713 protein-coding genes, 2 tRNA genes, 22 pseudogenes and 1 riboswitch (2 of these 738 only partly in view) are annotated in these 922,746 nt (G+C 64.1%); of the genes and pseudogenes, 344 read left to right on the top strand and 393 right to left on the bottom strand.

Annotated elements, in window-relative coordinates:
• Nucleotides 1-104: the 5' portion of a winged helix-turn-helix transcriptional regulator gene (locus tag ACMGT0_RS18975; protein ID WP_416769248.1), read on the bottom strand. 388 nt of this gene lie to the left of the window's left edge; 104 of the gene's 492 nt are visible here — the first part of the coding sequence; its start codon is at nt 102-104; its stop codon lies off the left edge, out of view.
• Between the two features lie 113 nt (nt 105-217).
• Here ACMGT0_RS18975 and fabF point away from each other — a divergent pair, with 113 nt between their 5' ends.
• Nucleotides 218-1,486, top strand: a complete 1,269-nt coding sequence (gene fabF, locus ACMGT0_RS18970; protein ID WP_054064541.1) for a beta-ketoacyl-ACP synthase II — start codon at nt 218-220, stop codon at nt 1,484-1,486.
• A gap of 253 nt (nt 1,487-1,739) precedes the next feature.
• Nucleotides 1,740-2,801 carry an alpha/beta fold hydrolase gene (locus tag ACMGT0_RS18965; protein WP_054060872.1) on the top strand — a complete coding sequence of 354 codons (1,062 nt, stop codon included), beginning with the start codon at nt 1,740-1,742 and terminating at the stop codon, nt 2,799-2,801.
• Between the two features lie 33 nt (nt 2,802-2,834).
• Here ACMGT0_RS18965 and ACMGT0_RS18960 read toward each other — a convergent pair whose 3' ends face one another.
• On the bottom strand, nt 2,835-3,320 hold the full coding sequence (locus ACMGT0_RS18960) for a PaaI family thioesterase (protein ID WP_054060873.1): 486 nt from the start codon (nt 3,318-3,320) through the stop codon (nt 2,835-2,837).
• Between the two features lie 95 nt (nt 3,321-3,415).
• Here ACMGT0_RS18960 and ACMGT0_RS18955 point away from each other — a divergent pair, with 95 nt between their 5' ends.
• Together ACMGT0_RS18955 and ACMGT0_RS18950 are read left to right on the top strand one after the other, a co-directional pair.
• Nucleotides 3,416-4,756 (top strand): PLP-dependent aminotransferase family protein, encoded by a 1,341-nt coding sequence (locus ACMGT0_RS18955; RefSeq protein WP_054064538.1) that lies wholly within the window; start codon nt 3,416-3,418, stop codon nt 4,754-4,756.
• Nucleotides 4,757-4,868: 112 nt separating this feature from the next.
• Nucleotides 4,869-6,047 carry a GGDEF domain-containing protein gene (locus tag ACMGT0_RS18950; RefSeq protein ID WP_192842736.1) on the top strand — a complete coding sequence of 393 codons (1,179 nt, stop codon included), beginning with the start codon at nt 4,869-4,871 and terminating at the stop codon, nt 6,045-6,047.
• Between the two features lie 76 nt (nt 6,048-6,123).
• Here the strand turns inward: ACMGT0_RS18950 and ACMGT0_RS18945 are convergent, their stop codons facing one another.
• Together ACMGT0_RS18945 and ACMGT0_RS18940 are read right to left on the bottom strand one after the other, a co-directional pair.
• Nucleotides 6,124-6,864 (bottom strand): hypothetical protein, encoded by a 741-nt coding sequence (locus ACMGT0_RS18945; RefSeq protein WP_152973103.1) that lies wholly within the window; start codon nt 6,862-6,864, stop codon nt 6,124-6,126.
• A 595-nt stretch (nt 6,865-7,459) separates the two neighbouring features.
• A complete protein-coding gene (locus ACMGT0_RS18940) occupies nt 7,460-8,380 on the bottom strand; it encodes a LysR family transcriptional regulator (protein ID WP_054059267.1) in 921 nt (306 codons plus the stop codon).
• A 174-nt stretch (nt 8,381-8,554) separates the two neighbouring features.
• Between ACMGT0_RS18940 and ACMGT0_RS18935 the strand changes: the two genes are divergently transcribed.
• The 6 genes from ACMGT0_RS18935 to ACMGT0_RS18910 are packed head-to-tail and all read left to right on the top strand — an operon-like array spanning nt 8,555 to nt 15,463.
• A complete protein-coding gene (locus tag ACMGT0_RS18935; RefSeq protein WP_054059268.1) occupies nt 8,555-9,172 on the top strand; it encodes a thermostable hemolysin in 618 nt (205 codons plus the stop codon).
• Nucleotides 9,169-10,734: an AMP-binding protein gene (locus ACMGT0_RS18930; protein ID WP_054059269.1), complete on the top strand. Its 1,566-nt coding sequence runs from the start codon at nt 9,169-9,171 to the stop codon at nt 10,732-10,734. The genes ACMGT0_RS18935 and ACMGT0_RS18930 overlap by 4 nt, the downstream gene beginning before the upstream one ends.
• Nucleotides 10,709-11,590 carry a TauD/TfdA family dioxygenase gene (locus ACMGT0_RS18925; protein ID WP_054059270.1) on the top strand — a complete coding sequence of 294 codons (882 nt, stop codon included), beginning with the start codon at nt 10,709-10,711 and terminating at the stop codon, nt 11,588-11,590. Before ACMGT0_RS18930 ends, ACMGT0_RS18925 begins: the two co-directional genes overlap by 26 nt.
• Before the next feature lie 9 nt (nt 11,591-11,599).
• Nucleotides 11,600-12,727: an aminotransferase class III-fold pyridoxal phosphate-dependent enzyme gene (locus ACMGT0_RS18920; RefSeq protein WP_054059299.1), complete on the top strand. Its 1,128-nt coding sequence runs from the start codon at nt 11,600-11,602 to the stop codon at nt 12,725-12,727.
• Nucleotides 12,705-14,045, top strand: coding sequence for an aspartate aminotransferase family protein (locus ACMGT0_RS18915; protein ID WP_054059271.1), 1,341 nt, complete (start codon nt 12,705-12,707; stop codon nt 14,043-14,045). Before ACMGT0_RS18920 ends, ACMGT0_RS18915 begins: the two co-directional genes overlap by 23 nt.
• A gap of 2 nt (nt 14,046-14,047) precedes the next feature.
• The gene (locus ACMGT0_RS18910) at nt 14,048-15,463 is read left to right on the top strand and encodes an amidase (RefSeq protein WP_054059272.1); all 1,416 of its coding nucleotides are present in this window, start codon (nt 14,048-14,050) and stop codon (nt 15,461-15,463) included.
• A gap of 6 nt (nt 15,464-15,469) precedes the next feature.
• On the opposite strand, the gene ACMGT0_RS18905 is transcribed toward ACMGT0_RS18910, so the two are convergent.
• The 3 genes from ACMGT0_RS18905 to ACMGT0_RS18895 all read right to left on the bottom strand — a co-directional run bounded on the left by ACMGT0_RS18905 (nt 15,470) and on the right by ACMGT0_RS18895 (nt 18,922).
• Nucleotides 15,470-16,381: a DMT family transporter gene (locus ACMGT0_RS18905; RefSeq protein ID WP_054059273.1), complete on the bottom strand. Its 912-nt coding sequence runs from the start codon at nt 16,379-16,381 to the stop codon at nt 15,470-15,472.
• A 153-nt stretch (nt 16,382-16,534) separates the two neighbouring features.
• A complete protein-coding gene (locus ACMGT0_RS18900) occupies nt 16,535-17,725 on the bottom strand; it encodes a cyanate transporter (protein ID WP_054059274.1) in 1,191 nt (396 codons plus the stop codon).
• Nucleotides 17,726-18,199: 474 nt separating this feature from the next.
• Nucleotides 18,200-18,922 (bottom strand): pirin family protein, encoded by a 723-nt coding sequence (locus ACMGT0_RS18895; protein WP_054059276.1) that lies wholly within the window; start codon nt 18,920-18,922, stop codon nt 18,200-18,202.
• A gap of 223 nt (nt 18,923-19,145) precedes the next feature.
• Here ACMGT0_RS18895 and ACMGT0_RS18890 point away from each other — a divergent pair, with 223 nt between their 5' ends.
• Both ACMGT0_RS18890 and ACMGT0_RS18885 read left to right on the top strand, forming a co-directional pair.
• Nucleotides 19,146-20,096 carry a GlxA family transcriptional regulator gene (locus tag ACMGT0_RS18890; protein ID WP_054059277.1) on the top strand — a complete coding sequence of 317 codons (951 nt, stop codon included), beginning with the start codon at nt 19,146-19,148 and terminating at the stop codon, nt 20,094-20,096.
• A 185-nt stretch (nt 20,097-20,281) separates the two neighbouring features.
• A complete protein-coding gene (locus ACMGT0_RS18885; RefSeq protein WP_054059278.1) occupies nt 20,282-21,733 on the top strand; it encodes an ATP-binding protein in 1,452 nt (483 codons plus the stop codon).
• Here ACMGT0_RS18885 and ACMGT0_RS18880 read toward each other — a convergent pair.
• On the bottom strand, nt 21,725-24,511 hold the full coding sequence (locus ACMGT0_RS18880; RefSeq protein WP_054064536.1) for an ATP-binding protein: 2,787 nt from the start codon (nt 24,509-24,511) through the stop codon (nt 21,725-21,727). The genes ACMGT0_RS18885 and ACMGT0_RS18880 overlap by 9 nt on opposite strands.
• A gap of 243 nt (nt 24,512-24,754) precedes the next feature.
• Entirely contained in the window at nt 24,755-25,210 is a 456-nt protein-coding gene (locus tag ACMGT0_RS18875) for a helix-turn-helix domain-containing protein (protein WP_054059280.1), read from the bottom strand.
• Nucleotides 25,211-25,470: 260 nt separating this feature from the next.
• Between ACMGT0_RS18875 and ACMGT0_RS18870 the strand changes: the two genes are divergently transcribed.
• The 4 genes from ACMGT0_RS18870 to ycaC all read left to right on the top strand — a co-directional run bounded on the left by ACMGT0_RS18870 (nt 25,471) and on the right by ycaC (nt 29,646).
• Nucleotides 25,471-26,394: a LysR substrate-binding domain-containing protein gene (locus ACMGT0_RS18870; RefSeq protein WP_054059281.1), complete on the top strand. Its 924-nt coding sequence runs from the start codon at nt 25,471-25,473 to the stop codon at nt 26,392-26,394.
• 250 nt (nt 26,395-26,644) lie between these two features.
• The gene (locus ACMGT0_RS18865; RefSeq protein ID WP_054059282.1) at nt 26,645-27,061 is read left to right on the top strand and encodes a DoxX family protein; all 417 of its coding nucleotides are present in this window, start codon (nt 26,645-26,647) and stop codon (nt 27,059-27,061) included.
• Between the two features lie 46 nt (nt 27,062-27,107).
• The gene (locus ACMGT0_RS18860; RefSeq protein WP_054059283.1) at nt 27,108-28,946 is read left to right on the top strand and encodes an amidohydrolase; all 1,839 of its coding nucleotides are present in this window, start codon (nt 27,108-27,110) and stop codon (nt 28,944-28,946) included.
• A 73-nt stretch (nt 28,947-29,019) separates the two neighbouring features.
• Nucleotides 29,020-29,646, top strand: a complete 627-nt coding sequence (ycaC, locus tag ACMGT0_RS18855) for an isochorismate family cysteine hydrolase YcaC (RefSeq protein ID WP_054059284.1) — start codon at nt 29,020-29,022, stop codon at nt 29,644-29,646.
• Nucleotides 29,647-29,751: 105 nt separating this feature from the next.
• Here ycaC and ACMGT0_RS18850 read toward each other — a convergent pair whose 3' ends face one another.
• Nucleotides 29,752-30,771: an alpha/beta hydrolase gene (locus ACMGT0_RS18850; RefSeq protein ID WP_054059285.1), complete on the bottom strand. Its 1,020-nt coding sequence runs from the start codon at nt 30,769-30,771 to the stop codon at nt 29,752-29,754.
• 149 nt (nt 30,772-30,920) lie between these two features.
• On the opposite strand from ACMGT0_RS18850, the gene ACMGT0_RS18845 reads away from it, so the two are divergent.
• Nucleotides 30,921-31,817, top strand: a complete 897-nt coding sequence (locus ACMGT0_RS18845) for a LysR family transcriptional regulator (protein ID WP_054059286.1) — start codon at nt 30,921-30,923, stop codon at nt 31,815-31,817.
• 39 nt (nt 31,818-31,856) lie between these two features.
• Here ACMGT0_RS18845 and ACMGT0_RS18840 read toward each other — a convergent pair whose 3' ends face one another.
• The 9 genes from ACMGT0_RS18840 to ACMGT0_RS18800 all read right to left on the bottom strand — a co-directional run bounded on the left by ACMGT0_RS18840 (nt 31,857) and on the right by ACMGT0_RS18800 (nt 40,524).
• Nucleotides 31,857-32,258 (bottom strand): hypothetical protein, encoded by a 402-nt coding sequence (locus ACMGT0_RS18840; protein WP_054059287.1) that lies wholly within the window; start codon nt 32,256-32,258, stop codon nt 31,857-31,859.
• A 2-nt stretch (nt 32,259-32,260) separates the two neighbouring features.
• Nucleotides 32,261-32,995 carry a hypothetical protein gene (locus tag ACMGT0_RS18835; RefSeq protein ID WP_054059288.1) on the bottom strand — a complete coding sequence of 245 codons (735 nt, stop codon included), beginning with the start codon at nt 32,993-32,995 and terminating at the stop codon, nt 32,261-32,263.
• A 13-nt stretch (nt 32,996-33,008) separates the two neighbouring features.
• A complete protein-coding gene (locus tag ACMGT0_RS18830) occupies nt 33,009-35,426 on the bottom strand; it encodes a penicillin acylase family protein (protein ID WP_416769237.1) in 2,418 nt (805 codons plus the stop codon).
• A 27-nt stretch (nt 35,427-35,453) separates the two neighbouring features.
• Nucleotides 35,454-36,074, bottom strand: a complete 621-nt coding sequence (locus tag ACMGT0_RS18825) for a 2OG-Fe(II) oxygenase (protein ID WP_054059290.1) — start codon at nt 36,072-36,074, stop codon at nt 35,454-35,456.
• Nucleotides 36,075-36,101: 27 nt separating this feature from the next.
• Nucleotides 36,102-37,358, bottom strand: coding sequence for a hypothetical protein (locus tag ACMGT0_RS18820; protein WP_192842738.1), 1,257 nt, complete (start codon nt 37,356-37,358; stop codon nt 36,102-36,104).
• A 22-nt stretch (nt 37,359-37,380) separates the two neighbouring features.
• Nucleotides 37,381-38,556: a hypothetical protein gene (locus ACMGT0_RS18815; RefSeq protein WP_054059292.1), complete on the bottom strand. Its 1,176-nt coding sequence runs from the start codon at nt 38,554-38,556 to the stop codon at nt 37,381-37,383.
• Between the two features lie 5 nt (nt 38,557-38,561).
• Complete coding sequence (locus ACMGT0_RS18810; protein ID WP_054059293.1) at nt 38,562-39,338, bottom strand: sterol desaturase family protein; 777 nt, start codon at nt 39,336-39,338, stop codon at nt 38,562-38,564.
• A 46-nt stretch (nt 39,339-39,384) separates the two neighbouring features.
• Nucleotides 39,385-39,963, bottom strand: coding sequence for an acyl-homoserine-lactone synthase (locus tag ACMGT0_RS18805; RefSeq protein WP_054059294.1), 579 nt, complete (start codon nt 39,961-39,963; stop codon nt 39,385-39,387).
• Nucleotides 39,964-40,134: 171 nt separating this feature from the next.
• Nucleotides 40,135-40,524 (bottom strand): DUF4902 domain-containing protein, encoded by a 390-nt coding sequence (locus tag ACMGT0_RS18800; protein WP_081009934.1) that lies wholly within the window; start codon nt 40,522-40,524, stop codon nt 40,135-40,137.
• 124 nt (nt 40,525-40,648) lie between these two features.
• On the opposite strand from ACMGT0_RS18800, the gene ACMGT0_RS18795 reads away from it, so the two are divergent.
• A complete protein-coding gene (locus ACMGT0_RS18795) occupies nt 40,649-41,362 on the top strand; it encodes an autoinducer binding domain-containing protein (RefSeq protein WP_054059295.1) in 714 nt (237 codons plus the stop codon).
• A gap of 86 nt (nt 41,363-41,448) precedes the next feature.
• Here the strand turns inward: ACMGT0_RS18795 and ACMGT0_RS18790 are convergent, their stop codons facing one another.
• Entirely contained in the window at nt 41,449-42,237 is a 789-nt protein-coding gene (locus ACMGT0_RS18790; protein WP_054059296.1) for a PhzF family phenazine biosynthesis protein, read from the bottom strand.
• Between the two features lie 408 nt (nt 42,238-42,645).
• Between ACMGT0_RS18790 and ACMGT0_RS18785 the strand changes: the two genes are divergently transcribed.
• A complete protein-coding gene (locus ACMGT0_RS18785) occupies nt 42,646-43,269 on the top strand; it encodes a glutathione S-transferase family protein (protein ID WP_054059297.1) in 624 nt (207 codons plus the stop codon).
• Between the two features lie 11 nt (nt 43,270-43,280).
• Here the strand turns inward: ACMGT0_RS18785 and ACMGT0_RS18780 are convergent, their stop codons facing one another.
• A complete protein-coding gene (locus ACMGT0_RS18780) occupies nt 43,281-45,452 on the bottom strand; it encodes a TonB-dependent siderophore receptor (protein ID WP_416769232.1) in 2,172 nt (723 codons plus the stop codon).
• Between the two features lie 243 nt (nt 45,453-45,695).
• On the opposite strand from ACMGT0_RS18780, the gene metE reads away from it, so the two are divergent.
• From metE to ACMGT0_RS18765, 3 genes are all read left to right on the top strand, one after another.
• Nucleotides 45,696-47,984 carry a 5-methyltetrahydropteroyltriglutamate--homocysteine S-methyltransferase gene (metE, locus tag ACMGT0_RS18775; RefSeq protein ID WP_416769230.1) on the top strand — a complete coding sequence of 763 codons (2,289 nt, stop codon included), beginning with the start codon at nt 45,696-45,698 and terminating at the stop codon, nt 47,982-47,984.
• A 148-nt stretch (nt 47,985-48,132) separates the two neighbouring features.
• Nucleotides 48,133-49,200 carry a DUF2157 domain-containing protein gene (locus ACMGT0_RS18770; protein ID WP_054064531.1) on the top strand — a complete coding sequence of 356 codons (1,068 nt, stop codon included), beginning with the start codon at nt 48,133-48,135 and terminating at the stop codon, nt 49,198-49,200.
• A complete protein-coding gene (locus ACMGT0_RS18765) occupies nt 49,197-50,042 on the top strand; it encodes a DUF4824 family protein (RefSeq protein WP_416769228.1) in 846 nt (281 codons plus the stop codon). The genes ACMGT0_RS18770 and ACMGT0_RS18765 overlap by 4 nt, the downstream gene beginning before the upstream one ends.
• Before the next feature lie 406 nt (nt 50,043-50,448).
• Here ACMGT0_RS18765 and ACMGT0_RS18760 read toward each other — a convergent pair whose 3' ends face one another.
• A complete protein-coding gene (locus ACMGT0_RS18760) occupies nt 50,449-51,840 on the bottom strand; it encodes an aldehyde dehydrogenase family protein (RefSeq protein ID WP_416769226.1) in 1,392 nt (463 codons plus the stop codon).
• 101 nt (nt 51,841-51,941) lie between these two features.
• On the opposite strand from ACMGT0_RS18760, the gene ptrR reads away from it, so the two are divergent.
• The 4 genes and pseudogenes from ptrR to ACMGT0_RS18740 form a co-directional block, all read left to right on the top strand.
• The gene (ptrR, locus tag ACMGT0_RS18755; RefSeq protein ID WP_054061129.1) at nt 51,942-52,826 is read left to right on the top strand and encodes a putrescine utilization regulator PtrR; all 885 of its coding nucleotides are present in this window, start codon (nt 51,942-51,944) and stop codon (nt 52,824-52,826) included.
• 65 nt (nt 52,827-52,891) lie between these two features.
• Nucleotides 52,892-53,695 (top strand): diaminopimelate epimerase, encoded by an 804-nt coding sequence (gene dapF, locus ACMGT0_RS18750; protein WP_054061123.1) that lies wholly within the window; start codon nt 52,892-52,894, stop codon nt 53,693-53,695.
• A 58-nt stretch (nt 53,696-53,753) separates the two neighbouring features.
• Nucleotides 53,754-54,050: a DUF3144 domain-containing protein gene (locus ACMGT0_RS18745; protein WP_054061124.1), complete on the top strand. Its 297-nt coding sequence runs from the start codon at nt 53,754-53,756 to the stop codon at nt 54,048-54,050.
• Between the two features lie 86 nt (nt 54,051-54,136).
• A pseudogene (locus tag ACMGT0_RS18740) lies at nt 54,137-54,430 on the top strand (iron chelate uptake ABC transporter family permease subunit); the annotation flags it as partial.
• A 40-nt stretch (nt 54,431-54,470) separates the two neighbouring features.
• On the opposite strand, the gene ACMGT0_RS18735 reads toward ACMGT0_RS18740, so the two are convergent.
• Nucleotides 54,471-55,373, bottom strand: coding sequence for a DMT family transporter (locus ACMGT0_RS18735; RefSeq protein WP_054061126.1), 903 nt, complete (start codon nt 55,371-55,373; stop codon nt 54,471-54,473).
• Between the two features lie 480 nt (nt 55,374-55,853).
• Between ACMGT0_RS18735 and ACMGT0_RS18730 the strand changes: the two genes are divergently transcribed.
• Entirely contained in the window at nt 55,854-56,840 is a 987-nt protein-coding gene (locus tag ACMGT0_RS18730; protein ID WP_160319913.1) for an MBL fold metallo-hydrolase, read from the top strand.
• Nucleotides 56,841-57,049: 209 nt separating this feature from the next.
• On the opposite strand, the gene ACMGT0_RS18725 is transcribed toward ACMGT0_RS18730, so the two are convergent.
• The 4 genes from ACMGT0_RS18725 to ACMGT0_RS18710 form a co-directional block, all read right to left on the bottom strand.
• On the bottom strand, nt 57,050-57,412 hold the full coding sequence (locus ACMGT0_RS18725; RefSeq protein WP_342633338.1) for a GNAT family N-acetyltransferase: 363 nt from the start codon (nt 57,410-57,412) through the stop codon (nt 57,050-57,052).
• Between the two features lie 254 nt (nt 57,413-57,666).
• Complete coding sequence (locus tag ACMGT0_RS18720) at nt 57,667-58,914, bottom strand: ribonucleotide-diphosphate reductase subunit beta (RefSeq protein ID WP_416769221.1); 1,248 nt, start codon at nt 58,912-58,914, stop codon at nt 57,667-57,669.
• Nucleotides 58,915-59,287: 373 nt separating this feature from the next.
• Nucleotides 59,288-60,151 carry a 4-hydroxy-tetrahydrodipicolinate synthase gene (gene dapA, locus ACMGT0_RS18715; protein WP_416769219.1) on the bottom strand — a complete coding sequence of 288 codons (864 nt, stop codon included), beginning with the start codon at nt 60,149-60,151 and terminating at the stop codon, nt 59,288-59,290.
• 283 nt (nt 60,152-60,434) lie between these two features.
• Complete coding sequence (locus ACMGT0_RS18710) at nt 60,435-61,349, bottom strand: LysR substrate-binding domain-containing protein (RefSeq protein WP_054057673.1); 915 nt, start codon at nt 61,347-61,349, stop codon at nt 60,435-60,437.
• A 110-nt stretch (nt 61,350-61,459) separates the two neighbouring features.
• Between ACMGT0_RS18710 and ACMGT0_RS18705 the strand changes: the two genes are divergently transcribed.
• Complete coding sequence (locus tag ACMGT0_RS18705) at nt 61,460-61,834, top strand: tautomerase family protein (RefSeq protein WP_054057674.1); 375 nt, start codon at nt 61,460-61,462, stop codon at nt 61,832-61,834.
• 37 nt (nt 61,835-61,871) lie between these two features.
• On the opposite strand, the gene ACMGT0_RS18700 is transcribed toward ACMGT0_RS18705, so the two are convergent.
• The gene (locus ACMGT0_RS18700; protein ID WP_054057687.1) at nt 61,872-62,780 is read right to left on the bottom strand and encodes a LysR family transcriptional regulator; all 909 of its coding nucleotides are present in this window, start codon (nt 62,778-62,780) and stop codon (nt 61,872-61,874) included.
• A 104-nt stretch (nt 62,781-62,884) separates the two neighbouring features.
• On the opposite strand from ACMGT0_RS18700, the gene tam reads away from it, so the two are divergent.
• Nucleotides 62,885-63,649, top strand: coding sequence for a trans-aconitate 2-methyltransferase (gene tam, locus ACMGT0_RS18695; protein ID WP_054057675.1), 765 nt, complete (start codon nt 62,885-62,887; stop codon nt 63,647-63,649).
• Between the two features lie 12 nt (nt 63,650-63,661).
• On the opposite strand, the gene ACMGT0_RS18690 is transcribed toward tam, so the two are convergent.
• The 6 genes from ACMGT0_RS18690 to ACMGT0_RS18665 all read right to left on the bottom strand — a co-directional run bounded on the left by ACMGT0_RS18690 (nt 63,662) and on the right by ACMGT0_RS18665 (nt 68,463).
• Nucleotides 63,662-64,003, bottom strand: coding sequence for a type II toxin-antitoxin system HicB family antitoxin (locus tag ACMGT0_RS18690; protein ID WP_054057676.1), 342 nt, complete (start codon nt 64,001-64,003; stop codon nt 63,662-63,664).
• Entirely contained in the window at nt 64,000-64,251 is a 252-nt protein-coding gene (locus ACMGT0_RS18685) for a type II toxin-antitoxin system HicA family toxin (RefSeq protein WP_054057677.1), read from the bottom strand. The genes ACMGT0_RS18690 and ACMGT0_RS18685 overlap by 4 nt, the downstream gene beginning before the upstream one ends.
• 179 nt (nt 64,252-64,430) lie before the next feature.
• On the bottom strand, nt 64,431-65,804 hold the full coding sequence (gene ppnN, locus ACMGT0_RS18680) for a nucleotide 5'-monophosphate nucleosidase PpnN (RefSeq protein WP_054057678.1): 1,374 nt from the start codon (nt 65,802-65,804) through the stop codon (nt 64,431-64,433).
• Nucleotides 65,805-65,907: 103 nt separating this feature from the next.
• On the bottom strand, nt 65,908-66,303 hold the full coding sequence (locus ACMGT0_RS18675) for a RidA family protein (RefSeq protein ID WP_054057679.1): 396 nt from the start codon (nt 66,301-66,303) through the stop codon (nt 65,908-65,910).
• Nucleotides 66,304-66,412: 109 nt separating this feature from the next.
• On the bottom strand, nt 66,413-67,726 hold the full coding sequence (locus ACMGT0_RS18670) for an ATP-binding protein (protein WP_054057680.1): 1,314 nt from the start codon (nt 67,724-67,726) through the stop codon (nt 66,413-66,415).
• Nucleotides 67,723-68,463: a response regulator gene (locus tag ACMGT0_RS18665; protein ID WP_054057681.1), complete on the bottom strand. Its 741-nt coding sequence runs from the start codon at nt 68,461-68,463 to the stop codon at nt 67,723-67,725. The genes ACMGT0_RS18670 and ACMGT0_RS18665 overlap by 4 nt, the downstream gene beginning before the upstream one ends.
• A gap of 338 nt (nt 68,464-68,801) precedes the next feature.
• Here ACMGT0_RS18665 and ACMGT0_RS18660 point away from each other — a divergent pair, with 338 nt between their 5' ends.
• From ACMGT0_RS18660 to fabV, 3 genes are all read left to right on the top strand, one after another.
• Nucleotides 68,802-69,071, top strand: coding sequence for a DUF2790 domain-containing protein (locus ACMGT0_RS18660; RefSeq protein ID WP_054057688.1), 270 nt, complete (start codon nt 68,802-68,804; stop codon nt 69,069-69,071).
• Between the two features lie 62 nt (nt 69,072-69,133).
• Complete coding sequence (locus ACMGT0_RS18655; protein WP_054057682.1) at nt 69,134-69,346, top strand: hypothetical protein; 213 nt, start codon at nt 69,134-69,136, stop codon at nt 69,344-69,346.
• A gap of 563 nt (nt 69,347-69,909) precedes the next feature.
• A complete protein-coding gene (gene fabV / locus ACMGT0_RS18650; protein WP_054057683.1) occupies nt 69,910-71,106 on the top strand; it encodes an enoyl-ACP reductase FabV in 1,197 nt (398 codons plus the stop codon).
• 139 nt (nt 71,107-71,245) lie between these two features.
• On the opposite strand, the gene ACMGT0_RS18645 is transcribed toward fabV, so the two are convergent.
• Nucleotides 71,246-72,061 (bottom strand): AraC family transcriptional regulator, encoded by an 816-nt coding sequence (locus ACMGT0_RS18645; protein ID WP_416769213.1) that lies wholly within the window; start codon nt 72,059-72,061, stop codon nt 71,246-71,248.
• A gap of 154 nt (nt 72,062-72,215) precedes the next feature.
• Between ACMGT0_RS18645 and selD the strand changes: the two genes are divergently transcribed.
• Nucleotides 72,216-73,250 (top strand): selenide, water dikinase SelD, encoded by a 1,035-nt coding sequence (gene selD / locus ACMGT0_RS18640; protein ID WP_054057685.1) that lies wholly within the window; start codon nt 72,216-72,218, stop codon nt 73,248-73,250.
• A complete protein-coding gene (gene mnmH, locus ACMGT0_RS18635; protein WP_054057686.1) occupies nt 73,250-74,347 on the top strand; it encodes a tRNA 2-selenouridine(34) synthase MnmH in 1,098 nt (365 codons plus the stop codon). The genes selD and mnmH overlap by 1 nt, the downstream gene beginning before the upstream one ends.
• A gap of 122 nt (nt 74,348-74,469) precedes the next feature.
• Here the strand turns inward: mnmH and ACMGT0_RS18630 are convergent, their stop codons facing one another.
• Both ACMGT0_RS18630 and ACMGT0_RS18625 read right to left on the bottom strand, forming a co-directional pair.
• Nucleotides 74,470-75,525, bottom strand: a complete 1,056-nt coding sequence (locus ACMGT0_RS18630) for a permease (protein WP_054064411.1) — start codon at nt 75,523-75,525, stop codon at nt 74,470-74,472.
• Nucleotides 75,526-75,677: 152 nt separating this feature from the next.
• Entirely contained in the window at nt 75,678-76,115 is a 438-nt protein-coding gene (locus tag ACMGT0_RS18625; RefSeq protein WP_054061526.1) for an Lrp/AsnC family transcriptional regulator, read from the bottom strand.
• Nucleotides 76,116-76,247: 132 nt separating this feature from the next.
• On the opposite strand from ACMGT0_RS18625, the gene ACMGT0_RS18620 reads away from it, so the two are divergent.
• Nucleotides 76,248-77,144, top strand: a complete 897-nt coding sequence (locus ACMGT0_RS18620; protein WP_416769210.1) for a DMT family transporter — start codon at nt 76,248-76,250, stop codon at nt 77,142-77,144.
• A 67-nt stretch (nt 77,145-77,211) separates the two neighbouring features.
• Here the strand turns inward: ACMGT0_RS18620 and ACMGT0_RS18615 are convergent, their stop codons facing one another.
• Nucleotides 77,212-77,994 (bottom strand): SDR family NAD(P)-dependent oxidoreductase, encoded by a 783-nt coding sequence (locus tag ACMGT0_RS18615; protein ID WP_054061528.1) that lies wholly within the window; start codon nt 77,992-77,994, stop codon nt 77,212-77,214.
• A gap of 101 nt (nt 77,995-78,095) precedes the next feature.
• Here ACMGT0_RS18615 and ACMGT0_RS18610 point away from each other — a divergent pair, with 101 nt between their 5' ends.
• Nucleotides 78,096-78,650 carry a TetR/AcrR family transcriptional regulator gene (locus ACMGT0_RS18610; protein ID WP_416769208.1) on the top strand — a complete coding sequence of 185 codons (555 nt, stop codon included), beginning with the start codon at nt 78,096-78,098 and terminating at the stop codon, nt 78,648-78,650.
• On the opposite strand, the gene ACMGT0_RS18605 is transcribed toward ACMGT0_RS18610, so the two are convergent.
• A complete protein-coding gene (locus ACMGT0_RS18605) occupies nt 78,600-80,117 on the bottom strand; it encodes an aspartate/glutamate racemase family protein (protein WP_054060383.1) in 1,518 nt (505 codons plus the stop codon). The two genes, ACMGT0_RS18610 and ACMGT0_RS18605, sit on opposite strands and share 51 nt — an antisense overlap.
• 8 nt (nt 80,118-80,125) lie before the next feature.
• Nucleotides 80,126-81,415 (bottom strand): dicarboxylate/amino acid:cation symporter, encoded by a 1,290-nt coding sequence (locus ACMGT0_RS18600; protein ID WP_054060382.1) that lies wholly within the window; start codon nt 81,413-81,415, stop codon nt 80,126-80,128.
• Nucleotides 81,416-81,596: 181 nt separating this feature from the next.
• Here ACMGT0_RS18600 and ACMGT0_RS18595 point away from each other — a divergent pair, with 181 nt between their 5' ends.
• A complete protein-coding gene (locus ACMGT0_RS18595; protein WP_054060381.1) occupies nt 81,597-82,508 on the top strand; it encodes a LysR substrate-binding domain-containing protein in 912 nt (303 codons plus the stop codon).
• Between the two features lie 7 nt (nt 82,509-82,515).
• On the opposite strand, the gene ACMGT0_RS18590 is transcribed toward ACMGT0_RS18595, so the two are convergent.
• The 3 genes from ACMGT0_RS18590 to ACMGT0_RS18580 form a co-directional block, all read right to left on the bottom strand.
• Nucleotides 82,516-83,445 carry an AEC family transporter gene (locus ACMGT0_RS18590; RefSeq protein WP_054060380.1) on the bottom strand — a complete coding sequence of 310 codons (930 nt, stop codon included), beginning with the start codon at nt 83,443-83,445 and terminating at the stop codon, nt 82,516-82,518.
• A 132-nt stretch (nt 83,446-83,577) separates the two neighbouring features.
• The gene (gene ada, locus ACMGT0_RS18585) at nt 83,578-84,657 is read right to left on the bottom strand and encodes a bifunctional DNA-binding transcriptional regulator/O6-methylguanine-DNA methyltransferase Ada (RefSeq protein ID WP_054060379.1); all 1,080 of its coding nucleotides are present in this window, start codon (nt 84,655-84,657) and stop codon (nt 83,578-83,580) included.
• Nucleotides 84,658-84,751: 94 nt separating this feature from the next.
• On the bottom strand, nt 84,752-85,453 hold the full coding sequence (locus ACMGT0_RS18580) for a 2OG-Fe(II) oxygenase (protein WP_054060378.1): 702 nt from the start codon (nt 85,451-85,453) through the stop codon (nt 84,752-84,754).
• A 156-nt stretch (nt 85,454-85,609) separates the two neighbouring features.
• Here ACMGT0_RS18580 and ACMGT0_RS18575 point away from each other — a divergent pair, with 156 nt between their 5' ends.
• Entirely contained in the window at nt 85,610-86,209 is a 600-nt protein-coding gene (locus ACMGT0_RS18575; RefSeq protein ID WP_054060377.1) for a flavin reductase family protein, read from the top strand.
• Between the two features lie 104 nt (nt 86,210-86,313).
• Here ACMGT0_RS18575 and ACMGT0_RS18570 read toward each other — a convergent pair whose 3' ends face one another.
• The 3 genes from ACMGT0_RS18570 to ACMGT0_RS18560 are packed head-to-tail and all read right to left on the bottom strand — an operon-like array spanning nt 86,314 to nt 92,102.
• The gene (locus ACMGT0_RS18570; RefSeq protein WP_054060376.1) at nt 86,314-87,741 is read right to left on the bottom strand and encodes an efflux transporter outer membrane subunit; all 1,428 of its coding nucleotides are present in this window, start codon (nt 87,739-87,741) and stop codon (nt 86,314-86,316) included.
• Nucleotides 87,725-88,888: an efflux RND transporter periplasmic adaptor subunit gene (locus tag ACMGT0_RS18565; RefSeq protein ID WP_054060375.1), complete on the bottom strand. Its 1,164-nt coding sequence runs from the start codon at nt 88,886-88,888 to the stop codon at nt 87,725-87,727. The genes ACMGT0_RS18570 and ACMGT0_RS18565 overlap by 17 nt, the downstream gene beginning before the upstream one ends.
• Nucleotides 88,881-92,102, bottom strand: a complete 3,222-nt coding sequence (locus tag ACMGT0_RS18560) for an efflux RND transporter permease subunit (protein WP_054060374.1) — start codon at nt 92,100-92,102, stop codon at nt 88,881-88,883. Before ACMGT0_RS18560 ends, ACMGT0_RS18565 begins: the two co-directional genes overlap by 8 nt.
• A gap of 220 nt (nt 92,103-92,322) precedes the next feature.
• On the opposite strand from ACMGT0_RS18560, the gene ACMGT0_RS18555 reads away from it, so the two are divergent.
• On the top strand, nt 92,323-92,727 hold the full coding sequence (locus ACMGT0_RS18555; protein ID WP_054060373.1) for a hypothetical protein: 405 nt from the start codon (nt 92,323-92,325) through the stop codon (nt 92,725-92,727).
• A 29-nt stretch (nt 92,728-92,756) separates the two neighbouring features.
• Nucleotides 92,757-93,167 carry a hypothetical protein gene (locus tag ACMGT0_RS18550; protein ID WP_054060372.1) on the top strand — a complete coding sequence of 137 codons (411 nt, stop codon included), beginning with the start codon at nt 92,757-92,759 and terminating at the stop codon, nt 93,165-93,167.
• An 87-nt stretch (nt 93,168-93,254) separates the two neighbouring features.
• Here ACMGT0_RS18550 and ACMGT0_RS18545 read toward each other — a convergent pair whose 3' ends face one another.
• Nucleotides 93,255-95,264, bottom strand: coding sequence for a hypothetical protein (locus tag ACMGT0_RS18545; RefSeq protein WP_054060371.1), 2,010 nt, complete (start codon nt 95,262-95,264; stop codon nt 93,255-93,257).
• Nucleotides 95,265-95,509: 245 nt separating this feature from the next.
• Nucleotides 95,510-96,202, bottom strand: a complete 693-nt coding sequence (locus tag ACMGT0_RS18540; RefSeq protein ID WP_081006066.1) for a YoaK family protein — start codon at nt 96,200-96,202, stop codon at nt 95,510-95,512.
• A 198-nt stretch (nt 96,203-96,400) separates the two neighbouring features.
• Here ACMGT0_RS18540 and ACMGT0_RS18535 point away from each other — a divergent pair, with 198 nt between their 5' ends.
• Nucleotides 96,401-98,047 carry a phospholipase D-like domain-containing protein gene (locus ACMGT0_RS18535; RefSeq protein WP_054060370.1) on the top strand — a complete coding sequence of 549 codons (1,647 nt, stop codon included), beginning with the start codon at nt 96,401-96,403 and terminating at the stop codon, nt 98,045-98,047.
• Nucleotides 98,048-98,195: 148 nt separating this feature from the next.
• Here ACMGT0_RS18535 and ACMGT0_RS18530 read toward each other — a convergent pair whose 3' ends face one another.
• Complete coding sequence (locus ACMGT0_RS18530; RefSeq protein ID WP_416769203.1) at nt 98,196-99,425, bottom strand: NADH:flavin oxidoreductase/NADH oxidase family protein; 1,230 nt, start codon at nt 99,423-99,425, stop codon at nt 98,196-98,198.
• Nucleotides 99,426-99,503: 78 nt separating this feature from the next.
• On the opposite strand from ACMGT0_RS18530, the gene ACMGT0_RS18525 reads away from it, so the two are divergent.
• Nucleotides 99,504-99,920, top strand: a complete 417-nt coding sequence (locus ACMGT0_RS18525) for a MerR family transcriptional regulator (protein ID WP_054060368.1) — start codon at nt 99,504-99,506, stop codon at nt 99,918-99,920.
• Between the two features lie 43 nt (nt 99,921-99,963).
• On the opposite strand, the gene ACMGT0_RS18520 is transcribed toward ACMGT0_RS18525, so the two are convergent.
• Nucleotides 99,964-101,502: an MFS transporter gene (locus ACMGT0_RS18520; RefSeq protein ID WP_416769201.1), complete on the bottom strand. Its 1,539-nt coding sequence runs from the start codon at nt 101,500-101,502 to the stop codon at nt 99,964-99,966.
• A gap of 256 nt (nt 101,503-101,758) precedes the next feature.
• On the opposite strand from ACMGT0_RS18520, the gene ACMGT0_RS18515 reads away from it, so the two are divergent.
• From ACMGT0_RS18515 to ACMGT0_RS18505, 3 genes are all read left to right on the top strand, one after another.
• Nucleotides 101,759-102,640, top strand: coding sequence for a LysR family transcriptional regulator (locus ACMGT0_RS18515; RefSeq protein ID WP_416769199.1), 882 nt, complete (start codon nt 101,759-101,761; stop codon nt 102,638-102,640).
• 294 nt (nt 102,641-102,934) lie between these two features.
• Complete coding sequence (locus ACMGT0_RS18510; RefSeq protein ID WP_054059820.1) at nt 102,935-104,524, top strand: TerC family protein; 1,590 nt, start codon at nt 102,935-102,937, stop codon at nt 104,522-104,524.
• Between the two features lie 100 nt (nt 104,525-104,624).
• Nucleotides 104,625-106,712 (top strand): putative bifunctional diguanylate cyclase/phosphodiesterase, encoded by a 2,088-nt coding sequence (locus ACMGT0_RS18505; protein WP_054059821.1) that lies wholly within the window; start codon nt 104,625-104,627, stop codon nt 106,710-106,712.
• Nucleotides 106,713-106,827: 115 nt separating this feature from the next.
• Here ACMGT0_RS18505 and ACMGT0_RS18500 read toward each other — a convergent pair whose 3' ends face one another.
• The 3 genes from ACMGT0_RS18500 to ACMGT0_RS18490 form a co-directional block, all read right to left on the bottom strand.
• On the bottom strand, nt 106,828-108,279 hold the full coding sequence (locus tag ACMGT0_RS18500) for a DHA2 family efflux MFS transporter permease subunit (RefSeq protein ID WP_193394237.1): 1,452 nt from the start codon (nt 108,277-108,279) through the stop codon (nt 106,828-106,830).
• 299 nt (nt 108,280-108,578) lie between these two features.
• Nucleotides 108,579-109,499: a transaldolase gene (tal, locus tag ACMGT0_RS18495; protein WP_054059822.1), complete on the bottom strand. Its 921-nt coding sequence runs from the start codon at nt 109,497-109,499 to the stop codon at nt 108,579-108,581.
• A 130-nt stretch (nt 109,500-109,629) separates the two neighbouring features.
• Nucleotides 109,630-110,523 carry a LysR family transcriptional regulator gene (locus ACMGT0_RS18490; protein ID WP_054059823.1) on the bottom strand — a complete coding sequence of 298 codons (894 nt, stop codon included), beginning with the start codon at nt 110,521-110,523 and terminating at the stop codon, nt 109,630-109,632.
• A 158-nt stretch (nt 110,524-110,681) separates the two neighbouring features.
• Here ACMGT0_RS18490 and ACMGT0_RS18485 point away from each other — a divergent pair, with 158 nt between their 5' ends.
• From ACMGT0_RS18485 to tnpC (ACMGT0_RS18435), 11 genes are all read left to right on the top strand, one after another.
• Nucleotides 110,682-111,509 (top strand): FAS1-like dehydratase domain-containing protein, encoded by an 828-nt coding sequence (locus ACMGT0_RS18485; protein ID WP_416769196.1) that lies wholly within the window; start codon nt 110,682-110,684, stop codon nt 111,507-111,509.
• Nucleotides 111,510-111,558: 49 nt separating this feature from the next.
• Nucleotides 111,559-112,722: an acyl-CoA dehydrogenase family protein gene (locus ACMGT0_RS18480; protein ID WP_416769195.1), complete on the top strand. Its 1,164-nt coding sequence runs from the start codon at nt 111,559-111,561 to the stop codon at nt 112,720-112,722.
• A 10-nt stretch (nt 112,723-112,732) separates the two neighbouring features.
• Nucleotides 112,733-114,082 (top strand): MmgE/PrpD family protein, encoded by a 1,350-nt coding sequence (locus tag ACMGT0_RS18475; protein WP_054064393.1) that lies wholly within the window; start codon nt 112,733-112,735, stop codon nt 114,080-114,082.
• Entirely contained in the window at nt 114,082-115,296 is a 1,215-nt protein-coding gene (locus ACMGT0_RS18470) for a CaiB/BaiF CoA transferase family protein (RefSeq protein WP_416769194.1), read from the top strand. Before ACMGT0_RS18475 ends, ACMGT0_RS18470 begins: the two co-directional genes overlap by 1 nt.
• Nucleotides 115,297-115,379: 83 nt before the next feature.
• The gene (locus tag ACMGT0_RS18465) at nt 115,380-116,192 is read left to right on the top strand and encodes an HpcH/HpaI aldolase/citrate lyase family protein (RefSeq protein ID WP_416769192.1); all 813 of its coding nucleotides are present in this window, start codon (nt 115,380-115,382) and stop codon (nt 116,190-116,192) included.
• Nucleotides 116,193-116,427: 235 nt separating this feature from the next.
• Complete coding sequence (locus ACMGT0_RS18460) at nt 116,428-117,414, top strand: TRAP transporter substrate-binding protein (protein ID WP_054064390.1); 987 nt, start codon at nt 116,428-116,430, stop codon at nt 117,412-117,414.
• Nucleotides 117,415-117,601: 187 nt separating this feature from the next.
• Complete coding sequence (locus ACMGT0_RS18455; protein ID WP_054059564.1) at nt 117,602-118,240, top strand: TRAP transporter small permease; 639 nt, start codon at nt 117,602-117,604, stop codon at nt 118,238-118,240.
• Nucleotides 118,240-119,523, top strand: coding sequence for a C4-dicarboxylate TRAP transporter large permease protein DctM (gene dctM, locus ACMGT0_RS18450; protein WP_416769190.1), 1,284 nt, complete (start codon nt 118,240-118,242; stop codon nt 119,521-119,523). The genes ACMGT0_RS18455 and dctM overlap by 1 nt, the downstream gene beginning before the upstream one ends.
• Before the next feature lie 686 nt (nt 119,524-120,209).
• Entirely contained in the window at nt 120,210-120,530 is a 321-nt protein-coding gene (tnpA, locus tag ACMGT0_RS18445) for an IS66-like element accessory protein TnpA (RefSeq protein WP_416769188.1), read from the top strand.
• The gene (gene tnpB / locus ACMGT0_RS18440; protein WP_416768946.1) at nt 120,527-120,862 is read left to right on the top strand and encodes an IS66 family insertion sequence element accessory protein TnpB; all 336 of its coding nucleotides are present in this window, start codon (nt 120,527-120,529) and stop codon (nt 120,860-120,862) included. Before tnpA (ACMGT0_RS18445) ends, tnpB (ACMGT0_RS18440) begins: the two co-directional genes overlap by 4 nt.
• A 63-nt stretch (nt 120,863-120,925) precedes the next feature.
• Nucleotides 120,926-122,461 carry an IS66 family transposase gene (tnpC, locus tag ACMGT0_RS18435; RefSeq protein ID WP_416768945.1) on the top strand — a complete coding sequence of 512 codons (1,536 nt, stop codon included), beginning with the start codon at nt 120,926-120,928 and terminating at the stop codon, nt 122,459-122,461.
• A 995-nt stretch (nt 122,462-123,456) separates the two neighbouring features.
• Here tnpC (ACMGT0_RS18435) and ACMGT0_RS18430 read toward each other — a convergent pair.
• A complete protein-coding gene (locus tag ACMGT0_RS18430; RefSeq protein WP_416769186.1) occupies nt 123,457-124,041 on the bottom strand; it encodes a glutathione binding-like protein in 585 nt (194 codons plus the stop codon).
• Between the two features lie 92 nt (nt 124,042-124,133).
• On the opposite strand from ACMGT0_RS18430, the gene ACMGT0_RS18425 reads away from it, so the two are divergent.
• A complete protein-coding gene (locus tag ACMGT0_RS18425; RefSeq protein WP_416769184.1) occupies nt 124,134-124,508 on the top strand; it encodes a winged helix-turn-helix transcriptional regulator in 375 nt (124 codons plus the stop codon).
• A gap of 56 nt (nt 124,509-124,564) precedes the next feature.
• On the opposite strand, the pseudogene ACMGT0_RS18420 reads toward ACMGT0_RS18425, so the two are convergent.
• Nucleotides 124,565-124,753, bottom strand: a pseudogene (locus ACMGT0_RS18420) (DUF4113 domain-containing protein); the annotation flags it as partial.
• Between the two features lie 405 nt (nt 124,754-125,158).
• Between ACMGT0_RS18420 and ACMGT0_RS18415 the strand changes: the two are divergent.
• The gene (locus tag ACMGT0_RS18415) at nt 125,159-127,486 is read left to right on the top strand and encodes an AAA family ATPase (RefSeq protein WP_241494458.1); all 2,328 of its coding nucleotides are present in this window, start codon (nt 125,159-125,161) and stop codon (nt 127,484-127,486) included.
• A gap of 3 nt (nt 127,487-127,489) precedes the next feature.
• Complete coding sequence (locus tag ACMGT0_RS18410; RefSeq protein WP_054059567.1) at nt 127,490-128,518, top strand: HNH endonuclease; 1,029 nt, start codon at nt 127,490-127,492, stop codon at nt 128,516-128,518.
• A 3-nt stretch (nt 128,519-128,521) separates the two neighbouring features.
• On the opposite strand, the gene ACMGT0_RS18405 is transcribed toward ACMGT0_RS18410, so the two are convergent.
• The 6 genes from ACMGT0_RS18405 to ribBA form a co-directional block, all read right to left on the bottom strand.
• A complete protein-coding gene (locus ACMGT0_RS18405; RefSeq protein ID WP_054059568.1) occupies nt 128,522-129,148 on the bottom strand; it encodes an START domain-containing protein in 627 nt (208 codons plus the stop codon).
• Nucleotides 129,149-129,296: 148 nt separating this feature from the next.
• Nucleotides 129,297-130,451, bottom strand: coding sequence for an ABC transporter ATP-binding protein (locus tag ACMGT0_RS18400; protein WP_054059569.1), 1,155 nt, complete (start codon nt 130,449-130,451; stop codon nt 129,297-129,299).
• A 19-nt stretch (nt 130,452-130,470) separates the two neighbouring features.
• Nucleotides 130,471-131,280 carry an ABC transporter permease gene (locus tag ACMGT0_RS18395; protein ID WP_416769180.1) on the bottom strand — a complete coding sequence of 270 codons (810 nt, stop codon included), beginning with the start codon at nt 131,278-131,280 and terminating at the stop codon, nt 130,471-130,473.
• Nucleotides 131,281-131,286: 6 nt separating this feature from the next.
• Nucleotides 131,287-132,231 (bottom strand): ABC transporter permease, encoded by a 945-nt coding sequence (locus tag ACMGT0_RS18390; protein ID WP_054059571.1) that lies wholly within the window; start codon nt 132,229-132,231, stop codon nt 131,287-131,289.
• Nucleotides 132,228-133,253 (bottom strand): polyamine ABC transporter substrate-binding protein, encoded by a 1,026-nt coding sequence (locus ACMGT0_RS18385; protein ID WP_054059572.1) that lies wholly within the window; start codon nt 133,251-133,253, stop codon nt 132,228-132,230. The genes ACMGT0_RS18390 and ACMGT0_RS18385 overlap by 4 nt, the downstream gene beginning before the upstream one ends.
• Before the next feature lie 236 nt (nt 133,254-133,489).
• Complete coding sequence (ribBA, locus tag ACMGT0_RS18380) at nt 133,490-134,599, bottom strand: bifunctional 3,4-dihydroxy-2-butanone-4-phosphate synthase/GTP cyclohydrolase II (protein WP_054064386.1); 1,110 nt, start codon at nt 134,597-134,599, stop codon at nt 133,490-133,492.
• A 73-nt stretch (nt 134,600-134,672) separates the two neighbouring features.
• Between ribBA and ACMGT0_RS18375 the strand changes: the two genes are divergently transcribed.
• On the top strand, nt 134,673-134,966 hold the full coding sequence (locus ACMGT0_RS18375) for a DUF1330 domain-containing protein (protein ID WP_054059573.1): 294 nt from the start codon (nt 134,673-134,675) through the stop codon (nt 134,964-134,966).
• A 143-nt stretch (nt 134,967-135,109) separates the two neighbouring features.
• Here the strand turns inward: ACMGT0_RS18375 and ACMGT0_RS18370 are convergent, their stop codons facing one another.
• From ACMGT0_RS18370 to ACMGT0_RS18330, 9 genes and pseudogenes are all read right to left on the bottom strand, one after another.
• Complete coding sequence (locus tag ACMGT0_RS18370) at nt 135,110-135,673, bottom strand: NUDIX hydrolase (protein ID WP_054064385.1); 564 nt, start codon at nt 135,671-135,673, stop codon at nt 135,110-135,112.
• 1 nt (nt 135,674) lies between these two features.
• Nucleotides 135,675-136,427: a GntR family transcriptional regulator gene (locus ACMGT0_RS18365; protein WP_054059575.1), complete on the bottom strand. Its 753-nt coding sequence runs from the start codon at nt 136,425-136,427 to the stop codon at nt 135,675-135,677.
• A 79-nt stretch (nt 136,428-136,506) separates the two neighbouring features.
• Nucleotides 136,507-136,902 carry a carboxymuconolactone decarboxylase family protein gene (locus ACMGT0_RS18360; RefSeq protein WP_054059576.1) on the bottom strand — a complete coding sequence of 132 codons (396 nt, stop codon included), beginning with the start codon at nt 136,900-136,902 and terminating at the stop codon, nt 136,507-136,509.
• A 57-nt stretch (nt 136,903-136,959) separates the two neighbouring features.
• Nucleotides 136,960-137,445, bottom strand: coding sequence for a flavin reductase family protein (locus tag ACMGT0_RS18355; protein ID WP_416769176.1), 486 nt, complete (start codon nt 137,443-137,445; stop codon nt 136,960-136,962).
• A 12-nt stretch (nt 137,446-137,457) separates the two neighbouring features.
• On the bottom strand, nt 137,458-138,936 hold the full coding sequence (locus tag ACMGT0_RS18350) for an aldehyde dehydrogenase (RefSeq protein ID WP_416769174.1): 1,479 nt from the start codon (nt 138,934-138,936) through the stop codon (nt 137,458-137,460).
• On the bottom strand, nt 138,933-139,763 hold the full coding sequence (locus ACMGT0_RS18345) for an alpha/beta fold hydrolase (RefSeq protein ID WP_054061344.1): 831 nt from the start codon (nt 139,761-139,763) through the stop codon (nt 138,933-138,935). The genes ACMGT0_RS18350 and ACMGT0_RS18345 overlap by 4 nt, the downstream gene beginning before the upstream one ends.
• 26 nt (nt 139,764-139,789) lie before the next feature.
• Nucleotides 139,790-140,380: an amino acid synthesis family protein gene (locus ACMGT0_RS18340; RefSeq protein ID WP_054061345.1), complete on the bottom strand. Its 591-nt coding sequence runs from the start codon at nt 140,378-140,380 to the stop codon at nt 139,790-139,792.
• A gap of 183 nt (nt 140,381-140,563) precedes the next feature.
• Nucleotides 140,564-140,683 (bottom strand): annotated as a pseudogene (locus tag ACMGT0_RS18335) (hypothetical protein); the annotation flags it as partial.
• A 95-nt stretch (nt 140,684-140,778) separates the two neighbouring features.
• Nucleotides 140,779-141,057, bottom strand: coding sequence for a hypothetical protein (locus ACMGT0_RS18330; protein WP_054064383.1), 279 nt, complete (start codon nt 141,055-141,057; stop codon nt 140,779-140,781).
• Between the two features lie 207 nt (nt 141,058-141,264).
• Between ACMGT0_RS18330 and ACMGT0_RS18325 the strand changes: the two genes are divergently transcribed.
• A complete protein-coding gene (locus tag ACMGT0_RS18325; RefSeq protein WP_054064382.1) occupies nt 141,265-142,521 on the top strand; it encodes a 3-phosphoshikimate 1-carboxyvinyltransferase in 1,257 nt (418 codons plus the stop codon).
• Between the two features lie 12 nt (nt 142,522-142,533).
• On the opposite strand, the gene ACMGT0_RS18320 is transcribed toward ACMGT0_RS18325, so the two are convergent.
• Nucleotides 142,534-143,184 (bottom strand): HAD-IA family hydrolase, encoded by a 651-nt coding sequence (locus ACMGT0_RS18320; RefSeq protein ID WP_054064381.1) that lies wholly within the window; start codon nt 143,182-143,184, stop codon nt 142,534-142,536.
• 137 nt (nt 143,185-143,321) lie between these two features.
• Between ACMGT0_RS18320 and ACMGT0_RS18315 the strand changes: the two genes are divergently transcribed.
• Nucleotides 143,322-143,525, top strand: coding sequence for a hypothetical protein (locus ACMGT0_RS18315; RefSeq protein ID WP_054060766.1), 204 nt, complete (start codon nt 143,322-143,324; stop codon nt 143,523-143,525).
• A 184-nt stretch (nt 143,526-143,709) separates the two neighbouring features.
• Nucleotides 143,710-144,009 carry a putative quinol monooxygenase gene (locus ACMGT0_RS18310; protein WP_054064380.1) on the top strand — a complete coding sequence of 100 codons (300 nt, stop codon included), beginning with the start codon at nt 143,710-143,712 and terminating at the stop codon, nt 144,007-144,009.
• A 184-nt stretch (nt 144,010-144,193) separates the two neighbouring features.
• On the opposite strand, the gene ACMGT0_RS18305 is transcribed toward ACMGT0_RS18310, so the two are convergent.
• The 9 genes from ACMGT0_RS18305 to ACMGT0_RS18265 form a co-directional block, all read right to left on the bottom strand.
• Entirely contained in the window at nt 144,194-144,541 is a 348-nt protein-coding gene (locus ACMGT0_RS18305) for a DUF2493 domain-containing protein (RefSeq protein ID WP_054060764.1), read from the bottom strand.
• Entirely contained in the window at nt 144,529-146,229 is a 1,701-nt protein-coding gene (locus ACMGT0_RS18300) for a Na/Pi cotransporter family protein (RefSeq protein WP_054064379.1), read from the bottom strand. The genes ACMGT0_RS18305 and ACMGT0_RS18300 overlap by 13 nt, the downstream gene beginning before the upstream one ends.
• A 24-nt stretch (nt 146,230-146,253) precedes the next feature.
• Nucleotides 146,254-146,469, bottom strand: coding sequence for a hypothetical protein (locus ACMGT0_RS18295; protein WP_054060762.1), 216 nt, complete (start codon nt 146,467-146,469; stop codon nt 146,254-146,256).
• Nucleotides 146,470-146,585: 116 nt separating this feature from the next.
• A complete protein-coding gene (gene mgtA, locus ACMGT0_RS18290; protein ID WP_054060761.1) occupies nt 146,586-149,300 on the bottom strand; it encodes a magnesium-translocating P-type ATPase in 2,715 nt (904 codons plus the stop codon).
• 286 nt (nt 149,301-149,586) lie between these two features.
• Entirely contained in the window at nt 149,587-149,883 is a 297-nt protein-coding gene (locus tag ACMGT0_RS18285; protein ID WP_416769168.1) for a hypothetical protein, read from the bottom strand.
• A gap of 362 nt (nt 149,884-150,245) precedes the next feature.
• A complete protein-coding gene (locus tag ACMGT0_RS18280) occupies nt 150,246-151,094 on the bottom strand; it encodes an urea carboxylase-associated family protein (protein WP_054060759.1) in 849 nt (282 codons plus the stop codon).
• A gap of 16 nt (nt 151,095-151,110) precedes the next feature.
• Complete coding sequence (locus ACMGT0_RS18275; protein WP_054064377.1) at nt 151,111-151,788, bottom strand: GntR family transcriptional regulator; 678 nt, start codon at nt 151,786-151,788, stop codon at nt 151,111-151,113.
• Nucleotides 151,785-153,290, bottom strand: coding sequence for an amino acid ABC transporter permease/ATP-binding protein (locus tag ACMGT0_RS18270; protein WP_416769166.1), 1,506 nt, complete (start codon nt 153,288-153,290; stop codon nt 151,785-151,787). The genes ACMGT0_RS18275 and ACMGT0_RS18270 overlap by 4 nt, the downstream gene beginning before the upstream one ends.
• Before the next feature lie 15 nt (nt 153,291-153,305).
• Nucleotides 153,306-154,139, bottom strand: coding sequence for an ABC transporter substrate-binding protein (locus tag ACMGT0_RS18265; protein WP_054060803.1), 834 nt, complete (start codon nt 154,137-154,139; stop codon nt 153,306-153,308).
• Nucleotides 154,140-154,406: 267 nt separating this feature from the next.
• On the opposite strand from ACMGT0_RS18265, the gene ACMGT0_RS18260 reads away from it, so the two are divergent.
• The 5 genes from ACMGT0_RS18260 to leuD all read left to right on the top strand — a co-directional run bounded on the left by ACMGT0_RS18260 (nt 154,407) and on the right by leuD (nt 158,920).
• On the top strand, nt 154,407-155,600 hold the full coding sequence (locus ACMGT0_RS18260; protein ID WP_416769163.1) for a lysozyme inhibitor LprI family protein: 1,194 nt from the start codon (nt 154,407-154,409) through the stop codon (nt 155,598-155,600).
• A gap of 314 nt (nt 155,601-155,914) precedes the next feature.
• Nucleotides 155,915-156,142 (top strand): hypothetical protein, encoded by a 228-nt coding sequence (locus tag ACMGT0_RS18255; RefSeq protein WP_054064373.1) that lies wholly within the window; start codon nt 155,915-155,917, stop codon nt 156,140-156,142.
• Nucleotides 156,139-156,720 carry a hypothetical protein gene (locus ACMGT0_RS18250; RefSeq protein WP_054064372.1) on the top strand — a complete coding sequence of 194 codons (582 nt, stop codon included), beginning with the start codon at nt 156,139-156,141 and terminating at the stop codon, nt 156,718-156,720. The genes ACMGT0_RS18255 and ACMGT0_RS18250 overlap by 4 nt, the downstream gene beginning before the upstream one ends.
• Nucleotides 156,721-156,887: 167 nt before the next feature.
• Nucleotides 156,888-158,309 carry a 3-isopropylmalate dehydratase large subunit gene (gene leuC / locus ACMGT0_RS18245; RefSeq protein ID WP_054060806.1) on the top strand — a complete coding sequence of 474 codons (1,422 nt, stop codon included), beginning with the start codon at nt 156,888-156,890 and terminating at the stop codon, nt 158,307-158,309.
• Nucleotides 158,306-158,920, top strand: coding sequence for a 3-isopropylmalate dehydratase small subunit (gene leuD / locus ACMGT0_RS18240; RefSeq protein ID WP_054064370.1), 615 nt, complete (start codon nt 158,306-158,308; stop codon nt 158,918-158,920). Before leuC ends, leuD begins: the two co-directional genes overlap by 4 nt.
• Before the next feature lie 54 nt (nt 158,921-158,974).
• Here leuD and ACMGT0_RS18235 read toward each other — a convergent pair whose 3' ends face one another.
• From ACMGT0_RS18235 to ACMGT0_RS18210, 6 genes are all read right to left on the bottom strand, one after another.
• Nucleotides 158,975-159,889: a LysR substrate-binding domain-containing protein gene (locus tag ACMGT0_RS18235; protein ID WP_054060808.1), complete on the bottom strand. Its 915-nt coding sequence runs from the start codon at nt 159,887-159,889 to the stop codon at nt 158,975-158,977.
• Nucleotides 159,890-160,001: 112 nt separating this feature from the next.
• On the bottom strand, nt 160,002-161,294 hold the full coding sequence (gene dctA / locus ACMGT0_RS18230) for a C4-dicarboxylate transporter DctA (RefSeq protein ID WP_416769160.1): 1,293 nt from the start codon (nt 161,292-161,294) through the stop codon (nt 160,002-160,004).
• A gap of 101 nt (nt 161,295-161,395) precedes the next feature.
• Nucleotides 161,396-162,271, bottom strand: a complete 876-nt coding sequence (locus tag ACMGT0_RS18225; protein WP_054060810.1) for an alpha/beta fold hydrolase — start codon at nt 162,269-162,271, stop codon at nt 161,396-161,398.
• A gap of 113 nt (nt 162,272-162,384) precedes the next feature.
• Nucleotides 162,385-162,849 carry a VOC family protein gene (locus tag ACMGT0_RS18220; protein ID WP_054060811.1) on the bottom strand — a complete coding sequence of 155 codons (465 nt, stop codon included), beginning with the start codon at nt 162,847-162,849 and terminating at the stop codon, nt 162,385-162,387.
• A gap of 108 nt (nt 162,850-162,957) precedes the next feature.
• Nucleotides 162,958-163,764 carry a DUF3829 domain-containing protein gene (locus ACMGT0_RS18215; protein ID WP_416769158.1) on the bottom strand — a complete coding sequence of 269 codons (807 nt, stop codon included), beginning with the start codon at nt 163,762-163,764 and terminating at the stop codon, nt 162,958-162,960.
• A 150-nt stretch (nt 163,765-163,914) separates the two neighbouring features.
• Nucleotides 163,915-165,549, bottom strand: a complete 1,635-nt coding sequence (locus tag ACMGT0_RS18210) for a J domain-containing protein (protein ID WP_416769156.1) — start codon at nt 165,547-165,549, stop codon at nt 163,915-163,917.
• 211 nt (nt 165,550-165,760) lie between these two features.
• Here ACMGT0_RS18210 and ACMGT0_RS18205 point away from each other — a divergent pair, with 211 nt between their 5' ends.
• The 6 genes from ACMGT0_RS18205 (at nt 165,761) to ACMGT0_RS18180 (ending at nt 172,678) form a co-directional block, all read left to right on the top strand.
• Entirely contained in the window at nt 165,761-166,777 is a 1,017-nt protein-coding gene (locus ACMGT0_RS18205; protein ID WP_416769154.1) for an AraC family transcriptional regulator, read from the top strand.
• 241 nt (nt 166,778-167,018) lie between these two features.
• The gene (locus ACMGT0_RS18200; RefSeq protein WP_416769152.1) at nt 167,019-168,665 is read left to right on the top strand and encodes an AMP-binding protein; all 1,647 of its coding nucleotides are present in this window, start codon (nt 167,019-167,021) and stop codon (nt 168,663-168,665) included.
• 120 nt (nt 168,666-168,785) lie between these two features.
• Nucleotides 168,786-169,553, top strand: coding sequence for an SDR family NAD(P)-dependent oxidoreductase (locus tag ACMGT0_RS18195; protein ID WP_054060816.1), 768 nt, complete (start codon nt 168,786-168,788; stop codon nt 169,551-169,553).
• 11 nt (nt 169,554-169,564) lie between these two features.
• On the top strand, nt 169,565-170,752 hold the full coding sequence (locus tag ACMGT0_RS18190; RefSeq protein WP_054064364.1) for an acetyl-CoA C-acyltransferase: 1,188 nt from the start codon (nt 169,565-169,567) through the stop codon (nt 170,750-170,752).
• 9 nt (nt 170,753-170,761) lie between these two features.
• A complete protein-coding gene (locus ACMGT0_RS18185; protein WP_054064363.1) occupies nt 170,762-171,889 on the top strand; it encodes an acyl-CoA dehydrogenase in 1,128 nt (375 codons plus the stop codon).
• A gap of 15 nt (nt 171,890-171,904) precedes the next feature.
• A complete protein-coding gene (locus ACMGT0_RS18180) occupies nt 171,905-172,678 on the top strand; it encodes an enoyl-CoA hydratase (protein ID WP_054061219.1) in 774 nt (257 codons plus the stop codon).
• A 133-nt stretch (nt 172,679-172,811) separates the two neighbouring features.
• On the opposite strand, the gene ACMGT0_RS18175 is transcribed toward ACMGT0_RS18180, so the two are convergent.
• Together ACMGT0_RS18175 and ACMGT0_RS18170 are read right to left on the bottom strand one after the other, a co-directional pair.
• Entirely contained in the window at nt 172,812-173,963 is a 1,152-nt protein-coding gene (locus ACMGT0_RS18175; RefSeq protein ID WP_054064361.1) for an acyl-CoA dehydrogenase family protein, read from the bottom strand.
• A gap of 4 nt (nt 173,964-173,967) precedes the next feature.
• On the bottom strand, nt 173,968-175,074 hold the full coding sequence (locus ACMGT0_RS18170; protein ID WP_054061217.1) for an enoyl-CoA hydratase/isomerase family protein: 1,107 nt from the start codon (nt 175,072-175,074) through the stop codon (nt 173,968-173,970).
• A gap of 275 nt (nt 175,075-175,349) precedes the next feature.
• Here ACMGT0_RS18170 and ACMGT0_RS18165 point away from each other — a divergent pair, with 275 nt between their 5' ends.
• On the top strand, nt 175,350-175,700 hold the full coding sequence (locus tag ACMGT0_RS18165; protein ID WP_026145275.1) for a hypothetical protein: 351 nt from the start codon (nt 175,350-175,352) through the stop codon (nt 175,698-175,700).
• Between the two features lie 109 nt (nt 175,701-175,809).
• Here ACMGT0_RS18165 and ACMGT0_RS18160 read toward each other — a convergent pair whose 3' ends face one another.
• From ACMGT0_RS18160 to ACMGT0_RS18150, 3 genes are read right to left on the bottom strand one after another with little or no spacing between them, the layout of a single operon-like run.
• A complete protein-coding gene (locus tag ACMGT0_RS18160) occupies nt 175,810-176,436 on the bottom strand; it encodes a TetR/AcrR family transcriptional regulator (RefSeq protein ID WP_054061221.1) in 627 nt (208 codons plus the stop codon).
• Nucleotides 176,437-176,442: 6 nt separating this feature from the next.
• Nucleotides 176,443-177,297, bottom strand: coding sequence for a 3-hydroxybutyryl-CoA dehydrogenase (locus tag ACMGT0_RS18155; protein ID WP_054061216.1), 855 nt, complete (start codon nt 177,295-177,297; stop codon nt 176,443-176,445).
• 11 nt (nt 177,298-177,308) lie between these two features.
• Nucleotides 177,309-178,490, bottom strand: a complete 1,182-nt coding sequence (locus tag ACMGT0_RS18150; RefSeq protein WP_054064358.1) for an acetyl-CoA C-acyltransferase family protein — start codon at nt 178,488-178,490, stop codon at nt 177,309-177,311.
• Nucleotides 178,491-178,847: 357 nt separating this feature from the next.
• On the opposite strand from ACMGT0_RS18150, the gene ACMGT0_RS18145 reads away from it, so the two are divergent.
• The 3 genes from ACMGT0_RS18145 to ACMGT0_RS18135 are packed head-to-tail and all read left to right on the top strand — an operon-like array spanning nt 178,848 to nt 180,764.
• The gene (locus ACMGT0_RS18145; RefSeq protein ID WP_416769148.1) at nt 178,848-179,858 is read left to right on the top strand and encodes an AraC family transcriptional regulator; all 1,011 of its coding nucleotides are present in this window, start codon (nt 178,848-178,850) and stop codon (nt 179,856-179,858) included.
• Between the two features lie 45 nt (nt 179,859-179,903).
• Nucleotides 179,904-180,302, top strand: coding sequence for a carboxymuconolactone decarboxylase family protein (locus ACMGT0_RS18140; RefSeq protein WP_054064356.1), 399 nt, complete (start codon nt 179,904-179,906; stop codon nt 180,300-180,302).
• A 30-nt stretch (nt 180,303-180,332) separates the two neighbouring features.
• Nucleotides 180,333-180,764 (top strand): VOC family protein, encoded by a 432-nt coding sequence (locus ACMGT0_RS18135; protein ID WP_416769145.1) that lies wholly within the window; start codon nt 180,333-180,335, stop codon nt 180,762-180,764.
• 57 nt (nt 180,765-180,821) lie between these two features.
• Here ACMGT0_RS18135 and ACMGT0_RS18130 read toward each other — a convergent pair whose 3' ends face one another.
• The 4 genes from ACMGT0_RS18130 to ACMGT0_RS18115 all read right to left on the bottom strand — a co-directional run bounded on the left by ACMGT0_RS18130 (nt 180,822) and on the right by ACMGT0_RS18115 (nt 184,299).
• A complete protein-coding gene (locus ACMGT0_RS18130; protein ID WP_273826252.1) occupies nt 180,822-181,580 on the bottom strand; it encodes a DJ-1/PfpI family protein in 759 nt (252 codons plus the stop codon).
• A gap of 133 nt (nt 181,581-181,713) precedes the next feature.
• On the bottom strand, nt 181,714-182,892 hold the full coding sequence (locus tag ACMGT0_RS18125) for an acetyl-CoA C-acetyltransferase (protein ID WP_416769143.1): 1,179 nt from the start codon (nt 182,890-182,892) through the stop codon (nt 181,714-181,716).
• Nucleotides 182,893-182,906: 14 nt separating this feature from the next.
• Nucleotides 182,907-183,566 carry a CoA transferase subunit B gene (locus ACMGT0_RS18120; protein WP_017902124.1) on the bottom strand — a complete coding sequence of 220 codons (660 nt, stop codon included), beginning with the start codon at nt 183,564-183,566 and terminating at the stop codon, nt 182,907-182,909.
• Nucleotides 183,567-183,600: 34 nt separating this feature from the next.
• Nucleotides 183,601-184,299 carry a CoA transferase subunit A gene (locus ACMGT0_RS18115; protein ID WP_026144891.1) on the bottom strand — a complete coding sequence of 233 codons (699 nt, stop codon included), beginning with the start codon at nt 184,297-184,299 and terminating at the stop codon, nt 183,601-183,603.
• A 143-nt stretch (nt 184,300-184,442) separates the two neighbouring features.
• On the opposite strand from ACMGT0_RS18115, the gene ACMGT0_RS18110 reads away from it, so the two are divergent.
• The 5 genes from ACMGT0_RS18110 to ACMGT0_RS18090 all read left to right on the top strand — a co-directional run bounded on the left by ACMGT0_RS18110 (nt 184,443) and on the right by ACMGT0_RS18090 (nt 188,271).
• Nucleotides 184,443-185,345: a LysR family transcriptional regulator gene (locus ACMGT0_RS18110; protein WP_054060778.1), complete on the top strand. Its 903-nt coding sequence runs from the start codon at nt 184,443-184,445 to the stop codon at nt 185,343-185,345.
• 69 nt (nt 185,346-185,414) lie between these two features.
• The gene (locus ACMGT0_RS18105; RefSeq protein WP_054064354.1) at nt 185,415-185,984 is read left to right on the top strand and encodes a DUF4174 domain-containing protein; all 570 of its coding nucleotides are present in this window, start codon (nt 185,415-185,417) and stop codon (nt 185,982-185,984) included.
• Nucleotides 185,985-186,027: 43 nt separating this feature from the next.
• The gene (locus ACMGT0_RS18100; RefSeq protein WP_054064353.1) at nt 186,028-186,801 is read left to right on the top strand and encodes a class I SAM-dependent methyltransferase; all 774 of its coding nucleotides are present in this window, start codon (nt 186,028-186,030) and stop codon (nt 186,799-186,801) included.
• 75 nt (nt 186,802-186,876) lie between these two features.
• A complete protein-coding gene (locus ACMGT0_RS18095) occupies nt 186,877-187,272 on the top strand; it encodes a GFA family protein (RefSeq protein WP_054059989.1) in 396 nt (131 codons plus the stop codon).
• A gap of 213 nt (nt 187,273-187,485) precedes the next feature.
• Nucleotides 187,486-188,271: a sulfite exporter TauE/SafE family protein gene (locus tag ACMGT0_RS18090; protein ID WP_416769140.1), complete on the top strand. Its 786-nt coding sequence runs from the start codon at nt 187,486-187,488 to the stop codon at nt 188,269-188,271.
• Here the strand turns inward: ACMGT0_RS18090 and ACMGT0_RS18085 are convergent, their stop codons facing one another.
• Nucleotides 188,272-189,150, bottom strand: a complete 879-nt coding sequence (locus tag ACMGT0_RS18085) for a LysR substrate-binding domain-containing protein (RefSeq protein WP_416769138.1) — start codon at nt 189,148-189,150, stop codon at nt 188,272-188,274.
• 138 nt (nt 189,151-189,288) lie between these two features.
• Here ACMGT0_RS18085 and ACMGT0_RS18080 point away from each other — a divergent pair, with 138 nt between their 5' ends.
• The 3 genes from ACMGT0_RS18080 (at nt 189,289) to ACMGT0_RS18070 (ending at nt 190,857) form a co-directional block, all read left to right on the top strand.
• Complete coding sequence (locus tag ACMGT0_RS18080) at nt 189,289-189,921, top strand: DUF998 domain-containing protein (protein ID WP_054064351.1); 633 nt, start codon at nt 189,289-189,291, stop codon at nt 189,919-189,921.
• Nucleotides 189,918-190,211, top strand: coding sequence for a hypothetical protein (locus ACMGT0_RS18075; protein ID WP_054059985.1), 294 nt, complete (start codon nt 189,918-189,920; stop codon nt 190,209-190,211). The genes ACMGT0_RS18080 and ACMGT0_RS18075 overlap by 4 nt, the downstream gene beginning before the upstream one ends.
• A 79-nt stretch (nt 190,212-190,290) precedes the next feature.
• A complete protein-coding gene (locus ACMGT0_RS18070) occupies nt 190,291-190,857 on the top strand; it encodes a nucleotidyltransferase family protein (RefSeq protein ID WP_054059984.1) in 567 nt (188 codons plus the stop codon).
• A gap of 6 nt (nt 190,858-190,863) precedes the next feature.
• Here the strand turns inward: ACMGT0_RS18070 and ACMGT0_RS18065 are convergent, their stop codons facing one another.
• The 3 genes from ACMGT0_RS18065 to ACMGT0_RS18055 all read right to left on the bottom strand — a co-directional run bounded on the left by ACMGT0_RS18065 (nt 190,864) and on the right by ACMGT0_RS18055 (nt 194,156).
• A complete protein-coding gene (locus tag ACMGT0_RS18065) occupies nt 190,864-191,433 on the bottom strand; it encodes a hypothetical protein (RefSeq protein ID WP_054059992.1) in 570 nt (189 codons plus the stop codon).
• 814 nt (nt 191,434-192,247) lie between these two features.
• Nucleotides 192,248-192,817, bottom strand: a complete 570-nt coding sequence (locus tag ACMGT0_RS18060; protein ID WP_273826257.1) for a carboxymuconolactone decarboxylase family protein — start codon at nt 192,815-192,817, stop codon at nt 192,248-192,250.
• A gap of 10 nt (nt 192,818-192,827) precedes the next feature.
• Nucleotides 192,828-194,156, bottom strand: a complete 1,329-nt coding sequence (locus ACMGT0_RS18055; RefSeq protein ID WP_416769135.1) for an aspartate aminotransferase family protein — start codon at nt 194,154-194,156, stop codon at nt 192,828-192,830.
• A gap of 211 nt (nt 194,157-194,367) precedes the next feature.
• On the opposite strand from ACMGT0_RS18055, the gene glnH reads away from it, so the two are divergent.
• From glnH to ACMGT0_RS18030, 5 genes are read left to right on the top strand one after another with little or no spacing between them, the layout of a single operon-like run.
• The gene (glnH, locus tag ACMGT0_RS18050; protein WP_054059981.1) at nt 194,368-195,111 is read left to right on the top strand and encodes a glutamine ABC transporter substrate-binding protein GlnH; all 744 of its coding nucleotides are present in this window, start codon (nt 194,368-194,370) and stop codon (nt 195,109-195,111) included.
• Nucleotides 195,112-195,142: 31 nt separating this feature from the next.
• Nucleotides 195,143-195,799 (top strand): glutamine ABC transporter permease GlnP, encoded by a 657-nt coding sequence (gene glnP / locus ACMGT0_RS18045; protein WP_054059980.1) that lies wholly within the window; start codon nt 195,143-195,145, stop codon nt 195,797-195,799.
• The gene (glnQ, locus tag ACMGT0_RS18040; protein ID WP_416769133.1) at nt 195,796-196,518 is read left to right on the top strand and encodes a glutamine ABC transporter ATP-binding protein GlnQ; all 723 of its coding nucleotides are present in this window, start codon (nt 195,796-195,798) and stop codon (nt 196,516-196,518) included. The genes glnP and glnQ overlap by 4 nt, the downstream gene beginning before the upstream one ends.
• A 12-nt stretch (nt 196,519-196,530) precedes the next feature.
• Nucleotides 196,531-197,568, top strand: a complete 1,038-nt coding sequence (locus tag ACMGT0_RS18035) for a C45 family autoproteolytic acyltransferase/hydolase (protein WP_416769131.1) — start codon at nt 196,531-196,533, stop codon at nt 197,566-197,568.
• Between the two features lie 11 nt (nt 197,569-197,579).
• Nucleotides 197,580-198,485, top strand: coding sequence for a MurR/RpiR family transcriptional regulator (locus ACMGT0_RS18030; RefSeq protein ID WP_054059977.1), 906 nt, complete (start codon nt 197,580-197,582; stop codon nt 198,483-198,485).
• A 77-nt stretch (nt 198,486-198,562) separates the two neighbouring features.
• Here the strand turns inward: ACMGT0_RS18030 and ACMGT0_RS18025 are convergent, their stop codons facing one another.
• From ACMGT0_RS18025 to ACMGT0_RS18010, 4 genes are all read right to left on the bottom strand, one after another.
• The gene (locus ACMGT0_RS18025; protein ID WP_054059976.1) at nt 198,563-199,033 is read right to left on the bottom strand and encodes an arsenate reductase ArsC; all 471 of its coding nucleotides are present in this window, start codon (nt 199,031-199,033) and stop codon (nt 198,563-198,565) included.
• Between the two features lie 27 nt (nt 199,034-199,060).
• A complete protein-coding gene (locus ACMGT0_RS18020; RefSeq protein WP_416769129.1) occupies nt 199,061-200,344 on the bottom strand; it encodes an arsenic transporter in 1,284 nt (427 codons plus the stop codon).
• A gap of 22 nt (nt 200,345-200,366) precedes the next feature.
• Nucleotides 200,367-200,714 carry a metalloregulator ArsR/SmtB family transcription factor gene (locus ACMGT0_RS18015; protein ID WP_054059974.1) on the bottom strand — a complete coding sequence of 116 codons (348 nt, stop codon included), beginning with the start codon at nt 200,712-200,714 and terminating at the stop codon, nt 200,367-200,369.
• Nucleotides 200,715-200,935: 221 nt separating this feature from the next.
• Nucleotides 200,936-201,391 carry a VOC family protein gene (locus ACMGT0_RS18010; protein ID WP_054064343.1) on the bottom strand — a complete coding sequence of 152 codons (456 nt, stop codon included), beginning with the start codon at nt 201,389-201,391 and terminating at the stop codon, nt 200,936-200,938.
• A 205-nt stretch (nt 201,392-201,596) separates the two neighbouring features.
• Between ACMGT0_RS18010 and ACMGT0_RS18005 the strand changes: the two genes are divergently transcribed.
• Nucleotides 201,597-203,036: an APC family permease gene (locus ACMGT0_RS18005; protein WP_416769127.1), complete on the top strand. Its 1,440-nt coding sequence runs from the start codon at nt 201,597-201,599 to the stop codon at nt 203,034-203,036.
• Nucleotides 203,037-203,072: 36 nt separating this feature from the next.
• Here the strand turns inward: ACMGT0_RS18005 and feaR are convergent, their stop codons facing one another.
• The 7 genes from feaR to ACMGT0_RS17970 all read right to left on the bottom strand — a co-directional run bounded on the left by feaR (nt 203,073) and on the right by ACMGT0_RS17970 (nt 209,741).
• Complete coding sequence (feaR, locus tag ACMGT0_RS18000; RefSeq protein WP_054059971.1) at nt 203,073-204,035, bottom strand: transcriptional regulator FeaR; 963 nt, start codon at nt 204,033-204,035, stop codon at nt 203,073-203,075.
• 147 nt (nt 204,036-204,182) lie between these two features.
• Nucleotides 204,183-205,016 (bottom strand): phosphodiesterase, encoded by an 834-nt coding sequence (locus ACMGT0_RS17995; protein WP_416769124.1) that lies wholly within the window; start codon nt 205,014-205,016, stop codon nt 204,183-204,185.
• Between the two features lie 25 nt (nt 205,017-205,041).
• A complete protein-coding gene (locus tag ACMGT0_RS17990) occupies nt 205,042-206,076 on the bottom strand; it encodes an ABC transporter ATP-binding protein (RefSeq protein WP_416769123.1) in 1,035 nt (344 codons plus the stop codon).
• Nucleotides 206,073-206,867, bottom strand: coding sequence for an ABC transporter permease (locus ACMGT0_RS17985; RefSeq protein WP_054064338.1), 795 nt, complete (start codon nt 206,865-206,867; stop codon nt 206,073-206,075). The genes ACMGT0_RS17990 and ACMGT0_RS17985 overlap by 4 nt, the downstream gene beginning before the upstream one ends.
• A complete protein-coding gene (locus ACMGT0_RS17980; protein WP_416773508.1) occupies nt 206,864-207,637 on the bottom strand; it encodes an ABC transporter permease in 774 nt (257 codons plus the stop codon). Before ACMGT0_RS17980 ends, ACMGT0_RS17985 begins: the two co-directional genes overlap by 4 nt.
• Before the next feature lie 96 nt (nt 207,638-207,733).
• Nucleotides 207,734-208,738, bottom strand: a complete 1,005-nt coding sequence (locus tag ACMGT0_RS17975) for an ABC transporter substrate-binding protein (RefSeq protein WP_416769121.1) — start codon at nt 208,736-208,738, stop codon at nt 207,734-207,736.
• A complete protein-coding gene (locus tag ACMGT0_RS17970) occupies nt 208,722-209,741 on the bottom strand; it encodes a LacI family DNA-binding transcriptional regulator (RefSeq protein WP_416769119.1) in 1,020 nt (339 codons plus the stop codon). The genes ACMGT0_RS17975 and ACMGT0_RS17970 overlap by 17 nt, the downstream gene beginning before the upstream one ends.
• Before the next feature lie 655 nt (nt 209,742-210,396).
• Between ACMGT0_RS17970 and mqo the strand changes: the two genes are divergently transcribed.
• Entirely contained in the window at nt 210,397-212,046 is a 1,650-nt protein-coding gene (gene mqo / locus ACMGT0_RS17965; protein WP_273826270.1) for a malate dehydrogenase (quinone), read from the top strand.
• 149 nt (nt 212,047-212,195) lie between these two features.
• Complete coding sequence (locus ACMGT0_RS17960; protein WP_054059965.1) at nt 212,196-212,501, top strand: RcnB family protein; 306 nt, start codon at nt 212,196-212,198, stop codon at nt 212,499-212,501.
• 166 nt (nt 212,502-212,667) lie between these two features.
• Here ACMGT0_RS17960 and ACMGT0_RS17955 read toward each other — a convergent pair whose 3' ends face one another.
• From ACMGT0_RS17955 to ACMGT0_RS17880, 16 genes are all read right to left on the bottom strand, one after another.
• Nucleotides 212,668-213,585 carry a dihydrodipicolinate synthase family protein gene (locus ACMGT0_RS17955; protein WP_054064335.1) on the bottom strand — a complete coding sequence of 306 codons (918 nt, stop codon included), beginning with the start codon at nt 213,583-213,585 and terminating at the stop codon, nt 212,668-212,670.
• Nucleotides 213,586-213,709: 124 nt separating this feature from the next.
• Complete coding sequence (locus ACMGT0_RS17950; protein ID WP_054059963.1) at nt 213,710-214,738, bottom strand: trans-3-hydroxy-L-proline dehydratase; 1,029 nt, start codon at nt 214,736-214,738, stop codon at nt 213,710-213,712.
• A 149-nt stretch (nt 214,739-214,887) separates the two neighbouring features.
• Nucleotides 214,888-215,610 (bottom strand): amino acid ABC transporter ATP-binding protein, encoded by a 723-nt coding sequence (locus ACMGT0_RS17945; protein WP_054059962.1) that lies wholly within the window; start codon nt 215,608-215,610, stop codon nt 214,888-214,890.
• Nucleotides 215,603-216,253, bottom strand: coding sequence for an amino acid ABC transporter permease (locus ACMGT0_RS17940; RefSeq protein ID WP_054059961.1), 651 nt, complete (start codon nt 216,251-216,253; stop codon nt 215,603-215,605). The genes ACMGT0_RS17945 and ACMGT0_RS17940 overlap by 8 nt, the downstream gene beginning before the upstream one ends.
• A 13-nt stretch (nt 216,254-216,266) precedes the next feature.
• Nucleotides 216,267-216,938 carry an amino acid ABC transporter permease gene (locus tag ACMGT0_RS17935; protein WP_054064334.1) on the bottom strand — a complete coding sequence of 224 codons (672 nt, stop codon included), beginning with the start codon at nt 216,936-216,938 and terminating at the stop codon, nt 216,267-216,269.
• Nucleotides 216,931-218,694, bottom strand: a complete 1,764-nt coding sequence (locus tag ACMGT0_RS17930; protein WP_416769115.1) for an aconitase X — start codon at nt 218,692-218,694, stop codon at nt 216,931-216,933. The genes ACMGT0_RS17935 and ACMGT0_RS17930 overlap by 8 nt, the downstream gene beginning before the upstream one ends.
• 10 nt (nt 218,695-218,704) lie before the next feature.
• Nucleotides 218,705-219,523 carry a transporter substrate-binding domain-containing protein gene (locus ACMGT0_RS17925; RefSeq protein ID WP_054064332.1) on the bottom strand — a complete coding sequence of 273 codons (819 nt, stop codon included), beginning with the start codon at nt 219,521-219,523 and terminating at the stop codon, nt 218,705-218,707.
• 300 nt (nt 219,524-219,823) lie between these two features.
• A complete protein-coding gene (locus tag ACMGT0_RS17920) occupies nt 219,824-220,594 on the bottom strand; it encodes a helix-turn-helix domain-containing protein (RefSeq protein WP_416769114.1) in 771 nt (256 codons plus the stop codon).
• A gap of 62 nt (nt 220,595-220,656) precedes the next feature.
• Nucleotides 220,657-221,913 (bottom strand): FAD-dependent oxidoreductase, encoded by a 1,257-nt coding sequence (locus ACMGT0_RS17915; RefSeq protein WP_416769112.1) that lies wholly within the window; start codon nt 221,911-221,913, stop codon nt 220,657-220,659.
• Complete coding sequence (locus tag ACMGT0_RS17910) at nt 221,910-222,146, bottom strand: (2Fe-2S)-binding protein (RefSeq protein ID WP_054064330.1); 237 nt, start codon at nt 222,144-222,146, stop codon at nt 221,910-221,912. The genes ACMGT0_RS17915 and ACMGT0_RS17910 overlap by 4 nt, the downstream gene beginning before the upstream one ends.
• Nucleotides 222,139-223,254: an NAD(P)/FAD-dependent oxidoreductase gene (locus ACMGT0_RS17905; RefSeq protein ID WP_054064329.1), complete on the bottom strand. Its 1,116-nt coding sequence runs from the start codon at nt 223,252-223,254 to the stop codon at nt 222,139-222,141. The genes ACMGT0_RS17910 and ACMGT0_RS17905 overlap by 8 nt, the downstream gene beginning before the upstream one ends.
• The gene (locus tag ACMGT0_RS17900; RefSeq protein WP_054058135.1) at nt 223,251-224,183 is read right to left on the bottom strand and encodes a 4-hydroxyproline epimerase; all 933 of its coding nucleotides are present in this window, start codon (nt 224,181-224,183) and stop codon (nt 223,251-223,253) included. The genes ACMGT0_RS17905 and ACMGT0_RS17900 overlap by 4 nt, the downstream gene beginning before the upstream one ends.
• A gap of 109 nt (nt 224,184-224,292) precedes the next feature.
• Entirely contained in the window at nt 224,293-224,964 is a 672-nt protein-coding gene (locus tag ACMGT0_RS17895) for a GntR family transcriptional regulator (RefSeq protein WP_054058136.1), read from the bottom strand.
• Between the two features lie 123 nt (nt 224,965-225,087).
• Nucleotides 225,088-225,492 carry a DUF2442 domain-containing protein gene (locus ACMGT0_RS17890; RefSeq protein ID WP_054058137.1) on the bottom strand — a complete coding sequence of 135 codons (405 nt, stop codon included), beginning with the start codon at nt 225,490-225,492 and terminating at the stop codon, nt 225,088-225,090.
• Nucleotides 225,479-225,730, bottom strand: a complete 252-nt coding sequence (locus ACMGT0_RS17885; RefSeq protein WP_054058138.1) for a DUF4160 domain-containing protein — start codon at nt 225,728-225,730, stop codon at nt 225,479-225,481. The genes ACMGT0_RS17890 and ACMGT0_RS17885 overlap by 14 nt, the downstream gene beginning before the upstream one ends.
• Before the next feature lie 170 nt (nt 225,731-225,900).
• The gene (locus ACMGT0_RS17880) at nt 225,901-226,689 is read right to left on the bottom strand and encodes an N-acetylmuramoyl-L-alanine amidase-like domain-containing protein (protein ID WP_054058139.1); all 789 of its coding nucleotides are present in this window, start codon (nt 226,687-226,689) and stop codon (nt 225,901-225,903) included.
• Between the two features lie 188 nt (nt 226,690-226,877).
• On the opposite strand from ACMGT0_RS17880, the gene ACMGT0_RS17875 reads away from it, so the two are divergent.
• Nucleotides 226,878-227,930, top strand: coding sequence for a GlxA family transcriptional regulator (locus tag ACMGT0_RS17875; RefSeq protein ID WP_054058140.1), 1,053 nt, complete (start codon nt 226,878-226,880; stop codon nt 227,928-227,930).
• A gap of 131 nt (nt 227,931-228,061) precedes the next feature.
• Nucleotides 228,062-229,780, top strand: a complete 1,719-nt coding sequence (locus ACMGT0_RS17870; RefSeq protein WP_054058141.1) for a hydrogenase maturation protein — start codon at nt 228,062-228,064, stop codon at nt 229,778-229,780.
• On the opposite strand, the gene ACMGT0_RS17865 is transcribed toward ACMGT0_RS17870, so the two are convergent.
• From ACMGT0_RS17865 to ACMGT0_RS17850, 4 genes are all read right to left on the bottom strand, one after another.
• Entirely contained in the window at nt 229,777-230,820 is a 1,044-nt protein-coding gene (locus tag ACMGT0_RS17865; RefSeq protein WP_054064325.1) for an ABC transporter ATP-binding protein, read from the bottom strand. The genes ACMGT0_RS17870 and ACMGT0_RS17865 overlap by 4 nt on opposite strands.
• Nucleotides 230,817-232,298: an ABC transporter permease gene (locus tag ACMGT0_RS17860; protein ID WP_241494455.1), complete on the bottom strand. Its 1,482-nt coding sequence runs from the start codon at nt 232,296-232,298 to the stop codon at nt 230,817-230,819. Before ACMGT0_RS17860 ends, ACMGT0_RS17865 begins: the two co-directional genes overlap by 4 nt.
• 132 nt (nt 232,299-232,430) lie before the next feature.
• Complete coding sequence (locus ACMGT0_RS17855) at nt 232,431-233,447, bottom strand: iron ABC transporter substrate-binding protein (RefSeq protein WP_054061483.1); 1,017 nt, start codon at nt 233,445-233,447, stop codon at nt 232,431-232,433.
• Nucleotides 233,448-233,697: 250 nt separating this feature from the next.
• Nucleotides 233,698-234,774, bottom strand: coding sequence for an AbrB family transcriptional regulator (locus ACMGT0_RS17850; protein ID WP_416769106.1), 1,077 nt, complete (start codon nt 234,772-234,774; stop codon nt 233,698-233,700).
• A gap of 131 nt (nt 234,775-234,905) precedes the next feature.
• Between ACMGT0_RS17850 and ACMGT0_RS17845 the strand changes: the two genes are divergently transcribed.
• The 4 genes from ACMGT0_RS17845 (at nt 234,906) to ACMGT0_RS17830 (ending at nt 239,180) form a co-directional block, all read left to right on the top strand.
• Nucleotides 234,906-235,808, top strand: coding sequence for a LysR family transcriptional regulator (locus ACMGT0_RS17845; RefSeq protein ID WP_054057068.1), 903 nt, complete (start codon nt 234,906-234,908; stop codon nt 235,806-235,808).
• 898 nt (nt 235,809-236,706) lie between these two features.
• Nucleotides 236,707-237,210 carry a hypothetical protein gene (locus ACMGT0_RS17840; protein ID WP_239687914.1) on the top strand — a complete coding sequence of 168 codons (504 nt, stop codon included), beginning with the start codon at nt 236,707-236,709 and terminating at the stop codon, nt 237,208-237,210.
• A gap of 60 nt (nt 237,211-237,270) precedes the next feature.
• Nucleotides 237,271-238,548, top strand: a complete 1,278-nt coding sequence (locus ACMGT0_RS17835; RefSeq protein WP_054057066.1) for a transporter — start codon at nt 237,271-237,273, stop codon at nt 238,546-238,548.
• Between the two features lie 2 nt (nt 238,549-238,550).
• A complete protein-coding gene (locus ACMGT0_RS17830) occupies nt 238,551-239,180 on the top strand; it encodes a C39 family peptidase (protein ID WP_081005892.1) in 630 nt (209 codons plus the stop codon).
• Nucleotides 239,181-239,265: 85 nt separating this feature from the next.
• Here ACMGT0_RS17830 and ACMGT0_RS17825 read toward each other — a convergent pair whose 3' ends face one another.
• The 7 genes and pseudogenes from ACMGT0_RS17825 to ACMGT0_RS17795 all read right to left on the bottom strand — a co-directional run bounded on the left by ACMGT0_RS17825 (nt 239,266) and on the right by ACMGT0_RS17795 (nt 246,541).
• Nucleotides 239,266-239,625, bottom strand: a complete 360-nt coding sequence (locus ACMGT0_RS17825; RefSeq protein WP_054057065.1) for a Na+/H+ antiporter subunit G — start codon at nt 239,623-239,625, stop codon at nt 239,266-239,268.
• Nucleotides 239,622-239,900: a K+/H+ antiporter subunit F gene (locus ACMGT0_RS17820; protein ID WP_054057064.1), complete on the bottom strand. Its 279-nt coding sequence runs from the start codon at nt 239,898-239,900 to the stop codon at nt 239,622-239,624. The genes ACMGT0_RS17825 and ACMGT0_RS17820 overlap by 4 nt, the downstream gene beginning before the upstream one ends.
• Nucleotides 239,897-240,385: a Na+/H+ antiporter subunit E gene (locus tag ACMGT0_RS17815; protein ID WP_054064322.1), complete on the bottom strand. Its 489-nt coding sequence runs from the start codon at nt 240,383-240,385 to the stop codon at nt 239,897-239,899. Before ACMGT0_RS17815 ends, ACMGT0_RS17820 begins: the two co-directional genes overlap by 4 nt.
• Nucleotides 240,382-242,061, bottom strand: a complete 1,680-nt coding sequence (locus tag ACMGT0_RS17810) for a monovalent cation/H+ antiporter subunit D (protein WP_416769102.1) — start codon at nt 242,059-242,061, stop codon at nt 240,382-240,384. The genes ACMGT0_RS17815 and ACMGT0_RS17810 overlap by 4 nt, the downstream gene beginning before the upstream one ends.
• Nucleotides 242,058-242,402, bottom strand: coding sequence for a Na+/H+ antiporter subunit C (locus ACMGT0_RS17805; RefSeq protein WP_007986256.1), 345 nt, complete (start codon nt 242,400-242,402; stop codon nt 242,058-242,060). Before ACMGT0_RS17805 ends, ACMGT0_RS17810 begins: the two co-directional genes overlap by 4 nt.
• Nucleotides 242,402-245,332: a monovalent cation/H+ antiporter subunit A gene (locus ACMGT0_RS17800; protein ID WP_054057061.1), complete on the bottom strand. Its 2,931-nt coding sequence runs from the start codon at nt 245,330-245,332 to the stop codon at nt 242,402-242,404. The genes ACMGT0_RS17805 and ACMGT0_RS17800 overlap by 1 nt, the downstream gene beginning before the upstream one ends.
• 185 nt (nt 245,333-245,517) lie before the next feature.
• Nucleotides 245,518-246,541 (bottom strand): annotated as a pseudogene (locus ACMGT0_RS17795) (DMT family transporter).
• 12 nt (nt 246,542-246,553) lie between these two features.
• Between ACMGT0_RS17795 and ACMGT0_RS17790 the strand changes: the two are divergent.
• From ACMGT0_RS17790 to ACMGT0_RS17730, 13 genes are all read left to right on the top strand, one after another.
• Nucleotides 246,554-247,117, top strand: a complete 564-nt coding sequence (locus ACMGT0_RS17790) for a helix-turn-helix domain-containing protein (RefSeq protein WP_416769098.1) — start codon at nt 246,554-246,556, stop codon at nt 247,115-247,117.
• Between the two features lie 229 nt (nt 247,118-247,346).
• Nucleotides 247,347-248,549 (top strand): SfnB family sulfur acquisition oxidoreductase, encoded by a 1,203-nt coding sequence (locus ACMGT0_RS17785; RefSeq protein WP_416769096.1) that lies wholly within the window; start codon nt 247,347-247,349, stop codon nt 248,547-248,549.
• A gap of 9 nt (nt 248,550-248,558) precedes the next feature.
• Complete coding sequence (locus ACMGT0_RS17780) at nt 248,559-249,014, top strand: hypothetical protein (protein WP_054057057.1); 456 nt, start codon at nt 248,559-248,561, stop codon at nt 249,012-249,014.
• Complete coding sequence (locus ACMGT0_RS17775; RefSeq protein WP_054057056.1) at nt 249,004-250,401, top strand: LLM class flavin-dependent oxidoreductase; 1,398 nt, start codon at nt 249,004-249,006, stop codon at nt 250,399-250,401. Before ACMGT0_RS17780 ends, ACMGT0_RS17775 begins: the two co-directional genes overlap by 11 nt.
• A gap of 138 nt (nt 250,402-250,539) precedes the next feature.
• Nucleotides 250,540-251,535, top strand: a complete 996-nt coding sequence (locus ACMGT0_RS17770) for an acyl-CoA synthetase (RefSeq protein WP_416769094.1) — start codon at nt 250,540-250,542, stop codon at nt 251,533-251,535.
• Nucleotides 251,532-252,308, top strand: a complete 777-nt coding sequence (locus tag ACMGT0_RS17765) for an ABC transporter ATP-binding protein (RefSeq protein WP_054064316.1) — start codon at nt 251,532-251,534, stop codon at nt 252,306-252,308. Before ACMGT0_RS17770 ends, ACMGT0_RS17765 begins: the two co-directional genes overlap by 4 nt.
• Entirely contained in the window at nt 252,308-253,189 is an 882-nt protein-coding gene (locus ACMGT0_RS17760; protein WP_054059301.1) for a branched-chain amino acid ABC transporter permease, read from the top strand. The genes ACMGT0_RS17765 and ACMGT0_RS17760 overlap by 1 nt, the downstream gene beginning before the upstream one ends.
• A gap of 3 nt (nt 253,190-253,192) precedes the next feature.
• Nucleotides 253,193-254,242, top strand: coding sequence for a branched-chain amino acid ABC transporter permease (locus ACMGT0_RS17755; RefSeq protein ID WP_054059302.1), 1,050 nt, complete (start codon nt 253,193-253,195; stop codon nt 254,240-254,242).
• 36 nt (nt 254,243-254,278) lie between these two features.
• Nucleotides 254,279-255,619 (top strand): ABC transporter substrate-binding protein, encoded by a 1,341-nt coding sequence (locus tag ACMGT0_RS17750; RefSeq protein WP_054059303.1) that lies wholly within the window; start codon nt 254,279-254,281, stop codon nt 255,617-255,619.
• A 3-nt stretch (nt 255,620-255,622) separates the two neighbouring features.
• Nucleotides 255,623-256,390, top strand: a complete 768-nt coding sequence (locus ACMGT0_RS17745; RefSeq protein WP_054059304.1) for an ABC transporter ATP-binding protein — start codon at nt 255,623-255,625, stop codon at nt 256,388-256,390.
• Nucleotides 256,391-256,404: 14 nt separating this feature from the next.
• Entirely contained in the window at nt 256,405-257,871 is a 1,467-nt protein-coding gene (locus ACMGT0_RS17740) for an FAD/NAD(P)-binding protein (RefSeq protein ID WP_416769090.1), read from the top strand.
• 158 nt (nt 257,872-258,029) lie between these two features.
• Nucleotides 258,030-258,103 (top strand) — tRNA-Cys (locus ACMGT0_RS17735).
• Between the two features lie 421 nt (nt 258,104-258,524).
• Nucleotides 258,525-258,824 carry a hypothetical protein gene (locus ACMGT0_RS17730; protein WP_054059306.1) on the top strand — a complete coding sequence of 100 codons (300 nt, stop codon included), beginning with the start codon at nt 258,525-258,527 and terminating at the stop codon, nt 258,822-258,824.
• Between the two features lie 189 nt (nt 258,825-259,013).
• On the opposite strand, the gene ACMGT0_RS17725 is transcribed toward ACMGT0_RS17730, so the two are convergent.
• From ACMGT0_RS17725 to ACMGT0_RS17695, 7 genes are all read right to left on the bottom strand, one after another.
• On the bottom strand, nt 259,014-259,412 hold the full coding sequence (locus ACMGT0_RS17725) for a hypothetical protein (RefSeq protein WP_416769087.1): 399 nt from the start codon (nt 259,410-259,412) through the stop codon (nt 259,014-259,016).
• A 287-nt stretch (nt 259,413-259,699) separates the two neighbouring features.
• A complete protein-coding gene (locus tag ACMGT0_RS17720) occupies nt 259,700-260,119 on the bottom strand; it encodes a type II toxin-antitoxin system VapC family toxin (RefSeq protein WP_273822994.1) in 420 nt (139 codons plus the stop codon).
• Entirely contained in the window at nt 260,116-260,346 is a 231-nt protein-coding gene (gene vapB, locus ACMGT0_RS17715) for a type II toxin-antitoxin system VapB family antitoxin (protein WP_054059308.1), read from the bottom strand. Before vapB ends, ACMGT0_RS17720 begins: the two co-directional genes overlap by 4 nt.
• Before the next feature lie 188 nt (nt 260,347-260,534).
• Entirely contained in the window at nt 260,535-260,834 is a 300-nt protein-coding gene (locus ACMGT0_RS17710) for a DNA/RNA non-specific endonuclease (RefSeq protein ID WP_416769085.1), read from the bottom strand.
• A 112-nt stretch (nt 260,835-260,946) separates the two neighbouring features.
• A complete protein-coding gene (locus ACMGT0_RS17705) occupies nt 260,947-261,864 on the bottom strand; it encodes a ketopantoate reductase family protein (protein WP_416769083.1) in 918 nt (305 codons plus the stop codon).
• A 180-nt stretch (nt 261,865-262,044) separates the two neighbouring features.
• Nucleotides 262,045-262,800: a hypothetical protein gene (locus ACMGT0_RS17700; protein ID WP_152972991.1), complete on the bottom strand. Its 756-nt coding sequence runs from the start codon at nt 262,798-262,800 to the stop codon at nt 262,045-262,047.
• 30 nt (nt 262,801-262,830) lie between these two features.
• Nucleotides 262,831-264,306 (bottom strand): alkaline phosphatase D family protein, encoded by a 1,476-nt coding sequence (locus ACMGT0_RS17695; protein WP_416769080.1) that lies wholly within the window; start codon nt 264,304-264,306, stop codon nt 262,831-262,833.
• A 436-nt stretch (nt 264,307-264,742) separates the two neighbouring features.
• Between ACMGT0_RS17695 and ACMGT0_RS17690 the strand changes: the two genes are divergently transcribed.
• Nucleotides 264,743-265,951: an MFS transporter gene (locus tag ACMGT0_RS17690; protein ID WP_416769079.1), complete on the top strand. Its 1,209-nt coding sequence runs from the start codon at nt 264,743-264,745 to the stop codon at nt 265,949-265,951.
• 36 nt (nt 265,952-265,987) lie between these two features.
• Here ACMGT0_RS17690 and ACMGT0_RS17685 read toward each other — a convergent pair whose 3' ends face one another.
• Nucleotides 265,988-266,848 carry a DMT family transporter gene (locus ACMGT0_RS17685; protein WP_054062460.1) on the bottom strand — a complete coding sequence of 287 codons (861 nt, stop codon included), beginning with the start codon at nt 266,846-266,848 and terminating at the stop codon, nt 265,988-265,990.
• Nucleotides 266,848-267,732, bottom strand: a complete 885-nt coding sequence (locus ACMGT0_RS17680) for a MurR/RpiR family transcriptional regulator (protein WP_416769078.1) — start codon at nt 267,730-267,732, stop codon at nt 266,848-266,850. Before ACMGT0_RS17680 ends, ACMGT0_RS17685 begins: the two co-directional genes overlap by 1 nt.
• Nucleotides 267,733-267,817: 85 nt before the next feature.
• On the opposite strand from ACMGT0_RS17680, the gene ACMGT0_RS17675 reads away from it, so the two are divergent.
• Together ACMGT0_RS17675 and ACMGT0_RS17670 are read left to right on the top strand one after the other, a co-directional pair.
• Entirely contained in the window at nt 267,818-268,714 is an 897-nt protein-coding gene (locus tag ACMGT0_RS17675) for an oxidoreductase (protein WP_416769077.1), read from the top strand.
• Between the two features lie 114 nt (nt 268,715-268,828).
• A complete protein-coding gene (locus tag ACMGT0_RS17670; RefSeq protein WP_416769076.1) occupies nt 268,829-269,941 on the top strand; it encodes a hypothetical protein in 1,113 nt (370 codons plus the stop codon).
• Between the two features lie 195 nt (nt 269,942-270,136).
• On the opposite strand, the gene ACMGT0_RS17665 is transcribed toward ACMGT0_RS17670, so the two are convergent.
• Nucleotides 270,137-270,349 carry a protein L gene (locus ACMGT0_RS17665; RefSeq protein WP_239688016.1) on the bottom strand — a complete coding sequence of 71 codons (213 nt, stop codon included), beginning with the start codon at nt 270,347-270,349 and terminating at the stop codon, nt 270,137-270,139.
• 330 nt (nt 270,350-270,679) lie between these two features.
• Between ACMGT0_RS17665 and ACMGT0_RS17660 the strand changes: the two genes are divergently transcribed.
• Genes ACMGT0_RS17660 through ACMGT0_RS17620 form a run of 9 tightly spaced genes read left to right on the top strand, consistent with a single transcriptional unit; the run spans nt 270,680 to nt 279,318 of the window.
• The gene (locus ACMGT0_RS17660; RefSeq protein WP_054059317.1) at nt 270,680-271,894 is read left to right on the top strand and encodes a methyl-accepting chemotaxis protein; all 1,215 of its coding nucleotides are present in this window, start codon (nt 270,680-270,682) and stop codon (nt 271,892-271,894) included.
• Between the two features lie 9 nt (nt 271,895-271,903).
• Nucleotides 271,904-272,272 carry a response regulator gene (locus ACMGT0_RS17655; RefSeq protein WP_017905089.1) on the top strand — a complete coding sequence of 123 codons (369 nt, stop codon included), beginning with the start codon at nt 271,904-271,906 and terminating at the stop codon, nt 272,270-272,272.
• A gap of 24 nt (nt 272,273-272,296) precedes the next feature.
• Nucleotides 272,297-272,584 (top strand): STAS domain-containing protein, encoded by a 288-nt coding sequence (locus ACMGT0_RS17650; RefSeq protein ID WP_054059319.1) that lies wholly within the window; start codon nt 272,297-272,299, stop codon nt 272,582-272,584.
• Nucleotides 272,585-272,625: 41 nt separating this feature from the next.
• Nucleotides 272,626-274,665 carry a chemotaxis protein CheA gene (locus ACMGT0_RS17645; RefSeq protein ID WP_273822974.1) on the top strand — a complete coding sequence of 680 codons (2,040 nt, stop codon included), beginning with the start codon at nt 272,626-272,628 and terminating at the stop codon, nt 274,663-274,665.
• Nucleotides 274,666-274,694: 29 nt separating this feature from the next.
• Entirely contained in the window at nt 274,695-276,350 is a 1,656-nt protein-coding gene (locus ACMGT0_RS17640; RefSeq protein WP_054059321.1) for a methyl-accepting chemotaxis protein, read from the top strand.
• Nucleotides 276,351-276,385: 35 nt separating this feature from the next.
• Nucleotides 276,386-276,925, top strand: coding sequence for a chemotaxis protein CheW (locus ACMGT0_RS17635; protein ID WP_054059322.1), 540 nt, complete (start codon nt 276,386-276,388; stop codon nt 276,923-276,925).
• A 9-nt stretch (nt 276,926-276,934) separates the two neighbouring features.
• Nucleotides 276,935-277,744 carry a CheR family methyltransferase gene (locus ACMGT0_RS17630; RefSeq protein WP_054059323.1) on the top strand — a complete coding sequence of 270 codons (810 nt, stop codon included), beginning with the start codon at nt 276,935-276,937 and terminating at the stop codon, nt 277,742-277,744.
• Nucleotides 277,741-278,232, top strand: a complete 492-nt coding sequence (gene cheD / locus ACMGT0_RS17625) for a chemoreceptor glutamine deamidase CheD (RefSeq protein WP_054062467.1) — start codon at nt 277,741-277,743, stop codon at nt 278,230-278,232. Before ACMGT0_RS17630 ends, cheD begins: the two co-directional genes overlap by 4 nt.
• A gap of 3 nt (nt 278,233-278,235) precedes the next feature.
• A complete protein-coding gene (locus ACMGT0_RS17620) occupies nt 278,236-279,318 on the top strand; it encodes a protein-glutamate methylesterase/protein-glutamine glutaminase (protein WP_054059325.1) in 1,083 nt (360 codons plus the stop codon).
• Between the two features lie 92 nt (nt 279,319-279,410).
• On the opposite strand, the gene ACMGT0_RS17615 is transcribed toward ACMGT0_RS17620, so the two are convergent.
• The 13 genes from ACMGT0_RS17615 to ACMGT0_RS17555 all read right to left on the bottom strand — a co-directional run bounded on the left by ACMGT0_RS17615 (nt 279,411) and on the right by ACMGT0_RS17555 (nt 293,248).
• Complete coding sequence (locus tag ACMGT0_RS17615; protein ID WP_054062468.1) at nt 279,411-280,490, bottom strand: protein-glutamate methylesterase/protein-glutamine glutaminase; 1,080 nt, start codon at nt 280,488-280,490, stop codon at nt 279,411-279,413.
• Nucleotides 280,487-280,996: a chemotaxis protein CheD gene (locus ACMGT0_RS17610; protein WP_054059327.1), complete on the bottom strand. Its 510-nt coding sequence runs from the start codon at nt 280,994-280,996 to the stop codon at nt 280,487-280,489. The genes ACMGT0_RS17615 and ACMGT0_RS17610 overlap by 4 nt, the downstream gene beginning before the upstream one ends.
• A complete protein-coding gene (locus tag ACMGT0_RS17605; protein ID WP_054059328.1) occupies nt 280,989-281,798 on the bottom strand; it encodes a CheR family methyltransferase in 810 nt (269 codons plus the stop codon). The genes ACMGT0_RS17610 and ACMGT0_RS17605 overlap by 8 nt, the downstream gene beginning before the upstream one ends.
• 13 nt (nt 281,799-281,811) lie before the next feature.
• Complete coding sequence (locus ACMGT0_RS17600; protein ID WP_054059329.1) at nt 281,812-282,345, bottom strand: chemotaxis protein CheW; 534 nt, start codon at nt 282,343-282,345, stop codon at nt 281,812-281,814.
• Nucleotides 282,346-282,400: 55 nt separating this feature from the next.
• The gene (locus tag ACMGT0_RS17595) at nt 282,401-284,038 is read right to left on the bottom strand and encodes a methyl-accepting chemotaxis protein (RefSeq protein WP_416769075.1); all 1,638 of its coding nucleotides are present in this window, start codon (nt 284,036-284,038) and stop codon (nt 282,401-282,403) included.
• Nucleotides 284,039-284,067: 29 nt separating this feature from the next.
• Nucleotides 284,068-284,589, bottom strand: a complete 522-nt coding sequence (locus ACMGT0_RS17590) for a chemotaxis protein CheW (RefSeq protein WP_054059126.1) — start codon at nt 284,587-284,589, stop codon at nt 284,068-284,070.
• A gap of 3 nt (nt 284,590-284,592) precedes the next feature.
• Nucleotides 284,593-286,452, bottom strand: coding sequence for a methyl-accepting chemotaxis protein (locus tag ACMGT0_RS17585; RefSeq protein ID WP_416773506.1), 1,860 nt, complete (start codon nt 286,450-286,452; stop codon nt 284,593-284,595).
• Between the two features lie 92 nt (nt 286,453-286,544).
• Nucleotides 286,545-288,707, bottom strand: a complete 2,163-nt coding sequence (locus tag ACMGT0_RS17580) for a chemotaxis protein CheA (RefSeq protein ID WP_054058753.1) — start codon at nt 288,705-288,707, stop codon at nt 286,545-286,547.
• A complete protein-coding gene (locus tag ACMGT0_RS17575; RefSeq protein WP_054058752.1) occupies nt 288,707-289,012 on the bottom strand; it encodes an STAS domain-containing protein in 306 nt (101 codons plus the stop codon). The genes ACMGT0_RS17580 and ACMGT0_RS17575 overlap by 1 nt, the downstream gene beginning before the upstream one ends.
• A 13-nt stretch (nt 289,013-289,025) precedes the next feature.
• The gene (locus ACMGT0_RS17570; protein ID WP_054058751.1) at nt 289,026-289,394 is read right to left on the bottom strand and encodes a response regulator; all 369 of its coding nucleotides are present in this window, start codon (nt 289,392-289,394) and stop codon (nt 289,026-289,028) included.
• A gap of 9 nt (nt 289,395-289,403) precedes the next feature.
• A complete protein-coding gene (locus ACMGT0_RS17565; protein WP_416773504.1) occupies nt 289,404-290,168 on the bottom strand; it encodes a methyl-accepting chemotaxis protein in 765 nt (254 codons plus the stop codon).
• 630 nt (nt 290,169-290,798) lie between these two features.
• The gene (locus tag ACMGT0_RS17560) at nt 290,799-291,428 is read right to left on the bottom strand and encodes a response regulator (RefSeq protein WP_416769074.1); all 630 of its coding nucleotides are present in this window, start codon (nt 291,426-291,428) and stop codon (nt 290,799-290,801) included.
• Nucleotides 291,425-293,248 carry a PAS domain-containing protein gene (locus tag ACMGT0_RS17555; RefSeq protein ID WP_416769073.1) on the bottom strand — a complete coding sequence of 608 codons (1,824 nt, stop codon included), beginning with the start codon at nt 293,246-293,248 and terminating at the stop codon, nt 291,425-291,427. The genes ACMGT0_RS17560 and ACMGT0_RS17555 overlap by 4 nt, the downstream gene beginning before the upstream one ends.
• Before the next feature lie 314 nt (nt 293,249-293,562).
• On the opposite strand from ACMGT0_RS17555, the gene ACMGT0_RS17550 reads away from it, so the two are divergent.
• Nucleotides 293,563-294,141 carry a DUF1349 domain-containing protein gene (locus ACMGT0_RS17550; protein WP_239687991.1) on the top strand — a complete coding sequence of 193 codons (579 nt, stop codon included), beginning with the start codon at nt 293,563-293,565 and terminating at the stop codon, nt 294,139-294,141.
• A 111-nt stretch (nt 294,142-294,252) separates the two neighbouring features.
• Here ACMGT0_RS17550 and ACMGT0_RS17545 read toward each other — a convergent pair whose 3' ends face one another.
• On the bottom strand, nt 294,253-294,696 hold the full coding sequence (locus ACMGT0_RS17545) for a tautomerase family protein (RefSeq protein ID WP_416769072.1): 444 nt from the start codon (nt 294,694-294,696) through the stop codon (nt 294,253-294,255).
• A 96-nt stretch (nt 294,697-294,792) separates the two neighbouring features.
• Here ACMGT0_RS17545 and ACMGT0_RS17540 point away from each other — a divergent pair, with 96 nt between their 5' ends.
• Complete coding sequence (locus tag ACMGT0_RS17540; protein ID WP_054058759.1) at nt 294,793-295,764, top strand: GlxA family transcriptional regulator; 972 nt, start codon at nt 294,793-294,795, stop codon at nt 295,762-295,764.
• A 40-nt stretch (nt 295,765-295,804) separates the two neighbouring features.
• Here ACMGT0_RS17540 and ACMGT0_RS17535 read toward each other — a convergent pair.
• Nucleotides 295,805-296,212, bottom strand: a pseudogene (locus ACMGT0_RS17535) (NAD(P)H-dependent oxidoreductase); the annotation flags it as partial.
• On the opposite strand from ACMGT0_RS17535, the gene ACMGT0_RS17530 reads away from it, so the two are divergent.
• The gene (locus ACMGT0_RS17530) at nt 296,197-298,848 is read left to right on the top strand and encodes an excinuclease ABC subunit UvrA (protein ID WP_054058748.1); all 2,652 of its coding nucleotides are present in this window, start codon (nt 296,197-296,199) and stop codon (nt 298,846-298,848) included. The pseudogene ACMGT0_RS17535 and the gene ACMGT0_RS17530 overlap by 16 nt on opposite strands.
• A 157-nt stretch (nt 298,849-299,005) precedes the next feature.
• Here ACMGT0_RS17530 and ACMGT0_RS17525 read toward each other — a convergent pair whose 3' ends face one another.
• The gene (locus tag ACMGT0_RS17525) at nt 299,006-299,392 is read right to left on the bottom strand and encodes a nuclear transport factor 2 family protein (protein ID WP_054058747.1); all 387 of its coding nucleotides are present in this window, start codon (nt 299,390-299,392) and stop codon (nt 299,006-299,008) included.
• A gap of 249 nt (nt 299,393-299,641) precedes the next feature.
• Between ACMGT0_RS17525 and ACMGT0_RS17520 the strand changes: the two genes are divergently transcribed.
• Nucleotides 299,642-300,676 carry a GlxA family transcriptional regulator gene (locus ACMGT0_RS17520; protein ID WP_239687990.1) on the top strand — a complete coding sequence of 345 codons (1,035 nt, stop codon included), beginning with the start codon at nt 299,642-299,644 and terminating at the stop codon, nt 300,674-300,676.
• Between the two features lie 10 nt (nt 300,677-300,686).
• On the opposite strand, the gene ACMGT0_RS17515 is transcribed toward ACMGT0_RS17520, so the two are convergent.
• The 3 genes from ACMGT0_RS17515 to ACMGT0_RS17505 form a co-directional block, all read right to left on the bottom strand.
• A complete protein-coding gene (locus ACMGT0_RS17515; protein ID WP_054063202.1) occupies nt 300,687-301,169 on the bottom strand; it encodes a YybH family protein in 483 nt (160 codons plus the stop codon).
• A gap of 75 nt (nt 301,170-301,244) precedes the next feature.
• Nucleotides 301,245-302,117, bottom strand: a complete 873-nt coding sequence (locus ACMGT0_RS17510) for a DJ-1/PfpI family protein (RefSeq protein ID WP_054058757.1) — start codon at nt 302,115-302,117, stop codon at nt 301,245-301,247.
• Between the two features lie 130 nt (nt 302,118-302,247).
• On the bottom strand, nt 302,248-302,994 hold the full coding sequence (locus tag ACMGT0_RS17505) for an SDR family oxidoreductase (RefSeq protein ID WP_054058745.1): 747 nt from the start codon (nt 302,992-302,994) through the stop codon (nt 302,248-302,250).
• Nucleotides 302,995-303,396: 402 nt separating this feature from the next.
• Between ACMGT0_RS17505 and tatA the strand changes: the two genes are divergently transcribed.
• Nucleotides 303,397-303,639 carry a twin-arginine translocase TatA/TatE family subunit gene (gene tatA, locus ACMGT0_RS17500; RefSeq protein ID WP_416769071.1) on the top strand — a complete coding sequence of 81 codons (243 nt, stop codon included), beginning with the start codon at nt 303,397-303,399 and terminating at the stop codon, nt 303,637-303,639.
• A gap of 25 nt (nt 303,640-303,664) precedes the next feature.
• On the opposite strand, the gene ACMGT0_RS17495 is transcribed toward tatA, so the two are convergent.
• The 3 genes from ACMGT0_RS17495 to ACMGT0_RS17485 form a co-directional block, all read right to left on the bottom strand.
• Nucleotides 303,665-305,461, bottom strand: a complete 1,797-nt coding sequence (locus ACMGT0_RS17495; RefSeq protein WP_054063203.1) for a sensor domain-containing phosphodiesterase — start codon at nt 305,459-305,461, stop codon at nt 303,665-303,667.
• A 149-nt stretch (nt 305,462-305,610) separates the two neighbouring features.
• Nucleotides 305,611-306,627 carry a polysaccharide deacetylase family protein gene (locus tag ACMGT0_RS17490; protein WP_054063204.1) on the bottom strand — a complete coding sequence of 339 codons (1,017 nt, stop codon included), beginning with the start codon at nt 306,625-306,627 and terminating at the stop codon, nt 305,611-305,613.
• A gap of 12 nt (nt 306,628-306,639) precedes the next feature.
• Nucleotides 306,640-307,197 (bottom strand): ester cyclase, encoded by a 558-nt coding sequence (locus tag ACMGT0_RS17485; protein ID WP_081009869.1) that lies wholly within the window; start codon nt 307,195-307,197, stop codon nt 306,640-306,642.
• 133 nt (nt 307,198-307,330) lie between these two features.
• Here ACMGT0_RS17485 and ACMGT0_RS17480 point away from each other — a divergent pair, with 133 nt between their 5' ends.
• Together ACMGT0_RS17480 and ACMGT0_RS17475 are read left to right on the top strand one after the other, a co-directional pair.
• Nucleotides 307,331-308,266: a LysR family transcriptional regulator gene (locus tag ACMGT0_RS17480; protein WP_416769070.1), complete on the top strand. Its 936-nt coding sequence runs from the start codon at nt 307,331-307,333 to the stop codon at nt 308,264-308,266.
• A 212-nt stretch (nt 308,267-308,478) separates the two neighbouring features.
• Entirely contained in the window at nt 308,479-308,790 is a 312-nt protein-coding gene (locus tag ACMGT0_RS17475; RefSeq protein ID WP_054058740.1) for a hypothetical protein, read from the top strand.
• 135 nt (nt 308,791-308,925) lie between these two features.
• On the opposite strand, the pseudogene ACMGT0_RS17470 reads toward ACMGT0_RS17475, so the two are convergent.
• From ACMGT0_RS17470 to ACMGT0_RS17460, 3 genes and pseudogenes are all read right to left on the bottom strand, one after another.
• A pseudogene (locus ACMGT0_RS17470) lies at nt 308,926-309,513 on the bottom strand (methyl-accepting chemotaxis protein); the annotation flags it as partial.
• Nucleotides 309,514-309,780: 267 nt separating this feature from the next.
• Nucleotides 309,781-310,557 (bottom strand): annotated as a pseudogene (locus tag ACMGT0_RS17465) (CHASE3 domain-containing protein); the annotation flags it as partial.
• 193 nt (nt 310,558-310,750) lie between these two features.
• Entirely contained in the window at nt 310,751-310,885 is a 135-nt protein-coding gene (locus tag ACMGT0_RS17460; RefSeq protein WP_275044505.1) for a hypothetical protein, read from the bottom strand.
• 395 nt (nt 310,886-311,280) lie between these two features.
• On the opposite strand from ACMGT0_RS17460, the gene ACMGT0_RS17455 reads away from it, so the two are divergent.
• From ACMGT0_RS17455 to ACMGT0_RS17445, 3 genes are all read left to right on the top strand, one after another.
• Complete coding sequence (locus tag ACMGT0_RS17455; RefSeq protein ID WP_054063206.1) at nt 311,281-311,598, top strand: hypothetical protein; 318 nt, start codon at nt 311,281-311,283, stop codon at nt 311,596-311,598.
• A gap of 125 nt (nt 311,599-311,723) precedes the next feature.
• Entirely contained in the window at nt 311,724-311,912 is a 189-nt protein-coding gene (locus ACMGT0_RS17450; RefSeq protein WP_054063207.1) for a DUF1737 domain-containing protein, read from the top strand.
• 181 nt (nt 311,913-312,093) lie between these two features.
• Entirely contained in the window at nt 312,094-312,864 is a 771-nt protein-coding gene (locus tag ACMGT0_RS17445; protein WP_416769069.1) for a PFL_4669 family integrating conjugative element protein, read from the top strand.
• Nucleotides 312,865-312,914: 50 nt separating this feature from the next.
• Here ACMGT0_RS17445 and ACMGT0_RS17440 read toward each other — a convergent pair whose 3' ends face one another.
• From ACMGT0_RS17440 to ACMGT0_RS17335, 22 genes are all read right to left on the bottom strand, one after another.
• Nucleotides 312,915-313,319: a TIGR03757 family integrating conjugative element protein gene (locus ACMGT0_RS17440; protein WP_416769068.1), complete on the bottom strand. Its 405-nt coding sequence runs from the start codon at nt 313,317-313,319 to the stop codon at nt 312,915-312,917.
• Nucleotides 313,320-313,409: 90 nt separating this feature from the next.
• Nucleotides 313,410-316,166, bottom strand: coding sequence for a conjugative transfer ATPase (locus ACMGT0_RS17435; protein ID WP_416769067.1), 2,757 nt, complete (start codon nt 316,164-316,166; stop codon nt 313,410-313,412).
• Nucleotides 316,166-316,576 carry a TIGR03751 family conjugal transfer lipoprotein gene (locus ACMGT0_RS17430; RefSeq protein ID WP_054058735.1) on the bottom strand — a complete coding sequence of 137 codons (411 nt, stop codon included), beginning with the start codon at nt 316,574-316,576 and terminating at the stop codon, nt 316,166-316,168. Before ACMGT0_RS17430 ends, ACMGT0_RS17435 begins: the two co-directional genes overlap by 1 nt.
• Nucleotides 316,557-318,023, bottom strand: a complete 1,467-nt coding sequence (locus ACMGT0_RS17425; protein ID WP_416769066.1) for a TIGR03752 family integrating conjugative element protein — start codon at nt 318,021-318,023, stop codon at nt 316,557-316,559. The genes ACMGT0_RS17430 and ACMGT0_RS17425 overlap by 20 nt, the downstream gene beginning before the upstream one ends.
• Nucleotides 318,013-318,879, bottom strand: a complete 867-nt coding sequence (locus tag ACMGT0_RS17420; protein WP_416769065.1) for a TIGR03749 family integrating conjugative element protein — start codon at nt 318,877-318,879, stop codon at nt 318,013-318,015. Before ACMGT0_RS17420 ends, ACMGT0_RS17425 begins: the two co-directional genes overlap by 11 nt.
• Complete coding sequence (locus ACMGT0_RS17415; protein WP_054058732.1) at nt 318,879-319,547, bottom strand: PFL_4703 family integrating conjugative element protein; 669 nt, start codon at nt 319,545-319,547, stop codon at nt 318,879-318,881. Before ACMGT0_RS17415 ends, ACMGT0_RS17420 begins: the two co-directional genes overlap by 1 nt.
• Nucleotides 319,544-319,948: a TIGR03750 family conjugal transfer protein gene (locus ACMGT0_RS17410; protein WP_416773503.1), complete on the bottom strand. Its 405-nt coding sequence runs from the start codon at nt 319,946-319,948 to the stop codon at nt 319,544-319,546. The genes ACMGT0_RS17415 and ACMGT0_RS17410 overlap by 4 nt, the downstream gene beginning before the upstream one ends.
• A gap of 13 nt (nt 319,949-319,961) precedes the next feature.
• On the bottom strand, nt 319,962-320,324 hold the full coding sequence (locus tag ACMGT0_RS17405) for a TIGR03745 family integrating conjugative element membrane protein (protein WP_416769064.1): 363 nt from the start codon (nt 320,322-320,324) through the stop codon (nt 319,962-319,964).
• Nucleotides 320,325-320,361: 37 nt separating this feature from the next.
• A complete protein-coding gene (locus ACMGT0_RS17400; RefSeq protein WP_054058729.1) occupies nt 320,362-320,601 on the bottom strand; it encodes a TIGR03758 family integrating conjugative element protein in 240 nt (79 codons plus the stop codon).
• The gene (locus tag ACMGT0_RS17395) at nt 320,598-320,927 is read right to left on the bottom strand and encodes an RAQPRD family integrative conjugative element protein (RefSeq protein ID WP_416769063.1); all 330 of its coding nucleotides are present in this window, start codon (nt 320,925-320,927) and stop codon (nt 320,598-320,600) included. Before ACMGT0_RS17395 ends, ACMGT0_RS17400 begins: the two co-directional genes overlap by 4 nt.
• 102 nt (nt 320,928-321,029) lie before the next feature.
• Nucleotides 321,030-321,779 (bottom strand): TIGR03747 family integrating conjugative element membrane protein, encoded by a 750-nt coding sequence (locus ACMGT0_RS17390; RefSeq protein ID WP_416769062.1) that lies wholly within the window; start codon nt 321,777-321,779, stop codon nt 321,030-321,032.
• A gap of 13 nt (nt 321,780-321,792) precedes the next feature.
• Nucleotides 321,793-322,053 carry a hypothetical protein gene (locus ACMGT0_RS17385; RefSeq protein WP_054058727.1) on the bottom strand — a complete coding sequence of 87 codons (261 nt, stop codon included), beginning with the start codon at nt 322,051-322,053 and terminating at the stop codon, nt 321,793-321,795.
• Between the two features lie 7 nt (nt 322,054-322,060).
• On the bottom strand, nt 322,061-322,576 hold the full coding sequence (locus ACMGT0_RS17380) for an integrating conjugative element protein (RefSeq protein WP_054063215.1): 516 nt from the start codon (nt 322,574-322,576) through the stop codon (nt 322,061-322,063).
• Nucleotides 322,573-323,130, bottom strand: coding sequence for a lytic transglycosylase domain-containing protein (locus ACMGT0_RS17375; protein WP_241494382.1), 558 nt, complete (start codon nt 323,128-323,130; stop codon nt 322,573-322,575). The genes ACMGT0_RS17380 and ACMGT0_RS17375 overlap by 4 nt, the downstream gene beginning before the upstream one ends.
• A complete protein-coding gene (locus tag ACMGT0_RS17370; RefSeq protein WP_054060428.1) occupies nt 323,127-323,837 on the bottom strand; it encodes a TIGR03759 family integrating conjugative element protein in 711 nt (236 codons plus the stop codon). Before ACMGT0_RS17370 ends, ACMGT0_RS17375 begins: the two co-directional genes overlap by 4 nt.
• Nucleotides 323,834-324,517: a hypothetical protein gene (locus tag ACMGT0_RS17365; RefSeq protein WP_416769061.1), complete on the bottom strand. Its 684-nt coding sequence runs from the start codon at nt 324,515-324,517 to the stop codon at nt 323,834-323,836. Before ACMGT0_RS17365 ends, ACMGT0_RS17370 begins: the two co-directional genes overlap by 4 nt.
• Nucleotides 324,514-325,047 carry a PilL N-terminal domain-containing protein gene (locus ACMGT0_RS17360; RefSeq protein ID WP_416769060.1) on the bottom strand — a complete coding sequence of 178 codons (534 nt, stop codon included), beginning with the start codon at nt 325,045-325,047 and terminating at the stop codon, nt 324,514-324,516. The genes ACMGT0_RS17365 and ACMGT0_RS17360 overlap by 4 nt, the downstream gene beginning before the upstream one ends.
• A gap of 174 nt (nt 325,048-325,221) precedes the next feature.
• Nucleotides 325,222-325,527 carry a hypothetical protein gene (locus tag ACMGT0_RS17355; RefSeq protein ID WP_054060431.1) on the bottom strand — a complete coding sequence of 102 codons (306 nt, stop codon included), beginning with the start codon at nt 325,525-325,527 and terminating at the stop codon, nt 325,222-325,224.
• Nucleotides 325,528-325,886: 359 nt separating this feature from the next.
• Nucleotides 325,887-328,256, bottom strand: a complete 2,370-nt coding sequence (locus ACMGT0_RS17350) for a hypothetical protein (RefSeq protein ID WP_416769059.1) — start codon at nt 328,254-328,256, stop codon at nt 325,887-325,889.
• A gap of 49 nt (nt 328,257-328,305) precedes the next feature.
• Nucleotides 328,306-329,055: an ABC transporter permease gene (locus ACMGT0_RS17345; protein WP_273822915.1), complete on the bottom strand. Its 750-nt coding sequence runs from the start codon at nt 329,053-329,055 to the stop codon at nt 328,306-328,308.
• A gap of 7 nt (nt 329,056-329,062) precedes the next feature.
• Nucleotides 329,063-330,052, bottom strand: a complete 990-nt coding sequence (locus ACMGT0_RS17340) for an ABC transporter substrate-binding protein (RefSeq protein ID WP_054063221.1) — start codon at nt 330,050-330,052, stop codon at nt 329,063-329,065.
• Between the two features lie 13 nt (nt 330,053-330,065).
• Nucleotides 330,066-330,881, bottom strand: coding sequence for an ABC transporter ATP-binding protein (locus ACMGT0_RS17335; protein ID WP_054060458.1), 816 nt, complete (start codon nt 330,879-330,881; stop codon nt 330,066-330,068).
• Nucleotides 330,882-331,024: 143 nt separating this feature from the next.
• On the opposite strand from ACMGT0_RS17335, the gene ACMGT0_RS17330 reads away from it, so the two are divergent.
• The 4 genes from ACMGT0_RS17330 (at nt 331,025) to chrA (ending at nt 334,729) form a co-directional block, all read left to right on the top strand.
• Nucleotides 331,025-331,747, top strand: a complete 723-nt coding sequence (locus ACMGT0_RS17330; RefSeq protein WP_054060459.1) for a GntR family transcriptional regulator — start codon at nt 331,025-331,027, stop codon at nt 331,745-331,747.
• A 110-nt stretch (nt 331,748-331,857) separates the two neighbouring features.
• Complete coding sequence (locus tag ACMGT0_RS17325) at nt 331,858-332,349, top strand: GNAT family N-acetyltransferase (RefSeq protein ID WP_054060460.1); 492 nt, start codon at nt 331,858-331,860, stop codon at nt 332,347-332,349.
• Between the two features lie 66 nt (nt 332,350-332,415).
• Entirely contained in the window at nt 332,416-333,357 is a 942-nt protein-coding gene (locus ACMGT0_RS17320; protein WP_081006074.1) for a chromate resistance protein ChrB domain-containing protein, read from the top strand.
• Nucleotides 333,350-334,729, top strand: a complete 1,380-nt coding sequence (gene chrA / locus ACMGT0_RS17315) for a chromate efflux transporter (protein WP_054060461.1) — start codon at nt 333,350-333,352, stop codon at nt 334,727-334,729. Before ACMGT0_RS17320 ends, chrA begins: the two co-directional genes overlap by 8 nt.
• A gap of 141 nt (nt 334,730-334,870) precedes the next feature.
• On the opposite strand, the gene ACMGT0_RS17310 is transcribed toward chrA, so the two are convergent.
• A complete protein-coding gene (locus ACMGT0_RS17310; RefSeq protein WP_416769058.1) occupies nt 334,871-335,434 on the bottom strand; it encodes a LysE family translocator in 564 nt (187 codons plus the stop codon).
• A 148-nt stretch (nt 335,435-335,582) separates the two neighbouring features.
• Between ACMGT0_RS17310 and ACMGT0_RS17305 the strand changes: the two genes are divergently transcribed.
• Nucleotides 335,583-336,035, top strand: coding sequence for an Lrp/AsnC family transcriptional regulator (locus ACMGT0_RS17305; protein WP_416769057.1), 453 nt, complete (start codon nt 335,583-335,585; stop codon nt 336,033-336,035).
• Nucleotides 336,036-336,072: 37 nt separating this feature from the next.
• Here the strand turns inward: ACMGT0_RS17305 and ACMGT0_RS17300 are convergent, their stop codons facing one another.
• Together ACMGT0_RS17300 and ACMGT0_RS17295 are read right to left on the bottom strand one after the other, a co-directional pair.
• Nucleotides 336,073-336,618, bottom strand: coding sequence for a VOC family protein (locus ACMGT0_RS17300; protein WP_054060463.1), 546 nt, complete (start codon nt 336,616-336,618; stop codon nt 336,073-336,075).
• A 58-nt stretch (nt 336,619-336,676) separates the two neighbouring features.
• Complete coding sequence (locus ACMGT0_RS17295; RefSeq protein WP_054060464.1) at nt 336,677-337,429, bottom strand: SDR family NAD(P)-dependent oxidoreductase; 753 nt, start codon at nt 337,427-337,429, stop codon at nt 336,677-336,679.
• 108 nt (nt 337,430-337,537) lie between these two features.
• Between ACMGT0_RS17295 and ACMGT0_RS17290 the strand changes: the two genes are divergently transcribed.
• The 10 genes from ACMGT0_RS17290 (at nt 337,538) to argE (ending at nt 347,379) form a co-directional block, all read left to right on the top strand.
• A complete protein-coding gene (locus ACMGT0_RS17290; protein WP_273820900.1) occupies nt 337,538-338,455 on the top strand; it encodes a LysR family transcriptional regulator in 918 nt (305 codons plus the stop codon).
• Between the two features lie 150 nt (nt 338,456-338,605).
• Nucleotides 338,606-339,010: a nuclear transport factor 2 family protein gene (locus ACMGT0_RS17285; protein WP_054060466.1), complete on the top strand. Its 405-nt coding sequence runs from the start codon at nt 338,606-338,608 to the stop codon at nt 339,008-339,010.
• Between the two features lie 210 nt (nt 339,011-339,220).
• Complete coding sequence (locus tag ACMGT0_RS17280; protein WP_416769056.1) at nt 339,221-340,714, top strand: aldehyde dehydrogenase; 1,494 nt, start codon at nt 339,221-339,223, stop codon at nt 340,712-340,714.
• Between the two features lie 270 nt (nt 340,715-340,984).
• Nucleotides 340,985-341,908: an ABC transporter substrate-binding protein gene (locus ACMGT0_RS17275; RefSeq protein ID WP_416773502.1), complete on the top strand. Its 924-nt coding sequence runs from the start codon at nt 340,985-340,987 to the stop codon at nt 341,906-341,908.
• Between the two features lie 15 nt (nt 341,909-341,923).
• Nucleotides 341,924-342,727, top strand: a complete 804-nt coding sequence (locus ACMGT0_RS17270; RefSeq protein WP_416769055.1) for an ABC transporter permease — start codon at nt 341,924-341,926, stop codon at nt 342,725-342,727.
• On the top strand, nt 342,715-343,548 hold the full coding sequence (locus tag ACMGT0_RS17265) for an ABC transporter ATP-binding protein (protein ID WP_273820898.1): 834 nt from the start codon (nt 342,715-342,717) through the stop codon (nt 343,546-343,548). The genes ACMGT0_RS17270 and ACMGT0_RS17265 overlap by 13 nt, the downstream gene beginning before the upstream one ends.
• A gap of 192 nt (nt 343,549-343,740) precedes the next feature.
• Nucleotides 343,741-345,060 (top strand): flavin-containing monooxygenase, encoded by a 1,320-nt coding sequence (locus tag ACMGT0_RS17260; RefSeq protein ID WP_416769054.1) that lies wholly within the window; start codon nt 343,741-343,743, stop codon nt 345,058-345,060.
• A gap of 57 nt (nt 345,061-345,117) precedes the next feature.
• Complete coding sequence (locus ACMGT0_RS17255) at nt 345,118-345,534, top strand: RidA family protein (protein WP_054063228.1); 417 nt, start codon at nt 345,118-345,120, stop codon at nt 345,532-345,534.
• Nucleotides 345,535-345,547: 13 nt separating this feature from the next.
• The gene (locus ACMGT0_RS17250; protein ID WP_054063229.1) at nt 345,548-346,225 is read left to right on the top strand and encodes a DUF1028 domain-containing protein; all 678 of its coding nucleotides are present in this window, start codon (nt 345,548-345,550) and stop codon (nt 346,223-346,225) included.
• Nucleotides 346,222-347,379 carry an acetylornithine deacetylase gene (gene argE / locus ACMGT0_RS17245; protein WP_416769053.1) on the top strand — a complete coding sequence of 386 codons (1,158 nt, stop codon included), beginning with the start codon at nt 346,222-346,224 and terminating at the stop codon, nt 347,377-347,379. Before ACMGT0_RS17250 ends, argE begins: the two co-directional genes overlap by 4 nt.
• A gap of 48 nt (nt 347,380-347,427) precedes the next feature.
• Here the strand turns inward: argE and ACMGT0_RS17240 are convergent, their stop codons facing one another.
• Nucleotides 347,428-348,339 (bottom strand): LysR family transcriptional regulator, encoded by a 912-nt coding sequence (locus ACMGT0_RS17240; protein WP_054060473.1) that lies wholly within the window; start codon nt 348,337-348,339, stop codon nt 347,428-347,430.
• Between the two features lie 259 nt (nt 348,340-348,598).
• On the opposite strand from ACMGT0_RS17240, the gene ACMGT0_RS17235 reads away from it, so the two are divergent.
• The 3 genes from ACMGT0_RS17235 to ACMGT0_RS17225 all read left to right on the top strand — a co-directional run bounded on the left by ACMGT0_RS17235 (nt 348,599) and on the right by ACMGT0_RS17225 (nt 352,666).
• Entirely contained in the window at nt 348,599-350,206 is a 1,608-nt protein-coding gene (locus tag ACMGT0_RS17235; protein WP_054063230.1) for a GMC family oxidoreductase, read from the top strand.
• A gap of 119 nt (nt 350,207-350,325) precedes the next feature.
• On the top strand, nt 350,326-351,177 hold the full coding sequence (locus tag ACMGT0_RS17230; protein WP_054060475.1) for a helix-turn-helix transcriptional regulator: 852 nt from the start codon (nt 350,326-350,328) through the stop codon (nt 351,175-351,177).
• A gap of 106 nt (nt 351,178-351,283) precedes the next feature.
• Nucleotides 351,284-352,666: an aspartate aminotransferase family protein gene (locus ACMGT0_RS17225; protein ID WP_416769052.1), complete on the top strand. Its 1,383-nt coding sequence runs from the start codon at nt 351,284-351,286 to the stop codon at nt 352,664-352,666.
• A 113-nt stretch (nt 352,667-352,779) separates the two neighbouring features.
• Here ACMGT0_RS17225 and ACMGT0_RS17220 read toward each other — a convergent pair whose 3' ends face one another.
• The 5 genes from ACMGT0_RS17220 to ACMGT0_RS17200 form a co-directional block, all read right to left on the bottom strand.
• Nucleotides 352,780-354,141 (bottom strand): hypothetical protein, encoded by a 1,362-nt coding sequence (locus ACMGT0_RS17220; RefSeq protein ID WP_416769051.1) that lies wholly within the window; start codon nt 354,139-354,141, stop codon nt 352,780-352,782.
• Nucleotides 354,138-360,449, bottom strand: coding sequence for an AAA domain-containing protein (locus ACMGT0_RS17215; RefSeq protein ID WP_416769050.1), 6,312 nt, complete (start codon nt 360,447-360,449; stop codon nt 354,138-354,140). Before ACMGT0_RS17215 ends, ACMGT0_RS17220 begins: the two co-directional genes overlap by 4 nt.
• 5 nt (nt 360,450-360,454) lie before the next feature.
• A complete protein-coding gene (locus ACMGT0_RS17210) occupies nt 360,455-361,108 on the bottom strand; it encodes a 4Fe-4S single cluster domain-containing protein (RefSeq protein WP_416769049.1) in 654 nt (217 codons plus the stop codon).
• A 2-nt stretch (nt 361,109-361,110) separates the two neighbouring features.
• Nucleotides 361,111-362,943: an AAA family ATPase gene (locus ACMGT0_RS17205; RefSeq protein WP_416769048.1), complete on the bottom strand. Its 1,833-nt coding sequence runs from the start codon at nt 362,941-362,943 to the stop codon at nt 361,111-361,113.
• Nucleotides 362,944-363,092: 149 nt separating this feature from the next.
• Nucleotides 363,093-364,598: an MFS transporter gene (locus ACMGT0_RS17200; RefSeq protein WP_416769047.1), complete on the bottom strand. Its 1,506-nt coding sequence runs from the start codon at nt 364,596-364,598 to the stop codon at nt 363,093-363,095.
• Between the two features lie 26 nt (nt 364,599-364,624).
• On the opposite strand from ACMGT0_RS17200, the gene ACMGT0_RS17195 reads away from it, so the two are divergent.
• From ACMGT0_RS17195 to ACMGT0_RS17185, 3 genes are all read left to right on the top strand, one after another.
• Nucleotides 364,625-365,218: a LemA family protein gene (locus ACMGT0_RS17195; protein WP_054060480.1), complete on the top strand. Its 594-nt coding sequence runs from the start codon at nt 364,625-364,627 to the stop codon at nt 365,216-365,218.
• 24 nt (nt 365,219-365,242) lie between these two features.
• Entirely contained in the window at nt 365,243-367,150 is a 1,908-nt protein-coding gene (locus ACMGT0_RS17190; RefSeq protein WP_416769046.1) for a M48 family metallopeptidase, read from the top strand.
• Between the two features lie 76 nt (nt 367,151-367,226).
• On the top strand, nt 367,227-368,129 hold the full coding sequence (locus tag ACMGT0_RS17185) for a LysR family transcriptional regulator (RefSeq protein WP_054060482.1): 903 nt from the start codon (nt 367,227-367,229) through the stop codon (nt 368,127-368,129).
• A gap of 116 nt (nt 368,130-368,245) precedes the next feature.
• On the opposite strand, the gene ACMGT0_RS17180 is transcribed toward ACMGT0_RS17185, so the two are convergent.
• Together ACMGT0_RS17180 and ACMGT0_RS17175 are read right to left on the bottom strand one after the other, a co-directional pair.
• The gene (locus tag ACMGT0_RS17180) at nt 368,246-369,016 is read right to left on the bottom strand and encodes a substrate-binding domain-containing protein (RefSeq protein ID WP_054060483.1); all 771 of its coding nucleotides are present in this window, start codon (nt 369,014-369,016) and stop codon (nt 368,246-368,248) included.
• Nucleotides 369,017-369,094: 78 nt separating this feature from the next.
• Nucleotides 369,095-370,393, bottom strand: a complete 1,299-nt coding sequence (locus ACMGT0_RS17175) for an MFS transporter (RefSeq protein ID WP_273820884.1) — start codon at nt 370,391-370,393, stop codon at nt 369,095-369,097.
• Between the two features lie 371 nt (nt 370,394-370,764).
• On the opposite strand from ACMGT0_RS17175, the gene ACMGT0_RS17170 reads away from it, so the two are divergent.
• From ACMGT0_RS17170 to ACMGT0_RS17140, 7 genes are all read left to right on the top strand, one after another.
• Nucleotides 370,765-372,078, top strand: a complete 1,314-nt coding sequence (locus ACMGT0_RS17170) for an MFS transporter (RefSeq protein ID WP_192842778.1) — start codon at nt 370,765-370,767, stop codon at nt 372,076-372,078.
• A 72-nt stretch (nt 372,079-372,150) separates the two neighbouring features.
• Nucleotides 372,151-373,338 (top strand): MFS transporter, encoded by a 1,188-nt coding sequence (locus tag ACMGT0_RS17165; protein ID WP_416769045.1) that lies wholly within the window; start codon nt 372,151-372,153, stop codon nt 373,336-373,338.
• Between the two features lie 103 nt (nt 373,339-373,441).
• Nucleotides 373,442-373,993 (top strand): phosphonate metabolism protein/1,5-bisphosphokinase (PRPP-forming) PhnN, encoded by a 552-nt coding sequence (gene phnN / locus ACMGT0_RS17160; RefSeq protein WP_054063238.1) that lies wholly within the window; start codon nt 373,442-373,444, stop codon nt 373,991-373,993.
• Between the two features lie 271 nt (nt 373,994-374,264).
• A complete protein-coding gene (locus ACMGT0_RS17155; protein WP_054060487.1) occupies nt 374,265-374,924 on the top strand; it encodes an ABC transporter ATP-binding protein in 660 nt (219 codons plus the stop codon).
• A complete protein-coding gene (locus tag ACMGT0_RS17150; protein WP_416769044.1) occupies nt 374,921-377,410 on the top strand; it encodes an ABC transporter permease in 2,490 nt (829 codons plus the stop codon). Before ACMGT0_RS17155 ends, ACMGT0_RS17150 begins: the two co-directional genes overlap by 4 nt.
• Nucleotides 377,400-378,479 (top strand): lipocalin-like domain-containing protein, encoded by a 1,080-nt coding sequence (locus ACMGT0_RS17145; protein WP_416769043.1) that lies wholly within the window; start codon nt 377,400-377,402, stop codon nt 378,477-378,479. The genes ACMGT0_RS17150 and ACMGT0_RS17145 overlap by 11 nt, the downstream gene beginning before the upstream one ends.
• Nucleotides 378,480-378,557: 78 nt before the next feature.
• Nucleotides 378,558-379,349: a class I SAM-dependent methyltransferase gene (locus ACMGT0_RS17140; protein WP_416769042.1), complete on the top strand. Its 792-nt coding sequence runs from the start codon at nt 378,558-378,560 to the stop codon at nt 379,347-379,349.
• A 9-nt stretch (nt 379,350-379,358) separates the two neighbouring features.
• Here ACMGT0_RS17140 and ACMGT0_RS17135 read toward each other — a convergent pair whose 3' ends face one another.
• Nucleotides 379,359-380,243: a helix-turn-helix domain-containing protein gene (locus ACMGT0_RS17135; protein WP_416769041.1), complete on the bottom strand. Its 885-nt coding sequence runs from the start codon at nt 380,241-380,243 to the stop codon at nt 379,359-379,361.
• A 280-nt stretch (nt 380,244-380,523) separates the two neighbouring features.
• Between ACMGT0_RS17135 and ACMGT0_RS17130 the strand changes: the two genes are divergently transcribed.
• The 12 genes from ACMGT0_RS17130 (at nt 380,524) to ACMGT0_RS17075 (ending at nt 390,801) form a co-directional block, all read left to right on the top strand.
• A complete protein-coding gene (locus ACMGT0_RS17130) occupies nt 380,524-380,718 on the top strand; it encodes a Flp family type IVb pilin (RefSeq protein WP_054059789.1) in 195 nt (64 codons plus the stop codon).
• 154 nt (nt 380,719-380,872) lie between these two features.
• Nucleotides 380,873-381,067, top strand: a complete 195-nt coding sequence (locus ACMGT0_RS17125) for a Flp family type IVb pilin (RefSeq protein WP_054059788.1) — start codon at nt 380,873-380,875, stop codon at nt 381,065-381,067.
• Nucleotides 381,068-381,094: 27 nt separating this feature from the next.
• On the top strand, nt 381,095-381,625 hold the full coding sequence (locus ACMGT0_RS17120) for an A24 family peptidase (RefSeq protein ID WP_416769040.1): 531 nt from the start codon (nt 381,095-381,097) through the stop codon (nt 381,623-381,625).
• Between the two features lie 2 nt (nt 381,626-381,627).
• A complete protein-coding gene (locus ACMGT0_RS17115) occupies nt 381,628-382,956 on the top strand; it encodes an AAA family ATPase (protein WP_054059786.1) in 1,329 nt (442 codons plus the stop codon).
• A gap of 15 nt (nt 382,957-382,971) precedes the next feature.
• Nucleotides 382,972-383,787 carry a Flp pilus assembly protein CpaB gene (gene cpaB / locus ACMGT0_RS17110; RefSeq protein WP_416769039.1) on the top strand — a complete coding sequence of 272 codons (816 nt, stop codon included), beginning with the start codon at nt 382,972-382,974 and terminating at the stop codon, nt 383,785-383,787.
• Nucleotides 383,788-383,846: 59 nt separating this feature from the next.
• Nucleotides 383,847-385,178, top strand: a complete 1,332-nt coding sequence (locus tag ACMGT0_RS17105; RefSeq protein ID WP_416769038.1) for a TadE/TadG family type IV pilus assembly protein — start codon at nt 383,847-383,849, stop codon at nt 385,176-385,178.
• 8 nt (nt 385,179-385,186) lie between these two features.
• The gene (locus tag ACMGT0_RS17100) at nt 385,187-385,666 is read left to right on the top strand and encodes a TadE/TadG family type IV pilus assembly protein (RefSeq protein WP_054059783.1); all 480 of its coding nucleotides are present in this window, start codon (nt 385,187-385,189) and stop codon (nt 385,664-385,666) included.
• Complete coding sequence (locus ACMGT0_RS17095) at nt 385,666-386,160, top strand: TadE/TadG family type IV pilus assembly protein (protein ID WP_054059782.1); 495 nt, start codon at nt 385,666-385,668, stop codon at nt 386,158-386,160. The genes ACMGT0_RS17100 and ACMGT0_RS17095 overlap by 1 nt, the downstream gene beginning before the upstream one ends.
• Entirely contained in the window at nt 386,154-387,374 is a 1,221-nt protein-coding gene (locus tag ACMGT0_RS17090; protein ID WP_416769037.1) for an AAA family ATPase, read from the top strand. Before ACMGT0_RS17095 ends, ACMGT0_RS17090 begins: the two co-directional genes overlap by 7 nt.
• Before the next feature lie 3 nt (nt 387,375-387,377).
• A complete protein-coding gene (locus tag ACMGT0_RS17085) occupies nt 387,378-388,814 on the top strand; it encodes a CpaF family protein (protein ID WP_054059780.1) in 1,437 nt (478 codons plus the stop codon).
• Nucleotides 388,815-388,816: 2 nt separating this feature from the next.
• A complete protein-coding gene (locus ACMGT0_RS17080) occupies nt 388,817-389,803 on the top strand; it encodes a type II secretion system F family protein (protein ID WP_054059779.1) in 987 nt (328 codons plus the stop codon).
• Between the two features lie 29 nt (nt 389,804-389,832).
• A complete protein-coding gene (locus ACMGT0_RS17075; protein ID WP_416769036.1) occupies nt 389,833-390,801 on the top strand; it encodes a type II secretion system F family protein in 969 nt (322 codons plus the stop codon).
• Nucleotides 390,802-390,852: 51 nt separating this feature from the next.
• Here ACMGT0_RS17075 and ACMGT0_RS17070 read toward each other — a convergent pair whose 3' ends face one another.
• The 6 genes from ACMGT0_RS17070 to ACMGT0_RS17045 all read right to left on the bottom strand — a co-directional run bounded on the left by ACMGT0_RS17070 (nt 390,853) and on the right by ACMGT0_RS17045 (nt 395,226).
• Nucleotides 390,853-391,119, bottom strand: coding sequence for a DUF3613 domain-containing protein (locus ACMGT0_RS17070; protein WP_416769035.1), 267 nt, complete (start codon nt 391,117-391,119; stop codon nt 390,853-390,855).
• Between the two features lie 15 nt (nt 391,120-391,134).
• On the bottom strand, nt 391,135-391,842 hold the full coding sequence (locus ACMGT0_RS17065) for a tetratricopeptide repeat protein (RefSeq protein WP_054059776.1): 708 nt from the start codon (nt 391,840-391,842) through the stop codon (nt 391,135-391,137).
• Nucleotides 391,839-393,080, bottom strand: coding sequence for a type II and III secretion system protein family protein (locus tag ACMGT0_RS17060; protein ID WP_416769034.1), 1,242 nt, complete (start codon nt 393,078-393,080; stop codon nt 391,839-391,841). The genes ACMGT0_RS17065 and ACMGT0_RS17060 overlap by 4 nt, the downstream gene beginning before the upstream one ends.
• Nucleotides 393,081-393,450: 370 nt before the next feature.
• Nucleotides 393,451-394,155 carry a hypothetical protein gene (locus ACMGT0_RS17055; protein ID WP_273820872.1) on the bottom strand — a complete coding sequence of 235 codons (705 nt, stop codon included), beginning with the start codon at nt 394,153-394,155 and terminating at the stop codon, nt 393,451-393,453.
• Nucleotides 394,156-394,259: 104 nt separating this feature from the next.
• Nucleotides 394,260-394,622 carry a DUF7079 family protein gene (locus tag ACMGT0_RS17050; RefSeq protein WP_054059773.1) on the bottom strand — a complete coding sequence of 121 codons (363 nt, stop codon included), beginning with the start codon at nt 394,620-394,622 and terminating at the stop codon, nt 394,260-394,262.
• Nucleotides 394,623-394,671: 49 nt separating this feature from the next.
• On the bottom strand, nt 394,672-395,226 hold the full coding sequence (locus ACMGT0_RS17045) for an ankyrin repeat domain-containing protein (RefSeq protein ID WP_416769033.1): 555 nt from the start codon (nt 395,224-395,226) through the stop codon (nt 394,672-394,674).
• A 199-nt stretch (nt 395,227-395,425) separates the two neighbouring features.
• Between ACMGT0_RS17045 and ACMGT0_RS17040 the strand changes: the two genes are divergently transcribed.
• Complete coding sequence (locus ACMGT0_RS17040; RefSeq protein ID WP_416769032.1) at nt 395,426-395,926, top strand: GNAT family N-acetyltransferase; 501 nt, start codon at nt 395,426-395,428, stop codon at nt 395,924-395,926.
• A 124-nt stretch (nt 395,927-396,050) separates the two neighbouring features.
• Complete coding sequence (locus ACMGT0_RS17035; protein WP_054063254.1) at nt 396,051-397,265, top strand: aldose 1-epimerase family protein; 1,215 nt, start codon at nt 396,051-396,053, stop codon at nt 397,263-397,265.
• A gap of 61 nt (nt 397,266-397,326) precedes the next feature.
• Here the strand turns inward: ACMGT0_RS17035 and ACMGT0_RS17030 are convergent, their stop codons facing one another.
• Nucleotides 397,327-398,721 (bottom strand): sensor histidine kinase, encoded by a 1,395-nt coding sequence (locus ACMGT0_RS17030; RefSeq protein WP_416769031.1) that lies wholly within the window; start codon nt 398,719-398,721, stop codon nt 397,327-397,329.
• Nucleotides 398,699-399,382 (bottom strand): response regulator transcription factor, encoded by a 684-nt coding sequence (locus ACMGT0_RS17025; RefSeq protein ID WP_054059768.1) that lies wholly within the window; start codon nt 399,380-399,382, stop codon nt 398,699-398,701. The genes ACMGT0_RS17030 and ACMGT0_RS17025 overlap by 23 nt, the downstream gene beginning before the upstream one ends.
• Nucleotides 399,383-399,696: 314 nt before the next feature.
• On the opposite strand from ACMGT0_RS17025, the gene ACMGT0_RS17020 reads away from it, so the two are divergent.
• Entirely contained in the window at nt 399,697-401,316 is a 1,620-nt protein-coding gene (locus tag ACMGT0_RS17020; RefSeq protein ID WP_273820868.1) for a glucan biosynthesis protein D, read from the top strand.
• Between the two features lie 144 nt (nt 401,317-401,460).
• Here ACMGT0_RS17020 and msrA read toward each other — a convergent pair whose 3' ends face one another.
• Complete coding sequence (gene msrA / locus ACMGT0_RS17015) at nt 401,461-402,186, bottom strand: peptide-methionine (S)-S-oxide reductase MsrA (protein WP_054063256.1); 726 nt, start codon at nt 402,184-402,186, stop codon at nt 401,461-401,463.
• 20 nt (nt 402,187-402,206) lie between these two features.
• Nucleotides 402,207-403,997 carry a cytochrome c biogenesis protein DipZ gene (locus ACMGT0_RS17010; RefSeq protein WP_416769030.1) on the bottom strand — a complete coding sequence of 597 codons (1,791 nt, stop codon included), beginning with the start codon at nt 403,995-403,997 and terminating at the stop codon, nt 402,207-402,209.
• On the opposite strand from ACMGT0_RS17010, the gene ACMGT0_RS17005 reads away from it, so the two are divergent.
• The gene (locus ACMGT0_RS17005; protein WP_416769029.1) at nt 403,996-404,121 is read left to right on the top strand and encodes a hypothetical protein; all 126 of its coding nucleotides are present in this window, start codon (nt 403,996-403,998) and stop codon (nt 404,119-404,121) included. The two genes, ACMGT0_RS17010 and ACMGT0_RS17005, sit on opposite strands and share 2 nt — an antisense overlap.
• Here ACMGT0_RS17005 and msrB read toward each other — a convergent pair.
• Entirely contained in the window at nt 404,102-404,620 is a 519-nt protein-coding gene (gene msrB, locus ACMGT0_RS17000; protein WP_416769028.1) for a peptide-methionine (R)-S-oxide reductase MsrB, read from the bottom strand. The genes ACMGT0_RS17005 and msrB overlap by 20 nt on opposite strands.
• Before the next feature lie 175 nt (nt 404,621-404,795).
• Here msrB and ACMGT0_RS16995 point away from each other — a divergent pair, with 175 nt between their 5' ends.
• Both ACMGT0_RS16995 and ACMGT0_RS16990 read left to right on the top strand, forming a co-directional pair.
• Complete coding sequence (locus tag ACMGT0_RS16995) at nt 404,796-405,512, top strand: response regulator transcription factor (protein ID WP_054058860.1); 717 nt, start codon at nt 404,796-404,798, stop codon at nt 405,510-405,512.
• Nucleotides 405,509-406,972, top strand: a complete 1,464-nt coding sequence (locus ACMGT0_RS16990; protein WP_054058859.1) for a sensor histidine kinase — start codon at nt 405,509-405,511, stop codon at nt 406,970-406,972. The genes ACMGT0_RS16995 and ACMGT0_RS16990 overlap by 4 nt, the downstream gene beginning before the upstream one ends.
• Before the next feature lies 1 nt (nt 406,973).
• Here the strand turns inward: ACMGT0_RS16990 and ACMGT0_RS16985 are convergent, their stop codons facing one another.
• Nucleotides 406,974-407,852: a LysR substrate-binding domain-containing protein gene (locus ACMGT0_RS16985; protein ID WP_054058858.1), complete on the bottom strand. Its 879-nt coding sequence runs from the start codon at nt 407,850-407,852 to the stop codon at nt 406,974-406,976.
• A 94-nt stretch (nt 407,853-407,946) separates the two neighbouring features.
• Here ACMGT0_RS16985 and ACMGT0_RS16980 point away from each other — a divergent pair, with 94 nt between their 5' ends.
• On the top strand, nt 407,947-408,825 hold the full coding sequence (locus ACMGT0_RS16980) for an EamA family transporter (protein WP_273820863.1): 879 nt from the start codon (nt 407,947-407,949) through the stop codon (nt 408,823-408,825).
• 7 nt (nt 408,826-408,832) lie between these two features.
• On the opposite strand, the gene ACMGT0_RS16975 is transcribed toward ACMGT0_RS16980, so the two are convergent.
• Nucleotides 408,833-409,963 carry a patatin-like phospholipase family protein gene (locus tag ACMGT0_RS16975; protein ID WP_416769027.1) on the bottom strand — a complete coding sequence of 377 codons (1,131 nt, stop codon included), beginning with the start codon at nt 409,961-409,963 and terminating at the stop codon, nt 408,833-408,835.
• 236 nt (nt 409,964-410,199) lie between these two features.
• Complete coding sequence (locus ACMGT0_RS16970) at nt 410,200-410,952, bottom strand: DUF899 domain-containing protein (RefSeq protein WP_054058855.1); 753 nt, start codon at nt 410,950-410,952, stop codon at nt 410,200-410,202.
• 242 nt (nt 410,953-411,194) lie between these two features.
• On the opposite strand from ACMGT0_RS16970, the gene ACMGT0_RS16965 reads away from it, so the two are divergent.
• Together ACMGT0_RS16965 and ACMGT0_RS16960 are read left to right on the top strand one after the other, a co-directional pair.
• Entirely contained in the window at nt 411,195-411,620 is a 426-nt protein-coding gene (locus ACMGT0_RS16965) for a YciI family protein (protein ID WP_416769026.1), read from the top strand.
• 23 nt (nt 411,621-411,643) lie between these two features.
• On the top strand, nt 411,644-412,054 hold the full coding sequence (locus ACMGT0_RS16960; RefSeq protein ID WP_054058853.1) for a VOC family protein: 411 nt from the start codon (nt 411,644-411,646) through the stop codon (nt 412,052-412,054).
• A gap of 133 nt (nt 412,055-412,187) precedes the next feature.
• On the opposite strand, the gene ACMGT0_RS16955 is transcribed toward ACMGT0_RS16960, so the two are convergent.
• The 4 genes from ACMGT0_RS16955 to ACMGT0_RS16940 form a co-directional block, all read right to left on the bottom strand.
• Nucleotides 412,188-412,376, bottom strand: coding sequence for a hypothetical protein (locus tag ACMGT0_RS16955; protein ID WP_054058852.1), 189 nt, complete (start codon nt 412,374-412,376; stop codon nt 412,188-412,190).
• Between the two features lie 155 nt (nt 412,377-412,531).
• The gene (locus ACMGT0_RS16950; protein WP_054063258.1) at nt 412,532-413,011 is read right to left on the bottom strand and encodes a VOC family protein; all 480 of its coding nucleotides are present in this window, start codon (nt 413,009-413,011) and stop codon (nt 412,532-412,534) included.
• A gap of 37 nt (nt 413,012-413,048) precedes the next feature.
• Nucleotides 413,049-414,227 (bottom strand): cystathionine gamma-synthase, encoded by a 1,179-nt coding sequence (locus ACMGT0_RS16945; RefSeq protein WP_416769025.1) that lies wholly within the window; start codon nt 414,225-414,227, stop codon nt 413,049-413,051.
• The gene (locus ACMGT0_RS16940) at nt 414,224-415,600 is read right to left on the bottom strand and encodes a pyridoxal-phosphate dependent enzyme (protein WP_416769024.1); all 1,377 of its coding nucleotides are present in this window, start codon (nt 415,598-415,600) and stop codon (nt 414,224-414,226) included. Before ACMGT0_RS16940 ends, ACMGT0_RS16945 begins: the two co-directional genes overlap by 4 nt.
• 314 nt (nt 415,601-415,914) lie before the next feature.
• On the opposite strand from ACMGT0_RS16940, the gene ACMGT0_RS16935 reads away from it, so the two are divergent.
• Nucleotides 415,915-415,989: transfer RNA gene (locus tag ACMGT0_RS16935), tRNA-Gln, on the top strand.
• Between the two features lie 197 nt (nt 415,990-416,186).
• Nucleotides 416,187-416,920, top strand: a pseudogene (locus tag ACMGT0_RS16930) (CPBP family intramembrane glutamic endopeptidase).
• Between the two features lie 16 nt (nt 416,921-416,936).
• On the opposite strand, the gene ACMGT0_RS16925 reads toward ACMGT0_RS16930, so the two are convergent.
• The 4 genes from ACMGT0_RS16925 to ACMGT0_RS16910 form a co-directional block, all read right to left on the bottom strand.
• The gene (locus ACMGT0_RS16925) at nt 416,937-417,683 is read right to left on the bottom strand and encodes a creatininase family protein (RefSeq protein WP_416769023.1); all 747 of its coding nucleotides are present in this window, start codon (nt 417,681-417,683) and stop codon (nt 416,937-416,939) included.
• A gap of 205 nt (nt 417,684-417,888) precedes the next feature.
• The gene (locus ACMGT0_RS16920) at nt 417,889-418,887 is read right to left on the bottom strand and encodes a bile acid:sodium symporter family protein (RefSeq protein WP_054058846.1); all 999 of its coding nucleotides are present in this window, start codon (nt 418,885-418,887) and stop codon (nt 417,889-417,891) included.
• 265 nt (nt 418,888-419,152) lie between these two features.
• Nucleotides 419,153-420,199 carry an alginate lyase family protein gene (locus tag ACMGT0_RS16915; protein WP_416769022.1) on the bottom strand — a complete coding sequence of 349 codons (1,047 nt, stop codon included), beginning with the start codon at nt 420,197-420,199 and terminating at the stop codon, nt 419,153-419,155.
• Between the two features lie 118 nt (nt 420,200-420,317).
• Nucleotides 420,318-421,565, bottom strand: a complete 1,248-nt coding sequence (locus ACMGT0_RS16910; RefSeq protein WP_416769021.1) for an MFS transporter — start codon at nt 421,563-421,565, stop codon at nt 420,318-420,320.
• Nucleotides 421,566-421,638: 73 nt separating this feature from the next.
• On the opposite strand from ACMGT0_RS16910, the gene ACMGT0_RS16905 reads away from it, so the two are divergent.
• On the top strand, nt 421,639-422,328 hold the full coding sequence (locus tag ACMGT0_RS16905; protein WP_416769020.1) for an ArsR/SmtB family transcription factor: 690 nt from the start codon (nt 421,639-421,641) through the stop codon (nt 422,326-422,328).
• Between the two features lie 11 nt (nt 422,329-422,339).
• Here ACMGT0_RS16905 and ACMGT0_RS16900 read toward each other — a convergent pair whose 3' ends face one another.
• Nucleotides 422,340-422,729 (bottom strand): GNAT family N-acetyltransferase, encoded by a 390-nt coding sequence (locus tag ACMGT0_RS16900; protein WP_416769019.1) that lies wholly within the window; start codon nt 422,727-422,729, stop codon nt 422,340-422,342.
• 326 nt (nt 422,730-423,055) lie between these two features.
• A complete protein-coding gene (locus tag ACMGT0_RS16895) occupies nt 423,056-423,598 on the bottom strand; it encodes a cytochrome b (protein ID WP_416769018.1) in 543 nt (180 codons plus the stop codon).
• A gap of 211 nt (nt 423,599-423,809) precedes the next feature.
• On the opposite strand from ACMGT0_RS16895, the gene ACMGT0_RS16890 reads away from it, so the two are divergent.
• Nucleotides 423,810-424,037 carry a PLD nuclease N-terminal domain-containing protein gene (locus ACMGT0_RS16890; RefSeq protein ID WP_054058841.1) on the top strand — a complete coding sequence of 76 codons (228 nt, stop codon included), beginning with the start codon at nt 423,810-423,812 and terminating at the stop codon, nt 424,035-424,037.
• A gap of 126 nt (nt 424,038-424,163) precedes the next feature.
• The gene (locus ACMGT0_RS16885; RefSeq protein ID WP_416769017.1) at nt 424,164-425,672 is read left to right on the top strand and encodes a hypothetical protein; all 1,509 of its coding nucleotides are present in this window, start codon (nt 424,164-424,166) and stop codon (nt 425,670-425,672) included.
• A 47-nt stretch (nt 425,673-425,719) separates the two neighbouring features.
• On the opposite strand, the gene ACMGT0_RS16880 is transcribed toward ACMGT0_RS16885, so the two are convergent.
• The 3 genes from ACMGT0_RS16880 to ACMGT0_RS16870 all read right to left on the bottom strand — a co-directional run bounded on the left by ACMGT0_RS16880 (nt 425,720) and on the right by ACMGT0_RS16870 (nt 428,021).
• Nucleotides 425,720-426,403 carry an amino acid ABC transporter permease gene (locus ACMGT0_RS16880; RefSeq protein WP_054058839.1) on the bottom strand — a complete coding sequence of 228 codons (684 nt, stop codon included), beginning with the start codon at nt 426,401-426,403 and terminating at the stop codon, nt 425,720-425,722.
• A 3-nt stretch (nt 426,404-426,406) separates the two neighbouring features.
• The gene (locus ACMGT0_RS16875; RefSeq protein WP_054058838.1) at nt 426,407-427,135 is read right to left on the bottom strand and encodes an amino acid ABC transporter permease; all 729 of its coding nucleotides are present in this window, start codon (nt 427,133-427,135) and stop codon (nt 426,407-426,409) included.
• A 79-nt stretch (nt 427,136-427,214) separates the two neighbouring features.
• Nucleotides 427,215-428,021 carry an ABC transporter substrate-binding protein gene (locus tag ACMGT0_RS16870; protein ID WP_054058837.1) on the bottom strand — a complete coding sequence of 269 codons (807 nt, stop codon included), beginning with the start codon at nt 428,019-428,021 and terminating at the stop codon, nt 427,215-427,217.
• A 318-nt stretch (nt 428,022-428,339) separates the two neighbouring features.
• Here ACMGT0_RS16870 and ACMGT0_RS16865 point away from each other — a divergent pair, with 318 nt between their 5' ends.
• The 5 genes from ACMGT0_RS16865 to ACMGT0_RS16845 all read left to right on the top strand — a co-directional run bounded on the left by ACMGT0_RS16865 (nt 428,340) and on the right by ACMGT0_RS16845 (nt 432,441).
• The gene (locus ACMGT0_RS16865; RefSeq protein WP_054058836.1) at nt 428,340-429,377 is read left to right on the top strand and encodes an isopenicillin N synthase family dioxygenase; all 1,038 of its coding nucleotides are present in this window, start codon (nt 428,340-428,342) and stop codon (nt 429,375-429,377) included.
• Between the two features lie 28 nt (nt 429,378-429,405).
• Nucleotides 429,406-430,215, top strand: a complete 810-nt coding sequence (locus tag ACMGT0_RS16860) for a MetQ/NlpA family ABC transporter substrate-binding protein (RefSeq protein WP_054058835.1) — start codon at nt 429,406-429,408, stop codon at nt 430,213-430,215.
• Nucleotides 430,212-430,991: a methionine ABC transporter ATP-binding protein gene (locus ACMGT0_RS16855; RefSeq protein ID WP_081005981.1), complete on the top strand. Its 780-nt coding sequence runs from the start codon at nt 430,212-430,214 to the stop codon at nt 430,989-430,991. The genes ACMGT0_RS16860 and ACMGT0_RS16855 overlap by 4 nt, the downstream gene beginning before the upstream one ends.
• Nucleotides 430,988-431,659: a methionine ABC transporter permease gene (locus ACMGT0_RS16850; protein ID WP_054063264.1), complete on the top strand. Its 672-nt coding sequence runs from the start codon at nt 430,988-430,990 to the stop codon at nt 431,657-431,659. Before ACMGT0_RS16855 ends, ACMGT0_RS16850 begins: the two co-directional genes overlap by 4 nt.
• A gap of 275 nt (nt 431,660-431,934) precedes the next feature.
• Nucleotides 431,935-432,441, top strand: coding sequence for a hypothetical protein (locus ACMGT0_RS16845; RefSeq protein ID WP_081009871.1), 507 nt, complete (start codon nt 431,935-431,937; stop codon nt 432,439-432,441).
• Nucleotides 432,442-432,507: 66 nt separating this feature from the next.
• On the opposite strand, the gene ACMGT0_RS16840 is transcribed toward ACMGT0_RS16845, so the two are convergent.
• Both ACMGT0_RS16840 and ACMGT0_RS16835 read right to left on the bottom strand, forming a co-directional pair.
• Complete coding sequence (locus ACMGT0_RS16840) at nt 432,508-433,155, bottom strand: helix-turn-helix domain-containing protein (protein WP_416769016.1); 648 nt, start codon at nt 433,153-433,155, stop codon at nt 432,508-432,510.
• Complete coding sequence (locus tag ACMGT0_RS16835) at nt 433,152-433,313, bottom strand: hypothetical protein (protein ID WP_192842725.1); 162 nt, start codon at nt 433,311-433,313, stop codon at nt 433,152-433,154. Before ACMGT0_RS16835 ends, ACMGT0_RS16840 begins: the two co-directional genes overlap by 4 nt.
• 213 nt (nt 433,314-433,526) lie before the next feature.
• Between ACMGT0_RS16835 and ACMGT0_RS16830 the strand changes: the two genes are divergently transcribed.
• Nucleotides 433,527-434,207 carry a GNAT family N-acetyltransferase gene (locus ACMGT0_RS16830; RefSeq protein WP_416773501.1) on the top strand — a complete coding sequence of 227 codons (681 nt, stop codon included), beginning with the start codon at nt 433,527-433,529 and terminating at the stop codon, nt 434,205-434,207.
• Between the two features lie 6 nt (nt 434,208-434,213).
• On the opposite strand, the gene ACMGT0_RS16825 is transcribed toward ACMGT0_RS16830, so the two are convergent.
• The gene (locus ACMGT0_RS16825) at nt 434,214-435,068 is read right to left on the bottom strand and encodes a CAP domain-containing protein (protein WP_416769015.1); all 855 of its coding nucleotides are present in this window, start codon (nt 435,066-435,068) and stop codon (nt 434,214-434,216) included.
• Nucleotides 435,069-435,260: 192 nt separating this feature from the next.
• On the opposite strand from ACMGT0_RS16825, the gene ACMGT0_RS16820 reads away from it, so the two are divergent.
• The 3 genes and pseudogenes from ACMGT0_RS16820 to ACMGT0_RS16810 all read left to right on the top strand — a co-directional run bounded on the left by ACMGT0_RS16820 (nt 435,261) and on the right by ACMGT0_RS16810 (nt 437,628).
• A complete protein-coding gene (locus ACMGT0_RS16820; protein WP_054060008.1) occupies nt 435,261-435,890 on the top strand; it encodes a cell wall hydrolase in 630 nt (209 codons plus the stop codon).
• 124 nt (nt 435,891-436,014) lie between these two features.
• Nucleotides 436,015-436,770: pseudogene (locus ACMGT0_RS16815) on the top strand (MCP four helix bundle domain-containing protein); the annotation flags it as partial.
• Entirely contained in the window at nt 436,765-437,628 is an 864-nt protein-coding gene (locus ACMGT0_RS16810; RefSeq protein ID WP_416773499.1) for a methyl-accepting chemotaxis protein, read from the top strand. The pseudogene ACMGT0_RS16815 and the gene ACMGT0_RS16810, both read left to right, overlap by 6 nt.
• Nucleotides 437,629-437,634: 6 nt before the next feature.
• Here ACMGT0_RS16810 and yghX read toward each other — a convergent pair whose 3' ends face one another.
• Nucleotides 437,635-438,522: a YghX family hydrolase gene (yghX, locus tag ACMGT0_RS16805; protein ID WP_054060006.1), complete on the bottom strand. Its 888-nt coding sequence runs from the start codon at nt 438,520-438,522 to the stop codon at nt 437,635-437,637.
• 128 nt (nt 438,523-438,650) lie between these two features.
• Nucleotides 438,651-438,767, bottom strand: a pseudogene (locus tag ACMGT0_RS16800) (phosphate ABC transporter ATP-binding protein); the annotation flags it as partial.
• A gap of 114 nt (nt 438,768-438,881) precedes the next feature.
• Here ACMGT0_RS16800 and ACMGT0_RS16795 point away from each other — a divergent pair.
• The gene (locus ACMGT0_RS16795; RefSeq protein WP_054060005.1) at nt 438,882-439,514 is read left to right on the top strand and encodes a hypothetical protein; all 633 of its coding nucleotides are present in this window, start codon (nt 438,882-438,884) and stop codon (nt 439,512-439,514) included.
• Nucleotides 439,515-439,664: 150 nt separating this feature from the next.
• Here the strand turns inward: ACMGT0_RS16795 and ACMGT0_RS16790 are convergent, their stop codons facing one another.
• From ACMGT0_RS16790 to ACMGT0_RS16780, 3 genes are all read right to left on the bottom strand, one after another.
• On the bottom strand, nt 439,665-440,210 hold the full coding sequence (locus ACMGT0_RS16790) for a hypothetical protein (protein WP_054060004.1): 546 nt from the start codon (nt 440,208-440,210) through the stop codon (nt 439,665-439,667).
• 110 nt (nt 440,211-440,320) lie between these two features.
• Nucleotides 440,321-440,875 carry a UPF0149 family protein gene (locus tag ACMGT0_RS16785; protein WP_054060003.1) on the bottom strand — a complete coding sequence of 185 codons (555 nt, stop codon included), beginning with the start codon at nt 440,873-440,875 and terminating at the stop codon, nt 440,321-440,323.
• A gap of 140 nt (nt 440,876-441,015) precedes the next feature.
• Nucleotides 441,016-442,029 carry an aldo/keto reductase gene (locus tag ACMGT0_RS16780; protein ID WP_054060002.1) on the bottom strand — a complete coding sequence of 338 codons (1,014 nt, stop codon included), beginning with the start codon at nt 442,027-442,029 and terminating at the stop codon, nt 441,016-441,018.
• Nucleotides 442,030-442,307: 278 nt separating this feature from the next.
• On the opposite strand from ACMGT0_RS16780, the gene ACMGT0_RS16775 reads away from it, so the two are divergent.
• Nucleotides 442,308-442,544, top strand: coding sequence for a hypothetical protein (locus ACMGT0_RS16775; RefSeq protein WP_273820820.1), 237 nt, complete (start codon nt 442,308-442,310; stop codon nt 442,542-442,544).
• Between the two features lie 73 nt (nt 442,545-442,617).
• On the opposite strand, the gene ACMGT0_RS16770 is transcribed toward ACMGT0_RS16775, so the two are convergent.
• Nucleotides 442,618-443,931, bottom strand: a complete 1,314-nt coding sequence (locus ACMGT0_RS16770) for an MFS transporter (RefSeq protein WP_054060000.1) — start codon at nt 443,929-443,931, stop codon at nt 442,618-442,620.
• A 158-nt stretch (nt 443,932-444,089) separates the two neighbouring features.
• Between ACMGT0_RS16770 and ACMGT0_RS16765 the strand changes: the two genes are divergently transcribed.
• The 3 genes from ACMGT0_RS16765 to ACMGT0_RS16755 all read left to right on the top strand — a co-directional run bounded on the left by ACMGT0_RS16765 (nt 444,090) and on the right by ACMGT0_RS16755 (nt 448,405).
• Nucleotides 444,090-445,187: a sugar diacid recognition domain-containing protein gene (locus tag ACMGT0_RS16765; RefSeq protein WP_416769014.1), complete on the top strand. Its 1,098-nt coding sequence runs from the start codon at nt 444,090-444,092 to the stop codon at nt 445,185-445,187.
• Nucleotides 445,188-445,394: 207 nt separating this feature from the next.
• Nucleotides 445,395-446,534: a glycerate kinase gene (locus tag ACMGT0_RS16760; RefSeq protein WP_416769013.1), complete on the top strand. Its 1,140-nt coding sequence runs from the start codon at nt 445,395-445,397 to the stop codon at nt 446,532-446,534.
• Nucleotides 446,535-446,728: 194 nt separating this feature from the next.
• Nucleotides 446,729-448,405 carry a SulP family inorganic anion transporter gene (locus ACMGT0_RS16755; RefSeq protein ID WP_054059540.1) on the top strand — a complete coding sequence of 559 codons (1,677 nt, stop codon included), beginning with the start codon at nt 446,729-446,731 and terminating at the stop codon, nt 448,403-448,405.
• 143 nt (nt 448,406-448,548) lie between these two features.
• Here ACMGT0_RS16755 and pncA read toward each other — a convergent pair whose 3' ends face one another.
• The 6 genes from pncA to ACMGT0_RS16725 form a co-directional block, all read right to left on the bottom strand.
• A complete protein-coding gene (gene pncA / locus ACMGT0_RS16750; protein WP_416769012.1) occupies nt 448,549-449,202 on the bottom strand; it encodes a bifunctional nicotinamidase/pyrazinamidase in 654 nt (217 codons plus the stop codon).
• A gap of 171 nt (nt 449,203-449,373) precedes the next feature.
• Nucleotides 449,374-450,159 (bottom strand): anti-sigma factor family protein, encoded by a 786-nt coding sequence (locus tag ACMGT0_RS16745; RefSeq protein ID WP_054059538.1) that lies wholly within the window; start codon nt 450,157-450,159, stop codon nt 449,374-449,376.
• A complete protein-coding gene (locus ACMGT0_RS16740) occupies nt 450,156-450,653 on the bottom strand; it encodes an RNA polymerase sigma factor (RefSeq protein ID WP_054063277.1) in 498 nt (165 codons plus the stop codon). The genes ACMGT0_RS16745 and ACMGT0_RS16740 overlap by 4 nt, the downstream gene beginning before the upstream one ends.
• A 54-nt stretch (nt 450,654-450,707) precedes the next feature.
• A complete protein-coding gene (locus ACMGT0_RS16735; RefSeq protein ID WP_054059536.1) occupies nt 450,708-451,232 on the bottom strand; it encodes a tetratricopeptide repeat protein in 525 nt (174 codons plus the stop codon).
• A gap of 231 nt (nt 451,233-451,463) precedes the next feature.
• Entirely contained in the window at nt 451,464-452,027 is a 564-nt protein-coding gene (locus ACMGT0_RS16730; protein ID WP_054059543.1) for a TetR/AcrR family transcriptional regulator, read from the bottom strand.
• Nucleotides 452,028-452,198: 171 nt separating this feature from the next.
• A complete protein-coding gene (locus ACMGT0_RS16725; protein WP_054059535.1) occupies nt 452,199-453,836 on the bottom strand; it encodes a methyl-accepting chemotaxis protein in 1,638 nt (545 codons plus the stop codon).
• A 216-nt stretch (nt 453,837-454,052) separates the two neighbouring features.
• Here ACMGT0_RS16725 and pssA point away from each other — a divergent pair, with 216 nt between their 5' ends.
• Nucleotides 454,053-455,396, top strand: coding sequence for a CDP-diacylglycerol--serine O-phosphatidyltransferase (gene pssA / locus ACMGT0_RS16720; RefSeq protein ID WP_054059534.1), 1,344 nt, complete (start codon nt 454,053-454,055; stop codon nt 455,394-455,396).
• Between the two features lie 80 nt (nt 455,397-455,476).
• Here pssA and efeO (ACMGT0_RS16715) read toward each other — a convergent pair whose 3' ends face one another.
• The 5 genes from efeO (ACMGT0_RS16715) to ACMGT0_RS16695 all read right to left on the bottom strand — a co-directional run bounded on the left by efeO (ACMGT0_RS16715) (nt 455,477) and on the right by ACMGT0_RS16695 (nt 460,615).
• Nucleotides 455,477-456,301, bottom strand: coding sequence for an iron uptake system protein EfeO (gene efeO, locus ACMGT0_RS16715; RefSeq protein WP_054059533.1), 825 nt, complete (start codon nt 456,299-456,301; stop codon nt 455,477-455,479).
• A gap of 25 nt (nt 456,302-456,326) precedes the next feature.
• Nucleotides 456,327-457,643 carry an iron uptake transporter deferrochelatase/peroxidase subunit gene (gene efeB, locus ACMGT0_RS16710; RefSeq protein ID WP_054059532.1) on the bottom strand — a complete coding sequence of 439 codons (1,317 nt, stop codon included), beginning with the start codon at nt 457,641-457,643 and terminating at the stop codon, nt 456,327-456,329.
• A gap of 18 nt (nt 457,644-457,661) precedes the next feature.
• Nucleotides 457,662-458,855 (bottom strand): iron uptake system protein EfeO, encoded by a 1,194-nt coding sequence (gene efeO / locus ACMGT0_RS16705; RefSeq protein WP_416769011.1) that lies wholly within the window; start codon nt 458,853-458,855, stop codon nt 457,662-457,664.
• Nucleotides 458,856-458,863: 8 nt separating this feature from the next.
• Nucleotides 458,864-459,706 (bottom strand): iron uptake transporter permease EfeU, encoded by an 843-nt coding sequence (gene efeU, locus ACMGT0_RS16700; protein ID WP_054059530.1) that lies wholly within the window; start codon nt 459,704-459,706, stop codon nt 458,864-458,866.
• 216 nt (nt 459,707-459,922) lie between these two features.
• Entirely contained in the window at nt 459,923-460,615 is a 693-nt protein-coding gene (locus tag ACMGT0_RS16695; protein WP_054059529.1) for an aspartate/glutamate racemase family protein, read from the bottom strand.
• Nucleotides 460,616-460,692: 77 nt separating this feature from the next.
• Here ACMGT0_RS16695 and ACMGT0_RS16690 point away from each other — a divergent pair, with 77 nt between their 5' ends.
• Nucleotides 460,693-461,484 carry a helix-turn-helix domain-containing protein gene (locus ACMGT0_RS16690; RefSeq protein ID WP_054059528.1) on the top strand — a complete coding sequence of 264 codons (792 nt, stop codon included), beginning with the start codon at nt 460,693-460,695 and terminating at the stop codon, nt 461,482-461,484.
• Between the two features lie 9 nt (nt 461,485-461,493).
• Here ACMGT0_RS16690 and ACMGT0_RS16685 read toward each other — a convergent pair whose 3' ends face one another.
• Both ACMGT0_RS16685 and ccoN read right to left on the bottom strand, forming a co-directional pair.
• Nucleotides 461,494-461,718 carry a hypothetical protein gene (locus ACMGT0_RS16685; protein ID WP_054059527.1) on the bottom strand — a complete coding sequence of 75 codons (225 nt, stop codon included), beginning with the start codon at nt 461,716-461,718 and terminating at the stop codon, nt 461,494-461,496.
• 26 nt (nt 461,719-461,744) lie between these two features.
• A complete protein-coding gene (ccoN, locus tag ACMGT0_RS16680; protein ID WP_054059526.1) occupies nt 461,745-463,172 on the bottom strand; it encodes a cytochrome-c oxidase, cbb3-type subunit I in 1,428 nt (475 codons plus the stop codon).
• Between the two features lie 382 nt (nt 463,173-463,554).
• On the opposite strand from ccoN, the gene tpx (ACMGT0_RS16675) reads away from it, so the two are divergent.
• The 6 genes from tpx (ACMGT0_RS16675) (at nt 463,555) to ACMGT0_RS16650 (ending at nt 473,890) form a co-directional block, all read left to right on the top strand.
• Nucleotides 463,555-464,055, top strand: coding sequence for a thiol peroxidase (gene tpx, locus ACMGT0_RS16675; RefSeq protein ID WP_054059525.1), 501 nt, complete (start codon nt 463,555-463,557; stop codon nt 464,053-464,055).
• 169 nt (nt 464,056-464,224) lie between these two features.
• On the top strand, nt 464,225-464,725 hold the full coding sequence (tpx, locus tag ACMGT0_RS16670; protein WP_054063282.1) for a thiol peroxidase: 501 nt from the start codon (nt 464,225-464,227) through the stop codon (nt 464,723-464,725).
• Between the two features lie 177 nt (nt 464,726-464,902).
• Nucleotides 464,903-466,204, top strand: a complete 1,302-nt coding sequence (locus ACMGT0_RS16665) for an MdtA/MuxA family multidrug efflux RND transporter periplasmic adaptor subunit (protein ID WP_054059523.1) — start codon at nt 464,903-464,905, stop codon at nt 466,202-466,204.
• Nucleotides 466,201-469,302 carry an MdtB/MuxB family multidrug efflux RND transporter permease subunit gene (locus tag ACMGT0_RS16660; protein ID WP_054063283.1) on the top strand — a complete coding sequence of 1,034 codons (3,102 nt, stop codon included), beginning with the start codon at nt 466,201-466,203 and terminating at the stop codon, nt 469,300-469,302. The genes ACMGT0_RS16665 and ACMGT0_RS16660 overlap by 4 nt, the downstream gene beginning before the upstream one ends.
• Nucleotides 469,299-472,400, top strand: a complete 3,102-nt coding sequence (locus ACMGT0_RS16655) for an efflux RND transporter permease subunit (protein ID WP_054059521.1) — start codon at nt 469,299-469,301, stop codon at nt 472,398-472,400. The genes ACMGT0_RS16660 and ACMGT0_RS16655 overlap by 4 nt, the downstream gene beginning before the upstream one ends.
• Entirely contained in the window at nt 472,397-473,890 is a 1,494-nt protein-coding gene (locus ACMGT0_RS16650) for an efflux transporter outer membrane subunit (RefSeq protein ID WP_416769010.1), read from the top strand. The genes ACMGT0_RS16655 and ACMGT0_RS16650 overlap by 4 nt, the downstream gene beginning before the upstream one ends.
• 56 nt (nt 473,891-473,946) lie before the next feature.
• Here ACMGT0_RS16650 and ACMGT0_RS16645 read toward each other — a convergent pair whose 3' ends face one another.
• The 13 genes from ACMGT0_RS16645 to argH all read right to left on the bottom strand — a co-directional run bounded on the left by ACMGT0_RS16645 (nt 473,947) and on the right by argH (nt 491,725).
• A complete protein-coding gene (locus tag ACMGT0_RS16645; RefSeq protein WP_416769009.1) occupies nt 473,947-475,023 on the bottom strand; it encodes a GGDEF domain-containing protein in 1,077 nt (358 codons plus the stop codon).
• 116 nt (nt 475,024-475,139) lie between these two features.
• Entirely contained in the window at nt 475,140-475,874 is a 735-nt protein-coding gene (locus ACMGT0_RS16640) for a hypothetical protein (protein WP_416769008.1), read from the bottom strand.
• Between the two features lie 163 nt (nt 475,875-476,037).
• Nucleotides 476,038-476,412 (bottom strand): nitrite reductase small subunit NirD, encoded by a 375-nt coding sequence (nirD, locus tag ACMGT0_RS16635; RefSeq protein WP_054059517.1) that lies wholly within the window; start codon nt 476,410-476,412, stop codon nt 476,038-476,040.
• Nucleotides 476,412-478,970, bottom strand: coding sequence for a nitrite reductase large subunit NirB (gene nirB / locus ACMGT0_RS16630; RefSeq protein WP_416769007.1), 2,559 nt, complete (start codon nt 478,968-478,970; stop codon nt 476,412-476,414). Before nirB ends, nirD begins: the two co-directional genes overlap by 1 nt.
• 331 nt (nt 478,971-479,301) lie before the next feature.
• Nucleotides 479,302-483,342, bottom strand: a complete 4,041-nt coding sequence (locus ACMGT0_RS16625; RefSeq protein ID WP_416769006.1) for a molybdopterin-dependent oxidoreductase — start codon at nt 483,340-483,342, stop codon at nt 479,302-479,304.
• A 363-nt stretch (nt 483,343-483,705) separates the two neighbouring features.
• Nucleotides 483,706-484,425 carry an HPP family protein gene (locus tag ACMGT0_RS16620; protein WP_416769005.1) on the bottom strand — a complete coding sequence of 240 codons (720 nt, stop codon included), beginning with the start codon at nt 484,423-484,425 and terminating at the stop codon, nt 483,706-483,708.
• 158 nt (nt 484,426-484,583) lie between these two features.
• Nucleotides 484,584-485,756, bottom strand: coding sequence for an MFS transporter (locus tag ACMGT0_RS16615; protein WP_054059513.1), 1,173 nt, complete (start codon nt 485,754-485,756; stop codon nt 484,584-484,586).
• Nucleotides 485,757-485,822: 66 nt separating this feature from the next.
• On the bottom strand, nt 485,823-486,743 hold the full coding sequence (locus ACMGT0_RS16610; protein ID WP_054059512.1) for a polysaccharide deacetylase family protein: 921 nt from the start codon (nt 486,741-486,743) through the stop codon (nt 485,823-485,825).
• Nucleotides 486,736-487,578, bottom strand: a complete 843-nt coding sequence (locus tag ACMGT0_RS16605) for a polysaccharide deacetylase family protein (RefSeq protein WP_054059511.1) — start codon at nt 487,576-487,578, stop codon at nt 486,736-486,738. The genes ACMGT0_RS16610 and ACMGT0_RS16605 overlap by 8 nt, the downstream gene beginning before the upstream one ends.
• Before the next feature lie 29 nt (nt 487,579-487,607).
• Entirely contained in the window at nt 487,608-488,426 is an 819-nt protein-coding gene (locus tag ACMGT0_RS16600) for an ABC transporter substrate-binding protein (RefSeq protein ID WP_054059510.1), read from the bottom strand.
• A 40-nt stretch (nt 488,427-488,466) separates the two neighbouring features.
• Nucleotides 488,467-489,231 (bottom strand): amino acid ABC transporter ATP-binding protein, encoded by a 765-nt coding sequence (locus ACMGT0_RS16595; protein ID WP_054059509.1) that lies wholly within the window; start codon nt 489,229-489,231, stop codon nt 488,467-488,469.
• Between the two features lie 20 nt (nt 489,232-489,251).
• Nucleotides 489,252-490,130 carry an amino acid ABC transporter permease gene (locus tag ACMGT0_RS16590; protein ID WP_054059508.1) on the bottom strand — a complete coding sequence of 293 codons (879 nt, stop codon included), beginning with the start codon at nt 490,128-490,130 and terminating at the stop codon, nt 489,252-489,254.
• A gap of 167 nt (nt 490,131-490,297) precedes the next feature.
• Nucleotides 490,298-491,725 (bottom strand): argininosuccinate lyase, encoded by a 1,428-nt coding sequence (gene argH / locus ACMGT0_RS16585; protein ID WP_054063291.1) that lies wholly within the window; start codon nt 491,723-491,725, stop codon nt 490,298-490,300.
• Between the two features lie 295 nt (nt 491,726-492,020).
• On the opposite strand from argH, the gene ACMGT0_RS16580 reads away from it, so the two are divergent.
• Nucleotides 492,021-493,031, top strand: a complete 1,011-nt coding sequence (locus ACMGT0_RS16580) for a LysR family transcriptional regulator (RefSeq protein WP_054059507.1) — start codon at nt 492,021-492,023, stop codon at nt 493,029-493,031.
• A gap of 276 nt (nt 493,032-493,307) precedes the next feature.
• Here ACMGT0_RS16580 and ACMGT0_RS16575 read toward each other — a convergent pair whose 3' ends face one another.
• The 4 genes from ACMGT0_RS16575 to ACMGT0_RS16560 are packed head-to-tail and all read right to left on the bottom strand — an operon-like array spanning nt 493,308 to nt 497,961.
• A complete protein-coding gene (locus ACMGT0_RS16575) occupies nt 493,308-494,588 on the bottom strand; it encodes an efflux RND transporter periplasmic adaptor subunit (RefSeq protein ID WP_054059506.1) in 1,281 nt (426 codons plus the stop codon).
• Nucleotides 494,578-496,068 carry a TolC family protein gene (locus ACMGT0_RS16570; protein ID WP_054059505.1) on the bottom strand — a complete coding sequence of 497 codons (1,491 nt, stop codon included), beginning with the start codon at nt 496,066-496,068 and terminating at the stop codon, nt 494,578-494,580. Before ACMGT0_RS16570 ends, ACMGT0_RS16575 begins: the two co-directional genes overlap by 11 nt.
• Nucleotides 496,061-497,260: an ABC transporter permease gene (locus ACMGT0_RS16565; RefSeq protein WP_054059504.1), complete on the bottom strand. Its 1,200-nt coding sequence runs from the start codon at nt 497,258-497,260 to the stop codon at nt 496,061-496,063. Before ACMGT0_RS16565 ends, ACMGT0_RS16570 begins: the two co-directional genes overlap by 8 nt.
• Entirely contained in the window at nt 497,257-497,961 is a 705-nt protein-coding gene (locus ACMGT0_RS16560) for an ABC transporter ATP-binding protein (protein WP_054059503.1), read from the bottom strand. Before ACMGT0_RS16560 ends, ACMGT0_RS16565 begins: the two co-directional genes overlap by 4 nt.
• Before the next feature lie 384 nt (nt 497,962-498,345).
• Between ACMGT0_RS16560 and ACMGT0_RS16555 the strand changes: the two genes are divergently transcribed.
• Nucleotides 498,346-499,095 carry a TetR/AcrR family transcriptional regulator gene (locus ACMGT0_RS16555; RefSeq protein ID WP_054059502.1) on the top strand — a complete coding sequence of 250 codons (750 nt, stop codon included), beginning with the start codon at nt 498,346-498,348 and terminating at the stop codon, nt 499,093-499,095.
• A 6-nt stretch (nt 499,096-499,101) separates the two neighbouring features.
• On the opposite strand, the gene ACMGT0_RS16550 is transcribed toward ACMGT0_RS16555, so the two are convergent.
• Nucleotides 499,102-500,874 carry a M24 family metallopeptidase gene (locus tag ACMGT0_RS16550; RefSeq protein ID WP_054059542.1) on the bottom strand — a complete coding sequence of 591 codons (1,773 nt, stop codon included), beginning with the start codon at nt 500,872-500,874 and terminating at the stop codon, nt 499,102-499,104.
• Between ACMGT0_RS16550 and ACMGT0_RS16545 the strand changes: the two genes are divergently transcribed.
• Entirely contained in the window at nt 500,875-502,455 is a 1,581-nt protein-coding gene (locus tag ACMGT0_RS16545) for a PLP-dependent aminotransferase family protein (RefSeq protein ID WP_081006025.1), read from the top strand.
• On the opposite strand, the gene ACMGT0_RS16540 is transcribed toward ACMGT0_RS16545, so the two are convergent.
• Nucleotides 502,376-502,678 carry a DUF2388 domain-containing protein gene (locus ACMGT0_RS16540; RefSeq protein ID WP_054063294.1) on the bottom strand — a complete coding sequence of 101 codons (303 nt, stop codon included), beginning with the start codon at nt 502,676-502,678 and terminating at the stop codon, nt 502,376-502,378. The genes ACMGT0_RS16545 and ACMGT0_RS16540 overlap by 80 nt on opposite strands.
• Before the next feature lie 93 nt (nt 502,679-502,771).
• The gene (locus tag ACMGT0_RS16535) at nt 502,772-503,386 is read right to left on the bottom strand and encodes a TetR/AcrR family transcriptional regulator (protein WP_054059500.1); all 615 of its coding nucleotides are present in this window, start codon (nt 503,384-503,386) and stop codon (nt 502,772-502,774) included.
• Nucleotides 503,387-503,532: 146 nt separating this feature from the next.
• On the opposite strand from ACMGT0_RS16535, the gene ACMGT0_RS16530 reads away from it, so the two are divergent.
• The 5 genes from ACMGT0_RS16530 to ACMGT0_RS16510 all read left to right on the top strand — a co-directional run bounded on the left by ACMGT0_RS16530 (nt 503,533) and on the right by ACMGT0_RS16510 (nt 506,412).
• Nucleotides 503,533-503,973 (top strand): hotdog fold domain-containing protein, encoded by a 441-nt coding sequence (locus ACMGT0_RS16530; protein ID WP_054059499.1) that lies wholly within the window; start codon nt 503,533-503,535, stop codon nt 503,971-503,973.
• A 94-nt stretch (nt 503,974-504,067) separates the two neighbouring features.
• Nucleotides 504,068-504,475 (top strand): DUF2946 domain-containing protein, encoded by a 408-nt coding sequence (locus ACMGT0_RS16525; RefSeq protein ID WP_081006023.1) that lies wholly within the window; start codon nt 504,068-504,070, stop codon nt 504,473-504,475.
• 106 nt (nt 504,476-504,581) lie between these two features.
• Nucleotides 504,582-505,187 carry an SCO family protein gene (locus ACMGT0_RS16520; RefSeq protein WP_054059497.1) on the top strand — a complete coding sequence of 202 codons (606 nt, stop codon included), beginning with the start codon at nt 504,582-504,584 and terminating at the stop codon, nt 505,185-505,187.
• 72 nt (nt 505,188-505,259) lie between these two features.
• Nucleotides 505,260-505,688: a copper chaperone PCu(A)C gene (locus ACMGT0_RS16515; RefSeq protein ID WP_416769004.1), complete on the top strand. Its 429-nt coding sequence runs from the start codon at nt 505,260-505,262 to the stop codon at nt 505,686-505,688.
• 205 nt (nt 505,689-505,893) lie between these two features.
• Complete coding sequence (locus tag ACMGT0_RS16510) at nt 505,894-506,412, top strand: cytochrome P460 family protein (protein WP_416769003.1); 519 nt, start codon at nt 505,894-505,896, stop codon at nt 506,410-506,412.
• A gap of 544 nt (nt 506,413-506,956) precedes the next feature.
• Here the strand turns inward: ACMGT0_RS16510 and ACMGT0_RS16505 are convergent.
• A complete protein-coding gene (locus ACMGT0_RS16505) occupies nt 506,957-507,832 on the bottom strand; it encodes an NAD(P)-dependent oxidoreductase (RefSeq protein WP_416769002.1) in 876 nt (291 codons plus the stop codon).
• 448 nt (nt 507,833-508,280) lie between these two features.
• Between ACMGT0_RS16505 and ACMGT0_RS16500 the strand changes: the two genes are divergently transcribed.
• The 7 genes from ACMGT0_RS16500 to ACMGT0_RS16470 all read left to right on the top strand — a co-directional run bounded on the left by ACMGT0_RS16500 (nt 508,281) and on the right by ACMGT0_RS16470 (nt 542,226).
• Nucleotides 508,281-516,575, top strand: a complete 8,295-nt coding sequence (locus ACMGT0_RS16500; RefSeq protein ID WP_416769001.1) for an amino acid adenylation domain-containing protein — start codon at nt 508,281-508,283, stop codon at nt 516,573-516,575.
• Nucleotides 516,576-516,678: 103 nt separating this feature from the next.
• Nucleotides 516,679-527,091, top strand: coding sequence for an amino acid adenylation domain-containing protein (locus ACMGT0_RS16495; RefSeq protein ID WP_416769000.1), 10,413 nt, complete (start codon nt 516,679-516,681; stop codon nt 527,089-527,091).
• Complete coding sequence (locus tag ACMGT0_RS16490) at nt 527,088-531,227, top strand: non-ribosomal peptide synthetase (RefSeq protein WP_054063301.1); 4,140 nt, start codon at nt 527,088-527,090, stop codon at nt 531,225-531,227. Before ACMGT0_RS16495 ends, ACMGT0_RS16490 begins: the two co-directional genes overlap by 4 nt.
• Nucleotides 531,227-540,376 (top strand): amino acid adenylation domain-containing protein, encoded by a 9,150-nt coding sequence (locus ACMGT0_RS16485; protein WP_416768999.1) that lies wholly within the window; start codon nt 531,227-531,229, stop codon nt 540,374-540,376. The genes ACMGT0_RS16490 and ACMGT0_RS16485 overlap by 1 nt, the downstream gene beginning before the upstream one ends.
• A complete protein-coding gene (locus ACMGT0_RS16480; RefSeq protein WP_054063303.1) occupies nt 540,366-541,106 on the top strand; it encodes a hypothetical protein in 741 nt (246 codons plus the stop codon). The genes ACMGT0_RS16485 and ACMGT0_RS16480 overlap by 11 nt, the downstream gene beginning before the upstream one ends.
• Nucleotides 541,096-541,290 carry an MbtH family protein gene (locus tag ACMGT0_RS16475; protein WP_054059243.1) on the top strand — a complete coding sequence of 65 codons (195 nt, stop codon included), beginning with the start codon at nt 541,096-541,098 and terminating at the stop codon, nt 541,288-541,290. Before ACMGT0_RS16480 ends, ACMGT0_RS16475 begins: the two co-directional genes overlap by 11 nt.
• Nucleotides 541,291-541,344: 54 nt before the next feature.
• The gene (locus tag ACMGT0_RS16470) at nt 541,345-542,226 is read left to right on the top strand and encodes a TauD/TfdA dioxygenase family protein (RefSeq protein WP_273826193.1); all 882 of its coding nucleotides are present in this window, start codon (nt 541,345-541,347) and stop codon (nt 542,224-542,226) included.
• Nucleotides 542,227-542,285: 59 nt separating this feature from the next.
• Here ACMGT0_RS16470 and ACMGT0_RS16465 read toward each other — a convergent pair whose 3' ends face one another.
• The 5 genes from ACMGT0_RS16465 to ACMGT0_RS16445 all read right to left on the bottom strand — a co-directional run bounded on the left by ACMGT0_RS16465 (nt 542,286) and on the right by ACMGT0_RS16445 (nt 547,885).
• The gene (locus tag ACMGT0_RS16465; RefSeq protein WP_054059241.1) at nt 542,286-542,996 is read right to left on the bottom strand and encodes a hypothetical protein; all 711 of its coding nucleotides are present in this window, start codon (nt 542,994-542,996) and stop codon (nt 542,286-542,288) included.
• Nucleotides 542,959-543,999 carry a GSCFA domain-containing protein gene (locus ACMGT0_RS16460; protein WP_054059240.1) on the bottom strand — a complete coding sequence of 347 codons (1,041 nt, stop codon included), beginning with the start codon at nt 543,997-543,999 and terminating at the stop codon, nt 542,959-542,961. Before ACMGT0_RS16460 ends, ACMGT0_RS16465 begins: the two co-directional genes overlap by 38 nt.
• 37 nt (nt 544,000-544,036) lie before the next feature.
• Nucleotides 544,037-545,284 (bottom strand): MFS transporter, encoded by a 1,248-nt coding sequence (locus tag ACMGT0_RS16455; protein WP_416768998.1) that lies wholly within the window; start codon nt 545,282-545,284, stop codon nt 544,037-544,039.
• 148 nt (nt 545,285-545,432) lie between these two features.
• Complete coding sequence (locus ACMGT0_RS16450; protein WP_054059238.1) at nt 545,433-547,424, bottom strand: peptidase U32 family protein; 1,992 nt, start codon at nt 547,422-547,424, stop codon at nt 545,433-545,435.
• A gap of 80 nt (nt 547,425-547,504) precedes the next feature.
• A complete protein-coding gene (locus ACMGT0_RS16445) occupies nt 547,505-547,885 on the bottom strand; it encodes a RidA family protein (RefSeq protein WP_054059237.1) in 381 nt (126 codons plus the stop codon).
• A 215-nt stretch (nt 547,886-548,100) separates the two neighbouring features.
• Here ACMGT0_RS16445 and ACMGT0_RS16440 point away from each other — a divergent pair, with 215 nt between their 5' ends.
• The 11 genes from ACMGT0_RS16440 to ACMGT0_RS16390 all read left to right on the top strand — a co-directional run bounded on the left by ACMGT0_RS16440 (nt 548,101) and on the right by ACMGT0_RS16390 (nt 560,594).
• Nucleotides 548,101-549,222: an HlyD family secretion protein gene (locus tag ACMGT0_RS16440; protein ID WP_416768997.1), complete on the top strand. Its 1,122-nt coding sequence runs from the start codon at nt 548,101-548,103 to the stop codon at nt 549,220-549,222.
• The gene (locus ACMGT0_RS16435; protein WP_416768996.1) at nt 549,219-550,784 is read left to right on the top strand and encodes a DHA2 family efflux MFS transporter permease subunit; all 1,566 of its coding nucleotides are present in this window, start codon (nt 549,219-549,221) and stop codon (nt 550,782-550,784) included. Before ACMGT0_RS16440 ends, ACMGT0_RS16435 begins: the two co-directional genes overlap by 4 nt.
• Before the next feature lie 488 nt (nt 550,785-551,272).
• Entirely contained in the window at nt 551,273-552,223 is a 951-nt protein-coding gene (locus ACMGT0_RS16430) for a LysR family transcriptional regulator (RefSeq protein WP_416768995.1), read from the top strand.
• Nucleotides 552,224-552,448: 225 nt separating this feature from the next.
• The gene (locus ACMGT0_RS16425; RefSeq protein ID WP_416768994.1) at nt 552,449-553,909 is read left to right on the top strand and encodes a SidA/IucD/PvdA family monooxygenase; all 1,461 of its coding nucleotides are present in this window, start codon (nt 552,449-552,451) and stop codon (nt 553,907-553,909) included.
• The gene (locus ACMGT0_RS16420; protein WP_054058372.1) at nt 553,906-554,880 is read left to right on the top strand and encodes an ABC transporter permease; all 975 of its coding nucleotides are present in this window, start codon (nt 553,906-553,908) and stop codon (nt 554,878-554,880) included. Before ACMGT0_RS16425 ends, ACMGT0_RS16420 begins: the two co-directional genes overlap by 4 nt.
• Entirely contained in the window at nt 554,877-555,782 is a 906-nt protein-coding gene (locus ACMGT0_RS16415; protein WP_054058371.1) for an ABC transporter permease, read from the top strand. The genes ACMGT0_RS16420 and ACMGT0_RS16415 overlap by 4 nt, the downstream gene beginning before the upstream one ends.
• Nucleotides 555,779-556,798, top strand: a complete 1,020-nt coding sequence (locus ACMGT0_RS16410) for an ABC transporter ATP-binding protein (RefSeq protein WP_416768993.1) — start codon at nt 555,779-555,781, stop codon at nt 556,796-556,798. The genes ACMGT0_RS16415 and ACMGT0_RS16410 overlap by 4 nt, the downstream gene beginning before the upstream one ends.
• Nucleotides 556,788-557,801 (top strand): ABC transporter ATP-binding protein, encoded by a 1,014-nt coding sequence (locus tag ACMGT0_RS16405; RefSeq protein WP_416768992.1) that lies wholly within the window; start codon nt 556,788-556,790, stop codon nt 557,799-557,801. The genes ACMGT0_RS16410 and ACMGT0_RS16405 overlap by 11 nt, the downstream gene beginning before the upstream one ends.
• A 54-nt stretch (nt 557,802-557,855) precedes the next feature.
• Nucleotides 557,856-559,421 carry an ABC transporter substrate-binding protein gene (locus ACMGT0_RS16400; RefSeq protein ID WP_054059184.1) on the top strand — a complete coding sequence of 522 codons (1,566 nt, stop codon included), beginning with the start codon at nt 557,856-557,858 and terminating at the stop codon, nt 559,419-559,421.
• A 55-nt stretch (nt 559,422-559,476) separates the two neighbouring features.
• Nucleotides 559,477-560,004, top strand: a complete 528-nt coding sequence (locus tag ACMGT0_RS16395; protein WP_054059183.1) for a CMD domain-containing protein — start codon at nt 559,477-559,479, stop codon at nt 560,002-560,004.
• Nucleotides 560,004-560,594: a peroxidase-related enzyme gene (locus ACMGT0_RS16390; RefSeq protein ID WP_054059182.1), complete on the top strand. Its 591-nt coding sequence runs from the start codon at nt 560,004-560,006 to the stop codon at nt 560,592-560,594. Before ACMGT0_RS16395 ends, ACMGT0_RS16390 begins: the two co-directional genes overlap by 1 nt.
• A gap of 46 nt (nt 560,595-560,640) precedes the next feature.
• On the opposite strand, the gene ACMGT0_RS16385 is transcribed toward ACMGT0_RS16390, so the two are convergent.
• Nucleotides 560,641-561,210 carry a LuxR C-terminal-related transcriptional regulator gene (locus ACMGT0_RS16385; protein ID WP_152973041.1) on the bottom strand — a complete coding sequence of 190 codons (570 nt, stop codon included), beginning with the start codon at nt 561,208-561,210 and terminating at the stop codon, nt 560,641-560,643.
• Nucleotides 561,211-561,480: 270 nt separating this feature from the next.
• On the opposite strand from ACMGT0_RS16385, the gene ACMGT0_RS16380 reads away from it, so the two are divergent.
• Nucleotides 561,481-563,019 carry an AMP-binding protein gene (locus ACMGT0_RS16380; RefSeq protein ID WP_416768991.1) on the top strand — a complete coding sequence of 513 codons (1,539 nt, stop codon included), beginning with the start codon at nt 561,481-561,483 and terminating at the stop codon, nt 563,017-563,019.
• 87 nt (nt 563,020-563,106) lie between these two features.
• Here ACMGT0_RS16380 and adeC read toward each other — a convergent pair whose 3' ends face one another.
• The 5 genes and pseudogenes from adeC to ACMGT0_RS16355 all read right to left on the bottom strand — a co-directional run.
• The gene (adeC, locus tag ACMGT0_RS16375) at nt 563,107-564,522 is read right to left on the bottom strand and encodes an AdeC/AdeK/OprM family multidrug efflux complex outer membrane factor (protein WP_054059179.1); all 1,416 of its coding nucleotides are present in this window, start codon (nt 564,520-564,522) and stop codon (nt 563,107-563,109) included.
• Entirely contained in the window at nt 564,519-565,346 is an 828-nt protein-coding gene (locus tag ACMGT0_RS16370; RefSeq protein ID WP_054063317.1) for a helix-turn-helix transcriptional regulator, read from the bottom strand. Before ACMGT0_RS16370 ends, adeC begins: the two co-directional genes overlap by 4 nt.
• Before the next feature lie 271 nt (nt 565,347-565,617).
• A complete protein-coding gene (locus ACMGT0_RS16365) occupies nt 565,618-579,225 on the bottom strand; it encodes an amino acid adenylation domain-containing protein (protein ID WP_416768990.1) in 13,608 nt (4,535 codons plus the stop codon).
• 4 nt (nt 579,226-579,229) lie between these two features.
• Entirely contained in the window at nt 579,230-581,221 is a 1,992-nt protein-coding gene (locus tag ACMGT0_RS16360) for a non-ribosomal peptide synthetase (protein WP_416773495.1), read from the bottom strand.
• Nucleotides 581,216-595,369: pseudogene (locus tag ACMGT0_RS16355) on the bottom strand (amino acid adenylation domain-containing protein); the annotation flags it as partial. The pseudogene ACMGT0_RS16355 and the gene ACMGT0_RS16360, both read right to left, overlap by 6 nt.
• A 243-nt stretch (nt 595,370-595,612) precedes the next feature.
• On the opposite strand from ACMGT0_RS16355, the gene ACMGT0_RS16350 reads away from it, so the two are divergent.
• The 3 genes from ACMGT0_RS16350 (at nt 595,613) to ACMGT0_RS16340 (ending at nt 598,754) form a co-directional block, all read left to right on the top strand.
• Entirely contained in the window at nt 595,613-596,617 is a 1,005-nt protein-coding gene (locus tag ACMGT0_RS16350) for a cupin-like domain-containing protein (protein ID WP_416768989.1), read from the top strand.
• Nucleotides 596,614-597,984 carry an MFS transporter gene (locus ACMGT0_RS16345; protein ID WP_054056603.1) on the top strand — a complete coding sequence of 457 codons (1,371 nt, stop codon included), beginning with the start codon at nt 596,614-596,616 and terminating at the stop codon, nt 597,982-597,984. Before ACMGT0_RS16350 ends, ACMGT0_RS16345 begins: the two co-directional genes overlap by 4 nt.
• Before the next feature lie 155 nt (nt 597,985-598,139).
• On the top strand, nt 598,140-598,754 hold the full coding sequence (locus ACMGT0_RS16340; protein ID WP_054056604.1) for an aspartyl/asparaginyl beta-hydroxylase domain-containing protein: 615 nt from the start codon (nt 598,140-598,142) through the stop codon (nt 598,752-598,754).
• 102 nt (nt 598,755-598,856) lie between these two features.
• On the opposite strand, the gene syrC is transcribed toward ACMGT0_RS16340, so the two are convergent.
• The 3 genes from syrC to ACMGT0_RS16325 are packed head-to-tail and all read right to left on the bottom strand — an operon-like array spanning nt 598,857 to nt 603,144.
• Nucleotides 598,857-600,068: a syringomycin E biosynthesis aminoacyltransferase SyrC gene (gene syrC, locus ACMGT0_RS16335; RefSeq protein WP_054056605.1), complete on the bottom strand. Its 1,212-nt coding sequence runs from the start codon at nt 600,066-600,068 to the stop codon at nt 598,857-598,859.
• Nucleotides 600,069-600,125: 57 nt separating this feature from the next.
• Complete coding sequence (gene syrB2 / locus ACMGT0_RS16330; protein ID WP_017904096.1) at nt 600,126-601,061, bottom strand: syringomycin E biosynthesis L-threonyl-[L-threonyl-carrier protein] 4-chlorinase SyrB2; 936 nt, start codon at nt 601,059-601,061, stop codon at nt 600,126-600,128.
• A 16-nt stretch (nt 601,062-601,077) separates the two neighbouring features.
• Nucleotides 601,078-603,144, bottom strand: coding sequence for an amino acid adenylation domain-containing protein (locus ACMGT0_RS16325; RefSeq protein WP_416768988.1), 2,067 nt, complete (start codon nt 603,142-603,144; stop codon nt 601,078-601,080).
• A 328-nt stretch (nt 603,145-603,472) separates the two neighbouring features.
• On the opposite strand from ACMGT0_RS16325, the gene ACMGT0_RS16320 reads away from it, so the two are divergent.
• From ACMGT0_RS16320 to ACMGT0_RS16275, 10 genes are all read left to right on the top strand, one after another.
• Entirely contained in the window at nt 603,473-604,534 is a 1,062-nt protein-coding gene (locus tag ACMGT0_RS16320; RefSeq protein WP_416768987.1) for a TauD/TfdA family dioxygenase, read from the top strand.
• Nucleotides 604,535-604,611: 77 nt separating this feature from the next.
• The gene (locus ACMGT0_RS16315; RefSeq protein WP_416768986.1) at nt 604,612-606,318 is read left to right on the top strand and encodes a cyclic peptide export ABC transporter; all 1,707 of its coding nucleotides are present in this window, start codon (nt 604,612-604,614) and stop codon (nt 606,316-606,318) included.
• Nucleotides 606,319-606,452: 134 nt separating this feature from the next.
• Nucleotides 606,453-622,568: an amino acid adenylation domain-containing protein gene (locus ACMGT0_RS16310; protein WP_416768985.1), complete on the top strand. Its 16,116-nt coding sequence runs from the start codon at nt 606,453-606,455 to the stop codon at nt 622,566-622,568.
• Nucleotides 622,565-638,971 (top strand): amino acid adenylation domain-containing protein, encoded by a 16,407-nt coding sequence (locus tag ACMGT0_RS16305; RefSeq protein WP_416768984.1) that lies wholly within the window; start codon nt 622,565-622,567, stop codon nt 638,969-638,971. Before ACMGT0_RS16310 ends, ACMGT0_RS16305 begins: the two co-directional genes overlap by 4 nt.
• Before the next feature lie 440 nt (nt 638,972-639,411).
• Nucleotides 639,412-670,218 (top strand): non-ribosomal peptide synthase/polyketide synthase, encoded by a 30,807-nt coding sequence (locus ACMGT0_RS16300; RefSeq protein WP_416768983.1) that lies wholly within the window; start codon nt 639,412-639,414, stop codon nt 670,216-670,218.
• 64 nt (nt 670,219-670,282) lie between these two features.
• Complete coding sequence (gene macA / locus ACMGT0_RS16295) at nt 670,283-671,440, top strand: macrolide transporter subunit MacA (RefSeq protein WP_054064595.1); 1,158 nt, start codon at nt 670,283-670,285, stop codon at nt 671,438-671,440.
• 2 nt (nt 671,441-671,442) lie between these two features.
• Nucleotides 671,443-673,404 (top strand): MacB family efflux pump subunit, encoded by a 1,962-nt coding sequence (locus ACMGT0_RS16290; RefSeq protein ID WP_054064594.1) that lies wholly within the window; start codon nt 671,443-671,445, stop codon nt 673,402-673,404.
• A 205-nt stretch (nt 673,405-673,609) separates the two neighbouring features.
• Nucleotides 673,610-675,037, top strand: a complete 1,428-nt coding sequence (locus ACMGT0_RS16285; protein WP_416768982.1) for an efflux transporter outer membrane subunit — start codon at nt 673,610-673,612, stop codon at nt 675,035-675,037.
• Nucleotides 675,034-676,134: an efflux RND transporter periplasmic adaptor subunit gene (locus ACMGT0_RS16280; RefSeq protein ID WP_054064592.1), complete on the top strand. Its 1,101-nt coding sequence runs from the start codon at nt 675,034-675,036 to the stop codon at nt 676,132-676,134. The genes ACMGT0_RS16285 and ACMGT0_RS16280 overlap by 4 nt, the downstream gene beginning before the upstream one ends.
• Nucleotides 676,131-679,163 carry an efflux RND transporter permease subunit gene (locus tag ACMGT0_RS16275; protein WP_416768981.1) on the top strand — a complete coding sequence of 1,011 codons (3,033 nt, stop codon included), beginning with the start codon at nt 676,131-676,133 and terminating at the stop codon, nt 679,161-679,163. The genes ACMGT0_RS16280 and ACMGT0_RS16275 overlap by 4 nt, the downstream gene beginning before the upstream one ends.
• 47 nt (nt 679,164-679,210) lie before the next feature.
• Here ACMGT0_RS16275 and ACMGT0_RS16270 read toward each other — a convergent pair whose 3' ends face one another.
• Nucleotides 679,211-680,029, bottom strand: coding sequence for a helix-turn-helix domain-containing protein (locus tag ACMGT0_RS16270; protein ID WP_054061015.1), 819 nt, complete (start codon nt 680,027-680,029; stop codon nt 679,211-679,213).
• Between the two features lie 73 nt (nt 680,030-680,102).
• On the bottom strand, nt 680,103-680,864 hold the full coding sequence (locus tag ACMGT0_RS16265; protein ID WP_160320672.1) for an acyl-homoserine-lactone synthase: 762 nt from the start codon (nt 680,862-680,864) through the stop codon (nt 680,103-680,105).
• Nucleotides 680,865-681,223: 359 nt separating this feature from the next.
• Between ACMGT0_RS16265 and ACMGT0_RS16260 the strand changes: the two genes are divergently transcribed.
• A complete protein-coding gene (locus ACMGT0_RS16260) occupies nt 681,224-681,823 on the top strand; it encodes a LysE family translocator (RefSeq protein ID WP_416768980.1) in 600 nt (199 codons plus the stop codon).
• Nucleotides 681,824-681,928: 105 nt separating this feature from the next.
• Here the strand turns inward: ACMGT0_RS16260 and ACMGT0_RS16255 are convergent, their stop codons facing one another.
• Nucleotides 681,929-682,660 (bottom strand): LuxR family transcriptional regulator, encoded by a 732-nt coding sequence (locus ACMGT0_RS16255; RefSeq protein ID WP_081006095.1) that lies wholly within the window; start codon nt 682,658-682,660, stop codon nt 681,929-681,931.
• Nucleotides 682,661-683,128: 468 nt separating this feature from the next.
• On the opposite strand from ACMGT0_RS16255, the gene ACMGT0_RS16250 reads away from it, so the two are divergent.
• Nucleotides 683,129-685,255 (top strand): EAL domain-containing protein, encoded by a 2,127-nt coding sequence (locus tag ACMGT0_RS16250; protein ID WP_416768979.1) that lies wholly within the window; start codon nt 683,129-683,131, stop codon nt 685,253-685,255.
• A gap of 157 nt (nt 685,256-685,412) precedes the next feature.
• Here the strand turns inward: ACMGT0_RS16250 and ACMGT0_RS16245 are convergent, their stop codons facing one another.
• Nucleotides 685,413-686,633, bottom strand: a complete 1,221-nt coding sequence (locus ACMGT0_RS16245) for an HD-GYP domain-containing protein (protein ID WP_054061027.1) — start codon at nt 686,631-686,633, stop codon at nt 685,413-685,415.
• Between the two features lie 333 nt (nt 686,634-686,966).
• Here ACMGT0_RS16245 and ACMGT0_RS16240 point away from each other — a divergent pair, with 333 nt between their 5' ends.
• Nucleotides 686,967-687,809, top strand: a complete 843-nt coding sequence (locus ACMGT0_RS16240) for a Ku protein (RefSeq protein ID WP_054061028.1) — start codon at nt 686,967-686,969, stop codon at nt 687,807-687,809.
• A gap of 97 nt (nt 687,810-687,906) precedes the next feature.
• Here the strand turns inward: ACMGT0_RS16240 and ligD are convergent, their stop codons facing one another.
• Both ligD and ACMGT0_RS16230 read right to left on the bottom strand, forming a co-directional pair.
• Nucleotides 687,907-690,384 (bottom strand): DNA ligase D, encoded by a 2,478-nt coding sequence (ligD, locus tag ACMGT0_RS16235; RefSeq protein ID WP_416768978.1) that lies wholly within the window; start codon nt 690,382-690,384, stop codon nt 687,907-687,909.
• A gap of 94 nt (nt 690,385-690,478) precedes the next feature.
• Nucleotides 690,479-691,396, bottom strand: a complete 918-nt coding sequence (locus ACMGT0_RS16230; RefSeq protein ID WP_416768977.1) for a DUF72 domain-containing protein — start codon at nt 691,394-691,396, stop codon at nt 690,479-690,481.
• A gap of 327 nt (nt 691,397-691,723) precedes the next feature.
• Here ACMGT0_RS16230 and ACMGT0_RS16225 point away from each other — a divergent pair, with 327 nt between their 5' ends.
• Both ACMGT0_RS16225 and ACMGT0_RS16220 read left to right on the top strand, forming a co-directional pair.
• Nucleotides 691,724-692,236, top strand: a complete 513-nt coding sequence (locus ACMGT0_RS16225) for an acyloxyacyl hydrolase (RefSeq protein ID WP_054061031.1) — start codon at nt 691,724-691,726, stop codon at nt 692,234-692,236.
• A 264-nt stretch (nt 692,237-692,500) separates the two neighbouring features.
• Nucleotides 692,501-692,641 (top strand): annotated as a pseudogene (locus ACMGT0_RS16220) (DUF6021 family protein); the annotation flags it as partial.
• 207 nt (nt 692,642-692,848) lie between these two features.
• On the opposite strand, the gene ACMGT0_RS16215 reads toward ACMGT0_RS16220, so the two are convergent.
• Nucleotides 692,849-693,349: a DUF4142 domain-containing protein gene (locus ACMGT0_RS16215; RefSeq protein ID WP_054060850.1), complete on the bottom strand. Its 501-nt coding sequence runs from the start codon at nt 693,347-693,349 to the stop codon at nt 692,849-692,851.
• Between the two features lie 188 nt (nt 693,350-693,537).
• On the opposite strand from ACMGT0_RS16215, the gene ACMGT0_RS16210 reads away from it, so the two are divergent.
• The 4 genes from ACMGT0_RS16210 (at nt 693,538) to ACMGT0_RS16195 (ending at nt 695,095) form a co-directional block, all read left to right on the top strand.
• The gene (locus tag ACMGT0_RS16210) at nt 693,538-693,675 is read left to right on the top strand and encodes a PSPA7_2676 family Cys-rich small protein (protein ID WP_192842800.1); all 138 of its coding nucleotides are present in this window, start codon (nt 693,538-693,540) and stop codon (nt 693,673-693,675) included.
• A gap of 53 nt (nt 693,676-693,728) precedes the next feature.
• A complete protein-coding gene (locus tag ACMGT0_RS16205; protein ID WP_054060851.1) occupies nt 693,729-694,193 on the top strand; it encodes a hypothetical protein in 465 nt (154 codons plus the stop codon).
• A complete protein-coding gene (locus tag ACMGT0_RS16200; protein ID WP_081009937.1) occupies nt 694,190-694,366 on the top strand; it encodes a metallothionein in 177 nt (58 codons plus the stop codon). The genes ACMGT0_RS16205 and ACMGT0_RS16200 overlap by 4 nt, the downstream gene beginning before the upstream one ends.
• Before the next feature lie 165 nt (nt 694,367-694,531).
• Complete coding sequence (locus ACMGT0_RS16195; RefSeq protein ID WP_273822861.1) at nt 694,532-695,095, top strand: hypothetical protein; 564 nt, start codon at nt 694,532-694,534, stop codon at nt 695,093-695,095.
• Between the two features lie 437 nt (nt 695,096-695,532).
• Here the strand turns inward: ACMGT0_RS16195 and ACMGT0_RS16190 are convergent, their stop codons facing one another.
• Complete coding sequence (locus ACMGT0_RS16190; protein WP_054060853.1) at nt 695,533-696,312, bottom strand: helix-turn-helix transcriptional regulator; 780 nt, start codon at nt 696,310-696,312, stop codon at nt 695,533-695,535.
• A gap of 194 nt (nt 696,313-696,506) precedes the next feature.
• On the opposite strand from ACMGT0_RS16190, the gene ACMGT0_RS16185 reads away from it, so the two are divergent.
• The 8 genes from ACMGT0_RS16185 to ACMGT0_RS16150 all read left to right on the top strand — a co-directional run bounded on the left by ACMGT0_RS16185 (nt 696,507) and on the right by ACMGT0_RS16150 (nt 707,971).
• Nucleotides 696,507-697,862: an APC family permease gene (locus tag ACMGT0_RS16185; protein WP_416768976.1), complete on the top strand. Its 1,356-nt coding sequence runs from the start codon at nt 696,507-696,509 to the stop codon at nt 697,860-697,862.
• A gap of 12 nt (nt 697,863-697,874) precedes the next feature.
• Nucleotides 697,875-698,981: a P1 family peptidase gene (locus ACMGT0_RS16180; RefSeq protein WP_416768975.1), complete on the top strand. Its 1,107-nt coding sequence runs from the start codon at nt 697,875-697,877 to the stop codon at nt 698,979-698,981.
• A 550-nt stretch (nt 698,982-699,531) separates the two neighbouring features.
• Nucleotides 699,532-702,186, top strand: a complete 2,655-nt coding sequence (locus tag ACMGT0_RS16175; RefSeq protein ID WP_416768974.1) for a glycosyltransferase — start codon at nt 699,532-699,534, stop codon at nt 702,184-702,186.
• A complete protein-coding gene (locus ACMGT0_RS16170; protein WP_416768973.1) occupies nt 702,186-703,625 on the top strand; it encodes a radical SAM protein in 1,440 nt (479 codons plus the stop codon). The genes ACMGT0_RS16175 and ACMGT0_RS16170 overlap by 1 nt, the downstream gene beginning before the upstream one ends.
• Nucleotides 703,626-703,637: 12 nt before the next feature.
• Nucleotides 703,638-704,444: a hypothetical protein gene (locus ACMGT0_RS16165; protein ID WP_054060858.1), complete on the top strand. Its 807-nt coding sequence runs from the start codon at nt 703,638-703,640 to the stop codon at nt 704,442-704,444.
• Complete coding sequence (locus ACMGT0_RS16160; protein WP_416768972.1) at nt 704,444-705,628, top strand: MFS transporter; 1,185 nt, start codon at nt 704,444-704,446, stop codon at nt 705,626-705,628. The genes ACMGT0_RS16165 and ACMGT0_RS16160 overlap by 1 nt, the downstream gene beginning before the upstream one ends.
• 45 nt (nt 705,629-705,673) lie before the next feature.
• Entirely contained in the window at nt 705,674-706,471 is a 798-nt protein-coding gene (locus ACMGT0_RS16155) for a hypothetical protein (protein WP_054061418.1), read from the top strand.
• Nucleotides 706,472-706,684: 213 nt separating this feature from the next.
• Entirely contained in the window at nt 706,685-707,971 is a 1,287-nt protein-coding gene (locus ACMGT0_RS16150) for a cytochrome P450 (RefSeq protein ID WP_416768971.1), read from the top strand.
• Here the strand turns inward: ACMGT0_RS16150 and ACMGT0_RS16145 are convergent.
• Nucleotides 707,968-708,747 carry a hypothetical protein gene (locus tag ACMGT0_RS16145; protein WP_416768970.1) on the bottom strand — a complete coding sequence of 260 codons (780 nt, stop codon included), beginning with the start codon at nt 708,745-708,747 and terminating at the stop codon, nt 707,968-707,970. The two genes, ACMGT0_RS16150 and ACMGT0_RS16145, sit on opposite strands and share 4 nt — an antisense overlap.
• A 294-nt stretch (nt 708,748-709,041) precedes the next feature.
• Here ACMGT0_RS16145 and ACMGT0_RS16140 point away from each other — a divergent pair, with 294 nt between their 5' ends.
• From ACMGT0_RS16140 to ACMGT0_RS16120, 5 genes are all read left to right on the top strand, one after another.
• The gene (locus tag ACMGT0_RS16140; RefSeq protein ID WP_416768969.1) at nt 709,042-709,326 is read left to right on the top strand and encodes a hypothetical protein; all 285 of its coding nucleotides are present in this window, start codon (nt 709,042-709,044) and stop codon (nt 709,324-709,326) included.
• Between the two features lie 70 nt (nt 709,327-709,396).
• Nucleotides 709,397-709,774: a c-type cytochrome gene (locus ACMGT0_RS16135; RefSeq protein WP_081006131.1), complete on the top strand. Its 378-nt coding sequence runs from the start codon at nt 709,397-709,399 to the stop codon at nt 709,772-709,774.
• 186 nt (nt 709,775-709,960) lie between these two features.
• Nucleotides 709,961-710,623, top strand: a complete 663-nt coding sequence (locus ACMGT0_RS16130; RefSeq protein ID WP_416768968.1) for a hypothetical protein — start codon at nt 709,961-709,963, stop codon at nt 710,621-710,623.
• A gap of 206 nt (nt 710,624-710,829) precedes the next feature.
• Entirely contained in the window at nt 710,830-711,597 is a 768-nt protein-coding gene (locus ACMGT0_RS16125; protein ID WP_054061424.1) for a substrate-binding periplasmic protein, read from the top strand.
• 238 nt (nt 711,598-711,835) lie between these two features.
• On the top strand, nt 711,836-713,206 hold the full coding sequence (locus ACMGT0_RS16120) for a cache domain-containing protein (RefSeq protein ID WP_416768967.1): 1,371 nt from the start codon (nt 711,836-711,838) through the stop codon (nt 713,204-713,206).
• Here the strand turns inward: ACMGT0_RS16120 and ACMGT0_RS16115 are convergent, their stop codons facing one another.
• Entirely contained in the window at nt 713,207-713,548 is a 342-nt protein-coding gene (locus ACMGT0_RS16115; RefSeq protein WP_054061426.1) for a hypothetical protein, read from the bottom strand.
• 227 nt (nt 713,549-713,775) lie between these two features.
• Between ACMGT0_RS16115 and ACMGT0_RS16110 the strand changes: the two genes are divergently transcribed.
• Nucleotides 713,776-714,387 (top strand): TetR/AcrR family transcriptional regulator, encoded by a 612-nt coding sequence (locus tag ACMGT0_RS16110; RefSeq protein WP_054061427.1) that lies wholly within the window; start codon nt 713,776-713,778, stop codon nt 714,385-714,387.
• On the opposite strand, the gene ACMGT0_RS16105 is transcribed toward ACMGT0_RS16110, so the two are convergent.
• From ACMGT0_RS16105 to ACMGT0_RS16030, 16 genes are all read right to left on the bottom strand, one after another.
• Nucleotides 714,388-716,016 carry a (2,3-dihydroxybenzoyl)adenylate synthase gene (locus ACMGT0_RS16105; protein WP_416768966.1) on the bottom strand — a complete coding sequence of 543 codons (1,629 nt, stop codon included), beginning with the start codon at nt 716,014-716,016 and terminating at the stop codon, nt 714,388-714,390.
• A 33-nt stretch (nt 716,017-716,049) separates the two neighbouring features.
• Nucleotides 716,050-717,468, bottom strand: coding sequence for an isochorismate synthase (locus ACMGT0_RS16100; RefSeq protein WP_416768965.1), 1,419 nt, complete (start codon nt 717,466-717,468; stop codon nt 716,050-716,052).
• Nucleotides 717,465-717,794, bottom strand: a complete 330-nt coding sequence (locus ACMGT0_RS16095) for an isochorismate lyase (protein WP_054061580.1) — start codon at nt 717,792-717,794, stop codon at nt 717,465-717,467. Before ACMGT0_RS16095 ends, ACMGT0_RS16100 begins: the two co-directional genes overlap by 4 nt.
• A 14-nt stretch (nt 717,795-717,808) precedes the next feature.
• Nucleotides 717,809-718,570 (bottom strand): thioesterase II family protein, encoded by a 762-nt coding sequence (locus ACMGT0_RS16090; protein ID WP_416768964.1) that lies wholly within the window; start codon nt 718,568-718,570, stop codon nt 717,809-717,811.
• A 14-nt stretch (nt 718,571-718,584) separates the two neighbouring features.
• Nucleotides 718,585-723,921, bottom strand: a complete 5,337-nt coding sequence (locus ACMGT0_RS16085) for an amino acid adenylation domain-containing protein (protein WP_416768963.1) — start codon at nt 723,919-723,921, stop codon at nt 718,585-718,587.
• Between the two features lie 47 nt (nt 723,922-723,968).
• Complete coding sequence (locus ACMGT0_RS16080; protein WP_054064569.1) at nt 723,969-725,201, bottom strand: MFS transporter; 1,233 nt, start codon at nt 725,199-725,201, stop codon at nt 723,969-723,971.
• An 11-nt stretch (nt 725,202-725,212) separates the two neighbouring features.
• Nucleotides 725,213-727,387, bottom strand: coding sequence for a TonB-dependent receptor (locus ACMGT0_RS16075; protein ID WP_416768962.1), 2,175 nt, complete (start codon nt 727,385-727,387; stop codon nt 725,213-725,215).
• Nucleotides 727,388-727,578: 191 nt separating this feature from the next.
• Nucleotides 727,579-728,886, bottom strand: coding sequence for a chloride channel protein (locus ACMGT0_RS16070; protein WP_416768961.1), 1,308 nt, complete (start codon nt 728,884-728,886; stop codon nt 727,579-727,581).
• Between the two features lie 183 nt (nt 728,887-729,069).
• Nucleotides 729,070-729,300: a DUF1652 domain-containing protein gene (locus tag ACMGT0_RS16065; protein WP_054056722.1), complete on the bottom strand. Its 231-nt coding sequence runs from the start codon at nt 729,298-729,300 to the stop codon at nt 729,070-729,072.
• Between the two features lie 137 nt (nt 729,301-729,437).
• Complete coding sequence (locus tag ACMGT0_RS16060; protein WP_416768960.1) at nt 729,438-730,925, bottom strand: PAS domain S-box protein; 1,488 nt, start codon at nt 730,923-730,925, stop codon at nt 729,438-729,440.
• Between the two features lie 154 nt (nt 730,926-731,079).
• The gene (locus tag ACMGT0_RS16055; protein ID WP_273822820.1) at nt 731,080-731,805 is read right to left on the bottom strand and encodes an alpha/beta hydrolase; all 726 of its coding nucleotides are present in this window, start codon (nt 731,803-731,805) and stop codon (nt 731,080-731,082) included.
• 35 nt (nt 731,806-731,840) lie between these two features.
• Entirely contained in the window at nt 731,841-732,752 is a 912-nt protein-coding gene (locus ACMGT0_RS16050) for a site-specific integrase (protein WP_054056754.1), read from the bottom strand.
• A 228-nt stretch (nt 732,753-732,980) separates the two neighbouring features.
• A complete protein-coding gene (locus ACMGT0_RS16045; protein WP_054064565.1) occupies nt 732,981-733,964 on the bottom strand; it encodes a purine-nucleoside phosphorylase in 984 nt (327 codons plus the stop codon).
• Between the two features lie 64 nt (nt 733,965-734,028).
• Complete coding sequence (locus ACMGT0_RS16040; protein ID WP_054056753.1) at nt 734,029-734,262, bottom strand: DUF465 domain-containing protein; 234 nt, start codon at nt 734,260-734,262, stop codon at nt 734,029-734,031.
• Between the two features lie 81 nt (nt 734,263-734,343).
• On the bottom strand, nt 734,344-736,491 hold the full coding sequence (locus ACMGT0_RS16035; protein ID WP_416768959.1) for a hypothetical protein: 2,148 nt from the start codon (nt 736,489-736,491) through the stop codon (nt 734,344-734,346).
• The gene (locus ACMGT0_RS16030; RefSeq protein ID WP_152973104.1) at nt 736,478-737,638 is read right to left on the bottom strand and encodes a DUF3142 domain-containing protein; all 1,161 of its coding nucleotides are present in this window, start codon (nt 737,636-737,638) and stop codon (nt 736,478-736,480) included. The genes ACMGT0_RS16035 and ACMGT0_RS16030 overlap by 14 nt, the downstream gene beginning before the upstream one ends.
• A gap of 290 nt (nt 737,639-737,928) precedes the next feature.
• Between ACMGT0_RS16030 and idi the strand changes: the two genes are divergently transcribed.
• The 3 genes from idi to dxs are packed head-to-tail and all read left to right on the top strand — an operon-like array spanning nt 737,929 to nt 741,272.
• Complete coding sequence (idi, locus tag ACMGT0_RS16025; protein ID WP_054064562.1) at nt 737,929-738,495, top strand: isopentenyl-diphosphate Delta-isomerase; 567 nt, start codon at nt 737,929-737,931, stop codon at nt 738,493-738,495.
• Between the two features lie 12 nt (nt 738,496-738,507).
• Complete coding sequence (locus ACMGT0_RS16020) at nt 738,508-739,443, top strand: polyprenyl synthetase family protein (protein ID WP_416768958.1); 936 nt, start codon at nt 738,508-738,510, stop codon at nt 739,441-739,443.
• A 20-nt stretch (nt 739,444-739,463) separates the two neighbouring features.
• Entirely contained in the window at nt 739,464-741,272 is a 1,809-nt protein-coding gene (dxs, locus tag ACMGT0_RS16015; RefSeq protein WP_416768957.1) for a 1-deoxy-D-xylulose-5-phosphate synthase, read from the top strand.
• 24 nt (nt 741,273-741,296) lie between these two features.
• Here the strand turns inward: dxs and ACMGT0_RS16010 are convergent, their stop codons facing one another.
• From ACMGT0_RS16010 to ACMGT0_RS15990, 5 genes are all read right to left on the bottom strand, one after another.
• A complete protein-coding gene (locus ACMGT0_RS16010; protein ID WP_416768956.1) occupies nt 741,297-743,546 on the bottom strand; it encodes an ATP-dependent DNA helicase in 2,250 nt (749 codons plus the stop codon).
• On the bottom strand, nt 743,543-745,183 hold the full coding sequence (locus ACMGT0_RS16005) for a VRR-NUC domain-containing protein (protein ID WP_416768955.1): 1,641 nt from the start codon (nt 745,181-745,183) through the stop codon (nt 743,543-743,545). The genes ACMGT0_RS16010 and ACMGT0_RS16005 overlap by 4 nt, the downstream gene beginning before the upstream one ends.
• A gap of 105 nt (nt 745,184-745,288) precedes the next feature.
• Nucleotides 745,289-746,758, bottom strand: a complete 1,470-nt coding sequence (locus ACMGT0_RS16000; protein ID WP_081009935.1) for a PLP-dependent aminotransferase family protein — start codon at nt 746,756-746,758, stop codon at nt 745,289-745,291.
• Nucleotides 746,759-746,769: 11 nt separating this feature from the next.
• Nucleotides 746,770-748,269, bottom strand: coding sequence for a hypothetical protein (locus tag ACMGT0_RS15995; RefSeq protein WP_054057370.1), 1,500 nt, complete (start codon nt 748,267-748,269; stop codon nt 746,770-746,772).
• A 592-nt stretch (nt 748,270-748,861) separates the two neighbouring features.
• Entirely contained in the window at nt 748,862-749,884 is a 1,023-nt protein-coding gene (locus ACMGT0_RS15990) for a zinc-dependent alcohol dehydrogenase family protein (protein WP_054057369.1), read from the bottom strand.
• 307 nt (nt 749,885-750,191) lie between these two features.
• Here ACMGT0_RS15990 and ACMGT0_RS15985 point away from each other — a divergent pair, with 307 nt between their 5' ends.
• The 3 genes and pseudogenes from ACMGT0_RS15985 to ACMGT0_RS15975 form a co-directional block, all read left to right on the top strand.
• Entirely contained in the window at nt 750,192-751,106 is a 915-nt protein-coding gene (locus ACMGT0_RS15985; protein ID WP_017901839.1) for a LysR family transcriptional regulator, read from the top strand.
• 142 nt (nt 751,107-751,248) lie between these two features.
• Nucleotides 751,249-752,520, top strand: coding sequence for a tyrosine-type recombinase/integrase (locus ACMGT0_RS15980; RefSeq protein ID WP_416768954.1), 1,272 nt, complete (start codon nt 751,249-751,251; stop codon nt 752,518-752,520).
• Nucleotides 752,521-752,526: 6 nt separating this feature from the next.
• Nucleotides 752,527-753,054 (top strand): annotated as a pseudogene (locus tag ACMGT0_RS15975) (alpha-hydroxy-acid oxidizing protein); the annotation flags it as partial.
• Nucleotides 753,055-753,068: 14 nt separating this feature from the next.
• Here the strand turns inward: ACMGT0_RS15975 and ACMGT0_RS15970 are convergent.
• The 7 genes and pseudogenes from ACMGT0_RS15970 to ACMGT0_RS15940 form a co-directional block, all read right to left on the bottom strand.
• Nucleotides 753,069-753,269: pseudogene (locus tag ACMGT0_RS15970) on the bottom strand (S24 family peptidase); the annotation flags it as partial.
• Nucleotides 753,270-753,350: 81 nt separating this feature from the next.
• Nucleotides 753,351-754,058 carry a hypothetical protein gene (locus ACMGT0_RS15965; RefSeq protein WP_416768953.1) on the bottom strand — a complete coding sequence of 236 codons (708 nt, stop codon included), beginning with the start codon at nt 754,056-754,058 and terminating at the stop codon, nt 753,351-753,353.
• A gap of 368 nt (nt 754,059-754,426) precedes the next feature.
• The gene (locus ACMGT0_RS15960) at nt 754,427-754,672 is read right to left on the bottom strand and encodes a DUF3158 family protein (RefSeq protein ID WP_416768952.1); all 246 of its coding nucleotides are present in this window, start codon (nt 754,670-754,672) and stop codon (nt 754,427-754,429) included.
• A 201-nt stretch (nt 754,673-754,873) separates the two neighbouring features.
• A pseudogene (locus ACMGT0_RS15955) lies at nt 754,874-755,197 on the bottom strand (type II toxin-antitoxin system RelE/ParE family toxin).
• Between the two features lie 253 nt (nt 755,198-755,450).
• On the bottom strand, nt 755,451-756,785 hold the full coding sequence (locus tag ACMGT0_RS15950; RefSeq protein ID WP_416768951.1) for an acetamidase/formamidase family protein: 1,335 nt from the start codon (nt 756,783-756,785) through the stop codon (nt 755,451-755,453).
• Between the two features lie 413 nt (nt 756,786-757,198).
• Nucleotides 757,199-759,631 carry a flavin-containing monooxygenase gene (locus ACMGT0_RS15945; protein WP_416768950.1) on the bottom strand — a complete coding sequence of 811 codons (2,433 nt, stop codon included), beginning with the start codon at nt 759,629-759,631 and terminating at the stop codon, nt 757,199-757,201.
• Nucleotides 759,618-761,288 (bottom strand): GMC family oxidoreductase, encoded by a 1,671-nt coding sequence (locus ACMGT0_RS15940; protein ID WP_416768949.1) that lies wholly within the window; start codon nt 761,286-761,288, stop codon nt 759,618-759,620. The genes ACMGT0_RS15945 and ACMGT0_RS15940 overlap by 14 nt, the downstream gene beginning before the upstream one ends.
• 208 nt (nt 761,289-761,496) lie before the next feature.
• On the opposite strand from ACMGT0_RS15940, the gene ACMGT0_RS15935 reads away from it, so the two are divergent.
• The 4 genes from ACMGT0_RS15935 (at nt 761,497) to tnpC (ACMGT0_RS15920) (ending at nt 764,998) form a co-directional block, all read left to right on the top strand.
• Nucleotides 761,497-762,522, top strand: a complete 1,026-nt coding sequence (locus tag ACMGT0_RS15935) for an AraC family transcriptional regulator (protein ID WP_416768948.1) — start codon at nt 761,497-761,499, stop codon at nt 762,520-762,522.
• 224 nt (nt 762,523-762,746) lie between these two features.
• The gene (gene tnpA / locus ACMGT0_RS15930; protein WP_416768947.1) at nt 762,747-763,067 is read left to right on the top strand and encodes an IS66-like element accessory protein TnpA; all 321 of its coding nucleotides are present in this window, start codon (nt 762,747-762,749) and stop codon (nt 763,065-763,067) included.
• A complete protein-coding gene (gene tnpB / locus ACMGT0_RS15925; protein ID WP_416768946.1) occupies nt 763,064-763,399 on the top strand; it encodes an IS66 family insertion sequence element accessory protein TnpB in 336 nt (111 codons plus the stop codon). Before tnpA (ACMGT0_RS15930) ends, tnpB (ACMGT0_RS15925) begins: the two co-directional genes overlap by 4 nt.
• 63 nt (nt 763,400-763,462) lie before the next feature.
• Nucleotides 763,463-764,998 carry an IS66 family transposase gene (gene tnpC / locus ACMGT0_RS15920; protein ID WP_416768945.1) on the top strand — a complete coding sequence of 512 codons (1,536 nt, stop codon included), beginning with the start codon at nt 763,463-763,465 and terminating at the stop codon, nt 764,996-764,998.
• Between the two features lie 407 nt (nt 764,999-765,405).
• Here tnpC (ACMGT0_RS15920) and ACMGT0_RS15915 read toward each other — a convergent pair whose 3' ends face one another.
• The 3 genes from ACMGT0_RS15915 to istA form a co-directional block, all read right to left on the bottom strand.
• Nucleotides 765,406-765,966 carry a hypothetical protein gene (locus tag ACMGT0_RS15915; protein ID WP_416768944.1) on the bottom strand — a complete coding sequence of 187 codons (561 nt, stop codon included), beginning with the start codon at nt 765,964-765,966 and terminating at the stop codon, nt 765,406-765,408.
• A 117-nt stretch (nt 765,967-766,083) separates the two neighbouring features.
• Nucleotides 766,084-766,866 (bottom strand): IS21-like element helper ATPase IstB, encoded by a 783-nt coding sequence (gene istB, locus ACMGT0_RS15910; protein ID WP_416768943.1) that lies wholly within the window; start codon nt 766,864-766,866, stop codon nt 766,084-766,086.
• Nucleotides 766,863-767,888, bottom strand: a complete 1,026-nt coding sequence (gene istA / locus ACMGT0_RS15905; RefSeq protein ID WP_416768942.1) for an IS21 family transposase — start codon at nt 767,886-767,888, stop codon at nt 766,863-766,865. The genes istB and istA overlap by 4 nt, the downstream gene beginning before the upstream one ends.
• A 318-nt stretch (nt 767,889-768,206) precedes the next feature.
• Between istA and ACMGT0_RS15900 the strand changes: the two genes are divergently transcribed.
• The 3 genes from ACMGT0_RS15900 to ACMGT0_RS15890 all read left to right on the top strand — a co-directional run bounded on the left by ACMGT0_RS15900 (nt 768,207) and on the right by ACMGT0_RS15890 (nt 771,703).
• Nucleotides 768,207-768,488, top strand: a complete 282-nt coding sequence (locus ACMGT0_RS15900; protein ID WP_416768941.1) for a pyocin activator PrtN family protein — start codon at nt 768,207-768,209, stop codon at nt 768,486-768,488.
• A gap of 1,021 nt (nt 768,489-769,509) precedes the next feature.
• Nucleotides 769,510-770,034, top strand: coding sequence for a LasR-specific antiactivator QslA (locus ACMGT0_RS15895; protein WP_416768940.1), 525 nt, complete (start codon nt 769,510-769,512; stop codon nt 770,032-770,034).
• Nucleotides 770,035-770,233: 199 nt separating this feature from the next.
• The gene (locus ACMGT0_RS15890) at nt 770,234-771,703 is read left to right on the top strand and encodes an MFS transporter (RefSeq protein ID WP_416768939.1); all 1,470 of its coding nucleotides are present in this window, start codon (nt 770,234-770,236) and stop codon (nt 771,701-771,703) included.
• Nucleotides 771,704-771,727: 24 nt separating this feature from the next.
• On the opposite strand, the gene ACMGT0_RS15885 is transcribed toward ACMGT0_RS15890, so the two are convergent.
• From ACMGT0_RS15885 to ACMGT0_RS15860, 6 genes and pseudogenes are all read right to left on the bottom strand, one after another.
• A complete protein-coding gene (locus tag ACMGT0_RS15885) occupies nt 771,728-772,129 on the bottom strand; it encodes a hypothetical protein (protein ID WP_416768938.1) in 402 nt (133 codons plus the stop codon).
• Between the two features lie 988 nt (nt 772,130-773,117).
• Nucleotides 773,118-773,558 (bottom strand): annotated as a pseudogene (locus ACMGT0_RS15880) (transposase); the annotation flags it as partial.
• A gap of 594 nt (nt 773,559-774,152) precedes the next feature.
• Complete coding sequence (locus tag ACMGT0_RS15875) at nt 774,153-774,482, bottom strand: hypothetical protein (protein WP_416768937.1); 330 nt, start codon at nt 774,480-774,482, stop codon at nt 774,153-774,155.
• Between the two features lie 154 nt (nt 774,483-774,636).
• A pseudogene (locus ACMGT0_RS15870) lies at nt 774,637-774,931 on the bottom strand (transposase); the annotation flags it as partial.
• Between the two features lie 162 nt (nt 774,932-775,093).
• Entirely contained in the window at nt 775,094-775,423 is a 330-nt protein-coding gene (locus tag ACMGT0_RS15865) for a hypothetical protein (protein WP_416768936.1), read from the bottom strand.
• Nucleotides 775,423-785,151, bottom strand: coding sequence for a hemagglutinin repeat-containing protein (locus ACMGT0_RS15860; RefSeq protein WP_416768935.1), 9,729 nt, complete (start codon nt 785,149-785,151; stop codon nt 775,423-775,425). Before ACMGT0_RS15860 ends, ACMGT0_RS15865 begins: the two co-directional genes overlap by 1 nt.
• Before the next feature lie 831 nt (nt 785,152-785,982).
• Between ACMGT0_RS15860 and ACMGT0_RS15855 the strand changes: the two genes are divergently transcribed.
• From ACMGT0_RS15855 to ACMGT0_RS15830, 6 genes are all read left to right on the top strand, one after another.
• Entirely contained in the window at nt 785,983-787,392 is a 1,410-nt protein-coding gene (locus ACMGT0_RS15855) for a circularly permuted type 2 ATP-grasp protein (protein WP_054057367.1), read from the top strand.
• Nucleotides 787,393-787,395: 3 nt separating this feature from the next.
• Nucleotides 787,396-788,346: an alpha-E domain-containing protein gene (locus ACMGT0_RS15850; RefSeq protein WP_054057366.1), complete on the top strand. Its 951-nt coding sequence runs from the start codon at nt 787,396-787,398 to the stop codon at nt 788,344-788,346.
• Nucleotides 788,343-789,143: a transglutaminase family protein gene (locus ACMGT0_RS15845; protein WP_054062221.1), complete on the top strand. Its 801-nt coding sequence runs from the start codon at nt 788,343-788,345 to the stop codon at nt 789,141-789,143. The genes ACMGT0_RS15850 and ACMGT0_RS15845 overlap by 4 nt, the downstream gene beginning before the upstream one ends.
• A 64-nt stretch (nt 789,144-789,207) precedes the next feature.
• Nucleotides 789,208-789,939 (top strand): proteasome-type protease, encoded by a 732-nt coding sequence (locus ACMGT0_RS15840; protein ID WP_054057364.1) that lies wholly within the window; start codon nt 789,208-789,210, stop codon nt 789,937-789,939.
• Nucleotides 789,940-790,186: 247 nt separating this feature from the next.
• Nucleotides 790,187-791,686 (top strand): sensor domain-containing diguanylate cyclase, encoded by a 1,500-nt coding sequence (locus ACMGT0_RS15835; protein WP_192842671.1) that lies wholly within the window; start codon nt 790,187-790,189, stop codon nt 791,684-791,686.
• Nucleotides 791,687-791,739: 53 nt separating this feature from the next.
• Nucleotides 791,740-792,981: an MFS transporter gene (locus ACMGT0_RS15830; protein WP_416773493.1), complete on the top strand. Its 1,242-nt coding sequence runs from the start codon at nt 791,740-791,742 to the stop codon at nt 792,979-792,981.
• Here the strand turns inward: ACMGT0_RS15830 and ACMGT0_RS15825 are convergent.
• The 4 genes from ACMGT0_RS15825 to ACMGT0_RS15810 are packed head-to-tail and all read right to left on the bottom strand — an operon-like array spanning nt 792,976 to nt 795,900.
• Entirely contained in the window at nt 792,976-794,502 is a 1,527-nt protein-coding gene (locus tag ACMGT0_RS15825; RefSeq protein ID WP_416773491.1) for a cryptochrome/photolyase family protein, read from the bottom strand. The two genes, ACMGT0_RS15830 and ACMGT0_RS15825, sit on opposite strands and share 6 nt — an antisense overlap.
• A gap of 8 nt (nt 794,503-794,510) precedes the next feature.
• Nucleotides 794,511-794,816, bottom strand: coding sequence for a DUF6482 family protein (locus ACMGT0_RS15820; protein WP_416773391.1), 306 nt, complete (start codon nt 794,814-794,816; stop codon nt 794,511-794,513).
• Nucleotides 794,813-795,349 carry a DUF3833 domain-containing protein gene (locus ACMGT0_RS15815; protein ID WP_416773389.1) on the bottom strand — a complete coding sequence of 179 codons (537 nt, stop codon included), beginning with the start codon at nt 795,347-795,349 and terminating at the stop codon, nt 794,813-794,815. The genes ACMGT0_RS15820 and ACMGT0_RS15815 overlap by 4 nt, the downstream gene beginning before the upstream one ends.
• Before the next feature lie 2 nt (nt 795,350-795,351).
• Entirely contained in the window at nt 795,352-795,900 is a 549-nt protein-coding gene (locus tag ACMGT0_RS15810; RefSeq protein WP_416773387.1) for a chalcone isomerase family protein, read from the bottom strand.
• Between the two features lie 277 nt (nt 795,901-796,177).
• Here ACMGT0_RS15810 and ACMGT0_RS15805 point away from each other — a divergent pair, with 277 nt between their 5' ends.
• Both ACMGT0_RS15805 and ACMGT0_RS15800 read left to right on the top strand, forming a co-directional pair.
• On the top strand, nt 796,178-798,595 hold the full coding sequence (locus tag ACMGT0_RS15805) for a glucose/quinate/shikimate family membrane-bound PQQ-dependent dehydrogenase (protein WP_416773385.1): 2,418 nt from the start codon (nt 796,178-796,180) through the stop codon (nt 798,593-798,595).
• 170 nt (nt 798,596-798,765) lie between these two features.
• Nucleotides 798,766-800,286 carry an MFS transporter gene (locus tag ACMGT0_RS15800; protein WP_416773383.1) on the top strand — a complete coding sequence of 507 codons (1,521 nt, stop codon included), beginning with the start codon at nt 798,766-798,768 and terminating at the stop codon, nt 800,284-800,286.
• 10 nt (nt 800,287-800,296) lie between these two features.
• On the opposite strand, the gene ACMGT0_RS15795 is transcribed toward ACMGT0_RS15800, so the two are convergent.
• Nucleotides 800,297-800,815 carry an SgcJ/EcaC family oxidoreductase gene (locus tag ACMGT0_RS15795; RefSeq protein ID WP_416773381.1) on the bottom strand — a complete coding sequence of 173 codons (519 nt, stop codon included), beginning with the start codon at nt 800,813-800,815 and terminating at the stop codon, nt 800,297-800,299.
• Between the two features lie 175 nt (nt 800,816-800,990).
• Here ACMGT0_RS15795 and ACMGT0_RS15790 point away from each other — a divergent pair, with 175 nt between their 5' ends.
• Genes ACMGT0_RS15790 through ACMGT0_RS15775 form a run of 4 tightly spaced genes read left to right on the top strand, consistent with a single transcriptional unit; the run spans nt 800,991 to nt 805,601 of the window.
• Nucleotides 800,991-802,175: a sensor histidine kinase gene (locus tag ACMGT0_RS15790; protein WP_054057356.1), complete on the top strand. Its 1,185-nt coding sequence runs from the start codon at nt 800,991-800,993 to the stop codon at nt 802,173-802,175.
• Nucleotides 802,172-802,825: a response regulator gene (locus tag ACMGT0_RS15785; RefSeq protein WP_054062227.1), complete on the top strand. Its 654-nt coding sequence runs from the start codon at nt 802,172-802,174 to the stop codon at nt 802,823-802,825. Before ACMGT0_RS15790 ends, ACMGT0_RS15785 begins: the two co-directional genes overlap by 4 nt.
• Nucleotides 802,822-805,149 carry an ATP-binding protein gene (locus tag ACMGT0_RS15780; RefSeq protein ID WP_416773378.1) on the top strand — a complete coding sequence of 776 codons (2,328 nt, stop codon included), beginning with the start codon at nt 802,822-802,824 and terminating at the stop codon, nt 805,147-805,149. Before ACMGT0_RS15785 ends, ACMGT0_RS15780 begins: the two co-directional genes overlap by 4 nt.
• The gene (locus tag ACMGT0_RS15775; RefSeq protein WP_054060049.1) at nt 805,146-805,601 is read left to right on the top strand and encodes a response regulator; all 456 of its coding nucleotides are present in this window, start codon (nt 805,146-805,148) and stop codon (nt 805,599-805,601) included. Before ACMGT0_RS15780 ends, ACMGT0_RS15775 begins: the two co-directional genes overlap by 4 nt.
• A gap of 93 nt (nt 805,602-805,694) precedes the next feature.
• Here the strand turns inward: ACMGT0_RS15775 and ACMGT0_RS15770 are convergent.
• The 3 genes and pseudogenes from ACMGT0_RS15770 to ACMGT0_RS15760 all read right to left on the bottom strand — a co-directional run.
• Nucleotides 805,695-806,168 (bottom strand): annotated as a pseudogene (locus ACMGT0_RS15770) (methyl-accepting chemotaxis protein); the annotation flags it as partial.
• 117 nt (nt 806,169-806,285) lie between these two features.
• Nucleotides 806,286-807,002, bottom strand: a pseudogene (locus ACMGT0_RS15765) (PAS domain-containing protein); the annotation flags it as partial.
• Between the two features lie 319 nt (nt 807,003-807,321).
• Entirely contained in the window at nt 807,322-809,451 is a 2,130-nt protein-coding gene (locus tag ACMGT0_RS15760) for a TonB-dependent siderophore receptor (protein WP_416773375.1), read from the bottom strand.
• A 393-nt stretch (nt 809,452-809,844) separates the two neighbouring features.
• On the opposite strand from ACMGT0_RS15760, the gene mexE reads away from it, so the two are divergent.
• The 9 genes from mexE (at nt 809,845) to ACMGT0_RS15715 (ending at nt 823,186) form a co-directional block, all read left to right on the top strand.
• Entirely contained in the window at nt 809,845-811,101 is a 1,257-nt protein-coding gene (gene mexE / locus ACMGT0_RS15755) for a multidrug efflux RND transporter periplasmic adaptor subunit MexE (RefSeq protein ID WP_416773373.1), read from the top strand.
• Nucleotides 811,102-811,113: 12 nt separating this feature from the next.
• On the top strand, nt 811,114-814,293 hold the full coding sequence (locus ACMGT0_RS15750) for an efflux RND transporter permease subunit (protein ID WP_054062231.1): 3,180 nt from the start codon (nt 811,114-811,116) through the stop codon (nt 814,291-814,293).
• A complete protein-coding gene (locus ACMGT0_RS15745; protein ID WP_054062232.1) occupies nt 814,290-815,714 on the top strand; it encodes an efflux transporter outer membrane subunit in 1,425 nt (474 codons plus the stop codon). The genes ACMGT0_RS15750 and ACMGT0_RS15745 overlap by 4 nt, the downstream gene beginning before the upstream one ends.
• A gap of 231 nt (nt 815,715-815,945) precedes the next feature.
• The gene (locus ACMGT0_RS15740; RefSeq protein ID WP_416773370.1) at nt 815,946-817,235 is read left to right on the top strand and encodes an HAF family protein; all 1,290 of its coding nucleotides are present in this window, start codon (nt 815,946-815,948) and stop codon (nt 817,233-817,235) included.
• A gap of 66 nt (nt 817,236-817,301) precedes the next feature.
• On the top strand, nt 817,302-817,685 hold the full coding sequence (locus ACMGT0_RS15735) for a hypothetical protein (RefSeq protein WP_416773368.1): 384 nt from the start codon (nt 817,302-817,304) through the stop codon (nt 817,683-817,685).
• A gap of 201 nt (nt 817,686-817,886) precedes the next feature.
• Nucleotides 817,887-818,786: a bestrophin family protein gene (locus tag ACMGT0_RS15730; protein ID WP_054058148.1), complete on the top strand. Its 900-nt coding sequence runs from the start codon at nt 817,887-817,889 to the stop codon at nt 818,784-818,786.
• 78 nt (nt 818,787-818,864) lie between these two features.
• Complete coding sequence (locus ACMGT0_RS15725) at nt 818,865-819,917, top strand: tetratricopeptide repeat protein (RefSeq protein ID WP_054058149.1); 1,053 nt, start codon at nt 818,865-818,867, stop codon at nt 819,915-819,917.
• A gap of 96 nt (nt 819,918-820,013) precedes the next feature.
• A complete protein-coding gene (locus ACMGT0_RS15720; RefSeq protein ID WP_054058150.1) occupies nt 820,014-821,516 on the top strand; it encodes an ATPase domain-containing protein in 1,503 nt (500 codons plus the stop codon).
• A complete protein-coding gene (locus ACMGT0_RS15715; protein ID WP_054058151.1) occupies nt 821,513-823,186 on the top strand; it encodes a response regulator in 1,674 nt (557 codons plus the stop codon). Before ACMGT0_RS15720 ends, ACMGT0_RS15715 begins: the two co-directional genes overlap by 4 nt.
• Before the next feature lies 1 nt (nt 823,187).
• On the opposite strand, the gene ACMGT0_RS15710 is transcribed toward ACMGT0_RS15715, so the two are convergent.
• From ACMGT0_RS15710 to ACMGT0_RS15685, 6 genes and pseudogenes are all read right to left on the bottom strand, one after another.
• Entirely contained in the window at nt 823,188-823,565 is a 378-nt protein-coding gene (locus ACMGT0_RS15710; RefSeq protein WP_054058152.1) for a response regulator, read from the bottom strand.
• A 64-nt stretch (nt 823,566-823,629) separates the two neighbouring features.
• Entirely contained in the window at nt 823,630-824,823 is a 1,194-nt protein-coding gene (locus ACMGT0_RS15705) for a hybrid sensor histidine kinase/response regulator (RefSeq protein WP_054058153.1), read from the bottom strand.
• Entirely contained in the window at nt 824,817-825,422 is a 606-nt protein-coding gene (locus ACMGT0_RS15700) for a chemotaxis protein CheB (protein WP_054058154.1), read from the bottom strand. Before ACMGT0_RS15700 ends, ACMGT0_RS15705 begins: the two co-directional genes overlap by 7 nt.
• On the bottom strand, nt 825,419-826,234 hold the full coding sequence (locus ACMGT0_RS15695) for a CheR family methyltransferase (RefSeq protein WP_054058155.1): 816 nt from the start codon (nt 826,232-826,234) through the stop codon (nt 825,419-825,421). The genes ACMGT0_RS15700 and ACMGT0_RS15695 overlap by 4 nt, the downstream gene beginning before the upstream one ends.
• Nucleotides 826,234-827,493 (bottom strand): annotated as a pseudogene (locus ACMGT0_RS15690) (response regulator); the annotation flags it as partial. The gene ACMGT0_RS15695 and the pseudogene ACMGT0_RS15690, both read right to left, overlap by 1 nt.
• 71 nt (nt 827,494-827,564) lie before the next feature.
• Nucleotides 827,565-829,725: pseudogene (locus ACMGT0_RS15685) on the bottom strand (CHASE3 domain-containing protein); the annotation flags it as partial.
• A 252-nt stretch (nt 829,726-829,977) separates the two neighbouring features.
• On the opposite strand from ACMGT0_RS15685, the gene ACMGT0_RS15680 reads away from it, so the two are divergent.
• The 6 genes from ACMGT0_RS15680 (at nt 829,978) to ACMGT0_RS15655 (ending at nt 833,481) form a co-directional block, all read left to right on the top strand.
• Nucleotides 829,978-830,334, top strand: coding sequence for a response regulator (locus tag ACMGT0_RS15680; protein ID WP_416773363.1), 357 nt, complete (start codon nt 829,978-829,980; stop codon nt 830,332-830,334).
• Nucleotides 830,335-830,466: 132 nt separating this feature from the next.
• Nucleotides 830,467-830,691, top strand: a riboswitch (cobalamin riboswitch).
• A 96-nt stretch (nt 830,692-830,787) separates the two neighbouring features.
• Nucleotides 830,788-830,973 (top strand): CbtB domain-containing protein, encoded by a 186-nt coding sequence (locus tag ACMGT0_RS15675; protein WP_054058157.1) that lies wholly within the window; start codon nt 830,788-830,790, stop codon nt 830,971-830,973.
• A 23-nt stretch (nt 830,974-830,996) separates the two neighbouring features.
• Nucleotides 830,997-831,707 (top strand): CbtA family protein, encoded by a 711-nt coding sequence (locus tag ACMGT0_RS15670; RefSeq protein ID WP_054062237.1) that lies wholly within the window; start codon nt 830,997-830,999, stop codon nt 831,705-831,707.
• Nucleotides 831,704-832,129 (top strand): cobalamin biosynthesis protein, encoded by a 426-nt coding sequence (locus ACMGT0_RS15665; protein WP_054058159.1) that lies wholly within the window; start codon nt 831,704-831,706, stop codon nt 832,127-832,129. The genes ACMGT0_RS15670 and ACMGT0_RS15665 overlap by 4 nt, the downstream gene beginning before the upstream one ends.
• A 166-nt stretch (nt 832,130-832,295) precedes the next feature.
• Nucleotides 832,296-833,042 carry a precorrin-4 C(11)-methyltransferase gene (gene cobM, locus ACMGT0_RS15660; protein ID WP_416773360.1) on the top strand — a complete coding sequence of 249 codons (747 nt, stop codon included), beginning with the start codon at nt 832,296-832,298 and terminating at the stop codon, nt 833,040-833,042.
• A 19-nt stretch (nt 833,043-833,061) separates the two neighbouring features.
• On the top strand, nt 833,062-833,481 hold the full coding sequence (locus ACMGT0_RS15655) for an NUDIX hydrolase (RefSeq protein WP_054062238.1): 420 nt from the start codon (nt 833,062-833,064) through the stop codon (nt 833,479-833,481).
• A gap of 136 nt (nt 833,482-833,617) precedes the next feature.
• Here the strand turns inward: ACMGT0_RS15655 and nfuA are convergent, their stop codons facing one another.
• Both nfuA and ACMGT0_RS15645 read right to left on the bottom strand, forming a co-directional pair.
• Nucleotides 833,618-834,202 carry a Fe-S biogenesis protein NfuA gene (gene nfuA, locus ACMGT0_RS15650; protein WP_054058162.1) on the bottom strand — a complete coding sequence of 195 codons (585 nt, stop codon included), beginning with the start codon at nt 834,200-834,202 and terminating at the stop codon, nt 833,618-833,620.
• 57 nt (nt 834,203-834,259) lie between these two features.
• A complete protein-coding gene (locus ACMGT0_RS15645) occupies nt 834,260-835,138 on the bottom strand; it encodes an EamA family transporter (protein ID WP_416773357.1) in 879 nt (292 codons plus the stop codon).
• A gap of 121 nt (nt 835,139-835,259) precedes the next feature.
• Here ACMGT0_RS15645 and ACMGT0_RS15640 point away from each other — a divergent pair, with 121 nt between their 5' ends.
• Complete coding sequence (locus ACMGT0_RS15640) at nt 835,260-836,042, top strand: AraC family transcriptional regulator (RefSeq protein WP_054058164.1); 783 nt, start codon at nt 835,260-835,262, stop codon at nt 836,040-836,042.
• Here the strand turns inward: ACMGT0_RS15640 and ACMGT0_RS15635 are convergent.
• A complete protein-coding gene (locus tag ACMGT0_RS15635) occupies nt 836,027-838,318 on the bottom strand; it encodes a fatty acid cis/trans isomerase (protein ID WP_054058165.1) in 2,292 nt (763 codons plus the stop codon). The genes ACMGT0_RS15640 and ACMGT0_RS15635 overlap by 16 nt on opposite strands.
• A gap of 155 nt (nt 838,319-838,473) precedes the next feature.
• Between ACMGT0_RS15635 and metH the strand changes: the two genes are divergently transcribed.
• The 4 genes from metH to ACMGT0_RS15615 all read left to right on the top strand — a co-directional run bounded on the left by metH (nt 838,474) and on the right by ACMGT0_RS15615 (nt 845,209).
• On the top strand, nt 838,474-842,184 hold the full coding sequence (metH, locus tag ACMGT0_RS15630) for a methionine synthase (protein WP_416773354.1): 3,711 nt from the start codon (nt 838,474-838,476) through the stop codon (nt 842,182-842,184).
• A 131-nt stretch (nt 842,185-842,315) separates the two neighbouring features.
• Nucleotides 842,316-842,534, top strand: coding sequence for a DUF2970 domain-containing protein (locus tag ACMGT0_RS15625; RefSeq protein ID WP_273820755.1), 219 nt, complete (start codon nt 842,316-842,318; stop codon nt 842,532-842,534).
• Between the two features lie 538 nt (nt 842,535-843,072).
• On the top strand, nt 843,073-844,731 hold the full coding sequence (locus ACMGT0_RS15620; protein WP_054058168.1) for a nitrite/sulfite reductase: 1,659 nt from the start codon (nt 843,073-843,075) through the stop codon (nt 844,729-844,731).
• The gene (locus ACMGT0_RS15615; RefSeq protein WP_054058169.1) at nt 844,715-845,209 is read left to right on the top strand and encodes a DUF934 domain-containing protein; all 495 of its coding nucleotides are present in this window, start codon (nt 844,715-844,717) and stop codon (nt 845,207-845,209) included. The genes ACMGT0_RS15620 and ACMGT0_RS15615 overlap by 17 nt, the downstream gene beginning before the upstream one ends.
• A gap of 120 nt (nt 845,210-845,329) precedes the next feature.
• Here the strand turns inward: ACMGT0_RS15615 and ACMGT0_RS15610 are convergent, their stop codons facing one another.
• Both ACMGT0_RS15610 and sohB read right to left on the bottom strand, forming a co-directional pair.
• Nucleotides 845,330-850,159: an NEL-type E3 ubiquitin ligase domain-containing protein gene (locus ACMGT0_RS15610; protein WP_416773351.1), complete on the bottom strand. Its 4,830-nt coding sequence runs from the start codon at nt 850,157-850,159 to the stop codon at nt 845,330-845,332.
• A gap of 126 nt (nt 850,160-850,285) precedes the next feature.
• On the bottom strand, nt 850,286-851,317 hold the full coding sequence (sohB, locus tag ACMGT0_RS15605; protein WP_054058171.1) for a protease SohB: 1,032 nt from the start codon (nt 851,315-851,317) through the stop codon (nt 850,286-850,288).
• 206 nt (nt 851,318-851,523) lie between these two features.
• On the opposite strand from sohB, the gene ACMGT0_RS15600 reads away from it, so the two are divergent.
• Both ACMGT0_RS15600 and ACMGT0_RS15595 read left to right on the top strand, forming a co-directional pair.
• Nucleotides 851,524-852,234 carry a histidine phosphatase family protein gene (locus tag ACMGT0_RS15600; RefSeq protein ID WP_416773348.1) on the top strand — a complete coding sequence of 237 codons (711 nt, stop codon included), beginning with the start codon at nt 851,524-851,526 and terminating at the stop codon, nt 852,232-852,234.
• Between the two features lie 57 nt (nt 852,235-852,291).
• Nucleotides 852,292-852,606, top strand: coding sequence for an SCP2 sterol-binding domain-containing protein (locus ACMGT0_RS15595; RefSeq protein WP_416773346.1), 315 nt, complete (start codon nt 852,292-852,294; stop codon nt 852,604-852,606).
• A gap of 78 nt (nt 852,607-852,684) precedes the next feature.
• Here the strand turns inward: ACMGT0_RS15595 and ACMGT0_RS15590 are convergent, their stop codons facing one another.
• From ACMGT0_RS15590 to ACMGT0_RS15565, 6 genes are read right to left on the bottom strand one after another with little or no spacing between them, the layout of a single operon-like run.
• Nucleotides 852,685-854,220 (bottom strand): ABC transporter substrate-binding protein, encoded by a 1,536-nt coding sequence (locus ACMGT0_RS15590; RefSeq protein ID WP_081005945.1) that lies wholly within the window; start codon nt 854,218-854,220, stop codon nt 852,685-852,687.
• On the bottom strand, nt 854,217-855,230 hold the full coding sequence (locus ACMGT0_RS15585; RefSeq protein WP_273820749.1) for an ABC transporter ATP-binding protein: 1,014 nt from the start codon (nt 855,228-855,230) through the stop codon (nt 854,217-854,219). Before ACMGT0_RS15585 ends, ACMGT0_RS15590 begins: the two co-directional genes overlap by 4 nt.
• Nucleotides 855,227-856,216, bottom strand: a complete 990-nt coding sequence (locus tag ACMGT0_RS15580; RefSeq protein ID WP_416773344.1) for an ABC transporter ATP-binding protein — start codon at nt 856,214-856,216, stop codon at nt 855,227-855,229. Before ACMGT0_RS15580 ends, ACMGT0_RS15585 begins: the two co-directional genes overlap by 4 nt.
• The gene (locus ACMGT0_RS15575; RefSeq protein ID WP_054062249.1) at nt 856,213-857,070 is read right to left on the bottom strand and encodes an ABC transporter permease; all 858 of its coding nucleotides are present in this window, start codon (nt 857,068-857,070) and stop codon (nt 856,213-856,215) included. The genes ACMGT0_RS15580 and ACMGT0_RS15575 overlap by 4 nt, the downstream gene beginning before the upstream one ends.
• On the bottom strand, nt 857,067-858,014 hold the full coding sequence (locus tag ACMGT0_RS15570) for an ABC transporter permease (RefSeq protein ID WP_416773342.1): 948 nt from the start codon (nt 858,012-858,014) through the stop codon (nt 857,067-857,069). The genes ACMGT0_RS15575 and ACMGT0_RS15570 overlap by 4 nt, the downstream gene beginning before the upstream one ends.
• Entirely contained in the window at nt 858,011-858,904 is an 894-nt protein-coding gene (locus ACMGT0_RS15565) for a proline iminopeptidase-family hydrolase (RefSeq protein WP_054058943.1), read from the bottom strand. The genes ACMGT0_RS15570 and ACMGT0_RS15565 overlap by 4 nt, the downstream gene beginning before the upstream one ends.
• A gap of 167 nt (nt 858,905-859,071) precedes the next feature.
• On the opposite strand from ACMGT0_RS15565, the gene ACMGT0_RS15560 reads away from it, so the two are divergent.
• From ACMGT0_RS15560 to ACMGT0_RS15535, 6 genes are all read left to right on the top strand, one after another.
• The gene (locus ACMGT0_RS15560) at nt 859,072-859,836 is read left to right on the top strand and encodes a LuxR family transcriptional regulator (RefSeq protein WP_054058944.1); all 765 of its coding nucleotides are present in this window, start codon (nt 859,072-859,074) and stop codon (nt 859,834-859,836) included.
• A gap of 88 nt (nt 859,837-859,924) precedes the next feature.
• Nucleotides 859,925-860,824 carry a proline iminopeptidase-family hydrolase gene (locus tag ACMGT0_RS15555; protein ID WP_054062251.1) on the top strand — a complete coding sequence of 300 codons (900 nt, stop codon included), beginning with the start codon at nt 859,925-859,927 and terminating at the stop codon, nt 860,822-860,824.
• Between the two features lie 212 nt (nt 860,825-861,036).
• Nucleotides 861,037-862,104 (top strand): phosphotransferase family protein, encoded by a 1,068-nt coding sequence (locus ACMGT0_RS15550; protein ID WP_416773339.1) that lies wholly within the window; start codon nt 861,037-861,039, stop codon nt 862,102-862,104.
• A gap of 24 nt (nt 862,105-862,128) precedes the next feature.
• On the top strand, nt 862,129-862,896 hold the full coding sequence (locus ACMGT0_RS15545; protein WP_054062253.1) for an SDR family oxidoreductase: 768 nt from the start codon (nt 862,129-862,131) through the stop codon (nt 862,894-862,896).
• A 197-nt stretch (nt 862,897-863,093) separates the two neighbouring features.
• Nucleotides 863,094-863,480 (top strand): DUF2946 domain-containing protein, encoded by a 387-nt coding sequence (locus tag ACMGT0_RS15540; protein WP_054058948.1) that lies wholly within the window; start codon nt 863,094-863,096, stop codon nt 863,478-863,480.
• 93 nt (nt 863,481-863,573) lie between these two features.
• Nucleotides 863,574-865,706 carry a TonB-dependent receptor gene (locus ACMGT0_RS15535; protein ID WP_416773337.1) on the top strand — a complete coding sequence of 711 codons (2,133 nt, stop codon included), beginning with the start codon at nt 863,574-863,576 and terminating at the stop codon, nt 865,704-865,706.
• A gap of 130 nt (nt 865,707-865,836) precedes the next feature.
• Here ACMGT0_RS15535 and ACMGT0_RS15530 read toward each other — a convergent pair whose 3' ends face one another.
• From ACMGT0_RS15530 to ACMGT0_RS15520, 3 genes are all read right to left on the bottom strand, one after another.
• Nucleotides 865,837-866,847, bottom strand: coding sequence for an ABC transporter substrate-binding protein (locus tag ACMGT0_RS15530; RefSeq protein WP_054058950.1), 1,011 nt, complete (start codon nt 866,845-866,847; stop codon nt 865,837-865,839).
• Between the two features lie 104 nt (nt 866,848-866,951).
• Nucleotides 866,952-867,155 carry a hypothetical protein gene (locus ACMGT0_RS15525; RefSeq protein ID WP_054058951.1) on the bottom strand — a complete coding sequence of 68 codons (204 nt, stop codon included), beginning with the start codon at nt 867,153-867,155 and terminating at the stop codon, nt 866,952-866,954.
• The gene (locus ACMGT0_RS15520; protein ID WP_273820739.1) at nt 867,152-867,622 is read right to left on the bottom strand and encodes a hypothetical protein; all 471 of its coding nucleotides are present in this window, start codon (nt 867,620-867,622) and stop codon (nt 867,152-867,154) included. Before ACMGT0_RS15520 ends, ACMGT0_RS15525 begins: the two co-directional genes overlap by 4 nt.
• A gap of 521 nt (nt 867,623-868,143) precedes the next feature.
• Here ACMGT0_RS15520 and ACMGT0_RS15515 point away from each other — a divergent pair.
• Entirely contained in the window at nt 868,144-868,557 is a 414-nt protein-coding gene (locus ACMGT0_RS15515; RefSeq protein ID WP_416773335.1) for a hypothetical protein, read from the top strand.
• A 33-nt stretch (nt 868,558-868,590) separates the two neighbouring features.
• Here the strand turns inward: ACMGT0_RS15515 and ACMGT0_RS15510 are convergent, their stop codons facing one another.
• The 11 genes from ACMGT0_RS15510 to ACMGT0_RS15460 all read right to left on the bottom strand — a co-directional run bounded on the left by ACMGT0_RS15510 (nt 868,591) and on the right by ACMGT0_RS15460 (nt 883,560).
• Nucleotides 868,591-870,204, bottom strand: coding sequence for a methyl-accepting chemotaxis protein (locus tag ACMGT0_RS15510; protein ID WP_416773333.1), 1,614 nt, complete (start codon nt 870,202-870,204; stop codon nt 868,591-868,593).
• A gap of 312 nt (nt 870,205-870,516) precedes the next feature.
• A complete protein-coding gene (locus tag ACMGT0_RS15505) occupies nt 870,517-870,921 on the bottom strand; it encodes a TraR/DksA family transcriptional regulator (RefSeq protein ID WP_010445713.1) in 405 nt (134 codons plus the stop codon).
• A gap of 344 nt (nt 870,922-871,265) precedes the next feature.
• On the bottom strand, nt 871,266-872,972 hold the full coding sequence (locus tag ACMGT0_RS15500; protein WP_416773331.1) for an AMP-binding protein: 1,707 nt from the start codon (nt 872,970-872,972) through the stop codon (nt 871,266-871,268).
• Between the two features lie 21 nt (nt 872,973-872,993).
• Entirely contained in the window at nt 872,994-874,292 is a 1,299-nt protein-coding gene (locus tag ACMGT0_RS15495; RefSeq protein WP_416773329.1) for an acetyl-CoA C-acetyltransferase, read from the bottom strand.
• A 64-nt stretch (nt 874,293-874,356) separates the two neighbouring features.
• Nucleotides 874,357-875,241, bottom strand: a complete 885-nt coding sequence (locus ACMGT0_RS15490; RefSeq protein WP_416773327.1) for a MaoC family dehydratase — start codon at nt 875,239-875,241, stop codon at nt 874,357-874,359.
• Nucleotides 875,242-875,244: 3 nt separating this feature from the next.
• A complete protein-coding gene (locus tag ACMGT0_RS15485; protein ID WP_416773326.1) occupies nt 875,245-876,597 on the bottom strand; it encodes a 3-oxoacyl-ACP reductase in 1,353 nt (450 codons plus the stop codon).
• Between the two features lie 30 nt (nt 876,598-876,627).
• Complete coding sequence (locus ACMGT0_RS15480) at nt 876,628-879,177, bottom strand: acyl-CoA dehydrogenase (RefSeq protein WP_416773324.1); 2,550 nt, start codon at nt 879,175-879,177, stop codon at nt 876,628-876,630.
• 299 nt (nt 879,178-879,476) lie between these two features.
• Nucleotides 879,477-880,916 (bottom strand): outer membrane protein transport protein, encoded by a 1,440-nt coding sequence (locus ACMGT0_RS15475; RefSeq protein ID WP_416773323.1) that lies wholly within the window; start codon nt 880,914-880,916, stop codon nt 879,477-879,479.
• A gap of 115 nt (nt 880,917-881,031) precedes the next feature.
• Nucleotides 881,032-881,517: an alkane oxidation protein activator PraB gene (praB, locus tag ACMGT0_RS15470; protein ID WP_081005874.1), complete on the bottom strand. Its 486-nt coding sequence runs from the start codon at nt 881,515-881,517 to the stop codon at nt 881,032-881,034.
• Between the two features lie 141 nt (nt 881,518-881,658).
• The gene (gene praA, locus ACMGT0_RS15465; RefSeq protein WP_081005873.1) at nt 881,659-882,150 is read right to left on the bottom strand and encodes an alkane oxidation protein activator PraA; all 492 of its coding nucleotides are present in this window, start codon (nt 882,148-882,150) and stop codon (nt 881,659-881,661) included.
• A gap of 132 nt (nt 882,151-882,282) precedes the next feature.
• Complete coding sequence (locus ACMGT0_RS15460) at nt 882,283-883,560, bottom strand: alkane 1-monooxygenase (protein ID WP_416773320.1); 1,278 nt, start codon at nt 883,558-883,560, stop codon at nt 882,283-882,285.
• A gap of 21 nt (nt 883,561-883,581) precedes the next feature.
• Here ACMGT0_RS15460 and ACMGT0_RS15455 point away from each other — a divergent pair, with 21 nt between their 5' ends.
• Complete coding sequence (locus ACMGT0_RS15455) at nt 883,582-883,824, top strand: hypothetical protein (protein ID WP_416773319.1); 243 nt, start codon at nt 883,582-883,584, stop codon at nt 883,822-883,824.
• 8 nt (nt 883,825-883,832) lie between these two features.
• On the opposite strand, the gene ACMGT0_RS15450 is transcribed toward ACMGT0_RS15455, so the two are convergent.
• The gene (locus ACMGT0_RS15450) at nt 883,833-884,825 is read right to left on the bottom strand and encodes an alpha/beta fold hydrolase (protein WP_416773317.1); all 993 of its coding nucleotides are present in this window, start codon (nt 884,823-884,825) and stop codon (nt 883,833-883,835) included.
• 256 nt (nt 884,826-885,081) lie between these two features.
• Here ACMGT0_RS15450 and ACMGT0_RS15445 point away from each other — a divergent pair, with 256 nt between their 5' ends.
• The 3 genes from ACMGT0_RS15445 to ACMGT0_RS15435 are packed head-to-tail and all read left to right on the top strand — an operon-like array spanning nt 885,082 to nt 888,401.
• Nucleotides 885,082-886,635 (top strand): flavin-containing monooxygenase, encoded by a 1,554-nt coding sequence (locus ACMGT0_RS15445; RefSeq protein ID WP_416773315.1) that lies wholly within the window; start codon nt 885,082-885,084, stop codon nt 886,633-886,635.
• A complete protein-coding gene (locus tag ACMGT0_RS15440; RefSeq protein ID WP_416773313.1) occupies nt 886,632-887,534 on the top strand; it encodes an SDR family NAD(P)-dependent oxidoreductase in 903 nt (300 codons plus the stop codon). The genes ACMGT0_RS15445 and ACMGT0_RS15440 overlap by 4 nt, the downstream gene beginning before the upstream one ends.
• Before the next feature lie 33 nt (nt 887,535-887,567).
• Nucleotides 887,568-888,401, top strand: coding sequence for a metal-dependent hydrolase (locus ACMGT0_RS15435; RefSeq protein ID WP_054060829.1), 834 nt, complete (start codon nt 887,568-887,570; stop codon nt 888,399-888,401).
• 155 nt (nt 888,402-888,556) lie between these two features.
• On the opposite strand, the gene ACMGT0_RS15430 is transcribed toward ACMGT0_RS15435, so the two are convergent.
• Together ACMGT0_RS15430 and ACMGT0_RS15425 are read right to left on the bottom strand one after the other, a co-directional pair.
• Entirely contained in the window at nt 888,557-889,705 is a 1,149-nt protein-coding gene (locus tag ACMGT0_RS15430) for an HlyD family secretion protein (RefSeq protein ID WP_054060830.1), read from the bottom strand.
• Entirely contained in the window at nt 889,702-891,363 is a 1,662-nt protein-coding gene (locus tag ACMGT0_RS15425) for an MFS transporter (protein WP_416773310.1), read from the bottom strand. The genes ACMGT0_RS15430 and ACMGT0_RS15425 overlap by 4 nt, the downstream gene beginning before the upstream one ends.
• A gap of 501 nt (nt 891,364-891,864) precedes the next feature.
• Between ACMGT0_RS15425 and arnC the strand changes: the two genes are divergently transcribed.
• The 8 genes from arnC (at nt 891,865) to ACMGT0_RS15385 (ending at nt 901,268) form a co-directional block, all read left to right on the top strand.
• Nucleotides 891,865-892,878, top strand: a complete 1,014-nt coding sequence (gene arnC / locus ACMGT0_RS15420; RefSeq protein ID WP_054060832.1) for an undecaprenyl-phosphate 4-deoxy-4-formamido-L-arabinose transferase — start codon at nt 891,865-891,867, stop codon at nt 892,876-892,878.
• Nucleotides 892,875-894,866 (top strand): bifunctional UDP-4-amino-4-deoxy-L-arabinose formyltransferase/UDP-glucuronic acid oxidase ArnA, encoded by a 1,992-nt coding sequence (gene arnA, locus ACMGT0_RS15415; RefSeq protein ID WP_054060833.1) that lies wholly within the window; start codon nt 892,875-892,877, stop codon nt 894,864-894,866. The genes arnC and arnA overlap by 4 nt, the downstream gene beginning before the upstream one ends.
• Nucleotides 894,866-895,750, top strand: a complete 885-nt coding sequence (arnD, locus tag ACMGT0_RS15410) for a 4-deoxy-4-formamido-L-arabinose-phosphoundecaprenol deformylase (protein ID WP_054062269.1) — start codon at nt 894,866-894,868, stop codon at nt 895,748-895,750. Before arnA ends, arnD begins: the two co-directional genes overlap by 1 nt.
• Nucleotides 895,747-897,396: a lipid IV(A) 4-amino-4-deoxy-L-arabinosyltransferase gene (gene arnT / locus ACMGT0_RS15405; RefSeq protein WP_273820720.1), complete on the top strand. Its 1,650-nt coding sequence runs from the start codon at nt 895,747-895,749 to the stop codon at nt 897,394-897,396. Before arnD ends, arnT begins: the two co-directional genes overlap by 4 nt.
• The gene (gene arnE, locus ACMGT0_RS15400) at nt 897,393-897,737 is read left to right on the top strand and encodes a 4-amino-4-deoxy-L-arabinose-phosphoundecaprenol flippase subunit ArnE (RefSeq protein WP_054060836.1); all 345 of its coding nucleotides are present in this window, start codon (nt 897,393-897,395) and stop codon (nt 897,735-897,737) included. Before arnT ends, arnE begins: the two co-directional genes overlap by 4 nt.
• The gene (arnF, locus tag ACMGT0_RS15395) at nt 897,734-898,141 is read left to right on the top strand and encodes a 4-amino-4-deoxy-L-arabinose-phosphoundecaprenol flippase subunit ArnF (protein WP_054060837.1); all 408 of its coding nucleotides are present in this window, start codon (nt 897,734-897,736) and stop codon (nt 898,139-898,141) included. Before arnE ends, arnF begins: the two co-directional genes overlap by 4 nt.
• Nucleotides 898,138-899,505: a UDP-glucose dehydrogenase family protein gene (locus ACMGT0_RS15390; protein ID WP_273820718.1), complete on the top strand. Its 1,368-nt coding sequence runs from the start codon at nt 898,138-898,140 to the stop codon at nt 899,503-899,505. The genes arnF and ACMGT0_RS15390 overlap by 4 nt, the downstream gene beginning before the upstream one ends.
• A 167-nt stretch (nt 899,506-899,672) precedes the next feature.
• A complete protein-coding gene (locus tag ACMGT0_RS15385) occupies nt 899,673-901,268 on the top strand; it encodes an ArnT family glycosyltransferase (protein WP_416773305.1) in 1,596 nt (531 codons plus the stop codon).
• A gap of 157 nt (nt 901,269-901,425) precedes the next feature.
• Here ACMGT0_RS15385 and ACMGT0_RS15380 read toward each other — a convergent pair whose 3' ends face one another.
• The 10 genes from ACMGT0_RS15380 to ACMGT0_RS15335 all read right to left on the bottom strand — a co-directional run bounded on the left by ACMGT0_RS15380 (nt 901,426) and on the right by ACMGT0_RS15335 (nt 915,350).
• On the bottom strand, nt 901,426-903,264 hold the full coding sequence (locus tag ACMGT0_RS15380) for a polyurethanase (protein ID WP_416773303.1): 1,839 nt from the start codon (nt 903,262-903,264) through the stop codon (nt 901,426-901,428).
• 49 nt (nt 903,265-903,313) lie between these two features.
• On the bottom strand, nt 903,314-904,672 hold the full coding sequence (locus ACMGT0_RS15375) for a TolC family outer membrane protein (RefSeq protein WP_054060840.1): 1,359 nt from the start codon (nt 904,670-904,672) through the stop codon (nt 903,314-903,316).
• A gap of 1 nt (nt 904,673) precedes the next feature.
• Nucleotides 904,674-906,002: an HlyD family type I secretion periplasmic adaptor subunit gene (locus ACMGT0_RS15370; protein ID WP_416773301.1), complete on the bottom strand. Its 1,329-nt coding sequence runs from the start codon at nt 906,000-906,002 to the stop codon at nt 904,674-904,676.
• Nucleotides 905,999-907,795, bottom strand: coding sequence for a type I secretion system permease/ATPase (locus ACMGT0_RS15365; protein ID WP_054062275.1), 1,797 nt, complete (start codon nt 907,793-907,795; stop codon nt 905,999-906,001). Before ACMGT0_RS15365 ends, ACMGT0_RS15370 begins: the two co-directional genes overlap by 4 nt.
• 162 nt (nt 907,796-907,957) lie before the next feature.
• Nucleotides 907,958-908,572 (bottom strand): calcium-binding protein, encoded by a 615-nt coding sequence (locus tag ACMGT0_RS15360; protein WP_054059345.1) that lies wholly within the window; start codon nt 908,570-908,572, stop codon nt 907,958-907,960.
• A gap of 120 nt (nt 908,573-908,692) precedes the next feature.
• Nucleotides 908,693-909,001 carry an AprI/Inh family metalloprotease inhibitor gene (locus ACMGT0_RS15355; protein WP_054062425.1) on the bottom strand — a complete coding sequence of 103 codons (309 nt, stop codon included), beginning with the start codon at nt 908,999-909,001 and terminating at the stop codon, nt 908,693-908,695.
• A gap of 127 nt (nt 909,002-909,128) precedes the next feature.
• Nucleotides 909,129-910,487: a serralysin family metalloprotease gene (locus tag ACMGT0_RS15350; RefSeq protein ID WP_152974381.1), complete on the bottom strand. Its 1,359-nt coding sequence runs from the start codon at nt 910,485-910,487 to the stop codon at nt 909,129-909,131.
• Between the two features lie 22 nt (nt 910,488-910,509).
• The gene (locus ACMGT0_RS15345; protein ID WP_416773298.1) at nt 910,510-911,982 is read right to left on the bottom strand and encodes a serralysin family metalloprotease; all 1,473 of its coding nucleotides are present in this window, start codon (nt 911,980-911,982) and stop codon (nt 910,510-910,512) included.
• 291 nt (nt 911,983-912,273) lie between these two features.
• Nucleotides 912,274-913,734, bottom strand: a complete 1,461-nt coding sequence (locus tag ACMGT0_RS15340; RefSeq protein ID WP_416773296.1) for a serralysin family metalloprotease — start codon at nt 913,732-913,734, stop codon at nt 912,274-912,276.
• Between the two features lie 167 nt (nt 913,735-913,901).
• Nucleotides 913,902-915,350, bottom strand: a complete 1,449-nt coding sequence (locus ACMGT0_RS15335; protein WP_054059348.1) for a serralysin family metalloprotease — start codon at nt 915,348-915,350, stop codon at nt 913,902-913,904.
• A 507-nt stretch (nt 915,351-915,857) separates the two neighbouring features.
• Here ACMGT0_RS15335 and ACMGT0_RS15330 point away from each other — a divergent pair.
• The 4 genes from ACMGT0_RS15330 to ACMGT0_RS15315 all read left to right on the top strand — a co-directional run bounded on the left by ACMGT0_RS15330 (nt 915,858) and on the right by ACMGT0_RS15315 (nt 919,394).
• A complete protein-coding gene (locus ACMGT0_RS15330) occupies nt 915,858-916,706 on the top strand; it encodes an AraC family transcriptional regulator (RefSeq protein ID WP_054059349.1) in 849 nt (282 codons plus the stop codon).
• 51 nt (nt 916,707-916,757) lie between these two features.
• The gene (locus tag ACMGT0_RS15325; protein WP_054059350.1) at nt 916,758-917,369 is read left to right on the top strand and encodes a LysE family translocator; all 612 of its coding nucleotides are present in this window, start codon (nt 916,758-916,760) and stop codon (nt 917,367-917,369) included.
• Nucleotides 917,370-917,520: 151 nt separating this feature from the next.
• Nucleotides 917,521-918,468 carry a choline ABC transporter substrate-binding protein gene (locus ACMGT0_RS15320; protein WP_416773489.1) on the top strand — a complete coding sequence of 316 codons (948 nt, stop codon included), beginning with the start codon at nt 917,521-917,523 and terminating at the stop codon, nt 918,466-918,468.
• A complete protein-coding gene (locus tag ACMGT0_RS15315; protein ID WP_416773293.1) occupies nt 918,465-919,394 on the top strand; it encodes an alpha/beta hydrolase in 930 nt (309 codons plus the stop codon). The genes ACMGT0_RS15320 and ACMGT0_RS15315 overlap by 4 nt, the downstream gene beginning before the upstream one ends.
• 63 nt (nt 919,395-919,457) lie before the next feature.
• Here ACMGT0_RS15315 and ACMGT0_RS15310 read toward each other — a convergent pair whose 3' ends face one another.
• From ACMGT0_RS15310 to ACMGT0_RS15295, 4 genes and pseudogenes are all read right to left on the bottom strand, one after another.
• Nucleotides 919,458-920,321 (bottom strand): methyl-accepting chemotaxis protein, encoded by an 864-nt coding sequence (locus ACMGT0_RS15310; RefSeq protein WP_416773487.1) that lies wholly within the window; start codon nt 920,319-920,321, stop codon nt 919,458-919,460.
• Nucleotides 920,316-921,068: pseudogene (locus tag ACMGT0_RS15305) on the bottom strand (MCP four helix bundle domain-containing protein); the annotation flags it as partial. The pseudogene ACMGT0_RS15305 and the gene ACMGT0_RS15310, both read right to left, overlap by 6 nt.
• Nucleotides 921,069-921,445: 377 nt before the next feature.
• Nucleotides 921,446-922,525: a polyamine ABC transporter substrate-binding protein gene (locus ACMGT0_RS15300; protein ID WP_054061404.1), complete on the bottom strand. Its 1,080-nt coding sequence runs from the start codon at nt 922,523-922,525 to the stop codon at nt 921,446-921,448.
• Nucleotides 922,526-922,576: 51 nt separating this feature from the next.
• A protein-coding gene (locus ACMGT0_RS15295; protein ID WP_416773291.1) for a cupin domain-containing protein crosses the window boundary here: on the bottom strand, nt 922,577-922,746 show its 3' end. 172 nt of this gene lie beyond the right edge of the window; the window shows 170 of its 342 coding nt (coding positions 173-342); its start codon lies off the right edge, out of view; its stop codon occupies nt 922,577-922,579.

Below are 922,746 nucleotides of genomic sequence, written 5' to 3'. Positions count from 1 at the left end.
CCCTGCAGGGCGTCGCGCATGATGAGGATATTCCACCATTCGCCAACCCGCTCGAGGCTGCGGGCGATCGGGCATTCGGCATGGGCCAGGGTTTTGCGCTGCATGACGGCTCCTGCAGGGGGAATCGGATTTTTGTGAGGTCATATGTTACTTTCATTATGATAGTAACGTCCACAGGCCATTACCTTGCTCAATAACCTGCAGGAGTTGGATTGTCATGAACAAACGTATCGTTGTCACGGGCATGGGCGCACTGACCCCGTTGGGCTGCGGTGTGGAGTCGAACTGGCAGCGCCTGTTGGCCGGCCAGTCGGGGATACGGCCGCTGCCGCAAGACCTGATCGGTGACCTGGCGATCGGCATCGGCGGCCAGGTCCCGGACCGTGCCCAGGACCCGGAGGCGGGCTTCGATCCCGACCTGCTGCTGGCGGCCAAGGAGCAGCGCAAGATGGACCGCTTCATCCTGTTTGCCCTGGCGGCGGCCGAGGAAGCGCTGGCCCAGGCAGGCTGGGCGCCCGATACGCTCCAGTCGCAGGCCCGTACCGGTACCATCATCGCCACCGGGGTCGGCGGTTTCCCGGCCATTGCCGAGGCGGTGCGGACGACCGACAGCAAGGGGCCGCGGCGCCTGTCGCCGTTCACCATCCCGTCGTTTCTGGGCAACCTGGCGGCCGGGCATGTGTCGATCCGTCATGGTTTCAAGGGGCCGCTCGGCACGCCGGTGACCGCCTGTGCCGCGGGCGTCCAGGCCATCGGCGATGCCGCGCGAATGATCCGGGCCGGGGAAATCGACGTGGCGATCTGCGGTGGGGCCGAAGCCTGTATCCACCGCGTCAGCCTGGCCGGTTTCGCGGCGGCCCGGGCGCTGTCGAGCGATTTCAACGAGACCCCGCAACGGGCTTCCCGACCGTTCGACCAGGCCCGTGACGGCTTTGTCATGGGCGAGGGCGCCGGCCTGCTGGTGATCGAGGCGTTGGAGCATGCCCTGGCACGTGGCGCGACGCCGCTGGCCGAACTGGTGGGTTACGGCACCAGTGCCGACGCCTATCACATGACCGCCGGTCCCGAGGACGGCGACGGTGCCCGCCGTGCCATGCAGCAGGCGCTGCTGCAGGCCGGGATCGACCCCTCGCAGGTCCGTCACCTGAACGCCCATGCCACTTCGACGCCGGTGGGTGACAAGGGCGAACTGGCGGCGATCAAGGCCGTGTTCGGTACCCGGGGCGGCCCGGCGATCAGCTCGACCAAGTCCGCCACCGGGCATCTGCTGGGGGCCGCCGGCGGCATCGAGGCGATTTTCACGGTGTTGGCGTTGCGCGATCAGGTGGCACCGGCGACGCTCAACCTGGAGAACCCCGATGAGGCAGCCGAAGGGCTCGACCTGGTCCGTGGTCAGGCCCGACCGTTGTCGATGGACTATGCGCTGTCCAATGGCTTCGGTTTCGGTGGGGTGAATGCCAGCGTGCTGTTCAAGCGCTGGGTATAGAGAAAAGGGTTTGCCCCTGTGCATGGCATCGCCTGTCTCGACACCTTGTGGGCGGGGCAGGCTTCGCGTAGCACACAGGCGATTTGCAGGCGGTTTTGTATCAGTGTGTATCCTGGCCGTTGCGCGATACACAGGCTTTCCCAATGGCCCGGAACTCGACACAGGCCGGATACGTCATGGCGGTCAAATGCATCCACGGTTTGCAGGGCGTCATCCAGACCCCTGACCCATGGCTGGCAACGGAGAGATCACCATGAAGAAGGCACTGCACAACAACAGGAACGGCCTGGGCCGCCTGGCCGGTTCGTCGATGCTCGCACTCGCCCTGTTCGGCATTTTCGGGGCGACCCAGGCGCAGGCGGCTGCCTCGGCAACGGTCGATGCGACCAGTGCCAGCACCTCCCACTCCGCACCTTCGCCTTTCGGCCCCCTCAAGCACATCAAGGCCGGGCTGCTTGACGTGGCCTATGCCGAAACCGGCCCGGCCGATGGCCCGGTGGTGATTCTGCTGCACGGCTGGCCGTATGACATTCACAGCTATGACAACGTCGCGCCGTTGCTGGCCGCCAAGGGCTACCGGGTGCTGATGCCCTACGCCCGTGGCTACGGCGATACCCATTTCCTCTCCGCGAAAACCCTGCGCAACGGTCAGCCCGCGGCGTTGGCGAGCGACGTCATCGACTTCATGGACGCGCTGAAGATCAAGCAGGCCGTGCTGGGTGGTTATGACTGGGGCGCGCGCTCGGCGGATATCGTCTCGGCCCTGTGGCCGGAGCGGGTCAAGGCGCTGGTCTCGGTCAGCGGTTACCTGATCGGCAACCAGGCGGCTGGCAAGAACCCGCTGCCGCCCAAGGCCGAATTGCAGTGGTGGTACCAGTTTTATTTCGCCACCGACCGCGGTCGTGCCGGCTACGAGAAGAACACCCATGACTTCGCCAAGCTGATCTGGCAGACGGCTTCGCCGAAATGGGCATTCGACGATGCCACCTACGACCGTAGCGCCAAGGCGCTGGAGAATCCCGACCATGTCGACATCACGGTCTTCAACTACCGCTGGCGCCTGGGCCTGGTCCAGGGCGAGCCTCGATACGACGCGCTGGAACAGAAACTGGCCACGGCGCCATCGATCAGCGTGCCGACCATCACCCTCGAGGGTGATGCCAACGGCGCGCCGCATCCGGCGCCCGAGGATTACGCCAAGCGTTTCACCGGCAAGTACGAGTTCCGCCTGATCAGCGGCGGTATCGGTCACAACCTGCCGCAGGAGGCTCCAGAGGCCTTCGCCAAGGCAGTGATCGACGCGGATCATCTCTGAGGTCACGGCTGTCCGTTCCCGAGCTGCGCACGTTCAGCGGCCCCTGGCCTGTTCGTCGCGCAGCGTCATCACCGCACTGGTGATACTGGCAACGAGCTTGCCATCTTCGCGTTCGATTTCGCACAGATAATGACTGATCGTTCGGCCCAGGTGAGTCGCCCTGGCCCGGGCGTGCAGTCGCGACTGCCAGACCGGGCGCAGGAAGGTCGCCTTGAGATCGATGCTGGTAAAGCTTTGCGCTGCCTGCATCAACGTCGAATGGGCCGTACCGATGGCCGCGTCGGCCAACTCGCACAGCAGCCCACCGTGGACCGTGCCCTGCTGGTTGCCGTGCAACGCCGCATCGGCATCGAGTGCCAGGGTCGCCGTGGCCTCGCCGATGGCGACCAGACGAAAGCCCAGCAGGCGGGAAATCGCCGTGGGGTACTGCATATGGGTGATGTCACTTTCAGCCAGCGTGCCGTCAAGCTGGCGCTGCAGGTACTCCAGTACCGGGAGTGGACGAACGGGTGCGGTCATGCAACCTCCTGTCGAGTGAGTGCCAGCGATTGGGCGTTTGCAGTGTGTGCGCCTAGAATGGAACAATCAAAAAATTGTCCTAGGGACATCCCCCGATGGCTGTTTCTTCTGTTTCCCGGGCGCTCGAAACGCTGGTGGCCGATATCCGCAGTGGCCGCCTGCCACCCGGCACGCCGTTGCCCACCCATCGCCAGCTCGCCCGCCAGCACGGCATGGCGATCGCCTCGGCGAGCAAGGTCTACGCCCGGCTCAAGGCCATGGGGCTGGTGGTCGGCGAGACGGGGCGGGGCACCTTCGTGCGTGATCGACCCCAGCAGCGCGAATGGGACAGTGGCGATGAGGCGCGGCTGAGCGCCAGTGCGATCGATCTGTCGTTCAACCATCCCGTCTGGCCGGGCCAGGCGGAACAGTTGCGCAGCCTGTTGCGCGACTTGGCGAACAGCGGCGACCTGGCGGCATTGCTGCACCAGCAGCCGCCGGGCGGGCGGCGCCACGAGCGGCGCATCGTCGGCGAGTTCCTGGCCAGGGCACGCGGCCTGGCGGTTGACGCGCAACAGGTGTTCCTGGTCAACGGTGCGCAGCAGGGGCTGGACGTTTGCGTGCGAGCCTTGCTCCGACCGCATGACGAGGTGGCCGTCGATGCCTTGACCTATCCCGGCTTCAGGATGCTGGCCGGTGTCCACGGGCTGGTGTTGCAGCCTGTTCCGGGCTTGAGTGACGGGCCGGACCTGGACGCGCTCGAGGAGGTGTGTCGGCAGCGACGGATTCGGGCGATCTACACCATGCCCACGTTGCACAATCCGTTGGGTTGGGTGCTGGACGCGAGCCAACGCCAGCGGCTGGTGACGATTGCCCGTCGGCATGATTGCCTGCTGATCGAGGATGCCGGCTACGCCTATCTGGTTGACGAGGCACCGCCGGCGCTGCTGAGCTTGGCACCGGAGCGCACCCTGTATGTCTCCAGCCTGTCCAAGAGCCTGGCCAGCGGGCTGCGCTTCGGTTTCGTCGTGGTGCCTGCGGCTTGTGCCGCTCGAGTGAAGGAAGTGATTCGTGCCAGTTCCTGGAGCATGCCCAGTGTGGTCACCGCCATGGCCACCCGCTGGATCGCCGATGGCACCGCCGCCCGTCAGGAAAGCTGGCTGCGCGACGAGGCCCGCCGTCGGCAGGTCATCGCCCGGGAGGTATTGGCCGGCATGGAGATCATCGCTCACCCGGCCTCTTTGTTTCTCTGGCTCCGCTTGCCGGAAGCATTGCGCATGGATCGCATCGCCACCGCTCTGGCCGAAAACGGCATTGCCGTGTCCAGGGCCGAGGCCTATGCGACCACCCGGCATGCGCCGCATGCCTTGCGCCTGGGGCTGAGCTCAGTGCCGTCGGCACAGTTGCCAGCGGTGCTGGCGCGGGTCAGGCAAGTCATCGAAGACTTCCCGATCTAGGCGTTCAGTCCGTCAGAAAGTTGGCAAAAAGCCATCTATGGGCAGGCTGTCTGCAATGAAAAGCATTATGATTGACGCTTTTGTCCCGTAAGTCAGAAAGGCCAGTCCGTCTATGTCGCTTGACCCCGTCACGTTGTTGACACTCACGATCGCCCTGGCGGCGGCCGCCGCGTTGTACTTGGCGGTCGAGTGGCGCAGTGTTCGTGAGCCATCACTGCTGTTCTGGAGTTCGGGTTTCGCAACGATCAGCATCGGCTCGACTCTCGCCCTGCTGCGTGGAAGCGGTTTTCTGCTGCTGGGTATCTGGTTCGCCAACGGCCTGCTGGTGACCGCGCACTGGTTTTTCCTGATGGGGGTTGCGCGGTTCACCGAAACCCGGCTCTCCCGTAGCTGGTTACTGGTTGTCGTGGTCTGGGTCGCCATGCTGTTTCTGCCCAATGACCCGTCGTGGTCGAAGATCATGATGCTGGTCAATTCGTTGATGGTTGCCCTGGTGACCTTGCGTGCCAGCTTTCTCCTGCGCCCCCATGGCAAGTCGTTGAGTGTGGGGGCGGTGCAGTTGCGCTATGTGTTGCTGATCCACGGGGTTTTCTATCTGATCAAGGCCTTGTCGACGATCATCCCGGGCACTTTGATCGACCTTGCCGCGTTTCGTGGCGAGATCATCCAGATTTCGCTGGTCGAGGGGGCGATGGCGATCATGCTGATTGCGTTATCGATGACCGGCACCGAACGATATCGCCGGGAAAAGCGTATTGCCCGACTGGCGGCCCGTGATCCGTTGACCGCCATGTACAACCGTCGGGCCCTCGAAGTGCGTGCGCCGCGCCTGCTCGAAGAGGTCTCGGATACCCGGCCGGGAGCATTGCTGCTGATCGATGTCGACAACTTCAAGCTGGTCAACGATCTCTACGGTCATACGGCCGGCGATCGCCTGCTCGTGGCGCTGAGCGAGATGATTCGTTCGGTGTTGCCCGAAGGTGCACTGGCTGCCCGGTTGGGCGGAGACGAGTTCGTCATTCTGCTGGGCGGCACGTCGGGTGAGCAGGTCATTCATCTGGGCAGCACGCTGCGTGACCAGTTTCAGCAGGCTGTTCGCCAGACGTTCGACACGCCCCAGGCGGTGACCCTCAGCATCGGCGCCAATCTGTTCGACCAGCCGCCCAGCAGCCTGGCGGCCCTGATCGAACGCAGCGATGCGGCACTCTACGAGTCCAAGCGTGGCGGGCGTGACAGTATTCGCCTGATCGACCGGACCGCTCCCCGCAGCGAGGCTCAGCGCACATCCTGATTCGCGGCTGTCGCCAACTGACGGGGAGGGGGGAGGCAATGGCGGCCAACAAGGATCGGGCTGCCAGGTTGAGCCGCTATTGGCCAAAAATCATGTCGAAGGCGAGCCGGCCCAGCGGGAGCATCAGAACCGCAAAGATGATGCCTAGCTGCCAGTACACCAGTTTGAATCTTGATTCGGTGTCCATTTTCAATTCGGTGATCGACGTCTTCAACGTGAAGCCCTGATCCTTGATGGCTGCGCGCAGTTCGTTACCTTGTTTTTCCATCGCCATACGCAGGTCATTGCCTTGTTTCTGCATCGCCATGCGCAGTTCGTTGCCCTGTTTCTCCATGGCCATGCGCAGTTCGTTGCCCTGTTTCTCCATGGCCGTGCGTAGTTCGTTGCCTTGTTCCTCCATCGCACTGCGCAGTTCATGCCCCTGTTTTTCGATCTCACCACGCAACTCGTGGCCTTGTCTTTCCAGGGCCAGGTGAAATTCGTGGCCTTGTTTCTCCATCGCAAGGCGGAATTCACTGCCTTGCTCCCTGATTTCCGCTCGAAGCTCAACCCCTTGCACGGAGACGGCCTTGGCCAGGGTAGCTATCTGCTCACCTTGCTGCCTGACCGCGCCTTGCAGTTCCCTGACCGAGCCTTGCAGCTCCCTGATCGGGGCTCGCAGGCTCTGGCCCAGGTCGGCAATCTTCTGATTCATCTGCTTCTCGACGCGAATCAGGGCGGATCTTGATGCAGGATTTTGCATTTCGCCTCCCAGGCCCTGGCGACGGCCCCGGGTCCTTCGGGTGATGCGTTCATGGGATGTCTGCACGTTGTTCATATCCTGGCCTCGAAGATTGAAGCCACTAAAGGGGCCTTCTGCCCCTGGCAACAAGCCTGATCACATAATTGAACCGGATACCCCAGGTGAGATAGTCAGTGCGTTCTCCGGTGGCCGTAAGAAAATACTTCGCGTGTTGCGTGCAAAGGAACGGTTATCCCCCTTGGGCGGGTCGAAGGATTGGGGCCGTTCCGTTCGGGCTTATTGAGCCTGCGGTATTGGGAGTACGGTTGTCCTACGATTGGGCCAACAAGGGCATGGCAGTATTTGCAAAAGAGTATTAACAAGGCAATGGCGCCAATATATTGCCGAGATTGCCTGTCCACTGGGGGAAAACCTATTTAAAGAGGGCAGGTGATCCGAACCCGGCGCAAGAGGATTAAAAGGATATCTTCCGGCGCTGTGGACAGTGATGTCTCTTTTTGGTGCGGCGGAGCATCGTAATGGATAGATTGTCCGACGTTTTTCAATTAATACCTGCTGTTGCTTAAAAGATACATATGCTGTTGCTAATCAATTGCACTCATGCGGTGCAACTCCGGCAAGGCGGGACCGGTGCCGGGCAAGGGCACTGGTCCGAAGTGGGGCAGGCCTTTCAGGCACAGACCTTGGCGATCTGCTCGCGCAGCCAGGCACTGGCGCTGTTCTGGCCGCTCTTGCGGTCCCAGAGCATGTCCATGGTGAAGCTGGGCAGGCCCACCGGCGGCTTGCAGAAGGCGAATTTCGTCTCGTCGCAGATGAGCATCTGGATGCGCCGGGGCAGGGTCAGGACCAGTTCCGTCCCGTTGATCATTTCCAGTGCCGCCACATAACTGTTGGAACGGGCGACGATCTGTCGGGTATAGCCTTGTTTGCCCAGCCAGCCATCGACCATGTTGGTATCCGATATCCAGGGCGTGGGAAATACATGCTGGCGGGCAACAAAACTTTCCAGATTGAATTTGTTTCCGGTGGGGGTGAATTTCTTGTCGACGACACAGACCAGATCATCGTCGAGCAGTACTTTTGACTTGAAGTTTCTGGCGTCGCGGTGAAAGTTTGGCCCGGAACAAATTACCAGGTCGAGGCGGCCGTCTGAAAGTTTTTCCGCGGGGATATCCTTGTTGAACTTGTGAACGTTTATGATGACCGGGAAACTGCTTTTGATGAAACTTTTCAGAAGTGTCGGAAGTATCAGTAACTCGAAATACTCGGGAGCGCAGATGTTGAACGTTATCTCTTTCTTTGCCGGATCGAATGGCTTTGTTTCCGAATGACAGAGATTGATGCTTTTAAGGATGTTGATGACATGGCTGTACATGCTGGTGGCCTTGCTGGTGGGCCACATGGCATTGCGGGTATGGATGAACAGTTCGTCCTCGAAGCTGGTACGCAGCTTCTTCAGGCAGTAGCTGACGGTGGACTGGCTGACGCAAAGGGTTTCGGACACCTCGGTAACGCTGCTCTGCTCATATATCGCAACAAATACCATCAGGTCCTGCATGTCCAGCTTTCTAAGCAAATTGCTATTGAGCATAAGAGATCCGTCTCGATGAAAATCCAATGGCGCTAATTCGTCACATTCCAGTGATTCATTCTATTTGTATATTAGCGGAAGCAATTTATTTTTTAAATAGCCTCGGCGAAGCCTCCTCCCTATATTCGCGTCTCACATTTTGATTACCCCTGCACAGGGACGGAGGAGGACGAAATGTTGGTACGTGTCACGGAAAATCAGACACCGTTGTGGATACAGGCGACGGAAGTTGTGAAAGAAAAATTTCGCAGCTCTTATAAGGCCAGTGTAGAACCCAACCCGCAGTACTTTGCTTTGACGCAGGATGCCGATGAGCAGATTCTCTCTTGCGCCGGTATAACGTTTGCCGATCACCGGACGTTGTTCTCCGAACAGTACCTGTCGGAGCCGATCGAGGTGATTCTGTCGCGGCGCTTCGAGAAGACCATCGATCGCTCGAACATCGCCGAAATTGGCAACCTGATTTCCCACCATCTGACCGCGGGCATCATCATGGTCAACATGATCCCGCTGCTGGCCTGGTGCATGGGCGCCCATTACCTGCTGTGCACGGTCACACCGCGGGTGCGGGAGATGATGGAGAGCTGCCAGATCGTGTTCGAGCCGCTGCTCGCCGCCGATCCGGACCGTCTGGTCAATGACGACGGCAAGAGCTGGGGCAGCTACTACTCGAAACAGCCGGTGACCGGTTTCATTCGCGTCGACCCGCAACGCTCGCGCTTCGCCGCCTTGACCCTCAATACGCTGTTCAGCCAGTTGCCGACCGACCTGCCAGCGAGGGCGCAACCATGAGCGGTGCATTCATTGCCGACTTGCGGCAGGCCTTGCAGGTCAATCGCGATGCCATCTGCGCGGTCGATTGTGCGGCAAACGGCCTGGAGCAGGGGGGCACCCTGACTTATGGCCAGTTGGAGCAGCGAGCCCTGAACCTGGCCGCCGAGCTGCAACGGCGCTTCAGTGCCGGCAGCGCGGGTGAGCGGGTGGTGCTGGGTATTGCAACGCGCAACAGCAGTGACTGGTTGGTGGCCGACCTGGCCTGCCTGTTCGCCGGCATCACCGCATTGCCCTTGCCACTGGCCTTCAGTCAGTCCCAGGCCGAGCACCTGGCCACGCGCTGCGATGGCTTCCTGGTCGATCACGCGGGGCTGCGTACCTTGACCGAGCGCTGGCTGCTGGACTTCCCCGAGGAGCGTCTGCGCCGGCTCGACCTGCCGGCCATCGAGCAGCCGCTGCTGAATGTGGCGGGCGATGACGAGTGGATCTGCAAGATCATCCATACCTCGGGCACCACCAGCCGGCCCAAGGGGGTGCGCCTGAGCACGGCGGCGGTAGGGGCCGTGCTGGCCTCGTTGCGTCAGGGGATGCCTGCCGATGCCCACCGTCGCTACCTGTCGCTGGTCCCGTTGAGCCTGCTGCTGGAACAGGTCACCGCTGCTTACCTGCCGCTGCTCGCAGGGGGGACGGTGTTCTTCCTGCCGGAAGCGGAGCCGCTGTTGGGGGAGCCGGGGGCTTCGCCACAACGTCTGATCGACTGGCTGCTGCGGGTCGAGCCGACGGCGATGACCGTGCCGCCGGTGATGCTCAACCGTTTCTACGAACAACTGGCCCAGGGCGACGAGCCGGGTGAGCGACTGTCGCGCTACCTGCATTCGGGTGTGCACATCACCTGTGGCGGTGCGGCGGTCAGCGTCGACATTCTCAAGGCCCTGGCCGAGGATGGGATCCCGGTGTTCCAGGGCTACGGGCTCTCCGAGAACGCCTCGGTGGTGAGCATGAACACTGCCTTGCACCAGCGTCTGGGCAGCGTCGGCAAACCGCTGGCGCACGTCCAGGTGCGCATCGGCGCCGACCAGACCATCGAGGTCAAGAGCAGCTCGCTGTTCAGCGGTTATTCGGGCCTGGACCCCAGTGCCTGTTCGATGTCCGAGGATGGCTGGATGGACACCGGCGACCTGGGCTCGCTGGATGCCGATGGCTACCTGTACGTCCACGGGCGCAAGAAGAATGTGATCTGCCTGCCCAACGGCCGCAACGTCAGCCCGGAGCAGGTCGAGCTGGAATACCGCGAGTACCCGGGGGTACGCGACGCCGCAGTGTTTTTCGATGAAGAGCATGGCCTGGTGGCCCTGCTCTGCGTCGAGTCTCTGCCGGAGCGGACCGAACTGGCCCACTGGTCGGCGCGACGCTTTTCCGACATCGAGCGGCCCAGCCGCCTGTGGCTGCTGACCAAGGACGATCCGCTGCTCGAACAGCTCTACACCGTGACCGGCCGCCCGAAGCGCGCCGACATCGCCACTGTTTTCTCCACACTGCAAGGGAATGCAACCCATGAACTCGCCTGCCTATCACTCTGAAAGTCCCGCCGTCTCGATTATCGAGCCCCGGCATTTCACCAGCCTGGGCAAGCCCGAGCTGTATGAACTGCTTGGCCACTACGGCATCGTGCTGTTTCGCAATTGCATCCACAGCGCCGAAGACTTCAGTGCCTTCGTGCGCCAGAACAGTTCGCGGTTGAGCCTGGACCCGGCACGGGTCATGGTCGGCGGCGCGGCGCAACTGGTGGATGCCGGGCGCGATGCGGTCGGCCTGCACTGCGAGAACGGCAACTCGCCGTTCTGGCCCGACATCACCTGGTTCTACTGCCAGGAAGCACCGCGCAAGGGCTCGCAGACCACCCTGTGCGATGGCGAGAAGGTCCTGGGGAAATTGTCGGCCGAGTGCCGCGAGTTCTTCGAGCACAACTCGATCCGCTACAGCCGCACCGTGGCCGGAGACAAATGGCGTCGGCTGGTCTGCCACTATTCCTCGACGCTCTCGGATCCGTCCGCGGTGACCATCGAGGATTTGTTGCAGATCACCGGTGATGACCCACGCACGCAGATCACCTTCAACCCGGCCGACGACTCGATCCACTACGCCTTCAGCACGCCGGCGATCCTGGTCTCCGAATTCAGCCAGCGTCCGGCTTTCGCCAACAGCATTCTCGGCCCGTCCTTCAACTATGAGGCGCCGGTGATCGATACCGTCTCCGGCTTGCCGATCCCGGCCGAGTTCCTGGCCGAAATCGCCGCGGTGACTGCCCAGGAAACCTACCCGGTCGGCTGGCGCGACCACGACATGGTGATGATCGACAACCGCCGGGTCATGCATGGTCGTCAGGCCATCGTCGATGACCGTCGACGCATCTTCAATGCCCTGAGCTACCGTTGAGAGCTTTTCATGAAAAATACTGACAAACAGATCATTACCGGCCAGTACGAGACCTATACCGACGGTGAGGGTCGCAAGATCATCGACTTGAGCGGCGGTTTCGGTTTCCAGGTACCTCAGGTGATCGAGGCCGTCAGCCGCCAGGCCGGCCTCATGGGGCTGTCCAATCGCGTGCTGATGTCCGAGCCGCTGATCGGCCTGTGCCGCACCCTGTCCGAGCTGTTGCCCGCGCCGCTGGTCAGCTCCTATGTCTGCAGTTCCGGGGACGAGGCGTTCGAAGGTGCGTTGAAACTGTGCAAGGGCCTCAAGCCCAAGGGCAACACCATCGTCTTCATCCAGGGCGGCGACTACGGCTCGTTGAGCTACGGGCGCTGCTTGAGCACATCGACGGACTATCAGGAAATCCAGCGTTTCCTCGGCTTCGAGCGGGTGGCGATCCAGCAGGTCGCCGACCTGGACAAGGTCGACTGGGCCGACTGCTTTGCGGTTTGCCATACCAGCACGGTGATCGACGAGGGCGGTCGCCTGCGGCTGATCGATCAGGCGCTGCTCGACCAGTTGTATGCCCGCGCCGCCAAGGCTTCGGCACCGGTGATCGCGGTCGATGTGCAGACCTGCCTGGGCAGCCTGGGCCAGCTGTTCGGCTTCCAGCGCTACCAGAACAGCCCGGACATCGTGGTGCTGGGCGGGGCGTTGGGCGGTGGGGCGATTCCCATCGGTACCTACACCTGTAGCGAAGAGATGGCCTACCAGGTCTATGGCCGCAGCAGCCCGGCGAAACACGGGAGCACCACTGCGGGCAATCCGATGGCCTGCCTGGCCGCGCTGACCGCGCTCGACTATGTGCGTCAGCATGACTGTGCCAGGCAGTGCCTGGACAACGGTCGGCTGCTGGCTCAGACGCTCGCTCCGCTGGGGGCGGTGGCCTACGGAGGCTGGGTCAGCCTGCCGCTGGCGGGCGATCTGAAACCGGCCCAATTGTGCCAGATCCTTTACGAACGCGGTGTCTACGTCACCGTGCCACGGGGCCGCGAACTGATTCTGCGGTGCCCGGTTACCGCGCGCCCCGAACCTGTCCAGCGTGCCGCCCAGATCATCAAGGAGACTCTCAGCCATGTCCTTAACTCTGCCGCATGAACAACTGCTGGACGATTGCCAGCGCCACTGGAGCGCCTCGGCAGCCAAGCTCTACCGCCTGGGCAAGACCAGCGTCGAGCAGCACACCGACGGTATCTACGTCACTGACCATGCCGGCAAGCGTTTCATCGACTGTGCCTGCAGTTATGGCGTGTTCATCGTCGGCCATCGCAACCCGCTGGTGCGCGAGCAGGTGCAGAACCAGCTGAACCGCATGGCCTGGGTCCCGGAAGGACGTGTGCACCCGCTGCAGCATGCCTTGTCCGAGCGCCTGCGGGATGTGGTACCGGGCGAATGGGGGGATGTCCAGTACATGGTTTCGGGCGCCGAGGCCATCGAACAGAGCCTGCGTTATGTGCTCAAGGTACAGAGCAACCGCCGCGGCATCGTGGTGATGGGCGACTCCTACCACGGCAAGACGCTGGCGGCGATGAGCATCCTTGGCCAGCAACAGCACCATCGCAGCTATGGCACCCATGCCCCACAGGTGACCTACGTGCCGTACGGCGACTTCGCCGCCCTGCAGAAAGCGGTGGGCGAGGGCGTGTGCGCGGTGTATGTCGAGCCGATTCTCGGGGGGGCGCACCTGCAGGTGCCGCCGGTGGGCTACATGGCCAACATCCGCGCCTTGTGCGATGCGACCGAGACCCTGCTGGTGGCCGACGAGATCCAGACCGGCTTCGGCCGTTGCGGCAAATGGTTCGCGGTGCAGTATGACGACGTGGTGCCGGACATCATGATCCTCTCCAAGGGCCTGACCGGTGGCTACACCTCGTTCGCCTGCGCCATGTACAGCCAGCGGCTGAGCCGGCAGTTCCCGCTGGCCGAGATCGAACCCGACCAGCGCACCAATGGCGGCCATCCGGTGGCCTGCGCCTCGGCGCTGGCGGCCATCGACTACATCGAGGAGCACGACCTGGTCGAGCAGTCGCGGATCAACGGCGGCCTGCTGCGCCATGGCCTGCAACGACTGGCCGAGCGCTATCCGGCTATCATCGAGGATGTCCCGGGGGTGGGCCTGATGACCGGCCTGCGTCTGCGCGGTTCGGTGTATGAGGCACTGATGAGCATGGAACTGGGCAAGCGCGGTATCCATGCCGGGCATTCGATGAATGAAAAGGCCCGGCGTCCGGTGCTGCGTTTCTACCCGCCACTGAACATCACGCCCGAGGCCCTGCGCCATGTGCTGACCATGACCGAGGAGGCGCTGGAAGCCATCGCCCGGCGGCCAAGGCTGGGGATCAAGGCGTTCTCCCTGGTGGTGCGCAACATGTATCAGATCCCCAACAAGCTGCTGCGCAGCAAGGCGGAGGGGTGAGCATGTTCAATCCGGATACCCTGACCCTGCGGGAAATGGCCGGTCTGCTGCGCCGCGGCGCGCTGACCAGCGTCGAGCTGCTGGAGTTCTATCTGCAACGCATCGCCGAGCGCAACCAGGCGATCAATGCCGTGATTCAGCTCGAGTCCCTCGACGAGTTGCTGCGCCAGGCCCGGGAAGCCGATGAACTGGCCAGCCGCGGCAGGTTTCTCGGCCCTCTGCACGGGGTACCGCTGACGATCAAGGATGTCTGCCACGTGCGCGGCTTCCGCATGTCGCGCGGCCTGGAGGAACTGCTCGGCGAGCCCAGCCGGCAGGACGCCACGGTGGTCGCGCGGCTGCGCGAAGCCGGTGCGATCATTCTCGGCATCACCAACGTGCCCGAGCTGTGCATGGCCTTCGAAACCGAGAACCTGTTGTACGGGCGCACGCTCAATCCCTACGATGCCCAGCGTTCCGCCGGTGGCAGCAGCGGCGGTGAGGCGGCGGCCATCGCCGCCGGTTGCTCACCGGCCGGGCTGGCCTCGGACGCCTGTGGCAGCGTGCGGATTCCGGCGCATTTCAACGGTATCTGCGGGCTCAAGCTGACCCAGGGGCGGGTGCCCCTGACCGGCCAGTTCCCCAACGACCGCTCCGGGCTGTTCCACCTGACCTCGGCGTTTGGCGTGATGGGCCGCTATGTCGACGACCTGGCGCTGCTCGGGCCGTTGATCAGCGGGGCCGACGGCCAGGATCCGGATACGGTCGATGTGCCGTTCGCCCAGAGCAAACCCCTGGGCGAGCTGCGGGTGGCACTGTCCTGGGAGTCCAGCCGGACCCGGGCCAGCGCCGCGGTGAAAGAGGCGCTGCAGCGCGTCGAGGCCTGCCTGCAAGGTGTGGTCGCCGACGTGAGTCCGGCGCTCCCTTCGATGCTCGACGAAGCCTGCGATATCCTCTGGCGGGTGTTCATCACCGGCGCGGACGCCGGCCGTGGCTGGCAGAAACTGTTCCAGGCCATGGGCAAGCAGGCCTATACCCCGGCCACGGCGGAACTGGTTCGGCGCAGTGAGCAGGTCGAGTTGAGCGTGGATGAGCTCAAGCGTGACTGGATCGCCATCGATACCTTCCGCTACCAGTTGGCGAAGTTTTTCGCCGAGCACGACCTGTTCATCTGTCCGGTGTACCCGGACGTCGCCTTCGCCCATGGCGAGTCGCTGGAAGACCGCGATCGCTACGCTTTCGTGTTCCCGTTCAGCCTGTCGGGTTCGCCGGCGGTGGTCATTCGCGCCGGCCATGATCCCGACACCGGCCTGCCGATCGGCATCCAGCTGGTGGGGCCGCACTGGCAGGAAGCGCGTCTGCTGGCGGTGGCGGCGCTCCTTGAGCGTCAACTGGAACGCTGGGCCCCGGTGGCGCCCCGGGGCACCGTCCTGCGCTGAGGTTTCTCAGGCCAGGACCGGCTTGGTGCTACGGCTGCCCAGCACCAGTGCGCCCATGCCGACACCCACCAGCACGGCACCGACGGCTTCCACCAGCGTCGGTTGCTGGCCCAGCCAGAACCAGTGGAACAGGGTCACGAACAGGGTATTGAGGTAGACATAGGAAATCACGGTCGACGGGGCGATCACCCCGATGGCCCGATGCAGCAGCCAGAAGGTCGCCAGGGTGCCAAACAGCGCCAGGTACACCAGCCAGAACAGATCCCGCCCCGTCAGCAGCGCACCGCTGCGCCAGCCACCGCTGAATACGCAGAACACCAACAGAAACAGCGAGCCGAAGAGCATGTTCCAGAAGGTCATCGCCACCGGGTCGCGTCCTTTGAGCACCTTGTTCTTGAAGCGCTGGCTCAGGGGCGAGTAGAGCGCCATCGCCAGGCAGCCGATGATGAAGACGATCACCGGGTAGGGGGCGGGCAACTCGCCCGGAGCGGCCCCCTTGAGAATCAGCAGCACGGCGCCCACCGCGGCGAGCGTCATCGGCAGCAGGCGCGCCCTGAGGCTGGCGCTGGGCAACAGAAAGGCCTCGAAGCCCAGGGTCATCAGCGGCACCAGGGTGTACAGCGTCGCGGTGTTGACCGCCGTGGTATAGCGCAACGCCTCGAACAGCGAACCGAAATACGCCGCCAGCAGCAGGCCCAGCACGGCGTGGGCCAGCAGGCCCCTGGCGGTCAGCGCAGACTTGTTGTTCAGAAGCAGCAGCGGCAGGAACAGCAGCGCGGAAAACAGCAGGCGCAACCCGGTCAGCAGGATCGGGTCAATCGATTGGCCGACTTCGGCGGCAGCGAAGAATGACGCAGCGATCAGCAGCGCCCAGATCAGCATGCCCCAATGTGCGGCAGCGAAACCGACTTGTTTCATGAGTTTCTCCAGGAATGAGGGTGAGTGGCCCGGGTGGGCGAATGCCCCGTGCCCGGTTTGAACAGGGACAGACGGGGCAGGGGGGTGTCGCAGCAGAAGAGGCGGTCCTTTCAAGCCATGCCGGGCGACCTGGCTTGAAAGGACCGTCGATGACTAGCGGATATGCTGGGCGTAATGCTTGGGGTTGAACCGCAGCACCATCAGGATCATCACGGCCATCACCGCGGCCAGCGACCACCAGGCCCATTCGAAGCTGCCCAACTGGTCGCGGATCACCCCGGCGATCAGCGGCGACAGGCCGGCGATCAGGTAGCCGATGCCCTGCACGAAGGCGGTCAGGCCACCGGCGCGGCGGGGGTCTTCCAGGTGATCGAGGGAGACGATCAGGCTCATCGGGAACAGGCCGCCGATACCCAGGCCCAGGAGGCAGGGCCAGAGCAGGGTGAAGTGTTGCGGGCTGAGGATCAGGCCACAGAAACCGGCGATGATCAGCCCCAGCAATACGGCCAGCACCAGGCGCCGGTCCTGGCTGCGGTTGGCCAGCGCCGGGGTGACCAGGCCGGACACCACTTCCATGGCGGTCAGCAGGCCCAGCAGCAGGCCGGCGCTCTGTTCGCTCCAGCCTTTCTCCACGTAGTAGGGGGCCAGCCAGGCCAGCACGCAGGTATAGGACGCCGTGCCGAGGCCGAAGAAAATCGCCAGCAGCCAGGCCCGCGAGTTACCGGCGAACGACTCCTGCCGGGTTTTGCCGGGCGCCTGTGGCAAGGCCGGTACCGCCGAGCGCTGGGCGTACCAGATGACCAGCGCCACCAGCGCCAGCAACGCCCAGATCGCCAGGCTGATGCGCCAACTGCCGGTCTGGGCCAGGACGAAGGGCGAGAACGAAGCCGCCACCGCCGCGCCGCCCATGATCGAGGTGACGTACACCCCCATGAACAGCGAGACGTTGTTGCTGAAGCGTGACTTGATCAGCGCCGGCATCACCGCCTGGATCAGGGCGATCCCGAGGCCGGCCAGCACCGCACTGAGGATCAGCTCGGTGGTGCTGTTCAGGTACAGCCGCGAAGCGGTGGCCAGGCCGATCACCAGCAGCGACACGACGATGGTGCGGTGTTCGCCGAAGCGCAGGGCCAGGCGCATGCCGAGAAACATTGCCAGGCCCATGGCCATGACTGGCAACATGGTCAGCAGGGCGGCAGCACTGAAGCTGAGTGGGATATCACCGCGAATCGCCGAGAGCAGCGGGCCGACAGCGGCCATCGAGGGCCGCAGATTGAGTGCGACCAGTACCACGCTGACCATCAGCCAGACGGCATGAGCGCTTGAAGCTCTAACGTTTTCCATGTGGGAGCCTTCCATGACAAAGCTCCAATTAGGCCACCGCTTGTCGACAGGGGCAATTTGAAAAACTAATGGGGTCGATTGAAAAATTAGGTGGGTACCGGGTTGACGGTACCCTCCGGCAGGCGCTTGGCAGGCGTTCGGCCCCGTCCTGCCTGGTCGTCATGACGGGTCGAGCGGTATGCGCCGCAGCCGGCCGGTCAGGGGCGCGTTGCCTTGGTCTGGCATGGGCAGCGAGCGCCCGGACAGTCCCATGCCCGCGCAGACGATCACCGCTCCCGGCACCGGGCACAGGTTGGAGGGGGTATCCAGCTGACGAGCGAGCACACTGACCGTGGCGGCTTGCAGGTTGCAGCTCAGCATGCCACGGGCGATGCCGAACACAACCAGCGGTCTGATGCCACAAGCGCGGGCCTGCGGGTAGCCGGCCCATGGGTACGGCCCGAGGGCAACAGGCCCCCGGGCTGTCGATTGGCCTCATGGCATTTGCGGCAGTTCTTCGGGGCGCAGGTCGAACACCAGCACTTCGGCATCCACGCCATTGGCCAGGGTCAGCAGGCGTTCCTGACGAACCCGCACGCCGTCACCGGTCTGCAGCACCAGGCCGTTGAGCTCGACGCTGCCGCGGGCGACGTGGACATAGGCGTAGCGGTTCTCGGCCAGTTCCAGGCTGGCGCTTTCCTTGCCATCGATCAGGCCGGCATAGACCCGCGCGTCCTGGCGGACCTTCAACGAGCCCTGGTCGCCATCGGGGGAGATGATCAGGGCCAGACGGCCACGCTTCTGTTCTTCGCTGAAATGCTGCTGCTGATAGCGTGGGGTGGCGCCACTGACGTCGGGCACGATCCAGATCTGCAGGAAGTGCACCAGCTCGTCGTGGGAGTGGTTGAACTCACTGTGGGCCACGCCGGTACCGGCGCTCATCAGTTGCACGTCGCCGGGGCGGATCACCGAACCGGTGCCCAGGGTGTCCTTGTGTTCCAGGGCCCCTTCGAGCACATAGGAGAAAATCTCCATGTCCCGGTGCGGATGCTGGCCGAAGCCCTTGCCGGCCGCGACGCGGTCATCGTTGATCACCAGCAGGTCGGAAAAACCCTGCTCGTTGAGGTTGCGATAGTTGGCAAAGGAAAAGGTGTGGAACGACTTCAACCAGCCATGGTTGGCAATGCCGCGGTCGGAAGCTTTACGAAGCGTGAGCATGATGAATTCTCCTTGGGGGACGTGGATTCGTCCGAGTGAGGAGCAGCTTAATGTTTACTCATCAGTTCAATAAGTAGATGGAAATTGAAAGACCGTCTCTCTCCAGTTGACAGTCTGGGTCGCCCCTCCTGTATCCTTGCCATGCACCACAGTCGCGCCGGGTAGCCATCCCCCGGGTGATCGTGTGGGCGCTCCCCGTTGAAAGTGAAGTGATGTCCAAGCAATGAAAACCGTGGCTATGGTGCTGTTTCCTGACTTTCTGCTGCTCGACATGGCCGGGCCCATGGAGGTGTTCTCCATGGCCAACCGCTACCTCAAGCCCGCTGACCACTATCAGCTCCTGACCATTGGCAGCGAACCGGGAGCGTTGCGCGCCTCCAACGGCGTGCGCGTCCAGGCCGACCAGGGCCTCGACCAGCCGCCTTCGGCCTACGACCTGCTGCTGGTCCCGGGCGGTCCCGGTGGCTACAACCGGACCCATCCGCAATTGGTCGACTGGCTGCGGCAGGCGGCCGAAAAGGCCACCAGCTATGGTTCGGTCTGCACGGGGGCCTTTGTGCTGGGGCATGCCGGTCTGCTCGACGGCCACCGTGTCACCACCCACTGGAACTACACCGAGCGCCTGGTCAAGGCCTTTCCCGCGGCCATGGTCGAGACCGATCGGATCTACCTGCGCGATCGCAGGCTGCTGACCTCCGGTGGTGTCACTGCCGGTATCGACCTGGCGTTGGCGGTGGTGGCCGAGGACCACGGCAAGAAGGTCGCCCAGGACGTGGCGAAGGTCCTGCTGGTGGTGATGAAGCGTCATGGCGGGCAGGCGCAGTTCAGCCCGCTGACCGCGGCGGTCGCACCGCAGCAGACGCCGGTGACCCGGGTGCAGAACCATGTGCTCGAACACCTCGACGAAGCGTTCAGCATCCAGAGCATGGCTGCCCTGGTGAACATGAGCCCACGCCATTTCTCGCGCATGTTCCTGCGCGAGACGAACATGACGCCCATGGCGTTCGTCCAGAACGCCCGCATCGATTACGCCCGGAGCCTGCTGGAAAGCACCGACCTGCCGCTCAAGACCGTGGCCTACAAGAGCGGTTTCGGCAGCGTGCGACACATGCGTTTCCTGTTCGGTGAAAAACTCGGGCTGACCCCCATCCAGTACCGCGAGCAGTTCAGCTGAGGCACGTTTGTCCGCCTCGCGCACCGGGAAGTCCGTAACGCTCCCCCAGGGACGGTTGTTCCGTCACCCATGCCTGCCAAGATGGATGCGGATATTTCGCAAGGGAGGTGTGGGTCCGCTGGAACACTTCGCGCGTCGGCTCTGGCCACGTCGATGTCGGGGCCGGCTCGGGCCCGCGAGTATAGATGAACAGCCTCAGACAATGGGCGGGCGATGCGCTGCTGCGCTTTGGCCCCTATGCCTTTCACCTGCGCCAGCGACTGGTCCTGGAAGGCGAGCGACCGCTGCGCATGGGTGGCCGTGCGCTGGATATTCTGCAGGTGCTGCTCGAACAGGCGGGCAGTGTGGTCAGCAAGGACGAACTGATCGCCCGTGTCTGGCCGACCTCGGTGGTCGAGGAAATCAACCTGCGTGTGCACATTGCCGCCTTGCGCCGGGCCCTGGGTGACGGCGAGGGTGGTCAGCGCTACATCATCAACGTTCCGCAGCGCGGCTACAGCTTCATTGCCTCGGTGCAGCGCGAACAGGCGGCGTTGCCGGTCCTGCTGGAAACCGCACTCAGGCCCCAGCACAATCTGCCGGCCCGGCTGACGCCGGTGACCGGACGCGATTCGCTGGTCGGCAGCCTGGTGCGTCAGTTGCCGGTGCGGCGCTTCATGACCCTGACCGGACCGGCCGGTGTCGGCAAGAGCACCACCGCGCTGCGGGTCGCCGAACTGCTGTTGCAGCACTACCGCGATGGTGTGTGGATGATCGACCTGGCCACGCTCGAGGATCCGGCGCAGGTGGTCGGGCAACTGGCGCGCAGCCTGGAACTGGACAACGACCTGAACGGCCTGGCCGAACGGCATACCCTGGTGGTGCTGGACAACTGCGATCAGTTGCGTGACGACTGCCGGGCCCTGACCGGGCAGTTGCTGGCGGCGGCACCGCGGCTGTCGCTGCTGGTCACCAGCCGCGAGCCGCTGGCGGCCTGCGATGAATACGTACAGCGCCTGCCCCCCCTGGCGGTGCCACCGGCGTCGGCACTGCACAGCGTCGAGCAAGCCATGGGCTACTCGGCGGTGCAATTGTTCGTCAGTCGGGCCCGGGCTTGCCAGCAGGGCTTTTGTCTGCGCGAGCGGGATCTGCTCGCGGTCCGCGATATCTGTCGCCGGCTCGACGGTCTGCCGCTGGCGATCGAGCTGGCGGCAACGCAGATCGGCGCATTGGCGCTGGTGGGCCTGCAGGCCCAGCTCGACAACTGTTTCCAACTGCTGACCCAGGGCCGCCGAACCGCCGAGCCGCGCCACCGGACGCTCAAGGCGGCGCTGGACTGGAGCTACGAGCGCCTGGCACCGCCGGAACGCATCCTGTTGCAGCGCCTGGCGGTCTTCAAGATGGGCTTCACCGTGGAGGCGGCCATCGCGGTCGTTGGCTTTGAACCGCTGGAACCGGCGCAACTGCCGCCATTGCTGGCCAGCCTGACCGACAAATCACTGCTGGGAGTGGAGCAGGGCAGCGGTGCGCCGCGTTACCGCCTGCTCAACACCACCCGCACCTATGCGCTGGAGCAGTTGCAGCGTAGCGGGCACCAGCGCCTGGTGGAGCAGCGCCATGTCGAGTATCTGGGTTGGGCGCAGCGGGTCTCAGGCTGACCGGCGTGGCTCCAACTGATCGAGCAGTTGCACAGCCACGAGCAGGTCGGGTGTCTCACCGCCTTCGCTGAACCGCCGATGGACCGCCGCCAGCAGTTCGTGGGCCGGGCAATAGCGACCCTGCTGCTGCCATAGCCGTGCCAGCGAGGTGGCACTGCGCAGTTCCCAGGCCAGGGCACCTTGCGCCCGGGCTATGTCGATGGCCTTGAGCAGCATGGCTTCGGCGGCTTCCAGGTGATGCTGTGCCAGCAGCTTTTCGGCCTGGGCGCGCAGGATCTCCGCGCAGCTCCAGCCGGCCGCACCGCTTTCGGCGCGTTCGAGCAACGCGTCGTCGACCAGGCGGCGGTCGAGGGTCACCAGGATCTCCTTCACCAGGCCGCTGCTGGCCGGGATCAGGGTGACCGGTGTTTGCTTGTCGATCACCTGGGCGTAATGCCGGCCCCAGTTCTGGAACAGCGCGACCGAGTGCTTCTGCGCCTGGCCCAGCAGCGTCTGCAGCAGTTCCCGGGCGGTTTCGGTGTCGCCGTTGCAGTAGGCGATCGGGCAGCCGGCCAGCGCCAGGGTGTAGCAGATCGAGGTGCCATGATTGACCTGCAGGGCGAGGTCCAGTGCCTGCCGGGCGGTGCGCCAGGCCTGCTGAGGCAGGCCCTGCAGCCAGAGGATGCGTGCCAGGACGGTCAGGGCGGCGACGCCCTGGTCGTACTGCACGCCAAAGTCGCGGGTGAAACGGTTGACGTGATCGCTGTGGGCCAGGCGCTGCAGTACCTGTTCGGCGAGCTCCCGGGCCAGGTGCTGGTCGCCGGAATAGTGCAGCGCCAGCACCCGCAGGCGCTGGGTGCCGAGCGACAGCGGGGTATCGCCCAGCGCCAGTTGGTCGAACTGCCGGCTCAGTTCCAGGGCCAGCCGGTAGTTGCCGTTGCTGAGGTTGGCGGTCATGTGCCCGGACACCGCCTTGAGCTGGCCGCCGAGTTCGCCATGGTATTCGGCCAGGGCCTGGGCGCTGCTGAAGGTGTCGATGGTTTCGCTGCTGCCGCCCTGGCTGTGGTAGCAGGCGTTGCCCAGGGCCAGCTTGAGCGCGATGGTCAGGCGTGGGCAGGGATCGGCCGTCCTTTCGAGCAGCTTGAGCGCCTTGCGCACATGGTCGCCGTGTTCCTTGGGCAATGACAGCTCCTGCCACAGGGGCGCCGAGGCGGCCGCCAGGCGGATTGCCAGGCTTTGCGGGCCCTGGGGCCCCAGCCCCCAGTCCAGCGCCGCGCGCAAGTCTTCCAGGCCGCGGGCGTAGCGCTCCAGCCAGCGTTCGGTAGCGGTGTGTTCCCACTCGACCTGGGCCTGTTCCATCAGGGCCAGGCAGCGTTCGGCGTGGCGCCTGCGGGTTCCCGGCAACTCGCAGGCCAGGTCGAGTTTTTCCAGGGCGTAGTGGCGGGTGGTGTCGAGCAGCCGGTAGAACACCTCTTCGTCACCCACCTCGACGTTCAGCAGCGACTTGGCCACCAGTTGCGTGATCGAGGCGAACACCTCACCGGCTTCGACGTTCGCGCCCCTGATCACCGCGGTGGCCGAATCCAGGGTGAAGCTGCCGCGGAACACCCCCAGCCGACGCAGGCAGGTCTGCTCGTTGGCGGTCAGCAGTTGGTAACTCCAGTCCAGGGTGGCGCGCAGGGTCTGGTGGCGGCCCAATGGCGTCTGGCCGCCTTGGGCCAGCAGGCGAAAGCTGTCCTGCAACTGCGTGAGCAGGCCGTCCAGGCCGAGGTCGTCGACCTGGGCGGCGGCCAGTTCGATGGCCAGTGGAATGCCGTCCAGGCGGCGGCAGATCTCGATGGCCTGGGGCAGTTGCTCCCGGGTCAGTTCGAAGCTGTCCTGGCTGGCCATGGCCCGCTCGACGAACAACTGCAGGGCGGGGAAATCCAGGGCCCGGGCGTGGTCCTGGGCGGCTGCCGGCGGCGGGCAGTCGAGCGAGTCCAGACGCTGCACGAACTCGCCTTCGGCTCGCAGGCTCTCGCGGCTGGTGGCCAGGATATGCACCTGCGGGGCGCCCCGCAGCAGGCTTTCGCACAGCGGCGCGACGGCGTCGAGCAGGTGTTCGCAGTTGTCGATCACCAGCAGCATCTGCCGTTCGCGCAGGCAGGCGACGATGCTGGCGGTGGGGTCCGTCTCCTGCACGGGAATTTCGAGCAGCGTCGCCAGATGCGTGGCGGCCAGCGCCGGATTGTCGAGCGGGGCCAGGTCGAGCAGGCGAATGCCGTCCCGATAGCGGCCGATCAGTTGCTCGGCGACGCTCAGCGCCACGGTGGTCTTGCCGATGCCGCCGGGGCCGACCAGGGTGATGAAGCGCTGGTACGAGAAGTGCCGGAGCATGGCGGCGAGCAGCGCCTGGCGACCGATCATGCGGGTCCGGCGTATCGGCAGGTTGTGGCTGGCCGGCGCGGCGCCTTGCGGCTGTTGTTCGAGCAGGCCCCGCTGGCAGGGGGCGACGAAGCTGTAGCCGCGCTGGGCCACGGTGACGATGTAGCGCTGCCCGGCCTGGCCGTCGCCCAATGCCTTGCGCAGCGCGGCGATGTGCACCCGCAGGTTGATGTCCTCGACCACGCTGTCGGGCCAGACCCGGGCCATCAGCTCCTGCTTGCTGACCAACTGCCCGGCGTGCTCGAGCAGGATCAACAGGATGTCCATGGCCCGCCGCCCCAGTCGCAGAGGGCGGTCGCCCTCCAGAATCAGGCGTTGTCCGGGATAGGTTCGATAGGGGCCGAAACGCACGGCCTGCTCGAGTGAAAGGGTCAACGGGTCACTCCTGCTCGCTTTTTCTTCTGATCGTCCTCCGTGGTTCGTCGACGGAGGCGGCGGATGATCCGGGGCGCACGCAAGGCCCTGTCCATCACGCAATATCCGTGCATATTCCTCAGGTTTTGGCGGTTGTGCAATGTAGTGGCAGGTTGCCCCTGGCCGCCGGGGCAACTGCCATCCGTTTCACGACGGATGACCGGCAGGGTGTGGCGGCGAGGGGCAGGGCGGTGGAGCTCGGGATTACCGGGCGCAAGGCTTCTCGACATAGCACAGGTGGCGCTCACCCCGTCGGGCAGGCCTGTCGGCCAACTGTTGGCAGCGCCAGGCGAACGGGTTGATCCCCTCACTTCGCGTGAAGATGTGGCAGAAGTACGCCTGGTCGCAGAACCCGCAGTCCAGGCTGATCTGCGTCAGGCTCAGGTCGGTCTCGCGGATCAGGTGCTTGGCCCGCTCGATCCGCTGCTGGCGAATCCAGTCCTGGGGCGAGAGTCCGGTGCTGCACTTGAAGGCCCGGGAGAAATGGCTGCGCGACAACGAGCAGGCGCGGGCCAGCTCGCTGATCTCCAGGGTTTCGCTCAGGCGCTCGAGGATCAGTTGCTTGACCAGGTTTTCCCGCCAGGGCGACAGGCCGCCGGTGGTGGAATTGCGGGTTTCGCTGGCACAGGGCGCAGCGGCGATGTGCTGTGTTTGAACCATGGCCAAAGTCCGTGTCGAGGTGAGGGGCGCTGGCGCACAGCACGTCGAGTCAGCACCGTCCCACGGGAAATACAGGTAGGGGTTGAGGTCACCATTGTTGGACGAGGGCCGTTAAGGGGCGAGTTAAACGTTGTTAATTCCGTGTCCGGCCAGGGTGTGGCGCAAGGCTGGCAACTGAGCACATGCTTTCAAGTATAGAAGGTGGGCGCCGATGGATACTGGAGGATCGCCCCCGGCTGACCGATGAGGAGACTGTGCCGATGAACCGAAACGACCTGCGCCGCGTCGACATGAACCTGCTGGTGATTTTCGAAGCCCTGATGTTTGAAAAGAACCTGACCCGGGTCGCGGAAAAGCTCTTCATGGGCCAGCCGGCCGTGAGCGCGGCCCTGGGCCGCCTGCGCGACCTGTTCGACGACCCGCTGCTGTTGCGCAACGGCCGCGGCATGGAGCCGACGGCACGGGCCCTGGCGATTCTCAAGGAACTGCAGCCGGCCATGGACACCATCTCCGGCGCGGTCAGCCGGGCCAAGGATTTCGATCCGGCGACCAGTCGCGACGTGTTTCGCATCGGCCTGTCCGATGATGCCGAGTTCGGCCTGTTCCCGCCGTTGCTGAGCCAGTTGCGCGAGGAGGCGCCGGGGATCATCGTCGTGGTGCGCCGGGCCAACTACCTGCTGATGCCGTCGCTGCTGGCCTCCGGGGAGATCTCCGTCGGCGTGAGCTACACCACCGACCTGCCGGCCAACGCCAAGCGCAAGATGCTGCGCGACATTCCCTGCAAGGTGCTGCGTGGCGACGACCGCCCGGGCCCGCTGACCCTGGACGAGTACTGCGAGCGGCCCCATGCGATGGTGTCGTTCTCCGGCGACCTGAGCGGCAACATCGACCTTGACCTGGCGAAGATCGGCCGCACCCGCCGGGTGGTACTGGGCGTACCGCAGTTCAGCGGGTTGCGGGCGTTGCTGGCGGGGACCGAGATGATCGCCACCGTGCCCGACTATGCCGCCTGCGCCCTGGTCGAAGGTTGCGCCCTGCGCGCCGAGGACCCACCGTTCGAGATCGATGCGGCGCAACTGTCGATGGCCTGGAGCGGCGTACATGACAACGACCCGGCCGAACGCTGGCTGCGTTCGCGGATTGCGCAGTTCATGTCCGCGCCACTGAACATCCCCGCGCCCTAGAGGGCCTTCGCCGATGAGTCCCCCACAAGGCCAGCGCCGCTCTCAAGGCATGCGCTGCGTGGCAGTCGGATTCATCCGCGAAGAGGCCATCGAGCCTTGCCCGGGCTCTCGACGGCCGCCATGACAGCCTGAACACCGCTTCTCTGGAAAGAGAGCACGTACATTCAATTTTTCCGCAGCCCGCCCCCGCACTATCGGTAAACAGTCCGGCGTCCCGACGCCGGTGGTTTCTCTTGGTGATGGGTGGATCATGAACGCTTCGTGCTGGAATGAACGGGCGCAGGCCCTCGGCTTGCTATTCATGCGCGTCAGCGCCGCGGTGTTTCTGCTCTGGGTCCATGGCCTGCCGAAACTGCTGCACTACAGCGCCGAGCTGCAGAACATCGAAGACCCTTTCCACTTGGGCGCGAACCTGACCCTGCTGCTGGCGATCTTCGCCGAAGTGTTCTGCCCGCTGCTGATCATCGCCGGCGTACTGGTACGCCTGGCCTGCTTGCCTATTCTCTGTGTATTGCTGGTGGCACTGGTGTTCGTGCACCCGGAGTGGACCCTCGCCGAAGGCCAGTTCGCCTGGCTGCTGCTGATCCTCTTCACCAGCCTTTTCATCGCCGGTCCCGGACGACTGGCGCTCAACGATCGTTTCGCCGGGATCTGGCGCATTGCCTGAGCCGCTGGCGAGCCTTTTCCATTTCTACCCTGACGAAGGAGACGCGATGAACGCCGATCTGATTCTGTTCAATGGTCAATTCCATACCGTTGACCGTGAAAAACCCCGGGCCAGCGCCGTGGCCATCCGTGAAGGCCGCTTCGTGGCGGTCGGCACCGATGCCGAGGCCATGGCCTTTCGGGGTGCGGGCACCCAGCTCATCGACCTCAAGGGGCGTTGCGTGATTCCGGGTCTGAACGACTCGCACCTGCACCTGATCCGTGGCGGCCTGAACTACAACCTCGAACTGCGCTGGGAAGGCGTGCCCTCGCTGGCCGATGCCCTGCGCATGCTCAAGGACCAGGCCGACCGCACGCCGACGCCACAGTGGGTGCGCGTGGTCGGCGGCTGGAACGAATTCCAGTTCGCCGAAAAACGCATGCCGACCCTGGATGAGCTCAACCAGGCCGCGCCTGACACTCCGGTGTTCGTACTGCACCTGTACGACCGTGCCTTGCTCAACCGCGCCGCCCTGCGCGTGGCCGGCTATACCCGTGACACGCCGAACCCGCCGGGTGGCGAGATCGTGCGTGACAGCAACGGCGAGCCGACCGGCATGCTGGTGGCCCGGCCGAACGCGATGATTCTCTACTCGACCCTGGCCAAGGGGCCCAAGCTGCCGCTGGAATACCAGGTCAACTCGACCCGCCAGTTCATGCGTGAGCTCAACCGCCTGGGCCTGACCAGCGCCATCGACGCCGGCGGTGGCTTCCAGAACTACCCCGATGACTACCAGGTGATCGAGCAGTTGGCCAAGGACGGGCAACTGACCGTGCGCATCGCCTACAACCTGTTCACCCAGAAACCCAAGGAAGAACTGGCCGACTTCAAGAACTGGACCGGCAGCGTCAAGCTGCACCAGGGCGACGACTTCCTGCGGCACAACGGGGCCGGCGAGATGCTGGTGTTCTCCGCCGCCGACTTCGAGGACTTCCTCGAGCCGCGTCCGGACCTGCCGGCCAGCATGGAGGCCGACCTGGAACCGGTGGTTCGCCACCTGGTCGAGCATCGCTGGCCGTTCCGCCTGCACGCCACCTACAACGAATCCATCAGCCGCATGCTCGACGTGTTCGAGAAGGTCAACCGCGACATTCCGTTCAACGGCCTGCCCTGGTTCTTCGACCATGCCGAAACCATCACCCCGCAGAACATCGAGCGGGTGCGGGCGCTGGGCGGCGGTATCGCGATCCAGGACCGCATGGCGTTCCAGGGTGAGTACTTCGTCGATCGCTACGGTGCCAAGGCCGCCGAAGCCACGCCACCGATCAAGCGCATGCTGGCCGAAGGCGTGCCGGTCGGTGCCGGTACCGATGCCACCCGTGTCTCCAGCTACAACCCGTGGACCTCGCTGTACTGGCTGGTCAGCGGTCGCACCGTGGGCGGCCTGTCGCTCTATGAGGAAGGCCTGTCCCGGGCCACCGCCCTGGAACTGTTCACCCACGGCAGCGCCTGGTTCTCCTCCGAACAGGGCAAGAAAGGCCAGATCAAGGTCGGGCAACTGGCCGACCTGGCGGCCTTGAGCGCCGACTTCTTCAGCGTCGAGGAAGAAGCCATCAAGTGGATCGAGTCGGTGCTGACCGTGGTCGGCGGCAAGGTGGTATACGCCGCCGACGACTTCGAGAAGCTCGGCCCGGGCAGCCTGCCGGTGCTGCCGGACTGGTCGCCGGTGGCCAAGGTGCCGGGGCACTGGCGTCCGAATGCGCCGATGCAGGCGCAGGTCCACCTGTGCAGCGGCCCTTGCGCCGTGCACGCCCACAGTCATGAGCGGGCCCGTCAGTCGAACGTGCCGGTCAGCGACTTCCAGGGCTTCTGGGGCGCCTTCGGCTGTTCCTGCTTCGCCTTCTGATTTCCCACCCTACGGCGCCGGTCGATCCGACCGGCGCCCCTTCACCTCGCTGTCTAATAGATGGAGCCTCGAAATGAGCAACGTTCCCTACAAACGCCTGGACAAGAATGACGCGGTGGTTCTGCTGGTCGACCACCAGACCGGCCTGATCTCGCTGGTGCAGGACTTCTCGCCGAACGAGTTCAAGAACAACGTGCTGGCCCTGGCCGACTGCGCCAAGTTCTTCAACCTGCCCACCATCCTGACCACCAGCTTTGAACAGGGTCCCAACGGCCCGCTGGTGCCGGAACTGAAAGAAATGTTCCCGGATGCGCCGTACATTGCCCGTCCAGGCCAGATCAACGCCTGGGACAACGAAGACTTCGTCAAGGCGATCAAGGCCACCGGCCGCAAGCAACTGATCATCGCTGGCGTGGTGACCGACGTTTGCGTGGCGTTCCCGACCCTGTCGGCCTTGGCTGAAGGCTTCGACGTGTTTGTGGTGACCGATGCTTCCGGTACCTTCAACGACACCGTACAGCAGGCTGCCTGGAACCGCATGACCCAGGCCGGCGCGCAGATGATGAACTGGTTCGCGGTGGCCTGTGAGCTGCACCGTGACTGGCGCAACGACATCGAAGGCCTGGGCAACCTGCTGTCGCAGCGGATCCCCAACTACCGCAACCTGATGAACAGCTACGCGGCGCTGACGGCCAAGTAAGCTTTTTGCTTCAACGCAAAACCCGCCGCAACGAGTGCGCTCGTTGCGGCGGGTTTTTCTGCATGGGAAGGGTCATCCTTGACCGCACGTTTTTCGTCTGAGTCCTTACTTGAGGTGGGTCTTGAGTTCCAGGGCTGCCTGACGCATCGCCGCTTTCACCTCAGGAATGCCGTTCAGCGGGTTGAGCAGGCCGAAGTCATGGATCATGCCGTTGTAGCGCACGCTGGTCACCGGCACACCCGCCGCGTCCAGGTGACGGGCATAGGCTTCGCCCTCGTCGCGCAGCACGTCGAACTCGGCGGTCTGCACCAGCGCCGGCGGCAAGCCGCGAAGCTGTTCGGTGCTGGCCCGCAGGGGCGAGGCGTGAATCTGGGCCCGCTCGGCGCTGTCGGTGGTGTAGTTGTCCCAGAACCACTTCATCATGCCCTTGGTCAGGAAGTGGCCCTCGGCGAACTGCTGGTACGACGGCGTTTCGAAGCTGGCATCGGTTACCGGCCACAACAGCAGCTGGAAGCGCAGTTGCGGGGTTTTGTGTTCCTTGGCCATCAGCGCCACGACCGCCGCCATGTTGCCGCCGACGCTGTTGCCGGCCACCGCCAGGCGCTTGCTGTCGATCCCGATGTCCTGGCCGTGCTCGGCGACCCATGCGGTCGCGCCGTAGGCCTGGTTGATCGCGGTCGGGTAGTGCGCTTCCGGCGACGGGGTGTAGTCGACGTAGACCGCCACCGCACCGGAGTCGACCACCAGGTCGCGGATCAGCCGCTGGTGAGTCGGGAAGTCACCCAGTACCCAGCCGCCGCCGTGGAAGAACATGAAGGCCGGCAGCGGGCCCTTGACCTTGGCCGGACGGACGATCTTCAGGGTGACGGGTTGACCGCCCACCTGGATCGAACGCTCGCTGACTTCGATACCCGAGAGGTCGACCTTCACCGAGGCCTGCGCGCCGGTCAGGACCGCACGGGCATCACGTGGGCTCAGTTGCTCCAGGGGCCCGCCACCGCCGGCGGCGAGGGCATCGAGGAACGCCTGGGTGTTGTGTTCGACGCCGGGGCTGCCGGCAGCGAAGGCCTGGCCGACGCTGAGGGCGAGGAGGGTGGTGGTCAGGGTCTTTTGTACGATGTTCATGGTGAAATCCTTTTGATTTGATTGATCTGCGTCAAGGGCGTTTGGCGACCGACTCAGTGGCTGTCGCTGCAACGTGTGAACAGATTAATGGGATGCCAGAACACGAAAAAGCGGCTATAAAGCGTTTTACTGTCAACCAAGGGGTGACAATGAACCCGTTCGAAGATATGCGTATTTTCTGTCAGGTGATGGACTCCGGCAGCTTTACCGCCGCTGCCGACCAGTTGGGCCTGTCCAAGCAGTTCGTCAGCCGGCGTCTGATGCAACTCGAAGAGCGCCTGGGCGTGCGGCTGCTCAACCGTTCGACCCGGCGCCTGGATGTCACGCCCCTGGGGCAGAGCTACTACGAGTCGGCCTTGCGTCTGCTGGGCGAGGTCGAGCAGGTGGAGCAGGGTATCGCCGGCCAGACCGCCGAGCCCCGTGGCACCATTCGGCTGAGCGCACCGCTGTCGTTCGCCCTGGCGCACCTGGGCTGCCTGCTGCCACCGTTTCTGCAGCGCTATGGCGAAGTCAGCGTCGAGGTCGATCTCAGTGACCGGCCGGTGGACCTGCTCGGCGAGGGCTACGACCTGGCGCTGCGGATCGGTACGCTGGAAGATTCGTCACTGATCGCCCGCCGTATCGCCAGCATCGACCGGGTGTACTGCGCCAGCCCCGAGTACCTGGCCGAGCACGGCACGCCGCTCAAGCCTGACGATCTGCATTTCCATGACTGCCTGCCCTATGGCCACGGTCGCCAGGTGCAATGGCGTTTCACCGGACCGGGCAAGCCGGTGGTGGTCAACGTCACCGGGCGGATGCGGGTCAACAACGGCGAACTGCTCCGGGACGCCGCCATTTCCGGAATGGGCATCACCTACCTGCCGATCTTCATCGTCGGGGCGGCGCTGGAGGATGGCCGGCTGGTGCCGGTGCTGAATGAGCTGCGTCCCGAGCCGCTGGTGCTGTCGGCGGTGTATCCGCAGCATCGCCAGGCTTCGCGGCCGGTGCAGGCGTTCATCGAGTTTCTGCGTGAGCGCCTGGACCGCATCGAGGGCCGGCTCTAGTGGCCTGTACGGCGATCAACGACACAGGCCACCAGTCCCTCACGAAGGGCGCGTTCGAAAGGGCCGCCTGGAGTCCTCGAACCAATAGACCGTCGTGAAGTAGCCCCAGCCGATCAGGAGTGAGGGCGCGATCGTCAACAGCACGTTGGGCGTGCCCGCCTGCATGTGAACCGCTGCCGACAGGCTGCTGAACAGGCTCACCACGGCCAGTGGCACCAGCGCGCGTCGAACCCGCAAGGGCCAGCCGGCACACATTCGCGCCAGCCTGAACATCAGCGACAGCGCGACCAGCGTCGAGCCATAGCTGATCAGCCCTTGAATGGCCGCCGCCAGGCCCATCGCGGCCATGCCGTGATCGGCGTTGGAGATCGCCGCCAGCGAACCATAGAACATGGCCGCCGGCAGTGCCGAGAGCAGGAGGGATCGCGTGTTCGCTCCCATGGCTATCGGATGATCTTTTCTTTGACGAACCACTCCGAGTCGGGTTGCAGCGCCACCACGCAGAGGATCTGGTCCGAGTAGGTGACGTGCCGGATGAAGTGCGCGTTGGTCACCTCATCGCTGGACATGTCCATCTTCGGGAAGAAGTTGGGCGCGACCGAACTCTGGCCACCGGGGATGACCCCGGTGTTCACATCCAGCACCAGGTCCTTGGACAGTGAGCGAACGATCTCCAGCGCCAGTGACGACATCTCGGCATCCTGCACCTCAAGGCGCAGGTCGGGGTAGAAGCGGGCCGACGGGACCCGTGCGGACATGACCCGGAACATGTTGTAGACCACCGGGTTGTAGGTCTTGGCCACGATCAGGCGCGGCAGGCCGATGGATTGGATGACGTTTTTCAGAAAGAACTGATTGAGCTTCTTGAACAGCGTCGAGCCCCGGTACTCATCGGCGATCATCGCCGTCCACAGATAGAGGAACGACGATGAGCCGAATGGCAGGCTTTTCGCCCCGATGATCCCCACCACCCGCTCGCTTTCCGAGTCGATGGCCAGCGCCAGGTGCTCGTAAGTGTCGAAGATACCGGGCTGGTTGCCAAAGTATTGCCTGACATCGTATTCGGGCATTCCCCGTTGCAGATCCTCGACGATCTTGACCTTGAAGCTCTCCGGGAAATTACGGCCGACAACCGAGTAATCCAGGTCCCAATCCGTGCTGCTTGTCTGTCTGTTCATAGGCGACCTTGATTCAGAGTTTGTTGTCTGGGAGAAATTTGAGTGCATGGTTTTCGGACGTCTGTGTCGACGGCTGGATCCTGATGTAGTCGCCGCGTGCCCAGAGCCTGTTCATGTCCACATAACCGTTGAATTTGATGCCGGTGTTGGAAGAGGACAGGATGTAGCGGGAGTTATCGAGGTTCGACAGGTCGGCCACCATCCTGAAGGTGGCGGCAATGTTGGTGTTGAACGGGTTGGCCGGATCGCTGTAGTTGTAGCGGCCGACGTTCACCGTGAAATTGTCGCCCCCCAGGTTGTTGCGGTTGTCGAAGAACCAGGCCATGGGGCTTTTGTGCAGGGGCACATGTTCTCCAACCGCGGCGTGCGCGCGCCCCCATTTCCAGCCGCTGACGTCAGCACCGTATTTGTCCCGGATCTGTTGCAGCGACAGGTTCAGGGAGGCCAGCAGCACCTGCTGGCAATGGTCATCGGCCCCACACCAGAAACCCTGGTCGGCCTTCCCGCTCAGCACCAGGTTGAGAAAGGCATCGTAGTTGCGCTGGTTCCAGCCGGCGGCCAGCAGTTCCTTGCCGATTTTCGGCTCCAGTAACGCCTGGGTGAGGTTCTTCACCCAGTAGGCGGCGATCAATGGCGCTGCCGACTCAGGATCGGAGTCGAACCGCCAGGCCTTGAGCAGGTTCAATTGCTCCGGTTTCGACGCCAGCCCGTCGAGGGGTGCGAGCATTTTCGGCAGCAGGTCGGCCAGGGACGACGAGTAGCGATCGAGCTGGATATCGGTGGAGGTTTGCAGGGTATGCGGTGCACGCTCCTTCAACAGTGCCATGATGCGGTCGTAGCGATAGGGCAGGACCCAGTCATGGCCGAAGTTGAACGCATAGTTGTCGGGCACGATGCGGTTGTTGGCGGTGGCGATGTAGCCGCTGGCCGGGTTGAACTGCCTGGGCTTTGCCGCTTCGGGCACATAGCCGGTCCAGTCGTACTTGGCTTCCCAGCCCGGCGCGGGGCCCTGGCCGAGGAGGTCGTCGTCCTGCGCCTTGACCGGTACCCGGCCGGCGGACACATAGCCGATGTTGCCGGCCGTGTCCCCATAGACCATGTTCTGCGGCGGCAGGCCGAAATCGGCGGAAGCCTGCAGGAACTGCGGCCAGTTCTGCGCGTGGTTGATGCCCAGGATGCTGTCGAAGGTCTTGTCGTTGGGATCCAGCCCGGTCCAGGCCAGGGCGATGACCACGGATTTCCTGTCGCCGATGGCCTGCTGCGCGGGCTGGTAGATATCGCTGATGACCGGGCCGTGCCGGGTGTGGCGCACCGACAGGGTAATCGGTGCCGCCCCCTTGACATTGATCTGCTCCTGCACCACCCGGAATGGCTGGTAGGTCGAATCCGAGGACAGGTACAGATTGCTGTCCGACGGATTCAGCTTCTCCAGGTACGCATCCTGGACGGACGAGCCGGTGTTGGTGTAGCCCCAGGCGATCTTCCTGTTGTGTCCGATCACGAACAGGGGCGCCCCGGCATAGGTGGCTCCCACCAGCGCCGAATCGGGTGTCTCCAGGGCTGCCAGGTAAAACAGCGCCGGGTTGGTCAGGCGCAGGTGCGGATCGTTGGCCAGGATCGGCTTGCCCGATACGGTATGGTCGCCGGCAATCACCCAGTTGTTCGAGCCGACACCCTCGACGCTCGAGGGCGGCAGCTTGTCCAGCAGGGCCAGGCCCGTGCCGGACGCGTCCAGGTTGTTGTACAGCGCGGCATAGTCGCGGGTCTTGACCGGCGCACTGTCCGGGTAAGGGGCGAACACCTCGTTGATCTGCGCGACGCTGAGGTTTTTCGACAGCGACAGGCGTTGCAACTGCATGCCGAGGTTGGAGCTCAGGGTCCACGAAAACAGCAGGTGCAGTGCGACGGAGTCCGAAGGCTCCCAGTGCCGGGGCGCCGGGGAGCGGGTCAGGGAAAACTCCACCGGCAGGCGATCGCCAAACTTGTCGATGAAGAAATTCACCCCGTCGCTGTAGCTGCGCAGAATGTCCTGGGTCTGCGGCTTCAGTTGCTGAAAGATCAGCTCGGCGTTTTTCCTGAAGCCCAGCGTCCGGGCAAATTTATCCATCTCCACTGTCGAGCTGCCAAAGGTCTCCGACAGGGTGCCGCTCGCGTAATTCCTGCTGAACTGCATCTGCCACAGCCGATCGCGGGCATGGCTGTACCCCAGCAGGAAATACGCATCGCGCTCGTTGGCGGCCTTGATGTGTGGAACGGCGTTGGCATCCCAGGCGATACTGCCTTTATCGGAAATACCCTTCGGTACTTCCAGGACGCCGGTCTCGAACACATTGGACAGCGTGATGTTGTGCATTACATACATCACGCCGGCCGTGGCGACGGCGAATGTGCCGAAAACGCCATAGAGCATTATTTTTACCGATGTTTTCATGACATCCCACTTCCCGGATCAGTGAAATCACGCCACCCGACGATTTTTCTCTGCGTACTTGCTCACGAAAAACACCAGCGATACCCGTTCACCCTCGGTGACGGCTTCGACCTGATGGGGGAAGGAACAATCGGTGATCACCAGGGACTGCAACTCGGGGCGGATCAGATTCACCTGTTCGTCCTGTTTGTTGAAAATCAGGAATTCGCCACCGGCGAAGTGCTTGCCCAGTTGCAGGACGATCGAATAGAGGTAGTCGGGGTTGCTATCGATATCCAGGTGTTTGCCGATGAAGGAGCCGTCCTTCATCTTGTTGACCTGCATGCGCCGAATATGGAACTCGTCGCCATCGAGCAGCCGGGAGACGAAACTCAGCAATTTGTCGTTGCACACCAGCGAGATCATGTGATCGGCGAGCGGCTGGTTGACCCGGGTCGGTCGTTCGACATCGGTCATGAAACGGGCGACCGTGAGGTCGTTGAGTTCGTCGGCGTCACCGATATACACCTGCTCCCAGGGCAGCGACGGGTTGGCCAGGATGGCATTGATTTCATCCCAGTCATCCTGGCTGTACAGAAACCCGGTGGCGCTGGAGTAAAAAGAGCCGTTGTTTGCCAATTCTTTTTTTGCGACTTCGACAATGTTCATTTCACGTTCCTTCGTTGAGAGTGGTTATTAAGCTTCGGCTTCTACCGCTGACGCCTTGCGCGCGGTCTGGGTTTCAAGGTGCTGCTTGTTCGCGTCGTACCAGGCGCAGATCCCGAAGGGATCGCTTTCATTCCGGCAAAGATGGTCGCGCAGGATCAGGAAGCTCTCGGTCATGCTCCAGGTTTCGGTCATCGGGCCGAATCGCGATGCCAGCGATTCGTTGGCGGCCCGCTCCGGGGCGATGCTCCAGAAGTTCACCCCCGGGTTGCGATGGTGAAAGTCATGGCTGGGCAGGTCCTGCATGAAGGAAAAGACCCGCAGGGGGATATCGATGAAGACCACGGCCAGCCCCCACGTCACTACCCGCCAGGCGAAGGCCCAGCCGGTGTGGTTCGCGGGGTAGGGGCGTCCGAAGAAGCGACCCCAGCTCAGCGATCCGTAGAAGATGTACTTGGGCAGCCCCCGGGTGTTTTGCGCAAACCACAGGTGTTCGGTGACGTGCTGGATCCAGGACGAGAACTGCGTCACCAGAAAGATCGGCAGCAGATAGAACACGGCAAAGGGCAGCATGTAGCCGGACAGGTAGACGCCGGTCAGCAGCAAGGCCCAATAGATTGCGCGGCTGATCCTTTCATGCCGGTCGGTCTTGATGAAGTTGACTTCGAGCCTGAACTTGATGTGCTCATAGATGCGCATCGGATGAAACGGGGCCAAGACCAGTTTGGTCCAGTATTCGCGCTCGCTCATGCCCTTGTAGAAACCATGGGCAGCCATGAACTGCAGGTCGACATCCTTGTCCGTGCAAAAGGTATTGACGCTGTGGTGTTCACTGACATGAAGTTTCATGTAGTTATTCCACGGGGTATGCACGATGGGCATCGACAGCACCCACTTGCAGACAAACTTGGCCAGTCGCCTGTTGGCGATGCCGGCACCGTGAATGGTGTAGTGGAAGGTATGCAGAAGTCCTCGCTGGCGGTTGACCACCATGCAGATCATGGGAATCGACAGCAGCAGTTTGGTCGCCCAGTGCAGATCCGCCTGCAGCAGTTCGTTGCCGAGCAGGACCGCGGCGATGAACACCGCGTAACCCCAGCTGATCTGCAGAAACAGTTGCCAGGGTTTCAGCAGTGTTTCCTTGGGTCCTTTCGGTGGATTCTGGTTGCCGGACTTGCCCGTCACCCAGGTCCAGAAGGCCTGGAGCGGCAAGTGCGCATAAGTGGCGCGGACATCGATACCGTGTCCGTATTTTGTATAGCGGGTACTAAAAAGTTCCTGTTTCATATTGGCAGTATCCCTACATCGCCTATAGATAATCCGTTTTCACATACAAGACAGCGACCGGGCCGAAGAAGGAGTAGAACGGTTCCATCTTGTAGTGGTCGACAGCCAGGACCACGAAGTCCTGATAGGCCTCCAGGAATATGCCTCCCATCAGGGCATATTCAGCGGCTTGCGAGAGAAAGTTGTTCCAGATGGTTTCGTCACTCTGGCCAACGAACCATTTGGAATACAGTGGACGTCTGGATTCGAAGATCTCTTCCATCTGTCCGTGGTCCAGACCGGTCTGGCCATAGTCCCCCGAGCGCAGCCGCTGCAGAATGGCCTGATGGCGCTCATGCCAACCCTGTTCATCACCACACAGTTCAAAGAACGACCCCGTGACGGCCGGTGCGCTCAGTTGATTGCCGATCGTCAGCAATTGCCGATTGACCTTGTCGAGAAACTCATCGCGGGCGTTGGCCGAATTCGCGTTGCGGTTGAACGAGATGTACTCGAACTCGCCGCCGAACAGCTTGTGTTCCAGGGGAACACCCACCGCGTTCGAGAACTCACTCAGGGCACTGTCCACCTTGAGCAGCTTCTCGCCCGCCAGCCCCGGTTTGGCCCCCACGTGGGTAAAGGTGTAGCGGGGCCTGCCTTCGGCATCCATGACATAGGAGTAGTCCGGGCATATCGCACTGACGATGGTCAGGCGCCGACCCAATGACTGGCTGCGATGGATCTGCGCGACGACGCCTTCCATCGCGGTCTGCGTCGGCGGCATCAAGCCACCTTCGCTCAACAGCTGCGACAGGGCCGAGCCATACCGTTCAATGTGCGCGACATTCGTGTACTTGAGCTCGACGGAGGACTTCGCGGCATGTTCATCGGACAGCAGCAACGATGCGATCGAAGGTATGCGTCCCTTGGTCTTGAACACGTGGATATTGGTCAGTACCCGCGCCTTGGAATTCGTCGGCAGCTCAAAGTCGAACTCTGAATACTTGTCCTTGAGCATCATGTAAAACAGGTAGTTGCTCACGGGCAGCGTCTTGTTGCCGAAAGACCTGCGCAGCTCGGCGTATTGGTGGCGCAGGGCCTCGATTCTTCTGGAGAGGAACTCCGGCTCCTTGGGGACATTCAACGCATCATGCGGAATCCCGCAGTTGATGCACTTCAAGAGGTCGCGACTCAGGCGTGAATCAATATTCAGGAACATATCAATTACCCGCGTTTGACCAGTGACTCTTGATTCACGCTTTCAGGGGCCTTCATGACGGCTGGCGCTTCATGAACATCCTTGAACAGCAGCATGTCGAGGAAACGGTTTTCCTTGTTGTCGGAAAAGCCTTGGGGGGCGAAATTTTCCTTGGGGTTCTCGAAGGTGCCGAACAGCATGTCCCAGATCGGAAAGTCGCTGTAGTTGCACTCGTGGCGATCACGCTGGTGGTGGACCCTGTGCATCTCCGGGCGCTGGAAGAAGTAGCCGAGCCAGTGCGGGGTACGGATGTTGGTGTGATAGAACATCTCGCCCAGTGCCGCGAACATCACATAGAAGGCACCGGCCTCGATACTGATGCCCAGCAACACGTAGGCCACGGCGCTACCGAGCATCGAGTTGAAGACCATTTCCGTGGGGTGTTTGTAGAACGAGGTGAAGACTTCAATCCGTTGCGGGGCATGGTGAATCTGGTGGAACAGGCGCCACAAGGCGTTGTTGGCGTGACGCCAGCGGTGCCACCAGTAGGTCACGAAGGTATTGATGAAGTACGCGACGAAACCTGCCGCGAGCGGGCTGAGACTTTCAGAGATATGGAACAGGCTGTGGCCCTGCATCCATTTGTTCCAGGAGACACCGGCCAGCAGCGCCACCGCGATCTGAATGATGTTGAGGGTCATTGATCTGAAGAACCAGGTACTGACCTTGGGCAACTTCCATCCTGGGATAATATGTTCGAGAGCCAGTACCGCCAGGGCAACGCCTATCAGATAGAGAATCATGGTTAGTCCTTTAGTCCAGGTTTTATATAATCATCCAGCGTCTCGCCTAGTAGGCAGACAAGGCCTTTATCGTTTTCTCGTTAATCTCGATCCAGAATGCAACTACGGGTTTTCCATCGATCAACTGGGCGCTGGACACACGGTGTACATCCGCGCCCATTCTTCTGAGCAGTCGTTCGTTGCCGACAGCAGAAAAGGCGATGAGTCTTTTAACCTCATGGTCTTGCGCGACTCTGACGACCTGCTTCACCAAACGGCATGTATCCAGCCAATGGTCAGTACTCGGGGCATCGCTGTCCGATGAATTGACGGCAAAGCGGGAAAGTTCCCAGATGTCGTTCGACTTGGGCAACGGTATATCGCCCATCAAACCCGGGAAGATCTGTTCGAGAAGATAGTCTCTGCTCGTCGACAACATGCGTGCGCAGCCGCATACATTGCCGTGCCTGTCTCGAGCAATGACATAGTAGGTGTCTTCGTCATCAAATTCGTCGGACTCCAGGCCTTCCTCGCACTGCAGAGGCCAACCCATTTTCTCGACGAAGATTCTGTAGCGAAATAACCCGAGCCCGGCGATGAGCTCAGAAGGGAGTTGTCGCGCTGTACCATTTATTATATTCAGCATTCCGCACCAGCTTCCAATCCAGTTCCGCGAATTAGAAGTCATGGGTCTGCAAAAGCCTAGCTGCCCAAAAGGGCAGCTTCTAAAGTGCCATCTTCACTGCCTCTTTCCGGTGCCGCTATATTCCCTCCAAACCAATACGGTGCATCGCTGGATGTTGCTGCATGACCGCGGTCAACTGTCATGCCCGACTATTAAGCTGCTCGGCAACTGACACTGCAAACCTTGTCTGGATATCCAGACAAAGAGCAGTTGTTGTGTCATATCGCTGCCCAGATCATAACCACGGGGTGAACGTAACATGATGTTGCAACTGATTCCTCCCGGTGCTATAAGGACTTTTCCAGAAAAAGCTTCCTTGAACCAATTCCAACTAATGCTCAGTTTTGGTGCGGAGTCCTGGCACTCCCATTCACTGTATCCAGCATAGGCAACAGGCAGTCCGAATTCTTTTAATTCGGCAGTCAGGCTAGTGTCGATCCAGGCAAGACAAGGCTGGAATGACAAGCCAATCAACTCCGGATAAGACAGGCGTATCAACTGGTCTGGGGCTAGCGATTGCATCTGAATTACTCTGCCTGATTGTTGGTTTTATTTTTCAAATAGATTCCCCGTCCGTCCTGGCATCCAAACTCCAAAACATTGGAGTCGGGACTATCCCTTGCACCCTCACTAAAGGTAATTAGCTATGTCCGATTGGCGTGAACACTATCTTTCGCTATTTGCGCAGGCGAAAACAAAAGAGGAATTTCTGGTATTGCTCGAATCGGTTGTTCGGTCTTTCGAGTTTGATCGGTACTCATTGGGAATTCGTTTTCCATTACCCATTTCCAGTCCGAAATTTCATTTGTCATCCAATTACTCGCCGGCCTGGGAGAGTCGCTACATCGATAACAACTATTTCACTATCGATCCGACGGTGAAACATGGACTGACCGAGCACCGGCCACTCTGTTGGTCCGCCGATGCATTCACCGAGCATCTTCATTTCTGGGAGGATGCCAAGCATTATCAGCTGGTCCATGGCTGGTGTACGCCCTCTCGGGCAAAGCACGACACCATCGGCATGCTCTCTCTGGTCAGATCGGCCAGCCCGATCACATCATTGGAGTTCAACGAGAAAGAAGCCAGGCTGGTGTGGATCGCCCATCTTGCACATTCCACCATGCTCGACTTCATTGCCCCCAGTTACATCCCTGAAGTGGGCGCATCCCTCACGGCCAGGGAGGTGGAAACCTTGAAGTGGTCGGCAACGGGCAAAACCTATTCCGAAACCGGGCAGATCCTGTCCATCGACGAAAGAACGGTGAAATTCCACTTGGTCAATGCCATGCGCAAGCTGCACTCCAGCAACAAGGTGGAAGCGGCGATGAAGGCCTATGCCCTGGGCATGCTTCATTGACCTGGCGCTGTAACTGAATCACTGGCGGGGAATCCAGATGGGCCGCCGGAGAAATACGCCAGCGTATTTCTCCGGCGCAGCGCACGCTACAGACCCTCAAGGGTGATTTCGCCGACCATGTAGAGCACCGACTCTCCCGTTATCAGCACACGGTCGCCAGCCATTTCGCAGCGCAACTGACCTTTGCGCAGGCCGCCCTGTTGTGCTGTCAATATCTGTTTGTCCAGGACGCCGGCCCAGTAGGGCATCAGCGAGGTGTGCGCCGAGCCTGTCACCGGGTCTTCGTTGACCCCGACATTCGGGCCGAACCAGCGCGAGACGAAATCGAACTCGCGACCTTGGGCCGTCACCACGACACCCCGTAGCGGCAAGCCCTTGAGGCGGGCAAAGTCCGGTTTCAGTTTCTCCACGATCTGCTCGTCAGGCACGACGACGATGAAGTCGTCGGTGGCCAAGACGTCTGCCGACTCCAGGCCCAGTGCGGGCAGCAGATCCGCCGGGGGCGTGCAGGGCTCGGCGATTTTCGCCGGGAAGTCCAGGGTCAGCCCGCTGCCGGAGCGACGGACCCGCAATTCTCCGCTGCGGGTCGAAAACCTCAGGACTGGCGCGTCGACGCCCAGCTTGTTGAGGATGACCCAGGCGGCCGCCAGTGTCGCATGCCCGCATAACTCGACCTCGACCAGCGGGGTGAACCAGCGCAGTTCATAGACATCGCCCTGCTGGACGAAATAGGCGGTTTCGGAAAGATTGTTTTCTGCGGCAATCGCCTGTAGTTGTTCATCGGTCAACCAGTGATCCAGCGGGCAAACAGCCGCCGGGTTGCCGGCAAAGACCCGGGAAGCAAAGGCATCAACTTGAAAGATAGCGACCTGCATTGATCAAACTCCGGTTATGGGCTGTTGCTTATAGGGAAGTAAGTACCGCTGGCGACAAGTTGATTGTATTCACGATTAGTGAGTGCCGGCAGTTACATGTATTGGATTTAAAACCAGGCACATAGCCTTGTACACCTGTCCTTTCGGGCAGGTCTGTCCAGCCGGCCATTGGGGGCGGATATGATCAGGGGGCAGGTTTAAACTTTCTGTGAGTTGATGTTTCGACTTTGGCGGGAGTGACTACGGAAAAATCTTGCGTACAGCCAGCAAAATAGTCTTTTGACGAAATTCAGGCAACACTTTTAAACAAATCTTGAGTTGAATGACCGCTCTCGTTTAATGTCTCGCTCTGCTGGGGACAATGTCGATATATGTGAAACTCGTGTTCCCCGATCATAAGGAGATGAGATGCTGCAAATCCTGGGTAAGGCTTCCTCGATCAATGTGCGCAAGGTGCTCTGGACCTGTGCCGAGTTGCAGATTCCTTTCGAGCGACAGGACTGGGGCGCAGGTTTCAGGGAAACCGACAGCGCCGAATTCATGGCGCTCAACCCCAATGCGATGGTGCCCGTGATCAGGGACGACGGGTTCGTGCTGTGGGAATCCAACACGATCATCCGGTACCTGGCGAACCGTGCCAACGCCTTGCACCTGTATCCGGCAGAGGCCAGGGCCAGGGCTCGGGTGGACCAATGGATGGACTGGCAGGCCACCGACTTCAACAAGTCCTGGGGCTATGCATTCATGGCACTGGTCCGCAAAAGTGCCGCCCATCAGGACCCACAAGCGCTGGCGGAAGGTTGCCGGCAGTGGTCCAGGCACATGGCGATCCTGGACCGGCAACTCGAGGCGACGGGCGCGTATGTCAGCGGCAGCGAGTTTTCCCTGGCGGACATCCCGATCGGGCTGTCGGTGAACCGCTGGTTCGAAACCCCGCTGGAGCACCCGGACTTCCCCGCGGTCAGTGCCTATTACGAACGCCTGGGCCAACGTGCCGGTTTCCGCCTGCATGGCCGCAACGGCACGCCGTGAACCCCACGGCCTCAGAAGTTGACCGAGGCACTCAAGCGCGCCGTGAGCGGCGCGCCCTGGAACAGGTAGTCGTCGCCCATGTACTCGCCGACATCGCGCCAGTAGCGTTTGTCGAACAGGTTGTCCACGGTCAGGCGGAACACCGTGTCGTAGCCGTCGATGCGCGTGCTGTAGCGGCTGCCGACGTTGAAGATCGCGTAGGCGCCGGTCTCGGCTCCGCCTTGATGGCTGGCGGACTTGCGGCCGCTGTACTGCATCCCGCCGAGCAGCGCCAGGCCGTCGAGCCAGGGCAGGGCGTAGTCGCCGGACAGACTGGCGCGTAGCTGCGGCACGTTGATCGCCTGGTGCCCTTCGTAGCTCGGCGTGCCGGTGTCGGTGACGCGTGCCCGGATCGCCGCGACGCTGGCGGCGATCTGCAGGCGCTGGGTCGCCCAGCCGTTGGCCGACAGTTCCAGGCCGGTGTTCTTCTGCTGGCCCTGCTGGACGTAGGTGAAGTTACCGTTGCCGTCAGGCTTGGCGTACTGGTAGCCCTGGCGGATCTGGAACAGCGCGGCGGCGAGGGTCATGCGTCGCCAGTCGTACTTGATCCCGGCCTCGATCTGGCGCGAGACCGTGGGTGCCAAGGTCTCGAACGCGTTGCTGGCAAACCACGGCGCGGTACCGCCCAATGACAGCCCCTTGCTGTAGCGGGTGTACAGCGACAGGTCTTCGATCGGTTTGTAGATCAGCGCCGCCTCGGGCAGGAACACGTATTGCCGGGTATGCCGAGCGGTATCACCGGCCTGGTCGAAGGTGCGTTCGTCCAGACGCACCTCGCGGCCGCCGAGGATGGTTTGCCATTGGTCGTTGAAGCGGATGCGGTCGGTGGCGAAGAGTCCGTATTGGCGGCTGTCCAGGTGGCGATAGGAGGGGCCGATGGCGCCGTCGTAACGCGGGAAGTTCTCCGGGTCGCCGTCGATATTGCCGTTGCCGATCCTTTCATTGATGGGGTTGTGCTGATCGACCACGCGACGGAATGCACTGGTGCCTACCGTCAGCTCATGCCCGAGACCGGCGGCATCAAAGTTGCCACTGAGGGCGGCCTGGATCTCGTCGTTGCGGCGTGTGTCATCGGGGCTGCGGAAATCGTAGATGTCGTAGTCGCCTTCGGGAGTGAAGTAATTACCGAGTGAGCCCGATGGACAATTGCTCAGGTAACCGCAACCCCAGGCAAACGAACTGTAGTCATCGATCACCACCCGACTGCGCGAAGCGCTCAGGCTGCCTTTCCAACTGTCGTTGAAGTGGTACTCGAACAAACCATTGATGTTCAGCGCATCGTTGCCCACCTGCGGCGAACCGCTCTGGTGACCCAGCAGCTTGCGCGGCGAGGCGCCGTGGGGCAGTTCGTTACCGCCGAGCAATTGGTAGCCGGGCGCTGAGCGCTGCTGCTTGTTCTGGTACTCGACGTCCAGTTGCAGCAGGGCATCGGGGCTGATGTTCCAGTCGAAGGCCAGCGAGGCGAAATCGCGCTTGCCGTTGGTGTGCTCGACATAGGACCGGATGTCCTCGTGGGCCACGTTGGCCCGCAGGCCGAACTGCCGCTCGGGGCCGAACCAGCCGCCGACATCGGTGGCCAGGTAGCCGCTGCCGCGGTCGTCGGTGGACACGGTGACCGAGCGCACGTCGGCCGGGCGCTTGGTCACGTAGTTGATCACGCCGCCCGGTTCGCTGACCCCGCTTCCCAGGCCGGACAGGCCCTTGAGCACTTCGACCTGTTGCTTGTTCTCCAGGCCCACGTTCTGCTCGCCGGTGATGCTGCGGCCATTGATCCGGTAGCTGTTGGCGGTGTTGAGGGTAAAGCCGCGGATGTTGAAGTTCTCGTAGTAGCCCACCGGCGCATAGCTCTGGCCCACCGCTGCGTCGTTGCGCAGCACCTCGCTGAGCAGGCGCGCCTGCTGGTCCTTGAGCAACGAATCGGTGATCACCGAGACCGACGCCGGGGTATCGCGCAGCGGCGCACTGTCGAAACCGGCGACCGAGGCGTTGTCGGCACGGTAGCCGCTGGTGTCCTCGCCGACCACATTGACCGCCGGCAGCTCGGTTTCGGCAGCCTGTACGGCGGGCAGGCCGGTGGCGATCAGCAGCCCGAGAGTGATACGCGGGGCGGCGCGTTGGCCGGACCTGCGGTAAGCCTTGTACATCAACGATTCCTCGACATCCGGGCGACAAAAGCGCGCCATCATACAGAACGATGGAAACCGAGGTGTCTTTATGGCGATGGGCTCTGGGCAAACTGTCGGTGTTATCCAGGATGGGCTGTACGGTTTTCGTGAGGTCCAGGTGGAACATGAATTAAACTGGTGATCATCAAGATTAAAATGAGTTTGTCTCAATAGTGGTCGGATAACGACAATGGCTCCCATCAACACACAGGAGTTTTTGTCATGGCTTTGGCCCATTCCCTTGGATTTCCGCGCATTGGCCGCGACCGCGAACTGAAGAAGGCACAGGAAGCCTTCTGGAAGGGTGAACTCAATGAGGCCGGCCTGCGCGCTGTCGGCGCCGAGCTGCGCAAGGTCCATTGGGACCTGCAGAAGGACGCCGGTATCGAGCTGCTGCCAGTCGGCGACTTCGCCTGGTACGACCAGGTGCTGACCCACTCGCTGATGTTCGGCGTGATCCCCGAACGTTTCCGCCCGCACGACGGCAAGGCTACCCTGCAGACCCTGTTCGGCATGGCCCGTGGCGTCAGCGACCGTTGCTGCGGCGGTGCCCACGCCCAGGAAATGACCAAGTGGTTCGACACCAACTACCACTACCTGGTCCCGGAGTTCAGCGCCGACCAGTCGTTCCAGCTGGGTTGGGAGCAACTGTTCGAGGAAGTCGCCGAAGCCCGTGCATTGGGCTACCCGGTCAAGCCGGTGGTGATCGGTCCGCTGACCTACCTGTGGCTGGGCAAGGCCAAGGGCGGCGACTTCGACAAGCTCGACCTGCTGGAGCGCCTGCTGCCGCTGTACGGCCAGATCTTCCAGCGCCTGGCCGAACAGGGCGTGGAATGGGTACAGATCGATGAGCCGATCCTGGCCCTCGACCTGCCACAGGCGTGGAAGAACGCCTTCGAGCGGGCCTACAACCTGATTCAGCGCGACCCGTTGAAAAAACTGGTCGCCACCTACTTCGGCGGCCTGGAAGAGAACCTCGGCCTGGCCGCCAACCTGCCGGTCGATGGCCTGCACATTGATCTGGTGCGTGCGCCTGACCAGTACCCGACTATTCTCGACCGCCTGCCGGCCTACAAGATCCTCTCCCTGGGCGTGGTCAACGGCCGTAACGTCTGGCGCTGCGATCTGGAAAAGGTCCTGGCGGTGGTGCAGCACGCCCATGAGCGGGTGGGCGATCGCCTGTGGGTGGCGCCGTCCTGCTCGCTGCTGCACAGCCCGGTCGACCTGGCACGTGAAGACCAGCTCGATGCCGAGCTGAAAAGCTGGCTGGCCTTTGCCGTGCAGAAGTGTGAAGAGGTGGCGCTGCTGGCGCGGGCCGTGAGCGAACCGCACGCGGCAGAGGTGCAGAAGGCCCTGGCCGACAGCCGTGTCGTCCAGGCCAGCCGCGCCGCGTCGCCACGCATCCACAAGCCGGCCGTGCAGGCCCGTGTGGCAGCCATCACGGCCCGGGACAGCCAGCGCCAGTCGCCGTTCACCACACGGATCGGGAAGCAGCGCGCGGGTCTGAACCTGCCGCTGTTGCCGACCACCACCATCGGTTCGTTCCCGCAGACCGCCGCGATCCGCCTGGCCCGCCAGTCGTTCAGGCAGGGCAAGTTGACCGAGTCCGACTACATCGAGGCGATGCACAGCGAGATCCGTCATGCCGTGCAGATCCAGGAGCACCTGGGGCTGGATGTGCTGGTGCACGGTGAGGCCGAGCGCAATGACATGGTCGAGTACTTCGCCGAGCAACTGGACGGCTATGTATTCACCCGTTTCGGCTGGGTGCAGAGCTACGGTTCGCGCTGCGTGAAACCGGCGGTGATCTTCGGTGACCTGAGCCGTCCGCAAGCCATGACCGTGGAGTGGATCCGGTACGCCCAGGGCCTCACCGACAAGGTGATGAAGGGCATGCTCACCGGTCCCGTGACCATGCTGATGTGGTCGTTCCCACGGGAGGACGTGACCCGTGAAGTGCAGGCCCGGCAACTGGCACTGGCGATCCGCGATGAGGTCGTCGACCTGGAAGCGGCCGGCATCCGCATCGTGCAGATCGACGAAGCCGCCTTCCGCGAAGGCCTGCCGCTGCGCCAGGCCCAGTGGCAGCACTACCTGGACTGGGCCACCGAATCCTTCCGCCTGTGCGCCTCGGGTGTACGTGATGAAACCCAGATCCATACCCACATGTGCTACAGCGAGTTCAACGATGTGATCGAGTCCATCGCCGCGATGGATGCGGATGTGATCACCATCGAAACCTCGCGCTCGGACATGGAGTTGCTGGAGGCCTTCGAAGCGTTCGCCTACCCGAATGAAATCGGCCCGGGTGTCTACGATATCCACTCGCCACGGGTACCCGAGGTGGCCGAGATGGCCAACCTGCTGCGCAAGGCGGCCCGGCGGATTCCGGCCGAGCGCCTGTGGGTCAACCCGGATTGCGGGCTGAAGACCCGTGGCTGGCCGGAGACCGAGGCGGCACTGGTGAACATGGTGAGCGCAGCCCGCCAACTGCGTGCCGAGCTGGCCTGAGGACCGGATAGCCGTAGCCGATTGGTGGAGGCTCCCGGGTTTTCGGGCCCCCGCACAAACGGGTCGCACGGAAGAGGGGATTGGGCATAGCATTCGCACTCGGGGTGGCGAGCGCTATCGGACTCGCCCCCGGTCAATGGATTGCCCGATGAGTCTACTCACCCAGACAGAAGCCCAGCAGCGCGCCGACGATATACGAGTGTTCCAGCTGGAGCTGGACCGGCTCGAACGCGAAGGCGCGCTGCAACTCTCTGCCGAGCAGCAGCTCGGCCTGACCCGCCATCACCAGGCGCTGCTCGCCCACTACCGCGATGCCTTCGATATCGACCTGACCACCAGTTCCCGGCAGTTGTCGACGGGCATGCGCATTGCCTCGTTTCTCGGTGCACTGGCGCTGGCGGCCAGCGTGTTCTTTCTCTTCTACCGCTTCTGGGGCACGTTCTCGACCGTCGCCCAGGTCTCGACGCTGCTGTTGGCGCCACTGCTGACCTTCATCGCCACGATGTGGCTGCAGGGGCGCGACAGCACCGGCTATTTCACCAAGCTGGCAGCCCTGGTGGCGTTTGCCTGCTTCGTCCTCGATATCAGCATGCTGGGGCAGATCTTCAATATCGCCCCGTCCGACAAGGCCTTCGTCGTCTGGGGGCTCTTCGCCCTGTTGCTGGCCTACAGCTGCAACCTGCGCCTGCTGCTGTTGGCGGCGATCATCTGCCTGGCCGGCTTCGTCGCCGCGCGGGTGGGTAGCTGGGCCGGGGTATACTGGCTGGACCTGGGAGATATTCCGGAGAACTTCTTCCCGGCAGCCGTGTTGCTCGCTCTGGCTGCGCGGTTCATGCCGCACAAGCGCTTCCCCGGCTTCGCCATGACCTACCGGGTGTCCGCGCTCCTGGCCCTGCTGGTGCCGGTGCTGGTCCTGGCCCATTGGGGGGAGGGCAGTTACCTGGCGTTCGATCCGAAGCGGGTTGAACAGGGCTATCAGGTGGCGGGTTTCCTGCTCAGTGCCGCAGCGATCTGGCTCGGCGTACGTTGGCATTGGCCGGATGTGGTCAACACCGGTGTGACCTTCTTCGTGATCTTTCTGTTCACCAAGTTCTATGACTGGTGGTGGGAGACTCTGCCCAAGTACCTGTTCTTCTTCGTGGTTGGCCTGGCTGCGGTGCTGGTGCTGGTGGTGCTCAAAAAACTGAGGGCACCGCAGGCCGGGGGTGTCCAATGAACAACTGGACCCGCCGTTACACCCTGATTGCCGGTGTGACGCTGATGCTTGTCACCCAGGCGGTGGTTCTGCTCGGGGTGGCCCATAACCGCAGCGGAACGCCGCAAGCGGTACTGAACCTGTCCCAGCGTGAGCTGCAGTTGCCGTATGGCAATGATGCCGACAACAGCGGCCTGTCGCTGCACCTGCGTCTGCGGGGGCTGCATCCGTACGAGAACGCCTTTTCCGACCCGGGCGACATCACCGTCTGGCTGGACAAGGACAAGCTGGCGAGCCTGGGCTTCGATGTCTCCAAACCCTACGACACACAGTACAGGGGCAGCCGCTACGCCAGGCGGTTTTCCCGGCCGGTGTTCCTGGCCTTCGAGTTCAATGGTCCGGCCTATCGGCGGGCCGTCGAGAAGGCTCGGGCATACGAGGCGCGGGTCACGGAGAAAAATGCCCGGGAAGCGGCCAGCCGATCGCTGGCCTTCGAGCTGAAGGGCAACAGCCGGCTGTTCCTGATCGATGCCGGCCTGGATGCCCAGGCGCTGCGCGCGCAGTACCCGGATACCCGTCGATACCTGATCCTGCCCGGCAGGATCGAGCCCCTGGTGCTCGACAGCGGTGAAGACCGGCCGCAGCTGCTGACGGGGCGTGTCAGTGAGGTCGCGGCGGACAATATCAACGTGCCCGCCGCCTTCAGCCGCCTGCTTGAGCCGATACGGCAGCAGATCAGTGGGCAGCGCTACGAGGATCGCGAGAGTGACGCCTTCGGCTTCAGCGCGACGGTGGCCTTCGGGCAGCGGTTCGAGCCGTGGATCGTCGACCTGGCACCCACGCAGACGCCCCCTCGTCCGTAGTGAAGGGAAGGATCGGGAGCGCTGCTCAGGATTGACCTGCAGCGCTCCTCAGGGTTGTGGCCGGCATGGGCCTGGGAGAAATCATCATCCGCCGTTCAGGTCGGAGAAATGGTGCCCAGCAGGCCGATCGCGATGGTCAGTAGCAGGAAACCGCCGAGGAAAATTGCCATCTTGCCCATGATTTCAGGCCTCCTGAGCCAAGGAATTGCGGTGCAGCGAAAATCGAGTCATATCGAACTCTCCCCTCAAACACGACCCGGGACGCCGGGCGGTGATTTATTGTCGGGGGAAATCTGATCCCGATACAGATTCAGGTAACGAAGAAAAATACGGATCAGATGACTTTGGATCTTGGCAGGTCATGGAGAAATGGCTCGCCACTGTTGCAGTGGCGAGCCAGGGGCTGTCAGTGGCGGTCCAGCCAGACGGTCTGGGCGTTGCAGAACTCACGCACGCCGAAGTGCGACAGTTCCCGGCCGAAACCGCTCTTCTTCACGCCGCCGAAAGCCACGCGGGGGTCGGAGGCGCTGTAGCCGTTGATGAACACGCCACCGGTTTCCAGCTCATCGGCCATCTGCCGTGCCAGCTCGACGTTGGCGGTGTAGACGGTCGAGGTCAGGCCGAACTCGCTGTCGTTGGCCAACGCCACGGCATGGCGGGCGTCACGGGCGGTGATGATCGACGCCACCGGGCCAAACAGTTCCTGCTGGAACGAGGTCATCCGGTCGGTGACACCGCCCAGCACGGTTGGCTCGTAGAAGTTGCCGTTGCCTTCGACCTTTCTGCCGCCCAGCAGCAGGGTCGCGCCTTCGGCCAGGGTCGCCTGGACCTGCTGGTCCAGCTCGTCGCGCAGGTCGAAACGGGCCATCGGGCCGATGTAGGTCTCGGCCGACAACGGGTCGCCCACCACCAGTTTGCGGGTGGCTTCGACGAACTTGCGGGTGAATGCCTCGACCACGCCCTGCTCGACGATCAGGCGCTTGGCGGCCGCGCAAACCTGGCCGGTGTTCTGGTAGCGGCCGATCACCGCCGCCTGCACCGCCGCGTCGAGGTCGGCATCATCGAGCACGATGAACGGGTCGGAGCCGCCCAGTTCCAGCACGCATTTCTTTAGCGCCGCCCCGGCTTGAGAGCCGATGGCGGTGCCGGCGCGCACGCTGCCGGTCAGGGTCACGGCGGCAATGCGCGGGTCGGCGATGGCTTTGGAGACACCGTCCGGTGTGACGTTGATCACTTCGAAAACACCCTCTGGGAAACCGGCATGCCTGAACGCATCGAGCAGCAGGTAGGCGCTGCCCATCACGTTCGGTGCATGCTTGAGCACGTAGGTGTTGCCGGCCAGCAGGGTCGGCACCGTGCCACGCAGCACTTGCCAGATCGGGAAGTTCCACGGCATCACCGCCAGGATCGGGCCCAGTGGGCGGTACTCGATACGGGCGCTGCCGTTGTTCACCAGCGTCGGTTCGGGCGCCAGCATGGCCGGGCCGTGCTCGGCGTACCACTCGCAGAGTTGCGCGCATTTCTCGATTTCGCCACGGGCCTGGGCGATCGGCTTGCCCATTTCCAGGGTGATCATCTCGGCCATCCGGCTGGCGTTGGCGCGCAGGGCTACGGCCAGGGCGACCATCCGTTGCGCACGCTGGGCGATGCTGGTCCGGCGCCAGCTGGCGTAGCCTTTGGCGGCGCGCGCCAGCGCTGCGTCGAGCTGCTCGGCGGACTCATAGGCATAGTGGCCGATCTGCTGGCCATTGAAGGGGTTGATCGAAATCGCGTGGGTCTGGTTCGACACAGTCATCATGGCACCGTCCTGTCGGGTGGGTTATGGGGCCAGATTACGGGGCTGTTGTTTTTCTGGAAACTGAATAATACTGAGCAAAACATTCACAATTGGAGAATAGTGTGGATCTGGTCCAGCTGGAAATCTTCAAGGCTGTTGCCGAGCAGGGCAGCATCAGTGCCGCCGCACAACTCATTCACCGGGTGCCATCGAACCTGACCACTCGCATCAAGCAGTTGGAGCAGGACCTCGGGGTGGAACTGTTCATCCGCGAGAAGAGCCGCCTGCGCCTGTCGCCGGCGGGGTGGAGCTTCCTCGACTATGCCCGGCGCATTCTCGACCTGGTCGCCGAGGCGCGGTTGACAGTGTCCGGGGAAGAGCCCCAGGGGCCGTTCGCCCTCGGCTCGCTGGAGAGCACGGCGGCGGTGCGCATCCCGGCGCTGCTGGCGGCCTACAACCAGCAATACGCCAAGGTCGAGCTGGACCTGTCCACCGGCCCCTCCGGTACCATGATCGAAGGCGTGCTGTCCGGGCGCCTGGTGGCGGCCTTCGTCGACGGGCCGATTCTGCACCCGAGCCTGGAAGGCGTGCCGGTGTTCGACGAGGAGATGGTGATCATCGCGCCCCTGCAGCATGCGCCGATCACCCGCGGCGCCGATGTGAATGGCGAGAGCATCTACGCCTTTCGAGCCAACTGCTCGTACCGTCACCACTTCGAGAGCTGGTTCAGCCACGACGCGGCGGTGCCCGGCAAGATCTTCGAGATGGAGTCGTACCACGGCATGCTGGCCTGCGTCAGCGCCGGTGCCGGCCTGGCGATGATGCCGCGCAGCATGCTCGAAAGCATGCCGGGTTGCAGCACTGTCAGTGTCTGGCCGATGTCGCCGGATTTTCGTTACCTGCAGACCTGGCTGATCTGGCGCCGCGGTACCGTGTCGCAGAACCTGTCGGTGTTCGTGCAATTGCTGGAAGAGCAGGGCCGGGCAAACCGCAGCCCGGCCGCGTGACGGACCGTCCGCCATCCCCGTATGCTTGGCGTTCGCCGAATGCCCCCACCCAGACAGGAGCGCGCATGACCCTCAGCTTTGTAAAGATGCATGCCCATGGCGATGACTTCGTCGTCATCGACCGTCGTGGCCAGGCGGACCCGATCACCAGCACGGTGGCCCGGCGCCTGGGCGACCGCCACCGTGGCATCGGTTTCAACCAGTTGGCGGTGGTGCTCGATTGCGAGGATGCGGCGGCCCGGGTGGTGTTCTGGAACTGCGATGGTTCGCCTCTCGAGACCTGCGGCAGCGCCACCCGTGGGGTGGCCGACCTGCTGATGCGCGAGTCGGGCAACTCGTCGGTGCGGCTCAGGAGCAACCGGGGCTTGCTGACCTGCGTGCGCGAGGAGGGCGGGGCGATTTCGGTGGACATGGGCAAACCGTCGCTGGCCTGGCAGGAGGTACCGCTGGCCGAGGCCATGGACACCCTGGTCCTGCCGATTGCCGGCAGCCCGGTGGCCTGCAGCATGGGCAATCCCCATTGCACCTTCTTTGTCGAGGACATCGCCGCGGTCGACGTGGCCGAGCTGGGGCCGAGGATCGAAACCGATCCGCTGTTTCCGAAAAGGACCAACGTGCATTTCGTCCAGGTTCTGGACCGCGGTCATATCCGCCTGCGCATCTGGGAGCGGGGCGCCGGCATCGCGCAGGGTTCGGGTTCCTGCTGTTGCGGCGCGGTGGTGGGCGGTATTCGCCGTGGTCTGCTGGACGAGCGGGTCGAGGTGCAATGTGACGGCGGCACGGTCAGCGTGCAGTGGGATGGCTGTGGCGGGGTGATCCTGAGCGGGCAGGTGGAGACGGTTCTGCAAGGCACGATTGCCGGGTATTAGACTGGACAAGCGCCGGGAAAGGCGGTCCCATGTGCCGTTTTCATTCAGAGATAGTGCCATGTCAGAAATCATCGACGAATCCTTCTATGACCGTGCGGACGAGCACATCAACCTGTCCAATGAGCAGCTCAAGCAGGTCGAGAACTTCGGCAAGGTCAACGCTTCGATGATGTTCGGCACCACCCGCTTCAATGCCTGGGTCAGTGCGCGCAACTTCAAGTCCGGCGAGGAAATGGCCCAGGCCCGGGAGGCGATGCTCAAGTATTTCTGCGAGCAGTATCGGTTGATGCTCGAGGACAACCTCGACGATCACATCAAGCACTTCGACCTGTACATGGGGGCGAAGCAGGACTGAGTTGTCGAGGGTTCAGGTTCCGATCGTTCCCACGTTCCGCGTGGGAACGATCTTTGATCTCATCGCTGATCGCTGATCGCTAACGGCTACGAGCCGCGTCGCTGGTGACGGTGGTGATGGTGTCCATCGTCGGTGCCATCGGTTTCGTCGGGCTGGTGATTCCGCATGCCTTGCGCCTGCTGCTGGGGCCTGGTCACGCTCGACTGCTGCCGGCCAGCGCCCTGGGTGGTGCGCTGTTACTGGTGCTGGCCGATACTGATGCGCTGCACCTGCGCGAGCGCCAGGTACAGGCCTTGCCGGTCACCACCCTGGTGGCCCTGCATGACCTCAACCAGGCGCTGACCTGCGATCGCCTGGCGATCCTCGACCGGGGGCGCTGACGTTGCCGGCGGGGATGCCGTTGCCAGCGCAGTGACATACTCAGTGGGCGGAAGCCTTGCGCCAGGCGCTCATGATGGTCGCCAACACGATCAACGCGGCACCACCGGCCATGCGCAGCGACGGTTGCTCGCTGAACAGCCACCAGGCGCAGGCGATCGCATACACCGGCTCCAGCGCGATGATCATGCCAGCAGTGCGGGCCTGCAGGCCTTCGAGGCTTTTCACGAACAGGAACTGCGAGAGCCCGGTGCAGAAGATGCCCAGTACCGCGAGATTCACCCAGTCGTCAGTGCTCAGGCTGTTGGTCGCCAGGTGGCTGAAGGCGAACGGTGCCACGAGGGCGGCGACCACGACGTTCTGCCAGAACGAAGTCTGCATGGCGTTCATGCCGCTGGTGTTGCGACGGTTGGCGACGGTCAGCAGGGCGAACGACAGGCCCGAAGCCAGGCCCCAGATCAAGCCTACGGTACCCTGGTCGAGCATGTCGAAGGAGGGCACCACCAGCACCAGGCCGGCCGACACCATCAGCAGCAGCAGGCTTTCGGTGGTGCCGATCCGGTCACGGAACACCAGCAGGTCGATCAGCGCGATGAATGCCGGGAAGCTGGCGAAGCCCAGGGTTGCCACAGCCACGCCACCGACTTTCACGGCGATGAAGAAGGTCACCCAGTGTGCGGCGAGCAGGGTACCGGTCAAGCCGATGATCGGCAGGTTGCGCCAGCTCAGCGCGTCCAGCAGGCGGGTGCCCTTGAGCCCGGCGACGAAACCGAGGGCGATGAAGGCGAAGGTGGCGCGGCCGAAGGTGATCAGGCTGGCATCGGCCTGGATCAGAGCGCCGAGAATACCGGTCAGCCCGAACAGGACCGCGGCGATGTGGGCGACGAGCAATGCATTGCGGTGACCGGTTGCAGAACCGGCACTGGAGATCGATGTAGTAGTCATGGCAGTCAAATCTTCACAATTGTTGCGCACACAGAGATGGTCCGCTCGTGCGCGCGGGTCCATAGGTTCTGAGTCATATTGTTGTCTGCGACCGGTTGTCCGGCTCGGAAGGGCGCCGCAGCGTTGGAATTGTGAAGCGAGGCTGCATACTCGCGGGTGTCGCGGGACCGGCCTATGGCGTAAGGGCGGTCTGTGTGCGGATTATTGGATTTGCCGATTTTGACGGAGCGATCAGAAACGACACGGTTTTGTCGGAATACGACTTGCTGACCAGAGGTGGTTCATTGTGGTGCTGGCGGCTCTAGGCCGTCTGTCGCAGAGCGAGTGAGCCATGCCTGGCCCCTTCCGCTGTGGATGGCGAGTTTTGCACTTTATTTGGCGGGATATCCATCTGTGATCAGGGACGGGCCCCACATAGAATCTCTGAAACTGAAAGTTTATCTACGTTTTTATTTGAATGCTGATCTCAAGGTATCTTATATGGATCGCCGCAATGTGCTGAAAGTACTATTATCAGGTTTGGTGTTATCCATTACACCGACTTTGCCAGTGCCCGTGCTCGCGCAGTCCGCTCCTGACTTTGGACTGCCAACGCTGCCGCAAGAGCGCGTTCATCGCATTAAAATGGGGGGCGTAGAAATTATCGCTTTGCACGATGGCGCTACACGTCTCCCCTTGAGTGATCGCTATGTTGTCAATGCACCTTTTGCTGAAGTGAAGAAGTTGGCATCAGTCCAAGGCCTAAGCACTGAATACGTTGAGCTGCCGTTTACCGCTTATCTGATTGTTTCCGGCTCTCGCCACATTCTTCTCGATACTGGCCTTGGCGAGTTTGGGTCTCCGAGAGAAACCACTGGCAAACTGACAGAAAGTCTTCGACTTGCAGGTTACGAGCCCGAAGATATCGATACCATCCTCATCTCACATTTCCATGCTGATCATATCAGTGGGCTGAGAAATGCTGCTGGAAATTTTGTCTATCCAAACGCCACGGTCTGGGTGCCAGAACCCGAGTATGACTACTGGATGAGTGATGCCAACAGGCTGGCTGCGCCACTACAACGTAAAGGCGCATTCGAAATTGCCCGACGGGTGTTTCTTGGTATGCCTGAAAAGATGCTGAGAAAATTTAGTCCCGGAATAGAAGTTGCTCCCGGAATATTTTCAAAGGCTGCTTATGGGCATACCCCGGGACATACCATCTACGAAGTCCGCTCGGGCAAGAGTTCCTTTTACTACATCGCGGACATGATTAACGTTCCTGCTTTCTTTGCAACGCATCCTGAGTGGATGGTAGCCAGCGACATTGATCCAGAACGCGCGCTGGAAGTACGGCGGCAGTTCCTGAGTATGGTGGAGAAAACCAATCCATTGGTGGGCGGCTTCCATTTCCCATTTCCGGGCGTAGGGCATCTTGAACCTGAAGGGGCGGGCTACAAGTTCTACCCGGAAAATCAATCCAACTGATGTAGCCTGCCATTCAAATCGCACAATCGCCCAGGTTGCCTTGCGGGCTGGCGGCTCCAGGGTCTGTATGAAAAGCCTTGAGACGAAGGTCAGGCAGGGCGAAAACAGCCGAGGAAGCGGAGTTCACCGGTTGTAAATGAGCATTCCGAGGCTGTTTTCAACGTAGCATCACCGAGGATCAAGGTTTTTCATACAGAGCCTAGAACGGGCTATTGCAGCGCAAGCATCATGGTGATGGGCGACAGATCGGGGCAGGTGGCGAAGCCCGCGTGCCTCGCGTAAAAATCGGCGAGCCTTTCATTCAAGGGATGGACCAGCACGGCGGTCGATCCCACTGTTTCGGCGGCATTGATACAGCGCTCGATCGCATCTTGCAGAAGGTCGATGGCATATCCGTTGCGCTGGATGGCAAGGTCTACACCCATTCGCCCCAGGATGGTGACTGGGTGCTGTGCGGGAGAGTTGCGTTGCCGGCTCCTTGGCGTCACGTGCGCACGCATGATCGAACCATTGGACAGGGTGTAGCAGCCGACGACCCTCCGGGTGCCTTTCAGGCAAATCACATACACCACCGCGTGTTTGGCGGCTTGGGCTTTATGTGCCTTGTGGAGGAGGTATTGATTGATCGACCTCTCTCCACAATCGAGATCACTTGGCTCGTGCTGCTCATCAATCCTGAGGCCTGCTCAGGTTGCCCTTGGATTTCCTGTACGTCCATACATAGAGAACTACTGAGACAAAGGTCATCTGGGACCGGGTGTTGCCAATGAAAAAGCCCTGAACAGGTCAGGGCTTTTGGCATCGCGATCCATGCGTGCGGAACGAATCAATCCCAGCTCAGTGCACCGCCGGTCTGGTACTCGATCACGCGGGTCTCGAAGAAGTTCTTTTCCTTCTTCAGGTCCATGATCTCGCTCATCCACGGGAACGGGTTGGTGGTGCCCGGGTACTCTTCCTTCAGGCCGATCTGCGACAGGCGACGGTTGGCGATGAACTTGAGGTAGTCCTCCATCATCGCCGCGTTCATGCCCAGCACGCCGCGCGGCATGGTGTCACGGGCGTATTCGATTTCCAGCTGGGTGCCCTGCAGGATCATCTGGGTCGCTTCTTCCTTCATCTCGGCATCCCACAGGTGCGGGTTCTCGATCTTGATCTGGTTGATCACGTCGATGCCGAAGTTCAGGTGCATGGACTCGTCGCGCAGGATGTACTGGAACTGCTCGGCGACGCCGGTCATCTTGTTGCGCCGGCCCATGGAGAGGATCTGGGTGAAGCCGCAGTAGAAGAAGATGCCTTCGAGCACGCAGTAGTAGGCGATCAGGTTGCGCAGCAGTTCCTTGTCGGTCTCGACGGTGCCGGTGTTGAACTGCGGGTCGGAGATCGAGCGGGTGTACTTCAGGCCCCAGGTGGCCTTTTTCGCCACCGAGGGGATCTCGTGGTACATGTTGAAGATCTCGCCTTCATCCATGGCCAGCGATTCGATGCAGTACTGGTAGGCGTGGGTGTGGATCGCCTCCTCGAAGGCCTGGCGCAGGATGTACTGGCGGCACTCGGGGTTGGTGATCAGGCGGTAGACGGCCAGGACCAGGTTGTTCGCCACCAGGGAGTCGGCGGTGGAGAAGAAGCCCAGGTTGCGCATGACGATACGACGCTCGTCGTCGGTCAGGCCTTCGGGGTTTTTCCAGAGGGCGATGTCGGCGGTCATGTTGACCTCTTGCGGCATCCAGTGGTTGGCGCAGCCGTCGAGGTATTTCTGCCAGGCCCAGTCGTATTTGAAAGGTACGAGCTGGTTGAGGTCGGCGCGGCAGTTGATCATGCGCTTCTCGTCGACGGCGACACGGGCCGAGGCGCCTTCGAGTTCGGCCAGGCCTTCGGCGACATCGAGGGCGTCGAGGGCGGCCTTGGCGCGGATGATCGCGGCGGAGTCGCTGGCGGTCACGGCACGGGCTTCGAGGGCGGCGGCACCGCCGGCGCTGTCCAGGCGATCGAGGGTCGCTTCGGTGATCTGGCCGGCAACGGCGCCCTTGGCTGCCGCTTCGCCGTCTTCCTTGTCGAATTCGTCCCAGCTGAGCATCGGATATTCCTTGTAGGTAGGGGTGTTTGGAGGCCTGGTTCACTGCCTTTCGAGCAGGCAGGTAGACACGTGTTTGGAACTCCCGTTCAACAGGATTCACAGCACAAGCAGGCAATCGGCAAACCCTGGTGTTCCAGGGCGGTGAGAGGTGCCGTAGGAGAAGTTTGGCACATCATGTAGTGTTTTTCTTGGGTGTCGGCACACTATATGGTGGTTTTTTCGAGGGGTCAATCCGCAGGCGGCTGCCGTGCGGTTTCGCCGCAGCCAGGGCGGCAGGGCCGCTGAGTGGCATTCGCCAATGCTCGATGACGCCTGCGCCATGGCCGCCCTGTCCGGCGGCCTGGCGACAGCAGATGAAACGGCCCCATGACGTCTAGTCGAGTGCCGCCAGTTGGCCTTGCAGGCGTGCGATCAGCGCACGGCTGCTGGCTTGCATGGGCGCACGCAGTTCGTCGCGAATCAGCCCCTGCAGGGCCAGCACGCTTTTCACCGGCGCGGGGTTGGGTTCGGCGAACAGGCTCTGGAGCAACGGCGTCAGTTGGAAGAAGGTGGTTCTGGCGGCGGTGAGTTGCTGGTCCCGGACCTGCCGGTGCAGTTGCACGAACAACTCCGGGCGAATGTGGGCCGAGGCGGCAATCGCCCCGGTGGCGCCCAGGCACAGGGCATTGAAGATCTGGTTGTCTTCGCCGCACAGCACATCGACCTTGCCGCTGGCCAGCAGTGCGAGGGTGTTGTTCAGGTTGCCGCCGCAGTCCTTGATGGCGACGATGTTTTCGTGGGCGACGATGTCGAGCAGGGTCGCCGCTTCGAAGCTGACCCCGGTGCGATAGGGAATGTCGTAGAGAATCAGCGGTACGCTGGAGGCATCGGCGACGGTCTGGAAAAACGCCTGCAGCCCGGCCTGGGAAGGACGGATGTAGTAGGGCGCGGGCACCATCAGGCCTGCCAGTGGACGCTTGAGGATTTCACTCTGAAACTGCAGCAGTTCGCTGAGGTTGTTGCCGGCCAGGCCCATCACCACCTGCTGCGGTGTGGCCACTTCGAGTACCGCATCCAGTACCGCCAACTGCTCGTGCTTGCCCAGGGCGGCGGCTTCCCCGGTGGTACCGCAGACGACGAGACCGTCGACGCCACTTTCCAGCAGATGGCTGGCCAGCCGGCGCAGGGCGACGAAATCGATGGCCTGGTTGATGAACGGCGTGACGATGGGGACCCAGATACCTTGAAACGCGGACATGCACTTTCTCCTGATGGTTGACCGTTTCGTCACCGTCAGAAGCTTGGAGGGAAGTTGGGAGGATGGAGGGTGCCCGTCGCGCTCAATGTCCTGTCAGCTCATCTGACGGGACAGCGCGCCCCGGTCACATGAGCGACTGTTTCTTCGATTTAGGGGCAAACGCAACGCACGCCACAGCCTTGGCATTCAAGCCCGTGGCGATAGCGAAAGTGTCGAGCGTTGCGGACATGTTTGTTTGCACCCTGATTCAGGCGCCCAGTTTTAAGAGCTGGCGCCGGGTTTGTCAATCCTTGGGCGTCTTGCCCAGGGAGAGCTCGGTGGTCGCTCGGCACGTGTGAAAGGTCTGTTGCTCCAGGCTTGTCCGGATCAGCGACGCCAATTGCCTGACCGCCCCCGTCGGCTCGGCCACGGCGCGGTGCAGTACATAACCCAGGTTCGGCACGTCGGGCAGCCCTGGCAGTGTTGTCAGGTGATCGGGCAGACCGATGCGGGTGCGCAGGGTGATACCCAAGCCCGCCGTCACGGCGGCCCAGATGCCGCCGACACTGGGGCTGGTCAGCGCCACCCGCCAGGGTATCCGTGCCTGATCCAGCGCTTCGGTGGCCGCACTGCGCAACACGCAGGGGGCATCGAACATCACCAGGGGCAGGGGTGCTTCCTCCTGGGCGAAGAGCTGATCCCTGGGGCCGATCCAGTGCATCGGCGTCGCGCCGATCCGGCTGGAGTGGGGCGTGTCGAGCGCGGTTTCCCAGGCCAGCGCCAGGTCCAGTTGGCCACGCTCGATCAGCCCCAGCAGTTCGGCGTTGCGGCCAATCCGCACTTCCAGGCTGACCCGCGGATGGACCTTGGCGAAACGGCGCAGGATGTCGCTGAGCAGGTGTTCGCCAAAGTCTTCCTGCAACCCCAGGCGCACACAGCCTTCGACCTGAGCCTGGTGCAGGCTGTCGAAGATCTCGTCGTTGAGTTCCAGCAGGCGGCGGGCCTGGCTCATCAGCGTTTCGCCCAGAGGCGTCAGCACCAGGCCGCGCCCCGACTTGACCAGCACCGTACTGCCGACCTGTTCTTCGAGCCTTTTCAGTTGGGCACTGACGGCCGAGGTCGAGCGCCCGAGCCGGTCGGCCGCCTTGGCGAAGCTGTTCAGTTGCACGCCGGTGACGAAGGTGCGCAGGACATCGAGGTCGAAGCTGGGATGGCGCATGGCTTAAACGTCCACTTAATCGGGATTATGGGTTCTGATTAATCTGATATTCGGAATGATCGTCGCTTGCTAACTTGCCGGCGTCAACCCGATTCCAGGAGCTGTCCGCCATGCCTTTCGCCCGTATTTCGTTGCATCGGGGCAAATCGCCCGAGTACCTGGAGAGGCTTTCCCAGAGCCTGCATGAAGCCTTGGTGGAAAGTTTCGACGTACCGCCCGCCGATCGCTTCCAGGTCATTCACCAGCACGAGGTGGGGGAGTTGATCTTTGACGGGCATTACCTGGGCGGTCCGCGCAGCCAGGATTATGTACTGATCGCCATCACGGCTGGACGGTCGCGGGAGACGGCGGTGAAGCAGGCGTTCTACCGTACCCTGGTGGCGCGTCTGCAGGCGGCGCTGGGGCTGGACCCGGAGGATGTGATGGTGGTGATCACCACCACGGCGGCGGATGAGTGGTCGTTTGCCGGTGGTCGAGGGAATTGAGGGGGTTGATCCGCCAACGGCCACCCACGGCATCCGATCAGCGTTCGCCTGCGGCGGCAGCGATCACCCGCTCTCGAAAGCGCTGCAGCACCGACGAACTGTCGCCCACCCGCGTCGCCAGGTGAAGCGGCGCGATCAGTCCCGGGCATTCGGCCAGGGGCCGGTAGGCTATGCCATCGCCGCGCAGGCGCTGCATCGAGGCGGGGACGATGGACAGGCCAAGCCCCGCGGCGACCAGGCTCAAGGTCGCGGCCATGCGCGGGGCTTCCTGGATCACCCGGGGGCTGAAACCCGCCTCTCGACAGGCCACCAGGATGGCGTCGTACAGCCCCAGCCCGACCCGACGTCGATACAGCACGAAGGCTTCGCCCGCGAGGGCCGACAGCGGCAGGGCCGTGTGAGTGTCCTGCGCCAGCGGATGGTCCATCGGCAGCGCCAGCAACATGGGCTCCGTCAGGATCGGCTCGGCTTGCAGGGTGGGTGTGCCGTTCAAGGGCGAACGCACGAATGCCGCATCCAGGCGCTCATGCACCAGCGCATCCATCAGCTCGCCGGTACCGGCTTCCTCCAGCACAACCGAGACACCACCAAAGGCTTCACGAAAGTGCCGCAGAACACCAGGCACGAACGGATGCAGCGCCGCCGAACTGGTAAAACCGATACCGAGGCGGCCCTGTTCGCCACGGGCGGCGCGGCGCACCACCTCGGTCACCCCCTCGGCCCGCGCCAGCAGTTCCCGGGCTTCCTCCAGCAATGCCAGGCCGGCGCTGGTCGGGCGCACACCGCGGGGCAGGCGCTCCATCAGGGTGACCCCCATCTCGGCTTCGAGCTTCTGCAACAGCCGGGTCAGCGGGGGTTGCTGCATATGCAGGCGCTCGGCCGCCCGGGTGATATGACCTTCCTCGGCGATGGCGACAAAGGCTTGCAGACGACGCAGTTCCAACATCTCGGATACCTTCAGGGTATGGCAGCTCATCATTATTGGCATTTGTCATCATGCTTTGCAAAACCTACGCTGTGCGCATTCCCTGAGCACAAAGAGGAAGCGTGATGACCTGGTCAGCCAAGCAGTATTCAACCTTCGAAGCCGAACGCACCCGCCCGGTACGTGATCTGGTGGCGGCGATCCCGACCCGCAACGTGCAGGTGGCGGTGGACCTGGGATGCGGGCCTGGCAATTCCACCGAGGTTCTGGCCGAGCGCTTTCCCGAGGCTCGGGTCACCGGTCTGGACAGCTCCGATGACATGCTGGTCAGTGCCCGTGCGCGCCTGCCCGGATTGAGTTTCGAACTCGCCGACATTGCCACGTGGAATCCGGACCAGATGTTCGACGTGATTCTTGCCAACGCCTCGCTGCAATGGTTGCCGGATCATGCCAGCCTGTATCCGCATCTGGTGAGCAAGCTGGCCAGCGGTGGCAGCCTGGCGGTGCAGACCCCCGACAACATGCAGGAGCCTTCCCACCGGCTGGCCCGGGAAGTCGCGGCAGAGGGACCCTGGGCCGCGAAGATTGGCACTGTACGGCATCCACCGCGGCATGATGCGGCGTTCTACTATGAGCTGCTGAAACCGCATTGCGCGAACGTGGATGTCTGGCGCACCACCTACCATCACCCGCTGGCGGGCGGCCATGCGGCCGTCGTGGAGTGGTTCAAGGGGTCCGCCTTGCGGCCCTACCTGGCGCCGCTGGACGAGGATGAAAAGGCCGCCTACCTGGAGCACTACCTGGCGGCGATCAGTGAAGCCTATCCGGCGCTACCCGATGGCAGTGTGCTGCTGCCGTTCCCGCGGCTGTTCGTGGTGGCCAGTCGCTGATCGGCGACCGGGTCAGGCGCGGCGCTGCAGGTACTCGCTGAGCGCCTGGCGGGTCAGCTCATTGAGTGTCACGTTCTGCCGAGTGGCACTCAGGGCCGCGGCCAGGTGCAGGTCATGTCCTACACGGACGTTGAACGAGCCCTTGCACGGTACTTCGGGAGCCTGCTTCAACTGCTGGCAGGTTTCGAGATAGTCGTCCACGGCTTCGCGGAAAGCCGCTTCCAGCTGTGCCACGGTCTGGCCTTCGTAGTTCACCAGCGCGCGGATGAACTGGAGTTTTCCGAACAGGCAATTGTCCTCGATGCTGGCTTCGATGGAGCCGTAATAGCCCTTGTAGTGCAGTGAATTGTTCACGGAATCAGCTCTCCCGATTTCAAATGATCGATCACCTGACGCCTGGCATAGGTTTTCAGCTCATTGCCAGGGTGGGGTTTGTGCAGGTTGATCTGTGCGCGCGGATCGCCATTGTCGAACTTGACCCTGCTCCCTGAGCCTTCAATATGCCTGTAGCCGAAGTGTCCCAACAGCGTGACCAGTTCTGACCAGGTAAAGGTTGTACAGGGGTTGAGCAGCCGAGTGAGCAGCTTTTCATTCCTCGACACCTATCCTCCTTTTGCAACTAAATATAGTTGCTGAAATATGGGAGGGTCAAGAATGTGAGTTTTTACCCGGGTCTTCAATCGCTGCAGCAGAGCAATCGAGGTTTCCTACGAGGATGGGAGAGAGGTATTACCAGTGCCTATTGGGCAGACACTGGCAATCCGATTACGGCGGGAGGTCGTCAACTGACGACCCGGTAGCACGGCTCATAGGCTGCGCCACCCGGCAGTTTCATCCGGTGCTGGGCGACAAAGGCCTGCAGCAGTTGGTCCAGCGGCCGCATCACCTCGGCATCGCCGTGGATCTCGTACGGGCCATGTTCCTCGATCAGGCGGATGCCCTTGTCCTTGACGTTGCCGGCGACGATGCCGGAGAACGCCCGACGCAGGTTGGCCGCCAGTTCGTGGGGCGGCTGGTTGCGGTGCAGCTTGAGGCTGGACATGTTGGCGTGGGTCGGGTCGAACGGGTGCTGGAAGCCCTCGTCGATCTTCAGCAGCCAGTTGAAGTGGAAGGCGTCGTTGCGCTCGCGGCGGAACTGTTTGACCGCCTTGAGGCCCTGGGCCATTTCCCGGGCGACCTGCGCCGGATCGTCGATGATGATCCGGTAGTGCCTGTACGCCGCCTCGCCCAGGGTCGCACCGACGAAGGCATGCAGTTGCTGCAGGTAGGCCTCGGCGCTTTTCGGTCCGGTGAGGATCACCGGGAACGGCAGGTCGTGGTTGTCCGGGTGCATGAGGATGCCCAGCAGGTAGAGGAACTCCTCCGCGGTGCCGGCGCCGCCCGGGAAGATGATGATGCCGTGGCCGACCCGCACGAAGGCCTCCAGGCGCTTCTCGATGTCGGGCATGATCACCAGTTCGTTGACGATCGGGTTCGGCGCCTCGGCGGCGATGATGCCCGGCTCGGTCAGGCCCAGGTAGCGGCCGGTGGTGATGCGCTGCTTGGCGTGGGAGATGGTCGCGCCCTTCATCGGCCCCTTCATCACGCCCGGGCCGCAGCCGGTGCAGATATCCAGGCTGCGCAGGCCCAGTTCGTGACCGACCTTCTTGGTGTACTGGTATTCCTCGCTGCTGATCGAGTGGCCCCCCCAGCACACCACCATTTTCGGCTCCAGGCCAGGGCGCAGGGTTCGGGCGTTGCGCAGCAGGTGGAAGACGTAGTCGGTGATGCCCTGGGAGCTTTCCAGGTCGATGCGCTGGCTGCCCAGCTCGTTCTCGGTGTAGACGATATCGCGCAGGGCGCTGAAGAGCATTTCCCGGGTGCTGGCGATCATCTCGCCGTCGACGAAGGCGTCCGCCGGGGCATTGAGCAGTTCCAGGCGTACGCCACGGTCCTGCTGGTGAATACGGATCTCGAAGTCCTTGTAGGCTTCGAGGATGGTCTTGGCATTGTCGACATGGGCGCCGGTGTTGAGGATGGCCAGGGCGCACTGGCGGAACAGGGCGTAGATGCTGCCGGAGCCGGCTTCGCTCAGTTGCTGCACTTCACGCTGGGACAGGGTTTCAAGGCTGCCTTTGGGGCTGACCGAGGCATTGATTACGGATCGTTGGGTCATTCTCTATTCCATTAAAGCAACGCGGCCGGAGGGTAATGCACCGGTAGCGTCAGAAAGGCCGGCGCCGATCGATGTCGGGCGCCAGGGATGAGGCGGAAGGTATTCAAGTGCGCTGTACCGCCACGCATTTGATCTCCACCAGCAGGCCGGGGTGCGCCAGTTCCGGGACGCCGATCGACGTCCAGGCACAGTGCCCGCGCGGAAAAACACGATTCTTGACCTCTCGAAAGATCGCCATGTGCTGGCTCATATTGACATGATAGGTGGTCATGTCGACCACGTCGTCAAAGCTGCAGCCGCCGGCTGCCAGTACCAGGCGCAGGTTTTCCCAGCAGGCGAGAAACTGGGCCTCGGGGTCCTGGATCACTTCCAGTGCCGCGGTTCGACCGACCTGTCCTGCGCAATACAGCGTCGTTCCGACCTTGACGGCGGGCGCGTAGCCGGCGCGTTCGACGATGTTCTGCATGGACGCTGGAACGATGATTTCGCGGTCTGCCATGGGCGGTTTTCCTGGTAGCTCTGAAAGCGGGCACTCGAGAAAGTGCCCTAGCATAGCTAAATCGCGCGCCCAGGTATGCCCCATTGCCGGGGCGGGAGGGGTAGAGGGTTCAAGGGTGCACGACACCCAGTTGCAGCTCGGCGCACAGGCCGCCGCCTTCACGGTTGCTCAGGGTCAGCGAACCGCCCAGGGCCACCGCCAGTTGCTGGGCGATCGCCAGGCCCAGGCCGGTCCCGCCGGTGCTGCGATTGCGCGAGCTTTCCACTCGATAGAACGGCTTGAGCACTTCCTGCAATTCCGCTTCGGCGATGCCGGGGCCGCGGTCGAGGACCAGGATCGAGATGCCCTGGTGGGCCCTGGAGCGCACTTCCAGCTGCGCGGCACCGGCGAACTTCAGGGCGTTGTCCACCAGGTTGACCAGCACCCGGCGCAGGGCATGGGGACGGACCTCGATCAGCGCGCCGTTCTTGCCCGTCAGTTCCACGGCCTGGCCGGTGTCCTGGTAGTCGAAGACCAGGCTGTCGAGGAACGAGTCCAGGTCGATGCGGCAACTGAGTTCGGTCGCGCCATGTACGCTGCGGGCATAGGCCACGCCTTCGCGGACCAGGTGCTCGATTTCTCCCAGGTCCTGCCAGAGCTTGTCTTTCTCCGGCGATTCGTCCATGAATTCGGCGCGCAGTTTCATGCGGGTGATCGGCGTCTGCAGGTCATGGGAAATCGCCGCCAGCAGTTGCATGCGTTCCTTGAGGTAGTCGGCGATGCGCTTTTGCATGGCGTTGAACGCCGTGGCGGCATGGACCACTTCCGAGGGGCCGCTTTCGTCCAACTGCACGCCGTGGGTGTTGGGGTCGAGGTTCTCCACCGCCTGGGCCAAGCGGGTCAGCGGGCGCACGGCGATCCGCACGGCCAGCCAGGTGCAGCCGAGCATCAGCAGCAGTTGCCCGACCAGCACCGCTGGCAGCCAGGGTGACATCGGGGCCAGGGACGGGCGCACGTCGATGGTCACCGGGCTGCCGTCCTTGAGGGTCAGGTGGGCCTGGAAGTGTTTCACCGGCCCTGGAATGTCGCTGAAGGTCACCGGGTAGTCCGGGCCGAGGGCTTCCTCGATCGACGGCACGGCGATCGGCAAGTCGCCCGGACTCATGGGCACGCCGTGGCTGCCTTCGTCGAGCAGGTAGCCGTAGTTCTTGCGTGCCAGGCGTGGCAGCCAGCTTTCGCGTTCGACCGCCGGCAGCCGTTCGAGAATGGCGATGGAGGTCGACACGTCAGTCTCCAGGTTGCCGAGCATGGCGTTCTTGGCGCTTTCGTAGCGTTCATAGGATTGCGCGCCGAACGACAGCGCCTGGGCCAGGATCAGGCACACCAGGAAGATCAGCGACAGTCGCGAGGCGAGGGTGCGCGGCCAGTGCAGCACGCGCCTCATGCCTCGGCACCCAGCAGTTCCACCGGCAGCGAGAACACATAACCTTCGCTGCGCACGGTCTTGATGTAGGCCGGTTCGCGGGCGTCATCCAGCAGGCGCTGGCGCAGGCGGCTGACCAGCAGGTCGATGGAGCGGTCGAACAGGTCGGCGTCGCGGCCCTGGGTGAGGTTGAGCAACTGGTCGCGGTTGAGCACCCGTTGCGGATGGTCGAGGAATACCCGCAGCAGGCGGTATTCGGCACCGCTCAGGGCGACCATGGTGCCGTCCTGGTCGAGCAGGTGGCGGGCGGTGGTGTCCAGCTTCCAGCGGCCGAAGCCCAGCAGGCGGCCGCTTTCGGTGACCACCAGGTTGGGTGGCAGCATCCGTGTGCGGCGCAGCACGGCATTGATCCGGGCCAGCAGTTCGCGGGCGGCGAAGGGCTTGACCAGGTAGTCGTCGGCACCCATTTCAAGGCCGATGATGCGGTCGGTTTCGTCGTTGCGCGCGGTCAGCATCAGCACCGGGGTGGTCTTGTGCTTGCCGGCACGCAGCTCGCGGCACAGCAGCAGGCCGTCGTCGCCGGGCATCATGATGTCGAGCACGATCAGGTCCACCGGGGTGGTTTCCAGGAAGGCGCGCATCTGCCGGCCATCGGCGACGACCGTGGTGCGCAGGCCGTTCTTCTTCAGGTAGTTGCCGACCAGTTCCCTGATTTCCCGGTCATCGTCAACGATCAAGATGTGATCGACATGTTCCATCGGTCCGACCTCTGTCAAAAAATGGTTAGGGCGCAGTCTAGCGACAAGCGCCGCGCTTGCCTGCCACGCTTTGTATTGCAGTGTATCTGGCGGGCGACGGATACATGGGTATGCAAAAAAGTCGGCTCATGGGCGGACGCGCTGATCATCCTCGGCAAAATCCGGCTGGCCTGCGTTCGGCATCGGTGTGTATCGCACTGTATCCGACGGCGCTCCAGACACTTGAGCTTGAGCAGCGACCTGTTTGCGACACACAGGGGATACCTGGCGGGCATTCAATGAGCCCCATCGAGGCAACGGTACTCGACCTCACTGAAGCCAACCAGAAGGAAATGACCATGAACAGCAAAGCCCTCTTCGCCGCCTGCCTGTTTGCCGCCCTGAACGTCTGCACCCTGTCGGCCCGCGCCGAGTCCCTGGGTCAGTCGCAGCCTGAAACCTACCGCTATGGCAGCCACCTGGACGTGCGCAAGGTGCTGTCCCTGAGCCAGGACGAAGGGCCGGAGTGCAGCGTGGTCAACGCCCGGATGACCTACCTCGATTCCCGGGGCGAACAGCACATCCTGGCCTACCGCAAGTTTTCCGATATCTGCCACGAGGGGAATTGAGCCTTGGAACGTTTCGCCCTGGCCGTGTTTGGCCTTTTACTTCTGATACGAGAGTGCATGCCATGAACCACGTGAGAACCTACCTGAGTGCGATCGCCTTTTCCCTGGCCGGTGCCGCCGCACACGCTGATGCCGCGACCGAAAAACGCCAGTGCCCCGACGGCCAGTGCTTCCAGTTGACACCGGTGGGCGAGCAGCAGACGGCGCCGCTGCTGGGTGAGAACGGCTCCAGCCGTACGCCGCAAGGGCGTTACCTGGAAGAAATGCAGGCCTGATGCACACCCGAGCCACCGCTTGTCCCGTATCGGGCGAGGGATGGTGGGCAAGCCCTGACGGATAGAAGGGGGATGATTGGTGGTTAAAAAAAAGCTACTGCACAGGGAGTGCAGTAGCTGAAGTCTTAACCAAAGGATGATGAAGAAGAGTATGGCCCAATGACCGTTCCGGCAGCGTGCCGAAAACCGCTTGAGGCATAACTTTGCCATCGGGGAGCACGGTATCATCGTCCCCGGGTTATCGCTTATCAGCTGCATCAATAGTGATTATTGATACAAAACTGCCCGATTGTATCGAGTAGCGTGTTAGATGCAGCCCCGCTGTGTTCAGTGCTCTCCGATAAAGAGGAGCGGCGGGCCAGGGGCTGGGCGACCTGGCGTTGCGGCCCGATGTAGCTGAAGGTCAGGGTCTTCCAGCCGAGCAAGGCAGGGGCTTTTGCATTCCCCGATGACAACCGATGTTGTAAAAGCGGTGACGCATGGGCTTTTCGAGCGTCTACGACTAGAATCCGCGACGTTATCATCACCAGCGTCGATACAGGCCTAAGAGAAAAGGGGACCTTATGATCATCAAACCACGCGTTCGTGGCTTTATCTGTGTGACCACTCATCCGGTGGGCTGCGAAGCCAATGTCAAGCAACAGATTGACTACGTCACCCAGCAAGGCCCGGTCAACGACGGACCGAAGAACGTCCTGGTGCTCGGCGCCTCTACCGGCTATGGCCTGGCTGCACGTATCACCGCCGCATTCGGTTGCGGCGCCAAGACCCTCGGCGTGTTCTTCGAACGTGAGGGCGACGAAGGCAAGCTGGGCACCGCCGGCTGGTACAACAGCGCCGCGTTCCACAAGTTCGCCGAGGCCGAAGGCCTGTACGCCAAGAGCATCAACGGCGATGCCTTCTCCGACGAGGTCAAGCGCCTGACCATCGAAACCATCAAGCGCGACCTGGGCAAGATCGACCTGGTGGTCTACAGCCTGGCGGCTCCGCGTCGTACCGACCCGAAAACCGGTGAAGTCTACAGCTCGACGCTCAAGCCGATCGGCAAGTCGATCACCCAGCGCGGCCTGAACACCGACAAGGAAGTGGTTGCCGAAACCACCCTGGAGCAGGCGACCGAGGAAGAAATCGCCGGTACCGTCAAGGTCATGGGTGGCGAGGACTGGCAGCTGTGGATCGACGCGCTGGACGAAGCCGGCGTGCTGGCCGAAGGCGCCAAGACCACCGCGTTCACCTACCTGGGCGAGAAGGTCACCCACGACATCTACTGGAACGGTTCCATCGGCGCGGCCAAGAAGGACCTGGACCAGAAGGTCCTGAAGATTCGCGAGCGCCTGGCCGCCAAGGGCGGTGACGCCCGTGTGTCGGTACTCAAGGCCGTGGTTACCCAGGCCAGCTCGGCCATCCCGATCATGCCGCTGTACCTGTCGCTGCTGTTCAAGGTGATGAAGGAGCAGGGCGTTCACGAAGGCTGCATCGAGCAGGTCTATGGCCTGTACAAGGACAGCCTGTACTCGCCGACCCCGATCCTCGACGAAGATGGCCGTCTGCGCGCCGACTACAAGGAACTGGCCCACGAGGTGCAGGACCTGGTCGCCAAGCTGTGGAACGAGGTGACCACCGAGAACCTCAACGAATTGACCGACTTCGCCGGCTACAAGGCCGAGTTCCTGCGCCTGTTCGGTTTCGGTATCGAAGGTGTGGACTACGACGCCGACGTCAGCCCGGACGTGGCGATCGCCAACCTGATCCAGGCCTGAGTCGCGCCAGAGGCATCGATCGACCCGTGCGGTGAGCCGCACGGGTCATTGCCTGAAGCCGATCGCAGGTGCCATGCCCGGCGCCTGCGACTCACCCCCTCCCTCCACGGGCTGCCGCCCGACGCTGTCGCTGCCGTTTTCAATCCGCCAGCCGTTGCATCTTCGCCCAGTGTCCCGGCGCCAGGCCGAAGGTACTGCGGAATTGCCGGGTCATGTGGCTCTGGTCGGCGAACCCGGCCATCAACGCCGCCTCGCCCAGCGAACGGCCCTGTGCCAGCAACGAGCGCACCAGGTCCAGCCTGCGCATGCTCAGGTAACGATAGGGGCTGGTGCCGAACAACAGGCGGAAATCCCGGCTCAGGGCCCAGCGATCGCGGCCACTGTGCTCGGCCAGTTCGTCGAGGGTCACGGTACGGTCCAGTGCACTGTGAATGAACTCGCGGGCACGTTCCGCCGCCTGGTAGTCGAAGCTGCGCCGCTGGATCGGTGCGCCACAGACGGCATTGAGTGCGTGGGCCAGTTCGAAGATCGCATCCTGCTCCTGCAGTGGGTCGAGGGCATGGTCCATGTTCTGCAGCAGGGTTTCGGTGGCGATCCGCAGGCGTGGGTCGGCGCTCAGCCCGCCGGGGACGAAGGGCAGGGGCTGGCCGCCCAGCGCGGCCTGGAGCAGCGACGGCTGGAGGTAGATCATCCGGTACTGGAAGCCGTGGTGGGTGCCGGCATGGCCATCGTGGACTTCATCCGGGTGCAGCACCATGGTCCCGCCGGGCAGGCTGTGGCGCTGGCTGCCGCGGTACTTGAAACTCTGCACACCGGCCAACGTCCGGCCAATGGCATAGGTGTCATGGCGATGGGGGCTGAAACGGTGGCCATGGAAGAACGCTTCGAAACGCTCCATATGGCTGGTCTGCGGTGCGCGCTGCACCCAGTCGACGCTCGGCGTGTGTGTGCCCATGGTCCTGCCTGTTTTTATCTCTTTATTACCGGCCTGATAGTAAAGGAAAACGCCGGCAGGCGCCGCTTTGCCGCAGGCTTGCGGTTTTGCCCGACGGGCCGGGCAGGCCCGGGTCTGTTAGAATCGCAGGACTTTGACACTGCGAGGTTGACCGATGAGCGAACCGATTCGCCTGACCCAGTACAGCCACGGTGCGGGCTGTGGCTGCAAGATTTCGCCCCAGGTGCTGGAAGTGATCCTGGCCGGCAGCGGGGCCCAGAACCTCGACCCGAAACTCTGGGTCGGCAACGCCTCGCGCGACGATGCGGCGGTGTACGCCATCGATGAAGAGCGCGGCGTGGTTTCGACCACCGACTTTTTCATGCCGATCGTCGATGACCCCTTCGACTTCGGCCGGATTGCCGCGACCAATGCCATCAGCGACATCTACGCCATGGGCGGCGACCCGTTGATGGCCATTGCGATTCTCGGCTGGCCGGTGAACGTACTGCAGCCGGAGATCGCTCGCGAGGTGATTCGCGGCGGGCGCGCCGTGTGCGACGCCGCCGGCATCCCGCTGGCCGGCGGGCATTCGATCGATGCGCCTGAGCCGATCTTCGGCCTGGCCGTTACCGGGCTGGTGGACAAGCGCAACATGAAGCGCAACGACACCGCCACGGCCGGCAGCATCCTGTACCTGACCAAGCCCCTGGGCATCGGTGTGCTGACCACCGCGGAAAAGAAAGGCAAGCTGCGCAGCGAAGACGTCGGTGTGGCCCGTGACTGGATGTGCACCCTGAACAAGCCGGGCAGCCGTTTCGGCCAGTTGGCCGGGGTGAGCGCCATGACCGACGTCACCGGCTTCGGCCTGCTCGGCCATCTGGTGGAAATGGCCGACGGCAGTGGCCTGACCGCCCGTATCGTGTACGAGCAGGTACCGCGCCTGGCGACGGTCGAGTACTACCTGGAGCAGGGCTGCATTCCCGGCGGTACGCTGCGCAACTTCGACAGCTATGCCAGCAAGGTCGGTCCGCTGCGTGAGCTGCACAAGCGTGTGCTGTGCGACCCGCAGACCAGCGGTGGCCTGCTGGTGGCCGTCACTCCCGAAGGGCAGGCGGAGTTCCTTGCCGTTGCCGCCGAGTTGGGCCTGAGCCTTGAGCCCATCGGTCAACTGGTGGAGCGACAGAGCCATGCGGTAGAGGTGTCCTGATGCCAGGCGATATCACTGACTACCGCACCCTGTTTCTCGACGATGTACCGATGATGGATGCCCGGGCCCCGGTCGAGTTCGCCAAGGGCTCCTTCCCCGGCGTGGTCAATCTGCCACTGATGAACGACCTGGAGCGTCAGCGGGTCGGTACCTGCTACAAGCAGCACGGCCAGCAGGCGGCCATTGCCCTCGGACACCAGCTGGTGTCCGGCGAGGTCAAGGCCGCCCGGCTGCAGGCCTGGGTCGACTTCACCCGGGCCCACCCGGACGGGGTGTTGTACTGTTTTCGTGGCGGCCTGCGTTCGCAGATCGTCCAGCAATGGCTCAAGCAGGACGCGGGCATCGACTACCCGCGGGTGGGCGGTGGCTACAAGGCCATGCGGACCTTCCTGATGCAGACCGTCGAGCAGGCGGTGGAGCAGGCCGACTTCGTGCTGCTGGGAGGCATGACCGGCACCGGCAAGACCGACGTCATCCTTCAGTTGAGCAACAGCCTCGACCTGGAAGGGCACGCCAACCATCGCGGCTCCAGCTTCGGCAAACGGGCCACCGGGCAGCCGTCCAACATCGACTTCGAGAATCGCCTGGCGGTGGATCTGCTGAAGAAGCGCGCCCGCGGTATCGAGCAGTTCGTGGTCGAGGACGAGAGCCGCATGGTTGGGCGTTGCGCCTTGCCGCTGGCGTTGTACCAGGGCATGCAGCGCTTTTCCATGGTCTGGCTCGAGGACAGTCTGGAGAGCCGCGTCGAACGCATCCTGCGCGATTACGTGGTGCAGCTCTGCGCGGAGTTCATTGCCGTTCATGGTGAGCACGGCTTCAGGCTGTTCAGCGAGCGTTTGTTGGGCAGCCTGGACAACATCCACAAGCGCCTGGGCGGCGAGTGCCATGGGCGGATGCGGGCACTGATGGTCGATGCCCTGGTCGAGCAGGAGCGTACCGGTAACGTCGAGTTGCACCGGGCGTGGATTCTGGGGCTGCTCAACGAGTACTACGACCCGATGTACGTGTTCCAGCGCGAGAAGAAAGGCGTGAGGATCGAGTTCGCGGGCGATCAGGCGGCGGTACTGGAGTATCTCGGGACCCGCACTCGACGCTGAGCGTTCGCCTGTAGGCGCCGGGCTTGACCGCCAATGGGATCTTGAGGCCGCCAAAGGCTTCGCGGGCAAGCCCGGCTCCTACCGACAGAGTCCGGGCCTGCCCTCTACAGAGCAGGGGGCGGTCAGAGCACTGTCCACGCGACGAGACCGCTGACAATCCCGACCAGCATGGTCAGCACCGCCACGGTCACCAGCACCCGGGCATCGAAGTCCTTGCGCAGCATCAGCAGCGACGGCAGGCTGATGCTCGGCAGGGTCATCAGCAGCGCCACCGCCGGTGCGGTGCCCAGGCCGAGGGTCATCATGGTCTGCACGATCGGGATTTCCGCCGCCGTCGGGATCACGAACAGCGTCCCGACCACCGCCAGTGGCACCAGCCACAGCAGGCTGTTGCTCATGGCACCGTCGACATGGGGGAACAGCCAGACCCGCGCCGCGCCGAGCAGCAGCACCGCCAGGATGTAGATCGGGATCGTGCTCCAGAACAGTTGCCAGAGGGTCTTGCCCCAGCGTGCGAAGAAGTGCTGATCGCTCGCCGTGCTGGCCTCGACCACCGCTTCCACGGCCGGCTCCGGCAGGGTATCGGGCCGGGCCACCCGCTGGGCGATCAGCGACACGCCGAGCACCAGCACCAGGCCGGCCACCAGGCGAATCGCGCTGAAGCCCCAGCCGAGCACGAAGCCCATGAACACCAGGGTCGCCGGGTTGAGCACCGGGTTGGCGATCCAGAACGCCAGCGCCGCGCCGACCGAGACATTCTGCCGGCGCAGGCCGGCGGCGACCGGTGCCGCACAGCAGGAACACATCATGCCGGGCAGGGCGAACAGCCCGCCGCGCAGGGTCGAGCCGAAACCGGCGCGGCCGAACAGGCGCAACAGCCAGTCACGGGGAATCAATACCTGCAGCAGCGAGCCGAGGATCACCGCCAGCACCGCCGCTTTCCAGATCGCCAGGAAATACACCTGGGCATAGGCCAGGGCGGCGGCCACCGGTGAGCCCGGATTGTCGTTGATGATCGAGCCGCCGATGCTGTGGCTGTCCGCGGCGACGAAGGCCTTGGCGTAGTAGGGCGACCACTTGACGTAGTACAGGCCGATGGCGGCGATGGCGAGAAACAGCAGCGGTTTCCACCACAGCGACCAGCCCCGGGCAGGGGCGGTGGAGGAGAGTGAAGTCATGGCGAGCGGGCTCTGAAGGAGAGTGAAGGATATCGGGTGAATGATAACCCAGGGGCTGCGCTTCGCGATGTTATCCGGGTGAGATCTGATGTTTCCGGGTCGTCCGATAGCGACCTTTCATTCACCGAGACACTGACTGCAAAGCCCCAACCTCACGCCATCGGCGGCAGCCGCCGCTTCACCGGTGTCTTCTTGACGATCGCGGTATTGGTCTCCGCATGGCTGTTGAGCCGGTCGAGCAGGGTATCCAACTGCTCCATGTCCCGCACATGCAACCGGGCGATGAAGCAGTCATCGCCCGTGACCTTGTCGCATTCGGTGAACTCGGGAATCGCCTGGATCTGCCGTTCCACCTCGTGCAACTGGCCGGGCAGCGGGCGGATCCGCACGATCGCCTGCAACAGGTAGCCAAAGGAGCGGGGCTCGACCTCCAGGGTGTAGCCCCTGATCACGCCACGTTCTTCCAGGCGGCGCAGGCGCTCGGCTACGCTGGGGGCGGACAGCCCGCTGATCTGCGCCAGGGCCTTGAGCGAGCGCCGGGAGTCTTCCATCAGCGCCGTGAGCAGGAGTTGGTCAATTGCGTCGGTCATCTTGGTCTCGTAAGGTAAAAACGGCAGTCAGCCTTGATCATAAAGGCAAAATCGCAGTTTAGCCTTTTATAGTCACTGGAGACGCCGCTGTCGCGCTTGGCATACTTTCGCCATCTGCCAAGGAGCTCAATCATGTCTCAATCACTGCATCGCGGGTCGCTGGAAATGGTCGCGGCCATGCTGATTTCCGGAACCATCGGCTGGTTCGTGCTGGTGTCCGGCCAGCCGGTACTCGACGTGGTGTTCTGGCGCTGCCTGTTCGGTGCGCTGACTCTGCTGGCGATCTGCGCCGTCATGGGCTTTCTGCGCCCGGGCATCCTGAGCCGCACCACCTTCTTGCTGGCGGTGCTCAGCGGGGTGGCGATCGTCGGCAACTGGGTGCTGTTGTTCGCGTCCTATTCCCGTGCCTCGATCGCCATCGGCACGGCGGTCTACAACGTCCAGCCGTTCATGCTGGTGGGGCTGGCGGCGCTGTTTCTCGGCGAGAAGATCACCGCGCAGAAGCTGTTCTGGCTGGGCCTGGCCTTTGCCGGAATGCTGGCGATCGTCAGTGCCCATGGCCAACAGGGTGAAAGTGGCGGCGATTACCTGCTGGGCATCGTGCTGGCGCTCGGTGCCGCGCTGCTGTATGCCTTTGCCGCGTTGATCATCAAGCGTCTGGCCGGTACGCCACCGCACCTGATCGCGTTGATCCAGGTGGCCACCGGGACCCTGCTGCTGGCGCCCTGGGCGAACCTGTCGGTGCTGCCGGTCGGGGCCAGTGCCTGGGGCAGCCTGGTGACTCTGGGCATCGTTCACACCGGGGTGATGTACGTGCTGCTGTATGGCGCGATCCAGAAACTGCCGACGGCGTTGACCGGCGCCCTGTCGTTCATCTACCCGATCGCGGCGATCCTCGTCGACTGGTTCGCCTTCGGCCATCGCTTGCAGCCGCTGCAGTGGCTGGGGGTGACGGCGATCCTGCTGGGGGCGGCCGGCATGCAACAGGGCTGGACGCCCTGGAGCCGCCGGGTCGTCGCCCGGGGTTGACTGCCCCCCTGCGGGAGCCGGGTCCCACAGGCACAGTGGCATGGCACAAGCCCGGTGGGGGCACCGATCAGGCGCGATAGCGGGCTGCCGGCAGTACCTGCATGTAGTTGGGCAGCATTGCCTGGCGCGCCGCTTCCAGAGCCTGCCACTGGGTTTCGTCCGGCAACGGTGGGATGGTCACGGTTTCGCGACGATCGAAGCCCACCAACGCCGCATCCACCAGGTCTTCGACTTCCATCACCGCCTGCAGGTCCTCGATCCGCTTGCCGGAGCGCTCCCAGATTTCGGTACGGGTGGCGGACGGCAGGACGGCCTGGACATACAGCCCCTTGGCGCCCAGCTCGATGTTCAGGCCCTGGCTCAGGAACAGCACGAACGCCTTGCTCGCCCCGTAGACGCTCATTTGAAGCTCCGGCGCCAGGCCCACCACCGAGGCGAGGTTGATGATCGAGCCGCCACCGCTGCGGGCCAGGCGCGGGGCGATGGCGTTGCTCAGGCGGGTGAGGGCGGTGATGTTGAGGGTGATGATCTGGTTGACCAGCTCCGGCGTCTGTTCGATGAAACTGCCGGCGCCACTCATGCCGGCATTGTTGACCAGGATACCGATGCTGGCGTCGTCCCTGACCCGCGCCTCGATCCCGGCCAGCTCGCCGGCATCGGTGAGGTCGGCCTGCAGCACCTCCACGTTCACCCCGGTTTCCGCGCGCAGGCGTTCGGCCAGCGCTTCCAGGCGTGACTTGTCCCGGGCGACCAGCACCAGGTCGTGTCCGCGTTTGGCGAAACGGTCGGCATAGACGGCACCGATACCGGTGGAAGCGCCCGTGATCAGGACGGCGGGTTTGATGGTCATGGCGGGAATCCTCGTTGGCTGGAATTAATCATGATGGTCATCATGTTTATTAAATATGATATTCGTCATGTATACTGTCAAGCCTGTTAACGGAGGTTCGGATGAAAGTCAGTCGCGAGCAGGTTGCGCAAAACCGCCTGAAGATCCTTGAAGTCGCCGGCCGACTCTTTCGGGAGCATGGCTACGAGGCGGTCAGCGTCGCCCAGGTGATGAAGGCCGCGGGAATGACCCACGGTGGTTTCTATGGCTACTTCGCCTCGAAGGATGAGCTGGTGGTCGAGGCCCTGGCGCATGTGGCCTCGACCTCGCCGACGGTGGGCGATGACCTGGCCGGCTACATCTCTCGCTACCTGAGCAGCGACCACCGCGAGGATTGCGCGGGCGGCTGCCCGCTGGCCGGGCTGGCCACGGAAACCCGGCGCCAGTCCGCCGAGGCGCGGGCGCAGATGACCCGCAGCATCGGCCGGCAGCTCGAGCGCCTGGCGCAGGGCATGCCAGGCACCTCGACCGAGGAGATCCGGCGTGCCGCCACCGGCAGCCTGGCGACCCTGGTCGGTGCCCTGGTGCTGGCGCGGGTCTGTGACGACCCGCAGTTGGCCGAGCGGCTACTCGACGACAGCCGTGGCTGGCTGCTGGAGAAGAACCGCATCGGCTGATCGCCGCGGCGGGGTTTCCAGCGCCTGCTGCACGCAGCGCAGGGCGAGCAGGGTGGTCGGGTCGACCAGGCTGACCACGCCGCTGTCCAGCACGAAACGTTCGGCATGGGGCAGGATCAGCGGCAGTTCGGTACAGCCGAGGATCAGCACCGAAGCGCCCGCCTGGCACAGGTGGTTGGCGGCTTCGAGCAACTGCTCGCGGCACAGGCCGTCGGTGTGCCCGGCCTTGACCCCGCGTTCGCCGTAGATCGCTGCCATCACCCGTGCCTGCATGGCTGGCTGCGGGACGATCAGTTGCAACCCCCACTGCCGGGCCACGTCGTGGTAGACCCGGCTCTGCACCGTTCCCGACGTTGCCAGCAGGCCGACGCTTTTGCCGGCACCATGCTGCTCGGCGATGTGCCGGATGGTTACGTCGAGCATGTTGATGATCGGTGTCTTCAGATAAGGTTGGATCCGCTCGACGAACGCATGGGCGGTATTGCACGGGATGGCGATGGCATGCGCGCCTTCCTGCTCCAGGCGTTTGCAGGTGGCGTACAGCGCCATGCTCGGGTCGGTGGCCTGGTGCAGCAGGTTGGCGGTGCGGTCGGGGATCTGCGGGTTCTGCTCGACCACCATGCGGATATGCTCCTGGTCCCTGTCCGCCGGTGTGTGGCGGATCACCTTGGCCATGAAGTCGACCGTGGCCGCCGGGCCGACGCCGCCGACGATGCCCAGCTTGAAGCGTGGCGCGGGCGCCGGTTCGCTGGCGTGGATGGCGTAGTCGCTGTAGACCCGGTTGGCATCGAGCAGGGCGATGCCGCGCCGTTGCAGGTCCTGGCTGACCAGTGACAGTTCGGTCAGCCCCGGCAGGATCAGCGCGACGCCCTGCTCCTGCAACTCCACGCAGACCTGGTGCAGGAGTTCCAGCGGCGCCCCGTCGAACTGGCCGTCCTTGATCCCGTCGACGCCGTACATCGCTTCCATCAACCGTGCCTGGTTCTCTGTACCGGGATAGACCAGTTCATGGCGGTCGGCGAAGTAGCGTTCGAACAGCCCGCTGTGGCGCACATAGTCGGAGGTCAGGATACCCAGCCGGCCGCCTTCGGGCAGCGTGCGCTCGACCTGCTGGCGCAGGGCATGCAACAGGTCGAAGACCGGGATGCCCAGCTCGGCCTGGATCTCCTCGCGAAAGGTATGGCTGGCAATACACGGCAGCAGGATCGCATCGGCTCCGCCGTTCTCCAGCGACTGGCACATCTGGAAGGCGTAGAACTTGCGCGAGCTCATGTTGGCGTCTCGGTCCAGCGGCAGCAGCACGTCCTTGAACGGGTGCTGCTCGAACAGGAAGTGGTAGCGCCCCTGGTCGGCAAGCACCGGGCGGCTGCTGATCAGCTTGTTGAACAGGTCGGCGCCGGCCAGTGAGCCAAGCCCTCCGACAATGCCGAAGGTCTTGCCGGGAGAGGTGGATTTTTTCGCGTTCATGACGGTACTCAAGCCAGGGATTGCGTGGGTTGCACCGGGGCGGCCGGCTCGGCGGCGGTTTCGCCGGGTTGCGCGCTGTCCTCCCTGCTCGCCACTACGGCGGTGGCGATGCTGTTGCCGACGATATTGGTCGCGGTACGGGCCATGTCGAGGAACTGGTCGATACCGAGGATCAGCAGCAGGCCGGCCTCGGGCAGGTTGAACATCGGCAGGGTCGCCGCGACCACCACCACCGAAGCGCGGGCCACGCCGGCCATGCCCTTGCTGGTGACCATCAGCGTCAGCAGGATCAGCACCTGCTGGGCGAAGCTCAGTTCGATGTTGTAGGCCTGGGCGATGAACATCACGGCGAAAGCCTGGTACATCATCGAGCCATCGAGGTTGAACGAGTAGCCGAGCGGCAGCACGAAGCTGGAAATCCGCTTCGAGGTGCCGAATTTCTCCAGGGCGTCGATGGTCTTGGGATAGGCCGACTCGCTGCTCGCGGTGGAGAACGCCAGCAGCACCGGTTCGCGGATCAGCTTGCCCAGGCGCCACACCGAGCGCCCGAGGAACAGGCGCCCGATGCCGAACAGGATCGCCCACAGCACCAGGATGCCGACATAGAACTCGCCGATCAGCTTGCCGTAGTCCAGCAGCAGGCCCAGTCCTTCGGTGGTGAGAGCCGCGGCGATGGCGCAGAACACGCCGACCGGGGCGAAACACATCACGTAGTCGGTGATGCGGAACATGATTCTGGCCAGTTCATCCACCAGATTGCTGATGCCGACATACCCCTGTTTCTTGAGGAAGGACAGGGCAAAACCGAAGAACAGCGAGAACACTACGATCTGCAGGATCTCGTTGTTCGCCATGGCTTCGGCGATGCTGCGCGGGAACACATGGCTGATGAAGGCCTTGAGGCTGAAGTCGCCGACATTCACTGGTGCCGCGCCGCTGTTGGCGGCTGGCGCCACGAGGTTCAGGCCGGCGCCGGGCTGGAACAGATTGACCAGCAGCATGCCGATCAGCAGCGACAGCAGCGAGGCGCTGACGAACCAGATCATCGCCCGCAGGCCGATGCGGCCGACGGAGTGCGAACTGCCCAGGCTGGCGATGCCACCGACCAGGGTGGCGAACACCAGTGGGGCGATGATCATCTTGATCATGCGCAGGAAAATATCGGTGACCAGGCTGAAGTAGCCGGCCAGTTCCCTGGCCGCCCTGGCATCGCCGGCGTAGTGGTGGCAGGCCCAGCCCACCAGGATGCCGAGGCCGATCGCCAGGGCGATTTGCTTGGGAAGTCGTTTGCTGTTCACAGGAGCACCCTCAATGACCGTTCGTTGTTTTTTTTGTCACGGGGCCAGTCTATGGCTGGGGAAAGGGCTCGTTGATGAGTAAATGCCATACACTGATGCGTAATCGGAATAGTTTGCCGACGGTGATTGCCCGACACTGGCGGCTGCTCACGCCCAGCCCTCCTCAGCAGTGGGAATCACCATGCAGATCAAGTGGATAGACGACATCCTGGCGGTTGCCGAACTGAAGAACTTCTCCCGCGCGGCGGAGGTGCGCTGCATTACCCAGTCCGCGCTGTCGCGACGGATTCGTTCGTTGGAGGAGTGGGTCGGCGTGGAACTGGTGGACCGCGGCACCTACCCGGTGCAACTGACGGCCGCCGGACGGACCTTCTGCGAACAGGGCAGGGAAACCCTTGCCGACCTGCAGGAGCTGCGCGCGACCCTGCGCCGGGGCGACCGGATGCCCGGGCGTTCGATCCAGGTGACCGCCGGGCACAGCCTGTCCATGACCTTCCTGCCCAAGTGGCTGATGCGCTTCCAGCGTGGCAATGCCGGTTTCAACGCGCGGGTGGTGGCCGCCAATATCCATGATGCGGTCATCGCCCTGGCCGAGGGCGGTTGCGATCTGATGATCGGCTATCACCATCCCCAGGCGCCGATCCTGCTCGACCCGGAGAAGTTCATCAGCCTCACTCTCGGGCATGATTCACTGATCCCGGTCTCGGCACCGGACAAGCGCGGCCGGCCGCTGCATGCCCTGCCCGGGAAAAAGCAGGCACCGCTGCCGTACCTGGCCTACACCGCGACCACCTTCCTCGGACGGGTGGTGGAGGTAATCCTGAAAAATGCCGCAAGCCCCTGCGAACTGGACCGCTGCTACGAGGCCGACATGGCCATGCTGCTGATGAAGATGGCCCAGGAGGGGTATGGCATTACCTGGCTCCCCGAAAGCGCGGTGCAGGATGAATTGCACAAGGGCACGCTGGTCCGGGCCGGTAGCGCGCACTGGAGTGCCGATCTGGAAATCCGTTCCTACTGCTCGGTGGCCAATGCCAACCCGACCATGCGCGAGTTGTGGAAGTCGCTGGAGGCCGAGCGCCGGCCTGCCTGAGCGCGCCTCAGTTGCCGATCAGGTACAGGCAGATCGACAGGGTCACCAGCGAGCCCAGGGTCGAGACCAGGATCGTGCTCGACACCAGTGAGGCTTCGCGCTTGTAGTACTCGGCCAGCATGAACGGCCCGGTGCCGGTGGGCAGGGCACTGAGCAGCAGTGCCGAGTGGGCCCACAGCGGCGGCAGATGAAACACCCTGAACGCCAGGAACCCGGTCAGCAGCGGGTGCGCCACCAGCTTGAGCAGCACCAGCAACGTCACGCCCTGGCGTGGACCCTGTTGCTTGTGCGCCAGGAACAGTCCGAGGGAAATCAGCGCGCAGGGGATGGTCGCCGCACCGAGCAGGCTGAGAAACTTCTCCGCCGGTGCCGGCAGCGGGGCGCCACCCCAGGCCCAGAGGGCACCGAGCAGCGGCGACACCACCAGCGGGTTTTTCGCCAGGGCCAGCAGCACCTTGAAGACGATCCGGTGCACCTGGCGCTCGGCCTGCAAGCCGATCTCGATACACACCAGCGCCAGGCCGAACAGCACGCAGACCACCAGCAGCGAAGCGATCAGCGCCGGTTCCAGGCCGTTCTGGCCGAGCACCATCACGCACAGCGGAATGCCGATGTAGCCGGTGTTGGCATAGGACGCGCTCAGGGCATCGATGCTGGCATCGGCGAAATGCCCGGCCTTGCGCCAACGCAGCAACAGGGTCAGGGCGAAGATCGCCAGGGTGCTCAGGGTGAACGCCAGCACGAAGCCGGGATGCCAGATCTGCTCCCAGGTTGCCGTCGCCGTGGCCTTGAACAGCAACGCCGGCAGGCACAGCCAGACCACCATGCGATTGATCTCCGAGGCCGCGTTGGGCCCCAGGCGGTGGGTGCGACGGCAGATGAAGCCGACCAGGATCAGGGCGAAGATGGGCAGCAGGACACTCAATACGGAGGACATCGAAGCTGAAGCCTTGGGCATGCGCGGATGGGTGGGGAAGGGTAAGGGGGGAGATCGTTAGCTTGCAATCCTTCTTTGCCGGTGATGGCTCGGCAGGGTCGCGCCGGCAGCCAAGGCGCGACCCACGGACCATCATTGCGCCTCGCGGTCGAGCAACTGCCGCTTGCGCTCCACGCCCCAGCGATAGCCGGACAGGTCGCCATCGCTGCGCACCACCCGATGGCAGGGAATCGCCACCGCCAGGCTGTTGGCCCCGCAGGCCTGGGCCACGGCACGGAAGGACTTTGGCGCGCCGATCATTTTCGCGATCTCGGCATAGCTGGCGGTGCTGCCCACCGGAATCGTGCGCAGCGCTTGCCAGACCCGCTCCTGGAAGGCCGTGCCGCGCAGGTCCAGTGGCAGGTCGAGGCCAATCGCCGGGGCTTCGACAAAGCCCACCACCTTGGCCACCAATTGCTCGAAGTCGGCATCGCCACCGATGAAGTGGGCCCTTGGGAACTTGTCCTGCAGGTCCCGCGCAAGTGTCTCCGGATCGTCGCCCAGGAGGATGGCGCAGACGCCGCGCTCGCTCTGTGCCACCAGGATCGCCCCCAGGGAACACTGGGCGATGGCAAAGCGGATTTCGGTATTGCTGCCACCGGCCCGGTAGTCGGACGGTTTCATGCCCAGCACCGCGTCGCTGGCTGCGTAGAAGCGGCTGCTGGCATTGAAGCCGGCACCGTAGAGCGCATCGGTGACCGAGCTGCCACGGGCCAACTGTGCCCGCAGCCTGCCGGCCCGGTGGGCGGCGGCGTAGGCCTTGGGTGTCAGGCCGGTATGGGCCTTGAACACCCGGTGGAAGTGGAACGGGCTCAGTCCCAACTGCTCGGCCAGGGGGTTGAGCGAGGGCAGGCTGTCCGATGCCTCGATCAATTGGCAGGCACGGGTGACCAGGGCCACCTGCTGCTGGTGGCTGGCGGTCTGGTCGGCGGCGGCCCGGCGGCTGGGTCGGTAACCGGCGGCCTCGGCCTGTTCGGCGCTGTCGAAGAACTCGACATTCTCCGGCCGTGGGCGCCTTGCACTGCTGCTGGGGCGGCAATACACGCCGGTGGTCCGCACGCCGTAGACGAAGTCGCCGTCGGCGCTGGCGTCGCGGTTCAGGACTGCCTGCCAGCGTGGGTCGTTTTCCACGGTACTGGCCTGGCGTGAAGCAACCTGGGTCGAAGTGTTCATGCTGTTCTCCTGTCGGATAAGCCGGTTTCGTTCAGTCTGCGGCGCTGGCCAAAACGGGGAACTCCGAGTCTTGCGGTTGAATTCTACTGCCTGTTCAGGTGGCGTCGTGAAAGATGATCCCCAGGGTGTGCCGACGGCCCGAGTTTACGCGGCTGACGCCATGGCGCATGTTCACCCGGTAGCAGCCGCGAGTGCCTTCCACCGGCCGCTGCGCCACCGCGAAGATCAGTCCGTCACCCTGTTGCAGCGCGGCCACCTGGGGGCGACTCTGCCTGCGCGGACGTTGTTCGGTGAGGACGAATTCGCCGCCGGTGAAATCCCGCCCGGGCCTGGACAGCAGGATGGCAACCTGCAGGGGAAACACCTGTTCGCCGTACAGGTCCTGATGCAGGCAGTTGTAGTCGCCGGCGCCGTATTGCAGCAGCAACGGCGTCGGGCGCTGCTGGCCGGCGGCATGGCAACGCTGCAGCAGGGCCTGGTGGGTGATCGGGTAGACATCGTGCAGTTGCAGGCGGCGGTTCCAGTCGTTGGCGATCAGGGCCAGGGGCGGATAGAGCGCCGTGCGCAGTTGGTGCACCAGGGCTGGCAGTGGGTAGTTGAAGTACTGGTATTCGCCCTGACCGAAACCGTGGCGGGCCATGACCACCCGCGAGCGAAACGCGGTCTGTTGCGGATACAGGGCGACCAGCTCCCGGCACTGTTCGGGGCTCAGCAGGCCTGGGAGCAGGGCATTGCCCTGCCGGTCGAGGTCCTGGCCGATCGCCTGCCAGTCGAGTGCGTGTATCAGGGTGTGCATGATATGAGGGCCTTGAGCTGTGTTCAGGCCAACAGTCTGCTGCGCTGACCGTGGCGCCACACTCCGACTCTTGCGCTTGAATTACCGGGACGGGGCTGGGTTTCTCCTACGCGCTCCCCTAGGATATTTATCTTTGCCCTGTCAGGATTTTCCCCGATGTCCGCCGCCCACCGCCTTGCCGTGCCCCTGTCCAAAGCCTACCGCCTGCTCAACCACGGGCCCACCGTACTGGTCAGTGCGGCACACGATGGGCAGCGCAATATCATGGCTGCGGCCTGGGCCATGCCGCTGGATTTCGAGCCGCCCAAGGTGGCGGTGGTGCTCGACAAGTCGACCTGGACCCGGCGCCTGCTGGAAGCCTCGGGCAGCTTCGTGCTGCACGTACCCTGCGTCGCCCAGGCGGACATCGTGCAAACCGTGGGTACCACCTCCGGCCTGGAACTGGGCCAGAGCCACAGTCGCGACAAGTTCGATGCCTATGGCCTGGAGACCTTCAAGGGCGAGCATCTCGAGGCTCCCCTGGTGGAAGGCTGTGTCGCCTGGCTCGAATGCCGCCTGTTGCCGGAGCCGCACAACCATGAACAGTACGACCTGTTCCTGGGCGAGGTGATCGCCGCCCAGGCCGATTCGCGGGTGTTCAGTGACGGGCGTTGGCACTTTGAAGGACACGACTCGCTGCGCACCTTGCACCATGTCGCCGGCGGGCATTTCCTCACGATTGGCGACGCCGTGGACGGCCAGGTGTTGAAGCTGTAAATCAGATCCACAGGCCGACACCGGTCGAATGCCCCATCGGCCGTTGCCAGCAATTGCGATGTTGGGCAGTGATCTGGTTTACATCCGCGAGCCTGCTTCCAGCGTCAGCCCTGGCCTTGCGGGCTCCAGCCCCCACCCAACGCCACCATCAGCCCGACACTGGCCTGCAACTGCCGGGTCTGCAGGGCCTGCAACTGTCGTTGCGCCTGCAGGGCGGCGGCCTGCGCGGTGACCACATCCAGGTAGTTCACCGCGCCAGCCTGGTAGCTGTTCATCGCCAGGGTCTGGGTGTGCTGCGCGGCATTCACCGCAGCCTGTTCGTCCCGGGCTTCCTGCTGCAGGTCGCGCAGTTGCGCCAGGTTGTCCTCGACCTCCCGCACCGCCCGCAATACATGGCTGCGGTACTGGGCGGACGCTTCCTCGAACTCCGCCTTGGCCTGCTGCTCCTGGGCACTGATCCGCCCACCATCGAAGATCGGCAGGTTGACCAACGGCCCCAGCGCCCAGTAACGGTTACCCGCCGACAGCAGGTTACCGACGCCCTGGGTCTGGCCGCCGACCAGGCCGGTCAGGCTGAAGTCGGGGTACCAGGCGGCCTTGGCCACGCCGATCCCGGCATTGGCGGCGAACACCCGGCGTTCGGCGGCGGCGATGTCGGCACGACGTTGCAGCAGGTTGCTCGGCAAGGCGCCTGGCACTTGGGGAATCGCCAGGATCTGCGGCGTCGCGGCCAGCTGGAAGTTGCTCGCCGACTCCCCGACCAGTTCGGCGATCGCATGCTCGGCCAGGTTGCGTTGCCCACGGACTTCGTCCAGTTGCGCCTCGGCTTCGGCCAGCTGGCTCTGGGCACGGGTCAGGTCGAGTTCCGAAGCGATCTTGCCTTCGTAGCGATCACGGGTCAGTTGCAACGCCTGGCTGTAGTCGTCCAGCGAACTGGAGAGAATCCGGCTCTGGGCATCCAGGCCATTGAGCTGGATGTATAGGCTTGCCAGTTGTTGCTGCAGGCTCAGCCGTGCCACCGCCAGGTCGTCGGCCGAAGCCTGGGCCCGGGCGTCGCCGGCGGCGACCTGGTTGCGGATACGGCCCCACAGGTCGAGGTCGAAGTTCAGCGCGAAACCGGCGGTGTTGCTGTTGTACACCGAAGGCTGGGTGCTGCCGCGCAGTGGGCGGTTGTCCGATTGCCGCTGGCGTTCGGGCTGGGCACTCGCGCTGATCTGCGGGAACAACCCGGCATGCAACTGGCTGGCGTAGGCCTGGGCACCGTCATAGTGGGCCAGGGCCGCCGCCAGGTCCGGGTTGGCCGTGAGCAGGCGCTGTTGCAGGTCGTTCAGGTGCTCGTCCTGGAACAGCAGCCACCACTGGCTGGACAACGGGTCGCCAGGCCTGGCCAGGTGCCAGGGGCCGTCGCTGGTCTGTTCGCGGTACTGCGCCGGCAGGTCGATCTGCGGCACCTTGTAGGTCGGGGCCAGCGAGCAGCCTTGCAGGCCGGCGATCAATAGCAGCCAGGCGCCGAGTTTAAGCTTTGCGGGCATGCTGTCCTCCGGCGTCGGCGAGTTTCACCAGGTCACCTTCGCGCAAGGCGTCCGGCGGGTTGTCGATCACGGTGTCGGCGGGCTTCAGGCCCTGGTCGATGACCAGGCGTTCACCCAGGTCCAGGCCGATATGGATATCGCGCAGGTGCACGTGTTTCTGCGCATCGAGCACCGCCACCTGGGTGCCCTTGGCGCGGAAGATCAGGGCGCTGGCGGGAATGCTCACGCCGTGGGTATCGGCCGGCACCGGGAGAGTCGCCTCGGCGTAGTCGCCCGGCAGCAGGGCGTTGTCCGGGTTGTCGGCGACGAACTGCGCCAGCAGGGTGCCGGAGCGCGCATCCACGGCTGTCGAATTGCCCACCAGGCGTGCGCTGAAGGTCTTGCCGGGGTGTTCCGGCACGCTCAACCGCACCTGCAGGCCGGGACGAATGACGCTGGCGTAGTTCTGCGGCACTGGCACATACAGCCGCAACTGGTGGGTATCGGCGATATCGAACAGTTCCGGATCGCTGTCGCTGTCGGCCTTGATCAACTGGCCGATGTCGGTGTTGCGGGCGGTGATGGTGCCGCTGAACGGGGCGCGGATGGTCTTGTAGGCCTCCAGCGCCGCCAGCCGTGCGTAGTCGGCCTCGGCGGCCTGGGCATTGGCCCGTGCCGCCGCCGCGTTGGAGCTCTTTTCATCGGCCTCCTGTTGTGACACCGAATGGGTGCTCACCAGGTTCTTCCAGCGGGTCGCGGTGGTCTGCGCCAGGCGCGCGTTGGCCTGTTCCTGCAGCATATGGGCATGAGCCTGGGCAACCTGCTGGTCGAGGTCCGGGCTGTCGATCCGGGCCAGGACCTGGCCGGCCTGGACCTGGCTGCCGATGTCACTGGTCCAGTCCTTGAGGTAGCCGCTGACCCGCGCATGGATCGGCGCCTTGCTCCAGGCCTCCAGGCGGGCCGGCAGGCGCAGGGTGTCGCCGGCAGCGTTCTGCGTTGGCTGGAACACGCTGACCATTGGCACGGCGGCGGCTTCGGTCCAGGCGGTCACGTCCCGTTCGTGGCGGGTTCGCGCGGCAATCCCGTTGGCCACCAGCAGCGCTGCCAGGGTCAGGCCGCCGACGCCCAGGTAGAGCAGGCGTTTGCCCGAGGGTTTGCGATCAGTCATGAGTCATTTCTCCAGCTACGGCGCGAAGGGGTTGTCGGCGACCATGCACCAGGCTGAACACCACGGGGACGAACAGCAGGGTGGCAGTGGTCGCCAGGATCAGACCGCCGATCACGGCGCGTCCGAGGGGGGCGTTCTGTTCCTGGGAGAGGGCCAGCGGCAGCATGCCGATGATCATCGCCAGGGCGGTCATGCAGACCGGGCGAAAACGGGTATAGCCGGCTTCCAGGGCGGCCTTGAGGGCATCGCCGTGCTCGGCCAGGCGTTCGCGGCAGAAGCTCACCACCAGGATCGAGTTGGCGGTGGCCACGCCCATGCACAGGATGGCACCGGTCAGCGCCGGCACCGACAGCGAGGTGCCGCTGAGGAACAGCATCCAGACGATCCCGGCCAGGGCCGCGGGCAGGGCGGTGATGATCACGAACGGGTCGATCCAGGACTGGAAGTTGACCACGATCAGCAGGTAGATCAGCACCACCGCGCCGAGCAGGCCGAAGCTCAGGCCGCTGAAGGCTTCATGCAGGGCGTCGATCTGCCCGTGCAGGCTCACCACCGCCCCCTTGGGCCGCAGCGATGCCGCATCGTCGAGGATCTTCTGCACGTCATGGGCCACCGCTCCCAGGTCACGGCCCTGGACGTTGGCGTAGAGATCCAGGGTCGGCTGGATGTTGTAGTGGGTCACCACCGCCGGGCTGGGGACCCGGTTGATGGTCGCCAGGCCACCGAGGATCTGCGACTGGCCGTTGCTGCCGGTCACCGGCAGGGCTTCCAGCGCGGGCAGGCTGTCGAGGCGGTATTGCGGAGTGGCCGCGACCACGCCATATGACACGCCGTTGGCCGGGTTGAGCCAGAAGGTCGGGGCCACCTGGGAACTGCCGGCCAGCGAGGCGACCATGCTGTTGGTGACGTCACGTTCGGTGATTCCCAGGCCCTTGGCGCGCATCCGGTCGACGTTTACCTGCAGCGACGGATACCCCTCGGACTGCTGGATCCGCAGGTCGGCGATGCCCGGCACGTGTTGCAGGCGACGCTGCAGTTCCACGGCGAACTTGCGGTTCTCCTCGGCACTGCGGCCGGAGATCTTCACGTCCAGCGGCGCCGGGGCACCGAAGTTGAGGATCTGGCTGCTGATGTCGGCGGGCAGGAAGGCGAACTGGCTGCCGGGGAAGCTTTCCGGCAGGGCGCTGCGCAGTTGCTTGACGTAGTCGGCGGTCGGCTTGTGACCGGGCTTGAGCGTCACCTGGATATCGCCGTCCTGCGGGCCGATGGTACCGCTGCTGCTATAGGCCATGTCGATGCCGCTCAGCGGGATGCCGATGTTGTCGACGATGTTCTCCAGCTCCTCGGCGGGAATGATCTCGCGAATCCGTGCCTCGATACGGTCGAAGGCCGCGGCGCTTTCCTCGATCCGCGAGCCCAGTGGCAGCCGCACATGCAGGGCCAGGGCGCCGGCGTCGGTGGCCGGGAAGAAGTCCTCGCCCAGACTCGGCAGCAGGGCGAAGGAGGCCAGCACGCAGCCGAGGAAACCGAGCACGAAGCGCCGGCGGCAACCCAGGGCGAGGGTCAGCAGACCATGGTAGACGTCGCGCACGGCGGAGAAGCCGCGCTCGAAGCTCTGCTGGAAGTTCAGCAGGCCCTGCAGCAGCGCATGGCGCTGGCGACCGTGCTGATCGCCTTCGTGATGATTGATGAACGCATCTTCCGGATGGTGGCCGGGACCGCCCTCGAGCACGTGGGGCTTGAGCAGGAACATCGCCAGGGTCGGCACCAGGGTCCGCGACAGGATGAACGAGCTGGCCATGGCGAAGATCACCGCCAGGGCCATTGGCCGGAACAGGTAGCCGGCGATGCCCTGCAGCATGAACATCGGCACGAACACGATGCAGATACACAGCAGCGAGACGAACGCCGGGCCGACGATCTGTCTGGCGCCGTCGAGAATCGCCGTCTTCACCGCCTTGCCCTGTTCCAGGTGCCAGTTGATGTTCTCGATGGTCACCGTCGCATCGTCCACCAGGATCCCCACCGCCAGCGCCAGCCCGCCGAGGGTCATGACGTTGAGGGTCTGGCCGGTGGCCGCCAGCAGCGCGATGGCCGAGAGCACCGCGAGCGGGATCGAGGCGGCGATGATCAGGGTCGAGCGCCAGCTGCCGAGGAACAGCAGGATCATCGCGCTGGTCAGCAGGGCGGCGATGATCCCTTCACGGGCCACGCTGCCCACCGATTCCTTCACGAACACCGAGGCATCGCCCAGCAGCGAGGTCTTCAACTCTGGCGGCAGGGTCTCGTTGATCAGCGGCAGCATGCTGCGGATGCCGTCGACGATCGACAGGGTGGAGATGTTGCCGTTCTTCATCGCCGGCATCAGCACTGCCCGCCGGCCGTCGACCCGCACGACGTTGGTCTGTGGCGGCGAGCCGTCACGTACGTGGGCCACCTGGCCGATGGTGATCAGTGCACCGTCGACGGTCTTGATCGGCAGGTCGTTGAGTTCGTCGATCACCTTCGGGCTGTTGTTGAGCAGCACGGTGTATTCGTAGGGGCCGAGCTTGGCGGTCCCCACCGGGATGATCTGGTTCTGCGCCGCCAGCGCATTGCCGACGTCCTGGGCCGACAGACCCTTGGCGGCCAGCGCCTGGGGATCGAGGTCGAGGGTGATCTGGCGCTGTTTGCCGCCCATCGGGGTCGGCAGGGCCAGGCCGGGTACCGAGGTCAACGGCAGGCGGATGTTGTTCTGCACCAGGTCGCGGATTTTCGCTTCCGACAGGGTTGGGCTGGAGAATGCCATCTGCAGGATCGGTACTGTCGAGGCGTTGTAGTTGAGGATCAGCGGCGGAGTGATGCCCGGCGGCATCTGTTTCAGTACGGTCTGCGACACCGCTGTCACCTGGGCGTTGGCGGTGCGGATATCGACGCCGGGCTGGAAGAAGATCTTGACGATGCCCATGCCGGGCAACGATTGCGACTCGATGTGCTCGATGTCGTTGACCGTGGTACTCAGCGAGCGCTCGTAGGTATAGATCACCCGGCCGGCCATGTCGTCGGGGGACAGGCCGTTGTACTGCCAGACCACCGCCACCACCGGGATGCCGATATCGGGAAACACGTCAGTGGGCGTACGCAGGGCCGCCAGCGGCCCGATGATGCAGATGAAAATCGCCAACACGATGAACGTGTACGGCTTGAGCAGTGCGGTCTTTACCAGCCCGAGCATGCCTTGAACCTCCGGGGAGTGGAATTGCAAACCCCGGCAGTCTTGCCGCTGGAACCTAACGTTTGGCTTTCACCAACATGAAGGATCTTTTAGGTAACGACTTAAATTCCCTTCATTTCCCTTCATTTGTGAAAACCGCTCTATCTCGCCACTCTTGGCGCCGATCCGACGGCGATCCCGTCTACCGAAACCCCAGATGAATGTGAGAGGAGTTCATACGATGAACCACAAACCGCTGCTGCTGATTCCGACCCTGGGCCTGGTCTGCCTGCTCTCGGCCTGTGCCGGCCCCCTGCCCAAGGCTGACCCGAGCGAGGCCTGGATCGGCCTGCAGGGCCAGTCGAGCGACAACCTGATGGCGGAACGGGTGGACGGCAAGCGGGTGGACGACGGCCGCTATTTCGAAGTGGCGCCCGGCAAGCATGATCTGGAAGTGACCCTGATCCAGGGCGCCAACGGTGACCTCGACCAGCCGGAGTGCACCGGGCATGTCGAGTACGACCAGTTCAAGGCTGGCAGGCAGTACCACCTGGTGCAGTCCGGTTCGGGCAGCGATGTCGGCGCGATCCTGGTCAACGACCACGGCAAGCCTTTGGCCCAGTCCCATCTGTTCTCCTGCATCTGACGGCTCTTTTATCTTCGAGGTGACCCTGCATGACACTCAAACCGCTGATGCTGCTTCCCACCCTGGGCCTGGCCGTCCTGCTTTCGGCCTGCGCCGGCCCAATGCCCAAGGCTGACCCGCACCAGGCCTGGATCGGGCTGCAGGAGGAAGCGCCGAATGACCTGCTGGCCGAGAAGGTTGATGGCAAGCCGATCGATGACGGACGCTTCTTCGAAGTGACGCCCGGATCCCACAAGCTGGATGTGATGCTGGTGGAGATTCCGGTCGGCGATGGTAATCAGGAAGACTGTTCGGGAGAGGTCTCCTACAAACAGTTCAAGGCCGGTGAACACTACAAGCTGGTGGAGTCGAGCCTGGGCCAGGAAGTCAGTGCTCGCCTGCTGGACGCTCATGGCAAGGAAGTGGCCCATACCGGCGACTTCCAATGCATGCCGGGTTGAGGCGGCAATGGCAGTTACTGCACCGGGCCCCGAGTTGGGATCTACCGCCTGACGCCCGGTGGCAGCAAGAGCTACAAACGCAGATAGTCAGTATGGCGCGGCACTGATGGTCGCGTTGCGCCAGGCGGTCTGCAGCTGCTCGTCGAGCAGCGCGGGCACGCTCTTGCCCGGCTGTTTCTCCAGGCTCAGCTTCAACCCGTTGAGCGAGCGGCCGCTGAGGCGGTTCTGTGCCAGATCTTCGCGAAACACCTGCTCGGCGTCGGCGTACTGCTGCTGTTCCAGCAGCGCATAGCCGAGGGATTCACGCAGGGTGTAGTACCAGTCCGGCGGCTCGTTGTAGGCCAGTTGGTCCTGGATCTCGACCGCCTTGCGCCAGGCGGCGATCACCTGGGCCGGGTTGTCGCCCTGCAGGGCCTTCAGGTCGGTGAGCAGGTCCTGTTGTGGTGCCTTGGTGAGCACCTGGGCGGCACTTTCCTTGAGGGCCATCAGGTCCAGCTTGCCCTGGCTGCTGGCCTGGGCCCTGTTCAGCAGGATCAGGTTGGCGATACGGAACAGCTGGAGGGCGTCGTTGTTGCCGTACTTCAGGGGCTTGTCACCCTTGAGGCTGTTGTCGACCGTCTGCCAGTATCCCTTGAGTGCCTCACCTGCCTTACCGCTGTCGGCTCCTGGCTGGGCCAGTTGCTTGTAGGCGTCGGCATAGGCCTTCATGGCCTGGGTGTAAGGAGCGGTCAGTTCCACCCAGGGTGTCTGACTGCCCTTGGTCGCGGCGGTGCAGGTGTCGTTGATGGTCTTGAGGCCGGCGATGATTTTCGGCTCGATCCGCGCCAGCGCGTCCCAGTCCTGGAAGCGTACGGCGAAGTAATAGGGTACGGCGTAGAAGTAGTCGGATTTGGTGGCGATCTCGTCAGGGTACTGCTTGCAGAGAAAATCCAGCGCGGCGTAGCGGGTGGTGTTTTCCACCAGTTCCTCGGCCATGTTCATCGTTTCGTTCTGCCGGCCCTCGATGGACAGGGTCCAGGTCAGGAAGTGGATGTTGTGCCCCAGGTAGTGCAGCGGGTAGGGGCTTTGCGGGTTGACCTGATGGGTGTAGGCGCGATCGACCGACACCGCGGTGTAGTTGGTGACACTGGCCAGGGCGTTGTTGCCGATGCGCTGGTAGATGTGCGATGCCATGTGCACCAGGTGGCCGATCGCCGGGTTCTGGTCGCGAAAGCGCTCGGCCATCGGCAGACCGCTGGCGGGGAAGGGCGATTCTTCGATGGCGTGGATGTAGAAGTGGTTGGCGCCGGTGTGGAACTGATCCTGGACCAGCACCCGGTTGAGTACCTGCAGGGCCTCGTAGGCGTGCTGGGTCGGCTCGACGTCGTTGGAGGTCGCCGCGGAGCCTTTCCACCATTTCCACGGTTCCAGGTTGAGCAGGGCATCGGCGTACAGGGTGGCGGCATCCAGGTCGTCGAAGTAGGTCTGCGACAGCTTTTTCATGGCCTCGGCGTAGCGCTCGTTGCCCTCCCTGCCGAGGAGTACCTTGCCCTCCTTGAGTGTGTACAGGCTCAGGAACGCACTGGCGTAGTCGACTTCGCGCTGCAATTGCCGGGGGCTGAACTTGTCTTTGGCGAGCGGATCAGCCTGGCGCGCCTTGGCCTTTTCGAGGGCGATCTGGGCCGAGCGATAGGCCAGGCGATCGCAGCCGAGGGTGGCGTCGCTGTTGATGTTCGAGTTGGCCGACAAGGCGATGCCCCAGTACGGCATCGCCGAGCCCTCGTCGACGCGGCTGGCCTGGTAGAAGGCACGGATGGCCTCGGCGAAGTTGAAACCGTACTGCAGGGCGATGCCCTGGCTGTAGAAGGCTTCGACCTTGTCGGCGTCCTTGAGGGCGACCAGCGGGTAGCGGGTGCCGCCCAGGCCGGAGAGCAACCGGGCCGGCTGGGTGTCCTGGTCGCTGACACACTCGAGCAGGCTGCGCTCGTAGGGTTCGTCGGGCGGGGCCGGGACGAAACTCTTGGATTCTTCGGCACCGCCGTGGACATGGGCCTGGGCGGCGCCGGCCAGCAGGCAGAGGGCGAGCAGCGAAGGTTGGAACAGGTGGCGTACATCCATGTAGCGGTTACTCCAGAGGGGGGGCAGTTGATCATGTGGCGGTAGTGCCGGCCCATTCGCTGGCTTGCCAGCGAATGGGCCCTCAAGCCTTATCCCGCAGTTTCCATTCGATACCCAGTATTGTTGGGTTTTGGTGGAATGGCAATTTGCCGCTACGGCATTCGCTGACGGCCGGTGCCCTGGTCATCGGGGGAGATAAGCACCACGGGGGGAGACGCCGGGCGATCGGTGTGCCCGGCCGGTGTTCAGGTGCGCAATTGATCCTTGTGATGGGTATTCAGGCAAACCCCGATGGCCACCACCACCGGCAGCAGCAACCCCCACAGCCCCGTCGCCAGATACAGCAGCGCGGCACTGACGCAGCCGGCGGCGAAGGCCAGCAGGGTGGTGCAGATCGGCTTCAGACGCTGGCGGATCGTCGCCCGTTGCGCCGGGTCATGCTCACCCCACAGGGCGAACACATCGATGGCGAACTGGGTGACGTTGCCGGTCATCAGGGTGGTCGGCGGCGCGCCCTTGAGGTGCTGGCGGGAAATCGCATTCTGCACCGCCATGGCGGCGACGCCGGTCATGCCGGTGATCAGCGCCGTGGTGCTGTCGCCGTCGGCGAACGGGCCCCAGCAGATCGCCAGCCCGGCAAAGGCGGCGAGCATCAGCGTGTGAGCCACCAGCAGCAGGCGCAACGGCACCAGGCCGCGGCGGTGAATCGCTACGGCGGCCAGGTGCGTCAGGCCCACCACCAGCACGAAAACCGGCAGCGCGATCAGCTTGGACAGAGCGCCGGAGGCGCCATGGACGATGCTCACTCCCAGGGTCACGAAGTTGCCGGTGACATGGGCGGTGAACAGGCCCTGCAGGGCGAGAAAGCCCAGGGTGTCGACGAAGCCGCCATTGAAGCTCAGGGCCGGGGCCACGCTGGGGTGCAAGGAGGATTCCATGAAAGGTCCTTTCGGGTTCGGGAAGGAAAACCGCAGGAGGGTGTCAGCCCGCCGCGGATCATCGATCAGCCTAGAGCCCGGCGCGGCCTGGTGCTTGTATCTGGGTGCTGAATGTTTCATTTCATGGGCCGGTAGGCATACTGTCGACAAAGTTGGCTAGCCTTCTCCTCTCCAGCCGATCTCTCAAGGATGTGATGCATGCGCGTACTTCAAAGCAATGCCCAGGACGATTTCCGGGTCAAGGCGTATGCCGGCACCAGCGGGGTGTTGCTGGCCTTCGACCTGGCCGAGTCACGCCGTGCCGGCCTGCTCGGGTTTGCCATCGAGCGCCAGGTGGGCGACAAGCCCTGGCGGTTCCTGTTCAACAGCCTGACCTTTCCCGGCAGGGAGCACACCTTCCCCCAGTATCACGCCACCCCCAGTGATGTCGCACCGCTGCAGAAATTCCGCTGGGCCGACTACAACGTCGAGCCCGGTAGCACCTGCAACTACCGCGTGCACCTGGCCTATGGCACACCGGCTGCGCCGCGACTGGACGAGTCGCTGGCGATCAGCGTGACCACCGACAACGGTATGCCGAAGAACCAGCGGGTGATCTTCAACCGGGCGGTGGCGGCGAGCCAGGGGTTCGAGCGCAAGTTTCCTCAGCTGGACCAGCAACTGACCGGCCAGAAGGACCTGCCGATCGAGCAATGGCCGGACGCCGCCCGCCTGTGGCTGGAAAACGGTCTGCTGGAGGCGCTGCTCGGTTTCATCGCCCGCGCCCGGGATGCGCAGTGGGGGCTGGATATCGCCATCTACGAATACCAGTTGCCGGCGATCGTCGAGGCGGTGAATGCGGCCAACGCCCGCGGCGCGCGCATCCGCGTGCTGTATCACGCCAAGGTCGGGGACGAGGACACCGCGCTGAACGAGCAGAGCCTGGCGGCGATTCCGGCCGCGAGCAAGCGCGGGCGGGTCACCAGCAAGATCTTCCACGACAAGTTCATCGTCCTCAGCCAGCGCGACGCCGCTGGCGAGTATCAGCCTGCGGCGGTGCTGTGCGGCAGCACCAACTTCACCGCCAATGGCGTGTACCGCCAGGCCAACGTGATTCATATCCTCGACGACCAGCGCCTGGCGACCGAATACAGCCAGGTTTTCGAACAGATCTGGGCGGCGCCGGCGGATGTGGCGGCGACTCGCAAATGGATCACTCAAAATAATCCCATGGACCCCGGCCAGCCGCTGTTCGCCGGTTTCTCTCCGCGCACTGGCCGGGCGGACCTGGCGGAGTTCGTGCAGATCATCACGGCGGCGCAGAAGGACGTGCTGTTTGCCACGGCCTTCGCCTTGCCCCAGGATATTCTCGACGCCCTGCTCGGCAAGCCCCATGACGACGTGCTGCGTTTCGGTCTGCAGAACACGGCCAGCAGCATCTCCGGTATTCACGCCGACCGCACCGACGATTTCGTCGCCACGGCGCTGCTCGGCAGTGGCCTGGAGGGTTGGATCAAGGAGGGCCTCAAGGGGCAGAAGGGGCGCCTGCTGGTGCACACCAAGGCCATCGTCACCGACTTCACCACCGATGCCCCGACCATCATCAGTGGCAGTCATAACCTCAGCGTCGGGGCCAGTGAGGGCAACGATGAGAACTTCCTGGTGATTCGCGGCGATGTCGACCTGGCGGATCGGTATGGGCTGGAGATCCTGCGTTTCTATGAGCATTACCGGTTTCGCTATTACGCGAAGAAGCTGGCGCTCAAGCAGGTGCAACCGCTGGCACCGGATGACAGTTGGAGCGATGCGTACTACAAGGATGGGGACCTGAGGATGTTGTCGCGGTTGCGGTTTGCCGGGCGTTGACAGGGGCCAGGGCCGAGCCCGGCGGTCATTTGTCCAGCGCTTTCGCGGGCAAGCCCGGCTCCTAAAGAGTGTGGCCGAACGATGCTCTTGTGTATGGCGCAAACTTGTAGGAGCCGGGCTTGCCCGCGAAAGCGCCCCGCCAGACGCATCACCGCTGGCGCTTCATCGCCGCCCGATACTGCCGCGTCCGGTGCCCGATGAACAACCGGTCCAGTACCAGGGCCCAGGCCGGTGAAACCTCGGGTCTGGTCCGGCGCCCCTGGCTCAGGCGCTTGAGCTGGAACTTCACCACCGCCATGTTTGCCAACGCCGCCAGCGGCTTTTTCTTCCAGCGGATCGGTGGCAGTTGCGGGTGGCTGTCGCGGCCTTCGCGCCAGTGACGGGGCAGGTTGGGCTCCACGGCCAACGCGGTACCGATGCCGGCCATGGCGACGCCGCTGTCGAGTACCTGTTGGACCACAGGCAGGCGGCGGATGCCGCCGGTGACCATCAGCGGCATCGTCGCGACTTTCGCCAGCTCACCGGCCATTTCCAGGAAGTACGCCTCGCGTGCCAGCGTCCGGCCGTCACGCGCTTCGCCCTGCATGGCCGGCGCCTCGTAGCTGCCGCCAGACAGTTCGACCAAATCCACCGGCAGGGCGTTGAGCCATTCGATGACCTGGCGGGCGTCGTCGGCGTCGAACCCTCCACGCTGGAAGTCCGCCGAGTTGAGTTTCACCGCCACGCAGAAGCTCGGCGCCACCTCGGCGCGAATCGCCTTCACCACCTCCAGCAGCAGGCGGGCGCGGTTTTCCAGGCTGCCACCCCAGCGGTCGCTGCGACGGTTGCTCAGCGGTGAGAGGAACTGGCTGAGCAGATAGCCGTGGGCGGCATGGATCTGTACACCGGTGAAGCCTGCCTGTTCGGCCAATCGGGCGCTGCGGGCGAAGCGGGCGATCACCTCGTCGATATCGGCTTCACTCATGGGCCGGGGTTGGGCGAACATTCTGGAAAACTCGCCCATCTCCAGGGACACCGCCGAAGGCGCCAGGGTGGCCTGGCCGAGATTGGCCGGGGTCTGGCGGCCGGGGTGGTTGAGCTGCACCCAGAACTGCGCCCCTCTGGCCCTGCCGATGGCCGCCCACTGGTGGAATTTCCCCAGGTGGCGTTCATCCTCCAGCACCACGCCGCCGGGGCCGGTCATGGCCCGGCGGTCGATCATCACGTTGCCGGTCAGCAGCAGGCCCGCTTCGCCGTCGGCCCAGGCGCGATAGAGTTCCATCAGGGGTTGGGAAGGGGCATTGTCCAGGTCGGCCATGTTTTCCTCCATGGCGGCCTTGGCAATGCGATTGGGGATCTGTACGCCGTTGGGTAACGACAATGCCTGGAAGGGTGACATGCTTGACTCCGGGGTAGTGGAGGGCTCAGGCTAAGTTTAAAGTAAGGTTTAATGTCAATAGCCGCTGCGAGGATTTCCATGAAAATCGGTGAACTGGCCCAACGCAGTGGCCTGGCGGCCTCGAAGATCAGGTTCTACGAGGCCCAGGGGCTGATCCACAAGGTTCGTCGCCAGGCCAACGGCTATCGCGAATACCCGCCCGAGGTGTTGCAGACCCTGTCGATCATCCAGTGCGCGCAGCAGGCCGGCTTCAGCCTGGAAGAGTTGCGTGCACTGGTGCCGACCAGCGAGCCCGGGACCTGGGACCATGATGAAATGATTGCCAGCCTGGAGCGCAAGATCGGCCAGATCGAGTCCATGCAGGCGCGCCTGGCCCAGAGCAAGCTGCAACTGCTCGGCGTGGTGAACAGCATCCGCAACAAGCCGGCGGATGTGTCGTGCCGGGAGAATGCCGAACGCCTGATGACGTCGCTGGCAGGGCCCCTGGACGGCTGAACAGGGCCGGGCAAGCCTTGCGCCCCGGCCCTCTGCGAAGCCGTTACTCGCGCACCAGGGTCAGCGCCTGCGTGCCGGGCAGCGGCTTGCGCATCAGGGTGCCGACCACCACGGCGCCCAGCAGTGCCAGCAGGCCCGCCAGCCAGAGTACCGTACCAAAACCGCCGACAAAGGCCTGGTGCGCCAACGGTTGCACCGCCGGACGGGCCGCTTCCGGTAGCGTCGCCATGGCCGCCTGCATGTCACCGGCCACCACTCGCGAAGCGATCTCCTGGGCCCGGTCGAGCCAGAGGCTGGCCTGGCTGGCGAGACGGGCGTGCAGCAGATCCCGGGTATGCCCGGCCAGCACGGCGCCGAAGACCCCGATGGCCAGCACGATCGCGCTGAAACGCATGGTGGTGCTCAGGCCCGAGGCCATGCCCGTCCGATCGCGGGGCACGCAGGCCATGATGTTTTTCTGCGTGTCGCCGTTGAGCAACCCGGCACCGGCGCCGGTCACCGCGATCGCCAGGCCGAAGCCCGGGTAGCCGCCGCTGGAAACCGCCCAGGCACTGAGCAGGTTGCCGCAGCCGACCAGGGCCAGCCCGGTGGCCATCAGGGTTGCCGGTTGCAGTCGCGACGCCAGCCTCACGCCGATGCGCGGGCAGATGAGCATGGTCAGGGCGAAGGGCAGCATGCCCAGCCCCGAGTCGATCGCCGACAGCCCCAGGCCGTTCTGCAGGTAGAACGGCAACAGCGTCATCATCACCTGGGCGCAGCCGGCATAGGCGAACATGCCGAGCAGGGCGCCGATGAAGCGCGGATGGCGAAACAGCTGCAGGTCGACCATCGGCCGTTTCTGCACGCGCTCGACCAGCACGAACACCCCCAGCAGGGCGCCGCCGGCGAGCAGGCGGGTACTGGTCAGCGGGTGGCTCCAGCCGATCCGGTTGGCCTCGATCAGCCCCCAGATCAGACACAGCAGCGCACCGCTGAAGGCCAGGCTGCCCCAGGGATCGAGACGCGCCGACTGGCTGTCGCGCGATTCCGCGACCGCATGGCGGACCAGCGCCACCAGCAGCAGGCCGATGGGCAGGTTGATGAAGAAGATCCAGCGCCAGCCCAGGTACTCGGTGATCAGCCCGCCGACCGTCGGCGCGGCGGTCATCGCCAGGCCCATGCAGGCCCCCCAGAAGGCCCAGGCGCGGGCGCGCTCGACCTCGTCATGAAAGGTGTGGCCGATGGTCGCCAGCGCCGAGGTCAGCAACAGCGCGGCACCGACGCCCTTGACCGCCCGCGCGATATCGAGGAACAGGCTGTCGGGCGCCGCGCCGCAGCCCAGGGAGGCGAGGATGAACAGGCCCAGGCCCCAGAGCAGGGTCTTTTTGCGCCCGAAGCGGTCGGCGATGCTGCCAGCGGGCAGCAGCAGGGCGGCGAAGGCCAGCATGTAGGCGCTGACCACCCATTCGATCGCGGTGAAATCGGCGCCCAGGTCGCGGGCGATGCTCGGCAGGGTCACGGCGACGATATTGGTGTCCAGGACAATCAGCGAGCAGACGCCGGACGCCGTGAGCAATGTCAGTCGCGGGCTCACCCGGCTCACGGCCGGGCCTGCACGGGCAGGGTGGCAGCGCTGGTCTTCGAGGCCTCGCTGTGCATGATTGCCTTGAAGGCAATGACGGTGGGGGAGGCGGTCATTGCAAGCCCAGGCCGGTCGCAGTGGCTGAAGAATAAGGGTGAAAGGTATTTGACGGGCATGTTCAGGCTTCTCTACTGTGGCGGTGAGAGCAGCTTATCGTGGGCAAAACCCGTCTGCGTTAGGCTGGCCTTGGCACTTCGTTACCTTTGAGCTAATGACCATGGAAATCCGTCATTTCCGCTATTTCCTCGCCGTGGCCCGGCAGCGCAACTTCACCCGGGCGGCGGAACAGCTGGATATCGCCCCACCGACCCTCACCCGGCAGATCCAGGATATGGAAAGCGCTCTCGGGACCCGCCTGTTCCAGCGCGGGCCACGCGAGGTCAGCCTGACCGAGGCCGGCGCGGCGTTGCTGCCCGAGGCCGAGGCGACCGTGCGCCAGTTCGAGTTCGCCCAGCGCAATGCCCAGCGCGCCGGACGGGGCGAGATCGGCCATATCGAGATCGGCTATGTCGCCTCGGCGGTGTACTCGGGCGTGCTGCAACAGCAGGTCAAGGCCTATGTCCGCGATTTCACCGATGTCAGCCTGAACGTGCGGGAAAGTCCCATGGCGGCGCTGCCGGGGCTGATCGCCGAAGGGCGTTTCGATATCGGCTACGTGCGTTCGCCGATGTCGCTGCCCGAGGCGGTGGAGGCGGTGCGCCTGAATGCCGAGGGCTTCGTGCTGGCGCTGGCGGACGACAGTTGGCTGTGCCGCTTGCGGAACATCGCTGCCGAGCATCTGCAGAACGAGACCTTCGTGCTGCCGGAGCAGATCAACGGTACCCTGCAGGTCGCAGCCCAGGGCGGCTACGCGCCGCACCTCGGGCCGCAGCCCGGTGGACTGGTGGCGGTGATTGCCGCGGTCTCGCTGGGCCAGGGGGTGGCGGTGGTGCCCGAGTCGGTGATCGGTCACGTCAACCTGCCGAATGTGGTCTATCGACCGATCGTCGGCTGTCAGGCGACATCCTGGCTGTCGCTGATTCATCGGCGTTTCGAAAAGGCGCCGGCGGTGGCCCGCTATATCGAACGGGTTCGCCAGGATTTCCGCGCTGAGCGGTAACCGTCGCGCGCTGCGCTTTCATGATTTGAAATAGTTTGCCTGTCAGGCGGTTCTCCGGGGTCATGTAGGATTTATTTCCCTATTAGTCACTCAGGTTGTACATGAACACCCTCGCGGAACCTCCCGGTCGTCCCCTCACGCTTTTCTTCATGCACGCGCCCCGGTGGTGCGCCAGGCCCGGCAATCCCCCCTGTCGAGCGTCTTTTCCTCTGTTGCCGCGTCGTCTCCTGGCCGTCCCCGGGCTCGATACCGTCGTGCACCTCTGTTCGAATCCACTAAGGGAGCGCATTTTTCATGGAATGGTTGGCTGACCCCACGGCCTGGCTTGGCCTGTTGACCCTGATTTTCCTCGAACTGGTGCTGGGTATCGATAACCTGGTGTTCATCGCGATCCTGGCGGACAAGTTGCCGCCGCACCAGCGCGACCGCGCCCGTGTCATCGGTCTGTCCCTGGCGTTGCTGATGCGTCTGGGCCTGCTGGCCAGCATCGCCTGGATGGTGACCCTGACCCAGCCGCTGTTCGAGGTGCTGGGCAAGAGTTTTTCCGGCCGCGACCTGATCATGCTGTTCGGCGGCGTGTTCCTGCTGTTCAAGGCCACCATGGAGTTGCATGAGCGGCTGGAAGGGCACGTCAGCCAGCGCTCGGCGAATGGCGGCTACGCGCTGTTCTGGCCGATCGTCGCGCAGATCGTGGTGCTCGATGCGGTGTTCTCCCTGGATGCGGTGATCACCGCCGTCGGCATGGTCGAGGAACTGTCGGTGATGATGATCGCGGTGATCGTCTCCATCGGCCTGATGATCGTCGCCAGCAAGCCGTTGACCCGTTTCGTCAACGAGCGGCCGACGGTGATCATGCTGTGCCTGGGCTTTCTGATGATGATCGGTTTCAGCCTCACCGCCGAGGGCCTGGGCTTGCACATTCCCAAGGGCTACCTGTACGCGGCCATTGGCTTCTCGGTGCTGATCGAGCTGTTCAACCAGGTGGCCCGCGCCCGGCGCAAGCGCTCGGCCCACGGCCAGCGGCCGCTGCGTGAGCGTACCGCCCATGCGGTGCTGCGCATGCTCGGTGGACGACGGTTGTCCAGCGAGGAAGTGGGCGAGGAGATCGCCGACCTGCTTGAGCCTTCGGCGGACGAGGCCCAGGTGCCGTTCGAGCGCAGTGAGCGGGTGATGATCAGCGGCGTGCTGCAACTGGCCGAGCGGCCTATCCGCACGCTGATGACGGTGCGGGCGCAGGTCGACACCCTGGACGTCGCCGACAGCCCGGCGCTCGTTCGGGAGAAATTGATCCGTTCGTCGTACTCTCGCCTGCCGCTCATCCGCCAGGGGGCGGTCGACGAGCCGCTGGGCTTCGTGCACAAGAAGGAGCTGCTCAAGGCCTACCTGGACGGGACTGAACCGGGACTGGAGTTTTTGGCTCGCCGGGCGATAAACCTGTTAGACAGCTACTCTGTGCTCAACGCCCTGGAGCAGATGCGCCAGGCCTCGACCCATATCGCGTTCGTGGTCAACGAGTTCGGTGATTTCGTCGGTCTGCTGACCATGACCGACATCCTTGAGTCGATCGCCGGCGAGTTGCCCGATGCCAGTGAGGTGGAGGGTCCCGAGGTGGTTGAGGAAGCGCAGGGTTTCCAGGTCAGCGGGGCCATGACCCTGAGCCGCGCGCGGCAGCGCCTCGGGATCGAGGCCCGGGCCACCGAGGATTACCAGACGCTGGCCGGGCTGGTGATGAGCCTGCTGGATCGACTGCCGATGGTCGGCGATCAGGTGCAGTGGGCGGGGTGGCGGATGACCGTGGTCGCGGTACGGGAGCGGCGGGTGACCCGGCTGTTTCTGGTGCGTTTGCAGGAGGGTGTCATGGAGAGGACACAGGGGGCTTGCTGATGAGTCGATCTTTCCCGTGCGCCTGGCGGCGAAGCGGGTAGAATCGGCGCCTTTTTGGTAGTCCGGAGGTGGCTCCGGCATGAGGTTTCAGGGTATTTCGATGCTCATTGGCAGTTATTCATCGTCGCTGGTCCTCATGTCGCTCTGCGTGGCGATCCTGGCTTCCTATACCGCCCTGGATCTGGCCGGGCGGATTGCCACCGCCAGCGGACGGGCGGTCTACCTGTGGATGGCCGGGGGCGCCCTGGCCATGGGCGTGGGGATCTGGTCGATGCACTTCGTCGGCATGCTCGCGTTCCGCCTGCCGATCGAGCTGGGCTACGACGGGCCGATCACCGCCTTGTCACTGCTGATCGCCATTCTGTCCAGCGGTTTTGCCCTGTGGCTGGTCAGCCAGCCGCGCCTGCCGCTGATGCAACTGGCGTTCGGCTCGCTGATCATGGGCGCCGGCATCAGCGCCATGCACTACACCGGCATGGCGGCCATGCGGATGCAGCCCGGCATCGACTACGACCCGACCCTGTTCGGTGCCTCGCTGCTGATCGCCGTCAGCGCTTCGGCGGCGGCGCTGTGGATCGCCTTCCACCTGCGCCGCAACACGCCCTATATCCGCCTGGCCCGCAGCGGTGCCGCGGTGATCATGGGCGTGGCCATCGTCGGCATGCACTACACCGGCATGGCCGCGGCGAACTTCCCCGAAGGCAGTTTCTGCGGCGCGGCAGCCAGTGGCCTAGCGGTCAAGGGCCTGGACAACCTGGTGCTGGTGACCAGCCTGGCGGTGCTGTCGATCGCTTTGCTGACTTCGGTGCTCGATGCCCGGCTGGAGGAGCGCACCGCCGACCTGGCCGACTCCCTGACCCTGGCCAACCAGGAACTGACCCAACTGGCCCTGCACGACAACCTCACCGGCCTGCCGAACCGGATACTGCTGGCCGACCGCATCGACCAGGCGATGCACAAGGCGAGTGCCGAAGGGGGGTGTTTCGCGCTGATGTTCATCGATCTGGACGGTTTCAAGCCGGTCAACGATGCCTTCGGCCATCATGTGGGCGACCAGTTGCTGCGTGCCGTCGCCCATCGCCTGCGTGACGACTTGCACTCCCAGGATACCCTGGCCCGGATCGGGGGCGACGAGTTCGTCCTGCTGGCGCAATTGTCCGAGCAGGATGACGCGCTGCAGGTGGCCACGCGTCAGGTCAGCCTGATTTCCCAGGTGTTCCAGGTGGCCGAACAGGATCTGCAGATCTCCGCGAGCATTGGGATCGTGCTGTATCCCGGCAGTGGCCGCACCGCCGAAGAGCTGCTGATGAACGCCGACGCGGCGATGTACCACGCCAAGGGTGCGGGCAAGAATGGCTACTGCTTCTTCGACGCCTCGATGAACGGCAATGCCCGCAAGAAGCTCAAGCTGCAGCAGGACCTGCGCCAGGCGCTGGAGACGGGCGAGCAGTTCCGCCTGCACTACCAGCCCAAGTTCGACGCCGTGAGCGGCTTGCCGATCGGTGCCGAGGCGCTGGTGCGCTGGCAGCACCCCGAGCAGGGGCTGATGATGCCGGACGCCTTCATCACCCTGGCGGAGAAGAGCGGCCTGATCATCCCGATCGGTGAATGGGTGTTGAACGAAGCCTGTCGACAGATGCGCCAGTGGTACGAACAGGGCTACCGGGACTGGCGTATCGCCGTGAACCTGTCGGCCCAGCAGTTCTGCCACTCCGGGCTGGTGGCCAGTGTCGCCAGTGCCCTGGCCCGGCACCATCTGCCGGCCAACAGCCTGACCCTGGAAATCACCGAAACCACCACCATGAGCGATGCCGACGCGAGCATGACGGTACTGCGCCAGCTCTCGGAAATGGGCGTGGATCTGTCCATCGATGACTTCGGTACCGGCTACTCCAGCCTGATGTACCTCAAGCGGCTGCCGGCCACGGAATTGAAGATCGACCGGGGCTTTGTCCGCGACCTGGAGCACGACTCCGATGATGCCGCGATCGTCTCGGCGATTGTGGCGCTGGGGCAGGCATTGGGGTTGCGGATCGTTGCCGAGGGCGTCGAGACCGACAAGCAGCGCGACTTCCTCACCCGCCTGGGTTGCAATTCACTGCAAGGCTACCTGCTGGGGCGGCCGATGCCGGCCGATCTGTTCATGGCCAGTATCCGCCAGGCGCAGGAGCAGCAGGCTACGGGGTGAGGTGGGTACGCCGGGTACCTCCAGCTTGCTGACCCCCTGTTATTGTGGGAACGGGCTTGGCCGCTTCCACCAATCCTCCTCCCAAACTGCCTCTGCAAGCTGCAAACAGGTGTCCCTACACTGCCAGTGGAGTTTCGCCGCCGACGTTGCTGCCGGTCCGGGTCCGCATCAAGGTCGCGGCCATTCCGGCACCCAGCGCGGAAAACATCGCCCCGGCCAGAAACGCCGCCTGGTAGCCGTCATTGAGCGCCACCAGCTCCGCCACCCCGGCGCCCAGGTGCAGTTGCGTGCGCGCCGCCGCCAGGCTCGCCAGGGCTGCCAGCCCGAGTGCCCCACCCATCATGAACGCGGTATTGACCATGCCCGAGGCCAGCCCCGATTCGGACGGCGCGACATCGTTCATCGCCGCCAGCAGCAGCGGGTTGAAGGCGATCCCGGCACCCAGCCCCAGCAGCACCATACCCGGCAGGATATCGTGGACGAAGTTGCCATCCACCGGTGCCTGGGCGAACAGCAGCAGGCCGAGCGTCGCCAGGCCCAGCCCGGCGGCAAGCGGCCCGCGGATGCCGAAGCGCATCACCAGCCGGGCCGAGATTCCCAGGGAGAACACCGCCATGATCAGGTTCGCCGGCAGGAACGCCAGCCCGACTTCCAGCGGCGTGTAGCCCAGCACCAGTTGCATGTACAGCGCCGAGAGAAAGAACCAGGCGAACATCGCCGCGGCCCACAGTACCCCGACGACATTCGCCACCGCCAGGTTGCGCAGGCGGAACAGGCGCAGCGGCATCAGCGCAACCTTCACCCGGGTCTCGACCAGCAGGAACACCGCCAGCAGGCCGATGGCCAGCGCCAGTTGCCCGAGGGTGCGTGGCGAGCCCCAGCCCATCTCGTTGCCATTGACGATGGCGTACACCGCCAGCATCAGCGAGGCGGTCACTGTCAGGGCGCCGAGCACATCCAGGCTGCGCTCGGGATGCTGGTTGAGAGACCTGGACAGCAGGCGCAGCGACAGCACGATCACCGCCAGGCCGATCGGCAGGTTGACCAGGAAGATCCAGTGCCAGCTCAGGGTGCTGGTCAGCACCCCGCCGAGCAGGGCCCCGAGGCTGCCGCCACCGGCGCAGACGAAGCCGTAGACGCCCATGGCCTTGGCGCGTTCGGCCGGCTCGCTGAACAGGTCCATGATCAGCGACAGCGCCACGGCGGTGACCACGGCGGCAGCCAGGCCCTGGAAGGCCCGGGCCCAGATCAGCAGGGGCTGGGTCTGGGCGATGCCGCAGGCCAGCGAGGCCAGGGTGAAGAAGGCGATGCCGAGCAGGAACAGGCGGCGATGCCCGTACAGGTCGCCCAGGCGACCACCGAGCAGCAGGAAGCCGCCGAAGGTCAGCATGTAGGCGTTCACCACCCAGGCCAGGGCGGTTTCGCTGAACTGCAGGTCGGTCTTGATCGATGGCAGGGCGACGTTGACGATGGTGGTGTCGAGCACGATCATCAGCACCCCGAGGCACAGTACTACCAGGGCCAGCCAGCGCTGTCGGGGGTTGGAGGAGGTATCAGGCACGGTCATGATGGTCTCTCTTATAGGCAGGCGCCAGAGTTTAGGCACCGGTTCATGACGGGCTCAATGGTGAAATTGTCGGTGGATTGTGAAGAGGTGTTGCCGGGGTACGTGCGCTTGGAACTGAAGGTTCTACACAGGAAACCGTGGGAGTCGGCGCGCTGGCGATAGCGGTGTCACGGGATTGTTGCGGGGCTCGTTGGCCCTTTCGCGGGCAAGCCCGGCTCCGGCAGATCCATGGCGGACACGAAATTGCGAACGCCGTAATCCTGCAGGAGCCGGGCTTGCCCGCGAATGGCCCCGAAGTCTTACCGGGTCAGCAAGGCTTCCAGCTTCTCCTGGTCGCGAGCGAACTGGCGGATCCCTTCGGCCAGCTTCTCGGTCGCCATCGCGTCCTCGTTGGAGGCCCAGCGGAACTGCGCCTCGTTCAGGTTCTGACGGGCTTCACCGGTGGTGCCCGGGGTCAGCTTGCGTACCAGGTTGCCCTGGTCCTGGGAGAGTTTCTCCAGCAGGTCGGGGCTGATGGTCAGGCGGTCGCAGCCGGCCAGGTGTTCGATCTGGTTGAGATTGCGGAAGCTGGCGCCCATGACTACGGTCTTGTAGTCATTGGACTTGTAGTAGTTGTAGATGCGGGTCACCGACTGCACGCCCGGATCGTCGGCGCCGGTGTATTCGTTGCCGGTGGACTTCTTGTACCAGTCGTAGATACGGCCCACGAACGGCGAGATCAGGAACACCCCGGCATCGGCGCAGGCCACGGCCTGGGCGAAGGAGAACAGCAGGGTCAGGTTGGTCTGGATACCGGCCTTCTCCAGCTTCTCGGCGGCGCGGATGCCTTCCCAGGTGGACGCCAGCTTGATCAGCACGCGGTCACGACCGACGCCGGCCTTGTCGTACAGCTCGATCAACTGGTTGGCCTTGGCCAGCAGCGCGGCTTCGTCGAACGACAGGCGTGCATCGACCTCGGTGGAAATGCGCCCGGGAATCGCCTTGAGAATGCCGGCGCCCACCGCGACCGCGAAGTGGTCGCAGGCCAGGCCGACATCGCCCTTGGCCTGGGCCACGGCGTTCTGGAGCAGCTCGGCATAGCCCGGCAGGGCGGCGGCCTTGAGTAGCAGCGACGGGTTGGTGGTAGCGTCGACCGGCTTGAGGCGGGTGATCGCGTCGAGGTCGCCGGTGTCCGCGACCACGGTGGTGAACTGCTTGAGTTGTTCCAGCTTCGAAGTCATGAGCGTCTCTATCGGGAAGGGCATGGATCAATGCACTGATTGAGTGCCTGGGGCGTAAAAAGTTCTGTCGCAGGAATGGCTCAAGCATGCCGCGCAAGCCGGTGTTGTGCAACCCGCAACACGGGCCGGTTCATGTCGCGGGCGGCGGCATCAGCGTTGCGATCAGGGCGCGGACGGTGCCGGGCAGGGCCTCCAGCTCGCGCACCAGAATGCTGCGTTCGCGAATCGCCCACGGCTCGTCCAGCGCCACGCTCACCAGTTGCATCGTTCGGCTGTGCCGAACGGCCGCCGATTCGGGAATGATGCCGATACCGACACCGGCCTCGACCATCCGGCAGATCGCCTCGAAGCTGGAAACCTGGATACGCAGCGACAGGGTCTTGCCGATCCGTTCGACGTGTTCGCGCAGGAAACTCAGCAGGGTGCTGCCCTCGTGCAGGCCGATATGCTGGTAGGCCAGGGTCTGGCCCAGGCTGACCGCTGGCTGGCCCGCCAGCGGGTGGTCGGCCGGAACGATCAGCACCAGCCGGTCGGTGCTGAAGTGCAGCACCTGCAGGCCGCTGGCTTCGACGGGGCCGGCGATGATGCCCATGTCGCTGGTGCCGTCGAGCACGCCACGGACGATGTCCCGCGACAGCCGCTCCTGCAGGTCCACCGTCACCCCGGGGCGTTCCGAGAGAAACCCGGCCAGCACCTCCGGCAGGAACTCGGTGACCGCCGTGGTGTTGGCGAAGATGCGGATATGCCCGGCTGAGTCGCTGCCGTAGTGGGTGAATTCGCTTTTCAGGTAGTCGACCTGACGCATGATCAGCCGTGCGTGCTGCAGCAGCCGCTGGCCGGCGGGAGTCACCTCCACGCCACGGCTGTCGCGGTACAGCAGGCGGGTGTCGAGCTGCGCCTCCAGGGCCTTGATCCGCGCGCTGGCGGCAGCTGGCGAGAGGAAGGCGCGCCTGGCGCCCTGGGTCAGGCTCGGCGATTCGGCGATATGGATGAAGAGACGCAGGTCCGCCAGGTCGAAATGCATGGATGACTCCAGTCAGGGGGCGTGGCCCGTGTGGCAAGCGGACAGGCCGCTGGGCGTTCAGCATACCCGAACGCCGGTTTATCGAAATGCAAATTCTCGGAACGTCGATCAGCTTGCATCATCGGCGCACAACGATAAACGGCAAGGGGAAACCTTCCATGAGTGTGACGGATCCGAGAGCCTGGCTGGGCCGTAGCGAAGAGGCTCACGATCAACTGAGCCGCAACCTGCTCAAGCGTATCGCCGCGACCTTTGGCGAAAATGCGCCGGCCCATGGTGAGGCGTTGCCAGCGCTCTGGCAGTGGTGCTTTTTCCAGGACCCGCTGCCCGAAAGCCAGCTGGGCGGCGACGGGCATCCGGCCCGGGGTGGTTTCCTGCCGCCGGCGGACAATCGCAACCGCATGTGGGCCGGTGGCCGCCTGGAGTTCTTCGACAGTCTCAAGGCCGGCTTCGATGCCACCCGCGTTTCCACCATCCGCCATATCGAGGAAAAGCAGGGCCGTACCGGTGCGCTGCTGTTCGTCACCGTGTGCCATGAGTACTCCCAGGATGGCCGGCTGGCGATCCGCGAGGAACAGGACATCGTTTACCGCGAGCCGACCCCGCCCAAGCAGGGCAGTGGCGAGACGCTGCCACAGGGGCAGTGGCACGAGGCGGTGGAGCCGACGCCGACCCTGCTGTTCCGCTACAGCGCCGTGACCTTCAACGGCCACCGCATCCATTACGACTACCCCTACGTCACCGGCACCGAAGGCTACTCCGGCCTAGTGGTGCATGGCCCGATGATCGCCACCCTGAACCTGCGCGCGTTCTGTCGCGCCCACCCCGAGGCCCGGTTGCGGCGCTTCTCCTATCGCGGTCTGCGCCCGCTGATCGCGCCACAGCCCTTCGAGGTCGGCGGACGGATCATCGAGCCTGGCGTCGCCGAACTCTGGGCCGGTAATGCCGACGGTCTCGCCCAGCAGGCTCAGGTGCACTTCGAGTAAAAGCCCGCCACCGGACTGATCAAGACAAATAAGAAAAGGCCTTCTACCCATGAACTCCAATCAGAACGAAGCACTCAATGCCATTCGCCAGGGCGTGCGTGCCCTGTGCGCCGGGTTTCCCGCCGAATACTGGCGCAGGATCGACGAGGAAAAGGGCTTCCCCGAAGCTTTCGTCAAGGCCATGACCGAAGCCGGCTGGCTGTCGGCAATGATTCCCGAGGAATATGGCGGCTCCGGCCTGGGCCTGGCCGAGGCTTCGGTGATCCTCGAGGAGGTCAACCGTTGCGGCGGCAACTCCGGCACCATCCATGGCCAGATGTACAATATGTTCACCCTGCTGCGTAACGGCAGCGACGAGCAGAAGCGCCATTACCTGCCAAAGCTGGCCAGCGGCGAGCTGCGCCTGCAGTCGATGGGGGTGACCGAACCGACCACCGGCACCGACACCACCAGGATCAAGACCACCGCCGTGCGCCAGGGTGACAGGTATGTGATCAATGGCCAGAAGGTGTGGATTTCGCGTATCCAGCACTCCGACCTGATGATCCTGCTGGCGCGGACCACGCCGCTGGCCGAGGTCACCCGCAAGTCCGAAGGCATGTCGATTTTTCTTGTCGACCTGCGCGAAGCCATCGGCAACGGCCTGACCGTGCAGCCGATTGCCAACATGGTCAACCACGAGACCAACGAGCTGTTCTTCGACAACCTGGAGATTCCGGCCAGCAGCCTGATCGGCGAGGAAGGCAAGGGCTTTCGCTACATCCTCGACGGCCTGAATGCCGAGCGCACGCTGATTGCCGCCGAATGCATCGGCGATGGCCGCTGGTTCGTCGAGAAGGCCAGCCAGTACGCCCGCGACCGGGTGGTGTTCGGCCGGCCGATCGGGCAGAACCAGGGCGTGCAGTTCCCAATTGCCGAAGCGCATATCGAGATCGAGGCCGCCGACCTGATGCGCTGGCGCGCCTGCGAGGAATACGACGCGGGGCAGAGCGCCGGCGCCTCGGCCAACATGGCCAAGTACCTGGCGGCCAAGGCCAGCTGGGAGGCGGCCAACGCCTGCCTGCAGACCCACGGCGGCTTTGGTTTCGCCAATGAATACGATGTCGAGCGCAAGTTCCGCGAAACCCGCCTGTACCAGGTGGCGCCGATCTCCACCAACCTGATCCTGTCCTACGTGGCCGAGCACCTGCTCGAACTGCCGCGCAGCTTCTGAGGAGCCCCGCATGAGCCATACCCAAGCCCTGGCCGAATTCCTCGCCGGCCTGCGCTACGAGCAGGTACCCGAGGCGGTGCTGGCCCGTACCGAGGAACTGTTCCTCGACTGGCTGGGCTCGGCCCTGGCCAGCCAGGGCGCCCATCCGATTCCGCTGTTCGAGGCCTATGCGCGCCGGATGGGCCCGGCGCAGGGGCCGGCCGGCATCCTGGTCAGCGGCGAGCGCAGCTCGGCCTATTTCGCCGCACTGGTCAACGCCGCCTCGTCCCACCTGGTGGAGCAGGACGACCTGCACAACAGCTCCGTGCTGCACCCGGCCACCGTGGTGTTCCCGGCGGCGCTGGCGGCGGCCCAGGATCTCGGTAAATCCGGTCGCGAGCTGCTGCTGGCCTCGGTCGCCGGCTACGAGGCGGGGATTCGCATCGGCGAATTCCTTGGCCGTTCCCACTACCGTATCTTCCACACCACGGCCACCGTTGGCACCCTGGCCGCCGCCGTGGCCGTGGGCAAGCTGATGGACTTCGACCAGGAGCGGTTCATCCACCTGCTCGGCAGCGCCGGCACCCAGGCCGCCGGGCTCTGGGAGTTCCTGCGTGATGCCGCCGACTCCAAGCAGTTGCACACCGCCAAGGCGGCCGCCGACGGGTTGCTGGCGGCGTACCTGACCGCCGACGGCCTGACCGGGGCCCGCAACATTCTCGAAGGCGACCAGGGGCTGGCGGCGGGCATGTCCAGCGATGCCGAGCCGGCCCGCCTGTCCGATCGCCTGGGCAGCCGCTGGGCGCTGGTGGAGACCTCGTTCAAGTTCCACGCGTCCTGCCGGCACACCCACCCGGCCGCGGATGCGCTGTTGCAGCTGATGGAACGGGAAGGCCTGCGCCACGAACAGATCGAACGGGTGGAAACCCGCGTGCACCAGGGCGCCATCGACGTGTTGGGCCGGGTCAAGGTGCCGCAGACCGTGCACCAGGCCAAGTTCTCCATGGGCACCGTGCTCGGCCTGATCGCCGTGCATGGCAAGGCCGGGCTGCCGGAGTTTCATGAGCTGGCGCTGACCGACCCGGCTGTTGCCGCCTTTCGCGACAGGGTCGGCATGACCCTCGACCCCGAAGTCGACGGCGCCTATCCCCGGCGCTGGCTGGGCCGGGTGCTGGTGACGACGGTCGACGGCCGAACCCTGCTCGGGGCCATCGACGAGCCCAAGGGGGATCCGGGCAACAGCCTGTCGCGGGCCGAGCTGGAGGACAAGTTCCATCGCCTGCTGCAATTCTCCGGCGCCCGTTCCCCCGAGCAGGCCAGCGCCCTGATCCGCCAGGTCTGGGACCTGCGCAACACCACCGACCTGAAGGAGCTGTGCTGATGAGCCTGGCAGCAGAAAACACTGCGGCCCCGCGGCCGCTGGACGGCATTACCGTGATCAGCCTGGAACACGCCATCGCCGCGCCGTTCTGTACCCGACAACTGGCCGACCTCGGTGCCCGGGTCATCAAGATCGAGCGCCCGGGTGTCGGTGACTTCGCCCGTGGCTACGACCAGCGGGTCAGTGGCCTGGCCTCGCACTTCGTCTGGACCAACCGCTCCAAGGAGAGCCTGACCCTGGACCTCAAGCAGGACCAGGCCGGGGATATCCTCGAACAAATGCTGGGCCAGGCCGACGTGCTGGTGCAGAACCTGGCACCGGGTGCCGCCGCGCGCATGGGCCTGTCGTTCGAGGCGCTGCATGAGCGTTTTCCGCGACTGATCGTCTGCGACATTTCCGGTTACGGCGAGGGCGGGCCCTACGAAAGGAAAAAGGCCTACGACCTGCTGATCCAGAGTGAAGGCGGCTTTCTCTCGGTCACCGGTGGTCCGGGCGAGGGTGAACTGGCCAAGGCCGGTTGCTCCATCGCCGACATCGCCGCCGGCATGTATGCCTACAGCGGCATCCTCTCGGCGCTGCTGCTCAGGGGCCGGACCGGGGAGGGCAGCCGGGTCGACATCAGCATGCTGGAAAGCCTGGTGGAGTGGATGGGCTACCCGATGTACTACGCCTTCGACGGCGCGCCACCGCCGCCGCGGGCCGGTGCCGCGCATTCGACCATTTACCCGTACGGGCCTTTCCCGGCCGGCGATGGCGGCACGGTGATGCTCGGCCTGCAGAACGAGCGCGAATGGGCGGCGTTCTGCGACAAGGTGCTGCTGACGCCGGAGCTGGCGGTGGACGAGCGCTTCTCGGCCAACTTCAAGCGTTCGGCCAATCGCGAGGTGCTGCGCCAGATCATCGTCGACAGCTTCTCGCGGCTCAGCACCGAGCAGGTGATCGAGCGCCTGGAGCAGGCGCAGATCGCCAATGCCCGGGTCAACGACATGCAGGGCGTGTGGCAGCACCCGCAGCTCAAGGCGCGGGATAGCTGGCGCCAGGTCGACAGCCCTTCGGGGAAACTGCCGGCTTTGCTGCCGCCGGCGCGCAATGCGGCGTTCGTGCCGCGGATGGAGGCGGTGCCGGGGTTGGGGCAGCACACCGAGGCGATTCTGCGGCAGTTGGGTTTTTCCGCCGAAGCCGTGGCGCAGTTGCGTTCGAGCGGGGTGGTCTGAGCCCTGTGTCTGATCTTGAGGGCCCCTCAGATCACAAATCTCCCAAACAGCTGCGTGCACCACCACCGAACAAGGAATTCATCATGTCTTCATCCATTCTCCGCTCCGCGCTGTTCGTGCCGTGCAGCCGCCCCGAGCGTTTCGCCAAGGCCCTGGCCAGCGGCGCCGATGCGGTGATCGTCGATTTCGAGGACGCCGTCGAGGAGCCACTCAAGCGGGCCGCCCGTGATCACCTCGGGCAGTTTCTTGCTGACAACCCCGACGCGCGGGTACTGGTCCGGGTCAACGCCCCGGAGCACGCCGAGCATGCCGCCGACCTGGCCTTCTGCAAACGCCAGCCGGGCGTGGTCGGTGTGCTGCTGCCCAAGGTCGAGAGTGCCGCGCAGGTTGCGGCCGTGGCAGCGACCGGCAGGCGCGTCTGGCCAATCATCGAAAGCGCCCGCGGGTTGCTGGCCCTGGCCGAGATCGCGGGAGCTGGCGGGGTCGAACGGTTGTCCTTCGGTGGCCTCGACCTGGCCCTGGACCTGAACCTCAGCAGCGGCTCGCCGGCGGCCCGGTTTGCCCTCGACCAGGCCCGCCTGGCCCTGATCCTTCATTCCCGGGCCGCTGGGCTGGTGGCGCCGCTGGATGGCGTACACCCGGCCATTGATGACCCCGAGGGGCTGCAGCGCTCCATTCGCCATGCCTACGAAATGGGGTTCGCAGGTGCCCTGTGCATCCATCCCCGGCAAGTCGCGGTGATTCACGGCGCGCTGGCCCCCGGCGCCGAGGAACTGGCCTGGGCCCGGCGGGTGGTGGATGCCGGCCGCGACGGCGCCGGGGCCTACCAGGTCGACGGGCAGATGGTCGATGCGCCGGTGCTGTTGCGCGCTCGACGCCTGCTGGGGTTGCTGTAGGGCCAATCCCCGGCAATTGGCGGTGCCTGCCTACTGCGCATTGGGAGGGCACCGCTCCCGGAGCGCGCCTTGAGCCACCCTAAGATGGTATTTGCGGGGCGCCCTTCGGTTGCCCACGGCAAGCCCCCTGGCAGCGTTCGGCATGGCCGAACGCAGGTACTCAAAATTCGAAATTCACGACACGCATCGCTTTAGGCAACCTGCCTTGAACCACAACAATAAGAAGGTGACATCCATGCTCAAGTTGACCCGGGCGCTGTTCTGCGCCGCCACCTTGATCTCCGCCAGTCTCGCGCAGGCGGCCGATCCCATCGTCATCAAGTTCGCCCACGTGGTCGCCGAGAACACCCCCAAGGGGCAGGGCGCGCTGCTGTTCAAGAAACTCGCCGAGGAACGCCTGCCGGGCCGGGTCAAGGTCGAGATCTACCCGAACTCTTCGCTGTTCGGTGACGGCAAGGAAATGGAGGCGTTGCTGCTGGGCGACGTGCAGATGCTGGCGCCGTCCCTGGCCAAGTTCGAGCAGTACACCCGGCAGGTGCAGATCTACGACCTGCCGTTCCTGTTCAACGACCTGGCCGCTGTCGACCGCTTCCAGGGGGCCCAGGGCAAGGCGCTGCTGACCTCGATGCAGGACAAGGGCATTCTCGGCCTGGCCTACTGGCACAACGGCCTCAAGCAACTGTCGGCGAACAAGCCGCTGCGGGTGCCGGCCGATGCCCGTGGGCAGAAGTTCCGTGTCCAGGCCTCCAGCGTGCTGGAGGAGCAGTTCAAGGCGATCCGCGCCAACCCGCGCAAGATGAGTTTCGCCGAGGTCTACCAGGGCCTGCAGACCGGTACCGTCAACGGCACCGAGAACACCTGGTCGAACTACGAGAGCCAGAAGGTCAACGAGGTACAGAAGTACTTCACCGAGTCCAACCATGGCCTGATCGACTACATGGTGATCACCAACAGCAAGTTCTGGGGCGGCCTGCCACCGGATGTACGCAGCGAACTGGAAAAGATCATGGGTGAAGTCACCGTCGAGGTGAACCGGCAGGCCGAGGCGCTGAACCAGAGCGCCAGGCAGAAGATCGTCGACGCCAGGACCAGTGAAATCATCACCCTGACTCCAGAAGAACGCGCGCAATGGCGCGAGGCGATGAAGCCGGTGTGGAAGAAGTTCGAGGGTGAGATCGGTGCCGACCTGATCGAGGCGGCGGACAAGTCCAACCAGCCTTGATCACCGTTCGGCGACGCGGAGCTGCATCCCCACGCGGAGCGTGGGGACGATCCAGCCAGGGGCCTCGCTCACGGGGCCGGCTGCTTCGGTCGCTCCCACGCTCCGCGCGGGAATGCAGCCCGTGACGCTCTGCGTCACCGTAACGCGATACCCGATCCAATCCTTTTTCTCTCGCGGAGTCCTGTCCATGCCAACGCAATCCCTGCGGCGCATCTGGGCGCATTTCGAGGAGGGCCTGATCGCCTTCCTGCTGGCCGCCATGACCCTGGTGACTTTCGTCTACGTGATGGCCAACAACGTCTACACACTGTTCTTCAACCTCGCCGATCGCTGGGCCTGGAGCAGCGGCTTTTTCAACAGCCTTGGCGACGCGACCATGAGCGTGGCCCAGGACATGACCTGGAGCGTGGCGCTGACCAAGGCCATGTTCGGCTGGCTGATCTTCTTCGGCATTTCCTATGGCGTGCGCACCGCCGGCCACCTCGGCGTGGACGCGCTGGTCAAGCTGACCCCGCGCCCGGTGCAGCGCTACCTGGCGATGCTCGCCTGCACCTGCTGCCTGGCCTATGCCGGGCTGTTCATGGTGGCCAGCTACAAGTGGCTGAGCGCGGTGCTGATGGCCGGTATCGGTGCCGAGGACCTCGACCAGTACGGCATCAAGGTCGGCCACATCGTGGTGATCGTGCCCATCGGCTTCGCCCTGGTGCTGATCCGTTACCTGGAAATCTTCTGTCGCCTCTTCAGCCGCCGCCAGAGCGGCCTGGGCCTGGCCGACGAGGCGGGCGAGGCCAGCAGGCTGGCGAACGAGCACAAGGAGCAGCACTGATGACCGTCCTCTGCCTGTTCCTGCTGCTGTTCACCTTCATGTTCCTCGGGGTGCCGATCGCGATTTCCCTGGGTCTATCCGGTGCGCTGTCGATCCTGCTGTTCAGCCAGGACTCCCTGAGCTCCCTGGCGATCAAGCTGTTCGAGACCTCCGACGCTTACACCTTCCTGGCGATTCCGTTCTTTCTGCTGTCGGGGGCGTTCATGACCACCGGCGGGGTGGCCAAGCGCCTGATCGACTTCGCCAACGCCTGCGTCGGGCATATCCGGGGTGGCCTGGCGATCGCCGCGGTATTGGCGTGCATGCTGTTCGCGGCGCTGTCCGGTTCGTCGCCGGCGACGGTGGCGGCGGTCGGCTCGATTGCCGTGGCCGGCATGGTGCGTTCCGGTTATCCGAAGGAGTTCGGTGCCGGGATCATCTGCAACGCCGGGACCCTGGGCATCCTGATTCCGCCGTCGATCGTCATGGTGGTGTACTCGGCGGCGACCGAGACCTCGGTGGGCAAGCTGTTCATGGCCGGGGTGATTCCCGGGCTGCTGCTGGGGCTGATGCTGATGGTGGCGATCTACATCGTGGCGCGGATCAAGAAACTGCCGGCCCAGCCACGGGCGACCGTGCGCGAGTGGCTGGGCGCTGCGCGGCGGGCCTTCTGGGGGCTGCTGTTGCTGGTGATCATCCTCGGCGGAATCTACAGTGGCCTGTTCACCCCGACCGAGGCGGCGGCGGTTGCGGCGGTGTATTCGGCGTTCGTCGCGCTGTTCGTCTACAAGGACATGAAGGTCCGCGACTGCCCGAAAGTGCTGCTGGAGTCCGGCCGGCTGGCGATCATGCTGATGTTCATCATCGCCAACGCGATCCTGTTCGCCCATGTGCTGACCACCGAACAGATCCCGCAACAGATCACCAACTGGGTGGTGTCCGAAGGCCTGACGCCGATCGGTTTCCTGCTGATGGTCAACGTGGTGCTGCTGGTGGCGGGCAGTTTCATGGAGCCATCGGCTATCGTGCTGATTCTCGCGCCGATCTTCTTCCCGATCGCGATGAAGCTGGGTATCGACCCGATTCACCTGGGCATCGTCATGGTGGTGAACATGGAGATCGGCCTGGTGCATCCGCCGGTGGGGCTGAACCTGTTCGTGACTTCGGCGGTGACCGGTTTGAGCCTGGGGCAGACCATCCGCGCGGCCTTGCCGTGGCTGATGATCCTGCTGGCGTTCCTGATCCTGGTGACTTATGTGCCGCTCATTTCGCTGGCGTTGCCGCACTGGTTGGGGATGCCGTAGGGCTCGGTGGGATGATAGCCGTCGTCAGGGGCCGCTTCAATCGGTCATTTCGAAAGGCCTGATGGGGGCCGCTGCTGATGGTTTGCGGGGGGCTGAGTGAGGGGGAATGGGGGGAGCGTGTACATATCCGTTTGCGCGTTTAGCTGATGTTACGGTTTCGCCCCTTACGGGCGAGTTACTTTTTTTCAGACGCCAAAAAAAGTAACCAAAAAACGCTTGCCCCTCCATTGGCCCTCGCTGCGCGAGGGTCCCTTCGCTCCGGTCCTGTTTCGAGAGCACGCCGTGACGGGCCATCCATGGCCCAACACGGCTCGCCCGGCATCCCTGCCGGGCAACTCTCTAAACAGAACCTCCACTCAGCCTGCTGGGAACGGGGCGGGTAGATCAAAAGCAAGATCACAAGCAAGAGCAAGAGCAAGAGCAAGAGCAAGAGCAAGAGCAAGAGCAAGAGCAAGAGCAAGAGCTTCGCGGCGGTGCGACAAGCCCGGCTCCTACAGGTCTGCGTCGTACACAGAGCCTGCATACGGCACCCATCTGTAGGAGCCGGGCTTGCCCGCGAATGGGCCATAAGTTTCACCGCATAATCGTAAGCGTCCGGCAAACTCACCTTCCGAACTCCAGCTTTAAGGGCGATGGTGTCCGCGTATTTTTAAGCGGACGCGATCACCCTTATCGCCAGGATTTCCATGCGCCAACGAAGCTCTTATCCGAAGCCTTTCAAAGCCCAGGTCGTTCAGGAATGCCTGCAACCTGGCGCAACCGTGTCCAGTGTCGCCATCAGCCACGGCATCAACGCCAACGTCATCCGCAAATGGCTGCCGCTCTATCGAGACCAATCCGCGACAACTTCGCTACCGGCCTTTGTGCCACTGAAGGCTGCCCCTAAACGGCCAGCTGAAGCGTCAGTGATCATTGAGTTAGCCATGGCCGGGCAAGTGATCACGGTGAGATGGCCGACCTCAGATCCCGAGGGCTGTGCGCAATTTATCCGGGCTGTCGCCCAATGATCCGCATCGATGCGATCTGGCTGGCCACCGAGCCGATGGACATGCGCGCCGGCACCGAAACCGCATTAGCCCGTGTGATCGCGGTATTCGGTGCGGCGAAGCCGCACTGCGCTTACCTGTTCGCCAATCGCCGGGCTAACCGAATAAAAGTCCTGGTGCACGACGGCGTAGGCGTCTGGCTTGCAGCGCGACGACTGAATCAAGGCAAGTTTCACTGGCCCGGCATTCGCCATGGCAGCGAGGTTGAACTCGACAGCGAACAACTCCAGGCCTTGGTGCTGGGCCTGCCGTGGCAGCGCGTTGGTGCAGGCGGTGTGATCAGCATGCTGTAACCGCCGTGCATTTGGCCGGTCTACGTGTCGTCGTCACGTGCCTGCTCTGGCACAATCGGCGGCATGACTTCCTCGCCCAACCTCGACCAGATGACCCCGGAACAGCTTCGTGCCTTGGCGGCACAGGCGTTGCAGTTGCAGTCCCAGGTCGAGGCGATGAGCAAGAAGATCCAGAACGATCAAACCGTCATTGAGCAGCTCACTTACGAAATTGCCCTGCTCAAACGGCACAAGTTTGCCAAGCGCAGCGAGCAAATCAGCCCGGCGCAAAGCAGCTTGCTGGATGACTTGCTCGACACAGACCTTGAGGCTATCGAGGCCGAGCTAAAACAGCTCCTTCCAGCTGCGCCACAGGCCGAACCACGGCAATCCCCGAAACGTGCGCCATTGCCGCCGCAGTTTCCACGCACGGTGATTCGTCACGAACCCGAAAACACCCAGTGCGCCTGTGGCTGCCAACTTCAACGCATCGGCGAAGACGTCAGTGAGAAGCTGGATTACACACCGGGTGTATTTACCGTCGAGCAACATGTGCGTGGCAAATGGGCCTGCCGTCAGTGCGAAACACTGATCCAGGCGCCGGTGCCAGCGCAGGTTATCGACAAAGGTATCCCGACCGCAGGCTTGCTGGCCCACGTCATGGTGGCCAAGTTTGCCGATCACTTGCCGCTGTACCGGCAGGAAAAGATCTTTGGTCGCGCCGGGCTGGCCATTGCTCGCTCGACCTTGGCCCAGTGGGTCGGACAAACCGGATTGCGGCTCCAGCCGCTGGTTGACGCACTGCGTGAGGCGGTGCTGAACCAAGGCGTGATTCACGCCGATGAAACACCAGTGCAAATGCTTGCGCCAGGCGAGAAGAAAACTCACCGAGCTTATGTTTGGGCCTACAGCACGACGCCGTTTTCGGCGCTCAACGCGGTGGTTTACGACTTCAGCCCAAGCCGTGCCGGCGAACATGCACGCAACTTCCTGGGCGTCTGGAACGGCAAGCTGGTTTGCGATGACTTCGCTGGCTACAAAGCTGGTTTTGAGCAAGGCATCACTGAAATCGGCTGCATGGCTCACGCCCGCCGCAAGTTTTTCGATCTGCATGTCGCGAACAAAAGCCAGTTGGCCGAACAGGCGCTGCACTCGATTGGCGGTTTGTACGAGGTTGAACGCCAGGCTCGGGATATGAGCAACGAAGACCGCTGGCGAATACGTCAGGAAATGGCGGTACCGATCAGCAAAACACTGCATGACTGGATGTTGGCCCAGCGCGACTTGGTGCCCAACGGATCAGCCACGGCCAAAGCCCTCGATTACAGCCTGAAACGCTGGGTAGCGCTGACGCGCTACCTAGATGATGGGGCTGTGCCCATCGACAACAACCAAGTTGAAAACCAGATACGGCCATGGGCGCTTGGCCGCTCGAACTGGCTGTTTGCCGGGTCGCTGCGCAGTGGCAAACGGGCGGCTGCCATCATGAGTCTGATCCAGTCGGCACGCATGAATGGGCATGATCCGTATGCCTATCTCAAGGATGTGCTGATGCGGCTGCCGACGCAGCGGGCCAGTGAGATCGGGCAATTGCTACCGCATCAGTGGGTGCCGGCCTGACTTACGCAAGGTGAGTTCGCCGGACGCTTACGACATAACTAATAATTTCACTGCAACATTACAGCGCAGAGCATGGAAGCTCTTTGCTGATAACAGTTGTAGGACTTGGTGTTGCGGAAAGGAATTAAAGTGGTCTGGGAGCTAGCACTCGGATCTCATTGAGTCTAGAAAATGCGCCCCACCTTATCTTTGAGTGGTTGGGCAGCTTAGAGGATAACGAATGCGGCCGAATATGAGTCTAACCTGGCGCTTCACACGTACGGTGTTTTGTTCGTAACTGACGGGCTGCACACCACTTATTCGTTCACGGCAGGTGTTGGGTTTTCTAGCCATACCCCAATTGTATTCACCATGATCAAATTCATCATTTGTGTTTGCCACATGTTCTTATGCCCATATTCTGACCCTATGCTTTACATGACAGTCGCTGCATGTTATTAGAATGGCTCCATCTGCATATACATATCTAACTCAGCACTGCGACGAACACTGGTTCGGGTCGCAATATTTAAAAGCCTTTGCTTCTTTGACATCCCTCAATCGTCATAATCGAACAAGATGCCCGACGTCGCAAAGCGCAAAGAAAATCTCTCCTACTAAAAGCCATGCTCAGTTACCTTTAGAATCCCATGTGCTCACGCATTTTCTGGACTGTTTAACCACTGGACTCGTACGGTTGATATCAAAAGCGCCGCGGTATCTGAAAATTTCGTTACCGCTGCGCTTTTCCGCTGGTCACTGGCTTTCAATTTTTACAACATCTGGCTGCAGCTTGAAACTGCGGCGTGGCAACTTCGCTTAAAGGAGGCGTAATGCGGCAGCACACGCGCCGGTGGTCATCCCCTATTCAGCGTATAGGAGCTAATCTTCCAGAGCTGACGGAGCCGCCTGCATTAAGATTCGCTGTGCATGGACTTGGTGCCGCCTGGCATCGCCCCTCGGGCGACGGCCGGTGTTTCGAAGGGGTGATCGCCAGGCGCCATTGAGATTGTCGATCAGGCGACCCCCTCGGCCGAAAGTGCATGGGCGATGGCGGGCTCTGCTTTCATTCTTTCGTGGTAGTCGCTCAGCGAGACCGGTACCGGCACGCCCAAGAGTGCCGCCCATGACAACATGACGAACAGATAGCAATCCGCAATGGTAAGGTGCTCGCCAATCAAGCAACGCTGACTTCCCAGCTGATGAGCTAGGGTTTCGAACCGTGCGTAGAGCCCTTGAGCAGCCAGCGCTTTCTCAGCTTCGGTACCGTTTCGGAAGTATGGCGTGAAGCCTTTGTGAATCTCACTGGTCATGAACGCGGTGGCTTCGAGCGCCCGCCAGCGCTCCAAGCCACTGGGAGCCAGGAGCTTGCCCGATCGCTCGGCGATGTAGAGGAGGATGGCCAGGTTCTCTGTGAGAATCGTGCCATCGCCCAAGTCCAGGGCCGGGGTGTAACCTTTGGGGTTGATGAGATTGAAGTCGGCACCCTCTTCGGTGCGTCTGTCTCGTCCCACCTTGATCAAACGATGGGGAAGTTCGGCGGCGACGATCGCGATGTGCGATGCTTGGCTGCAAGCACCAGGGGCGTAATAGAGAATCATTTTTGCTCCGTATCAGGTCGGTTTGGTCAGCTGATACGATTATGATTCAACGCATTCTTCCGCGAAAACGCATATATTTGAGACCAAGTAATATGAAAGTGACTGCCTCTCCAGACACCCGATCTTGCAGCAAAGTCAGTGAAGTGCTGAGCCGGGTGGGAGACAAATGGAGCATGCAGGTGATAGTAGTGTTGCAAGATCGGCCGCAACGTTTTAATGACCTTCGGCGCCAAGTCATCGGTGTTTCACAGCAAATGTTGGCGCGCACCCTCAAGCTTCTTGAACGCGAAGGATTGATCGATCGCACCGTGCTCAACGCTTCCCCGCCTCAGGTGAGCTACGCGCTGACGCCGCTGGGGTACTCTTTGGCAGCGCCTGTAAGGGAGCTTGCACAATGGGCGCTGATCAACCTCGATGCGCTTCAAGCCAACCGCCGTGACTACGATGCAAGGCATGAGGATCAGTGACAATACAGTGTCGATCGCCTACAGCCACCGGCATCGTTTAGGCGGGCCGAGCGGAATTAGGCCCGAGTGGAAAGCTGTATCCCATGCCTATACAAAGTGCAGACGCTAACTCGCTTTAACGGTGAAAAGATGGTCAAAGGCGTGGTGTAACTCTGGCTCATCAACTCACGACGCATAGGCCAGTCAGGATACGAAGGCATACTGGCAGCGCGCAGCTTACCTCGTCCCCATCGAGCATTGTTTTCCTGCCACTTGCGAAGCTTGAAGCCGGAGGCATCCGCCGCTTCAAGCTCTGCCGTTGGGATGCCCATTGTGATGTTCCAGAGCGCCGCGACACGGTAAGCGCCCGGGGAACTCACCTACCCGATCCCTGCGATAAGGGCGATGTTCTCCACTTAAAAATACGTGGACACCATCGCCCTTAATGCTGGAGTTCGGAAGGTGAGTTCCCCGGGCGCTTACGCATAATCTCCTGGCATCGCACCGCCATCTCCCGTTCTCGACGAATGCGCAACGGGCCTTTTATCGATACGCTGCTTGGGGCGGTAGGAAGTGGCGACGAAAAACGCCTCTACTTTTTGGCGCCTGCCGATTAGAGTTGCCGGATTTCGAAAGGCGCTGCTCTGGCCCGCCTCTCATGGAGGAGATTCATGTATTGCTTCGACCGCAGTTCCGTTCCGCCACCGAGCCTGTTGCAAAGTCGGGAGGCCAATGCTGACAGGCAGGCGTTGGCCGACTACTTTCTTGCCGACAGGACCAAGCGGGCGCAGAGCCGGGCACCGGAACCGGTTGTCGATCTGAATGAGAACTCAGTCCGTTCGGGGTTGGACCGGTTATTTCACGGTAAATGTGCGTTCTGCGAACGGGTGGTTCAGTCTAAGGCAACTTATCGATTTCGCCCGAGAGCGCAAGCCAGCCCACTGGAGCGAACTTCAAACGCTCACCTTTATTATATCTGGCTGAGCAGTGCCTGGGAGAATCTCTACGCCATTTGCAAGGACTGCGAGCCTGTACGGCCGGACCACTTCCCGGTTTTGGGGCGGCGGGTAGCCTTGCCTTCAGCGCAAGAAGTTGATGCCTATGCACAGGCTGGTAACGGTCTGTGGGGGGGCTACCCACTCAAGGAGCGTCATGTCTTGATCGACCCTTGCGAGCGGGTCGACCTGAGCCGGCATCTGTCGGTCGATCTGTCGGGTGAACTCTACGCCTTGAGCGAGCGCGCAGCTGCAACCATCACACACTTCAAGCTCAATCGTATTCAGTTGCTAAAGCTGCGCAAAAGCAAGCTGAAGACTTACTTCGACGATCTTATAGGCAACTGGTCTTTTTCCTTGGGAGAGGACGATTCACATCCCGTACTTTTCGATTTTGCTCGAATGGATTTTGGTGGCTGCTGGTATTTGCTCTGCCGACGCATTGTACTGACGCTTTCAAAGTCCAGGGTTTCAGCTTCGGAACTGGCCCCGGATCGTATCGAACACACGTTGCGGGCCCTTAGCGAAAGCGCTGATGTCGTTGAGTGGTATGGAGGGTTGGAGCTCAGTCTGGCAGGGACTGCTGTGCGCGATTCCAGACCCGTTGCAAAGAGTGAGACGTTCGGGGCGCGTGATTGCCCATCGTTGGAATCGATCCGCTTCAGCAACTTCAAGGGCATAGAGCAACTTGAATTGAGGATACCCGCCGTGCCGCTCAGGCGGTCCTCGGGCACAAATGCTGTTCGGCCGGCCCTGCTGATTCTCGGTGAAAATGCCGCTGGAAAAAGCTCCATCCTTGAGGCCACAGCTTTGGTGCTCAGCAGCGATCTGGCTTGTACGAAACTGCCGGTGGACTACGCCTCGTTGCCTCTGGATCCCGAGTTACTGGGCGCGGTGCAGACTCCCCGTTGCAGTCTGGCATCGGTGGTAGCGGTGTTCCAGGGCGGTAGTGAACGGCACCTGACGATCAGCGAGGGCGAGTTCTGGCATGAAGACCGTGGACTGTCGGTTGACGGTCAGCCGCTCTTGCCTCAGGTCTTTGCCTATGGTGCCTTTCGGCAATACCAGAAGCGGGTCAGCCCTCGTAGCCCAAGTAAATCGATCATCAACCTTTTCGACTCGACAGCTCTGCTGTCCAATCCGGAAAAATGGTTGCTGAGTCTCAAGGCAGATGCCTTCAACAGTGTGGTTCGAACCTTGCGCGGCATCCTCTCGATCGAGGGCTCGTTCGAGATCATGGAACGCGACCCGCAGAACCAGCGCTGCCTGATCGTCACATCGGCAGGCGATGGCCAGCCCCTGTGCCGAACGCCACTGAGCCTGGCTTCATCGGGTTACCGTTCAGTCCTGGCAATGGCCTGTGACATCATCCAGGGCCTGATGAATCGACGCCTCAATCCGCATTTCGAAAGCCTGGAAACGGCACAGGCCGTGGTACTGATCGACGAGGTGGAAGCGCACCTGCATCCACGCTGGAAAATTCAGATCATGCGCGCGTTGCGGGAGGCGTTGCCGCAGGTCACTTTCATTGTCACCACTCACGATCCGCTGTGCCTGCGCGGCATGCAGGATGGTGAGGTGATCGTCATGCAGCGTGTGTCCAGCGATCAACGCACGGATGTCCAGTGGCCGGTGATGGTCGAGCAACTGGTTCGCCTGCCGAATGTCAGCCAACTCACGGTCGAACAGCTGCTGACCTCGGACTTCTTCAGCCTGGCCTCCACTGACCAGCCTGAGACCGAGCGTGAACTGGCCGGCCTGGCCGATCTGTTGAACGCGCGGGAGCGGGGCGAACGGTTGACTGTGCCGCAGCAGGACCTGCTACGGCGGTTGGAACGTGATATCAGCGACGCCTTGCCGGTGGGTTCCAGCGAGGTTCAGCGGCTGGTGCAGGAGGCGGTGGTCGAGTACCTGGACAGCCGCAGACAGGTCTCGACACAGAAGCTTGCCCAACTGCGCAGCGCCGCCAAACAGCGCATCCTCGGCATCCTGGAGGGCATCTGAAGCATGCGTGCCGTCAGCCGCGACAGTGTCCCCGTGCCCGATGCGATGTCGGGAGATGACTCGCCAGCGAAAAAGGAGCTGCAGAAACTCCAGGATTACTTCATGGCGCCAACGGGGGCGTTACCCGCCTTTGCCGTCTACAAGTCCGACAGCGTGAAGAAACAGCTGCATGAGCTGTTCCACGGTAAATGCGCCTACTGCGAGAGCTTCTACTACGGCAGTGCCCCGGTGGATATCGAGCACTACCGACCCAAGGGCCGCGTCTACGAGGAACCGGATCATCCCGGCTACTGGTGGATCGCCATGGATTGGGAAAACCTGCTGCCCAGCTGTATTCACTGCAACCGGCGCAGTGGCCAGGTGACGCCCACGCTCTCGGCCAGTCTGGTCAGCCTGGTCAATGAGGGACGTGATTTCAGCCGTTCACGGGTGGCCCAGACCGGCAAGCAGGACAGCTTTCCGATCCTCGGTCAGCGGGCTGCGGTGGGGGCCCGGGATTTTTCCGGCGAGCAGGCATTGCTGCTGGACCCGTGCCGGGATCAGCCACAGGAGCACCTGCGTTTTCATGTCGACAGCGAAAATCTGATCGGCCTGGTCCTACCCAAGCCTCATGACAGCGGCGGTCTGGCCCTGGCCGGTGGTGTGGCAGGTGTCCGGCCAGAGTTGCGTGGGGTGATCGAGCAGGCCCTGGCGGGTGGGTTGAGCCTGCGGGGCGCGGTGTCGATCCATGTCTATGGCCTCAACCGTCTCGGGCTGGTGCAGGAGCGCACGCGGGTGCTGCGCCAGTTGGAGTTTCTGGAGATGCTGGCGGTGGAAATGGGGCTGATGGCGCAGGAACTGGAGCCCGACAGTGAGGCTCCGGTTGTCGAGAGCGAGCAGGCGCGAGCGCGCAATGAACGCATTGCCAGGCGCCTGCGTTTTCTCCAGGAGCAGATACTCGGCGAGATCAAGACCATGGCTCGGCCCGAAGCGCCTTACTCGGCCATGGTTCGGGAGTGGCTGGAGGGGTTCAGGGCGCGTTTGAGCCGCTGAGGTTCAGGGCATGTCCCGCACACCCTGGCGCTCGGCCACCGCGCGCAACGTCCTGAGGCTGACCATCGGCGCGTCTACCACGAACCGGTTGGCCAGCCAGGAGGGAATGTCGCCCGCCGGCTCGGCCTGCAACTGGTAGGTCACCTCGGTCTCGCCATTACCCCTGGGCAGCATCTTCCACACGCCACTCAACTGGCGCACGCGGATCTGGCCGGGCACCGACGGCAGATAGTCGGGGGCCGCCTCCAGGCGGCGGATCAGGCTGCCGTCGTCATTCTGTTCGGTATGCACATGCAGCACCATGTCCCGCGGGGCCGCCGGCCAGGGCAGGTCGGTGGTCAGGTAGACCCAGGTGTCGTCGCCGTCGTTCTTCAACAGGCGCATCTCGGCGCAGGCGTACAGCCACTTGCAAGCGACCCGCAGATTTTCCTGCAGGTCGCGCAAGGTGGAGACCTCGGCCTTGATAGCGGTCACGCCGCGAAAGCTCTGGTAACGCGAACCCGGCACTTTGCTCAGGAAAACCTGGATGCCGTCCTCTTCATGGGCCAGCTTCCAGGCCTCGGGCGCAGCCATGGCGGCGCTGCTCAGGCAGGCCGTTGCCAGGGCGATCACGGATAGCAGGGTTCTCATCGACGGTCTCCGGGGCACGGAGGAACGTCCGTGTCTGCCAGATATAACACGCGGACACGAAATTTATTCGATGGCTTCGAAGGGAAGAGTAGGGAGCTCCCTGCCGGTGCCGACAGTCGACCGCGACGACAGGGAGAGCAGGCGGGTATCAGTGGCTGCCGGCGGCCTTGTTCAGGTCGCTTTCCTGCCACTCGGTATAGACGCAGGCATCGGCTGTGGCCCAGCGCACGGCGACTGAATCTCCGGCTTTGAGCGGCATGCCGGTGGCGGACAAGGCCTTGACGGTCATGGCCGTACCGCCCTGGGTGACGACGCTGCAGGTCTGGCTTTCACCGAGGAACAGCACCTCGCTGACGGTTGCCCTGACCTGGTTCCAGCCGGCGGCCAGCGGGTCGGCGGCGGCCTGTTCCAGGCTCAGGGCCAGGGCCTTCTCCGGACGCACCATCAGCAGGATGTCCTGGCCGTTCTGCAGGCCCGAGGTCAGGCGGATAGACAGCCCTTGCCCTTCGAAACCGGCGGCACCGTTGCCCTGGGCCTTGAGCCGCAGGAAGTTGGAGTTACCGAGGAACGAGGCGACGAAGGCGTTCGGCGGGTTCTGGTAGAGGTCGTAGCCGCTGCCCAGGCCGACAATCTTGCCATGGCTGAAGATGGCGATACGCTGGGACAGGCGCATGGCTTCTTCCTGATCGTGGGTCACGTAGACGATGGTGATGCCCAGTCGCCGATGCAACTGGCGCAGCTCGTCCTGCAGGTCTTCGCGCAGCTTCTTGTCCAGGGCGCCGAGCGGTTCGTCCATCAGCAGGATGCGTGGCTCGTAGACCAGCGCCCGGGCGATCGCCACGCGCTGCTGCTGGCCGCCGGACAATTGCGCGGGGCGGCGGTGGGCGAACTTGTCCAGCTGGACCAGCTTGAGCATGGCGTCGACGCGCTTGTCGCGCTCGGCGGCTGCCAGCTTGCGGATGGCCAGCGGGAAGGCGATGTTGTCGCGCACCGAGAGGTGCGGGAACAGCGAGTAGCGCTGGAACACCATGCCGATGTCACGCTTGTGCGGCGGCACGTTGACCAGCGACTTGCCCTCGACCAGGATTTCCCCGGAGCTGGGGCTCTCGAAGCCGGCCAGCATCGACAGGGTGGTGCTCTTGCCCGAGCCACTGGAGCCCAGGAAGGTCAGGAACTCGCCGTCCCTGATGTCCAGCGAGATGTTGTCCACCGCGGCGAAGTCGCCGTAGTGCTTGTTCAGGTTGCGCAGGCTGACCAGGGTGCGGTCGTTCTGTTGTGCAGGGTCTTTGATCACGGCACTCATGTTGTCTACTCCCGGGCGCTCAGGCGCTGAGTTCGTTGCGCCGACGCAGAGCGGCGGCAATCACCATCACCAATACCGACAGGCCGATCAGCAGCGTCGAAGCGACGGCGATCACCGGAGTCAGGTCCTGGCGCAGGGTGGTCCACATTTTGACCGGCAGGGTCTGCAGGGTCGGGCTGGCCATCATCACGCTCAGCACCACTTCGTCCCACGACACCAGGAAGGCGAACAGGGCGCCGGCGACCATGCCGGGGCGAATCGCCGGGAAGGTCACCTTGAACACCGCCTGCAGGCGCGAGGCACCACAGATCACCGCGGCATCCTCGATCGACTGGTCGAACAGCTTCAGCGAGTTGATGATCGAGATGATGGTGAAGGGCAGGGCGACGATCACGTGGCTGACGACAAAGGCGAACATCGTGCCGGTGTAGCCGAGCTTGAGAAACAGCGCATAGACCGCCACGGCAATGATCACCAGCGGCACGATCATCGGCAGGGTGAACAGCCCGTAGAGCATTTCCCGGCCGGGGAAACGCCCGCGCACCAGCGCGAAGGCAGTCGGCAGGCCCAGCGCCACGGCGCACACGGTGGTCAGTACCGCGACCTTCAGGCTGGCCAGGGCGGCATTCATCCAGTCCGGGTTGGAGAAGAACTGGCTGTACCATTTCAGTGTCCAGCCCGGCGGCGGGAACACCAGCCACTGGGACGAGCCGAACGACAGCAGGACGATGAACACGATCGGCAGCAGCAGGAACAGGGCGATCAGTCCGGTGGTGAGATAGAGGCCCAGGCGCAGGCGCCGGCTCATGGCATTCGGGGTCAGGAGCATGGCGGCTTACCTCGCGTTGCTCGCGCCGACCGGGGATTCCGGCTGGAGCTTCAGGTAGAAGTAGAACAGCACCAGGGTGATCAGGATCAGCAGGGCGGCGCCGGCGCTGGCCAGGCCCCAGTTGAGGAACGATTGCACCTGTTGAATGATGAACTCCGGCAGCATCATGTTCTGCGCGCCGCCCAGCAGGGCTGGCGTCACGTAGTAACCGAGGGACATCACGAACACCATCAGTGCGCCGGAGAACAGGCCCGGACGGCACAGGGGCAGGAATACCCGGAAGAAATTGGTCCAGGGGCTGGCGCCGCAGATGGAGCCGGCCTGCAGGATCATCGGGTCGATGGCCTGCATGGTGGCCTGCAGGGGCAGGACGATGAACGGAATCATGATGTAGCTCATGCCGATCACCACGCCGGTCAGGTTGTGCACCATTTCCAGTGGCTGGTCGATGATGCCCAGGCCCATCAGCAGCTTGTTGATCACCCCGGACGCCTGCAGCAGCACCAGCCAGGAGTAGGTCCGCGCCAGCAGGCTGGTCCACATCGACAGCAGCACGATGTTGAGTATCCAGCGGCCCCAGCCGCGTGGTACCAGGGTGATCGCCCAGGCCAGCGGGAAGCCCAGCAGCAGGCTGAACAGGGTCACCAGGCCGGCCACCGAGAAGGTGTTGAGCAGGACCCGTGCGTAAGCCGAGTTGGCGAACAGTTGCTGGTAGTTGTCCAGCCCCGGCGTGGGTTCCAGCACGCCGCGCAGCAGCAGGCCGATCAGCGGTGCCAGGAAAAACACGCCCAGGAACAGCAGGGCCGGTGCCAGGTTGCCGGCGCCTTTCCAGCGGCGGGCCAGGGAGGGGGTGTTGTTCATCACAGCCGCCTTGCCTGAGGCCGAGCCGGCGACGCCAGTGGCGCCTCCGGTCGGTTGGGAGGAATGGGACGCGGTGGCGGCCATTTTCATTTGACCAGCCATTCGTTCCACCGTGTCGCGATAGCCGGACCGTTCTTGGCCCAGTAGGCGAAGTCAAGGGTGATCTGGTCCTTGGCGTAGGCGGTCGGCAGGTTCGGGGCCAGCACCGAATCCAGGCGCGACACGCTGTCGACGTTGACCGGCGCGTAGGCGGTCAGGTTGGAGAAGTCGGCCTGACCCTTGGCGCTGCTGGCGTTGGCCAGGAACTTCATGGCGGCGGCCTTGTTCTTCGACCCCTTCGGGACCACCAGGATGTCGGCCATGACCAGGTTCTGCTTCCAGCTCACGCCCACGGGGGCGCCGTCCTGCTGCAGGGCGTAGACGCGACCGTTCCAGAACTGGCCGAGGCTGGCTTCGCCGGAGGCCAGCAATTGCTGGGACTGGGCGCCGCCGCCCCACCAGACGATGTCTTTCTTGATGGTGTCGAGTTTCTTGAAGGCACGGTCCAGGTCCAGCGGGTAGAGCTTGTCGGCCGGTACGCCGTCAGCCAGCAGGGCCAGTTCGAGTACGCCAGGGCTTGGCCATTTGTAGAGGGCGCGTTTGCCGGGGTAGGTCTTGGTGTCGAACAGCGCGGTCCAGTCCTGGGGCTTGCTGCCGGCGAGCTTGCCTTCGTTGTAGCCGAGCACGAAGGAGAAGAAGAACGAACCGACGCCGTGATCGGAAACGAAGCGCGGGTCGATCTTGTCGCGCTGGATCACGCTGAAATCGAGGGGTTCGAGCAGGCCTTCGCTGGCGGCACGCAGGGCGAAGTCGGCTTCGACGTCGACCACGTCCCATTGCACGTTGCCGCTTTCGACCATGGCCTTGAGCTTGCCGTAGTCGGTCGGGCCGTCCTGGACCACGGTGATGCCGCTGGCCTTGCTGAAGGGGTCGGCCCATGCCTGCTTCTGTGCATCCTGGGTGCTGCCACCCCAACTGACGAAGTTGACGCTTTCGGCGGCCATCGCGGCCTGGCTGCCCATGCTCAGCAAGCCGGCCAGCAATACAGCGGTCGTACCTTTTTTCAACACCATTTTCACGCCCTCATTGTTGTGTTCTTGAGCGGGCTATCGATGCCCGCCTATCGGGAGCAGCTGGTTTTTCAGTGCCTTTGCAGGCGGTCTTGGCAAGGCTAGTCGCCTGTCTCGTTGTCGGTCGGGTTCCTGTGAAAGTTTGTCAGGTCTATGGAATGTCATATTATGGTATTCCAAACTTTCTGCAAGCATTTTGCCTTACCGGTTATCCGGCCAGGAGGTTTTTTCTCCCGTCTTTACTGGGTGAAAGGGATGCTCTCGACCACTTCTAGGTCGTAACCGGTCAAGCCGGCGTATTTGAGGGGCGGGCCCAGATGGCGCAGCTTGCCGATGCCGAGGTCCTGCAGGATCTGTGCCCCGGTGCCGACCTCGGAGTAGATTCGCGATTGCGAGCGGCTGTACTGGCGGGGTGGCTGGGTCAGTTGCGGAATCCGTTCGAGCAGGGCCTGGGACGATTCATGGTTGGCCAGCACCACGACCACGCCGCGACCCTCGGCGGCAACCCGCTGCAGGGCGGCCCACAGGGTCCAGTTGCTCGGCCCGTGGTACTCGGCACCGACCAGGTCGCGCAGCGGGTCGATGACATGCACGCGCACCAGCGTCGGCTCGTCACGGCGGATATCGCCCATGACCATGGCCATATGCACGCCACCCTCGATGCGGTCTTCGTAGCTCACCAGGCGGAAGGTGCCGTGCACGGTCGGCAACTCGCGCTCGCCGATACGCACCACGGTGTGCTCGGTGCTGAGACGATAGTGGATCAGGTCGGCGATGGTGCCGATTTTGATCCCGTGCTGGCGGGCGAAGACTTCCAGGTCCGGACGGCGGGCCATGGTGCCGTCGTCGTTCATCACCTCGACGATCACCGAGGCGGGGGTAAAGCCGGCCAGGCGTGCCAGGTCGCAACCGGCTTCGGTGTGTCCGGCGCGGGTCAGCACGCCGCCTTCGCGGGCGCGCAGGGGGAAGATATGGCCGGGCTGCACCAGGTCGTCGGCACAGGCGTTGGCCGCTACGGCGGCGGCCACGGTGCGGGCGCGGTCGGCGGCGGAGATGCCGGTGGTGACCCCGGTGGCGGCTTCGATGGAGACGGTGAAGGCGGTGCTGAAAACGCTGCCGTTGCTCGGCACCATCTGCTCCAGGCCCAGGCGCTGGCAGTGCTCGTCGGTCAGGGTCAGGCAGATCAGCCCCCGCGCCTCGCGGGCCATGAAGCTGATGGCCTGTGCGTCGCAACGGTCGGCGGCGAGCAGCAGGTCGCCTTCGTTCTCGCGGTCTTCATCGTCCACCAGCAGAACCATCTTGCCCTGGCGGTAGTCTTCGATTATTTCTTCGATGCTGTTAAAGGCCATGTTGGATTCTCAGCGTGCGTGGCAGAATTTGTGGTATACCATAATACAAAATGAACAAACAATGAGGTCGACAATGAAGGCTTACTGGATCGCGCACGTGAATGTCACCGACCCTGAGCAATACACCGAGTACACCAGCCGCGCGCCGGCGGCCTTTGCCCGCTATGGCGGGCGTTTCCTGGCCCGGGGCGGGCGCTCGCAGGCTGTGGAAGGGCGGGAGACGCCGCAGCGCAGCGTGGTGATCGAGTTCGACTCCTACGAGCAGGCGCTGGCCTGCTACCACTCGGACTTGTATCAGGAGGCCAAGGGACACCGCGCGGGCGTGGCCGAGGCGGAAATCGTCATCGTCGAGGGCATGGCGCCCTGACGTGACGCTACACGGGGGAATGGCCGTGATGATGGTTCGGGAATGCAGCGATGACGCTCTGCGTCACCAGGGCGGACTGGGAGGCGTTCCCTCGGGGACCGTGGGAAGGATCGGAACAGGGGCTCCAAGGCCCCCGCAAGGCCTCAGCGGATGAAGTGCACCTTTCCGGTATCGTCGTTACCAACATACAGGCCATAGACCCCGGCCTGTCGCTCCTCGATATAGCGCTCGAGAATCTGCCGGATCGCCGGGTAGTAGATGCAGTCCCAGGGAATTTCCTCGGGTGCGAAGAAACGGCGGTCCAGGGTCTCCGGCCCATACTGGTCGGTGATCTCCAGGGCGATGGCGCGGAAGATGATGTACACCTCGCTGATCTTCGGCACGCTGAAGATCGAGTACGGCGAGATGATTTCCGCGCGCACGCCGCTTTCTTCCCAGACCTCGCGCAGGGCGGCCTGCTCGGTGGTTTCGCCGCTTTCCATGAACCCGGCCGGTAGGGTCCAGGTGCCGGGGCGTGGTGGAATCGCCCGCTGGCACAGCAGGTAGCGACCGTCGCGCTCGATGATGCAGCCGGCGATGATCTTCGGGTTGACGTAGTGGATGTAGCCGCAGCCCCGGCACATCAGGCGCTCATGGGTATCGCCCGGTGGCACCTGGTGAGCGAGGTCACCGGCACCGCATTGCGGACAGAAGCGCGGGGCTGACATTTCAGCGACCTATGCGGGGTTCTTTCACGGCGATAGGGGCGACGATGTCCGGAATCGGCCCGGCCTCGTCCTGTTTGCGTTGCAGGTACTCCATCGCCACCTTGGCCGCGGCCCGGACGTGGTCCACCGAAGCCTGGTGCGCGGCCAGCGGATCGCCGCTCTTGATCGCCTCGACGATGCGCTCCATTTCCAGGTTGCTGGCGCCGCGGCGGTTTGCCTGGGAGACCGAGGTAGCCCGCAGGTAGCTGATGCGCGCCTGCAACTGGCGCAACTGGGTGGCGGCGGCGTGGTTGCCCGAGCCTTCGAGCAGCACGTCGTAGAAACCCTGGACCGAGTCGAGCACCTGCTGCAGTTCGCCGTCCTTGAGGGCCTTGCGGTTTTCCTCCAGGGCTTTTTCCAGGGCCTTGATGTCCTTGGCCTTGGCCCGCAGGGTGAACAGCTGGACGATCAGGCTTTCCAGTGCGCAACGCAGCTCGTAGATGTCCCGGGCATCGGCCAGGGTGATGATGGCCACGCTCGGGCCCTTGGCATCGGCGAACGCCACCAGCCCCTCGGACTCCAGGTGGCGCAGGGCCTCACGCACGGAGGTGCGGCTGACGCCCAGGCGATCGCACAGATCGCGCTCGACCAGACGGTCTCCCGGCAGCAGCTGGAAGTTCATGATGGCGCTTCGCAACTTGTCCAGCACGATTTCGCGCAGGGTGACGGGGTTGCGATTGACCTTGAAGTTGTCGTCGAGTGGCAGGCGTTTCATCGGTTGCGCTCTGAGTCGGGTCGTCCTGGGCACGGGAACAGGGTATCGGGCCTGCTACGCCGTGCCGGACAGCCATCGGTTAACTGGAGGAACCTGCTTCGGCGTCGGCCTCGGCAAAGGCTTCGCGGGCCAGCCGGAAACTGTCCACGGCCGCGGGGACACCGCAATAAATACCGACTTGAAGCAGGATTTCGCGTATTTGTTCACGACTGAGGCCGTTACGCAAGGCGCCCCGTACGTGCAGCTTGAGTTCGTGGGGGCGGTTGAGGGCCGAAATCATCGCCAAGTTTATCATGCTGCGCTCCTTGAGCGACAAACCCTCACGGCCCCAGACGTGGCCCCAGCAGTATTCGGTGACCAGTTCCTGTAGTGGACGGCTGAAGTCGTCGGCATTCTGGATGGATTTCTGCACATAGGCTTCGCCCAGTACCTGGGTGCGGATCTGCAGACCCTGCCGGTATTTCTCGTTGCTCATGTCGCGTCCTCGAAAAAGGGCCGTGCGCGAGAGGCCGGCGCACGGCCGAAACGGTGATCAGGCCAGGGCCGGCAGCGCGCCCAGCTTGCCCTTGTGGTAGATCATCGGGGTGACCGGGTCCTGTGGCAGGATCAGGTTTTTCACCGCGCCGACGATGATCGCGTGATCGCCGCCGTCGTACTCGCGCCACAGCTCGCACTCGATGATCGCCGTGGCCTTGGCCAGCAGCGGGTTGCCCAGCTCGCTGAGGCGCCAGTCGATACCCCTGGCCTTGTCCTTGCCCTTGCCGGCGAACGCATAGGCTTCGGCGGTCTGGTCGGCGGACAGCAGGTGAATCGCGAACTGCTTGCTGTCGCGCAGGATCGGATAGGTGTCTGAAGCATAGTTGGGGCAGAACAGCACCAGCGCCGGGTCGATCGACAGCGCGCTGAAGGCGCTGGCGGTGATGCCGACGATACCGCCGTCGGCGTCGAGGGCGGTGACCACCGTAACGCCGGAGGGGAAGGAGCCCATGACTTCTTTGTAGATACCGGGTTCGATCATTTCAGCTGTCTCCTAGCGCATCACGAAGGGGTCGGGCATCGGTGCCTGCGAGAGGTTGATCCACACCGTTTTCAACTCGGTGTAGGCCAGCACCGAATCGATACCGCTCTCACGGCCGTAGCCACTGTTCTTGAAGCCGCCGATCGGCGCCATGGCCGAGACGGCGCGGTAGGTGTTGACCCAGATGATCCCCGAGCGCACGTCCCGGGCCAGGCGATGGGCACGGCCCAGGTCGCGGGTCCAGATACCGGCGGCGAGGCCGAACTGCGAGTCGTTGGCGATGGCCAGGGCTTCGGCTTCGTCCTTGAAACGGATCACCGAGGCGACCGGGCCGAAGACTTCTTCCTGCATGATCTTCATCGAATTGCGGTCGCACTCGAACAGGGTCGGTTCATAGAACCAGCCGCCGCCGATGTCCGCGCGCTTGCCGCCGGTACGCAGGCGCGCGCCTTCGGCCAGGGCGTCGGCGACCAGGCCTTCGACCACGGCCAGTTGCTGGGCGGTGGCCATCGGGCCCATCTCGCTGGTTTCATCCTGCGGGTTGCCGATTCGGATGCGCCGGGCGCGGGCGATCAGGCGCTCGACGAACTCGTCGTAGATCTCGTCCTGCACCAGCAGGCGCGAGCCGGACACGCAGCTCTGGCCGGAGGCGGCATAGATCCCGGCGACCGCGCCATTGATCGCGCTGTCGAGGTCGGCGTCGGCGAAGATGATGTTCGGTGACTTGCCACCCAGTTCCAGGGACAGCTTGGCGAAGTTCTCGGCACTGCTGCGCACCACGTGGCGCGCGGTGGCCGCACCGCCGGTGAAGGCGATCTTGCGCACCAGCGGGTGGCGGGTGAGGGCGGCGCCGGTGCTCGGGCCGTAGCCGGTGATGACGTTGACCACACCGGGCGGGATGCCGGCTTCCAGGGCCAGCCTGGCCAGTTCGAGAATGGTCGCCGAGGCATGTTCGGACGGCTTGATCACGATGGTGTTGCCGGCCGCCAGGGCTGGAGCCAGCTTGATCGCGGTGAGGTACAGCGGGCTGTTCCACGGAATGATCGCCGCGACCACGCCGATCGGCTCGTGCACGGTGTAGGCGAACAGGTCCGGCTTGTCCAGCGGCAGGGTGCCGCCTTCGAGCTTGTCGGCCAGGCCGGCGGTGTAGTGGAAGAACTCCGGCAGGTAGCCGACCTGGCCGCGGGTCTCGCGGATCAGCTTGCCGTTGTCGCGGCTTTCCAGTTGCGCCAGTTGCTCCCTGTTCTCGGCGATCAGGTCGCCCAGGCGGCGCAGCAGCTTGCCCCGGGCGGTGGCGCTCAGGCCGCGCCAGGCCGGGTGGTCGAAGGCCGCCTGGGCGGCCTGGACGGCGCGCTCGACATCGGCTTCGTCGGCATCGGGCAGTTGTGCCCAGGCTTCGGCCAGGGCCGGGTTGAGGCTGTCGAAGGTCTTGCCGGACAGCGCATCGACCCATTCGCCGCCGATGCACATCTGAAAGCGTGCGAGTGTCATGCAACGATCCCCTTTATGGTTTGTTGGACGTAGGTGGTTGCAAGGAAGTCCAGGAGTACCTGGTTGACCAGGCGTGGTGATTCCACCGGCATCATATGCCGTTGCTCGGCGAGTACGGCAACCTGCGCGCCGGGAATCCGCTCGGCCAGTTGCCGGGCCATCAGCGGCGTCGAACCGGGGTCCAGTTCGCCGGTGGCGACCAGCGTCGGCACCTGGATGGTGTGCAGGTCGTCGGCGCGGTACATGTCCTGGGTGGCGAACAGCTTGTAGGTGGTCAGGTAGCCCTGCGGGTCATTGCTGGCCAGCACCTGGCGGATCGCGGCGATCTGCGCCGGGTTGGCGGCCTGGTATTCGCGGCTGAACCAGCGCGACAGGGCCGCCTCGGCATTGGCATCCGGACCGTGCTCCGCGGCCTGGCTGGTGCGGGCGATGACACCTTCGCGCTGTTCGGCACTGCGGTTGAATACGCTGTTGAGCACCACCAGGCTCTGCAGCCGTTGCGGATAGTTCAGGGCAAAGGCCCTGGCGACCAGCCCGCCCATGGAGAAACCGATGACGCAGGCGGTGGGCAATTGCAGGTGGTCGAGCAGTTCGCGCAACTGATCGGCATACCCGAGCAGCCCGCAGTCGGGGTCCGGGCGCGGGCTGGCGCCGTGCCCGAGCATGTCGTAGGCAATGACCCGGTAGTGCGGCGCGAGACCGACGATCTGGCCGCCCCACATTTCCTTGTTCAGCCCGACCCCGTGGATCAGGACGACGGGTTGGCCTTCGCCGGTCGCCAGGTAACTGGTGCCGGCCGGGGTGCGTTCAGCGGTGTGCCGAATCATGGAGCGCTCCTGCCTTTCTTATCTGATTACTGGGCTTTCTCGGCGGCCAGCTCTTCCAGGTCGATGTAGCGGTTGCCGATGCGTGGGTGCAGGCGGCCGCCGTCGGCGCAACCGAGGACCACGACGATTTCGTCGGCACGTGGCGCGTCTTCGATCTGCATTTCCAGGGTGATGTAGTGCGAACGCAGGCCTTCGTCGTCCTTGTGCATCATCGGGATCTGGATCGAAGTGCCCGGGCCGCCGCGCTTGTTGGTGAAGCTCAGGTAGCTCTTGGCCTTGACCGCTTCGCGGTAGTGGTTGCCGAAGCGCAGGGTGTGGATCACCGCCGAAGCGTGTTCGATCTCGCCATCGGCGCCGACCACGGCGGCCTTGCCATAGGCTTCGATCTTCTCGGCACCGCCAATGGCCTTGACCAGGCGCTCGACCATCAGGGCGCCGAGGTCGGAGCAGTTGGCACGGATTTCAGGCTTCAGGTCTTCGACGAAACCACGGCCCAGCCAGGGGTTCTTGATCACTACCGCCAGGCCGATCATGGTCACCGGCTTGTCGGTGGCCTTGCCGCCTTCGATGAAGGTTTCCTCGATGTAGCTGACGATCTTGCGAATTTCGAAACTCATGGGGGCTCCTCGGTTGTGTGTCAGTCTGTTGGTATGATGGTATACCATAATATTGACTGCGCAAGCCCCTTCAACGAGTTTGTGCTGCCCAAGAATGACCGGAGGTCGGAACGAGCGGCTGAGGAGCCGGTTCTGAACGCTGGCGGCGGGAAGGGCCGGGTATCGATACGCCCGGCTGAAAGGTCAGAACTGCCGGCCGGGCAGGTTCTGCTGGCGAATCATTTCCATCAATTGGCGCAACCCCGGCTGCGACTGGCGCTGGCTGGAGTAGTCCATGCACAGCGGCGCGCCGCGGCAGGACCATGGCGCCCGGTACCCGTCAGGCCTGACCCGTCGGCTTGCCGGCGATGCTCCCGTGATCGTCGGCAAGCGTCCGCCACGCCCTGCGGCGCGGATCGTCAGCGGCAGCTGGCCGCCGTCACCCTGCAGGAGCCTGGCGTTCCACCCGATTCGGCGGCGTAGCGCCGGCAGTTGTCCAGGGATTTCGCGCTGGCGGTCTTCACGTTCGGCCCCCAGGCCAGTCCGCCGACACCGGTGCTCGGCACCGCCTTGGCGTAGCAGGGGTAACCATTGACCGGCGTCTGGTGCCCGGAGCAACCGGCGATCATCGAAAAGCTGCAGGCCAGCAGGAGCAGGCAGGGCAGGGATGGAAGGTGTTGTCGGCGGTCGGCGGTCATGGCACGTTCATTATCGGAAAAAAGAGTCGACTCTATTGTCCGGGGTTGTCGGTCAAGCGCAAGACCCGCAGGCCAGACAGTCGCGCCTGTCATGCATGGCCTGCCCGACAGAAACGGATGATCCGCCGGGCCCATTAATGGCATCATGGCGGACTGTCGAGGCGCACGAGCCTGTGCGCGTACCTTTCGAGCCTGGAGAGTTGATCAATGGCTGTGCAGCAAACCCTCACCGTGATCCCGCCGAACGCGTCCCTGAACGGCAAGGTGACGCCACCCGGTTCGAAGTCGATCACCAACCGGGCCCTGTTGCTCGCCGCCCTGGCCAAGGGCACCAGCCGCCTGTCCGGCGCGCTGAAAAGCGATGATACCCGCCACATGTCCAATGCCCTGCGGCAGATGGGCGTGACCATCAGCGAACCCGACGACACCACGTTCGTGGTCACCGGCAGCGGCCAGTTGCAGGTGCCGGAACAACCGTTGTTCCTCGGCAATGCCGGCACCGCGGTGCGCTTTCTGACCGCGGCGGTGAGCACCGTCAACGGCACGGTGGTGCTCGATGGTGACCACTATATGCAGAAACGTCCGATCGGCCCGTTGCTCGATGCGCTGCGTCGCGCCGGCCTGGATGTCGAAAGCCCCACCGGTTGCCCGCCGGTGACCGTGCGCGGCCAGGGCCGCGTGCAGGCGCGGCGTTTCGAGATCGACGGCGGCCTGTCGAGCCAATACGTGTCGGCGCTGCTGATGCTGGCGGCCTGTGGTGAGGAACCGGTGGAAGTGGCGCTGACCGGCAAGGACATCGGTGCCCGCGGCTACGTCGACCTGACGCTGGCCTGCATGCGTGCCTTCGGCGCCCAGGTCGAGGCGGTCGACGAGAGCACCTGGCGGGTCGCGGCCACCGGCTACAGCGCCTGCGACTACCAGGTCGAGCCGGACGCTTCCGCCGCCACCTACCTGTGGGCGGCAGAGGCCTTGACGGCAGGGCGTATCGACCTCGGCGTGGCCGGTGAAGATTTCACCCAGCCGGACGCCAAGGCCCTGGAGGTGATCCAGCAGTTCCCCAACATGCCGGCGGTGATCAACGGTTCGCAGATGCAGGACGCGATCCCGACCCTGGCGGTGCTGGCGGCGTTCAACCGCACGCCGGTGCGTTTCGTCGAGCTGGCGAACCTGCGGGTCAAGGAGTGCGACCGGGTCCAGGCGCTGCACGATGGCCTGAACGAGATCCGGGCCGGGCTGGCTGCGGTGGAGGGCGACGATCTGCTGGTGGCGGCCGATCCGGCGCTGGCCGGTACGAGCTGCAACGCGCTGATCGACACCCACTCCGACCATCGCATCGCCATGTGCTTTGCCCTGGCCGGGCTGAAGGTTTCCGGTATCCGCATCCAGGACCCGGATTGCGTGGCCAAGACCTACCCGGACTACTGGAAGGCCCTGGCGTCGCTGGGCGTGCAATACGCTTCGTAAGGCAACCGAGGGTCAGGCCTGGACCAGCGCCAGGCCCTGGTCGTTGCTGTCGACCGTCACCCGGCTGTAGTCCGCCAGCGTCGGGTGCGCTGTCTCCAGGGGGTGGCTGTGGGTGGCGGTGATCACCGTCACCGCCATACCCGCCGCTTCCGCCGCGCCGATACCGGCGGGCGCATCCTCGAAAATCAGACACTGTGACGGCTCGACACCCAGTCGCCGGGCGGCCAGCAGGTAGCCGTCCGGTGCCGGCTTGCCGCGGCTGACATCTTCGGCGGTGATCACCAGCGCCGGCAGGGCAATGCCGGCGGCGGCCATGCGGCTTTGCGCCAGGGCGCGCGGGGCCGAGGTCACCACCGCCCAGCGGTGGGCGGGCAGGGTGGCGAGAAACTCCCGTGCGCCCTCGATGGCCACCACGCCTTCGACATCGTCGATCTCGGCCTGGGAAATGGCCGCTGCCTCGCGCTCGGCGTCGATACCCGGCAGGTTCTGCCGGCGGATGGTATCGATGCAGCGCACGCCATGGATGGTCTGCAGAAAGGCCGGTACATCCAGGCCATGCCGTTGCGCCCAGTGGCTCCAGACGCGCTCGGCGGCGGCGATGGAGTTGAGCAGCGTCCCGTCCATATCGAACAGAAACGCCGCGAAGCGCTGACCCTCAAACATGGCGTATCCCCTCCGGGCAAAAGCCCATGCTAACACGCCACCTCCTCTGGCCGAGCGGGTGGGCAACGGTCGGTACCGCGCTTGCTACACTGAGAATTCCATGCCCGGACGGTCCGGGCGGTCGATGCGAGGTGCGTATGGATACTCAGCCTGCCGGTGTGACCCTTCCGTTTTCGCGGCATCCCCTGGGCGCGATGCCCTGGCGTGAGGTGCCGGCGCCCGAGGAGGACGAAGTCGTCGAGGATGAGGTGGACGATGAGCCACCGCCGCAAACCTGGAAGCATCCCGAGGATGGCAAGGAGATGCCCGAGCGCGACCGGGAAACGCCGCTCAAGCCCTGATGGCGTGTCCTGATCCGGCTGTTGCCTGCCTGTCGTGTAGGCAATGGCCCTGTTCGCAGATCGCCGGGAACCTCCTTGTCTGTCGCGGCTCAGAGCCTTGCGGCCTTGATGGTCGAGCGACGAGAGATCATCATCGTCGGCCCTGGTGCCTTTTTGCACCCAGTTCCCATTCAGGTGAAAAACCATGAACCATGCAATTCGTGTCGTTGCCATTCTTCAAGCCAAACCGGGCAAGGCTGCCGAGCTGGAGGCCGTGCTGAAGGCCGCTGTGGTGCCCTCGCGTCAAGAAGCCTGTTGCCATGAATACACCCTGCATGTCGACCGGGAAAATCCCGGGCGCTTCGTTTTCATCGAGACCTGGAGCGACATGGATGCGATCGAGCGCCATCGTGTAACCCAGCACTACGGGATCATGGGGGCCGCTGCTGCCGACCTGGTTCAGGACAAGCAGGTCCTGTTGCTCAATGAAGTACCCGGACAGTAATACCGCCACGCAGGGACGCGTCCATTTTCCTTTCGGGATTCGACATGACTGTGCTGACTTCCTCTCTTGATGCCCTGTGGCAGGCGCGTTACTCGCCTGCCTGCGTACACCACAAGCCTGCGTACGTCGCAACCCGCGTACGCCGCACCTTGTGTTCGAGGGTGCTTGTGCATGGGTGTCTCGCTCAATCGTCGATCGAATGGGTGTCAATGCCGTTGGCCCTGGCCTGGGCCACCAGTTCTTCGGTGTCGCTGCCGCCGGGGAAGGCGATCACCAGGTCCGGTTCGCTGTCCTGCAACATGAACCGGTTGCGGCGCCGCTCGGCCTGCTTGCCGTAGCGCTGCCAGTTGGAGGGGTAGCGCACGATGTGGGCGCCGGTTTCCCGGGCCCAGTCCTCCAGGGTGCTGCCCAGGTGCTGGTTGCCGCCGTGCACCAGCACCTCGATGCCCTGCCGGGCGTGGTAGGCCTCGAGCACCTTGCGACACAGGGCGGCATTCATGTAGTAGCGGCCGGCGCAGATCAGGACGCGCATGGGTAGTCATCCTTGTCGTTGCGGCCCCGTGTCGGACCGGACGCCTCCAGCGGCTCGCCCAGGCCCGGGATGTGTTCGCCGGCGCGCTCCAGCACCGGGTAGGCCAGGGCGGCGATGTGGTGATGCACCCGGCGGTAGTCGCGCAGCACCCGCTGGAAGATGTCGCCGGATTCGGCCCAGGCGCTCTTGTCGGCACTGAGCTTGCGAAAGTGCTCGCGACTGGCATTGGCCTCCAGGCGACGGATCGAGGCCTTGCGGGCGACCAGGTGGTGGGCGCTGGCAATGTCCTCGCGCAGGAAGACGGTGATGGCCAGGCTCAGGCTTTCCAGCAGCTCATCGTGAAGGCGATGGATGTGCCCCAGCTCGAACTTCGAGAAGCCCTCGCCGCGCCTGCGGCGCCGTGCGGCCAACTGCGCCAGGTTGCTGGAGAGGATGTCGCCGGCATGCTCCAGGTTGATCACGAACATGAGGATTTCCTGGGCGCGGTCGGCGTCCTCGTCATAGAGACCATCCTGGCCGATGTCCGCGAGGTAGGCGCGGATGGCGGCGCTGAGCAGGTCCAGTGATTGGTCCAGTTGGCGGATCTGTTCGGGCGTGGCCTGGGTCGGGCTCTCGAACAGCCCGAGCATCTGGCTGAACATCACCGACAGCATGTCGGCCAGGCGCAGCGCTTCGCGCACGGCGTTGGACAGGCCGACATTGGCCACTTCCAGCCCGGCTTCGTCGAGGTACTGCGGCATGCCTGGGTCGGCTGCCGGTTCGGGGGCCGGCAGCCAGCGCGTCAGCAGGTTGGCCATGGGTTCCACCAGGCCGAGAAAGCCCAGCCCCAGTAGCAGGTTGAAGGCGCTGTGCAGGTACACCGCCTGACGGTCCGGGGCGATGCCCGAGTGTTCCAGCAGTGGGCCCAGCCACGACACCCAGGGCAGGATCAGCAGCGCTCCGAACAGCCGCACGGCGAGGTTGCCCAGCGGCAGGCGCCGGGCGACCGCAGTGCTGGCATTGAGCACGGGTGGCAAGGCACCGCCGATGTTTACCCCCAGCACCAAAGCCAGGGTCGTGATCGGCGTCATTGCGCCGGTGCTGGCCAGCGAGGCGATCAGCAGGATCACCGCCACGCTGGAGTGGCAGATGCAGGTCAGCAGGGCGGCGACCAGCAGTGCGATCAGGATGTCGCCCTGCAGGCCTTGCATCACCGCCTGAAAGACCGGGGTGCTTTCCATCTGGCCGAGCACGCCGCCCAGCAGGTTCAGCGCGAGCAGCATCAGCCCCAGGCCGATCAGTGCGCAGCCGATGCTCTCGTAGCGCGAGTCATCGCGCAGGCGGAACACCACGAAACCGAGCAGCAGGACGATGGGGATCGCCAGCGAGGTATTGAAACTGAGCAGTTGCACGACCAGGGTCGAGCCGATGTTGGCGCCGAGCATCACCGCCAGCGCCGGCGCGAGGCTCAGGGTGCCGGCGGCGGTGAACGAGGTCGCCATCAGGCTGACCGCCGTGCTGCTCTGCAGGATGGCGGTCAGGCCGATGCCCGACAGCAGGGCTTTCCAGCGCTTGTCCAGGTTGCGGCCCAGGCCGTTGCGCAGTTGGGTGCCGAAGCCGCGCAGCAGGGCGGTGGAGACCATGTGGGTACCCCACAGCAACAGGGCGATGGTGCCGGCGAGTTTGATCAACAGAGTGGTTCCAGACATGAGGGTTCTCCCTGTGCTGGTGTGTTACTTCCTGGGTGGGCGCAGTAGCCTCACCGAGGCACGACTGATGGTGCTGGACAACCCCAGCAGGTAACGCATCTCGACACCGGTCAGGTGCCTGCGGACATACAGCCTGACGGTGACACGGCGGACGACCTGGGCGGCCTTGCTCAGGCACCGTACCGCCAGTGCCCGGACGCCGTGGTCGAGGAGGGCGAAGCATTTTTTCAATGGGTTCATGGCCGTCTCCCGGGTTTATCCGGTGGGTTCGATCCGGGCACGAACACCGCGACCCTCCTGATGGGAGGCGGCCGGGCGGCGCTCCCACAGGGGACGGTGTCGTACTCGGGTGCTCGTCAGAACCACTGCTTGAAGCGGCGGATGTACAGGGTCTTCATGGTCTGGGCCAGCACGCAGTAGGTCAGCAGGGTGCCCACCAGCCACGGGAAGTAGCTCATCGGCAACGGCACCAGGCCCACCAGCGTGCCCAGTGGCGAGAACGGCAGGTAGATACCGATCGCGACGGCGATGCAGGTCATGACGATGATCGGCAGTGCCGCGGTGCTCTGGAAGAACGGGATCTTCTGGGTCCGCAGCATGTGCACCACCAGCGTCTGCGACAGCAGCCCCTCGACGAACCAGCCGGACTGGAACAGCGCCTGCACCTCCACGCTATTGGCGGCGAACACGTACCACATCAGCGCAAAGGTGGTGATGTCGAAGATCGACGAGGTCGGCCCGATCCACAGCATGAAGCGGCCGATGTTCTTCGCATCCCACTTGCGTGGCTTGCTCAGGAACTCCTTGTCCATCCGGTCCCACGGCAGGGCCAGCTGGGAGATGTCGTAGATCAGGTTCTGCAGCAGCAGGTGAATCGACAGCATCGGCAGGAACGGAATGAACGCACTGGCCACCAGCACCGAGAACACGTTGCCGAAGTTGGAACTGGCGGTCATGTTCAGGTACTTCATGATGTTGCCGAAGGTTTCCCGACCCTTGAGCACGCCTTCCTCGAGCACCATCAGGCTCTTTTCCAGGAGGATGATGTCGGCCGATTCCTTGGCGATGTCCGTGCCACTGTCCACCGAGATACCGACGTCGGCATCGCGCAGCGCCGGTGCGTCGTTGATGCCGTCACCGAGGAAGCCCACGGTGTGCCCGTTCGATTGCAGGGCCTTGAGCACCCGCGACTTCTGCAGCGGGGTCAGCTTGGCGAAGACCGTGCGCTCCTCGACCCGCAGCTTGAGGGTGGCCTCGTCCATGTGCTCGATGTCCTGGCCGAGCAGGGGCAGGCCCGGCTCCAGGCCGACCTCGCGGCAGATCTTGCAGGTGACCACCGCGTTGTCGCCGGTCAGCACCTTGACCGCCACGCCGATCTCGCGCAGGGCGGCAATCGCCGGGCCGGCGGTCTCCTTCGGTGGGTCGAGGAAGGTCAGGAAGCCGCGAATCACCAGTTCGCGCTCGTCGGCGGTCTTGTACTGGGCCTTGGCCTGGCCTTTGGCGATATTCCGGGTGGCCACCAGCAGCACGCGGAAGCCGTCCTTGTTGTAGTCGTTGGCCAGGGCCAGCAGTTCCTGGCGGCGCTGCTCGTCGAGAGCCACCACGGTGTCGCCCTCCATCACCTGGCTGGAGATGGCGAGCATTTCCTCGACCGCGCCCTTGCACACCAGCAGGTGGTCGCCGTGGTTGTCCCTGACGATGATCGACAGGCGCCGGCGGACGAAATCGAATGGCAGCTCATCGACCTTGCTGTAGGCGAACGGCACCTGGAACTTCGGGTCCTGCTCGGAGAAGCGCAGCACCGCCTGGTCCATCAGGTTCTTCATGCCGCTCTGGTGGTGGCTGTTCAGCCAGGCCAGGCCCAGCACCGCATCGTTGCGCCGGCCGTGGCTGTCGACATGGTGCTCGAGGATGATCCGGTCCTGGGTCAGGGTGCCGGTCTTGTCGGTGCACAGCACGTCCATCGAACCGAAGTTCTGGATCGCGTTCAGACGCTTGACCACCACCTTGCGCCGGGCCATGGCGACGGCGCCCTTGGCCAGGTTGGCGCTGACGATCATCGGCAGCATTTCCGGGGTCAGGCCAACAGCCACAGCCAGAGCAAAGAGCAGGGCATCGCCCCAGTCGCCCTTGGAAAAGCCGTTGAGCAGGAACACCACCGGCACCATCACCAGCATGAAGCGGATCAGCAGCCAGCTGACACTGTTCACCCCGCGGTCGAAGGCGGTCTGCACCCGCGAGCCGACGATGGCCTTGGCCAGTGAGCCGAAGTAGGTCCGCGGCCCGGTGGCGACCACCACGGCCTTGGCGGTGCCGCTGACCACGTTGGTACCCATGAAGCAGATGTTCTGCAGGTCGAGCAGGTTGTTCTGGTCGGCGGCGGCACCCGCTGCGGATTTCTGCGCAACGTCGCCGAGGGTGTCGTACTTTTCCACCGGCAGCGCTTCGCCGGTCAGCACGGCCTGGCTGATGAACAGGTCGCGGGACTCGATCAGGCGGATATCCGCCGGAATCATGTCGCCGGCCGACAGGTGCACGATATCGCCGGCCACCAGTTCTCGCATCGGAATTTCGCGCAGGGTGGGCTGGCTGCCCATCTGCTCGCGACGCAGTACGGTGGCGGTGGTGCGGACCATGGCCTTGAGGGCTTCGGCGGATTTGCCCGAGCGGTACTCCTGCCAGAAGCGCAGGCTGCTGCTGAGGGTGACCATGGTCATGATAATGATGACCTTGGTCAGGTCGCCGTCTTCGCCGGCGCGCTCGGCCAGCCAGAAGTCGGTGAAGAAGCTGATGCCGGCGAGGATCAGCAGGACATAGATGAACGGGTTGTTCAGCGCATGGAGAAACTGCACCAGCGCGCGGGGCGGCTTGTCGTGGGCGACCTCGTTGAAGCCTTCGCGCTGCAGGCGGCCTTCGGCGTCCAGCTCGGTGAGGCCGTCGCGGCTGGCCCTGACGTTGCCCAGGGTGGTGGCCAGGTCCTGTTGCGATTCACGGGCGGCACGCATCGACAGCCGGGTGTTGTCCTTGCCGTTGTGCTGGTGGTGCCGTGGCGGAGTTTTTACGTTGCTCATGGGAATGCCCCTGTCACGTCTTTGCGACCAGGCATGTGCGGCTCACCGAATGCGGGGCGAGCGAATACCTGCCGAGTCGCGAGAGTGCGATCGATTCGAATATGGGTGTTGGGGAATATTTAACGTTCGCTGCCCGCCCACGGAAAAACGACAGGCAGCGAACCGACTACTGGCTTCGTCCATAATGACTTTCTCGATATTCATTAATTAACGGGCAAAGAAATCCCGTGCACTTCAAAGTTGCGAAAGTGCGTGTTTGGAAGTTGTCTTCGCTTGCGCCGGATAATTAGGCGGCGCGAACCTCGACGGCGCCTTCCAGGGTTTTACCCGCGCGCAGTGAGTGTGCGAGCGCGCTACTCTGCGGGTCCTGGCTGTCATCGAAGCTCCAGCGCTGCTGCAGCCGACCGGTGTTCGGGCAGATGCGCCAGCCGATGGTCGCACGTGGCGATACCTGGGGAGCGGAGGAGGGAATTGCGAACAGGACGCTGGGCCGCAGGGCCACAGTGGGCTCGCAGGACAGCTTGACGCGCATGCTGGAAGCAAAGGCGCGAACGCCTGGCATTACGGAAGATTTGAAAGTCATCACACACCTCGCGACCGGACTGGCGCCGGCAGAGGCGAGTTACGTGGAGCACGAGGCCCTGGCGCAGCTCACCCGACTGTGCGTCGAGTCCCGTCATTATTTGGGTTAAGCGCCCGATGAACCGCCTTCGCGGTGATCGGACTGCGTCTGGATACTGTGTCCATTGGGTTCTTTTTTAAGTTGAAAAAGGGCCTGTTTCGCAGGCAGGGGAAATTTACTCAGCGAGGCGTATCAAGTCAATTAAAAATAGGCTGTTTCGATACATATAAGCTGAATGGCAGCTGAAGTACTGCCGGATTGGATTTGAAGTTGTTTTACCGTTGGCTGGGGAGCCTGCCGCGATGGCAGGCTCCCGCAGTTGTTTACTCCCAATCGGCCTTGCCGATCGCCAGTCCATGCAAGCCGTTGTAGCTGGCGCGTTCCGGCGACTTCCAGCCTTCGAGCAGGCTGTCTTCGAGCTGGTAGACCTCCACGCCCAGCGGCCGGCACACGGACAGCGGGTCCTGGGCGTCCGGGCCCCACATCGGCAGCGACAGGTCGCCGCCCGGGCAGGTCGACAGGGCGCAGAGCACGTCGATCTCGGCGAAGAATTCCAGGTAGTCGCCTTTCTTCGCCGGGCAGGCCTTCATGAAGTACATGTCGTCATGGTTCAGGCCGGTGCACTGGAAGATGTTCAGCACGTCGTGCACGTCGAACTCGGTCAGGCCGTGGGGCAGGACCGCGCGGGTCAGGTTGGAGTGGCAGTGGTGGTGGAAGTCCTCACCGGTGAGCATCTTGTTGACGTAGGGGTCGCAACGGGTGCCGAGCAGGTCGTGCAGGCGCCCGCCGTGCTCATCGATGCCGTAGTCGGCCAGGCTGTCGTCGGTGATGGTCACCAGCGGCCGCAGGAACGGCAGGTTCGACCAGAGGCGGTCGTAGGTGCTCACGTGAGCACCCTGCAACTGGCGGGTACGGGCCGCCCACAGGCGTTCGCGCGGGTCGTTGGCGTTCCAGATGTTGAAGTCGCCGACCTGCGGGCCGACCGGTGCGGTCACACGGAACACGTGGCCGGCCGGCACCTTCCAGGCGCGGCCGGTGCGGATCGGCACCTCGAAGGACTCGATCAGGGTACGGGCGTCCCGACGCTCGCGGATGCGATCGTAGAACGGCTTGTCGACCTGCAGGGCCGAGCCCTTGCTGACCTGATAGGCGGCGGGGTAATCCTTGTACATGGGTAGGTCTCCGGTTTCAGGAACGGGGTGGGTGGTTGAACAGATCGAGCAGGGCGTGCTCGGAATCGTCCAGATAACGGGTCATGGCTTCGGCGGCGTCATGACGACGGCCGTCGGCGAGCAGGTCGTGGATCTGCCGGTCGCGTTCCAGCCAGGGACGCTGGAAGTTCTCTTCATCGGGCGCCACGGCGAACACCAGGCGCATCTGCGCGGCGATGTTGGTGAAGAAGGCGTCGAGCAACGGGCTACGCAACAGCCCGATGATGTGCTGGTGAAAGCGCAGGCTATGGGTACCGAAGGCCTGCCAGTCCTCGCGTTCGCGGGCCAGTTCGGCGGCTTCGATGGCGTCGAGCATGCGGTCGGACTCGTATTCGCGCAGCGGCTTGCTGCCCAGGATCGCCTGGACCTCCAGGGTGCGGCGCACCAGGAACAGGTCACGTACTTGTGGCACGCCGAGGCGCCGGACCATCACCCCCTTGTTGCGCACATAGGTGGCCAGGCCCTCATGCCCGAGCTGGTGCAACGCTTCGCGCACGGTGTTGCGCGAGGCGTTGTAGCGCACGGTCAGCTCGGCCTCGACCAGCGCCATGCCCGGCAGCAGCCGGCCGCCGATGATGTCTTCGCGCACCTCGCAGGCCACCTGGTCGGCCAGGGACAGGACGGTGCCGGTTTTTTCCGGGGTCTTGGTTTTCATGCCAGTTGCACATCCTTGAGGAAGCGGCTCATCCGTTCGCTGCGGTTGTCCAGCAGTTCGCGTGGTGCGCCGGCCTGGACGATCTGTCCGCTCTCCATGAACACCACGCGGTTGGAAACCTGGAAGGCGAACTTCATTTCATGGGTGACGATGACCATGGTCATGCCTTCGCGGGCCAGGTCCTCGATCACCTTCAGCACGTCGCCGACCAGCTCCGGGTCCAGCGCCGAGGTCGGTTCGTCGAACAGCATCACCTGGGGCCGCATCGCCAGTGCGCGGGCGATCGCCACGCGCTGTTGCTGGCCGCCGGAGAGCTGGTGCGGGTACTTGCCGGCGTGCTCGCGCAGGCCGACCTTGGCCAGCAGCGACAGGCCCAGCGCCCGCAGTTCGGCATCGCTGGCGTGACCGTGGTGGCGTGGCGCGAGTACGACGTTTTCCAGCACCGTCTTGTGCGGGAACAGATTGAAGCCCTGGAATACCATGCCGACCTGGACGATGCCGTCCATGTGCAGGCGGCTACCCAGGCTGCCGCCATCCTCGTGGCTGCCACGCAGGAACGGCGCGCCACACAACTTGACCTGGCCGCGGTCCAGTCCCTCCAGGCCGTTGAGGGTGCGGATCAGGGTGGTCTTGCCCGAACCCGATGGGCCGATGATCGACACCACCTCGCCGAAACGGATGTTCAGGTCGATGCCCTTGAGCACCTCCAGCTGGCCATAGTGCTTGCGCGCGCCGGTCACCCGCAGGGCGAACTCGCCGCGCCGCGGGGCGCTCTCCTGGCGGACGGGGACCCGTTCCGTCGGGCTGTCGGCAATCACCCTGGGCTGGCGGCGCGTCACGTCCAGGTGCTGTTCCAGGCGCCGCAGCAGGTAGCTGAACACCGTGACGATCAGTACATAGTAGAAGGCCACCGCGAGCATGGTCTCCATGACCAGGAAGTTCTGCGTGTACAACTGCTGGCCCACCAGCAGGATCTCCGACAACGAGATCACCGAGACCAGCGAGGTCAGCTTGACGATGGTGATGTACTCGTTGGCCAGGGTCGGCAGGGCTACCCGCAGCGCCTGCGGGATGACGATCAGGCGCTGTACGCCGGTGTAGCGGATACCCAGCGCCTTGCCGGCTTCGAGCTGCCCCTTGGCGACGGCCAGCAGGCCGCCCCGATGGATCTCGGCGATGTACGCCGCCTCGCTCAACACCAGCGCGATCAGGCCCGCGGCGTAGGGGTTGGACAACAGCGCGCTGGTGCTTGGAAACACCTGCGGCAGGTTGTAGACGAAGATCAGCAGCACCAGCAGCGGCAGGCTGCGGAAGAACCAGATGTACAGCGCCGCGCCGCGGTTGAGGGCGCGGTTGCCCGACTGCCGGGCCAGGGCCAGCACGAAGCCGAGCACGATGCCCAGCAGCCAGGTCTCGACACTCAGCTCCACCACGGTGCCGACTGCCTTCCAGAAATCGCCGTTGACCAGCAGGCCTGCGGCGTAGTGCCAATCGAATTGCATGCTCGACGCTCCCGCTTACTGTGCCGCCTGGGGATTCTGGCCCAGGGCCAGGGCCACTTCGCTCGGGCTCGGTTCGCCGAGGTTGTAGCGGGTGAGGAGGGTCTGGTACTCACCGCTGCTCTTCATCGCCGTCAGCCCCTGGCGCAACTCGCCGAGCAGCGCATCGTTACCCTTGCGCACGGCCAGGCCGATCACCACCGGGTAGATCAGTTCCTTTGAACTGATAACCACCCGGCCCTTGAGCTTGTCGGCGGTGATCGCGGCCACCGCGGCGTCCTCGAACTGCACGTCGACGGCCTTGGCCAGCAGCGCCTGGGCCGCTTCCGGCGAGGTGGGGAATTCACGCGAGTCGATCGGCGCCTGGCCGTTGGCCTCGCAGTGGCTCTTGGAAAGTGCCATCAGCTTGGGAATCCACGAGCCGCCCTTGATCGAGCCGATGCGCTTGCCGCACAGGTCTTCCGGGCGCTGCGGGCGGAAGCTGTCATCGGCGCGGACCATCAGCGAGGCGCCGCTCTTGAGGTAGGGCACGAAGTCGACCTGGGCGGCGCGCTCGGGGGTGACGTACAGCGCCGAGGCGACTACGTCGAAGCGGCGGGCATTGACGCCCATCACCAGGTTGGCGAAGCGGGTGTCCTGGAACTGCGGGGTCAGCTTGAGGTGCTGGCCGAGCAGGGTCATGAACTCCGGATCGAAGCCCGCCGGCTTGCCCTGGGCCAGGTAGGTGTAGGGCGGGTAGGTGAGGTCCGAGCCGATGCTCAGGCGGTCGGCTTGCAGGGTGCCGTCGGCGGCCTGTGCGGCGCTGGCGGCACAGAAGGTCAGGGCGAGGGTGAAGGCTTTTACTCGGGACATGGGAAACGCTCCACTGATGATTGTTCAACAATCGTTATGGATACGTACATCAATAGTCGTGCCATATGCTGGGTTCATGGCCGATCAGACCGGCGCAAGGTGGCGATTCGCCTCAGAAAAGCGCACGGCCTTTACCGCAAGTAACATCGTGGTGCGTCAGTGTGTGGCCTTTTTTCCGGCAGGACCGGCGGCTTGCCGGTCGATAGACGGGCAATCGGCGCTCTTGGCACAATCGGCTCTTTGGCAGGCATTCACTCAAGGGGCATCATGGACCGCTACGTACACTCCCTCCGTTCGATGTTGTTGCTCTCCGGGCTGCTGTTGGGGGCCGGTACGCCCGCGGTCGCCGCGTCTTTCGATTGCCAGAAGGCCTCCACGGCGGTGGAAAAGGCCATTTGTGCCAGCCCCGAACTGAGCGGGCTGGATGGCGCCCTGGGCGCCTACTACAGCAAGGCCATGGCCACGCTGGCACCCCAGGCGGGTGAGGCCTTGCGCAATGACCAGCGGACCTGGCTGCAGGCCCGCAATGCCTGTGCGGCTGCCCCGGACAAGCTGGCCGCCTGTCTGCAACCTCTGCTGAGCCAGCGGGTGGTGGAGGTGGGCAAGCGGGTCCAGCCCGATACCGCGGCGCTGGACGCGCTCATCGCCAGCATTCCCTATCACCCGGCCGAGGCCGCCGAGGGGTTGAGAGGGTATCCGGGCAATGGCCTGGCCGCCGCCTGGCTGGTCTACCTGCAGCGTTTCGAACCGACCAGCGGGGTCACGCAAAAGGAGGCCGAGGAAAGTCGGCGAGTGGCGATCAAGGCGTTGTCGGACGACAGTTTCTCGCTGTCGGTCTTCACCGATACCGAGAAGGATGCCTCGGTCAGCCGTGAGCGGGTCGACCTGACGCTGCTGCGCATGCTGATCGAGCGATCGGAGTATGAGCCCTACAGTCAGCGTGCCTACGTGCACTGTTTCATTTTCTCGCGCCAGGGCGAGGATGCCTACGCCAGTTTTGGCCCGTTGTATGGTTCCACCCGCGACAGTGGGGCGCCGATCTGCGAGCCCCAGGGCGATCTGTTCGGGCAGGGGCCGTGGAAACAGCTCGATAGCAGCTTCGAGCCGGTGCTGGCGGCGGCCAGCGAGAACAGCGGCACCATCCGTTTTGCCAGCTACGCCGGCTGGAGCCTGATGGCGCTGCGGGCAACCGTTTCCCCGCGTGATTTTCTCAAGGCCGCGGACCAGCAGGGTACGGATCCCGAGCAGGTCATTCGTGACTGGAGCGACGACAAGTCCTGGCCGACGAAACAGCGGCAACAGGCCCTGGCGGCCATTGAACCGGCCCGCCAGGCAACCAGCGCCTGGCTGCAGCGCGAGCGCGGCCTGTCGGCCAGCGAGGCCCGGCAGGCGGCAAGGGAGATCGTTCGCCAGTGGCTGGGTGACCGCCTGGACTTCATCGGCGAAAACAGCGAGGGCTGATTCTTGACGCCCAAAATCCGGCACTCTATGATGCCGGCCATTAAATTGATATCAGTTGTATCAAGGGACCGTCCGTACGGAGCTATCCACCGGACGAGGTTCCTCGCGGCATAGCCGCTCTGCGTTCAGCCCTTCGAGTTATCTCTTTCAAGCTCCGAGCGATGCAGGTCGCCCGGGTGATCGTTTCATGGCGCTCACGCCAGGCCAGGTCCATGAACTTGCCAATCGTTGGCAGGTCAAGGACCTGTTCGCGCTCGAAGTGGAGAACGCTGGCAATCACAACTCATGGTGGATAACAGGGAGAGTCAGGTTTGATGGGTCATGTGTTCGGTTCGTTGCGATTGGCTGTCGCCATGCTGGCGGGTGTGCTATTGGCCGGTTGTGCCCAGTCACCGGGAACGCTTGAGCAGTGGGGCGGCTATGAGCCGCGTATCGGGCGCGTCGGTGGCAGCGATCGCCTGTCTGGCGAGAAGACACTGTTTGCCGAACCGACAAGCTACATGGATGTTCTGTTGAGCAACGCCCAGGGAGCCAGGCCATGAAGGTACCTGCCCTGATCCTGGCCATCGCGCTGCTGGCCGGTTGTGCTTCAAAATCCGACTACTACGTGTCGCCCACACCGGTGCATATCCCGGAAACCGCCACCTATTGGATCGACTCCTTCGATCTGGCACTGGTGGGGGAGAATCCTCGGTTTCTGTCCCAGGACATCCTGCGCCAGCGCCTGCGCAATCAACTGTCCGACAAGCTGAGCACCATTGGCCGCTATGCCAAAAACCGCGAAAGCGCCGACTACCTGCTGCACGTGAGTACGGTGTACACGCGCCACATCAGCGACTCCAAGGGCGGCCTGGTGTCGATGATCGTCGATGACAACACGATCCTGGCCAGTGTCGATTTCAGCTACAAGGTCAAGGTGTCCAGGTCTGGCGCCGAGGTGCTCAGCTTCGCCCAGGCACGGGACCGCCTGATGCCAGCCGGCGTGCAGGGCAACCTGCGCAACTACAAGACCATGTGGGGCGCGATCAGCAACAAGGGCAATTCCGACGTCGAGGAGTTCTATGTCGACGTCTTGCCGAACTTCATCGTCAAGGACATCGAAGGCATTCCTTCGCACTGATCCCGTGCCTGTTCCGGCGCCTGTGCAACGCAAGCGCCGATCGAACACGATCCATGTTCCTCGCCATCACCCTCGCGGCATTGATGCACCTCTCACGCTCCCTATGATGGCCATGAAGTCTGTCGGATTCGACAGCCTCGCGTACTTTCATTCCTGCGAGCGCCACCATGACTGCAACGAGAACCCTCTACGACAAGCACATCGATTCCCATACGGTGTGTCGCCTCGACGACCAGGGCCATGTCCTGCTGTACATCGACCGCCAGGTCATCAACGAATACACCAGCCCGCAAGCCTTCAGTGGCCTGCGCGAAGCCGGGCGCGGCGTGTGGCGTCCGGAAACGGCCCTGGCCGTGGTCGATCATGTGAACCCCACCGCGCCCAGGCGCATTGCCGCCATGCCGGATGCCGGCGGGGCGCGGCAGGTTTCGTACCTGGCCGAGAACTGCGCCGATTTCGGTATCGAACTGTTCGATGTGCTCGACAAGCGCCAGGGTATCGAGCATGTGGTCGCCCCCGAGCAGGGCTTCATCCTGCCCGGCATGGTGGTAGCGGCCGGCGACAGCCACACCACCACCTATGGTGCTCTCGGGGCCTTCGGCTTCGGCATCGGCACTTCGGAGATCGAACACCTGCTGGCCTCCCAGACGCTGGTCTACAAGCGCCTGAAGACCCTGCGGGTGACGGTCGACGGCGAACTGGCGGCCGGGTTGACCTCCAAGGACGTGATCATGGCGCTGATCGGCGAAATCGGTGCTTCTGGCGCGACGGGCTACGCCATCGAGTTCTGCGGTTCGACCATCGATGCGTTGAGCGTCGAAGCGCGCATGACCATCTGCAACATGGCCGTGGAAGCCGGTGCCCGGGGCGCCTTCATGGCCCCGGACGAGAAGGTGTTCGCCTACCTCAAGGATAAGCCGCGGGCGCCACAGGGAGAACTGTGGGACCAGGCTGTCACCCGTTGGCGCGAGCTCAGGAGCGATGCCGGCGCGCGGTTCGACCGGGAGGTGCATCTGGATGCCACGGCCCTGGAGCCGATGGTCACCTGGGGCACCAGCCCGGACCAGGCGGCGCCGATCGGTGCACGGGTGCCGGACCCGGAAAGCCTCGACGATCCGATCCTGCGCCAGGACATGCGCCGGGCCCTGAACTACATGGGCCTGGAAGCCGGCATGCCGTTGAGCGAGATCGTCATCAGCCATGCCTTCATCGGCTCCTGCACCAATGCCCGGATCGAGGACTTGCGTGACGCGGCCCGGGTGGTGCGCGGCCAGCAGGTGGCCAGGCATGTGCGGGCGATGATCGTGCCGGGCTCCACCCAGGTCCGCGATCAGGCCGAAGCCGAGGGGCTGGCGGCGGTGTTCATCGAAGCCGGGTTCGAATGGCGCCAGTCCGGCTGCTCGATGTGCCTGGCGATGAACGACGATGTGCTGTCGGCGGGCGACCGCTGTGCCTCCAGTACCAACCGCAACTTCGAAGGTCGCCAGGGCGCCGGTGCCCGCACGCACCTGATGAGCCCGGCGATGGTGGCGGCCGCGGCGATTGCCGGGCGCCTGACCGATATCCGTTCCCTGGAGCAACGCCCATGAGCCTGCAACCGTTTTCCCGGGTCACCGGCAAGGCCGCACCGATGCTGGCGGCCAATATCGACACCGACGTGATCATGCCCAAGCAGTTTCTCAAGGGTATCGACCGCAACGGTCTGGATCGCGGGTTGTTCTTCGACCTGCGCTTTTTGCCTTCGGGCGAACCCAACCCCGAGTTCGTGCTGAACCAGCCGGCCTGGCAGGGAGCGAGCTTCATGGTGGTCGGGCCGAACTTCGGTTGCGGTTCCAGCCGTGAGCACGCGGTGTGGGGGTTGAAGCAGGTGGGCATCCGTGCCCTGATCGGCAGCAGTTTCGCCGGGATTTTCTACGACAACTGCCAGCGTAACGGCGTGTTGCTGATCACCCTCGATGAGGCGACGGTGCAGCGGTTGGGGCAGGTGGTGAGCCAGCCGCAGGGGGCCGAGATTTCGGTCGACCTGCAGGCCCAGCAGATTGGTTTGCAGGACGGCAGCGTGATCGGGTTCCAGATCGATGCCCTGCGTAAATCCGCCTTGCTGCTCGGGCTGGATGCCATCGGCAGCACGTTGCAGCGCCGTGAGCAGATCGAGGCGTTCGAGCGCTCGCATCTGCAGGCCAATCCCTGGTTGAGCTGAACGGAGACTGTCGAGTCCTCCCCGTAGGGGGGAAGACTCGACAGCCGAAGAATTTCAGATCGACAACTGTCGGAAGTGCTCCTGCAGAAACTCCACGCAGGCCCGCAATTTCCCCGAGTAGGCCAGCCGCGTCGGGTACACCGCCCAGACATTCGCACTCTGGGTGTGTTCGTGCAGCACCTGCACCAGTCGACCCTGCTCCAGCAGCGGTTTGACGTCCCACAGCGAGCGCAGCAGGATGCCGCGCCCATCCAGTGCCCACTGCAGGACGATCTCGCCGCTGTTGGACGACAGCGGCCCGCGTACGCGCACGCTGTCCTGGCGGCCGTCGCACTCCAGGTTCCAGATCCCGAAGGCGTTGTCGCGCTCCTTGAGCACCAGGCAGTCATGCTGTTCCAGGTCGCTCAGTTGGTGCGGCGTACCACGTCGTTCCAGGTAGGCGGGGGCGGCGCACAGCACCCGGCGGTTGCTGACCAGGCGTCGGCCGATGTGCTGGCCGGGGATGTCATCGCCGACGCGGATTTCCAGGTCGAACCCTTCGCTGACGATATCCACCACGCGGTCGAACAGGTCCAGGCGGATTTCCAGTTCCGGGTAGCGTTCGGCCAACCGCGACAGCGCCGGGGCCACGTGGTTGCGACCGAAACCGAAGCTGCTGCACAGGTGCAGGCGACCGCTGGGGCTGTCATGGGCTTCGGACAGTTCGTCGCTGAGCTGCTGGAAATCTTCGAGGATGCGCACGGCCCAGCGTTGCACCCGTTCGCCGTCCTCGGTCAGGGCGATCCGTCGGCTGGTGCGGTGCAGCAGGCGGGTGGCGAGGGTGGTTTCGAGAATCTGGATGCGCTTGCTGACGTAGGCGGGCGACAGTCCCAGCTCATCGGCCGCGGCAGCGAAGCCGGCCTTGCGGATGACGGTGAGGAATACGCGCAGGTCTTCGGGCAGGGGCACGGCGTCTTTCTTTGGGTTCATGGGCGGAGCAACGGGCACTGGCGGCAGGAGCCGCCAGAATAGCATCCGTGGGAGCAGGATTTATCGGCGAAGTTGGAGGGCCCGTTCGCGGATAATTCCTGCTTCTACAGCATTACTCGGCGGGCTGGCTCACCAAGGCCTTGCGCACGCGGCCGAGGGCGATCGGCGCCATCCTGCTGCGGTCGAGCTGGCCTTCCCAGGCCGCCACCACCAGGGTCGCGACAGCATTGCCGATGATGTTGGTCAGCGAGCGGCATTCGGCCATGAAGCGGTCAACACCGAGGATCAGCACCATCGCCGCCACCGGTACGGTCGGCACCACCGCCAGGCTCGCGGCCAGGGCGACGAAGCCGGCACCGACCACCGCACCGGCGCCCTTGGAGGTGAGCATGGTCACCGCCAGCAGGGTCAGTTGCTGTTCCAGCGTCAGGTCGATATTGGTGGCCTGGGCCAGAAACAGCACCGCCAGGGTCATGTAGATGTTGGTGCCGTCGAGGTTGAAGGTGTAGCCGGTCGGCACCACGATGCCCACCACGCCCTTGGAACAGCCCAGCTTCTCCAGTTTCTGGATCAGTTGCGGCAGCGCCGATTCCGATGAGCTGGTGCCGAGCACGATCAGCAGTTCCGACTTGATGTAGCCCAGCAGGCGCAGGATGCTGAAGCCGGCATAACGGGCGATGCTGCCCAGCACACAGGTGATGAAGATCAGCGCGGTCAGGTAGAAGGTGCCGACCAGTTTCATCAGCGGCAGCAGCGAGCCCAGGCCGTACTTGCCGATGGTGAACGCCATCGCGCCGAAGGCCCCGATGGGGGCGACCCGGGCGATCATGCCGACGATGCGGAAGAACACTTCGCTGGCCTGCTGGATCACGCCCACCAGCGGCCGGGCCTTCTCGCCGGCCATCACCAGCGCCAGGCCGAACAGCAGCGAGACGAACAGCACCGGCAGGATCTCGCCCTGGGCGAAGGCATCGAAGAAGGTGGTGGGGATCACGTGCAGCAGGAAACCGGTCACGCCTTCGCCGTGCTGGGCCTGGCCGACGAAGTTGGCGATGGCCGAGGTGTCGAGGGTCTTCACATCGACGTTGAAGCCCGCGCCCGGGTGCAGCGCGTGGGCCGCCAGCAGGCCGATGGCGAGGGCCAGGGTGGAGACGATCTCGAAGTACAGCAGCGCCTTGCCGCCGACCCGCCCGACCTGTTTCACGTCGTGCATGTTGGTGATGCCGGAGACCACGGTGCAGAAGATGATCGGGCCGATGATCATCTTGATCAGCTTGATGAAACCGTCACCCAGGGGCTTGAGCTCGACACCGGCCTGTGGCCAGTGGTTGCCGATCAGCACCCCCAGGACGATGGCGATGACCACCTGGATATACAGGGTTCCCAGCAGTTTTCTGATTGTCATTTTTATTATCTCCGGAGTTTCAGGCAAGCCGATCCCGCCATGGGCCGTCACGGCGGCCCACGGGGAAGGGGGTGTTTCAGATCAGGGTTGCAGGGCGCCCGTCAACGCAGGAACGGCAGCACCTCGTCCAGCAGCGCCTGCGGGATTTCCTCGGCCAGGTAATGGCCGCCCGGCAGCGCCTTGCCGCGCACATCGGTGGCGACCCGTTGCCACTCGTGCAGTGGGTCGAAGCAGCGGCCGACCGTGCCTTCTTCGCCCCACAGCGCCAGCAGCGGCAGGTTCAGCTTGCGCCCGGCGTCGAGATCGGCCCGGTCGTGCTCCAGGTCGATACCGGCGCTGGCGCGGTAGTCCTCGCAGACGCCGCGGGCGCTGCCGGGCAGGCTGAGGCAGCGGATGTATTCGCTGAAGGCTTCGTCGGTGAACGGCTTGAGCCCGGCACTGCGGCTGCCCATGACGCTGCGCAGGTACTGCTCCGGGTTGGCCTCGATCAGGCTTTCCGGCAACGGTGCCGGGCGGATCAGGAAGAACCAGTGCCAGTAGGCGCGGGCGAAGGCTTCGTTGGTCTGGGCATACATCGACAGGGTTGGCGCGATATCCAGCAGCACCATGCGCTGCACCGCGTCGGGGTGGTCGAGGGCCAGGCGGTGGGCGACGCGGGCACCACGGTCGTGGGCCAGGATCGAAAACTGCGCGAAACCCAGGGCGCGCATCAGCTCGACGCCGTCGCGGCCCATCTCGCGCTTGGAGTAGTTCAGGTGCTGCTCGTCGGCTTCTGGCCGGCTGCTGTCACCGTAGCCGCGCAGGTCGGCGGCGACCACGGTGAAATGCCTGGAGAGCTCGCCCGCGACCTTGTGCCAGATGACGTGTGTCTGCGGGTGGCCGTGCAGCAGGAGCAGGCCTGGTCCGCTGCCGCCCACGCGGTAGGCGATGTCCACACCGTTGACGTGGCGCTGGTCTTTCTGGAATCCGGCGAACATGGAAGTGGCTCCTCGTTATGGTTGCCGACATCCTAAGTCCCACAGCGCTACAGGCAAGGCGCAAAGCGTGGTGCGCTCGTTCATGAAGTGTGTTGCTGGTCGCGGGCGAGGGTTCAGCCCCTGGACTGCTGGAACAGCTTCGCCGCCCGTGCCTCGATCTCGGCCTGGGTCAGGTCTTCCTTGTGGCTGGCGAGGAACCAGACATGGCCGAACGGGTCCCTGAGGGTGCAACTGCGGTCGCCGTAGAACTGGTCCTGCACTTCGCTGACCACCGTGGCCCCGGCCGCCGTGGCGGTTTCGAACTGCTTGTCGACATCCGAGACGTACAGGTGAATACCGACCGAGGTGGGGCCCTGGGGACTGACGAACGGCCCTTCGCCGCAGGGTGTGCCGAGCATCAGCGGCGAGTCGCCGATGCGCAGTTCGGCATGGCCGATGCTGCCATCAGGCATTGACAGGCGCATGATCTCCGTGGCGCCGAAGGCTTGCTTGTAGAAGTCGATGGCCGCAGCGGCCTGGCTGACGCCCAGGTAGGGGGTGATGCTGTGGAAACCCTCCGGTATCGCTTTGACGCTCATCTTCGTTCTCCCTTGTCGTGTGGCGATGACCGGCCACCGTGGCCGGTCATCTGACTATAGGCCACGGGGGACGAGGGGTTGGGCGAACTGACGGAGTGTGCTGCCGTCTCAGAAGTCGACATCCGCCTGTCGGTTGTAGAGCGCCAGCAGGACGTCATAGCGGTGGCCGACGTTCCAGAAGTCATCGCTCAGCACCTGGGGTTCGGCGTGGTTGCGCCAGTCGCTTGCCAACTGCTCCAGGGCGGCCTGGTACTGTTGCATCGGCTGTTGCAGCATCGACCACAATTCGTGGACCGGACCATGGCGGCGGTTGGCGGGGAGGGCGTTGCGATAAGCTTCGGCAGACTCCTGAGCTTGGCGCAGTTCGTCACGGGTGCTGCCGAGCAGGGGCAGGTCGAGTCGCTGCCGGCGTGCCGCTGCTTCCAGGCGGTCGATGCCCAGGCGGGCTTGCAGCATGTAGTTCAGCAGGTGCCAGTGCATGTCCCGGCCCAGCTTCTGCTCCAGGTGTTCCAACTGCCTCGGGCGCAGCGCGAGCTCGGTGCTTTCGAGTTCGCGGCGCAAGGTGTCGGAAAGCGGGAGGAAGGCCTGGACTCTTTCGGCGTGCCGCTTTCTGTCCGATTCGGCTATTACGCTGCTGAACTGGGCCTCCAGTCTCTCCGGCAGCACAGGCTTGGCCGAGACCGAGTCCAGGAGCCCAGGTGCCTGGGCGCTTGTCAGGGCTGGCAGGTACCGATCGGCGAGCAGGCCGATCTGCCGCGTGCCGTCGACAAGACTGGCCTTGAAGGCGTTGGCGGGTTTGCAGAAATCGTTTTTTATCGCCTGGTAATCATGGCGTTGCAGAGAGGGGAAATCATCGTCCCTGTCGCTTTGCCCGGCCTCGCGATCCAGGCGCCAGGGCACCTCGGCGACATTCACGCACTTGACCAGTGGCCGCAGTGCATTGGCTTCGGCTGTCGTGACGGTCCAGCCAGATGTCGAAACGGTTCTGTTGCCGCTCGGTGCCGACCAGCAGGTAGAGACCGCAGATCAGCAGTACGCCGCCAGAGAGAAACCAGCGCTTGTCCATCAACGGGCCTCCTTGCCGTACCATTGTTCCCGGGTGGCCGGGAGACGGCAGTCCTCGACGCTTGCCGGCATGCGGCTGCACAGGCGCTCGGGCCAGGGCTGCAGCCCCTCGTTGCGGCCCGCTACGGTCCTGCCGTGCGCCACATAGAGCGCCAGCGTGCCGAGGCTGATACTCAGTATCAGGGCGCCGGCCAGCCAGCAGGAGAGGAGGTGGCGCCGCGGCCTTTTGCCTATCCGGTCAGTCCAGGCCAGTGCCAGCATCGTACCGGCGTAGGTCAGCAGGGGGAGCATGCCCAGCCAGGCGGCGGTCACTCCCGCCACCAGCCAGCAGGGCAGCAGTTCGCGCAGTAGCAGCGGCGCAGGACGGCGGGGGCTGAGCCGGTGCGACAGGCGTTGGCTGAGACGATGATCCAGCGTCCAGACGCTGTCCGCCACCGCCGGCCAGAACCAGAGCAGGGTGCCGGTGAGCCCGCCCAAGGCCAGTGACCAAAGGGCAATGGCGTCGGCCGTCGCCTTCAACCCGCTGCCCGGCAACAGCTTCTGCTGCACCGCGGCGGCAGTGCAGGCCAATATCACCGCGGCGAAGCCAAGCCAACCGGTATCGGCGGACTGCCAGTCGCGCCAGAAGAATGCATTGGCGTCGGGCAGCCGGCTTTCCAGGCGTGGATGGCCGTGCCGGATCCTCTGCGCAGCCTGCTGGCAGGCCTGCCAGTCCTCCTTGTGGAAGCGGCGTGCGAAGCTGCGTCGCTCGGCCAGTGACATCGGGGCGAACAGCAGTTGCGTGGCGCGGTTGTCGGGCGTATTCGCCGGCAGTTGCAGGCGATGCATGTGCTGGGACAGCAGTTCTTCGTCCCGACTGCGTTCCAGCAGGCGCGTCCAGTACGGCTCCGGACAGCGGGGCGCGGGACCGACATCGTTCCACTGCCGCAGCTTGCACATCGCGTGAAAGAGCCGGGCAGACCAGAGCGGGCACTCCAGCAATAACCTGGCCAGTACTTCATCGAGCGGTTGCTGGTGCTCCAGGGCGTCGAGCCCGTAGAGTTGCACCCGGTGGTAGTACTCGCGCCAGAAACCTTCGACATTGCCCACATCGAGCTGATAGCCGAGGGCTTGTTCCAGGTTCCCCAACAGGCGTCGATGCAGCTCGGCGAGGGCGCTGCGGGGAACATCGGTAGGCCGCCACGGGCTCATCCACTGGAAGCGTTCCAGGCCCCAGTGGGCCAGCGCCGTGAAGTCCTGCCCGGGTTCGAGACAGCGCAGCAGCAGTTGTTCGCCGAATTCGTGCTCGCAGCCATAGAGGGGGGCCTTGGCGAACCGCTCGTCGAGCAGGGCCGCAGTGATGCCTTCGAGTAACCGCGTGGCCGCGCGTTGGGCGCCAGAGTGGCCGGCGGGGCGGGGCTGCAGGCCGGTGTCCGTGTCGTAGTGGATGGTATCGCTGGCTGCTGCGATGTCCTCGCGTACTGGCTCGGGGCCCGTTTCGCGCCAGTCCAGTGCCTGCTCGTAGGCCTCGCGCAGTCGCTGGAAACCCTCCGGGTCATCGTCCGGGCGGGTGCGCTTGAGCAGGCTGGCGTACTGGCGCTTGATGCTCCGGGGATCGGCATCCGAGGGCAGGCCGAGGACTTCCCAACAACTCATCGATACACCTCGAACGCCGTGTTCGATGCGGCTACCACGATCATGCCCACAAGACTCCCGGTAAAGATCATTCCCTGATGGGGGAGCGATGGTATCAAAGTGCTGCTGTCTGCGCCGCAACAGGCTTTATCGGCGCACCAGGCTGGCTTTTTGCTCGGCGCTGCCTAAGATGGCCGACACAAGGATCAGCACAAGGCTCAGGCGACAGCCAATGGCGGAAAAAGACACCATCTCCATCCATCTGGTGCGCGAGGCGCTGCTGCAGAGTTGCGTCCCGGGCGCGGCCACCGAAGAGGTGCTGGACAAGGTCGGGATCGACCCGCAGTTGCTGCAGCGGCCCGAGGCGCGGGTGCCGGCCAGTGACTATGCGCGGCTGTGGCGCCTGCTCGCGCGACGCAATGATGATGAGTTCTTCGGCATGGACCCGCGCAAGCTGCGCGCCGGCAGCTTTGCCTACCTGTCCCGCACGGGCATGGCGCAGCCGACGGTAAGGGCCGGGCTGGAGTCCGTGCTGGCGTTCCTCTCGCTGATGTTCGAACGCCTGGCGGCCCAACTGGTGACCCAGCAGAGCCTGGCGGAGATCGTCCTGGCGGAGCCTGAGGGCGAGGCCCGGCGACCGTTCACCTATTTCACCTACTGGATGATCGTCCATGGCGTGGCCTGCTGGCTGGCCGGACGGCGGATCCCGATCCTGGCCATCGAGTTGCGGTGCGACGAGCCGGACTACTGCGATGACTACCGGGTGATGTTTTCCGAGAACCTGCGCTTTGCCCGGCCGCGGACGCGGATGATCCTCGCCGCCGATTGCCTGGACCTGCCGATCAAGCGCAGCCACCAGGAGCTGCAGCGCTTTCTCGGGCATGCGCCGGCCAATATCCTGGTCAAGTACCGCGATGCCCAGAGTTTTTCCAGCCGGATCCGGCATGACCTGCGGCAGTTGCCGGCCCAGCAGTGGCCGGAAACCGAGGCGCTGGCGCTGCGGCTGTGCATGTCGGCTTCGACCCTGCGCAGGCGGCTGGCGGAGGAGGGGCAGACCTACCAGGGGCTCAAGGACAGCGTGCGCAAGGAACTGGCGATTGCCTGGCTGGCCGAACCGACGATCAGCTTCGGCGAAATCGCCACGCGGCTGGGGTTTGCCGATATCAGCTCGTTCTACAAGGCCTTTCGCAAGTGGTCGGGCTCAAACCCGGGGCATTATCGCAGCCTGATTCTCAACGACAGCCAGTAGCGCCGGGCAGGATGCTGGTCCGCCCTGTGCGGCATTTCATTTGATCGTTCCCACGGTCCCCGTGGGAATGCCTCCCAGGACGCTCCGCGTCCGCCCGGAGGGTGCTTGTGCCTATTCATCATTGGCCAAACCAGTCAAGCAGGTTGAAGGCTTTGACCATTGTCGCAAGTCCCTGACGGGGCGACTATTTCCTCGGTTTTTCTACGGTTTCCTCTAATAACAAGACCGGGAGATTGCTGGGATGCGTGACTATCTGACTGCCACCGAGACTTTCAATTATCAGCACGTGGCTGAAACGAGCCTGAAAGGCACCCTGACGGCGCTCAATGCCTGCGTCGAATGTTGTGACCGGTATGCCTTGCCGGGGCGGATCGCCCTGTTCTGGGAGGGCCGCGATGGCAGCAGTGCCACCTATACTTTCACGCAGTTGCAGGAGCAGGCCGGGCGTTTCGCCAATTTCCTGCTGGCCCAGGGCGTGGGGCGCGGCGACAAGGTTGCCGGGCTGTTGCCGCGCAATGTCGAGCTCTTGGTGACGCTGTTCGCCACCTGGCGCATCGGTGCGGTGTACCAGCCGCTGTTCACCGCGTTCGGGCCCAAGGCCATCGAGCATCGCCTGAACAGTTCGGCAGCCAAGGTGGTGGTCACCGATGCGGCCAACCGCAGCAAGCTCGATGAAGTCGCCGACTGCCCAACGATCGTCACGGTCGCCGGTGCCAAGGGGCAGGGCATCGTTCGTGGCGACTTCAGCTTCTGGGCCGAGGTGGACAATTACCCGGCGGCTTGCGAGCCGCTGATGCTCAGTGGCGAAGATCCGTTCCTGCTGATGTTCACCTCGGGTACCACCGGCCCCGCCAAGCCGCTGGAAGTGCCGCTCAAGGCGATCATCGCCTTTCAGAGCTACACCCGCGACGCGGTCGACCTGCGCCCCGAGGATGCCTTCTGGAACGTCGCCGACCCGGGCTGGGCCTACGGTCTCTACTTCGGCATCACCGGGCCGCTGGGCCTGGGCCACCCGATCACCTTCTACGATGGCCCGTTCACCGTGGACAGCACCTGCCGGGTGATCGAGAAATATGGCATCACCAACCTGACCGGTTCACCGACCGCCTACCGCCTGCTGATCGCCGCCGGCGAGGCGTTTTCCAGCCGGATCAGGGGGCGCCTGCGCGCCGTCAGCAGCGCCGGTGAGCCCCTGAACCCGGAGGTGATCCGCTGGTTCGCGGAAAATCTCGACGTCACTATTCTCGATCATTACGGGCAGACCGAGCTGGGCATGGTCCTGTGCAACCACCACGGCCTGCAGCATCCGGTGCACGTCGGCTCGGCGGGTTTCGCTTCGCCCGGTCATCGCATCGTGGTGCTCGACGACGATCATCGGGAACTGGGTGTCGGCCAGCCGGGGATTCTCGCCCTGGATCGTTCCCAGTCGCCGATGTGCTGGTTCAACGGCTACAAGGGCTTCGAGACCAAGGCGTTCGTCGGCCCGTACTACCTCAGTGGTGACACGGTGGAGCTGAACGCCGACGGCAGCATCAGTTTCGTTGGCCGCAGTGACGATGTGATCACCACCTCCGGCTATCGGGTGGGGCCGTTCGATGTGGAAAGCGCCCTGGTCGAACACCCGGCGGTGGTGGAGGCGGCGGTGGTCGGCAAGCCTGACCCCGAGCGCACCGAACTGGTGAAGGCGTTCGTGGTGCTCAATGCCCAGTACCGCGCCGAGCCGCAACTGGCCGAGGAGCTGCGCCTGCATGTGCGCAAGCGCCTCGCGGCTCATGCCTACCCACGGGAAATCGAATTCGTCGACGAGTTGCCCAAGACCCCCAGCGGCAAGCTGCAGCGTTTCATCCTGCGTAACCAGGAGATCGCCAAGGCCCAGGCCGGGGCCTGACACGACCCTGTAGGAGCCGGGCTTGCCCGCGAATAGGCCCTCAGGCTGAAAAAGCTTCGCGGACAAGCCCGCTCCTACCGAGATCCATCCAGAATTGAAATACCAACGAAGGACAGTGCAATGAACATACAAGACAAGGCTTTCCTGGTCAGCGGCGGTGCCTCCGGCCTTGGCGCGGCAACCGCCGAGATGCTGGTGGCGGCTGGCGCCCGGGTGATGCTGGTGGACCTCAACGCCGAGGCCGTCGCCGCCCAGGCGCAGAAACTCGGTGCCAACGCCCGCAGCGTGGTCGCCGACATTACCCGGGAAGACCAGGCAAAGGCTGCCGTCGAGGCAGCGCTCAGCGCCTTCGGCGGCCTGCACGGGCTGGTCAACTGCGCCGGCATCGTGCGCGGCGAGAAGATCCTCGGCAAGAACGGACCGCACCTGCTGGAGAGCTTCAGCCAGGTGATCAACGTCAACCTGATCGGCAGTTTCAACCTGTTGCGCCTGGCCGCCGCGGCCATGGCCGAGAGCGAGGCGGATGCCGGTGGCGAGCGTGGGGTGATCATCAACACGGCGTCGGTCGCCGCCTATGACGGTCAGATCGGCCAGGCCGCCTACGCCGCCTCCAAGGGCGCGATCGTCAGCCTGACCCTGCCGGCCGCCCGCGAACTGGCACGCTTCGGTATCCGCGTGATGACCATCGCCCCCGGCATTTTCGAAACCCCGATGATGGCCGGCATGACCCCGGAAGTCCGCGACTCGCTGGCGGCCGGCGTGCCGTTCCCGCCGCGGCTGGGCAAACCGTCTGAATACGCCGCACTGGTTCGGCACATCATTGAAAACAGCATGCTCAACGGCGAAACGATCCGTCTCGACGGCGCCTTGCGCATGGCTGCCAAATAGGAGAAATAACCATGACTATCCAGGATCCCGTGGTCATCGTCAGCGCCGTGCGCACCCCCATGGGCGGCTTCCAGGGCGACCTCAAGAGCCTGACCGCACCGCAACTGGGCGCCGCCTCGATCCGTGCCGCGGTCGAGCGCGCCGGGGTGGCGGCGGATGCCGTCGACGAGGTGCTGTTCGGCTGTGTGCTCCCGGCCGGTCTCGGCCAGGCTCCCGCCCGTCAGGCGGCGTTGGGCGCCGGGCTGGACAAGGGCACCCGTTGCACCACCCTGAACAAGATGTGCGGCTCCGGCATGGAAGCGACCATCCTGGCCCATGACCGGCTGCTGGCCGGCAGTGCCGAAGTGGTGGTGGCCGGCGGCATGGAAAGCATGTCCAACGCTCCGTACCTGCTGGACCGCGCCCGCGCGGGCTATCGCATGGGCCATGGCCAGGTGCTTGACCACATGTTCCTCGATGGCCTCGAAGACGCCTATGACAAGGGCCGGCTGATGGGCACCTTTGCCGAGGACTGCGCCGAGACCAACGGCTTCAGCCGCGAAACCCAGGATGCTTTCGCCGTCGCCTCCCTGACCCGTGCGCAACAGGCCATCCGCGAAGGCCGCTTCAGGGACGAGATCGTGCCGCTGCAGGTGACGGTCGGCAAGGAGCAACGGCTGATCAGCGATGACGAGCAACCGCCGAAGGCCAGGCTGGACAAGATCGCCTCGCTGAAACCGGCGTTCCGCCAGGACGGTACGGTCACTGCGGCCAACTCCAGCTCGATTTCCGATGGTGCGGCGGCGCTGGTGCTGATGCGCCGCTCCGAAGCCGAAAAACGCGGCTTGAAACCGCTGGCGGTGATCCACGGGCATGCGGCATTCGCCGACACCCCGAGCCTGTACCCGGTGGCGCCGGTGGGCGCGATCCACAAGCTGTTGAAAAAGACCGGCTGGACCCTGGACCAGGTCGACCGTTTCGAGATCAACGAGGCCTTCGCCGTGGTCACCCTGGTAACCATGGACAAGCTGCAGATCCCCCATGAGAAGGTCAACGTCAATGGCGGCGCCTGTGCCCTGGGACACCCCATCGGTGCGTCCGGTGCGCGGATCCTGGTGACGCTGCTGTCGGCACTGCGTCAGCAGAACCTCAAGCGCGGTATCGCGGCGATCTGCATCGGCGGTGGCGAGGCCACGGCGATGGCGATCGAGTGCCTGTAAGGAGTCCCCATGCTACCGAACCAAGAGCAACAACAGATCAGCGATGCCGCCCGGGACTTTGCCCAGGAACGGCTCAAACCGTTCGCCGCCGAGTGGGACCGTGAGCACCGTTTTCCCCGGGAAGCCATCGGCGAAATGGCCGAACTGGGCTTCTTCGGCATGCTGGTGCCGGAGCAGTGGGGCGGTTGCGATACCGGTTACCTGGCCTACGCCATGGCCCTGGAAGAGATCGCTGCCGGTGACGGCGCCTGTTCGACCATCATGAGCGTGCACAACTCGGTGGGCTGCGTGCCGATCCTCAACTTCGGCAACGACGAGCAGAAGGCTCGTTTCCTGCCGGCCCTGGCCGGTGGGCAGATGCTCGGTGCCTTCGCCCTGACCGAACCCCAGGCCGGCTCCGACGCCAGTGGCCTGAAGACCCGCGCCCGGCTGGAGGGCGACCACTACGTGCTCAACGGCTGCAAGCAGTTCATCACCTCCGGGCAGAATGCCGGGGTGGTGATCGTCTTTGCCGTGACCGACCCGAGTGCCGGCAAGCGCGGTATCAGCGCGTTCATCGTGCCCACCGATGCGCCGGGTTACAAGGTCGCGCGGGTCGAGGACAAGCTCGGCCAGCATGCCTCCGATACCTGCCAGATCCTCTTCGAGGGGGTGAAGGTCCCCGTCGCCAACCGCCTGGGCGAGGAGGGCGAGGGCTATCGTATTGCCCTGGCGAACCTGGAGGGCGGTCGGGTCGGGATTGCCGCGCAATCGGTGGGCATGGCCCGGGCGGCGTTCGAGGCGGCCCGCGACTATGCCCGTGAGCGGCAGAGTTTCGGCAAGGCGCTGATCGAGCACCAGGCCGTGGCGTTCCGCCTGGCGGACATGGCGACCCAGATCGCCGTGGCGCGGCAGATGGTGCACTACGCCGCCGCCCTGCGCGACAGCGGCAAGCCGGCGCTGGTGGAGGCCTCCATGGCCAAGCTGTTCGCTTCGGAAATGGCCGAGAAGGTCTGTTCCTCGGCGTTGCAAACCCTCGGCGGCTATGGCTATCTGAACGACTTCCCGCTGGAGCGGATCTACCGCGACGTGCGGGTCTGCCAGATCTATGAAGGTACCAGCGACATTCAGCGCATGGTCATTTCGCGCAACCTGTGAGCAAGGACATTAACGATGAACTACGAAACCATTCTGCTGGACATCAAGGGCCGCGTCGGCCTGATCACCCTGAACCGCCCACAGGCGCTCAATGCCCTGAACGCACAGATCGTCAGTGAGTTGAACCAGGCGCTGGACCGCCTGGAGGCCGACCCGGAGATCGGTTGCGTCGTGCTGACCGGGTCGAAGAAGGCCTTTGCCGCGGGCGCCGATATCAAGGAAATGGCCGAGCTGACCTATCCGAAAATCTACCTCGACGACCTGTTCAGCGACAGCGATCGGGTGGCGAACCGGCGCAAGCCGATCATCGCCGCGGTGGCCGGTTTTGCCCTGGGCGGCGGCTGTGAGCTGGCGCTGATGTGCGACTTCATCCTGGCTGCCGACAACGCCAAGTTCGGCCAGCCGGAGATCAACCTCGGCGTGCTGCCGGGCATGGGTGGCACCCAGCGTCTGACCCGTGCGGTGGGCAAGGCCAAGGCCATGGACCTGTGCCTGACCGGGCGTTTCATCGATGCGGTGGAGGCCGAGCGTTGCGGCCTGGTGGCGCGGATCGTGCCGGTCGATGAGTTGCTGGACGAAGCACTGAAGGTGGCGGCCGTGATCGCCGGCAAGTCGATTCCGATCAGCATGATGATCAAGGAGAGCGTCAACCGGGCGTTCGAGGTCAGCCTGTCCGAGGGGGTGCGTTTCGAGCGTCGGGTGTTCCATGCGGCGTTTGCCACCGAGGACCAGAAAGAGGGCATGGCGGCGTTCGTGGCCAAGCGCGAGGCGCAGTTCAAGGATCGCTGAGCCTGGCCCAATCTTGTGAGGGCCGGACAGTGTAGGAGCCGGGCTTGCCCGCGAAGCTCCTGGCGTCCTCAAGGGCGCCTTCGCGGGCACGCCCGGCTCCTACAAGGCTGGGCTTGCGGCACAGGTGCCGGCGTTATACCAGGTAGTGCTTGAGCTCCCGCGCAATCAGCATCCGCTGAATTTCGCTCGACCCTTCGTAGATCTGCGTGATCCGCGCATCCCGGTAGTAACGCTCCACCGGATAATCTTCCAGGTACCCATACCCACCATGGATCTGCATCGCCGAGGAGCAGACCTTCTCGGCCATTTCCGAGGCGAACAGCTTGGCCTGTGACGCCTCCGACAGGCACGGCTTGCCCGCACTGCGCAGGCGTGCGGCGTGGAGGATCAGCAGTCGCGTGGCGTTGATCCGGGTGTGCATGTCGGCCAGCAGGTTGGCGATGCTCTGGTGCTCGATGATCGGCTTGTCGAACTGCACACGCTCGCGGGCATAACGCAGGGCCGCTTCGAAGGCGGCGCGGGCGATACCCAGCGCCTGGGCGGCGATACCGATCCGCCCGCCTTCAAGATTCGACAGGGCGATCGCCAGGCCCTTGCCACGCTCACCCAGCAGGTTGGCCTCGGGTACCGTGCACTGGTTCAGGGTGACGGCGCAGGTGTCGGAGGCGCGGATGCCCATCTTGTGTTCGGTCCGGTCGACGATGAAACCTGGCGTATCGGTCGGCACCAGGAAGGCCGAGAGGCCTTTCTTGCCCAACTCCGGGTCGGTCACGGCAAAGACGATCGCCAGGTTGGCACGCTTGCCATTGCTGACGAACTGCTTGGCGCCGTTGATCACCCACTGGCCGTCCTTGAGTTCGGCACGGGTGCGCAGGTTGTGCGCCTCGGAGCCGGCCTGCGGCTCGGTCAGGCAGAAACAGCCGATGGCTTGGCCGGTGGCCAGCTTCTGCAGCCAGGTTTCCTTCTGCGCCTGGGAACCGTAGTTGAGGATCGGGCCGCAGCCAACCGAGTTGTGAATGCTCATCAGCGCGCCGGTGGCACCATCGCCGGCGGAAATCTCTTCGACGGCCAGGGCATAGGCGACGTAGTCGACGTAGGTGCCGCCCCATTCCTCGGGAACCACCATGCCCAGCAGGCCCAGCTCGCCCATCTTGCGGACCAGGCCGTCGTCGATCCAGCCGGCCTTTTCCCAGGCCTGGGCATGGGGCACGATTTCGCCATGGGCGAAATCCCGGGCCATGTCGCGGATCATCACTTGTTCTTCGCTCAGTTCGATATCGTGCATGGCTTCAGTTTTCGCTTGTGTCGAGGCCTTGGAAAAAACGTGCGACCCGCTCGGGTTGCAGCGCGTGCAAGGTGGGTGGATTCCAGCGGGGCGTTCTGTCCTTGTCGATCAACAGGGCGCGCACACCCTCCATCAGGTCGCCGTGCTCGAACCACTGGCGGTCCAGGTGCAACTCCATGGCGAAGCACGCTTCCAGGCTCAGGTGACGGCCCCGGCGCAACATCTCCAGGGTCACGGACATGGCCAGAGGCGAGCGGGTTTCCAGCAGGCTGACGACGTCCCGGGCCCACTCATGGCTGTCGGCGACGGTCACTGCACGCATCTGTTCGATGATGCTGGGCACGTCGGGCAGGGCGAAGAAGTGGTCGATGGCCGGGCGCAGCTTGTCCAGCGGTGCATCCGGCAGGGTCTGTACGGCCAGCTTGGCCAGCAGGCTCTGCAGGTCCTTGAGCGGGGTGTCGTGCCATTCCAGCTGGTCGAGGCGCTGGTCCAGCAGGGCCAGCCTGTCGCTGTGCAGGTACCAGTCGGCCAGGCCGCAGTAGAGCGCGTCGGCGGCGCGAATCTGCTCGCCGCTGACGCCCAGGTACAGGCCGATCTCGCCGGGAATGCGGGGCAGGAAGTAGCTGCCACCGACATCCGGGAAGTAGCCGATGCCGACTTCCGGCATCCCCAGCCGACTGCGCTCGGTGACGACCCGCAGATCGGCGCCTTGCACCAGGCCCATGCCGCCGCCGAGGACAAAACCGTCCATCAGCGCCAGCACCGGTTTGCGGTAGTGATGAATGCAGAGGTCGAGAGCGTATTCCTCGACGAAGAACTCTTCGTGCAACCGGCTGCCGCTCTTGTAGCTTTCGTACAGCGAACGGATGTCGCCGCCGGCGCAGAAGGCGCGATCGCCGGCGCCGCGCAGGGTCACGGCGTGGATCTGCGGGTCTTCGGCCCAGGCATCGAGCTGACGTTGCAGCAGGCGGATCATGTCCAGGGTCAGGGCATTGAGGCCGGCGGGGCGGTTGAGGGTAAGGTGACCGATGTGGTTGCGCACCTGCGCCAGGACATCGGCCGAGGTGTCGTCAAAATCCGTCGCAGCGGAGGATGAAACCCGAGCAGTCATTACTAACTCCCTGCTTTTATTGTCTTTTTAGGTGCGTTCGCAAGCGAACGATGGTTGATCGTATCAGTGCAAATTTGCCGTGTACAACCGAGATAAGTGCAGGTCTTGTCTGCATTTTTGCCTATGTGGGCAGTCCTCTGGACAGTCTGGCTCAAGGTGCCGGGGTTGCAAGCCGGATCCGCGCTGTCCGCATGGCTGGCAGGCTGTGCGAATCCGGTTCGTATTGCGTGGACTCAGTGCTAAAGTCGCTTCTTTTTTTCGAGCAGGGAACGGTCATGCGGATGTTAATCGGGGCGGTGGCGGCAGTGGCATTGGCGGGGTGCATGGGCCCCGGCATGAATCAGACCCGCAGCACCGGGCCGACCAAGAGTTTCACCTCGACCAAGGCCGACAATGTCGTCGCCCAGTGCATCCAGTTCTCCTGGCAGGACGAAAAGGTCTTCGATGTCGACGCCGCAGCCTATCTGCAACCGGGCTACAAGGGGGGCTCGACGGTCTACACCCGTGGTTCCGAATACTTCGTCGATGTCCGCCGCGAGGCCGAGGGTACCGTGGTCGACTACTACGCCACCGTGACCAAACCGATCGGTGCCAGAAGGCTGGCGGCTGTCGCGACCTGTCTCTGAGGGGGGAGCCGGGCTCAGTTGCAGGCCTGGGTATGCAGCACGTCTGATTTTCAGCCGGAAGAAATCAAGCAGCAACCGCGATTAGGTCACCCGTTGCTTCAGGTGATTTTCACCGAGAGGCACTGGCCAGGGCGCCTTTCACCGCGCCCAAGGCAATTCCGTGCATCAGCAGTCGATGGCCCTGTGGCTCCAGGCCGGCATCGTCGGTCCAGGCCGGCAGGTTGTTCAGCAGACAGAGGAAGGTACGCACGGTGGTGCGGGCCAGGGACTCGTCAGGGGAGAGGCCCAGGGGCGTGAGCAACTTGACCAGGTGGCTTTCGTAGCGGCGGCGCAATTCCAGCACGGCCGCCTGCTGCGAGTCGTCCAGGCAGTGGAATTCATGCTCCGCGACGCGGAAGAAATCGGCCTTGTCGCGGTGCAGGTCCAGGTGCGCGGTTATCAGTGCGTCCAGGCGCTTTTCTGCCGAGCGCGAGGCCCGCGCCGAAGGCGCGGCGACAATTTCGAGCAGGTCCAGATGCAGGCTCTCGATCAGCTCGAACAGCAGCGCCTGCTTGCTCTCGATATGGTTGTAGATCGAGCCCGGCTGGATGCCCAGGTGCGCGGCCAGTTCCCGCAGGCCAACCTGGGCGAACCCGCGCCGGGCAAACAGCGCCACGGCTTTGGTGCGGGTTTCCAGATGGCGTGAAGGTTTCTGTTCCGGCGCCTGCGATGCAATGGCAAGAGCTGCCCGGGCCATGGCCAATCAGCCTTCGTACGTGTAGAAGCCACGCCCGCTCTTGCGACCCAGGTAACCGGCCGCCACCATTTCCCTGAGCAACTGCGCCGGCCGGTACTTCGGTTCGTCGAAGCCCGAGTGCAGGCTCTCCATGATCGCCAGCAGGGTATCCAGGCCAATCAGGTCGGCCAGGGCCAGCGGGCCGATCGGCTGGTTGCAGCCCAGTTGCATGCCGGCGTCGATGTCTTCGGCGCTGGCCAGGTCTTCCTGGAGGACGAAGATGGCTTCGTTGATCATCGGGCAGAGGATGCGGTTGACCACGAAGCCAGGGCGGTTGCGGGCGGTCACGGCGGTCTTGCCGATCTGCGTGGCCAGGGCCAGGGCGCTGGCGTGGGTGGCGTCGCTGGTCTGCAGGCCGCGAATGACTTCCAGCAGACCCATCACCGGGACCGGGTTGAAGAAGTGCAGGCCGATGAAGCGTGCCGGCTGGCTGATGGCTGCCGCCAGTTCGGTGATCGACAGCGACGAGGTGTTGGTGGCGATGATGCACTCGGCGCCGACCACTTCGGCGACCTGCTTGAGAATGCGTTTTTTCAGTTCGAGGTTTTCCGTGGCGGCCTCGATCACCAGCTCGGCTCCGGCCAGCACCGCGTAGTCGGTACTCAGGCTGATGCGGCCGAGGGCGGCCTGCTTGTCCTCGGCACTGATCACGGCCTTGCGCACCTGGCGGTCGAGGTTGCCGCTGAGGGTCGCCAGCCCTTTGTCCAGGGCAGCCTGGGACACATCGATCAGGCTGACCTGCAGGCCCGCCACCGCGCAGACCTGCGCGATGCCGTTGCCCATGATGCCGGCGCCGATCACGGCGATACGTTGGATAGTCATGAAGATCGTCCTTAAACCCGTTCGAAGATGACGGCGATGCCTTGTCCACCGCCGATGCACATGGTGGCCAGGCCATAGCGTCCGCCGGTGCGATGCAGCTCGTGGATCAGCTTGGTGGCGATGATGGTACCGGTCGCCCCGACCGGATGGCCGAGGGAGATGCCCGAGCCGTTGGGGTTGACCTTCGCCGGGTCGAGGCCCAGTTCCTGGCTGACCGCGCAGGCCTGGGCGGCGAAGGCGACGTTGGACTCGATCACGTCGAGGTCGGCGATGCTCAGACCGGCGCGCTTGAGTGCCAGGCGGGTGGCCGGGATCGGGCCGAGGCCCATCAGTTCCGGTTCGACCCCGGCATGGGCGTAGGCCACCAGTCGGGCCAGGGGCTTGAGACCGTTGGCCTGCACCGCCGAGGCGCTGGCCATCAGTACGGCGGCCGCGCCGTCGTTGAGGCCCGAGGCGTTGCCGGCAGTGACCGTGCCGTCCTTCTTGAAGGCGGTGCGCATCTGCGCCAACTGTTCCAGCGAGGTGCTGCGCGGGTGCTCGTCGACGCTGAACAGCTCGGTACCCTTGCGGCTGCGCACTTCCACCGGGGCGATCTGCCCCTCGAAGCGGCCTTCGTCGATGGCGCGGCGGGCCCGCACCTGTTCTTCCAGGGCCAGGTCGTCCTGCATCTGGCGGGTGATGCCATTGCGCTCGGCGATGTTCTCGGCGGTGATGCCCATGTGGATGCCGTGGAACGGATCGTGGAGGATGCCGAGCATGTAGTCGATGGCCTGCACGTTGCCCATGCGCGCACCCCAGCGGGCGGCCGGCAGCAGGTACGGGCCGCGACTCATGGATTCGGCACCGGCGCCGATGGCCACTTCGGCGTCGCCGAGCAGCAGGGTCTGGGCGGCCGAGACGATCGACTGCAGGCCCGAGCCGCACAGGCGGTTGACGTTATAGGCCGGGGTTTCCTTGGGAATGCCGGCGTTCATCGCGGCAACGCGGGACAGGTAGGCATCCAGGGTATCGGTGGGGATGACGTTGCCCATCACCACATGGCCGACCAGCGCCGGGTCCACATCGCTGCGCTGCAGCGCGGCCTTGACGGCAGTGGTGGCCAGATCGCTCAGGGGCACATCCTTCAGGGCGCCGCCGAAGGTGCCGATGGCTGTCCGGACGGCGCTGACGATATACACTTCGGGCTTTGACATGGGGCACTCCTGTTGGGTTGTCGTGGGCGCTTCGCTGTTGCTGTTGTTGGGGGAGCCGGTGGGGAAGCTTAGGCTGTGTACGAAATTGTTTGAAACGCAGGTTAGGCAAGGCGAAAACCGGCGAGGAACGCCCGGGGTCGCGCCCGACTTGACTGGTTGTCAATGAGCATTCCGAGCCGGTTTTTAACGTCGCATAACCAAGTTTCAAGCGATTTCGTACATAGCCTAGCCCGTCTCGGGCGCCCTATCTGAAGCAGGACCTATCTGGTCGCCCAGTCTAGGACCGCACATCGGTTCGGCCTATGCCGAAACCGCTCAGTAAATCTGTTCTTTTTTGCCATACGCAGCCTGGGATTCATGAAAGAAAAACATTCGGTGTCGTCGTACTTCGTCAAGGCCCTGCTGACGCGCTTTCTCGACAACCCGCAACGGGTCGCCGAGTTGCTGCAGGGTGCCGGTTTCAGCGAGCGCTCGGTGGAGGAACTGGGCGAGCGGGTGGCTCCCCGGCAATTGGCCCAGTTGTGGTTGGCGGTGATCCGCGAGCTGGGCGATGAGTTCTTCGGCTTCGACTCCCACGGCATGCCCGTCGGCAGCTTTGCCCTGATCTGCCGCGGCCTGATCCAGGCACCGACGGTAGGCAAGGCACTGGGCCTGTCGCTGGAGTATTTCGCGCTGTTCCTGCGCGACATCCAGGCCCAGGTGCTGGCGCGCGGCAAGCGGGTCGCCGTGGTGATGACCACGGATGCCCGCGACCCGTACCTGCAGGCGGTGGTTACCGAAACCTTCCTGATCCTGATCGTCGGCCTGATGTGCTGGCTGGCCGGCCGGCGGATTCCCATCAGTCGGGCACGCTTCGCCTATGCCCGGCCACCCCATGGCGACGAGCACCTGCTGTGGGGCGCCTATGTCGAGTTCGACGCGGCGGTCACCGAAATCGAGTTCGAGCGCGAGTACCTGCGTCTGCCGGTGCTGGCCGACCGCAAGTCGCTCTATGGGTTCCTGCGCGATGCGCCGCAGTCGGTGTTCATCCGGTTTCGCAATCGCGAGGGCTTCAGTGCCCGGGTGCACCAGCGCCTGCGTTCGTGCGGCTACGATCATTGGCCGACCCTGGAGCAACTGGCCGACGAATTCGGCATTCACCTGGCCAGCCTGCGCCGGGCCTTGCAGCGTGAGGGGTTTTCCTACCAGGAGATCAAGGACGAAGTCCGTCGCGCCATCGCCTTCGAGCGCCTGCGCAGCACCCGCACGAGCATTGCCGAGATCGCCCTGGAAGTCGGCTTTCGCGAGCCGAGTGCGTTCCACCGGGCCTTCAAGCAATGGACGGGGGAGAGTCCGGGGAGCTTTCGTCTGCGCGGGCAGAAGGCGTAACGTAGGCGCCTTGACGTGCTAATCCATTCATTGCGAGGAAGCTCCATGTCGTCCCAGCACCTGACCGAATACGAAGACGCCAGCCCCGAAGTACGCGCGGTTTACGATGACATCATGCAGACCCGCAAGGTCGAGCAGGTCAACAACTTCTGGAAGTGCCTGGCCGCGCATCCGCCGACCCTGCGCCGCACCTGGGACAGCCTCAAGGAGATCATGGCCCCCGGCGCCCTGGACCCGCTGACCAAGGAACTGATCTATGTCGCCGTCAGCGTCACCAACAACTGCCCGTACTGCATCGCCTCCCACACCGCGGCGGCGCGCAAGGCGGGGATGACCGACGCGATGTTCGGCGAACTGCAGGCGGTGGTCGGCATGGCCAACGAAACCAACCGGCTGGCCAACGGTTATCGCATTCCGCTGGACGACGCCTTCAGGCTCGACTGAGCGACCTGCCATTCATCAGGGAGGATTCCCATGTTCAGTCATATCCAGCTCGGCGCGCGGGACCTGCCGCGCATGATTGCCTTCTACGAAGCTGTACTGGCCGAACTCGGCCTGGTGCGCATGGCCGATGAGCAGGATGGCGGCCCGCCGGGCGCCGGCTGGCGGTTGCCGGGTTGGGCCTGGCCGCACTTTTTCGTGCAGGAGCCGTTCAACGGCCTGCCGGCGACCTGGGGCAACGGTGTGCAGGTGAGTTTCGCCGCACCGTCCCGGGCGGCGGTGCAGGCGGCCTGGGACCGTGCCCTGGCCCTGGGCGCAAGGGACGAGGGCGCACCGGGCCTGCGGCCCCACTATGCGGCCGATTACTACGGCGCCTACTGCCGCGACCCGGAAGGCAACAAGCTGTGCTTCGTGCACACGGTCGAGCTGGAGGTAATGCTCACCCGGCAGCCGGGCAGGGCTTGAGTGTCACGGTTGCCTGTAGCCGTTTCAACCTTGAACAGCCAGGGCGGTTAATTCGGCTCAGGCGTTGCGCGTTTCCTTGATCATCTTCAGCCATTCGGTGGCGAGGCGATGGCAGTCGCCGGGCCACCGCGCGGTCAGCAGGTTGCCGTCGCGGACGGTGAAGCCGCGTCCGGGTTTACTGGCCGAGTCACGCAGCAGCGCCGGTGGCCCGCTGATGAAGTCCCCGGGGCTGGCGAGCACGGTCTTGATCTCGGCTTCGACGGTCTGCGGGTAGGTGCGGTAGTAGCGACCGAGCCACGGCGCGGTAATCAGCCAGGCGGCCAATTCCATGGTCATCGACAGCAGGCCGGTGACCTTGCGTCCGTACAGCACCGAGCGGCCCGTGTCGGGATCGAGGGTACGGGCGAACAGCAGCGGGCCGTGGCAGACCGAGGCGATCGGTTTGCCGGTCTTGAAGAAGTGCAGGGCGATCCGTTTCGCCGCCTCGGAGTCCAGCAGGCTGCGCATGCCATCGGCGTGGCCGCCAGGGACCAGCAGGCCGTCGAATTGCGTTGGGTCGACATCGGCGTAGGCCAGGGGATGCTGGAAGTGCGGGTCGGCAAGCATAGCCCGATAGCTGTCCAGGTCGGGCTTGCGGGTCATCAGCAGCGGATTGAGTGGGCCGAAGCCGTGTTCCACCAGGCGCGGGTCGGCATGGGCGACGGTGCCTTCGGGGGTGGCGAAACGGATTTCGATGCCGGCACGCTGCAGATACTGCCAGGGCACGCTGCTTTCGGTGGGGTCGTAGTCGCAGTGGGGCAGCAGGACGAGAATCATGCGGGGGCTGGCCTCGACAGGCATGGAAACATGAGTCGAGGATAGCACTCGTTCTGCGGTGGCAGCCGGCTCCCAACAGAAGGATCGGTCATCCATTCCACAGGAGCCGGGCTTGCCCGCGAAGGGACCTTTTTTAACGCTCGATCGCCAGTGCCACGCCCTGGCCACCGCCGATGCACAGGGTCGCCAGGCCTTTTTTCGCATCACGCTTGATCATTTCGTGCAGCAGGGTCACCAGCACCCGGCAACCCGAGGCGCCGATCGGATGGCCCAATGCAATGGCGCCACCATTGACGTTGACCTTGCTGGCGTCCCAACCCAGTTCCTGGCCCACCGACAGCGACTGGGCGGCGAAGGCCTCGTTGGCTTCGATCAGGTCCAGTTGCTCCAGGCTCCAGCCGGCCTTTTCCAGGCAGCGCCTGGTCGCGCTGACCGGGCCGATGCCCATGATCGCCGGGTCGACACCCGCGTTGGCATAACCGGCGATCTTCGCCAGCACCGGCAGGCCCAGGGCCTCGGCCTTGGCGGCGCTCATCAGGATCACCGCGGCGGCGCCGTCGTTCAGCGACGAGGCGTTGCCCGCGGTCACCGTGCCGTCCTTCTTGAACGCCGGCTTGAGTTTGGCCAGCGCCTCGGCCGTGGTGCCGGCGCGTGGCTGTTCGTCGGTGGCGAATGCCAGCGGGTCGCCCTTGCGCTGGGGAATCAGGATCGGCGTGATCTCGTCGACGAAACGCCCGGCCTCGATGGCGGCCACGGCCTTCTGCTGCGAGGCGGCGGCGAAGGCATCCTGGGCTTCACGGCTGATGTCGTACTTGGCCACCAGGTTCTCGGCGGTGATGCCCATGTGGTAGTCGTTGAACGCGTCCCACAGCCCGTCGCTGATCATGGTGTCGATCATCTGGCTATGGCCCATGCGCAGGCCGGTGCGGGCACCGGGCAGCACGTAGTTGGACAGGCTCATGTTTTCCTGGCCTCCGGCGATGATCACCTCGGCATCGCCGCAGCGGATAGCCTGGGCGCCCAGGTGCAGGGCCTTGAGGCCCGAACCGCAGACCTTGTTCAGAGTCATGGCCGGCACGGCGTGGGGCAGGCCGGCCTTGATCGCGGCCTGGCGCGCCGGGTTCTGGCCGGCACCGGCGGTGAGCACCTGGCCCATGATCACTTCATCGACCTGCGCACCGTCCAGGCCGGTCTGGCTCAGCAACTGGCGGATCACCGCCGCACCGAGATCCACCGCGCTGACGTTGGCCAGCGCACCCTGGAAGCTGCCGATCGCCGTACGGGTGGCGGCAACAATCACTACGTCTTGCATCGCTTCATTCCTCATCAGGAAAACTGCATTTCAGGCACATGGTCGGGAACGATCAGTTTACCCGCGGTCTTGCTGACAATCTCTTCGACGCTGACGCCAGGAGCGCGTTCCTTGAGGACAAAAGCGCCATTTTCGATTTCCAGGTAGGCCAGGTCCGTCAGCACGCGCTTGATGCAATTGGCACCGGTCAGCGGCAGGCTGCATTTGGACAGCAGTTTCGATTCGCCATCCTTGGAGGCATGGGTCATGGTGACGATGATGTTCTCGGCTCCCGCCACCAGGTCCATGGCGCCGCCCATGCCCTTGACCAGCTTGCCGGGGATCATCCAGGAGGCGATGTTGCCCTGCACGTCGACCTCGAAGGCGCCGAGTACGGTCAGGTCGATGTGGCCGCCGCGGATCATCGCGAAGGATTCGGCGGAGGAGAAGATCGACGCGCCGATACGGGCGGTGACGGTCTGCTTGCCGGCGTTGATCATGTCGGCGTCGACCGCGTCTTCGGTGGGGAAGGCGCCCATGCCGAGCAGGCCGTTTTCCGATTGCAGCATGACTTCCATGCCGGCCGGGATGTAGTTGGCGACCAGGGTCGGGATGCCGATGCCGAGGTTGACGTAGAAGCCGTCCTGCAGCTCGCGGGCGACGCGCTGGGCCATTTGTTCGCGGGAAAGTGCCATGTTCTTGTTCTCCGTAAGTCGAGGGGGCCGGGGATTACTTGCGCACGGTGCGCTGTTCGATGCGCTTCTCGAACGTGCCGCAGATGATCCGGTCGACGTAGATGCCCGGGGTATGGATCTGCGCCGGGTCCAGTTCGCCCGGCTCGACGATTTCCTCGACTTCGACCACGGTGATCCGGCCGGCGGTGGCCGCCAGCGGGTTGAAGTTCTGTGCGGTATGGCGATAGATGACGTTGCCGAAATGGTCGGCTTTCCAGCCCTTGACGATGGCGAAGTCGCCGGTGATGGATTCTTCCATCAGGTACGGGCGGCCGTTGAATTCACGGGTTTCCTTGCCCTCGGCCACGGGGGTGCCGACGCCGGTGGCGGTGAAAAAGGCCGGAATGCCAGCCCCGCCGGCGCGCATCTTCTCGGCCAGGGTACCTTGCGGGGTCAGCACCACTTCGATTTCCCCGCTGAGCAGTTGCTTCTCGAACAGGGCGTTCTCGCCGACGTAGGAGGCCACCACCTTGCGGATCTGCCGGTCTTCGAGCAGCACGCCGAGGCCGAAACCATCGACGCCGCAGTTGTTGGAAACCACGGTGAGGTCGCGGGTGCCACGGCGCTTGATCTCGGCGATCAGGTTTTCCGGGATGCCACACAGGCCGAAGCCGCCGGAGAGTACGGTCATGCCGTCTTCGAGGCCGGCGAGGGCCTCCTCGTAGGACGCCACGCGTTTATCGAAACCTGCCATCTGCATGATCCTCTTTTGTTGTTCGTTGGCCTTCACGACCTTTGGACAGAGTGTTGCTCCGGGAAATATATTTGTTAAGTTGATTTTTAGGTTTGATTGATTGAGAAAAATCAATAAATGCCCGCTGCCATGAGAAAATTCCGATGACCGTCAAACAGCTTAGGGCGTTTCTCGCCGTTGCCCAGAGCCTGAGTTTCGCCGTGGCCGGTGAACGGCTGTTCCTCTCGCAATCGGCCCTGAGCCTGACCATCAAGGCGTTGGAGGAAGGGCTGGGCGGGCGCCTGTTCAGTCGCAACACCCGCAACGTCGCCCTGACTCCCGAGGGCGAGGCGCTGGTGCCGCTGGCCCGGCGCCTGATCGCCGACTGGGACAATGCCGAGGATGAATTACGCCAACGTTTCACCCTGCAGCGCGGCCGGGTGACCCTGGCGGCGATGCCGTCGTTCGCCGGCAACCTGCTGCCGCCGATCCTCAAGACCTTTCGCGCGCGCTACCCGCAGGTCAACGTGGCGGTGAACGATGTGATCAACGAGCAGGTACTGGAGATGGTCGGCGATCGCCAGGTGGAGTTGGGCGTGGCCTTCGAGCCGCTGCAGAACTCGTCGTTACGCTTTACGCCGCTGTACATCGATCGCTTCGTGGCCGTGGTGCCGGCGGATTCGCCGCTGGCCGACGCGGCCGAGATCGATTGGGACACCTTGCTGCGTGAGCCCTTCATCACCTTGCAGCGCCCGTCGAATGTGCGGGTGATGCTCGAGGAGCACCTGCATGCCCGGGGCATGACCTTGCCGGTGGAGTTCGAGAGCCATCAACTGGCGACGGTGGGGCGCATGGTCGCCAGTGGCCTGGGCGTGAGCGCGGTGCCGGCGCTGTGTGTCGGGCAGATGCGCGAGCTGGGTGCGCGTTGCCTCACCCTGCATGGGCCTGTGGTCGAGCGGGCCATCGGCGTGTTGACCAAACCGGGCCATGAGTTGTCCACGGCGGCCCAGGCGCTGTTCGATATCCTGTTGGAAGAAAGATCCCGTTACCTGAATTTTGAGAAATAACTCGGCCCTGTGTGGATCTTTTCCTACGATGCGCAATCATTACCCCATGAATATTCAAAGGAGGTGTGTATGTTCGTCCGGTCTTTGACCCTCGCCGCCCTGTCGATCTTCGCGTCCGGCCCGTTGCTGGCCGCCGATGTCGACTCTCCGTTGGCCCAGGACTTCGGAAAATCCCGCGCACTGGTGGTGATTGCACCGAGCACCGCGGACCCGACCCTGGTCGGGTTGAAGAAGGCCCTTGACGAGCCGGCCAACCGCAAGGCGTTCGACGAGCGTCAACTGGTGCTGTACGAAGTGGCCCAGACGGTGGGCAAGCGCGCCGACAAATACATGGAGCAGCCGACCACCATGGCGCTGATCCGTGGACTGAAGCTGGGCGTCACACCGGAAGGCAAGTCCACGGTGATTCTGGTGGGCAAGGACGGCCAGCAGAAGACCCTCGAGCATGACGGGCCGTTGCCGATCGCCGAGGTGTTCAAGGCGGTCGATGACTTGCCGGCTGCCGAGAAAGCTACCGTCGCGCCGACACCCGCGCCAGCCCCGGCCGCCGCCGAAGCCAAGCCGGAGAAGGGCGGCAAGCCCGGCAAGGCGGAAAAACCGGGCAAGGCGCCTGCCGCGCCCAAGGATCTGGATGACTGATTCGGGTAGTATCCTGCAGGATTGACCTACGGAGATCGCTGGTATGTCGGGTGTTCACCAGGCTGCACAAGTCGGCTTCAGCGCCGAAGCCAAGACCTACGCCCAGGGGCGCCCTGACTATCCCGCCGAGTTGCTGCCATGGTTGCGTGACACCCTGGGCGCCGTCCCCACTGCCCGGGTAATCGATCTGGGCGCCGGCACCGGCAAGTTCACCCGCCTGCTCAGTCAGACCGGGGCCATGGTGACCGCGGTCGAACCGGTGGAGGCCATGCGCGCCGAGCTGTTGGCGCGCCTGCCGCAGGTGCGCGCGCTGTCGGGCACCGCCGACGCCATGCCGCTGGACGCCGGCAGCGCGGATGCGCTGACCTGTGCCCAGGCCTTTCACTGGTTTGCCCATGAATCATCGCTGGCCGAGATCCATCGGGTACTCAGGCCCGGCGGTCGGTTGGGGCTGGTGTGGAACGTGCGCGACGAATCGGTGGACTGGGTGGCGCAGATCACCCGGATCATCACGCCCTACGAGGGTGACACGCCGCGTTTTCATACCGGTGCCTGGCGCTTGCCCTTCAACGACAGTCGCTACTTCTCGGCGCCGCAACTGAGCCGTTTCGAGTACAGCCATGTGGGGACGCCCCGGGAGGTGATCATCGATCGATTCCTGTCGGTCAGTTTCATCGCGGCGTTAGCGCCGGCGGAAAAGGCCGCTGTCGCCGATCAGCTTCAACAGCTGATTCAGACCCATCCGGCCTTGCGTGGCCAGGAAACCGTTGCCTTTCCCTATCGCACCGAGGCCTATTGCTGCGTGCGCCGGGATTGATGTCTCGCGCGACCTGACGCCTGCTGCGGCAGCGGTGTAGGATGCCCTCGAATCAGCCATGAGCCGGGAGCCGATATGAAGGGCAGTTGTGCGTGTGGAACGGTCACCTATGAAGTCGATGCGCTCGACATGCCGATCGGGCATTGCCATTGCCAGACCTGCCGCAAGACCCACGCGGCAGCGTTTGCCAGCACGGCCGGCGTCAAGCGTGAACACTTTCGCTGGAAGACGGGGCGGGACGCGCTGACGGCCTATGAGTCGTCACCTGGCAAGCTGCGGCATTTCTGTTCGCGTTGTGGCTCGCACCTGATGGCCGAGCGGCTGAACATGCCGGTGGTGATCGTGCGAGTGGCGACGTTGGACGAGGACCCGGGGGTGATCCCCGAGCAGCACATCTGGGTGTCCCATGATGTGCCGTGGTTGCGGTACGAAGGGCTGGTGCAGTATCCGCAGTGGCAGCCGGGGCGCTGATCACAGTACTGACCCCTTGCTGTTCGGGGTTTCCTCCCGGTTCCCCCTGGGGTTATGAGGTGTTCTCAAGGAGGCAAATCCCTCTGCTGAAACAGAAAAAGCATCAGCCCGATCATTGATATGGTTATAACGATAGATTTTATTTTTATAAACGGTCATAAGATTAACCGCTATGCTGCGCGCCTGTTTTGGTCGTCTCGCCAGGGTTTGCTAATGGATGTCGGTAATTTCGGTTTTGTCGTAGCAGGCTTGGTGGTCGGCTTTATCGTAGGGATGACGGGCGTCGGTGGCGGCTCGCTGATGACGCCGATTCTGTTGTGGTTCGGTATCAACCCGGCAACCGCCGTGGGTACGGACTTGCTCTATGCGGCCATCACCAAGTCCGGTGGCGTGCTGGTGCACAAGCGCAACGACAATATCGACTGGAAGATCACCGGCTGGCTGACCCTCGGTAGCGTGCCGGCAGTGTTGCTGACCCTGTGGTTTCTCAGCAGCCTGAACGAGGCGCCCGATGAACTGAACCGCATCATCAAGCAGGCGCTCGGCGTGGTGCTGTTGCTGACGGCGCTGGCGGTGCTGTTCAAGAAGACCTTGCTGAGGTTCGCCCACCAGCGCGGCGTCGACCACTCGCGAATCAGCGCGCCCAAGCTGAACGGCCTGACCGTGCTGACCGGCCTGGTCCTGGGCACCATGGTGGCGCTGACCTCCATCGGCGCCGGGGCCCTGGGCACGGTGGCGTTGTTCATCCTCTATCCGTTCCTGCCGACCCGGCGCCTGGTCGGCACCGAGATCGCCCATGCGGTGCCACTGACGCTGGTGGCGGGCCTGGGGCATGCGGGCATGGGCAACATGAACTGGGAACTGCTGGGCTTCCTGTTGATGGGCTCGTTGCCCGGGATCTACCTTGGCAGTCATCTGGCCGGACGGGTGGCCGACGGATTCCTGCGGCCGTTCCTGGCGTTGATGCTGTTCACCATCGGCTACAAGCTGGTGTTCTGATCACGCGGGAAGGTGACTGGCGCCTTCCTCGATCAGCCAGCGTTCGAACTTCTCCAGCGCCGGCGGGCGCTGCGCTGCAGGTCGGGTGACCAGCACATAACGTTCGCTCAACTGGGTGAACGTTGGCCATGGCGCACTGAGCCGGCCTTCCTTCAATTCCTGCTCGACATAAAGCCGCGGCACCAGGGCCATGCCGATGCCGGCCTTGGCCGCTTCAATCAGCAGCGCGTAGCGATCATAGGTAGGGCCTGCCGAAATGCCGGGCAGTTGCAGGTTGGCGAGCTGCGCGTAGCGGTCCCAACCGTAGGGGCTTTTATGCTTGTGCAGCAGCGGCATGTTGTGCGCCACGCTGTCGGCCAGGCGTGGATGGCAGACCGCGACCACGGGTTCCTCGAACAGCGACTGCACCTTCATCGACTGCCAGGTCGGGTGCTCGTAGTTGATGGCCGCATGCAGGTCGCTTTCCTCAAGAGAGAAAGGCTGCGTCCTTTCGCGCAGATTGACTTCGATGTCCGGGTGACGCTCCCGAAACCGCGCGAGCCTGGGGATCAGCCAGCGGCTGGCGAGGGTCGGGATCACGCCGATTTCCAGTGAGGTCATGCCTTGCGTGTCGCTCATCAACTGGCGGGTATGGCGTTCGATGTCGGCCAGCGCCGTGCGCATGCGTGCCGCATAGCTGGCGCCGGGAGCGGACAGTTCGACGCGGTTGCCCACGCGATGGAACAGCCTTACCCCGATGAAGTCCTCCAGCTTGGCGATCTGGCGGCTGATCGCACCTTCGCTCAGTGCCAGTTCCTGTGCGGCCTTGGCGAAGCTCTGGTGGCGAGCGGCGGCTTCCAGGGCGAGCAGCGCGGAGGTGCTCGGCAGGCGTCGAGTCATTGAGGGCCATCCATGGGGCGGGGGCGGCATCATGACGCATGCGCAAGCTGCCTTGCAAAAAAATCGGTAACGCATGAGAGGGCTGTTCCCTAGCATGGAGCGCGGACTGATCATTACAAGACAAGGGAGCGCCATACCGTGAAAACCACCGATCGTGCCTTGCTGGGATTGGGCGTACTGATTCCGTTCTGGCTGTTCCTGGGGGTTACCCTGACTGCGCTCGCCTATCCGGGCTACAGCCATCTGGAACTGGCCATGAGTCAATTGGGCGCCGAGGGGGCACCCACCCACAGCTTCTCGGCCTGGGTGAACAACTTCCCGTTGGGGCTGTGGTTCATGCTCTTTGCCTGGGGGCTGGCCAGACGTTTCAGGGACTCGCGGCTGGCGCTGCTCAGTGCGGCGCTGATCTTCGTGCATGGCCTGGCGAGCCTGGCCACCGGCTACTTCTCCTGTGACCAGGGCTGCGTGCCTGCCCAGCCATCGCTCTCGCAACAGATCCACAACCTGTCGGGGCTGGTGATGTTCGTTTCGCTGACGCTGGCGGCATTGTTCTGGGTGTTCCTCGGCAAGCGACTGCTGTCGTCATCCGGCTTCGGCGTGTTTTCGGCAATCTGTGTCATCCTGTCGATCGTTACCGTGGCGATGATGGCCAAGGCCTTCGCCGAGGGGCACCTGTTTGGCCTGTACCAGCGACTCAACTATGGGGTGTCGGTGATCTGGGTCGCAGTGCTGGCAGTATTGGCCTTGCGTGGAACAGCGAGAGCAGAATGAGTGATAGGCAGGGCAGCATCCAGGACAGGATCAAGGCGTTGGTGGCAGCCAGCGCAGTGGACGAGATCACCTACAAGTCGGAGTGGCTGGGCTACCTGCCTTTCGGGGCTTTCCACTGGATCGAGCATCAGGGCAAGGATGTTTCCAGCGATTTCCCCGCAGGGTGGACGCTTGAGGACCTGACGGGGCTTGAGCGTTGCGGGTTCCTGGAGGTGCTTGAAACTCACCAGGACCCGGAGGATGAATTCGATCGATGGATCAGGTATCGCGTTTGCGTGACACGCCCCTGAGCCAGGATGAACCCGTGTTCGGGGCCGCTGGGCACCAGCGCCACAGCACGGCGAGCAGCAGATCCCAGAGGACTCCCATATGACATTGACTGTCGAACGCCTGATCAGCCTGGCGATGCTCAATCCGGCCAACGCTCAAATCACCGCACGCCTGCCTTCGCTGGGCCTGAACCAGTGCATGCTCACCGCAGGCTGCCTGTTCCAGGCCGTGTGGAATCACCAGGCGAAACTGCCGGCAGACTGGGGGATAAAGGACTACGACGTTTTCTACTTTGATGAGGACCTGTCCTGGGAAGCCGAGGATGCGGTTATCCGCTCGGTCGAGCGACTGTTCCAGGATCTCGGGGTCAATATCGAGGTGAGGAACCAGGCCCGTGTCCATCTTTGGTACGAGGAGCGGTTTGGCCGCTCCTACTCCCAACTGCATTCGACCCGGGAGGGGATCGACCGCTACCTGATTGCCGGGACGTGCATCGGGTTGGATGTCGCCTCGGGGGAAGTCTATGCGCCGTATGGGCTGGCTGACGTGGAGCAGGGCATTCTGCGTATCAACCCCGAATACCCTGATCCGAACCTGTTCGAGCCCAAAGCAAGAAGCTATCAGGCTCGATGGCCCTGGTTGAGGATCATCCCGACCGGGTCGTAGCGATCCTCAACGCAGCTCGGTCACCAGGAAAAAGTGATGCCCGTAGGGCTGCACCGACGCATTATCCTGCCATTGCCTGTCGTTCCTGGGCTGGGTCAGTGGCTTGTCCGTTTCGTCATAGACGAGGGTATAGGCCACGTTCGTGCCGACATCGCCACCCGTTGAGCCCCAACTCCACTCATGGTACTTGGCCGACGACTGCGGCAGGCTGCGAATCGTTTCCAGGTAGACATGCCGCTTCAACTGAAAGCTCACCCAGCCGGCATCCACGCCATAGTGGTACGAGGCCGTCAGCAGGCCGACGGTAATGACGGGGGCTACGACGACTGACACCAGGCGTTTCCAGCGGCGCGTCCAGAGATTGGCCGCGAACCCTACGATGAAACTGCCGGATGCGACCAGCGCGGGTGCAGCGAGCAGGGGGATCAGGAGCAGCCAGAGCCCCAGGAGGCGGTCCAGTTCACTGCTGATGTAGAGAATCAGGCAGAACACCAGCCAGTCGCCGAGATGGCGTGCGGTGAAACGGTCGGCCTGGTCTTCTGCGGACGGTTTGATGCTGCTATCGAGAATGCTCAAGGCGTTTTGTCCTTCCATGACAACGCGAATTGACCCGGCTTCCTTTCGCGTACTGCTGTACCAGAAGGGGCGGGAATGACTTCAACTCGCAACGATCTCTCCTGAGATCGTCGATGACCGGGTTCCGTCCCTGGGAGACGGTATAGTCAATAGTGACTAGTCAGTCAAACCTTATTAAGTCTCGATGATCGGATGTTTGAACTGTTCGACAAGCCGGGGGCGAGTGTTTCCTGTTACTTGCAATGCTCAAGTTGTGTGAGGGCCTTTGCCGTAGAGCGAATCCAGGGTGGCACCGCGGCGGAGAGCTGTTGCTTCGCACACTTGTATTTTGGCAGTGACGGATTGGATAGAGTAAGAGCTATGGCCTTTTGATATTAATTTGCCTTCATTGTTTGATGGCAGTCATGCAACTAGCGTGAAACTGTGGCTGGCCCGTTCATGCTCGAAAAAACACCACTTCATATGAAAGCCTGTCCATTTGTCGGCTATGTCCCGGCGTAACTTGGCACGCGGGAAGAACATTGGACCCTTACTCGATATATCATTCGGTCTGAAGGTGAGGGTGCACTCAGGCAGCGGCACCGTTTGGGGCGACCTATCGCTATCTCAGGCAGTTCCTCGCACAACAACGAGCGCGGGGTCGCCTTTCCAGCAGAGGGCATCTGTGATGACGAAAGTGTGACGGTTGCACGGTGCCTGGAAGGCGGCTCCGTGCCGGGGAGCCGCCATGGGGATCAAGGGTTGCGGCGCTTCAGGAAACCCTCGATGACGCCGGCGAAACAAGTCGTGGAACCGCAATCAACAGGCGGGCACATCAGCCAAGCGACTCGTCAAACGGCAACGGCACGTTCGGGTCACGCCGGACTTCAAACACGTTGAGCGTCATCGCCACCAGCGTGTAGTAGCCATACACACCGATCAGTTCGACCAGTCCCGGCTCGCCGAACAGCGCCACGCCCTGTTCATAGAGGTCGGCTGGCACGCGCCGGGTCTCGTGGAGCGATTGGCCGATGTCGTAGACGCATTGTTCGTCTGCCGCCTCGAACAAGGGGGCCTGCTGTGCCCTCAAGGCATCGATGATCGCCCCGGACAAGCCGGCGGACCTGGCGATGGGCTCGTGGATCTGCCACTCGGCCTGGGAGCGCCACCAGGCGGCAGTGGTCAATATCGCCAGTTCGGTCAGGCGCAGCTCAAGGCGCGTGCCGTACCGGCAGAACGCTCCCAGGCGCTGGGCGTGATCGGCCAGCGCAGGGCTGTGGATCCACGCCAGGAACGGCCCGTCGAGGTTGCCACGCGGCCCCTTGAGGATGTCGGTGAGTACGCGCTGCTGATCTTCGCTCATGTTGCCGGCTGGCAACGGGGTCAGTCGGGATCTGATTTCCATGGGGGCTCAGTCAGAGTGCGTTGATGGCCACGTCGATGGCGCGGGCCAGCTTGTGGGCGATCTCGTCGATGTGGTGTTCATCGATGATGAACGGCGGTGCCAGCAGGATATGGTCGCCGTATTGGCCATCCACCGTGCCCCCCATCGGATAGCACATCAAACCTTCATTCATGGCGGCTTTCTTGAGGCGTGCGTGCAGCTTGAGTTCGGGGGCGAACGGGGTCTTGTCCTGCCGGTCGGCGACCAGTTCAAGGCCCTGGAACAGGCCGCGTCCGCGGATATCGCCGACATGGGCATGGTTGCCCAGCACTTCCATCAGGCGAGCCTGCAATGCATTGCCCCTGTCGATCACCCGATTGAGCAGGCCGCGCTGCTCGATGGCCTTCTGCACCGCCAGCGCCGCGGCGCATGCCGTAGCGTGGCCGATGTAGGTGTGCCCGTGCTGGAAGTAGCCGGAACCGTTCGCGATGGCGTCGCGTATCCGGGCACTGACCAGCGTCGCGCCAATCGGCTGGTAGCCGGCCCCCAGCCCCTTGGCGATGGTGATCAGATCGGCGCTGATACCTTCCTGCTCGGCGGCGAACAGTGAGCCGGTACGCCCCATGCCGCACATGACTTCGTCCAGGATCAGCAGCACGCCGTAGCGGTCGCACACCTGCCGGATCTGCCGGAAGTACCCGGGGACCGCCGTGACCGCACCCAGGGTGGCTCCCACCACCGGCTCGGCGACGAAGGCCATGACATTGTCCGGCCCCAGGCGGAGGATTTCCGCCTCCAGTTCGAGTGCAAGGCGAGTGGCAAACTGTTCGGCAGTTTCGCCGTTGCGCTGCTCGCGGTAGGCGTAGCAGGGGCTGACATGGCTGACGTCGATCAGCAGCGGCTCGAATTGGCGGCGACGCCACTCATTGCCGCCCGCCGCCAACGCGCCCAACGTGTTGCCGTGGTAGCTCTGGCGGCGCGCAATGACATGCCGGCGACTTGGCTGGCCGATTTCCACGAAGTACTGCCGGGCCAGCTTCAGTGCGGTCTCGATGGCTTCGGAGCCCCCCGAGACGAAGTACACCGACTCCAGGCCGGCCGGCGCGCGGGCCACCAGAAAATCCGCCAGCTCTTCCATCACCTCGGTGGTGAAGAATGAAGTATGCGCATAGGCCAATTGCCCGATCTGCTGCCTGACGGCCTCGATCACCTGCGGATCGCTATGGCCCAGGCACGAGACCGCTGCACCGCCACTCGCATCCAGATACCGGCGCCCAGTGCTGTCGATGAGGTACGGCCCGTCGCCCGCAACGGCGGTGGGATAGGTTTGGGTGAAGCTTCGGTGCAGTACGTGGCTCATGATTCCTCCAAAGTTCATGCAAATAATACTTGCATATGGCAATGAAGCAACGGATATTTGCATTGCAGCAAGTGCAGAGTCACTGCTCGCTGGAATCCCTGGCATGGACTCGCCACCTAAAAACAATCAGGGGCCCGCCCCATACGTACTGACTGCCGCTTTCCCTCGCACCGACATCGGTGATCGAGCCCCCTTTTGCAGAGGAAAGACGATGAAAAAATTCTTCAAGGTATCGCTCGCAGCTGTGGCCCTTGCCATCACCTGCACTTCCCAGGCCGCCGACAAGGAACTGTTGATCGCCACGGACACGGCGTTCGTGCCGTTCGAGTTCAAGCAGGGCAATGAGTATGTCGGCTTCGATATCGATCTCTGGGCGGCCATCGCCAAGGAGATGGGCGTCAAGTACAGCCTCAAGCCGATGGATTTCAACGGCATCATCCCGGCCCTGCAGACCCATAACGTGGACGCCGCCCTGGCGGGGATCACCATCAAGGAAGAGCGCAAGCAGGCCATCGACTTTTCCGACGGCTACTACGACAGCGGCTTTTTGCTGATGGTCAAGAGCGATAACGACAGCATCAAGGGCGAAGCGGACGTCGCCGGCAAGACCGTGGCGGTGAAGAGCGGCACCTCGGCGGCCGACTATGCCAAGGCCAACTTCAAGGCCAGGGAACTGCGCCAGTTCCCGAACATCGACAATGCGTACCTGGAACTGCGTACCGGTCGTGTCGATGCCGCCATGCACGACACGCCCAACGTGCTCTATTACATCAAGACGGCCGGCGAAGGGCAGGTCAAGGCGGTGGGCAGCCAGATGATGGCGCAGCAGTACGGTATCGGCTTCCCCAAGGGCAGCGAACTGCGCGAGCCGGTCAACGCGGCGCTGAAAAAGCTGCGTGAGGATGGCACCTACGCGCGCATCTACGAGAAATGGTTCGGCACCCAGCCGCAGTAATCCCTTCCGCTTTTCTTGAGAGTTTCCGGTTATGCATTTTCAATGGAGCGCCATCTGGGATGCGCTCCCCGTTTTGCTGGAAGGCGCCAAACTCACGCTCTGGATTTCCATCCTGGGCCTGATCGGCGGCGCCGTCATCGGCGTGATCGCGGGCTTTGCCCGCGCTTACGGCGGGTTCCTCAGCAGTCGGGTAGCGCTGGTTTTCATCGAACTGATCCGTGGCACCCCGATCATGGTGCAGGTGATGTTCATCTACTTTGCCTTGCCCCTGATGATTCCGGTGCGCATCGACCCGTTCAGTGCCGCCGTCACCACCATCATGCTCAACTCGGGGGCCTACATCGGCGAAATCACCCGGGGCGCGGTGCTGTCGATCAACAACGGGTTCCGTGAAGCCGGCCTGGCGCTGGGGTTGTCCCGCCGCGACACGCTGCGCTACGTCATCGCGCCGCTGGCATTTCGCCGGATGATTCCGGCGCTGGGCAACCAGTGGATCGTCAGCATCAAGGATACGTCCCTGTTCATCGTCATCGGCGTGGCCGAGCTGACCCGCCAGGGCCAGGAAGTGATCGCCGGCAACTTCCGGGCCATGGAGATCTGGTCCGCGGTCGCGGTGATCTACCTGGTCATTACCCTGGTGCTCAGCTACGTCCTGCGCCGTATGGAAGCGAGACTCAAAATCCTATGATCGAATTCAAGAACGTTTCCAAGCACTTCGGCAGTACCCAGGTACTGCACAACATCGACCTCACTATTGCCAGCGGCGAGGTGGTGGTCATTATCGGTCCGTCGGGTTCGGGCAAGTCCACCCTGTTGCGCTGCATCAACAAGCTTGAGGAAGTCACCGAGGGTGAGCTGATCGTCGATGGCCTGCGGGTCAACGACCCCAAGGTGGATGAGCGGCTCATCCGCCAGGAGGCGGGCATGGTGTTCCAGCAGTTTCACCTGTTCCCGCAAATGACCGCACTCGAAAACGTCGCCTTCGGGCCCATCCGGGTGAGGGGGGCGGGCAAGGCCGAGGCGCATGCACTGGGGCGTGAGCTGCTGGCCAAGGTGGGGCTGGCCGAGCGCGCCGACCATTACCCGTCGCAACTGTCCGGCGGCCAGCAACAGCGCGTGGCGATTGCCCGTGCCCTGGCGGTGAAACCGAAGATGATGCTGTTCGATGAGCCGACCTCGGCGCTGGATCCCGAACTGCGCCATGAAGTGCTGACGGTGATGAAGGCCCTGGCCGAAGAAGGCATGACCATGGTGATCGTGACCCATGAGGTCGACTTCGCGCGCAAGGTGGCGAGCCGGCTGATTTTCATCGACAAGGGGCGCATCGCCGAGGACGGCGCACCTGAAACGCTGATCGCCAACCCACCCAGCCCGCGCCTGCGGGAATTTCTCCAGCACGTGTCATAAGGTCGCCTAACCATGCTCGCTCAACTTCACATTGCCGGCAGCGCGTACGACCTGGGTTTGCGCCTGGGCGAATTCGGTCGCGAGGCCGTCAACACCCGGCTGCGGCCCTTGCCGCTGTGGCAACGGCTGGCTGCCTTGGCCGGTTCCGACAAGGCCCGGCAGATGCAGGCCCTGGTGCGTCGGCACTACCCGCGTTACTGGCAGGAAATCGAAGGCCTGGCCGCCGGGCTGCAACTGCCGGTGGACGAAGTCTTCCTGTGGAACTGCCGCGGTGACTTCGCGGGGCTGGCCAGCGTGGACGGCTGTACCACCGTCTACGGCCAGACGCCGCAGGGCACGCTGATTGCGCACAATGAAGACGGGCTGCCGCAACTGCGCAACGATTGCGCGATCGTGCATGCCCGGCCCGATGAAGGCGCGGCCTTCACCAGCTTCATCTACCCCGGTTCCATTCCCGGCCACACCTTTGCGGTGAATGAGCATGGCGTGGTCGCCACCGTCAACAACCTGCGGCCAACCGATATTCCCGCCGGCTTGCCCCGCCAGATCCTGGGACGCGCGTCGCTGGATGCCCGGTCCATCGACGAGGCGATTGCCGCCGTTGCCACCACGCCGAGGGCCGGGTCCTTTCACCATACCTTCGGCCAGGCGGGTTCGACGCGGGTGGTCAGTGTCGAGGCGAGCGCCGCCGCAACGGCTGTGGTCGAGGTGGTGCAACCCGGCGGGCATTCCAACCACATGGTCCACGGGGCCCTTGCCGGGGTCGGCCAGGTGGTGACCGGCAGCTCGGGGTCGCGCCAGCAGCGGGTGGAGCGCCTGCTGGCAGAGGCGCAGACGGGCTTCAATCCATCGCGGGCCCTTGAGCTGTTGCGGGATGAGGCGGACCCGGCCCTGCCCATCTATCGCTGTGCGCCCGATGACCCGGATGACGAAAACACCCTGGCCACCGCGGTCTTCACCCTGACCGCGAGCACTGTAGAATGGCGCGTTTATACCCACCGCTCGACGGAGCAGCCGGACGCAGCGGGTGTGGTTTCTGTTTCCAGATAACGGATGGCCGGATGAGCAAAGCAAGCGAGCAACTGCCCGAAACGGTCAGCGGTTTGAAAGAACTGTTGGCCGCCATCGAGCGACAAGAGGTGGACATAGCCCTGGGCAGCAGCTCGACCCGCGTGCTCACGTCGCTGATCGAATCCCCCCAGCGCGCTGCCGTCTCGTCCATCAGCGAATTGGCGGAGCAGCTGGGGGTCAACGCCTCCACGCTGTCCCGCCTGGCCCGGCGCCTGGGGTATTCGGGCTTCAGCAAGCTGCAGGACGTGTTCCGTCGCGAGCTGACCGAGGGCAAGAGCTTCTACAGTGACCAGGCTTCCCGGCTGGTGGTCGGCCACGATGATTCCGGCGCACTCAGCCAACTGGCCCGACTGGGTCGGCAGGAAAGCGCCAACATCGCCAGCATGGTCGAGCAGGTCGACCCCGAGACCTTCGGCCAGGTGGTCGCCCGGTTGAGCACGGCAAGGCGCGTGCGCATTCATGGCATGCGCCAGTTCAACTCCCTGGCGCTGTTCATGTCGTACGGCCTGGGGATGTTGCGTCCCGATGTCAGCACCCTGGACTCCAGCCGCCAGGGCGTGGCCGATGCCCTGGCGCAGATGGATGCCGGCGATGTACTGGTGGTTGCCAGCTGCTTCCCGTACACCCCGAGTGTGCTGGCCACGGCTGAAGTAGCCGCGCGACACGGCATCGACGTCATCGCGCTGACCGACTCCGCCAGTTCGCCGCTGGCGAAGTCGGCCCTGCACAGCTTCTACGTTCCCAACCACAGCCTGTTCTTCAGCAACAGCATGTGCGCCTTCATGCTGCTCGCCCAGGGGCTGCTGAGCGCGGTTGCCAGCTCCCTCGGGGAAGCCTCGGTCGAGGCGCTGAGGTATCGTGAGAAACTGATTTCCGAGCTCAACGCTTCCTTGTAGTGCGTGTGGCGGCAGACAGGCATCGACGAACGGCGAAGGGGCGAGAGGCGCCGTGGGGCGATATCCACTGCTCCGACCTAGAGTGTGCCGATACGATCCAGTTCGCGTTTGAGCCCTTCGTGATCAAGCGTGGCGAAGGGCAATGCGAAAAAGGCACTGCAGCGTTTCCTGATGCGCGCCAGCGTGGCGTGGAAGGCGGCATCGATCGACGCCTCGTCGCCCACCACCTCCGAGGGATCCTCCAGCCCCCAGTGGGATTTCAGCGCGGGGCCGAAATACACCGGACAGGTTTCGCCGGCGGCCTTGTCGCAGACGGTGATGACGATGTCCGGCGGGTTGTCCTCGAAGGCCTCGTTACCCTTGCTGCTCAGGCCTGCTATGGAAATGCCGGCCTGCTGCAGGGTGCCGAGGCTGCGCGGCAGCACTTGCCCCTTGGGGAAGCTGCCGGCGCTCACGGCCTCGAAGCCTGACGGGGCCAGGTGGTTGAACAGGGCTTCGCAAAGAATGCTGCGGCAGCTGTTGGCCGTGCACATGAACAGGACTCGCATGGAGGGTTCCTCGCTTCGGGGTGGACTTCAGAGGCTCAGGCGCAGGGCCAGGGCTGAAAGGGTGATCAGCAGGACGGGCAAGGTCAGGAGAACGCCGACCCTGAAGTAGTAGCCCCAGGTGATGCGCACGCCCTTGCGCTCCAGCACGTGCAGCCAGAGCAGCGTGGCGAGGCTGCCGATGGGCGTGAGCTTGGGGCCGAGGTCGCAACCGATGACGTTGGCGTAGATCATCGCCTCGCGCACCAGCCCATCGGCAGCGCTGGCCTGGATCGACAGGGCGCCGACCAGTACGCTGGGCATGTTGTTCATCACCGACGACAGCAGCGCCGAGAGCAGCCCGGTGCCGAGGGCGGCGCTCCACAAGCCGTGCTCGGCAAGCCGGTCGAGCAGATGAGTGAGCAGGTCCGTGAGGCCGGCATTCTTCAGGCCATAGACCACCAGGTACATGCCAAGGGAAAAGATCACCACCTGCCACGGGGCCTCGCGCAGCACACGGCGGGTAGAAATGCGCTGGCCGCGGGCCGCCACGGCGAACAGGCAGGCTGCACAGGCGGCCGCCACGCCGCTGATCGGGATGCCCAGGGGTTCCAGGGCAAACAGGCCGCCCAACAGGACCAGCAGTGTCCACCCGCCAACGATGAAGGTCGCGCGGTCACGGATGGCCGTCTTCGGTTCCTGAAGGGCTTCGAGTGCGTACTGCTTCGGAAGATCGCGACGGAAAAACACGAACAGCACCAGCAGGGTGGCGGCCACGCTGGCTAGGTTTACCGGAACCATCACCGAAGCGTACTCGGCGAAGCCCAGCCTGAAGTAGTCGGCCGAGACGATGTTCACCAGGTTGGAAACCACCAGCGGCAGGCTCGCGGTGTCGGCAATGAAGCCGGCAGCCATGACGAAGGCCAGGGTCGCGGCTGGCGGGAAGCGCAGGGCGAGCAGCATCGACATGACGATCGGCGTGAGAATCAGTGCGGCCCCGTCGTTGGCGAACAATGCCGAAACGGCAGCGCCGAGCAGCACGCAGAAGGCAAACAGGCAATGACCGCTGCCGTTTGCCCAGCGGGCCACGTGCAGGGCGGCCCACTCGAAGAAGCCGGCTTCGTCCAGCAGCAGGCTGATGACGATCACGGCGATGAAGGTGGCCGTGGCGTTCCACACGATCGACCAGACGGTGGGAATGTCGTGCAGCGACACGGCGCCGGTAGCCAGTGCGATGCTCGCACCGAGCGCGGCGCTCCAGCCGACGCCCAGGCCCTTGGGCTGCCAGATGACCAGAATGAGGGTGAAGATGAAGACGGCAGTGGCGACCAGCATGAAAGACTCGCTCGGTGGGTTGTCAGCAGCAGGAGGTGGCGCGCACGGGGCGGTCGTCCATGTTCTGCAGGCGTGCGGCATTGTCCTGCAGCCACGTGGCGTTGGCCTGCAACGTCACGTGCAGCATCTCGTGGACCCAGGCGGGCAGTTCCGGGTTGAGCCGGTAATACACCCACTGGCCCTGCCGGCGATCGAGCAGCAGGCCGCTGCTGCGCAGTTGCGCCAGATGGCGGCTGATTTTCGGCTGGCTGTCATCCAGGGCGCACATCAGCTCGCAGACACACAGTTCGCCCAGCTTGGCGATCAGCAGGGTGGCGCGGGCGCGTGTCTCGTCGGCCAGGTTCTTGAAGACCTCGGGGGGAGTGATCACGGGAGCTACCTTGTATATATGGATAATCGAATATACGGATATCCATATTTAAAAGGCAAGCCCGATCGACGTTATTTCGCTGGTCCCGCAAGCGCTTGCCTGAGCCCGCGGCCATCGTGGTGGAACAGGCGACCGGGGCTCCGCAAGTGGCCACAAGCGTGCAGGCGAGCAAATGGTATCGCTTTGGCTTCTAGGCCGCCGCCTGAATCACACGGGGCATCTCAGGCAAACGCTTTCTCGAGAAAGGCCCCGAGCGTCTTCTCTTCCAGAATCTCGATGGAAAAGTGCCCGAAACGCTTGGGCAACCAGATGATGCGCGTTCCGGAGGGTGACTGCAGATCCTCGCGGGTCAGGGGATTGCCGTTCTCGTCTTCCGGCTGGACCCCGCAGGCGATCAGTTCGTCGTAGGCCTTTTCGATATCCGGCGTGGTGTAGCAGTGGCGATAGATCATGCCTTCGCCCACGGTATCGAGGAGCTGCTTCAGGTTGCCGGCCAGCGGCTCCACCAGCATGAAGCGTTCCTGCCCGATCAGCGCAACGGCGTAGCGCACATGCAGGCCGCCGCGGTCCCAGACCTGTGTCGTCGAGATCCTGGCCTGGAGTATCCGGGCGTAGTAGTGACAGGCCGCTTCCAGGTCAGCGACCAGTACGTCCACGTGGCTGAACTTCAAATCCATCGCCTACCTCCTTTTGATCGAGCCGGCAGAGTAAACCGGCCGGTTTGTCGTTGTCGCGCTGCATTGGATACGGCGGGCCTGGTGTCACTGTCAGTCAAGCAATGGCGCTTATCGCCAAGACGTCCCGGGTGGAGCACTTTTAAGCTGGACTCCCGATCGTCTCCGAGTTCGGACACAACAATTTCAATAACCCCGGATGAATGCCATGAGTGCGAATATTCAAACAACCGGCACGTTGCGCAAGAATGCCCTGGGCATGTGGAGCATCGTGTTTTTCGTGATCGCCACCAATGGACCGCTGACCGGATTGGTCGGTGTGGTGCCCACCGCGATCCTGATGGGCAACGGCATAGGACTGCCGGGTGTGTTTCTGCTGGCAGGACTGGTGTACCTGTTGTTCGCGGTGGGTTTCGTCGCCATGGGGCGGTACGTACGCAACGCCGGGGCGTTCTATGCCTACGTTTCCAGCGGGTTGGGGCGGCCGTGCGGCACTGCCTCGGCGTTCCTCGCCATCACCGCGTATGCCGGCATGCAGATCGCCTGCTATGGCCTGATCGGCTTTTTCACCGCGCAGGCGCTGGAGAGTTTCGGCATCAGCCTTTCGTGGTGGGCGGCCAGCATGGGCTACGCGGCGCTGATCCTGTGCTTCGGCACCCGCAACGTCGAGTTCAACGGGCGTTTCCTGGCCTGGTTGATGCTCGCCGAACTGCTGGTGATTGCGGTCTTCGACCTGGCAGTGATCGTTCATCAGGGCGGGCCGGAGGGTTTCAGCCTGGCGCCGTTGCAGCCATCGAACGTCTTGGCCCCGGGATTGGGCGCGGCGCTGGTGTTCGTGGGCGGCGCCTTCATGGGGTTCGAGACCACCGCCATCTATGCCGAAGAAGCACGTGAACCGCACAAGACACTGCCTCGCGCGACCTTCCTCGCGCTTTTGATCATCATGGGGTTCTACGCCCTGTCGTCATGGCTGATGATCGTTGCCATCGGGCCATCCCATGCAACGGCCTTCATCGAGCAGGACCCGGGTGCGGTATGGTTTCGCCTGGCGAACGAGTGGGTAGGGCCGCTGCTCGCTGATTCGATCCATGTGCTGTTGATCACCAGCCTCTTCGCCGTGTTGCTCAGCTTCCACAATTCGTTGTCGCGTTACCTGTTCGCCCTGGGACGGGAAAGGGTGCTGCCGCGGGTGTTCGCGCTCACCCACGCGCGGCATCAGACCCCCTGGTTGGCCAGCATTTTCCAGACCGCACTGGTGCTGTTGATCATTGCGGCCTGCGCAGTGCAGGGCGCCGATCCGATCACCCAGGTACTGCCGTTGGGCAGTACGCCAGCCACGCTCGGTATTCTGGCCGTGCAGGCGATGACTTCCGTCTCCGTCATTGCCTTCTTCCACCGCGATGCCAGGGGCAGCCATCTCTGGCAACGGCTGATCGCGCCGCTGTTGAGTGCGGGCGCGCTGGGTTACGGCATCTACCTGATCGTCATCAACATGGCCCTGCTGACCGGTGGCGAATCGATCTTCAATCAGTTGATTCCGCTGGGCATGCTCGGTGTGGCGCTGTCCGGTCTGCTGCTGGCCGGCTACCTGCGCTGGCGCAGGCCGGTGGTCTATCAGAACCTGGGGCGGGTCCTGAGCGAAGTCTGATACCCGGCAGCCGGTCCTTGGGGCCGGCTGTATTCTTCAGTTGCAGGCGGCCATGCGGAAGTCCTTCGGCGACTGGCCATAGCGGGCCTTGAACGCCCTGGAGAAGTGACTCAGGTCGCTGAAACCCCAGTCGAAGGCGACGGCCGATATCTTCTGTTGGTCGACGTGCTGCGCCAGCGATTCGGCGCAACGTTCCAGACGCCGCTCCATGATGTAGCGGCCAAGGGTGATGCCCTCATGGGCGAACAGCCGATGCAGCGTGCGCAGCGAGCAGCCCATGGCCCGGGCAATCAGGGCCGGGCTCAGCTCGGGGTTGGCGAGGTCGTCGTTGATCACCTGTTGCGCCCTGTTGAGCAACTGCGCCTGGGTCCGTGGAGCGCAGGAGGGATGTTGGCGTATGTCTTCGCTCACCAGTGGCCGAATCAGGTGCAGCAGTGCATCCATCATGGCCTCTGTTGCTTCGGGGGTGTCGCTGCTGCTTTCGAACAGTTCGGTGACCAGTGCACCGGCGATTCGCCCGGGTCCCGAATCGGCGCGCAGGGTGCGGTTGAGCAGCAGCCGGCGCCCGGATGCCAGCCGCTGTACCGTGTGACGCGGCAGGATCAGTGACAATTGGCCGGCCATGCCCTGGAAGCGAATGTCACAGGGCCGGGTGGCATCGAGCAGCACCAGATCGCCCGGCTGCAGCAGGCTCTGCTGCGCGCCATGCTCTATCCGGGCACTGCCGCTGGATTGGTGGACGAGGAAGAAGCAGTCATTGTCGTCATGCCGGATATCGTGGTGGTCGCGGTGGATATGCGGGCTGTTGCTGATGATTCGGGCACCCACCCGGGTTGGGTCGAGGGCGGGTGCGATGATCTGTCCGGAAAACTCAGTGATCGCTCGACCTGGCGGCGGCTCGCAATGAAACGCCCCGCAGTGGGCCTGCAAGGCGTGTTCCCAACGGCCGAAACCGTCACGTCCGTGAAAGCGATCATTATTCTGGACGAGCCCTTTCATGTTCCACCTCTGCACGCTTGTTCCTGCGATGGGTGCAATGTCGCCGCCAGGGGTGGCGATGGGCAGAAAGATAACATGTTAACGGGCGCCCTTCACGTCCTGAGACGCCATGAGATCCCGGGTGTGCAGACCTGATCATGTCCCCGCTCAGTCAATCAACCCATTCTCGTCATAAAACGGATACGGCCCCGCATATTCCCCGAACACCCCGTTGTGCGTCACCAGCCCACGCTGCGGGTGCCAGGCATGCAGCAGATAGCCGGCCGGCTCCAGGTTGAAGTGCGCTGGCGCCGTGTCCTGCAGGTCGAGAACGATCTGGTGGGACGTGCCTGGGCAGACACAGCAGACACTGCCGCCGAAACGACGCTGCATGGCGCGATGCAGGTGCCCGCAGAGCAGGCGTTCGACCTGCGGATGGCGCGCCACCACCGCTTCCAGCTCCGGTGCGTTCTGAAACGACTCGCGGTCCATGTGGCCGATACCGGTGATGAAGGGCGGGTGGTGCAGGACCAGCAGTGTCGGCACTTGCGGGCGCAGGCCCAGTTGCCGGTCGAGCCATTGGAGTTGCGCTTCGGTGATACGGCCACCGTGGGCGCCAGGTGTGGTCGAGTCGAGACCGATCAGGCGCACCGGATGCTCGTCCACCACCCAGTCCAGCGGACCGTCGGCCGAGCGCGGCAGGTAGTGATGGTCGGGCAGACCGGCCAGCATGTGCCCGCGCTGGTCGTGGTTGCCGGGCACCAGGTAGCAGGGCATCCGCAGGCGCGCCAGCTCGGGAGCCAGCACGGCGTATTCATCCGCCCGGCCAAAGTCCACCAGGTCGCCGCTGATCACCACGATATCCGGGCGCGGGATGCTCGCGTTCAGGTGCTCGACGGCACGGCGCAGGGCGGCGAGGGTGTCGACCACGCCGTAGGTCAGGCGCTGGCCGGCCTTGAGGTGCAGGTCGCTGATCTGGGCGATGAGAAACGAAGAATTCAAGGAAACCTCTCGTACGGGGAAAACATCACGATTGCAGGGTGAACAACGCCTGGGGCTCGATCGCGAGGGAGATCGCTGCGCCGGTGGCGTGGATCTGCGGGTCGCTGCTGTCGACCAGCAGCGGTTGCGCCGCGCCGACATCCACCAGCAGGCGGCTCTGGGCCCCCTGGAAGAACTGCCCCTGCAGCCGTCCACGCAGGTGCCCGGCACCGGGTTCCATGACCCGCAGATGCTCGGGGCGGCAGTAGACCGTGGTCGGCTGCTGCCCGCCGTTCCAGGGCAGCTCGCCGCCGTCGACCCGCAGTGCCTCGTGGGGGTAGTCGAGCACGGTGAAGGCGTTGAGATTGCCGACGAAGCCGGCGACGAAGGCGTTGGCCGGCTTCTGGTAGATCTCCCGCGGCGTGCCCAGTTGCGCGACGCGGCCGTGCTCCATCACCAGGATACGATCGCCCAGGGCCATGGCCTCGCCCTGGTCGTGGGTGACGAACACCGAGGTGATGCCCAGGCTGCGCAGCAGTTGGTCCAGCTCGCTGCGCAGGCGTTCGCGCAACTGGGCATCCAGCGCTGCCAGCGGCTCGTCCAGCAGCAGGACCCGGGGCCGTGGCGCCAGGGCGCGGGCCAGGGCGACCCGCTGGCGCTGGCCGCCGGACAGTTCGTGGATGCTGCGCTGGCCATGGGTTTCAAGGCCGACCAGTTCCAGCAGCTCGGCGCAGCGCCGTTTGCGTTCGGCGGTGGCAACGCCACGAACCTTGAGCCCGTAGACCACGTTCTCGGCGACGTTTAGATGGGGGAACAGTGCATAGTTCTGGAACACCATGCCGACGTCGCGGCGCTCGATGGGCAGGCCGGTGACCTCCTGTTGACCAAAGTACACCTGGCCGCTGTCGGGACGCTCCAGGCCGGCGATCAGGCGCAGAGTGGTGGTCTTGCCACAGCCGGAGGGGCCGAGGATCGCCAGGATTTCGCCGGGTTCGATCTCCAGGTCCAGCTGGTGCAGGGCAATCGTGCCGTCGGCAAAGGACTTGCGGCAGCCTTGCAGGCGAATCGGGGTGCCGGTCATGGGCGTTCTCCACGGGACAGACGGGCGCTGAGGGCCTGCACCGCAATCAGCAGTGGCACGATCAGCAAGAGGAAAATCAGCGTGTAGGCACTGGCGACTTCCAGCCGCGCCGAGGCGTAGCTGTCGGCCAGGCCCACGGGCAGGGTCTTGGTCATCGGGGTATGGAGCATCCAGGTCAGGTTGAATTCGCCCAGGGACAGGGTGATCACCATCAGTACACCGGCGAGAATGCCGGCACGGCTGTTGGGCACCACCACGTTGAAGAAGCGCCGCCAGGGACCGGCGCCCAGGCTGGCCGCGGCCTCTTCGAGCAGCGGCAACTGCTGGCGCTGCATCACCGCCATGACCGGGCGAACCAGGAAGGGCAGGGTGAACAGCACATGCCCGACCAGGATGAACAGCCAACTGCCGCGAAAGGCACCGAACTGGCCGTAGGTCAGCAGCAGTGCCAGGGCACTGGCCAGGCCGGGCATCGCCACCGGCAGCACCATCAGTTCCTCGAAGGCGCGGCTGAAGCGGTTGTTCATCCGCACCAGGGCATAGGCGGCCGGTACGCCGATGACGCACACGCACACGGCGCAGGCCAGGGCCAGTTGCAGCGACAGCCGGACGGTACCGGCATAGGCCTGCCAGACCTGTGCCAGCCAGGCGAACGTCAGGCCACTGGACGGGCCCTGAAAGTAGTTGCGGGTGAGCCCGGCGAGCAGTGACAACAGCACCGGCACCAGCATGAAGGTGCAGACCAGCAGGGTGAACGCCAGTTGCGCACAGAACAGCTTCGAACGTTTCACAGTACGCTCCCCGACGGCTTGACCCATCGGCGGGCCAGCAGCAATAACAGCCAGGTCACGCCACCGAGCACCACCGACAGTGCCGCGGCCACGGCGAAATTGGCGTAGTTGGTGAACACGTTGTAGATCGCCACCGGGGTGACGTTCAGGCGCGTGCCGAGGGTGAAGGCGGTACCGAAGGCACCCATCGCGGTGGCGAAGCAGATTGCCCCGCAGGACACCAGCGCCGGTGCCAGGCCCGGCACGATCACGTCGCGAACCACTTGCCAGAGCCCGGCGCCGAGGGACCGCGCGGCTTCCTCCAGGCTGTGGTCGAGGCTTTCGCAGGCGGCCATCACGGTGAGGATCACCCGTGGAATGGAGAAGTACAGATAACCGAGGAACAGTCCGGTCAGGGAATAGGCGAAGATCCAGCGCTCGCCGGCCAGGTGCAGGCCGAGCTGGGCGAACAGGCCCTGGCGACCGGCGAGCAGGATCACCAGGAAACCCACCACCACGCCCGGAAAGGCCAGGGGGAACGTCAGCAGCGCCACCAGCAGCGAACGGCCGAAGAACCGCTGGCGAGCCAGGAACACCCCGCTGATGCCTCCGACCAGCAGCGCCGCCAGGGTCGTCACCAGCGCCAGCAGGACAGTCTGCAACAGGCTGCCCAGGTACTGCGCGCTACTCAGCACCTGCCAGTAGCCGCTGCCGCCGGCATCACGATCCTGTGCACCGAGCAGCACCAGATGGGCCAGCGGCAGCAACCAGAACGCCAGCAACAGTGCCATGGCCGGCGCCAGGGGCCAGGTCGCCGCCGCTGACAGGCGCAGCCGTGGCCAGCCGCGGGGGCGGGCGGTCAGGTGATCGTCGAGCACCCGCGACACTTACTTCACCTCGCTCAGGTAGCGGGCGGCGAAGGCTTCCTGCACGGCGGCCATGTGCTCGTAGTCGACCACGCCGGCACGGGCATAGTCGCTGTCCGGCAGAAAGCGCGCGGCCACGTCCGCCGGCATTTTCATCTGCCGTACCGGGCGCAGGTAGGCATTGGCCCACAGGGCCTGGCCCTGGTCGGAGAGCACGAAGTCCAGGACCTTCTCGGCATTGGCGCGATGCGGGGCGTTGCCGACCGGGCTCATCACGTAGGGCACGCTGAGGCTGCCTTCCTTCGGGATCACGAAGGCGACGTTGGCCTGGTCCTTGTAGCGGGCACGGTAGGCGTTGAAGTCGTAGTCGACCAGGATCGGCAGTTCACCCGAGAGCACCCGCGCATAGGCGGTCTGCTTGGGCACGATCGGCGCGTTTTTCGCCAGTTTCCGGAAGTAGTCGATGGCCGGTGCGAAGTTGTCGAGGGTGCCACCCATGGCCTGGTTGATCGCCACCGCCGAGACGTAGCCGACGAAGGCGCTGGACGGGTCGAGGTAGCCGACCATGCCCTTGTATTCGGGCTTGAGCAGGTCGGCCCAGCCTTGTGGCACGGGCAGGCCGCCGAGGGCGTCGACGTTGACCATCAGGCCGAGGGTACCCGAGTGAATGGCGAACCAGTGCCCGGCCGGATCCTTGAGGCCGGCGGGAATCTCGTCCCAGTGCCGGGGCTTGTATTCGCCCAGCACTCCGGCTTTCTGCGCCTGCAGGCCGAAGGTCACGCCGTAGTAGACCACGTCGGCGACCGGCGCGGCGCGTTCGGCGACTATCTGCGCCAGGGCCTGGCCGGAGTTCTTGTTGTCCAGCGGCACCTGCACCCCGGTGCTGTCGGCAATCGCCCTGAGCTGGCTGCCCCAGTCGGCCCATTCGGGCGGGCAATTGTAGCAGATCGCGGTTTCTGCGGCGTGGGCGAGGCTGGCGATACCGCCGAGCAGCAGGGCGGCCAGGGTCTTACGGAACTGGGTCATGGAGCGTTTCCTCGTAGGGCCGCATGCTTTCGCCGGGCCGGATATGACAGGGCAGGCATTGGGAGGTGGGGCTGGCACCGTTGATGCGGGCCAGCAGGTGTTCGATCGCGGTGTTCGCCAGGGTGGTGATCGGCTGCACCACGCTGCACAGGGTCGGATGCATCTGGGTGCCGATGGCGATGCCGTCGAAACCGATGACCGACAGTTGTTCGGGTACGCCCCAGCCATTGCGACGCAGTTCGGCGATCAGGCTGATCGCCAGCAGGTCGTTGGAGCAGACCAGTGCGCTGGGCGGCTGCGGGCCACGCAGCAAAGGCTCGATGGCGGCGAAGTCGGCGCGGATATGCGCCGGCATCTCGATGACCGGCAGGGGCGCCCGGCCAGCTTGCTGCATGGCGTCGCAGTAGCCGGCATAGCGCAGGCGGGCGCGGTCCGATTGCAGGGCGGGGCCGGCGACCATGCCGATCCGTGTGTGGCCGGCTTCCAGCAGGTAGCGGGTCGCCAGGGCCATGCCGGCGCGGTTGTCGACCGAGACCGCGCAGTAGTCGGTGTTGTCCGGCTGGTGGTAGGCGAGCACGAATGGCGTGTCCTCGCAGGCCAGGCTTTCCAGCACTGTGTTCTGCTCGGCGTCGGTGACGGTCAGGATCAGGCCGTCGACCCGCTGGCGCAGCAGTTGCTCGACCACTGCGCTTTCGCGTTCGGCGGCGTAGTCGGTGGTCGCCAGCAGCAGGTTGTAGCCCCAGGCACTGGCGGCGCGCTCCATGGCCTGGAACTGTTCGGCGAACACCGGGTTGAGCAGGTTGGGCACCACCACGCCGATCAGGTTGGTCTGCTGCAGGCGCAACTGGCGGCCCAGGTGGTTGGGACGAAAGCCCAGTTCGCGGGCGGCGGCGAAGACCTGCTCGCGGGTCGCCGGACGCACCACCTCGGGGGTGGCGAAGGTGCGGGCGGCGGTCGCCCGGGAAACGCCGGCCAGGCGGGCCACTTCTTTCAAATCGCTCATTGTCGCGTCCTTGAGATCGATCTCATTGGGGGCGACAGTACGGGGCGAAGATGGCGAACAGATAAAGGAGTGATGACGGTTTGGTTTCAGCGGCAGAGGCGTTGTCGGTGCTGTCGCTTTCGCGGATTCATCCGCGGAAGCGATCGGGCAGGTGACCGGCAGCGTGCAATCGTCCTATTCGGCTACCACGGTTTTTGTCAAAGAGCTGTCGATCTTTGGTCTAAAAAAGGTAAGAAAACGACACTTTTTTTGACGTATGTGCGCGTGCAGTAGACAATGGCATTTCTGCCACCATTGATGCTGGCCAGTCTCTTCGTCCCTGCGAAGCCAGACTGCCCTCAAAGCCGCGTATTTGACGACTCTCCGGTCGCCGACCGGCTTGTCCGTCGGATGGTGCCGGAGCCGGCGGCCGTGCTGCCGGCAGCGTGTGCGACCACGCACCAACAGAATTCGTGTCACTCAAGTCAGCTGAAGCCAAGAACGACAAGAAGTCAGCGCAGGAGCGACATAAAAAGTGAGGCCGAGCCATTCTTGGCGGCCTTGTGTGCCCATCCTCCAGTTTTTCGAGTGCGGGAGTCCACGGTATTTCCGTGCGTCGTGGCCCTGCATGAACGAGAGCGGAGGAGCGGATGGCGTTCTATCGTAGGATGACAATATGTTGAAAAAAGTGAACACGGCGCTATTGGGCCTGGCCTTGTCGATCGGGGCATCGTCCTCGTTCGCGGCCGAATCCAAGAAGGTCGATGTGCTGCTGATCGGCGGCGGGATCATGAGCTCGACCCTGGGTATCTGGCTGAACGAGCTGCAGCCCGACTGGTCGATGGAAATGATCGAGCGTCTCGACGGCGTCGCCGAAGAAAGCTCCAACGGCTGGAACAACGCCGGTACCGGTCACTCTGCCCTGGCCGAGTCGAACTACACCCCGTATGGCAAGGACGGCAAGATCGACATCTCCAAGGCGATCGAGATCAACGAGTCGTTCCAGATCACCCGTCAGTTCCTGTCCTGGCAGGTGCGCCAGGGCGTGCTGAAGAACCCGCACTCGTTCATCAACTCCACCCCGCACATGAGCTTCATGTGGGGTGACGACAACGTCAAGTTCCTGCGCGATCGTTACGCGGCACTGCAGACCAGCCCGCTGTTCAGCGGCATGCAGTACAGCGAAGATCAGGAGCAGATCAAGAAGTGGGTCCCGCTGATGATGCAAGGGCGCGATCCGAAGCAGAAGATCGCCGCGACCTGGACGCCGATCGGCACCGACGTGAACTTCGGCGAGATCACCCGCCAGTACGTTGCCCACCTGCAACAGCAGCCGAACTTCACCCTGAAGCTGTCCAGCGAAGTGCAGGACATCAAGCGCAACGAAGACGGCTCCTGGCACGTGACCTACAAGAACCTGAAGGACGGCAGCGAAACCGCGGCCGACGCCAAGTTCGTGTTCATCGGTGCCGGTGGCGGCGCGCTGCACCTGCTGCAGAAGTCCGGTATCCCGGAAGCCAACGACTACGCGGCCTTCCCGGTCGGTGGTTCGTTCCTGGTGACCGACAACCAGGACATCGCGCTCAAGCACATGGCCAAGGCCTACGGCATCGCTTCGACCGGTGCACCGCCCATGTCGGTTCCGCACCTGGACACCCGTGTGCTGGATGGCAAGCGCGTGATCCTGTTCGGCCCATTCGCGACCTTCTCCACCAAGTTCCTGAAGAACGGTTCGTACTTCGACCTGCTGACCAGCACCACCACCCACAACATCTGGCCGATGACCCGCGTGGGTATCGATCAGTTCGACCTGGTCCAGTACCTGGGCGGCCAACTGATGATGTCGGATGACGACCGCTTCAACGCCCTGAAAGAGTACTTCCCCGAGGCGAAGAAGGAAGACTGGCGCCTGTGGCAGGCCGGTCAGCGCGTGCAGATCATCAAGCGTGACGAAGAGAAGGGCGGCGTCCTGAAACTCGGCACCGAAGTCGTTGCCGCCAAGGACAACAGCATCGCCGGCCTGCTGGGTGCCTCGCCAGGTGCCTCGACCGCTGCGCCGATCATGCTGAGCGTGCTGGAGAAGGTGTTCAAGGACAAGGTGGCGACCCCTGCCTGGCAGGAAAAGCTGCACCAGATCATTCCCAGCTACGGCACCAAGCTGAACGGCAACCCTGAAGCCGTGCAGAAAGAGTGGAACTACACCGCCGAGGTCCTGCAACTGACCACTCCTCCGGTGATTGGCCAGACCGCGGCGGCACCGGCTGCAGCCCCGGCTGCGACCGACAAGCCCAAGGCTGAGGATCCGAAATCCGACATGGCGCTGTAAGCGACCCTGATCGAGTTTCGAGTCTCACAGAAACGCCACTCACCCGAGTGGCGTTTTTGCATCCGGCTTTCACAGGCCCCGTTGAATCGAATGATTTTCCTGTGCCGCGGTCAGACCCTTTGCATCCGTCTTGAGCCAAGGAGTCGTCCATGACCGTGAAATCCCTGATTGCCGGATTGTCCCTGGTGGCCTGTTCGGCCGTTGTGACACTGCCGCTGCAGGCGGCGCAGTCCTCCGATGAAAAAGTCCCTTCCACTTTCAGCAGCGGTGAGCTGGTGGTCGGCGACCGCGCCCCGGCGGTTTACCAGCGTGAGTCACAGGCGCTGCATGACTGGAAGAAACGCGGCCTGCATGCTCCGGAGGAGGACAGCCAGTGGGTGAAAATCAAGAATCAGTATGTGCTGGTGGCAATCACCAACGGCAAGATCATTGAACTCAAACCGGTAAAACAATGAGTTCTGACCCGGTAGCTGTGCCGAATTATTCGCGGGCGAGCCCGGCTCCTGGCGTTTTGCGTCGTCCACATGACCTGAATTCGACACAGCCTCTGTAGGAGCCGGGCTTGCCCGCGAAGAGGCCGGGACAGCCGGAGCCGATTGGCAGGCTGCCCCGGCTCCGAGCTCAGAGCCCCACGTCCGGCAACACCGGTCGGTTGGCCAGGGCCTTGGCCATGATCTGCTCGACGAACAGCCGATCGGCCTCCGGCAGTGCCAGGCGCGGCGGGCGGGTCAGGGCGCTGCCGCGGCCGGCGATGGCTTCGCACAGCTTGATGCATTGCACCAGGTCAGGCCGCGCATCGAGGTGCAGGATCGGCATCAGCCATTCATAGATCGGCATCGCCTCGGCGAAGCGCCCGGCCTTGGCCAGGCGGAAGATAGTTTCGCCTTCCTTGGGAAACACGTTGGACATCCCCGACACCCAACCCTCGGCGCCCACTGCGATACTCTCCAGCACCACGTCGTCGAGACCGGCGAACAGCACGAACCGATCGCCGACTTCATTGCGCACGTCGATGAAACGGCGGGTGTCGCCGGAGGAGTCCTTGAAGCACACCACGTTGTCGCAGTCGGCCAGGGAAATCAGGATGTCCGGGGTGACGTCGTTCTTGTAGATCGGCGGGTTGTTGTAGACCATCAGCGGCACGTCGGCATGCCTGGCCACGTAGCGAAAGTGCTCGGCGGTCTCGAACGGCTTGGAGCCATAGACCAGCGCCGGCATCAGCATGACCCCGTCGACCCCGACCTTGCGCACCGAGTTCGCGACCTTGGCCGCTTGCACGCTGGTGAACTCGGCCACACCGCAGATCACCGGCACCCGGCCCCCGGAGGCGGCCACCGCGACTTCGGTGACGGCGATCTTTTCCTCGGCGGTCAGCGAGGTGTTTTCGCCGACCGAGCCACAGACCACCAGGCCCGAGACGCCATCGCGGATCACGTTGGAAATCACTTGGTGAGTCTTTTCCAGGTTGATGGAAAAGTCGTCGTTGAATTGGGTGGTGACCGCGGGGAAGACGCCGCTCCAGTTGATGCGTTTACTCATGATGGACTCCTGGGTTAATTGTATTTCGTATACGATGTGGTTGATAAAAATCTGCGATTCGTGTGTCTCTGCGGGCGCCGTTCCAGCGCCGCAAGGTCGTGCATGGGTATTTAATCAGTGGGTCTCAGGCTCCCGGCCAGGTGTCCGACAGTCGATAGCCCTGTGGCCACGGGTCAGCGGGGTCGAGCAGCAACTGGTGGGTACCGGTGATCCAGGCCCGGCCGGACAGGCACGGATAGATCGCCGTACGCCCGGCCAGCTCGGTCTGTGAGTCGATGCGGCAGTGGAACTCGGAGCCGATGATCGAGCGGCCGATGAAGCGTTCGCCGACCTTCAGCACCCCCTTGGCCTGTAGCACCGCCATGCGCGCCGAGCAGCCGGTACCGCAGGGCGAGCGGTCGATCTTGCCGGGGCGAATCACCACCGCGTTGGCAGCCGTGGCGATACCGTTCTCGTAGATCACCGGGGCGGCGATCTGGCAGAAGGAGATATGCGACCAGTCCGGGTTCAGCGGGTGGACGAAACCCAGTTGTTCGTTGGCGGCACGGGTGATCCTCAGGCCGGTCTCGACCAGATCCCGGGCCTCATCGGGGCGAATCGCAAAACCCAGGCGCCGGGCGTCGACGATGGCGAAACTGTCGCCGCCGTAGGCCGTATCGACCTGGAGCGAGCCCAGGCCTTCGACTTCGATCCAGGCGTCGAGGCGGTCGGCGAACGACGGCACATTCCTGATTTCCACCCGCTGGACCTTGCCGTCCCGGCATTCGGCTACGGCTTCGATCAGGCCGCCGGGAGCCTCCAGCACCAGGCGCGTCTGCGGTTCGGTCATCGGCAGGATGCCGCTGTCGAGCAGCACCGTGGACACGCACAGCGAATTGGAGCCGGACATCGGCGGCGTGTCGGCCGGCTCCATGATGATCCAGGCCATCTGCGCCCGCGGGTCCTTGGCCGGCACCAGCAGGTTGACGTGGCGGAACACGCCGCCGCGCGGTTCGTTGAGGACGAAGTTGCGCAGGGTTTCATCCTGGGCGATCCAGCGTGACTGCTCCCACACGGTGGCGCCCGGCGGCGGGGCGACACCGCCGACGATCACATCGCCGACTTCGCCTTCGGCATGGCAACTGACTACATGAACGATCTTCGAAGAACGCATTGCATACTCCTCCTTTCGTGTCTGCTTACCCCTGTCGGAGCCGGGCGTGCCCGCGAAAGCGCCGGCCAGGCTGCGACGCTGGCGAGGTGAACGGCCGCCTTCGGCGGTTCGCGGGCAAGCCCGGCTCCTAAAGGGATTGGGGGGCATTTCTACTTGACCGACTTGAGAAACGCCGCCGTCTCCGGCTGCCGTGGATTGCCGATGACCTGATCGGGCGAGCCGATCTCATGCACCAGGCCGTTGCGAAAGAACGCCACGCGGTCGGAAACGTCCCGGGCGAAACGGATCTCATGGGTCACCAGAACCATGGTCATGCCGTCCTCGGCGAGCATGCGCATGGTGTCCAGCACCTCGCCGACCAGTTGCGGGTCGAGTGCCGAGGTGGCTTCGTCGAACAACATGTAATCCGGTGACATCGCCAGGGCGCGGGCGATCGCCATGCGCTGCTGCTGGCCGCCGGAGAGCTTGCCGGGAAAGGTCTTGAGCTTGTCGCCCAGGCCGACATGGGTCAGCTGGCGCACCGCCAGTTCCTCGGCGTCCTGCCGGCTCTTGCCGAGCACCTTGCGCGGCGCCAGCATCACGTTCTCCAGCACCGTCAGGTGCGGAAAGGCGTTCCACTGCTGGAACACGATGCCGATCTTCTGCCGCAACTTGTTCAGGTCGGTGGCGCGGTCGTGGACCTCGATGCCGTCGACGCGGATGCTGCCCTTGTGGATCGATTCCAGGCCGTTGATGCACATCAGCAGGGTCGACTTGCCGGAACCGGAGCCACCGATGATCGACACCACCTCGCCCTTGTTCACCGTCAGGCTGACGCCCTTGACCACTTCCAGGTCGCCGAAGGATTTGTGTACGTTGTCGATCTCAATCATTTTCTTGCCACCTTCTTTCCAGACGAGCGCCCAGGCGAGCGACCACCAGGCTCATGACGTAGTAGATAAGGCCCGCGATGCACAGCACCAGCAGCGGTTCCTGGATGCGCGTGACGATGGTCTGCGAGGCGCGCAACAGCTCGATGATGCCGATCCACATCACCAGCGCGGTGTCCTTCATGACCCCCAGCACCAGGTTCAGCCAGCCGGGGAAGGCCACCCGCGTGGCCATCGGCAGGACGATCCAGCGCAGGTCCTGCAGGTAGCTCAGCCCCAGCGAGCGGCTGGCCCGGCGCACGCTCGGCGGCACCGACAGCACGCCGCTGCGCACGATCTCGGTGAAGTACGCGGCGGCGTAGATGCCCAGCACGATGCAGCCGACCGAAAAGGCGCTGATCTTCAGGCCCAGGATGCTCTTGAACGAGTTGAACAGGACGAACTGGATCAGCAGCGGCACGCTGCGAAACACGTCCAGCACCCAGGCCAGCGGCAAGCTCACCCGCGGCAGCAGTGCGCGCAGCAGGCCGAACAACAGGCCGGCGACGCTGCCCAGCAGGATCGCCCAGAACGTCAGTTGCAGCGTGACCCACGCGCCGCTGAGCAGGAACAGCAGGTCATTGGCGGTAAGACTGGTAGAGAACATCGAGCAGACCCCCTCAGTAACGGAACAGCCGCCAGGACAACAGCCGGGCTATCGCGACGATCGCCTTGGCGATCAGGTAATACAGCACCGCCGCGATGGCGAAGTATTCGAAGGTGCGGAACGTCTTGACGTTGTATTCCTGGGTCACCCCGGTCAGGTCGTTGTTGAGCCCCACCACCACCCCCAGGGAGGTCATCAGCACCGCCCAGACCATCTGGTTGGTCAGGGGGTAGAACACCACCCGCAGCAACTGCGGCACGACGATCATCCGGTAGGCCTGGAAGGCGCTCATGCCCAGCGAGCGCGCGGCGCGCATCTGGGTGCCGGGCACCGCCTTGAGGCCGCCACGGAAGTTCTCCGCCAGGTAGCCGGCGTTGTTGAAGGTGATCCCGGCGAGCAGTGCGAACCAGGAACTGACATGCAGCCCCAGCGAGCCGAGGCCGAAATACAGGATGTAGATCTGGAACAGTGATGGGGTGTTGCGGGCGATCGACACCCAGCCGTTGGCGAAACCGCGCGGCAACGGTTGTCTGGCCTCGCGCATCACTGTCAGGGTCAGGGCGATCAGCACGCCGAAGATCATCGACAGGGCGGCGGTCTCGAAGGTCACCCAGGCGCCGCTGAGCATGTCGGGCAGGGCGCGGAACGCCGCGCGCCACTGGAAGGTGTAGCTGAAATTAAACATGGGCCGCTTCCTCCTGTTGCAACCAGGCCGGCAGGCGCCCACTGGCCTGGGCGGTGCAGGCGCTGTCGACGCATTCGGCGAGGCTGGCGAAGTGCACGCTGCGCCCGACCAGGCCGGGAGCGTAGTGGGCGTACTTGCCGGAGTTGGTCATCAGCGTGCGGGCGCCCGGCGGGATCACCGGTTCGCCGACCATGCACCAGCAGGTGTCGGTGATCAGCGTAGCGCCGAAGGCTTCGATCGGCTCCAGATATCCCGCCGCACGGGCCTGTTCCAGCACCGCGCGGCCACAGGTGATCGCCATGACCACCGACGGATGCTTGTGTCGGCCCTGGCACAACCGCGCCAGGTGGGCGAACTCGCCGAGGGAGAAGTGCGGATTGCCCAGCGAGATGACATCCACCGATGGGCTGCGGGCGCTGTTGAGTTCGTGCCAGCTTTCCAGCAGCCCGGCCAGGTCGATGCGCTCCACAGGCAGCGATGCATCCGCCACCTGTGCCGGATCGAGCGTTTCGGGGGTGACCCCGGCGATATGGAACAGGGGTGCCGCCGAAGTGGTGGCGAACGCGGCGCCAAACGCCTTGAGATCGTCGAGGCCGGGCCGGCTGCGTTCCAGCCCGCGCACCAGGGGGATACGGCTGCCGCACAGCGTGCCGATGTGGTAGCCGAGCAGCGGGTAGAACGCATCGTCCAACGCCTTCAAGGTTGGCACCTCGATCTGCAACTGTGCCTTGCGCCGTTCGGCCAGGTGGCAGCCGGTCAATGGGGCGCGGCCGGTCAGGGCGATGCAGATGTCCAGGTAATCGGGGTATTTCTGGGTCCGGGCACCGAGCACGCTGTTGGCGTAGACCACGGCGTTGGATTCGGCCCAGACGATCTGCTCGCCGGCCTTGGGGGCGCTGTCGAGCAGGTACGGCGCACAGGTGTAGCTCAGTTGCGCGCCCATGGCCATGTAGGCGTTACCCAGGGCGCTGGCGGGCTCGCCGAGGGCCGCGTCGACCCCCAGCTCGCGCCAGCGCCGCTGGTCCACGGAGATGGAATTGAGGGTGGTCGGGACGCGTACCCGCGCGCCCCATTGCACCAGTTGTTCGGCAAAGCGCAGGCTCGCCGGGCCCGTATAGATGCAGCCATCGATATGGGCCTGGGTCACGTCCAGCAGGGCTGTGGCACCTTGCAGCCCGGCCATTCGCAGGACGATCTGCATGGCCACCTGGGCGGCCTTGCCATAGTGGCCGTCCAGCAGGCTGCGGTCGTACTCGCTGAGTTCGACGCTGCCGATTGCCGGGCGAAAGGAGGGAGGCGTTGGCGTGACCTGCCAGCCATCCGTGGGACAGGCATCGAACAGGCTCAGGCGAGTATTTTCCACCCGGGCGAAGGCCTGGCCGCGCAAGGCGGCAAAGGCCTCCCTGCCGATGCACAGCACCGGCAGCGAGCGGTCGAAAATCACCTGGGCCACCCACACACCCAACGTCAGGATCTCATCGGCCTCGGCCAGCACCAGGGCGGCAGGCGCATGGCCGTTGCTGATCGCCTCCATCATGACGCTGCTGCCGGTGCAGGAGCCGCGCCCGCTGGGCAATGCCAGCACACAGCCGCTCAGGTGCTGGCCGCTGAGGGGATGATGGCGATCGATCACCTCGCCGCTGAACGGATCGACGCCACCCCAGAAACTCAGGCCGACATCGGCGAACAGCAGGGGACCTTGGGCAGACCCTTCGACCAGACTGCGTCCGCTCAGGACAGTGGGCGTGCTGGGCATCGAGCGGTCCTCAGTAGTAGACGTGGGGAACGGTCAGGTCGGTCGGTGGAATCTCGGTGCCGACCCACTTGGTGAACAGTTCCTTGTAGCGCCCGGTCCGTACCTGCTGGTTGACGAACAGGTTGAGGTAGTTGATCAGGCCGTACTCGTTGCGGGCGGCACCCAGCGACACATAGTCGATCACGTACGGGGCGTTGCCAACGACCTTCAGGCCCTTGTACTTGCCGGACTTGAGCGTCGCGGCGGCCACGGTGTTGGTGACCACGGTGGCGTCGATGTGGCCCTGGGCCACGGCCAGGATGGTGTCGTTCTGCGACTGGTAGGCACGGAAGCTGCCGCTGCCCCAGCTCTTCTGGTCCTTCTCCAGGGCGATGGCTTCGTAGGTGCTGCTGGTGTTGCCGACATTCTTGCCCTTGAGATCCTCGTACTTGCTGATGCCGGTGTCCTCGCGGGTCAGCACCACCATCTGGAAGGCGAAGTAGGGGATGCTCATGCCAATGGTCTTGGCCCGTTCGAGGGTGTCGGAGGTGGAGGCGGTGATGACGTCGACGCGGTCGGACATCAGGGCCGGGATACGATCGGCAAACGGCGTTTCGACGACTTCGGCAGTGACGCCGAGGACTTTCGCTAGGTCGTTGCAATAGTCGACGTCGAAGCCCACCGGCTTGTTGTTGGCATCACGCGAGCCCATCGGCGGGAAGTCGAGTGTCACGGCGCAACGCAGCTTGCCCGAACTGATGATGTCATCGAGCTTGTCGGCCTGGGCCGTGGCGATGAAGCAAGAGCTGAGAACCACACTGAGCGCTGCGGCAAAAACGGGATTTTTCATGGAAGCCTCGTTTGTCGGTGAGTGGTGTTGGTTATCGTATTATGAATTTCGTATACGATATTAGATTAGCAATGACTGTGCCTGATTCCAGCTGGACAGGGAAATTCGTTGCAGAGCCTTGGCTTAGGGGGGGCTGGTGGGCGCCGTGGGTCAAGGCGGGGGGAAGGGTGGTGTTACAGAAGGGAGCAGACGAGGGCGAAAGCGCGCCTTAAAGGAACACAGTGGCGGCCGTTCGCGGCTTGCCCGCGAATGGCTCCTCAAGTCCACCCTCGGCCTCCTGACCAGACACCCGCCCTGACGTCACTGCTGCCGATGCGTCTCGCGATAATGGCTCGGCGACAACCCGGTCAGCGCCCGGAACTGGCGGCTGAAGGCACTGTGGTCAGTGTAACCGCAGCGCAGGGCGATCTCGGTGATCGGCAGGTCGGCCTGCACCAACAGTTGCGAGGCTTCCTCCAGACGCGCCTTGTGAATCATCTGCCGGGGCGTGAGTTGGAAGATCCGCTTGCACTGGCGCTCCAACTGGGCCACCGACAGGCCGGCGATGCCGGTCAGTTCGGCCAGGCTGATGGGCTGGGAAAAATGCTCGCGGATGTACGCATCCACCGCGGCGACTTTCGGAAAGGACGGATGGTTCGACTGCGGCAACTGCAGGTCGCGGGAAACCCCCGCCAGGCCCACGATCTGTCCCTGCGGGTCGCGCAAGGGCACCTTGTGGGTCAGGCACCAGATCGGCTGGTTGCCGTAGTAGAGGTGCAGTTCCAACTGGTCGGCCAGTTCACGGCCGCTGCCCAGTACCCGGCGATCCTGTTCGGTGTAGGAGGCACCGAAGCGCTCGGGGAACACCCGGTCGGCGGTCAGCCCCAACAACGCTTCGGTGTGCTTGAAACCACAGCGTCGGGCCAGGGTCTGGTTGGCGAAGGCATAGCGGGCCTGGCTGTCCTTGATGAAGAACACCACGTCCGCCAGGGTGTCGAGCAACGGCGCGATGCTGTGCAGGCTGTTCAGCAGCGTGGGCAGGTCGCAGGGCTTGAAGCTGTTGAGCGAGGCATAATACATGGCGGCAGGCATCTGGTGGCAACCCCCGGGATCATAGTGATCCGTCGGGGTTGCCGAAAGCCCCGTGCCACGCTTCATGCCGGTGGGGTGTCGTCCAGGTGCAACAGGGTGTCGATGCGTGCCGGGCCGAACGGTGGGCGCGGTGCCGCAGCCTGCCAGCCAAACAGGTGGGTGGTCGCACCACCACACACGCGGCCCTGGCAGGCGCCCATGCCGCAACGGCTGGCCAGCTTGGCCTCGCGCCAGTCGCGGTGGCCGAGCAGTTCGGCGTAGCTGACATCCTCGCAACGGCAGACCAGGGTGTCCGGCTCGGCCAGGGACTTGAGCCGTGGGTCGAGGGCAAAGGCCCGGTTCAGGCGGTCGGCAAAACCCTGCCAGCGTGCCCGCCGCGACCACAGGGCGCGGGCGGCCTGCCGCTCGCCCACGGCTGCATGCCCGGCGATCGCGCCTTCGACCAGGGCCAGCTCGCTGCCACCGAAACCGGTGCATTCGCCGGCGGCGTAATGATCGGCAAGGCTGCTGGCCTGCCAGTCGTCGACGGCGATGGCCTGGCCGGCGAGTGCACAGCCCAGGGCCTGGCCGAGCTGGCTGTTGGGGATCAGGCCGAAGCCGCAGGCCAGTCGTTCGCAAGCCACTTCGACGATTCTGCCGTGCTGCCGCAGGCGCACACCTTCCAGGCGGTCGTTGCCGAGGGCGGCAATCACGTGGGTATCGGTGCGGTAATGGCGGTCGAACAGAGCGAAGGCTTGCAGCCCCTTGTGTGGCCAACGCGGCAACTGTGCGGCAAAACCGGCGACGGCGGCCCGCGAAGCCTGTTCGGCGATTCGCTGGATCCGCGCCCCGGCCTGTCGCGCCGTGGCGGCGCTGGCGAGTAGCAACGGGCCGCTACCGGCGATCACCAGGCGTTCGCCGTTCACCGGCAGGCCGCCCTTGACCAGCGCCTGCAGGCCACCGGCACCGGTGACGCCGGGCAGGGTCCAGCCGGGGAAAGGCAGTAGCAGTTCGCGGGCCCCGGTGCAGAGGATCAGGTTGTCGTAGCCGATCTGCCAGCCCCGTTGCGGGTCTTCGAGCAACAGCCGTTTCGGGCCACTGCGGGCGATCACCCGGGTGGCGGGATGGTGCTGCACATTGGCGCAATGTTGCAGGCGCTCGCGCAACTGCCGGGCCAGGGGCGGCAGCTTGGCCTGTGGCCCGTCACGCCAGATCTGCCCGCCGGTCAGTGGATTGTCGTCGATCAGGGTGATGCGTGCGCCACTGGGGGCGGCGGCGAGGGCGGCGGCTATGCCGGCCGGACCGGCACCGATGATCAGCAGGTCGGTGGTTTCGCTCATGGCCGGGTCTCCACACGCATGCCGTCCTGGCACAAGGTCTGGCAGGCCAGGCGGCGGTAGCCATCGATACTGACCCGGCACTCCTGGCAGATACCCATGCCGCACAGCGGTGCCCGACGGCGGCCGCTCACCGACGTACGACTGCAGCCGTCACCGCCCAGGGCCAGTGCGGCGGCCACGGTGGTGCCATCGGCGACGCGCAGGGCGCGGCCGTCCAGTATCAGTTCAGGCATGGGCCGAGACTCCTGGAAAGCGCTGGGGCAGGTAGGGAGTGGCATCCAGCGGCAGCGTTTCGTTGAACAGTTGCCCGACCAGCAGATCGGCGGTGCCGGGGGCCGTGGTGACGCCCAGTCCTTCATGGCCGACGGCCAGCCACAGACCCTTGCGCCGCGGGTGCTCACCCACCAGCGGCAGGCCGTCGGGACTCGCGGCACGCAGACCGGTCCAGGCACGGATGGCGTTGAGTCGGGCCAGGCCCGGCAGGTACTCGACGGCACGCTTGAGCATCTTCGCCAGCATCCAGCTCTCGACTGCGAGGTCGCGGGTGCCGAACTGCCGCGAGGCGCCGATGAACAACTGACCCGTCGGGCGTGGCTGAATGTTGCAGGCGGTGGATGGCCCCTTGGCGTTGTGGGCGCTGGTGACATAACCCAGCTCCACCAGGGTATGGGTGACGCTGCCGGGATAGCGGTCGGTGATCAGCAGATGCCCCTTCTTCGGCTCGATGGGCAGCTCCGGACACAGCTCGTCAGCCTGCACGCCATTAGCCAGCACCACGGCACCGGCCGCGAGCCAGTGACCGTTGTCGAGCCGTACGCGCTGGCCGTCGATTTCGCGGACCCGCGCCCGACGCTGGCGAATGCCCGCGGTCTCGAGCATCCAGCGGGCGGTGGCCGGGGCGTAGAGAATGCCGTCGCCGTGAATCAGCAGGCCGCCCTCGAGCCCTTCGCGCAGTTGCGGTTCGCGTTCGTGCAGGGTCTGGCCGTCGAGCAGCTCACAGGCGATGCCGTGGGCCTGCAGGTTGTGGTGCTTGGCTTCGGCCACGGCCATTTCCTCGGCGTTGGCCGCGATCCACAGGGTGCCGTTGTTGCGATAGGCGCAGCCCTCGGGCAGCTTGGGCGCGTGCTCGCGCCAGCGTTGCACCGAGTATTGGCTCAGCGCCAGTTCGGCCGGGTTGTCATCGAGCACCAGCAGGTGGCCCATGCCCGCCGCTGTGGCATTCGGCAACCCGGCATCCAGCACCAGCACGTCGAGGCCCCGGTGGGCCAGGGCCTGGGCGCAGGCGGCGCCGACGATGCCGGCACCGATCACGATCACGTCGGCCACCGCGCCTTCGTTCACAGGCGGATGCCCCAGGCGAACGGGTCGTCCTGTTCGAGGATCAGGGTCGCTTCGGCGCTGATGTGTGCCCGCCCACGGATGGTCGGCACGATGCGCTCGCCGGCGGCCTCGTAGGAGCCTTCGAACTCGCTGCCAAGGATGCTGGCCTGACGCCAGACCTGTCCCGGTTGCAGCTTGCCATCGGCCGCCAGGCACGCCAGCTTGGCGCTGGTACCGGTGCCGCAGGGCGAGCGGTCGTAGGCCTTGCCGGGGCACAGGACGAAGTTACGGCTGTCGGCATGGGCGTCGTCGGCGAACAGTTCGATATGGTCGATCAGGCCGCCGTCCTCGCCGCGGATGCCTTGCTGCTCCAGCGTCTGCTGTACGGCGAAGCTGTAGGCGGTCAATGCCTCGAGGTTGTCGCTGGCGACATCGAGGCCGTGCTCGGCGATCAGGAAGAACCAGTTGCCGCCCCAGGCGATATCACCGACCACCTGGCCGATGCCCGCCACTTCCAGCGCCACGGCTCGCCGATAACGGTAGGCCGGCACGTTGCGCACGCTGACCGAGCGGTCCTCGTGCAGGGTGGCGTGCACGGTGCCGACCGGGGTCTCGATGGCATGGGTGCCCGGGCCGATGCGGCCCAGGTGGGCGAGAGAGGCCACCAGGCCGATGGTGCCGTGGCCGCACATGCCCAGGTAACCGGTGTTATTGAAGAAGATCACGCCGGCACAGGCCTGCGGGTCCACCGGTTCGCAGAGCAGGGCGCCGACCAGCACATCGCTGCCGCGGGGTTCGAGGACGCAGGCGGCGCGCCAGCTATCGTACTGTTCGGCCAGGCGCTGGCGGCGCTCGGCCATGCTACCTTGGCCCAGGTCGGGAAAGCCGGCGGTCACCAGGCGGGTGGGTTCGCCGCCGGTATGCGAGTCGATCACGGTGATACGTTTCATGGCAGGCCACTGTCGAATGAAGGAGCTTGCAGAGTGGCCTGCGCGGGGGTGGTCCGGCTTGATGCTTTTATCGGGTGCTCATGACGAAATCAGCATAGTGGCATCTGGCTCAATGCGCGCGTGGCAGGTGCTTGAGCAGGGTCGCGCAGACACCGGCGATATGCTCGTCGAGCAGTTTCACCGCCCGTTCCACGTCGCGGGCGCGGCAGGCTTCGATGATTTCCCGGTGTTCGTGATCGGCGCGCTCCTTGCCGGCGGACAGGCTCATCTGCATGCGCAGGTAGCGTTCCAGCTTGTCGTTGACCGAGCGGATCATGCCGACCAGGAACGGCCGCTGCGCCGGCTCGTAGAGACAGGCATGCAGTTCCCAGTTGAGTTCGGCCCAGCGGCCGACATCGTTCTCGCCGACGAACTCCTGGCAGATGCTCTCGGCCCTGGCAAAGGTGCTGTCGGTCATGTTCGGGATCGCCAGGCGCAACACCTTGTCCTCCAGCAGCATGCGCACCTCGAACATCTGCGCCAGCTCCAGCTCGGAGAGACGCGTGACCATCGCCCCCCGGTTGCGCTGGAACATCACCAGCCCCTCGGCCTCCAGCCGTTTGAGTGCCTCGCGCACCGGGATCTTGCTGACATTGAACTGGCGGGCGATTTCGTCCTGGCGAATCGGCTCGTCCTCGGCGAAATTGCCGGCGACGATCGCCTCGCGCAGGTGACGGGTGATGATCTCCGAGGTGGAGGGCGCATTGCCCAGGTCCGGCAGATTGAGTTTGGGTAGGGACACGGCGCGATCATTCGAGAGGGATGGAAAGGATATGGTATACAAAAAACGTTCTGTTTTCCCTTCTTCTCGACGAGGCGGCACGCTGATGACGCCCGGGCCTTGTGCCAAGCGTCCGGGTCTGCTTCAGAGGGCGGGGCGCTTGCGCGGACGACCGCCCAGCTTGCCGTTCTCGCGAGCGGCGCGGGATTTGGCTTCGGTCGAGCGGGAACCGCCTTTCCTGCCCAACTGACCGGCCATCCACGATGCGCTACCCAGCACGCCATTGATCAGCGCGGGCAGGTGCAGGTCGACATCCAGGGCTGGAAAGTGCAGCCCCTGGCCGCTGGGGCTGATGTCGATCCGTGCCAGCTGCGCAGGTTTGGCGCCGGCCAGTCCCTGGGCCAGGCGCGGCGGGAAAGACAGGCTCACCCCGGAATCGAGCCGGATCACCACGCAGTCGGTTTCAGTGTCGTAGTGGACCTGCTCCGCACGAGGCACCTTGGGTTGGGAGGCGTTTGCCTGCCTGAATTCGAGTTCAGTCAAAGTCACCGTGGATCTCCTTCCATTGCTGGCATTGATAGGCCAGGTCTTCGGTCAGCAGTGCGCACAGAAGCTTGAGCCTGCGATAGGTAAAACCGTAGTTGATACGCAGTTGCGGCGGACCTTCGGGGCACCGCAGGTGGAACACCGCTTCGTGCTCCCAGTTCATGACATGCACATGGCAGGGCCTGTGATCGTTGGAGTAGATCACTACTCGTACATCGTCGAATCGCGCTGTCGTCACCATGATTCAATAATAACCCATCCGTTTAGGTTTGAGAAAGTTGCCGACGTATGGCTGCTTCCTGCCGACATTCCCTGCCGGCACATTCAAGGCTAGACGGACTGCGGGTTACGACCCTGTCACAGGTATTTCCCGATATGTGTAACGATGGTTTTCGAGAGGTGCTGCTGGTCTCAGAGGGCCCGCAGCACCACGATCCCCGGGGTCTTTTTCACATAGGCGAGGAACGGCGAGTCGATGACCTGGTAGTGGTTCGACTGGGCCGAGGCGTTGCGCAGCACGGGGCCCTTGTCGGTCATGATGAAGATGCCCGTGTGGGTCACGTCCAGGCCCTGGGCGGGGGTGTAGATGCCGACGTAGTCGCCGGTGCGTAACCGGCTGATGACGGTGTCGTCGACGAACTGGCTGGGAATGTAGCTGATGGCGCGGGTCACCTCGGCGCTCGAACCACCGCCGGCAGGCGTCTTGAGGACCTTGGTGACGGTGGTGGCGTCCGGGCTGGTTTCGCGGGTCACGTCGCGGGCATTGAGCGGCGTGGCATGCGCCCAGTCGGTGAAGAAGTGTTTGCGGTTGACGTAGCTGATGTCGCCGTTTTCGTAGCGGGTGCGGACCACGTTCTCGATGAAGCGCGGCAGGCTGTCGGACTTGCGCAGGGCCTCGACGTAATCCAGGTAGGTGAAGCAGTCCAGGCCGCGGAAGTCGATCACCAGCTTTTCCGCCGAGGTCGCCGAGCCCACCAGCATATGCGGTACATAGGGTGTGCCGAGGAAGCTGGCGGAGATCTCGTCGATGCGCCGGCCGGTGTCGGGGTGGCCTTCGCTGGCCAGCCGCGACTCGATCAGCCTGATCTTGCCCAGGGTGTAGTCGTCCAGCTGGACCGGGGTATCGGGCGATGTCCGGGTAAAGCCGGTCAGCATCAGGGCGATTGCCAGGCCCGACAGGATCGACAGGATCTTGTTCATACAGTCTCCGAAAGACAGGCACCCCGGCTGTTCTTCAGGCTCGGATGCCGCCGAGCATTGTTTTCTGCCGCGTCACAGCTGTCAAAGAAAACTGCGTGGCAAGCCTTTCGAACAGTTTTGAAGGCGCTGCGCGAACGCGATATTCTCGTGCCCACCAGCCTCCTGGTTCTCCTTGAGCATCATCACGCATGTCCGAATCACCACCGGCGGGGCACCGCCAATTCAGTCGCAGCCTCAAGACCCTGAATCTCGCCTACCTGAACGAGTCGGGCCAGGGAGCGCTCACGCCGCCACCACCCCGGCGGATCGCCTTCGTGCTGCTCGACAATTTCTCGATGATGGCCTTCACCGGCGCGCTGGATGGACTGGTCACGGCCAACCTGCTGGGACGGGCGCCGCTGTATGAAGTGAAGACCTTTGGCATCGATCACCTGCAGATCGCCTGCGACCTGGGTATCTCCATCGCCGCCGACGACTGCATCAGCGCCCTGCGTCCGGACGGCGCCGACCTGCTGATTGTCTGCGGCGGCCTGCGCAGCCCGTTGCAGCCGGCCGGCAAGCTGGTGGAGAAACTGCGCCAGTGCGCGCGGGCGTCGATGCAACTGGGCAGCCTCTGGAACGGCTGCTTCCAGCTGGCCCATGCCGGCCTGCTGGACGGCCGTTCCTGCACCGTGCACCCGGAGAACCGCGCCGGCCTGATGGAAATCTGCCCGACGGTGCAGTTGTTGCCGCAGCCCTATGTGATCGACGGTGGGCTGATCAGCTGTGCCGGCGCCAACAGTGCCCTGGGCCTGATCCTCAACGTGATCCGCGCCCAGCAGGGCGACGAACTGGTACGGGGGATCGAGGCGATCCTCAGTTGCGACCGCAGCGAACAGACCGACAATATGCCGCTGGCGCGGGTCTCCCGCGATCCGCGTCTGCCGGTGGCGCTGCAAAGCCTGCTCGACCTGATGGAAAACAATATCGAAGACCCGCTGGAGCTCGACCAGTTGGCGGCCTACGTCAACCTGTCGCGGCGTCAGGTCGACCGACTGTTCCAGCAGTTCATGCAGAGCTCACCCAAGCGCTACTACCTGGAGCTGCGCCTGACCCGCGGCCGGCAACTGCTGCTGCAGACCAACGAGTCGGTGATCAACATCGCCACTGCCTGCGGCTTCGTCAGCTCGGCGCACTTCAGCCGCTGTTTCCGCGACTTCTTCGGTCACACCGCCAGCGAAGCCCGCGCGCGTCACCGCTGACGCCTGCACCTTCGGCCTTGACCTCGATCAAGGCCGGCTCCTCACACCGCGCTACTGTAGCCACTCCGGTCGGGCCATGGATTGTTCATCGCAGCAGTGGGCCCGGTACATGCTCAAGGAGGAGGTTAGTCATGCGCTCATTGAAGATCATTCTGTTGTCCACCGCGTTCAACGGTCTCACCCAGCGTGCCTGGTTGGCGTTGCGCGAAGCCGGGCACGAGCCCAGTGTGGTGCTGTTCACCACTGAAGAGGAGGTCTGCCGGCAGATCGAAGGCAGCGGCGCGCAACTGGTGATCTGTCCGTTTCTCAAGGACCGTGTGCCCGAGCAGTTGTGGCGCAATACCGAGCGCCCGGTGGTGATCATCCATCCGGGAATTGTCGGCGACCGCGGCGCCAGCGCGCTGGACTGGGCCATCAGCCGCAAGCTCCCGCGCTGGGGCGTGACCGCCCTGCAGGCGGCCGAGGAGATGGACAGCGGCGCGATCTGGGCGACCAGCGAATTCGAGATGCCGGCCCAGGTGCGCAAGTCGCAGTTGTACAACGGCCCGGTGGCCGATGCGGCGCTGATCTGCATCCACGAGGTGGTGGCGAAATTCGGTACCGATTTCAAACCGACGCCACTGGACTATGAATCGCCAGACGTGCGCGGCCACCTGCAGCCGAACATGAAGCAGAGCGACCGCAGCTTCAGCTGGCATGACAGCGCCGAGTTCATCAAGCGTCGTATCGATGCCGCCGATGGCCAGCCCGGGGTACTTGCCAGCCTCCAGGGTGAGCAGTACTACCTCTACGACGCCCACCTGGACAGCCGCTGCGGAACCCCCGGGCAACTGCTGGCGGTACACGATGACGCGGTGCTGGTCGCCACGGGCGATCGCAGCATCTGGATCGGTTCCCTGCGGCGCAAGCCCGCCACCGGCGAGGAAACCTTCAAGCGCCCGGCGCGCCATGTGCTGGCCGGGCGGCTGGACCAGGTGCCGACCCTGGACTGGTCGATCAGCACCCACCGGCAATGCCTGGAGGCCTACCAGCCGATCCGCTATCGCCAGGTGGGCGATGTCGGCGAACTGACCTTCGAGTTCTACAACGGTGCGATGAGCACCGAACAGTGCCGCCGGCTGGTCAGTGCGTTGCGCTGGGCCAGGGCCCAGGACACCAAGGTCCTGGTGTTCCGTGGCGGGCAGGGCAGTTTCTCCAACGGTGTGCACCTGAACGTCATCCAGGCTGCTGCAGTGCCAGGCCTGGAAGCCTGGGCCAATATCCGTGCGATCAACGATGTCTGCCGCGAACTGCTGAGCGCCCGGCAACTGGTGGTCAGCGGCCTGACCGGCAGTGCCGGGGCGGGCGGGGTGATGTTGGCGCTGGCGGCGGACGTGGTGCTGGCCCGCGACGGCATCGTGCTCAATCCACACTACAAGACCATGGGCCTCTACGGTTCCGAATACTGGACCTACAGCCTGCCGCGGGCGGTGGGGGCCGACCTGGCCCTGCAACTGACCCAGCAATGCCTGCCGCTGAGCACCACCCAGGCGCTGGCGATGGGCATGATCCAGGGCATCGGTCCGCGTTGTCCGCAGGCCTTTGGCGAGTGGTTGATGGGCGAGGCCCAACGCCTGGTTCACGAGCCGCACATGGCTCGCGAAAACAAGCAGGCGCCGGATCTGGAGGCGATGGAGTACTGCCGCGACCTGGAACTGGCGCAGATGCAGCAGGACATGGTGCAGGACCGCAATGGCTTCGCCGGCAAGTGCCGCAACTTCGTGCTCAAGCGCAAAGCCTGCGGTACGCCAGAGCGCCTGATCGCGCCCTGGGCCCGGCCGACCCGGACGGCGGGCGTGCTGACCTGCTAACCCAGCACGTGGGCGTGCCCGAGGGTCGACACCCGCACCTGGGCGCCGACCCGCGGTGCCAACATGCCGCTGCTGCGCACCAGCAGCGGACGTTTCCCCGCGTTGGCCAGTTCCACCGTCAAGGTGCAGGTATTGCCACCGAAGTCACAGTCGGTCACTACCGCCGGGCTGCCCGCGATCTCACCTGAGCCGGGCATGGCCAGTTGCAGTTGTTCGGGTCGCAGCATGATCTGCGCCGGGCCATGCAGGCCTTCATTGTTGACCGGCACCTTGCCCAGCTCACACTCCGCCCAGCCATCCTCGATCCGCGCCGGAAGAATGACCGCGTCGCCGAGAAACACGGCAGTGTCCTCGTCGACCGGGCGCAGATAGAGATCCATCGGCGCCCCGGCCTGTACCAGCCGGCCCTGGCGCATCACCGCCAGTTGATCGGCAAACGACAGCGCCTCGGCCTGGTCATGGGTCACCAGGATGGTGGTCACGCCGGCATCCGACAGCAGGCGCGCGACCATCTTGCGCATGGCCGCGCGCAGCCCGGTGTCGAGGGCCGAGAACGGTTCGTCGAGCAGCATCAGCCGTGGCCGCTGGGCCAAAGCGCGGGCCAGGGCGACCCGTTGCTGTTGGCCGCCGGACAGTTCATGGGGCCAACGGCTCGCCATCTGTGCATCCAGCGCGACACTCTCCATCAGTTCGGCGATACGCGGCTGTTTCTCGCTGGTCTTGCCGGCGAGGCCGAAGCCGATGTTGTCGGCCACGGTCATGTGCGGGAACAGCGCACCGTCCTGCGGCACATAGCCGATCAGGCGCTGGTGGGCGGGGATGGCGGTGTGGGCGTCGACCAGTGGCTGGCCGTCGAGCACGATGCTGCCGGAGTCGGGAAATTCGAAGCCGGCGATCATCCGCAGCAGGGTGGTCTTGCCCGAACCCGAGGGGCCGACGATCGCCGTGCGGCTGCCGGCGGCGAGCGACAGGCTGACGTTCTCCAGGGCCGATTGTGCACCGAAGGACTTGTAGAGCGAGTTGAGTACCAGAGCGTTCATCGGCCCGCCGTGCGTTTGGATTGATGGTAGAGAAGGCCGGTCAGCGGCAGCGACAACAGGATCATGATCAGGGCATAGGGTGCGGCGCCGGCGTAGTCGATTTCGCTGCTCAGGGCCCAGAAGCCGGTGGCCAGGGTGCGCGTGCCATTGGGCGCCAGCAGCAGGGTCGCGGTCAGTTCGTTGACCACGGCCAGGAACACCAGCGCCGCACCGGCGGCGGCACCCGGTGCGGCGAGGCGCAGGGTGACCAGCCAGAGGGCCCGGGCCGGCGAGCGACCGAGGCTCTGGGCGATGTTCTCCAGCTCCACCGGCGCCTGGGCGATGCCCGCGCGCAGGCTCACCAGGGCCCGCGGCATGAACATCAACAGGTAGGCCAGCAGTACGGTGAGCGAGGTCTGGTAGATCGGCCGGGCGAAGTGGATGGTCACCGTGACCAGCGCCAGCGCGACGACGATGCCCGGCAGCGAACTGGTGATGTAGTTGCAGCTTTCCAGCAGGCGATGCAGGCGCCCTGGCGAGCGGATCGACAGCCAGGCCACCGGCACTGCGGCGCAGGTGGTCAGCAGCGCACCGGCGGCCCCGAGCAGCAAGGTTTGTTGCAAGGCCGGCCACAGCTCGTCCGCCTGCCAGACATCCACGCCGCCGGCGACCAGCCAGTTGCCCAGGGTGATCAACGGCACGCCGAGGGCCAGTGCACTGCTGAGCAACGGGACACTCAGGCCCACCAGCTTGCCTGCGACACCGAGCCGTACCGTGCGCTGCTGGCGGGCCGTACCGGAGCCGACCCGGGCGTAGCGGGCCTTGCCGCGGGCCGCCGACTCGACCGTCAGTAGCCCCAGGCAGCACAGCGCCAGCAGACCGGCCAGGGTGTGGGCCGCCGGGCCGCTGAACGTCGACTTGAACTGGTCGAAGATCGCCGTGGTGAAGGTGTCGAAGCGGATCATCGCGTAGAGACCGTATTCGGCCAGCAGGTGCAGGCCGACCAGCAGCGAGCCGCCACAGATCGCCAGCCGCAGTTGCGGCAGCACGATGCGCCGGAACACCGCCCAGGGCTTGAGCCCCAATGATTCGCCGACGTCCTCGATGGCCGGGTCCAGGCGCCGCAGGGTGGCGGCGATGGGCAGGTAGAGGAACGGGAAATAGGCGATCACCGACACCAGCACGCCGCCGCCCAGGCCGTGGATCGACGGCACCAGGCTGACCCAGGCGTAGCTGTGGACGAACGCCGGCACCGCCAGCGGTGCGGTCGCCAGCAATGACCAGAGACGCCGGCCGGGCAGGTCGGTGCGCTCGGTCAGCCAGGCCAGGGCCAGGCCCAGTATCACGCACAGCGGCAGGGTGATCAGGGTCAGCAGCAGGGTGTTGGCCGCCAGTTCCGCCACCCTTGGGCGCCACACCAGTTCCAGCAGGGTGCTCCAGCCGGTCTGCCAGGCCGAGAGGATGACGAAGGCGATGGGCAACAGGGCCAGCAGGGACATCAGCAGCGACAGTCCGATGATCCACGGATTGCTCTGCCGAGCGAAAAATTTTCCGGTTCGCCGAGGCGAAAGCGCCGCAGGCGCGTGAGCGGCTGCGGCGGTGTCCAGAGGAGGGTTGGACTGCGGGAGCAATTACAGGATTCCGGCTTGGGTCATCAGGGCCACGGCCTTCTTGCTGTCGAGTTTCGAGGCGTCGACCTTCGGCGCGTCGAGGTCCTTGAGCGGCACCAGTTTCGCGTTGGAGTCGGCACCGACGCCGACCGCGTACTCGAACGAGTTGCCGTCGCGCAGCACTGCCTGGCCGCCCTTGCCGGTGACCCACTTGAGGAACGCCTGGGCCTCCTCCTGGTGCCGGCTGGACTTGAGCACGCCGCCACCGGAGAGGCTGACGAAGGCGCCCGGATCCTGGTGCCGGAAGTAGTGCAGCGAGGTGTTCTTGCTGTTCTCGCCGGTCTTGGCCTGGTCGCCGAAGCTGTAGTAGTGGTAGATCACACCACTTTCCACCTGGCCCGCGTTGACCGCCTTGAGCACCGCGCTGTTGCCGCGGTAGACCGAGGCGTTGGCCTTCATCGCCTTCAGCCAGTCCAGGGTGGCGGCTTCGCCCTTGAGTTCCAGCACGGCGGCGACGATGGCCTGGAAGTCGGCACCGGCCGGCGAAGCAGCCCAGCGGCCTTTCCACTCAGGCTTGGCCAGGTCGAGCAGCGACTTGGGCAGTTGCGCTTGGCTCAGCTTGTCCTTGTTGTAGACGAACACGGTGGAGCGGGCGGCGATACCGACCCAGTTGCCGTGGGCCGGACGGTAGGCGGCACCGACCTGTTCCAGGGTGCTCGGCGCGACCGGGGCGAACAGTTTGGCGTTGTCCACCAGCACCATGGCCGGCGAGTTCTCGGTGAGGAACACGTCGGCGGGCGACTTGTCGCCTTCCTGCACGAGTTGGTTGCCCATCTCGGTGTCGTCACCGTTGCGCAGGGTCACCTTGATCCCGGTTTCCTTGGTGAAACCCTCGACCCAGGCCTTGGTCAGGCTTTCGTGCTGGGCGTTGTAGACCACGATGCCCTCGGCGCTGGGCGCCGCGTAGGCCTGGCCGGCGCCGAACAGGGCGGTGGCCAGCAGGGTCATTTTGAACAGCGAAGGGAAACGGGAAATCATTCTGTGGAAGCTCCTGCGGTCTTGTGTACGGTCTTATGGTCGATGCCGAGAAGCGGGAGCGGGTGCGACTGCACCCTTTTCGCCGCTCCGGTTAAACAATAGGAATCATTCGCATGTTTGTTCGGGCGGGAATGTAGAGGGGCAGATGAGAAAAAAACGTGAAATGAATCGTTAAGCGGCGTCGTTTGCCGATGGGTTCAGGCAAGCGACAGCACCGCGATTGCATCCCTGCAAGGGCGGGTGCCGGGCGTCACGCCTGGCGGGCGAAGCGGATCACCAGGCGGGCGAAGTAGGCACCGGTGAAGATCACCGCCAGCAGGCGCAGGGTCTGCATGGCCAGCACCAGGCCGACGTCGGAATGGGTGTCGACCGCGATGATTGCCATGGTGTCCAGGCCGCCGGGGCTGGTCGCCAGGTAGACCGAGAGGAAATCCAGGCCCAGCCACTTCGCCAGCAGCCAGGCGGAGGCGGCGCACAGGGCGATCAGGCTGATGGCGCTGAGGATCATCACCGGCAGGCGCTTCCAGACGTAGAGCACGGTGGGGCGGTCGAAGCGCAGGCCGACGTAGCAACCGATGGCGCCGTAGGCCGTGGCCAGCAGCCAGGCCGGCAGGGTGATGTGCAACAGGCCGGACAGTTGCAATGCGCCACCGATCAGCAGGGGGACGAGCAGGGCTCCGGCCGGTACGCGGGCGCCGAGCACCACCCCGAGCACCGCTGTTGCCAGGGTCAGCCCCAGGCTGAGCAGGTCCAGCCCGTGTTGGGGCGCGGCCATTGCGTGCTGCTCGCCGCCGCCGGCCGGCGCTTCGAGCACATGGCTGACCAGCGCGCCGATCACCACCACGCAGACCACCCGCACGTATTGCATGGTTGCCACGACCCGGCCGTCGGCCCCGAAATCATCGGCCATCGCGACCATGGCCGACGCCGCGCCGGGGGAGGTCCCCCAGGCGGCGGTGCTGGCCTGGATGCCGCCGAAACGGACCATCAGCAGGCCGACCAACGAGCTCAGGACCACCGTCAGTACCGTGGCGAACAGCATCAGGTGCCAGGAGTCGGCCATGGCTTCTAAAACGGCCAGGGTCATCGAATGGGCGGCGAGCAGGCCGATGCAGCCCTGGCCCAGGCGGAATGCCTGGCGATGGATGCGGATGCGGGCGCCGCTGACGCCGAAGCCGATCGCCACCAGCATCGGCCCGATGAATTGACCGGCCGGCAGGTTGGCGTGCTTTAACAGTTGCCCGGCGCTGCCGGCGAGAAGGATCAGGGCCAGCCATTGCAGCGGGCGTGGCCAGTGGCTCAGGGAAAAACGCGATGAATCGGACAAAACTCCCTCCAGAGCGTCGGACGCACCTGTTGCAGGGCGTTGCGATCGACGCGATGGGTAAATTATTGATAGCGCAATTGATCAAGTCCAGTTTCTAATTGTCATGAATCTATAACTTTGGTTGATTGATTATGGACCTGCGCGATCTCACCTATTTCGAAACCATCGCCGAACTCGGGCACCTGGGGCGCGCCGCGGAGAAGCTCAACCGCAGCCAGCCGGCGCTGACCAAGAGCATCCAGCGCCTGGAAGAGTCGTTCGGTACCAAGCTGTTCGAGCGCGAGGGCCGGCGCATCAAGCTGACGCCGGTCGGGGTGCTGTTGCAGCAGCGCGCCCGGCAACTGCAGCAGAACATCGCCGAGACGCACCGCGAAGTCCGCGACTTCGCCAGCGGCGTGCTGGGCAATATCCGCCTGGGTTGCGCGTCGAGCATGGCCGAGTACCTGCTGCCGCAACTGACCGCGACCTTGCTCGAACGTGCGCCGCAGATCACGCTGAACCTGGTCATCGGCCAGGACAACATGCTGCGCGAGTCCCTGCGTGCCGGCCGCCTGGACGTGGTGATCTGCCCACAGTTCGACAGTGATCCGCAGATACTGGCCCACCCGTTGTTCGACGATGAGGCGGTGGTGGTCGCCAGCCGCAACCACCCGATCTTCGACGGTCCGATCCGCCTGAAGGACCTGGGACGCTACCGTTGGGTGCTGCCGGCCACCGGTGTTTCCTCCCGGCGCTGGATCGACGGCGTGTTCCTGGCTCGCGGGCTGCCGCTGCCGTCGGTGCAGATCGAGACCAACACCATCTCGTTGCTGCCACCGTTGATTGGCCAGACCCAACTGCTGAGCTTCCTGGCGCGCAATACCCTGGAAGACGTGCGCGGGGCCATGCACCTGCGTGAGGTGCCGCTCAAGGAAACCACCATGAAACGCACCCTGGTCGCCGCCGTGCGTGACGGCGGCTACCTGTCCCCGGCGGCGCAGAGCCTGCTCGACCTGCTCAGGAGTGAGGGGCGGAGCTTCTTTGTGGAGCGTTGAACGGCTGGGCGCGCTGGGAGCGTAGGGGGGACGCGACCGGATCTCGCCGGTAGCGACAAAAAACATATAAGAAATATTTCGTATCATTATTCGGGGCTTGGAAATTTCTCATCTTGGCCCCTCCCAGTTTTCCGATTTTTCCAGCGCCGTCAGTCGCGAGGAAATGGTTAAGTTCATGAAAAATAATGGCTTATTGCCATTATTTCGTCATGGTCCGATGAATCCCTGGTGTCCGGAGATGTTTAATCCGGCCAGGCAACTCGTCCTTGAAACAAGGGGCATGTAACGAACCGGCTGCTTTTCTGACACGAAGAAATATATAAGACTGCAAGCAAAGGATTTAAGGGTGGCAAACGCCACCCTACTGTTCAGCGCATGAGCGCAAGGAATGACGTCATGAAAGTCAATGCAAGCAGTCTGGTCGTCTTGGATAGAATCAGGATTACCAGTACGTCACCTGCCTATATTGATCCGCAAGGCGCGAGGTTCGTCGCTGGCTCTTCCGGGGGCATCGGCCGGACACTCGGCGTATCAGTCAAATACCTCCCAGGTCTCTAGGCTATGTACGAAATCGCTTGAAACTTGGTTATGCAGCGTTAAAAACCGGCTCGGAATGCTCATTTACTCCAGTAAAGTCGGACGCGACCCCGGCCGTTCCTCGCCGGTTTTTGCCTTGCCTAACCTGCGTTTCAAACAATTTCGTACACAGCCTACGGGAAAATGGACTTTCAGACATGAGCTCACGCTGTAAGGCGTCCATGTCAACTCCCGGTTTGAGCAAGTGTCTTCACAACCCGATTACTCAATCCATCACGTCGCACCCGCGAATGATGGGCTTCATGAGTAAGCTTGGCATTTATATGCCTTAACGTTCCTTAAACCAAACCGAGGTACATGGATGAAAAACCTAGTAAAGTCCGCAATGGCGGCTGCATTGATTCTGGCTGTGCCTGCAATCAGCCATGCCGGGAATCCCATTCTGGAATCGCTGAAGTCCCAGGGCCTCCAGCCTGCCGAACTGAGCGATAAACAACTGGGTGATATCAAGGGCGCCGCCCTTATTACCGGCCAACCGATGCCCAGCGTAACGCAAGGGTTGCAAACCTATCATGTCACCTGGAAGAAGTTCGGCAGCCAGAGTGACTATCGCTCCTACAATATTGTGGGTACCTCCTATGATCCGCATGGGGTTTATACGTACGACTACGATGGCGGTACCTACTATGTTGCAGGTGACCGTTGGCTCGCTGACAAAACCAGCAACGTAGGGGCATGGAATCTGGCGTACGCAACGGAGATTGATCTGCATGTGCAAGTACTCCATCCCGAAACCAAGCAGCCAAGTGTTTATGGCTTCCGCACGAGCTCCTGGAATCGCCCTATCTCAACGTTCTCCTGGTAACTAAAAACTGGAAGTCATAGCGCTGTCTATGGCTTCCACCATCGCCGCAAGGGTTTCTTGATGATTTGCAATTCGCAGCATTTTCAAAAAATGTATTTTTTTCTATTTCTGATTGCCCCCTTCGCCTATGGTGACAATATCAAATTAAAAAGTGGAGACAGGTATTCGGGGAATATCATCTCCTATACAAACGGCATCTGCGTATTTGATACACGATATGGTGCGGCAATCAGGATCCCTACCGCCGAAATCGAAAGCATTGCGACAGACACTCAATACCATGTTGAGTTCTCGAGTGGCGAAAAGGTCATCGGGCAGCTGAAAACCGACAGTGCTGGTCTGACCTCGATAAACTCGCAGACCTTTGGCACATCCCCGATCGCCATAGGATCGATAAGCCGAATAGTGAAGTCCTTCAGCCACACTGAGACAGAGCAGAGGGTCAAGGCCGGTGAGGGTGCCAAGGGAAACGAGCAGAAGGAGTATGGTGCCGAGACGGAAAACCAGGCTCCCCTGGATTTCCTGACCGGATCCACCGTACTGCTTTCTCCCGGGAAGGTCGAGCTGGACTTGAGTTCGACCTACAAGCAAAGCCGCACCCAGTACAGTCTTCCCGCAGCAGGCTACTTTCAGAAATCGTCCTACTCCGCGCGCCAACTGGAACTGCGTCCGACTATCAGGGCAGGGCTGTACGAGGGGGTGGAGGTATACGCAAGCGTGCCCATGACCTATAGCCGGGTGCAAGACGTATCAAGCAACGAGTACATCAGAAGCACCAGCTCGTGGGATATGGCCGACATTTCCTTTGGTGGCCAGTATCAACTGACACAGGAAACGGAGAGTACCCCGGCAATATCTGCCACGTTCGATGTCAGTGCCCCGACGGGCAGGAAAAAATACAACTCCTTCAGTGACAGTTGGAAGGACCCGCTGAACAATGGTAGCGGGCACTGGAGTGTCGCTCCGGGGCTGGCATTCGTCAGGTCCACCGACCCTGCCATCCTGTTTGGTGGTTTCAATTACCAGTATTTCTTTGCCAACAAGGTTGACGGCTACGATGTACAGCCTGGCTGGGTTGTCAATACGTACTTCGGTGTGGGGTTCGCTCTGAATGAGCGTTTGTCCCTCGGCTCCAGGTTTTCCTATTCTTACAGTTCAAACATGAAGGCCGAGCACGAAACTATCTATGGTTCCGACTCGGATCCGATGGATATCACCTTGAATGTTTCCTACAGACTATCCGAAAGCTGGCTGATTTCCCCGAGCATCACGTACGGCCTGAACAACGACTCCGGGCCGGCCGCGCTATCCATAAGTTTGAAGAAGAATTTGAACTAACCATGAACAACGCCCCGGTCTTCACGATGCTTGCAGTACTTTTATTTTCAGGTGCAAGCAGTGCAGCGCCAAAGATAACATCGCTGCAACAGCTGAAATTTTCTGGAATTCAGCGCCAGACGCTTGACTATTCGTGTGGTGCTGCTTCGCTCACGATACTCCTGAATCAGTACTTCTCTGACAGCATTGGGGAACAGCAGATACTGTCCGAAATCATTCATAGGCTGTCAAAAGAAGAGCTGCTGGATCGAGTCCGGAAAGGTTTTTCAATGCTTGATCTGAAAAACGCGGCAGAAAATCTTGGTTATAACGCTGCTGGAGTCATGCTGCCACTGGAGGCGGCATCAAGGTTGAAAGGTCCCACCATCATCCTTTTAAGGCGTAAGGAATTGAATCATTTTGTCGTGCTGAAAGGCGTCAGCCAGGGAAAGGCTTTCCTGGCAGATCCTGCCAGGGGGAATCTGAGAATGCCACTGTACGAACTTCAAAAGCAGTGGCATGGCGAAACGTTGATCGTTGGGCGCGATGATGTCGGTCTGATTCAAGACCATCTGCTCGCCCTACCCAACACCAGGAGCCTCTACCCGGAAAGCAATACTGTACGGACTCTTCAGCAGCTACCATTCAAGTAGACTCAGGATCCGTGGCAGATATCCTGAAGCCAGCTCCCGAAGGACGGTGCAGTGCCTGGGGAGAAAGGGCGCCGGTAGCGGCATCTCAGCTGCCGCCCTCGGGGCGCCCGCTGCTGACTTCTCCCGGCACGTCATCACCGGCCATGCGCTTGCGGAACAGCCCGGTGCGGGCCAGCAGCAAGGTGGTGACCGGTACGGTGATCGACAGCAGGATCGGGATCAGCCAGGCATGCATCACCGGTTCCGACTTGAGCGCGGAAAAGTACAGGATCGAGGCCAGCGCCACGCACCAGGCGCCGATGGTCGAGGCCAATGCCGGCGGGTGCATGCGCTGGAAAAAGTCCTTCATGCGCAACAGGCCGATGGCGCCGCACAGGGCGAACAGGCTGGCCAGCACCAGCAATACCGCCACCGGAATCTCGATCCACAACGACAGTTCATTCATTCGATCACCTCGCCACGCAGGAGGAATTTGGCCAGGGCAAAGGAGCCGACGAAGCCGAACAGAGCGATCAGCAGCGCCGCCTCGAAGTAGGTGTCGCTGGCATAGCGGATGCCCAGCACCAGCATCATCAGCATGGCGATGATGTACAGGTAGTCCAGCGCCAGGACCCGGTCCTGTGCCGAGGGGCCCTTGAACAGCCGCACCACGGTCAGGACCAGGGCCACGCTGAAGAGGAACAGACTGAACAGGATCGCGTTGGCGAGCAGGGCGCTCATTCGAAGATCTCCATCAGGGGGCGCTCGTAGGTGTCCTTGAAGTGCCGGATAAACAGCGCTTCCTCATCCAGGTCGAACACGTGCAGCAGCAGGATGCTGCGGTCCAGCGCCAGTTCCGACCAGACCGTGCCGGGAATCACCGTGCAGATCATCGACAGCGCGGCCAAGCCGTTGGCGTCGCGCAGGTCCAGCGGCACCTTGATGAACGCCGAGCGCGGCGGTCGCCGACCGGCGTTGAGCACGCCCCAACCGACGGCCAGGTTGGATACGATCACATCTCGGCCCACCAGCAGGAACAGACGCAGGATCACCCAGGGGCGGCGGATGCGGATCGGCAGCGGCCGCAGGGGCGCCATCATCAGCGGCGCCAGGAAGCCCAGGGCTGCACCCAGCAACAGCTGGCCGGGACTGACCGAAAGGTTCAGCACCAGCCACAGCAGCCACAGCGCCAGGGAGAGCCAGGGCGCGGGGAACAGGCGTTTCATGGCTGCACCTCCTGCGCGACGGCCTTGACTGCCGGGCTCGGCAACGCGCGGGTCGCCAGCACTGTACCGATATAGTGCCCGGGGTTGGCGAGGCTGGCGGCGGTGGCCTGGGTGTAGCGCAGCAGCGGCTCGGCCTTGACGGTCAACAGGATGCACAGGCCGAGCAGGACGACGATGGACAGGCACTCGAAGCGGCGCAAGGTCGGCGACGGGCGGTCCGCCGGGCTCCAGAAGCGCTGCACGCCCATGCGGGCGAAGGCGATCAGCGAGGCCAGCCCGGACACCACCAGCAGTAGCACCAGGGCCCAGGCCGCAGGCGAGATCGGCGCGTCCTGGCCGAGCCCCAGGGGGTTGAGCAGGGCACTGAGCAGGCTCAGCTTGGCGATGAAGCCCGACAGTGGCGGCATGCCGATGATCAGCAGGGCGCAGGCGATGAAGCTCAGGCCGAGGAAGGCCATGGTCCAGGGGATCACCTGGCCCACCACGGCTTTCTGTTCGTCGTCCAGGTTGGTGCCGGGGCGTGGGTGCAGCGATTCCAGCGGCCGGGGCAGCGGGTCGATGTCTTCGTCCAGCGGCAGCTCGTTGGCCGAGCGCGAACGTTCGATCAACTCGCTCAGCAGGAACAGGGCGCACATCGCCAGGGTCGAGCTGACCAGGTAGAACAGCGCGCCCGCCGTCAGGTTCGGCTGGGCGAAGCCGACCGCCGAGAGCAGGATGCCCGCTGATACCAGGATGCTCAGGCTGGCCATGCGTTCCAGGCGCTGGGCCGCCACGATGGCAATGGCGGCAACGCCGATGGTCGCCATGCCGCCGTAGATCAGCCAGTCGCCGCCGAAATACGCCGAGGCGCCGGCCTGGCCGGAGAACAGCAGGGTCCACAGGCGCAACAGGGTATACACGCCAACCTTGGTCATGATCGCGAATATCGCCGCCACCGGCGCGCTGGCCGAGGAGTAGGCCGGCACCAGCCAGAAGTTCAGCGGCCACATGCCGGCCTTGGCCAGGAACGCCACGGCGAGGATCGCCGCACCGGCGTGCAGCAGGCCACGGTCGGCCTCCGGCACCAGCGGGATCTTCACCGCCAGGTCGGCCATGTTCAGGGTCCCGGTCACGCCATAGATCAACGCCGCGCCAATCAGGAACAGCGACGAAGCTAGCAGGTTGATCGCGATATAGTGCAGGCCCGAGGACACCCGCGCCCGCCCGGAGCCGTGCAGGATCAGGCCATAGGAGGCCGCCAGCAGCACTTCGAAGAACACGAACAGGTTGAACAGGTCTGCCGTCAGGAAGGCGCCGTACAGACCCATCAGCTGGATCTGGAACAGGGCATGGAAGCTGCTGCCGGCACGGTCCCAGCGGGCCATGGCGAACAGCAGGGCACACACGCCGACGATGCCGGTGAGCACCAGCATCAGCGCCGAAAGGCGGTCGACCACCAGCACGATGCCGAACGGCGCCTGCCAGTTGCCCGGCAGGTACACGCCGATGGAGGCGGGCTCCACCGATTGCTGGCTCCAGATCAGCAGCCACACGGAAATACCCAGCCCCAGCAGGCTCGAGCATAGGTTGAGGCGGGCCTTGAGCGGGCGGTGCTTCTCGCCGAGCATCAGCATCAGCGCGGCGGTCAGCAGCGGCAGCAGGATAGGGGCGACGATCAGGTGCGGTAGCAAACTCATTCCTTGGGCTCCCGACCGTCCACATGGTCGGTGCCGGTCAGGCCCCGGGATGCCAGCAGGACCACCAGGAACAGCGCGGTCATGGCGAAGCTGATGACGATCGCCGTCAGCACCAGCGCCTGGGGCAGCGGATCGGTGTAGTGCAGCAGGTCCTGGGGCACGCCGTCCTTGATGATCGGCTCCTTGCCGATGAACAGGCTGCCCATGCTGAAGATGAACAGGTTGACCCCGTAGGACAACAGGCACAGGCCCATCACCACCTGGAAGGTCCGGGGCCGCAGGATCAGCCAGACGCCGGAGGCGGCGAGTACCCCGATGGCAATGGCAATGACTTCTTCCATCAGGCGATTCCTCCCTTGAGTGCAGGCTTGCCGGGTGATGCGGTCAACTGACCGGGTCGGTGCGCACGAACCGACTGGTGCGCCAGCGCCGTGAGGATCAGCAGGGTCGAGCCGACCACCACCGCGTACACGCCGATGTCGAAGAACAGCGCACTGGCGACATGGATATCGCCCAGCAGCGGCAGGTGCAGGTGGGCGGTGTGGGTGGTCAGGAACGGATACCCGAAGGCCATCGCCCCCAGCCCGGTGAGCGTCGCGCAGAGCAGCCCGAAGCCCATCCAGCGCAACGGCCGCAGGCTCATCTGTGCCTCGACCCACTGGGTGCCGGCGACCATGTATTGCAGGATGAACGCCACCGACATCACCAGGCCGGCGACGAAGCCGCCGCCGGGCTGGTTGTGGCCGCGCATGAACAGGTACATCGAGACTACGAAGGCAATCGGCAGCAGCAGGCGCACCAGCACCGCCGGCACCATCATGAAGCCCAGCGCGGTGTCGCTGGCGCTGCGCGGGTTGACCAGGTCGGTGACCACATCGCTGGCCAGCAGGCGTTGCTGGTTGGGCAGCTCGAGGCTCTCGCGCGGCGGGCGGAAACGACGGAGCAGGGCGAAGATCGCCAGCGCGGTAGCCACCAGCACGGTGATTTCCCCGAGGGTGTCGAAGCCGCGGAAGTCCACCAGCATCACATTGACCACGTTGCTGCCGCCGCCTTCGGGCAGGGCCCGGCTGAGGTAGAACGAGGAAATGTCGTTCGGCGTCTGGCGGGTGAGCATGGCGTAGGACAGCAGCGCCATGCCGCCACCGACCAGCACCGACAGCAGCAGGTCGCGCAGGCGGCGAATACGCGCCTTGCGCAGGCTGTTGGGCAGCGGCGAAACCTCTTCGATTCGCCGTGGCAGCCAGCGCAGGCCGAGCAGGATCAGCACCGTGGTGACCACTTCGACCACCAGTTGGGTCAGGGCCAGGTCCGGTGCGGAAAACCAGACGAAGGTGATGCAGGTCATCAGGCCGCAGACACTGACCATGGTCAGTGCCGCCAACCGGTGGTACTTGGCCTGCCAGGCGGCGCCCAGGGCGCAGGCAATGGCCAGCAGCCAGAGGGTGACGAAGACGATCGAGCCGGGGATCTTCGGCCGGTCGCCCCAGCTCAGGCTGCTGTGCAGCATCGGGATCAGCCCGGCCACCAGCGCTGCCAGCACCAGCAGGAACAACTGCGGCTGCAGGCGCTGGGTGCCGAGCAGGCGGGTCAGGCGCCGCGCCAGGCGCATCTTCAGTACCAGTACCGATTCGAACAGGCGCTTGCCGTCCAGGCGGCCGATCAGCGGCGGACGGGCGAAGCGTCCGCGCTTGAGCTGGTTGCGCAGCAGCAGATAGAGCAGCACGCCGGCGGACATGGCGATCAGGCTCATGACCATCGGTGCATTCAGGCCGTGCCAGATCGCCAGGCTGTACTCCGGCAGGCTGCCACCGACCACCGGCAGGGCGGCGGCGGCGAGGATCGCGCCGACCACCTGGGCCGGGAAGATCCCCACCAGCAGACAGGTGAACACCAGCAGCTCGACCGGTGCGCGCATCCAGCGTGGCGGCTCATGGGGAGTGTGGGGCAGGTCGGTGGCCGGTGGGCCGAAGAACACGTCGACGGTGAAGCGCAGCGAATAGGCGACGCTGAAGGTGCCGGCGATGGTCGCGATGATCGGCAACGCCGCTTCGACCCACGCCGTGGAGTTGATGAACACCGTCTCGGCGAAGAACATTTCCTTGGACAGGAAACCGTTGAGCAGCGGCACCCCGGCCATTGCGGCACTGGCGACCATCGCCAGGGTGGCGGTGAACGGGATCAGCTTGACCAGCCCGCTGAGCTTGCGGATGTCGCGGGTGCCGCTTTCATGGTCGATGATGCCGGCGGCCATGAACAGCGAGGCCTTGAAGGTGGCGTGGTTGAGAATATGGAACACCGCGGCCACGGCGGCCAGCGGGCTGTTCAGGCCCAGCAGCAGGGTGATCAGGCCCAGGTGGCTGATGGTCGAGTAGGCCAGCAGGCCCTTGAGGTCGTTCTGGAACATGGCGCAGTAGGCGCCGAGCACCAGCGTTGCGGCACCGGCACCGCCGACGATCCAGAACCATTCCTCGCTGCCCGACAGCGCCGGCCACAGCCGCGCCAGCAGGAACACCCCGGCCTTGACCATGGTCGCCGAGTGCAGGTAGGCCGAAACCGGGGTGGGCGCGGCCATCGCCCGCGGCAGCCAGAAGTGGAAGGGGAACTGTGCGCTCTTGCTCAGCGCGCCGATCAGGATCAGTGGCAGCAACACGGGGTAGAGGGCATGGGCGCGGATTTTGTCACCGGCCGCCAGCACCGCATCCAGCTCGTAGCTGCCGACCACATGGCCGAGGATCAGCACCCCCGCCAGCAGGCACAGGCCGCCGGCGCCGGTGACGGTCAGCGCCATGTAGGCGCCGCGCCGGGCATCGGAGCGGTGGTGCCAGTAGCCGATCAGCAGGAACGAGAACAGGCTGGTCAGTTCCCAGAAGAACACGATCTGGATCAGGTTGCCGGACAGCACCAGGCCGAGCATCGCTCCCATGAACGCCAGGAAAAAGGCGAAGAAGCGTGGCACCGGATCGTCCGGCGACATGTAGTAGCGCGCGTAGAGCGACACCAGCGTACCGATGCCCAGCACCAGCATGGAAAACAGCCAGGCGAAACCATCCAGGCGCAGCACCAGGTCCAGGCCGAGGCTGGGCAGCCAGCTGACGGTCTGGTGGATCACGCCGCCGTGGGCGATCTGCGGGTAGAACAGGGCCATCTGAACCGTTCCGACCAGGGCAACCACACCGGCCAGGATCGATTCGCTGTTGCGCGCATTATGGGGCAGCACGGCTGCCAGACAGCTGCCTAAAAAAGGCAGAAGCAGTAGAACTATCAGTGACATAGGCTTCTAATCTGCAGGAGTTTGCGAAGGATCATACGTGGCCCGTCCGGGATCACCAACCCGGAAGCTGTCGCAGAATCCTACAAGGAGAGTGGCAAATGCCTGATATACCTGCCCGAAGAGTAGCAGTGTAGGAGCGTGGCTTGCCCGCGAAGAACGATCACGCGATCTCTAATTAATCTCCATCAGGGATTATTCGAATCCAGCCCCTGCGCTTCGACACCTTCCTCAACCGCCTCGGCACCCTTGCCCCTGGTCTTCAACTCACTGACGATCACTGCCGCCACGATCAGCCCCGCCCCGAGCAACGCCAACCCCGGCAACCGCTCACCCGCCAGCCGCCCGGCGATCCCGGCCCAGACCGGCTCGCCGGCGTAGATCAGCGTGGCCCGGGTCGGCGATACGCTCTTTTGCGCCCAGTTCATCGCCACCTGGATCGCCGCACTGGCGGAGCCCAGGCCGACGGCGCTGAGCAGCAGCGTCCAGGAAAACGTCGGCAACGCTTCCCGGGTCGGTGCGATCATCAGCAAGGCCAGCACCGAGGCGGTGCCCAGTTGCACCACGGTGACGCGGCGTACATCGACCTTGCCGGCATAGTTGCCGATCAGAATGATCTCGGCGGCAATCGCAATGGCGCTGAGGATGGTGGCGACTTCCCCCGAACTGAAATTCAGCTCGGCGCCGTTCGGTCCGGACAACAGCATCAGCCCGGTAAAGGCCAGCATGATGCCGATGCTGGGCATCAGGCCCGGCCGCTTGCCCAGCACCAGCCACTGCAACAGCGGCACGAAAGGCACGTACAGGGCGGTGATGAACGCCGACTGGCTGCTGGGAATGGTTTGCAGGCCCACGGTTTGCAAGCCGTAGCCGAGCATGATCGCCGTACCGATGAAGACCCCGGCCTTCACCTCGAACGCCGTCATGCCCCGCAGGCAGCGGGCCGAGAACAGCGCGACGATAATGGCCGCGGCGGCAAACCGCAGCCCGACGAAGAACATCGGTCCGCTGACGGCCATGGCGTGCTGCACCAGCAGGAAGGTGCCGCCCCAGATCATGGTGATCAGGATCAACACGCACTCGGCTTTGCTGAACCGCAGCACCGAAGGGACTAAACTGCCGGATTTGACCGATACCATGGCCTTGCGCGCTTCCTGGAGTGAGACGCACAATGCGCCGAAAGATGGGCAGTATACTGCGCAAACCTAGCATGTGAGCAATATAGTGCACAAAGAAACTTCGCAACGCGCTTCGGTTCTGCAACACGTCAGCCTCAATGTCCGGCGTCTGCGCCATGCGGCACAGTTGAGCCAGGCGGCGCTTTCGGAAAAATCCGGGGTCAGCCGGCGGATGCTGGTGGCCATCGAGGCAGGGGAAAAGAACGTCAGCCTGACCACCCTCGACCGCGTGGCCGAAGCACTTGACGTAGCTTTCAGCGACCTGATCCAGGCTCCGGATGCCCGTGACCCGAGCCGCATCAACGAACTGGCCTGGGCCGGTTCGATCCCGGGGAGCAAGGCGGTGCTGCTGGCCAAGGCGATGGCCAACCGCGAGGTCGAGCTGTGGGAATGGCGCCTGGAACCGGGGGAGGTTTATCACTCCGAGCCGGACAACGATGGCTGGAGTGAACAGCTGTATGTCTTCGAAGGATGCCTGACCGTCTGGCTGGGGGAAGAACAGCGCTCGGTGGCGACGGGAGAGTTCTTCATGTTCCCGAGCAACCAGCCCCATGGGTATCGCAATGATGGCGAGGTCGCGGTGCGCTTCGTGCGCAATGTGGTGCTGTAAGGTGAATGGCCTGGGCGGGCGATTCGTATATAGCCTAGGCTTCGACTGATGTCCCTCCGAGTGTTGCCAGAGCAACAGTAACTGGACAGTTTGGCTGTTTTTCAGTTGCGTCCATTTCTAGGTTTTTATCATAACTATCTGAAATTTAAGAAATTTATATTCAGGCACGACTCCTGCTATGTCCTCTGCATGCGTTCTTTCGCACTCAACAGGACTCTGGAGTCGGTCTATGACAGCTGCCGCCAAACCCACCACTGTCGCCCATGTCATCCGCTCGGATGAAGAGGCGATCGCCGCCGCCAGGCAACTGGCCGCACGTTTTGCCGTCGAGGCCAGCGCACGCGACCGCGAACGCCGCCTGCCGGGCGCCGAGCTCGATGAGTTCTCCGCCACCGGCCTGTGGGCCATCACCGTGCCCAAGGCCTACGGCGGTGCCGGGGTGTCCTATGTGACGGTGGCCGAGGTGATCAAGATCATCTCGGCGGCCGACCCGTCCCTGGGGCAGATCCCGCAGAACCACCTCGGCGTGCTCGACATCCTGCTGCAGACCGCCAGCGAAGAGCAGAAACGCCACTACTTCGCCAAGGTGCTGGAAGGCTACCGTTTCGGCAACGCCTTCTCCGAAGCCAAGAGCAGGAACGCCGGCACCTTCGACACCCGCATCCGCTTCGACAGCGACAGTGCGGTGATCAATGGCGAGAAGTTCTACTGCACCGGCGCCCTGTTCGCCCATATCGTCCCGGTGGTCGGCCTCGACGAGGCGGGCAACGCGCAGATCGCCTTCGTCGAGCGTCATGCCCCGGGCCTGACCATCGTCGACAACTGGGACGGTTTCGGCCAGCGCACCACCGCCAGCGGCAACGCCCTGTTCGTCGATGTCCGCGTGCCGCGCAGCAGTGTCATTCCCGCTCATCTGGCCTTCGACCAGCCCACCGCCAACGGCCCGATCTCGCAGATCATCCAGGCCGCGGTCGATACCGGTATCGCCCTGGGCGCCCTTGAGGAAACCAAACGCCACGCCCGCCAGGCTCGCCCGTGGATCGACAGCCAGCAGGAACACGGCTGGCAGGACCCGTTCAGCCTCGCGGCCATCGGCGACCTGGAATGGCGGGTGCACGGCACCGAGGCGATCCTGGAAAAGGCCGGTCGGGCCATCGACCACGCTCTGGCGCAGCCCAGCGAGGACAGCGTCGCCGAGGCCTCGGTGGTGGTGGCCCAGGCCAAGGTGCTCTCCGCCGAAACCTCATTGCTCGCCGCCAGCAAGCTGTTCGAACTGGCCGGCACCCGCTCGGTGCTGGGCAAGCACAACCTCGACCGCCACTGGCGCAACGCCCGCACCCACACGCTGCATGACCCGGCGCGCTGGAAATACCACCTGATCGGCAACTACCTGCTCAACGGCGTCAAGCCGGCCCGGCATGCCTGGAACTAGGAGTCCGCGATGAACGCATTGAATCAAGCCATTCCCCGTGATGCCGCGCTCAACCATGCCGGCGCTGACCTGCAGGCTGCCCGCAGCGGCCTTGAACGGACGCTTGCCGCCGTGCGCGGCCACGCCAGCCAGGCACGCGATCCGCAGGTGATCAGCCAGTTCGGTGACCTGCAGATCCGTATCGAGGTCGCCACCGCCCTGATCGAGCGTGCCCAGCGTTTCGCCGACGGCCCCCAGGACGAGGCGGAAAAGCTCATTGCCGCCACCGAAGCGGCGATCGCCAGCGCCGAGGCCCTGCAACAGGTGGGTAACACCGAGTGGGCGCTGACCGGTCAGCGTGCCGTAGTGTCACCCAGCCATGACCCGCTGCAGGACCCCCTGCACCTGAAATACAAGCTGATTGGCAACTTCCGCCTCAATGGCGTGCTGCCCGACCGTTCCAGGAGTGCTGTCGATGTCCCGTGAAATTCGCCTCAATGCCTTCGACATGAACTGCGTGGGCCACCAGTCCCCCGGTCTGTGGGCCCACCCACGGGATCGTTCCTGGCAGTACAAGGACCTGGAGTACTGGACCGACCTGGCGAAGATTCTCGAGCGTGGCAAGTTCGACGGCCTGTTCATCGCCGACGTGCTCGGCATCTACGACGTCTACAACGGCAACGGTGATGCAGCGATCCGCCAGGCGGCGCAGGTGCCGGTCAACGATCCGCTGCAACTGATCCCGCCGATGGCGCTGGTGACCGAGCACCTGGGGTTCGGCCTGACCGCTTCGCTGTCCTTCGAGCACCCGTATCCGTTCGCCCGGCGGCTGTCGACCCTCGATCACCTGACCAAGGGCCGGGCCGGCTGGAACATCGTCACCTCGTACCTGGAGAGCGGGGCGAAGAACCTCGGCCAGCGCGCCCAGACCGAACACGATGCGCGCTACGACTACGCCGAGGAGTACCTGGAGGTCTGCTACAAGCTCTGGGAAGGCAGTTGGGAAGACGGCGCGGTGCTGCGTGATCGCGAGCGCAAGCTGTTCAGCGATCCGCGCAAGATCCACGAGATCCAGCACTTCGGCAAACACTTCCAGGTGCCCGGTATTCATCTGTGCGAGCCGTCGCCACAGCGCACGCCGGTGCTGTACCAGGCCGGCGCGTCGAGCCGCGGCAAGCAGTTCGCCGCCGAGCACGCCGAATGCGTGTTCGTCGCCGCACCGTCCAAGGTGCTGCTCAAGAAGGTGGTGGCCGACATCCGCCGACGTGCCGCCGAGGCGGGGCGCGATCCGAAGAGCATCCTGATCTTCAACCTGCAGACGGTGATCGTCGACGAGACCGACGCCAAGGCCAGGGCCAAGTTCGAGGAATACAAGTCCTACGTCAGCTACGAAGGCGCGCTGGCGCTGATTTCCGGCTGGACCGGGATCGACTTCAGCCAGTTCAAGCCGGACGAGCCGCTGCGGCATGTACACACCAATGCGATCCAGTCGGCCGTGGAGACCTTCTCCACGGCGGACCCGAACCGGGTGTGGACGCCCCACGAACTGGCCGACTGGGTGGGGATCGGCGGCTTCGGACCGCTGTTCGTCGGTGGGCCGCAGACGGTGGCCGACCTGCTGCAGGAGTGGGTCGAGGAGACCGACGTCGACGGCTTCAACCTGGCGTATGCGCTGACCCACGAGACTTTTGTCGATGCGGTCGAGTGGCTGGTGCCGGAGCTGCAGAAGCGCGGCGTGTACAAGAAGGAGTACGCGCCGGGGACCTTGCGCGAGAAGCTGTTCGGGGCGGGACCGAAGCTGGCGGATATCCATCCGGGAGCCGGGTACCGGGACCTGGCGGCGTTGCAGCAGAAGCCGGTGCGCTCGGCCTGAGGGGCGGGCGGTGGCCTTGAGGACGCCTTCGCGGGGTTGCCCGCCAATAGCCCCGAAAACAACACCCACAACTTTACAGACATACCCCATTGCCGCCAGCGGACCACCGCACGCCAAACCACAGCAAGAGGTGAGCCCATGAGCGTGCACGAACTCAAGCGTCCGCCCGCGACCCTGTCACCGCAACCGGAAACGGTCTCGATCTTCCCCGCCGCCCTCGAACAACTGCGGCACTGGGCCCAGGTCAGCCCGCTGCATAGCGCCCTGCGCCACAAGCGCCACGGCCAGTGGCACAGCTGGCGCTGGATCGACACCCTGCGTGAGGTCGAGCGCCTGGCCGACGGCCTGCGCCAGCAGGGTTTCACGGCCGATTCGCGGCTGGCCCTCAGCGGCGCCCTTGAACCCAATCTGCTGCTGTTGGCCCTGGCGGCCCATTCCATTGGCGGCCGGGTCTTCAGCCTGGCCCCGGACCTGAGTGTCGAAGTCCTCGGCCGGGCATTCTGGCGCCTGCACCCGAGCCACGGCTTCGTCGACAGCCGCCAGCAACTGCTCGACTGGATCGCCGCCGGCGATGCGGACAGCGCTCCCCGGGTGCTGATCGCCAACCAGTTGCCGGGTCGCCTGCCAGGCTTGCCACGGCAAACCGTGCTGGACTTCGCCGGCCTCTGCGGCGATAGCCCGGAACCGCGACCGATCGTGCTCTGGCGCGCACCGGCCGCCCAGCCACAACTCTGGAGCGAGGAGGACAGCGGCTGGCAGGGCGGCCTGGCGGTGGTGCTCGAGCAATGGCTGAACAGCGGCCACAGCCTGGCCTTCGCCGAAAGCCGCGACAGTGCCAGCCGTGATCGTCGCGAAGTGGCCCCGTCCGGGTTGCTGCTTTCCCCCGAGCGCCTGCAAGGCCTGGCCGACGAGATCGAACAGCGTCTGGCGCCCCAGGGCACCTGGCGCCGCCGGCTGTGCGAATGGTCGCTGGCCCATCCCGAACGCTTCGTCGCGCGCCTGCTCAAGCAGCGCGTAAGGCGCCTGCTGGGGTTCCAGCGCCTGCAATACATCTGGCAGCCGAGCCACCCCGCGAAGCTGCCGGCAACCTTCAACCAATGGCGGCTCCAGGCCCCGGGACGGAAAAGCGCATGAGTGTGGCCGAGCCGATTTTGCAGGTGCGGGACATATCCCTGTCGTTCAAGGGTGTGAAAGCCATCAACCAACTGTCGTTCGACGTCCGCCGCGGCGAGATCTGCGCGTTGATCGGGCCCAACGGCGCGGGCAAGAGTTCGCTGCTCAACCTGTTGAACGGCGTCTACCGCTTCGACAGCGGTGAGATCGTCTTCGAACGCCAGCGCTTTCGTCGTATCGATCCGCTGGACGCCGCGCGCCGCGGTATCGGTCGCACGTTCCAGAACAATGCGCTCTTCAAGAAGATGAGTGTGATCGACAACCTGCTCACCGGCCTGTCGCGCTACCAGCGCAGCCACTTCCTCGAACAGGCCCTGGGCCTGCCGCGGGCGCGGCGCGAGGCCGAGGCGTTTCGGCGCCAGGCCCAGCAGATCCTGCAGTTGCTTGAACTGCAGGCCCTGCGCGAGGTGCCGGTGGGCAATCTGTCCTATGGCTTGCAAAAGCGCGTCGAGCTGGGCCGGGCGCTGATCGCCGGGCCGACCCTGTTGCTGCTGGACGAGCCCATGGCCGGGATGAACGCCGAGGAAAAACAGGAAATGGCCCGGTTCATCGCCGGGGTCAATCGCGACCTCGGTACCACCGTGGTGCTGATCGAACATGACATGGGGGTGGTGATGGGCCTGTCCGATCACGTGGTGGTGCTCGACTACGGGCGCAAGGTCGGCGACGGTACGCCGGCCGAAGTGCAGGCCAACCCGGAGGTGATCGCCGCCTACCTGGGAGCGGTGCACTGATGGCCTTCTTCCTGGAAACCCTGCTCGGCGGCCTGCTCGCCGGCACCCTGTATTCGCTGGTCGCCATCGGCTTCGTGCTGATCTACAAGGCCAGCGGGGTATTCAACTTCGCCCAGGGCTCGATGCTGCTGTTCGCCGCGCTGACCTTCGTCAGCCTGCACGAGCGTGGCGTGCCCTTTGCCCTGGCGCTGCTGCTGACGGTGGCGGTGATGGTGATCGGTGCGCTGCTGATCGAACGCCTGGTGTTGCGGCCGCTGGTCAACCGTTCGCAGATCACCCTGTTCATGGCCACCCTCGGCCTGTCGTTCATTGTCGAGGGCCTGGCCCAGGGGCTGATGGGCTCGCAGGTGCGGGCGCTGGACCTGGGCATCGACGACGTGCCGCTGTTCGTCCACGGGGTGATGCTCAGCCAGTTCGACCTGATCGCCGCGGCCACCGCGCTGGTGCTGGTGGTGGTGCTCGCGCTGCTGTTCAACAAGACCCGCATCGGCGTGTCGCTGCGGGCGGTGGCCGACGACACCCAGGCGGCGCTGTCCATCGGCATTCACCTCAATCGCATCTGGCAGATCGTCTGGGCGGTGGCCGGGGTGGTCGGCCTGGTGGCGGGGCTGCTCTGGGGCGCGCGCCAGGGCGTGCAGTTCTCGCTGTCGCTGGTGGTGCTCAAGGCGCTGCCGGTGCTGATCATCGGCGGCTTCACCTCGATCGGCGGGGCCATCGTCGGCGGGCTGATCGTCGGCGCCGCCGAGAATCTCGCCGAGGTCTATATCGGCCCGCTGATCGGCGGTGGCATCACCCCCTGGTTCGCCTATGTCCTGGCGCTGGTCTTCCTTTACATCCGCCCGGCCGGCCTGTTCGGCGAGCGGGCCATCGAGCGAGTCTGAAACATGTCTGTTCCCGTGATCACTGAAACGGCACCCTGGGTGCTGGTTGAACGGCGCCTGCCGTGGAGCCTGATCGGCCTGTTGCTGCTGGCCTTCGGCGTAGTGCCGCTGGTGGGCAACGACTATTGGCTCAGCGCGATCCTGATTCCGTTCCTGGTGCTGTCCCTGGCCGGCCTGGGTCTCAACCTGCTGACCGGCTACACCGGGCAAACCTCGGTGGGCGCGGCGGGCTTCATGGCGGTCGGGGCCTTCGCCACCTACGGGTTCCTGCTGCGCCTGCCGGAGCTGGGCCTGCCTGTCGCGTTGCTCGGTGGCGGGGTGATCAGTGCGCTGGTGGGGCTGCTGTTCGGCCTGCCCAGCTCGCGGATCAAGGGCTTTTACCTGATGGTCACCACCCTGGCGGCGCAGTTCTTCCTGGAGTGGCTGTTCGTCAAGTTTCCCTGGTTCTACAACTACGGCTCCTCCGGGACCATCTCCGCGCCGAGCCTGAGCCTGTTCGGCCAGGACCTGAACACGCCGCTGGGGCGCTACCTGCTGACTCTGGTCACGGTACTGCTGCTGACCTGGACCGCGCGCAACCTGGTGAACAGCCAGACCGGGCGCAACTGGATGGCGATCCGCGACATGGACACCGCCGCCGCCGTGATCGGCATCCCGGTGGCACGCTACAAGCGCCTGGCGTTCGCCGTCAGCTCGTTCTACCTCGGCATCGCCGGCGCGTTGTGGGCCTTCGCCTACCTCGGGACGGCCAGCGCCGGCAGTTTCGACATCAATCGTTCGTTCCAGATCCTGTTCATCATCATTATCGGCGGCATGGGCAGTATCGCCGGCAACTTCATCGGCGCGGCTTTCATCAGCCTGCTGCCGATCCTGCTCAGCCACCTCGGCCAGGCCCTGCTGGGCGGTGCGGTGGATGCCGGGCAATTGCAGAACCTGCAGAAAATCATCTTCGGCGTGCTGATCATCCTGTTCCTGGTCAAGGAACCGGAGGGGCTGATCCGCCTGCTGGGCAATACCCGCGACCGGCTGCGCCACTGGCCGTTGCGCTTCTGACTTCCCGACCCTACATCCCTGGAGACCGATTCGACCATGCGTGCATTGTTCAAGCGTTCACTGACCGCCACCGCCCTGGCCCTGAGCATCCTCGGTGCGGCGGCACCCCTGGCCCAGGCCTCGCCGGACCAGCAGTTCTTCCCCTTGGCCACCTACCGGGTCGGCGCCTACGCCTCCAGCGGCGTGCAGGTGTGGGCGGGGATGATCGACTACCTCAACTACATCAACGAGGTCGAGGGCGGCATCAACGGCGTCAAGCTGGTGTGGCAGGAGTGCGAGACCGAGTGGACCGCCGAGAAGGGCATCGAGTGCTACGAGCGCTTCAAGAACGGCCTGGATGGCGCGCCGGTGGCGGTCTACCAGCCGAATGGCGCGCCGGCGGCCTATGCCTTGAGCGAGCGCGCGGAAGTCGACAGGATCCCGCTGATCACACTCGGCTACGGGCGCACCGAAGCCACCGACGGCAAGGTGTTCCCCTACAACTTCCCGGTGATGCTGACCTTCTACAGCGAAGCCTCGACCCTGGTGAACTACATCGCCCAGCGCGAAGGTGGCTTCGACAAGCTCAAGGGCAAGAAGATCGCCACCGTCTACCACGACTCGGCCTACGGCCGTGAAACCCTCGGCCCGCTGAAGTTGCTGGCAGAGAAGTACGGCTTCGAGAACATCCAGATCCCGGTGGCCGATCCCGGCAACGAGCAATCGGCGCAATGGCGCCAGGTGCGCCAGCTCAACCCGGACTGGGTGTTCCTGCGCACCTGGGGCGTATCGACCCCGGTGGCGGTCAAGACCGCCGCGCGCTTCGGCTTCCCGGTCGACCATATCATCGGCGACATCTGGGCCAGCTCCAGCGAGGACGTGCTGCCGGCCGGCGCCGCGGCCAAGGGCTACCTGGCACTGACGCCGTACCCGGCGGGGACTGACTTCGAGATCCACAAGCGCCTCAAGCAATACATCCTCGACAAGGGCAAGAGCGACCTCAAGGACCTGAGCAACTTTGGCAGCGTGTACTACAACTCCGGCCTGGTGAACGCCGCCATCGCCGTGGAGGCCATCCGCACCGGCCAGGGCAAGTTCGGCAAGCGGCCACTGCACGGGGAGGAGGGCCGTTGGGGCCTGGAACACCTGGATATCGACGATGCCCGGCTCAAGGCCATGGGCTTCTACGGCCTGATGCAGAACCTCAAGCTGTCCTGCAGCGACCACGAAGGCGGCGGCTCGGCGCGGGTGCAGCAATGGGATGGCGCGCACTGGAGCCTGGTCAGCGACTGGATCGCCGCCGACCGCGCCCTGCTGCGGCCATTGATCGACGAAAAGTCGGCGGCCTTCGCCAAGGAAAAGAACCTGACCCCGCGCACCTGCGCGGCAGGCGAGTGAGCCATGGGCCAAGCGGCGATTGAAACGGGCTTGGCGCCACTGCTGCAGGTCGAGGACATCGAGGTGATCTACGACCGCAGCATCCTCGCGGTGTCCGGTGTGTCCCTGAGCGTGCCGCGGGGCGGCATCGTGGCCTTGCTCGGTGCCAATGGCGCCGGCAAGAGCACCACCCTCAAGGCCATCTCCGGGCTGGTACGCGCCGAGCGTGCGCAGGTGACCCGCGGCGGCATCCACTTCCAGGGCCGGGACAGCCTGGCGGTGGAGCCCAACCAGCGCGTGCGCGACGGCCTAGTGCATGTGCTGGAGGGGCGCCACGTGTTCGGCCAACTGACGGTGGAAGACAACCTGCGCAGCGGCGGTTTCGTTCGCGGCCTCAGCCGCCGTGAGCTGCAGGACGACCTGGAACGGCTGTATGCCTGGTTCCCGCGTTTGAAAACCAAGCGCAAGACCCAGGCCGGGCTGACCTCCGGTGGCGAGCAGCAGATGGTCGCCATCGGTCGGGCGCTGATGACCCGGCCGACTTTAGTCTTGCTCGACGAGCCATCCATGGGCCTGGCGCCTATTATCGTGGAAGAGATCTACGAGATCGTCGCCCAGCTCAACCGCGAGCAACAGGTGAGCTTCCTGATTGCCGAACAAAACATTAACGTAGCGTTGAAATACGCCACTCGCGGCCATGTGCTCGACACTGGCCGGGTGGTGCTCAGCGGAACGTCGGACGAATTGCTGGCCCGGAGCGACCTGCAGGATTTCTACCTGGGCAGGCACTGACAAGAGAGCGAAGAATGAGTGAAGTCCTGAGCGGACAGGCGACACACGCCATCCCGCCGGCAGCGGAGCAGGCTGACGTACTGATCGTCGGCGGTGGCTTGAGCGGAACCATGCTGGCGGTGCAGTTGCTGCGCCTGCCGGGGCGGCGGCGGGTGCTGATCGTCGAACCGCGGGCCGAACTCGGCCGCGGCGAAGCCTACAGCGCCACGGAACTGGGCCACACCTTGAACGGCAACGCGGCGCGCATGAGCGTCGACCCGGACAACCCCGACGACCTCACCCAGTGGCTCACGGCCTACATTGCCCAGGGCGGCTGGCCGGAGTCGGACCAGCAGCACGTGCCGGTCAGCGAACTGTTCATGCCCCGGGGCCTCTTCGGCCTCTACGTGCAGCAACGCCTGGCCGAGGCGCGGGAGCAGGGCGCGGCCTGGGGCTCGACCGCCGAGCATGTGCACGGTGAAGTGGTCGACCTGCACAGCGACAGCGACGGAGTGCGCCTGATACTGGCCGATGGTCAGCCGTTGCACGGCGCCCATGCGGTATTGGCGACCGGCATGTTCCCGGCCTCGCGCACCCGCCAGAAACAATCCAGCGGCCTCAACGCCGCCGCCGTCGACCCCTGGGACGTCGCCACCCTGTCGCGCCTCGACCCTCAAGGCACGGTCCTGATCATCGGCTCCGGCCTGACCATGGTCGATGCCGTGGTCTCCCTGGAACAGGCTGGCCATCGCGGGCCGATCCGCGTCTTCTCCCGCCACGGCCTGCTGCCCCATGTTCGCCGCCAGCCGCCGACCTGGGTCGACTTCCTGGCGGCTGACCACAGCCTTCGCAGCCCGTTGCAACTGCTGCGCGAAGTGCGCCGGCAGTGTATCGAGGCCATTGAGGCCGGTATCGACTGGCAGGCGCCCCTGGACACGGTGCGTGCCCATATCGGCCGGTTATGGAGCCAGGCCACCGACGTTCAGCGCCGGCAGTTCGTGCGTCATGTGCGGCCCTGGTGGGAAAGCCATCACCACCGCTCGCCGCCGCTGAGCGCCGAACTGGTGGAGCGCCTGCACAGGGAAGGGCGGTTGACCATCGAGGCGGCTTCGCTCAAGGGGCTGGGCGACGTGCGGGATGGGCAGGTGAGCATCAGCATCCGGCCACGGGGCGAGTCACAGACCGTGACCGTCAGCGGTGTAGGCCTGATCAACTCCACCGGTATCGAATACGACTGGCGCCGGGTGGATCGTCCGTTGCCGCAGCAACTGCTGGCGCGCGGGTTGATTCGGCCCGGGCCATTGGCCCTGGGGATTGCGGCGGATGCTGGTGGTGCGGTGGTGGATGGCGAAGGCGATGTTTCGACACGGCTGTTCGCCATGGGCCCGCCGTTGCGTGGCATGTGGTGGGAGAGCACGGCAGTGACCGACGTGGCGATCCAGGCCAAGGCCCTGGCCGCGCGGCTGGTGCAATTGGCGGCTCGGGAGCAGGGTGAGGGCTGATCCAGAAAAATAAAAAATATTTAGAATTCAGGGGGTTGCCAGTGTCATTCAACTAGGACATAATGCGCGCCATCAGCACGGACGGCAACGTAGCGATCGCTGAAGAATCAAGGAGTTGCGGCAGGCACCGCTTGCAAGGGCGCTCGATTCGACCCTGAGGCCGAGTAGCAAAATGGTTATGCAGTGGATTGCAAATCCATCTACGCCGGTTCGATTCCGACCTCGGCCTCCACTATATCAAAAGCCCCGTAGATTAGCGTCTACGGGGCTTTTTCTTTGTGTTTGTAAAAGCTGCTTCCAGGACAATTCGCTTTTCAATGCCTGAAGTTTCCTGGAAAATCCTTTCGCCTTGCGCCTGCCGAAACTGGTTAATTAGTTCGTCCATCGCTGCCCAATCAGCGATCGGGCGTGAGAACCCGTTTCAGTAAGCGTTCCTAAGCATCAGCCTCATTGTAGGTGCTGCTCGAAGTTGATCGACAGGCCTTCGAGGCTGATGGAAAACGCTGACACCCATTAGCCGCTCTCCGCCGTCTGCGGGATTACAGGATGCGGGGTAATGGACGATGAAAAACTTCCGTGAATGGAATGATGCCTGTGGCGAAACTCCATTTGATCGTAGTAGCGTTAAGCCTTGAACTCGTCAAGGATCGATCATGCCACAGCGCCTCAACCCAATGAAGGCAGCCCTTAGCCAAGCACCCAATGACACCTACCAACAATTCCAGGACCTGAGAGACGGCCTGATCGCTGCACTGGTCGATTGGCCAGTGCAGAAGTGGGATGTTGTCGATAACTACTTGCCAACAAACGCCAAGGTCTCTCAAAAATCCAGAGAGTGGCTCAATGCGCTCGTCGACGTGCTGGACGTGAACCTTCCACGCCAAAAAGCCGAAGCCACGCCTGATCGGTTGGAAGAACTTCTGCTTCTAGCTTCGATGAAATCAATTGGATAGAAAAGCTCACCGGAAACTGGGACCGGAAACTGAACTGGGACGGGAAACTGAACTGGGACGGATTTATTTTCTCAGTCCTAGAAAATAAATCCGTCCCAGTTTCCGTCCCAGTTTCCCGGTCCCAGTTCCCGCAGTTCCCGGTCCCAGTTCCCGTCCGCCGGTGCCCACTGGACTGGACGCATCCAACCCTCAGGTGGTTGGATTGGAGAGGATTACTTCGAAGTCCTCAAGCGCCTGCTGAAAATCCGAAAGGGCAAATGACACCGGCTGGCAGTCCACCATCCACCGTGTTTGCGCTCCGACTTCAAGCCCATCTGAAACACTCAGCCCAAACCGTGCCCAGGTGACGACGTCATTTGCGACGACCTGCTCAACCATGAGCACCGTGCAGTCGAAATCCATGTCATCCGCGCAGACGAGAAGGGGTACCAGTGTCGAGGTGCCGTCCTCACCCGGAGCGAAGCGGCGTTTGGCCAGCTCTTGCTCCTCTTCCTCCAGTAACCAAATTAGCGACAGCCCAAGCATTGCCGCCAGTTCGTAATTCAGGTGCTGGGCGGCCCACTGTTCGATGCCAATGCCATCGACCATCAGCCAGGCGCAGGCACTGCGAGAAATTTTGCCTGATGACGAGTGGCACTGATGGAGTGAAGCATTGGGACAGATTCCTTTTGAAATAAGCGTCTATCAATCACTGCGCTTCAAGTGGCTGATCAGGTGCAGATCGGGATGATCGCTGACAAGGGTCTCGATAAGGCGTTGTTCAACCTCGCGAGGCGCTTGGGGTTTGACTGAGAACGGTTGGTAGACTGACATCGCTACCATGCCTATGTTTTGGGCTTGAAGATTGGGTCGAGCAGTTGACCACCCCTTGGGCCTTACGAAGTCTCTACCCAATCTTCGTAATCAAGTCCAGCAACACGACTGAATTCGCGCACGTTGTTCGTCACCAGCGTGCAGCCAGAAGCGATGGCATGCCCAGCGATGGCTGTGTCATTGGGTCCGATGGGCGTACCTGACTCGGTAAGCTTGAGTTTCACCTCTATCGTCGCATCCACCGCGCTCTGATCCCAGGCCAAGACCGCATCAAGGCGTTTCACAAACTCGTCGACCAGTTGCTTATGCTTGGCCGATGCCTTTTTGCCGATCTGCCCATAGCGCATTTCTGCATACGTAATGGCGGAAATGACAATCCGATTGCCTCGTTCAACTTCGGTCGTCAGACGCTGTATGACCGACGCCGGCTGTTCCCGCATGATGAACGAGCAGATACAGGTATCGAGCATGTAGGTGGTCACAGATTGAACCTGCCTTCATCCCCGATTACAGCTGGGCGCTCTTGCAGAAAGTCAGCATCAGCCTTGGCCACTTCAGAAAAAGACGACCAGGACGGCCGCACAGGGCGCAGAGTGATGACGTCACCCTCACGAGAAATTTCAAGTTCACCCACGCCCTCGTAGGCCATGTCGGCGGGTAGGCGAACGGCCTGGTTCTTGCCATTTTTGAAAATAGAAACGGTACGCATGTCTGACGACTCCTGCATATGTTCAACCTATGCATAACTTAGTGGTTTGCTTTGGCATATGCAAGGCATAGGTTTAATTGATGGGTCAACTCGAACGCTCAGCGAATCGTTGCCTGATCGACGCTCAAGCAGAGCGTGTTGTTGCCAAGGCAGGGCCAAGGTGAAGATGACCAAGCCCCATGCCGTTATTAGCAGCCGATGTCCTTCACGAACTGTCCACGAACAGGTTTGCGCGCCGCCTGCTCGGCCGCCGGCAATGTCGTCCAGACCTTCAACCCGGACCGCTGCTCGATCTCCTCAACGGTGACTTGGTAGCTGCAGAAGCTGGCCGCACGAGGGGTGTCCTGGTCCATGATGAAGGCCGCAAAGGTCTCCTCGGTTGGCGTGCTGGCGGTGAAGATGATCTTCCAGTAGCCGCTGGGGATGGGATGCTGCTTGGTGGTGCTGGGAAGGGTGTCGATGTGGCGTTCGTACAGCGTGCTGGTCATGCAATGCAAACACCAAAGACGAACCCAAGGCTGCTGGCGTAGGTGCCTTGCAAGAAAGAACAGTACGTCCTCTGCGTGAGCTCAAGAGCATTCCAACCAGGTTGCACTGAAATCAACAGAGCCGCCGCTGGTAAACATCCAGGTTTGCGTAAACCAGCGCCAACGTCGGCGTCGCCACACCGGCGGCGGACCCACGGGCCAGCAAATCGCCGATGATCTGATCGGCTTCTATCGTGCGGCCGGCGACCAGGTCCCGGTACATCGAGGAGGTCTGTGGGGAGTCTTTCAAGGTCAGGATGCGCCGGGCCTCAGCCAGGAATCCCTCGCTGGGCGCTTCTCCAACGACGCGAACGATAGCGACGACCTCATCGATAATGCGTGTCGCGAACTCAAGTCCGCCTCGGGCCGCCACGACCTCGCCAATGCTGCCTCGCATCAGGCAGTTGATGCTGCCCATCGCGGCCAGCAAGGTCCATTTCTCCCACATTTCCCGGAGGATGGCAGGGGAGGTTCTGGCTTCAAAACCGGCCTGGTCGAAGAGTTGATGAACCTGGCGTAGCCGCTCGGAACTGCTCCCATCCAGCTCGCCGTAGGCCATGTTGCTGAAGGTGCCCTGCTGAACGATTTGCCCTTGTTCATCCAGGCTGGTCGCCACTTTGCAAAGGCACCCGAGCAGCCGGTCAGCCCCGAAGCGCTCGGCGATCAGGTCCATGTGCCGCATCCCGTTCAACAGCGGCAGGATGACGGTGGATGGGCCTACGGCACCGGCCATGTCCGTCAAGGCAGACGCCAGCATGTAGGCCTTCACGGCCACGACGATGACGTCGTAAGGTGCCTTGATCTGGTCTACCGTGACCAGTTGAGGCCGGATTTCAATCGTTCCGGAGGGGGTCACTACACGCAGGCCATTCTCCTGAAGCTGAGAGGCACGCTGCGCACGCACCAGGAACGTCACATCTCTGCCTGCCTTGGCCAGCAGTGCCCCGAAAAAACCACCGGTAGCCCCGGCTCCTACGATCAATATGCGCACCGACGGTCTCCGCGAATCAGCTGAAACGGATGAATTTTCATTATGCGGGTATATGCCCGCAAATGACTTTAGATGATGGGTGACTGAGGGTCAACCGGATTAAAGTTCACTCATCATCTAATCGTGAGTGGCCAGCAGGGTAGGACAATGGCTGGCCGAGGCCTGCACCTCCCAGGCACTTCACCTGCCATCCTTGATCTCGTAATCGTGAGGAGTGAAGAAGCGCCCCTTGGGTGTGGGAAGACGGTTCGTCGTGTAGTGCTCATACCAGTACAGGGCTGTCGCCCAAATCGCCTCCGGGCTGGAGGCCCGTGACTCCAGTCCCGGCGTGATATCAAGGCCGGCAGAGGCAAACAGGGTTTCCAGCATGCAGGCCGATGGCAGCCCGACCCCATCGTGAATGGGGTTGGGCGTACGGGCGACGCCCCAGGCAAATGCCAGCCAGCGCAGTACGTGCTCCAGGGCATCGATATAGCTGCGCCCCTTTTCAAACAGCAGCAGTTGGCTGAGCACCGTTTCCTGTGGCACCGGAAAGGTAATCAGTGCAATGTTCTTCCACTTGCGGGTGTTGCCAAACTCGGACAATGGGGTTTCCACGACGCCGTTGCGCTCGGTGGCGAACAGGCCATCGGCAGGCTGGAACAGCGGCACGTGGATGACGGTCGATTCCTTCAGCGAGCGCTGATGAAGTTTCAATAACACGGCGGACGACCAGTACGACGGTAGCAGGTCGAAGCGCAGGTGCGATTGGCCGATACGCAGCCTCCAGGACAAGGTGTCGTTGGCACCCAACAGCAGGATGTAGGATTGCTCGAGTGGTGCGTCCCCACCCAGTGCGGCGATGGCGCGTGCCAGCCAGTCGATATTGTTTTCTCTGGCCGGACGCTGCTGCTCGACGAAGTCGGGATTGGGATTGGCTACCTTGTTGAACTTCATGGGCATGGGACACCTTCCTGGCGAGGCTACTCAGGTATTGAGCAAGGTGAAAGGGCGGGTCGTCGTCGGGGGAGAGACCGGGGAGGTGATGGGGTGATAGGTGACCTTCATCTGAACGCCACTGCCCCAGCGGGAAAATTCGACAATGGCGACCTGGTTCCCGCTCCAGCGATTGTGCTTGTCGTCCTCGTTGTCTCTGGGCTTGAACTGCTTTTGCGCGCCAATGGTCGCGGCTGGCGCTTCAGGTGCGGCATGACGAAACCAGGCCTTGTGGGGGCCGAAGATACCCCTGACTTCATCCTTGAGGCTGGCCCACTGGTCCAGCACCGGCGTTACGCACAGGCTGCTTGGGGAACAGATGACTTCGGTCAGCGTGGTCCTGCCGGTACGGGTATGTACCGCTTGGGCAACCCGACTCCAGTGCACGTCGCCAGTGAGGAACACCACCTGGATGCCGTATTCGGCCAGGTTTTCGAGCACCTTCATCAGTACGGCGAACTGTTGCTGATAGTTCGGCAGTTCGGCGTCCATCAATTTGCCGAACCGTGCCGGTTCGCAGAACAGGGTTTGCCCGGTGGCCAGCAGCCCTATGTGGGGTGTGCCGGCTTTCTTGTGGTCGATCAGTTGCTGTTCCCAGTCCCTGAGGGCCTGTTCGGTCTGCTCGGTCATCAGGCCCACGGGGCTGTCGAAGTCGAGCTGGCGATGGCTGCGGGTATCGATGAACAGCATGCACAGCGGCTCTATGTCCAGTCTCGTCCAGGTCCGATGGTTGTTGGGTGAGCCGCCTTGTTGGTAATCCTGGTACAGCTCTCGAGCAGCGTCGTCCCAGAAGTTCAGACCGGTAGGGGTTGGGGCGTGTTGGGTGCCTTTTTTCCAGAATTGCTCCCACGGATAGTTGTTCCAATACTCGTGGTCGTCCGGCAGGCACACGGCCGGGGCCTTGCTCAGGGCCTGCTGCAAACCACTCTGGCCGCTGAGCTCCGACAGCCAGTTACGTCTGTACTTGGCAGAAATGTCGCTGCGTAGGCCGGCTGCTGTGGAGGGCATGTCGTCCAGTGGTGGCTGGTCGAGGTAGACCTGGTCACCGGCGAACAGGGACATGTCCGGCTGCTGCGGAAGGCGTTGAATGAAACGACCCACATCCACCGGGTCGGTGCCGACGCAATAGCACGACGTCAGCAGGATCTTGAACGAGCTATGGGGAGCCGAGGGGACCTTGTCCGGTAATGAGCGCACACGCAGGAAATAGGGGGCGGCCACGTTGCCAGCTTCTACCCGAATGCGGTGTTCGATGCCCGGGCCCAGGGCGGTGAAGCTGAAGATGCCCTGATGATTCACCTGGGCGCCATCACGAATAGGGAATAGCCCTTGGGTCTCTGTCGGCTGCCAGGGGGCTCCGTCCAGCTGGAAGCTGACCTTGGGCGGGTGAGTCGTGTCGAACAGCCCCACCCACAGCCTGATTTCATCAGGAGGGGCGAGCAGGGGGCGCGCCATCAGCCGGGACATCCTTTCCTCCTACGGCCAAAAGGCCCGGATGCGGTTGATGGGAGACGACGAAAACAGGGCTGGCCCAGGCTCGGGGTGAGGGCGCGACTGCCGGCTGGGGTCGTATGGAGTCGAAGACATGCTTACCCTCCCTGGCAAGTTGGCTTGGTAACCGGCAAGGGCGTTAGCCCGTCGTCTGTAGCGTTGAATCTAGTTCATGTCTTTTCGTTGGGGGCTGGCCGTCTGTCGGCACGCTGCGGTGCGCACTGCTGAATTCGTCGGCGTGGGGGGGGCGGCATTTCCAGTCGGTAGGCGAGTTGAGGTCAATACGATCACCTGGCTCTGTCTGTTCGCCTTCACCTGATAACATGGGGTTTTGGGCACGATTGATATCAAGAACTTCACCGCGTCGTTTGCGTGTACCAGGTCGATGCCGGGGGGCGATAGCCAGGTGGTGATGAACAACACAGCCTCTACACGTGGTTTGACGGCTCTGACGTGCGCGCTGCTGCTGAGCCAGTTCTTCCGTACCTGCCTCGGCGTCATGGCCCCTGAAATCCAGGCGGATCTGGACCTCTCGCCGGCGGGGTTCGGCCTGCTGTCATCCTGCTTCTTTCTCGCCTTCGGGTTTGCGCAGATCCCTGTCGGCATAGCCTTTGATCGCTATGGCGTAGGAGGGCCCACACGACTGTTGATGACCCTTGGGGTGCTCAGCGCCGTGCTGTTTGTCTGCGCGCCTGGCGGCCTCACCGCCATGGTGGCGCAGGCCGGATTGGGGCTTGCCTGCGCCCCCATTTTCATGGGGCTGATGCACTACGCGGCCGAGGTTCTGCCGCCTGATCGTTATGTTCCGTTCGTCAGCCGTACCAATGCGCTCGGCATGCTGGGCGCGCTGTGTGCCACGGCCCCCCTGGGCTGGGTCATACAGGGTATCGGATGGCGCCCATCGATGGCGATCGCGGCCCTGGTCTTTGCCGTCGTCACCCTGAGCATATGGCGAAGCGTACAGGACCGGGGGCAAGCCCGGGAGCACAGCGAGAGCCCGACGGAAATGCTCCGGGCCAGTCTGAGCCTGCTGGCCATGCCGGCGCTCTGGACCATCATCCCGATGTGCATCGCCATGGCGGCGGGCACCTCATTCAGGAACGCCTGGGGAGGCCCCTACCTGGCCAGTGTCTTCGAGCTGGACATCGGTTCTCGAGGGTTGGCCCTGGCCGTTCTGAGTGTGGTGGCTTTCTGTGTGGCCGGGTTGATGTCCTGGTTGGTCCAACGCTACGCGGTGCGCTCAACCGTCTTGAACTGGACGCTGATGACGTTCCTCGCCGCGATCGCGCTGGTGATCTGGCCCCAGGCTGGGGTGATGACCGACGTGGGCCTGCTGGCCTTGCTGGCGACGATCGGGGTGCTCCATCCACTGGTGATGTCCCATGCCCGCAACCTGCTCAAGCCTTCGCTCAGGGGGCGCGGGCTTGGCCTGCTCAATGGGTTTGTGTTCCTCGGTTCGGCTTTTGCCTCATGGGCCTATGGCCTGATTGCCGCCGATGGGCTGCACCGCGGCCTGCCCGATGCGTCGATCTACAGCGAGATATTTGCCTTTTCGGCAGCGCTGATGCTGGTTGGGGGACTGGCCTATGCCTTCAGCCCCCGGCGGTCTTTGCAGGACTGAAGGGGACTGGCCCCGAGAAAGCCTGGCGGGCCTTGCTCACAGGCTGATCGCCACGATTCCGGCCAGCACGATCACCGCCCCGGTGACGCGACGGGTGAGATTACCCTCGCGAAAGAGCCAGTACGCGAGGAAAGAGCCGATGACAATGGACGACTCGCGCAGAGGCGCGACAAGGGCCACCGGCGCGCTCAGCATGGCCGTGAGAACGAGGACGTAGGCCAGCGGCGAGAGCACGGCGACGATGAGGATCGGCACCGCGTCGGCACGCAGGACGGCAGGGATCCGATGCCGGCGCCGCAGCGCCACGGGGGTCAGCATCAGGCATTGCAGCAGGAGTGTGCCGGCGTAATAGCTCAGCGGCGCCAGGTGCCACGAGGTGACCGAATAGCTGTCCCAGAGGGTGTAACTGGCAATGGTGGCACCCGTCGCTCCTCCCCAGAGCACCCCCGGCCGCGCCAGGCTGTTTGCGCTTCTGAACAGATTGCCGACAACGACGAGAATACCCACGACGATGAGCAATGCGCCGAACATCGCGACCACGGTGACCCGCTCCCCCAGCAGGAGCACCGCGACCAGCATCGTCAGCATGGGCCCCGTGCCGCGGGCGACGGAATAGACCACCCCCAGCTCTGCGCGCTGGTAACCGGCCTGCAGGATAAGGGAGTAGGCGATGTGCAATGTCGCCGAGACGGCGCAGCCCACCACGAACCGCCAATCGAACACCTGCTCACCCATGACCATGAGCGCAATGCCAATCGGCACGCAGAGCAGCGCCGAGGCGCAGCTATAGGCCCAGACGAACAGATAGGTGTCTTCGCGCTTGTATTTGGAGGCGATGTTCCACAGCGCATGGGCTGTCGCCGCGACGAGGACGAGCGCGACAGTGCCCGCGTTCATCAGTTGATGTCGGGCAGGTCGATGCCTGCCCGCTCGGCCCGACGGCTGCGCTGCGGGTCGCGCAGGGCGATGCCCGCGACCAGCGCGTCAATCACCACGAGTTGTGCCAGCCGGCTTCCCGCTGCGGCCATCTGCGCCGGCAGTGGCGCTCCGCCGACCACCAGCGCGATATCCGCGAGGGTCGCCAGTGGCGTGCCGTACTGGTTGGTGATGGCAATGAGCGAGGCCCCGGCAGAGGCGGCTGCATCGGCGATGGCGAGCGTGGATGAAGTGCGTCCGGTCGAACTGACGGCGATGACGACATCACCCGGGCCCAGGAGGCGGGTGGCGATCATCGCCGACAGGTAGTCCGGGATGCTGATGGTCGTGACGCCGACCGCGCGCAGGCGGAAGACGGCGTCGGCGGCGACCGTGGAGGAGGGGCCGGCGCCGAATGCAATCACCTGTCGTCCTGACAGGAGTGTATTGACCGCCTTGTCGAGCGCAGCGAGTTCCAGGGCCCCGCCGAGTGCGGTCAGGGCGTCGGTACCGGCGCGAATGGACGTCTCCAGCACGGCTGCCGACGTTGCGTCCGCGGCGAGGGCTTCAGGCGGTGCGAAGAACCTGGTGGTGCCGCGGGCGCGGGCGATCTCTATCTTCAGTTCGGCGAAGCCGCCGAACCCGATCGCACGCACCGCGCGAATCACGCTCGGCGGCGATACACCAGCCCGGGCGGCAACCTGCGCGGTCGTGCTGGCCCCGACGAACAGGGGATCGGCGAGCAGGACCGCGACGACCTTCGCTTCGCTTGCAGCCAGGCCACCACTACGGGCCTGAATGCTTCCGATCAATTGTCCCAAACGCTCGGCGTCACCTGTAATGTGGTTACTATTTTCCTTTGTCATGCGTAATAGATTACAGTTGCCGGGTTGATAGCACAATCACCGTATGAACCGGTGTTCCGCCTCAGACTCGAAGGAGTGCGTTTCAATGAGCCCCACCATCAAAACAACCGTCGCTGTCCTGGGGCCGGGTGCGATCGGCACCACGATCGCCGCAGCGCTGCATGAAGTCGGCCGGACGCCTTTGCTGTGTGGACGTACGCCCCGCGACAGCCTGACGCTGCACGATGGCGATCGACTGATCGTCGTGCCCGGCCCGGTGCAGACGGATCCCGCGCCGATGGATCGACCGGTCGACCTGGTGTTTCTCGCGGTCAAGGCGACTCAAACCGCGGCGGCTGCACAATGGCTGGCGGCGTTGAGTGGTCCGCAAACCGTCGTATGTGTCCTGCAGAATGGGATCGAGCAGTTGGAGAGCGTCACCCCGCATTGCCCGCAGGCGCGCGTCGTTCCCGCGGTGGTGTGGTTCCCGGCCCAGGCGCAAGCCGATGGTTCGGTACGCTTGCGTGGCGACGTGCACATCAGCCTGCCAGACGCATCGGCCTCCCACGGGGTGGCGCAGGTACTGCAAGGCACCCGATGCTCGGTGGATCTGGCCCCGGATTTCAAGGCTCTGGCGTGGCGCAAACTGATGCAGAACGCGGCGGCCGGCCTCATGGCGCTCACGCACCGTCGTTTGGGCATGTTCAGCCGGCCCGACATGGCCAGGCTCGCCCTGGACTATCTGCAGGAGTGTCTGGCCGTGGCACGCGCCGAGGGTGCCGAACTGGGCGATGAGGTGCCACAGGCCATCCTCGAGAAGTTTCAGGCAGCTCCCGCCGACATGAGCACCTCCATCCTGACGGATCGCGAAGCGGGTCGGCCACTCGAATGGGATATCCGCAACGGTGTCATTGCGCGTCGCGGCCGGGCTCTCGGTGTTCCGACGCCCATCAGCGATGTCCTGGTGCCGCTTCTCGCCGCCGCAAGCGAGGGCCCTGGCTGATCCAGCGGCGCGGGCTGATCGCCGATAATGCTGCCGCCCTTTGACCAGGCGGCAGATTTTTATCCCGGAGTGTGAATCAATAGCCCCCCTCACAGACCAGTAAAGGTGATAGGAATGTTTGACTTCAGCCTGCTCGGGAAGAGCCGATTCGTGCGGCCTGGACCCTTGTGCCTGTTAGCGGTCTTGACGCTGCATGCTTCTTTCTCAAGTGCCCATGCAGTGGATACGCAGCCCGCTCTGGCCGATTCAGGCGCGACCAAAGACGGCTCCACAATGAACGACATTCCACCGCGCCTCCAGTGGACAGCGAACTATGGCTATTGCGGCGAGACAGCATTCATCAGCGCCGGGCTCTACTATGGCCAGTACGTTTCCCAGTTCGATACTCGTGCAATTGCCAGCCCGAATATCAACCAATCGAAACGGGGTAGCCAGCTCCTGTTGGGCGTGAATGATGGGGCCACCGCCGCTCAGATGCGCTTGAAGTCTGTCGAGTGGGACAGCGTTACCACGCCGAACGCCAATGAATTCCTGGCATGGATCAAGGGTAATGTGCTGTCGGGCTATCCGGTCATCATGGGCGTTTACGAAAATCTTTCCAAATTCGACGTCTCCGGAGATGAACGGGCAGGTGATGATGAGTACGACCATATCGTGCCCGTCATCGGTGTTTCGTCCACAGGGCCAGCCAACCAGTCGGCTACCTACCAGGCAGATGACATCATTACGTTCAGCGATAATGGCCTTTGGTCGCCTGACGGACCGCCGGCCTATCTTTATCGCTTCAAATTCGGCGCCTTTCAGGCGAGCCGCCAGGAGGCCAATAATGAAAATCGACCGGTGTATTCCTTGCCTCGCGGCGGAAAAAACTATGCTGTGGCCATTACCGGAATCATCGACCGGGACGGGCAGACTCTGCCGGTTCGTCTGACCACCGACGTGAACGAAGAAAGGCCCGTGATGGACGCCGGTTCGAACACCCGCCCTGCATCGGCGAGGGTCAACCTGACCGTCACGGTGTCGGGGCTCACCCCTGGCGTGACGTACACCCTGTACCGCTACGACAGCTTCGACAAGGTGCCCGACGCAGGTTTTAACAAACGAGCGTCCATGGCGGACAAACAGTGGAAAATCAACACCAAGACGGGGTCGACCTACGTGTTGAACGAAACAATACGTTCCGATCAGGTAGCTGTATATCGAGCTGTTCCAGTTACGGCTCCATGAGCCATCTATGCAGCACGGGCAAAGCGCACGCCGGCTCCAAAGTCAGCGTCGTGCTCAGGGGGGCGACCATCCAGACGACATTTGTGGCTGACAGCGGAAATCCACTGGTGAAGAACCCGGCCGGCCTGCCGATGCCTCCCGGTGGGCGCTCTGCTCAAGCATGCTGCCTGGCCACGGGCCGTAGCAGCCACCAGGCTAGTGGGCGGTCTTGACCACCAGGCGCCAGTGCACGCCCACCTTCTGGTCCGAGTGCCGGTGCTGGTTCCGGGGAGGGAAGTGGTCACCCTTGCGGGCGCTCAGTTCCTTGCCGCATCCGGTGCAGAGATAGATGCCGGAGACCGGGACCGCAGCGTCGAATTCGTAGCTCAGATTCCACTCGTCCGAGTCACCCAGAAGTGCCATGGCCATCTTTCGATCCCTCATATGATGATGTCTGACTGCACAACGCTACTACCGCCTGGCTCAGGCCGGTTACTGGCATTTTGTCCATGCTGGATGCCCTGACAGGGCGTTCCACAGGTCGGCTACCGGCTGCGGGACAACCGCGTCAGTACAAGGTTTTCAAGGACTTGGCCGTGGCGGCCACGAGGTTCGCTTCCGTGCCCCGGAGCAGTCGGTCGTGCTGTCCAATGGCCATAAACCAGACGGAAGGTACAGGGAAAAGGCTAAAGTGGAGGCATATCTCGCAGATAACTTCTATGTTGTCTGCATCGGCAGTGATATTCAAGGATCGAACTCATGACCCCACCTCAGTCCAGCCTTGGTTCCGTTTCTGGTCATCCGCGTTTTCGCTGGTTCGCGTTCATCCCGGTGATACCTGCCGTTATCTGGATTCTCCTGCAATCAACGTCCCCGGCCAACCTGGCGGCCTGCGCGGTGCTGGTGCTGATCGGTTTGGGGGCCTGCGCCTGGAGTGCCGGCTCGGTGCGCGAGGTGCTGCGTCGTTCCACTGCGCGGGGCCTGGCGGAGCAGGGCAGTAAAAATGCAGAGCAAGACCTCATGGCTTCGCGGGCGAAGCTGGATGAGGTGTTGCTGGGGGCCATGCCGATCTGGGCCAAGCAGGTGGAAAGTTCGCGCCTGCAGACAGAGGAGGCGATTGTCAGCCTGGTCAATCGGTTCAGTGGTATCGCCACGCGCCTGGAGGAAACGGTACAAGCCTCGCAGCAGGCGGCTGGCGAACTCGATGGCCAGGCCGCCGACGGCGCGCTCAAGGTACTGGCCCGCAGCGACAGCGAACTGAGCCAGGTGATCGATTCGCTCAAGGCCACCCAGACCAGCCGGGACCAGATGCTCGGCCAGGTGCGGGGGCTTACCGCCTATACCGGCGAATTGCGCACCATGGCCGCCGATGTCGCGGCGATTGCCGCGCAAACCAACCTGCTGGCCCTCAATGCCGCGATCGAGGCGGCCCGTGCCGGTGAGGCCGGCCGCGGTTTTGCGGTGGTGGCCGATGCGGTGCGCAACCTGTCGAGCAAGTCGAGCGAGACCGGCCAGCAGATGTCGGCCAAGGTCGATATCATCAATAACGCCATCACCCAATTGGTGGAGGCTGCTTCCAGCAGCGCCGACCAGGACAGCCATTCGGTGGGTGAGTCCGAACAGAGCATCCAGCTGGTACTCGAACGCTTCCAGAACATCACCGGGCGCCTGGCCGACTCCGCCGACCTGCTCAAGCAGGAAAGCTACGGGATTCGCGACGAGTTGACCGATGTGCTGGTCAACCTGCAATTCCAGGACCGGGTCAGCCAGATCCTCAGCCACGTGCGCGACAACATCAGTGCCTTGCACGATCACCTGCAGCAGGTCAGCCAGGCGCCGGAACGGGCCGAGGCCATCGACGTGCGGCAGTGGCTGGCGAGCATGGAGTCCACCTACGCCACCGACGAACAGCGGCGCACGCATCATGGTGCGGTCGCCACTCAGCAGACTTCACAAGACATTACCTTCTTTTAGGAGCCCATCATGGCGAAGAACGTATTAGTGGTCGACGATTCCAGCAGTGTGCGGCAGGTGGTTGGAATCGCCCTGAAAGGCGCCGGTTACGACGTGATCGAGGCGAGCGATGGCAAGGACGCGCTGAGCAAGCTCACCGGGCAGAAGGTGCACCTGATCATCAGTGACGTGAACATGCCGAACATGGACGGCATCACCTTCGTCAAGGAGGTGAAGAAACTGGCCAACTACAAGTTCACGCCTATCATCATGCTGACCACGGAGTCGCAGGAATCGAAGAAGGCCGAAGGCCAGGCCGCCGGTGCCAAGGCCTGGGTGGTCAAGCCGTTCCAGCCGGCGCAGATGCTGGCGGCGGTTTCCAAACTGATCCTGCCCTGACACTCCGATCGTGAGGAGGCTGCCATGTCCGTCACCCATGAAATCGTCGACGATACAGCTCGTGTCGGCATCGAAGGCGAGCTGACGATCTACACGGTCGCCGAGCTGGCGTCTGTGCTGTTGCCGAAGATTGGCGCGGCGCCGCGCCTGGAGCTGGACCTGTCGCAGGTCACCGAAATGGACGGTGCCGGGTTGCAGTTGCTGGCGGTAATAGAGCGTGAAGCCGGCCTCGGCGGTACGGCCCTGAGCCTGACCGGCAAGAGCCAGACGGTCATGCAAACGCTTCAACTCTGTCGCCGCAGCGCCTTGTAGCCGGCGCCGCGACCGTTTATCGATCGACAAGGAACGTCCAGGTGAGCATCAATCTCGATCAGGCACAGCAGACTTTCATCGTGGAGGCGCGTGAACTGTTGCAGACCATGGAGCAATCCCTGCTGCAACTGGAAAGCGAGCCTGGCGATCAGGATGCCATTGGCGCGATTTTCCGCGCGGCGCACACCATCAAGGGCTCTGCCGGCCTGTTCGGCCTCACGCCAATCGTCAGCTTCACCCATATCGTCGAGGATGTGCTCGATCGCCTGCGCGATGACAGTGTGGCCGTGGACGCCGCGCTGATCGCGCTGCTGCTCAAGTGCGGCGACCATATGCTTGAGTTGATCGAGGTGGTCGCCAACCGCGGCGAGGCGCTCGAACCGGCGGCGCTGGAGCGGGAAGCGGCCTTGCGGGCGGCGCTGAGTGTCTACCAGGCGCCTGCCGAGGCCGTCGAGCACGTTGAAGTCGCTGCAGCCGAAGCGGATGCGGGCACCCACGACGAGGTGCCCTGGCACATCTCCTTGCGCTTCGGCGTGGACGTGTTCCGTAATGGCATGGACCCCCTGTCGTTCCTGCGCTACCTCGATACCCTGGGACGGATGACCCAGGTGACCACCCTGACCGATGGCATCCCGGCCCTGGAAAGCTGGGATCCGGAGAGCTGCTACCTAGGTTTCGAGATCGACCTTTACTCCACCGCCGCCAGTCATGCCACCCTCAATGAAGTGTTCGACTTCGTGCGTGACGAGTGCGAAGTGCGCATCTTCATGGTTGATGAGGCCCCCGGGGATCCTGTTGGCAGGGATGTCGCGCTGTCTGAGCCGCAAGCCGCGCTTGCCGTCCCCCAGCGCCTGCCGGCGGCCAGTAAATCCAAACCCCTGGATGGCAACTATGTGCGGGTCAATGCCGACAAGCTCGACGAGTTGATCAGCCTGGTCGGCGAGCTGGTGATCGCCAGCGCCGGCGCCAGCCTGCTGGCCCGCTCCTGCAACAACGATCCGTTGCAGGAGGCCACTTCGAGCGTGTCGGGGCTGGTGGAGGAAATCCTCGATGGCGCGCTGCACCTGCGCATGATTCCGATCGGCGACACGTTCAACCGCTTCCGGCGCGTGGTACGCGACGTCAGCCAGGAACTGGGCAAGGACATCGAGCTGATCATCAACGGTGCGGAAACCGAGCTGGACAAGACGGTGGTGGAGAAAATCGGCGATCCGCTGATGCACCTGCTGCGCAATGCCATGGACCACGGTATCGAAAGCGCCGAAGCCCGGCGTGCGGCCGGCAAGCCGAGCAAGGGCCACCTGAGCCTCAATGCCTATCACGACTCGGGGAGCATCGTCATCGAAATCGCCGACGACGGCGCCGGCCTGAACCGCGAGCGCATCCTGGCAAAGGCCCAGGAGCGTGGGCTGGTCGCCAGCGGTGCGGTGCTCACCGACCAGGAAATCTACAACCTGATCTTCGAGGCCGGCTTCTCCACCGCCGAGGCGGTGACCAACCTGTCCGGGCGCGGCGTGGGCATGGATGTGGTCAAGCGCAATATCACCCTGCTGCGGGGCACCGTCGACCTGGACAGTCGTCCTGGCGAGGGGACCGTGGTGCGCATTCGCCTGCCGCTGACCCTGGCGATCATCAATGGCTTCCTGGTGGGCCTGGACCACGCGACCTACGTGATCCCCCTGGACATGGTCCAGGAATGCGTCGAGCTGGATGAGCACCAGCGCCAATCCAGCCGCAGGCAGGGCTATCTGGACCTGCGTGGCGAGGTGTTGCCCCTGGTGGACCTGCGCGAACACTTCAGGCACGAGGGGCCAGCCGCCCGGCGGCAGAACGTGGTGGTGGTGCGCTATGCCGAACACAAGGCCGGCCTGGTGGTGGACGAGTTGCTCGGTGAGTTCCAGATCGTGATCAAACCCCTGGGCAAGCTGTTTGGCGCACTGCGTGGTATCAGCGGCTCGACCATCCTGGGCAGCGGTGCGGTGGCCCTGATTCTGGATATACCGGCCTTGCTCAGCCAGATCGTACAACTGGAAGCCCGTACGGCCCAGGCACCTTTGTCGTCTCCTGTCGTTGGTCGCTGAAGTCTTTGCATTTCCATGGAGGTTCCCCGATGAAATGGTTCTACAATCTGAAAATTTCAATCAAGCTGATCAGCTCTTTCCTGGTGGTCCTGGCGCTGACCGCAGCCATGGGAGCCTTCGCCATCGTCCAACTGGGCAGCGTCAACCAGGCGGCCCAGGACATCCGGGGCAACTGGATGCCCTCCATGCGTGCCGCGGCAGGCATGCGCTTTTATGCGGCCAACTACCGGCTTAAGGAAAACCGCCACATCTCCACTGAGGTGGCCGAGGAAAAGGCCCAGGCGGAACGCGAAGCCGCCGAGGCGCGCCAGCAGTTCGAAACCAGGCTCGACACCTACGAGAAACTGGTCTCGAACGACGAGGACCGTCAGCTTCTCGATAGCGTCAAGAGCGCCTGGGCCACTTACCTGGCGGGCAGTCAGAAAGTGTTCGAGCTGTCCCGACAGAATGAGGAGGCTCAGGCCCGTGGCGTGCTGCGCGGCGAGTCCAAGGTGCATTTTGACGAGGTGACGGGGCGCCTGGAGAAAATGATCCTGCTCAACGACGCCGGCGCCACATCGGCGGGTGACAAGGGGGCGGCGTTGTACGAAAGCTCACGCCTGTCGATCGTTGCGGCCCTGATCGTGGCGCTGGTGGTCGGCCTGGGGCTGGCCCTGTTCATCGCCCGGATCATCTCGCGTCCGTTGCGCCATGCCGCGGCTGTCGCCGAGCATCTGGCCCAGGGCAACCTCAACGCCCATATCGAACCGGGCGCCAAGGACGAGACCGGCATGGTACTCAATGCCATGCGCAACATGGTCGGCAAACTGGCGCATATCATCGGCGACGTACGCAACGCGGCCGACAACCTGGCCAGCGCTTCGGAGCAGGTCAGCGCCACCGCGCAATCGATGAGCCAGGCCACCAGCGAACAGGCGGCCAGCGTCGAGGAAACCAGTGCCTCGGTGGAGCAGATGAGTGCCAGCATCAACCAGAACACCGAGAACGCCAAGGTCACCGATGGCATGGCCAGCAAGGCTGCCAAGGAAGCCACCGAGGGCGGCGAGTCGGTGCAGCAGACCGTGGTGGCGATGAAGAAGATCGCTCAGCGCATCAGCATCATCGATGACATCGCCTACCAGACCAATCTGCTTGCCCTCAATGCCGCCATCGAGGCCGCACGGGCCGGCGAGCATGGCAAGGGCTTCGCGGTGGTGGCTGCCGAGGTGCGCAAGCTGGCCGAGCGCAGCCAGGTGGCCGCCCAGGAGATCGGTGAGCTGTCCTCCAGCAGCGTGGACATGGCCGAGAAGGCCGGCAAGCTGCTCGATGAAATGGTGCCGTCGATCACCAAGACCTCCGACCTGGTGCAGGAAATCAGCGCCGCCTCCGAGGAACAGGCCGCCGGTGTCTCGCAGATCAACATGGCGATGACCCAGCTCAACCAGGTCACCCAGCAGAACGCCTCGAGCAGCGAGGAGTTGGCCGCCACCGCGGAAGAAATGAGCAGCCAGGCCGAGCAGTTGCAGCAGGCCATGAGCTTCTTCGTGCTCGATTCCACCGCCAGGGCCGCTCAGGTTCGCAGCCCCGACAACCCCGGCCACGTGTCCGACCGCCAGGCTACGCGGCCAGTGGCGCAGGCACCGCGCAAGGCGTTCGCCCACAACATGGCCGAAGCCTTGGACGAATCGGAGTTCACCCGCTTCTGATCGCAGGATCGAGGCCGGCTCAAAGGGAGAATGACATGGGCGCTGTAATGACCACCCGCCACACTGCGATCGCGACAGACGAGGATGCGCAATACCTGACCTTCATACTCGGCGGCGAGATGTTCGCCCTCGGCATTCTGGGCATCAAGGAAATCATCGAGTACGGCAGCCTCACCGTGGTGCCGATGATGCCCGCCTTTGTGCGCGGCGTGATCAACCTGCGCGGTGCCGTGGTGCCGGTGGTGGACCTGTCGGCCCGCTTTGGCCGGGAAACCTCGACGATCACCCGGCGTTCCTGTGTGATCATCATCGAGGCCCGGAGCGAGGAGGGTGAGCCCCAGGACATCGGGTTGCTGGTGGACACCGTCTCCGCGGTGCAGGACATACCGGCCGACCAGATCGAACCGCCACCCAGCTTCGGTGCGCGGATTCGCGCCGATTTCATCAGCGGCATGGCCAAGGTCGACGGCAAGTTCGTGATCGTGCTGGCGGTGGACAAGGTGTTGTCGATTGACGAGATGTCCAGCCTCGCCGAGGTCGCCCAGGCACCGGGGCTCGACCTGGACGCGCGTTAAGGTTCGAACATGTCAGACACCGCTTCTCTGGATGATCGTGAGTTCGGCCAGTTCCAATCCTGGTTGTACCGCGCGGCCGGTATCAATCTGTCGGTCGCCAAGAAGGCCCTGGTGGCCGGACGCCTGTTCAAACGCCTCAAGCATTTCGAACTGGAGACTTACGGCGAGTACTTCAGGCTGATCATGAGCGATCAGAATATGGGGGAGCGGCAGGTCGCGCTGGATCTGCTGACCACCAATGAAACCTATTTTTTCCGCGAACCCAAGCACTTCGACTTCCTGCGTCAACAGGTCCTGCCCAAGGCCGCGCCAGGCAAGGTGTTTCGCGTGTGGAGCGCGGCCAGCTCCTCCGGCGAGGAACCCTACAGCCTGGCCATGACCCTGGCCGAACATCTGGGGACCACGCCCTGGGAGGTGGTCGGCTCGGACATCAGCACCCAGGTACTGGCTCGGGCGCGCACCGGGCATTATCCCATGGAGCGCGCTGGCACCTTGCCCACGCCGCTGCTGACCAAGTACTGCCTCAAGGGTGTTGGCCGCCAGGAGGGCACCTTCCTGATCGACAAGGCCCTGCGCAACCGGGTCAATTTTGTCCAGGTCAACCTCAATGAAAGCCTGCCCGAGCTTGGTGAGTTCGAGGTGATTTTCCTGCGTAACGTCATGATCTATTTTGACCAGAAGACCAAGAGCCAAGTGGTGGCCCGCCTGCTGCCGCGCCTGAAGTCCGGTGGTTACTTCATCATCAGCCATTCGGAAAGCCTCCACGGCGTGAATGACACGCTCAAGCTGGTGGCTCCGTCGATTTATCGCAAACCATGAAAAAGCCCGTAGATGTGAGTGAAGTGATATTGGCGCCAGGGCAGGTCAGCTTTGCCTCCCGGGCGACGCGCCTGCGTACCTTGCTGGGATCGTGCGTGGCGTTCACGTTCTGGCACCCGCAACGGCTGATCGGCGGCATGTGCCATTTCATGCTGCCGGCACGCTTGCGCCGCGGCCAGTGTCTGGACGGCCGCTATGCCGACGAGGCGGTCGAGCTGCTGTTGCGGCACGCGCGCGCCCACGGCACCACGCCGCAGGATTACCAGGTCAAGCTGTTCGGCGGTGGCGAGATGTTCCCCGAGCAGCGCCGCGCCGTGTCGACGCAGGACGTGGCCCGTCTGAACATCCGCGCGGCGCTGGACCTGGCCGAGCAGCATCGGTTGCACCTGGCTGCCCAGGACATGGGCAGTACCGGCTACCGCACGATTGTATTCGACCTGTGGAACGGCAACGTCTGGGTCCGGCATCAACCAATGGGAACCCTCTAGAACATGCCTAACAGAAAAATCAGCGTGTTGCTGGTCGATGATTCGGCCGTGGTGCGCCAGGTGCTGCTGACGATCCTCAACGACACGCCGGATATCCAGGTCATGGGGGCCGCCTCCGATCCGATTTTCGCCATGGACAAGCTCGCCCGGGAATGGCCGGACGTGATCGTGCTGGACGTGGAGATGCCCCGCATGGACGGCATCACCTTCCTGCGCAAGATCATGAGCGAACGGCCGACGCCGGTGGTGATCTGCTCGTCCCTGACCCAGAAGGGCGCGGAAACCTCTCTGCAGGCGCTGTCGGCCGGCGCCGTGGAGATCATCACCAAGCCGACCACCGGGTTGAAGAACTTCCTGATCGACTCGGCGGCCGAGCTGGTCGGGGCGATTCGCGCGGCGGCCAATGCCAACGTCAGGAACCTGGGCAAACGCAGCGCCCCCGTAACGCCTGCGCCGGTGCCCGCCAGCAAACTCAGCGCGGACGCGATCCTGCCCGCGGCCACCGGCCATGCCATGGCACAGACCACCGAACGCATCGTCGCCATCGGCACTTCCACCGGCGGGACCCAGGCTCTGGAAACCGTACTGACGGCGTTGCCGCGGGTGTGCCCGGGGATGGTGGTGGTGCAGCACATGCCGGAGAAATTCACCGCCTCCTTCGCCGAGCGCCTCAACAGTCTGTGCCAGATCGAAGTCCGGGAAGCACGCAACAACGACCGCATCCTGCCCGGCCTGGCCCTGATCGCTCCGGGCGGTAAACACCTGATGGTGACCCGTAGCGGTGCCTTTTACCACGCCCAGGTCATCGACGGCCCCCTGGTCAACCGCCATCGTCCGTCGGTGGACGTGCTGTTTCGCTCCGTGGCCAAATTCGCCGGCAAGAACGCCACCGGCATCATCATGACCGGCATGGGCGACGATGGCGCGCGCGGCCTCAGGGAAATGCTCGACGCCGGCGCCACCACGGTGGCCCAGGACGAAGCCAGCTGCGTGGTGTTCGGGATGCCCAAGGAGGCGATCAAACTCAATGCCGCGCAGCGGATCATGGCGCTGCAGGACATTCACCAGGCGATTCTGCATAAGTGAATGGACGTGCTGCCAGTCGTGACGGATGGGGTGCCTCAACCCTCCTGACAGCTTTCAACCACCCTGGGGGGGGCTGGCGCCGAGCGTTGAACTCAGGGATGGTAGCCCTTGAGGATGTAGGCCGGGATTTGCTCCAGAGGAATCTCCCGGTGCACCGCATCCAGCTTGCGAGCCTCCTTGGGCATGCCATAGACCACGCAGGAAGCCTCGTCCTGACCGAGGGTGTAGGCACCGGCGTCGTACATTTCCCTGAGCCCGCGCGCGCCATCGTCGCCCATGCCGGTCATGATGATGCCGGTGGCATTGGCGCCGGCAGAACGGGCAACGGAGCGGAACAGGACATCGACTGAGGGTTTGTGCCGGGATACCGGAGGGCCGTCGACGATATCCACCACATACTGTGCGCCGCTTCGTTTGAGCAGCATGTGGCGGCCTCCGGGGGCGACCAGGGCGCGGCCGGGAATCACACGGTCACCGTGGCGCGCCTCGCGCACTTCGATCTGGCACAGACTGTTCAGGCGTGCCGCAAAGGCGGCGGTGAACTTCTCTGGCATGTGCTGGACGATAACGATACCGGCACAGACCCGCGGCAGGGCGGTCAGCACATATTCCAGGGCCTGGGTGCCACCGGTGGAGGTGCCCAGGGCGACGATGCGTTCGGTCGTGCGGATCATGGCCGCCGATCCACCCTCGGGCAGGATCGCGTCGGCTGTGAGTTTGGGGGGGACGGCGGCCGAGGTGTGCGCTGCCGTGCCGACCATTCGCCCCAGGCTCGCCTGGGACGCAGCCTTGATGGCATTCACCAGCTCTTCGGTGGCCTCGATCAGGAACTGGCGCAGGTTGCCCTGGGGCTTGGTGACGATGGCGACTGCGCCGGCCGCCAGGGCCTCGATGGTGGTGGCGGCGCCCTTTTCGGTCAGGGTCGAGCAGATCACCACCGGGGTTGGCCTTTCGACCATCAGCTTCTTCAGGAAGGAAATGCCGTCCATGCGCGGCATTTCCACATCCAGCACCAGCACGTCCGGCCAGTTCCGGTTCATCCGCTCCAGTGCGAACAGCGGGTCGGCGGCGGCACCGATCACCTCGATGCCATTGTGGCCTGACAGACTGGCGGTCAGTACCTGACGCACGACTGCTGAGTCGTCAACGATCATCACCTTGATGTTTTTCATGTTGAGCGGGCCTCGTCATGCCGACTGGCAACTTGTTGAGGATGGGGTTGGCGCAATGCGATGTTGCCGCTCCACACGTCGAAGATCAGGCTGCGGTAGCCTTCGCCACCCACATCGCGTGCGTGGCAGGTCAAGCCATGGGCGGCCAGCAGTACCAGGCCGGCTTCGATGTTTTTGCGCCCGATGTGCTGGCGGCTGCGGCTTTCCAGCATGTTGCCGCCGCCGAACAGGCTGATCCGGTAGTCCCTGGCGTGCGTGCCACTCATGCGCACTTCCTGCAGCAGTTGATGCAGGGCGACATCGGCGTAGCGACTATCCGGTTTCTGATTCGGATGGCTGCAGGTCGGCAGCAGGTAGTGGCACATCCCGCCCAGCAGCGCCGCGCGGTGCCAGAGCACAATGGAGACGCAAGAGCCCAGCAGTGTGCGCAAGCGGGTGTAGCGGTCGCCAAAATACAATTCGCCCGGCTGCAGGAACACCTCGATGATGCCCTTGGGCTTACGCATGGGACCTCCGGTAGATCGAAGGGCGTACCGACTGCAACTCATCGCAGATGCCGTTGAGGCTCTCCGAATGGCTGATCAGGAAGTAACCGCCCGGACGCAGGCGCGCGCACAGGCGCTGTACTACCTGGCGCTTGGTGTCGGCGTCGAAGTAGATCATCACGTTACGCAGGAAGATCACGTCGAATGTTCCGACTTCCGGCAGCGTGTGGTTTAGGTTGATCTGGCGGAACTGCACGCGCTGCTTCAGCGCCGGCTCCAGGGTGAACAGGCCGTCGTTGCGACCGGTGCCCTGCAGGCAGAAGCGCTGGCGCAGGTCGCTTGGAATGCCTTGGGCATCGTCCAGGGGGTAGAGACCGGCGCGGGCCTTGTCCAGGATGCGGGTGCTGATATCCGAGGCCAGGATTTCCCAGGGCCGGCTGCGAACGGTGTCGGCCAGCAGCAGGGCCAGGGTGTAGGGTTCTTCTCCGCTGGAGCAGGCCGCACTCCAGATACGCAGCGGACCGCTGCCACGCTGCAGCTCCGTGCCCAGTTTCTCGCGCAGAAAGTCGAAATGCCTGGGCTCGCGGAAGAAGTAGGTCTCGTTGGTGGTGAGCAGATCGACAGCCATTTGCAACTCGTCCTTGTCCTTCATCAACAACCGGTAGTAGTCGCCGTAGCTGCCCAGACCAAAGTGGCGCAGGCGCTTGCTCAGCCGACCGGCGATCAACTGGCGCTTGGCCTCGGACATGGCGATGCCGGCGATCTCGTGGATCATGGCGCGGAACTGGTGGAATTCGGGGTTGGAGAGGCTGAGTTCGGTCATGGCGGGCTCCTGGTCAGGCCGACAGCGGCATGTTGCCGGCCCGGCCGACCTCGACCAGTCCCTGCAGATCGTCCAGGGACAACACCCGGCCGATGTCCAGCATCACCACCAGGCGGCCGTCGAGCTTGGCCATGCCGTGGATGAAGTCGGTGCGGATGTGGGCGCCGAAGCTGGGAGCAGGCTCCATGTCCTGGGTATTGATCTCGATGACGGCATTGACCGCCTCGACAACGATACCCATCACCTGGCGCAGATCATCGCGTTCCACCTCCAGGATCACGATGCAACTGCGCCGGTTGAGGGTGGTCTGCCCGGCACCGAAGCGTTGGCGCAGATCCATGATAGGTACTACGCCGCCGCGCAGATTGATCACCCCGAGAACGCACGACGGCATCATGGGGACGGGGGTCAGGCTGGCGCACTCGATGATCTCGCGTACGCTACGGGTGCCGACGGCGAAGACTTCCTCGGCCAGGGTGAAGGTCAGGTACTGCTGGGGTGCATCCGGCAGGGCGGCGTCGCCGGAGCGGCTGAAGAAGCTGGACATGCTGCGCTCCTGGGGGCACGGGCGGGTGCCCCGGTCACGGGATCGAGGGGTTGAATCAGTGCTGGAAACGGACGAACCCGGCGGGTACGGCGTCATCGAACAGGTCGTCGTCACTGCTTTCCACGACGCGGCGGGGAGCCTTGCGTGCGATGCCGACCTTACCCTTGGCGCCGGCTTCATGGCTGGCCTTGCCCGAAGAGCCGACCTTGAAGAAATCCATCAACTGTTGCAGTTGTTCGGCCTGGCTGCTCATCTCCTCGGCGGTGGCAGCCAGTTCTTCGGAGGACGAGGCCGACTGCTGTGTGATCTCGCTCAACTGGCTCATGGCGGTATTGATCTGGCTGACACCGGTGGTCTGCTCTTCCGAGGCGGCGGCGATCTCCTGTACCAGGTCGGACGTCTTGGTGATCGAGGGCACCATCTGGTCCAGCAGAGTGCCGGCGCGCTCGGCCAGGGACACACTGCTCTTGGCCACTTCACTGATTTCCTGTGCGGCCACCTGGCTGCGTTCGGCCAGCTTGCGCACTTCGGCGGCGACTACGGCGAAGCCCTTGCCGTGTTCACCGGCACGGGCGGCCTCGATGGCGGCATTGAGGGCCAGCAGGTTGGTCTGGTAGGCGATGTCATCGACGATGCTGATCTTGTCGGCGATGGTCTTCATCGCCGAGACGGTGTCGCGTACGGCCTGGCCGCCCTCACTGGCTTCGCGGGCCGCCTTGCCGGCCATGCCGTCGGTGACCTTGGCGTTTTCGGTGTTCTGGGCGATGGAGGCGGACATCTGCTCCATCGAGGCACTGGTTTCCTCCACAGACGCGGCCTGTTCGGAGGCACCCTGGCTCATGCTCTGGGCGGTGGAGGAAATCTGCTCGGAGGCACTGCTCAGGGCGTCGGCGTTGCTGCGTACCTCACCGATGATCTGGCCGAGTTTCTGCGTCATGTCCCGGATAGCGGCCAGCATGCTGCTGGTGTCGCCGCTCTTGGTCTGGACGTTGACGGTGAGGTCGCCAGCAGCGACGCGGCTGACCACCTCGGCCGCATAGGCGGGTTCGCCACCGAGCTGGCGCAACAGGTTGCGGGTGATGAACCCGCCCAGCAGGGCAATGACCACCAGGGTGATGATCGACACGGTGATGGAGATCAGCGCGGCCTGGTGACGGGTGGCGTCGGCACGCAGGGCGGCATCTTCGGCCATCTTCACGTTGTAGTCGCGGTGTTTGTTGAGTATCTCGCGCAGTGGCTCAAGCACCTTCTGGGTCAGGTCGATCATGGCATCCCGCGCTTTTTCGTTCTGATTGGCGCGAGAGAGTACAAGTATGGCCTCTTCACCTTGGACCAGGTCGGCAATCGCCTTGCGGTCGGTGTTCAGCAGTTGTTGATCCTGCTCGTCGGCGACCAGTTGGGCATACTTGTCAACGGCTGCCTGGACGTCGCTTTTGGTGGACTTTATAGCGGTATCGATATCCGCCATGGCCTTGTCGTCAGTGGTGAGAATGTGGCTGTAGACCAGTTGAATCTCGGTATTCACCGCGTTACGCAATTTGTTCAAGGCCACGATACTCGGTACCGAGTTTTCGTTGCCGAAGTTGGCGGCGGTGAAGACCTGATTCATCTGCTGATAGGAAATCCCCGAGAGCAGGAGAATGCCGAGCAGGGCAGACATCACCAGGAGGATCATTTTCTTGCTGATAGTCATTTTCATAACTCCTGTGCGCATCTGCGCAATCAAATGAGAGACAGTCGGGAGGGATTGCGTTGGCCGGCCAGCGAGGCGATCTGATCGACGTTCAGCACCTGCTCCATGCGCAGCAGGGTGAGGAAGCGTTCGTCCACGCGGGCCAGGTCTTCGATGTATTCAGGGGGTACGCGGCTGCCGAAGGCCGGAGCCTGTCGCAGCCAATGCGGTTCGATCTCGGTGACGGCATTGACCGAGTTCACCAGGGCACCCATCAACTGGACCTCATGGCTGTCCTGTAACTCGACGATGACAATGCAGGTGCGTGATCCCAGTTCGGTATTGCCGAGGCCGAAGCGCTCGGCCAGGTCGATGATCGGTACCACGGCGCCCCGCAGGTTGATCACCCCGCGAACCAGCGGCGGCATCATCGGCACGGCGGTGATGGCGTGGAACTCGAGGATCTCCCGCACGTAGCGGGTGGCTACGCCGAACAGGTCACGACCCACCCTGAAGGTCAGGTACTGGCGCTGTTGTTCTTCGTTGGCGACCGGTGTCGGATCGATGCTCATGAGTCAGCTCCTGAAACGGACAAAACCGCTGTCCTGCTCGTCGATGTGAAGTGCCGGGGCGCTGCGGTAGGCTTGCGTCGAGGGCAGTTGCAGACGCGAGACATTTCCCAGGCTGACGGTGTCAGCCAGTTGAAAAAAACGCATCAGTTCCTGCAGGCTGTTCGATTGCACGGTCATTTCCTCGGATGTCGCTGCAAGTTCCTCCGAGGCGGCCGCATTCTGCTGGGTGATATCGCTGAGTTGAGTCATGGCGGCACTGATCTGGCTGACACCGGTGGTCTGCTCTTCCGAGGCGGCGGCGATCTCCTGTACCAGGTCGGACGTCTTGGTGATCGAGGGCACCATCTGGTCCAGCAGGGTGCCGGCGCGCTCGGCCAGGGACACACTGCTCTTGGCCACTTCACTGATTTCCTGTGCGGCCACCTGGCTGCGTTCGGCCAGCTTGCGCACTTCGGCGGCGACTACGGCGAAGCCCTTGCCGTGTTCACCGGCACGGGCGGCCTCGATGGCGGCATTGAGGGCCAGCAGGTTGGTCTGGTAGGCGATGTCATCGACGATGCTGATCTTGTCGGCGATGGTCTTCATCGCCGAGACGGTGTCGCGCACGGCCTGGCCGCCTTCACTGGCTTCGCGGGCCGCCTTGCCGGCCATGCCGTCGGTGACCTTGGCGTTTTCGGTGTTCTGGGCGATGGAGGCGGACATCTGCTCCATCGAGGCACTGGTTTCCTCGACCGAGGCGGCCTGACTCGACGCGGCCTGGCTCAGGCTTTGCGCGGTGGCGGAGATTTCCTCGGCGGCATTGCTGAGCATGCCGGTGGACTGGTGGACCTGACCGATGACGTCGGCCAGTTTGCGTACCGTCGCATTGAGCGACTGTTGCAGCTCGTCCAGATTTCCGTTGTAGCGGCCGTTCATGGTGCGTGTCAGATCGCCGCTGGCCATCCCTTCGATCACGCTCATGGCTTCGCGCAGCGGGGTGACGATGGCTTCCAGCGTATCGTTGATGCCGTTGACGATGCGGCGGAAGTCTCCTTCATGGCGATTGGCATCGGCGCGGGTGTCGAGGCGACCGTCCAGGGCGGCCTGGCTGAGCATCTGGGTGTCTTCGATCAAGGCCTGGATGTTGCGCCGCAAGGTCTCGATGCTGTCGTTGATAAAAGCCTTCTTGCCTGGGAACTGCTCCAGCGGTGCGGTCAGGTCCCCCTCGCTGAAGGCCTTGATGCAGGCCATCGCCTTTTTCTTCACGCTGATATGGCCTGCGACCATGTCGTTGATGCCCTGGGCAATTTCTCCATAGCTGCCCTGAAAGCGCGAGGCATCGATGACTACGTCGATGTCGCCCTTGTCGTGCTCGTCGGCCATGCGGCGCATTTCGCTCAGCAGGCTGGTGAGGTTGCCACGCAAGGTCTCCAGGTTGTCGTTGATGAAGGCTTTCTTGCCAGGGAAGGCCTCCAGGGGAGCGCCCAGGTTCCCTTGGGCGATCGAGAAGACGCAGGCCATGGCCTTTTTCTTCACGTCGATATGGCTCGCCACGAGCGCATTGATGCCTTGGGCCATTTCACCGTAGAGGCCTGGCAGGCGGGTGTTCAGGGTGACATCGATGTCACCGCGTGCGTGTTCTTCAAAAACGTGTTGCAGGTTCTGTGCAAGCCCCTCTATCTGAACGCTGAGCTGTTGCAGGGAGCCTCGCAGTGAGCCGGCGATGGCGGGTGTGGGCGGTGTGGGGCTGGTTTCTCCACGCACCAGTTGCTGACCCAACTCGACCAGTGCCTGGAGGTCACCGCCGAGCTGGTTCGCCAGGCTGCGTTGCAGTAGCCATCCCTGAAGAGCGATGGCAATGGCTGCCACGATGGCGATAGGCATTATCACGGCGGCTGCCAGGTTCGATGCCAGGGTCAGGGTCATCAAGGCGAAGAGAGCGGTCGCGGTCAAGGCCAGGATGCGAATGGTGATGTTCATGGTTGGCTACTCCATTGGGGAAGGGCAACGCCTGAGGCAGTGGGGCGAGCGGGCTGTGTGAATTGAGCGAGCAAGCCGGGGATATCCAGGATCAACGCCACGGCGCCGCTGCCCAGGATCGTGAAGCCGGAGAGGGCCGGGACCTGCCCGAACACCTTGCCCAGCGGCTTGATCACGGTCTGGAATTCGCCCAGCAGTTGATCCACCACCAGGCCGGCACGCACCCCGGCATAGCTGACGACCACCACGTTCTCCCGACGGGGGCGCGGGCTGGTTTCGTCGAAGAGGTTGCGCAGGCGGATGAAGGGCAGCACGTCACCGCGCAGGTCCAACTGATCGAGGTCGTCGAGGTCGACGCTGGGCAGTTCGATGCATTCCTCGACCATGTCCAGGGGGACCACGTAGCTGGAAGTGCCGACGCCGATCAGGAAGCCGTCGATGATCGCCAGGGTGAGCGGCAGGCGAATGCGCACGCGGGTGCCGACGCCCAATTGGCTGTCGAGTTCCACGGTGCCGCGCAAGGCGGTGATGTTGCGCTTGACCACGTCCATGCCGACGCCGCGGCCGGAGATGTTGCTGATCTGTTCGGCGGTCGAGAAGCCGGGCTCGAAGATCAGGTTGAAAATGTCCTTGTCCGGCAGTTGCTGGCCTTCGCTGACCAGGCCGCGCTGTATGGCCTTGGCGAGAATCTTCTGTGGGTTGAGGCCGCCACCATCGTCGCTCACTTCGATGACAATGCCCCCGGCCTCGTGATAGGCGTTCAGGCGCACCACGCCCTGCAGTGGTTTGTCGCTGGCCTGGCGTTGTTCGGCCGACTCGATGCCATGGTCCATGGCATTGCGCACCAGGTGGGTAAGCGGGTCGCCGATCTTCTCGACCACTGTCTTGTCCAGCTCGGTGTCCCCGCCGCTGATGTACAGGACGATGTCCTTGCTCAACTCCTTGGAGACGTCGCGCACCACCCGCTGGAAACGATTGAACGTGGTCCCGATCTGTACCATGCGCAGAGTCAGTGCGGAGTCACGCACTTCCTCCACCAGGCGCGAGAGCGTCTCGGCGGATTCGCTCATGCTCACCAGGCCGCTGCCCTGGGCGAGCATGCGGGTGTTGGCGCCCGCGATGATCAGCTCGCCCACCAGGTTGATCAGTTGGTCCAGCTTGCCGGCATCGACGCGTATCAGGTTGGCTTCACCGGAAGCACGCGTGGTTTCCTTGGCGGGCTTGCCCACGACGCTGCTGTCGCTAGGGTCGGCGCTGCCCGCTGCGTCGGGGACGGTGGCTTGCGTGGATTCGGTGGCTGGCGTGGCGCTTAGTTGGGCCAGCTCGGCCTCGCTGAGGGTGCCGCAACGCAACAGGCGCTGGCGCTGGGCATCGCCTTCGTCGAGTTGTTCGGCCAGCAGCTCGGCATAGCGGGCAAGCGAGTCGCCGGGGGCCAGTATGCGGATACGTCCGTCCTCACGGACAAAGTCGAAGGCGCCTTCGATCACCGCCCGGTCGGCCTCGCTGGCGAAGGCCACTTCCAGGCCCAGGTAGCAGGCTTCCGGGTCAAGCGCGTCGAGCACGGGCAGGTGATCGACTACCGGCTCGACGTGCCGCAGCTCACCAAAGGTGCGCAGGTAGCGAACGAAGGCTACCGGGTCCATCCCGTTGCGCAGGCTGTCGATACCAAAGCGCAGGGACAGGTGCCAGTGCCGGCTGGCAACCCCATCGCCGGATAGCGTCGCCGGCTCTACGGAGGCTGGAGCGGTGTGTGCGGCCGCCACGCCCAGGTACTGGCTGAGCCGTGCCACCAGTTCCGCTTCATGAAGGCACCTGTCTTGCGGCAGTTCGGTCAGATCGAGTCCCTCGGCAACATGGTCCACCAGGCCGGTGAGGTGGTCGCCCACCAGCAGCATCAGGGCACTGAGATCGGCGCTGAATGGCAGCTCGCCGGCGCGGACGCGGTCCAGGACGCTTTCGGCCACATGGGTGAAGGCGACGATGGAGTCAAAACCGAACAGCCCGGAGGAGCCCTTGATGGTATGGGCGGCACGGAAGATGGCGTTGATGAGTTCGGGGTCATCCGGGGACTGCTCGATCTGCAGCAACGCATCCTCCATTTGCAGCAGCAATTCCCGGCTTTCGGCGATGAAGGTGCCGATCACATTGTCGAGATTCATCAGTGCGCCCCTTCGACAGGGAGCAGGTCACGTAGCCCGCTCAGTTGCAAGATCTCGGTCATGGCCGCGCTGGCCCCTACGAGGCTGAGGCTGACCTGCTGGCGGCTGGCTTCCTTGCAGGTCGCCAGCAGCAGTTGCAGGCCGGCGCAATCGACTTCCTCGATGGCGCTGAGGTCCAGGTGCAGGTCGACGGCGCCCCGCAAGGCGTTGGCCAGCAGGAGCTTGGTGTCGGCAGCGGTATAGATCGTCAGTGCGCCGTCCAGGGCCAGGTGGCGACTGCCATCGGTGGTTTTGAGTGTGTTCATGGTGGTCTCCGGGTCAGGGCAGGATCAGCTTGGAAACGGCCGTCAGCATCTGCGCCGGCTGGAACGGTTTGACCACCCAGGCCTTGGCGCCTGCAGCCTGGCCTTCGGCCTTCCTGGCGTCGCCGGACTCGGTGGTGAGCATGATCACAGGGGTGAACTTGTAGGCCGCCAGTTGCTTGACGTTCTTCACAAACGTGATGCCGTCCATGTTCGGCATGTTCACGTCGCTGATGATCAGGTGCACTTTGCGCCCGTCGAGCTTGGTCAGCGCGTCCTTGCCGTCAACGCCTTCCAGCACTTCGTAGCCGGCGTTTTTCAGCGTCATGCCAACCACTTGGCGGATGGAGGCGGAGTCGTCGACGATCAGAATGGTCTTGGGCATGGCCTGTCCTCAGAAAAAAGTGATGTCGGAAGCGGAATCGGCCACGCCAGCACCGCTCTTGCGGCCGCTGTGGATGGCGTGCTGTTCGGGTGTGGTGTAGGTGCGAGAGAGTTCGTCGAGCCAGGAGCGGGCATCCACGTGGCGGGCCTCTTCCTCTTCCAGATGCAGGGCCAGGCGTCCGATGTCGTCGCGCATGTGGCCGAGCATCTGGCTGACACGGTCCTGGAACTGCAGTGCAACGAGCACCTCGCCGATCTCTTCTCCAACCGCGGCGTTGTCGTTGTGCAGGGCGTTGCCCTGTTCCACCAGGCGGTTGGCACTGGAGTGGAAGAGGGCGATCACCTGACGGATCTCCTGGCTGGCCTGCTCCAGAATGCCGGCATCACGGCTGGCATGTTCGTTGGAGAGCTGCAGGGCACGTTCGATGGCGTCGCTGACGGTCTCGATCGTGTCGGCAATTCGCTGGCCGGTTTCCTCGGAGAGGGTGGAAAGCTTGCGCACCTCGTCAGCGACCACGGAGAAGCCACGACCAGCCTCGCCGGCCCGTGCGGCTTCTATGGCGGCGTTGAGCGCCAGCAGGTTGGTCTGCTTGGCGACATCACCCACTTCCTTGGCCATCGTGCGCAGTTGGGCGGTGTAGCTGTTCAGCCGCTCCATTTCCTGCAGCGTGCGCTCCTTGCTGGAGAGCGCCAGGCGCAGTTGGCTGACGATGCCAGCGAGTTCCGCTTCACTCTGGGCGAGCAGATTTATCAGGGAGTCGCTGTCGGCTTGCATGCCGTTGGAGGCTGCGGCGCTGATGCGGCCGGCCAGGCGGGAGAAGCGTTCAGACAGCGCCTCAATGGCGGTCTGGGTCTGATGGCGGGCAGATTCGATCTGCGCCGACCAGATGGGCGCGATGCGGATGCACAGCTCCGCCAGTCCCCGGACATGCCGTTCGGCATCGACACAAGCGCTTTCGGCGAGCAGCTCGCTCTCGGCACGGCTCAGCCTGTGTTCGTAGGTGTTGCGGTAGCGGGCGAGGACGAAACCGAGCAGCAGAGTAGGCGCACCAGCCGCCAGGGCCCAGGCCGGAGAGGGAAACCGACTGGCCAGCCAGAACAGTACCGCGCAACCGAAACCGCAAAGGGCGATGGGGCGCCAGGAGGTACTGGAAGTTTGGTTTGGACTGGTCACTGTCACGCTCCTTCAGAACACAAGACCCGCCGAGGTGTCGTGCTGCGGGGGTGTGCTCAGAATGGGCGTGCGGTGCGCTGGGTTCTATCGTCCTTTCCCGGTGATGGCATAAGGACATCTTTCTTTTGTGTAGGGATTTCCTTAGGGCAGATGTTACGGCTGTCTAAAGGCAGGCCACGGGCGCTGTGCCACAGGGTGCCTGTGAGGCGACGGGCTTCCTGAAGGGGCGGGTCAGGCCGTCAGGCCGTGGGCCATGGCGTACTTGATGATCTCGGCGTTGCAGGTGAACCCCATCTTCTCCATCAGCCGAGCCTTGTGGGTGCTGACGGTCTTGTTGCTGATGACCAACTGGTCGGCGATCTGGTTGACGCTCAGGCCCTTGCCCAGTAGTCGCAGAATGTGAAACTCGCGATCGGAGAGCTGAGTGGCGGCATCGTCCGAGGGGCTGCTGCTGGCGAAGGCGAGCTGCTCGGCAATGCGCGGGTCCAGGTAGCGGCCACCTCCTACAACCTTGTGGATCGCGGCGAGAAGGGTTTCCGGGTTGTGGTCCTTGGTCATATAGCCGTTGGCGCCGGCGCGCAAGGCGCGCTGGGCTATCTGTGCCTCGTTGTGCATGCTCAGGACCAGAATGGGCAGGTTCGGATAGCGGTTATGCACGCGGCTGATCAGGTCTTCACCACTGAGGCCGGGCATACTCATGTCCAGCAGTAGCAGGTCGCATTCACCCTCGCGCAGCCGTTCAAGCACCTGGGCGCCATTCTCGGCCTCCGCCGCCACCTGAAGACGGGTGTCGAACTCGATCAACTGCTTGAGGCCGCCACGCATGATGGCATGGTCGTCGGCTATGAAAATTCGGATCATACGGTCTCCCTGGGCCCGCTGATGGGAAAGGTGGCCTGTACCGTGGTGCCATGGGCCGGATGGCTGAAGACCACTACCTCACCACCCAGGCTGGCACCGCGCTCGCGCATGCCGGCCAGTCCGAAAGAATGCTTGCCGACGCTGGCCGGGTCGAATCCATGACCATTGTCGGTAATGTCAAGGACATAGCGGTCGTCGACGTACTCGAGGCTGATGATCGCACGAGTGGCACCGGAATGGCGTGCGATGTTGGTCAGGGCTTCTTGCACGATGCGAAACGCAGTGGTGGCCTGGCTGTCGTCCAGGGGCGGCGTACCGCTGGGGGCCTGCAATTCACAGACGATGTGAGTGTGGTGGCTGTGGAAGTCGTCGATCAGCCATTCCAGGGCGGGATACAGGCCCATGTTGAGCACGGCGGGTCGCAGGCTGGTGGCAATCGAGCGGACCACGCCGATGGTGCGGTCGCACAACGCCATGAGCGATTCAACGCCATCGCCAAGTCCTGGTGCCTGCTCGCCGTGTTTCAGACGCAGCAGGGAGATGCCCATGCGCAGGGCTGTCAGGTGCTGGCCCAGTTCATCGTGAATTTCCTGGGCGATCAGCTTGCGCTCTTCTTCACGGGCGCTTTCCCGGCGGCTGGAGAGTTCGCGCAACTGACGGTTGCTGGCGGCCAAACGCCGTTCCGCCTTGCGGATGCCGCTGATGTCGCGTGCCACCGAGATGACGCTGGTGATCTCGCCATCCGCGTTCCGCTCCGGCACAAGCTGAATGAGGTAGTGGATCTGTTGTTCGGTCGGCCCGTCGATTCCGTGGATCAGTTCTTCCTCCATGGGCTCGCCTTTGGTGGCAACCTGGCGCACCAGGTCGGCCATGATATCGACTTGGGAATTGTCGCCGAACGCCTCCCTTGCCGGTCGGCCGCGTGCCTCTACCAATGGCAGTCGGCAAAGCGCTTCCAGGGCCGGGTTGGCATAGATCAGACGGAAGTCCGGGGTTAGCCGACCGATGGCATCGGGGGTGTTCTCGATCAATGCTCGCAACTGCCGTTCGTTGCGCAGGAGGGTGCCCGCGATATGCCGTTGTTCGGAAAGGTCGTGGATCAGCGCCAGGCAGTATGTGTGTCCGTCGTAACGAAAATGGCTGAACTGAATGGTGACATAGCGGGAGGATTCCTCGCCAGGCACCGTCAACTCGCAACTGAACACCCGTTGGTTTTCCGGGGCCTCTTGCAGGCTCTCATCGTCAGTCAGAAGGTCCGCCAGCTTGCCTGCAACCGGTCCCAGGAGCGCTGCCAAAGACTGCCCCAGCAGACGCTGGCGCGTCTGTGCGCAGAGTCGGCAGGCGGCTTCATTGAGGTAGCGTATGCAGCGCTGGCTATCGAGCAGCAGCACTCCATCAGCGGTGAAGTCCAGAGCGTAGCTCAGTAGGTAAATCTGCTCGGCGCGATGGCGATAGCTCAATGACGGTTGTAGGCGAATCATGCAGTGGGAGGGGGTGCCGGTGTCGTCGTTGATCACTTGCATGCCCAGGTGGACCCATTGGTTATCACCTTCTGGTATAGCCAGCCGGATCTCGCCGACCTCCAGGCCTGAATGCCGAACCCGTACCCGCTCGAAGGCTCGGAGCACGGCTTGGCGGTCACGCGGGTGCAGCAGGGACTCCAGCGAGGCGCCCAGCAGGTCCGACTCGGAGCGGCCGAGCATTCCCTTCAGGGCGGGATTGACATGCTGGATCCGACCGTCCAGCTCCAGCAGGGCCAGGCCCACCGAAGAGGACTCGAACGCCCTGCGAAAGATACCTTCTTGCGTGCAGTTCTCCATGACCGCCTCGACCATCTTGTTATACGACCGCAGGAGTATGGATCATCTGTCCATGAAGCAAGTGGCTTGTTGAAACTTTCTTGACCTTGGCGCATCACTTAGGGAACTGAGCTATCTCAGGTATTTCGTTGCCATAACAGAGCAAGAGCAGCCGAGACCGGGCCTCTATCCGGGTCAAGGGACGAGGGAGGCAAGACCAGTCTTGTTGATCAAGTCGTAATCGCTCACCAGCAAACCTCGGTGATCAAGTGGTGGAAAGCATTTTAGGGCATAAAAAGGCAGACGCAGCGCTCGCTCGGAGATTTGAAGAGTCCATTTGGCGCAATACCCGCTGGCTCAATGAGCCGCGCCATTATCTCGCGTATTCAGACGATTCGCTGGAGATGATGACCCATTTTCAGACGGATTTCTGGCGTGAAACCCACTATGGCTTCATACGGGACAGCGGACACTTCCTGGCGTTTGAAACCGATGGAGGCTTTACCGCACAGATCAGGATCAACGCCGATTTTCGTGAGCTTTACGACCAGGCGGGAATGATGGTCCGGCTCAATGAGGAGACCTGGGCGAAAGCGGGTATGGAATTCAGCGATGGCCATCCAATGATCAGCAGCGTCCTGACCCAAGGCAAATCGGACTGGTCGCCAGCGGCCTTTACTGGAGACCCCGCCGACTTCTGGCTCCGCATGACGGTATCCGAAGGTGTGCTGCGTGTGCAGTATTCGACCGATGGGGTGAGTTGGCCACTTCTCAGGCTTGCACCGTTTCCAGAGGCAAAAAGTTACCAGGTCGGCCCGATGTGTTGCACTCCGCAGCGAGAGGGTTTGAAGGTGAAGTTTTCCGAGTGGTCGTTGACCCCCCCATTGGGTCGAGATCTGCATGATTTGAGCTAGTCGACAGGTCGAAGGCCGGCGATTAAACAATGCATCGAGTTGGCTGCCGGCGCTGTCCAGGTTCTTCGGTTTTTTCGATTGTACCCAGGCGTTGATGAGGATTTCTGTCTGTCAGGGGGCAAGATGCCCATAACCGGCGGCACGGGTGAAATCGGCAAGATGCCAAAGGCTTCCGTTCGCTCCCCAGGTGCCATCGGCGACGTCCACCAGTTGTATCGATGTCATCAGCATGCGCCGATCATTCGGTTCCCGGCATTGTTCGACGGCCTGGTGCAATGCCTGCACATAGTTCTTGCGCATCCGCTCGTCCAGAACACCGGCCGGCACCTTGACCCTGAGGATGCAGGGAATGGCCTGGGCATGCAGGTTCACGCCACCGCAGAACCAGTCTTCAGCTCGAACCTCTTCGATGAGTACCCAGCACAGGGCGCGCTGGCGGGGGGCATTGCCGATGTGTTCGCAGGCGATTGCGACCTCGCTGACGCGCTGCAGCAGGCGCTCGCGTTGCGGCTCACTGAACGCTCCGCAGGGTACCTTGATCAGGATATTGGGCATGGCTGAAACCTTGTCGATGGAAGGAGGTGCTATTGGGCCAGCTCCCCGACCGCTGCAACAGTGACCGATCTGTCTCTTTTCGTGCATAATCGGTCAATGCATGATTTCACCCTTATCGTCACACCGGGTGCATTCGCCTCCAGCGTCTGCGCCACCCTGGATATCCTCGCCACCGCGAAAGCCGTTGCGGAGCGTCGCGGCCTGGCCACGCCACGTTGGCGTGTGTGCGGCCCTCAACCCGGATGGGTGGGAGTGGGGCATGGTCTGCAGTTGCCCGTGGAGCCATTCAAGGCCGAGGTCGAGGACAACTCCTGCTGGGTCATACCCGGAATCGGGGTCAGTGATAGCGGGATGCTCGAGCAGCGCCTGAAGGAGCCCTGGGTGGCTCCCTTGCTGGGGGCGTTGAACTCGCACATCGCAAACGGCAAGGAGGTGGCCGCCTCCTGCTCGGCGGTCTTTCTGCTGCAGGCGGCGGGGCTGCTGGAAGGCCGGAGCGTGACGACTTCCTGGTGGCTGGCTCCGCATCTGCAGAAGATGGCAACGGGCTGTCGTGTCGACCCGGATTTCATGGTGCTGGCCGATCCTCCCCTGACCACGGCGGGTGCCGCGTTCGCTCAAACCGATCTGATGCTGCACCTGCTACGCAGGCGTCTGTCGCCTGAAATAGCCGATTGGGTGAGCAAGGCCCTGCTGCTGGATCGCCGGCAATTGCAGTCCCCGTTCGTAGTGCCCGCCATGATGGTGCAAGGCAATGCCCTGGTCTCACACCTGACCGCACAGATCGAGGCTTCTTTGCCGGATCTACCGGGAGTGAGGGCCCTGGCCGCGAGTGTCGGCATGTCCGAGCGGACCTTGTCGCGCCACGTCCACAAGGCCACGGGGCACTCCACCCGGCAACTCATCCAGCGGGTGCAGTTGCACAAGGCGCGGGCACTGCTCGAATCCGGCGAGCACTCCGTCGAAGCCGTCTCGGCACTGGTCGGATACCAGGATGCAACTGCGCTGCGGCGTTTGATGCGTCGGTTGTTGAACGCAACTCCGCAACAGTTGCGCCTCTCTCCGAGATGACCTCGGTACGCCCCCCATCATCGTCACTGCCGTTGTCGCTTTCCTCGTACGCCCAGCCCATCGAAAACACACGGTCGATCCAGCCTTTGAGCAAGGCGGGGAATGACCACCAGCAGATCGGGTAGACGATGGCCAGGGCATCGGCACGCTCCAGTCGTTGCTGCTCAGCCGCGACGTCAGCCGGCGCCGCTGCCTGCTTCATGAAAAGCGCCTGGTCCGCCCGGTTGAAGCGCGGATCGAGCCCTTCGTCAACAACTGCGGCTTGAAATCTGTGCCATTGCACCCGCGCAACGCACCGACCACACTCACGAGCCAGACGGGGTATCGCGAAGGAAACCGTTGCCCGCTCGATAATGCGGCATCGCCAGCATGAGTTGCGGTTTACCCGCACCTTCAGCGCGTTGCCCTCCACGAACAGCAGGACAGGAACACATGCCAAACCCTTCATACGGTGAATCCTCATGCAGCGCTGCGGCCAGTGGCCAGGTGGAAGTGCGTGGCGCGCGGGAACACAACCTCAAGAATGTGGATGTCGCCATCCCACGCAATGCGCTGGTGGTGTTTTCCGGCGTGTCCGGCTCCGGCAAGTCCTCGCTGGCGTTTGGCACAATCTACGCCGAAGCGCAGCGGCGCTACTTCGAGTCGGTTGCACCGTATGCGCGGCGACTGATCGATCAGGCGGGCGTACCTGATGTCGATGCCATCGACGGCCTGCCGCCAGCGGTGGCGCTGCAGCAGCAACGGGGTGCGAGCAATGCGCGTTCCTCGGTGGGCAGCGTGACCACACTGTCCAGCCTCGTGCGCATGATGTACTCGCGTGCCGGCACTTATCCGGCCCATCAGCCGATGCTCCATGCCGAGGACTTTTCGCCGAACACGCCGCAAGGCGCCTGTCCGGCCTGCCATGGTCTGGGTCATGTGTACGAGGTGACAGAGGCCACCATGGTGCCCGATCCCTCGCTGAGCATCCGTGAGCGCGCCATTGCGGCCTGGCCGCCGGCCTGGCATGGCCAGAACCTGCGCGACATCCTGGTCACTCTGGGCTACGACGTCGATCGTCCCTGGAAGGATTTGCCGAAGAAGGACCGGGACTGGATTCTTTTCACCGAGGAGACACCCACGGCGCCGGTCTATGCGGGCCTCACGCCGGCCGAGACCCGTGAGGCGCTCAAGCGCAAACTCGAACCCAGCTACATGGGGACCTTCACGGGCGCCCGGCGCCATGTGCTGCACACCTTTGCCAACACCCAAAGCGCACTGATGCGAAAGCGCGTATCGCGCTACATGGAGGGCCGGCTGTGCCCGGCCTGCCATGGCAAGCGACTCAAGCCCGAGGCGTTGTCGGTGACGTTTGCCGGGCTGGACATCGGCGAGTTCATGCAAATGCCCTTGGATCGCTTGGCGGCCTTGCTCGAGCCTGTTGCCCTGGGCGATTTCCCCGCTCACACGGCACAGGAAACGAGCGATCGCGAGGTGACACGGCGTGACCGTGCCGAGCGTGCCGCCAACCGTCGAACGGTTCATGCGAGCGCGCCTGACGTGCGGCGCACCAGCACGCTTTCGCAGGAAAAGCGTCTCGCCGCGCAGCGCCTGGCGGGTGGTGTGATGGCCCGTCTGCGCCAGCTACGCGGATTGGGTTTGGGCTACCTCACCCTGGACAGGGCGACGCCGACGCTGTCGGCTGGCGAACTGCAGCGTTTGCGCCTGGCCACGCAACTGAGCTCCATGCTGTTCGGCGTGGTATACGTGCTGGACGAACCTTCGGCGGGCCTGCACCCCTCTGACAGCCAGTCCCTGTACGACTCACTGGACACACTGCGCGATGCCGGCAATTCGGTCTTTGTCGTGGAGCATGACCTGGATCTGATGCGTCGTGCGCAATGGCTGGTGGATGTCGGGCCGGACGCGGGAGAGCGTGGCGGCCGCGTGCTTTACAGCGGTGTGCCGCAGGGGCTGCGTGAAGTTGCCGAGTCGCATACCGCGCGTTATCTGTTCGACGAGATCCCCGCGCCGCTCAGCCTTGAGCGCGAACCGGCCGGATGGCTGGAACTGCACGGCATTCGGCGGCACAACCTGCATGGCGTGGACGCCCGCATCCCGTTAGGGGTGTTGACGGCGGTGACGGGCATCTCCGGGTCGGGCAAGTCCAGCCTGTTCGCCCAGGCCCTGCCGGAGTTGCTGCTGCTGCACCTGGGGCACGAGCCGCAGGACGATGCGGCGGAAAGTGCCGAGGGTGAAGGCCCCACCGTGCTCGAGGTTACCGGCGGTCATCTGGCCGGAGACCTGGAGGTTGTCCAGCGCCTGGTTCAGGTCGACCAGAAGCCGATTGGCCGCACGCCACGTTCCAACCTGGCCACCTACACCGGTTTGTTCGATCACGTGCGCAAGCTGTTCGCCGCCACGCCGGATGCGCGCCGTCATCGCTATGATGCCGGGCGGTTTTCCTTCAATGTGGCAAAGGGGCGTTGCGAAACGTGCGAAGGGGAGGGGTTCGTCAGCGTGGAGCTGCTGTTCATGCCCAGTGTCTACGCACCATGTCCGACCTGTCATGGCGCGCGCTATAACGAGGCCACGCTCGCCGTGCGCTGGAATGGGCGCAATATCGCCGATGTACTGTACATGACCGTGGAAGAAGCCCATGACTTCTTCGCGGGCGAAGAGGCCATCGCCCGCCCGCTGCGGCTGTTGCGTGAGATCGGCTTGGGTTACCTGCGACTGGGGCAGCCCGCCACTGAATTGTCCGGGGGGGAAGCGCAGCGCATCAAGCTCGCCACGGAGCTGCAGCGAAGCCAGCGAGGCCGCAGCCTTTACGTGCTCGACGAGCCGACGACCGGACTGCATGCCGCGGATGCCGACCGCCTGCTGCTGCAGTTGCAGCGCCTGGTCGAGGCCGGCAACACGGTGGTGATGATCGAGCACGACATGCGCGTGGTGGCCCAGGCCGACTGGGTGATTGACGTGGGGCCAGGGGCCGGGGACACCGGTGGTCGTATCGTGGCGGCCGGTACGCCCCGGCAGGTAGCGATGGCGTCGGGAAGTCGGACGGCTTCGTTTCTTGCCGAGGCGCTCAGGCGCGTGCAGTAGGAGGGGCATGCTGTCGGGGGCCCGGTACAGGGCATTCTCTGAGTAAGTCACTGCCGGGGCGCCTGACCAGGCTCTGCACGACATGTATCTGCGCTCACCCAGGCTGCGTTGAAAACCGCCTTGCCTGGCCTTCGCTCGAAAGTATTTCGTACAAACCCTAGTCATACCGTTGGAAAATCTTGGAGATGATTTTCCACTGGCCATCAACCTTCAGCAGCGAAAGAAAATCGTGGAAGCTGGCGCCCATGACGTCGTTTTCCATGTCCACACGGACAACGGCGGCGGTGGGCGCAATAGCCAGGATATCCAGGCGGCTGCGAGCATTCGGTGACGCTCCCAACGACTCGAAAAAACTTTCGAATACGGGAATGGCCGGTCCCTGAAGCAGGTCATTACCGCTGTAGCCCCACATGATGGCGTCCTGGTGAAAGGCGCTGTTGATTCGCGCGATGTCTGCCGTGCGATAACCCTCGATATAGGCTTGTGCTGCCCGAATCACTGCGTCGTATTCGGTGGTGGCGATGGGTTTCAGATGTGAAGTCATGATTTGGCCTGCATGTGTCAGTGGTCATGGCCGGCGTAACACCTTGTGCGCTGATGAGCCGGCTGAAACGGGCTGATGTTTCCAAGCCCAGGTTTCGGGGCGTGCCCCTCAATGAGAGGCGTGGCCTATCCAGGCCCGCTTCAGGGGGCAGCGTCCGACTGACTCTACGGACAGGCTGGCGCAGCACAAACGACGTTTTTCCCTCATTTCAAGCCATATTGGAGCAGGGTCCATTGGCTCCTTGTCGGAATGATTTACCATCAGTTCATCGTGGATCTTTCCTCCCTGCTCCTGGAACAACTGATCATGCATCGGATCGGATTCTTCGTTTGCCACGGCCATGACGCGCTCGATCTCGCCGGGCCACTTTCGGCGTTCAACCAGGTGGTCACTGTGGCAGGTCAAAGTCCCTATGAGCTGTGCGTGGTGTCACTGACGGGTGGAAGCGTGTCGGGAAATACGGGACTGCCCATCGAGACTGCGGTTTATGAGGGAGAAACCTTCGATACCGTGGTTTTCGTCGGGGGGGACATCGCTCCGATGCGGACCGTCGAGACGGTCATCGCCGCGAAAGTTCTGAGCGCGAACGCTGCCCGGGTGGCCAGCGTCTGCACGGGGGCGTTTCTGCTGGCCGAGACCGGGTTGCTGGACGGAAGAAAGGCAACCACTCATTGGCGATATGCAGCGCAATTGCGGTCCAACTTTCCCAGAATCAAGGTCGAGGCCGACAGTATCTACATCATGGATGGCCATGTCTGGACTTCCGCCGGTATCGCCTCCGGGATAGACCTTGCCTTGGGGATGATCGAGAAGGATATGGGCGCCGACGTGGCGCGTGGGGTCTCAAGGTTATTGGTGGTTCCCTACCGTCGTCCGGGGGGACAATCCCAGTTTTCCGAGATGTCGCAAATGGACCCGCAATCAGACCGGATTCGGATTGCATTGAATTTCGCCCGTGCCCATCTGGCTGAGCCACTGCCGGTAGAACGGCTCGCTGACGCTGCTCGACTGAGCTTGCGGCAGTTTGGACGGGCCTTTCGCCGAGAGACCGGAGAAACGCCTGCAAGGGCGGTGGAGCGCCTGCGGGTAGAAGCAGCGAGGCTGCGGTTGCAGGATGGCAGTGAGCCGATCGAGCAGATTGCGCTGGCGGTGGGATTTGTCGATCCGGAAAGGATGCGCCGGGCCTTCATCAAGATCCATGGTCATCCACCCCAGTCTATCCGGCGCCAACGCAGAGACGGGCTGAAAGAAGATGCCCAACCCGCCCCTGCGTGTGTGGAGTGACCTTCAATGCTCAGGGGTTGAGCGGCTTCGCAGCCTCATTATCGTTCCACATGTCCCGATGAAGTTTCCATTCTCCGTTCTGTTTCAAAAAGATCAGGATCTGTTTGCCCCGGTACTGGACCTTGCCCGTGTGATCACGAACAACCGCATCTGACACTTCGGTAACCGCCCGGTCATCGCCGTAGAACTCGTAATCGCTGAAGGTGACCGTATTGGGCTTTTTGCCCACGAAGGCCTCTGTAAAGTACGCAACAATCGCGGCGGGCCCCACGACCCGTTCCCCACCCGGTTGCAGCAGTGCGCCATCTTCGGTGTACAAGCGCCCGATGGCCTGGTAATCCCCGTTTTTATACGCTTGGGCCCAGCGAATGTTTTCAGCCTTGATAGCTGTTTCGGTCGCAGGCTGCACATTCGCGGCGCACGCGAGGGAAGAAGCTGTGGTGAGCAGGATGGCAGCGGTTGATACAGTGATTTTCCGTGTGATGATCGGCATGTGTTTCAGTCCACAATTTTTACATCAGAGGTGACCAGGAGGCTGACCAGGGGCCGGCCTCCTGGCGTGGAGACTTCATTTGACGCCTGGAATCCGAGCGAGGCCCTTGGATGCTCCGGGAAGGTCCTTGTCGACCATGGCAATCACCTCGGGCCTGGCGTCTCTTGGGTGACCAGAGTGGAATGGCGGCGCAGGATCGTATTCGATCGCCAATTGCGTGAACTCGGCAGCTGTTTGGCCTCGCAGCTTCGCTGCGACGCGCAGAGCAAAGTCGATACCTGCTGTCACACCGCCACCGCTCATGAAGCGGCCGTTATCGTCTTCCACGAAGCGATCAGGTACCGCAATCGCGCCGTACTCGCCAAGCTTGTTGATAAAAGCCCAGTGGCAGGCGCTTTTCTTGCCATTGAGAATACCGGTGGCGGCCAGAACCAGGGATCCGTTACACACCGAGGTGACGTGTTTGGCGCTTTCGGCCAGGCGGCGGATCTGTTTCTGATATTCCGGTTGCATCGGGACCGACAGATCCGACCCTCCAGGAACAAGAATCAGATCCGTTTTTTCGATATCAGCCAGGCGTTCGGTGTTTCCATAGACGACCCCGAATTCCAACGTCACGTTTCCACCCTTGACGCTGGCATAACGCACCTGGGTATTGGGAAGCCGGTGGAAGATTTCACTCGGGCCAGCAAAGTCGAGCAGTGTTCCGCCATCGTAAGTGACTATCAAAATAGTGAGCGGGTCATCAGGGGACATCGCGGCAGGCTGGTTCGGCTGAGCCAAAGGTTTTGCAGTGGCGGCAGATGCTGACGCGACAGGAGCAAGCAACGTGCTTGCGCCGAACATGGCGCCCAAGGTCGCCACGCTGCCGAACTTGAGAATGTTGCGACGGGAATGCCCAGCCTTTAATAACTGGTCGAAACCCTTATCATCATTTTTGTCAGTCATGATAAAAGCACCCATATTGTGAATCAAAGTAAGCAATACCCAGCCAATCAAACATTACAGTGGGTTGTAATGGCGGCTGGCATATTGAAGAGGAACGGGTAATGCGCTCGGGCGTAACTTGCCCCATGAGTCAAAGCTGGGATGCGCCGCCGTCTACCACAAGCTCAGTGCCGACCACGTAGGAAGATTCGTCACTTGCGAGATACAGGGCTGCATAGGCGATATCCTTGGGCTCACCCATGTGGCCGACAGGAACAAACTTCGCAAACTCGCTTTTGAAATGTTGAAGATCTTCTTCGGGCATGCCCCATTTCGACAAGAGAGGTGTGTTGATTCCACCAGGGGCAATCGCATTGAAGCGGATCTTGCGATCCAGAAACTCGAAAGACCAACTGCGTGCGAGGGACCTCACTGCCGCCTTGGCCGCAGCGGTCAGGGAAATATTGTGCTTGCCCGTCTGGGCCACGAAAGAGGTGTTCAATATGAACGATGCCCCCTGACGCAGCGCTGGCAGCACGGCCTGAAGTGTGTACACCACGCCCTTGACGTTGATATCCATGATGTCGTCATAGAGAGCGGCATCTATGTCGTTGAGGGGCGAGGGCAATGCACAGCCGGCGTTAGCGAATACAATGTCCAACCCGCCAAACTTTTCATGCACCTGAGCCGCGATCTTGCGCATATCGTCGAGCGAACGTACATCACCCTTGAGAACCAGGGCGTCCTCGCCCAGTTCAGCCTTGATTTTTCCAAAAATTGTATCGTCGCGACCGGTCACTGCAACTCGGGCACCTTCTGCAATGAACAACTTGGCAGTCGCCAGGCCAATTCCGCTGGTGCCACCCGTGATAAGTGCCGTCTTGTTATCAAGCCTCATTGGATCTTTCCTTACGTAGTGAATGATTGTCCAAGGAATGAGAGCGCCTTGTTGTGCTGGCGCTGGTGGGTGTGTTTCAGCATGAATTATGAGACGGGAGTGCAATGGCACAAAGGACTTAAAACCCTCATTTCGCGACACCGGAAAGGCTGGCAAGGCGGATATCCCGGATCAGCCTGTATAACGACAAGTTGCTCACCGTGGTTGGTGAATCCGCAATGTGCGGATTATTCAACTTGCGCCTGTCCGGCCCGGCAGTATTTCCATCAGGGTGCACAAAGGAGCCAGTCGCAATATGGCCCGAAACGAGGGAAATACGTCGTTTGCGCTTGATGCAGTCATACGTAGTCTTGGGGCAGGGCGAGAGTCCACAAGGCTTGAAATATAGATGAGGCGTTCTGAATGGGCATTTTCGACTGGAAGCACTGGATGGTAATACTGCTCGTTGCAGTACTCATTTTCGGAACTAAAAAGCTGAAAAATGCGGGTGCTGATGTGGGGGAATCCATCAAGAGTTTTCGCAAGGCCATGAGCGACAATGAAAGAACTTCCGATGAAGCGACAGCTCGGCCGTTGGCTCAGCCACAGACTATCGATGGTGAAACCCATCAGGTTGTAGAGCCTGTCAACAAGGCGCAGGCCTAGACCTCCGAGCTCCGGCTCGGCCCGTTCAGAGGCCGAGGGCGACCGCCGCCGGCCTGTCGCCGCCTGCCGGCAGGCTGGGGTTGAAACCCAGGGCAATGTCATCGGAGGGGCGGGTGAAGTGCGCCAGAGGCAGGGGCCGGCTGAGGAAATACCCCTGGGCTTCATGGCAACCGTATTCGCGCACCAGGTTCAGGCAGCGGAAGGTTTCGATACCTTCGGCCACGGTGCGGTAGCCCAGCTCATGGGCCAGCTGGAACACCGAACGGGCGATGATCCGGTTGCGTGGGCAGTGCTCGAGGTCGGTCACCAGCGACTTGTCCAGCTTCAGCACATTGGCGGGTATTTCATGCAGGTAGGCAAAGTTGCTGTAGCCGGTACCGAAGTCATCGATGGCCACGTCCACGCCCAGTTGGCGCACGGCCGCCAACTGGGTGATGACCTGCGGGTCGGCCCTGATCCATTCGCCTTCGGTGATCTCCACCTCCAGCCGTGGCGGCGCGATATGGTAATGCTGGCAGGTGCGGCTCAGGGTGCGCGCGATGTCCAGGCCCTTGAAGTCCTGGGCCGAGAGGTTGATGGCCAGACGAACCTCGTCGTCGTTCCAGGCCGCCAGTTCGCTCAGGGCGCGGTCGATCACCCAGCAGGTCACGCGGCTTATCTGTCCGGCGCCTTCGATCAGGGGGATGAACTCGGCGGGCGAGATCATCCCCAGGCGTGGGTGCTGCCAACGGATCAAGGCTTCGGCGCTGAGCAGGCGGCCATCGTGCAGGCTGAAGCGCGGTTGGTATTCCAGGTACAGCTCGCCATTGTCCAGTGCCGTGGGAAAGTCATTGAGCAGGGTGAACGCCCGGCGTTGCGCACGATCCTGGGTTTCATCGTAAACCGCCCAGGGACCATGGCGCGAAATCGCCAGTTCGACCGCATGGGTGGCCTTGCGCAACAGGTCGGCCGCCGGCTGGTTGCCGAGTTCGCAAGTGGCGACACCGATGCTCATGGCCCGGGGCGCGAATGGCTCGCTGACCAGTGCCACCAGGGCACGAAACAATTCCTGCTGGCGAGGGGCGCGGCAGTTGAGCAACACGCAGAAGTCCCGTTCGCTGATGTGATAGAGCTCGGCCACGCCCTCCAGGCGCTCACGCAGGCGCTGGGCGGTTTCGCGGCGTCGCGATTGGCCGCTACTGACCCGCTCCTCCAGGGCCAGGCGGTCGTCGCCGTAGCTGTCCTGAAGCCGCATGACCATCAGCAGGCGCGCCGTGGCATCGGCGTCCACCAGGCCCTGGGTGTCGAGCATGAACTGCAGCAGGTTGGGCAGCCGGCTGACGGGGTCGCGGTAGCGCAGCGATTGGCTCTGCTCGATCTGCACCATGACCATTTCGGCGAAGTCTTCCAGTGCCGTCAGCTCGTGGGGTTCCAACGGATGCGGGGCCTTGTCGATGATGCACAGACGGCCCAGGGCCTGCCCGTTGCGGTCGCGCAGCGGTGCGCCGGCATAGAAGCAGATGCCATCGGTGGCCGTGACCAGGGGGTTGTGGCCGAAGCGCGCGTCCTGCCGTGCGTCGGGCACGTGCAACACCCCCGGGCGGTCCAGGTGATGGCGGCAAAACGACTGTTCGATGGGCGTTTGAGGCGCATCGAAACCGACACGGCCGGCAAACCACTGGCGGTCCTTTTCGACCAGCGAGATCAGCGCCGTCGGCACCTTGAAATAGGCGGCCGCCAGCCGACAGATGCGGTCGAAGTTCTCGTTTTTGGCGGTCTCCAGCCATTGCAGGGCGTGCACGGCCGCCAGGCGTTGCTGTTCGGCGTCGAAAGTAGGGGGCATCAGGCGCTCCTGGAGGGCGACAATGACCCTGGGCAATGGCTAATTGATATTTAAATGCTATCAACTTACGACCACCCCCCTTCGGGAAGGTTTCACACTGGCACCGACCTTCTTTCCGATCGCCTTCGCCGCCGTTTTCAGGCAGCAGCTCAGAGGGTTTCCTTCTCGCGCACGGTCAGCGGACTGCTGGCCACGAACCGGGCGATCTCGTCCTTGCGCATGAAGGCGACGCCGGCCCTGCTCTTGGCATAGGTGATGAATTCGTCCCACACGCTCACCATCTGCGGGGAACCGCTGATGCGATCGTGGGCGCTGATGGACATCATGCGGCGGCGCGATCGCGCTTCCTCATACAGCACATCGAAGTCCCGCTTGATCTGCGCCAGAAATCCGTCCGGCGAGTAGTTGCGTCCCTCGATCAGCAGGATGTCGTTGTTGCGCAGGGTGTAGGGGACGACGATGAAGTCCTTGCCGTTGACCTGCTCGATAAACGGTTCGTCGCGACTGAGGTCGTCGATGTGGTAGAGGTAGCCCTGTTCCTGCAGCAACGAGAGGGTATTGGGGCCGCGACGAAGCCAGTTGCAGTTGTAGCCCACGGGGCGCTGGCCGGTCACTTCCTCGACCATGCGAGTGCCCTCGGCGATGAACCGGCGCTCCTCCTCGCGGCTCATCGCGTACTGCGAGCTCCAGCGCGGGCCATGGCCTGCGGCTTCGTGGCCCCTGGCAACGATTTCCCGGGCCAGCTCCGGGTGGCGGCGCGCGGCCTCGCCGATCATGTGGGAGGTCACTTTTACGCCGTGGCGATCCCAAAGGTCGAGCAGGCGCGGAACTCCCTCCCGATAGCCATAGGCGAACCAGGTGTTGGTCGCGGCATCCGAAGGCACGTTGGCCGGGAACTCCACCTTGGGGAACGGGCTGTCGGTGCCTTTGGGGGGCTGGCCTCCTGCCTCGAACTGCATCGAAATGGAAACCACCAGGCGGGTGTCGCCTGGCCAGAATCTGCCATTGGCGTCATGTGGCTGGGTGGCCACTGTCTTCTGCGGACCGGCCTTGGCGCCGGGGAGCATGGACGCGGTGGCGATGCCGCCGGCCAGCACGCCGGTCTGCTTGAGGAAACGGCGCCGGCCGCTATCCGGCGCCTTAAGGGATTGTTCTGTCGAGGCCATGGGGGATCTCCGTTATCTGGCCACCAGGCCGGCTTGTTGAAGGAACGTCAGGTTGTCTTCCAGGTGCCAGTTTTCGGCGATGCGTCCGTCGGCGACCCGATAGATGTCGGTCGCGATGAAGTCGATGTTCTGGCCTTGTCCCGGCTTGCCCATGAAGGTGCCGGTGAAATGGCCCGTGAAGTGCAGGTGCGTGACCACCCGGTCGCCGGCCACGATCATCTGGCGGATTTCGCAACGCAGGTCCGGCACGGCGGAGCGGAAGGCCTTCGACGCGGCCAGCACGCCTTCGATGCCCTGGGCACGGCCGCCAGGCAGGGTCTTGTCGGAGAACGTCGGTGCCAGGGCCTGGCGCGCCATGGCTTCCTCACCGGTGTTCCAGAATGTGCCGTAGCGGCTGGCCGCGAGGGTTTGTGCTTCGAGCGTCTTCTTCGGCAGGCTGCCATCGACGACCAGGGTCGCGGGTTGGACGAGTTCGCCGGATTGGGCCAATACCGGTGTGACCACGGCCCCCAGGATGAGGGCGGGGATCAGGGCGGCTGCACGAAGCCGTCGGTGAGAGTTGAAGGACATGGTGGTCTCCTGGATTCGGGAAGTGGGGGGGGCGGCGCTGGTGTGCGGCCTGTCACCATGGTTACTCAACAAATCGTCGTCAAATACCGGTATTCTTTGAATGGATCCTTTCCAATATTTCAAGAGTTGACGGATGATCGACAACCTGCCAAGCCTGCGCACCTTCGTGCGCGTCGTCGCCGCCGGCAGCCTGTCGGCGGCTGCGCGAGAGATGGACCTGTCGCTGGCGATGGTCAGCAAGCGCCTCACGCAACTGGAGCGGGAGCTGGGGATCCGTCTGCTCCAGCGCACCACGCGAAAGCAGGTACTGACAGAGGAGGGGGAGCTGTTTCATGCCGAAGCCGTTCGGATACTGGCGGCCATCGAACAGGCGGAGGCGGTCATCTCGGGGAGATCCCAGGCGATTGATGGCACGGTCCGTCTGAGCGCTCCCGTCGAGTTCGGACGGCAGTGGATCGCCCCCGCGATTGCCGCTTTCCAGAAGAGGCATCCCAAGCTGCGCGTGCAACTGGAGCTTTCCGACGTTGTCGTCGATCTGCTCGATGCCAACATCGACCTGGCCATCCGTTTCGGCAACCTGGCCGATTCATCCCTGATCGCCCGCCCGTTGGCGCCGAATTTCCGGGTGTTGTGCGCATCGCCGGGCTACCTGAGGCAGTTCGGTGAGCCCACTCATCCCAATGAGCTGGTTCATCACCAATGCATCCTGATCGGCAGCCGCCCTCGAGCGGTGTGGACCTTCGATGGCGAGGAGCCTCTGTCGGTGCAGGTCACCGGGACGTTCGTCACCAATGACGGCAGCGCGGCCCATGCGCTGGCGCTCGAAGGGGCCGGTATTGCGCGCAAGTCGATCTGGGACGTGGGCGACGAAATCCTCGACGGCCGGCTGAACAGGGTGCTGCCGACGTTTGCCATTGCGGCGGCACCGTTGAATGCGATCTACCCGACGGGACGCCACCTGGCGCCGCGTGTGCGGGCATTGGTGGAATTTCTGGGGGATCGGCTCGGCAAGGCATGGCGCTGGGAGCGCATGCGCCAGGTTGGGGCTGAAGGCTTGCAAGCCAATTAATGGTTTCTGACAGGGATCGCCCGCTGTTTCTGCGGCGAGCTGCTGAGGCCTGCAAACAGGCAGTACGGGGCCATTTGAGTCACGACCGGGTTCGTCGCCTACCGGGGTCGGATCACGACTGACCATAACGACTAGTCAGAAAGAATGATGGAAGTTCGGCCCGCTGCCCGCTATAGCTGAAGGGCAGCAAGGGTCTTACAAGGACGCGCAAGATGATGATTTCTCTGATCACCCGGCTTATCGCAGGTTGCGGCACCGGTGCCGTCACCTATGACATCCTGCAGAGCGCGGCACCGGTTTTTCTTGAAGAAACCGAAGACCGGGATATTTACCGGGTGGTGCTTCGTCGGGGCGAGTTTCGGTACATGAAGGATGCGCCCTGTTTCGGCGGTTTCGATGCCGAGCTTGCCATGGGGTCGACCCTTTGCGGGGAGGTTCTGGGATCCCTCTCTGACCATGCGGCTGTCGGGGGCAATACCCCGGATCTGCTGGTGTTGAGCGTCAAGGCGAGGAGCTGGGGCTGATTGGGCGGAAGGGGGCGGGACGCAACCATCCTCGTCTGTCCCCGACCTTCCTGAAGGCTGCTCGACCTCCCACAGGCCCCGGTCGAGCAGCCGACTGGCAAGGCGCACTTCCCTGTGCTGTCGCCCGGCGTGCCCTCAGAGCACGAACACGTTCACCTGCTTTTCCAGGTTATGCGCCAGTTGCTGCAGGGCTCGGGCGGTTTCGCTGGTCTGCTCGACAGCCTGGCTGTTCTGCTGAGACATCTGGGCGATGCGCTCGACGTTGCGTGCCACATCCTGGCTGGCAGCGGTCTGTTCGCGCAGGGCCAGGGAAATCTGGTCCACCACACGCACCACATCGCTCGACGACTGGCGAATGTTGACGATGGCTTCACCCGCCTGTTGAGCCTGTTCGACACCGCCTTTGACCTGGTTCACGCCGATATCCATGCTGCCGACCGCGTCCCGGGTCCCGAGCTGGATTTTTTCCACCATCTCGGTGATTTCCTGGGTCGAGTTGGCGGTGCGTTGTGCCAGCAGCCTGACCTCATCGGCCACCACGGCGAAGCCACGGCCCTGCTCGCCGGCGCGGGCCGCCTCGATGGCCGCATTGAGTGCCAGCAGATTGGTCTGTTCGGCAATGCCCTTGATGACGCTGACAATGCTGGAGATATGCTCGGCATGCTGGTCGAGCTCGGCGATCTGGGTGGCCGAGGCCTGCACGGTCTCGGCAATCAGGCGCATGCTGGCCAGGGTCTCCTGGATGACACTGCCGCCCTCGCTGGACTGGCGTCCCGACTCGCTGGAGAGCCTGTGTGCATCGCCCGCGTTGTCGGCCACATGGTTGATGCTGACCGTCAGTTCCTCCACCGTGGCGGCCATGGAGGAGGCCGACTGTGACTGCTCGTGGGTTGAGGCCGAAAGTTGCAACGAGGCGCTGGAAATACTCTCTGAGGCGCTCACCAGCTGTTGGGCACCCCGTTTGATTTCACCGATCATGGCGCGCAGGCGCTCCTGCATGGTGGCGAAGGCCTGCAGCAGGATACCGACCTCATCACGCCCGTCGCTGGTGATGCGGCTGTCGAGGTGCCCATCGGCAATGGTTCTCGCCACATCCACCGCCTGGCGGATGCGCCCGACCAGGGTGCTGGACAGCGACCAGGCAATGAGCATCGCCAGCACGGCCGCTGCCAAGCCGCCGCCGATGAGAATGGTCAAGGCGGCGGACTTGGCGTCGTACATGGCGTTGGCGCGGGAGTCCTGCAGGGCTTTTTCGGTATCGCGCAACTGAGTGACGAGCTGGCGCATGGCGTCCATCTTGGCCTTGTCGTGGCCGGCCGCGATCTGGTCGCTGATGACGCCGATCGCTTGCCGACCCGCATTGATCTCCTTGCGCAGGGCGATGTTGGCCTGGACGTCATCGTTCATCCATTGTTGGTACAGGGTGCGCAACTGCTCCAGGCGTGCCTGCTGCTGAGGGTTGTCGGCGGTGGCACTCTTGAGCTGGCCGTAATAATCATCGAAGGCTTTTTCGCCCTGTCGCAGGGGCTCCAGAAAGCTGTCCCGGCCGGTCAGCGCGTAGCCACGCATGCCGGTCTCGATATTGATCAGACTGCGCAGCACGGCCCCTGACTGGTTCAGGACTTCGTAGCTGTGGATGTTGCTTTTGACGCTGCTGCTGACCTGATCGAAGCCACGCAGGGCCGAAAGCACCAATATCACGATGATCAGCAGCACCAGGCCGAAACCGGCGTAGAGCTTTTGTGAAATGCTCAGATTGGAAAACATAGGAAGGCTGCTCCCGAACCGTTGACTGAATGCTTCACCAACGCTTGCCATGAGAGGGGCGAAGTGATGGCTTAATGATGACTAATTGGCATCAGCGGTCGGACTTTTCTTGTACAGAAAAAGTTCAATGTACAAGTTATTTTTTGCGAGATGAGGGATGGACCGCCTGCACGTTCGCCTGTTTTTCAGTGGCCTACTCTACCGTGCAGATCCAGCGGTGATTGTGCCGGTAGGGCGCTCGCGTAAACGCCACATCGGATACCAGGTTCATGCCGCGCTGCTGCAGGGCCTTGGTCAGTTGTACGAGTGTCTCTGCTTCGATAGTCATTGCTGTTACCTCGTCAGATTGACTGCGCTCATGATTCCTGACCAGTAGATCAGGTCGCTGATTCATTTTTTCTGCGGGGGCGATGGGTCACATTGTGGTCCTGGGCGGGCAGTGCGCCCCTGAATACTCGGCCGATCCAGGAGTTCCTGGCGCGATTGTTCAGGCTGCTCAACGGACGTATGATCGAGGCGGAGTCGCTGAGACTCGCACCTTTACAAGGACACGAGCATGGAAAAGTACTTCGATAATTCAGGCCTGTTCAAGGCTGCTTCGTATCACTGCAACCAGTCCCTGGATGGCGATATCGCCCGCTGGGAACTGAAAAACATTGCGTTGAATACGAAGGAGTTTTTGATATGTCCAAAGAATTACTCGGAGTTTCTGCTTTAGGCCTGATGGTGGTGGGTGAGTTTTGTGCAATCTACAGCGAGGTGGTAACGGCCAGGCTTGCCCAAACCGGAAATGTCTCATGGGAGGCATTCAGCGTTCCGGTGCTGATCATGTGTCTTGCAGGGCTGTGCCTGCTGGGCGCCTATTGGCTAGGTTATGCGGCGGTCGGTGACATCTGGGTCGTCACGGTGGTCTCGGTTACGTCCCTGTTGATCCTTGAACCCCTGGTGGTCTGGTCCCTGTTCGGTGAAGTGCCAGGGCGGGGTGCCCTGATCGGCTTTTGCCTGGGTGCCCTGGGCATGTTCTCCACCGTGATGCTGTAATTGCGGATGACGGCCCGGCAGTCTGCTGCCGGGCCGGGTTTCCATACTGGTTCGTCGTGATAATCTGCTGCTTCAATGCCTCGGTTTGAGGTGAGGCTTCCTTATCGATTCAAGCAGGTGCTCCCATGCAGACCCTCCCTCCAGAAGGCCTTCCACGCTATCGTTTGCTGACCGGCAAGGATGACGCCAAATTTTGCCATCGCGTGTCGGAGGCATTGGCATTGGGTTACCAGCTTCACGGTTCGCCCGCGGCCACCTTCAACGGTGAGCATGTGATCGTTGCGCAGGCGCTGATCTGGAACCCGGACAAGTAACGGCGCCACCGCTGGGGGAGCCGGCTTGCTGGCGATGGCGGTCGATCGGGCGGCGCAGGGCTTGCAGGAAAGTCGCACCGCCGACGGCTGAAAACCGCACGCTTGCGGTTCTGTTTTCCGGCTGCTGGCGGTTTTGTTCCTGATGACACTGGGGTCCCGATACCCCAGCCAGGAGCAAGCAATGTTCTATCCCATCGAAAGCAGACTCGGCCCGTTGCGCAGTGCCATGGAGCTGACCTTGCACACCTTTCATGCCGTGCAGATCTGGCAAGGCAGGGCCGCCAGCGAGGAGAAGACCGCGATCATCGGTTTTGGCGGCTTTCTCGGCGCGATCCGGAACGTGACGCGTGGCGCCGAGCAGGGCGATCCGTATGCCGACCTCTGGATGTTGCGCATCCAGGAGAAACTGCAACGCTGCAAGGCCGAGCTGGCACTGATCCAGGACAACCTGGAACTGCTCATGAGGGCCTTTCCGGACGCGATCAGCGCGGAGGAAAACTTCAGTATCCGGCCCGTCAGGTTGCCGATCGTCATCACCACCCAGTTCGGTTATCTGGCGATGTATCTGCTGATCACCTACGACAATATCGTGCGCCGCCTGCTGCACGCCTACCACGTTGCGCTGATCGATCGACGGGAGATGGAGAGCCGGATCCATGCCGGTGGTCGCCTGTTGCGCGGCCTGTTCGGGTTTCCCCGCAGGTACCGCCATTCCGGGGCGACCCGGGTCGATTTCGCGTATGACAACGACCAGGCCCGGCAGGCCAGGAAGCTGTTCGGCGAGTTGCCCATGGAGGTGCTGGATGGCACACGGCGGGCGGATTTTGCTCCGCCTCTCGTCCGTGACCGGGTCATTGAGGAAGCTGGCGATGTGGTCGAACAGTTCCCGTGGCTCGCGCCTGCGCCCAAGGCCAACGGCTATCAGGCGCCCGGGCTGACGACCGGCGATTGAGTCCCGCGATGTCCCTCAGCTACCCAGCCCATCCCGGCTGGGTAGTCTTTTTATCGGGCAGCGCTCCTGAATCGCCCGATCCTGTCCAGGGCACGCTCCAGGTTCGGATCGCCATACACGACATACTGACGGTCGACGACGACGGCCGGAATCCTGCTGATCCCGAGGCTCCAGGCATCGACGATGTCCTGGTGGGCGCGGCTGATGTTGGCGGAGACCTCGGCGCTCATGATTTCCCCGAAGGCCGCCTGGGCTTGTGCCGGGTCGGCAGGAAGATTTTCGAAAAGCGCCACCTCCAGCTGATCGAGGCGATCAAGATGAATCAGGCGCGTATCCGCCGACACATCAACCGGGTGCGCCGAGTCGGTGATGACCCAGGTCTCGGCCAGGCAAGGGGAGAGGCAGGCGAACAGCACGGCAGGGCTGCACAGTCGCAGCAGAGGATGAATATTCATGACAAGGATCCAGGTGACAGAAACCTCAATCCTCGGCAAAACGCCCGTCGCTGACAGCCGGAAAACTGCTCTGCGCCGGGCGGCTTTTGCTCACGGCCGCTCTCCCTGTTCGCCGCCGTGGTCGGTGCAGGCCGCGCCGCTGGCGATACCGCGCGCCCGGTCCATCCGCTGCGCCACGACCATGGCCGCTTCCAGTTCGCTGATGCCTTGGGCATTCATCAGTTCGTGACGCTCGGCCTTTTCCTCCGGTTCCGTCATCGCCATGGTCAGGTAGAGGCTCGGTGGCACCGCACGAAACAGCACCTCCATCGACTTGGAGAGGATCACCCCTTCGGTGAACTTCCCGGACTCCTTGCGCGCCGACAGCATCAGGGTTTTCTGCGCATCGGTGAGCGCGCGGAAGCGGGCGATCTTGTTGACCTCGTCCGGCGGCATATTCAGGCAGATCCACCACTCGATCATGTTCAGCATCGGCTTGGCGGCCTTGGGCAGGTCGTCGACGTTCTGGGTGGCGAGCCAGAACCAGGCACCCAGCTTGCGCCACATCTTGGTGATCTTTACCACGTAGGGCGACAGCAGCGGATTCTTGGTGATGATGTGCCCCTCGTCGGTGACGTTGATGATCGGCCGGCCGAGCATCTGGTCGCGTTCGGCGATGTTGTTCACCGTGTTGATCAGCGAGATGTAGGCGATCGACAACTGCGCGTTGTAGCCTTCGCGGGCGTAGGTCGCGAGGTCCACCAGGGTGATGTCGGCTTCCGGCCAGGGCGAGCCGTCGCGGTTGAACAGATCGCCGTCGGCGCCCTGGCAGAACATGTCCATGGCATCGGCCATCTCCTGCAGGCGCAGGCGACGTGGCTCCGGCAGGTCGCTGTCCTGGCCCATGTGCCGCAGGGCATCGCGGACGTCCTGGGTCAGCACGGTCTTGCCCCGGGCGGTGCATACCTGGGCAGCGTTGAGAATGCTCTGGCGAATCAGGCTGCGGTCGGCGCGAGTCAGGCGCTGTTCTTCCTTTTCCTCGCCGCCGGTGATCATCAGGCGCGCGGTGATCTCGAGTTCGCCCAGCACGTCGCGTTCGTCGTCGTTGTCCTCGGCGTCTTCGAGCTCGTCAGCCTCGGCCAGTAGCGCCTGGCTCGCCGTGTTCACCAGACGGTGGGCGTCGGCGAAGGGCGCCAGGCTGACACCGGAGCCGGGAGCGAGCTTGACCCGATGCACCTTCAGCCCCAGGCGCCGGGCGAAGTCGGCGAACAGCCCGAAGCTGTTGCCGGCCTCGGCGATGAACAACCGTGGCCGGTAGATGGCGACGACCTGGTTGAGCAGGTTGTTGAGGGTGGCCGACTTGCCGGCACCGGTCGGGCCGAACAGGAACAGGTGGGCGTTCATCTGCCGGTCGAGCCGGTTGAGCGGATCGAAGGTCAAGGGCCCGCCGCCGCGGTTGAAGAAGGTGAACCCCGGGTGCCCGGTACCTTCGCTGCGTCCCCAGACCGGCGCCAGGTTGGCGACGTGCTGCACGAACATCAGTTGGGTGTACCACTCGCTGTGACGCATGCCGGGGTTGAACACGCAGGGCAGCCAGCGCAGGTAACTGTTGAGCGGGGCGACTTCGTGTTCGTCGCGCACCGGTTGCAGCCCGGCGTTGAGCATCACGTTGTTCAATTGCAGGGTACGTCGGTCGAGCTCCTCGACATGCTGGCCGCGCAGGTAGAAGGCCACGGCGCCGCGATAGAGCTTGTGGGCGCTGCCCAGGTGCGAGCGGGCCAGTTGCACATCGTCCCGGGTCTGTTCGGAGGCGAGGGTGTCGCCCACGGATTTTTTGGCCAGGTGATTGAGGTGGTTTTCCAGGGTGTCCTGCGGGGTGATCACCAGGGTGATGCAGAGTACGGTGTCCTCGGGCATCTGGTCGAAGAGGGCATTGATGGCATCGCCGCCCTTGGGGGTTTCCCCGGTCAGGTGGCCGGTCATCGGCGGCATGCGCAGGCGGTCGAGCACGATCACGCGATGAGGCATCCGATCGAAATACCACAGGCCGTGTTCCACGTCCGAGCGGGGCTGTTCGAAGAACAGACGCTGGGCGAAGTCGCTGCCGCTGGCCAGCGCCAGTTCGTCCTCGGCGGCGTCCGGCGGATAGTCGGCCTGTTGGTAGAAGCGCTGGCGGTCTTGCGGTGAGTCGCCCAGCAGATTCGGCTGTGGATTGAACCAGTGCAGCAGCCAGCGGTGGATCTGCGCGCCATCGAGGCGACGGGCCTTCACGCCGGCATTGCCCAGGCCGCCGACCAGGCGTTCGCAGAGGCTGTTGAGGGCCTGCTCGCTGCCTTGGCCGCGTTGCAGCGGCGTGCCCTTGCTGCGCCGGTACACCACCAGGCGGATCTTGCGGCATTGACCGCGCCACGGGAGTTGGGTGACCGTCGTGTCTTCGAACAGACCTCCGGACTGAGACAGCGCCTCCAGGTGCTGGCCGAACATCCGCAGGTAGCACTCGCTGAATGCCGAACCGCGGGCACGCGGCTGGATGTAGGCGTCGAGCGTGCCCAGATAACCGCTCCAGTCGGTTTCGTCCTGGGCATAGAGCTGCAGCACCCAGGGCTGTTCCTCCAGTTCGTCGAAACTGTCCTGCAGGGCGTTTTCCAGGGCGTCGCGCACGGTGCGCAGCCAACTGGCCTCGCGGCCCTCGGTGCCGATGGAGGTCAGTTCGAAGAACGCCGCGACCGACTCGCCGTCCTCCAACAGCAGGCACTGCGATTCGGGCAGGTATTCCACCCACGGCAGCAGCTCGACGAAGCTGGGTGTCACGTCATAGAGGGCCTGCTCGTCGGCCTGGGTGGCGGGGCCTTTCTGCCTGGCTGGCATCAGTAGTCCTCCGTACGTTCGCCGGGCAAGGCGTACTGCACCCGTTGGTAGAGCGGAAATACCGTGCTGTAGCCCGGCACCGGTACCGGATCGGAGCCGGCCAGGTGCGGGAACACGTACAGGACCAGGTCCGGGTTGGGCAGGCGCCGGAACTGGCTGTGGATTTCGTTCCGGGCGGTTCGGCTATAGGCCTGCTGGTCGCCGGTGCGTTCTTCGAGTGGGCGGCGCAGGGTCTGACGGATCTCCACAAGGTGATGGTCCAGGGGGGCCTGACCGGATTGGCTGTCCCAGATATCGGCCATGGTCTGCGGGCCGTGGGGCAGCAACTGTTCCTTGTCCGTCGTGCAGCCACAGATGAACAGGGCGCCCAGCAGCAGGCCGGGCAGGGGCTTAATCGAGGGTATTGGCATGGCCTGTTCCTGCGAGTTGCCGCACCTGGCGGCCGAGGGTTTCGTAGTCGATCTCCAGTTGCCGGTCCAGATGCACGGCGACCTGGGCACCCGGCTGTACGTAGACCGCGGCAAAGGCCTGGCCATACAGCTTGTTGACCCAGTCGCCGACGTCTTTCACCCCGCCGGAGAGAATGCTGTTGAGCGCCGAAGGACCGGCTCCCACGGTGGCACCGCCGGGGGTGATCACGGTGCCGGTATCGGCCCTGTCGGCTTCGAGCAGTGCCGCCACACCGGCACCGGCCGCGGTGATCAGGCTTCTGCTGCCCAGGTACTGCTGGGCGTTGGAGCGCCGTTCGCCGGCGATGCAGGGCACCCCATAGGGGTCGCTGAGCCAGCCGATGCCACCCTGGATCCTGCCGGACGAGGGGTTGGCGGACGGGCTGCTGCCCTGTCGGCCGGTCAGCTTCTGCGGCGTTGGCAGGGTGCGGATGCGGCCGTCGTTGAAGACGAAGGTCAGGCTGACGATCTGCCCGCGTACGCAGGACAGGGTCCAGTCTCCAGCGGCGGTACCGCTGAGCACCGCTCCGGCGACGTCCGGCAGGTCGATGCCATTGGCGGTGAGGTTGTCCGCGCCGATCAGCACCTTGAACGGGTAGGGGTCATTGACCACGCCATCCACCGGAACCCGGCCAACCAGCGCGGTCATGGCGATGGAGCCGGTCAGGGTGCTGTTTTCGGGGAGGGTATAGACGCGGTTGACCGGTGCCGGGTCCTGGCCGCTGGCGATGTTGCGACCGGTCACGCCGGTGTTCTCCTTGTGCTGGCTTTGTCCCGGGTCGATGGCTTCGCGCAACCGGTCGGGGAACTGCAGGCCCGCTGCCGGTTTGCCGGAGCCGGCAGGCACCGGCTTGCCCTGGGCATCGATGGCGGTGGCGTCCTGGGGTTCGGTCCAGACCAGATCGTCCTGGGCGAAGCGCGTTTCGTCGCCAGGTTCCAGGCCCAGGCCAATCGGCAGGTCGGAGTCCTGCCGGCCGATGAAGCGCGTCGACAGCCTGTCCTGCAGATCCTCCAGCAGGCTCTGTCTCTGTTGGGGGCTCAGGTCCTGCCCGAGGCCTTGCGGTGTGCGTTCGAGCTCGGTGTTGAGAATCTTCTGGATACGCTGATCGAGATCGCCGTCGCGCTGGCGCAGCCGGGCATTTTCCTCCTGTTGGCTCTTGTTTTCCGATAGCAGGGCCTTGAGCTCCTCGCGCATGGCCTTGGTCTGGGCAACCAGGGTCGCGACCGTGTCGTGCGGGGTATCGCCATCGATGCCCAACTGTTTCATCTCCTCTGGAGTCAGGCGGTGTCCGCTCGGGTCGGAGCGGTCCCGTGTGGCGTCCTTGTCGGAACAGGCCCGGAGCAGGCCAAACAGCACCAGCAACACCAGGGGCAGGAGCAGCCATTTGAGCAGGGCATTACTTTTCATCGGCATTCCCGTGCTTGGCGTGGCGGCGAGGGCGCGCATCGATCGGACTGAGGCTGGGCAGCAGCGATTGGGCAAGGTCCCGTCCCCGTGTCACCAGGTAGACCACCGTCGTGTCGCTCGGCTGCCGCGCGGGGCCGAGGTAGGGGTGCTGGAAGGCGGCGCTGATGAAGTCGCCCTGCAGCTCGCGCGGATCAAGGGGCAGGGCGGTGCTGGCGAGGTTCTGCAAGCGGACGGCACTGACAATGTGCTCGTCCAGTTGCCAGGCGCCCAGCAGGCTCGCCGAGAGGGGCTGGCCGGGCAGCAGGCTCGACAGGTCCGGCGCATGCCGCAGCTTCATGGCGACCACTCCCGGCAAGGGTTCCACCGTACGTAGCGGGGCATAGAGGTTCTGCGCGGCATAACGGGTAAGGGTGACCGGTATCGGTGTCTCCCGTGGGGCAACGGTTTTGCCCGTCTGCGCATCGGCGTCCTTCACCGCAGGTGCGGCGTAACGCGTGGGCACTGCGGGCGCCTTGACGATCCGGATGGGCTCCAGGGCAGCCGCGCCCTGGGGGGCGCTGGCGGCGATATCGATCAGGATCAGTTCACCGCTCTGCACATCCTGCAGTTGCAGCCGGGTCGGCTCGATCGGCACGTTGGCGCGCAGGTACAGAGTGCCGCCGGTGCTCTGGATCCGCAACTTGTCGCCCAGCGAGCGGGGCACGCCGACCCGCACGTTCCGGTCGATGAACAGCACCCGTTCCTGGCCGACCTGCAGCGGTACGGCCAGGGGCAGTCGCTCCCAGGTCATCAGTTCGACGCCGTGGGACGGGCCGATGCCCAGCCAGAGGGCGGCTAAAAGCAGTGAGCGGCGCATCAGTCGTCTCCTTTCCGAGGGTCGGTGCTGACGCCCGACGGCCAGGTGCTGATGCGCTGCGGGACGCCGTCGTAGCAGTCCAGGGCCAGGCCGAACGGATTCTTCTGCGGGTCGATATCCCGACGTACCACCTTGAGCGGGTAGCGCACGAAGCTCTGCTTCACTCGCTCGGAACCGTAGAACTCCTCGGTGGCGAGATCGAGATTGAGTACCCACCGGTCCCGCCCCAGCACCTTGACCCGCTGCTCCGGGGCCTGGCCGTAGCTGCGCTCGGGAATCTCGAAGACGCCACGGGTGCGGCTGCGCAATTCACCGGCGACCTGGCGCTGCTGGAAATCCTGCTCCAGCAGCGACTTGCACGCGGGTGTCAGGTAGGCGGAGAGCTTGTGGATGGCGCGCAGGTAGTCCTTCTCGCCGTCCGCAGGCCAGCGGTTGAGTTGCTGGAAGATATACAGCCCGAAGGTATAGACCGATTCCGGCGGTACCTCCCACCATTTGCGCGTGCTGCCCGAGCGCAGGTCCGGCGGGATGTTGATGGTCAGGTTCCGGGGTGCCTCCCACCAACCCAGGCCCAGCAACAGCGCCACCCCGAACAGCAGGCCGCAACTGGCGCGCAGGGAGGTGACGTGGGCCTGCAACCGACTCACTTCGTTCTTGAAATGGCTCATGGGCGAGGGCTCCGGCGCGTGCTCCACAGGCCCGAGCGGTTCACCAGGTCGTGGCCGCCGATCCAGGCGGCCGGTACCGCTGAGCGGGTTGCCAGGTACCAATGCAGGTAACGGTACAGCCAGGTCTGCGGCTTGCCGCGTTTATGGCGCCGCAACAGTCGGCCGCCGACGAACAGCCCCAGGCCCATGCACAGCACGATGCCCGAAGGCATCAACGCGATGCTCTGCAGCAGTATCGCCGCGACGGTACCGAGACCGGCGCCGACCAGGGCGGCGGCGATCAGGGTGATCCACATCTCGTCGGCGGTGAGCCCGAGCACGATGACGGGTTGGTGGTTGAGGCGCGAGGGCAGAAAACGAATGGTTCCGTCGGGCAGGCAATGATCCGGGTCGTGTGTCATCGCAGTCATCTCCTCACAGCACCTCGGTGCCCTTGGTCAGCAGCCAGATCACCACCACCAGCAACAGGGCGCCGACGCCGCAGGTGAGGCCGAACTGGCCCCAGGTCTTCCTGCCGTTCTGCACCTCGGAGTAACTGCTGTAGGCGTGGTAGGCCACGCCACAGAATGCGGCGGCGGCAATCGCCAGGGCGATCAGTGCGACGATGTCGTAGCCGTGGTTCTGCAGGGTCTGGATGATGCCGTTGCCCTCGCCGCGGCTGGGTGGTTGCAGCTCGGGCAGGGCGGCGAGGCCCGTGCCGGGTGTCAGGGACTTGCCGGCGGCCAGGCAGAGGGTGAAGGGACGGAACAGTTTCCTGAAGAGCGAGAGGATGGTCATCGGGGGCCTCCATGGCGTTGTCGAAATTTGCGCAAAATCACCGCAACAGCAGCAGGGTGAGCAGGATGTAGATCAGCAGCACCTTGATCGTCAGTCCGGCGAACCGGCCCTGGGATAGCTGGCCGCTCGCCCAGCCCCGGTAGGCGCAGGCGATCGCCCAGGCGGCGAAGATCAGGGCGACGGTCAGGGCCAGGCCGGTCAGCAGGCCGGCGCTCTCTTGCGGGGTGAAACCGCTCATGGCCTGGAAGGCACTGAGCTGCGAGGGGGTCATGCTCATGGCGTTTCCCCGGCGGCACGGGTGTAGTGCCCGCTCGGCTCCGGCACGGCACGGGGCTGCGCCCGCGCTGGCGAGAGATAGTGTTCGATGCCTTGGCGAATCAGCTCCAGGTCGGCGGAAAGCTGCGAATAGTCGAAGTTGAACCGGGCGTGCTCGTCAGTGGGCAGGGCGGCTTCGGTGTACACCTGCCGGTTCATGGTATCGAGCAGGCGCAACAGCCCGGCCAGACGGGTGCGCTCATGAGCCGTCGGCTCGGCCTGGGCCAGGCCGGTGGCCAGGCCGAGCAGCGCCAGGAGGTAGTGCGGGTATTTCAAGGCATGGGGCATACAGGCGTTCCGCTCGAAGAAAGTTCGCTGAGCGTGCCGCAGACGCTGGAGGGGAACAGCCGGAAAACAGGATCGGATGGCGTGGGTTTACGGCTCTGGCGCTTACAGATATTTCTTGAAGCTGCCGACCGAGATGCTCACCGCCAGACCCAGGGCCAGTGCCCCCGGCAGTGTCACCAGCAGCGGATTGACGCTGAACGGCAGCGCGGGGTAAATGATCCATGGCGCGACCCAGAGCGGCACGATCAGCCGCTTGGCGCGGTGGTAGATGAACCCCGATTCCCTGCCGGCGCCAAAGCGCCGCAGGTCCCTGCGCACCAGGCCATCCACCACGGCGCCGAGGAGCACCATCAGCACCAGAGGCAGCGTCAGGGTCAGGATCAGTAGGCGCAGCAGAAAGGTCAGCACGGCATACACCGCCGCCAGGCCATAAGACTCGATGTGGGCATGGACCCGCCCCACATGGCTGCGTAGCCCCGAGCCGGGCTTGTCGTTCGAGCGGGCCGCTTCGCCCGACCGGCTGATCCAGTCGATCAGCCCGGTTCTCTCGAAGCACCATTCGTACACCTGCGTGATGATCCACCGGGCCGTCTGTTCGGGCTGCTCGAGCAGCAGGCTGGCGGGGTGGGCAGCGCAGATCCACGCCAACTCGCGGTCGAGCATGTCCCGCGAGCGCTGCCAGCCTTCTTCCGGCCAGAACAGCAACAGGCCGAACCACTCGCTCAGCACGCTGAAGAACAGCGCCACCAGCAGGATGCCGAACAGGCTGAAGGGCAGTTCCAGGATTTTGCCGAGCAATCCCTTTTCACGCGTTGATTGCGGGTGTCTGGCGGTGGGGGTGGTGCTTGGCATGGGCTCGCTTCCTTCAATGAATCGCCACTTCCCGCAGCTCGAAGCAGAGCAGCAGTGTCCCGGCCAGCGGGTCGCGAACTTCGATCCCCCGGGGGCCGACCCACCTTGGGCTCAGGCCGTTGTCCTCCAGCAGGGGGTAGAGGGCCTGGCCATCGAGCATTCCCAGCTGGGCGAGGCCGAGCAGATCGCTCAGTTCAGCGCAGATGGCCGGCACCGAGGCATGGGGCGCCCATACTGCGACGAAGCGCAATTCCACCCGGGTCGGCCACTTCATCGGGGCCTCATTGATCCAGGCCGGTTTCGGTCACCAGCACCGGGTAATGCTCGATACCCAGGCGCCGGGCGAGGTCATCGGCTGAGGCCGGGGCCATGTCCAGGCCCCTTGCGAGCAGGCGCAACTCGGCCAGAGCCGGCAGCCGTTGCACGTTGACCACCAGGCCGACCGCCTTGAGGTCGCGCAGTACCTCGACCCGTTCCCGCAGCCAGTGTCGCGACAGCTCGTCATCACCCACCAGAAAGATCGGCCGCAAGCCGGGGATGTTGTGGACGCGAGGTGCGATCCGCCCGGGTTTGAGGATGACAGAGCGGACCGGCAGCATGTCCGCCTCTGCGTAGGGGCTCACGCGCACGGTGGGCAGTTGCATGGCCTTACCCGGCCGTGGCGCTGCGGACAGGTTGAGTGAGCGGTAGTAGGCCAGCGCGGAGGTACCGCCCAGGTCCTCCACGACCTTGAGCTCAGCCTCGGTCGCAAAGGGAACCAGCAGCATCAGGGCGCCGAGAGAACGAAGGGGTTTCATGGGGTGTTCCTTCCTTGAACCAGTCCATGTGAAACGCGCGCCAGCTGGCGCGCGAAGGCCTTGCGATAGCGTTCGGCGGGCGCACCCCCGACGGGCCGGTGATAACGCCCGGCGGTGGTCACCCAATCGATGCCGGGCTCCTTGTGCTCCAGCAGCAGGTGGGTGACGACGCTCAGGTTGCGGTACGGGTCCAGCGCCTGGCAGGGGTGAGTGAAATGTTCGCCGTTCCAGCCCAGGTTGACCTGGCCGAGCCCGGCGTCCACCCGTTTGGCGCCGACCTCGTGGATCGCCAGCAGCAGGGCGCGGCAGGCTGATCGACGGTCGGCGAAGCGCCGGGCCTCGCCGGCGACATTCAGGGTCCAGGGCCAGGGTATCAGCCGGCCGCGCAGCCGGGCGCCACTCTCCTGCAGGGCCAGCGCGTACAGCACCTGCGCCGGCACCGGGGTGCCTTGCGTTGCCCAGCGGTAGGCCAGGGGGGGCGCCGCGGCGACCGGCAGGCTCAGCAGGCCGGCAACGGTCAGAACGCCCCACAGGCGCAGATGGCCCGGGCTCATTGCCTTCGCCATTGACCGTTCACCGGGCGCATCACGGCGGGAACGGGCCCGCTGTCGCCCAGGCGGGCCCAATGCCCGGCATCATGATTGAGGGTGATTTCCCGCCGCCGCACCTTCTGCGGATCGATGCCGGCCTGCCTGGCCCAGTCCCGTAGCAGGCTGTCGTTGCCGCCGTTGTCGAGCAGGTAGAGATCGAAGCGCTGGCCATCGCGTTGCAACTGCCCGACGCGGGTGATGCAGCTTTGGCAGCCGGGTTTCACGAAAACGGCGAGCCGGCCGGCGGCCTCGACCGGTGAAGCCAGAGCGGCGCTGCCGATCAGGTTCACTGGCAACTGATCGGCGTACAGCCGTTTATAGGCCCTGTCGTAGGCCCTCTGGTAATCGAGCAGCTTCTGCAGGCGGGCGAATTCGGCCTGAGCCTGCATCTGCGCATAGCGCTCCTGCTCAGCGGAGTCTCGTGCTTCGATGCCAAGGGCCGTCAACGGGTCGAGTTGGGGGGAGTGCACACCCAGCGGGCCTTCCATCAGGCGACGATAGCGCTGCCATTCTTCCTGTTTGAGCCCCCATTCGGCGGCGCGCTGCTGGTCGAGGGTGCTTTGCCGGTAGAGGCGATCTGCCTCGGTCGTCTGAGTGACGGGTTGTGCCATGACCGGCACCGACAGGAGCAGACCGCTCAACAGCCACCCACATCGTTGTTCGTCCCTCATGGTATCGACACCGCCGTGGCAGATCCGTCAGGCTTGACCCAGTGGGCCTTTCCCGAATCCAGGGCGGTCAGGCGCCAGCCCTGGAACAGCATGCCGGGCCGCAGCAGGTGCACATCTCCCAGCCGTTGCAGGCCCTGGGGCAGGACCGCCAGAAATGTCTCGCCCGCCCGGGACTCAAGGCCCAGGAGGGTGAAGGGGGGCGGGCTGGGCTTGGCGCTCACGGGGTTTGTCTTACGAGCTTTCGGCCTGGTTGAGGCACCGGGTGGCGCAGCCGCGGCCGTCGGCGTGGCGGGGCAGGTCGAGGAACACTTTTCCACGGTGGCCTGGAGCATCAGCAAGGTGCCTTCGCTGTGCTGCAAGCGGGTGCTCATGGCCGTCAGGTCCGCGGCAAGGCTGTCGACGGTGCGAGTGGTCGTCTCCAGCGCGCCCAGGCGCTTGAGCAGAGACTGCTGCGCGTGCTGGAAGTCTTCCTTGAGCACGCCCTTGAAAGGCTGCATGCCTTCCAGTTCATGATCGATCCGTTGCAATTGCTGTTGCAGGCTGTGTATCCGCTCGGCGGTCTGTCTTGCCTGCATCGCGTCCGAGAGGGTCGAGAGCCGGTCGGCGAAGAACACCGCACAACCCACCACCAGCAGCACCGTTGCGCCTTGTACCAGTGCACTGCGTGAAGGCCGTTTCATTCTCGGCCTCCGGCCAGCGACGTCGCGCTGAAGCAGATGCGCCTGGCGCGCTCGTCGATTTCCACCTGCCAGGCCGGCCCGGCCAGGGCCAGCAGGGCGTTGCCGACCGTGATCGGGCCCAGCCGGTAATGCGCGGCGGGCAGCGGGTGGGCATACAGCACTTGCACCCCCTCGGGCGCGGGGCACAGGCGATAACCCGAGCGGCGCAGGACATGGATCATGGCGTCCTGGACACTGGGGTTCAGGTGATCCGGTATGCGGATATCGATGACCTGGCGCAACAGATCCAACTGGTCGGCCCGTGGCGCGGTGTTGACCAGGGTGTAGCGCGCCATTCGCAGTGGCGGTGACAGCTCGGGGTGCAACGGACGGTCCCGGGACACAACCGGCAGCAGCGCCCCCGCAGAGTCACTGAGCCCGGTGGACGCAGGTGGCGGTTCTGGCGAGACGCAGCCGGTCAGCGCGATCGCCGCCAGCGGCACTGCAAGCGTTACAAGAGCGGCCAGGGGCCGGGTAGGGGAGCCATGCATCCAGGTGTCCTCACGCGGTGTTGAGCACAGGGTTGCAAACCTGCGAGACCGTCACCGTCAGGAAACTGGATTGCGATGCGCGTTATTTCAGGCGGCCTCTGACCGCGAACAGGAAAAAGCCCGCCGAAGCGGGCCTTTTCTTGAGGTTGTGCCCGGGGGCGAGAATCGCGACGGTCACCCGGGCCATTCTTCCTTGAGCGAAAGCAGCAGGTACGGCAGCCCGTTTTTCCTATTCAGCAGGCTGAGCACCAGTTGCAGACGGAACCGTTTCCCCTTGAGCGGGCACAGGTCGAAATGCACCTGCTCGGCCTCAGGTTGCCGGTTGTGGGCCTTGGCCGCTGCGCCAAGCAGCTCCCGCAGGCGGATTTCGAAGGTTGACCCCCGTTGGCCCCTGTAGTCCTTTACGGCTTTCTTCCATAGCCGCGGGGTCAGGATAAGGGCGTGCCTGAAGGTAGCGCCCGCCTGTTGCGGTTGGGACATATGACTTCTCCTGTTGGAGAGAAACCACCGGTCCCGACCGGGAGGTGATTTCCCGGTTGAGGTAACAAGACGATGCAGCAGGTCACGCCCGTATGCTTGAGCGTCTGCCCTGGGCGGATGCAAGAGTCGGGGAGAACAGCGCAGTCACAGTGAGGCTTCCATCGACGGAGGTCGATCGGTCGCATGACTGGAAGCGCTGCGACCTGGAGGCGGACCCTACGCAATGGCGTATCGTAGCCCCTCGGATCCAAGCTACATCGGCATGGTGCTGAAGATGTCAGCGGTATGCCCCCACACAATGAATAATGCTGTGGGGGCTGTCAAAACCCGATCTGCTACAGGTTCTTTCGGGGCCACCCTCAAAGTGTGACGAATAGCGCCGAGGTCCAGACCCGCGACTGGTCACGCTGGCGGGCGCTGATGAACAGCGGATGTTCACGGCCTTTTTCCAGGTTCAGCGAGTTCAGCTCGATCCGTCCCGCCACTTCGCGTGGTAGCGGCGCCTCGCTGATCTGTTCCAGCGAAACCTGCAGCTCGGCACCCGACAACGGCTTGACGAACGAGCCGCTGGCCAGCAGTTCCTCGCCGCTCAGATGCAGCGTCACCGTCGGGGCATGCACGTGCGCAGGCGGTGTGAGCGGGTCGCCGACCTTGACGTAGCCATCGATCCGCAACTGCACGTTGAGGTGGGCGCCGGCCAACTGGGAAATGTCGATTTCCAGGCTGTCGGTGTCGCCGTTGGTGTCGGTCTTCAGGGCCAGGGTGGTGGCGTCCTTGCGCCAGGCCACCTGTTCGGGGTGGTCGGCACCGAGGAAGCGGAAGGCGTTGATGGTTGCGCCGGTGAGGCTGATCTCGCCCGTCCAGTAGGCGCCGCGGTAGCGGTCCTTGATCCGTGCACCGCCCAGGCGCAGACGGATCCGCCGTGGCGACAGGCCGGCCTCTGCATGCAGGTTGCGCGACCAGATGCGCTGTTCGCCACGGAACAGTTCGATCTGTTCCCAGCCGGCGTCGCCCAACAGCCGGTAATCCAGGGCGGTTTCACCGTTGACCGTCAGCACATCGCCCATCAGGTGCTCGCCCAGGCGCAACACCGCCAGGCTGCGTTCGCCGGTGGTCGCGAAGGTGTGGCGGGCACGCAGGGCCCGGCCGACGCCGGCCCGGTCGAAGCTCTCGGCGATCACGCCGGTCAGGCCGCCGCGCGAACCGAACACCGCCGTGGCCGGTACACCGCCGCCGCAGCGGCCCTGGTGCTCGTCGCTGTTGGCCGCGGCACCGACCCGGTAGCCGCGCTGCAGCGCTTCGGCGTAGACCCAGTGGAACTGGCCCCAGGCCGAGCCGACTTCCACCAGGCGCTCCAGTTCGGGGTGGTGCCAGTCGAGGTTGCAACGTCGACCACCGACGTGGGGCATCATCAGGTGGCCTTCCGGGTTGTGCGCGTAGGCCGCGTACAGCTCATCCACCGGCCAGGCACCGGGCTTGATGGTGCCGGCGGTGAACTCGTTCCATTCGAAGGACCGCACCAGGCGTCCCTGGGCATCGAACGGGAACTGCGGCTTGCCCTCGTGGAGGAACACCACGTTGCGGTCGCCGCCGGCGCAGGAGTTGCCGCACCACTCGGTACCCGGATAGCAGACGAAACGCCCCGGCTCGTTGAGTTCGTGGATCAGCTTGACTGCCGCATCCCAGCGCTGCTCGGTGATGTTGAAATCGTTGGCGGTATAGCCGAGCACATCGAGGCCGGCGACATCACGACCGTAGCTGAGGTTGTACAGGGTGTCGTTGGTGCCCACGGTGTCATCGGAATGCACGTGCAGGTCGGCATACAGTGGCCGCAGCGTGCCGAGTGCCGCATCGACATTGACGAACGCCGAGCCGGGTTGCACGCCGGCCTGCCCGGTGACGGCCTGGATCGACCATTCGCCCTGCGCCGTCAATTCGATGGTCGGCACCCGCAGGATCGCCCAGCCTTCGCCGGCCAGGGTGAAGGGCAGGCGCCGGATCTGCTGCGCAGGCCCGGCCAGCGTGAGTTCGCCGGTCAGTGGTGTGTGTCGGCAGGTGTTGCCCCAGGCGTCGTCCGCGCGTACCAGGAGGTCGAACGGCTGGCCTTCGCCGACCAGGCGCGGGGCGATCACCTGCAGTCGCTCCGGTGCACCGGGAATGATGTCCAGCAGCAGGTCGCCCGGTACTTCGGCGAACTTGGAACTGCCCAGTGGGTCGATGAACAGGCGCAGGCGGAAGTCCTTTTCGACGAAACTCTGCACGCGGGTGCCGGCACCTCCCTGGCGGCGGTCGCCGAGGCGGATGATGATGCGGTCGCCGGGGTTGAGATAGCCGTCGACGATGTCGATCAGGATGGCCTTCTGGAAGGGCCGCTCATGGCCCTTCTGGTCGAAGCGCACCTTCAGGTGCTGCACCGTGGCCGGGCTCTGGCCCGGCACCAGGTCACCGGCCTGGTACTCGGCGCTGACATAGTTGGCCGCCGTCGGGTCGGAGGTCTGGAACAGCGCCCAGTCCGAGTAGAACTTGAACGCCAGCTTGAGCCAGGCGCCGTCGGCCAGGCCGCTGGCACCGACCTCGTAGACGAAAGTGATCTCGTCCCACTGGCCGGCCACCAGGGTCTGGCGGTCGCACTGGATGCTGCCGAGGAAGGGGCGTGCCTTGTTGCGTTCGTAGAGCCCGCTGGGGGCGATGTACGGGCCGGCGTCACGGGGATCGAAGGTCTGGCTCACGGGAATACCTCGTTGGAAATCGCAAACGTGATGGGAACGGCGGGGCGCCTCAGGCGGCCCGCCAGGATTGGTAGTGACGTTCGAGCCGGCGGAACACCAGGCTTTCCATCAGCCAGGCGAGCAGGCCGATGATGACGATGCCCAGCAGCACCTGGCTGCTGTTGCCGATCTGGCCGCCCATGGAGACCATCCAGCCGATGCCCTGGGAAGCGCCGATCATTTCGGCGGCCACCAGCGCGCGCCAGCCCTGGCTGAAGCCGATGCGCAGCGCGGCGGTGAGAAACGGCAGCGACGCCGGCAGGTAGATGTGCAGCAGCAGTTGCAGCGCAGTGGCGCCGAGGGTCCGGGCCGCGCGGACTTCGCCGTCGCGGATGCCCAGTACGCCCTCCTGCAGGGTGACGATCATCGGGAACACGGCGGCGATGAAGATCACCAGCATGATCGAGAAGAACCCGAGGCCGAAGATGATCAGGATCAGCGGTGCCCAGGCGATCGGCGGGATCGCCATGAACAGGCTGTTGAGCGGCGCGACGAACTCGCGCAGGCGCCGCGACAGGCCGGCGGCAGTGCCGACCAGCACTGCGACGATCACCGCGCTGCCGAAACCGACCAGTTCCTCCAGGGCGCTGGCGCGGAACTGCTTCCACAGCGAGCCGTCGTCGATCCAGCGCAGCGCCTCGGCGGCGACCACCCAGGGTTGTGGCAGCACGTAGCTGGGGAAACGGCTGGCCAGGACGATCCAGACCAGCAGCAGAAAGGGCAGCGAGGCCCAGCCCCAATGGGGTCTTGGCAATTTCATCGGCGGCTCAACGGGAGGCTTTCTGCAGGTAGGAGGTGTCCACCAGGTCCTTCAGGGGCACCGTGGTGTTCATGAATTTGAGCGCGTTGGAGTAAGCCATCAGGCGCTCGATGAATCGCTGGTCGGCGTCGCTCAGTTCGGCCGACCAGCCCAGGCGCTTGCGCGCTTCGGCGACGATGGCCCGGCCGTCGGCCTGGGTGCCGTCGGGGCGCTGCACCGGCTCGAGGCGGAACGCGTCGGCGATGATCGCGTTGGATTCGCTCGGGTGCTCGTTGAGGTAGGCAATGGCCCGGCGGTGGGCGCGCAGCAGTTTCACCACGTCCTCGGGACGCTCACGCAGGGTTTGCGGCAGGCCGATGACCACGTACCACGGGTATTGCGGCAGGGCCTGGTTCACATCCAGCAGCAGGCGGGCCGAGCCGCGCAGCAGGGCCTGGCTGACGAAGGGTTCCCAGGAGAAGGCGGCGTCGACGAGGCTGCGGTCGAGGGCGGCGTTCATGTTGCCTGGCGGCATGTCGACGATGTCCAGGTCACTGTCCGGATTCAGCCCGGCGCGCTCGCCGAGCACGTAGCCGCGCAGCAGCACGTCCATGCCGCTGCCTTTCTTCACGCCGGCCAGCTTGTGGCCCTTGAGCCCGGCCAGGTCGTGGATCTGGCTGTGGGCACCGGCCAGCACGGCGGCCTGGCCATAGTTGACCTTGGCCAGGATCACGCTCTTCAAACCCCGCGTATACCACTGGTACACCGGCGGTGCGCCGACGTAGGCGACGTCCAGCTCGTGGGCCGCCAGGGCCTGCTGGATCACCGGGCCGTCGCCGAGGGCCTTGATGTCGACGTCCAGTCCTTCGTCACGGTAGTAGCCGAGCTTGTCGGCGATCAGTACGGGGGCGTTGGCCATGGCGAACACGTAGCCGATGCGCAGCGGTTCGGCTGCCTGGGCCGGGGCCAGCCAGGAGGTCGCCGCCAGGGCGACCGGCAGAAGCAGTTTCTTGATCATGTCGGGCTCGTTGTCAGTGGGTGGAGTCGATGCGCAGGGGGGAAGCGGCCATGACCTCGCTGATGCGCGTCATCAGGTCATTGCGGTAGTCGAGAAACTCGGGCAACCGGCGGGTCTCGAGGTTGCTGCGCGGGCGCGGCAGGTCGATGGCCAGCTCGCTGTGAATGCCGCCGGGGGCAATGTTCATGACCACCACGCGATCGGCGAGAAACACCGCCTCGTCGATGTCGTGGGTAATGAACAGCACGGTCTGGCCCAGGGTGGCCCACAGGCGCAGGGTTTCCTCGTTCATCGCCGCGCGGGTGATCGCGTCGAGGGCGGCGAACGGCTCGTCCATCAATAGCACCTCGGGCTCCAGCACCAGGGCCCGGGCCAGCGAGACGCGTTGCTGCATGCCGCCGGAGAGCTGACGCGGCAACTGCCGTGCGGCGTGCTCCAGGCCGACCAGACGCAGGTATTTCAGGGCCTGCTGGCGTTGCTGCGCCGCGTCGCCACGACCGGCGAGCTTGAGCCCGAAGCGCACGTTCTCCAGGGCGCTGAGCCAGGGAAACAGCTGCGGGCTCTGGAACACGTAGCCCAGCCTGGGCAGCTCCGGCCGGGTCGGCAGGCCGTTGACCAGCACCTGGCCGGCCTTCGGTTTCTGGAAACCCGACAGCAGGTTCAGCAGGGTGGTCTTGCCGCAGCCCGAGGGCCCGAGAATGGCGACGAACTCACCAGGGCGAGCGCGCAGGTTCAGCCCCTTGAACACGGCATGGCCGTTCGGGTAGGCGAATTCGACATCCCGAACGCTGAGGGCATCGGGGGGCAGGTAAAGTTCGGCATGGGACATGGCAAGCGGCACCGAGTCATCTAGAATAGGCAATGCTTGGAATAATACGTATTAATACAAGTTGTCCCAAGACTAAATGGTCATAACCTTAGAAGCGAAGCGCCATCACCGTGCTTCATTCATTCCAACGGATCGGTAATCACGTGACTCTCCAGCGAGCAAGCGCCACCTCTCTCTACGAACAGATCGTCCAGCAACTGCTGCACGAGATTCAGCAAGGGCATTACGGTACCGACGGCAAGCTGCCGTCCGAAGCGGAGTTGATGGCACGTTTCGCCGTCAGCCGGGTGACCATCCGCCTGGCCCTCGGCAAGCTGGAAGAGGACGGCGTGGTGGAGCGCAAGCAGGGCAAGGGCACCTTCGTTGCCGCGCAGCAGGTTCGGCACAATCTGGATGCGCTGCGCAGTTTCCATGAGTCGTTGCTGCTGCAAGGGCTGCAGCCGACGATGAGCATGCTCGGGCATGAGCGCATCCCGGTGCCCGATGAATTGCGTAGCCTGTTCGAGGGCCATTGCGTGAAGGTCGAGCGCCTGCACTGGGTCGATCAGGAGCCAATCGCCTATGCCTGTAGCTATCTGACGGATGAACTGCGCGAGGTCGATTGGCAGGAGATGGCGCAGGTGCCGTTGTACTCGGTGCTCGAACGCACCACCGGGCGGGCGGTGATCCGCGCCGACATGGCCATCCGTGCCCGCGAAGCGGACAAGACCCTGGCCGCGCACCTGGGCGTCAAGCGCGGCACGGCCCTGCTGGTGATGGAGCGCACCTCCTGGTTCGACGATGACCGCTGCTGCGATCGTACGACCTTCTTCATCCGGCCGGAGCGTTATGCGTTCGTGCTCAGTGGGGTGTTCAAGAGCCGGTGACAGGACGGCGGGCTCCCCTGTCCAGGCGCGGTGCAACAAGGCTTGAAGCCAGTTGGGCGTCGAGGCTGATACCATTGCGCGATCATTGGTTCACTGTCTGGAACACCTTCATGAGCACCCCGTATTTCCGCCAACCCGTTGCCCAGGACGCCGAGCGCTGCTACGAGATCGAGATCGGCGCCTACGAGGGCGACGAAGCCGCCACCCTGGAAAAGATCCGCACCCGGATCGTGCAGTACCCGCAGGGTTTCCTGATTCTCGAGGTCGATGGCGGCATCGTCGGCTTCATCAACAGCGGCTGCGCCCATGAAGTGGTGATGTCCGACGAGGCGTTCAAGGAACTGGTCGGTCATGATCCCGTGGCACCCAATGTGGTGATCATGTCGGTGGTGGTCGATCCCGCCCACCAGGGCAAGGGCTACGCCAAGGTGCTGATGAACGAGTTCATCGCGCGCATGAAATCGCAGGGCAAGCAGACCATCCACCTGATGTGCAAGGAACAGCACGTCGAGCTGTACCGCAAGATGGGCTATGAGTACGTACGACCGTCGCCATCGGATCACGGTGGGATGGCCTGGCATGAGATGGTCATGTCGCTCTGAGTGGCTTGTAGAACCGGAGTAGCATGGTAGAGTAGAGTTAATAACAAATTATGTTTGAGGCTCTACATGAAAAGTTGGCTGCTTCTCGTGCTGGGGCTGCCTACCGCAAATTCGACCGAGCGCATGCGGGCCTGGCGGGCGCTCAAGGCGTGTGGCGCCAGCGTGCTGCGCGATGGGGTGTACCTGTTGCCCGAGCAGGCGGCTGGCCGGGAGGCGCTGGAGTCGGTAGAGCGTGAGGTCCTGTCCATCAACGGCACCGCGTACCTGTTGCGGGTCGATGACGACGGCGAGCGGTTTTTTCCGCTATTCGACCGCAGTGACGAGTACGCCAAACTGCGCGAGCAGATCGCGGCCTGTCAGCACCAGCTGACTTGCGACAACGCCCTGCAGACCGCCCGGCAGGTGCGCAAGCTGCGCAAGGCCTTCGCGCAGATCGGCACGATCGACTTCTTCCCCACGCAAGCCCGGCAACAGACTGATGAAACCCTGCAAGGGCTGGAAACGGCGATCAGCCGCACGCTGTCGGCGGACGAGCCCAGTCGTGGCGACGAAACGCTTCGCCTGTTGGCCATCGCGGACTTCCAAGGTCGCCGTTGGGCAACTCGCAAGCGACCGTGGGTGGACCGGCTGGCCAGCGCTTGGCTGATTCGCCGTTTCATCGACCGAAGCGGTGAGATTCTCTGGCTGGACACCCCCAGCGATTGCCCGGCCGACGCGCTGGGCTTCGACTTCGATGGGGCGACCTTCAGCCACGTCGCGGAGCGTGTCACCTTCGAAAACCTGCTGGCCAGTTTCCAGCTGGATGACCCTGCGCTGAAGCGCATCGCGGCGCTCGTTCACTATCTCGATGTGGGCGGCCAGCAGCCGGCCGAAGCGCCCGGTATCGAGCGGGTGCTGGCGGGGTTGCGCGAGAGCCTGGTTGACGATGACCAATTGCTGCTGGCCGCGAGCGGCATCTTCGACGGCCTTCTGGTTGCTTTTGCAAACGACGAGAAAAAACATGACTGACTCCCCTGTACGCGCCGCCGGGCAGGCGGCCGAGGCAAGGCCGCCCGTGAGCCTGTTCGAAGCCTTCCTGTTCTGGTTGAAGCTGGGCTTCATCAGCTTCGGCGGCCCCGCCGGACAGATCTCGATCATGCACCAGGAACTGGTCGAGCGCCGCCGCTGGATCAGCGAGCGGCGCTTCCTGCATGCCCTCAACTACTGCATGTTGCTGCCGGGGCCGGAGGCGCAACAGCTCGCCACCTATATCGGCTGGCTGATGCATCGCACCTGGGGCGGGGTGATCGCCGGGGCACTGTTCGTGCTGCCGTCGTTGTTCATCCTGATCGCCCTGGCCTGGATCTACGTGGCGTTCGGTGAGTTGCCGGTCGTTGCCGGCCTCTTCTACGGCATCAAGCCCGCCGTGACCGCCATCGTGCTGCAGGCCGCCCACCGCATCGGTTCGAGGGCGCTGAAGAACGCCTGGTTGTGGGCCATCGCCGCGGCGGCCTTTGTCGCGATCTTCGCCCTCGATGTGCCATTCCCGGCCATTGTCCTGGTGGCGGCGCTGGTGGGGTACCTGGGCGGCCGTTTCCTCCCGGACACGTTCGTCATCGGCGGTGGACATGCCGCGGCGAAGTCGAGCCATGGTCCGGCGTTGATCGACGATGACACGCCCACCCCCGAACATGCGCGCTTTCGCTGGGCGCACCTGCTGCGCCTGTTGGTGATCGGCGCGGCGCTCTGGGCGTTGCCCATGGGGCTCTTGGCCGCCGCATTCGGCTGGCAGGGGACGCTGACGCAAATGGGCTGGTTCTTTACCAAGGCCGCCTTGCTGACCTTCGGGGGGGCCTACGCGGTGCTGCCTTATGTTTATCAGGGTGCGGTCGGCCACTATGGCTGGCTGTCGCCGACCCAGATGATAGACGGCCTGGCCCTGGGCGAAACCACGCCGGGGCCGTTGATCATGGTCGTGGCGTTCGTCGGTTTCCTCGGTGGCTACCTGCAGCCGATGTTTGGCGCCGACCAGCCGTTTCTCGCCGGTGCGGTCGCCGCCAGCCTGGTCACCTGGTTCACGTTCCTGCCGTCGTTCCTGTTCATCCTGGCCGGTGGCCCGTTGGTGGAGTCCACCCACAATGAGCTGAAATTCACCGCGCCGTTGACCGCCATTACCGCGGCGGTGGTCGGGGTGATCGTCAACCTGGCGCTGTTCTTCGCCTACCACGTGTTCTGGCCGGACGGCATCGAGCGCCATACCGACTGGCCGTCACTGATCATCTGCGTGGCGGCGGCCGTGGCCTTGTTCAGGTTCAAGCGCGGGGTGATTCAGGTGATGCTGGGGTGTGGCCTGGTCGGCATGCTGGTCTATCTGGTGCGGCATGGGCTGCTGGCTGGTTGAACGGTCCTGCGCTGAATGTGCAGCGACCCTCGAACTCTAGTGACCGCCGTAGGCACGCACAGTATTCTCCCACGCCGATGGTTCGTAGGAAACCGACTTAATCTCGGAAGGCCATTTCGTCTCTTTACCAGGTGTTACGAGCTACACACTCGTCAACCGCAAAATCGCCGGCAGGGTCGCCACCAACAGCGTCACCGCCATCCCCGCATTGAAGACCCGCGCGAACCGTGGCCGGGTCAGCAATCGGCGAAACGCCACCCCACCCACCGCCCAGATGCCCACGCAAGGAATCGACAACGCCGTCAGCAGCGCCGCCGCGATGCAGAGATTCACCACGTGGTTTTCCACGGGAATGTAGGTCGCTGCCGCACTGATCGACAGTGCCCAGGCCTTGGGGTTGATCCACTGGAACACCGCGCCACCCACGAAGCCCATCGGCGGACGGCTGTCCTGATGCAGTTCCAGCGGACCGCTGCTGGCGATCTTCCAGGCGAGCCAGACGATGTAACCGGCTCCCAGCACCGCGAGCAGGGTATGGATGACCGGCACCGCTTCGAACAACTCGCCCAGGCCCAGCCCGAGAATCGCGAACTGCACGCCCACCCCGAAGGCGATACCGGCCACCAGTGGCAGGGTGCGCCAGACGCCAACCCGCGCACCCGATACCTGCACCATGGCATTGTTCGGGCCGGGGGTGCCGGTCATGACCACACCAAAAAGCAGAAACGCGACAAGCACCGTGAGATCCGTCATGAACACCTTCAACGAGCGGTAAAAGAAGGTGGCTATTTTATTGTTTGAATCGCGCACATTGGTTGCATAATGGTGTGTGGATTTGGCTTTGGTGCAATAAATGATAGATATCGACAAAATTGACCGAAAAATATTGCGCGAGCTTTCCCGGGATGCGCGGCAGACCAATGTGAAGCTCGCCGAGCGGGTGGGATTGTCTGCTTCGGCGTGCCTGCGGCGGGTGCAGGAGCTGGAGCGCTCGGGTGTGATCACCGGCTACCGGGCGGTGATCGACAGGAGCAGGCTGGGCGCCGGCTTTGTCGTCTACGTGACGGTCGGGCTGTCCAGTCACACCAAGGAAAGCCTCAAGGCATTCGAGCAAGCGATCAGCCAGTCGCCGGACGTGGTGGAGTTTCACACCATCACCGGCTCCATCGAGTACCTGTTGCGGGTCGAGGTCGCGGACATCAAGGCCTACAAGACCTTTCACACCGATGTGCTGGGAGTGCTGCCGCACGTCTCGTCGATCACCAGCCATATCGTGATGGATTCGCCGAAGAACGAACGCCCTTGAACCAGGGCGCTTGCGATCCGCATCGGCGCTGTTTCGGTCAATTGGCCGGCAGCGACACCAGCTCGATCTGCGAACCCCATGGCGTCAGGAAGTAGAACCACTGCACGCCATCGGGGTTGGTAATCGGCTCGTTCAGCACCTTCAGGCCCCTGGCCTTGATCACGGCCAGGCTGCGAGCCATGTCTTGGATCCGCAGGGCGAAGTGAGTGGCGCCGATGTCGTCCTCATGGGGTTGCAGGTGGTTGATCTTTGGCCCCTTGTACTGGAACAGCTCCACCTTGGCGCCGCCTTCCAGTTGCAGCATGACGAAGCGTTCCAGTTCGCTGGACTGATTCCAGCGGAACTGCTTCTTCCACTCAGCCGGAAGGGCACCCGGACGAATGTCCGAGATCACTTGGGCACCCACCAGGTCGGTGAAGAGTTTCACCGCCGAGTCGATGTCGGGTACGTTCATGCCAACGTGGTCGATGGCCGAAACCTGCAGCGCCTCAGGGGTGGTTGCCGGAGTGCCGGCTGTGGCGGCCTGGGCCATCGAGACCAGGGCCAGGGACAGTGTCAACAGGGCAATTTTTGCTGTTTTCACGGGATATTCCTTGGGGTGTAGGGTGACGAGGCCGCAGTGGCTGCGGCCTCCGTGCGGATCAGATCTGCGCCTGGCCACCGTCGACAAACAGCTCGGTACCGTTGACGAAGCTCGCGTCGCTCGAGGCCAGGAACAGTGCGGCACTGGCGATCTCTTCCGGCTCACCCACGCGTCCCTGCGGAATCTGCGAGGCCAGGTAGTCGAGCAGGCCTTGCTGCTGCGCCGCATCCGGGCCGGCCAGGTCGACCAGGCCAGGCGTACGGGTGGCGCCAGGGCTGATGGTGTTGACGCGCACGTTGCGGTCCTTCAGATCGAGGATCCAGTTGCGGGCGAACGAGCGCACGGCAGCCTTGGAGGCGGCGTACACGCTGAAGGCCGGGGTGCCGGAACTGGCGGCGGTGGAGCCGGTGAGGATCACCGAGGCGTTGTTGGCCAGCAGCGGCAGGGCCTTCTGCACGGTGAACAGCACGCCCTTGACGTTGCGGTCGAAGGTGTCGTCGTAGTGCTCTTCGGTGATCTGCCCCAGTGGCAGCATCGAGCCGCCACCGGCGTTGGCGAACAGCACGTCGATGTGGCCGCGCTCGGCCTGGATGCGCTGGTAGAGGGCGTCGAGCTGGTCGAGGCGGGTCGAGTCGACCTGCACGCCAGTGGCGTTGCCGACCTGGGCCACGGCGGCGTCCAGTTCGGCCTGGCGGCGGCCGGTGATGTAGACGTGGGCGCCTTCCTGGGCGAAGCGTTTGGCGGTGGCCAGGCCGATGCCGGTGGTGCCGCCGGTGACGACTGCGATTTTGCCTTCAAGTTTGCCGATCATGGTGTTTCTCCCGTTGGGTAGGTGATGTGTTGCGAGATGGGAAAAGCTTATCGACGGGCTGATTTTTTCAAAATAGAATTGTCTGAAATCTATCGTTGCAGAAATGAAATGAGCAAATTGCCCGATTTTGAGGGCCTGGCGATGTTCGCCAAGGTCGCTGAAGAAGGATCGTTCGCTGCTGCCGCCCGGGTCATGGGGGTGTCGGTGCCGACGGTGTCGCGTGCGGTCGCCAGGCTGGAGGAGCGCTTGGGTGGCCGGTTGTTCAACCGTACCTCGCGCCAGTTGTCGCTGACCGAGTTCGGCCTGAGCATGGCGGCGAAGGCTGGCGACATCTACCGCCAGGCCGAGGAGGTGGAAAGCGAAGCGCAGGAGCTGTCGGTGCAGCCACGCGGGCAGGTACGCCTGGCGATCCCGATGTCGTTCGGCCTGCGCTGGGTCGCGCCGCTGATGCCGGAACTGATCCGGCGCTTCCCCGAACTGTCGGTCGACCTGCATCTGTCCGATGCCTCGGTGGACCTGATCGCCGAGGGTTTCGATGCCGCGCTGCGGATCGCCGCGTTGCCGGATTCCTCGCTCGTCGCCCGCCGGCTGTGTGCCGTGACCCAGTTCCTGGTGGCGTCGCCTGCCTATCTGGAGCAACACGGTCAGCCACGGCATCCAAGGGAACTGGCCAACCGGCGGTGCCTCAGTTATGCCTATCGGGCCCGCACCCAGGTCTGGCGGTTCAGCCACGACAAGGGGGCTGAAGAAGATGTCGTTCCCAGCGGGCCGCTGCGGGTGACCAACTCCGACGCGATGATTCCGGTGCTGCTGGAAGGACTGGCGATCGCCGAATTGCCGGAGTTCATCGCCAGCGAATACCTTGCCGATGGTCGCCTGGTGCGCCTGCTGCCGGAATGGAGCATGACCCGTGGCGGCTTGTATTTCGTCACGCCGTCGGCACGTACGCGGCCGGTGAAGATCAGGGCGCTATCGGACTTTTTCGCCGAGCATCTCAGTGAACCTGCCTGGCGCTGGCCCAGGTAGAGCAGGGGCCATGATCGCGACTTTCGTTTCATAAATGAAAAGATGGATTTCTATCTTTAATGTTTTTGCTAGAAAGGGCCTTCGCTAGAGTGGAGGGCGTCGCCGCCGGTCACTGGCGGTAAACGAATCGACCACTCGAGGACTCCTCCGATGAAAACTGCCGTGCAACTGTTCCAGAACTACCTGGACGCCATCCAGAACCCCCGCGCCGCCGCCGAACTGTTCGCCGAGGACGGCGCCCTGGAAATTCCCTACCTGAAATCGCTGGGCATCACCGACCGTGTCGAGGGCCCGGAGCAGATCGAGGCCTTCATCGCCTCACTGCTGAACAAGGTTCCGGCGTTCAAGTTCCGTCGTATCCGCTTCCTGATCGATACCCCGGACCAGGCCTTTGCCGAGTACGACGTCGAGGCGCCGGTGCCGGCCACCGGGCGCATCTACCGCCAGTCCTACGCCGGTCGGCTGGTGGCCCGTGACGGCAGGATCCAGTTGCTGCGCGAGTCGCTGGACACCGTCGCCGCCGCCACCGCCTTCGCGCCTCGCGATGCCGTCTGATCGCCTTTCGCGATTCCGCAGGGCCTGGTTGCGCAACAACCCGTGGGGCCGGCCGGTCCGGCTACGTCTGTAAGGCCTTAGCTTTTTCCTGTTCAGGCAACAGGAAAAAGCTGGTTTCGCCGCGCGCCGGGTTCCCACCAGAATGCACTCCGACCCCGGGAGTACGTCGAGTGACGGCCCCGGATACACCACGCAACGCCTGGAGTGCGTATGAACGACCTCGACTATTGGCAGCAGCGGGCCGCCGGCCTGAGTTTTTGCGACAAGGCCCTGATCGATGGCCGGCCGGTCAGCGCCGCCGATCGTGCAACGTTCGACGCCATCAACCCGGCCACCCACCAATTGCTGGCCCGCGTGGCGTCCTGTGGCCAGGCCGAGGTCGACCTGGCGGTCAGCAGTGCCCGTCGAGCCTTCGAGCAGGGGCCCTGGGCACGCATGGCGCCGGGTGAGCGCAAGAGAGTGATGCTGCGCCTGGCCGAACTGATCATGGCCAACCGTGAAGAGTTGGCCCTGCTGGACTCGCTGAACATGGGCAAGCCGGTCATGGATGCCTACAACATCGACGTGCCGGGTTCGGCTCACGTCTTCGCCTGGTATGGCGAGGCGCTCGACAAGCTGTATGACCAGGTCGCGCCGACCGCGCCCAATGTGCTGGCGACCATCACCCGCGAAGCCCTGGGAGTGATGGCGGCCGTGGTGCCGTGGAACTTCCCGCTGGACATGGCCGCCTGGAAGCTGGCGCCGGCACTGGCCGCCTGTAACAGCGTGGTGCTCAAGCCCGCCGAGCAGTCGCCATTCTCCGCGCTGCGCCTGGCCGAACTGGCCCTGGAAGCGGGGCTGCCGCCAGGCGTGCTCAACGTGGTGCCGGGCCTGGGTGAAAACGCCGGGCGGGCGCTGGGCCTGCACCCGGACGTGGACTGCCTGGTGTTTACCGGTTCGACCCGGGTCGGCAAGTACTTCATGCAGTATTCCGCCCAGTCGAACCTCAAGCAGGTGTGGCTCGAGTGTGGCGGCAAGAGCGCCAACCTGGTGTTCGACGATTGCCGGGATCTGGACCTGGCGGCGCAGAAGGCCGCGTTCGGGATCTTCTTCAATCAGGGCGAGGTCTGCTCGGCCAACTCGCGACTGTATGTGCAGCGCTCGATTCACGACGAGTTCGTCGAGCGTCTGCAGGCCCAGGCCCGCCAGTGGTTGCCCGGCAATCCCCTGGATCCGGCCAGCCGCGCCGGTGCGATAGTCGACGCCGGGCAGAGCGCGCGAATCGTCCAGGCCATCGACCGGGCGCGCGAGGAGGGTGCCCGGCTGGTGTGTGGCGGCCGGCGCCTGACCATCGACGGCTCGGACAACTTCATCGAACCGACCATTTTCGCGAACGTCGACAGCCGGATGAGCCTGGCCCGCGAGGAGATCTTCGGCCCGGTGCTGGCGATCAGTGCGTTCGACAGCGAGGAGCAGGCGGTGCGTCTGGCCAACGACAGCATCTATGGCCTGGCGGCTTCGGTCTGGAGTGATGACCTCAATCGTGCGCACCGGGTTGCGCGGGCGCTGAAGGCCGGTACGGTGTCGGTGAACACGGTCGATGCGCTGGATGTGACGGTTCCGTTCGGCGGGGGCAGGCAATCGGGTTTCGGGCGCGATCTGTCGCTGCATTCGTTCGACAAGTACACCCAGCTCAAGACCACTTGGTTCCAACTGCGTGGTTGAAACAGCCGTTATGTTTTTCCTATATCCACTCCATATATTTGATGCTTTCTGAGTAGGTATTCCTGAGGGAATATTGAAACACCACAGTGACAAGTTGCCGCCGGCTCTTTCGAAGCGGGCGCGATGCAATCCTCTTTTGGCCCATGGCCGGTACTGCCAGATAAATAACAACCAACCCAATAGGCAGCGGGAGTGCGTTTAATCATGTCAAACATCTTGCGTGGACTTTCCTTTCGTAAAACTCTCCTGGTTTCGGCACTGGCCGTGGGCATGGCCGGTACCGCGCAGGCGGGGTCGTTGTCCATCGGTCACACCACCTGGGTCGGCTACGGTACCTTGTACCTGGCGCGCGATCTGGGCTACTTCAAGGAGCAGGGGCTGGACGTCACCTTGACCACCATGGAAGAAGCGTCGATGTACATGGCCGCCCAGGCTTCGGGCAAGCTTTCGGGCTCCGCCTCGACCATCGACGAGATTCTCAAGTACCGCAGCAAGGACTTCTGCTTCCGGGCGGTCGCCGCTCTCGATGAAAGCCACGGTGGCGACGGGGTGCTGGTGGGCAAGGACGTCACCAGCCTCAAGGACCTCAAGGGCAAGCCCATCGCCGTGAACGAGGGCTCGGTGTCGCAGTTCTGGCTGTCGTACCTGCTCAAGCAGAACGGCATGAGCCTGGCTGATCTGGATGTGCAGAACATGACGGCTGACGATGCCGCCACGGCGTTCATCGCCGGCCGCGTGCCGGCCGCGGTGACCTGGGAGCCACACCTGTCGCTGGTGCGTGAAAAGGGCCAGGGCAAGGTCCTGGTCGACAGCAGTGCCACGCCGGGGGTGATCGTCGATGTGGTCGCGCTGTCGTGCGATGTGATCGACCGGCAACCCAACGATGTCAAGGCGCTGGTCAAGGGGCTGTACAAGGCCGTGCAGTACACCCATGACCACCCGGAAGAAGCCTACAAGATCATGGCCAAGGGCGTGGGTGGCTACCTGGCCGACCCCAAGGAACTGGCCGCGGCCGCCAAGGGCGTGCGTTTCTATGACCAGGCCATGAGCGAGGCCTTGCTGGGCACACCCGGCAAGCAAGGCGAGATCGCCGGCATCATCCGCCTGGCCGACGACACCTGGAGCAGCCTGCAGAACAAGACCCTGGACGTTTCCTACGGCGACCTGGTCGACACCCGTTTCGTCAAGCAATAAGGCGGAGGCTCCCTGATGATCGATCGTCAATCCTGGGGCAGTCGCTGCCTGACCCCGAAAGTCGAGCTGCCGGCAGCCCTGGTGTTCAGCACCAGTGCGCTGGGCTGGCTGCTGGTGTTCGGCCTCTGGGCCGGGCTGTCCTACGGCGGTGTGGTGCCGTCGATGTTTCTGCCCACGCCAGGGGCGGTGGTCGAGGCGGGCCTGCGCCTGGCCGCCGACGGCACCCTGGGCAAGCACGTGCTGGCCAGCGTCGAGGTGGTGCTGATCGGCTTTGCCGTGTCCTCGCTGGTCGCCGTGCCGCTGGGGTTGCTGATGGGCAGCTTCCGGGTGGTGCAGGCGTTCCTCGAGCCGCTGGTGAACTTCATCCGCTACCTGCCGGTGACGTCCTTCGTGCCGCTGTTCATCCTCTGGATCGGCATCGGCCTGGAACAGCGGGTCGCGGTGATCATCTTCGGTACCTTCTTCCAGCAGTTGGTGATGGTGGCCGACGTGTCCAAGGGCGTCTCCAGGGACCTGATCAACGCCTCCTACACCCTCGGTTCCAGCCGTCGCGACGTGATCGTGCATGTGCTCGGCCCGGCTTCGCTGCCGGGCGTGCTCGACACCTTGCGGGTGACCATGGGCTGGGCCTGGACCTACCTGGTCGTCGCCGAACTGGTCGCCGCCTCCAGCGGCCTGGGCTACATCAGCCTCAAGGCGATGCGCGGCTTCCAGGTCGACGTGATTTTCCTCGCTATCGCGGTCATCGGCCTGCTCGGCCTGCTGACCGATCAACTGTTCCGGGTGCTTCGGCTCAAGGTGGTGTCATGGGCGCAGTAACTGCAATGCAAATGCCGGTCAACCCGGTGAAACAGCCGGTGGGTGCGCAGCCGCGGCTGCAGGTGGATCAGGTCTGCCTGCGCTACCGCAGCCCTGACGGCAATATCTTCACCGCCCTGGAGAACGTCTCGCTGAACGTGCCGGACCAGCAGTTCGCCGTACTGGTGGGGCCTTCCGGCTGTGGCAAGTCCAGCCTGCTCTACCTCACGGCCGGGCTGGCCGAACCGACCTCCGGCAAGATCCATGTCGGCGGGCAACAGGTGCGGGGGCCGGGCGCGGACCGCGGCATGGTGTTCCAGAGCTATACGCTGTTTCCCTGGCTGAGCGTGCGCGACAACATCGCCTTCGGCCTCAAGCGCAAGGGCATGGCCGCCCGGGAGCGCAAGGAGATCGTCGATTACTACCTCGACGAAGTCGGCCTGACGGCTTTCGCCGAGCGTTATCCCAAGCAGCTCTCGGGCGGCATGATGCAACGGGTGGCCATCGCCCGGGCCTTGGCCAACGACCCGCAGATCCTGCTGATGGACGAGCCTTTCGGCGCGCTCGACAGCCAGACCCGCATGCAGATGCAGCAACTGCTGCTCAGGGTCTGGGAGCACAGCAAGAAAACCGTGGTGTTCGTCACCCACGACATCGACGAGGCCATCCTGCTTGGCGACCGGGTCTACGTGATGGGCGCAAGACCGGGGCGGATCAAGCGCGAACTCGATGTGCCGATGCCGCGCCCGCGTGACATGGACATGGTGATGGAACGCGAATTCATCGAGATGAAGCGCGACATCCTCGGCCTGCTGCATGACGACTTGCAAGTTGCCCATTGAGGGGGAACTTCCAAACCTGTTTCACGGGTTTGGAAGTTGTTTTATCCGACTGTCTGGCGATATCGACTAATTATAGTCAGGCACAAGTTTAATAATAATTTACCGATGACCAGGCGCTACTTGATCTGCTGCAGCCGGCTCGCAACTACTGTTCATTCAACTACACCAAAGTCCTGGTGAAGGATATAACTCATGTCATTGGATAACATTGAAATCGATACCCTCGTGGTGGGTGCCGGCCAGGCCGGTGTGGCCATGAGCGAACACTTGAGCAAACAGGGTGTGCCTCACCTGGTGCTGGAACGCAGCCGCATTGCCGAAGCCTGGCGCACCGGCCGCTGGGACTCGCTGGTGGCCAACGGACCCGCCTGGCATGACCGTTTCCCGGGGCTGCAATTCGACATCGATCCCGATGGCTTTGCCGGCAAGGATCAGGTGGCGGCCTACTTCGAGACCTACGCGAAAAAGATCAACGCACCGATCCACACCGGTGTCGAGGTCAAGCGTGTGACGCGTCATGCGGGGCGTCCGGGCTTCACGGTGGAGACCTGCTCAGGCACGATCCGTGCGCAGCGCGTAGTCGCGGCGACCGGTCCGTTCCAGAAACCGCTGATTCCGGCCATCGCCCCCAGGGATGAGCGCCTGTACCAGATCCACTCGGCCCAGTACTTCAACCCGCAGCAACTGCCGGAAGGGGCGGTGCTGGTGGTTGGTGCCGGTTCGTCGGGGGTACAGATCGCCGACGAATTGCAGCGCGCCGGCAAGCAGGTCTATCTCTCGGTCGGCCCGCACGATCGTCCGCCGCGTGCCTACCGCAACCGCGACTTCTGCTGGTGGCTGGGCGTGCTCGGGCTGTGGGATACCGAGACCATGCAGGCCGGCCGCGAACACGTGACCATCGCCGTCAGTGGCGCCCGAGGCGGCCATACCGTGGATTTCCGTCGCCTGGCCCAGGCCGGCATGATCCTGGTCGGGCTGACCGAGTCCTTCAACGGCAGCACGGTGACGTTCAGGCAGGACCTGGTCGACAACCTCGACAAGGGCGATGAAAGCTACCTGGCTCTGCTCGACGCCGCGGATGCCTACATCGAACGCAACGGCCTGGACCTGCCGCCGGAGCCGAGCGCCCGTGAGCGCGTTGGCGATTCGCCCTGCATCACCCGGCCACTACGTGAGCTGAACCTGGCCGAGGCCGGGGTGAACTCGATCATCTGGGCCACCGGCTACGCCGTCGACTACGACTGGCTGCAGGTCGACACCTTCGACGACAAGGGCAAGCCACAGCACCAGCGCGGTGTCGGCAGGGAGCCGGGGATCTACTTCGTCGGCCTGCCGTGGTTGTCGCGTCGCGGTTCGGCGTTCATCTGGGGCGTGTGGCACGACGCCCGGCATGTGGCCGGCCACATCGCCACCCAGCGTTCCTACCAGGACTACGAGGACGCCGCCCAGCGCCAGGCGGCCGGTGCCCTGTCCGTCGCCAGCGCGCCCGTGTCCCAGGTCGCCACCGCCTGATCAACCCCGCCAGGCGCGCCCCCGGGGCGTGCCTCGCCCTTTTCGAGGAAACCTGCAATGGCCACACCGACGCACACCCGTATCCGCATGTTCAATACCAAGGAAACCTACCCCAACCAGACTCTGGACAACGACCTGTGCCAGGCTGTGCGCGCCGGCAACACGGTGTACGTGCGCGGCCAGGTCGGCACCGATTTCGCCGGCAACCTGGTGGGCCTGGGGGATCCGGCCGCGCAGGCCGAGCAGGCGATGAAGAACGTCAAGCAACTGCTGGAAGAGGCGGGCAGCGACCTGTCGCACATCGTCAAGACCACCACCTACATCATCGATCCGCGCTACCGCGAGCCGGTCTACCGGGAAGTCGGCAAATGGCTCAAGGGCGTGTTCCCGATTTCCACGGGGCTGGTGGTGTCGGGCCTGGCCCAGCCGCAGTGGCTGATGGAAATCGACGTGATCGCCGTGATTCCCGACTGACAGGAGCCTTGCCATGACCTTTTCCATCGTCGCCCGGTGCGAAAGCACCGGTCAGTTCGGCATCGCCATCAGCTCGTCGAGCATTGCCGTCGGCGCCCGTTGCCCCTGGCTGCGTCCCGGCGTGGGCGCGGTGGCCTCGCAGAACATCACCTTGCCGGCATTGGGGCCGGAAGCCCTGGACGAGCTCGAGCAGGGCCTTTCTCCTGCCCAGGCGCTGGACCGGGTGCTGACGCGCAACGGCTACAGCCAGTACCGGCAGATCACCGTCATCGACCACCTGGGGCGCACCGCGCATTTCAGTGGCAGTGAAACCCTCGGCGTGAACAACGCCGTGAGCGGTGAACAGTGCGTGGCGGCCGGCAACATGCTGGCCAGCCCGGCGGTGATCGAGGCGATGGTCCGCAGCTTCGAGCAGGCCGAGGGCCAGTTGGCCGATCGCCTGCTGGCGGCGATGCAGGCCGGACTGGGCGAGGGCGGTGAAGCCGGTCCCGTGCATTCGGCGGCGCTGGTGGTGGTCGGCGAGCTGCTCTGGCCGATCGTCAACCTGCGCGTCGACTGGGCCGATGAGGATCCGCTCGGCGAACTGGGCCTGCTGTGGCAAGCCTACCGTCCGCAGATGCAGGACTACATCGACCGCGCCCTGGACCCTTCGCGGGCGCCCGGCTACGGTGTGCCGGGAGATGATCGATGAGCCTCAGCCGCGAGTTGCTGGCGCGGCTGGTGGCGTTCGATACCACCAGCCGCGAGTCGAACCTGGCGCTGATCGGGTTCGTGCGCGACTACCTGGCCGAACTGGGTGTGCCCTGCGAACTGATTCACAACCCCGAGGGGAACAAGGCCAACCTGTTCGCCACCATCGGCCCGGCGGATGTGCCGGGCATCGTCTTGTCCGGGCACACCGATGTGGTGCCGGTCGACGGCCAGGCCTGGACGTGTCCGCCGTTCGAGCTGACGGAGCAGGGCGGCAACCTCTACGGGCGCGGCACGGCGGACATGAAGGGCTATATCGCCTGTGTCCTGGCACTGGTGCCGGCGCTGGTCGACAGTGCCCTGCGCCTGCCGGTGCATATCGCCTTGTCCTATGACGAGGAGGTCGGTTGCCTCGGCGTGCGTTCACTGATCGAGGTGTTGCGTGGGCGGGCGGTCAAGCCGCTGCTGTGCGTGATCGGCGAGCCGACGCAGCTCAAGCCGGTGCTCGGGCACAAGGGCAAGCTCGCCATGCGTTGTGACGTGCAGGGCGCGGCCTGCCACTCGGCCTACGCGCCGCAAGGGGTCAATGCCATCGAGTATGCCGCCCGGCTGATCGTCGAACTCGGTCGCCTGGGCGAAGCACTCAAATCTCCCGGCCAGCATGACGGGCGCTTCGATCCGCCGTTCTCCACGGTACAGACCGGCGTGATCCAGGGTGGCAAGGCCTTGAACATCGTGCCAGAGGATTGCCGGTTCGATTTCGAGGTGCGCGCCTTGCCACAGATGGACCCCTGGCAAGTGGCCGAACAACTGCAGCGGTACGCGTCCGACACCCTGTTGCCGGCGATGCGCGCGGTCAGTGCCCAGAGCGACATTCGCTTCACCGAGTTGTCGAGCTATCCGGGGCTGGCCACTTCGGTCGAGAGCCAGGCGGCCGGTTGGGTGGCGCAGTTCTGTGGTTCGCGCGAGTTCGGCACGGTGGCCTTTGGCACCGAAGGCGGGCTGTTCGACCAGGCGGGTATCCCGACCGTGGTCTGCGGGCCGGGCAGCATGGATCAGGGGCACAAGCCCGACGAGTTCGTCAGCCTGGCGCAGTTGCAGGCCTGTGACCAGATGCTGGAGCGGGTCCTGGCTTTCGCTTGTCAGGTCCGATGACGGCCCCATGCGGAGGTTGCGTCGGCAACCTCACGCCCCCTGCGGCACTCACTTCTGTAGCCGCGCCAACTCCTCGATGCAGTACTCCACGAACAGTTGCGCCGGCTTGGTCAGTTGCGAGCGTCTCGGCCAGGCGGCCGACAGGCCCGATCCCGTGACGGTCTCCGCCAGGGGGATGCAGGCCAGTTGCCTGCCGTCATAGGTGTAGTTGGAGAAGGGTCGGGTGACCAGGATCGAAAAGCCGAAGCCCTGGGCGACCATGCCCCGGACCATCTCGATCGAGGGGGAACTGAAGGTGATGTGCGGGGTCAGGCCGCGCTCGGTGAAGATGCTGACGAAGTAGGTCCGGCTGGGCAGGGTCCCGAGCAGGATCATCGGTTCGAGGACCAGGTCATGTAGCGACACCTTGGCCTGATGGGCGAAGCGATGATCGGCCGGCAGCAGCGCATAGGGTTGTTGCGGCGGCATCAGCGGCGCGGTCTCGATGGTGTGGTCCAGGTCGTGCTCGAAGAGCATCGCCAGGTCGATGCTGCCGCTGGTGAGCGCCTGGATCAGCTCCTGCTGTTCGCCATCGCGGATCCGGATCTCCACGCCCGGCCAGCGTTCGCGGAAGCCGGCGATGAGGCGCGGCAGGTACAGTGGCGCCACCGTCTCGTAGCAACCGATATCGATCTGTCCGGCCACCACATCGTTGTCGGCCAGGGCGTTCTGCTCGAACTCGTGCGCCATGCGCAGCAGCTCCTGGGCCTTGCGGTAGAAGCGGTTGCCGGCCGGGGTCAGCGACATGCCGCTGGCGTGCTGGCGGATGAACAGCTGGACGTTGAAGCTGTCCTCGAGCTGGCGTATGGCGGTCGAGACCGAAGGTTGCGCGATGTAGAGCTTGCGTGAGGCTTCGGCGACGCTGCCGCATTCGACGACGGCGGTGAAGTACTTCAACTGGCGAAGGTTATAGGCGGCCACGGAATCCTCTCATCAGACACCTTGCAGAACCTTATTCAAGCGCACCCCGATGGTGCGTGGTTATAAGTTTTTTCCGGGTAAGGCAGAACATTTTTACTCATTTCCCCCGAGATGCCGGCCCGGCACTATGAAGCGGCCCGATGCCGTCCGGCATCGAAGAACAACACCTACAGGGCAGGCACACCCGTTGCCCATCTGCCAGCAATCTTCATGCCTCGTGTCGTTCAGGCGCGAGCGCCATTGTCCAGGGGAATGTCTGATGAAGCAGTTCGATTACGTCATTGTGGGAGCCGGCTCGGCCGGTTGCGTGCTGGCCAACCGGCTGAGTGCCCACCCGGAAAACCGCGTCTGCCTGATTGAAAGCGGCAGCCATGACAACAGCGTGCGTATCCAGACGCCGGCCGGGACCATCACCCTGTACAAGAGTCGCAAATACAGCTGGAACTTCTTCTCCACGCCACAGAAGCAGCTCAACAATCGGCGCCTGCACACCCCGCGGGGCAGGATGCTCGGCGGCTCCAGCTCGATGAACAGCATGATCTACATCCGCGGGCATGCCAGCGACTACGACCGCTGGGCCGCCGCGGGTTGCCCGGGGTGGGACTGGAACAGCCTGTTGCCGTATTTCAGGAAGTCCGAACGCAACCTGCTCGGCCAGGATCTGCACTATCACGGTACCCAGGGCGAGTTGTGCGTCGATGTGCCGCGCGACCCCAACCCGGTGTCACGGCTCTTCGTGCAGGCGGCCGAGCGCTGTGGCATTCGCCGCAACGATGACTTCAACGGCGCCCGTTTCGAAGGCTCGGGGCTGTACAACGTGACCCAGAAGGACGGCAGGCGGCTGTCGAGCTTTCGTGCCTTCGTGCAACCGGTGCGGCAGCGGCCGAACCTGACGGTGCTCACCGACTGCACGGTCAAGGGCGTGGTCTTCGATGGGCTGCGCGCGGTGGGGGTGCGTCTGCTCGATGCCCGCGGCGAGTCGGTGATCCGCGCCCGGCGCGAGGTGATTCTCAGCGCCGGAACCCTGGGCAGCGCGCAACTGTTGCTGGCTTCCGGGATCGGCCCGAAGGAGCAACTGATCGAGGCCGGGGTCACGCCGCTGCACGATCTGCCGGGTGTCGGCAAGAACCTGCAGGATCACCTCGACGGCCTGGTCACCGTGCGTTCGCCATCCCCCCGGACCCTGGGCTTTTCCCTGGGCGCCTTGCCGAGCATTCTCGCCGCGCCGTTTCGCTACCTGCTTGGCCGCAAGGGCTGGCTGACCACCAACTACGTCGAGGCGGGCGGTTTTGCCCGCACGCCGCTGGCGGGCGAACTGCCCGATGTGCAGTTTCACTTCGTGCCCGGCTACCGCAGCCATCGTGGTCGCCTGTTCGAGTGGGGGCATGGCTATGCGCTGCACACCTGCGTATTGCGTCCGCGCAGCATCGGCCAATTGCGCCTGCAACCGGGAGGGGCGCTGGCCATCGATTTCAACTTCCTGGCCGACGACGAGGATGCGCGGGTCCTGGTCGAGGGTCTGAAGCTGGCGCGGCAGATCCTTGCCGACCAGGGTTTCGAGGCGATTCGCGGGACCGAGATGTTGCCGGGCAGCCATGTGCAGTCCGATGAGCAACTGCTGGCCTATATCCGCGAGCACGCCGCCACGGTGTTTCATCCCGTGGGCACCTGCAAGATGGGCACCGACGCCATGAGCGTGGTCTGTCCGCAACTGAAGGTGCATGGCCTGGAGGGGCTGCGGGTGGCCGACGCGTCGATCATGCCGACCCTGATCAGTGGCAACACCAATGCGCCGTGCATCATGATCGGGGAAAAGGCGGCCGATCTGCTGCTGAGCGCACAAGGGAGCGGCCAGGCCGCGCTGTGACGGCTGAAACCCGCTCACCCCAAAGGGTGATAGGCCGGCACCGCCAGTGATGAGAAGATGCTCCTGGCCGAACACCACCACCGGTATCGGCATGCGCTGAACTGCAAAAGGCCGCCTCGATGGCAAGCAATCGACTGACCACCCAAGACTGGTTCCGCCACATGGCCGACGTCACCTGTGTGATCGGCCAGCCAGGCTTCGTCGATGCCCTGTTCGCGGCGCTGTGCCACCTGGCCCCGAGCCAGGGCACCATGGTCTATCTGTTTCCGCGCCAGGGGCTGCCGTCGGCTTTGGCCGAGACCCGGGACGACGGGCCCTGGTTGCCCCAGGGCAGCATCCGCGAGTACATCGGCGGCCACTACCTGCTGTGCCCGTTCTACCGCGCGGCGATGGAAGGGGCGAGCGCCGGCTGCTACCGGCTGGCCGATGTGGCGCCGGACCATTTCAAGCGCAGCGAGTACTACCTGACGTTCTACCAGCACTCGCACCTGGAGGATGAGGTGAACTACCTCGTACCGCTGGGCACGGAACTGGTGATTGCCGTAGAGCTGGCCACCACGGCCACCTACCGTGCCAGCCAACTGCGCGACCTCCAGCGTGTGACCCCGTGGGTGCTGGCCGTGGTCAGCCAGCACTGGCGCCATCTGGAAGGCCAGGTGCTGGGCGGGCGTTTCGAGAGCGCGATCGAGCGACAGATCGGCCGTGCGCTGAACACCTTCGGGGCCTCGGTGCTGACCGAGCGCGAGTGCGCCATCGTGCAACTGCTGCTGCGGGGGCATTCGAGCAAGTCGCTGGCCCGACGCCTGGGCGTCGCCGAGGACACCATCAAGAGTCACCGCAAGAACATCTACGCGAAACTGGACATTTCCTCGCACTCGGAACTGTTCTCGCTGTTCATCAATTCCCTGGCCCAGGCCCGGGACGGTCTGGGCCAGGACCCACTGGCGCACTACCTCGATCACCGACACTGATGGATATCCCGCTGCAACGAGGGTCCTGGCCCGGATGAACACCGGCCATGGGCTTACGGCAGGCTGCTGCCTGGAAAAAGACCACAACGCGATAGGAGTCATGGCCATGAACGCCCCCGTTACCCCGCAACGTACCACCCGCGACTACCAGGCGGCCGACGCCGCGCACCACATTCATGCCTTCCTGGACCAGAAGGCCCTCAATGCCGAAGGCCCTCGTGTCATCGTGCGCGGGGAAGGCCTGCACCTGTGGGACAACGACGGCAAACGCTATCTGGACGGCATGTCCGGCCTGTGGTGCACGCAACTGGGCTACGGGCGCAAGGACCTGACCGTCGCGGCGGCGACCCAGATGGATCGGTTGGCGTACTACAACATGTTCTTCCACACCACCCACCCGGCGGTGGTCGAACTGTCCGAGCTGCTGTTCAGCCTGCTGCCCGGCCACTACAGTCACGCCATCTACACCAACTCCGGTTCCGAGGCCAACGAGGTGCTGATCCGTACTGTTCGCCGCTACTGGCAGGTGGTGGGCAAGCCGTCGAAGAGGATCATGATCGGCCGTTGGAACGGCTACCACGGCTCGACCCTGGCGGCCACGGCCCTGGGTGGGATGAAGTTCATGCATGAGATGGGCGGGCTGATTCCGGATGTGACGCACATCGACGAGCCCTACTGGTATGCCCAGGGCGGCGAGTTGAGCCCGGCGGAGTTCGGCCGTCGCTGTGCGCTGCAACTGGAGGAGAAAATCCTCGAACTGGGAGCCGAGAACGTCGCCGGTTTTATCGCCGAGCCGTTCCAGGGGGCTGGCGGCATGATCTTCCCGCCGGAAAGCTACTGGCCGCAAATCCAGCGCATCTGCCGCCAGTACGACGTGCTGCTGTGCGCCGACGAGGTGATTGGCGGGTTTGGCCGCACAGGGGAATGGTTCGCCCACCAGCACTTCGGTTTCGAGCCGGATACCCTGTCCATCGCCAAGGGCCTGACCTCCGGCTACATCCCCATGGGCGGCCTGGTGCTGGGCAGGCGTATCGCCGAAGCACTGGTGGAGCAGGGCGGGGTATTCGCCCACGGGCTGACCTATTCCGGTCACCCGGTGGCGGCAGCCGTGGCGATCGCCAACCTCAAGGCACTGCGCGATGAAGGTATCGTCAGCCGGGTGAAGGACGACACCGGTCCCTATCTGCAGCGTTGCCTGCGGGAGGTGTTCGAGCGGCATCCGCTGGTGGGCGAGGTGCAGGGCGCCGGGCTGGTGGCGGCATTGCAGTTCGCCGAAGACAAGGCCAGCCGCAAGCGTTTCGCCAACGAAAACGACATCGCCTGGCGCTGCCGGACCATTGGCTTCGAAGAGGGCCTGATCATTCGCTCGACCCTGGGGCGGATGATCATGGCGCCGGCACTGGTGGCCGGGCGCAGTGAACTCGATGAGCTGGTCGAGAAGACCCGCATCGCCGTCGACCGTACCGCACAGGAACTGGGCCGCCTCTGAGCCCTGCCTGCCGCATGAGCGTTCGGGGTGGCGGCGACGCCGCCCCGGGCCTCGCATTGAAGCGGACGTGCGCCCGGCCCATCCCGGTTGCATTGCTCACGAGGGCCCGGCGATCAGCCGCCGGTCCTGTTCTCTGAACGGCTCGTTTCGAGGGTTTGCTGCGACTCGGCAGCCGCCACCACCTTGAGCTCGACCTGGCCGACCTCCAGGGCCTGTTCGATGATCAGATCACCGCCCTGGCTTTTCAGCAGCGCCTGCAGGCGCTGGAACTCGCCACACCAGATGGTCTCGATGTCGCGGTCCCGGGTCTTGTCGCGTTCGTGACTCATGGCCACGGCACGCACTTGCAGGCGGCCGGTGTCGGCCTTGCCGCCCACTTCGACCCCGAACCCTGGCGTGGCGGTCTTGCGCAGTACCACCCGACCGTTCTGTGCCCAGGCGGTTTCCATGCCTTCGCGGGTCTCGTAGCCGAGGCTCGCAAGCCCCTGCAGGATCGCCTGGCGACGAGCGATGGCCGCCTGTGCCTGCAGGTGGGCCGCGATCACGGCCTTGCATTGCTCGATCAGTTCGTCCATCTGCTGCGGGGCCGGGCTGGCGTGACTGTTTGCGACGCGCTCCAGCAGTGGCTGATGAGTGGAATCCTTGAAGGCGGCCACTTCGTTGGCCAGGCCCTGCAACTGATTGAAACGGGCGCGTTGGTCCTGGTAGCGGCGCGTGGCGTGGGCCAGGTCGAGTACCAGGCTGTCGAGTAGCAGGTTGCGGGCCTGCTGGCGCGACTCGGCCTCGGCCTTCCGCAGTTTCAGAACAAATGCTTCGGCCGCTTGTGCACCGTGCAGCAGTTGCAGTTCGGCAATGTGTCGGTCGATGCGCAACAGGCGGACATCCCTTGAACCGTCGAGCTGCTGCCGGGCGATCCAGTCGGCCAGCGAAGGTGTCGGCGCATCGCTCTTCAATTGCTGGGCGAGGGCGTGTTGCTCTGCGCCGAGGGCTTCCTGTGCGGGCACGCTGGTCAGCAGGGCGAAACCCTTTGCCAGCAGGGTATCCGCGTCTTCACGTCGGGCACCCTGGGCCAGTTCGCCGATCTGCTGCAACAGTTCGCCGGTTACCCGGCCAGGCTTGGCGTGCAGGGCCTTGAGCAGGGTCGCCGCGGTTTCGTGGACACGCCGCTGCTGCTGGCGTTTTTCCGTCGCCCGGATAATCGCCCGTTCCTCGCGCTCTTCCAGGTCACGTTCGAGGAAGTCGATTTCGATGGGCACGGCCTTTTGCAGTTCGCGCAGTTGATCCTGTTGCAGCAAGGCGCGCAGGCGTTCATGCCGGGCCAATGTCGCAGCCCGGTCGGCTTCGCTCAGCTCGCCGATTCTGCCGGCCTGCGCCAGCCAGCGTTCGAGGGCGGTTGCCAGGCGCTGAAGGTGAGCCTCGCAGATCGCCAGGATCTCTTCCCGGGTGACGATGCGGACGACTTTCGGTCCACTCATGAGCTGGTCTCCGTGAGGGGCGCCGGGCTGTCCGGCTGGGGTTCGAGGGCAGGTTGCAGGGCGTTCTCGATCGCCGCCCGCAGCCGTGCCCGTTCATTCTCGCCATCGTGGTACCAACCATGGGACGAGACCCGGTGCAGGCTCGCAATGGCCCGGTGCAGCACCGACGGCCGCCAGATTTCCCGGGCCCGGGCGCGGTTCAACAGGGGGTGGCAGGGGGAGTCGCATTCGATGCCAATGGCATACAGGCCCGTGGCCGGGTTCTCGATCGCGAAGTCCAGGCCAAAGGCATCGCCCTCGTTGGCGCTGCTGGCTTGCCAGCCGAGCGACTGAATGTACTGGCCGACAGTGCTGACGAAACCGTCGCGCGGCTGCTGCTGACGGCGCCGGGCCTCGCCACGGTCGGTCTGCAGGCGGTTGAGCAGGCTGCTGCTGGTGGCGAACTCCCCGGACGACAGGCTCCGGGCATATTCCAGGTAACCCTGCAGGTAGTCGCGGGGGCTGTTGGGGGCGCGGTGGGTGTTGAGCATGTCGGAGATGTCGGCGATCGGCATCGAGGTGACCAGCACCACCTTCCGCCGGGCGCGGGTGACGGCCACGTTCAGCCGCCGCTCGCCGCCTTTCTGCCCGAGCACGCCGAAGCTGCGGCGGAACGCGCCCTGGCTGTTGCGGCCGAAGGTGGTGGAGAAGACGATGATGTCGCGTTCGTCACCCTGGACGTTTTCCACGTTCTTGACGAACACCGACATGTCTTCGCCGTCTTCCAGACGCTCGCGCTCCTGGGCGTAGGCCTGGCGGAACACCTCGTCTTCCTCGGCGCGTCGCTCCAGATGTTCCTCGATCAGGTCGGCCTGCTTGCGGTTGAAGGTGACCACGCCGATGGACGGGCGCTGTTCGTGGGGCTGGCGCCAGAGCTCGGCGAGATGTTCCACCACCCGCTCGGCTTCCAGGATATTGCTCTGGTTCTGGTAGAGCCCGTCCACCTGGATCAGCTCCAGCGGCTTGATCCGCAGGATATTGGCCTGGGGATGGCGCACCGGCACGCTCAGGCGGTTGCCGTAGAACGACGCGTTGGAGAAGCCGATCAGTTCGCGGTAGGCCGACCGATAGTGGATCTCCAGGGTGGTGCTGGGCAGTACGCTGCGGGCCAGTTGCAACAGGTCCGGGCAATCCTTGATCTCGCGGCGGTTCCAGGTGTCTTCGAAGGCTTCGCGCTGTTCCTCGTCGGCGTCTTCGTCCGGCAGGTCGCCGTCGAACAGTTCGGCCTCATCGCTTTCGACCCGGCTTGAGAAGAACGCCGTGGGCGGCATCTGTTTCTCGTCGCCGCTGATCACTGTCACCCGGCCGCGGTAAAGCGTTGGCAGGGCAAACTCCACCGGCATCTGCGAGGCTTCGTCATAGATTACGGTATCGAACAGGCGGGCCTTGAGCGGCAGGACGCGGCTGGCCACGTCGGGGTTCATCAGCCAGACCGGGCGCAGGCTCATCAGGCCCAGTTCCGAGCCCATTTCGATGAACTCGCGCAGGCGTCGCGAGCGTTTGCCGGTCAGGCGGGTGACGTCTTCCCATTGCTTGCGGCTGCCCAGGCGGGCAGGGTCGACGCCCTTGCCGAGCAGTTCGCGGTTGAGCAGGCGCATCTGGATGTCGGCCTCGGCCAGGCCGGCAATCTTCGCCCGGGCCTCGTCCTGGCCGAACAGCAGCTCCGGGTTGGCCTGTTCGATCCGGTGCTTCCAGCCGAGCCGGGCTTCACGATTGAGCAACCGGCGCACGGCGCTTTCGAGCTGGTCGACGGGGAACTGATCGAGCTTGTCCTGGATTTGGCGCAGCAGGGCGAGCAGTTCGAGGTCGGCCTGGCCGAGTTGCCCGACCCGGCCGCGAAAACGCTGGTAGGCGGCCAGTGCGGGCAGGTCCTGTTGCAGTCGGGTCAGGGCCAGCAGGTTGCTTTCGTTGGTGGCGACGGCACGTTCAAGTGCCTGGCGCAGGTCGTCGCCGATCCAGTCGGCCAGGGCCTTGAGCCGGTCCAGGCTGTGTTGTCGTGCACCGTGGCGCACGAGTGCGGCATCGAGGTCCTTGAGCAGCGCCTCGAAGCTCTGCTTCTGCCCCGTAAGAATCGCGGCATCGACCTGTTCGCCACGCGGCGCCGACGCCAGGCCCTGGGCCAGTGCCTGGATCTCGCGCAGGTGGCGGATATCCTGGCTGGTCAGGCTCGCCAGCTCCAGCCGGACGGCCTGGGCAATCGCTTCCAGGCCCAATGCCTGGCGCGCGGCGTTCAGGGCCGCATGCAGAGGGCGGGTGCGGATTTCCAGTTCGGCGGCGGCCAGCAGTGCCGGCACGCGGGAGTCGTCGGCCTGGGCGTCGTGGCTGCGCATGAAAGCCCGCACCCGCCTGCGCCGCATCAGGTGCAACGGGTTGATCCGGGCCAGCCAGGACTTGGCTTTGAGCACCTGGGCGGTCTGTACCCGCAAGCGCTCCAGTTCCTTGTCGGTCAGGGCACTGAGTGCCGGGGAGTGGGCGGGCAGGTAGTGCGCGGGATCCAGCTGGCGCAGCTGCAGTTCGACATCACCCAGCTCGGCGAGCAGGGTTTCGCCGCGCAGGGCCTGGGCCGTTTCGCTGCGACGGAACAGCGGCAACCAACGGGCCAGCCGCAGGCGCTGTTCTTCCTTCAGGCCCAGCAAGGCCTCGACATGTCCGGCCATCCAGCTCCGGTAGGGCGTGGGGTCGTCGACTTCGAAACTGGACAGGTGTTCCTGCAGCACGCCCTGGCGAGCCGCTTCCGCGGCGACAAACGCCTGCAGGCATTCGGTGAAAGCCTGCAAGGTCGCCGGGTCGGCGGCGAAAGGCTGCAACTGTGCCAGGGCACTGCCTTCGAAACGGGCCGGCAGCCAGAGACGGATCAGCGGTGCGCAGTTTTCTTCAAGGCGTGTCAGGCTGGCGATGTCCAGTCCTGCCAGGCGCTGGCGCAGTGCCGGAAACTCCAGGGGAGGGCTGCCTTGCTCCAGTTCGATCAGTTCTCCGAGCAAGCCGCGGTAACTGAGGCCGGTCGCCTCGTCGAGACGATGCAGGCTCTGGTGGAAACGGTCCAGTTCGCCTTCCAGGGTTTCGATGCGTGCCGCCAGGCGTTCGCGCTGGCGCTGCCAGTCGGGGGCCCAGGCCCCCTCGATAAACAGCGCTTCCAGTTGCTCGCGGATGCTGCGAATGACCGGCTCGCGGTCGCGGTTGACGTCATTGAGCATGACGATGCGCTGGCCCAGGCCTTCGGCAACCAGGCGCTTGTGCACCACCTCCAGGGCTGCATGCTTCTGGCAGACGATCAGTAGGCTGCGCTGGCGGCCAATGGCGTCGGCGACCATGTTGACGATGGTCTGGCTCTTGCCGGTGCCCGGCGGGCCCTCGACCAGCAACCCGGGACTTTGCCGGGCGCGCAGGACGGCAGCCTCCTGGGACGGGTCGCTGGCGGCGGTGAAGAAGCGCTGCAGTTCGGGCGGTGTCCCGCTGTCCTGCGCTTCGCCCGGCTCCTTGAGGCGCAGGGCGGTTTCCAGGCCGGTGCCAGCGGGGGACAGCGACCTCAACTGGCGCAGATCCTCGCCGATGGCCTGGCCCATGAAGGTGACATGGAACAGCACGGCGGCGCAGGCCAGTTCGTCCTTGTACGGTGTCACTTCGATGCTGGTCGGCGGCAGCGCGGTCAAGGCCCGTGATCGAGCCGTGGCGAGCATGCCAAAGGCGTCCATCACATCGGCGGCGCGGATCGCCGAGCGGCCCAGCAGTTCTTCGGCGGTCTTGCGCCACTGCTTGCAGGCCTCGGGGCCGAGCAGGCTGTCGAGCGCCGGGTTGAGCCGGACTTCCTCGCGCTCGCCGTCGAAGGCCAGTGCGACCTGGGCGCGGCTGCCGACTTCGACCAGCAGTTTCAGCGGCCACAGCAGCAACGGCACGATGCGTGGACGGGTATTGCCCCGGGCATCGCGGCTGAGCAGGAACGGGAACCCCAGGTACAACCCGTCGATGCCGGTATCGCGCTTGTACAGCGAGCTTTGCCGGTGCAGCGCGTGGAGTCGCGATTCCAGTTGCGTGTTGGCCAGGAAGCTTTCCGGGTCGAGACTCACCGAACGGGCGTTGCGCAGCAACAGGTGATCGAGCAGGGCGGCGGCGGGGCGACGCTCGCTGTCCAGTTCCTGGAGATCGACCCGCGCGGTGGTCTTGCCGATGCTCATGCGTACCAGGGGCCCACGCATCACCGCGGTGACGACCTTCTTCTCGAAGAAATCGAGGATCTGCGAGACGTACTGCTGCTTCTGCGGCTCCAGCCATTGCTCGGCGGGAATCGCCAGCAGCACCAGGGCCTTGGCCAGCGGCATGCGCCGTTCCAGGCGGAACTGCTCCGCCCAGTCATCCACCGCCGGTACGCCACTGCGGGCGAAGCCGCTGATACGCTCGTCGACGGCGCGATACAGATCCTGCCGGCTGTGCTCCAGCAACGCGCTGGCGCTCTGGGTGTCAAACAGCCGGACATCGGCTTCCCTGGCCAGGCCCGCGGCTTGCTCGACGATCGCCGTGGCCGAGCGGAACTGGCTGATGTTCGCGCTGAGCAGGACGATCAGGTCCTCTTCGGCGATCACCCGGCGCTCCGACAGGACCTGCAGCCCAGGATGGTCGGTGTCCGGCAGCAGGCGCTGGCGGTCCTGCCACTGGGCGGCCAGCCGTGCGCGGGAGGTGGACAGCAGGTAGATGCGCAACTGCTCTTCGTCGACCTCGATGTGCTGGTGCAGCGCCCGCTGGCGAACGTTCTGCGCGCGGACGCTGAGCCGCGACAGCCAGCTTTCGGTCTGCAACTGTTCGAGCAGGTCGGGCAGCGAGCCGCTGATCAGCCGGTAACCCTCCAGCGGATGGTCCAGCAGCCAGCCCGGGGTGACGATTTCTCCGCGATGGATCAGCGGGATTTCGGGGTTGAGCAGTTTGAGGGCCAGCATCAGGCGGAAATCGTCCTCGATGCCTTCGTGCTGGGCCACCTGGCGCAAGCCGGCCAGTAGCCGCGGCGCCAGGCCGATGTGTTCGGCCCAGGTGACGATGACGCCACGCAGCAGATGGTCGAGGGCCTGGGCCCAGTGGTCCGCCTGGGCCGCCGCCAGGGCGAATACCGAGGGTTTGCGAAAGCGCTGGCTGCCCAGGGTGATGGCCGCGCCTTCGTCATCATCCCGTTCGCTGTACGACGAGGCCGGAGCCTCTACCGGCAGGCCGTTGAGCCAGTCCTGCACCTGCGGCCACTGCCAGCGCTGGTGCCGGTCACGGGCCAGCAGGCCGCGCAGCAGCAGGTTCAGTTGCGGGTCGAGATCGTCGGGGATCGGCACGCCGTTGGCGAGCACATGAATCAGGAAGGCGTTGGGGTTGATGCCTTCGAAGCAGGCACCCTGGGTCAGCTGTTCGAGCAGGACCATGCCCAGGCTCCACCAGTCCGACGCCGGGGCCACGCCGCCGGCGATCGCTTCGGGGGCCATGTAGCGGCTGGTTTCCAGCGGGGAAACGATATCCAGGTCGAACTCGGACAGCCGCGCCGAGCCAAAGCCGCTGATCACCAGGTCCAGCGGTTCGCGGCTGCGCACCAGCAGGCTGGCCGGGCGCAGGTCGCGATGGCGCAGGCCGGCCTCGTTGAAGGCATGCAGGGCCTGGCCCAGCTCGCCGACCACATGGCGAACGGCGGCGGCATCGCGGACGACGCTGCCGAGGTCGGCCAACGTGCCGCCGGTCAGTTCCTCGATCACCTCGTAGGCGCGCTCATTCCAGCGGCCGGTGGCGAGAATCTCCGGCACATGGTCGCGGGGCAGCCGGCGGATCACGTCGTAGATGGCCGGGTCCGGTTCGGCACCCGGGCGGTACAGGGTCAGAACGGCCTGCTGGCCGCTTTCCTCATGCCGGGCGATGTAGCGCTCGCGGACGCCGTCGGTGCAACTGATCTGCCGCAGCAGGTGCCAACCCTCCACCCGTGTGGCGCTGTCGGGTTGCAGGGGCGCTTGTGGCGGCTCGATGTCGTTCGACGGGGCAGCCGCAGGGCCGCTGCCACACTCCAGGCACATCAGGTCGCCGGCCTCCAGGGGATGGCCATTTTCGCAGAGGGCGGTGAGGGGCGCCGCGGCGACTTCGTCGGCGACCTGGGCCAGTTCGTCCACGGTGACAACCGCTTGGGGACGCCAGCCATCGGGGTGAATGGCCTCGCCGGACAGGTCCCAGCCGCAGGCATGGTCACCGAGGATGCCTTCACAGAAGATTTCCGCGAGCGAGCGCTCCGACTGGCAGTTTGGGCAAAAACGAATCATCCGTATCACTTCCCTTGGCGAGGCCGCGAGGTATGGGCGCTCAGCTGTAGTTGGTGGCCTTGGTCATGGAGCAGGTCGCGTAGCCGAAGCAGGTCGTCACGCCTTGGGATGCCGGCCATCCAGACGCTGCCATCGTCGTCGAACATCAGGTCCAGCGCCTTGTCGGCAGGTATCAGCCGCCGCTCATAGGCGGCCAGACGCGTGCGCCCCCGTTCGGTGAACAGGCTCAGCCGCTGGTTGTCGCTGCCGCGCAAGGCCATCGATTGCGGCTGTTCCTGCCGGTAGGGGTCGCTGATCAGGCCATCAATCAGGCCATGGGCCTGCCGTAGCCTGGGTTCGAGCTGCTCCAGCGAATAGCCGCTGTAGACCAGGATGTCGACGTCGCTCAGGCGGCGCAGTTCACCGAGCAGGGCCAGCAATGCGTCGAACTGGTCGAAGGGCTCGCCACCGGACAGGGTGATGCCTTCGGCCTCGGCCAGCCACGGCTGCAGTTGCGCCAGCAGTTGAGGCAAGCCGATACGCCAGCGGCCGGGCCCCCAGGTGTCGGCGGAAATGCAGCCCGGACAACGAATGCTGCAGCCCTGGAACCAGATGCCCAGGCGCCGTCCCGGCCCCAGTGTGGTGACCGGAAAATGCACCCGTGACAGGCTCAGTTCCATGTTCAGCGACGTTCCAGGTTCAGGCCGTTGGCATCCAGTTCGGTAATCAGGAACGCCTGGCCCGGTTCCGCCTCCTGGTCGAACAGCGCCCTGGACAAGGGGTTGAGCAGACGCGCTTCGAGCTGGTTGCGGATGCCGCGGCCACCGTTGGACAGGTCGCGCAGGCACAGGTCGTGCAAGGTCTGGCGAGCGGCCGGGGCCAGTTCGATGGTCAGTTGCTGGTCGCGCAGGTCGGCGAAGGTGCTATCGACCATCTGGGTGAAGATCTGCTCGGCGACCTCCGCGCGGATAAAGTCGAATACGATGATGTTTTCACCGATGCGGTTGAGGATTTCCGGGCGGTTGAGCACCAGCTTGAAGTAACGGTCGATCTCGCCGTGGACCTTGTCGCGGACCGTTTCATAGGGTTCGCCCGGCAGCACGTTGGCGGCGCGTTCGCCATTCTCACCCTGGCGGTAGATGCCCAGGTTGGAGGTGAACACGATCAGCGCCTCGGAGAAATACACCCGATCGCCGCGGCCGGAGGTCAGTACGCCGTCGTCGAGGATCTGCAGGAACTTGTCGAGGATGCGCGGGTGGGCTTTCTCGATCTCGTCAAACAGCACCACGCTGAAGGGTTTTTCGCGGATGGCATTGGTCAGCTCGCCGCCCACGTCATAGCCGACGTAGCCCGGTGGCGCGCCGATCAGGCGCTGGTCGGCATGTTCGGCGCTGAACTCCGACATGTCGAAGCGGATGTACGCGCTTTCGTCGCCGAACAGCAGGCTGGTGATGGTTTTCGCCAGCTCCGTCTTGCCGACCCCGGTGGGCCCGGCGAGAAAGGCCACGCCCCGCGGGCGGTTGCCCTTGCGGCTGGCGCCGACGCCGGTCATGGCCCGTTTGACGATGTCGAGCATGTGGGTCACGGCATGGGTCTGGCCCTTGACACGCCGGCGCACGATGTCATCGGCCTGGCGGATGCGCTGTCGGTCGATCTTCAGCCAGGGGTCTTCGGTGACGCCGACCTTGTAGCGACGCACGGCATCGGTGATGCGTTCCATCGGCACGTCTTCCACCCGGGCCAACTGGGCGATGGCGCTCAAATCGAGCAACAACAGGCCTTCGGTGTTTTCGACGAAGGCGTCGATGGCCGCCTGCCGCTCCTGCTCGCCGGCGTCGGACTTGCCCGACAGCCCCTTGAGCAGTGCCGGCGCCAACGCCCGGCGGGCCATCTGGTCGGGTTTGGACACGGGTATGTGGCGTAGGCGCGGGTTGTCGACCAGCAGCCAGTCGGGCAGGTCGCCTTCCTTTTCCACCACCCACAGCACGCTGTTGAAGAAGGGTTTGCGCTGTTCTCCGGCCGGGCGGCTGCGGGTCTGGTGCGACAGGACCAGGGCCTGGGTGAACAACTGGTGTTCGGCCGCGCTCAGCGAGTCGTTGCGCACCACCAGGCGGGACGCGAAGTCGACGATCAGGGCGATCGGCTCGCCCGGGCGATTGACCAGGCGTTGCAGGGTAACCCCCAGCAGGTCGATTCCCGCTGGGGCAATGCCGTCTACTGGCGTGAGGCCCAGTTCGGTGAGCAGGGCCTGCCCGGTAGCCGGGTCGCTGCCGGGGCGCCCGAGCATGCGGAAACCGGCGACGGGGTCCCAGGCGAGCACTTGGGCATAGCCGCTGGTGAGCAGCAGATCGCACAGCGCCTGGTTGAAGCTCTGCGCCGTGACGGTGCCGGGCGCCACCTCGCAGGCTTGCAGGTCGCGGATGTTCCCTGACAGGACAAATTGGCTTTTCAGCGGCAGGAAGCGCAACAGGTCGCGCGCCCACCGTGGCTGTTCAAACGGAGCATTCCCTGGCATTGGCGACTCGCAGCGGTAAGGATCTGCGTAGGATGTTACCTACAAGATGTCTTCCTTAATACCCTATTCGGGTCTGAAGAAAGGCATGGCGCGAGGTCAAGGCGGTGGCCCGCATACTCCTGGACGGGTAGCGGGCCCTGGCAGGCGGCCTAGTGCGCCGGGGTAGGCTGTTCCGCGGCCTGGTGGGCCTCTACCGCTTCGGTCAGGTCCTGGGTCATGCGCAGTTCGACGCCGGTGGGAGAGTACTGGGTGGCCGCGGCGAACGGCGCGGCGGCGACCGGCACCGGGTGTGCACGACGGCGCCAGACGAAGAACATCACCAGCGCCAGGTTGAGCACCGCGAAGGCCCAGAACAGCCCGGACGGCCCGGCCCATTCCATCAGCGGTGAAATCGCCAGGGGACTGATCGCCGAGCCCAGCGAGTTGATCAGCAGCAGCCCCTGGATCATTCGCACCAGGGCGCCGGACGGCGCACTGTCCGCCGCGTGGCTGACGGCCACCGGGTACACCGCGAAGACGCCCCCGCCGAGCAGGAACATCACCACCAGCATCGGCCAGCCCGACGCCGGCAGCAGCAGGGTGATCGCCGACAACAGCACGCAGGCGGCGCTCAGGACGATCAGTACGGTCTGGCGGTCCTTGCGGTCGGACCAGCGGCCCACCGGGTATTGCAGCACCATCGCACCGAAAATCACCGCGGCCATGGTGTGGCCGACTTCGGTGACGCTCAGCCCGACCTTTTGCAGGTACAGCGGCAGCAGGGTGTACACCGCGGCAATGATCACCCCGGAGCCGAAGCAGCCCATCACGCCGGTCGGGGTGATGCGGATCAGTTGGCCGGCCGGCAGTGGCTCGGCGCGTTCGACCGGCGGGGTGACCCGCGGAATCATGGCGATCGGCACCAGCGACAGCGAAGCGAGCATCGCCGCGATGGTGAACGGTACGCTTTCACCGGCGTCCATCACCGGGCCGAGGCTCATCTGCCCGAGCAGGCCGGCGCCGTACAGCGCGATCATGTACAGCGCCAGCAGGCGCCCGCGGATCTTCGGCTCGGCCACCAGCAGCAACCAGCTTTCCACCACCAGGTACACCCCGACGAGCGCCCAGCCGCCGACCAGGCGCAGGCCGGACCACACCCATGGGTCGTGGCTCAGGCCCTGCAAGGCGATGGTGACCGCGATCAGTGCGGCGAAACAGCTGTAGGCACGAATATGGCCGATCCGCACGATCAGCCGCTCGTTGAAGACCGAGCCCAGGGTCAGGCCGATGAAGTAGGCCGACGACACGATCCCCACCATGCTGGCGGAGAATCCCATTGCGTCCAGGCGCAGGGTGGTGAGCGAAGACATCAGCGCGCTGCCGATGCTGATGATGAACAGACCCAATAGCGGTGCCAGCGCCATGGTCAATAATTGCACGGACATGATGACCTCAGGAAACGGACGGAGTGACGGTGTTGCAGGCGGGGTCTTATAGGAGTTCTGGGCTGGCAACGCAGGCGCGGATCTTAGCGGGCAGGGTCGTGCAAATGAAGAGGTCGACGCGCGATTTTCGGCATCCTCATCGCCGGTGTGATGTTTTGTCGCAGGGGCGTGAACGGTGGTAGTGGCGAATTCTGCGCCTACCGGAGATTTTGCGCTAACATCGCCGCTCATTTTCCTGACGAAGATAAGGACGTCACATGACCTTCATTCTGATCCTTCTGGTTATCATCGCCCTCCTGGTCTTCTATGTCATCGGCATCTACAACAAGCTGGTGACCCTGCGCAACCGCTTCAAGAATGCCTTCGCCCAGATCGAGGTCCAGCTCAAGCGTCGTCACGACCTGATCCCCAACCTGGTGGAAACCGCCAAGGGCTACATGGCCCATGAGCGCGGTACCCTGGAAGCGGTGATCAACGCCCGCAACCAGGCCGTGACCGGTCTCAAGGCCGCCGCCTCGAAGCCGGGCGATGCCGGCAGCATGGCCCAGCTGGGCAGCGCCGAGGGGCTGCTGAACAGTGCCCTGGGCCGCCTGAACGTGACCCTTGAAGCCTACCCGGACCTCAAGGCTTCCCAGAACATGCAGCAGCTCGGTGAAGAACTGAGCAGCACCGAAAACAAGGTGGCCTTCGCCCGGCAGGCATTCAACGACGCGGTGATGGCATACAACACCTACAAGCAGACGTTCCCGCCGGTGTTCTTCGCTGCCGCCTTTGGACACTCCGCCGATGCCAGCCTGCTGGAGTTCGCCGACAGTGCCGAGATCCAGGCTGCACCCAAGGTGTCGTTCTAATCCGCTTTCATCCACGGACGGTTCATGAATTTCTTTGAACACCAGGACCGCGCCCGCCGTCAAACCGGGCGCCTGGTCCTGTTGATGGCCCTGGCGGTCATCAGCCTGATCGCCCTGACCAGCCTGGCTCTGACCCTGATCTGGCACTTCTATGGCGAATCGGAGAGCCGCCGCAGCGTGACGCCGGTGCTGGACCCGACGCTGGTCGGCGCCGTGGCGGTGGTGGTGATCGGCGTGGTGCTGTTCGGCTCGCTGTACAAGCGCGTGCAGTTGAATGCCGGCGGCAAGCTGGTCGCCGAAAGCCTTGGCGGGCGGCTGATCAACCTGGATCCCCAGGACTTCCATGAAAAGCGCCTGCTCAATGTGGTCGAGGAAATGGCCCTGGCTTGCGGTGCGCCGGTGCCGTCGGTGTATGTCCTCGAAGATGACAGTATCAACGCCTTTGCCGCCGGCCTGAGCCCCAAGGATGCGGTGATTGGCGTGACCCAGGGGGCGATGAGCCTGCTCGATCGCGATGAGCTGCAGGGCGTGATCGCCCACGAGTTCAGCCATATCTACAACGGCGACATGCGCCTGAACATGCGGCTGATCGCCTTGCTCCACGGCATCCTGCTGATCGGCCTGATCGGACACTGGGTGTTGCGCAGCGATAGCGGTTCCTCGCGCCGTTCCTCGTCCTCGAACGACAACAAGGGCGAGCTGTTCAAGGTGGCCGTTGGCCTGACTCTGCTGATACTTGGCTATGCCGGGACATTTTTCGGCAACCTGATCAAGGCTGCGGTCAGTCGCCAGCGCGAATTCCTCGCCGATGCCTCGGCGGTGCAGTTCACCCGCAATCCCGACAGCATCGGTGGTGCCCTGAAGAAGATCGGCGGCCATGCGGCCGGCTCGCAGTTGCGGGCGGCGAATGCCGCCGAGTTCAGCCATCTGTATTTCGGGGCCGGGATCAAATCGGCCATCGACGGTCTGTTCGCCACCCATCCGCCGTTGGCGGAACGTATTCGCCGGATCGAGCCGGGTTGGGATGGCCAGTATCCGCAGGTGAAACGCTCGGGCGACCACCCCGAAGAGCTGGTCGCGCCATCGACGCCGTCTGCTCGCCCGGCCGGGTCGACGGCCTTTGCTCAAGCGGCGGTTGCCCAGTCGATTGCCGCGATCGGCGACCCTGGCCTGGCGCACCTGCAGGAGGCCCGGGATACCCTGCAGACCTTGCCCGAGGCCCTGATCCGGGCTGCCCACGACAGGGAAGGCGCCCAGGCACTGGTCTACGGTCTGTTGCTCGATTCGGTGGAGGTCCTGCAGCAACAGCAACTGGACCTGCTGCGCCCGCATCTGCAGCCGGCCCTGGCCGAGCGCCTGGAAGCCTTGCGGGCACCGTTGCGCGAGGTGCCCCAGGGGCAACGCCTGGCCCTGGTCGATCTGGCGATCCCGGCGCTCAGGCAGTTGGGCCGGGACGAGTTCAACGCCGTTAAGCGTGGCATGGCCTTGCTGATCCGCGCGGACGATCGGGTCGAGCTGCTGGAGTGGACCTTGTTGCGCATCGTCGAACGCAATGTCGAAGGTCTGCGCTCGGTGGCTGGCAAGTATCGCCTGGAGGCGCTGGCCGACGAGGTGGCGCTGCTGCTGTCGTTCCTGGCCCGGGCCGGGCAGGCTGATCCGCAGCGGGCCGGCCAGGCGTTTGCCCATGGCTGCGCCGAACTGGCGTTCGTGGTGCCGGCCTTCAGGGGCGAGGGCGACCTGAAAGCCCTGGAGGCGGCCTTGCATCGCCTGACCGGTTTGCTGCCGTTGCAGAAGCCGGCACTGCTCAAGGCCATGGCCCGTTGCATCGGGCATGACGGCCAGGTCACTGCGGCCGAGGCTGAACTGATGCGGGCGGTGGCCGATATCCTCGATTGCCCGATGCCGCCGTTGCTTGCGGCGGCTCAGGCATGACGCTGCTTCATTGGCTGCATCTATCTGGCTGATCCATGCGTTACACTGATCAATCTGTTTCCGATGAGTGTACGCCGTGGCCATCAACTTCGATTTGAACGATCTGCAGGCCTTTCGCGCGGTGGTCGAGCAGGGCAGTTTCCGCAAGGCGGCCCAGGCCATCAATATTTCCCAGCCGGCCCTGAGCCGGCGGGTGGAAAAGCTCGAGGAAGCCCTTGGCGTGCGGCTGTTCGAACGCACCACCCGACGGGTCAGCCTGACCCAGGTCGGTCGCGCCTTCGCGCCCACGGTGGAGCGGCTGCTGGATGATCTGGACGTTGCGCTGCTGGGCATCACCGATGTCGCTTCGACCCGGCTGGGGCATGTCACCGTGGCCTGCGTGCCCTCGGCGGCGTATTACTTCATGCCCAAGGTGATTGCCCACTATCACCGCCAGTACCCGAAGATCCGGATCAAGGTGCTCGATTCCAGCGCCAACGACGTGCATGCGGCGGTGCTCAGCGGCGAGGCGGACTTCGGCCTGAGCTTCACGGGCAATCTGCAGCCGGAAATCGAGTTCGAGCTGCTGGTGGAGGAGCGTTACGTGGTGGCCTGCCGACGTGATCATCCGTTGGCGCAGCGGGCCAGTGTGAGCTGGAAGGAACTGTACCAGCAGGACTACATCAGCCTCGACAAGACTTCGGGCAACCGTTTCCTGCTCGATCAGGCACTGATTCGTCTCACGCCGGAAAAGCCGGGGGTCTGCGAGACCCGGCACGTCACGACCATGATCGGCCTGGTGGAAGCGGGGCTGGGGGTGGCGGCGGTGCCGACCATGGCGATGCCGGGACCGGAGCATCCGATTCTGACCGGTGTGCCGTTGATCGAGCCGCAGGTGATGCGCAAGGTGGGGTTGCTCAAGCGCCGGGGCCGGGTGCTGACCCCGGCGGCCCTGGAGCTGGAGCGGCTGATCGTGGAAATGAAGCAGCCGGCGGGGTAGTGGGGGTTATGAGGTGGGGGCTGGCCAGGCCGTTTGCGGATGAATCCGGTTCCCACGGACTGTTGTGAGAACCGGATCTGTCCGCGAAAGCGCCAGCATCCGCCGCGCAAAACGGCTCAGCGGCTCACTGAGTCCAGCCCGGTGGCCTTCACCGTCTCCTGGGCAGCCGGGGCAGCCAGATACTGGAGCAATGCCTTCGCCTGTTCCGGGTGTTGTGCATCAACCGGAATACCGGCGGCGAACCGGGTCACCGATTGCACCGACTCCGGAATCTTGCCGACAAAGGTCACCCCCGGTACCGGCAGCAGCTCGCTGACCTGCTGGAAACCCAACTGGTATTCGCCGCTCGCCACCACCGTGCCCACCGGGATCTTCGGTACCATGCTCGCCTTGGGCTTGAGCTGGGCCTCGATGCCCAGGCGCTTGAAGAGCTGCTCCTGGATATACACACCGCTGGCGCTATCGGAGTAGGCCACTGACTTGGCCTTGAGCAGGGTGTCCTTCAATTCCTGCTCGGTGCCGATGGCCGGCTTGGCACTGCCTTCGCGCACCACCAGGCCGATCCGCGAGTCGGCCAGTTCGACCCGCGACGCGGGCACGACCTTGCCTTGCTTGATCAGTTCATCGAGGGCGTAGCCGACCATGATCACCACATCGGCCTTTTCGCCGCGCGCCAGTCGATTGGGGATCGCCTCCGGGGCCTTGCCCATGGACGGGCCGAGCGCGGTGTCGAGGGTGTTGCCGGTTTCGGCGGCGAATTTCGGGCCGAGAATCTTGTAGGCGGCGGTAAAGCCACCGGAAGTCATCACGCGGATTTCCTCGGCCTGGGCGACGCTGCCCAGGGCCATGCTGCCGATCAGGGCGAGTTTCAGAAAGAGTGCTTTCATCACATGTCTCTTCTTGGAAGGGTGGAATACGATGCTGCCCCGTGGGAACCGGCTCCCACAGGGCAGAGGGGGCACAAACTAGAGGGCAGGCTTGAGCTGCATATTCGCCTTGCGATACAGGAACAGCGTCGCGCACAGCGCACAGATGGCGGCAAGGCTCATCCAGTAACCCGGTGCGGCCTTGTCACCGCTGTATTCGATCAGCGCCGTGGAAATCGCCGGGGTGAAACCGCCGAACACCGCGGTCGCCAGGCTGTAGGCCAGGGAGAAACCAGCCACGCGGACTTCCGCCGGCATGATTTCGGTCAGCGCGGCAATCATCGCGCCGTTGTACATGCCGTAGAGGAACGACAGCCACAGCAGCACCAGCAGCATGCTGCTGAAGCTCGGTGCCTTGACCAGCAGCGACAGCGCCGGATAGGCCGTGGCCAGGGTCAGCCCGGCCATGGCCAGCAGTACCGGACGGCGGCCGATGCGGTCGGAGAGCGCGCCGCCCAGGGGCAGCCAGCAGAAGTTGGAGACACCCACCAGCAGGGTCACCAGCAGGCTGTCGGCGGTGCTCAGGTGCAGTACGGTCTTGCCGAAGGTCGGTGCGTAGACGGTGATCAGGTAGAAGGCGGTGGTGGTCAGCGCGACCATCAGCATGCCGGCAATCACCGTGACCCAGTTCTGTGCCAGGGTGTTGAGCACTTCACGCATGCCCGGGCGACGCTTGCGCTGGGCGAACTCCTCGGTTTCCGCCAGGTTGCGGCGCAGGAAGAAGATGAACGGCACGATCAGGCAACCGAGCATGAACGGAATGCGCCAGCCCCAATCGGCCACGGCGCTGGCGGCCATCCACTGGTTCAGGCCATAACCCAGGGCGGCGGCGACCACCACGGCGACCTGCTGGCTGCAGGACTGCCAGGCAACGTAGAAACCCTTGCGCCCCGGTGTGGCGATTTCCGCCAGATAGACCGAGACCCCGCCCAGCTCGGCGCCGGCGGAAAACCCTTGCAGCAGGCGCCCGAGCAGGACCAGGGCCGGAGCCAGCAGGCCGATGCTCTCGTAGCCGGGTACCAGCACGATCAGGATGGTGCCGCTGGCCATGATCGACAGGGTGACGATCAGGCCCTTGCGCCGACCGACCTCATCGATATAGGCACCGAGGATGACCGCGCCCAGCGGGCGCATCAGGAAGCCGGCGCCGAAGACCGCGAAGGTCATCATCAGCGAGGCGAACTCACTACTGGCAGGAAAGAAGGCGGCAGCGATATAGGTGGCGTAGAAGCCGAAGAGAAAGAAGTCGAACTGCTCGAGGAAGTTGCCCGAGGTGACACGGAATACCGCGCCCGCCTTGGCACGGGCGGAACTGGCGGTGGGTGGTGTGGCGTGCATCGTTAGATCTCCAGCGTTTTTTATGGCCTGCATCGGGTGCAGATTTTTATTGGTGGTGATACTGGAGCAGCCTAATAGATTTGATAAGTGCATTTTTAGAATGGATTGATGCATTTTATGGATCATTGCCAGGCTTTTGGTTGGGCGTGCTCCCAGAAAGCGCTAGTTTATCGGGCAGAGTCAGGAGATCACCCTGGGCGGCGGGACGGAGCCAAGCCTGATGTGAGTTCGTACAGTCAGGGTTCAGCAAGATCTGCTCACGGATATTGAGCAAAACGCTATGATCCGCAGGGTAGAGCGGATTTCGGGGGTGTGTGATCAGCGGTTCATCGGGAATTTTCGGGCTGCGCCTGTCGCGCCAGGCCAGTGGCATGTTGGCGATCCTGATCGCCATCGGCCTGTCATCGTTGGACACCGCCATTGCCAACACGGCATTGCCGGCGATTTCCAGCAGTCTGCACACCACGCCCGCCGCTTCGGTGTGGATCATCAACGCCTATCAGCTGGCGGCGGTGGCCACCCTGCTGGCCTTCGCCTCCCTCGGCGGGGTGCTTGGGCATCGCAAGATCTATATGTTCGGCCTGGTGCTGTTCACCGTGGCCTCGGCGTTGTGTGCGATGTCGACCACCTTGACCCAACTGACGCTCGCCCGGGTGCTGCAGGGCATTGGCGGCAGTGCGATCATGAGTGTCAACGCGGCGCTGATCTTCAGTTTGTTCCCGCCGGAAAAACTCGGCAAGGGCATGGGGCTCAATGCGCTGGTGGTGGGTATCTCGTTCGCCGCCGGGCCCACCGTGGCCTCGCTGATCCTGTCGGTGGCCGACTGGCCCTGGCTGTTCGGGGTGAACATTCCCATCGGGCTGATTGCGCTGGCGATGGCGATCCCTTCGCTGCCGCATACGCCGCCCAATGGCCAGCGCTTCGCCTGGGGCACGGCCGGCCTGAGCGCGCTGACCTTCGGTTCGCTGATCTATGCGTTGGGCGAGGGCGCCCAGTTCGCCGGGGCGACGGCGATCTGCCTGGCACTGCTGGTGTGTGTCTGCGCCGGTTACCTGATGATTCGACGGGAGGCCGGGCATCCGGCGCCGATGTTTCCCCTCGATCTGCTCAAGCGGCCGATGTTTGCCTTGTCAGCCCTGACGGCCTTCTGCTCGTTTGCCACCCAGGGCCTGGCGTTCGTCTCCTTGCCGTTCTTTTTCGAGACGGTACTGGGCCGCGATCCGGTGCAGACCGGCTACCTGATGACGCCCTGGTCGGTGGTGGTGGCGTTGATCGCCCCCTTTGCCGGGCGACTGTCGGACCGCTACCCGCCAGGGTTGCTCGGGGGAATCGGCCTGGGCGTGCTGTCGCTGGGCATGTTGTCCCTGGCCTTGCTGCCCAGTGATCCGAGTGCATTGGAGATCGGCATCCGCATGATCATCTGCGGGCTGGGTTTCGGCTTCTTCCAGTCGCCGAACCAGAAGGCCCTGTTGACCAGCGCGCCGCGTGAGCGCAGCAGCGGGGCCAGCGGGACGATCGCCACGGCGCGGTTGCTCGGGCAGTCGACCGGGGCGGCGCTGGTGGCCTTGAGTTTCGGTATCTCGAGCCATGAGGGGCCGATTCTGGCACTGTTTATCGGGGCGGGGTTTGCGGCGGCGGCTTGCCTGGCGAGTTTTTCGCGGTTGGTGGCGCGTCACGACATTTGACATGTTGACCCCGCCTTTGGCGGTTCGCGGGCAACCGAGCATCGGCCGGCCGCTCCTGCAAGGGGGAAAGGGATGGGCAGGGATTACCTGGCGTTTTTTGCGTCGCTGTTTCTTTCAAGGCTGGCCGATCAGATCCTGTTGTTCATCGTCCCGCTGATGGTGTTCCAGACCACCCACAGTGCCGCCTGGACGGGATTGGCGTTCTTTGCCGAGGCGTTGCCACGGTTTCTGGCCTTTCCGGTGTGCGGGGCCTTGTGCGACCGCTTTTCGCCGGTGCGTATCCTGCATCTGAGCCAGGCCTGCCGGGCCGCGGCCTGTGTACTGGCCGTTGCCGGTCACGGGCTGTTCGACGGGATCTACTGGCTGGTTGTGCTGTCGGCGTTGTGCGGGGTACTGACCACCCAGGGCATCATGGCCCGGGAGGTGCTGTTGCCGCATATCTTCGCGCGCTACAGCTACACCAGGACGCTGTCCTATTCGCAGATCGCCGACCAGAGCGGCCTGGTGCTCGGCCCATTGTTGGCCGCGCTGCTGCTGGAGGCCATGGCCTGGCAATGGGTGGTGCTGGGGGTGGCCGGGCTGTTCGTGCTGGCCGACCTGGCGATGCTCGCCTGGAAACGCAGCAGCGCGGTCACGCTCCCTGCCTTCGAACAGCAGCCGGGACCCTGGCTGCAGCCCTTGCGCACGGCCCTGGGGCATATCCGCACGCTGCCCGAGTTGCAGAAAATCATCTGCCTGGCGGTCGGGGTCAACCTGATCGTCGGCGTGACCCTGGCGACCTCCGCCACCCTGGTGGTCGGCGTCCACGAGCAGGGCAAGGATTACTATGCCGGGCTGCAGGCGGTGGGCGCCGGTGTGACCATCGCCATCCTGTTCGTGCTGGCACGGATCAGCCTGTCGTTGCGCCTGCTGGGCGGGCTGTCCTATGCGCTGATTCTGCTGGGCGGTTTCATCAGCGGCTTCAGTCCCTCGATCGCGGGGTATGTGTCAGGTTTCCTGCTGGTGATCGGCTTTGACAAGATGTTCAACGTGTACATGCGCAGCGTCCGCCAGCGGGCCATCCCGGTGCAGGATTTCGGCAAGACCGTTGGCGTGATCACCTTGCTGAACAACCTGCCGCAGCCCCTGGCAGGTTTGCTGGTCGGGATACTGGCGGCACCGCTGGGGGCTCGTGGGGTGGTGCTGGTGCTGAGCATGGCAAGCACGCTCATCGGCGTGGCGGTGTGCTGGCGATGGTTCAGGCGCGTACCGACAACCTGATCGCGCCACTGGAAAAACCCCGCTGATTGGATATTCTGTGCGGCGATTATTGATCCGGCCAGCCGCTGCTCCAGGCCTGGCGACAAGTACAGAGGATGTGGTGATGGCGGGCAGGTTGATCTATCTCATCGGGCCTTCGGGCTCCGGCAAGGACAGTCTGCTCGATGCCGCCCGCGATGACCTGGCGCAGCATGGCTGCCGGATCGTGCGACGGGTCATTACCCGTTCCGCCGAGGCGGTGGGCGAAGCGGCCCACGGGGTCAGTGCCGAGCAGTTCGCGGCGATGCGCGAGCAGGGGGCCTTTGCCATGAGCTGGGAGGCCAACGGCCTGAGCTATGGCATTCCCGTTGAAATCGATCAATGGCTGGCTGATGGCCTGGACGTGCTGGTCAACGGTTCGCGCGGCTACCTGCCCCAGGCCCGCCAGCGTTATCCCGACCTGCTGGCGGTGTTGCTGACGGTGGACCAGGCGGTGTTGCGCGAGCGGCTGCTGGAGCGGCGTCGTGAGTCGCCGGCGGAGATCGAGGCACGGTTGGCGCGCAATGCGGCTTTTACCCTCGGAGCCGGAGACGACCCGTCGCTGGTGCTGCTGGACAACTCCGGGCCGATCCGCCAGACCGTGACCCGGCTGTTCGCCCTGATCGGCAAGGGGTGAACCCGCCGACGTCCCGGCAGGTGTTGTCTGAAGTTGAAGGGGGGCTGTCCGGCTGCCGTTCATTCCCGACAGCCGCCTGAGCGAGGGCGGCCGGGGCCGCAGCCTGCGGACCGCTGATGGTGGTGTGGGGGCGAGCGCCTGGAGGCGTTGCGAGCCAACTTCCCCGGTTGAACGCGCGTGCAAAATGGTTCGTGATGCCCTATAACGGCTGACATCGTAAAGCCTGGCCTGGCGTTTCGCCAGCCGGGCTTGTCTCGGGAAGAGGTTATCGATGTTGCGTATTCGCGGGTTGAGCAAGGCCTACGCCACGGCCCAGGGACCGCTGGCCGTGTTGCAGGGGGTGGATCTGGAACTGGAGCAGGGCGCGAGCCTGGCCCTGATGGGGGAGTCGGGCAGTGGCAAGAGCACCCTGTTGCATCTGGTGGCCGGCCTGGACCGCGCCGACAGCGGTTCGATCGAGGTCGGCGGGCGTGACCTCTGCCAATTGAGCGAAGTGCAACTGGCCAACTGGCGACGCCAGGACATCGGCCTGATCTTTCAGCAGTTCAACCTGATCCCCAGCCTGAGCGTGGCCGACAACCTGGCATTCCAGGCGCGCCTGGCCGGGCGCCATGATCGGCAGTGGGAGAACCAGCTGATCGAGCGCCTGGGGCTTGGGCAGACCCTGTCGCGTTATCCCGAACAGCTCTCCGGAGGCCAGCAACAGCGGGTCGCCCTCGGCCGTGCCCTGGCGGCCCGACCGCCGTTGATCCTGGCCGACGAACCCACCGGCAGTCTCGACGAGAGCACCAGCGACGAGGTGCTGGATGTGCTGCTGGAACTGCTCGCCGACAACGCCACCAGCCTGTTGATGGTCACCCACAGCGAACGCATGGCCAGCCGCCTGCAGCGTCGAGTGCGTCTGCACGGTGGCCGGCTGAGCGAGTCATGAGGACGTTCTACTGGGCCTTGCGCGCGCTGCTCAGTCACTGGTGGCGGCATCGCGTGCAACTGGCCAGTGTCCTCGCCGGGTTGTGGTTGGCCACGGCCTTGCTGATCGGTGTCCAGGCGCTCAACAGCCAGGCTCGGGACAGTTATGCGCGGGCCAGCCAACTGATCGGCGGTGCGGCGCCTTATCGCCTGGTCAGCCGCGATGGCGGGCATTTCGAGCAGCAGGTGTTCGTCCGGTTGCGTTTGGCCGGCTGGCCGGTCTCGCCGTTGTTGCAGGGGCGTCTGGAGCTGGATGAACCAGGCCAGCCGGGGCATGTCCAGCGCCTGCAGGTGTTGGGCATCGATCCGGTCAGCCTGCCGCGCGACAGCAGCCTGGCCGGTCAGGCCGTGGACAGCGAATCGTTGCTGGCCTTCATCGGCGTGCCGGGGCAGACCTGGGTGGCGGCCGATACCCTGCAGCGCCTGGGGCTGAAGGTCGGCGAGCGGCCACGCACGCCGCAAGGACTGCTGCTGCCGCCTCTGGCCCTGCGCCCGCAACTGCCGCCCGGCCTGCTGCTGATGGATATCGGTGCCGCCCAGCAGTTGCTCGATGCCCCGGGGCAGTTGTCACAACTGTTGCTGGCGACCGACTTTGCACGCACCGATCCGCCGTTGCCGGGCGATTTGCGCCATCGCCTGCGTCTGCAGGCGCCGGGTGACGAGAGCGACCTGGCACACCTGACCGAGAGTTTCCATCTCAACCTCAGCGCCCTGGGTTTCCTGGCATTTATCGTCGGCTTGTTCATTGTCCACGGAGCGATCGGCCTCGCCTTGGAGCAGCGCCGCGGCCTGCTGCGCACCCTGCGTTCCTGTGGGGTCAGCGCTCGCTGCCTGTTGAGCGCGCTGGCGGTGGAACTGCTGGGATTTGCCCTGGTGGGTGGACTGCTCGGCGTGATCAGTGGTTACGGTCTGGCCAGCCTGCTGCTGCCGGATGTCGCCGCGAGCCTGCGGGGGCTTTATGGTGCCGAGGTGGCTGGCAGCCTGAACCTGCCGGCCAGCGATTGGCTAGCGGGGCTGGGGCTGTCCGTGGGCGGTGCCTTGCTGGCCGGCGCTGGCAGTGTCTGGCGGGCTGCGCGGCTACCGTTGCTGGCATTGGCCCAGGCCGAAGCCTGGCGGGCGGCCCAGGCCCGGCGGTTGCGCCAGCAGTTCTGGTTGGCCGTGTCGCTGGCGTTGCTGGTGCCGGCGTGCATCGTCTGGGGCAACAGCCTGGCCAGTGGCTTTGCCTTGATGGCGGCCTTGCTGATTGCCGCGGCGCTGTTGTTGCCGGTTTGCCTGAATGGGTTGCTGAGCGCCTTGCTGCCGGCCTGCCGTCGGCCCCTGAGTCAGTGGTTCATCGCCGACAGCCGCCAGCAGTTACCGGCGCTGAGCCTGGCGCTGATGGCCTTGCTGTTGGCCCTGGCCGCGAACATTGGCGTGGGCAGCATGACCTCGGGCTTTCGCCAGACCTTCAACGGCTGGCTCGACCAGCGCCTGTTCGCCCAGTTGTATATCACAACCCAGGACCCCGCTCAGAACGCGCAACTGGAACACTGGCTGGCGGCACGCAGCGATGTCCAGGCGGTATTGCCGGGTTGGGACGCCGAAATCAGCCTGCAGGGTTGGCCGACCCAGGTGCGCGGCATACCGGAGGTGCCGGCCTATCGTCAGCACTGGCCATTGCTGGCGTCGGTCGAGGGGGCCTGGCCGCGGTGGCTGGCGGGCGAGGGGGTGATGGTCAGCGAGCAACTGGCGCGGCACCTGGGGCTCGAACTCGGTCGCTCATTGGTGCTGCCTACCCCGGTTGGCGACTGGTCGCTGCCGGTGCTCGGCATATACGCCGACTACGGCAATCCCAAGGGTCATCTGCTGCTGGAGGGGCGTGCGCTGCAGGCCCACTGGCCTGAACTGCGGCCAACCCGCTACAGCCTGCTGACCGCTGCCGACAGCGTGGCGCCGCTCAAGCAGGCGCTGCGGCAGACCTTTCATCTCGACGAGGCGCACCTGATCGACCAGGGCGAACTCAAGGATACGGCCGGCAAGGTCTTCGAGCGCACCTTCGCCGCGACCACGGCCCTCAACAGCCTGACCCTGGGGGTGGCCGGCGTCGCGCTGTTCATCAGCCTGCTGAGCTTGAGCGAAAGCCGCCTGGGGCAGTTGGCGCCGTTGTGGGCGCTGGGGGTTGGCCGTCGCCAACTGCTGTTGTTGAGCCTGGGGCAGACCCTGCTGCTGGGCTCGCTGACGCTGTTGCTGGCAATCCCGCTGGGGCTGGCATTGGCCTGGTGCCTGGTGGCGGTGGTGAACGTCCAGGCCTTCGGCTGGCGTCTGCCGATGATCGTCTTCCCCTGGCAACTGCTGCACCTGTCGCTGATGGCGCTGGTGGTGACCCTGGTGGCGGCCGCCTGGCCGTTGTGGAAGTTGTTGCGGGTCAGCCCGGTGGCCTTGTTGAGGACGTTTGCCAATGAACGCTAGGGGCTTGTTCGCATTGCTGTTCGGCTTGCTGCTGGTTGGCTGCGATCAATCGCCGGCGCCTGAAGTGCAAGGCTTCGCCGGTCTGGGCGCGAGCGCCAGCGATTTCGCCCAGGTCGTACCGGGGCAGACGCTGGAGTTTCCCCGCGACCACGGTGCGCATCGCGACTATCGCATCGAGTGGTGGTACATCACCGCCAACCTCAAGGATGCCGAGGGTCACCGCTATGGCGTGCAATGGACGTTGTTCCGCAGCGCCCTGCGGGTGCCCGGCGACCTGCAGGGCTGGAGCGAGCCCACCTTGTGGATGGGGCATGCAGCCCTGACCAGTGAGCAGGGGCATCACTATGCCCAGGCCTTGTCCCGGGCCGGGGTCGGTACCGCTGGCGTCGAGGCCGAGCCGCTGCATGCCTGGATCGACGACTGGCAACTGCACAGCCTCTCACCGGCCAACCAGGGCCTGGGGCAGATGTTGCTGACGGCCCATGGCAGCGATTTCGGCTACCGCTTGCACCTCAGTAGCGATCGGCCGTTGGTGTTGCAGGGGGATCATGGCTATAGCCTGAAGTCCGGCAAGGGGCAGGCCTCGTGGTACTACAGCCAGCCGTATTTCCAGGTCAATGGCAGTCTGCAGGTCGACGGGCGTGAGGTCCAGGTCAGCGGCCAGGCCTGGCTCGACCGCGAGTGGAGCAGCCAGCCGCTGGCAGCGGAGCAGTCCGGCTGGGACTGGTTTTCCCTGCACCTGGCCGATGGCTCGAAGGTCATGCTGTTCCAGGTACGACAGCAGGGCGGCGAGGCCTATCGGGCCGGGACCTGGATCGGTGCCGATGGCCAGGCGCAGGTGCTCCGGGGTGACGATATCTTGCTGACGCCCGGGCGGGCGGCCCGCGTCGCTGGCCGCCAGTTGCCGGTGGAGTGGCAATTGGAGATTCCGAGTAGGCAGTTGCGCATCGAGACGAAGCCGTTACGGGACGATGCCTGGATGGGCACCACCTTTTCCTACTGGGAGGGGCCGATCAGCCTGAGTGGCAGCCAACAGGGCGTGGGGTATCTGGAGATGACCGGGTATTGAGGGCGCTTCCAGATGGCCTGGTTGATATTCGCCTGACCGCAGCGTGCCCGATAGAGGATGACTTAAAGGAGGACTGACATGAGCACCGAACCAATCCGCTTCAATGATGGTGCCTCGTACGAGCGGTACATGGGCAAGTGGAGCCAACTGGCGGGGGAGGCGTTCCTTGACTGGATAGCCCCGGCACCGGGCCAGCGCTGGCTGGACATCGGCTGTGGCAACGGGGCCTTCACCGAAATGCTGATCGGGCGCTGCGAGCCGGTGTCGGTGGATGGCGTGGATCCCTCCGAGGAACAACTGGCCTATGCACGTACACGACCGGCGCTGGGCTCCACCACGTTCCTGCTGGGTGATGCGATGGCGCTGCCCTACGACGAAGACGCGTTCGACATTGCGGTGATGCCGCTGGTGATTTTCTTCGTTCCCGAGCCGGCCCAGGGCGTTGCCGAGATGGCCAGGGTCGTGCGCCCTGGCGGCGTCGTTGCCGCCTATGCCTGGGATATGTACGGGGGCGGCTTCCCCTATGAGGCGCTGCTGTCGGAGATCCGCGGGCTGGGCATCGCGGTGCCGAAGCCACCCAGCCCCGAGGCTTCACGGATTGAGGACATGCGCCAGCTCTGGGGCGCGGCCGGCCTGCATGACATCGAGACACGCGCGATCGAGGTCAAGCGCACCTTCATGGATTTCGATGATTTTTGGGAAACTGCCCGGGGCGCGCCGAGTGTCGGTGCGACGCTCGCCAGAATGGCCGCCGAGGATCTGGCCCGGCTCAAGGCGCGGCTGCGTGAGCGTCTGCCGGCCGATGCGCAAGGCCGTATCACCTACGGCGCCCGGGCCAATGCGGTGAAGGGGCGGGTGCTGGGTTCGTGACCGCAAGTCTCAGCCTTCCATCGTCTCGGCCCCAAGCGTCTGCACCAGGCCTTCGAGCATTTCCGTGGTCGCAGGGTCCTGCGCCGGCTCGACCACGGCTCGCGCTCCGAACTGGCGCGTCAGGCGATATTCGCTCGGCGTGCAGTTGGCGAACTGCTTGAAGGCGCGGGCGAAATAGGAAGGGTCCTTGAAGCCGGCCTCATAGCCGATGCTGGTAATGGGCATCTGGCTGTTGTCCAGCAGCTCCTTGGCGAAGTCCATGCGCTTGTTCAGGATGTAGTCGGTGAAGCCGAGCCCGTAGGTTTCCTTGAACAGGCGGCTGAAGCGGAAGGTGGTCATGCCGCAGCGCGTGGCCAGTTCCTTCTGGTCGATGCTGTCGCGAAAGTGCTGGTCGATGTACAGCAGCACATGGCTGAGCGCCTGGTGCTTCTGATGGTCCGCGGTCATCCGGATACTGCCCGGCAGGGTCGGCGAGTGGTCGATCCGTGGGGTCTTGCGCTGGTCGTTGAGCGGGCGACGCAACTCGTGGAGCTGGAGCACCGCCGCCAGGTAGCGATTCCTTTCGGCGACGCTCAGGGGCAGCACCATGTATTCCCAGACACACGAACGCATGGCCCACACCGCCAGTTCCTCGGAGTGCTGCACGGTGAACATGGTGATCGGGATGGTGGGGGCGGCGTGCTTGATCTCCAGCAGCATCCTCAAGCCCGGTGTATCGGGACGATCGAAGTGGATGCAGATCATGTCGGGGTGCAGCTTGCCCGAGAAGGCCGACTCTTTTGCCAGTGTGCAGTCGCAGGCCTGCTCAAACTGCCTGATGAGTTCGGGGGTGCTTCGATCCCGGGTTCGATCGAACCACAGCAGTGATGGTTTTCTGGTCACCTTCGACGTCATGCGCTCTGCTCTGAGGTTCGTACGGCCATCCATTGAACAGTATTGCCAATGTGGCAGCGCCTTTTCAGATTGAATCTCGATAAAAAGAGCCGACCTCAGTGCCTGCTGTTCTATGTGGCGTCGGTGCCGTCTCATGCCTGCAAGCGTCTGCCCGCAAAAAAGTCCTAGGGATACGCAAAATCCTCCTAACCCTCCTGCAAGTGCCCTGACTACTGTAGCCACAAGCAGTTTTAAAACAGCTGCTGCCCGGTCATAACAACAAGCGAATGAGGTGTACGAAATGACTCTTCAAACTATCAAGACTTCGATAATGAAGTTCGCCAAAGATGAAGATGGCCTGACCATTGTGGAATACGCAGTGGCCGGTGGCTTGATTACCGTGCTGGTGGCTGCAGCCTTCGTTCTTTTGGGCGGCGCCGTGAACACCAAGATCAGAGCGCTGTGCCAGGCCGTCAATAACAACGTTGCGTGCTGATTACCCCCGACTCTTTGCCGGGGTGGCGCAGTTGTTCGTGGAATAACCGGTGGTCACTTCTTATCGGGGAACCACCGGATAATTCGATGAACTTCGAGCGGTCCCTGTCGATGCAAGTTGCGGGTTGCATGAATGCTCAAGTGAGGTGTGCAAAATGACACTGCAAACAATAAGAGCGGCGATACGCAAGTTCAGCGCGGATGAAAATGGCCTGACCATCGTCGAGTACGCGGTGGCCGGTGGCTTGATCACCGTCGCTGTGGCCACGGCGTTCACGCTGTTGGGTGGCGCGGTGAATACCAAGATCATGGCGCTGTGCCAGGCCGTGAATAACAACGTTGCGTGCTAACGACCCATCCCACCTGGGAGACGCGCCATGTCCACGGAACTGCTGTTTTCTACCGTTTTGCTGATAGGACTGCTTGGCGTGGCGGTGGTGAGCGACCTGCTTCGCCACCGTATTCCCAATACGCTGGTCCTGTTGGGACTGGCGCTGGGGCTGGTCGGTCAGTTTCATTCAGGGGGTATGAGCGGATTAGGCGATGGCCTGTTGAGCGTGCTGATCTGTTTTGCCCTGTTCATTCCCATGTATGCGGCGGGCGGCATGGCGGCCGGTGACGTCAAGTTGATGGCCATGGTCGGCAGTTTTCTTCCTTTCCATTATGCCTTGTGGGCGGCGTTGTTCAGCCTGATCGCTGGCGGCCTGTGCGGTTTTCTGATCGTGCTGATTCGCGGCCAGTTATTCAAGACCCTGGGGCGCTACTGGCTGATCATGCGGGCGCAGGCCTATCTGGCGCCCACTGCGGATGAAGCGGCCGGCAAGCCTTTCCCTTATTCGATTGCCATATTGCTTGGCACGTTGAACACCCTCAGCTGGCAACTGTTTGCCAGCGGGTTGGGAGGTTAGTCATGCGCATCGTCGAGAGTGACCGTTATCACAGTGAACGAGAGGCGGTGCAGCGGCTCGCCCCCCAACCCTGCACGATCAGCGAGACAGGGCTGACGGACAGCTTTCTCGGTGACCTGGTCTGCAAGCATCTGCATGATGCCGGGGTGCTGGACATGCCGCGGCTGGTCGAACGCCTGGCGCTGACCGGTGCCGTGCTGGAAGAGGTGCTGGCGTTTCTGCGCAAGGATGGCCGCGTCGAGGTGCTGGGCCAGGCGGGCGGGCAAACCGGTGGGCAGTCGCTGCGTTACGGCCTGACCGAACGCGGTCGCAGTTCCGCTCGCGATGCCCTGTCGCGCAGCGGCTACATTGGCGCCGCACCGTTTCCGGTGAGCACCTATCGTTCGCTGCTCAAGCTGCAGACCATCCACCATGGCAAGATCGGCGCGCACGACATGCGCATGGCGCTCGATGGCGTGGTGCTCACCGAGCAGATGCTCGATCAGCTGGGGGTGGCGCTCAACTCCGGACGGGCGCTGATGATCTACGGCCCGGCTGGTACCGGCAAGACCTACGTCAGCAGCCGGCTGATCCGTCTGTTCGCCGATCCCATCTGGGTTCCCCAGGCCATCGCGATCAATGAATCGGTGGTGGAGATCTATGACCCGCAGGTGCACCAGCGCCTGGATGACGACAGTCAACTGAACAACCTGATGCTCAACAAGGGCATCGATCGTCGGCTACTGCGCTGCAAGCGCCCGCTGGTCATCACCGGTGGCGAGTTGAGCATGGAGCAGCTGGATATCCGCTATGACCCCTTTACCCGCCAGTACCAGGCCGCCCTGCAGCTCAAGGCCAGCAATGGCCTGTTCATCATCGACGACATGGGCCGCCAGCGCATGACGCCCGCCGAGCTGTTCAACCGCTGGATCGTGCCGATGGAAGAGAAGCGCGACTTCCTCAACCTCGGTGGCGGACGCCATTGCGAACTGCCGTTCGACCTGATCCTGGTGTTCTCCACCAACCTCAATCCCCTGGAGTTGGCCGACGAGGCTTTCCTGCGGCGGATTGGCTACAAGCTGCAATTCGGTTACCTGAAGCCCGACCAGTACGAGCAGATCTGGCAGCAGGAGTGCGAGCGCCTGGGCATTCGGCATGACCCGATGCTGGTGCGCTACGCACTGCAGAAACTCTACGCCCTCGAAGGCATGCCGCTGGTGCCTTGTCACCCCCGCGACCTGCTGAACATGGCCCTCGATCGCCAGCGTTACCAGGGCGGCGGCGGGCCGCTGTCGCCACAGGAACTGGATTGGGCCTGGCGCAACTACTTCGTCCAACTCGACTTTCTTTGAGTGGGAGATACACAAATGAGCTCTCGTACTGCAACCCTGATTGGTATTTCCCTGGTCATGGGCCTGGGTGCCGCGTGGATGGCCAACTCCTGGTTGAGCGCACGGCTCAATGCCAGCCCGGATGATCACCTGCGAAACGTGGTGGTCTCCACGGTCGAGATTCCGTTCGGACAGATGGTCGAGGCCCAGCAGGTCACGACCGTGCGCATGCCCACGGAGGCGATCCCCGACGACGCCCTGGACACCACTGAAAAGGCGGTGGGCAAGATTGCCACGTTCGACATCCTGCGCGGTGACATCGTGCGCGGCGCCAGGTTGAGCGAGCACCTGGGCGGCAGCACCCTGGCCTCGCTGATCGCACCGGACAAGCGGGCCATTTCGGTTCGGGTGGACGACGTGGTCGGCGTCGGCGGGTTCCTGCTGCCCGGAAATCGGGTCGATGTGCTGGCGACCAAGCACACCGATGGCAACAGCAACAACGCGGTGTCCCGAACCATCCTCGAGAATCTGCGGGTGCTGGCGGTGGACCAGACCGCGGGGACCGACAAGACCCAGCCGGTGGTGGTGCGGGCGGTGACGCTGGAAATGACCGCCGCCGAGGCGGAAAGCCTGGTCACGGCCCAGACCGAGGGCAAGTTGCAGTTGGCCCTGCGCAATCCGCTGACCGTGGACAAGAAACCGGTCGCTGCGCCCGTGGCACCTGTCGAGCCGCCGGTCACCGTCGCCAGCGCCACGCCACCACCCAAGCCCGTCGTGCATCGCCGCAGCAGTGGCGGCGGCACCATCACCGTGATCCGTGGCATCGAGGCCCGGGTGGTCAACGTGCAGTGAACGAGCGCCCCACGGACCGTGGGGCGACCGATTCGGTAACGGCAAGTGAGGGACTGACGATGTGTCCTCGAATTCAACCACGGCTTGCCCTGACGCCCGGGTGCCAGCGCGGATCGGTGACCGTCCTGATGGTGATCGCCCTGACAGCGATCACCATGCTGGCAGCCCTGGCGCTGGACGGCGGGCACCTGCTGCTGAACAAGACCCGGCTGCAGAATGCGGTGGACGCCGCGGCCCTGAGTGGCGCCAAGACCCTCAGCCAGGTCAGCGGCGGCACCGGCATTGCCGCCACCACGCGGGCTGCCGCACTGAACACGCTGACGCTCAACGCCAATGCCAGCGGCAACACCGAGCTGGCGGCGGCCATCGGCGGCAATGCGGGAACCTTCGCGGTGGTGGAACTGGCCAACAGTGTCTACGGACCGTTTTCCTATCCCGGGCCTGCGGATGCCACCTATGTCCGGGTCACGGTACCGAGCTACAGCCTGACCGGCTTTTTCTGGAGCTTCGTCCAGACACTGGGCAGCGCCGGCCTGGGCAGCAAGAAGGTGGTGGCGATGGCCACCGCCGGACCGAGCCCCACCAGCCCCTGTGATCTGGCACCGTTGATGGTGTGCGGTGACCCCAGCCAGTACAACCCCGGCGCGGGCAATTTCTGGGGTTATCGTTTCGGTGACCTGCAGGATCTGAAAACCGGCTCGGGCACCTCATCCGCCATTGGTCCCGGCAACTTCCAACTGCTCGATTTCGGTTCGGGTGGCAGCGCGGTCAGGGAGGACCTGGCCGGCGGCGGCTCGGTCTGCCGCAGCGTCGGGCAGGATGTCACGACTTCGCCGGGCAACAAGGTCGGTCCGACTTCCCAGGGCCTGAATACCCGCTTCGGCGAGTACGCCGGCGGGATGAAGGCTTCGGACTATCCGCCCGACCTGGTGGTCAGCTACAGCACGCCGATGATCACCAACAATTCGGGCACCCTGCAGTACAACGGCCAGACCGTCACCTCGAGCAACGGCTCGCTCACCGCGGGCGGCCAGGCACTGCTGGACTACAACGACTGGCGGGCGAGCACGGCGGCCTGTGTCGCCGGTTCCGGCAGCGGCTGCCAGAGCGGCGGGGTCTTCGAACGGCGGATGCTCAAGGTGGTGATTGGCGACTGCACCGGGAAAAACAACGGTGCCACCTCGATCCCGGTGCTGGGCTTTGGTTGCTATTTCGTCGTGCAGCCGGCCGGTGGCAGCGGGAGCACGTCGGAGATCTTCGGCCAGTTCGTGAGCGAGTGCGAAGGGGACAACGTACCGGGTCCCAATCCTTCGGCGGACAGCGGCCCGCTGATCATTCAGTTGTACAAGACCTATATCAATGGCAGCGGCACCCCGAGCAACGACTCGTAGGAGGCGTCATGGGACTTCATGCGTTCCGACAGCCCAGGCACCAGCAGGGCCTGGCCCTGATCGAGTTCACCCTGGTTCTGCCGCTGTTGCTGCTGTTGTTGCTGGCGCTGGGTGAATTCGGCCGGATGCTGTTCCAGTACAACACCCTGTTGCAGGCCAGCCGCGATGCCGGTCGTTACGTCGCCGGCCAGGCCTGGAACCCGACGCTGGGCACCGTCGTACTGAGCAGCTCGCTGCAGACCCAGACGCAGAACGTCGCCGTCTACGGTGTGCCGACCAATACCGGCAGTGCCGTGGTGTCGGGGCTGACCACCGCCAACGTGACCGTCAGTGCGCTGGGCAGCAACCATGTGCAGGTCACCATCAACTACACCTTCTGTCCGGTGATCGGTGGTGGTACCTGCAGCGGCTCGCTCAGCGGGTTCTTCCCGACGCCGATTGCACTGAGCATTCCGCTGGTCGCAACCACTGTGATGAGGGTGCTGTGATGAATCGCAAACAGATGCGTGGGCTCTACACGGTGGAATTCGCCATTGTCGGCCTGCTGGTGTTCATCGTGTTGTTCGGCGTGCTGGAAATGGGCCGCCTGTACTTCACGGTCAATAGCCTCGATGAGTCGGTAAGGCGGGGTGCGCGCCTGGCGGCGGTGTGCAATATCAGCGACCCGGCCGTGCTGCAGCGGGCGATCTTCAATGCCGCGGGCAACACCGGCCCGAGCCCGCTGATCAGCAACCTGAACACCACGAACCTGGTGCTGAGCTACCTGGACGCCAGCGGCGCGGTAGTGGCCAATCCCAACGATACCACCAGCCCCACGGGATTCCGGGCCATTCGTTATGTCCAGGTGAGCCTGTCGGGCTACGTGTTCAACCTGTTCATTCCCGGCCTTGGCGTGGCCATTACCTTGCCCACCTTCAGGGCGATCCTGCCACGCGAAGCCCTTGGACATCACTCCGAATCGGGGGAGGTCACGCCATGCTGAACATCAAGGAAACCCCGTTGAACCTGGCGACCGGCAAGTCCGGGCTGCGCTTGCTGATCAGTAGCCGCGATGCCACGGCGTTGCGGGATCTGCAAGGCGTCTGCCAGCGCATACCCAGCCTGGAGGTGAGCACTCGCCTGGTGAGCAATGGGCATGTCGACCCGCTCTACGGCCTGGAGCGGATGCCCGACCTGCTGTTGTTGCGCGTCAGCCACCTGTGGCGCGAGGAACTGGCGGCACTGCTCCAGCGCCCCGTCCATGAACGCCCGCCGCTGTTGGTGTGCGGGTTGTTGAACGAGCAGGAGGCCATGCGCCTGGCGATGCAGGCCGGGGCCCGCGATGTGCTGCCGGAGCCGATCGCCGAGATGGAACTGGTCGCCGCCCTGAACCGTCTGGTGGCGGAGGCCCGCGCCAGCAGCGGGGCACAAGGCAAGCTGATCGCCGTGATGAGCGCCAAGGGCGGCTCCGGCGGAACCCTGCTGGCCTGCAACCTGGCCCATCAACTGAGCCTCAAGGACAGCAGCACCCTGTTGCTGGACATGGACCTGCAATTCGGCAGCGTGGCGCATTACCTGGAGGTGGCGCAGTCGCACAGTCACCTGGAGGTGCTGCAGCAGGTCGACGGCATGGACAGCGTAGCCTTGCGCGGGTTCTGCAGCCATTTCAGTCCGACCCTGCACGTCCTGGGCGGTCGGCCCGGCGAGCTGTGCCTGGCCCAGGACGCCCAGCCGGAACAACTCGATACCTTGCTGCAACTGGCCCGTGCCAGCTACGACTGGGTGGTGGTCGACCTGCCGCGGCAGATCGACCACCTCACCGGGTCCGTGCTGGAACAGGCGGACCGGGTGTACGTGGTGGTGCAACAGAGCGTCTGCCACCTGCGCGATGCCAGCTCCCTGATGCGGATTCTTCGCGAAGACCTGGGGGTGCGTGGCGACCAGTTGCAGGTGGTGGTCAATCGCTATGACAAGGCGGCGCCCGTCAGCCTCAAGGACATCGGCGAAGCCTTGCGCAGCGTGAACCTGGTGAAACTGCCCAACGACTTCGGCCTGGTCAACCAGAGCCAGAACTCTGGCGTGCCGTTGGGGCTGCAGGCACCGCGGGCGCCGATTACCGTCGCGATGCGCGAGATGACCGGGCAGTTGTACGGCAACCCGCTGGCCGGGAACAACGGTCTGTTCAAACGCGCCTTCAACCGTATCTTCAAGGGGTGAGCCATGATCAGCGAATTTCGTAACCGCTTGCGCAAACAGTCCGGCAAGCCCCTCGTGGCGCTGGCCGCCCAGCAGGGCGATGAGCCGCCGGTGCCCGCCGCGGAGCTGATGGCCTGGGAGCGTACGGCGCCGGAGATCCCCTACGAAACCCGCAGCCAGGTCACCCCGGTGGAGGCCGAATGGCGGGAACGGATTTACCAGCAATTGCTCAAGGTCATGGACCTGTCGCTGCTCGACGCGCTGGAGCAGGCCGAAGCCGCGCGGCAGATCCGCGATATCTGCCAGCGTCTGCTGGATGAACATTCGGCGCCGGTCAGTTCGGTCAGTCGCCAGTTGATCATCAAGCAGATCACCGACGAGGTGCTCGGTCTCGGCCCGCTGGAGCCGCTGCTGGCGGACCACAGCGTGTCCGATATTCTGGTCAACGGCCATGCCTCGGTGTATGTCGAGCGTTTCGGCAAACTGCAGAAGACCGATGTGCGCTTTCGCGACGATCAGCATCTGCTGAACATCATCGATCGCATCGTGTCCAGCCTGGGGCGGCGTATCGACGAGTCCTCGCCATTGGTCGACGCCCGGCTCAAGGATGGCTCGCGGGTCAACGCGATCATCCCGCCGCTGGCCATCGACGGGCCGAGCATGTCGATCCGTCGATTTGCCGTGGACCTGCTCAACACCGACAGCCTGATCCAGGTAGGAACCCTGACCCCGGCCATCGCGCTGCTGCTCAAGGCGATCGTGCGCGGTCGCCTGAACGTACTGATTTCCGGCGGTACCGGCAGCGGCAAGACGACCCTGCTCAACGTGCTGTCCAGCTACATCCCGCTGAACGAGCGGATCGTCACCATCGAGGACTCGGCCGAGCTGCAACTGCAGCAGCCCCATGTGGTACGCCTGGAAACCCGCCCCTCCAACATCGAGGGGCGGGGCGAGGTGAGCCAGCGTGAGCTGGTGCGCAACAGCCTGCGGATGCGCCCGGACCGTATCGTCATCGGCGAAGTCCGAGGCGTCGAGGCGCTGGACATGCTCACGGCCATGAACACCGGCCACGACGGTTCCCTGACCACCATCCATGCCAACACCGCGCGCGATGCGCTGGGGCGCGTCGAGAACATGGTGTCGATGACCGGTGCCACCTTCCCGATCAAGGCCATGCGCCAGCAGATCGCCTCGGCCATCGATGTGGTGATCCAGCTCGAGCGCCAGGAGGACGGCAAGCGCCGCCTGGTCAGCGTGCAGGAGATCAACGGCATGGAGGGCGAGATCATCACCATGAGCGAGATCTTCTCGTTTGCCCGCAGTGGCGTGGGTGAAAACGGCGAAGTGCAGGGCGATTATCGCCCCAGCGGGATGATCCCGGCCTTTCGCGAGGTACTGGCCAAGCGCGGTATCGAGTTGCCACTCTCGCTGTTCCGCCCCGAGTGGATGGAGGGACGCTAGTCATGAACCACATCTCCGGCGAATTCATTCTGATCTTCCTGGGCATGGTGTTCATCGCCGCCTTCCTGCTGGCCCAGAGCGTGGTGGTACCGGTGTTCGGCGAGGCGAGCAGGATGCGCAAGCGCATTCGCGGTCGCCTGCATGTGCTGGAGAAGGCCAACAACCTGCCGAACATGCAGACCGTGCTGCGGCAGAAATACCTGACGCGCCTGTCGCCCCTGGAGGCCGCGCTCGAACAACTGCCGTTCATGGCGGACCTGACGCAACTGATCGAGCAGTCCGGGCATGAATACCGCGCCTATCGGGTGCTGTTGCTCGGAGTCGCCATGGGCGCAGCGGCCGGGGCCCTGGCGCTGATGATGGGCGCCTCCGGGTGGGTGGCGCTGCTGGCGGCCCTGATGGTCGCCTGGTTGCCGCTGCTGAAAATCTTCAGGGACCGCAACCGGCGATTTGCCGACTTCGAGGTGGGCCTGCCCGATGCCCTGGATGCCATGTGCCGCGCGTTGCGCGCCGGGCACCCGTTCAACGACACCCTGCGGCTGGTCTCCGAGGACCAGAAGGGGCCGGTGGCCCATGAATTCGGCCTGACCTTCGCCGATATCAACTATGGCAATGACGTGCGCCGGGCCATGCTCGGCCTGTTGGAGCGCATGCCGAGCATGACGGTGATGATGCTGGTGACGTCGATCCTCATCCATCGCGAGACCGGCGGCAACCTGACCGAGGTGCTGGAGCGCCTGAGCCGGCTGATCCGCGGACGCTTCCGCTTTCAGCGCAAGATCAAGACCCTGTCGGCCGAAGGGCGCATGTCGGCCTGGGTGCTGGTTTCCATTCCCTTCGTGCTGGCGGCGGTGATCCTGGTCACCACCCCCAGCTACCTGCCGGTGCTGATCAATGATCCGGTCGGCCACAAGATGATCATCGGCGCCTTCTGCGCCATGTTGGTCGGGATTTTCTGGATACGCAAAATCATCCGCATTCAGGTTTAGGCGGTTTTCACCCTGTGGAGGGGCGAGTCATGGACTATCTGCTCGGGTTGTTCAGTCGGGTGACGGAGAATGAGGCGCTGGCTCGCCTGTTGTTCGTCAGCGCGATCGGTTTGAGCACGGTGCTGGCGGTGGTCACCGTCATCCTGTTGCTGATGGGGCTGCAGGATCCGATGCAGCGTCGCCTGGCATCGATCAAGCGCGGACATATCGGCGGCACGGTGGGAGCAGAGGTGCCGGGTGGCCTGCTGGTGCTGCTGGAGCGGGTGGGGCAGCAGTTCGGTTCGACCGAGACGGCGCAGGCGTCCGCCACCCAACTGCTGTTGATCCACGCCGGGTATCGCTCGTCTTCAGCGGTGCAGGTGTACTGGGCGGTGCGCTTGCTGCTGCCCTTGCTGCTGCTGGGGCTCGGGGTGCTGGTGTTGCCGCTGGTGCCCAGGCTTTCCCTGGCCCTTGGTTTGCTGTTGCTGACCCTGGTGGCGGGTGTCGCCTGGCTGCTGCCGGCATTGTACGTCGGCAAGCGCAAGCAACGGCGGCAACGGCGTTTGCGGGCGGCCTTTCCCGATGCGCTGGACCTGATGGTGGTCTGCGTGGAGTCGGGGCTGGCGCTGCCGACGACCATCGAGCGGGTGGCTGAGGAAATGGCGGTCAGCCAGGTCGAGCTGGCCGAGGAACTGGCGCTGGTCAATGCGCAGATCCGTGCCGGGGTCAGCAACACCGAGGCGCTCAAGCAACTGGCGGTGCGCACCGGGCTGGAGGATGTGCAGGGGTTGGTCAGTCTGCTGGCGCAGAGCATTCGTTTCGGTACCAGCGTGGCCGAAACCCTGCGCATCTATGCCGACGAGTTCCGTGACCGGCGTACCCAGGCGGCCGAGGAGGCCGGCGCGAAAATCGGTACCAAGCTGATCTTCCCGCTGATTTTCTGCCTGTGGCCGAGCTTCTTCCTGATTGCGATCGGCCCGGCCATGATCGGGGTGTTCCAGGCCTTCGGCAGCCCATGATCGCCGAACGCCGATCCATGACACTGGCGCGAGCCAGCCACCGGGGCTGGCTCATTTGCCGCTGACGCTGCCCGATTCCTTCTGCTGGTAACGCTCGGGGATGGGATAGTTGAAACTGTTGAGCCAGCGTTGCATGGCCTGGTCGCGTTCGGCGGCCGAGGCGGTCTGCAGTTGAGGAGAGGCCACCACACCGCGAATCTGCAGTTGCAGCCAGCGTTCGGTGTCCTGCTGCTGCTCTGACGAGGGGCCCGGGTCAATCGCCCAGGCGCTCGTGGACAGGCAGGCCAGGGACACCATCAACAACCTCTTGGTATTCATCTCGACTCCTCGTCTCTACTTGATCGCACTGCCGGGAGCGGCATCGGCGCCCGGGCGCGCGCCCTCGACAGCCGCTACATTCCGAGCCTGGGCCTTGAGTTTCGCCGCCCGGGATTGCGCCTCGGTGACTTGTTTCGGGCTCAGGTTGGAACGGCTCGCCAGCTCCGCGGCCTGCTTCCAGTTATCCTGATAGATCAACAGTGTCACCAGGTTGAAGGCGGCCAGCGAGTCTGACTGCTTGAGTTCCAGGGCGGTCAGAAACTCGAAGCGTGCATCGTTGATCCGCCGTTGGTTGAGGTAGACGACCCCCAGGTCATTGCGGATCTTTTCATCGGTGGGCGCCATCCTCGCGGCCCGTTCAAGATGGTCCAGGGCAGTGGCATTATCGTTTCGGGCCGCCGCCAACTGACCCAGGCCATGCTCGCCTTCGGCCGCCAGGCAAGTGCCGAGCAGCCCCTTGTACAAGGGTTCGGCGTCGCTGCGGCCGAGCATGCGCAGTATGCGAGCCTTGCGCAGGCGAACCTGGACCAGGTCGTCGGGCAGGCCTTCCAGGTTCGCCAGGCTGGCATACAGGCGGCCATCGTTGATCATTTCGTCGGCCAGGTTCAGGGTCAACTGCTGATCCGAAGGGGGAGGCGTGCAGCTGGCCGGTCGGGAAGATAGGGTATTGCTGGCACAACCCGTGAGCAGCACCGTTGCCGCCAGCGCCATCACCGTTTTCATTGCGAAAGCCCCATGCGATTGTCGAAGTCACCGCTCTCGAGGAAGTACATGCGGTAGAAGTTCGGGTCGTAATTGCGCAGTTGCTCGCCAGGCAGCGAGGGCAGCTTGGCGTTGGCCGCCAAGGGTTGAACCAGGTGCGGCGTGACGATCATCAGCAGTTCGCGTTCGTCACGGTTGAGCGTGTTGTTGCGGAAGAATGCGCCAAGCACGGGAATGTCGCCCAGCCCCGGAAACTTGTTCACCTGGGCGGTGTTGCGGCTGCTGATCAGGCCGCTGACGACGAAGCTTTCGCCATCGGCCAGGGAAATGCTGGTGTCGGTACGGCGCACGGTCAGCGCCGGGACCACGATACCGGAGATCTGCACGCCATTGGAGTAGTCCAGCTCGCTGACTTCGGGGGCGACTTTCAGGGTAATGCGACCGCTGCCGATGATGGTCGGGGTCAGGGTCAGGCGGACACCGAATTCCTTGTACTCGATGGAGATGGTATCGCTGCCCGAACTGGGTACCGGAATCGGCACTTCACCCCCGGCCAGGAAGCTCGCACTCTGGCCGCTGAGGGCCACCAGGCTCGGGCGTGCGAGGGTATAGGCGAAACCGCTGCCCTCCAGGGAGTTGATCAGCCCCAGCACATTGCCGCCGCCAATGCCGATATTGAACGAGTCGTTGTTGAGGGGGATGTTGGGCGCCAGGCGGCCAATCTGGCCGGGCGTCACCGTCACGCCGGGCACCGTGCCCGGCGAACCGAACAGGAAATTGCCGCTCTTGCCGAAGATCGAGGTACTGGCCTCCTTGAGTTTGCTGCGGCTGACTTCGACGAAGCGAATATCGGTCTGCACCTGGCTCGGCAGCAGCGGGTCTTCGGAAGGGACCGTCGAGACGCTGGTCAGCGCCGCGGTGGCCTTGCCCTTGACGAACACCATGCTTTGGCGTGGCGTCGGCGAGCAGGCGGTCCAGACCATCAGGCTGGTGGCGCCTGGAGCCATGCCGGTGAGAATGAAGGCACTGCCGCCGCTGGTTTGTACATCGGCGATCTTCGGGTCGCCCACGGCCAGTTGCGTAATGGGCACCGGCACCCGCAGTTCATCCTGAAGCCCCTGGCCCACCTCGAACACGGTGGGCAAACTGGCCAGTTGCGAACAGTTTCCCGCCGCGGCCTGGGCCGCTTCCATCCCCAGGCCCATCCATAACAGGCCTTGAACAATTGTCCTGAAAGCAGGCACGGTACGATAAATCATGATAGGTACACCCTCGCCGAACAGGCCGTCCGTGGGCTGACTGGGTTACCCCAGAACTGCCCCCCCACACTAACCACCAATGACGCCAGCAATATCCTCGATACCGCGCACGATCGGGGGAACAGGTCTGACTGATTCGCCGACTGATCGTTGAAAACAACTTGGGGTGATACAAGCCGGAATGGCTCGGTCCTTGTGTGAAAAGGTAGTTCAATCAAAGCAAAGCGCCATGATCGAAAGGAAAAACTTTCACTGCGCGAGGAGGGTGGTTGGCCCATTGATCCGGGACAGATCAGGGGCCTTGGCTACTTCGAGAGGAACTTGGGAGCGAACTTATGTGAACTTTGCCCAATAAGTCCGCCCTGACCCGTTACTTGGCTGCCGTATCTTGCGACTGGTTGTTGGCGTGATACAGCGCCAGGTGATTGGAAATGCACATGTCATAGGCCTCGACCAGAAACAGATGAGGCTTGGAGGCGATCGGTGGAACCAGGCAGCGGGTGGTGACGCGTTTGCCCAGTATTTCCGTATCGATATAGATGAGATTCACCGGAGACTTTTTCGGGTTTTCCTCTGCACTGAAGTACGCCCGGGTGTATTCCTCCTTGCCTTCGGTCTTGTCCAGCGATTGACTGTCGATCCGGGTGGTCAGGACGTCTCCGGCCGGAAAGCTCTTGTCCGCCATCAGCGCTACGCCGATCGGGCCGGTGAAGCCGGCCAGCAGCGCGTTCTTGCGCAGTTGCGATTGCAGGTTGGCATAGGTGACGAAGTGCAGCACCTTGATCGATGGCTGACTGCCCAGTTCCGGCAGCGTTTCATAAGCCCGGTGGGCCAGCAGCCGCGGGCCTGTGGGTTTGGTCGCGGTGTCCGCTACACGATAGATGGCATAGGCATCACTGGTGATCAGCAGACTGAAAATCTCTTTTTCGCTCTCACTGTGGGGGCGCAGGTCCTGGATGGCGATCTTGTCCGACTGCTCCAGCCCCGGAAACTCCGGTGGCGGCACGGGTGGCTGGCTGGCGCAGCCGGCAAGGACCAGCAGGCTGGTGGCAAGAAGGGTTTTCAACGGGTGCATGGAACGTCCTGTTGTCATGGAAGAGAAGGGCTTCGGGTTGGCTTCGAATCCATCTGCCGGGTGAGCGAATAGATAGTGGCTAATAGCCATTCCATGATGCGCGGCTATTGCCCGGCAACGGTATCGGTTTTGCCGAGTGCCCGGATGATATTCTGCCAACACTTCCCGATTTCCCTGGCAACCAAGCCACGCGGGTGCCTGGACTGCGGCTCGTCGACCACCCTGAGATTTTCCACAAGCCAGGCATCCGACCAGCCGGCCCATTCCCCGGCGACACACTTGAGGTTCGCCTGCAGAACCGGAAAAACCTCGTTCCACAAGATGCGCTGGACCTCTTCCTGCGAATAGCCGGACTCCCGGATGGCTCGTGCAATGGCGTCGTAGGTCAGCGGGTCGATCTCGGTATCGAGAAACAGCGACGAGAGGGCTTGCCAGATTTTCAGACGGTTCGTGTCAACGGACCTCATGGATGACGCTCCTTCAGCGGATGCCAAGGCAGACGTTGGCGTACATAGCCTAGGCGATGGGTAGAGCCGATTCGCCGTCCATCCCGCAAGGCGGATCATAAGTACCGTGCCAGCCCACCAGGGTGCGTTCGAACGAGTCCGCAAAGTACCTGGCGCCCTTGGCAATCCTGACCACGCCGCCGGCATAGGCCACCAGCATGGCTTCTTGCGCACGACGCTCCGTGGCTTCGCTCCACGCGCTGCTGCTGGGCAGCAGGTCCGGATCATTGGGGCTGACCCAGTGAACCTTGCTGACTTGCGCCGCCCGCCGCAAAAGCTCGGCCAGCCTGGAGTGCCCCTGATCCCGGGCGATATCCGCCGCCGTCTGCTCCTTGCCGGTCATGCTGTCTAGCGAGGCACCGGCACGAATCAATGCCCGGCAGGCGGCTTCATGACCGAAGTAGGCGGCCTGGTGCAGAAAGGTCCAACCGGAAGAGGCTTTTTGATAATGGCAGCAGCGCCGTGCAATCTGCGGCCACTCGTTCCACTCTGACAGCAGTGGATCCCACTTGCCATGCTTGGCCTGCTCGTAGGCCTGTTCCACGAGATTGTGCAGTGCGCTCATTTCGTTCTGTTCATGAGGGGGGAGTCGCTATACCGTGGCCACCTGCGCAGGAAAACGAAGGCCTGGACAGGGGCTAGGCGCACCTTCACGTCGCAGGCCCATCATTTCTCGCGTTCGACACACTGAATAAAATCCAACGGCTGTGTCTGCAAACAGTAACAAGAAATCGGAACATTGCGCATCAGGGAGAGGGAGATCAATGAGTTCATTCAGAGTGCGCAGGCTGGAGGGCACCGATACCCAGGCCTTGCTGGCATTCGAAACCCATAATCGTGAATGGTTCGAATCACGCATCGATGCACGCGATCCGGCCTTCTACTCATTGCAGGGCGTCACCGTGCATATCGAGGACTATCTGTCCGGTTTTGCCAAGGGCACCTGGCATCCGTTCGTTTTGGAGGACCCCAGCGGCAGGATCGTCGGCCGGGCCAATCTGAAAGATATCGACTCGTCCAAAGGCATCGCTGAAGTCGGTTACCGGGTCGCTCGGGACGTTTGCGGGCAGGGGCTTGCCACACTGGCCTTGAGGCATCTGATTCAGCAGGCCCGGCAACACTGGAAGCTCAAGCAATTGGTGGCGTATGTCTACAAGAACAATATCGGCTCAGCCAAGGTGCTGTCTCGTTGCGGATTCCGGATCGAGCAGGCGCCGCAGGAAGAAGTAGGGGATGATCGGCATCGATGGGTGCTGTCGATCTAGCTCGGGAAGGCCTGTCCAGAGCAGGCCAGCTGGGTTGGCCTGTCGGAGTGTCTGTCCCTTGTTTGACTTGCTGAATCGTTTCACTAGGTTTATAAAAGTCGAACAATTCCAATAAGGACCGCCCATGAACACCCTCCGACTGATTTTCGGCGTTACCGCTCTGACCACCGCTTCCCACGCCCTGGCCTGGGACTATGTGCTGCTCGACAGCGACACCCCTGCGCAGAACCGCCAGATCACCAGCCAGCAACTGGGGATCAAGACCGCCAAGCCGTTCTCCATAACCCTGCGCACCTTGCACGGCGGCCGCCAGGAAGGGGTCAGCATTGTCGACATCGACAACGGCACGATGAAGCTCTCGGTGGTCCCGACCCGGGGCATGAACGTTCTGCACGCCTCCGTGGGCAATGTGCGCATGGGCTGGGATTCTCCGGTCAAGGAGGTGGTCAACCCGGCCTTCATCGAACTCAACGGCCGTGGCGGCCTGGGCTGGCTGGAGGGGTTCAACGAACTGGTGGTGCGTTGCGGCTATGAGTGGGTCGGTCACCCGGGGCTGGACAACGGCGAATTGCTCACCTTGCACGGCCGGGCGGCGAATATTCCGGCCAACAGGGTCACCCTGCATATCGATGAACAACCGCCTTACGCCATTCGCCTGCAGGGCGAATTGAAGGAGCAGGCGTTCAAGAAAGTCGACTTCTCCGTGGTCACCGAACTGTCGACGTTGCCCGGTAGCGTGAGCTTTGCGCTCAATGACACGCTGACCAACAACGGCGACTATCCGAAGGAATACCAGGCGCTGTACCACAACAACTTCAGCACGCCGTTCCTGGAGCAGGGCGCGCGTTTCGTTGCGCCGGTGAAGCAGGTGTCACCGTTCAACGACAAGGCCAAGGGCGACCTGCCGGACTGGCAGACCTACCGCGCGCCAACCCGGGACTACGACGAGACGGTCTACAACGTCGTGCCCTACGCCGATGCCAAGGGCGATACCCTGGCGGTATTGCACAACAAGGCCGCTAACCTCGGGGTGTCGGTCGGCTTCAACACACAACAGTTGCCGGTGTTCTCCCTGTGGAAGAACACCGACACCCAGGGCCAGGGCTACGTGACCGGGCTGGAGCCGGGCACCAGCTTTTCCTATAACCGTCGTTACCAGCGTCCGCTGGGGTTGGTGCCGACCATCGGTGCCGGGCAGAAGCGGCAGTTCCAGATCAGCTATAGCCTGCTGGCGGACAAGGCGGCCGTGGATCAGGCGGTGCAGCGGGTGACCCAGATCCAGGATGGGCGCAAGACGGAAGTGCGCGGTACGCCCCTGGTGGACCTGAGCAAGGAATGATCCATCCTTCACTCGCACAACCGCAAAGGGCATTCGCGATCCGTCGCGCCGTCTGCGTCGGCTAGTCGACGGCGATCAGGTTGTCCCGGCACTCCAGAATCAGCCGGGCGCCTGTTCGCTCGCCGGTGCCGATCTTCAGGTTGAAGCCATGCAGGCTGATGATCGCCGCGACGATCGACAGGCCCAGGCCGAAGCCGCTGTGCTGGTTGCCGTCATCGCAGCGGTAGAAACGCTGGAACACCGCATCGCGCTCCGAGGGTGGAATGCCCGGGCCGGTGTCGATCACCTCGATCCGTGTGCTGCCCTGGTCGCTGGCCGCCAGCAGCACTACTTCACCGCCCGGCGGGGTGAACTTGATCGAGTTGCTCAGCAGGTTCGCCAGGGCCTCGAAGAGCAGGGCGCGGTCGCCGGTGATGTGCGGCAACACTTGCGGCAACTCCAGGCGCAGGCTGATTTGCGCTTCTTCGGCCAGGGGCAGGTAGAAGTCATGCAACTCGCGCAGCAGCGGTAGTGGGTCGAGCACCACGAAGCCGGAACGGCGTTGGTGGTCTTCCAGCTCGGAGATCCGCAACAGCCCCTTGAAGCGCGCCATCAGGGTGTCGGTCTCGGCAATCACGCCGTCCAGTTGCAGGGCCTCGGGAGAGTCGTGCGGGGCCTGCTGCTGGATGCGGTAGAGCTGCGCGCGCAGGCGGGTCAGCGGGGTGCGCAGGTCGTGGGCGATGTTGTCGCAGACGCCCTTGACCTCGTTCATCAGCCGCTCGATGCGGTCGAGCATGGCGTTGACGATGGCCGCCAGCATGTCCAGCTCGTCGCGGCGGTTGGACAGTGGCAGGCGGTGGCCGAGGTCGCCGGCGACGATCGCTTCGGCGCTGGCCTGGATCGCCCGGATACGGCGGATCGGCCGACGCCGCAGCAGATGCCAGCCGGCAATGCCGGGCAGAATGGTCAGCGACACCGCCCAGAACAGCGCATGGAGGATGATCCGCGTCACGCCGAACAGCGAGCCGTTGTCACGCACCAGCAGCAGCCAGCGGCCGTCATGGGTCTGGGTGGCGACGGCGTCGCAACTGTCCTGGGGCAGGTTGGGGTCGTCGGAATCGATGCAGTTGGCCAGTTCGTGGATGTGGCCGTCCATGATCAGGTCCGGCGGCATTTGCTTGATCGGCCCGCTGAGGTGCATTTTCTGTTCGTTGAACAGGCCGTAGGCGTCGACCCCGCGCATGTCGAAAGTCATGCTGGTGGTCAGCGCGTCCAGCAACTGCTGGCCCTGGAAGCGCGAGAACAGGTGCTGGCGCTGCATCAGCGAGTGGCGCGCCAGCGTGTCGAGGTAGCCGGAGACCTCGTAGTAGAGCACGCCCATCAGGCTGCAGCTCCAGGCCACGAAGAGGAAACTGTAAAGCGCCAGCAGGCGGCTGGTGGACGAGCGCCAGCCCTTAGAGGGGTTCGGCAATGACATAACCGGAGCCTCGTACCGTGCGGATCAGCGGTGGCAGGCCGGGACTGTCGATTTTCTTGCGCAGGCGGCCGATGTGTACATCGATCAGGTTGGTGCCCGGGTCGAAGTGATAACCCCAGACTTCCTCGAAGATCATCATCCGCGAGAGGATCTGCCCGGTGTTGCGCATCAGGAACTCCAGCAGCTTGTATTCGGTGGGCAGCAGGCTGAGCAGTTGGTCGGCGCGGGTGGCTTCGCGGCTGATCAGGTTCAGTTCCAGGTCGGCGACCCGCAGCGAGGTCTCGAACTCCCGGGCCGGGCTCTTGCGCCGCAGCAGTACCTCGACCCGGGCGGCCATCTCGTCGGAGGCGAAGGGCTTGGTCAGGTAGTCGTCGCCGCCGGCGCGCAGGCCACGCACGCGCTCGTCGACATCGGAGAGGGCGCTGATCATCAGGATCGGCGTGGCGACGCCAATGGTCCGCAGGGTGGTGACGATGGCCAGGCCATCGAGTTCCGGCAGCATGCGATCGAGGGTGATCAGGTCGTAGTCGCCGCTCACGGCGCGTACCAGGCCTTCACGGCCATTGTCCACCCAGTCCACTTCAAGCCCATGGCTGCTCAGTTCAGCCACGATTTCCTTGGCGGTTACAGCATCATCTTCGATGGTCAGGATGCGGGTCATTGCGGTTGCCTCGTACGGACCTTCACAACAGGCGTGGGATTTTGCCAACAAACCAGTGAAAGCTTTCTGAAGAAATTTTCATGTTTTCCTGGCGGTCGTTAAGGGGAGCGCCCCGATATCGGATCGAGGCTTGAAACATCTAGCCACACCTTTGCTGAATAAAGCCTGTCATCAAGTTTTTCAAAGAGATTGCGAACGTTCCTCAGGATTTGGTATCTGTTTGCTTGCAGCCGCTGGTCGTGCGAAGTGGCTGATTCCCCTGTCCGACACCTTGCGTTTGCGGTGTCCGGATCGTCCTCAGTACAGGTCTTTTTATGCATCGCCGTAATCTCCTGAAAGCTTCCATGGCCCTGGCGGCCTATACCGGCCTGTCGGCCAGCGGTTTGTTCGCGGCACGGGCGCTCGCCGCCACCGCGGACGGTGACATCGAACATTTTGATTTCGAGGCGTTGCAGGCCCAGGCGAAGGGACTCGCTGGCAAACCTTATGTCAGTACGCGGCAGGTGCTGCCGCCGACGCTGGCGAACATGACCCCGCAGCAGTTCAATGCGATCCAGTACGACGCCCGGCATTCGCTGTGGAATGAGCTCAAGGGTCAGTTGGATGTGCAGTTCTTCCACGTCGGCATGGGCTTCAGGCAGCCGGTGCGCATGTACAGCGTCGATGCGAAGACGCGCCAGGCGCGGGAAGTGCATTTCCGGCCGCCGCTGTTCAATTACGCCAGCAGCGGTATCGACCCGTCCCAGCTCAAGGGCGACCTGGGTTTTGCCGGCTTCAAGCTGTTCAAGGCCCCGGAAATCGATCGCCACGATATCGTCTCCTTTCTCGGTGCCAGCTATTTCCGCGCAGTGGACAAGACCGGTCAGTACGGCCTTTCGGCGCGCGGGCTGGCGATCGACACCTATGCGCACAAACGTGAGGAGTTCCCGGACTTCACCAAGTTCTGGTTCGAGACGCCGGCCAGGGACAGCACGCGTTTTGTGGTCTATGCCTTGCTCGACTCGCCGAGCGCCACCGGCGCCTACCGTTTCGATATCGATTGCCAGGCCGAGCAGGTGGTGATGATGGTCGAGGCCCATGTCAACGCGCGGGTGGATATCGAGCAGTTGGGCATTGCGCCGATGACCAGCATGTTCAGCTGTGGTACTCACGAGCGGCGCATGTGCGACACCATCCATCCGCAGATCCACGATTCCGATCGCCTGGCGATGTGGCGTGGCAATGGCGAGTGGATCTGCCGACCGCTGAACAACCCGGCCAAGCTGCAGTTCAATGCGTTTGCCGACAAGGACCCCAAGGGCTTCGGCCTGGTGCAGACCGACCACGAATTCGCCAGCTACCAGGACACCGTGGACTGGTACAGCCGCCGGCCGAGCCTGTGGGTCGAGCCGACCACGCCCTGGGGCGAGGGCTCGGTGCAGTTGCTGGAGATCCCGACCACCGGCGAAACCATGGACAACATCGTCGCCTTCTGGACCCCGAAGCAGCCGGTCAAGGCCGGTGACTCGCTGAGCTACGGCTACAAGCTGTACTGGAGCGCGCTGCCGCCGGTGGGTACACCGCTGGCACGGGTGCATGCGACGCGCTCGGGCATGGGTGGTTTCACCGAGGGCTGGGCGCCGGGCGAGCATTACCCCGAAGTCTGGGCCCGGCGTTTTGCCGTGGACTTCAACGGCGGCGGGCTGGAGCGGCTGCCGGAGGGGAGCGGGATCGAGCCGGTGGTCACCACCTCCAATGGTCAGGTGAAGGATTTCAGTGTCCTCAAGCTGGATGAGATCGGCGGCTACCGGGTGATCTTCGACTGGTACCCGACCAACGACAGCGTCGACCCGGTGGAGATGCGACTGTTCATTCGCAGCGGCGAGCGGACCTTGAGCGAGACCTGGTTGTACCAGTACTTCCCGCCCGCGCCGGACAAACGGCGTTATCCCTGAGGGGCGAGGCACCGTTTGAAATAGGTGGTGCCTGCTCCGTCGCTTTCGCGGGCAAGCCCGGCGCCTACAGGAACGTGCAGAACAAACAGCCCTGTACGGCACAACCTGCAGCAGCCGGGCTTGCCCGCGAAGAGGCCCTCAGGATCACCGTATATCCGGCACCAGCACCGGATCTTCCCGATACCACTGCGGCTCCATGCGCTTGAGGTTCTCCACCTTCGGCAGGTCGTTGATGGCGATGTAGGGCACGTAGGGATGCAAGGTCAGGTAGTTCTGGTGATACCCCTCGGCCGGATAGAACACCTTGTTGTCCTCGATCCGGGTGACGATCTTCGACGGGAACACCCTGGCGCCATCCAACTGCGCGATATATGCCTGGGCGATCTTTTCCTGCCCGGCGTTCACCGGGAAGATCGCCGAGCGGTACTGCGTGCCGCTGTCCGGCCCCTGGCGGTTGAGCTGGGTCGGGTCGTGGGCCACCGAGAAGAACACCTGCAGCAGCTTGCCATAGCTGACCTGGCTCGGGTCGTAGGTGATCTGTACTGATTCGGCATGCCCGGTATCGCCTTCGCCAACCTGTTCGTAATGGGCGGTACCCGCCGCGCCGCCGGCATAGCCGGACACCACGTTCTGCACCCCGCGCACATGTTGGAACACGCCCTGGACACCCCAGAAGCAGCCGCCGGCGAACACGGCCGTGGCCTGGCCGGCGGTGGCCGGCTCATCCAGCGCCGGCGGAGCGATCTGCACCGCCGGCTCGGCGGCAAAGGCCAGGCGCTGCACCAGCAGGATCGACAGGGCCAGGCCGGCCACAGCGGCCATCGTCAACAGCGGCGAGACGTTTTTTTTCTGCATCATGGACTTGCTCATTTCATGCATCCTCTTGGCAATCAACCGAAGGTAAAGGCGTAGGCCTGCACACCGGGGTCGAGAAATTCGATGGAAAAGGTGTGGTCGCCGACGTCACCGGCCTGGCGCACCAACTGATACAGGCGCTGTTCGGTCACCGTGCCCTGGCCGTTGGCGTCGGTATCGGTGCCGTGGTCCGCGCCCGGCGCCTTGCCATCGACCTGCACCTTGAAGCGAACGGGTTGGCCGCTGGCGGAAGGGCCGAGCACCAGATGCAGGTCACGGGCATGGAAGCGGAAAACGATAGAGCCGCCTGCCTGGTTCAAGGCCGCCTGTTCCGGGCGCACGGTCCAGTTGCCCGCCAGGCCCCACTGATTCAGCTGCGGTTGCCGGGGCGCGTCATAGGTCTTGGGTTGGTCGGCGAGCTGCTGGCCCGGGGAAGCAAAATGCTCGGCACGGTCATAGCCGATGTAGGTTTCCGGCGATTTCACTTCGGCTTCATCCGCCGCCTGCATCACACCGCTGGCCTGGGTGCTGACCACGCCGCCGGAGACGTTCCGGTTGCCGGCTTCGGCCAGCAGTTGCTGGATCACCTGCTCGGAGCCGGCATAGTCGCCTTCGCCGAAGTGGTGGTAGCGCACCCGGCCCTGGGCATCGATGAAGTAGTGCGCCGGCCAGTACTGGTTGTTGAAGCCACGCCAGATGGCGTAGTCATTGTCGATCGCCACCGGATAGCGGATCCCCAGCTTGCTCACGGCCTGGCGTACATTGTCGATGTCGCGTTCGAAGGCGAACTCCGGAGCATGCACGCCGATCACCACCAGGCCCTGGTCGTGGTATTTCTGTGCCCAGGCGTTGACGTAGGGCAGGCTGCGCAGGCAGTTGATGCAGGAGTAGGTCCAGAAGTCGATCAGCACCACCTTGCCCTTGAGTTCGGCGGCGCTCAGGGGGGCCGAGTTGAGCCACTGCACGGCGCCGGAGAGATCGGGCAGGGTGCCTTCGACCGGCAGGGGGCGTTCAGTCGACGTTTTGGCGGCCATGGCCATCATGCTGCCGGCCGGTTGTTCATCGTGAACCACCGCCGCCATCATTGCGCCTGGCTGCGGCGCCGGGTTGAAGGTATCCAGCAGTTTCTGCTCGATGCCGGCAGTGGCGACCGTCGAGACCCGGGTCAGCAGGCCGGTGTCCAGGCCCAGGGCAATCGCCGCCACCCCGGCGAGCATCGCCGCGCCGAGACCGCGGCGTAGCCACTGGCCGGTCCCGAGGTTGCGTTTCATCGCGCTGAATACCCGACCACCGACCAGCAGGGCACCGGCCAGGGAGGTGGCGGCACCGGCGGCGTAGGCCAGCAGCAATAGCGTGGTGCCGATGTTGGCGCCCTGCAGGGCCGCACCGGTGAGGATCAGGCCGAGGATCGGCCCGGCGCAGGGAGCCCACAGCAGACCGGTGGCGATACCGAGAACGAACGACGAGCGCACGCTCGGCTGCCCGCTTTCCGCCTGGGCCGAGCGTGACAGCCGGTCACCGGCCGAAACCAGCGGCCGCGCCAGGCGATCGGCCAGGTGGGGGAAGAGCAGGGTGATGGCGAAGAAGGCCATCAGCGCCATCGCCAGCCAGCGCCCGTACTGATTGGCCCGCACCACCCAGCCACCGCCGACGGCGGCGAGGGTGGCGACCAGGGCGAAGGTCAGGGCCATGCCGCACAGCAGCGGCAGGCCGCTGCGGCGCAACGATTCGCCGGAGCGGGCGAACACGAAGGGCAGCACCGGCAGGATGCACGGGCTCAGGATGGTCAGCAGACCGCCCAGGTACGCCAGGATGATTAAAAACATGATGCAGATCCTTGTCGATGAAGTTGAAACGTTGCCGGCCGTGGGGCTCTGGCTGGGGTTGGTCCCTGTAGGAGCAGGGCTTGCCCGCGAACAGGCCCAGCCGCTCAGCCCGCACGCGGCGTGAAGCTCATCGCCACGCCGTTCATGCAGTAGCGCAAGCCGGTCGGTGCCGGCCCGTCGGGGAACACGTGGCCCAGGTGGCCGCCGCAGCGATGGCAATGCACTTCGGTGCGGACCATGCCCAGCGAGCTGTCGCGACGGGTGCCGACGGCGTTCTCCAGCGGCGCTGTGAAGCTCGGCCAGCCGGTGTGGCTGTCGAACTTGGCCGAGGAGGAAAACAGCGTCTGCCGGCAGCCGACGCAGGCGAAGACACCGGCGCGGTGTTCATCGTTGAGGGGGCTGCTGTAGGGGCGTTCGGTGCCCTCATGGCGCAGCACCTGGTACTGGCTGTCGTTCAGCATCGCCCGCCATTCGGCGTCGCTGTGGTTGACCTCGAAGGTCTCGTCCGTGACGCCTGGGGCAGCGTTGCCGCCGAGGGTGGCGGCCACCGCGCGCCAGTCGACGAAACCGGCGGCGAGCAGGGCGGCGGCACTGGAAAGAAGAAAGCGTCTTCTGCTGGACATGGCATGATCTCCACGGCAATTGATCAGGCTTTCAGTGTCGGCCGGCAACGGTCGCCAAATCCTCCCGCAAAGTTAAATTAATCGTGAACATTTTCCCCCTGCCGATTCGGCACAATGGGGCGGACGTCATATGCTGTGAACGTCCCGGATATTTCACCTGCAGGAACGTCACACCATGGATTCACCCAAACGCATTCTGATCGTCGAGGATGACCTGCACCTGGCCGGGCTGCTGAGCCTGCACCTGCGGGACGAGGGCTACGAGGTCACCCATTGTGCCGACGGCAATCTGGGCCTGGCACAGTTGGAGAAGGGCGGCTGGGATGCGCTGATCCTCGACCTGATGCTGCCGGGCGTCGATGGCCTGGAAATCTGCCGCCAGGCCCGGGCCATGGCGCGCTACACGCCGATCATCATCACCAGCGCCCGCTCCAGCGAGATGCATCGGGTGCTGGGCCTGGAGCTGGGCGCCGACGACTACCTGGCCAAGCCGTTCTCGATGCTCGAGCTGGCGGCGCGGGTCAAGGCCCTGCTGCGGCGGGTCGATGCCCTGGCCAGGAGCCTCAAGGTCGACGCCGGCAGTCTCGAACTCAACGGCCTGAGCCTGGACCCGCTGGCCCGCGAGGCCCGGCTCGACGGCCAGGCACTGGACCTGACGCCACGGGAGTTCGACCTGCTGCACTTCTTCATGAAGAACCCCGGTACGGTGTATTCACGCCTGGATCTGCTGAACCAGGTCTGGGGTTACCAGCACGATGGCTACGAACACACGGTCAACACCCATATCAACCGCCTGCGGGCGAAGATCGAGGTCGATCCGGCACAGCCCGAACGGATTCTCACGGTCTGGGGCCGCGGTTATCGTTTTGCTCCCGCGGGGCGTGCCGAATGAACCTGAGCCTGTCCCAGCGCCTGTCCGTGGTGTTCTCGATCCTGCTGCTGGCCTGCTGCGGCGCCTCGGTGTGGCTGCAGGTGCGCGCCAGCGACATGCACGAAAAGGAGGTGGTGCAGGGGCTGTCCCGCGACCTGGCCCGCAGCATCGCCCTGGAAAACCGCCTGGTGGGTACCGAGGGCCTGACCATGGACGGTGTGCGGGCGCTGTTCGGCCAACTGATGAACGTCAACCCCAGCGTCGAGGTGTACCTGCTCGATCCGAGCGGGCGGATCACTGGCGACGCCGCGCCCCAGGGCCATCTCAAGCGTGACCAGGTCGACCTGGAGCCGATCCGGCGCCTGCTGGACGGCCAGCCGCTGCCGATTCTGGGCGATGACCCGCGCAGTACCGATGGACGCAAGGTGTTCAGCGCCGCCGCGCTGCACGGTGGCGGCAAGGCGTTGGGCTATCTCTACGTGGTCCTGCAGGGCGAGGAGCATGACCGCCTGGCGGCGCGCGTGAGTGCCAGCACGGTGTTGCGCACCACGCTGTGGGCCATGGGCCTGGTGGCACTGCTGGGGTTGATCGCCGGTCTGATTGCCTTTCGCCTGATCACCCGGCCACTGCGTCGCCTGACCGAGACCATGCGCGATTTCGACACCGATGCCGCCCCGGTCAACCCGCCGACACTGCCTCTTGCCGGTTCGGGGGGGGGCAACGAAATCGAGGTGCTGGAAGCGAGTTTCGCCCAGATGGCGGTGCGTATCGGCGAACAGTGGCGGGCCCTGACCCAACTCGACCAGGACCGGCGCGAGCTGGTGGCGAACATCTCCCATGACCTGCGTACGCCACTGGCGTCCCTGCACGGTTACCTGGAAACCCTGTCGCTCAAGGGCGAGCTGCTGGCGCCGGACGAGCGCAAGCGTTACCTGGGCACCGCGCTGGCGCAGAGCAACAAGGTCCGGCAACTGGCCCAGGCCCTGTTCGAACTGGCGCGCCTGGAGCATGGCGAGGTGCGTCTGGAACGGGAGGATTTCTCCCTCAGCGACCTGATCCAGGACGTGTTCCAGAAATTCGAGCTGATGGCCGAAACCCGCCATTCGAAGCTGTTGGCGGTACTGCCGCGCGGTGCGGCGATGGTGAGTGCCGACCTCGGCATGATCGAACGGGTGCTGACCAACCTGATCGACAACGCCCTGCGTCATACCCCGGAAGGCGGCAGCATCGAGGTGGCGCTGGTGCATGCATCGGGCAAGGTCCGGGTGACCGTCAGCGATACGGGGCCGGGTATCCCGCCCAAGCTGCTGGACAACCTGTTCCGGCGTCCCTTCAACCAGGACGGCGACCGTCGCAGCGGCGGCCTCGGCCTGTTGATCGTGCGGCGTATCCTGCAGTTGCACGACAGCCAGATCCGTCTGCTGTCGGTGCCCGGCAAGGGCGCGGTGTTCTGTTTCGAGCTGGCCGCAGCGGGCGAGTGAGTCAGGCGCTGGGGATGTTCAACGCCTCTTCGAGAAATCGCTGCATCGCCCTGACAGCCGGGGCCTGGACGGCAGGGACGGGGCGCACGTAGAGCCCGAAGGTCACCACCGGTGCGGCTGGCAGACCTTCGGCAGCCCCCAGCACCCGCATGCTTTGCGTACGGATGTTGCCTTCGAGCAGTACCGCAATGCCCAGGCCGGCCTCGACCGCCGACTGCACCGCCGGCAGGCTGGTGCTGCTGCACACCACCCGCCAGCCGATACCGGCCTGTTTCAGTTGCTGCTCCACCCGCGGCTGCCACAGGCAGGTGCCACTGAAGGTCACCAGGGACAGGACCCGGGCGTCCAGCGTCGGTTCGAGCACCAACCCACGGGCGCCGACCCAGAACAGCGGCAACTCCCAGCTCACCTGGGGCCTGGCGTTGATGCCATGGGTGTCGCCGACGACGATATCCAGTGCACCCTCGAGCAGCCGGGCGGACATGGCTGCGCTGCTGTCGACGGTGATTTCCAGGCTGACCTGCGGATAGGCCGCGGAAAACCGTTGCAGGGCCCGCGGCAGGCTGCCGATGGCGATATCCTCCAGCAGGCCCAGGCGCACCGTGCCCGCCACCTGGCTGGCCGCCAGTGCCCGCCGGGCATCGGCACCGGTGCCGAGAATGCTGTGGGCGTAGGGCAGCAGGGTATGACCGGCCTCGGTCAGGCGCAGGCCACGGGGCGAGCGTTCGAACAGCCGCCGCTCCAGGTCTTCCTCCAGGCGGCGCAGTTGCATGCTGACGGCGGCCTGGGTCCGCCCCAGGCGCTGGGCGGTAGCACCGACCGTACCGGTCTCGGCGACGGTGGCGAAAGTTCGCAGCAGGCTGCTGTCGAGATCGCGCATTATCAGAATTCCTTAAGCTGGAATCAGGAATATCAGCTTATTTGAATGTCGGCCGGCTGGCTAGGATAGGCGCTCATTGACAGGAGTTTTTGCCATGCAGGACAACGCCGCCGTACTGAACCCCCCAGTCGCACGCACCTCTCGCCGGAATCTGTTGCTGGCCGCGGGGCTGTGCGTGCTGTCGATGCTCTTCGTGCAATTCGGTGCGGCACTGTCGACACCAACCATGGACAGCTATGGAACCTTCAGTACCACCTGGTTGCGCCTGTGCTGGGCGGCGGCGATCCTGGGACTGCTGGTGCGTCCGCGGTTGCGCAGTTACTCGTGGTCGCGCTGGGGGGCCGCCGCCGGGCTGGGGCTGGCCATGGCGGTGATGACCAGCTGCTTTTTTGCCGCCATCCAACGCATTCCCCTGGGGCTGGCGATCGCCATCGAGTTTCTCGGGCCGCTGCTGGTGGCGAGCCTGGCCATCCGTCGTTGGCGGGCGCTGGTCTGGCCGTTCCTGGCGCTGCTGGGCGTACTGCTCCTGGCGCGTAATGACCAGGGCTGGGTCGGTGAACCCCTGGGGCTGCTGCTGGCCTTGGGTTCGGCGGCGGGCTGGGCCGGCTATATCCTGCTGATGAAACGGGTCGGCAGCTTGTTCTCGGGGTTTGAAGGACTGTCGGTGTCGCTGCTGGCCGCTGCCGTGATCACCGCACCCTTGGGGCTGTGGCAAAGCGGAGGGCACCTGCCGTGGCTGCAGGTGGCCAGTTGTGCCGGGCTGGCGCTGTTCGTACCGCTGCTGCCCTATGGCCTGGAGATGATCGCACTGCGGCGGATGCCAACCTCGGCGTTTGGCATCCTGATGAGTGTCGAACCGGCGGTCGGTGCATTGGCCGGCTACGTGGTGCTGAGCCAACCGATGGTGCCGCTGCAGTTCGCCGGCACCGCCCTGGTGGTCAGTGCCAGCCTGGGTGTGCTGGTGCTGCCTTGAGCGACGCTCAGGCCGGTTCCTGGGGGCGGCTTGTCGCCGATACTGCCGGCAACAGGCCGTATTGCCGGTCGGTGACCCGCGCCACGGCATGACCATGCCGGGCGATACGGTCGAAGACCTCGTTGCTCAGGCGATTCAGGCTGGTGGGGAAGCTTGCGGCAAACGCCGCATCGCTGCCTGCCGGCGCCTCGATCAGCGCGCTGGCGATGCCCAGGTAGCTGCCGCGTCCGGGCGCCTGGTCGAGGTATTCGACGAAGCTGCGTATCCGCAGGGCCCGGGACTGGTCGGACATGATGTCGGCCATGCGCTTGAGCCGCCAGGGGCTCAGTACGCCGGCCTGGAAGCCCGGCTTGAGTGGTGCGCCGGCATCACAGACGACGATCGGGTATTCGTAGCGTTTGCTGCGTCCGGTGGCCGCGTCGAAGAACGGCTCCAGGCCGAGGTTGTCGTAGACACCACCGTCATACAGGTGCAGCCTGGCGAAGGGCGGTTTGGTTGGCACCGCCGTGTTCAACGGCGCATCCCAGCCGCGTTGCATCCATTTGAAGCGCCGGCTGTCGAGCACCAGCGGGCCGATGCCGCCGGGAAATGCCGCCGAAACCGCCAGGGCCTCGGCCAACGGCATGTCGCTCGTGGCGGCGTAGCCGATGGAGTAGTCGCCCATGTTGCTGCGCTTGAAGCGAAAGCGCTTGCCGTTCTCGGCCGTGGTGCCGTTGATCGACCAGTCCGGCCGGCCACCGACCTGCGACAGCAGGCCATCCACGCCCCATTCGTTGCGCAGGCCCAACGCCAGCAGGTTGGCCCGCGACAGCAGGAAGCGCCAGTTCAGCGGATTGAGCAACTGGCGCAGGCCACTGAGCAGCAGGCTGCGTGAGCAGAGTTTTTCCCGCAGCAGCGGATACAGCCGCTGCAAGAACTGCGCCGAATCGGGCCACTGCCCGCCGTTCTCATGCAACAGCAGTCCCACCAGCAGGCTGCCACCGGAAACGGTCGAGAGCTGGCTGACCCGCTCCAGCGCCTGTTGTTCGGCCAGATACCTGAGTACCCCCAGATGAAACACCATGGCCCGGACACCGCCCCCCGAGAGGGCCAGGGCGAAATCCGAACGTTGACCAAGCGAGACGGCGGCAGAATCCATTGTTCCTCTCTGACAGGGGCTGATAGGGGAAAGAGTGCAGTAATAGCTTTTCGATATTAACCGTTCTGCTGACGAATGGTCGTGTTTGCCCGCCCAACCCCGGACTTTCGACCGGGGAGGGGAGCAAAGTCAGCATATTTTGTAGGACTGGTCTGAATTGCTGGTGACGGGCAGGCCCGGCATGAACTTGTCAGCGTACGCCGATCTTATGACGAACGTGGCAACAGGCTCATTGATTATTTATCGCCATGGGACCCGCAGCAGGCGTGCCGGGCACTGTCGGTGTAGCGATCATGGAACCGGACCCAGTTCATGATCGGGCCTTCGTTGCGTCCCTTGGGCGTCAGGTCGAGGAAGTTGTGCGCGCCGATCAGGATGTCCAGGCCTCGCGCATAGGTTGAATAGGTATGGAAGATCTCACCTTCGCTGTTGCGGTAGAACACGCTGAGCCCGGGCATTTCCTCGGCACCGCCGGCGAGGCGTTGGTAGTTGTAGTCGATCTGGCCGCTGGCCCGTTCCTCGGGCGAAAAGCTCACGCCGAAGTCGTGGTTGAAGTCGCTGCCGGCCGAGGACAGCCACTCGAACCGCCAGCCCATGCGCCGTCTGAAGGCCTGGAACCGGGCCCACGGCGCGTGGGAAATGGCAACGAACGCAACGTCGTGATGGGCCAGGTGCAGGTTGGCACCGTCGAAATGATCGGCCAGGAACGAACAGTGGGGGCAGCCCTCGGCCCAGCCGTCGCCGAACATGAAGTGATAGACGATCAACTGGCTGTGGTTGCCGAACAGGTCGGCCAGCCGTCGCGGGCCATCGGCACCTTCGAAGCGGTAGTCCTTGTCGACCCGCAGCCAGGGCAGGGCACGCCGCGCGGCGCTGAGCTGCTCGCGCTGACGGCTGAGGGCCTTCTCCTGGATCAGGTGTTCCCGACGCGCCGCCAGCCACTCCTGGCGCGATACCACGGCATGTTGTTCAACGTTGGGCTGGTTCATCACGAGGTTTCCTTGTGGTCGGTGCCGCCCGGCAAGGGCGCCGGGAAGCGGTGGGGGTACAGTTCTATGCTTAGTCGATTGGCGTCAGGCCTTCTCGACAGTCGCTTGTGGGCAACGTCTGAACCGGACCAGCGGCATTGCTGGAAAAATATTTTCAGCGGCCTGTCGATTCCGTGCCCGGCCGTTCGATTAACCCGTAGAGCCGCCACAGGGACGGCTCATCCACCATCAGGAGAACAGCCATGCGATTTATGGTGATCGTCAAGGCCAGCCCCGAATCGGAAGCCGGGGAAATGCCCAGCGCGCAACTGCTGGCCGCCATGGGCGCCTACAACGAGGAACTGGTGAAGGCCGGGGTGATGCTCGCCGCCGAGGGCCTGCATCCCAGTTCCAAAGGGGCCCGCGTACGCTTTTCCGGCAAGCAGCGTACGGTCGTGGAGGGTCCCTTCATCGAGACCAGGGAATTGATCGCCGGCTTCTGGATCTTCCAGGTCCAGTCGCTGCAGGAGGCCATCGATTGGGTCAAGCGCTGCCCGAACCCGATGGTCAGCGACAGCGATATCGAGATTCGCCAGATCTTCGAAGCCGAGGATTTCGGCGAATGCCTGACCCCCGAGTTGCGTGAGCAGGAAGAACGCCTGCGCACGCAGTTGTCCGGACAACCGTGAAACCTGACGACAGGAGATCCACCATGAGAATCATTCCCTACCTGACCTTCAACGGTGACTGCAAGGAAGCCTTCGCTCTGTACAAGCGCGTGCTGGGCGGCGAGCTGTTTTCGCTGTCCTTTGCCGATGCACCCGCGGAGGCTGAAGTGCCCAAGGACAGTGACAAGATTTTGCATGCCTGCCTGACCGTGGGCGGGTTCAGCCTGATGGCCTCGGACTGCCCGTCCGGCCAGCCGTTTCAGAAACCGCAGGGGGTATCGGTCTCCCTCAACGTCGACAGCGCCGCCGAGGCCGAGCGGTTGTTCAAGGGGCTGAGCGAGGGCGGCAAGGTTTTCATGCCGCTGGCGAAAACTTTCTGGGCTGAACGTTTTGCCATGTTCGAGGATCGTTTCGGCGTGGCCTGGATGGTCAACTACGAAGGGGCCAAGTCGTAACCCCGCACTCTTCCGGATTGCACGGTCTTGTGCCGGACCGGAGACTTGTGGGAGCGGGCTCGCCCGCGAAGCGTTTAGCGGTCCTGAGGACCCGTTCGCGGGCAAGCCCGCTCCCACTATCGAATCCTGCGGGTCAGGCGGTCTTGCGCCGCTCGACCCCGGTCGGACTGCCCAGGTCGGCCATTCGACGTTCGATCAATACATTGCGCAGGGCCTGACGCGAAGGTGCGTCCAGTTGGTGCGCGCGCAGATTGAGTTCCAGCAGAATCGGGGTGGACCAGTTGCGGTAGGTGCGTTCGGCCATCAGTACGGGGGTCGTCATTGATTTCTCCTTGAACAATGGTTTGCCGGGCAAACGGGGATTCCATGAGTTGCCAAGGCTAGTAGAGAACCCAAAATGGTGCATGCGATGTCCGACGGCTGGCATTGTGCAATCGTGCTGTTCGTCGGATATCGCCCTTGTCCCGAAAACACCGCTCAGCCCTTGAGGGCCGCCTCGATCACGGCGATGTCGATCTTGCCCATCCCCATCATTGCGTCGAATGCGCGCCTGGCCGCCGCCGGGTCCGGATGGCTGATCGCCGCGGTCAGCGCACGTGGCGTGATCTGCCACGACAACCCCCATTTATCCTTGCACCAGCCGCAGGCACTTTCCTGCCCGCCATGGCTGACGATCGCCTGCCACAGCCGGTCGGTTTCGGCCTGGTCGTCGGTCGCCACCTGGAAGGAGAAGGCCTCGCTATGGGGGAAGGTCGGGCCGCCGTTGAGGCCCAGGCAGGGGATGCCCATGACCGTGAACTCGACGGTCAGGACATCGCCCTGTTTTCCCGAGGGGTAGTCGCGGGGAGCACGGTGGACTGCGGTCACCGAACTGTCGGGGAAGGTCTGGGCATAGAAGGTCGCGGCTTCCAGTGCCGTGCCGTCGAACCAGAGGCAGATGGTGTTTTTGCTGGGCATGCCGATACTCCTCGGTTGATGGTCGGGAGGTTGTGTTTCAGATCCGTGCCAGGGCCTGTGCCAGGTCGGCCCGCAGATCCTCGACGTCCTCCACGCCCACCGACAGACGTACCAGCGCATCGCCGATCCCCAGTTGGGCGCGTGTCGCTGGAGGGATGGTGGCATGGGTCATGATCGCCGGGTGCTCGATCAGGCTTTCCACGCCACCCAGGCTTTCGGCCAGGGCAAAGATCCGCACGTTTTCCAGAAAGCGTCGCGAACCGGCCAGGTCGGTTTTCAGATCGACGCTGATCATCCCGCCAAAGCCGCGCATCTGTCGACGCGCCAGTTCGTGCTGCGGATGGGACGGCAGGCCGGGGTAATGCACCCGCGCCACCTGTGGCTGGCGTTCCAGCCAGGTCGCCAGTTCCAGGGCGTTGCTGCAATGGCGCTCCATGCGCAGCGCCAGGGTCTTCACGCCGCGCAGGGTCAGGAAGGCATCGAAGGGCCCGGAAATGGCCCCCACCGCGTTCTGCAGGAAACCCAGGCGGTCGGCCAGTTCGGTATTCTGCCCCACCACCGCGATGCCGCCGATCACGTCGGAATGGCCGTTCAGGTACTTGGTGGTCGAATGCACGACGATATCGAAACCCAACTCCAACGGCCGCTGGATCCAGGGACTGGCAAAGGTATTGTCGGCGACGCAGAGGATGCCCCGGTCACGGCACAGGCGGGCAACGGCCGCCAGGTCGGTGAGGCTCAGCAGGGGATTGCTCGGCGTCTCGATCCAGACCATCCGTGTATCTGCCTGCAAGGCCGTCTCCAGCGCATCGGGGACGGTCAGGTCGACGAAGCTGAATCGATGCCCGGCGCTGCGCTGGCGCACCTTGTCGAACAGGCGGAAGGTGCCGCCATACAGGTCGTTGCCGGAGACCACATGGGCACCGGCGTCGAGCAGTTCGAGCACGGTGGAGATAGCCGCCAGCCCGGAAGCAAAGGCGAAGGCCCGGCTGCCGCCTTCCAGGTCCGCCACGCAACGCTCCAGGGCAAAACGCGTGGGGTTGTGCGAGCGGCCGTAGTCGAAGCCCTTGTGCACCCCGGGGCTGTCCTGCAGGTAGGTGGAGTTGGCGTAGATCGGCGGCATCAACGCCCCGGTGGTCGGGTCAGGCGCCTGACCGGCATGGATCACCCGGGTGGCGAAGGCGCGGCTGGCCGCGGATTGGTCGTGCTGGCTCATGCGAGGGATCTCCGCAGGTGATTGAGCAGGTCGAAGCGGGTGATCAGGCCGTGGAAGCCCGAAGCGTCGGCGATGATCGCCACCAGCCCGCGGTCCAGTTCAGCCTGCAGTTCGGCGAGGCTGGCGCCGGGCGAGAGGGTCTGCAACTGGTCGGTCATGACGCTGGCGACACTCAGGCGGAAATGCGCGGCATCGTCATGCATGCCGAGCAGGATGTCGGACTCGTCGATGACCCCGACCAGTCGTTGCCCATCGACCAGTACCGGCAGTTGCGAAACGTCCGCCAGGCGCATGCGCTGGAAGGCGGTCAGCAGGGTATCGTCCGGGCCGACGCTGATCACCCGGCCGTCCTCGAAGCGGCGGGCGATCAGGTCGCGCAGGTCGCCGTAGCGCTTGACCTGCAGCAGGCCCTGGTCGTTCATCCACTGGTCGTTGTAGACCTTGGACAGGTAGCGGGTGCCGGTGTCGCAGACGAAGGTGACGACGCGCTTGGGCCGGGTCTGCTCGCGACAGTAGCGCAGTGCCGCCGCCAGCAGGGTACCGGTCGAGGAACCGCCGAGAATGCCTTCGGCGCGCAGCAACTGGCGGGCGTGGTCGAAACTTTCCTCGTCGGTGATCGAATAGGCCTGGCGCACGCTGGAGAGGTCGGCAATCGACGGAATGAAATCCTCGCCGATCCCTTCCACCGCCCACGAGCCGGCCGTGCCGAGGGTACCGCTGCGGCTGTATTCGGCGACCACCGAACCCAGCGGGTCGGCCAGCACCATCGCCAGGTTCGGCTGCACGCGCTGGAAGAACCGGGTCAGCCCGGTGAGGGTGCCGGCCGAACCGACGCCGACGACGATGGCGTCGACGTCATGCTGGGTCTGCGCCCAGATCTCCGGTGCGGTACTGGTTTCGTGGGCCAGCGGGTTGGCCGGGTTGTTGAACTGGTCGGTGAAAAAGGAGTCGGGAATTTCCCTGGCCAGCCGGGCGGCGACATCCTGGTAGTACTCGGGATGGCCCTTGCCGACGTCGGAGCGGGTGATATGCACCTCGGCGCCCATGGCCTTGAGGTGCAGGACCTTCTCGGTGGACATCTTGTCCGGTACCACCAGTACCACCCGATAGCCCTTGGCCCGGCCCACCAGCGCCAGGCCCAGGCCGGTGTTGCCGGCAGTGGCCTCGATGATGGTCGAGCCCGGGCGCAGCCGGCCGTCGCGCTCGGCGGCATCGATCATGGCCAGGCCGACCCGATCCTTGATCGAGCCGCCGGGGTTTTGCGATTCGAGCTTGAGAAACAGCGTACAGGGGCCGGTGTCGAAACGGCTGACCCGGACCAGCGGTGTATTGCCGATCAGTTCGAGCACGGCGGGGCGGGAATTGTTCTGCATGTCTTCACCTCGTTACGGATGGCTTCGTATTGGATGGACAGCGGCCCGGGGAGCGGGTTGTGAAGGAGTGGTGTTTGGACCATAGGTCGGGATTGCGCCGATCGCAAACGGGCGGGGGCAGGGTGTTTTGTCCAGGGGCGTGCCATCAGGGAATGGCGGTCTGCTGGCCACCCATAAATAAGTAGCTGTATTCAAAGAATTTTTTTATCTGATGGGGCTTCCCATCGCGAATAAAGGTTGATACATTTGTCCTCGTTGTCGCAGTGGCCCGCCAGGGTCGCCAAGGAAAGCGACAATGTCAGCTTCAAATCTACAGGGGCGTCGCCAAGCGGTAAGGCAGCAGGTTTTGATCCTGCCATGCGTTGGTTCGAATCCAGCCGCCCCTGCCATTTTATCTCTTCTCAAGTTTTTATTTTCAGACTGATTACAGTCCTGAATTCCGTTTCCCCGATTGAATGCACGCTACGGATATCTGCACGCTGGCGAGCTTCCACAGGGAATCACGCCACATTCAGGATTGTTCGCACAGCCGGAAACTTGCTAAAACGGACGCCTCTCACTGCGCGCCGATACCAGGGATGGCCGAATGATCCATGACGGACTCGTCGTTCTGATCCACTACGGGCTTTACCTGATACCCGGCCTGCTGCTTTGCGGGTTCTGGTTTGGCCTGGTGCCTGGGACCCAGCCGGCCCTGCGCATCATGATCCTGCTGCTGACCTTCGTGCTGCTGCGCGACGCGATGACGCCGCTGGGCCTGTGGTCGCTCAGCGGCGACCTGCAGATCGGCTTTATCGCCAATCCGTTCGTGCTGACCGTGCTCGGTGGCTTGTCCCTGGGGCTGATGGCGCTATTGGCCTGGCGGGTGCCGTCGTTGTGGCAACGGGTTGTGTGGTTCAGGGCAACCGTATTGCCGGGCCGGTGCTGGGTGTCGCTATCGGCTGCCTGATCGGCTTGCCGTTGCGGCTGTATCAGGGCATCGAACCGGCCGCGATCGCCGGCTACTGGAGCTGGTTCCCCGCAATGCTGGTGCTGGCCTATGGCGCCAATGCGCTGGAGGAGGTGCTGTTTCGCGGGTTCCTGCAAGGCTATCTGGAGCAGCAGGTGTCGCTGCTGCGGGCGGCGTTGATCAGTGCCGTGGCGTTTTCCGCCTGTCATGCCTTCCTGGCGCTGACGGTTACCCAACTGGGTTGGCCGGTGCTGCTCTTCACCCTGCTGGAGGGGCTGGCTTGTGCGCTGGTTCGCATGCGCCATGGCGTGCTGGCTTCGACGGCGACTCATGGCACGGCGATCCTGCTGATTGCCGTGCCAATGCTCTAGTTCAGGCCAGCCGTCACTACGGGAGTGCTTCGCGGCTGAAGGCTTGCACTTCCTTCACCAGGCTCTGTGCCGCCAGGTGCACCAGAGCGCCGCCCTTTTCCACGCTGGCCAGGGCCGGGTCGGAGCCCATGCGGCCATCCGGGAAGCGTGCACGGAAGTCGAGCGCTTCGCGGATCGGCCCGGTGTTGGCGATCTGCGGCGAGTACTCGGCCGACTTGATGGCGTCCGGATAGGCCCACTGCGTCACAGCGATCTCCGAAGGCGTGGCGTGGCTGCCGTGGCCGGTCGGGAACTGCTCACGAGCCAATTCGCCGACGCCCTCAAGGTCCCACCAGTTGCACAGCTTCAGGGCGAAACCGGCGCGGCGCCTGGCGAAACTGGCTTCGGCATACAGTTCGGAGAACGCTGCCTCGATCGAGGCGATGTTGCCGCCGTGGCCGTTGAGAAACAGGATCTTCTCGAAGCCGTGACCGGCCAGGGAGCGTACCCAGTCGCCGATGGCGGCGATGAAGGTCGACGGCCGCAGCGAGATGGTGCCTGGAAACGCCAGGTGGTGTTGAGCCATGCCGATGTTGAAGGTCGGAGCGATGAGGATATCGGCGCTTTTCTGCGCCTCATGGGCAATGATCTGCGGACACATCCAGTCGGTCCCCAGCAGCCCGGTGGGGCCATGCTGCTCGTTGGAGCCGATGGGTACGACGATGGTACGGCTGCGTTCGAGAAACTGGCCGATCTCGGTCCAGGTCGACAGGTGCAGAAGCATTGGATTTCCTCATGGCTGCTTGTTATGTACGGCACATGCTGCACCGCTGTCGCTGACTCGGCAAGGGTACTGCCGATCCGGTCCACCGTCCCTGCGGGAACCGGAAATGCCTTCTGTGGGAGATTCTAGGGTTCTGCGCGAGGCTTGGGGGCCTTTTCGCGGGCAAGCCACGCTCCTACAGTCAGGGGGTGACCCTGGCAGGGCTTCAAGGATCGACCTGGCCCATCAGTTCGCCAACTGACTCCGGGCGCTTGGCGTAGCGCTGGGCCAGCACCGCGCAGACCATCAGCTGGATCTGGTGGAACAGCATCAGCGGCAGGATCAGCACGCCGATGGTACTGCCGGCGAACAGCACCTGGGCCATGGGTACGCCGGTGGCCAGGCTCTTCTTCGAACCGCAGAACAGGATGGTGATACGGTCTTCCTGGTCGAAGCCGAAGGCCTTGCCCAGCAGGGTCGACGCTGCCAGAACCAGCCCCAGCACCACACAGCAGACCACCACCAGGCCGGCCAGGTCGCGGACGGGGATCTGGTGCCAGATGCCTTCGTTCACCGCTTCGCTGAAGGCGCTGTAGACCACCAGCAGGATCGAACCCTGGTCGACGAACTTCAGCCAGCTCTTGTTGCGGCCGACCCAGGCGCCGATCCAGCGCCGGGCGATCTGGCCGGCAATGAACGGCAGCAGCAGTTGCACGCTGATCTTCACGATGGCATCGAGGGTGGAGCTACCCTCGCCATGCACATTCAGCAGCAGGGTCACCAGCAGCGGCGTGAGGAAAATGCCGAACAGGCTGGAGGCCGCCGCGCTGCAGATCGCCGCCGGTACGTTGCCTCGGGCCAGGGAAGTGAAGGCGATCGCCGATTGCACCGTGGCGGGCAGGGCGCAGAGGTAGAGCATGCCCATGTACAACGAGTCGCCGATCAGCGGCGAGAGCACCGGCTTGAGCGCCAGGCCCAGCAGCGGGAACAGCACGAAAGTCAGGCCGAACACCAGCAGGTGCAGGCGCCAGTGGCCGGCACCGGCGAGGATCGATTCGCGCGAGAGCTTGGCGCCGTGCAGGAAGAACAGCAGGGCGATGGCGATGTTGGTCAGCCAGCCGAAACCGACCGCCACCTGGCCACTGGCGGGCAGGAGGCTGGCGAGAATCACCACGCTGATCAGTGTCAGGGTGAAGTTGTCGGGCAGGAAGCGGGGTCGGGTCATGGGGGGCGTTATCCGGGGACAGAAACAGTATGGGCACTTTAGCCGGTTCGATGCCTTCCGACTAACGCCAATAAGTCCCTGGATATCGCCTAACGGACACCTGTCCGGAAACACCCCTGGTCTGAGCCGTGTGCGATCCCCGTGGGTGCGGCTTGCCGGCGCTCCGCGATGGGCGGCAAGCCTGCTCGGTGATTGAAGCCGTCGGGTCGATTGCTATCGCCAGCAAGCCGGCTCCCCCAGGGACCTTGCAAACATCGCGGGTCACCTATTTCAGGTAGCAGGCGCCCAGCCAATCCGGCGGGTTGGGCGCCAGTTGCCGGGCGAGCGGCAGATAACGCTGGTCCAGCTGTGCCGCCAGCCAATACAACTGGCTGCTGCTTTTCGGTTCCCAGCTACCGCTGTAGCCGCTTTCGCCAACACCTGCACGGTCACGGTCGAATTTCACGGTGGTATGGACGAACTCCTGGTGGCTGCGTTGTCCGCTGGCGTAGGTCGTGAGCCAGTCGAGCGAGTGCGCCAGCCAAGCGCCGCCTGGTGTGCGGTAGTCCAGCCAGTTGCCGCCGATGCCGTAGGGGCGGGCCGCCAGCGCGGCCTGGACCAGTGGCTCTAGGTCATAGACGACGTAGTGCAGGGCATCGCGCTCCTTGAAGTCGGTAACGGAGCCATCGGGCAGCAGGTTATCGGCGACCTGTTGGCGAAAGAGCCCGAAGGCCTGCCTGAGCATCTGGCGGTCAGCCAGCGCGGCTGCAGCCAGGGTAACGAGCTTGACCCGATGGCTCTGCCAGTTGTTGGTATGGGTCCCCCCCTTGGCGCCATGGAACTGGGCGACCTGGGCCAGGTAGCCATTGCCGAGGTTGCGCAGGAAGGCGCGACTGGTCTCGCGGGTCTGCGGCCGCAACTGTCCGGCGGTCAGCGTGTAGGCCTCGATCAGTTGCTCAAGTTGGGTCTCGTCGATCGGATTGAAATCCGGCTGATAGGTGCTGAACCAGGCCGCGAGGCCTTCATCGACCTGCTTCAGATAGCGTGGATCCCCGCTCAGGCGCCAGGCCAGTGCTGCCCGACGCAGGATCGGCCAGTCCCTCTCGGCGGCAATGCTCTGTTCGCGTATGCCCTGGCCTGGCAGGGTTCCTTCGGTGTGCAGACGGGCCAGCGGTTGGGGCGTGGCGCTCAGTTGCCGACTCGCCGCAGCCAGTAGTTGCCTGGCAGACGGACTGCTGGCGGAGGGTTGGCAGACACTGGCGATCCCGGAACCGCCGGGGTCCGGTTCCACGGCAGCGAAGGCGGCGCTCGAGAGTGCGGTGCACAGCACCATGCAAAATCTCAATCCGGCATGTGCCTTGCGGCGAGCAGTCAGTGACACGTTCCATTCCGGTGTTTGAGGGGCGACGCGGAAAATCTAGCACGGCGTGGTTCTCGGCAAGATGAAAGGATCAGGCCGTCGGTTCATGTAGCAGAGGCCTTTGTTCCTGTCTGCCCAACTGCAGGGAGAGGATCGCCAAGCCCTGGACCATAGCCGCGCAGCCCAGCAGCAGAAGTTCCCCCTGTGCGGCGCCGGCCAGGCTCTTGAGCGCACCGAACAAGGCCGGCGCAAAGGCATAGCAGCCTTGGGCCGTGGCAACGATCAGCGTGACCACTCGCTGGGTCTGCGCCCCTGGAAACTCCACTTGTGCAATCAGCGGTGGCAGCGAGGTGGCGTTGCCGATGCCTACGCCGAACAGGATGACCCCGACCCACAGCGACTCGGGGAAAGCTCCCAGCCCAGTCAGCACCAGGCAGCCGAGCAGTTGGCAACCGTAGCTCAGGCAGGCGACGTTGCGGCGATTCGCCCCCGCTGGCATCAGCCAGCCCACCAGTGTGCGACCTGCGATTGCGCTTGCCGTTGCCAATCCCATCGCCAGCCCGGCACGGGTCTCGCTGACATGCCCGGTCAGGATGAGAAACAGGTGAGTGACCAGCCCGATCTGGGCGAACAGGCCCAGCGACATGGCCACCGCCAGGGTGACGAAGCGACGATCGCGCCAGAGCGAGGTGGTTACGGCCATGGGGGCAACGGCTGGCTGCACGGGCGGTTGTGCGGCACCGTCGGCATACTGCCCGAGCATTTCCGGACGGAACCTGAACACCGTGATTGCCAGCACGGCAATGGTCGCCGTCGACACGCTGGCAATCACGAGGGCCGCCTGGCTGAAGCCGATCCGCTCGATCAGGTACACCCAGGCCGAGGAGAAAATCACGCCGCCGATACTTGCGCCGTTATAGGCCGTTGCCAGGGCGGATGGGCGCTTGAGCACAAACCAGGGAGAGATGAGCGCATTGACGGCGGCCGCGCCGAGCGTGACCCAGCCCAGGCCGCTCAGGGTCGCGGCGATGAACAGTTGGTAGGGCTGGGCGGCGATGGACCAGCCGTAGATGCCGACGCCCAGCAGCACCGAACCCAGCACGGTGGTGAGAGGAAGTCCGAGGCCCCTGTAGAGCCGGGGCAGATTCACCACTACCAGGATTCCCGCGAGGAAATGCAGGGTAACTGCCGCCGAACACAGTGGCAGGGGCCAACCGGTGCGCTGGATCACCGCGTGAAGGAAGATCGGCGGCCCATAGAAACCGATACCCCAGCCAAACACCGCCATCAGGAAGGTCGCTGCCACGACCTTTCGGCCAAAAAAATTCGCTTGTTTCATGAATGCATCCTTTCAACAGGTTTTTGGCGAGTATGATGCGCGCTGACAGAGATACTTCATGTAATGGTGAACTATGGATGCAGAAACAACTGACCTGTCCCTGGCAGCCGTCGCCGGTGCGATCGCCGATCCGGCACGGGCACGAATGCTCTGCAGCCTGCTCGATGGTCATGCACGTACGGCCACGGAACTGGCGGCCGTGGCTGATATCGGTGCGTCTTCGGCCAGCGGGCACTTTCTGCGCCTGCGTGAGCAGGGACTGGTTGAAATGCTGGTGCAGGGCAGGCATCGCTACTATCGCCTGGCCAATTCCCAGGTGGCTCGGGCCCTGGAGGCGCTATTGGCAATCAGCGCCCGCGATGTGGTGCCGTTCCAGTCGGCAACGCCTTCAACCTTGCGGCAGGCCAGGACCTGCTATGACCACATCGCGGGAGAGGTCGCCGTCAGGCTGCATGACGCGCTGTTACGAGGAAACTGGATCGAGGCTGCGGGCAGGGATTACCGCTTGACGGCACAGGGAACCAGCGCCCTGGTTCGTTTGGGCATCGATGTCGAGGCGGTGTCCCGCCAGCGCCGACGCCTGGCCTATCCCTGCCTGGACTGGAGCGAACGTTCCCCGCATATCGGTGGGGCGTTGGGGGCGGCGTTGCTGGAGTTGCTGCTCAAGCGTGGCTGGGTCAGCCGTCATCTTGATTCACGCGCCCTGAGTCTGACGTCCAAGGGCGCCAAGGGGTTGGATAAGGCGTTTGGGATGAGTGATTGAGAGATCCACAATCATCCAACCGATATTTCCAGTATCTCGTCTCCAGCTTCATCCAGCGTGCCTGTCGAGGTCCAGCCCAGGTGCCGGTAGAAACCGTAGGAGCGTACGCTCGGGTCGCTGGCACATGCCAGGAACAAGCGCTTGAACCCTTGATCTCGCAAGGTATCGGTCATCATCGCCAGCAGGTGTTTACCGATGCCCTGGCCCTCGTAGGCGGGTAGCAGGGCCAGCACGGTGATTTCCCCGGTATCCCGTTCACCAAAACAGTAGCCGACGATCTGGCCGTCCACGCAGGCGACGAAGCCGGGAGCGCTGCCGTCCAGGATGCCTGCGCTCCAGGACTCGACGGTGATCCCCAGGGCGCGCAGATCCTCCTCGGTGAACGCATTTTCTCTCGTCAACCCGCGGATCCTGATGCAGGTCGATGAATCAGCCGGTTCGGCGCGGCGGAAGGTTAGATGGGGCACCAGGCAAATCCTCTCGGTTCGGGCTGTCTTGTCACAGGATGAGAAACCGCTCGACCACTTTTGCGGACAAGTGGTTGATAGGCAATTTGCGTTAGTAAATAGGCAACAGCCGATCCTCTACAAGCCTCGGGATGATGGAATTACATTGTTTTTCAATGTTTAACAGACGGCTACACGCTGGTAACAGGTGAAGGGGAAAGTAGGTTGCGTGAGCAGGTTTCGAGCCCAGCCTGAGTGGCCGGTTCAACGTTGCAGGGATGTCATCGGTTTTCCGGGCGAGGTTGGCGATTGAGCATCCTGCCCAATACCGATCTTCCCATCAGCTGATGTTGCACCACCGCCAGCAGGTGCAGCGCAACCAATCCGCCGAGCAGTGCGCACATGACATGGTGTTCCTGATGCAGTTGCAGCAACGCGGATCTGGAATGGACCCACTGTGGCAACTCGAACAGATCGAGTATCTCCACCGGGTGATTCATCATCAGCACCCCCGTGACCAGCACGGCAGTCACCGTGGCATAGATCGCCACATGGGCAAGCCCGGCCAGGCGAGCCTGCCAGCCACGGTGGGCGGGGTGCGCGGGGGCCTTTATCGCGAGCCAGAGACGCCAGGCGAAAAACGGGATGAAAAGGCTGGTGAGTTGAGGGTTGAACGACTCGACCCATTGCCGAAATGGCGCGTGCTGATCCAGCAGGGTCACGCCGAAGCCGCTGAAGGTCGCCCACAGGATCACGGCGGCAGATAACCAGTGCAGGAAGATGCGGGGTTTGGAATAGATGCCTGTTTCGCTGTCCTTGAGCATGGGCGTGGGGTAGTGGGAATGCTGAGTCAACGGGATGCCTTTTAGGAAATGAGTCTGATTCTCATGGGTGGCAAAAGGATATCTCTCTGAGCATGGGCTGTAAATTCCGACGATTCGCGCGGATTTCGGGAGTGAGGCGCAAACCCCATGAAATCCGAATGAACCCTCGCCACTGGCTCCTACCTAACGTCAGACACAAGGGAGGAAAACCATGCAAATCGAATATGTCTGGATCGCCCTGGCGGTGGTGGTGTTGCTGGTCGAGTTGTGGGCCATCAGGAGTGTGCTCAGGAGCGGACGGAGCGCCGGCACCAAGGGATTATGGATCGTCGTGCTGATCTGGGTGCCGGTGCTGGGCCTGGTGCTCTGGTTCTTCATCGGGCCGAAGGAGCCGACCCGGGAATTGCCGGCTACCGGACAGGGAAGGGGGTCGTTGTAGAGTGGCGACTTGTAGAGTGGCGATTCGTATCATCCGCTATTTGTGAACGGGGTCGCCTGGCGCCGATAGGCGGCCCGACGGGTGTGAGTCTAAGATGTGCACCCCAATCGCCGAGGAAGGCCGCTGATGCAATCCCCATTCGATCCACGGCTTCATGTCGATTGGAAAATACCTGGCGGCGAGCTGCTCGCGCTGTTCCAGCATTACTATCCCCAGATCAGCGTATTTTCCGGCGCAGGGTTCGAGGCGCTGCTGGATGAATTGTCCAACGAAATGGCTGAAGTCTGCCTGCAGGCCCTGGTGCCCCTGTTGGCGCAGCAGGGCTACGACGTGTGGAACCTGGATGCCGGAGCCGATGACTATCGGCCGGTCATCGTGCCTGTTGAACAACGCCAGGCCTTTGCCCGGTACTGGGAGAAGGACCACGGCGAGCCAAGGCTCACCCCGACCTTGATCGGCGCACAACAGCCGTCCGTGCCCGAGCCCGACAAGGCCAGGGGCAAGCGCCGCAAGCTGAACTGGCTGCAGGAGGTGCACCACTATCCGGGCGCCACCTACGTTGACGAGACCCACTACATCAACGGTTGGGCCTCGATCACCGAGCAGGACGAAGAGCACTGGCAGTGTTTCCTGATCAATTACAACCCATGGCCGCCGACCGAACAGGACATGCTCGAGCACCGAGCCGATGGCACGGACGGGGCGGACCTGCAACTCATCCATGCCAGCCCCGAGCGCAGCCTGTGGAAGCGCCGCGTCAAGAGGGGGGAACGCCACGGCGAAGACCGGTTCCGCTATGAAACCTGCCAGGGGCAGGCGATCCAGCCTTTCGGTCCGGCGGGGGTGGATTGGCCGGAGTGCGAGTGGACCACCCTGGTCATGGATTCGCGGATATTCGAACGCCAGCGCCTGTATGAGCCGGAACACCTCACGCGTATCTGGCGTATCACCGCGGACTCCAGTGAGGTGATTTTCGAGTACCCGGATGACGTGGCGATCCTGCAGATCGGCTCCCGTCGTTTGCTGTTCATGCAATACAACGGGCCGCGATGCTGGATCTGGGATGAGGAGCAGCCGGGCCAGGCCGCGGCTGCCCGGCCGATGCCCGCAGGCGGTGCCCAGGACTGGGCCTCCAGCCTGTACCTGGGCAACGACGAAGTGCTGCTGTTCAGCCAGGGCCAGCGCCAGAATCCGGAGGATGCGGGTTGGGGCGAGCGGGTATTGGAGGCATGGCGTTTCAACTTCGTGACCGGCAGCGCGAGCAGGGCGGTGCTGGATGGGTTTGGCAGCGAGATGCGCCAGCAGACACAGTATTTCGTCACGCAGCCCAAGCGCACGATCACGCTGCGCACCTTCCATGGCAGGGTGCAGGCTTGCCGTGGGCACGGCGATTGGTGGGTGCTGAACTATCAGTCCAACAGTTTCGGCACACGGACCATCGCCTGGTTCTGGAACCAGAGCAGCAACCGGGTGCTCAAGCTGTCGTCCAGGGATATTCCACGGGTCGAGCCGACGATTCGCTACCTGCCGACCCAGGATCGTTACCTGGCGTTCGAACGGGATTTCGTCGCACGGCTGCCGGCGTTTGCCGAGATGGTCGAGGCCAAGGGCTGTGAGGTGCTGGTCTTCGAATAGTCGGTGAAAGCCCGCTCCCACAGGAGAGCGAGCTGCAGTGCCTGGGCTTATCGAGTGGTTGCCTGCTTGCGGGTCAGCACACCCGCCAGCAGATCGAGGCCGGTACAGAACACGAAATACACCAGCGCCACGAACACAAAGATTTCCGTCGGATGAACCATCACCCGGTTGCTCACCTGCGTCGCCACGAACGACAGCTCGCCCACGCCGATCACATACGCCAGCGACGTGTCCTTGATCAGTGAGATCCACTGGTTGAGGAACGACGGCAGCATGATCGGCAACGCCTGGGGCAGGATGATCAGGCGCATGACCTGTACCGGCCGCATGCCCAGTGCCCGTGCCGCGGCCCACTGGCCGGCCGGCAGGCTCTGGATACCGGCGTGCACCGAGTACGCCAGGTACGCGCCGCCGATCAGCGACAGGGCACAGACCACGGTGAACAGCGCCGGGATGTCGAAGTGGAACAGAATCGGCAGCAGGAAGTAGCTCCAGAAGATCAGCATCAGCACCGGGATCGCCCGCAGGAAACCCAGTACCGCAATCAATAGACCTTTCGGCCAGCCTTTGACGGTGCTCAGGGCAATGCCCAGCACCAGGCCGAGGATGGCCGCGCTGACGCCGGACAGCACGCTCAGCACCAGGGTCAGCGCGGCGCCGCCCAGCGGGCCGTTGGGGTAGGCGCCGAGCAGGAAGTAGTCGAGGTTGTCGGTGATGACGGAAAAGTCCATGGTTCATGCCGCTCCCTGGCGATAACGGCGGGTCTGGCGGATCCACTGGCCCGCCGCTTCGATCAGCGCGATGCTGAAGATGTAGAGCAGGGTGGCGAAGCCGAACGCCTGGAAGGTCTTGAAGGTCTCGGTCTCGACCTGGCGCGAGGCGTAGGACAGCTCGGCCAGGCCGATGGCCATGGTCAGCGAGGAGTTCTTCAGGGCGTTCATGTATTGCCCGAGCAAGGGCCCCAGGGCCGTGCGCAGGGCCTGCGGCAATACCACGTAGCGCCACACCTGTGCCGGGCGCAGGCCCATGGCCAGGCCGGCTTCGCGCTGTTGCGGACGCACCGAGGCGACGCCGGCGCGGAACTCTTCGGCGATAAACGCCGAGGTGTAGAGCATCAGCCCCCAGAAACCGGCGATGAATTCGAAGGACGGCCAGTCGAGGGTCATGCCGGCGACGCTCACCTCATGGGGCAGGTTGAGCCAGGTCACCAGCTCTTCGGGCAGCAGCGCGCTGACGCCGAAGTACCAGAAGAACAGTTGTACCAGCAGCGGAGTGTTGCGCAGCAGCGCCAGGTAGCCACGTGCAGGCCAGGCCAGCCAGCGCGAGCCGGACAGGCGTGCCAGGCACACCAGAAAGCCCAGCCCGGTCGCCACCAGGCAGACCACGGCGGACAGCGCCAGGGTCAGGACAAATCCATCGAACAGCCATTTCAGGTACTGCGGGCCGAGCAATTCACCAAACATCGATCACGGTGTCCATCCAGAAGACAAAGAGCCCGCACGGCGAACCGGGCAGGCTGTGGGGGTACGGCGGGGAGGGCGATCAGCTCTTGTCGCCGATCTTGTACAGGCGCGCCAGCGGGGTCTTGGTGTCGGGACCGAACCAGGTGTCGTAGATCTTCTGCGCCTGGCCCTTGGCTTCCAGTTCCACCAGGGTCTGGTTGACCAGGTCGGTCAGGGCGGTTTCGCCCTTGGGAATGCCGACGCCGATCAGGTCGTTGGAGATGGTGAAGGGCGGTACTTCGTACTTGTCCTTGTCCGGCACGTTGGCCAGCAGGCCGATCAGTTTCGGGCCGTCCTGGGTGATGGCCTGGACGTTGCCGTTGCGCAGGGCGGTGAAGGCGAACGGCGTGTCGTCGTAGGCGACGACCTTGGCACCGGGGAATTTCTCGCGCAGCACGCCTTCGTTGACGGTGCCCTTGTCGACGCCGACGCGCCACTTGTTCAGGTCGTCGCGGGACTTGAGAGTGCCTTTCTTGACGATGAACTGCTGGCCTGAACTGAAGTAGGGAATGCTGAAATTGACCTGCTCGGCCCGCTCCGGGGTGATGGTGAAGTTGGCCAGCACCAGGTCGACCTTGTTGGCGACCAGCAACGGCACGCGGTTGGCCGGGTTGGTCGGTTGCAGTTGCAGTTTCACGCCGAGCTTGTCGGCGATGGCCTTGGCGTAATCCACGTCCAGGCCTTCGATCTGCTTGGTCTTGGCGTCGATGAAGCCGAATGGCGGGTTGCTGTCGAACGCGGCGACACGCAGGACGCCGGATTTCCTGATGTCTTCCAGGCGGTCGGCGTGGGCCAGGCCCGAGACGATCGCGAGAGTAAGGGCAGTGAGGGCAGTCAGTTTTTTCATGGGGTTCTCAACACTTGATGGATGATTCGGCGCCGAGTCTTGCAGCCCAACGACTGAACGACAAAAGAATATAAAAGAATGATTTGATATCTTTTGGGTATAAGTCGATTTTCCGGGCCTCTTTCCAGGCTTTCCCCGTAACTCGCGTTCCAGAGCCTTCCGGCCCGGCCGGGGAAGGAGCCTGCGACGCCCACCTGATCATGACGAGCCGATCGACAGCGAAACTAAGCTAATTCTAAAAAGATATTTATTGATGATTTTTAAGATCAGATAGTTTGAATAGAAAGCCCCATCCGTTCCGATCACAGGGAGTGAAACATGCCGCAGCCGTTGGACATCACCGCATTACCGCTGCTGGACCTCTCGGCGCTCGATGGCAACGCCGAACAACGCCAGGACTTCCTCGATGCGCTGCGTCACGCGGCACGGGACGTTGGCTTCTTCTACCTGACCGGTCATGGCGTCGACAGCGGCCTGCTGCGGCAGGTCCAGGAACATGCCCGGCAGTTCTTCGCCTTGCCCGACGAGGAAAAGGCCGCCGTCGGCATGATCCATTCGCCGCATTTCCGTGGCTACAACCGCGCTGCGTCGGAGATCACCCGGGGCCAGCCGGACCTGCGCGAACAGTTCGATGTCGGCGCCGAACGCCAGGCGCTCGCGGTGGACGCAAACACGCCGACCTGGGCCCGCCTGCAGGGGCCGAACCTGTGGCCGCAGGCGTTGCCGCAACTCAAGCCGCTGCTGCTCGAATGGCAGCAGGCCATGACCGGCATGTCACTGCGCCTGCTGCGGGCCTTCGCCGAGGCGCTGTCGTTGCCCGAAGGGGCCTTCGACCCGTTGTATGGCGACAAGCCCAACGAACATATCAAGCTGATCCGTTACCCCGGTCGCGCGGCGAACGAGAGCAACCAGGGCGTCGGAGCCCACAAGGACTCCGGCTTCCTCAGTTTCCTGCTGCAGGACCGGCAGGCCGGCCTACAGGTGGAAGTCGAGGAGGGCCGCTGGATCGATGCACTGCCCCGGGACAACACCCTGGTGGTGAACATCGGCGAGTTGCTGGAACTGGCCACCAATGGCTACCTGCGTGCCACGGTACACCGTGTGCAGTCGCCGCCGGCGGGCAGCGAGCGGCTGTCGATCGCCTTCTTCCTCGGTGCGCAACTGGATGCGGTGGTGCCGCTGTACCCGCTGCCGACCGCCTTGTTGCGCGAGGCCCGCGGACCGGCCAGCGATCCGGACAACCCGTTGTTCCGCGACGTCGGCTGGAACTACCTCAAGGGCCGCCTGCGTTCGCACCCCGATGTCGCCCAACGTTTCTATGCCGATGCACTGGCGCCCAAGGCCGTCAGCGCCTGACCCCTACACCCGATCAAGGACTATCAGCATGTTGAAAAAAACCGCATCGACCCTGGCGGTCTGGGCCGGACTTTGCTCTTCGTTCACCGCCCTGGCGGCCGAGCCCTTGCGGGTGGCCGCCGACCCGGTGCCCCATGCGCAGATCCTCGCCTATGTGCAGAAGCTCGACCCGCAACTGAACCTCAAGGTCATCGAGATCCCCAACGGCGTGAACTCCAACGAGTTGCTGGCCCATGGCGATGTCGATGCCAACTACTTCCAGCACCTGCCGTACCTGCACTCCCAGGAACAGGCCCTGGGCCAGAAGTTCGCCGTGGCGGCGACCGTGCACATCGAGCCGCTGGGGATCTATTCACATCGGCACAAAAGCTTCGACCAGGTACCGCCAAAGGGCACTGTGGCCGTACCCAACAACGTCACCAACCTCAGCCGTGCGCTGTACCTGTTGCAGGACAACGGCCTGATCAGGCTCAAGCCCGGCTTCAACAACCCGGCCACCGACCAGGCCACGCCCAAGGACATCGCCGAGAATCCGAAGCAGTTGAAGATCCTCGAAATCGAGTCGCCGCAGATACCGCGTGCCCTGGACGACGTGGACCTGGCGGTGATCAACGGCAACTACGCGTTGGAAGCCGGGTTATCGCCGGCCAGGGATGCCCTGGGCCTGGAGAAGGCCGGCAACAACCCGTACGCCAATATCGTGGTGACCACGCCGAAACTGCAGGATGACCCGCGTATCCAGCAGCTGGCCAGGGATCTGGTTTCGCCGCAGGTGGCGAAGTTCATCGAGGACAACTACGCCGGATCGGTGATCCCGGTCGCGGGCAACGTGCAATGATCCGCGTCGAGCAGTTGAGCAAACGCTATGGCGATGGCCCGGCGGTCCTCGACCAGGTGTCGCTGAGCATTCCGGACGGTTCGATCTACGGTATCGTCGGTCGCAGTGGCGCCGGCAAGTCGACCCTGCTGCGCTGCCTCAATCTGCTCGAGCGTCCGACTGCGGGGCGGGTGGTGGTCGATGGCCAGGACCTGGCCGCGCTGTCCGACCGCGAGCTGCGTCGCCACCGCCAGCGCATCGGCATGATCTTCCAGGGCTTCAACCTGCTGCATTCGCGCACGGTTTTCGACAATGTCGCCGTGCCCCTGGAAATCGCCGGCATCGCCAGGGCCGAGCGCCAGGCGCGGGTGGGTGAGTTGCTGGAACTGGTGGGGCTGGCGGACAAGGCGCAGGCCTTTCCCTCGCAACTGTCCGGTGGGCAGAAACAGCGGGTAGGCATTGCCCGCGCGCTGGCGGCACGCCCGGCGTATCTGCTGTCGGACGAGGCCACCAGTGCGCTGGACCCGGAAACCACCGAGTCGATCCTGCAACTGCTGCGCGACATCAACCATCGCCTGGGCCTGACCATCGTACTGATCACCCATGAACTGGACGTGGTCCGCTCGATCTGCGACCACGCGGCCTCCCTGGCCCATGGCCGGCTGCTGGAGTCCGGTCCGTTGCCGCGGCTGCTGGCGGACCCGGACTCCGCCCTGGGGCGCTCGTTGCGCCCGGCCGCCCCTCCGCACTTCGACGATGAAGTGCGCACACCGAGCCTGAGGTTGGCACTGCCATGAACCGCACGATCGATTGGAGCGAGATTTTCCAGCTGGTGCTCAATGCCACTGGCGAGACCCTCTACATGGTGCTGCTGGCCGGGTTGTTCACCCTGCTGATCGGCCTGCCGCTGGGGGTGCTGCTGTTCGTCACCCGCCGCAACGGCCTGTATCCGCTGCCGCGGTTGAACGGCAGCCTGGCGGCGCTGGTCAACCTGGGGCGGTCGCTGCCGTTCGTGGTGATGCTGATTGCGCTGATCCCGCTGACCCGGCTGGTCGTCGGCACCACTCTGGGCAGCACCGCCGCCGTGGTGCCGATCACCATCGGTGCCTTTCCGTTCTTTGCCCGCATTGTCGAAAGTGCACTGGATGAGGTCGAGAAGGGGCGGATCGAAGCCATCCTGTCCATGGGCGGCGACATTCGCCATGTGATCCTCAAGGTGCTGCTGCCCGAATCGTTGCCGGCGCTGCTCGCCGGTGTGACGCTGACCCTGGTGATGCTGATCGGCTTTTCCTCAATGGCCGGGGTCATCGGTGGCGGCGGCCTGGGTGACCTGGCCATCCGCTACGGTTACCAGCGTTTCAACAACGAGGTGATGGTGGCCACGGTGGTGGTGCTGGTGATTCTGGTGCAGGGTGTACAGAGCCTGGGCGACCGTCTGGTGCGCTCCCTGGCCCATCGGCGTTGAGAATTTCCCCGCTGCTTAGACTGATTATTTCTTTCGGTTATTTGTATAGCGCTTGCAAGCATATCCATGACGCCTGAAGCGCTGCTGGAATCGCTCTCTCGTCTGCCTAGGCAGCAAAGTCGCTGCCATGACGGATATCTCTCCATAAAAGGCAGCGCAACGGTCGTTTCGGCAGTCGTTTCTGCTGCTTGATCGGCGTCTTGTCGTCTGTGGGGCATTCCCTAGAATCCGCCCCATCCGCTTCATCCAACTATCGAAGATCAGGGAGCTCCACCATGATGAATGCCATGCAGATGCAAATGCCGATGAACACCATGCCGATGATGCCAGCCATGGGCATGCCGATGATGATGGCGACCATGACCTGCGAAATGATGGATGACGGCATGCTGTGCAAGATGATGCCGGCAGCGGGCATGGACATGGCGATGTTCCGCAACAGCGCGCAAATGATGCAGATGATGATGGACTGCGGCATGCCGATGATGATGCACTGCGCCAACATGAGCATGATGTGCATGTCCCAGACCGCAATGGCGATGCCGATGATGAACGGCATGATGCCCATGCCGATGATGGGCATGCCGATGCCATCGATGAAGTGCGTGATGGAATGCTCCATGCAGGGCGACGCCATGATGTGCAAGGTCATGCCGATGGCCGGCATGAACATGGACATGATGAAGAGCTGCTGCACCCTGATGATGAAGCTGATGAACGATTGCGGCATGCCGATGATGATGAGCTGCAACGGCATGCCGTTGATGTGCTGCACCTGCTGATCGCTGATCCGATCATGAAAGGCCCGGCTGGAGCGATCCATGCCGGGCTTTTTCGTGCCGGGTCGTTCAGTCCAGGCGTTCGGGGTGGGTCACCACCAGATAGGCCACCGCTTCGCTGTCGGCGGGGTTGCGGTAGCGGTGCGGCTGGTCGGCGTAGAACAGGATCGAGTCGCCAGGGGACAGCAGGTAGCGCTCGTTGTTGACGCTGATCTCCAATACGCCCTGGGCCACCACCAGGTTCTCCTGGACGCCGGGGCCGTGGCCCTCGGATGCCTCTTCGCCCAGTGGGCTCAGGCGCAGCTCGTAGAATTCCGATTGGCGGGTCACGTCGAAGGGAAACAGGGCGCGGCTGGTGAAGGTGCCATTGGCGTTGACCAGGCGCTTGCTGCGGCTGGCCGAGAGTACCGCAACCCCATCGAAGGCGCGGTGTTCGAGAAACGCCGCCACCGAGACCTTCAGGCCCTTGGCGATCTTGCACAGCACCTTGATCGACGGCACGCTGCGTCCGGATTCGATCTGCGCGAGCATGGCGCGGCTGACCCCGCATTGGCGGGCAAGGGCATCGAGGGAAAGGTGGTGTTTGCCGCGCAGGCGCTGCAGGTTCTCGGCGACCCGTGCACAGATCGGGTCTTCGTCGAGCGCCGGCAGGTTGTTCAGGTCCAGGGTTGGCTCATCGGAGCCAGCCAGGAACCGCGAAGGATCTTGTGCATTCACGCGTGACGGGTCTCGCTGGCGCGTACGCCCTGAGCCCATTGGAACGCCTGTTGGCCAGCGTTGCGTGCATAGAGCGCCCACAGTACCCGGCCCAGTTGCTGCGCCTGTTTGCGCTTGCGGTAGTGGGCGAGGTCGATGACGGTATCGGTCGGCTGCATGGGGACTCTCCTGTGTCGGTATGCGCTGAGAGTACGTGGTTGTTCTAATAACGATAAATACTGATTTTTTATTGATTGATTACTTTTTGATCTTAATCGCTGCGCCTGACAGTCCACCGTTCCCCTGTGGCAGACCGGGTACAATGGGCAAGTCCGGGCATTTCCCCCCCCCCCCCGAGCCCGGACATGCCCTTGCCCGGAGCCCGATTGTCGATGTTCACGCTGACCCGCCTGCAAACCCCACCCCCAGAGTCGATCAAAAGCCAGATCCTGCAAATGGTGGTCGACTATTTCACCGATATCAGCCAGGTCGCGCTGCCCCCGAGCAACCCGTTGTACAACCTCTATCAGTACGGGGTCGGCTACGAGGTGCATCTCTATCTGGAGGCCATGGACGGCAGCAAGGGCATCCCGGCGGAACTGATCGTGGCCCTGGATGACGAGGCCCCATCGCAGGTGCTGGGCTTTGTGCTGTATCTGCCTGCCAGGGATGACGCTCAGGCCTGCGCCGTAGCCTACATGGCCGTCAAGGCCGATCGCCGCCGACAAGGTGTGGCCCGCGCGATGCTGGCGCGGATGTTCGAGCACTACCCCCACGCCGAACTGGCCTGCTCAGCGGGCAAGGTGCCGTATTTCGAGGCGATGGGATTCCAGGTGCTGGCTGCCCGCGGGCCGCAGGTGCTGATGAACACTCGTGATCACGGGACCGACGGCCTGATTGCGGTGATCGACGTGGCGCCGATCTACAGCTCGAAGGAGGTGCGGCAGATTCATGCCTACCTGTTGCAGCAGCACGGGCGCAAGGCGATGGCGGAGGCCGAGAAGAAGCGCGACCGCCACCTCGACCAGCTTACGCGCCAGGCCAGTGCCCTGGTCCAGGAGCGTCTTGGCTGAGCCGCACTATTGTTGGGTGCCGAACATCGCGGTCCAGTAGATGCCCGAATCGCTCTTCGGGTCGACCGCATAGGCCCCGCCCATTTCGTGGAACTGCGGGTTCATCAGGTTGGCGCAATGGCCGGGGCTGGCCAGCCAGCCATCGACCACCTTGCGCGCACTGTCCTGGCCGGCGGCGATGTTTTCGCCGATCTGCTGGGCGAGGTAGCCCGCCAGCTCGGCGCGGTCACCCGGCGTGTGACCGTCGCGGTCCTGGTGGTCGAAGAAGTTGCTGTTGGCCATGTTGCGGCTATGCCCCTCGGCCGCGCCCGCCAGCAGGGCGTTCCAGGCCAGCGGTGCACTGGCGGCGAACGGCTGGCTGCCACACTGGCGCGGCTGGCTGCGGGCGCCGTTGATCATCTCCAGCAGTTTCTGGCCCTCGGCCTGGGAATCGCCAAGGCGCGCGGTCAGCAGCGGCCGCGCGAGGACGATACGCCAGTCGTTGCCCTGGCGGCTGACGCCGATGTCGACGAACTGCGGGTCCAGCACCACCCGGCAGAAGCTCTCGCGCACGGCCTTCATCGCTGCATCGGCATCCCGCGGCCCGGACAGGCTGATCGCCTGCACATTAACCATCGGATAGGCCGCCCGCGTCAGCGCCTGCTGCAGGTCGCCAGGGCTGTCCGGCGGCAGGACCAGGCGGGGATCGGCCGCCAGCGGTGGCAGTTCCAGCGAGGCCTGGCCACCACAGCGCTGGATCTGGCCACGGTAGCTGTTGATCGACTGCAGCAGTTGCGTTTCGTCGCTGGCCAGGGCATTGACACTGACTGCCAGCCCCAGGGCGAGCACGGCTGGACGCAGAGTGGAAAACAGGGCGTGCATGGACATCTTCCTCGAACGAACTGCGCACATGATGCGCGATAGTGCCCCGGTGAAGGCAAGGCCTTTTGTGTGAAACCGGTGGTGGAATGATTCATCCGTGGTGCGGTCGAACCTGCCAGCCCGCCCCGGATCGACTGCCCGGCCGTGGCAGGTTGATCATCGCGGGCAGGGTTTATTCGACAGGGTTCGATCATGCGTCTCAACGGGATAGTCGCGTGTCTTGTGATCACTTTTATCGCCTGCGAAGCCGCGCTCGTCGCGGCTGCCGAATCACAACCCCAGCCACAGGTCGTCATCGACAAGGCCGAAGCGCTGGAACAGAAAGCCGCCGAAAAGCAGAGCCCGGCAGCGCAGCCGAAGGCGCCAACCCTGACCCGGGGCGAGACGCAGGCGGTGGACCCGGCTGGCGATGCCGCGGTGGCCGATACCATCACCTGCCTGTCGCGCACTATCTACTGGGAGGCCAAGGGCGGTGAGCCAGCCGACATGGAGGCGGTCGCCAGTGTCGTGATCAACCGGCTCGGGCATGACGGTTTTCCCGGGACCATCTGCGAAGTGGTCAAGCAGGGCTCGGAGAAGAAGGCCTGCCAGTTCTCCTGGTGGTGCGACGGTCGTCCGGACGATGTCCAGGAGGAGGACCGTTATGCGCTTGCCAAGGAAATCGCCCGCAAGGCCCTCAACCAGCAGCTCGAGGACCGCACCCATGGCGCCATGTACTTCCATGACCGCAGCGTCAGTCCGGACTGGGTCAGGCAGTACATCCGCACCGCCGAGACCGCCAGGTTCCTGTTCTACAAGCCCAGGGACGACAAGGCGAAATAGCCCTGTACAGCGCAACGGTGCGGTCAAACCCTGAAAATGGTCTTAAATAACCGTCAGGGGGTGTCGGCACGCTTACTGTTCCTGCGGCCGACCGGTTTGTCCTGGGCTGATAGAGGGCTGCATTGTGTCGATAAGATTGCGTCTGTACCTGCTGATAGGCAGCGGCCTGCTCACGGTGCTGGTCATGGGGTTGGTCGGTTACCTGGGCAACCTGCGGATGGCGCAGGCCACCAGCGACAGCGAGGTGAGCATGACCCTGCTGCGCAATCACCTGGAAGCCGACATGATGCACGATGCCCTGCGCGCCGATGTGCTGTCGGCGATGCTGGTGGGGCTGGGCAAGAGCGCCAGTTCCGATACCGAGGTGCGCGATTCGCTGACCGAGCACGCCAAGCACTTTCGCGAAGTGCTGGAGGAGAACCTCAAGCTGCCGGTCAACGACACGCTCAAGGCGGCGCTGAACCAGATCAGGCCGAGCCTGGAAACCTACATCGGCGCGGCCGAGCATATCGTCGACCTGGCCATTGCCAACCCGGACGGTGCCCAGCAGCAGTTGGGCTCGTTCAACAGTGCGTTCAGCCAGTTGGAGGACGCGATGGCCAAGCTGAGCGAGCTGATCGAGTCCAACGCGCAGTCGAGTGGCGAGGGTACCCGGCACACCATCAACAACGCCAACCTGATCCTGGTGGGGGTGCTGGTCGCCGGCCTGCTGTTGCTGCTGGTCCAGGGGCGTTGGGTCATCAACGGCATCATGGGCCCGTTGCAGGCCGCCAGCCGTATTGCCGCCGACATTGCCCATGGCGACCTGAGCACGAAAATCGACGAGCCCCGGCAACAGGACGAGGCTGCGCGGCTGATCCGCAACCTGGCGACCATGCAGCGTGACCTGCGCAGCATGATCGAGGTGGTACGCAGCAATGCCCATGGCGTCAACGACATGAGCGAACAGTTGAGCGGCGGCTGTCATCAGGTGGCGGGCAGCAGCCAGCAACAGAGCGAGGCGGCCGGCACCATGGCGGCGGCGGCCAGCGAAATGACGGCGAGCATCGAGGAAATCACCCGCCACGCCGAGCGCGCCCTGGACATGGCCAACCAGGCCGAAGCGCTGGCCAAGAACGGCGGCCGGGTGATTCACCAGGTGGTCAGCGACATGGATGACATTGCCCGCTCGGCACAGCAGTCGGCGCAGGTGATTCGGACCCTGGACAAGGAGTCCGAGGCGATCTTCGGCATTGTCCAGGTGATCCAGGGCATTGCCGAACAGACCAACCTCCTGGCGCTCAACGCGGCCATCGAGGCGGCCCGTGCCGGCGAGCAGGGCCGCGGTTTCGCCGTGGTGGCCGATGAGGTGCGCGGGCTGGCCGGACGCACCAGCGCCTCGACCCAGGAAATCGCCGATATGGTCCTGCGTATCCAGAGCAGTACGCGCGAGGCGGTCAGCAGCATGGAGGCCGGGGTGGCCCAGGTCGACAAGGGCATGGCGGTGACCGCCGAGGTCGAACGGGCCATCCGCGAAATCCTCGAGGCGACGCTCAACACCAGTCAACTGGTCAACGACATCTCACGGACCATCGGCGAACAGAGCCTGGTCAGCAACGAGATCTCCCATCAGGTGGAGAAGATCGCCGACATGTCCGCCGGCAACAACCGGGTCATCGGCCAGACGGCGGAAGCCACCGACCAGTTGTCCAGCCTGGCCGGGAAACTGTCGCAATCGGTGGACCGCTTTCGGCTCTGACGACACTCAGGCGAGGTAGCGGCGGAACCAGGCCACGGTGCGGTCCCAGGCCAGGTTGGCGGCCGCCTCGTCATAGCGGGGCGTGGAGTCGTTGTGGAAGCCGTGGTTGACGCCCTGGTAGATATGAACCTCATAGGTCTTGCCCGCACTCTTGAGGGCCTGCTCGTAGGCCGGCCAGCCGTCGGTGATGGGTTTGTCCAGTTCGGCATAGTGCAGCAGCAGCGGCGCCTTGATCCTGGCGACATCCTCGGCCTTGGGCTGGCGGCCGTAGAACGGTACGGCCGCGCCCAGCTCGGGGTAGGCCACGGCCGCCGCATTGGCGACTCCGCCGCCGTAGCAGAAACCGGTGATGCCGACCTTGCCGGTGCTGGCATCCTGTTTCATCAACCATTCGATGGCGGCGAAGAAATCGTTCATCAGCTTCTCGGGGTCGACGCTCTTCTGCAGCGCCACGCCTTTCTCGTCGTTGCCGGGGTAGCCGCCGACCGAGGACAGGCCATCCGGCGCCAGGGCGATGAAGCCGGCCTTGGCCACGCGCCGGGCGACATCCTCGATATAGGGGTTGAGACCGCGATTCTCGTGCACTACGACCACCGCCGGGACCTTGCCCGTGACCCGGGCCGGGCGGACCAGGTAGCCACGCACCTGCTGATGGCCTTTGGGCGAGGGGTAGGTGATGTATTCGGCGATGATTTCCGGGTCGGTGAAGGATACCTGTTCGGCCAGTGCATAGTTCGGGCTCAGGGCTTGCAGCACGCTGGCGGCTGCCATCGCGCCGAGGGTGAACCTGGCCGCACGGTCGATGAACTCCCGCCGGGTGATCCTGCCATGGACGTAGTAGTCGTAGAGTTCCAGCAGTTCGGGAGCGAAGTCTTTCGCGGTGAGACGTTCCATCGTGGCGCTACCTTGTCGGGTGGTTCGAGAGGCTGATCCATGCATTTGAAGGATCAATGCAGTCGACTCATTAAAGCAGCCTTTGACCGTCCCATGAAACCAGGGCCGCACCGGAGCAGCGGCAATCGGCCGAAACGACCGGTGATGTAATTTTCGGTCTGTTTCATTTTTGGATGGGTGAAGATCGAGTCGGTGGCATCGCGCTCGATCAACTCGCCCATGAACATGAACGCTGTGTAGTCCGATATCCCGATATTTTTCCGAAATATGGCCTTTTGATGTTGCGTGCGACGCTCTAGAATCCCGCCGCAGCAACTCCGGTGATGGAGGCGCTTTGATATCTCACTAAGGACGCGGTAATGAAGATCGGAAAAATGCTGGGGTTGGCCCTGGCGCTTACGTTGAGCGGTTGCGCCAGTTTCACGAAGGATGAAGTGGCTCCGGTCAAGATGCCTTCCATGGCGGCCTATTCGAACAAGCCGAACGTTTTCGTCAAGTTCGATTTCTACCAGGGCGAGCCGAAGAGCGCGTCGGCGGTCGAGGTTCCACAAGCGCGGGAAATGCTCAAGCCGCAGTTGCAGAAGGCACTGACCGACTCGGGCCTGTTCGGCCGGGTGACCCTGGACGAGTTCCAGAAGCAGCCGGGTGACTACAACCTGCGCCTGAAGGTCTACAACCACCCGCCAGGGGGCGGTCAATTGGCGATGGCTTTCGTCAGCGGGTTCACCTTCACCCTCATCCCCGCGCTGGCGACCGACCAGTACACCATGAGTCTTGAAGTGCTCGACCCGCAAGGGCAGGCCCTGAGCAACAGCAGCAACCACGATGCGATCAACACCTGGATCGGTATCTGGTTCCTCCCACTGGCGAGCAAGACGCCGAAGGATGCGGTGAACGACACCTTCGGCCGCCAGGTCAATGCGCTGCTCAAGCAGATGGTCGAGAGCAACAGCCTCAAGTACTCGGCGCTGGGCTTCGCCCCTCGCGCCTGATCGGCAAGCCGATACGCCGTGCCGCCTTCGCCGTTCGCGGATGGGGCCGGCTCCCGCGGCAACCGCGCCCGACACACATGTTCTGTGCGTCGCCCGTTGTGGGGGCCGGCCTCATCCGCGAACGGCCAGCACCCTCAGGCTGTCATGCCCTCACTTCAACGCCTGGATGAACAGCGGGTCGCTGTACAACGCGTTCAGCAGGCTGCGCACCAGCGGGTTGTAGGCATTCGCCGCATTCGGAATGGCGATCGCTCCTATCGGGCTGCTGGCCCATTCGCTGTGCACTTCCCGGGTCGCATCGTAGGTCACCTGGCCCGCCTTGAGCAGGGTGAAGTGTGCCGCGAGTACGCCCGTGCCTGTGCCTGCGCCGGCGGTCAGGTCGTTTTTCACCAGCAGCACGTTCAACTGCCGTGGTGCCTGGGGATCGAGCAGGCCGGCCAGCCGCAGCTCCTGGTTCAGGGCGTCCTGGACATGCAGGGGGATGCTGCCGCTGGGCGAGCGGATGGGGTTGGTCCGGACGGTCAGTGAACCCTGGCCGCTGGCTGCGGTGACCTTCGCCTCGCTGATCGGCTCCAGGGGCAGGTTCTGCTTGAGCACCTGCACGTTGTCGAAACTGGGGTCGTAGCGGGTGATGGTCATGCCACACCCTTGCAGCAACAGCGCCAGCAGGGGGATGGACAGTAGAGCTTTTTTCACGGCATTTCCTTGCGTGAGTCGAATGGGAGCGGGATTATCGGTTGGTGGCTTTTGGCTATCAACCGATGATTGCGACAATCGACGCCGGTGTCTGTCCGGGAGTGCTGCCGTTACCGCTGTGCCTGCCAGTAGTCATGCAACCCACGCGCCGCCGGCTCGATGGCCGCCACGCGCTGGCGATGCAGGACCACGTCGAGGTCGGCCGGCAGTTCGAAGTTGTCCTGCTCGGCGCACAGGGTGATCGCGTCCAGCCACTGGGCTTGCGCCGCCGGCAACGCCGGCCATTGGCTGACACCGACGCCGCGCAGATAGCCGAAGCACCATTCCTCGGCCAGGACCAGTAGTTGGCCCTGATGCTCGGTTTCCTCGAAGCGGGCCCTGAAAGCCTGGGCATCGCTGGCCAGTCGGGTTGCCCGGGCGTTCATGTGGCGTACGCTCAGGTCGATGAAGCGCTTGCACTCCTGGGGCGTTTCCCAGTTCGGATTCTGGTCGCCCCAGATTGCCGGGAACCACACCGAGATATCGACTGGCAGCGGGCCGGACACCAGTGCGGTGAGGTAGCCGTCGAGCTCGGAAGGATTGAGGACGGAGTGGTCGTCGCCGTATTTGAGCAGCGTGTCTTCGATGAACTCGAAGTCGGCGTCGTTCAGTGGCTGGTCTTGCATGGGAGGATCCTTGCAGGGTCGGGCGCGGCAGCCATTCGCCGCGCTGGAGAAAAGGCGCGCAGGATGGCGCGTTCAGCGGCATTTATCCAGCGTGGCAACGCGACGGGCGAGGGCGCATGCGCGCCTCGCCGCGCTGACCATCACTTTTCGAGCGGCTTGCGCCCGGAAACGAAGTGGCCGACATCGTTGAAACCGGGCGTCGAGGCATGCCCCGGGGTGACCAGCGAATCGATGAAGGCTTCGTCCTCGGCATTGATTTTCACGTCCAGCGCCCGGGTGTAGCTGTCCCACTGTTGCTCGGTGCGCGGACCGACGATCGCCGAGCTGACCGCGGCGTTGTTCAACACCCAGGCAATGGCGAACTCGACGATGCCGACGCCGCGGCCCTGAGTGTATTGCTGGATCTGCTGGGCGATACGCAGGGACTCCGGCCGCCATTCGGTCTCGAGGATACGCCGGTCCTGGCGTCCGGCACGGCTGCTGGCGTCCGGTACCACGTCCGGGGCGTACTTGCCGCTGAGTACTCCGCGGGCCAGCGGGCTGTAGGGCACCACGCCAAGGCCATAGGCCGCGGCGGCGGTGATCTGCTCGACTTCGGCCTGGCGGTTGACGATGTTGTACAGCGGTTGGCTGATCACCGGCCGGTCGACACCGAGCCGCTCGGCCACGCGAATCACCTCGGCGATTCGCCAGCCACGATAGTTCGAAAGGCCCCAGTAGCGGATCTTGCCCTGGCGCAGCAGGTCGCCGATGGCCGCTACGGTGACCTCCAGCGGCGTGTCGTGGTCCTCGCGGTGCAGGTAGTAGATATCCAGGTAATCGGTGCCCAGGCGGGTGAGGCTGGCCTCGATGGCATTGAAGATATGCTTGCGGCTCAGGCCTCGGCGGTTCGGAGTGCCATCCGCCGGGCCGAAGCCGACCTTGGAGGCGATGATCCAGTCGTGGCGATGGCGCGCCACGCCTTCACCGACGATTTCCTCCGAGCGCCCGGCGTTGTAGACATCCGCGGTATCGATGAAGTTGACGCCCTGGTCCCAGGCCTTGTCGATGATGCGCAGCGAAGTCTCGGTATCGGTCTGCTCACCGAACATCATGCTGCCCAGGGTCAGGGTGGAAACCTTGAGTCCGGAATGACCGAGGAGGCGATAGCTCATGCTGGAGGTCCTTTTACACGGAAGGAAAGTGCTCCATCAGATACCAGAAGCCCGGCCTGGAGCAATCCCCAATTTCCCCCGGCAGTCGTGAACGAGCGGATCGGGTGGTTCGCCGCGTTTCCTGCCGATACGGGTCGAGCACGGCTACCGTTCGTCGGAACTGTCATTTCTGACAGGTATCCAGTCACGGTGAAATCGAGAAATATTTTGTTACGACTTGCTGCGGAGCAAGTGCTGCCCAGGTCGCATTCAATCTTGGTTCTACAGGGAGAGGAACAATGTTCAAACCCAGACATTTCGTCGCACTGGCGCTGTCGGTGATCGTGGCGCAGGGCGCGATGATTCCGGCAGCCATGGCCCAGGCCCGGCCGGCACCGACGACGCAGGGCATCAGTGTAACCAAGGCCGGTACTCAACTGGCAGCGGCCACCCAGAAACACCGGAAAAAACACAAGGTGCACAAGAAGGCGCAGCACTCGGCACAGCAGGAAAGCGCGACGAAGACCCTCGCGTAGCGGGCTTCCCTTGGGGGGAACGAAGGCCTGATAGCCGGCGCTGCCGGTATCAGGCCTTTTTCATGGGAACCGGTTACTGCGCCCGCAGGCCGCGGGTCACGCGCAGGGCCAGCACGGCACCGGCGACGATCACCGCGGCCAGCACATACAGTGCGGCATCGGTGGACCCGCTGGCATCCTTGATCCAGCCCACCAGGTAGGGGCTGAGGAAACCGGCCATCTGGCCCATCGAGTTGATCAGCGCCAGGCCGCCGGCGGCCGCGCCGGCACTGAGCAGGGCAGTGGGCACCGGCCAGAACATCGGCAGGCCGGTGAGGGCACCCATGGTGGCGATGCTCAGGCCAAGAATGGCAATGGCCGGCGAGCTGGCGAAGTTCACCGCGATCAGCAGGCCCACGGCGCCCATCAGCATCGGTACCACCAGATGCCAGCGCCGCTCCTGGCGCAGGTCGGCGGAGCGCCCGACGAACAGCATGAACACCGCGGCCAGCAGGTAGGGAATTGCGCTGAGCCAGCCGATCACCAGGTTGTCGCTGAAACCGAGGTTCTTGATGATCGAGGGCAGCCAGAAGTTGATGGCATAGACGCCACTCTGGATGCAGAAATAGATCAGCCCGAACGCCCAGATCGCCGGGTTCCTGAACACTTCGCCGAGGGAATCGCTGACGGTGCGCGGCTTGTTCGCCGCGTCCTCGGCCTGGTCGGCTTCCAGCACCGCGCGTTCCTCGGCGGTCAGCCACTTGGCGTTGGCGAACCTGTCGGCCAGCAGGAAGAAGGCGGCCACGCCGAGCAGGACGGTGGGGATGCCTTGCAGCAGGAACATCCACTGCCAGCCGGAGAGGCCACCCTGGCCGGCGGCGAAGTGGTTGAGAATCCAGCCGGAGAAGGGGCTGCCAAGCAGGCCCGAGACCGGAATCGCCGACATGAACAGGGCCATGATGCGGCCGCGTCGGAAACTCGGGAACCACTGCGAGAGGTACAGCACCACGCCAGGGAAGAAGCCGGCTTCCGCCGCGCCGGTGAACAGGCGCAGGGTGTAGAACTGGGTCGGGGTGGTGACGAACAGCAGGCAGGTCGACAGCGTCCCCCAGGTGATCATCATCAGCGCGATCCAGCGCCGCGGGCCGAAGCGGGTCAGTGCGAGGTTGCTCGGTACGCCGCACAGCACGTAGCCAATGAAGAAGATCCCGGCCCCGAGGCCGTAGACCGTCTCACTGAACTTGAGGGCGTCGAGCATCTGCAACTTGGCGAATCCAACGTTGACCCGGTCGAGGTAGTTGAACAGATAGCAGATGAAAATGAAGGGGATCAGGCGCAGGGTGATGCGCTTGTATACGGCGTTTTTCAAGTCAGCGGTGGCCTGGGGCAACGCGGCGCTCTGTGACATGTCGGTCTCTCTTTATTATGATTTTTCGCGATGCAAGGGTAACGTTGCTCGCCCTGTGAGTCTCGGCCACCCCGATGCTGCTGTCTTTGTGCCGGCGCACAGGGTTTGCCAGCATGACCTGTGCCGCTGAACAATTCATTGCAAGGACCCCTTCTCTCATGTTCGAACTGGACCACGACCTCGCGCAGGATATCGTCGACCGCACGATGGCGATCCTGCCTTACAACGTGAACGTCATGGACAGCCAGGGCCTGATCCTCGGCAGCGGCGAACAGGAACGCATCAATACCCGCCACGAAGGCGCGCAACTGGTGCTGGCCAACGGCAGGGTGGTGGAGATCGACGTGCAGACGGCCAAGTGCCTCAAGGGGGTGCAACCGGGCATCAACCTGCCATTGCTGCACGATCAGCGCCTGATCGGTGTGTTGGGCATCACCGGTGATCCGGACCAGTTGCGCACCTATGCCGAACTGGTGCGGATGACGGCCGAGATGCTGGTGGCGCAACGTCATCAGCAGGCTGAACAGCAGTGGCGGCGCCAGCGCTGCGATGACCTGCTGGCCTTGCTGCTCGGCGATGATGGTGACTCGCCACGCCTGCTCGACGAGGCCCGGCAGATGGGGCTCAAGCCACAATTGTCGCGAATTCCCTGCCTGTTCGAACTGGAACCGGGGCAGGCCACCGAGGCGCTGATCGCCTGGCTGCGGTCGCGTTACCCGGACAGTTGGTGCTTCAGTGCCAGCGAAGCGTCGTTGCTCTGGTGTCGCCCGGCGACACTGTCGCTGGATGAACCGCGTCTGCTGGAAAAACTCGACGGCCTGGGCTGGAAGGTATTGCGAGTGGCGGTGGGCGGCCAGGCCGATGGCCTGGCGGGGTTGCGCCGCTGTTATCGGCGGGTCAGCGATCTGCTGGGCTATGGTCGCGAAGTGCTGCCGAATACACGCGTGCTGCTGCTCGATCGTTATCGCCTGCCGGCAATGCTCTGGCGCTATCGCAACGACGATGCCCTGGAGGAACTGCTCAAGCCGCTGCGCAGGGTGCTGGCCAAGGACGGCAACGGTCAGTTGCTCTTGACCTTGCGCAGTTGGTGCGAGCATGACGGCCAAAGCCAGGCCTGTGCCGAGGCACTGGGTATCCATCGCAACAGCCTGCGTTACCGCATGGAGCGGATCGCCGAACTCAGCGGCGTCGATCCGTTGCGGCTCGATGGCATGCTGGCGTTGTACCTGGGGGTGCAACTGTTGCCCCAGACCTGACGTCCTGTGCTGCCCTGGTAGGAGCCGGCGGTGCGGCGATCCGACTTGTCGGGGCGCCGAACCGCCGCGAATGGTTCCGCAAGCCTGGCCGGCACGCCTCGGGTTTGTGTGAATGAACAATAAAGCCCCGCAATGCTTGTGCAGCAGACCGGCGTCATGCGCCGTTTCTGCTGGCAGCATGGACGCTACAAGAACCGGAGAAGCCCCATGAAAATCATCATCGCCCCCGACTCCTTCAAGGACAGCCTGAGCGCCGACGGTGTCGCCAGGGCCATCGCCGAGGGGCTGGCCGAGGTCCTGCCGCAGGCGCAACTGCTCCGGTACCCCATGGCCGATGGCGGCGAGGGCACGGTGGAGTCGGTGCTTGCCGCCTGCAATGGCGAACTGCGGAGCGAAACCGTCCAGGGGCCGCTGGGTACCCCGGTGCGGGCCCACTGGGGCTGGTTGCCGCAAAGTCGCACCGCGATCATCGAGATGGCCGAGGCCAGCGGCCTGCAACTGGTGCCGCCCGGACAGCGTGATGCCTGCGTCACCAGCACCTTCGGCACCGGCCAACTGATCGGCGCGGCCCTCGACGCCGCAGCGCAGCGGATCATCCTCGCCATCGGTGGCAGTGCCACCAACGATGCCGGTGCCGGCGCCTTGCAGGCCCTCGGCCTGGGCCTGTTCGATGACCAGGGCCGCGAGTTGCCCCGTGGTGGCCTGGCTCTGGCGGGGCTGCGACGGATCGACCTCGGCGGCCTCGATCCACGCCTGGCATCGGTACGTTTCGAAATCGCCGCCGACGTGAACAACCCCTTGTGTGGGGAACAGGGCGCCTCGGCGATCTTCGGCCCGCAGAAGGGCGCGTCGCCGACGCAGGTACACGAGCTGGACGCGGCGCTTGGGCATTTTGCCGATCAGTGCGCCGCAGTGTTGCCACGGGATGTGCGTGACGAGCCGGGCAGTGGCGCCGCGGGTGGGCTGGGGTTTGCCGCCAAGGCGTTCTTCGCGGCGCGGTTCCGCCCGGGGGTGGAGGTGGTCGCCGAACTGGTGGGACTGGAGCGGGCGGTGCAGGGCGCCGACCTGGTGATCACCGGCGAGGGCCGCTTCGACGCCCAGACCCTGCGCGGCAAGACGCCTTTTGGCGTGGCCCGGATCGCTCGCCAGCAAGGTGTGCCGGTCATCGTGCTGGCCGGCACCCTGGGCGAGGGTTATGAGCAGATGTACCAGCACGGGGTCGACGCCGCCTTCGCCCTGGCTTCCGGGCCGATGAGCCTGGAACAGGCCTGTGCCGAGGCGCCGGCGCTGCTGTCGGCGCGGTCACGGGATATCGCCCGGGTCTGGAGGCTGGCAGCCGGGCGTTGAGCGTCCTGTACCACCGGGTCGCGCGTGGGGTGGTGTCCGCCAGGTGATTCGGCGTTAAGCTTGGCAACACCAATGGTTTGTCAGGAGACGCTCGATGGCTGGTATCCGCCCGCAATGGACCCATGAGGAGGCCATCCCACAACGGGGCGGCCGCCAGGAGCGCTGTTCCCGGGCGGGATGGGCCGGCCTCGTCGATGCGTGAACCTTCCCTGCCGCCTGCCGCTGCCACCCCTGTTCAACCACGCCGCCTGGGGCCCGACCTGATCGCCGGGCTGTCTATCGCCGGTCTGCTGCTGCCTGAGGCGGTGGCTTATTCGAGCATTGCCAACCTGCCACCCCAGGCCGGGGTGATCGCGCTGTTCGCCGGGTTGTTCTGCTACGGCCTGTTCGGCACCAGTCGCTTCGCGATCGTTTCGGCCACCTCGTCGTCCGCCGCGGTGCTGGCCGCAGCGACGCTGTCCGTGGCCGGTACGGACATGGCCCTGCGCCTGACCATGGCCATCGGCCTGGTGATGATCACCGGCCTGATGTTCCTGCTCGCCGGGCTGTTCAAGCTGGGCAGCGTGACCTCGTTCATCGCCAAGCCGGTGCTGCGTGGCTTCGCCTTCGGCCTGGCGGTGACCATCATCCTCAGGCAGGTGGCGAACATCGTCGATGTGCATCCGCCACACAGCGACCTGATCCGCTTCATCCCGGAACTGCTCGGGCAATTGCCGCATTGGAACTGGGCGGGCGCGGCAGTGGCCGCCGTGGCGCTGGTGCTGTTGACGATCTTCGGGCGCCTGCGCCGTGTGCCGGGTGGGTTGCTGGTGGTGATGCTGGGTATCGTGGCAGGCAGATGGCTGGACCTGCCGAGCCTGGGCATCAGCCTGATCGGGGTCATCGACCTGCAGTTGGCAGTGCCGTCACTGCCGCGCCTGGGTTTCTCCGACTGGTTGAAACTGGTGGAACTGGGCTTTGCGCTGGTGATGATCCTGTACGCCGAATCCTATGGCTCTATCAGCGCCTTTGCCCTCAAGCACGGCGACCGGGTCAGTTCCAATCGCGACCTGCTGGTGCTCGGAGGGGCCAACCTGTTGTCCGGGCTGTTTCATGGCATGCCGGCTGGCGCGGGGTATTCGGCCACCTCGGCCAATGAAGCGGCTGGTGCAACATCGCGTTGTGCCGGGGTGGTCGCTGCGTTGGTGGTGCTGGCGATCGTGGCGACCGCGCTGCCACTGATTGCGCTGACGCCGGAGCCGGTACTGGCGGCGATCGTCATTCATGCGCTGGCCCGGGCCGTCAGCCTGGAGCCGCTGCAACGCTATTTTGTCTGGCGCCGCGATCGTTTCCTGGCGATTTGCGCGGTGGCTGCCGTGCTGTTGCTGGGGGTGCTGGATGGGCTGCTGGCGGCCGTGGCGATCAGCCTGATGCTGATGCTGCGGCAGATGTCCTCGGCGGCGGTGCAGGTGCTCGGGCATCTGGCCGACGGGCATGACTTTGTCGATTGCCAGTTGCATCCCCAGGCACGGCAGGTGCCGGGTGTGTTGATCCTGCGGCCTGGCGAAGCGCTGTTTTTCGCCAATGCCGAGCGGATTCTGCGCAGTGTGCAGCGTTTGGCCCATGAACAGGGGCCGCAGGTGCGGGCGGTGATTCTGAGCCTGGAGGAGTCACCGGATCTGGATGGCACCAGTATCGAGGCCTTGCAGGATTTTATCGTCCGCTTCAAGGGAGAAGACAAGCGGTTGCTGTTCGCCCGGCTGAAGCATGGGGCTCACCAGGCCTTGCTGGCGTTGCCGGAGGCGGATCTGTCCGAGGTCGTTCTCAGTGAGCTGAGTGTGTATGCAGTGGTGCAGCAGGCGGGGGCCGCGGGGGGACAGGGCTCGGCCTGACACCCCACAATCATGGGCTGGGCCTGCGGGCCCTTTCGCGGATAAATCCTGCTTCCCCAGCGGATCGTGGTGCCCCCCCCCTTCTGTGAACGCCGGAAACCCGTGGGAGCAGCATTTATCCGCGAGAGGCCCTCAAGACGCCCCTAGAGCGGCATGAGGGACCGGGACTCCACGAACTGCACGCCTGCGGCCTCCATTTCGCCCATCGCCCGCTTCAGCGAGCCGTCCAGGTCGATGGCGCGGCAGGCGTCCGGGACCAGGAAGGTGGTGAAGCCCGCCGCCCGCGCATCCAGCGCCGACCAGGCAACGCAATAGTCCAGCGCCAGGCCGACCAGGTACAGTGTATCGATCCCGCATTCCCTGAGGTAGCCCGCCAGCCCGGTGGGTGTCCGCCGGTCGGCCTCGACGAATGCCGAGTAGCTGTCGATCTGCGGGTTGCAGCCCTTGCGGATCACCAGCCGCGCATGGGGCAGGTGCAGGTCGGCATGCAGCTCGGCACCGTGGCTGCCTTGCAGGCAGTGATCGGGCCAGAGCACCTGGGGCCCGTAGGGCAGTTGCACGGTATCGAACGGCTGGTGCCCCGGATGGCTGCTGGCGAACGAGGCGTGGCCGGTAGGATGCCAGTCCTGGGCGATGATCACGTTGCGAAAGCGCCGGGCCAACCGGCTGATCAGCGGCACGATCTCGTCGCCACCGGCAACGGCCAGGTTGCCGCCGGGGATGAAATCGTTCTGCACGTCGATGACGATCAAGGCGCAGCGTGGGTCGTCCAGGGGCAGGGCGGTGGAGTTTGGCATGGGCGTGTCCTTGTCTGCCGGGTTCAGTTGACGGTCGAGCATACAAGCATGGCACAGCCGGGGGTGTCTGCTGCAATGGCTTGCTGCTGTAGGCGGGTGACGCCATGGCGGGTACGCTGTCGGCTGTTTTCAACGCAGCATCACCGAGTATCAAGGTTTTTCATCCAGACCCTAGACGGCGAAGCGTTGGCGAAGCAGCTCCGCCATGGCGTGCAGTTCGCTCGCCGGATTGCGCCCAATGAGCATGTAGGCGTGGGTCTGGCCAACCCAGAACACCACGTTCATGCCACGACGGACCTCTTCGGTCGGCGCTCGCACACCTTTCTTCGCCCGGGTGATGCACAGGGCCAACGGCCCGTGCCGCGGGTCCAGGTAGGCCAGTTGCGCAATCGGCTCGCTTTCGTACTCGAGCATCTGGGCTCGCTTGAGCTGCGCCCCCGGCAACAGCACCTGGGGTGGTTCCAGTACCAGCCCGAGGCCCTTGTCGAGGGTGCGCAACTGCGCGCGCTGGGAACCTTCGTCGTCCGGCAGACCATCCAGGGTCTGCGCGGTATAGAGCGTCATGTAGTCGGCGACCACGCTGCGCCAGCTGACTTCAGTCTGATCCTTCGGTGCGTGCCAGGCCTGGAACAGTCGATCGGCGGCGATCCCGGCGACCATGAAACTGGCGGCGACCGCCAGGAATCCGCGTCGGCTCATCGATCGCCTGGCCGGTTTCGATGGCAGCGTTTCGAGCATCTCGGCAAGACGACTATGCGGTGCCTGCTCCAGCAGTTCATCGTAGGCTTCCCGGAAGGGCAGGTTGCTGCGGCCCAGCCATTCGACGCGCTCGGCGACCGCCGGGTTCTCGGCAATGGCAACCGCCACCCGGGCACGCTCTTCGGCATCCAGCTGGTCGTCGAGAAAGGCCACCAGCCGCTCATCGGAGGGCATTTGTTGAGAAAACTGGTCAGTCATCGCCGTTCTCCACGGGTTGAGGTGGGTACGGCACGCAGGGGCGGGTTCTGCGCCAGCTTGATGCGCGCGGCGGCGAGCCGGCTCATGACCGTGCCGATCGGCACCTCGAGAATATGGGCTACTTCCTTGTACGACAGGCCTTCGACATAGGCCAGGAACACGGTCTCGCGCTGAGCCTCGGGCAAGGCGTCGACGCGCCTGATGACCTGCGCGGCGAGCACGTGGGTCTGCGCCACCTGCTCGCCATCGAAGGCCAGCACCTCGTCGGCATCGACCTGGCCCTGACCCCGGCGCACGCGCTGGGAGCGGATCTCGTTGAGCCAGATCGAATGCAGGATGCTGAACAGCCAGCGATCCATGCGGGTGCCGGCCACGAACTGTTCACCACGCTCCAGCGCCCGGACGCAGGTGGCCTGCACCAGGTCGTCGGCGAGGTGTCGTTGCCGGGACAACAGCAGGGCGTAACGCCACAGGCGTGTCAGGTGCTGGCCCAGTTCGGCTCGTATTTCCTTGTCGCTGGCGATGGCAGCCTCCGCGTTTTTCGGTGTTCAGGCCTGGGTCGGATGGGCGATGGCGTCGGCCAGGTCTTCATACTCTTCGCACTGGGTGCCACAGAGTGACTTGATGGCCTGCAACTGCTCCCGGGCGAGATCCAGGCGACCCTTGATCACATAGGCTTCACCCAGGTATTCGCGGACCTGAGCGTAGTTCGGATCGAGCTTGACCGCCTGCAGGTAATAGCCGATGCCTTCGTCGGTGCGTCCCAGCTTGCGGGTGGCATAGCCGCGATAGTTCAGGGCCTTGGCGGTATCGGGATTCTTCAGGGTATCGAGGACGTTCAGCGCTTCCTGGTACTGCTGGTCCTTGGCCAGGCTGTAGGCGTAGTCGGCGCGCGCGTCATCGCTGGCGCGGCTGCTCACCAGGGGTTCGCATTTGTTGGTTTTCGGATTCCAGACCTGCTGGCTGGTGCATTTGGGCTTGGGTGGCGCCGGCTCGTCGCCGGAGGCCAGTGCCAGGTTGCTCGACAGGGCAACCAGCGCGGAAACGATCAAGGTGCTTTTGCGAAGGCTCATGGTAGTGCTCCAGAGAATGGGCAACGATGAGAACGCCTGGGCGCCAGGTTTTATTCGATACCTCGGAAAATTATTTTATGCGGTGCTCCATCGGGCTCCCGGTTCCCGTTGCCGTAGGAGCGCAACCCGTGCCCGTGTTCCAGACTGTTGCAGGGTTTTATCCAGGCGAGAGCCGGCGGGGCCGGACAAACGCCATTCGTGCAGAGGCTGTGGTTGGCGCTCAAGCCGCTGTCAGAGCGCCAATAACTGGCGTGCCATGCATTGCGCATTTTCGGCTGCACTGTGGTCACCCATGACCAGTGCCACGGTAATGGCGCCGTCGATCAGGATCAGCAATTGCCGGGCAACCACCAACGGATCGTCGATGCCATGGGCTTCACAGAGCTCGACGAGGTAGTCGAGCAGTTTCTGCTTGTGTTCCTTGGCCAGCAGGCGCACCGGGTCCTGCGGGTCGCCGGTTTCGCCGGCGGTGTTGATGAAGGCACAGCCACGAAAGCCTTCCGAGGCGAACCAGCCACCCAGCACGCTGAACAGGTTGAGCAGGCGTTCGCCGCTGGTGGGGGCCTTGTCGACTTCATCGCGGTACCACTGCATCCAGCGGATATCGCGCCGGCGCAAGGCCTCGATAGTGAGGTCATCCTTGGTGCCGAAGTGCCTGTAGATGCTCTTGCGTGCCACGCCGGAGGTCCTGACCAGCAGGTCGATCCCGGTGGCATGGATGCCGCCCTGGTAGATCAGCTTTTCGGCCGTTTCCAGAAGGGTCTCGCGAGTAGGGTTGGGTATGTTCTCGTTCATGGGCACGATGGTGGAACGATCGTTCTCAATGGTCAATCCCCCTTGCAGGAATATTTGCCGGCGGCCGGAGCCGTGGCGCTGCCCAGGGGCCCGGGCCGGGTGGTGGGACTGTGTCGGGCAAGCCTGCTGCCACAGTATGACGGGGACATCAGACTGTGGCAGCGCGGGAGGTCAGACCCTGAAGAAACTGACCTTGCGTGTCAGGTTGTCGGCCAGCGCCGACAGCTCGCGGCTGGACAGGGCGACCTGGTTGGAGCCGACCGAGGTCTCCACGGCGGCATTGTGGATGCGGCTGATGTTCTGGCTCACTTCCTGGGTCGCGACCCCTTGCTGGGTCGAGGCACTGGCGATCTGCGCGTTCATGTCGTTGATTGCACCGACTTCCTGGCGGATACGGACCAGCGCATCCTCGGCGACGCGGGTCTGCTCGACGGTACGCTGGGCCAGTTCCCGGCTGTTGCGCATGATTTCGGCGGTGTCGCTGGCGCCGGCCTGCAGCTGCCCGACCATCTCGCGGATCTCCCGGGTCGAATCCTGGGTGCGGTTCGCCAGGGAGCGCACCTCGTCCGCCACCACGGCGAAACCCCGTCCGGCTTCGCCGGCGCGGGCGGCCTCGATGGCCGCGTTCAGGGCCAGCAGGTTGGTACGCTCGGCAATCGAATTGATCACCTCGACCACGTTTTCGATGGCCTGGCTGTCATGGGACACCCGCCCGACGGACTCGGCGGCGTTATCGAGCACTTCGGCCAGGCGCTGCATGTCGCTGGCGGTGGTCTGCACCACCTGCTTGCCGCTTTCCACCGCCTGGTCGGCAGCGTTGCTGGCCTGTGCGGCGTTCTGCGCGTAGGCGGCGATTTCGTGCACCGTGGCCGCCATCTGGTTGACCGCGGTGGCCATGCGTTCGGTTTCCCCGGTCTGCACGCGCATCTGCTCGTTGTTGCTCTCGGAACTGGCCAGCAGTTGCGAGGACGAGCCCATCAGGTCGTGGGCCACGGCGCGCACCTGGGTGATGGTTTCGGCCAGGTGGCGGTTGCTGGTCTTCAGTGCGCCCATGACGCTGTTGGGGTGGCGGGTGTCGATCACGCCGTCGAGTTGCCCGTTGGCCAGTTGCCGGATCGCGTCGGCGACGGCTTCCGGCTCGGCGCCGAGGGTCGACTTGAGGTTGCGGATGATCAGTGCCGAGACCAGCACGCTGAGCAGGATGGCGACGGTGGTGACCAGCAGCATCAGCGTGGCGAAGTGGCTGGCGGTGGTGCGCACTTCGGCCAGTTGCTTGCCGATCGAGGCCTCCTCCCAGTCGATCAGGGCGTTGATACGCTTGAGCCATTCCTTGTAGGCCGGCGAAATATCGCTCAGCAGGAAGGCCTGGGCCTTGTCCATGTCGCCCTGTCGGCGCAGCTCGATCAGGCGGGAGGTGAGGGCCAGGGTGCTCCGTTCGGTGCTCTTGATGTCGTCCAGCAGGCGGCGCTCGGCATCCGAGGCGCCCATCCTGGCGAAGATCGCGTCCATCGGTTGTGCCGAGGCCTGGTAATCGGCGTTCAGTTTCTCGATGTTGTTCAGATGGGTCTGCAGGCCGGCATCGTCACGCACCAGCACGGCATCGCGGATGGCGATGGCACGGTCATGCACGCTGCCGCGGAAGTTGATCGCGTAACGTTGCTTGACCGCGCTGTCGTCGCTGACATCGGTCAGCGTCGAGTCGATCAGGCCAACACGATTGACCCCGATCAGGGTTACCAGGATCAGCAGCGAAAGCACCAGCCCAAACCCCAATCCAAGGCGTTTGGCGATTGTCAGAGAGCGGGGCATTTCAGGTTTCCTTAGCGTAAACGCAGGATTGATATCAGAGAGCCATTATCTGGGTAGACTTGTAGCCTGTTACAAGGGGGCATTCCAATTTGTTTTTATCTATCGCCGCGATGGACGTTGCATCCCGGCGTTGGCAACAATGCCCTGCTTGAACACGAGCATCCGGGACAATGCATGGTGTAAGCTCACGTCTTCTCCGAATTCGACCCGAGCCCTATGCCGTCGCTTTTCAAACGCGCCCTGTTACCCAAACTGCGCAGCTTCCCGCTGACCGCCGACTCCCTCACCATCCTGCCCTCGGCTGCCGAGTTCCGGCGTTGTCTGCTGGAGCGGATTGCCGCGGCACGGCAGCGCATCACCCTGGTGGCGTTGTACCTGCAGGAAGACGAGGCCGGGCAGGAGATCCTCGATGCCCTGCATGCGGCCAAGGCGGCGCGTCCGGAGCTGGAGATCGCCGTGGTGGTCGACTGGCTGCGCGCGCAACGCGGGCTGATCGGTGCCGCGAAGCAGCCGGGTAATGCCGCCTGGTACCAGGCACAGACCCGCGCCCATGAAACCGAAGTGCCGATCTATGGGGTGCCGGTGCAGACCCGCGAACTGTTCGGCGTGCTGCACCTCAAGGGCTTCATCATCGACGACTGCGTCATCTATAGTGGCGCGAGCCTGAACAACGTCTACCTGCACAAGTTCGACAAGTACCGTTTCGACCGCTACCACCTGCTGCACAACCAGGCGTTGGCCGATTCGATGCAGGGGCTTGTGCGCAAGGAGTTGCTGGCTTCCCATGCGGTCTGCCGCCTGGATCTGCCGAGCCTGCCGAGCACCCGTAGCCTGCGCGGTGGCATCGGCGACCTGCGCAGCCGCTTGAAAAGCGCCCAGTACGACACCCGCGCCGGCGGTGAGCCGAGCTTCAGCCTGTCGGTCAGCCCGTTGCTGGGGCTGGGCAAGAACAATCCGCTGAGCCGGGTGATCTGCGAGCTGATCGCCGCCAGCCAGTTGCAACTGACCATCTGCACGCCGTATTTCAACCTGCCGTTGGCGGTGACCCGGGAAATCAACCGGGCGCTGGAGCGCGGGGTGAAGATCGACATCATCGTCGGCGACAAGACCGCCAACGACTTCTATATTCCGCCGAGCCAGCCGTTCAAGGTGATCGCGGCGTTGCCGTACCTGTACGAAATCAGCCTGCGGCGTTTCGCCAAGCGCCATCAGGCGGCGATCGACAAGGGCTTGCTCAACCTGCACCTGTGGCGTGATGGTGACAATACCTACCATCTGAAGGGCATGTGGGTCGACCAGCGCTACACCCTGCTGACCGGCAACAACCTCAACCCACGGGCGTTCCGCCTGGACCTGGAAAACGCCTTGCTGATCGACGATCCGCGCAGCGAGTTGCTGGAAGTGCGGGCACGGGAGCTGCAATTGATCCTGGAGAACACCCGGCGTATCGGCAGCTTCCGTGAGCTGGAGACGTTGGTCGACTACCCGGAGGCAGTGGGCAAGTTCCTGCGGCGGGTGAGCCGGGTGAAGATCGAGCGATTGCTCTATCGGATACTCTGATCCGTTGTGGGCGCCGAATTCATTGCGGCGTCGCGAAGAATCCCTCCCGGGCACGCGCAGGCGCCCGGGAGGGCAGGGCCTCAGTTCAGGCCCAGCTTGCCGCGCAGGGTCGACAGGTCTTCAGCCAGGGTGTTGACCGGGCCGACCAGGGCCTTGCGGTCATTGTCCTTGACCTTGTCATAGGTCTCGAAACCACCGTCCTTGGTCTTGTACTTGGCCAGGATCTTGTCCACGGTGGCAAAGTTCTTGTCGACCTTGGCGGCGAAAGCCTTGTCCTGCTTCTCGATCTGTGGGCGGAACAGGTCGACGATTTTCTTCGCGCCGTCGATGTTGCCCTGGAAGTCATACAGGTCGGTGTGGCTGTAACGGTCTTCCTCGCCGGAGATCTTGGTGGCGGCCACTTCTTCGAGCAGGGCGGCAGCGCCACCGACGACTTTCTCGGGCGGGAAGGTCAGGCTGGCCACACGCGATTGCAGTTCCTTGACGTTCTTGTCCAGGCCGTCGGCCAGTTCGCCCAGGCCCTGGGTCGAGTTTTCGGAGAACAGGCTGTATTCCAGGCGGTGGAAGCCGGTGAAGTCTTCGGCCTTGACGCCTTTTTCGTGATCGTCGACACGCGAGTCGATGGCTGCGTCCAGGTCACTGAACAGCTCGGCGATCGGCTCGATCGACTCGTAGTGAACGCGGGTCGGCGCGTAGAGCTTCCTGGCGGTCGCCAGGTCGCCTTTCTTCACGGCATCGGTGAACTGCTGGGTCTTGCTGGCCAGTTCGTCCAGTTGCTCGGTGACGTAGATCTTGTAGTCCGAAACCGGGCCGACCAGGTCCAGCGGTGCGGTGGCCGCGAAGGCCGAGAGCGGAGTGTGCAGCAGGCCGACGGCCAACAACAAAGCAAGAGGCGACTTCTTCATGAGAACTTCCCGGGTGAGTTAAGGGTCAAGCCGTGGTTTTTTGTTGTGTTGCAGAAAGCAGCGAGCGACCGATGAAGTCCTGGTCGCCGGTGACGCCCGGCAAGGTGAAGAAATAACCGCCACCGATAGGCTTGAGGTATTCCTCCAGGGGCTCGCCGTTGAGCCGGGTCTGGACGGTGATGAAGCCCTGTTCCAGGTCCGATTGGTAGCAGATGAACAGCAGGCCCATCTCCAGCTGGCCGTTCTTGCTGACCCCGTTGGAGTAGTTGAACGGCCGGCGCAGGATCAGGTTGCGCTGGGTCTCGGCGGTACGCGGGTTGGCCAGGCGGATATGGGCATCGAGCTTGGTCAGCTTGCCTTCAGGGTCCCTGGTGTAGTCCGGCACCTGGGTTTCCTTCTGGCCGCCCATGGGCGCGCCGGTGCTCTTGACCCGGCCGATGATGCTTTCCTGCTCCTGCAGCGGGGTACGGTCCCAGCGCTCGACCAGGTTGCGGATGATCCGCACCGCCTGGTAGCTGCCGTTGGCGGCCCAGGCCGGTTCGTCGCTGCCCGGCTGGACCCAGACGATCCGGTCCATGGCGCTGGCGTCGTTGGAGTCAGGGTTGGCCGAGCCGTCACGGAAACCGAGGAAGTTGCGTGCGCTCTGGGCCGGCTCGCCAGGCTTGGTCGGGGCCTGTGGCGGTACGGTGCCTTCCTGTTTCCAGCGCACCAGCAGCAGGTCCGGCGTGTTCTTGACGATGTCGCGCAGGGCGTGAATGTTGGTGTCCGGGGTGTTGGAGCAGAACTGGATGCTCAGGTCACCGTGGCACAGGTCCGGTTGCAGCGCATCGTTGGGGAAGCCGACCATCTGGATCAGGCGCTTGGGCTTGACCGACTCCAGGCCGAACCGCTCGTCGAACAGCGAGTGGCCGACCGACACGGTGATGGTCAGGTTGTCTGGCGTGACGACCGGGCCGAGGATGCCGGAGTCCAGGGGCGGCAGCTTCGGATCGACCTGTTTCACCGCGCCGCCATTCATCAGGAAAGCGATGCGTTCGTTGAGGGTGCGGAACAGCCGTTCCAGGTCCTTGCGGTCACTGGCCAGGACGTCGAAGGCGACGATCATGCCGGCGGCCGGGCGCGGGGTGACGATGCCGGTCTGGTGCTTGCCGTGGAAATCGTGGCGGTCCTGGGTCTTGTCGCTGCTCGGCGCCTGGGTGACCTGGGCCTGGGCTTGCGCCGCCGCCATGGCCGGGCAGCTCAGGGCACTGCCGGCGATGGCCGCGCCGGCCACGCCCATGCCCAGCAGGACACGCCGGCGGTCAGCGGAAAATTCTTTGTTGCGCTGTGGTGAATCGCTCATGTACGGCTCGTCTGCTGATTAAAGGCCGGAGAGGCCAAGGGCGGGATCGATTCCATCGAGTGCATCGGCCAGAGCCTTGGCCTTGTCGGCAATCTGCTTGCGTTTTTCGGCGCCGACGGTGTCGTAAGTGGCATAGCTGTCGCCGCTGCGCAGGCCGTTGAATTCGGCGTCGAGGGCCACGGCCGCGCTGTCGAGCCTGGGCAGCAGCTCGGGTGCCGATTTCACCAGCAGCGGCCGCAGCAGCTCGATGACCTTGCGAGTGGCCTGCAGGTTGGCGGCGAAACCGTTCAGGTCGACATGGCTGTAGCGTTCTTCCTCGCCGTTGCCGCCACGGGTATCGGCAATGCTGCGCATGCTGCGGGCGACGATGCTGACCAGTTGCTCCGGTGGCAGCGACTGGGCCAGCAGTTGTTGCCTGAGGGTGGTCACATCGGCCTGCAGCCGCTCGGCCACCGGCTTCAGACCGTCGACGCTGCGCTGCTGGAACAGGCCGTACTCGATCCGGTGGAACCCAGCGAAGCCTGGGTCCTGCTCACGTTTTTCGTAGTAGTCGGCGCGGGCGTTGATGCCGTTGTCCAGTTCGGCGAAACGCTGGGCGGCGGGCGCCAGGCGCTGGTAGGCGGCACGGGCCGGCACATAGAGTGCCTGGGCCTGGGCCAGGTCGCCGGCGTTGATTGCCTGCTGCAGGGCGTCGACGGCCTTGATCAGGGCGCTGCCCTGGGTGCTGAGGTAGACGCGGAACTCCGACAGCGGGCCGATGAACGCGGTCATCGAGGGGCGCGCCTTGGCGGCGGCTTCCGAAGCGGCGGTCGGGGTGACGTGCAGGGTGCCACGCGGGTTGCTCAGCAGGCCGCAGGTGATCGCGTAGTCGCCGGGAGCGAGGTTGGCGTTGATTACCTGGCTCAGGCCCGGGGCGATGTTCTCGCGCTCTTCGACCACCAGCACGCCATCGAGGATTTCCCATTCCACCGCACGGTCGGACTTGTTGACGATGCGGAAGCTGTTCAATCCGGCCGGTACGCTCAGCGCGTTCGGGTCGCAGCTGTGAGCGAGGATATTGACCGTGATTTCGTTGTGATGGCTCTGACGCTTGCTCGCGGCCAACTGCGAGGCGTAGTAGAACAGTCCACCGGCCGCGATCATCACGATCACCGAGCCGGCTACCGCCCAGCGCAAGGCCTGGGGAGGTTTGCCAGTTGCAGGGTTGGACATGGGTAACCTTACGGGTTGGGAACGGAAGAAGTTTGCTTGGCGGCCGGCGGTGAGGCCGGGATGAAGAACATCACCAGGGCGATCACCAGGTACAGCAGGTAGGCGCTCAATACGCTGACGGTCGGTGCGTCCTGGTAGCCGAACATGCCGGCCAACACCGAGCCGGCCGGGCCGTCCATCGGCAGCGTGGCACTGATGTCGAAGACCACGTCCTGCAGGTGATTCCACAGGCCGGCCTCATGCAGTGCCTGCACCGAGTTGGCCAGGATGCCGGCCGCGACCACCAGGATGAACAGGCCGGTCCAGCGGAAGAACAGACCCAGGTTCAAGCGCATGCTGCCGGTATAGATGGCGAAGCCGACGAGGATCGCCAGGAGCAGGCCGAGCAGGGCGCCGATCGGTGCGCCCGGGCCTTCGCTCTGCTGAAACACTGCCAGCAGGAAGAACACGGTTTCCAGGCCTTCGCGGGCCACGGCGAAGAACACCATGGCGATCAGTGCCCAGACCTGATGTTTCGAACCCGCCAGGGCCTGGTCGAGGGAAACGTGCAGGGCGTGCTTGATGGAGCGCGAGACCTTGCGCATCCAGAACACCATCGAGCTGAGGATGCCGACGGCCACCAGGCCGACGATGCCTTCGAACAGTTCCTGCTGCTTTTGCGGGAATTCGGCGCTCACCAGTTCCAGGCCACCACCGACCAGCAGGGCCAGGGCCGCAGCGAGAAACACCCCGATCCAGACGGCGGGCATCCATTGGCCACGGCCGGTCTGCTTGAGGTAACTGGCAATGATGCCAACGATGAGCGCGGCTTCGATGCCTTCGCGCAACATGATCAGAAAGGGAACCAGCATTCGGCAAGCACGTCCGTTACTTAAAGTGGATAGTAATTTGTAACATAATGATACTCATTACTAAACAGCTTTTGCCGCCGCTAGCTGAACCGTGGCTGAACGGTTGGGGAGGGAAGGGGCCGGCTTGTTGACGATAGCGGTGTATCAGCAAGCCGAGGCGTTACCGAGAGGTCGCTATCGCCAGCAAGCCGGCTCCTGCAAGGGATTGAGCCGCGGTCAGGAGCCCAGCGCGAAATCGACCGCCGCCAGCGCGTGCAATTCGGTGGTATCGAGCAGTGGCAGGCGACTGTCCGCGGGCTTGATCAGCAGACCGATTTCCGTGCAGCCGAGAACGATCGCCTCGGCACCGCGAGCGGCCAGCCCCTCTATCACCTGTTGGTAGACCTGCCGGGAATCCTCCTTGATGACCCCGACACACAGCTCGTCATAAATGATCCGATGGACCGCCTGGCGCTGCACCGCCTCGGGAACCAGCACCTGCAGCCCCTGGGCCGCCAGCCGCTGCTTGAGGAAATCCTGTTCCATGGTGAAGGCGGTCCCGAGCAGGCCGACTTTTCGGACGCCAGCGGCGAGAGCCGCTTGCCCGGTCGGCGTGGCGATATGCAGGAAGGGGATGTCCACGGCTTCCTCGATCTGCTGCGCCAGCCGGTGCATGGTGTTGGTACACAGCACCACGCACTCGGCACCGCCGGCCTGCAAGCGACGCGCCGCATCCTGCAGGATCAGCCCGGCATCGTCCCAGCGCCCGGCGTGCTGGGCCTGTTCGACAGGCCCGAAGTCGACGCTGTACATTAGCAGCGGCGCCGAGCGCAGCGGGCCGAGTCGTGAGCGGACCTGCTGGTTGATGATCCGGTAGTACTCGGCGCTGGACTCCCAGCTCATGCCGCCGATAAGGCCGATGGTGCGCATGTGGTGCTCCTGTCGATAAGGGGTTGCCGCGGCAGTCTGCGCGCTGGCGTCGATCATGATCTATCAGGAAATTTCAGATGCCCGGACAACGCCCCGGCGTGTTTCCCCTGCCAGCCCGTTCGCTGTTGGAGGGCCGCCTGTGTCTGCAACTGTTGCCGCGTTCCGCCTATAGCGGTCGGGATCCGGTGCAGTGGCAGACCCTGGGCATTGCCCTGGAGCATCAGTGGGGTGTGCACGCGATCGATTCCGACCGACGCGTGGACTTCGACACCCCTCCCGGCACCCTGGCCCTGACGCCGCCGGGTGTCGAGGTGTTTTCCGAGTCCGCCGAAGGTGGCGAGTATCTGCTGGTGCGCTGGCAACTCGAGGATGAACGGCCGCGGATACAACGCCGGCTGGAGAGTACCGGGCACGCACGAGGCTTGGCCCTGGGGCGGCAACTGCGCCGCCTGTTGCTGGAGCCGGACGGTGATCCGCTGCGGCTGGAGGCGACGGCACTGGAGTTTGTCGGCTTGTGCGATTCGATGCCGGCCGGCAATCCTCGACCGCGGGACTTTGCGGGGGTACTGCGCCGTTTTGCCGAGGATTTCGCCCAACCCTTGAGCCTGGCCCAGTTGGCGGCGGGGCAAGGGCAGTCGCAACTGCGCTTTCTGCGGGACTTCACCCGGGCCGTTGGCATGACGCCCCATGCCTATCTGCTGGAGGTTCGGGTGCAGGCGGCCCGGCGGATGATCGAGAGCGCTGACAGGCCGCTGGCGGAGATTGCCCTCGATTGCGGTTTTGCCCACCAGTCCCACCTGGGCAGCGCGTTTCGCAAGGTGCTGGGGATCACGCCTGGAAATTACCGCAGGCGTGTCACGGTTCGTTAACCTGCCACCCTACATATCCATTGGCGTCCACTCCCTGGTTGGCGGCTCCTCGACCATTGCCTTCGGCACCACCTTGCCCGTCGCCTGTTCAACCCGCTGCGCCACCTCCGGATCGTCGGAGAACAGCATCAGGCTGGCGTCATCCAGACTCTTTTCCGATTGATCCCGCAAGCAGTAGCCGATTCCCAGGTACAGCGAAACCACCGCCATCAGATTCAAGCCGATTTCCAGCATCGTCCTCTCCTTTTGTCCGTCAGCACTCAGGCAATCTGCGCCGCCTGCCGGGCCAGCGCGGTATCCGCCACCCGCACCGTGCGCCAGGTGTTGTAGGCCATCAGCAGCATGCCGCCGAGGAAGAACACTCCACCGACGAAGCGCACGACAAACCCGGGATGGCTGGCCAGCAAGGCCTCGACGAAGGAGTAGGTGAGGGTGCCGTCCTCGTTCACGGCCCGCCACATCAGGCCCTGGGTGATGCCGTTGACCCACATCGAGGCGATGTACAGCACCGTGCCGATGGTCGCCAGCCAGAAATGCAGGTTGATCAGCCCGACGCTGTGCATCTGCTCACGACCGAACACCCTGGGGATCATGTGGTAGAGAGAACCGAAGGTGATCATCGCCACCCAGCCCAGCGCGCCGGCATGGACGTGGCCGATGGTCCAGTCGGTGTAGTGGGAGAGGGCGTTGACGGTCTTGATCGCCATCATCGGGCCCTCGAAGGTCGACATGCCGTAGAACGCCAGGGACAGCACCAGAAAGCGCAGGATCGGGTCGGTGCGCAGCTTATGCCAGGCGCCGGAGAGGGTCATCATGCCGTTGATCATGCCGCCCCAGCTCGGTGCCAGCAGGATCAGCGACATGGCCATGCCCAGCGATTGCGCCCAGTCCGGCAGGGCGGTGTAGTGCAGGTGGTGGGGACCTGCCCAGATGTACAGGGTGATCAGCGCCCAGAAGTGGACGATGGACAGGCGATAGGAGTACACCGGCCGGCCGACCTGCTTGGGCACGAAGTAATACATCATGCCGAGAAAGCCGGTGGTCAGGAAGAAGCCTACCGCGTTGTGCCCGTACCACCACTGCACCATGGCATCGGTCGCGCCGGAATAGACCGGGTAGGACTTGAACCAGTCCACCGGGATCGACAGGTGATTGACCACATGCAACATGGCGATCACCAGGATGAAGGCGCCGAAGAACCAGTTGCCGACGTAGATGTGCCGGGTCTTGCGCCGTACCACGGTGGTGAAGAACACGATGGCATAGGCGACCCAGACCAGCGCCATCCACACCGCGCCGCTGAACTCGATCTCGGCGTATTCCTTGGTGGTGGTGTAGCCCAGCGGCAGGCTGACGAACATGATCACGATCACCGCCTGCCAGCCCCAGAAGGTGAAGGCGGCCAGGGTATCGCTGTACAACCGTACCTGACAGGTACGCTGCACCGCGTAGTAGCTGGCGGCGAACTGCGCGCTGCCGGCGAAACCGAAGATCACCAGGCTGGTGTGCAGCGGGCGCAGGCGGCCGAAGGTGGTCCAGGGCAGGTCGAGGTTCATTTCCGGCCAGACCAGTTGCGAAGCGATCAGCACGCCCATCGCCATGCCGATCACGCCCCAGAACACGGTGGCGATGACGAATTGTCGGACCACCTTGTAGTTATAGGCTTCTGCGTTTGCTGCTGTACTCATGCTCACGTCTTCCACGGTTGCCAGATCCTGCCAGGCCACCCCGGCCCGACATGGGACGGACTGTAGGAACTGCCGCGCAGGCAAAACAGACTCAGAAATGGCTCATTCATACGGATCAGGCTTTTATCCGGCGTGGATGGGCGATGATCTCGCCTGATATGGGTTTTGCTGAAAGTGGCTGTCCTGTTTGCTGGTATCAGGGGGACAGGGCGGCCCCAGGAGAGTGGCGGCAGTTTTCCGCGCAAGTTCCTACAGTAAAAAGCTGCATTTCAGATTTGCCGGACCGGCGCGGGTGTGCGAATTTGTCGCTCCCCCCATAGGTCGATCGGCGCTTTCGTGCTTAACTTCGACCTCTTCAAATATTTCTGGAAGGATTTCGTTCATGGCTCAAGTCACCCTCAAAGGCAATCCGGTCAAGGTCAACGGCCAACTGCCACAGGTCGGCTCCAAGGCCCCGGCCTTTTCCCTGGTCAACGCCGGCCTGGCCGATGTCACCCTGGAAAGCTTTGCCGGCAAGCGCAAGGTGCTGAACATTTTCCCAAGCGTCGACACCCCGACCTGTGCCACCTCCGTGCGCAAGTTCAACGCCCAGGCCAACGACGTGGCCAACACCGTGGTGCTGTGCATCTCGGCTGACCTGCCTTTCGCCCAGGCCCGCTTCTGCGGCGCCGAAGGCCTGGAAAACGTACAGAACCTGTCGACCCTGCGGGGTCGCGAGTTCATCGAGAACTACGGCGTGGCCATCGCCGAAGGCCCGCTGACCGGCCTGACCGCCCGTGCGGTGGTGGTGCTGGACGAGAACAACAACGTCCTGCACAGCGAATTGGTAGGCGAGATCGCCGACGAGCCGAACTACGATGCGGCCCTGGCTGTCTTGAAGTAAGCGGCGACCTCAGTCACCCACGGCCTGGCCTCGTCCAGGCCGTTTTTGTTTGTGCAGTGCTCTAGCGTGGGCCTGGTGCTGTGACAATTTGTGTTTGGGCGTAGGTGTCGCCGCCATATCGTGGTTAACTTCGACCCTTCCTCTACAACCGTTCAAAAGGATTCGCCGCATGGCTCAAGTGACGCGCAGGGGTGTGGTGGTGCAGGTCAATGGCGAACTGCCGCTCCCCGGCACCCGGGCACCCGCATTCTCCCTGGTGAACAAGGACCTGGCGGATGTCGCCCTCAGCGACTTCGCCGGCCAGCGCAAGGTGCTGAACATCTTCCCCAGCGTCGACACACCGACCTGCGCCAAGTCGGTCCGTGCCTTCAACGCCCACGCCAACGGGCTGAACAATACCGTGGTGCTGTGCATTTCCGCTGACCTGCCGTTCGCCCAGGCGCGCTTCTGCGGTGCCGAAGGCCTGGAGAAGGTGCAGAACCTGTCGACCTTGCGCGGTGCTCGATTCATGCAAGACTACGGCGTAGCCATCGCCGACGGGCCGCTCACGGGCCTCACCGCCCGGGCCGTGCTGGTACTCGACGAGCAGGACCAGGTGCTGCACAGCGAACTGGTCGCCGATATCGGCCAGGAACCCGACTACGTCGCCGCTCTCGCTGTCCTGCAGTAAGCGACCTTGCATTTATTCACGGCCTGTCCCTGTCCAGGCCGTTTTTCATTTGCGTTTCAGTGCCTTGCCCAAAGGTCGAAGAACGTCATGCAAAGGTAAATTGCCGGTAAAGGCACTTTGCATGAAACATTTGAGTGCTTATCTTTCAGGCTCCTAAGGAAGAAGCTCTCGCCCACAATGGTTGATCACTCCATGCAATCCTCTGCTCCTCGCAAATCCCGTCGTTGGCTGTTCGGCCTGTTCACCGTGTTGATCATCGCGGCGCTGTGCTGGCATTTCTGGCCGGCCGGCGAGCACAAGACCGAACACAAGCCGGCAGGGCATACCGGCAAGACGGGCATGATGCGCCCGGGCTTCGGCGCCTCCACCGGGCCGGTACCGGTGCGCGTGGCTCCGGCGACCGTCGGCGATTTCCCGCTCTATTACAAGGCGCTGGGCACCGTGACTGCGCTGAACACGGTCAATGTGCGGGCGCAGGTGGGCGGCCAACTGGTCAAGATCAATTTCCAGGAAGGGCAGATGGTCAAGGCCGGCGACGTGCTCGCCGAAATCGACCCGCGCAACTATGAAAGCGCCTTGCTGCAGGCCCAGGGCACCCTATTGCAGAGCCAGGCCCAGTTGAAGAACGCCCAGGTCGACCTGCAGCGCTATCGCGGGCTGTATGCCGAGGACAGTATCGCCAAGCAGACCCTGGACACCGCCGAGGCCACCGTACTGCAGTACCAGGGCACGGTGAAGAACAACCAGGGCGCGGTCGACGCGGCCAAGCTGAACCTGGCGTTCACCAAGATTCGCGCACCGATTTCCGGACGCCTGGGCCTGCGCCAGCTGGACGTCGGCAACCTGCTGGCGGCCAACGACACCCAGGCCGTGGCCGTGATCACCCAGACCCAGCCGATCAGCGTGGCGTTCACCCTGCCGGAGAACAACCTGGACGTGGTGCTGCCGCGTTTCCGCAGTGGTGCGCACCTGCCGGCCGAAGCCTGGGATCGTGGTGATGTGAAGCTGCAGGCCACCGGCGTGCTGCAGAGCCTGGACAACCAGATCGACATCACCACCGGCACCCTGAAGTTCAAGGCGCTCTACGAGAACAAGGACCAGATCCTGTTCCCCAACCAGTTCGTCAACGTGCGCCTGCTGGCCGATACCCTGAAAGGCGTGATACTGGCGCCGAGCGCGGCGATCCAGTTCGGTACCGACGGGACCTTCGTCTATGCGCTGGAGGGTGACAAGAAGGTCAGGATTCGTCCGCTGAAGGTCGGGCCGAGTGACGGTAATGTCACTGTGATCACCTCGGGCCTGGCCGCCGGTGACCGGGTGGTGCTCGAAGGCACCGACCGCCTCAAGGATGGGGGCGAGGTGGAAGTGGTCAATGACAGCCAGGACGTACCGAGTACGCCAGCCGAACACTTGCACGGTGCCAAGGCCAAGGACGGCGAAGCGGGTACTGACGCCAAGGCGAAAAAGGTCGGCGCATGAATCTCTCGCGGCTGTTCATTCTCCGCCCGGTAGCGACCACCCTGAGCATGCTGGCGATCGTCCTGGCCGGGGTGATTGCCTACCGGCTGCTGCCGGTGTCGGCACTGCCCCAGGTCGACTACCCGACGATCCGTGTCATGACCCTGTATCCGGGCGCCAGCCCGGACGTGATGACCAGCGCGGTCACCGCGCCGCTGGAGCGCCAGTTCGGGCAGATGCCCGGGCTGACCCAGATGGCTTCCACCAGTTCCGGCGGTGCCTCGGTACTGACCCTGCGCTTCAACCTCGACATCAACATGGATGTCGCCGAGCAGCAGGTCCAGGCGGCGATCAACGCCGCGACCAACCTGCTGCCCAAGGATCTGCCGGCACCGCCGGTGTACAACAAGGTCAACCCGGCGGATACCCCGGTGCTGACCCTGGCGATCACTTCGAAAACCATGCTGCTGCCCAAGCTCAATGACCTGGTCGACACGCGCATGGCGCAGAAGATCGCCCAGATCAGTGGTGTCGGCATGGTCAGCATCGCCGGTGGTCAGCGCCAGGCGGTGCGGATCAAGGTCAACCCCGAGGCCCTGGCGGCCAACAGCCTGAACCTGTCCGACGTGCGCACGCTGATCGGCGCCTCCAACGTCAACCAGCCCAAGGGCAACTTCGACGGCCCGACCCGGGTGTCGATGCTCGATGCCAACGACCAGTTGCGTTCACCCAAGGAATACGCCGAGCTGATTCTCGCCTACAAGAACGGCGCGCCGTTGCGCCTGAAGGACGTGGCCGAGATCGTCGACGGTGCGGAAAACGAGCGTCTGGCGGCCTGGGCCAACCAGAGCCAGGCGGTATTGCTGAATATCCAGCGCCAGCCGGGGGCCAACGTCATCGAGGTGGTCGACCGGATCAAGGCGCTGCTGCCGAGCATCACCGACAACCTGCCGGCCGGCATCGACGTCGCCGTGCTCACCGACCGCACCCAGACCATCCGTGCTTCGGTGACCGACGTACAGCATGAACTGCTGATCGCCATCGCCCTGGTGGTGATGGTCACGTTCCTGTTCCTGCGCCGGGCCAGCGCCACCATTATTCCATCGGTGGCGGTGCCACTGTCGTTGATCGGTACCTTCGGCGTGATGTACCTGGCCGGCTTCTCGATCAACAACCTGACGCTGATGGCCCTGACCATCGCCACCGGTTTCGTGGTCGACGATGCCATCGTCATGCTGGAAAACATCTCGCGCTTCATCGAGGAGGGTGACAGCCCGATGCAGGCGGCGCTCAAGGGCGCGAAGCAGATCGGTTTCACCCTGGTGTCGCTGACCCTGTCGCTGATCGCGGTACTGATCCCGCTGCTGTTCATGGCCGATGTGGTGGGGCGGTTGTTTCGCGAGTTCGCCATTACCCTGGCGGTGGCCATCCTGATTTCCCTGGTGGTCTCGCTGACCCTCACACCGATGATGTGCGCGCGTCTGCTCAAGCGTGAACCCAAGGAACAGGAGCAGGGGCGTTTCTACCGGGCCAGCGGTGCCTGGATCGACTGGCTGATCGAGTCCTACGGACGCAAGCTGCAATGGGTATTGAGGAACCAGACGCTGACCCTGCTGGTGGCCGTCGGCACCCTGGCGCTGACCGTGTTCCTTTACCTGGTGGTGCCCAAGGGCTTCTTCCCGGTGCAGGATACCGGCGTGATCCAGGGTATTTCCGAGGCGCCGCAATCGGTGTCGTTCGCCGCCATGAGCCAGCGGCAACAGGAACTGGCCAAGGTGATCCTGGCCGACCCGGCGGTGGAAAGCCTGTCTTCCTATATCGGTGTCGACGGCGACAACGCCACGCTCAACAGCGGGCGGCTGCTGATCAACCTCAAGCCCCATCGTCAGCGAGACCTCAGCGCGGCGCAGGTGATCGCACGCCTGCAACCGGAGGTGGACCAACTGGTCGGCATCCGGCTGTACATGCAGCCGGTGCAGGACCTGACCATCGAGGATCGGGTCAGCCGCACCCAGTACCAGTTCAGCATGTCCTCGCCGGACGCCGACCTGCTCGCCGAATGGAGCGACAAGCTGGTCCACGCCCTGGCCCAGCGCCCGGAACTGACCGACGTCGCCAGCGACCTGCAGGACAAGGGCCTGCAGGTGTACCTGGTGATCGACCGCGATGCCGCCTCACGGCTCGGCGTGTCGGTCTCCGATATCACCGATGCGCTGTACGACGGTTTCGGCCAGCGGCAGATTTCCACCATCTACACCCAGGCCAGCCAGTATCGTGTGGTGCTCCAGGCCCAGGCGGGGGAGAAGATCGGCCCCGCCGCCCTCGATCAGATCCACGTCAAGACCACCAGCGGCAGTCAGGTCCGGCTGTCGAGTCTGGCGCGGATCGAGGAGCGCCAGGCGCAACTGGCGATCTCGCATATCGGCCAGTTCCCGGCGGTGACGATGTCGTTCAACCTGGCGCCGGGCGTCGCCCTGGGCAAGGGCGTCGAGATCATCGACCAGGTCAAGCAGGAGATCGGCATGCCGATCGGCGTGCAGACCCAGTTCCAGGGCGCCGCCGAAGCCTTCCAGGCCTCGCTGTCGAGCACCTTGCTGCTGATCCTGGCGGCGGTGGTGACCATGTACATCGTGCTCGGGGTGCTTTACGAGAGCTATATCCATCCGGTGACGATTCTCTCGACCCTGCCATCGGCCGCGGTGGGTGCCTTGCTGGCACTGATCCTCAGCGGCAATGACCTGGGCATGATCGCCATCATCGGCATCATCCTGCTGATCGGTATCGTCAAGAAGAACGCGATCATGATGATCGACTTCGCCCTTGACGCCGAACGCAACCAGGGCATCCCGCCCGAGCAGGCGATCTACCAGGCGGCGCTGCTGCGCTTCCGGCCGATCCTGATGACCACCCTGGCGGCGCTGTTCGGTGCCGTGCCGCTGATGCTGGCGACCGGCTCCGGCGCCGAACTGCGTCAGCCCCTGGGCCTGGTGATGGTCGGCGGGTTGCTGGTCAGCCAGGTGCTGACGCTGTTCACCACGCCGGTGATCTACCTGTTCTTCGATCGGCTGGGACGGCGCTGGGGGCGGCATCCGAGCCGCCTGGAGCAGGCCGACACATGAACCTTTCCGGACCCTTCATCCGCCGGCCGGTAGCGACCATGCTGCTGAGCCTGGCGATCGTCCTGCTCGGTGGCGTCAGCTTCGGCCTGTTGCCGGTATCGCCACTGCCGCAGATGGACTTCCCGGTGATCGTGGTCCAGGCCAGCCTGCCGGGTGCCAGCCCGGAAGTCATGGCCTCGACCGTGGCCACACCGCTGGAGCGCTCGTTCGGGGTGATCCCCGGCGTCAACACCATGAGCAGCCGCTCCAGCCAGGGTTCGACCCGGGTGATCCTGCAGTTCGACATGGACCGCGACATCAACGGCGCGGCGCGGGAGGTGCAGGCAGCCATCAACGCTTCGCGCAACCTGCTGCCCAGCGGCATGCGCAGCATGCCGACCTACAAGAAGGTCAACCCGTCCCAGGCGCCGATCATGGTGTTGTCGCTGACCTCCGACGTGTTGCAGAAGGGCCAGTTGTACGACCTGGCCTCGACCATCCTGTCCCAGAGCCTGTCCCAGGTGCCGGGCGTGGGCGAAGTGCAGATCGGCGGCAGTTCGCTGCCGGCGGTGCGCATCGAACTCGAACCCCAGGCGTTGAACCAGTACGGCGTGGCCCTGGACGATGTACGTACCACCATCGCCAACGCCAACGTGCGCCGGCCCAAGGGATCGCTGGAGGACGACCAGCGCAACTGGCAGGTGCAGGCCAACGACCAGTTGGAGAAGGCCAAGGACTACGAGCCGCTGATCATCCACTACCAGAACGGTGCGGCCCTGCGCCTGGGCGATGTGGCGAAGATCAAGGACAGCGTCGAGGACCGCTACAACAGCGGCTTCTTCAACAATGACGCCGCCGTGCTGCTGGTGATCAACCGCCAGGCCGGCGCCAACATCATCCAGACGGTCAACGAGATCAAGGCGCAGTTGCCGGCGTTGCAGGCGGTGTTGCCGTCCAGCGTCAAGCTGAACCTGGCCATGGACCGCTCGCCGGTGATCAAGGCGACCCTGCATGAAGCCGAGATGACCCTGCTGATCGCTGTCGCCCTGGTGGTGCTGGTGGTCTACCTGTTCCTCGGCAACTTCCGCGCGTCGCTGATCCCGACCCTGGCGGTGCCGGTGTCGCTGATCGGCACCTTCGCCATCATGTACCTCTACGGGTTCTCCCTGAACAACCTGTCGCTGATGGCGCTGATCCTCGCCACCGGCCTGGTGGTGGACGATGCCATCGTGGTGCTGGAGAACATCTCCCGGCATATCGACGAGGGTGTGTCGCCGATGAAGGCGGCCTACCTCGGGGCGAAGGAGGTCGGTTTCACCCTGTTGTCGATGAACGTTTCGCTGGTGGCGGTGTTCCTGTCGATCCTGTTCATGGGCGGCATCATCGAGAGCCTGTTCCGCGAGTTCTCGATCACCCTGGCGGCGTCGATCATAGTGTCTCTGGTAGTCTCCCTGACCCTGACGCCGATGCTCTGCGCCCGCTGGCTCAAGCCCCAGGGCGCGCAGACGCGCCTGCAGCGCTGGAGCGAGCAGGCCAACGAGCGCATGGTCAGCGCCTACGCCCGCAGCCTGGACTGGGTGTTGCGCCACCGGCGCCTGACCCTGCTCAGCCTGCTGGTGACCATCGCTGTCAACGTCGCACTGTACGTGGTGGTGCCCAAGACCTTCATGCCGCAGCAGGACACCGGGCAACTGATCGGTTTCATCCGCGGCGATGACGGCCTGTCGTTCGGCGTGATGCAACCGAAGATGGAGACGTTCCGCAAGGCGATCCTGGCCGACCCCGCGGTACAGAGCGTGGCCGGCTTCATCGGTGGCAACAACGGCACCAACAACGCTTTCATGCTGGTACGTCTCAAGCCGATCAAGGAACGCAACATCTCGGCGCAGAAGGTCATCGAGCGCCTGCGGGTCGAGATGCCCAAGGTCCCCGGCGCACGCCTGATGCTGATGGCCGACCAGGACCTGCAGTTCGGCGGCGGTCGCGAGCAGACCACCGCGCAGTACTCCTACATCCTGCAGAGCGACGACCTGGCGGCCCTGCGCGAGTGGTATCCGAAGGTGATCGCGGCGTTCAAGGGGCTGCCGGAACTGACCGCCATCGACGCCCGCGAAGGTCGCGGCGCGCAGCAGACCACCCTGGTGGTCGACCGCGATACCGCCAAGCGCCTGGGCGTCGACATGAGCATGGTCACCGCAGTGCTGAACAACGCCTACAGCCAGCGGCAGATCTCCACCATCTATGACAGCCTGAACCAGTACCAGGTGGTGATGGAGGTCAACCCGAAATACGCCCAGGATCCGGAAACCCTGAACCAGGTCAAGGTGATCGGCAGCGACGGCCAGCGCATTCCGCTGTCGGCCATCGCCCACTACGAGAACAGCCTGCAGGAAGACCAGGTCAGCCATGAGGGGCAGTTCGCCTCGCAAAGCCTGTCGTTCGACATGGCCCCGGGCGTGACGGTGGAGCAGGGCACGGCGGCGATCGAGCGGGCGGTGGCCAAGCTAGGCCTGCCGGAGTCGGTGATTGCCAAGATGGCCGGCACCAGCGATGCCTTTGCCGCCACCCAGAAAAGCCAGCCGTTCATGATTCTCGGCGCGCTGGTGGCGGTCTACCTGGTACTGGGGGTGCTCTACGAGAGCTACATCCATCCGCTGACCATCCTCTCGACCCTGCCTTCGGCCGGCGTCGGCGCCTTGCTCAGCATCTACCTGCTGGGCGGCGAGTTCAGCCTGATTTCCCTGCTCGGGCTGTTCCTGCTGATCGGTGTGGTGAAGAAGAACGCGATCCTGATGATCGACCTGGCCCTGCAACTGGAGCGCCATTCGGCGCTCGAGCCCCTGGCCTCGATCCGTGAAGCCTGTCTGCTGCGCCTGCGGCCGATCCTGATGACCACCCTGGCGGCGATCCTCGGTGCACTGCCGCTGCTGCTGAGCACCGCCGAAGGGGCGGAAATGCGCCAGCCGCTGGGCCTGACCATCATTGGCGGGCTGGTCTTCAGCCAGGTCCTGACCCTTTACACCACCCCGGTGGTTTACCTTTATCTCGACCGCCTGCGCCACCGTTTCAACGCCTGGCGTGGCGTCCGTACCGATGGTGCTCTGGAAACTCCGCTATGACTGACCACTCCTACTGCAATGCGACCGCCCGGGCCGCACAACGCCTGGAAATGGCCCGCGGCTCGCGCCTGCTGAGCCTGGCCCTGTGCGGGCTGATGCTCAGCGCCTGCGCCGTCGGCCCGGACTACAAGCGCCCGGAAGCCGCCACGCCGGCGCAGTACAAGGAAGCCGCCGGCTGGCGCCAGGCCCAGCCCAGCGACTCGCTGGCCCGTGGCGCCTGGTGGGAGCTGTATGGCGATCCGGTGCTCAATGGCCTGGTGGAAAAACTCAACAGCGGCAACCAGACCGTGGCCCAGTCCGAGGCGCAGTTCCGCCAGGCCCAGGCCCTGGTGCGCAGTTCCCGCGGGGCGTTCTTTCCCAGTGTCGACCTGAGCGCGGGCAAGACCCGTTCCAGCCAGGGCACCGGCAGCAGCAACTCAAGCCTGAGCAGTTCCGCGAGCGGGATTCGCGACACCTACAACGCGCAATTGGGCGTGAGCTGGGAAGCCGATGTCTGGGGCAAGCTGCGCCGCGGCCTCGAGGCGGACCAGGCGAGTGCCCAGGCGAGCTTCGCCGACCTGGCGGCGATGCGCCTGAGCCAGCAATCGGAACTGGTGCAGAACTACTTGCAACTGCGGGTGATCGATGAGCAGAAACGCCTGCTCGAAGCCACCGTGCAGGCCTATGAGCGCTCGCTGAAAACCACCGAGAACCAGTACCGCTTCGGCGTTTCGGACAAGGCCTCGATCGCCCAGGCGCAGACCCAGTTGAAAAGCGCCCAGGGCGACCTGATCGACCTGGCCTGGCAGCGCGCCCAGTTTGAAAACGCCATTGCTGTACTGACCGGCCAGGCACCGGCCGACTTCAAGCTGGCGGCCACCCGCGACGTTCCGGCGTTGCCACAGATTCCGCTGGGCCTGCCGTCGCAACTGCTGGAGCGGCGTCCGGATGTCGCCTCGGCGGAGCGCTCGGTGATTGCCGCCAACGCCAAGATCGGCGTGGCGAAGGCGGCCTACTACCCGGACCTGACCCTGAGCCTGTCCGGCGGCTACAGCAGCAGTACCTATGCCGACTGGATCAGCCTGCCGAACCGCTTCTGGTCGGTGGGGCCGAAACTGGCGATGACCCTGTTCGACGGCGGGCAGCGCTCGGCGGAAGTGGAACGGACCGAGGCGGTGTATGACCAGACTGTTGCCAAGTATCGCCAGACCGTGCTCGACGGTTTCCGCGAGGTGGAGAACTACCTGGTGCAGCTCAAGGTGATGGAGAACGAGGCGGTGGTGCGCCAGCAGGCGCTGGACTCGGCCCGTGAATCCCTGCGCCTGACCGAAAACCAGTACAAGGCCGGCCTGATCGCCTATCTGGATGTGGTCACCGTGCAGACCACCGCCCTGAGTAACGAGCGCAGCGTGCTGAGCCTGCTGCAGAGCCGGCTGATCGCCAGTGTGCAACTGATCGCCGCCCTCGGCGGGGGCTGGGACGGCGCCACCGGGCCGGTGGCCGCCAAGTAACCCGATCCCTGCGGTGGGCCTGTTCGCGGCCAGCCTGGCTGGCCAGCGCAACTCCGTCACTCAAAAAAGGTATAGCGGTCCTTGCCGCTGTGCTTGGAGCTGTAGAGCGCCTGGTCAGCCTTGACCAGTGCCGAGTTCAGCGTGTCCTGCGGCTCGATCCGGGCCAGGCCGATACTGATAGTCACCGGATACTCGGTCATCGCTTCACGCACCCGTCGGCACAGGCGCGCCATCAGTGCCTCGGCCTCGATACGGGGCATGCCGTGCAGGTACACTGCGAATTCCTCACCGCCCAGCCGGGCATACTCGAAGTCCCCCATCACCGTCTTGATGTCCGCCGCCACGCGCTTGAGCACTTCATCGCCGACGTCGTGGCCGTGCACGTCGTTGACCTTCTTGAAATTGTCGACATCAATCATTGCCAGGTACTGGGCATGATCCTGCGGCGTCGTGCGCAAGTGCTGCTGGGTCTTGCTCATGAACGAGCGTCGATTGGGAATGGCCGTCAGCACATCGATATAAGCCTGTTCCAGCAGCCGTCCAGCCATGATGTGGTTGTGCAGCTTGGCCTGTCGCAGCCTGAAGAAACTGTAGAGGGTAATTCCGGTGAGAAACAGCGAATAGCTGAGGATCAGCGCCCCCTTGAGCTCGTAGACGACGATCCCGGTCATGAAGAAGGGATCGAGCACTACCCAGCAAACGCCCACTGCGCAGAGAAATGACCAGCGACTCAACGGCAGTACCGAGGCACTGTAGAGAATGCTGGAGGCTGCAAGGATCTGCCACACCGCATGCTGTTCCCGGGGCAGACCCTCGATGACCAGGCGGATGCCCAGCGCGATCACGGCGACGAACACCAGGTTCAGCAGGTCGAAGTGCCGTGCCTGGCGCACGAAGCGTTGCAGGATCACCAGGGCGGTCAGGCTGGCGATGAACAGCAGGGACATCCAGGTGAAACCCTGGGCGCCAATGAAGCTGACGATCAGGTCGAACAGCAGCCAGATCCCCAGGCTGGCCAGGTAGATCAGGCTGCAGAAACCGCGCAGCCGTTCGAAATCGTGTTGCGCAAACTCCGCCTGGAGTGTCGGTGTAGGAGCCTGGCTGGTCACCTGGGCTTCAAGGGTCTTGAGCATTGCGGGCCTTGTTACGCATTGAGAATCGTCTTCATGGACGATAGCGCAACTCAAGGCTTGCCAACCACCGGGCATGGCGGCCAGATCTACAAAAGCATGGCCGCCATGCACCTGCTTCAACTACGTGAACCGAGCTTTATGCGGATGAATGTGCCCTTCGAGTTGGGCCCCACCTTTCCAGCCCGGCTGAAGAGCTTGTAATAGGCCAAGTGCACGCCGTCAGCCATGTCAAAGAAGTATTTTGCCTCCAAGGACATAACAGTTCCGTTAGTGGTATCTGTCACTGTTTTATAGCTAAGGACCGGCTCATTGGGCCCGCCGATACTGAGGCCGATCCGATCACCGTCGGTCTGTCCGTCATAAAGCGCGATGAAGAAGTCCACGCGGTGGTCATGTTCTTGTAGGTATTGGTGGGTCACCCCGTCGCCTTGACTGAGTTCTTCATCCACCTCCGGCTTGCTGCCGGCCAAGCCGCCGTTGGGAACGCGCAAATCGATGGTGAAGCGCTCGGTTTCTGACTCGAAGGTGGCGCCGGCATGGTTGCGCACCTTGAAGGCAACCTTGGAGACACCTTCCTCTTGCAGATACTGAGAGGGCAAATACAGCCTGTGCGGGAAGTGGATCGGCCCGGGCATGTGTTGGGGAAACTCGTGGACGTTGCCGGTGGGCGATGTGTAGATCAGGGTCAAATGATCGACCTGGTCGTGTTGCGCGGGGTCAGGCCAGGCGGTCCTGATGTCCAGGGCAAGGTCGGACGTCAGGGCGCCGACCGGCAGAAGGTTGTGCTGCGGGTAGTGTAAGTTTTCCAGTGCTGCCGGGATGTGCAGGGGAGGAAGGGGGGTGTGACTCATCGCTATGGTCTCCATCGTGGCTGACAAGCGACAGGTGCTGCCTGGGCAACACCTGTCCCGCTGGCAATCCGGATGGATACAGCTGCCAGACGCCCATTAGGGCCTGCGCGGTCGAGACTGGCTACTGTCAGTTCTGACAGTCTTGCCAGGTTCCCGACGAACGTCAGATCACCGCGATCTGCACTTCATCGCCGGCCCAGCGCACTGGCCAGACCCGCAACTGCTGCTCCGGATACTCCAGGCAACTGCCGTCCTCGAGGTTGAAGTGCTGCTTGTACAGCGGCGAGGCGATCACCGGCTGGCCCTTGATATGGCCGACGATGCCGCGGCCGATCACATTGGCGCCGGACAACGGGTCATGGTTGTCGATGGCATACAGGGTACGTCCCCGGGTGTCATCGGGCAGGTAGAACAGCGCGACCTGGGCGCAGTGGAACCAGACCACCACGCCGGAGTTCTCCACCAGGTCTTCGCGGCGGCAGACCGCCTGCCACTGCAAATCGTTGGCCATGCTGTGTTGTGCGGTTGACTGGCCCATCAGAGCACCTCCTCATGTACGGCAATCAGGTTGAGTTCATCGGCGCGCACCGGCCGGCGCTGCGCACGTTCCTTGACGAAATGGATGTCCGGGTCGCCGCGCCGGTCGTTGACGAAGGTGCGGAAGCGCTTGAGTTTTTCCGGGTCGCTGATCGCGTTGGCCCACTCGCATTCGTAGCGCTCGACCACCCGTTGCAACTGGTTCTCCAGCTCGGCGGCCAGGCCCAGGCTGTCGTCGATGATCACCGCCTTGAGGTAGTCGAGGCCGCCCTCGAGGTTTTCCCGCCACACCGAGGTGCGTTGCAGGCGGTCGGCGGTGCGGATGTAGAACATGAGGAAACGGTCGACGTAGCGGATCAGCGTCTCATCATCCAGGTCGGTGGCGAACAGCTCGGCGTGGCGTGGGCGCATGCCGCCGTTGCCGCAGACATACAGGTTCCAGCCTTTCTCGGTGGCGATCACGCCGATGTCCTTGCTCTGGGCCTCGGCGCATTCGCGGGTGCAACCGGACACCGCCAGCTTGAACTTGTGTGGTGCGCGCAGGCCCTTGTAGCGGTTCTCCAACAGCAGGGCCATGGCCACGCTGTCCTGCACACCGTAACGGCACCAGGTGCTGCCGACGCAGGATTTCACCGTGCGCAGCGACTTGCCGTAGCCATGGCCGGTCTCGAAGCCGGCGTCGATCAGTTCGCCCCAGATCTGTGGCAGTTCGTGCAGTTGCGCGCCGAACAGGTCGATGCGCTGGCCGCCGGTGATCTTGGTGTAGAGGTCGTATTTCTTCGCCACCACACCCAGGGCGATCAGCTTGTCCGGGGTGATTTCGCCGGCAGCGATCCGCGGGATGATCGAGTAGGTGCCGTTCTTCTGCATGTTGGCCATGAAGGTGTCGTTGGTGTCCTGCAGCGGCACCAGCGCCTTGTCCATGATCGGCCGGTTCCAGCACGAAGCGAGGATCGACCCCACCGCCGGCTTGCAGATGTCGCAGCCGGTGTGACCCTTGCCGTGGCGGGCGAGCAGTTCCTCGAAGGTCTCGATGCCACCGACCCGAACCAGGGCGTAGAGCTCCTGGCGGGTATGGGCGAAGTGTTCGCAGAGGCTCTTGTCGACGGCCACGCCGCGGGACACCAGTTCGTGCTCGAAGACCTGCTTGAGCAGCGCGCTGCAGCCGCCGCAGCCGGTGGCGGCTTTGGTCTGCGCCTTGAGATCGGACAGATCGCTGCAACCGGCATCCACCGCGCAGCAGATCGCGCCCTTGGTGACGTTGTGGCAGGAGCAGATGGTCGCCGTGGCGGGCAGGGCATCGGCACCGAGGGTCGGGGTGCCTTCGTTCATGGGCAGGATCAGGCTGGCCGGGTCCTGGGGTAGGGCGATGGCGTTCTGTACGTATTGCAGCAGGGTGTCGTAGTAGCTGTTGTCGCCCACCAGTACCGCACCGATGACCTTCTTGCCCTCGGCATCGACCACCAGGCGCCGGTAGGCGGAGTTGGCCTCGTCGATGAAGCGATAGCTGCGTGCGCCCGGGGTGGCGCCGTGGGCATCGCCGATCGAACCGACATCGACGCCGAGCAGCTTGAGCTTGGTCGACATGTCGGCACCGTTGAAGGTGTCCGCGGCTTCACCGGCCAGGCGGCTGGCGACATTGCGCGCCATGCTGTAGCCCGGCGCGACCAGGCCGAACACGCTGCCGTTCCAGGCGGCGCATTCGCCGATGGCCGATATGGCCGGGTCGCTGGTCTGGCAGTGGCTGTCGATGACGATGCCGCCCCGTGGCGCGATCTCCAGCCCGCTGTTGCGGCCCAGCAGGTCCTGGGGACGAATCCCGGCGGAGAAGACGATCAGGTCGGTTTCGAGAAATTCGCCGCCGTCGAAATTCATCCGGTAGCGGTACTGCTCGCCGGCGACTATTTCCTTGGTTGCACGGGAGAGGTGGACACCGACGCCCAGGCCTTCGATCTGCGCCTTGAGGGCGGCACCGCCATCGCCGTCCAGTTGCACCGGCATCAGCCGCGGGGCGAACTCGACCACATGGGCTTCCAGGCCCAGGGACTTGAGCGCATTGGCCGCCTCCAGGCCCAGCAGGCCGCCGCCGACCACCACGCCACGGCGGGCTTCGGCGGCGGCCGCGCGGATCGCGTCGAGATCGTCGAGGGTGCGGTAGACCAGCCGCGCCGAGCCTTCGGAGCCGGGAATCGGCGGCACGAACGGATAGGAACCGGTGGCCAGGATCAACTGGTCGTAGGGCTGGCGGCCTGAACGGGTGACGATCTCGCGCCTGTCGCGGTCGATCTCAAGCACTTCGGCGCCCAGGTGCAGCCTGACCCCGTGACGCTCGTACAAGCCGGGCTCGCCGAGGGCCAGGGCCTGGGCGTCCTTGCCGGCGAAATATTCGGACAGGTGCACGCGGTCATAGGCCGGTTGCCATTCCTCTCCATAGACATGCAGTTCGAACTGATGCAGGGCGCCACGCTCGATCAACTGCTCGACGCAGTGGTGGCCGACCATGCCATTACCCACGATCACCAGTTTCCTGCGATGTTCGACATTTACGATAGCGTTCATGGAGCTTCCTCGGATCACGGCCAGTCACGGACTGGCGCAGCCAGAAAAAATGCAAAAAAAAACGCCTGGAGCCGAAGCTCCAGGCGCCTTTGCCTGGTGTCTTATTCCTGTTCTGTGTGTGATCGCCGTTGACCACCGGAACGGTCTGCCAGGTCATTCATGGCAGGGAGTGACTGGATAAAAGCAGGGAGTGTGCCAAGTGCCGGTTTGTACGGTTTACTCGGTCTTTGTCGGTATTTTCCGAATAAATTCGACCTGTGTTGGTGCGTTCCGCTTGGCGGCTGCCAGCTATGGGGGCGCCCCCGAGGGCTCTTTCACGGATGAATCCGGCTCAATACACATCCCGCACATAACGCTTGTCCGCCGCCAACGCCTGGACATATGCCTGTGCCGCATCCGCATCCAACCCACCATGGGTGCGTACCACCTGCCTGAGCGCCGCCTCCACATCCCGCGCCATGCGGCTGGCATCGCCGCACACATAGAACCCCGCACCTTCCTCCAGCCAGGCCCACAACTGTGCGCCTTGCTCGATCATCCGCTGCTGCACGTAGATCTTCTGCGCCTGGTCCCGGGAAAACGCGGTATCGAGCCGCTGCAGATGGCCCTGTTCACACCATGCCTGCAGTTCCTCGCGGTAGTAGAAGTCACTGGCGGCATGCTGCTCGCCGAAGAACAGCCAGTTCCTGCCCGTTGCGCCGATCGCCTGGCGCTCCTGCAGAAAGGCCCGGAACGGCGCGATGCCGGTACCCGGACCGACCATGATCATCGGCGCCGAAGGATCGGCTGGCGGGCGGAAGTTCGCTGCTTTCTGCACGAAGATCGGCACATCCAGGCCCTCGGCGCGGTCGGCGAGGAACCCCGAACAGCAACCGGAACGCGCCTGCCCGGCGTGCTCGTAGCGGACAGTCGAAACCGTCAGGTGCACTTCGCCCGGATGTGCCTTGGGGCTCGAGGAAATCGAATACAGCCGCGGTTGCAGCGGTTTCAGGCAATCCACCAGTTCCTGCGCACCCAGCTCGACCTGCAGCTCGCGCAGCAGATCCGCCGGTTGCCGGCCCCACAGCCAGTCCTTGAGCTCGGTCTTGTGTTCATCGGCCAGCAGGCGCTTGAGCTGGCTGCTGCCCGAGCGTTGAAAGACCCGTTGCAACAAGGCCGGACTGATCCGGCCGATCTCCAGATGGCGGCTCAGGGCGTCGACCAGCGGCATGGGCGTCTGGTCCTTGAGGAACACCACCGTCTCGGTGCTGCACGCGCTCAGGCAGCCACGCAGTTGTTCCACCTGTTCGGGGCAGTGGCTGGGCCAGACACCGAGGGCATCGCCGGCCTGGTAGTCGAGGCCGCTGTCAGCCAGGTCGAAGACGAACTGCCGGGTTTCCTTGCCCGCGTCGGGGCCGCTGAGCAGACGGTTGTGCTTGAGCCGGGCCAAAAACGGTTGCTGGCGGCTGTAACGTGGAGCACCGGCGAGCACCACGGGGTTGTCGGCAAGGGCCGAATCGAGCTGTTCCAACCAGGCGCTGGCCGGCTCCTGGTAGTCCGGCTCGCAGTCGACCCTGGCCGCCAGACGCTGGGCGCCGAGACTGTGCAGGCGCTCGTCGAGCTTGCGGCCGAAGCCGCAGAACTGATCGTAGCTGGAGTCACCGAAGGCCAGCACGGCAAAGCGCAGATGGGCCAGGCTCGGGGCATCGTCGGCTTCCAGCGCCTGCCACAGGCCATGGGCGTTGTCCGGCGGGTCGCCGTCACCGAAGGTGCTGGTCAGCAGCAGCGCACGACCAGCCTGGCTCAGCTCCCGAGCCTGGATGCTGTCCATCGAGGCCAGGCGCACCCGATGGCCTTTCTCCCGCAGGCGCTCGGCGGCCGACCTGGCGAATGCTTCCACCGTACCGGTCTGGGACGACCAGAGCAGCAGCACGGGCGGCTGTTCGTTCGTGACTGCCGGCAGCACCTGGGGCTGGGCCGGCTCCTGGCGGGCGAACAGACCGGCCAGGAGCCCTTCGAGAATCAGTCGGTTGGACGGTTGCAGCGGCGCATTCGCCGGCAGGGTCGGGACACCGGCTGCGGCCTGACTGTGGCCCAGTCCGAGCAGGAAGCCTTGCAGGTAAAGGTTTTCATCGGGCGCCAGCTGGAGGCTGGGCGTGCTGTCGAGCCCGAGAATCCGGGCCAGGGCTTGGGTCTGCATCGTATACGCGGCCTCCGTACGCAGGGGCAAGGGCTGTGGATCAGGCTTGGGCGAAGCGACCCGGTGCAGGGTCACGGCGCTGAACTTGAATTCCGGTTGCAGCGAGATCGGGTCCACGGCATCGCTGGTGACGGCGTTGATCGCCAGGTCGTCGCCGTAGACATCGTTCCAGTGGAAGGGCGCGAAGCAGTTGCCCGCTGCCACCCGCTCGCTGATCTGCGCCGGCAGCACGGCGCGTCCCCTTACGGAACGCACCTCGATGGCATCCTTCTCGGAGATACCCAGGCGCGCCGCATCGAACGGATTGATCTCGACGAAGGGGCCGGGATTGAGCCTGTTCAGCGCCGCGACCTTGCCGGTCTTGGTCAGGGTGTGCCACTGGTGCTGCAGGCGCCCGGTGTTGAGTACCCAGGGGAAGTGGTCGTCGGGTTGTTCGGCCGGCGGTTGCCAGGGCCGGGCGAAGAACCTTGCCCGGCCGCTGGCGGTGGGGAACAGCAGGCGCGGATGAGTGCCATCGGCAGCCGCTTGCGTGCCGTCGTTGAGGTAGCGGATCGGGTTGCGGTCCTGCTGCTGCCCGGGGCCGCAGGGCCACTGCAGGGGTGTCTGCTCCAGGCGCTGGTAACTGGCGCCGCGCAGGTCGTAACCGGTGCCGGGGTTCCAGGCGCGCTTGATCTCCTCGAACACTTGGGCGGCGCTGGTGTAGCCGAAGGCGTCGGCATAGCCCATTGCACAGGCCACCCGGGCGATGATCTGCCAGTCCGGCAGGGCCTGGCCGGGGGCGTCGACGGCCTTGCGCATCAGCGTCAGGTTGCGTTCGGAGTTGATCATCACCCCCTCGGCTTCGGCCCACAGGGCGGCCGGCAGGAGGATATCGGCGTAGCGGTTGGTTTCGGTGTCGAGAAAGGCGTCCTGGGCGATCACCAGTTCGGCGGCCTGGAGTCCGGCAATGACCCGTTGCCGATTGGGCGAGGATGCCACCGGATTGGTGCAGATGATCCAGCAGGCCTTGACCTTGCCGGCCTGCATGTCCTCGAACAGGGCGACGCTGCCGCCACCGACCCGCTGGCTCAGGCTGCCGCGGGGAATCTGCCAGAGGTCTTCGATGAACTCACGGTCGGCGGCCACCAGGGCCGAGCGCTGGCCTGGCAGGCCGGGGCCCATGTAGCCCATTTCCCGGCCGCCCATGGCGTTGGGTTGGCCGGTGAGGGAGAACGGCCCGCTCCCGGGACGGCAGATCGCCCCGGTGGCCAGGTGCAGGTTGCACAGGGCGTTGGTGTGCCAGGTGCCGTGAGTGCTCTGGTTCAGGCCCATGGTCCAGCAACTCATCCATTCGGCCGCCTCGCCGATCCATTGGGCGGCCTGACGGATCTGCGCCTCGGGCAGGCCGGTCAGGCTGGCGACCCGGGCCGGGTGGTAGTCTTCAAGAAACTCCGGCAATGCGTCCCAGCCCTCGGTGAAGCGGGCGATGAAATCGGCATCGGTGTGGCCGTTCTTCAGCAGCAGGTGCAGCAGGCCGTTGAGCAGGGCCAGGTCGCTGCCCGGCCTGATCTGCAGGAACAGGTCGGCCTTGTCGGCCGTGGCGTTGCGTCGCGGGTCGACCACGATCAGCCGGGCACCGGCCTTGAGCCGGTCCATCAGGCGCAGGAACAGGATCGGGTGACAGTCGGCCATGTTCGCGCCGATCACGAAAAACAGCTCGGCCTGGTCGAAGTCCTGATAGGAGCCCGGCGGCCCGTCGGCGCCCAGCGACAGCTTGTAGCCGGCGCCGGCGCTGGCCATGCACAGGCGTGAGTTGGACTCGATCAGATGAGTACGGACAAACCCCTTGGCCAGCTTGTTGATCAGGTACTGGGCCTCCAGCGACATCTGCCCGGAGACGTAGAAGGACAGGGCGTCGGGGCCGTGTTCGTCGAGGATCGCCTTGAGCCGGCGCGCGCTTTCGTCGATGGCCTGGTCCATGCCGACCTGGCCCGGGTCACGCTTGCGCTCGTGGCGCATGAACGCCTGGGCCATGCGTCCGGAGTGGGTGAGCGGCTGGGCGCAGGTACTGCCCTTGGTGCACAGGCGGCCGAAGTTGGTCGGGTGCTGCCTGTCGCCGCTGACCTTGATCACCTGGTTGTCGCGCACCTCCATGACGATGCCACAGCCGACACCGCAATAGGGGCATACGCTGCGTACGCTGGTCTGGGTCATGGTCTGTTGCTCCTGCCCGAGGAAATGATGCGTGCGGAAAACAAAAAGGCGCTGTGTCGCTCTCCGTCGAAACGGGGCAACACGGCGCCTTTGTCGTGAGGTCAACCGCCTGCGTTGGCGGTCGTTGTTCCGGTTTTTTCTGCAAGCTTTGCGCCAATTTGTGCAAAACCTGCGGAGGCGGGGGCTGAGTCAATGGGGCCGTGCTTGTCTGAACGAGCGCTGTCGCCAGCAAAGCCGCTTGCACCGGTGCAACTGCACCGCAGCTGTCATGGAATACCTGGGGGAGCGGGCTTGCCCGTGAACGGCTCAGCCTGCACGGTCAATGACTGTGCATCGAGCCCCGTGCCCCAGCCTGGTGCAAAATCAGGGCCTGGAGGCAAACACCTCGCCGATGCTGCGGCGCCTGGCCTGGGCCTCGCAAGCGCTGATCAACTGCTCCAGATCCTCGGCCGTCACATCGATGAACGCTTCCATCTGCGCCAGGGCCAGCTCCAGATCTTCACGGGTGATACCCAGGGGCTCGCCGGGGCGAGGAGGGTTGATAAAGGTCCTGGGCGGCTCGACATGCACCTTGGGGTAGCGCACCCGGGTCAGGTTGTTGTAGCCGATGGCAACCGCCAGCAGGCAGGTCGCCGCGAGCATCACCGGCTCCACGACCCGCCAGCCCAGGGCGACGGTATCCGGGTCGGCGATCACCATCAGCAGGGCGAGGGCCCCCGCTGGCGGGTGCAGGCAACGCAACAGGCACATGGCAAGCACCGCCAGGCACACCGCCAGACCGGCACTGCCCAGGCTGCGGTCGAGGAAATGCACCACCAGTATCGAGGCCAGGGTGGCGCACATGTAACTGCCGATGAGTGACCAGGGCTGGGCGAGGGCGCCCGAGGAAACGGCGAACAGCAACACCGCCGACGCTCCCAATGGCCCGATCAGGTGCAGCGCCACCGGCAGCCCGAACAGCCGGGCACAGGCCCAGACACTGATCACGGTGCCCAGGGCCACGCCAATGGCGGCACGGCTCCATTCGGTGGGGCGGGTATTGAGCGAGGGCGGCAACAGACGGCGGGACCAGTGGGCAGGCATGTCGGGAACAATCCACTTCAAAGGCACGGGACAAAAAAGAAGGGCTTGCGCGACTGGCGCAAAGCCCTTTCAAGGTTCCTGAGTTGGGGGAAGGAACGGCACCAGTGTGCCGGTTCCTTGAATCGCTGGCTAATTCATAATAATGAGCTTCAAGTGCATTATTTTTGCAGTGAAGGGAGGCTGCGACCGGCCAGGTAGCACAGGCAGCCACCGACGGCGGTGAGGCCGCAGAGCGCGTAGAACATGCTGGGTGCAGGTGCGTTGATCAGCAGGTAGCCACAGATCACCGGGCTCATGGCGCCCCCCAGGGCCGCCAGGTTCTGCGCGCCCAGGTAGCTGCCGCGCAGGTGCTCGGGGGCGATGGTGTCGATGAACAGGTATTCGGCCGGGTAGATGATCATTTCCCCGAGGGTGAAGATGAACATGGCGATGCACCAGGACACCAGGTTGCCGGCCTGGCTGAAACCGATCAGGCCGATGATGAAGAAGGTGATGCCCATGCCCATCCAGTAGCGCAGTTGCTCGCGCTTGAGAAAACGGCCGATCTGGTACTGCAGCAGGATCACGCTGATGGCGTTGCAGGCCAGGATCGCCGACAGGGTGGTCAGGGCCTCCTGGCTGCTGTGGGTCACCAGCAGGTACTGGGACAGGTACAGGGTGTAGCGGCCATGGACGATGGTGTTGAGCAGGCAGCCGCCGGTGAACAGGATCAGCGTGCGGTCGCCGCGCAGGGTGCGCAGGGTATCGAGGAAGCTGACCGGCTTGCCCGGTGAGTCCCCGCTGCGCGGAGCGATGCCGAACATCAGGAACATGCTCGCGAAGGCAATGCCGGCCGCGATCAGGAACGGTGCCTGCGGATGGATCCCGGCAATCACCACGCCGAGCATGGGGCCGGTGGCATAGCCGACGTTGGTCAGGGTATAGCGCAGCGAGAACACCCTGGCCCGCTGGCCCATGGGCAGGTTCTCGCTGATGATCGCCTTGGAACCGATCAGGAACAGGGCCGAGGCGGCTTCGGTGATGACCAGGGTGAGGGTGGTCAGGTAGAGGTTCTGGGCGAAGGTCAGCAGGGTGAAGCCGACGGCGCTGGAGAGCATGGCCAGGATCAGCAACTGGCGCTTCTCCAGGCGATCGATGACATAGCCGCCATAGAGCGACATCAGGGTGGCGATGAACACCGCGATACCCAGCAGCAGGCCGACGTCCTGCTGGTTCAGGCCCAGCTTGCGGCTGAGGAACAGGGTCAGCAGCGGGCTGGTGATGGCGCGGCTGACGACGATGGTCACGGAGCAGATCATCAACCGGCGGATGACGAGGGAGTAGGTGGCCACTGGGGTGCTCGAGTCCTTGTTCTTGTGTGTTCGGCGAGTCGCTACGCCCGCGTCGCGGGCGTTCGCTCAGGGCAGGTAGGTCCGGTAGTGCCGCTCGTGGACCGCCGCCGGATGGTCCTCGGTCAGTGGCGCGGCAGTCTCTCGCCACCATTGCGCGACGTCCTCGGCGGTGGCGATCCACACGTCGTCATGTTCGCGGATGCCTTGCAGCAGCTCGCGCAGCATGCCGATGCGCCCGGGCGTGGCGATGATTTCCGGGTGCAGGCGCAGCACATAGCACAGGCCGAAACGGTGAAACCCGGCGAAGTCCATCTGCAGATTGCCCAGTGTGTGGCTGTAGGAGGCGATCCGCGATTGCGCCGGAGGGACGGCGGGGCTCAGGTTGAAGGCGAAATAGGGCTCGTCCTCCAGTTCGTAGTGCAGCGGCAACTCGATCAGCCCGGGCGCCGTCGGATGGGTGAACGGCAGGTCATCGCCACGCCATGAGGACGACCAGACGATGCCCTGGTCCCGCAGGGCCTCGGTAAAGCCTGGCTGCCAGTGACCGGCGGGAATGCGGAAGCCCCGCGGGCGTTGCCCGGTCAGGCTGGCCAGGCTTTCGCAGCCGCGGATCAGCGCGGCCTTCTGTTCGTCGAGGCTGAGCCGCTCGTAGTCCTGGTGGCGGTAGCCGGCGCAGGCGATTTCATGGCCGCCAGCGAGGATCGCCCGGATATGCGCCGGGTTCTCTTCGGCGACGATGCCCGGAATGCACCAGCTGCTGGGCACCGCCAGCTCCTCGAACAGCGCAAGCAGCCGCTCGACCCCGCGCTGGGTGCCGTAGCGCCACACCGACAGGGTCTTATCACGTCCGGCCACCTGCGGCGCCTGGGTGAGGATGCCGTGGATGTCGTTGTAGTCGACGGTGATCACCACCGCGCTGCGATAGGGCGCGGGCCAGGGGCTCTGAAACGGCGGCAGGGCGAGCGATTTGCGGATGAACTCAGCCATGATGATGCTCCTTGAGCCACCAATGGGCGACGTCGCGGCAGGTGGCAAACCACACGTCATCGCGCTCGCGCATGTGTTCGAACAGCCGTTCGAGCAACAGCAGGCGGCCTGGCTTGCCGGTGATCTTGGGATGGAACAGGGTGGTCAGGCACAGACCCTCGGCGGCGGCACCGTCGAACTCACGGCACCAGTTGTCCAGGGTCAGCTCATAGCTGGCGGTGCGGTCCAGGCCACTGGGAAAATCCGGGCCCCGGGTGTAGGCGATGGAGGCATAGTCATCCATCTCCCAGCGCCCGGGAATTTCCACCAGCGGCCGCTCGTGGCCGGGGACATTCACCAGGTAGGGGCGATCGTCGCCACGCATGCTGCTGGAATAGATCACGCCGTTTTCCACCAGCATCGCCGGCGTGTCGCTCTGCCAGTCGCCTGACGGTGTGCGAAAGCCTTCGGCGCGGATGTTCAGGTGTTGCCAGAACACCTCGCGGCATTTTTTCATTACGTCCTTCTGCTGCTGCAGCGAAAGGGCGTAAAAGGATTCGTGCTTGTAGCCGTGGTAGGCCACCTCATGTCCGCGCTCGACGATCGCCTGGCACTGCCGGGGCCAGTTCTCCACGACCCAGGCCGGGACGAAGAACGTGGTGGGCAGGGCAAACGCCTCCAGCAGGTCGAGCAGGCGCGGCAGCGCGCGATACGGGCCGTAGCCGCCGAAGCCGAAGTACTCGGGCTTGCGCCAGATCGAGTCGTCGAGCATGGCATCGCCGGTCGGGCCGTCGAGGTCGAACGCCAGGGCCAGGCAGGCTTTGTGCCCATCCGGCCAGGTCGGGGTCGAGGACATGGGTGGTTGTTCCTTGTTTACACCAGCGCTTACTGGCCTTTGTTGATGGCGACGCTGTCGACCGCACCGACCGACAGGTCCCATTTCTTCAGGATCGCCTGGTAGCTGCCGTCGGCGATCATGCCCTGCAGGGCAGCCTGGATGGCGTCACGCAGTTCGCGGTTTTCCTTGCTCACGCCAAGGCCGGTGAACTGCACGGTCATGGGTGTGCCGATGATCTTGAAGGTGTTCTTTTCCTGGGTCGTCAGGTACGGCAGGGTCTCGCTGCCCTGGACGGCGGCGGCGATCCGGCTCTGGCGCAGTTGCGCCCGGGCGTCGGCCGAACCTTCGGTGCCGATCACCTTGATCTGCTGGTCGGCCGGGCAGTGGGCGCTGCTCCAGGCGGCGATTTCCGCCGGGAAGGTGGTACGCCGGCTGGTACCCACGGTCCTGCCGCAGATATCGGTCATCTCGTTGATGTCCTTGTTCTTCTCCAGGGTGTAGAACTGCGAGCCGCTGGTGAAGTAATCGACGAAATCCACCGCCTTCTGCCGTTCCGCGGTGTCGGTCATGCCCGAGAGCACGATGTCCACGCGCTTGGTGGTCAGGGCGTTGATCATCTGTTCGAAGGAGGTCTCCTGCCACTTGATCTTCACGCCCAGGCGCTCGGCCAGGGCGTTGCCCAGGTCGAAGTCCAGACCGGTCAGCTCGTTGGTGGCCGGGTCCTTGAAGTCCATCGGTGGATAGTTGGGCACGATCGCCGCGACGATCTCGCCCTTGGCCTTGATGCTGGCGGGCAGCTCGGCAGCCCAGGTGAAACCGGAGGCCAGGAGGCTTGCGAGTACTGCGGGAATTGCGAGGTTCTTCATGGTCGTTCTCTTATGAAATGTTGTGAGGTTCAAATGGAACCTAGGTTCGAACGGCAGAAATGAAGCTTTGGGTGCGGGGGTTTTGTGGATTTATCAGTATTTCTTCGGGGCTTCCTTCCTCCACGATCTGCCCGCCGTCCATGAACACCATGCGATTGGAAACCTCGCGGGCGAAGCCCAGTTCATGGGTGACGACGATCATGGTCATGCCGGTGCGCGCCAGGTCGCGCATCACCGACAGCACCTCACCGACCAGTTCCGGGTCGAGTGCCGAAGTGGGTTCATCGAACAGCATCAGCTTGGGCCGCATCGCCAGTGCCCGGGCGATCGCCACCCGTTGCTGCTGGCCGCCGGACAGCTCGATGGGGTAGCTGTCGCGCTTGTGCGCCAGGCCGACCCGCGCCAGCAGTTCCAGGGCTTCGTCGGTCGACTCCTTGGGCGAACGCTTGAGGACCTGGACCGGACCTTCGATGATGTTTTCCAGCACGGTCATGTGCGGGAACAGGTTGAAGCGCTGGAACACCATGCCGGTGGCCAGGCGCTGGCGGGCGATCTGCGCTTCGTTGAGTTCGTGCAGCTTGTTGCCGACCACGCGGTAGCCGACCAGCTCGCCGTCGACCCAGAGGCCGCCCTTGTCGATCTTCTCCAACTGGTTGACGCAGCGCAGCAGGGTGCTCTTGCCCGAGCCGGACGGGCCGATGATGCACAGCACCTCGCCCTGTTCGACTTCGATGTTGACGTCCTTGAGGGCGTGGAACGAGTCGTAGTGCTTGTTCAGGCCGACAGCCTTGACGATGGTTCTCATGTTCGGTTTCTCCAGGACGCTTACGAACGCTTGCCGGCGCCGCGGGCGAATCGGCGTTCCAGGCGGCTTTGGGCAAAGGACAAGAGGGTGATCGCCAGCAGGTACCAGATACCGGCGACCATCAGCAGCTCCATCACACGGGCGTTGGCGTAGTAGATGTTCTGGGCGTTGTAGAGCAGTTCCGAGTACTGGATCACACTGGCAAGGCTGGTCGCCTTGACCATGCTGATGAACTCGTTGCCCACCGGCGGGATGATGATGCGCATGGCCTGGGGCAGGATGATCCGGCGCAGCGCCTGCAGGCGCGGCATGCCGATGGACTTGGCGGCCTCGTACTGGCCGGTGTCCACCGAGAGCAGGCCGGCGCGCACCACCTCGGCGGTGTAGGCGCCCTGGTTGATGCTCAGGCCCAGCAGGGCGGCGACGAAGGGGGTCATCAGGCTGACGGTATCGACCTGGAACAGCCCGGGAATCCCTACGGTAGGGAAGATCAGCGCCAGGTTGAACCACAGCAGCAGTTGCAGGATCAGCGGCGTGCCGCGGAACAGCCAGGTGTAGGCGATGGCGACATAACGCAGGATCGGGTTGCTCGACATGCGCATGATCGCGGTGATGACGCCGAAGAAGATCCCCAGGATCATCGCCAGCACCGCCATGACCAAGGTGTTCAGCAGGCCGGTCAGGATCGACCTGGCGCTGAAGAACTGGCCGATGTATGACCATTCGATCTGGCCGTTGGCGAAAGCGCGGACCAGTCCGGCCAGGGCGATGACGATCAGGGTGGCGAAGAATATCCGCCCGTAGTAGCGCCGTGGCACATGCTCGTACTGGGTGATGTCGAACTGGTTCTCGGCCTGCTTGCGCTCGGCGAGCAGGCGATCCGCCTGGGTCTGGCTCATGGTATGTCTCCGTCTGCGGCGCCAGGGGCGCCGCCAGTATTTCTGCCTTGGATCACCGCCCCCTATAGGAGCCGGGCTTGCCCGCGAAGCTTTTGGCGGCCTCAAGGGCCCATTCGCGGGCAAGCCCGGCTCCTACAGGGGAGGGGGTTACGGGATCGGGTGTTGGGTCAGAGGCGCAAGCCCGCGTAATGGGTGGTCCATTGCTGTTGCACGGCCAGGGCCGCCTTCAGCCGGGCGATCTGCTCGCGCACCTGCTGCGGTGCGGTACCGCCCCAGCCGCTGCGGGCGCCGATAGCCGCTTCCAGGGTCAGGCAGTCGCGGACGTCCGGGGTCAGCCGGCTGTCGATTTCGGCCAGCAAGGCCGGGCTTGCGTCCCACAACTCGAGGTCGCGGGCTTCGCAGGCCTTGACCAGCGCGCCGGTGATTTCGTGGGCCTCCTTGAACGGTACGCCTCGTACCGCCAGCCAGTCGGCGACTTCGGTGGCCAGGGCGAAACCCAGCGGCGCCTGACGCCGCAGTTCCTCGACGTTGACGGTCATGGTCGCGACCATTCCGGCCATGGCCGGCAGCACCAGCAGCAGGGTGTCGACGCTGTCGAGCACGCCGTTCTTGTCTTCGCTCAGGTCGCGGTTATAGGACAGCGGCAGCGACTTGAGGGTCGAGAGCAGGCCGGTGAGATTGCCGATCAGGCGACCGGCCTTGCCCCGGGCCAGTTCGGCGATATCCGGGTTCTTCTTCTGCGGCATGATCGAGCTGCCGGTGGCATAGGCGTCGTCCAGGCTGACCCAGCGGAACTGCCGCGACGACCACAGGCAGAACTCCTCGGCCAGGCGCGAGATGTTGATACCCAGCATGCTGGCGACGAACAGGAACTCGGCGACGTGGTCACGGCTGGCCACGGCGTCGATGGAGTTTTCACAGACCCCGTCGTAGCCCATCTCGCGGGCCGACTGCTGCGGCTGGCGGGCGATGGCCGAACCGGCCATGGCCGCGGCGCCGAGTGGCGAAAGGGCGGTGCGGGCATCCCAGTCGATCAGCCGCTGGACATCGCGCAGCATCGACTGGGCGTGGGCCAGCAGGTGGTGGGCGAAGACGATCGGCTGGGCCTGCTGCAGGTGGGTGAAGCCCGGGCAGATGCTTTCCATATGCTGTTCGGCCTGTTCCACCAGGGCCTGTTGCAGGGCCAGCACTTCACTGGCCAGGGTGCGTACGTGGTCACGCAGGAATAGCCGCAGGTCGTTGGCGGTCTGGTCGTTGCGCGAGCGGCCGGCCCGCAGCTTGCCGCCCAGGGCGCCTAGGCGTTCGGTGAGCAGGCGCTCGATGAAGGTGTGCACGTCCTCATCGTCGAGGGTCGGGGCGATGCGCCCGGCCTGGAACTCCTCGCCGATCCGGTTCAGGGCCTCGACCAGGCTGCGGGTTTCCTGCTCATCGAGCAGACCGGCCCGCTGCAGTTCGTGGGCATGGGCACGGGAGCCGGCGAGGTCATAGGGCGTCAGGCGGAAATAGCGTTCCGGGCAGCGCGACAGGGCGGCCAGGGCCGCGGCCGGGCCGCTTTTGAAACGGGCCCCCCAGAGGCGATCGGTGGCTTGGGTCATTATTGTTTTCCTCACACGAATTGAATGTTCGATGCACCGCCGCAGCCCGCCTGCGGATGGCTCGGAACCGGCCTGCGGCGGGTGGGTCATGCATTGTTCAAGAGGGCAGTTACAGCGTAAGGGAACCGATCGCAATGTCGGTTTTTGAATACCTGGAGTCAGCGGGTTTTCGCTGATTTGCAGAATTTTGTTGTGGTTGCCAAGCCTTGTTTTCTGTGGTCATTATTATTAACCGGCTATGTTTTTCTTGTGGGACAGATCCTGGTTAATAGGCGGTTCGAGGTCAATAAGCATTATGGAAACCCAACTTTCCACTTCTGGAAACCCATCGGCGAAACCGACTCAGAGAGCTCCCCTGGCGCTCAGTGGACTGGATTTCAAATTGCTCAAGGTGTTCAAGGCGGTGGTCGAGGCCGGTGGCTTCAGCGCCGCCCAGAATGAGCTGAACGTTGGCCTCGCGGCCATCAGCAAGCAGATCTCCGACCTGGAGATTCGTATCGGCATGCGCCTGTGCACCCGTGGCCGGGAAGGTTTCTGCCTGACTGAAGAAGGTAGCCTGGTGTATCAGGCATCCATCGAGTTGTTTGCTTCGGTGGACAAATTTCGAGACCGGCTTAGTTCTGCGCAGAATGAACTGATAGGGGACCTTGGTATTGGTGTCGTGGATAATACCATTACCGATCTTAATTCTCCGTTAGTTGCTGCGCTGCGAACTATCAACGAGCAGTCGCCGAAAGTAAGGCTGCGCCTGCATGCGGCACAGCTGGATGAAGTGGAAAGAGGGGTTGTCGAAGGCCGGTTCATTGCCGGAATAGTTCCGGTTTATCAGAAAAGGGAAGAGTTCGATTACTTCAATCTGTACGAGGAACTGTCCGAGGCTTATTGCGCTGTCGGTCATCCGTTGTTCGACCTCGACGATTCGCTGATCGATACCGATGTGCTGCGCAATCATCCGTTCATCAATCACCGGTACGCGATTCACCGCGACAAGCTGAACTTCGTCGGCCACGACAGCCATTCGGCCTCGGCGTCCCAGGTCGAAGCGGTGGCGATGCTGATCCAGACCGGGCGTTTCGTCGGCTTCCTGCCCCAGCACTATGCGGCCGCGCAGGTTGCCAGGGGCCAGCTGCGCGCCTTGCGGCCGGAGACCATTCGCTTCAACACACCATTCAATCTGATCCTGCGCCACAACACGACACGCGGTCCGCTGATCAAGGCATTTGCCCAGGCCCTGGGCGTGGATCTCAAGGTACCCGCTCAGGTTCTTGCAGAGGCTGCCGGTGTTCGTTCAAGTTCGGACCGTTGATGGATTTATTGCAAGTCGGCGCCAGGGTACGAATGGGTCGGGCGCGGCTGTTGGTAGTGCCCGCGATAGTTAAGGCTTTATTCGGGCAAACTTGCGTTTCCTTGCCGGCGCGTCGGCGCAGGGAGCAATGGAAAGTCAAAACGCTTGCGCTCGCCAGCGGACTGTTGCAAAAGTCGGGAAGGGGATGTTGGCCGGGTAAGGAGACGCCCCGGCAATTGCCTTCTGTTAATTAATACCCTTGTTGCTCGCCGAACCGTCTTGCCAACCATGCCCGGCTCATTCCAGCAGTCGTACGAAACCCGGTTGCAATCCGAATACCTCGACCCCTTCCTGGGTCGCCTGCCCGGTCGTGATGGGCACCTGCCTGATCGGCTGGCCCGGCGCCTCGCGATAGTCCACCCGCATGCCGCTGGCATCGTGACGGATCGCCGCCGCGGGCAGGACGATCGCCTGGTCGTTGCGATAGGTGACGATGGTCAGCCGGGCACTCATGCCCAACCGCACCCGTTGCAACTGCTCGCGGGTCAGCTTGGGAATCGACAGCGTCACCGGAAACTGCGCACTGCCGCCCGGCACATCGTTGGGCAGGGCCAGGCTGCTGACGATATCGACCGAGCCGCTGAGCCGCTCGCCGTCGAAGCCGTCGCCGAGGATCTCCACGCTCTGCCCCGGATGCAACTGGTTGATATCCAGCTCGGAAACCTTGCTGACGATCTTCAATTGCTCGATGTTCGCCAGGCCGAACAGTACCTGCCCCTGGCTGACCCGGCTGCCGGTCTGCACCGGTGCCGAATTGCTGTTGGACGAGTTTTGCGAACCGTTGCCGCCCGGCGGGGGGACGACGATGCCGGCGAACGGTGCGGTGACGTCCTTGCCGTCGAGCAGGGCCTTGAGCGTCTCGTACTTGACCGTGGCGTTGGTCAGTTCCATATCGGCGATCTGCCGGTATTCGCCCTTGCCCTGGTCCAGCGCCTGCTGCAGCTCGCCTTCGGCGGCCGTCAGGTCCATGCGCTGGCTCTGCAATTGCTGCTGCAGGTCCTGCAGTTCATTGCGCGGGATGATACCGCGGTCGAACAGGTTCTGGCTTTCGCCCAGCTTGCGTTCGGTGTTGCTCAGCGTCATCTGCGCGCTGCGCAGGCTGCGCCGGGCCCGCGCGACCTGCTGGCTGTTGCTCCAGTCCTGCAGTTCCTGCACCGAGCGCCGCGCCTTGAGCTGGGCCGACAAGGCATCGCGCAACTGGATCTCGAGCAGGCCCGGGTCCATCTGCAGCAGGGTCTGCCCGGCCTCGACCCGTTGTCCCTGTTCCACCAGGATCGCGCGTACGTTGCCTTCGAACGGGGCGGTCAGGATGATGGTCTTCTGTGGCTCGATCTTGCCCACCAGGCCGATCTGGTGCACCAGCGGTGCGGGCTGCACCGGTATCCAGCGGTCATCCCCGGACTGGTCGGCGGCGGGCGCACGCAGGGTGGTGACCACGACACCGGCCACCGCCAGCGCGAGCAGCAGCCCCGCGCCCTGTATCCAGCGCTTGCGCCGAATCTGCTTGTCAGTAGTCATTGAGTGCAATGTCCCAGCTCTCCAGTGTCATGCCCAACGTCAGGTCGAGCTGCGTCTGGGCGTTCAGGTAGGCGATCAGTGCGGTGAGGCGCGAGCTCTCGGCGTTGCGCAGGTCGCCTTCATAGCTCAGCACCTGGAAGTTGCTCGAGCGTCCGGCACTCAGCTTTTCCCGCTCGATATCCAGCTTGCGGCGGGACAGGTCCACCGCACGCCGGGCGATCTCGTACTGTCGCCAGCGGGTGCCGAGGTCGCGAACCACGTCATTGACGCTACGCTCCAGGGCCTGGCGGGCGTCGGCCTGGATCAGTTCCTGTCTTTCCACGTCGACCCGTGCATGCACCTCGGCCTGGCGGGTACTCAGGTCGCCGATGGGGATCTGCACCTGGACCCCGGCATAGCTGTCCCAGCGCCGCGAGCCGTTGCTGCCGACGTCATTGTCGAGGCGGTCGCGAATCTGGTTGGCGCCGGCCACCAGCGACACGTCCCAGCGCCCCTGATCCTTGGCGATCACCAGGTTGAGGTCGGCCTGCTGGCTGCCCAGCAGGGTGGCCAGGTACTCCGGCTGCTGGACCTTGGCCACCCGCAGGGCATCCTGCTTGTCGATGTTGACCTGCGAGGCCTCCAGCGCTTCGCTGGCACGGATCTGCGTCGACAGGTCCAGGGCCAGCAGGCGCAGCAGCGACAGGCGGTTGATGTCCACCTGGTTGCGGGCTTCCTCCACCCCCAGTTCCTGGGTGGCGATATCGGCTTCGGTCTGGACGATCTCGAACTCGGCCATGCGCCCGGAGGCGATCAGCGCCTTGTTCACCTCCAGCAGGGCCCTGGCGCGCTTGAGTGCGTCCTGGGTGATGGTCAATTGTTCCTGGGACCTGAGCAGTTCCCGGTAGGCGGTGATGATGTCGCTGATGGTCTGCGACACGCTGGTCTTGAGGTTGAGCCGGTTGATCTGCTCGGATATGCGGGCCAGGCGCAGCGGCGCGGTGGTCACGTCCCAACCGGCGCCGCGCATCAGGGGCTGGATGATCGCCAGGTCGAGGCCGTCGCTGCGATAGCGGCCGGCGACGTCGGCATTGTTCAACTGCTGGGTCCAGGCCATGCTCAGGCGCGTGCCGTACTCACCCAGCAGGTTGGCGGTCGGCGACAAGGTGGTATTGCGTGCGCTGTCCTCCGAACCCTTGGTCGTCCGGTATTGTCCGGAGAGCAGCAGCTTGGGGTTGAAGGTGTCCTCGGACACCCGCAGGTCGAACTTCTGGGCGATGCGCTGCAGGTAGGCGCTGCGGATGCCGCGGTTGTTGCGCAGGCCCAGGTAGACCGCGTCGCCCAGGGTCAGGTTGGTGATCTGCTCGCTGAGCAGCACGCTGCGGGTCTGGTTGTTGCGCAGCGACGGCGCCGACGGCTGGCCCACCAGCGGGCTGGCGGCGAAGGCCTGGCAGCAGAACAGGCAGAGCAGGGTGGCCGTCCATGGCCTGCGTCTATTCATCGCGCAGCGCCTCCACCGGTTGCAGGTGCGAGGCCGAGATGGCCGGATAGAGCCCGAAGAACAACCCGACCAGCAGGGTGCTGCCGACCCCCAGCGGCAACGAGGCGGCGGCCAGGGAAAACTGCCAGTCGGACAGCCGGGCATAGAGGTAGGCCGCCGTGACCCCGAGGATCGCCCCGGACAGCGCGCCCACCGCCGTCAGCGTCACCGCCTCGAGCAGGAACAGGTTGCGAATGTCCCGCCGCCGTGCCCCCAGGGCCATGCGGATACCGATCTCCCGTCGGCGCTCGGACACATTCATCAGCATCACGTTCATGACCCCCACGCCACCTCCCACCAGCGAAATGCCCCCCAGGGCCATCAGCAGGTAACCGAAGGTCCGGCTCTGCCGCGTCATGCCGTCGATCATCTGCTGGGGAATCTGCACTTCCACTTCGCGCCCGCGCAAGGTGCTTTTCAACGCCGCGGTCAGGTCGCCGGCGACGGCTTCCATGTCCTGGTCGGCGGCGGCCCGGGCAACCACGCTGGTGATCTGCGGCGAATCGACGATGCGGCGCATGCCGGCCAGCGGCAGGAACAGCGAATCGTCGGTCTGTACCGGAATCAGCGCGGCCGCCGGTTGGCTGTGCAGGATCCCGATGACCTGGAACAGATAGTCGTTGAGGCGGATCCGGTCACCGACGCGCAGGGGCAAACCGGCGCTGCCCAGGGTTTGGGCGATATGGTCGCCGACCACGACATGGGTTTCACCCTGGTCGAAATCGGCAAGGAAGCGACCCTCGCGCAGCTTCAGGCGCATGGTGCCGGCCAGTTGCGCGGTAGTGCCGACCCAGTTGGTATTGCTGCCATGGCCCCGGAACACCGCCGACCCGCTGGACAGCGCGATCGGCGCCAGGTACAGCAGGGAAGGCACCATCGCCTGCAGGCGCGCGGTGTCGATACTGGCGGGCATCGGCTCGCGCAGGTCGGCACTGCCGGGAAACTGCGCGGCCAGGGTGTCGGTGCCCATGTCCTTGAAGATGGCCGCCGCTTCCTGCGCCGCGTTATGGCCGATATTGATCAGTGCCACCACCGACGAACTGCCGATGACGATTCCCAGCAGCGCCAGTATCGACCGCTTGCCCAGGGTGCGCAGGCTGACGAACGCCTCGTGCAGCAACTGGCTGGCACTCTGCTGGACCTGCAGGCTCATGCCGGACACGTCTCGTGCACGACGCCATGCTGCACCCGGATCTGCCGATGCAGGCGCTCGGCGATGTGCGGGTCGTGGGTGACGATGATCAGGGTGACCTGGCGCACCCGGTTGAGCTCCAGCAGCAGGTCCATGATTTCCCGCGCCGTGCTGCTGTCCAGGTTGCCGGTCGGTTCGTCGGCCAGGATCACCGAGGGCTCGCCGACCAGCGCGCGGGCAATGGCCACCCGCTGACGCTGGCCGCCGGAAAGATCGGCCGGGCGATGGTGGGCGCGCTCGCCGAGACCGACCTGTTCGAGCATCGCCCTGGCCCGCGCCAGCGACTCGCCGCGCGGCACGCCACGGTAACTCAGGGGCAGGGCGACGTTGTCGAGGGCGTCCAGGCGGGGCAGCAGGTTGAAACTCTGGAACACGAAGCCGATCTGCTGATTGCGGATGGCCGCCAACTGGTCGGGGCTGGCACTGAAGATATCGTGCCCGGCGAAGTGGTAGCGGCCGCTGTTGGGCAGGTCGAGCAGGCCAAGGATATTGAGCAGGGTGCTTTTGCCGGAGCCGGAAGCGCCGAGGATGGCGCAGCTTTCACCGGCGTCGATGGACAGCGAGACATCCTTGAGGATGGTCAAGGGTTGCTCGGCGAGTCGATAGGTCTTGCCGATGCCTTGCAGGCAGATGAGGCCTTTGTGAGCGGTCGTGTCAGTCATTACGCAGAGCGCCGGCAGGCCCGTCCGCGATCCAGCCGCTGCCTGAGCGCGTTGCCAGTGTCCAGGCATGTTGCAAGGCAGGATCAGGCACAGGTTTTGTTTTCCTATTTTAAAATTTTGTTTGAATAGTATCCGCGATCCCGCTCCGATGCCAGCGGTTCGGCGCAACGAAAAGGGCTGTCTGGGCTTGCGATTTTGTGACAAGAGGAAACACTTTTTTGACACATTCCATCGTATTTTTCGTGAGTCTTCTATTGCCTTGCGCGAGGGTAACGAATCCGCGAGAAGCTTGCGTTCCAAGGCTTTCAGAGGTATAAAAAATCAAATTTATTTTTAAAACGCTGTTCGTTCGGTCAGCTATCTCCTTGCAAAGGCTTCCCATCCATGGTCGCAAAGAAACTCAGCGCTCCCAATGTCACCAAGACTCGCTTGCTGGACGCCACGGAAGAACTGTTTACCAAGTACGGCTATGACGCCGTGCTGCTGCGCCAGATCACCGAACGAGCCCAGGTCAACCTGGCCGCCGTGAACTACCACTTCGGGGACAAGGACTCGCTGATGACGGCGCTGCTCGAACAGCGCCTGGGCCCCCTCAACGAACAACGCCTGGAACTGCTGGCCCGCTGCGAAGAGCAGGCTGACGGCCCGCTGGACTGCGAGACTCTGCTCGGCGTGCTGTTCGCCCCGGCGATGGGCCTGGAGCGCAGTGGCTCCGGTGAGCAAGGGCGGTCCTTCGTGCGTTTTCTCGGGCGGGTCTACAGCGATACTTCGCCCTTCATCCAGGAATACCTCAAGGAACACTACCAGCCGGTGTTCGAGCGTTTCTTCAATGCCTTCGCCCTGGCCTTGCCGGACATGCCGCGCAACGAGGTCGGCGTACGCCTGCAGTTTGCCCTCAAGGCCATCTCCGGGGTGATCGCCGGTACCGAGCTGCGCTTTCTGATGCAGGCCATGAGCCTCGGCCGGCCGGCGACGGATGCCGAGGTCATGGCCAAGCTGATCAGCCTGGTGTCGGCGGCGATTCATGCGCCGATGCAGGACCAGCAGGCGACCAGCGCCCTGGACCGGGTACTGGAAACCCAGCACGAAATCCGCCAGGGTCACTCGGCGGGCGCCAAGGTGGCGAGCAAGTAGCGCGGTTCATGGCGCTGCCCGGTCGGCCGTGAGCGCCTGGCCGGGCTGGCCGATCAGCACATCCTCGAAGAACCCGCCGATGGCCTCGGTGGGGTGACGCAGCTGGATCTCCAGCACCCAGAGCCTCTCGCTCGGCACGATGTCCAGATCCGCCAGGGTCGCGGGACCGTGCAGGGCGTGGGGAAAGTCGGTCAGTCGGTGGCCGGCGAGATTGCGTTCCAGCAGCCAGCCCTTGGCTTCGGCACGAGCCTGGGCGAAGTCGTACAGCTCGCGCCCGCTCAAACCGCCGCGCCAGGCCTGGCAGGTCTCCTCGAAGACTTCATGCAGGGCCTGGGTGCAGGCCTTGTGCAGTGGGTGGTCACCGAAGACGAACGTGTCACCGTAGTCGCCTTCATAACCATCCCAGACCGGGCCGAGGTCGACCACGGCGATATCGGTTGCCTGCAGCCTGCGCTGCAGATCCATGCCCTGGCGTGGTACGCGGATGGTATCGGGGCCGAAGCGCACGTAGGTCGGGTGCCAGGTGTGGGAGGCGCCCATGGCTTTCAGGTGCTGGTTGGCCATTTCCAGGGCTTCGCCGGTGGTCATGCCGACCCTGAGCTTGCTGACGATCTGGGCCAGGGCGCGTACCGACTGTTCGCGGGCCGCCAGCATACCTTCCAGGGAGTAACGCGGGCCGACCTGCTCCAGCACCGGGTCCCGTGGCCGTGCAGTGGCCGTGACGCCACTGGGTACGAAGGCCTCGGCGATGAACCGCTGTGGCGCCAGCCCGGCGGCGAGGCACTGGCTGCGCACCTCGCTGATCATCCGGCTGTTGCCGCAGGCGTAGACCTGCGCATCGGCCCAACGATGCCCATGCTGCAGCGCCACCTGTTGCAGCCGCGCCTGTGTGGACAATACCGCGAACCAGCGCAGTCGCGGATGTGCCCGGCTGGCGGCATCGAGGAATTCGCGATCGTAGAAGTCCTCCGCGCTCGATCCACCCCAGTACAAGGTGACTTCAGCCCCGTCGGCCAGGGCCCTGAGCAGCAGTGGCTTGATGCCGGCGTAGCCGGTGCCGCTGGCGAACAGCACGACCGGGCGCTGGCCATCGGGTTGCCAGGTGCAGGCCCCGAACGGCCCCTCCAGCGCCAGGCGCTGGCCGTTGTGCAATGAGTCGAGAACGCCTTCGGAAAAGACCCCACCCGGCACCCGACGAATATGGAACACCAGTCTGCCCTGGTCCTGTTCCGGCAGGTTGGCCACGGAAAAGCAGCGGCTGTCACCGTTATCGAGGCGAAACCTCAGGTACTGGCCGGCCCGCACTCGCAAGATATCGGTCGTTTCGGCCTGCAGCACCAACTCGCTGATATCGTGGCTGAGTGCGCGCTTGCCGAGCACCACGGCCGGGATTTCCAGGGTTGGCGTATCCAGCGACCAGCCGGGAATCTCCAGGCGCATATCGTTGCAGGCATGGCTCTGGCACAGCAGCGCCTCATCGGCGGCGAGAGGGAAGGAGGGCTGCGGATCGTCCGGGCCGAGCCGCTTGTCCCGGCGTTCGCCGCTGAGCACCTTGACCTTGCACGAGCCGCAGGCGCCGCGGCGACAGGAAAACGGCACCGGCAGACCGCTGGCGAGCATGGCGTCGAGCAACAGCTCGTCGCCGGCACTGAAGGTTTTGCCCGAGGGCGACAGTTCGATGACATGGCGATGGGGATGCATGGCGACCTCGGCACAGGGAAGACCCTCATTGTTGCGGTAGACTAGGACCATTAAAACCTCCAGTTCTGGAAACTTCAGATGGTCCAGTTGCGTAAATGGCGGCCCTTGCTCAATCTCGATGCGGACCCGGGCCAGGCATCCTATCGGCGGATCGTCGAAGGTCTGATAGCGGCCATCCGCGAGGGGCGCCTGCAACCCGGCAGCCTGTTGCCGGGCACACGGGAAATGGCGCAATTGCTCGACGTCAACCGCAAGACGGTGATCCTCGCGTACGAGGAGGCCATCACCCAGGGCTGGCTGGTCAGCGAAGCGCGCCGCGGCACCTTCGTCAACACGCAACTGGAAGCGATCGCGCCGTGCCAGGGCATAGCCCGGGACTTCGCTCCACGCCTGCTGACGGAACCGCCGGTGCCTTACCTGCAAGCCAGCCGTCGCGACCTGGCACTGCAGCGCCTGCCCGGTGCGCTGTTCTTCGACAACGGCGCCTCCGACCATCGCCTGCTGCCCCAGGCCGTACTGCACCGTTACTACCGCAATGCCCTGCGCAGCAGTTTTGCCGCCAACACCGTGCGTCATGGCAGTGATGGCAGCGATGACCTGTTGCGCACGGCCCTGGCCGAGATGCTCAGGAACAATCGCGGGTTATCGGTGAGTGCCGAGAACATCTGCCTGACCCAGGGCACCCAGATGTCGCTGTACCTGGCGGCCAGCGCGCTGATCCGGCCGGGTGACGTGGTGCTGGTGGAGCGCCTGAGTTATCCGCCGGCCTGGGCGGTGTTTCGTGCCCTGGGGGCCCGGCTGGTGACGGTCGACATCGACAGTGAAGGCTGCCAGGTGGACCAGATCGAAGCCTTGTGCCAGCAACACCGGGTGCGGATGATCTACCTCACGCCCCATCACCAGTTCCCGACCACCGTCAGTCTGCGGGCCGAGCGGCGGCAGAAGCTGCTGATGCTGGCCCGGCGTCACGACTTCTGCGTGATCGAGGAGGACTACGATCACGAATACCATTTCGAGGGCCGGCCCTATCTGCCGCTGGCCAGCGATACCGGGCAACGGCATGTGATCTATGTCGGTTCGTTGTCCAAGGCCCTCGGCTCGACCTTTCGCTGCAGCTTCGTCGTGGCGCCGGTCAATGTGATCCAGGTGCTGGAGCAGCGCAGCGCGCTGGTGGTGTCCCAGGGCGACGCGGTGATGCAGACGATGCTGGCGGCACTGATCAACGACGGCGAACTGAAAAAGCATCTGCGGCGGGTGTCGAAAACCTATCGGCAGCGGCGTGAAGTGCTTCAGGACAGCCTGATGAAGGCCTTCGGTGAGCGCATAGCCATCCGCCAGCCCCAGGGCGGCCTGGCTCTCTGGGTGGATTTCGAGGCCGGGACGGACGTCGACCGGCTGGTCGCACAGGCTCTGGAGCACAAACTGGTGGTGCGCAGCGGACGACAATTCTCGCCCCTGGATCTGCCGGAGAACGGCCTGCGCCTGGGGTTCGCCTCGCTGGATACGGACGAAATCCGCGAGGCCGTGCAACGCCTGGCGCAGGCCTCACGGCACGCCGTTCGCCAACAGCAGCCAGGCGTCAAGGCTGCAGCAGAATCGCTTCGGCCAGTTCCTGGTCGGTGGCCTGCAGGCCCGGATGTTCCTGGCGAATCTGCCTGAGAGCCGCTTCCAGGTAGGCGCCGCGTATCGCGCCGCCACTGGCGATGAAGCTGGAGGCCTCATCGCGGGAAGGGGCCACCGTCTTCTTGTCCTTCTTGAAGGTGGAATAGAGCGACGCCGATATCCCGGCCGAGGTCGCAATATCACCGGCATCGACCCTGGCGAGGGCATGACCGGCAGGAAGCAGGGCAGCAATTGAAATGACCAGCACTACGCGACGCATGATCGTACGCTCCTGGAATTCAGGGAAGGTGTTACACCTTAGAGCGTAGTTGTTGGCGCAGCACGGCATCGCCCGCTTATCGGACGCGGACCGTCAGCGCCGCACCGACCGCCAGGCCGCTTCGGCCAGCTCGTGGCGGTAGGTCCGTGGGGAGTGCTCGACCCGCCCGGCCAACCAGGCCCGGCAATAGTTTTCCGCCGGGCCGACAATCAGCGAAAGCAGCAGCTCCCTGGGAATCTCCAGCCGTTCATCGCCATCGACCGTGGCCGCCAAGCGCTCGCGCAACTGTCGGTTGCGGACCTTGTTGCGGGCCGCCAACTCATCGGCGAACGGCCCCTTGCTCACCACGAACCGCGCCTGGTACTGGAAGCGCGCCCATTGCGGCTGGTCGTCGACCCAGTCCACATAGCTGTGGACCAGGCCCTGCAACAGTTCCTTGAGGGTTCGCGCCTCGGCCAGGTGGGTCTCGCGCAACCGGGCCTGATCATCCAGCGCGGCGAAGAACAGGGCCGCGACCAACCCCTCCTTGTTGCCGAAGTGGTGATAGATCGCCCCCACGCTGGTATCGCAGGCCACCCGGATGGTCTCGATGGTGCTGGCCTCGATGCCCTGTTCGTTGAAGCACGACAGCGCCTGTCTGAGGATCGCCCGTTTCAGTTCGGCCCTGCGGCCCGGGTAGCAACGTTCCAGCAGATCGGGATTTTCCATCGGGGGCAGCCTTGTAGTGGGCGGGAGAGGGCGCGGGGCCCGGTTCGGGAAACTGGTCTAGCTTGACAGATTTTTCCGATGCGGAATATTGTTCTTTTACAGAATAATATTCTGTTTAATTCGTTCACCTTCTGGAGAGTTGCCAAATGAGTCAATCCCTGAACATGTTCACAGCGGTAGGGCCGGAGAAATTCAGCCAGATGACCTGCCAGATGGCACCGTATTTCAGCACCATCGAGCCGTTGGTCAGTGAGCTGCGTGCCGGGCATTCGGTGGTACAGGTGCCCTTTCGCCGGGAAATCACCAATCACCTGGGCACCGTCCACGCCATTGCCCTGTGCAATGCCGCCGAACTGGCGGCGGGGCTGATGACCGATGTCTCGATTCCCGCTGGTGCGCGCTGGATTCCCAAGGGCATGAGTGTCGAGTACCTCGCCAAGGCCAAGACCGCCGTACGCACCGTGGCCGATGGCAGTGCGGTGGACTGGCTGACGCCGGGTGACAAGATCGTGGCGGTCGACACTTTCGATGAGGCGGGTGTCAGGGTGTTCACGGCGCGGATCACCATGAACGTCAAGCTGTCCTGAGGACTGAAAGGGCACATGAACGGCGCCGCTGCTCGTGTGCCATTTTGTCGCACCGGCCGACGTCGGCAGGGCGACAGTGGTAAATTGCCTGCCCATGACCTCCTTTCTTCCCCCGGGAACATTCAGGCGCCGCACTGGAGCCTGGCTGAGCCTGTTCGCCATGCTGCTGGTGTTCGCCGGCCCGTTGATCGGGCAGGTGTCCAGCCAGGCCCGTGCGCCGCAGGTGACCCTGGAGGATCTCTGTGGTGGCCCTCCAGCAGGTTCCGGCCTGTTGCCGGAGCGCAGTCCCGCACCTTCCCCGCATCACCTCGCGCTCTGGGAAAAATGCGGCTATTGCTCGCTGCTGTTCCAGCATCCGGCATTGGCCGATTCCCATGGCGCGCTGTTCCTGGGCCCAGTCCCGCCGCCCGGCTACCCCGGTATTGCGTTCAGCCCGCAGCGGGCCGTCGCGCCGGTCTTTCCCGGCTCTCGCTCGCGTGCGCCACCCCGGGCCCGTGCCTGACCCATCCTTGTCAATCGTGGTCGGCAGCGTGACTGTGCGCAGTGGCGCCAGAGCAGCAGGCCATCACCCCTTGCGTTGCACAAAGGCTACCTAGAGGGCCGTTTACATGAATGAGTTATTGACTCGCCGCCAGGTCGTTGCCGGCCTCGGGGTTCTCGGGCTTGGATTGCTGGCCGGCTGCGACAGCTCCGGCAAGCTGACCTACAAGTACGGCAAGGACCTGAGCGACGAGATCCTCGGGCGCAAGTTCAAGCTCAAGGACACCCAGGGCAACGTCACCCTGCTCGGCAGTTTCAGCGGCCTGATGCCGATGATCTTCTTCGGCTTCACCCAGTGCCCGGCGGTTTGCCCGACGGCGCTGGCTCGCGCGGCCCGCGCCAAGAAACTGATGGGCCCGGACGGCGACAAGCTGCAGGTGGTATTCATCACCCTCGACCCGGAACGCGACACGCCGCAGGTGCTCGACGCCTACGTCAAGGCGTTCGACCCGAGCTTCGTCGCCCTGTACGGCACCCTGGAAGAAACCGCGCAGACCGCCAAGGAATTCAAGGTGTTCTACGAAAAGATCCCGGCTGGCGACAGCTATACGCTGTCCCACACCGCGACCAGTTTTGTCTACGACAGCCGCGGTCGTCTGCGTCTGGGCCTGTCGCCGTCGCTGACCGCCCAGCAATGCGCGGAAGATCTGCTCACCGTCATGTCGGTCTGCTGACAGGCGCTATCTAGAAAAATTCGAGATAATCAAATGAAGTCATTGAAATATATAGTTTTTTCAATTTTTGGAATGATCAGCCTGCACGCTTCGGCACACACCCTGGTGCAAGACGCCTGGGTCCGTGCCACCGTGCCGGGACAACCCTCCACCGGTGCCTTCATGCGCATCACTTCGGCTGAAGGGGGCAAGCTGCTGGAGGCGAAATCGCCCGTCGCCAGACTGGTGCAGATCCACGAGTCGAAGATGCAGAACGACATCATGAGCATGCAGCCGGTCGCTTCCGTCGAGTTGCCAGCCGGCAAGACCGTCGACATCGCACCCGAGGGTTACCACATCATGCTGATGAACCTGGTCGGTCAGGTGAAGGAGGGTGACAGTGTGCCGCTGACCCTGGTGGTCGAGAACGCCAAGGGCGTGAAGGAGTCGATCGAGGTCAAGGCCACGGCCCGTGCCCTGACCGAAATGCCGATGCACGATCATGGCAATATGACTCACTGACAAACCTTTTGCGGTTTTGGCAGAAAACGCCCCGGCAGGTCGAACCTGTCGGGGCGTTTGCATTGGCGGCCGCTGTCTGGTGTATCACAGTGTATCCGGGGCCGCCATTGATACATTGGCCGGCTTTTCGAGGGTTTGCGGACACCTACGCGATACATGGCTGCGATTGACTGTGAAGCCTCCCAGGCACACAGGAAATGCTGACATGAAATGGCTTTATAGCGGATTGGCCGCGGCGGGCGTGGCCCTGTCGGTGGGCATCGCCCTGGCGGCACCGGCGTCGAACAGCGCATCCAACGCGGAAAATGCTTCGCCGATCTATGGCGTGACCATCCCCGATGGCTATCGCCAATGGGAACTGGCGGCACCTTCACTGCAAGGACCGCCGCTGAACGAACTGCGGGCGATCCTCGGCAACCCGACGGCGCTCAAGGCCTACCGCAGCAACGACACCCGGCCGTTCCCCGACGGCACCATCCTCGCCAAACTGGCCTGGAAGCATATGCAGTCGCCCGAGGCGGCCAGTGCCCTGGTCCCGGCGGACTCGACCACCGTGCAATTCATGGTCAAGGATTCGAAGAAATATGCCGCCACGGGCGGTTGGGGTTTTGGCCGCTTCATCAACGGCAAGCCGGCCGATGTGAGCCAGCATGAAACCTGCTTCGCCTGTCACCAGGCCTTGGTCAAGGATCGTGACTACGTGTTTACACGATTGGCGCGTTGAAGGCAGCTCGTTCGCGCGAATCCCAAAACCGGATCAGCCAGCCGCTTGCGCTTCTGGCTGATCCGGTTTTGGCGCTGTTCCCCGCTGGCCCATTCGCGGGCAAGCCTGGCTCTTACAGAGCTGCGGCATTCACAATATCCTGGTACACCGAGAGACTGTAGGAACAGGGCTTGTCGGAACGTCGTACCGCCGCGAAGCTTTTGCTGTTGATCTCGCTTTGGCTTTTGCCTTGGCTTTTGATCTTGCTTTTGATCCACCGGCCCCGTTCCCAGCCGGCTGAGTGGAGGTCCTGTTTCGAGAGTCGCCCGGCAGGGATGCCGGGCGAGCCGTGTTGGGCCATGGATGGCCCGTCACGGCGTGCTCTCGAAACAGGGCCGGAGCGAAGGAACCCCTCGCGTAGCGAGGGGCCAATGGAGGGGCAAGCGTTTTTGGTTACTTTTGCCGCTTGGCAAAAGTGACTCGCCCGTGAAGGGCGAAACCGACACATCAGCTAAACGCGCAAATGGATATGCCCACGAGAGAAGCCTTAACGCCAGGGCTCCTGCTAACCTTGACCAACCCGCCGCTCCATGACCCGAGCCAGCACCGCCAGATCCATATCCCCCTCGCCATGCTCCACCGCATCGACCAGGTTGTCCCGAATCAACTCCGCACTTGGCATCGGCACCGAAACACTGCGCGCCGCCTCCAGAATCAGATTGACATCCTTGAGCCCCAACACCGCCTTGAACGCCGCATTCCCATATTCACTGCGGCCGATCAGCGCCCCATACCCGGAGTAGACCGGCCCCGGAAAGATCGTGGTCGAAATCAGATCGATCAGCGCCGCCGACTCCAGGCCATGCCCCTTGACCAGGCTGGCCGCCTCGGCCATGGCCTCGACTGCGGACACCAGCAGAAAGTTGGTCGCCAGCTTCATCGCATTGGCACTGGCCACACGCTCACCCAGGCGCCAGGTCTTGCGCCCGATCAGGTCGAACAGCGGCTGCACCTGATCCAGCGCCGCCGCCGGCCCCGCAGCCAGGATATTCAGGTCCCCGGCAATCGCCACATTCGGCCGGCCCATCACCGGCGCGGCGATATAGGTCAGCCCCCGGGCCTGGTGCAACCCGGCCAGTTCCTCGGCAAAGTCCACCGCAATGGTCGCCAGGTTCACGTGAATCAGTGGCGCCCTGAGTTCATCGAGCAAACCGGAGTCGAGCAGCACCGAACGCATCGCCTGGTCATGGGCCAGCATGCTGAACACCACGTCCACTTCGAAGGCCTGGCGCGGCTGCATGGCCGCCTGGGCGCCGAGTTCCACCAGTGCCTGCACCGGTGCGGGCGAACGGTTCCACACCCACAGTTCATGGCCGGATTTCAGCAGGTTGCTGGCGATGGCCTGGCCCATGCTGCCCAGGCCGACGAAACCGATTTTCATGAAGACACACTCCTGACGAAAGGGGATGGCATGGACGGCATCCGCCGCCCGACACGCTATTGAGCACAGCGGCAAGCGTCTGGAGTATGTCAAGAATCCTCCAGCATGCCTCGAAAGGTATCGGCTGCCGACTTCGATACATTGCCATACAGTGCAAACGCCGTAATGGCCTGGGTCGCACGCGGTTCCGCGCCCTGCATGAGCCAGGCGGTCAGGAGAGAAAAAGCGCGAAATCCCTTCATGAACGACGCAAGTTTGTATTTCCACCCAACAAAATTCGTGGTTATTATCCATCCGCGCTGTGGGACAGAATCCCCTCCAGTGTAAGAAGATTGCTACGGACAGCACAGTCCAGGCAGTCGCAGCCGATCGGGTCGACCCTAGCGCTGTCATCCCTGCGCAGGCCTCGTCACTGATCGTGAATCCTCCAGGGAATGAGAGGCTTGAATTGGTCAGAGAACCGAACGCCGCGCTTATCCAGCAATTGTTCGAATCCCGGGTCCTGCGTGATCCCTCGGCCCCGGCGCTGGGTTTCAGGGGGCAGGTGCTGAGTTACCAGCAACTCAACACCCGGGCCAATCGCCTGGCACACCACCTGCGTTCAGCCGGTGTCGGGCCCGATACACGGGTCGCCCTGTGCCTGCAGCGTTCGCCGCAGATGCTGGTCGCCGTGCTGGCCGTGCTCAAGGCCGGCGGCGCCTATGTCCCGCTGGACCCCACATACCCCGCACAACGCCTCGCACACATGCTGGCCGACTGCACGCCGCGGCTGGTGCTGACCCATGCCCCGGCGCTCGTCGGCCTGAACCCGGCGCTGGCCGGCCTGGCCGAACAGCCCGTGGTGCTCGACCTGGCCGACGAGGCCGCCTGGGCCGACTGTCCGGCGGACAACCTGCCGGCCCAGGCCCTTGGCCTGAACGATCGTCACCTGGCCTACGTCATCTACACCTCGGGTTCCACCGGCCTGCCCAAGGGTGTGCTGCTCGAACATCGCGGACTGGTCAACCTGGCCCGGGTCCAGGGCCCGCTGTTCGCCGTCGGGCCCGGCGACCGGGTGCTGCAATTCGCTTCCTTCAGTTTCGATGCCTCGGTGTTCGAATGGGTCATGGCCCTGAGCCATGGCGCCTGCCTGGAGATCGTCGAGCCGGGCACATTGTTGCTCGGCGACAACCTGGCGCAGGTGCTGCGCGAGCGGCACATCAGCCATGCGACCCTGCCACCGCTGGTGCTGGCCGGGCTCGGCGACCCCGCCGCATTGCCCGAGCTGGTGACCCTGGTGCTCGCGGGCGAGGCGCCGAACCCGGCCCTGGCGGCCACCTGGGCCAAGGGGCGGCGGCTGTTCAACGCCTATGGCCCGACCGAAACCACCATCTGGGCCACGGTCTATCGTTGCGACGAACACCACGACCCGCAATCGCCCGTGCCGATCGGCGAACCGATCGGCCAGGCCAGCGCCATCCTGCTGGACGAGGCGGGCACGCCGGTGCGCCCGGGCGAGGTGGGTGAGCTGTTCATCGGCGGTATCGGCGTCGCCCGGGGCTACCTGAATCGTCCGCAATTGACCGCCGAACGTTTTGTCGACAGCCCTTTCGCCCCCGGCGAACGCCTGTATCGCACCGGCGACCTGGCGCGTTTCGACGCCGACGGCCAATTGCTGTTCCTCGGCCGCAGCGATTTCCAGGTCAAGGTGCGCGGTTTCCGTATCGAGCCTGGCGAAATCGAGGCCTGTCTGGACAGCTTGCCGGGTGTCGAAGAGTCCCTGGTGATCGTCCGCGAAGACACACCGGGGGAACGCCGGCTGGTGGCCTACTACCGGGCGGCGGACGACATCAGCCCGCAGCGGTTGCGTGAGCACGCCCGGCAGAGCCTGCCCGAACACATGCTGCCGGCGGCCTGTGTACGCCTGACGCACTGGCCGCTGAATGCCAACGGCAAGCTCGATCGCCAGGCCTTGCCGGTGCCGGATGCCACTGCGCTGATCAGTCGCGAATATGTCGCGCCGGCAGACGGGCTGGAACAGTGGCTGGCGGATATCTGGGCGCAAGTGTTGAAGGTCGATCGGGTAGGGCGCGAGGACAATTTCCTGGCCCTGGGCGGCGACTCCCTGAGTGCCTTGCAGATCACTGTCAGGGTACGCGAACAGGGCGGTCGGCACCTGCCGCTCAAGAGCCTGTTTCTCGAGGGCACGTTGCGCCAGGTGGCACGGCAACTGAGCGAACCCCTGGCCGCTGGCCCGGCCGTTGTCACCGAAGCGTCGCCTATCGCCCCGCTGTCCTACCAGCAGAGCGGCGTCTGGTGGCTGAACAAGGTGTCCGACGCCCGGGCCTATCACGCCCAGAGCGTGATCAGCATCCATGGCCGGCTCGACGAACCGTTGCTGCAACGTTGCCTCGACGAGATCGTCAGCCGTCACGAGATCTTGCGCACCACCTTCCATGACGACGGCGAAGGCGTGCCGTATCAGCGTGTACATGACCAGGCCCGGGCCGCGCTGGCCTGCATCGATATCCCGGCGGAGGATGAACAGGCGTTCATCGAACGGGTCGAGCAGGAGGTGCACCGCGCCATCGACGTCGCATGCCTGCCACTGGTGCGCTGGCTGCTGGTCCGACGCGGGGCCGAGGCCTATGCCCTGGTGCATATCGAGCACCATTTCGTGCACGACGGCTGGAGCGCCAACCTGTTCCTCGAAGAACTGCTGCATCTCTACCAGTACCATCACGGTGATCGCAGCGACCCGCTGCCGTTACCTGGGGCGCAATACGGCGAATACGCCCGCTGGCAACAGAGTGAGGCGGCCGAGGCCGAATACGAACGGCAGATGCGCTTCTGGAGGCAGCAACTGCAGGACGCGCCGTTCACCCTGCCGCTGCCCACCGATTTTCCCAGGCCGGCGCAACGCAGCGGGCGGGGCCGGCAGTTGCGCTTCGAACTGCCGGCCGAGCTGGCCGCCAGGCTGCGTCAGTTCAGTGATGCCGAGGGGGTGACGGTCTTCACCACGCTGTTCACCGTGTTCCAGCTGTGGCTGGGACGGCGCTGCGGTATCGAGGACTTCCTGGTCGGCTCCGCCGTGGCCAACCGCAAGTCGGTGGCCTACGAGCGTTGCCTGGGGATGTTCGTCAACAGCGTGGTGATCCGTGCCGATCTCGGCGGTGCGCCGACCTTCCGCGAGCTGCTGGGGCGTACTGCCGAGCGCATGCTCGATGTCTACGACCACGAAAGCCTGCCTTTCGAACGCCTGGTGCGCGAGTTCCAGCCCAGCCGCTCGCTGTCGCGCAACCCGCTGTTCCAGGTGGCCTTCAGTTTCCACAACTCGCAGACCCCGCAACTCAAGGGACCGGGCTTCGACCTCTCGCTGTTCGAGGCCTACAGCAACCAGACGGCGAAATTCGACATCGAGGTGGTGGTGATTCCCCGGGGCACCCGGGCCGACAACCTCGACACTCTGTCGCTGCTCTGGAACTACTCGGCTGATCTGTTCAAGGAAGAAACCATGACCCGCTTGCGCGACAACTACCTGGCGTTGCTGGGGCAGTGCCTGGATGCACCGGAACGCCGCCTCGACAGCGACTCGGTGATCGGTGCCGAAGAACGTCACCGGCTGCTGACCGAATGGAACCCGGTCACGCCTGCCGAGCCGCCGCCACGTTGCCTGCACCAGCTGTTCGAGGAGCGGGTGGCGCTCGATCCCTGGGCACCGGCGGTCAGCCTCGAAGGCCAGACCCTCGGCTATGGCGAACTGAACGCCCGGGCCAACCGCCTGGCGCGCTACTTGCGAACCCTTGGCGTCGGCCCGGATGTGCTGGTGGGGCTGTGTGTCGAGCGTTCTCTGGACATGCTGGTCGGCCTGCTGGCGATCCTCAAGGCCGGCGGTGCCTACGTGCCGCTCGATCCGGTGTATCCGAGCGAGCGCCTGAACCTGTTGCTCGCCGACAGCAGCCCGGCAGTGGTGCTGACCCACGCCGCCGCCAGGCCGAGCCTGACCGCCGCCTGCAAGGGCCTGGCCAGCAAGCCACGCCTGCTGGACCTGGAAGTCGATGCCACGCGCTGGGCCGAACGGCCCGCCGACAATCTCGATCCGCAGGAACAGGGCCTGACCCCGAACCACCTGGCCTACGTGATCTACACCTCCGGTTCCACCGGCACGCCCAAGGGCGTGATGATCGAACACGCCCAGGTGGCGCGGCTGTTCAGCAGCACCGCCCGACAGTTCGAGTTCAACGCCGACGATGTCTGGACGCTGTTCCATTCCTTCGCCTTCGATTTCTCGGTCTGGGAGATCTGGGGCGCGCTGCTGCATGGCGCACGCCTGGTGATCGTGCCGACCCTGACCAGCCGCACCCCGGCGGATTTCTACCAGTTGCTCTGCGAGCAGGGCGTGACGGTCCTCAACCAGACCCCGAGCGCTTTCCGCAGCCTGCTCGGTGCCCAGGCGCGCAGCACTGCGGCCCACAGCTTGCGCCAGGTGATCTTCGGCGGCGAAGCACTGGAGATGACCACGCTCAAGCCCTGGTTCGCCGATCCGCGCAACAGCGACACGCAACTGGTCAACATGTACGGCATTACCGAAATCACCGTGCATGCCACCTACCTGGCGCTGCGGGCCGAAGACGCCGAGCAGACCGGCAGCCCCATCGGCCGGCCCCTGGCGGACCTGCGCTGCTACCTGCTCGGCAGCGCCGGACAGTTGCTGCCGATCGGTGCCGAGGGCGAGATCCACATCGGCGGAGCCGGGGTTGCCCGCGGTTACCTGAACCGCGCGCAACTGACGGCCGAGCGTTTTATCGACAACCCGTTCGTTCCGGGTGAGCGCCTGTACCGCACCGGCGACCTGGCGCGCTACCGTGCCGATGGCAGCCTGGAATTCCTGGGCCGTAACGATTTCCAGGTGAAGATCCGCGGGTTCCGGATCGAACTGGGCGAAGTCGAAGCCTGCCTGGCACGCTGCGCCGGGGTGCGCGATGCGCTGGTGATCGCCCGCGAGGACCCGCCGGGCGAACCACGACTGGTGGCGTACTACACGGTCGTCGACGGTGCCGTGCCGACGGTCCAGGAACTGCGCGGGCAACTGGCGGCGGCACTGCCGGAGCACATGGTCCCGGCCGCCTATGTCAGCCTGCAAGCCCTGCCGCTGACCGCCAACGGCAAGCTCGACCGCAAGGCACTGCCGGCGCCTGACGACAATGCCTTCGGCACGCGCCCCTTCAGTGCTCCGCAAGGTCCGGTGGAAATCGCCCTGGCCGAAGCCTGGGCCCATGTGCTCGGTCGCGAGCGGATCGGCCGCGATGACAACTTCTTCGCCCTGGGCGGGCATTCGCTGTCGGCCCTGCGGGTCCTCGAGCGCCTGCGACGACAGGGCATCGAACTCGATGCCCGACTGATGTTCAGTGTCCCGGTGCTGCGCGAACTGGCCGCCGGGGTCGAAGTGGCGGAACTGGCCGCCCCCATTCCGGCCAATGCCATCGTTCGTGGCCAGCCGATCACCCCTGACTGCCTGCCGCTGGTCAGCCTGACGCAAGCACAGATCGACGCCATCCTGGCCACGGTGCAGGGCGGTGCGGACAACGTCCAGGATATCTACCCGTTGTCGCCGTTGCAGGAAGGCATGCTGTTCCACCACCTGATGGCGCGCAACGGCGATCCCTACCTGCTCTGGTGCCTGATGAGCTTCAGCGACCGGCCGACCCTGGAACGTTATGTACGGGCGCTGCAAAGCGTGATCGAGCGCCACGACATCCTGCGTACCTCGGTGTTCTGGGATGACCTGGAAGAGCCGGTGCAGGTGGTCTGGCGTCAGGTCGACGGCCTGGTCGAGGAGCTGCAGCTGGATCCGGCCGAGGGTGATATCGCCACGCAATTGCGCCAGCGCTTCGATCCCCGGCAATTCCGCCTGCCGCTGGACCGTGCGCCGCTGATGCGCCTGGTCATCGCCCGGGACGAGGCCAACGACCGCTGGCTCGGCCTGCGCCTGTTCCATCACATCATTGACGACAACACTTCGCTGAAACAGCTCAATGCCGAGGTCGAGGCAGTGCTTGACGGCAAGGCGGCCAGCCTGTTGCCGGCGCTGCCGTACCGCAACTTCATTGCCCAGCGGATCAGGGGCGGCGACCAGCAGGCCCAGGAACAGTTCTTCCGCGGTATGCTGGCCGGCATCAGTCAACCGTCGGCACCGTTCGGCCTGCTCGATATCCAGGGCGATGGCAGCGGGGTCAACGAGGCCCGGTTGATGCTTGACAATGGCCTGGGCCAGCGCCTGCGGCAGTCGGCCCAGGCCCTGGGAGTGAGCCCGGCCAGCCTGTTCCATGTCGCCTGGGGCCAGGTGGTGGCGCACACTTCCAGTCGCCACGACGTGATCTTCGGCACCGTATTGTTCGGTCGCCTGTACGGCGGCGAGGGCGCCGAGCGCATCCTCGGGCCGTTCATCAACACCTTGCCGATCCGCATCGACCTGGCCGCCGAGGGCGTGGCCGCCTGCGTGCGCCGCACCCATGGGCTGCTGACTCAACTGTTCGAGCACGAACACGCCTCGCTGGCCCTGGCCCAGCGGTGCAGTGCCATCGCCTCGCCAACGCCGCTGTTCACCAGCCTGCTCAACTATCGCCATAGCGAACGGGCCACCGAGGGCGGTGACTCGACTTCCGGCGCCTGGAAGGGCATCGAGGTGCTGGGCGGCGAAGAACGCACCAACTACCCGCTGGTGCTGGCCGTGGACGACAGCGGCGAAGGTTTCCGCATCGGCGCCCAGGTCTGCGCGGCACTGGATGCACAACGCACCTGCGCGATGATGCGGCAGGCGCTGGAAAGCCTGGTCCGGGCCCTTGAAGAGGCACCGCAAAGCCGTGCCGACCGGCTGGATATCCTGCCGCCGGAGGAGCGTCGGCAGTTGTTGCAGACCTGGAATCCACCCGCGCCGCACACCGGCGTCAGCGACTGCCTGCACCCAGCGTTCGAGCGGCAGGTCGCCCGCCAGCCTTCGGCAATGGCGGTGAGCTTCGAGGGCACGAGCCTCAGCTATGGCGAGCTGAATGCCCGGGCCAACCGCCTGGCCCATCACCTGCGCCAGCGCGGGGTGGGTCCGGAAGTGCGGGTCGGGCTGTGTGTCGAGCGCTCCCTGGAGATGCTGGTGGGCCTGCTCGCCATCCTCAAGGCCGGCGGCGCTTATGTGCCGCTGGATCCGGCGTATCCCGCCGAGCGCCTGGCCTATCTGCTGCAGGACAGTGGGGTGGCGCTGGTGCTCGTTCATCAGGCCACGCGCACGCTGTTGGCCGAGCCGCTTCACGCTCTGGCGAATGCTCCCGAATGCCTGGAACTGGATCGTGAAACCTGGGCCGACGGCCCGGCGGACAACCTCGACCCGGCGCGCCTGGGCCTGACCCCGGCCAACCTGGCCTATGTCATCTATACCTCCGGCTCCACCGGCCAACCCAAGGGCGTGATGATCGAGCACCGTCAGGTGGCCAGGCTGTTCGCCAGCACCGCGGCGCAGTTCGCATTCAATGCCGGCGATGTGTGGACCCTGTTCCATTCCTTCGCCTTCGACTTCTCGGTCTGGGAAATCTGGGGCGCACTGTTGCACGGCGGGCGCCTGGTGATCGTCCCGGCGTCGACCTGTCGCGCTCCGGCAGACTTCTACCGGCTGCTCTGCGAGCAGCAGGTGACCGTGCTGAACCAGACGCCCAGCGCCTTCCGTGGCCTGCTGCAAGCCCAGGGCCGCAGCGAGGCGACCCACAGCCTGCGTTGCGTGGTGTTCGGTGGCGAGGCGCTGGAAACCACTCTGCTCAAGCCGTGGTTCGCCGACCCGCGCAACAGCGACACGCAACTGGTGAACATGTACGGCATCACCGAGATCACCGTGCATGCCACCTACCTGGCACTGCGCGCCGAAGATGCCGAGCGTTCCGGCGCCAGTGCCATTGGCCGGCCGCTGGCGGACCTGCGTTGCTATCTGCTCGATGCGGCGGGGCAACCGGTGCCGATCGGTGTCGAAGGCGAGATCCACATCGGCGGTGCCGGCGTTGCCCGCGGCTACCTGAACCGCGCGCAACTGACCGCCGAACGCTTCATCGACAGCCCCTTCGTCGCTGGCGATCGCCTGTACCGCACCGGCGACCTGGCGCGCTACCGCGCCGATGGCAGCCTGGAATACCTGGGGCGTAACGACTTCCAGGTGAAGATCCGCGGCTACCGTATCGAACTGGCTGAAATCGAAGCCTGCCTGGGCGGCTGTCCGGGCGTGCGCGAGGCGGCGGTGATCGCCCGCGATGAGCAACCGGGCGAACCGCGGCTGGTGGCCTACTACACGGTGGCCGATGGGGCCGCACCGGCTGTCCATGAGCTGCGCACGCAGTTGGCGGCAGCGTTGCCGGAGCACATGGTGCCCGCCGCCTACGTACGCCTCGACTGCCTGCCGCTGACCACCAACGGCAAGCTCGACCGCCAGGCGCTGCCGCGGCCCGACGAAACCGCCTATGCGCTGCAGACCCATGTGGCGCCGAGCACCCCGATCGAACGGGCTCTGGCCGAGATCTGGTGCGAGGTGCTGCGCTGCGAGCGGGTCGGTCTCACCGACAACTTCTTCCAACTGGGTGGTCACTCGTTGCTGGCGACCCGCATCGTCGCCCGTATCGACGATCTGCTGGGCATCGAGTTGCCGATGCGGGTGATGTTCGATCATCCGACCATCGAGGCGCTGCTCGATTACCTCTTTACCCAGGCGCAGGAAACCCGCGCTTCCCCTTGAGACCCTGAGAACGTCCCGGCCCATAAGGCCGGGTCGCGGCGTGCGGGGCCAATCACGCCCCTGAACCCTACAAAAACAATGCAGTCATGGATGGAAGCCTCTCATGTTCGACAAAACCTCGTTGCGTGATATGACGCCGGCGCAGTTCGCCGCCTTGCACAAACGGTCGAAAATCACGCCGGCAGAGCGGGGCGACACGGCACCGCGGGCCTCCTTCGCGCAGCGTCGGCTGTGGTTCCTCGCCCAGTTGGCCGGGGGCGGCGACGCCTATCACGTACCGTTCGGGCTGCGCCTGCACGGGGCGCTCGACCGCTCGGCGCTGAAACAGGCGCTGGACCGCCTGGTGGCGCGCCACGAGGCGTTGCGCACCACCTTTGCCGCCGAGGGGGACGAGGTGGTCCAACTGATCGCCGCGGCCGACTGCGGGTTCTCCTGGCAGGTCCACGATCTGGCCGCACAGCCTGAACCCGAGCCGCAGGTGGCGTTGCTGGCGGACGAGGAGGCGGAGGCCGCTTTCGATCTGCACAAGGGGCCGCTGTTTCGCGGGCGCCTGCTGATTCTCGGCGAGCAGGAACATGTCCTGCTGCTGACCCTGCACCACATCATCTGCGACGGCTGGTCGATGGCGGTGCTGACCCGTGAACTGGGCGAGCTGTACGAGGCCTTTCGCCAGGGACTGGACGATCCATTGCCGGCGCTGTCGTTGCAATACGCCGACTACGCCCAATGGCAGCACGGCTGGCTGGCGGAGCAGAGCCAGGCCGGCCACCACGACTACTGGCGCGACACCCTGGCCGGCGCTCCGGCCCTGCTGGAACTGCCCGGCGACCGTCCACGGCCGGCCCTGCAGCGCTACGAGGGCGGTTTCGAACCGCTGCTGCTGGATGAAAACCTTAGCCAGCAACTCAAGGCCCTGAGCCTGCGCCATGGCACCACGCTGTTCATGACCCTGCTGGCCGCCTGGGCGGTGGTCCTGGCACGCCTGTCGGGCCAGGACGACATCCTGATCGGCACCCCGGTGGCCAACCGTAACCGTCGGGAAACCGAAGGGCTGATCGGCTTTTTCGTCAACACCCTGGTTCTGCGCCTGTCCCTGGCCGGTGCGCCGACCACCGCGCAGTTGCTGGAACAGGCCCGCGCCGTGGCGCTGGGCGCCCAGGAACACCAGGAGCTGCCATTCGAACAGGTGGTGGAACGGCTCAACCCGCCGCGCAGCCAGGCCTACAGCCCCCTGTTCCAGGTGATGTTCGCCTGGGAAAACACCGAGCCGGGCACGCTGCGACTGGGCGGCCTGGACAGCCAGCCGCTACGCAGCCGCCACCAGGCGGCCAAGTTCGACCTGACCCTGGTGCTGGCCGAGCAGGACGGGCGCATCGGCGGCGGCCTGGAGTACGCCACGGCCCTGTTCGACGCGGCCACGGTCGCGCGGTTTGCCGGCCATCTGCGCCAGGTGCTCGAAGGCATGGTCGCGCAGCCGCTGCAGCCGGTCACGGCGTTGCCCCTGCTCAGTGCCGTGGAGCGTGACCGTCTGGTACGGGACTGGAATGGCCGTGAGCAGGCTTTCGACGCCCGGCGTTGCCTGCATGAGCTGTTCGAAGCCCAGGCAAGCCGCGATCCCCAGGCCATTGCCGTGCGCTGTGGCGACGACAGCCTGACGTATGGCGAACTCAATACCCGGGCCAATCGCCTGGCCCATGAGCTGCGCGCCCTTGGCGTCGGACCGGACGACCGGGTCGGGCTGTGCCTGGAGCGCACCCTGGACATGCCGCTGGCCGTCCTCGCGGTGCTCAAGGCCGGCGGGGCTTACGTGCCGCTGGACCCCGGCTATCCGCCGGCGCGGCTGCGCCACATGTTGGTCGACAGTGCGCCTTCGGTGCTATTGAGCCATGGTCCGGCCCGGCCGGCGCTGCTCGCGGCCCTCGAAGGCCTGCCAGAGCAACCGCTGTTGCTCGATCTGCAACAGGATGCGCAACGCTGGGCCTCGCACCCGCCGCAGGACCTCGCACCCCAGGCATCGGGCCTGACGCCACGCCACCTGGCCTATGTCATCTACACCTCGGGTTCCACCGGCCAGCCCAAGGGCGTGATGGTCGAACACCGTGGCCTGCTGGCGCTCAGCGCCGCCTGGGAACAGCTGTACGCCCTGCGTCCGGGCCTGCGCCACCTGCAGATGGCCGGGTTTTCTTTCGACGTGTTCAGTGCCGACCTGATCCGCGCCCTGTGTTTCGGCGGTGAGCTGGTGCTGTGTCCGCGCCAGACCCTGATGGACCCACCGGCTCTCTACCGCCTGCTGCGGGATGCGCGGATCGACTTCGCCGACTTCGTCCCGGCGGTGCTCAACCCGCTGCTGGCCTGGGCCGAGGAAAGCGGCCATGAACTGGCGTTCCTCGACACCGTGGTCTGCGGCTCGGACACCTGGAGCGCCCACAGTGCCCGCCAGTTGCGCCAGCGGTGCGGCGAGGCGGTCCGAATCGTCCATGCCTATGGCGTGACCGAAGCCAGCATCGACAGCACCTGCTTCGAACTGCCGGCCCGACCGGCGGCCGACGCCGGCCTGCCCATCGGCCGGCCGCTGGCCAACACCCGTATCTACCTGCTGGACGCCCTCGGCACACCGGTGCCGACCGGCGTTGCCGGCGAGCTGCACATCGGCGGCGTCGGTGTGGCCCGCGGCTACCTGAACCAGCCGCAACTGACGGCCGAGCGCTTCATCGACAACCCGTTCGTGGCCGGCGATCGCCTGTACCGTACCGGCGACCTGGCACGCTACCGCGCCGACGGTCAACTGGAGTTCCTCGGCCGTAACGACTCCCAGGCCAAGCTGCGCGGCCTGCGCCTGGAGTTGGGCGAGATCGAGGCGCGCCTGCTCGATGTGGCCGGGGTGCGCGACGGCGTGGTGCTGTTGCGCAACGACGCCGAGCAGCCCAGGCTGGTCGCCTACTACGTCGAAAGCGAGGCCGGGAGCACCAGCCCCGGCGCCCTGCGCGAGCAGTTGGCCCTGAGCCTGCCGGACTACATGCTGCCCGCTGCCTTCGTGCGCCTGGACAGCTTGCCGCTGACCGCCAACGGCAAGCTCGACCGTGGCGCCTTGCCGGCACCCGATGCCGCCGCTTTCGACCCGCGTCACTACGTTGCCCCGCAGGGCGAGCTGGAAACCGGCCTGGCGCGCATCTGGAGTGAAGTGCTGGGGATCGAGCGGGTAGGGCGCGACGACAGTTTCTTCGCCCTCGGCGGGCATTCGCTGCTGGTGATGCAGGTGATCGCGCGGATTCGCCGCCAGCTCGAGCGCGAAGTCGCGGCCTCGGCGCTGTTCGCCAGCCCCCAGCTGAAACAGTTCGCCCGCAGCCTGGAAAGCGCCCGGGAGGCGGTCCGGGCGCCCATCACGCGGATCGAAAGGGGCGTCGCGCAAACGTTGTCGTTTGCCCAGCAGCGCCTGTGGTTCCTCGCCCAGATGGAGGGTGGCAGCGCGGCCTACCATATGCCGCTGAACCTGAAATTGCGCGGCCCGTTGCAGGTGCCGGCGCTGGAGCGCAGCCTCAATCAGCTGGTGGCGCGGCATGAAGCCCTGCGCACCCGCTTCATCAGTGTCGAGGGCGAGCCCTGGCAGGTCATCGCCGCGCCAGGGCAGGGCCTGAAGCTCGAACGGCTGGAGGCCACTGCCGACCTCGACGGTCTGGTGGAGGCCGAAGGCGCACGAGCCTTCGACCTGGAGCAGGGGCCGCTGATCCGGGCCGGGCTGGTCCGTCTGGCCGAGGACCAGCACCTGCTGTTGCTGACCCTGCACCACATCGTCTCCGATGGCTGGTCGATGGGCGTGCTGACCCGCGAGCTCAGCCAGTTGTATGCCGCAGCGCTGGAGGATCGCGACGATCCGCTGCCGCCGCTGCCGCTGCAATATGTCGATTATTCGGCCTGGCAACGCCAGTGGCTGACCGCAGAGGTACTGGAACGCCAGGGCCGCTATTGGCGCGAAACCCTGGCCGAGGCGCCGTTGCTGCTGGAACTGCCGCTGGACCACAAGCGTCCGGCGGTACAGGACTATCGCGGCGGTGTGGTGCCGCTGGTGCTCGACGAGGCGCTGACCCGGCGCCTCAAGGACCTGAGCAGGCGCCAGGGCACGACGCTGTTCATGACCCTGCTTGCCGGCTGGGCGCTGGTGCTGTCGCGGCTGTCGGCGCAGGCCGACGTGGTGATCGGCGTGCCGTCGGCCAACCGCCCGAGCAGCGAACTGGAGGCGCTGATCGGTTTCTTCGTCAACACCCTGGCCCTGCGCCTGAAGGTGACCGGCAACCCCAGCGTCAGCCAGTGGTTGCAGCACACCCGTCAGGTCGCGCTGCAGGCCCAGGAGCACCAGGACCTGCCGTTCGAGCAGGTGGTGGAGCTGCTCAACCCGCCGCGCAGCCTGGCCTACAGTCCGCTGTTCCAGGTGCTGTTCGCCTGGGAACAGGGGCAGCAGGGTGAACCGGCCCTGCCGGGCCTTGCTGTCGAGCCGCTGGCAAGCCGCCAGCACGTCGCCAAGTTCGACCTGCAACTGGCCCTCAGTGAACGTGACGGGCAGATCGTCGGTGGCCTGGAATATGCCTCGGGGCTGTTCGAGGCGCAGACGGTCGCCGGTTTCGGCGAGTACCTGCGCCGGGTCTTGATGCAGATGGCCGCCGATAGCGAGCAGCCGGTCGCCAGCCTCGACCTGCTGACCCCCGGGCAGCGTCGGCAACTGCTCGACGAGTGGAGCCGTAGTCACACCGATCGCGTTCCGCAAGGCGGCTTCCTTGCCCGTTTCGAAGCCCAGGTGCAACGCACGCCACAGGCCGAGGCGCTGGTCCATGCAGAACAACGCTACAGCTACACCGAGCTGAATGCGGCCGCCAACCGTCTGGCACATTTCCTGCGCGGGCAGGGCGTCGGTCCCGAGGACCGTGTCGGCCTGAGCCTGGAGCGCTCGCCACAGATGGTCATCGGCCTGCTGGCGATCCTCAAGGCCGGGGCCGCCTATGTGCCGTTCGACCCGGCCTATCCGGCCGAGCGCCTGGCCTACATGTTCGCTGACGCGGCGCCGAGCCTGCTGCTGACCCACTCGAGCCTGAGGGAAACACTGCCGGCCACGGCGAGCGAACGCCCCCTGTACTGCCTGGATAGCGACCAAGCGCGCTGGGTCGGGCAATCCACCGACAATCCCGGCGTGGCGATCGGGCCGGACAACCTGGCCTATGTGCTCTACACCTCAGGTTCCAGTGGTCGCCCCAAGGGCGTCGCGCATACCCACCGGGCGCTGGACAACCTGATCGACTGGCAACTGCTCGACGCCGCCGGCCCGGCCCCGGCGCCACGGCGGGTGCTGCAGTTCGCCTCGCTGAACTTCGACGTGTCGTTCCAGGAAGTCTTCAGCACCCTGTGCCAGGGCGGCTGCCTGGTGCTGATGGACGAGGCGGGGCGCAAGGATCTCGCCACGCTGCGCCCGACCCTGGTGGCCAGTGGCGTGCAGCGGGCGTTCCTGCCGTTCGCAGTGCTGCAGCAGGTCGCCGGCCTGAGCGACGACGACACACCCGGGCCAACCGGCGGCTGTGACCTCGTGACCGCTGGCGAGGCCCTGCGGGTCAACGACGAACTGCGCCGCTTCGTCCAGGGGCTGGGCGGCGCATACCTGTACAACCAGTACGGGCCGACCGAAACCCACGTGGTCAGCCAGTTCAGCCTGGCCTGCGCCGAAGCCGCCGACTGGCCCGAGGCGCCGCCGATCGGCCGGCCGATCAACAATGCCCGGCTGTATGTGCTCGACGAGGCGCTGAACCCGGTGCCGCCCGGCGTTGTCGGCGAGTTGTACATCGCCGGCGCCTGCCTGGCGCGCGGTTACCTGAACCAGCCGGAATTGACCGCCGAGCGTTTCCTGCCCGATCCGTTCAGCCGCGAGCCGGGGGCCCGCATGTACCGCAGCGGCGACCAGGTGCGCTGGCTGGCCGACGGCAACCTGCAGTACCTGGGACGCATCGATCAGCAGGTCAAGCTGCGGGGTTTCCGTGTCGAACTGGGGGAAATCGACAGCCTGCTGCAGCAACAGCCGGGCGTACTGGAAGCGGCCGTGCTGCTGCGCGAGGATGCCCCGGGGGACAAACAGCTGGTGGCCTACATCGTTGGCCCGGCGTCGGCCGAGACGCTGCGCGAAGCCCTGCGCCGCCAGGTGCCGGAACATATGATCCCCAGTGCCTGGGTGTCCCTGGCGAATCTGCCGCTGACGCGCAACGGCAAGCTCGACCGCCGTGCGTTGCCGGCGCCGGAGCGGGTGTCCGGCAGCGCCTACGTGGCGCCCCGGGATGCCGACGAGATCCAGTTGACCGACATCTGGGGCGAGGTGCTGCGCTGCGAACGGGTCGGGATGCAGGACAACTTCTTCGAACTGGGCGGTCATTCGCTGTTGGCCACGCGCCTGGTCTATGCGATCAACCGGCGCATGGCCGCACAACTGTCCCTGAGCAGCCTGTTCAAGACCCCGACCCCGGGCGAGCTGATGGCCGCGATTCGCGCCAGCCGTGACGAGCAGATCCAGAGTGAACCGGCCTTCGCGGTGATCGAGCCGGACCTGGCCAACCGCCATGAGCCGTTCCCCCTGACCGATATCCAGCAGGCCTACTGGTTCGGCCGCGAATCCACGGTCAGCCTCGGTGGCGTCAGTGCCCACGGCTATGAGGAACTGCGCATCCGCGATTTCGACATCCCGCGCTTCGAGCGTGCGCTGAACCGGATGATCGAGCGCCACGACATGCTGCGCGCGGTTTTCCTCAGCGACGGCACCCAGCAGGTGCTGGCCCAGGTGCCGAGCTATCGCATGCCGCAGCTCGATCTGCGCGGCCTGGACCGCGAAGCCGCGCAACAGGCCCTGGACCACAACCGCCAGCGCCTGTCCCACCAGGTGCTGGACGCCAGCCACTGGCCGCTGTTCGAGTTCAGCCTGACCCTGCTCGACGATGGCATCAGCCACCTGCACATCAGTCTCGATGCGTTGATCGTCGATGCCGCCAGCAGCCAGATCCTCGCCCGCGAACTGATGGGCTTCTACCTGGAACCGCAACGGACGTTGCCGGTGCCGGGCCTGAGTTTCCGCGACTACGTGCTGGCCGAACATCGGTTGCGCAGCGGCGTGCGCTACGAACGGGCCCTGGCCTACTGGCGCGAACGGGTCACCCGCCTGGCACCGGCGCCGGACCTGCCGCTGGTGTGTCAGCCGCAGAGCATTGCCGCACCGCACTTCACTCGGCGCGACCGGCAGTTGTCGGTCGAGCACTGGAGCCGGATCAAGGAACTGGCCAGACAATTCGGCGTGACCCCTTCAGTGGTGCTGCTCACGGCCTTCTGCGAAGTGCTTGCGCTGTGGAGCCGTCAGCCGCGCTTCACCCTCAGCCTGCCGCTGTTCAACCGCCTGCCGCTGCACCCGGAGGTGGACTCGATCATCGGCGACTTCACCTCGCTGGTGCTGCTCGAAGTCGCCATCGACGGCAACCTCGGCTTTACCGACAAGGCCCGGGCGATCCAGCAGCAACTGTGGCAGGACATCGACCATGCGGTGGTCAGCGGCGTGCGTGTGCTGCGCGAGCTGTCCCAGGCCCGTGGGGCCCAGCAGACGGCGATTCCCATCGTGTTCAACAGCACCCTGTCCGAGGCGGCCACCCAACAGGCCGAGTACAACCTGGCCGATGCGCTGCAGGCGCAGAACGTGCACAGCATCACCCAGACCCCCCAGGTGTGGATCGACCATACCCTGCTGGAGCTGGAAGGGCGCCTGCTGTTCAACTGGGACAGCATCGACGAGCTGTTCCCGCAAGGCCTGGTCGAAGCGATGTTCGTCGCCTACAACGGCATCCTCGACCGCTTGCTCGAACCCGCGGCCTGGGCCGCCAGCACGCCCGGGCTGCTGCCCCAGGCCGGCCTGCCGCCAGCGCCGGCGTATCCGCAGGCATCGCCGCTGATGCATGAGCTGTTCGAGCGCCAGGCGCAGGCGACGCCGGATGCCCCGGCGCTGATCGCGCCGGGCCGGCAACTGAGCTACGGGCAGTTGCGCCACGAGGCCCGTCGGCTCGGCGCCCACTTGCAGACCCTGGGCGTGCGGCCCAACCAACTGGTCGCGGTGATGATGGAGCGCGGCTGGGAACAACTGGTGGCGACCCTGGCGATCCTGTATGCCGGCGGTGCCTACCTGCCGCTCGATCCGGCGCTGCCGGCACAACGGGTACGGCATATCCTGGAGCGCGCCGAAGCGCGCCTGCTGCTTGCGCAACCCGGCCTGAAGGCGGACAGCGACTGGTCGTCGCGGGTGGAGATCATCACCCTGAGCGAAACCATGGACATGGGCGAGTCGGCGTTGCAGGCGGTCGAGCAGAACCCCGCAGACCTGGCCTACGTCATCTACACCTCCGGTTCGACCGGCGTGCCCAAGGGCGTGGTGATCGACCACCGCGGCGCGGTGAACACCCTGCTGGACATCAACCGGCGCTTCGCCGTCAGCCCGCAGGACCGGGTGCTGGCGATCTCGTCGCTGAGCTTCGACCTGTCGGTGTACGACTTCTTCGGCACCCTGGCGGTCGGTGCGGCAGTGGTGCTGCTCGAACCGCGCCTGGCCCTCGACCCGCGGCACTGGCGTGAGCTGATCGAGCGGCATCGCGTCAGCCTGTGGAACTCGGTGCCGGCGTTGTTCGGGCTGCTGCTGGAGTCCGTCGAGCAGCAGGGCGGCCAGTTGCCGACCTGCCTGCGCCTGGCGATGCTCTCCGGCGACTGGATCGCGCTGAACCTGCCGGACCGGGCGCGGGCGCTGCAGCCGGCGATCGAAGTGATCAGCCTCGGCGGCGCGACCGAAGCCTCGATCTGGTCGATCTGCTACCCGATCGGCCAGGTCGATCCCGACTGGCGCAGCATTCCCTACGGCAAGGCCCTGGACCAGCAGAGCTTCCATGTCCTCGACGAGGCGCTGCAACCGCGGCCGACCTGGGTGCCTGGCCAGCTGTATATCGGCGGCATCGGCCTGGCGAAGGGCTACTGGCGCGACGAGAAACAGAGCGCCGCGAGTTTCTTCGCCCACCCGGCGACCGGTGCCCGGCTGTATCGCACCGGCGACCTGGGCCGCCTGCTGCCGGACGGCAACATCGAATTCCTCGGGCGCGAAGACAACCAGGTCAAGGTCCAGGGCTACCGCATCGAGCTGGGCGAGATCGAAGCCGTGCTCAACCGTCACCCCGGCGTGCAGAGCGCGGTGGTACGGATTCTCGGTGAGCAACTGGGTGAAAAACGCCTGGCAGCCTACGTGATCAAGAGCGATGCACAGTTGCAGTCCGCGGATTTCGCCCTGTATCTGGTGGACAAGCTGCCGGCCTACATGGTGCCGACGTCATTCACGTTCCTTGAAACCTGGCCACTCTCGGCCAATGGCAAGGTCGACAAGAACCGCCTGCCGCAGCCGCAGGAGGAGGCGGACGCGGGACCCTTGCTGGTTGCTGAAGGGCCCGAGGAACAACGTCTGGTGGAGATCGTCCGGCAACTGCTCAAGCGCGAGACGATTGCCGGCAACGCCAATCTGCTCAGCCTGGGCGCCACGTCCATCGATATCGTGCGGATCAGCAACGCCCTGGCCGCCGAACTGCAGTTCCGTCCGCACCTGGCGCAACTGCTGGCCCAGCCGACCCTGGCCAACCTGCTGGAACTGTACCGTCGCCACCGGGAGACCCCGCTCCCCGCCGGCCGTGTGCCACAACCGCCAGCGCTACAAGCGGAGGCGGTGATCGAGGACCCGCAACTGCGCCAGCAGTTCAAGGCCGACGAACGCGGGCGGCGACGTTTCGCCCGGCCGTTGCCGGCGGTGGCCCTGGCGCTTCCGACGGAGGCCGGCTTCGCCCAGCGTCTGCGCGACTATCGTTCGGTGCGTCGCTACGACCAGCAGCCGATTGCAACCCTGGCATTCGCCCACTGGCTGGCCGGTCTGTCGCGCGGGCAACTGGAGGGCGAGGTGAAATACCAGTTCCCCTCGGCCGGCGGTCTCTATCCGCTGCAGGCCTACCTGTACATCAAGCCGCAGCGGGTCGAAGGCGTGCCCGGTGGGGCCTTCTACTACGACCCGGTACGCCACCAGTTGCTGGCCATCGGCGAGCAATCCCGGCTCGACCCCGACACCTACGACTACTTCGTCAACCGCCCGGTCTATGAGAACGCCGCGTTTTCGCTGTTCCTCATCGCCGACATGGCGGCGATCCGTCCGCTCTATGGCGGGCGCAGCCGGGACTTCTGCCATATCGAGGCCGGCGCCATGACCCAACTGCTGACCATGACCGCCGCCAGTCACGGCCTGGGACTGTGCGGCATGGGCTCGATCGACGAACAGGCACTGCCGGCGCTGTTCGACCTGGGGCCGAGTCATCAGTTGATTTATTCGATGGTGGGCGGCCTGCGGGCCGAAGGCGAGCAGCGCAGCGTCGAGGTGGAGGCGTTCAACCGCACGCACACGGATGACGACAGCGACATGGAGGAAATTGAGCTATGAATGCCGAACAGTTGCTGGCCTTTTTCGACCGTCACGGTGTGGTGCTGGAAGCCGATGGCGACAAATTGCGTTGCAAGGCACCCAAGGGTTTTCTCACCGAAGACCTGCTGCAGGCACTCAAGCGGCACAAGCAGGCATTGCTCGGCCGGTTGACGGTCAATGACGGCCTGCGCCCGCGCGCAGTCGGCACGGCACCGTTGCCGCTGTCGTTCTCCCAGCGGCAGTTGTGGTTTCTCGACCAGTTGGAGCCGGGCAATCCGTTCTACAACATCCCCAATGCCCTGGTGCTCAAGGGGCGCCTGAACGTCAGCGTGCTGGAGCGGGCACTGAACGAACTGGTACGCCGCCACGAAGTCCTGCGCACGACCTTCGACGATCACGACGGCGAGCCGTGCCAGGTGATTCACGAGTACCGTCCGCTGGCACTGGCGGTCACCGACCTGAGCCAGCTGCCGGCCGCCGAACGCGAGTCGCTGGCACAGGCACGGGTGGCCGAGGAAGCCCGGGCTGCGTTCGACCTGGCCAATGGCCCGCTGTTGCGCACCTCGTTGCTGCGCCTGGCGGACGACGAACACCTGTGGCTGTACAACGTGCACCACATCATCGCCGATGGCTGGTCGATGGGCATCGTCCTGCGTGAAGTGGTGACCCTCTATGGTGACTACCTCAGGGGCCAGCCATCGAGCCTGGCGGCGCTGCCGGTGCAGTACGCCGACTATGCCTGCTGGCAACAGCAGCGGCTGGGCGGCGCGGCCCTGCAGGAGCAGCTCGACTACTGGCGCCGGACGCTGGCCGACGCACCACCGTTGTTGACGCTGCCCACCGATCGGCCACGGCCACGGGTGCAGCGTTATGCCGGTGCCACCGTCACCAGCTGTCTCGACAGCCGTACCCTGCGGGAACTGCAGGACCTCGCGCGGCAGACCCAGGGTTCGCTGTTCAACGTGTTGCTGGCGGCACTGGCGGTGCTGCTGTGGCGCCACAGCGGCCAGCAGGACGTGTGCATCGGTACCCCATTCGCCAACCGCGGGCAGGCCGAGATCGAGCCGCTGATCGGCCATTTCGTCAATACCCTGGTGATCCGCAACCGCTTGCAACCGCAATGGACCTTCGCCGAGCTGCTGCGCGAAGTTCGCGCCCGCATGCTGGAAGTCCACGCACACCAGGACGTGCCGTTCGAGCGGGTGGTGGAGGCGGTCAATCCCGAGCGCGATACGTCCTATTCGCCGCTGTTCCAGGTGATGCTGGTGTTGCAGAACACCCCCGGCGCGGCCGTGGACATGCCCGGGCTGAGCCTGGCGTCCTACGGTACCAGCAGTGCCACCGCCAAGTTCGACCTGGCCTTCGAGCTGGTGGAACAGACCCAGGGCCTGCAACTGGTGGTCGAATACAACACCGACCTGTTCGATGCGGGCACCGTGGAGCGGCTGAGCGGCCACTACCGGCAACTGCTCGAACAGGTCGCCGCGGACGCCAAGCAGCCGATCGGTACCTTGCACCTGTTGACCGGGGCCGAGCGCGAGCAGATCGTCGTCGACTGGAACCGCAGTGCGCCGCTGGCCCGGGAGCCGGGCTGCGTGCAACAGCTGATCGAGGCGCGGGCGGCGGCGGCAGCGGACGATTGCGCCGTGGTGTTCGAGGGCGAATCACTGAGCTACGCCGAACTCAACCGTCGCGCCAATCGCCTGGCCCATCACCTGCGCAGCCTTGGTGTCGGCCCGGACGTGCGGGTGGCGGTGTGCCTGGAGCGCTCGCTGGAACTGCCGGTGGCGATCCTCGCGGTGCTCAAGGCCGGCGGCGCCTACGTGCCGCTGGACCCGACCTATCCGGTCGGGCGCCTGGGCCATATGCTGGCCGACAGCGGACCCCGTGTCGCCCTGGTCCATAGGGCGACCCGCCCGTTGCTGCGCGAGGCCCAGGGCATGGCGCACCACGAGGTGCCGGTGCTGGATCTCGACACGGACGCGGGGCAATGGGCTGGGCAGGCGGTGGACAATCCCGATCCGCAGGTCATCGGCCTGACCCCCGAGCACCTGGCCTATGTGATCTATACCTCCGGCACCACCGGGTTGCCCAAGGGCGCAATGGTTGCCCATCGCGGGCTGAGCAACCTGTTGCTGTGGTGCCAGCAGGTCTGTGGCGACGGCCGGCAGGCGAGCATGCTGCAGAAGATTCCGTTCGGCTTCGACGCCTCGGCCTGGGAACTGCTCTGGCCCCTGGCCATGGGCGGACGCCTGGTGCTGGCCCGGCCTGGTGGCCATCTGGAACCGGACTATCTGGTCCGCACCGTACGCGAGCAGCGGGTGTCCGCGCTGGTCTTCGTACCGGCCATGCTGCAACTGTTCCTCGACGTCGACGAGCTGGGGCAGTGCCGGGACCTGCGCAACGTCTTCTGCGGTGGCGGCGAACTGACTCCGGCGATTGCCCGGCGCTTCCGGCAGGTATTGCCCGCTGCGCGCCTGCACAACGTCTACGGCCCCACCGAAACCACGGTGATCAACAGCATCTGGACCCTGCAGCCCGGTGCCGACGTGCCAGAGCGACAGTTGCCGATCGGCCGGCCGATTGCCGGCAACCGCCTGTATGTGCTCGACGAGCATGATGCGCCGGTGCCGGTCGGCGTCAGCGGCCACCTGCATATCGGTGGTGTCGGCGTGGCCCGTGGCTACCTGGGCCTGGCGGCGCTGACGGCCGAGCGTTTCATCGACAGCCCGTTCGTGCCCGGTGAGCGTTTGTACCGCAGCGGCGACCTGGCGCGCTACCGCGCCGACGGCCAGCTGGAGTTCCTTGGCCGCAACGACTTCCAGGTCAAGCTGCGCGGCGTGCGGGTGGAACTTGGCGAGATCGAGGCGCGCCTGGAGGCCTTCGCCGGCGTGCGCCGCGCCGTGGTGCTGATGGTCGGCGACGGCGCACAGCACCAGCGCCTGGTGGCCTGCTGCAGCTTCATGGCGCAGGCCCGGCCCGAGGAGACAGCGGTGCACGAGCATCTGGCGCTGACCGTGCCGGCGCAGGTCCTGCCCAGCGCCTACCTGTGGCTGGAAGAACTGCCGCTGACCGCCAACGGCAAGATCGACCGCGACGCGTTGCGGGTCATGGCCGACCAGGACCTGGCCAACCGCCAGGTCAACCTGTCGAGCCCGCGCGACCACATCGAACTGGCGCTCTACCAGATCTGGAAAGGCCTGCTGCTGGCGCCGCAGATCGGTATTCGCGACAACTTCTTCAATGTCGGCGGCACCTCGATCGCCGCGATCAAGATGGCCCATCAGGTCCGCGAGGTATTCGGCATCGAGCTGCCGATCCGCGTGGTGATCGGCCATCCGACCATCGAGGCCCTGGGCGGCTGGATCCGCTCGGGAGCGGGGCCGGCCGCGGCGCAAGGCAACCTGATCGAGTTCCGGCCGGGTGCCGGCCAGCGCAATGTGGTGTGTATTCATCCGGCGGGGGGCACGGCGTTCTGCTACCTGTCGCTGGCCAAGGTCCTCGACGAATCGGTCGGGGTGTATGGCGTGCAGTCGCCGGGGATCAACCCGGGCGAGCCCACGGAGCCTACGGTCGAAGCGATGGCCATAGCCTATCTGCGACTGATCGAACCGATGCTGGCCCAGCCGCTGATTCTCACCGGGCTGTCGTTCGGTGGGCTGGTGGCCTATGAGATGGCCCGGCGCCTGACCGAAGCGGGGTACCGCCAGGTCACCGTGGTGCTGCTCGATACCCAGGGCTCGGACAACGCCGCCTACCGCCAGCAGATGGCACCGGTGGACATGGCCGAGTTCCGCGACAAGCTGGTGCGTTTCAACGGCATGTATCCGGGCATCGACGATGCCCAGGTCGAACGTTACTTCCATATCTACAACCACAACCGCATGGCCGTGGCCGACTACGTCTGTGCCCCCAGGGCAGGGCGGGTAGTGCTGATCCAGGCCCGCGAGGGCTTCAGCCGTGCACAACTGCGTGGCCTGCGCGGTTTCTGGCGGCGTCGCGCCGGGGACGGTTACCTCGCCCGACTGGTCAATGGCGGCCACTGGGACATGCTCGAGACCGTCGAGCTGCGCCGCGTCGCCAGGGCCCTGGAACAGGAACTGCGGCGCTTCGATGTCGCCGCGCCCGCCGATTCCTTGCCGCAGGAGGCGTAATGGACAACGCTCAGCAAGCTACTACCCTGGTCCCATCGCCGACCCTGCTCGGACGCTTTGCCGAACAGGTGCGGGCAACGCCCCTGGCCCTCGCGGTGCTCGACCGGCAGACGCAACTGAACTACCACGAACTGGCCGCTGCCAGCGAACGCATCGCCCACGGGTTGCTGGCGCGGGGCGTACTGCCCGGCCAATCCCTGGCGTTGCGCATGCCGCGCTCCTGGCGCTGGCTGGCGGCAATCCTCGGCGCACTCAAGGTCGGCGCCGTGCTGGTACCGCTGGACCGTGCCAGCCCATTGGCGCGCCAGGCCCGCATGCTGGAGGACGGCGGTTGCGTCGGCCTGCTGCTGGACGAACCCAGCGCCGAACCATTGGCCAACCTGTGGCAGGCCGACGTCACGGCGCTGCTGGAACACCAGGCGCCGAGCCGGTTGGCGCTGCCCGGCGAACCGGCCGATGTGAGCTTCCTGTTCTATACCTCGGGCTCGACCGGTACACCGAAGGCGGTGGAAGTCGGCGAGCGTGGCCTGTTGCGCCTGGTGCAGCCGGATGGCTACATCGACATTCGCCCCGGCGACCGCTTTGCCTGCCTGGCCAACCCGGCCTTCGACGCGATCAGCTTCGAACTCTGGGCGCCACTGCTCAACGGTGGTGCCTGCGTCATCATCGCCGACGACGACCTGCTCGATGCCCGGCAACTGGCACAGGTGCTGGAGACGCAGCGGGTCGACAGCCTGTTCATGACTGTGTCGCTGTTCAACACCCTGGCCCAGGAGTACCCGCGTTGTTTTGCCAGCCTGCGCCAGGTCCTGATCGGCGGCGAACAGATCAGCGCCGTGGCGGTGCGCGACTGGTACCGGGCCAACCCGGACAGCGCCTGCCGGATCTTCAACGTCTACGGCCCGACCGAATGCACCACCTTCGCCCTGTGCCAACCGATTGCCCGTGATTTCATGGGTGCCTCGGTGCCGATCGGACGTGCCTTGCCCGATACCGGCCTGCGCATCCTCGATGAGCAGCAGCGCCCGGTCACGCCGGGCACGGTGGGTGAGCTGTACCTGAGCGGCAGCGGGCTCGCCCGTGGCTACCGCCACCGTCCGGAGGAAACCGCGCGCAGCTTTCTCATGCTGGCGGACGACGCTGGCCAGCCAAGGCGCCATTACCGGACTGGCGATCTGGTCCGGGAGAACGAGGCCGGCCTGGTCGAGTACATCGGCCGGGCCGACCGCCAGGTCAAGATCCGCGGTTTTCGGATCGAGCCGGGTGAAGTCGAGCAGCGCCTCCTCGAGCATCCCGGGGTCGCCCAGGCCTATGTCTGCACGCGCCGCCAGTCCGCCGAGGATCACCAGTTGCTGGCGTTCATCGTGCCGCGAGGCACCCTGGAACAGGCCGACTTCGACGCCTACCTGCGGGCGCAGTTGCCGGGCTACATGCGCCCGCACCATCTGTTCCTGCTCGACCGCCTGCCCCTGACCGCCAACGGCAAGGTCGATCGCGCCCGGTTGCTGGAACAGGACCGGCAACCCTGGCGCGCCACACCGACGGGCGAGCTGCCGGCCGCCAGTGAGCAGGGCGCGGAACTGTCCTGGCTGTTGGCTCAGGTGCGGAGCTTGCTCGGCCAGCCATGGCTTGGCGCCCAGGATGACTGGCTGGGCAGCGGCGGCGATTCGCTCAAGGCCTTGCGCCTGCGCTCGGCGATCCGCCGGCAATGGCAGGTGGAGTTGAACCTGGCGCAACTGCTGGGCGAGGACTTCGCCGCAGTGGCGGCCAGGCTGGTGACACCGCAGGTGTCCGCGGCGGCATACCCGCCGGCACCGCTGCCGAGCGCCGCCTGGCGCCTGCCGGCCACCGCCGAGCAACGTCGGTTGTGGTTGCTGCAACAGCGCGAGCCGGACTCGACGGCCTATAACGTGCCGTTGGTGCTGCGCCTGCCGGTCGGGGTCGACCCGGACGCGTTGGGTGCGGCCGTGGACCAACTGGTCGAGCGCCATGCCGCGTTGCGCACGCGTTTCGTATCCGGACCGGACGGTCTCGATCAATGGGTCGCCGAGCAGGGCACGCGCTGCCTGCGCATGCCCCCCGGACGATTTACCGAAGACAACTGGCAGGCTTTTGCCGAACTGGTGTTCGCCACCCCGTTCGACCTGGGCACGGCGACGCTGTTCCAGTCCTGGCTGCTGCCGTTCGCCGACGGTAGCGCCCGACTGTTGCTGCATCTGCATCACTGCGTGGTCGATGGGTGGTCGCTGAACCTGTTGTTCGACGACCTGCTGGCCCTCTACCAGGCCAATCGGCAGGGGCGCCACCTGCCTGAACCGCCCGCTCGCCTGACGCCGCTGGAATTCGGCCAGTGGCAGGGGCAATGGAGTGTCGCGCCGTACTATCGCCAGCAGCGCCGTGCCCTGGCGCAGTTCTACCGCGAACAGCCGCCAGCTTCGCCGGCCCTGGTCCCACAGCGCCGCGATGGCGGCGCCCAGGCCCGACAATTCCGGCAGAGGCTTGCGCCGTCGCAATCCAGGGCTCTGGAGCAGTTCTGCACGCAGCAGCGCCTGACCCGTTTCGAGGTGCTGTTCAGCGTCTTCGCCTGGAGCCTGCATGCGCTGACCGGCCTGTCACATCCGCGCATCGCCAGCCCGGTGTCCAACCGGCCGCTGGGGGAGTTCGAGGAGGCCGTGGGCATGTTCGCCAACACCGTGCTGATCCCGACCGAACTGGATGGCCGGCAGTCGCTGGAGGCACTGCTGCACGCGCAGACGGATCGGGTTCGCCAGGTCCTGGCGTTGCAGGACGTGGCCCTGGCCGATGTGGTCGAGGACCTGCGGCTGTCGGGCCAGCAGGCGCTGTTCGACTTCATGTTCGTGCTGGAAAACACCGATTTCAGCAAGCTGGACGGGCTGGGGGCCCAACTCGAATTCAGCGGTCCCGTGCAGGCCAAGTGCGCGTTGACCCTGTCCCTGGTGGACAGCCCCGACGGGTTTGCGGCCTGGTGGGAGTACCAGTGCGACCCTTTCGACCTGCAACGTATCGAGGCGGCCGCCGAGTTGTTTCGCGCCGGTCTGGATCTGTTGCTGCAGGCTCCGGACAGCCCGCTGGACCGGCTGCTGCTACCCTACCGGCACCGCCTGCCGCCGGCCAGCCTGGGCGAACGGGTACAGCCGCCGTTCGCCACCCTGGCCGACTGGTTCGAACATCAGGTGCGCTGTACCCCGGAGGCCACCGCCCTGGTGGCCGGCGAGCGGCGGGTGAGCTACCGGCGCCTGAACGAACTGGCCGATACCCTGGCGGCGACTCTCGGCGATGGCGCGAGCCTGCCAGCGTTGGACGGTGAACCGGGCCCGGTACTGCTGTTCCTCGATACCTCGGTGGAGCATATCGTCGCCCTGCTGGCCCTGGCCAAGCTCAATCTCACCGCCGTGCCGCTCGATCCGGCCTATCCGCAGGCGGTGCTGCGTCAAGTGATGAGCCAGTGCCGCGCCCATGGCCTGCTGTACAGCGACGCCACCGAAGCCGCCCTCGAACGCCTGGGCGAGCACGCCATCGCGCGGCATCGGGTGGCACTCGATGCGCCGCCGCGGCCGTTTTCCCGGACGCCGCACCAGGGCGAGCGGCCGCTGTACATGCTGTTCACCTCCGGCTCGACCGGCATTCCCAAGGGCGTCCAGGTCACGGACCGGACCCTGTGCAACCTGCTGCACTGGCAGCGCGGTGCGGGTGAGCTGGCCCCACGGGCGCGGACCCTGCAGTTCTCCATGCTGTCGTTCGATGTGTCGTTCCAGGAGATTTTCAGCACCCTGTGCGGCGGCGGCTGCTATCACCTGATCGTCCCGGCCTGGCGCCAGGATGCTCCGGCGCTGCTGGATTACCTGCTGAAGGCGGACATCGAGCGGCTGTTCATGCCCTGCGTGGCCCTGCAGCACCTGGCCGAAACCGCCGTGCGGCGGGGGATCTATCCGACGCAATTGCGCGAGGTGGTGACGGCGGGGGAACAACTGCTGTGCAACGACACCCTGCGTGAATGGTTCGCCGGCATGCCCCAGGCCAGTCTGTTCAATCATTACGGTCCGACCGAGACCCATGTGGTCTGCGCCCTGCGTCTTGCGCCAGAACCACGGGACTGGCCGTTGCGCGCGTCGATCGGCCGGGCGGTGAACAATGCCTGTCTGCTGCTGGTGGATGAACAGGACCGGCCGCTGCCCGCCGGCATGGCGGGTTACCTGCTGGTGGCGGGGCCGATGGTCGCCCGCTGCTACCTGGGGGATGCGGCGCTCAATGCCAGCCGCTTCGTCGAACTGCCCGATGATAGCGGAGCCACGCGGCTGTTCTATCGCACCGGCGATCTGGCCCGGGTCGATGCCCAGGGCTGCCTGCACTACCTGGGGCGCGACGATCAGCAGGTCAAGCTGAGCGGCCATCGCCTGGAGCTTGGCCAGATCGAGGCCGCCCTGATGCAACTGCCCGAGGTGAGCGGCGCCGTCGTCACCCTGGACGCCGACTCGGCGAAGCTGAACGCCTACCTGCAACTCGACGGGCCGCCGCCGGCACCGCAGGCGCTGGACCGGCGACTGGCCCGCGAGTTGCCGGCCCAGGTGCGCATCGATGCCTACTGGCAGGTCGGGGAGTGGCCCCGCACGCCGAGTGGCAAGGTCGACCGCAAGGCGCTCCAGGGCCTGGGGGAGCCGCTTCCACGGGAGGCGGCAGACGCATCCGCGGAACCGGCCAACCCGTTGCAGCAGCGTCTGCGCGAACTGTTCGAAGCGGTGATCGGCCGGCCGATCGGGCTCGACCAGAGCTTCTTCGAAGCCGGCGCGACCAGCCTCGGGCTGATGCGCCTGCACGCCCGCTACAACCAGGAAAGCGACCTCAAGGTGAGCATGGCCGATCTGTTCGAGCAGGTCAGCATCCGTCGCCTGGCGGCCCATCTGGCCAGCACACCGGTCGAGGCGCAGCAGCCACTGCGCGGTGGGGACAACAGCCATTCGCCGGTGGCGATCATCGGCATGGCGGTGAATGTCGCCGGTGCGCCCGACCTGGGCGCGTTCTGGTCGATGGTCCAGGCGGGCGAGTCGGGTATCGAGCTGTTCGCGGCCGAAGAGGGGCTGGTCGGCGCCCGTAGCCAACTGGCCGGGTTGTTCGACTTCGACCCCGAGTACTTCGGCATCAGCCGCCAGGAAGCACGGCTGATGGACCCGCAGCAACGCCACCTGCTGATGGCCTGTGTCCAGGCACTGGAGCACGCGGCACTGGTGCCGTCGGCGGACGGGCCGCGGATCGGACTGCTCGCCAGTTGCGGCGAAACCACCTATTTCCAGCAACTGCTGCGCCAGGCCGGCGACAGCGAGCTGCCGGACACCTTCCAGATGGCCTTGCACCACGACAAGGACTTCCTCGCGACCAAGGCCGCCTATCACCTGAACCTCGGCGGGCCGGCCATGAGCGTGCAGGCCGCCTGCGGCAGCTCGCTGATCGCCGTGCACCTGGCCTGTGCGCTGCTGCGCCAGGGCGATGCCGATGTGATGCTGGCCGCCGGGGTGCTGGTGGACCCGACGCTGACCGAGGGTTACCGCTACCGGCCGCAGCACATCTTCTCCCGGGACGGCCAGTGCCGACCTTTCAGCGATGATGCCAGCGGTACCCTCGGCGCCAGTGGCTACGGGGTGGTGGTGCTCAAGCCGCTGGCCCGGGCACAACGCGATGGCGACCGGATCTACGGGGTCATCGAAGCCTCGGCGCTGAACAACGACGGCCATGCCAAGATGAGCTATACCGCACCGTCGGTGGCCGGCCAGAGCGCAGTGATCCGCGAGGCGCTGGACAAGGCTGGCCTGCGCGGTGCCGACATCGGTTATGTCGAGGCCCATGGCACCGGCACGCTGCTGGGGGATCCGATCGAGGTGGCGGCGCTGGGCAAGGCCTTCGGCACGGCCCCGGCGGACAGTTGCGCACTGGCCTCGGTGAAGAGCCAGATCGGTCACCTGGGGGCGGCGGCCGGGGTGGTCGGGTTGATTCGTGCGACCCTGGCGGTGTATCACGCGGTGGTGCCGGCGAACCTGGGCTTCAATCGGCTCAACCCGCAGATCGATCTGCAAGGCACGCCGTTCTACATCCCGACCCAACCGCGCGCCTGGCCGCCAGGGCGCCGGCGCGTGGCCGGGGTGAGCAGCTTCGGCATCGGCGGCACCAATGCCCATGCGCTCGTCGCCGCCAGCCCCACGCCCGAGCCGGTTTCGGCAGCGGGCGCGGCCTGCCTGCTGCTCAGCGCCCACAGCCGCAGTGCACTGTTGCGCAACATGGCGGCGATCAAGGCCTATCGGGAGGCGTTCCCACAGCGGCATGAGGCGCTGCTGCGTTTCCTGCAAGCGGGTCGCCGCCAGCAGCGCTGGCGTTATGGCGTGTGCCTGGCGGCCGGGGAGACCTGGCAGGTGGACGAGGCACTGATCCGCGAAGTGCCGCCGTCGACCCGCACCTGGTCGGTCGGGGATGCAGAACCGCAGGCCATCCTCCGGGCCTGGTACGACGGTACGCGGCTCACCTGGCCGACGCGCTCGGCCCCTCCGCCATGGGACCTGCCGCCGTCGGCATTCGATCTCGAGCCGTGCCGGTTCCAGCCGGCGGCCGCGTTGCCGGCGGTGCCGCTCGACAGCGCAGCGCAATCGACTCGCAATGCCTTGCCGGACTGGTTCCACCAACGCCAATGGGTACGCCTGCGCCGATTGGGCAGCGGCAGCCCCCACGAACGTCGCGGCACCCTGGTGGTATGTGCCAACGAGGCACTGGACGGCGGCCTGCTGGACGCCTTGGGCCGCGTCTATCGACGGGTGGTCCAGGTCCGCGCCGGCAACGGCCTGCGGCGCCTGGCTGCCGATCGTTTCGAACTGGATCCGGGTGATTCCCAGGCACTGACGGCGCTGTTGGCCGAACTGATCGCGGCGCAGGTGGAGGAGTTGGACTGGCTGCACGCGTTGCCGCTGTCGGTCGGTGGCGCGGTGAACGAGCAGAGCCTGGCCGCTGCGCAATGGGCCTGCCTCGATACGCCGAGCGCCTTGCTCCAGGCCTGGGGCGAGGTCTCGGGGGCGCTGAAGCTGCGGCTCTGGTTGCTGTCCTGGCAGGCCTGTGCAGTCAACGGCGAGGTGCGGCGTCCGGAGCTGGGCGCCCTGGCCGGGGTCTGTGAGGTGGCGCCGCAGGAGTATCCGCTGCGGGTTCACTGGCTGGACCTGCCGGGTTCGCAGTGGGCGGACCAGGCCGGCAGCCTGGCGGCACTGCTGGGCGACTCGGCGGCATTGCCACGGCGTCTGGCGATTCGCGGCGACTACCTGTGGCAGCCACGCCTGATTGCCAGCCCGGCACCGGCGTCCCTGCCGGCCTCGCCCTTGTTGCCGGCAACCGGCACCTTCCTGGTGCTGGGGGGTAACGGCGGCATCGGCAGCAGCCTGTGCGAGCACCTGCTGCAGGCGCCGGGACGGCGGGTGATCGTGCTTTCCCGTCGCGGCGAGCGGCCGCAGAATCTGCGCGACTACGGCGATCGGGTCGAGGTCGTGCAGGCCGATATTGCCGATCTGGCGCGCTGGCCGAGTGTCGTCGAGCAGTTGGCGCGGCGTTACGGCGAACTGGTCGGCGTCATTCACGCCGCGGGCATCGGTGCCGGCAGCCTGATTCGCCATCGCGATGCCCGGCAGATGGACAGCGCCATGGCCGCCAAGACCCTCGGCATGCTGGCGGTGGAAATGCTGATCACACGGTTGTCGCCGGGGTTCGTGCTGTACTGCTCGTCGATGTCGGCGCTGCTCGGCGGTGCCGGGCACCTGGACTATGCCGCTGCCAGCGGGGTCATGGACGGTTTTGCCCATTACCAGCCGGAGGCGGCCAGTCGTTGCGTACGGCTGGGCATCAACTGGGATATCTGGCGCGAACGCGGCATGGCCACCGCCGTGAGTGCCGGTGACGAGGCTCACCAGCGCCACCTGGCGGTCGGTTTGTCCGTCGAGGAGGGGGCAAAGGTGTTCGACCTTGCGCTGGCCCTGCAACTGCCGCAGTGCCTGATCTCGACCACTGCGATCGAGGCGTCGCGCGGGTTCTACCCGCGGCGGCACACTGCGCGGGTGTCCGAGGCCGCAGCCCTCTGCGTCGAACGCGGGCCGGACCCGGCGGCACATCTGGGCGAGTGCCTGTGCCAGTGGCTGGGGGTCGACACCCTGGACGACGAGGACTCGCTGTATGAACTGGGCGCCGACTCGTTGACCCTGCTCGACCTGATCGACGAGGTGCAGTCGCGGCTGGGCATCGGCCTGCAACTGTCGCAATTGAGCCACAAGGTCAGCCTGCGGGAAATTCTCACGCTGATCGAGGGCAGTGGCGCCAGGACGGCTGTCGTCGATTGGGCCCAGGCGGTGCAACTGGATGTCTGGAACAGTGGCAACGGCCGCGACTGGCTATGCCTGGTGCACCCGGTGGGGGGCGATGTCCAGGCCTATCGCGAGATGGCGGCGGCCTTGCCCGAGGCGCTGGGGGTCTGCGTGATCGCCGATCCGCTGCTGCAGCATCCGCAGTTGCCGCCGATCGCGATCGAGCAGCGCGCCGCACGTTACCTGGAGGCGCTGCAGAGCCGTTTCCCTCGGCAGTCCTGCCACTGGCGGCTGGCGGGCTGGTCGTTCGGCGCCTGGGTCGCCCAGGCCATGTGCGCGCAGGCGCAAGCCATGGGCCTGGAACAACCGCTGCTGTACCTGATCGACCCGCCGGCGCCGGATGCCGGTGCCGAGCTGGCAGGGATGGACGAGGGGCATATCGAGCAGGTGTTCCAACGCGAGTTCGTCCAGCGCTGGCCCCAGGCGAGCGGGCAGGGGCTGTCCGAGGAAATGCGCGGCTACCTGCAACGCCTCACCGCCTGCTGCAAACACAACATGGCGAGCATGGCCGCCTTCACACCACCGGTTCTGCCGAACACCCAGGCCCGGTTGCTGGTCGCCACCCAGGCCAACCCCTATGGTGTCGGTCGCGCCTGGCCGGCCGACCAGCTCAAGGCGGCCTGGCAGGCGCTGCTGCCGCGGCTGTGCGACTGGCAAGCGCTGGATACCGACCATTACGGCATCGTCGCCGGTCACTGGGCACGGCTGATTGGCGAAACGATCGGCCAGGGAGGCGAACATGCGGCATGAGCGCAACGCGGACTGGCTGCAGGCGTTGATACCGGTGCTGCTGGCCGGGCAGGCCAAGGACTGGGCACTGCGCTGGAGCAACGAGTTGCAGGCGGCCCTGGCCGGGTTTGGCGAACCGCCGCCGTTTCGCCTGTTGCACGCCTGGCAGGCCGAGACGGTGTTGCCGGTGTTGCTCGAGGCCGACGTCGAGGGCACCAGCGTGGCGCAGCTGAATGTCCTGCGGCAATTGCATCGGCGTGCGGCCCTGGGCCTCAACGGCCGGCGGGGCGAGTGGCTGGCGGCCCTCAAGCCGGTATTGCCGGCGCTGTACCGGCGAGCCTTTCCCTATGCCACCGGCTATGCCCGGGCCCATGAGATCGCCATGGTCTACGCCAGCGCGCCGGCCAATACGGCAATGATCGCCGAGCACTTCGGCGATGCCCAGGCCTACGCGGACTACTACGCCCAGCTCAGCACCGATGCCAACGCCGCCGCGTTTGCCGATGCCAACAGCCGGGCCTACGCACGAATCGCCGCCGCGGCCTATGCCGACAACGATGCCCAGGCCTACGCCGGCATCTGTGCCGGGGCCACGCGGATCTGCGCGCTGGTGCGCGCCGGTAGCGGTGAGCGGCAAGCCGATGCCGGACGACAGGTATTCAGGCACCTGGCAGAAGGCTTGAGCCGCTGCCTGATCGAGGCGGCTCCGGCCGCACGGGGTTATTTCTCTGGAGAGCAGCATGAACAATGAAACGGAAATGTTCGACGTGGTGATCAATCATCAGGGCCAGTACTCCATCTGGCCCCAGGGCAAGGACATGGCCATCGGCTGGGTGGCTGTCGGGGCCCGGGGCGAGCGTCAGGCCTGCCTGGACTATATCGCCGAGCACTGGACCGACATGCGCCCGCGCTCCCTGCGTCAGGCCAGGGACTGAAGGCGGCCTGACCGGGCAGATGGCGGCAATAACTCAACAAAAAGGTGAGGGAACATGGATCAGTGGGCATTGAAGGCCGTCGAGAGGATCGCCGGCGAACGTCGGGCGCCGTACCAGCACATCACCGTCGATCGGTTGACTCCGATCATCGGCGCGCAGATCGGCGGGGTCGACCTGTCCAGGGAACTGGCGCCCGGGCAACTGGCGGAAATTCGCCGGGCCTTTCTGGAAAACCACGTGCTGGTGTTTCGCGACCAGCACCTGAGCGTCGAGCAGCACAAGGCCTTTGGTCGACTGTTCGGTGAGTTGCGCGCCTTGCCGCTGGAGGATATCGACGGCGACGATGCGGAACTGGTGGTCATCCGTGCCACGGCGCAATCGCGCTTCGTCGCCGGGGAGGCCTGGCACACCGACGGTACCGCGGACCTGGCACCGTCGATGGGTTCGATGCTGTACATCAAGGAGACCCCGGCCATCGGTAGCGGTGGCGACACCTTGTTCGCCAACATGCACCTGGCGTTGGACATGCTGTCGCCGACCCTGCAGGGTTTTCTGCAGGGGCTGACGGCCATCCATGATGGGGCGATTCCGTGGAAGGGCTACCCGGCGCCGGAGGGGTTGCCCAGGACCGAACACCCGGTGGTGGTGCGCCATCCGGAGACCGGGCGCAAGACGTTGTTCGTCAACTCCGGGTTCACCTCGCATATCGTGCAACTGTCCGAGGGGGAAAGCCGGGCGCTGCTGGACCTGTTGTTCGGCCTGGTGGCCCGCGAGCCGATTCTCACCTGCCGGGTACGCTGGGAGCCCAATACCCTGGTGTTCTGGGACAACCGCTGCACCCAGCACCATGCGGTGTGGGACTACTTCCCGCATTCGCGGTATGGCGAACGGGTGACAATCCTCGGTGAGCAGCCGCAGCCCTATACCGAAACCTGAAATCCTGTGGGCCCGCAGGCCTGCGCTCATCCACCGAATGGAGCGGGATGGGGGGTGGGTCAGGCCCACTGTGGCTGGGCGAGTCGGGGAAGCAGCGCCTCGACGATCAGCTCGCCGAAGGCCAGGTTGCCGTGCAACGGGTCATCGATCTCGCAGAACCGCGGGGCCTGCCAGCCATCCTCACCGTTGGCGGCGTCCCGCACATCGATCAGCTCGACGCCCAACTCGCGCAAGCGTCGAATCAGCACCTCCTGCGCCGCGATGAATACCCGCGCATCGGAAAACTCCGGCACCCGCTGCGGTGGCAGGACCACCAGCACCCTGATGCCCAGTCCCAGCACCCTTTCGTAGAACGCCAGGGCATACCGGCTCATTTCTTCTATGATCGACTCGAACAGGGGCCCGCCCAGAAACCCGGCGTCGAACTCGCCACTTTCATCCTGATAACAGTGCCAGTTCGGCCGACTGGCGAGAAAGTGCACGCTCATGCCGAGCGTACTGACCAGCGGAACCGACAGTTCTTCCAGCCGGGCCACCCCGGCCAGCTCCAGCGCCTGGCGATAACGCTGGTCCATTTCCGTATCACGAAACCCCACGTCCCCCGGCTGCGCTACCAGGAAATCGACGTTGAAATCCCGTCCGGCCCCCAGCGGGCCGCCGCAGGCCATCAACCCGCGGGCCTGCGCCGCCTTGCCGATCGGCCCGGCGTTGGAGTCGCCCAGCAGCAGGAAGCTAGGGCTTGGCGTAGTAGTCGAGTACGGCGTCTTCACAAACAAGGTCCTCGCTGGGCAGATGAGCGATCGGGTTGGCTGGTGCCACCGGCGGTTGGCCGTTCAGGGCGCTGAAGAACTGGCGCATGACGAACGCCACCCCGGCGGCCGTGACTTCGCGTTGGTTGTCCTGGTAGAAGGCGGCCTTGAACGGCGTGCCGGTGATGATCTCGTAGGAGGGGAAGTAGTCGACTTCCGGCTGTTCCTCGCACAACTGGCCGGCCACCGCGCGCAACACCGATTTGGAGTAGGTGGTGGCGGTCAACACATGCTGGCCGGTCGCGGTAGCGGTCAGCGGCACCGGCGACACGGTCAGCAGCACCCGGATCCGCGGATTCACCGAGCGCAACAGTTCGAGTGCCGTGTGCATTTCACGGTGGCTGTCGACGAAGCCGAAGTTGTGCAGGGCATGGACCTGCGGATCGAACGTCCCCTGCAGCGTACCGGGGCAGAGCGGGTACACCAGGCCGTTGCGTCGATTCACCCAGGCCTCGGTCAGCCCCAGGGTGAAAACGAAGACCCTGGCCCGCTGCAACGCCGTCTTCATCGCCGCCAGCGTGACCTGTCGGGCCTCCAGCAGCGCCTGCCGGCTGGCATGGCCTTCGGGTTCGACCACCGGCCGCATGGGGTCGAAGAAACGTCCATCGCGGCTCCAGAGCTCGTCGGGCATGGCCTGCCTGTCCAGGCACCACTCCAGCCACTGGCGCAACATCGCCGGGGTGTAGAGGTTGCCGGTGCGAAAGGAGAACACGCCATAGTGCCGCGCCTTGCGCTCGGCTTCCGACAGGCCGGCCGGCGCCGGTTCGCTGTCGACCCAGTTCATCCCGCGCTCCACCAGTGCCCGGCCGATATGCTGGGCAAAGCAGGAACCGGCGGTGACGATGGCATCGTCGCGTTCGATCCCGAATTGCGGCAGCCACAACTCGCTCATGCTTTCGGCCGTCTGCTGTGCCACGGCACTGCGCCAGAATGAACGAGGTGCCAACAGTTGGTAAGGATTCATCCCGGGTTCACTCCGAATTGGACCTGGTTGAGGGCGATCATGTCGTCGGTTCCAGCGCGCTGGCCGGCTGGCCGGCATCCAGTGCCCGGTAGCCGAGCAGGCCGATGGGCAGGCAGGCCAGCGCCAGGGCGGAAAACAGCACCACGCCGCCCAAGTGGCTGATCACCAGCGCCCCGAGCAGCGGCGCCAGCGCCGAGCCGAGCCCGGCCAGCATGGAAATGCCGATGAAACTGCCGCGCATGCCGGGCGGCGCGAGGCGATCGATCAGGGTGGCGAACAACGGCATGACGATGATCTCGGCCAGCGTCGCGAACCCGATCGCCAGTATCCAGCCGTACCACAGCGCGCCGGTGTTCAGGGCAATGATCGCGTGGCCGATCATCAGGCAGGCGAGGGCGAGGATGTAGGCGCGCTTGTCGGCCAGGTTCATCAGCCAGCCCATCAGGCACAGGTGGAACACCAGCACGACCGAGGCGTTGGTCACGCTCAGGCTGGCGATCACCGCGTTGATGTCCTCGACCTTGAGTGCCAGCAGGTAGAAGATCAGCGACTCGTCGACCTGGGCGTAGACCAGCACCAGGAAGAAGTTGGCGACGATGATGGTCAGGAACAGTCGATTGCCGAGCATCGCCCGCAGCACCTCACGCAGGGGCGGCGAGGTCGGCTCGGTACCGGCCAGGTGCGGCGCCTGCAGCCGATAGCGCGCGGCGCCGAAGATACTCAGGGCCAGCAGTGCGTAGGTGAAGGCGGCGATCGGAAACACCGCGTCGCTCTCGCGGTTGGCGAACCACATGCCGAGCAACGGCCCGCTGGCAGCGGCGCAATTGACCACGTAGTAGCGGATGTGGAAGAGAAAGGTGCGTTCGTTGTCGGTGGCGACGGTGTCGCTGAGCAGCACCCGCAACAGCGGTTCGAGGATGCTGTGGGCGACCGCCATGCCGATGATCGCGACGAAGTAGCTGGTCTGCCCGGGTGCCAGCCCCATCAGCAGGAAGCAGCCGGCGCCCAGGGCGCAGCCGAAGCCCATCAGGTTGCGGGCATTGAAGGTGTCACCGAGAAAGCCGCTGAGCGGTGAGAGGGCGATGCTGATCAGCGCACCCAGGGCCAGTTGCGCGCCGATATCGGTGATCGGCGTGCCGAAGCGTCGGTTCATCGCCACCACGATGAACGGCCAGACCATGAACGAGGCGACCCGCGACAGGCCGATGCCCAGCAGCAGCCAGCGGGTGGCCGCAGGCAGGGCCCACAAGGTCTTCCATAGGGCGGGTTTCTGGCGCAGATCCATCTGGCTCGTCTCGACAGGGAAACAGGGCCCCGCCTGGAGGCGGGGCCTGCTCATTGAAGAGGGCAATGCGCCGATATGCAAGCCCCGCGAAGCCGGTCGACGACTTTATTTGCGGGGCGGGCGAAAGCGGCCGTCAAGGCCGCTCACTTCAGTGTGGCGCGCGGGGAATGGTCTTGAGCAGATCGGCCGGGCTGATATGGCCGACCACCGCACTGCCCGGTTGCGGCAGGTCGAGGATGTGACCCTTGATCTTGCCGATGATGTGCATCTCGCAAGGCTTGCAGTCGAACTTCAGGGTCAGCACCTCGTCACCCTGGATCAGTTGCATCGGCGCGACCTTGGTCCGCACGCCGGTCACGCCCTTGGCCTGTTTCGGGCACAGATTGAAGGAGAACCGCAGGCAGTGCTTGGTGATCATCACCGGCACTTCACCGGTTTCCTCGTGGGCCTCGAACGCCGCGTCGATCAGCTTGACCCCATGACGGTGATAGAAGTCACGGGCCTTCTGGTTGTAGACGTTGGCCAGGAACGACAGGTGCGACTCCGGGTACACCGGCGGCGGGCTGGTCTCGGCCTTGCGGCCACCGCGCGGATGGGCGGCGACGCGGGCTGCGGTCAGCGCCTCGATCACTTCGCGGCGCAGGCTCTTGAGCTGCGAGTTGGGGATGAAGTAGGCCTGTGGTGCATCGAGCTCGATGGCGGTGGCGTGGTACTGGGTGGTGCCCAACTGGCCGAGCAGGTCGCGCAGTTGCTCCAGGGCCTGCTCCGGCTTGTTGGCCAGGCCGAACGGGCCGTCCAGGGCCACGCTGGCGCTGACGCCTTCCTCGCTGGTGGCGGTCAGTTCCAGACGCTCCTCGCGCAGGCGCGCGCTCCAGCTGACACCGACACGGCGCTCGGCGGAGGTCTTGAGCAATGCCTGTTGCCAGTTGTGATCCAGGTTGCGGTTCAGCGGGTGGTTCGGACGCAGGCGGTGCATGCCCTCCGGCATCTCGTTGGGTTCGACGCGGTAGCGGTAGCGTTTTTCACCGTCCTCCTCGAACTCGCCGCGCGGTTCGGCGACGTTGGCACGGAAGCCGACCACTTCGCGCTTGATCAGCACGTTGAGGCCATCGCCGTTGGACAAGGGCTCGGTGGTCACCACCTGCAGGTCGCGCTTGCCGGCTTTTTCCACCACGCCCACCGGCAGGCCGGTGAAGGTCGGAGTGTCGAAGGCGCCGATATCGATCTTGCGCTCGCTGACGAAGTAGTCGGTGCTGCCGCGGTGGAAAGTCTTCTCCGGGTCCGGCACGAAGAAGTGCGCGGTGCGGCCGCTGGAAGCGCGGGCCAGGTCCGGGCGGCCTTCGAGAATGTCGTCCAGGCGCTGGCGGTAGTAGGCGGTGATGTTCTTCACATAGCCCATGTCCTTGTAGCGGCCCTCGATCTTGAACGAGCGCACGCCGGCTTCCACCAGGGCGCGCAGGTTGGCGCTCTGGTTGTTGTCCTTCATCGACAGCAGGTGTTTCTCGTAGGCGACCACGCGGCCCTGGTCATCCTTGAGGGTATAGGGCAGGCGGCAGGCCTGGGAGCAGTCACCACGGTTGGCGCTGCGGCCGGTCTGCGCATGAGAGATGTTGCACTGGCCGGAAAAGGCCACGCACAGCGCACCGTGAATGAAGAACTCGATCGCCGCGTCGGTTTCGTCGGCGATGGCGCGGATTTCCTGGAGGTTCAGTTCGCGGGCCAGCACCAACTGGGAGAAGCCGGCCTGGTCGAGGAACCTGGCCCGTTCCAGGGTGCGGATGTCGGTCTGGGTGCTGGCGTGCAGTTCGATCGGCGGGATATCCAGTTCCATTACGCCCAGGTCCTGGACGATCAGCGCGTCGACCCCGGCATCGTAGAGTTCATGGATCAGCTTGCGCGCCGGCTCCAGCTCGTTGTCGTGCAGGATGGTGTTGATGGTCGTGAAGACCCGCGCGTGGTAGCGGCGGGCGAACTCCACCAACTGGGCGATATCGCTCACTTCGTTGCAGGCATTGTGGCGGGCGCCGAAGCTCGGGCCGCCGATATACACGGCATCGGCCCCGTGCAGGATGGCTTCGCGGGCGATGGCCACGTCGCGGGCGGGGCTGAGCAATTCCAGGTGATGCTTGGGTAGGGACATGTTTTTCTAGTCAGGCTGCACGGTCAAGGCGTGCATTGTACCGGCGAAACGCCGCGCCGGCACCCGTTGCGGCTGACCGGTCAGGCCTTGGCCGCCATCGCCGTGACTTCCACCTTCATGCCTTCGACCCCCAGGGCTGCCACGCCAATGGCTGCACGTACCGGCCAGGGTTTGACGAAGAACCGCCTGTAGACCTCGTTGAACGCCGGACGGTCGGCGATATCGGTCAGGTAGATGGTCAGGTGCAGGACGCGGTCCAGCGAGCTGCCGGCCTTCTCCAGCGCCACCTTGAGCGCCTGCAGGGTGCATTCGCTCTGCCGGGTGATATCGCCCAGTTCCAGGCTGCCGTCGGCACGGGTGGGGATCTGGGTGGACACCAGCAGGCCGCCGAAGCCGGCCACGTCGGAGGAAATCGAGTCCGCGTCGGGATCCGGCAGGAAGGTCAGGTCATGATTGGCCATGGGGTTCTCTTGTTGAAAGTTGCGCAGGGAAGGGCGCGTACCTGGCACGCCCGTTGATGAATCAGCCCGGCAGTATAGGCGTGACGCGCCGGTACCGGTACCGCATTGCCCCGACGAGTGGATTCGCTGTCGGAAAATAGAGACTTGCATGATAAAAGCCGCCATGAATATTATGATCATAATTTTTCGTTGCCAGCGATAGAGGTCAGTCCGCCATGGGCACTCAAGTCCACATTGCCCCCGAAAGTACATCCGCTGTGGCCCCGGCGCGGCGCAAGCCACTGGTGCGCCTGGCGGTGCTCGCGGCAGCGGTGGCCGCGGCCGTCGTTTACGGCAGCCACTGGTGGCAGACCGGACGGTTCGTCGAGGACACCGAGGATGCCTATGTCGGCGCCGAAGTCACGGTGATCAGCGCCAAGGTCCCGGGCTATATCAGCGAAGTGGCGGTGAGCGACAACCAGTTTGTCAGGGCCGGGGACCTGCTGGCCCGCATCGATGTCCGTGACTACCGCATCGCCCTGGCCAAGGCCGAAGGTGCCGTGGCCGCCCAGCGGGCGAGCCTGGCCAACCTCGATGCCACCGAACAGTTGCAGCAGGCGCTGATCAGCCAGGCCCGTTCGCAGATCGATGCCAGCGATGCCGAGGCCCGCCGCGCCCACGACGACCACGCCCGCTACCAGACGCTGGTGCGCAGCCTGGCGGTCTCCGTCGAAAGTGCCCAGCGTGCCGATGCCACCTGGAAAACCGCCCAGGCCGAACGGGCCCGGGCCGAGGCGGGACTGCTGGCGGCGCAACGCCAATTGGCGGTGATCGAAACCCAGCGGCAACAGGCCCGGGCCATGCTGGAACAGGCCCAGGCCGAGCGCGACCAGGCACAGTTGAACCTCGGCTACACCGAACTGCGCGCACCGCTGGACGGCTATGTCGGCAACCGCCGGGCCAAGGTCGGCGCCTATGCGGCAGCCGGCAGTCAGCTGATTTCGGTGGTACCGGCCCATGGCCTGTGGGTGGACGCCAACTTCAAGGAAGATCAGCTCGCGCGGATGCAGGTCGGCCAAGCGGTCAATATCAAGGCCGATATCCTGCCGGGTCGTGAGTTCCATGGGCACATCGAAAGCCTGGCACCCGCCACGGGCGCCCAGTTCAGCGTGCTGCCGCCGGAAAACGCCACCGGCAACTTCACCAAGATCGTCCAGCGTGTTCCGGTGCGGATCCGCCTGGACGGCAGCGACGCCGACTTCGGTGCCTTGCGCCCGGGGCTCTCGGTTCAGACCGAAGTGAACACCCGCGAACAACCGGCTATCGAACCGGCGGTTGCCCAGGCCAGCCGGCCATGAGTGACGGGCTGCCCACACTGAGCACCCGGCAGAAGGTCGCCGCCTTTGCCTGCATGTGCCTGGGCATGTTCATCGCCCTGATCGACATCCAGATCGTGTCCGCCTCGCTGCGCGATATCGGCGGCGGCCTGTCGGCGGGCGCCGATGACACCGCCTGGGTGCAGACCGCCTACCTGATCGCCGAGATCATCGTCATCCCGCTGTCCGGCTGGCTGTCGCGGGTGATGAGCACCCGCTGGCTGTTCGCCGCCTCCGCCGCCGGCTTCACCCTGACCAGCCTGCTGTGCGCGGTGGCCTGGAACATCCAGAGCATGATCGCCTTTCGCGCGTTGCAGGGTTTCCTCGGCGGTTCGATGATTCCGCTGGTGTTCACCACCGCCTTCATCTATTTCAACGGCAAGCAGCGCATCATCGCCGCCTCGACCATCGGTGCCATCGCCTCGCTCGCGCCGACCCTCGGCCCGGCGGTCGGTGGCTGGATCACCGACATTTCCTCCTGGCACTGGCTGTTCTACATCAACCTGCTGCCGGGCCTGTTCGTGACCCTCAGCGTGCCGCTGCTGGTCCGGGTCGACCAGCCGAACCTGGCGTTGCTCAAGGGCGCCGACTACCTGGGCATCGTGCTGATGGCGGTGTTCCTCGGTTGCCTGGAATATACCCTCGAGGAAGGTCCGCGCTGGAACTGGTTCAGTGACAGCACCATCACCCTGACGGCCTGGGTGGCGTTGGCCAGCGGGGTGCTGTTCATCTGGCGCTGCCTGGAAATCGACGAGCCGATCGTCGACCTGCGTGCCCTGGGCGAGCGCAACTTTGCCCTCGGCTGCCTGTTTTCCTTCATCACCGGCATCGGCATCTTCGCCACCATCTACCTGACACCGCTGTTCCTCGGCCGGGTGCGCGGCTACGGGGCACTGGATATCGGTATCGCGGTGTTTTCCACGGGGATCTTCCAGTTGCTGGCGATTCCGGTGTATGCGTTCCTTGCCAGCCGTATCGACCTGCGCTGGATCCTCATGCTCGGCCTGGCGTTGTTCGGCCTGTCGATGTGGAATTTTGCGCCGATCACCCATGACTGGGGTAGCAAGGAACTGCTGCTGCCCCAGGCGATACGCGGGTTTGCCCAGCAACTGACCGTCGCGCCGACGGTGACGCTGACCCTCGGCTCCCTGGCACCGGCCCGGCTCAAGCTTGCCTCGGGGCTGTTCAACCTGATGCGCAACCTCGGCGGCGCGATCGGTATCGCTGCCTGCGCCACGGTGCTCAACGACCGCAGCAACCTGCATTTCCTGCGTCTGGCGGAGCACCTGAGCAGCCGTAACGAAGAGATGAATCTCTGGCTCGAACACTTGAGCAGCAGTGCCCAGGCGCTTGGCCAGAACAGTCTGGATGCCAGTCAGATCGCGTTGCGCCAGCTCTGGGCCCTGACTTGGCGAGAGGCCCAGACGCTGACTTATGCCGATGCGTTTCTGGTGATCATGGTCTGCTTTATTCTGGCGACGGTGTTGGTGCCGTTGATGCACAAGGTTCAGCCACCGCAGCAGCCTTCTGCGGATGGGCATTGATCAGGTGCGGGAGCTGCTGTCTGTTCGGCTTTTTCCGGGGGAGGTGGGAGGTGGGGTACATATCCGTTTGCGCGTTTAGCTGATGTTACGGTTTCGCCCCTTACGGGCGAGTTACTTTTTTTCAGACGCCAAAAAAAGTAACCAAAAAACGCTTGCCCCTCCATTGGCCCTCGCTGCGCGAGGGTTCCTTCGCTCCGGTTCTGTTTCGAGAGCACGCCGTGACGGGCCATCCATGGCCCAACACGGCTCGCCCGGCATCCCTGCCGGGCAACTCTCGAAACAGAACCTCCACTCAGCCTGCTGGGAACGGGGCGGGTGGATCAAGAGCAAGATCAAAAGCAAAAGCAAAAGCAAAAGCTTCGCGGCGGTGCGGCGTTCAGCAAAAAAACTGAAGGGCCCGTGCGTATGCCATCGCCAGCAAGCCGGCTCTCACATTTTTGCGTGTAGACTTCCAGATTTTCCGTGATCGGTAACGGTAAGGCGTGCGTATGGATCTGCGTCAGTTGGAAGCTTTTGCTGCGGTGATGTCGGCGGGGAGTGTCACCGCCGCGGGGAAGATGCTCGGCCGTTCGCAGCCCTCGGTCACCCGGGTGATCCAGGAACTGGAGCAGGAGCTGGGTTTCGCCCTGTTCGAACGCAGCGGGCCGAAGGTCACGCCGACGCACAAGGCCTTCATGATGTATGGCGAAGTCGAGAGCGCGCTGTTGGGGATACGCAATATCCGCCAGCGCGCGCAGCATATCGCCCAGGAGGAGAATCACCAGATCAAGCTGGTGGCGATTTCGGCCCTGGCCGCCGGCCTGCTGCCGGCGGCGTTGGCTCGCCTGCCCGAGACTCTGCGGCCGCAGCAGGTCCAACTGCAGAGCATGTCGCCGGAAAACGTGGTGCAGGCGGTACTGTCCAAGACCATGGACCTCGGCGCGGTCAGCCTGCCGCTCGAACATCGCGGGCTGGATATCCACTGGATCGGCGAAGCCTCCTGTGTCGCGGTACTGCCGCAGCATTCGCCCCTGGCGGCCCATGAAGTGCTGCCCATGGATCTGCTGGCCCGCCAGACACTGGTCACCATGGCCAACCCCTACCGCTTTCGGCGGCGCATCGACAAGGCTTTCCGCGACGCGGGCTGCGGCACGCCCCGCATGCTCGATACCAACACCTCGCTGATCGCCATGCAGATGGCCCGCGCCGGCCTGGGCGTCGCCCTGGTCGATCCGTTTACGGCCAGGGGCGTGCCGGTGGAAGGCGTGTTGGTGCGTCCGCTCGGTTGCCATATCCCATTCTTCTTCGGCCTGATCTCGGCCTTCGCCAGCCCGCTGTCGGACGTGGCCCGGGCACTGATCGATGAAATCGCCCATTCGGCAAGATTGCTCTTGCCGCAAATGCTCATGCACGAAGCGGCAGCCCATGACGCGCTGCTGCAAAGTATCTATGCCGAGTAAGCCACGGGCACGTGGCGGCTTCTCGACAGGCACGACCGCCTGAAAATCATATTGGTTATATAAATATGCCTTTTTGTGCTTTGCGAGAATAAAAACCGCCTCTTAGTATTCGGATTACGAATTGAAGGCCGCCAAGAATTCATATTTGAATGTTAGCGGCCTTTGCAGAAATGCGATTCAAGGGACGGGGGCCGATCTCCCGACCTCATGCCGAGTACCCCATACATGTCCGATGCAACTGCCGCCACCGGCCTGGCGAAACTGGAAGCACGCCTGCGCCAGGATCTCGACTGGCTCGATCTGCCCGCCAAACCCTGGGTCAAGCCACGCCTGCACGACGGTCAAGCCGTGCTGGACGTGGCGATCATCGGCGGCGGCATGGCCGGCCTGACGCTGGCTGCCGAGTTGCGCCACCAGGGGGTGGCGGCAGTGATCTTCGATCAGGCGCCCGCGGGCTTCGAGGGGCCATGGGCGACCACCGCGCGCATGGAAACCCTGCGCTCGCCAAAACAGCTGACCGGGCCGGCCCTGGGCTTGCCGGCGCTGACCTTCCGCGCCTGGTTCGAGGCGCAATTCGGCCTGGAGGCCTGGGAGCGCCTGGACAAGATTCCGCGCCTGCAGTGGGCCGATTACCTGCGCTGGTATCGCAAGGCCCTGGCGCTGGAGGTGCGCAACGAACACCGGGTGAGCCGGGTGGCGCCACGCGCCGACGGCCTGGTGGAACTGCAGGTGCAGGCTGGCGCCCAGACGCAGCAGCTGCTCGCCCGCCATGTGGTGCTCGCCACCGGCCGCGATGGGCTGGGCGGGCCGTGGGTTCCGGACCTGGCGCGGGCACTGCCCTATGAGCTGTGGGCGCACTCGGCGGACGGACTGCGCAACGAGTGGTTCGAAGGCAAGCGGGTTGCGGTCATCGGTGGCGGCGCTTCGGCCATGGACAGTGCGGCGACCGCACTGGAGGCCGGCGCCAGCCGGGTCGACCTGCTGATCCGTCGCGCCGAGCTGCCGCGCATCAACAAGGGCAAGGGCGCCGGCAACCCGGGGATGACCCATGGTTACTGGCGGCTGCCGGCGGCCTGGAAATGGCGCCTGCGCAACTATCTCAACACCCAGCAGGTGCCACCGCCACGGGGCAGTACCTTGCGGGTCTCGCAGTCGGGCCGCGCGCGTTTTCTGCTGAACAGCCCGCTGCTGGCCGTGCAGGCAAACCCGGCCGGCGGCGTCTGGCTGGACACGCCGACCGCGCGTCTGGAAGCCGACTTCGTGGTGTTCGCCACCGGCTTTCGCACCGACTTCCGTCTGCGCCCGGAGTTCTCGCCGTTTTGCGCGCAGGTACGGACCTGGCGCGATCGTTTCGAGGCCCCGGCCGACGAGGCGGACGCGGAGCTGGCGGAACTGCCGGACCTGGGCAGCAACTTCGAGTTCCAGGAAAAAATCCCCGGAAGCTGTCCCGGCCTGAATCACATCCACTGTTTCAGCTATCCCGCCGCCCTCAGCTTCGGTGCGGTATCGGGCGACATTCCGGCGATCAGCGAGGGCGCCAAGCGATTGGCCCAGGCGCTGATCGGCGAGTTGTTCAACGCCGATATCGAGCAGCACTACGCGGCCATGCGCGACTACGCCGAACCGGAACTGCTGGGTGACGAGTGGGTTGCCAGCCAGCCGGACGCCCACGAGATGCGGCAATGATCGGCTGGACCCTGCGCCGGCTGGGCCAGTCGCTGCTGGTCATCTGGCTGATGACACTGGTGGTGTTCATCGGCCTCAATGCGATCGGCAACCCGATGGACATCCTGGTCGGCGAAGACCTCAACCAGGCCGAGCGCCTGCAGGCCATCGCCCACCTGGGGCTGGACAAGCCGCTGTGGGAGCAGTACCTGATCTTCCTCAAGGGCGCCGTGCACGGCAACCTCGGGCAGAGTTTCGTCTATCACGAAGACGCCATGCGCCTGATCCTGCAACGCCTGCCGGCCACCTTCGAACTGGCGTTCAGCGCGCTGTGCCTGGCGGTGCTGATCGGCGTACCGCTGGGCCTGTTCGCCGGGACATACCCCGAGCACCCGCTGTCGCGACTGATGATGGCCGGCAGCATCATCGGTTTCTCGCTGCCGGCATTCTGGGTCGCGCTGATGATGATCCTGCTGTTCTCGATCACCCTCGGCTGGCTGCCGGCCAGCGGCCGTGGCGCCACCCGTGAGCTGTTCGGCGTGCAATGGTCGTGGCTGACCCTCGACGGCTTGCAGCACCTGTTGCTGCCGGCGCTGAACCTGGCGCTGTTCAAGATTTCCCTGGTGCTGCGCCTGACCCGCGCCGGCGTGCGAGAGGTGCTGCCCCAGGAGTTCGTCAGGTTCGCCCGGGCCAAGGGCCTGTCACCGCTGCGGGTGATGGTCATGCACGTGCTGCGCAACACCATGATCCCGGTGGTGACGGTGCTGGCGATGGAACTGGGTTCGACCATCGCCTATGCGGTGGTGACCGAAAGCATCTTCTCCTGGCCGGGCGCCGGCAAGCTGATCCTGGACAGTATCAACACCCTGGATCGTCCGGTGGTGGTGGCCTATCTGATGGTGGTCGTGGTGATTTTCGTCGTGCTCAACCTGGTGGTCGACGGTTTGTATTACCTGCTCGACCCACGTGTTCGTATCGAGGCTGGCCGATGACCGCCGTGCTCGCCCATCGTTTGTCAGCGCAATCGCCGTGGCGGCGGGTGCTGGTGGAGTTCCTCGGCTCCCCCTCGGCCGTGACCGGCCTGGTGCTGTTGCTCGCGGTGATGCTGCTGGCGCTGCTGGCCCCCTGGATCGTGGTGCAGAACCCCTATGACCTGATGCAGCTCAACGTGCTGGATGCGCGCCTGCCACCGGGCAGCGCCAATATGGACAGCGGCTACACCTACTGGCTGGGCACGGACGGGCAGGGCCGCGACCTGGTGTCGGCGATCCTCTACGGGCTGCGCATCAGTCTGTGGGTGGGCATCGGCTCGGCGCTGATCGCCGCGCTGATCGGCACGCTGCTCGGGTTGCTGTCGGCCTACGTCGGCGGCTGGGTCGACGCCTTGCTGATGCGCCTGGTCGACCTGCTGCTGTCGTTCCCGGTGATTCTCATGGCGCTGATGATCCTCGCCTGGCTGGGCAAGGGCGTGGGCAACGTGATGCTCACCTTGGTACTGCTCGAATGGGCCTACTACGCCCGCACGGCCCGTGGCCAGGCGCTGACCGAGAGTCGTCGCGAATATGTCGACGCCGCGCGGGGGCAGGGCATCGGTTCGTGGCGGATCGTCATCGGCCACATCCTGCCCAACTGCCTGCCGCCGCTGATCGTCATCGGCGCGCTGCAGATCGCCCGGGCGATCACCCTGGAGGCGACCCTGTCGTTCCTGGGCCTGGGGGTGCCGGTGACCGAACCCTCGCTGGGCCTGCTGATCGCCAACGGCTTCCAGTACATGCTCGGCAACGAATACTGGATCAGCCTGTTTCCGGGCCTTGCGCTGCTGATCACCATCGTCGCGATCAACCTGGTGGGCGACCGCCTGCGCGATGTCCTGAACCCGAGGCTGCAACGATGAACCTGCCTGAATCGGCGATTGTCGCCGCAACGGACAAGACCGGCGTGCCGACGCTCGAAGTGCGCAACCTCTGCACCTCGTTCCACACCCGTGCCGGCGTGTTGCCGGCGGTGCGTGACGTGTCGTTGCGGGTGCAGCCGGGGCGCATTCTCGGCCTGGTGGGCGAATCCGGCTCCGGCAAGTCGGTCACCGGTTTCTCCATCCTCGGCCTGGTCGATGCACCCGGGCGGATCAGCGGCGGCCAGGTGCTGTTCCAGGGGCGCGACCTGACCCGGCTCTCGCCATCGCAACGGCGCGAGTTGCAGGGCAACCGCATCGCGATGATCTTCCAGGACCCGATGATGACCCTCAACCCGGTGCTGCGCATCGATACACAGATGATCGAGGCGGTGCGTGCCCATCGACCGCTGGGCAAGCGCGAGGCCCGTGAGCACGCCGCGCGCACCCTGGCGCGAATGGGCATCGCCAGCCCCGAGGAGCGCCTGCGCGCCTATCCCCATCAACTGTCCGGCGGCATGCGTCAGCGCGTGGCGATTGCCATTGCCCTGTTGCATGCGCCGGACCTGATCATCGCCGACGAGCCGACCACCGCCCTCGATGTGACGATCCAGGCGCAGATCCTCAGCCAGGTGCAGCAACTGGTGCGCGAGCAGGGGACCTCGTTGATCTGGATCACCCACGACCTGTCGGTGGTGGCCGGCCTGGCCGACGACGTGGCGGTGATGTACGCCGGGCGTATCGTCGAGCAGGGCACGGTCGGCGATGTCCTCGACCAGCCGCAGCACCCCTATACCCAGGGCCTGATCGACAGCCTGCCCAGCCGCAACAGCCGAGGCCAGCGCCTGCGGCAGATCCCCGGCATGGCGCCGGATCTGCTGTCGATGCCCGTCGGCTGTGCCTTCGCCGCCCGTTGCGCGCGGGCTTCGCCGTTGTGCGCGGCAGAACCTCAGCCCCTGCAGATGCCACGTGGACGGATCGTCCGCTGTTTTCACCCGGGAGCCGCCGATGCGCAGTGAGCAGATACCTCTCATCGAGCTGAACCAGGTCAGCAAGACCTTTGGCAAGGCGCCTGGCGAGCGTACCCTTCAGCACCTGCTGCAACGCCTGTGCCTGACCCGCCCGCAACTGCGGACCCACGCCGTCGACCGGGTCGACCTGCGCATCGCCCGCGGCGAAGTGGTCGGGCTGGTGGGCGAGTCGGGCTGCGGCAAGTCGACCCTCGGGCGGATGGTCGCCGGGTTGCTGCCGGTGTCCTCGGGCAGCGTCCGGGTCGACGGCCTCGACCTCGACAGCCTGACGGCCGGGCAGCGCCAGGCCGTGCGCCTGAAGGTGCAGATGATCTTCCAGGACCCGTCGGCCAGCCTCAATCCGCGCCTGCGGGTCGATCGTATCGTCGGCGAGGGCGCGCTGTTGCACGGTCTCACCGACCGGCGCGGTTTCGACGACTACGTCTGTGCCCAGCTCGAACGTGCCGGGCTCGACCCGCAGTTGCGCCAGCGCTATCCGCACCAGTTCAGCGGCGGCCAGCGCCAGCGCATCGGCATTGCCCGGGCCCTGGCGGTGCAGCCGCAACTGCTGGTGTGCGACGAGTCGGTGGCGGCCCTGGATGTGTCGATCCAGGCGCAGATCCTCAATCTGTTCATGGACCTGCGCGACCAGCTCGGCCTGACCTACCTGTTCATCAGCCACGACCTTGGCGTGGTCGAGCACCTGTGCGACCGCGTGGTGGTGATGTACCTCGGCCGGGTGGTGGAGAGCGCGTCGGTGGACGAGCTGTTCGCCCGCGCCAACCACCCGTACACCCAGGCCCTGCTGGCGCAGATTCCGCGCTTCGATGTCCGCAATTCCCGTTATGACGCGATCCAAGGGGAAATCCCCAGTCCGCTGAGCCCGCCCGGCGGGTGTCATTTCCATCCTCGCTGCCCGCGCGCCACGGCGCGTTGCCGCGAGGAAGTTCCAGCCCTCAGGGAGGTTTCGCCGAACCACCTGAGTGCGTGTCACCTCAACGAGCATCCCTGAACGGGCGCGCTGATGCCCGGCATGCTTTTCGCCATTGCGTACAAGGAATCACCCATGCAACCACGTGTTCGCTCACTGATCGCCTCGGCGCTGCTCCTGGCCGCCGGCGGCGTCTCGGCCCAGGACCTGCGCATCGGCTACGCCGACCCGGTTTCCTCCCTCGACCCGCAACTGAACAACTATGCCGGCGACCGCTCGGTGGCGCTGCACGCCTTCGAGTCACTGGTCAATCGCCACGATGACAAGACCCTGCCGGGCCTGGCCAGGAGCTGGAAGGTGCTCGACCCGACCACCTGGCAGTTCGAGCTGCGCGACGACGTCAAGTGGCAGGACGGTACGCCGCTGACCGCCGACGACTTCGTCTTCTCCTTCGAGCGGGCGCGCAACGTGCCGGGCAGTGTCGCTTCCTACGCCGGGGCCACGCGCACCGTGGAGTCGGTGCAGGCCAAGGATGCCCATACGCTGCTGATCAAGACCCGCACACCGAACGCCAACCTGCTGCCCGATGTCGACTCGATCTACATCGTCAGCCGCCATGCCGGTGCCACCGCCAGCAGCGCCGACTACAACTCGGGCAAGGCCCTGATCGGCACCGGGCCGTATCGCTTCGTGTCCTACGTGCCGGGCGATCGCACGATCTTCGCGCGCAACGACAGCTACTGGGGCCCCAGGCCGACCTGGGACAAGGTCGACTTCCGCTTCATCGCCAACGCCGCCAACCGCACGGCGGCGCTGCTGGCCGGCGATGTCGACGTGATCGACAAGGTCTCGCCGACCGATGTCGAGCGCCTGCGCAAGACCCCGGGGATCAACGTCTTCGCCTACCAGGGCCTGCGCGCGCTGATCATCCAGCCGAGCTTCCGCGAGGGGCCGAACGAGTTCGTTCGCGACAACAGCGGCAAGCCACTGGCGCAGAACCCGTTGCGAGACGTGCGGGTGCGCAAGGCGCTGTCGCTGGCGATCAATCGCCAGGCCATCGACCAGCGCATCATGCAGGGTACGGTCACCGAGGCCAACCAGTGGATGCCGGCCAACACCTTCGGCTACAACCCGCAGGTGAAGAACATTCCCTACGACCCGAAACAGGCCAAGGCGTTGCTGGCCGAGGCCGGCTTCCCGGACGGCTTCCAGCTGACCGTGCACGTTCCCGGCGACCGCTACCCGCAGGCACCGGAAACCTTGCAGGCGGTGGCCCAGTTCTGGACCCGCATCGGTCTCAAGGTGCAGTTGGAAGTGCTGCCCTGGGCGGTCTACGCCGGCAAGGCGAACAAGAACGAGCTGGCGGTCAGCGTGATCGCCTGGGGCAATGGCACCGGCGAGGCGGCCTATGCGCTGACCAACATCCTCACCACCGTCGACAGCAGCAAGGGGCAGGGCGCCTCCAACTGGGGGCGCTACAGCAACCCGCTGGTGGACAAGGCGCTGATCGATTCCACCGCCGAATTCGATGAGGCCAGGCGGCGCAAGATCCTCCAGGATGCGGTGAAAGTGGTCAGCGACGATGTCGGCATCATTCCGCTGTTCCACTACCAGAATATCTGGGCTGCGCGCAAAGGCCTTAAGGTCGAGCCGCTGGTCAGCGACCGTACCGCGGCGCTGATGGTCACCGAGCAACCTTGAACCCAATGCCTTCCTGCCTGGGCGGGAAGGCTGTCATCGATCCGCAGGAAACCTCATGTCTTCCATCACCGCCAACGCTGTCGTGCCCGATCTGCTCGACAGCCTGCTGAACCTCCAGCCCGGCACGGCCTTGCACGACGTACGCCATGCCCGGGAGAAAGTCGTCTCGGCGACCCAGGGCAGCCAGGAGCTGTTTTTCGCTGCCGAACTGGGCAACAACCTGTCGCTGTGCGAGCGCCTGTGGGTGGCCTACTACGCGGCGCGACTGACTCCGCAGGCGGCGCTCGCCGCGCACTACCTGGCGCAACTGCATGAACAGGGTATCGACAACACCACCCTGGCCAGCATCGACGCGGGAAACCTCGAAGCGCTGGGCGATAGCCGCCTGGCAGCGATACTGGGTTTTACCCGTACGCTGATCGAGTCCCCGGTACATGGCGACAAGGCTGCACTGCGAACGCTGCAACAGCAGGGGCTGAGTACCGAAGAGATCGTCGTCCTGGCGCAGTTGATCGCCTTTGTGTCCTACCAGGTCCGCCTGGCCGCCGGCCTCACGGCCTTGTCCCGCGCAGGAGCCGCCTGATGAGCGAACCGATCCGCAGCAATGGTTTCACCAACGAAGTGCTGGGCTGGAAAGCCTGGCTGCCGACCATCGACCTGCAAAGCGCCACGCCGGAGCAGATCGCGGTGCTCGAAGAGAGTCACCCGCAGGCCAAGACCTCGGACTATTACCTGACCCTGGGCCATCACCCGGACATCCTGCGCCAGCGCTCCCAGGCGTTCAACGCGATCATGTACGCCCCGGGCGGCCTGTCCCGCGCCGAGCGCGAACTGGCCAGCACCGTGGTCTCGCGGATCAACCGCTGTGTCTATTGCGCCTCGGTCCACGCGCAACGCTTCGAGCAGTTGGCCAAGCGCAACGACGTGATCCGCGAGATCTTCGCCGACCCGGCCATGGCCGGCACGACGCCCCGCGAGCGGGCCATCGTGCAGTTCTCCATCGACCTGACGCTGGCTCCGGCGAACCTGGGCGCCGGTCACATCCTGGCACTGCGCGAGCATGGGCTGGACGATGGCCAGGTGCTGGACCTGATCCATGCCATTTCGATCTTCGCCTGGGCCAACCGGCTGATGCTCAACCTGGGCGAGCCGGTGTTCCCCCGGCAGGCGTGACGCCCGGAGGGGAGGCAGGGCGGGGCGAAGCCTGCGGGCGCAGGCCTCAATCGACGAGAATGATCTTCGACACCAGCTCGACGCTGTTCCTGGCCTGGAGTTTCTTCATCAGCCTGGCGCGGTGGACTTCCACGGTACGATGGGAAATCTGCAGCTGCTTCGCCACTTCCTTGCAGGTCAGGCCCTTGACGATGTGCATCGACACCTCACGTTCGCGGGGCGTGAGGTCCACGGCGATGCGCTGCATCCGGCCCAGGCGCTCCAGGTGCCAGACGATCAGCTTGAACGGGTCGCTCGGGGTCAGGGTATAGCCCTGCGACCTGGCCCAGAACACCTCGCCGTCCTTGCGCTGCAGCAGGCGCTCATCGGAGTAGGAACCGCTCTTGCTGCGCCGCAGCCCGTTGCGACTGCGAGTGCCGAAGGCCCGGTAGTCATCCGGGGAAGGATGGATCAGCAGGGTCAGTTGTCCCAGCAGCTCTTCGCGCGAGTAACCGAACAGTTCCAGGAAGGCGGCGTTGCAGTCGAGTATCACACGGTCGCCGGTGATCAACTGGGGGGCGGGTGACGCCATGAATGCCAGGCGCTGCAGATCCTGTTGTTGCACGATAGCGCTCATTGACATCCTGATTCGGTGGGGGCGTTGTTATTGATGAGCCCAAGGCTGGCTTACGTACCCCATGTACGTAGTTGTACCAACTGGCGAGCGATCCCGTTGGTATTCCATTGTAATCGATGCTTCAGCCAATCCAAGAAGGAAATCGCCATGATCCATGACCGTGTCCCCATTGTCGCGGCCAGCTGTTTGCCTTTCGCGTGTCCCGGCGATTGTGCCGCCAACAGGGAAAAGGCCCGCACCTCGCTCCTTCAGGCACGCAGGAGCTGAGCAATGAATATCGCCAACTGGCTGGATGACGCCGGCCGGCGTTGTCCGCAGCGGCCCGCCTTGTTCGAGGGAACGCGGGAGGTGGCCGACTATGGCACTTTTGCCGCACTGGTCCGCCACCGTGCCGCCTATCTGACCGGCGAGCACGGCATCGTTCCCGGCGACCGCATCGCGTTGTTCATGCCCAACTGCTGTGAATACCTCGAACTGCTCCATGCCATCTGGTGGGTCGGTGCCGTGGCGGTGCCGATCAACTGCAAGCTGCACCCCAGCGAAGCCAGCTGCATCATCGGCGACGCCCAGGCCCGGCTGATCTTTACCGATAACGGCGGACTGTTCCCGCGCGAGGCCTTGCCCCGCGGATGTCGTGAGCTGGAACGGGAGGACATGGGCGCGCTCGCTCCGATGGATGCGGTACTGCCGGACACGCCCTGCCCACGGCATGCCGACGACCTGGCGTGGCTGTTCTATACCTCGGGCACGACCGGGCGTCCCAAGGGGGTGATGCTCAGTCATGGCAATCTGGTTGCCATGTCGCTGTGCTATCAGTTGGATGTCGACCCGGTCAGCGCCGAGGATGCCGTGCTCTATGCCGGGCCGATGTCCCATGGTTCCGGCCTGTTGAGCTGCATCCACGTGCGCTGCGGCGCCCGTCACGTAGTCCCGGATTCCCGCGGTTTCAACGCCGATGAGTTGTTCGAGCTGGCCGCACGACTGGAGCGTGTCTGTGTCTTCGTGGCACCGGCCACGCTGCGGCAGATGGTCGAGCAGGCCCGCCGCCAGGGCTATGGCGGCGAGGGCATCAAGACCATTGTCTATGGCGCCGCGCCCATGTACCTGGCGGATCTGGAAGAAGCGCTCGACACGTTCGGTCCGCGGCTGGTGCAGATCTACGGTCAAGGCGAAAGCCCGTTGATCAGCAGCCTGTCCCGTGAGGTGGTCGCGGCTCGAAGCCACCCCGACTGGACCAGGCTGGCCGCGTCCGTGGGGCGGGCCCTGGCGTGCCTGGAACTGCGTGTGCTGGACGCCGGACATGAGCCGCTGCCGTGCGGGCAGTTGGGGGAAATCGCCGTGCGTGGGCCCACGGTCATGCGCGGCTACTGGGGGACCGACCTGGCAACACGGCGTACCCTGGTGGATGGCTGGTTGCTGACCGGCGACGTGGGCTTTATCGACGATGCCGGCTACCTGACGCTCACTGACCGGGCCAGGGACGTGATCATCAGCGGTGAAGTCAACGTGTATCCAAGGGAGGTCGAGGAAGTGCTGGCGCAGCATCCGCAGGTCTTCGATGTCTGCGTGGTGGGGCAACCCGATGCCGAGCTGGGCGAGTCGGTGGTGGCGTTCGTCGTGCCACGTAGTGCCGGGACGCTCGATGAATCCTCGCTCGACGCCTGGTTCATCCAGCGCATGGCGACATTCAAGAAACCGAACAGGTACATCCTCTGCAGCACCTTGCCCAGGAACAACGTCGGCAAGATCCTCAAGACCGAATTGCGCCAGTGGCTCAAGCGCCATGCCGGCGAGGCCTGCATTCCCTGAGGGTGGTAGCGGCGGTGCGAGCGATGGCGATGCGGGCCCAGGCGCGATGATCGCCGCGAGCGCCCGCATCAGCCCATCGTCTGCTCCTCAGAGGTTCTTGCCGCCGCGCTCCATCCAGCCTCCGCCCAGGGCCTTGTACAGATTGACCTCGGCGCTCAGTTGCGCCAGCCGGTCGGTGATCAGGGTCTGTCGGGAACTGAACAGCGAGCGCTGGGCATCGAGAAAGGTCAGGCTGTTGTCGACGCCGACGCGATAGCGACGCTCGGCCAGGCGGTAATACGCCTGGTTGGCCTGTACCAGAGCGTCCTGCGCCTGCAGTTGGTCCTTGTAGGTCTGGCGGGCGGCCAGGCCATCGGAGACCTCCTGGAAGGCGGTCTGGATCGATTTCTCGTACTGCGAAACGCGGATGTCCTTCTGGATCTTCGCGTAGTCCAGGCTCGCCCGCAGGCTGCCGGCGTTGAAAATCGGCAGGTTGATCTGCGGCTGGAACAGCCAGCTTCCCGAGCCGCCCTTGAACAGCCCCGACAATTCATTGCTGGAGGTGCCCGCGTTGGCGGTGAGGGTGATGCTCGGGAAGAACGCCGCGCGGGCGGCCCCGATGCTGGCATTGGCCGACTGCAGCTGGTATTCGGCCTGGAGAATGTCCGGACGTCGCTGCAGCAGGTCCGAAGGCAGCCCCGCCGGCAGTTCGGCGATCCAGTCGGCGGCCAGCGGCTGGCTGGACGGGCTGTCCGCCACCGGTGCTCCCACCAGCAGGGTCAGGTTGTTGAGGTCCTGGGCGACCTGGCGCTGGAAGGTCGCCAGGCTGGCCCTGGCGCTCTCCACCGAAGTGCGCGACTGGCTAAGGGCCAGGGCCGAGGCCGTACCGACCTGGTTGCTGTGTTCGGTCAGGCGCAGGCTCTGCTCGTAGGAGGCGAGGGTGTCCCGGGTCAGGGCCAGCAGTTCCTGGTCGGCGCGCCAGGTCAGGTAGGCATTGGCGACACTGGCGATCAGGCTCAGCTGGGTACTGCGGCGGGCCTGCTCGGTGGACAGGTAGGTCAGCAGGGCCTGGTCGCTCAGGCTGCGGACACGCCCGAACAGGTCCAGCTCGTAGGCGCTGATGCCCAGCGTCACCGAGTTGCTGTGACTGATGGCCGCCTTGCCGGTCTGAGTGATGCTGGCCGGCACGCGCTGGTGCGTGCCGCTGCCAGTGGCGCTGATCGCCGGGAACAGGTCGGCGCGCTGGATCCGGTATTGCGCCTGGAAGGCCTCGACGTTGAGGGCCGCCACGCGCAAGTCGCGATTGTTGCGCAAGGCGCTTTCGATCAGTTGTTGCAGTGTCGGGTCGCGAAACAGCTCTCGCCAGCCGACGTCCGCCGCCAGCGTCGCCGGGGCCGTGGCCTGATCGGGTGTGCCGGGGTATTGGGCGGCGACCGGCGCCGCCGGGCGCTGGTAGTCCGGAATCAGCGAGCAACCGCCCAGGGCCAGCGCGGCCAGCAACCAGGGACTGAGGGATCTGTTCATTCTGCTCCTATCATCCACTTGGCCAATCCATGTCGCCCGCTGACACCCAGTTTGGCGGCGGAGCGCTTGAGGTAGGTTTCAATGGAACTGTTCTTGACGCAGAGTTTCTCCGCGATCTCGGGTACGGTACCGCCGGCCAGCAATCCCAGGCAGACCTCCTTTTCCCGTGCCGACAACGTGATCTCGCAGGCACTTAAGCGCTCACCGAACTCCTGTTGCAGTTGTGTCTGTTCCAGGCTCGAGGCATGGGCTGTCTTGCCCTGCGGGTTTCTGGCGCTGGCCTGTCGACAGGCACGGGCGTGTCTTTGCGCCAGCGGCAGCAACGTCTCGGAGAGGCATTTGAGGAAGGACAGCTCCTGCAGGGAGTAATCGCGTTCCACCCGCGGGCGGTGCAGCGAGATCACGCAGCAACGGTTGGCCTTGCGTGAAATGAGACTGCATTGATGGGACGTGCCGAGGCAATTGTTGTCTTTCTCGTCTTTCATCCGGGCGTTCAGATGAATCAGCAGTGCGTCCTGCACCTCCAGCACCCGTTTGACCAGAGGGTGGTCGTTGCGGTGCATGGCGTTGGTCGGACAGACCGCCTGCATTTGCGGGCTCAATTCGAGGCCCGCATGCCCCAGCAGTTGGACATCGACAACCGACGACTGGCTGTCGTCGACGGTCCATTCGCTGAGTTCGATCCGGCTGACAGCCACCGAGGCGTTGACCAACTGATGCATGTTGCTCAGAAACGTCTCGTCCCCGATGCTGGAAATCAGTCTCCCCAGTTCTTGATAGATATGGGCGTTCTTTGCTTCTTTGACATTCGTTCGTGGGCTCATATGCTGATCCTGCATATCAGTAATAGCTTGCAATTCTGTCGGCAGGGCAGAGGCGATCCGTCCATTACCCTTCGACGCTCAAACCATTTCTTGCCTGATACCTGGCAGCCCAGGCATGACGTGTGAATCCATCCACAAAAACGATTCAGTACTGAATCATTAGACCCAGCTACGTAGGATAAGTCTGTAGTAGAAAACAGGGACATCCTACACGGCTGAGCCGGCGCCAGTTTAGCTGGCGCCGACTTTCCCAGAGTGAAGCGCTTCTCCATCAGGATGATTGAACGGCACTCTCCCTCAACGCCCGGGAGATCGCCTGGCCCAGGGCCCCGACATGGGGTGGCTGGACCAGCGTGTTGTGCGTTCCGGGAAGTGCCGTGACGACTGGCGCGGCTTCCAGCAACGCCCCCCAACCCAACAGCGGATCGTTGCGTTCCTGCCCGCTGGCGGTGAACAGCGAGACCTTGAGCGAGCTGGCCGGGCTCACATAGGCGCCAATGGCCAGGCGTATCGCATAGGCCACCGCGAGATGGCTCCGCAGCAGGTCGGCATCGACGTCCTGGGGCAGCTCTTGCGGAAGCAGGCGATGAGTCATGCACAACGCCAGCATCGCCTCGATGGCATTCTCCTGCGCCAGTGCGGCCAGTTGCTGCCGCACCTGGGGTTCGACCTGCGTAGGCAGCCAGGCCATCAGGAACTGCGCTTCGCTCAAGGACTGCGCCGGGGCCGGCTCGGGACGTGCCGAAGCGTCGATGATGCCGACGAACTCCAGGGACTCACCCGCGGCCTGCAACTGCCTGGCCATTTCATAGGCGATCAGGCCACCGGCCGACCAGCCGGCGATCCGGTAAGGGCCTTGCGGCTGGACCTGGCGAATGGCTGCCAGGTAGCGCGCGGCCATGGCCGGCACCTCGAACAGCGGCGTTTCCCCGGCGACCAGGCCACTGGCGGCGAGGCCGTAGACCGGTACCTGCGGGTCCAGTGCCGGAGCCAGATCGCGGGCATACTGCACTTCACCGCCCAGGGGGTGGACCAGGAACAACGGTCGTTGCGAGCCCGTGCGGCGCACAGCCACCAGGTTGCCGTGCTGACCGGGACGCGCCTGGCCGTCCAGGGTCCGGGCGAAGCCGGCGATGGTCGGCTCGACGAACAGGTCACGCACCGCGATCGGCTTGCCGAGCACCTTGCGCAGGCGCGAGGCCATCTGCACGGCCATCAGCGAAATACCGCCGAGGCTGAAGAAATCGTCATGCCGGCTGACCTGCTCCAGTTTGAACAGCTCCTTCCAGAGTTGGGCGATGGCGATTTCGGTATCGCCCAGCGGCGCCTCGTAAGGCCGCGGCTCGGGCCGCGGCTCCTCGACCGGTGCCGCGATCGCCACGGCATCGGCCGAACGCGGCAATGCCGGCGTGTTCTCCAGCAACTGGCCGATGGACTGCTGTGCATCGCCCAGCAGATTTTCCAGGACCTTGGCAAACAGCTCGGCAATGGCCTGCACGGTGCTGACGTCGAACAGGTCGCTGGCGTATTGCAGGCTGCCGCGGATACGTTCGCCGGTGTCCACCAGCGACAACGACAGGTCGAACTGCGTGGTGCGGTGGGCGCTGTCCAGGGACGCCACCTGCAGCCCGGGCAGTTGCAGCGGAGCCGGTGGGGTGTTGTCCAGGCTCAGCATCACCTGGAACAACGGACTGTGGCTCATGCTGCGGGTCGGTTGCAGGGCGCTGACCACCTGCTCGAAGGGCAGGTCCTGATGGCTGTAGGCCGCCAGGGTCAGGTCCTTGATCCTGCCGAGCAGGTCGCTCACCCGCAGCTCGCGGTCGGTACCGATACGCAGCGCCAGGGTGTTGGCGAAGAAACCGATCAACGACTCCAGTTCCGGCCGCTGGCGGTTGGCCACGGGGGTGCCGACCACCACATCGTGCTGGCCGCTGAGGTGGTGCATCAATACCGACCAGCCGGCCAGCAGCACCATGAACAGCGTGCTGCCCTGGGCCTGGCTGAAGGCGCGCAGGTCGGCGCTCAGGCTTGGCGAGAAGGCGCACTCGACGATGCCGCCGGCATAACTCTGGATCGCCGGACGTGGCCGATCCAGCGGCAGGCTCAGCAGAGTGGGCGCACCCTCCAGGTGTTTGCGCCAGAAGTCGACCTGGGCCTGCAGCGCCGGGCCGTCCAGGGCCTGACGCTGCCACGCGGCATAATCCACGTACTGCAGCGCCAGGGCCGGCAGCGGATCCTTCTGCCCCTGGCTGAAGGCGTTGTACAGCACGCTCACTTCATGGGCCAGGACACTGTTGGACCAGCCGTCGGAAACGATGTGGTGCAGGGTGATCAGCAACACATGCTCGTCGTCCGCCACTTGCAGCAGTTGGCCGCGCACCAGCGGCCCCTGGCTCAGGTCGAACAGTTGTGTGGCATTGTCCTGGCCGAGACGGGCCAGCGTGGCCTCGCGGGACTCGGCCGACAGCGCACGCAGGTCCTGTTCCGTCAGCGGGAAGCGGGTATCGGCCGGAGCGATTTTCTGCAGCGGCTCGCCATCCACCAGTTCGAAACGGGTGCGCAGGGTTTCGTGGCGCATGACCAGGCGATCCAGGGTCGCCTGCAAGGCCACCTTGTCCAGCCGGCCGCTCAGGCGCAGGGCCATCGGCAGGTGGTAGGCGGCACCGGCGGCGTGATCGAGGTGATCGAGGAACCACAGGCGTTGCTGGGCGAACGACAGCGGCAGCCGACCCGAGCGGTTGGCCCGGGGAATCGATTGTGCCTCGCTCGGTGCGCTGGCGTTGACCAGCGCGGCCAGGCCCCGCACGGTGGGGTCGTCGAACAGCTCGCGCAGGCTGATCCGGGCGCCGAGCTTGCGGCGCAGCCGCGAGAGCAACTGCACGGCCAGCAGCGAGTGTCCGCCCAGTTCGAGGAAACCGTCATGCCGGCCGACCTGGTCCAGGTGCAGCAGGCCTTTCCAGATCTCGGCGATGGCCTCCTCGGTCTCGCCTTGCGGCGCCTCGTAGGCCTTGCTGGCCAGGGCGTCCTGGCCAGGAGCGGGCAGGGCGCGACGGTCGAGCTTGCCGTTGGCGGTCAATGGCAGCTTGTCCAGATGCACAAAGGCGCTGGGCACCATGTATTCCGGCAGACCGCCCAGCAAGGCACTGCGCAACTGCTCGGCCGGCACCGGCTCGCCGCAGACATAGGCGACCAGCCGCTGGTTATCCGAGTCACCCTGGCTGTCATCGCGGGCGATGACCACCGCTTCGCGAACACCCGGAACCGCCAGCAGGGCATTCTCGATTTCCCCCAGTTCGATGCGGAAACCGCGGATCTTCACCTGGAAGTCGTTGCGACCCAGGTATTCCAGGGTGCCGTCGGCCAGCCAGCGACCCAGGTCGCCGGTCTTGTACAGGCGGGCCCCGGGCACCTTGCTGAAGCGGTCGGCGATAAAGCGTTCGGCACTCAGCGCGTCGCGGTTGAGGTAGCCACGGGCCACACCGACGCCGCCGATATGGATTTCCCCGGCCACGCCCAGCGGCGCGGGCTCGCCCCGGGCATCGAGGACATGCACCTGGACGTTGGCGAACGGCCGGCCGATGCTCGGTTTCTCTCCGAGGTCGCGGATCAGGTCGAGGGTCGCGTCCACCGTGCACTCGGTCGGGCCGTACATGTTGTAGAAGCGGATACTCTGGCAGTTGCGCAGCTTCTCCCAGGTACTGGCGTTGATTGCCTCGCCACCGAGCAGCACGCTGACCGGCTGGTAGCTGCGACGCTCCAGCAGGCCGGCGGCGAGCAGGGTGTCGAGCTGCGACGGGGTCGAGTCGAAGGCGTGCACCTGGTGCTGTTCGAGGAAGTCGAGCAGCTCGCTGCCGCTGGCGCGGATCAGTTGCGGGATAATCACCAGCTTGTGCCCGGAGAACAGCTGCGAGATGCCCTTGATCGACATGTCGAAGAAGAAGCCGGCATTGAGCGCCACGGTGGCGGGTGTCGGGCAGTGCTGGTGGGTGGTGCGGGTCAGCACGTGCCAGAAGTTGAACACCGAGCGGTGCTCGACCATCACGCCCTTGGATTGGCCGGTGGAGCCGGAGGTGTAGATCACATAGGCCAGGTGCTCAGGCGTCAGGTCCGCAACGACCGGGTTGGCGTCGAAGGCCTCATCCTGTACGGCCTGCAGCGATTCGGCGGTGTCCAGCAGCAACAGCGGCAGGTCGCCGGCCGGCAGCGATAGCGCGGCCTGGGTCAGCACTGCCCGTGGCTGGCTGTCCTGGAGCATGAAGGCCATGCGCTCGGCCGGGTGGGCCGGGTCGATGGGGACATAGGCGGCCCCGGCCTTGAGCACGCCGAGCAGGCCGACGATCATGTCGAGGCTGCGTTCGGCGCAGATGGCCACGCGTTCGTCCGGTTGTACGCCGAGTGCCAGCAGTTGCCGGGCCAGATGGTTGGCGCGGCGGTTGAGCTGGCGATAGCTCAACTGGCGGTCTTCGCAGACCAGGGCCACGGCGTCGGGGTTGGCACGGACCTGGGCCTCGAACAGGGCATGGATCGGCTGGGCCGGTCCGAAGTCGGTGGCGGTGTCGTTGAAGTCGTTGAGCAACCGTTGCCGTTCGGCTTCGGGCACGACCTTCAGGTCGGCGGCCGGGCGTGCGGGGTCCTGTTCAAGGGCATCGACCAGTTCGGCAACGGCCTGGCCCAGGTAGGCCGCGATGCAGTGCGGGTCGATGCCGCTGATCGATTGTGCGGTGAGGGAGAACACCTCGCCGACGTTGGCCACGGCAATCTCGATCGGATAGTTGGTACGGGTTTCCGAGGCGAGGAAGTGGATGCCGTCATGGTCCGCCATGTCCTCGACGTCCTCCCCGGAGGCGTTGACCAGATCGCCGTGGCGGCAGTTGAGGATCACCGTGAACAACGGCAGCGCGGCATCCACCGCACTGCATCGCTGGGCCAGGGCCAGCGGCGCCTGTTCGTGGGTCAGCAGTTCGCTGAGCTGCTGGTAGGCATCCTGGACGATATCGCGCACGCTGGTGTGTTGCAGGCGAATGCGCATCGGCAGGGTGTTGATGAACATCCCCAATGCCTGGTCGGCGCCGGTGGTGCCCTGGGAACGGCCCGACAGCACGGTGCCGAAGATCCCGTCGTCGCGTCCGCTGGTGGCCGCGACCACCAGGCCCCAGGCCGCATGGAACAGTACCGAGGTCGGTACGCCCTGGGCCCGTGCACTGCGGTGCACGCGCTGGCTGAGGTCTTCGCTCAGGTGCTGCACCGAACGCTGGATCCCGGCACCGTTGCCATGCACATCCAGCACGCCGTAGGGCGCAGTGGTGGCGTCGACATCCGCCAGCAGGCGGCGGAAGTAGGCTTCATGCTCGGCCTGGGAGATGCTGGCGGCCTGGGCGATAAAATTGCGGTACGGCTGGGACGGTGGCAGTTGGTCGGCCTGCCCGGCCAGGACCGCCTGGATCTCGCGCATGATCAGGCGCAAGGTCACGTTGTCGCTGACCAGGTGATGGTCGAGCAACGCCAGCAGCCACTGTTCGCGCGGGGCATCGTAGGTGACGTACGCGGCGATCAGCGGCGCCTGTTGCAGGTCCAGGCGCAAATGGTGGGTGTCGGTTCGTTCACGCAGCATCTGCAAGGCGTCCACGCCGGGCGCGCAGTCGAGTGTGACCACCGGCAGCCGGGCGCGACGATGGACCACCTGCACCGGTTGCGGCAGGCCTTGCCAGCGCAGGGCGGTACGCAGGATGTCATGGCGGTCGATCACCACCTGCACCGCGCCGAGGAAGTCATCGAGCAGGGTGCGGCTGGTGAAGGTCACCACGGTGCGCATCAGGTAGGCATCGCCTTCGGACTGCAACAGGTGGTGGAACAGGATGCCTTCCTGCAAGGACGACAGCGGGTAGATATCCTGCACGTTGGCCGCGCCACCGGGCACATCGGCGACGATCTGCTCGATCTCCTGCTGGCTCAGGGTCACCAGCGGCAGCATGTCCGGCGTCAGGGCCGTGCAATCGGCCGGGATCAGGTTGGCCGGCACCTGCCGTTCGGCATTGTCGCCACCGGCCAGCACGGTGGCCATGGCTTGCAGGGTCGGTGCCGAGAACACCGTGCGCACGTCCAGTTGCAGGCCGGCCTGGCGCAGGCGCTCGATCAGGCTGATGACCAGGAAGGAGTGACCGCCGAGTTCGAAGAAGTGATCCTGGCGCCCCACACGCTCGATACCGAGCAGTTCCTGCCAGGCCTGGGCCAGGGTGAGTTCGATCTCGCCCAACGGCGCCTCGTAGTCGCGGCTCACCGCGGCATCGCGGTCCGGTGCCGGCAGCGCCGCACGGTCCAGCTTGCCATTGGTGGTCAGCGGCCAGGCGGCGAGGGTCACGAAGGCACTCGGCAGCATATGTTCGGCCAGGACGCTGGCCAGATGGCTGCGCAGGGCCGAGGCATCGAGGCTGCTGCCGTCCTCGGCGATCAGGTAGGCCACCAGGCGTTTGTCGCCGGGTTGGTCCTCGCGCACGATCACCATGGCTTCGCGCACACCGGTGCAGGCCTGCAGTTGCGCTTCGATTTCACCCAGTTCGATACGGAAACCACGGATCTTGATCTGCGAGTCGTTGCGACCGACGTAGACCACGCCACCATCGGCACGGTAGCGGGCGACGTCACCGGTGCGGTAGAGCCGCGCACCGGGGAGGTCGGAGTAGGGGTCGGCGATGAACCGTTCGGCATTCAACGCGTCGCGGTTCAGGTAATGCCGGGCGACCCCGGCACCCCCGATGTAGATCTCGCCATTGACGCCCACCGGTACCGGCTGCTGGTAGTCGTCGAGGATGCGCAGGCACAGGTCCGGCAGCGCCGGGCCGATCAGGCTGGGCGCGGCGGCGTCGATCTCGGCCTGGCTGACCGGGTAGTAGGTGGCGTGCACGGTGATCTCGGTGATCCCGTACATGTTCACCAGGCGGGTACGCGACAGCGGGGTGGTCGCCGTCCACGGCCGCAGGCTGCGGAAGTCCAGGGCCTCGCCACCGAAGATCACTTCCCGCAGCGCATGCTCCTGCGCGCTGCGGCCGCGGGCTTCGATGAACTGGCGGAAGGCGCTCGGCGTCTGGTTCAGCACCGTGACCTGCTGCTGGCAGACCAGCGCGTAGAAGTCGTCCGGCGAACGGGCGACGTCACTCGGCACGATCACCAGCTTGCCGCCGTAACTCAGGGCGCCCCAGATTTCCCAGACCGAGAAGTCGAAGGCGAAGGAGTGGAACAGCGTCCAGGTGTCGTTGTGATCGAAGTCGAACAGCTCGGCGGTGGCGTCGAACAGGCGGGCGACGTTGCCGTGTTCCACCAGCACCCCCTTGGGCAGGCCGGTGGAACCCGAGGTGTAGATGACATACGCCAGGTGCCGTGGTGTCAGGCCCAGCTCATCGGCCTGTGGGTTGCGGTCGAGGCTGCTGTCACTGGCGGCGTCCGCGCGGTTGAGCTCATCGAGTGTCAACACCGGTACGGCATGCGGCGGCAGGGCGTCGAGGCAGTCGGCCTGGGCCAGCAGCGCCACTGGCGCGCTGTCGTCCAGCAGGTAGCCGAGGCGTTCGGCCGGGTAGGCCGGGTCCAGCGGCACATAGGCCGCGCCGGCCTTGAGCACCGCCAGCACCGCGCAGAGCAGGTCGACACCGCGCAACGACAGGATTGCCACCCGGTCATCGGGGCGCACACCCTGGGCGAGCAGGGCACGGGCGATGCCGTTGGCGCGGCGGTTGAGCGCCTGGTAGCTCAGTGTCTGTTCGCCGAAGACCAGGGCGGTGCGTTGTGGGTGCGCTTGCGCCTGGGCTTCGAAACGCTGGTGAATCAACTGCTCGACCGGGAACACCGCCTTGGGCGGCCGCAGGGCCGGCGAGGCCTGGCGTTGCGCCGGGGTCAGCAAGGGCAGGCCGAGCACCGGCTGCTCGACATCCGCCACCAGCGCCTCGAGCAGAGTCTGGAAGTGCTGGGCGAAGCGTTCGACAGTGCCGCGGTCGAACAGGTCGCTGGCATATTCGATCACCCCGCTCAGGTTGCCGCCTTCGCTGCCCAGGGTCAGCATCAGGTCGAATTGTGCGGTTTCATGGGCCTGGGCCACGGGGATCACGTTCAGCCCGGGCAGGCTTTGCTCGGCACCGACCGGCGTGTTGTCCAGCGACAGGGCGACCTGGCACAGCGGGTTGTGGCTCAGCGAGCGCGGTGGCTGCAACGCCTCGATCACCTGCTCGAACGGAATGTCCTGATGCTCCTGGGCCGCCAGGAGGGTCTGACGGACCTGTGCCAGCAACTGCCCGACGCTCGGGTTCTGCCCCAGGTCCACGCGCAGGGCCAGGGTATTGACGAAGAAACCGATCAGGTTTTCGGTTTCGGTGCGGCCACGGTTGGCCGTCGGCACACCGATCACCACGTCGCGTTCATTGCCCAGGCGGGCCATCAGCACCGACCAGGCACTGAGCAGCGCCATGAACAGGGTGACGTTGTTGGCCTGGCAGAAGCGTTCCAGGCGCTGGTACAGCGCCGGAGCGATCTGTACCGGCACGTCGCCGCCGCGGTAGCTCTGCACCGCCGGACGTGGCCGATCGGTGGGCAGCGACAGCAGCGCCGGCGCTCCGCCGAGGTGGCCGCGCCAGAACTCGGCCTGTTCGGCCAGGTACTCGCCGGTGAAGGTGCGACGCTGCCAGGCGGCATAGTCGGCATACTGGATCGACAGCTCCGGCAGCGGGTCCGGTTGGCCCTGGCTGAAGGCCCGGTAAAGCTCGGTGAATTCCTTGACCAGTACGCCCACCGACCAGCCATCGGAGATGATGTGGTGCTGGGTGATGAGCAGGATGTGCTCGTCATCGGCCAGGCGCAACAGGCGTCCGCGAATCAGCGGGCCGCGTTGCAGGTCGAAGGGCTCCGTCGCTTCATTGTTGCCGATGCGCGAGGCACTGAGGCTGGCCTGCTCGTAGGACAGCGCGCGCAGGTCCTGTTCGGCCAGGCTGAAACCGCAATCGGCCGGGGCGATGATCTGCACCGGCTGCTCGCCCTGGCGCTGGAAGGTGGTGCGCAGGCTTTCGTGGCGCGCCACCAGGCGGTCGAGCGCGGCTTTCAGCGCGCTGCGGTCGAGATCGCCACGCAACAGCAGCGACATCGGCATATGGTAGGCACTGCTGGCACCGGGATCGAGCTGGTCGAGGAACCACAGGCGCTGCTGGGCGAACGACAGCGCCAGTGGCACGTCGCGCTCGACGACGGTGATGCTGTCGCTGGCGGCCGTTTGCAGGCCACTGACCACGCGCGCCAGCTCCGCCACCGTCGGATGGCTGAACAGCTGGCGCAGCATCATCTCGCCGCCCAGTTGCTGGCGTACGCGGGACACCAGTTGCGCGGCCAGCAGGGAGTGGCCGCCGAGTTCGAAGAAACTGTCGTGGCGACCGACGCGCTCCAGCCCCAGCAGTTCCTGGAAGATCTGCGCCAGGGCCTGTTCGGTGGGACCTTCGGGCGCGGTGTAGCCGCGCTCGGACATGGCGTCCAGATCCGGCGCCGGCAGCGCGTCCTGGTCCAGCTTGCCGTTGCCGGTGAGCGGGTAGGCGGCCACACTGACGAAGGCCGTGGGAATCATGTAGTCGGGCAGGGTGGCGCCCAGTTGCTTGCGCAGCGCTGCCACGTCCAGGCGGTTCGAGGATTGCGGGATCAGGTAGGCGATCAGGCGCTTGCCCTGGGCCGCATCATCGCGGGCCAGCACCCGCGCCTCACGCACGCCGTCGCAGGCCAGCAGTTTGGCCTCGATTTCCCCCAGTTCGATACGGAAGCCGCGAATCTTCACCTGGGCGTCCATCCGGCCCAGGTGAATGATTTCGCCGTTGTCCAGCAGCTTGCCGAGGTCACCGGAGCGGTACAGGCGTTCGCCGGGGCGCATTGGGTCGGCGATGAACCGTTCGGCGGTCAGCGCCTCGCGGTTCAGGTAGCCGCGGCCGACCCCCAGCCCGCCCACGCAGATTTCCCCGGCCACGCCGATCGGCAGCAGCCGTTGCTGGGCGTCGAGGATGTAGGCCACGGTGGTCGGGATCGGCCGCCCGACATTGGAAATGCCGGCGGCGATGTCCGCCGCGCCGATCGCCTTGTAGGTCACGTGCACGCAGGTTTCGGTGATGCCGTACATGTTCACCAGCGCCACCTGGGGGAAGGCACGATGGAAGGCATCGAGCTTGCCCAGTTCCAGGCTTTCACCGCCGAAAATCACATAGCGCAGGCGTTCCAGGCGTACATCGTGGCCGGCCAGTGCGGCCGCGCTCAGTTGCAGGAAGGCCGACGGCGTCTGGTTGAGCACACTCACCTGTTCACGTTCGAGGAACGCCAGCAGTTCCCCCGGATCGCGACGCAGGGCCTCGGGCACCAGGGTCAGGCGGCCGCCGAAAAGCAGGGCACCGTACATTTCCCAGACCGAGAAGTCGAAGGCGTTGGAATGGAACAGCGACCAGACATCCTCGGCACTGAAATCGAAGGCCGAGCGATTGTTGTGCAGCAGGCGTACCACGTTGCGGTGTTCGAGCAACGCGCCCTTGGGTTCGCCGGTGGAGCCCGAGGTATAGATCACATAGCACAGATGGTCCGGGGCGTTGAGGTTGGGCAGGTTGGCCAGATCCCGGGGACTGCCCCCGGTGTCCGCGTGGGCGTCACTGGAGAAGACTTCGATCCCGAGCGCCAGCAGCGCCGGGCTGGTTTCCCGGCCGGCGACGGCCTTGCGTGCGCCGCTGTCGCGCAATACGTAGGCGATACGCTCGGCCGGCGAAGCGGGATCGATCGGTACGTAGGCGGCGCCGGCCTTGAGCACCGCCAGCGTGGCAACGATCATGGCCAGCGAGCGTTCGAGGACGATGGCCACCAGTTCCTGCGGCTGGACGCCGGCATCGCGCAGGCTGTGCGCCAGGCGGTTGGCCTGTTCGTTGAGCTGGCGATAGCTCAGGCGTTCCTCGCCCAGGTTGACGGCGATACGGTCCGGCGTCTGGCGGGCCTGCTCCTCGAAGATCTGGTGCAGGGTCAGGGTGTCGGGCCAGGCGGCCTCGGTGTCATTGAAATAGAGAATCTGCCGCTGGCGCTCGACCGCGTCCAGCAGGGCGACATCATCGACCCGCAACTGCGGGGTGTCGACGAGCGCCTGCAACAGGCGCACGTAGTGCCGCATCAGTTGGTGGATGAACTCGGGGTCGAAGAAGTCGGCGTTGTAGGCCAGGTGCCCGCGCCATTGCTGTTCGCCGGCATCGATCAACAGGTGCAGGTCGTTCTTGCCATAACCCAGGTTGGTTTCCAGGGTATTGACCTCGAGCCCGGCCACCAGGGTGCGCTGGTTACTGGCCTGCTGGAAGTTGAACAGCACGTCGAACAGTGCGGTGCGGCTCATGTCCTTGGCCGGATTGAGCGCCAGCACCAGTTGGTCGAACTGCATGTGCCGATGCCGCCGGGCGTCGGAAAGGGTGCCGGCGGTCTGCTCCAGCAGCGCCAGCAGGGTGGTGTCGCTGTCGCAGTGGCTGCGGATCACCACCAGGTTGTCCAGCGGCCCCACCACGTCCTGCAGGGCCGGTTCGCGGCATGCCGCGCTGGTGCCGACGACCAGTTCGTCGTGCCCGGCATAACGCCGCAGCAGGGCGGTGAAGGCACTCAGGGCCAGGCTGTCGGTACCGACGCCGACCTCGCGGGCCAGATCGCCGAGGCGCTTGACCAGCGCCGCCTCGATGACGAACTCATGGGTGGCTTCGGTGAAGACATGGACCGCCGCCCGTGGGCGGTTGAGTGGCAGTTCCAGGGCCTGCAGCTTGCCACGCAGCTGGTAGGACCAGTAGGCACGCAGGTTTTCCAGCACGGCGGCGGGCAACTGGCGTTGCCAGGCGGCGAAGTCGGCGTAGCTCAGGGCCAGCGGCGGCAGCAGGGCCTCGCGCCCGGCGCAGGCGGCTTCATAGAGCGCCAGCAGGTCGCGCTTGAGCAACTGCAGGGAGGTGCGGTCGGCCAGCAGGTGATGCACGGCCAGGGCCAACACGGCGTCGTTCCCGTCGGCGCGCACCAGGCTGGCACGCACCAGGCTGCCGCCGTTCATTTGCAGTGGGCGGCGGGTCTGCGCCAGCGCCAGGGCACTCAGCTCGCCCGGGGCCGCCTGGAACTGTTCCAGCGTCAGGCTGGCCGCTGCGTCGAAGCTCTGCCAGGCGGTGGCACCGTCGGAATGCACCCGGCAACGCAGGATGGCGTGACGGGCCAGCAGCCCGTCGAGGGCCGCTTGCAGGGCCGCGACATTCAACTCGCCGGACAGCTCCAGCAACAGGGCGACGTTGTGGTAGACCGGGTTGGCTTCATACAGGTAACCGGTTTCGAAGGTATCGACGAACCAGACGCGCTCCTGGTGATAGGACAGCGGCGTGCGCTGCGCGACCGGCGCCTGCCGGGTGACTTCGGGCAGGCTCGGGGCCGGGTCCAGTTCCAGGGCGCCGATGCGGGTCTGCGGGGCTTCGGTGAAGCAACGCAGCAGGCGCTCGAAGCGCGCCGCCAGGCGTTCGATGGTGCCGGCGTCGAACAGCGCGGTGGAGTACGACAGGCTGCAGGACAGGCTCGGACCGCCTTCATCGATGTGCAGCGACAGGTCGTGCTGGGTGTTGTCCTTGTGCGACGGCAGGAACTGCAGGTTCAGCCCCGGCAACTGCAACTGCCCGCCGGCACCGCCGGCATTGGTGTAGAGCATGGTCTGGAACACCGGGCTGTAGCTGGCGCTGCGCGGTGGCTTGAGGGCTTCGACGATCTGCTCGAACGGCGTGTCCTGGCGGCTGGCGGACTCCAGCATCAGTTCCCTGACCTGTTGCAGCACCTGATCGAGGGTCGGGTTGGCGTCCAGGCGCACGCGCAGGGCCAGGGTGTTGACGAAGAAGCCGATCAGCGCCTGCACCTCCGGGCGGTCGCGGTTGGCGGTCACGGTGCCGATCACCACGTCCTGCTGGCCACTGATTCGGCCCAGCAGGACCGCCCAGGCGGCCATCAGGGTCATGAACGGAGTTGCGGCGCGGGACTGGGCGAACTTGCCGATGGCCTCGGACAGCGCCACCGGCAGGTCGAAGCCCAGGGTCTCGCCCTTGTAGCTCTGCACGGCCGGGCGCGGCCGGTCGGTGGGCAGGGTCAGCAGGGCCGGGGCACCGGCCAGTTGGCTGCGCCAGTACTCGACATGCCGGTTCAGGCGTTCGCCCTCCAGCTGCTGGCGTTGCCAGGCCGCATAGTCGACATATTGCAGGGTCAGGGCGGGCAGCGGGTCGGGCTGACCGGTACTGAAGGCCTGGTACAGCGCGGCGAATTCCTTGACCAGCACGCCGATGGACCAGCCATCGGAGATAATGTGGTGCTGGGTGATCAGCAGGCGATGTTCATCCTCGGCTAGGCGCAGCAGGCTGCCGCGGATCAGCGGGCCGTGGAGCAGGTCGAAGGGCGCCGCCGCTTCCTGCTCGCTCAGTTGCACGGCCTGTTGTTCGGCCTGGTCCCGGGGCAGGTGGCGCAGGTCGTGCTCCACCAGGTTGAAGCCGCAGTCTGCCGCGGCAATGACCTGCACCGGCTGCTCGCCCTCGCGGCGGAAGGTGGTGCGCAGGCTTTCATGGCGGGCAACCAGGCGATCGAGGGCGGCCTTGAGGGCGTTGCGGTCCAGCGGGCCCTGCAGCACCAGTGCGGCCGGCATGTGATAGGCGGCACTGGCCGTCGGGTCCAGCTGGTCGAGGAACCAGAGGCGTTGCTGGGCGAACGACAAGGCCAGCGGGCCGTTGCGGTCCACCGCAGGCATGGCGTCAGGGACGGTATCGATGACCCGTGTCGCACCGCGTTGCTTGAGCAGACGAAGCAGTGCGGCACGTTTCAACTGGTCGAGACTATCGTTATGTGAATTCAATTTATCAAGCATCCTTGGAGACGATAGCGAGCAGTTCGCTTTCAGACAGCGAAGCCATTTCTTGTTGCAGGTCCAGCAGTTCGTCGGACTCGTACTGAGCCAGTTGCAAGGTGGTGACCAGGTCGGCCAACGCCTGCAGCGACGGGTGTTCGAACAGGCCGCGCAGGGGCACTTCGACGCCGAAGGTCTCGCGGGCCCGCAAGGTCAGTTGCACCGCCAGCAGCGAGTGACCGCCGAGTTCGAAGAAGTCGTCGTGGCGACCGATCCGCTCCAGGCCCAGCAGCTCGGCCCAGATCGCGGCCAGCAGCTCCTCGGTCTCACCGTTGGGCGCTTCGTATTCGCGGTGGGCGAAATCCTCGGCTCCCGGGGCGGGCAGGGCCTGGCGGTCGAGCTTGCCGTTGGGGCTCAACGGCAGCTGTTCGAGCACCACGAAGGCCGACGGCACCATGTAGTCCGGCAACTGCGAGCTGAGGTACGGCCTCAGTGTCTGACTGGCGTTGCCGGCGGACAGGTGCGGTTCGACGCTAAGGTAGGCCACCAGGCGCCGGGCTCCCGGCACGTCCTCGCGGGCGATCACCGCGGCCTCGCGCACACCCGGCAGGGTCAGCATCAGCGCTTCGATCTCCCCCGGTTCGATACGGAAGCCGCGGATCTTCACCTGCTGGTCGTTGCGCCCGAGGAACTCGAGCACCCCGTCGGCCCGCAGGCGCACCAGATCGCCGGTGCGATACATCCGGGCGTCGTCGCCGGCCGCGAACGGGTCGGCGAGGAAGTGCTCGGCGTTCAACTGCGGCCGGTTCAGATAGCCGCGAGCCACCCCGTCGCCGCCAATGTAGAGTTCGCCCGAGACGCCCAGCGGAACCGGCTGGCCCTGTGGGTCGAGCAGGTACAGGCGGGTGTTGGGGATCGGCCGGCCGACAGGCACCGTGCCCTGGTCGTCCGGCGTGCAGCGATGCACCGTGGCCCAGACCGTGGCCTCGGTCGGCCCGTATTCGTTGTACAGGGTGATGGCCGGCTCGAATTCGGCACACTCGCGCACCAGCAACGGTGGGCAGGTTTCGCCGGCGACGATCATCTCCCGCAGGGTGCGGCGGCCCCTGGTGGCCGCCAGGCTGCCCAGCACCAGGCGACCCAGGGACGGGACGCAGAGCAGGGTGGTGACCGCCTGCGCATCGATGAACCGGGCAATGGCCTCGGGGTCGCGGGCCGTGTCGGCATCCGGGATGCACAAGGTGCCGCCGCTGAGCAGGGTGCCGAAGATCCCCGCCACGGAGCTGTCGAAGGCGATCGACGACAGCAGCAGGAAGCGCCGTTCGCTGTCCGAGGCGTACACCGCACAGCGGGCCAGGGTCGAGGCCACCAGGCTGCGGTGCTCGATCGTCACGCCCTTGGGCTTGCCGGTGGAGCCCGAGGTGTAGATCACGTAGGCCAGGTGCGCCGAGGTCAGCTCGGAGGCGGCGAACGTCAGGTTCGCCGCCTCCGCGGGCGGCACCGGTGCCGTGGTGTCCGCCTGTTCGATGGCCAGGCAGCGGGTTTCGCCAACCGGCTCGCCGAGCGCCGCACGTCCGGGCGGATCGGCCAGCAGCAGGCGTGGCAGGGCGTCCCCGACGATGGCGGCCAGGCGTTCGGCCGGGTAGGTCGGGTCCAGTGGTACATAGGCGGCACCGGCCTTGAGGATGCCGAGCAGGCCGATGATCATCGCCGTACCGCGCTCGACGCAGATCGCCACCAGGTCACCCGGCCGCGTACCAGCCTCGACCAGGCGCCGGGCCAGGCGGTTGGCGCGGGCGTTGAGCGTGGCGTAGTCGAGCTGCCCATGGGCATCGACCAGGGCGATGGCGGTCGGCGTCCTGCCCACCTGCTCTTCGAACAGCTGCTGGATGCAGACGTCCTTCGGATAGTCCAGATGATTCTGGTTGAAGGTGTCCAGCAGCAGGGTACGTTCGGCGGGCGGCAGCACATCCAGTTCCGTGAGCGCGATCTTCGGCGTGTACATCAGCGCCTGGGTCAGTTGCTCCAATGCCCGTTGCATCAGTGCGCACAGGCGCTGTGGGTCCACCGGCCGCACGCCTTGCACCTGCAGGCCCAGGGCATCGCCGTAATCGTTGACCGACAGGGTCAGCGGGTAGTTGGTCCGTTCGGCACTGCCAAGCAGGCGCATGCCCGGCCACTGCAACTGGCTGTCGTCGCTCTGGTGCCGGTAGTTGAGCAGGCTGGTGAACAGCGGCAAGGCTGTCGCCACACCGCTGCAACGCTGGGCCAGGGCCAGGGAGGCCTGCTCGTGGATCAGCAGTTCGCCAAGGTCGCGGTGGGTGGCCAGCAGCAGTTCATGAGCACCCTGGCTGGCCAGTTGCACGCGAACCGGCAGGGTGTTGATGAACACCCCCAGGGCCCGTTCGGCACCGACCGAACCTTGCAGGCGGCCGGCGACCACGGTGCCGAACACCACGTCATCGCGTCCGGTGCAGCGCGCCAGGACCTGGGCCCAGGCCACATGGAACAGCACCGCCGGGGTCATCCCGCGCTCACGGGCCTGGGCGCGGATCCGCCGGGTCAGGTCGTCGCCCAGTTGCAGTTCGGCCTCTTCGATGTGGTTGCCATCGCCCTGTACTTCCAGCAGGTCGAACGGTGCGGTCGGTGCATCGACATCCGCCAGGCGACGGCTGAAGTAGGCTTCATGGACCTCGGCCGGGGTGGCCTGGGTCTGGGCGATGAAGTCACGATACGGCTGCGGGGCCGGCAACTGGTCGCCCTGGCCATGGAGGATCGCATGGATTTCCTCCAGGACGATTTCCAGGGTCACGTGGTCGCTGGCCATGTGGTGGTTGAGCAGGGCCAGCAGCCAGCGCTCGGAGTGCGGGTCGCGGGCGATGCAGGCGCGCATCAGCGGCCCCTGGCGCAGGTCCAGGCGCAGCTGCCGCGGGTCGTTGAGGGTACGCAACTGCTCCAGCGGGTCGCGGTCGCTGTCGAGGGTGACGCTGTGCACCGGCAGGTGCGCTCGGCGTTGCACCACCTGCACTGGCTGCGGCAGGCCGTCCCAATGCACCGCCGTGCGCAGGATGTCATGGCGGTCGATGACCGTTTGCAGGGCCGCGATGAATGCATCGAGGCGCTGGCGGTCGTCGAATTCGATCATCGAGCGCACCAGGTAGGCATCGCCCTCGTGGCCCAGCAGGTGGTGGAAGAGAATCCCTTCCTGCAGCGGCGCCAGCGGGTAGATGTCCTGGATATTGGCGGCCCCGCCGGGGACGGCGCTGACGATCCGCTCCAGTTGCGTGGCATTCAGGTTCACCAGCGGCAGCATGTCCGGGGTCAGCTCGGTACAGCCGGCCGGGATACGGTTGGCCGGGGCCTGGAAGCGGATTGCCGGCTCATGGCTGATGGCAAGGGCCATCTCCCGCAGATTGGGAGAAGTGAATACGCTGCGTACGCTGGCATTCATGCCCTGTTGGCGCAAACGCTCGATCAGGCTGACCGCCAGCAGCGAATGACCGCCCAGCTCGAAGAAACCGTCGTGCCGTCCGACCCGCTCCACGCCGAGCAATTGCTGCCAGATCTGCGCGATGGCGTGTTCGACCGGCCCCTGGGGCGCCTCGTAGGTACGGCTGGCGAACGCCTCCTGGCCCGGTTCCGGCAGGGCGCGGCGGTCGAGCTTGCCGTTGGGGGTCAATGGCAACCGGTCCAGCACCACGAAGGCGCTGGGCACCATATGGCCGGGCAGGCGCTGCAGCAGATCGGCACGCAGTTGCTCGGCGGACGCCGGTTCGCCGCACAGGTAGGCGACCAGGCGCTTGTTATCGGGGGCGCTTTGGTGCGCGCGGGCAATCACCGCCGCCTCGCGAACACCCGGCAGCGCGGCGATCGCGGCCTCGATTTCGCCCAGCTCGACGCGCAGGCCACGAATTTTCACCTGGTCATCGTTGCGACCCAGGTATTCCAGCGTGCCATCGGGCAGCCAGCGACCGATATCACCGGTCTTGTACAGCCGGGCCTCGGCCCGATCGGCGAACGGATCGGCGATAAAGCGTTCGGCGCTCAGTTCCGGCCGGTTCAGGTAGCCACGGGCGACGCCGACGCCACCGATATGGATTTCGCCGCGTACGCCCACTGGCAACAACTGGCCGTGGCTGTCCAGCACATGCAGTTGCATATTGCGGATCGGCTTGCCGATGGGCATCGAACGGTCCCGGTAGGTCGCCAGGTCGGTGTCCGCCCGGTGCCAGGCCACCACGTCGCTGCACTCGGTCGGGCCGTAGCTGTTGATCACGGCCGGTCGCGGCTGAGGGAGTTTTTCCAGCATGGCGATCTGAATCGGCTCGCCCCCCAGTACCACCCGCTTCAGACAGGCCAGGGCCTGGTGGATGTCGGCGTCCACCAGCGCATGGAATGCGCTCGGCGACATGTTCAGGTGCGTCACACCGGCTTCGGCGATCTGCGTGACGATGGCCTCGGGGTTGAACGGCTCTTCGGCCAGGTGCAACACCGCACCGACCATCAGTGGCGCGAGAATGTTCTTCTGGGTCAGGTCGAAGTTATAGGAGGAGGCCAGCAGCACCGCGTCCCCGGCGTGGAACTCGAGGTCGTCGAGGTACCAGTCCAGCAGGTTGCGCAGGCCGCGATGCTCGACCATCACGCCTTTGGGCAGGCCGGTGGAGCCCGAGGTGTAGATCACATAGGCCAGGTGGTTGAAGCCCAGCGCCGGCACCTCGGGGTTGTGCTGTGCAGCCTGTTGCAGCGATGGGTCGTCCAGTTCCAGCGTGGCCAGGCCTTCGGGGACCGGCAACTGCAGCCCGTGCTGAATCACCAGGGCTTGTGGCGCGCTGTCGGCCAGCATATGGGCCAGGCGTTGCGCCGGGTATTGCGGATCCAGCGGTACGTAGGCGGCGCCGGCCTTGAGGATGCCCAGCAGGCCGATCACCATCTCCGGGCTGCGGCGGGCGCAGAGGCCAACGGTATGGTCGGGACGTACCCCCAGGGCGATCAGGCGATGGGCGATGCGGTTGGCCCGGGCATTCAGTTCGGCATAACCCAGGGACTGTCCGGCGCAGACCACTGCCACGGCGTTCGGGGTGCGCGCGGCCTGTTCTTCGAAGACCCGGTGGGGCAGGCGTTGCGGCGATTCGTCCAGTGCCGAGAGCGGTGGATTGAACGATGACAGCAACTGCAGGCGCTGTTGTGCGTCGAGCAGCGGCAGGGTTGCCAGCGGTTGCGTGACATCGCCGAGCAGGGCGTCGAGCAGGTGCAGCAGGTGGCGGCTCCAGCGTTCGATGGTGCTGGCATCGAACAGATCGGTGGCGTACTCGAACTGACCACGGATGGTTGCGCCGTCGTCATTGAGCGACAGGCTCAGGTCGAACTGGGTAGTGCCGCTGGCCTGGGGCAGTGGCGTCAGTTCCAGGCCGGGCAGCGACAGCGCCTGGTCCTGCGGGGTGTTACCCAGCACCAGCATGGCCTGGAACAGCGGGCTGTGGCCGAGGCTGCGCTCCGGCTGCAGGGCTTCGACCACCTGTTCGAACGGCAGGTCCTGATGGTCGTAGGCCTCCAGGGTGATGGCCTTGACCCGCGCCAGCAATTGCTCGACGCGTTCGTGGGCCTGGACATCGACCCGCAGGGCCAGGGTGTTGACGAAGAAGCCGATCAGCGCCTCGGTTTCCTGGCGCGGCCGGTTGGCCACCGGAGTACCGACCACCACTTCGGCCTGGTTGCTCAGGCGCGAGAGCAGGATCGACCAGGCGGCCAGCAGGGTCATGAACGGCGTCAGGCCCTGTTGCTGGCTGAACTGGCGCAGCCGGTTGCTGAGGGTGGCCGGCAGTTCCAGGGGCAGGGTGGCGCCCCGGTAGCTCTGTACCTGGGGCCGCGGACGATCGGCCGGCAGTTCCAGCAGGCCTGGCGCACCGCTCAGGTGCTCGCGCCAGAAACGGGTCTGGGCCTGCAGGCGTTCGCCTTGCAGGTACTGTTGCTGCCAGGCGGCGTAGTCGGCGTATTGCAGGGTCAGCGCCGGCAGCGGATCGTCCAGGCCCTGGCTGAAGGCGCTGTAGAGGCGATTGAACTCGCCGATCAGCACGGCCACGGACCAGCCATCGGAGACGATATGGTGCTGGGTGACCAGCAGCACATGTTCGTCCTCGGCCAGTTGCAGCAGGCGTCCGCGAATCAGCGGGCCCTGGCCCAGGTCGAACGGTGCGCCGGCTTCCTCACGGCCCAGTCGCTCGACGGCCTGTTGCCGGGCCTGCTCGTCCAGGTCCCGCAGGTCATGCTCGAGCAGACTGAAGCCGATGTCCTCTGGGGCGAAGCGCTGGCGGACGTGATCGCCCTGGCGTTCGAAGGTGGTGCGCAGGCTTTCGTGCCGCGCGACGATACGGTCCAGGGCCCGTTGCAGGGCCTGGCGGTCGAGCTGGCCGCGCAGGCGCAGGGCCGCGGGCATGTGATAGGCGATGCTGGCGGCGTGGTCGAGCTGGTCGAGGAACCACAGGCGTTGCTGGGCCAGGGACAGTGGCAGGTCCTGGTCGCGGGCCACGGCTTCGATGGTCTGCACGGAGGAACGGCCGGCCTGGTCCACGCACTGGGCGAGGGCTTGCAGGGAGCCGATGCCGAACAGGGTGCGCAGGTCGATCTCGGCCCCCAGTTCCTGGTGCAGGCGGGCCTGCAGTTGCACGGTGAGCAGCGAATGGCCGCCCAGTTCGAGGAAGCCGTCGTGACGACCGACCTGGTCGAGACCGAGCAGGGTTTTCCAGATTTCGGCGATGGCCACTTCGGTCTCGCCGACAGGGGCCTCGTAGGCCTTGCTGGCCAGGGATTCGACGCCCGGGGCGGGCAGGGCACGGCGGTCGAGCTTGCCGTTGGCGGTCAGCGGCAGCTTGTCCAGGTGCACGAAGGCGCTGGGGACCATGTACTCGGGCAGGTGCTTGAGCAGTTCGTTGCGCAGTTGTTCGGCAGGCGCCGGTTCGCCGCAGACATAGGCCACCAGGCGCTGTTCCTCACGGGCGATGACCACCGCTTCGGTGACACCCGAGATCGCCAGCAACGCGTTCTCGATTTCCCCCAGTTCGATGCGGAAACCGCGGATCTTCACCTGGAAGTCGTTGCGGCCCAGGTATTCCAGGGTGCCGTCGGCCAGCCAGCGACCCAGGTCGCCGGTCTTGTACAGGCGGGCCCCGGGCACCTTGCTGAAGCGGTCGGCGATAAAGCGTTCGGCACTCAGCGCGTCGCGGTTGAGGTAGCCACGGGCCACACCGACGCCGCCGATATGGATTTCCCCGGCCACGCCCAGCGGCGCGGGCTCGCCCCGGGCATCGAGGACATGCACCTGGACGTTGGCGAACGGCCGGCCGATGCTCGGTTTCTCTCCGAGGTCGCGGATCAGGTCGAGGGTCGCGTCCACCGTGCACTCGGTCGGGCCGTACATGTTGTAGAAGCGGATACTCTGGCAGTTGCGCAGCTTCTCCCAGGTACTGGCGTTGATTGCCTCGCCACCCAGCAGCACGCTGACCGGCTGGTAGCTGCGACGCTCCAGCAGGCCGGCGGCGAGCAGGGTGTCGAGCTGCGACGGGGTCGAGTCGAAGGCGTGCACCTGGTGCTGTTCGAGGAAGTCCAGCAGCTCGTTGCCGCTGGCGCGGATCAGTTGCGGGATGATCACCAGCTTGTGTCCGGAGAACAGCTGCGAGATGCCCTTGATCGACATGTCGAAGAAGAAGCCGGCATTGAGCGCCACGGTGGCGGGTGTCGGGCAGTGCTGGTGGGTGGTGCGGGTCAGCACGTGCCAGAAGTTGAACACCGAGCGGTGCTCGACCATCACGCCCTTGGATTGGCCGGTGGAGCCGGAGGTGTAGATGACATAGGCCAGGTGCTGCGGGGTCAGGCCGGCAACCACCGGGTTGGCGTCGAAGGCCTCATCCTGTACGGCCTGCAGCGATTCGGCGGTGTCCAGCAGCAACACCGGCAGGTCGCCGGCCGGCAGCGATAGCGCGGCCTGGGTCAACAATGCCCGTGGCTGGCTGTCCTGGAGCATGAAGGCCATGCGCTCGGCCGGGTGGGCCGGGTCGATGGGGACATAGGCGGCCCCGGCCTTGAGCACGCCGAGCAGGCCGACGATCATGTCGAGGCTGCGTTCGGCGCAGATGGCCACGCGTTCGTCCGGTTGCACACCGAGTGCCAGCAGTTGCCGGGCCAGATGGTTGGCGCGGCGGTTGAGCTGGCGATAGCTCAACTGGCGGTCTTCGCAGAGCAGGGCCACGGCATCCGGGTTGGCACGGACCTGGGCCTCGAACAGGGCATGGATCGGCTGGGCCGGTCCGAAGTCGGTGGCGGTGTCGTTGAAGTCGTTGAGCAACTGTTGCCGTTCGGCTTCGGGCACGACCTTCAGGTCGGCGGCCGGGCGCGCGGGGTCCTGCTCAAGGGCAGCGACCAGTTCGCTCACGGCGTGGACGAGGTAGTCGGCGATACGCCGTGGGTCGATACTGTCGATGGCCTGGGTGGTCAGGGAGAAACCGCCCCCTTCATCGGCCACGGCCACTTCGATCGGGTAGTTGGTACGCGCTTCGTTGCTCAGGAAACGCACGCCATCCCAGGCCAGCACGTGCTCCTGGTTGGCCAGGGAGCCGCCGTCGGTGGAATGGCGATAGTTGAACAGCGTGGTGAACAACGGCAGGCCCGCCGCGACGCCGCTGCAACGCTGGGCCAGGGCCAGGGAGGCCTGCTCGTGGGCCAGCATTTCGCTGAGGTCGCGATAGGTCTCGTCCACCAGTGAGCCGACCCCGGAGCGGGCCAGTTGCACGCGCACCGGCAGGGTATTGATGAACACCCCAAGGGCGCGGTCCGCCCCCGCCGAGCCTTGCAGACGGCCGGCGACCACGGTGCCGAACACCACGTCATCACGGTCGGTGCAGCGCCCGAGCACCTGGGCCCAGGCGATATGGAACAGCACGGCCGGAGTGACCCCGGCGGCCTGGGCACGGGCCCGGATCCGCAGACTCAGGGCCGGGTCCAGATGCTGGCTGGTCTCGCTGACCCGGGCACCGTCGCCCTGGACATCGAGGATGCCGAACGGTGCGGTGGGCTCGTCGACATCGGCCAGGCGACGTCTGAAGTAGCCCTCGTGCACTTCGGCCGGGGTGGCGAGGACCTGTGCGACAAACTCCCGGTAAGGCTGCGGAGCCGGCAGTTCGGCGCCCTGGCCCTGCATCAGGGCACGGATTTCCTCGAGCACGATGCCCAGGGACACGTGGTCGCTGATCATGTGGTGGTCGAGCAGGGCCAGCAGCCAGCGCTCGGCGTGTGGATCACGGGCGATGCAGGCGCGCATCAGCGGCGCCTGTTGCAGATCCAGGCGCAGCCGTCGTGGGTCGCTCAGTTGCTCCAGCTGGCTGCGCGGGTCCTGGTCCGGGCTCAGGGTGAGTGTTTCCAGCGGCAGTCGCACCTGGCGATGGACCACCTGCACGGCCTGCGGCAGGCCGACCCAGTGCACCGAGCTGCGCAGGATGTCGTGGCGGTCGATGACCGTCTGCAGGGCTTCGACAAAGGCATCGAGGCGCTGGCGGTCGTCGAACTCGATCAGCGAACGCACCAGGTAGGCGTCGCCTTCGTGGCCCAGCAGGTGATGGAAGAGGATACCTTGCTGCAGTGGCGCCAGCGGGTAGATGTCCTGGATATTGGCGGCCCCGCCGGGGACGGCGCTGACGATCCGCTCCAGTTGCGTGGCATTCAGGTTCACCAGCGGCAGCATGTCCGGGGTCAGTTCGGTACAGCCGGCCGGAATGCGGTTGGCCGGTGCCTGGAACAGGGCCTGGCTGTCGCGCCCGATGGCCTGGGCCATCTCCCACACGCTGGGCGCGGTGAACACGGTGCGGACACTGGCATGCAGGCCGCGCTGGCGCAGCCGGTCGATCAGGCTGACGGCCAGCAGCGAGTGGCCGCCGAGTTCGAAGAAGCGGTCATGACGACCGACCTGCTCGATACCCAGCAGGTCCTGCCAGACCCCGGCGACGATCTGCTCGACCTCGCCGCGCGGGGCTTCATAGGCGCGGCTGGCAAAGGCTTCCTGGCCCGGAGCGGGCAGGGCGCGGCGGTCCAGTTTGCCGTTGGGGGTCAGTGGCATGGCCTCCAGGTGTACGTAGGCGCTCGGCACCATATAGTCCGGCAAGGCCTCCAGCAGGGCCGCGCGCAGTTGCTCGACGGGCACGGCGTCGCCACACAGGTAGGCCACCAGGCGCTTGCTTTCGGATTGGCCGGGTTGGCTTTCCCGGGCCACGACCACGGCTTCGCTGACGCCTTCGCAGGCGGCCAGCACGGCCTCGATTTCCCCCAGTTCGACCCGGAAGCCGCGGATCTTCACCTGGTCGTCGTTGCGGCCCAGGTATTCGAGGGTGCCGTCGGCGCGCCAGCGGGCCAGGTCGCCGGTCTTGTACAGCCGGGCGTCCGAGGCGGTGCTGAACGGATCGGTGATGAAGCGTTCGGCGCTCAGTTCGGCCCGGTTGAGGTAGCCGCGGGCCACGCCGACGCCACCGATATGCAACTCACCGGCCACGCCCAGGGGCGCGAGGTTACCGGCGGCATCCAGCACATGCAGCTGGGTATTGCGCACCGGCGTGCCGATGGAGCGGAAGTCTTCGTTGTCGCGTTCCATCAGGCGGATCGAGGCGTTGACCGTGGCTTCGGTCGGACCGTAGGCGTTGAACAGCGCCGGACGATGGGTTTCCCGCTCGAACCACTGGGCCACCGCCTGTTTGCCCACGGCTTCGCCGCCGATCATGAACTGGCGCAGGGAGGTCGGCAGGGGGACATGGGCATCGCGGGCGACCTGTTGCCAGAACACGGTGGGCAGGTTGGCGACGGTGATCGCGTACTGCTCGCACAGCGCGGCGAAGGCGGCGGTGCCGGCGATCCAGGCATCCGAGCGCAGCACCAGGGTGGCGCCGGAGAGCAGGGCACCGAAGATCTCCTCGACGGACATGTCGAAGGTCATGGTGGCGAATTGCAGGACGCGGTCCTTTGGATTGAGGCCGTAGCGTTCCTGCAGGGCGCCGATCTGGTTGCACACGGAACGGTGCTCGAGCATCACGCCTTTCGGCTTGCCGGTGGAGCCGGAGGTGTACATCACGTAGCACAGGTGCCGCGAGGTCAGATGGGCGACTTGGGGATTGGCGTCGTTACCGGGGCTGTCGGTCAGCGACAGGTTGGGAATCGACAGTGGCGGCAGTTGCCGGGCCAGATCGCCCTGGCTCAGCAGCACCCGTGGCGCGCTGTCGTCGAGCATGTGTTGCAGGCGGTCCTGCGGATAGTTCGGGTCGAGCGGCACATAGGCGCCACCGGCCTTGAGGATGGCGAGGATGCCGACGATCATTTCCGGGCTGCGCTCCACCAGCAGGGCCACCCGCTCATCCGGCTGCAGGCCCGCGGCGATCAGGCGATGGGCGATGCGGTTGGCCCGGGTGTTGAGTTCGGCATAGCTCAGGGCGATGCCTTCGGCCTGCACCGCGATGGCCTCGGGGCGTGCCTGCACCTGCTGTTCGAAGAGGTCCTGCAAGCGCAGGCCTTCGGCGAACGGGACGTAGGTCCGGTTGAAACCGGTGAGCAGTTCGCGACGCTGCTGGTGATCGAGCAGCGGCAGGGTTGCCAGCGGCTGCGTGATATCGCCGAGCAGGGCGTCGAGCAGGCGCAGCAGGTGGCGGCTCCAGCGTTCGATGGTGCTGGCGTCGAACAGATCGGTGGCGTACTCGAACTGGCCACGGATGGTTGCGCCGTCGTCATTGAGCGACAGGCTCAGGTCGAACTGGGTGGTGCCGCTGGCCTGGGGCAGTGGCGTCAGTTCCAGGCCGGGCAGCGACAGCGCCTGGTCCTGCGGAGTGTTACCCAGCACCAGCATGGCCTGGAACAGCGGGCTGTGGCCGAGGCTGCGCTCCGGCTGCAGGGCTTCGACCACCTGTTCGAACGGCAGGTCCTGATGGTCGTAGGCCTCCAGGGTGATGGCCTTGACCCGCGCCAGCAACTGCTCGACGCGTTCGTGGGCCTGGACATCGACCCGCAGGGCCAGGGTGTTGACGAAGAAGCCGATCAGCGCCTCGGTTTCCTGGCGCGGCCGGTTGGCCACCGGAGTACCGACCACCACTTCGGCCTGGTTGCTCAGGCGCGAGAGCAGGATCGACCAGGCGGCCAGCAGGGTCATGAACGGCGTCAGGCCCTGTTGCTGGCTGAACTGGCGCAGCCGGTTGCTGAGGGTGGCCGGCAGTTCCAGGGGCAGGGTGGCGCCCCGGTAGCTCTGTACCTGGGGCCGCGGACGATCGGCCGGCAGTTCCAGCAGGCCTGGCGCACCGCTCAGGTGCTCGCGCCAGAAACGGGTCTGGGCCTGCAGGCGTTCGCCTTGCAGGTACTGTTGCTGCCAGGCGGCGTAGTCGGCGTATTGCAGGGTCAGCGCCGGCAGCGGATCGTCCAGGCCATGGCTGAAGGCGCTGTAGAGGCGGTTGAACTCGCCGATCAGCACGGCCACGGACCAGCCATCGGAGACGATATGGTGCTGGGTGACCAGCAGCACATGTTCGTCCTCGGCCAGTTGCAGCAGGCGTCCGCGAATCAGCGGGCCCTGGCTCAGGTCGAACGGTGCGCCGGCTTCCTCACGGCCCAGTCGCTCGACGGCCTGTTGCCGGGCCTGCTCGTCCAGGTCCCGCAGGTCATGCTCGAGCAGACTGAAGCCGATGTCCTCTGGGGCGAAGCGCTGGCGGACGTGATCGCCCTGGCGTTCGAAGGTGGTGCGCAGGCTTTCGTGCCGCGCGACGATACGGTCCAGGGCCCGGTGCAGGGCCTGGCGGTCGAGCTGGCCGCGCAGGCGCAGGGCCGCGGGCATGTGATAGGCGATGCTGGCGGCGTGGTCGAGCTGGTCGAGGAACCACAGGCGTTGCTGGGCCAGGGACAGCGGCAGGTCCTGGTCGCGGGCCACGGCTTCGATGCTCTGCACCGAGGAACGGCCGGCCTGGTCCACGCACTGGGCGAGGGCTTGCAGGGAGCCGATGCCGAACAGGGTGCGCAGGTCGATCTCGGCCCCCAGTTCCTGGTGCAGGCGGGCCTGCAGTTGCACGGTGAGCAGCGAATGGCCGCCCAGTTCGAGGAAGCCGTCGTGACGACCGACCTGGTCGAGACCGAGCAGGGTTTTCCAGATTTCGGCGATGGCCACTTCGGTCTCGCCGACAGGGGCCTCGTAGGCCTTGCTGGCCAGGGATTCGACGCCCGGGGCGGGCAGGGCACGGCGGTCGAGCTTGCCGTTGGCGGTCAGTGGCAGCTTGTCCAGGTGCACGAAGGCGCTGGGCACCATGTATTCGGGCAGGTGCTTGAGCAGTTCGTTGCGCAGTTGTTCGGCGGGTGCCGGTTCGCCGCAGACATAGGCCACCAGGCGCTTGCTTTCCGCCTGGCCGGGCTCGTCTTCACGGGCGATCACCACCACCTCGCGAACCCCGGCGCACAGGGCCAGGGCAGCCTCGACTTCGCCGATCTCGATGCGCAGGCCGCGGATCTTCACCTGGAAGTCGTTGCGCCCCAGGTACTCCAGGGCACCGTTGGCCAGCCAGCGGCCCAGGTCGCCGGTCTTGTACAGGCGCGCCTGGGGATCGCTGGAGAACGGGTCGGCGACGAAGCGCTCGGCCGTCAGTTGAGGCTGGTTCAGATAGCCCCGGGCAACGCCGATACCGCCGATGTGCAACTCACCGGCCACGCCCAGCGGTTGTACCTGGCCCAGGGCATCGAGCACGTGCATCTGGATATTGGCAATGGGGCGACCGATCGGCACGCTTTCGCCCGGATCGCCGGGACGGCACTGCCAGGCGGTGACGTCGATGGCCGCTTCGGTCGGGCCATAGAGGTTGTGCAGCTCGACACCGGCCAGTTGTTGTTCGAAGCGTCGTTGCAGGCCACGGGGCAGGGCTTCGCCGCTGCACAGCACCCGGCGCAGGTCGGGGAAGTCGCGACTGGCACGATGTTCCAGGAACAGATCGAGCATCGATGGCACGAAGTGCAGCAGGGTGATACCGGCCTCGCGGATCACCCGGGCCAGGTAGTCCGGTTCCTGATGGCCACCCGGACGGGCCATGACCAGTTCGGCACCGGCGAGCAACGGCAGGAAGAACTCCCAGACCGACACGTCGAAACCGAACGGGGTCTTCTGCAGCACCCGGTCGGTAGCGTCGACGGCGTATTCATCACGGGCCCAGAGCAGGCGGTTGACCACGCCCAGGTGTTCGTTCATCACCCCCTTCGGTGTCCCGGTGGAACCCGAGGTGTAGAGCACGTAGGCCAGGTGCCCGGGCAGCAGGCCGAGGACCCGGGGATCCGGGTTGAAGGTCGGCTGTGCCGCCAGTTGTGCGCTGTCGTCGGGGTCGTCGAGCAGCAGCACCGGCACGTTCAGGGCCGGCAGCCCGTCCCGTAGCGCCTGGACGGTGAGGACCGCACGTGGCGCGCTGTCGTCGAGCATGTAGGCCTGGCGGGCACTCGGCAGGTCCGGGTCGACCGGCACATAGGCACCGCCGGCCTTGAGAATGCCCAGCAGGGCGATGACCATCTCCGGGCCGCGGCGCAGGCTGACGGCAACCCGGGCATCGGGTTCCACCCCCAGTTCTATCAGCCGGTGGGCGAGCTGGTTGGCCTGGCGGTTGAGTTGTTCGTAGCTGAGCAGCGGCCCGCTGTCGCCGCGTACGGCACAGGCGTTCGGCCGCTGGGCGACCTGCTGTTCGACCAACTGGTGGATCAGCACGTCGCGCGGATAGACGCGGGCGGTATCGTTGAATCCGACCTGCAGCTGCCGGCGTTCCTCCTCGCCCATCAGCGGGAAGTGCGCCACGGGGGTGTCATGCTGTTCCAGCACCGCTTCGAGCATGGCGAACATGCGCTGTTGCAGGCGCTGGGCCTCTTCGAGGCTGTAGTAGGCGGTGTTGAAGTTGAAGTCCAGGTGCACGTCTTCGAACGGATGGTAGTCGCGCACGAAAATCGCCATCGGCGTCTGCTCGTAGCCGTTGTCCATGGTGATCACCCGCGACGAGGTGCCACCAAACTGATCGTCGCCGTCGAGGCTTTCGAACGACAGCGAAACGTCGAACAGCTGCCGACGCCCGGTCTGGGCCAGGCGCAGGGTGCGGTTGAGCTCGGCGATGGGGAAACGCTGGTGGCGGTAGCAGCGACGCAGTTGCGCACCGGCGGCGTTCATCAGGTCCAGCAGCGAACCTTGCGGGTCGACCGCCAGGCGAATCGGGCTGACCGAGGAGAACATGCCGGCGGTGGCTTTCTGGCGGGCGGTGGTGCGGTTGTGCACCGGCATGCCGATGACGATTTCATCGACTCCCACGGTGCGGCAGAAATAGGTGCCGACCACGCTGATCAGCACATGGGCCACCGACAGGCTGCGTTCGCTGGCGAACTGCGTCAGGGCGTTGTACAGCGACCGCGGCAGCATCGCCTGGACCTGGGCGCTGGGCGCCAGTTCGTTGGCCTTGCCGGCCTTGAAGTCGGCGCGGCGCTGCAACAGCGGCGGTGGCAGTTGCGCGTAGACTTCCTGCCAGAACTGACGGTCGCGCTCGTAGCGCGAGGACTGCAGGTAGGCACGGTCTTCCTCGAGAAACGACAGGTAGGAGTGGCCCTCGGCGACTTCCTCGTTGCCGGCCAGCAGGCTGTTGTAGGCGGCGCCCACCGCATGCCCGATCAGCGCCACGCCGATGCCGTCGGTGACCAGGTGATGGTAGCGGTTGAGCCAGTAATGGCGCTTTGGTCCGCAACGCACCATGCGCGCCTCCCAGAGCTGGCCGGTCAAGGACTCGAACGGTTTGCGAAAGGCTTCGCGCAGATACTCCATGGCCAGGCCGGCGTCGTCGTCGGCCTCGGAAAACTCCACCACTTCGAGCTTGACCTTGACCTCGGGCAAGACCCGCTGGCGACCGGTGCCGCCTTCATGGCTGAAACTCAGGCGCAGCGTGTCGTTGCGGTTGGCGACCATTTCGATCGCTTTCTCGAACAGCGGGATGTCGATCTCGCCGCGGATCTCCAGGGACATGCCGATGTTGTAGTAGGGCAGATCAGGGTGGGCGATCTGATCGAGCCAGATACCCTGCTGGACCGAAGCCAGTTCGTGGGACACGCTGGTTTGCGCGGACAGCTTTTCGGTCGACGAATCCATTTCGGAGCACCTGTTTGCAGAAATCAGTGGGCTCGTCTCCGAGCGAGGGACAGCACGGCGCGAAGGCTCGATTGTCGGTCGGCGGGACGAGGGAAAGCGTGCGAAAAAAGCTAGAGCATCCACCCGTTGATGTCTGTCATGGGAAGCAGGGACAACCGCGCGGTGCGGGCATCGGTGCGTTTGGGCGCGTGCGTGTGACTCTGTTATATCAACGGCCCTGAGTGTTCTTGCGAGGGTCGCACCATGTCATCGATTGCCGAAGTGAACCGCCCTGAGTCGAAGTTCTGGAGTCTGTCGCGTTTTCCCAACCATCCTCAGGCAGGCCCTGTCGAAGTGATCGATGCGTTGACGATTACCCGGGAGGCATTCATCCGTCGCTACGTCAACCGCAACCGTCCGTGCCTGGTGAAGAATGCCGTGCGCCACTGGCCGGCGTTCCAGAAATGGCAGCAGTTGGACTACTTCAAGGCGAACTCGCGCAACAAGCCGGTGGTGGTGCGTTCGAAGATCGTCTCGGAAGTCATCGGCTGGTCGAAACCCGAGGTCAAGGCGACGCTGACCGCGTATGCCGACACGGTTTACCGGGAGATGCCGTTTCACGAGTTTCTCGACGGCCTGGGCGAGGGGCATGATCCCCTGGTGGCGGACAGCTGCCGTTTTTCCGAGGGCTCGGCCATCGAGCAGATGAAGGATGACGTCGGCGGCCTGCCGTTCATGCCGCAATTGTCCAAATCCCGGCATTACCCGCCCCATCGCAGTTTCCTCTACCGCAATTCCTATACCGACTGGCATTTCCATGTGGTCGACGAGACTTTCATGGCCCAGGTGGTCGGTGCCAAGGAAGTGCTCCTGCTGCCACCGGACGAGGCCAGTTGGCGGGCGCTGCGGCCGGTGATCGAAGAGGCGGGCTACCTGTATGACATCGATACCCGGCGCTTCCCCGGAACGCGCGACCTGAAGGCGCTGCGCACGGTGGTGGAACCGGGCGATGCGCTGTACATCCCGGTGTACTGGTGGCACGCCGTGCAATCGATGGACGACGCGTTCGGTGCCACCGTTGCGGCAACCTTCCCGACGCCCCTGCATGTCAGTGGCGATATCCGCTCGCCGATCGCCAGGCGGGTGCTGCGTACCTATCTGTTTTCCCGGCTGGCGCCGCTGGTGCTGGGCGCGGTGGCCTACTCCCTGGCCTGGCAGCTGGCGCAGAAGGTGAGTGATCTCTTCAGCCCTCGCGATGTGCGCCCATGAGCCTCTCGCGCCGTCGGCCATCCTTCGACCTGGGACGAAGTTTCTATTTTCTGTGGTGCGGCGAGTCCCTGGCGATCGTCGGCACCGCCCTGATGGAGTTCGCCCTCGGGGTCTGGGTCTACTCCCATACCGGCTCGGCAGTGGCCTTCGCCAACGTGGTGTTGGCGGCGACGCTGCCCGCGGTGGTGTTCCTGCCGTTGGCCGGTGGGCTGGCCGACCGGGTCAGCCATCGACTGATCATCATCTGTTGCGACGTCAGCCTGGCGCTGCTGCTCTTCGCCGTCATGGGGCTGCTCTGGTTCGATCGCCTGGAGCCGCTGCACCTGTATATCTTCAACTGCCTGGCCTCGATCGTCTCGGCCTTCCGCAAGCCGGCCTACCAGGCAGCCGTCAACTCGATCGTCGCCCCCGACAAGTTCACCCGTGCCTCGGGCCTCATGGGGATCAGCAAGAACGCCTCGGCGCTGGTTGCGCCGTTGCTGGCGGGTGCGATCATGGCCCACGCGGGGTTGGTGACCATCCTGGCGGTGGACCTGATCACCTTCTGCTCCGGCACCTTGCTGGTGATCAAGGCCTTTTCCCATCTGCGGCAGTCCTGCGAACGACCTGACAGCCCTGCCAAGGGCACGGTGCTGCACGGAGCGATGGGGAACGTCGCGGCCGCCCTGAGGTTTTTTGCCGGCACTCGGCTGATGGCCGGCCTGTTGGTCTACACCATGCTGCGCAATGCCATGCTGTCGCTGGCCACCCTGATGATGACGCCGTTGCTGCTGTCCACCCTGGGCAGCCAGACCCTGGGCATGGCCTACACCTGGGCGGCCCTGGGCGGGCTCGCCGGTGCCGGGCTGCTGATATCCATGGGCAACCCGCGACGATTGATGGCCCTGGTGGCCGCGGCTGATCTGTTGCTGGCGCTGTGTGTGATTGCCCTGGGTGTGGTCTCCCACGCCTTTGCCTACTGCTCGCTGGCCTTTGTCGCCATTACCGCGGCGAGCGTGGCCGACGCCAGTGTCAACTCGCTCTGGATGCGCAGGATCCCCGCCGGCAACCGGGCGAGTGTCTTTGCCCTGATCAGCATGCTGACCATTGCCACCACCAGCCTGACGATCTTCGTCGGTGGCCTGCTGGTCGACCACTGGTTTCAACCGGCGCTGGTGCCTGGCGGGGCCTATGCCGAATCGATCGGACGCTGGCTGGGGGTCGGCCCGGGGCGCGGGGTGGCAATGCTGTTCGTGGCGGCCGGGGCCTGCTTTGCGCTGTTGGCCCTGAGTGTCCTGTGCCATGGGCCGATGCGCCGCCTGGAGGGCGCGCAGCCCGAGGCGGCACCGCGGCACACGGCTGATCCGGTACAGGCCGACGCCCTGTGAAAAAGCCCTGAAGGCCGCGTGGCGGGCCTGTTGTACCAGATTCCCGTGACAGACAGGCCAGGGGCGCTGGGTCAACCTTTGCAGGCTCTCGCGCAGTCGTCAGGACTGCGCCCGCATCGCCATCCGAGCCGACAACAATCGATAGAGGAGGACCTATGCGTCCGTCATTTTATGATCCCAGTCACTTCCCCAAGCTTCAGCACCTGGCCAACAACTGGGAGGTGATTCGCAAGGAGTTTCTCGCCCTGAATGCGCCGACCCTGACCATCAACCGGGTCGGCAAGCAGATCACCGATATCGTCAACGAAGTCGATGAACACATGGCTGCCGGTGGTCAGTACGGCTGGATCTGGGGCTGGGGCGACAACATGGAAGTGATGCCCGAGTGGACCCAGTATGGCCTGATGGCCTACGACACACCGATTCCCTATGCCCGTGAGGCGATGCCGGAAACCATCGAGCTGCTGACCCAGATCCCCGGGGTCAAGCTCTGTGCCCTGCTGCGCATGGAACCCAACGTGTTCCTGGGCACCCATGCCCATACCGGCACCTGGGAGGAGGGGCTGCTGCACATGCAACTGACCATCGATGCTCCCGTCACCGGCAACTACGCCTACCTCAACGTCAACGGCAACTTCAACCAGAGCACCAATGGCAACCTGGTGATCTTCGATGGCTCGCTCGATCACTTCGCGGTCAATGCCTCGCGGGATTTCCGTACCGTTCTGTACCTCGAGTTCTATCGCGAAAAGAACATGATCGCCGCCTGATAGCGGACGCAGCGGTCCGCGCAAACGGGCCGCTTTGGCCGTCGCCGGCGGCAGGAACGAAGAAGGGGGCGCAAGCCCCCTTTTGTTGTCTGTCCGCAACCGTCAGGCGAAAGTCGGCTGCAGGACTTCTTCCAGGAAGTTGAAGGCGGTCTGCTTGGCCAGCTGGGTGGACTCGAAGAACGCCAGGTGGCTGCCATCGCGTTCCACATGCAGGGTGGCCTCCTCGATCGAGGCGGCGATGTGGCGCGATCCGCCGATATGCGTGGTGGCATCGGCGTCGCCGGCGACCACCAGGGTCGGTACCGCGACCCGCGCCAGCTGCGAGGCCAGCTCGGTCTTGTTCAAGGCGTCGTTCAGGCGCGCATAGCGATAGAACAGCTCCGGGTTGACGTAGGGATAGAGCGCGACATGGGCGATCGGCTCGGGCGTGGTGGCCAGCGTCGCCTGGTCGAGGAACATCGTCTGCAGGTCGCTGGCCTCGTGGCGGTCCTGGGCCGCGGCTTCCATCAGCCACTCGAAGTTCTGCTGATGGGCGGTGCGCAGGTTGTCGTCGCCCAGGTTGTAGTCGCCATGCCACAGGCTCAGGGAACTGACCCGGTCGCCGTGGGCCGCGGCGGCACTGAGGGCGATCACCGCGCCGCCGCAGATGCCCATCAGGTGGGCGGTGGACAGTTCGTAGTGATTCATCACGCTGATCAGGTCGGCGACCTGGGCCTGGGTGTCCACGGCGATGCCATCGAAGGACTCGCAGGCACCGAACAGCCCGCGGGTCTCCCAGGTGACCACGAAGAAGCGTTCGCTCAGTGCGTCGAACCAGTCGCGGCAAAGGTCGAAGGGCATGCCGCAGGGCAGGGCGAGGACGATTGCCGGACGCTCCCGGTGGGTGCCGGCATAGACCGACAGGGCGACGTTGTCGCGGGTGGTCAGGTGCAGCGCCTCGATGTGCGGCGCGGCACCGCTGAAATCGAAATGCTTGAGCGCCCGCTTGAAGGCCATGCTCTCTTCGTCATCGTCGAAGTGATCGTAGCGGTAGTCGAGCGCCTCGCAGATCTTGCGGCTGATAAAGTATTCGAAGGACGACAGCTGGGCCTCGCCCCCGTGCAGGTACTGCAGGGCATGCACGCCGATCCGCGCAAAGGCGGCGTTGACCGCGCGTTCCGTGGCCCTGACGCTGGGCGAGGCCTGCTCGGGGAGCGGGCCATCGCCGTGGGCGAGAAAGCTCAGGCAAACGGGATCGGGCAGGTGGATGGCAAGGTGCCTAAGCATCCTCACGGTCTCGCACAGGCGCAACGTTGCGTCGGTGGAAATAGTCATGGATTTCAACTCCTGTAGGCACATTGCGCAGGCCAACTGTCGTCAGGCTGGTAGGGATCAGGCCACTTCGAATTTCTTGCCGCGGGTGGTATGGGTCACGAGGCGGTTGTAGTCCGGCGTCTTGTTACCGACCACCTGTACCGCGCCGTATTTCTCCAGGCTGATGCGACCGCCGTATTCCTCGATGTGATCGGAGTCCGGGTAGATCTTCACGAACGACGGCACATAGCGCGACGCGAAGCCCATGCGCATTTCCTGGGACTCACCGTTGTGCGGGTAGGAGGCGTGCATCAGGGTCGACCAGAAAATGATGAACTGGCCGGCTTTCATCACCATCGGCACGGCGGCGGATTCGTCGGGCTTGAAGTTCTCGTCGATCTGCAACTGGCGATAGTCGTAGCCGAAGAAACCGCGACGTACGCCGTCCTTGACCACCGAGCTGTTGTTGGCCTCGGGGTCGTAGCTCATGCGCTTGGTTTCGTCATAGTTCATGCTGTTCTGGGTGCCGGGGATGAACTGCAGGCAACCGTTGGCGATGGTGGCGTCGGTGAACGCGGTCCAGACGGTGATGGTACCGCCGAAGTCCTCGTGTTCCGGCCAGAGGATCTGTGGCTTGCCGGAGGCGTTGGCGAAGGTGTCGGCCTGGTGCCAGTCGGTGCCTTCATCGCCTGGGTACTTGGGGAAGAACTCGGTGCGCCAGCACAGTACGTCCGGGCCGAGGATGCTTTCGACGCGGTCGCAGATCTGCGCGCGGCAGATGTGATCGGCCAGGAAGTCGTCATCCAGGTGACGGTCGTAGTTGGCGATGTTGGTGCCGGCGGAGATGGCATCCAGGTCCTGGTAGGCCGCCGCGCTACGGTCGAGCATGCGCAGGCGGGTACGCTTCCAGGCCTCTTTCATTTCTTCCGGCGAATAGGCATCGAATGGGCCGATGAAACCGTTCTTTTCGAACGAGGCGCGTTCTTCCGGGGTCAGGGCGAATTTTTTGCTCACGGGTCTTTCCTTTTGGTCAATGGGCTTGAACAAGGTTGCGGGAGATGTAGTCGGCCAGGACCTTGGCGGTCGCGCCGTTCGCCAGGACACCGGGGTCGAGGCTGATCTGGAAGTGAGTCTTGAGTTTGTTCAGCGAGCGGATCAGGGCCAGGGAGGTGCCGCCGAAATCGAAGAAGTCGTCGTTCAGACCGATGTTCTTCAGGCCCAGGTCCTCGTTCCAGACCTTGAGCACGAACTGTTCGGGAGCCAGTTGCGTGCGGGAGATATAGTCGGCCAGCACCTTGGCGGTTGCGCCGTTCGCCAGGACACCGGGGTCGAGGCTGATCTGGAAGTGGGTCTTGAGTTTGTTCAGCGAACGGATCAGGGCCAGGGAGGTGCCGCCGAAATCGAAGAAGTCGTCGTTCAGACCGATGTTCCTCAGGCCCAGGTCCTCGTTCCACACCTTGAGCACGAACTGCTCGACCTGGTTGAGCTCCGGGTTGCCGGCCGCGCCGACCGGGGTGACGCCGCCGGTGGGCGAGGGCAGTTGCTGCTTGTCGATCTTGCCATGGGCGGTCACCGGCAACTGCGCCAGGGCCAGGTAGGTCGAAGGACGCATGTAGTCCGGCAGGCTGGCGGCCACCAGGGCGGTGACTTCACCACGGACCTGCTCGGTCCAGGCGCCGAGGCCATGGCTTGGGACCACATAGGCCACCAGGCGCAGGTCGCCATCACCATAGTCGTGTGCGCCGACATGGGCGGCCGCCACGTTCGGGCTGGTCTGCAGGCAGGCCTCGATCTCGCCCGGCTCGATGCGGAAACCGCTGATCTTCAGTTGCTCGTCGCAACGACCGGCGTAACGGTACTCGCCGTCTTCACTCAGGATCAGCAGATCGCCGGTGCGGTAGGCGCGGGTCGAGGTGCCGGGCAACTGGATGAACCGTTCGGCATTGAGGCTGGCACGGTTCAGGTAGCCCTGGGCCACGCCGGCGCCTTCGATATACAGTTCGCCGGCCGTGCCCCGGGGCACCGCTGCCTGGTTGGCGTCGAGCAGGTGCAGCCGCCAGCCATCCAGCGGCTGGCCGACGGAGACGATCGCGCCGGTTTCCAGGTCCTGGCCCAGCACACGCTTGAAGGTGGTGTGAACGGTCGCTTCGGTGATGCCGTACATGTTGATCAGTGCCGGCTTCTGGTCGCCATGGCGCGCGACCCAGGAACGCAGCACGGTGGTCGGCAGCGCCTCGCCACCGAAGACCACATAGCGCAGGGCCAGGGGCGCCTTGCTGCCACGATCGGCCTCGTCGAGGCCGCGGAAGGCCGATGGGGTCTGGCTGAGCACGGTCACGCGCTGGTCCGACAGCCATTGGCGCAGGGCGCTCGGAGAGCGGGAGACGTCATACGGCACCACGCTGACCTGGCCGCCGTGGGCCAGGGCGCCCCAGATCTCCCAGACCGAAAAGTCGAAACCGATGGAGTGGAACATCGACCAGACGTCCTGGGCGTTGAAGCCGTAGACGCGTTGTGTGCTTTCCAGCAGGCGGCTGACGTTGCCGTGGGCAACCTGTACGCCCTTGGGCTCACCGGTGGAACCGGAGGTGTAGATGATGTAGGCGGTGGCCTGGTCCGGGTCGCGACGGCCGACATCGGCACTCGGCTCCAGTGCCGGCGCGGACAGCAGTTGGTCGAGTGGCAGCACGCGCAGGGCCGGGCTCTGCGGCAGGTTCGCGGCGTCGCCGATCACCAGGTTCAGGCCGCTGTCGCGCACGATGTGCTCGACACGCTTGCCCGGATACTGCGGATCGATCGGGACATAGGTACCGCCGGCCTTGAGGATGCCCAGCAGACTGATGACCAGATCGACGCTGCGTGGCAGGTACATGCCGACACGCATGCCATCCTTCACGCCCTCATGGCGCAGGCGCGCCGCGAGCTTCGACGACAGCGCGTCGAGTTGCGCATAGCTCAATGTCCGAGTGGCGTCGGACACCGCCGTTCGCTCGGGAAACTCACGCGCCCGTGCACCGAATATCTCATGCAGGAAAGCACCGGACGTGAGAGGGGCTGGCGCGGTGTTGACCGATTCGCCAGTGTTCTTGATCGGCATGACTTACGCTCCTGTGTAATAACCAGGTGCAGCGAATCGGCGCCTTGACGAGTTGCGCTGCACTTGAGACGTCCCTGCGGCCTGGGGACCCATTGCGAAAGAGCCGGCACGATCCGCAGTGGCCGCATTTCAGCATTGAGCGGTCGCCGGCGTCTGTCGCGGGAAATGGGGACAAAGCCGTCACGGGCGGCATACGCGGCGCCTGTCCCGGTTTGCAGTGACAGACAGCTCCCCGCCATCGATGTTCTTATCCTTGCGCGGCGCTGGGACCGGTTCGGTCTCGCGCCATACAACGTGGATGTGAGGGGCTGTGGTCCAGGAGTGTTCAATGAGTCTTCAAGCTAACGCTGCGCCGGTTTTCACCGCTGACGAACTGCCGAATTCGCCGGCCTGGCCCGATGGAGTGGGCGACCCGTTGGTGCGCCTGTCCTTCCTGGCCCCCGGCATCAGCCTGCCGGTGGTGGTCGAGCCCGTCGCGGCCGGCCTGGATCCGGCGCTGTGGGCATCCACGCAACGCGAGGCGGTCGAGGCGTTGCTGTGCCAATACGGCGCGCTGCTGTTCCGCGGCTTCGACCTGGGTTCGGTCGCGGCCTTCGAAACCTTCGCCGAGGCGCTGTCGCCGGGCCTGCATGGCAGTTACGGCGACCTGCCGAAGAAGGAGGGTGGGCGCAATGTCTATCGCTCCACGCCCTATCCCGAACGCGAGATGATCCTTTACCACAACGAAAGCTCGCACCTGGAGAGCTGGCCGCGCAAGCAATGGTTCTTCTGCGAACAACCCTCGCGGGTCGGCGGGGCGACGCCGTTGGCCGATATCCGGCAGGTGCTCGGGCGCCTGCCGGCCGAGGTGGTCGAGCGCTTCGAACGCAAGGGCCTGATGTACAGCCGCACCTTTACCGCCGGTGTCGAACCGGGCTGGGAATCGTTCTTCGGCACCTCCTCGCGTGACGTCGTCGAACAGCGCTGCCGCGAGCAGGGCACCGATTTCGAGTGGCTCGACGCCGATACCCTGCAGATCCGCACCCAGTGTCCGGCGGTGATCACCCATCCGTTCACCGGTGAGCGTTGCTTCTTCAACCAGGTGCAACTGCACCATCCATTCTGCCTGGGTGAGGAGATGCGCGAGGACCTGCTGGACATGTTCGGTGCCGACCGCCTGCCACGGCTGGTCAGCTATGGCGACGGCTCACCGATCGAAGACTCGGTCATGGCCCTGATCGGCGAGGCCTACGAGGATTGCGCAGTGCGTTTCGACTGGCGCAAGGGCGATGTGGTGATGCTGGACAACATGCTCGCCGCCCATGCCCGCGACCCCTACGAGGAACCTCGGCTGATCGTCGTCGCCATGGGTGAAATGACCGCCCGGGACGATGTCTGGAAGCCCGTCTGAACGACCCCACGCCGGGTCTCCCAGGACTTTAAACGGCCGGCCGGCGAGCGGGCCCCAGCATTCAAGGACAGTCACCAATGAACAACGGGCAAGAGAAAAAGGCCAAACCCGGCTCGGTCATGCGCCTGCTGTGGCGCAACCATCCCTGGCTGACCCTGATGACCCTGTTGACCGGGGTGATCAGCGGCGTGGCCTCCATCGCGGTGGTCAATGTGATCAACCAGGCGATCCACGAGGAGCGCTTCCAGTGGCAGACGGTGTACTGGTTCGTCGGTCTGAGCGTGGTGGCGCTGCTGTTCCGTAATGGCGCCGCGCTGTTTCCCGCCTATGCCAGCATGCGCATCATGACCCGCCTGCGTATTGCCCTGTGCCGCAGGATCCTGGTGACGCCCCTGGAAGAGGTCGATCGCCGCGGGGCGCCGAATGTCCTGACCATGCTCACCAACGATATCCCGCAATTGAACAGTACCCTGGTGATCATGCCGACGGTGCTGGTGGAAACGGCGGTGTTTCTGTTCGGTATCGGCTACCTGGCCTATCTGTCCTGGATCGTGTTCGCACTGACCATGGGCCTGATCGTGCTGGGGGTCACGCTTTACATGAGCTTTTTCATGGGGGGCATGAGCGTCACCCGCAAGGTGCGCGACGAGTTCACCGCGTTCAACGAATACACCCATGCCCTGGTGTTCGGTCTCAAGGAGCTCAAGCTGAACGGCATTCGCCGCCGCTGGTTCAGCCGTTCGGCGATCGAGGAGTCCTCGACCAAGGTGGCCCGCTACAACTATTTCGAACGGCTCTGGTACACCGCGGCCGACAATGTCGGTCAACTGACCTTGTCGCTGCTGATCGGTTGCCTGCTGTTCGTGGCCCCCATGGCCGGCACAATCGACAGCAAGACCCTGAGCGCCAGTGTGCTGGCCGTGCTGTACATCATGGGCCCGCTGTCGCTGCTGGTCAGCGCCATGCCGCTGCTGGCCCAGGGACGTGTCGCCAGTGCCCGCCTGGCGGAGTTCGGTTTCTCCATCAACGACCCGCATCCCGAACCCGAAGCCCTCGCCAGCGAAACCGCCAACGTGCTGTTCCTGGATCACAAGAGGGACTGGAACAGCATCCAGTTGCAAAATGTGCGCATGAACTACGTGGATCCGATCAGCGGCTCCGGTTTTGCCCTGGGGCCCATCGACCTGACGGTACGTGCCGGTGAGTTGATCTATATCGTCGGTGGCAACGGCTGCGGCAAGAGTACCCTGGCCAAGGTGCTCAGCGGACTCTACATCCCCCAGGAGGGGCAGGTACTGCTCGACGGCAAGCCGATCACCGACACCTCGCGCAACCACTACCGTGACCTGTTTTCCGCAGTGTTCTCCGACTTCCAGCTGTTCAACCGCCTGATCGGCCCGGACGAGCAGGAGGATGCCAGCACGGAACTCGCGCAGAAATACCTGGCGACCCTGGGCCTGGCCGACAAGATCAGCATCGAGGGGATGGGCTACTCGACGACCAAGGCGCTGTCCTATGGGCAGCAGAAACGCCTGGCCCTGGTTTGCGCCTACATGGAAGATCGGCCGATCTACCTGCTGGACGAATGGGCCGCCGACCAGGACCCGCCGTTCAAGCGTTTCTTCTACGAAGAGCTGCTGCCGGATCTCAAGCGCCGCGGCAAGACAGTCCTGATCATCACCCACGATGACCAGTACTTCCAACTGGCCGATCGCATCATCAAGTTGGTGGACGGGCAGATCGTCTCCGACGTGAATTGTGCGGTACAGGGCAAGCGCGCCTGAATACCAGCGCTTCTTGACGCTTCCCGGGAGGCGGCTCCGCCAGGCTGGGCGAGGTCGCCCCCGGACCCGACTCAACTTTTAGCTATCGCCACCTTTTCGTCGTGGTGAGGCCGACCCTTTGCGAGAAGAAATGTATGGCGTTTGCTCTGACCGCTGCCCAACGCAATATCTGGCTGGACCAGATGACCCGAGGCGACTCGCCGCTGTACAACATCGGCGGCTATCTGGATATCGAGGGGCACCTCGATCCCGAGGTGTTCCAGCGGTCGGTCGACCTGCTGATGCAAAAGCACGACGCCTTGCGCATGGTCCTGCTCGACCAGCGCGACGAGGAGGGCGTGCCGCTGCAGTCCTTTGCCGAAACACTGCCGATGTGCGTGGCACCGATCGACCTGCGGGGCGAGGCGGATCCCCGGCAGGCTGCCCAGCGCTGGATGCAACGCCAGATCGAGACGGCCTTCGAGATGCGCGGCGGCCCGTTGTTCCGTCTGCATTTGCTCAGGGTCGAAGAGCAGCGCTATTACTTTGTCATCCACGCCCACCATATCGTGCTCGATGGCTGGGGTATCGATGCGCTCTTCGCTTCTCTCGGTCAGCTCTACAACGCACTGCTCGATGAGCGTACGCCCGATCTGACGGCGCCGTTCTATGTCGACTTCATCGAGGACGACCACGCTTACCGCCAGTCGCCGCGTTTCGCCCACGACCAGGCCTACTGGCTGGAAAAGTACAGCGAGCTGCCCGAACCCTTGCTGCCCCCACGCCACCTCCAGGCCCAGGGCGAAGGCCCGATCCGCAGCGGCCATTTCACCTGCGGTTTTGCCCGGCACTTCGACATCAGCCTCGACGAACTGGCCCAGAGCGTTCAGGCCTCGCGTTTCCACGTTCTGCTGGCGGTACTGTATGTCTACTTCACCCGGATCCATGCGCGCGATGAGCTGGTGGTCGGCGTGCCGATCCTCAACCGTTCCAATGCCAAGTTCAAGAAAACCCTGGGGCTGTTTACCCAACTCAGCGCGGTGCGCCTGAGGTTTGGCGATGAGCTGTCGTTTGCCGAGCTGGTGCAGGGCATCTGTCGGGCGGTCAAGCAGGATTACCGCTACCAGCGTTTTCCGCTCAGCGATCTCAACCGCTTGCTGGAACTGCGCCGTACCGACCGTCTGCAGCTGTTCGACCTGACATTCTCCTACGAGCCGCACCATTACCTGATCCGCTTCGGCCAATCGAGCGCCCGGGTGTACAAGTCCTCGAACGATCATGAACAGACGCCGCTGGCCATCCACCTGCGCACCAACCTCCACGACGATGAATCCCGGCTGCACTACATCTACAACGAGGCGTATTTCCAGGCCGACGAGATCGAGCCGATGGCCGAGCGCCTGCAGCATGTGCTGGACCAGGGGCTGGCGAATGCGCAGTTGCCCGTGCGCGCGTTCTCCGTGCTCAATGCGAGCGATGCCTCGCAGTTGCAGGCCTGGAATGCCGGGCAGCAGCCGTTCGCCCAGACGCAGACGATCCACCAGCAGTTCGAGGCCCGCGCCGCCGAGCGGCCGGACGCCGTGGCGCTGGTGCATCAGGACGAAAGCCTGACCTACGGCGAGCTCAACGCCCGCGCCAACCAGGTGGCCCACCGCCTGCTGGCCCTCGGTGTGCGCCCGGACGACCGGGTGGCCATCTGCGTCGAACGCGGCCCGGCGATGATCATCGGCCTCTTGGGTATCCTCAAGTCCGGTGCCGGCTACGTGCCGCTGGACCCGGCCTATCCCCGTGAGCGCCTGGCCTACACCCTGGGCGACAGTGAACCGGTGGCCCTGCTGAGCCAGCAGTCGGTGCAGGAAGCCTTGCCGCCGGTACAGGTGCCGGTGATCAATCTCGATGATCTGGATCTACGGGACGAGTCCGTCCGCAATCCGCAGGTGCCGGGGCTGACGCCTGCGAGCCTGGCCTACGTGATCTACACCTCCGGCTCCACCGGTCTGCCCAAGGGCGTGATGGTCGAGCACCGCAACGTCGCGCGGCTGTTCACGGCCACCGAGGACTGGTTCGGTTTCAACGAACAGGACACCTGGGCGCTGTTCCACTCGTTCGCCTTCGACTTCTCGGTCTGGGAAATCTGGGGCGCGCTGCTGCACGGCGGGCGTCTGCTGATCGTGCCGCAACTGGTCAGCCGCTCGCCACAGGATTGCTACGCACTGCTGTGCAGCGCCGGGGTGACAGTGCTCAACCAGACGCCGAGCGCGTTCCGCCAACTGATTGCCGCCCAGGGCGAGAACGCCCGGCCCCATGCCCTGCGCCAGGTGATCTTCGGCGGTGAGGCGCTGGACACGGCGATGCTCAAGCCCTGGTATGCGCGGGCCGTGAATGCCGGTACACAACTGGTGAACATGTACGGCATCACCGAAACCACGGTGCACGTGACCTACTACCCGTTGCAGGCCGAGGATGCCCAGCGCGTGGGAGCCAGTCCGATCGGCAAACGGATTCCCGATCTGCGCCTGTACCTGCTCGATGGCCATGGGCATCCGGTACCGCCTGGCGTGGTGGGCGAGTTGTATGTCGGCGGCGCGGGCGTGTCCCGGGGTTATCTCAACCGTGAGGAATTGAACGCTTCACGCTTCCTCGACGATCCGTTCGACCCGGCCCCCGGGGCGCGGATGTACCGCTCCGGCGACCTGGGTCGCTGGTTGGCCGACGGCAGCCTGGAGTACCTGGGGCGTAACGACGAGCAGGTGAAGATCCGCGGTTTCCGTATCGAACTGGGCGAGATCGAGGCGCAACTGGCCGCCTGCGAGGGCGTGCGTGATGCGCTGGTGCTGGTGCGCGAGGACGAGCCGGGTGACAAGCGCCTGGTGGCTTATGTCATCGCTGCCGCCGGCGTCGAGCTGGACGCCGTGCAACTGCGCGAGCAACTGCGCCTGACGCTGGCCGAATACATGCTGCCGAGCGCCTTCGTCAGTCTGCAGGCCTTCCCGCTGACCGCCAATGGCAAGCTCGATCGCAAGGCCCTGCCGGCGCCTGCGGCCGAGGCCTATGCCCGGCGCGAATACGTGGCCCCCGAGGGCGCGGTGGAAGTGACCCTGGCCGGGTTGTGGGCCGAGTTGCTCGGCGTGGACAGGGTGGGGCGCCACGATCAGTTCTTCGAACTGGGCGGCCACTCGCTGCTGGCGGTGAAACTGCTCGAACGCATGCATGAGGTCGGCCTGAAGGCCGATGTGCGGGTGCTGTTCGGTCAGCCGACCCTGGCCGCCCTGGCGGCCGCCAGCGGCCACGCAAGCGAAGTGCAGGTCCCGGCCAACGGCATCCCCGCCGGTTGCCGGCACATCACCCCGGACATGCTGCCCCTGGCCCGATTGAGCCAGGCCCAGATCGACCGCGTGGTCGCCGGCGTGCCGGGTGGCGCGGCCAATGTCCAGGATATCTATGCCCTGGTGCCATTGCAGGAAGGCATTCTCTATCACCACTTGAGCAGCGACGAGGGCGATCCCTACCTGTTGCGGGCTCTGCTGCGGGTCGACCGTTTCGAACGGTTGCTGGATTTCAGCGAGTCCTTGCAGGCGGTGATCGACCGGCACGATATCCTGCGCACCAGCGTGGCCTGGGAGGAACTGGACGAGCCGGTCCAGGTGGTCTGGCGCCAGGCCCGGCTGCGCCTCGAGGCGTTCCTGCCGCATCCGGATCAAGGTGACGTGGCGACCCAGTTGCAACAGCACTTCGACCCGCGCCGGATGCGCCTGGATCTGCACCAGGCTCCGATGATGCGTCTGCACTACGCCGAGGATGCCGCCAACGGCGGTTGGGTCGCGGTCCTGCTGTTCCATCACCTGATCGACGATGCCACTTCCCTGGCCCTGCTGGGCCGGGAGATCGAAGCCTTCAGTCAGGGCCGGGGCGCCGAGCTGGCGCCTTCGGTGCCGTATCGCAACCATGTCGCCCAGGCTCGCCTGGGGGTGAGTCGTGAAGAGCATGAGGCGTTTTTCCGCGAGATGCTCGGCGATGTCGACGAGCCGACCCTGCCCTTCGGCCTGCAGGACCTGCAGGGCGACGGCAGCGGCATCGAGGAGGCCCACCTGCCGGTGGATCCGGTCCTGGCCGGGCGGCTGCGGGATCAGGCCCGGCGCCTGGGGGTGAGCAACGCCAGCCTGCACCACCTGGCCTGGGCGCAGGTGGTGGGGCGTCTGTCCGCTCGCCAGGATGTGGTCTTCGGCACCGTGCTGATGGGCCGCCTGCACGGTGGCGAGGGCGCCGATCGCGCCCTGGGCATGTTCATCAATACCCTGCCGTTGCGAATCGCGGCAGGGGAGCAGGGTATCCAGGCAGCCGTGCGCACGACCCACGGGCGACTGGCGGCCTTGCTCGGTCATGAACATGCACCGTTGTCGCTGGCCCAGGCTTGCAGTGGCGTCGCGGCGCCGACCCCGTTGTTCAGCGCGCTGATGAACTACCGGCATGCCGCCGTGGGTGCCCAGGCACCCGAGGACGTCGGTCAGGCCAGGATCTGGGGTGGTGTCGAAGTGCTCGGTGGCGAGGAACGGACCAACTATCCGCTGTCGCTGTCGGTGGACGATCTGGGGGATTCCTTCGGCCTGACCGTTCAGGCCGTGGCCGGAGTCGGCGCGCAACGGATCTGCGGCTACCTGCATACCGTGCTGGAGCAACTGGCCGAAGCGCTGGACAGCCGGCCCGATGCACCACTGCACAGCCTGGACTGGTTGCCGCCGCGGGAGCGCCGGCAACTGCTGGAGGACTTCAACGCCTTCGATCGCGCCTATCCGCCAGGACTGCTGGTCCATCAACTGTTCGAGGTCCACGCTGCCGCACAACCTGACGCCGTGGCCGTCACCTATGAAGGCCAGCGCCTGAGTTATGCCGAGCTGAACCAGTGGGCCAACCAGATTGCCCACCGGCTGATCGCCGAGGGCATCGGCGCCGACGACCGGGTGGCGATCTGTGTCGAGCGCAGCCTGGAAATGGTCGCCGGCCTGGTGGGCATTCTCAAGGCCGGTGCCGGCTACGTGCCGTTGGACCCGTCGTACCCGGCCGAGCGCCTGGCCTATATGCTGGAAGACAGCGCCCCCAGGGTGCTGCTGACCCAGCGGGGCCTGCGCGAGCGTTTCCCCCAGGCGACCATGCCGGTGTTGCGGCTGGAGGCCGAGGCCAGGGGCGAGAGCGGCATCGACGCCGCGCCCCGGCACAATCCGCAACTCCCGGCACTGACCCCGCAGCACCTGGCCTACCTGATCTACACCTCGGGTTCCACCGGCCAGCCCAAGGGTGTGGCCATGCCCCACGCGCCACTGGTCAACCTGATGCAGTGGCAGATTGCCCAGGCCGCCGAGCAGGGCCGGCCCGTGCAGCGTACCTTGCAGTTCGCCGCCCTGGGTTTCGACGTGGCGTTCCAGGAAGTCTTCAGCACCCTGTGTGCCGGTGGCGAGCTGTCGCTGATCCATGCCGATATCCGCCTGGATTTCCGCCGGCTGTTCCAGCATATCTGCCAGCAGCGCATCGAACGGCTGTATATGCCGTGCATTGCCCTGCAAGCCCTGGCCGAGGCCATGGCGGCCGAAACCGGGCAGCCGGCCTGCGCCTTGCAGGATGTGATCACCGCCGGTGAGCAGTTGCGGATCACCGGGCCGATGCGGCGCTTCTTCGAGCGTCTGGACGCGGCGCGTCTGCACAACCACTATGGCCCGACCGAATCCCACGTCACCACGGCCCTGACCCTGAGCGGCGATCCACAGGCCTGGCCGACCTTGCCGAGCATCGGCCAGCCAGTGGCCAACACCCGTATCTACCTGCTCGATGAACAACGCCGGCCGGTGCCGGTGGGGGTAGCGGGGGAGATCTACATTGGTGGAGCCTGCGTCGCCCGAGGCTATCTGAACCGTGATGAACTGACCGCCGAACGCTTTATCGCCGATCCGTTCGCCACCACCGAAGGGGCGCGCCTGTACCGGACCGGTGACCTGGGTCGCTGGCAGCCCGACGGTCATATCGACTACCTGGGTCGCAACGACGACCAGATCAAGATTCGCGGTTTCCGTATCGAACTGGGCGAAATCGAGGCGCGCCTGGGCCAGTACCCTGGCCTGCGGGACACGGCGGTACTGGCCCGTGAGGACCGTCCCGGCGAAAAACGCCTGGTGGCGTATTTCAGCCTGCAGGACGGCCAGGCGCTTCCCGAGGCCGATGACCTGCGCCTGCATTTGCAGGCGTTGCTGCCCGACTACATGATTCCAGCGGCCTATGTGCACCTGGAAAAACTCCCGGTTTCGCCCAACGGCAAGTTGGACCGCCGCGCGCTGCCCGAACCTTCGGCCGATGCCTTCGTCAGCCGCGACTACCAGGCCCCGGTCGGTGCCATCGAAACCAGCCTGGCCGCGCTCTGGTGCGAAGTGCTGGGTGTCGAACGGGTCGGCCGCCAGGATCATTTCTTCGAGCTGGGCGGTCATTCGTTGCTGGCGGTGAAACTGATCGAGCGCATGCGCCAGGCCGGCCTGAGTGCCGACGTGCGCGTGCTGTTCGGCCAGCCGACCCTGGCGGCGCTGGCGGCCGCCGTGGGTGGCGGGATCGAGATAGTCGTGCCGGCCAATGGCATTCCTGCCCACTGCGAGCGCATCACCCCGGATATGCTGACCCTGACCCAGCTGGACCAGGACAGCATCGACCGTATCGTCGCCGGCGTGCCTGGCGGTGTCGGCAATGTGCAGGATATCTACCCGCTGGCGCCGTTGCAGGAAGGTATCCTCTATCACCATATCAGTGCCGAACAGGGCGATCCCTATCTGCTGCAGGCGACCTTTGCCCTGCAGGACCTGGCTCAGCTGCGCCGTTTTGCCGACGCCCTGCAAGCGGTGATCGATCGCCATGACATTCTGCGCACGGCGTTGCTCTGGCAAGGTCTGGAGCAGCCGCAGCAAGTGGTTCTGCGCCATGTCGAACTGCCGCAGGAGCAATTGCCGCTGGACCCGGCCGAGGGCGATATCCTCGGCCAGTTGCAGCGTCGCTTCGACCCCCGCGAATGTCGCCTGGACCTCACCCGGGCCCCGCTGATGCACCTGGCGTTCGCCGAGGATCCGGCCAACCGGAGGTGGGTGGCGATCCTGCTGTTCCACCATATCGCTCTCGATCACACCGCGCTGGACGTGATGAGCGCAGAGATGCTCGTCCATCTGCAGGGCGTGGCCGGGCAACTGCCGGCAGCCATGCCATACCGCAACTACGTGGGCCAGGCGCGCCTGGGGGTGAGCCGCGAGCAGCACGAAGCGTTCTTCCGCGAGATGCTCGGCGATGTCGAAGAGCCGACCCTGCCGTTCGGCCTGCTGCAGGTGCAGGGCGACGGGCGGGGTGTCAAGGAAGTCCGCCGCGATCTGCCGGCGGATCTTTGCCAACGCCTGCGCACCCAGGCCCGGCAACTGGGGGTGAGCGCGGCGAGCCTGCATCACCTGGCCTGGGCCCGGGTGCTGGGTGGCGTCAGTGGGCGTGACGACGTGGTGTTCGGCACGGTACTGCTGGGGCGGATGCAAAGCGGCGAGGGCGCGGATCGGGCGCTGGGGATGTTCATCAACACCCTGCCGTTGCGCGTCGACGTTGGCGCCTGCGGGGTGCGCGATGCGGTGCGCCAGACCCACCAGCGCCTGACCGCGCTGCTCGGGCACGAACATGCGCCATTGGTCCTGGCCCAGCGTTGCAGTGCGGTGGCGGCCTCGTCGCCGCTGTTCAGCGCGCTGCTGAACTACCGGCACAGCCCGGCACGCGAAGCCAGCGGTGGCGATCAGTGGGCCGGAACCCAGGTGCTCGGCGTGCTCGAACGGACCAATTACCCTTGCACCTTGTCGGTGGACGATCAGGGCGAAGGTTTCCTGTTGAGCGTCCAGGTCACGGCCGGAGTCGACGGTGAGCGGGTCTGCGGCTATATGCAGACGGCCTTGACCGAGCTGGTCGAGGCTTTGGAGTGCACGGCGGATGTGGCGGTGCGTGACCTGGCGCTGCTGTCGCACGCCGAACGCCGGCATCTGCTGGAAGATTTCAATCCCGCTGCCGTGCCTTACCCTGCCGACCTGACCCTTGCCGGGCAGTTCGAAGCCCGGGTCCTGGCCAGTCCCGATGCCCTGGCAGTGGTCCAGGCCGGGCAAAGCCTGACCTATGCCGAACTGAACCGCCAGGCCAACCAACTGGCCCATCACCTGCTCGGCCTCGGCGTGCAACCTGACGATCGCATCGCCATCTGCGCCCGACGCAACCTCGACACGCTGGTCGGCCTGGTGGCGATCCTCAAGTCCGGCGCCTGCTATGTACCGATCGATCCATCCCACCCGGCGGAGCGCCTGGCCTACCTGCTGCGCGACAGCGCACCACGGGTGCTGCTGACCCAGGCCGAGCTGCACGAACGGCTGCCGGCGGTCGAGGTGCCGGTGCTTCTGCTCGACCCCGAGGCACGCCGTGCGGCGGGTGTCGACGCGCAACCGCAGGACAATCCGGTGGTCGCTACGCTGGGCGCGGCCAACCTGGCCTATGTGATCTACACCTCGGGCTCGACGGGTGAACCGAAGGGCGTGATGGTCGAGCACCGCCAGTTGTCCAACCTGGTGAGCTGGCATTGCCGTGCCTTCGCGCTGACGGCGGGTGGCCAGACCGCCAGCGTTGCCGGTTTCGGCTTCGACGCGATGGCCTGGGAAATCTGGCCGGCGCTGTGCGCCGGGGCGACCTTGCACCTGCCCCCGGCAACCGCCGGCAGCGAGGATATCGACGGCCTGCTGAACTGGTGGCTGGCGCAGCCACTGGAGGTGAGCTTCCTGCCGACGCCGATTGCCGAGTATGCCTTCAGCCAGTCGTTGCAGCACCCGACCCTGCGTACCCTGCTGATCGGCGGCGACCGCCTGCGGCAGTTCCCCGAGGGACAGCGGTTTGCCCTGGTCAACAACTACGGTCCGACGGAAACCACGGTGGTGGCGACCTCGGGGCTGATGGAAGGGGGGACCGCGGCGCTGCATATCGGCAAGCCGGTGGACAACACCCGGGTCTATCTGCTCGACGAACAGTTGCATCCGGTGCCGCTGGGCGTACCGGGTGAGCTGTATGTCGGCGGTGCCGGCGTGGCCCGTGGCTACCTGGGGCGTGCAGCGTTGACCGCGGAGCGTTTCCTCAAGGACCCGTTCAGCGGCGAACCCGAGGCGCGGATGTACAAGACCGGCGACCTGGCGCGCTGGCTGGCCGATGGCAACCTCGAGTACCTGGGGCGCAATGACGACCAGGTGAAGATCCGTGGCCTGCGCATCGAACTGGGCGAGATCGAAACCCGCCTGGCCGGGCATCCGGCGATCCAGGAGGCGGTGGTCCTGGCCCGCGAGGACCATCCCGGCGAGAAACGCCTGGTGGCCTACTACAGCTCGACCGATGCCGCGCTGGAGATCGAGGCGCTGCGGGCCTACCTGCTGGAGCGACTGCCGGAGTACATGGTGCCTTCGGCCTACGTGGGTCTGGAGGCTTTCCCGCTGACCGCCAATGGCAAGATCGATCGTCGGGCGCTGCCGGTGCCGGATCTGGCGGCACTGGTCAGTCGTGGCTATGAAGCGCCGCAAGGGGACATCGAAATCACCCTGGCGCGAATCTGGAGCGAGGTCCTCACTGTTGAGCGGGTGGGGCGGCATGACCACTTCTTCGAACTGGGTGGGCATTCGCTGCTGGCGGTCACGCTGATCGAGCGTATGCGCCAGGCCGGGTTGAGCGCCGACGTGCGGGTGCTGTTCCGTCAACCGACCCTCGCGGCCCTGGCGGCGGCGGTGGGCAGCGGCACGGAAATCGTGGTGCCGGGCAACCTGATCCCCGCAGGCTGCGAGCGGATCACCCCGGACCTGTTGCCGCTGGTCAGCCTGACCCAGGCGCAGATCGACCACGTGGTGGCAAGCGTGCCGAAGGGTGCGGTGAACGTGCAGGATATCTATCCGTTGGCGCCGTTGCAGGAAGGTATCCTGTATCACCATCACCTGGCCGTGGACCACGCCGACCCTTACCTGCAACACGCAATGTTCAACTTCGACAGCCGGGCGCGGGTCGAGGCCTTCGTCCAGGCCCTGCAAGCGGTGATTGCGCGTCACGATATCCTGCGTACCGGCGTGGTCTGGGAAGGTCTGGACGAACCGGTGCAGGTGGTCTGGCGTCAGGCTGCCCTGACGGTGAGCGAGGTGTCGCTGGATCCTCAGGTCGCTGATATCGCCGAGCAATTGCGTGCCCGACTGGACGACCCACAGGTCCGCCTGGATATTCGCCAGGCGCCGATGCTGCGCCTGGACTATGCGCAAGACCGGCCCAACGGGCGCTGGACCGGTCTGTTGCAGTTCCACCATCTGGTCAACGACGCCACTTCGGTCGGGGTGCTGGTGGCTGAAGTCGAAGCCCATATGCAGGGACGAGAGGAGCAGCTGCCGGCCTCGATTCCTTATCGCAACTATGTTGCCCAGTCCCGCCTGGGCGTGAGCCAGGCCGAACACGAGCAATTCTTCAGTGAAATGTTGGGCGATGTCGATGAGCCCACCTTGCCGTTCGGGCTGCAGGATGTGCAGGGCGACGGCCGCGGCCTCGAACAGGCCCAATGTCCTGTGGACAGTGACCTCAGCCGCCGTCTGCGGATTCAGGCCCGGCAGTCGGGCGTCAGTGCCGCCAGTCTCTTTCACCTGGCCTGGGCCCGTGTCCTGGGCAGTGTCGCGGGCAAGGATGACGTGGTGTTCGGCACGGTGCTGCTGGGACGCCTGAAAGGCGGCGAGGGTGCCGACCGGGCATTGGGGATGTTCATCAATACCTTGCCTTTGCGCGTCGCGCTGGGTGGGCAGAGCGTGCGCGAAGGGATCATGAACACCCACGCGCGCCTGAGTGCCCTGCTCGGGCATGAGCATGCGCCGCTGATCCTCGCGCAAGGCTGCAGCGGCGTGGCCGCGCCGCTGCCGCTGTTCAGCTCGCTGCTGAATTACCGTCACCTGACGAGTGAGATTGCCGAACCGTCGGTCTGGAGCGGGATCGAGACCATTGCCGGCGAGGAACTGACCAACTACCCGCTGACGCTGTCGGTGGACGACCTGGGAGAAGACTTTGCCCTGCGCGTCGGTACCCTGGCGGGCACCGGTGCGCAACGGATTTGCGACTACATGCACACAGCTCTGGTGAATCTGGCCGATGCCCTGGAGCGGGCGCCCCAGACCCCACTTTCCGCGCTGTCGGTGCTCTCGGCTGTCGAATGTCGGCACCTGCTGGAGGATTTCAATCCTGCGGCCGTGCCTTACCCTGCCGACCTGACCCTTGCCGGGCAGTTCGAAGCCCGGGTCCTGGCCAGTCCCGATGCGCTGGCGGTGGTTCAGGCCGGGCAAAGCCTGACCTATGCCGAACTGAATCGCCAGGCCAACCAACTGGCCCATCACCTGCTCGGCCTCGGCGTGCAACCTGACGATCGCATCGCCATCTGTGCCCGGCGCGGCCTCGACACGCTGGTCGGCCTGGTGGCGATCCTCAAGTCCGGCGCCTGCTATGTACCGATCGATCCATCCCACCCGGCGGAGCGCCTGGCCTACCTGCTGCGCGACAGCGCACCACGGGTGCTGCTGACCCAGGCCGAGCTGCACGAACGGCTGCCGGCGGTCGAGGTGCCGGTGCTGCTGCTCGACGCCGAGGCCCGCCGTGTGGCGGGTGTCGACGCGCAACCGCAGGACAATCCGGTGGTCGCCACGCTGGGCGCGGCCAACCTGGCCTATGTGATCTACACCTCGGGCTCGACGGGTGAACCGAAGGGCGTGATGGTCGAGCATCGCCAGTTGTCCAACCTGGTGAGCTGGCACTGCCGCGCCTTCGCGCTGACGGCGGGTGGCCAGACCGCCAGCGTTGCCGGTTTCGGCTTCGACGCGATGGCCTGGGAAATCTGGCCGGCGCTGTGCGCCGGGGCGACCTTGCACCTGCCCCCGGCAACCGCCGGCAGCGAGGATATCGACGGCCTGCTGAACTGGTGGCTGGCACAGCCACTGGAGGTGAGCTTCCTGCCGACGCCGATTGCCGAGTACGCCTTCAGCCAGTCGTTGCAGCACCCGACCCTGCGTACCTTGCTGATCGGCGGCGACCGCCTGCGGCAGTTCCCCGAGGGGCAGCGGTTTGCCCTAGTCAACAACTACGGTCCGACGGAAACCACGGTGGTGGCGACCTCGGGGCTGATGGAAGGGGGGACCGCGGCGCTGCATATCGGCAAGCCGGTGGACAACACCCGGGTCTATCTGCTCGACGAGCAGTTGCATCCGGTGCCGCTGGGCGTACCGGGTGAGCTGTATGTCGGTGGCGCCGGCGTGGCCCGTGGCTACCTGGGGCGTGCAGCGTTGACCGCGGAGCGTTTCCTCAAGGACCCGTTCAGCGGCGAACCCGAGGCGCGGATGTACAAGACCGGCGACCTGGCGCGCTGGCTGGCCGATGGCAACCTCGAGTACCTGGGGCGCAACGACGACCAGGTGAAGATCCGTGGCCTGCGCATCGAACTGGGCGAGATCGAAACCCGCCTGGCCGGGCATCCGGCGATCCAGGAGGCGGTGGTCCTGGCCCGCGAGGACCATCCCGGCGAGAAACGCCTGGTGGCCTACTACAGCTCGACCGATGTCACGCTGGAGATCGAGGCGCTGCGGGCCTACCTGCTGGAGCGACTGCCGGAGTACATGGTGCCTTCGGCCTACGTGGGTCTGGAGGCTTTCCCGCTGACCGCCAATGGCAAGATCGATCGTCGGGCGCTGCCGGTGCCGGATCTGGCGGCGCTGGTCAGCCGCGGCTATGAAGCGCCGCAAGGGGACATCGAAATACGCCTGGCCGGGATCTGGCAAGAACTGCTGGGTATCGAAAAGGTCGGCCGCCATGATCATTTCTTCGAACTGGGCGGTCACTCGCTGTTGGCGGTCAGCCTGGTCGGGCGCATGCGCCAGGTCGGTCTGAGGGCCGATGTACGCGTTCTGTTCGACCAACCCACCCTGGCGGCCCTTGCGATAGCGACGGGCCAGGGCAGCGAGCTGGAAATCCCGGCCAACCTGATTCCCGCGGATTGCCAGCGGATCACCCCGGACATGCTGCCGCTGATCAGCCTTGAACAGGCCACGATCGATCGTGTCGTGGCCATGGTGCCCGGCGGCGTGGCGAATGTGCAGGATATCTACCCGCTGGCCCCCCTGCAGGAAGGGGTTCTCTATCACCACCTGGCGGCTGAACAGGGCGACCCCTATGTCCTGCAGACGCTGTTCGAGATGGCCGACCGTGAGCGTTTGAACACCTTTATCGACGCCTTGCAAAGCGTGATCGCCCGTCATGACATCCTGCGCACCGCCGTGCTCTGGCAGGGGCTGGAAACACCGCTACAGGTTGTCTGGCGTCAGGCTCGGCTGTCTCTGGAAGAGGTCGAACTCGATGCAGCCGAAGGCGAGATCGTCGAGCAGTTGCAACAGCGCTTCGATCCCCGTCATTCGCGCCTGGACATGACCCAGGCACCGCTGATGCGGCTGGTCTTCGCCGAGGACCGGCCCCATCGACGCTGGGTGGCGATACTGTTGTTTCACCACATGATCCTCGACCATACCGCGATAGAAGTGGTCCTCCATGATATGCAGGCACACTTGCTGGGCCTGGCCGGCCAGCTCGGTGCCGCCGTGCCCTATCGCAACTATGTGGCCCAGGCCTGCCTGGGCACGAGCCGCGAGGCCCAGGAAGGATTCTTCCGCGAACTGCTCGGGGATATCGATGAACCGACCCTGCCGTTCGGGTTGCTCGATGTGCAGGGCGATGGTCGCGATATCGAGAAAGGCAGCCTGGCCCTGGACCACCGCGTGGACTCGCGCCTGCGGGCCCAGGCCCGCCAGCTGGGGGTGAGTGTCGCCAGCCTGGTGCACCTGGCCTGGGCCCAGGTGCTGGGCAAGGTTTCGGGCAAGCGCACCGTGGTGTTCGGCACCGTGCTGATGGGCCGGATGCAGGGCGGCGAGGGCGTCGACCGGGCACCGGGGATGTTCATCAACACCTTGCCGCTGCGTGTGGAGCTGGCGGGACAGGGGGCTCGGGACGGGGTCCGGGCGACCCACGCCCGACTCACGGCGCTGCTGGGTCATGAACATGCGCCGTTGGTGCTGGCCCAGCGTTGCAGCGGTGTGGCTGCGCCGCTGCCGCTGTTCAGCGCGCTGCTCAACTATCGCCACAGTGTCGCGGCCGAACCCTCGGCTGAGGCGCTCGAGGCCTGGCGAGGTATCGAGGTGCTGGGCGCAGAGGAGCGCACCAACTACCCGTTGACCTTGAATGTCGACGACCTGGGTGACGGGCTCGAGTTGACGGTGCTGGTGACTGACAAGGTCGGAGCCCAACGCGTCTGCGGCTATATGCAGTCGGCGCTGGAACGCCTGGTCGATGCGCTCGAGCAGTCACCGGCTGCGGCACTCGACAACCTGTCGATCCTGCCGGCCGACGAGCGCGAGCAGTTGCTGGTGGGCTTCAACGACACCGCGCTGGAGTATCCGCAGGCGCAGACCATTCATGGGTTGTTCGAGGCCCAGGTGGAGCGTACGCCGGACGCGTTGGCGGTGGTCCATGACGGCAGGAAACTCAGCTATCGCGAGCTTAACGAACAGGCCAACCGTTTGGCCCATGCCTTGCGCAAGCAGGGTGTGCAGCCGGATTCGCGAGTGGGCATCTGTGTCGAACGCGGCGCCGAGATGGTTGTCGGCCTGCTGGCGATTCTCAAGGCCGGGGGCGCCTATGTGCCGCTGGATCCGGCGTATCCGGCAGAACGGATCGCCTACATGCTGCAGGACAGTGCGCCGGCCGTGGTGCTGGCCCAGAACGCGACCCAGGACCTGTTGGCCGGCGTATTGGTGCCGGTGATCAACCTCGATCAGCGCACCTGGCAGGACGAGTCCATCCGGAATCCACAGGTGCCGGGCCTGACCTCGGCCCATCTGGCCTACCTGATCTACACCTCGGGTTCGACCGGCCTGCCCAAGGGCGTGATGATCGAACACCGCAACACGGTGAACTTCCTGACCTGGGCCCAGGAGGCCTTTGGCAACGGAGCCTTGGACAAGACCCTGTTCTCGACCTCGCTGAACTTCGACCTGGCGGTCTACGAGTGCTTTGCACCGCTGACCTCGGGCGGCAGTATCGAGGTGGTGAAGAACGTCCTGGAACTGCAACACGGCGAGCACGATATCGGCCTGATCAACACTGTTCCCTCGGCGCTCAAGGCGCTGCTCGAAGTCGACGGCCTGCCGCAATCGGTGCACACGGTGAACGTGGCCGGTGAAGCGCTCAAGCGCAGCCTGGTGGAATCGCTGTTCGAGAAAACCGGCGTTCAACGCCTGTGCAACCTCTACGGCCCGTCGGAAACCACCACCTACTCCAGCTGGGTGGCGATGGATCGAGAGGATGGCTTCGCCCCGCATATCGGCAAGCCGGTGGGCAACACCCAGTTCTATCTGCTGGACGAGCAACAACAGCCTGTCCCGCTGGGCGTCCCGGGTGAAATCTACATCGGTGGTGCCGGCGTAGCCCGTGGCTACCTGAACCGCGATGACCTGACCGCCGAGCGTTTCCTCCGGGACCCGTTCAGCCAGGACGCTTCGGCAAGGATGTACCGCACCGGCGACCTCGGCCGCCACCTGCCAGACGGCAACATCGAATACCTGGGCCGCAACGACGACCAGGTGAAGATCCGCGGTTTCCGCATCGAACTGGGCGAAATCGATGCCCGCCTGGCGAAACACCCGGCCATTCACGAAGCGGTGGTCACCGCCCGCGAGGACGTGCCGGGCGACAAGCGCCTGGTGGCCTACTACACCCTCCAGTCCGCCGATAACGAGCCGGCTATCGACAGCCTGCGCGGCTGGCTGCTGGGGCAATTACCGCCCTATATGGTCCCGGTGGCCTATGTGCGTCTCGATGCCTTGCCGCTGACCCCCAACGGCAAGCTCGACCGCAAGGCTCTGCCGGCCCCGGACGGGGATGCGCTGATCAACCGTGGCTACGAGGCCCCGCAAGGCGAAAACGAAACCCTGATCGCCGGGATCTGGCAAGAACTGCTGGGTGTCGCGCAGGTCGGCCGACATGACCATTTCTTCGAGCTGGGCGGCCATTCGCTGCTGGCCGTGAGCCTCATGGAACGGATGCGCCAGGAGGGGCTGGAGGCTGACGTCAGGGACCTGTTCGAACACCCCACCTTATCTGAATACGCGGCAACGATGGAAAGAATGGAGATTGTTCTGTGAGCGTGATCGAACTGTTGGCCGTATTGAAAGAGAAGGATGTGCAACTGGCTGTCAAGGGCGACCAACTGGTAGTCAGCGGCCGACGACAGTCCCTCAGCGAGCCCGCCGTGCTGGCGATGCTGCGCGACAACAAGGCGGCGCTGATCGAGCTGATCAACGCTGGCGAATACTCCAGTGGCAAGGCCGGCGAGGTGGAGATTCCCGCCCTGGCCATTCCGCCCGGTTGTACGCGCATCACCCCGGACATGTTGCCGCTGGTCAAGCTCGACCAGGCGGCCATCGAACAGATTGTCGCCACGGTCCCCGGCGGTGCGGGCAATGTGCAGGACATCTACCCGCTGGCGCCCTTGCAGGAAGGTATTCTCTATCACCATATTGCCGCCGGGCAGGGTGACCCCTATGTCCTGCAGGCGCAGTTCGCGATCGCCAGTCGCGCGCGTTTCGACGAGTTCGCCGCGGCCTTGCAGCAGGTCATCGACCGTCACGACATTCTGCGCACCAGCGTGGTCTGGGAAGGCCTGGACGAGCCGGTGCAGGTGGTCTGGCGTCAGGCCCGGCTGGCGATCACGGAAATCGACATCGATCCGGTCGCCGGCGCCGCCATCGAGCAATTGCAGCAACGTTTCGACCCACGGCATTACCGCCTCGATATCAGCCAGGCGCCCTTGTTGCGGCTGGCCTTCGCCCACGATGCGGTCAACCGGCGCTGGGTGGCGATGCTGCTGTTTCATCACATCGCAATCGACCACGCCGCCCTGGAAGTGGTGCAGCAGGAAATTCATGCGTACCTTTATGACCAGGCCCGGACGCTGGGCACGCCGGTACCGTATCGCAACTACGTGGCCCAGGCCCGGTTGGGCGTGAGCCGCGAGACCCATGAACGGTTCTTCCGCGAGATGCTCGGCGACGTCGACGAGCCAACGCTGCCATTCGGCCTGCAGGATGTCCGTGGCGACGGCCGTGGCGTCGAGGAAGCGACCCGGGCGCTGCCCGCCGAACTGAGTCGGCGCCTGCGCACCCAGGCCCGGCAGCAGGGAGTGAGCGTGGCGAGCCTGCATCACCTGGCCTGGGCCCAGGTACTCGGGCGCCTGTGCGGACGCAGCGATGTGGTGTTCGGTACCGTGCTGTTGGGGCGGATGCAGGGCGGCGAGGGGACTCGCCGGGCGCTGGGCATGTTCATCAACACCTTGCCGCTGCGGGTGGCCGTCGGCGAGCAGGATGTGCGTGCCGGGGTCAAGGCGACCCATGCGCGGTTGAGCGCGTTGCTGGGGCATGAACATGCCCCATTGTCCCTGGCTCAGCGTTGCAGCGGGGTGGCTGCGCCGACGCCGTTGTTCAGCACCTTGCTCAACTACCGGCACAGCTCGGCGGATACGGTGAGCGGCGAGACGGTGCAGTTGTGGGAGGGGATCGAGGTACTGGGTGGCGAAGAGCGCACCAACTATCCGCTGATCCTGTGCCTGGATGATCTGGGCGAAGGTTTCAGCCTGACCGTGCAGGCGGTCAGCGGAATCGATGCGCAGCGGGTGTGCGGTTATATGCAGACCGCGCTGGAGCAGTTGGTCCAGGCTTTGGAACGAGCTGCGACCGTCGCGCTCAACCGCCTGCCGATCCTGCCGGCCAACGAGCGCGAGCAGTTGCTGGTGGCGTTCAACGATACCGCGCTGGAGTATCCGCAGGCGCAGACCATTCATGGGTTGTTCGAGGCCCAGGTGGAACTGACGCCGGATGCCCTGGCGGTGGTCCATGACGGTAGGAAACTCAGCTATCGCGAACTGAACGAGCAGGCCAACCGCCTGGCCCATGCCCTGCGCAAGCAAGGTGTGCAGCCGGACTCCCGCGTGGGGATCTGTGTCGAGCGCGGCGCCGAGATGGTCGTCGGCCTGCTGGCGATTCTCAAGGCCGGGGGCGCCTATGTGCCGCTGGATCCGGGGTACCCGGCCGAGCGGATCGCCTACATGCTGCAGGACAGTGCGCCGGCCGTGGTGCTGGCCCAGAACGCGACTCAGAACTTGTTGACCGGCGTATCGGTGCCGGTGATCAATCTGGATCAGGGCACCTGGCAGGACGAGTCCGTCCGGAATCCACAGGTGCCGGGCCTGACCTCGGCACACCTGGCCTACCTGATCTACACCTCGGGTTCGACCGGCTTGCCGAAAGGCGTGATGATCGAACACCGCAACACGGTGAACTTCCTGACCTGGGCCCACGGGGCCTTCGACAACGGAGCCTTGGACAAGACCCTGTTCTCGACCTCGCTGAACTTCGACCTGGCGGTCTACGAGTGCTTTGCACCGCTGACCTCGGGCGGGAGCATCGAGGTGGTGAAAAACGTCCTGGAACTGCAGCACGGCGAGCACGATATCGGCCTGATCAACACTGTTCCCTCGGCGCTCAAGGCGCTGCTGGAAATCGACGGCCTGCCGCAATCGGTGCACACGGTGAACGTGGCCGGTGAAGCGCTCAAGCGCAGCCTGGTGGAATCGCTGTTCGAGAAAACCGGCGTTCAACGCCTGTGCAACCTCTATGGCCCTTCGGAAACCACCACCTACTCCAGTTGGGTGGCGATGGGTCGGGATGAGGGCTTCGCCCCGCATATCGGCAAGCCGGTGGGCAACACCCAGTTCTACCTGCTGGACGAGCAACAACAGCCCGTCCCGCTGGGCGTACCGGGTGAAATCTACATCGGCGGTGCCGGCGTGGCCCGCGGCTACCTGAACCGTGACGACCTGACCGCCGAGCGTTTCCTCCGGGACCCGTTCAGTCAGGACGCTTCGGCAAGGATGTACCGCACCGGCGACCTCGGCCGCCACCTGGCGGATGGCAACATCGAATACCTGGGCCGTAACGACGACCAGGTGAAGATCCGCGGTTTCCGTATCGAACTGGGCGAGATCGATGCCCGCCTGGCCAAACACCCGGCGATCCACGAAGCGGTGGTCACCGCCCGCGAGGACGTGCCGGGCGACAAGCGCCTGGTGGCCTACTACGCCCTGGCCGAGGGTCATGCCTCGGTGGAGATCGACAGTCTGCGCCGCCACCTGCAGGAAAAACTGCCGGAGTACATGGTCCCGGCCGTCTACGTCGCCCTGGAAAAACTGCCGCTGACGCCGAATGGCAAACTGGACCGCAAGGCCCTGCCGGCACCGGACCTCGACGCCGTGGTCCGCCGTGGCTACGAGGCTCCGCAAGGCGAAACCGAAATCGCTCTGGCGCGGATCTGGAGCGACTTGCTCAAAGTCGAGCAGGTCGGGCGTCACGATCACTTTTTCGAGTTGGGCGGCCATTCGCTACTGGCCGTCAGTCTGATCGGCCATATGCGCCAGGCCGGCCTCAGTGTCGATGTGCAGGCGCTCTTCAGCCAGCCGACCCTGGCGGCCCTGGCCGCTGCCGTGGGCGGCGGGCGGGAAATCGTCGTTCCGGCCAACCTCATCCCGGCCGGCTGCGAGCACATCACCCCGGCGATGTTGCCGCTGCTCAGCCTCGACCAGGCGGCTATCGATCGTATTGTCGCCAGCGTGCCGGGTGGTGCGGCGAATGTGCAGGATATCTACCCGCTGGCACCCTTGCAGGAAGGTATCCTTTATCACCACCTGTCGGCCGGTGCAGGCGATCCCTACGTCCTCCACGCCCTGTTCACGGTGCCGGACCGCTCGCGGCTGGACGCCTTTGCCCAGGCGCTGCAACAGGTCATCGACCGGCATGACATCCTGCGCACCGCCGTGCTTTGGCAAGGTCTCGACGAGCCGGTCCAGGTGGTTTTGCGCCAGGCCCGGTTGCACTACGAGACCTTGGCGTTCGATCCGCGTTCTGGTGAGGTGGCGGACCAGCTCAAGGAACGTTTCGATACCCGCTACTCGCGGATGGATGTGACCCAGGCGCCGCTGATGCAACTGGTGTTCGCCGAGGACGAAGGACAGCAGCGCTGGGTGGCGATGTTGCGCTTCCACCACATGGCCCTGGACCACACGGCCCTGGAGGTGGTGCGTCAGGAAATCCAGGCGTACCTGCTGGGAGAGGCCGCGCAGTTGGGCAGCCCGGTGCCGTATCGCAACTATGTGGCCCAGGCCCGCCTCGGTGTGAGCCAGGAGGAACACGAACGGTTCTTCCGCGAACGTCTCGGCGATATCGACGAACCGACCCTGCCGTTCGGCCTGCAGGATGTGCAGGGTGACGGCAGCGATATCGAACAGGCCGATCTCGCACTGGACGCCGGCCTGAGCCTGCGCCTGCGGACCCAGGCCCGTCAGCTCGGGGTCAGTGCCGCGAGTCTGGTGCACCTGGCTTTCGCCCAGGTGTTGGGGCAGGCCAGTGGCCGTGACCAGGTGGTCTTCGGTACCGTGCTGCTGGGCCGCATGCAGGGTGGCGATGGCGCCGACCGGGCCCTGGGCATGTTTATCAATACCTTGCCGCTACGGGTGACCCTTGGTGGTCAAAGCGTGCGTGAGGGGGTCAAGACCACCCACGCCGAACTGACCGCCTTGCTCGGGCACGAGCACGCCTCCCTGGCACTGGCCCAGCGTTGCAGTGCCGTGAGTGCGCCGCTGCCGTTGTTCAGCGCCTTGCTCAACTACCGCCACAGCAGCCTGGCCGTGACCGAGCAGGCGCAGAGCGCCTGGCAGGGCATGCAGGTGCTGGGCGGGGCCGAAGAGCGCACCAACTATCCGCTGACCCTCAACGTCGACGACCTGGGGGACGGGTTCCACTTCACGGCCTTGGTGGCGACTGCCATCGGTGCACAACGTCTTTGCGGCTATCTGCAAAGTGCCTTGGACGGCCTGGTGCAGGCCCTGGAGCAGGCACCAGAGAGCGCCGTACAGGCGATTTCAATCCTGCCGGCCAGCGAGCGTGAGCAACTGCTCGAGCACTGGAACCAGGCCGGCAAGACCTATGCCGCCTCCGCGTTGATTCACCAGCAGTTCGAGGCCCGCGCGGCCGAGCGGCCGGACGCCGTGGCGCTGGTGCATCAGGACGAAAGCCTGAGCTACGGCGAGCTCAACGCCCGTGCCAACCAGGTGGCCCATCGTCTGCTGGCCCTGGGCGTGCGCCCGGATGACCGGGTGGCCATCTGCGTCGAACGCGGCCCGGCGATGATCATCGGCCTCTTAGGTATCCTCAAGTCCGGTGCCGGTTATGTGCCGCTGGACCCGGCCTATCCCCGTGAGCGCCTGGCCTACACCCTGCGCGACAGTGAACCGGTGGCCTTGTTGAGCCAGCAGTCGGTGCAGGAGGCCTTGCCACCAGTGCAGGTGCCGGTGATCAATCTCGATGATCTGGATCTACGGGACGAGTCCGTCCGCAATCCGCAGGTGCCGAGGCTGACTTCCGCGAGCCTGGCCTACGTGATCTACACCTCCGGTTCCACCGGTCTGCCCAAGGGCGTGATGGTCGAGCACCGCAACGTTGCGCGGCTGTTCACGGCCACCGAGGACTGGTTCGGTTTCAACGAACAGGACACCTGGGCGCTGTTCCACTCGTTCGCCTTCGACTTCTCGGTCTGGGAAATCTGGGGCGCGCTGCTGCACGGCGGGCGTTTGCTGATCGTGCCGCAACTGGTCAGCCGCTCGCCACAGGATTGCTACGCACTGCTGTGCAGCGCCGGGGTGACAGTGCTCAACCAGACGCCAAGCGCGTTCCGCCAGCTGATTGCCGCCCAGGGCGACAACGCCCAGCCCCATGCCCTGCGCCAGGTGATCTTCGGCGGTGAGGCGCTGGACACGGCGATGCTCAAGCCCTGGTATGCGCGGGCCGTGAACGCCGGTACGCAACTGGTGAACATGTACGGCATCACCGAAACCACGGTGCACGTGACCTATTACCCATTGCAGGCCGAAGACGCCCAGCGCATCGGGGCGAGTCCGATCGGCAAGCGCATTCCCGACCTGCAACTCTATGTGCTCGATGCCCGTCGCGAACCGGTACCGGTGGGGGTGGTCGGCGAACTGTATGTCGGCGGGGCCGGGGTCGCCCGTGGCTACCTGAACCGGGCCGAACTCAGCGCCGAGCGTTTCCTTGCCAACCCGTTCAGCCAAGAGCCGAACGCGCGTCTGTACCGCACCGGCGACCTGGCTCGCTGGGTGGCCGACGGCAGCCTGGAATACCTGGGGCGTAACGACGAACAGGTGAAGATTCGCGGCTTCCGTATCGAACTGGGCGAGATCGAGGCGCAACTGGCCGCCTGCGAAGGTGTGCGTGATGCGCTGGTGCTGGTACGCGAGGATGAGCCGGGCGACAAGCGTCTGGTGGCCTATGTCATCGGTAACACGGACGCCGGGCAACTTCGCGAGCAACTGCGCCAGACACTGGCCGAATACATGCTGCCAAGCGCCTTCGTCAATCTGGAAGCCTTCCCGCTGACCGCCAACGGCAAGCTCGACCGCAAGGCGTTGCCGGCCCCCGATCGCTCGGCGGTGGCCAGCCGTGGCTATGAAGCGCCCGAAGGCGATACCGAGATCGCCATTGCACGAATCTGGCAGGACCTGCTGCAACTGGAGCAGATCGGTCGCCACGATCACTTCTTCGAACTGGGCGGTCACTCGCTGCTGGCGGTGAAACTGATCGAGCGCATGCGCCAGATCGACCTCAGTGCCGACGTGCGCGTGCTGTTCGGCCAGCCGACCCTGTCCGCCCTGGCGGCGGCCGTGGGCGGCCAGCGCGAGATCGAGGTACCGGCGAATGTCATCCCCGAGGGTTGTCAACGTATCACGCCTGACATGCTGCCGCTGGTCGGCCTGAGCCAGGACGATATCGACCGCATCGTGGCCAGCGTGCCCGGTGGCGTTGCCAATGTGCAGGATATCTATGCCCTGGCGCCGTTGCAGGAGGGGATTTTGTACCATCACCTGGCCGCGACCCAAGGTGATCCGTACCTGCAATACTCGCTGTTCAGCTTCGACAGCCTCGAACGCCTGCACAGCTTCGCCCAGGCCCTGCAAGGGGTGGTGGCGCGGCATGATATCCTGCGTACCGCAGTGCTCTGGGAAAGCCTGGACACGCCGGTGCAGGTGGTCTGGCGCGAAGCGCCCCTGGGCGTTGAACGGCTGGAGCTGGACCCGGCGGACGGCGATATCGCCGAACAACTGCGCGAGCGTCTGGACCCGCGGCACACCCGCCTGGATATCCGCCAGGCGCCGATGCTGCGCATCGGTTACGCCCAGGATCCGCTGAACAACCGTTGGCTTGGCATGCTGCTGTTCCATCACCTGGTGGACGACGCCACTTCGCTGCGTATCCTTTGCAGCGAAATCGAGGCGCATATGCTTGAGCGGCAGGCAGAGCTGCCGCCGTCCGTGCCGTATCGCAACTATGTGGCCCAGGCCTGCCTGGGCGTCAGCCGCGAGGACCATGAAACGTTCTTCCGCGACATGCTGGGCGATATCGAGGAACCGACACTGCCCTTCGGCCTGCAGGACGTGCAGGGCGATGGTCGCGGCATCGAGGAAGTACGCCGGGACGTGGAGGCCGGCCTGAGCCGGCGCCTGCGCTTGCAGGCGCGGCAGCTCGGGGTGAGCGCGGCGAGTCTTTGCCACTTGGCCTGGGCCCGGGTATTGAGTGCCGTGTCGGGCAGGGACGATGTGGTGTTCGGCACCGTGCTGCTGGGTCGCCTGCAGGGCGGCGAAGGCGCCGACCGGGCCCTGGGCATGTTCATCAACACCTTGCCGCTGCGCGTGACCCTGGGCGAACAGGGCGTGCGTAGTGCGTTGAAAGCCACCCATGTCCGACTCAGCGCCTTGCTCGCCCATGAACATGCGCCGCTGACCCTGGCGCAGCGTTGCAGCGGCGTGGCCGCGTCGACGCCGTTGTTCAGTTCGCTGCTCAATTACCGGCAGATCGATATCAACGTGACCGACCAGGCGTTGGCCGCCTGGGAAGGTATCCAGACGCTGGATAGCGAAGAACGCACCAACTACCCCCTGACCCTGTCGGTGAATGACTTGGGCGAGGCGTTCAACCTGGCGGTCATGGCCGAGGCGCAGATCGGCGCCGAGCGGGTCTGTGGCTATATGCACTGTGCTCTGCAAAGCCTGGTCGAGGCGCTGGAAAACACGCCGGCCCTGCCATTGACCCAGGTGTCGATCCTGCCCGATGCCGAGCGCGAGCAACTGCTGGTCGGCTTCAATGCCAGTCGCCGTGATTACCCACGGACGCAGACCGTGCAGGATCTGTTCGAAGCCCGGGTTCGAGCTCGTCCCGAGGCGTGCGCGGCGATCCATGACGGCGTGTCGTTGAGCTATGCCGAGCTCAATAGCCGGGCCAATCGCCTGGCCCGCCATCTGCGTGGCCTCGGCGTGCAGCCGGGGGACAGCGTGGCGATTCTGCTGGAGCGCTCCCACGACCTGCTGGTCAGCCAGTTGGCGGTACTCAAGTGCGCGGCGGTCTATGTGCCGCTGGATATCAACGCCCCGGCCGAGCGCCAGGGCTTCATGATCGAGGACAGCCAGGCGCGGGTTCTGCTGACGCGTCATCGGCTGTCGCTGGCTGCCGCCGTGCAGCGTGTGGAACTGGACGGTCTGGACCTGTCTCGCCTGGACGGTGACGACTTGGGGATTACGCAGTCCAGCGAAAGCCCGGCCTATATCATGTACACCTCGGGTTCCACCGGTGTGCCCAAGGGCGTGCTGGTACCGCACCGGGCTATCACCCGCCTGGTGATCAACAACGGCTATGCCGACTTCAACGACCGGGATCGTATCGCCTTTGCTTCCAATCCGGCCTTCGACGCCAGCACCATGGACGTCTGGGGTGCCTTGCTCAATGGCGGCCAGGTGCTGGTGGTGGATCATGAAACGCTGTTGGAGCCGGCACGCTTCGGTGAGTTGCTGGTCAGCGCCCAGGCCACGGTGCTGTTTGTCACCACGGCGGTGTTCAACCAGTATGTGCAACTGATCCCCGAGGCGATCAAGGGCCTGCGGATCCTCCTGTGCGGTGGTGAGCGCGGCGACCCGGCCTCGTTCCGTCGGTTACTGGCGCTGGCGCCACGGCTGCGCCTGGTGCATTGCTACGGACCGACCGAAACCACTACCTACGCCACCACCCATCACGTGACCGAAGTCGCCGAGGACGCCGACAGCGTGCCGATCGGTCGTCCCATCGGCAATACCCAGGTCTATGTTCTCGATGCCCGCCAGCAACTGGTGCCCCAGGGGTGCAGCGGTGAAATCTGCATCGGCGGCAAGGGTGTGGCATTGGGTTACCTCAACCGCGCCGAACTGAGCGCCGAAAAATTCATTGCCGACCCGTTCAGCGCCGAGCCGGATGCCTTGCTCTATCGCACCGGCGACCTCGGGCGCTGGTCGGCCGATGGCCTGCTGGAGTGCCTGGGCCGTAACGATAACCAAGTGAAGATACGCGGTTTCCGCATCGAGCCGGGGGAAATCGAGGCGCGCCTGAGCACCCATCCGCAGGTCCGCGAATGCATCGTGCTGGCCCGCGAGGACGTCCCCGGCGACAAACGCCTGGTGGCCTATGTCACCGCGACCGGCGAGCCGGCCACGGCGGAAGAACTGCGCAGTTACCTGCAAGGCCTGTTGCCGGAGTACATGGTACCCGGCGCCTATGTGCAACTGAGTGCATTGCCCCTGAACCTGAACGGCAAGGTCGATCGCAAGTTGCTGCCGATGCCGGAGTCGGACGCCCTGGCCTGCAGCGAATACCAGGCACCGCAAGGTGAAGTGGAAAATCGGCTGGCGTCGATCTGGGCGGACGTGCTCAAGCTCGAGCGGGTGGGTCGGCATGACCACTTCTTCGAACTGGGCGGTCACTCGCTGCTGGCGGTGACGCTGATCGAGCGCATGCGCCAAGCAGGTCTGAGTACCGATGTGCGGGTGCTGTTCAGCCAGCCTACCTTGGCCGCGCTGGCGGCGGCGGTGGGCAGTGGCCGCGAGATCCAGGTGCCGGCCAACCTGATTGCGCCGGGCTGTGAACGGATCACGCCGGACCTGCTGCCGCTGGCGAACCTGGATCAGGACGCCATCGATCGGATCGTCGCCACGGTGCCGGGCGGTGTCGCCAATGTTCAGGACATCTATGCCCTGGCGCCATTGCAGGAAGGCATCCTCTACCACCACCTCAGCGCGCAGCGGGGCGACCCCTACTTGCTACAAGCGCAGTTCGCCTTCGACAGTGAGGAGCGTCTGGACGATTTTGCCAGGGCCTGGGAGTTCGTGATCGGTCGTCACGATATCCTGCGCACCGCGTTGGTCTGGGAAGGTCTGGACGAACCGGTACAGGTGGTTTGGCGCGAGGCCCGGCTGATACGCGAAAACCTGGAGCCGGACCCGCGGGCCGGCGATGTGGCGACCCAACTGCTTCAGCGGTTCGACGCCCGCCATTATCACCTCGATATTCGTCAGGCGCCCATGCTGCGCTTGATCCAGGCCTGGGATGCGCCGAACCGGCGCTGGCTGGCGTTGCTGTTGTTCCACCACCTGGCGATGGACCACACCGCGATGGACGTGGTGAGCCATGAAATGCAGGCCTATCTGCTCGGTCAGCAGGCGCAACTGGGCGCGCCGGTGCCGTATCGCAACTACGTGGCCCAGGCCCGCCTGGGCGTTAGCCAGCAAGAGCACGAGCGATTCTTCCGTGAACGCCTCGGTGATATCGAGGAGCCGACCTTGCCGTTCGGCTTGCAGCAGGTCCAGGGTGATGGACAGGGCATCGAGGAGGCCCAACTGACGGTGGGTTTTGCCCTCGGTCAACGCTTGCGGGCCCAGGCCCGGCAGGCGGGGGTGAGTGTGGCGAGCCTGGTGCACCTGGCTTGGGCCCAGGTGCTGGGTCGGGTTTCGGCCCGCGACGATGTGGTGTTCGGTACGGTGCTGATGGGCCGGATGGAGGGCGGCGACGGTGCCGACCGCGCCTTGGGCATGTTTATCAACACCTTGCCGCTGCGAGTGGTCCTGGGCGGGCGCAATGTGCGCGAGGGCGTCAAGGCGACCCATGACGAACTGACCGCGTTGCTCGGGCATGAGCATGCCTCCCTGGCGCTGGCCCAACGTTGCAGTGGCGTCAGCGCGCCGCTGCCGTTGTTCAGCGCGTTGCTCAACTATCGCCACAGCAATTACGCCGTGACCGACGAGACGCGGGCAGCCTGGCATGGCATGCAATACCTGAGCGCGGAGGAGCGCACCAACTATCCGTTGAGCCTCAGTGTCGACGACCTGGGCGAAGATCTCCTGTTGACCGCCCAGACCGTTCCAGTGATCGAGGCCAAGCGGATCTGCGCCTATATGCACCAAGCCTTGCACAGTCTGGTCGAGGCACTGGAGCAGGCCAGCGAGGTGCCGTTGCCGCTGTTGTCGGTGTTGCCGGACGATGAGCGTCGGCTGTTGCTGGAGGGCTTCAATGCGACCGCGGTCGACTATCCTCGGGACGAGACCGTGCACGGGTTGTTCGAAGCCCGGGTGGCGGCCTGTGGCGATTCGCTCGCCGTCGTCGACGAGAACGGCAGCCTGACCTATGACGCACTCAATCGCCAGGCCAACCGTATCGCCCACCGCCTGATCGAATGGGGTGTTGGCCCCGATGATCGGGTGGCGATCTGTGTCGAGCGCGGCGTGGACATGCTGGTGGGGCTGCTGGGCATTCTCAAGGCCGGCGCCGCCTATGTGCCGCTGGACCCGCATTTCCCGCTCGATCGCCTGACCTATATGCTGGAAAACAGCGCTCCGGTGGCGACTCTCACTCAGCAAAGCCTGCAGCCGATCCTACCCACCAGCAGCGTACCGGTGTTGCTGCTCGATCCCGGGCTGGCCGAGCGCGAAGGCTTCCTGGCGCAGCCCGAGACCAATCCACTGCGTCATGACCTTCATCCTGAACATCTGGCCTACGTGATCTACACCTCGGGCTCCACCGGGCTGCCGAAAGGCGTGCAGATCAGCCACCGGGCCTTGGGCAACTTCCTCCACGGCATGGGCCGCGAACCGGGGCTTTCGCCTGATGATCGGCTGCTGGCGGTCACCACGATTTCCTTCGACATCGCCGCGCTCGAACTGTACCTGCCCCTGGTCAGCGGGGCCTGTGTGGTCCTGGCCTCCCGTGAGGCGACCGTGGACGCTTTGCAACTGCAGCGCCAGCTCGACGAGCAACGGATCACCGTGATGCAGGCCACCCCGGCCACCTGGCAAATGCTGGTCAGCAGTGGCTGGGCCGGCAAGCCGGACCTGCGGATCTTCTGCGGCGGCGAAGCCCTGCCGCGCAACCTGGCCCGTGAGCTGCAGGCGCGCAGCCGCGAACTGTGGAACCTCTACGGCCCCACGGAAACCACCATCTGGGCCTGTGTCGCGCGCGTCGATGCACCGGGCGTCCCGGCCATCCTGTCGGCGACAGTGCCGATCGGCAAACCGATGGCCAACACGCGGTTCTACCTGCTGGACGACAACCGCCAGCCGGTACCGCTGGGCGTGGCGGGTGAGCTGTATATCGCCGGCGTACAAGTGGCGCGCGGCTACCTGAACCGTCCGGACCTGACCGCCGAGCGTTTCCTCGACGATCCGTTCCACGATGGGCGCATGTACCGCACCGGCGACCTGGCGCGCTATCGGCCGGACGGCACGGTCGAGTACCTGGGCCGCAACGACGACCAGGTGAAAGTCCGCGGCTTCCGCATCGAACTGGGCGAGATCGAGGCCCGTCTGGCCACGTATCCCGGGATCAAGGACTGCGTGGTGGTGGCACGGGAGGATCAACCGGGCGACAAACGCCTGGTGGCCTACTTCACGCCGCAGCAGCCGGAAACCGTGCTGCCGATCCAGAGCCTGCGCGAGCATCTGCAAGCGGCATTGCCCGAGTACATGGTTCCGACGGCTTATATGCAACTCGATGCCTTGCCCTTGACGCCTAACCGCAAGGTGGATCGCAAGGCGCTGCCGGCACCGGATGGCGCCGTATCTAGCCGCGAGTACGAAGCGCCGCTGGGCAAGGTCGAGGAGCGCCTGGCCGCTATCTGGGCCGACCTGCTGCACCTGGACCGGGTCGGTCGTCACGACAACTTCTTCGAACTCGGCGGCCACTCGCTGCTGGCGGTCACGCTGATCGAGCGGATGCGCAAGGCCGGTCTGAGTGCCGATGTGCGGGCACTGCTCGGCCAGCCGACCTTGGCGGCGCTGGCGGCGGCAGTGGGCCAAGGCACGGACATCGCGGTGCCGGCCAACCGGATCCCCGAGCCTTGTGAACACATCACTCCAGACCTGTTACCGCTGGTCAGCCTGACCCAGGCGCAGATCGACCAGGTGGTGGCGACGGTGCCGGGCGGTGCGGCAAACGTGCAGGACATCTATCCGCTGGCACCGTTGCAGGAGGGCATTCTGTTCCATCACCTGTCTGCCGGTGAAGGGGACCCCTATGTGCTGCAATCGCAGTTCCGCTTCGACAGCCGCAGTCGCCTGGACGACTTTGTCCAGGCGTTGCAGAGTGTGATCGAACGGCATGATGTCCTGCGCACATCGATCGTCTGGGAGGGCCTGGAGACGCCGTTGCAGGTGGTCTGGCGTCGTGCCCGGCTGAAGGTCGAGACCCTCGGGCTCGATCCGCGCGACGGTGAACTCTCGGCGCAACTGCTGCAACGCTTCGATCCGGCGCATTGCCGCCTCGATCTCCATCAGGCACCGCTGCTGCAGCTGGCCGTCACCGAAGAGGCGTCCAGCGGGCGTTGGTTGGGTGTCCTGCGGTTCCATCATATCGCCATCGACCACACCACCCTTGCGGTGGTGCAACAGGAAATGCAGGCGTTCCTGCGTGGGCAGGCGACCTCGTTGGCGCCGGCCGTGCCGTATCGCAACTATGTGGCTCAGGCACGACTGGGCGTGAGCCAGCAGGCCCATGAAAGCTTCTTCCGCGAGATGCTCGGCGATGTCGACGAACCGACCCTGCCGTTCGAGCGGCAAGAGGTCAGGGGCGATGGACAGGCGATCGCCGAGGCTCACGCAGGACTGAGTGCCGATCTGTCTCGACGCCTGCGTGGTCGAGCCCGCCAGGCGGGAGTCAGCCCGGCGAGCCTTGCGCACCTGGCCTGGGGCATGGTGCTGGGCCGTCTGTGTCAACGCGAAAAAGTGGTGTTCGGTACCGTGCTGATGGGCCGGATGCAGGGCGGCGAGGGCAGCGACCGGGCTCTGGGCATGTTCATCAACACCTTGCCACTGCGCCTGGACCTGGGCGAGCAGGGTGCCCACAGTGCCCTCAAGGCGGCCCATGGCCGGTTGACCGCGCTGCTCGGTCATGAACATGCTTCCCTCGCATTGGCCCAGCGTTGCAGTGGCGTGCCGGCATCGATGCCGCTGTTCAGCGCCTTGCTCAACTACCGGCATGGTGGCGGTGAAGCCAGCCAGCAGGTTCTGGATGCCTGGCAGGGTATCGAAAGCCAGGGTGGGGCCGAGCGTACCAACTACCCGCTGACCCTGTCGGTGGATGATGACGGTGTGGGCTTCGGCCTGACGGTGCAGGCGATTGCCGGCATCGATGCACGGCGGGTCTGCGGATATATGCAGGCCGCGCTGGAGAGTCTGGTGGATGCCCTGGAACAGGCGCCCGAGGCACCACTGGGCGGCCTTTCTATCCTGCCGGCCGACGAGCGCGAGCAGTTGTTGGTGGGCTTCAACGACACCGCGCTGGAGTATCCGCAGGCGCAGACCATTCATGGGTTGTTCGAGGCCCAGGTGGCAAGCACGCCGGATGCCTTGGCGGTGGTGCATGGCGAGCGCCGCCTGAGCTATCGCGAGCTTAACGAAAAGGCCAACCGTCTGGCCCATGCCCTGCGCAAGCAGGGTGTGCAGCCGGACTCCCGCGTGGGGATCTGTGTCGAACGCGGCGCCGAGATGGTCGTCGGCCTGCTGGCGATTCTCAAGGCCGGGGGCGCCTACGTGCCGCTGGATCCGGCGTATCCGGCCGAGCGAATCGCCTACATGCTGCAGGACAGTGCGCCGGCCGTAGTGCTGGCCCAGAACGCGACTCAGAACTTGTTGACCGGCGTATCGGTGCCGGTGATCAACCTCGATCAGCGCACCTGGCAGAACGAATCCGTCCAGAATCCGCAAGTACCGGACCTGACCTCGGCCCACCTGGCCTACCTGATCTACACCTCGGGTTCGACCGGCTTGCCGAAAGGCGTGATGATCGAACACCGCAACACGGTGAACTTCCTGACCTGGGCCCACGGGGCCTTCGACAACGGAGCCTTGGACAAGACCCTGTTCTCGACCTCGCTGAACTTCGACCTGGCGGTCTACGAGTGCTTTGCACCGCTGACCTCGGGCGGCAGTATCGAGGTGGTGAAAAACGTCCTGGAACTGCAGCACGGCGAGCACGATATCGGCCTGATCAACACCGTGCCTTCAGCGTTGAAAGCGCTGTTGGAAGTGGATGGTCTGCCTGCTTCAGTTCACACCGTCAACGTGGCCGGTGAAGCGCTGAAACGCAGCCTGGTGGAATCGCTGTTCGAGAAAACCACAGTCCAGCGCCTGTGCAACCTCTACGGCCCTTCGGAAACCACCACCTACTCCAGCTGGGTGGCCATGGACCGCGAAGAGGGCTTCGCCCCGCATATCGGCAAACCGGTGGGCAACACCCAGTTTTACCTGCTGGACGAGCAACAACAGCCCGTCCCGCTGGGCGTCCCGGGTGAAATCTACATCGGTGGTGCCGGCGTGGCCCGTGGCTACCTAAACCGTGACGACCTGACCGCCGAGCGTTTCCTCCGGGACCCGTTCAGTCAGGACGCTTCGGCAAGGATGTATCGCACCGGCGACCTTGGCCGCTACCTGCCAGACGGCAATATCGAATACCTGGGCCGCAACGACGACCAGGTGAAGATCCGCGGTTTCCGTATCGAACTGGGCGAGATCGAGGCGCGTCTGGCCAGGCACGCCGACGTGCGTGAGGCGGTGGTGATGGCCCGGGAGGACGTGCCGGGAGAAACCCGCCTGGTGGCGTACTTCACTCCGGCCGGTACGGGGCTTGTGTCCGACAGCGGCAACCTGCGCACTTATCTGCGCGGATTGCTGCCGGACTACATGCTGCCCGCGGCCTATGTGCAGCTCGAGCGGTTGCCCCTGACCCCCAACGGCAAGCTGGACCGCAAGGCTCTGCCGACACCGGACAGCAGCGCCTACGCTTCGCGTGTCTACGAAGCCCCGGTGGGTGAGGTGGAGATCAAGCTGGCGGCGCTCTGGGAGGATCTGCTCCAGGTCGAGCGGGTGGGGCGGCATGACCACTTCTTCGAGCTGGGTGGGCATTCGCTGTTGGCGGTCAGCCTGATCGAGCGTATGCGCCAGGCGGACCTGGAAGCCGATGTCCGGGTGCTGTTCGGCCAGCCGACACTGGCCCAGGTAGCCGCGTCGGTGGGTACGACACAACAGGTGGAGGTACCGCAGGCGAAGGTTCCGACACTCAAGCGCAAACGCGTTATCTGAAGCCCTGGCTCCGTACCCGACCGATTGCCGATCGGTCGGGTACGGAGCCGTTTTTCTCCCCCCCATCCCCCTGGCAACACGTCGAACTCTCGCAGGGCCGAGCCTTGTCCCGGCTTCCCATGACAGACAGTCCCAGGTGGATGCTCTAATTTTCGAGGCCTGTGGGGAGCATGGCGAATAGGGGTTGTTTCGCATGTGTCAGTGGTCCGCGGGCATTTGCCGCCGCGGCGCCGGTCACGCCTGCATCCCGATTGCCATGCTGTCTTCGAACCTCGAAGCCCCTCCGTTTTTATCGCGCGAACGCTGTCTCCGACACCGAGCCCTTGGGTTGCCAACCCTCTCCGACATGATAAACAGTAGGTTATTCGATGCACTTCAGCGAATTGATGGCAGTTCTTTCCACGCACGCGATTGGCCTTCAACTGGAAGAAGACAATCTGGTGATTCTTGGTGACGACGAGGGCCTTGACAGCGCCGTCTTCGATAGCCTGGTCGTGCACAAGGCGGAACTGCTCAGGCTGGTGGCTCGAAACGGAGGGGAATGGCTGAGTCCGGCCTTGCGCATCACGCCGCAGATGTTGCCGTTGGCCAACCTTGGCCAGGCCGCCATCGACCGGATTGTCGAATCGGTGCCGGGCGGAGCCGGCAACGTGCAGGACATCTACCCGCTGGCGCCCCTGCAGGAGGGGATTCTCTACCATCACCTGGCCGCCGGGCAGGGCGATCCCTATGTATTGCGTTCGTTGTTCGCGGCCGAGAGCCGCGAACGTCTCGACGATTTCGCCCAGGCCCTGCAGGCGGTGATCGACCGGCACGATATCCTGCGCACGGCGATGGTCTGGGAAGGCCTCGATGAGCCAATGCAGGTGGTCCTGCGCGAGGCGACGCTGGCGGTGGAGGAAGTCGCCCTGGCACCCGGCGACAGTGATATCGAGACCCGCCTGTGTGAGCGTTTCGATCCCCGGCATTACCGCCTGGACCTGCGCCAGGCCCCGCTGATGCGCCTGGTGTGCGCCGAGGACCGGGCCAATGCACGCTGGGTCGCGCTCCTGCTGTTCCACCACATCGCCATCGACCATGCCGCGCTGGAGCTGGTGCAATACGAAATGCAGGCCTACCTGCTCGGCGAAGGTCACGCGCTGCCCGAGGCGGTGCCCTATCGCAACTATGTGGCACAGGTCCGGCTCGGTGCCGGCGCCGATGCCCATGAAGGCTTTTTCCGCGACATGCTGGCGGACGTCGATGAGCCGACCCTGCCATTTGGCGTAGCGGAAATACCTGGTGGCAACCCGCGGATCGAAGAGCTGCACCTTCCTGTCGACGCCGATCTGAGCCGGCGTCTGCGCGACCAGGCCCGCCAGTTGGGCGTCAGTGCCGCCAGCCTGCATCACCTGGCGTGGGCGCGGGTGGTGGGGGCCGTGTCGGGCAAGTCCGATGTGGTGTTCGGCACCGTACTGATGGGCCGGATGCAGGGCGGCAAGGGCGCCGACCGGGCGTTGGGCATGTTCATCAACACCCTGCCGTTGCGGGTGAAACTCGAGGGGCACGCAGTCCGCGAAGGGGTCAGGACCACCCACGCACGCCTGACCGCCTTGCTCGGTCATGAACACGCGTCCCTGGCCCAGGCCCAGCGTTGCAGTGGGGTGGCTGCCCCGACGCCCTTGTTCAGCTCGCTGCTCAACTACCGCCACAGCGCCACCGGCTCGCAGGTCTCGGCCGAGACCGCCCGGGCCTGGGCCGGCTTGCAGAGCCTGGGTGGCGACGAGCAGAGCACCTATCCGATCACCCTGTCGGTGGACGATCTTGGCGAGGGGTTCAGCCTGGCGGTCCAGACCCTGGTGGAGATCGGTGCGCAACGTATCGGTGACTATATGCTGGCGGCCCTCGCGGCGCTGGTGGAAGCCCTGGAGCAAGCGCCGCAGACACCGTTGCAGCAACTGGAGATCCTCTCGGCCGCCGAGCGCCAGCAGGTGCTGCATGGCTTCAATGCCACGGCGCGTGACTATCCACGGCACAGCAGCCTGGTACAGCTGTTCGAGGAGCAGGTGGCGGCGCAGCCCGATGCGCTGGCTGCCGTGCAGGGCGGGCAGGCACTGACCTACCGGCAACTCAACGGCCGGGCCAATGCCCTGGCGCAGCATCTGGCCGGTCTCGGGGTACAGCCGGGCGATCGCGTGGGCCTGCTGCTGGAGCGTTCCTTCGACCTGCTGGCCGGCCAGTTGGCAATCCTCAAGTGCGGCGCGGCCTATGTGCCGCTCGATATCAATGCTCCCGCCGAGCGCCAGGCGTTCATGTTGCATGACAGCGAGGCGCGGCAGGTATTGACCCGCGGCTCCAGCGAGGTGCCGGAGGGTGTCCGGCGGGTGGATCTGGACCTGCTGGCGCTGGCCACCGACGTGCCGAACCCGCAGTCGCTGTCGGGCGCCGAGTCGGTGGCGTACATCATGTACACCTCCGGCTCCACCGGAACCCCCAAGGGGGTACTGGTGCCGCACCGCGCGGTGAGCCGCCTGGTGCTCAACAACGGCTACGCCGATTTCAACAGGCAGGATCGGGTGGCCTTCGCCTCCAACCCGGCCTTCGACGCCAGTACCCTGGATGTCTGGGCACCGCTGCTCAACGGCGGTTGCGTGGTGGTGGTGGAACAGTCGGTGTTGCTGTCCCTGGAGGATTTCCGGGCCCTGCTGCTGGCCCAGTCGGTCAGCGTGCTGTGGATGACCGCCGGCCTGTTCCATCAGTATGCCGCCGGCCTGATGGGCGCCTTCGCACAATTGCGCTACCTGATCGTCGGTGGCGATGTGCTGGATCCTTCGGTGATCGCCCGGGTGCTGGCCGAAGGTGCCCCCGGGCATCTGCTCAACGGCTACGGCCCGACCGAAGCCACGACCTTTTCCACCACCCATGAAATCACCTCGGTCGGCAACGGCGCGATTCCCATCGGCCGGCCGATCGGCAACAGCCAGGTCTATATCCTCGATGCCTTGCGCCAACCGGTGGCGGTGGGCGTGGCCGGCGAGCTGTATATCGGCGGGCAGGGCGTGGCCAAGGGCTATCTGAACCGGCCGGAACTGAACGCCACGCAATTCATCGCCGACCCGTTCAGCGACCAGGCCGGGGCGCTGATGTATCGTACCGGCGACCTCGCGCGCTGGAACGCGGACGGTGTTGTCGAGTACCTCGGGCGTAACGACGATCAGGTGAAGATTCGCGGTTTCCGCATCGAACTGGGGGAGATCGAGGCACGCCTGGCCGCCTGCGCGGGCGTCAGGGAAGCACTGGTGCTGGCCCGCCAGGACGAGTTCGGGCACAAGCGCCTGGTGGCCTATCTGGTTGGCGAGCCAGGCAACGTCTTGTCGGTGCCTGCGCTGCGCAGCGAGCTGGCGGCGTCCCTGGCCGAATACATGGTGCCGAGTGCCTTCGTGATCCTGGAGTCGTTCCCGCTCACCGCCAACGGCAAGCTGGATCGCCGCGCCTTGCCGGCGCCGGACGCCGACGCCTATGCCAGTCGCGAGTTCGAGGCGCCCGAGGGCGACCTGGAAACCACCCTGGCACAGCTGTGGGCCGACCTGCTCAAGGTCGAGCGTGTCGGGCGCAACGATCACTTCTTCGAACTGGGCGGCCATTCGCTGCTGGCGGTGAGCCTGATCGAACGCATGCGCCAGTTGGGCCTGAGTGCCGACGTGCGCGTGCTGTTCAGCCAGCCGACCCTGTCGGCCTTGGCCGCCGCCGTGGGAGGCGGACGCGAGATCAGCGTGCCGGCCAACCTGATTGCGCAGGATTGCGCGCGGATCACCCCGGACCTGCTGCCACTGGTCAGCCTGACCCAGGCGCAGATCGACCGGGTGGTGGCGACGGTACCCGGTGGTGTCGCGAATGTGCAGGATATCTATCCGCTGGCGCCGTTGCAGGAGGGGATTCTCTATCACCACCTGGCCGCCGGGCAGGGTGACCCCTATGTCTTGCAGGCGCAGTTCGCCTTCGACGATCACCCGCGCCTGGACGCCTTTGTCCAGGCCTTGCAGACGGTCATCGACCGCCATGACATCCTGCGCACCGGGGTGGTCTGGGAAGGCCTGGATGCGCCTGTGCAAGTGGTCTGGCGCCAGGCGAGACTGCACCTGGATGCGCTCGAGCTCGACCCGGCGGCCGGTGATATCGGCACGCAACTGCATGGCCGTTTCGACCCCAGGCACTACCGCCTGGACATCGGCCAGGCTCCACTGATGCGTCTGGCCTATGCCGAAGATCCGCTCAATCGGCGCATCACCGCGATGCTGCTGTTCCATCACATGGCCCTGGACCATATGGCGATGGAGGTGGTGCAACATGAAATGCAGGCCTGGCTGCTGGGCGAGGCCCAAACCCTGCCGACACCGGTGCCGTATCGCAACTACGTGGCCCAGGCGCGCCTGGGTGTGAGTCAGGCCGATCACGAAGCGTTTTTCCGTGACATGCTCGGCGAGGTCGACGAACCGACCCTGCCGTTCGGGTTGCAGGACGTACAGGGCGATGGTCGGGATATCGACGAGGCCAGCCTGCTGCTGGACAGCCGGCTGGACCAGGGCCTGCGCGCTCAGGCCCGGCACCTGGGGGTGAGTGCCGCGAGCCTGATGCACCTGGCCTGGGCCCAGGTGCTGGGCAAGGTTTCGGGCCGGCAGGATGTGGTGTTCGGCACCGTGCTGATGGGCCGGATGCAGGGCGGCGAGGGCGCCGACCGGGCGCTGGGGATGTTCATCAACACCTTGCCGCTGCGGGTCGCGCTGGGTGGGCAGGGGGTACGCGCCGGAGTCAAGGCGACCCATGCGCGGTTGACCGCGTTGCTGGGGCATGAGCATGCGTCCCTGGCATTGGCCCAGCGCTGCAGTGGCGTGGCGGCGCCACTGCCGCTGTTCAGCGCCCTGCTCAATTACCGGCATAGCGCCGTGGGCAGTGTGTCCGAACAGGCCATGCAGGCCTGGCAGGGTATCCATATCCTCAGTGAGGAAGAACGCACCAACTATCCGCTGACGCTGAACGTCGACGACCAGGGCGAAGGCTTCAAGCTGACCGCGTTGGTGACATCCTCGGTTGGTGCGCAGCGGGTGTGTGGCTACATGCGCACGGCGCTGGAGCAGTTGCTGGAAGCACTGGAACATACGCCGCAAGCGTCGCTGCAAAGCCTGTCGATCCTGCCGGAAGGCGAACGTGAGCAACTGCTGGTGGCGTTCAACGACACCGCGCTGGAGTATCCGCAGGCGCAGACCATCCATGGGTTGTTCGAGGCCCAGGTGGAACTGACGCCGGATGCCCTGGCGGTGGTCCATGACGGTAGGAAACTCAGCTATCGCGAACTGAACGAGCAGGCCAACCGCCTGGCCCATGCCCTGCGCAAGCAAGGTGTGCAGCCGGACTCCCGCGTGGGGATCTGTGTCGAGCGCGGCGCCGAGATGGTCGTCGGCCTGCTGGCGATTCTCAAGGCCGGGGGCGCCTACGTGCCGCTGGATCCGGCGTATCCGGCCGAGCGGATCGCCTACATGCTGCAGGACAGTGCGCCGGCCGTGGTGCTGGCCCAGAACGCGACCCAGCAGTTGCTGGCCGGCGTGTCGGTACCCGTGATCAATCTGGATCAGGGCACCTGGCAGGACGAGTCCGTCCGGAATCCACAGGTGCCGGGCCTGACCTCGGCACACCTGGCCTACCTGATCTACACCTCGGGTTCGACAGGTTTGCCCAAGGGCGTGATGATCGAACACCGCAACACGGTGAACTTCCTGACCTGGGCCCACGGGGCCTTCGACAACGGGGCCTTGGACAAGACGCTATTCTCGACCTCGCTGAACTTCGACCTGGCGGTCTACGAGTGCTTTGCACCGCTGACCTCGGGCGGCAGTATCGAGGTGGTGAAAAACGTCCTGGAACTGCAGCACGGCGAGCACGATATCGGCCTGATCAACACCGTGCCTTCAGCGTTGAAAGCGCTGTTGGAAGTGGATGGTCTGCCTGCTTCAGTCCACACCGTCAACGTGGCAGGTGAAGCGCTGAAACGCAGCCTGGTGGAATCGCTGTTCGAGAAAACCGGCGTGCAACGCCTGTGCAACCTCTACGGCCCTTCGGAAACCACCACCTACTCCAGCTGGGTGGCGATGGATCGAGAGGATGGCTTCGCCCCGCATATCGGCAAGCCGGTGGGCAACACCCAGTTCTACCTGCTGGACGAGCAACAACAGCCCGTTCCGCTGGGCGTACCGGGTGAAATCTACATTGGCGGCGCCGGCGTGGCTCGTGGCTACCTGAACCGTGACGACCTGACCGCCGAGCGCTTCCTCCGGGACCCGTTCAGCCAGGACGCTTCGGCAAGGATGTACCGCACCGGCGACCTCGGTCGCTACCTGGCGGATGGCAACATCGAATACCTGGGCCGTAACGACGACCAGGTGAAGATCCGCGGTTTCCGTATCGAACTGGGCGAAATCGATGCCCGCCTGGCGAAACACCCGGCCATTCACGAAGCGGTGGTCACTGCCCGCGAGGATGTGCCGGGCGACAAGCGCCTGGTCGCCTACTACACCCTGGCCGAAGGTCATGCTTCGGTGGAGATCGACAGCCTGCGCCGCCACCTGCAGGAAAAACTGCCGGAGTACATGGTCCCGGCCGTCTACGTCGCCCTGGAAAAACTGCCGCTGACCCCGAACGGCAAACTGGACCGCAAGGCCCTGCCGGCACCGGACAGCAGTGCCTTGAGCCATCGTGGCTTCGAAGCTCCCCAAGGCGAAACCGAAATCACCCTGGCACGGATCTGGTCCGAGGTGCTCAAGGTCGAGCAGATCGGACGTCATGATCACTTTTTCGAACTGGGCGGGCATTCGCTGCTCGCCGTGAGCCTGATCGAACGCATGCGCCAGGCCGGTCTGAGCGCCGATGTGCGGGTGCTGTTCAATCAGCCGACCCTGGCCGCGCTGGCCGCTGCCGTGGGTGGCGGACGTGAGATCGTGGTCCCGGCCAATGCCATCCCGCCGGGCTGCACGCACCTCACCCCGGACATGCTGCCGCTGATCGACCTGGACCAGGCGGAGATCGAGCGAATCGTCGCCAGCGTGCCGGGTGGTGCGGCGAATGTGCAGGATATCTATCCGCTGGCACCGCTGCAGGAAGGCATTCTCTATCATCACCTGGCCGCCGAGCAGGGTGATCCCTATGTTCTCCATGCCCTGTTCAACGTGGCGGACCGTCAGCGGCTGGACGCCTTTGCCCAGGCGTTGCAACAGGTCATCGACCGGCATGACATCCTGCGCACCGCCGTCCTCTGGCAAGGCCTGGACGAACCGGTCCAGGTGGTCTGGCGCCAGGCCCGCCTGCATTGCGAAGCCTTGGTGCTGGATCCGCGTGCCGGTGAGGTGGCGGTTCAACTGAAGGCGCGTTTCGACACCCGCCACTCCCGGCTGGACGTGACCCAGGCTCCCCTGATGCAACTGGTGTTCGCCGAGGACGAGGGCCAACAGCGTTGGGTGGCCATGTTGCGCTTCCACCACATGGCCCTGGACCACACCGCCCTGGAGGTGGTGCGACATGAAATCCAGGCGCATCTGCTGGGGCAGGCCGATCAACTGGGCAACCCGGTGCCGTACCGCAACTATGTGGCCCAGGCGCGCCTGGGGACCAGCCAGCAGGAACACGAAACGTTCTTCCACGAGATGCTGGGCGATATCGACGAGCCGACCCTGCCATTCGGCCTGCAGGATGTGCAGGTCGACAGCCACCTTATCGATGAAGTGAGTGCCGTTCTGCCATCAGCCTTGAGCCAGCGGCTGCGGGCCCTGGCCCGGCAACTGGGGGTCAGCGCCGCCAGCCTGCACCACCTGGCCTGGGCCCAGGTGCTGGGCAAGGTCTCGGGCACCCGGGATGTGGTGTTCGGCACCGTGCTGATGGGGCGGATGCAGGGCGGCGAGGGTGCCGATCGGGCCCTGGGGATGTTTATCAATACCTTGCCGCTGCGGGTCACCGTGGGCGAGCAGGGGGTGCGGGACGGGGTCAAGGCGGTCCACGGGCGACTGAGCGCGCTGCTCGGTCACGAACATGCGTCCCTGGCCCTGGCCCAGCGTTGCAGCGGCGTGGCCGCGCCAACCCCGCTGTTCAGTGCCTTGCTCAACTACCGGCATAGCGCCGTCGACGCGGTTTCCGAACCGGCCTTGCAGGCTTGGCAAGGGATCGAGATTCTCAGCAGTGAAGAACGCACCAACTACCCGCTGACACTGTCGGTGGACGACCTGGGCGAAGACTTCTCCCTGAGTGTCCTGGCCCTGGAGGGCATCGGTGCGCAGCGGGTCTGCGACTACATGCACACGGCCCTGGTCAACCTGGCGGCGGCCCTGGAGCAGGCGCCCCAGACGCCGTTGGCTGAACTTACGATCCTGCCCGATGCCGAGCGCGAGCAACTGCTGGTGAGCTTCAACGCCAGCCATCGCGACTACCCACGGACACAGACCGTGCACGGGCTGTTCGAGGCCCAGGTCCGTGCCCGCCCCGAGGCGTGTGCGGCGATCCACGACGGCGTGGCGTTGACTTACGCCGAGCTCAACGCCCGAGCCAACCGCCTGGCCCGGCACCTGCGTGGCCTCGGCGTGCAGCCGGGCGACAGCGTGGCGATCCTGCTGGCACGCAGCCATGACCTGCTGGTCAGCCAATTGGCGGCGCTCAAGTGCGCGGCGGTCTATGTACCGCTGGACATCAATGCACCGCTCGAACGCCAGGGCTTCATGATCGAGGACAGCCAGGCACGGGTCCTGCTGACCCATAGCCAGGTGTCGCTGGCGACCTCGGCACAGCGGGTGGAACTGGACCGTCTGGACCTGTCCGCTCTGGATCCGGATGACCTGGGGATCACCCAGTCCAGCGAAAGCGCGGCGTACATCATGTACACCTCCGGCTCCACCGGCACCCCGAAAGGCGTGCTGGTGCCGCACCGGGCCATCAGCCGGCTGGTGATCAACAACGGCTACGCCGATTTCAACGAACGGGATCGAGTGGCCTTCGCCTCCAACCCGGCCTTCGACGCCAGTACCCTGGATGTCTGGGCGCCGCTGCTCAATGGCGGCTGCGTGGTGGTGATCGGCCAGGACGACCTGCTGTCCCCGGCGAACTTCCAGCGCCTGCTGCTGGAACAGTCGGTGACGGTGCTGTGGATGACCGCCGGGTTGTTCCATCAATACGCTGCCGGCCTGGGTGAAGCGTTTGCCCGTCTGCGCTACCTGATCGTCGGCGGCGACGTGCTGGACCCGGCGGTGATCGCCCGGGTACTGGAAAACAGTGCCCCCGAGCATCTGCTCAACGGTTACGGCCCGACCGAAGCCACGACCTTCTCCGCGACCTACGAAATCACCGCGGTCGGCAACGGGGGCATCCCGATTGGCCGCCCCGTGGGCAACACCTGCCTGTACGTGCTCGATGCCCAGGGCCAGCCGGTGCCGGTGGGTGTGGCAGGGGAGCTGTATATCGGCGGACAGGGCGTGGCCCTGGGTTACCTGAACCGGGAAGAACTGACCCGGGAAAAATTCCTGGTCGACCCATTCGACAGCGAGCCGAATGCCCGCCTGTACCGCACCGGCGACCTGGTGCGCTGGCGCGCCGACGGCAACCTGGAGTACCTGGGCCGCAATGACGCCCAGGTGAAGATTCGCGGTTTCCGGGTCGAACTGGGCGAGATCGAGGCGCGTCTGGTCGAGCATCCCGAGGTCAGGGAAAGCGTGGTGTTGTGTCGCGAGGATCTCCCGGGCGACAAACGTCTGGTGGCCTACTTCACGGCGCAGCAGCCTGAAACCGTGCTGCCGATCGAGAGTCTGCGCGACCATCTGCAAGAGTCCGTGCCGGAATACATGGTGCCGGCGGCCTACGTGCAACTTGATGCCTTGCCACTGACCGCCAACGGCAAGCTGGACCGCAAGGCGCTGCCGGTGCCGGATGCCCAGGCGCTGGTCAGCCGCGGCTACGAGGCGCCGCAAGGCGAAGTGGAAGTGCTGCTGGCGTCGATCTGGGCCGATGTGCTCAAGGTCGAGCAGGTCGGTCGCCACGACCACTTCTTCGAACTCGGCGGTCATTCATTACTGGCGGTGACGCTGATCGAGCGCATGCGCCAGGCCGGCCTGAGTGCCGATGTGCGGGTGCTGTTCAGCCAGCCGACCCTGGCCGCCCTGGCCGCAGCAGTGGGTACGGCCAGCGACCTGGTGGTGCCGGCCAACCGGATTGCTCCGGATTGCCAGCGGATCACCCCGGACATGTTGCCGCTGATCGAGCTGGATCAGGCGGCCATCGACCGTATCGCGGCCACCGTGCCGGGCGGTGCGCCGAACATCCAGGATATCTACCCGCTGGCACCGTTGCAGGAGGGGATTCTCTATCACCACCTCAGCGCCGAGGAGGGCGACCCCTATGTGCTGCAAGCGCAGTACGCCTTCGACAGCCGTGCCCGCCTGGACGACTTCGTCCAGGCACTGCAAGCGGTTATCGACCGACATGACATCCTGCGCACTTCCATTCACTGGGAAGGCTTCGACCAGCCCTTGCAGGTGGTCTGGCGCCGTGCCGAACTGAGCACCGAGGAGCGCGCGCTGGACCCTCGCGCCGGCGATATCGCCGAGCAGTTGCAGGCCGGCTTCGATCCGCGCCAGGTGCGCCTGGATATCCGCCGGGCGCCGATGCTGCATCTGGCCCAGGCCTGGGACGAGCCGAACCAGCGCTGGCTGGGACTGCTGCTGTTCCATCACCTGGTCATGGACCACACCGCGATGGACGTGGTGCAGCACGAGATGCAGGCCGCTCTGCTCGGCCAGCAGGCGCAACTGGGCGCCGCTGTGCCTTATCGCAACTATGTCGCCCTGGCCCGCCTGGGCGCGAGCCAGGAGGAGCACGAACGGTTCTTCCGCGCACGCCTCGGCGATATCGACGAACCAACCCTGCCGTTCGGCCTGCAGGATGTGCAGGGTGACGGCAGCGAGATCGAACAGGCCCACCTGGCCCTGGACATGGGCCTGAGCCTGCGTTTACGAGCCCAGGCCCGTCAGCTCGGGGTGAGTGCCGCGAGTCTGGTGCATCTGGCTTTCGCCCAGGTGTTGGGGCAGGCCAGTGGCCGTGACCAGGTGGTCTTCGGCACGGTGCTGCTGGGCCGGATGCAGGGCGGCGAGGGCGCCGATAGGGCCCTGGGCATGTTTATCAATACCTTGCCGCTGCGGGTGACCCTTGGCGGTCAAAGCGTGCGTGAGGGGGTCAAGACCACCCACGCCGAACTGACCGCCTTGCTCGGGCACGAGCACGCCTCCCTGGCGCTGGCCCAGCGTTGCAGCGGGGTGAGCGCGCCGCTGCCGTTGTTCAGCGCCTTGCTCAACTACCGCCACAGCAGCCTGGCCGTGACCGAGCAGGCGCAGAGCGCCTGGCAGGGCATGCAGGTGCTGGGCGGTGCCGAAGAGCGCACCAACTATCCGCTGACCCTCAACGTCGACGACCTGGGGGAAGGGTTCCACTTCACGGCCTTGGTGGCGACGGCCATCGGTGCACAACGTCTTTGCGGCTATCTGCACAGCGCCTTGGACGGCCTGGTTCAGGCCCTGGAGCAGGCACCAGAGAGCGCCGTACAGGCGATTTCGATCCTGCCGGCCAGCGAGCGCGAGCAACTGCTCGAGCACTGGAACCAGGCTGGCCGGACCTATCCCGCCGATGCACTGATCCACCAGCAGTTCGAGGCCCGCGCCGCCGAGCGGCCGGAGGCCGTGGCGCTGGTGCATCAGGACGAAAGCCTGAGCTATGGCGAACTCAATGCCCGCGCCAACCAGGTGGCCCACCGCCTGCTGGCCCTGGGCGTGCGCCCGGATGACCGGGTGGCCATCTGCGTCGAACGCGGCCCGGCGATGATCATCGGCCTCTTGGGGATCCTCAAGTCCGGTGCCGGTTATGTGCCGCTGGACCCGGCCTATCCCCGTGAGCGCCTGGCCTACACCCTGGGCGACAGTGAACCGGTGGCCTTGTTGAGCCAGCACGCGGTGCGCGAGGCGCTGCCGGCGGTGGATCTGCCGCTGATCAATCTCGACGATGGCGATCTGCAGGACGAGTCCGTCCAGAACCCGCAGGTGCCGGGGCTGACGTCCGCGAGCCTGGCCTACGTGATCTACACCTCCGGTTCCACCGGTCTGCCCAAGGGCGTGATGGTCGAGCACCGCAACGTTGCGCGGCTGTTCACGGCCACCGAGGACTGGTTCGGTTTCAACGAACAGGACACCTGGGCGCTGTTCCACTCGTTCGCCTTCGACTTCTCGGTCTGGGAAATCTGGGGCGCGCTGCTGCACGGCGGGCGTCTGCTCATCGTGCCGCAACTGGTCAGCCGCTCGCCACAGGATTGCTACGCACTGCTGTGCAGCGCCGGGGTGACAGTGCTCAACCAGACGCCAAGCGCGTTCCGCCAACTGATTGCCGCCCAGGGCGACAACGCCCAGCCCCATGCCCTGCGCCAGGTGATCTTCGGCGGTGAGGCGCTGGACACGGCGATGCTCAAGCCCTGGTATGCGCGGGCCGTGAACGCCGGTACGCAACTGGTGAACATGTACGGCATCACCGAAACCACGGTGCACGTGACCTATTACCCATTGCAGGCCGAAGATGCCCAGCGCATCGGGGCCAGTCCGATCGGCAAACGGATTCCCGACCTGCAACTCTATGTCCTCGATGCCCGTCGCGAACCGGTACCGGTGGGGGTGGTCGGCGAACTGTATGTCGGCGGGGCCGGGGTCGCCCGTGGCTACCTGAACCGGGCCGAACTCAGCGCCGAGCGTTTCCTTGCCAACCCGTTCAGCCAAGAGCCGAACGCGCGTCTGTACCGCACCGGCGACCTGGCTCGCTGGGTGGCCGACGGCAGCCTGGAATACCTGGGGCGTAACGACGAACAGGTGAAGATTCGCGGCTTCCGTATCGAACTGGGCGAGATCGAGGCGCAACTGGCCGCCTGCGAAGGTGTGCGTGATGCGCTGGTTCTGGTGCGCGAGGATGAGCCGGGCGACAAGCGCCTGGTGGCCTATGTCATCGCCGCCGGCGTCGAACTCGACGCCGCATGGTTGCGTGACCAACTGCGCCAGACGCTGGCCGAGCACATGCTGCCCAGTGCCTTCGTCAGCCTGGAAGCCTTCCCGCTGACCGCCAACGGCAAGCTCGACCGCAAGGCGTTGCCGGCCCCCGATCGCTCGACGGTGGCCAGCCGTGGCTACGAAGCGCCCGAAGGCGCCACCGAAATGGCGATTGCGCGTATCTGGCAGGACCTGCTGCAACTGGAACAGGTCGGTCGTCACGATCACTTCTTCGAACTGGGCGGTCACTCGCTGCTGGCGGTGAAACTGATCGAGCGCATGCGCCAGATCGACCTCAGTGCCGACGTGCGCGTGCTGTTCGGCCAGCCGACCCTGGCCGCCCTGGCGGCGGCCGTGGGCGGCCAGCGCGAGGTCGAGGTGCCGGCGAATGTCATCCCCGAGGGTTGTCAACGTATCACGCCTGACATGCTGCCGCTGGTCGGCCTGAGCCAGGACGATATCGACCGCATCGTGGCCAGCGTGCCCGGTGGCGTTGCCAATGTGCAGGATATCTATGCCCTGGCGCCGTTGCAGGAGGGGATTTTGTACCATCACCTGGCCGCGACCCAGGGCGACCCGTACCTGCAATACGCGCTGTTCGGCTTCGACAGCCTCGAACGCCTGCACAGCTTCGCCCAGGCCCTGCAAGGGGTGGTGGCGCGGCATGACATCCTGCGTACCGCAGTGCTCTGGGAAAGCCTGGATGCGCCGGTGCAGGTGGTCTGGCGTGACGCGCCCCTGGGCGTTGAACGGCTGGAGCTGGACCCGGCGGACGGCGATATCGCCGAACAACTGTGCGAGCGCCTGGACCCGCGCCACACCCGCCTGGACATTCGTCAGGCGCCCATGATGCGCATCGGCTACGCGCAGGATCCATCGAATAACCGCTGGGTCGGCATGCTGCTGTTCCATCACCTGGTGGACGACGCCACTTCGCTGCGTATCCTCTGCGGCGAAATCGAGGCGCACATGCTCGGCCGGCAGGGGGAACTGCCGCCGTCCGTGCCTTATCGCAACTATGTGGCCCAGGCCTGGCAGGGAATCAGCCGCGAGGAGCACGAAGCGTTCTTCCGCGACATGCTGGGCGATATCGAGGAACCGACACTGCCCTTCGGCCTGCAGGACGTGCAGGGCGATGGTCGCGGCATCGAGGAAGTCCAGCGGGGCGTGGATGCCGACCTGAGCCGGCGCCTGCGCTTGCAGGCACGGCAGCTCGGGGTGAGCGCCGCCAGCCTGTATCACCTGGCCTGGGCCCGGGTATTGGGCGTCGTGTCGGGCAGGGACGATGTGGTGTTCGGCACCGTGCTGCTGGGTCGCCTGCAGGGCGGCGAAGGCGCCGACCGGGCCCTGGGCATGTTCATCAACACCTTGCCGCTGCGCGTGACCCTGGGCGAACAGGGCGTGCGCGAGGGCCTGAAGGCCACCCATGCCCGACTCAGCGGCCTGCTCGCCCACGAGCATGCGTCGCTGGTACTGGCGCAGCGTTGCAGCGGCGTGCCCGCGTCGACGCCGCTGTTCAGTTCACTGCTCAATTACCGGCAGATCGATACCCGTGTCACCGACCAGGCGCTGGCCGCCTGGGAAGGCATCCAGGCCCTGGACGGCGAAGAACGCACCAACTACCCCCTGACCCTGTCGGTGAATGACCTGGGCGAGGGCTTCAACCTGACGGTCATGGCCGAGGCGCAGATCGGCGCCGAACGGATCTGTGACTATATGCACTGTGCCCTGGAAAACCTGGTGCAGGCGCTGGAACAGACACCGCAAGCCCCATTGGGCGGGGTGAATATCCTGCCGGCGGGCGAGCGCCAGCAATTGCTGGAAAGCTGGAACACTCCGCATGTCTCCTATGCCGATGACACCTTGATCCACCGCACCTTCGAAGCCTGGGCGGTGGCGCAACCGGAAGCCGTGGCGCTGCAATACGAAGACCGCACGCTGAGCTACGGCGAGCTCAATGCCCGCGCCAACCAGGTAGCCCATCAGTTGCTGGCCCTGGGCGTGCGTCCGGATGACCGGGTGGCGATCTGTGTCGAGCGTGGCCTGGAGATGATGGTTGGCCTGCTCGGCATCCTCAAGTCCGGCGCCGGCTACGTACCGATCGACCCGGCCTATCCGGCCGAGCGGATCGCCTACCAGTTGCGCGACAGCGGCCCGGTGGCGGTGCTGGCCGATGCCGCCGGCCTGGCACTGCTGGAGACTTTCGACGGTCCCCGGCTGGACCTGCGCAGCCCGGCCCTGCAGGCCCAGCCCAGCAGCAACCCGCGGGTCAGCGGGATCAGCCCGCACCACCTCGCCTATGTGATCTACACCTCCGGCTCCACCGGGCTGCCCAAGGGCGTGATGGTCGAGCACCGCAACGTCGCCCGGCTGTTCTCGGCCACCCGGGCCTGGTTCGAATTCAACGAGCAGGATGTCTGGGCGTTGTTCCATTCGTTCGCCTTCGACTTCTCGGTCTGGGAAATCTGGGGCGCGCTGCTGCATGGCGGTCGCTTGCTGATCGTGCCGCAACTGGTCAGCCGCTCGCCGCAGGATTGCTACGCACTGCTGTGCACTACCGGCGTCACGGTCCTCAACCAGACCCCGAGCGCGTTCCGCCAGTTGCTCAACGCCCAGGGCGAGAGCGAATTGCGCCACTCCCTGCGCCAGGTGATCTTCGGTGGCGAAGCCCTGGAAACCGGGATGCTCAAGCCCTGGTACGCACGGGTGGCCAACGCCGGCACCCAATTGGTGAACATGTATGGCATCACCGAAACCACCGTGCATGTGACCTACTGCCCGTTGGTGGCGGCCGATGCGCAACGTGCTGGCGTCAGCCCCATCGGCGTGCGGATTCCCGACTTGCAGCTATACGTGCTCGATAGCCGGCGCGAGCCGGTGCCGGTGGGCGTGGTCGGCGAGTTGTATGTCGGCGGTGCCGGGGTGGCGCGGGGTTATCTGAACCGTGACGAGCTGACGGCCGAACGTTTCCTGCCGAATCCGTTCAGCAAGGATCCCCAGGCGCGCCTGTACAAGACCGGCGACCTGGGACGCTGGCTGGCCGATGGCAGCCTCGATTATCTGGGCCGCAATGACGACCAGGTGAAGATTCGTGGCTTCCGCATCGAACTGGGCGAAATCGAAGCCGCCCTGGGCGCCTGCACGGGTGTCCGCGAGGCGGTGGTGCTGGCCCGTGAGGACGAACCGGGGGACAAGCGCCTGGTGGCCTATGTGGTTGCCGCGTCCGGCCACGAGGTGGTGGCCGCCGAGCTGCGTGCGCAACTGTCGCTTTCGCTGGCCGACTACATGGTGCCCAGTGCCTTCGTCAGCCTGGACAGCTTCCCGCTGACCACCAATGGCAAGCTCAACCGCAAGGCGCTGCCGGCGCCGGATGCGCAAGCCCTGGTGCGACGTGAATACGCGGCCCCCGAAGGTGCCGTGGAAAACGCCATCGCGCAGATCTGGCAGTCGCTGCTGCAACTGCCGCAAGTGGGGCGCCATGACCACTTCTTCGAGCTGGGTGGGCATTCATTGCTGGCGGTCAAGCTGATCGAGCGCATGCGCCAGGTCGGTCTGGTGGCCGATGTGCGCGTGCTGTTCAGCCAACCGACGCTGGCGGCCCTGGCAGCGGCGGTGGGCGGGCATCAGGAAGTCCGCGTGCCGGACAACCTGATCGTGCCGGGCTGCGAACGCATCACCCCGGACATGCTGCCCCTGGCCGATCTCGATCAGGCCGCCATCGACCGCATCGTCGCGAACGTGCCCGGTGGCGTAGCCAATGTGCAGGACATCTATGCCCTGGCACCGCTGCAGGAAGGGATCCTCTATCACCACCTGGCCGCCCATGAGGGCGACCCCTATGTCCTGCAGGTGCTGTTTGCCTTCGACGACCGCCAGCGCCTGGCCGCGTTTGCCGAGGCCCTGCAGAGCGTGATCGAACGCCACGACATCCTGCGCACCAGCGTGGCCTGGGAAGGCCTGGACCAGCCGGTGCAGGTGGTCTGGCGCGAGGCTCAACTGAGCCTGGAAGAGGTCACGGTCGATCCGGCGGCGGGTGAGGTACTGGCCCAGTTGCACCAGCGGTTCGATCCGCGCCACTACCGCCTGGACATCGGCCAGGCGCCGCTGATGCGGATCGCCTATGCCCAGGAGCCGCTCAGCCAGCGGATCAGCGCGATGTTGCTGTTCCATCACATGGCCCTGGACCACACGGCCCTGGAAGTGGTGGTGGAAGAGATGCAGGCCAGCCTGCAGGGCCTGACCGGGCAATTGCCGGCCCCGGTGCCGTATCGCAATCATGTGGCCCAGGCACGCCTGGGGGCCAGCCGGGAGGAACATGAAGCGTTCTTCCGCGACATGCTCGGCGATATCGACGAGCCGACGCTGCCCTATGGCCTGCAGGACGTGCAGGGTGACGGCCGTGCCGTCGTTGAAGTGCAACAGCTGCTCGACAGCGGCTTGAGCCTGCGCCTGCGTGGCATTGCCCGGCCACTGGGCGTCAGCGCCGCGAGCCTGATGCACTTGGCATGGGCCCAGGTGATTGGCCGCCTATCGGGTCGGGATGAGGTGGTGTTCGGCACCGTGCTGATGGGGCGGATGCAGGGCGGCGAGGGCAGCGACCGGGCCCTGGGGATGTTCATCAACACCTTGCCGTTGCGCCTGAGCGTCGGAGACCTCGGCGCCCTGGCCGGGGTCAAGGCCACCCATGAGCGCCTGTCGACCCTGCTCGGTCATGAGCATGCCTCATTGTCCCTGGCCCAGCGTTGCAGCGGCGTACCGGGTTCGCTACCGCTGTTCAGTGCCCTGCTGAACTACCGCCATAGCACCGGTGGCGTGGCTTCGTCCGAGGCGATTGCAGCCTGGCAGGGTATGCAGACCCTGAGCATGGAGGAGCGTACCAACTATCCGTTGTGCCTGAACGTCGATGACCTGGGCGAGGCTTTCATGCTCACCATCCAGGCCGTGGAACAGATCGACGCGCGTCGGATCGGCGGCTACATGCAGGCTGCCCTGGAGCAACTGGTCCAGGCTCTGGAGGAGGCGCCGACCACGGCGCTCAACCGCCTGTCGATCCTGCCGGCCGACGAGCGCGAGCAACTGCTGGTGGCGCTCAACGACACCGCGCTGGAGTATCCGCAGGCGCAGACCATTCATGGGTTGTTCGAGGCCCAGGTGGAGCGTACGCCGGACGCGTTGGCGGTGGTCCATGACGGCAGGAAACTCAGCTATCGCGAGCTTAACGAACAGGCCAACCGTTTGGCCCATGCCTTGCGCAAGCAGGGTGTGCAGCCGGATTCGCGAGTGGGCATCTGTGTCGAACGCGGCGCCGAGATGGTTGTCGGCCTGCTGGCGATTCTCAAGGCCGGGGGCGCCTATGTGCCGCTGGATCCGGGGTACCCGGCCGAGCGGATCGCCTACATGCTGCAGGACAGTGCGCCGGCCGTGGTGCTGGCCCAGAACGCGACCCAGGAGTTGCTGGCCGGCGTGTCGGTACCCGTGATCAATCTGGATCAGGGCACCTGGCAGGACGAGTCCGTCCGGAATCCACAGGTGCCGGGCCTGACCTCGGCACACCTGGCCTACCTGATCTACACCTCGGGTTCGACAGGTTTGCCCAAGGGCGTGATGATCGAACACCGCAACACGGTGAACTTCCTGACCTGGGCCCACGGGGCCTTCGACAACGGGGCCTTGGACAAGACGCTATTCTCGACCTCGCTGAACTTCGACCTGGCGGTCTACGAGTGCTTTGCACCGCTGACCTCGGGCGGCAGTATCGAGGTGGTGAAAAACGTCCTGGAACTGCAACACGGCGAGCACGATATCGGCCTGATCAACACTGTTCCCTCGGCGCTCAAGGCGCTGCTCGAAGTCGACGGCCTGCCGCAATCGGTGCACACGGTGAACGTGGCCGGTGAAGCGCTCAAGCGCAGCCTGGTGGAATCGCTGTTCGAGAAAACCGGCGTTCAACGCCTGTGCAACCTCTACGGCCCGTCGGAAACCACCACCTACTCCAGCTGGGTGGCGATGGATCGAGAGGATGGCTTCGCCCCGCATATCGGCAAGCCGGTGGGCAACACCCAGTTCTATCTGCTGGACGAGCAACAACAGCCTGTCCCGCTGGGCGTCCCGGGTGAAATCTACATTGGTGGTGCCGGCGTAGCCCGTGGCTACCTGAACCGCGATGACCTGACCGCCGAGCGTTTCCTCCGGGACCCGTTCAGCCAGGACGCTTCGGCAAGGATGTACCGCACCGGCGACCTCGGCCGCCACCTGCCAGACGGCAACATCGAATACCTGGGCCGCAACGACGACCAGGTGAAGATCCGCGGTTTCCGCATCGAACTGGGCGAAATCGATGCCCGCCTGGCGAAACACCCGGCCATTCACGAAGCGGTGGTCACCGCCCGCGAGGACGTGCCGGGCGACAAGCGCCTGGTGGCCTACTACACCCTGGCCGAGGGCCATGCCTCGGTGGAGATCGACAGTCTGCGCCGCCACCTGCAGGAAAAACTGCCGGAGTACATGGTCCCGGCCGTCTACGTCGCCCTGGAAAAACTGCCGCTGACGCCGAATGGTAAGCTCGACCGCAAGGCCCTGCCGGCGCCGGACCTCGATGCCGTGACCAGCCGTGGCTACGTGGCCCCCGAAGGGGAGATCGAAATCGCCCTGGCCCATATCTGGCAGGAGTTGCTCGGCCTGTCCCAGGTCGGCCGGCATGACCGGTTCTTCGAACTGGGTGGTCATTCGTTGCTGGCCATGCGCCTGATTTCGCAGATTCGCCAGCAACTGGGGGTCGAACTGGGTCTGGCCGAGCTGTTTGCCCAGGCCGAACTGGCGGACCTGGCCCAGGTGATCGCCCAGGCCGGGCGCAGCACCTTGCCGGAAATCGTGCCGGTGGCCCGCGACCAGGCCTGGCCGTTGTCCTTCGCCCAGCAGCGCCTGTGGTTCCTGGCGCAGATGGAGGGCGCCAGCGCCGCCTACCATATGCCCGGTGGCCTGAGCCTGCGCGGCGTGCTCGACCGTACGGCCCTGCAACGGGCCCTGGAGCGCATCGTCGCGCGTCACGAAGGCCTGCGCACCACTTTCATCCTGGGCGACGACGAACAGCCGCTGCAACGGATCGCCCCGGCAGACGCCGGCTTCAGCCTGCAACTGCACGATCTGCAGGGCCTGGCGGATGTCGACGCCAGACTGCAGGCGCTCGCCAGCGAGGAAGCCCTGCAAGCCTTCGACCTGGAACAGGGGCCGCTGATTCGCGGCCGCCTGATCCGCCTGGCCGAGGATCATCACGTACTGCTGGTGACCCTGCACCATATCGTCTCCGACGGCTGGTCGATGAATGTCCTGACCCGCGAGCTGGCCGCGCTCTACGCCGCGTTCAGCCAGGGCCAGGAAGATCCGCTGGCGCCGTTGCCGCTGCACTACCTGGATTACGCGGTGTGGCAGCGTCGCTGGCTCAGCGGCGAGCGGCTGGAACAGCAAACCCGGTACTGGCAACAGGCCCTGGCCGATGCCCCGGCGCTGTTGATGCTGCCTACCGACCGGGTCCGTCCGGCCCAGCAGGACTATGCCGGTGCCGCGCTGCCGGTGGTCCTCGACGAACAGCTGACCCGCGGCCTCAAGGCCCTCGGCCAGCGGCACGGCACCACCTTGTACATGACGGTGATGGCCGCCTGGGCCGCGCTGCTCGGCCGTCTGGCCGGGCAGGAGGAAGTGGTGATCGGTTCGCCGGTGGCCAACCGTACCCGCAGTGAAGTCGAAGGGCTGATCGGCCTGTTCGTCAACACCCTGGCGATCCGCGTCGACCTCGGCGCGCAGCCGACCGCCGAGGCTTTGCTGGCCCGGGTCAAGACCACCACCCTGGGCGCCCAGATGCACCAGGACCTGCCGTTCGAGCAGGTGGTGGAAGTGGTCAAGCCGGTGCGCAGCCTGTCCCACAGCCCGATCTTCCAGGCGATGCTGAGCTGGCAGGACATGGGCGGCAGCGACCTGGCCCTCGGCGACCTGCGCCTGGAAGGCCTGGACGCGGGGCATACCCTGGCCAAGTTCGATCTCTCGCTGGACCTGGGCGAAGTCCAGGGCCGCCTGCTCGGTTCGCTGGAATATGCCACCGCGCTGTTCGATGAAGGCACCATGCGGCGTTACCTGGGCTACTTCCAGCGCCTGCTGGAAGCCATGGTCGCCGATGACCGGCAGGTGCTGGAAAGGGTGCCATTGCTCGATGACGCCGAGCGTGAACAGTTGCTGCGGGGCCTCAACGCCACCGAAGTGCCGTATCCGAGCCACAGCACGATTCACCAGTTGTTCGAGGAGAGGGTGCAGGCGCAACCGCAGGCCATCGCGGTGGCCTTCCAGGATCAGCGTTTGAGTTATGCCGAACTGAACCGCGAAGCCAACCGCCTGGCCCATCGACTGATCGGCCTGGGCGTCGGTCCGGACGACCGGGTGGCGATCTGCGTCGAGCGCGGGGTGGAAATGATGGTCGGCCTGCTCGGCGTGCTCAAGGCCGGTGCGGCCTATGTGCCGCTGGACCCGGCCTATCCGGCCGAACGCCTGGCCTACATGATCGAGGACAGTACGCCGTCGGTCCTGTTGACCCAGCGTGCATTGCAGGAACGCCTGCCGGCACTGGAACTGACGCGGTTGCTGCTCGACGCCGACCAGCGCCAGGCCTTCAGCGAGCGCGACGACAACCCGGTGGTCCCGGATCTGGGCGTACGCAACCTGGCCTACGTGATCTACACCTCCGGCTCCACCGGCAATCCGAAGGGGGTGATGATCGAACACCGCGGGCTGGTCAACTACAGCGTCGATGCCGCGCGCCTGTTCGGCCTGACCCCGGCGGACACCGTGCTGCAGCAGAACACGCTGAACTTCGACCTGTCGGTGGAGGAGATCTTCCCGGCCCTGTTGGCCGGTGCCACCCTGGCGCCAAGCCGGGAGATCTTTGGCAGCGAGGGGACGCAGGACTACGGCATCCGTCCGACCTTCCTGCACATGACCGCCGCCCACTGGCACACCCTGGCCGCCGAATGGCACAGCCAGCCGCAACTGGCCGCGCGCTGCCTGGCCGATGTCCGGCTGATCAACGTCACCGGCGATGCGCTGTCGGCGCAGAAACTCAAGCTCTGGGATGAAGTGCGCCCGACGCATACCCGGCTGATCAACACCTACGGTCCGACCGAGGCCACGGTGTCCTGCACCGCGGCCTACGTCAGCCATGATGCCGAGGCCGGCAGCGAGGGCAGCGGCAACGCCACCATCGGCAAGCCGATGGCCAACACCCGGATCTACCTGCTCGATGCCCATCAGCAGCCGGTGCCGTACGGTGTGGCCGGCGAGATCTTCATCGGTGGCGATGGTGTGGCACGCGGCTACCTGAACCTCGAACAGGTCAACGCCGAGCGCTTCCTGGTCGATCCGTTCAGCGACCAGCCTGATGCGCGCATGTACAAGACCGGTGACCTGGCCCGCTACATGACCGACGGCCGTATCGAGTACCTGGGGCGTAACGACTTCCAGGTCAAGGTCCGCGGTTTCCGCATCGAACTGGGCGAAATCGAGTTGCGCCTGGGCAACTGCGCCGGGGTCAAGGAAGCGGTGGTGATCGCCCGGGAAGACAACCCCGGCGAGAAGCGTCTGGTGGCTTATGTGGTCGCGCAACCCGAGGCAAGCCTGGACGCCGCCAGCCTGCGCGCGGAACTGGCGCCGCAACTGGCCGAGTACATGCTGCCAAGCGCCTTCGTGCTGCTCGACGCGTTGCCGCTGACCCCGAACCGCAAGCTCGACCGCAAGGCCCTGCCGGCCCCGGCGGAGGAGGCTTTTGCCAGCCGTGAGCAGGTCGCCCCGCAAGGCACTGTCGAAACGGTCCTGGCGCAGATCTGGCAGGACCTGCTCAACCTGGAACAGGTGGGGCGTCACGACCACTTCTTCGAGCGGGGTGGCCACTCGCTGCTGGCCATGCGCCTGATTTCCCAGGTGCGTCGACGCCTGGGCGTCGAACTGAACCTGGCGGACATCTTTGCCCAGCCGGAACTGGCGGCACTGGCCGAGGTGCTGGCGCACGCCGCCGGCAGCAGCCAGCTGCCGATCGTGCCGGTGTCGCGCGAGCAGGCCCTGCCGTTGTCGTTCGCCCAGCAGCGCCTGTGGTTCCTTGCGCAACTGGACGGTGGCAGCGCGGCGTATCACATCCCGGCCGGGCTGCGTTTGCGTGGCAGCCTGGACCGTGTTGCGCTCAAGCAGGCGCTGGATCGTATCGTCGCCCGCCACGAAGCGTTGCGCACCACCTTTATCCAGTTGCCGGGGCAACAGCCGGAGCAACGCATCGCCCCGGCCGACATCGGTTTCAACCTGCAATGGCAGGTGCTGACCGGGCAGGCCCAGGCGGAAGAAGAGCTGCGGTCCATCACCGCGCAAGAGGCTCGCGAGCCCTTCGATCTGGTGAACGGGCCGCTGGTGCGTGGGCGGCTGGTGCGCATGGCGGATGACGACCATGTGTTGCTGGTGACCCTGCACCATATCGTTTCCGACGGCTGGTCCGCCGGCGTCCTGACCCGTGAGCTGGGCACGCTCTACGAGGCTTTCCGCCAGGGCGCGGAAGATCCGTTGCCGGCCTTGCCGGTGCAATACGCCGACTATGCGCTGTGGCAGCGTCGCTGGCTGGAGGGTGAAGTCCTGCAACGGCAGGGGCAGTACTGGCAGCAGGCCCTGGCCGGGGCGCCGGTTCTTCTGACCCTGCCGAGCGACCGGCCACGGCCGGCACAGCAGGACTACAGCGGGCATACGGTGGGCCTGGCCCTCGACGCCGAGCTGACCCGCGACCTCAAGGCGCTGAGCCAGCGCCAGGGCAGCACCCTGTTCATGACGGTGATGGCCGCCTGGGCCGCGGTGCTCAGCCGCCTGTCCGGCCAGGACGACGTGGTGATCGGTACGCCGGCGGCCAACCGCCAGCAGGCCGAGGTGGAGGACCTGATCGGGTTCTTCGTCAATACCCTGGCGATCCGTGTCGACCTCTCGAGCGCACCGAGCGTCGAGAGCCTGTTGCAACAGGTCAAGCAGCAGACCCTGGCCGCCCAGGCGAACCAGGACCTGCCGTTCGAGCAGGTGGTGGAGGTGGTCCGGCCGCAACGCAGCCTGGCCCACAGCCCGATCTTCCAGGCGATGTTGTCCTGGCAGAACACCGAGGATGTCGATCTGGCGCTGGGTGACATGGCCCTGCAGGGCATCGGGGTGACCAGCAGCACGGCCAAGTTCGACGTGCTGCTGGACATGACCGAAGTGGGCGACCGCCTGTTCGGTACCCTGGAGTACGCCACGGCATTGTTCGACGAAGCGAGCATGCAGCGCTGCCTGGGTTACCTGGAAGCCATGCTGCGCGGCATGGCGGCCGATGAACGGGCGCTGATCGGCGAGATCGCCTTGCTCGACGAGGCGCAGCGCCAGGAACTGCTGGACGGTTTCAACGCCACGGCGGTCGACTATCCGCAAGACCTGACCCTGCACGGGCTGTTCGAGGCACGGGTCGCCGACTGCGGTGAAACGATCGCGGTGGTGGATGAGCAGGGCAGCCTGAGCTACGACGCGCTCAATCGCCAGGCCAACCGTATCGCCCACCGCCTGATCGGCCTGGGTATCGGCCCGGACGACCGGGTAGCGATCTGTGTCGAACGCAGTCAGGCGATGGTCGCGGGGCTGCTGGGGATTCTCAAGGCCGGTGCCGCCTATGTGCCGCTGGATCCGGACTACCCGATCGATCGCCTGACCTACATGCTCGGCAACTGCGCGCCGGCAGTGATCCTCACCCAGGAGTCGCTGCGGTCGGTGTTGCCACCGAGTGACGTACCGGTCCTGTTGCTCGATCCGGCCCAGGCCGAGCATGAGGGGTTGCTGGCCCAGCCAGACCATAACCCGCTGCGCGCGGACGTTCGTCCCGAGCACCTGGCCTATGTGATCTACACCTCCGGCTCCACCGGCCAGCCGAAAGGCGTGATGAACGAACACCGCGCGGTGGTCAACCGCCTGCTGTGGATGCAGGACGAATACGGCCTGGACGCCTCGGATCGGGTGCTGCAGAAGACCCCGTTCAGCTTCGACGTGTCAGTCTGGGAGTTCTTCTGGCCGCTGTTCAACGGTGCGCGGCTGGTGATGGCACGCCCCGGCGGCCATCGCGATCCGGCCTACCTGCGGCAGGTGATTGGCGAGCAGGGCATCACCACCTTGCACTTCGTACCGTCGATGCTCGACCTGTTCCTGGCCCACGGCCAGACGCAGCAGAGCGCTCTGCGGCGGGTCATGTGCAGCGGCGAGGCACTGCCAGGGCACCTGGTGCGGCGCTTCAAGCAGCAGTTGCCGCAAGTCGGCCTGTTCAACCTCTATGGGCCGACCGAAGCGGCGGTGGACGTGACCGCCTGGGATTGCGCCGGACCGCTGGAGCAGACCCCGGACAACACCCCGATCGGCAAGCCGGTGGCCAACACCCGGATCTACCTGCTCGACGCGTACCGTCAGCCGGTGCCGCGAGGCGTGGCCGGGGAGCTGTACATCGCTGGCGTGCAGGTGGCGCGTGGCTATCTGAACCGTCCTGAACTGAGTGCCGAGCGGTTCCTCGACGATCCGTTCGGTGACGGACGCCTGTATCGCACCGGTGATCTGGCCCGCTATCTACCGGACGGCAACATCGAGTACCTGGGCCGCAACGACGACCAGGTGAAGATCCGTGGCTTCCGTATCGAGCTGGGGGAAATCGAAGCGCGCCTGGCCGCTTGCGCCGGAGTCAAGGAAAGCGTGGTGCTGGCACGGGAAGACAACCCTGGCGAGAAACGCCTGGTGGCCTATGTCACGGCGCAACAGCCGGAAACCGTCCTGGCGGTCGAAGCGCTGCGTGGTCATCTGCAGGCCGTGTTGCCGGAATACATGGTGCCGGCGGCCTATGTGCAGCTCGATGCGTTGCCGCTGACCCCCAATGGCAAGCTGGACCGCAAGGCCCTGCCGGCCCCGGACGCTGGCGCGCTGATCAGCCGTGAGTACGAGGCCCCGCAAGGCGAAACCGAAAACCTGCTGGCGCAACTCTGGGCCGAACTGCTCAAGGTTGAGCGCGTCGGGCGGCATGACCACTTCTTCGAGTTGGGCGGCCATTCGCTGCTGGCGGTAACGCTGATCGAACGCATGCGCCAGATCGGCCTGAGCGCGGACGTGCGGGTGCTGTTCGGCCAGCCGACCCTGTCGGCCCTGGCGGCGGCGGTGGGTGGCAACACGGAAGTCGTGGTGCCGGCCAACCGGATCGCGGCCGGCTGCGAGCGCATCACGCCGGACCTGTTGCCCCTGGTCGACCTGACTCAGGAGCAGATCGACCGGGTGGTGGCGAGCGTGCCGGGCGGTGCGGCGAACGTGCAGGATATCTACCCGCTGGCGCCCTTGCAGGAGGGGATTCTCTATCACCACCTGGCGGCGGAGCAGGGCGATCTCTATCTCCAGCAGGCGCTGTTCCACCTGCGGGACCGCGAGCGGCTGTCGGCCTTTTTCGACGCCCTGCAGGGGGTGATCGGTCGTCATGACATCCTGCGTACCGCCGTATTCTGGGAAGGCCTGGACGAGCCGGTGCAGGTGGTCCTGCGTCAGGCACCGCTGGTGCTGGAGGAGTTGCCGCTGGCTGCGCAGGACGGCGATATCGACGAGCAATTGCGCAAGCATTTCGACCCGCTGCACTACCGCCTCGATGTGCGCCAGGCACCCTTGCTGCGCCTGGCCTGTGCCTACGACGCCAGTCGGCAGCACTGGGTGGCCGTGCTGCTGTTCCATCACATGGCACTCGACCATACCGCGCTGGAGGTGGTGCAGCACGAGATGCAGGCCTATCTGCTGGGGCAGCAGGCGCAGTTGGGCGCGCCAGTACCGTTCCGCAACTATGTGGCCCAGGCGCGCCTGGGCAGCAGCCAGGCCGACCACGAAGCCTTCTTCCGCGAGATGCTGGGCGATGTCACCGAGCCGACCCTGCCGTTCGGCCTGCAGGAGGTACAGGATGGCAGCGCCATCGAGCAGGCCCGCCGGGTGGTCGACCAGGCCTTGAGCCAGCGTCTGCGCCAGTGCGCCCGTCATCTGGGCGTCACTGTAGCCAGCCTGCATCACCTGGCCTGGGCCAGGGTGGTCGGCGGGGTCAGCGGTCGCGAGGACGTAGTGTTCGGTACCGTGCTGATGGGCCGGATGCAGGGCGGCGAGGGTGCCGATCGCGCGCTGGGGATGTTCATCAACACCTTGCCGCTGCGCATCGAGGTCAATGCCCGTGATGTCCGGGCAGGCGTCCGGGCGACCCATGACCGCCTGACGGACCTGCTCGCTCACGAGCACGCGTCCCTGGCCCTGGCCCAGCGTTGCAGCGGCGTGGCCGCGGCGACGCCGCTGTTCAGCGCGTTGCTCAACTACCGGCATAGCGCCGTGCAGGCCGACAGTCAGGCGCTGTCGGCGTGGAACGGGATCGAGGGGCTGGGCGGCGAGGAGTGGAGCAACTATCCGCTGACGCTGTCGGTGGATGATCTGGGTGAGGATTTCGTCCTGAGCGTCGCGGCCCTGGAGGGTATCGGTGCGCAGCGGGTCTGCGACTACATGCACACGGCCCTGGTCAACCTGGCGGCGGCCCTGGAGCAGGCGCCCCAGACGCCGTTGGCTGAACTTACGATCCTGCCCGATGCCGAGCGCGAGCAACTGCTGGTGAGCTTCAACGCCAGCCATCGCGACTACCCACGGACACAGACCGTGCACGGGCTGTTCGAGGCCCAGGTCCGTGCCCGCCCCGAGGCGTGTGCGGCGATCCACGACGGCGTGGCGTTGACTTACGCCGAGCTCAACGCCCGAGCCAACCGCCTGGCCCGGCACCTGCGTGGCCTCGGCGTGCAGCCGGGCGACAGCGTGGCGATCCTGCTGGCACGCAGCCATGACCTGCTGGTCAGCCAATTGGCGGCGCTCAAGTGCGCGGCGGTCTATGTACCGCTGGACATCAATGCACCGCTCGAACGCCAGGGCTTCATGATCGAGGACAGCCAGGCACGGGTCCTGCTGACCCATAGCCAGGTGTCGCTGGCGACCTCGGCACAGCGGGTGGAACTGGACCGTCTGGACCTGTCCGCTCTGGATCCGGATGACCTGGGGATCACCCAGTCCAGCGAAAGCGCGGCGTACATCATGTACACCTCCGGCTCCACCGGCACCCCGAAAGGCGTGCTGGTGCCGCACCGGGCCATCAGCCGGCTGGTGATCAACAACGGCTACGCCGATTTCAACGAACGGGATCGAGTGGCCTTCGCCTCCAACCCGGCCTTCGACGCCAGTACCCTGGATGTCTGGGCGCCGCTGCTCAATGGCGGCTGCGTGGTGGTGATCGGCCAGGACGACCTGCTGTCCCCGGCGAACTTCCAGCGCCTGCTGCTGGAACAGTCGGTGACGGTGTTGTGGATGACCGCCGGGTTGTTCCATCAGTATGCCTCGGGCCTGGGTGAGGCATTCTCGCGGCTGCGTTACCTGATCGTCGGCGGCGACGTGCTGGACCCGGCGGTGATTGCCCGGGTACTGGAAAACAGTGCCCCCGAGCATCTGCTCAACGGTTACGGCCCGACCGAAGCCACGACCTTCTCCGCGACCTACGAAATCACCGCGGTCGGCAACGGGGGCATTCCGATTGGCCGCCCCGTGGGCAACACCTGCCTGTACGTGCTCGATGCCCAGGGCCAGCCGGTGCCGGTGGGTGTGGCAGGAGAGCTGTATATCGGCGGGCAGGGCGTGGCCCTGGGTTACCTGAACCGGGACGAGCTGACCCGGGAAAAATTCCTGGTCGACCCATTCGACAGCGAGCCGAATGCCCGCCTGTACCGCACCGGCGACCTGGTGCGCTGGCGCGCCGACGGCAACCTGGAGTACCTGGGCCGCAATGACGCCCAGGTGAAGATCCGCGGTTTCCGGGTCGAACTGGGCGAGATCGAGGCGCATCTGGTCGAGCATCCCGAGGTCAGGGAAAGCGTGGTGTTGTGTCGCGAGGATCTCCCGGGCGACAAACGTCTGGTGGCCTACTTCACGGCGCAGCAGCCTGAAACCGTGCTGCCGATCGAGAGTCTGCGCGACCATCTGCAAGAGTCCGTGCCGGAATACATGGTGCCGGCGGCCTACGTGCAACTTGATGCCTTGCCACTGACCGCCAACGGCAAGCTGGACCGCAAGGCGTTGCCGGTGCCGGATGCCCAGGCGCTGGTCAGCCGCGGCTACGAGGCGCCGCAAGGCGAGGTCGAAAGCCGATTGGCGGCACTCTGGGCCGAACTGCTCAAGGTCGAACGGGTGGGGCGGCATGACCACTTCTTCGAACTCGGCGGTCATTCGCTGCTGGCGGTGCGACTGGTCAGCCAACTGGCTGCCGTCGGCTTGTCCCTGTCGCTGGTCGAGTTGTTCCAGCACGCGACGGTCGCGCAGTTGGCTGCCCTGCTGGGCAGCCGGGCCGAGCCCGCAGGGGTTGAGCAAGTGGTGCCGGTACGCACCACCGGCAGTCAACGGCCGTTGTTCCTGGTACACGAGTTCACCGGCCTGGACCTGTATTTCCCGACCCTGGGCCAGCATATCGACAGCGATATCCCGGTCTATGGCCTGCCTGGCGTTCCCCTCGGGCAGCCGCAGTTGCAGACCCTGGAATGCCTGGCGAGCCGTCTGTTGAACCTGATGCGCAGCGTCCAGCCGCAAGGGCCTTATCGTCTGGCCGGCTGGTCGTTCGGCGGCTTGCTGGCCTACGAGATCGCCATCCAGTTGGAAAGCCTGGACGAGGAGGTGGAGTTTGTCGGCCTGATCGATACCTACATGCCGCGCCTGGTGGATCAGGGCCGCGAGCGCTGGAGTCCGCACAGCGCGCATCGCCAGCATCTGCTGGAACGCTGTGAATCGTTCTGGAATGCCCAGGGGGTGAGCGAGGAAACGCTGGCGGCACTGGACGTGGTGCGTTCAAGGCTGCAGGACTTCGATTTCGAAGGGCTCCTGCAACATTGCCGCGAGCAGGGCGTATTGCCGCCGGAATTCGCCGTGTACGAGGCCGAGTCTCTGTGGCGGTACCTGGATCGCGAGGTGGCCCACGGGCATGCCCAGGCCCACTACACCGTGTTCCCCACCAGCGTACCGGTGCACCTGTTCACCGCCACCGAGCTGGCCCACGATGCCGTGCCCCATGACGGTTACCTGGGGTGGGACGCTGTGCTGCCGCGCAGCCAGCTGCAGCGTATCGAGGTCGCAGGCGATCACCAGAGCCTGATGCAGGCACCGCATATCCAGGGCCTCGCAGGGGCGCTCAATACGGCGTTGGCTGCGCTGGCCGGGCGTTCGGCGCCAGTGCGCGCCAAGCACCAGCCGTTGCTGACGATCCAGGGCGGGCGCGGCGATCACACGCCGGTGTTCTGCGTACCGGGGGCCGGCGACAGCGTCACGGGCTTTATCGGCCTGACCGACGCGTTCGGTGCGCATTGGCCGATCCATGGCCTGCAACCGCGCGGGCTGGATGGCCGCACGGTGCCGTACGGTTCGGTGGAAATTGCCGCCGAGGCCTACCTGCGGGCGCTCGACAGTGTGCAACCCGAAGGACCGGTGCACCTGCTCGGCCATTCCTTCGGCGGCTGGGTGGTGTTCGAGATGGCCCTGCGCCTGGCGGCTCGGGGGCGCGAGGTGGCCTCGTTGACCCTGGTCGACAGCGAATCGCCAGGCGGCAACGGTGTGGTCGGCAGGCCCTACACGTCGATCGGTGTGCTGGAGCGCCTGATCGAGACTATGCAACTGGCGGCGGGCAAGTCGATGGAAATCGACCGGGCCGCCTTCGAGGCACAGGGCGATGCCGATCAACTGCAGCTGTTGCATGCCGGCATGGTTCGCGCCGGGCTGCTGCCGCAACGCTCGGCACCGGACTCGATGCGCGGGCCGGTACGGGCCTTCGGTTCGGCCTTGCGCACCCGCTACCAGCCGTCGGCGGTCTATACCGGCCCCGTGCGCCTGGTGCTGGCCGATGACCCGGTGCTGGACGCGGCGGGCAACCAGCGCGAGCAGCAGGCCATGGTCAACGGCTGGCGGCGTTGTGCCCCGGACCTCACCGTATGGCGTGGGCCGGGTAACCATTTCACCATCCTCAAGGCGCCACATGTGCAGCATCTGGCGAGTTGGTGGCGAAGCTTCCATTAACCCAACCTCTTGAAATCCGGCGGCGAGGTCGCCGGGTCAACCTCCAACGCATTCGTGGCTTTCTATGAAAAAGTTGAAGTTTCGCAAAGTGGTAATCGTGACAGTGCTGCTGGTCCTGGCGGCGATTGTGTTCTACAGCGTCCAGGCACCGGCCAAACCGCCGGAGTATCTGACCGCCAGTGTCGAGCGCACGGACATCGAGAACTCCGTCCTGGCCAGCGGGGTGCTGCAGGGCATCAGGCAGGTCGATGTCGGCGCGCAGGTGTCCGGCCAGCTCAAGTCCCTGAAGGTGAAGCTGGGCGACAAGGTCAAGGAGGGCCAGTGGCTGGCGGAAATCGACCCGGTGGTGCTGCAGAACGCCCTGCGCCAGGCGCAGGTCAATGAACAGAACCTGACCGCGCAGAAACAGGCGGCGGCGGCGCAGCTCAAGGATGCCAAGTCCACCTACGAGCGCTACAAGCAATTGCGCGAGGACGATGCGATTTCCAAGCAGGACTTCGAGACCGCGCAATCGAACTTCGAGGTCCGGACCGCCAACCTGCTGTCGTTGGAGGCCCAGATCAGGGATGCGCGGATCCAGGTGGAAACCGCCAGGGTCAACCTGGGCTACACCCGTATCGTCGCGCCCATTAGCGGCGACGTGGTGGGCATCGTCACCCAGGAAGGCCAGACCGTGATCGCCAACCAGCTGGCGCCGGTGATCCTCAAGCTCGCCGACCTGGACACCATGACCATCAAGGCCCAGGTCTCCGAGGCCGACGTGATTCATATCAGCCCGGGTCAGGAGGTGTATTTCACCATTCTGGGGGATGTCGACAAGCGCTACTACGCCAAGCTGAGGGGGACCGAGCCGGCACCGCAGAACTTCCTGGAAACCCAGACCGCCGGTACGCCCAAGCAGAATACCGCGGTGTTCTACAACGCCTTGTTCGATGTGCCGAACCCCGATCACCGCCTGCGCATTTCCATGACCGCCCAGGTGCATATCGTGCGTGACCGGGCCAAGGAGGTACTGACGGTGCCGGTAGCGGCCCTGGGCGAGAAGAACAAGGACGGCACGTTCCCGGTGCGGGTACTCGACGCGCAGGGCCAGGCCCAGGTGCGCAACGTACAGACCGGCATCAACAACAATGTCCGGGTGGAGATCAAGACCGGCCTGGCCGAGGGTGACAAGGTGGTCATTGGCGAGCCGTCCGCGACACCTGCGGTAGCGGGGGCCTGACCATGAGCCGGCCTCTGTTGGAACTCAAGGGGATTACCCGCCGTTTCGTCGCCGGCGAGAAGGACTTCGTCGCGCTCAAGGACATCAACCTGACGATCAATGCCGGTGAACTGGTGGCGATCACCGGCGCCTCGGGCTCCGGCAAGTCGACCCTGATGAACGTGCTCGGCTGCCTGGACCAGGCCAACACCGGCAGCTACAAGGTCGACGGGCGCGAAACCGGCAGCCTGACGGACGATGAGCTGGCGCAACTGCGTCGCGATCACTTCGGTTTCATTTTCCAGCGCTATCACCTGTTGCCGCACCTGGCGGCCAGCCAGAACGTGGAAATGCCGGCGGTCTACGCCGGCACCGGTGAGAGCAGGCGCAACAGCCGTGCCCATGAACTGCTTGAACGCCTGGGACTGGCGGCGCACCTGGAGCACCGCCCCAACCAACTGTCCGGTGGCCAGCAGCAGCGGGTCAGTATCGCCAGGGCCCTGATGAACGGCGGCGAAATCATTCTCGCCGACGAACCCACCGGGGCCCTGGACAGCGCCAGCGGCAAGGAGGTGATGAAGATCCTGCTGGAGCTGCATGCGGCCGGGCACACGGTGATCCTGGTCACCCACGATGACAAGGTCGCTGCCCATGCCGAGCGTATCATCGAGATCCGCGACGGCGAGATCGTCAGTGACCGGCCCAACCCGAATCGTCCGGTGGAGGGCGGGAAAACCGCGCAGCGCCCACCGGCCAAGCCCCGGCAGGGCAACCGCCTGATGGCCGCTCTCGCACTGTTCCAGGAGGCTTTCGTGATGGCCTGGGTGGCGCTGATCTCGCACCGCATGCGCACCTTGCTGACCATGCTCGGGATCATCATCGGCATCACTTCGGTGGTGTCGATCGTGGCGATCGGCGAGGGGGCCAAGGAGTACGTGCTCAAGGATATCCAGGCGATCGGCAGCAACACCATCGAGATCTTCCCCGGCAACGACTTCGGCGACAACAAGGCGGGGTCCATCGAAACCCTGGCGCTTTCCGATGTGGCGGCCCTCAACAGCGAGTACTACATCGACAGTGCCTCGCCGAACATCGGGCGCAGCCTGCTGGTGCGCTACCGCAATATCGATGTGACGGCGACCGTCAGTGGGGTCAGCCCCAGCTACTTCCAGGTGCGTGGCATCAAGATGGGCCTGGGGGTACCGTTCAACCAGGATGACGCAAGGCGCCAGGCCCAGGTGGTGGTGATCGATCACAACACCCGCATCCGCCTGTTCGGCGCCTCGGCGGACCCGCTGGGCCAGGTGATCCTGGTGGATAACCTGCCGTGCACGGTGATCGGCGTGACCGAGGACAGGAAGAGCATTTTCAACACCAGCAAGAGCCTGAACATCTGGATGCCCTTCGAAACCGCTTCCGGTCGCGTACTGGGCCAGCGCTTCCTGGACAGCATCACGGTGCGGGCCAGGGACGGGCAGCCGAGCAAGGTGGTCGAGGACAACATCAACAAGCTGATGGAAAGGCGTCACGGCACCAAGGACTTCTTCACCTACAACCTCGACAGCGTCATGCAGACCGTACAGAAGACCAGCCAGTCGCTGGCCCTGCTGTTGTCCTTGATCGCGGTGATTTCCCTGGCGGTGGGCGGTATCGGCGTGATGAACATCATGCTGGTGTCGGTGACTGAACGAACCCGCGAAATCGGCATCCGCATGGCGGTGGGGGCGCGCCAGTCGGATATCCGCCAGCAGTTCCTGGTGGAGGCGGTGATGGTCTGCCTGCTCGGCGGGATCATCGGCATCAGCCTGTCGTTCGGGATCGGCTATGTGTTCTCGCTGCTGGTCAAGGAATGGAAGATGGTGTTCTCGCTCAGCTCGATCGTCACCGCCTTCATCTGTTCGACGCTGATCGGCATCGTGTTCGGCTTCGTGCCGGCGCGCAATGCCGCCCGGCTCAACCCGATCGAGGCATTGGCACGCGATTGAGCGAACCGCAGGAGCTCGCGCGGCTCCTGCCCGGCGCCCCGGAATGTCCCCATTTCCCATGCCAGACAGGCCACTGTCGCTGGGGTTAAATGCAGGCCACGAAAGGGCGATGTGGCAGGGCGGGCGCGGTTCCCGTGCCCGTCCCCGTATTGACCCGATGTCCTCATTTCCCCTGACACCTGTGCTCGGAGTCTGCGAGAGCGTTATGCCTATCGCCAAACCTGCTGCCCGCTTGCTGCTGCCCGTGCTGTGCGCGGCGCTGCTGGGCGGCTGCACCCTGGGTCCGGACTACCAGCGGCCACAGGTGAAGGTGGCGAGCCGCTGGTATGCGCCGCTGCCCCATGGCGCTTCGGTGGTGGGGCTGGACGACTGGTGGCGGCAGTTCAATGACCCGGCACTGGCGGCGCTGCTGCGCCTGGCCGAGGCCGACAGCCCGTCCCTCGACCAGGCGTTGGCCCGCATCGCCCAGGCCCGTGCGACCCTGGACGGCAGCCTGGCCGATGGCCGGCCGCAACTCAACGGCGGCTTGAGCAAGGCGCGGGCCGGCGTCAGCCAGCGTGCCCTGAACAAGGTCGGCAGCACCTCCGGGGCGACCCTCGATGCGAGCTGGGAACTGGACCTGTTCGGCAAGCTGCGCCGCAGCGACGAAGCTTCGCGCCATCTGCTGCAGGCCCGGGTCGATGACTGGCATGACGCCAGGGTATCCCTGGCGGCTGAGGTCGGTGATGACTTCGTGCAGTACCGCGGCTGTCAGCTGTTGGTCAACGCCTACCGCGACCAGGCGCAATCCCAGGAACAGACCGCGCGCCTGACCCGGCTGTCGCACCAGGCCGGTTTCACCTCCGCCGCCGATGCCGCGCTGGCCGATGCCAGTGCCGCTGCGAGCCTCGCGACCCTGACCAATCAGCAAAGCGCCTGCGATGTGCTGCTCAAGAGCCTGGTGGCCCTGTCCGGCAGCAGTGAGGACAAGGTGCGTGAAGTGCTCGGCGATCTGCCGCCGCGCCTGCCGGAGCCGGCCTTGCTGGATGTGCGGGAAGTGCCCGCCAACCTGGTTCGCCAGCGTCCGGACCTGGCCGCCAGCGAACGCGAACTGGCGGCCGCCAATGCGCAGATCGGAGCCGCCCAGGCCGACCGACTGCCCAGTCTCGGCCTGGTCGGCTCCTTGGCCGTGGGCACCACCACCGGCCAATACAGCCGAACCTGGAGCCTGGGGCCGCAGCTCAGTGTCCCGCTGTTCGATGGCGGCAAGCGGCGGGCGGCCGTGGACTCGGCCCGGGCCGGCTATGACTCGGCCCTGGCAACCTATCGGCAGACCCTGCGCACGGCCGTGCTGGAGGTCGAACAATCGCTGGTGCGCCTGGACGCCGCGCGCCGCTCGGAGGCCGATGCCCGGCGCGCCACGCAAGGTTACGAGGCGTATTTCCAGGCCGTCGATCGCAACTGGCAGGCCGGCAACGCCAGCCTGCTCGACCGTGAGCTGGCACGACGCTCGGCGTTGTCGGCGCAGATCGAACTGATCACCCTGCAACAGAACCAGGTGCGCTACTGGATCGCCCTGTACAAGGCCCTCGGCGGCGGCTGGCAGGACCGCGACGGGCTGGCGGGCGAAGTGCCGAAGCGGGGTGGGGCATGAGGCTGACGGCAGGCCATGGCCTGCTGGCACTGGCTGGGCTCGCGCTCTCGGGATGGCTGCTCTTCGGTCGCGCCGCGCCGGCACCGGCGGCCACGCCCGTGGTGGCTACCAGCCTGAGCGTCGAGGCGGTGCAGCCGCGCCGTGAAGACTGGCCACAGGTGCTGGTGGCCAGCGGAGCCCTCGCGCCCTGGCAGGAGGTGCTGATCAGCGCCGAGACCGGCAGTTTGCGCATCGCCAGCCTGAACGCCGATATCGGCGACCGGGTGCGCAAGGGGCAGGTCCTGGCCACCCTGGCCGATGCCAGTGTGCAGGCCGACGAAAACAAACAGAAGGCCGCGGTGGCCCAGGCGGCCGCACAGTTGCAGGAGGCGCGCTCCAACGAGCGACGCGCGGCGGTGGTCGGGCAGAGCGGCGCCTTGTCGGAGCAGCAACTGGAGGAGTACCGGGTCAAGGTACAGACCGCCGAGGCCAACCTGGCGTCGGCGAACGCCGATCTGCGCAGCACCCGCATCCGGCTCGCGCAGACCCGTATCGTCGCGGTGGACGATGGCATCATCTCCGGGCGCAAGGCTTTGCTCGGCGATGTGGTGGCCGCCGGCAGCGAATTGTTCCGGATGATCCGCGCCGGTCGCGTCGAATGGCAGGCCGAACTCGATGCGCGGCAGTTGCCGCAGGTACGCGCCGGACAATCCGCCGAGCTGGAACTGCCGGATGGCACGCAGGTGCGGGGGCGGGTGCGCCTGGTTGCGCCGGTGCTGGACAGCAAGACCAGCCGCGCGCTGGTCTATGTCTCCTTGCCCGGCGACTCATCGGCACGGGCCGGCATGTATGCCAGCGGCCGCATCGAGCTGGCCGACCGCGCGGCGCTGACCGTTCCGGATACCGCCGTGGTCCTGCGCGATGGCCGCTCCTATGTGTTCGTGCTGGGCGAGGACATGCATGTCACCCAGCAGGGGGTGGAAGTCGGGCGCCGGCGCGGGCGGGCCGTGGAAATCGTCGCCGGGCTGACCGAGCAGGCGCGGATCGTGCGCAGCGGAGGCGCCTTCCTCAGCGACGGGGCCAGCGTGACCCTGGTCCACAAGGCGGACGAGCGATGAACATCTCCGCACTGTCGATCCGCTACCCGGTACCGGCGGTCATGCTGTTCGTGCTGCTGACCCTGTTCGGCGTGTTTGGCCTGGATCGGCTCGGCATCCAGGACTTTCCGGACACCGACCTGCCCACGGTGGTCATCAGTGCATCGCTGGAAGGGGCGGCGCCCGAACAACTGGAAACCGAGGTGGCGCGCAAGCTCGAAGACAAGCTGACGTCGCTGCGTCTGCTGCAACATGTGACGACCTCGATTACCGAAGGCAGCGTCAGCATCAACGTCACCTTTGCCATCGACAAGGACGGCAACGAAGCCCTCAACGAAGTGCGCAACGCAGTGGACAGCGCCAGGGCCGAATTGCCGGCGAGCCTCGACACGCCGTCGGTGTCGCGCCTGACCACCAATACCTCGGCGCTGCTGACCTACGTGGTCGATGCCCCGCGGATGAACGAGCAAGCCTTGTCCTGGTTCATCGACAATGAATTGAGCAAGCACCTGCTGGCCGTGCGGGGCGTCGCCAAGGTCGTCCGGGTCGGCGGGGTGGATCGGGAGATCCAGGTCGACCTCGATCCGGCCATGATGGCAGGGTTGGGGCTTGGCGTGACGGACGTGGCCGCTCGCCTGCGGGCGATGCAGAAAGACAACTCCGGCGGCCAGGGCGATCTGGGCAGCGGCCAGCAGGCCCTGCGCATCCTGGCGGCGATCGACGACCCGGCGCAGCTCGGCACCGTTCGCCTGCCCACCGGCGATGGACGCATGGTGGCTCTGCAGCAACTGGGCTCGGTCCGCGATACCCATGCCGAGCGCAGCACCCGGGCCTTTCGTGACGGCAAGCCGGTCATCGGCTTCCAGGTGATGCGTTCCCTGGGTTTCTCCGATATCGGGGTGACGGCGGATGTGCGTCGCGCGATCGACGAATTCGACGTCCAGCATGCGGATATCCGCATCCAAGAGGCGAGCAACAGCGTCGCGCCGGTGCTGGAGAACTATCGCGGCTCCATGACCCTGCTGTACGAGGGCATGCTGCTGGCCGTCCTGGTGGTCGGCTGGTTCCTGCGTGACTGGCGGGCCACCCTCGTCGTGGCGACCGCGCTGCCGTTGTCGATCATTCCCACCTTTGGCGTGATGTATTTTGCCGGTTTCACCCTCAATACCATTTCCCTGCTGGCCCTGGCGCTGGTGATCGGCATCCTGGTGGATGATGCCATCGTCGAAGTGGAGAACATCGCCCGGCACCTGCGCCTGGGCAAAAGCCCGCGCCAGGCGGCGATCGAGGCCTCCGACGAAATCGGCCTGGCGGTGGTGGCGACCACCGTGACCCTGGTGGCGGTGTTTCTGCCCACGGCGTTCATGGGCGGGATATCCGGCAAGCTGTTCCGCCAGTTCGGCGTGACCGCCAGCGCGGCGCTGCTGTTTTCCCTGCTGGTGGCGCGCATGCTGACGCCGATGATGGCGGCCCATGTGCTCAGGGCCAGGTCCCATGTAGAGCAGGATGGCGGCTTGATGATCCGTTACCTGGGCTGGATCCGCACCAGCCTGAGCCGACGCCGGACCACCATGGCCCTGGTCGGCCTGCTGCTGCTCGGCTCCCTGGCGCTGATCCCACTGTTGCCCACCAGTTTTCTGCCGGCCCAGGACAATGCGCGCAGCACCATCAGCCTGGAACTCGTGCCCGGCAGCAGCCTGGAGCAGACCGCCGCCATGGTCTTGCAGGCCGATGCCCGCCTGCGCACGATTCCCGAGGTGGCGCATGTTTTCGCCGCGGTGGGCAGCGGCGATATCTCCGGCGGCGGCAATCGCAAGGCGAGCCTGACGGTCGACCTGCTGCCACGCGACGAGCGCGCCCTCAAGCAGTCCGCGGTCGAGGCGAAGATGCGCGAGGCGCTGCGCAGCCTGCCCGGGGTGCGGGTCAATGTCGGCGGCGACCGCAGCGGGGAACGCCTGGACATCGTCCTGGCCAGTGACGATGGCGACCTGCTCGAACGCACCGCCAGTGCTCTCGAACCCCAGTTGCGCCAACTCAGGGGGATCGGCAACGTGACATCGAGTACCGCGGTGCAAAGGCCGGAGATCCAGATGCGCCCCGACTACGTGCGCGCAGCCGAGCTGGGTATCAGCAGCCAGGACATTGCCGACACCTTGCGCATGGCAACCTATGGCGAATATTCATCGTCCCTGGGCAAGGTCAACCTGTCCCAGCGTCAGGTCGACGTGCGGGTTCGCATGCAACCGCAGGTGCGCACCGACCTGGAGCGCATCGCCCAGTTGCGGGTCAGGGGCCACGACGGCCAGGTTGCGCTGGCATCCCTGGGCGAGATCGGCATGGGCAGCGGGCCGGCGCAGATCGACCGGCTGGACCGCCTGCGCAACATCACCCTGTCCATCGAACTCAATGGCCGCAATGTCGGCGAAGTGATGGATGAAGCCCGGCAACTGCCGGGCCTGCAGCACCTGCCCGGGCAAGTGAAGCTGGTGGAGCAGGGCGAGCTGCAACTGATGAGCGAACTGTTCGGCAATTTCAGCCTGGCCATGGCCGTCGGCGTGTTCTGCATCTACTCGGTGTTGGTGCTGCTGTTTCATGACTTCATGCAGCCTTTCACCATTCTTTCGGCCTTGCCTCTGTCGCTGGGCGGCGCCTTGTTGGCCCTGCTGCTGGGTGGCATGAGTTTTTCCATGGCGTCGGTCATTGGGCTGTTGATGCTGATGGGGATCGTGACCAAGAACTCGATCCTGCTGGTGGAGTACGCAATCATGGCCCGCCGGGACCAGGCCATGCGTCGCCACGACGCCTTGATCGATGCCTGTCACAAACGCGCCCGGCCGATTCTGATGACCACCATCGCCATGGGCGCGGGAATGTTGCCGACGGCATTGGGCTGGGGCGGGGAATCGGGCTTTCGCCAGCCGATGGCCGTGGTGGTGATTGGTGGCCTGCTGGCTTCGACGGTCCTGAGCCTGCTGGTGGTGCCGGTGATTTTCACCTATGTCGACGACGGGCTCGAAGGGATCAAGCGGCTTGTGCGTGTACCCCGATAGGCGGAATGGACCGCCATCGAGGTGCTTTCAATAACCGGGAAATGGATTCAGAGGGCATTTTGCAGCGTGTTGGAACTCTCCGGGGCAGCCTTGGCGTCGGCCGAATGCATCCAGCGGATCAGCGAACGGCGACCGCCGATGCCCATCTTGATGGAGGCGCGCTTGAGGTAGCTTTCCACGGTATTGACCCGCAGCGCCAACTGCTCGGCCAATTCCGGAGCGGTGCGCCCGGCGAGCAGGCCGACGCAGACTTCGGTTTCCCGGGAGGACAGGTTCACGCCGAACATTTCCAGGCGTTCGAGGAAGCGCTGGCGCAAGGCATCCAGACCGCTGCCATCCAGCTCCTCGGTCGCCGAAAGGTCTTGGGGGTGGCTCGGTGTCGGCAACAGGGCCTCGACATGTTCGCCGATTATCGGCAGCAGGACGCAGGAAAACTCCTGGAGGAACGCACATTCCTGCGGGGAAAAACCTGGCGATGGCGCGGGGCGGTAGAGGGACAGGGCGTAGCAACGACTCCGGGTACGACAGATCAGGTGCAGGTGGTTGGGGCGGGTGTGCATGGTGGAGGCGTGTTGGCAGCAGGTCAGTTCGGTTTGCGGCCACGCCCCGACAGCGTCATCGACGGGCGGCGCGGGCCATTTGACCGCAGCGGCGTTCATCAGGGTATCGGTGCAGATCGGGCTGATGCCCACGCCGCCGATGCTCGAACTGGTCGGATCGGCGGTATCGAGGCGCAGTTCGGTGATGTGCGTGGCATCGACCGGCAGTTGTGCCGTGATCAGGTCATGCAGCATGCGCGGAAAATGACGATTGCCAGTACTGGCAATCACCTTGCCGACAGAGGGGAAAAGCCATTGCAGATTCATCAGGTCTCCATTTTGCTGTTGGGCACAACCGCAGGGCGCCGCCCAAGGTTCCATGAGATTTTTCGGGTACGTATCAGTGGGTCGAGGTCATCAGTTGGCTGGGGCTGGGTGAACGCAGTGCGCCGTCGTCGAAAGTCCGCAGTGCGGCCATGGGTGGCGGTCTTTCGGTCAGGCGTTGCACATGATTGATCCTGAGTATTCGGTGGTAGATGGCTGGCGTGCATTCCAGCGTGCCGTAGATGACTTTTTCGCCTTTGCTGCCTTGCACGACATTGCGTCGGGCGACCGTCCAGCCGGAGCGTTTTAGAACTTTCTCCATCAGGGCGTCGACAATGACTTCATAAGTACCGATTTCTTGAGTGGAGGCGAACTGCAACATGGCCAGGAACAGCGCGACGGTGCGCAGGTCAACTTTGGCTTCGGTAAAGCCGCTGTCCGAAGTGTCGCTGTTCAACAAGGCAAAGCGACTGGCTTCCCAGCAGTCGATCAGGTTTGGCCTGGAGCGATCATCGCTCAGGACGAAGTTCAATGCACCACAGATCAGGGTCGGTTTATAGGAGGGGCGAAGTCTGACACAACCGGTCACTTGAACGCCTTTGTGGGTATAGAGGTAGAGGGCATCGTCATCGTCGTATTCGTCGAATTCATATTCACTGCCGCAGTAGCTTGCAATATGCCACTTGCGTCGATCGATAAAGGCGGCCTTACGAATACTGAGTATTTGCTCTAATACATGGGAGGGGAGTTCAGAGTAGCTGGCGACAGCGACATGCACCTTGGAAAAAATATAAGAGGTCCAGGAAAACAGGTACGAGTGAGGGGCATAACCAATCATAAATGCGTCGCGAGGAGGAGATAGATGCATATTGTTATTGATCCCGGGTAAGCGCGGCAACTGTACTTAAGTGCAGCTGCCGGCTGAAGGAGAACTGCTGTCTAATTACCATCGTCCGAATACCGAGCTCGCCGCTCATTATCAGGCTCGCACCGATCGCATGGCGGAATTTACGATTCTGTGACAGCGATCACGAATTGCTCGTGACTCGAAGTGCCGAGGGTGATTATTCATCAAATTGAAACAAAGGCAAGGTGCACCCGCCTTTAATCGGCGAGGCAGGGAAGAACGACTTTTCCAGACTGCGGAACAAGTCGAGCGGAAAATAAATCCATTGCGGAATTTTTAGGGGGCGTGTCATGTACTACGTTGTAATTGCGATGTTGACAGTATTGCTGGTACCAGGTCCGACGAACTCGCTGCTGCTGCAGTCGGGGGTCATTCGTGGTCTGGGGACTTATTCACTGAAGTTGGTTCTCGCCGAATGGACGGCCTACCTGATCCAGATCACCGCGTGGGGAGTCTTCATCGATGCGCTGACGCAGGATCACGCATGGGTGGTGGTGCTGACCAAGAGCCTGGCGGTGATGTTCCTGTTCTACATTTCCTTTAAGTTGTGGTTTTCGGCGCAGGTCGATGCCTCCGGAAAGCCTTCTGCCATCTCGGTTTCGGCTATGTTCGTGGCGACCCTGACCAACCCGAAAGGGCTGTTTTTCGCCTCATTCGTGGCCCCGCCAGGCACCTTCCTGCATCTGCAAAGCTACCTGGAATTCATGGCCGTCTTTTCCCTGGTGATTCTGCCCGTGGCTCTTGTCTGGGTGAGTCTGGGGGCGTTTTGCGAACGCAATTTCTCAGCGCTCCTATCGGGCAACAGGGTCAATAAATTCGTTTCATTGGTCATCGGGCTGTTTGCCAGCATGGCCTTTTACAACTTGGCCTCGAAAGTCATCCTGGCCTGAAAGATTCCTGGCGCAATGCTGGAAAAGATCAAGACGATAACCGGGTCGGCCTCGGCGGTGAGAGACCCGCGGGGAAGGAAAGAGGGGCTGACTCGGGACTATCGGTTAGAAAATATTGTAGCGAATGGCCTTGACCATGGCCTGTCTGATATTGGTGCAACCCAGTTTCTCGGTAATTTTCTTGGCGTAGAATTTCACCGTGCGTTCAGTGATATTCATGATCAGGCCAATCTCCTGATAGTTCTTGCCAAGGGCCAGCCAGTGTAGAAACTCGATTTCCCTGGGGCTCAGTGACAGCAACTCTTCCTGGTTCTCTTCAATTGGCCGATGCTGATGGATGATGGTACTGATTGCCTGGATCAGGAACAGATTCGAGTGAATGATGCGTTCAAAGTCAGGGTCGCCTTCGACACAGGGCAAGTGCAATGAACCGAAAGCACTGCCGGGCTCATGAGTGGGAATGCTGAAGCCCTGGTCGATACCATAACGGGCGGATTGCTCGAAGACTTTGTTGGGAGTACGGGCACGGTCGTGTATCGTCGCCCAGAAAAAAGGGGATGAGGTGATGGCGGCATTGGCCATGACCGGATCGGACTTGTAGAGTGCCTGTTTGCGATAGGTGTCGACCCATTCTTGCGGATAGTTTCCATGAATGGAAATTTCGCCGTTTTCGATTAAGTGCGAGTCGGCGTAGACATAGGCGAATCGTGTTATTTCCAGCTTTTGAAGTGCCCAGCTCAAGACTTCGACATAGGTTTTTTCGCTGGCCCCAGGCATGTTGTTTTCAACTTCTCTAGCCAGATCAAACGTATGTTTGATTGTGCGGAGTTTGGGCATGAGAAACGGGCTCCGGTCAGCTCAATGTGCGCCGATTTATGCATCCGTAGTGGGGGGTGACATCTGTTTTATAACATCGACGAAAAACCATTTCAACATGTGTCAAAGTGAAATCATCCAGGGTAAAAAACCGACTGAATCACTCATGTTTGACGTCATTCCCTTGCCTTGACCGGCCAGGGTGGTCAGGTCCTTCGCGACGATTCAGTCCGTACCGGAGGAACTGTGTGACCGCCCAGTCACGAACAAGTTCCTCGGCAGGGCGTCCCGGTTCATTCGCGAAGAACGGAACACGGCAGTTGGCTCCCTCCAAGGGATGACAGCGTCCTGGCCCAGGCTGAATCTTGCCAGCACACGGACGTTACGTTTGTATCGCTTCAGTTCTTTGGGCGGCATAATGCCACTGCCTTGGGCACACGGATGTGCCCGCTGTTTACCATCCCCCCGCGCTATCCGAGGTTCGCCAGTATGCAGTTCATTGACGATTCCGATGCCATGTACCGCCTGCTCATCCAGAGCGTGGTGGACTATGCCATCTACATGCTAACTCCCGAGGGCATCGTCGCGAACTGGAATCCCGGCGCCGAGCGCGCCAAGGGGTACACCGCCGGGGAAATCGTCGGCAAGAACTTCTCGCTGTTCTACAGCGAGGAGGAGCGTGAGCGCGACCAGCCGGCGCAGAACCTGGAGATTGCCCGGCGGACCGGCCGCTTCGAGGACCAGGGCTGGCGCCTGAAGAAGGATGGCAGCACCTTCTGGGCCCACGTGGTGATCGACGCGATTCATGATGACCACGGGCAACTGATCGGCTTCGCCAAGATCACCCGGGACATCACCGAGAAGCGCGACAACGAGCTGCAACTGATGGAAGCCAAGGTGCTGGCCGAGCAGTACAGCGCCGAGATGGCCTCGCTGTCGCGCTTCCTCGACTCGGTCATTTCCAATATTCCCGCCAGCGTCATCGTCAAGGACGTGCAGACCAACCGGGTGCTGCTGGCCAACGACCAGGCCGAGGCGCTGTTCGTGCCGAACGGCGGCAGCATGGTCGGCAAGCTCATGGCCGACTGCCTGCCGGCGGAGTCGGCCGCCTACATCGAACAGCAGATGAGCCAGGACCTGCGCATCGGCCAGGTCAGGACCGTCGAGACCCTGGTCAATACCAATCGCGGCCCCAGAACCCTCAGAAGCCGCACCGTGCTCAACCAGGACCCCGGCAATGCCTCCGAGTACGTGCTGTTCGTCGCCGAGGACGTCAGCGTCGAACTGGCCGCGAACGCCAAGATCCACCACATGGCCCACCATGACGCGCTCACCGGCCTGCCAAACCGCGTGCTGTTCCACGAGCGGCTGAGAAACGCGCTGCAGCAAGCCAAGGGCACGGGCAGGATCACTGCCACGCTGTGCCTGGACCTGGACGACTTCAAGAACGTCAACGACGCCCTCGGCCACGGTTTCGGCGACAAGCTGCTGCGGGTACTCAGCGCGCGCCTGCGGGCCGAACTGCGTGACAACGACACGCTGGCGCGGCTGGGCGGCGACGAATTCGCGGTGATCCTGCCGGATCTGGAGACGGCCGAGGTCGCCGAGATGACCGCGCAACGGCTGATCCAGGCGATTCGCCCGGCGTTCCTGATCGACGGCCACAGCTGCTCGGTCGGCATGAGTATCGGTATCGCCCTGTCGCCGCAAGACCACCATCATCCCGAGCAACTGATGGGCTACGCGGACATGGCGCTGTACGAGGCCAAGCGCAACGGCCGCAGTCGCTTCGAACGCTTCAGGCCGCAGCTGGACGAAGCGGCACGCTATCGTCGCACCATGGAAACCGACCTGCGCACGGCGCTGCACTTCGGTCATCTGCAACTGCACTACCAGCCGATCGTCACCCGGTGCGGCAAGGAGATCTCCGGCTACGAGGCACTGCTGCGCTGGCGGCACCCGACCAAGGGGATGATCATGCCGAGCGACTTCATTTCCATGGCGGAAGAGACCGGCCTGATCCACGAGGTCGGCAACCGGGCCCTGAACCTGGCCTGTCAGGAGGCGGCCAGTTGGGGCACGGAGCAGACCGTTTCGGTGAACCTGTCGCCGATCCAGTTCAAGAACCCTGGCCTGGTGGATTCGGTGGCGCTGGCCCTGGCGGACGCCGGCCTGGCACCGTCACGCCTGGAGCTGGAGATCACCGAATCGGTGCTGCTGGACAACAGCGAAGAGAACGTGAACATGCTCCGGGCCCTGAAGGCCCTGGGCGTGGCCATCTCCCTCGATGACTTCGGCACCGGCTACTCGTCACTCGGTTATCTGCGCTCGTTCCCGTTCGACCGGATCAAGATCGACATGTCGTTTGTGCGCGAGATGGCCCATAGCAAGGAAGCGCTGGCGATCATCAGGGCCATTACCGGCATGAGCAACAGCCTGCTGATCAAGACCACCGCGGAAGGGGTGGAGACTGCCCAGCAGGTGGAGCAACTGATCATCGAAGGTTGCTCGCACTTCCAGGGCTACTTCTTCGGACGGCCGATGCCGGCGGACGAGCGGCTGGGGAGCCTGTCCCCGGAGGCGGACGAACGCTTGTCACCAGCGGCCTCCCTGTAGGAGCGGGCTTGCCCGCGAAAGAGTCCTGAAGTCTTGCCGGCTGGCGGTGGTGCACGGCCCCGCGCTCAGCCTGCCGGGCTGTCTGCGTATCGTCTATGCGCTGGATGACGACTCGCTGCACACGCGCCCATGCGTAAGCTCCATCTGGCTCATTCACTCAGAGTGCGCCTTTCCACAACTCGTCAAGATGGCGAAAACCCCAGGCCTCGGGCGACTCCCGGCCCACGATCCTGTCCGCACCGCAGACCTTGGCAAGGTCGACGATTCGGGGCAGGATCGGCGTACGGCCCTTGGTCATGAAGAACACCTTGACCTTGGGCGTGAGCAAAGAGCGTTCATGCTGCTCCGTCACCACCCCCAGCGCGCCGCTTTCGAGCCGTACCAGGGAGCCGACCGGGTAGATACCGACCGTGCGAACGAAGGCCTTGAAAACGTTCTCGTCGAAATGTCCCTGCCATTCCGCCATCTTGTGAATCGATTCGGCAGGGCCCCAGCCTTTCTTGTAGGGGCGATCGGAGGTGATGGCATCGTAGACGTCACACACCGCGCCCATCCGGGCGAACAGGCTGAGTTGCTCGCCCTTGAGGTTGGACGGATAGCCTGAACCGTCGATCTTCTCATGATGGTGGAGGCAGACATCCACGGCCAGCGCACTGACGTGATGGCAGAGCACCAGAATCTCACCGCCGGCCTGTGGATGTCGACGGATCAATTCGAACTCGGCGTTGTCGAGCTTGCCGGGCTTGTTGAGAATCGCATCGGGTACCGAGGCCTTGCCGATGTCGTGCAATAGGCCGGCAATGCCCGCTTCGTGCACCAACGCCTCGGACAGTCCGAGTTGGCGGGCCAGGGCGATCATCAATGCGCACACCGCCACGGAGTGCAGGTAGGTGTACTCATCGGCCGTTTTCAGCCGGGCCAGGCTGATCAGGGCATTGGGGTGTCGATGAATGGAGTGGGCGATATCGTCCACCACTGTATCGACGTCATCGAGATCGATCACCGCCCCCATCCGTGCATGGCTGAACATCTCCACCACAGCCGCCTTTGACCGTTCGCAAATCCGCCGGGCCGAGGCCAGTTCATCCTCCATGCTCGAACGGATCACCACGGTTTTCTCGGCGATGTCCTCAAGGCGTTCATCAGCCTGTTGTGCCGCCTCCTCGGGTGAGAGGCTGAGCGCACCAGGGGGTATATCGAGTCCCTTGTCGGTATCGATCCAGACCTGAGAAACCGAAGAGTTCAGAATCTGCTTGAGATCCTGCTCACTACTGAGCAGAAATCGCCCCCTCAAGAAAGGATGGTCCATCCAGGAGCCGCACAGTTCCTTGATGTACATGCCAACACAAAGATCAGTGGTTTTTATACGTTTCAACATGGCAGACAGCCTGTATCCAGGTAAGCACTCAAGTCCTGCGATTGAAAGCAACTCTCATTCGATGGCCAGTATTACGCCATCTCAGTCCATTGTTTGGGCCAATGCCTGTTTATAGTCAAGATAGACGTTGGCTGCGCAGGTCAGGAACGCCTGCTCCCACAGAGGCCTGAGTTACGATCCTGGGCACGCTCGCCTTGCTGGCCTTCAATGAAATAAACCTTTTGCCATGTGGTGTAGTCAATTGGAATAAGGGCCCCGTTTTCAGTGGGCCAAGGCGTTGGCTGTGAAACTGCAAGCAGCCCGCCCACCCCGATTCATCCCTAGGAGGCAACCATGGCCCGAGCCCTCTGGAAAGGTGCGATCAGCTTCGGTCTCGTGCATATCCCGGTATCCCTGAACACTGCCGTGCATGCCCAGGGCGTGGATTTCGACTGGCTCGACAAGCGCAGCATGGACCCGGTGGGCTATAAGCGGGTGAACAAGGTGACCGGCAAGGAGATCGAAAAGGACAACATCGTCAAGGGCGTGGAGTACGAAAAGGGCCGCTATGTGGTGATCAGCGAAGAAGAGATCCGCCAGGCCCGACCCGCCGCAACCCAGACCATCGATATCTTCTCTTTCGTCGAGGCCAGCGAGATCCCCTTGCAACACTTCGATACGCCGTACTACCTCAGCCCGGACCAGCGCGGCGGCAAGGTCTATGCCTTATTGCGCGAAACCCTTCACAGCACTGGCAAGGTCGCCCTGGCCACGGTGGTGCTGCACACCCGCCAGCACCTGGCGCTGTTGCGGCCACTGGACGCGGCGCTGGTGCTGATCACCCTGCGTTGGCCCGATGAAGTGCGCGGGCTGGACACGTTGGAGCTGGACAGCAGTGTGACCGCCAGCAAGCTGGACAAACGTGAACGGGAGATGGCCAAGCGGCTGGTGGAAGAGATGAGCGGGCCCTGGACGCCTGACGATTACCATGATGCGTTTCGCCAGACCATTCTCGACCTGGTTCAGGAGAAAGCCAGCAAGGGCAGGATCGAGACCGTGGACAAGGGCGAGGAGGGCGGCGAGAAGGGGGCGGATATTATCGACCTGACCGAACTGCTCAAGCGCAGCCTGGCGGGGGGCGGTGGCGCCAGGACGAAGAAGAAGCCGGCGGCGAAACGACCCCGCCAGGCATCCTGAGGGTGAAGGCGCAGGCCCGCCGACCTGTTCGCGAATAAATGCGGCCCCCCGCTTTATCCGCGAACGCGCCTGTTGCCGCGAGCCGGCCGGCAGCCCCTCAGCCGATCCCCAGTTGCCGGCGCATACGCACAGTGATCGACTGGCGCACCTTGGCCATCTCCGCCCACGGGTCATCCACCTCGGCCAGGCGCTCATGCAGGTTGCCGATGTTCCACTGGTTGGCCCCCTTGAGCTGCGTCAGCTCCTCACGCCAGATCGGCACCGACACCGGCAATCCTTCGCGGGCGCGCAGCGAATAGGCGGCGACGGTGGTCGCCCCTCTGCCGTTGCGCAGATAGTCGATGAAGATCCGCCCGATCCGGTTCTTCGGCCCTGACACGGCACTGAGCCGATCCGGAAACAGCCCTGCCAGGTGCTCGACGATGGCGTGGCAGAAGTCTTTCACCTCATCCCATCCCGCTCGCCGGGTCAACGGCACCACCAGGTGCATGCCCTTGCCGCCACTGGTCTTGAGAAACACCTTCAGGCCCAGCTCGTCGAGCAGTGTCAGGGTCAACCGAGTGGCTTCGAGCATGGCCTTCCACGGCAGCGCCGGGTCGGGGTCGAGGTCGAGGACGAAGCGGTCCGGCTGGTCGAAGTCCTTGTCGGTAGCGTTCCAGGTGTGCAGTTCGAGCATGTTCATCTGCACCGCAGCCAGCAGACTGTCGGCGCGATCGAACACCATCGCCGCCTGTCCGGCCTGTTCCTTGCCATAGCTGACCACGCCGGGAAGGTGCAACTGCCCGGCATGTTTCTGGAAGAACATCTCGCCGCCCAGGCCATCCGGTGCGCGCACCAGCGCCACCGGCCGATCCTTGAGCTGTGGCAGCAGCCAGCCGGCGACCTGGGCGTAGTATTCGGCGATCTGCCGCTTGGTGGTGCCGGTGGTCGCGTCGATCACCCGGTCGGGGTGGGTCAGACGCAGGCTGCCCGTTTCTGCGGGCGGCGCCTGCACAGCCTTTTTGCCGGGCTGGGCCAGTTCCCGGTCGACGCCGCTGGCCGGTTTGTCATCGCGCAGGCCGTGAAAGACCGAATGACGCACCACGCCGTCCCGGGTCATCTGCGCATAGGCAACTTCCGCCAGCAACTGCGGCTTGAGCCAGTGCACATCGCAGGCTTCGGCGCCGGTCGGTGGATTGGCCAGCGCCGGCTTGCCGGTTTCCAGCGGCTTGAGACGCCCATGAATGCTCGCCAGCGTCACGGCGCTGAAACCGGTACCTACCTTGCCGGCGTAGCGCAGTTCGCCACTGTCGGGGTCGTGCAGGGCCAGCAGCAGGGCCCCGAAGGAGGTGCGGCGGCCCTTGGGCTCGGTATAACCCACGACCACGAACTCCTGGCGCCGCTTACACTTGAGCTTGATCCAGTCACTGCTGCGACGGCCCCGGTAAGGACTGTCGGCGCGTTTGCCAATCAGGCCTTCCAGTTCCAGGCGACAGGCGCTGTCGAGCAGCGCCTCGATCGGCTGATCGAAATCGGCGGAAAACTTCAGTCGTTCGGAGCCGTTGTGTTCGAGCAATTGCGCCAGGGTACCGCGCCGATCCTGTATCGGTAGCGGGCGCAGGTCCTTGCCGCCGAGGAAGGGCAGATCGAACAGGTAGTAGGTGATGCGCTCGTCACGCTCGGTGTCGAAAGCATTCTGCAACGCCTGGAAATCGGCAACGCCGTGACGGTCCAGGACGACCATCTCGCCATCGAGCCACGCCGAATCCAGGCCCAGTGCCTTGAGCGCCTTGACCTGGCGCGGCATTTTCGCGCTCCAGTCGTGGCCGTTGCGGGTGAACAGGCGAACGTCATCCCCGTCGATACGGGCCAGGATGCGGTAGCCGTCGAACTTGACCTCGTAGCGCCAGTCCCCGCTGGGTGGCGAGTCGACCAGGGTGGCAAGCTGCGGTTGCAGCGCCGCCGGCAGGCTGGCCGCCTGGGGCCGCGGCTTCGGTTTGGCTTCATGTTGGCGAGCAGGCGAGGCCGCCTGGCGTGGCACCAGGGTTCGATCGCTGAGCACGCTGTCGGGGAGAGCGGCGACGATGCTGTAATCCGCTTCGCTGCGGGCCTGGCCGTCGTGGGACTTGACCAGCATCCATTGCTCCTTCTTGCCCGCCAGGTGAGTGCGGAACAGGTTCCAGGTGCCCGACAGCTTCTCGCCTTGCAGGCGAAAACGCAGCTTGCCCTTGGCATAGGCTTCCCGAGGATCGCCCTCGGGCTCCCAGATGCCGCGGTCCCAGACGATCACGTCACCGGCGCCGTAATGCCCCTCGGGGATGTTGCCCTCGAAATCCGCATAGTCCAGCGGGTGGTCTTCGACATGAACCGCCAGGCGACGAACCTTGGGGTCGAGCGAGGGGCCCTTGGGTATCGCCCAGCTTTTCAGGGTGCCGTCCAGCTCGAGGCGAAAGTCATAATGCAGATGGCTGGCGTCATGCTTCTGAATGCAGTACTGCAGCGCGTGCGCCGTATCGGGGCGCCGACGCTTGCCGGCGGGCTCGGGCGTGGCATTGAAGTCGCGTTTGCGCTGATATTCCTCAAGAGGCTTGGCCATGACGGGCTCCGTAACGATTCACGAGGTCTCTCTGGTTGGGATGCGAGGGCCAATCCGGGAGTTCAAAAAAGCTCGTGGCTGCCGCCGAGCCTGTCTATAGCTGCACTTGCGGCTCCACGCCGGGCTCGGTGACCAGTTCGTCGTCCAGGCCGAGATCGGCCAGCAGGCGGCGGGCGTCGTACGGAGCGTGCACCTTCTGGTCGTTGTCGAAGTAGCAGTACACGTCACGCGAAGCCCGCCGGGCCGGTGCCCGCTGAACGATCAGCTCGGCATCCCGCGGCTGGCCACCCTCGCTCCAGGCCTGGATCCGCGAGCGCCAACGGTGCAGCGCCTTGGCGGTGTAGCCGCTGCTGTAGAGTTCGACGTCGCCGTGCAGGCGCAGGTAGACGAAATCGGCGGTGACATCCTCGACATACGGCCATTTACCGGCACTGTCGGAGACCACCAGCGCCACCTCGTGCTTGCGCAACAGGTCGACGAACGTCTCGCAGAGAAAACTCGGATGCCGGATTTCCACGGCATGGCGCAAGCGCGCGTTGCCGCGATTGGTGGTGCCGCCGTTGCCCTGCAGGCGCTCGGCGGCATGCCCGGCGCAAGCCCGGGCGGCCTGGCGGTCCTTGGGCAGTTTTTCCAGAAAATCGCTGAAGCGCTGCTCATCGAACGTCATCGACGGCGGAAACTGCCAGAGAAACGGCCCCAGCTTGTCCCCCAGCATCAGCGGGCCTGAAGCGAAGAAATTGGCCAGCGGCTCGTCGATCTCGCGAAGCCTGCGCACATGGGTGATATAGCGCGGCGCCTTGACCGAAAACACAAAGCCATCCGGCGTGCTGTCGCGCCACTGCACATAGCGTTCAGGCGTCTGCAGGGCATAGAACGAACCATTGATCTCGATGGTGTTGACCGCCCGCGAAGCGAAGGCCAACTCATCATCCTGGCGCAGCCCCTTCGGATAGAAATCCTTGCGCCACGGGCTGTAGCGCCAACCGGAAATACCAATGCGGATTTCGCTCATGAGTGCATCCATTCATTCGAGTCAATACATACTCATAGCGACCCTTGGGAATCCTGGAGGGTTCAGGGCGATGGACAAACGGCCTGGGTGATTGATGGCTGTTCTACCTACTGTCGTCGAGTGGTGAATCGGGATTCCCATCGGCCTCGATCTGACAGCTTCGGCCTTCTTCGCCTTATATCATCGCAGTGGATACACACTTTAAACTTCGCGCCGTCGTTAGTTATTACCCATGACGGCGATGATTGCTGCCTTCAGGTATCTTGCCAAATACCGGGCAAGATGTAGGAAGTTGAATAGAGCCACTGATGATATTAAGGAATTGCTGTGAGAAAGTTACTGATCCCCGCCTTGTTTGCAGGCTGTTTCGGAACCGGGGCACAGGCGGCGGAAATTTCCGCGGCCATCGGCGCTACAGGCCAGGGAGCCCCGGCCCTTCGCGCGGGCCTGGGCTTTGGCTGGGATCAGCAGTGGTTCAATACTTCCACAGGGCATCTGACCGGCTATTGGGATATGGGCTACACCTATTGGGGGGCCGGAGATCAGGCGGGAACGCGTCACACTCTTTCTTTCGCCCCGGTATTCGTCTACGAGTTCGGCAACTCGGGCGTAGTACCCTTTGTGGAGATCGGTGTAGGTGTCTCCACTTTCTCGGGCTCGAGAGTCGGCGACAAGAAACTGGGAAGTGCCTTCAACTTTGAAGACCGACTGGGCGCCGGTATCAAGTTGACGAACAATCAGCGCCTGGGTGTTCGCGTCATTCATTATTCCAACGCGAGTATCAAGAAGCCAAACCAGGGCATAGAGTCGTACTCGTTGTTCTATAGCCACGATATCTGACGGGCCTGGCGAGAGCGAATTCGGGCAAATGATTCTGAACACCCCGGCGACGGCAGCGGTCTACCCCTTCGTGTTCAACGTGGGCGGTAAGCTATCGGCGACTGTCAAGCGGGCGCCCGCATACCGCAAAGGCTAGGAGGCGACATGGAAAAAGACACGCAAGCACAGGCGAAAACCCAGGGTGAGCAAGAGCGGGATAACGATGCTCACCGGCCCGACGGCTCGTCCGGAACCGGGCACGACTCCACCGCACAGAAAACAGCCCGGGACCAGGGCCCGCATTCATCCGAACAGGCGAGTGTGAAGAACGACCTCGGCTTCGATCCGGACTCCCCAGACCTGGAGGACCCGCAAGTGGATCCCCAAGGGCCGGCAAAACCGCCCAGGGACGAGCGCCAGCACTAGGCTGTGTACGAAATTGTTTGAAACGCAGGTTAGGCAAGGCAAAAACCGGCGAGGAAGCGCAGTTGACTGGTTGTCAATGAGCATTCCGAGCCGGTTTTTAACGCCGCATAACCAAGTTTCAAGCGATTTCGTACATAGCCTAGATAAGACCGGGGCCGGGGGCCATCCGGGAGCCCCTGGACCCGGCTCATCAACTACGGATGTCCGTCACTTGCCATGGCTGGCATGCAACGCCTTGACCTGCTCCAGGTGATGCTCGAGCGTCGGCAGGGTCTCGCTGGCGAACGCCTTCAGCTCGGCCTTGTCCGAGGAAGCCGCTTCCTTCTTGAACAGCTCCACGGCTTTTTCGTGAGCCTTGAGCTGGTTCTCGACATAGGACTTGTCGAAGGATTCGTCACGCCATTCCAGGATCATCTTCTTGACCTTGTCGGTCAGCGCCGCCTCGTCGGGCACCTCGATGTCCAGCTTGTGGGCGATCTCGGAGAGTTTCTGGTTGGCCTGGGTGTGATCGCTGACCATCTTTGCGGCGAACTGCTTGATGTCGGCGCTGTGGCTCTTCTCCTGGGCCAGCTTGCCGAGCACCACTTCGGAGATGCCCGATTCGGTGGCGGCATCGACGAAATCGTTGGAGGTCGCGGCCTGCACCTGCAGCGATGCCATGCCCAGTGCCAGCGCCAGGCCCGCGTATTTGAAGAATGGATTGCTCATCTTTCACTCCTTGCTCGTTGGTGCGACTTCAGTGTCGCGTTAGGTGCGACCCGGGGCCTGGGAAAAAGGTTTAGTTTTTTTGCGGGCGCGGGCGACCAATGACACGGGACGCAATTAAATAAAACCTTCACGGCAGCGACAGGTCAGTCTTTGTAAGGGCCTTCTTTCCAGGGCCAGGGAGGTGCCAGATGAAACTCGTCTGCCTGTTGTATGGATGCCAGTGGCGCAGCCTGCTGATCAGTGACGTCGCCGGGCACAAATGCGAATGCTGCGAGCGCTGCGGGGCCGTGCGCCACCGCCATGCCGACCAACCCATCCACCTGTAGAACCCGGCTTGCCGGCGAACCGCCGCAGGCGGCCATCCAAACGGAGAACCCTCATGCCTAAGCCAAACACCCAAAAGCCTCCACTCGATATCGACACCACCGAAGACCGCATGGGCAGCGTCCATGAACTGGACTTCAGCGAACGCCGCGACGAACGCCAGGGCCGCATCGGCGACGAACGCCCGGCGCGGGAAGTGGAAGAGGAGTATCCGGCCAGGCGCGTGGCCGAGAGCGGCATGACCGGCGGCGAGGCGCTGAGCGACAGCCCCCATGAAGACAACGTCACCCTCGATGACCTCAGCCCCGAGACGCTGTTCGACGAAACCGGCGCCCGCGGCCCGGACGAACCGGGTACCGGCGGCACTCCGGCGGACCAGAGCCTGCGCCGGGTCAGGGCCGCTGAGATCGGCGGCGGCATTGGCCTGGACGAGGCCGAACTGGCGCGCTCGGCACCGCTCGACGGCGAGCCGTGGACCGATGACGTCGTCCCCTCCAACAACGGGAGAACCTCCAAATGAACCCACAGCGCTGTGCCTGCAATCATTGTTCCTGCACCGTAGGGGCCAACGCCGTCATACGCGATGGCAAGGCCTATTGCTGCCAAGCCTGTGCATCGGGCCACCCCCAGCACCAGCCTTGCTGCAAGGGTGAGTGCAAATGTGGCGAGGCAAGTCATTCGACTTCACCTTGAGTTCCGTGGCCGGGCCTGGCTCGTGGCTGTAATGGCAGTTCCCCGCCAGGCTGAGTGTCCCTTTGGTCTTCCCACAGCCTGCTGTTGCGGGAGACGGTTCTTGACCCGCCAACCCTTTCCATCCCCAATAGGCTTCTCGTCGCGCAACCAGGGAACAGGACGCACATGGGGCTGCAGATTTCCGACACCGCCACCTTCATCACCTACCTGAATGCCGTGATAGCCGTGGCGGCGCTTTGCCTGAGCATCAGTAATCGAAGGACTCAACTGGCGACCTATCGCCTGACCCGCTCCAGCCACTGGAGCAGCACCAACGACCTGCACGTCATCAGCGCCGAGCAACTGGACGATTCCGTCCTGGTCAAGCTGGTGTTCTTCAATCCCGGTGCGATCGCCGCCTTGATCCAAAGCCTGGCCGTCTACGAAATTCCGCCGTCGGTCTGGTGGTGGCCACGCCGTTTGGACGGGCTACGGCGCAAGCGCATCGAATTCGCCCAATGGTGGCCAACGTGCGATGAAAACGAGAAGACACCGCGCCTGTTTGCAGACCGTTATCAGCAACTGCTGGTAAAGGAGAGCCGCGTCATCCTGGTGAGATTCCCCGGCAGGATCAATCGCCTTGTCCATGCCTTTGAGCTGAAGACCAATCATGGCCCGATCACTACCTGGTATGCCCTGGACTTCATCGAGAAGGGGTTTGCGTTTCAATCCTATCGGCGTTTCAAGTGAGGTCGGTCGGGTTTCATGCTATTCAGAAGGCATGGCGTTCAGCGTCGACACCGCCTTGATGTCTGCGGCGCAAGCGGTTGCGATGATCACACGCAGCGTGCTTCGGTACTGATCGGTAGCCGCATTGGCTACGGCTACCGATTGCGGTCCTCAGGCACCCGTTGGAGCGCAGGAGCCTTCGAGCAATGCATCCACGACCGTGCGAGACAAGATGATGGAATGAACCACCCCCAACAACAGGTCCCGTTCGAAACCATCCAGTTGCGGGCGGGTACTCTTGGACAATCCGTCAGTGGGAAGAGATTCTCAACGACATGCCTTGAGCACGGACGTCATCGCCCAGCTGTATGCAGAAACAATTGCAGGCTCATTCGCTGTTTGATCAAGAGCTCGACAGGAGTACATTTGTACTCCTTGCCGAATTTCCGGCTCCGACCTCACGGATTCTGCAACTCCTCAAACCCCAACTCCCGAATAAAAACCGAAAACAGCTCCGGCTGCGAGGAAATATCCAGCTTCGCGTACAAATGCCGCCGATGCGCCTTGATGGTCTCCGGTGAAATTCCCAGCCGCTGGGCCATGGCCTTCGACGAATACCCGCGCAGAATCAGCCGGGCGATTTCCAGTTCCCGCTCGGACAACACCCCCTGACCAAACTTCGCCAACGCATCGCCCACCGGCGGCTGTACCGGCACGGAGATGCCGATACGCGTCCAATTCTGATGGAGCAGGGCCAGCACCCAGCCACTGACCAGGCTCAACTTCCCCAACTCCGCCGAATCAAACGCCCGGCGCATGCCGAGCGACAGCGACAGCACTCCGTCCGGCAGTTGCAACAGGAACTGCACTTCATCCACCAGCACATGGTCCTGGAAGTAGTTCAGGTAGTAGTCCGTTTGCCAGAAGTGGTCAGGCGCGACTTCCTCGAGGTGATAGAAACCACTGGCCAAACCTTCGCGAGCGGCCTGGTAGAACGGGTCCAGCAGGTACAACCCATCGAGATACAGCTCACCCGCCGCCGGTGCCGGCGCCGCATCGTATTCCTCGAGCACATGGGGCGCGCCCTGGGCGGGGAAGTGAATCGCCAGGGCGTTGTCGAATGGCACCCAATGGCGCAGTACCAGGATCAGCTGTCGCCAGAAGCGCGGGCTGCCGATCTGTTCGATCGCGCGCGCCAGCGCGGTATGGCTGGCGACTTCCTTGAAGAGAATGTCCACGGCTGAGTCCTTGAAACGGGTAGGGCATTGGCGCCCGATTTAGCGCGCCTGTCAACGGGGGTACCCCATAGGGGGAATTGCCCGGCCGGGCGCATCTGCCTAGATTCCAGGCCTATCAAGCGAGCCGTCGAGCCCGCAACTTGTCGAATTCCAGTTCTGCCTCCCAACACCTAGAACAACGCGAGGATGAACCTATGACCGCTCCTTCCCCTGAACTCAAACCCACACTGAGCGTGCCCGATGTGGTCGCCATCACCGTCTCTTCGGTGACGCCCGCCAGTTCGGTGTTTGTCATTGCGCCGTTTGCGATCGCCCAGGCCGGCACCGGGGTGATCTGGGCGTTCATCCTGGGGGGCGTGCTGGCGCTGATGTTCGCCCTTTGCTATGCGGAGCTGGGCCGGGCCCACAGTGCCGCGGGCGGCGAGTACGTGTTCGCCAAGCGCGTGTTTGGCGGCATGGCCGGCTACGCCACGTTCCTGACCGTGCTGGCGATGCTGCTGTTCATTCCGCCGGTGCTGGCGACTGGCGCGGCGACCTACCTCAACGCGGCACTGGGTACGCAGTTCGACGGGCAGACCGTCGCCCTGGTGATCGTGGCCCTGAGCTATCTGCTCGGTATCCTCAACATCAAGCTCAATGCCTGGGTCACCGGCAGTTGCCTGTTGCTTGAGGTGGCGGCGCTGATGGTCATCGTGGTGTTGGGCTTCGGCCATGCCCGGCAGCCGGTCGGCAACCTGCTCAACCCGCTCATGCTCGACAATGGTGTGTTGCACGCGGCGCCCTGGGCGCTGGTGATCGGTGCCGTCGGCACGGCGCTGTTCTCCTTCAATGGCTATGGCGGCGCCGTGTTGCTCGCCGAAGACATGAAGTGCGGCGGGCAGGGCATCGCCAAGGCCGTCCTGTGGTCGCTGGTGCTGGTGGTGGCTATCGAGTTGATTCCGCTGATTGCGCTGCTGATGGGCGCACCGTCGCTGGAAGCCATGCTGGCCAGCCCCGATCCGATTGGCTACCTGCTGACGGCCCACGGCAACGAAACACTGTCCCGACTGGTCAGTGCGGGGATTTTCCTGTCGGTGTTCAACGCCATCATCGCCCTGGTGATCCAGATCGGCCGGGTGATCTACAGCAGCGGGCGCGACGAGTTGTGGATGCCGTCCCTGAACGGGGCCTTCACCCGCATCCATCCCAAGTGGGACTCGCCCTGGCTGGCTACGCTGTTCCTGGCCGTGCCTTCGGCGGCGTTGACCTTCAGCTCCAACCTGTCGGAACTCACGTCCTTCACCGTGCTGCTGATCCTCTGCGTCTATCTGGTGGTCGGCCTGTGCGCGTTGTTCAGCCGGGTGCTGCGCCGTGACCGTGAGCACCCGTACCGGATGCCGCTGTGGCCGCTGCCGGCCCTGGTGGCCGTGATGGGCGCGGGGTATCTGCTGGTGACCTTGCTGGCTGGTGCCTCCACCCGGGATATCTTCATCATTCTGGGCATCCTGCTCGGCTCCGTGGTGCTATACGGCACCTACGGCAAGCTGAGCCCGGCTTTCCAGAAACTTTAAGCGAGAGAAACGATGCGAGCACGCGACTTTGGTATCACCCTGGGCCTTGGAAAGCCGGGCCCCCACAACGCAATCACTGACGTGCCGGGGGTGCGGGTCGGCCATGCCACGCTGGACAAGGTCCATGAGGGCAAGCCCGTGCGCACCGGTGTCAGCCTCATCGAGCCCCGTGCCGGCGCCGCGCGCTACGAGCCCTGCTTCGCCGGCTGCCATGTGCTCAACGGCAATGGCGATGCCACGGGCCTGGAGTGGATTCGCGAAGCGGGGCTGCTGACCACGCCCATTGCCACCACCAACACCCACAGCGTCGGTGTGGTGCGTGATGCGCTGATCGCCCATGAGCACGCGACCCTGGCGGACCCGTCGACCTACTGGTGCATGCCGGTGGTGATGGAGACCTACGACGGCGTGCTGAACGACATCTGGGGTCAGCATGTGAATGCCGGGCTGGTTGAACAGGCGCTGGCGGCGGCCAGCGGCGGGCCGGTGATTGAGGGCGCCGTAGGTGGCGGCACCGGCATGATCTGCCATGAGTTCAAGGGCGGGATCGGCAGCGCTTCTCGGGCCTTGCCGGCGGAGCAGGGTGGCTGGACCGTCGGCGCCTTTGTCCAGGCCAACCACGGCCAGCGTCGCGAGCTGCGGGTCGACGGCTACCCCGTAGGCCGGGTACTGCTGGATTTGCCCTCACCGTTTACCGAACAGGATACCCCGGGCATGGGCTCGATCGTGGTGGTGTTGGCTACCGATGCCCCTTTGCTGCCGCATCAATGCCAACGCCTGGCACAACGCGCCTCGGTGGGCATCGCCCGCACAGGCGGGGGCACGGATGATTCCAGTGGCGATATCTTCCTGGCTTTCTCCACCGGTAACACGGGGCTGGCGCCGGCCGATTACAATCGTCGTGATCTGCCTCGGACGGCCCAGGTCGCCATGGTCAATAACGACCATATCTCGCCGCTGTTCGCGGCGGCGGCCGAGGCGGTCGAGGAGGCGATTATCAACGCGCTACTGGCCGGGCGGCCGATGCGGGCCGGGGATGGGCGGGAGGTGCCAGCCTTGCAGGGCGCACGCTTGATCGAGGCCCTGCAGACCCTGGGCTGGCGAGCCGCAGTGGTATAAAGCCGCTCTGCAGGCAACAACACAATCGAATGATCGGGCCCGGCTGCGCGTGCTGCGCAGCCGGGCCTGTTGCAGGATAGCAGCAAAACAATGGCAATTTAATACTAACTTTCATCTCATCTTAGTTGCCCTCGATAAAAGGGACAGTCTGAAAAAATGTCTGTAGGACGGTTGCTTTGACTCGTACAGACGAGTATGTTCTTTACTAAATGTTACTCAGCGCCACCCATCAAATTTTCAAAACAAGATCCTGAAAAGGGAAGGGTAAAGAGCATGAGCCACCATCGCTGGAAAACCGTCCGTCCACCCCTGCATTTCCCGTCGCCACCCTGAACAATCCGCGCAGCCTGCAACTTGCTGGTCACATGGATGGCTGATTAATGGCCAAGGGAGAAGTGCGCCTGCAAAAGGCTATCTGAACGGGCACCTATCACCGAATCGACAATATCGGGATGACAACACGTCATTTCGTATCGCTATGCATTATTAAAAGCTGGTCATTTTATTCCATGAAGACCAATACATTTCTATTGGTTCGAGAGGTATTGCTATGCCTGCTGGAGCGATATTCATATCCTTCGATGCTGTTGCGGTTTCCGGCATCACCGTCGAAGCCTCGAAACTGGCGAAACATCTCCTGCACAAGGGGATAACTTCGTACCTCGACCTGGGTTATGAAATAAAGGTCGACAAGGGCAACTTCAACAAACCCTACGATCATGAAAAGGATATCTATCGGGATATCTTCAACCTGGTGCGGATCGAGGATATCGACACCGTGCCTTATTACAACGTGGACTTCATCGAGTACTCCCACAACATCCTCATTGCCCAGAAGGCCCAGGTATCCGCGCAGGAGCAGCAACACCTGCTCAAGGCCATTGGCGAGTCGGCCCAGGCCTTGTCCCTGCGGATCATCCAGTTGTGGGAGCAGCTCGATATCCGGCATGTCATCGTGGAAAACGCCACGCTGCCGGAAAACATTATCTACACCCAGGCGCTGTACCTGGCCATCGAGCGCTACGGCCGGCAGCATGGGCTGGGCAATTTTGTCATCTGGCGCGACCACGACCTGATGTGGAGCAGCGAAAAGTCCGTGATGAAATACGGGCCGGAGCCCTATCCCCATGCGGTCAAGCCGGTCAGTTCGCCCCATATCACCTATGTCACCCTCAACAACGACCTGAAGGACAAGCTCGAACACTGGTGCGATCACCGGGTACAGGTGCAGGTCCGCAGGAACACCTATGACTTCAGTGGCCAGGGCCGCTACCACTCTATCAAGGAGCGCCTGGATATCCGTGACAGCGACCTGCTGATCGCCCGCACCACGCGGATCATTCCGCAAAAGCGCCAGGATCGCGATATCCATCTGGTACAGCGCTTGAACCAGCGCTTCGCCCGGGACGGCAGCCGGCGCCGGGTGTACCTGGCACTGGCGGGCGACCCCGGCGAGCATCCGGCTTATTTCGCCGAATTGAACCAGTTGGCCCGGGAACTTGAGGTCGAGGCCTATATCAAGTTCATCGGCGCACTGTCCCACGACTATATGCCGTCGGATGAGCGGACAATCACGGTCGAGGATCTTTACCACTCCTGCGACCTGGTTTCATTCCTGACGTCCTGGGGTTACGACAGTTATGGCAACCCCGTGGGGGAGGCCATCAGCAGCCAGCGCTGCTATATCGCCAGCAACTATGAGTATTACCAGGAAGTCTATGGTCGACATGGCTTCGAGGCGCCGATCATGGCGATTTCGCAAGAACATGACGGCCTGCCCGACGACAACTTCGTCGAGCAGGTCTACCAACTGCTGAACGACAAGGCGCTGATGGAACAGATAGCCCAGCGCAACTTTGCCATTGGTCGGCGGGTGCTCTCCAACAATATCGTGGACATGCTTGACCTGAGCCCTTGCGGAGGAACTATGCGTGATACTGTTTTTGTTTCGGTGGTGCTGCCGCTTTATAACGAAAGCGACCGAATCGATGTCGTACTCGACTCACTGTTCCACCAGAAAACCCGGGACAATCTGATTACCCATGCCAGTTATGAACTGATCATCGTCGATAACAATTCGACCGACGATTCAGTGGCCAAGATCAGGCGTTTCAGCGAGCGCCATCCTTCCCTGGATATCCATGTGATCCAGGAGCTTACCCAGGGGGTTTCCTCTGCCCGCAAGCGCGGCATGGACTATGCCTCGTTGCGCTCGAAAGAGCGGGATATCCGCCTGGGCGTCGACAACCGGCACTACATTGCCTCCGCCGACGCCGACTGCACCGTCGACCCGTACTGGCTGCACGCGCTGATTGCCAGGATGATCGCCGAAAACGGTGACCTGGGCACCTGCAACTACTACTACAACGAAGCGCATTTCCGCCAGCGGCCGAACCTGTACAACGAGATCCAGAAGACCCTGCGTTGCCGCGAGATGTCCTTCTCGCTGTTCGGTGGCTTCCCGGACGGCAAGGGGTTCGCCGTCGAACGCCGGCTCTACGACCGGGTCGGCGGCATCGAGATCTTCTACCAGCTGGAAAACGGCCGTTTCGTCGAACACCTCTCCGATGACTGGGACTTCGGCATCCGGGTGATCGCCTGGGGCGGCAAGCCGGTCTACGCCCACGAATCACGGATCGAGATCAACAGCCGACGGGTGGACACCATTCTCGACGAGGTGATCACCGGCAATGCCTACGGCCAGGACGGCATCATCATCATGAAGGACGTGCGTCCGGAGGCCGAAGAGCAGGCTCCGACACTACGCGACACCACGCCTGCCGAGTCGCGGCAGGCCTGGGAGTACTCGATCAAGGACTACGTGCCGAAGAACATCGTGCTGCCGGCGCTGCTCAACCCGCACATTCTGTTGGAGAATCCGGCGGTGCGGGCGTTCTTCGGCGAGCCGGTGGCGGACCGCCTGTACCAGCGCATCCACGAGATCAAGCAGCAGTCGCGGGTGATCGACTTCAAGCCGATCCACGCCTACAAGACCCCGTCCTATCGCCTGTACTTCGAGTTCCGCGAGGAAATCTTCAGCGCCCTGCGCCGCGCCGTGGGCGAGGACATCGGCTACCCACCGCCATTGCCGGCCTGTTTCGACAAGGTCAAGCCCGAGGATTTCCAGCGTTTCGTCTACTACTTCGCCGAGGACCGCGAGTCCGGCGAAGCCCATAACTACTTTGCCAACGGGGGGGTGTTCTGATGAACGGCGAAGCCCTGTACTCACTGCACGATATCGACCCGAACTACCCGGTACCGCGGGTCCATGAGTTCCTCGCGCACCCGGACAACAGCGCCTTCCTTGAGTACGTGTTCAACGACCCGTTCGGCTGCCACGTGTTCCCCGGCGATATGCCCGGCTATCCGTTGCCGTCGTTCTTCGCGGACATGGACCGGGAAATCCGCCAGGCCAGGCAGATCCACCTGTGGGCCTACATTCCCACCTGTCGCTACCGCTGCCATTTCTGCCAGTACCCGACGGTGATCCTCAACCCCAAGGCGGCCTCGTCCCAGGTGGTGTTCCGCGACGTGGTGGACTACAACATCCGGGAAGCCGGCCTGTGGCTGCAGAAGGTGCCGAGCCTGGCCCGGGCCGAGGTCGGCGAGTTCAATATCTTCGGGGGGACGCCCTCGCTGCTGCCGGAGTCGGAGCTGCGCCGGTTGATGGCGTTCTACCGGAGCCACTTCAACTTCTCGGCCGCGACCCTGCGCTTCGAGGGCGAGCCGGGCACGCTGAACAGGGAATACCTGTCGCTGCTCAAGGAACTGGGTTTCACCAAGATCAGCTTCGGCGCGCAGTCCTTCGACGACCGCATCATTGCCGCCTGCGGGCGCATGCACTCGGCCGAGGAGTGCGTGGACACCATCCACCACGCCCGCGCCATCGGCCTGGAGTGGGTCAGTGTCGACCTGATCTACGGCATGCTCGGCCAGAGCGTCGATGATGTGAAGTACGACATGCAGAAGGCCCTGGCGCTGGAACTGTCCCATGTGGTCATCAGCAAGCTGCACATGGAGGAGTTCATGAAGACCCGCACCGGGGTCTCCGGCGAGAAGCAGAGCCACTGGCAGCGCAAGGGCCTGATCAGCATGAACGACATGACCTTCCCGGGCCTGGGCAAGCAGTACCAGATGCGCGAGCTGGTGGAGCAGTACCTGGCGCCCAGCTATCGCGAGCACCCGACCATGTACTTCCACCAGAACGACCTGCAGCCGGAAAAGTGGAAGGGCCTGATCACCGACCTCGAGACCCAGTACCCCGAGGTGGCGATCGGCCTGGGCGGCAGTTCCAAATGCACCCGCGCCGAAGCGATCAATATCACCGGCTATGCCAAATACAAGCAGGCGCTGGACGAAGGCCGCCTGCCCATCGACGAAAGCCGTGGCGTGTCGCCGCTGCAGCGGGAGGTGAACGCCTTCAAGATGGCCCTTTCCACCCTGGTGCCGGTGGACGACCAGGTGTTCCGCCAGCGCTTCGACGGACGCAGCTACCACGACAACCCGATCATCAGCGCAACCCTCAAGACCCTGGTGGACAAGGCGCTGGTCAGCGTCGAGGGCGACCGGGTGCGGCTGACGCCCAATGGCGTGACCCTGGTGGAAGCCATCATCAATACCCAGTTCACTGAGCCCCGGGCCTGAAGGAGCGCGTCGATGCAACAGCACAACACCCCCTCCACAGCGGTCTTCAGCCTCCACTACATCGCCATCGATACCGAGGCCGGGGTGACGCCGGAGCAGTTCGAAACCTTCGTGCGCGAGAAAGGCGTGCACCTTCCCTGTTACCCGGGCTGGAGCTGGACCCTGCTGCGCGGGCTGCGGGGCGAGCGGGCAGGGCAGTACCTGATGCTGTTCGAGATCGCCAGTGCCCAACAGCGTGACCTGTATATCACGGCCGATGGCAACAAGACCGAACGGGCCCGCCAGTTCTGGCGTGAGCGGCCGCAGGCCCTGGATATCCTCGGCGAATGGCGACGCTACGGCACCTACGCCGAACTGCCGACGCTCTATACCGACTACCGCCTGCTGGCCGAAAACCGCAAGAGCACGGTCGCGCCGGGCCCGCGCTACCAGGAGCGGGCAGGGCAGGCGCCCATCGCCCGGGTGATCGGCCTCCACAACCTGGCGTTGCGTGCGGATGTCCAGGCGCAGACCTTCGAGACCTTCATTGCCGAGAACCACCATCGCATCGAGGACTACCCGGACTGGAAGTTCCACCTGCTCAAGGGCGAGCGCGGCAATCGCCTGGACCAGTACGTGGTGATGATGGAGATCGCCAGCCTCCAGGCGCTGGATGTGTTCTACCCGGAGCCGGATATCGCCACCGACGAGGCGGCGAAATTCGCCCGGGCCCATCGCGACACCAAACAGATGTACGAGGAGTGGAAGCAACTGGCGTCGTTCTCCGGCTCGCCGCAGATCTACACCGACTACCTGTCGGTCGCGCAGAGTCTGAGCTGATGACGACTCAAGTGCTCGACTCACGACTGGCGGGCAATCTGCGCCAGCAGCAGGCTACTCGGCGGATTTTCCTTGTCGCCGGGCTGGGCATGGCCGCCTGGGCACCGCTGATTCCCTTCGTCAAGGGCCGGCTGGCCATCGGCGACGACACCCTGGGCCTGCTGCTGTTCTGCATCGCCGCCGGTTCCATGCTGGCGATGCCCTTTACCGGGTGGCTGATCGCCCGGTTCGGCTGCCGGGCCGTGATCCTGGCCTGCGCCACACTGTTGTGTCTGGTGCTGCCGTTCATGATGCATGCCAGCGCAACACTGGCGCTCGCCGCGGCCTTGCTGCTGTTTGGCGCGGTCAACGGCCTGCTCGATGTGTCGATGAACGCCCAGGCGGTGATTGTCGAACGCGACAGCGGGCAGGCGAAGATGTCCGGTTTCCATGGTTTCTACAGCATCGGCAGCGTGGCCGGGGCGGGTGGCGTCAGTCTGCTGTTGTGGGCGGGGCTGGCGCCTCTGCAGGCGATCCTGCTGGTGGTGCTGCTGATCGCGTTGCTGGTGATGCAGGCCTGCGCCCATCTGCTCGGCCGACAGCCCCGGGAGCCTGGTGAAACCGCTGGCCTGCTGCGGGCGCTGGTCCAGCCGAGCCTGCTGGTCATCGCGCTGCTGTGCTTTTTCATCTTCATGATCGAAGGGGCGATGCTCGACTGGTCGGCAGTGCTGCTGCACAGCGAGCGGGGCATGGACAAGAGCCACGCCGGCTTCGGCTACACCCTCTACGCCCTGGCCGTGGCGCTATGCCGGCTGGGCGGTGACCGCCTGGTCAATGCCGTGGGGCACCGGCGCCTGCTGGCGGCCGGTGCCGGCTGCGCCGCCATCGGCCTGTTGCTGATCGTCTCGATCGATCGGCCGGGGGTGGCGCTGGGCGGCTTCGTCCTGGCGGGCATCGGCCTTTCCAACATCGTGCCGATCCTGTTCAGCACCGCCGGCAACCATCCGCGCGTGCCATCGGGCATGGCCCTGTCGGCCGTGACCCTGGTCGGCTACAGCGGCCTGCTCAGCGGCCCGGCGCTGATCGGCCTGGTCGCCCGGCATGCCAGCCTGACCAGCGCCTTTGGCGCCGGGGTGGTGATCCTGCTGCTGGTCTGCGCCAGCGCCTGGCGCATCACTGGCCGGGGGCCGAAGGCTGTGCGCTAGACACCGGTTTGTTTCGTCCCGACGTTACCCCTCCATGGAGTCATCATGAATCAGGAATCCGCAGCGGTATTCAGCCTGCACTACATTGGTCTCAACCTGAAAAAGGGCGTCACTGCCGAGCATTTCGAGGATTTCGTGCGCCAGCGTGGCGTCGCCATCCCGGCGTATCCCGGTTGGCGCTGGACGTTGCTCAAGGGCCTGCGCGGCGAGCGACAGAACCAGTACCTGATGCTGTTCGAAGCGCCCAGCGCCGAAGAATATGCCCACTACATCGACCACAACGGCGACCAGACCGCCCATGCCCGCGAGTTCTGGCAGCAGCATGGCGAGGCGCTGGAACTGATCGCCGAATGGAAAACCTTCGCGACCTTCGCCGAACTGCCGACCCTTTTTTCCACCTATTCGCTGCTGGCGCAGAACAACCACAGTTCCCTGGCCGAAGGCCCCAACTACCGCGCCGTGGCCGGCGAGAAACCGGTGGCACGGGTGGTGGGCATCCATAACCTGGCGTTGCGCTCCGGCGTGTCGGCGCAGACCTTCGACGACTTCATCACCGGCAATATCCAGCGCATCGAAGACTACCCGGGCTGGAAGTTCCACATGCTCAAGGGGCAGGGCGGTAACCGCCTGGACCAGTACGCGGTGATGCTGGAGATCGAGAGCCTGGCCTCGCTGAATGCCTTCCACCCGGAACTGGACGTGTCGACGGAAAAGGCATTGACCTTTGTCCGCGAGCACCAGGAGAGCGAGCGCATGTACGAGGAATGGCGGCAACTGGCGTCCTTCTCCGGTGCGCCGCAGGTGTATACCGACTACATCACCATTGCCGGGAATGGCGACTGACATCAGCGGACTTCTGAGACGGCCGCTCCTACGCTACGCGTAGGAATGCCTCCCAGGACGCTTGTCGTCCGCTCTTGTGACGCAGGGCGTCACGGACTGCGTTTCCCACGCGGCACGTGGGAACGATCAGTAACGTCGTGTTGGTGTTCAGGCTCGAAAAGTCTAGAATCCGCGCTGTTGCAAGGCCCCAGCGAAGGAAAGCGAGACGGAACCATGCTCGAAGCCAACCCCAATTGCCCGATCCGTCGTCGGCTGGCCCATCTGCCCTGGGTCGGTGATAACCGCGCCGGCTTGCGCCATTGGCTGGAGATCCAGCGCGACCCATTGGCCTGGCTGCAGAAAATGCACGCGATGCAGCCGGACGTCGCCGTCATGCGCATGGGCCCGCAGCGTGTCTGGTGTCTGTTCCATCCGCAAGCCGTGCACGAGCTGATGGTCGAGCATCGCGACGACCTGCGCCGCTGGGCGCCAGCCCTGTGCATGCTCAAGCAATGGAACGGGCGCAGCTTCATGATGCGCGAAGGCGAGCCGGCCCAGGCACAGCGCAAGGCGGTACGTCCACACATTACTGCGCCAGCGGCCAGTGAGGTGCGCCACCTGGCCGCACAGTGGGCAGAGCGGATAGAGGAGGGGCGCGAGTACGATCTCGACCTGGAAATGGCCGCGTTCAGCGCCACCCTCAGCGGTCACGCGCTGTTCGAGGTGGACCTGGAGCCTTCGGCCTACCGGATCGCCAAGGCGGTGCGCCTGCTGTCGCGGGTGGCGTTGCTGGAAATGTCCACCGGTCTGCCCCTGGGGCACTGGTTCCCGAGCAAACTCTGCCCGCGCAAACGCTGGGCGCTGGGGCAATTGCGGGCGGTGGTCGACGAGGTTGCGCAGCAGTCGCCCAGGCCCCTGGTCGAATTGCGCGATGAACTCTGCACGCTACTGATGGCATCGCACCAGTCCACTGGCGTCACCTTGACCTGGTGCCTGTTGCTATTGGCGCAACGTCCGGACCTGTGCAAGCGACTGCGGGCCGAACTGGCCCCCATCGACTGGCCAGCCATCCGCTCGGTCAGTGACCTGCGCAACTGTCCCTTGCTGCGGGCGGTGCTGCAGGAATGCCTGCGCCTGTACCCACCAGCCTACGGCCTGGCGCCACGGCAGGTGACGGCAGACATCGAAGTGTCCGGGCATTCGCTCAAGCGGGGCGACGTGGTCATGGTCTCCAGTTGGATCACCCATCGCGACCCACGCTGGTTCGAGACGCCCCTGGAATTCCGCCCGGAACGTTTCCTGGACTCGGCAACGTGGCCGCGCGGCGCCTATTTCCCGTTCGGCCTGGGGGACCGTTCCTGCCCGGGAACCGCGATGGCGATGATCGATCTGGCGGCAGCGCTGGCCTACTGGGTGGAGCATTGGGACATCGTGTACGACGGCGAGCTGGCGCCACGGGGGTGGTTTTCCCTGCGGCCGCAGCGGGCTCGGGTTCGGTTCGTGCGGATAGCCGAGGGTTAGTCGAGTGGCTGGACTTCAGTGTATGACTGCGTAACCGGTTTTTCGTCCTCTTTAACCAGAATTTCGACACTGTATTCCTTTAGCGGAAGGATCTTTGGGCGGCCATCCTTATAGATGGCCAGCTTGGAGCCGGAGGTGGCCACCAGAAAGCCCGAGGCAATGATCTTCTCGCCGTCCCTGACCACGTAACAGCGCTTTTTTGCCTGCTCGGAGAAATCGCAACCCTTGGCAAAGATCTCGCGATCGCGCTTCAGTGTCTGTTTGGCGCCATATTCGCCAATGACTCCAGGGAGAAGCAATACCGGCAGCAGAATGAGCGGAATCAGCATCAACAAAGTCGTGATAACTGCGGAAAGCACCACGAGTCCACTGGTGAGCGCGACGTATCGATTGCGAGTGTATTTTTCAACAGTGCTCTTTATCCGAATACTGGTTTCGAATTTCTTGATAAGCACCCATTCAGTGGAAAGCCCCAGGATAGTGCCGGCGATGATTAGCCAGACCACCGGGTTGCGCACAATGCCGGTCCAGTTGCCAAGCGACTCGACCAGGGCCACGTAGGCGTAAACGAAATAATCGCGAGCTTCGACCTCGAATAGCCCAGAGGGAATATGCAGGCCACGCAAATAGTCCTGCCAGTAGATCAATCCAGTGACGTACGGCGCGGCATAACCGACGAAGCCAAGAAAAGGCAACGCGAGTACCCAAGGGAATTGACTGGTGGATTTGGCGATGACGGCAGGCGTAGTCGTGTCGATCTTTTCTTCAGCGCTCATTGGAATCCTTTCGTGTGGTGGCTGATCAAGCTGAAAGCGCAGGGCGTCCGAGCTGAATTGGAGCGGGCGACATTTTACGTTCCGGCAAACAGATTCGACGAGGGGCAGTGTGAACGCCATTACGCACATACACAATTTAACATAATATACATTATGCGTAGTATCATATGACTCGTTCAGTCCGCTTCTCCACAGAATTCATGAGCCGGACCTTACGCAAATCAAGACCTTGCGCTAACGTCTCGTTCCCGGACGTTTCGCTCATTGCATCGCCACATCATCCAAGGACGCTTCATGAAATGGATCATCACCGCAGCCATGCTGTTTGTCTGTAGCACAGGATCAGCCCAACCCATCACGCAACCGTTCACTGCTCAGGTTCAGAAAGTCTCGGACGCAGTGCTTTGCGGAGTCTACAAAGGTCAACGCTCGGAGTTCGCCAACGTAATGAACAAGCAATGTCGCGCTCAGGCACGCGCCGCGTTCGACGGTCTGCCAGATAAAAAGTCGCTCAAGGACTGCATCAAGCCTGGCAATGTGATCGACGATGACGTCAGGAAATGCATGAAAGGCCTTTGACTCGGCCAGACAAAGGCCCCAATGACGTATCCAGCCTCAGCATAAACAAGGGATCAGCATGCTTCGTGGAATGAAAGCACCACTCATGGCCTTACTCGGCACTCTATCGCTCATTCAGGCATCGCCATCCCTGGCGGATAACATCAATGGGAAGAACCTCTATTTACAACGATGCGCCATGTGCCATGGTGCCGATATCAAGGGAACAGGCCCGCTGGCTAAAAAAAGCAATCCTCCCACGCCTGATCTGACGACGTCAGCCTTCAAAAAGCGGTTGAATGATTACCCGGGCGTTATTGTTTCATCGGTAATACTTCGCCCCAATGGGGATTTGATTCCAAGAACCTTGCAGGAGAACGGTGTAAAGCTGCCTTCGCACGCCTGGAGCGTTAAGGATTTTCGCGATTTGAACCAATACATGGTGGGTGCTATTTCAGGAAGTCGATAATCCCGCTTGACTGACATTCATCCCCTCACACTGCTGGGATACGACCTTCACGGGCAACTCATGAAATAACTCAACTAAATGGAGATTTAGTTGAGTTATCCAATTCCATTCATTTAACCGCCCGCTTCTCGGTTGATTCCGGCTGTGTTAAAACCACTCAAAACCTGAACCGGCGAGGACGTACACATGGGGCAACTCAAGGAAGCTTTGAAGCTGTTCAACGATGAGGAGCTTGAAAATGTGCGCGAGCATGTGAAAACGCTCTTCGATCTTGGCAAGGCACGCGCCACAGTCGCCGAGCTGGAGCTCACGAACCGCTTGAATACCTCCCTGGGCAGCGACAATCAGATAGTGCCCATTTCGAACATCATCGATACCTATTCAGAGGTGCATGCCTACAACCCTGCCGTGACCGATCGCCAGGTGCTCGGTGCGGTCATGGGGCCCCTGGAAAAAATCGTCGCAGGCGGTTCTGCCAGGATGCGCAATGTCATTGGCAGCCAGATAGCGGACATTATCAGGACCTTTCTCGCCCACGACGAAGAACTCACGGCAGGAAAGGACAGATACTTCGTCCTGACTGACGGCCCCTCCATCGTCAAGTTGGACCTCAGGATCTGGGCAACTTCTGTAAATGCCAGCGACATTCGTGAAAAGATCCAGAAAATCCTGGTGATCTCAGCCGTGAAGTCATCGATTGATATACAAAAAACCAATCTCAATACCTTTATCTCGCTCTACCAGAGTCAACTAAGCCGATCGTCTCTGAGCCCCCATGAAGTCATCGAGGAAATCACTCAAGCCACAGAGATCATTCGTGCACTCAAAAGCTTTGCAGCGCCGATCTAATCGCCGCGCCACCGACTCTCACTCATAAAAGCAAGCGCCACTGCGCAACCGGGTGGCGCCCGACACGAATGCTCGATAGGCGTCCAGGGCACGTGCACAAAATTTGGGAACGATGCACCATCCGAGGGCTCTGATGCTACTCTGAAGCCGTTTGCTATCAGCCAGGCTACTGCCCCATGACATCCGCCGAGCTAGAGAGACCTGCCATGGAACCCGCCCCCCGCCCATCGACGGCCCGCCCCTGGCTGGCCCGGCTGTGTCTTTCCGTGTCGCTGCTGACTGCACAGGCCGCATTGGCCGCGCCCTCGCCCTCTCCTATCGATCTGTACATCCTCGATGCACCGCCGCTGACCTTTGTCGACGATTCCAACGGGCATGGCATCGTCGGCGATATTGCCGTGCAGGCCATCGCCAGGACAGGCCACACCGCCCATATAGAGGCATTGCCGTGGGCCCGGGCGCAGCGGCATGTCAGTGACAAGCAGGATCTGTTGATTGCACCACTGACGCGCACGCCGGAACGTGAGGATCGCTTCACCTGGATCGCGCCGATCATGAGCATGGACCGGGCGTTTTTCAGTCTCGACAAGCCGGTGACCAGCTTCGACCAGGCCAGGAAGACCTATCGGGTGATCGGTGTCGGGCTGGGCAGCGCGCAGGAGGAAATCCTGCGTACCCAGGGTTTTGACAAGGATCAGATCTACCCGCTGACCATCGGCGACAATCCCGCGCAGATGCTGCTCATGGGCCGGATCGATGCCTGGTTCAATGGCGTTCCGGAGAGCCGCTATATCTGGCCGAAGCTCTCCGATCGCAAGCTGTACATGAGCCCGGTGATGAGTTCGGCGCAGGTGTATCTGGCCTGCTCCAAACAGTGTTCCGCGGATCTGGTGAAGCGGCTGCGCAATGCCGTGGAGGCACTGCGTCGGGATGGGACCCTGGAGCGGTTGCGGGTGAGGTATATGCCGGAGTGATGATAGCTGCACTCCCCACCTGTTTGAGGTTACGGTGGGTCTGCCCGCCTTTCAGGGGGCAGTCCAAAGCCAGGCAAGGCTTGGCAGTGCCCTTTCTTGTTGTTGCATACCTTGTTTCCGCCTGATGGAACTGGCCCAATGTGGTTGTCCGATATCTACAAGACATCCGTAGGACTGAGCTCGTCGTCTCTACGAATTGCCTGACAACCCTCCCCACACGAGCCGGACAGGAGCCCAGATGCAGCTCAAACACAAAGTCGTCGCCTTGGGGATTCTGCCCCTGGCGCTGGCGATCGCGGTGATCTGCGGCCTGGTGTTTTCCCTCAACCGCCAGTTGGGCGACCAGCAGGCGCAACTGATCGAACACAGCATCCTGGCCAGCAAACGCGCCGAGCTGAAGAACCATGTCGCCCTCGCCCAGAGCCTGATCGCGCCGTTGTATAACGACGGCCAGGGCGATGAACAGGCCCGGCAGCAGGTGCTGGAGGTGCTGCGCAAGCTCAGTTTCGGCGTCGATGGCTATTTCTTCGTCTATGACCGCCAGGGGCGCAACCTGATGCATGCGCGGCAGGCGGAGCTGGTCGGCCGGGATCTCTGGGAGATGCAGGACCCCCACGGCCTGGCGGTGATCCAGGCACTACTGAAAACCGCACAATCCGGCACGGGTTTCCAGCGTTATGCCTGGAACAAGCCGTCCACCGGCCAGGTCACCGGCAAGTTGTCCTATGTGGTGATGCTCGATCGCTGGGGCTGGATGCTCGGCACCGGCATCTACCTGGAAGATGTCGACCAGGCCACCCGGCAGGCCCGCGACGAGGTGGCCCGTGGCATTCACGAAACCATGCTGGCGATCGCCCTGGTGGCACTGGTCGCGGTGCTGTTGGTGTTCGCCGGCGGCATGACCTTGAACTTCAGCGAGCAGCGCCTGGCCGACCGCAAGCTGCGGCAGTTGACCCGGCGTATCGTCAGCCTCCAGGAAGAGGAACGCTCACGGATCTCCCGCGAGCTGCATGATGGGATCAGCCAGTTGCTGGTGTCGATCAAGTTCAAGTTCGAGCTGGCCGGGCATGTCTTCGAAAAACAACAGTACGCCAAAGGCCTGGGCATCCTCAGAGAAGCCACCGAGCGCATGGGCGAAGCGATTGGCGAAGTGCGCAACCTGTCCCACGACCTGCGCTCGTCGCTGCTCGACAGCCTCGGCCTGCCGGCGGCGATCGGTCATCTTACCGCGGAGTTCGAGCAGCGGACGGGGTTGCAGGTGAGTTGCAGCGTCAGTGACTTCGACAGCCGCCTGGCCGACGAGGCGGCGGTGTCGTTGTTCCGTATCGTCCAGGAGGGCCTGGCAAACATCGAACGGCATGCCCGGGCCCGTCACGTTTCGATCAACCTGTACAGCAGCGAAACCTCGATCCGCCTGCGAATGGTCGACGATGGGATCGGTTTCGACATCGCCCAGGTCACCCGCAGCCAGGCCGGTATCGGTCTGCGCAATATTCGGGAACGGGTCGAACAGCTCGGCGGACGCGTCGAATTGACCTCGATACCGGGTCGAAGTGAACTGGATGTACTGTTGCCGGCAGGCCAGCCAAGAGCGGAAACGGGCCGCTGACTACAGGCAATCCTGCGCGGCACGCTCGAACGGCGAGGCCTTGAAGGTCGATGCCAGCAGTTGCCGCTCGTAGAGGAACACTTTGCCACCGCTCGGCGCCTTGTAGGCCTCGAGCACATTGTCCGCGGCGAACTTGCTGGCCACGACGATCTTGTAGTGCCGCTGGCTCTGGGAAACCATCGGGGTCAGGGCGTTTTTCTGCAGTTTCGGCACCACGCACTCGGTGTACTCCTCCGGCGTCTTGCTGGTCTGCAGGGTCAGCGTCGGGTCGTTGGGGGCGGAGGCACACCCCTGGAGCAACAAGGCGGCGAAGGCCAGAACGGGAAGCAGTAAGCGGCGCATGGGCAAATCCTGGTTAAAGACGCGGTTCGTTGGAATGGCGGCAATTTTCCGGTGTGCCCCGGCAAAACGGAACTTGCGATGCTTGATGTTCACTATTACCGGAACCGATAGTTCACTGCCCTTGCCCTGCTCCACCGTGATTCAGCAACGGTATTTTCAAGGCGTTCAGCCGGTTGATCAGGCGGTCAGTCATGGCTAGACTCTGGCGGCCAGTCTGGAGACCGACAATGCCTGAACTACGCCCGCACTACTCGAGCCCCGATGCCCGCGACCTGATCCTGGATGCGGCGCTGAAGATATTTTCCGTCTCGGGTTTCGAGGGTGCATCAATTCGCCAGGTGGCCCTGGCCGCGCAGGTTTCGCCGCCGCTGATCCACCATCACTTCAAGGACAAGGAAACCCTCTGGGAACAGGTGGGCGAGCGGGTCACCGCCGATTTCCAGGTGTGGTTCAAGGACCTGTCGCTGACGGAAAACGCCATCGACGCCCAGACCATCCCGACCCTGGTCGGCGCCTACATGGATTACTGGAAATCCCACCCCAGCGCGCTGCGCTTCCAACTGTGGCGGATCATGGGCAAGCAGGACGAGGAACGCAAAAGACGCTCCGAACAGCTCAACAACCTGTTCGTGCCGATTTTCGCCAGGGCCCAGGAAGCCGGTTACGTGCGCAACGACATACCGCCCGGCCAGGCGATGATCACTGTCGGCGGGCTGATCCAGTACTGGCTGCACAGCCGGATCGAGGCCCAGGATGCCATCGCCGTGAGCGGCCACCCGGTGCCGGATGACCAGGCTTTCCTGGCCTATGCCCTGAGCCTGATCACCCGTCCCGCCTGATCAGCCGGTCAGGTACTGCTCACGCAGACGCTCGCGCAGCCCACGCTTGCTGATCTTGCCCACCGCGGTGGCCGGGAACACGTCAATGAAGCAGTACTGGTCCGGCTGCTTGAAGCTCGCCAGCCCCTGCTGCTGCAAGAAGTCACCGATTTCCCGCGATTCCATGGGCTGGCGCAGGATGATGAACGCGCAACTCTTTTCCCCCAGGTACTCGTCCGGCAGGCCGACCACCGCCGCATCATAGATCGACGGGTGGCTGATCAGCACACTCTCGACCTCGTCCACGGCGATCTTTTCGCCCCCCCGGTTGATCTGCTCCTTGTCGCGCCCGCAGAGACGCAGGTAGCCCTCGGCGTCACGCCGGGCCAGATCACCGGTGCGGTAGAAACCGTCGGTGCGGAAGGCGTGCCGGTTATGCTCGGGCGCACCGTAGTAGGCGCGCAGGGTGTACGGCCCACGCACGAGCAAATGGCCCTTCTCCCCCACCGGCAACTCCCGATCCTGGTCGTCGACGATCAGCACTTCGTCCGCCGGCGACAGCGGCCGGCCCTGGGTGGTGCAGACCCGATCGAGCGGATCGTCCAGGCGGGTGAAGCTCAGCAGCCCTTCGGCCATGCCGAACACCTGCTGCAGTCGGCAGCCGAGGGTCGGTTCGACGCGGCGCGCGACATCCTCGGCGAACGAGGCCCCGCCGACCTGCAGCACCTGCAGCGAGTCGAGTACCGGTGCCAGTTCCTGCGCGGCCTCCAGCCACAGCAGAACCAGGGTCGGAACCAGCGAAACATGGGTGACGCCATGGGCCTCGATCAGTTCGAAGCACTCGATCGGGCTCGGATCCCGGGCAATCACCACGCAGCCTCCGACACTGAGGGTGCCGATGAAGCCGGGACTGGCCATGGGGAAGTTGTGGGCCATGGGCAATACCGCCAACTGGCGCGAGTCACTGTCCAAGCCACTGACGTGGGCACTGGCATGGGCGTTGTACAGGTACTCGTTGTGCCGCCGTGGAATCAGCTTGGGGATGCCAGTGGTACCACCGGACAGCTGGAAGCAGGCGATATCGTCGGGGCTCGGCTGGGCGATGGTCGCCGCAGTGTCCTGCCCCGCCATCAGGTCGCGCCAGGACTCCTGCGGCTCGACCGCCACCACCAGGCGCAACGACGGCGAGCCGATACGGATGCGCTCGACCACCGCTTGCCTGGCGCTGTCATGGGGGTATTGCGGATGGAACCAGGCCACCGCATCGGTCAGGCCGACGAACTGGCCGATCTCCCGTTCGCCATGGGCCGGCAGGGCCATCACCGGGACCACGCCGAGGCGGAACAGGGCGAACACCAGTTCGACGACGGCCGCCTGGTTGTTCAGTTGCACGATCGCCACCTGGCCCGGCCGCAGGCCGCGGCTCCACAGTGCGGTGGCCAGGCGCTCGACACCTTCGTACAGTTGTCGATAACTGAGGCAGCGCTCGCCATCGACCAGCGCCGGGCGTTCCCCATGGCGCTCGGCCTGGGCCTTGAGCATCTGGCCCAGGCTCAGCTCCTGCCAGTACGGCAGACGACGGTACTCGCTGGCCAGGCCGGCGGGCGGCGCCACGCACTGCGCCCTCAGTTCACTCAGATTCTGATGCATGCTTGAAAATCCCTTTGGATGATTGGCTTCCTGTCAGGCCTGCAGCCGCGATGCCTCGACCAGGTTTTCACTCAGGCCCGGTGCCAGCGCATCGAGCATGGTCCGCAACTTGACGCAGGTTTCGCGGTATTCCAGTTCCGGCTCGGAGCCGGCCACCAGGCCGCAGCCGGCAAAGGCCCAGGCCTGCTCGCCGCGCACCAGTGCCGAACGCAGGGCCACGGCGAATTCGCCATCGCCCTCGCTGTCCAGCCAGCCGACCGGTGCAGCGTACCAACCGCGGTGAAGGCTCTCGTGCCGGCGAATCCAGCGGATCGCCGCCTGACGGTCCAGCCCGCCCACCGCCGGCGTCGGGTGCAGCGCCTCGACCACCGCGAGCAGCGGCACTTCGGACAGCAGACGGCCGTGGATCGGCGTCATCAGGTGCTGGATATGCTTGAGTCGATGAACCACCGGGACCTCAGGCACCTGCAACTCGGCGGTGAAGCGCCTCAGGTCACTGCGCAGGGTTTCCACCACCAGCGCATGCTCATGGCGATCCTTGGCGCTGGCCAACAGACGGTCATGGTTGGCCCGATCACTTTGCGCGCAGGTGCCACGGGGAATGCTCCCGGCCAGCGCGGTGGTCCGCAGTTGCCCGGCCTGTTGCAGTACCAGGCGTTCCGGCGTGGCGCCGAGGAAGCAGCTGTCCCCACGGCGGAAGGCGAACAGATAGGCTCCGGGGTTGCCCTGCGCCAGGGCCTGCAGGATGCGTGGCAGGCTGAAAGGAGTGTCCGCCTGGATCCTGACCTCGCGCGCCAGCACCACCTTGTGCAACTGGCGGCTTTCGATATCGGCCAGGGCCCGCTTCACCCGGGCTTTCCATTCCTCCGCCGGCAGGCTTTCGCGAACCCGCGGATTGCGTCCCGGCTGCAAGGTCGTCACCGGCCTGCCCTGCTCCGTCTCCCACCAGTAATAGAGGTCGTCCAGCAGCTCCTGGCACAACGCCTGGCAGTCGGTCTGTTCGTCGATCTGGCTGGCCAGCAACAGATGCTCGCCCTGGCGGCTCAGCCGGGGCAGGACGAAAGCGGCCTCGGTAAATGCCCGCCATTGTTCCGAGCAGGGATTTTCCCGGTCGAAGGTGCGGCCGCCGAACAGCCGTGGCCGCTGTGGTCCGACGATGACCGCCTCGGCCATCCAGCGTTGCCAGGCCTGTTGCAGCTCGACCAGCGACTGGTCCTGCTGCAGCCCCAGTTCCAGGGCACGGCCGACGCCCACCATCGCCGGGCCCGATTCGGCGAACTGCCAGAGTACGGCCTGAGTGAAGCCCCAGGCGGCGGCAAAGGCCCGCAGGCCGTCACAGGCCGGCCAGGGGCAACTGAAACAGGCCAGGACCGGCCGTTGTTGGTCGGTGGCGCGTTGCCGGGCCTGCTCCAGGCAGTCGAGCAAGGCCGTGCGATCGATAAAGGGACTCATGCTTGCACCCGTTCAGGATAAGTGGCGCGCCAGTGCAGGATCTGCTGCTGGATGTTCCAGTGGATGATCTGCTCGTAGAGTTTTTCGATGAAACCGACCTCGAGGCCGGCCGCCTCCGCCCACTGGCGGCGCTCGGCAAGCATCGCCGCCACCCGCTCCGGCGCGGGGATGCTCTGCTCGCTCGGCTTGAATCGGGCGGCGGCCTTCACGTAGCGCAGCCTTTGTTGCAGGGTTTCGAGGATCTGATGATCGAGCGCATCGATACCGTCGCGAATGTCATTCAGGTCCAGGCAGGCTTCAGGTGTCTTGAGGTTCACAGTCGGCATGGCATTGATCTCGGTTAACGGAGGTGGACGTTGCGGGAAGCGGTACGGACCGCCAGGTTGGCAGGCGCGAGCGGCCCTACGCTGCCGGCGAACTCGGCCACCTGCTGCAGCAGGTGAAAGTGCCCGCCCGGTTGCAGATGCAGCTGGTCGATGGCCGCCCAGTCGCGCCACCGCTCCAGGTCGGCCAGCGGCACATGCTCGTCATCACGCCCGTGAAACAGGCTGACGGCACAGTCCAGGGGCTTCGTCGGCTGGGCGCGATGGGCTTCGGCCAGGGCAAAGTCGGCACGCAGCATCGGCAGGAACAACGCCCGCGCCTCGGCATCACGCAGCAGTTGCGGGGCGATGCCTCCCAGTTCCAGCAGGGCCGTGGCGAACGCCTCATCCGAGTGCCCGGCCAGGCAGCGATGCGGCGTCAGGTGCGGCGCGCGGACCGACGACAACAGCAGCCGCGCCGGCGGCCGCCCCTGCTCGCAGAGCCGGGCCGCCAGCGCATGGGCAACGAAGCCGCCCATGCTGTGCCCCAGCAGTACCAGTTGCTGGTTGCGCGGCAGCGCCGCCAGGGCCTCTTCGGCCAGTTCGGCGATCGAGCCCGGCAACGGCTCGAACATCCGCCGTCCACGCCCGGGATAGAGCATGGCCGAGACTTGCACAGCGGTTCCCAGGTGTTCGGCCAGGGACCGGTAGGTCGCCGGCTGACCGCCGGCGTGGGGGAAGATGAACAGGTGCACGGGGCTGGGCGACTGACCGCCCAGCGCTTCGAAAGTCAGCTTCATGAGCGTTCTCCAGGTCAGTCGCGGGTCAGGCCAAGCAAGGTTTCGGCAATGACCGCCAGCGACTCCTGATCACTCAACAGCTCCCAGTGCAGCGTCCACAGCGTCTGTGGCGCCGGCGCCTGCTCCAGCAGGTCCTGCCAGTCGTGCAACGGCTCGGACCAGCATTCGGCACTCGCCGCGCTTTGCAGGACGCGCACCGGCGCCGCCAACCGTGGCGTCGGGTAGCCCGCCAGCCCGGCATGCAGGTTGCGACAACGCTGCAGCAGCGCCTGGAATGCATCGGGTTCCAGGCCACGGGGGATTCTCCCGGCCTGCCGCGCCTGTAGGTACAGATCGCCGGCGGGCACCGGCGGCAAGCCGAAGAAACGCGCTGGCTGCAGCACGCCATCCTGTTCGAAGCAGCGGGTGGAGAGCGGATCGAGCAGCATCAGCCCGGCCACCGGTTGGCCGCGGCGTTCCATCTCGCCGGCCAGCGCCGTGGCCAGTTTCGCCGCCACCGACCAGCCCAGCAGCAGGACCGGTCCGGGCAATGCCTTGAGGGTCTCGATAAAGCCGTGCAGTGCCGCAGGCAGCTCGCTGCCGCAGCGCCCCTGGGGATCGCGCAGGCCCACCAGGCTCAGTTGCCCGTCCAGGCGGACGGCCAACTGCCGATAGCTCTCGCACTCGCCATCAGCGGTCGGCAGGCAGACCACATTGACCCCACCCACCGGGCGATTGAGCATCACCAGTGGCTGTTCGGCCTTGGGCTGCCCCAGCCAGGCGACGAAATCCTGCAGGCGCGGATGCTGGAACAGGTCGCGCAAATGCACCTCGCACGCCAACTGCTGGCGCAGCAAGGCCATCAGCCGCGTGGCCAGCAGGCTGTCGCCGCCCAGGGCGAAGAAATCGCTGCGTCGGCCGACCTTGTCGCGCTTGAGCAACTGCGCCCACAGCGCCGCGACCTGGGTTTCCAGCCCCGGATGGGCCGGCTCGTAGTCATCGCTGCCGACCTTGTCGCCCAGCTTCAGGGCCGGCAGGCGGCCGCGATCGACCTTGCCGTTGCCGCTCAACGGCAAGCGCTGCAGGGTGACCCAATGCGCCGGCAGCATGTACTCCGGCAGGTGCCCCGCCAGGTGCCGCCGCAGGCGCTCGGCATCGAGACGGACCGCCGGCTCCAGGTTCTGTGCCAGCAGCACATGCTGGGCAATCACCGCCGCCTCGCTGCCGGGCTCGGGGAACACCTGCTGCCGGGCGAAACCGCTGCCACGCAGTTCGGCCTCCCATTGCGGCAACGACAGGAACGGCAGGTTGTTCTCCACCCGCCAGTCGTCATAGTCGCTCATGCCTTCGATGAAACCGATGCTGACCATCTGCAGGCGACAGTTCTGCGTCGCCTCGATCACCAGCAACTGGCCGCCGGGGCGCAGGATCTGGCGCAGCGAGGCCAGGGTGTTGGCCAGGTTGCGCGCGTCGTGCAGCACGTTGACCGCCACCACCAGGTCCTGGGACCCCAGGCGTACGCCTTGCGGCTCGGGCTCGTCGTTGATGTCGAAGTGGCCGTAGTCGATGAAGTCCCAGCGGGCGAAGCGCTGGCGGGCGCGCTCCAGGAAGAAATCCGAGAGGTCGGTGAAGCGATAGCGCACATCGTGCCCCTCAAGGGCGGCAAACAGCGATTCGCTGGTACCGCCGGTACCGGCACCGACCTCGAGGACGTTCAGGGTGCCCTGGCGGTTGGCGGCCAGGTGCCCCACCAGTTGCGCCGCCACCCGGTTGAGGAAGGCATTGACCGGGTTGAACCGGTAGATGCCTTCGGCGACCCGGGTCGAGCCCTCGGGGAAGTAGATTTCCAACGGGTCGAGGGTGCCGCGGAACAGCGCCAGGTGGCCGTCGATGCTGCGGCGGATATAGGCCAGCACCTGTTCGGCATGGTCACCGAGCATGCCGATATCGCTCAGGGCCTGCCAGGCCGCCTCGAAGGCCTCGGCACCCAAGCCGCGGCGGGCGGTATAGCTATCACCGTCGCCCGCCTGCAGGAAACCGTCGTCGGCCAGGGTCTGCAGCCATTGCCCCACCAGCTTGGCATAACGCGGCAAGGCCTGCAGGCGCTGCATGACCTGCGCCTTGTCGTGGGTCATGCCCTCTTCGGTGAACAGGCCGGCCTCAGCCAGGGTCTTGGCCATGCCGAGGGCGGCCAGGCGTTCGATATCACGCCAGAAGGCATTGAAGCTTGGCAGGTCCAGATCGACCAGGGCCTGCTGCACCTCGTCCCGGCCGGCCTCGACAGTGGCCTGCCAGCGCTCCTCGACGTCCGCCGGCGGCTCCTGCCGGCAGCCGACCGGGTTGAGCGGGTCGTGCCGTTGCGCCGGGTCCAGGGTGACGTAAGCCACCAACTGACGGCTGCCGGCGCTGTCTTCCTGGACGTCCACCGCCGTACCCCGGATGCCGGGCTGGCGCGCCAGCACCGATTCGATCTCGCCCAGTTCGATCCGATGGCCCTTGATCTTGACCTGGAAGTCCTTGCGACCGAGGAATTCCAGGCGGGCGCCTGCGGTATAGCGCGCCAGGTCGCCGGTGCGATAGAAGCGTGCACCGCTCTGCGGGTCGAGGCTGAACTGCGCAGCGGTACGCTCGGGATTGTTCCAGTAGCCCAGGGCCACACCGATACCACCGATGTACAGGTCGCCCTTGACCCCTTCCGGGCAATCGCGTCCCTGGCTGTCGAGCACCCGGTAATACTGGTTGGTCAGCGGGTAACCATAGGGAATCGAAGCCCAGCACGGGTCCACCTGCCCGACCTCGAACCAGTTCGACCAGATCGACGCCTCGGTGGCGCCCCCCAGGGCCACCAGGGTCAACTGCGGACCACAGGCCCTGGCCCGGGCCGGCAGGTCCAGCGGCACCCAGTCGCCGGACAACATCGCCAGGCGCAGGCTCTGCGGCAGACGGGCGCCCTGCCCCTGCAGTTCGGTCAGCAGCATGTCGAACAGCGCCGGCACCGAGTTCCACACGCTCACGTCGTGGCGTTGCAGGCTGGCCAGCCAGTGCCGCGGCTCGCGCAGGCTGTCGGCCGCCGGCAACACCAGCGCCGCGCCGGCCGCCAGGGCCCCGAAAATGTCGTAGACCGACAGGTCGAAACTCAGCGACGACAGGCCGAAGATCCGGTCGCGGGCATCCACCTGCCAACGGCGGTTGATGTCCAGCACGGTATTCAGTGCGCCGCGGTGGTCGATCATCACGCCCTTGGGCTGACCGGTCGAGCCCGAGGTGTAGATGATGTAGGCCAGCTCTTCATTGCGGCCCGTCCCCACTTCCGGCGACAGGCCTTGGGCGGCGCGGGTCGCAAGGTCCACGGCCAGGGTGGCGAACGGCCAGTCCCGTTCGGCACCGCCGCGCTCCACCAGCACCGCCCGAGCGGCGCAATCCTGGTGGATCAGACGCAGGCGTTCCAGCGGCCCATCGGCCGCCACCGGCACGTAGACCCCGCCGGCCAGTAGCACCGCGAGGGTCGCGGCGATCTGCACCGGGCCCTTCTCCAGGCAGACCATGACCCGGTCACCCGGCACCACGCCAGCCTCGACCAGGTGGCTGGCGATGTGCGCGGCCACTTCGAACAATTCGGCGTGACTCAGGCACACCGAGTCGCTGAGCAGCGCCGGCGCCTGCGGGGTTTCCTCGACCCAGCGCAGCCAGGGCTGATAGAGCACGTCTTCGGGCAACTCGCCGGCCGTGGCGTTGACCTGCTCGCGCTCCTGCTGCTGGCGCGGCGGCAATGGCAACGGCAGCGACTGCTGCCAGTCCTGGGTGCAGAGCCATTCGATGGCCTGGCGATAACAGCCGAACATCTCATTCAGCAGCCCGGCGGGAAACAGCTCGTCGACCGCGTCCCAGTTGAGCATCAGGCCGTCGGCCAGCGGATAGGTCTGGTGATCGAGCCAGACCTGCGGCGTCTGCGACACCGACCAGCCGAGATCGCCCAGTTCCTGGCGGAACAACGGTGCCGGCATCGGCTTGTCCAGGTTGCAGGCGAACACCACCGGGGCGCTGCGGCGGGTTTCGTGGGCCATTTCCCGCAGCACTTCTAGGCCCGACCAGGCATTGTGCTGCAGGTCGTCATGCAACTGGCGCTGCAGGCGCCGGGTCTGCTCGACGAAACTCAGCGGCTGGCTGACATCCACTTCCAGCAGGGTCAGGTTGGTGAAATCGGCGATCATGTGCGCGACGTCCGGCGCCTGTTCCTGGCGGTCGAACAACGGCAGGTTGAGCACGAAGTGCCCGTCGCTGCTCCAGCGCCCCAGGACCTGGGCAAAGGCACTGGCCAGCACGCTGGCTACGGTCAAGCCGGCGTCGCGGGCGCGCGTTTGCAAAGCGGCCAGGGAGGCCAGGTCGAGGGTGAAGGCTCGTCGCGAAAAACGGGTGCGGGTCAGTTGTTCCGGCTGACGGGCCAGGGGCAGCGCCGGGCCGCCGGGCAGATCGGCGATGCGCTGGCGCCAGTAGTCCTGGGAGGCCGCCAGGCTCGCTGCGCGCTGTTGCGTCTGGGTCGCCAGGTAGTCGGCGAAACCGGTGCTCAGGGCTGGCAATTCGCCGCCGCGGCCGACATAGAACATCGCCAGGTCGTGCAGGAAAATTTCGAAGCTCAGCACGTCGGCGACCAGCAGGTCGAGGTTCAGGTGAATACGGCTGCGCCCTTCGCCCAGCAGGCTGAGCTGCACATCGCAAACCTCACCCTCCTCGACCCGCAGTCGCCGATGCGACAGACGCTCGCGCAAGGCCAGCAGGCCGGCTTCGGCCTGCGCCGGGGCGGCGTCCCGCCAGTCGTGGCGTTGCAACGCGGCCCACGGGCTGCGTGGCAAAATCTGCTGCTCACCGCTGGGCAGGAAACGCGCCCGCAGCATCGGGTGACGCTGCAGCAGCTGGAACATGGCCTGTTCCAGCCTTGGGGCATCGACCGCCTGGCCATCGAACTCGGCATACAGGTGACAGCCGACACCGCCGAGGTGCTGGTCATCCTGGCGACCGATCCAGTAGGCCTGTTGAATCGGTGTCAGGGCAAAGGCGGCGTCCGGTTCGCTCTTCGCCACCGGCGCCAGTTGCGCCCGTGGCTTGCCCGGCCGGGCTTGGGCGGCCCAGTCCTGCAAGGTGGGGGCTTCCAGCAGGCGGGCCAGGCTCGGCAGCTTGATGCCCCTGGCGGCCATGCGGGTCTGCAGGCGCATCAGCTTGATCGACTCCAGGCCGTATTCGATCAGTGAGCGGTGCGGGTCCAGTTCCCGCGGGTCTAGGTCGAGCAGACTGGCGACTTCCTGGCGCAGTGGCTCGAGTAGAGAGGTCGCGCCGCTGGCGTCGACCGGGTCAAGTTCTCGTTTGGCATATGTCACTTAGAAACCTCCTGTTATCAAGTCAGTCAAGTGCCGTTCAATCACGTTCAGTTGCCGTCGGGTTGCTCCCGTAGGGTTCGACTCAGCAGGCTCACGGCCAGCGGCAACGCCAGCAGGCCAAGCCCGTAGAAAACCGGCCAGCCCAGTCGGGTCAGGCCTTGCATGAGGGTCATCAGCACGATCAGGGCGATCAGCCGGCTGATGCCATAGAGCGCCGCATAGTCGGTGGCGGCCTGGCGGCTGTTGGCCCAGCCGAGGATCACCGCGCAGATCACCACGTACAGGCCGCTGACGCCGAGGTTGATGGTGATGGCGCCGAGCATCGCCAGCGCCTGCCGGCCCTGCCAGGCGCCCAGCAGGAGCAGCATCACCGCCAGCAGGCCGAGCACGCAGAACACCGCCAGGCTGGTGCGCAGCCCGAGCCGGCGCAGGGTCCAGGGCGCCAGCACGGCGGCGAACAGGCCACATAGCGGCGACAAAAGCCCGACCACCGAGCCGACGGTTTCCAGGGGGACACCCAGGTCGATGAGCATCACCCGATTGAGGCTGAACAGGCTGATCAGCACGCTGGAAACCACGGACAGCAACAGCAGGCGCCGGCGCATCATCGGCTGGGCCAGGGCCCGGAACAGGCTGGCGGAAGGCTCGGCCGCATGCCGCTGGCCGACCGCCGGGCGCCAACCGAGGATCGGCAAGGTGGTCAGCGCCAGCAAACCGGCCACGGCGAGAAAGATCGCCTGCCAGCCGAGACGCTCGAACAGCATCACGAACACCCCGCCGCCGGTCATGGCGCCGATGCTCAGCGCGCCGACCTTCATCGCGCCGGCCAGGGCCCGGCTATGGGCCGGGGTGGTTTCGGTGACCAGTGCATCGAGGGCCAGGTCCATGGTCGCGGCGGCAAAGGCCACCAGCAGCCCCAGGGCCAGCAGCGCCACCGCAGGCCACTGCTGGCCGAGGCCGATGCTCACCACGGCGATGATCGCCACGGCCTGCATGGCCAGGATCCAGCCAACCCGATGTTCGCACCAGGGCCAGCGCCAGCGGTCGACCCACGGTGCCCAGAGGAACGTCATGCCGAACGGCAGCAGCAACAGGAACAGCCAGCCCATGCGCCCCAGTTCCAGGCCCTGGGCTCGCAGCAACGGCGGCAGGCCGCCCTGGACCAGGCCGAACAGGATGCCGAAGGCCAGGTACAACAGGCCGATGCGCGGCAGCAGGCGCCAGTAGTTCCGGTGCCCCTCGGAACGGACGACGGCGAGCGTGGAGAGGTCTTCAGACATTCGCGGCGCCCTCAGAAGTTCGCCGTCAGGCCGACGCCGACGACCCGGCCGCTGCCGATCTTCACCGCCTGGACCGAGGCGCTGTAGTAGGCCCCCATGGCCTCGTAGCGCCGGTCGAACAGGTTGTTGCCGAACAGGTAGACGCCATAGTCCTTGTTCTGCCAGCCCAGGCGGGCGTTGGTCAGGTCGTAGGAGCCGAGATTGAAGGTATTGGCGACGTCCGCCGCGCGCTTGTCGAGGTAGTGGTATTCGACATGGCCGTAGAACTCGCCGCTGATCGGCACGCCCCACTGCTCGGCCGGCACCCGGTAGTCGAGCCCCAGGTTGGCGGAGTACTCCGGTACGTTGGGCACCTGGTTGCCGTCACGGGCACCGCGGGTCAGCGCGGTGACCGTGGCGTCGACATTCTTCAGCTCGGCATGGGTGTAGCCCACGCCGGCGTTCACGCTCAGGCGCTCGGTCAACTTGAGCCGGGATTCCAGCTCGGCGCCGACCGAGTCGTAGTCGACGGTCACCGGCTGGTAGTTGACGCCGTTGTAGACATAGAGATGGCCGTCCTTGACGTCGTTGTAGAACACCGCGCCATTGAGGGCGATCCGGTCATCCCACCAAAGGCTCTTGAAGCCCAGCTCGTAGCTCCAAATCTTCGACGCATCGAAAGACTGCTCGTCACGACCGAACGGGGTATTGGAAGAGTTCCACGGATAGTCGGCACCGACCACGCCGCGCCCTACGCTGACGTAGGTCATCAGGCTGTCGGACCAGTCGTAGCTGAGGCTGCCGCGCCCGGTGAGGAAATTGTCCGACATCGAGGCGTTCTGGTGGTACTGGCTGACAGTGCCCAGGTCACCGCCGCTGTAGCGATAGGTCGCGTCCTTGCTTTCGTGGGTGCCACGCAGGCCGAGGGTCGCCTTCAGGCGCTCGGCCAGGGGCACCGTCGCCTCGCCGAACAGCGAGTAGCTGTCGGTGCTGAAATCGTTCTTCTGCTGGCCGCTGAACACCGCAAAGCGCGGCTGGGTAAAGGCTTCGCCGTCGGTATGGGCGGTGAACTGCGAGTGCCAGAGGTTGATCCCGGTGACCCACTGCACGTAGCTGTCTTCCAGGGACGCGAGGCGAAACTCCTGCATGTAGGCGATATCACGCAAGGTACCGCGATAACGGTCGGTATCGCCGTCGAACGCCGCTGTCGGGCTGCCGGTCAGCGCCGAGTAGAGCACGCTGTCGATCATGTCCATGCGCTGGTCGAAGGTCGAATACTGGACGCTCGACAGCGAGGTCAGTTGCGCCCAGCCCAGGTCGTGGGTGACCCGTAGGTTGACCGCCGAACTCTCCCGGCTGAAATCGTTGCGCGGGTTCAGCCCGCTGTCCGGCGTTCGCCCGCTGCGCAGAATGAAGCGCGGCGCATCGTCGTCATTGCGGTTGTAGGAGAACGTCAGCAGCGCCTGGGTGTCGTCGTTGGGCAGGAACAGCAGCGAACCGCGCATCGCGCTGATCTGCGAGGCACCGTCCTTGCCGCCGGCGGCGCGGTTGGAGATGTCGCCGCCCTGCTCGCTGTAGCGCAAGGCCAGGCGCCCGGCGACGTTGTCGCCCAGGGCCTCGTTGCTGATCAGTTCGCCCAGGGCGTAGCCCCGGCTGCCCCCTTCCACCCGCACCGAGCCTTCATGTTCGAATGACGGCCGATTGGGTACCACATTGATCGCCCCGCCCTGGGTGTTGCGCCCGTACAGGGTGCCTTGCGGGCCCCGCAACACCTCGACCCGCTCGATGTCCAGCAGCGCCGGCGGTACCCCGTAGGCGGAAACCGGCACTTCGTCGACGTTGAACACGATGGAGGTGTCGTCGGCCGACAACGGAGAAAACGAGCCGACCCCACGGATATTGCCGGAGTTGCTGTACTGGCCACCGGATTCCATGTAGTTGAAGTTGGGCACCTGACGCGCCAGGTCGGCGTTGCTCGACGCCGGGGCAATGTTCTGCCGGGCCTGTTCCGGGGTGATCACGTTCATGCTGACCGGGACCTGCAGTTCGGTTTCCTCACGCTTGCGGGCGGTAACCGTAATGTTCTGCAACTCGAGGGTGGGCCCACCGCCCTCCTCGGCAATCGCCGAAGACACGCTCAGCCCCGGGCTCAACATGGCGCCATAGACCAGGCCCAGCGCTGCCCTACCCTTAAACGATTGCCACATTGACCCGTCCTCTCCCTGAACCGCTGAGCATGCTTTTTAAGAATGAGATGCAATAATATTTATTGACTGAACGAATAGTCAATACGCTGAACATGTAAATAATAACGCCCACGGATGACACGGATGCAACACCGTGCGCGAAACATCTGAAGGAAAATGAGGGGAGAATCAGTGGAGACGGGGGAGATGGTTCAGCGCTTCGCCTCGGCCAGGCTGGCGCACAGCCGGCTTACGCACACCGAACCGACCACCGCGAGAATGATCGGCACCAGGAAGTCATGGTCGATGCGGGTGAACTCGACCACCAGGACAATGGCGGTGAGCGGCATGCTCATGGAGGACGCGAGGAACGCCGCGGCGCCGACGATGGCAAAGGCACCCAGCGGAACGCCCGGCCAGGCCAGGCTCCACAGCCCGCCGAGAATGATCGCCAGCAACGCGCCGATGGCCAGCCCCGGCGTCAGCAGGCCGCCTTCGGCACCGGCACGCAGGCTGCTGCTGGTGATCAACACCTTGACCACCAGCAGCAACGCCGCCAGGCCGATCGTCAGCTCGCTGTCGAAGCCCAGTTGCGCGGGCCCCTTGCCGTTGCCGAGGATCTGCGGCAGGTAGACGGCAATACAACCGATCAGGGTAAAGTTGAGCAACGACAACAGCGGCAGTTGCCAACCCCGCGCCGCGTGGGTCCGTGCCTGCCCAGTGAGGCGCACGAAACCATGGGCGGCCAGCCCGAACAGCGGGCCGGCGAGCAACGCCCAGGCCAGCAGACCGGGACTCAACGGCAAGGCCGGCACCACGTACTGCACCTCGGCACCCAGGCCGATCCAGGCGACACAGGCGCCGATCGCCGAAGTCGCCAAAGCCATGATCGCCGCCGGCCAACTGAAGCTGCCGACCAGCACTTCCAGCACGAAGATGGCCCCGCCCAGCGGCACGTTGTACACCGCCGCCAATCCAGCGCCCGCGCCACAGGCGATCATCAGCCGCCGGGTTTCGGGCGACAGGCCGGCCTTGTGCGACAGCCAGGTGCCCACCAGGGCACCGACCTCGCGGGGCGCGACTTCGCGGCCCAGGGGGGAACCCAGGGCGACGGTGACGATCTGCAGCAAGGCATGGGCCAGGGTGGTTTTGCCCGGCATGTCGGCGGCACCCGGCGCCACGGCTTTCTTGACGCTCACCAATGGCCGGCCGAAACGATAGAGCAGCCACCAGCCCAGGCCGGCGACCAGGCCACAGAGGGCGAGCACCAGCACCCGGCGCTCGGGCGAGGCACTGCTGACGCCGACCAGGAAGCTTTCGTGACTGCTCAGGCTGTCCTGGCCGTAGCCATAGGCGAGGTGCTGGATGGCGTGCAACAACATCGCCAGCAGCATGCCACCCAGGCCGGCACCGATGCCGGTGAGGATCACCACGCAGCCGAGGATCAGTCGTTGCCGCATGCCTGAACGGGTCTGTGGGCGTACGCCCTGCTGCTGTAGTCCCTGTTGCGCCAAAGCCATTGCAATCCCCGCACCGTCCAATACACCCGCAGGTCAGTATGTAGCGTGGGGACGGGCCTGCAAATCCTCGGATGGGATCGAGTCAGGCAGGGTTCAGGAAAGCCTGGCAGGCGTTGCTGCAAACGGACAAACAGGGCTGACAGCACCCCGTTTCTCTCCATGGGGCCACGCCTGATGCATGCCCTAGCTCTGCGCACGTCGCAATGCATTGAAGGCCAGCTCATCCTGCAATTCCTTGAGCAGGCGCACGGCATCCTCCCGCTGGCGCAAACCACCCAGGGCAATCCCCGCGACCATCAGGTCGACACGCCCGCTCTCGCGGTCATAGACCCGCACGCTCAACGAAGCATCGCCCAGCACACAGTCACAGGCCAGCGGCGCAAAGCCCTGTTCGAGCAGCGCTCGTAGATCCATTAAAGAAAACACCGGCGATATCCTTGAGCAGGTTGGCTGCGAGCCGGGCAACAGGCCCGACCGCCATGCCTCCATGCTGGGACGCCAGGCCGGCGCAGGAAACCCGAATATGAACTAATGGCACTGGTGCATTTGCACTAGCAGTCCTGGGAACGGGTGCCGAACAGGCCACGCTCACGGGCCCAGACAATCGCCTCACTGCGGCTGTGCACGTCGAGCTTGGAGTACACCGTCGCCACGTGATTGCGCACGGTATTGGGCGCCAGCTTCAGCCGCGCGGCGATTTCCTTGTCGGCCAGGCCTTCGCAGATCAGCTCCAGCACATCGCGTTCACGCGGCGTCAGGTCGGCGAAGGACAGGCCCGGCAGCTTGCGGGCGTTGACGTTCTTCACCGTCGCCAGCTTCTCGATCAGTTTCTGGCTGAACCAGGACGTGTCCTGCATCGCCGCCTCGATCGCCGCCACCAGTTCCAGCTCGGAGCGCTTGCGTTCGGTGATATTCATCAGCACCAGCAGGTAACAGTGTTCGTCCTGAATCTGCACACTGTCAGCGGACAACGCACAGTCGATCAGTTCGCCGTCCTTGCGCCGGATGCGCAGGTCCAGGCTCTCCAGGCGACCGGCCTTGGCCAGGGCGGCGAACACCTGTTCGCAGATTTTGCCGTCCTCGAACAGGCCGACCTCGTCGAGCCGCATGCCCAGCAACTCCTGCGCCTGGTAGCCAGTGGTACCGAGCAGCGCCTCGTTGACGTCCAGCAGTTGGCGACTGGCAACGCCACAGAGCAGGGTCGGCGCCGGCGCCAAACGAAAGGCCTTGGCGAAACGCTCCTCACTCTGGCGCAAGGCGGTTTCGGCACGGCGGCGCGGTTCCAGGTCCATGAAGGTGAACAGCATGCAGTCCTGCTCGTTGATGTCCAGCGGCTGGCCGGCCACGATCACCAGCTTGCTGCCGCCTTCGGCCAGCTTCAGCTCGGCCTGCATCTGCGGAATGGTCGCCCCCTCCCCCAACCGCTGGATCGCCAGCTCGCGGCGCTCGGCGTCCTCCAGTACATCGAGCTCGTAGACCGAGCGACCGATCACCTGGTCGCGGCTGTAGCCGGTCATTTCGAGGAAGCCCTGGTTGACCTTGATGTAGCGCAGGTCGCTGAGCCGGCAGATCACTGCCGGTGCCGGGTTGGCACCAAAGGCCTTCTCGAAGCGCTGCTCGGCACTGGCGAGCTCCGTGGCGTCGCTGATGATCAGCACCAGGGATTCCGGTTCACCGGCGCGGTCGGTGAGGATCATGCTGCGGATATGGTGCACCCGGGTACGCTCCGGGTCGGCCTGGGCGGTGACCTCGACCACCAGGTCGCTGAAGGTTTCGCCATTGGCGACCCGGGCGATCGGGTAGCTGTCGGCACTCAGGGGGTGGTGATTGCGGTAACGCAGGGTAAAGCGCTCACGATACTGCTCGGCATTCGCCCCCAGTTCGCCGACCTCGCTGACACCATGCATGGCCAGGGCAGCTTCGTTGGCCCAGAGAATGCCCTGGTCGACTTCGATCAGGATCACTCCGTCGGACAGGCCGGCGATGATCTGTTGCAGTTGGCGGCGGTTGGTTTCGGTGGCGAGGACATCTTGGCTCATTGTTTCTCCCGAGGTGTCTGATGGCGCAAGGGCCGGCGTTCAAGCCGACCGTTGCAACATCTGACCCCCGCGAGGTGCGCAAGTGCCTGAAAAATGGAGGCCATACGCAGAACCCCACTACCTGTAGGAGCCGGGCTTGTCGGCAAGATCGGTGTCAGGGCTTGAGCGACGCGGCGATCCAGTTCGCCAGGTCGATGACCTCGGTGGCGCTGATGGTATGTACCACACCGGGGTATGAATGAAACTGCGGCTCGATGGACAGGCTCTTGAGGTACGTCAGCGCATCGGTCGCTCCGGCGTAGGGAACCTGCGGATCCGCCGTCCCATGCCCGATGAACACGCTCAGGTTGCGGTAGTTCGCCGGCGTCCTGGCCTGGGTGCGCACCACCGGCAACAGCCGTCCGCTCAGCGCCGCGATGCCGTGCAGCACCTCGGGATGCCGCAGCGCCACCTCGTAGGTCATCATCGCGCCCTGGCTGAAGCCGACCAGAAAGACCTTCTCCGGCCGGGTGTGATACTTCTCGGTGACCCGCTGGACGAAGTCGGTCAGCGCCTCGGCGCTCAGCTTCAGGTCATCGCTGTTGCCATCGTACTGCGCCGCATCGGTACGCTTGTGGAACCACTGGTAGCCACCCGAACTCAGTTCCAGCCGGCCGCGCACCGACAACACGGTGTAGTTGTCCGGCAGGCTCTCGCGGATGCCGAACAGGTCGTCCTCGTTGCTGCCATAGCCATGGAGGAAGATCACCAGCGGCTGGTCGCGGGTATCGGGCTCGGCCTGTTCCAGGTAGGTCAGTGGCATGTCGGCCAGCAGCTCGGGTTCGGCTGCCTGGGCCAGGGAACAGGTCAGCAGCAGTGCGAGGGCCAGGGGTTTGAACATGGTCGATCCTTTCGGGTAAGCGGGCGATAAGGTGTTCAGAGCAGGAAACGATCGGTGACATTGCGCCGCTCGTTGTCGTCGCGCATGTCGTAGCCGGCCGTGGTGGCGATATTGGCGTGGTGCGCCAGCTTCTGGGCAATCGACACATCGTACTCTTCGATCACCCGGGTGATAAAGGAACGCCGGAAGTCATGGGGCATGATCTCGACACCCACCTGCCGGCCGCGTTGCTTGGCGATGTAGTAGATCGCGTGCTTGGTCAGCCGTTCGCGGGTGATGTGGTGGCCGCGACGAATCCGGTTGAACAGGAAGCTGTCGTCGGCCACACCCGCGGGCAGTTGCTCGCGACGAAAACGCAACCAGGCGTCGAGCTTGTCGAAGGCCCAGGCCGGGGCGAACTTGATCAGTTCACGGTTGCCCTTGCCGATCACCCGCAGGCTGCGCTCGGCGGCGTTGACCTGGTGCAGTTCGATATCCACCGATTCGGACTTGCGCATGCCGGTGCCGTAGAGGATCGCGATGATGGCGGCATCGCGCAGGCCCTGGGGCCGCGGGTCGGCGGCGCAGACGTCCATCAGGTCACGGATCAGCGTGCGGCGCAGGTTTCGCCCGGGGCTCAGACGCGAGCCGCCGGCGGCCTTGACCGCGCGGATTTTCATCAGTTGCTCGGGGGTGATCAGGTCCTGTTGCCAGGCCTGGTTCATCACGCCGCGGATGGCATTGACGTAGAGCGACGAGGTATTGGGCGCGAAGCCGTCTGCCCGCAGGGCGGCCACCAGCGCGGTGAGATGGGCCGGCTGCAGCTGGTGCCAGGCGATCTCGTCGATCGGCGTGTCCTCCAGACCCAGGCGATCGGCGGCATCCTGCAGCACGTAGCGCATGGTCTGGCGGCTGGAGGGCGCCAGGCGGGCCAGGTACAGCGTGACCGGCGCAAGCGTCCGGGCCAGAGCGGTGGGTGCGGTGATCGGCGGTGGAGAAGACAAGACCTGCACTCGAACGGGGGTGAGGTCGCCACTATACCGCGACTGGATGGTTATACAGTAGCGGATGCTGATTGGGGTGAAGTGATGGGTCGACCGGCCCTTTCGCGGGCTCCTGCTGATACACAAAGCCGAGGCGACGGTGGCAGCGGGCTCGCCCGCGAAAGGGCCGGCACAGGCGCGCCAGAAACCGGCTCAGGACTCGGGAACGCCCTGCTCCCATTCGGACCAATGGCCGACGATCTCCTGCACCAGGGTGCTACCCACCCGGTAGAGGTTCTCCAGCGCCGGGGCGAAGCCACCCTGCTGGGCATAGTCGAGCAGGTTGTCGGCATCGCTGTAGCCCGGATACGGCCGGTCGAAGTTCGAGCCGGCGCGCAGCACCGCCAGGCGCCCGATGTCCAGCAGGCCGGCCCTGGCCGCCCGCGACAGCGCTTCATAGGTGGAGTTGTCTTCCTGCTGGGTGGTGCAGTAGACCCCCTCGCCGTCGGTCAGCAACCGGGTCCACACCTCTGCCCGCTCGCCCAGGCGCGTACCGGAAAACCAGGTACAACTCGAAGCGGTATCGCCACAGATCACCTGCGGCGGCTGGTTGGCCGGCGCATGGGGATACTTCGTCCGCCAGAGCGCCGACTCGGCGCTTTCGCTCAGGACGACATGGCGGGTCAAGGCATACGCCTTGGCCTGCAACCGCGCATTGAGCTCGAAGACTTCGGTGCGATAGTCCAGCGGCGGCTTTTCGTCCGGCCCGCGGGTGTTGATACCGATGTAGCCGCTCGGCCAGTGCGGCGGCGCATCCCGCGAGTCGAGCCCCCACTGGGTACCGAAGTCCACCAGGTAGCGGGCCCAGGCCGCAGTACCGAGAGTGCCCCGGTGCGGGTTGATGCCGGCAATGCCGACGATCAGGAAATAGGTCTGGCGCAGGTCGAAACGGTTCGACAGGGCCAGCGCCAGGGTCGAGGCCGTCGCATTGGTCTGGCCCATGCCGGTCACCAGCAGGCAGACGCCCTGGTCGTTGCAGAGAATGTTCGGGTAGTCGGCACTCAATCCCGGCAGCGGGATTTCCTGGTTGAACGCCAGGCGCTCGATCCAGCTTTGCGCTTCGGGCGCGAACATGCTGATCAGCACGACTTTCGGCGTGATCGGCAGCTCGGCAGTGGATGACATTGTCGAGGACATGAAAACTCCATTCAGGGGGCTGCGGGCTCCGGTGCCCGCAGCGCGGCTCAAGCGGCTCGCCGAATCAGTGCGGCAGTTCGAGCTGGCGGACGATCCGGTCCTTGACCAGCAGCCGTTTTTCCTTGAGCTTCCTCACGTCGTCATCCTCTGCCAGCGCCGCCTCGGCTGCCAGCACCTGCTTGTCGATCTCGTCGTACTCGTCGAGCAGGTGGTTGAGCTTGCTGTCCTGGGCCCTGCGCTCCGTGACCTGCTCCCGGGTCAAATGCAAATCTGCGAACAAGTCGTGCTTAACTGGCATATCGTCACCTCGTAAATCTTGAAACCGATGGCTGTTCAGGGAGTTACCGCCTATCAATAGCATGCCCGGGCGCCGATTGCCTCACTGCTTTGCCTTGCGACGGCGAATCCACAGCCAGCCAAGACCACCCAGCAACGCCGCCGCACCCGCCAGCACCAGCCCCTTGTAGGGGCGCAACGCCGAACGCATGGCGTTGAGCGGTTGGGTCAGGTAGCGCCGATTGGCCTGGTCGAACCGCGGCTCCTGGCACTGCTGGCCGAAATTCCCGGCCCAGCTGACATAGGGACCCTGTTCGACATAACGCTGGTACAGCGAGATTTCCTGATCGCTACCGGCAACCCAGCCGGCGGCCTTGCACAGTACCGCGGCAAACGCCTGGCTGCTGTGGGGCAACTGGTCGGCCGCCCGGCTGGCCAGGTCGGCAGCCACATAACGATAGTGATAACGCTGGTTGGGCGTGGCCTGCGCACCCTGCTGGCGCTTGACTTCCGCCTCCTCCAGGAACGGCCCCGCCTGCACTTCGACGGTGCCCAGGCTGTAGCTGCCTCCCAGCCAGCGGTAGTCCGGCGACATTTCATAGCCGAGGATTTCCATTCCCGACTGGCGCGCCAGCTTCGCCGCGGCATACAGCGCCTCGGCACGGCCGGTGGCGGTCCAGCGCGAGGCGCCGTCCTTGCGGTCCTGGCCATAGGCCTGGGCGGCGGCCTGCAGTTCAGGGCTGTCGAAGTACGCCGGGGCCTCATCGTAACGGCCCTCGCGCAACAGCCGGCGCCCGAGCAATTCGCGCAACTGCGCCGCCACCGGGCGGCGTACGTAGTTATCCTTGTCCTGCTGGGTGGCCGGCGGCGGCGCCGTCACATGGGCATCGACATAACCTTTCAGCTCATCGAGGGTCAGCACCCGCTCGGCCACGGTCGCCGCGTCCGGCCAATAGATGTCCTGGCTGCGATAGAGCTGGTCGAACGCCTGCAGGTAATCGCCACGGTCCAGGGCCAGGATCGCGCTTTCGCCTTCGACCCGGCAGCCGGGCTGGACCGTTTCGTAGGCCCAGTCCGGCGTGCGTCGCGAGCCCCAGACCTCGTCCTTGGGGAACGCTGCCGCGGCCTTGGCATAGGCCGCCGCAGCCTGGACCTTGTCGCCGTCACGCAGGGCCAGCTTGGCCCGCAGCCACCAGGCCAGGCCGCCATCACCGGCATGTTCGAGATAGCCCTTGGCGGCGGCGAAATTCCCCTTCTGGTAACTCAGCGCCGCCAGCCGGTCGGCGTTCTCCAGGCTGTCGCCGACACTGGCGAGCAGCAGTTGGGTCAGGCGTTGCTCCTGTTCCGGCTGTTCGTCGAAGAACCAGCCAACACGGCTCAACAGGTAGGCGGTGAACAGCTTCTGCACCGTCGGATGGGTCAATTGTTCCTTCAACGGCTCATCGGGCAGCGCCACCAGTTCGGCGGCGACCAGCCTGAGCGAGGCGTAGCCACTGGCCGAGCCCAGGCGGCTCTGGCTGGCATACAGCTGGATCGCATCCTCCCAGTTGCCCTTGAGCTTGGCCAGGCGGGCCTCCTCGCCCAGGCTGGCGATTCCCAGTTCCAGCGGATCGCTGAAGTCGCCGGCACTGAACTCGCGCGCCTGCTGAAAGGCCAGCCGTGCCTGGGCCTGCAAGGCCGCCGGCGTCTGTTGCGGATCGTCGCCGGCCTCGGCGCTCAGCGCCACCAGCGCCCGTCCCAGGGAATAGGCTGCCCAGGTGCTGCGCAGCTTGCGCTGTTCGGCGGGCAGCGCCAGCACCTTGCGGAAATACTCCGCCGCCAGGGCCTGGCTGCCAGCGTCAAAGGCTACCGCACCGGCAATATACAGGCGCAACTCATCGGGCAGATCGGCCCCCTGGGCCTCCACCTGCTGCGGATCCTGCAGGGTGCGCAACTGGGCGACCCTGGCCCGCAGATTTTCCGGCAGTTCGCTGGCCTCGACCTTGTCGCGCTGCTCGCGGTAGGCGTTGGTATTGTCATCGCTGTACCAGTACATCCTCAGGGTCGCCTCGGTGGCGGGCTTGAGGCCGGCGATCACCTGGCCGAGACGGTTCACTTCGAAGGCAAAGTTGGTTTCCGGCAGGTCGGCCAGTGTCTGCGCCCGGTCGTCCAGCAATCGCAGCGGAAAGTCCGGGCCGCAGGCCAGTGCCGAACCGAGCGGCAGGCTGAGGGACAGGCACAACAGGTGCCGGGGCCAGTTACGGGTAAACATGCCACGCTCCTTGATCGATACGGATACAGCGCGCCCAACCCAGGGCACGCCGGCCGCCAGCGGCGATACGGACGCTGGACTGGCGGCTGAAGACGAGATGTTGCGGTGATGCCTGCAAGCTGTAGCCATTGAGCCCATCGGCGCCATCGCAGTGTTCGGCGCTCAGTTCCACCCGTTCGGGCAGCGGCTGGTCGAGGTTGCCGACGTTGGCGAGGCTGATGTCATAGAGTCCGTCCTTGAACGACAGTTCGACCTGCCACCGGGCGGACAACGCATCGCCCCGGGCCACCGCAGCCAGGGTGGTCAGGCTCCAGGCCCGGCGGTCGCCCGGCAAGGGCAGGCGGAACCAGATCAGCCCGGCCAGGTGCGCCGGTGGTTTGTCCCGCAGTTGCCGGCTCAGTTGCGCCAGTTGCTGCGGATCGGCCAGCAGCTCACGGCGCTCGCCGCCACGGTTCAACGGTGCTTCACCCTCCACCAGCGGCGCACCGCCGCTGTCCGGCAGCAGCGCCACCCCATAGGCCGGCAAGGCGAGATAGAACGGCTTTTCGCTGATGCGGCTCCAGCGTTCGGCCCATTGGCGGGCCTGAACCGGGTCGAACAGGCCCAGCCGTGGATGGCTCACGGCGTGAACCTGCAACACGCTGCTGTCCACGACCTGCAACAACCCGGGCAGTTGCGGGCTGTCGAGCCAGGCGGGCAAGGCGGTGATACTCAGTTTCAAGCCGGAGGGCAATTGCCCGCGCAATTTCAGCAGGAAGTCGGTATAGCCCGACAAGCGGGCACTGGCGCTGTCATGGTCGATTTCCAGCCCGGTCAGCTTGACGCCCGCGGCCTGCCAGTCGGTCAGCATCTGCCCGATCTGCACGCGCGCCCCCTCCAGGTCCAGTGCCGGCAGTTGACCGTCCAGGCGCACCACCGCGATCAGTGGCCGGCCATCCGCCTCGAGCCGCGGCAGATCGACCAGCGCCCGGCTCCACCCTGCACCGGGCTGTGCCTGCAACGCCAGCACCCGCAGGGTCGAGAAATCCGCCCGGCTCTCGGCCAGGGCCTGCTCATGGGCGGGCCGCCACTGGCGCTGCCAGACATACAGTTGCTGGTCGAGGGGCGTTGCCGGGTCGGGCTGGCAGCCGGCAAGCAGCCCCAGCATCAGGCATGAACACAAGCGGCGAAGAAATGTGGCGGGCATACAATCCTTTGTCGGGCGCATGCGAGCGCCGTTTCGAGGGACGATATTACCTCAACGCGGTGGCCGCCGGCACGCGCAGGCTGAAGCAGCCGGCTGGGAAATGGACGACAGATGGCAGGGCAGAATGACAGTGGTTCGCTTGCGTCTGGAAAAACGCGATCTAGTCTTTCTCATAACCTTGAGTCAATGCCCTCAACCGAAGTCTGGTCAGCCGTTTTGCCCAGTGACAACGACACAGTGGAGTCCGAGTCATGGAGGAAACCCTCATCCTGGTCGATGAGGATGATTGCGAGACCGGCAGTGCGCAAAAGCTGTTCATCCATCAACAGGGCCTGCGGCACCGGGCCTTCTCGATCTTCATCTTCGATGAACATGGCCGCTTGCTGATGCAGCAGCGGGCCATGGGCAAGTATCACTCCCAGGGATTGTGGAGCAACACCTGCTGCGGACACCCGCGCCAGGGCGAGCAGACCCGGGCCGCCGCGCAACGGCGGCTGTTCGAGGAAATGGGCCTGAGCTGCCCGCTGCGCGAAGTGGCCTCGCTGCTCTACCGGGAACAGGTCTCGAACCAGTTGATCGAGCACGAATTCGATCACCTGTTCGTCGGCCTCAGCGATATCCCCCCGCTGGCCAACCCCGACGAAGCCATGGCCTGGAACTGGCTGCCGCTGGCCGAGATCCCCGGGCACATCGCGGCGGCGCCGCAGCAGTACACGATATGGCTACGCCGGATCTTCGAGACCTACCCGCTGTCGACCCTGCGTTTCTGGTACGAAGTCGCCCTCACCGCGCCCCTCTCCCCTCATTCGTCACGCTGAGAGGAGCGGAGCATGAACACAAACACGCACTGCGCGGTGGCGGGCGGCCTGCCCAACGAAAAAGCCTGCCGCCCCCTTGATGACTGGCGTCGCGCCGTACTGGCACGCCTCGAACAACGGCTCGATGCGCAACTGCCACCGGCGCACACCGTGCCCTCACGCCTGCACGAGGCCATGCGCCATGCCCTGCTGAACCCGGGCAAGCGCCTGCGTCCGCTGCTGTGCCAGGCCAGCGGCCTGGTGGTAGGCGCCGATCCGCAGGCCCTCGACGTGGTGAGTGCCGCCCTGGAAATGGTGCATGTCAGCTCGCTGGTCCACGACGACCTGCCGGCCATGGACGATGACCCGTTGCGCCACGGGCAGCCGACCGTCCATGTCCGGTTCGACGAAGCCACCGCCATTCTCACCGGCACGGCCCTGCTCACCCAGGCCTTCCTGACCTTGCAGCACGCCCCGCTGCCCAGCGCCCGCCGACTGCGCCTGGTAGCGGAACTGGCCCAGGCCACCGGCTCGCTGGGCATGTGCGGCGGGCAGATGCTGGACCTGCAGCCGCCGGCAAGGCCGATGGACCTCGACACCCTGGAGCGTTTGCAGCAGCTCAAGACCGGCGCGCTGATCAGGGCCGCCGTGCGCATGGGCGCGTTGTGCGGCCGCCCGCTGCGGGCCGAGGTCGAGGCGCTGGAGCGCTATGCGACCGCCATCGGCCTGGGCCTGCAGGTGGTCGACGACGTGCTGGATGTCACCCAGGACTCGGCAACGCTGGGCAAGACGGCCGGCAAGGACGTCCGCGATGCCCGCTCGACCTACGTCTCGCTCATCGGCCTGGCCGCCTCGCAAGCCCTGGCCCGGCAACTGAAGCAGCAGGCCCATGCCGCCCTGGCCCGCTTCGACAGCCGCGCAGACTGCCTGCGGGCCCTGGCCGACCAGGTCATCGACCGCCAGCGCTGAGCGGTGGAGGCAACTACGCCATGTTCGAACTACTCAATACCATCGACAGCCCGCGCGATCTCCGGGCCCTGCACCGGCAGGCCCTGCCGTCACTCGCCGACGAGTTGCGGGCGTTCATCCTGCACAGCGTCTCCCGAACCGGCGGGCACCTCTCGGCAAACCTGGGCAGTGTGGAAATCGCCATCGCCCTGCACTATGTCTTCGATACCCCGCACGACCGGATCGTCTGGGACGTGGGGCACCAGTCCTATCCTCACAAGATCCTCACCGGTCGGCGCCAGGCCATGGCCGGTGTTCGCCAACAGGGCGGCATATCCGGTTTTCCACGGCGGCAGGAGTCCGAGTACGACAGCTTCGGCACGGCCCATGCCAGCACCTCGATTTCCGCCGCGCTGGGCATGGCGCTCGGCATGCGGATCAAGGGCCGGCGGCGCCACTGTGTCGCGGTGATCGGCGACGGTGCCTTGAGCGGTGGCCTGGCCTACGAGGCACTGAACAATGCCGGGGTGCAGGCAGACCTGCCGCTGCTGATCCTGCTCAACGATAACGACATGTCGATTTCCCCGGCGGTCGGCGCGCTGCGCAACCACCTGGCCGGGCTCACCACCTCGACAGCCCGGCCCGACGCGGCCAGCCTGTTCGAGGCCCTCGGCGTGGAGTACAGCGGCCCCATCGACGGACACGATCTCGACGCGCTGATCCCCGCCCTGCAAGCGCTGAAAGGTCGACCCGGCCCGCAACTGCTGCACGTCATCACCGAAAAGGGTCACGGCTACAGCCCGGCCGCCAGCGACCCGGTGCAGTATCACGCGACGGGCAAATTCAATGCCCAGGAAGGTCTCCAGGCCGTGCCCGCCGCTCGGCAGAGCTACGCCCAGGTGTTCGGCAACTGGCTGTGCGACGAAGCCGGGCAGGACCGGCGCGTTGTCGCCATCACCCCGGCGATGCGCGAAGGTTCGGGTCTGGTGGAGTTCGAGCGGCGCTTTCCCGATCGCTACTTCGACGTCGGCATTGCCGAGGCGCATGCCCTGACCTTTGCCGCCGGTCTGGCGACCGAAGGCCTGAGGCCCGTGGTGGCGATCTACTCGACCTTCCTGCAGCGGGCCTACGACCAGTTGATCCACGACATCGCGTTGCAGAACCTGCCCGTGCTGCTGGCCATCGACCGCGCCGGCCTGGTCGGTGCGGACGGTGCCACCCATACCGGAGCGTTCGATCTGGCCTACCTGCGCTGTGTCCCCAACCTGGTGATCATGGCGCCGGCGGATGAGAACGAATGCCGGCAGATGCTGCACACCGGCCTGTGTCACAACGGACCGGTAGCGGTGCGCTACCCGAGAGGCAGCGGCTGCGGCGTCCCGCTGCAGGCCCGGCTGACGCCCCTGCCGATCGGTCGCGGCGAGATTCGCCGACAGTCGACCCAGCCGGCAGGCCGGCGAGTGGCCATACTGGCCTTCGGTTCGCTGTTGTCAGCCAGCCTGGAGGCTGCCCGGCGCCTGGATGCGACGGTGGCCAACATGCGTTTCGTCAAGCCGCTGGACATGAACCTGATAGAACACCTGGCCAGCAGTCACGACCTGCTGGTAACGGTGGAGGAAGGCTGCGTCAAAGGTGGTGCCGGGGCCGCCTGCCTCGAATACCTGTCCGCCTCGCTCAGTGGCCGGCCGACCCTGCAACTGGGCCTGGACGACCACTTCATCGAACACGGGACGGTCGAGCAGTTGCTGCAAGCCTCGGGCCTCGATGTCGAGGGGATCGTCACCTCGGTCCAGGTCTTTCGCGAGCAGGTCCGCTCGCGCGACGCGCCAGCCCGGGTCGCCCCGCCATGAACACAGTCACTGTGGTGACCGACATCAAAGCTGCCACCAGCGCGGCAACAACTGCCGGACCCGGGCCTCGGCGAACCGGTCATCGATCAGTACCACCACGCCGCTGTCCTGCTGGCTACGGATCACCCGCCCCGCCGCCTGCACCACCTTCTGCAGGCCCGGGTAGAGGTAGGTGTAGTCGTACCCCGAGCCGAACAGCGCCGCCATGCGCTGCTTGATCTGCTCGTTGAGCGGGTTCAGTTGCGGCAGGCCGAGGGTGGCGATGAAGGCCCCGATCAGCCGCTGGCCGGGCAAGTCGATGCCCTCGCCGAAGGCACCGCCCAGTACCGCGAAACCGATGCCCTGGCTGTGCTCGGTGAACTGTTCGAGAAAGGCCTGGCGCTGGCTCTCCTCCATGCGCCGCGACTGCAGCCACAAGGGGATGTCCGGGTGGGTGTCGGCCATCCGCTGCGCCACCTGTTGCAGGTAGTCGAAGCTGCTGAAGAACGCCAGGTAGTTGCCGGGACGCTGCCTGAACTGCCCGGCCAGCAGCTCGACGATGGGCGCCAGCGACGCCTGGCGATGGACATAACGGGTGGAAACCTGGCTGACAATGCGCAGGTCCAGCTGTTCACGCCGAAACGGCGACTCGACGTCGATCCAGGCCGTGTCGGCGGGCAGCCCCAGCAGGTCGGCATAATAGTGCCGGGGGCTCAGGGTCGCGGAAAACAGCACGCTGCTGCGCGCCGCCGTCAGGCGTGGCCGCAGGAACGCTGCCGGCACCACATTGCGCAGGCACAGTTGCGACAAGCGTCGGCGGCCCACATCGCGCACACTGATATCGAACAGGAAATGCTCGTCGAACAGCTCGCCTACCCGGGCGAACTGCAACAGTTCGAAGTAGAACGCCTGAAGCTCGCCATCCAGACCCTGGGGGTGGTCATTGAGATAGTCGCCGATGGCTGCGGTGCACAGGGTCATCGCCGACAACAGCTTGCCCGGCGCCTGGTCGTAGGCCTGGTAGTTGGCGACCTGCTCCTTGTGCAGCGCATTCCATTCGCGGTTCAACCGCTGCAGGGCCTTCTGCAATGGCTGTGGCGCCGTCTTGCGCACCTGCCCGAGCACGTGCTGGTCGAGGCCGGCGCTGTACATCTGGCGACCGCGCTCGACCAGGTTGTGGGCCTCGTCCACCAGGGCTGCGACCTGCCACTGGTTGGCCTGGGCCAGGCCGAACAGCAGCGCGCTGAAGTCGAAATAGTAGTTGTAGTCGGCAACCACCCAGTCGGCCCAACGGGCCATTTCCTGGCTCAGGTAATACGGGCAGATGTCGTGGGCCAGGGCGATCTCGCGCAGTGCCTGGCGATCGAGCAGGGTCACTGCGGCGGCGGCCTCGCGCGCGGCCGGCAGGCGATCGTAGAAGCCGTGCGCCAACGGGCAGGCCTCGCCATGGCAGGCCTTGTCCGGATGCTCGCAGGCCTTGTCCCGGGCCACCAGCTCCAGCACCCGCAACGGCAGGCCTGGCTGGCTGGCGTGCAGCACTCGCGCGGCGTCCAGGGCCAACTGGCGCCCCGGCGTCTTGGCGGTGAGAAAGAACACCTTGTCCAGCCGCTGCGGGGCCAGGGCCTTGAGCATCGGAAACAGCGTACCAAGGGTCTTGCCAATGCCGGTCGGTGCCTGGGCCATCAGGCACCGACCGGTGCTGACCGCCTTGTACACGGTCTCGGCCAGGGCGCGCTGGCCGGGGCGGAACTCGCCATGGGGGAATGCCAGCTGGCGTGCGGCCTGGTCGCGGGCGCTGCGATGGGCCATTTCCTGTTCGGCCCAGTGCAGGAAGCATGCACACTGCCCCTCGAAGAACGCCTTGAGATCGGTGGCACTCCAGGTTTCACGCAGCAGGGTTTCCTTTTCGCTGACGATATCGAAGTACACCAGCGCCAGATGGATTTCGCTCAGTTGCAGGTGCTCGCACGCCAGCCAGCCGTAGATCCGGGCCTGGGCCCAATGCAGTTGGCGGTGGTTGGCCGGCTGTCTGGCGAGGTCGCCACGGTAGGTCTTGATTTCCTCCAGTTGGTTTTGTGCCGGATCATAGCCATCGGCCCTGCCCCGAACCCGCAACTGCTGGTAATGCCCCTCCAGGGCCAGTTCGGCGCGATAACCCTCGCTGCGACGCGCGGCCACGGTGCGGTGGCCGGTGATGCCCTCCAGGGCGGTCGGCGACGGCGTGAAACGCAGGTCGAGGTCGCCGGCCTTGGCGGTGAACTCGCACAGGGCCCGCACGGCGATGCTGTAGCTCAAGCGACCGGCTCCGCCCATTGCACGTAGCAGACCGCGACCGGCATCTGGTGCCGGTGACAGAACTCCAGCCAGCGCAACTGGTTGTCCTGCAGGCGGTCGCCGGGGCCCTTGACCTCGATCATCCGGTAGGTTTTCTGCGCCGGCCAGAACTGGATCAGGTCGGGCATGCCGGCGCGGTTGGCCTTGATGTCGAGCAGCAGCCGTTCGAACCAGTGCCGCAGGTGCGCCGCCGGCAGGCACTCAAGCGCCTGTTCGAGCAGTTCCCCGCTGAGCACGTTCCAGAACACGAAGGGCGACTGCAGCCCCCACTTGGCGACGAAGTTGTGCCGAATGGTCTGCTTGTAGCGCTCATCCGCCAGTTGCTCCAGGCACGCGGCAAACAGCTCGGCGCGGCGGGCATGGAAATCCTCGCTGTGCAGGTCGGCCGGCCCGCTCTGGAAGGGGTGGAAGAACGCACCGGGCAGCGGCGCGAAGATCGCCGGCCAGCACAGCAGGCCGAACAGCGAATTGATCAGGGTGTTTTCGACGTAATGCACCGGCCCCTGCTCTTCCCACAGGTGCCGGGCGACCCGCTGCTCGACCGACTCGTGCGGCTCGCAACTCAGGCTGAAGTCCAGGCGCATCACCGGCACCGGTGCACTTCGGGCAACCGCCGGCAGCCCGAGCCGACGCCGCAATCGCGGCAGAATGCGCTGCAGGTGCTGTTCTTCCCCGGCGCTCTCCGGCGCCGCCAGGGCCTCGTCGGCCAGGGTCATGGCCAACCCGTGCTCGCCCAGGCGCTCCAGCACCCGGATACGCCGCAACCGGGCGCCGGGGTAGCGGCAACCCTGGTAGATCGCCAACGCGCCGGACAGGTCCTCCAGGCGCTCGCTGTGCTGGCCCAGTTGAAACAGCAGCTTGCCGCGCCGACGCTCCAGCCAGGGGTTGTCGGTTTCCAGCCGGTTGACCTGCTCCAGCACCCGGCCCACCTCCTCCCCGACCTCCAGGGCCTGCCGCGCCGCCTGCAGGTGCAGGTAGCCGTCCACGTCGGCGCGGCTGCGCAGGCCACGGGAGTCGGCATGAAACTCGACCTTTTCGTAGCTGAAGATGCCGAGGTCGGCCAGCACGAACTCCGACCAGTCCTGGTACAGGTTGCCGAAGAACATCAGCCGCAGGCGGTCGCACAGGTCCATCACCTGCAGGCTGTAGAGCCGGTCGGGTACCTGCGGGCACCACTGGGCGAACGGCCGCGGTTCGACGTGCAACGGCGCCAGCAGCTCGTACAGCTCGGTTTTCTTCAACCTGGACGGGGCCTGGAACGCCTGGACGATCTCGGCCTTCTGCAATACAGCGAACAGGCTCTCCAACGCCAGCGGCAGGTCATCGCGGACCCAGCCAAGGGCCAGCAGCGGCTGTACCGCCGTGGGGGTGTCGCCAATCTCGTCGTAGTTCAGCCGGCTGCCGCGAAAGTGCTCGCCCTTGCGCATGACCATGCGCACCAGCAGCGCCTGCGCGGCCCTGGGCAGTCTGGCGAAGTCGTCGATGAACGCCCGCTCCCGCGCATCCAGCAAATCGGCGTAACGCTGCGTCAGCCAATCGAGCACACACTGGAAGTTGTTCAGGTAGTAAAACGGATCGTCGAGGGGCGCAGTTGTCACGGGCAGGCAGGACCACGGTTGTCGAATGCTGGTTATGCATACAGATAACAGCCCGCCCCGCGTCTGGCAAACACAATTGGACAAAGGGTTGCCCGGTACGGGGTTTCAGGGCCCGGACTCCAGGCGCAGGGCATTGCATAGCGCGCCCAGGGCCGGCTCCAGGTGGCGGTGACCGTTGGAGGTGCTGCTCAGGCGCAGGCAATCGCGGTGCAGGCCGTGCAGGCTGAACAGTTCACCGGGGGCGATGACGATGCGCTGTTCCAGCAGGTGCTCGAAGACCTTGCGCATGTCCACTTCACTCCGGGCCCGTGCCCAGACCGTGGCGCCGCCCTGGGGCGGGACGAAGTCGAGGCTGTCGGGCAGGCGTTCCTGCAACAGTTGGCAGACCTGCGACATGCGCTCCTGCAGCAGGCGGCGCAGGATACCCAGGTGCTGGTCGAGACGCCCGCTGCCGTACAAGCGGGCAATCGCCTTCTGCCGGGTCGGCGACATGCGGAACGAGCGCAGCAGGAAATGCCGTTGCAGTTCCACCCCGAAGTGTCGCGACAGCAGGTAGCCGAATGGCGCCTCGCAGCCCATGAAACGCTCGAAGCCGGCCAGCACCAGCAGGCGATCCGGGTCGACCAGGTCACGCATGCGCGCGCCGGCGGGCTGGTAGGCCAGTTCACCGTGGCTGTCGTTCTCCAGCAACCACACGCCAAACTGTTCCAGCAGCCGGGCGATCTGCTGGCGATGCTCGGCCGGCATCAGGCTGCCCCGGGGCATGTTGACCGCGGAAGACATCAGCAGCAGCTTGACCGGCTGTGTGCGCAACAGCTGTTCGAGCTGTTCCAGGTCGAACAGCCCGTTGCCGCCCAGCGGCAATTCGACCACGTCGACGCCTCCGGCCTGCAACAGGCGCAGGATCACCCAGTCGCAGGGCGACTCCACCAGCACAGTGGTGTGTTTCAACGCCAGGGCCGCCATCAGGGTTTCCAGCACACTGCGCAGGTCGGCACCGATATAGACGTCGTCGGCATGCCAGTAACGCTGGGCCGAGGTGGTGTAGCGCACCGCCAGGGCGGCTCGCAGCTCCATCTCGCCAAAGGGTTGCAGTTGCGGCTGCTGTTGCCGCGGGTACTGGCGTACCAGTTCACGTTCGAGCAGCAGCAGCGGGTTGTCCAGCGACAGCAGCAACGCCGGCTCGTCATTGCCCAGCACCAGGGTGCCGGGCCTGCGCGAATGCACGTAGATGCGCTCCAGCAGATCGGCCCCACCACTGACGAACGAGCCGCCGGGTACCGGCAAGGCGTAATAGCCCGACTTGGCCTGGGAATAGACCCGCCCCTCCTTCTCCAGCAGGGAATAGGCGTACTGGACGGTGGAAATCGACACGTTCAGGCGCTCGGACAACTGGCGCAACGAGGGCAGCTTGACCCGGGCTTCGGTTTCGACCTCGTTGATCAGGCTGACCAGGTAACGGTAGACCGCCTGGTAGGCAAAGCCCGCAGGCTTGCCTTCCGGGGTCGTTCGCGGCGTCCGGCCGCTCGGTCCGGTCGGGGTCGAAGCGGGTTCGGGAGTTTTCGAGGCAGTCAATCGCAAACCCTTTAGCGTCCCGACAGGACTTCCTTGCGGACTTCGCCACTGTCGGGATGGATGATATCGACACGGTGCTTGTCCGGGTCGCTGGCCCGGACCCGGGCAATCAGCGAGGCGGCGGCACTGAAGTCGACCTGTTTTTTCTGGTAGAGATCCTGCAGGCGTTCAAGGGGCAAACCGCTGACCTCGCTCAGCCACTGCTCAACCTGCTCGCCGGCCGGCTTGCCCGACAGCGCCTTGTGCAGCTCCGGCAAGGCCACCAGCATGCCCGGGTGGCAGCGGCGCAGGAACGGTTCCAGGCCACGGCCCTGATTGACGAAGGGCGCGAACAGCAGGCAGATCAGTTGCCCCTCGCTCAGGCCATAGGCTTCCTGGGCGTAGACCCGGGCCAGCGCCCGGCGGCCGAGGAGTTTCTCCGAGCTGTCGTAGGCCGCCATGGCCTGCTCGATCAGGCGTGCCGACATGCGTTTCTTGCGCATCATCACCACGGCCAGTTGCAGGTATTCGGTGATCCCCGTCTGGTAGCTCAGGCCCCTGACATACTGCGCCTGCAGACCGCGCATATGCGCCATCAGCAAGGGATTGGCGCAGTCGGATTCACTGAAGTGAAACGCCAGGTCGTCGAAGCGGAAACCGAGGAACTCGGTCAGCAACGGCCAGCGCTGCTCGATATCGCTGCCCACCAGGTCATGCACGCCGACCAGCATCGGCGGCTGGCTGCGACTGGAGCGACTGATGGCCGGCCCCTGGGGCTGGGTCGCGGCGTCACCGTAAAGCTCCCGGTAGTATTCCAGGCTGAGTTCGTTGCAGGTCCTGACCGCCTCCTCGAATTCCAGCGCGCGCCCGCCGAGCGGGCTGCGCTCGGGCGTTTCGGTCGAGCGCAGCAACCATGTCAGGTACTGTTTCTGCTCGCGGGGCGGATCGCCGATGATCAGCGCATCGATGCCCTGGTCCCAGGAACTGGCCCGCTCGTAGAAATCGGCCATCGACAGGTAGCAGTTGTTGCAGAAGGTCGTGCGGCCATCGCCCGCCGTCAGATGGCCGTTCATGAGCAGGTCGCGCCGATTGAGGTCGCGCCCCAGGTCGGACAACGGCGTGCGATGGTGGAACGGGCGCACGTGCCGGTTGTCGACCATCAGCAATTCCACCCGCGGATCGTCATAGACGAACAGGGCGCAATACCCCTGATGGATGTTGTTCATCACCGTGGACGTCAGGCCCGCATGACGCGAGGTGGCGATACGCAGGTTGAAGGTGGCCGGCGAGCGGCCGGCGATGCTCAACTGCGCGGCCCTCAGGAAGGCCAGCGTGTAGCTGCTGTCCTTGCCGCCACCATGGGCCACCATGACCTTGAACTCACCGATCCGCTCGATACCGCCGGCAGCGACGATCAGGCGCTGGATCAACAACTGCAGGGCGATCCGTTCGGCGCGGGTGAAGTAACTCATCAACCGTTGTAGGACCTGTTGATATACATAGTTCATTGCCTGCTCATGAATAGAGCTCATAGCCTTTACACCTGGATTGGGTTCAGTGTCGGGCCAACGGCGCTCGTATTATCCGCGCTTGCCAGGTCTTGCCATGTTCAGGTGCCTGTTTGGCGTCCGCCACCGGAACATGTCGGGCAACAACAAGAGTATTACCCCGAGCCTGCAACATCCATAGCAGGATATACGAGAGTGCCCTGATTACTGATTGCCGGTTAGCGTTGGAAATTTTCGGAGAAAGAACTTCCTAGGAATATTCTTACATCAACTTACAAACTTCGATTACATGCAATTTCTTAGCTGGCAGCACCCCGCCGCACGGGCGCTGCCTGGCCCTGCCTATGCTCTGCAAACTCGGCGCCCAAAGCTTGTGCAACTGGACCACTGCGGTACAACAACTGAAACTCGACCATGACTCATTCCTTGAGCTGAAAGTTACCGGTTAATTATCAGTGCTTAGAGCACGATTAACAGATACAGAATTTCTGAAAAAACCAGTTCAGTTGCAGTAAAACAGGCATTCCGGGGAAGTTCATCCGCGATAAAATATTGGACAAAATAAAAAGCCCCGTATCAGTCGCCTGATACGGGGCTGATGACACCTTGGCCGGCGTCAGGCCGGATCGAGCTGCAACGCCACGCGACCACGGCATGGACAGGCGTCCATGAAACGATGGGCCTCGACGAACTCGTCGAAGGGAAACGCGCGAATCTCCATCGGCGGCAACACACGATCGGCCGTCAACTGGTTGATATCGCGCAGGGCCCGTTGCACTGCCGCCTGGTCCTGCACAATGCCCAGCTCCGGCTTGCCGGTGAAGTTGCCGATGCAGTGCACGAAGAACTGGATGTTCTTCTGGAACGCCGCGCAGGCAGGGAACGGCGTCTGGTTGCCGCCCTGCAGGCCATAGAGCACCAGGCTGCCACGCGGCGCCAGCACATCGCCGAGCATCGACATCTGCGGGCCGCCCAGGCCGTCGAAGACCATGTCGACACCCCGTCCATCGGTGTACTTGTTGATCTGCATCAGCAGATCCTGCTCCTCGGTGACCACCACCTTCTCGGCGCCCAGGGCCAGCAGGCATTCGCGCTCCTCGGCGGTCTTGGTCGCGGCGATCACCTTCACGCCCAGGGCCTTGCCCAGTTGCACGAAGGCCGGGCCGGCGCAGTGGCTGGCATCGGTGATCAGGGCGAACTGCCCCGGCTTGACCCGCGCCAGGTCGACATAGGCGAAATAGGCGATCAACAGCGGGGTGTAGTGAACGCTGGCCTGGACCGGCGTCAGCACATCCGGATAACGGGTCAGGGACGAGCGCGGCATGAGGATCACTTCGCCGTACACCGGATAGTCGTTGGGGCTCTGGGCCGGGAAGCTGGCGACCTTGTCACCGACCGCCAGGTCATCCACGCCATCGCCGACCGCCGTGACCACGCCGGCCATCTCATGACCGATACCGGCCGGCAGACGGGCGTGGGAGGACGCCAGGTTCTGCCGCCAGAGCACGTCGTACCAGCTGATACCGATCGCCTCGACACGCACCTGCACTTCGCCCGGTGCGGGCAAGGTCGTCGCATGCTCTTCGCACTTGAGCACCTCGGCCGAACCAAACTTGTGAAAACGGATCGTGCGGGACATCGCAAACCTCGCCAAATGAACTTCTAATGACACGAACTCTATCCGGGCTTTGTGGGGAACACTATCCGTGCCCGTTAATAGTCGACATGCCTGTCATTGATTCGGGGGCATTGTACACAATGTCAGCCGCAGCGGGCCGCGGCTGTGAGAAAAGCCGCTTTTGCCGGCCGAACAGGCCCCGAAATCGGGGACCAGACGCTGCCATTCCCCGGCGAAATAGGAAAGTTCATTTTTCCAGTGCGAATCAGACGGTTTTGCCCGTAAGATTCACCTCTTACGTTATTGACCCTCCTGTGAAGCGAGCCCGATGAACCGTAACGACCTGCGCCGCGTCGACCTGAACCTGTTGATCGTGTTCGAGACCCTGATGCACGAGCGCAGCGTCACCCGGGCTGCGGAAAAGCTGTTTCTCGGCCAGCCGGCGATCAGTGCGGCGCTGTCGCGCCTGCGCAACCTGTTCGACGATCCGCTGTTCGTACGTACCGGCCGCAGCATGGAACCTTCGGCCCGGGCCGAGGAAATCTTCGCCCTGCTCTCGCCGGCCCTGGACTCGATCTCCACGGCAGTGAGCCGCGCCGCCGAGTTCGACCCGGCCACCAGCACCCAGGTGTTCCGTATCGGCCTGTCCGACGACGTCGAGTTCGCCCTGCTGCCGCAGTTGCTCAAACGCCTGCGCGCCGAGGCGCCGGGCATCGTGCTGGTGGTGCGCCGGGTCAACTACCTGCTGATTCCGGCCAAGCTCAGTTCCGGCGAAATCTCCATTGGCGTGTGCTACACCTCCGACCTGCCCGCCAATGCCAAGCGCAAGGTGCTGCGCCGCAGCTCGCCCAAGGTGCTGCGCGCCGACACCATGCCCGGCCCGCTGACCCTCGATGACTTCTGTTCGCGCCCCCATGCGCTGGTGTCCTTCGCCGGCGACCTGAGCGGCTTCATCGATACCGAGCTGGAGAAACTCGACCGCAAGCGCCATGTGGTGCTGGCGGTCCCGCAGTTCAACGGCCTGGGTACGCTGATCAGCGGCACCGACATCATCGCCACCATCCCCGATTACACCGCCGATGCCCTGACCGCCGCCGGTGGCGTGCGGGCCGAGGACCCGCCGATTCCGGTGCAGAGCTTCGAGCTGCACATGGCCTGGCGCGGTTCGCAGGACAACGATCCGGGCGAACGCTGGCTGCGTTCGCGGATCCAGATGTTCTGCGGGGACCCCGAGAGCCTGTAGGCCGGTTCCACTGAAGGCCATAAAGGCTTTTAATACAGGCACTTAAGTCGAAAATGCGTCCATTACCGTCCGTCTGATTCCACTCAATTCCACCTTGACTGGGGGTATCTTTTGGGAAAAACCAAAAAGATACCCCCACGCCATGTCCGCCGAAAGACCGCCTGCCTTCCGCCAAAAACTCAGCGACGCGTTCATCCGTTCGCTGACCACCGCCGGCAAATATGCCGACGGCGAAGTGCCGGGTCTGTATCTTCAGGTGCGCCCCTCACTCAAGCCCGGCAAGTCCCCCTCTCGTCATTGGCGCCTGAAGTACCGTCTGCGCGGCAAGGAGCAGGTCTTCGTGATTGGCCGGTACCCCGAGGTGAGCTTGAAAGAGGCCCGCGAGTCGGCCCGGGCCGCACGCCATAACGTGTTCCATGACCTCGATCCGCTCAAAGCGAAACGGGCCAGGATCGAAGCGCAAAGGCTCAACGAGGCACGTACGTTCGCCTACGTGGCCGAGGAGTGGCTGAAGTTCAAGTCTCCCGACCTGGTCAGCAAATCCATCGCCGGATTTCGCGGCGCCCTGCGCAACCACATCTTGCCCGCCATTGGCACCATACCTGTGACCGAAATCAGGCTTGAGCACATCACCGCAATCATCAGTGCCCTGCGCCGTGCCCGCACCATGGCCATGGCCAAGCGCGTACGTACCCTCATCCGGGCCGTGCTCGGCTTCGCGCAGGGGCGCGGCTGGCTGGAGCGAAACGTGGCGCTGAGCAACACCGAGGAACTCAAAATCCGCCAGGTCGTCACCAGCAATCCCGCGATCGAGCGACCGGCCGACTTGGGACGCTTCTTGCTGCGCCTGGATGAACTCGCCCCGAACAGCGTCACCACGGCAATGCGCTTGCTGGTCATGCTGCCGGTGCGTCCGGGCGAACTGGTGAAGATGCGTTGGGAAGACATCGACCTGATCAACGCCGACTGGCGCTTTGTGGTCAGCAAGACCCGGTACCTGGACAAGAGCAAACACATCGTCCCCCTGCCGGAGCAGGCGCTGGTGCTTCTGCGCGAGCTGCACAAGCGCCGGGTGGTGGATGAGGCCGGCAACGGCTGGGTGTTCGTCTCCCCGGTCTACCCGGGGCGCCCCATCAATGCGACATCTCTGGCCAAGTCCTATCAGCGACTCTGGCCGGAATACGCCATTACCGCTCACGGCTTTCGCGCCACCTACCGCACCCTCGCCCATGAGCATTTGGGCATCGATCCGATTGTACTGGAGCTGTCGTTGTCTCACCGCATGCCAGGCGCACTGGGCGCGGTGTATGCCCGCGCTCAATTGCTACCGCAGCGTCGGGAGGCCGCGCAGCAATGGACGGATTATTTGGATCGGTTACGCAAGAATGCGGCGTTAGCGGCGCAGAGTGACTGAGTCAAAGTGGTAGCCGACCAGGTCGGTGGCGACCTCTGGTTCCAGCTGTACGTGGTGCACCCTACCCTTGCCGATCAGCTCGTCGCCCGGGCACTGGCGGCGGGCTATCGAACCCTGGTCCTGACTACCGACGTTGCGGTCAACGGCAAGCGAGAACGTGACCTGCGCAGCGGCTTCGGTCTGCCGTTCAAGTGCAGCCCCAAGGTGCTACTGGATGGCATGCTGCATCCGCGTTGGTCTTGGCGCCTGCTCACCGGGGGCATGCCGCAGATGGCCAACTTCGCCAGCCGGGAAGCCTATGACGTGGAACTGCAGGCCGCCCTGCTCTCGCGGAAAATGGATGCGAGCTTCGATTGGAACACCCAGCAGCGACTGCGGCAGCGTTGGCCCCATCGCTTACTGGTCAAGGGCGTGCTGCCCCCCGAGGATGCGTCCCGCTGCATCGAGCTGGGCGCCGACGGCGTCATCCTGTCGAACCACGGGGGACGTCAGCTCGATGCCAGCTGTTCGCCGTTGGCGACGCTGCCGGACATCGCTCAAGCGCATCTGATGCCCGCGCCCTGCATGCTGTCGCCTTGGATCGAGACCAGGTACACATGGGGTGCCCGTATATTCAAAAGCTCATCCAATGAGATCTGCCGCTCGATGTGATCAGCGGCCGGTGACGGGAATCCCGCCGGCACCTTGAAGGCACAGAGAGGCAGCGCAACGCCGCCCCCAGCCAAAGGACCTAGAATGGTAAAGCTCATGACGCACGACTTCCGATATATCTGTACGAATATACAGTTAACTTAGAATAAACTTTACTCCTCGCGCTCACAAAATAGGCATCATTTATTTAGCAGCGTCAACATAGACTCGACAAGCCCCTTATAATTATAGGCGCCCTCTGCCGAATCATTTCCGCATTCATACTTCGAAACCTTCCCCGCATCGACCAACAAGAAGTTGTTAGCGATCTGTTTCTGGTAGAACCCTCTTGCACTCATCTCATGACATGGCACAGCAATGACAGCAGCATGAGACTCCCTTGATGCATAGAAAAGACGAACAGAGACAGAAGCGCACCCCATAATCTCTTCATTAATGAACATCAGATGGCCAAATCTCTTTTTTTCATCTTCCCTCGAACCTTCAAGCTTACCGCCAATAGCAAGCAATACACGCTTCGCGATATCCATTGACGCGCCATCTGAGATCCCGGGTAGTGCTTGTTGGATTATCTGCGTGCCAACAGGCACCGCGCAACTTCGGATTTCTAGGTTTCTATCATATCTTTCAAGCTGAACGAACAAACCGCTACCCTGAAGAAGCGTCATCCATCCATCATAGTCAAACAGGCCTCTCCCACTTTCACTCATGGCCTTAGCCATGGCATCAAACAAGGTAGAGACGCCTTTGAACAAACGCCTAGCCTCATCACTCAACGTAGCCTCTCTACTAGTTGAGGCTGTAAAAATATTACCAGTGGAGTTTAGTTGAAACTTAACCGCCGCATCTTCGTCTTGAGACATAGATTCAAAATCAAACCTTCCCATGCTTGCCCATCCCTGCTCAACCAAGATGATGATTAGTACCCCGAGAGCCTGAGCCCGAGCACCTGGACAGAAGCTGCCCCGCCTAGTTATACGCCTTAGCCTAAGAGAATTGAAAGAGTGGAGTCCGTAAAGCTCTACGCGTGGAAGCAAGACCCGACATGGTCGCCTTGGTTAAGCCGGTCTCTATCTCGCAACTCAAGCTTGATATCCATTTGTTCCCTCACCCCAGAAATGGGTAGTCCCGCTCAGTTCCCTCCCGAATGCAGCAGGGCGTGTTGAAGTATGTGCTGCTCGTAGGCCTGATCAGCCGCCGCCACCTTGTTGGCACACAAGAACGCCTGGCGCCCCATACTGTGAGTCAGGCTGATCTACATGTTGATCACGATCCGTTGCAGCTCCAGCGCATACAGATCGGAGATCAAGTTGATCGGCGTATGCTCATCACGTACTAGCTCCGCCCACAAATCGGCCCCCATCTTGGTACGGTCCGATCGGCTCCAACGCAGAAAAATAGTACCCGCCCCGGTCGACGGCTTGATCAAGCGAATGGGCAACAACGTGAAAGGGTACCTGTTCCAGCAGCAGTGAGCCGTTGCCGATGCTCTTTGCGACATCCCGCACCGATGGACCATCTACGTCGCTGCCTTCTGCGTACACTATGGCCCAGGCCGAGCGCGACAACCGGCGCCGCAAGAAGGCGGCCGCACTGCAGGAGGAAGACCTACGCTTGAAGGTTCGACCAGGGACTAAACAGGCCCTGGCTGAAATCAAACAATGGGCCGAAGTTGAGGAAAATGGCGAAGCGATGATCTTGCTCATTGCCACTCCGGAATATCCCGCGCGCCCTGCAAGATACGCCAGACGTCAATATGGTCATCACGCTCGATGTAAAACACCAGGAAGGGATAACGCTTCAACGGCCAACAGAGCAACCCAGGCAGCTCGAGTTCATGGGCGTAGCCAGATCCCGGAGCTCGGCTGACGAGAGATGTATAGACGCGCTCCAGAACGTCTACAAAACCGAGCGCTGTCTGTTCCGCCTACTCGTCAAGGTTGTAACCGGTCGCCTACTCAACCTCCTGCCCGGCCAGGGCCTGCGTGATGACCGGAATCCCTCCTTTCCCGTGCAACTGTCTCATTCGTCAGCCCGGAGCACTGGCAACAAGGTTGGCTGGTCCGGCACCGCGTCCGGGCTGAAATTCCGTCCCCATCAAATGCACCCGCCACATATATGCCAAAGGCTAGGCCTGGGGCTATAACTGCAACGGATGCTCCAGCAACGAATCGACATCACCGGGCACTAAAGGCTCGTCCTCGGACTGTTGCAACACCGTTTTCACCCATTCGAAGTGCGCCAGTTCAACCATCTTCATTGCTCTCAACCGGAGAGCATTACTCCAAGTCGTACTTCTCACGCACCAGATGAGCGATGCCCATTCGGTCCAACACGCTCATCGGGCACAGAAAAGTCACGCGCACCGTGCCGGGCAGGCGGCTGATGTCGATGGAACCGGTGATGGTCGCGCGATTAAGTATTTCGTCATACGGCAGGCCGGTGACATTAGCGGCGCGCCGTAGGCCGTTTTCCACAGCGAGGTTGAGGTTTTCTCCGCTGCCGATGAAGGTGATCGGACCGCTCTGCTCGATTTCCTGCTGGCCCCATTGCTCGCCCAGAGCACGGACATCAGCGCGCTGACGGGCATTCATCGGCCGCGCCATCGGTGGTAGATCATCGAGGTTTTGCAGGAGGATCGGACCTTCCAGCGTCAGGTTCTTCACCACCTCAACCACCACTTCGGTTTCCCCGGAGCAATCGGTGGCGTGCCCAGCAATTTCCCCATTACCCTGCTGGGCGTGCATATCGCCCATGTACACCCCGGCGCCCGGCACTTTAACCGGGCAGATCAGCACACAACCCTCGCGGATCGAGTTGGTGTCCATGTGGCCATCGGTCTTGGCCGCGTGCAGCTCTTCTCTGGTCATACCGAAACGGTGCGGGGCGCTGATCAGGTACTGGCCGAAATCGGCGCAGTTGTGCGAGTCGGGCAAGTCTCGCGACGGCAGGGTACCGATATTGCCGAGAAACGGCCGCATGTGCGCGGCGACACCCGGGATGTCGGCGCGGGCTAGAGACAGGATCGAATGCTGGGCGGCGAATTCCGGCAGTGCTGACATTTCGGACGCCTTACCGGCGAGCCGGTTGGCGATGTCCTGATTGACCGTCAGGCTGACCTGATTCTTCGCATCGAACACGATAACGTAGCCATGGCTAAAGCGGAACGCACTAACTTCGGCGCCGCAGTGGTTACAGCGAATCGAATCCTCGCCGATGCCTTCGACATGGCTAGCCGGGTGTTCGGTGCCGCATTTGGCGCAAAACTTGGAAACGAACGGATCACCATTGTAGCGACCCTCGACGAACGACATGACCCCGGAAGACGTGGCCAAGGAGGTGACGCGCATGCTTTTGATCTTGATCGCCACGGCGTCGCCGATTTCAGCGCCGTCAATGGCCACCGGCTGCGTCACCTCATGGCCACCCTCGAAGGCCGGAGTGATCATCGGTCCCCAGCAGCCCGGCGGCGTGCCGGTGATCAGGGTGCCGCCATCAGCCAGCGGTCCGAGCATCGCCAGGCTCGGACCGATGATGCCGTGGGTGTATTGATCGACCCGCAGGCGGTCGACCGGCGTGACGTTGGGGATGGAGTCAGAAGCAGGCGTTGTCATTGTGGTCCCCTTGGGAAAATAGGAGCGAACGGCCGCCGGCTGAGGCAGCCCGAGAAGGGTCAAACAGCGCATAGTTCAGCGCAGCTTTGTATCTGCTCTGTGTTCAACGGGGATGGGTAATTGCGGGTGACTGTATCGGAGGGCGCGATAGACACATTGCGATACACGCTACAGGAGATCTCGTCGCCTCTCGCCGCGGTGCTCCTCTGCCGAACAACACCTAATACATGATCCTGCAACGGGGGTTCTACCCCACAACCAGAACCCTCAGGCGAGGCAGGTCGATTTTGACCTGGGCTCCCCAGAGCAAAAGGAAGGTGCTCTGGCGTTGACGCTGAGGCGCATGGATCCACCGCAGGGAGTGCCGTATATGCTCCTGTCGCTCCAGGGAGAGCCTTTGAGCAAGTAGGTTTTCATTGCTGCCCTCCTGAACGAGGAAGTTGCCCCTGCGCAAAAGTGCCTATTGCCTGTAGCGCATTTGCTGCTGAACGCAGGTAGAACGCTTGCAATTGAAATACGTGCCAGCGCGTCATGTAGATCTCCACACGACAATCGACTCCGCTACAGATTGCGTGCTCGGCTAAGCGAGTGGAGTCGGACAACAGCAACTCATCGTCGCCGACCTGAACCATCATTGGAGGTAGCCCTTTCAGGCTGACCTGCAGCGGCTGCTCCATCAGTTCACCGGCATACCACCTCAACCCCTGCTCCAACCAGCCTCGACTGATCATCGGATCTTGCTTTTTACGCGAGGACATTGAGCTGCCGCCAAAACGAGGGTCGACCATCGGCGACATCAATAACAGCGCGCCGGCAAAACGAACGTATAGGTCGCGCAGTTTTAGCGCCAGACACAGCGTCAACGAAGCGCCTGCTGAATCACCGGCCAGGAAAATCCGTGAGGGTGTATAGCCCTGAGCCCTCAGCGCCTCGTAGCAGACCAAAGCGTCATCGAGCCCAGCAGGATAAGGATTCTCTGGCGCTAACCGATAATCAACCACCCACACCGACATACCCGAGTTCTTGGCCAGACGGCTTGTAATACTCCAGTGAGTATGAGGCGAGCCCACACAAAACGCCCCCCCGTGCAAATACAGGATTACCCCACCGTTTTCGCCTTGCTTAGGAGCAACCACTTGCACCGGTACGTTATTGACTAATTGACGATAACGAAACACACCGTGCGTGCCCGGCATCAATGCCGACAACACTCGCACAACTTTACGCTGCGCCGCAGCACCCAAGCCCGGACCGATCAGCGAATGGAATGTGGTGCGCAAAAAGAGCCTTAAGAAGCCCGCGCTCAGCCGTTCCTTCAACGCCCCTGGGGCAGCTATGGTCACTCCCCCCTCGAGCGGACGGCTGAAGCGATAGGCGTGCAAGCCAGAATACCGAGTTAACATGCGATAGCTGACTGTAAAACCCGGCCAGTTGGTGCTGTTGTTACCGGCTGCGTCGAGGTACCAGCTCTTGCAGCCGCTCCATACCGTAGCAGCCAAGCGCTGCTGAGTGCGCCGGTGGAAGCGTTGAGACACGCTGGCATCAACTTCCACGGTATTGGCACCCGAGACTTGGAGCATACGCCAGCAGCGCATAACGTGGGCAATCTGACTCTCCAGCATATAAACGATCGAGTTGTGCCCTAGATTGGTGTTCGGTCCATACAACATAAAAAAGTTCGGAAACTCGGGCACCGTCAGCCCAAGATAGGCGCGTGTACCGTTGCGCCAGGCGTAGTTCAGGTCGACCCCTCCACGTCCAACGATGCGCATCGGCGCCAGGAACTCGGTTGCAGCAAAACCAGTGCCATAGATGATCGCATCCACGTCATGTTGCTCACCGTCAACCGTCTCAATGCCGCTCTCGTTGACCCGCGCTATGCCCTGCGTCACCAATTCCACATTGGATCGACTCATGGTATTAAAGTACTCGCTGGACAGCAGAATACGTTTGCAGCCGTACGGATAATCCGGCGTCAGCTTCTGTCTCAATGATGGATCGCGTACCTGCTCGGCCAGTAACCGACGAAACGGCACACCCACCGCCCACTTCATCAGGCCCTTGAAACGTGTGAAGGCCAACGCGCGGGACTCGTAGCGCAGGTAGATCAGAGCGCGGTAAGCGCGCATAACCCCCGGCATTTTCTTAAAAAGCGACTTTTCCCGTTCGGAGTAGGCGCGGTCCGGCCGTGGCATCAGGTGCGCGGCAGAACGCTGGAAGACTTTCAGCTGCCCGACAGTAGCGGCAATCGCCGGCACGAACTGAATCGCCGAGGCACCGGTACCGACCACCGCTACCCGTTTGCCGGCCAACGGATAATCGTGGTCCCAGGTCGCCGAGTGGAACACATGGCCCTTAAAGCGCTCCATCCCCGCCAGCGCGGGAAATGCCGGACGGCTGAGCTGGCCGGTACCACTGATCAACAACGAAGCGCTTAGCACCTGGCCGTCTTTCAGGGTTGCACGCCAAAGCGAGCTGGCTTCGTCGAATTCAGCGGACACCACTTCAGCGCCAAAACGAATGGATGGATGCAGCCCGTACGTCTCTGCGCAACGACGCAGATAGGCGTAAATTTCGGCCTGGGGCGCGAACACTCGACTCCAGTCCGGATTCGGTTCGAACGAGAACGAATACAAATGCGAAGGCACATCACACGCCGCACCGGGGTAACTGTTGTCTCTCCAGACGCCGCCAACATCGTGTTTTTTCTCCAAGATCAGAAAGTCCTTCACCCCGGCCTTTTGCAGGGCCACGGCCATGCCGATACCGGCAAATCCCGTACCGATGATAATGGCGCTCAGGGGCTTGTCCGCCTGACGATCAACTTGCGCTTCAGGCTGTGACATGAGGCACCTCTTTATTTTTTTTAGCAGCGACGGCATTTTCGAAACGGGCGGAGGCGTGCGTCTGTGGGAGACCACGAATCAAGTCCACGGCCTTCTCGGCGATCATGATCGTGGGCGCATTGGTGTTGCCGCCGATCAGGGTGGGCATGATGGATGCGTCAACGATACGCAGCGCTTGCAGGCCGTGCACACGCAGTTGAGCGTCGACCACGGCCGATGGATCTTCACCCATACGGCACGTGCCGACAGGATGGTAGACGCTGTCGGTGCGCTCACGCAGCAGGGTGCGAATCTGCTCATCGGTTTCGACCCCCTCGGTGTACAGGCTTCGTGTGATCCATTTGGCCAGTGCCGGAGCCTGCATCAGACGACGGGTGAGTTTGAATGCCGCGACCATGTCTTCAAGATCCTGCGGCTCTTTCAGAAACGCCGGATCGATAAGCGGTGCCGCTTGTGGATCGTTGCTCGCCAACGTAACGCTGCCGCGACTACGTGGCCGTAACAAACAGACGTGGCACGACAACCCATGCCCCAAGCGCATGGTCCGCGCATGGTCTTCGACCGGGGCAACGACAAAATGCAATTGGATATCCGGTTTATCCAATGTGTCGCAGGTTTTGAGAAATGCTCCGCCTTCGGCGAAGTTAGAAGTGAGCATGCCGCGGCGCGCTTGGCGAAATCGCCAGATCTCCTTCAGCATTTTCAAGCAGCCTCCCAGGGAAACGCCCATGGCGTCGAGGCTGTTGGTCTTGTAAACGAAGACGAAATCCGGATGATCCTGCAGGTTTTGCCCGACACCTGGCAGTTCGTGCAACAACGGGATGCCATGGCGCTGCAACTGCGCCTTCGGCCCTACCCCGGAGAGCATCAATAACTGCGGTGTCTGCAAGGCCCCTGCGGCAAGGATCACTTCACGTCGAGCTCGAAGGGTGTATACCTGCCCGTGTTGCAACACCTCCACACCCACAGCACGGGTGCCTTCGAACAAAATGCGTTGCACCTGGGCACGGGTTTCAACGCTCAGATTATCGCGCACGCCAATATGGGGCAGCAGGTAAGCGCGTGCCGCACTGTAGCGCTCACCATGTTTTTGCGTGACTTGGTAGACACCGACTCCCTCCTGCTCTGATCCATTGAAATCGTCGTTGAGCGGCAAACCGGTTTCGCGGGCGGCCTCCAGAAAACGCTGCTGAAAGGGATTGTCGGAGCGCAAATCGCTGACCCATAACGGCCCGTCTCTGCCGTGCCAGGCATCATCAAGGCACTCGTTATGCTCACTGCGTAGGAAGTACGGTAAGACGTCCTTGTACCCCCAGCCAGGATTACCCAGAGAGGCCCAATGGTCGTAGTCCCACTGATGTCCACGCACATAAATCATGGCGTTGATCGCCGAAGAGCCGCCCAACGCTTTGCCTCGCGGCTGATACCCCGTGCGTCCTAGCAGTCCGGCCTGCGCGACAGTGCCGAAGGCCCAGTTGTTCACCCTGGTTGGCACCATAGCCACTGTGGCGGCAGGAATATTGACGAGACTGGACCGTCCCTCCCCTCCAGCTTCCAGCAAGCAGACGCTGGTGTCCGGATCTTCGGACAACCGTCCGGCCACCACGCAACCAGCAGAACCTCCACCGACGACGATGAAATCGAAAATCTTTTTCATGGTTGTTATTCCTTGGGCAAGGCAGAGCGACGTCTGCGGCTTCGCAAACGCGCGACCTGGTTTGACCAGGCGCTGCAGTGACCTTTTATTGTTGTTGGAACGGCGAACCGTGCGACTCAATGGTGACGCGCCTTGTTAAAGATCCGAATGCTGCAACGGGACAACTACTTTATTATTTGGGCCAATGTTTTCATCGAAGGCACATGGTATGAGCTTTAGGAATTTTCTTCGGGGTCCGACCAGTGCCTTGCTGATGGTTGAGTTCGGCGATGAAAAAGGTTTTCCGGCTGAAAAGATTTTGCTCGGCTCGGGACTGACATTGGCGCAATTGGCCGATCCGAATTTGGAGTTAACTGCCGACCAGGAGCTGCGCGTTGCCGAAAACCTGTTGCGTTTATCAGGCCATGCTGCGGGGCTAGGTTTCGAAGTCGGCATGCGCTATCACTTCTCGACCTACGGCCTATTCGGTTACGGTCTGATTAGCAGTGCAACCATCGGCGATGCGCTGGCTCTGGCGCTGCGCTTTTTGCCGTTGACCTACGCGTTCACGGTGGTCGCCTATGAAGAACAAGGCGATGAAGGGGTACTGACCTTTGCCGCTCCAGGATTAGCACCGGACCTACGCGAATTTCTATTGGCCCGCGACATGACAGCGGCTGCGCTGTTGCTAAAGGAACTGGGCGGCAATGACTTTTCGTTATCACGCTTCTGTCTGAGCAAGCAGCCGCCGCCTATCCCTGAAAATGTGGAAGTGCTGGGGTGTGCCCCTTCGTACGCGGCTAAAAGCAACAGCTTGGCCTTTGATCGCTCTTTTCTCCGTCTCCCTTTACCTCAAGCCAACGCGGTGACTGTTTCGATGTGCGAACAGATGTGTACGCAACTGATGCAGCGTCGCATCGCACACGCTGGGATGACGGCATTGGTGCAGCACTACCTGACCACCCCGGATAATGGCCTGCCCGATCTATCCAGCATTTCCGAGCTACTACATGTGAGCCCGCGCACACTCAAACGCAGACTAAAAGAGGAAGGGACCACATTCCGAAAACTGCTCGCCGACGTCCGTAGTCGCAACGCCATCAACCTGCTAAAGGACGGTCACATGAACCTGACTGAGATCGCTGAACGCTTAGGCTTCAGCGACCTGTCAAGTTTTTCCCAGGCATTCAAGCGCTGGCATGGCATATCGCCAAGTCAGTTTTCACAGCAAAAAAACAACTTTGGCATTTATTAGACAGACGAACTGTAACCCCCCCGAGCGCTTACATGAGAGTGAATACCCGCTTCTGACCGATTTTGTTGAGGACTTCGGTTTTATGAACTATTGGTACACCAACCGCTAAAAGTGCCTTTTGGGCGTAAGCGTCCGGCAAACTCACCTTCCGAACTCCAGCTTTAAGGGCGATGGTGTCCGCGTATTTTTAAGCGGACGCGATCACCCTTATCGCCAGGATTTCCATGCGCCAACGAAGCTCTTATCCGAAGCCTTTCAAAGCCCAGGTCGTTCAGGAATGCCTGCAACCTGGCGCAACCGTGTCCAGTGTCGCCATCAGCCACGGCATCAACGCCAACGTCATCCGCAAATGGCTGCCGCTCTATCGAGACCAATCCGCGACAACTTCGCTACCGGCCTTTGTGCCACTGAAGGCTGCCCCTAAACGGCCAGTTGAAGCGTCAGTGATCATTGAGTTAGCCATGGCCGGGCAAGTGATCACGGTGAGATGGCCGACCTCAGATCCCGAGGGCTGTGCGCAATTTATCCGGGCTGTCGCCCAATGATCCGCATCGATGCGATCTGGCTGGCCACCGAGCCGATGGACATGCGCGCCGGCACCGAAACCGCATTAGCCCGTGTGATCGCGGTATTCGGTGCGGCGAAGCCGCACTGCGCTTACCTGTTCGCCAATCGCCGGGCTAACCGAATAAAAGTCCTGGTGCACGACGGCGTAGGCGTCTGGCTTGCAGCGCGACGACTGAATCAAGGCAAGTTTCACTGGCCCGGCATTCGCCATGGCAGCGAGGTTGAACTCGACAGCGAACAACTCCAGGCCTTGGTGCTGGGCCTGCCGTGGCAGCGCGTTGGTGCAGGCGGTGTGATCAGCATGCTGTAACCGCCGTGCATTTGGCCGGTCTACGTGTCGTCGTCACGTGCCTGCTCTGGCACAATCGGCGGCATGACTTCCTCGCCCAACCTCGACCAGATGACCCCGGAACAGCTTCGTGCCTTGGCGGCACAGGCGTTGCAGTTGCAGTCCCAGGTCGAGGCGATGAGCAAGAAGATCCAGAACGATCAAACCGTCATTGAGCAGCTCACTTACGAAATTGCCCTGCTCAAACGGCACAAGTTTGCCAAGCGCAGCGAGCAAATCAGCCCGGCGCAAAGCAGCTTGCTGGATGACTTGCTCGACACAGACCTTGAGGCTATCGAGGCCGAGCTAAAACAGCTCCTTCCAGCTGCGCCACAGGCCGAACCACGGCAATCCCCGAAACGTGCGCCATTGCCGCCGCAGTTTCCACGCACGGTGATTCGTCACGAACCCGAAAACACCCAGTGCGCCTGTGGCTGCCAACTTCAACGCATCGGCGAAGACGTCAGTGAGAAGCTGGATTACACACCGGGTGTATTTACCGTCGAGCAACATGTGCGTGGCAAATGGGCCTGCCGTCAGTGCGAAACACTGATCCAGGCGCCGGTGCCAGCGCAGGTTATCGACAAAGGTATCCCGACCGCAGGCTTGCTGGCCCACGTCATGGTGGCCAAGTTTGCCGATCACTTGCCGCTGTACCGGCAGGAAAAGATCTTTGGTCGCGCCGGGCTGGCCATTGCTCGCTCGACCTTGGCCCAGTGGGTCGGACAAACCGGATTGCGGCTCCAGCCGCTGGTTGACGCACTGCGTGAGGCGGTGCTGAACCAAGGCGTGATTCACGCCGATGAAACACCAGTGCAAATGCTTGCGCCAGGCGAGAAGAAAACTCACCGAGCTTATGTTTGGGCCTACAGCACGACGCCGTTTTCGGCGCTCAACGCGGTGGTTTACGACTTCAGCCCAAGCCGTGCCGGCGAACATGCACGCAACTTCCTGGGCGTCTGGAACGGCAAGCTGGTTTGCGATGACTTCGCTGGCTACAAAGCTGGTTTTGAGCAAGGCATCACTGAAATCGGCTGCATGGCTCACGCCCGCCGCAAGTTTTTCGATCTGCATGTCGCGAACAAAAGCCAGTTGGCCGAACAGGCGCTGCACTCGATTGGCGGTTTGTACGAGGTTGAACGCCAGGCTCGGGATATGAGCAACGAAGACCGCTGGCGAATACGTCAGGAAATGGCGGTACCGATCAGCAAAACACTGCATGACTGGATGTTGGCCCAGCGCGACTTGGTGCCCAACGGATCAGCCACGGCCAAAGCCCTCGATTACAGCCTGAAACGCTGGGTAGCGCTGACGCGCTACCTAGATGATGGGGCTGTGCCCATCGACAACAACCAAGTTGAAAACCAGATACGGCCATGGGCGCTTGGCCGCTCGAACTGGCTGTTTGCCGGGTCGCTGCGCAGTGGCAAACGGGCGGCTGCCATCATGAGTCTGATCCAGTCGGCACGCATGAATGGGCATGATCCGTATGCCTATCTCAAGGATGTGCTGATGCGGCTGCCGACGCAGCGGGCCAGTGAGATCGGGCAATTGCTACCGCATCAGTGGGTGCCGGCCTGACTTACGCAAGGTGAGTTCGCCGGACGCTTACTTTTGGGCACACCGCTGCACAAAACTTAAGATCGGCCCCCTCAAATCAATGAACAGCCCATGGCTGTATAGACAGATCCAAGCGTCAGATTCCTTAGCTAGGACCAGACTGACCGGCTGCTTTTGGCCGGTAGCTGGTAAGCGTCCGCCCAACTCACCTTGCGTAATTCAGGACGGCATCCGACGCACATCGTCGTGCACAGGCCTTGCCCAAAAGGCTAGAATCGTCGGAGCACGAACTCAATCGCCTGCAGCGTTAGACCTTTTGTCAACTGAAAGTGAGCAAGACAAGAGCTTCAATGAACTTTAAAGTCGCTTGCTTTACCCACCGGGTGCCGCCCTTGCCAATGGTTAGGAGCTTCCATCTCTACTGAAGCTCAGCTCCTCAGCGGGCCCAAGTCAATCGCCAGGCAGCGAAGGTCAGTAACCTGTGCAACCATCGTGTCGCTGGCCTCGTCATAGGTGAAGGTGCCCAGGAAATAGAACGTGAAGTACCTTACCAGTCGTGCCTGATCGAGAAGTTCATTCACATAGCGCCTTGATCGGTGCTGAGTCATGACCTCATCAGAGACCTGGAGAGAAGCATCTTTGTCCGCAACCTTGTCATAGAAGCTGAATACGAAGCCGGCCCCTTCCCGCGGCTCAATCCGCCCACCGCCGTTGTAGACGTATCCTGCAGTGCCAGGCCTGGCCCAAGCCACCTTCTTGAAGTATGAACGCAACGGTATCTCACCACGCCCTGTCACGTTGATCGTTACCTCGGGAAAGAGGTCTTTCAAGGCTTCGCGTGTGTCGTGGTAGTAATCCACTAGCTCACGCAGGTCACCGCTTCGATGCTTCCGATCAGATCGGGTGCCTTCTGCGCCGCCACCGCCCCGTCGACGAATAGCACCAGCCTCGTCCTCGTCACCTGGTGCTGCTCGAGGTGGACGTACCACGGGTTGCTCTGGCTGTGTCGGGGGAACAAAGATATCGATTACCTGTCAACGCCAACCCAAAACTGACCCCTCTACCTCATTTTTCGCCAACTGAAATTTGACCCCCTTGGCCTGTTTCTAAACGGTTTTCTCTGCCCTGGTCGGGCTGGTACCCGCCTTGCGTTTGTCCTTGAGGCGATAGCTGTCGCCCGAGATCTGCACGATGTGTGCGTGGTGTAGCAACCGATCCAGCATCGCGGCCGTCAGCGTCTGGTCATCCGCAAAGGTGCCAGCCCACTGGGTAAACGGCAGGTTGCTGGTCAGAATCATGCTGCCGCGCTCGTAGCGCCTGGCGACCACGTTGAAGAACAGGTTGGCTTCGTCGCGACCGAAAGGCAGGTAGCCAATTTCGTCGATGACCAACAACCGAGGCCCCATCACCGCACGGTTGAAATACTCTTTCAGGCGATCCTGTCGATGGGCCGCTGCCAGTTGCAGCATCAGGTCAGCGGCGGTGATGAAACGGGTTTTGATACCCGCCTGGGTCGCGCGATAGGCCAGGGCGCAAGCCAGGTGCGTTTTGCCTACGCCACTGGGGCCGAGCAGGACGATGTTCTCGGCACGTTCGACGAAGCTCAGCCCGGCCAACTCCTGCAGTTGCGCTCGCGGCGCACCGCTGGCAAACGCGAAATCGTACTGCTCCAACGTCTTGAGCGCAGGCAGTGTCGCCATCTTCAGCAATGTCTGGCGCGAGCGCTCAAGGCGTGCCTCAGCTTCAGCGCGCAGCAACTGCTCCAGGAAATCGGCGAAGCTCTGTTCCTGAGTCGCGGCTTGTTGTGCCAGGCCCGCCCAGTCCACCGCCATCCGTTCAAGCTTGAGCTGTTGGCACAGTTCGATGATGCGGGCATGCTGCAGGTTCATCGGCTCAACTCCAGTAACTCATCATAGACCGAAAGCGGGTGCTGCAAGCTCTCATGCGGTAGAACCCGTCCCAGGCGCAACGAGGTGATCGTCGGTGCGCTCGTCACCCGGCAGGCTGGTAGGGGCAGCAAGACATCACGTTCTTCAGCCAGGCGAGTTGCCGGTTTTACACCGGTGGTGCCATGTATCCGCTGGTGCGCGATTTCCTCGAGCCAACGACCAATATGCGCATTGGCGGTGGCCACATCCAACGGTAATCCCGCGCTCTTGAGCGTGGCCGCCAATGGTGTAATGAAACTGCCCTTGAGGTAGCCGTTGAAGCGCTCGACCTTGCCTTTGGTCTTGGCCCGATAGGGCCTACAAACACGAGGACGAAAGCCATATTCGTCGGCCAGCGCCAATAACCGGGGATGCCAGCGATGCAGACCTTCGCCATAGGCATCGCGCTCCAGGATGATCGCTCCGGCGTTGTCGAACAGCGCCTCCTCGGGTACCCCGCCGAAATAAACAAAAGCCTCACGCAAGCCGTCCAGCCATGCATCACTGTCTTCGCGGGCACCGAAGCGGACGAAAGTGACGCGGCTGTAGCCCAGCGTGGCGACGAATGCCTTGAGCGGGTTACTGCCCCTGCGGATGGTGGTGAAATCGACTTGCACCTGCTGACCGGGCGCCGTCTCGAAGCGCACCACAGGGTCATGACGCGGACATTTGAACGGTGCCAGGTAGGATTTGAGCCGGCTGATGCCGCCTGTGTAGCCTTGTGCCTGGACTTCACGCAATAGCACCGTCGCAGGAATCCAATGTGGCCGGGCCGCTTCCACGCGTTCTTGCAGATAAGCCTTGAACGGGTCGAGCTTCTCTGGACGCGCTGCTCGGCCTGTATAGCGCGGCGACTCGGCTTCGCCACGCAGGTACTTGCGCACGGTGTTGCGCGACAAGCCCAGCGTGCGCGCGATGGTTTTGATGCCCATGCCCTGACGGGCCAATACCCTGATTTCCACTGACTGCTCCTGGGTCAACATCTCGGCAGCTCAAAGCCGCCATGATGGCCCAGGGGGTCAAATTTGCGTTGGCGTTAGGGGGTCAGTTTTACATTGGCGGTGACAAGCACCTCCCTTTCTGAGCCCGAGGAAAGTTCAACTCAAAAAACCTTCAACAAAATCCTAAGAAAGCCAATAGACATAGAAAAACTTCAAGAAGCATTAATTTCATTAACAGAAAATGACATCACAACCGAAAAACATGGACGAAGCATAAAAATCGATAGCAAACATATTAAGCCTAGATGGCCACAGAGCCCTACCAACAAAGCCACTATCATTTGATCATGGGGATTGCACATGAAAACACTGTTTCTATTAATGGCCCAATACGATGGACAGGTTGTGATCCCCCTGAAGGTAGTATGCGATGACTACTTTACCCACCTGACACCTGAGATACTCCAACGCAAAGTCATGGCTGGACAGCTCAAGATTCCGATTACCCGTCTTGAGAGCAGCCAAAAATCCGCGCGCGGCATCCACATAAGCGACTTGGCGGATTATCTCGATCAGCAAAGGGATAGCGCCATAAAGGAACTTCGGAAATGTAATTCTTTTCCCAACCTTACGAGACGATAATCATTACATCACAAAACCCCAATAAACCAATCGATATTAAGCCCAATACTCTTGATTTGGAAAATTAGAGAACCTTCTGGTGTAAGCATGCGACGAGAATCGGCTCTATTCGCATGGAAATGAAATATAACAAGTCCGCAAAATTATCAGTAAACCACAAACTCATCAGAAACTTCACACATCATTCTCGGACTAACCCAACACCTAGCGCCTTGTCTCTGCAAAGCGAACGCCGTTAGGCTGGTTGGGTCATGGACGATGTCCGTGGCCAAGCGTCCCAACCCGAGAGGTGCCCGAAGCGCGGTGTGCTTCCCTGGGGTGTAGTGATTGCTCAATGTAATCGCTACACAAACTCTATGGTAGATCGTGCGGGGCAGGCTTCGGCTTGGCCGGCTCCGTTGGAGGCCGGATTGCGACCCCCGTACGGTCTGCCCTCCCTCCCCTATCTCAAAGGCCTCCATCAGCACCCAAGTAACGCCGAGCCAGGCATCCAGGGGCCTGATCAAGAGAATCCCATACCAACCCGGTCGGTGGTCACACCAGAACAGCCTGAATCAGCTCACTCCTTGAAATAGAATGCGACAAACCCGTCTGTAAGCAGCGAGACGATCCCACGGTTTTATCGGATACTTCTCACGCGCTCTTAGTCCATAACCGACTGAGCAAATCCCCCTTCGTAAGTAAGCTTGTTGAGTCACAGGCATACCTGTGGCCGGGTGTCAGAACCTGTAATCCTCACGAAGGTGCGGTTGCGCCATAAGCGATCGTGTCGGCGCTTCATAGCGTTGGCAACTTCGCCCATATGGTGGACCGTGCGGGGCAGGCTTCGGCCTGGCCGGCGTTCCTTCGTGAGCCGGATTCTGACCCCCGTGCGGTCCGCCACTCCAACCGCGTCAGAACGGCGGGTGTCGGTTCCTTAACCTCACGAGGGAGATAAGGAGAATGGCCTACCCCCCTTTCACGCCCGGGCACCGCCCGCTTCACCCGGCGTTAGCACAACGTGGTCATGGAGTTGCTCTCCATGATTGATCGCTCGCTACTGTCTCGCCTACCCACACCGACACTGATCAAGCTCACCTCCCTAAGCGCCAGCGAAGCAGTCGATCACTTACGCCATGCCGCCAGCCTTTGCCTGGACGGTGCCCGCACCCTGGCTTTTTACGATGAAGAGCAACAGGAACTGGCCAACAAATTGATCAAGGACGCTATCGCCCTCTACGACATGGCGCTTCTGCGGCAACGCTATCGCCTTCCTGCCAACTCGACCGATAGCGTCCACCTCAATGCCTGTACCGACGACCTTCCACTGCCACTGACGCCCTGGGACGAACAGTTTGCCCAGGAAATCGCCAGCGGCGCCCGTTGCGCCGGACAGTGGCTGAATCGGCGCTCGACCCAGCCACTGTGGTGGCAACTGACTCAAGCTCGCCAGGGCTATCCAGAAGGCGGTCGCCGCGATGCCTTTGAGGCCGGTTTTCTGCGACACCTGCAGCAGCAGTTGATCAAAGCGCACTACAAACCACCAGACCGGTCCGCTCCAAGCTGACAACATCCCTTACTTGATAGCTGCCTTGAATAGCCGCCGTCACACTCCCCCTTGAAGTCCAGGTTCTCGAATATCAGGGCCTCCCGCACCATGGGGCGACTGATGACGGATCGCCTCCTTCACGACGCTAGAAGTTCGAACTCCTTCCGTTGCACAGCGCTCCGGCGTTCAGCGACACCGTCGGCGCGCAGGAGTGACCATGACGACTCAGACACTGCCCCACACAGCAGAGGCGTTTGTAGACGAGCGCTGCTACAGCACCGACATCCCCGCGCGCCTCGACCGCCTGCCGTGGACCCGTTTCCACACCCTGCTGGTCCTGGCGCTGGGCATCACCTGGTTGCTCGACGGCCTGGAAGTGACCCTGGCCGGTGCCGTCTCCGGGGCCCTCAAGGACAGCCTGGCCATGAGCAATACCGAGATCGGCGTGGCCGGTGCCGCCTACATCGCCGGCGCGGTGCTCGGCGCGCTGTTCTTCGGCTGGCTGACCGACCGCCTCGGCCGGCGCAAGCTGTTCTTCATCACCCTGTTCCTGTACATCGGCGCCACAGCGGCCACGGCCTTTTCCTGGGACCTGTGGAGCTTTTTGCTGTTCCGTTTCCTCACCGGCGCCGGCATCGGCGGCGAATACACCGCAATCAACTCGACCATCCAGGAATTCACCCCGGCGCGCTACCGCGGCTGGGTCGACCTGACCATCAACGGCACCTTCTGGATCGGTGCCGCCCTGGGCGCCGTCGGCTCGGTGGTGCTGCTCGACCCGGCCGTGGCCGGCGGCGAACTCGGCTGGCGGCTGTGTTTCGGCATCGGTGCGGCACTCGGGCTGATCATCCTGCTGATACGCCTGTGGGTCCCGGAAAGCCCGCGCTGGCTGATGATCCACAACCAGCCGGAAGAAGCCGAGCGCATCATCGCCGAGATCGAGCGCCATTACCGCGAGCGCGGCATCGAGGTGCCCCCGCTGCAGGAGCCACCGCTGCGCCTGCACGCCCGTGATCACACGCCGTTGCGCGAGGTGTTCCACAGCCTGTTCGTCGACCACCGCCGCCGGGCGCTGGTCGGCCTGACCCTGCTGACCGCCCAGGCGTTCTTCTACAACGCGATCTTCTTCACTTACGCGCTGGTCCTCACCGACTTCTACGACGTGCCTTCGGCCCATATCGGCTGGTACCTGCTGCCTTTCGCCCTCGGCAACTTCTGCGGGCCACTGCTGCTCGGACGGCTGTTCGACGTGGTCGGTCGGCGCATCATGATCAGCAGCACCTACCTGATTTCCGGCGTGTTGCTGTGCCTGAGCGGCTACCTGTTCCAGCAGCAGCTGATCGACGCCACCCAGCAGACCATCGCCTGGGTGGTGATTTTCTTCTTCGCCTCGGCGGCAGCCAGCTCGGCCTACCTGACTGTGGCCGAGACCTTTCCACTGGAGATCCGCGCGTTGGCCATCGCCGTGTTCTACGCCTTCGGCACCGGCCTGGGCGGTTTGATCGGCCCGACGCTGTTCGGCGCGCTGATCGAGACCGGGCAGCGCACCAACGTGTTCTACGGCTACCTGATCGGTGCGGCGCTGATGGTCATCGCGGCGGGGGTACAGGCGATCTGGGGGGTGGCGGCGGAGCGACGGTCGTTGGAGCACGTGGCCAGACCGTTATCACAGGTGAAAGATAGCTAGCGTTCTCGTTTCTCTCGCCAAAATTTACTTACTTTCATTCGTGCCCGCTTTTCCATTCCTACCTGCCCAAATAAAATCCGGCTTAATACTACATTTCAACCCAGCATCAACAAGATCGTCAAAAACTTTTAAAATATCTATTGCCTTCCCACAAAACGCAAGAAACTCACCCTGACGAAGCCCTTCCCTAGACTCTAAAAAATTACAACCAGACGCCTTAGAAACAGCCATCACATGATTTTTATTCTTATAATCACCAAAACAAAAAACCTCATAATCCTTATCATCGAGTTTGATCCCATGTATGTCCGTTGCAACCAAAGACCAACCGCACGCCAAACACTTCATACCACCAGTACTACCTTCCTTGAAGGCAACCAGCTCACCACCACATCGCTCACACATCATCAAAGAATAACTTATCATCACGGCTTACCTGGATAGAAAACTTTGAAACCACCTTGATTAGATAGATCAGGAAGATTCGGATTAAGAGGAGACATAGGGGCAACCACCATTTTACCATCACCATAAGCCCATACCAAATTAGTTGGCGCCTTAACCGAAACTCCCATCTTATTCGCAAGATTCTGGGCAAATCCTGCATCGCAAGCCCCCGTATCACAGGATAGCAAGCGTATAGAGAAAATAAATCCGTCCCCGTTTCTGAATCCGTCCCCGTTTCTGGTCCCCGTTTCTGCCCGTTTCTGCAGGTGGGTGAAAGACAGCTAGCGTCTCGATCCCCCGACCTCACGAATATACGCAACTAACGCTGTCGACCGATAACTGACGCTGTATATTCTCGCAGTACCATCGATCAAATCAGAAGCTTGAGAGCTGCACAAAGTTGGGGATGGCTGACCAGTGCGACTGATGCCCAGCAACAAGATATTGCTAGGGTGGTATTGGCTTGATGTAGAAAAGCAGCTATTGCCCCGGCGATGGCCAGCCGGAGACAATAAATTTTTTCCACTCCAACAGAGCCCTCTCGAAATTATTTAGGCTCATATCTATGAAATAATTTTCATCATAAAGAGAATATATCCTAACTCTCTCCACGCTAAGAATCGCCCCCCAACATTCACGCCCCCAATCACCTTGCGTCGAACCTCCAGTTCGTATTTGCTGTATCAGCGAAAGCCCATGATCAAGCCATGGGACAGTCTCAAGATAGGGGACTCCACCGTCATCAATCAGAAGACACGAAAGTAAGTCGATCCCTGCCTCATTACGGACACTTGAGCAACAGTTAGGAAACGGCTTCCCAAAAGAATCATCCCAAAAAAAAGACAGCTCCACTTCAAGCCCTACATAATTGGATAAACTTTTACATTAGGAGTCAAATAACCCTGCACTTCAACCCCGCTTGGAGTAGTCCCCTTCCACATCGGGACTCCTTGCGCATTCATTCGTTTTCTAACACATTCATCCGAGCTTGATAGCTCGACCATGGGTAAGTCACGGGGTCAGCGACCATGCGAGCACGTGCAGGATTCAGCTCGATGTAGCGACAACACGCCAGTAGATAAGCATCCGATTGCACGACACTGGACTTGTATCGGCTTTCCCACAAGGAGCTTCAGCCGATTGCGATAACGTGTCGTCCGTGCTGCCAGCGCCTTCATCAACTGGCCCAACCATGCGACTGTTTCACGGGGGCCAGCAAAAGATGAACAGGATTGGTCATCAGGCAATAGGCGTAGACCTTCACGCCGAATACTTCCTTGAGCTCACGCAGATTCGCGAGATAACACTGATAATCTTCCGTGCCCGCAAACACTATCTGACGGTTATGACCACGCTGTACTACATAACGCGGGTAGTTTGGTAACACAACACGTCCCATCCTGGGCATACCTGAAGCCTCCTTCCGTTGAAGCTTTCAGAGTAGCAAACGGATTATAAAATAAATCCGCCCCCGCTTCTCGACAATAAATTTTCCCCGTCATCAACCAGAAGACACGAAAGTAAGTCGCCCCTGCCTCATTACGGACTCTTGAACAACTGTTAGGTAACGGCCGTCCAAAAGAGCCATCCTCAAAAAAGATAGTTCCATTTAATCCATACATAATCGAAAAGAGAAACGGAGATGGAGATGGAGATGGAGATGGAGATGGAGATGGAGATGGAGATGGAGATGGAGATGGAGATGGAGATGGAGATGGATTTATTTTCCTGAGTCTCGCCCGAACTCCACATACCGCTTTTCTCTATCCGTAGATTAACAACACTCTCCATCTCCTCCAAGAAACAATCCGCTCCTTTCAACTGGCCTCGTCGCAGAGCCCTGTGGATCAGGCTAGGCTCATCAGCTGAACCAGCTTATTGTATAAATCTTTCGTGACGATGGCACGGTTCTTTCACGAAAAAAATAAATCCGCCCCACTTATCCTCACAAAAATAAAATAATCAGAAAGCACCACCCTAAACATGGAACTTTTCAAACTAACTAATCATAGCGAAAATCAATAGAAAGCTTAGAGCGCTCGACATCAAAGCTTAACTCACACCCAACCCAGAGTGGAAAATCCCCAACCATCCCTTTTTCAGAGTATTCTTTTTTCAGCAACAACAAACAATCAAACAAGTCACTATCAACCTTTGAGCTAGGAGGGCTAAACCAATCCTTTTTCCCATCTGCATCTATGTAATCAAACAAAAGCTTGCAGTGATCATTTCCTTTTGATATCTCAGCATCAACAACAACAAATCTTGCTTCATCAGGTGCAATTGAAAAAAGTATCTCACCTATTGCCAAGTAAATTTCATCTTCGCTCATAAACTATACCCCTCCAGGAGCATTAACAAAGGTTTCACGAACCCTGCCGTTAAAAACAGCAGGGCGCGGTGGCTTTTGACCTTGACGCGAGACCGGCTAATGGGCGTCCCCGTTTCTGTTTCCCCGTTTCTCCGCGTCCCCGTTTCTCCGATCACAAGGTGCCAGAACGCTCCTCAAACCGATTGCGATAAGGGGCCGTCCGTGCTACAAGCGCCTTCATCAACTAGCCCAACCCTCGACCGCGTCACCGGGGGCCAGCAAAAGATGAACAGGATTGGTCATCAGGCAATAGGCGTAGACCTTCACGCAGAATACTTCCTTGAGCTCCCGCAGATTCGCGAGATAACGCCGGTAATTTTCCGCACCCGCAAAAATTATCTGACGGTTATGACCGCGTTACACTACATGGTGCGGGTAGTTTGGTAAACAATACGTCCCATCCTGGGCATACCTTAAGCCTCCTTCCGTTGAGTCTTTCAGAGTAACGGTTCAGAAAATAAATCCATCCCCGTTTCTGCATCCCCATTTCTGGTCACCTATACCGCTGCCGGGCGTTGTTCGCAGATAAAAACAGCGGCGCGAGGCCGGCACCGAGCCAATAGAATCTTAATCTACTTTTTATATGAAAACTCAACTCCAAACTTCATTTCATCAACATTTAAATTAACCTCACAACCAGTCCAAGCACCGGCTCCGGCAGTCAAGTTATTCGCAACCATGTATTCACGTAGCTGAACCAACAACTCTGTCAAATCCCCCACTGCTCGACCATCTGGATCAAACCAGGTCAGCTCGCCCGCTCCATCAACATAGTCAAACTCATACGTTCCTCCATCGCCCTCAGGAAAGAGTTCAGCTCTAACTATTAGCTTCTGAGCACCTGACGGCCCCGCATCAACTAAAAGCTGTCCTATTTTCTGATATATCTCTTGGTCAATCATCAGATACCACCCGGGGAATTTTTGAAATCAACAATCACTGGACGCCCACCATCAATCCGATAGCTTACATTAAATCGATCCGGCCGGACACCCCCACCAGAATATATAGGCTCAATTTTAACATTCACAGACTTTCCAGCCTTTGCTGCATCCGACCAGACATTTTCCATTACCTTCCATACGCCTTTGTTCAGGTTACCATCCATCGGAACCAAATTTAGCTTTTCACCTGGTCCACCAAGAATACTGGCAATCAAATGCCCTCCCTCATCTCCCTCCTCTCCACACTTACCAGCCTTGCACTGCTGATACTTGTTCCTATCCTTCACCATAGCAGTTAGATCCGCCTCGACTTTCTCTACTCGTCCAAGGTTATCTGTTTGATAAACCTTGTTACCATCTACCTTATAAATGGTATTCGGCTCAGGTTTATTGAGAGCTTTACTCCATCCACCTTTGGCCCCAGAATCAATTTCCACTTCGCGCAGGACCGGTGGCTTATCTGGGAAATTATTCTTTTCTGGAGATTCTGGAGATTTATCAGGTTTTCCTCCACCGCCAGATATTGAAGATCCCGACTTACCGCCAACGACGCTAATTACTCTCTTGCCAGCTTTTATACCAAGAGACTGGACCTCACCCAAAATAGAGTCAATGAGGAATCGGCTAGCAACAACATAACCATTCCCATTGAATACCGCCCCCTCAGCACCTTCTGCATACTTCTGCTTTGCGGCAGCATGCTGCTCCTTCAAATCCGTTTCATCTTCATCAATAAGCTTGGCCGCCAACTTAATTGACGCGCTTTCCGTCAATTCTTCCTTCTTATCACCGTATGCAACTTGAGCTAATTGATTGACCGCAACACTAAGCACAAATTTCATTGGCCCCATCATTGCCTGGATGGCAATTGCGGTAGCTTGAATTTGTTCCACCGGTAACTTTTGAGCAAGTTTTAGAGCAAACTGAACCTCATCAAGCGCAGCCTTACCGATTGTCATTTGCTTTTCTGTAACTACAGTCTCGCCAATCAGATATTCCCCTGGCTTTGGCGTGTAATTTTCTATCGGAGGAACATCACACCCACCACTTAGAGAGCATGATTTTATTTCAGAGTCGTAATCAGCAGCCAAATCAGCGAATCGACCTAAGCTCTTAACCAATTCATCATTCAGAGATCCGACTATTGAAGGGTCAATTCCGCGACGGACTAGATTTTTTGCTATTGCCAGAGCCCGCTCATCACCCAGCGCTTCCCTAGCGTTCGCGGGAACATCCGATATATCAACACGCTGGGCTTGAATTTCCCCCCAAAGAGCACTCAACCCACGAATAAATCTGTTAACGCTTGCCTGCTGAATTTCCTTAAAGTTTTTTACATTCGAGGACCAGCTTTCGTAAGTCCCAGCAGGATGAAGCAGAGCATCAACCGAAGAATCACTTACATACAAATCCGTACGATGTTGATAATCCCGGGTAACGCTATACGACTCGTTGACATCACGATTTAGGCCAAGTGTAGAATCATGACCGGTAACCTTATCGTCACGAACCACAATCTCACCACTACCAACAGTGGCGCGTACGATCTGCTCACGATCCTTCTCAGAGTTCCAGCCACTGATACTCCAGCCAGACTGCCCCTCTTTGCCCTTGCCTACCTGGCTGGCATCCTGAGGCGTACCGCCTGCGCTACCGTTGCTGTAGGTGCCACCGACGTTCAGGTAGTAACCATGCTCCCGGTCCTGCCCAGCAATGTCGCTGAAGCCCAGGGTTCCGGTATCCAGCTTCAGATTGCCGCTGTCGGATGCAATCACGGCACCGTTGATCTGGGTGTGATTCTCAGTGCGAATATCGAGTTTGTCTTTGGCGGTAATGCGGGTCTGCTCTTCAACCCAGTTGGTTTTACCCGTCGTTTCTCCATAGCCGACCGAGCCGCTGACACCCGACCCTGGTCCGAATGCCACCGTGGCGCTAACGTCAAACTCCTTGCCCTTGGCCTTGCCGGTGTCCGCCACCGATGCCACATTCAGGTCGCCACCTACACGACCGACAACCTCATTACCTCGAAGGTTGGCACCCGCAACGTTCGTGTCCTTGCCACTGGTGAAACTGAGGCGATCCCCTGCGTAAAGGTAAGCTTCCTGCTGGTTAACGCCTTCGCGTTCCAGGTTACCCTTGCCGATATTGACGCTGACGTAGCCCCCGACGCCCTCTGAGCCGACTGTTATTCCGCCCTCTGCACCTCCACTGCTTCTGGTGCTCGTGCTGGTGCTGCTGTTCTGTGCGGAACGAATATTGAGATCGTTCGCGGCATCCAGATTGATATTGCGCCCAGCCTGAGCCTGTGTGCCGATCAGAGTCAGGTCGTTGCTGGCCTTCAGGTTGATATCCCGGCCCGCATCCAGTTGACTTGCCCCCGATGCATCACGGCTGCTGTCCTGTGCTGCAGTACCGTAGCTACCGCCAAAGCCAGCTTTGAAGCCTCCACTGGTTCCGCCACGTACCCCAACCCAGCTTTCACGCTGGGTACTTTCCTGGGTGGTACCTTCCCGCGCGACATCAAAAGAAACATCGCGCCCGGATACATTGATATCCCGACCAGCATTGAACTGACTGCCTTTGACCGAGACATCATTATTAGCGGTCAGCTTGATATCGTTACCGGCTTGAAGCGTCGAAGCACGACCAGTCTCTTCAGTGACCCGCTCGCCACTACCCTGCTGGCTATGACCCGTTTTTCCCTCCTGAGTAGAGCCCAGGAGAAACTGACTGATGGCGTCCGCCGCCTTGAGTACGCTGGAAACCTGGCTGACCGCATCATCCCCCTTCCCAACCCCGGCGATCGCGTCTCTGGTTTTGCCCAGGTTGTGGTTGACGGTCACGGTGGCGCCATTACGTTCAGCCAGACGCTGCTCTTCCGTAATCCGTACCTCACGCGCTGCATCAATATTGATATTGCGTCCGGCGTTCAGCTCTATGTCGTTGAACGCCTTGAGGTCGGAACCAGACTGGTTGATATCGCGCTTGGCGTTTACTGTCAGGTTCTCACCCGCATCGATCTGGCTGGCTGCGGCTGTCTGCTGCTCATTCCGGTTTTGTTTGGTCTTGGTCTCTGTGCCAAAGAACGCACTGATACCGTTATCGTCACCGGAGAACCCGATACCGGATTGTTTTTTCTTTTGCCAATCCACCTGCGCGGTATTGTTCTGCGCAGCAACCACATTCACATCGCGCCCGGCATTCAACGCGACATTGCGCCCCGCCTTGACCCCACTACCGCTGATATTGATATCGCGCTCGGCCTGCAGGCTCGCATCGCGGTCGGCCACCACCTGGCTGCCCACACTGGTGCTGCTTTGCGCCTCTCTCCCGGCTTCCTTGGCCGAGGAGAAGGAGATAAAGCCACCCGAAACGGAAAGCCCGGTTTTCTTCTTGTACTGCTCACTGCGGCTGTACGCGGTGTCATTGGCCGATACAAGGTTGATGTCACCGTCCTTGTTAACCACACCGGCATGCAGTTCAACGTCGTTACCCGCCGTCGCCTCGCTGGCGCGCAAGCGGATATCGTTACCCGCAGCCACCACCACATCATTACCCGCGTCCAGCTCACTACCGACCTGGCTCGCCGTGGTTTTCAGCTGACTCTTACTGCTTTTGGAAAGCCCAAGGAAACCGGACTTGGTTTTCTTGCTGTAGGAACCATGCTCCTCGACCCCCGACAGCACGGTGACATCACCTTGGGCCGCGACCATCAGGTCGTCATGTGCCTTGAGCTTGCTGCCGATGATGGTGACATCACGACCGCCATTGATGTTCATGGCACCATCAGTGCCCTTGCTGGCATTAATGGTCAGGTCCTTGCCGGCTTCCACCACGGAAGCGACGTTGGTGCTGTCGTAGCTCTCCCGCTGCTCGCTCTGACTGCGACCGAATGAGCCTTTGCTTTTCTTGAAAAAGAACGAAGCGCTCTCATCCTTGGCGGACAACACACTGATATCGCGGTTAGCATCCAAGGCAACGTTCTGTGTGCCCTTTACTTGGCTGGCAACCAGCGTCAAATCTTGCCCGGCCTGAATGGAAAGATCGCCCCCGGCCTGAATGACAGAAGATTGCTGACGCACCTGATCAGTACTGCTGGTTAACTTTTTAGTCTGGAGCGCTGCATGACTTTCGTTCGCAGCAGAGGCTATGAAAACGTCACGCTCGGCAGACAAAGCCAGTTGCTGATTGGCGACAATGGAGCTGGCAACCACATTAACGTCTTGCCCAGCCTTAGCGGTGAGGCTACCGCCCACCTGCACCTGGCTGGCATTCTGAACCGTCTGGCTCTGGCTCCAACTGCCTTTCTTCAGAAGACTATTGCTCTGACTGACCTGTTCGGTGGAGATGATGGCAAGATCTCCTCCTGCTTGGAGCTGCGCATCACCTGTGGCCTGCAAGACACTGCCGCTGTTTCGAATATCGCGTCCTGCGGTCACGGCAAGAGCGTTACCCGCCTCGATACGCGCAGCACTGTCCGCAAAATCCTTGCGATGGCTGATCAGGCCGTCATGGCTCTGATGCGTGGTCACCGTCCGCTCGTTGCGCACATCGCCCGTGACGGCCGTCACGCTCACGTCGCGCCCGGCAATAATCCCGCCGGCCTTGTTGCTGAGGTTGTTGCTCGCCAAGGCGTCGAGACGATTGCCCGCCTCCAGCAGACCGCTATTCACCAGGTCATTGTTGGCGGTCGCCTTCAGGTTGTTGCTGGCCCGCAGGGTGCCGGCGTTTTCCAGGTCCTTGCCGGCGATCAGGCTCACATCTGCGCCCTGGATCAGCGCGCCATTGTCCGCCAGGCGGTTATTGGCATTGGCCAGGTAAAGCACCGGAACCAGGACCTGCTCACCGTTGATGGTCTGGTTTTCCATCCAGACGATGTCGTGGGTCAGGGCCGCGACCTGTTCGGAGGTCAGGGTTACGCCCAGTTGCAGATTCAGTTGCTGCTTGCTGGCGATCGCGTTGTTCATCAGGTACTTGAACATCGCGTCATCGGAGGTCTGCCCATCGATGAAACGCTGCCCGGTACGGGCGGTCACGGCCTGCTGGATCAGTTTCTGCTCGTAGAAACCATCGCCCAGGCGCTTGGCACTGGTGTCCGGGTCGTAGCCCAGGTTGGACAGCAGGTAGTCCGAGCTCATGAACTGCTTGAGGTCGGTGAGCACCGGGTTGGTCTCGATCAGGTATTTCTGCGGGCTGGAGCGCCCCGAGGTATCCGGCAGGCCCGGTACGTGCGGCGGGTTGGCGGCCTGGGCCGTACTGCCCTGCCCGCTCAGGCGGAACAGGCCGTTCTGCCCGGTCGGCAAGCTGAAGCCGGGCAAGGCCACCGGGTTGATCTGCTGCTGGGCCAGGTCGGGCGGGAGCTGCGCGTTGATGTACACCGCCGTCGAAAAACCGTTACCCGTCCCCGTGTCGGCGGCGGTGCGGCCTGCTGCGACATACTCATAAAAAGGCCGGATGACGCTGTTGCTGATCTTGTTATCGGCATCGAGCGTGACATTGCCACCGGCCTGGATGATGGCGTCGTAGGACTTGTCACTGATGTTGGTGGTGACTGAAGTCCCCCCCAGGTCGACGGTCGCCCAGCGGAAGAACGCACTCAGGTCCGAACCGTAGGAAGCCGAGGGCGTCGGGTTGTTTCTGGCGTTGAACGTGGCGGCAGCGCCGGCCGCGGCGCCGGTTTCGTTGACGAAACTCCAGTAGCGGCGCGTGGTTTTGATTTCCTGCGGTTGCAAGCCCTTGTTGTTGATCGTGCTGGCGTTGACTTGCACATTGCCGGTCGCGGCAATGAGGCTGCTGGTGTTGTTCAGCGTTTGCGTGTCGATCTGCAGGTCGGCGCCGCTGGTCAGGCTGGCGGCTGCGGTGCTGCGGGTGACATTCAGGCGATCGGTTTCCGCCAGTTCCCACAGGCCGTTGATACGGCCACCACCCCGATCATCGCAGCCGGCCACGGGGATCAGCGTGCAGGAAAGCCGGGTAATGCCCGTGGCACTCTTTTCATGCTCGGTGTATTCCAGCACATCCATGACGTTGTTGACGGTCGTCGCCGCAATCGTCAGCTTGCCGAGGCTCTCGATATCCCCCGAGCGGTTATCCAGCAGATCGGCCTGGGTCCCCGCCCCGTCGCGGGCAATCAACGCCGTCCCCAGGCTGTAGACCTGCGCGTAGCTATTGGTGAAGCGGCTGGCCAGCAACTGCAGGTCGCCGCCGCTGGAGATCAGGCCCTGGTCGTTGACCAGCGCCCCGGTGGTGACCAGCAGGTCCTTGCCGCTGCCCAGGGTGCCGGTGTTGGTCACACCGGCTGCGGTCAGTTTCAGGTTGTTGCTGGAGGTCACGCGCCCGGCGTTGTTGAGCAAGGCATCGAGGTTGATCGTGGTGTCGCCACCGCCGGCGATGCTCGCTGTACTCTGCAGATCGGCCTGCGCCGCGTGGAAGTCCAGGGTACCGAGGCTGCTCAGGCGGCCCTTGCCGCTGTAGTGGCCGCTCAGGTCGATATCCAGGGCACCGTCGGTGCCGAACAGCCCATCGTTGCGCCAGTCGATCCCGCGGCCCTTCAGGCCCGACGTCGACAGCAGTTGGCCGCTGGCGGTCTGGGTCAGGCGGTTGACGTTGACGGTCAGGTGCTCGGCCTGGATCGAGGTGCTGTTGGTCCAGCTGTCGCCGTCCAGCGTCAGGTCGCCGTGGGTGACCAGTCGGCCGCCGACGTCCTCGAGGTTGGCCATGGAGAGGCCGAAGATCCCGGTACCGACGTGCAGCAGGCTACCGCCCTGGTTGCGGAAACTGCCGGCGTCGAGCCCCAGGTCGGTGTTGGCGGTTTCCAGGGTGCCGTTGCTGTTGTCGAGCAGGCCGCCGATGGCGAAGAGGGTCTTGAGGCTACGGCCCAGCGAGCGCAGTTGGCCGTTCTGGTTGTCCAGGCTGGCCGCCGTGGTCGACAGGGTGCTGCCACTTTCGATGATGCCCTGGCGGTTGTTCAGCTTGCCCAGCAGGGAGAAGCTGATTTCGCTGGCGCTGATCTTGCCGCCCTGGTCACCGCTGTTGTCCAGGTCGGTGCCGCTGACCTGCACCAGGTTAGAGGCGTAGAGGCCGCCGTTACGGTTGTCGATATTGCCGCTGCGGGCATCGAGCACCGCGTCGCCGGCCTGGGCGGCGATACGGCCACCGTTGTTGTCGATACCGCCGAAGGCATTGAGGGCCAGGCGCTGCGCCTGGATCGTGCCGCCCTGGTTGTTGGTCAGGTCGTAGCCGTTCTTCAGCACACCGATGATATGGCTTTCGAACGCGCCCTTGACGCTGGACAGCAGGCCGCCGCGGCTGTCGAGGTTGGCCGCAGTGATGGTCAGGTCACCGTCCTGGGCAATGACCTTGCCGCTCTGGTTGTCGATATCGCCCGTGACACTCAGAGTGACCGCGCCCTTGCCCTGCAGCGAGCCCTTGGCGTTAGCCAGGCTGTCGGCATTGAGTTGCAGGTCGGCATTGCGGCTGGCGATCAGGCCGTCGGCGCTGTTGTCGACGTGGCCGCTGGCAGTGATCAGCAGGGTGTCGTTGGCACCGATGGTGCCCTGCTGGCTGTTGTCCAGGCTGCCGGTGAGCAAGGTCAGCAGGCCCTGGCTGTTGATGCCGCCGTGCTGGTTGTTGATCTGTGCACTGCGCTGCACCCGCAGCGGCCCGGCGCTGGAGAGCTTGCCGTAGTGATTGGTCAGGGTGCCGAGCAGGTCGAGAGTGACCCCGGCATTGCCGGTGAAGGTGCCGTGGCTGTTGTCCAGGTCGGTGCCGGTGAAACTCAGGGCATCATCGGCGCTGATCGTGCCGCCGTTGTTCAGGGCCATCGCCTGCAGGGTCAAGGCAGCCGAGCTGGTGATGGCGCCGCCCAGGGTGTTGTCGAGCAGGCCGGCGACGGTCAGCTGCTGGGCCACGCCGCTGGAAAGAACGCCCTGGTCGCTGTTGTCGAGGCTGTCGGCCTTGACGGTCAGGGTTTTCTGGCTGACCACCGCACCGGCCTGGCTGTTGAGCAGCGCACCGCTGAGGGTGACGCCGACATCACCGCTGCGGCTGGAGACGGTACCGCTGTTGCGGTTGTCCAGGCGGGTGCCGGTGACAGTCAGGCCCTGCCAGCCGGAGAGGACGCCGTTCTGGTTGTTGATCGTGCCGGTGGCGGTGAGGCCCAGGGTATTCTCGGCCATCACCAGGCCGGTGAGGTTGTCCATCGTGCCGAGGGTCAGCGTGCTGCTGGCCTTGCTGGAGACCTCACCGGCATTGTTGTTCAGATGGCCGAGAGTCGCAGTCAGTTGGCCGACGCTGTTGATCAGGCCGCCCTGCCCGTTCAACGCCGTGTCGGCGGTCAGGATCAGGCTGTCCGAACTCAGGACCCGGCCCCGGTTCTGGTTGTCGAGGGTGCCGGCAGTGACCGTGGTCTGGCGCTGGCCGCTCAGGGTACCGCCCTGGTTGCCCAGGGTCTGGGTAGCGGTGACCTTCAGGTCGCGGCTGGCGATGACGCTCTTGCCGCTGTTGCTGAAGTTCTGCGCCGTGACTTCAACGTCGCCTTCGGTGTTGCGGCTGTTATCGGCGTTGACCCCGGCTTCGATGATGCCGTTGTTGGTCAGTTGGCCGCCGCTGTTCACGGTGATGCGGTCCTTGGCCACCAGGTTGTTCTGGCTGGTCAGGTCGCCGGCGGTCTTCACGTCCAGGGTGGTGCCGGCGTAGACCGGGCCCTTGGCTTCCAGGCTCTGGGCCTTGATATTGACCGCCCCGGTCGCGGCGGTATCGACCAGGCTCAGGTGGCCGTTGGCATCGAGCTGAATGTCACCGCCGCTGGCGACCATCTTGCCGTCAAGCTTCACCCCGACCCCGGCTTCGGTACCCACCAGCTTGATCGCCCCGGCGTACATGCCGCCCAGGGCCGAGGAGTCGATCGCCAGTTGCGGTGCGCTGGCCGGATCGGCTGCGCGCGCGGTTGCCTGGAGGGTCTTGGCATCGACGTCGTTGGCGCCGGCAACGAGGGTCAGGTTCTTCGCCTGGATCTCGGCATTGAGCTTGGCCGAGCGGGTGATGATCTCGAAGCGGTCGAGATTGTTCGCGTTCAGGCCTGCGCCTTCGATGGAGACACTGCCCTTGTCCACCTGATAACGGCTGACCTCGCCGTTCTCGATCACCGGTTTGCCGGTGGTCAGCGTCGCCTGCGGGGTGTTGATGAAGCCACAGCCGTTACAGGTGATGCCATAGGGGTTGGCGACGATCACATGGGCCGACTGCCCCGCCACTTCGGTATAACCGCGCAACTGGCTGGGGCTGCCGCCGTTGACCTCGTTGAGGATGGTCGACGCGGCGCGACCGTTGAGATTGCTGTTGCCAAGAATGATCCCCCCCAGTTGCGTTGACTGGGTACGGCCGGTAGCGTTGTTGAGAATGACGCCGTTGCTGCCGACGTTGTAGTCCTGGAACTGGTTGTGCGACAGGCCGCTGCCGTTCGGGGCGGCGATGTTGACGATGGGCACGCCATTGCCCGCCTGCCCGAGCGTCGTCCCCGGCGCACTGACCACGATGCCGTCCGCCTGGGCCCACAGCGGCTGCCAGAACATGACGTTCGCCAGCAGGAAGGCAATCCCGCGCTTGGGCAGCCCCAGGCAATGGTCACGTTTTTTCAGGGATGCAGAAGGCTGCCCCGCAAGGAAGGCGAACTGGCGAACGTCCATGTCAGAAATCTCGGCGTTCCACACAAAAAACGGGCCGCCTGATCTCTCCACAAGGAGACAGGCAGCCCGTTTTCTGCACGAATGATATTAATATGATGTCACAATATTAATTTGCCACTATCTTGGCGTCAATGATCTGCATGGCTCCACGCCACTCCCCGTCACGCCATTGACAGGCGCCGTGACCTTGCGCTCGTCCCGCCACGCCAAAACAGCCGTCCACTGAAAGCCCTGGACGACCACCCTGGCGCCTGTCCGAAATCGCCCTTCTCGATCGCGCATCCTGCTGGGGGTATCGCGGATATTGTTGGGGGTAAATTTGTGCTTCGGCGAACAACAAATGCCGTTCTAGAGCCCAGCCCAAATGTTCTGCGGGGACCCCGATAGCCTCTAAACGCTGCAAGTCCCTGCGCCAGGTGCAACCGCCCTCCTCCGGCGCGCCATTTTGGTGCGCAACCCTGTGTCGCGGGAACAGCCCCGGCGCCTGGTCTTCCCGCATCATCCGGCCCCGGCGCCGAGAACCGATATAAAGGCCGCAAAATCGATCATCCCACCCGGGAAAAGCGGTCGATTTCTGCACTTGCGGTTTTCCGGCATCGTTATTGCTAAAGCTTGCCTACCAGCGCAAGTCTTCGTTCACCAAAGAAAAATGTGAGCCAGGCCACCAGCATGGAAAGGCAAGCGGCGCCGATCCGAAGCGCCGCTGGAAGTCGATAACGCACACTGAGGTGCCCCCACAGCCAGTACTCGATCATCTCTCGCAGGGTCTCGCATCGTGAAATAGCCAGGTAGAAGGAAAATGCCGTCGTCTTGAACGGCAAGGAGTGCGATATGTCCCGAGATTTTTTCAACGAAATGTATGACGCGGACGGTGCCTGCCGCCCCCATTACCAGCCGTTTGCACACTGGCTGGCGGATACACCGCCCGAACTGTTGGAGCAGCGCCGTCGCGAAGCCGACCTGCTGTTCCACCGCGCCGGTATCACCTTCACCCTCTACGGGGACGAACAGGGCACCGAGCGCCTGATCCCCTTCGACATCATCCCCCGCAGCATCAAGGCCAGCGAATGGCAAATGGTCGAACGCGGCTGCATTCAACGGGTGCAGGCGTTGAACCTGTTCCTGGCCGACGTCTATCACGACCAGCGCATTCTCAAGCAAGGCATCATCCCGCCCGAACAGGTGCTGGTGAACGAGGGTTATCAGATTGCCATGCAGGGCCTGGACCTGCACCGCGACATCTATGCGCACATCGCCGGGGTCGACCTGGTGCGTGACGGCGATGGCAGCTACTACGTGCTCGAAGACAACCTGCGCACCCCCAGCGGCGTGAGCTATATGCTCGAGGACCGCAAGATGATGATGCGGCTGTTCCCCGAGCTGTTCGCCAGCCAGCGCGTGGCGCCCATCGACCACTACCCCAACCTGCTGCTCGACACCCTCAAGAGCGCCAGCCCGCTGGACAACCCCACCGCCGTGGTGCTGACCCCGGGTCGTTTCAACAGCGCCTATTTCGAACACGCGTTCCTGGCCCGGGAGATGGGCGTGGAACTGGTCGAAGGGGCCGATCTGTTCGTGCGCGACGACCATGTCTTCATGCGCACCACCGCCGGCCCGAAACAGGTGGACGTGATCTACCGGCGCCTCGACGACGCCTACCTCGACCCGTTGTCCTTCACTCCCGACTCGTTGCTCGGGGTGCCCGGCCTGATTGCCGCCTACCGCTCGGGCAACGTGGTGCTGGCCAATGCCGTGGGCACCGGCCTGGCCGACGACAAGTCGATCTACCCCTACGTCGGCGACATGATCCGCTTCTACCTCGACGAGGAACCGATCCTCAAGAACGTCCCGACCTGGCAATGCCGCAACCCCAAGGAGCTGTCCCACGTGCTGGCGCACCTGCCGGAACTGGTGGTCAAGGAAACCCAGGGCTCCGGCGGCTACGGCATGCTGGTCGGGCCGGCCGCCACGGCGGCGGAAATCGAAGACTTCCGCGCGCGGCTCAAGGCCCGCCCCGAGGCCTACATTGCCCAACCGACCCTGAGCCTTTCGACCTGCCCGACCTTCGTCGAGAACGGCATCGCGCCGCGTCATATCGACCTGCGGCCGTTCGTCCTGTCGGGTAGCGAAACCCGCCTGGTCCCCGGTGGCCTGACGCGGGTGGCCCTGCGTGAAGGCTCGCTGGTGGTGAACTCGTCCCAGGGCGGCGGCACCAAGGACACCTGGGTAGTGGAGGACTGACACATGCTTTCAAGAACCGCTGCAGACCTCTACTGGATGTCCCGTTACCTGGAGCGCGCCGAGAACCTGGCACGCATGCTCGAAGTCAGCTACTCGCTGTCGCTGATGCCCCAGGCCGGCCGCACCGACGGCCAGGCCGAGCTGGCCATGTCGCTGCTGGCGGCAGGCACCCTGGATGACTACAACCGGCGCCACGACGCGCTCGACACCGCGCGCATGCTGCATTTTTTCGCCTTCGACGAAACCAACCCCGGCAGCATCTACTGCTGCCTGCAGGCGGCGCGCACCAATGCCCATGCGGTGCGCGGGCGGATCACCGCCGACATGTGGGAGAACATCAACGCCACCTGGCTGGAAATGCGCAAGATCGCCAGCAATGGCCTGGCCCGCTACGGCATGAGCCAGTTCTGTGACTGGGTCAAGGAGCGCTCGCACCTGTTCCGTGGCGCCACGGCGGGCACCATCATGCGCAACGATGCCTACTGTTTCATCCGCCTGGGGACCTTCATCGAGCGGGCCGACAATACCCTGCGCCTGCTGGACGTGCGTTACGAGATGTTCGGCGAGGCGTCGGAGGAAGTCAGCGACCATTCGGCCCGCGGCTACTACCAGTGGAGCGCCCTGCTGCGCGCCCTGTCGGCGTTCGAGGCCTTCAACGAGATCTACCGCAATGCTCCCAGCGCCAGGCAGGTGTCCGAACTGCTGCTGTTGCGCGCCGACGTGCCGCGCTCACTGCATGCGTGCATCGAGGAACTGGACCACATCCTCGCCGGCCTGCCCAGCAACAGTGGCCGCGCCTCGCAGCGCATGGCTGCGGAACTCAACGCGCGCCTGCGCTACACCGACATCGACGAGATCCTGGAGGCCGGCCTGCACCCCTGGCTGACCGATTTCATCGAATGCATCCGCCAACTCGGCCAGACGGTTCACCACTCCTACCTGGAGGTCGTATGAAGCTCGCCATACACCACGACACTCGCTACACCTACGCCAACCCGGTGAGCGCAAGCATCCAGTTCCTGCGCCTGACGCCCAAGAGCACCGAGCGCCAGCAGATCCTCGACTGGCGCGTGCAGATGCCCCGCCAGGTACGGAGCCAGATCGACCCCTATGGCAACGTGCTGCACGTCCTGACCCTGGAAGAGCCCCACAGCGCCCTGGCGCTGAGTGCCTGCGGGCAGGTGGAAATCGACCAGTCGCTGGAAGTCGAACACGACAGCCAGTCGCCCTTGCCGTTCCTGCGTACCAGCCGCCTGACCCTGGCCGACGCGGCCCTGATCGACTTTGCCACACAACGTTGCGGCCGCCGCCGTGATCGTGCCGCCCTGATCGAACTGATGGCGGGCCTGGCCGAGCGCATGCCGTACAGCCCTGGCACGACCGCGGTCGACAGCACCGCGGCCGAGGCGTTCGCCGCCGGGGTGGGCGTGTGCCAGGACCATACCCATGCATTTCTTGCCTGCGCCCGCAGCCTGGGGATCCCGGCCCGGTACGTCTCCGGCTACCTGTGCACCGAGGATGAAAACCACCTGGCCAGTCACGCCTGGGCCGAGGCCTGGCTGGAGGATGGCTGGTACAGCTTCGACGTGACCAATCGGCTGGCCAGGCCCGATCGTCACCTGAAACTGGCGGTGGGCCTGGACTACCTCGATGCCTGTCCGGTACGCGGCATGCGCCGCGGAGGCGGAGCCGAGTCGATGCTGGCGCAGGTCAAGGTCACCTCGCTCCCACAGGGGCAACAGCAACAGTAGGCCCCTCCACTTCAACCCGCCGTCGCCATGACGGCGGGCTATTCAACGTACACAGGTAAAACACATGACGTACTGCGTGGCCATGCACCTTGCCGACGGGCTGGTGTTTGTCTCCGATTCACGCACCAATGCCGGGATCGACCAGATCTCGACGTTTCGCAAACTGTTCATTTTCAGCACGCCGGGCGAGCGGCTGCTCGTTCTGCAGAGCGCGGGCAACCTGGCCACCTCGCAATCGGTGGTCAACCTGCTCAGGCAGCGTTGCAACGGCACGGGCAACCACCTGTTGAATGTCCGTACACTTTATGACGCAACGGTGCTGGTGGCCGAAACCATCCGTGAGGTCGTCATCCGCGATCGCAGCAAACTGGCGAGCAAGGTCGACCTGAGCTGCTCGTTTCTGGTCGGTGGGCAGATTGCCGGCGGACCGATGGGCCTCTACAGCATCTACCCGCAAGGCAATTTCATCCAGGCCACCGAGGACACGCCGTTCCTGCAACTGGGGGAAAGCAAGTACGGAAAACCGATCCTCGATCGCAACCTGACGTACCAGACGTCATTGGGCGAGGCGTTGCGTTGCGGCCTGATCTCGTTCGATTCGACCATCCGCAGCAACCTGTCGGTGGGCATGCCCCTGGACCTGCTGGTGTATCGCAAGGACGCTTTCGGGCCGGCGCAAAGCTATCGCATCACCCAGGACGATCCCTACTACGCCCAGATCCGCAACCAGTGGTGCACCGGGCTCAGGGACCTGCTGGCCGATCTGCCGGCACCGCCCAAAGACTACATGGCCTGACGTCCCCCGTAACCGGACCTTTCGTTCATCGAGGTTTTTCCTGGCAGGTGCCCCTTGTCCGTGCGGTGCGCCTGCGACTCGAGTGCAAGCGGGCGCAGTCCCCCTTGCAGGCGCCTGCCACCGACTGGCTACTGCATCCCGACCCGAGTCCCTGTATCCTTTGCCCGAAACCAGGAATGGCTTTGTGCTATGCCCCCTTCGGAAAGGGTCGCCGGCCCAGGAATTCGGACTCCTATCAGGTATTGACGTGAAGCGTGACATCCACCTCGTTGTCCTTCTGCTATCGATCATCGGTTGCTCACTCGCCTCGTTGACGCTCTGGAAAGTGATGGCCTCCCGCGAGCGGGCGCTGGAGGAAATCAACACCCACAGCCTGAACCTGACCCAGGCGTTATCCACCTATTCCGAAGGCATCGTCAGGCAGAGCTCACTGCTGCTGCTCGGCCTGGTCGAGCGCCTGGAAACCGAAGGCAGCGGGCCCGCCCAGATCGAACGCCTGAGCCAACTGGTCAGCCGCCAGCAGCCCCTGATGCCGCAGATGAGCGGCATTACCGTGTACGACAGGCACGGACACTGGCTGATGTCGTCCAACCGCCCGATACCGGTCGGTGCCAACAGCAGCGACCGGGCCTACTTCATCCATCACCGCGACGACCCATCGCGCGAGCCGTTCATCGGCCTGCCCATCCGCAGCCGCACCAACAATGAATGGGTGATCACCATCAGTCGCCGTTTCAACGACGCCGACGGCGGGTTCGCCGGCGTGGTGGCCGTTACGCTGGGGGTGGAGAACTTCCTGCGCCTGTTCGGCCAGATCGACGTGGGCCAGGAGGGCGCCATCGGTCTGTCCTACACCGACGGCTCGATGCTGGTGCGCTACCCGTTTCGGGAGCAGGACATGAGTCGCAACTTCTCCAAGTCGCCGATCTACGCCAAGTACCTGATCGACAAGACGGTGGGCACCGCCTCCTTCACCTCCAGCCTGGACGGGGTGGAGCGCCTGTACGCGTTTCGCAAGAGCGACAAGCTGCCCCTGGTGACCACCGTGGCCCTGGGCAAGCGTGAAGCCCTGGCGGCCTGGCAACTGGAGGCACTGCTGTCGTTGCTGGTGGTGTGTGGTCTGCTGGTGGTCACAGGCACCATCGGCTGGATGCTGATACGCAATATCAACCGCCGTATCGCGGTGGAAAACGAACTGCGGCTGACCCAGCAACAGTTGCTCGACAGCAACCAGCAACTCGAACGCCTGGCGATGCACGATGCCCTGACCGGCCTCGCCAACCGGCGCTGCTTTGACGAAGCCCTGGAGCAGGAAGTCGGCAGAGCCCGTCGTAACGGGACATCGCTGGCGTTGCTGATGATCGATATCGATCATTTCAAGCGCTACAACGACACCTACGGCCACCCCGCCGGCGACGCCTGCCTGCAACAGGTGGCCCGGCTGCTCTCGACCTGCATTCGCCGTCCACCCGACCTGCTGGCGCGCTACGGCGGTGAAGAGATGGCCGTGATCCTGCCCGATACCGACAGCGCCGGCGCCACCGTGGTCGCGCGCCTGATGCTCGAACGCCTGGCTCTGGAACCTATCGCTCACCCGAGCAGTCCCTTTGCACAGGTGACCGTCAGCATTGGCATTGCCTGCGCCACGAAAACTGACCTCGACAACTGGCAGCCACTGCTCGAACGTGCCGACCAGGCGCTCTACATCGCCAAGGAGGCCGGGCGCAACCGCCTGCATGTCGGCTGAAACAGGCCGGCAAGGCACATGCTGATGGTGTCCCCCTCCTCTGGCCAATCGAGATCGCATCCTTGAACGACTTCCGGCAAACCGCTTCCTCCAACCGTGCGCTTGACTGGCTGAACTTTTTCCTAGCGGACGTGCGCGACGGCCTCGGGCCTTACCTGGCGATCTATCTGCTGGCCGTGCACCAATGGCAGCCGGCGAGCATCGGCCTGGTCATGACCCTGGCCGGCATCGCTGCACTGCTGGCCCAGACGCCGGCCGGCGCGCTGATCGACCGGACGCCAGCCAAGCGCGCGGTGGTGGTGATCGCCGCCCTGCTGGTCACCGGCAGTTGTCTGTTGCTGCCGATGGTCTCGTCGTTCGGGCTGGTGGCCCTGACGCAGACCGCCAGCGCCCTGGCCGGCTCGGTGTTCGCCCCGGCCATTGCCGCCATTTCCCTGGGCCTTACCGGCCCCAAGGCCTTTACCCGGCGCGTGGGCCGCAATGAAACCTTCAACCACGCCGGCAATGCCTGCTCGGCCCTGCTGGCCGGTGGCCTGGCCTACCTGTACGGGCCCGTGGTGGTGTTCTACCTGATGGCGGTGATGACGGTGGCCAGCCTCATCGCGGTCAGTCGGATACCCGGCGCGGCCATCGATCACCAGGTGGCACGTGGCCTGGCCCATCTGCCAGCGGGCGACGCTCACCCGGCCGGCCTTGCGCTGTTGCTGCATAACCGCACCCTGCTGCTGTTCGCCGTGTGCTGCGCCCTCTTCCACCTGGCCAACGCGGCGATGCTGCCGCTGGTGAGCCAGAAGCTGTCGCAGGTCGATCTGCACCTGGCCACGCCGCTCACTTCCGCCTGCATCGTCGCGGCGCAACTGGTGATGGTACCGATGGCACTGCTGGTGGGCGCCAAGGCCGAACAATGGGGGCGCAAGCCTTTCCTGCTCGCCGGTTTTCTCATCCTGCCGCTGCGCGGCGCACTCTACGTGGTCTCCGACAACCCGTTCTGGCTGGTCGGTGTGCAACTGCTCGACGGCATCGGCGCGGGGATCTTCGGCGCATTGTTCCCGATCGTGGTCAAGGACCTGACCGAGGGCAGTGGCCGCTTCAATGTCAGCCTGGGTGCGCTGAGCACGGTGTTCGGCCTCGGTGCGGCGCTGAGCCCGGGGCTCGCCGGGCTGGTGGTCCAGTCGGCCGGCTACGATGCCGCCTTCCTGACGCTGGCCGCCATCGCCGCGGCCGCCTTCATGCTGGTGTTGCTCGCCCTGCCGGAAACCCGCGCTCGAACGGCCCCGCAAGTGGCCTTTTCATAACACCTCGGCACTGTCCAGGCGCTGCAGCAAGGTCTCGCCACGCTGCCACAAGGCCTCACGGCGTGCCTGCGACATGCCGTCGAGGCTGCGATAGACCAGGGCCAGCCGCGGGTTGGCCGCCAGCGGCTGGCGATGGCGGATGAGGAAATGCCAGTACAGCGCATTGAATGGGCAGGCATCCTCCTCCACCGCCCGCTCGACCTTGTAGCTGCACGCCTTGCAATGGTCGGACATGCGCTGGATATAGCGACCACTGGCGCAATAGGGCTTGGACCCCAGGTAGCCGCCGTCGGCATGCATCACCATGCCCAGGGTGTTGGGCAGTTCAACCCAGTCGAAGGCATCCAGGTAGACGGCCAGGTACCATTCGCAGATCGCGGGCGGCGCGATCCCGGCCAGCAGCGCAAAATTGCCGGTGACCATCAGCCGCTGGATATGGTGGGCGTAGCCCAGTTCCAGGGTCTGGCCGATGACCTGGGCCATGCAGCGCATGCGGGTCTTCCCCGTCCAGTAGAACTCCGGCAATCCACGCTCGTTACCCAGGTAGTTGAGCCCGGCGTATTCGGGCATGCGCAGCCAGTAGATGCCCCTCACGTACTCGCGCCAGCCGATCAATTGGCGAATGAAACCCTCGGCGGCGTTGAGGGGCACCCGCCCCTCGCGCCAGGCGCTGTCGACGTCTTCGCACAGCTGGCGGACATCCAGCAGGCCGATGTTCAGCGCGGCACTGATACGGGCATGGAAAAGATAGGGTTCGCCCTCGGCCATCGCATCCTGATAGTCGCCGAAGGCCGCCAGGCCGAACTCGAGGAAATGCGCCCACAGCTCCCGGGCCTGGTCGTGGGTCACCGGATAGTCGAAGGTGTCGAGCGCGCCGTAGTGCTCAGGGAAACGCTCACGGACTAGGTCCACGACCGCCGCCGTGGTCGCATCCCGGGCAAAATGTGCCGGGAATGGCCCGCGCAAGCCCCGGGGCAACGCTTTGCGGTTGTCGCCGTCGAAGTTCCAGGCACCGCCCACCGGGCGACCGTCGGGCTCCAGCAACAGGTTGCAGCGTTTGCGCATGCCCCGGTAGAAGTGTTCCATGCGCAATTGCTTGCGGCCGGCAGCCCAGCGCGCGAAGGCTTCCCGCGAGCACAGGAAGCGGGTGTCACGGTGCCAGACCAGGGGCAACCCGGTGTCGCGTAGGGCCTGTTCCAGGCGCCATTCGCCACACTCGGTCACGTGCAGTTCCTCCACGCCCAGCCCGGCCTGCCAGCGGCGCAGCTCGCCGGCGATGCTGCCCGTATTGCCCGGATCGTCCAGCGGCACGTAATGCACCCGCCAGCCACGCTCACGCAGGGCCTGGGCGAAATGGCGCATGGCGCTGAAGATCAGCACGATCTTCTGTGGATGATGGGGCACGTAGCGCGCCTCACCCTCGACCTCGGCCATCAGCAGGACATCGCGCGTCGGGTCCAGTGCGCGCAGTACCGCCACATCGAACGAAAGCTGGTCGCCCAGCACCAGGCCCAGCCGCACCGCCTGCGCTACCACTGGCTGGCCAGCGTCACCGGCACCCGCAGGGGTTCGATCGGGCCGCTGCGCTGCCCGCACATCTCATCGTGCACCACGTGCTGCACCAGCATGCAGCGCAACGGCGGTACATCGGCGAGCAATTGTCGCAGTTCGGTGGTCGAGCGCAGGTGCATCACCTCGCCTCGTGCATCGCACAAGGTTTGCGGCCCGGTCCCGGTCAGTGCGCGCAGGACATAGAAACCGCCCTCCAGGGACAGCAGTTCAAGCTCATCGATGGCGCCGGCGTGGGCCAGCTCGGTCAGGTGTTGCAGGTTCATGGTGTGCCCTCCGGCAGGCGGCGGAAGAACAGGGTGATCTGCCCGATCTCCACGCCGAGTTTGCTCATGCTCGAGCGGTTGATGAGGGTGTCGTCATCCATGCGGTACATCCAGTCGTCCAGGTCGACTGCCCAGTGCCGGCCATCGACCGGCAGATCCAGGCGATAACGCCAGCGCAAGGCATTGCCGGCGACCTGCCCCTGTGCCTCGCCGATCACGTCACCGGCCGTCCCGCGCCAGCGACCGGGGCCATCCGGGGTGAGCGTCCAGGTCCGCTGCTGGCGGGTCCCGTCGCTGTAGAGGAAATGCTCGTCGAGAATCAGGCTCTGCCCTTCACGGCGGCTGTCGATGCGCACCTGGAAGCGCTTGACCACTTCGCCCGAACGTTTCTGGAACATGCCCCAGGCCTGCACCGGTCGGGAAAAGAACTCCACCAGGTCCAGGCGCGGCTGCTCCCCGGCATAACGATCGACATCAACGTTGCCGCAACTGCCCAACAGCAGGCAGCAGATCAACAGCAGACTTCTGTACATGCTCACTCTCCTGACGAATTCCCCGCCTGGCCGAGCAGGCGCTGGCGCAGTTGTGGGTCACGGGCGCGCGGGTCGAGCCAGATGGCGAAGAACGACCGGGCAAAGGCCGGGTCGGCGATTTCCCGGCTCAGTCGACCGTCGACATAGAAACGACAGCCCTGGCCCGGCAGATACAGCCCGGTGATGCGCATGCCCGGGCGGACATCGACGAATGCCTCGCGCATTGCCTGCGCCCAACGCGCCTCGGTGGCAGGGGGCAGCGGCCCGTCGGCCAGTCGGCGGATTTCATCCAGGCTGGCCTGTACCAGCGTGTCCCGGGACAACGACCGGTGGTAGATCAGATCCAGGGCGAACGGCTGTTGCCAGCCCTGTACCGGCCCCGCACTCCAGACCTGGGCGCTGTACAGGCGCAGGCCGAACCAGGTGAACTCGCCCGTGCCGATCAGCCGCGCTCCCGGCAGCCCGGAGCGCCAATCCGCCCAGGCGGGGGGCGTGATCGTCAGCAGCAGGCCGAGGACGAACGGGCTGAGCGCCGAGGTTCCATATGTCATGACCAGAACACCGGAAGCGGAGAATATTGTACAAGCATATATCTTTGTACAAGTTTTTGTATAAATTTTCGAAGACTTGGGCAGGTTCGGATCGCCCTGCCCTCGACACCGCGAAAATCAGGACTGCGTGGCGGGCACAGCATGCCAACGAGAGCTAATCTGCGCTTGTCAAGGCAGACCCTTGCGAAAATTTGTCGCATTATTTCAAATTAACTATTCAGTTAATTAGCAAGCTAAGGGTATAGTCGCCCGCATTCACACAGCGAGACGTTCTTGTATGACACAACCTTCTCAGGCCCGCGGCCTCAGCAGATTCATCCTTTCCGGTCTGGGCATCGTCATCGCCCTGCTCGGCCTTGCCCTGGCCGCTGGCGGCGTGCGCCTGGTCACCCTGGGCGGTAGCGGATACTTCCTGATCGGCGGCCTGGTCATGGCAAGCGCCGGGCTCCTGATCGCCCGCCGCAAGCCGGGTGGCGCCTGGCTGTTCGCCGCGTTCCTGATCGGCACCGCGATCTGGGCACTGGTGGATACCGATCGCAGCTTCTGGCCAATGTTCTCCCGCCTGTTCATGTTCAGCGTCATCGGCCTGGTGGTCGCGCTGGTCTACCCGACCCTGGTGCGGGCCTCCGGCCGCACAGCCGGACGCGGCGCCTACAGCGTGGCCGGGATACTGGCGATCGCTCTGGTCTGGGCGGTGGGCAACATGTTCGTCGCTCACCCCACCGTGCCGGCCACCGGTAACGGCCCGGCACTGACACCGGTCGATCCGGCCAAGGCGCAGAAGGATTGGGCGCATTACGGCAACACCGAGGGCGGCAGCCGCTTCGCCGCGCTGGACCAGATCAACCGTGCCAATATCAATCAGCTGAAGGTGGCCTGGACCTACCATACCGGCGATGTGGCCATCAGCGACGGCAACGGTGCCGAGGACCAGCTGACCCCGCTGCAGGTCGGCGACAAGGTGTTCATCTGCACCCCGCACAACAACCTGATCGCGCTGGATGCCGACACCGGCAAGGAACTGTGGAAGAACCAGATCAACGCCCAGACCAAGGTCTGGCAGCGTTGCCGCGGCATGGCCTACTTCGATGCGACCCAGCCGCTGGTCCAGCCGTCCCAACCCAACAGCGTGCCGGTGATCGCCGCCAGCGTGCCGGCCGGCGCCAACTGCCAGCGTCGCCTGCTGACCAACACCATCGATGCCCGCCTGATCGCGGTGGACGCCGACACTGGCGCCTTCTGCGAGGGCTTCGGCAACCATGGCCAGGTCGACCTGAAAGCCGGTCTCGGTGATGTACCGGACTCCTACTACCAACTGTCGTCCGCGCCGCTGATGGCCGGGACCACCGTGGTGGTCGGCGGCCGTGTCGCCGACAACGTCCAGACCGACATGCCCGGTGGCGTGATCCGTGGTTTCGACGTGATCACCGGCGCCATGCGCTGGGCGTTCGACCCGGGCAACCCGCAGGACAGGCAGGCACCGGCCGAAGGCAAGACCTACGTGCGCAGCACCCCGAACAGTTGGGCGCCGATGTCCTACGACCCGGCGATGAACACCGTGTTCCTGCCGATGGGCAGCTCGTCCACCGACATCTACGGCGTCGAGCGCACCGCGCTGAACCACAAGTACGGCGCCTCGGTCGTCGCGCTGGATGCCAGCACCGGCGCCGAGAAGTGGGTCTACCAGACCGTGCACAACGACCTCTGGGACTTCGACCTGCCAATGCAGCCGAGCCTGATCGACTTCACCCGGGATGACGGCAAGCAGGTGCCGGCCGTGGTCATCGGCACCAAGGCCGGGCAGATCTACGTGCTCGACCGCGCCACCGGCAAGCCGCTGACCAAGGTCGAGGAAGTGCCGGTCAAGGCCGCCAACATCCCCAACGAGCCCTACTCGCCGACCCAGCCGAAATCGGTGGGCATGCCGCAGATCGGCGCCCAGACCCTGACCGAGTCGGACATGTGGGGCGCGACCCCGTTCGACCAGTTGCTGTGCCGTATCGACTTCAAGAAGATGCGCTACGACGGCCTCTACACCGCGCCGGGCACCGACCTGTCGCTGAGCTTCCCGGGTTCCCTGGGCGGCATGAACTGGGGCAGCCTGTCCACCGACCCGGTCAATGGCTTCATTTTCGTCAACGACATGCGCCTGGGCCTGTGGATCCAGATGATTCCTTCGGCCAACAAGGGTGCCGCCGCAGGCGGTGGTGAAGCGCTGAACACCGGCATGGGCGCGGTACCGCTCAAGGGCACGCCGTATGCGGTGAACAAGAACCGCTTCCTGTCGGTCGCCGGCATTCCATGCCAGGCCCCGCCCTACGGTACCCTGACCGCCATCGACATGAAGACCCGCCAGATCGCCTGGCAGGTCCCGGTCGGGACCGTCGAAGACACCGGCCCCCTGGGCATCCGCATGCACCTGCCGCTGCCGATCGGCCTGCCGACCCTCGGCGGCACCCTGTCGACCCAGGGCGGCCTGGTGTTCATCGCCGGCACCCAGGACTTCTACCTGCGCGCCTTCGACAGTGGCAACGGCAAGGAGATCTGGAAATCCCGCCTGCCCGTGGGCAGCCAGGGCGGCCCGATGACCTACGTGTCACCGAAGACCGGCAAGCAGTACGTGGTGATCACCGCCGGTGGCGCGCGGCAATCGACCGACCGCGGGGATTACGTGATGGCGTACGCTTTGCCGTGATCCTGGAGCCCGCCTGCGGGTGGGCGTTCCATTCGCCTGACGGGGCCAGCTCGAACCAGCCCCGTTCGGCATCCATGTCCAGATGGACACAAAGCTTCACAATCCCTCACATTCCTCTCGACCGTTGCGAGGCACACTAGGACCTTGCGCAATGATTCCGTCGAGTGCCCATGCCTCTTTCCCCTTCCTCGGCCAAACGCTGGCTGATCCTGTTTGCCGTGATGCTGGCCTTCCTGCCGGTGGTGATCGACATGACGATCCTGCACATCGCCATTCCGCCACTGACCCTGGCACTGGGCGCCTCCGGCACCGAAGTGCTGTGGATCATCGACATCTATCCGCTGCTGATGGCCGGCCTGCTGGTGCCCATGGGCACCCTGGCCGACCGGATCGGCAACCGACGCATTCTGCTGACAGGGTTGCTGGTGTTCGGGATCGCTTCCCTGCTGGCGGCCTTTGCCCCGAGTCCGGCCATGCTGATTGGCGCCCGCGTGCTGCTCGCCCTTGGCGGTTCGATGATCATGCCTTGCGTGCTGGGCATCATTCGCAGGACCTTCGAGGATGAAAGGGAGCGAGCGATGGCCTTGGGCTTATGGGGTACCGTCGGTGCCGCAGGGGCGGCGGTCGGGCCGCTGATCGGCGGTATGCTGCTGGAGCACTTCTGGTGGGGCTCGGTGTTCCTGATCAACGTGCCGGTGGTGCTGGTCGTGGTGCTGTCCGCCTTCGTGCTGTTGCCCCGCCGCGAGATCACCACGCCCGGCGGTTGGGCCTTTGGCCAGGCGCTGGTGTTGATCGCCGGCATCATTGCGCTGGTGTATGGCATCAAGACCGGGGTCGCCGGGACACAACCGCTGGTGCTCACCCTGTGGATCCTGGCTTGCGGCCTGCTGTTGCTGACGCTGTTCGTCCGCCTGCAACTACGCGCCGAAAGCCCGATGCTGGACCTGTCGCTGTTCTCGCATCCGGCGATCCTGGCGGGCATGATCATGGCCCTGGTCGCCTGCGGGGCGCTGGCCGGGGTGGAACTGACCCTCGCCCAGGAACTGCAGTATGTGCTGGACAAGACGCCGTTGCAGGCCGGGATCTTCATGATCCCGATCATGGCGGCAGCAGCGATCGGCGGCCCCTGCGCGGGCCATCTCACCCACCTGTTCGGCCTGCGCCTGGTGGCGAGCCTGTCATTGGCCCTCTCCGCGCTGGTGCTGGCGCTGCTGGCCAACGCCGACTTCCATCATCCCGGCCTGTGGGTACCGGCCCTGCTGGGAATGCTGGGCCTGGCCCTGAGCATAGGGCTGACCGCCTCTTCCATCGCGATCATGGGTTCGGTCGACGCCAGCAAGGGCGGTGCGGCGGGATCGCTGGAGGCCACCGGCTATGAACTGGGCAGTGGGCTGGGCATCACCTTTTTCGGCGTGTTCATGTCCAGCGTGTTCGGGCGCACGCTCGAACTGCCGGCCAGCCTGGCCCAACCGCTGGCGACCCAGGCCAGCCGTTCGATCGGTGACGCCCATGTCGTGGCCCGGCAGTTGGACGCGCAGCAGGCCGGTGCGGTGATCGAAGCGGCAAAAGCGGCCTTCTCGACCACGCACTCGGTGCTGCTGACCACCTCGGCCGTGCTGATCGGCCTGCTGGCGGTCGCGGTGTTTTTCATGCTTGCCGGCCATGCCCCCAGGGACATGTCCCCGGCCTAGGCCAGCGGGATCACTTGGCTGCGTGCCTGGCCTGCAGTTCCGGCATCGCCGAAGAGTGATGGTTGAGGATCTTCCACTGACCGTTCAGTTGCTCATAGACGAAGGTGTAGCGGGCCTGCACCTGACGGGTCGAACCATCGGTCCCGGTCAGGGTGAAGGTGTAGACGCCGCTGTCGATCGCCACATCGTTGCCCAGGCGATGGATGTCGCGGTAGTTGATCTGTCCGATCGGCTTGAGCGCCAGGAAGTGGTCGAAGTAGTCCTTGATCTGCGCCGGCGTGGTGCGCACCTGGTTGGAGACCGTCGGCTGCAGCATGGCGTTCGGCGCATAGAGGTCCACCACCGACTGGGCATTGCCGCTCTTGAGGGCCGCGTTCCAGCGATCGAACAGGCCGGCGATCTCGCGGTCCTTCTGGTTTGCCGGCTGCGCGGCGACGTCGTGGTAGACATAGGGGGCCGTTTGCGCAGCCTGGGCAAACGGGGCGCTGAGGGCTGCCAGCAGTACCAGGGCCGAAGTCTTCATGTGCATTGCAACTCTCCAGTGATGTCCGATGGCTGCACTTTGCCCGGCGCCGCCCCGGCCGCCATCGGCCAACCGGAGCCTTTTGCCTATGCCATTCGGCAGATAGCCCACGGCCCGGTTACACGGTTTAATAGCGCCCTCGCCTGTACGGGCACGCCTCTCGAAGCGTCGGAGCCCGACCATGCAAAACCTGCCTCATGATCCGGGCAGCGCCCTCGCCATCCGCACCCAGTACCGGCAGTCACAAAGTCGCGCGGCGCGCCTGCGCCTGCTGGTCGACACCGGCCAGGAACTGACCCGGCTGTCCCCGGCGGCCATGCGCGAACGCGTGCTTGTCCGCGCCTGCGCGTTTCTCGCCATGGATCACGGGGTTCTGCTGGAGCACGCGGCCGATGGCCGGGTCCACAGCAGCGCGAGCCTGGGCAGCCAGGAGCGCCTGAACAGCCTGGAGCAGCAGATCGATACCTCGCTGCGCAGCCCCTGCTGGCAGGAACAGCCCGGCGCCCTGCTGTCCCGGGTGCTGCGGGTGCCGTTGCGCGGAGGCGACGACCGGGCCTTCGGCCTCCTGGTGCTGGCCAACAGCACCGGTATTGCCGCGCCCGATAACGAAGACCTCGAATCCCTGCAACTGCTCGCCACCCTGCTGGCCGCCCACCTGGAAAACGACCGCCTGCTGAGCACGCTGATCGTGCGCGATCGCACCCTGTCGGATCTGGTCAGCCGACTGTTCCGCGCCCAGGAAGACGAACGCAGGCGCGTGGCCTACGACCTGCATGACGGCCTGGCCCAGACCCTCGCCGGGCTGCATCAACGTCTGCAGGGTTTCGCCGGCCGGTGCCCGACACTGCCGCAGGCGCTGGATGCCGACCTGCAGGCGATCCTGAACCTGGCCCAGCATTGCGTGGTCGAGGGGCGCCAGTTGATCGCCGGACTGCGCCCCAGCGTACTCGACGATTTCGGCCTGCTCACTGCTCTGGACAAGGAAGCCGACCGCCTGCGTGACGCCGGCATCCAGGTGCAGTGGACAGCTCGCGACCCGGCGCGCCTGTCGAGCCCGGTGGAGATCGCCCTGTTCCGGATCGCCCAGGAAGGCATCAACAACATTCTCAAACATGCCCGGGCCAGCCAGGTGCAACTGGCCCTGGAAGTGCGCGACGGCCAGGCTCTGTTGCGGGTGGCCGACAATGGCGAAGGTTTTACCCCGGCCCTGGCGCTCGCGGCCCACGACGCCCGCCACCTGGGGCTGGCGACGATGCAGGAACGCGCCAGCCTGCTCGGCGGCACATTCACCTGCATCAGCAGCGCACAGCGCGGCACGCAACTGTCGATCAGCGTGCCCTGCACCCTGGAGGAAACCGCACAATGACAGCCGCCCTGCGCCTGGTCCTGGCCGACGACCATGAGGTCACCCGTACCGGCTTCGTCGCCCTGCTCGCCGGCCATCCGCAATTCGACGTGATCGGCCAGGCCTGCGACGGCCAGCAGGCCGTGGAGCTGTGCGAACGGCTACAGCCCGACATCGCCATCCTCGACATCCGCATGCCGGTGCTCAACGGCCTGGGCGCGGCGCGGATCCTGCAACAGAAAATGCCGGCGCTGAAAGTGGTGATCTTCACCATGGACGACAGCCCGGATCACCTGGAGGCGGCCATGCAGGCCGGCGCCGTGGGCTACCTGCTCAAGGACGCACGCCGTGACGAGGTGATCGATGCCCTGCAACGGGTCGCGCGCGGCGAGGAGGCGCTGAACAATGCGGTCAGCGCCCGTCTGCTGCGGCGCATGACCGAACGCCACGGCCAGGGTGCGGCGGCCAGCGAAAACCTCACCGCCCGCGAGCGGCAGGTGCTCGGGCTGGTGGCCGGCGGCCTGAGCAACCGTGAAATCGGCGAAAGGCTGGGCATTACCACCGGGACCGCCAAGGCCCATGTCGAACGGGTCATCGGCAAGCTCGGCGCAGCGGACCGCACCCAGGCCGCGGTTCGCGGCATCGCCCTGGGCCTGGTGGCGCAACCGTGAGGCTGCTTTCCGCCCGGCGCTGGATCGACCTGCCGCTGCGGGGCAAGGCGCTGGTGGCGATCTCCCTGCCGCTGGTGATCCTGCTGATGTCGCTGGTGCTGATCTACATCACCGAACGCCAGACTGCCCACGCCGAAGAGGACGTACGCCGGGTGCTGCGCGTCCAGGGCGATATCCAGACCGTGCATACCCTGCTCGCCGAGGCGGCCGCCAGCGTGCGCGGCTACCTGTTGACCGGGCGCGAGGACTTCCTGCCGGGCTACCTGAAAGCCCGCCCGCTGATCGACGGCGCCCTGCAACGGCTGAACCGGAACGTGCGTGATGAACGGGTGCGCCGGCACCTGGAAGCCATCGAACCGCTGATCGACAGCAAGGTGGCGGGCCTTGAGGAAATGCTCGCCGGACACCGCGCCAACCCGGCGGCGATCACGCCGATCCTGATCAGCAACAAGCACATTCTCGACGAGCTGCGCGAACATATCGGCACCATCCTCACCCTGGAGGACACCCTGCTGGCCGAGCGTACCGCCGCCGCGGTCGCGACCCGTCAGCGACTGCTGCTGTCGACGCTGCTGGCGGCCTTCTGCGGCCTGTTCGGCGCCATCGTCGCGGTGCTGTTCCTGTCCAGGGGCATCGTCGCCCGGGTGCAGCAGGTCAAGGGCAATGCGCAGCGCCTGGCACTCGGCCAGCCACTGCAGCCGCAACCGCCGGAAAACGATGAAATCGGCCAGCTCGGCACCCGCCTGGTGGAAGCCGGGCTGCTGCTGGCCGAGCGCGAGCGGGCCCTGCGCGACAACGAGGAACGGCTGAGGCTGATCATCGACGGCGTGAAGGACTATGGCATCTTCGCCCTCGACACCCGCGGTTTCGTCACCAGCTGGAACGCCGGCGCCGAGCGGATCAAGGGCTACACCGAGCAGGAAATCATCGGCCAGCACTTTTCGCTGTTCTACCTGCCCCAGGAATGCCCGGAACATCCCGAGCATGCGCTGTGCGAGGCGACCCGCGATGGTCACTACATGGAAGAGGCCTGGCGTATCCGCAAGAATGGCAGCCGCTTCTGGGCCAGCGTGGTGATCACCGCCCAGTACGACAGCCGCGGCGCCTTGCGCGGCTTCTCCAAGATCACCCGCGACATCACCGACCGCCGCACGGCCGAAATCGCGCTGCGCACCGCCCGCGAGGAAGCCGAGCGCGCCAGCCGCGCCAAGAGCGAGTTTCTCTCGCGCATGAGCCATGAACTGCGTACCCCGCTCAACTCGATCCTCGGTTTTGCGCAATTGCTGGAGATGGATGCGCAGCCGGGGCAGGAAGCCAACGTCGGGCACATTCTGCGCGGAGGCAAGCACCTGCTGGGGCTGATCAACGAGGTGCTGGACATCGCCCGGATCGAAGCCGGGCACCTGCAGTTGAACCTCGAGCCCGTACCCCTGGCACCGGCCCTGCAGGAGGCCCTGACACTGGTCTCGCCAATGGCCGCCAGTGCCGGCATCCGCCTGTTGCCATTGCCCGCGCTACCGGCGGACAGCGGCATCATCGCCGACCGGCAGCGCCTGACCCAGGTGCTGCTCAACCTGCTGTCCAACGCCATCAAGTACAACCGGCCCCGGGGCCAGGTCAGTATCGAGGTCAGGATCGATCAGCCACGGGTCGCGGTATCGGTCAGCGACACCGGCAAGGGCATTGCCGCCGAGCGCCTGGGGCAACTGTTCAAACCGTTCGAGCGCCTGGATATCGACCCGAACATCGAAGGCAGCGGCCTGGGCCTGGCGCTGAGCAGGAACCTGCTGGAAATGATGCAAGGCCGCCTGACGGTGCACAGCCAGCCCGGCCTGGGCTCCCGATTCACCCTTGAACTGCCGTTCGTGCGCCTGCAGGAGAACCCGCAGCCCGGTACCGCCGCCCTCGAGCGACCGGTCGAGCCGCCGGCGCCCTGCGCACCGACCTGGCGCGGCCAGGTGCTTTACATCGAGGACCATCTTTCGAGCCTGGCGCTGATCGAAACCCTGTTGCAGCGACGCCCGGGTATCAGGCTGCTGTCGAGCATGCAGGGACAACTGGGGCTTGACCTCGCCGCGCAGCATGCGCCACAGCTGATCCTGCTGGACGCGACGTTGCCGGACATGGAGGGGCTGGCCATCCTGCGCCTGTTGCGCAAATCGCCTATCACTCGCTCGACCCCGGTGCTGATGATGACCGCAGACGCCAGCGAGACCACCCGCCAGGCGCTGTGCGAGGCCGGTGCCACGGCGGTGCTGGGCAAGCCGATCCACATCCCCACATTCCTCGCCCACCTTGACCAGTACCTTGCGGAGCCCGCGTGAACAACGACCTGCGTATCCTGATCATCGACGATCAACGCCCCAACCTCGACCTGATGGAGCAACTGCTGGTGCGCGAGGGGCTGAGCAACGTCCTGAGCAGCACCCAGCCGTTACGAACCCTGGACCTGTTCAACAGCTTCGAGCCGGACCTGGTGATTCTCGACCTGCACATGCCGGAGTTCGACGGCTTCGCGATCCTCGAACAATTGAATCGGCGCATTCCGGCGGGCGAGTACCTGCCGATTCTCGTACTGACCGCCGACGCGACCCGCGACACCCGCCTGCGCGCCCTGGCGCTGGGCGCGAAGGACTTCATCAGCAAGCCCCTGGATGCCCTGGAAACCATGTTGCGGGTGTGGAACCTGCTGGAAACGCGTGCGCTGTACAAGACCCTGCGCACGCTGGTGCCCGCCGAACGGATCGAGCTGCTGCGTCAGGCGGGGACGCTCTAGACAGACCGCCAGACGTGGTCCGTACCGAGGCTCAGTGACCGCTTCCAGAGGCCTTGCCGGTCGATGGGCCGGCAGGCGCTCACGAACCGGTCCCTATCCCACCCAGCCAACCGCCGTCTTCGGAATGATGTCGGACTCCTCCAGCTTGGACGCGAACATGCTCACCGCCTCCACCGCATCGCTGGTGCCGCTGCGGATCTGCAGAATCACCGAGCCGGCCTGGTCGGCCAGGGTGACGCCACGTTGTGCCCCCTCCTGGGTGACATGCATGCTCGCCACCGCATCACGGGTTTCGGCGAGGATCTTGCCGATCACCTCGGCGATCTCGGTGGTCGAACGGCTGGTGCGTCCGGCCAGTTGTCGCACCTCGTCCGCCACGACGGCAAAGCCCCGCCCCTGATCACCGGCCCGCGCCGCTTCGATGGCGGCGTTGAGGGCCAGCAGGTTGGTCTGTTCGGCGATGCCGCGGATGGTATTGACGATGGCCGTGATCTCCTCGGAACGGCCGCCCAGTTGCCCGACCAGGCGCGACGAATTGCCGATGTTGTCGGCAATCAGGCGCATCTCCTTGGCCGTCTGCTGGATGACCTGCTCACCCTGTTCCGCGACGCGCTCGGTCTCGGCGGAAATATGGTAGGCCCGCGCCGCGCCGAGGGAGTCCGCCTCGAATTTCTCGACACGCTCGGTGATGTCGCTGGCGAACTTGACGATCTTGCTCAATTTGCCAGCGGCATCGAAGACCGGGTTGTAGGTGGCTTCGAGCCAGACGGTCTTGCCGTGCTTGCCGATGCGCTTGAACTGGCCACTGAAGAACTCGCCGGCGTTGAGCCGACGCCAGAAATCGCTGTACTCGCTGCTGTTGACCAGGCTGGACTCGCAAAACAGCCGGTGATGCTTGCCCTTGAGGTCGCTCAGGGCATAGCCCATGGTGCTGAGGAAATTGTCATTGGCCCAGAGGATATTGCCACTCAGGTCGAACTCGATCACCGCCATCGCCCGGTCGAGTGCCGCCAGCTTGGCGCCGGTGTCGGCCTCCCTGACCACCTGGCTGGTGACATCGAGGGCGTATTTGACCACCTTGCAGACCTGGCCCTGCTCATCCAGCACCGGGTTGTAGCTGGCCTCCAGCCAGACATTCTGGCCCTGGGCGTTGACGCGCTTGAACGTGCCGGAAACGAAATTCCCGGCGTGCAGCTGGGCCCAGAACTCGCTGTACTCGCGGCTGTGGACCAGCTCGGGGTCACAGAAGTCCTTGTGGGACTTACCAGGCAGTTGGTCTGCACGGTAGCCCATGGTTTTCGAAAAATTCTCGTTGGCGCGGATGAGCTTGCCATCCAGGCTGAACTCCACCACCGCCATGGAGCGGTCGAGCGCGGCAACCAGTCCCTTGTAGTTCTCCATCTCGGCCGTCCTGGCCGCCAGTTCATCTTTGAGTTTTCTATTGAACATGACACACCTCGGCAAAGGACGCACACCCTTAACCGATTATCGGCCGATAAGGGTATGGCTGAAGGCCCATCGAAAGAATTAAGGGTATGCCTGATTCTAGATGCGGAGATGGATGAGTGGAGGGCTGGGGTGAGGCGGTTGGCGTATTCGCGGGCAAGCCCGGTTCTGCAAGGGCGCGGCATACACGAAACTTGTGTACGACACCTTCCTGTAGGAGCCGGGCTTGCCCGCGAAGCTTTACCCTTGAGCCCGCGGGCCAACGCCGTTGGGTCTAGAGCGTGTAGGAAACGCCAACCTGAATGGTGCGCGGTGCACCCGGATAGGCATAGACGTTACCGAACGCGCCCTCTTCATAGTCACGGTCGAACAGGTTCTTCACATCCAGGTTCAGCCGCACCTTCTCGTTGACCTTGTAAAAGCCGAGCAGGTCGACGACCGTGTAGCTGCCCATGGAGAAGCCGGTCGCGGCAGTCTGGCCGGCACGCTCGGCGACGTATTTGCCCCCGACACCCAGGCCCAGCCCCTTGAGCGCACCCTCCTGGAACTCATAAACGTTGAGCAGGCTGAAGCTGCTGCGCGGGATGTTCATCAAGCGGGTTCCCTTGGGAATCGTGGTGTCCTTGGTCACTTCCGCATCGACATAGGCATAGCCGCCGATCACCCGCCATTGCGGCGTCAGGTTGCCGGTCACGTTCAGGTCGAAACCGCGGCTGCGGACCTCACCTGCTGCGACCTTGAAGGTGATGGGGTCAACCGGATCGGCGGTCAGCACGTTGCGCTTGTCGATCTGATAGATCGCCGCATCGACGCTCAACTGACGATCGAGTGCTTCCCACTTGATCCCCACTTCATAGGATTTCCCCTTCTCCGGGTCGAAACCCCCGCCCTGGCGGCTGGCGCCACTGTTGGGCTTGAAGGAACGCGCAGTGTCGGCATACACCGCCAGCGTGTCGGTCAGGTCATAGATCACCCCAAGACGCGAGGTCACGCCGTTTTCGCTCTTGGTCCAGCTCGGCACGCCCGTCACAAAAGACTCATAGTCATCTTCGAAACGCTCGAAGCGAGCCCCCGCCAGCACCTTCAGGCGCGAGGTCAAGGCCACCTGGTCCTGCACGAAGGCCGCGTAGGTCTTGAGGTTTTCCTTGTCATGGGTCGGCGTGCGGGTCAGCGCCGGCCGCGCCTGACCGTACACCGGGTTGAAGAGGTCGACCGTATAGGAACCCACGGCACCGCTGGAGCGCCGGATGATCGACTTGTAGTCGTAGTCCTCGTACTCGACGCCGGTCAGCAAGGTGTGCTCCAGGCCCCAGGTGGCGAAATGCCCGGTCAGGTTCAACTGGGCGTCCTTGTCCGTCCACTCCAGCTTGCGGTAGTTGAAGTTGCGGCCCAAGGTACGCCCATCGGTGCCGATGCCGTTGGCCTCGACCGCATTGCCCTGCAAGGTCCCGTCCAGCCACTGGAAACCGCCGCCCAACGTCCAGTTCTCGTTGAGCAGATGCTCGAAGCGCACCTGCGCCATGTTGTTGTCGTTGTGCAGCTTGCCCGCGTCCTTCTCACCGAAGAAAGTATCGCGCGAAGCCGTGCCAACCTGCTTGGCATAGTGCGTCACACCGCGATCCAGCGGGTGGTTGTTGCGCATGAAATCACCCTCGAAGGTGATTTTGGTATCGTCGGTGGCCTGCCAGGCGATCACCGGCGTCACGCCATAGCGTTCGGTCTCGACGTGATCACGAAAGGTGTCTCCGCCCTCGCCGATCACGTTCAACCGATAGGCCAGGCGCCCTTCCTCATCCAGCGGGCCCGAGGCGTCCAGGGTCCCGCGCTTCATGCCCTGATCATCCAGTTGGCTGCCCAGCGTGACGGTGCGCTCGGCCAGCGGCTGCTTGGACACCACGTTGAAGGTACCGCCGGGATCACCGCGGCCGTAGAGCGTGGTGGCCGGCCCGCGCAGCACTTCCAGGCGTTCGATGGTGTTGGCATCGGGCATGTTCGGGTAGCCGCGGTTGATCGGGAAACCATTGCGGTAGAACTCCCCCGTGGTGAAGCCGCGAACCGTAAAGGTGGTCAGCCCCTGCCCGCCGAAGTTGTTGGCCCGTCCCACGCCGCCGGCATAGTCGAGCGCGTCCTGCAGGCGGGTCGCGCCGATATCCTCCACGGCATCCTTGGGCACCACGCTGATCGACTGTGGCGTCTCGTGAATCGCGGTATCGGTGCGCGTCGCACTGGCTGAGCGTGTAGCACGATAGCCCTTGACCGGCCCCTGTGCGGTTTCATAGTCCGCAGTACCGACGACATCGGTGGCTTGCAATTCCAGGGTGGTCTTTTCCGCGGCGTTCTGCTCTGCCCAAACGGACGAGGCAAACGCCTGAAGCACGCAAATCGAAATCAGGGTGCGACGCATTAACAATGAATCCTAGTAAAAGAGCCAAATGAGAGGGTATAGGCGCCAAAAAAAGCCGGCGCATGGTATGCCATCTCATTAGCTTTTGATACTGATTCTCATTAAATATTTTTGCAGCCCTGTCGAGTCTACGGCCAGTAAAGAACTGAGCCAGATCAATCACTTGCCGAAAAGTTACACCAAGCGGCCTTGCAGGAGCGGTCTTTGCATCCCCGGCAACGGTGAATTGCAGTTGGAATCATTGATAGGCTGCTAACGAAGGGCGCATGCTAGAGGGCTGGCTGCGCGCTCATATCATTCCGAATGATAGTTACCTTCGCTTCATTCGATTCGTGTGCGATCAGCGGCCAACGCATGATCCGCCCATCCTCAATAGATTGGCGGACTCCCCCCATGGAACAGTCACTTAAACTTTTGCGCTTCCCTCTCGCGGCCCTGGCAGTCGTGGTGATGAGCGCTTGCGGTAAGGCACCGGTGGCAGCAGGCGGCGCGATGCCGGCGGCCAAGGTCAGCGTGGCCAAGGTCATCGAACAACCCGTCAACGAATGGGACGAATTCACCGGGCGCCTCGAGGCTCCGGAAACCGTGGAGATCCGTCCGCGCGTCTCCGGCCAGATCGACCAGGTGGCCTTCACCGAGGGTGCGCTGGTGAAGAAGGGCGACCTGCTCTTCCAGATCGACCCCCGCCCCTACCAGGCCGAAGTCCATCGCCTTGAAGCCCAACTGCAGCAGGCCCGCGCCACGGCCAACCGTACCGCCAACGAAGCCGAACGCGGCAAGCGCCTGCTGACCAGCAACGCGATTTCCACCGAGCTGGCCGACACCCGTACCAGCACCGCCCAGGAAGCCAAGGCCGCGGTCGACGCGACCCAGGCACAACTGGACCTGGCGCGTCTGAACCTGAGCTTCACCCGCGTCACCGCGCCGATCACCGGCCGTGTCAGCCGTGCCGAAATCACCGCCGGCAACATCGTCACCGCCGATGTCACGCCGCTGACCAGCGTGGTCTCCACCGACAAGGTCTACGCCTACTTCGACGCCGACGAGCGGGTCTACCTCAAGTACACCCAGTTGGCCCGCCAGGGCAAGCGCGGCCAGACCACGCCGGTCTACCTCGGCCTGTCCAACGAAACCGGCAACCCGCACCTGGGCCAGATGAACTTCGTCGACAACCAGGTCAACCCACGCACCGGCACCATTCGCGGTCGCGCAGTGTTCGACAACAGCGACGGCAGCTTCACCCCAGGCCTTTATGCCCGCCTGAAGCTGGTTGGCAGCGGCACCTACGACGCCGTGCTGATCAACGACGAAGCGGTCGGCACCGACCTAGGCAAGAAGTTCGTGCTGGTGATGGATGCCGACAAGAAGACCGCCTACCGCACCGTCGAGCTGGGTCCGAAGATCGAAGGCCTGCGCATCGTCCGCAGCGGCCTGAACAAGGATGACACCGTCATCGTCAAGGGCCTGCAGCGCGTGCGTCCGGGTTCACCGGTGGATCCTGAAGTGATCCCGATGGCCAGCAAGGAAACCCTCGCCGCCCTGGCGCAACAACGACAAGCCCTGGAAGCCAGCAACCTGCCCCAGGTCGCCCCGGCCAAGGCCGCCCCGACCCAGGCAAACAAGCTGGCCGCAGCGACTCCACGCGGTTAAGGGATACACACGATGAATTTTTCCCAGTTCTTCATATCAAGACCGATCTTCGCGGCCGTACTGTCGCTGTTGATCCTGATCGCCGGTGCGATCTCGCTGTTCCAGTTGCCGATCAGCGAATACCCGGAAGTGGTGCCGCCGACCGTGGTGGTGCGGGCCAACTTCCCCGGCGCCAACCCAAAGGTGATCGGCGAAACCGTGGCCGCCCCGCTGGAGCAGGCGATCACCGGCGTCGAGAACATGCTCTACATGTCCTCGCAGTCGACCGCCGACGGCAAACTGACCCTGACCATCACCTTCGCCCTGGGCACCGACCTGGACAACGCGCAGGTGCAGGTGCAGAACCGCGTCACCCGTACCGAGCCCAAGCTGCCGGCCGAGGTGACCCGGATCGGTATCACCGTCGACAAGGCCTCGCCCGACCTGACCATGGTCGTGCACCTGACCTCGCCGGACCAGCGCTACGACATGCTCTACCTGTCCAACTATGCCCTGCTCAACATCAAGGATGAGCTGGCGCGCCTGGGTGGCGTGGGTGACGTGCAACTGTTCGGCATGGGCGACTACTCCCTGCGGGTCTGGCTCGATCCGAACAAGACCGCTTCGCGCAACCTGACCGCCACCGACGTGGTCAACGCCATCCGCGAACAGAACCGCCAGGTCGCGGCCGGTCAGTTGGGCGCCCCGCCCGCCCCGAACGCCACCAGCTTCCAGATGTCGATCAACGCCCAGGGCCGCCTGGTCACCGAGGAGGAGTTCGAGAACATCGTGATCCGTGCCGGCGACGACGGCGAGATCACCCGCCTGAAAGACATCGCCCGGGTCGAACTCGGCTCCAGTCAGTACGCCCTGCGCTCGCTGCTGAACAACCAGCCGGCGGTGGCGATCCCGATCTTCCAGCGTCCCGGCTCCAACGCCATCGAGATTTCCAACGAAGTCCGGGCAAAAATGGAAGAGCTGAAGAAGGACTTCCCCCAGGGCATGGACTACAGCATCGTCTATGACCCGACCATCTTCGTCCGTGGCTCCATCGAGGCGGTGATCCACACCCTGTTCGAAGCCCTGGTGCTGGTGGTTCTGGTGGTGATCCTGTTCCTGCAGACCTGGCGCGCCTCGATCATCCCGCTGGTGGCCGTACCGGTGTCGCTGATCGGTACCTTCGCGGTCATGCATGTGTTCGGCTTCTCGTTCAACGCCCTGTCGCTGTTCGGCCTGGTACTGGCGATCGGTATCGTGGTGGACGACGCCATCGTGGTGGTGGAAAACGTCGAGCGCAACATCGGCCTGGGCCTGAGCCCGGTGGAAGCCACCAAGCGCGCCATGCGCGAGGTGACCGGCCCGATCATCGCCACGGCGCTGGTGCTCTGTGCGGTGTTCGTCCCGGCGGCGTTCATTTCCGGCCTGACCGGCCAGTTCTACAAGCAATTCGCCCTGACCATCGCCATCTCGACCGTGATCTCGGCGTTCAACTCGCTGACCCTGTCGCCGGCCCTGGCCGCGGTGCTGCTCAAGGACCACCATGCGCCCAAGGACCGTTTCTCCAGGTTCCTCGACGCGCTGCTCGGCGGCTGGCTGTTCCGTCCGTTCAACCGCTTCTTCGACCGCGCCAGCCATGGCTACGTCGGCGCGGTGGCCCGTGTCATCCGCGTCAGCGGCGTGGCGCTGGTGCTCTACGCCGGCCTGATCGTGCTGACCTGGCTCGGTTTCTCGACCACCCCGACCGGCTTCGTGCCCGGCCAGGACAAGCAGTACCTGGTGGCCTTCGCCCAACTGCCGGACGCGGCGAGCCTGGACCGTACCGAGGACGTGATCAAGCGCATGTCCGACCTGGCCCTGAAACAGCCTGGCGTGGAAAGCGCGGTGGCCTTCCCCGGCCTGTCGATCAACGGTTTCACCAACAGCCCGAACGCCGGCATCGTGTTCGTCACCCTGAAGCCGTTCGACGAGCGCAAGGACCCCAGTGAGTCGGCCGGCGCCATCGCCGGTGCGCTGAACGGCAAGTACGCCGGGATCCAGGAAGCCTACATGGCGATCTTCCCGCCACCGCCGGTTCAAGGCCTGGGCACCATCGGTGGCTTCCGCCTGCAGATCGAGGACCGGGGCAACCTGGGCTACGACGAGCTGTACAAGGAAACCATGAACATCATTGCCAAGAGCCACAGCGTGCCGGAGCTGGCGAACCTGTTCACCAGCTACACCGTCAACGTGCCGCAGGTCGATGCCGCCATCGATCGCGAGAAGGCCAAGACCCATGGTGTGGCCGTCAGCGACATCTTCGACACCCTGCAGATCTACCTGGGTTCGCTGTATGCCAACGACTTCAACCGCTTCGGTCGTACCTATCAGGTCAACGTCCAGGCCGAACAGCAGTTCCGCCTCGAATCCGACCAGATCGGCCAGTTGAAGGTCCGCAACAACAAGGGCGAGATGATCCCGCTGGCGACCTTCATCAAGGTCAGCGACACCTCGGGGCCGGACCGCGTGATGCACTACAACGGCTTCATCACCGCCGAAATCAACGGTGCCGCGGCCCCGGGCTACAGCTCCGGCCAGGCCCAGGCGGCGATCGAGAAGCTGCTGCAGGAGGAACTGCCCAACGGCATGACCTACGAGTGGACCGACCTGACCTACCAGCAGATCCTCTCGGGCAACACCGCATTGCTGGTGTTCCCGCTCTGCGTCCTGCTGGCGTTCCTGGTACTGGCGGCCCTGTATGAAAGCTGGAGCCTGCCGCTGGCGGTGATCCTGATCGTACCGATGACCCTGCTGTCGGCGATTGCCGGGGTGATCCTGTCCGGTGGCGACAACAATATCTTCACCCAGATCGGCCTGATCGTACTGGTGGGCCTGGCGTGCAAGAACGCGATCCTGATCGTCGAGTTCGCCAAGGACAAGCAGGAAGAAGGTCTCGACCCGCTGAGCGCGGTACTGGAAGCCTGCCGCCTGCGTCTGCGGCCGATCCTGATGACCTCGGTGGCGTTCATCATGGGTGTGGTACCCCTGGTGTTCTCCAGCGGTGCCGGTGCCGAAATGCGTCATGCCATGGGTGTGGCGGTGTTCTCCGGGATGCTCGGCGTGACCTTCTTCGGTCTGCTGCTGACCCCAGTGTTCTATGTATTGATCCGCCGCTTTGTCGAGCATGGTGAAGCTCGCAAGGCTGCCCGGGCCCTCAAGCTGGAGGCGCAACAATGAGCAGTATGAAGGCCTTTCTCCCGAGCCTGCTGGTACTGGCGCTGAGCGCCTGTGCCGTCGGCCCGGACTACAAGACCCCCGACACCCCGGCGGCGAAGATCAGCGCCGCCAGCGATGACAGCGCCGATCGCAGGAACTTCGACCGTGCGCGCTTCGAGGGTGTCTGGTGGCAACAGTTCGACGATCCGACCCTCAACCAGCTGGTCACCCAGTCCCTGAGCGGCAACCGTGACCTGCGCGTCGCCTTCGCCCGCCTGAAGGCGGCGCGGGCGATCCGCGACGATGTCAGCGACGATGCGATGCCGACCATCACCAGCCGCGCCAGCGCCAACCTCGGCAAGGGCCAGGTGCCTGGCCAGACCGAAAGCCGGGTCAACAGCGAACGCTATGACCTGGGGCTGGACATGGCCTGGGAAGTCGACCTGTTCGGCCGCATCCAGCGCAACCTGGAGGCCGCCGACGCCGACCAGCAGGCGGCCGAAGCCGATCTGTACCAGTTGCAGGTGACGATGATCGCCGAACTGGTGGATGCCTACGGGCAACTGCGCGGCGCGCAACTGCGGGAAAAGATCGCCCTGGCCAACCTGAAGAACCAGCAGGAGTCCCGGGGCATCACCGAAAGCCTGCGCGATGCCGGAGTCGGCGACCAGCTCGACGTGGTCCGCGCCGATGCCCGCCTGGCGGCGGTCGAGGCCAGCGTGCCGCAACTGCAGGCCGAGCAGGCCCGGCAGAAGAACCGCATCGCGACCCTGCTCGGCGAGCGTCCGGACAGCCTGACGGTGGACCTGAGCCCGAAGGAGCTGCCGGCGATTTCCAAGGCCCTGGCCATTGGCAACCCGGGTGACCTGCTGCAGCGTCGGCCGGACATCCTCAGCGCCGAACGCAAGCTGGCCGCCGCCACTGCGCGGATCGGCGTGGCCAAGGCCGACCTGTTCCCACGGGTCAGCCTCAGCGGCTTCCTCGGCTTCACCGCCGGGCGTGGCTCGCAGATCGGCTCGTCGGCAGCCAATGCCTGGGCCCTGGGCCCGAGCATCACCTGGCCGGCGTTCAACCTGGGCAGCGTGCGGGCCCGCCTGCGCGGCGCCAATGCCGAGGCCGAAGGTGCATTGGCGACTTACGAACAGCAGGTGCTGCTGGCCCTGGAGGAATCGCAGAACGCCTTCACCGACTACGGCAAGCGCCAGCAGCGGCTGATCTCGCTGATTCGCCAGAGCGAATCGAGCCGTGCCGCCGCCGACCTGGCCGCGATCCGCTATCGCGAAGGCAGCGTGGACTTCCTGGTGCTGCTCGATGCCCAGCGCGAACGCCTGGCCGCGGAAGACAGCCAGGCCCAGGCCGAGGTTGACCTGTATCGCGGCATCGTCGCGATCTACAAGGCACTGGGAGGCGGTTTCACGCCGCAGACCGTCGCCAGCAACTGATTCAAGCTCTCCCGGTTGGATGCCCCTCCGACCGCTTCGGCCCCGCAGCCCTTGGGTTGCGGGGCTTTTTTTCATGCATGAACAACACCGGGCGATAGTGTTACAAGATATTTCATCAACTCCGAAATACTCTAACGAACTGTCATTTCTGACAGTTACCGGGGAAGCAGGCGCTGGGTACGTTAAGGACGCGCATAGATCGTGCGCTCACTCATCGCAAGGAGAAGCGTCATGAAAATTCCCCCTCGTCTTGTCACCTCACTTGGCCTGGCTATCGCCGTCGCCAACCTGGCCATGACGGCACAGGCTGCCGGATGGGCCTATAGCATCGGCAACGGCTCGTTCAGCAATACCCTGGTGACCGCTATCAATGATTCCCATGTGGCTGTGGGCAGGGCCGAAGGCACAAACTTCATCACCCGAGCCGTCTATGACACTACCGCTGGCGGGGCCACGGCCCTGCCCTCCCTGTTCGCCTCCGCCAGTGGCGTGCAAGCGAGCTGCACCGCCGACGCGGTCAATAATGCGCCGCTCAGCACTGCCGTGGCCATTGGCACCTGTGAAGACGCCAACGAAGTAGGCCAGGGTGTCAAGTGGAATCTGAACAATCCCAGTGCAGCCCCTGTGCAACTGCAACCGCTGCCCATTCTCGCCGCGCTGCACCTGGTAGCTGACGTAGAGACAGAGCCCGTTGCCGTCAACCAGGCAGGTATCGTGGTGGGCAACAGCATCAGCCCCACGGGGGTGACCTCTCCGGTGTACTGGAGTGCGGCCGGGGCGGCGAACCTCCTGCAACCGCCGCTGCTCGGCTCGGTCGACAACTGCAACGTGGTGGATATCAATGACGCTGCGATCCCCTCGGTCATCGGCAATTGCCCGGCAGGGGTCGGAGGCCAGGGAAAAAACCTGGCCGTGCTCTGGACCACTCTCCCCAGCAGCTTTACCGTGTTACAGCTGCCCAGCGGGGCCAGCTACTGCGAGACCAGTGTAATCAATGCAATCGGACAAATCCTCGGCACCTGCTACTACACCGGCACCGGCAGCGGCACGCCCGGTGTGTATAAAACCGTGCAATGGCCGGCCGGCGGTACCAGCGCGCCAGCGGTGATGACGACCATCAACGGCAGTACCTCATTGCGTAACTCCGGGGTAGCCATGAATGCTTCGGGGCAGATCACCGGCAACCGGGTGAAAGCCGGCGGCTTGACCGGGCCCTTCGTCTGGGACCCCGCAACAGGTACCAACGGCATCCCGATCCCACTCTTGTCGGGCAGTTCGCAAGCCGTCGCCAAGGCGATTTCCAACAATGGCATCGTCGTCGGTTGCGGCGAGGTCAATGGTGAAAGTGAAGCCTTTGCCTACCATATCACCGGCGCTACGCTCATCCCGATCACTTCCCTTGGCGCCGGTGGCAACGACTGTGCCGACGCCATTTCTCCCAATGGCGCCTATACCGCAGGCATCAGCGAAGACGCGAGCGTAAGCCAGCAGGGAGACGGCGTGGTCGCCAACACCCCCTGAGGCGGGCACGTGAAGGGTTCAGGGTTTGCACCTGAGTGTATTGGTTTGATCCAGAGGGATACTGAAATGACTTCTATCGTTCTTTCGTCGTCGGCCTGTTCCGGGGAGACAAAAACGGCGTACTCCTTGCGCTCCCGAAAAGGGCTTGCATCGGCCTTGCTGGTTGCAGCGGGGATTATCTGCCCGCTGATCGCGACACCCAGCCAGGCCGCGCTCGCCTGCCGCACTATTTGCCATAGTAACGTGCCCGCCAGACCCCTGAGTTACGCTTCGGCTTACACTGTCGGATACAACAATGGGTACAACAGTGGCTATAAAGCGGGTTACATAGCGGGCAACACCCATGCTCTTGCCATGCAGTACAATGCAGGCTACGACTATGGCTTCTCAGGCGGTTACAGCGGCGGTTATCCCGCCCACCCGCCGATTTATCGCCCGGCCCGCTATTAAGGCTGGCTGAGTGGGTTGCAGGAAAGGGATGAGTCCGGCAGCGGATCCATCCCTTTTTAATGGCTGATCAGTCAAGACCGCATTCAACGCCACCTTGATAGACCTCGTCGATCAAACCGTCGGATAAAGCGATTGGACAAGCCCGACCCGGACTTCTAGTCTACGCCTGCGTAAACCCCGCGCTTCAAGCAGTTCCTGCCCATGATCGTCCGTCCCAAGCCGAACCTGTTCGCCATCCTGTTTTCCCTCAAGGGTTCGATCGCCCGCCGGATTGCCCTGCGTTGCCTGATGGTGACCCTCCTCGCCGCAGTCATCGTGCTGGTGGAAACCGCGCGCCCGGAGCTTTTTTCCAAGGTCAACGCCACGCCGTTCACCCTGCTCGGCCTGTCGCTGTCGATCTTCATGAGCTTTCGCAACAACGCCTGCTACGACCGCTGGTGGGAAGGCCGCAAACAGTTGGGGCAGATGATCATCGATATCCGCTCGCTGATCCGCGAAAGCCAGGTGCTCGGCGAGGGTCCGCAGCGCACCGTGCTGTTGCGCGAGCTCTGCGGCTTCGCCCATGGCCTGATCGCCCGCCTGCGCCGGGAAGACGAACGCCAGGCCATCAGTCCCTGGCAGCAGGCCATGCCAGACCCCGGCCACCCGAATGTCACCGACCAGTTGCTGCAAGGCATCGGCGCCCGTTGCCAGGCCCTGGCGCACCAGGGGTTGATCAGCGAATGGCGCTATACGGTGTTCGCCGGGCTGCTGCTCAGCCTCAGCCAGGTCCAGGCCAGTTGCGAACGGATCAAGCTGACACCACTGCCCTTCCCCTACAACCTGCTGCTGCACCGGACCATCTACCTGTTCTGCATCCTCCTGCCCTTCGCCATGGCCGAACCGCTGGGCTGGCTGACGCCGGTGTTCACCGCCATCGTCAGCTACACCTTCCTTGGCCTGGACGAGATTGGCGACGACCTGGAGGACCCGTTCGGCTTCGATGAAAACGACCTGCCCTGCAGCGCGATCCTGCGCACCGTGGAACGCGAAATCCTCGCCAGCCTCGGCCACCGCGACCTGCCGCCACCGCTGCAACCGGTGGAATACGTCCTCAACTGAGCCCCGGGGTTTGACTCCGGGACGCTGCTGACCGAAGCTGGCAACCTCACGAAAAGCTCGCCAGCTCACGGACCCTGCATGACGAAGCCCCGCCGCTATCTGCTGATCAGCCTGTCGCTACTGCTCGCCCTCGGCTTCATCTGGCACAAGCTGCCCGGCAAGCTGGCCGCGCCCCAGGCGCCGCACGTCAACTACGGCCAGGCGCTCAAGCAGGCGCACAACGGCCTGCCGGGGGCCGCGCGGGTGCTCTATCAGCAGTTGGCGCGCACCGACCTCTCGGACATCCGTCGCGCCGCGCTGCATGCCGAACTGCCCAACTACCCCAGCCCGCGCGCACTGAAACTGGCCGATGCGGACCTGCAGAGCCCGTCGGCGCTGGTGCGCGAAGCGGCGATCCAGAGCATCGTCGGGCTGGTGCCAGGGGCCCAGCGCAGCCTGCTGCTGGGGCCGGTGCTGGAAGACAGCGAACAGGAAGTCCGTTTCGCCGCGGCCAATGCCATGCTCGGCCTCTCACCGGACGACCAGGGACTGTACTTCGGTCCGCTGCAGCAGGTGGTCGACGAATATGAACGCACCCTCAAGGCCCAGCCGGAAAGCGCCGAGGCGCAGTTCCAGCTGGCCCGGCTGTACCTGCATGAGGGGCAGCTGGACGAAGCCCAGCAGTCCCTGGAACGCGTCTCGCAACTGGAGCCGAACAACCTCAAGGCAGTGGTCGCGCAGGTCGAACTGCTGGATAAACGCAACCAGCCGGACCAGGCCCGCCAGTTGCTGGCCAGGCAGTTGGAGCTGCAACCGCAGTCGGCCTACCTGCAACATGCCCTGGGTGTGTGGCTGTTGCACCACGGGCAGAGCGAATATGCGCTGCTGAGCCTGGCCAAGGCGGTGGAACTGGAGCCGGACAACAGCGAGTACCGCTTCAAGCTCGCCACGACCCTGCATGATCTCGACCAGCTCGAGGCCGCCCAGCGCCAGTTGGAGGAACTGGTCCAGCGCCACCCGGCGAACCGCAAGGCCCGGGTACTGCTGATCGCCTACTGGAAGGAAAGCGGCCAGTTGCAGAACGTGCAGATCCTGCTGGCCCAGCTGGAGCAGCAGAATCCGGATGACCCGGCGTTGCAGCAAGGCCTGTAGCCCTCCCACACAGACACAATAGCGCCGTTGAAGTGGGGAACCGTGGGTGACGCTGAAGGTCCAGTAAGGAACTCCCAGTCAAAAGAGCCCCTGGAATTGACTACATCCACTGCCCCCAGCACACCCAAGGCAGCCACTGGCATCGAAGGCCTGGACGACATTCTTTCCGGCGGCCTGTCCCGCGGCCATGTATTTCTGCTCGAAGGCGAACCCGGTACCGGGAAGACCACCGTCGCATTGCAGTTCCTCCTGGCTGGCGCCGCCGCCGGGGAACGCTCGCTGTATATCACCCTCTCGGAAACCGAGGAGGAACTGCGCCAGGGGGCCAGCTCCCATGGCTGGGACCTCGACGACAACATCGAGATCTTCGAGCTGACGCCGCCGGAGAACCTGCTCGATACCGAACACCAGCAGAGCCTGCTGTATTCCTCGGACCTGGAACTGGGCGAAGCCACCCGGCAGATCTTCGAGGCGGTCGAACGGGTCAAGCCGACCCGCGTGGTGCTCGACAGCCTGTCCGAGATCCGCCTGCTGGCCCAGAGTTCGTTGCGCTACCGCCGGCAGATCCTGGCGATCAAGCATTACTTCGTGCGCTACGACGCCACGGTCCTGCTGCTCGACGACCTGACCAACGAATCTCTCGACAAGACCGTGCACAGCGTCGCCCACGGGGTGATCCGGCTCGAGGAACTGGCGCCCAACTACGGCGCCGAACGGCGCCGGGTCCGGGTGGTCAAGTACCGTGGGCAGAAGTACCGCGGCGGCTACCATGACTTCACCATCAGCAACGACGGCGTCCATGTATTCCCGCGCCTGGTGGCGGCCGAGCATCGCGGCGAGTACCTGCGCCAGCAGCTGAGCAGCGGTATCAAGGAGATGGACGCCCTGCTCGGCGGCGGCATCGAAACCGGCTCCAGCACGCTGATTCTCGGCCCGGCCGGTACCGGCAAGACCCTGATCGCGATGATCTTCGCCGCGGCAGCCGTGGCCCGCGGTGAAAAGGCCGCGCTGTTCATCTTCGACGAGGAACTGGGCCTGCTGTACGAGCGCATGAAGAACATCGGCATCGACCTTGCCGCCCTGCGCGCCACCGGCAACCTGTGGATCGACCAGGTCGACGCCGCCGAACTCTCCCCCGGGGAGTTCTCCCACAAGGTCCGGCGCTGCGTGGACGAGGGCCATATCAAGACCGTGGTGATCGACAGTATCAACGGCTACCAGGCGGCCATGCCGGAAGAAAACGCGCTGATCCTGCACATGCACGAACTGTTGCTGTACCTCAATCGCCGCGGCGCCGCGACGTTCATGACCGTCGCCCAGCACGGGCTGGTCGGTGACATGCAGGCCCCGGTGGAGATCACCTACCTGGCCGACACGGTGATCCTGCTGCGCTACTTCGAGGCCCTCGGCCAGGTGCGCCGGGCGATGTCGATCATCAAGAAACGCACCGGCTCCCATGAGTCGACCATTCGCGAATACCGCATCAGCCCGCGCGGGATGACCATCGGCGAACCGCTGGAGGCCTTCCAGGGCGTGCTGCGCGGCGTTCCGACCTATCTCGGCGAGGACCTGCCGCTGCTGCAGGACGCAGACTTGTGAGTCTGCGCGACGAGGTCTCCGAACGGGCGATCATTCTCGCGCCCTGGGGGCGCGACAGCCAGATTGCGCGGATGGTCCTCGAACAGGCCGGATTCAGCGGGGTGATCGCGCAGAACCTGCCGACACTGTGCGACGAACTGAAGCTCGGTGCCGGCCTGCTGATCATCGCCATCGAGGCCTTGCAGACGACCGACCTCGAACCGCTGCTGCAGCACCTGCAGGAACAACCGGCCTGGTCGGACCTGCCGATCGTCCTGCTGACCCATCATGGCGGCCCGGAACGACCGGCCTCTTCCCGCTTCGGCAGCCAGCTGGGCAACGTCACCTTCCTCGAGCGCCCCTTTCATCCGGCGACCCTGGTCAGCCAGGTGACGTCGGCCATTCGCGGCCGAAGGCGACAGTACGAAGCCCGCGACCGGCTGATCGACCTGAGCCAGAGCGAATTGCGACTCAAGGAAACCCTGGAAACCCTCGAGCAACAGGTCGAGGAACGCACCGCACAACTGCGTCACAACGAGGAAGCCCTGCGCCAGTCGCAGAAAATGGAAGCGGTCGGCCAACTGACCGGCGGCATTGCCCACGACTTCAACAACATGCTGACGGGCATCATCGGCAGCCTGGAACTGCTCAAGCGCCGACTGGCGCGCGGGCGTCTGGAAGACCTGGAAAACCTCATCGACCTCGGCGTGACCTCGGCCAACCGCGCCGCCGGCCTGACCCACCGGCTGCTGGCCTTCTCCCGACGCCAGTCGCTGGACTCCAAGCCGGTGGACATGAACGAGCTGGTCAGATCCATGGGCGAACTGCTCCATCGCAGCCTGGACGAGAGCATCGAACTGCGCATGAACCTGGCCGAAGCGCTGTGGACCGCCGAAGCCGACCCCAATCAACTGGAAAGCGCCCTGCTCAACCTGGTAATCAACGCCCGCGACGCCATGCCGGACGGCGGCCAGTTGCTGGTCAGCACTTCCAACCAGACGCTGGACCTGGCCTTCACCCAGACCCAGGGCCACCTGGAACCCGGCGACTATGTGCTGCTGCAGGTCCGCGACACCGGCTGCGGCATGCCGGAGAGCATCATCAGCCGGGTATTCGACCCGTTCTTCACCACCAAACCGATCGGCCAGGGCACCGGCCTCGGCCTATCGATGATCTACGGTTTCAGCAAGCAGTCCCATGGCCACGTCTGCATCGACAGCCATGTCGGCCAGGGCACCTCGGTCAACCTCTACCTGCCGCGCTACAAGGGCGAGCCGACACTGCAGGACGATTCGCTGCAACTGCTGCCGACCTCACACGCCGCGCAAGGCGAAACCGTGCTGATCGTCGAGGACGACCCGGCCGTGCGGGTGCTGGTGCGCGATGTGTTGAGCGAGCTGGGCTACCACTTCGTCGAGGCGGCGGACGCCAATGCCGCCGTACCGGTGCTGGAGTCCGGCCAGCGCATCGACCTGCTGATCAGCGATGTCGGCCTGCCGGGGATGAACGGCCGGCAACTGGCGGAGATCGGTCGCCAATTGCGCCCCGGGCTCAAGGTGCTGTTCATCACCGGCTATGCCGAGCATGCGGCGGTACGCGGCGGCTTCCTCGATCCGGGCATGCAGATGATCACCAAGCCCTTCAATCTGGACCTGCTGACGGCCAGGGTGCGGGAAATGATCAACGCCTGAGTCAGGCCAGCAGGCGCTGGATCTGCTCCTGCAGGGTATCGAGGTCAAACGGCTTGGCCAGGATCGGCGCCTTGCGGGTGATCGGGCTGTCCGTCTCGAGGATCTCCGCCGGATAACCGCTGATGAAAATCACCTTCAGGTCCGGGCGCAGCTTGATCGCGGGCTCGGCGATGTCGACCCCGGAAATCCCGCCGGGCAGCCGGAAGTCCGTGACCATCAGGTCCAGGTTGGGCTTGGTCGCCAGGATCTCGAATGCCTGCTCGCCGTTTTCGGCCTGCAGCACCCGATAGCCCACACTGGACAGATAGGCCGACAACACCATCAGGATCGACGGGTCGTCCTCGACGATCAGGACGACGTCTTGTGCATCTTCACTCATGGAAAACCTTCATTCTCAAAATTCTGCCCATACGACCACCGGCCCGCCCGGAGGTTGCGTCGGTTTACCGGTTTTCCTGTAACGGCAGGTGAACGCAAAAGGTCGAGCCTTCACCCAACCGGCTGCTGACCGTGATGGTACCGCCATGGGCGGCGACGATCTGCTCGGAAATGAACAGGCCCAACCCCAGCCCGGCGACCGCATGGGCCGCCGAAACCCGCTCGAACTGCTGGAAGATACGTTTCTGGTTCTCTTCGCTGATGCCGATACCGCGGTCACGGACCTCGATGCAGGCCTGATTGTCCCGTGTATAGACGCGGACATCGATCGGGCTTTTCGCACCGTAGCGCACAGCGTTGGTCAGCAGGTTGGAAACCACCTGCTCGATACGGAACTCGTCCCAGTTGCCTTCCACCGGCCCGCTCGTCTCGAAGTTGAGGGTCGATTCGGCAGCCTGGACCTGGGGAGCAAAGCCTTCCAGCAGCTTGCTCACCAACTGCGACAGGTCGAAGCGGCTCGGGCGGATCGACAGCTTGCCGGTACGGATACGCGACACGTCGAGCATGTCCTCGATGAGCCGGATCAGGCTCCGGATCTGCCGCTCGTCACGCTCGACCATGGCCGTCATCTTGTCGAGGCTGAAGGCCGCGGCGTTGTTGCGGGCCAGATGCATCTTGCGCAGCTGGGTTTCGAGGATCAGCCCGTTGAGCGGCGTGCGCACCTCGTGGGAGACGATCGACATGAAATCGTCGCGCATGCGCACCGCGCGTTGCAGTTCCTCCTGGGTCGCCTGCAGCTCGCGCAGCAGTGCCTCCTGCTCGCGCCGGCTCTGTTCCAGGGCCTCGACCTGCTGCTTCATGGCCTTGCTCTGCCGGTACAGGTCGACGAAGACGTTGACCTTGCTCTTCACCGCATGGGTGTCCAGCGGCTTGTAGAGAAAGTCCACCGCGCCGCTTTCATAACCCTTGAAGGCATAGTTGAGCTCACGCCCGCCGGCGCTGACGAAGACGATGGGAATGTTCTTGGTCTTTTCCGTGCCGCGCATCAGTTCGGCCAGTTCGAAACCGTTCATGCCGGGCATCTGCACATCGAGAATGGCCATGGCGAACTCATGCTGCAACAACAGCGACAGGGCCTCGTCGGCGGAGTGGGCCTTGTAGACGACACGATCCTCACGTTTGATCAGCGCTTCCAGCGCCAACAGATTTTCCGGCAGATCGTCGACGATCAGCAGTTTGGCCTGGATAGTACTTAGCATGCGATTCGTTCCAGCTCGGCAAGCAGGCGGCCAATGCCGCGAAGAGGGAGTATGTAGTCGGGAGTATGCAGCGCCAGGGCCGCCTCGGGCATGGTGGCCACCCGCGCCTCGCGCGGGTCCTGCACCACCGTCAGGCCACCCTGGGCCTTGACCTGGGCCAGTCCGCCGGCGCCATCGTGGTTGGCTCCGGTCAGCAGCACCGCCAGCAGTCGTGAGCCATAGGCATCGGCGGCCGATTCGAACAGGTAGTCGATGGAGGGACGCGAATAGTGCACGCGCGCCTCGCAACTGAAGGAAAACGTGCGGTCCTGCTCCACCGACAGGTGATAGCCGGGTGCCGCGAAATACAGGGTGCCGGGGCTGATCAGCTCCTTGTCGGCCGGTTCCCTGACCGGCATCGGCACACGCCGGGCGAATACCTCGGCCAGGTGGCTCTGGCGCTCCTCGGGCAGGTGCAGCACGACGATGATCGGCAGGCCGAAACCTCTCGGCAACTCGCCGAACACCGTCAGCAACGCTTCGACACCGCCAGCCGAAGCCCCCATCGCTATGGCTTCGACACGCTGTCGCTGGGTGAACTCAAGGGCCAGTCTGTTCATAGCTTGCGATAGATCCGCTCTTGCTTGACCAAGGTCTCGAACTGCTTGCCAAAGGAGGAAAATTCCAGGGTTTCCTTGTTGCCCAGCGCGAGGAACCCCCGGTAGCAGAGCGACTCGTGAAACAAGCCAAAGGCTCTATCCTGAAGCTTTTTATTGAAATAAATCAATACGTTACGACATGAAATTAATTGAGTTTCTGAGAATACGCTGTCGGTTGCCAGGCTGTGATCGGCGAAGGTCACGTTCTCACGCAGCGTCTTGTCGAAAATCGCATAGCCATAAGCGGCCGTGTAGTACTCGGAAAACTCCCGCTGCCCACCCGCCAGCTGATAGTTACGGGTATAGGCAGGCATGTTGTCCAGGGAAAAGATCCCCTGCTTGGCCTTTTCCAGCGAACTGGGATTGATATCGGTGGCGTAGATGATGGTGCGTTCCAGCAGGCCTTCCTCGCGCAGCAGGATCGCCATCGAGTAGACCTCTTCCCCCGTGCTGCAGCCGGCCACCCAGATCTTGATCGACGGGTAGGTCCGCAGCAGCGGCACCACCTCCTGGCGAATCGCCAGGAAATGGCTGGGGTCGCGAAACATCTCGCTGACCGGAATGGTCAGGAACTGCAGCAGTTGCATGAACGCCGCCGGGTCGTGCAGGACCCGTTCCTGCAGCGCGGAGATGGTTGCGCAGTCGAACTGGCGCATGGCGTGAACGACCCGGCGCTTGATCGATGCACCGGAGTAATCGCGAAAATCGTAGCTGTACTTGAGGTAGATCGCCTCGATCAACAGGCGTATTTCAATGTCGATATTCTGCTGCACTAGATCCTTTCCATTTTCGGCAACCACACGCGAATCAGCGAGAACAGGCGGTCCAGGTCGATCGGCTTGGCCAGGTAGTCGTTGGCGCCGGCCTGCAGGCAGCGTTCCTGGTCGTCCTTCATCGCCTTGGCCGTCACCGCGATGATCGGCAGCTTGCGCCAGCGCGGGTCCTTGCGGATTTCGACGGTGGCTTCATAACCATCCATTTCCGGCATCATCACGTCCATCAGCACCAGGTCGATGTCCTCGACCTCATTGAGCCGCTCGATCGCTTCGCGGCCGTTACGCCCGATCTCGACCACCGCACCCTTGTGCTCCAGGGCGCTGGTCAGGGCGAAGATGTTGCGCACGTCGTCGTCCACCAGCAGGATCCTGCGACCTTCGAAGACCTTGTCGCGGCTGCGGGCGGTCTTGAGCATGCGCTGACGTTCATGGGACAACTGCGATTCGACTTTGTGCAGAAACAATGTCACTTCGTCGAGCAGGCGCTCCGGCGAGCGGGCGCCCTTGATGATGATCGAGCGCGAATACTTGCGCAGGTCGGCCTCTTCATCGCGGGTCAGGTTGCGTCCGGTGTAGACGATCACTGGCGGGAACGAGCGGATCTCGTCGGTGGACATCCGCTTGAGCAACTCGTTGCCGAGCATGTCCGGCAGCTTGAGGTCGATGATCATGCAGTCGTAGACATTCTCGCGCAGCAGGTCCAGGGCCTCCTGAGCCAGCCCCACCGCGGTGATCTGGATGTCGTCGTCGCCGATCAGCCGGGCGATGCTGTCACGCTGCAGGTCGTCGTCCTCGACCAGCAGGACGCGCTTGACCTTCTGGGTCAGCTTGGCCTCGAGCCGGGAGAAGACCTCCTTGAGTTCCTCGCGAGTGGTCGGCTTGACCGCGTAGCCCATGGCGCCCATGTGCATGGCGGTTTCGACGCGGTCCTCCACGGAAATCACGTGCACCGGGATGTGCCGGGTAGACGCCTGCTCCTTGAGGCGTTGCAGCACGGTCAGGCCGGAGTGATCGGGCAGGCGCATGTCCAGCAGGATCGCATCCGGGATGAACTGCGCCGCCAGCCCGAAGCCCTCGTCGGCACCGTGGGCCACCAGGCACTGGTAGCCCAGTTCGTGGGCCAGGTCGTAGAGGATCTGGGCAAAGCTCGGCTCGTCCTCGATCACCAGGATGCTGCGGGTGGTGAACGGCGCCTTGTCACGATCGTCGGCGAAACGCTCGATCGGCGTTTCGATCGCCGCCGGCGGCTCGACACGGGGGCTGGCCGCCATGATCGACGGCACGTGGGCCGGCACCGGAGCCTGGGTGACCTCGTTGGTGGCCATGGTGTACTCGCGCGGCAGCGCCAAGGTGAACACACTGCCCCGACCCGGCTCACTGGCCACACTGATCGAACCGCCCAGCAGCGCCGCCAGGTCGCGGGAGATGGACAGGCCCAGGCCGGTACCGCCGTAGCGCCGGTTGGTGGTGCCATCGGCCTGGTGGAAGGCCTCGAAGATGCTTTCCTGCTGCTCGGCGGCAATGCCGATACCGGTGTCGCGCACACTGAAGACAATGCCGACACCGGGCCGGCTGGAAACGGTCAGGTTGACATGGCCCTGCTCGGTGAACTTCAGCGCGTTCGACAGCAGGTTCTTGAGCACCTGCTCCAGGCGCTGGCGATCGGTGAACAGCATCTCGGGCGCGCCCTCCTCGATCACCACGCTGAATCCCAGGCCCTTGTCGTTCGCCAGCGGCAGGAACAGGTTGTCCAGGCCTTCAACGAGCCGTGCCACGCTGGTGTTCTCGGGGCGCACCTCAAGCTTGCCCGCCTCGACCTTGGCGATATCGAGAATGTCGTTGATCAGGTTGAGCAGATCGTTGCCGGCGGAATAGATCGACTCGGCGAACTTGACCTGCTCGTCGGTGAGGTTTTCTTGGGGGTTCTCCGCCAGCAGCTTGGCCAGGATCAGCGAACTGTTGAGCGGCGTGCGCAGCTCGTGGGACATGTTGGCGAGGAACTCGGACTTGTACCGGCTCGAACGCTGCAGTTGATCGGCCCGTTCTTCCAGCTCGACCTGTGCCTGGTTCAGCTCGCTGTTCTTGCGGTCCAGTGCGTCGCGCTGTTCGGCCAGGGCAGTGGCCTGCTCGGCCAACTGCTCGTTGCTCTGCTCCAGCTCGGTCTGCTGGGTCTCCAGGTGCACCTGGGACTCCTTGAGTACCCGGGATTGCTCCTCCAGTTCCTCGTTGGCGGTCTTGAGCTCCTCCTGCTGCACCTGCAACTCTTCGTTGAGTTGCTGGGTCTCGGCCAGTACCTCCTGCAGGCGCTGGCGATAGCGGGCGGCCTCGACGGAAGTGCCGATACTGCCGGCAATCAGCTCCAGCAATTCGATGTCGCGCTCGACGAGCTCACGCAGGAAGCCCAGTTCGATCACGCCGTTGACTCGCCCATCGTCGCGGGTCGGCACCACCACCACGTGGCGTGGCAACCCCTCGCCGAGACCGGAACTGACCTTGAAGTAGTCCTGCGGAAGTCCGTCGAGACGAATCAGGCGGTCCTCGGTGGCGGCCTGGCCGACAATACCTTCATCGGTGAAGACCTCGACCCGCTGCTGCTCCTGCTCGCGAGACAGACCATAGGTGGCGATGCGCCGGAAACCACCATGCTCCTCACGGACATACAGGACACCCACGGCACTGCCCAGGTACTGGGCGCAGAACTGCAGAATATTGCGCCCCAGGGGGCTCAGCCCGAGCTGGCCGAGCATCTGCGAGGACAGTTCGTTCTGACCGCCACGCAGCCAGGCCTGCTTCTCAAGGCGCTCGGAACTCTTCAGTTGCGACTCGAGATTCTTCCCATAACTCGCTGAAAGATTTAGTAAATCCCTTCTACCAACGTAAGCCAGGAGCGCACTCAGGCCCAGCACGAAGACCAGATAGGCAGTGATGCTCCATAGGGTGGTACGCCGCACATCGTCATTGCGGGACAGGCGCAGTTGCTGCTCGGTGTCGATGGCATTGGCATACTCGCTGCGGATCTCGTCGGTCAGGCGCTTGCCACGCCCGGCCTTGATCGCTTCGCGATAGTCGCCCTTACTGCGCTGCAGATCGATCATCGATTGCGCGTATTCGGTCCAGGCCCCCTGCAGGGCCTCGATGCGCCTGAAACGATCGACCTGCTGCGGGTTGTCCGCCACCAACTGCTGCAAGCCGCGCAGTTCGGCAATGATCTTCGGCCTGGCGACTTCATAGGGGTCGAGGAAGTGCTCATCGCCGGTGATCAGAAAACCGCGCATGCCGGTTTCCAGGTCCACAGACAGCGTCATCACCTCATTGATGTTGTTGATCACCCGGTCCGTGTGCTGCACCCATTGGATCACCGAAAGCAGATAGCTGATCAGGGAAACGAAGAACACTGCGCTGAGCACACCCACCCCAAGCGGCAAGCTGATGTTGCGACTCAGGAGTTTGCGAAAACTGCTCTCATCAACCGAAGACGGTGAATTCATTTCGGGCCCCGGAGGAAGTCTTGAAAACCAAGGAGTTTGACGTAATTTTGTAAAAAAAGGATCCATTTTTCTCACAGCGTAGAAGGCATTTTCCTGCCTCGCACTGCCCAGCATCAATCAGACCCGCTATCCTACTCTCTTGTACAGCAAAATATTTTTGTACAAGAAATAGAACTTGTGGCAATTGGCCGCTTACCAATACAAAAGACAGGCACCTTCCTGCTCCGCTTTCACTTTTTTGGGAAACCCCTTATGTGCGCAGCCAGCTCCACCATCCTGGTCGTCGAAGACGACGCCATTGTCCGCATGCTGATTGTCGATGTGCTGGAGGAACTGGAGTTCAGGGTCCTGGAGGCCAGCGGCAGCGACGCGGCCCTGGAGTTTCTCAATGACACCACCACCCCCATCGACCTGCTGATGACCGATGTCGGCTTGCCCGACATGGACGGCCGAGACCTGGCGAGGACCGCGTGCCAGGTCCGCCCCGGACTCTCGGTGCTGTTTGCCAGCGGCTACGCCGACAGCCTCGAAGTACCCGCCGGCATGCAGGTGATCGGCAAGCCGTTTTCGATCGATCAGCTCAGAGATAAGATTAAAAGCATTATCTAACTAGTTGTTTTTATTGGGATTATTATTCTAGAAATAACTTTAGGTTCGGCTTTTTACCGCAGCCCTCCCCACCTTTTCTCGACCCGGTGGTCACCCTGCAGCTCAGTTGACGCACCGGTAGATGGCATGCTTTCCTACTCGCCTGTTCTGGGTGCCCTTCACAGGGTGAAACGGGAAACCGGTGCGTCGGCGGATGCTTCATCATGCCTGACAAGTCCGGTGCTGCCCCCGCAACGGTAAGCGAGAGAAGCGTCAGATCCACTGTGCCAGCCGGCATGGGAAGGTGATGCTGGAAGGTTCGAGCCAGGCTGGAACCCCTCGCGAGCCCGGAGACCGGCCCGGAAATATCGAATGACAAACCTGCGGTGGGCAGGCGCTGTTGAAACCTCCGGGCCCGGCCCGCCGAGGTTTTTCTGCGCGTGGCCGCCTGCTGAAGACCCAGAGGGAAGCGCCATGTCCGTCACCACCGCCAGCCATTCCGGCACCGTCACATCGACCCGCAGCCAACGTCTCGTCGCCGCCATCGGCGCCAGCGTCCTCGGCGTGCTGCTGGTTTATTTCGCCGGGTTCTCGCACATCGATGCGGTCCATAACGCCGCCCACGATACACGTCACAGCGCCGCCTTCCCTTGCCACTGAGCCGTGCCACCGAGAACCCTGCCATGATCAAGCGTATCGCCCAAACCGCCGGTTTCAGCGGACTGCTGGCCGCCCTGCTGCTGACCCTGCTGCAAAGCTTCTGGGTCGCCCCCCTGATTCTCGAAGCGGAAACCTACGAGAAGGCCCCGGCCAGCGAAGCCCATGAGCACACCGGCGCCGCCATGGCCGGGCATAGTCACGAAGGCCACGATGAAGCCGCGTGGGAGCCGGAAGATGGCTGGCAGCGCGTGCTCTCCACTACCGGCGGCAACCTGGTGGTCGCGGTCGGTTTCGCCCTGATGCTCGCCGGCCTGTATACCCTGCGTACGCCCAATCGCACCTCCCAGGGGCTGCTCTGGGGGCTGGCCGGCTACGCCACCTTCTGCCTGGCACCGACCCTCGGCCTGCCGCCGGAACTGCCCGGCACCGCCGCGGCGGACCTGCTGCAACGGCAGATCTGGTGGGCCAGCACCGCGGCCTCCACTGCCGTGGCCATCGCCCTGGTCGTGTTCGGCCGGCATTGGCTGCTCAAGCTGCTGGGCGTGGCCATTGTCGTGGTGCCCCACGTGATCGGCGCGCCGCAACCGGACGTGCATTCCAGCCTGGCACCAGAAGCGCTGGAGGCGCAGTTCAAGATCGCCTCGCAACTGACCAACGCGGTGTTCTGGCTGGCCTTGGGCCTGATCAGCGCCTGGCTGTTCCGTCGCAAGGCCGACACTCGGCACCGGGCATGACAAAGCCCCCCGCGCAGCCAGCCCTGGCGGCTGGCTTCGGTTGCCGGCAAGGCTGCGAGGCGTCGGTCCTGCGGCAACTGCTGGAAAGTGCCCTGCAGAGCTGTCGACTCGACCTCTCGGCAGTCACCGGACTGGCCAGTATCGATGGAAAACGCCATGAGCCGGGATTGCTGGAACTTGCTCGACAACTGCAACTGCCACTGCTGTTCTTCAGCGCCACGGCGCTGCAACCCTACGAGCCACATCTGAGCCATCGCTCCAGCCTGGCTTTCGCCCATACCGGCTGCCACGGCGTTGCCGAAAGTGCCGCCCTGGCCCTGGCCGAACAACAGGGACAGTCCCCGGCAAGCCTGCTGATTTCACGCCAGAAGCACCCGCAGGCGACCTTCGCACTGGCCTGGACCGGGCAAAACCCTGGATAATCCCCTCCTCCTGCATGAGCGTTGTTCATGTGAACCCAGGATTTACCCGCAAACCCACCCGGCGAGCTCCGCGTGCGTTCGACGCGAAACCAGCGACTGCCGTCAGGGCTTCGCGGATAAATCCGGTGCCCATGGAACCTTGCGCGCAGCCCGTTCAGAGAAGTTTATGACCGTCTATTTCATCGGTGCCGGCCCCGGCGATCCGGAACTCATTACCGTCAAGGGCCAGCGCCTGATCCGCAGTTGCGCGGTGATCATCTATGCCGGCTCACTGGTACCTGCGGCCGTGCTGGAGGGCCATGGCGCCAGCCAGGTGATCAACAGCGCCGAACTGCACCTGGAACAGATCATCGAGTTGATCAGGGCGGCCGATGCCCGCGGCCAGGATGTGGCCCGGGTGCATTCCGGCGACCCCTCGCTGTACGGCGCCATAGGCGAGCAGATTCGCCACCTGCGCGAGCTGGGCATCGCCCACGAAATCGTCCCCGGGGTCACTGCCACCGCTGCCTGCGCGGCCCTGCTCGGTGCCGAGCTGACACTGCCGGATATCTCCCAGAGCGTGATCCTGACTCGTTACGCCGACAAGACCGCGATGCCCGCAGGCGAGGAGCTGGGCGACCTGGCCCGGCACAAGGCGACCATGGCGATTCACCTGGGGGTCAACCATCTGGCGAAGATCGTCGCCGAGCTGCTGCCTCATTACGGCGCGGACTGCCCGGTTGCGGTGATTCACCGCGCCACCTGGCCCGACCAGGACTGGGTACAGGGCACATTGGCGGACATCCAGGCCAAGGTCGAGGCCAAGGGATTTCGGCGCACGGCGCTGATCCTGGTGGGACGGGTACTGGGCAGCGACCATTTCAGCGAATCATCCCTGTATCGGGCCGGTCATGCCCACTTGTATCGACCCTGAACAGGCGGAGAAAAGAACGATGCCCGAACCGACGTTTTCCGGAGCCAAGCTGGCACTGCTCTGCGGCGATCAGTTGTTGACCTACCTGCGCGACATGAAGGACGGCATCCCCTATCCTGGCCACTGGGACTTTGCCGGCGGTGGCCGCGAAGGCGAGGAAACCCCGAGCGAATGCGCGCTGAGGGAACTGGACGAGGAGTTCTCCCTGCGGATCGGCGCCGAACGCATCGAGTGGGCGCGACGCTACCCCAGCGTCACCCAGCCAGGCAGCCACTCATGGTTTCTGGTGGGGCAACTGGTCCCGGCGGAGATCGAGGCGATCCATTTTGGCGATGAGGGACAGTACTGGCGGATGATGCCGATTGCCGAGTACCTGGAGCATCCGCTGGGGGTGCCGTATCTGCAGGAGCGGTTGCGCGACTACCTGCGGGGGCGCTAGCGAGCTTCAGGACGTATTCGCGGGCAAGCCCGCGAATGGGCCGACACAGGCACCACAAATCCTGCCCCCAATAAAAAACGGTGCTCACAGGCACCGTTTCTTGCGACTCAAGGCAGCGAACGCCCTGCTACCGGACTCAGTAGTAGGCGTTTTCTTTCTGCGTATGGTCGGTCACATCACGCACACCCTTGAGCTCGGGCACGCGTTCGAGCAAGGTGCGCTCGATCCCTTCCTTCAGGGTCACGTCCGCCTGGCCGCAGCCCTGGCAACCGCCACCGAACTGCAGCACGGCGATGCCGTCGTCGACCACGTCGATCAGGCTGACCTGGCCGCCGTGGCTGGCCAGCCCCGGGTTGATCTCGGTTTGCAGGTAGTAGTTGATGCGCTCGTTGATCGGGCTGTCGGCATTGACCATCGGCACCTTGGCGTTCGGCGCCTTGATGGTCAGCTGGCCGCCCATGCGGTCGGTGGCGTAGTCGACCACCGCGTCATCGAGGAACGCCTCGCTGAACGAATCGATCCAGGCGGTGAAGCTTTTCAGGCCCAGCGCGGTGTCTTCCGGTTTTTCCTCGCCCGGCTTGCAGTAGGCAATGCAGGTCTCTGCGTACTGGGTGCCCGGCTGGGTAATGAAGATGCGGATGCCGATCCCTGGAGTGTTCTGCTTCGACAGCAGGTCCGCCAGATAATCGTGGGCGGCATCGGTAATGGTTATGGCGCTCATGGAATCTCCTCACAGATTGCTGTCAGTCTACGCCAAATCGCGCCACTCGACAAAGTCCTAGTATTTTTGTCGGAAAAGCATCGAGACCCCATTCGTCGAGCCGACCAGCAGCGCCGAGAAAATCAGTGCGCTCGCCAGCCAACCCGCCGGACTTGGCCAGATCCCCAGCAGCAGGATCGAGCCGAGAATGCCAAAGACCGGAATCAGCAATGACAGCGGCGCCACCCGGGACAACGGGTACTCGCGCAACAGCAGGTTCCAGCCCCAGTAGCTCAGGTGCGTGGCACCATACACCTGAAACGCCAGCGAGCCCAGCAGGCCGGCGCCGATCTGCCCCGGTAGTTCGACGAAGGGAGTCACGCCGCCCCGGAGCCAGGCCAGCAGCAACAGTGGCAACGGTGCGAACAGGCTGGCCCAGAGGACAAAGGCAAACACCTCCCTGACCCGTGACAGCTTGATCAGCACGTTGCCCAGGCTCCAGGCCACGGCGCTCAATACCACCAGCAGCAGGCCGGCCCTGCTCGCCCCCACCGGGCTGCCGAACAGCACGCAGGCCAACCCCAGGGCCGCCAGCAACGCGCCGACGAGTTGGGACGCTTTCAGCGTCTCGCGAAACAGCAGCACGCCCCAGCCCAGGGTAAAGAAGGCGCTGGTCTGGATCAGCAACGAAGCCGTTCCCGGCGGCACTCCCAGGCTGATGCCGAAGTTGATCAGGCCCCACATGGCAACGCCGAAAATCATCCCGTAGGCGGCTATCCAGCCCATGGCCACCTGCGGACGGCGGATGAAAAACACCCCCGGCAGCGCCGCCAGGGTGAAACGCAACGCGGTCAGCAGCAAGGGATCGACTCGCGCCAGGCCGAGCTTGGTGACAGGGAAATTCAGGCCCCAGACCGCCGTGACCAGCACGGCGAGCAACAGGTGTTTTTTCTGCATGGCAAACCATCCGGATAATCAGTTCCGGGCTACTTTGCCCGCAGGTGCAATGGCCCGCTTGCAACTCAAGGCCAGATAAGGATAAAAATGGGCCAAAGATCAACCCCTGCCCCTTTATCCCATGCCCGACTTCTACCCGAGCAGCACCCAGAACGTCATCGTCACCCGTCATGACTACCGTGACGGCCAGCGATTCGACTCGCACCGCCACGAACGCGGCCAGTTCGCCTATGCCGCGTGTGGCGTGATCACCGTATTCACCGACGACGGTGACTGGGTGGTGCCGCCGGGACGCGCCGTCTGGGTGCCCGCGGACCTGCCGCACGCCATGTGCATGCGCGGCCCGGTGACCATGCTCAACGCCTATGTTCTGGCCGAAACCGGGCAACGCCTGGCACTGGCCGGGCAGTGCCAGGTCCTGGAGGTTTCCGAGCTGCTGCGCCAGTTGCTGGCACAGGCGGCCGAGGTTGGCAGCAACGGCAGCGGCAATGAGCGTGACAGCTACCTGCTGGGCCTGCTGCTCCACGAGATGGCCCGGATGCCCCGGCTGGCACTGAACGCGCCGCTGCCCCGGGAGCCTCGCCTGGCGCGGATCTGCCGCCGCCTGCTGGACCAGCCCTCACTGGAGGTCGCCATCGACGACATGGCCCGTGACGCCGGCATGAGCCGCCGCACCTTCACCCGCCTGTTCCGCCAGCATACCGGGGTCAGCTTTGTCGAATGGCGCCAGCAGGCCTGCCTGCTGGCGGCCGTGGTGCGCCTGGGCAACGGTGAAGCCGTGACCCGGGTCGCCCTGGAGCTGGGCTACAGCAGCCCTGGCGCCTTTGCCACGGTCTTTCGGCGGGCACTGGGGGCGTCCCCCAGTCGCTACTTTCAGCAGGACACGCCCTACAGGTTCTCGTAGCGGTTCATGTCCAGCACACCGGCATTCACCGGGTCGGTTTCCTTGAGGTACGTCGTCAGGTCGTGGAAATAGAACCAGAACTGCGGGTGGCTGCGACGAATGCCCCAGCGCTGGACGATCTGCTCGAACGCCGCCGCATCCCGGGCCTGCTCCATGGCATCGACGAACGCGGTCACCTGCTCGGCCGGCACGTTGAACATGAAGTTCGGATAGCTGCTCAATACGCCGGGGTAGATGGTCACGGTATCCAGGCCCGGCTGGTAGCGGTAGGCCTCGCCGAGCATGAATGCGACGTTACTGTGGGCCCGGTTGCGCAGCAGGCTGTAGACCTCGCGTTTGCCGCCACGGGTCTCGACGCGCAGCATCGTCGCCTCCGGCAGTTGGTCGATCACCTTGAGCCCGGCCGCCGGGCGCGAAGCCAGCCGGCTCAGGGACTGTTCGGCCTCCTGCAGCGCCGGGTCGATATTGGGCCGCGAGCAGTAGGCGCCGTCACAACGGTTGATCGGGTCCGGGTGGACGTTGAGATCGCCGTAGCGCGCCAGCAACTGCCTGGCAAAGTCGAGTTTCGGGTCCTTGCCATGGAGCTTCAGCGCGCTCGGCTTGCTGTCGTCGATACGCTCGTAATCCAGCCACATCTTGATCTTGCCGCTGTTCTGGTACCAGTCGTCGAGATAGCCATCGCGCGAATCCGCCGGCATCAGACGCAGGAAGTTCTGCTCGGCGCCGTTGCGGATCAGGTCGAAGTACAGCCGGGTCTGGGCCTGGTGCGAAACGTTGCCGAACACGTCGAAGTTCACCGCCAACTGATAGTAGGTGCGTTCCAGCAGCGGGTAGTCGAACAGCCACAGGGTCTGCGGGACTTCGCCGATCAGCCCCTTGCTGACCGTGGCGCTGTCGAAATGCCGGAAAATGCTCAGCAAGGCGTTGTCATTGCCGGCCCACAGGCTCGACCAACTCGGTGCCGGCACGGCGGCATAGGCTTCGGTGCGCAGCGACTCGTATTCGTTGCGCTTGTCCCGGTAGGCCAGCCACAGGCTCAGCACGCTGCCGACATCGTCGTTCTGCCCGGGCATCGCCAGCAGCGGCGTGGCCTTGCCCCGATAGCTCGGGTCGGTGATGTACAGATCATGCTCCGGCGCCTGGAAGAGCGCCCAGAAGTTGTCACGGATCACGTCGGTTGCAATCTGCCCGCGGCAGACCGGCCCGCGGATGAAGGTGTCGACGAAATACTCGGCATTGTCGAGCATGAACTGGTAGCGCGCCGCGGCCGGGATCGCCTCGAAGGTCTCGAACGGATTGGCCCGGCGCTGCGGGCCATAGCCCGGCAAGGCGCTGACCTGCCAGTTGCCGCTGTAGAACAGGGTCTTGATCCGCGCCATCTTCGCCGCGTTGAGGGCATAGGTGATGTGGGTCTTGTGGACGATCGCCCCCTGCACCGGCCACAGGCGGTAGTAGACCTGGGTGCCGGGATCGTCATTGGGGCGCCGGGTGTTGATCAGGTCGATCGGCTGGCCGCTGGGCGTACGCGAACGCACCCACTGGTAGAAGTGCCCGGATTCGCCGCCATCGAAATAGATGTGGGCCAGGAACCAGTGCTCGTACAGCCAGCGCGCCACCAGGCTTTCCCGGGCGCCCGGGGCGTTGAGCAGGTTTTCCCACTGGCTGATCTGCTGCGCCTCGCGGGCCGTCGGCGCCAGCGGCTGGGCATCCATCGGCGCACCGAGCGCCAGCCAGGCGCGCAGGGTCTGGTACTGGCGGTCGGTCAGGCCGGTCACCGCCAGCGGCATGCCTTCCCGGGGGTGGGCACTGGCATAACCGTCGAACTCCTCGGGCAACGGGCACAGGTTCTGCCGGTTCAGGCCCAGCACGATGTCGTCCGGCAATTTGGCATTGGGCTGCAACGGCGTGCGGTGCCCCAGTTCCAGCATGCGCGCCATCAGCGCCGCCTGGCTGCCCTGGGCATCGAGCACCGAATAGAACTTCTTCTGACGCCACTGCAACGGGGTCTGCGCATCGATATACAGACGTGTCGGCTTGAGCGCCTTGCTGCGGTCGCCATCATAGACCGGCAGCTTCGACGCCCCCCGCGCCGCCCCCTCGGCGCTGCCCAGGTTGAGCTGGCAGGCGGAGTCGTAGCAGGCGTGGCAGGCCACGCACTTCTCGGTGAAGATCGGTTGTATATCACGGGTGTAGGAAATCGCAGGGGCCGGGCTTTGCGCCTGAGTGACACTGCTGAACAGCAGCAGTAAGAAAACACTGACAAAGCGATGCGACATATCCCTGGTCCTGGAAGTAAAAAAACGCGCTGATTCTACCCTGTCGCCAAGGTTTCAACATGAGCGATTTTCATGGAAAAGCCCGACATGCTCTCAAACCGTACAGCTTTGCTATCATCGCGGCTCTTTTTGTATCCGTCTTTCCAGGTAGTCCCATGTCCGACCGCAGCGCTCGCCTCAACGCTCTCCAGCAGGCCCTCAAAGAACGCATCCTGATTCTTGATGGCGGCATGGGCACCATGATCCAGAGCTACAAGCTCGAGGAGCAGGACTATCGCGGCAAGCGCTTCGCCGACTGGCCGAGCGACGTCAAGGGCAACAACGACCTGCTGGTCATCACCCGTCCGGATGTGATCGGTTCGATCGAGAAAGCCTACCTGGATGCCGGTGCCGACATCCTGGAGACCAACACCTTCAACGCCACCCGCGTCTCCCAGGCCGACTACGGCATGGAAGAGCTGGTCTACGAACTGAACGTTGAAGGTGCGCGCCTGGCCCGCCAGGTGGCCGACGCGAAAACCCTGGAAACCCCGGACCGGCCACGCTTCGTCGCCGGCGTCCTCGGCCCGACCAGCCGTACCTGCTCGCTGTCGCCGGACGTGAACAACCCCGGCTACCGCAACGTCACCTTCGACGAACTGGTGGAGAACTACACCGAGGCCACCCGTGGCCTGATCGAAGGCGGCTCGGACCTGATCCTGATCGAGACCATCTTCGACACCCTCAACGCCAAGGCGGCGATCTTCGCCGTCCAGGGTGTCTTCGAGGAACTGGGCTTCGAACTGCCGATCATGATCTCCGGGACCATCACCGATGCCTCCGGCCGTACCCTGTCGGGCCAGACCACCGAAGCATTCTGGAACTCCGTGGCCCACGCCAAGCCGATCTCCGTCGGCCTGAACTGCGCCCTCGGCGCCAGCGAGCTGCGCCCTTACCTGGAAGAGCTGTCGGACAAGGCCAGCACCCACGTCTCCGCCCACCCCAACGCCGGCCTGCCGAACGAATTCGGCGAGTACGACGAGTTGCCCGAGGCAATGGCCAAGGTGGTCGAGGAATTCGCCCAGAGCGGCTTCCTGAACATCGTCGGCGGCTGCTGCGGCACCACTCCGGCGCATATCGCGGCGATCGCCCAGGCGGTCTCGGCGTATGCGCCGCGAGTGATCCCGGACATTCCCAAGGCCTGTCGCCTGTCCGGCCTGGAGCCGTTCACCATCGATCGTCAGTCGTTGTTCGTCAACGTCGGCGAGCGGACCAACATCACCGGTTCCGCCAAGTTCGCCCGGCTGATCCGCGAGGAGAACTACACCGAAGCCCTCGAAGTCGCCCTGCAGCAGGTGGAAGCCGGCGCCCAGGTGATCGACATCAACATGGACGAGGGCATGCTCGACTCGAAGAAGGCGATGGTCACCTTCCTCAACCTGATCGCCAGCGAGCCGGATATCTCCCGCGTGCCGATCATGATCGACTCCTCCAAGTGGGAAGTGATCGAGGCCGGCCTCAAGTGCATCCAGGGCAAGGGCATCGTCAACTCCATCAGCATGAAGGAAGGCGTCGAGCAGTTCATTCATCACGCCAGGCTGTGCAAGCGCTACGGCGCCGCCGTGGTGGTGATGGCCTTCGACGAGGTCGGCCAGGCCGATACCGAGGCGCGCAAGAAGGAAATCTGCAAGCGCTCCTATGACATCCTGGTCAATGAAGTGGGCTTCCCGCCGGAAGACATCATCTTCGACCCGAACATCTTCGCCGTTGCCACCGGCATTGAGGAACACAACAACTACGCGGTCGACTTCATCAACGCCTGCGCCTACATCCGCGACGAGCTGCCCTATGCCCTGAGCAGCGGCGGCGTGTCCAACGTGTCGTTCTCGTTCCGCGGCAACAACCCGGTGCGCGAAGCGATTCACTCGGTGTTTTTGCTGTACGCGATCCGCGCCGGCCTGACCATGGGTATCGTCAACGCCGGCCAGCTGGAGATCTACGACCAGATCCCGCTGGAGTTGCGCAACGCGGTGGAGGACGTGATCCTCAACCGCACGCCGGAGGGCACCGACGCCCTGCTCGCCATCGCCGACCAGTACAAGGGCGACGGCGCCGCCAAGGAAGCCGAAACCGAGGAGTGGCGCGGCTGGGACGTCAACAAGCGCCTGGAGCACGCCCTGGTCAAGGGCATCACCACCCATATCGTCGAGGACACCGAGGAATCGCGCCTGTCCTTCGCCCGCCCGATCGAAGTCATCGAAGGCCCGCTGATGGCCGGCATGAACATCGTTGGCGACCTGTTCGGCGCCGGCAAGATGTTCCTGCCCCAGGTGGTCAAGTCCGCCCGGGTGATGAAGCAGGCGGTGGCGCACCTGATTCCGTTCATCGAACTGGAGAAAGGCGACAAGCCGGAAGCCAAGGGCAAGATCCTGATGGCCACGGTCAAGGGCGACGTGCACGACATCGGCAAGAACATCGTCGGCGTGGTGCTGGGCTGTAACGGCTACGACATCGTCGACCTCGGTGTGATGGTCCCGGCGGAGAAGATCCTGCAGGTGGCCCGCGAGGAAAAATGCGACATCATCGGCCTGTCCGGGCTGATCACCCCGTCGCTGGACGAAATGGTCCACGTGGCCCGGGAGATGCAGCGCCAGGACTTCCACCTGCCGCTGATGATCGGCGGCGCGACCACCTCCAAGGCGCACACCGCGGTGAAGATCGAACCGCGCTACAGCAACGACGCAGTGGTCTACGTGACCGACGCCTCGCGTGCCGTCGGCGTGGCCACCCAACTGCTGTCCAAGGAGCTCAAGGCCGGTTTCGTCCAGCGCACCCGCGAGGAATACATCGAGGTCCGCGAGCGTACCGCCAACCGCAGCGCCCGCACCGAACGCCTGAGCTACGCCGCCTCGATCGCGAAGAAGCCGCAGTTCGACTGGAGCGGGTACCAGCCGGTCAAACCGACCTTCACCGGCACCCGCGTACTGGACAATATCGACCTGCGCACCCTGGCCGAGTACATCGACTGGACGCCGTTCTTCATCTCCTGGGACCTGGCCGGCAAGTTCCCGCGCATCCTCGAGGATGAAGTGGTCGGCGAAGCCGCTACCGCGCTGTACAAGGATGCCCGGGAGATGCTCGACAAGCTGATCGACGAGAAGCTGATCAGCGCCCGTGCCGTGTTCGGCTTCTGGCCGGCCAACCAGGTACAGGACGACGACATCCAGCTGTACGGTGACGAGGGTCAGCCTCTGGCCAGGCTGCATCACCTGCGCCAGCAGACCATCAAGACCGACGGCAAGCCGAACTTCTCCCTGGCCGACTTCGTCGCACCACAGGGCAGCGGCCTCACCGACTACGTCGGCGGTTTCATCACCACTGCCGGCATCGGTGCCGAGGAAGTCGCCAAGGCCTACCAGGACAAGGGCGACGACTACAACTCGATCATGGTCAAGGCCCTCGCCGACCGCCTGGCCGAGGCCTGCGCCGAGTGGCTGCACGAAAAGGTGCGCAAGGAGCACTGGGGTTATGCCAAGGACGAACAGCTGGACAACGAGGCGCTGATCAAGGAGCAGTACAGCGGGATCCGCCCTGCCCCCGGCTATCCGGCCTGCCCGGATCACACCGAGAAGGCCACCCTGTTCAGCCTGCTGGACCCCGAGGCCAGCGAAGGCAAGGCCGGTCGCAGCGGCGTGTTCCTCACCGAGCACTACGCGATGTTCCCGGCGGCGGCGGTCAGCGGCTGGTACTTCGCCCATCCGCAGGCACAGTATTTCGCCGTGGGCAAGGTCGACAAGGACCAGATCGAAAGCTACACCGCGCGCAAGGGCCAGGACCTGGCCGTCAGCGAGCGCTGGCTGGCACCGAACCTGGGTTACGACAACTGACGCGATTCGCGGGCAAGCCCGGCTTCTGCAGTTACCTCCACGTTCGCGCGTGGGAAGGTCTCACCGCACGCCCGGCGACCACCGCGGAAATTGTCTATGCTCTCCACACACAGACCTGTGTGGAGGGCTTTATGGACGACCCTATCAATAACAAGCCACCGACCTTCTGGCAGATGCTGCACAGTGTGATGGCGGCGGCGTTCGGCGTGCAGAGCGGGAAAAACCGGGCGCGCGACTTCACCCACGGCAAGCCCAGCCATTTCGTGATCCTGGGCATCCTGTTCACCGCCGTGTTCGCCTTGACCCTGCTGGGTATCGTCAAGCTGGTGTTGCACTTCGCCGGCGTCTGATGCGCACGAGACTTCGCGGCTCCCCGCTCCTTCGGGGAACCGCGTGCTGCTGCATCCGACTACACCCCTTTCATTCCTGAGCCCCACAACGGACTGCACACAGACCCGGGAACGACCTTCAGTTCAGGCCAGGCCAAACGGCCCGATCACTGATGACTGACCCAGAACACCGCCGTGACCACCACCAGGATGATCAGGAACAGGATGGCCCAGGCATCGACCGCGCTGTCGCTTTTCCTTGTCTTGGTTGGATTGCTCATCGCATCGCCTCTTGTAGATTTTGTCGGTGATTGCTCGAAGACTCATCGACAGTTAAGACCACAATTGTCCCCACCACAACCAAGGGCTTTGCAGCTTCGCGGAGCATATCGATTTTGGTTATGTTCATATTCAAAAACATCATTTTTGCACATAACCGCAAACTGCTATCTTTCGCCGGCTCCCCCTGGGAGTGCGCGGCCGTGCGCGCGGAATTGTTCAGGTCTGGCGACGGTGTCTTGCCCTCGACAGACCTATAAAGCCTGAAAACAGGATCAATATGTACGTATACGACGAGTACGATCAGCGAATCATCGAGGACCGCGTCAAGCAGTTCCGTGATCAGACCCGACGCTATCTGGCGGGCGAACTGAGCGAAGAAGAGTTCCGCCCCCTGCGCCTGCAAAATGGCCTCTACATCCAGCGCTTCGCGCCGATGCTGCGGGTCGCCGTGCCCTACGGCCAACTGAGTTCGCGCCAGACGCGGATGATGGCCAAGATCGCCCGCGACTATGACAAGGGCTACGCCCACATCAGTACCCGGCAGAATATCCAGTTCAACTGGCCGGCGCTGGAAGACGTTCCGGATATCCTCGAGGAACTCGCCACCGTGCAGATGCACGCGATCCAGACCAGTGGCAACTGCCTGCGCAACGTCACCACCGACCAGTTCGCCGGCGTCGCCGCCGACGAGCTGATCGACCCGCGCCCCTGGTGCGAAATCGTCCGCCAGTGGACCACCTTCCACCCGGAATTCGCCTACCTGCCGCGCAAGTTCAAGATCGCCATCAACGGCTCGAGTTCCGACCGTGCGGCCATCGAAGTCCATGATATCGGCCTGGAAGCGGTGTACAACGCCGCCGGCGAGCTGGGCTTCCGGGTCCTGGTCGGCGGTGGCCTGGGCCGTACCCCGGTGGTCGGTGCCTTCATCAACGAGTTCCTGCCGTGGCAGGACCTGCTGAGCTACCTCGACGCCATCCTGCGTGTGTACAACCGCTATGGCCGTCGTGACAACAAGTACAAGGCGCGGATCAAGATCCTGGTCAAGGCCCTGACCCCGGAAGTCTTCGCCGAGAAGGTCGAGGCCGAGATGGTCCACCTGCGTGGCGGCCAGACCACCCTGACCGAAGCCGAAGTGCAGCGGATCGCCAAACACTTCGTCGGCCCCGACTACAAGGTGCTGCAAGACCAGGCTGCCGAACTGGCGGCACTGGACCAGCAGCACCCGGGCTTTGCCCGCTGGCGCGTGCGCAACACCCTCGCGCACAAGAAGCCGGGTTATGTCGCCGTGACCCTGTCGCTGAAGCCGACCGGCGTTGCCCCGGGCGATGTCACCGACAAGCAGTTCGACGCGATCTCCGATCTCGCCGACCGCTACAGCTTCGGCCAACTGCGCACCTCCCACGAGCAGAACATCATTCTCGCCGACGTCGAGCAGAGCAAGCTGTTCGAACTGTGGGGTGAACTGCGCGAATACGGTTTCGCCACGCCGAACATCGGCCTGCTGACCGATATCATCTGCTGCCCGGGCGGCGACTTCTGCTCCCTGGCGAACGCCAAGTCGATTCCGATCGCCGAGTCCATCCAGCGCCGTTTCGACGACCTGGACTACCTGTTCGACATCGGCGAACTGGACCTGAACATCTCCGGCTGCATGAACGCCTGCGGCCACCACCACGTCGGCCATATCGGCATTCTCGGGGTGGACAAGAAAGGTGAAGAGTTCTACCAGGTTTCCCTCGGCGGCAGCGCCAGCCGCGACGCCAGCCTGGGCAAGATCCTCGGCCCGTCCTTCGCCCAGGACGACATGCCCGACGTGATCTCGAAGCTGATCGACGTGTACGTGGAACAGCGTACCGAAGACGAGCGCTTCATCGACACCTACCAACGTATCGGCATCGACCTCTTCAAGGAACGCGTCTATGCAGCGAATCATTAAGAACAACCAGGTGGTCGACGAGACCTGGCACCTGCTGCCCAAGGACGCGACCCTCGACGGCATCACCAACTGCGACGACCTGATCGTCCCGCTGGCCCTGTGGCGCGACCACGGCCATGCCCTCAAGGCCCGCGACGGCGGCCTGGGCGTGTGGCTGGACGCCGACGAGGAAGCCGAGGAGATCGGCGACGACGTCAAGCACTTCCAGGTGATCGCCCTGAACTTCCCGGCCTTCACCGATGGGCGCAACTACTCCAACGCCCGCCTGCTGCGCGACCGCTACGGTTTCAAGGGTGAACTGCGGGCGATCGGCGACGTGCTGCGCGACCAGCTGTTCTACCTGCATCGCTGCGGGTTCGATGCCTTTGCCCTGCGTGCCGACAAGGACCCGTATGAAGCCCTGGAAAGCCTCAAGGACTTCTCGGTGACCTACCAGGCCGCCACCGACGAACCGCTGCCGCTGTTCCGTCGTCGCTGAAACGCCGTGGTCCGGGCTCGCCAGAGCCCGGGCCCGCTCGCCCCACGGCAAAAGCCGAAATGCTTGATCGATTTGAATGTTGCGGTGCTCTTATGGGCGATTTCCGGCCAAGCCCGGCGTCTACAATTGCCCCTGCGGCGTCCTTTGCAGTATCTCTCCGGTCAGTTTCTCCAGTTCCCTGCCCTGCTCTTCACGCCAGGCCTTGAGCTGGTCGCCCATCTGCGCCTCCAGTTCGATATCGATGAATTCATGCCACGCCGGGTCCTGGCGACTGGTACGCCGGGCATCGAGCGCCTGCACCACCGCCTGGTGCCGGCTGTTGATCGCCTCGAAGCGCTCGGGATAGCGGGCCTTGAGATGGTCACTCCAGAACTCGCGCGCGGCCATCGAGCGGAGGTAGTCCGGGCTCTTCTCCCGTTCGAGCACCTTGAGATAGGCGGCATCCAGCGCCGGCTGCGGCACCCCGGCCAACTCGGTGAAGGTCATATGGGCGGGCTGTCCCGGCAGGCCGAGTCGGCTGGCCAGGCCGATCCGGTAGGCCAGCCGGACTTCCAGCGGGTCGACATGGACGCCCGGTTTCTGCAGGCGTGCCTCGACATCGACCTGCGCCAGGGCCTCGATCTCGTCCAGGCGCCACAGTCCCCTGGCCAGTTTCAGCAGGTTCCTCTCGGTGAGCGTCGGGCTGTCGCCAGCCATGACCCTGGCCTGGAAGACCAGGGTACGCACCTCCATGTCACTGAAGATCAGTTCCGCACCGTCGGAACAGGTCTGTGGCTGGGACGCGGTAACGAACAGCTCCTCGCGCAGATCGGTGTACTGGCTGGCCGCATCCAGCACCTGCCAGACCCGCCTGCTCAGGGCCTCACGCGCCTCGCGGTACTCGGCCGTGGCCGTCAGGTCGGCCAGCAGGCGGAAGAAATCCCCCGCGCCCTGCTCGCGGAACAGGGCTCGCCATTGCTGCTCTTTCAACATCTTCTGCCCCCGGGACAAGCCCACGGTCCAGCGGTCGTAGGCCTGCAGAGAGGGCGTCCGGTGAATGGCGTGGACGCGGCGCCTGGCCGGCGTATCGACGCCGAAGTTGATCCCGGTCTGCTGTTCGTAACGCTGCAGGCGCTCCATCTGCCCGGTCGACAGCCGCGGGTTGTCGTGCAGATGAATCACCCGGTTGATGGCGACCGGATTGGCGTAGACCGACTCGGGAATCGTCACGATCAGGTTGTCGCGCAGGTCCAGCATCTGCAAGCGGTGCAACAGGCCCAGGCCCGTGGGCCACTCCTCGATGTGGGTATGGCGCAACAGCAGGTGTTCCAACGCGGGCATGCCGCTGACATCCGGGGGCAATACCAGCGGATTGTCCGAGAGGTTCAGGAACTTGAGCCTGGTCAACCCGGCAAGGACACTGCGGGCCTGGGTATTCATCACGATCTGGTTGCCTGGCAGATGCAGATGCACCAGTTCGGACATTTCCGCCAACGCTGCCGGCAAGCCATCGAGGTGATTGAACCCCATCGACAACCAGCGCAACTGCCGAAAGTTCGTCAGAAACGACAGCTCGCTACTGCTGAGGCCCATGTCGTTCATGAACAGAAACCCCACATGACTGAAATCGGCGGTGAGCGGCGGCAGGTCGCCGACGCGCATGCCCAGCAGGTCCAGTTCATGGAAATGGCGTCCGCCCAGCAGGTTGCGTGGTGATTGCCGACGCCAGCAGGCCAGGATAGCCTCCGCCACCCGCTGCTTGTTGTCCATGGCCACGGGGGCCACCTGCAGGCTGCCGCGAACCCGGCGCCAGGTCTGGCGCTGTACCCAGCTGTCCAGTGTGGCGGACAAGGTTTCATATTCCTCGCGCCGCCGCTCGAGCTCGATCAGGCAGGCCGGTTCGGAAAGATCGAGCGACGTGATGAACGTTCTCACTTCATCGGCGGAAAAACCCGGGTACAGGTCCCGTACCCGCTGGCTCAGGCGTTCGGAGTCACCGACAACGGCACCAACGTCGCTCAACGGGTAGCCAATACGTCCCGAGGCCAGGCGCATCGGCGGCTTGAAGCGCTGACTGTACGGCGCCAGGCCCAGAATGCGCTGGCCGCTCTGCGAATCGACGGTGACCCGGCGGACAATCTGGTCCCGAAGCCAGGTGCCATTGACCGTCGCTCCAGAGCCGAGGTTCTCGCGCGCCGATTGCGGCAAGGCCAGCGCCAGGGCGTCGAAGATATCCTGTGCCGTCCCCAGGATCAGCCCTTCGCCATCGAGGGCCGTGTATTGGTGACCGACCTTGAGCAGCACACGAAGGGTCGTGGCCTGCGCCGCGCCCACCGCCTCGACCGCCTCACTGATGATCCGCTGCCGGCGCAGCTCCAGGCGCAGGTTCTTCGGCCAACCGGGCAACAATTCAAGAGCATGCAACGCCAGGCGATCGGCCTGGGGCTCTTCATTGCTGGCCAGATACCAGCTTTCACAGACCCGATTGAGCCTGAGCTGCTTGAGGTACCAGCGAATCTCCTCGACCAGACGCAACGGAATCCGTTCGCTCATCTGCTCCAGCTCGGCACCGCTGGCCTGGCTGATCAGTTCCTCGGCGATGCTCCTGGGCAGCCCGGGAAAGCTGTCGAGCATACGCCTTTCGAGCGCGTTGTCGGTCATTTCGCTGACCTCGTACAAGGTATCGAACAACCACTGTCGGCGCTGGGCCGCCGCCTGTCGAAGGCGTAGCGCCAGTACCCTGGCACGCTCGGCCCGGTCCGGCAGGGTGCTGCCCAGCAGCTCCAGGCGTTCGGTTTCGCTCAGCATGCCCAGGGACAGGTTCAGCATATCGCCCGACTTGAGTTGCGACTCGCTGATCTGCAACGACGAGAATTGCTCCGAAGTACGCAGGCCATACTCTTGCAGTATGTCGCCCTCGGCATTGAACAAATGGATAACGCGGTTTTCCGGCCAACCCGGCAATGATGTCAGCACCCGCAGTTGCAGATCACCCTGCTCCAGGGTCCGTATCCGGGCACCCGACGCATCGGCAATGAATTGCTCGATGGCCTGGTCGATTCGGAAACGCTTGAGGGTATCGAGCAGCAACGCTGGCGGGCGCTGATTGTCCACCAGGCTGCGGCGCAGGGCGGGCACCTCGCTGCCGTACAACTGCCGGACCTGCTGCAGGATCCGTTCACCCAGCCCGGCAACCGGCCGCCCCAGGCGCTGGAACAGTTGCATCACCGACCACTGCGCCGGCCGTGCATGCAGTGTCTGCCAGGTACCCATGCCATTGTGCCGCAGGGCCGGGGAATGGAAGGCCTCACCGCCTGGATGTTCGATTCGCCAGCACAGGCGCTGGCGGTCATAGCCCACCACGTAGAGCTTGCCCTCCAGGGGCAGGTAATGATTGCCCTCGAACGGATAGAGCCCGGTTTCGTCGGGCATCGTGCCCTCCGGCAGCCGGATGCCCCGCTCGTAGGGCGCCAGGTCGGGGTTCCACAAGCGGGTGCGTCCGCCGACCTCGACCGGAATCAGCGAGTCGACCAGAGGTGATACCTTGATCGACTTGAACAGCGCCCGGCCACCACCGATGACCAGTGCTCCGGCCGCGAACAGCGCGACATTCTCCGCCACATCCATCAGGTAACCGAGGGCTTCGTGCCTTTGCCCCAGGTGCCAGGCCTCCAGCCCGTTATAGACGTCCGTGACCAGTTGCACCACGGTCGCCGCCAGGATCACCTCGCCGATCACCGGCACGAACGACAGGGCCAGGGTCAGCAGGCTCAGCCCGGCCTGGAGGTAGGCATCCAGCCTGGCCTGTCGCACCCGGGCATCGACATCGGCCGTGGCCACCACCAACTGCCGTGCATGAGCCTTGATCTGCTGGTAGCGCTGCTGCTGCAGGCTCTCGAACAGGTCACCCTCGATCGGGATTTCACTCAATGTTACGTGGCGCGGCAGGATGCCCATCGGCGGCCGACCGTAGCGCCTGAGCGCGATTCGACCGTGGATGGTGGCGAGGAAACGCAAGCGTTGCTCCTCGGCGATGAAACGGCTGAAAAAACGCCGGTAGTCGGGGGACTGCAGCTTGAGGGCCAGGTCCTGCTCAAGGGAGAAGAAGCTGCTGTAGCGCTTGAGGGGCGCCTGGGGATCCCCCGGAATATAGGCGATGCAAGGGGCGACCGTGTCACTCGAGAGTTGCGCCCCGATCACTACCCAGCCGAAGGACTCGATGTCGAACAGGTTCATCCGGCTGCAATGAACCCTGGCCCCTTCCAGCTTCAGGTCGGTTTCTCCGTTGGCCAGGCGTATCAACAGATCATGCACCGACGAGGTGATCGCCCCTTTCATGCAGGCGATATCGGCGCTGACCCTCAGCGCACGCTTGTCATAGTCGAGAAAACGCCGATTGACCGAGCCCGGAGCGCGGTCGGCGGGTTTGAAGACATCGTCGATATGCGCCTGGTAATGCCTGCCGAGATCCAGGCCGCGGCAGATTCCGGCGAAGATCTCCGGCGCGAGCACCGTTCGCCGGCCGGGTATGCGGCCGGGCAGCCTGATGATACCCCTGCCCCTGAGCGCGCCCGGCTCGGTCTCGCCAGCCTCAAAATTCTGCAGGGCCGCGCCCAGCAGCGTCTGGCGCTGTATGAAGGAATAAAGCCTGCTTTCGAAGATACTCAGCAGGTAGGTCTCGTCGATCCTGATGAACTCGGTGCGATCCACCTCCAGGGCGGTATTGAGATACTTCTCCAGGGCCGTGAGCAACAACGGTCGGCAGAACTGCTCGATACCCTGCAACTGTGCGAGGATCTGTTGCACTTCATGCCTGGAGGTTTCCAGCGCCAGCAGGTGCTCGCGAAACGACTGGCGCATGGCCGCACCGGCCTGGTACAGCCAACCGGGTATCTTTTCCCTGACCGTATCGAAATGCACCCCCAACTCTGCCGGCGCAGCACTGTCGAGCGTGGAACCTGTTTCTGCCATGAGCCTCGTCCTGAAAATCCATTGAAGGTTCCAGCGTATTGACGGGGCGACGACAGGGAGGGGTATTTATCGCTGGCCCCCTGGCCGCTGGCGACAGGAGGCGCCAGCGGCCAGGGAGCGGAAGGGTTACCAGAAACGCTGGCGGGTCAGGCGATTCCAGCCGTTGAGCAGCACCCGCTCGAACGAGGCGCTGGCGGCCAGGCCGACACGCTCCTGCAGGCTCTTGCGCTCGGCATAGTGCAGATGGAACAGTTCGGCGCTCTTGGCGCGTTCGGCCAGGTATTCGTCACTGGTGCGCAGTTCGTCGACCAGTTGCTTGTCCAGCGCGGCAATGCCCAGCCAGACCTCGCCGGTGGCCACGTCGTCGATCGCCAGTTGCGGGCGATAACGGGCGACGAAGTTCTTGAACAGTTGATGGGTGATGTCCAGATCCTGCTGGAACTTCTCCCGGCCCTTGTCGGTGTTCTCGCCGAACACCGTCAGGGTGCGCTTGTATTCGCCGGCGGTCAGCACCTCGAAGTCGATGTCGTGCTTCTTCAGCAGCTTGTTGACGTTGGGCAGTTGCGCCACCACGCCGATGGAACCGAGGACGGCGAACGGCGCGCTGATGATCTTGTCGCCAATGCACGCCATCATGTAGCCACCACTGGCCGCCACCTTGTCGATGCACACGGTCAGGGGCACCCCGGCCTGGCGGATACGCGCCAGTTGCGAGGAGGCCAGGCCGTAGCTGTGGACCATGCCGCCGCCGCTTTCCAGGCGCAGCACCACTTCGTCCTTCGGCGTGGCCAGGCTGAGCAACGCGGTGATTTCATGGCGCAGGCTCTCGGTGGCACTGGCTTTGACGTCACCCTCGAAGTCCAGCACGAATACCCGGGACTTGGCCTGGGGCTGTTTCTTCTGCTTCTTCTGTTTCTTGTCGTCCTTGCCCTGTTCCTTGCGCAGCGCCTTGAGCTGCTCCTTGTCCAGCAGCGTCTGCTCCAGGCGTTCGCGCAGGCCCTTGTAGAATTCGTTCAGCTTGCTGACCTGCAACTGGCCCGCGGACCGGCGCCGGCCCTTGCTGCGCAACGAAGCCGCGACCACCAGCACCACGATGATCGCGATGACCAGGGTGACGGTCTTGGCCAGAAAACTGGCGTATTCGGAGAGAAACTCCACGATAGCTCCTTAAAAATCCAGACAGCCCCGGTTCCGGCGGCTTGACGCCCCAAGCATACCGTCGGGACAGCCCTGCGGCCAGCCGCCGTCACCGCGCGATACAAGTCTCTAACAGACATTTCAAACGAGCGTATGTTTTTTCATTGACAGGCTTCCGGCATCCTCATAACCTCGCCAGAACATCAACGTACCGGGATGACGCGGACGTGGGCAGCATCTATCTGATTCGACATGGCCAGGCTTCCTTCGGCGCGGACGACTACGACGTCCTCTCGCCGACCGGCGTGCGCCAGGCGCAAGTCCTCGGCCAGCACCTGGCCGAGCTGGGCCTGAGTTTCGATCGTTGCCTGGCCGGCGACCTGCGTCGCCAGCAGCACACTGCGGAGCTGGCCCTGGAGCAGTTCGCCCGGGTCGGCATGCCGGTGCCGCCGCTGGAGATCGATGCCGCCTTCAACGAGTTCGATGCCGACGCGGTGATCCGCGCGCTGCTGCCGGCCATGCTGCCGGACGAACCCGAGGCCCTGCATATCCTGCGCAACGCCGCGCAGAACCGTGGCGAGTTCCAGCGCATCTTCGCCCGGATCATCGAACGCTGGCTCAACGGCAGCCACGACCCGGCGGGCCTGGAAAGCTGGCTGGGTTTCGTCGAGCGGGTCAATGGCGGCCTGCAGCGGATCCTGGAACGCGCCGACAACACTCAGAAGATTGCCGTGTTCACTTCCGGCGGGACCATCACCGCCCTGCTCCACCTGATCACCCAAGTTCCCGCCAGGCAGGCTTTCGAGCTTAACTGGCAGATCGTCAACACCTCGCTCAACCAGCTCAAGTTCCGTGGTCGCGAGGTGGCCCTGGCTTCCTTCAACAGTCAGACCCACTTGCAACTGCTGAAGGCGCCGGAACTCATCACCTTCCGCTGAGAGCCGGCCAACCGTGACCCTTGGGGTCGCTGTAATCACCCATAAAAGGATCGAACCATGACCGCTGTAGCCAAAGCCGTAGAAGCGATGAAAGCCAAGTTCAACTCGAAAGCCGCTACCGGCCTGGATGTTGTCTTCGGTTTCCGTATCGATGAAACCCAGCACTTCTCGCTGATCGTCAAGGATGAAACCTGCGAACTGAAGGAAGGCGAAAACCCGGACGCCAACGTGACCCTGGTGACCGACAGCGAAACCATGCAGGGCATCGTCAGCGGCGACACCGACGGCATGCAGGCCTTCATGAGCGGCAAGCTGAAAGTCGAAGGCGACATGATGCTGTCGATGAAGCTGAGCGAGCTGTTCCCTGCCTGATACCGGCAGCGTAGCGCTTGAAGACAAAAGCCAGGGATTTCCCTGGCTTTTGCGTTCTACCGCCCCGACATTCGCCGATCAGTTGCTGGCGAGCTTGTCGTCCTTCTTCACCGTCTCTTCCAGCGAGAAGCGGCCCAGCGGGTTCTGCTGGAAGTTCTCGATGTTCTTGCGCGAGATGTTGATGTAGGGGCTGTAGTACAGATCGATCCAGTTGACATCGGCCTTGGCCATCTTCTGCAGGTCGACGTACATCTGCTGGCGCTTGGCCGGGTCGCTCTCGATACGCGCCGCCGCCACCAGTTCCTTGACCTTCTCGTTGCGGTAGCCGGTCATGTAGTTGTTGTTGGTGTCGTGGCCGAGGACGAAGGTGGTCTTCTGGTCGGCATCGAGGATGTCGTTGGTCCAGTACATCACCGACAGGTCATAGGCGCCGTCGATCAGCATCTGCCAGCTCTGGGTCGGGTCGACCTTCTGCAGGTTGGCGGTGACGCCGACCTTGGCCAGTTGCTGCTGGACCATGACCGCGATCTGCTCGTCCGCCTCGTTGCCGGCGTTGACCACATAGTTGAGCTTGAGGTCCTTGACGCCCGCCTCGGCCAGCAGCTTTTTGGCCTTCTCGGGGTCGTACGGGCGCTGCAGGTTGTCCGCGTAGTGGTACTGGCCGCCCTTGGGGATGTAGGAATAGGCCACGGTGCCCTTGCCGAAGGTCACGGTATTGACCAGCGATTTCTTGTCGATGGCGTAGTCCAGTGCCTCACGCACCTGCTGCTTGGCCAGATCGCCGTGGGCGTGGTTGATCAGCAGGTGGTCCTCACGGGTCGACGGATCGAGGTGAACCACCAGGTTCTTGTCTTTCTGCAGGGCATCGACCCGCGAGAACGGCACGAAAATCGCCGAATCCAGCTCACCGGCCTGGACCTTCAGCATCCGCGTGTTGTCATCCGGAATGGAGATCCACTCCACGCCATCCAGGCTGACGTTGGCGGCCTGCCAGAAGTCCGGGTTCTTCTCCAGCACCACGCGATCGCCTCGGATCCATTCCTTGACGGCGAAAGCCCCGGAGACCACCGGTTTCTCCGCATAGGCGTCTTCGCCCATCGTCTCGATGGCCTTCTGCGACAGCACCGAGGCGGTCGGCGAAGCCAATTGCGAAACGAAGGGGGTCGATGGGGTCTTGAGGGTCACCACCAGGGTCTGCGGGTCCCTGGCTTCGGCCTTGTCGATCAGCTTGAACGAATCGCTCCACAGCGAGGCCTTGTTGTCACGGATGCGCAGCAGGCTGAAGGCCGCATCGCCGGCGGTGATCGGCGAACCGTCGGAGAACTTCGCCGCGCGCAGCTTGAAGGTGTAGGTCAGACCATCCGGCGAGACCGACCAGGACTGCGCCAGGCCGGGCTGCAGCTCGGTGCCGGCCTTGTCGACCCGCACCAGGGTGTCGTAGACGTTGGCGAACACCCAGGTATCGCGGTTCTGCGCACTCTTGATGGGATCGAAGGTGGTGCTGTCCTCCCGGCAACCGATGGTCAGCACGCCCGCGGCCTGTGCCACGCCCGCCGCCAGCGAGCAGACGGCCAGGGCGGCCGCGCTCAACAGTCTGAAGTGCCTGGATCTCATGCGTATAACTCCCTGTTAATCGAGGTTGGGGTTGGGGTTTGCGACAACGGTTGCTCGAGCACGCAGCTGTAACGCTGGTGTTCGAGCTGATGGGTGGGCGGCCGGGCCTCGGCACAGGCGGGCCGGGCCTGCCGGCAGCGCGGATGAAAGGCGCAACCGCTCGGGGCCTGCAGCGGGCTCGGCGGCTCGCCGGGCAAGGGTTCGGCGGGCAGGCGGCGTTCGGGGTCGATATCGGGGATCGAGTCGATCAGAGCCGCGGTATACGGATGGCGCGGCGCGCCGAACACCGCCTCGACATTGCCCTGCTCGACGATCTGCCCCAGGTACATCACCGCCACCCGGTCGCACAGGCGCCGGACGATCGCCAGGTCGTGGGCGATGAACAGGATCGACAGATTCAGGCGCTGGCGCAGCTCCAGCAGCAGGTTGACGATCTGCCCCTGGATCGACACATCGAGCGCCGCCAGGCATTCGTCGGCGACGATAAGCCGCGGTTCCACCGCCAGGGCCCGGGCAATGCCGACCCGCTGGCACTGCCCGCCACTGAGGCTGCCCGGCTTGCGCCCGGCCAGCTCGGGGCGCAGGCCGACCAGCTCAAGCAATTCCTCGACCCGCGCGGCGATCCTCGCGGGCGCCACCTTGCGCTGTACCCGCAGCACTTCGGCGAGGGTCTCGCCGATGCTCAGGCGCGGATTGAGCGCGGCATAAGGGTCCTGGAAGATCATCGCGGTCTCGCGACGCAGTCGCTCCAGCTCGATGGTACCGCCCCGGGCGACGTCGACACCGTCGAACAGCACCTGGCCAGAGGCGATATCGTTCAGGCGCAGGATCGCCCGGCCAAGGCTGCTCTTGCCGCTGCCGGACTCGCCGACCAGGCCCAGGGTCTCCCCTGCCGCCAGGCTCAGGGACACGCCATTGACCGCCCTCACCCATTGCCGCCGCAGCCCCAGCAGGCCGCGGCCCTGGGCGGCGAAGCGCACGTGCAGGTCCTTGACTTCGAGCAGGCTCATGGCTGACCTCCGACCCGCAACGGATAATGACAGGCGACCCGTTGCCCCTGGTCGAGGGCCCACAGGTCCGGCAAGGTTTCACGGCAGTCGGCCGCGGCTTGCTGGCAGCGCGGATTGAAACGGCAACCCGCCGGCAGGTCGGCGAGCAACGGCGGCTGGCCGCCAATGGTGCGCAACGGCTCCTGGCTGGCGCCACCGGCCGGCTGGCAGGCCACCAACCCGGCGGTATAGGGATGCCGCGGGTACGCCAGCAGGTCCTGCTTGCGCCCATGCTCACAGAGGCGACCGGCATACATCACGGCGATCGAGTCGCAGGTCTGCGCCACCACACCCAGGTCGTGGGTGATCATGATCAGCGACAGGCCGCGCTGATCGCGCAAGTCCAGCAGCAGCCGCAGGATCTGCGCCTGCACCGTCACATCGAGGGCGGTGGTCGGCTCGTCGGCGATCAGCACCTTCGGCTCGCAACCGAGAGCCACGGCGATCATCGCCCGCTGGCGCATGCCACCGGAAAATTCGTGGGGGTAGTTGTCTACCCGGCGCTGCGGGTCGGGAATACCCACCTGGCGCAGCACCTCGATGGCCTGGGCCCGGGCCTCGCGGCGCGAGCACTGCTGGTGCTGGCGGATGCCTTCGGCGATCTGCTCGCCGATACGCATCAACGGATCGAGATGGCTGCCGGGGTTCTGGAACACCATGCCGATCTGCCGACCACGCATGGCCCGCATGCCCTTTTCGTCCAGCGCCAGCAGGTTCTGCCCGGCCAGGCGCACGGCCTTGCCCTCGACACTCAGGCTGCCGGACGGCAACAGGCGCATCAGCGCCCGACAGGCCAGGGTCTTGCCCGAACCGCTTTCCCCGACCAGGCCGAGGATCTCGCCCTCGCCCAGGTCGAAGGACAGACGGTCGACCAGGGTCAGGGGTACCGGGCCATTGTGGGCCACCACGCTGAGCTCCTGTACCTGCAACACCGGCGCACGACTCATGTCCGCTCCCCCATGGCTTCGGCGACACCGTCGGCCAGCAGGCTGAAGCCCATGGCGAGGGTGACGATGGCAATCCCCGGAAACGTGCAGATCCACCAGGCGCTGGTGATCAGGCTCTGCCCTTCGGCGACCATGGTGCCCCACTCCGCCGTCGGCGGCTGCACCCCCAGGCCGAGATAACTCACCGCCGCACCGTTGAGCAGCACCAGCACCGCATCGGACATGGCGAACACCACCGAACTGAACAGCGCATTGGGCAACAGGTGGCGGAACAGGATGCGCCCATGGCCGAAGCCCAGGCTCCTGGCCGCCAGGGCGAAATCGCTGTGCTTGAGGATCAGGATCTGCGAGCGGATCAGCCGTGCATAGGACACCCAGCCGACCAGGGCCATGGCGATGTAGAAGCTGGTGAGGCCCGGGCCGAGGATCGCCATGATCGCCAGCATCAGCACCAGGAACGGAAAGGCCAGGACGATATCGATCAGGCGCATGCAGAGGGTATCGAAGCGACCCCCGATGTAGCCGCACAGGGCGCCGACCACGGTGCCGATCAGGAACGGGAAGACCACCCCCAGCACCGCCAGTTGCAGGTCGACCCGGGCCCCCCAGATCACCCGCGACAGCACGTCACGGCCGAAGTGATCGGTGCCGAACCAGTGCGCCGCGCTCGGCCCCAGCAGGCGTACCTCGGTGTCCTGCAGGATCGGATCGTAGGGCGCGATCCATGGCGCGAAGAGCGCGAGCAGCAGCCAGCCACCGAGAATCGCCAGGCCCAGGACCATCGCCAGCCGGCCGTTGCCCAGCCGCAGGCCGAGCAGGTTGCGTCGCAGTGTCATCGTCTGTGCGCTGCTCATCGGACGTTCACCCGCGGGTCGATCGCCACCGTGGCCACGTCGGCCAGAAAGTTCACCGCCACCGTCGCCAGGGCGAGGACCATCGCCACCCCCTGCACCACCATGTAGTCACGGCCGAAAATGCCGCGCACCAGCAACTGGCCGATACCGGGGATGGCGAACAGGCTCTCCACCACCACCGTGCTGCTGATCAGCCAGCCGATGTTCACCGCCAGCAGGTTGACCGTCGGCACCAGGGAATTGGGCAGCACATGCCGACGCAGGATCGCCGCTTCGGACAGGCCGCGGGCGCGGGCGGCGGTGACATGATCGGCCTGCAGTTCGGCCAGCATGCTGGCACGCAGGTTGCGGATCAGCACCGAGGACAGCGCCAGGGCGATGGTCAGGCACGGCAGCGTCAGATGGTGCAGCTTGTCCAGCCAGGTGCGCCCGTAGCCGGTCACCGGGAACCAGCCCAGTTGCACGCTGAACACCAGGATCAGCATGATGCCCAGCCAGAACGCCGGCACCCCCAGGCCACTGGTGGTGAACACCCGCACCAGGTTGTCGGCCCAGCCGCCCTTGTGCCGCGCCGCCAGGGTCGCCAGCGGGATGGCGATCAACAGCGCCAGCAGCACGCTGCCCAGCACCAGGGTCAGTGTCGGCTCGATACGGCTGGCAATCAGCTTGAGCGTATCGACCCGATACTGGATCGACTGCCCCAGGTCGCCCTGCAACAGGTTCCGGAGGAAATAGAAGTACTGCAGCGGCAATGGCTGGTCGAGGCCGAACTGCGCCCGGACATTGGCCAGCGCCTGCGGCGTGGTGCGCGAGCCCAGCAGGGCCCGCGCCGGATCGCCGGGAATCGAGCGGATCAGCACGAAGGTCACTAGGCTGATACCGAACAGCACCGGCAGCAGCTGCAGCGGCCGGGCCAGGATGAAACGGTAGCGCTGCAGGTTCATGCAGCGCCCCGGTGACGCCGCAGGAAGTCGAGCAGGACCGGGAAGTAGGCCTGGGGCTCCTCGTAGAACGGCATGTGGCTGCTATTGGGGAAGACATGCAGCTCGACATCGCGCAGCGACCGCTTCATCCGGTAGGCGCAGGCCGGGGTCAGTTCATCGTGCTGGCCGGTGGTGATCAGCACCGGCATCTCGAAGGCCTTCATTTCCTCGATGCGGTTCCAGTCCTTGAGGTTGCCGACATACAGGAACTCGTTGGGCCCCTGCATGGTTTCGTAGGGTCCCATGTTCCAGTCGCCCAGGGAGCGCTGCACCGGTGCCGGCCACTCGTCGAGACGGCACACATGGCGGTAGTTGAGCAAGGTGATCGCCGCCTGGTACTGCGGGTGGTCGAACCGCCCTTCGGCTTCATGGCGCTGCATCATCGCCACGGTCTCGTTGCCCAGGGCGCTGCGCAGGCGCTCCAGTTCCAGGGTCAGGTGGGGGATGTCGCCGACGGTGTTTTCCAGCACCAGGCTCTTGAGGTGGCCGGGATGGTGGATCGCATACTCGATCGCCAGCCAGCCGCCCCAGGAATGCCCGAGCAGGTGTACCCGCCCCAGTTCCAGGGCCTGGCGCACGTGTTCCACCTCGGCGACGTAGCGGGTGATATCCCACAGCGCCGGGTCGGTCGGCCGGTCGGAGGCACCCGTGCCCAACTGGTCGAACGCCACCACCCGCAGGCCCTTTTCCTTCAGCCAGCCATGGGCGTCGCGCAGATAGTCGCACGGCAGGCCGGGGCCGCCGTTGAGGCACAGCAGCACGTCGTCGCCGCTGCCGAAGCTGTAGGCCACGATGCTGTGACCATCGACTTCAAGGGTGTAACGCTGATCCGGTTCCAGCTCGTACCACATTGCCGCTCTCCCTGTTGCAGGCCTTGTGGCCTGTCGGCTTCACCCTAACGGGTAATTTCCTAGCCCATAAGCTAGCAATTCTTATAGGTTTGGTATGGCTGTCCCTCGCCGAGGCGTGGCATTCTACTTGCTTGATTTCAGGATTGAAATTTTCAGGAGAGCAAAGGATGCAGACCAAATTCACTGAAGTCGACCCCCGCCGCTTATCCGGCAGCACCCTGGATGAGCTGATGGACAACGCGATGGTCCTGGCGGGTCAGCTGGGCTTCGATGCCCTGGTCTACGACTACACGCCGGTACCGACGGACCACGAGGGCGCCCTGATCACCCCGTCGCTGCTCAAGGTGCGCAACACCCCGTCGGACTGGCATTCGCTCTGGTGCGAGCAGGGTTTCTACCAGATCGACCCGGTGCAACACCTGGCCCTGAACAGCACCTCGCCCTTCGTCTGGTCCTACCGGCCCAAGGCCGAAACCGCCCTGCAGAAGGTCATCGACCAGCGCCACTCGCCCGTGACCAGCTACCTGCATGACCGCCAGATGACTTGCGGCGTGAGCGTGCCGATTCACCTGCCCAAGGGTGGATTTGCCTCGTTGACGGGATTACGCACAGGCAACGGTAAATATGTCCTAAAGGACGCCCAGCAGACCCTGACAGAATTCAGCGTTATTTCCCACGCATTACAGGAAGCGGCCTACCCATTATTCAGCCCTGAGATACGCGCCTACCCGCACATCCATCTGACCCGGCGCGAGCGGGAGTGCCTGCAATGGGCTGCCGAGGGGCTCACCGCCAAGGAAATCGCCGAACAACTGCACCGTTCACTGGCTACCGTGACCCTGCACCTGGCCTCGGCCATGCACAAACTGGGGGCGAAGAACCGCGTACAGGCAGTATTGCGCGCCGTGCACTATCGACTGCTGGACAACTGAGCCGCAAAACCTAGCAATTCACCTAGTTATGCCGGCCGGCCAGTTTCGCTATCGTTCCCCACATCGTGCATACAGGGAGCTTGGCGAGATGGAATTCAAGGAAATACAGGAAGGCTTTGCGAACTTCGGCCCCTACCAGACCTGGTATCGGGTGACCGGTGACCTGGCCAATGGCCGCACACCCCTGGTGATTCTCCACGGGGGCCCGGGTTGCACCCACGATTATGTCGACGCCTTCAAGGACATCGCCGCCAGCGGCCACGCGGTGGTGCATTACGATCAACTGGGCAACGGCAAGTCCACCCACCTGCCCGATCAGGACCCTTCATTCTGGACCGTCCAGCTGTTTCTCGACGAACTGGACAACCTGCTCGACCACCTCGGCATCCGCCAGCACTACGTGCTGCTCGGCCAGTCCTGGGGCGGCATGCTCGCCAGCGAGCACGCGGTTCGTCAGCCGGCCGGGCTCAAGGCGCTGATTCTCGCCAACTCGCCATCGTGCATGCGCACCTGGGTCAGCGAAGCCAACCGCCTGCGCGAGCAACTGCCACCCGCGGTGCAGCAGGCCCTGCTCAAGCACGAGAAGGCCGGCACCTACAGTGATCCGGAATACGTCGAGGCGTCGCGGGTCTTCTATGACCGCCACGTCTGCCGCATCAGTCCCTGGCCGGAAGAGGTGGCGCGCACCTTCGCCCAGGTCGATGCCGACCCGACCGTCTACCACACCATGAGCGGCCCGACCGAGTTCCATGTCATCGGTTCACTGAAGGACTGGACCATCATCGATCGCCTGCACCGGGTCCAGGTGCCGACCCTGGTCATCTCCGGCCGCCACGACGAAGCGACCGAAGCGGTGGTCAAACCCTACGTGGAGAAGATCGCCGGCGCGCGCTGGGCGCTGTTCGAAGACTCCAGCCACATGCCCCACGTCGAGGAACGCCAGGCGTGCATGGGCACGGTCCTGCAATTCCTTGACGAAAGCCTCTAGCCCGCTGCTTCGCCCCTGCCCCTTCGAGAACTGCCCGGTCTGATCCAGACCGGGCTTTTTCGGCTACGCTGCATTCCGGCTCGCGCATCAGGAACGCTGATCATCCTGCAACACCCAGACCTATAAGGCCCGCTCAGGCTTGTGAGCGACGCAGGGCGAGCATTAGATTAGCCAATAATCTCTGGCCTCCAGAATAAGCAGAAGGGATAAGCATGGCGCTTACTGACCAGTCCACTCAAATCCGTGCCGGCGAAGAACTCGATGCCGCCCTGATCGACCCATACCTCAAGGCGCATATTCCCGGCCTCAGCGGCCAACCGAGCATCAGCCAGTTCCCCGGCGGGGCCTCGAACCTCACCTACCTGATCCAGTACCCCGAGCAGGAGTTCGTCCTGCGGCGGCCACCGTTCGGCCACAAGGCCAAGTCGGCCCACGACATGGGCCGCGAATTCCGCATCCTCAACCAGCTCCGGGACGGCTTCCCGTACTGCCCCAAGGCCTATGCGCACTGCACCGACGAAAGCCTGATCGGTTCCGAGTTCTACGTCATGGAGCGGGTCAAGGGGATCATCCTGCGCTCCGAACTGCCGCCGGAACTGGGCCTCGATGCCGCCCGTACCGAGGCCCTGTGCAAGAGTTTCATCGACCGCCTGGTGGAACTGCACCGCGTCGACTACACCGCCTGTGGCCTGGCCGACCTGGGCAAGCCGGAAGGTTATGTCGAGCGTCAGATCCGCGGCTGGAGCGAGCGTTATGAAAAGGCCATGACCCCGGATGCGCCGAGCTGGGCAGCGGTCAAGGCCTGGTTGAAAGACAAGATGCCGGCCGACCACCCGACGTCCAGCATCGTCCACAACGACTACCGCTTCGACAACGTCATCCTCGACCCCGAGAACCCGATGCAGATCATCGGCGTACTCGACTGGGAACTGACCACCCTCGGCAACCCGCTGATGGACCTGGGCAACACCCTCGCCTACTGGATCGAGGCCGACGACCCGGCACCGGTGCAACTGATGCGCCGCCAGCCCAGCCACGCGCCAGGCATGCTCAGCCGCCGCCAGTTCGTCGAGTACTACGCCGAGCGTGCGGGCCTGGCGATCGACAACTTCGACTTCTACTACACCTACGGCCTGTTCCGCCTGGCCGGCATCGTGCAACAGATCTACTACCGCTTCTACCACGGCCAGACCCAGGACAAACGCTTCGCGCAATTCATTCACATGAACAAGCTGCTGGAGCAGATGAGCCTGCAGGTCATCCGCAACTCCAGCCTCTGATCGCGACTACAACAAGGAAAAACCATGTCCAAGACTCAGTTGTTCGACCTCGACGGCAAGATCGCCTTCGTTTCCGGTGCCAGCCGCGGCATCGGTGAAGCCATCGCCCGGCTGCTGGCCCAACAGGGTGCCCACGTGATCGTCTCCAGCCGCAAGCTCGAAGGCTGCCAGCAGGTGGCCGACGCGATCATCGCCGACGGCGGCAAGGCCACCGCGATCGCCTGCCACATCGGCGAGATGGAACAGATCAGCCAAGTCTTCGCCGGCATTCGCGAACAGTTCGGGCGCCTGGACATCCTGGTCAACAACGCGGCGACCAACCCGCAGTTCTGCAACGTGCTGGACACCGACCTCGGTGCTTTCCAGAAAACCGTCGACGTGAACATCCGCGGCTACTTCTTCATGTCGGTGGAAGCCGGCAAACTGATGCGCGAGCACGGCGGGGGCAGCATCATCAACGTCGCCTCGATCAACGGCGTCACCCCGGGCATCTTCCAGGGCATCTACTCGGTGACCAAGGCCGCGGTGATCAACATGACCAAGGTCTTCGCCAAGGAATGCGCGCAGTTCGGCATCCGCTGCAACGCTCTGCTGCCGGGCCTGACCGACACCAAGTTCGCTTCGGCCCTGGTCAAGAACGACTCGATCCTCAAGACCGCGCTGCAGCAGATCCCGCTCAAGCGCGTGGCCGACCCGAGCGAAATGGCCGGCACCGTGCTGTACCTGGCCAGCGACGCCTCCAGCTACACCACCGGCGTGGCGCTGAACGTCGACGGTGGTTTCCTCTCCTGACCCCTGGGTTGCAAAGTCCTCCTTGCAGGAGCCGGCTTGCCCGCGAAGCTTCAGGCGCCCTCACCGCCGCCTTCGCTGGCAAGCCCGGCGCCTGCGGTCTTGGCCGCCACAGGCCGATCGCTCCGACAGATCCAGCTTCCCTGCGCCGATGACCTCGGCTTTGTAACCGTTCGTCGCTCCTGTTAAAGTCCGCGCCCATGAAACTGGCCCGTACCGACCGCTCGCTCATTGCCTGGATGCTTTACTGCTGCGTCCTGTTCAATGTGTTCGCCTGCAGCATCGGCCACGGGCAGATGGTCGGCCAGCAGCTCAACGGCATCGGCGGGCAGTTCTGTGCCGTCGACCCGGGCACCCGGGCGCCGCTGTCGAGCAATCCCGCCGAGGAAAAGCTGCCCACCCTGGCCAAGGCCTTCGGCTGCCCGCTGTGCTCCACCGGTGGCATGGGCCCGGCGCTCAACTCCAGCCTGACCCTGGCGATCCTCCCGGAACAGCACAGCCCGCCGCGGCTCCACAGCCCCCACCTGCCACTGCCCAGTCGCTTCACCTGGCCTTCGGCCCATCCCCGCGCACCACCCCTCGCCTGATTCATTGCGCCCAACGATCAGCCCATCCGGTCGACGCCCAACCGTGTCGTGCCCGTGCGCGCTGGATATTTGCCATGACTTCAGGAATTCACCATGAAACGCTTCCCCCTTTTTGCGGGCCTGCTCGGCTGCCTGTGCGCCGGAGCCTGGGCGCAAGACACGCTCGACCTCGCCCCCATTACCATCGAAGCACAGCCAGCCACCGAACCGGGGCTGGACCTCGACACGCCGATCGCCACCGGCTCACGCCTGGGCCTGAGCCCACGGGAAACCCCGGCCTCGGTCAGCGTCGCCAACCGTGACAGCCTCGAACGCCACGGTGCGCGCAACTTCCAGGATGCCGCCAACAGCCTGCCAGGGGTCAACGCCACCGCTCCGCTGGGCTTCGGTGGCTTCGTCTCCTACCGCGGCTTCACCAGCGGCCAGGTCAGCCAGATGTTCAACGGCATCGTCGTCCCCACCGGCCTGGCGCGACCGGTGGATGCCTGGATCTACGACCGGGTCGAACTGGTCGGCGGCCCCTCCTCGCTGCTCAATGGCGCCGGCTCCGTCGGCGGCTCGCTGAACTACATCACCCGGCTCGCCAGCCGCCAGGAACAGGCGGCCGAAGGCAGGATCAGCTATGGCAGCAACGACACCCGGGAAATCTCCTTCGGCCTCAATCACGCCCTGAGCGATCCCGGCGCCGACGTGCAGCACTACGCCCGCCTGGATGTCAGCCACAACGCCAGCAACGGCTACATCGACCGCAACCGGCGTGATGCCTGGAGCGCGGCATTCTCGCTGCTCAGCGACCTGACCCCGGAGCTGTCCCACACCCTGGCCCTGGAGTATCAGGACGAGGTGCTCGACAGCCCCTACTGGGGCACGCCGGTGCTCAACCCCAAGGTCGGCGAACTGAAGATCGACAGGCACAACCGTTTCAACAACTACAACGTCGCCGATGGCCAGTACGTGCAACGCACCCGCTGGCTGCGCTCGATCATCGACTACCGGATCAGCGACAGCACCAGCCTGCGCAACACCCTCTATCACCTGGGCAGCGAACGTGACTACCGCAACCTGGAGACCTATCAGTACAACGCCGACAACACCGCCGTGAACCGCTCCACCGCCTACCTGGTGCGCCACGCCGGCGAGCAGAACGGCAACCAGTTCGAGTTGCGCCACCAGTCCAGCCTGTTCGGCCTGGACAGCCGCTGGGCCGGCGGTTTCGAGTACCGGGTCAACACCACCACCAACCACCCGTGGAATGTCTCGGCCGCCAACCGCGTGAGCCCGGACCACTTCGATCCCGGCTACTTCTATGCGCTCCCCGGTACCCGTCCGGGTTTTGTCAGCGACAAGACCAACCAGGTCACCACCCGCGCCCTGTTCGTCGAAAACCGACTGATGCTGACCGACAAGCTGGCCCTGCTGACGGGGCTGCGTTACGACGACATCGACCTGGACGTGACCAACCACCGTGTGGTGACCGCCAGCAATCCGCGACACCTGCGCCGGCGCTGGGAACCGATCACCGGGCGCGCCGGGCTGACCTACCAGTTCGTGCCCTCGGCCAATGTCTACGTGCAGTACAGCACGGCGGCCGAACAACCCGGCGGCACGCAGAACTTCGACGTTTCCACCGGCAGGCAGTGGGAAATCGGCAGCAAGTTCGACTACCTCGACGGTCGTGGCAGCGCCACGGCGGCGGCCTATCACATCGTGCGCAAGGACTTCGCCGTCACCGACCCGCTGGACCCGAACAACACCCTGCCGGTGGGTCAGCAATCATCGAAAGGCATCGAACTGGCCAGTTCGCTGCGGATCACCCCGAAACTGCTGGCCGAAGGCAACTTCGCCTGGGTCGATGCGCAGTACGATGAATTCAACGAGAAGAACGCCGCCGGCGTCGTGGTTTCGCGCAAGGGCAACACGCCGACCAATGTGCCGGAACGGGTGGCCAACCTGTGGCTGACCTATGACTTCGATCCGCACTGGCAAGGGGGTGTCGATGCGCGTCATGTGGCCAGGGTGTATGCCGACAGTGCCAATACCCGGTACGTGCCGGGCTATACCCTGTATGGCAGCTTCCTGAGCTACAGGCTCGACAGCCACACGACGCTGACCGGGCGAGTGCGCAACCTGACCAACCAGGTGTATGCCGAGTTCGCCCACGTGTCCCCGGCGTATTACCTGGGCACGCCGAGAACCTTCGAGCTGGCGGTGCAAACCCGCTTCTGATGGGGTTCAGAGATCGGATAAATCCTCCCACAGTGCCCGCGTCGTTCGCAGGATCCATGCACGGCGCGAGCACTTGGGGGAGCCGGCGGTCCGGCGTCCCGGTTCATCCGCGAACAGGCCGCCACCGAACCTACAGACTGTCAGCGACCTTCTGCGCCACATCCGCCGGCACCCAGGCCTTCCAGACCTGCGGGTTGTCCTTGAGAAAGGCCCGGGCCACCTGATCCGGCGGCAGGCGTTCCTCGCTCATTTTCGCCAGCGCCTGGTTCAACAGGTCGATCGGCAGGTCGACCTTGGCGAAGAACGCCACCACCTGCGGGTGTTGCTGGCGGAACGGTGCCGACACGCCGATACTCAGCTTCGAGGCCAGTGACCGGGTCGGCTTGGGGTCGGGATTGTCGGCATCGGTCAGGGTCTTCCAGGCCTCGGCATCGAACGGCGGCTCCTGCAGTTGCACCAGCTTGAACTTGCCCAGCAGCGGCGTCGGCGACCAGTAGTAGAACAGGATCGGCTTGCCGCGCCGAATCGACGAGGTGATTTCGGCATCCAGCGCCGCACCGGAGCCACTGCGGAAGTTCACATAGCTGTCGCTCAGGCCATAGGCCTTGAGCTTCTGCTTGTTGACGATCTCGGAGGTCCAACCGATCGGGCTGTTGAGAAAGCGCCCCTTGCCGGGCGACTCCGGGTCCTGGAACACCGCCTTGTAGCGCTTGAGATCCTCGACACTGCGCAGCCCCGGCGCCAGGGGCTTGATACCCCGCTCAGGATCCCCCTTGATCACATATTCCGGCACCCACCAGCCCTCGGTCGCGCCCTTGACGGTATCCCCCACCGCCACGACCTCGCCCGCCGCCTCGGCCTTGACCCAGACCGGGCTGCGCCCGGCCCACTCCTCGCCGATCACCTGGATATCGTTTTTGGCCAGCGCGGTTTCCAGGGTCACGGTAGTGCCTGGCAGCGTGTCCGTCGGCAAGCCGTAGCCCTTCTCGACGATATGTCGCAACAGCTCGGTGATCAGGCTGCCACTTTCCCAGTTCAGGTCGGCAAAGTGGATCGGAACCGCCGCACGGGCCGGAAGCGCCGCGAAGGCAACGCTCAATACCGCCAGGGAGCCGGCGAACAGCGCACGAAATCCTTTCATGGGTCTACCTCAGTCATGGAGTCACCCTCGACGCGTTGCCGAAAGTCTCTGAATTAATCAGTCAACTGACTTTAGTAGAGGTTCCCTGACAATCACGGCGCGCTTCAATCCGTAGCGTGCGTCTGAAGTTGCTGCAACTCGCGCCGGACCATGCTGGCGTATTCGGCCGGGGTCATTGCATAGAGCTGTGAAGCGACCCATGGCAACCAGGCGCCCTGCAACTCGCCCTTGCGTTCGAACAGGCGCCGGGCATCGCGGCGGGCCTGTTCCAGGTGCTGCTGATGAAACCCGGCCCTGCCGCCACTCATTGCTCGCTGGCCTTGAATGTCAGCTCGCCCTTGCGCCACTTCGCGGCCTTTCGGGTGACGTCCTTGAGGGTCTTGGTCAGGCCTTCCTGCAGCTGTTCATGGGCCGCGAACACCATCACCACGGTATGGCCTTCCTTGAACAGGATGCCGTGGCCCTGTTCGCAGGTGACATAGGCGTAATCACCCAGTCCATAGACCGTCAGCTTGATTTCACGAAACTTGATATCGAACTTCCCACCTTCGCGACTGGGCAGTACCGCGGCGCGGAAATGATCGCCGACTTTCAGTTCAAGACGCTGTTTGTCATCGACGACCATCGCCGTTTCAGTGTCGATTTCAGCGATATAGATGCCTTCGGCGGTTTGTTCGGTGATGTAGACGAAACGTGATTGAAACTGCTTGACCAGCTTTGCCCGCAGGTCGCCCAGTACGAACAATGCGTGCATATCCAGATTACTGACTGCCAACGAAAAGCCCTCAAACCCAAAAATGAAGCCGCCCGGCGGGGAGCAGGCAGCACAAGACATTCGGTCATTGCCGACGGTTACTCACTGGAAACCCTGATGACTGCGTGTCGACCCCGCGCAGGTCGCGTGAAAAGACACAGAGAGACTAATGGATCAAAAGCCCCGTTACTTCTGCGAATACTCACCAGGGTGTGAAGGAAAACACCGCATATCGCTGACGCCAGCCAGTGGGACAGTGAAGTTGCGGAGATGACCTTTCTGAAAAAGCGAAGTTTCCGACGTGCAAGTTGAAAGCCCCCCAGGACAACGATCGGGGGCACGACTTCGATTTTAGAACACGTCGACCCATCACTGCCAATCAAACCACCGTCAAGTGGTATCAGACAAGACAAAAAGTACTGACCGATTGCCGGTCTGGCAATCCCTTGCGGCATGGAACCGGTGATTTCCGCAGTATAGCCGCTCAAGCACCCGGTAACGATGCCGATACAAGGGCAGGCATTCATTGAACGGAGTCCATGATGATCAGCCTGAATCCACTCGCGATCCCCATGCCTTCGCTGACCAGCCGCAGCGACGACACCGAGGATTCGGCGCCGGCCCTGTCGATTCGCGCCCTGCTCGGCGAGGACGCCGACAGCGACTTTAACACCGCGTCTGCCGGCAACAGCCTGGCCGGCAATGAGTTGGCGGCGAAAAACCGCGTCAAGCAGTTGAAGAAACAGATCGAACAACTGCAGCAGAAACTGCGGCGGGCCAACGCCCGCCTGGCAGCACTGAAAAAGGCCCGCTACCGCAGCGAAGAGGCCCGCAATGCGGCCATCCAGCCGGCCCGGGCCGAGGTGATGGCGCTCAACAGCGCCTTGAGCAGTGTCAATATCGCGCTGTTCATGGCGCAGAAACTGCTGGCCGGGATGGTCAACACGACCGTCTGACAGCGCCGACCCCATCAGGCGCGGGGCCAGCGGTCACTTGTGCGGCGCGCTTTCCGGCCGGTAGCCCAGGCGCAGGCCACCCCAGTGCCGGCCCTTGACCATGATCGGCACCGACAGGTCGTGCATCAGCTCGCCGGTATCGCGGGTATAGGTCTGCAGCAGCACCGGTTGCTGATGGCTGCCACAGCGAATGCCGGTGCGGTCATCGAACTTGCGCTTGGTGCGGTTCTGCAGGGCGTCCTTGGCCGCATCCCCGGTCAACGGCTGGGAAAACGCCTGGTTGTGGGTCGGCACGTAGCCTTGCGGGGTACAGGCGATGGCGAACACCAGCCCCTCATGACGGCTCAGCAGCGGCTCCTGGATCGCCGGCAAGACCTGGTCGGTGTAACGGTCGAAGCGGGTCTGGTACTTGGTCGGTGACGTGTTGGCAATGGGCTGGTAGCTGCGGTCGAACAGATCCTCGAGGCTGATGCGGTTCTGCTCGATATCGGCCTCGAAGCGGGCGGCGATCTGCGCCGCGCCCTCGCGCGCCAGGTCGTAGGCACGCTGGTGATAATCGTCCAGGCCGACCTCGGCCAGCCGTTCGCTGATGGTCTCGGCCTGCCCTTCCATCTGTACCGCAGCCTCGGCCAGCCGCCGGGTTTGCTGGTCACTGATCGACAGGTCGCCGCGCATCTGCTCTACGGCACTGAACAGGCTGCCCAGTTGCTCGCGATTGTTCTGCGCGCCGTGGGCGATTTCGCTGACCTGGCTTTCCACGCCCGCCGCCAGCTGGGCAATATTTTCCAGTTGCCGGCCGGTGTGTTCGACCTGCTCGACACCGCTCTCCAGGTCCACCGACAACTGCTGGATCTGCTCCACCACCTGTGCCGTGCGCTGCTGGATATCGGCGACCATCACCCCGACCTCATCGGTGGCGGCCGCGGTGCGCCCGGCCAGGCCACGCACTTCGTCGGCCACCACGGCGAAACCGCGTCCGTGCTCGCCGGCACGGGCCGCTTCGATGGCCGCATTGAGGGCCAACAGGTTGGTCTGGCTGGCGATCGCCTGGATCACCAGGGTCACTCGCTGGATTTCCTCGCTGCGCTGGCTCAGGGCCTCGATCAGTTGCCGGCTGGCCGCCGCGCGCTGGCTGAGCTGGTGCATGCGGCTGATCGACTCCGACAGCACCGCGTGCCCCTCGGCACTGCTCTGCCGCGCCTCGCTGGCCGAACCCAGCGCCTGCTGGCTGAGCTGCGACGTGGCCTGCTCGGTGTCGATCACCCGTTCGGCGCTGCTGACGATCTGCGCCGCGGCATCGAGTTGCGATTGCAGCTTGCCGGCCAGTTGCTTGACCGCAAAGGCCACACCGGCGGCGGACAAGGCGTTATGGCTGGTGGCATAGGACAGGTCGCGGGTCAGTTCGCCCAGCGCATCGCCCTCGGCCCGGGCGGCAATGGCAGCCGGACGTGGACGCAACAGCGGCAACCAGGCCAGCAGCAGCGCCAACGGCAGGCAGACGCCCAGAGACCAGTCGGCATAGGCCATGGCCGACAACAGCAGCGCCAGCCCGATGCTCTGCAGCAGCGGTACGAGCCAGCGTGGGGACGACTTCGACTGCGCCTCCAATGGCGCGAAAACCCCGGACAGAATTCCTTCTCCAGACATAGGCGTTACCCACTCTCGGCTTCTGATTGTTTTCCTTCATTAAACGCCATCACACGGCCATTATCCATGGTCCATTAGTGGTAATCGGCGAAGGGGAACGATCCAGGGGACCGGGCGGCGCTGGAGAACGTGAGAGGGTTCAGGGGCAGCACCGCAGGAACTGACGAGCGGCCGGGTCGGGACTCTGCACGCCGTACCCGCGCGGCGAAGTGCTCGCAGCCGATCATGTCGGGGCGTCGGGTACGGCGTCTATCGGCGCTTGCATCGGGGCGCTTTGGCACCCCGACGAGGCCGCGGGCATCAGGAGGCCGATCAGGCCTGGCGCTGGTGCTTGTCGATCTGCTCGTGACGCTCCTGCGCCTCGATGCAGTATTTGGTGGTCGGGCTGATCAGCAGGCGCTTGAGGCCAATCGGATCGCCACTGTCGTCACACCAGCCGAAGGAGTCGTCGCGAATGCGGTCCAGGGCCTGTTCCAGCTGCGGCAGCATGCGCTGGTCGCGGTCGATCGCGTTCACCAGCCAGGTGCGCTCTTCTTCAACGGACGCGGCGTCGGCCGGGTCTGCCGGAGTATCGAGGCTTTCGATGGCGACACGGTTCTGCTCGATACGCTCGTGGGTTTCCACTTTCATGGCTTGCAACAGTTCGGTGAAGAAAGCCAGTTGCTCGGCGTTCATGTAGTCGTCCGCCGGCATGGCCAGCAACTTTTCCTTTGTCATTGATTTCTCTATAGAAAATACGTGCATTAAGGCGAATTAGGGAGCGTTCTGGGCACCTGAGGGGATGCACAGAAAGGCGCCGTCCATTCCAAGCGCCACCCGGCACTCAATTTACGAGGGGCGGCAGTCTAAGGCCGAGTTATCGAGTCAGCAACAGAAATGACAGCAAAATCGTTTCGATCGCCCCGAACAGGCGCGATGAAGCCCTGTATACGGGGGATCGGAATGCTTTTATAACAAGAAATTCCCTGGCCTGCCTGCAGCCGGGAGACGGACGGCAGTGGCCAGCGGGCCGGGAATGGCCGCACCACAGGCGCCAACCCTGCGCGCGGCCTCGACTGCCACTATTCGCGCAAGGCCCTGCGCAATACCTTGCCCACCGTGGTCTTGGGCAGTTCCTCGACCCGGAACTCGACGATCCTCGGCACCTTGTAGCCGGTCAGGTACTCCCGGCAATGCGCCAGCAACTGCGTTTCGGTCAAACCCGGATCCCGCCGCACGACGAAGATCTTCACCCGCTCCCCGGTCACCTGGTCCGGCACACCGATCGCCGCCACCTCGGCCACGCCCGGATGCAGCGCCACCACGTCCTCGATCTCGTTGGGATAGACGTTGAAGCCCGACACCAGAATCATGTCCTTCTTGCGATCCACCAGGCGGATGAAGCCCTGCGCGTTCATCACCCCGATGTCCCCGGTCGACAGCCAGCCGTCAGCGTCGAGGACCTTGGCCGTCTCGTCCGGGCGCTTCCAGTAACCCTTCATCACCTGTGGCCCACGTACCTGCAGCTCGCCCTCCTCGCCGATTTCCGCCAGCGTGCCGTCCTCGCGGACGAAGCGCACCCAGGTCGACGGCAACGGCACCCCGATGGTCCCGCTGAACTCGCCCTCGCGCATGCGCTTGATATCGATCGGGCTGATGCTCACCACCGGCGAGCACTCGGTCAGCCCGTAGCCCTCGATGATCGGCACCCCGGTCACCTCCTGCCAGCGCCGTGCCACGGCGGTGTGGGTGGCCATGCCGCCGGCGATCGCCAGCTTCAGGTCGGAGAAGTCCCGGGCGCGGAATTCGTCATTTTCCAGCAGACCGTTGAACAGCGTGTTGACCCCGACGATGCCGTTGAACTTCTCCTTGCGCAGGATCATCTGCACCCGTTTCACGTCCCGCGGGTTGGCGATGAGGATGTTGCGCCCGCCCAGGCACATGAACATCAGGCAGTTCACCGTCAGCGACAGTACGTGGTACAGCGGCAACAGGGTGACGTTGGTCTCCTGCCGGTTCTCGTCGAGCTGGTCGCCGACCCAGGCCTTGGCCTGCATCAGGTTGGCGAGGATGTTGCGATGAGTGAGCATCGCGCCCTTGGCGTCGCCAGTGGTGCCGCCGGTGTATTGCAGGAAGGCGATGTCATCGTGGGCCAGTGCCACCGGCCTGGCCTTCAGCCCGCGGGCCTGCTTCAGCATCGCCGGGAAACGGATCGAGCCCGGCAGGTCGAAGCATGGCACCTGCTTCTGGACATGGCGCAGCACGAAGTTCAGCGCAGCGCCCTTGAAGGTCCCGACCAGGTCCCCGATGGCCGCCACCACGATGTTCTTCAGCGAACTGCCCTCCATCGCCTGTTCCAGGGTGTGGGCGAAGTTCTCGAAGATCACCAGGGTTTCGGCGCCGCTGTCCTTGAGCAGGTGCTTGAGCTCGCGGGCGGTATACAGCGGGTTGACGTTGACCACCACGGCGCCGGCCAGCAGGGTGCCGAACAGGCAGATCGGGTACTGCAGGCAGTTGGGCATCATCAACGCCACGCGATCGCCCTTCTTCACACCGCGCGACTGCAGCCAGGCGGTGAAGGCGAAGACCCGGCGCTCCCATTCGTCATAGCCCATCTCGGTGCCGATACTGACGTAGGCCACCCGCTGGCGGTACTTCTCCACGTGTTCGAGGAACACCTCGCGCAGCGACGGGTAGCGGTCGATCTCGGCCTCGACATCCGCCGGCACGCCGGGATGGTAGGCCTTCACCCAGACACGTTCGGTGCTCTGCAGGCTCGCGACACTCATGGCAGTCTCCTTGTTGTTGTTTTATTTTTCGACGATCGCCGTCACGCCCAGGCCGCCAGCGGCACACACGGAAATCAGCCCGCGGCCGCCACCGCGCTGGTCAATGGCCTTGGCCAGGCTCGCCAGCAGCCTGCCGCCGGTGGCGGCGAACGGATGTCCGCAACCCAGCGAACCGCCATTGACATTGAGCCTGCTGCGGTCGATGGAGCCCAGCGGCGCCTCCAGCCCGAGCCGTTCACGGCAATAGTCGGCATCCTCCCAGGCCTTGAGCGTACACAGCACCTGTGCGGCGAAGGCTTCGTGGATCTCGTAGAAGTCGAAGTCCTGCAGGCTCAGACCTTCACGGGCGAGCATTCGTGGTACGGCGTAGGCCGGTGCCATCAGCAACCCTTCGCTGCCATCGACGAAATTCACCGCTGCGGTTTCGCCGGTACGCAGGTAGGCCAGCACCGGCAGGTTGTGCGCCGCCGCCCACGCCTCGCTGGCCAGCAGCACCACCGAGGCGCCGTCGGTCAAGGGCGTCGAGTTGCCGGCCGTGAGGGTGCCGTTGCGCTTGTCGTAGGCCGGTCCCAGCCCCGCAAGCCTCTCCAGGCTGGCGTCGGCGCGCAGGTTGTTGTCGCGCTGGAGTCCGCGATACGGGGTGACCAGGTCGTCGAAAAAGCCCCGCTGATAAGCCGCATGGAGCGACTGGTGGCTGCTCAGGGCCAACTCATCCTGGGCCAGGCGCTTGATCTGCCAACGCTTGGCCATCTGTTCGCAGTGTTCGCCCATGGACAACCCGGTGCGCGGCTCGCCATTGCGCGGCAGCAGCGGCTTGAAGAACATCGACGGGCGAATGCCGAGCAGGCTGCGCAGCTTGCCCAGGGTATCCTTGCTGCGATTGGCTTCCAGCAGGATTCGGCGCAACGACTCGTTGATGCCGATCGGCGCATCCGAGGTGGTGTCGGAGCCGCCGGCGACCCCGACCTCGATCTGCCCCAGGGCGATCTTGTTGGCCACCAGCAGCGCCGCCTCCAGGCCCGTGCCGCAGGCCTGCTGGATGTCATAGGCCGGAGTTTGCGGCGCCAGCGTGGTGGACAGCAGCGTCTCGCGGGCCAGGTTGAAGTCCCGCGAATGCTTGATCACCGCACCGGCGGCGAACTCGCCGAGGCGCTGGCCATGCAGGCCGAAGCGCTCGACCAGCCCTTGCAGGGCGGCGGCCAGCAGGTCCTGGTTGCTGTCATGGGAATACGCGGTATTGGAGCGGGCAAACGGAATCCGGTTGCCGCCGAGAATCGCGACCCGTCGTACCGGGGCCGGGGTGAAACTGTATTCGGTCATGCGGAGTTTCCTTCCATACACTGGCCCTTGTCTCTTGTGTTTCCTGTGGAAGCGGGCGGCGTGTTCAAGTGAGCGTGAGCACCCCACGCATGTGCGGCTTGTCGCCCGCCGCCGTGCGCACTTCAAAGGCCTGGCGCGCCTCGGAGGACGGCAACTTCCATAACGTCGCACTGCCGGGCAGGAACATCGGCAGCTTGAACTCGCAGTCGAGCCCGGCCGCGTCCAGGGGCCGCGGCGGCTGTTGCGCCGCCAGGGCCCGGCCGAGGGTCCACATGCCATGGGCGATCGGCCGCTTGAAACCGAACAGCCGGGCGCCTGGCCAGGAGGTGTGGATCGGGTTGTGATCGCCCGACACCCGGGCAAAACGCCGTCCCAGGTCCGCCGCCAGCGGCCAGCGCTGGGTCAGGACCCATGCCTGTTCATCCGGCTCCAGCTCACCCTGCCAGGGCTCGCCGACCGGCGCGGCGACACCCCGGCGCAGGTACAGGCTCTCGCTTTCCCAGACCAGGCTGCCATCGCCATGGGCCTGGCTGACGATCAGCAGCGCCTGCCCCTTGGGGTGCGCCACCCAGCGTTCGCAATGCACCTGCAGGCGCAACGCCTGGCCCTCGTGCAGCCGCCGGTACTGGCGGATGCGATTGGCCAGGTGCACCATGCCGCTGGCCGGCCAGGGAAACGCCGGGCTGGTCAGCAGGAGCAGGTGTAGGGGAAACGCCAGGGTGTGCACGAAGGACAGCGGCACCCCGTGTTCGCGGCGAAAGCCACAGGCACGGGCGTAACGCTCGATATCCGCCGCGCGCAGTTCCACCGCCGGCCGTACCAGCCGCTCCTGCGGCAGGCGCGGCGCCCCCTCGACCTTGGGCTTGCGCAGGCTGCGCAAGCCGCTCCACAGCAACTGGCCGGTCGAAGGCACCGGATCGATGATACGAAGGGTCGAATCGGCGTTCATGGTTCAGGCCCCCAGCAGGCTTTGCCCGCACACGCGGACCACCTGCCCGTTGATCCCGCCGGAAGCCGGGTGTGCCAGCCAGGCGATGGTCTGCGCCACGTCCTCGGCCTGCCCGCCCTGGGACATGGCGTTCATCCGCCGCCCCGCCTCGCGGATCAGCAGCGGGATCTTCGCGGTCATCTGGGTCTCGATGAACCCCGGCGCCACGCCATTGACCGTCACCTGCTGCCGCCCGGCCAATGGCGCCAGGCCCTGCACCAGGCCGATCACCCCGGCCTTGGAGGTGGCATAGTTGCTCTGCCCGAGATTGCCGGCGATCCCGGAAATCGACGACACGCAGACGATCCGCCCGCCGGGGTTGAGCCCCTGCCCTTCGAGCAGCGCCGTGCTCAGTCGCAGCGGCGCCTCGAGGTTGACCGCCATGACCTTGCGCCAAGCCGCTTCGGTCATCTTCGCCAGGGTCTTGTCCTGGGTGATGCCGGCGTTGTGCACGACGATATCGAAGGCACCCTGCTCCCCGACAAAGGCCAGCAGCCGCTCGGCGGCCTGCGGCGCGGTGATGTCCATGGCCAGCGCCGTGCCCCCCAGTGAACCGGCCACCTGCTGCAACTGCGCCTCGACCGGTGGAATATCCAGGCAGACCACCTCGGCGCCCTCGCCGGCCAGCACCTGGGCAATCGCCAGGCCGATACCGCGACAGGCGCCGGTGACCAGCGCCCGGCGACCGGCCAGCGGCCGCTGCCAGTCGATGGCCTTGGGCACATCCACCGGCTCGGCGATGCGCACCACCTGGCCGGAAACATAGGCGGAACGGCGCGACAGGAAGAAGCGCAGGCTGCTGTCCATTTCCGTTTCCGCACCGGGTTCCACGTACAGCAACTGCACGGTGATGGCCTTGCGCAGCTCCTTGCCCAGCGAACGCACGAAGCCCTCCAGGGCCCGTTGTGCCACGGCCTGGGCCAGTTCCGCGCAGTGCTCCGGCGGCGTGCCCAGCACCAGCACGCGACCGTGCTGGCTCAGGCGCCGGACATTGGCATGGAAGAACCGGTACAACTCGTCCAGTTGGGCGATATCGGCCAGGCCGCTGGCATCGAACACCAGGCCCTGGACCTTGACCGTGGAGGGAGCCTCGACACTCGCCGGGGCGGCGGCGACCGTCTCGGTAGCGGCGAAGATCCGCTGCAACTCGCCCAGCAACCGGCCTTGTGGCGCCCCCGCCAAGACCACCGGATTGAGATGGTTGCCCACCTGCCCCTGCCGGTAGCGCTGCAGCGGCAACGGTTGCGGCAAGCCGACCGAGCGGGCCAGGCGCCGCCCCCAGGGCGAATTGACGAAAGCAAGATAACTGTCAGACATGAAAGAATTCCGTTCCAGACCCGAGAAAGATCAATAGCTGCTGTCGTCAGCGACAGCCGTGCCTTCGCTGACCGCCGCACGCCGCCTGGCTGCCGGCTTGGCGGCCTGCTCGAAGTGCGCCTGGCGCCGTTGCAGGGCTTCGAGCAGACCGAAGTCCTGCGGGAAGTCGTCGACCTGGATCGCGTGGTCGCCGTACTCGACGTAGCGTTCGAGCAACTGCTCCTCCTCGGCGCTGATCAGTTGCAGTTCCAGGGCCTTGGCACGCCAGGCCACGAAGGCCTCGCGGGAGATCGGCAGCGGCGCAATGGTCCCGTCGCGGACCGCTGTCTTGAGCCGCGCCTCGATCAGTTCCACCTGCGGCAGCAGGCGGAAGGCCAGTTCGCCATAGGCCAGCTTGTCGATGTCCGGTTGCGGGATATAGGAATCGGCCAGCAGCCGATCGCGGCTCGCACCCGACTGTTGCACCAGTTCGGCGACTTCGCCGAGCAGGCGGTCGGACGGCTTGCGCAGCGGGATACCGAACGGGAAGCTCAGCGCGCGAATCACCCGCGCCGCGGCCTTCGACGGGTAGTTGTCGAGGGTTTCGGCCAGGGCCTCATGGGCACGCAGCAAGGCATCCTGGGCAGCCCAGTGCACCAGCGGCAGGTCGCCCTGTGGACGCCCGTCGTCCTCGAAGCGCTTGAGCACGCAGGACAGGATGTACAGTTGCGAAAGGATGTCGCCCAGGCGACCGGTGATGCTTTCCTTGCGTTTCAATGCACCACCCAGCACGCCCATGGAGATATCCGAGGCCAGCGCCAGCACCACCGACAGCCGTTCGATCTGCCGGTAGTAGGCGGCCAGCGCCTTGTCGGTTTTCGCCGGGGCCTTGAGTAGTCGCCCGCCGCTCAGGCCATGGACCGCCGCCCGTACGGTGTTGGCGACGACGAAGCTGATATGGCCGAACATTGCACTGTCGAACGCGTCCAGGCCGGCACGGCCCTGGGCGCGGGCAGCTTCCATTTCGCGGAACACATAGGGATGGCAACGGATCAGCCCCTGGCCGTAGATGATCAGGCAGCGGGTCATGATGTTCGCGCCTTCCACGGTGATCGCGATCGGGCTCTGCTGGTAGGCGCGGGCCAGGAAGTTGTTCGGGCCCATGCAGATACCCTTGCCGGCGACGATGTCCATGCCGTCATTGACCACCGCCCGGGCACGCTCGGTGACGTGGTACTTGGCGATGGCCGAGATCACCGACGGTTTTTCCCCGGCATCCAGCGAGGCCACCGATACCTTGCGCACCGCGTCACAGGCATAAAGGTGCCCGGCCATCCGCGCCAAGGGGGCCTGCACGCCTTCGAACTTGCCGATGGGCAGGCCGAACTGCTTGCGCATCGCCGCATAGGCGCTGGTGCCCCGCACCGCGATCTTGCTCAGGCCGACGTTGGCCGACGGCAGCGAGATCGCCCGCCCGGCAGCCAGGCATTCCATCAGCATGCGCCAGCCGTTGCCGACCTGGTCGCGGCCGCCGATCACCCACTCCAGGGGGATGAACACGTCCTTGCCCTGGGTCGGGCCGTTCTGGAACACCGCATTGAGCGGCCAGTGCCGACGGCCGCTCTGCACGCCGGGATGGCTGGTGGGAATCAGCGCGCAGGTGATGCCCAGGCTGCCCTTGCGCCCCAGCAGGCCCTCGGGGTCTTCGGCGCGGAACGCCAGGCCGAGCACCGTGGCGATCGGGCCCAGGGTGATGTAGCGCTTGTCCCAGGTAACCCGGAAGCCCAGCACTTGCTCGCCCTCGAACTGGCCCTTGCAGACGATGCCGACATCCGGGATGGCCCCGGCATCGGAACCGGCGTACGGGCTGGTCAGGGCGAAGCACGGAATGTCCTCGCCGCGCGCCAGCCGCGGCAGGTAGTGCTGGCGCTGGGCCTCGGTGCCGTAGTGCAGCAGCAGTTCGGCCGGGCCGAGCGAGTTGGGCACCATCACCGAGATCGCCGCCGCCGAGCAGCGGGTCGACAGCTTCATCACCACCTGGGAATGGGCGTAATGGGAGAAACCCTTGCCGCCATACTGCTTGGGAATGATCATGCCGAGAAAGCCGGCATCCTTGGTGTATTGCCAGGCCTGGGGCGACATGTCCTGCCAGACCTGGGTGGTTTCCCAGTCGTTGGCCATGTCGCAGAGGGTTTCCACCTCGTTGTCGAGGAACGCCTGTTCCTCCGCGCTCAGGCTCGCCGGAGCCGCCTTGAGCAGGCGCTCCCAGTTCGGCTTGCCGCTGAACAGCTCGGCATCCCACCACACCGTGCCGGACTCGATGGCGGCGCGCTCGGTGTCGGACATCGCCGGCATGATCTGGCGAAACAGCGCCAGAGCCTTGCTGCTGAGCAAGACCCGACGCAGCGGTTTGATGGCCAGCACCCCAGCGGGCAGCAGGATCAGGATCGCCGCCACCGCCGCCCCCAGCGGGCCGACCACGTTGAACAGATAGCCGCCGGCCAGCCAGGCCAGCACGACACCCAGCCAGGCACTCGCCGGGGCTTGTCGATAGGCGAGGACCAGAGCCCCTGCCAGTGCAATCAATAACCAGGAAATCATGAATACACCTCTTGTGCGATACGAGACAAAGCACCGATGCCGCTCTTGACCGACATCCTTGATCAGCCACCCGTGGGTGGCTCGCAGGCTCTACCTTACAAAGAATAGATATGTTTTAAAATTATTTTTTAAATTAATTTTTACCATAAACTCGAAACCAAAAAACCGACCCCCGGTCGGTTCTGCAAAGGCAGGGAATCAACGAATACAGGCGCTACGACGATGACATCGGAAAGGACCGCGCGGGATGCGCCAGCAGCACCCTCTCCCTGTCACCGTCGTATACACGACGAGACGTGTCAGAACCTGTAGGTTGCCGACAGGCTCACTACTTCACCCGAGGAGTCGGCCTTGCCATCGAGGGTCGATCCACCCAGACGATCCTGGTTGTGGGTATTGATCTTGGCTTCCTTCACGAACTGCCGCGAGTAGGCACCGTCGATGCTCAGCCCGGGTATCTCCTTGATCTCGTAACCGAAGCCCAGCGAGGTGAACCAGCGATCGTTGTCGGGAATCCGCGGGTCGCGGGTCGAGCCACGGGTCGGCGTCTGGTCGAATGCCACGCCCGCACGCAGGGTCAGGCGGTCGCTGAACTTATAGTCGCCGCCCAGCGAGTACATCATGGAGTCCTTGTAGTTGTAGGGAATGGCCACGAGGACGTTGCCATCGGACTTCAGCGTCAGGTCCTTGAACGACGACCATTGGGTCCAGGTGGCACTGGCACCCAGGGTGAAGCGATCGTTGAACACGTGGACCCAATCGAGACCAGCGGTGGCCGGAATGTCCAACTGGGTACTGGCATTGGCACCATCCGGATAGAGCTTCAGGCCTGGGTAGGCCAATTCCACCAGCGACTCTCCGTTGGGACCGAAGGGTTGGGTCATGTAGGTCCGGCCCAATGCATCGGCACGGATGTTGTACTTGCCCTCCATCTTGTTCTTGATCTTGGCGTGATAGTTCAGACCCAGAGTGTCCTGGCCGGTGGGTTTCCAGACTACGCCGGTGAACCAGCCCACCGAGGTGTTATCCACCTTCACCCGGATCAGGTTGGAACCGACACCGGACGGGAATGGCAGGCCGATGTTCGGGGAAAGCGCAGCAGCCCCCGTCAGGTTGAGGTTCTGGCTGACAAAACCCTTGCTGTGCTGAACGATGACACCGGCACCGAGCGAGAACTCATCGTTGACCTTGAACGACAGGGAGCCGGTCAGGCCAACGGTTTCAATCTTGGTGTCCACTGCGAAGTCGCGTCCTTTCCAGTCCTCATCCCAGGTGCTGCGCATGCCTTGCGGCACGACCTGGCTGAGACCGAAGGCCAGTCGATCGTTGATCGGCATGACCATGAAACCTGTTGGCAGCCAGGCGGTGAAGCCACCCTGCCCGCCATCGCCGGTCAGCGGCACGGCATCCCCCGGGATACCGTTTCCGTCTACGGGAGTCGTTGACGCAGGGTTGCCCTGATAATCGGTGGCAGTCCCCTTGTACTTGATCTTGATGCGGGCGTAGTCAACGGTGAACTGCGCGACATTCTGGTCGATAAAAGCCATGGCTGCCGGGTTGTTGTAGGCCGCGCTGGGGTCGTTCTTGAACAATGAACCACCGCCGAAAGCACGCCCCCAGCCGGGAGCACCATAGGTCGGGGTGGAAAAGCCGCCTGCCTGGACCTGCACCGTAGTCCCCAGGCCACCGAGCACGGCCAGTGCGACTGCAATGCGTAAATGTTGTTTCTTATTATTCATGCCCCACTCCTTATTATTATCAACCGCCACCGGTCATCCCGGCTCACCCACACTTGAACAGGCGCCTCCGAAGAGGCGCCGTTCTTTTCAACGAGTGATCAGCACGTTGTCCCGCTTATTGGAGAACGAAAGTCGGGTTGGGCGTAACGCTCAGGGCGGTGATGGTGCAGCTGCCAACCGATTGTGGAGCAGGCGACAGCGACAGCACCCCGCCACCGTAGGCAGTGGTCACGTTGGCAGTACCGCAGTTGCTGATGATCGAGAAGCTGACACCACCAACCGTCGCACTCGTTGCGCTGGTAGGAGTCAGTGTCCATGGCAGGCCGCCCATCTTCGGCACGTTGCACAGTGCGTTGCTGCCACTGACAGTGACAGCGGTGATCGATGCAGTTTTGCTATCGGCTGCAACGGTACCCGTGAAGGTAATGTTGCAGGTGACTGGCACATTGAGCGAAGCAGGTGATTTCACCGTGATGGTACCAGGCGCGGTGAAAGTGCTTCCTGCTGGAGGCGACACGATGGTAGCAGCGCTAGCCATCGACATGGCGCCCATGCAGACAGCCATGGCAGTTGCAGACACGAGAGTCTTGATGCCTTTCATTGTTGTTTTTCCTCACATGTATGGCGATTCATTTCGCCGGGGTTAATGGCCTTTTGAGACGACACGGAGTACCGCAACCACGACCGAGCTTCCCTTTCAGCCAAACTTCAAAATTCTGCTGTGGCCTGAACCACCGCCGACTCAGGGGACTACCCGGAACGTCGGCGGCATCTGGATCGAAACCGTCTTGATGGTGCAACCGCCGTCCAGCGCCACGTTGGCCGCCTGGAGCTTGCCGGTGCTGTTGTTCCAGCTGCCTTCGGCGGTCGTCGGCCCGCAGTCGCCGCCCACCAGCGGCGCATGCACGGTGACCTGGATACCGGACATCGCACCGCTGGTTTCATCCTTGGCGATCAGCTTCCAGGGCAGGTGCGTGGCCTCGACCTGGCCGCACTTGAGGCCGCCGTCGAAACCGACTTTCTCGACGCTGACATAACTGCCGTCGGCACTGATCCGGCCGCTGACCTGGATGGTGCAATCGGCACTGATGATGCTCTTGGCGAAACTGATGGGGCCCTTGGCGGTGAACTCGGCATTGGCCGGCTCGATCCGCGCCGCGGCAAAGGCCGGCGCCACCTGGGAAAGCCCCAGCAGCGCGGCAACGACACGAACGGTCAACAGAACCTTGTGCATGGTCGACATCCTTCCCGTTACTTATTGTTTTTATCCGGTCAACTTGTCACGGCTGCAAACAGCCCCCTGAAAGTGGGCAAGCCGCTCCCGTCATGCGCACTTTCAAGTACGCATTCAATGCAACTCTTCAATTCAATCGGTGTAGCGAGTGCCGTACTGTTGAAGCAACTGCTTTCGCCTGGAAGGTTGCAGATTCGCCAGGCGCACATCACCCGCGTAGTGCGCCAGCACCCGGTGATCCATCAGCCGCCGCCAGAGGAACGGCACGTAGGCCCAGACGATCATGCTCGCGTAGCCGTAGGGCAACTGCGGCGACTCGTCGAAGTGCCGCAGTGCCTGGTAACTGCGGGTGGGATAGGCGTGGTGATCGGAGTGGCGCTGCAACTGGAACAGAAAGATGTTGGTGACAATACGGTTGCTGTTCCAGGAGTGCCGGGGCGAGCAACGTTCATAACGACCATTGGGCAACTTCTGACGCAACAGGCCGTAATGCTCCACATAGTTCACCACTTCCAGCAGCGAGAACCCGTAGATACCCTGGATGATCAGGAAAGGAATCACCGCCACACCCAACCAGGCGATCAGCACGCCCCACAGCACCACACTGAACAGCCAGGCCGTCAGCACCGTGTTTTTCCAGTGGAAGGTCGGCAGGCCCTGCTTGTGCAGGCGCTCGCGCTCCAGGTGCCAGGCCGAACGCAGGCTGAACCAGACCGAACGGGGCAGGAAGCTCCAGAAACTCTCGCCCAGGCGCGAACTGGCCGGATCCTCCGGCGTCGCCACCCGTACGTGGTGACCGCGATTGTGTTCGACGAAGAAGTGCCCATAGCAGGTCGGTGCCAGGGCCACCTTGGCCAGGAACTGCTCCAGCGGCCGGGTCTTGTGGCCCAGCTCGTGGGCGATATTGATCGCGATACCCGTCGCCGCCCCGGTGGACATCGCCATGCCCAGGTAGGTGAACCAGCCGATACTGCCATGCACCTGGGCCCGCTCGCTGATGTAGCCCAGCAGGCCGGCCAGGCCGCCCTGCAGGTGATGGGCCTGGACCAGTTGCGTCAGGCCACCGCCGATGATCCAGTCGATGCCCCCGGCGGCCATCCAGGCCGTGGTGACCACGGAAAGGCACATCAGGGCGACACAGGCGTAGATGATCCAGCGGTAGTAGGTCTGTTTTTCGAGGTCAGGAACGATGGTTTCCGGTGGGTTGCTGCGGTCTTCGCCGAGCAGGCCGTCGATCATCGGGATCAGGCCGAAGATCACCACCACCCCGCTCCACCACAGCGATTGAACGCCGGTGACCAGGGCAAAGATGCCGGACAGCACCGGGGTTGCCATGGGCAAGGCGCCGAGCCACCACAGGTGACGCTTGCCATCCGTCCAGATGCCAGGTGCAGCGACAGTGGAGTTCATGGCAACCTCCGGACGACGCTGATGGACGGCGCTGTGGCGGATGCAGCCCAGATGCGGGCCGAATCTTGCGCCAGGCAGCGGGCAGGAGTAGACAGAGAAAATGCTTCAAAAGGCGTTATTTTCATTATTCTAACCGCTCAATTGCATTTTTTAAAAAAAACATTCAAAACGTTTTTTCAAAAAACTAGCCCGATTTCGATAGCTCGTCAACTATTTTTTTGGCGTCATTTCGAATGTCGTTCGTGGTGCCGCTCGCACACCTGAAACCCATCTCAGGAAAGCGTGGCAGCCTCTGCTTCGTGTTGCCGGGTGATGCCTTGTTGCTCGTTGGTCCGAGCGGCGACAGCGCGCACCATGGCCACGACCGGCTCAACTGCCGTCACCGGCAGCATGTGCCCTCGCCCCTCGAGAATGTCCATTTGAATGCCGGGCACCAGGCCCGCCATCGACTCGCCGTGCCGGCGATAGTCCAGCACCTCGTCCTGCGCGCCGTAGATCAGCCCCACCGGCAGGTCGAGCTGCGGATAGCGCCGGACCATCCGCGGCAGATCGTCGTTGACCGTGGCGATTTCGCTGGAGGCGCAATAGAAGTTGCCGGAGCGCATGCCCAGCAGGCCGCCGCCGCGCTCGGCGAAATCCGCCGGCGGCCGTTCGGGCGCGAACACCGCCTTGAGCAGGCTGCCGCGTCCGAGCATGGCCATGGGCGCCGCCAGGGTCCGGGCGAACCAGCGCCGGATGAAGTCGGGCCTGACCCCCAGTGACAGGAACACCAGGGGCAGCATGCGCTGCGGATGGGTCAAGGGAGCCACCAGCACCAGCCCGGACACCCGCTGTGGATGATCGAGCGCCAGGGCCAGTGCCAGCGCGCCACCCAGGGAGTGCCCGACGACCAGTGGCCGGTCCAGGTGCAGGATCTCGATGAAACGGGCGACCAGGCTGGCCTGCGCGGTAATGCTGACACCCGCACCGCGAGAGCGGCTCGAATAACCGGAACCGGGGCGATCCAGGGTGATCACGCGGAACTGCTCGCACAGCCGGGGCGACAGCGAATGGGTCAGGTTGCGCCCGCAACCGCTCAGGCCATGGATCATCACCAGCACCGGGCCCTTGCCTTCATCCACATAGTGAAGGCGCTCGCCGTCGACTTCGATAAAACGCCCATCGGGCGGCACGGCCTGTTCGATCCGGCGATTGATCCGGTTGCTGGTGGCCCAGAGTCCGACACTGCCCAGCACAAAAGCCACCGCTGCTACGCCCCATCCCATGACTTCAGCCCTCTGCCTCCCTGCACCCGGCCAGGAACCGGTAATGGCTCCTGCCGTGGCTATCTCCCGGCGCCTGTTGCGCGACTCCCATCGGTCGGGTGAGTCGGTCAATTCGTACAGACCACTAGCGTAGGTGAGATTTTCAGGTAAATTATTTAAATTAATTTTTAAAACAAATAATTTAATTGTGCAACACCGGGTTTTCCCCAAGCGACGAAACTGACGGTCAGGCGTCGCCACAATCGAGGTACACACCATGAATGCGTACTCGTCACCCCCAGGCCGCGAATCGGTCGATATCGCGATCATCGGCTCCGGCTTTGCCGGGCTGTGCATGGCCATCAAGCTGAAAGAGGCCGGGATGGCCGATTTCTTCATTGCCGAACGCGCCGACTCGCTCGGCGGTACCTGGCGGGACAACCACTATCCGGGCTGCGCCTGCGATGTGCAGTCCCATGTCTATTCCTTTTCCTTCGCACCCAACCCGCACTGGAGCCGGCAGTTCGCGCCCCAGGCGGAAATACGCGCCTACCTGGAGCGCTGCGCCCGGGACTTTGGCCTGACGCCGCACCTGCGCTACAACATGGAGCTGCAGCAGGCCGTGTACGACGAGACGCAGCAACGCTGGCACCTGAGCTTTTCCGATGGCCGCGAAGTCAGCGCCCGGGTGTTGATCAGCGGCATGGGCGGGCTGTCCCGCCCGGCATTGCCGGATATTCCGAGGCTGGAGAATTTCGCCGGCAAGAGCTTCCATTCCCAGCACTGGGATCACCAGTACCCACTGGAGGGCAAGCGTGTCGCAGTGATCGGTACCGGTGCCAGCGCCATCCAGTTCGTGCCGCAGATCGCCCCGCGGGTGGCGCACCTGAGCCTGTTCCAGCGCACCCCGCCGTGGATCCTGCCCAAGCCCGACCGCCCGTTGTCCGGCGCCGAGCGCTGGCTGTTCAAGCACCTGCCGTTCACCCAGCGCCTGGCCCGTTCGGCCATCTACTGGCTGCTCGAAAGCCGGGTGATCGCCTTCGCCCGCCAACCCAGGCTGATGAAACTGGTGCAGAAGGTCGCCCTGCGCCACCTGCACAAGCAGGTCGCGGCCCCGACCCTGCGCCAGGCCCTGACCCCCGACTACACCATCGGCTGCAAGCGCATCCTGATCTCCAACGACTATTACCCGGCGCTGACCCGCAGCCACGTCAGGGTGGTGACCCAGGACGTGCAGCGGATCGAGGCCGATGCCGTGGTCACCGCCGATGGCGTGCGCCACCCGGTCGACTGCCTGATCTACGGCACCGGTTTCCAGGCCACCGAACCGCTGCCCCGTGGCCTGCTGATCGGCCGCAACGGCGAGGACATCATGGACGCCTGGGCCGAGGGTGCCCACGCCTACCTGGGCACCTGCCTGCCCGGCTACCCCAACCTGTTCCTGATCATCGGCCCCAACACGGGCCTGGGGCACAACTCGATGATCCTGATGATCGAGGCCCAGGTCGACTACATCCTCCAGGCACTGAAACAGATGCGCGACCAGCGGATCCGCGCCCTGGAGGTCCGGTCCCAGGTCGAAAGCCGGTACAACAGCCGGCTGCAGCAGCAGCTCAAGCGGGCGATCTGGTCCACCGGCGGTTGCCGCAGCTGGTACCTGGACCCGCGCACCGGCAAGAACACCACGCTCTGGCCGGGCTCGACCTGGCGCTTCCGCCAGGCGACGCGGCACTTCGAGCTGCGCGACTACCTCACCTTCGGCGACAGCCATCAGCGCCCCGCCGCTGCCGCGCCCGCCGCCATCGAACCCGCACAAGGCAGCCACTCATGAAGACATTCGACGGCAAGGTCGCCGCCATCACCGGCGCCGCTTCCGGCATGGGCCGCGCACTGGCCATTGCCCTGGCCCGAGAGGGCTGTCACCTGGCGCTGGCCGACAAGAACGCCGCCGGCCTGGAACAGACGCTGCTCCTGGCCCGCGCCGCGGCGCTGCTGCCCCTGCGCATGAGCTCGCAGGTGCTCGACGTGGCCGACCGCCAGGCCATGTTCGACTGGGCCGCGGCCACCGCCGCCGAGCATGGCCAGGTCAACCTGATCTTCAACAACGCCGGCGTGGCGCTGTCGAGCACCATCGAGGGCATGAGCCTGGAAGACCTGGAGTGGATCGTCGGCATCAACTTCTGGGGCGTGGTGCATGGCACCCAGGCCTTCCTGCCCTATCTCAGGCAGTCCGGCGAGGGACATATCGTCAACACCTCCAGCGTGTTCGGGCTGTTCGCCCAGCCGGGCATGAGCGGCTACAACGCCAGCAAGTTCGCCGTGCGCGGTTTTACCGAAGCGCTGCGCCAGGAACTCGACCTGATGAACTACGGCGTCTCGGCCACCAGCGTGCACCCGGGCGGTATCCGTACCGATATCGCCCGCGCCAGCCGCATCAGCGACAACGTCAAGGGCCTGCTGATCGACAGCGAGCAACAGGCCCGGGCCGACTTCGAGAAGCTGTTCATCACCAGTGCCGAACAGGCCGCCAGGGTAATCCTGCAGGGCGTGCGCAAGAACCGCCGCCGCGTGCTGATCGGCCGTGACGCCCACGCCCTGGACCTGTTCGTCCGGCTGCTGCCCAGCGCCTACCAGGCCCTGGTGGTGTTCCTCACCCGGCGCCTGTCGCCCCTGGGCCGCCGCAAGAACAGGGCCGCAGGCTACGACGTCAAGGACTCGGGCGGAATCTGACCGCCCCCAACCGACATTTCAGGAGGGCCAGCCATGCTGCCAATCCGTCGCGACATCCACCCCGAACTGCCAGCCGAACGCATCAAGGACTGGCATGCCGAAGGCCCCTGGGTCACGCATTTCTTCAACGCCCTGTCCCTGCTGTTCCCCTCCGGCGAGCTGTTCTTCATGGACAGTGTGCGCCACTACCGCGACCGCATAGAGGACCCGCAACTGCGCAAGGCGATCCAGGGCTTCATCGGCCAGGAGGCCATGCACAGCCGTGAACACCTGCTCTACAACGACCTGCTGCAGCATGCCGGCCTGCCGGCGCACCTGCTCGACCGGCGCCTGCGGGCCATCCTCGACTTCCAGAAGAAACACTTCGCGCCGTCGTTCAACCTGGCGATCACCATCGCCCTGGAACACTACACGGCGATGCTCGCCGACCTGCTGCTACGCGACCCGAGCCGCTTCGGCGATTCGGTCGAGGGCTACCGGCAGATGTGGACCTGGCACGCCCTGGAGGAAACCGAACACAAGTCGGTGGCCTTCGATGTCTGGAACACGGTGATCAAGCCGGGGCCCAAGCGCTACCTACTGCGGACCGGCGCGATGCTGTCGACCACGTTCTTTTTCTGGCTGGTGGTGTTCGACTTCCATGTCCGCCTGCTGATCGCCGACCGCAAGGCCGGCCATCACCTGCGGGGCGGGTGGCGGATGATCAAGTATCTGTTCGGCTGGCGCGGGGTGTTTCCGCGCATTGCGCTGCCGTGGCTGGACTACTTCAAGCCGGGGTTCCATCCCTGGGACCATGACAACCGCGAGCAACTGGAGCGCATCGAGGGGTTGATGGAGGCCATCAAGGGTGGCAAGCCTGCCCAATAGTTGAGTGGGCGCCGGAATCAGCTGTCACCTTTAGAGCCCTGTTCGCGGATAAATCCTGCTCCCGCAAACGCTTCGCGCTGAGCACAGGCCCTATGAGCCCGGTCAATCGGTGGGAGCCGGCGGTCCGCTTCATCCGCGAACAGGCGCAACCCATCTCAGAAGGCCTCCTCCACCGCCTTCACCTCACTGGCGGTGTCGATACTCACCACCACCGACATCCCCGGCCGCAGCCGCTCGGCCTCGGCCTGGCCCGGATCGACAGTGATCCGCACCGGCACCCGCTGGGCGATCTTGACGAAGTTGCCGGTGGCGTTATCGGCCTGCAACAGGCTGAACTCCGAGCCCGTGGCCGGCGCGATGCGCTGGACCCGCCCGGTAAAGCGGCGATGGTCGAGGGCATCCACGGTGAACGAAGCCGCCTGCCCTTCGCGCACCCCGGCCATCTGCGTTTCCTTCAGGTTGGCGATGACCCAGCGCCGCTCCGGCACCAGCGCCATCAGTTGCGCACCGGAGTTCACATAGGCGCCCAGGCGCACGCCGATCTGCCCCAACTGCCCGTCCCGGGGCGCCACCACCCGGGTATTGGACAGGTCGATGCGCGCCAGCTCGACCGCCGCCTCGGCACTGGCCACCGCCGCTTCCAGCGACCCGCGGTTGACCACCACCGTCTGCAGGTCCTGCCGGGAAATCTCCAGCGCGGCCTCGGCCTGGGCGATGGCCGCCAGGGTCTGGGCCCGGTCGGCACGGGTCACGTCCAGCTCACGGCGTGATACCGAGCCATCGGCGATCAACGCCTGGTTACGGGCCAGGTCGGCTTCGCTCTTGCGCGATTGCGCCTTGCTGTTCTCCAGGGCGGCGCGCCGCTGGGCAATGGTTGCCTCGGCACTGCGCCGTTGCTGCAGATTGTTGGCCAGGGCAGCCTTCTGCACCGCCAGTTGGGCCAGTGCCTGGTCCAGGCGTTGCTGGTAGATGCGGTCGTCGAGGCGCACCAGCAGGTCACCGGCCTTGACGTGCTGGAAGTCCTGCACCGGCACCTCGAACACATAGCCGCTCAACTGCGGGCCAATCAGCGTCACCTGGCCGCGAACCAGCGCGTTCTCGGTGCTCTCGATGGCACTGCTGAACGGCGGCAGTTGCCAGGCGTACAGCACGATCAGCACGCCGACCAGGGCGATCGCGGCAAAGCCCAGTGACGAGATGATCCGCACCCGCAACGAGCGCGGTTCGGTCGACGATGCCCCGGGAGGCGTCTGGCCCTCGGCGGTGGCGGCAATGGCATTGGTGGTGGTGACGGATTCGCTCATCGTGGGGTGGCACCGCTGCTGGAGGTGAAAGGTGGAGGATTGCCGGCGACCCGCCGCGTGGTGCTCATCAGCCACAGGCTGCGGATGAAGATCCAGATCATGGTCAGCACCGCGATCAGCGCGATCAGCATGAACACATCGTTATAGGCCAGCACGTTGGCCTCGCGGGTCGCCGCCGTGGCCAGCGCGCGCATGCCCTGGGTGGTACGCAGCGCCGGATCGAAAATGGTCGAGGCATAACCGGCGGCGGAACCCTGTATCCGCGCGGCCACCAGCGGGTCGCTCAGCACCAGGTGCTCGACGATGCTGCTGGAGTGGAGTTTCTCGCGCACCACCTGGAAGGTTCCCAGCAGCGCCGAACCGATCAGCCCGCCGAGGTTGTTGCAGATCCCGAACAACACGGAAAAACTCACCAGGTTGCGCGGGTTGGTGATCACGTTGCGGGTGCCCAGGGCCATGGTCGGACCGACGAAGAAGGTACCGCCGAACGCCAGCAGGAACTGGCTGAGGTACATGTTGGCCGGACGGGTCAGGTTGTTCGAGAAGCTGTCGAGGGAGGAACCCAGCGCCATCAGCGCCAGGGAAATGATCAGCGGCATGAACAGGTGGTCGGGATGAATGGTCAGGGCACTGACCGCCAATCCGGCGATGCTGCCCACCAGCATCACCAGATAAAGGCTGCGCATCTGCTCGCTCCCCATGTTCAGGGCCTGCAGGAAGCCCACCGCCCCCGTGGACTGCTCGGAGAACACCAGGCGGATGAGGATCACCGCCAGCGCCAGGCGGATCATCGCCCCGCTGCCCAGCCAGCGGGTCATCAGCATCGGGTTGCTGCGGTTGTGCTCGATCGCCAGCCCGGCCAGGATCAGCACGATCGACGCGGCGCTGGCGATGCCGATCCACGGCGCCTCCAGCCACCAGTCGATGCGGCCCAGGGACAGCACCGCACACAGCAGCGCGACACCGGTGGCGAGGATCGCGAAGGTGAGAAAGTCGAGCTTTTCGAAGGTCCTGAAACGGTCGCCCGGTGGCAGCTTGAGCAGGAACACGCAGCCCAGCGCCGCCAGCGCCAGGCCCAGTTCGAACAGGTACAGGCCACGCCATTCGGCGATCTGCAAAAGGTCCTCGGAAAACAGCCGGGCCAGCGGCAATGCCAACTGCGAGGTGCCCAACCCCAGCACCAGGGCCTTGAGCCGCCATTTCGCCGGGAACGCCTGGATCATGTAGTAAAGGCCGAGGGAGCTCAGGGCCGCGCCGACCATGCCGTGGGCCGCGCGCACGGCAATGGCCGAACTGAGGTCGTTGACGAACAGGTGGCCGAAGGTCACCAGGGCGTAGAGCACCAGGAACACCTCGGTGAACGCCCGCAGACCGAACTGCTGGCGAAATTTCACCAGCAGCAGGTTCATCGAGACATTGGTCATCACATAGGCCGCCGGCAGCCAGGCCATTTCCGCGGTGGTGGCGCCGAGTGCGCCCTGCAGGTAAGGCAGGTTGGCCACCACCAGCGCATTGCCCAGGCCACCGGTCAGGGCTACCAGCAGCCCGACCATGGCATAGGCCAGGCGCCGGGGCGTCGAATGCAGTGGAGTCGAGGGTGAGCCGGGCAGACTGGGGCGTTCGTGGGGCTGCCAGTTGCGCGGCGTGTACTGATTCATCCCGGATTCCCGAATACAAGAGCGACTTGGAGATTACTTATTTTCGTACAGCGCCGGGAGCCTGTCAGAAAAATTCCCATGCTCGAAGCGGTTGCAGTGGGTTGAGCAAAAAATCACCGATTGCAAGCCGCAGAACGTTACAAGTTTTCACATCCCCCCGGATTCCTGAATAGAGCCTGTCTGTATGTCAAAAAGGACACGATGTTGAGCTATCTTTCATAGGCTTTTCACATCTCTACGTTTACCGTAGCCCCTGTCCAGGACTCAAGTCAGGGAATTGATGGAAATCATGAAGATAACGCGACATCACTCCTTTACCTTTCACGGTTTTAGGCTTTAATCGCCGGATGTCCGTCGTGTGTGTTTAGCATCTTCCTACAAGCAGTTCTGGTTTTGCCCGACACACTGGTACAAGTCGTCTTTCCCATGGTGAAATCCGACCTGTCACACGATGACACAGATCATCGCTTGCATTACTGAAACCTTTCTGGAAAGAAGCCTTTGAAACCTTACCCGATTCAGCGCGTGTCGATCGTCATACCGGTCTACAACGAAGAACAGAGCTTGCCCGAGCTGTTGCGCCGTACCGAAGCCGCCTGCGCGCAGTTGAGCCAGGACGTGGAAATCATCCTGGTTGACGACGGCAGCCGTGATCGCTCCGCCGATCTCCTTCAGGAAGCCGCCGAGCGCGAAGGCAGCCCGGTGGTTGCCGTGATCCTCAACCGCAACTATGGCCAGCACGCAGCGATCATGGCCGGTTTCGAGCAGTCCACCGGTGACGTGGTGATCACCCTGGACGCCGACCTGCAGAACCCGCCGGAAGAGATCCCGCGCCTGGTGGCCCAGGCCGCGCTGGGCTACGACGTGGTCGGTACCGTGCGCAACAACCGCCAGGACTCGGCCTTCCGCCGCTGGCCGTCGCGCCTGATCAACCTGGCCGTGCAGCGCTCCACCGGCGTTGCCATGAGCGACTACGGCTGCATGCTGCGCGCCTATCGCCGCAGCATCGTCGACGCCATGCTCGCCTGCCGCGAACGCAGCACCTTCATCCCGATCCTGGCCAACAGCTTCGCCCGCCACACCACCGAGGTGCTGGTGCAGCACGCCGAGCGCGAGCACGGCGACTCCAAGTACAGCCCGATGCGCCTGATCAACCTGATGTTCGACCTGGTCACCTGCATGACCACCACGCCCCTGCGGCTGCTGAGCATCATCGGTTTCGCCATGGCCGGCCTCGGCGCGCTGTTCGCCTTGCTGCTGATCTTCCTGCGCCTGATTTTCGGCGCCGAATGGGCCGGTGACGGTACCTTCGTGCTGTTCGCCGTGCTGTTCGTGTTCACCGGCGGCCAGTTCATCGGCATGGGCCTGCTGGGTGAGTACCTGGGTCGCATGTACAGCGATGTCCGCGCCCGTCCACGCTTCTTCATCGAGAAAGTGCTGCGCAGTCAGCCCTCTTCCAGCAGCACTGCCGCGCAAACCCCTTCTACAACTACTGTCAATCAGGTTGCCCCATGAATCCGAAAGCTGTTGTCTTTGCCTATCACGATATCGGTTGCGCAGGCATCGAAGCCCTGCTGAACGCAGGTTATGAAATCGCTGCCGTGTTCACCCATGCCGACGATCCCAAGGAAAACACCTTCTACGGTTCGGTAGCCCAGCTGTGCGCCCTCAAGGGCATCCCGGTGCATGCCCCGGAAGACGCCAACCACCCGCTGTGGATCGAGCGCATCGCCAAGCTGAACCCGGATTTCATCTTCTCCTTCTACTACCGCAACCTGCTGAGCGAAGCGCTGCTGGCCACCGCCAAAAATGGTGCGTTCAACCTGCACGGCTCGCTGCTGCCACGCTATCGCGGCCGCGCGCCCGCCAACTGGGTACTGGTCAACGGCGAGACCGAAACCGGCGTGACCCTGCACCGCATGGTCAAGCGTGCCGATGCCGGTGCGATCCTGGCGCAGAACCGCGTCGCCATCGAGCGCTCCGACACCGCCCTGAGCCTGCACGCCAAACTGCGTGACAGCGCCGCCAGCCTGCTGCGTGACGCCCTGCCACAACTGGCCCAGGGCAAGCTGAGCGAAACCGCCCAAGACGAGTCCAAGGCCACCTACTTCGGCCGCCGTACCGCCGCCGATGGCAAGCTGGTCTGGAGCAAGCCTGCCGAAGAACTGTTCAACCTGGTGCGCGCCGTGACCAAGCCTTATCCGGGTGCGTTCTGCGCCGTGGGTGAGCATAAGCTGATCGTCTGGGGCGCCGAAGTGGTCAAGGGCAACGAAGGCCAGGCGCCTGGCCGCGTGATCAGCGTCGACCCGCTGCGCATCGCCTGCGGCGAGGACTCGCTGGTGATCAACGCCGGCCAGCGCAATGAAAACGGCCTGTTCCTCAGCGGCCCGCAACTGGCCAACGAGCTGGGCCTGGTCGACGGTTCCCTGCTGCGTGGCGCTGAAGCGGCCCGCAAGAAACGTCGGACCCGCGTGCTGATCCTGGGCGTCAACGGTTTCATCGGCAACCACCTGTCCGAGCGCCTGCTGCGTGACGACAAGTACGAAGTCTATGGCCTGGACATCGGCTCCGACGCCATCGAGCGCCTGCGCAGCCACCCGAACTTCCACTTCGTCGAAGGCGACATCAGTATCCACTCCGAGTGGATCGAGTACCACATCAAGAAGTGCGACGTGGTCCTGCCGCTGGTGGCCATCGCCACCCCGATCGAATACACCCGCAACCCGCTGCGCGTGTTCGAACTGGACTTCGAGGAAAACCTGAAACTGGTTCGCTACTGCGTCAAGTACAACAAGCGCGTGATCTTCCCGTCGACCTCCGAAGTCTATGGCATGTGCCAGGACAAGAACTTCGACGAAGACACCTCGAACCTGATCGTCGGCCCGATCAGCAAGCAGCGCTGGATCTACTCCGTCTCCAAGCAGCTGCTGGACCGCGTGATCTGGGCCTACGGCGCCAAGGGCCTGAACTTCACCCTGTTCCGTCCGTTCAACTGGATGGGCCCGCGCCTGGACCGCCTGGACTCGGCCCGTATCGGCAGCTCCCGCGCCATCACCCAGCTGATCCTGAACCTGGTGGAAGGCACGCCGATCCGCCTGTTCGACGGCGGCGAGCAGAAGCGCTGCTTCACCGACATCGCCGACGGCATCGAGGCGCTGGCGCGTATCGTCGACAACGAGAACGACTGCTGCAACGGCCAGATCATCAACATCGGCAACCCGGACAACGAAGCCAGCATCCGCCAACTGGGCGAAGAGCTGCTGCGTCAGTTCGAAGCGCACCCGCTGCGCGGCAACTTCCCTCCGTTCGCCGGTTTCCGCGAGGTGGAGAGCAAGGCGTTCTACGGCGCCGGCTACCAGGACGTGGAACACCGCAAGCCGAGCATCGAAAACGCCAAGCGCCTGCTGAACTGGGAGCCGACCGTCGAGATGAGCGAAACCATCGGTAACACCCTGGACTTCTTCCTGAAGGAAGCCATGCTCGAAATCGCGGAAAAACGCTGATGCAAGCTGGACTTCGTATCGATGTGGACACCTATCGCGGCACCCGTGACGGTGTGCCGCGACTGCTGGAACTGCTCGACGAGGCCCAGGTCAAGGCGACGTTCTTCTTCAGTGTCGGGCCGGACAACATGGGGCGCCACCTGTGGCGCCTCATCAAGCCGCAGTTCCTGCTGAAGATGCTGCGCTCCAAGGCAGCCAGCCTGTACGGCTGGGACATTCTCCTGGCCGGCACCGCCTGGCCAGGCAAGCCGATCGGTCGGGACCTGGGGCATCTGATGCGCCAGACCCTGGCCGCCGGTCATGAAGTCGGCCTGCACGCCTGGGATCACCACGGCTGGCAGGCCAATGCCGGACGCTGGAGCGAAGTCGAGCTGATCGAACAGATCCGCCGTGGCGTCGACTGCCTGAGCGACATCACCGGGCAAGCCGTCGAATGCTCTGCCACCGCCGGCTGGCGGGCGGACGAGCGCGTCGTGCAAGCCAAAGAACATTTCGGCTTTCGCTACAACAGCGATTGCCGGGGACACGGCCTATTCCTGCCACGGCTGGCAGACGGTAGCCCGGGCACCCCGCAAATCCCCGTGGACCTGCCGACCTTCGACGAAGTCGTCGGTGCGGACCTGGCCGCGAAAGACTTCAACGCATTCATACTCGACCGGTTCAGCCCGGCGAAACTGAATGTCTACACCATCCATGCAGAAGTAGAAGGGATTCTGATGGCAAACGAGTTTCGTCAGCTGCTGGCGCAAGCCAAGGCACGCAGTATCGAGTTTCAACCCCTGGTCAATCTGCTGCCAGCCCAGCTGGACAGACTGCCCGAAGGTCGACTGGTGCGTGGCACCCTCAGTGGCCGTGAAGGCTGGCTGGGGGTACAGCAGGGATGACCAGACGCTGGGCTTTGCCACTCCTGTTCCTCGCTTTCCTGCTGTTCTATCTGGCTCCGCTGATGAGCCACGGCATGTGGATTCCGGATGAAACCCGCTACGCGCAGATCGGCCAGGAAATGCTCCTGCGCGGCCACTGGGCGGCACCGCACTTCATGGAGCTGCGCTACTTCGAGAAGCCGATTGCCGGCTACTGGATGATTGCCATCGGCCAGGCGATCTTCGGCCAGAACTTCTTCGGCGTGCGCTTCGCCTCGGCCCTGAGTACGGGCCTGAGCGTGTTGCTGGTGTATCTGCTGGCCGGGCGCCTGTGGAACGACCCGCGCAAGAGCTTCGCCAGCGCCGCGCTGTTCATGAGCTTCGGGTTGATCGCCGGCCAGGCCGGCTATGCCAACCTCGATCCGCAATTCACCTTCTGGGTCAACCTGAGCTTCGTCGCCCTGTGGCTGGCGATCGACAGCCAGACCCGCAAGGCCCGCCTGCTGTCCTGGGCGGCCCTGGGCTTCGCCTGTGGCTGGGGCTTCATGACCAAGGGGTTCCTGGCCCTGCTGCTGCCGGTACTGATCGCCCTGCCCTACATGATCTGGCAGAAGCGTTTTCGCGAACTGGTGGGTTATGGCCTGGTGGCGGTGCTGGTCGCCGCGCTGGTCAGCCTGCCCTGGGTCATCGCCGTGCACCTGCAGGAACCGGACTACTGGCGTTTCTTCTTCTGGCACGAGCATATCCGCCGCTTCGCCGCCGAAGACGCCCAGCACACCCGGCCGTGGTGGTTCTACCTGCCGCTGATCGTGGTTTCCAGCCTGCCCTGGGCCCTGCTGTTCCCGATCACCCTCAAGGATGCCTGGAAAGGCAAGGGCCAGCGGATTACCGCGTTCCTGCTGCTGTGGCTGTTCCTGCCGCTGGCGTTCTTCAGCCTCAGCCGCGGCAAGCTGCCGACCTACATCATGCCGTGCCTGATGCCATTGGCGCTGCTGATGGGCCATTCGCTGATGGAGCGGCTCAACCAGGGCCTGCCCAGGGTGTCGCGCCTCAATGGCCTGCTCAACCTGCTGCTGGGCCTGCTCGCGCTGGCTGCCGTGGTGTTCTTCCAACTGAAGAAACCGTTCTACGACAACGAGCCGCAGCACCTGGCCCTGCTGTGCGTGGTGATCGTCGGCTGGATCCTGTTCAACGCCCTGACCGTGTTCAAGCCGCTGCAATTGTGGGCGCTGCCGGCACTGGGCATGGGCCTGCTGATCGCCCTGCTGCCGGCGGCGATGCCGAGCGTGATCGTGCACAACAAGATGCCCGACCAGTTCATCGCCGACCACGAGCAGGAACTGGCCAGGAGCCGTCATCTGCTGAGCAACGACCTGGGCGCCGCCTCGGCCCTGGCCTGGCGGGTGAAACGTACCGACATCACCCTCTACAACACCCAGGGCGAGGTGAAATACGGCCTCTCCTACCCGGAGGCCGAGCACCGTACCCAGGACATGGACCAGATCCAGGGCTGGATGGAGCAGGCCCGGCGTGAAGGCCAGGTGGGTGTGGTGATGCGCGTCAAGGACGAGGAAGAGTTGCGCGAAATCGACCGGTTGCCCAAGGACTTCAAGCGTTACGACGAAGGCAATATCGTGATCCTGATCTTCCCGCAGAGCGCTCCATGACCCTGGTTCTCCTCCTCGGCGCCTGCCTGCTGACGTGCCTGGGCCAGGTGGCCCAGAAGTTCGCCGTCGAAGGCTGGCGTGAAACCTCCCCGGGCGCACTCGACAAGCTGCGTTCGCCCTGGTTGTGGCTGGCCCTGGCCAGCCTCGGCCTCGGCCTGCTGGTGTGGTTGCTGGTACTGCAGCGGCTGGAGGTCGGGATCGCCTATCCGATGCTCAGCCTCAACTTCGTGCTGATCACCCTGGTGGCGCACTACCTGTTCAAGGAATCGATCGACCGCCGCCACTGGCTGGGCGTCGCCCTGATCATGGCCGGCGTGGTGCTGCTGGGGTTGCATCTATGAGCCTGGCACGCGGTTTCACCTTCGCCAGCGCTAGCGTGGTGCTGGTCAGCAGCGCCCAACTGGGCATGCGCTGGAGCATGACGCGCCTGCCCGAGCCAAGCCAGTGGCTGGACGCGCTGATGACCGGCAACGTCTCGCTGGTCGCCCTGGCCGTCGTAGCGGCTTCGATCCTCGCCTATGCACTGTCGATGCTCTGCTGGCTGATGGCCCTGCGTGACGTGCCGCTGGGCCGCGCCTACTCGCTGCTCAGTGTCAGCTATGCACTGGTCTACCTGCTGGCCGCCAGCCTGCCGTTCTTCAACGAAAGCTTCAGCCTATCCAAGACCCTGGGGGTGGCGTTGGTCATCCTCGGTGTCCTTACGATCAATTCTCCACGTATACCCCGTCCTAGAGACTCCGTATGAAAATCAGCGTAATTGGTAGCGGTTATGTAGGCCTGGTACAGGCGACTGTTCTGGCCGAAGTCGGTCATGACGTCGTGTGCATGGACGTTGACCAGAACAAGATCGACTTGCTGCGCAAGGGTCATATCCCGATCTTCGAACCAGGGCTGGAGACCATGGTCAAGAGCAATCTGGAAAGTGGCCGCCTGCACTTCACCAGCGATGAAAAGCTGGCCATCGAGCACGGCCAGGTGCTGTTCATCGCCGTCGGCACGCCATCGGACGAGGATGGTTCGGCCGACCTCAAGTACGTGCTGTCGGTGGGTGACGCCGTGATCCGCCATCGCTTCGAACCGCTGATCCTGGTGGAAAAGTCCACCGTGCCGGTCGGCACCGGCGACACCCTGCGCGCCCACATCGAGGCCGGTCTGAGCAAAGCCGGCCGCAGCCTGCAGTTCGATATCGTCTCGAACCCGGAATTCCTCAAGGAAGGCTCGGCGGTCGAAGACTGCCGCCGGCCGGACCGCATCATCATCGGCTGCGAACGCGAGGAAGTGCGCGAGGTGATGCGCGACCTGTACGCACCGTTCAACCGCAACCATGACCGCATCATGTTCATGGACCTGCGCAGCGCCGAACTGACCAAGTACGCCGCCAACTGCATGCTGGCGACCAAGATCAGCTTCATCAACCAGATCGCCGAACTGGCCGAACACCTGGGCGCCGACATCGAGGCCGTGCGCATGGGCATCGGCGCCGACCAGCGCATCGGCTACCACTTCATCTACCCGGGCTGTGGCTACGGCGGCTCGTGCTTCCCCAAGGACATGCGCGCCCTGATCCACAGCGCCCAGGAAGCCAACTGCTCCAGCGACCTGCTGCAGGCGGTGGAGGCGATCAACGAACGGCAGAAACACAAGCTGTTCGACCGCATCAATGCGTTCTACAAGGGCGACCTCAAGGGCAAGACCTTCGCCCTCTGGGGCCTGGCGTTCAAGCCCAACACCGACGACATGCGCGATGCGCCAAGCCGGGTGCTGATGGAAGCGCTATGGGCCGCCGGTGCCCAGGTCCGCGCCTTCGACCCGGAAGCCATGCAGGAAACCCAGCGCCTGTATCCCGATGAACCGGGCCTGTCGCTGATGGGTACCCCGGAAGCGACCCTGGTCGGTGCCGATGCCCTGATCATCTGCACCGAGTGGCAGCAGTTCAAGGCGCCGGACTTCGAGCGGATCAAGCAGCGCCTCAAGGCACCGGTGATCTTCGACGGCCGTAACCTGTATGACGCCAACCGCATGCAGCGCAAGGGTTTCACCTACTTCGCGATCGGCCGCGGCGCGTCCCTGGAACTGCCGGTGACCCGCCATGGCCAGGTAGAAGCCTGATCCCCGGCGTGCCTCTGTAGGAGCCGGCTTGCTGGCGATAGCGGTCTGACAGCCCCGATGCGGTCGTTGAATGGCCGCCTGGCGGCGGTTCGCGGGCAAGCCACGCTCCTACAGACTTCCTTCGCGTCCTCAAAACGGTGTCATCCTCCTTTCACAAGGACTTCGTTGTGACATTGACCTCCCGCGCCACCCTCAATCGTCAGTCCCTGGGCCTGGGCCTGCTCGCCCTGCTGCTGTTCCTCGCCGGGGTTCACCAGCAGGCGGCCATCGGCTTCGATTCGCGCTTCGTCCTGTTCGCCCAGGAAATGCTGCGCCACGGCCCGGGCTTCTTCCCGACCACCTACGGCGAGCCCTACCCCGACTACTCGGCCTTCTCGACCGTGCTGGTCTGGCTGTTCGCCCTGCCCTTCGGCACCGTCAATGCCCTGGCGGCGTGGCTGCCCAGTGCCCTGGCAGCGGCCTGGATCGTGGTGCTGATGTACCGGCTGGTCGCCCCCCGCTCCCCGCGCTGGGCACTGCTGAGCATCGCCCTGCTGTTGTTGAGCAACACCTTCATCACCGAGACACGTGCCGTCTCGCTGGATCTGCTGCTGGCCGCCGTCGGCTTCTCGGTGTTCTACCTGGGCTATACCGCCGATCATTTCGCCGCACCGAAACGCCATGGCTGGATACTCGCCCTGCTGGTGCTGGGCTTCGCCATCCGCGGACCGATCGGCCTGGTGATCCCCACCGGCATGCTCTGCAGCTACTACCTGCTGGGCGGCCAGTGGCGGCGCCTGTTCGTCTTCGGCTTCCAGGCCCTGGGCCTGCTGGCGGTCTGTATCGCACTGCTGCTATGGCTGGCCTGGCTGGATGGCGGCAGCGTTTTCCTCCATGAAGTGATCCGCATGCAGTTCACCGGCCGCATGGATGGCAGCGAAGGCTCCAGTGGCCTGCTGTATTACTTCGGCAGTTCGTTCGGCAACTACGCCCTGGCCTATCCGCTGGCGGTCCTGGGGGTGGTGGCACTCTTCGCCGGTGGTCGCCAGCAACGTGGGCCGGCGCTGCAATTGATGCTCTACTGCCTGGCCGCCGGCCTGATCGTGATGCTCGGGCTGTCGGTACCGCAGGCGAAGAAGGCCCGCTACATCCTGCCGATGGCGCCAATGATCGCCATCGTCGCGGCCTTTGCGTTCCAGGCCGGCCAGGGGCGGCTGTTCGCCTGGCTGCGCGGGCTGATCCAGGGCCTCTGGCTGCTGCTGCCGGCGCTGCTGATCGGCGGGATGATCCTGCTGCATCGACGCTTTCCCGAGGAACTGCCGACACTGGGCATCGCCCCCTGGCTGGTGGGTGCCCTGCAGGTCATCGCCGTGATGATGCTGTTCAAGACCCGCTGGCGTGCCATCGGCCTGGCGGCCTGTGCGGTATTGGCGATGTGGGCGAGCTACATCCTGGTCGTCGAGCCGGTCGAGCGGACGGCCTATGACACCCGGACATTTACCCGGGCAGCCCAACAGTTGATCCATCAGGCGCCGGCGCCCGTGGTGCTGCACGCCATGGGCAAGGACGCGAAGGCAATCAAGTTCATGGTCAACCTGGACGAGGATCTGCAACCGCTGTTCACCGATACGCCGCAGCAGTTGCAGGCGGTGAGCGGGCCGGCGTGGCTGGTGATGGACAGGCAGGATTACCAGAAGCTGCAGGGTACGCCGGTCGGGGCGCTGGTGCCGGTGTTGAGTGGGCGGTTCGACAAGAATGATTTCGTGCTGCTCAAGCAGCCCTGATACGGAGTCGCCTGGCCGCTCCTGGCGGTTCGCGGGCAAGCCCGGCTCCTACGGGGGATCGATACCGAACGCGGCATTGGCGTACGGCACCATCCTGTAGGAGCGTGGCTTGCCCGCGAACCGCCGCAGGCGGCCAGACGACAGCAGCCGACTACCCTCAGGCGATCACCACGCTGGCGCCTTTGAGCGTATCCAGCCCAACCCCCACCAAGGTCACCGAATCAGCGCCAAAGCTGAGCACGGTGTCATTGCCGACCACCTTGGCATGTTCAAGAATGTCGTGCCCCTGGGTATCGGCATAGCCCATGAACACCAGCTTGTCCGAAGACTGGAAGCCGCTGATGCGGTCCTGGCCAAAGGCACCGTTGAACAGAAAGGTGTTGCCCCCGCCCCGTGCCTCCATCAGGTCATTGCCCGCCCCGCCGATGAACAGATTGCCGCCCTTGGCCGCGCCGATCAGGTGATCGTTGCCGCCATTGCCCAGCAACCATTCACCCGAAGCCTTCGCGGTCAGGGTGTCCGCCCCGGCGCCGCCCACCTGCGAAGCGACATACTGGCCGCCGGACAGGCTCTGGTCAGCGACCTTGTGGGCCACGTCCCGGGACAGGAACACCAGGTGCGGTTCACTGCTGACCAGCGTGCCGATATCCCTGGCAATGGTGATCCCGCCCTGGGCATCGCGAAGATACAGCGTGCCCTGGCCGTCATTGGCGATCTCGACGCTGTCGAGAGGCTTCTGCAGGTCAAGGGTGTTATGGCCCTTGCCACCGAGAATGATGTTGTAGCCGCCGTCGTCGCGGAACGTGTCATCGCCGCCGCCCCCTTCGAGATAGTCGTTGCCGCGCCCGCCCTTGAGCAGGTCGCTGGCCTCGCTGCCAATGATGAAGGTGGTGCCGCTATGGGCCTCGGCGTTGCGGTTGAGGTCCTGCACCCAGGTCTTGTCCCGCGCCGGATCCGACAGGTTGCTGACGACGATGGTCGAGTTCCTGCCGGTCAGGTCGTAGAACGACGAATCGACTATCCGTTGCATGCCGTTGCCATAGGCGGTCGGCAGGTGTGACAGCCAGGTGGCGATGTTGCCGATGGAGAACGGCATGGCGTTCCAGGCATCGGACGCGTAGTGGTCGTTGAAGTTGACGATGTTGTTGGTCGCCGAAGCCTTGTAACCGTCATGCACGCCGAGGGTCGCCAGGGTCAGGCTGGAGCCGTCGAGGGCCCGGAACACCGGATCGTTTTCATAGCCGATGTTCAACACATGGGTGCCCGCGCCGCTCTGGGTCGGCGAGGCGAAGGCGATGTAGCTGGCATCCTTGTAGAAACCGCCCCACTGGCCCGCACTCAGGTCCGCCAGGCTGTTGACCGCCAGCCCGCCCAGGCTGTGCCCGCTGACCAGCACATCCTTGCCGCCCAGGCCGTTGGCCCGGGCAAAGGCGGCGACGCTGTCGAGCAGGCCGGAGAAGGCATTGGCGCTGTAGTTTTTCGCGTAGTCCTTGGGGCCGATGGCCGCCAGCAGGTCATTGATCGCATCACCGATGGTGTCGGTGATCACGGTTTCCCGCGGGCCGCTGGTGCCGCGAAAGGCGATGCCGATGGAGGTCAGGTGGCCCTCGGCGTCGTACTTGCCGAGCACTTCCGCCTGAGCGGTGGTGTAGCCGGTCTTTTCGCCGTAGAAGGTACCCCGGCCATCGGTCTTGCCGACGTAACCCAGCTGGCTGGCGCTGATCGGCGTCCAGCCGGCCGCCTTCACCGCCGCCAGCGCCGCCTTCTCCGAATCGGGGTTCCAGGGCACGCCGGGAATTACGCCCTGGGCGTCCGTGCCACCGATCAGCGCCTTGACCAGCGTCGCCGGCAGGCCGAGGCCGAAGCCGTGCTGCTGGTAACCGACAGCCAGGCCATTGTCGATGTTGTGGTAGGAATACAAGGTGATCGCCATCGCGTCAGCGTACAGCGCCTTGGAGACAGTGGAACCCGCATTTTCATAGTCAAAAACACCCATGGTATTGCCTCTCTGTTGTTGAAATTGTCGAGAAAGCCTGCAACGGAAGTCAGTGAACGGCCGCCGGCGCCACGAACGCCTCATCGACCCTGGCCAGGTCGGTTTCGCGCAGCGTGCCGGCGTAGTAATGCAATCGGGTCCAGGCCATCAGGTAGTCATAGCGCGCCTGCGCCATGTCCCGACGGGTGCTGTAGAGCTGTTGTTCGGCGTTGAGCAGGTCGAGGTTGACCCGCTCGCCGCCGAGGATGCTTTGCCGGGTGGAGAGCACCAGCGACTCGGCCGAAGCCAGCGCCTTGCGGTAGGCGCGCAGCTTGCTCGCCCCCGACTGGCAGGCGTTGTACTGGCGCCGCAGCTCGATCAGGGTTTCGCGGGTCTTGCCATCGAGTTCGTATTCGGCCTGTTCCAGGTTGGCACTGGCCTGGCGAACCGAGGCGGACACCCCGCCACCGGCGAACAACGGCACGCTGACCTCGAAGCCGACGGTGTTGGTGTCGTAACGCTGGTTGTAGGTGTTGCCGCTGTCGGACTCGCTCTTGCGCAGGCTGGCATAGGCATTGAGCTTGGGCAGGTGCCCGGCGCGGTTGCGCTCCACTTCGTAGTGCGCCACCTCCACCGCCTGGCGCTGGGAAGCCAGCGTCGGGTTGTTGCTCAGGGCCAGCTCATGCCAGGTGGCGAAGTTGGCCGGCTCCAGTGGAAACGACTCGAACCCCTGCGCCAGCGGCGCCAGCTCGGCGACGTCGACCGTCGGCACGCCGATCAGCGCTCCCAGCTCGCGCAACGCCGCATCCTGCGCATCGCGGGCCTCGATCTCCTCGGCCGTGGCCAGTTCATAGCGCGCCTGCGACTCGAGGATGTCGGTGCGGGTGCCCTCGCCCTGACGGAACAGCTGCGTGTTCTGCTGGAACTGTTCGTCGAGGGCCTTCTTCCGGGCCCTGGCGATCTGGATCTGGTCCTCGGCGAACAGCGCCTGGGTGTAGTAGGTCAGCACCCTCACCAGCAGTTCCTGGCTCTTGCCGCGAAAGGTCTCGTCGGCAAACAGCGCCTGGGCCACGCCCTTGCGATAGTTGGCATAGGCCTCGTAGTCGATCAGCGGCTGCTGCAGGGTCAGGGTCGAGCCGGAACTGGTGTAGTTGCGGTCCTCATGGAAATTGCCGCGTTCGTTGAGGTAGGTGACCCGAGAGTCGTTGCGGCCCTGGTTGTAGTTGTAGGACAGTCGCGGCAGCAGGCCGGCGCGGCCGATGGCACGGTTTTCCTGGCCGGCATCGCGCTCCTTGAGCGCGCCGAGGAACACCGGGTCGTTGCGCAGCGCCTGCTCATAGACCTGGAACGGCCCCATGGCCTGGCAATCGAGGGAAAACAACAGCAACGCAGCCGCCACACACAGCGGTTTGGTCATCAGGCGCAACATACTACTCCTCGGTCAACGCAGAGCCCGCACGGTCCATCAGGGGCTTGAACAGATAGTTGAGCAACGACCGCTCACCGGTGCGCACGAACATTTCCGCCGGCATGCCCGGCTTGATCACCAGCCCGTTGAGTTTCTCCAGGGCCAGGTCGCTGACCGAACTGCGCAGTACGTAATACGGCGTACCACTTTTTTCATCGAGCAACTGGTCGGCGGAAATCAGGCTCACCGCACCGCTGACCCGCGGCGTGCGATTCTGGTTGAAGGCGGTGAACAGGATGTCCACCGGCAATGCCGTGCCGACCTTGTCCACCAGGTGGACCGGCAACCGCCCCTCCACCTCCAGGCGTTCGCCCTGCGGGACGATCTCCACCAGGGTGTCGCCGGCACGCACCACCGCACCTTCGGTATGCACTCCCAGGTTCACCGCGATACCTTCGGCCGGTGCGCTGATTTCGCTGTGCTGCAGTTCGAAACGGGCCGAGGTCAGTTGCTGTTCCAGGGTCAGGGTCTTGAGCTGGGCCTCGGCCAGTTGGCTGCGCACCTCCTTCTGGTATTCCTCGGCGTGCTGCGAAAGCTTCAATCGCGACTCGAGAATGCCCTGGTCGACCCGCCCGCTCTCACCGCTGTTCTGCGCCAGGTCCTGCTGCACCTGGGACAGTTGCCGCTCGTACTCCAGCAGGCGGTTGGCCGGGATATAGCCGTTCTCGGCCAACGGCCGCAGATTGTCCAGTTGACGCCGCAGGGAGTCGGCGCGGGCGTTCATGTCGGCGCGGGCCCGACGCATGCCGGCCAGTTGCGCACCAGCGCCCTCGATGGCGGCACGAATGCCGGCCTGTTCGCGGGCAAACGCCTCGCGCCGGCTGCTGAACAACTGCCGCTGACCTTCGAGTACCAGGCCTAGTTGCGGGTCGGTATCGGCGGTCAGCTCATCCGGGAAGTTCACCCGCGCCAGGTTGTCCCGCTCGCTCTGCCAGCGCGCCTGGCTGGCCCAGGCCACCCGGTACTGCGCGCGCAGGGACTGGACATCGGCCGAGCGCTGGGTCTGATCGAGGCGAAACAGCGGCTGCCCCTGGCGGACCAACTGCCCTTCGTGCACCAGGATCCGCTCGACCACCCCTCCGCCGAGGGACTGCACCGCCTTGCGCTTGCCGGAGACCACCACGGTCCCTTGGACCGCAATGCCCTGGTCCAGCGGCGCCAGGGCCGCCCAGGCGAAGAAGCTGCCGGCGCCCAGCAGCGCCAGCCACCAGCCGGCGCGGACAAAGAAGCCGGCATCGCGCTCCTGGCGCTCGTGGGGTTCATCGTGTTGCATCAGGCTGTCCTGGCTCATGCTCCGCTCCTGCGTGTCGCTGCACCGTATTGCCGGCTCAGGCTGAGCCCGGCTGGGGTTGGGGATGGCTCGCGCGGGGCTTCGGCCACCGTGGCCGCCGCTGGTTGCGCGTTGCCGGCCAGGGCCTTGAGCACCTCGGCGCTGGGCCCGAAGGCCTGCATCCGCCCCTCGTTGAGCACCAGCAGCTTGTCGGTCTGGGCCAGGGACGTGGTCCGGTGGGTCACCAGGATCACACTGCTGCCCTGGGCCTTGAGCTGGGCGATGGCCGCGGTGAGCGCCGCCTCGCCGACCGCGTCGAGGTTGGAGTTCGGCTCGTCGAGGATCACCAGCCGGGGGCCGCCATATAGCGCCCGGGCCAGGGCCACCCGCTGTTTCTGCCCACCGGACAGGCCGCAGCCATCGTCGCCCAGCAGGGTGTCGTAGCCCTGGGGCAGGCGCAGGATCAGTTCATGAACACCGGCCTGTACCGCGGCAGCCACCACCTTTTGCGGGTCGGCCTCGCTGAAACGGGCGATGTTCTCGGCCACCGTGCCACTGAACAGTTCGATCGATTGCGGCAGGTAGCCAATGTGCGGGCCGAGTTCATCGCGGTCCCAGCGATGGATATCCGCGCCGTCCAGGCGCACCACGCCCGCCAGGGTTGGCCAGACCCCCACCAGCACCCGTGCCAGGGTGGACTTGCCCGACCCCGAGGCGCCCAGTACGCCCAGCACCTCACCGGCCTCGATGGCAAAGCTGACATGGTGCAAGGTGGCCCCGCGCCGCCCCGGGGGACCTGCGCTGACCTGCTCGAACGCCACTCGCCCCTTGGGCTCGGGCAGGCTCATGGCGGGCTCGCCCTGGGGAAACTCGCGCAGCAGTTCGTCGAGCCGCCGGTAGGCCAGCTTGGCCGCGCTCCACTGCTTCCAGACGGCGATCAACTGGTCGATGGGGCTCAGGACGCGCCCCATCAGAATCGAGCCGGCGATCATCATCCCGGAGCTCATGTCGCCCTTGATCACCAGCAAGGCGCCCAGCCCCAGCACCAGCGATTGCAGGCACAGGCGCAGCGACTTGCTCAGCGAAGTCACCAGCGCGCCGGTATCGCTGGCCTGGTTCTGCCGCGCGAGAAACCGCGAATGCACCTGGAACCAGCGTCGACGCAGGGCCCCGAGCATGCCCATGGCCTGGATGGTTTCGGCATTGTGCAAATGGCTGGTGGCCAACTGGCTGGATTTCTGCGAATAGCCACTGGCTTCGGCCAGGGGTTTGCGGGTCAGCCACTCGTTGAGGCAGGCCAGCGCAATCAGCAGCACCGCGCCCACGCTGGCAAACACTCCGAGCCACGGGTTGAACAGGAAGATCACCAGCAGGTAGAGGGGAAACCACGGCGCGTCGAAGAACGCGAACAACGCGGGCCCCGTGAGAAACTGGCGGATATGGGTCAGGTCGCCCAGGGCCTGGCCGGCATGCCCCTCGCCGCGAAACAGGTTGCGTTCGAAGGCCGCCTTGTACACCCGCAGGTTGAACTGCCGTTCGAGCTGGCTGCCGATGCGGATCACGATGAAACTGCGGATGGTTTCAAGCACCCCGATGAAGGCGAAGAAGCCCACCACCATCAGCGTCAGCATCACCAGGGTGGTTTCGTTCTGCGACGTCAGTACCCGGTCGTAAACCTGCAGCATGTAGATCGACGGGACCAGCATCAGCAGATTGATCAGGGCGGTGAAACAACCGACGCTGATCAATATGCTCTTGTAGTCACCCAGTACGCGGAACAAGGGTGTACCCGAAATCATCTTCAACGATTTCATTTATCGTCCCTGATTTTTTGATTCTAGAAATTCGTGAGACCCGCAAGGATCTCTGCCCTGTCACTGAAGTTGATTCAAAACATGCAACGGCCCTTTTCCCCTGGCGATGGATTCGCCATCCAACGGACAGAGGCAGCCATCAGGCTGCCTCCTTTCCCAGACTCAGGCGACGATATCCGTCTGCACCGCCTGCCCGACGGTCATGACCCGGAAATCGGCCACGCCGTCCCCATCGAAGTCGACCGTCAGGTCATACCCCAGCACCGCCTCACGGGACTGCCCGGTGAACTTCTCGACATAGGTCAGGCCCGAGCCGTGGGTGAGAGCACTCAGATCGATCTTGTCCTTGCCGCTGACGAAGTCGACGATCCAGTCGGCACTCTCCGGGATCGAGTCGCTGATATCGCGATACAGGAAGGTATCCCGACCGGGGCCGCCCACCAGCCAGTCAAGCCCGGGGCCCCCGACGAGGATGTCGTCGCCGGCCCGGCCATTGAGACGATCTTCGCCGTCGCCACCATTGAGGTGGTCGGAACCGCGGCCGCCGATCAGGAGGTCGTCACCGGCGCCCCCGTAGAGGGAACTGGCCTTATTGCCCGCCCTCAGCGTGTCGTTGCCAGTACCCCCGAGCAACAAGTCATGACCACCGCCGCCGACGATACGATTGTCCTGGGCATTACCGACGATGTAGTCGTTGCCGGTCGTGCCGTTGAAGTTGACAAGCGGGTCAGGCACATCCTGCCTGGGAGAAACGGGATTGAGGGTAAACAAAGACATATCATTTCCTTAAAAATCAATAGGTAAAGCAACAAGAGCGCTTCGCCAACGAAAGGTCGTATCGGGCGGACTCTTGTGTACGGCGGTCCTGGGCAGGCGGTCACCCGCGCTTGCCGAAACTCAGTCGCGGCTCTTTCTGCCGAGGGTCAGCTCACCTTGCTGGCGTGACACCGAATAACCCGCGCCATCCCGGTTCAGGTGCACCAGGCCGCTGCCCTGCTGATCGAACAGCCACAGGCCATCCGGAGTCGGCTCCCAGCCGCTGGGGCGCTCGCCGAGCAGCTCGGTGGCGCACTCCAGGTCGCCCGTCAGCATGGGCGGCTGGGCCGCCAGCTCCAGCACGCAGGTCCGCGCCGGGCTCGAGCTGCTGGACAACTGCCATTGGCCCGCGAGCGATTCGCGGCTGGGTAACACCAAACTACTGGCCATGACGGCTTCTCCCATGAAAGTGAGTGACAGGGCCAGCAGCCAGGCCCCCCTGCGTTTTCGAGTGATGGGCCCGCTGGCGGGCCGGTGGTGGTCTTGCATGCGTTCCTTGCTCGTGGGTTTCATACCATCAGACCAGAATATCCGTGACCGCCATCCGCCCTACGGTGACAACCTGGAAATCCGCCAGGCCCTGCCCGGAAAAGTCGATGGCCAAGGTGCCCTGGTCGGTGTCGGCGTCATGACTCAACACCGCCTCGCCAGCCCGTCCGGTAAATGCGTCGACGAAACTCAGGCCGCCCCCCTGGGTCAGCCTGCCCAGATCGATCTGGTCCTGGCCGCTGACAAAATCCATGATCCGATCAGAGGCCTGCGGCGTCGAGTCGGTGATGGCGCCGAACACGAAGATGTCGTTGCCCTCGCCGCCCCAGAGGCGATCCGCACCGCCGCCACCCTGGAGGATATCGCTGCCGGCGCCGCCACGCAGTTCGTTGGCCACGTCATTGCCGATCAGCACATCGTGGCCCGAACCGCCAATGGCATTCTCGAGGGTGACGCCGTGGGCAATCGAGACATTGCCCCGCAGGCCACCCACATCGGAGAACGAACCGGCCCGCAGATTGATTTCCTGGTCCTGGGTGAAACCGGAGAAGTCCAGGGTGTCATTGCCACCCCCATCCCACACCGAGAACACCAGGGCATCGGCAGACGACTGGGCACTGAGGTAGTCACGGCCGGTGTTGGAGTTGAAACCATAGACGGTGTCATCGGCACGGGTACTGTAGTTGGCCCCATAGAGCTTCTGGATCGCCGCGATATCGTCGCGCAACGGCGCGGATGAATAGTGTTCGGCGCCGTTCTTGACGAAGTTCTGCCCGGTGTTGCTTTCACTGAAGTAGCTCATGATGCTGTAACCCAGCGTGTCCTGCACGTAGCCGGCATCCCGGTAGCTCGGCTGGTCCACATTCGCCCCGTAGTCACTGGGGTGGGACAGCCCCAGGGTATGGCCGATCTCATGGACCAGCGACATGCGCCCATAGTTGTTCAGGCCGGGTGCACTGTTGAGGTCGTAGCTGTCGCTGACCAGGTACCACGACTGGCCGTCGTAGTCGGGATCGGACCCTGGCGCATAGGCGAACGCCGCGCTGCCCGCCGGGCCGACCTCGTAGTTGCCAAAGCTCAGGTGCCCTTCGCCACCGCTCGGCGCCTCGGTGAAGCTCAGGTTGGCGACATCCGCCCAGGACTGCAGGGCCAGCACCGCCTGCGCCTGCTGCAACGCGCTGAACTGGCCGAAGCCGCCGAGGCCGTGGTCGACCTTGAGCTCGACGAAGTTCGAGGGCGGCGTGTCCGGGAAGGCGAACGTCAGCTCGACGGTGCCGTTGCCGTCCTTGTCCTTCCAGGACTGGCCGCTACGGGTGAGCTGCTGCGCCGCCTGGTCCACGGAATAGCTCGGCTTGCCGCTGGTGATAGGGGAATTGATCGTTGTCACGCAAAATCCTCAAGGCAGGGCATCAGGCCACGATATCCGTGACGGCCATCCGACCGACCGTGGTGATCTGGAAATCCGCCAGGCCCCGCCCCGCGAAGTCGATCGCCAGGGTGCCCTGGTGGGTGCTCTCGTCATAGGCCAGTACCGCCTCCCGGGCATTGCCACTGAAGGCACCGACGAAGTTCAGGCCCGAGCCGCGGGTCATCCCGGCCAGGCTGATCTCGTCCTGACCCGTGGTGAAATCCATGATCCGGTCAGAGGCCTGCGGCGTCGAATCGGAGACGGCGGAGAACATGAAGGTATCCCTGCCGGCACCGCCCCATAGTTCATCCGCGCCACCGCCGCCCTTGAGAACGTCGTCGCCGGCACCACCGCGCAACTGGTTGCCCAGTTCGTTGCCGACCAGCAGGTCCTTGCCCGAGCCGCCCATGGCGTTCTCGATAGCCACGCCATGGGCGATGGAAACATTGCCACGCAGGCCGCCCACGTCGGAAAACGCCCCCTCATTCAGGTTGATCTCCTGGTCCTGGGTGAAACCGGAGAAGTCCAGGGTGTCATTGCCACCGCCATCCCAGACCGAAAACACCAGCTTGTCCGCGGACGAGGTGGCGGTCAGGTAATCGCGGTCGGTATTGGAGTTGAAGCCATAGGTGGTGTCACCGGCGCGGGTGCTGAAGTTGGGGCCGTAGAGTTTCTGGATCGCCGCAATATCGTGCAACTGCGGCGCCGAAGGGTAGACAGACGCGTCGTCCTTGGCGAAATCCTGTCCGGTATTGGTTTCACTCCAATAGCTCATCAGGGTGTAGCCGACGGAATCCTCGACCACATCGGCCTTCAGCCCGTAGTCATCGTCGCCGCTGATCCGATTCCACAGCCAGTCGAGCCAGGTATCTTCCCGGGAGTTGTAGTCACCGGGGTGGTCCAGGCCCAGGGTATGACCGATTTCGTGAACCAGGGCGAATCGGCCAGCGCTGCCCATCACCGGCAGCTGGTTGGGCCCGTCGCCGGAGGCCCGGCTACGCAGCCATCCGGACCAGGTATCGTCGCTGGGCACCCGGTACCAGGACTGGCCGTCAAGGATGGGGTGGCTGTTGGGCAGGAAGGCGAATGCCGTGGCACCGTGCATGCCCTCGCTGAAATTGCCAAAGCTCATTTGCCCCTCCCCACCCGCCTGGGCCTCGGTGAAGGTCACATTGGTCACATCCGCCCAGGTCTGCATGGCCAGTTTCGCCTGCGCCTTCTGCTGCGCATTGAACTCACTGAATCCATCCAGGCGCATTCCAACGAAGGCCAGGTTGGGTGCGGTGAGAAACTGGTAGGTCAGGTCGATTCGACCGTCACCGTCCTGATCCGCCCAACGCTGATTGTAACGGGCGAGATGCATCGCGGCCTCATCCGTGGTCAGGGAAAACTTTCCGGAAGATTCCAAAGTATATTGCCGGACCTCGGACGGAAACTGTCCAGAGAGAACTTTATTGGAGCTGGTAGATGTCATGCTTAAATCCTTGAGGCATGGAAAAACTTGCTCGAACCGGTAACTAACCGATAACAAGCCGGCCTATTGGACTTTTCCCTGTCCGAAGCCTCCTGCAAATAACGCTCATTCTTCCATCCCTCGTACAACTTTTGAAAATGCTATCTGAAGCGTGCTCAGCCCCAGGAGGAAAAGTCGACAAGACCGTTAAATCATCCAGACTTTCCCCTCGAGATTTCCCTTTACCCAGGCAACAGCAACTTCTCCATTCGACTTGCAGGAGTAGCGTAGACGCTCCCCTGTTTGTTCAACTTACGCCATGATATCCGTGACTCTTACCACACCCAGCGTAGTAACCCGGAAATCGGCTACACCATCGCCAGAGAAGTCCACTTCCAACGTCCCCTCGTGGGCACGGCCCAGTACCGCCTGCCCGGCCTGCCCCGTAAAGGCCTCGACGAAGCTCAGGCCCGAACCATGGGTAATGTCGGTCAGGTCGATCCGGTCCTCGCCGCTGACGAAATCCATGATCCAGTCGGCGGCCTCTGGCGTCGAATCCGATATCCGGGTGAACACGAAGAGGTCGCGCCCTTCCCCTCCACGCAGCCAGTCAGGCCCGGCACCCCCCAAGAGGACGTCGTGGCCGGAACCGCCGGTCAACCAGTCTTTACCGTCGCCACCCTCGAGGATGTCATCGCCGGCATCCCCATACAGGACGTCGCAACCAGGCCCCCCGATGAGCCGATTGTTCGCCGCATTACCGATAATCACATCGTCGCCCCTGCCACCCACGGCGTTTTCCAGGGTAACGCCCTTGGCGATCGACACATTGCCCAGCAGCCCGCCCACGCTTGAAAACGCGCCGGCGTTGAGGTTGATGTTCTGGTCCTGGGTAAAACCGGAGAAGTCCAGGGTGTCATTGCCGCCACCGTCCCAGACGGTGAACACCAGCTTGTCCGAAGACGAGGTGGCACTGAGGAAATCGCGCCCGGTGTTGGAATTGAAGCCATAGACGCTGTCATCGGCGCGCGTAGCGTGGTTGGCGCCATAGAGCTTCTGGATGGCCGCGATATCGTCCATCAGCGGACCGGACGCATGGGCCCCATTGAATTTCTGGCCGGTGTTGCTTTCACTCCAGTAGCTCATGACGCTGTAGCCACGCGTGTCCTGCCAATAGCTTGCATCCTTGTAGCTTGGGCTGCCCTTGAGGGCGTCGTAGTCTCCAGGGTGGCTCAGGCCCAGGTTATGGCCAACCTCGTGGACCAGGGTCTGGCGACTGTAGTTACCCAACCCGGGCGTCTTGCTTTCATCGGCCTTGTACCAGGACTGTCCATCGCTGCTGGCTCCGGAACCCGGCTGGAACGCGAATGCGGCCCCCTTCTTGCCGGCGCTGTAGTTGCCGAAGGTCAGATGCCCCTCCTTGCCTGGCTTCGCCTCGGTGAACGTCACGTTGGCGACGTCGGCCCAGGATTGCATGGCCAGGACCGCCTGCTTTTTTTGCAGGGCACTGAACGGACTGAACCCGGTGACGCCCAGGCCGCTGAAGTTCTTGGGGGCGGACGTCAGGAAACTGTAGGTCAACTCGATCTGCTGATCGTCATCCCGGTCCTTCAATACCCTGCCGCTACGGTTGATCTGGTTGACCGCCTGCTCCTGGGAATAGAGTGGCTTGCCATCAATCGACAGGGGCGTCTGTGACGATGCCCATTCGGGCGGATCCCGATGCACCGAATTAAAGATTTTATCGAGGTTTCTGGTAATGGGCTGAGGCATTCTGATGCAAGTCCTTGAGACAGGGAAAACGTGCCCGAACACGTCAATGTTCGGCCACGAGGGTGCGCATTTGACGGCCCCTTATCCGATGAATCCTGCAAATAGCGCTCACCCGACACCTTGCGATTCGAGGAGGCGGCGCAGGCGCCACCTCCCGTTTCATCGACTCAGGCCACGATATCCGTGACCGCCGCCTGGCCCACCGTGGTGACCAGGAAGTCCGCCACACCGTGCCCGGAGAAGTCGACCGCCAGGGTGCCGAGGTTGGTACCCGCGGCGTAGGTCAGTACCGCATCGCCGGCATGCCCGGTAAACGCGTTGACGAAGTTCAGGCCCGTACCATGGGTGATCCCGGACAGGTCGATCTTGTCCTGGCCACTGACGAAATCCATGATCCGGTCGGCCGCCTTCGGTGTCGAATCGGAAACCGCGCCGAACACGAAGGTGTCGCTGCCGGCACCGCCCCACAGCTTGTCCGCACCGCCAGCCCCGTAGAGTATGTCGTTGCCGGCACCGCCACGCAGTTCGTTGGCGACGTCGTTGCCGATCAGCAGGTCGTTGCCCGAACCGCCGATGGCGTTCTCCACCGTTACGCCCTGGGCAATCGAGACGTTGCCGACCATGCCGCCCACATCCGAGAAGGAACCTGCATGCAGGTTGATCTTCTGGTTCTGGGTGAAGCCGGAGAAGTCCAGGGTGTCATTGCCGCCGCCGTCCCAGACCGAAAACACCAGCTTGTCCGAAGACGAGGTGGCGCTCAGGTAGTCACGACCGGCGTTGGAGTTGAAACCGTAGGTGGTATCCCCGGAACGGGTGCTGTAGTTGGCGCCGTAGAGCTTCTGGATCGCCGCGATATCGTCCATCAGCGGGCCGGACGAGTAGGCCTCGACGCCGCCCTTGCTGAAGTTCTGGCTGGTGTTGCTTTCGCTCCAGTAGCTCATGATGCTGTAGCCGCGGGTGTCCTGCCCGTAGGTCGCATCCTTGTAGCTCGGGTTGCCCTCGCCGGCGTTGTAGTCGCCAGGGTGGGACAGGCCCAGGGTATGGCCGATCTCGTGGGTCAGGGTCTGGCGCCCGTAGTTGTTCAGGCCCGGCGTCTTGTTGACGTTGTAGCCGCTCCCGGTCAGGTACCAGGACTGGCCGTCGTAGCCAGGCTCGGTCCCCGGCAGGAAGGCGAATGCCGCCGCACCTTCCTGACCGGCGCTGTAGTTACCGAAGGTCATGTGACCATCTCCGCCCCGCGCCGCCTCGGTGAAGGTCACGTTGGCGACATCGGCCCAGGACTGCATGGCCAATACCGCCTGCGACTTCTGCAAGGCACTGAACTGACTGAACCCGGTAACGCCCAGACCGCTGAAATTCGAGGTCGGGGACGTCAGGAAGGTATAGGTCAGCTCGATCTTGCCGCTGCCGTTCAGATCATGCCAGGCGGCACCGTCACGCAGCAGTTGCGTGGCGGCCTGATCGACGGAGTAGGAGGGTTTGCCATTGACCGTGAGATTGCCACCGCGGTCATACTGATGGCTGAAGCTATCGATCTGGTTGAAGGCGGAACTTGTACCGCTGGCCGCCAGCGCCGACTCTACCGAAACAATAGCTTTCGCTTTGACTTTCGACATAAACACACTTCCTTGTTTACAAGTGAAACAGTTTTTGTCCGATAGCGACAATCCCTTGGCGAGATCATCCTATCACTCGCCCTTTTTGAAGGCAGCGAGAAACTGACACATTTTGAAATCAACCGTCCAGCGCTTTTTTTGATATCAAAACGCCAAAATCCGGAAAGATCCCGTAAACATTGCCTATGTCTGGGAAAATATTTTCTGACAGAAGTTTCCCAACCCCATGAGCAGGACATCGCGAACATTCAAGTGAGAAAAATGCATAAGCGAAGTGCATCGTTAAATGACCAATGGGTCATTTATTAACTTATGGGTCTTATTACTATTTTTCACCCTTTATTATTGTAGGACAATCCAACTATTCAACGCCACCGGTCCAGCCCCCGCATTCCCGCCATGGCATGCCCGCGAGGCCCCGGACAGCTGCACAGATGTTCTAGACTTGCCCTGGCCAGGCAGTGCCTACTGTCATCCTGCACGATTGAGCTATGTTCCAGGTACAGCATGCCCAGCAACGCCGACAACTGGATCGACCTGACTCAGGATCGCGATACCGGTATCGAAACCCTCCGTGCCCACTTCAAGGGGCACGCCTATGACGCCCACTGGCACGACACCTACCTGATCGGTGTCACCGAACAGGGCGTGCAGCAATTCAATTGCCAGCGCACCCGCTTTCACAGCATGCCGGGCCATGTGTTCATGCTCGAACCGGGGGAAATCCACGACGGCGACGCGCCCACCGAAGGCGGCTTCACCTACCGGACGCTGTACCTGGAACCCCACTGGCTGGAGCGTGAGCTGGGCGCATTGTTCCAGGAAGCGCCCGCCAACAGCCAGTTGTCCTTTGCCACACCGCTGGCGACTGGCGACAGTCGCCTGGCCCAGGCCACCAGCGCGGCGTTCCAGGCGATGCACAGCCCGGAGCTGCGGATCGTCCAGCAAAGCGCCCTGGACCAGATGTTCGACGCCCTCACCCGCCACCTGCACTGGCGCACCCGCTACCGCGAGGACCCACGCCTGCCGCGGGTGGCACAGCGGGCCCGGGAATACCTGCATGCCAACCTGCAGCTGGATGTCAGCCTGGATGACCTGGCCGCGGTGACCGGTGTCGACCGCTTCCGGCTGACCCGGGCCTTCAAGTCGGCCTACGGCCTGCCACCCCATGCCTACCTGGTGCAATTGCGCCTGGCCCGGGCGCGGCAACTGCTGGCCCGTGGCGAACCACCGGCCACGGTGGCGATGACCCTCGGCTTCTCCGACCAGAGCCATCTCGGACGCTGGTTCGTCCGGGCCTACGGCCTGACGCCGGCAGCCTACCGCAAGCGCTGCTCAAACCTTCCAGACGCCTGAGGCGGCAACCGCGAAGATCGTTGCATCGATTCATTCGCGGAGCCGCCCTTCATGCTGTCCACTTTCCCCAACCTGCTTCCTTTCGTGCTGTTCGCCTTCGTCGCCTCGGTCACCCCCGGGCCGAACAATATCCTGGTGCTGAGCAACAGCGCCCGTCACGGCGTGGCGGCGGCGTTGCCGATCATCCTCGGTGCGGGTACCGGAGCCGCGTTGATCGTGCTGCTGGTGGGCAGCGGGATCGGCCAGTCACTGAGCGACCTGCCCGCGCTGCAAAGCCTGATGCAATGGCTGGGGCTGGCCTGGCTGAGCCGGTTGGCCTGGCAGATCTTCACGGCCCCGGTGAACGCCGTGGACTCCACCGCCACTCAGGCACGGCGTCTCGGCCTGCTGGGCGCCGCCAGCCTGCAATTGATCAACCCCAAGGTATGGATGATGGCCCTGGCGGTGGTCGGCGTGTTCGCCGGCAACGGTGCCGAACGCCAGGCACATGTCGCCTCCTTGTCCCTGGTGTTCTTTCTGGTATCACTGCCGTGCATGGGACTGTGGGCCGTGCTCGGTGCCGGCTCGGCCCGACTGCTGCGCTCGCCCCTGGCGATGCGGCGTTTCAATCGCGGCATGGCGTTGCTGTTGCTGGCCTCGGCATGGATGAGCGTGCTGGCATGATGGAGTCCGAGTCGCCCCAGTGCAAAAGCCGGTCGCCCTGGTGCGCTTTTGCCAGGCAATGGCTGCGTAACTTAGCCGAACGGTGCAAGAAGACACCGGCCACGACAATAACGACCTGCCGCGAGACTCAGCGCTCATGAAAACCCCGAACCTGAAAAGACTGTTCAACGGTTGTCTGCTCCTCGGCGCCACCGCATTGCTCGGCAACCCGGCCTTCGCGGCCGAAGACGCTTCCTGCAAGAACGTGCGCATGGGCGTGGTCAACTGGACCGACGTGATCGCCACCAGTGCGGTGGCCGATGTGCTGCTCAACGGCCTGGGCTATGAAAGCAAGCAGACCAGCGCCGTACAGCAGATCATCTTCGCCGGCATCCGCGACAAGCGCCTGGACATCTTCCTCGGCTACTGGAAGCCGGCGATGGACAAGAACATCGAGCCCTTCGTCAGCGCCAACCAGGTCAAGGTCATGGCCAGCCCCAGCCTGGCCGACGCCCAGGCGACCCTGGCGGTACCGCAGTACGTGGCGGACGCCGGACTGAAGACCTTCGGTGATATCGCCAGGTTCAGGGACCAGCTCAAGGGTACGATCTACGGTATCGAACCCGGCAGCGGCGCCAATACCACGATCAAGACCATGATCGACACCGACCATTTCGGGCTCAAGGGCTTCAAGCTGGTGGAGTCGGGAGAGGCCGGCATGCTGGCCGCGGTGCAGCGGGCGATCAACCGCAAGGAGTTCGTGGTCTTCGTCGGCTGGACCCCGCACCCGATGAACATCAACATGAAGATCGCCTACCTGACCGGCAGCGAGGACGTCTACGGCCCCAACGAAGGCGCCGCGACCGTCTCCACCGTGACCGCCCCGGACTATGCACAACGCTGCCCGAACGTGAACCGGCTGCTGGAGAACCTGACCTTCACCGCAGCCCAGGAAAGCCAGCTGATGGTACCGATCATGGAGCGCCAGGCTCCCCAGGATGTCGCTCGGCAGTGGCTGCGTGATCATCCCGAGGACCTCAAGCGCTGGCTGGCGGGGGTCACCAGCATCGACGGCCGGGATGGCGTGGCAACGGTGCAGGCCAGCCTGAAACCGCAATGACCGACTATCCCCTTTCCCCCGGCATGAGCGCCTTCGTCAGCAAGACGCTCGGTTTCACCTGTCCGGACAGCAGCATCCAGGGCCTGCGCCGCAGCTACAGCCGGATGTGTCGGGCCTTCACCCCGCCCCGTCCGGCTGATATCGAAGTCCGGGAGCAGCGTATCGGCCAGGTGCCGATACGCCTGTACCGCCCGACCTCACCTCGCCCGGCCAATGGCTGGCCCTGCGTGGTCTATCTGCATGGGGGTGGCTGGGTGGTGGGTGATCTGGACTCCCACGACTTCATCACTGCCGAACTGGCCTCCAGGCTCCAGGCCGTGGTGGTTGCCGTGGACTACCGGTTGGCACCCGAGCACCCCTACCCGGCCGCATTCGACGATTGCCTGGCCGTCTGGCGCGGCTTGCGTGCCGAGGCCGGCACCTGGCAGGTGGACCGGCGGCGCATGGCGATCGCCGGCGACAGTGCCGGCGGCAACCTGGCCGCCGCCGTGTGCCTGGCGCTACGCGATGCCGCCGAGCCGCAACCGCTGTTGCAGGCGCTGATCTATCCGGGACTGGGTGGTAGCGACGGCCTGCCTTCACGTAGCGAGTGCGCCGACGCGCCGTTGCTCAGCAGCGACGATGTACGCAGCTATCACGCCTGGTACCTGGCGGACAGCGACAGGCCTGAAGCCTATGCGATGCCACTGCGGGCAACGAACTTCCAGGGCCTGGCCGCGGCGTTCATCGCCGTGGCGCAGTACGACCCGCTGCGGGACGACGGTGTCTGCTATTTCGAGCGCCTGAAAAAGGCCGGCGGCAGCGCCAGCCTGCATGTCGGCCTGGGCCTGGTGCACGGCTGCCTGCGGGCACGGGGGCAGGTGCCCGAGGTGGACCTGCTGTATGAAAAGCTGCTGGCGCAGTTGCGGCGCCATCTGACCCTGTGAGCGAGCGCCCCGCGAAACCTCTACCCTAAGCGGGAGCCGGCCCCACAGACAGGGCCGGCAACGTCAGATCACGAAACGGGCCACCATCGCCTTCAGGTCCACCGCCAGGCGCGACAACTCATGGCTGGCAGCGCTGGTCTGGTTGGCGCCGGCTGCCGACTGGGAGGCCAGGTCACGGATGTTCACCAGGTTGCGGTCGACCTCGCGGGAGACCTGTGCCTGCTCCTCAGAGGCACTGGCGATCACCAGGTTGCGCTCGTTGATCAGGTTGATCGACTGGGTGATCTGCTCCAGCGCAACCCCCGCCGCCCGTGCCCGCTCCAGAGTATCCTGGGTACGCTGGTTGCTCTGCTGCATCGACTGCACGGCTTCACTGGTGCCGTTCTGGATCCCCGCCACCATCTGCTCGATCTCGCGGGTCGACTGCTGGGTCCGATGGGCCAGGGCCCGCACCTCGTCGGCCACCACCGCGAAACCACGCCCGGCTTCGCCGGCCCGGGCCGCCTCGATGGCGGCGTTGAGCGCCAGCAGGTTGGTCTGCTCGGCAATCGCCCTGATCACGTCCAGCACCTGGCCGATGTCCCGGCCCTGGGCGGCCAGGCCCTCGATCAACGCCGAAGTGCTCTGCACGTCATGGGTCATGGTCTGGATCGCTTCCACCGTCTCCACCACCCGATCCCGTCCGTCGCGGGCGGCGTGGTTGGACTGCTGGGACGCCTCGGACGTCGAGACCGCGTTACGCGCCACCTCTTCCACGGCGCTGGTCATTTCGTTGACTGCGGTGGCTGCCTGTTCGATCTCGTTGTTCTGCTGTTGCAGGCCACGGGAGGCCTCTTCCGTCACCGCGCTGAGTTCCTCTGCCGCCGAGGCCAGTTGGGTGGCCGAGCCGGAAATCTGCTCGATGGTCTTGCGCAGGTTGTCCTGCATGCTCGACAGGGCCGTCAGCAGGCGCGCCGGCTCGTCCGTACCGTCGATCCGGATCGGCTTGGTCAGGTCGCCACCGGCAATGATCTCGGCGGTTTCGACGGCGGTCTTCAAGGGGCTGACAATACTGCGGGTCAGCAACCAGGCCAGCAGCACCGTCATCAGGGCGGCAATCACCGAAACGCTGATGATGCCGGTGCTGGCATTGTCATACTGACGGCCCGCCTCGTCCGAGGCGGCCTTGGCCCCGGCCTTGTTGATCTCCACCAGTTGATTGAGCTGCACGCCCATCAGGTCGGTCCCCGCCTTGATCTGGGTATTGATCAGGTTGCGCAACTCATCGAGCTTGTTCTGCCGGGACAGCTCCATCATGCGGGTCTGATCCTGCAGGTAGGTCTCGAGGGTCGCGGAAAACTCCCGGTACTTGGCCAGTTCCTCGCCCTGGGAAGGCAGGTCGGCGTAACTTTTCTGATCCTTGCGAACCTTGTCCACCAGGAACGCGATGCGCGTTTCGGCTTCCTGCAGAGCGGCCGGTTCACGATTGGTCAGGACCCGAAAGGACAGGATGCGCATCCGCAGCACACCCTCGATCACATTGCCCAGGTAGCCCACGCTGGGCAACTGGTTGGTCTGCATGTCGATGGACGCCTGACGGATCACCGTCATGCGGGTTTGCGCAAACACTCCCAGCACAATCACCAGCAATGCAATGAATGCAAAACCGAGAAAGGCCCGAGGGGCGATATTCATATTGCGTAGGGACATGGGAAGCTCTCTCTCAACAATGAGGCGATCAGCATCCATGCCATCTCTCTATCGGGCTCTGTCACCGGATAGTTTCAACGCCATGCAGCAAAACGACATGGACTCATCAGCAATATCGGCAGGACTTTATGTTTTATACAGGGCGAAAAGTAAAAATACTTCCAGAAATTACAACTAGTTGAGAACTCTTATCTATGACGCAAAAAAGATAGCCTTTTAATATCAAAAAATCGATTCAGCTAGTGTAACTTTATAACGCTTTAAATAAAACTGGATCCAATACCCAAGGGAAAACAATGAAAAAGGCGGAAAGCGAATGCACTTCGCCTCCCGCCTTCTACAAATCCTGGAAAACCCCGTGGTTATTCGCCCGTCTTGATCCTGCTCCACAGTCGTGTGCGAATCCGATCGATGTTCAACGGCATGGCCTCCAGGGCAAACAGCTTGCCCATCATCTGCGGGCTCGGATACACCTTGGTGTCGGCCTTCAGGGCCGGGTCGACCAGGCTGTCGGCCGCCGCGTTGCCGTTGGCATACTTCACGTAGTTGCTGATACCGGCCATCACTTCAGGCCGCAACAGGTAGTTCATGAAGGCATAACCGGCCTTCTCGTCCGGCGCATCGGCCGGCATGGCAACCATGTCGAACCAGATGGCCGCGCCCTCCCTGGGAATCGAATAACCGATCCTGACCCCATTGTGCGCCTCCTGGGCGCGACTGGCGGCCTGCAGGATATCGCCGGAAAAACCCACCGCCACGCAGATATCGCCATTGGCCAGGTCGGTGGTGTACTTGGATGAATGGAAGTACGCCACAAAGGGCCGCACTTTCATCAACAGCGCCTCGGCCTTCTTGTAGTCCGCCGGGTTCTTGCTGTGGTGCGGCAGGCCCAGGTAGTTGAGTGTCGCCGGCAACAATTCGGGGCCATTGTCGAGAATCGCTACACCACACTTGTGCAACTTCTGCATATTCTCCGGCTTGAATATCAGGTCCCAGGAGTCCACCGGCGCATTGTCCCCCAGTACCGCCTTGACCTTGTCGATGTTGTAGCCGATCCCGGTGCTGCCCCACAGATAGGGGAAACCGTGTTCGTTGTCCGGATCGTTGACCTGCAGGGCCTTGAGCAGCACCGGATTGAGGTTCTTCCAGTTCGGCAACTGGCTCTTGTCGAGCTTCTTCAGCGCGCCGCCCTGGATCTGCCGGGCCATGAAGTGGTTGGAAGGAAACACCACGTCATAACCCGATTTGCCGGTCATCAACTTGCCATCCAGGGTCTCGTTGCTGTCGTAGACGTCGTAGCTGAAACCTATCCCGGTTTCAGCCTGGAAGTTCTTGGTGGTGTCCGGGGCGATATAGTCCGACCAGTTGTAGATCTTGACGGTTTCGGCCGCCTGGACGAAGGACGCCACCAGCATCAGGGGAGCAAGGGACATGCGGATCATGAGTCGATTCCTGGGTATGGTTGTTATTGGCAGGCTCAAGTGATCAGAGGATCAGAAAATCAGCACATAGGTCTTGCGCACGGTCTCCTGGATATCCCAGATGCCGGTGCTGTTGGCCGGCAGCATCAGGGCATCGCCGGCCTCTATTTGCAGGGGCTCGCCCTCATCTGGCGTGAAGGTGCAGCGACCCTGGATGAAGTGACAGAACTCCTGGGCGGTGA

Origin of the sequence: Pseudomonas sp. RHF3.3-3, from assembly GCF_048069595.1 — a bacterium.
GTDB classification, from domain to species: Bacteria; Pseudomonadota; Gammaproteobacteria; order Pseudomonadales; family Pseudomonadaceae; genus Aquipseudomonas; species Aquipseudomonas fuscovaginae_B.
This window is presented reverse-complemented; position numbering and strand designations above follow the sequence as displayed.

Coding starts and splice junctions, on each gene's coding strand:
- leuC (WP_054060806.1), top strand. CDS start 156,888: ATGACTGCAACGAGAACCCTCTACGACAAGCACATCGATTCCCATACG.
- ACMGT0_RS15935 (WP_416768948.1), top strand. CDS start 761,497: ATGAGCTTTAGGAATTTTCTTCGGGGTCCGACCAGTGCCTTGCTGATG.
- phnN (WP_054063238.1), top strand. CDS start 373,442: ATGGCGGGCAGGTTGATCTATCTCATCGGGCCTTCGGGCTCCGGCAAG.
- ACMGT0_RS16780 (WP_054060002.1), bottom strand. CDS start 442,029: ATGAGCTATCGCCTCCTCGGTCATTCCGGACTCAAGGTTTCCACCCTG.
- ACMGT0_RS18655 (WP_054057682.1), top strand. CDS start 69,134: ATGAACCACGTGAGAACCTACCTGAGTGCGATCGCCTTTTCCCTGGCC.
- ACMGT0_RS17050 (WP_054059773.1), bottom strand. CDS start 394,622: ATGAGGTCCGTTGACACGAACCGTCTGAAAATCTGGCAAGCCCTCTCG.
- ACMGT0_RS16110 (WP_054061427.1), top strand. CDS start 713,776: ATGCCTGAACTACGCCCGCACTACTCGAGCCCCGATGCCCGCGACCTG.
- ACMGT0_RS15635 (WP_054058165.1), bottom strand. CDS start 838,318: ATGTCGCATCGCTTTGTCAGTGTTTTCTTACTGCTGCTGTTCAGCAGT.
- ACMGT0_RS17055 (WP_273820872.1), bottom strand. CDS start 394,155: ATGCACCCGTTGAAAACCCTTCTTGCCACCAGCCTGCTGGTCCTTGCC.
- ACMGT0_RS15675 (WP_054058157.1), top strand. CDS start 830,788: ATGTCCGTCACCACCGCCAGCCATTCCGGCACCGTCACATCGACCCGC.
- ACMGT0_RS17360 (WP_416769060.1), bottom strand. CDS start 325,047: ATGCATGGCTCCCCTACCCGGCCCCTGGCCGCTCTTGTAACGCTTGCA.
- ACMGT0_RS15855 (WP_054057367.1), top strand. CDS start 785,983: ATGTCCCGAGATTTTTTCAACGAAATGTATGACGCGGACGGTGCCTGC.
- ACMGT0_RS17285 (WP_054060466.1), top strand. CDS start 338,606: ATGAAAACTGCCGTGCAACTGTTCCAGAACTACCTGGACGCCATCCAG.
- tnpC (WP_416768945.1), top strand. CDS start 763,463: ATGACTTCCTCGCCCAACCTCGACCAGATGACCCCGGAACAGCTTCGT.
- ACMGT0_RS17805 (WP_007986256.1), bottom strand. CDS start 242,402: ATGGAAGAAGTCATTGCCATTGCCATCGGGGTACTCGCCGCCTCCGGC.
- ACMGT0_RS17385 (WP_054058727.1), bottom strand. CDS start 322,053: ATGAAGTGGCCGACCCGGGTGGAATTGCGCTTCGTCGCAGTATGGGCG.
- ACMGT0_RS16645 (WP_416769009.1), bottom strand. CDS start 475,023: ATGCTCAAGACCCTTGAAGCCCAGGTGACCAGCCAGGCTCCTACACCG.
- ACMGT0_RS18505 (WP_054059821.1), top strand. CDS start 104,625: ATGCTCATTGGCAGTTATTCATCGTCGCTGGTCCTCATGTCGCTCTGC.
- ACMGT0_RS18325 (WP_054064382.1), top strand. CDS start 141,265: ATGGCTGTGCAGCAAACCCTCACCGTGATCCCGCCGAACGCGTCCCTG.
- ACMGT0_RS15565 (WP_054058943.1), bottom strand. CDS start 858,904: ATGTGGTACGAGCTGGAACCGGATCAGCGTTACACCCTTGAAGTCGAT.
- ACMGT0_RS18605 (WP_054060383.1), bottom strand. CDS start 80,117: ATGAACGCGAAAAAATCCACCTCTCCCGGCAAGACCTTCGGCATTGTC.
- ACMGT0_RS17395 (WP_416769063.1), bottom strand. CDS start 320,927: ATGCCCCATGCCTTGAAATACCCGCACTACCTCCTGGCGCTGCTCGGC.
- ACMGT0_RS17615 (WP_054062468.1), bottom strand. CDS start 280,490: ATGAAAAACATCAAGGTGATGATCGTTGACGACTCAGCAGTCGTGCGT.
- ACMGT0_RS17195 (WP_054060480.1), top strand. CDS start 364,625: ATGACCTTCATTCTGATCCTTCTGGTTATCATCGCCCTCCTGGTCTTC.
- ACMGT0_RS16605 (WP_054059511.1), bottom strand. CDS start 487,578: ATGTCCTCGACCCCGACCTGGCCGGATGGGCACAAAGCCTGCCTGGCC.
- ACMGT0_RS16200 (WP_081009937.1), top strand. CDS start 694,190: ATGAACCCACAGCGCTGTGCCTGCAATCATTGTTCCTGCACCGTAGGG.
- ACMGT0_RS16650 (WP_416769010.1), top strand. CDS start 472,397: ATGACTGACCACTCCTACTGCAATGCGACCGCCCGGGCCGCACAACGC.
- ACMGT0_RS16760 (WP_416769013.1), top strand. CDS start 445,395: ATGAAAATCATCATCGCCCCCGACTCCTTCAAGGACAGCCTGAGCGCC.
- ACMGT0_RS18885 (WP_054059278.1), top strand. CDS start 20,282: ATGAACAGCCTCAGACAATGGGCGGGCGATGCGCTGCTGCGCTTTGGC.
- tnpB (WP_416768946.1), top strand. CDS start 120,527: ATGATCCGCATCGATGCGATCTGGCTGGCCACCGAGCCGATGGACATG.
- ACMGT0_RS17990 (WP_416769123.1), bottom strand. CDS start 206,076: ATGACCGGCACCCCGATTCGCCTGCAAGGCTGCCGCAAGTCCTTTGCC.
- ACMGT0_RS17595 (WP_416769075.1), bottom strand. CDS start 284,038: ATGACTATCAGCAAGAAAATGATCCTCCTGGTGATGTCTGCCCTGCTC.
- ACMGT0_RS17370 (WP_054060428.1), bottom strand. CDS start 323,837: ATGAGGGACGAACAACGATGTGGGTGGCTGTTGAGCGGTCTGCTCCTG.
- ACMGT0_RS17200 (WP_416769047.1), bottom strand. CDS start 364,598: ATGAGCGGCGATGTTAGCGCAAAATCTCCGGTAGGCGCAGAATTCGCC.
- ACMGT0_RS15365 (WP_054062275.1), bottom strand. CDS start 907,795: ATGAAATCGTTGAAGATGATTTCGGGTACACCCTTGTTCCGCGTACTG.
- ACMGT0_RS16120 (WP_416768967.1), top strand. CDS start 711,836: ATGCAGCTCAAACACAAAGTCGTCGCCTTGGGGATTCTGCCCCTGGCG.
- cheD (WP_054062467.1), top strand. CDS start 277,741: ATGAAAAAGCCCGTAGATGTGAGTGAAGTGATATTGGCGCCAGGGCAG.
- ACMGT0_RS15380 (WP_416773303.1), bottom strand. CDS start 903,264: ATGGGTGTTTTTGACTATGAAAATGCGGGTTCCACTGTCTCCAAGGCG.
- ACMGT0_RS17290 (WP_273820900.1), top strand. CDS start 337,538: ATGAGCAAATTGCCCGATTTTGAGGGCCTGGCGATGTTCGCCAAGGTC.
- ACMGT0_RS17915 (WP_416769112.1), bottom strand. CDS start 221,913: ATGAGCGAAACCACCGACCTGCTGATCATCGGTGCCGGTCCGGCCGGC.
- ACMGT0_RS18070 (WP_054059984.1), top strand. CDS start 190,291: ATGACATTGACTGTCGAACGCCTGATCAGCCTGGCGATGCTCAATCCG.
- ACMGT0_RS18765 (WP_416769228.1), top strand. CDS start 49,197: ATGAACAACTGGACCCGCCGTTACACCCTGATTGCCGGTGTGACGCTG.
- ACMGT0_RS18480 (WP_416769195.1), top strand. CDS start 111,559: ATGAACTCCAATCAGAACGAAGCACTCAATGCCATTCGCCAGGGCGTG.
- ACMGT0_RS16215 (WP_054060850.1), bottom strand. CDS start 693,349: ATGAGCAATCCATTCTTCAAATACGCGGGCCTGGCGCTGGCACTGGGC.
- ACMGT0_RS17750 (WP_054059303.1), top strand. CDS start 254,279: ATGCGTGCATTGTTCAAGCGTTCACTGACCGCCACCGCCCTGGCCCTG.
- ACMGT0_RS16875 (WP_054058838.1), bottom strand. CDS start 427,135: ATGTTTGGTGAATTGCTCGGCCCGCAGTACCTGAAATGGCTGTTCGAT.
- ACMGT0_RS15700 (WP_054058154.1), bottom strand. CDS start 825,422: ATGAACAGACTGGCCCTTGAGTTCACCCAGCGACAGCGTGTCGAAGCC.
- efeO (WP_416769011.1), bottom strand. CDS start 458,855: ATGTCCAACCCTGCAACTGGCAAACCTCCCCAGGCCTTGCGCTGGGCG.
- ACMGT0_RS18830 (WP_416769237.1), bottom strand. CDS start 35,426: ATGAAAACATCGGTAAAAATAATGCTCTATGGCGTTTTCGGCACATTC.
- ACMGT0_RS15850 (WP_054057366.1), top strand. CDS start 787,396: ATGCTTTCAAGAACCGCTGCAGACCTCTACTGGATGTCCCGTTACCTG.
- ACMGT0_RS17855 (WP_054061483.1), bottom strand. CDS start 233,447: ATGATTTCCCGTTTCCCTTCGCTGTTCAAAATGACCCTGCTGGCCACC.
- ACMGT0_RS17945 (WP_054059962.1), bottom strand. CDS start 215,610: ATGATTGAGATCGACAACGTACACAAATCCTTCGGCGACCTGGAAGTG.
- ACMGT0_RS17405 (WP_416769064.1), bottom strand. CDS start 320,324: ATGACCATCCTCTCGCTCTTCAGGAAACTGTTCCGTCCCTTCACCCTC.
- ACMGT0_RS17510 (WP_054058757.1), bottom strand. CDS start 302,117: ATGACTGACAAAAATGATGATAAGGGTTTCGACCAGTTATTAAAGGCT.
- ACMGT0_RS16440 (WP_416768997.1), top strand. CDS start 548,101: ATGGGCACTCAAGTCCACATTGCCCCCGAAAGTACATCCGCTGTGGCC.
- ACMGT0_RS17950 (WP_054059963.1), bottom strand. CDS start 214,738: ATGCGTTCTTCGAAGATCGTTCATGTAGTCAGTTGCCATGCCGAAGGC.
- ACMGT0_RS16510 (WP_416769003.1), top strand. CDS start 505,894: ATGAAATGGCTTTATAGCGGATTGGCCGCGGCGGGCGTGGCCCTGTCG.
- ACMGT0_RS17710 (WP_416769085.1), bottom strand. CDS start 260,834: ATGACCAGCACGCTGTACGAACGCCACATCGACACCCTTCCCAGCACC.
- ACMGT0_RS18170 (WP_054061217.1), bottom strand. CDS start 175,074: ATGACTGCTCGGGTTTCATCCTCCGCTGCGACGGATTTTGACGACACC.
- ACMGT0_RS17390 (WP_416769062.1), bottom strand. CDS start 321,779: ATGCCAAGCACCACCCCCACCGCCAGACACCCGCAATCAACGCGTGAA.
- ACMGT0_RS18780 (WP_416769232.1), bottom strand. CDS start 45,452: ATGTACAAGGCTTACCGCAGGTCCGGCCAACGCGCCGCCCCGCGTATC.
- ACMGT0_RS18545 (WP_054060371.1), bottom strand. CDS start 95,264: ATGGATGTACGCCACCTGTTCCAACCTTCGCTGCTCGCCCTCTGCCTG.
- ACMGT0_RS18370 (WP_054064385.1), bottom strand. CDS start 135,673: ATGTCAGCCCCGCGCTTCTGTCCGCAATGCGGTGCCGGTGACCTCGCT.
- ACMGT0_RS17980 (WP_416773508.1), bottom strand. CDS start 207,637: ATGGCACTGTTGCTGGCGTTCTGGTTGCTGCCGCTGGCCCATCTGGTG.
- ACMGT0_RS16770 (WP_054060000.1), bottom strand. CDS start 443,931: ATGTCACAGAGCGCCGCGTTGCCCCAGGCCACCGCTGACTTGAAAAAC.
- ACMGT0_RS15985 (WP_017901839.1), top strand. CDS start 750,192: ATGAACCGTAACGACCTGCGCCGCGTCGACCTGAACCTGTTGATCGTG.
- ACMGT0_RS18105 (WP_054064354.1), top strand. CDS start 185,415: ATGTTCGTCCGGTCTTTGACCCTCGCCGCCCTGTCGATCTTCGCGTCC.
- ACMGT0_RS17775 (WP_054057056.1), top strand. CDS start 249,004: ATGTCCCGTGAAATTCGCCTCAATGCCTTCGACATGAACTGCGTGGGC.
- ACMGT0_RS16685 (WP_054059527.1), bottom strand. CDS start 461,718: ATGCTGGAAATCGGCTTGAATCTGATGGCGGTGGTTTCGCTGTACCTG.
- ACMGT0_RS18675 (WP_054057679.1), bottom strand. CDS start 66,303: ATGGCAGACCGCGAAATCATCGTTCCAGCGTCCATGCAGAACATCGTC.
- ACMGT0_RS15445 (WP_416773315.1), top strand. CDS start 885,082: ATGAATGCGTACTCGTCACCCCCAGGCCGCGAATCGGTCGATATCGCG.
- ACMGT0_RS17365 (WP_416769061.1), bottom strand. CDS start 324,517: ATGAAACGGCCTTCACGCAGTGCACTGGTACAAGGCGCAACGGTGCTG.
- ACMGT0_RS18925 (WP_054059270.1), top strand. CDS start 10,709: ATGAACTCGCCTGCCTATCACTCTGAAAGTCCCGCCGTCTCGATTATC.
- ACMGT0_RS18800 (WP_081009934.1), bottom strand. CDS start 40,524: ATGCAATCGCTAGCCCCAGACCAGTTGATACGCCTGTCTTATCCGGAG.
- ACMGT0_RS15725 (WP_054058149.1), top strand. CDS start 818,865: ATGACGAAGCCCCGCCGCTATCTGCTGATCAGCCTGTCGCTACTGCTC.
- ACMGT0_RS17585 (WP_416773506.1), bottom strand. CDS start 286,452: ATGCCTATCGCCATCGTGGCAGCCATTGCCATCGCTCTTCAGGGATGG.
- ACMGT0_RS18595 (WP_054060381.1), top strand. CDS start 81,597: ATGCAGATCAAGTGGATAGACGACATCCTGGCGGTTGCCGAACTGAAG.
- ACMGT0_RS16565 (WP_054059504.1), bottom strand. CDS start 497,260: ATGAGCCTGCAGGTCCAGCAGAGTGCCAGCCAGTTGCTGCACGAGGCG.
- ACMGT0_RS17755 (WP_054059302.1), top strand. CDS start 253,193: ATGTCTGTTCCCGTGATCACTGAAACGGCACCCTGGGTGCTGGTTGAA.
- ACMGT0_RS15615 (WP_054058169.1), top strand. CDS start 844,715: ATGCAGCGAATCATTAAGAACAACCAGGTGGTCGACGAGACCTGGCAC.
- ACMGT0_RS17505 (WP_054058745.1), bottom strand. CDS start 302,994: ATGAGGCTTGATAACAAGACGGCACTTATCACGGGTGGCACCAGCGGA.
- ACMGT0_RS17870 (WP_054058141.1), top strand. CDS start 228,062: ATGCGCTCATTGAAGATCATTCTGTTGTCCACCGCGTTCAACGGTCTC.
- dxs (WP_416768957.1), top strand. CDS start 739,464: ATGTTCGAACTACTCAATACCATCGACAGCCCGCGCGATCTCCGGGCC.
- ACMGT0_RS17085 (WP_054059780.1), top strand. CDS start 387,378: ATGATCAGCGAATTTCGTAACCGCTTGCGCAAACAGTCCGGCAAGCCC.
- ACMGT0_RS16530 (WP_054059499.1), top strand. CDS start 503,533: ATGAGTCAATCCCTGAACATGTTCACAGCGGTAGGGCCGGAGAAATTC.
- ACMGT0_RS18285 (WP_416769168.1), bottom strand. CDS start 149,883: ATGACTTTCAAATCTTCCGTAATGCCAGGCGTTCGCGCCTTTGCTTCC.
- ACMGT0_RS17340 (WP_054063221.1), bottom strand. CDS start 330,052: ATGATCAAGAAACTGCTTCTGCCGGTCGCCCTGGCGGCGACCTCCTGG.
- ACMGT0_RS17095 (WP_054059782.1), top strand. CDS start 385,666: ATGAATCGCAAACAGATGCGTGGGCTCTACACGGTGGAATTCGCCATT.
- ACMGT0_RS16420 (WP_054058372.1), top strand. CDS start 553,906: ATGATCGGCTGGACCCTGCGCCGGCTGGGCCAGTCGCTGCTGGTCATC.
- ACMGT0_RS16505 (WP_416769002.1), bottom strand. CDS start 507,832: ATGAAAATCGGTTTCGTCGGCCTGGGCAGCATGGGCCAGGCCATCGCC.
- ACMGT0_RS17655 (WP_017905089.1), top strand. CDS start 271,904: ATGGCGAAGAACGTATTAGTGGTCGACGATTCCAGCAGTGTGCGGCAG.
- ACMGT0_RS16475 (WP_054059243.1), top strand. CDS start 541,096: ATGAACAATGAAACGGAAATGTTCGACGTGGTGATCAATCATCAGGGC.
- ACMGT0_RS17780 (WP_054057057.1), top strand. CDS start 248,559: ATGAACGCATTGAATCAAGCCATTCCCCGTGATGCCGCGCTCAACCAT.
- ACMGT0_RS18465 (WP_416769192.1), top strand. CDS start 115,380: ATGTCTTCATCCATTCTCCGCTCCGCGCTGTTCGTGCCGTGCAGCCGC.
- ACMGT0_RS16360 (WP_416773495.1), bottom strand. CDS start 581,221: ATGTACACGCCGAAGATCGCGCTCACGGAACTGGATGTGCTGCCGCCC.
- ACMGT0_RS18500 (WP_193394237.1), bottom strand. CDS start 108,279: ATGACCGTGCCTGATACCTCCTCCAACCCCCGACAGCGCTGGCTGGCC.
- ACMGT0_RS17080 (WP_054059779.1), top strand. CDS start 388,817: ATGAACCACATCTCCGGCGAATTCATTCTGATCTTCCTGGGCATGGTG.
- ACMGT0_RS18280 (WP_054060759.1), bottom strand. CDS start 151,094: ATGTACAAGGATTACCCCGCCGCCTATCAGGTCAGCAAGGGCTCGGCC.
- ACMGT0_RS17530 (WP_054058748.1), top strand. CDS start 296,197: ATGCCAAACCCTTCATACGGTGAATCCTCATGCAGCGCTGCGGCCAGT.
- ACMGT0_RS17335 (WP_054060458.1), bottom strand. CDS start 330,881: ATGTCCCATGCCGAACTTTACCTGCCCCCCGATGCCCTCAGCGTTCGG.
- fabV (WP_054057683.1), top strand. CDS start 69,910: ATGATCATCAAACCACGCGTTCGTGGCTTTATCTGTGTGACCACTCAT.
- ACMGT0_RS18620 (WP_416769210.1), top strand. CDS start 76,248: ATGTCTCAATCACTGCATCGCGGGTCGCTGGAAATGGTCGCGGCCATG.
- ACMGT0_RS18785 (WP_054059297.1), top strand. CDS start 42,646: ATGCTGCAAATCCTGGGTAAGGCTTCCTCGATCAATGTGCGCAAGGTG.
- ACMGT0_RS16855 (WP_081005981.1), top strand. CDS start 430,212: ATGATCCGCGTCGAGCAGTTGAGCAAACGCTATGGCGATGGCCCGGCG.
- ACMGT0_RS18660 (WP_054057688.1), top strand. CDS start 68,802: ATGAACAGCAAAGCCCTCTTCGCCGCCTGCCTGTTTGCCGCCCTGAAC.
- ACMGT0_RS15680 (WP_416773363.1), top strand. CDS start 829,978: ATGTGCGCAGCCAGCTCCACCATCCTGGTCGTCGAAGACGACGCCATT.
- metE (WP_416769230.1), top strand. CDS start 45,696: ATGGCTTTGGCCCATTCCCTTGGATTTCCGCGCATTGGCCGCGACCGC.
- ACMGT0_RS18100 (WP_054064353.1), top strand. CDS start 186,028: ATGTCGGGTGTTCACCAGGCTGCACAAGTCGGCTTCAGCGCCGAAGCC.
- ACMGT0_RS17920 (WP_416769114.1), bottom strand. CDS start 220,594: ATGCCTGCCGCCATGTATTATGCCTCGCTCAACAGCTTCAAGCCCTGC.
- idi (WP_054064562.1), top strand. CDS start 737,929: ATGGAGGAAACCCTCATCCTGGTCGATGAGGATGATTGCGAGACCGGC.
- ACMGT0_RS17975 (WP_416769121.1), bottom strand. CDS start 208,738: ATGACCCAGTTCCGTAAGACCCTGGCCGCCCTGCTGCTCGGCGGTATC.
- ACMGT0_RS15530 (WP_054058950.1), bottom strand. CDS start 866,847: ATGAAAGGATTTCGTGCGCTGTTCGCCGGCTCCCTGGCGGTATTGAGC.
- ACMGT0_RS16775 (WP_273820820.1), top strand. CDS start 442,308: ATGTTCAAACCCAGACATTTCGTCGCACTGGCGCTGTCGGTGATCGTG.
- ACMGT0_RS16250 (WP_416768979.1), top strand. CDS start 683,129: ATGCAGTTCATTGACGATTCCGATGCCATGTACCGCCTGCTCATCCAG.
- ACMGT0_RS18700 (WP_054057687.1), bottom strand. CDS start 62,780: ATGTTGGAACTGCGTCGTCTGCAAGCCTTTGTCGCCATCGCCGAGGAA.
- ACMGT0_RS15340 (WP_416773296.1), bottom strand. CDS start 913,734: ATGCCTCAGCCCATTACCAGAAACCTCGATAAAATCTTTAATTCGGTG.
- ACMGT0_RS16255 (WP_081006095.1), bottom strand. CDS start 682,660: ATGCCCAAACTCCGCACAATCAAACATACGTTTGATCTGGCTAGAGAA.
- ACMGT0_RS18630 (WP_054064411.1), bottom strand. CDS start 75,525: ATGACTTCACTCTCCTCCACCGCCCCTGCCCGGGGCTGGTCGCTGTGG.
- ACMGT0_RS18340 (WP_054061345.1), bottom strand. CDS start 140,380: ATGAGTTTCGAAATTCGCAAGATCGTCAGCTACATCGAGGAAACCTTC.
- ACMGT0_RS16825 (WP_416769015.1), bottom strand. CDS start 435,068: ATGCACGCCCTGTTTTCCACTCTGCGTCCAGCCGTGCTCGCCCTGGGG.
- ACMGT0_RS16455 (WP_416768998.1), bottom strand. CDS start 545,284: ATGGATCTGCGCCAGAAACCCGCCCTATGGAAGACCTTGTGGGCCCTG.
- ACMGT0_RS16340 (WP_054056604.1), top strand. CDS start 598,140: ATGCGTCCGTCATTTTATGATCCCAGTCACTTCCCCAAGCTTCAGCAC.
- ACMGT0_RS16030 (WP_152973104.1), bottom strand. CDS start 737,638: ATGCTGGGGCTGCTTGCCGGCTGCCAGCCCGACCCGGCAACGCCCCTC.
- ACMGT0_RS17100 (WP_054059783.1), top strand. CDS start 385,187: ATGGGACTTCATGCGTTCCGACAGCCCAGGCACCAGCAGGGCCTGGCC.
- ACMGT0_RS16820 (WP_054060008.1), top strand. CDS start 435,261: ATGCGTCTCAACGGGATAGTCGCGTGTCTTGTGATCACTTTTATCGCC.
- ACMGT0_RS15330 (WP_054059349.1), top strand. CDS start 915,858: ATGCCCAGCAACGCCGACAACTGGATCGACCTGACTCAGGATCGCGAT.
- ACMGT0_RS17630 (WP_054059323.1), top strand. CDS start 276,935: ATGTCAGACACCGCTTCTCTGGATGATCGTGAGTTCGGCCAGTTCCAA.
- dctM (WP_416769190.1), top strand. CDS start 118,240: ATGACCGTCCTCTGCCTGTTCCTGCTGCTGTTCACCTTCATGTTCCTC.
- ACMGT0_RS18900 (WP_054059274.1), bottom strand. CDS start 17,725: ATGGAAAACGTTAGAGCTTCAAGCGCTCATGCCGTCTGGCTGATGGTC.
- ACMGT0_RS15455 (WP_416773319.1), top strand. CDS start 883,582: ATGGACGGCGCTGTGGCGGATGCAGCCCAGATGCGGGCCGAATCTTGC.
- ACMGT0_RS18360 (WP_054059576.1), bottom strand. CDS start 136,902: ATGAGCAACGAGAAATACCGGCAGGGTCTGCAGATCCGCACCCAGGTA.
- ACMGT0_RS16385 (WP_152973041.1), bottom strand. CDS start 561,210: ATGAGCGCTATCGTGCAACAACAGGATCTGCAGCGCCTGGCATTCATG.
- mnmH (WP_054057686.1), top strand. CDS start 73,250: ATGCCAGGCGATATCACTGACTACCGCACCCTGTTTCTCGACGATGTA.
- ACMGT0_RS18250 (WP_054064372.1), top strand. CDS start 156,139: ATGAAGGTACCTGCCCTGATCCTGGCCATCGCGCTGCTGGCCGGTTGT.
- ACMGT0_RS15580 (WP_416773344.1), bottom strand. CDS start 856,216: ATGAGTCGTGCGCCGGTGTTGCAGGTACAGGAGCTCAGCGTGGTGGCC.
- ACMGT0_RS16045 (WP_054064565.1), bottom strand. CDS start 733,964: ATGTCCTCGACAATGTCATCCACTGCCGAGCTGCCGATCACGCCGAAA.
- ACMGT0_RS16955 (WP_054058852.1), bottom strand. CDS start 412,376: ATGACGACCCCCGTACTGATGGCCGAACGCACCTACCGCAACTGGTCC.
- tpx (WP_054059525.1), top strand. CDS start 463,555: ATGGCTCAAGTCACCCTCAAAGGCAATCCGGTCAAGGTCAACGGCCAA.
- ACMGT0_RS16860 (WP_054058835.1), top strand. CDS start 429,406: ATGTTGAAAAAAACCGCATCGACCCTGGCGGTCTGGGCCGGACTTTGC.
- ACMGT0_RS18220 (WP_054060811.1), bottom strand. CDS start 162,849: ATGAGCGTCAAAGCGATACCGGAGGGTTTCCACAGCATCACCCCCTAC.
- ACMGT0_RS17305 (WP_416769057.1), top strand. CDS start 335,583: ATGATAGATATCGACAAAATTGACCGAAAAATATTGCGCGAGCTTTCC.
- ACMGT0_RS17765 (WP_054064316.1), top strand. CDS start 251,532: ATGAGTGTGGCCGAGCCGATTTTGCAGGTGCGGGACATATCCCTGTCG.
- dapF (WP_054061123.1), top strand. CDS start 52,892: ATGACCCTCAGCTTTGTAAAGATGCATGCCCATGGCGATGACTTCGTC.
- ACMGT0_RS18910 (WP_054059272.1), top strand. CDS start 14,048: ATGTTCAATCCGGATACCCTGACCCTGCGGGAAATGGCCGGTCTGCTG.
- tnpA (WP_416768947.1), top strand. CDS start 762,747: ATGCGCCAACGAAGCTCTTATCCGAAGCCTTTCAAAGCCCAGGTCGTT.
- ACMGT0_RS17325 (WP_054060460.1), top strand. CDS start 331,858: ATGAGCACCCCGTATTTCCGCCAACCCGTTGCCCAGGACGCCGAGCGC.
- arnF (WP_054060837.1), top strand. CDS start 897,734: ATGAGCCTGGCACGCGGTTTCACCTTCGCCAGCGCTAGCGTGGTGCTG.
- ACMGT0_RS16880 (WP_054058839.1), bottom strand. CDS start 426,403: ATGGACTTTTCCGTCATCACCGACAACCTCGACTACTTCCTGCTCGGC.
- ACMGT0_RS17475 (WP_054058740.1), top strand. CDS start 308,479: ATGATGATTTCTCTGATCACCCGGCTTATCGCAGGTTGCGGCACCGGT.
- nirB (WP_416769007.1), bottom strand. CDS start 478,970: ATGAACGCTATCGTAAATGTCGAACATCGCAGGAAACTGGTGATCGTG.
- ACMGT0_RS17600 (WP_054059329.1), bottom strand. CDS start 282,345: ATGTCCAGCTTCTTCAGCCGCTCCGGCGACGCCGCCCTGCCGGATGCA.
- ACMGT0_RS18555 (WP_054060373.1), top strand. CDS start 92,323: ATGAACCACAAACCGCTGCTGCTGATTCCGACCCTGGGCCTGGTCTGC.
- ACMGT0_RS17480 (WP_416769070.1), top strand. CDS start 307,331: ATGATCGACAACCTGCCAAGCCTGCGCACCTTCGTGCGCGTCGTCGCC.
- ACMGT0_RS18205 (WP_416769154.1), top strand. CDS start 165,761: ATGGCGGAAAAAGACACCATCTCCATCCATCTGGTGCGCGAGGCGCTG.
- ACMGT0_RS18140 (WP_054064356.1), top strand. CDS start 179,904: ATGTCGTCCCAGCACCTGACCGAATACGAAGACGCCAGCCCCGAAGTA.
- ACMGT0_RS17525 (WP_054058747.1), bottom strand. CDS start 299,392: ATGACTTCACATCTGAAACCCATCGCCACCACCGAATACGACGCAGTG.
- ACMGT0_RS16920 (WP_054058846.1), bottom strand. CDS start 418,887: ATGACCCGACCCCGCTTCCTGCCCGACAACTTCACCCTGACACTGATC.
- ACMGT0_RS17580 (WP_054058753.1), bottom strand. CDS start 288,707: ATGAATCTCGACAATGTGATCGGCACCTTCATCGCCGAAAGCCGGGAA.
- ACMGT0_RS17430 (WP_054058735.1), bottom strand. CDS start 316,576: ATGCCAATACCCTCGATTAAGCCCCTGCCCGGCCTGCTGCTGGGCGCC.
- ACMGT0_RS16205 (WP_054060851.1), top strand. CDS start 693,729: ATGCCTAAGCCAAACACCCAAAAGCCTCCACTCGATATCGACACCACC.
- ACMGT0_RS18795 (WP_054059295.1), top strand. CDS start 40,649: ATGTCCGATTGGCGTGAACACTATCTTTCGCTATTTGCGCAGGCGAAA.
- ACMGT0_RS17825 (WP_054057065.1), bottom strand. CDS start 239,625: ATGAATGAACTGTCGTTGTGGATCGAGATTCCGGTGGCGGTATTGCTG.
- dctA (WP_416769160.1), bottom strand. CDS start 161,294: ATGACAATCAGAAAACTGCTGGGAACCCTGTATATCCAGGTGGTCATC.
- ACMGT0_RS18300 (WP_054064379.1), bottom strand. CDS start 146,229: ATGTCTGGAACCACTCTGTTGATCAAACTCGCCGGCACCATCGCCCTG.
- ACMGT0_RS16315 (WP_416768986.1), top strand. CDS start 604,612: ATGAACAACGGGCAAGAGAAAAAGGCCAAACCCGGCTCGGTCATGCGC.
- ACMGT0_RS18180 (WP_054061219.1), top strand. CDS start 171,905: ATGAACTACGAAACCATTCTGCTGGACATCAAGGGCCGCGTCGGCCTG.
- ACMGT0_RS17320 (WP_081006074.1), top strand. CDS start 332,416: ATGAAAAGTTGGCTGCTTCTCGTGCTGGGGCTGCCTACCGCAAATTCG.
- ACMGT0_RS18175 (WP_054064361.1), bottom strand. CDS start 173,963: ATGCACGATATCGAACTGAGCGAAGAACAAGTGATGATCCGCGACATG.
- ACMGT0_RS18845 (WP_054059286.1), top strand. CDS start 30,921: ATGAACCCGTTCGAAGATATGCGTATTTTCTGTCAGGTGATGGACTCC.
- ACMGT0_RS15795 (WP_416773381.1), bottom strand. CDS start 800,815: ATGCACATGAAGACTTCGGCCCTGGTACTGCTGGCAGCCCTCAGCGCC.
- ACMGT0_RS16745 (WP_054059538.1), bottom strand. CDS start 450,159: ATGACTGACCAGTTTTCTCAACAAATGCCCTCCGATGAGCGGCTGGTG.
- ACMGT0_RS18005 (WP_416769127.1), top strand. CDS start 201,597: ATGAGTGCGAATATTCAAACAACCGGCACGTTGCGCAAGAATGCCCTG.
- ACMGT0_RS18810 (WP_054059293.1), bottom strand. CDS start 39,338: ATGATTCTCTATCTGATAGGCGTTGCCCTGGCGGTACTGGCTCTCGAA.
- ACMGT0_RS18210 (WP_416769156.1), bottom strand. CDS start 165,549: ATGAGTTGTTGGGAAGTCCTCGGCCTGCCCTCGGATGCCGATCCCCGG.
- ACMGT0_RS18330 (WP_054064383.1), bottom strand. CDS start 141,057: ATGACCGCCGACCGCCGACAACACCTTCCATCCCTGCCCTGCCTGCTC.
- ACMGT0_RS15585 (WP_273820749.1), bottom strand. CDS start 855,230: ATGAGCCTGCTCGAAGTCAAGGACCTGCACGTGCGCTTCGCCGCCCAG.
- ACMGT0_RS16430 (WP_416768995.1), top strand. CDS start 551,273: ATGGATCTGCGTCAGTTGGAAGCTTTTGCTGCGGTGATGTCGGCGGGG.
- ACMGT0_RS18960 (WP_054060873.1), bottom strand. CDS start 3,320: ATGACCGCACCCGTTCGTCCACTCCCGGTACTGGAGTACCTGCAGCGC.
- ACMGT0_RS18575 (WP_054060377.1), top strand. CDS start 85,610: ATGTCCGCCGCCCACCGCCTTGCCGTGCCCCTGTCCAAAGCCTACCGC.
- praB (WP_081005874.1), bottom strand. CDS start 881,517: ATGAAAGGCATCAAGACTCTCGTGTCTGCAACTGCCATGGCTGTCTGC.
- ACMGT0_RS18825 (WP_054059290.1), bottom strand. CDS start 36,074: ATGAACATTGTCGAAGTCGCAAAAAAAGAATTGGCAAACAACGGCTCT.
- ACMGT0_RS17970 (WP_416769119.1), bottom strand. CDS start 209,741: ATGAGCGATTTGAAAGAAGTGGCCCGCCTGGCCGGCGTTTCCCGGGCG.
- ACMGT0_RS17215 (WP_416769050.1), bottom strand. CDS start 360,449: ATGATTCGTTTTTGCCCAAACTGCCAGTCGGAGCGCTCGCTCGCGGAA.
- ACMGT0_RS18375 (WP_054059573.1), top strand. CDS start 134,673: ATGAAGGCTTACTGGATCGCGCACGTGAATGTCACCGACCCTGAGCAA.
- ACMGT0_RS17045 (WP_416769033.1), bottom strand. CDS start 395,226: ATGAGCGCACTGCACAATCTCGTGGAACAGGCCTACGAGCAGGCCAAG.
- ACMGT0_RS17800 (WP_054057061.1), bottom strand. CDS start 245,332: ATGTCACTGATAGTTCTACTGCTTCTGCCTTTTTTAGGCAGCTGTCTG.
- ACMGT0_RS16265 (WP_160320672.1), bottom strand. CDS start 680,864: ATGATTGGTTATGCCCCTCACTCGTACCTGTTTTCCTGGACCTCTTAT.
- yghX (WP_054060006.1), bottom strand. CDS start 438,522: ATGGAACGTCTCACCGCGAAAGACTTCGCTCCCGAACTGCTGGAACTC.
- ACMGT0_RS16830 (WP_416773501.1), top strand. CDS start 433,527: ATGTTCACGCTGACCCGCCTGCAAACCCCACCCCCAGAGTCGATCAAA.
- ACMGT0_RS15710 (WP_054058152.1), bottom strand. CDS start 823,565: ATGAGTGAAGATGCACAAGACGTCGTCCTGATCGTCGAGGACGACCCG.
- ACMGT0_RS18425 (WP_416769184.1), top strand. CDS start 124,134: ATGAAAGTGACTGCCTCTCCAGACACCCGATCTTGCAGCAAAGTCAGT.
- ACMGT0_RS16070 (WP_416768961.1), bottom strand. CDS start 728,886: ATGGCTTTGGCGCAACAGGGACTACAGCAGCAGGGCGTACGCCCACAG.
- ACMGT0_RS17165 (WP_416769045.1), top strand. CDS start 372,151: ATGGGCAGGGATTACCTGGCGTTTTTTGCGTCGCTGTTTCTTTCAAGG.
- ACMGT0_RS16410 (WP_416768993.1), top strand. CDS start 555,779: ATGAACCTGCCTGAATCGGCGATTGTCGCCGCAACGGACAAGACCGGC.
- ACMGT0_RS17155 (WP_054060487.1), top strand. CDS start 374,265: ATGTTGCGTATTCGCGGGTTGAGCAAGGCCTACGCCACGGCCCAGGGA.
- ACMGT0_RS16405 (WP_416768992.1), top strand. CDS start 556,788: ATGCGCAGTGAGCAGATACCTCTCATCGAGCTGAACCAGGTCAGCAAG.
- ACMGT0_RS15620 (WP_054058168.1), top strand. CDS start 843,073: ATGTACGTATACGACGAGTACGATCAGCGAATCATCGAGGACCGCGTC.
- ACMGT0_RS17685 (WP_054062460.1), bottom strand. CDS start 266,848: ATGAACGCGGGCACTGTCGCGCTCGTCCTCGTCGCGGCGACAGCCCAT.
- ACMGT0_RS18315 (WP_054060766.1), top strand. CDS start 143,322: ATGGATACTCAGCCTGCCGGTGTGACCCTTCCGTTTTCGCGGCATCCC.
- ACMGT0_RS18165 (WP_026145275.1), top strand. CDS start 175,350: ATGCGGATGTTAATCGGGGCGGTGGCGGCAGTGGCATTGGCGGGGTGC.
- ACMGT0_RS15730 (WP_054058148.1), top strand. CDS start 817,887: ATGATCGTCCGTCCCAAGCCGAACCTGTTCGCCATCCTGTTTTCCCTC.
- ACMGT0_RS18365 (WP_054059575.1), bottom strand. CDS start 136,427: ATGAAACGCCTGCCACTCGACGACAACTTCAAGGTCAATCGCAACCCC.
- ACMGT0_RS16115 (WP_054061426.1), bottom strand. CDS start 713,548: ATGCGCCGCTTACTGCTTCCCGTTCTGGCCTTCGCCGCCTTGTTGCTC.
- ACMGT0_RS18115 (WP_026144891.1), bottom strand. CDS start 184,299: ATGGCAGGTTTCGATAAACGCGTGGCGTCCTACGAGGAGGCCCTCGCC.
- ACMGT0_RS15345 (WP_416773298.1), bottom strand. CDS start 911,982: ATGACATCTACCAGCTCCAATAAAGTTCTCTCTGGACAGTTTCCGTCC.
- selD (WP_054057685.1), top strand. CDS start 72,216: ATGAGCGAACCGATTCGCCTGACCCAGTACAGCCACGGTGCGGGCTGT.
- ACMGT0_RS15875 (WP_416768937.1), bottom strand. CDS start 774,482: ATGAGCGAAGATGAAATTTACTTGGCAATAGGTGAGATACTTTTTTCA.
- ACMGT0_RS16755 (WP_054059540.1), top strand. CDS start 446,729: ATGCGTGAACCTTCCCTGCCGCCTGCCGCTGCCACCCCTGTTCAACCA.
- istA (WP_416768942.1), bottom strand. CDS start 767,888: ATGTTGACCCAGGAGCAGTCAGTGGAAATCAGGGTATTGGCCCGTCAG.
- ACMGT0_RS15550 (WP_416773339.1), top strand. CDS start 861,037: ATGGCGCTTACTGACCAGTCCACTCAAATCCGTGCCGGCGAAGAACTC.
- ACMGT0_RS16655 (WP_054059521.1), top strand. CDS start 469,299: ATGAACCTTTCCGGACCCTTCATCCGCCGGCCGGTAGCGACCATGCTG.
- ACMGT0_RS17860 (WP_241494455.1), bottom strand. CDS start 232,298: ATGTCCCTGCTGGCCCTGTTGCCCATCGCCTTCGTCATCCTCTCGGCC.
- ACMGT0_RS17590 (WP_054059126.1), bottom strand. CDS start 284,589: ATGAGCATCGATCCGACACCGGTCGCCAACGAAGAACAACAGCGCCAG.
- ACMGT0_RS18485 (WP_416769196.1), top strand. CDS start 110,682: ATGAGTGTGACGGATCCGAGAGCCTGGCTGGGCCGTAGCGAAGAGGCT.
- ACMGT0_RS16415 (WP_054058371.1), top strand. CDS start 554,877: ATGACCGCCGTGCTCGCCCATCGTTTGTCAGCGCAATCGCCGTGGCGG.
- ACMGT0_RS16885 (WP_416769017.1), top strand. CDS start 424,164: ATGCAATCCCCATTCGATCCACGGCTTCATGTCGATTGGAAAATACCT.
- ACMGT0_RS15500 (WP_416773331.1), bottom strand. CDS start 872,972: ATGAGTGTCGCGAGCCTGCAGAGCACCGAACGTGTCTGGGTGAAGGCC.
- ACMGT0_RS18390 (WP_054059571.1), bottom strand. CDS start 132,231: ATGAAAATGGCCGCCACCGCGTCCCATTCCTCCCAACCGACCGGAGGC.
- ACMGT0_RS17515 (WP_054063202.1), bottom strand. CDS start 301,169: ATGCCGATCATCACACGGAAAATCACTGTATCAACCGCTGCCATCCTG.
- ACMGT0_RS18400 (WP_054059569.1), bottom strand. CDS start 130,451: ATGAGTGCCGTGATCAAAGACCCTGCACAACAGAACGACCGCACCCTG.
- ACMGT0_RS15555 (WP_054062251.1), top strand. CDS start 859,925: ATGGAATTCAAGGAAATACAGGAAGGCTTTGCGAACTTCGGCCCCTAC.
- ACMGT0_RS15960 (WP_416768952.1), bottom strand. CDS start 754,672: ATGTCGCAAAGAGCATCGGCAACGGCTCACTGCTGCTGGAACAGGTAC.
- ACMGT0_RS18025 (WP_054059976.1), bottom strand. CDS start 199,033: ATGCGAGTCCTGTTCATGTGCACGGCCAACAGCTGCCGCAGCATTCTT.
- ACMGT0_RS17265 (WP_273820898.1), top strand. CDS start 342,715: ATGGGCGCAGTAACTGCAATGCAAATGCCGGTCAACCCGGTGAAACAG.
- ACMGT0_RS16950 (WP_054063258.1), bottom strand. CDS start 413,011: ATGCCCAGCAAAAACACCATCTGCCTCTGGTTCGACGGCACGGCACTG.
- ACMGT0_RS17065 (WP_054059776.1), bottom strand. CDS start 391,842: ATGAAAACGGTGATGGCGCTGGCGGCAACGGTGCTGCTCACGGGTTGT.
- ACMGT0_RS18095 (WP_054059989.1), top strand. CDS start 186,877: ATGAAGGGCAGTTGTGCGTGTGGAACGGTCACCTATGAAGTCGATGCG.
- ACMGT0_RS18185 (WP_054064363.1), top strand. CDS start 170,762: ATGCTACCGAACCAAGAGCAACAACAGATCAGCGATGCCGCCCGGGAC.
- dapA (WP_416769219.1), bottom strand. CDS start 60,151: ATGTCCGCGTTTCAAGGTATCTGGGTCCCCATCGTCACGCCGTTCATC.
- ACMGT0_RS17565 (WP_416773504.1), bottom strand. CDS start 290,168: ATGCAAGCCGACAGCGACTCCCTGATAAATCTGCTCGCCCAGAGTGAA.
- ACMGT0_RS17220 (WP_416769051.1), bottom strand. CDS start 354,141: ATGAGTGGACCGAAAGTCGTCCGCATCGTCACCCGGGAAGAGATCCTG.
- ACMGT0_RS18490 (WP_054059823.1), bottom strand. CDS start 110,523: ATGCATTTCGACCTGGCGGACCTGCGTCTCTTCATCCATATCGCCGAA.
- ACMGT0_RS17880 (WP_054058139.1), bottom strand. CDS start 226,689: ATGAACAAGATCCTGTCGATCCTGTCGGGCCTGGCAATCGCCCTGATG.
- ACMGT0_RS18320 (WP_054064381.1), bottom strand. CDS start 143,184: ATGTTTGAGGGTCAGCGCTTCGCGGCGTTTCTGTTCGATATGGACGGG.
- ACMGT0_RS15640 (WP_054058164.1), top strand. CDS start 835,260: ATGCCCGACTTCTACCCGAGCAGCACCCAGAACGTCATCGTCACCCGT.
- ACMGT0_RS15945 (WP_416768950.1), bottom strand. CDS start 759,631: ATGTCACAGCCTGAAGCGCAAGTTGATCGTCAGGCGGACAAGCCCCTG.
- arnD (WP_054062269.1), top strand. CDS start 894,866: ATGCAAGCTGGACTTCGTATCGATGTGGACACCTATCGCGGCACCCGT.
- ACMGT0_RS15940 (WP_416768949.1), bottom strand. CDS start 761,288: ATGAAAAAGATTTTCGATTTCATCGTCGTCGGTGGAGGTTCTGCTGGT.
- ACMGT0_RS18035 (WP_416769131.1), top strand. CDS start 196,531: ATGCTCGCTCAACTTCACATTGCCGGCAGCGCGTACGACCTGGGTTTG.
- ACMGT0_RS17455 (WP_054063206.1), top strand. CDS start 311,281: ATGGTGGTGGGTGAGTTTTGTGCAATCTACAGCGAGGTGGTAACGGCC.
- ACMGT0_RS16390 (WP_054059182.1), top strand. CDS start 560,004: ATGAGCGAACCGATCCGCAGCAATGGTTTCACCAACGAAGTGCTGGGC.
- ACMGT0_RS18580 (WP_054060378.1), bottom strand. CDS start 85,453: ATGCACACCCTGATACACGCACTCGACTGGCAGGCGATCGGCCAGGAC.
- ACMGT0_RS16870 (WP_054058837.1), bottom strand. CDS start 428,021: ATGAAAAAACTGACTGCCCTCACTGCCCTTACTCTCGCGATCGTCTCG.
- ACMGT0_RS16610 (WP_054059512.1), bottom strand. CDS start 486,743: ATGGCTGAGTTCATCCGCAAATCGCTCGCCCTGCCGCCGTTTCAGAGC.
- ACMGT0_RS15745 (WP_054062232.1), top strand. CDS start 814,290: ATGAGCAGTATGAAGGCCTTTCTCCCGAGCCTGCTGGTACTGGCGCTG.
- ACMGT0_RS16060 (WP_416768960.1), bottom strand. CDS start 730,925: ATGAGCCAAGATGTCCTCGCCACCGAAACCAACCGCCGCCAACTGCAA.
- ACMGT0_RS17035 (WP_054063254.1), top strand. CDS start 396,051: ATGAACACCCTCCGACTGATTTTCGGCGTTACCGCTCTGACCACCGCT.
- leuD (WP_054064370.1), top strand. CDS start 158,306: ATGAGCCTGCAACCGTTTTCCCGGGTCACCGGCAAGGCCGCACCGATG.
- ACMGT0_RS16170 (WP_416768973.1), top strand. CDS start 702,186: ATGAACGGCGAAGCCCTGTACTCACTGCACGATATCGACCCGAACTAC.
- ACMGT0_RS18870 (WP_054059281.1), top strand. CDS start 25,471: ATGAACCGAAACGACCTGCGCCGCGTCGACATGAACCTGCTGGTGATT.
- ACMGT0_RS17635 (WP_054059322.1), top strand. CDS start 276,386: ATGGGCGCTGTAATGACCACCCGCCACACTGCGATCGCGACAGACGAG.
- ACMGT0_RS15315 (WP_416773293.1), top strand. CDS start 918,465: ATGACCGACTATCCCCTTTCCCCCGGCATGAGCGCCTTCGTCAGCAAG.
- efeB (WP_054059532.1), bottom strand. CDS start 457,643: ATGAGCGATTCACCACAGCGCAACAAAGAATTTTCCGCTGACCGCCGG.
- arnE (WP_054060836.1), top strand. CDS start 897,393: ATGACCCTGGTTCTCCTCCTCGGCGCCTGCCTGCTGACGTGCCTGGGC.
- ACMGT0_RS16180 (WP_416768975.1), top strand. CDS start 697,875: ATGCGAGCACGCGACTTTGGTATCACCCTGGGCCTTGGAAAGCCGGGC.
- ACMGT0_RS18195 (WP_054060816.1), top strand. CDS start 168,786: ATGAACATACAAGACAAGGCTTTCCTGGTCAGCGGCGGTGCCTCCGGC.
- ACMGT0_RS17030 (WP_416769031.1), bottom strand. CDS start 398,721: ATGTCATTGCCGAACCCCTCTAAGGGCTGGCGCTCGTCCACCAGCCGC.
- ACMGT0_RS18020 (WP_416769129.1), bottom strand. CDS start 200,344: ATGCTGGTCGCCACTGCCGTCTTCATCTTCACCCTCATTCTGGTCATC.
- ACMGT0_RS18530 (WP_416769203.1), bottom strand. CDS start 99,425: ATGTCACCCTTCCAGGCATTGTCGTTACCCAACGGCGTACAGATCCCC.
- ACMGT0_RS16425 (WP_416768994.1), top strand. CDS start 552,449: ATGTCCGATGCAACTGCCGCCACCGGCCTGGCGAAACTGGAAGCACGC.
- ACMGT0_RS17820 (WP_054057064.1), bottom strand. CDS start 239,900: ATGAGCGCCCTGCTCGCCAACGCGATCCTGTTCAGTCTGTTCCTCTTC.
- ACMGT0_RS16515 (WP_416769004.1), top strand. CDS start 505,260: ATGATCAGCCTGCACGCTTCGGCACACACCCTGGTGCAAGACGCCTGG.
- ACMGT0_RS17040 (WP_416769032.1), top strand. CDS start 395,426: ATGAGTTCATTCAGAGTGCGCAGGCTGGAGGGCACCGATACCCAGGCC.
- ACMGT0_RS15355 (WP_054062425.1), bottom strand. CDS start 909,001: ATGGCCAGTAGTTTGGTGTTACCCAGCCGCGAATCGCTCGCGGGCCAA.
- ACMGT0_RS15590 (WP_081005945.1), bottom strand. CDS start 854,220: ATGAGATCCAGGCACTTCAGACTGTTGAGCGCGGCCGCCCTGGCCGTC.
- ACMGT0_RS15670 (WP_054062237.1), top strand. CDS start 830,997: ATGATCAAGCGTATCGCCCAAACCGCCGGTTTCAGCGGACTGCTGGCC.
- ACMGT0_RS15965 (WP_416768953.1), bottom strand. CDS start 754,058: ATGGGAAGGTTTGATTTTGAATCTATGTCTCAAGACGAAGATGCGGCG.
- ACMGT0_RS18550 (WP_054060372.1), top strand. CDS start 92,757: ATGACACTCAAACCGCTGATGCTGCTTCCCACCCTGGGCCTGGCCGTC.
- ACMGT0_RS16940 (WP_416769024.1), bottom strand. CDS start 415,600: ATGCAGAACAATTCCCGCCCCGCCGTGCTCGAACTGATCGGCAATACA.
- ACMGT0_RS17435 (WP_416769067.1), bottom strand. CDS start 316,166: ATGCCAGCCAGGCAGAAAGGCCCCGCCACCCAGGCCGACGAGCAGGCC.
- ACMGT0_RS17900 (WP_054058135.1), bottom strand. CDS start 224,183: ATGAAACGTATCACCGTGATCGACTCGCATACCGGCGGCGAACCCACC.
- efeO (WP_054059533.1), bottom strand. CDS start 456,301: ATGAAGAAGTCGCCTCTTGCTTTGTTGTTGGCCGTCGGCCTGCTGCAC.
- mexE (WP_416773373.1), top strand. CDS start 809,845: ATGGAACAGTCACTTAAACTTTTGCGCTTCCCTCTCGCGGCCCTGGCA.
- praA (WP_081005873.1), bottom strand. CDS start 882,150: ATGCACAAGGTTCTGTTGACCGTTCGTGTCGTTGCCGCGCTGCTGGGG.
- ACMGT0_RS18430 (WP_416769186.1), bottom strand. CDS start 124,041: ATGATTCTCTATTACGCCCCTGGTGCTTGCAGCCAAGCATCGCACATC.
- ACMGT0_RS18720 (WP_416769221.1), bottom strand. CDS start 58,914: ATGCTCAGCTGGGACGAATTCGACAAGGAAGACGGCGAAGCGGCAGCC.
- ACMGT0_RS18455 (WP_054059564.1), top strand. CDS start 117,602: ATGCCAACGCAATCCCTGCGGCGCATCTGGGCGCATTTCGAGGAGGGC.
- ACMGT0_RS18760 (WP_416769226.1), bottom strand. CDS start 51,840: ATGATGACTGTGTCGAACCAGACCCACGCGATTTCGATCAACCCCTTC.
- ACMGT0_RS15570 (WP_416773342.1), bottom strand. CDS start 858,014: ATGAACCTGCAGCGCTACCGTTTCATCCTGGCCCGGCCGCTGCAGCTG.
- ACMGT0_RS17005 (WP_416769029.1), top strand. CDS start 403,996: ATGATGCAGATCCTTGTCGATGAAGTTGAAACGTTGCCGGCCGTGGGG.
- ACMGT0_RS18350 (WP_416769174.1), bottom strand. CDS start 138,936: ATGACACTCGCACGCTTTCAGATGTGCATCGGCGGCGAATGGGTCGAT.
- ACMGT0_RS18120 (WP_017902124.1), bottom strand. CDS start 183,566: ATGGCACTTTCCCGCGAACAAATGGCCCAGCGCGTCGCCCGCGAGCTG.
- ACMGT0_RS18705 (WP_054057674.1), top strand. CDS start 61,460: ATGCCTTTCGCCCGTATTTCGTTGCATCGGGGCAAATCGCCCGAGTAC.
- ACMGT0_RS16595 (WP_054059509.1), bottom strand. CDS start 489,231: ATGAGAACCATCGTCAAGGCTGTCGGCCTGAACAAGCACTACGACTCG.
- ACMGT0_RS18930 (WP_054059269.1), top strand. CDS start 9,169: ATGAGCGGTGCATTCATTGCCGACTTGCGGCAGGCCTTGCAGGTCAAT.
- ACMGT0_RS18850 (WP_054059285.1), bottom strand. CDS start 30,771: ATGAACATCGTACAAAAGACCCTGACCACCACCCTCCTCGCCCTCAGC.
- argH (WP_054063291.1), bottom strand. CDS start 491,725: ATGACCCAAGCCACCGATCGCCTCTGGGGGGCCCGTTTCAAAAGCGGC.
- ACMGT0_RS17250 (WP_054063229.1), top strand. CDS start 345,548: ATGACCTTTTCCATCGTCGCCCGGTGCGAAAGCACCGGTCAGTTCGGC.
- ACMGT0_RS16785 (WP_054060003.1), bottom strand. CDS start 440,875: ATGCAAGACCAGCCACTGAACGACGCCGACTTCGAGTTCATCGAAGAC.
- ACMGT0_RS17555 (WP_416769073.1), bottom strand. CDS start 293,248: ATGGAGAACTGCACGCAAGAAGGTATCTTTCGCAGGGCGTTCGAGTCC.
- ACMGT0_RS16130 (WP_416768968.1), top strand. CDS start 709,961: ATGGGGCAACTCAAGGAAGCTTTGAAGCTGTTCAACGATGAGGAGCTT.
- ACMGT0_RS16975 (WP_416769027.1), bottom strand. CDS start 409,963: ATGGATTCTGCCGCCGTCTCGCTTGGTCAACGTTCGGATTTCGCCCTG.
- ACMGT0_RS15575 (WP_054062249.1), bottom strand. CDS start 857,070: ATGAGCAGCGCACAGACGATGACACTGCGACGCAACCTGCTCGGCCTG.
- glnP (WP_054059980.1), top strand. CDS start 195,143: ATGCATTTTCAATGGAGCGCCATCTGGGATGCGCTCCCCGTTTTGCTG.
- ACMGT0_RS18540 (WP_081006066.1), bottom strand. CDS start 96,202: ATGGAATCCTCCTTGCACCCCAGCGTGGCCCCGGCCCTGAGCTTCAAT.
- ACMGT0_RS16695 (WP_054059529.1), bottom strand. CDS start 460,615: ATGCGCACCATCGGCCTTATCGGCGGCATGAGCTGGGAGTCCAGCGCC.
- ACMGT0_RS18030 (WP_054059977.1), top strand. CDS start 197,580: ATGAGCAAAGCAAGCGAGCAACTGCCCGAAACGGTCAGCGGTTTGAAA.
- ACMGT0_RS17910 (WP_054064330.1), bottom strand. CDS start 222,146: ATGCCTGAACTGATACTGGACGGCCGCGCCCTGCGCGTCGCCGATGGC.
- ACMGT0_RS18075 (WP_054059985.1), top strand. CDS start 189,918: ATGAGTGATAGGCAGGGCAGCATCCAGGACAGGATCAAGGCGTTGGTG.
- ACMGT0_RS18010 (WP_054064343.1), bottom strand. CDS start 201,391: ATGGATTTGAAGTTCAGCCACGTGGACGTACTGGTCGCTGACCTGGAA.
- ACMGT0_RS18270 (WP_416769166.1), bottom strand. CDS start 153,290: ATGCAATTCGATTGGCACTACGCCGCAGGCCTGCTGGTCAACGGCGAT.
- ACMGT0_RS18345 (WP_054061344.1), bottom strand. CDS start 139,763: ATGATTCGGCACACCGCTGAACGCACCCCGGCCGGCACCAGTTACCTG.
- ACMGT0_RS15525 (WP_054058951.1), bottom strand. CDS start 867,155: ATGAGTGGCGGCAGGGCCGGGTTTCATCAGCAGCACCTGGAACAGGCC.
- tal (WP_054059822.1), bottom strand. CDS start 109,499: ATGACTTCGAAGCTGGAACAACTCAAGCAGTTCACCACCGTGGTCGCG.
- ACMGT0_RS16155 (WP_054061418.1), top strand. CDS start 705,674: ATGAATCAGGAATCCGCAGCGGTATTCAGCCTGCACTACATTGGTCTC.
- macA (WP_054064595.1), top strand. CDS start 670,283: ATGAAAAAGTTGAAGTTTCGCAAAGTGGTAATCGTGACAGTGCTGCTG.
- ACMGT0_RS15505 (WP_010445713.1), bottom strand. CDS start 870,921: ATGACAAAGGAAAAGTTGCTGGCCATGCCGGCGGACGACTACATGAAC.
- ACMGT0_RS18790 (WP_054059296.1), bottom strand. CDS start 42,237: ATGCAGGTCGCTATCTTTCAAGTTGATGCCTTTGCTTCCCGGGTCTTT.
- ACMGT0_RS15335 (WP_054059348.1), bottom strand. CDS start 915,350: ATGTCGAAAGTCAAAGCGAAAGCTATTGTTTCGGTAGAGTCGGCGCTG.
- ACMGT0_RS17770 (WP_416769094.1), top strand. CDS start 250,540: ATGAGCGTGCACGAACTCAAGCGTCCGCCCGCGACCCTGTCACCGCAA.
- ACMGT0_RS17650 (WP_054059319.1), top strand. CDS start 272,297: ATGTCCGTCACCCATGAAATCGTCGACGATACAGCTCGTGTCGGCATC.
- ACMGT0_RS16105 (WP_416768966.1), bottom strand. CDS start 716,016: ATGCATCAGAATCTGAGTGAACTGAGGGCGCAGTGCGTGGCGCCGCCC.
- ACMGT0_RS15840 (WP_054057364.1), top strand. CDS start 789,208: ATGACGTACTGCGTGGCCATGCACCTTGCCGACGGGCTGGTGTTTGTC.
- ACMGT0_RS16075 (WP_416768962.1), bottom strand. CDS start 727,387: ATGTGGCAATCGTTTAAGGGTAGGGCAGCGCTGGGCCTGGTCTATGGC.
- ACMGT0_RS17785 (WP_416769096.1), top strand. CDS start 247,347: ATGACAGCTGCCGCCAAACCCACCACTGTCGCCCATGTCATCCGCTCG.
- ACMGT0_RS15625 (WP_273820755.1), top strand. CDS start 842,316: ATGGACGACCCTATCAATAACAAGCCACCGACCTTCTGGCAGATGCTG.
- ACMGT0_RS16210 (WP_192842800.1), top strand. CDS start 693,538: ATGAAACTCGTCTGCCTGTTGTATGGATGCCAGTGGCGCAGCCTGCTG.
- ACMGT0_RS16580 (WP_054059507.1), top strand. CDS start 492,021: ATGGAAACCCAACTTTCCACTTCTGGAAACCCATCGGCGAAACCGACT.
- ACMGT0_RS17925 (WP_054064332.1), bottom strand. CDS start 219,523: ATGAAAAATCCCGTTTTTGCCGCAGCGCTCAGTGTGGTTCTCAGCTCT.
- ACMGT0_RS18710 (WP_054057673.1), bottom strand. CDS start 61,349: ATGCGCCATCCCAGCTTCGACCTCGATGTCCTGCGCACCTTCGTCACC.
- ACMGT0_RS17070 (WP_416769035.1), bottom strand. CDS start 391,119: ATGAATACCAAGAGGTTGTTGATGGTGTCCCTGGCCTGCCTGTCCACG.
- ACMGT0_RS16370 (WP_054063317.1), bottom strand. CDS start 565,346: ATGAGCCCACGAACGAATGTCAAAGAAGCAAAGAACGCCCATATCTAT.
- ACMGT0_RS18190 (WP_054064364.1), top strand. CDS start 169,565: ATGACTATCCAGGATCCCGTGGTCATCGTCAGCGCCGTGCGCACCCCC.
- vapB (WP_054059308.1), bottom strand. CDS start 260,346: ATGCGTACCGTTTCTATTTTCAAAAATGGCAAGAACCAGGCCGTTCGC.
- ACMGT0_RS17875 (WP_054058140.1), top strand. CDS start 226,878: ATGTCCGAATCACCACCGGCGGGGCACCGCCAATTCAGTCGCAGCCTC.
- ACMGT0_RS16665 (WP_054059523.1), top strand. CDS start 464,903: ATGGTTGATCACTCCATGCAATCCTCTGCTCCTCGCAAATCCCGTCGT.
- ppnN (WP_054057678.1), bottom strand. CDS start 65,804: ATGACCCAACGATCCGTAATCAATGCCTCGGTCAGCCCCAAAGGCAGC.
- ACMGT0_RS15785 (WP_054062227.1), top strand. CDS start 802,172: ATGACAGCCGCCCTGCGCCTGGTCCTGGCCGACGACCATGAGGTCACC.
- ACMGT0_RS16345 (WP_054056603.1), top strand. CDS start 596,614: ATGAGCCTCTCGCGCCGTCGGCCATCCTTCGACCTGGGACGAAGTTTC.
- tatA (WP_416769071.1), top strand. CDS start 303,397: ATGGGCATTTTCGACTGGAAGCACTGGATGGTAATACTGCTCGTTGCA.
- ACMGT0_RS18515 (WP_416769199.1), top strand. CDS start 101,759: ATGGAAATCCGTCATTTCCGCTATTTCCTCGCCGTGGCCCGGCAGCGC.
- ACMGT0_RS17840 (WP_239687914.1), top strand. CDS start 236,707: ATGAAAAACCTAGTAAAGTCCGCAATGGCGGCTGCATTGATTCTGGCT.
- ACMGT0_RS18460 (WP_054064390.1), top strand. CDS start 116,428: ATGCTCAAGTTGACCCGGGCGCTGTTCTGCGCCGCCACCTTGATCTCC.
- ACMGT0_RS16230 (WP_416768977.1), bottom strand. CDS start 691,396: ATGAGCGAAATCCGCATTGGTATTTCCGGTTGGCGCTACAGCCCGTGG.
- ACMGT0_RS15610 (WP_416773351.1), bottom strand. CDS start 850,159: ATGGCAGAAACAGGTTCCACGCTCGACAGTGCTGCGCCGGCAGAGTTG.
- ACMGT0_RS16240 (WP_054061028.1), top strand. CDS start 686,967: ATGGCCCGAGCCCTCTGGAAAGGTGCGATCAGCTTCGGTCTCGTGCAT.
- ACMGT0_RS17310 (WP_416769058.1), bottom strand. CDS start 335,434: ATGACCGGCACCCCCGGCCCGAACAATGCCATGGTGCAGGTATCGGGT.
- ACMGT0_RS16485 (WP_416768999.1), top strand. CDS start 531,227: ATGGACAACGCTCAGCAAGCTACTACCCTGGTCCCATCGCCGACCCTG.
- ACMGT0_RS18200 (WP_416769152.1), top strand. CDS start 167,019: ATGCGTGACTATCTGACTGCCACCGAGACTTTCAATTATCAGCACGTG.
- ACMGT0_RS16445 (WP_054059237.1), bottom strand. CDS start 547,885: ATGGCCAATCATGACCTGACCTTCCTGCCGGATCCCGACGCGGACTCG.
- ACMGT0_RS16925 (WP_416769023.1), bottom strand. CDS start 417,683: ATGCTTCTGCACCTGTCGACCTGGACCGAGATCGGCCAGTTTCTCGAA.
- ACMGT0_RS18805 (WP_054059294.1), bottom strand. CDS start 39,963: ATGCTGAATATAATAAATGGTACAGCGCGACAACTCCCTTCTGAGCTC.
- ACMGT0_RS18820 (WP_192842738.1), bottom strand. CDS start 37,358: ATGAAACAGGAACTTTTTAGTACCCGCTATACAAAATACGGACACGGT.
- ACMGT0_RS18560 (WP_054060374.1), bottom strand. CDS start 92,102: ATGCTCGGGCTGGTAAAGACCGCACTGCTCAAGCCGTACACGTTCATC.
- ada (WP_054060379.1), bottom strand. CDS start 84,657: ATGAACACTTCGACCCAGGTTGCTTCACGCCAGGCCAGTACCGTGGAA.
- ACMGT0_RS17235 (WP_054063230.1), top strand. CDS start 348,599: ATGAAGCAGTTCGATTACGTCATTGTGGGAGCCGGCTCGGCCGGTTGC.
- syrC (WP_054056605.1), bottom strand. CDS start 600,068: ATGACTATTTCCACCGACGCAACGTTGCGCCTGTGCGAGACCGTGAGG.
- ACMGT0_RS16320 (WP_416768987.1), top strand. CDS start 603,473: ATGAGTCTTCAAGCTAACGCTGCGCCGGTTTTCACCGCTGACGAACTG.
- ACMGT0_RS15705 (WP_054058153.1), bottom strand. CDS start 824,823: ATGCTAAGTACTATCCAGGCCAAACTGCTGATCGTCGACGATCTGCCG.
- ACMGT0_RS18260 (WP_416769163.1), top strand. CDS start 154,407: ATGGACCGCTACGTACACTCCCTCCGTTCGATGTTGTTGCTCTCCGGG.
- ACMGT0_RS18610 (WP_416769208.1), top strand. CDS start 78,096: ATGAAAGTCAGTCGCGAGCAGGTTGCGCAAAACCGCCTGAAGATCCTT.
- ACMGT0_RS16185 (WP_416768976.1), top strand. CDS start 696,507: ATGACCGCTCCTTCCCCTGAACTCAAACCCACACTGAGCGTGCCCGAT.
- ACMGT0_RS17345 (WP_273822915.1), bottom strand. CDS start 329,055: ATGAAATTGCCAAGACCCCATTGGGGCTGGGCCTCGCTGCCCTTTCTG.
- ACMGT0_RS15475 (WP_416773323.1), bottom strand. CDS start 880,916: ATGAATAATAAGAAACAACATTTACGCATTGCAGTCGCACTGGCCGTG.
- ACMGT0_RS18905 (WP_054059273.1), bottom strand. CDS start 16,381: ATGAAACAAGTCGGTTTCGCTGCCGCACATTGGGGCATGCTGATCTGG.
- ACMGT0_RS18275 (WP_054064377.1), bottom strand. CDS start 151,788: ATGAAAACCAAGACCCCGGAAAAAACCGGCACCGTCCTGTCCCTGGCC.
- ACMGT0_RS16100 (WP_416768965.1), bottom strand. CDS start 717,468: ATGAGTCCCTTTATCGATCGCACGGCCTTGCTCGACTGCCTGGAGCAG.
- ACMGT0_RS16835 (WP_192842725.1), bottom strand. CDS start 433,313: ATGCAGCCGACCGATACCGTCATCGACCTCGCCCACTACCGCAAGCGC.
- ACMGT0_RS16150 (WP_416768971.1), top strand. CDS start 706,685: ATGCTCGAAGCCAACCCCAATTGCCCGATCCGTCGTCGGCTGGCCCAT.
- ACMGT0_RS16495 (WP_416769000.1), top strand. CDS start 516,679: ATGTTCGACAAAACCTCGTTGCGTGATATGACGCCGGCGCAGTTCGCC.
- ACMGT0_RS15480 (WP_416773324.1), bottom strand. CDS start 879,177: ATGATTTCCTGGTTATTGATTGCACTGGCAGGGGCTCTGGTCCTCGCC.
- ACMGT0_RS18955 (WP_054064538.1), top strand. CDS start 3,416: ATGGCTGTTTCTTCTGTTTCCCGGGCGCTCGAAACGCTGGTGGCCGAT.
- ACMGT0_RS17105 (WP_416769038.1), top strand. CDS start 383,847: ATGTGTCCTCGAATTCAACCACGGCTTGCCCTGACGCCCGGGTGCCAG.
- ACMGT0_RS16910 (WP_416769021.1), bottom strand. CDS start 421,565: ATGAAACAAGCGAATTTTTTTGGCCGAAAGGTCGTGGCAGCGACCTTC.
- ACMGT0_RS17490 (WP_054063204.1), bottom strand. CDS start 306,627: ATGGCCTCGACAGAACAATCCCTTAAGGCGCCGGATAGCGGCCGGCGC.
- mgtA (WP_054060761.1), bottom strand. CDS start 149,300: ATGAGCAACGTAAAAACTCCGCCACGGCACCACCAGCACAACGGCAAG.
- ACMGT0_RS17610 (WP_054059327.1), bottom strand. CDS start 280,996: ATGCGTAAGCCCAAGGGCATCATCGAGGTGTTCCTGCAGCCGGGCGAA.
- ACMGT0_RS16995 (WP_054058860.1), top strand. CDS start 404,796: ATGGATTCACCCAAACGCATTCTGATCGTCGAGGATGACCTGCACCTG.
- ACMGT0_RS15820 (WP_416773391.1), bottom strand. CDS start 794,816: ATGAACCTGCAACACCTGACCGAGCTGGCCCACGCCGGCGCCATCGAT.
- ACMGT0_RS18670 (WP_054057680.1), bottom strand. CDS start 67,726: ATGAGGCGCGTGCTGCACTGGCCGCGCACCCTCGCCTCGCGACTGTCG.
- ACMGT0_RS17380 (WP_054063215.1), bottom strand. CDS start 322,576: ATGAAACCCCTTCGTTCTCTCGGCGCCCTGATGCTGCTGGTTCCCTTT.
- ACMGT0_RS16525 (WP_081006023.1), top strand. CDS start 504,068: ATGACCTCCTTTCTTCCCCCGGGAACATTCAGGCGCCGCACTGGAGCC.
- ACMGT0_RS17815 (WP_054064322.1), bottom strand. CDS start 240,385: ATGAAACGCCTGTTCCCCGCGCCCTGGCTCTCCCTGGCGCTGTGGCTG.
- mqo (WP_273826270.1), top strand. CDS start 210,397: ATGTTGAAAAAAGTGAACACGGCGCTATTGGGCCTGGCCTTGTCGATC.
- ACMGT0_RS18130 (WP_273826252.1), bottom strand. CDS start 181,580: ATGATTCTCGTCCTGCTGCCCCACTGCGACTACGACCCCACCGAAAGC.
- ACMGT0_RS15425 (WP_416773310.1), bottom strand. CDS start 891,363: ATGAATCAGTACACGCCGCGCAACTGGCAGCCCCACGAACGCCCCAGT.
- ribBA (WP_054064386.1), bottom strand. CDS start 134,599: ATGGCCTTTAACAGCATCGAAGAAATAATCGAAGACTACCGCCAGGGC.
- ACMGT0_RS18895 (WP_054059276.1), bottom strand. CDS start 18,922: ATGCTCACGCTTCGTAAAGCTTCCGACCGCGGCATTGCCAACCATGGC.
- ACMGT0_RS18915 (WP_054059271.1), top strand. CDS start 12,705: ATGTCCTTAACTCTGCCGCATGAACAACTGCTGGACGATTGCCAGCGC.
- ACMGT0_RS18625 (WP_054061526.1), bottom strand. CDS start 76,115: ATGACCGACGCAATTGACCAACTCCTGCTCACGGCGCTGATGGAAGAC.
- ACMGT0_RS17865 (WP_054064325.1), bottom strand. CDS start 230,820: ATGAACGCTCTGGTACTCAACTCGCTCTACAAGTCCTTCGGTGCACAA.
- ACMGT0_RS16725 (WP_054059535.1), bottom strand. CDS start 453,836: ATGCCCCGCTCTCTGACAATCGCCAAACGCCTTGGATTGGGGTTTGGG.
- ACMGT0_RS16890 (WP_054058841.1), top strand. CDS start 423,810: ATGCAAATCGAATATGTCTGGATCGCCCTGGCGGTGGTGGTGTTGCTG.
- glnQ (WP_416769133.1), top strand. CDS start 195,796: ATGATCGAATTCAAGAACGTTTCCAAGCACTTCGGCAGTACCCAGGTA.
- ACMGT0_RS15805 (WP_416773385.1), top strand. CDS start 796,178: ATGACACAACCTTCTCAGGCCCGCGGCCTCAGCAGATTCATCCTTTCC.
- glnH (WP_054059981.1), top strand. CDS start 194,368: ATGAAAAAATTCTTCAAGGTATCGCTCGCAGCTGTGGCCCTTGCCATC.
- ACMGT0_RS16560 (WP_054059503.1), bottom strand. CDS start 497,961: ATGACTGACACGACCGCTCACAAAGGCCTCATCTGCCTGCAAGGCATC.
- ACMGT0_RS16065 (WP_054056722.1), bottom strand. CDS start 729,300: ATGGATCTACGAGCGCTGCTCGAACAGGGCTTTGCGCCGCTGGCCTGT.
- ACMGT0_RS15895 (WP_416768940.1), top strand. CDS start 769,510: ATGATTGATCGCTCGCTACTGTCTCGCCTACCCACACCGACACTGATC.
- ACMGT0_RS17115 (WP_054059786.1), top strand. CDS start 381,628: ATGCGCATCGTCGAGAGTGACCGTTATCACAGTGAACGAGAGGCGGTG.
- ACMGT0_RS16310 (WP_416768985.1), top strand. CDS start 606,453: ATGGCGTTTGCTCTGACCGCTGCCCAACGCAATATCTGGCTGGACCAG.
- tpx (WP_054063282.1), top strand. CDS start 464,225: ATGGCTCAAGTGACGCGCAGGGGTGTGGTGGTGCAGGTCAATGGCGAA.
- ACMGT0_RS16140 (WP_416768969.1), top strand. CDS start 709,042: ATGAAATGGATCATCACCGCAGCCATGCTGTTTGTCTGTAGCACAGGA.
- ACMGT0_RS16915 (WP_416769022.1), bottom strand. CDS start 420,199: ATGGTGCTGTGCACCGCACTCTCGAGCGCCGCCTTCGCTGCCGTGGAA.
- ACMGT0_RS17485 (WP_081009869.1), bottom strand. CDS start 307,197: ATGTCCTTCAACTCTCACCGACGGCTTCGTGCAGCCGCCCTGATCCCC.
- ACMGT0_RS15740 (WP_416773370.1), top strand. CDS start 815,946: ATGAAAATTCCCCCTCGTCTTGTCACCTCACTTGGCCTGGCTATCGCC.
- ACMGT0_RS17540 (WP_054058759.1), top strand. CDS start 294,793: ATGCATGATTTCACCCTTATCGTCACACCGGGTGCATTCGCCTCCAGC.
- ACMGT0_RS16960 (WP_054058853.1), top strand. CDS start 411,644: ATGAGAATCATTCCCTACCTGACCTTCAACGGTGACTGCAAGGAAGCC.
- ACMGT0_RS15860 (WP_416768935.1), bottom strand. CDS start 785,151: ATGGACGTTCGCCAGTTCGCCTTCCTTGCGGGGCAGCCTTCTGCATCC.
- ACMGT0_RS18125 (WP_416769143.1), bottom strand. CDS start 182,892: ATGCAAGACGTAGTGATTGTTGCCGCCACCCGTACGGCGATCGGCAGC.
- ACMGT0_RS18590 (WP_054060380.1), bottom strand. CDS start 83,445: ATGTCCTCCGTATTGAGTGTCCTGCTGCCCATCTTCGCCCTGATCCTG.
- ACMGT0_RS16245 (WP_054061027.1), bottom strand. CDS start 686,633: ATGTTGAAACGTATAAAAACCACTGATCTTTGTGTTGGCATGTACATC.
- ACMGT0_RS16400 (WP_054059184.1), top strand. CDS start 557,856: ATGCAACCACGTGTTCGCTCACTGATCGCCTCGGCGCTGCTCCTGGCC.
- ACMGT0_RS18940 (WP_054059267.1), bottom strand. CDS start 8,380: ATGCTCAATAGCAATTTGCTTAGAAAGCTGGACATGCAGGACCTGATG.
- ACMGT0_RS18945 (WP_152973103.1), bottom strand. CDS start 6,864: ATGAACAACGTGCAGACATCCCATGAACGCATCACCCGAAGGACCCGG.
- nirD (WP_054059517.1), bottom strand. CDS start 476,412: ATGGGCCAGTCAACCGCACAACACAGCATGGCCAACGATTTGCAGTGG.
- ACMGT0_RS16970 (WP_054058855.1), bottom strand. CDS start 410,952: ATGAACCAGCCCAACGTTGAACAACATGCCGTGGTATCGCGCCAGGAG.
- tam (WP_054057675.1), top strand. CDS start 62,885: ATGACCTGGTCAGCCAAGCAGTATTCAACCTTCGAAGCCGAACGCACC.
- ACMGT0_RS16165 (WP_054060858.1), top strand. CDS start 703,638: ATGCAACAGCACAACACCCCCTCCACAGCGGTCTTCAGCCTCCACTAC.
- ACMGT0_RS17135 (WP_416769041.1), bottom strand. CDS start 380,243: ATGACGTCGAAGGTGACCAGAAAACCATCACTGCTGTGGTTCGATCGA.
- arnT (WP_273820720.1), top strand. CDS start 895,747: ATGACCAGACGCTGGGCTTTGCCACTCCTGTTCCTCGCTTTCCTGCTG.
- ACMGT0_RS17935 (WP_054064334.1), bottom strand. CDS start 216,938: ATGTTTAATTTCAGCTACACCTTCCAGTGGCGCGCGGCGTTCCGCGCC.
- ACMGT0_RS17425 (WP_416769066.1), bottom strand. CDS start 318,023: ATGAAAAGTAATGCCCTGCTCAAATGGCTGCTCCTGCCCCTGGTGTTG.
- ACMGT0_RS17415 (WP_054058732.1), bottom strand. CDS start 319,547: ATGAGCCATTTCAAGAACGAAGTGAGTCGGTTGCAGGCCCACGTCACC.
- ACMGT0_RS16260 (WP_416768980.1), top strand. CDS start 681,224: ATGTACTACGTTGTAATTGCGATGTTGACAGTATTGCTGGTACCAGGT.
- ACMGT0_RS15325 (WP_054059350.1), top strand. CDS start 916,758: ATGCTGTCCACTTTCCCCAACCTGCTTCCTTTCGTGCTGTTCGCCTTC.
- ACMGT0_RS18155 (WP_054061216.1), bottom strand. CDS start 177,297: ATGACTATCCAACGTATCGCCGTGATCGGCGCCGGCATCATGGGCAAC.
- ACMGT0_RS16080 (WP_054064569.1), bottom strand. CDS start 725,201: ATGTCTGAAGACCTCTCCACGCTCGCCGTCGTCCGTTCCGAGGGGCAC.
- ACMGT0_RS17225 (WP_416769052.1), top strand. CDS start 351,284: ATGAACGCCCCCGTTACCCCGCAACGTACCACCCGCGACTACCAGGCG.
- ACMGT0_RS18920 (WP_054059299.1), top strand. CDS start 11,600: ATGAAAAATACTGACAAACAGATCATTACCGGCCAGTACGAGACCTAT.
- nfuA (WP_054058162.1), bottom strand. CDS start 834,202: ATGAGCGCCATAACCATTACCGATGCCGCCCACGATTATCTGGCGGAC.
- ACMGT0_RS18860 (WP_054059283.1), top strand. CDS start 27,108: ATGAACGCCGATCTGATTCTGTTCAATGGTCAATTCCATACCGTTGAC.
- ACMGT0_RS15510 (WP_416773333.1), bottom strand. CDS start 870,204: ATGTCTGGAGAAGGAATTCTGTCCGGGGTTTTCGCGCCATTGGAGGCG.
- ACMGT0_RS18890 (WP_054059277.1), top strand. CDS start 19,146: ATGAAAACCGTGGCTATGGTGCTGTTTCCTGACTTTCTGCTGCTCGAC.
- feaR (WP_054059971.1), bottom strand. CDS start 204,035: ATGAAAGGGCTCGTCCAGAATAATGATCGCTTTCACGGACGTGACGGT.
- ACMGT0_RS15865 (WP_416768936.1), bottom strand. CDS start 775,423: ATGATTGACCAAGAGATATATCAGAAAATAGGACAGCTTTTAGTTGAT.
- ACMGT0_RS18255 (WP_054064373.1), top strand. CDS start 155,915: ATGGGTCATGTGTTCGGTTCGTTGCGATTGGCTGTCGCCATGCTGGCG.
- ACMGT0_RS16640 (WP_416769008.1), bottom strand. CDS start 475,874: ATGAGTCACACCCCCCTTCCTCCCCTGCACATCCCGGCAGCACTGGAA.
- ACMGT0_RS17940 (WP_054059961.1), bottom strand. CDS start 216,253: ATGTTCTCTACCAGTCTTACCGCCAATGACCTGCTGTTCCTGCTCAGC.
- ACMGT0_RS16810 (WP_416773499.1), top strand. CDS start 436,765: ATGCAGCGTGACCTGCGCAGCATGATCGAGGTGGTACGCAGCAATGCC.
- ACMGT0_RS16850 (WP_054063264.1), top strand. CDS start 430,988: ATGAACCGCACGATCGATTGGAGCGAGATTTTCCAGCTGGTGCTCAAT.
- ACMGT0_RS16690 (WP_054059528.1), top strand. CDS start 460,693: ATGCCCGGACAACGCCCCGGCGTGTTTCCCCTGCCAGCCCGTTCGCTG.
- ACMGT0_RS16660 (WP_054063283.1), top strand. CDS start 466,201: ATGAATCTCTCGCGGCTGTTCATTCTCCGCCCGGTAGCGACCACCCTG.
- ACMGT0_RS17275 (WP_416773502.1), top strand. CDS start 340,985: ATGGCCGGTACCGCGCAGGCGGGGTCGTTGTCCATCGGTCACACCACC.
- ACMGT0_RS17520 (WP_239687990.1), top strand. CDS start 299,642: ATGATTTACCATCAGTTCATCGTGGATCTTTCCTCCCTGCTCCTGGAA.
- ACMGT0_RS18475 (WP_054064393.1), top strand. CDS start 112,733: ATGAGCCATACCCAAGCCCTGGCCGAATTCCTCGCCGGCCTGCGCTAC.
- ACMGT0_RS18510 (WP_054059820.1), top strand. CDS start 102,935: ATGGAATGGTTGGCTGACCCCACGGCCTGGCTTGGCCTGTTGACCCTG.
- ACMGT0_RS16040 (WP_054056753.1), bottom strand. CDS start 734,262: ATGCCAGTTAAGCACGACTTGTTCGCAGATTTGCATTTGACCCGGGAG.
- ACMGT0_RS16590 (WP_054059508.1), bottom strand. CDS start 490,130: ATGAGCCAGACCCAGGCGGATCGCCTGCTCGCCGAGCGCAAGCAGGCC.
- ACMGT0_RS16195 (WP_273822861.1), top strand. CDS start 694,532: ATGGGGCTGCAGATTTCCGACACCGCCACCTTCATCACCTACCTGAAT.
- ACMGT0_RS18735 (WP_054061126.1), bottom strand. CDS start 55,373: ATGACTACTACATCGATCTCCAGTGCCGGTTCTGCAACCGGTCACCGC.
- ACMGT0_RS17660 (WP_054059317.1), top strand. CDS start 270,680: ATGACCCCACCTCAGTCCAGCCTTGGTTCCGTTTCTGGTCATCCGCGT.
- ACMGT0_RS17670 (WP_416769076.1), top strand. CDS start 268,829: ATGTTTGACTTCAGCCTGCTCGGGAAGAGCCGATTCGTGCGGCCTGGA.
- istB (WP_416768943.1), bottom strand. CDS start 766,866: ATGAACCTGCAGCATGCCCGCATCATCGAACTGTGCCAACAGCTCAAG.
- ACMGT0_RS18835 (WP_054059288.1), bottom strand. CDS start 32,995: ATGAACAGACAGACAAGCAGCACGGATTGGGACCTGGATTACTCGGTT.
- ACMGT0_RS16625 (WP_416769006.1), bottom strand. CDS start 483,342: ATGACCCAGACCAGCGTACGCAGCGTATGCCCCTATTGCGGTGTCGGC.
- ACMGT0_RS17460 (WP_275044505.1), bottom strand. CDS start 310,885: ATGACTATCGAAGCAGAGACACTCGTACAACTGACCAAGGCCCTGCAG.
- ACMGT0_RS18415 (WP_241494458.1), top strand. CDS start 125,159: ATGTATTGCTTCGACCGCAGTTCCGTTCCGCCACCGAGCCTGTTGCAA.
- ACMGT0_RS17810 (WP_416769102.1), bottom strand. CDS start 242,061: ATGAGTTTGCTACCGCACCTGATCGTCGCCCCTATCCTGCTGCCGCTG.
- ACMGT0_RS15450 (WP_416773317.1), bottom strand. CDS start 884,825: ATGGGATGGGGCGTAGCAGCGGTGGCTTTTGTGCTGGGCAGTGTCGGA.
- ACMGT0_RS16600 (WP_054059510.1), bottom strand. CDS start 488,426: ATGAAGAACCTCGCAATTCCCGCAGTACTCGCAAGCCTCCTGGCCTCC.
- ACMGT0_RS17295 (WP_054060464.1), bottom strand. CDS start 337,429: ATGATCGGCAAACTTGAAGGCAAAATCGCAGTCGTCACCGGCGGCACC.
- ACMGT0_RS16450 (WP_054059238.1), bottom strand. CDS start 547,424: ATGTCCCTACCCAAGCATCACCTGGAATTGCTCAGCCCCGCCCGCGAC.
- ACMGT0_RS17440 (WP_416769068.1), bottom strand. CDS start 313,319: ATGAATATTCATCCTCTGCTGCGACTGTGCAGCCCTGCCGTGCTGTTC.
- ACMGT0_RS17930 (WP_416769115.1), bottom strand. CDS start 218,694: ATGCCCAGCACGCCCACTGTCCTGAGCGGACGCAGTCTGGTCGAAGGG.
- ACMGT0_RS15515 (WP_416773335.1), top strand. CDS start 868,144: ATGATCAGCCTGAATCCACTCGCGATCCCCATGCCTTCGCTGACCAGC.
- ACMGT0_RS18470 (WP_416769194.1), top strand. CDS start 114,082: ATGAGCCTGGCAGCAGAAAACACTGCGGCCCCGCGGCCGCTGGACGGC.
- ACMGT0_RS17835 (WP_054057066.1), top strand. CDS start 237,271: ATGATTTGCAATTCGCAGCATTTTCAAAAAATGTATTTTTTTCTATTT.
- ACMGT0_RS18395 (WP_416769180.1), bottom strand. CDS start 131,280: ATGCTCCTGACCCCGAATGCCATGAGCCGGCGCCTGCGCCTGGGCCTC.
- tnpB (WP_416768946.1), top strand. CDS start 763,064: ATGATCCGCATCGATGCGATCTGGCTGGCCACCGAGCCGATGGACATG.
- ACMGT0_RS16765 (WP_416769014.1), top strand. CDS start 444,090: ATGTTCGAACTGGACCACGACCTCGCGCAGGATATCGTCGACCGCACG.
- ACMGT0_RS17450 (WP_054063207.1), top strand. CDS start 311,724: ATGCAGACCCTCCCTCCAGAAGGCCTTCCACGCTATCGTTTGCTGACC.
- ACMGT0_RS15890 (WP_416768939.1), top strand. CDS start 770,234: ATGACGACTCAGACACTGCCCCACACAGCAGAGGCGTTTGTAGACGAG.
- ACMGT0_RS16730 (WP_054059543.1), bottom strand. CDS start 452,027: ATGAACGAGAACATACCCAACCCTACTCGCGAGACCCTTCTGGAAACG.
- ACMGT0_RS18815 (WP_054059292.1), bottom strand. CDS start 38,556: ATGTTCCTGAATATTGATTCACGCCTGAGTCGCGACCTCTTGAAGTGC.
- ACMGT0_RS17145 (WP_416769043.1), top strand. CDS start 377,400: ATGAACGCTAGGGGCTTGTTCGCATTGCTGTTCGGCTTGCTGCTGGTT.
- ACMGT0_RS16965 (WP_416769026.1), top strand. CDS start 411,195: ATGCGATTTATGGTGATCGTCAAGGCCAGCCCCGAATCGGAAGCCGGG.
- ACMGT0_RS18965 (WP_054060872.1), top strand. CDS start 1,740: ATGAAGAAGGCACTGCACAACAACAGGAACGGCCTGGGCCGCCTGGCC.
- ACMGT0_RS17140 (WP_416769042.1), top strand. CDS start 378,558: ATGAGCACCGAACCAATCCGCTTCAATGATGGTGCCTCGTACGAGCGG.
- ACMGT0_RS16520 (WP_054059497.1), top strand. CDS start 504,582: ATGAATGAGTTATTGACTCGCCGCCAGGTCGTTGCCGGCCTCGGGGTT.
- ACMGT0_RS15665 (WP_054058159.1), top strand. CDS start 831,704: ATGACAAAGCCCCCCGCGCAGCCAGCCCTGGCGGCTGGCTTCGGTTGC.
- ACMGT0_RS16270 (WP_054061015.1), bottom strand. CDS start 680,029: ATGAATCTGCAATGGCTTTTCCCCTCTGTCGGCAAGGTGATTGCCAGT.
- metH (WP_416773354.1), top strand. CDS start 838,474: ATGTCCGACCGCAGCGCTCGCCTCAACGCTCTCCAGCAGGCCCTCAAA.
- ACMGT0_RS15435 (WP_054060829.1), top strand. CDS start 887,568: ATGCTGCCAATCCGTCGCGACATCCACCCCGAACTGCCAGCCGAACGC.
- ACMGT0_RS17960 (WP_054059965.1), top strand. CDS start 212,196: ATGACCGTGAAATCCCTGATTGCCGGATTGTCCCTGGTGGCCTGTTCG.
- ACMGT0_RS17680 (WP_416769078.1), bottom strand. CDS start 267,732: ATGACAAAGGAAAATAGTAACCACATTACAGGTGACGCCGAGCGTTTG.
- ACMGT0_RS16865 (WP_054058836.1), top strand. CDS start 428,340: ATGCCGCAGCCGTTGGACATCACCGCATTACCGCTGCTGGACCTCTCG.
- ligD (WP_416768978.1), bottom strand. CDS start 690,384: ATGGCCAAGCCTCTTGAGGAATATCAGCGCAAACGCGACTTCAATGCC.
- ACMGT0_RS17445 (WP_416769069.1), top strand. CDS start 312,094: ATGTTCTATCCCATCGAAAGCAGACTCGGCCCGTTGCGCAGTGCCATG.
- ACMGT0_RS17125 (WP_054059788.1), top strand. CDS start 380,873: ATGACACTGCAAACAATAAGAGCGGCGATACGCAAGTTCAGCGCGGAT.
- ACMGT0_RS16990 (WP_054058859.1), top strand. CDS start 405,509: ATGAACCTGAGCCTGTCCCAGCGCCTGTCCGTGGTGTTCTCGATCCTG.
- ACMGT0_RS17410 (WP_416773503.1), bottom strand. CDS start 319,948: ATGACACACGACCCGGATCATTGCCTGCCCGACGGAACCATTCGTTTT.
- arnA (WP_054060833.1), top strand. CDS start 892,875: ATGAATCCGAAAGCTGTTGTCTTTGCCTATCACGATATCGGTTGCGCA.
- ACMGT0_RS16055 (WP_273822820.1), bottom strand. CDS start 731,805: ATGTTCAAACCCCTGGCCCTCGCACTGCTGCTGACCTGTTCCCTGGCC.
- chrA (WP_054060461.1), top strand. CDS start 333,350: ATGACTGACTCCCCTGTACGCGCCGCCGGGCAGGCGGCCGAGGCAAGG.
- ACMGT0_RS17740 (WP_416769090.1), top strand. CDS start 256,405: ATGAGTGAAGTCCTGAGCGGACAGGCGACACACGCCATCCCGCCGGCA.
- tnpA (WP_416769188.1), top strand. CDS start 120,210: ATGCGCCAACGAAGCTCTTATCCGAAGCCTTTCAAAGCCCAGGTCGTT.
- ACMGT0_RS15430 (WP_054060830.1), bottom strand. CDS start 889,705: ATGAGCGAATCCGTCACCACCACCAATGCCATTGCCGCCACCGCCGAG.
- ACMGT0_RS17025 (WP_054059768.1), bottom strand. CDS start 399,382: ATGACCCGCATCCTGACCATCGAAGATGATGCTGTAACCGCCAAGGAA.
- ACMGT0_RS15495 (WP_416773329.1), bottom strand. CDS start 874,292: ATGACCGAATACAGTTTCACCCCGGCCCCGGTACGACGGGTCGCGATT.
- ACMGT0_RS16095 (WP_054061580.1), bottom strand. CDS start 717,794: ATGCCGACTGTGAACCTCAAGACACCTGAAGCCTGCCTGGACCTGAAT.
- ACMGT0_RS17665 (WP_239688016.1), bottom strand. CDS start 270,349: ATGGCCATGGCACTTCTGGGTGACTCGGACGAGTGGAATCTGAGCTAC.
- ACMGT0_RS18310 (WP_054064380.1), top strand. CDS start 143,710: ATGAACCATGCAATTCGTGTCGTTGCCATTCTTCAAGCCAAACCGGGC.
- ACMGT0_RS18225 (WP_054060810.1), bottom strand. CDS start 162,271: ATGTTCGCCGGATTCCAGAAAGACCAGCGCCACGTCAACGGTGTGGAC.
- ACMGT0_RS16945 (WP_416769025.1), bottom strand. CDS start 414,227: ATGAGCCAGCACGACCAATCCGCGGCCAGCCGCGCCTTCGCCACCCGG.
- ACMGT0_RS16090 (WP_416768964.1), bottom strand. CDS start 718,570: ATGAAGCTGACTTTCGAAGCGCTGGGCGGTCAGTCGCCCAGCCCCGTG.
- ACMGT0_RS15750 (WP_054062231.1), top strand. CDS start 811,114: ATGAATTTTTCCCAGTTCTTCATATCAAGACCGATCTTCGCGGCCGTA.
- ACMGT0_RS18405 (WP_054059568.1), bottom strand. CDS start 129,148: ATGAGAACCCTGCTATCCGTGATCGCCCTGGCAACGGCCTGCCTGAGC.
- ACMGT0_RS17420 (WP_416769065.1), bottom strand. CDS start 318,879: ATGCGCCGCTCACTGCTTTTAGCCGCCCTCTGGCTGGGCATCGGCCCG.
- ACMGT0_RS18840 (WP_054059287.1), bottom strand. CDS start 32,258: ATGGGAGCGAACACGCGATCCCTCCTGCTCTCGGCACTGCCGGCGGCC.
- ACMGT0_RS18090 (WP_416769140.1), top strand. CDS start 187,486: ATGGATGTCGGTAATTTCGGTTTTGTCGTAGCAGGCTTGGTGGTCGGC.
- cobM (WP_416773360.1), top strand. CDS start 832,296: ATGACCGTCTATTTCATCGGTGCCGGCCCCGGCGATCCGGAACTCATT.
- ACMGT0_RS15535 (WP_416773337.1), top strand. CDS start 863,574: ATGAAACGCTTCCCCCTTTTTGCGGGCCTGCTCGGCTGCCTGTGCGCC.
- ACMGT0_RS17400 (WP_054058729.1), bottom strand. CDS start 320,601: ATGAGCATGACCCCCTCGCAGCTCAGTGCCTTCCAGGCCATGAGCGGT.
- ACMGT0_RS16125 (WP_054061424.1), top strand. CDS start 710,830: ATGGAACCCGCCCCCCGCCCATCGACGGCCCGCCCCTGGCTGGCCCGG.
- ACMGT0_RS17885 (WP_054058138.1), bottom strand. CDS start 225,730: ATGGTGACGACAGCGCGATTCGACGATGTACGAGTAGTGATCTACTCC.
- ACMGT0_RS16735 (WP_054059536.1), bottom strand. CDS start 451,232: ATGAGCCTTCGCAAAAGCACCTTGATCGTTTCCGCGCTGGTTGCCCTG.
- ACMGT0_RS17575 (WP_054058752.1), bottom strand. CDS start 289,012: ATGAACACACTCAAAACCACCGATGGCAGTCGCCACCTGGCCCTGGAC.
- ACMGT0_RS15440 (WP_416773313.1), top strand. CDS start 886,632: ATGAAGACATTCGACGGCAAGGTCGCCGCCATCACCGGCGCCGCTTCC.
- ACMGT0_RS16435 (WP_416768996.1), top strand. CDS start 549,219: ATGAGTGACGGGCTGCCCACACTGAGCACCCGGCAGAAGGTCGCCGCC.
- ACMGT0_RS15995 (WP_054057370.1), bottom strand. CDS start 748,269: ATGAGCTCTATTCATGAGCAGGCAATGAACTATGTATATCAACAGGTC.
- ACMGT0_RS17150 (WP_416769044.1), top strand. CDS start 374,921: ATGAGGACGTTCTACTGGGCCTTGCGCGCGCTGCTCAGTCACTGGTGG.
- ACMGT0_RS16395 (WP_054059183.1), top strand. CDS start 559,477: ATGTCTTCCATCACCGCCAACGCTGTCGTGCCCGATCTGCTCGACAGC.
- ACMGT0_RS16275 (WP_416768981.1), top strand. CDS start 676,131: ATGAACATCTCCGCACTGTCGATCCGCTACCCGGTACCGGCGGTCATG.
- ACMGT0_RS16145 (WP_416768970.1), bottom strand. CDS start 708,747: ATGAGCGCTGAAGAAAAGATCGACACGACTACGCCTGCCGTCATCGCC.
- ACMGT0_RS17730 (WP_054059306.1), top strand. CDS start 258,525: ATGCCACAGCGCCTCAACCCAATGAAGGCAGCCCTTAGCCAAGCACCC.
- ACMGT0_RS16985 (WP_054058858.1), bottom strand. CDS start 407,852: ATGCGCGATCTCGACAGCAGCCTGCTGCGAACTTTCGCCACCGTCGCC.
- ACMGT0_RS18150 (WP_054064358.1), bottom strand. CDS start 178,490: ATGTCAAAGCCCGAAGTGTATATCGTCAGCGCCGTCCGGACAGCCATC.
- ACMGT0_RS17120 (WP_416769040.1), top strand. CDS start 381,095: ATGTCCACGGAACTGCTGTTTTCTACCGTTTTGCTGATAGGACTGCTT.
- ACMGT0_RS18060 (WP_273826257.1), bottom strand. CDS start 192,817: ATGGAAATCAGATCCCGACTGACCCCGTTGCCAGCCGGCAACATGAGC.
- ACMGT0_RS16575 (WP_054059506.1), bottom strand. CDS start 494,588: ATGACTACTGACAAGCAGATTCGGCGCAAGCGCTGGATACAGGGCGCG.
- ACMGT0_RS18645 (WP_416769213.1), bottom strand. CDS start 72,061: ATGGGCACACACACGCCGAGCGTCGACTGGGTGCAGCGCGCACCGCAG.
- ACMGT0_RS16570 (WP_054059505.1), bottom strand. CDS start 496,068: ATGAATAGACGCAGGCCATGGACGGCCACCCTGCTCTGCCTGTTCTGC.
- ACMGT0_RS17355 (WP_054060431.1), bottom strand. CDS start 325,527: ATGTCCCAACCGCAACAGGCGGGCGCTACCTTCAGGCACGCCCTTATC.
- ACMGT0_RS17620 (WP_054059325.1), top strand. CDS start 278,236: ATGCCTAACAGAAAAATCAGCGTGTTGCTGGTCGATGATTCGGCCGTG.
- ACMGT0_RS17640 (WP_054059321.1), top strand. CDS start 274,695: ATGAAATGGTTCTACAATCTGAAAATTTCAATCAAGCTGATCAGCTCT.
- ACMGT0_RS18570 (WP_054060376.1), bottom strand. CDS start 87,741: ATGCCCGCAAAGCTTAAACTCGGCGCCTGGCTGCTATTGATCGCCGGC.
- ACMGT0_RS15540 (WP_054058948.1), top strand. CDS start 863,094: ATGAAACTGGCCCGTACCGACCGCTCGCTCATTGCCTGGATGCTTTAC.
- ACMGT0_RS18135 (WP_416769145.1), top strand. CDS start 180,333: ATGTTCAGTCATATCCAGCTCGGCGCGCGGGACCTGCCGCGCATGATT.
- ACMGT0_RS15300 (WP_054061404.1), bottom strand. CDS start 922,525: ATGATCCGCATGTCCCTTGCTCCCCTGATGCTGGTGGCGTCCTTCGTC.
- ACMGT0_RS15800 (WP_416773383.1), top strand. CDS start 798,766: ATGCCTCTTTCCCCTTCCTCGGCCAAACGCTGGCTGATCCTGTTTGCC.
- ACMGT0_RS17060 (WP_416769034.1), bottom strand. CDS start 393,080: ATGATTTATCGTACCGTGCCTGCTTTCAGGACAATTGTTCAAGGCCTG.
- ACMGT0_RS17560 (WP_416769074.1), bottom strand. CDS start 291,428: ATGATCCGAATTTTCATAGCCGACGACCATGCCATCATGCGTGGCGGC.
- ACMGT0_RS17210 (WP_416769049.1), bottom strand. CDS start 361,108: ATGGAACTGAGCCTGTCACGGGTGCATTTTCCGGTCACCACACTGGGG.
- ACMGT0_RS16035 (WP_416768959.1), bottom strand. CDS start 736,491: ATGTTTACCCGTAACTGGCCCCGGCACCTGTTGTGCCTGTCCCTCAGC.
- ACMGT0_RS17605 (WP_054059328.1), bottom strand. CDS start 281,798: ATGACCGAACTCAGCCTCTCCAACCCCGAATTCCACCAGTTCCGCGCC.
- ACMGT0_RS18935 (WP_054059268.1), top strand. CDS start 8,555: ATGTTGGTACGTGTCACGGAAAATCAGACACCGTTGTGGATACAGGCG.
- ACMGT0_RS18565 (WP_054060375.1), bottom strand. CDS start 88,888: ATGACTGATCGCAAACCCTCGGGCAAACGCCTGCTCTACCTGGGCGTC.
- ACMGT0_RS18770 (WP_054064531.1), top strand. CDS start 48,133: ATGAGTCTACTCACCCAGACAGAAGCCCAGCAGCGCGCCGACGATATA.
- ACMGT0_RS16490 (WP_054063301.1), top strand. CDS start 527,088: ATGAATGCCGAACAGTTGCTGGCCTTTTTCGACCGTCACGGTGTGGTG.
- ACMGT0_RS18085 (WP_416769138.1), bottom strand. CDS start 189,150: ATGACTCGACGCCTGCCGAGCACCTCCGCGCTGCTCGCCCTGGAAGCC.
- ACMGT0_RS18950 (WP_192842736.1), top strand. CDS start 4,869: ATGTCGCTTGACCCCGTCACGTTGTTGACACTCACGATCGCCCTGGCG.
- ACMGT0_RS17700 (WP_152972991.1), bottom strand. CDS start 262,800: ATGAAGTTCAACAAGGTAGCCAATCCCAATCCCGACTTCGTCGAGCAG.
- ACMGT0_RS16325 (WP_416768988.1), bottom strand. CDS start 603,144: ATGCCGATCAAGAACACTGGCGAATCGGTCAACACCGCGCCAGCCCCT.
- ACMGT0_RS16160 (WP_416768972.1), top strand. CDS start 704,444: ATGACGACTCAAGTGCTCGACTCACGACTGGCGGGCAATCTGCGCCAG.
- ACMGT0_RS15980 (WP_416768954.1), top strand. CDS start 751,249: ATGTCCGCCGAAAGACCGCCTGCCTTCCGCCAAAAACTCAGCGACGCG.
- ACMGT0_RS17955 (WP_054064335.1), bottom strand. CDS start 213,585: ATGAGTAAACGCATCAACTGGAGCGGCGTCTTCCCCGCGGTCACCACC.
- ACMGT0_RS16380 (WP_416768991.1), top strand. CDS start 561,481: ATGAATATCGCCAACTGGCTGGATGACGCCGGCCGGCGTTGTCCGCAG.
- ACMGT0_RS15645 (WP_416773357.1), bottom strand. CDS start 835,138: ATGCAGAAAAAACACCTGTTGCTCGCCGTGCTGGTCACGGCGGTCTGG.
- ACMGT0_RS15845 (WP_054062221.1), top strand. CDS start 788,343: ATGAAGCTCGCCATACACCACGACACTCGCTACACCTACGCCAACCCG.
- ACMGT0_RS18110 (WP_054060778.1), top strand. CDS start 184,443: ATGACCGTCAAACAGCTTAGGGCGTTTCTCGCCGTTGCCCAGAGCCTG.
- ACMGT0_RS18730 (WP_160319913.1), top strand. CDS start 55,854: ATGGATCGCCGCAATGTGCTGAAAGTACTATTATCAGGTTTGGTGTTA.
- ACMGT0_RS16175 (WP_416768974.1), top strand. CDS start 699,532: ATGCCTGCTGGAGCGATATTCATATCCTTCGATGCTGTTGCGGTTTCC.
- ACMGT0_RS18535 (WP_054060370.1), top strand. CDS start 96,401: ATGCGCGTACTTCAAAGCAATGCCCAGGACGATTTCCGGGTCAAGGCG.
- ACMGT0_RS17745 (WP_054059304.1), top strand. CDS start 255,623: ATGGGCCAAGCGGCGATTGAAACGGGCTTGGCGCCACTGCTGCAGGTC.
- ACMGT0_RS18615 (WP_054061528.1), bottom strand. CDS start 77,994: ATGACCATCAAACCCGCCGTCCTGATCACGGGCGCTTCCACCGGTATC.
- ACMGT0_RS15390 (WP_273820718.1), top strand. CDS start 898,138: ATGAAAATCAGCGTAATTGGTAGCGGTTATGTAGGCCTGGTACAGGCG.
- ACMGT0_RS16905 (WP_416769020.1), top strand. CDS start 421,639: ATGGATGCAGAAACAACTGACCTGTCCCTGGCAGCCGTCGCCGGTGCG.
- ACMGT0_RS16620 (WP_416769005.1), bottom strand. CDS start 484,425: ATGCCTGCCCACTGGTCCCGCCGTCTGTTGCCGCCCTCGCTCAATACC.
- ACMGT0_RS15370 (WP_416773301.1), bottom strand. CDS start 906,002: ATGAGCCAGGACAGCCTGATGCAACACGATGAACCCCACGAGCGCCAG.
- ACMGT0_RS16895 (WP_416769018.1), bottom strand. CDS start 423,598: ATGCTCAAGGACAGCGAAACAGGCATCTATTCCAAACCCCGCATCTTC.
- ACMGT0_RS16555 (WP_054059502.1), top strand. CDS start 498,346: ATGGTCGCAAAGAAACTCAGCGCTCCCAATGTCACCAAGACTCGCTTG.
- ACMGT0_RS15375 (WP_054060840.1), bottom strand. CDS start 904,672: ATGTTGCGCCTGATGACCAAACCGCTGTGTGTGGCGGCTGCGTTGCTG.
- ACMGT0_RS15595 (WP_416773346.1), top strand. CDS start 852,292: ATGACCGCTGTAGCCAAAGCCGTAGAAGCGATGAAAGCCAAGTTCAAC.
- ACMGT0_RS16460 (WP_054059240.1), bottom strand. CDS start 543,999: ATGAATCCTTACCAACTGTTGGCACCTCGTTCATTCTGGCGCAGTGCC.
- ACMGT0_RS15885 (WP_416768938.1), bottom strand. CDS start 772,129: ATGATAAGTTATTCTTTGATGATGTGTGAGCGATGTGGTGGTGAGCTG.
- ACMGT0_RS16540 (WP_054063294.1), bottom strand. CDS start 502,678: ATGCGTCGCGTAGTGCTGGTCATTTCAATTGCTGCCCTGCTTCCTGCC.
- ACMGT0_RS15560 (WP_054058944.1), top strand. CDS start 859,072: ATGCAGACCAAATTCACTGAAGTCGACCCCCGCCGCTTATCCGGCAGC.
- ACMGT0_RS17830 (WP_081005892.1), top strand. CDS start 238,551: ATGAACAACGCCCCGGTCTTCACGATGCTTGCAGTACTTTTATTTTCA.
- ACMGT0_RS17180 (WP_054060483.1), bottom strand. CDS start 369,016: ATGAAAGCACTCTTTCTGAAACTCGCCCTGATCGGCAGCATGGCCCTG.
- ACMGT0_RS16470 (WP_273826193.1), top strand. CDS start 541,345: ATGGATCAGTGGGCATTGAAGGCCGTCGAGAGGATCGCCGGCGAACGT.
- ACMGT0_RS17170 (WP_192842778.1), top strand. CDS start 370,765: ATGTTGGCGATCCTGATCGCCATCGGCCTGTCATCGTTGGACACCGCC.
- ACMGT0_RS17205 (WP_416769048.1), bottom strand. CDS start 362,943: ATGCCAGGGAATGCTCCGTTTGAACAGCCACGGTGGGCGCGCGACCTG.
- ACMGT0_RS18355 (WP_416769176.1), bottom strand. CDS start 137,445: ATGATCGAACCCGGTATCTACAAAGAAGTCATGGGCTCCTTCCCCTCC.
- ACMGT0_RS15790 (WP_054057356.1), top strand. CDS start 800,991: ATGCAAAACCTGCCTCATGATCCGGGCAGCGCCCTCGCCATCCGCACC.
- ACMGT0_RS17545 (WP_416769072.1), bottom strand. CDS start 294,696: ATGCCCAATATCCTGATCAAGGTACCCTGCGGAGCGTTCAGTGAGCCG.
- ACMGT0_RS17130 (WP_054059789.1), top strand. CDS start 380,524: ATGACTCTTCAAACTATCAAGACTTCGATAATGAAGTTCGCCAAAGAT.
- ACMGT0_RS17190 (WP_416769046.1), top strand. CDS start 365,243: ATGAATTTCTTTGAACACCAGGACCGCGCCCGCCGTCAAACCGGGCGC.
- ACMGT0_RS15990 (WP_054057369.1), bottom strand. CDS start 749,884: ATGTCCCGCACGATCCGTTTTCACAAGTTTGGTTCGGCCGAGGTGCTC.
- ACMGT0_RS15950 (WP_416768951.1), bottom strand. CDS start 756,785: ATGACAACGCCTGCTTCTGACTCCATCCCCAACGTCACGCCGGTCGAC.
- ACMGT0_RS18865 (WP_054059282.1), top strand. CDS start 26,645: ATGAACGCTTCGTGCTGGAATGAACGGGCGCAGGCCCTCGGCTTGCTA.
- ACMGT0_RS18295 (WP_054060762.1), bottom strand. CDS start 146,469: ATGAACCCATTGAAAAAATGCTTCGCCCTCCTCGACCACGGCGTCCGG.
- ACMGT0_RS18745 (WP_054061124.1), top strand. CDS start 53,754: ATGTCAGAAATCATCGACGAATCCTTCTATGACCGTGCGGACGAGCAC.
- fabF (WP_054064541.1), top strand. CDS start 218: ATGAACAAACGTATCGTTGTCACGGGCATGGGCGCACTGACCCCGTTG.
- ACMGT0_RS18160 (WP_054061221.1), bottom strand. CDS start 176,436: ATGGCCCGGGCAGCTCTTGCCATTGCATCGCAGGCGCCGGAACAGAAA.
- ACMGT0_RS15760 (WP_416773375.1), bottom strand. CDS start 809,451: ATGCGTCGCACCCTGATTTCGATTTGCGTGCTTCAGGCGTTTGCCTCG.
- ACMGT0_RS17495 (WP_054063203.1), bottom strand. CDS start 305,461: ATGCCCCCTACTTTCGACGCCGAACAGCAACGCCTGGCGGCCGTGCAC.
- ACMGT0_RS17725 (WP_416769087.1), bottom strand. CDS start 259,412: ATGGTCGATGGCATTGGCATCGAACAGTGGGCCGCCCAGCACCTGAAT.
- adeC (WP_054059179.1), bottom strand. CDS start 564,522: ATGAACAGATCCCTCAGTCCCTGGTTGCTGGCCGCGCTGGCCCTGGGC.
- ACMGT0_RS17270 (WP_416769055.1), top strand. CDS start 341,924: ATGATCGATCGTCAATCCTGGGGCAGTCGCTGCCTGACCCCGAAAGTC.
- ACMGT0_RS17075 (WP_416769036.1), top strand. CDS start 389,833: ATGGACTATCTGCTCGGGTTGTTCAGTCGGGTGACGGAGAATGAGGCG.
- cpaB (WP_416769039.1), top strand. CDS start 382,972: ATGAGCTCTCGTACTGCAACCCTGATTGGTATTTCCCTGGTCATGGGC.
- msrA (WP_054063256.1), bottom strand. CDS start 402,186: ATGAGCAAGTCCATGATGCAGAAAAAAAACGTCTCGCCGCTGTTGACG.
- ycaC (WP_054059284.1), top strand. CDS start 29,020: ATGAGCAACGTTCCCTACAAACGCCTGGACAAGAATGACGCGGTGGTT.
- ACMGT0_RS16795 (WP_054060005.1), top strand. CDS start 438,882: ATGAAGATCGGAAAAATGCTGGGGTTGGCCCTGGCGCTTACGTTGAGC.
- ACMGT0_RS16280 (WP_054064592.1), top strand. CDS start 675,034: ATGAGGCTGACGGCAGGCCATGGCCTGCTGGCACTGGCTGGGCTCGCG.
- ACMGT0_RS16135 (WP_081006131.1), top strand. CDS start 709,397: ATGAAAGCACCACTCATGGCCTTACTCGGCACTCTATCGCTCATTCAG.
- ACMGT0_RS15460 (WP_416773320.1), bottom strand. CDS start 883,560: ATGAACTCCACTGTCGCTGCACCTGGCATCTGGACGGATGGCAAGCGT.
- ACMGT0_RS16020 (WP_416768958.1), top strand. CDS start 738,508: ATGAACACAAACACGCACTGCGCGGTGGCGGGCGGCCTGCCCAACGAA.
- ACMGT0_RS15900 (WP_416768941.1), top strand. CDS start 768,207: ATGAAAACACTGTTTCTATTAATGGCCCAATACGATGGACAGGTTGTG.
- ACMGT0_RS17760 (WP_054059301.1), top strand. CDS start 252,308: ATGGCCTTCTTCCTGGAAACCCTGCTCGGCGGCCTGCTCGCCGGCACC.
- ACMGT0_RS17690 (WP_416769079.1), top strand. CDS start 264,743: ATGAACAACACAGCCTCTACACGTGGTTTGACGGCTCTGACGTGCGCG.
- ACMGT0_RS16285 (WP_416768982.1), top strand. CDS start 673,610: ATGCCTATCGCCAAACCTGCTGCCCGCTTGCTGCTGCCCGTGCTGTGC.
- tnpC (WP_416768945.1), top strand. CDS start 120,926: ATGACTTCCTCGCCCAACCTCGACCAGATGACCCCGGAACAGCTTCGT.
- ACMGT0_RS16545 (WP_081006025.1), top strand. CDS start 500,875: ATGGTCCAGTTGCGTAAATGGCGGCCCTTGCTCAATCTCGATGCGGAC.
- ACMGT0_RS18875 (WP_054059280.1), bottom strand. CDS start 25,210: ATGGTTCAAACACAGCACATCGCCGCTGCGCCCTGTGCCAGCGAAACC.
- ACMGT0_RS15810 (WP_416773387.1), bottom strand. CDS start 795,900: ATGACATATGGAACCTCGGCGCTCAGCCCGTTCGTCCTCGGCCTGCTG.
- ACMGT0_RS16290 (WP_054064594.1), top strand. CDS start 671,443: ATGAGCCGGCCTCTGTTGGAACTCAAGGGGATTACCCGCCGTTTCGTC.
- ACMGT0_RS17010 (WP_416769030.1), bottom strand. CDS start 403,997: ATGTTTTTAATCATCCTGGCGTACCTGGGCGGTCTGCTGACCATCCTG.
- ACMGT0_RS17230 (WP_054060475.1), top strand. CDS start 350,326: ATGGCAAGCAATCGACTGACCACCCAAGACTGGTTCCGCCACATGGCC.
- ACMGT0_RS15310 (WP_416773487.1), bottom strand. CDS start 920,321: ATGCAGGACAACCTGCGCAAGACCATCGAGCAGATTTCCGGCTCGGCC.
- ACMGT0_RS17375 (WP_241494382.1), bottom strand. CDS start 323,130: ATGAGCCCGGGCCATCTGCGCCTGTGGGGCGTTCTGACCGTTGCCGGC.
- ACMGT0_RS18665 (WP_054057681.1), bottom strand. CDS start 68,463: ATGGAACATGTCGATCACATCTTGATCGTTGACGATGACCGGGAAATC.
- pssA (WP_054059534.1), top strand. CDS start 454,053: ATGCCGTCGCTTTTCAAACGCGCCCTGTTACCCAAACTGCGCAGCTTC.
- ACMGT0_RS17675 (WP_416769077.1), top strand. CDS start 267,818: ATGAGCCCCACCATCAAAACAACCGTCGCTGTCCTGGGGCCGGGTGCG.
- ACMGT0_RS15360 (WP_054059345.1), bottom strand. CDS start 908,572: ATGTCTTTGTTTACCCTCAATCCCGTTTCTCCCAGGCAGGATGTGCCT.
- ACMGT0_RS16845 (WP_081009871.1), top strand. CDS start 431,935: ATGATGAATGCCATGCAGATGCAAATGCCGATGAACACCATGCCGATG.
- ACMGT0_RS17090 (WP_416769037.1), top strand. CDS start 386,154: ATGCTGAACATCAAGGAAACCCCGTTGAACCTGGCGACCGGCAAGTCC.
- ACMGT0_RS17845 (WP_054057068.1), top strand. CDS start 234,906: ATGGACCTGCGCGATCTCACCTATTTCGAAACCATCGCCGAACTCGGG.
- ccoN (WP_054059526.1), bottom strand. CDS start 463,172: ATGAGTACAGCAGCAAACGCAGAAGCCTATAACTACAAGGTGGTCCGA.
- ACMGT0_RS15490 (WP_416773327.1), bottom strand. CDS start 875,241: ATGAACGCCGATTCGACCCTTCGTATCATCGATCCGGTGCCTTCGACC.
- argE (WP_416769053.1), top strand. CDS start 346,222: ATGAGCCTCAGCCGCGAGTTGCTGGCGCGGCTGGTGGCGTTCGATACC.
- ACMGT0_RS18055 (WP_416769135.1), bottom strand. CDS start 194,156: ATGAGCCACGTACTGCACCGAAGCTTCACCCAAACCTATCCCACCGCC.
- ACMGT0_RS16350 (WP_416768989.1), top strand. CDS start 595,613: ATGTCATCGATTGCCGAAGTGAACCGCCCTGAGTCGAAGTTCTGGAGT.
- ACMGT0_RS16535 (WP_054059500.1), bottom strand. CDS start 503,386: ATGGAAAATCCCGATCTGCTGGAACGTTGCTACCCGGGCCGCAGGGCC.
- ACMGT0_RS17175 (WP_273820884.1), bottom strand. CDS start 370,393: ATGCACGCCACACCACCCACCGCCAGTTCCGCCCGTGCCAAGGCGGGC.
- ACMGT0_RS15655 (WP_054062238.1), top strand. CDS start 833,062: ATGCCCGAACCGACGTTTTCCGGAGCCAAGCTGGCACTGCTCTGCGGC.
- ACMGT0_RS16980 (WP_273820863.1), top strand. CDS start 407,947: ATGCAGGACAACGCCGCCGTACTGAACCCCCCAGTCGCACGCACCTCT.
- ACMGT0_RS15485 (WP_416773326.1), bottom strand. CDS start 876,597: ATGTCTGACAGTTATCTTGCTTTCGTCAATTCGCCCTGGGGGCGGCGC.
- ACMGT0_RS17280 (WP_416769056.1), top strand. CDS start 339,221: ATGAACGACCTCGACTATTGGCAGCAGCGGGCCGCCGGCCTGAGTTTT.
- ACMGT0_RS18385 (WP_054059572.1), bottom strand. CDS start 133,253: ATGGTGTTGAAAAAAGGTACGACCGCTGTATTGCTGGCCGGCTTGCTG.
- ACMGT0_RS17695 (WP_416769080.1), bottom strand. CDS start 264,306: ATGTCCCGGCTGATGGCGCGCCCCCTGCTCGCCCCTCCTGATGAAATC.
- msrB (WP_416769028.1), bottom strand. CDS start 404,620: ATGTCCAGCAGAAGACGCTTTCTTCTTTCCAGTGCCGCCGCCCTGCTC.
- ACMGT0_RS18305 (WP_054060764.1), bottom strand. CDS start 144,541: ATGCGCGTCCTGATCTGCGCCGGCCGCTACTACATGAATGCCGCCCTG.
- ACMGT0_RS18265 (WP_054060803.1), bottom strand. CDS start 154,139: ATGTCCCGAGTAAAAGCCTTCACCCTCGCCCTGACCTTCTGTGCCGCC.
- ACMGT0_RS15545 (WP_054062253.1), top strand. CDS start 862,129: ATGTCCAAGACTCAGTTGTTCGACCTCGACGGCAAGATCGCCTTCGTT.
- ACMGT0_RS16480 (WP_054063303.1), top strand. CDS start 540,366: ATGCGGCATGAGCGCAACGCGGACTGGCTGCAGGCGTTGATACCGGTG.
- ACMGT0_RS15815 (WP_416773389.1), bottom strand. CDS start 795,349: ATGTACAGAAGTCTGCTGTTGATCTGCTGCCTGCTGTTGGGCAGTTGC.
- ACMGT0_RS15735 (WP_416773368.1), top strand. CDS start 817,302: ATGACTTCTATCGTTCTTTCGTCGTCGGCCTGTTCCGGGGAGACAAAA.
- ACMGT0_RS17020 (WP_273820868.1), top strand. CDS start 399,697: ATGCATCGCCGTAATCTCCTGAAAGCTTCCATGGCCCTGGCGGCCTAT.
- ACMGT0_RS17570 (WP_054058751.1), bottom strand. CDS start 289,394: ATGCCCAAGACCATTCTGATCGTCGACGACTCCGCCTCCATCCGCCAA.
- ACMGT0_RS17255 (WP_054063228.1), top strand. CDS start 345,118: ATGGCCACACCGACGCACACCCGTATCCGCATGTTCAATACCAAGGAA.
- ACMGT0_RS18525 (WP_054060368.1), top strand. CDS start 99,504: ATGAAAATCGGTGAACTGGCCCAACGCAGTGGCCTGGCGGCCTCGAAG.
- efeU (WP_054059530.1), bottom strand. CDS start 459,706: ATGCTGGTTCCCTTTCTGATCATGTTGCGCGAAGGCATCGAAGCCGCG.
- ACMGT0_RS18235 (WP_054060808.1), bottom strand. CDS start 159,889: ATGAACCCAAAGAAAGACGCCGTGCCCCTGCCCGAAGACCTGCGCGTA.
- pncA (WP_416769012.1), bottom strand. CDS start 449,202: ATGCCAAACTCCACCGCCCTGCCCCTGGACGACCCACGCTGCGCCTTG.
- ACMGT0_RS18145 (WP_416769148.1), top strand. CDS start 178,848: ATGAAAGAAAAACATTCGGTGTCGTCGTACTTCGTCAAGGCCCTGCTG.
- ACMGT0_RS18410 (WP_054059567.1), top strand. CDS start 127,490: ATGCGTGCCGTCAGCCGCGACAGTGTCCCCGTGCCCGATGCGATGTCG.
- ACMGT0_RS17260 (WP_416769054.1), top strand. CDS start 343,741: ATGTCATTGGATAACATTGAAATCGATACCCTCGTGGTGGGTGCCGGC.